This window comes from Serratia inhibens (assembly GCF_003591175.1).
In the GTDB taxonomy this organism is placed as follows: domain Bacteria; phylum Pseudomonadota; class Gammaproteobacteria; order Enterobacterales; family Enterobacteriaceae; genus Serratia; species Serratia inhibens.
Genome location: NZ_QYYG01000001.1, coordinates 461374 through 1379397, shown reverse-complemented (window position 1 = coordinate 1379397; position 918024 = coordinate 461374). Strand labels below are relative to the sequence as shown.

General features: G+C 55.0%; 850 protein-coding genes, 10 tRNA genes, 20 pseudogenes and 2 other annotated features (2 of these 882 cut by a window edge). Of the genes and pseudogenes, 484 read left to right on the top strand and 396 right to left on the bottom strand.

Annotation, left to right across the window (positions count from 1 at the left end):
• From D4100_RS06545 to D4100_RS06515, 7 genes are all read left to right on the top strand, one after another.
• On the top strand, positions 1 to 72 hold the 3' portion of the coding sequence (locus tag D4100_RS06545; RefSeq protein WP_119803648.1) for a glycosyltransferase family 4 protein. The gene continues 996 nt to the left of window position 1, outside the view; the window shows 72 of its 1068 coding nt (coding positions 997-1068); the start codon falls outside the window, past its left edge; its stop codon occupies positions 70 to 72.
• Positions 69 to 1154, top strand: a complete 1086-nt coding sequence (locus D4100_RS06540; RefSeq protein WP_119803646.1) for a glycosyltransferase family 4 protein — start codon at positions 69 to 71, stop codon at positions 1152 to 1154. The genes D4100_RS06545 and D4100_RS06540 overlap by 4 nt, the downstream gene beginning before the upstream one ends.
• Positions 1155 to 1179: 25 nt before the next feature.
• On the top strand, positions 1180 to 3123 hold the full coding sequence (locus D4100_RS06535; RefSeq protein ID WP_147417741.1) for a hypothetical protein: 1944 nt from the start codon (positions 1180 to 1182) through the stop codon (positions 3121 to 3123).
• Positions 3124 to 3856: 733 nt separating this feature from the next.
• Positions 3857 to 6868: a beta strand repeat-containing protein gene (locus tag D4100_RS06530; RefSeq protein WP_119803642.1), complete on the top strand. Its 3012-nt coding sequence runs from the start codon at positions 3857 to 3859 to the stop codon at positions 6866 to 6868.
• A gap of 494 nt (positions 6869 to 7362) precedes the next feature.
• On the top strand, positions 7363 to 9129 hold the full coding sequence (locus D4100_RS06525; protein WP_119803640.1) for a type I secretion system permease/ATPase: 1767 nt from the start codon (positions 7363 to 7365) through the stop codon (positions 9127 to 9129).
• Positions 9130 to 9185: 56 nt separating this feature from the next.
• The gene (locus tag D4100_RS06520; RefSeq protein WP_119803638.1) at positions 9186 to 10517 is read left to right on the top strand and encodes an HlyD family type I secretion periplasmic adaptor subunit; all 1332 of its coding nucleotides are present in this window, start codon (positions 9186 to 9188) and stop codon (positions 10515 to 10517) included.
• A 2-nt stretch (positions 10518 to 10519) separates the two neighbouring features.
• Positions 10520 to 11896: a TolC family outer membrane protein gene (locus D4100_RS06515; RefSeq protein WP_119803636.1), complete on the top strand. Its 1377-nt coding sequence runs from the start codon at positions 10520 to 10522 to the stop codon at positions 11894 to 11896.
• A gap of 354 nt (positions 11897 to 12250) precedes the next feature.
• Here the strand turns inward: D4100_RS06515 and D4100_RS06510 are convergent.
• A protein-coding gene (locus D4100_RS06510; protein ID WP_119803634.1) for an IS3 family transposase occupies positions 12251 to 13362 on the bottom strand; the annotation gives its coding sequence in 2 pieces (ribosomal slippage) (positions 12251 to 13101 and positions 13101 to 13362; 1113 coding nt in all).
• A gap of 228 nt (positions 13363 to 13590) precedes the next feature.
• Here D4100_RS06510 and D4100_RS06505 point away from each other — a divergent pair.
• From D4100_RS06505 to D4100_RS06490, 4 genes are all read left to right on the top strand, one after another.
• Complete coding sequence (locus tag D4100_RS06505; RefSeq protein ID WP_119803632.1) at positions 13591 to 14577, top strand: glycosyltransferase family 2 protein; 987 nt, start codon at positions 13591 to 13593, stop codon at positions 14575 to 14577.
• 153 nt (positions 14578 to 14730) lie between these two features.
• Positions 14731 to 16251 (top strand): MATE family efflux transporter, encoded by a 1521-nt coding sequence (locus D4100_RS06500; RefSeq protein ID WP_119803630.1) that lies wholly within the window; start codon positions 14731 to 14733, stop codon positions 16249 to 16251.
• Positions 16248 to 17591, top strand: a complete 1344-nt coding sequence (locus tag D4100_RS06495; RefSeq protein ID WP_119803628.1) for a Coenzyme F420 hydrogenase/dehydrogenase, beta subunit C-terminal domain — start codon at positions 16248 to 16250, stop codon at positions 17589 to 17591. The genes D4100_RS06500 and D4100_RS06495 overlap by 4 nt, the downstream gene beginning before the upstream one ends.
• Positions 17588 to 18739 (top strand): polysaccharide pyruvyl transferase family protein, encoded by a 1152-nt coding sequence (locus tag D4100_RS06490; protein WP_119803626.1) that lies wholly within the window; start codon positions 17588 to 17590, stop codon positions 18737 to 18739. The genes D4100_RS06495 and D4100_RS06490 overlap by 4 nt, the downstream gene beginning before the upstream one ends.
• 17 nt (positions 18740 to 18756) lie before the next feature.
• On the opposite strand, the gene D4100_RS06485 is transcribed toward D4100_RS06490, so the two are convergent.
• Positions 18757 to 19463, bottom strand: a protein-coding gene (locus D4100_RS06485) for an IS1 family transposase (RefSeq protein ID WP_119803624.1) whose coding sequence is annotated in 2 segments (ribosomal slippage) — positions 18757 to 19205 and positions 19205 to 19463 — 708 coding nt in all. Because the reading frame shifts where the segments join, the coding sequence is not laid out codon by codon here.
• Between the two features lie 275 nt (positions 19464 to 19738).
• Here D4100_RS06485 and rffG point away from each other — a divergent pair.
• The 20 genes and pseudogenes from rffG to gndA all read left to right on the top strand — a co-directional run bounded on the left by rffG (position 19739) and on the right by gndA (position 45044).
• Positions 19739 to 20803, top strand: a complete 1065-nt coding sequence (gene rffG, locus D4100_RS06480) for a dTDP-glucose 4,6-dehydratase (protein WP_119803622.1) — start codon at positions 19739 to 19741, stop codon at positions 20801 to 20803.
• A gap of 20 nt (positions 20804 to 20823) precedes the next feature.
• Complete coding sequence (gene rfbA, locus D4100_RS06475; protein WP_119803620.1) at positions 20824 to 21693, top strand: glucose-1-phosphate thymidylyltransferase RfbA; 870 nt, start codon at positions 20824 to 20826, stop codon at positions 21691 to 21693.
• 1 nt (position 21694) lies between these two features.
• Positions 21695 to 22228 carry a dTDP-4-dehydrorhamnose 3,5-epimerase gene (gene rfbC, locus D4100_RS06470; RefSeq protein ID WP_119803618.1) on the top strand — a complete coding sequence of 178 codons (534 nt, stop codon included), beginning with the start codon at positions 21695 to 21697 and terminating at the stop codon, positions 22226 to 22228.
• A complete protein-coding gene (rfbD, locus tag D4100_RS06465; RefSeq protein ID WP_119803616.1) occupies positions 22228 to 23091 on the top strand; it encodes a dTDP-4-dehydrorhamnose reductase in 864 nt (287 codons plus the stop codon). Before rfbC ends, rfbD begins: the two co-directional genes overlap by 1 nt.
• Positions 23092 to 23234: 143 nt before the next feature.
• The gene (locus D4100_RS06460; RefSeq protein ID WP_244941640.1) at positions 23235 to 24098 is read left to right on the top strand and encodes a glycosyltransferase family protein; all 864 of its coding nucleotides are present in this window, start codon (positions 23235 to 23237) and stop codon (positions 24096 to 24098) included.
• Positions 24099 to 24367: 269 nt separating this feature from the next.
• Positions 24368 to 24976: pseudogene (locus D4100_RS06455) on the top strand (TolC family protein); the annotation flags it as partial.
• 299 nt (positions 24977 to 25275) lie between these two features.
• Entirely contained in the window at positions 25276 to 26700 is a 1425-nt protein-coding gene (locus D4100_RS06450; RefSeq protein ID WP_119803612.1) for a mannose-1-phosphate guanylyltransferase/mannose-6-phosphate isomerase, read from the top strand.
• Positions 26701 to 26715: 15 nt separating this feature from the next.
• Positions 26716 to 28083, top strand: coding sequence for a phosphomannomutase CpsG (cpsG, locus tag D4100_RS06445; RefSeq protein ID WP_006320945.1), 1368 nt, complete (start codon positions 26716 to 26718; stop codon positions 28081 to 28083).
• 125 nt (positions 28084 to 28208) lie between these two features.
• Positions 28209 to 29225 carry a UDP-glucose 4-epimerase GalE gene (galE, locus tag D4100_RS06440; RefSeq protein WP_119803610.1) on the top strand — a complete coding sequence of 339 codons (1017 nt, stop codon included), beginning with the start codon at positions 28209 to 28211 and terminating at the stop codon, positions 29223 to 29225.
• A gap of 640 nt (positions 29226 to 29865) precedes the next feature.
• The gene (locus D4100_RS06435) at positions 29866 to 31278 is read left to right on the top strand and encodes a mannose-1-phosphate guanylyltransferase/mannose-6-phosphate isomerase (RefSeq protein ID WP_119803608.1); all 1413 of its coding nucleotides are present in this window, start codon (positions 29866 to 29868) and stop codon (positions 31276 to 31278) included.
• Positions 31279 to 31292: 14 nt separating this feature from the next.
• Entirely contained in the window at positions 31293 to 32669 is a 1377-nt protein-coding gene (cpsG, locus tag D4100_RS06430; RefSeq protein WP_119803606.1) for a phosphomannomutase CpsG, read from the top strand.
• Positions 32669 to 33463, top strand: coding sequence for an ABC transporter permease (locus D4100_RS06425; protein ID WP_119803604.1), 795 nt, complete (start codon positions 32669 to 32671; stop codon positions 33461 to 33463). The genes cpsG (D4100_RS06430) and D4100_RS06425 overlap by 1 nt, the downstream gene beginning before the upstream one ends.
• Positions 33463 to 34686, top strand: coding sequence for an ABC transporter ATP-binding protein (locus D4100_RS06420; protein WP_119803602.1), 1224 nt, complete (start codon positions 33463 to 33465; stop codon positions 34684 to 34686). The genes D4100_RS06425 and D4100_RS06420 overlap by 1 nt, the downstream gene beginning before the upstream one ends.
• Positions 34683 to 36143 carry an FkbM family methyltransferase gene (locus tag D4100_RS06415; RefSeq protein ID WP_119803600.1) on the top strand — a complete coding sequence of 487 codons (1461 nt, stop codon included), beginning with the start codon at positions 34683 to 34685 and terminating at the stop codon, positions 36141 to 36143. The genes D4100_RS06420 and D4100_RS06415 overlap by 4 nt, the downstream gene beginning before the upstream one ends.
• Positions 36140 to 39241, top strand: coding sequence for a glycosyltransferase (locus D4100_RS06410; RefSeq protein ID WP_119803598.1), 3102 nt, complete (start codon positions 36140 to 36142; stop codon positions 39239 to 39241). The genes D4100_RS06415 and D4100_RS06410 overlap by 4 nt, the downstream gene beginning before the upstream one ends.
• A 34-nt stretch (positions 39242 to 39275) precedes the next feature.
• Positions 39276 to 40313: a GDP-mannose 4,6-dehydratase gene (gmd, locus tag D4100_RS06405; RefSeq protein ID WP_119803596.1), complete on the top strand. Its 1038-nt coding sequence runs from the start codon at positions 39276 to 39278 to the stop codon at positions 40311 to 40313.
• Positions 40313 to 41206: a GDP-mannose 4,6-dehydratase gene (locus D4100_RS06400; RefSeq protein WP_119803594.1), complete on the top strand. Its 894-nt coding sequence runs from the start codon at positions 40313 to 40315 to the stop codon at positions 41204 to 41206. Before gmd ends, D4100_RS06400 begins: the two co-directional genes overlap by 1 nt.
• A 2-nt stretch (positions 41207 to 41208) precedes the next feature.
• Entirely contained in the window at positions 41209 to 42342 is a 1134-nt protein-coding gene (locus D4100_RS06395; RefSeq protein ID WP_043912944.1) for a glycosyltransferase family 4 protein, read from the top strand.
• An 8-nt stretch (positions 42343 to 42350) separates the two neighbouring features.
• On the top strand, positions 42351 to 43466 hold the full coding sequence (locus D4100_RS06390; RefSeq protein ID WP_119803592.1) for a glycosyltransferase family 4 protein: 1116 nt from the start codon (positions 42351 to 42353) through the stop codon (positions 43464 to 43466).
• 171 nt (positions 43467 to 43637) lie between these two features.
• Positions 43638 to 45044: an NADP-dependent phosphogluconate dehydrogenase gene (gene gndA / locus D4100_RS06385; protein WP_006320933.1), complete on the top strand. Its 1407-nt coding sequence runs from the start codon at positions 43638 to 43640 to the stop codon at positions 45042 to 45044.
• Positions 45045 to 45176: 132 nt separating this feature from the next.
• On the opposite strand, the gene hisIE is transcribed toward gndA, so the two are convergent.
• The 9 genes from hisIE to hisL all read right to left on the bottom strand — a co-directional run bounded on the left by hisIE (position 45177) and on the right by hisL (position 52455).
• On the bottom strand, positions 45177 to 45791 hold the full coding sequence (gene hisIE, locus D4100_RS06380) for a bifunctional phosphoribosyl-AMP cyclohydrolase/phosphoribosyl-ATP diphosphatase HisIE (protein WP_119803590.1): 615 nt from the start codon (positions 45789 to 45791) through the stop codon (positions 45177 to 45179).
• Complete coding sequence (gene hisF / locus D4100_RS06375) at positions 45785 to 46561, bottom strand: imidazole glycerol phosphate synthase subunit HisF (protein WP_006320931.1); 777 nt, start codon at positions 46559 to 46561, stop codon at positions 45785 to 45787. The genes hisIE and hisF overlap by 7 nt, the downstream gene beginning before the upstream one ends.
• Complete coding sequence (hisA, locus tag D4100_RS06370) at positions 46543 to 47280, bottom strand: 1-(5-phosphoribosyl)-5-[(5-phosphoribosylamino)methylideneamino]imidazole-4-carboxamide isomerase (RefSeq protein ID WP_006320930.1); 738 nt, start codon at positions 47278 to 47280, stop codon at positions 46543 to 46545. The genes hisF and hisA overlap by 19 nt, the downstream gene beginning before the upstream one ends.
• 5 nt (positions 47281 to 47285) lie before the next feature.
• The gene (gene hisH, locus D4100_RS06365; protein ID WP_006320929.1) at positions 47286 to 47876 is read right to left on the bottom strand and encodes an imidazole glycerol phosphate synthase subunit HisH; all 591 of its coding nucleotides are present in this window, start codon (positions 47874 to 47876) and stop codon (positions 47286 to 47288) included.
• Positions 47876 to 48943: a bifunctional histidinol-phosphatase/imidazoleglycerol-phosphate dehydratase HisB gene (hisB, locus tag D4100_RS06360; RefSeq protein ID WP_006320928.1), complete on the bottom strand. Its 1068-nt coding sequence runs from the start codon at positions 48941 to 48943 to the stop codon at positions 47876 to 47878. Before hisB ends, hisH begins: the two co-directional genes overlap by 1 nt.
• Positions 48940 to 50028, bottom strand: coding sequence for a histidinol-phosphate transaminase (hisC, locus tag D4100_RS06355; protein WP_119803588.1), 1089 nt, complete (start codon positions 50026 to 50028; stop codon positions 48940 to 48942). The genes hisB and hisC (D4100_RS06355) overlap by 4 nt, the downstream gene beginning before the upstream one ends.
• On the bottom strand, positions 50025 to 51332 hold the full coding sequence (gene hisD / locus D4100_RS06350) for a histidinol dehydrogenase (RefSeq protein ID WP_006320926.1): 1308 nt from the start codon (positions 51330 to 51332) through the stop codon (positions 50025 to 50027). Before hisD (D4100_RS06350) ends, hisC (D4100_RS06355) begins: the two co-directional genes overlap by 4 nt.
• A 4-nt stretch (positions 51333 to 51336) precedes the next feature.
• The gene (hisG, locus tag D4100_RS06345) at positions 51337 to 52236 is read right to left on the bottom strand and encodes an ATP phosphoribosyltransferase (RefSeq protein ID WP_004942454.1); all 900 of its coding nucleotides are present in this window, start codon (positions 52234 to 52236) and stop codon (positions 51337 to 51339) included.
• Positions 52237 to 52305: 69 nt separating this feature from the next.
• Positions 52306 to 52432, bottom strand: a sequence feature (His leader region).
• Positions 52408 to 52455, bottom strand: coding sequence for a his operon leader peptide (gene hisL / locus D4100_RS06340; protein WP_110605893.1), 48 nt, complete (start codon positions 52453 to 52455; stop codon positions 52408 to 52410). (Overlaps the previous feature by 25 nt.)
• A gap of 230 nt (positions 52456 to 52685) precedes the next feature.
• Between hisL and D4100_RS06335 the strand changes: the two genes are divergently transcribed.
• The gene (locus D4100_RS06335) at positions 52686 to 53510 is read left to right on the top strand and encodes an SDR family oxidoreductase (RefSeq protein WP_006320925.1); all 825 of its coding nucleotides are present in this window, start codon (positions 52686 to 52688) and stop codon (positions 53508 to 53510) included.
• Here the strand turns inward: D4100_RS06335 and D4100_RS06330 are convergent.
• Positions 53507 to 54445 (bottom strand): LysR family transcriptional regulator, encoded by a 939-nt coding sequence (locus D4100_RS06330; protein ID WP_119803586.1) that lies wholly within the window; start codon positions 54443 to 54445, stop codon positions 53507 to 53509. The two genes, D4100_RS06335 and D4100_RS06330, sit on opposite strands and share 4 nt — an antisense overlap.
• A gap of 249 nt (positions 54446 to 54694) precedes the next feature.
• Here D4100_RS06330 and speB point away from each other — a divergent pair, with 249 nt between their 5' ends.
• Both speB and D4100_RS06320 read left to right on the top strand, forming a co-directional pair.
• The gene (speB, locus tag D4100_RS06325; protein ID WP_006320923.1) at positions 54695 to 55627 is read left to right on the top strand and encodes an agmatinase; all 933 of its coding nucleotides are present in this window, start codon (positions 54695 to 54697) and stop codon (positions 55625 to 55627) included.
• Positions 55628 to 55698: 71 nt separating this feature from the next.
• On the top strand, positions 55699 to 57081 hold the full coding sequence (locus D4100_RS06320) for a sodium:solute symporter family protein (protein WP_006320922.1): 1383 nt from the start codon (positions 55699 to 55701) through the stop codon (positions 57079 to 57081).
• Between the two features lie 40 nt (positions 57082 to 57121).
• Here D4100_RS06320 and D4100_RS06315 read toward each other — a convergent pair whose 3' ends face one another.
• Both D4100_RS06315 and D4100_RS06310 read right to left on the bottom strand, forming a co-directional pair.
• A complete protein-coding gene (locus tag D4100_RS06315; RefSeq protein ID WP_119803584.1) occupies positions 57122 to 58108 on the bottom strand; it encodes a magnesium and cobalt transport protein CorA in 987 nt (328 codons plus the stop codon).
• Positions 58109 to 58119: 11 nt separating this feature from the next.
• Positions 58120 to 58539 (bottom strand): GNAT family N-acetyltransferase, encoded by a 420-nt coding sequence (locus D4100_RS06310; RefSeq protein ID WP_006320920.1) that lies wholly within the window; start codon positions 58537 to 58539, stop codon positions 58120 to 58122.
• 131 nt (positions 58540 to 58670) lie between these two features.
• On the opposite strand from D4100_RS06310, the gene D4100_RS06305 reads away from it, so the two are divergent.
• Positions 58671 to 59780, top strand: a complete 1110-nt coding sequence (locus D4100_RS06305; protein WP_119803582.1) for a PQQ-dependent sugar dehydrogenase — start codon at positions 58671 to 58673, stop codon at positions 59778 to 59780.
• A gap of 23 nt (positions 59781 to 59803) precedes the next feature.
• Here the strand turns inward: D4100_RS06305 and D4100_RS06300 are convergent, their stop codons facing one another.
• A complete protein-coding gene (locus tag D4100_RS06300) occupies positions 59804 to 60424 on the bottom strand; it encodes a glutathione S-transferase family protein (RefSeq protein WP_119803580.1) in 621 nt (206 codons plus the stop codon).
• Positions 60425 to 60525: 101 nt separating this feature from the next.
• A complete protein-coding gene (locus D4100_RS06295; RefSeq protein ID WP_119803578.1) occupies positions 60526 to 61182 on the bottom strand; it encodes an HAD family hydrolase in 657 nt (218 codons plus the stop codon).
• A 295-nt stretch (positions 61183 to 61477) separates the two neighbouring features.
• Between D4100_RS06295 and D4100_RS06290 the strand changes: the two genes are divergently transcribed.
• Positions 61478 to 62500, top strand: coding sequence for an isopenicillin N synthase family dioxygenase (locus tag D4100_RS06290; protein ID WP_119803576.1), 1023 nt, complete (start codon positions 61478 to 61480; stop codon positions 62498 to 62500).
• Positions 62501 to 62567: 67 nt separating this feature from the next.
• Here D4100_RS06290 and D4100_RS06285 read toward each other — a convergent pair whose 3' ends face one another.
• Positions 62568 to 63713: a trans-sulfuration enzyme family protein gene (locus tag D4100_RS06285; protein ID WP_119803574.1), complete on the bottom strand. Its 1146-nt coding sequence runs from the start codon at positions 63711 to 63713 to the stop codon at positions 62568 to 62570.
• 13 nt (positions 63714 to 63726) lie between these two features.
• Positions 63727 to 65094: a pyridoxal-phosphate dependent enzyme gene (locus D4100_RS06280; protein WP_119803572.1), complete on the bottom strand. Its 1368-nt coding sequence runs from the start codon at positions 65092 to 65094 to the stop codon at positions 63727 to 63729.
• A gap of 465 nt (positions 65095 to 65559) precedes the next feature.
• Between D4100_RS06280 and D4100_RS06275 the strand changes: the two genes are divergently transcribed.
• Positions 65560 to 66765, top strand: a complete 1206-nt coding sequence (locus tag D4100_RS06275) for a serine hydrolase (protein WP_006320913.1) — start codon at positions 65560 to 65562, stop codon at positions 66763 to 66765.
• Between the two features lie 254 nt (positions 66766 to 67019).
• On the opposite strand, the gene D4100_RS06265 is transcribed toward D4100_RS06275, so the two are convergent.
• From D4100_RS06265 to deoC, 4 genes are all read right to left on the bottom strand, one after another.
• Complete coding sequence (locus D4100_RS06265) at positions 67020 to 68387, bottom strand: L-serine ammonia-lyase (RefSeq protein WP_006320912.1); 1368 nt, start codon at positions 68385 to 68387, stop codon at positions 67020 to 67022.
• A gap of 215 nt (positions 68388 to 68602) precedes the next feature.
• The gene (locus tag D4100_RS06260; protein WP_006320911.1) at positions 68603 to 69898 is read right to left on the bottom strand and encodes an HAAAP family serine/threonine permease; all 1296 of its coding nucleotides are present in this window, start codon (positions 69896 to 69898) and stop codon (positions 68603 to 68605) included.
• Between the two features lie 969 nt (positions 69899 to 70867).
• Positions 70868 to 71632: a DNA-binding transcriptional repressor DeoR gene (gene deoR / locus D4100_RS06255; protein WP_006320910.1), complete on the bottom strand. Its 765-nt coding sequence runs from the start codon at positions 71630 to 71632 to the stop codon at positions 70868 to 70870.
• 145 nt (positions 71633 to 71777) lie between these two features.
• Entirely contained in the window at positions 71778 to 72458 is a 681-nt protein-coding gene (gene deoC, locus D4100_RS06250; protein ID WP_020826066.1) for a deoxyribose-phosphate aldolase, read from the bottom strand.
• A 226-nt stretch (positions 72459 to 72684) separates the two neighbouring features.
• Here deoC and D4100_RS06245 point away from each other — a divergent pair, with 226 nt between their 5' ends.
• Positions 72685 to 73518, top strand: coding sequence for an aldose epimerase family protein (locus D4100_RS06245; RefSeq protein ID WP_119803566.1), 834 nt, complete (start codon positions 72685 to 72687; stop codon positions 73516 to 73518).
• Between the two features lie 36 nt (positions 73519 to 73554).
• On the opposite strand, the gene ybjG is transcribed toward D4100_RS06245, so the two are convergent.
• Together ybjG and D4100_RS06235 are read right to left on the bottom strand one after the other, a co-directional pair.
• Positions 73555 to 74160, bottom strand: coding sequence for an undecaprenyl-diphosphate phosphatase (ybjG, locus tag D4100_RS06240; RefSeq protein WP_119803564.1), 606 nt, complete (start codon positions 74158 to 74160; stop codon positions 73555 to 73557).
• Positions 74161 to 74165: 5 nt separating this feature from the next.
• Positions 74166 to 74900: a phosphatase PAP2 family protein gene (locus D4100_RS06235; protein WP_119803562.1), complete on the bottom strand. Its 735-nt coding sequence runs from the start codon at positions 74898 to 74900 to the stop codon at positions 74166 to 74168.
• A 152-nt stretch (positions 74901 to 75052) separates the two neighbouring features.
• On the opposite strand from D4100_RS06235, the gene D4100_RS06230 reads away from it, so the two are divergent.
• The 5 genes from D4100_RS06230 (at position 75053) to D4100_RS06210 (ending at position 81258) form a co-directional block, all read left to right on the top strand.
• Positions 75053 to 75901: a 5'-methylthioadenosine/S-adenosylhomocysteine nucleosidase gene (locus D4100_RS06230; RefSeq protein WP_006320905.1), complete on the top strand. Its 849-nt coding sequence runs from the start codon at positions 75053 to 75055 to the stop codon at positions 75899 to 75901.
• 140 nt (positions 75902 to 76041) lie between these two features.
• Positions 76042 to 76554 carry a serine protease inhibitor ecotin gene (gene eco / locus D4100_RS06225; protein WP_119803560.1) on the top strand — a complete coding sequence of 171 codons (513 nt, stop codon included), beginning with the start codon at positions 76042 to 76044 and terminating at the stop codon, positions 76552 to 76554.
• A gap of 199 nt (positions 76555 to 76753) precedes the next feature.
• A complete protein-coding gene (locus D4100_RS06220) occupies positions 76754 to 77722 on the top strand; it encodes a threonine ammonia-lyase (protein ID WP_119803558.1) in 969 nt (322 codons plus the stop codon).
• Positions 77723 to 78121: 399 nt separating this feature from the next.
• Positions 78122 to 79219, top strand: coding sequence for a fucose-binding lectin II (locus D4100_RS06215; protein WP_119803556.1), 1098 nt, complete (start codon positions 78122 to 78124; stop codon positions 79217 to 79219).
• 368 nt (positions 79220 to 79587) lie between these two features.
• Positions 79588 to 81258 carry a P-loop NTPase fold protein gene (locus tag D4100_RS06210; protein ID WP_119803554.1) on the top strand — a complete coding sequence of 557 codons (1671 nt, stop codon included), beginning with the start codon at positions 79588 to 79590 and terminating at the stop codon, positions 81256 to 81258.
• Positions 81259 to 81292: 34 nt separating this feature from the next.
• Here the strand turns inward: D4100_RS06210 and D4100_RS25900 are convergent.
• Positions 81293 to 81717 (bottom strand): annotated as a pseudogene (locus tag D4100_RS25900) (phage portal protein); the annotation flags it as partial.
• Positions 81718 to 81792: 75 nt separating this feature from the next.
• On the opposite strand from D4100_RS25900, the gene D4100_RS06200 reads away from it, so the two are divergent.
• A complete protein-coding gene (locus tag D4100_RS06200) occupies positions 81793 to 82008 on the top strand; it encodes a DNA-binding transcriptional regulator (protein ID WP_119804114.1) in 216 nt (71 codons plus the stop codon).
• Positions 82009 to 82302: 294 nt separating this feature from the next.
• Here D4100_RS06200 and D4100_RS06195 read toward each other — a convergent pair whose 3' ends face one another.
• The gene (locus tag D4100_RS06195) at positions 82303 to 83991 is read right to left on the bottom strand and encodes an aspartate:alanine antiporter (RefSeq protein ID WP_006320902.1); all 1689 of its coding nucleotides are present in this window, start codon (positions 83989 to 83991) and stop codon (positions 82303 to 82305) included.
• Positions 83992 to 84306: 315 nt separating this feature from the next.
• Between D4100_RS06195 and D4100_RS06190 the strand changes: the two genes are divergently transcribed.
• Entirely contained in the window at positions 84307 to 84696 is a 390-nt protein-coding gene (locus tag D4100_RS06190; protein WP_119803550.1) for an inner membrane protein YbjM, read from the top strand.
• A gap of 42 nt (positions 84697 to 84738) precedes the next feature.
• On the opposite strand, the gene D4100_RS06185 is transcribed toward D4100_RS06190, so the two are convergent.
• Positions 84739 to 85002 (bottom strand): GrxA family glutaredoxin, encoded by a 264-nt coding sequence (locus tag D4100_RS06185; RefSeq protein ID WP_004942515.1) that lies wholly within the window; start codon positions 85000 to 85002, stop codon positions 84739 to 84741.
• Positions 85003 to 85242: 240 nt separating this feature from the next.
• Here D4100_RS06185 and D4100_RS06180 point away from each other — a divergent pair, with 240 nt between their 5' ends.
• The 9 genes from D4100_RS06180 to rlmC all read left to right on the top strand — a co-directional run bounded on the left by D4100_RS06180 (position 85243) and on the right by rlmC (position 93564).
• On the top strand, positions 85243 to 85557 hold the full coding sequence (locus D4100_RS06180) for a YbjC family protein (RefSeq protein ID WP_119803548.1): 315 nt from the start codon (positions 85243 to 85245) through the stop codon (positions 85555 to 85557).
• 56 nt (positions 85558 to 85613) lie between these two features.
• Positions 85614 to 86516 (top strand): 30S ribosomal protein S6--L-glutamate ligase, encoded by a 903-nt coding sequence (gene rimK / locus D4100_RS06175; protein ID WP_006320899.1) that lies wholly within the window; start codon positions 85614 to 85616, stop codon positions 86514 to 86516.
• Positions 86517 to 86680: 164 nt separating this feature from the next.
• Entirely contained in the window at positions 86681 to 87160 is a 480-nt protein-coding gene (locus tag D4100_RS06170) for a type III secretion system chaperone family protein (protein WP_006320898.1), read from the top strand.
• Between the two features lie 408 nt (positions 87161 to 87568).
• Positions 87569 to 88678, top strand: a complete 1110-nt coding sequence (gene potF / locus D4100_RS06165) for a spermidine/putrescine ABC transporter substrate-binding protein PotF (RefSeq protein ID WP_119803546.1) — start codon at positions 87569 to 87571, stop codon at positions 88676 to 88678.
• Positions 88679 to 88818: 140 nt separating this feature from the next.
• Entirely contained in the window at positions 88819 to 89952 is a 1134-nt protein-coding gene (gene potG, locus D4100_RS06160) for a putrescine ABC transporter ATP-binding subunit PotG (RefSeq protein WP_006320896.1), read from the top strand.
• A 24-nt stretch (positions 89953 to 89976) separates the two neighbouring features.
• Positions 89977 to 90942 (top strand): putrescine ABC transporter permease PotH, encoded by a 966-nt coding sequence (potH, locus tag D4100_RS06155; protein ID WP_006320895.1) that lies wholly within the window; start codon positions 89977 to 89979, stop codon positions 90940 to 90942.
• On the top strand, positions 90939 to 91784 hold the full coding sequence (potI, locus tag D4100_RS06150; RefSeq protein ID WP_006320894.1) for a putrescine ABC transporter permease PotI: 846 nt from the start codon (positions 90939 to 90941) through the stop codon (positions 91782 to 91784). Before potH ends, potI begins: the two co-directional genes overlap by 4 nt.
• 102 nt (positions 91785 to 91886) lie before the next feature.
• The gene (locus D4100_RS06145) at positions 91887 to 92366 is read left to right on the top strand and encodes a YbjO family protein (protein WP_119803544.1); all 480 of its coding nucleotides are present in this window, start codon (positions 91887 to 91889) and stop codon (positions 92364 to 92366) included.
• 70 nt (positions 92367 to 92436) lie between these two features.
• Complete coding sequence (gene rlmC / locus D4100_RS06140) at positions 92437 to 93564, top strand: 23S rRNA (uracil(747)-C(5))-methyltransferase RlmC (RefSeq protein ID WP_119803542.1); 1128 nt, start codon at positions 92437 to 92439, stop codon at positions 93562 to 93564.
• Here rlmC and D4100_RS06135 read toward each other — a convergent pair.
• The 8 genes from D4100_RS06135 to D4100_RS06100 form a co-directional block, all read right to left on the bottom strand.
• The gene (locus D4100_RS06135) at positions 93561 to 93845 is read right to left on the bottom strand and encodes a type II toxin-antitoxin system RelE family toxin (protein ID WP_119803540.1); all 285 of its coding nucleotides are present in this window, start codon (positions 93843 to 93845) and stop codon (positions 93561 to 93563) included. The genes rlmC and D4100_RS06135 overlap by 4 nt on opposite strands.
• Positions 93835 to 94086 (bottom strand): type II toxin-antitoxin system Phd/YefM family antitoxin, encoded by a 252-nt coding sequence (locus D4100_RS06130; RefSeq protein WP_006320890.1) that lies wholly within the window; start codon positions 94084 to 94086, stop codon positions 93835 to 93837. The genes D4100_RS06135 and D4100_RS06130 overlap by 11 nt, the downstream gene beginning before the upstream one ends.
• A 111-nt stretch (positions 94087 to 94197) precedes the next feature.
• Positions 94198 to 94932 carry an arginine ABC transporter substrate-binding protein gene (gene artJ, locus D4100_RS06125; protein WP_006320889.1) on the bottom strand — a complete coding sequence of 245 codons (735 nt, stop codon included), beginning with the start codon at positions 94930 to 94932 and terminating at the stop codon, positions 94198 to 94200.
• 202 nt (positions 94933 to 95134) lie between these two features.
• Positions 95135 to 95803 (bottom strand): arginine ABC transporter permease ArtM, encoded by a 669-nt coding sequence (gene artM / locus D4100_RS06120; RefSeq protein ID WP_006320888.1) that lies wholly within the window; start codon positions 95801 to 95803, stop codon positions 95135 to 95137.
• The gene (artQ, locus tag D4100_RS06115; protein WP_013812256.1) at positions 95803 to 96519 is read right to left on the bottom strand and encodes an arginine ABC transporter permease ArtQ; all 717 of its coding nucleotides are present in this window, start codon (positions 96517 to 96519) and stop codon (positions 95803 to 95805) included. The genes artM and artQ overlap by 1 nt, the downstream gene beginning before the upstream one ends.
• Positions 96520 to 96528: 9 nt before the next feature.
• Positions 96529 to 97260, bottom strand: a complete 732-nt coding sequence (gene artJ / locus D4100_RS06110; RefSeq protein WP_006320886.1) for an arginine ABC transporter substrate-binding protein — start codon at positions 97258 to 97260, stop codon at positions 96529 to 96531.
• Between the two features lie 33 nt (positions 97261 to 97293).
• Entirely contained in the window at positions 97294 to 98022 is a 729-nt protein-coding gene (gene artP / locus D4100_RS06105) for an arginine ABC transporter ATP-binding protein ArtP (protein WP_006320885.1), read from the bottom strand.
• A gap of 256 nt (positions 98023 to 98278) precedes the next feature.
• Positions 98279 to 98827 (bottom strand): lipoprotein, encoded by a 549-nt coding sequence (locus D4100_RS06100; protein WP_119803538.1) that lies wholly within the window; start codon positions 98825 to 98827, stop codon positions 98279 to 98281.
• A 161-nt stretch (positions 98828 to 98988) separates the two neighbouring features.
• Between D4100_RS06100 and D4100_RS06095 the strand changes: the two genes are divergently transcribed.
• Positions 98989 to 99312, top strand: a complete 324-nt coding sequence (locus tag D4100_RS06095) for a heavy metal-binding domain-containing protein (protein ID WP_004942542.1) — start codon at positions 98989 to 98991, stop codon at positions 99310 to 99312.
• Between the two features lie 121 nt (positions 99313 to 99433).
• On the top strand, positions 99434 to 100270 hold the full coding sequence (locus tag D4100_RS06090; protein WP_119803536.1) for an N-acetylmuramoyl-L-alanine amidase: 837 nt from the start codon (positions 99434 to 99436) through the stop codon (positions 100268 to 100270).
• On the opposite strand, the gene D4100_RS06085 is transcribed toward D4100_RS06090, so the two are convergent.
• Positions 100271 to 101281 (bottom strand): NAD-dependent epimerase/dehydratase family protein, encoded by a 1011-nt coding sequence (locus tag D4100_RS06085; RefSeq protein ID WP_119803534.1) that lies wholly within the window; start codon positions 101279 to 101281, stop codon positions 100271 to 100273.
• Between the two features lie 170 nt (positions 101282 to 101451).
• Positions 101452 to 102891, bottom strand: a complete 1440-nt coding sequence (locus D4100_RS06080) for a DUF2867 domain-containing protein (protein WP_119803533.1) — start codon at positions 102889 to 102891, stop codon at positions 101452 to 101454.
• 144 nt (positions 102892 to 103035) lie between these two features.
• Here D4100_RS06080 and D4100_RS06075 point away from each other — a divergent pair, with 144 nt between their 5' ends.
• Positions 103036 to 103383, top strand: coding sequence for a DUF1294 domain-containing protein (locus tag D4100_RS06075; RefSeq protein WP_006320880.1), 348 nt, complete (start codon positions 103036 to 103038; stop codon positions 103381 to 103383).
• A 36-nt stretch (positions 103384 to 103419) separates the two neighbouring features.
• Here D4100_RS06075 and ltaE read toward each other — a convergent pair whose 3' ends face one another.
• The 5 genes from ltaE to D4100_RS06050 all read right to left on the bottom strand — a co-directional run bounded on the left by ltaE (position 103420) and on the right by D4100_RS06050 (position 110289).
• Positions 103420 to 104436 (bottom strand): low-specificity L-threonine aldolase, encoded by a 1017-nt coding sequence (ltaE, locus tag D4100_RS06070; protein ID WP_119803531.1) that lies wholly within the window; start codon positions 104434 to 104436, stop codon positions 103420 to 103422.
• Positions 104437 to 104524: 88 nt separating this feature from the next.
• Positions 104525 to 106246 (bottom strand): ubiquinone-dependent pyruvate dehydrogenase, encoded by a 1722-nt coding sequence (poxB, locus tag D4100_RS06065; RefSeq protein ID WP_119803529.1) that lies wholly within the window; start codon positions 106244 to 106246, stop codon positions 104525 to 104527.
• A gap of 265 nt (positions 106247 to 106511) precedes the next feature.
• Positions 106512 to 107516, bottom strand: coding sequence for an NADH oxidoreductase (gene hcr / locus D4100_RS06060; RefSeq protein ID WP_119803527.1), 1005 nt, complete (start codon positions 107514 to 107516; stop codon positions 106512 to 106514).
• Positions 107517 to 107571: 55 nt separating this feature from the next.
• Positions 107572 to 109221 carry a hydroxylamine reductase gene (hcp, locus tag D4100_RS06055; RefSeq protein ID WP_119803525.1) on the bottom strand — a complete coding sequence of 550 codons (1650 nt, stop codon included), beginning with the start codon at positions 109219 to 109221 and terminating at the stop codon, positions 107572 to 107574.
• A 171-nt stretch (positions 109222 to 109392) separates the two neighbouring features.
• Complete coding sequence (locus D4100_RS06050) at positions 109393 to 110289, bottom strand: LysO family transporter (protein WP_119803523.1); 897 nt, start codon at positions 110287 to 110289, stop codon at positions 109393 to 109395.
• A gap of 192 nt (positions 110290 to 110481) precedes the next feature.
• Between D4100_RS06050 and D4100_RS06045 the strand changes: the two genes are divergently transcribed.
• Entirely contained in the window at positions 110482 to 112146 is a 1665-nt protein-coding gene (locus tag D4100_RS06045) for an ATP-dependent endonuclease (protein WP_119803521.1), read from the top strand.
• On the opposite strand, the gene D4100_RS06040 is transcribed toward D4100_RS06045, so the two are convergent.
• Positions 112143 to 113111, bottom strand: coding sequence for a VirK/YbjX family protein (locus D4100_RS06040; protein ID WP_006320863.1), 969 nt, complete (start codon positions 113109 to 113111; stop codon positions 112143 to 112145). The two genes, D4100_RS06045 and D4100_RS06040, sit on opposite strands and share 4 nt — an antisense overlap.
• 414 nt (positions 113112 to 113525) lie before the next feature.
• On the opposite strand from D4100_RS06040, the gene macA reads away from it, so the two are divergent.
• Both macA and macB read left to right on the top strand, forming a co-directional pair.
• Entirely contained in the window at positions 113526 to 114638 is a 1113-nt protein-coding gene (gene macA / locus D4100_RS06035) for a macrolide transporter subunit MacA (RefSeq protein ID WP_119803519.1), read from the top strand.
• Positions 114638 to 116584, top strand: a complete 1947-nt coding sequence (macB, locus tag D4100_RS06030; protein WP_119803517.1) for a macrolide ABC transporter ATP-binding protein/permease MacB — start codon at positions 114638 to 114640, stop codon at positions 116582 to 116584. The genes macA and macB overlap by 1 nt, the downstream gene beginning before the upstream one ends.
• A 135-nt stretch (positions 116585 to 116719) precedes the next feature.
• On the opposite strand, the gene cspD is transcribed toward macB, so the two are convergent.
• Entirely contained in the window at positions 116720 to 116941 is a 222-nt protein-coding gene (cspD, locus tag D4100_RS06025; RefSeq protein ID WP_004942590.1) for a cold shock-like protein CspD, read from the bottom strand.
• A gap of 357 nt (positions 116942 to 117298) precedes the next feature.
• Between cspD and clpS the strand changes: the two genes are divergently transcribed.
• Together clpS and clpA are read left to right on the top strand one after the other, a co-directional pair.
• The gene (gene clpS, locus D4100_RS06020) at positions 117299 to 117619 is read left to right on the top strand and encodes an ATP-dependent Clp protease adapter ClpS (protein WP_004928347.1); all 321 of its coding nucleotides are present in this window, start codon (positions 117299 to 117301) and stop codon (positions 117617 to 117619) included.
• Positions 117620 to 117646: 27 nt separating this feature from the next.
• On the top strand, positions 117647 to 119926 hold the full coding sequence (gene clpA / locus D4100_RS06015; RefSeq protein ID WP_006320858.1) for an ATP-dependent Clp protease ATP-binding subunit ClpA: 2280 nt from the start codon (positions 117647 to 117649) through the stop codon (positions 119924 to 119926).
• 214 nt (positions 119927 to 120140) lie between these two features.
• Here clpA and infA read toward each other — a convergent pair whose 3' ends face one another.
• From infA to trxB, 7 genes are all read right to left on the bottom strand, one after another.
• Positions 120141 to 120359, bottom strand: coding sequence for a translation initiation factor IF-1 (gene infA / locus D4100_RS06010; RefSeq protein ID WP_002211347.1), 219 nt, complete (start codon positions 120357 to 120359; stop codon positions 120141 to 120143).
• 106 nt (positions 120360 to 120465) lie between these two features.
• Positions 120466 to 121191 (bottom strand): leucyl/phenylalanyl-tRNA--protein transferase, encoded by a 726-nt coding sequence (gene aat, locus D4100_RS06005; RefSeq protein ID WP_006320856.1) that lies wholly within the window; start codon positions 121189 to 121191, stop codon positions 120466 to 120468.
• Between the two features lie 18 nt (positions 121192 to 121209).
• Positions 121210 to 122958, bottom strand: a complete 1749-nt coding sequence (cydC, locus tag D4100_RS06000; protein WP_119803515.1) for a heme ABC transporter ATP-binding protein/permease CydC — start codon at positions 122956 to 122958, stop codon at positions 121210 to 121212.
• 2 nt (positions 122959 to 122960) lie between these two features.
• Positions 122961 to 124727 carry a heme ABC transporter permease/ATP-binding protein CydD gene (gene cydD / locus D4100_RS05995; RefSeq protein ID WP_006320854.1) on the bottom strand — a complete coding sequence of 589 codons (1767 nt, stop codon included), beginning with the start codon at positions 124725 to 124727 and terminating at the stop codon, positions 122961 to 122963.
• A 177-nt stretch (positions 124728 to 124904) separates the two neighbouring features.
• The gene (gene gstA / locus D4100_RS05990; RefSeq protein ID WP_119803513.1) at positions 124905 to 125522 is read right to left on the bottom strand and encodes a glutathione transferase GstA; all 618 of its coding nucleotides are present in this window, start codon (positions 125520 to 125522) and stop codon (positions 124905 to 124907) included.
• 96 nt (positions 125523 to 125618) lie between these two features.
• Positions 125619 to 126506 carry a LysR family transcriptional regulator gene (locus D4100_RS05985; RefSeq protein ID WP_119803511.1) on the bottom strand — a complete coding sequence of 296 codons (888 nt, stop codon included), beginning with the start codon at positions 126504 to 126506 and terminating at the stop codon, positions 125619 to 125621.
• Positions 126507 to 126583: 77 nt separating this feature from the next.
• Positions 126584 to 127555, bottom strand: coding sequence for a thioredoxin-disulfide reductase (gene trxB, locus D4100_RS05980; protein WP_119803509.1), 972 nt, complete (start codon positions 127553 to 127555; stop codon positions 126584 to 126586).
• A 671-nt stretch (positions 127556 to 128226) separates the two neighbouring features.
• Between trxB and lrp the strand changes: the two genes are divergently transcribed.
• From lrp to serS, 5 genes are all read left to right on the top strand, one after another.
• Positions 128227 to 128721 carry a leucine-responsive transcriptional regulator Lrp gene (gene lrp / locus D4100_RS05975; RefSeq protein ID WP_004928318.1) on the top strand — a complete coding sequence of 165 codons (495 nt, stop codon included), beginning with the start codon at positions 128227 to 128229 and terminating at the stop codon, positions 128719 to 128721.
• 120 nt (positions 128722 to 128841) lie between these two features.
• On the top strand, positions 128842 to 132423 hold the full coding sequence (locus D4100_RS05970; protein ID WP_119803507.1) for a DNA translocase FtsK 4TM domain-containing protein: 3582 nt from the start codon (positions 128842 to 128844) through the stop codon (positions 132421 to 132423).
• Positions 132424 to 132621: 198 nt separating this feature from the next.
• Entirely contained in the window at positions 132622 to 133233 is a 612-nt protein-coding gene (gene lolA, locus D4100_RS05965) for an outer membrane lipoprotein periplasmic chaperone LolA (RefSeq protein WP_119803505.1), read from the top strand.
• Positions 133234 to 133240: 7 nt separating this feature from the next.
• A complete protein-coding gene (locus tag D4100_RS05960; protein WP_006320839.1) occupies positions 133241 to 134584 on the top strand; it encodes a replication-associated recombination protein A in 1344 nt (447 codons plus the stop codon).
• A gap of 109 nt (positions 134585 to 134693) precedes the next feature.
• Entirely contained in the window at positions 134694 to 135986 is a 1293-nt protein-coding gene (gene serS / locus D4100_RS05955) for a serine--tRNA ligase (protein WP_006320837.1), read from the top strand.
• Positions 135987 to 136048: 62 nt separating this feature from the next.
• Here the strand turns inward: serS and D4100_RS05950 are convergent, their stop codons facing one another.
• The 3 genes from D4100_RS05950 to D4100_RS05940 all read right to left on the bottom strand — a co-directional run bounded on the left by D4100_RS05950 (position 136049) and on the right by D4100_RS05940 (position 137956).
• Positions 136049 to 136660, bottom strand: a complete 612-nt coding sequence (locus D4100_RS05950; protein WP_119803503.1) for a LysE family translocator — start codon at positions 136658 to 136660, stop codon at positions 136049 to 136051.
• Between the two features lie 98 nt (positions 136661 to 136758).
• Entirely contained in the window at positions 136759 to 137550 is a 792-nt protein-coding gene (locus tag D4100_RS05945) for an AraC family transcriptional regulator (RefSeq protein ID WP_119803501.1), read from the bottom strand.
• A 37-nt stretch (positions 137551 to 137587) separates the two neighbouring features.
• Positions 137588 to 137956, bottom strand: a complete 369-nt coding sequence (locus D4100_RS05940; protein WP_006320832.1) for a DUF1801 domain-containing protein — start codon at positions 137954 to 137956, stop codon at positions 137588 to 137590.
• A gap of 178 nt (positions 137957 to 138134) precedes the next feature.
• Here D4100_RS05940 and D4100_RS05935 point away from each other — a divergent pair, with 178 nt between their 5' ends.
• Together D4100_RS05935 and D4100_RS05930 are read left to right on the top strand one after the other, a co-directional pair.
• Positions 138135 to 139286, top strand: coding sequence for an MFS transporter (locus D4100_RS05935; protein WP_119803499.1), 1152 nt, complete (start codon positions 138135 to 138137; stop codon positions 139284 to 139286).
• 217 nt (positions 139287 to 139503) lie between these two features.
• Positions 139504 to 140466: an XRE family transcriptional regulator gene (locus D4100_RS05930; RefSeq protein ID WP_119803497.1), complete on the top strand. Its 963-nt coding sequence runs from the start codon at positions 139504 to 139506 to the stop codon at positions 140464 to 140466.
• A 102-nt stretch (positions 140467 to 140568) separates the two neighbouring features.
• Here the strand turns inward: D4100_RS05930 and pflA are convergent, their stop codons facing one another.
• The 4 genes from pflA to ycaO all read right to left on the bottom strand — a co-directional run bounded on the left by pflA (position 140569) and on the right by ycaO (position 147064).
• Positions 140569 to 141309 carry a pyruvate formate lyase 1-activating protein gene (gene pflA, locus D4100_RS05925; RefSeq protein ID WP_006320829.1) on the bottom strand — a complete coding sequence of 247 codons (741 nt, stop codon included), beginning with the start codon at positions 141307 to 141309 and terminating at the stop codon, positions 140569 to 140571.
• Positions 141310 to 141612: 303 nt separating this feature from the next.
• Positions 141613 to 143895 (bottom strand): formate C-acetyltransferase, encoded by a 2283-nt coding sequence (gene pflB / locus D4100_RS05920; RefSeq protein WP_119803495.1) that lies wholly within the window; start codon positions 143893 to 143895, stop codon positions 141613 to 141615.
• 54 nt (positions 143896 to 143949) lie between these two features.
• Positions 143950 to 144810, bottom strand: a complete 861-nt coding sequence (focA, locus tag D4100_RS05915; RefSeq protein WP_006320825.1) for a formate transporter FocA — start codon at positions 144808 to 144810, stop codon at positions 143950 to 143952.
• Between the two features lie 490 nt (positions 144811 to 145300).
• Complete coding sequence (ycaO, locus tag D4100_RS05910) at positions 145301 to 147064, bottom strand: 30S ribosomal protein S12 methylthiotransferase accessory factor YcaO (RefSeq protein WP_119803493.1); 1764 nt, start codon at positions 147062 to 147064, stop codon at positions 145301 to 145303.
• A 148-nt stretch (positions 147065 to 147212) separates the two neighbouring features.
• Here ycaO and ansB point away from each other — a divergent pair, with 148 nt between their 5' ends.
• From ansB to lpxK, 9 genes are all read left to right on the top strand, one after another.
• Positions 147213 to 148259, top strand: coding sequence for an L-asparaginase 2 (ansB, locus tag D4100_RS05905; RefSeq protein ID WP_119803491.1), 1047 nt, complete (start codon positions 147213 to 147215; stop codon positions 148257 to 148259).
• 543 nt (positions 148260 to 148802) lie between these two features.
• A complete protein-coding gene (serC, locus tag D4100_RS05895; RefSeq protein ID WP_006320807.1) occupies positions 148803 to 149888 on the top strand; it encodes a 3-phosphoserine/phosphohydroxythreonine transaminase in 1086 nt (361 codons plus the stop codon).
• A 114-nt stretch (positions 149889 to 150002) separates the two neighbouring features.
• The gene (gene aroA, locus D4100_RS05890) at positions 150003 to 151289 is read left to right on the top strand and encodes a 3-phosphoshikimate 1-carboxyvinyltransferase (protein WP_119803489.1); all 1287 of its coding nucleotides are present in this window, start codon (positions 150003 to 150005) and stop codon (positions 151287 to 151289) included.
• A gap of 276 nt (positions 151290 to 151565) precedes the next feature.
• Positions 151566 to 152255 carry a (d)CMP kinase gene (gene cmk, locus D4100_RS05885; protein WP_006320805.1) on the top strand — a complete coding sequence of 230 codons (690 nt, stop codon included), beginning with the start codon at positions 151566 to 151568 and terminating at the stop codon, positions 152253 to 152255.
• 181 nt (positions 152256 to 152436) lie between these two features.
• Positions 152437 to 154110: a 30S ribosomal protein S1 gene (rpsA, locus tag D4100_RS05880; protein WP_004942650.1), complete on the top strand. Its 1674-nt coding sequence runs from the start codon at positions 152437 to 152439 to the stop codon at positions 154108 to 154110.
• Positions 154111 to 154172: 62 nt separating this feature from the next.
• Positions 154173 to 154457: an integration host factor subunit beta gene (ihfB, locus tag D4100_RS05875; protein WP_004942652.1), complete on the top strand. Its 285-nt coding sequence runs from the start codon at positions 154173 to 154175 to the stop codon at positions 154455 to 154457.
• Positions 154458 to 154710: 253 nt separating this feature from the next.
• Positions 154711 to 157029: a ComEC family protein gene (locus D4100_RS05870; protein ID WP_119803487.1), complete on the top strand. Its 2319-nt coding sequence runs from the start codon at positions 154711 to 154713 to the stop codon at positions 157027 to 157029.
• A 35-nt stretch (positions 157030 to 157064) separates the two neighbouring features.
• Positions 157065 to 158813 (top strand): lipid A ABC transporter ATP-binding protein/permease MsbA, encoded by a 1749-nt coding sequence (msbA, locus tag D4100_RS05865; RefSeq protein WP_119803485.1) that lies wholly within the window; start codon positions 157065 to 157067, stop codon positions 158811 to 158813.
• On the top strand, positions 158813 to 159793 hold the full coding sequence (gene lpxK / locus D4100_RS05860; protein ID WP_119803483.1) for a tetraacyldisaccharide 4'-kinase: 981 nt from the start codon (positions 158813 to 158815) through the stop codon (positions 159791 to 159793). Before msbA ends, lpxK begins: the two co-directional genes overlap by 1 nt.
• 1 nt (position 159794) lies before the next feature.
• On the opposite strand, the gene hglS is transcribed toward lpxK, so the two are convergent.
• Positions 159795 to 161201 carry a 2-oxoadipate dioxygenase/decarboxylase HglS gene (gene hglS / locus D4100_RS05855; protein ID WP_119803481.1) on the bottom strand — a complete coding sequence of 469 codons (1407 nt, stop codon included), beginning with the start codon at positions 161199 to 161201 and terminating at the stop codon, positions 159795 to 159797.
• Between the two features lie 527 nt (positions 161202 to 161728).
• On the opposite strand from hglS, the gene cspE (D4100_RS05850) reads away from it, so the two are divergent.
• The 6 genes from cspE (D4100_RS05850) to D4100_RS05825 all read left to right on the top strand — a co-directional run bounded on the left by cspE (D4100_RS05850) (position 161729) and on the right by D4100_RS05825 (position 165977).
• Entirely contained in the window at positions 161729 to 161938 is a 210-nt protein-coding gene (cspE, locus tag D4100_RS05850) for a transcription antiterminator/RNA stability regulator CspE (protein ID WP_004942663.1), read from the top strand.
• A 220-nt stretch (positions 161939 to 162158) separates the two neighbouring features.
• Positions 162159 to 162380, top strand: coding sequence for a cold-shock protein (locus D4100_RS05845; RefSeq protein WP_006320799.1), 222 nt, complete (start codon positions 162159 to 162161; stop codon positions 162378 to 162380).
• 109 nt (positions 162381 to 162489) lie between these two features.
• The gene (locus D4100_RS05840; RefSeq protein ID WP_119803479.1) at positions 162490 to 163716 is read left to right on the top strand and encodes a winged helix-turn-helix domain-containing protein; all 1227 of its coding nucleotides are present in this window, start codon (positions 162490 to 162492) and stop codon (positions 163714 to 163716) included.
• A 287-nt stretch (positions 163717 to 164003) separates the two neighbouring features.
• Positions 164004 to 164186: a Trm112 family protein gene (locus tag D4100_RS05835; protein WP_006320791.1), complete on the top strand. Its 183-nt coding sequence runs from the start codon at positions 164004 to 164006 to the stop codon at positions 164184 to 164186.
• Positions 164183 to 164932 (top strand): 3-deoxy-manno-octulosonate cytidylyltransferase, encoded by a 750-nt coding sequence (gene kdsB, locus D4100_RS05830; protein ID WP_006320790.1) that lies wholly within the window; start codon positions 164183 to 164185, stop codon positions 164930 to 164932. The genes D4100_RS05835 and kdsB overlap by 4 nt, the downstream gene beginning before the upstream one ends.
• 148 nt (positions 164933 to 165080) lie before the next feature.
• On the top strand, positions 165081 to 165977 hold the full coding sequence (locus tag D4100_RS05825; RefSeq protein ID WP_006320789.1) for a YcbJ family phosphotransferase: 897 nt from the start codon (positions 165081 to 165083) through the stop codon (positions 165975 to 165977).
• Here the strand turns inward: D4100_RS05825 and elyC are convergent.
• Positions 165974 to 166747, bottom strand: a complete 774-nt coding sequence (gene elyC / locus D4100_RS05820; RefSeq protein WP_006320788.1) for an envelope biogenesis factor ElyC — start codon at positions 166745 to 166747, stop codon at positions 165974 to 165976. The genes D4100_RS05825 and elyC overlap by 4 nt on opposite strands.
• A gap of 151 nt (positions 166748 to 166898) precedes the next feature.
• On the opposite strand from elyC, the gene cmoM reads away from it, so the two are divergent.
• Genes cmoM through mukB form a run of 4 tightly spaced genes read left to right on the top strand, consistent with a single transcriptional unit; the run spans position 166899 to position 174157 of the window.
• Positions 166899 to 167684: a tRNA uridine 5-oxyacetic acid(34) methyltransferase CmoM gene (cmoM, locus tag D4100_RS05815; protein WP_006320787.1), complete on the top strand. Its 786-nt coding sequence runs from the start codon at positions 166899 to 166901 to the stop codon at positions 167682 to 167684.
• The gene (gene mukF, locus D4100_RS05810) at positions 167681 to 169003 is read left to right on the top strand and encodes a chromosome partition protein MukF (RefSeq protein WP_006320786.1); all 1323 of its coding nucleotides are present in this window, start codon (positions 167681 to 167683) and stop codon (positions 169001 to 169003) included. Before cmoM ends, mukF begins: the two co-directional genes overlap by 4 nt.
• Positions 168984 to 169712 carry a chromosome partition protein MukE gene (gene mukE, locus D4100_RS05805; RefSeq protein ID WP_119803477.1) on the top strand — a complete coding sequence of 243 codons (729 nt, stop codon included), beginning with the start codon at positions 168984 to 168986 and terminating at the stop codon, positions 169710 to 169712. Before mukF ends, mukE begins: the two co-directional genes overlap by 20 nt.
• Positions 169709 to 174157: a chromosome partition protein MukB gene (gene mukB, locus D4100_RS05800; RefSeq protein WP_119803476.1), complete on the top strand. Its 4449-nt coding sequence runs from the start codon at positions 169709 to 169711 to the stop codon at positions 174155 to 174157. The genes mukE and mukB overlap by 4 nt, the downstream gene beginning before the upstream one ends.
• 125 nt (positions 174158 to 174282) lie before the next feature.
• Here mukB and D4100_RS25895 read toward each other — a convergent pair whose 3' ends face one another.
• Positions 174283 to 174504, bottom strand: coding sequence for a hypothetical protein (locus tag D4100_RS25895; RefSeq protein WP_006320783.1), 222 nt, complete (start codon positions 174502 to 174504; stop codon positions 174283 to 174285).
• On the opposite strand from D4100_RS25895, the gene ldtD reads away from it, so the two are divergent.
• The 3 genes from ldtD to D4100_RS05785 all read left to right on the top strand — a co-directional run bounded on the left by ldtD (position 174413) and on the right by D4100_RS05785 (position 177664).
• Positions 174413 to 176221 carry a L,D-transpeptidase gene (ldtD, locus tag D4100_RS05795; RefSeq protein ID WP_478013369.1) on the top strand — a complete coding sequence of 603 codons (1809 nt, stop codon included), beginning with the start codon at positions 174413 to 174415 and terminating at the stop codon, positions 176219 to 176221. The genes D4100_RS25895 and ldtD overlap by 92 nt on opposite strands.
• A 181-nt stretch (positions 176222 to 176402) precedes the next feature.
• Entirely contained in the window at positions 176403 to 176951 is a 549-nt protein-coding gene (gene mepK / locus D4100_RS05790; RefSeq protein ID WP_006320781.1) for a peptidoglycan L,D-endopeptidase MepK, read from the top strand.
• Between the two features lie 65 nt (positions 176952 to 177016).
• Positions 177017 to 177664 carry an MBL fold metallo-hydrolase gene (locus tag D4100_RS05785; RefSeq protein WP_119803472.1) on the top strand — a complete coding sequence of 216 codons (648 nt, stop codon included), beginning with the start codon at positions 177017 to 177019 and terminating at the stop codon, positions 177662 to 177664.
• 71 nt (positions 177665 to 177735) lie between these two features.
• Here the strand turns inward: D4100_RS05785 and D4100_RS05780 are convergent, their stop codons facing one another.
• The 5 genes from D4100_RS05780 to D4100_RS05760 form a co-directional block, all read right to left on the bottom strand.
• Entirely contained in the window at positions 177736 to 178926 is a 1191-nt protein-coding gene (locus D4100_RS05780; protein ID WP_119803470.1) for an amino acid aminotransferase, read from the bottom strand.
• A 244-nt stretch (positions 178927 to 179170) separates the two neighbouring features.
• A complete protein-coding gene (gene ompC / locus D4100_RS05775) occupies positions 179171 to 180286 on the bottom strand; it encodes a porin OmpC (protein WP_276330836.1) in 1116 nt (371 codons plus the stop codon).
• A gap of 300 nt (positions 180287 to 180586) precedes the next feature.
• Positions 180587 to 181987: an asparagine--tRNA ligase gene (asnS, locus tag D4100_RS05770; protein WP_006320763.1), complete on the bottom strand. Its 1401-nt coding sequence runs from the start codon at positions 181985 to 181987 to the stop codon at positions 180587 to 180589.
• A gap of 226 nt (positions 181988 to 182213) precedes the next feature.
• Positions 182214 to 183419, bottom strand: coding sequence for a nicotinate phosphoribosyltransferase (pncB, locus tag D4100_RS05765; protein WP_119803468.1), 1206 nt, complete (start codon positions 183417 to 183419; stop codon positions 182214 to 182216).
• A gap of 254 nt (positions 183420 to 183673) precedes the next feature.
• The gene (locus D4100_RS05760) at positions 183674 to 185374 is read right to left on the bottom strand and encodes a GGDEF domain-containing protein (RefSeq protein ID WP_119803466.1); all 1701 of its coding nucleotides are present in this window, start codon (positions 185372 to 185374) and stop codon (positions 183674 to 183676) included.
• A gap of 425 nt (positions 185375 to 185799) precedes the next feature.
• Between D4100_RS05760 and pepN the strand changes: the two genes are divergently transcribed.
• Positions 185800 to 188415, top strand: coding sequence for an aminopeptidase N (gene pepN / locus D4100_RS05750; protein ID WP_119803462.1), 2616 nt, complete (start codon positions 185800 to 185802; stop codon positions 188413 to 188415).
• Between the two features lie 41 nt (positions 188416 to 188456).
• Here pepN and ssuB read toward each other — a convergent pair whose 3' ends face one another.
• From ssuB to ssuE, 5 genes are read right to left on the bottom strand one after another with little or no spacing between them, the layout of a single operon-like run.
• Positions 188457 to 189233 (bottom strand): aliphatic sulfonates ABC transporter ATP-binding protein, encoded by a 777-nt coding sequence (gene ssuB, locus D4100_RS05745; protein WP_006320747.1) that lies wholly within the window; start codon positions 189231 to 189233, stop codon positions 188457 to 188459.
• Complete coding sequence (gene ssuC / locus D4100_RS05740) at positions 189230 to 190024, bottom strand: aliphatic sulfonate ABC transporter permease SsuC (RefSeq protein ID WP_119803460.1); 795 nt, start codon at positions 190022 to 190024, stop codon at positions 189230 to 189232. The genes ssuB and ssuC overlap by 4 nt, the downstream gene beginning before the upstream one ends.
• 11 nt (positions 190025 to 190035) lie before the next feature.
• Positions 190036 to 191184, bottom strand: coding sequence for an FMNH2-dependent alkanesulfonate monooxygenase (ssuD, locus tag D4100_RS05735; protein ID WP_006320745.1), 1149 nt, complete (start codon positions 191182 to 191184; stop codon positions 190036 to 190038).
• A 16-nt stretch (positions 191185 to 191200) separates the two neighbouring features.
• Complete coding sequence (locus tag D4100_RS05730; RefSeq protein WP_043912952.1) at positions 191201 to 192166, bottom strand: sulfonate ABC transporter substrate-binding protein; 966 nt, start codon at positions 192164 to 192166, stop codon at positions 191201 to 191203.
• A 34-nt stretch (positions 192167 to 192200) separates the two neighbouring features.
• Positions 192201 to 192779, bottom strand: coding sequence for an NADPH-dependent FMN reductase (gene ssuE, locus D4100_RS05725; RefSeq protein ID WP_006320743.1), 579 nt, complete (start codon positions 192777 to 192779; stop codon positions 192201 to 192203).
• A 247-nt stretch (positions 192780 to 193026) separates the two neighbouring features.
• On the opposite strand from ssuE, the gene pyrD reads away from it, so the two are divergent.
• Together pyrD and D4100_RS05715 are read left to right on the top strand one after the other, a co-directional pair.
• Positions 193027 to 194037 (top strand): quinone-dependent dihydroorotate dehydrogenase, encoded by a 1011-nt coding sequence (gene pyrD / locus D4100_RS05720; protein WP_006320742.1) that lies wholly within the window; start codon positions 193027 to 193029, stop codon positions 194035 to 194037.
• Between the two features lie 174 nt (positions 194038 to 194211).
• Positions 194212 to 194760: a cell division protein ZapC gene (locus D4100_RS05715; RefSeq protein ID WP_006320741.1), complete on the top strand. Its 549-nt coding sequence runs from the start codon at positions 194212 to 194214 to the stop codon at positions 194758 to 194760.
• Positions 194761 to 194766: 6 nt separating this feature from the next.
• Here the strand turns inward: D4100_RS05715 and D4100_RS05710 are convergent, their stop codons facing one another.
• Positions 194767 to 195870: a YcbX family protein gene (locus tag D4100_RS05710; protein WP_119803458.1), complete on the bottom strand. Its 1104-nt coding sequence runs from the start codon at positions 195868 to 195870 to the stop codon at positions 194767 to 194769.
• Between the two features lie 103 nt (positions 195871 to 195973).
• Between D4100_RS05710 and rlmKL the strand changes: the two genes are divergently transcribed.
• The 6 genes from rlmKL (at position 195974) to rmf (ending at position 204029) form a co-directional block, all read left to right on the top strand.
• Positions 195974 to 198094 (top strand): bifunctional 23S rRNA (guanine(2069)-N(7))-methyltransferase RlmK/23S rRNA (guanine(2445)-N(2))-methyltransferase RlmL, encoded by a 2121-nt coding sequence (gene rlmKL, locus D4100_RS05705; RefSeq protein ID WP_006320739.1) that lies wholly within the window; start codon positions 195974 to 195976, stop codon positions 198092 to 198094.
• Positions 198095 to 198099: 5 nt separating this feature from the next.
• Entirely contained in the window at positions 198100 to 200007 is a 1908-nt protein-coding gene (locus tag D4100_RS05700) for an ABC transporter ATP-binding protein (protein WP_119803456.1), read from the top strand.
• Between the two features lie 74 nt (positions 200008 to 200081).
• Positions 200082 to 201398 (top strand): membrane integrity-associated transporter subunit PqiA, encoded by a 1317-nt coding sequence (gene pqiA, locus D4100_RS05695; RefSeq protein ID WP_043912910.1) that lies wholly within the window; start codon positions 200082 to 200084, stop codon positions 201396 to 201398.
• Positions 201385 to 203031, top strand: a complete 1647-nt coding sequence (pqiB, locus tag D4100_RS05690) for an intermembrane transport protein PqiB (protein WP_119803454.1) — start codon at positions 201385 to 201387, stop codon at positions 203029 to 203031. The genes pqiA and pqiB overlap by 14 nt, the downstream gene beginning before the upstream one ends.
• A complete protein-coding gene (gene pqiC / locus D4100_RS05685; RefSeq protein ID WP_119803452.1) occupies positions 203028 to 203585 on the top strand; it encodes a membrane integrity-associated transporter subunit PqiC in 558 nt (185 codons plus the stop codon). The genes pqiB and pqiC overlap by 4 nt, the downstream gene beginning before the upstream one ends.
• Positions 203586 to 203858: 273 nt before the next feature.
• Positions 203859 to 204029 (top strand): ribosome modulation factor, encoded by a 171-nt coding sequence (gene rmf / locus D4100_RS05680; protein WP_006320734.1) that lies wholly within the window; start codon positions 203859 to 203861, stop codon positions 204027 to 204029.
• Between the two features lie 63 nt (positions 204030 to 204092).
• On the opposite strand, the gene fabF (D4100_RS05675) is transcribed toward rmf, so the two are convergent.
• The 4 genes from fabF (D4100_RS05675) to D4100_RS05660 all read right to left on the bottom strand — a co-directional run bounded on the left by fabF (D4100_RS05675) (position 204093) and on the right by D4100_RS05660 (position 208359).
• Positions 204093 to 205367 carry a beta-ketoacyl-ACP synthase II gene (gene fabF, locus D4100_RS05675; RefSeq protein WP_006320731.1) on the bottom strand — a complete coding sequence of 425 codons (1275 nt, stop codon included), beginning with the start codon at positions 205365 to 205367 and terminating at the stop codon, positions 204093 to 204095.
• Positions 205364 to 205891 (bottom strand): winged helix-turn-helix transcriptional regulator, encoded by a 528-nt coding sequence (locus tag D4100_RS05670; protein ID WP_119803450.1) that lies wholly within the window; start codon positions 205889 to 205891, stop codon positions 205364 to 205366. Before D4100_RS05670 ends, fabF (D4100_RS05675) begins: the two co-directional genes overlap by 4 nt.
• A gap of 129 nt (positions 205892 to 206020) precedes the next feature.
• Entirely contained in the window at positions 206021 to 206539 is a 519-nt protein-coding gene (gene fabA, locus D4100_RS05665) for a bifunctional 3-hydroxydecanoyl-ACP dehydratase/trans-2-decenoyl-ACP isomerase (RefSeq protein ID WP_006320726.1), read from the bottom strand.
• A gap of 68 nt (positions 206540 to 206607) precedes the next feature.
• Positions 206608 to 208359 (bottom strand): AAA family ATPase, encoded by a 1752-nt coding sequence (locus D4100_RS05660; RefSeq protein ID WP_193395142.1) that lies wholly within the window; start codon positions 208357 to 208359, stop codon positions 206608 to 206610.
• Between the two features lie 209 nt (positions 208360 to 208568).
• Between D4100_RS05660 and matP the strand changes: the two genes are divergently transcribed.
• Positions 208569 to 209027 (top strand): macrodomain Ter protein MatP, encoded by a 459-nt coding sequence (gene matP, locus D4100_RS05655; protein WP_006320724.1) that lies wholly within the window; start codon positions 208569 to 208571, stop codon positions 209025 to 209027.
• Between the two features lie 96 nt (positions 209028 to 209123).
• On the opposite strand, the gene ompA is transcribed toward matP, so the two are convergent.
• Positions 209124 to 210200, bottom strand: a complete 1077-nt coding sequence (gene ompA, locus D4100_RS05650; protein ID WP_006320723.1) for a porin OmpA — start codon at positions 210198 to 210200, stop codon at positions 209124 to 209126.
• A gap of 358 nt (positions 210201 to 210558) precedes the next feature.
• Positions 210559 to 211065: an SOS-induced cell division inhibitor SulA gene (gene sulA, locus D4100_RS05645; protein WP_006320722.1), complete on the bottom strand. Its 507-nt coding sequence runs from the start codon at positions 211063 to 211065 to the stop codon at positions 210559 to 210561.
• A gap of 233 nt (positions 211066 to 211298) precedes the next feature.
• Between sulA and D4100_RS05640 the strand changes: the two genes are divergently transcribed.
• The gene (locus D4100_RS05640) at positions 211299 to 211958 is read left to right on the top strand and encodes a TfoX/Sxy family DNA transformation protein (RefSeq protein WP_119803448.1); all 660 of its coding nucleotides are present in this window, start codon (positions 211299 to 211301) and stop codon (positions 211956 to 211958) included.
• On the opposite strand, the gene yccS is transcribed toward D4100_RS05640, so the two are convergent.
• Both yccS and D4100_RS05630 read right to left on the bottom strand, forming a co-directional pair.
• On the bottom strand, positions 211959 to 214094 hold the full coding sequence (gene yccS / locus D4100_RS05635; RefSeq protein ID WP_006320720.1) for a YccS family putative transporter: 2136 nt from the start codon (positions 214092 to 214094) through the stop codon (positions 211959 to 211961).
• Positions 214095 to 214120: 26 nt separating this feature from the next.
• A complete protein-coding gene (locus D4100_RS05630; RefSeq protein WP_006320719.1) occupies positions 214121 to 214573 on the bottom strand; it encodes a YccF domain-containing protein in 453 nt (150 codons plus the stop codon).
• Between the two features lie 166 nt (positions 214574 to 214739).
• On the opposite strand from D4100_RS05630, the gene helD reads away from it, so the two are divergent.
• Positions 214740 to 216794 (top strand): DNA helicase IV, encoded by a 2055-nt coding sequence (gene helD, locus D4100_RS05625; RefSeq protein WP_006320717.1) that lies wholly within the window; start codon positions 214740 to 214742, stop codon positions 216792 to 216794.
• Positions 216795 to 216827: 33 nt separating this feature from the next.
• Here the strand turns inward: helD and D4100_RS05620 are convergent, their stop codons facing one another.
• Together D4100_RS05620 and D4100_RS05615 are read right to left on the bottom strand one after the other, a co-directional pair.
• Entirely contained in the window at positions 216828 to 217286 is a 459-nt protein-coding gene (locus D4100_RS05620; protein ID WP_006320716.1) for a methylglyoxal synthase, read from the bottom strand.
• 122 nt (positions 217287 to 217408) lie between these two features.
• Entirely contained in the window at positions 217409 to 218080 is a 672-nt protein-coding gene (locus D4100_RS05615; protein WP_119803446.1) for a DUF2057 family protein, read from the bottom strand.
• A gap of 259 nt (positions 218081 to 218339) precedes the next feature.
• On the opposite strand from D4100_RS05615, the gene D4100_RS05610 reads away from it, so the two are divergent.
• Positions 218340 to 218753: a CoA-binding protein gene (locus tag D4100_RS05610; protein ID WP_119803444.1), complete on the top strand. Its 414-nt coding sequence runs from the start codon at positions 218340 to 218342 to the stop codon at positions 218751 to 218753.
• Between the two features lie 61 nt (positions 218754 to 218814).
• Here the strand turns inward: D4100_RS05610 and hspQ are convergent, their stop codons facing one another.
• Positions 218815 to 219132 (bottom strand): heat shock protein HspQ, encoded by a 318-nt coding sequence (gene hspQ / locus D4100_RS05605; RefSeq protein ID WP_004942817.1) that lies wholly within the window; start codon positions 219130 to 219132, stop codon positions 218815 to 218817.
• 61 nt (positions 219133 to 219193) lie between these two features.
• Positions 219194 to 220384, bottom strand: a complete 1191-nt coding sequence (rlmI, locus tag D4100_RS05600; protein WP_006320713.1) for a 23S rRNA (cytosine(1962)-C(5))-methyltransferase RlmI — start codon at positions 220382 to 220384, stop codon at positions 219194 to 219196.
• 90 nt (positions 220385 to 220474) lie between these two features.
• On the opposite strand from rlmI, the gene yccX reads away from it, so the two are divergent.
• Positions 220475 to 220753, top strand: coding sequence for an acylphosphatase (yccX, locus tag D4100_RS05595; RefSeq protein ID WP_119803442.1), 279 nt, complete (start codon positions 220475 to 220477; stop codon positions 220751 to 220753).
• 3 nt (positions 220754 to 220756) lie between these two features.
• On the opposite strand, the gene tusE is transcribed toward yccX, so the two are convergent.
• Both tusE and yccA read right to left on the bottom strand, forming a co-directional pair.
• On the bottom strand, positions 220757 to 221086 hold the full coding sequence (tusE, locus tag D4100_RS05590) for a sulfurtransferase TusE (RefSeq protein WP_004942823.1): 330 nt from the start codon (positions 221084 to 221086) through the stop codon (positions 220757 to 220759).
• A 111-nt stretch (positions 221087 to 221197) separates the two neighbouring features.
• The gene (gene yccA / locus D4100_RS05585) at positions 221198 to 221857 is read right to left on the bottom strand and encodes an FtsH protease modulator YccA (protein WP_004942825.1); all 660 of its coding nucleotides are present in this window, start codon (positions 221855 to 221857) and stop codon (positions 221198 to 221200) included.
• Positions 221858 to 222085: 228 nt separating this feature from the next.
• Here yccA and D4100_RS05580 point away from each other — a divergent pair.
• The 30 genes and pseudogenes from D4100_RS05580 to D4100_RS05440 all read left to right on the top strand — a co-directional run bounded on the left by D4100_RS05580 (position 222086) and on the right by D4100_RS05440 (position 257472).
• Positions 222086 to 222173: transfer RNA gene (locus D4100_RS05580), tRNA-Ser, on the top strand.
• Between the two features lie 807 nt (positions 222174 to 222980).
• Positions 222981 to 223478 carry a type VI secretion system contractile sheath small subunit gene (gene tssB / locus D4100_RS05575; protein ID WP_119803440.1) on the top strand — a complete coding sequence of 166 codons (498 nt, stop codon included), beginning with the start codon at positions 222981 to 222983 and terminating at the stop codon, positions 223476 to 223478.
• A 34-nt stretch (positions 223479 to 223512) separates the two neighbouring features.
• Positions 223513 to 225060 carry a type VI secretion system contractile sheath large subunit gene (gene tssC / locus D4100_RS05570; RefSeq protein ID WP_119803438.1) on the top strand — a complete coding sequence of 516 codons (1548 nt, stop codon included), beginning with the start codon at positions 223513 to 223515 and terminating at the stop codon, positions 225058 to 225060.
• 12 nt (positions 225061 to 225072) lie between these two features.
• Entirely contained in the window at positions 225073 to 226413 is a 1341-nt protein-coding gene (gene tssK / locus D4100_RS05565) for a type VI secretion system baseplate subunit TssK (protein ID WP_119803436.1), read from the top strand.
• On the top strand, positions 226410 to 227099 hold the full coding sequence (gene tssL, locus D4100_RS05560; protein ID WP_119803434.1) for a type VI secretion system protein TssL, short form: 690 nt from the start codon (positions 226410 to 226412) through the stop codon (positions 227097 to 227099). The genes tssK and tssL overlap by 4 nt, the downstream gene beginning before the upstream one ends.
• Positions 227096 to 228811 carry an OmpA family protein gene (locus D4100_RS05555; RefSeq protein WP_119803432.1) on the top strand — a complete coding sequence of 572 codons (1716 nt, stop codon included), beginning with the start codon at positions 227096 to 227098 and terminating at the stop codon, positions 228809 to 228811. The genes tssL and D4100_RS05555 overlap by 4 nt, the downstream gene beginning before the upstream one ends.
• 3 nt (positions 228812 to 228814) lie before the next feature.
• A complete protein-coding gene (hcp, locus tag D4100_RS05550; RefSeq protein WP_012006213.1) occupies positions 228815 to 229306 on the top strand; it encodes a type VI secretion system effector Hcp in 492 nt (163 codons plus the stop codon).
• A 172-nt stretch (positions 229307 to 229478) separates the two neighbouring features.
• A complete protein-coding gene (gene tssH, locus D4100_RS05545; RefSeq protein ID WP_119803430.1) occupies positions 229479 to 232133 on the top strand; it encodes a type VI secretion system ATPase TssH in 2655 nt (884 codons plus the stop codon).
• Positions 232130 to 234649: a type VI secretion system Vgr family protein gene (locus D4100_RS05540; RefSeq protein WP_119803428.1), complete on the top strand. Its 2520-nt coding sequence runs from the start codon at positions 232130 to 232132 to the stop codon at positions 234647 to 234649. Before tssH ends, D4100_RS05540 begins: the two co-directional genes overlap by 4 nt.
• The gene (locus D4100_RS05535) at positions 234642 to 235856 is read left to right on the top strand and encodes a hypothetical protein (RefSeq protein ID WP_119803426.1); all 1215 of its coding nucleotides are present in this window, start codon (positions 234642 to 234644) and stop codon (positions 235854 to 235856) included. The genes D4100_RS05540 and D4100_RS05535 overlap by 8 nt, the downstream gene beginning before the upstream one ends.
• Positions 235857 to 235858: 2 nt before the next feature.
• Positions 235859 to 236251, top strand: coding sequence for a hypothetical protein (locus tag D4100_RS05530; RefSeq protein ID WP_119803424.1), 393 nt, complete (start codon positions 235859 to 235861; stop codon positions 236249 to 236251).
• A gap of 540 nt (positions 236252 to 236791) precedes the next feature.
• Complete coding sequence (locus D4100_RS05525; RefSeq protein ID WP_119803422.1) at positions 236792 to 239311, top strand: type VI secretion system Vgr family protein; 2520 nt, start codon at positions 236792 to 236794, stop codon at positions 239309 to 239311.
• Positions 239304 to 240536: a hypothetical protein gene (locus tag D4100_RS05520; protein ID WP_119803420.1), complete on the top strand. Its 1233-nt coding sequence runs from the start codon at positions 239304 to 239306 to the stop codon at positions 240534 to 240536. Before D4100_RS05525 ends, D4100_RS05520 begins: the two co-directional genes overlap by 8 nt.
• Positions 240537 to 240541: 5 nt before the next feature.
• Positions 240542 to 240904 carry a hypothetical protein gene (locus tag D4100_RS05515; protein WP_119803418.1) on the top strand — a complete coding sequence of 121 codons (363 nt, stop codon included), beginning with the start codon at positions 240542 to 240544 and terminating at the stop codon, positions 240902 to 240904.
• 23 nt (positions 240905 to 240927) lie between these two features.
• Positions 240928 to 241332: pseudogene (locus D4100_RS05510) on the top strand (type VI secretion system Vgr family protein); the annotation flags it as partial.
• Between the two features lie 9 nt (positions 241333 to 241341).
• Entirely contained in the window at positions 241342 to 241866 is a 525-nt protein-coding gene (locus tag D4100_RS25755) for a hypothetical protein (RefSeq protein WP_199685677.1), read from the top strand.
• A gap of 176 nt (positions 241867 to 242042) precedes the next feature.
• Positions 242043 to 243110 (top strand): hypothetical protein, encoded by a 1068-nt coding sequence (locus D4100_RS05505; protein WP_244941638.1) that lies wholly within the window; start codon positions 242043 to 242045, stop codon positions 243108 to 243110.
• 287 nt (positions 243111 to 243397) lie between these two features.
• Positions 243398 to 243640, top strand: a complete 243-nt coding sequence (locus tag D4100_RS05500; protein WP_119803414.1) for a hypothetical protein — start codon at positions 243398 to 243400, stop codon at positions 243638 to 243640.
• Positions 243641 to 243730: 90 nt separating this feature from the next.
• A complete protein-coding gene (locus tag D4100_RS05495; protein WP_119804111.1) occupies positions 243731 to 244141 on the top strand; it encodes a PAAR domain-containing protein in 411 nt (136 codons plus the stop codon).
• Positions 244142 to 244653: 512 nt separating this feature from the next.
• Positions 244654 to 244785, top strand: a complete 132-nt coding sequence (locus D4100_RS25970; RefSeq protein WP_276330834.1) for a hypothetical protein — start codon at positions 244654 to 244656, stop codon at positions 244783 to 244785.
• Positions 244786 to 244891: 106 nt separating this feature from the next.
• The gene (locus D4100_RS05485) at positions 244892 to 248359 is read left to right on the top strand and encodes an ImcF-related family protein (protein WP_119803412.1); all 3468 of its coding nucleotides are present in this window, start codon (positions 244892 to 244894) and stop codon (positions 248357 to 248359) included.
• A complete protein-coding gene (gene tssA, locus D4100_RS05480; protein WP_119803410.1) occupies positions 248359 to 249951 on the top strand; it encodes a type VI secretion system protein TssA in 1593 nt (530 codons plus the stop codon). The genes D4100_RS05485 and tssA overlap by 1 nt, the downstream gene beginning before the upstream one ends.
• Before the next feature lie 27 nt (positions 249952 to 249978).
• The gene (tssF, locus tag D4100_RS05475) at positions 249979 to 251733 is read left to right on the top strand and encodes a type VI secretion system baseplate subunit TssF (RefSeq protein WP_119803408.1); all 1755 of its coding nucleotides are present in this window, start codon (positions 249979 to 249981) and stop codon (positions 251731 to 251733) included.
• A complete protein-coding gene (tssG, locus tag D4100_RS05470) occupies positions 251697 to 252782 on the top strand; it encodes a type VI secretion system baseplate subunit TssG (RefSeq protein WP_119803406.1) in 1086 nt (361 codons plus the stop codon). Before tssF ends, tssG begins: the two co-directional genes overlap by 37 nt.
• Positions 252760 to 253305 (top strand): type VI secretion system lipoprotein TssJ, encoded by a 546-nt coding sequence (tssJ, locus tag D4100_RS05465; protein WP_119803404.1) that lies wholly within the window; start codon positions 252760 to 252762, stop codon positions 253303 to 253305. Before tssG ends, tssJ begins: the two co-directional genes overlap by 23 nt.
• Positions 253305 to 253754 (top strand): type VI secretion system baseplate subunit TssE, encoded by a 450-nt coding sequence (gene tssE, locus D4100_RS05460; protein WP_119803402.1) that lies wholly within the window; start codon positions 253305 to 253307, stop codon positions 253752 to 253754. Before tssJ ends, tssE begins: the two co-directional genes overlap by 1 nt.
• A 52-nt stretch (positions 253755 to 253806) precedes the next feature.
• The gene (locus tag D4100_RS05455) at positions 253807 to 254244 is read left to right on the top strand and encodes a DUF1283 domain-containing protein (protein ID WP_119803400.1); all 438 of its coding nucleotides are present in this window, start codon (positions 253807 to 253809) and stop codon (positions 254242 to 254244) included.
• A gap of 105 nt (positions 254245 to 254349) precedes the next feature.
• A complete protein-coding gene (locus D4100_RS05450) occupies positions 254350 to 255594 on the top strand; it encodes a GIY-YIG nuclease family protein (protein WP_119803398.1) in 1245 nt (414 codons plus the stop codon).
• A gap of 46 nt (positions 255595 to 255640) precedes the next feature.
• A complete protein-coding gene (locus D4100_RS05445) occupies positions 255641 to 257038 on the top strand; it encodes a VasL domain-containing protein (RefSeq protein ID WP_006321677.1) in 1398 nt (465 codons plus the stop codon).
• A 218-nt stretch (positions 257039 to 257256) separates the two neighbouring features.
• The gene (locus D4100_RS05440) at positions 257257 to 257472 is read left to right on the top strand and encodes a hypothetical protein (protein WP_006321678.1); all 216 of its coding nucleotides are present in this window, start codon (positions 257257 to 257259) and stop codon (positions 257470 to 257472) included.
• A 68-nt stretch (positions 257473 to 257540) separates the two neighbouring features.
• On the opposite strand, the gene D4100_RS05435 is transcribed toward D4100_RS05440, so the two are convergent.
• The 3 genes from D4100_RS05435 to D4100_RS05425 form a co-directional block, all read right to left on the bottom strand.
• On the bottom strand, positions 257541 to 258338 hold the full coding sequence (locus tag D4100_RS05435) for a DNA/RNA non-specific endonuclease (RefSeq protein WP_006321679.1): 798 nt from the start codon (positions 258336 to 258338) through the stop codon (positions 257541 to 257543).
• A gap of 163 nt (positions 258339 to 258501) precedes the next feature.
• A complete protein-coding gene (locus D4100_RS05430) occupies positions 258502 to 259962 on the bottom strand; it encodes a TrkH family potassium uptake protein (RefSeq protein ID WP_006321680.1) in 1461 nt (486 codons plus the stop codon).
• A 134-nt stretch (positions 259963 to 260096) separates the two neighbouring features.
• Entirely contained in the window at positions 260097 to 260408 is a 312-nt protein-coding gene (locus tag D4100_RS05425; protein ID WP_006321681.1) for a hypothetical protein, read from the bottom strand.
• A gap of 99 nt (positions 260409 to 260507) precedes the next feature.
• Here D4100_RS05425 and D4100_RS25965 point away from each other — a divergent pair, with 99 nt between their 5' ends.
• Positions 260508 to 260636 carry a hypothetical protein gene (locus D4100_RS25965; RefSeq protein WP_276330833.1) on the top strand — a complete coding sequence of 43 codons (129 nt, stop codon included), beginning with the start codon at positions 260508 to 260510 and terminating at the stop codon, positions 260634 to 260636.
• Between the two features lie 10 nt (positions 260637 to 260646).
• Here the strand turns inward: D4100_RS25965 and wrbA are convergent, their stop codons facing one another.
• Positions 260647 to 261246: an NAD(P)H:quinone oxidoreductase gene (gene wrbA, locus D4100_RS05420; protein ID WP_006321682.1), complete on the bottom strand. Its 600-nt coding sequence runs from the start codon at positions 261244 to 261246 to the stop codon at positions 260647 to 260649.
• Positions 261247 to 261322: 76 nt separating this feature from the next.
• Positions 261323 to 261943, bottom strand: a complete 621-nt coding sequence (locus D4100_RS05415) for a LysE family transporter (RefSeq protein ID WP_119803396.1) — start codon at positions 261941 to 261943, stop codon at positions 261323 to 261325.
• 68 nt (positions 261944 to 262011) lie between these two features.
• On the opposite strand from D4100_RS05415, the gene D4100_RS05410 reads away from it, so the two are divergent.
• Positions 262012 to 262935, top strand: a complete 924-nt coding sequence (locus D4100_RS05410; protein ID WP_119803394.1) for a LysR family transcriptional regulator — start codon at positions 262012 to 262014, stop codon at positions 262933 to 262935.
• A 141-nt stretch (positions 262936 to 263076) separates the two neighbouring features.
• Complete coding sequence (locus tag D4100_RS25750) at positions 263077 to 263250, top strand: hypothetical protein (RefSeq protein WP_006321685.1); 174 nt, start codon at positions 263077 to 263079, stop codon at positions 263248 to 263250.
• Here the strand turns inward: D4100_RS25750 and D4100_RS05400 are convergent.
• On the bottom strand, positions 263247 to 263822 hold the full coding sequence (locus D4100_RS05400) for a helix-turn-helix domain-containing protein (protein WP_006321686.1): 576 nt from the start codon (positions 263820 to 263822) through the stop codon (positions 263247 to 263249). The two genes, D4100_RS25750 and D4100_RS05400, sit on opposite strands and share 4 nt — an antisense overlap.
• A gap of 67 nt (positions 263823 to 263889) precedes the next feature.
• Between D4100_RS05400 and D4100_RS05395 the strand changes: the two genes are divergently transcribed.
• Positions 263890 to 264807, top strand: coding sequence for a DMT family transporter (locus D4100_RS05395; protein WP_043913059.1), 918 nt, complete (start codon positions 263890 to 263892; stop codon positions 264805 to 264807).
• A 25-nt stretch (positions 264808 to 264832) separates the two neighbouring features.
• Here D4100_RS05395 and rutG read toward each other — a convergent pair whose 3' ends face one another.
• From rutG to rutA, 6 genes are all read right to left on the bottom strand, one after another.
• Complete coding sequence (gene rutG, locus D4100_RS05390; RefSeq protein WP_006321688.1) at positions 264833 to 266152, bottom strand: pyrimidine utilization transport protein G; 1320 nt, start codon at positions 266150 to 266152, stop codon at positions 264833 to 264835.
• A 68-nt stretch (positions 266153 to 266220) separates the two neighbouring features.
• Positions 266221 to 266748, bottom strand: coding sequence for an NADH-dependent FMN reductase RutF (rutF, locus tag D4100_RS05385; protein WP_119803392.1), 528 nt, complete (start codon positions 266746 to 266748; stop codon positions 266221 to 266223).
• A 48-nt stretch (positions 266749 to 266796) separates the two neighbouring features.
• Positions 266797 to 267636: a pyrimidine utilization protein D gene (rutD, locus tag D4100_RS05380; protein ID WP_006321690.1), complete on the bottom strand. Its 840-nt coding sequence runs from the start codon at positions 267634 to 267636 to the stop codon at positions 266797 to 266799.
• A 24-nt stretch (positions 267637 to 267660) separates the two neighbouring features.
• Positions 267661 to 268047 (bottom strand): pyrimidine utilization protein C, encoded by a 387-nt coding sequence (gene rutC / locus D4100_RS05375; protein ID WP_004942866.1) that lies wholly within the window; start codon positions 268045 to 268047, stop codon positions 267661 to 267663.
• A 44-nt stretch (positions 268048 to 268091) separates the two neighbouring features.
• Positions 268092 to 268838 (bottom strand): pyrimidine utilization protein B, encoded by a 747-nt coding sequence (rutB, locus tag D4100_RS05370; RefSeq protein WP_006321691.1) that lies wholly within the window; start codon positions 268836 to 268838, stop codon positions 268092 to 268094.
• Positions 268838 to 269938, bottom strand: coding sequence for a pyrimidine utilization protein A (gene rutA, locus D4100_RS05365; RefSeq protein ID WP_006321692.1), 1101 nt, complete (start codon positions 269936 to 269938; stop codon positions 268838 to 268840). Before rutA ends, rutB begins: the two co-directional genes overlap by 1 nt.
• A gap of 334 nt (positions 269939 to 270272) precedes the next feature.
• On the opposite strand from rutA, the gene rutR reads away from it, so the two are divergent.
• A complete protein-coding gene (gene rutR / locus D4100_RS05360) occupies positions 270273 to 270911 on the top strand; it encodes an HTH-type transcriptional regulator RutR (protein WP_006321693.1) in 639 nt (212 codons plus the stop codon).
• A gap of 52 nt (positions 270912 to 270963) precedes the next feature.
• On the opposite strand, the gene cycA is transcribed toward rutR, so the two are convergent.
• Positions 270964 to 272364 carry a D-serine/D-alanine/glycine transporter gene (gene cycA / locus D4100_RS05355; protein ID WP_006321694.1) on the bottom strand — a complete coding sequence of 467 codons (1401 nt, stop codon included), beginning with the start codon at positions 272362 to 272364 and terminating at the stop codon, positions 270964 to 270966.
• 640 nt (positions 272365 to 273004) lie between these two features.
• Positions 273005 to 273508, bottom strand: coding sequence for a DedA family protein (locus D4100_RS05345; RefSeq protein WP_006321695.1), 504 nt, complete (start codon positions 273506 to 273508; stop codon positions 273005 to 273007).
• Positions 273509 to 273717: 209 nt separating this feature from the next.
• Between D4100_RS05345 and D4100_RS05340 the strand changes: the two genes are divergently transcribed.
• The gene (locus D4100_RS05340; RefSeq protein ID WP_006321696.1) at positions 273718 to 274017 is read left to right on the top strand and encodes a putative quinol monooxygenase; all 300 of its coding nucleotides are present in this window, start codon (positions 273718 to 273720) and stop codon (positions 274015 to 274017) included.
• Between the two features lie 159 nt (positions 274018 to 274176).
• Here D4100_RS05340 and D4100_RS05335 read toward each other — a convergent pair whose 3' ends face one another.
• The 3 genes from D4100_RS05335 to D4100_RS05325 are packed head-to-tail and all read right to left on the bottom strand — an operon-like array spanning position 274177 to position 275944.
• Positions 274177 to 274407: a hypothetical protein gene (locus tag D4100_RS05335; protein ID WP_244941637.1), complete on the bottom strand. Its 231-nt coding sequence runs from the start codon at positions 274405 to 274407 to the stop codon at positions 274177 to 274179.
• Positions 274404 to 275576 carry an MFS transporter gene (locus D4100_RS05330; RefSeq protein WP_119803390.1) on the bottom strand — a complete coding sequence of 391 codons (1173 nt, stop codon included), beginning with the start codon at positions 275574 to 275576 and terminating at the stop codon, positions 274404 to 274406. The genes D4100_RS05335 and D4100_RS05330 overlap by 4 nt, the downstream gene beginning before the upstream one ends.
• Complete coding sequence (locus D4100_RS05325) at positions 275573 to 275944, bottom strand: aminotransferase class I/II-fold pyridoxal phosphate-dependent enzyme (RefSeq protein ID WP_244941636.1); 372 nt, start codon at positions 275942 to 275944, stop codon at positions 275573 to 275575. The genes D4100_RS05330 and D4100_RS05325 overlap by 4 nt, the downstream gene beginning before the upstream one ends.
• A 348-nt stretch (positions 275945 to 276292) precedes the next feature.
• Here D4100_RS05325 and D4100_RS05320 point away from each other — a divergent pair, with 348 nt between their 5' ends.
• Complete coding sequence (locus D4100_RS05320; RefSeq protein WP_119803388.1) at positions 276293 to 277009, top strand: autoinducer binding domain-containing protein; 717 nt, start codon at positions 276293 to 276295, stop codon at positions 277007 to 277009.
• A 178-nt stretch (positions 277010 to 277187) separates the two neighbouring features.
• Complete coding sequence (locus D4100_RS05315; protein WP_004942906.1) at positions 277188 to 277616, top strand: universal stress protein; 429 nt, start codon at positions 277188 to 277190, stop codon at positions 277614 to 277616.
• 44 nt (positions 277617 to 277660) lie between these two features.
• Here D4100_RS05315 and D4100_RS05310 read toward each other — a convergent pair whose 3' ends face one another.
• The 5 genes from D4100_RS05310 to D4100_RS05290 all read right to left on the bottom strand — a co-directional run bounded on the left by D4100_RS05310 (position 277661) and on the right by D4100_RS05290 (position 283944).
• Positions 277661 to 278674, bottom strand: coding sequence for an Ldh family oxidoreductase (locus D4100_RS05310; protein WP_006321701.1), 1014 nt, complete (start codon positions 278672 to 278674; stop codon positions 277661 to 277663).
• A gap of 18 nt (positions 278675 to 278692) precedes the next feature.
• The gene (locus tag D4100_RS05305) at positions 278693 to 280258 is read right to left on the bottom strand and encodes an APC family permease (RefSeq protein WP_006321702.1); all 1566 of its coding nucleotides are present in this window, start codon (positions 280256 to 280258) and stop codon (positions 278693 to 278695) included.
• 44 nt (positions 280259 to 280302) lie between these two features.
• Positions 280303 to 281913, bottom strand: coding sequence for an aldehyde dehydrogenase (NADP(+)) (locus tag D4100_RS05300; protein ID WP_119803386.1), 1611 nt, complete (start codon positions 281911 to 281913; stop codon positions 280303 to 280305).
• A gap of 57 nt (positions 281914 to 281970) precedes the next feature.
• Positions 281971 to 282891, bottom strand: coding sequence for a dihydrodipicolinate synthase family protein (locus tag D4100_RS05295; RefSeq protein WP_006321704.1), 921 nt, complete (start codon positions 282889 to 282891; stop codon positions 281971 to 281973).
• Between the two features lie 207 nt (positions 282892 to 283098).
• Positions 283099 to 283944, bottom strand: coding sequence for an AraC family transcriptional regulator (locus D4100_RS05290; protein WP_119803384.1), 846 nt, complete (start codon positions 283942 to 283944; stop codon positions 283099 to 283101).
• A gap of 389 nt (positions 283945 to 284333) precedes the next feature.
• Here D4100_RS05290 and D4100_RS05285 point away from each other — a divergent pair, with 389 nt between their 5' ends.
• From D4100_RS05285 to D4100_RS25745, 5 genes are read left to right on the top strand one after another with little or no spacing between them, the layout of a single operon-like run.
• Positions 284334 to 285281, top strand: coding sequence for a 4-hydroxyproline epimerase (locus tag D4100_RS05285; RefSeq protein WP_006321706.1), 948 nt, complete (start codon positions 284334 to 284336; stop codon positions 285279 to 285281).
• Positions 285281 to 286405: an NAD(P)/FAD-dependent oxidoreductase gene (locus tag D4100_RS05280; protein WP_006321707.1), complete on the top strand. Its 1125-nt coding sequence runs from the start codon at positions 285281 to 285283 to the stop codon at positions 286403 to 286405. The genes D4100_RS05285 and D4100_RS05280 overlap by 1 nt, the downstream gene beginning before the upstream one ends.
• Positions 286402 to 286662 (top strand): (2Fe-2S)-binding protein, encoded by a 261-nt coding sequence (locus D4100_RS05275; protein WP_006321708.1) that lies wholly within the window; start codon positions 286402 to 286404, stop codon positions 286660 to 286662. The genes D4100_RS05280 and D4100_RS05275 overlap by 4 nt, the downstream gene beginning before the upstream one ends.
• Positions 286655 to 287917 carry an NAD(P)/FAD-dependent oxidoreductase gene (locus tag D4100_RS05270; RefSeq protein ID WP_006321709.1) on the top strand — a complete coding sequence of 421 codons (1263 nt, stop codon included), beginning with the start codon at positions 286655 to 286657 and terminating at the stop codon, positions 287915 to 287917. Before D4100_RS05275 ends, D4100_RS05270 begins: the two co-directional genes overlap by 8 nt.
• Before the next feature lie 48 nt (positions 287918 to 287965).
• Entirely contained in the window at positions 287966 to 288121 is a 156-nt protein-coding gene (locus tag D4100_RS25745; protein ID WP_167669654.1) for a hypothetical protein, read from the top strand.
• A gap of 57 nt (positions 288122 to 288178) precedes the next feature.
• Here D4100_RS25745 and D4100_RS05265 read toward each other — a convergent pair whose 3' ends face one another.
• Positions 288179 to 288538 carry a hypothetical protein gene (locus tag D4100_RS05265; protein WP_006321710.1) on the bottom strand — a complete coding sequence of 120 codons (360 nt, stop codon included), beginning with the start codon at positions 288536 to 288538 and terminating at the stop codon, positions 288179 to 288181.
• A gap of 238 nt (positions 288539 to 288776) precedes the next feature.
• On the opposite strand from D4100_RS05265, the gene D4100_RS05260 reads away from it, so the two are divergent.
• The 3 genes from D4100_RS05260 to D4100_RS05255 all read left to right on the top strand — a co-directional run bounded on the left by D4100_RS05260 (position 288777) and on the right by D4100_RS05255 (position 290762).
• Positions 288777 to 289475 carry an extensin-like domain-containing protein gene (locus D4100_RS05260; RefSeq protein WP_119803382.1) on the top strand — a complete coding sequence of 233 codons (699 nt, stop codon included), beginning with the start codon at positions 288777 to 288779 and terminating at the stop codon, positions 289473 to 289475.
• Positions 289476 to 289789: 314 nt separating this feature from the next.
• Positions 289790 to 290101, top strand: coding sequence for a hypothetical protein (locus D4100_RS25575; protein WP_147417740.1), 312 nt, complete (start codon positions 289790 to 289792; stop codon positions 290099 to 290101).
• Positions 290102 to 290330: 229 nt separating this feature from the next.
• Positions 290331 to 290762, top strand: a complete 432-nt coding sequence (locus D4100_RS05255) for a hypothetical protein (protein WP_006321713.1) — start codon at positions 290331 to 290333, stop codon at positions 290760 to 290762.
• Between the two features lie 15 nt (positions 290763 to 290777).
• Here the strand turns inward: D4100_RS05255 and D4100_RS05250 are convergent, their stop codons facing one another.
• Positions 290778 to 291119 carry a GlpM family protein gene (locus tag D4100_RS05250; RefSeq protein ID WP_006321714.1) on the bottom strand — a complete coding sequence of 114 codons (342 nt, stop codon included), beginning with the start codon at positions 291117 to 291119 and terminating at the stop codon, positions 290778 to 290780.
• A 106-nt stretch (positions 291120 to 291225) separates the two neighbouring features.
• Positions 291226 to 291450: a DUF2594 family protein gene (locus tag D4100_RS05245; RefSeq protein ID WP_006321715.1), complete on the bottom strand. Its 225-nt coding sequence runs from the start codon at positions 291448 to 291450 to the stop codon at positions 291226 to 291228.
• Positions 291451 to 292233: 783 nt separating this feature from the next.
• Between D4100_RS05245 and uvrY the strand changes: the two genes are divergently transcribed.
• From uvrY to D4100_RS05215, 6 genes are all read left to right on the top strand, one after another.
• Entirely contained in the window at positions 292234 to 292890 is a 657-nt protein-coding gene (gene uvrY / locus D4100_RS05240; protein WP_006321716.1) for a UvrY/SirA/GacA family response regulator transcription factor, read from the top strand.
• The gene (gene uvrC / locus D4100_RS05235) at positions 292883 to 294715 is read left to right on the top strand and encodes an excinuclease ABC subunit UvrC (RefSeq protein ID WP_119803380.1); all 1833 of its coding nucleotides are present in this window, start codon (positions 292883 to 292885) and stop codon (positions 294713 to 294715) included. Before uvrY ends, uvrC begins: the two co-directional genes overlap by 8 nt.
• A 57-nt stretch (positions 294716 to 294772) precedes the next feature.
• Positions 294773 to 295321, top strand: coding sequence for a CDP-diacylglycerol--glycerol-3-phosphate 3-phosphatidyltransferase (gene pgsA, locus D4100_RS05230; protein ID WP_004942945.1), 549 nt, complete (start codon positions 294773 to 294775; stop codon positions 295319 to 295321).
• Between the two features lie 145 nt (positions 295322 to 295466).
• A tRNA-Gly gene (locus tag D4100_RS05225) sits at positions 295467 to 295542 on the top strand.
• Positions 295543 to 295598: 56 nt separating this feature from the next.
• Positions 295599 to 295672, top strand: a tRNA-Cys gene (locus tag D4100_RS05220).
• Positions 295673 to 295682: 10 nt separating this feature from the next.
• Positions 295683 to 295768 (top strand) — tRNA-Leu (locus D4100_RS05215).
• Positions 295769 to 296680: 912 nt separating this feature from the next.
• Here the strand turns inward: D4100_RS05215 and D4100_RS05210 are convergent.
• Positions 296681 to 296989: a hypothetical protein gene (locus D4100_RS05210; RefSeq protein ID WP_244941635.1), complete on the bottom strand. Its 309-nt coding sequence runs from the start codon at positions 296987 to 296989 to the stop codon at positions 296681 to 296683.
• Positions 296990 to 297454: 465 nt separating this feature from the next.
• On the opposite strand from D4100_RS05210, the gene eptB reads away from it, so the two are divergent.
• The gene (gene eptB / locus D4100_RS05205) at positions 297455 to 299107 is read left to right on the top strand and encodes a kdo(2)-lipid A phosphoethanolamine 7''-transferase (RefSeq protein WP_006322581.1); all 1653 of its coding nucleotides are present in this window, start codon (positions 297455 to 297457) and stop codon (positions 299105 to 299107) included.
• Positions 299108 to 299457: 350 nt separating this feature from the next.
• Here eptB and proP read toward each other — a convergent pair whose 3' ends face one another.
• From proP to etsA, 4 genes are all read right to left on the bottom strand, one after another.
• Positions 299458 to 300960 (bottom strand): glycine betaine/L-proline transporter ProP, encoded by a 1503-nt coding sequence (gene proP / locus D4100_RS05200; RefSeq protein ID WP_006322580.1) that lies wholly within the window; start codon positions 300958 to 300960, stop codon positions 299458 to 299460.
• 416 nt (positions 300961 to 301376) lie between these two features.
• Positions 301377 to 302741, bottom strand: coding sequence for a macrolide efflux RND transporter outer membrane subunit EtsC (etsC, locus tag D4100_RS05195; protein ID WP_119803378.1), 1365 nt, complete (start codon positions 302739 to 302741; stop codon positions 301377 to 301379).
• 3 nt (positions 302742 to 302744) lie between these two features.
• A complete protein-coding gene (locus D4100_RS05190; RefSeq protein ID WP_119803376.1) occupies positions 302745 to 304685 on the bottom strand; it encodes a MacB family efflux pump subunit in 1941 nt (646 codons plus the stop codon).
• The gene (etsA, locus tag D4100_RS05185) at positions 304682 to 305866 is read right to left on the bottom strand and encodes a macrolide efflux RND transporter periplasmic adaptor subunit EtsA (RefSeq protein ID WP_006322577.1); all 1185 of its coding nucleotides are present in this window, start codon (positions 305864 to 305866) and stop codon (positions 304682 to 304684) included. The genes D4100_RS05190 and etsA overlap by 4 nt, the downstream gene beginning before the upstream one ends.
• A gap of 242 nt (positions 305867 to 306108) precedes the next feature.
• Between etsA and cho the strand changes: the two genes are divergently transcribed.
• The 5 genes from cho (at position 306109) to D4100_RS25960 (ending at position 308446) form a co-directional block, all read left to right on the top strand.
• On the top strand, positions 306109 to 306960 hold the full coding sequence (cho, locus tag D4100_RS05180) for an excinuclease Cho (RefSeq protein ID WP_119803374.1): 852 nt from the start codon (positions 306109 to 306111) through the stop codon (positions 306958 to 306960).
• A gap of 84 nt (positions 306961 to 307044) precedes the next feature.
• Positions 307045 to 307141, top strand: a tRNA-OTHER gene (locus tag D4100_RS25660).
• Positions 307142 to 307316: 175 nt separating this feature from the next.
• Complete coding sequence (locus D4100_RS05175; RefSeq protein ID WP_006322575.1) at positions 307317 to 307616, top strand: sigma-S stabilization anti-adapter protein IraP; 300 nt, start codon at positions 307317 to 307319, stop codon at positions 307614 to 307616.
• Between the two features lie 125 nt (positions 307617 to 307741).
• Positions 307742 to 308245 (top strand): YlaC family protein, encoded by a 504-nt coding sequence (locus tag D4100_RS05170; protein ID WP_119803372.1) that lies wholly within the window; start codon positions 307742 to 307744, stop codon positions 308243 to 308245.
• Between the two features lie 69 nt (positions 308246 to 308314).
• Positions 308315 to 308446, top strand: coding sequence for a hypothetical protein (locus D4100_RS25960; RefSeq protein ID WP_004942970.1), 132 nt, complete (start codon positions 308315 to 308317; stop codon positions 308444 to 308446).
• 351 nt (positions 308447 to 308797) lie between these two features.
• Here D4100_RS25960 and D4100_RS25955 read toward each other — a convergent pair whose 3' ends face one another.
• From D4100_RS25955 to mdoC, 5 genes and pseudogenes are all read right to left on the bottom strand, one after another.
• A complete protein-coding gene (locus D4100_RS25955) occupies positions 308798 to 308920 on the bottom strand; it encodes a hypothetical protein (protein WP_043913334.1) in 123 nt (40 codons plus the stop codon).
• Positions 308921 to 309083: 163 nt separating this feature from the next.
• Positions 309084 to 310805, bottom strand: a complete 1722-nt coding sequence (locus tag D4100_RS05165) for a potassium/proton antiporter (RefSeq protein WP_006322572.1) — start codon at positions 310803 to 310805, stop codon at positions 309084 to 309086.
• A 296-nt stretch (positions 310806 to 311101) separates the two neighbouring features.
• A complete protein-coding gene (locus D4100_RS05160; protein ID WP_006322571.1) occupies positions 311102 to 311326 on the bottom strand; it encodes a hypothetical protein in 225 nt (74 codons plus the stop codon).
• Between the two features lie 302 nt (positions 311327 to 311628).
• Positions 311629 to 312646 (bottom strand): annotated as a pseudogene (locus D4100_RS05155) (acyltransferase family protein).
• 219 nt (positions 312647 to 312865) lie between these two features.
• Positions 312866 to 313996, bottom strand: a complete 1131-nt coding sequence (gene mdoC, locus D4100_RS05150; RefSeq protein WP_119803370.1) for a glucans biosynthesis protein MdoC — start codon at positions 313994 to 313996, stop codon at positions 312866 to 312868.
• 259 nt (positions 313997 to 314255) lie between these two features.
• On the opposite strand from mdoC, the gene mdoG reads away from it, so the two are divergent.
• The 3 genes from mdoG to D4100_RS05135 all read left to right on the top strand — a co-directional run bounded on the left by mdoG (position 314256) and on the right by D4100_RS05135 (position 318786).
• Positions 314256 to 315824: a glucans biosynthesis protein MdoG gene (gene mdoG, locus D4100_RS05145; protein ID WP_193378402.1), complete on the top strand. Its 1569-nt coding sequence runs from the start codon at positions 314256 to 314258 to the stop codon at positions 315822 to 315824.
• Complete coding sequence (gene mdoH, locus D4100_RS05140) at positions 315817 to 318378, top strand: glucans biosynthesis glucosyltransferase MdoH (protein WP_119803368.1); 2562 nt, start codon at positions 315817 to 315819, stop codon at positions 318376 to 318378. The genes mdoG and mdoH overlap by 8 nt, the downstream gene beginning before the upstream one ends.
• 210 nt (positions 318379 to 318588) lie before the next feature.
• Positions 318589 to 318786, top strand: a complete 198-nt coding sequence (locus tag D4100_RS05135; protein ID WP_420876396.1) for a YceK/YidQ family lipoprotein — start codon at positions 318589 to 318591, stop codon at positions 318784 to 318786.
• Here D4100_RS05135 and D4100_RS05130 read toward each other — a convergent pair.
• Both D4100_RS05130 and D4100_RS05125 read right to left on the bottom strand, forming a co-directional pair.
• Positions 318777 to 319337: a GNAT family N-acetyltransferase gene (locus D4100_RS05130; RefSeq protein ID WP_006322562.1), complete on the bottom strand. Its 561-nt coding sequence runs from the start codon at positions 319335 to 319337 to the stop codon at positions 318777 to 318779. The genes D4100_RS05135 and D4100_RS05130 overlap by 10 nt on opposite strands.
• Before the next feature lie 70 nt (positions 319338 to 319407).
• Positions 319408 to 319785 (bottom strand): MysB family protein, encoded by a 378-nt coding sequence (locus D4100_RS05125; RefSeq protein ID WP_006322561.1) that lies wholly within the window; start codon positions 319783 to 319785, stop codon positions 319408 to 319410.
• 211 nt (positions 319786 to 319996) lie between these two features.
• Here D4100_RS05125 and leuA point away from each other — a divergent pair, with 211 nt between their 5' ends.
• The gene (gene leuA, locus D4100_RS05120; protein WP_119803364.1) at positions 319997 to 321667 is read left to right on the top strand and encodes a 2-isopropylmalate synthase; all 1671 of its coding nucleotides are present in this window, start codon (positions 319997 to 319999) and stop codon (positions 321665 to 321667) included.
• On the opposite strand, the gene D4100_RS05115 is transcribed toward leuA, so the two are convergent.
• A complete protein-coding gene (locus D4100_RS05115; protein WP_119803362.1) occupies positions 321652 to 322413 on the bottom strand; it encodes an AraC family transcriptional regulator in 762 nt (253 codons plus the stop codon). The two genes, leuA and D4100_RS05115, sit on opposite strands and share 16 nt — an antisense overlap.
• 141 nt (positions 322414 to 322554) lie before the next feature.
• On the opposite strand from D4100_RS05115, the gene D4100_RS05110 reads away from it, so the two are divergent.
• The 4 genes from D4100_RS05110 to D4100_RS05095 are packed head-to-tail and all read left to right on the top strand — an operon-like array spanning position 322555 to position 324119.
• Positions 322555 to 322866, top strand: a complete 312-nt coding sequence (locus D4100_RS05110; protein WP_006322558.1) for an ArsR/SmtB family transcription factor — start codon at positions 322555 to 322557, stop codon at positions 322864 to 322866.
• A complete protein-coding gene (locus D4100_RS05105; RefSeq protein WP_006322557.1) occupies positions 322863 to 323297 on the top strand; it encodes a YeeE/YedE family protein in 435 nt (144 codons plus the stop codon). Before D4100_RS05110 ends, D4100_RS05105 begins: the two co-directional genes overlap by 4 nt.
• Positions 323298 to 323301: 4 nt before the next feature.
• Complete coding sequence (locus D4100_RS05100; protein WP_006322556.1) at positions 323302 to 323721, top strand: YeeE/YedE family protein; 420 nt, start codon at positions 323302 to 323304, stop codon at positions 323719 to 323721.
• The gene (locus D4100_RS05095) at positions 323721 to 324119 is read left to right on the top strand and encodes a VOC family protein (RefSeq protein WP_006322554.1); all 399 of its coding nucleotides are present in this window, start codon (positions 323721 to 323723) and stop codon (positions 324117 to 324119) included. Before D4100_RS05100 ends, D4100_RS05095 begins: the two co-directional genes overlap by 1 nt.
• Before the next feature lie 48 nt (positions 324120 to 324167).
• On the opposite strand, the gene D4100_RS05090 is transcribed toward D4100_RS05095, so the two are convergent.
• The 4 genes from D4100_RS05090 to D4100_RS05075 form a co-directional block, all read right to left on the bottom strand.
• Complete coding sequence (locus D4100_RS05090) at positions 324168 to 325721, bottom strand: peptide MFS transporter (protein WP_006322553.1); 1554 nt, start codon at positions 325719 to 325721, stop codon at positions 324168 to 324170.
• Positions 325722 to 326194: 473 nt separating this feature from the next.
• On the bottom strand, positions 326195 to 327433 hold the full coding sequence (gene mdtG, locus D4100_RS05085; protein WP_006322552.1) for a multidrug efflux MFS transporter MdtG: 1239 nt from the start codon (positions 327431 to 327433) through the stop codon (positions 326195 to 326197).
• Positions 327434 to 327680: 247 nt separating this feature from the next.
• A complete protein-coding gene (locus D4100_RS05080) occupies positions 327681 to 327965 on the bottom strand; it encodes a YciI family protein (protein WP_006322551.1) in 285 nt (94 codons plus the stop codon).
• 112 nt (positions 327966 to 328077) lie between these two features.
• Positions 328078 to 328998, bottom strand: coding sequence for a Kdo(2)-lipid IV(A) acyltransferase (locus tag D4100_RS05075; protein ID WP_006322549.1), 921 nt, complete (start codon positions 328996 to 328998; stop codon positions 328078 to 328080).
• A gap of 277 nt (positions 328999 to 329275) precedes the next feature.
• Between D4100_RS05075 and D4100_RS05070 the strand changes: the two genes are divergently transcribed.
• Positions 329276 to 329437 (top strand): histidine kinase, encoded by a 162-nt coding sequence (locus D4100_RS05070; protein ID WP_119803360.1) that lies wholly within the window; start codon positions 329276 to 329278, stop codon positions 329435 to 329437.
• Positions 329438 to 329455: 18 nt separating this feature from the next.
• On the opposite strand, the gene D4100_RS05065 is transcribed toward D4100_RS05070, so the two are convergent.
• On the bottom strand, positions 329456 to 330553 hold the full coding sequence (locus D4100_RS05065; RefSeq protein ID WP_119803358.1) for an NADH:flavin oxidoreductase/NADH oxidase: 1098 nt from the start codon (positions 330551 to 330553) through the stop codon (positions 329456 to 329458).
• Positions 330554 to 330760: 207 nt separating this feature from the next.
• Here D4100_RS05065 and trhO point away from each other — a divergent pair, with 207 nt between their 5' ends.
• On the top strand, positions 330761 to 331828 hold the full coding sequence (gene trhO, locus D4100_RS05060; RefSeq protein ID WP_006322541.1) for an oxygen-dependent tRNA uridine(34) hydroxylase TrhO: 1068 nt from the start codon (positions 330761 to 330763) through the stop codon (positions 331826 to 331828).
• Positions 331829 to 331866: 38 nt separating this feature from the next.
• On the opposite strand, the gene D4100_RS05055 is transcribed toward trhO, so the two are convergent.
• The 3 genes from D4100_RS05055 to D4100_RS05040 all read right to left on the bottom strand — a co-directional run bounded on the left by D4100_RS05055 (position 331867) and on the right by D4100_RS05040 (position 333745).
• Positions 331867 to 332445 carry a YceI family protein gene (locus D4100_RS05055; protein WP_119803356.1) on the bottom strand — a complete coding sequence of 193 codons (579 nt, stop codon included), beginning with the start codon at positions 332443 to 332445 and terminating at the stop codon, positions 331867 to 331869.
• 23 nt (positions 332446 to 332468) lie between these two features.
• Positions 332469 to 333023, bottom strand: a complete 555-nt coding sequence (locus D4100_RS05050; protein WP_006322539.1) for a cytochrome b — start codon at positions 333021 to 333023, stop codon at positions 332469 to 332471.
• 605 nt (positions 333024 to 333628) lie between these two features.
• Positions 333629 to 333745 (bottom strand): DUF2770 family protein, encoded by a 117-nt coding sequence (locus tag D4100_RS05040; protein WP_006322537.1) that lies wholly within the window; start codon positions 333743 to 333745, stop codon positions 333629 to 333631.
• 244 nt (positions 333746 to 333989) lie between these two features.
• Between D4100_RS05040 and D4100_RS05035 the strand changes: the two genes are divergently transcribed.
• Complete coding sequence (locus D4100_RS05035; protein WP_158586332.1) at positions 333990 to 337061, top strand: DUF4214 domain-containing protein; 3072 nt, start codon at positions 333990 to 333992, stop codon at positions 337059 to 337061.
• Between the two features lie 246 nt (positions 337062 to 337307).
• Here D4100_RS05035 and D4100_RS05030 read toward each other — a convergent pair whose 3' ends face one another.
• The 6 genes from D4100_RS05030 to pyrC form a co-directional block, all read right to left on the bottom strand.
• Positions 337308 to 337937, bottom strand: a complete 630-nt coding sequence (locus D4100_RS05030) for a LuxR C-terminal-related transcriptional regulator (RefSeq protein ID WP_119803350.1) — start codon at positions 337935 to 337937, stop codon at positions 337308 to 337310.
• 222 nt (positions 337938 to 338159) lie between these two features.
• Complete coding sequence (gene solA, locus D4100_RS05025; RefSeq protein WP_006322533.1) at positions 338160 to 339275, bottom strand: N-methyl-L-tryptophan oxidase; 1116 nt, start codon at positions 339273 to 339275, stop codon at positions 338160 to 338162.
• Between the two features lie 142 nt (positions 339276 to 339417).
• A complete protein-coding gene (gene bssS, locus D4100_RS05020) occupies positions 339418 to 339672 on the bottom strand; it encodes a biofilm formation regulator BssS (protein WP_006322532.1) in 255 nt (84 codons plus the stop codon).
• Between the two features lie 199 nt (positions 339673 to 339871).
• The gene (locus tag D4100_RS05015) at positions 339872 to 340150 is read right to left on the bottom strand and encodes a hypothetical protein (RefSeq protein ID WP_006322531.1); all 279 of its coding nucleotides are present in this window, start codon (positions 340148 to 340150) and stop codon (positions 339872 to 339874) included.
• Between the two features lie 137 nt (positions 340151 to 340287).
• Positions 340288 to 340527 (bottom strand): DNA damage-inducible protein I, encoded by a 240-nt coding sequence (gene dinI, locus D4100_RS05010; protein ID WP_006322525.1) that lies wholly within the window; start codon positions 340525 to 340527, stop codon positions 340288 to 340290.
• A 79-nt stretch (positions 340528 to 340606) separates the two neighbouring features.
• Complete coding sequence (pyrC, locus tag D4100_RS05005; protein ID WP_006322523.1) at positions 340607 to 341653, bottom strand: dihydroorotase; 1047 nt, start codon at positions 341651 to 341653, stop codon at positions 340607 to 340609.
• A 224-nt stretch (positions 341654 to 341877) separates the two neighbouring features.
• On the opposite strand from pyrC, the gene D4100_RS05000 reads away from it, so the two are divergent.
• Entirely contained in the window at positions 341878 to 342165 is a 288-nt protein-coding gene (locus D4100_RS05000) for a putative quinol monooxygenase (protein WP_006322521.1), read from the top strand.
• 61 nt (positions 342166 to 342226) lie between these two features.
• On the opposite strand, the gene rne is transcribed toward D4100_RS05000, so the two are convergent.
• Entirely contained in the window at positions 342227 to 345577 is a 3351-nt protein-coding gene (rne, locus tag D4100_RS04995) for a ribonuclease E (protein WP_119803348.1), read from the bottom strand.
• 552 nt (positions 345578 to 346129) lie between these two features.
• On the opposite strand from rne, the gene rluC reads away from it, so the two are divergent.
• Complete coding sequence (gene rluC / locus D4100_RS04985) at positions 346130 to 347092, top strand: 23S rRNA pseudouridine(955/2504/2580) synthase RluC (RefSeq protein WP_006322518.1); 963 nt, start codon at positions 346130 to 346132, stop codon at positions 347090 to 347092.
• A gap of 16 nt (positions 347093 to 347108) precedes the next feature.
• On the opposite strand, the gene D4100_RS04980 is transcribed toward rluC, so the two are convergent.
• Entirely contained in the window at positions 347109 to 347690 is a 582-nt protein-coding gene (locus tag D4100_RS04980; RefSeq protein WP_006322515.1) for a Maf family protein, read from the bottom strand.
• Positions 347691 to 347832: 142 nt separating this feature from the next.
• Between D4100_RS04980 and yceD the strand changes: the two genes are divergently transcribed.
• The 15 genes from yceD (at position 347833) to ptsG (ending at position 360911) form a co-directional block, all read left to right on the top strand.
• Positions 347833 to 348354 carry a 23S rRNA accumulation protein YceD gene (yceD, locus tag D4100_RS04975; RefSeq protein WP_006322514.1) on the top strand — a complete coding sequence of 174 codons (522 nt, stop codon included), beginning with the start codon at positions 347833 to 347835 and terminating at the stop codon, positions 348352 to 348354.
• 16 nt (positions 348355 to 348370) lie between these two features.
• Positions 348371 to 348538, top strand: a complete 168-nt coding sequence (gene rpmF, locus D4100_RS04970) for a 50S ribosomal protein L32 (protein WP_004943042.1) — start codon at positions 348371 to 348373, stop codon at positions 348536 to 348538.
• 11 nt (positions 348539 to 348549) lie between these two features.
• On the top strand, positions 348550 to 349584 hold the full coding sequence (plsX, locus tag D4100_RS04965; RefSeq protein ID WP_006322513.1) for a phosphate acyltransferase PlsX: 1035 nt from the start codon (positions 348550 to 348552) through the stop codon (positions 349582 to 349584).
• 6 nt (positions 349585 to 349590) lie between these two features.
• Positions 349591 to 350544 (top strand): beta-ketoacyl-ACP synthase III, encoded by a 954-nt coding sequence (locus tag D4100_RS04960; protein ID WP_006322512.1) that lies wholly within the window; start codon positions 349591 to 349593, stop codon positions 350542 to 350544.
• Positions 350545 to 350560: 16 nt separating this feature from the next.
• The gene (gene fabD / locus D4100_RS04955; protein WP_119803344.1) at positions 350561 to 351490 is read left to right on the top strand and encodes an ACP S-malonyltransferase; all 930 of its coding nucleotides are present in this window, start codon (positions 350561 to 350563) and stop codon (positions 351488 to 351490) included.
• An 11-nt stretch (positions 351491 to 351501) separates the two neighbouring features.
• Complete coding sequence (gene fabG, locus D4100_RS04950; RefSeq protein ID WP_006322510.1) at positions 351502 to 352236, top strand: 3-oxoacyl-ACP reductase FabG; 735 nt, start codon at positions 351502 to 351504, stop codon at positions 352234 to 352236.
• A gap of 154 nt (positions 352237 to 352390) precedes the next feature.
• On the top strand, positions 352391 to 352627 hold the full coding sequence (acpP, locus tag D4100_RS04945) for an acyl carrier protein (RefSeq protein WP_004719003.1): 237 nt from the start codon (positions 352391 to 352393) through the stop codon (positions 352625 to 352627).
• An 82-nt stretch (positions 352628 to 352709) separates the two neighbouring features.
• Positions 352710 to 353951, top strand: a complete 1242-nt coding sequence (gene fabF, locus D4100_RS04940; protein ID WP_006322509.1) for a beta-ketoacyl-ACP synthase II — start codon at positions 352710 to 352712, stop codon at positions 353949 to 353951.
• 179 nt (positions 353952 to 354130) lie between these two features.
• Positions 354131 to 354847, top strand: a complete 717-nt coding sequence (locus D4100_RS04935; protein WP_119803342.1) for an SDR family oxidoreductase — start codon at positions 354131 to 354133, stop codon at positions 354845 to 354847.
• 32 nt (positions 354848 to 354879) lie between these two features.
• Positions 354880 to 355677: an aminodeoxychorismate lyase gene (pabC, locus tag D4100_RS04930; protein WP_006322507.1), complete on the top strand. Its 798-nt coding sequence runs from the start codon at positions 354880 to 354882 to the stop codon at positions 355675 to 355677.
• A gap of 13 nt (positions 355678 to 355690) precedes the next feature.
• The gene (gene mltG, locus D4100_RS04925; protein WP_006322506.1) at positions 355691 to 356716 is read left to right on the top strand and encodes an endolytic transglycosylase MltG; all 1026 of its coding nucleotides are present in this window, start codon (positions 355691 to 355693) and stop codon (positions 356714 to 356716) included.
• The gene (gene tmk, locus D4100_RS04920; RefSeq protein ID WP_006322505.1) at positions 356706 to 357341 is read left to right on the top strand and encodes a dTMP kinase; all 636 of its coding nucleotides are present in this window, start codon (positions 356706 to 356708) and stop codon (positions 357339 to 357341) included. The genes mltG and tmk overlap by 11 nt, the downstream gene beginning before the upstream one ends.
• Positions 357341 to 358348 (top strand): DNA polymerase III subunit delta', encoded by a 1008-nt coding sequence (gene holB, locus D4100_RS04915; RefSeq protein WP_119803340.1) that lies wholly within the window; start codon positions 357341 to 357343, stop codon positions 358346 to 358348. The genes tmk and holB overlap by 1 nt, the downstream gene beginning before the upstream one ends.
• A 14-nt stretch (positions 358349 to 358362) precedes the next feature.
• Positions 358363 to 359139: a metal-dependent hydrolase gene (locus tag D4100_RS04910; RefSeq protein WP_006322503.1), complete on the top strand. Its 777-nt coding sequence runs from the start codon at positions 358363 to 358365 to the stop codon at positions 359137 to 359139.
• 338 nt (positions 359140 to 359477) lie between these two features.
• Complete coding sequence (gene ptsG, locus D4100_RS04905; RefSeq protein ID WP_006322502.1) at positions 359478 to 360911, top strand: PTS glucose transporter subunit IIBC; 1434 nt, start codon at positions 359478 to 359480, stop codon at positions 360909 to 360911.
• Between the two features lie 56 nt (positions 360912 to 360967).
• On the opposite strand, the gene mntR is transcribed toward ptsG, so the two are convergent.
• The gene (gene mntR / locus D4100_RS04900) at positions 360968 to 361438 is read right to left on the bottom strand and encodes a manganese-binding transcriptional regulator MntR (protein WP_119803338.1); all 471 of its coding nucleotides are present in this window, start codon (positions 361436 to 361438) and stop codon (positions 360968 to 360970) included.
• 229 nt (positions 361439 to 361667) lie between these two features.
• Between mntR and D4100_RS04895 the strand changes: the two genes are divergently transcribed.
• Complete coding sequence (locus D4100_RS04895) at positions 361668 to 362972, top strand: Nramp family divalent metal transporter (RefSeq protein WP_006322469.1); 1305 nt, start codon at positions 361668 to 361670, stop codon at positions 362970 to 362972.
• A gap of 146 nt (positions 362973 to 363118) precedes the next feature.
• Here the strand turns inward: D4100_RS04895 and D4100_RS04890 are convergent, their stop codons facing one another.
• Entirely contained in the window at positions 363119 to 363691 is a 573-nt protein-coding gene (locus D4100_RS04890; protein ID WP_119803336.1) for an SH3 domain-containing protein, read from the bottom strand.
• A gap of 170 nt (positions 363692 to 363861) precedes the next feature.
• A complete protein-coding gene (locus tag D4100_RS04885; RefSeq protein WP_006322467.1) occupies positions 363862 to 364608 on the bottom strand; it encodes an SDR family oxidoreductase in 747 nt (248 codons plus the stop codon).
• 99 nt (positions 364609 to 364707) lie between these two features.
• On the opposite strand from D4100_RS04885, the gene D4100_RS04880 reads away from it, so the two are divergent.
• Positions 364708 to 365085 carry a winged helix-turn-helix transcriptional regulator gene (locus D4100_RS04880; protein ID WP_081304012.1) on the top strand — a complete coding sequence of 126 codons (378 nt, stop codon included), beginning with the start codon at positions 364708 to 364710 and terminating at the stop codon, positions 365083 to 365085.
• Here D4100_RS04880 and D4100_RS04875 read toward each other — a convergent pair.
• The gene (locus D4100_RS04875; RefSeq protein ID WP_006322465.1) at positions 365082 to 365987 is read right to left on the bottom strand and encodes a transporter substrate-binding domain-containing protein; all 906 of its coding nucleotides are present in this window, start codon (positions 365985 to 365987) and stop codon (positions 365082 to 365084) included. The genes D4100_RS04880 and D4100_RS04875 overlap by 4 nt on opposite strands.
• A 242-nt stretch (positions 365988 to 366229) precedes the next feature.
• Between D4100_RS04875 and hinT the strand changes: the two genes are divergently transcribed.
• The 9 genes from hinT to D4100_RS04830 all read left to right on the top strand — a co-directional run bounded on the left by hinT (position 366230) and on the right by D4100_RS04830 (position 373431).
• Entirely contained in the window at positions 366230 to 366580 is a 351-nt protein-coding gene (gene hinT, locus D4100_RS04870; RefSeq protein ID WP_006322464.1) for a purine nucleoside phosphoramidase, read from the top strand.
• Between the two features lie 12 nt (positions 366581 to 366592).
• Complete coding sequence (locus tag D4100_RS04865) at positions 366593 to 366982, top strand: YcfL family putative periplasmic lipoprotein (protein WP_119803334.1); 390 nt, start codon at positions 366593 to 366595, stop codon at positions 366980 to 366982.
• A 26-nt stretch (positions 366983 to 367008) separates the two neighbouring features.
• Complete coding sequence (lpoB, locus tag D4100_RS04860; RefSeq protein ID WP_006322462.1) at positions 367009 to 367602, top strand: penicillin-binding protein activator LpoB; 594 nt, start codon at positions 367009 to 367011, stop codon at positions 367600 to 367602.
• Complete coding sequence (gene thiK / locus D4100_RS04855; protein WP_119803332.1) at positions 367583 to 368452, top strand: thiamine kinase; 870 nt, start codon at positions 367583 to 367585, stop codon at positions 368450 to 368452. The genes lpoB and thiK overlap by 20 nt, the downstream gene beginning before the upstream one ends.
• Positions 368453 to 368483: 31 nt before the next feature.
• A complete protein-coding gene (nagZ, locus tag D4100_RS04850; protein ID WP_119803330.1) occupies positions 368484 to 369503 on the top strand; it encodes a beta-N-acetylhexosaminidase in 1020 nt (339 codons plus the stop codon).
• 75 nt (positions 369504 to 369578) lie between these two features.
• Entirely contained in the window at positions 369579 to 370121 is a 543-nt protein-coding gene (gene ycfP, locus D4100_RS04845; RefSeq protein ID WP_119803328.1) for an alpha/beta hydrolase YcfP, read from the top strand.
• A 332-nt stretch (positions 370122 to 370453) separates the two neighbouring features.
• Complete coding sequence (locus D4100_RS04840) at positions 370454 to 371758, top strand: NAD(P)/FAD-dependent oxidoreductase (RefSeq protein ID WP_119803326.1); 1305 nt, start codon at positions 370454 to 370456, stop codon at positions 371756 to 371758.
• A gap of 361 nt (positions 371759 to 372119) precedes the next feature.
• Positions 372120 to 372656: a glycine zipper 2TM domain-containing protein gene (locus D4100_RS04835; protein WP_199685653.1), complete on the top strand. Its 537-nt coding sequence runs from the start codon at positions 372120 to 372122 to the stop codon at positions 372654 to 372656.
• A gap of 289 nt (positions 372657 to 372945) precedes the next feature.
• Positions 372946 to 373431: an RrF2 family transcriptional regulator gene (locus D4100_RS04830; protein WP_006322456.1), complete on the top strand. Its 486-nt coding sequence runs from the start codon at positions 372946 to 372948 to the stop codon at positions 373429 to 373431.
• Between the two features lie 79 nt (positions 373432 to 373510).
• On the opposite strand, the gene sdeB is transcribed toward D4100_RS04830, so the two are convergent.
• Together sdeB and D4100_RS04820 are read right to left on the bottom strand one after the other, a co-directional pair.
• Positions 373511 to 376654 (bottom strand): multidrug efflux RND transporter permease subunit SdeB, encoded by a 3144-nt coding sequence (gene sdeB, locus D4100_RS04825; RefSeq protein WP_006322455.1) that lies wholly within the window; start codon positions 376652 to 376654, stop codon positions 373511 to 373513.
• 24 nt (positions 376655 to 376678) lie between these two features.
• Positions 376679 to 377881, bottom strand: a complete 1203-nt coding sequence (locus tag D4100_RS04820; RefSeq protein WP_006322454.1) for an efflux RND transporter periplasmic adaptor subunit — start codon at positions 377879 to 377881, stop codon at positions 376679 to 376681.
• A gap of 294 nt (positions 377882 to 378175) precedes the next feature.
• Here D4100_RS04820 and D4100_RS04815 point away from each other — a divergent pair, with 294 nt between their 5' ends.
• Positions 378176 to 378532 (top strand): helix-turn-helix domain-containing protein, encoded by a 357-nt coding sequence (locus D4100_RS04815; protein WP_004943090.1) that lies wholly within the window; start codon positions 378176 to 378178, stop codon positions 378530 to 378532.
• Positions 378533 to 378705: 173 nt separating this feature from the next.
• Here the strand turns inward: D4100_RS04815 and D4100_RS04810 are convergent.
• Positions 378706 to 378795 (bottom strand) — tRNA-Ser (locus tag D4100_RS04810).
• A 317-nt stretch (positions 378796 to 379112) separates the two neighbouring features.
• Positions 379113 to 379202: transfer RNA gene (locus D4100_RS04805), tRNA-Ser, on the bottom strand.
• A gap of 510 nt (positions 379203 to 379712) precedes the next feature.
• Here D4100_RS04805 and D4100_RS04800 point away from each other — a divergent pair.
• The 6 genes from D4100_RS04800 to D4100_RS04775 all read left to right on the top strand — a co-directional run bounded on the left by D4100_RS04800 (position 379713) and on the right by D4100_RS04775 (position 386613).
• Positions 379713 to 381179, top strand: coding sequence for a peptide MFS transporter (locus D4100_RS04800; protein ID WP_119803322.1), 1467 nt, complete (start codon positions 379713 to 379715; stop codon positions 381177 to 381179).
• A gap of 129 nt (positions 381180 to 381308) precedes the next feature.
• Positions 381309 to 382250, top strand: a complete 942-nt coding sequence (gene ghrA, locus D4100_RS04795) for a glyoxylate/hydroxypyruvate reductase GhrA (protein WP_006317286.1) — start codon at positions 381309 to 381311, stop codon at positions 382248 to 382250.
• A gap of 81 nt (positions 382251 to 382331) precedes the next feature.
• Positions 382332 to 383069, top strand: a complete 738-nt coding sequence (locus D4100_RS04790) for a phosphatase (protein ID WP_006317285.1) — start codon at positions 382332 to 382334, stop codon at positions 383067 to 383069.
• A 41-nt stretch (positions 383070 to 383110) separates the two neighbouring features.
• Positions 383111 to 383689 carry a TorD/DmsD family molecular chaperone gene (locus D4100_RS04785; protein ID WP_006317276.1) on the top strand — a complete coding sequence of 193 codons (579 nt, stop codon included), beginning with the start codon at positions 383111 to 383113 and terminating at the stop codon, positions 383687 to 383689.
• 168 nt (positions 383690 to 383857) lie between these two features.
• On the top strand, positions 383858 to 384511 hold the full coding sequence (locus D4100_RS04780) for a tellurite resistance TerB family protein (RefSeq protein WP_119803321.1): 654 nt from the start codon (positions 383858 to 383860) through the stop codon (positions 384509 to 384511).
• Positions 384512 to 384579: 68 nt separating this feature from the next.
• A complete protein-coding gene (locus tag D4100_RS04775) occupies positions 384580 to 386613 on the top strand; it encodes a S9 family peptidase (protein ID WP_119803319.1) in 2034 nt (677 codons plus the stop codon).
• Between the two features lie 33 nt (positions 386614 to 386646).
• Here the strand turns inward: D4100_RS04775 and exoX are convergent, their stop codons facing one another.
• The gene (exoX, locus tag D4100_RS04770) at positions 386647 to 387315 is read right to left on the bottom strand and encodes an exodeoxyribonuclease X (protein ID WP_006317271.1); all 669 of its coding nucleotides are present in this window, start codon (positions 387313 to 387315) and stop codon (positions 386647 to 386649) included.
• Between the two features lie 26 nt (positions 387316 to 387341).
• The gene (locus D4100_RS04765) at positions 387342 to 388088 is read right to left on the bottom strand and encodes a carbon-nitrogen hydrolase family protein (protein ID WP_119803317.1); all 747 of its coding nucleotides are present in this window, start codon (positions 388086 to 388088) and stop codon (positions 387342 to 387344) included.
• 376 nt (positions 388089 to 388464) lie between these two features.
• Between D4100_RS04765 and dksA the strand changes: the two genes are divergently transcribed.
• Positions 388465 to 388890 (top strand): RNA polymerase-binding protein DksA, encoded by a 426-nt coding sequence (gene dksA / locus D4100_RS04760; RefSeq protein ID WP_006317268.1) that lies wholly within the window; start codon positions 388465 to 388467, stop codon positions 388888 to 388890.
• A 159-nt stretch (positions 388891 to 389049) separates the two neighbouring features.
• A complete protein-coding gene (pip, locus tag D4100_RS04755; protein ID WP_119803315.1) occupies positions 389050 to 390003 on the top strand; it encodes a prolyl aminopeptidase in 954 nt (317 codons plus the stop codon).
• A gap of 29 nt (positions 390004 to 390032) precedes the next feature.
• Here pip and D4100_RS04750 read toward each other — a convergent pair whose 3' ends face one another.
• Positions 390033 to 390263, bottom strand: a complete 231-nt coding sequence (locus D4100_RS04750; RefSeq protein ID WP_004943118.1) for a DNA polymerase III subunit theta — start codon at positions 390261 to 390263, stop codon at positions 390033 to 390035.
• Positions 390264 to 390636: 373 nt separating this feature from the next.
• Here D4100_RS04750 and ftnA point away from each other — a divergent pair, with 373 nt between their 5' ends.
• From ftnA to D4100_RS04730, 4 genes are all read left to right on the top strand, one after another.
• Positions 390637 to 391155, top strand: a complete 519-nt coding sequence (ftnA, locus tag D4100_RS04745; protein ID WP_004943119.1) for a non-heme ferritin — start codon at positions 390637 to 390639, stop codon at positions 391153 to 391155.
• 306 nt (positions 391156 to 391461) lie between these two features.
• Entirely contained in the window at positions 391462 to 391845 is a 384-nt protein-coding gene (gene yobA, locus D4100_RS04740; protein WP_065506134.1) for a CopC domain-containing protein YobA, read from the top strand.
• A gap of 2 nt (positions 391846 to 391847) precedes the next feature.
• Entirely contained in the window at positions 391848 to 392729 is an 882-nt protein-coding gene (copD, locus tag D4100_RS04735; RefSeq protein ID WP_119803313.1) for a copper homeostasis membrane protein CopD, read from the top strand.
• Positions 392730 to 392798: 69 nt separating this feature from the next.
• Positions 392799 to 393140, top strand: coding sequence for a YebY family protein (locus D4100_RS04730; RefSeq protein ID WP_004943126.1), 342 nt, complete (start codon positions 392799 to 392801; stop codon positions 393138 to 393140).
• Between the two features lie 283 nt (positions 393141 to 393423).
• Here D4100_RS04730 and D4100_RS04725 read toward each other — a convergent pair.
• A pseudogene (locus D4100_RS04725) lies at positions 393424 to 394149 on the bottom strand (phage integrase); the annotation flags it as partial.
• Between the two features lie 63 nt (positions 394150 to 394212).
• Here D4100_RS04725 and D4100_RS25890 point away from each other — a divergent pair.
• A pseudogene (locus tag D4100_RS25890) lies at positions 394213 to 394353 on the top strand (phage portal protein); the annotation flags it as partial.
• 96 nt (positions 394354 to 394449) lie between these two features.
• On the opposite strand, the gene D4100_RS04715 reads toward D4100_RS25890, so the two are convergent.
• The 7 genes and pseudogenes from D4100_RS04715 to D4100_RS04680 all read right to left on the bottom strand — a co-directional run bounded on the left by D4100_RS04715 (position 394450) and on the right by D4100_RS04680 (position 400312).
• On the bottom strand, positions 394450 to 396036 hold the full coding sequence (locus D4100_RS04715; RefSeq protein WP_244941634.1) for a DUF262 domain-containing protein: 1587 nt from the start codon (positions 396034 to 396036) through the stop codon (positions 394450 to 394452).
• Positions 396037 to 396258: 222 nt separating this feature from the next.
• Positions 396259 to 397092 carry a hypothetical protein gene (locus D4100_RS04710; protein WP_119803309.1) on the bottom strand — a complete coding sequence of 278 codons (834 nt, stop codon included), beginning with the start codon at positions 397090 to 397092 and terminating at the stop codon, positions 396259 to 396261.
• Positions 397092 to 397361 (bottom strand): multidrug ABC transporter ATPase, encoded by a 270-nt coding sequence (locus tag D4100_RS04705; RefSeq protein ID WP_244941633.1) that lies wholly within the window; start codon positions 397359 to 397361, stop codon positions 397092 to 397094. Before D4100_RS04705 ends, D4100_RS04710 begins: the two co-directional genes overlap by 1 nt.
• 328 nt (positions 397362 to 397689) lie before the next feature.
• On the bottom strand, positions 397690 to 397875 hold the full coding sequence (locus D4100_RS04695; RefSeq protein WP_119803305.1) for a hypothetical protein: 186 nt from the start codon (positions 397873 to 397875) through the stop codon (positions 397690 to 397692).
• Between the two features lie 185 nt (positions 397876 to 398060).
• Positions 398061 to 399524, bottom strand: a pseudogene (locus D4100_RS04690) (replication endonuclease); the annotation flags it as partial.
• The gene (locus D4100_RS04685; protein ID WP_119803301.1) at positions 399451 to 399957 is read right to left on the bottom strand and encodes a phage regulatory CII family protein; all 507 of its coding nucleotides are present in this window, start codon (positions 399955 to 399957) and stop codon (positions 399451 to 399453) included. The gene D4100_RS04685 and the pseudogene D4100_RS04690, both read right to left, overlap by 74 nt.
• A 31-nt stretch (positions 399958 to 399988) precedes the next feature.
• Positions 399989 to 400312, bottom strand: a complete 324-nt coding sequence (locus tag D4100_RS04680; protein ID WP_244941632.1) for a hypothetical protein — start codon at positions 400310 to 400312, stop codon at positions 399989 to 399991.
• A gap of 184 nt (positions 400313 to 400496) precedes the next feature.
• Here D4100_RS04680 and D4100_RS04675 point away from each other — a divergent pair, with 184 nt between their 5' ends.
• Positions 400497 to 401189 carry a helix-turn-helix transcriptional regulator gene (locus tag D4100_RS04675; RefSeq protein ID WP_335677268.1) on the top strand — a complete coding sequence of 231 codons (693 nt, stop codon included), beginning with the start codon at positions 400497 to 400499 and terminating at the stop codon, positions 401187 to 401189.
• Positions 401190 to 401358: 169 nt separating this feature from the next.
• Complete coding sequence (locus D4100_RS04670) at positions 401359 to 401814, top strand: OB-fold protein (RefSeq protein ID WP_065506137.1); 456 nt, start codon at positions 401359 to 401361, stop codon at positions 401812 to 401814.
• Between the two features lie 202 nt (positions 401815 to 402016).
• Here the strand turns inward: D4100_RS04670 and D4100_RS25740 are convergent.
• Positions 402017 to 402585, bottom strand: a pseudogene (locus D4100_RS25740) (tyrosine-type recombinase/integrase); the annotation flags it as partial.
• Between the two features lie 71 nt (positions 402586 to 402656).
• On the opposite strand from D4100_RS25740, the gene D4100_RS04660 reads away from it, so the two are divergent.
• The 12 genes from D4100_RS04660 (at position 402657) to D4100_RS04600 (ending at position 410704) form a co-directional block, all read left to right on the top strand.
• The gene (locus tag D4100_RS04660) at positions 402657 to 402893 is read left to right on the top strand and encodes a hypothetical protein (RefSeq protein ID WP_119803297.1); all 237 of its coding nucleotides are present in this window, start codon (positions 402657 to 402659) and stop codon (positions 402891 to 402893) included.
• Between the two features lie 304 nt (positions 402894 to 403197).
• Entirely contained in the window at positions 403198 to 403902 is a 705-nt protein-coding gene (locus D4100_RS04655; protein ID WP_119803295.1) for a hypothetical protein, read from the top strand.
• 965 nt (positions 403903 to 404867) lie between these two features.
• The gene (locus tag D4100_RS04645) at positions 404868 to 405221 is read left to right on the top strand and encodes a hypothetical protein (RefSeq protein ID WP_065506827.1); all 354 of its coding nucleotides are present in this window, start codon (positions 404868 to 404870) and stop codon (positions 405219 to 405221) included.
• Between the two features lie 274 nt (positions 405222 to 405495).
• Positions 405496 to 406035 (top strand): cysteine hydrolase family protein, encoded by a 540-nt coding sequence (locus D4100_RS04640; protein WP_119803293.1) that lies wholly within the window; start codon positions 405496 to 405498, stop codon positions 406033 to 406035.
• Between the two features lie 115 nt (positions 406036 to 406150).
• On the top strand, positions 406151 to 406501 hold the full coding sequence (locus D4100_RS04635) for a DUF4377 domain-containing protein (protein WP_006316712.1): 351 nt from the start codon (positions 406151 to 406153) through the stop codon (positions 406499 to 406501).
• Between the two features lie 275 nt (positions 406502 to 406776).
• Positions 406777 to 407976, top strand: a complete 1200-nt coding sequence (gene fabV, locus D4100_RS04630) for an enoyl-ACP reductase FabV (protein ID WP_006316718.1) — start codon at positions 406777 to 406779, stop codon at positions 407974 to 407976.
• A 154-nt stretch (positions 407977 to 408130) separates the two neighbouring features.
• On the top strand, positions 408131 to 408694 hold the full coding sequence (locus tag D4100_RS04625) for a DUF2975 domain-containing protein (protein ID WP_043911788.1): 564 nt from the start codon (positions 408131 to 408133) through the stop codon (positions 408692 to 408694).
• Between the two features lie 7 nt (positions 408695 to 408701).
• Complete coding sequence (locus D4100_RS04620; protein WP_006316720.1) at positions 408702 to 408917, top strand: helix-turn-helix domain-containing protein; 216 nt, start codon at positions 408702 to 408704, stop codon at positions 408915 to 408917.
• 222 nt (positions 408918 to 409139) lie between these two features.
• Entirely contained in the window at positions 409140 to 409358 is a 219-nt protein-coding gene (locus tag D4100_RS04615; RefSeq protein WP_071919894.1) for a hypothetical protein, read from the top strand.
• A 180-nt stretch (positions 409359 to 409538) separates the two neighbouring features.
• Positions 409539 to 409859: a hypothetical protein gene (locus tag D4100_RS04610; protein ID WP_119803291.1), complete on the top strand. Its 321-nt coding sequence runs from the start codon at positions 409539 to 409541 to the stop codon at positions 409857 to 409859.
• A 22-nt stretch (positions 409860 to 409881) separates the two neighbouring features.
• Positions 409882 to 410310 carry a hypothetical protein gene (locus D4100_RS04605; RefSeq protein WP_119803289.1) on the top strand — a complete coding sequence of 143 codons (429 nt, stop codon included), beginning with the start codon at positions 409882 to 409884 and terminating at the stop codon, positions 410308 to 410310.
• Between the two features lie 43 nt (positions 410311 to 410353).
• The gene (locus tag D4100_RS04600) at positions 410354 to 410704 is read left to right on the top strand and encodes a hypothetical protein (RefSeq protein ID WP_006316723.1); all 351 of its coding nucleotides are present in this window, start codon (positions 410354 to 410356) and stop codon (positions 410702 to 410704) included.
• A gap of 110 nt (positions 410705 to 410814) precedes the next feature.
• Here D4100_RS04600 and dcuR read toward each other — a convergent pair whose 3' ends face one another.
• The 3 genes from dcuR to D4100_RS04585 all read right to left on the bottom strand — a co-directional run bounded on the left by dcuR (position 410815) and on the right by D4100_RS04585 (position 414106).
• The gene (gene dcuR / locus D4100_RS04595; protein WP_006316724.1) at positions 410815 to 411534 is read right to left on the bottom strand and encodes a two-component system response regulator DcuR; all 720 of its coding nucleotides are present in this window, start codon (positions 411532 to 411534) and stop codon (positions 410815 to 410817) included.
• A gap of 4 nt (positions 411535 to 411538) precedes the next feature.
• Positions 411539 to 413140, bottom strand: coding sequence for a sensor histidine kinase (locus D4100_RS04590; protein WP_119803287.1), 1602 nt, complete (start codon positions 413138 to 413140; stop codon positions 411539 to 411541).
• Positions 413141 to 413263: 123 nt separating this feature from the next.
• On the bottom strand, positions 413264 to 414106 hold the full coding sequence (locus D4100_RS04585) for a class I fructose-bisphosphate aldolase (protein WP_119803285.1): 843 nt from the start codon (positions 414104 to 414106) through the stop codon (positions 413264 to 413266).
• A gap of 534 nt (positions 414107 to 414640) precedes the next feature.
• Here D4100_RS04585 and D4100_RS04580 point away from each other — a divergent pair.
• The 4 genes from D4100_RS04580 (at position 414641) to D4100_RS04565 (ending at position 419307) form a co-directional block, all read left to right on the top strand.
• The gene (locus tag D4100_RS04580; RefSeq protein ID WP_006316727.1) at positions 414641 to 415570 is read left to right on the top strand and encodes a sugar ABC transporter substrate-binding protein; all 930 of its coding nucleotides are present in this window, start codon (positions 414641 to 414643) and stop codon (positions 415568 to 415570) included.
• A gap of 222 nt (positions 415571 to 415792) precedes the next feature.
• Positions 415793 to 417277 carry a sugar ABC transporter ATP-binding protein gene (locus tag D4100_RS04575; RefSeq protein ID WP_006316728.1) on the top strand — a complete coding sequence of 495 codons (1485 nt, stop codon included), beginning with the start codon at positions 415793 to 415795 and terminating at the stop codon, positions 417275 to 417277.
• Positions 417278 to 417294: 17 nt separating this feature from the next.
• Positions 417295 to 418323, top strand: a complete 1029-nt coding sequence (locus tag D4100_RS04570) for an ABC transporter permease (RefSeq protein WP_004943164.1) — start codon at positions 417295 to 417297, stop codon at positions 418321 to 418323.
• A 63-nt stretch (positions 418324 to 418386) separates the two neighbouring features.
• Positions 418387 to 419307, top strand: a complete 921-nt coding sequence (locus D4100_RS04565; protein WP_119803283.1) for a sugar ABC transporter substrate-binding protein — start codon at positions 418387 to 418389, stop codon at positions 419305 to 419307.
• Positions 419308 to 419357: 50 nt separating this feature from the next.
• Here D4100_RS04565 and D4100_RS04560 read toward each other — a convergent pair whose 3' ends face one another.
• Entirely contained in the window at positions 419358 to 420173 is an 816-nt protein-coding gene (locus tag D4100_RS04560; protein WP_006316730.1) for a MetQ/NlpA family lipoprotein, read from the bottom strand.
• A gap of 275 nt (positions 420174 to 420448) precedes the next feature.
• On the opposite strand from D4100_RS04560, the gene D4100_RS04555 reads away from it, so the two are divergent.
• The 11 genes and pseudogenes from D4100_RS04555 to D4100_RS25735 form a co-directional block, all read left to right on the top strand.
• On the top strand, positions 420449 to 420979 hold the full coding sequence (locus D4100_RS04555) for a hypothetical protein (RefSeq protein ID WP_119803281.1): 531 nt from the start codon (positions 420449 to 420451) through the stop codon (positions 420977 to 420979).
• A 147-nt stretch (positions 420980 to 421126) separates the two neighbouring features.
• A complete protein-coding gene (locus tag D4100_RS04550) occupies positions 421127 to 421552 on the top strand; it encodes a universal stress protein (RefSeq protein ID WP_006316732.1) in 426 nt (141 codons plus the stop codon).
• A 134-nt stretch (positions 421553 to 421686) separates the two neighbouring features.
• Positions 421687 to 422001 carry an ArsR/SmtB family transcription factor gene (locus tag D4100_RS04545; protein ID WP_006316733.1) on the top strand — a complete coding sequence of 105 codons (315 nt, stop codon included), beginning with the start codon at positions 421687 to 421689 and terminating at the stop codon, positions 421999 to 422001.
• A complete protein-coding gene (locus D4100_RS04540; RefSeq protein WP_119803279.1) occupies positions 421998 to 422342 on the top strand; it encodes an SRPBCC family protein in 345 nt (114 codons plus the stop codon). Before D4100_RS04545 ends, D4100_RS04540 begins: the two co-directional genes overlap by 4 nt.
• Before the next feature lie 43 nt (positions 422343 to 422385).
• The gene (locus D4100_RS04535; RefSeq protein WP_043911797.1) at positions 422386 to 422979 is read left to right on the top strand and encodes an ATP-dependent Clp protease proteolytic subunit; all 594 of its coding nucleotides are present in this window, start codon (positions 422386 to 422388) and stop codon (positions 422977 to 422979) included.
• A gap of 111 nt (positions 422980 to 423090) precedes the next feature.
• Entirely contained in the window at positions 423091 to 423258 is a 168-nt protein-coding gene (locus D4100_RS04530; RefSeq protein WP_119803277.1) for a YhfG family protein, read from the top strand.
• Positions 423259 to 423261: 3 nt separating this feature from the next.
• Positions 423262 to 423864, top strand: coding sequence for a Fic/DOC family protein (locus tag D4100_RS04525; protein ID WP_338068457.1), 603 nt, complete (start codon positions 423262 to 423264; stop codon positions 423862 to 423864).
• A 462-nt stretch (positions 423865 to 424326) separates the two neighbouring features.
• Complete coding sequence (locus D4100_RS04520) at positions 424327 to 426732, top strand: ABC-three component system protein (RefSeq protein ID WP_119803273.1); 2406 nt, start codon at positions 424327 to 424329, stop codon at positions 426730 to 426732.
• Positions 426725 to 427324, top strand: coding sequence for a hypothetical protein (locus tag D4100_RS04515; RefSeq protein ID WP_006316739.1), 600 nt, complete (start codon positions 426725 to 426727; stop codon positions 427322 to 427324). Before D4100_RS04520 ends, D4100_RS04515 begins: the two co-directional genes overlap by 8 nt.
• On the top strand, positions 427317 to 430106 hold the full coding sequence (locus tag D4100_RS04510) for an AAA family ATPase (RefSeq protein ID WP_158586331.1): 2790 nt from the start codon (positions 427317 to 427319) through the stop codon (positions 430104 to 430106). Before D4100_RS04515 ends, D4100_RS04510 begins: the two co-directional genes overlap by 8 nt.
• Before the next feature lie 106 nt (positions 430107 to 430212).
• Positions 430213 to 430287, top strand: a pseudogene (locus D4100_RS25735) (integrase); the annotation flags it as partial.
• A 43-nt stretch (positions 430288 to 430330) separates the two neighbouring features.
• Here D4100_RS25735 and D4100_RS04500 read toward each other — a convergent pair.
• Entirely contained in the window at positions 430331 to 431701 is a 1371-nt protein-coding gene (locus D4100_RS04500) for a hypothetical protein (protein WP_244941631.1), read from the bottom strand.
• 490 nt (positions 431702 to 432191) lie between these two features.
• Positions 432192 to 433283 carry a redox-regulated ATPase YchF gene (ychF, locus tag D4100_RS04495; protein WP_119803268.1) on the bottom strand — a complete coding sequence of 364 codons (1092 nt, stop codon included), beginning with the start codon at positions 433281 to 433283 and terminating at the stop codon, positions 432192 to 432194.
• Between the two features lie 331 nt (positions 433284 to 433614).
• Between ychF and D4100_RS04490 the strand changes: the two genes are divergently transcribed.
• Complete coding sequence (locus D4100_RS04490; protein WP_006316743.1) at positions 433615 to 435144, top strand: SulP family inorganic anion transporter; 1530 nt, start codon at positions 433615 to 433617, stop codon at positions 435142 to 435144.
• Positions 435145 to 435184: 40 nt separating this feature from the next.
• Here D4100_RS04490 and pth read toward each other — a convergent pair whose 3' ends face one another.
• Complete coding sequence (gene pth, locus D4100_RS04485; protein WP_006316744.1) at positions 435185 to 435775, bottom strand: aminoacyl-tRNA hydrolase; 591 nt, start codon at positions 435773 to 435775, stop codon at positions 435185 to 435187.
• A gap of 313 nt (positions 435776 to 436088) precedes the next feature.
• Here pth and ychH point away from each other — a divergent pair, with 313 nt between their 5' ends.
• The gene (gene ychH / locus D4100_RS04480; protein WP_119803266.1) at positions 436089 to 436367 is read left to right on the top strand and encodes a stress-induced protein YchH; all 279 of its coding nucleotides are present in this window, start codon (positions 436089 to 436091) and stop codon (positions 436365 to 436367) included.
• A 184-nt stretch (positions 436368 to 436551) separates the two neighbouring features.
• Here the strand turns inward: ychH and prs are convergent, their stop codons facing one another.
• The 3 genes from prs to lolB form a co-directional block, all read right to left on the bottom strand.
• Complete coding sequence (gene prs / locus D4100_RS04475) at positions 436552 to 437499, bottom strand: ribose-phosphate diphosphokinase (protein WP_004943207.1); 948 nt, start codon at positions 437497 to 437499, stop codon at positions 436552 to 436554.
• Positions 437500 to 437672: 173 nt separating this feature from the next.
• Positions 437673 to 438539 (bottom strand): 4-(cytidine 5'-diphospho)-2-C-methyl-D-erythritol kinase, encoded by an 867-nt coding sequence (ispE, locus tag D4100_RS04470; RefSeq protein ID WP_006316747.1) that lies wholly within the window; start codon positions 438537 to 438539, stop codon positions 437673 to 437675.
• Complete coding sequence (gene lolB, locus D4100_RS04465) at positions 438536 to 439159, bottom strand: lipoprotein insertase outer membrane protein LolB (protein ID WP_119803264.1); 624 nt, start codon at positions 439157 to 439159, stop codon at positions 438536 to 438538. The genes ispE and lolB overlap by 4 nt, the downstream gene beginning before the upstream one ends.
• Before the next feature lie 481 nt (positions 439160 to 439640).
• Here lolB and D4100_RS04460 point away from each other — a divergent pair, with 481 nt between their 5' ends.
• The 7 genes from D4100_RS04460 (at position 439641) to kdsA (ending at position 446117) form a co-directional block, all read left to right on the top strand.
• Positions 439641 to 440393: a lytic polysaccharide monooxygenase gene (locus D4100_RS04460; RefSeq protein WP_006316749.1), complete on the top strand. Its 753-nt coding sequence runs from the start codon at positions 439641 to 439643 to the stop codon at positions 440391 to 440393.
• A gap of 329 nt (positions 440394 to 440722) precedes the next feature.
• On the top strand, positions 440723 to 441985 hold the full coding sequence (gene hemA, locus D4100_RS04455; RefSeq protein ID WP_006316750.1) for a glutamyl-tRNA reductase: 1263 nt from the start codon (positions 440723 to 440725) through the stop codon (positions 441983 to 441985).
• Positions 441986 to 442016: 31 nt separating this feature from the next.
• Positions 442017 to 443102 (top strand): peptide chain release factor 1, encoded by a 1086-nt coding sequence (gene prfA, locus D4100_RS04450; RefSeq protein WP_006316751.1) that lies wholly within the window; start codon positions 442017 to 442019, stop codon positions 443100 to 443102.
• Positions 443102 to 443935, top strand: coding sequence for a peptide chain release factor N(5)-glutamine methyltransferase (gene prmC / locus D4100_RS04445; RefSeq protein ID WP_119803262.1), 834 nt, complete (start codon positions 443102 to 443104; stop codon positions 443933 to 443935). The genes prfA and prmC overlap by 1 nt, the downstream gene beginning before the upstream one ends.
• 47 nt (positions 443936 to 443982) lie before the next feature.
• Complete coding sequence (locus tag D4100_RS04440; RefSeq protein WP_006316753.1) at positions 443983 to 444381, top strand: SirB2 family protein; 399 nt, start codon at positions 443983 to 443985, stop codon at positions 444379 to 444381.
• Positions 444378 to 445187, top strand: a complete 810-nt coding sequence (gene sirB1, locus D4100_RS04435; protein ID WP_119803260.1) for an invasion regulator SirB1 — start codon at positions 444378 to 444380, stop codon at positions 445185 to 445187. Before D4100_RS04440 ends, sirB1 begins: the two co-directional genes overlap by 4 nt.
• Positions 445188 to 445262: 75 nt before the next feature.
• Positions 445263 to 446117, top strand: coding sequence for a 3-deoxy-8-phosphooctulonate synthase (gene kdsA / locus D4100_RS04430; RefSeq protein WP_006316755.1), 855 nt, complete (start codon positions 445263 to 445265; stop codon positions 446115 to 446117).
• A gap of 48 nt (positions 446118 to 446165) precedes the next feature.
• Here the strand turns inward: kdsA and dauA are convergent, their stop codons facing one another.
• The 4 genes from dauA to D4100_RS04410 all read right to left on the bottom strand — a co-directional run bounded on the left by dauA (position 446166) and on the right by D4100_RS04410 (position 453381).
• The gene (gene dauA / locus D4100_RS04425) at positions 446166 to 447854 is read right to left on the bottom strand and encodes a C4-dicarboxylic acid transporter DauA (RefSeq protein WP_119803258.1); all 1689 of its coding nucleotides are present in this window, start codon (positions 447852 to 447854) and stop codon (positions 446166 to 446168) included.
• Positions 447855 to 448085: 231 nt separating this feature from the next.
• Entirely contained in the window at positions 448086 to 448571 is a 486-nt protein-coding gene (locus D4100_RS04420; protein ID WP_006316757.1) for a heme-degrading domain-containing protein, read from the bottom strand.
• Positions 448572 to 448688: 117 nt separating this feature from the next.
• Complete coding sequence (mfd, locus tag D4100_RS04415; protein WP_119803256.1) at positions 448689 to 452168, bottom strand: transcription-repair coupling factor; 3480 nt, start codon at positions 452166 to 452168, stop codon at positions 448689 to 448691.
• A gap of 229 nt (positions 452169 to 452397) precedes the next feature.
• On the bottom strand, positions 452398 to 453381 hold the full coding sequence (locus D4100_RS04410) for a threo-3-hydroxy-L-aspartate ammonia-lyase (protein WP_119803254.1): 984 nt from the start codon (positions 453379 to 453381) through the stop codon (positions 452398 to 452400).
• Positions 453382 to 453467: 86 nt separating this feature from the next.
• Here D4100_RS04410 and D4100_RS04405 point away from each other — a divergent pair, with 86 nt between their 5' ends.
• From D4100_RS04405 to D4100_RS04375, 7 genes are all read left to right on the top strand, one after another.
• A complete protein-coding gene (locus D4100_RS04405; RefSeq protein WP_119803252.1) occupies positions 453468 to 454109 on the top strand; it encodes a helix-turn-helix transcriptional regulator in 642 nt (213 codons plus the stop codon).
• A gap of 117 nt (positions 454110 to 454226) precedes the next feature.
• Positions 454227 to 455429 (top strand): lipoprotein-releasing ABC transporter permease subunit LolC, encoded by a 1203-nt coding sequence (lolC, locus tag D4100_RS04400; RefSeq protein WP_119803250.1) that lies wholly within the window; start codon positions 454227 to 454229, stop codon positions 455427 to 455429.
• Positions 455422 to 456126: a lipoprotein-releasing ABC transporter ATP-binding protein LolD gene (gene lolD / locus D4100_RS04395; RefSeq protein WP_006316762.1), complete on the top strand. Its 705-nt coding sequence runs from the start codon at positions 455422 to 455424 to the stop codon at positions 456124 to 456126. The genes lolC and lolD overlap by 8 nt, the downstream gene beginning before the upstream one ends.
• A complete protein-coding gene (gene lolE, locus D4100_RS04390; RefSeq protein WP_006316763.1) occupies positions 456126 to 457373 on the top strand; it encodes a lipoprotein-releasing ABC transporter permease subunit LolE in 1248 nt (415 codons plus the stop codon). The genes lolD and lolE overlap by 1 nt, the downstream gene beginning before the upstream one ends.
• A gap of 55 nt (positions 457374 to 457428) precedes the next feature.
• A complete protein-coding gene (gene nagK / locus D4100_RS04385; RefSeq protein WP_006316764.1) occupies positions 457429 to 458346 on the top strand; it encodes an N-acetylglucosamine kinase in 918 nt (305 codons plus the stop codon).
• Positions 458347 to 458357: 11 nt separating this feature from the next.
• The gene (cobB, locus tag D4100_RS04380) at positions 458358 to 459194 is read left to right on the top strand and encodes a Sir2 family NAD+-dependent deacetylase (protein WP_119803248.1); all 837 of its coding nucleotides are present in this window, start codon (positions 458358 to 458360) and stop codon (positions 459192 to 459194) included.
• An 83-nt stretch (positions 459195 to 459277) separates the two neighbouring features.
• Positions 459278 to 459991, top strand: a complete 714-nt coding sequence (locus tag D4100_RS04375; protein ID WP_119803246.1) for a MurR/RpiR family transcriptional regulator — start codon at positions 459278 to 459280, stop codon at positions 459989 to 459991.
• Between the two features lie 18 nt (positions 459992 to 460009).
• Here D4100_RS04375 and D4100_RS04370 read toward each other — a convergent pair whose 3' ends face one another.
• Both D4100_RS04370 and D4100_RS04365 read right to left on the bottom strand, forming a co-directional pair.
• Positions 460010 to 461395 (bottom strand): family 4 glycosyl hydrolase, encoded by a 1386-nt coding sequence (locus tag D4100_RS04370; RefSeq protein ID WP_119803244.1) that lies wholly within the window; start codon positions 461393 to 461395, stop codon positions 460010 to 460012.
• Positions 461396 to 461419: 24 nt separating this feature from the next.
• Positions 461420 to 462979, bottom strand: coding sequence for a PTS transporter subunit EIIC (locus D4100_RS04365; RefSeq protein ID WP_006316768.1), 1560 nt, complete (start codon positions 462977 to 462979; stop codon positions 461420 to 461422).
• A gap of 360 nt (positions 462980 to 463339) precedes the next feature.
• Here D4100_RS04365 and pepT point away from each other — a divergent pair, with 360 nt between their 5' ends.
• Positions 463340 to 464575, top strand: a complete 1236-nt coding sequence (gene pepT, locus D4100_RS04360; protein ID WP_119804108.1) for a peptidase T — start codon at positions 463340 to 463342, stop codon at positions 464573 to 464575.
• Between the two features lie 82 nt (positions 464576 to 464657).
• Positions 464658 to 465746, top strand: a complete 1089-nt coding sequence (locus D4100_RS04355) for a malate/lactate/ureidoglycolate dehydrogenase (protein WP_119803242.1) — start codon at positions 464658 to 464660, stop codon at positions 465744 to 465746.
• 107 nt (positions 465747 to 465853) lie between these two features.
• Here D4100_RS04355 and D4100_RS04350 read toward each other — a convergent pair whose 3' ends face one another.
• The 6 genes from D4100_RS04350 to D4100_RS04325 all read right to left on the bottom strand — a co-directional run bounded on the left by D4100_RS04350 (position 465854) and on the right by D4100_RS04325 (position 473334).
• The gene (locus D4100_RS04350) at positions 465854 to 466975 is read right to left on the bottom strand and encodes a ribosomal protein uL16 3-hydroxylase (protein ID WP_006316771.1); all 1122 of its coding nucleotides are present in this window, start codon (positions 466973 to 466975) and stop codon (positions 465854 to 465856) included.
• Between the two features lie 84 nt (positions 466976 to 467059).
• Positions 467060 to 468517: a two-component system sensor histidine kinase PhoQ gene (gene phoQ, locus D4100_RS04345; protein ID WP_006316772.1), complete on the bottom strand. Its 1458-nt coding sequence runs from the start codon at positions 468515 to 468517 to the stop codon at positions 467060 to 467062.
• A 5-nt stretch (positions 468518 to 468522) separates the two neighbouring features.
• Positions 468523 to 469194, bottom strand: coding sequence for a two-component system response regulator PhoP (phoP, locus tag D4100_RS04340; protein ID WP_004943295.1), 672 nt, complete (start codon positions 469192 to 469194; stop codon positions 468523 to 468525).
• 352 nt (positions 469195 to 469546) lie between these two features.
• Entirely contained in the window at positions 469547 to 470818 is a 1272-nt protein-coding gene (locus D4100_RS04335) for a c-type cytochrome (protein ID WP_119803240.1), read from the bottom strand.
• Positions 470819 to 470838: 20 nt separating this feature from the next.
• Positions 470839 to 472617 carry a GMC family oxidoreductase gene (locus tag D4100_RS04330; RefSeq protein ID WP_119803238.1) on the bottom strand — a complete coding sequence of 593 codons (1779 nt, stop codon included), beginning with the start codon at positions 472615 to 472617 and terminating at the stop codon, positions 470839 to 470841.
• Entirely contained in the window at positions 472618 to 473334 is a 717-nt protein-coding gene (locus D4100_RS04325) for a gluconate 2-dehydrogenase subunit 3 family protein (protein WP_006316775.1), read from the bottom strand.
• A 310-nt stretch (positions 473335 to 473644) separates the two neighbouring features.
• Here D4100_RS04325 and pdxR point away from each other — a divergent pair, with 310 nt between their 5' ends.
• The 3 genes from pdxR (at position 473645) to D4100_RS04310 (ending at position 476458) form a co-directional block, all read left to right on the top strand.
• Complete coding sequence (pdxR, locus tag D4100_RS04320; RefSeq protein WP_065506141.1) at positions 473645 to 475147, top strand: MocR-like pyridoxine biosynthesis transcription factor PdxR; 1503 nt, start codon at positions 473645 to 473647, stop codon at positions 475145 to 475147.
• 135 nt (positions 475148 to 475282) lie between these two features.
• The gene (locus D4100_RS04315; protein WP_065506142.1) at positions 475283 to 475735 is read left to right on the top strand and encodes a GNAT family N-acetyltransferase; all 453 of its coding nucleotides are present in this window, start codon (positions 475283 to 475285) and stop codon (positions 475733 to 475735) included.
• Positions 475736 to 475756: 21 nt separating this feature from the next.
• Positions 475757 to 476458: a GNAT family N-acetyltransferase gene (locus D4100_RS04310; protein WP_119803237.1), complete on the top strand. Its 702-nt coding sequence runs from the start codon at positions 475757 to 475759 to the stop codon at positions 476456 to 476458.
• A 58-nt stretch (positions 476459 to 476516) separates the two neighbouring features.
• Here the strand turns inward: D4100_RS04310 and purB are convergent, their stop codons facing one another.
• The 5 genes from purB to rluE all read right to left on the bottom strand — a co-directional run bounded on the left by purB (position 476517) and on the right by rluE (position 480871).
• Positions 476517 to 477887 carry an adenylosuccinate lyase gene (purB, locus tag D4100_RS04305; protein WP_065506144.1) on the bottom strand — a complete coding sequence of 457 codons (1371 nt, stop codon included), beginning with the start codon at positions 477885 to 477887 and terminating at the stop codon, positions 476517 to 476519.
• A gap of 22 nt (positions 477888 to 477909) precedes the next feature.
• Positions 477910 to 478536, bottom strand: coding sequence for a high frequency lysogenization protein HflD (gene hflD / locus D4100_RS04300; protein WP_065506145.1), 627 nt, complete (start codon positions 478534 to 478536; stop codon positions 477910 to 477912).
• A 2-nt stretch (positions 478537 to 478538) separates the two neighbouring features.
• Positions 478539 to 479642: a tRNA 2-thiouridine(34) synthase MnmA gene (mnmA, locus tag D4100_RS04295; protein WP_065506146.1), complete on the bottom strand. Its 1104-nt coding sequence runs from the start codon at positions 479640 to 479642 to the stop codon at positions 478539 to 478541.
• Between the two features lie 94 nt (positions 479643 to 479736).
• Complete coding sequence (locus tag D4100_RS04290; protein ID WP_065506147.1) at positions 479737 to 480183, bottom strand: NUDIX hydrolase; 447 nt, start codon at positions 480181 to 480183, stop codon at positions 479737 to 479739.
• Between the two features lie 61 nt (positions 480184 to 480244).
• Positions 480245 to 480871, bottom strand: coding sequence for a 23S rRNA pseudouridine(2457) synthase RluE (gene rluE / locus D4100_RS04285; protein ID WP_065506148.1), 627 nt, complete (start codon positions 480869 to 480871; stop codon positions 480245 to 480247).
• Positions 480872 to 481003: 132 nt separating this feature from the next.
• Here rluE and icd point away from each other — a divergent pair, with 132 nt between their 5' ends.
• On the top strand, positions 481004 to 482257 hold the full coding sequence (gene icd / locus D4100_RS04280) for an NADP-dependent isocitrate dehydrogenase (protein ID WP_119803235.1): 1254 nt from the start codon (positions 481004 to 481006) through the stop codon (positions 482255 to 482257).
• A gap of 515 nt (positions 482258 to 482772) precedes the next feature.
• On the opposite strand, the gene D4100_RS04270 is transcribed toward icd, so the two are convergent.
• Positions 482773 to 483477 carry a helix-turn-helix transcriptional regulator gene (locus D4100_RS04270; protein ID WP_119803231.1) on the bottom strand — a complete coding sequence of 235 codons (705 nt, stop codon included), beginning with the start codon at positions 483475 to 483477 and terminating at the stop codon, positions 482773 to 482775.
• A gap of 205 nt (positions 483478 to 483682) precedes the next feature.
• Here D4100_RS04270 and D4100_RS04265 point away from each other — a divergent pair, with 205 nt between their 5' ends.
• Positions 483683 to 484549 carry a hypothetical protein gene (locus tag D4100_RS04265; protein ID WP_063197749.1) on the top strand — a complete coding sequence of 289 codons (867 nt, stop codon included), beginning with the start codon at positions 483683 to 483685 and terminating at the stop codon, positions 484547 to 484549.
• Between the two features lie 73 nt (positions 484550 to 484622).
• Here the strand turns inward: D4100_RS04265 and D4100_RS04260 are convergent, their stop codons facing one another.
• Entirely contained in the window at positions 484623 to 484910 is a 288-nt protein-coding gene (locus D4100_RS04260; protein WP_119803229.1) for an SOS response-associated peptidase family protein, read from the bottom strand.
• Between the two features lie 244 nt (positions 484911 to 485154).
• On the opposite strand from D4100_RS04260, the pseudogene D4100_RS25885 reads away from it, so the two are divergent.
• From D4100_RS25885 to tolA, 3 genes and pseudogenes are all read left to right on the top strand, one after another.
• Positions 485155 to 485250: pseudogene (locus D4100_RS25885) on the top strand (hypothetical protein); the annotation flags it as partial.
• 280 nt (positions 485251 to 485530) lie between these two features.
• Positions 485531 to 486022 (top strand): hypothetical protein, encoded by a 492-nt coding sequence (locus D4100_RS04250; protein ID WP_065506164.1) that lies wholly within the window; start codon positions 485531 to 485533, stop codon positions 486020 to 486022.
• A gap of 172 nt (positions 486023 to 486194) precedes the next feature.
• Entirely contained in the window at positions 486195 to 486722 is a 528-nt protein-coding gene (tolA, locus tag D4100_RS26060) for a cell envelope integrity protein TolA (protein ID WP_244941630.1), read from the top strand.
• Positions 486723 to 486978: 256 nt separating this feature from the next.
• Here tolA and D4100_RS04240 read toward each other — a convergent pair whose 3' ends face one another.
• Together D4100_RS04240 and D4100_RS04235 are read right to left on the bottom strand one after the other, a co-directional pair.
• Positions 486979 to 487722 carry an SDR family NAD(P)-dependent oxidoreductase gene (locus D4100_RS04240; RefSeq protein WP_119804107.1) on the bottom strand — a complete coding sequence of 248 codons (744 nt, stop codon included), beginning with the start codon at positions 487720 to 487722 and terminating at the stop codon, positions 486979 to 486981.
• A gap of 26 nt (positions 487723 to 487748) precedes the next feature.
• A complete protein-coding gene (locus tag D4100_RS04235; RefSeq protein ID WP_119803227.1) occupies positions 487749 to 488144 on the bottom strand; it encodes a DoxX family protein in 396 nt (131 codons plus the stop codon).
• A 95-nt stretch (positions 488145 to 488239) separates the two neighbouring features.
• Here D4100_RS04235 and D4100_RS04230 point away from each other — a divergent pair, with 95 nt between their 5' ends.
• Entirely contained in the window at positions 488240 to 488632 is a 393-nt protein-coding gene (locus tag D4100_RS04230; RefSeq protein ID WP_119803225.1) for a winged helix-turn-helix transcriptional regulator, read from the top strand.
• Positions 488633 to 488691: 59 nt separating this feature from the next.
• Here D4100_RS04230 and D4100_RS04225 read toward each other — a convergent pair whose 3' ends face one another.
• On the bottom strand, positions 488692 to 489633 hold the full coding sequence (locus tag D4100_RS04225; RefSeq protein ID WP_119803223.1) for an AraC family transcriptional regulator: 942 nt from the start codon (positions 489631 to 489633) through the stop codon (positions 488692 to 488694).
• A gap of 283 nt (positions 489634 to 489916) precedes the next feature.
• On the opposite strand from D4100_RS04225, the pseudogene D4100_RS04220 reads away from it, so the two are divergent.
• From D4100_RS04220 to D4100_RS04205, 4 genes and pseudogenes are all read left to right on the top strand, one after another.
• Positions 489917 to 490945 (top strand): annotated as a pseudogene (locus tag D4100_RS04220) (alpha/beta hydrolase).
• A gap of 73 nt (positions 490946 to 491018) precedes the next feature.
• Positions 491019 to 492083, top strand: a complete 1065-nt coding sequence (locus tag D4100_RS04215) for an NAD(P)-dependent alcohol dehydrogenase (protein ID WP_119803221.1) — start codon at positions 491019 to 491021, stop codon at positions 492081 to 492083.
• Positions 492084 to 492199: 116 nt separating this feature from the next.
• A pseudogene (locus D4100_RS26010) lies at positions 492200 to 492325 on the top strand (hypothetical protein); the annotation flags it as partial.
• A gap of 20 nt (positions 492326 to 492345) precedes the next feature.
• A pseudogene (locus tag D4100_RS04205) lies at positions 492346 to 492450 on the top strand (kinase inhibitor); the annotation flags it as partial.
• A gap of 39 nt (positions 492451 to 492489) precedes the next feature.
• Here D4100_RS04205 and D4100_RS04200 read toward each other — a convergent pair.
• The 3 genes from D4100_RS04200 to D4100_RS04190 form a co-directional block, all read right to left on the bottom strand.
• Positions 492490 to 493602: an AI-2E family transporter gene (locus tag D4100_RS04200; protein ID WP_065506166.1), complete on the bottom strand. Its 1113-nt coding sequence runs from the start codon at positions 493600 to 493602 to the stop codon at positions 492490 to 492492.
• A gap of 572 nt (positions 493603 to 494174) precedes the next feature.
• The gene (locus tag D4100_RS04195) at positions 494175 to 494642 is read right to left on the bottom strand and encodes a GNAT family N-acetyltransferase (RefSeq protein WP_119803217.1); all 468 of its coding nucleotides are present in this window, start codon (positions 494640 to 494642) and stop codon (positions 494175 to 494177) included.
• A 116-nt stretch (positions 494643 to 494758) separates the two neighbouring features.
• On the bottom strand, positions 494759 to 495961 hold the full coding sequence (locus D4100_RS04190; RefSeq protein WP_119803215.1) for an MFS transporter: 1203 nt from the start codon (positions 495959 to 495961) through the stop codon (positions 494759 to 494761).
• A gap of 222 nt (positions 495962 to 496183) precedes the next feature.
• On the opposite strand from D4100_RS04190, the gene D4100_RS04185 reads away from it, so the two are divergent.
• The 3 genes from D4100_RS04185 (at position 496184) to D4100_RS04175 (ending at position 499536) form a co-directional block, all read left to right on the top strand.
• The gene (locus tag D4100_RS04185; protein ID WP_119803213.1) at positions 496184 to 497221 is read left to right on the top strand and encodes a LacI family DNA-binding transcriptional regulator; all 1038 of its coding nucleotides are present in this window, start codon (positions 496184 to 496186) and stop codon (positions 497219 to 497221) included.
• Positions 497222 to 497425: 204 nt separating this feature from the next.
• On the top strand, positions 497426 to 498349 hold the full coding sequence (locus D4100_RS04180) for a TIM barrel protein (RefSeq protein ID WP_119803211.1): 924 nt from the start codon (positions 497426 to 497428) through the stop codon (positions 498347 to 498349).
• A gap of 14 nt (positions 498350 to 498363) precedes the next feature.
• Positions 498364 to 499536 (top strand): Gfo/Idh/MocA family protein, encoded by a 1173-nt coding sequence (locus D4100_RS04175; protein ID WP_119803209.1) that lies wholly within the window; start codon positions 498364 to 498366, stop codon positions 499534 to 499536.
• Positions 499537 to 499574: 38 nt separating this feature from the next.
• On the opposite strand, the gene aldA is transcribed toward D4100_RS04175, so the two are convergent.
• Positions 499575 to 501014, bottom strand: a complete 1440-nt coding sequence (gene aldA, locus D4100_RS04170; protein ID WP_119803207.1) for an aldehyde dehydrogenase — start codon at positions 501012 to 501014, stop codon at positions 499575 to 499577.
• 303 nt (positions 501015 to 501317) lie between these two features.
• On the opposite strand from aldA, the gene rhaT reads away from it, so the two are divergent.
• Positions 501318 to 502352, top strand: a complete 1035-nt coding sequence (rhaT, locus tag D4100_RS04165) for an L-rhamnose/proton symporter RhaT (protein ID WP_006320491.1) — start codon at positions 501318 to 501320, stop codon at positions 502350 to 502352.
• On the opposite strand, the gene rhaR is transcribed toward rhaT, so the two are convergent.
• Together rhaR and rhaS are read right to left on the bottom strand one after the other, a co-directional pair.
• Complete coding sequence (gene rhaR / locus D4100_RS04160; RefSeq protein WP_119803205.1) at positions 502353 to 503222, bottom strand: HTH-type transcriptional activator RhaR; 870 nt, start codon at positions 503220 to 503222, stop codon at positions 502353 to 502355.
• Positions 503223 to 503237: 15 nt separating this feature from the next.
• Complete coding sequence (rhaS, locus tag D4100_RS04155) at positions 503238 to 504062, bottom strand: HTH-type transcriptional activator RhaS (protein WP_119803203.1); 825 nt, start codon at positions 504060 to 504062, stop codon at positions 503238 to 503240.
• Between the two features lie 299 nt (positions 504063 to 504361).
• Between rhaS and rhaB the strand changes: the two genes are divergently transcribed.
• The 7 genes from rhaB to D4100_RS04120 all read left to right on the top strand — a co-directional run bounded on the left by rhaB (position 504362) and on the right by D4100_RS04120 (position 510507).
• Entirely contained in the window at positions 504362 to 505834 is a 1473-nt protein-coding gene (gene rhaB, locus D4100_RS04150) for a rhamnulokinase (RefSeq protein ID WP_119803201.1), read from the top strand.
• Positions 505831 to 507087, top strand: coding sequence for an L-rhamnose isomerase (locus D4100_RS04145; RefSeq protein ID WP_119803199.1), 1257 nt, complete (start codon positions 505831 to 505833; stop codon positions 507085 to 507087). Before rhaB ends, D4100_RS04145 begins: the two co-directional genes overlap by 4 nt.
• Positions 507088 to 507096: 9 nt before the next feature.
• Positions 507097 to 507933 carry a rhamnulose-1-phosphate aldolase gene (gene rhaD, locus D4100_RS04140; protein WP_119803197.1) on the top strand — a complete coding sequence of 279 codons (837 nt, stop codon included), beginning with the start codon at positions 507097 to 507099 and terminating at the stop codon, positions 507931 to 507933.
• A complete protein-coding gene (gene rhaM, locus D4100_RS04135) occupies positions 507930 to 508244 on the top strand; it encodes an L-rhamnose mutarotase (protein ID WP_006320484.1) in 315 nt (104 codons plus the stop codon). Before rhaD ends, rhaM begins: the two co-directional genes overlap by 4 nt.
• Before the next feature lie 368 nt (positions 508245 to 508612).
• Positions 508613 to 508822 (top strand): hypothetical protein, encoded by a 210-nt coding sequence (locus D4100_RS04130; protein WP_004943339.1) that lies wholly within the window; start codon positions 508613 to 508615, stop codon positions 508820 to 508822.
• A gap of 147 nt (positions 508823 to 508969) precedes the next feature.
• Positions 508970 to 509713, top strand: a complete 744-nt coding sequence (locus D4100_RS04125) for a DUF3658 domain-containing protein (protein ID WP_006320481.1) — start codon at positions 508970 to 508972, stop codon at positions 509711 to 509713.
• A 149-nt stretch (positions 509714 to 509862) separates the two neighbouring features.
• Positions 509863 to 510507, top strand: coding sequence for a Qnr family pentapeptide repeat protein (locus D4100_RS04120; protein WP_006320480.1), 645 nt, complete (start codon positions 509863 to 509865; stop codon positions 510505 to 510507).
• A 50-nt stretch (positions 510508 to 510557) separates the two neighbouring features.
• On the opposite strand, the gene D4100_RS04115 is transcribed toward D4100_RS04120, so the two are convergent.
• From D4100_RS04115 to D4100_RS04105, 3 genes are all read right to left on the bottom strand, one after another.
• Positions 510558 to 510878 carry a hypothetical protein gene (locus D4100_RS04115; RefSeq protein WP_237141130.1) on the bottom strand — a complete coding sequence of 107 codons (321 nt, stop codon included), beginning with the start codon at positions 510876 to 510878 and terminating at the stop codon, positions 510558 to 510560.
• Between the two features lie 540 nt (positions 510879 to 511418).
• A complete protein-coding gene (locus D4100_RS04110) occupies positions 511419 to 511748 on the bottom strand; it encodes a DHCW motif cupin fold protein (protein WP_006320478.1) in 330 nt (109 codons plus the stop codon).
• A 48-nt stretch (positions 511749 to 511796) separates the two neighbouring features.
• Complete coding sequence (locus D4100_RS04105; RefSeq protein WP_006320475.1) at positions 511797 to 512417, bottom strand: LysE family transporter; 621 nt, start codon at positions 512415 to 512417, stop codon at positions 511797 to 511799.
• 399 nt (positions 512418 to 512816) lie between these two features.
• Between D4100_RS04105 and cspE (D4100_RS04100) the strand changes: the two genes are divergently transcribed.
• The 3 genes from cspE (D4100_RS04100) to budC all read left to right on the top strand — a co-directional run bounded on the left by cspE (D4100_RS04100) (position 512817) and on the right by budC (position 515046).
• Entirely contained in the window at positions 512817 to 513029 is a 213-nt protein-coding gene (cspE, locus tag D4100_RS04100) for a transcription antiterminator/RNA stability regulator CspE (RefSeq protein ID WP_004943356.1), read from the top strand.
• Between the two features lie 502 nt (positions 513030 to 513531).
• Positions 513532 to 513960, top strand: a complete 429-nt coding sequence (locus tag D4100_RS04095) for a universal stress protein (protein WP_006320473.1) — start codon at positions 513532 to 513534, stop codon at positions 513958 to 513960.
• 330 nt (positions 513961 to 514290) lie between these two features.
• Positions 514291 to 515046, top strand: coding sequence for a meso-2,3-butanediol dehydrogenase (gene budC, locus D4100_RS04090; protein ID WP_006320465.1), 756 nt, complete (start codon positions 514291 to 514293; stop codon positions 515044 to 515046).
• 39 nt (positions 515047 to 515085) lie between these two features.
• Here budC and D4100_RS04085 read toward each other — a convergent pair whose 3' ends face one another.
• From D4100_RS04085 to puuD, 4 genes are read right to left on the bottom strand one after another with little or no spacing between them, the layout of a single operon-like run.
• A complete protein-coding gene (locus D4100_RS04085) occupies positions 515086 to 516366 on the bottom strand; it encodes an NAD(P)/FAD-dependent oxidoreductase (RefSeq protein WP_119803195.1) in 1281 nt (426 codons plus the stop codon).
• An 11-nt stretch (positions 516367 to 516377) separates the two neighbouring features.
• On the bottom strand, positions 516378 to 517874 hold the full coding sequence (gene puuC, locus D4100_RS04080) for an aldehyde dehydrogenase PuuC (RefSeq protein WP_119803193.1): 1497 nt from the start codon (positions 517872 to 517874) through the stop codon (positions 516378 to 516380).
• A 15-nt stretch (positions 517875 to 517889) separates the two neighbouring features.
• A complete protein-coding gene (gene puuR / locus D4100_RS04075) occupies positions 517890 to 518447 on the bottom strand; it encodes an HTH-type transcriptional regulator PuuR (RefSeq protein ID WP_006320460.1) in 558 nt (185 codons plus the stop codon).
• A complete protein-coding gene (gene puuD / locus D4100_RS04070) occupies positions 518444 to 519205 on the bottom strand; it encodes a gamma-glutamyl-gamma-aminobutyrate hydrolase (RefSeq protein ID WP_006320459.1) in 762 nt (253 codons plus the stop codon). The genes puuR and puuD overlap by 4 nt, the downstream gene beginning before the upstream one ends.
• 239 nt (positions 519206 to 519444) lie before the next feature.
• Here puuD and D4100_RS04065 point away from each other — a divergent pair, with 239 nt between their 5' ends.
• Positions 519445 to 520863: a glutamine synthetase family protein gene (locus D4100_RS04065; RefSeq protein ID WP_006320458.1), complete on the top strand. Its 1419-nt coding sequence runs from the start codon at positions 519445 to 519447 to the stop codon at positions 520861 to 520863.
• 6 nt (positions 520864 to 520869) lie between these two features.
• Here D4100_RS04065 and D4100_RS25945 read toward each other — a convergent pair whose 3' ends face one another.
• A complete protein-coding gene (locus D4100_RS25945; protein ID WP_257784493.1) occupies positions 520870 to 521004 on the bottom strand; it encodes a hypothetical protein in 135 nt (44 codons plus the stop codon).
• A gap of 164 nt (positions 521005 to 521168) precedes the next feature.
• On the opposite strand from D4100_RS25945, the gene D4100_RS04055 reads away from it, so the two are divergent.
• The 5 genes from D4100_RS04055 (at position 521169) to D4100_RS04035 (ending at position 526234) form a co-directional block, all read left to right on the top strand.
• Positions 521169 to 522539 (top strand): APC family permease, encoded by a 1371-nt coding sequence (locus tag D4100_RS04055; protein WP_006320456.1) that lies wholly within the window; start codon positions 521169 to 521171, stop codon positions 522537 to 522539.
• Between the two features lie 91 nt (positions 522540 to 522630).
• Positions 522631 to 523524, top strand: a complete 894-nt coding sequence (gene yddG, locus D4100_RS04050) for an aromatic amino acid DMT transporter YddG (RefSeq protein WP_006320454.1) — start codon at positions 522631 to 522633, stop codon at positions 523522 to 523524.
• 72 nt (positions 523525 to 523596) lie between these two features.
• Complete coding sequence (locus tag D4100_RS04045) at positions 523597 to 523869, top strand: hypothetical protein (RefSeq protein WP_006320443.1); 273 nt, start codon at positions 523597 to 523599, stop codon at positions 523867 to 523869.
• A gap of 208 nt (positions 523870 to 524077) precedes the next feature.
• Complete coding sequence (locus D4100_RS04040; RefSeq protein WP_006320442.1) at positions 524078 to 524956, top strand: hypothetical protein; 879 nt, start codon at positions 524078 to 524080, stop codon at positions 524954 to 524956.
• A 396-nt stretch (positions 524957 to 525352) separates the two neighbouring features.
• Positions 525353 to 526234, top strand: coding sequence for a nucleoside-specific channel-forming protein Tsx (locus tag D4100_RS04035; protein WP_043912818.1), 882 nt, complete (start codon positions 525353 to 525355; stop codon positions 526232 to 526234).
• Between the two features lie 52 nt (positions 526235 to 526286).
• On the opposite strand, the gene D4100_RS04030 is transcribed toward D4100_RS04035, so the two are convergent.
• Positions 526287 to 526466 (bottom strand): hypothetical protein, encoded by a 180-nt coding sequence (locus tag D4100_RS04030; protein ID WP_006320432.1) that lies wholly within the window; start codon positions 526464 to 526466, stop codon positions 526287 to 526289.
• A gap of 468 nt (positions 526467 to 526934) precedes the next feature.
• Here D4100_RS04030 and D4100_RS04020 point away from each other — a divergent pair, with 468 nt between their 5' ends.
• Entirely contained in the window at positions 526935 to 527447 is a 513-nt protein-coding gene (locus D4100_RS04020) for an anti-virulence regulator CigR family protein (RefSeq protein WP_119803187.1), read from the top strand.
• 129 nt (positions 527448 to 527576) lie between these two features.
• A complete protein-coding gene (locus tag D4100_RS04015) occupies positions 527577 to 528107 on the top strand; it encodes a chorismate mutase (protein ID WP_119803185.1) in 531 nt (176 codons plus the stop codon).
• Between the two features lie 9 nt (positions 528108 to 528116).
• Here the strand turns inward: D4100_RS04015 and D4100_RS04010 are convergent, their stop codons facing one another.
• From D4100_RS04010 to hutC, 4 genes are all read right to left on the bottom strand, one after another.
• Positions 528117 to 529652 carry a serine hydrolase domain-containing protein gene (locus tag D4100_RS04010; protein ID WP_119803183.1) on the bottom strand — a complete coding sequence of 512 codons (1536 nt, stop codon included), beginning with the start codon at positions 529650 to 529652 and terminating at the stop codon, positions 528117 to 528119.
• Between the two features lie 327 nt (positions 529653 to 529979).
• Entirely contained in the window at positions 529980 to 530780 is an 801-nt protein-coding gene (gene hutG / locus D4100_RS04000) for an N-formylglutamate deformylase (protein ID WP_119803179.1), read from the bottom strand.
• The gene (hutI, locus tag D4100_RS03995; RefSeq protein WP_119803177.1) at positions 530777 to 532000 is read right to left on the bottom strand and encodes an imidazolonepropionase; all 1224 of its coding nucleotides are present in this window, start codon (positions 531998 to 532000) and stop codon (positions 530777 to 530779) included. Before hutI ends, hutG begins: the two co-directional genes overlap by 4 nt.
• Before the next feature lie 160 nt (positions 532001 to 532160).
• On the bottom strand, positions 532161 to 532877 hold the full coding sequence (gene hutC, locus D4100_RS03990; RefSeq protein WP_418346466.1) for a histidine utilization repressor: 717 nt from the start codon (positions 532875 to 532877) through the stop codon (positions 532161 to 532163).
• Positions 532878 to 533092: 215 nt separating this feature from the next.
• Between hutC and D4100_RS03985 the strand changes: the two genes are divergently transcribed.
• The 9 genes from D4100_RS03985 (at position 533093) to D4100_RS03945 (ending at position 542438) form a co-directional block, all read left to right on the top strand.
• Positions 533093 to 534463, top strand: a complete 1371-nt coding sequence (locus tag D4100_RS03985) for a formimidoylglutamate deiminase (protein WP_006320410.1) — start codon at positions 533093 to 533095, stop codon at positions 534461 to 534463.
• A complete protein-coding gene (locus tag D4100_RS03980; RefSeq protein WP_119803173.1) occupies positions 534463 to 535026 on the top strand; it encodes a HutD/Ves family protein in 564 nt (187 codons plus the stop codon). Before D4100_RS03985 ends, D4100_RS03980 begins: the two co-directional genes overlap by 1 nt.
• Before the next feature lie 230 nt (positions 535027 to 535256).
• Positions 535257 to 536237: an ABC transporter substrate-binding protein gene (locus D4100_RS03975; RefSeq protein WP_119803171.1), complete on the top strand. Its 981-nt coding sequence runs from the start codon at positions 535257 to 535259 to the stop codon at positions 536235 to 536237.
• 11 nt (positions 536238 to 536248) lie between these two features.
• Complete coding sequence (locus D4100_RS03970) at positions 536249 to 537112, top strand: ABC transporter permease (protein WP_119803169.1); 864 nt, start codon at positions 536249 to 536251, stop codon at positions 537110 to 537112.
• Positions 537109 to 537891: an ABC transporter ATP-binding protein gene (locus tag D4100_RS03965; RefSeq protein WP_119803167.1), complete on the top strand. Its 783-nt coding sequence runs from the start codon at positions 537109 to 537111 to the stop codon at positions 537889 to 537891. Before D4100_RS03970 ends, D4100_RS03965 begins: the two co-directional genes overlap by 4 nt.
• Positions 537892 to 537977: 86 nt before the next feature.
• The gene (gene hisC / locus D4100_RS03960) at positions 537978 to 539120 is read left to right on the top strand and encodes a histidinol-phosphate transaminase (RefSeq protein ID WP_119803165.1); all 1143 of its coding nucleotides are present in this window, start codon (positions 537978 to 537980) and stop codon (positions 539118 to 539120) included.
• Positions 539120 to 540274, top strand: coding sequence for an alpha-hydroxy acid oxidase (locus D4100_RS03955; protein ID WP_119803163.1), 1155 nt, complete (start codon positions 539120 to 539122; stop codon positions 540272 to 540274). Before hisC (D4100_RS03960) ends, D4100_RS03955 begins: the two co-directional genes overlap by 1 nt.
• A 13-nt stretch (positions 540275 to 540287) precedes the next feature.
• Positions 540288 to 541379 (top strand): iron-containing alcohol dehydrogenase, encoded by a 1092-nt coding sequence (locus D4100_RS03950; protein ID WP_119804106.1) that lies wholly within the window; start codon positions 540288 to 540290, stop codon positions 541377 to 541379.
• A 57-nt stretch (positions 541380 to 541436) separates the two neighbouring features.
• Positions 541437 to 542438 carry a LacI family DNA-binding transcriptional regulator gene (locus D4100_RS03945; protein WP_006320391.1) on the top strand — a complete coding sequence of 334 codons (1002 nt, stop codon included), beginning with the start codon at positions 541437 to 541439 and terminating at the stop codon, positions 542436 to 542438.
• 49 nt (positions 542439 to 542487) lie between these two features.
• Here the strand turns inward: D4100_RS03945 and D4100_RS03940 are convergent, their stop codons facing one another.
• The 10 genes from D4100_RS03940 to D4100_RS03890 form a co-directional block, all read right to left on the bottom strand.
• Positions 542488 to 543930 (bottom strand): glycoside hydrolase family 32 protein, encoded by a 1443-nt coding sequence (locus D4100_RS03940; protein ID WP_119803161.1) that lies wholly within the window; start codon positions 543928 to 543930, stop codon positions 542488 to 542490.
• The gene (locus tag D4100_RS03935; RefSeq protein ID WP_006320389.1) at positions 543927 to 545186 is read right to left on the bottom strand and encodes an MFS transporter; all 1260 of its coding nucleotides are present in this window, start codon (positions 545184 to 545186) and stop codon (positions 543927 to 543929) included. The genes D4100_RS03940 and D4100_RS03935 overlap by 4 nt, the downstream gene beginning before the upstream one ends.
• Positions 545187 to 545382: 196 nt before the next feature.
• Positions 545383 to 546165 carry an SDR family NAD(P)-dependent oxidoreductase gene (locus D4100_RS03930; protein WP_119803159.1) on the bottom strand — a complete coding sequence of 261 codons (783 nt, stop codon included), beginning with the start codon at positions 546163 to 546165 and terminating at the stop codon, positions 545383 to 545385.
• A 61-nt stretch (positions 546166 to 546226) separates the two neighbouring features.
• Positions 546227 to 547561, bottom strand: coding sequence for a hypothetical protein (locus D4100_RS03925; protein ID WP_119803157.1), 1335 nt, complete (start codon positions 547559 to 547561; stop codon positions 546227 to 546229).
• Positions 547562 to 547579: 18 nt separating this feature from the next.
• Positions 547580 to 548908, bottom strand: a complete 1329-nt coding sequence (gene hisD, locus D4100_RS03920; protein ID WP_006320381.1) for a histidinol dehydrogenase — start codon at positions 548906 to 548908, stop codon at positions 547580 to 547582.
• A gap of 10 nt (positions 548909 to 548918) precedes the next feature.
• Complete coding sequence (locus D4100_RS03915) at positions 548919 to 549689, bottom strand: ABC transporter ATP-binding protein (RefSeq protein WP_006320380.1); 771 nt, start codon at positions 549687 to 549689, stop codon at positions 548919 to 548921.
• Complete coding sequence (locus D4100_RS03910) at positions 549689 to 550561, bottom strand: ABC transporter permease (protein ID WP_199685646.1); 873 nt, start codon at positions 550559 to 550561, stop codon at positions 549689 to 549691. Before D4100_RS03910 ends, D4100_RS03915 begins: the two co-directional genes overlap by 1 nt.
• A gap of 62 nt (positions 550562 to 550623) precedes the next feature.
• On the bottom strand, positions 550624 to 551625 hold the full coding sequence (locus tag D4100_RS03905) for an ABC transporter substrate-binding protein (RefSeq protein WP_006320378.1): 1002 nt from the start codon (positions 551623 to 551625) through the stop codon (positions 550624 to 550626).
• Positions 551626 to 551893: 268 nt separating this feature from the next.
• Positions 551894 to 553204: an MFS transporter gene (locus tag D4100_RS03895; protein ID WP_006320367.1), complete on the bottom strand. Its 1311-nt coding sequence runs from the start codon at positions 553202 to 553204 to the stop codon at positions 551894 to 551896.
• A 92-nt stretch (positions 553205 to 553296) separates the two neighbouring features.
• Positions 553297 to 553995 carry a DAPG hydrolase family protein gene (locus tag D4100_RS03890; RefSeq protein ID WP_006320357.1) on the bottom strand — a complete coding sequence of 233 codons (699 nt, stop codon included), beginning with the start codon at positions 553993 to 553995 and terminating at the stop codon, positions 553297 to 553299.
• Between the two features lie 93 nt (positions 553996 to 554088).
• On the opposite strand from D4100_RS03890, the gene D4100_RS03885 reads away from it, so the two are divergent.
• On the top strand, positions 554089 to 554751 hold the full coding sequence (locus D4100_RS03885) for a TetR/AcrR family transcriptional regulator (protein ID WP_041416901.1): 663 nt from the start codon (positions 554089 to 554091) through the stop codon (positions 554749 to 554751).
• A 27-nt stretch (positions 554752 to 554778) separates the two neighbouring features.
• Here the strand turns inward: D4100_RS03885 and D4100_RS03880 are convergent, their stop codons facing one another.
• Positions 554779 to 555669: a LysR family transcriptional regulator gene (locus tag D4100_RS03880; protein ID WP_004943466.1), complete on the bottom strand. Its 891-nt coding sequence runs from the start codon at positions 555667 to 555669 to the stop codon at positions 554779 to 554781.
• Positions 555670 to 555815: 146 nt separating this feature from the next.
• Here D4100_RS03880 and D4100_RS03875 point away from each other — a divergent pair, with 146 nt between their 5' ends.
• Positions 555816 to 557213: an amidohydrolase family protein gene (locus D4100_RS03875; RefSeq protein ID WP_119803155.1), complete on the top strand. Its 1398-nt coding sequence runs from the start codon at positions 555816 to 555818 to the stop codon at positions 557211 to 557213.
• 221 nt (positions 557214 to 557434) lie between these two features.
• Here the strand turns inward: D4100_RS03875 and pckA are convergent, their stop codons facing one another.
• Complete coding sequence (pckA, locus tag D4100_RS03870) at positions 557435 to 559054, bottom strand: phosphoenolpyruvate carboxykinase (ATP) (protein WP_119803153.1); 1620 nt, start codon at positions 559052 to 559054, stop codon at positions 557435 to 557437.
• 494 nt (positions 559055 to 559548) lie between these two features.
• Here pckA and D4100_RS03865 point away from each other — a divergent pair, with 494 nt between their 5' ends.
• A complete protein-coding gene (locus D4100_RS03865; RefSeq protein WP_119803151.1) occupies positions 559549 to 560892 on the top strand; it encodes a 2-hydroxycarboxylate transporter family protein in 1344 nt (447 codons plus the stop codon).
• 207 nt (positions 560893 to 561099) lie between these two features.
• Here D4100_RS03865 and D4100_RS03860 read toward each other — a convergent pair whose 3' ends face one another.
• Positions 561100 to 561309 carry a hypothetical protein gene (locus tag D4100_RS03860; RefSeq protein WP_004943477.1) on the bottom strand — a complete coding sequence of 70 codons (210 nt, stop codon included), beginning with the start codon at positions 561307 to 561309 and terminating at the stop codon, positions 561100 to 561102.
• Between the two features lie 168 nt (positions 561310 to 561477).
• Here D4100_RS03860 and D4100_RS25730 point away from each other — a divergent pair, with 168 nt between their 5' ends.
• On the top strand, positions 561478 to 561642 hold the full coding sequence (locus D4100_RS25730) for a hypothetical protein (protein ID WP_199685644.1): 165 nt from the start codon (positions 561478 to 561480) through the stop codon (positions 561640 to 561642).
• Positions 561643 to 561672: 30 nt separating this feature from the next.
• Here D4100_RS25730 and yniD read toward each other — a convergent pair whose 3' ends face one another.
• Positions 561673 to 561780 carry a small membrane protein YniD gene (gene yniD / locus D4100_RS25880; RefSeq protein WP_006320348.1) on the bottom strand — a complete coding sequence of 36 codons (108 nt, stop codon included), beginning with the start codon at positions 561778 to 561780 and terminating at the stop codon, positions 561673 to 561675.
• A 330-nt stretch (positions 561781 to 562110) separates the two neighbouring features.
• Here yniD and D4100_RS03855 point away from each other — a divergent pair, with 330 nt between their 5' ends.
• Together D4100_RS03855 and D4100_RS03850 are read left to right on the top strand one after the other, a co-directional pair.
• Positions 562111 to 562503 (top strand): ASCH domain-containing protein, encoded by a 393-nt coding sequence (locus D4100_RS03855; RefSeq protein ID WP_006320343.1) that lies wholly within the window; start codon positions 562111 to 562113, stop codon positions 562501 to 562503.
• A 1-nt stretch (position 562504) separates the two neighbouring features.
• On the top strand, positions 562505 to 563107 hold the full coding sequence (locus tag D4100_RS03850; protein ID WP_006320341.1) for a C39 family peptidase: 603 nt from the start codon (positions 562505 to 562507) through the stop codon (positions 563105 to 563107).
• Positions 563108 to 563161: 54 nt separating this feature from the next.
• Here D4100_RS03850 and D4100_RS03845 read toward each other — a convergent pair whose 3' ends face one another.
• The 10 genes from D4100_RS03845 to yebS all read right to left on the bottom strand — a co-directional run bounded on the left by D4100_RS03845 (position 563162) and on the right by yebS (position 575024).
• Complete coding sequence (locus D4100_RS03845) at positions 563162 to 563401, bottom strand: YebV family protein (protein ID WP_004943489.1); 240 nt, start codon at positions 563399 to 563401, stop codon at positions 563162 to 563164.
• Between the two features lie 137 nt (positions 563402 to 563538).
• Positions 563539 to 564471, bottom strand: coding sequence for a Csu type fimbrial protein (locus tag D4100_RS03840; protein ID WP_043912809.1), 933 nt, complete (start codon positions 564469 to 564471; stop codon positions 563539 to 563541).
• Positions 564472 to 564489: 18 nt separating this feature from the next.
• Positions 564490 to 566835, bottom strand: coding sequence for a fimbria/pilus outer membrane usher protein (locus D4100_RS03835; protein ID WP_006320339.1), 2346 nt, complete (start codon positions 566833 to 566835; stop codon positions 564490 to 564492).
• A gap of 145 nt (positions 566836 to 566980) precedes the next feature.
• Positions 566981 to 567745, bottom strand: a complete 765-nt coding sequence (locus D4100_RS03830) for a fimbrial biogenesis chaperone (protein ID WP_119803149.1) — start codon at positions 567743 to 567745, stop codon at positions 566981 to 566983.
• Positions 567746 to 567768: 23 nt separating this feature from the next.
• A complete protein-coding gene (locus tag D4100_RS03825; RefSeq protein WP_119803147.1) occupies positions 567769 to 568317 on the bottom strand; it encodes a Csu type fimbrial protein in 549 nt (182 codons plus the stop codon).
• 5 nt (positions 568318 to 568322) lie between these two features.
• On the bottom strand, positions 568323 to 568826 hold the full coding sequence (locus D4100_RS03820) for a Csu type fimbrial protein (RefSeq protein WP_006320336.1): 504 nt from the start codon (positions 568824 to 568826) through the stop codon (positions 568323 to 568325).
• Positions 568827 to 568828: 2 nt separating this feature from the next.
• The gene (locus D4100_RS03815) at positions 568829 to 569368 is read right to left on the bottom strand and encodes a Csu type fimbrial protein (protein ID WP_119803145.1); all 540 of its coding nucleotides are present in this window, start codon (positions 569366 to 569368) and stop codon (positions 568829 to 568831) included.
• 273 nt (positions 569369 to 569641) lie between these two features.
• Positions 569642 to 571078 (bottom strand): 16S rRNA (cytosine(1407)-C(5))-methyltransferase RsmF, encoded by a 1437-nt coding sequence (gene rsmF / locus D4100_RS03810; RefSeq protein ID WP_119803143.1) that lies wholly within the window; start codon positions 571076 to 571078, stop codon positions 569642 to 569644.
• A gap of 99 nt (positions 571079 to 571177) precedes the next feature.
• Positions 571178 to 573808, bottom strand: coding sequence for a PqiB family protein (locus D4100_RS03805; protein ID WP_119804105.1), 2631 nt, complete (start codon positions 573806 to 573808; stop codon positions 571178 to 571180).
• Entirely contained in the window at positions 573777 to 575024 is a 1248-nt protein-coding gene (gene yebS, locus D4100_RS03800) for a membrane integrity lipid transport subunit YebS (RefSeq protein ID WP_006320332.1), read from the bottom strand. Before yebS ends, D4100_RS03805 begins: the two co-directional genes overlap by 32 nt.
• 604 nt (positions 575025 to 575628) lie before the next feature.
• Between yebS and D4100_RS03795 the strand changes: the two genes are divergently transcribed.
• From D4100_RS03795 to htpX, 5 genes are all read left to right on the top strand, one after another.
• On the top strand, positions 575629 to 576126 hold the full coding sequence (locus D4100_RS03795) for a GAF domain-containing protein (RefSeq protein WP_006320331.1): 498 nt from the start codon (positions 575629 to 575631) through the stop codon (positions 576124 to 576126).
• Positions 576127 to 576221: 95 nt separating this feature from the next.
• Positions 576222 to 576932 (top strand): RNA chaperone ProQ, encoded by a 711-nt coding sequence (proQ, locus tag D4100_RS03790; RefSeq protein ID WP_004943519.1) that lies wholly within the window; start codon positions 576222 to 576224, stop codon positions 576930 to 576932.
• Positions 576933 to 576951: 19 nt separating this feature from the next.
• Positions 576952 to 578997 (top strand): carboxy terminal-processing peptidase, encoded by a 2046-nt coding sequence (gene prc, locus D4100_RS03785; RefSeq protein WP_119803141.1) that lies wholly within the window; start codon positions 576952 to 576954, stop codon positions 578995 to 578997.
• Between the two features lie 95 nt (positions 578998 to 579092).
• Complete coding sequence (locus D4100_RS03780; RefSeq protein ID WP_119804104.1) at positions 579093 to 579473, top strand: DUF4260 domain-containing protein; 381 nt, start codon at positions 579093 to 579095, stop codon at positions 579471 to 579473.
• Between the two features lie 197 nt (positions 579474 to 579670).
• The gene (gene htpX, locus D4100_RS03775; protein WP_006320327.1) at positions 579671 to 580549 is read left to right on the top strand and encodes a protease HtpX; all 879 of its coding nucleotides are present in this window, start codon (positions 579671 to 579673) and stop codon (positions 580547 to 580549) included.
• Positions 580550 to 580601: 52 nt separating this feature from the next.
• On the opposite strand, the gene D4100_RS03770 is transcribed toward htpX, so the two are convergent.
• The gene (locus tag D4100_RS03770; RefSeq protein ID WP_006320326.1) at positions 580602 to 581996 is read right to left on the bottom strand and encodes an MFS transporter; all 1395 of its coding nucleotides are present in this window, start codon (positions 581994 to 581996) and stop codon (positions 580602 to 580604) included.
• A 230-nt stretch (positions 581997 to 582226) separates the two neighbouring features.
• On the opposite strand from D4100_RS03770, the gene kdgR reads away from it, so the two are divergent.
• On the top strand, positions 582227 to 583018 hold the full coding sequence (kdgR, locus tag D4100_RS03765; protein WP_006320324.1) for a DNA-binding transcriptional regulator KdgR: 792 nt from the start codon (positions 582227 to 582229) through the stop codon (positions 583016 to 583018).
• A gap of 127 nt (positions 583019 to 583145) precedes the next feature.
• Here kdgR and D4100_RS03760 read toward each other — a convergent pair whose 3' ends face one another.
• The 6 genes and pseudogenes from D4100_RS03760 to D4100_RS03735 form a co-directional block, all read right to left on the bottom strand.
• Positions 583146 to 584537: an L-cystine transporter gene (locus D4100_RS03760; RefSeq protein ID WP_006320323.1), complete on the bottom strand. Its 1392-nt coding sequence runs from the start codon at positions 584535 to 584537 to the stop codon at positions 583146 to 583148.
• Positions 584538 to 584720: 183 nt separating this feature from the next.
• Complete coding sequence (locus tag D4100_RS03755) at positions 584721 to 585269, bottom strand: metal-dependent hydrolase (protein ID WP_006320317.1); 549 nt, start codon at positions 585267 to 585269, stop codon at positions 584721 to 584723.
• A 207-nt stretch (positions 585270 to 585476) separates the two neighbouring features.
• Positions 585477 to 586238, bottom strand: a complete 762-nt coding sequence (gene kduD / locus D4100_RS03750) for a 2-dehydro-3-deoxy-D-gluconate 5-dehydrogenase KduD (RefSeq protein WP_006320313.1) — start codon at positions 586236 to 586238, stop codon at positions 585477 to 585479.
• A 58-nt stretch (positions 586239 to 586296) separates the two neighbouring features.
• On the bottom strand, positions 586297 to 587133 hold the full coding sequence (kduI, locus tag D4100_RS03745; RefSeq protein ID WP_006320309.1) for a 5-dehydro-4-deoxy-D-glucuronate isomerase: 837 nt from the start codon (positions 587131 to 587133) through the stop codon (positions 586297 to 586299).
• Between the two features lie 256 nt (positions 587134 to 587389).
• Positions 587390 to 588055 (bottom strand): hexitol phosphatase HxpB, encoded by a 666-nt coding sequence (hxpB, locus tag D4100_RS03740; RefSeq protein WP_006320308.1) that lies wholly within the window; start codon positions 588053 to 588055, stop codon positions 587390 to 587392.
• A 64-nt stretch (positions 588056 to 588119) separates the two neighbouring features.
• Positions 588120 to 588359, bottom strand: a pseudogene (locus D4100_RS03735) (protease); the annotation flags it as partial.
• A gap of 187 nt (positions 588360 to 588546) precedes the next feature.
• Between D4100_RS03735 and D4100_RS03730 the strand changes: the two are divergent.
• Positions 588547 to 589107, top strand: coding sequence for a YniB family protein (locus D4100_RS03730; RefSeq protein WP_006320306.1), 561 nt, complete (start codon positions 588547 to 588549; stop codon positions 589105 to 589107).
• Between the two features lie 40 nt (positions 589108 to 589147).
• Here the strand turns inward: D4100_RS03730 and D4100_RS03725 are convergent, their stop codons facing one another.
• Complete coding sequence (locus tag D4100_RS03725; RefSeq protein ID WP_006320305.1) at positions 589148 to 590017, bottom strand: fructosamine kinase family protein; 870 nt, start codon at positions 590015 to 590017, stop codon at positions 589148 to 589150.
• Positions 590018 to 590271: 254 nt separating this feature from the next.
• Here D4100_RS03725 and D4100_RS03720 point away from each other — a divergent pair, with 254 nt between their 5' ends.
• Positions 590272 to 590721 (top strand): GNAT family N-acetyltransferase, encoded by a 450-nt coding sequence (locus D4100_RS03720; RefSeq protein ID WP_119803137.1) that lies wholly within the window; start codon positions 590272 to 590274, stop codon positions 590719 to 590721.
• A gap of 37 nt (positions 590722 to 590758) precedes the next feature.
• On the opposite strand, the gene D4100_RS03715 is transcribed toward D4100_RS03720, so the two are convergent.
• The 5 genes from D4100_RS03715 to ghoS all read right to left on the bottom strand — a co-directional run bounded on the left by D4100_RS03715 (position 590759) and on the right by ghoS (position 594741).
• Positions 590759 to 591619, bottom strand: coding sequence for a metal ABC transporter permease (locus D4100_RS03715; protein WP_119803135.1), 861 nt, complete (start codon positions 591617 to 591619; stop codon positions 590759 to 590761).
• A complete protein-coding gene (gene yfeC, locus D4100_RS03710; RefSeq protein ID WP_119803133.1) occupies positions 591619 to 592479 on the bottom strand; it encodes an iron/manganese ABC transporter permease subunit YfeC in 861 nt (286 codons plus the stop codon). Before yfeC ends, D4100_RS03715 begins: the two co-directional genes overlap by 1 nt.
• A complete protein-coding gene (locus D4100_RS03705; RefSeq protein ID WP_006320298.1) occupies positions 592479 to 593369 on the bottom strand; it encodes a manganese/iron ABC transporter ATP-binding protein in 891 nt (296 codons plus the stop codon). Before D4100_RS03705 ends, yfeC begins: the two co-directional genes overlap by 1 nt.
• Positions 593366 to 594310 carry a metal ABC transporter substrate-binding protein gene (locus tag D4100_RS03700; RefSeq protein WP_119803131.1) on the bottom strand — a complete coding sequence of 315 codons (945 nt, stop codon included), beginning with the start codon at positions 594308 to 594310 and terminating at the stop codon, positions 593366 to 593368. The genes D4100_RS03705 and D4100_RS03700 overlap by 4 nt, the downstream gene beginning before the upstream one ends.
• A 131-nt stretch (positions 594311 to 594441) precedes the next feature.
• Complete coding sequence (gene ghoS / locus D4100_RS03695) at positions 594442 to 594741, bottom strand: type V toxin-antitoxin system endoribonuclease antitoxin GhoS (RefSeq protein WP_119803129.1); 300 nt, start codon at positions 594739 to 594741, stop codon at positions 594442 to 594444.
• Positions 594742 to 594850: 109 nt separating this feature from the next.
• Here ghoS and D4100_RS03690 point away from each other — a divergent pair, with 109 nt between their 5' ends.
• The 6 genes from D4100_RS03690 to D4100_RS03665 all read left to right on the top strand — a co-directional run bounded on the left by D4100_RS03690 (position 594851) and on the right by D4100_RS03665 (position 602504).
• Complete coding sequence (locus tag D4100_RS03690) at positions 594851 to 595516, top strand: transglycosylase SLT domain-containing protein (protein ID WP_006320295.1); 666 nt, start codon at positions 594851 to 594853, stop codon at positions 595514 to 595516.
• Between the two features lie 308 nt (positions 595517 to 595824).
• A complete protein-coding gene (locus D4100_RS03685) occupies positions 595825 to 596544 on the top strand; it encodes a gluconate 2-dehydrogenase subunit 3 family protein (RefSeq protein WP_006320294.1) in 720 nt (239 codons plus the stop codon).
• A 2-nt stretch (positions 596545 to 596546) separates the two neighbouring features.
• The gene (locus D4100_RS03680) at positions 596547 to 598328 is read left to right on the top strand and encodes a GMC family oxidoreductase (RefSeq protein ID WP_004943573.1); all 1782 of its coding nucleotides are present in this window, start codon (positions 596547 to 596549) and stop codon (positions 598326 to 598328) included.
• A gap of 12 nt (positions 598329 to 598340) precedes the next feature.
• Positions 598341 to 599678: a c-type cytochrome gene (locus D4100_RS03675; protein WP_199685640.1), complete on the top strand. Its 1338-nt coding sequence runs from the start codon at positions 598341 to 598343 to the stop codon at positions 599676 to 599678.
• A gap of 256 nt (positions 599679 to 599934) precedes the next feature.
• Positions 599935 to 601218, top strand: coding sequence for an SLC5/6 family protein (locus tag D4100_RS03670; protein ID WP_006320290.1), 1284 nt, complete (start codon positions 599935 to 599937; stop codon positions 601216 to 601218).
• Positions 601219 to 601370: 152 nt separating this feature from the next.
• Positions 601371 to 602504 (top strand): ABC transporter substrate-binding protein, encoded by a 1134-nt coding sequence (locus tag D4100_RS03665; protein WP_119803125.1) that lies wholly within the window; start codon positions 601371 to 601373, stop codon positions 602502 to 602504.
• Between the two features lie 33 nt (positions 602505 to 602537).
• On the opposite strand, the gene D4100_RS03660 is transcribed toward D4100_RS03665, so the two are convergent.
• Positions 602538 to 603224, bottom strand: coding sequence for a MarC family NAAT transporter (locus D4100_RS03660; protein WP_006320288.1), 687 nt, complete (start codon positions 603222 to 603224; stop codon positions 602538 to 602540).
• Positions 603225 to 603358: 134 nt separating this feature from the next.
• Positions 603359 to 603586: a hypothetical protein gene (locus D4100_RS03655; protein WP_119803123.1), complete on the bottom strand. Its 228-nt coding sequence runs from the start codon at positions 603584 to 603586 to the stop codon at positions 603359 to 603361.
• A gap of 378 nt (positions 603587 to 603964) precedes the next feature.
• On the opposite strand from D4100_RS03655, the gene thrS reads away from it, so the two are divergent.
• The 8 genes from thrS to ihfA all read left to right on the top strand — a co-directional run bounded on the left by thrS (position 603965) and on the right by ihfA (position 611276).
• Entirely contained in the window at positions 603965 to 605893 is a 1929-nt protein-coding gene (gene thrS, locus D4100_RS03650) for a threonine--tRNA ligase (protein ID WP_006320285.1), read from the top strand.
• Between the two features lie 3 nt (positions 605894 to 605896).
• Positions 605897 to 606448 (top strand): translation initiation factor IF-3, encoded by a 552-nt coding sequence (infC, locus tag D4100_RS03645; RefSeq protein WP_013812633.1) that lies wholly within the window; start codon positions 605897 to 605899, stop codon positions 606446 to 606448.
• Between the two features lie 98 nt (positions 606449 to 606546).
• Complete coding sequence (rpmI, locus tag D4100_RS03640) at positions 606547 to 606744, top strand: 50S ribosomal protein L35 (RefSeq protein WP_004943591.1); 198 nt, start codon at positions 606547 to 606549, stop codon at positions 606742 to 606744.
• A 43-nt stretch (positions 606745 to 606787) separates the two neighbouring features.
• Positions 606788 to 607144, top strand: coding sequence for a 50S ribosomal protein L20 (gene rplT / locus D4100_RS03635; RefSeq protein ID WP_004943595.1), 357 nt, complete (start codon positions 606788 to 606790; stop codon positions 607142 to 607144).
• Positions 607145 to 607260: 116 nt separating this feature from the next.
• Positions 607261 to 607385: a sequence feature (Phe leader region), on the top strand.
• Positions 607267 to 607311: a pheST operon leader peptide PheM gene (gene pheM, locus D4100_RS25725; RefSeq protein WP_152562850.1), complete on the top strand. Its 45-nt coding sequence runs from the start codon at positions 607267 to 607269 to the stop codon at positions 607309 to 607311. (Overlaps the previous feature by 45 nt.)
• A 204-nt stretch (positions 607386 to 607589) precedes the next feature.
• Positions 607590 to 608573, top strand: a complete 984-nt coding sequence (gene pheS / locus D4100_RS03630) for a phenylalanine--tRNA ligase subunit alpha (RefSeq protein ID WP_119803121.1) — start codon at positions 607590 to 607592, stop codon at positions 608571 to 608573.
• Positions 608574 to 608587: 14 nt separating this feature from the next.
• Entirely contained in the window at positions 608588 to 610975 is a 2388-nt protein-coding gene (gene pheT / locus D4100_RS03625; RefSeq protein WP_119803119.1) for a phenylalanine--tRNA ligase subunit beta, read from the top strand.
• Positions 610976 to 610979: 4 nt separating this feature from the next.
• Positions 610980 to 611276, top strand: coding sequence for an integration host factor subunit alpha (gene ihfA / locus D4100_RS03620; protein ID WP_004943604.1), 297 nt, complete (start codon positions 610980 to 610982; stop codon positions 611274 to 611276).
• 214 nt (positions 611277 to 611490) lie between these two features.
• Here ihfA and D4100_RS25940 read toward each other — a convergent pair whose 3' ends face one another.
• Entirely contained in the window at positions 611491 to 611622 is a 132-nt protein-coding gene (locus tag D4100_RS25940) for a hypothetical protein (RefSeq protein ID WP_276330831.1), read from the bottom strand.
• Positions 611623 to 611855: 233 nt separating this feature from the next.
• Between D4100_RS25940 and D4100_RS03615 the strand changes: the two genes are divergently transcribed.
• From D4100_RS03615 to D4100_RS03545, 15 genes are all read left to right on the top strand, one after another.
• Positions 611856 to 612320, top strand: coding sequence for a DUF2502 domain-containing protein (locus tag D4100_RS03615; RefSeq protein WP_119803117.1), 465 nt, complete (start codon positions 611856 to 611858; stop codon positions 612318 to 612320).
• Positions 612321 to 612494: 174 nt separating this feature from the next.
• Positions 612495 to 613502, top strand: a complete 1008-nt coding sequence (gene btuC, locus D4100_RS03610) for a vitamin B12 ABC transporter permease BtuC (RefSeq protein WP_006320276.1) — start codon at positions 612495 to 612497, stop codon at positions 613500 to 613502.
• Positions 613503 to 613542: 40 nt separating this feature from the next.
• Entirely contained in the window at positions 613543 to 614094 is a 552-nt protein-coding gene (locus tag D4100_RS03605) for a glutathione peroxidase (protein WP_119803115.1), read from the top strand.
• Positions 614095 to 614113: 19 nt separating this feature from the next.
• Positions 614114 to 614869 carry a vitamin B12 ABC transporter ATP-binding protein BtuD gene (btuD, locus tag D4100_RS03600; RefSeq protein WP_006320274.1) on the top strand — a complete coding sequence of 252 codons (756 nt, stop codon included), beginning with the start codon at positions 614114 to 614116 and terminating at the stop codon, positions 614867 to 614869.
• 389 nt (positions 614870 to 615258) lie between these two features.
• Positions 615259 to 616413: a UDP-4-amino-4-deoxy-L-arabinose aminotransferase gene (arnB, locus tag D4100_RS03595; RefSeq protein ID WP_119803113.1), complete on the top strand. Its 1155-nt coding sequence runs from the start codon at positions 615259 to 615261 to the stop codon at positions 616411 to 616413.
• Entirely contained in the window at positions 616400 to 617380 is a 981-nt protein-coding gene (gene arnC / locus D4100_RS03590) for an undecaprenyl-phosphate 4-deoxy-4-formamido-L-arabinose transferase (protein ID WP_006324910.1), read from the top strand. Before arnB ends, arnC begins: the two co-directional genes overlap by 14 nt.
• The gene (gene arnA / locus D4100_RS03585) at positions 617380 to 619362 is read left to right on the top strand and encodes a bifunctional UDP-4-amino-4-deoxy-L-arabinose formyltransferase/UDP-glucuronic acid oxidase ArnA (RefSeq protein ID WP_119804103.1); all 1983 of its coding nucleotides are present in this window, start codon (positions 617380 to 617382) and stop codon (positions 619360 to 619362) included. The genes arnC and arnA overlap by 1 nt, the downstream gene beginning before the upstream one ends.
• Positions 619359 to 620264, top strand: coding sequence for a 4-deoxy-4-formamido-L-arabinose-phosphoundecaprenol deformylase (gene arnD / locus D4100_RS03580; RefSeq protein WP_119803111.1), 906 nt, complete (start codon positions 619359 to 619361; stop codon positions 620262 to 620264). The genes arnA and arnD overlap by 4 nt, the downstream gene beginning before the upstream one ends.
• Entirely contained in the window at positions 620261 to 621925 is a 1665-nt protein-coding gene (arnT, locus tag D4100_RS03575) for a lipid IV(A) 4-amino-4-deoxy-L-arabinosyltransferase (RefSeq protein WP_006320269.1), read from the top strand. Before arnD ends, arnT begins: the two co-directional genes overlap by 4 nt.
• Complete coding sequence (arnE, locus tag D4100_RS03570; protein ID WP_043912800.1) at positions 621922 to 622269, top strand: 4-amino-4-deoxy-L-arabinose-phosphoundecaprenol flippase subunit ArnE; 348 nt, start codon at positions 621922 to 621924, stop codon at positions 622267 to 622269. Before arnT ends, arnE begins: the two co-directional genes overlap by 4 nt.
• A complete protein-coding gene (arnF, locus tag D4100_RS03565) occupies positions 622266 to 622658 on the top strand; it encodes a 4-amino-4-deoxy-L-arabinose-phosphoundecaprenol flippase subunit ArnF (RefSeq protein WP_006320267.1) in 393 nt (130 codons plus the stop codon). Before arnE ends, arnF begins: the two co-directional genes overlap by 4 nt.
• Before the next feature lie 173 nt (positions 622659 to 622831).
• Positions 622832 to 623296, top strand: coding sequence for an NlpC/P60 family protein (locus D4100_RS03560; RefSeq protein ID WP_119803109.1), 465 nt, complete (start codon positions 622832 to 622834; stop codon positions 623294 to 623296).
• Between the two features lie 57 nt (positions 623297 to 623353).
• Positions 623354 to 624367 carry a lipoate--protein ligase gene (locus D4100_RS03555; protein ID WP_119803107.1) on the top strand — a complete coding sequence of 338 codons (1014 nt, stop codon included), beginning with the start codon at positions 623354 to 623356 and terminating at the stop codon, positions 624365 to 624367.
• A gap of 541 nt (positions 624368 to 624908) precedes the next feature.
• Positions 624909 to 625649 (top strand): EAL domain-containing protein, encoded by a 741-nt coding sequence (locus D4100_RS03550; protein WP_119803105.1) that lies wholly within the window; start codon positions 624909 to 624911, stop codon positions 625647 to 625649.
• A 234-nt stretch (positions 625650 to 625883) separates the two neighbouring features.
• Positions 625884 to 627326, top strand: a complete 1443-nt coding sequence (locus D4100_RS03545; protein ID WP_006320246.1) for a protein adenylyltransferase SelO — start codon at positions 625884 to 625886, stop codon at positions 627324 to 627326.
• Between the two features lie 101 nt (positions 627327 to 627427).
• Here D4100_RS03545 and D4100_RS03540 read toward each other — a convergent pair whose 3' ends face one another.
• From D4100_RS03540 to ppsR, 9 genes are all read right to left on the bottom strand, one after another.
• Positions 627428 to 628213 carry a heme ABC transporter ATP-binding protein gene (locus tag D4100_RS03540; RefSeq protein ID WP_006320245.1) on the bottom strand — a complete coding sequence of 262 codons (786 nt, stop codon included), beginning with the start codon at positions 628211 to 628213 and terminating at the stop codon, positions 627428 to 627430.
• Positions 628206 to 629210: a FecCD family ABC transporter permease gene (locus D4100_RS03535; RefSeq protein ID WP_006320244.1), complete on the bottom strand. Its 1005-nt coding sequence runs from the start codon at positions 629208 to 629210 to the stop codon at positions 628206 to 628208. Before D4100_RS03535 ends, D4100_RS03540 begins: the two co-directional genes overlap by 8 nt.
• A complete protein-coding gene (locus tag D4100_RS03530; protein WP_119803103.1) occupies positions 629210 to 630040 on the bottom strand; it encodes a heme/hemin ABC transporter substrate-binding protein in 831 nt (276 codons plus the stop codon). Before D4100_RS03530 ends, D4100_RS03535 begins: the two co-directional genes overlap by 1 nt.
• The gene (locus D4100_RS03525) at positions 630037 to 631071 is read right to left on the bottom strand and encodes a hemin-degrading factor (RefSeq protein WP_119803101.1); all 1035 of its coding nucleotides are present in this window, start codon (positions 631069 to 631071) and stop codon (positions 630037 to 630039) included. Before D4100_RS03525 ends, D4100_RS03530 begins: the two co-directional genes overlap by 4 nt.
• A gap of 63 nt (positions 631072 to 631134) precedes the next feature.
• Positions 631135 to 633216: a TonB-dependent hemoglobin/transferrin/lactoferrin family receptor gene (locus D4100_RS03520; RefSeq protein ID WP_119803099.1), complete on the bottom strand. Its 2082-nt coding sequence runs from the start codon at positions 633214 to 633216 to the stop codon at positions 631135 to 631137.
• Between the two features lie 93 nt (positions 633217 to 633309).
• Positions 633310 to 633501 (bottom strand): hemin uptake protein HemP, encoded by a 192-nt coding sequence (hemP, locus tag D4100_RS03515; RefSeq protein WP_081304018.1) that lies wholly within the window; start codon positions 633499 to 633501, stop codon positions 633310 to 633312.
• A gap of 163 nt (positions 633502 to 633664) precedes the next feature.
• Positions 633665 to 634150 carry a glutathione peroxidase gene (locus D4100_RS03510; RefSeq protein WP_119803097.1) on the bottom strand — a complete coding sequence of 162 codons (486 nt, stop codon included), beginning with the start codon at positions 634148 to 634150 and terminating at the stop codon, positions 633665 to 633667.
• A 126-nt stretch (positions 634151 to 634276) separates the two neighbouring features.
• Positions 634277 to 635323, bottom strand: a complete 1047-nt coding sequence (locus D4100_RS03505; RefSeq protein WP_006320238.1) for a 3-deoxy-7-phosphoheptulonate synthase — start codon at positions 635321 to 635323, stop codon at positions 634277 to 634279.
• 222 nt (positions 635324 to 635545) lie between these two features.
• Positions 635546 to 636424 (bottom strand): posphoenolpyruvate synthetase regulatory kinase/phosphorylase PpsR, encoded by an 879-nt coding sequence (gene ppsR / locus D4100_RS03500; protein WP_167669656.1) that lies wholly within the window; start codon positions 636422 to 636424, stop codon positions 635546 to 635548.
• Positions 636425 to 636898: 474 nt separating this feature from the next.
• Between ppsR and ppsA the strand changes: the two genes are divergently transcribed.
• Entirely contained in the window at positions 636899 to 639277 is a 2379-nt protein-coding gene (gene ppsA / locus D4100_RS03490) for a phosphoenolpyruvate synthase (RefSeq protein ID WP_006320236.1), read from the top strand.
• 468 nt (positions 639278 to 639745) lie between these two features.
• On the opposite strand, the gene ydiK is transcribed toward ppsA, so the two are convergent.
• Positions 639746 to 640846 carry an AI-2E family transporter YdiK gene (gene ydiK / locus D4100_RS03485; RefSeq protein WP_006320235.1) on the bottom strand — a complete coding sequence of 367 codons (1101 nt, stop codon included), beginning with the start codon at positions 640844 to 640846 and terminating at the stop codon, positions 639746 to 639748.
• Between the two features lie 311 nt (positions 640847 to 641157).
• Between ydiK and ydiJ the strand changes: the two genes are divergently transcribed.
• Complete coding sequence (gene ydiJ, locus D4100_RS03480) at positions 641158 to 644214, top strand: D-2-hydroxyglutarate dehydrogenase YdiJ (protein ID WP_119803095.1); 3057 nt, start codon at positions 641158 to 641160, stop codon at positions 644212 to 644214.
• Positions 644211 to 644627, top strand: a complete 417-nt coding sequence (gene menI / locus D4100_RS03475; RefSeq protein ID WP_006320233.1) for a 1,4-dihydroxy-2-naphthoyl-CoA hydrolase — start codon at positions 644211 to 644213, stop codon at positions 644625 to 644627. The genes ydiJ and menI overlap by 4 nt, the downstream gene beginning before the upstream one ends.
• Before the next feature lie 57 nt (positions 644628 to 644684).
• On the opposite strand, the gene D4100_RS03470 is transcribed toward menI, so the two are convergent.
• Positions 644685 to 645089, bottom strand: a complete 405-nt coding sequence (locus tag D4100_RS03470; protein ID WP_043912823.1) for a hypothetical protein — start codon at positions 645087 to 645089, stop codon at positions 644685 to 644687.
• A gap of 562 nt (positions 645090 to 645651) precedes the next feature.
• Between D4100_RS03470 and sufA the strand changes: the two genes are divergently transcribed.
• From sufA to D4100_RS03430, 7 genes are all read left to right on the top strand, one after another.
• The gene (sufA, locus tag D4100_RS03460; RefSeq protein WP_006320230.1) at positions 645652 to 646023 is read left to right on the top strand and encodes a Fe-S cluster assembly scaffold SufA; all 372 of its coding nucleotides are present in this window, start codon (positions 645652 to 645654) and stop codon (positions 646021 to 646023) included.
• Positions 646024 to 646037: 14 nt separating this feature from the next.
• Entirely contained in the window at positions 646038 to 647534 is a 1497-nt protein-coding gene (gene sufB / locus D4100_RS03455) for a Fe-S cluster assembly protein SufB (protein WP_004943701.1), read from the top strand.
• A gap of 42 nt (positions 647535 to 647576) precedes the next feature.
• The gene (gene sufC / locus D4100_RS03450) at positions 647577 to 648323 is read left to right on the top strand and encodes a Fe-S cluster assembly ATPase SufC (protein WP_006320218.1); all 747 of its coding nucleotides are present in this window, start codon (positions 647577 to 647579) and stop codon (positions 648321 to 648323) included.
• Positions 648298 to 649584 (top strand): Fe-S cluster assembly protein SufD, encoded by a 1287-nt coding sequence (gene sufD / locus D4100_RS03445; RefSeq protein WP_006320217.1) that lies wholly within the window; start codon positions 648298 to 648300, stop codon positions 649582 to 649584. The genes sufC and sufD overlap by 26 nt, the downstream gene beginning before the upstream one ends.
• Complete coding sequence (sufS, locus tag D4100_RS03440) at positions 649581 to 650801, top strand: cysteine desulfurase SufS (RefSeq protein WP_006320216.1); 1221 nt, start codon at positions 649581 to 649583, stop codon at positions 650799 to 650801. Before sufD ends, sufS begins: the two co-directional genes overlap by 4 nt.
• A gap of 96 nt (positions 650802 to 650897) precedes the next feature.
• Positions 650898 to 651314 (top strand): cysteine desulfuration protein SufE, encoded by a 417-nt coding sequence (gene sufE, locus D4100_RS03435; protein ID WP_065506173.1) that lies wholly within the window; start codon positions 650898 to 650900, stop codon positions 651312 to 651314.
• A 303-nt stretch (positions 651315 to 651617) separates the two neighbouring features.
• Complete coding sequence (locus D4100_RS03430) at positions 651618 to 652631, top strand: L,D-transpeptidase family protein (RefSeq protein WP_119803091.1); 1014 nt, start codon at positions 651618 to 651620, stop codon at positions 652629 to 652631.
• Positions 652632 to 652769: 138 nt separating this feature from the next.
• On the opposite strand, the gene D4100_RS03420 is transcribed toward D4100_RS03430, so the two are convergent.
• From D4100_RS03420 to D4100_RS03390, 8 genes are all read right to left on the bottom strand, one after another.
• Positions 652770 to 653006, bottom strand: a complete 237-nt coding sequence (locus tag D4100_RS03420; RefSeq protein WP_004943717.1) for a major outer membrane lipoprotein — start codon at positions 653004 to 653006, stop codon at positions 652770 to 652772.
• A 308-nt stretch (positions 653007 to 653314) separates the two neighbouring features.
• Entirely contained in the window at positions 653315 to 654727 is a 1413-nt protein-coding gene (gene pykF, locus D4100_RS03415; protein WP_006320208.1) for a pyruvate kinase PykF, read from the bottom strand.
• A gap of 11 nt (positions 654728 to 654738) precedes the next feature.
• Positions 654739 to 655098 carry a hypothetical protein gene (locus D4100_RS25565; RefSeq protein WP_147417737.1) on the bottom strand — a complete coding sequence of 120 codons (360 nt, stop codon included), beginning with the start codon at positions 655096 to 655098 and terminating at the stop codon, positions 654739 to 654741.
• 33 nt (positions 655099 to 655131) lie between these two features.
• Entirely contained in the window at positions 655132 to 655437 is a 306-nt protein-coding gene (locus D4100_RS03410) for a cupin domain-containing protein (RefSeq protein WP_006320207.1), read from the bottom strand.
• 140 nt (positions 655438 to 655577) lie between these two features.
• Positions 655578 to 655654 (bottom strand) — tRNA-Val (locus D4100_RS03405).
• 20 nt (positions 655655 to 655674) lie between these two features.
• A tRNA-Val gene (locus D4100_RS03400) sits at positions 655675 to 655751 on the bottom strand.
• Between the two features lie 20 nt (positions 655752 to 655771).
• Positions 655772 to 655848: transfer RNA gene (locus tag D4100_RS03395), tRNA-Val, on the bottom strand.
• A gap of 192 nt (positions 655849 to 656040) precedes the next feature.
• Positions 656041 to 657417 carry an MATE family efflux transporter gene (locus D4100_RS03390; RefSeq protein ID WP_119803087.1) on the bottom strand — a complete coding sequence of 459 codons (1377 nt, stop codon included), beginning with the start codon at positions 657415 to 657417 and terminating at the stop codon, positions 656041 to 656043.
• Between the two features lie 240 nt (positions 657418 to 657657).
• On the opposite strand from D4100_RS03390, the gene D4100_RS03385 reads away from it, so the two are divergent.
• Both D4100_RS03385 and D4100_RS03380 read left to right on the top strand, forming a co-directional pair.
• On the top strand, positions 657658 to 658308 hold the full coding sequence (locus D4100_RS03385) for a riboflavin synthase (protein ID WP_065506175.1): 651 nt from the start codon (positions 657658 to 657660) through the stop codon (positions 658306 to 658308).
• A 28-nt stretch (positions 658309 to 658336) separates the two neighbouring features.
• Positions 658337 to 658633 (top strand): I78 family peptidase inhibitor, encoded by a 297-nt coding sequence (locus tag D4100_RS03380; RefSeq protein WP_013812671.1) that lies wholly within the window; start codon positions 658337 to 658339, stop codon positions 658631 to 658633.
• A 75-nt stretch (positions 658634 to 658708) separates the two neighbouring features.
• On the opposite strand, the gene cfa is transcribed toward D4100_RS03380, so the two are convergent.
• Together cfa and punC are read right to left on the bottom strand one after the other, a co-directional pair.
• Positions 658709 to 659860 carry a cyclopropane fatty acyl phospholipid synthase gene (gene cfa / locus D4100_RS03375; protein ID WP_119803085.1) on the bottom strand — a complete coding sequence of 384 codons (1152 nt, stop codon included), beginning with the start codon at positions 659858 to 659860 and terminating at the stop codon, positions 658709 to 658711.
• Positions 659861 to 660202: 342 nt separating this feature from the next.
• Positions 660203 to 661411, bottom strand: coding sequence for a purine nucleoside transporter PunC (gene punC / locus D4100_RS03370; RefSeq protein ID WP_119803083.1), 1209 nt, complete (start codon positions 661409 to 661411; stop codon positions 660203 to 660205).
• A 124-nt stretch (positions 661412 to 661535) separates the two neighbouring features.
• Between punC and punR the strand changes: the two genes are divergently transcribed.
• The gene (punR, locus tag D4100_RS03365; RefSeq protein ID WP_119803081.1) at positions 661536 to 662480 is read left to right on the top strand and encodes a DNA-binding transcriptional activator PunR; all 945 of its coding nucleotides are present in this window, start codon (positions 661536 to 661538) and stop codon (positions 662478 to 662480) included.
• Here punR and purR read toward each other — a convergent pair.
• Positions 662477 to 663502 (bottom strand): HTH-type transcriptional repressor PurR, encoded by a 1026-nt coding sequence (gene purR / locus D4100_RS03360; RefSeq protein ID WP_065506178.1) that lies wholly within the window; start codon positions 663500 to 663502, stop codon positions 662477 to 662479. The two genes, punR and purR, sit on opposite strands and share 4 nt — an antisense overlap.
• Positions 663503 to 663826: 324 nt before the next feature.
• Here purR and cydH point away from each other — a divergent pair, with 324 nt between their 5' ends.
• Positions 663827 to 663916 carry a cytochrome bd-I oxidase subunit CydH gene (gene cydH / locus D4100_RS03355; RefSeq protein ID WP_004943739.1) on the top strand — a complete coding sequence of 30 codons (90 nt, stop codon included), beginning with the start codon at positions 663827 to 663829 and terminating at the stop codon, positions 663914 to 663916.
• A gap of 217 nt (positions 663917 to 664133) precedes the next feature.
• Here cydH and D4100_RS03350 read toward each other — a convergent pair whose 3' ends face one another.
• Complete coding sequence (locus D4100_RS03350) at positions 664134 to 664952, bottom strand: C40 family peptidase (protein ID WP_119803079.1); 819 nt, start codon at positions 664950 to 664952, stop codon at positions 664134 to 664136.
• A gap of 414 nt (positions 664953 to 665366) precedes the next feature.
• On the opposite strand from D4100_RS03350, the gene D4100_RS03345 reads away from it, so the two are divergent.
• Positions 665367 to 665711 carry a Grx4 family monothiol glutaredoxin gene (locus D4100_RS03345; protein WP_013812676.1) on the top strand — a complete coding sequence of 115 codons (345 nt, stop codon included), beginning with the start codon at positions 665367 to 665369 and terminating at the stop codon, positions 665709 to 665711.
• A 71-nt stretch (positions 665712 to 665782) separates the two neighbouring features.
• Here the strand turns inward: D4100_RS03345 and rnt are convergent, their stop codons facing one another.
• Complete coding sequence (rnt, locus tag D4100_RS03340; RefSeq protein WP_119804102.1) at positions 665783 to 666463, bottom strand: ribonuclease T; 681 nt, start codon at positions 666461 to 666463, stop codon at positions 665783 to 665785.
• 79 nt (positions 666464 to 666542) lie between these two features.
• Entirely contained in the window at positions 666543 to 666950 is a 408-nt protein-coding gene (gene gloA, locus D4100_RS03335; RefSeq protein WP_119803077.1) for a lactoylglutathione lyase, read from the bottom strand.
• 323 nt (positions 666951 to 667273) lie between these two features.
• On the opposite strand from gloA, the gene idi reads away from it, so the two are divergent.
• On the top strand, positions 667274 to 667813 hold the full coding sequence (gene idi, locus D4100_RS03330; RefSeq protein ID WP_119803075.1) for an isopentenyl-diphosphate Delta-isomerase: 540 nt from the start codon (positions 667274 to 667276) through the stop codon (positions 667811 to 667813).
• A gap of 111 nt (positions 667814 to 667924) precedes the next feature.
• Here idi and nemA read toward each other — a convergent pair whose 3' ends face one another.
• The 4 genes from nemA to D4100_RS03310 all read right to left on the bottom strand — a co-directional run bounded on the left by nemA (position 667925) and on the right by D4100_RS03310 (position 672268).
• Entirely contained in the window at positions 667925 to 669022 is a 1098-nt protein-coding gene (gene nemA / locus D4100_RS03325; protein WP_065506181.1) for an alkene reductase, read from the bottom strand.
• A 90-nt stretch (positions 669023 to 669112) separates the two neighbouring features.
• Complete coding sequence (locus D4100_RS03320) at positions 669113 to 669733, bottom strand: TetR/AcrR family transcriptional regulator (protein WP_119803073.1); 621 nt, start codon at positions 669731 to 669733, stop codon at positions 669113 to 669115.
• 103 nt (positions 669734 to 669836) lie between these two features.
• Complete coding sequence (gene eptA, locus D4100_RS03315; RefSeq protein ID WP_065506183.1) at positions 669837 to 671474, bottom strand: phosphoethanolamine transferase EptA; 1638 nt, start codon at positions 671472 to 671474, stop codon at positions 669837 to 669839.
• A gap of 152 nt (positions 671475 to 671626) precedes the next feature.
• The gene (locus D4100_RS03310; RefSeq protein ID WP_065506184.1) at positions 671627 to 672268 is read right to left on the bottom strand and encodes an NAD(P)-dependent oxidoreductase; all 642 of its coding nucleotides are present in this window, start codon (positions 672266 to 672268) and stop codon (positions 671627 to 671629) included.
• Positions 672269 to 672409: 141 nt separating this feature from the next.
• Between D4100_RS03310 and D4100_RS03305 the strand changes: the two genes are divergently transcribed.
• The 3 genes from D4100_RS03305 (at position 672410) to D4100_RS03295 (ending at position 674596) form a co-directional block, all read left to right on the top strand.
• On the top strand, positions 672410 to 673339 hold the full coding sequence (locus D4100_RS03305; protein WP_199685638.1) for a LysR substrate-binding domain-containing protein: 930 nt from the start codon (positions 672410 to 672412) through the stop codon (positions 673337 to 673339).
• Between the two features lie 21 nt (positions 673340 to 673360).
• Complete coding sequence (locus D4100_RS03300; RefSeq protein ID WP_013812685.1) at positions 673361 to 673600, top strand: DUF1289 domain-containing protein; 240 nt, start codon at positions 673361 to 673363, stop codon at positions 673598 to 673600.
• A 99-nt stretch (positions 673601 to 673699) separates the two neighbouring features.
• Entirely contained in the window at positions 673700 to 674596 is an 897-nt protein-coding gene (locus tag D4100_RS03295) for an aldo/keto reductase (RefSeq protein WP_065506186.1), read from the top strand.
• Between the two features lie 58 nt (positions 674597 to 674654).
• On the opposite strand, the gene D4100_RS03290 is transcribed toward D4100_RS03295, so the two are convergent.
• Positions 674655 to 676499, bottom strand: a complete 1845-nt coding sequence (locus tag D4100_RS03290) for a polyurethane esterase (RefSeq protein ID WP_119803069.1) — start codon at positions 676497 to 676499, stop codon at positions 674655 to 674657.
• Positions 676500 to 676739: 240 nt separating this feature from the next.
• Here D4100_RS03290 and sodC point away from each other — a divergent pair, with 240 nt between their 5' ends.
• Entirely contained in the window at positions 676740 to 677264 is a 525-nt protein-coding gene (sodC, locus tag D4100_RS03285; protein WP_065506188.1) for a superoxide dismutase family protein, read from the top strand.
• 6 nt (positions 677265 to 677270) lie between these two features.
• Here the strand turns inward: sodC and D4100_RS03280 are convergent, their stop codons facing one another.
• From D4100_RS03280 to D4100_RS03270, 3 genes are read right to left on the bottom strand one after another with little or no spacing between them, the layout of a single operon-like run.
• Positions 677271 to 679304, bottom strand: coding sequence for an FUSC family protein (locus D4100_RS03280; RefSeq protein WP_065506189.1), 2034 nt, complete (start codon positions 679302 to 679304; stop codon positions 677271 to 677273).
• A gap of 9 nt (positions 679305 to 679313) precedes the next feature.
• Complete coding sequence (locus tag D4100_RS03275) at positions 679314 to 680171, bottom strand: efflux RND transporter periplasmic adaptor subunit (RefSeq protein ID WP_065506190.1); 858 nt, start codon at positions 680169 to 680171, stop codon at positions 679314 to 679316.
• A gap of 3 nt (positions 680172 to 680174) precedes the next feature.
• Positions 680175 to 680411, bottom strand: a complete 237-nt coding sequence (locus D4100_RS03270) for a DUF1656 domain-containing protein (RefSeq protein ID WP_193395146.1) — start codon at positions 680409 to 680411, stop codon at positions 680175 to 680177.
• Positions 680412 to 680591: 180 nt separating this feature from the next.
• On the opposite strand from D4100_RS03270, the gene slyA reads away from it, so the two are divergent.
• On the top strand, positions 680592 to 681026 hold the full coding sequence (gene slyA, locus D4100_RS03265) for a transcriptional regulator SlyA (protein WP_065506191.1): 435 nt from the start codon (positions 680592 to 680594) through the stop codon (positions 681024 to 681026).
• Between the two features lie 86 nt (positions 681027 to 681112).
• Here slyA and D4100_RS03260 read toward each other — a convergent pair whose 3' ends face one another.
• Complete coding sequence (locus tag D4100_RS03260) at positions 681113 to 681577, bottom strand: outer membrane lipoprotein (protein WP_065506192.1); 465 nt, start codon at positions 681575 to 681577, stop codon at positions 681113 to 681115.
• A gap of 364 nt (positions 681578 to 681941) precedes the next feature.
• Between D4100_RS03260 and anmK the strand changes: the two genes are divergently transcribed.
• The 4 genes from anmK (at position 681942) to tyrS (ending at position 685567) form a co-directional block, all read left to right on the top strand.
• Positions 681942 to 683063, top strand: a complete 1122-nt coding sequence (gene anmK / locus D4100_RS03255; protein ID WP_065506193.1) for an anhydro-N-acetylmuramic acid kinase — start codon at positions 681942 to 681944, stop codon at positions 683061 to 683063.
• A gap of 45 nt (positions 683064 to 683108) precedes the next feature.
• Entirely contained in the window at positions 683109 to 683411 is a 303-nt protein-coding gene (locus tag D4100_RS03250; protein WP_065506194.1) for an MliC family protein, read from the top strand.
• 89 nt (positions 683412 to 683500) lie between these two features.
• Positions 683501 to 684154: a pyridoxamine 5'-phosphate oxidase gene (gene pdxH / locus D4100_RS03245; protein WP_065506195.1), complete on the top strand. Its 654-nt coding sequence runs from the start codon at positions 683501 to 683503 to the stop codon at positions 684152 to 684154.
• A gap of 138 nt (positions 684155 to 684292) precedes the next feature.
• Positions 684293 to 685567 (top strand): tyrosine--tRNA ligase, encoded by a 1275-nt coding sequence (gene tyrS, locus D4100_RS03240; protein WP_065506196.1) that lies wholly within the window; start codon positions 684293 to 684295, stop codon positions 685565 to 685567.
• A gap of 26 nt (positions 685568 to 685593) precedes the next feature.
• Here the strand turns inward: tyrS and D4100_RS26105 are convergent.
• Together D4100_RS26105 and D4100_RS03235 are read right to left on the bottom strand one after the other, a co-directional pair.
• A pseudogene (locus D4100_RS26105) lies at positions 685594 to 685683 on the bottom strand (integrase core domain-containing protein); the annotation flags it as partial.
• An 85-nt stretch (positions 685684 to 685768) separates the two neighbouring features.
• The gene (locus D4100_RS03235; protein WP_244941629.1) at positions 685769 to 685999 is read right to left on the bottom strand and encodes a hypothetical protein; all 231 of its coding nucleotides are present in this window, start codon (positions 685997 to 685999) and stop codon (positions 685769 to 685771) included.
• A 275-nt stretch (positions 686000 to 686274) separates the two neighbouring features.
• On the opposite strand from D4100_RS03235, the gene pdxY reads away from it, so the two are divergent.
• Positions 686275 to 687135, top strand: coding sequence for a pyridoxal kinase PdxY (pdxY, locus tag D4100_RS03230; protein WP_119803067.1), 861 nt, complete (start codon positions 686275 to 686277; stop codon positions 687133 to 687135).
• Between the two features lie 37 nt (positions 687136 to 687172).
• Here pdxY and gstA (D4100_RS03225) read toward each other — a convergent pair whose 3' ends face one another.
• From gstA (D4100_RS03225) to D4100_RS03210, 4 genes are all read right to left on the bottom strand, one after another.
• Positions 687173 to 687778, bottom strand: a complete 606-nt coding sequence (gstA, locus tag D4100_RS03225) for a glutathione transferase GstA (RefSeq protein WP_037432776.1) — start codon at positions 687776 to 687778, stop codon at positions 687173 to 687175.
• Positions 687779 to 687870: 92 nt separating this feature from the next.
• On the bottom strand, positions 687871 to 688755 hold the full coding sequence (dapA, locus tag D4100_RS03220; RefSeq protein ID WP_037432778.1) for a 4-hydroxy-tetrahydrodipicolinate synthase: 885 nt from the start codon (positions 688753 to 688755) through the stop codon (positions 687871 to 687873).
• A 202-nt stretch (positions 688756 to 688957) separates the two neighbouring features.
• Positions 688958 to 689221, bottom strand: coding sequence for a YjbD family protein (locus D4100_RS03215; protein WP_006324956.1), 264 nt, complete (start codon positions 689219 to 689221; stop codon positions 688958 to 688960).
• A gap of 107 nt (positions 689222 to 689328) precedes the next feature.
• Positions 689329 to 689994, bottom strand: a complete 666-nt coding sequence (locus D4100_RS03210) for an HD domain-containing protein (protein ID WP_037433946.1) — start codon at positions 689992 to 689994, stop codon at positions 689329 to 689331.
• A 235-nt stretch (positions 689995 to 690229) separates the two neighbouring features.
• On the opposite strand from D4100_RS03210, the gene D4100_RS03205 reads away from it, so the two are divergent.
• On the top strand, positions 690230 to 690625 hold the full coding sequence (locus D4100_RS03205; protein WP_064799965.1) for a nuclear transport factor 2 family protein: 396 nt from the start codon (positions 690230 to 690232) through the stop codon (positions 690623 to 690625).
• Here D4100_RS03205 and D4100_RS03200 read toward each other — a convergent pair.
• Positions 690622 to 690891, bottom strand: coding sequence for a hypothetical protein (locus D4100_RS03200; RefSeq protein WP_062870668.1), 270 nt, complete (start codon positions 690889 to 690891; stop codon positions 690622 to 690624). The genes D4100_RS03205 and D4100_RS03200 overlap by 4 nt on opposite strands.
• 200 nt (positions 690892 to 691091) lie before the next feature.
• Here D4100_RS03200 and D4100_RS03195 point away from each other — a divergent pair, with 200 nt between their 5' ends.
• Positions 691092 to 691406: a hypothetical protein gene (locus D4100_RS03195; RefSeq protein ID WP_065506204.1), complete on the top strand. Its 315-nt coding sequence runs from the start codon at positions 691092 to 691094 to the stop codon at positions 691404 to 691406.
• 27 nt (positions 691407 to 691433) lie between these two features.
• On the top strand, positions 691434 to 691814 hold the full coding sequence (locus tag D4100_RS03190; RefSeq protein ID WP_119803065.1) for a nuclear transport factor 2 family protein: 381 nt from the start codon (positions 691434 to 691436) through the stop codon (positions 691812 to 691814).
• Between the two features lie 9 nt (positions 691815 to 691823).
• Here the strand turns inward: D4100_RS03190 and D4100_RS03185 are convergent, their stop codons facing one another.
• Positions 691824 to 692201: a RidA family protein gene (locus D4100_RS03185; protein WP_065506206.1), complete on the bottom strand. Its 378-nt coding sequence runs from the start codon at positions 692199 to 692201 to the stop codon at positions 691824 to 691826.
• A gap of 155 nt (positions 692202 to 692356) precedes the next feature.
• On the opposite strand from D4100_RS03185, the gene D4100_RS03180 reads away from it, so the two are divergent.
• A complete protein-coding gene (locus D4100_RS03180; RefSeq protein WP_119803063.1) occupies positions 692357 to 693211 on the top strand; it encodes an aminoglycoside phosphotransferase family protein in 855 nt (284 codons plus the stop codon).
• Here D4100_RS03180 and D4100_RS03175 read toward each other — a convergent pair.
• Positions 693176 to 693679: a cupin domain-containing protein gene (locus tag D4100_RS03175; RefSeq protein ID WP_119803061.1), complete on the bottom strand. Its 504-nt coding sequence runs from the start codon at positions 693677 to 693679 to the stop codon at positions 693176 to 693178. The genes D4100_RS03180 and D4100_RS03175 overlap by 36 nt on opposite strands.
• 86 nt (positions 693680 to 693765) lie before the next feature.
• Positions 693766 to 694257 (bottom strand): MEKHLA domain-containing protein, encoded by a 492-nt coding sequence (locus tag D4100_RS03170; protein WP_119803059.1) that lies wholly within the window; start codon positions 694255 to 694257, stop codon positions 693766 to 693768.
• Between the two features lie 181 nt (positions 694258 to 694438).
• Here D4100_RS03170 and D4100_RS03165 point away from each other — a divergent pair, with 181 nt between their 5' ends.
• Both D4100_RS03165 and D4100_RS03160 read left to right on the top strand, forming a co-directional pair.
• Positions 694439 to 695275: an AraC family transcriptional regulator gene (locus D4100_RS03165; RefSeq protein WP_119803057.1), complete on the top strand. Its 837-nt coding sequence runs from the start codon at positions 694439 to 694441 to the stop codon at positions 695273 to 695275.
• A gap of 49 nt (positions 695276 to 695324) precedes the next feature.
• On the top strand, positions 695325 to 695759 hold the full coding sequence (locus D4100_RS03160; RefSeq protein WP_119803055.1) for a DUF2000 domain-containing protein: 435 nt from the start codon (positions 695325 to 695327) through the stop codon (positions 695757 to 695759).
• Here D4100_RS03160 and D4100_RS03155 read toward each other — a convergent pair.
• Positions 695756 to 696940, bottom strand: coding sequence for a benzoate/H(+) symporter BenE family transporter (locus tag D4100_RS03155; protein WP_065506212.1), 1185 nt, complete (start codon positions 696938 to 696940; stop codon positions 695756 to 695758). The genes D4100_RS03160 and D4100_RS03155 overlap by 4 nt on opposite strands.
• A 112-nt stretch (positions 696941 to 697052) precedes the next feature.
• Between D4100_RS03155 and D4100_RS03150 the strand changes: the two genes are divergently transcribed.
• Together D4100_RS03150 and D4100_RS03145 are read left to right on the top strand one after the other, a co-directional pair.
• Positions 697053 to 697616: a helix-turn-helix domain-containing protein gene (locus tag D4100_RS03150; RefSeq protein WP_065506213.1), complete on the top strand. Its 564-nt coding sequence runs from the start codon at positions 697053 to 697055 to the stop codon at positions 697614 to 697616.
• 159 nt (positions 697617 to 697775) lie between these two features.
• Complete coding sequence (locus tag D4100_RS03145) at positions 697776 to 699863, top strand: prolyl oligopeptidase family serine peptidase (protein WP_119803053.1); 2088 nt, start codon at positions 697776 to 697778, stop codon at positions 699861 to 699863.
• 71 nt (positions 699864 to 699934) lie between these two features.
• Here the strand turns inward: D4100_RS03145 and dtpA are convergent, their stop codons facing one another.
• The gene (gene dtpA, locus D4100_RS03140; protein WP_065506215.1) at positions 699935 to 701455 is read right to left on the bottom strand and encodes a dipeptide/tripeptide permease DtpA; all 1521 of its coding nucleotides are present in this window, start codon (positions 701453 to 701455) and stop codon (positions 699935 to 699937) included.
• A gap of 941 nt (positions 701456 to 702396) precedes the next feature.
• On the opposite strand from dtpA, the gene D4100_RS03130 reads away from it, so the two are divergent.
• The 3 genes from D4100_RS03130 to D4100_RS03120 all read left to right on the top strand — a co-directional run bounded on the left by D4100_RS03130 (position 702397) and on the right by D4100_RS03120 (position 706525).
• Positions 702397 to 703299, top strand: a complete 903-nt coding sequence (locus D4100_RS03130) for a helix-turn-helix transcriptional regulator (protein WP_119803051.1) — start codon at positions 702397 to 702399, stop codon at positions 703297 to 703299.
• 245 nt (positions 703300 to 703544) lie between these two features.
• Positions 703545 to 704921, top strand: coding sequence for a glycoside-pentoside-hexuronide (GPH):cation symporter (locus D4100_RS03125; protein WP_119803049.1), 1377 nt, complete (start codon positions 703545 to 703547; stop codon positions 704919 to 704921).
• Positions 704918 to 706525, top strand: coding sequence for a glycoside hydrolase family 43 protein (locus tag D4100_RS03120; RefSeq protein ID WP_119803047.1), 1608 nt, complete (start codon positions 704918 to 704920; stop codon positions 706523 to 706525). Before D4100_RS03125 ends, D4100_RS03120 begins: the two co-directional genes overlap by 4 nt.
• A gap of 241 nt (positions 706526 to 706766) precedes the next feature.
• Here the strand turns inward: D4100_RS03120 and nth are convergent, their stop codons facing one another.
• Genes nth through rsxD form a run of 4 tightly spaced genes read right to left on the bottom strand, consistent with a single transcriptional unit; the run spans position 706767 to position 709821 of the window.
• Positions 706767 to 707402 (bottom strand): endonuclease III, encoded by a 636-nt coding sequence (nth, locus tag D4100_RS03115; protein WP_065506219.1) that lies wholly within the window; start codon positions 707400 to 707402, stop codon positions 706767 to 706769.
• A complete protein-coding gene (locus D4100_RS03110; protein ID WP_065506220.1) occupies positions 707402 to 708100 on the bottom strand; it encodes an electron transport complex subunit E in 699 nt (232 codons plus the stop codon). The genes nth and D4100_RS03110 overlap by 1 nt, the downstream gene beginning before the upstream one ends.
• Positions 708097 to 708726 (bottom strand): electron transport complex subunit RsxG, encoded by a 630-nt coding sequence (rsxG, locus tag D4100_RS03105; protein WP_065506221.1) that lies wholly within the window; start codon positions 708724 to 708726, stop codon positions 708097 to 708099. The genes D4100_RS03110 and rsxG overlap by 4 nt, the downstream gene beginning before the upstream one ends.
• 9 nt (positions 708727 to 708735) lie before the next feature.
• Positions 708736 to 709821, bottom strand: a complete 1086-nt coding sequence (rsxD, locus tag D4100_RS03100) for an electron transport complex subunit RsxD (RefSeq protein ID WP_119803046.1) — start codon at positions 709819 to 709821, stop codon at positions 708736 to 708738.
• Between the two features lie 379 nt (positions 709822 to 710200).
• Here rsxD and D4100_RS03095 point away from each other — a divergent pair, with 379 nt between their 5' ends.
• Positions 710201 to 711094: a helix-turn-helix domain-containing protein gene (locus tag D4100_RS03095; RefSeq protein ID WP_119803045.1), complete on the top strand. Its 894-nt coding sequence runs from the start codon at positions 710201 to 710203 to the stop codon at positions 711092 to 711094.
• 91 nt (positions 711095 to 711185) lie between these two features.
• Here the strand turns inward: D4100_RS03095 and rsxC are convergent, their stop codons facing one another.
• The 6 genes from rsxC to D4100_RS03065 form a co-directional block, all read right to left on the bottom strand.
• Entirely contained in the window at positions 711186 to 713459 is a 2274-nt protein-coding gene (gene rsxC, locus D4100_RS03090; RefSeq protein WP_119803043.1) for an electron transport complex subunit RsxC, read from the bottom strand.
• Positions 713452 to 714024: an electron transport complex subunit RsxB gene (gene rsxB / locus D4100_RS03085; protein WP_004943888.1), complete on the bottom strand. Its 573-nt coding sequence runs from the start codon at positions 714022 to 714024 to the stop codon at positions 713452 to 713454. Before rsxB ends, rsxC begins: the two co-directional genes overlap by 8 nt.
• On the bottom strand, positions 714024 to 714605 hold the full coding sequence (gene rsxA / locus D4100_RS03080; RefSeq protein WP_065506225.1) for an electron transport complex subunit RsxA: 582 nt from the start codon (positions 714603 to 714605) through the stop codon (positions 714024 to 714026). Before rsxA ends, rsxB begins: the two co-directional genes overlap by 1 nt.
• Positions 714606 to 714750: 145 nt before the next feature.
• Complete coding sequence (locus tag D4100_RS03075; protein ID WP_062870685.1) at positions 714751 to 715191, bottom strand: DUF2569 domain-containing protein; 441 nt, start codon at positions 715189 to 715191, stop codon at positions 714751 to 714753.
• A 148-nt stretch (positions 715192 to 715339) separates the two neighbouring features.
• Positions 715340 to 716845, bottom strand: a complete 1506-nt coding sequence (gene araA / locus D4100_RS03070) for an L-arabinose isomerase (protein WP_119803041.1) — start codon at positions 716843 to 716845, stop codon at positions 715340 to 715342.
• 36 nt (positions 716846 to 716881) lie between these two features.
• Entirely contained in the window at positions 716882 to 718567 is a 1686-nt protein-coding gene (locus tag D4100_RS03065; protein WP_119803039.1) for a ribulokinase, read from the bottom strand.
• Between the two features lie 362 nt (positions 718568 to 718929).
• Here D4100_RS03065 and D4100_RS03060 point away from each other — a divergent pair, with 362 nt between their 5' ends.
• The 6 genes from D4100_RS03060 (at position 718930) to D4100_RS03035 (ending at position 726111) form a co-directional block, all read left to right on the top strand.
• Positions 718930 to 719913, top strand: coding sequence for an arabinose ABC transporter substrate-binding protein (locus D4100_RS03060; RefSeq protein ID WP_065506228.1), 984 nt, complete (start codon positions 718930 to 718932; stop codon positions 719911 to 719913).
• 61 nt (positions 719914 to 719974) lie between these two features.
• Positions 719975 to 721510, top strand: coding sequence for an L-arabinose ABC transporter ATP-binding protein AraG (gene araG / locus D4100_RS03055; protein ID WP_065506229.1), 1536 nt, complete (start codon positions 719975 to 719977; stop codon positions 721508 to 721510).
• Positions 721511 to 721527: 17 nt separating this feature from the next.
• A complete protein-coding gene (gene araH / locus D4100_RS03050; protein ID WP_065506230.1) occupies positions 721528 to 722511 on the top strand; it encodes an L-arabinose ABC transporter permease AraH in 984 nt (327 codons plus the stop codon).
• A 301-nt stretch (positions 722512 to 722812) separates the two neighbouring features.
• Positions 722813 to 723730: an arabinose operon transcriptional regulator AraC gene (gene araC / locus D4100_RS03045; RefSeq protein ID WP_004943909.1), complete on the top strand. Its 918-nt coding sequence runs from the start codon at positions 722813 to 722815 to the stop codon at positions 723728 to 723730.
• A 269-nt stretch (positions 723731 to 723999) separates the two neighbouring features.
• Complete coding sequence (locus D4100_RS03040) at positions 724000 to 725040, top strand: oxidoreductase (protein ID WP_119803037.1); 1041 nt, start codon at positions 724000 to 724002, stop codon at positions 725038 to 725040.
• A 75-nt stretch (positions 725041 to 725115) separates the two neighbouring features.
• Positions 725116 to 726111: a bile acid:sodium symporter family protein gene (locus D4100_RS03035; RefSeq protein WP_119803035.1), complete on the top strand. Its 996-nt coding sequence runs from the start codon at positions 725116 to 725118 to the stop codon at positions 726109 to 726111.
• Between the two features lie 32 nt (positions 726112 to 726143).
• On the opposite strand, the gene add is transcribed toward D4100_RS03035, so the two are convergent.
• From add to D4100_RS02990, 9 genes are all read right to left on the bottom strand, one after another.
• Positions 726144 to 727142, bottom strand: a complete 999-nt coding sequence (gene add / locus D4100_RS03030; RefSeq protein WP_065506237.1) for an adenosine deaminase — start codon at positions 727140 to 727142, stop codon at positions 726144 to 726146.
• Between the two features lie 183 nt (positions 727143 to 727325).
• A complete protein-coding gene (locus tag D4100_RS03025) occupies positions 727326 to 727904 on the bottom strand; it encodes a P-loop nucleotide/nucleoside kinase family protein (protein WP_119803033.1) in 579 nt (192 codons plus the stop codon).
• Positions 727901 to 728338, bottom strand: coding sequence for a PTS sugar transporter subunit IIA (locus D4100_RS03020; protein ID WP_065506832.1), 438 nt, complete (start codon positions 728336 to 728338; stop codon positions 727901 to 727903). Before D4100_RS03020 ends, D4100_RS03025 begins: the two co-directional genes overlap by 4 nt.
• A gap of 9 nt (positions 728339 to 728347) precedes the next feature.
• Positions 728348 to 728617 (bottom strand): hypothetical protein, encoded by a 270-nt coding sequence (locus D4100_RS03015; RefSeq protein ID WP_119803031.1) that lies wholly within the window; start codon positions 728615 to 728617, stop codon positions 728348 to 728350.
• A 139-nt stretch (positions 728618 to 728756) separates the two neighbouring features.
• A complete protein-coding gene (locus D4100_RS03010; protein WP_065506240.1) occupies positions 728757 to 729599 on the bottom strand; it encodes a class II fructose-bisphosphate aldolase in 843 nt (280 codons plus the stop codon).
• Positions 729586 to 730953 (bottom strand): PTS sugar transporter subunit IIC, encoded by a 1368-nt coding sequence (locus tag D4100_RS03005; RefSeq protein ID WP_119803029.1) that lies wholly within the window; start codon positions 730951 to 730953, stop codon positions 729586 to 729588. Before D4100_RS03005 ends, D4100_RS03010 begins: the two co-directional genes overlap by 14 nt.
• Entirely contained in the window at positions 730946 to 731260 is a 315-nt protein-coding gene (locus D4100_RS03000) for a PTS sugar transporter subunit IIB (protein ID WP_065506242.1), read from the bottom strand. The genes D4100_RS03005 and D4100_RS03000 overlap by 8 nt, the downstream gene beginning before the upstream one ends.
• Positions 731261 to 731270: 10 nt before the next feature.
• On the bottom strand, positions 731271 to 732251 hold the full coding sequence (locus D4100_RS02995) for a 6-phosphofructokinase (protein ID WP_065506243.1): 981 nt from the start codon (positions 732249 to 732251) through the stop codon (positions 731271 to 731273).
• Positions 732252 to 732827: 576 nt separating this feature from the next.
• Positions 732828 to 733583: a DeoR/GlpR family DNA-binding transcription regulator gene (locus D4100_RS02990; RefSeq protein WP_065506244.1), complete on the bottom strand. Its 756-nt coding sequence runs from the start codon at positions 733581 to 733583 to the stop codon at positions 732828 to 732830.
• 100 nt (positions 733584 to 733683) lie between these two features.
• On the opposite strand from D4100_RS02990, the gene D4100_RS02985 reads away from it, so the two are divergent.
• Positions 733684 to 734280 (top strand): NUDIX domain-containing protein, encoded by a 597-nt coding sequence (locus D4100_RS02985; RefSeq protein ID WP_119803027.1) that lies wholly within the window; start codon positions 733684 to 733686, stop codon positions 734278 to 734280.
• Entirely contained in the window at positions 734277 to 734642 is a 366-nt protein-coding gene (locus D4100_RS02980) for an NUDIX hydrolase (RefSeq protein WP_119803026.1), read from the top strand. The genes D4100_RS02985 and D4100_RS02980 overlap by 4 nt, the downstream gene beginning before the upstream one ends.
• 122 nt (positions 734643 to 734764) lie before the next feature.
• Here D4100_RS02980 and D4100_RS26055 read toward each other — a convergent pair.
• The 4 genes and pseudogenes from D4100_RS26055 to malX form a co-directional block, all read right to left on the bottom strand.
• Positions 734765 to 734847 (bottom strand): annotated as a pseudogene (locus D4100_RS26055) (hypothetical protein); the annotation flags it as partial.
• 98 nt (positions 734848 to 734945) lie between these two features.
• A complete protein-coding gene (locus tag D4100_RS02970; RefSeq protein ID WP_119803024.1) occupies positions 734946 to 737828 on the bottom strand; it encodes an RHS repeat protein in 2883 nt (960 codons plus the stop codon).
• A gap of 345 nt (positions 737829 to 738173) precedes the next feature.
• A complete protein-coding gene (locus D4100_RS02965; RefSeq protein ID WP_065506247.1) occupies positions 738174 to 739355 on the bottom strand; it encodes a MalY/PatB family protein in 1182 nt (393 codons plus the stop codon).
• Positions 739348 to 740967 carry a maltose/glucose-specific PTS transporter subunit IIBC gene (gene malX / locus D4100_RS02960; RefSeq protein ID WP_119803022.1) on the bottom strand — a complete coding sequence of 540 codons (1620 nt, stop codon included), beginning with the start codon at positions 740965 to 740967 and terminating at the stop codon, positions 739348 to 739350. Before malX ends, D4100_RS02965 begins: the two co-directional genes overlap by 8 nt.
• 256 nt (positions 740968 to 741223) lie before the next feature.
• Here malX and D4100_RS02950 point away from each other — a divergent pair, with 256 nt between their 5' ends.
• Positions 741224 to 742255 carry a Mal regulon transcriptional regulator MalI gene (locus D4100_RS02950; RefSeq protein ID WP_119803018.1) on the top strand — a complete coding sequence of 344 codons (1032 nt, stop codon included), beginning with the start codon at positions 741224 to 741226 and terminating at the stop codon, positions 742253 to 742255.
• Here D4100_RS02950 and D4100_RS02945 read toward each other — a convergent pair.
• The gene (locus tag D4100_RS02945; protein ID WP_119803016.1) at positions 742252 to 743127 is read right to left on the bottom strand and encodes a LysR family transcriptional regulator; all 876 of its coding nucleotides are present in this window, start codon (positions 743125 to 743127) and stop codon (positions 742252 to 742254) included. The two genes, D4100_RS02950 and D4100_RS02945, sit on opposite strands and share 4 nt — an antisense overlap.
• 256 nt (positions 743128 to 743383) lie before the next feature.
• Between D4100_RS02945 and ampC the strand changes: the two genes are divergently transcribed.
• Positions 743384 to 744520, top strand: a complete 1137-nt coding sequence (gene ampC / locus D4100_RS02940) for a class C beta-lactamase (protein WP_119803014.1) — start codon at positions 743384 to 743386, stop codon at positions 744518 to 744520.
• A 9-nt stretch (positions 744521 to 744529) separates the two neighbouring features.
• Here the strand turns inward: ampC and D4100_RS02935 are convergent, their stop codons facing one another.
• Complete coding sequence (locus tag D4100_RS02935; RefSeq protein WP_119803012.1) at positions 744530 to 745459, bottom strand: LysR family transcriptional regulator; 930 nt, start codon at positions 745457 to 745459, stop codon at positions 744530 to 744532.
• Between the two features lie 102 nt (positions 745460 to 745561).
• Between D4100_RS02935 and D4100_RS02930 the strand changes: the two genes are divergently transcribed.
• Positions 745562 to 746719, top strand: a complete 1158-nt coding sequence (locus tag D4100_RS02930) for a serine hydrolase domain-containing protein (RefSeq protein WP_119803010.1) — start codon at positions 745562 to 745564, stop codon at positions 746717 to 746719.
• 45 nt (positions 746720 to 746764) lie between these two features.
• Here the strand turns inward: D4100_RS02930 and D4100_RS02925 are convergent, their stop codons facing one another.
• Together D4100_RS02925 and manA are read right to left on the bottom strand one after the other, a co-directional pair.
• A complete protein-coding gene (locus D4100_RS02925) occupies positions 746765 to 748288 on the bottom strand; it encodes a YdgA family protein (protein ID WP_065506256.1) in 1524 nt (507 codons plus the stop codon).
• 143 nt (positions 748289 to 748431) lie between these two features.
• The gene (gene manA / locus D4100_RS02920) at positions 748432 to 749610 is read right to left on the bottom strand and encodes a mannose-6-phosphate isomerase (protein WP_065506257.1); all 1179 of its coding nucleotides are present in this window, start codon (positions 749608 to 749610) and stop codon (positions 748432 to 748434) included.
• A gap of 548 nt (positions 749611 to 750158) precedes the next feature.
• On the opposite strand from manA, the gene D4100_RS02915 reads away from it, so the two are divergent.
• The 4 genes from D4100_RS02915 (at position 750159) to D4100_RS02900 (ending at position 753341) form a co-directional block, all read left to right on the top strand.
• A complete protein-coding gene (locus tag D4100_RS02915) occupies positions 750159 to 750458 on the top strand; it encodes a hypothetical protein (protein WP_065506833.1) in 300 nt (99 codons plus the stop codon).
• A gap of 271 nt (positions 750459 to 750729) precedes the next feature.
• Entirely contained in the window at positions 750730 to 752127 is a 1398-nt protein-coding gene (gene fumC, locus D4100_RS02910) for a class II fumarate hydratase (RefSeq protein WP_119803008.1), read from the top strand.
• Positions 752128 to 752189: 62 nt separating this feature from the next.
• Positions 752190 to 752879, top strand: a complete 690-nt coding sequence (locus D4100_RS02905) for a helix-turn-helix transcriptional regulator (protein ID WP_006322596.1) — start codon at positions 752190 to 752192, stop codon at positions 752877 to 752879.
• Between the two features lie 93 nt (positions 752880 to 752972).
• A complete protein-coding gene (locus tag D4100_RS02900; protein ID WP_119803006.1) occupies positions 752973 to 753341 on the top strand; it encodes a VOC family protein in 369 nt (122 codons plus the stop codon).
• Here D4100_RS02900 and tus read toward each other — a convergent pair.
• Positions 753331 to 754269, bottom strand: coding sequence for a DNA replication terminus site-binding protein (gene tus, locus D4100_RS02895; protein ID WP_119803004.1), 939 nt, complete (start codon positions 754267 to 754269; stop codon positions 753331 to 753333). The two genes, D4100_RS02900 and tus, sit on opposite strands and share 11 nt — an antisense overlap.
• 161 nt (positions 754270 to 754430) lie before the next feature.
• A complete protein-coding gene (locus D4100_RS02890; protein WP_199685664.1) occupies positions 754431 to 755696 on the bottom strand; it encodes an MFS transporter in 1266 nt (421 codons plus the stop codon).
• Between the two features lie 149 nt (positions 755697 to 755845).
• Between D4100_RS02890 and D4100_RS02885 the strand changes: the two genes are divergently transcribed.
• The 3 genes from D4100_RS02885 (at position 755846) to bioD (ending at position 758930) form a co-directional block, all read left to right on the top strand.
• The gene (locus tag D4100_RS02885) at positions 755846 to 756736 is read left to right on the top strand and encodes a LysR family transcriptional regulator (RefSeq protein ID WP_006322592.1); all 891 of its coding nucleotides are present in this window, start codon (positions 755846 to 755848) and stop codon (positions 756734 to 756736) included.
• A 158-nt stretch (positions 756737 to 756894) separates the two neighbouring features.
• A complete protein-coding gene (mlc, locus tag D4100_RS02880; protein ID WP_006322591.1) occupies positions 756895 to 758112 on the top strand; it encodes a sugar metabolism global transcriptional regulator Mlc in 1218 nt (405 codons plus the stop codon).
• Between the two features lie 146 nt (positions 758113 to 758258).
• Positions 758259 to 758930 (top strand): dethiobiotin synthase, encoded by a 672-nt coding sequence (bioD, locus tag D4100_RS02875; protein ID WP_006322590.1) that lies wholly within the window; start codon positions 758259 to 758261, stop codon positions 758928 to 758930.
• Here bioD and clcB read toward each other — a convergent pair.
• Complete coding sequence (gene clcB, locus D4100_RS02870; protein ID WP_006322589.1) at positions 758927 to 760207, bottom strand: voltage-gated ClC-type chloride channel ClcB; 1281 nt, start codon at positions 760205 to 760207, stop codon at positions 758927 to 758929. The two genes, bioD and clcB, sit on opposite strands and share 4 nt — an antisense overlap.
• 275 nt (positions 760208 to 760482) lie before the next feature.
• Between clcB and D4100_RS02865 the strand changes: the two genes are divergently transcribed.
• Positions 760483 to 761970, top strand: a complete 1488-nt coding sequence (locus tag D4100_RS02865) for an MDR family MFS transporter (RefSeq protein WP_119803000.1) — start codon at positions 760483 to 760485, stop codon at positions 761968 to 761970.
• Between the two features lie 38 nt (positions 761971 to 762008).
• On the opposite strand, the gene D4100_RS02860 is transcribed toward D4100_RS02865, so the two are convergent.
• Together D4100_RS02860 and D4100_RS02855 are read right to left on the bottom strand one after the other, a co-directional pair.
• Positions 762009 to 762308, bottom strand: coding sequence for a DUF1161 domain-containing protein (locus tag D4100_RS02860; protein ID WP_006322587.1), 300 nt, complete (start codon positions 762306 to 762308; stop codon positions 762009 to 762011).
• Between the two features lie 89 nt (positions 762309 to 762397).
• Positions 762398 to 762766, bottom strand: a complete 369-nt coding sequence (locus D4100_RS02855; RefSeq protein ID WP_006322586.1) for a DUF1283 family protein — start codon at positions 762764 to 762766, stop codon at positions 762398 to 762400.
• Positions 762767 to 762915: 149 nt separating this feature from the next.
• Between D4100_RS02855 and D4100_RS02850 the strand changes: the two genes are divergently transcribed.
• Positions 762916 to 763245, top strand: coding sequence for a YnfA family protein (locus D4100_RS02850; RefSeq protein ID WP_004944027.1), 330 nt, complete (start codon positions 762916 to 762918; stop codon positions 763243 to 763245).
• Positions 763246 to 763264: 19 nt separating this feature from the next.
• Here the strand turns inward: D4100_RS02850 and ydfG are convergent, their stop codons facing one another.
• The 9 genes from ydfG to D4100_RS02805 all read right to left on the bottom strand — a co-directional run bounded on the left by ydfG (position 763265) and on the right by D4100_RS02805 (position 772620).
• Positions 763265 to 764014 carry a bifunctional NADP-dependent 3-hydroxy acid dehydrogenase/3-hydroxypropionate dehydrogenase YdfG gene (gene ydfG / locus D4100_RS02845; RefSeq protein WP_065506258.1) on the bottom strand — a complete coding sequence of 250 codons (750 nt, stop codon included), beginning with the start codon at positions 764012 to 764014 and terminating at the stop codon, positions 763265 to 763267.
• A 197-nt stretch (positions 764015 to 764211) separates the two neighbouring features.
• Positions 764212 to 764733 carry a GNAT family N-acetyltransferase gene (locus D4100_RS02840; protein ID WP_119802998.1) on the bottom strand — a complete coding sequence of 174 codons (522 nt, stop codon included), beginning with the start codon at positions 764731 to 764733 and terminating at the stop codon, positions 764212 to 764214.
• Between the two features lie 98 nt (positions 764734 to 764831).
• Positions 764832 to 765890 carry an aldo/keto reductase gene (locus tag D4100_RS02835; protein ID WP_119802996.1) on the bottom strand — a complete coding sequence of 353 codons (1059 nt, stop codon included), beginning with the start codon at positions 765888 to 765890 and terminating at the stop codon, positions 764832 to 764834.
• Between the two features lie 3 nt (positions 765891 to 765893).
• Positions 765894 to 767348 (bottom strand): MFS transporter, encoded by a 1455-nt coding sequence (locus D4100_RS02830; RefSeq protein ID WP_119802994.1) that lies wholly within the window; start codon positions 767346 to 767348, stop codon positions 765894 to 765896.
• Positions 767349 to 767568: 220 nt separating this feature from the next.
• Positions 767569 to 768648, bottom strand: a complete 1080-nt coding sequence (locus D4100_RS02825) for an ABC transporter ATP-binding protein (RefSeq protein WP_065506262.1) — start codon at positions 768646 to 768648, stop codon at positions 767569 to 767571.
• Entirely contained in the window at positions 768648 to 769601 is a 954-nt protein-coding gene (locus tag D4100_RS02820; RefSeq protein WP_119802992.1) for a carbohydrate kinase family protein, read from the bottom strand. The genes D4100_RS02825 and D4100_RS02820 overlap by 1 nt, the downstream gene beginning before the upstream one ends.
• Positions 769602 to 769622: 21 nt before the next feature.
• Entirely contained in the window at positions 769623 to 770462 is an 840-nt protein-coding gene (locus tag D4100_RS02815) for a carbohydrate ABC transporter permease (protein ID WP_065506263.1), read from the bottom strand.
• The gene (locus D4100_RS02810) at positions 770452 to 771360 is read right to left on the bottom strand and encodes a carbohydrate ABC transporter permease (RefSeq protein ID WP_065506264.1); all 909 of its coding nucleotides are present in this window, start codon (positions 771358 to 771360) and stop codon (positions 770452 to 770454) included. The genes D4100_RS02815 and D4100_RS02810 overlap by 11 nt, the downstream gene beginning before the upstream one ends.
• 9 nt (positions 771361 to 771369) lie before the next feature.
• On the bottom strand, positions 771370 to 772620 hold the full coding sequence (locus D4100_RS02805) for an extracellular solute-binding protein (protein ID WP_119802990.1): 1251 nt from the start codon (positions 772618 to 772620) through the stop codon (positions 771370 to 771372).
• A gap of 101 nt (positions 772621 to 772721) precedes the next feature.
• Between D4100_RS02805 and D4100_RS02800 the strand changes: the two genes are divergently transcribed.
• From D4100_RS02800 to xdhC, 5 genes are all read left to right on the top strand, one after another.
• A complete protein-coding gene (locus D4100_RS02800) occupies positions 772722 to 773894 on the top strand; it encodes an ROK family transcriptional regulator (RefSeq protein WP_065506266.1) in 1173 nt (390 codons plus the stop codon).
• Between the two features lie 314 nt (positions 773895 to 774208).
• Positions 774209 to 775540, top strand: a complete 1332-nt coding sequence (gene guaD, locus D4100_RS02795) for a guanine deaminase (RefSeq protein WP_119802988.1) — start codon at positions 774209 to 774211, stop codon at positions 775538 to 775540.
• Positions 775537 to 776967, top strand: coding sequence for a xanthine dehydrogenase small subunit (gene xdhA / locus D4100_RS02790; RefSeq protein WP_119802986.1), 1431 nt, complete (start codon positions 775537 to 775539; stop codon positions 776965 to 776967). The genes guaD and xdhA overlap by 4 nt, the downstream gene beginning before the upstream one ends.
• Positions 776960 to 779362 carry a xanthine dehydrogenase molybdopterin binding subunit gene (gene xdhB / locus D4100_RS02785; RefSeq protein WP_119802984.1) on the top strand — a complete coding sequence of 801 codons (2403 nt, stop codon included), beginning with the start codon at positions 776960 to 776962 and terminating at the stop codon, positions 779360 to 779362. Before xdhA ends, xdhB begins: the two co-directional genes overlap by 8 nt.
• Positions 779346 to 780113: a xanthine dehydrogenase accessory protein XdhC gene (xdhC, locus tag D4100_RS02780; RefSeq protein WP_065506270.1), complete on the top strand. Its 768-nt coding sequence runs from the start codon at positions 779346 to 779348 to the stop codon at positions 780111 to 780113. The genes xdhB and xdhC overlap by 17 nt, the downstream gene beginning before the upstream one ends.
• Positions 780114 to 780198: 85 nt before the next feature.
• Here the strand turns inward: xdhC and D4100_RS02775 are convergent, their stop codons facing one another.
• Positions 780199 to 781524: a 6-phospho-alpha-glucosidase gene (locus D4100_RS02775; RefSeq protein WP_065506271.1), complete on the bottom strand. Its 1326-nt coding sequence runs from the start codon at positions 781522 to 781524 to the stop codon at positions 780199 to 780201.
• Entirely contained in the window at positions 781521 to 783179 is a 1659-nt protein-coding gene (locus D4100_RS02770) for an alpha-glucoside-specific PTS transporter subunit IIBC (RefSeq protein ID WP_065506272.1), read from the bottom strand. Before D4100_RS02770 ends, D4100_RS02775 begins: the two co-directional genes overlap by 4 nt.
• A gap of 302 nt (positions 783180 to 783481) precedes the next feature.
• On the opposite strand from D4100_RS02770, the gene D4100_RS02765 reads away from it, so the two are divergent.
• From D4100_RS02765 to D4100_RS02745, 5 genes and pseudogenes are all read left to right on the top strand, one after another.
• Entirely contained in the window at positions 783482 to 784186 is a 705-nt protein-coding gene (locus D4100_RS02765; protein ID WP_065506273.1) for a GntR family transcriptional regulator, read from the top strand.
• 163 nt (positions 784187 to 784349) lie between these two features.
• A pseudogene (locus D4100_RS02760) lies at positions 784350 to 784562 on the top strand (alpha-amylase family glycosyl hydrolase); the annotation flags it as partial.
• Between the two features lie 200 nt (positions 784563 to 784762).
• Positions 784763 to 785140, top strand: coding sequence for a cytochrome c (locus D4100_RS02755; RefSeq protein WP_244941628.1), 378 nt, complete (start codon positions 784763 to 784765; stop codon positions 785138 to 785140).
• 240 nt (positions 785141 to 785380) lie between these two features.
• Positions 785381 to 787582 (top strand): peptidyl-dipeptidase Dcp, encoded by a 2202-nt coding sequence (gene dcp, locus D4100_RS02750; RefSeq protein WP_119802980.1) that lies wholly within the window; start codon positions 785381 to 785383, stop codon positions 787580 to 787582.
• Positions 787583 to 787782: 200 nt separating this feature from the next.
• Positions 787783 to 788988, top strand: coding sequence for a serine hydrolase domain-containing protein (locus D4100_RS02745; RefSeq protein WP_420876392.1), 1206 nt, complete (start codon positions 787783 to 787785; stop codon positions 788986 to 788988).
• 29 nt (positions 788989 to 789017) lie between these two features.
• Here D4100_RS02745 and D4100_RS02740 read toward each other — a convergent pair whose 3' ends face one another.
• The 5 genes from D4100_RS02740 to D4100_RS02720 form a co-directional block, all read right to left on the bottom strand.
• Entirely contained in the window at positions 789018 to 790325 is a 1308-nt protein-coding gene (locus D4100_RS02740) for an MFS transporter (RefSeq protein ID WP_013812790.1), read from the bottom strand.
• Positions 790326 to 790443: 118 nt separating this feature from the next.
• Positions 790444 to 791100 carry an N-carbamoylsarcosine amidohydrolase gene (locus D4100_RS02735; RefSeq protein WP_119802978.1) on the bottom strand — a complete coding sequence of 219 codons (657 nt, stop codon included), beginning with the start codon at positions 791098 to 791100 and terminating at the stop codon, positions 790444 to 790446.
• A 9-nt stretch (positions 791101 to 791109) separates the two neighbouring features.
• Complete coding sequence (locus tag D4100_RS02730) at positions 791110 to 791862, bottom strand: maleate cis-trans isomerase family protein (RefSeq protein ID WP_065506277.1); 753 nt, start codon at positions 791860 to 791862, stop codon at positions 791110 to 791112.
• Positions 791863 to 791878: 16 nt separating this feature from the next.
• The gene (locus tag D4100_RS02725; protein WP_065506278.1) at positions 791879 to 792673 is read right to left on the bottom strand and encodes an alpha/beta fold hydrolase; all 795 of its coding nucleotides are present in this window, start codon (positions 792671 to 792673) and stop codon (positions 791879 to 791881) included.
• On the bottom strand, positions 792670 to 793821 hold the full coding sequence (locus D4100_RS02720) for an FAD-dependent monooxygenase (protein WP_037432839.1): 1152 nt from the start codon (positions 793819 to 793821) through the stop codon (positions 792670 to 792672). The genes D4100_RS02725 and D4100_RS02720 overlap by 4 nt, the downstream gene beginning before the upstream one ends.
• Positions 793822 to 794151: 330 nt before the next feature.
• Between D4100_RS02720 and D4100_RS02715 the strand changes: the two genes are divergently transcribed.
• The 8 genes from D4100_RS02715 (at position 794152) to D4100_RS02680 (ending at position 805299) form a co-directional block, all read left to right on the top strand.
• A complete protein-coding gene (locus D4100_RS02715; RefSeq protein ID WP_119802976.1) occupies positions 794152 to 795210 on the top strand; it encodes a 2,5-dihydroxypyridine 5,6-dioxygenase in 1059 nt (352 codons plus the stop codon).
• Between the two features lie 67 nt (positions 795211 to 795277).
• Positions 795278 to 795751: a MarR family winged helix-turn-helix transcriptional regulator gene (locus tag D4100_RS02710; RefSeq protein ID WP_065506280.1), complete on the top strand. Its 474-nt coding sequence runs from the start codon at positions 795278 to 795280 to the stop codon at positions 795749 to 795751.
• Positions 795752 to 795966: 215 nt separating this feature from the next.
• Positions 795967 to 796506 carry a (2Fe-2S)-binding protein gene (locus D4100_RS02705; RefSeq protein ID WP_065506281.1) on the top strand — a complete coding sequence of 180 codons (540 nt, stop codon included), beginning with the start codon at positions 795967 to 795969 and terminating at the stop codon, positions 796504 to 796506.
• Positions 796499 to 800074: a molybdopterin cofactor-binding domain-containing protein gene (locus D4100_RS02700; RefSeq protein WP_119802974.1), complete on the top strand. Its 3576-nt coding sequence runs from the start codon at positions 796499 to 796501 to the stop codon at positions 800072 to 800074. The genes D4100_RS02705 and D4100_RS02700 overlap by 8 nt, the downstream gene beginning before the upstream one ends.
• A 98-nt stretch (positions 800075 to 800172) precedes the next feature.
• Positions 800173 to 801033: a UilS family quorum-quenching N-acyl-homoserine lactonase gene (gene uilS, locus D4100_RS02695; protein ID WP_119802972.1), complete on the top strand. Its 861-nt coding sequence runs from the start codon at positions 800173 to 800175 to the stop codon at positions 801031 to 801033.
• Between the two features lie 573 nt (positions 801034 to 801606).
• Positions 801607 to 801855 (top strand): hypothetical protein, encoded by a 249-nt coding sequence (locus tag D4100_RS02690; protein WP_237141134.1) that lies wholly within the window; start codon positions 801607 to 801609, stop codon positions 801853 to 801855.
• Positions 801856 to 801892: 37 nt separating this feature from the next.
• Positions 801893 to 803161, top strand: coding sequence for an HlyD family secretion protein (locus D4100_RS02685; RefSeq protein ID WP_119802970.1), 1269 nt, complete (start codon positions 801893 to 801895; stop codon positions 803159 to 803161).
• 2 nt (positions 803162 to 803163) lie between these two features.
• Positions 803164 to 805299 (top strand): peptidase domain-containing ABC transporter, encoded by a 2136-nt coding sequence (locus D4100_RS02680; protein WP_119802968.1) that lies wholly within the window; start codon positions 803164 to 803166, stop codon positions 805297 to 805299.
• 39 nt (positions 805300 to 805338) lie between these two features.
• Here the strand turns inward: D4100_RS02680 and hpxO are convergent, their stop codons facing one another.
• Positions 805339 to 806496, bottom strand: a complete 1158-nt coding sequence (gene hpxO / locus D4100_RS02675; protein WP_119802966.1) for an FAD-dependent urate hydroxylase HpxO — start codon at positions 806494 to 806496, stop codon at positions 805339 to 805341.
• A gap of 260 nt (positions 806497 to 806756) precedes the next feature.
• Between hpxO and D4100_RS02670 the strand changes: the two genes are divergently transcribed.
• The 10 genes and pseudogenes from D4100_RS02670 (at position 806757) to licT (ending at position 817666) form a co-directional block, all read left to right on the top strand.
• Positions 806757 to 808982 (top strand): xanthine dehydrogenase family protein molybdopterin-binding subunit, encoded by a 2226-nt coding sequence (locus D4100_RS02670; protein WP_065506287.1) that lies wholly within the window; start codon positions 806757 to 806759, stop codon positions 808980 to 808982.
• Positions 808979 to 809437, top strand: a complete 459-nt coding sequence (locus tag D4100_RS02665; protein WP_065506288.1) for a (2Fe-2S)-binding protein — start codon at positions 808979 to 808981, stop codon at positions 809435 to 809437. Before D4100_RS02670 ends, D4100_RS02665 begins: the two co-directional genes overlap by 4 nt.
• Before the next feature lie 11 nt (positions 809438 to 809448).
• Positions 809449 to 810753: a cytochrome c gene (locus D4100_RS02660; RefSeq protein WP_119802964.1), complete on the top strand. Its 1305-nt coding sequence runs from the start codon at positions 809449 to 809451 to the stop codon at positions 810751 to 810753.
• A 138-nt stretch (positions 810754 to 810891) separates the two neighbouring features.
• A pseudogene (locus D4100_RS25875) lies at positions 810892 to 811005 on the top strand (recombinase family protein); the annotation flags it as partial.
• A 7-nt stretch (positions 811006 to 811012) separates the two neighbouring features.
• Positions 811013 to 811531 carry a PAAR domain-containing protein gene (locus D4100_RS02650; RefSeq protein ID WP_237141135.1) on the top strand — a complete coding sequence of 173 codons (519 nt, stop codon included), beginning with the start codon at positions 811013 to 811015 and terminating at the stop codon, positions 811529 to 811531.
• A gap of 10 nt (positions 811532 to 811541) precedes the next feature.
• Entirely contained in the window at positions 811542 to 812720 is a 1179-nt protein-coding gene (locus D4100_RS02645) for a hypothetical protein (RefSeq protein WP_065506290.1), read from the top strand.
• Between the two features lie 2 nt (positions 812721 to 812722).
• Positions 812723 to 813118 (top strand): hypothetical protein, encoded by a 396-nt coding sequence (locus tag D4100_RS02640; protein ID WP_071919902.1) that lies wholly within the window; start codon positions 812723 to 812725, stop codon positions 813116 to 813118.
• 400 nt (positions 813119 to 813518) lie between these two features.
• A complete protein-coding gene (locus D4100_RS02635; protein WP_119802962.1) occupies positions 813519 to 815390 on the top strand; it encodes a beta-glucoside-specific PTS transporter subunit IIABC in 1872 nt (623 codons plus the stop codon).
• Positions 815387 to 816799 carry a glycoside hydrolase family 1 protein gene (locus D4100_RS02630; protein WP_119802960.1) on the top strand — a complete coding sequence of 471 codons (1413 nt, stop codon included), beginning with the start codon at positions 815387 to 815389 and terminating at the stop codon, positions 816797 to 816799. Before D4100_RS02635 ends, D4100_RS02630 begins: the two co-directional genes overlap by 4 nt.
• 27 nt (positions 816800 to 816826) lie before the next feature.
• Positions 816827 to 817666, top strand: a complete 840-nt coding sequence (licT, locus tag D4100_RS02625) for a BglG family transcription antiterminator LicT (RefSeq protein WP_006318726.1) — start codon at positions 816827 to 816829, stop codon at positions 817664 to 817666.
• Here the strand turns inward: licT and D4100_RS02620 are convergent.
• Positions 817663 to 818583, bottom strand: coding sequence for a LysR family transcriptional regulator (locus D4100_RS02620; protein ID WP_119802958.1), 921 nt, complete (start codon positions 818581 to 818583; stop codon positions 817663 to 817665). The genes licT and D4100_RS02620 overlap by 4 nt on opposite strands.
• A 99-nt stretch (positions 818584 to 818682) precedes the next feature.
• On the opposite strand from D4100_RS02620, the gene D4100_RS02615 reads away from it, so the two are divergent.
• Positions 818683 to 819255 carry a chromate transporter gene (locus tag D4100_RS02615; protein ID WP_119802956.1) on the top strand — a complete coding sequence of 191 codons (573 nt, stop codon included), beginning with the start codon at positions 818683 to 818685 and terminating at the stop codon, positions 819253 to 819255.
• A complete protein-coding gene (locus tag D4100_RS02610) occupies positions 819252 to 819773 on the top strand; it encodes a chromate transporter (RefSeq protein WP_006318735.1) in 522 nt (173 codons plus the stop codon). The genes D4100_RS02615 and D4100_RS02610 overlap by 4 nt, the downstream gene beginning before the upstream one ends.
• A gap of 75 nt (positions 819774 to 819848) precedes the next feature.
• Here the strand turns inward: D4100_RS02610 and D4100_RS25870 are convergent.
• Positions 819849 to 819989 (bottom strand): annotated as a pseudogene (locus tag D4100_RS25870) (hypothetical protein); the annotation flags it as partial.
• 289 nt (positions 819990 to 820278) lie between these two features.
• On the opposite strand from D4100_RS25870, the gene D4100_RS02605 reads away from it, so the two are divergent.
• The 6 genes and pseudogenes from D4100_RS02605 to D4100_RS02580 all read left to right on the top strand — a co-directional run bounded on the left by D4100_RS02605 (position 820279) and on the right by D4100_RS02580 (position 825296).
• Positions 820279 to 821235, top strand: coding sequence for a PLP-dependent cysteine synthase family protein (locus tag D4100_RS02605; RefSeq protein WP_006318738.1), 957 nt, complete (start codon positions 820279 to 820281; stop codon positions 821233 to 821235).
• Between the two features lie 2 nt (positions 821236 to 821237).
• Entirely contained in the window at positions 821238 to 822434 is a 1197-nt protein-coding gene (gene lysA, locus D4100_RS02600; RefSeq protein ID WP_119802954.1) for a diaminopimelate decarboxylase, read from the top strand.
• A 3-nt stretch (positions 822435 to 822437) separates the two neighbouring features.
• Positions 822438 to 823373 (top strand): LysO family transporter, encoded by a 936-nt coding sequence (locus D4100_RS02595; protein WP_006318742.1) that lies wholly within the window; start codon positions 822438 to 822440, stop codon positions 823371 to 823373.
• Positions 823374 to 823383: 10 nt separating this feature from the next.
• Entirely contained in the window at positions 823384 to 824043 is a 660-nt protein-coding gene (locus tag D4100_RS02590) for an alanine--tRNA ligase-related protein (RefSeq protein WP_006318744.1), read from the top strand.
• A gap of 55 nt (positions 824044 to 824098) precedes the next feature.
• Positions 824099 to 824412, top strand: a pseudogene (locus D4100_RS26050) (IS481 family transposase); the annotation flags it as partial.
• Between the two features lie 146 nt (positions 824413 to 824558).
• The gene (locus D4100_RS02580; protein ID WP_119802952.1) at positions 824559 to 825296 is read left to right on the top strand and encodes a 2-phosphosulfolactate phosphatase; all 738 of its coding nucleotides are present in this window, start codon (positions 824559 to 824561) and stop codon (positions 825294 to 825296) included.
• Positions 825297 to 825308: 12 nt separating this feature from the next.
• Here D4100_RS02580 and D4100_RS02575 read toward each other — a convergent pair whose 3' ends face one another.
• Both D4100_RS02575 and D4100_RS02570 read right to left on the bottom strand, forming a co-directional pair.
• On the bottom strand, positions 825309 to 826466 hold the full coding sequence (locus tag D4100_RS02575; protein WP_119802950.1) for a phytanoyl-CoA dioxygenase family protein: 1158 nt from the start codon (positions 826464 to 826466) through the stop codon (positions 825309 to 825311).
• A complete protein-coding gene (locus D4100_RS02570; RefSeq protein WP_119802948.1) occupies positions 826459 to 827310 on the bottom strand; it encodes an SDR family oxidoreductase in 852 nt (283 codons plus the stop codon). The genes D4100_RS02575 and D4100_RS02570 overlap by 8 nt, the downstream gene beginning before the upstream one ends.
• Before the next feature lie 137 nt (positions 827311 to 827447).
• On the opposite strand from D4100_RS02570, the gene D4100_RS02565 reads away from it, so the two are divergent.
• The 5 genes from D4100_RS02565 to D4100_RS02550 all read left to right on the top strand — a co-directional run bounded on the left by D4100_RS02565 (position 827448) and on the right by D4100_RS02550 (position 831207).
• A complete protein-coding gene (locus D4100_RS02565; RefSeq protein ID WP_006318751.1) occupies positions 827448 to 828488 on the top strand; it encodes a LacI family DNA-binding transcriptional regulator in 1041 nt (346 codons plus the stop codon).
• Between the two features lie 441 nt (positions 828489 to 828929).
• Positions 828930 to 829793 carry a hypothetical protein gene (locus tag D4100_RS02560; RefSeq protein WP_119802946.1) on the top strand — a complete coding sequence of 288 codons (864 nt, stop codon included), beginning with the start codon at positions 828930 to 828932 and terminating at the stop codon, positions 829791 to 829793.
• 10 nt (positions 829794 to 829803) lie between these two features.
• Complete coding sequence (locus D4100_RS25555; protein WP_147417736.1) at positions 829804 to 830316, top strand: hypothetical protein; 513 nt, start codon at positions 829804 to 829806, stop codon at positions 830314 to 830316.
• Positions 830255 to 830632 (top strand): hypothetical protein, encoded by a 378-nt coding sequence (locus tag D4100_RS02555; RefSeq protein ID WP_214609631.1) that lies wholly within the window; start codon positions 830255 to 830257, stop codon positions 830630 to 830632. Before D4100_RS25555 ends, D4100_RS02555 begins: the two co-directional genes overlap by 62 nt.
• A 50-nt stretch (positions 830633 to 830682) precedes the next feature.
• Complete coding sequence (locus D4100_RS02550; protein WP_119802942.1) at positions 830683 to 831207, top strand: C39 family peptidase; 525 nt, start codon at positions 830683 to 830685, stop codon at positions 831205 to 831207.
• Between the two features lie 86 nt (positions 831208 to 831293).
• Here the strand turns inward: D4100_RS02550 and D4100_RS02545 are convergent, their stop codons facing one another.
• Positions 831294 to 832196: a DMT family transporter gene (locus D4100_RS02545; protein ID WP_119802940.1), complete on the bottom strand. Its 903-nt coding sequence runs from the start codon at positions 832194 to 832196 to the stop codon at positions 831294 to 831296.
• Positions 832197 to 832372: 176 nt separating this feature from the next.
• Between D4100_RS02545 and D4100_RS02540 the strand changes: the two genes are divergently transcribed.
• The 4 genes from D4100_RS02540 (at position 832373) to D4100_RS02525 (ending at position 834612) form a co-directional block, all read left to right on the top strand.
• Positions 832373 to 833242, top strand: a complete 870-nt coding sequence (locus D4100_RS02540) for a helix-turn-helix domain-containing protein (protein WP_119802938.1) — start codon at positions 832373 to 832375, stop codon at positions 833240 to 833242.
• A gap of 17 nt (positions 833243 to 833259) precedes the next feature.
• Complete coding sequence (locus D4100_RS02535; RefSeq protein WP_006318757.1) at positions 833260 to 833697, top strand: VOC family protein; 438 nt, start codon at positions 833260 to 833262, stop codon at positions 833695 to 833697.
• Positions 833698 to 833810: 113 nt separating this feature from the next.
• Complete coding sequence (locus tag D4100_RS02530; RefSeq protein ID WP_119802936.1) at positions 833811 to 834230, top strand: DUF3224 domain-containing protein; 420 nt, start codon at positions 833811 to 833813, stop codon at positions 834228 to 834230.
• A gap of 49 nt (positions 834231 to 834279) precedes the next feature.
• Positions 834280 to 834612 carry an NIPSNAP family protein gene (locus D4100_RS02525; RefSeq protein WP_119802934.1) on the top strand — a complete coding sequence of 111 codons (333 nt, stop codon included), beginning with the start codon at positions 834280 to 834282 and terminating at the stop codon, positions 834610 to 834612.
• A gap of 88 nt (positions 834613 to 834700) precedes the next feature.
• Here the strand turns inward: D4100_RS02525 and D4100_RS02520 are convergent, their stop codons facing one another.
• From D4100_RS02520 to D4100_RS02500, 5 genes are all read right to left on the bottom strand, one after another.
• Positions 834701 to 835897, bottom strand: a complete 1197-nt coding sequence (locus D4100_RS02520) for a multidrug efflux MFS transporter (RefSeq protein WP_119802932.1) — start codon at positions 835895 to 835897, stop codon at positions 834701 to 834703.
• Between the two features lie 125 nt (positions 835898 to 836022).
• Positions 836023 to 837237 carry a glycosyltransferase family protein gene (locus tag D4100_RS02515; RefSeq protein ID WP_006318763.1) on the bottom strand — a complete coding sequence of 405 codons (1215 nt, stop codon included), beginning with the start codon at positions 837235 to 837237 and terminating at the stop codon, positions 836023 to 836025.
• Positions 837230 to 838060 (bottom strand): mannosyl-3-phosphoglycerate phosphatase-related protein, encoded by an 831-nt coding sequence (locus D4100_RS02510; protein ID WP_119802930.1) that lies wholly within the window; start codon positions 838058 to 838060, stop codon positions 837230 to 837232. Before D4100_RS02510 ends, D4100_RS02515 begins: the two co-directional genes overlap by 8 nt.
• Positions 838061 to 838326: 266 nt before the next feature.
• Positions 838327 to 838659 (bottom strand): type II toxin-antitoxin system RelE/ParE family toxin, encoded by a 333-nt coding sequence (locus D4100_RS02505; RefSeq protein ID WP_119802928.1) that lies wholly within the window; start codon positions 838657 to 838659, stop codon positions 838327 to 838329.
• Positions 838660 to 838681: 22 nt separating this feature from the next.
• Positions 838682 to 838915, bottom strand: a complete 234-nt coding sequence (locus D4100_RS02500; RefSeq protein ID WP_006318766.1) for a type II toxin-antitoxin system Phd/YefM family antitoxin — start codon at positions 838913 to 838915, stop codon at positions 838682 to 838684.
• A gap of 146 nt (positions 838916 to 839061) precedes the next feature.
• Here D4100_RS02500 and D4100_RS02495 point away from each other — a divergent pair, with 146 nt between their 5' ends.
• The 8 genes from D4100_RS02495 (at position 839062) to D4100_RS02460 (ending at position 847155) form a co-directional block, all read left to right on the top strand.
• A complete protein-coding gene (locus D4100_RS02495) occupies positions 839062 to 839925 on the top strand; it encodes a GNAT family N-acetyltransferase (protein WP_119802926.1) in 864 nt (287 codons plus the stop codon).
• Between the two features lie 247 nt (positions 839926 to 840172).
• Complete coding sequence (locus tag D4100_RS02490; protein WP_119802924.1) at positions 840173 to 841045, top strand: MurR/RpiR family transcriptional regulator; 873 nt, start codon at positions 840173 to 840175, stop codon at positions 841043 to 841045.
• 17 nt (positions 841046 to 841062) lie between these two features.
• On the top strand, positions 841063 to 841626 hold the full coding sequence (ddpX, locus tag D4100_RS02485) for a D-alanyl-D-alanine dipeptidase (RefSeq protein WP_006318769.1): 564 nt from the start codon (positions 841063 to 841065) through the stop codon (positions 841624 to 841626).
• Between the two features lie 34 nt (positions 841627 to 841660).
• The gene (locus D4100_RS02480) at positions 841661 to 843211 is read left to right on the top strand and encodes an ABC transporter substrate-binding protein (RefSeq protein WP_119802922.1); all 1551 of its coding nucleotides are present in this window, start codon (positions 841661 to 841663) and stop codon (positions 843209 to 843211) included.
• A 51-nt stretch (positions 843212 to 843262) separates the two neighbouring features.
• On the top strand, positions 843263 to 844279 hold the full coding sequence (locus tag D4100_RS02475) for an ABC transporter permease (protein WP_004944186.1): 1017 nt from the start codon (positions 843263 to 843265) through the stop codon (positions 844277 to 844279).
• Positions 844279 to 845214: a D,D-dipeptide ABC transporter permease gene (ddpC, locus tag D4100_RS02470; RefSeq protein ID WP_199685636.1), complete on the top strand. Its 936-nt coding sequence runs from the start codon at positions 844279 to 844281 to the stop codon at positions 845212 to 845214. The genes D4100_RS02475 and ddpC overlap by 1 nt, the downstream gene beginning before the upstream one ends.
• The gene (locus D4100_RS02465) at positions 845214 to 846218 is read left to right on the top strand and encodes an ABC transporter ATP-binding protein (protein ID WP_119802920.1); all 1005 of its coding nucleotides are present in this window, start codon (positions 845214 to 845216) and stop codon (positions 846216 to 846218) included. The genes ddpC and D4100_RS02465 overlap by 1 nt, the downstream gene beginning before the upstream one ends.
• Positions 846208 to 847155, top strand: a complete 948-nt coding sequence (locus D4100_RS02460; protein WP_119802918.1) for an oligopeptide/dipeptide ABC transporter ATP-binding protein — start codon at positions 846208 to 846210, stop codon at positions 847153 to 847155. Before D4100_RS02465 ends, D4100_RS02460 begins: the two co-directional genes overlap by 11 nt.
• Before the next feature lie 12 nt (positions 847156 to 847167).
• Here the strand turns inward: D4100_RS02460 and lpxA are convergent, their stop codons facing one another.
• Entirely contained in the window at positions 847168 to 847956 is a 789-nt protein-coding gene (gene lpxA / locus D4100_RS02455) for an acyl-ACP--UDP-N-acetylglucosamine O-acyltransferase (protein WP_119802916.1), read from the bottom strand.
• Between the two features lie 234 nt (positions 847957 to 848190).
• Complete coding sequence (locus D4100_RS02450; protein ID WP_119802914.1) at positions 848191 to 849711, bottom strand: MFS transporter; 1521 nt, start codon at positions 849709 to 849711, stop codon at positions 848191 to 848193.
• Between the two features lie 117 nt (positions 849712 to 849828).
• On the opposite strand from D4100_RS02450, the gene D4100_RS02445 reads away from it, so the two are divergent.
• A complete protein-coding gene (locus tag D4100_RS02445) occupies positions 849829 to 850686 on the top strand; it encodes a LysR family transcriptional regulator (protein ID WP_119802912.1) in 858 nt (285 codons plus the stop codon).
• 17 nt (positions 850687 to 850703) lie between these two features.
• Here D4100_RS02445 and D4100_RS02440 read toward each other — a convergent pair whose 3' ends face one another.
• On the bottom strand, positions 850704 to 850985 hold the full coding sequence (locus D4100_RS02440) for a YjcB family protein (protein ID WP_004944199.1): 282 nt from the start codon (positions 850983 to 850985) through the stop codon (positions 850704 to 850706).
• Positions 850986 to 851279: 294 nt separating this feature from the next.
• Between D4100_RS02440 and mrdA the strand changes: the two genes are divergently transcribed.
• Positions 851280 to 853205, top strand: a complete 1926-nt coding sequence (mrdA, locus tag D4100_RS02435) for a penicillin-binding protein 2 (protein ID WP_199685634.1) — start codon at positions 851280 to 851282, stop codon at positions 853203 to 853205.
• Between the two features lie 102 nt (positions 853206 to 853307).
• Entirely contained in the window at positions 853308 to 855026 is a 1719-nt protein-coding gene (locus D4100_RS02430) for a penicillin-binding transpeptidase domain-containing protein (RefSeq protein ID WP_006318779.1), read from the top strand.
• 96 nt (positions 855027 to 855122) lie between these two features.
• Here the strand turns inward: D4100_RS02430 and D4100_RS02425 are convergent, their stop codons facing one another.
• The gene (locus tag D4100_RS02425) at positions 855123 to 855323 is read right to left on the bottom strand and encodes a hypothetical protein (protein WP_006318780.1); all 201 of its coding nucleotides are present in this window, start codon (positions 855321 to 855323) and stop codon (positions 855123 to 855125) included.
• Between the two features lie 555 nt (positions 855324 to 855878).
• Here D4100_RS02425 and D4100_RS02420 point away from each other — a divergent pair.
• A complete protein-coding gene (locus tag D4100_RS02420; protein ID WP_119802910.1) occupies positions 855879 to 856331 on the top strand; it encodes an SgcJ/EcaC family oxidoreductase in 453 nt (150 codons plus the stop codon).
• Positions 856332 to 856518: 187 nt separating this feature from the next.
• Here D4100_RS02420 and D4100_RS02415 read toward each other — a convergent pair whose 3' ends face one another.
• Positions 856519 to 856731, bottom strand: coding sequence for a glycine zipper 2TM domain-containing protein (locus D4100_RS02415; protein WP_004944210.1), 213 nt, complete (start codon positions 856729 to 856731; stop codon positions 856519 to 856521).
• Positions 856732 to 856866: 135 nt separating this feature from the next.
• Complete coding sequence (locus tag D4100_RS02410) at positions 856867 to 857394, bottom strand: GNAT family N-acetyltransferase (protein ID WP_119802908.1); 528 nt, start codon at positions 857392 to 857394, stop codon at positions 856867 to 856869.
• A gap of 273 nt (positions 857395 to 857667) precedes the next feature.
• On the opposite strand from D4100_RS02410, the gene D4100_RS02405 reads away from it, so the two are divergent.
• A complete protein-coding gene (locus D4100_RS02405) occupies positions 857668 to 857802 on the top strand; it encodes an AcrZ family multidrug efflux pump-associated protein (protein ID WP_006318794.1) in 135 nt (44 codons plus the stop codon).
• A 38-nt stretch (positions 857803 to 857840) separates the two neighbouring features.
• On the opposite strand, the gene D4100_RS02400 is transcribed toward D4100_RS02405, so the two are convergent.
• The 6 genes from D4100_RS02400 to D4100_RS02375 form a co-directional block, all read right to left on the bottom strand.
• Entirely contained in the window at positions 857841 to 858602 is a 762-nt protein-coding gene (locus tag D4100_RS02400; protein WP_006318796.1) for an amino acid ABC transporter ATP-binding protein, read from the bottom strand.
• On the bottom strand, positions 858599 to 859516 hold the full coding sequence (locus D4100_RS02395; protein ID WP_119802906.1) for an amino acid ABC transporter permease: 918 nt from the start codon (positions 859514 to 859516) through the stop codon (positions 858599 to 858601). Before D4100_RS02395 ends, D4100_RS02400 begins: the two co-directional genes overlap by 4 nt.
• Entirely contained in the window at positions 859513 to 860418 is a 906-nt protein-coding gene (locus D4100_RS02390; RefSeq protein ID WP_119802904.1) for an ABC transporter substrate-binding protein, read from the bottom strand. The genes D4100_RS02395 and D4100_RS02390 overlap by 4 nt, the downstream gene beginning before the upstream one ends.
• 16 nt (positions 860419 to 860434) lie before the next feature.
• Positions 860435 to 861772: an LLM class flavin-dependent oxidoreductase gene (locus D4100_RS02385; RefSeq protein ID WP_119802902.1), complete on the bottom strand. Its 1338-nt coding sequence runs from the start codon at positions 861770 to 861772 to the stop codon at positions 860435 to 860437.
• 17 nt (positions 861773 to 861789) lie between these two features.
• Positions 861790 to 863109: an MmgE/PrpD family protein gene (locus tag D4100_RS02380; RefSeq protein WP_119802900.1), complete on the bottom strand. Its 1320-nt coding sequence runs from the start codon at positions 863107 to 863109 to the stop codon at positions 861790 to 861792.
• A 229-nt stretch (positions 863110 to 863338) separates the two neighbouring features.
• A complete protein-coding gene (locus D4100_RS02375) occupies positions 863339 to 864226 on the bottom strand; it encodes a LysR family transcriptional regulator (protein WP_006318810.1) in 888 nt (295 codons plus the stop codon).
• Between the two features lie 122 nt (positions 864227 to 864348).
• On the opposite strand from D4100_RS02375, the gene D4100_RS02370 reads away from it, so the two are divergent.
• The gene (locus tag D4100_RS02370; RefSeq protein WP_119802898.1) at positions 864349 to 865509 is read left to right on the top strand and encodes a serine hydrolase domain-containing protein; all 1161 of its coding nucleotides are present in this window, start codon (positions 864349 to 864351) and stop codon (positions 865507 to 865509) included.
• Positions 865506 to 866681, top strand: coding sequence for an MFS transporter (locus tag D4100_RS02365; RefSeq protein ID WP_119802896.1), 1176 nt, complete (start codon positions 865506 to 865508; stop codon positions 866679 to 866681). Before D4100_RS02370 ends, D4100_RS02365 begins: the two co-directional genes overlap by 4 nt.
• A 108-nt stretch (positions 866682 to 866789) precedes the next feature.
• Here the strand turns inward: D4100_RS02365 and D4100_RS02360 are convergent, their stop codons facing one another.
• The gene (locus tag D4100_RS02360) at positions 866790 to 867200 is read right to left on the bottom strand and encodes an Exc2 family lipoprotein (protein ID WP_119802894.1); all 411 of its coding nucleotides are present in this window, start codon (positions 867198 to 867200) and stop codon (positions 866790 to 866792) included.
• Positions 867201 to 867526: 326 nt separating this feature from the next.
• Here D4100_RS02360 and D4100_RS02355 point away from each other — a divergent pair, with 326 nt between their 5' ends.
• The gene (locus D4100_RS02355; RefSeq protein WP_119802892.1) at positions 867527 to 868942 is read left to right on the top strand and encodes an MFS transporter; all 1416 of its coding nucleotides are present in this window, start codon (positions 867527 to 867529) and stop codon (positions 868940 to 868942) included.
• On the opposite strand, the gene D4100_RS02350 is transcribed toward D4100_RS02355, so the two are convergent.
• From D4100_RS02350 to D4100_RS02335, 4 genes are all read right to left on the bottom strand, one after another.
• On the bottom strand, positions 868917 to 869474 hold the full coding sequence (locus tag D4100_RS02350) for a dihydrofolate reductase family protein (RefSeq protein WP_119802890.1): 558 nt from the start codon (positions 869472 to 869474) through the stop codon (positions 868917 to 868919). The two genes, D4100_RS02355 and D4100_RS02350, sit on opposite strands and share 26 nt — an antisense overlap.
• Positions 869471 to 869872, bottom strand: coding sequence for a VOC family protein (locus tag D4100_RS02345; RefSeq protein WP_006318817.1), 402 nt, complete (start codon positions 869870 to 869872; stop codon positions 869471 to 869473). Before D4100_RS02345 ends, D4100_RS02350 begins: the two co-directional genes overlap by 4 nt.
• A gap of 84 nt (positions 869873 to 869956) precedes the next feature.
• Positions 869957 to 871204: an LVIVD repeat-containing protein gene (locus D4100_RS02340; protein WP_119802888.1), complete on the bottom strand. Its 1248-nt coding sequence runs from the start codon at positions 871202 to 871204 to the stop codon at positions 869957 to 869959.
• Between the two features lie 9 nt (positions 871205 to 871213).
• Positions 871214 to 872287, bottom strand: a complete 1074-nt coding sequence (locus D4100_RS02335; protein ID WP_006318819.1) for a sugar ABC transporter substrate-binding protein — start codon at positions 872285 to 872287, stop codon at positions 871214 to 871216.
• Positions 872288 to 872507: 220 nt separating this feature from the next.
• On the opposite strand from D4100_RS02335, the gene D4100_RS02330 reads away from it, so the two are divergent.
• A complete protein-coding gene (locus D4100_RS02330) occupies positions 872508 to 873596 on the top strand; it encodes an oxidoreductase (RefSeq protein WP_006318820.1) in 1089 nt (362 codons plus the stop codon).
• Between the two features lie 178 nt (positions 873597 to 873774).
• Here D4100_RS02330 and D4100_RS02325 read toward each other — a convergent pair whose 3' ends face one another.
• Entirely contained in the window at positions 873775 to 874800 is a 1026-nt protein-coding gene (locus D4100_RS02325; protein ID WP_043912390.1) for an SDR family oxidoreductase, read from the bottom strand.
• A 121-nt stretch (positions 874801 to 874921) separates the two neighbouring features.
• On the opposite strand from D4100_RS02325, the gene D4100_RS02320 reads away from it, so the two are divergent.
• Entirely contained in the window at positions 874922 to 875539 is a 618-nt protein-coding gene (locus D4100_RS02320; RefSeq protein WP_006318823.1) for a TetR/AcrR family transcriptional regulator, read from the top strand.
• Positions 875540 to 875562: 23 nt separating this feature from the next.
• Here the strand turns inward: D4100_RS02320 and D4100_RS02315 are convergent, their stop codons facing one another.
• The 10 genes from D4100_RS02315 to D4100_RS02270 all read right to left on the bottom strand — a co-directional run bounded on the left by D4100_RS02315 (position 875563) and on the right by D4100_RS02270 (position 891505).
• Complete coding sequence (locus tag D4100_RS02315; protein WP_119802886.1) at positions 875563 to 876990, bottom strand: hypothetical protein; 1428 nt, start codon at positions 876988 to 876990, stop codon at positions 875563 to 875565.
• On the bottom strand, positions 876971 to 878896 hold the full coding sequence (locus D4100_RS02310) for a hypothetical protein (RefSeq protein ID WP_119802884.1): 1926 nt from the start codon (positions 878894 to 878896) through the stop codon (positions 876971 to 876973). The genes D4100_RS02315 and D4100_RS02310 overlap by 20 nt, the downstream gene beginning before the upstream one ends.
• Positions 878897 to 878906: 10 nt before the next feature.
• On the bottom strand, positions 878907 to 880565 hold the full coding sequence (locus D4100_RS02305; RefSeq protein WP_119802882.1) for a hypothetical protein: 1659 nt from the start codon (positions 880563 to 880565) through the stop codon (positions 878907 to 878909).
• A 9-nt stretch (positions 880566 to 880574) separates the two neighbouring features.
• The gene (locus tag D4100_RS02300) at positions 880575 to 882401 is read right to left on the bottom strand and encodes a hypothetical protein (RefSeq protein ID WP_119802880.1); all 1827 of its coding nucleotides are present in this window, start codon (positions 882399 to 882401) and stop codon (positions 880575 to 880577) included.
• Between the two features lie 68 nt (positions 882402 to 882469).
• Entirely contained in the window at positions 882470 to 884614 is a 2145-nt protein-coding gene (locus D4100_RS02295; protein WP_006318829.1) for a hypothetical protein, read from the bottom strand.
• Between the two features lie 21 nt (positions 884615 to 884635).
• On the bottom strand, positions 884636 to 886066 hold the full coding sequence (locus tag D4100_RS02290) for a hypothetical protein (protein ID WP_119802878.1): 1431 nt from the start codon (positions 886064 to 886066) through the stop codon (positions 884636 to 884638).
• Positions 886059 to 887816 carry a hypothetical protein gene (locus D4100_RS02285; protein ID WP_119802877.1) on the bottom strand — a complete coding sequence of 586 codons (1758 nt, stop codon included), beginning with the start codon at positions 887814 to 887816 and terminating at the stop codon, positions 886059 to 886061. Before D4100_RS02285 ends, D4100_RS02290 begins: the two co-directional genes overlap by 8 nt.
• A gap of 4 nt (positions 887817 to 887820) precedes the next feature.
• Complete coding sequence (locus D4100_RS02280) at positions 887821 to 889428, bottom strand: polymorphic toxin-type HINT domain-containing protein (protein ID WP_119802876.1); 1608 nt, start codon at positions 889426 to 889428, stop codon at positions 887821 to 887823.
• 83 nt (positions 889429 to 889511) lie between these two features.
• Positions 889512 to 890036, bottom strand: a complete 525-nt coding sequence (locus D4100_RS02275; RefSeq protein WP_119802875.1) for an NUDIX hydrolase — start codon at positions 890034 to 890036, stop codon at positions 889512 to 889514.
• Positions 890037 to 890581: 545 nt separating this feature from the next.
• Complete coding sequence (locus D4100_RS02270; protein WP_119802874.1) at positions 890582 to 891505, bottom strand: LysR family transcriptional regulator; 924 nt, start codon at positions 891503 to 891505, stop codon at positions 890582 to 890584.
• Between the two features lie 103 nt (positions 891506 to 891608).
• On the opposite strand from D4100_RS02270, the gene D4100_RS02265 reads away from it, so the two are divergent.
• A complete protein-coding gene (locus D4100_RS02265; protein ID WP_119802872.1) occupies positions 891609 to 892811 on the top strand; it encodes an MFS transporter in 1203 nt (400 codons plus the stop codon).
• A 122-nt stretch (positions 892812 to 892933) separates the two neighbouring features.
• Here D4100_RS02265 and D4100_RS02260 read toward each other — a convergent pair whose 3' ends face one another.
• The 3 genes from D4100_RS02260 to D4100_RS02250 form a co-directional block, all read right to left on the bottom strand.
• Positions 892934 to 893530: a hypothetical protein gene (locus D4100_RS02260; RefSeq protein WP_043912399.1), complete on the bottom strand. Its 597-nt coding sequence runs from the start codon at positions 893528 to 893530 to the stop codon at positions 892934 to 892936.
• A 284-nt stretch (positions 893531 to 893814) separates the two neighbouring features.
• Positions 893815 to 894684 (bottom strand): NmrA/HSCARG family protein, encoded by an 870-nt coding sequence (locus D4100_RS02255; RefSeq protein WP_119802870.1) that lies wholly within the window; start codon positions 894682 to 894684, stop codon positions 893815 to 893817.
• Positions 894685 to 894711: 27 nt separating this feature from the next.
• Positions 894712 to 895647, bottom strand: coding sequence for an NADP-dependent oxidoreductase (locus D4100_RS02250; RefSeq protein ID WP_119802868.1), 936 nt, complete (start codon positions 895645 to 895647; stop codon positions 894712 to 894714).
• Between the two features lie 102 nt (positions 895648 to 895749).
• Here D4100_RS02250 and D4100_RS02245 point away from each other — a divergent pair, with 102 nt between their 5' ends.
• Positions 895750 to 896625 (top strand): LysR family transcriptional regulator, encoded by an 876-nt coding sequence (locus D4100_RS02245; protein ID WP_119802866.1) that lies wholly within the window; start codon positions 895750 to 895752, stop codon positions 896623 to 896625.
• An 81-nt stretch (positions 896626 to 896706) separates the two neighbouring features.
• Positions 896707 to 897060: an MmcQ/YjbR family DNA-binding protein gene (locus D4100_RS02240; protein ID WP_006318845.1), complete on the top strand. Its 354-nt coding sequence runs from the start codon at positions 896707 to 896709 to the stop codon at positions 897058 to 897060.
• Between the two features lie 150 nt (positions 897061 to 897210).
• Here D4100_RS02240 and D4100_RS02235 read toward each other — a convergent pair whose 3' ends face one another.
• Positions 897211 to 898317: an ABC transporter ATP-binding protein gene (locus tag D4100_RS02235; protein WP_006318846.1), complete on the bottom strand. Its 1107-nt coding sequence runs from the start codon at positions 898315 to 898317 to the stop codon at positions 897211 to 897213.
• A 365-nt stretch (positions 898318 to 898682) separates the two neighbouring features.
• Here D4100_RS02235 and D4100_RS02230 point away from each other — a divergent pair, with 365 nt between their 5' ends.
• From D4100_RS02230 to D4100_RS02200, 6 genes are all read left to right on the top strand, one after another.
• The gene (locus tag D4100_RS02230) at positions 898683 to 899918 is read left to right on the top strand and encodes an extracellular solute-binding protein (protein ID WP_119802864.1); all 1236 of its coding nucleotides are present in this window, start codon (positions 898683 to 898685) and stop codon (positions 899916 to 899918) included.
• Positions 899919 to 900116: 198 nt separating this feature from the next.
• Positions 900117 to 901424: a carbohydrate ABC transporter permease gene (locus D4100_RS02220; RefSeq protein ID WP_006318332.1), complete on the top strand. Its 1308-nt coding sequence runs from the start codon at positions 900117 to 900119 to the stop codon at positions 901422 to 901424.
• A 4-nt stretch (positions 901425 to 901428) separates the two neighbouring features.
• The gene (locus tag D4100_RS02215; RefSeq protein WP_064799261.1) at positions 901429 to 902280 is read left to right on the top strand and encodes a sugar ABC transporter permease; all 852 of its coding nucleotides are present in this window, start codon (positions 901429 to 901431) and stop codon (positions 902278 to 902280) included.
• A gap of 4 nt (positions 902281 to 902284) precedes the next feature.
• The gene (locus D4100_RS02210) at positions 902285 to 903490 is read left to right on the top strand and encodes a glycoside hydrolase family 53 protein (RefSeq protein ID WP_064798814.1); all 1206 of its coding nucleotides are present in this window, start codon (positions 902285 to 902287) and stop codon (positions 903488 to 903490) included.
• A gap of 52 nt (positions 903491 to 903542) precedes the next feature.
• A complete protein-coding gene (locus D4100_RS02205; protein ID WP_119802862.1) occupies positions 903543 to 905603 on the top strand; it encodes a beta-galactosidase in 2061 nt (686 codons plus the stop codon).
• A gap of 69 nt (positions 905604 to 905672) precedes the next feature.
• Complete coding sequence (locus D4100_RS02200) at positions 905673 to 905993, top strand: PTS sugar transporter subunit IIB (RefSeq protein WP_006318337.1); 321 nt, start codon at positions 905673 to 905675, stop codon at positions 905991 to 905993.
• Positions 905994 to 906136: 143 nt separating this feature from the next.
• Here the strand turns inward: D4100_RS02200 and D4100_RS02195 are convergent, their stop codons facing one another.
• On the bottom strand, positions 906137 to 907402 hold the full coding sequence (locus D4100_RS02195) for a maltoporin (protein WP_020439019.1): 1266 nt from the start codon (positions 907400 to 907402) through the stop codon (positions 906137 to 906139).
• 267 nt (positions 907403 to 907669) lie between these two features.
• Here D4100_RS02195 and D4100_RS02190 point away from each other — a divergent pair, with 267 nt between their 5' ends.
• Positions 907670 to 908743, top strand: a complete 1074-nt coding sequence (locus D4100_RS02190) for a LacI family DNA-binding transcriptional regulator (protein WP_006318344.1) — start codon at positions 907670 to 907672, stop codon at positions 908741 to 908743.
• Between the two features lie 32 nt (positions 908744 to 908775).
• On the opposite strand, the gene D4100_RS02185 is transcribed toward D4100_RS02190, so the two are convergent.
• Entirely contained in the window at positions 908776 to 909390 is a 615-nt protein-coding gene (locus tag D4100_RS02185; RefSeq protein ID WP_119802860.1) for a TetR/AcrR family transcriptional regulator, read from the bottom strand.
• A 198-nt stretch (positions 909391 to 909588) separates the two neighbouring features.
• On the opposite strand from D4100_RS02185, the gene D4100_RS02180 reads away from it, so the two are divergent.
• Positions 909589 to 910803 (top strand): MFS transporter, encoded by a 1215-nt coding sequence (locus D4100_RS02180; protein WP_119802858.1) that lies wholly within the window; start codon positions 909589 to 909591, stop codon positions 910801 to 910803.
• Positions 910804 to 910856: 53 nt separating this feature from the next.
• Here D4100_RS02180 and D4100_RS02175 read toward each other — a convergent pair whose 3' ends face one another.
• The 4 genes from D4100_RS02175 to D4100_RS02160 form a co-directional block, all read right to left on the bottom strand.
• Entirely contained in the window at positions 910857 to 911051 is a 195-nt protein-coding gene (locus tag D4100_RS02175) for a ribbon-helix-helix protein, CopG family (RefSeq protein ID WP_004944384.1), read from the bottom strand.
• Between the two features lie 71 nt (positions 911052 to 911122).
• A complete protein-coding gene (locus D4100_RS02170) occupies positions 911123 to 911911 on the bottom strand; it encodes a spermidine synthase (RefSeq protein ID WP_119802856.1) in 789 nt (262 codons plus the stop codon).
• Positions 911912 to 911948: 37 nt separating this feature from the next.
• The gene (fabZ, locus tag D4100_RS02165) at positions 911949 to 912404 is read right to left on the bottom strand and encodes a 3-hydroxyacyl-ACP dehydratase FabZ (protein ID WP_006318359.1); all 456 of its coding nucleotides are present in this window, start codon (positions 912402 to 912404) and stop codon (positions 911949 to 911951) included.
• A 259-nt stretch (positions 912405 to 912663) separates the two neighbouring features.
• Positions 912664 to 913158 (bottom strand): TIGR00645 family protein, encoded by a 495-nt coding sequence (locus tag D4100_RS02160; RefSeq protein WP_006318360.1) that lies wholly within the window; start codon positions 913156 to 913158, stop codon positions 912664 to 912666.
• 646 nt (positions 913159 to 913804) lie between these two features.
• Here D4100_RS02160 and D4100_RS02155 point away from each other — a divergent pair.
• Positions 913805 to 916162 carry a TonB-dependent receptor domain-containing protein gene (locus D4100_RS02155; RefSeq protein ID WP_119802854.1) on the top strand — a complete coding sequence of 786 codons (2358 nt, stop codon included), beginning with the start codon at positions 913805 to 913807 and terminating at the stop codon, positions 916160 to 916162.
• Between the two features lie 107 nt (positions 916163 to 916269).
• The gene (locus tag D4100_RS02150; RefSeq protein WP_119802852.1) at positions 916270 to 917088 is read left to right on the top strand and encodes a heme/hemin ABC transporter substrate-binding protein; all 819 of its coding nucleotides are present in this window, start codon (positions 916270 to 916272) and stop codon (positions 917086 to 917088) included.
• On the opposite strand, the gene D4100_RS02145 is transcribed toward D4100_RS02150, so the two are convergent.
• On the bottom strand, positions 917085 to 917378 hold the full coding sequence (locus tag D4100_RS02145; protein WP_006318368.1) for an Rdx family protein: 294 nt from the start codon (positions 917376 to 917378) through the stop codon (positions 917085 to 917087). The genes D4100_RS02150 and D4100_RS02145 overlap by 4 nt on opposite strands.
• Positions 917379 to 917432: 54 nt before the next feature.
• Positions 917433 to 918024 carry the 3' end of a sigma-54-dependent Fis family transcriptional regulator gene (locus D4100_RS02140; protein WP_119802850.1) on the bottom strand. The gene runs 1379 nt beyond the window's last position, so 592 of the gene's 1971 nt are visible here — the last part of the coding sequence; its start codon lies beyond the right edge, outside the window; the stop codon is at positions 917433 to 917435.

Sequence of the window (918024 nt, the reverse complement as noted above, 5' to 3'; positions counted from 1 at the left end):
CGCTTTTCTTGGGATGTTTCTGCGAAGAGAATTAGTACTATCCTTGACGAGTTATCAGGATGTCGGCAATGAAAATTTTGCATGTGGCGGAAACGATAAAAGGCGGTGTTGCAACTGTACTCCGGCAGTTAGCTATAGAACAGAGTCATGATGAAAAAGTATCAGCAATCATGTGTATTGTGCCGGATACTCAGATTCAGGAGTTACATCCATTAGATAAAAAGCATATCATAACGTTTAAGCGTAGTGGAAGAAATGTTAAGTCTTTCTTAAGTTTTATCGCTAATATGATTAGGAATGTTTATACACTCGAACCTGATATTGTACATTTACATAGTACGTTTTCAGGTGTTATGGGGCGATTGGTTTTATTCTTCATGTACCCAATTCGTCGCCCTAAAGTGGTTTACTGTCCTCATGCATTTTCTTTTTTGATGCAAGGCAATTTAAAATATAAAAATTACTTTTCTAGAATTGAAAGAATGCTATTGCCGATGACAGATGCAATTATTTGTGTTAGTCACTATGAAAGAAATAAAAGCATTGAATATGGTTTCCCTCCCGAGAAACTGCATGTCGTCTATAATGGGGTTCCTGAGGTTATTGGTGGGGGGATTAGTGAGGATCCTTTTCCAAAAGATAAAGTCAACCTGCTTTTTGTTGGGCGTTTTGATTTTCAAAAAGGATTCGATGTTTTTGAAAGAATTATGCCAGCCCTGGAAAAAATAGGTTGCCACCTTACTGCTGTAGGGGAAGGGGTGCATAATAATGGAGCGTTTTCAAAAAAGTTACCAGCAACGACCTATACAGGCTGGTTGACTGCGGAGCAACTCAAACCCTATTTTGAACATTCCGATGTTCTTATTATTCCCAGTCGATGGGAAGGGTTTGCGATGGTTCCGCTTGAAGCAATGAGCTATGGTTTACCTGTGATTTCTTCAAATTGTACTTCTTTCCCAGAAATGGTTGTTGAAAATATTACAGGGTACATGTTTGATTTTGACCACCCAGAAGAAATTATTGGTTTTCTTGAATCAAACACAAAAGAAGATTGGCAGAGAATGGGGAGTAATGGTAGAGCTTTATTCTTGAAAAAATTTACCGCTACCAACATGATTTATAATACTAAAAAAATTTATTCCTCGCTAGTTTAATTGTCATGGTAGGGGGGGCCCTATCATGCAATATATCAAGACCTCCTCTTGTTTTACCTCTTTTTATTCCAATACTCTAATTTACTCTTTTCACCGGCAGAAATGGGAGAGTTTTATGCACCCTTCAAATGATGAAACTTTAAAGACCAATATTTCTAAGCGTTTTTTTTTTCGCGGCGTACTTGCATCATTCATACCTGCGATATTGTTATCGTCTCGCTCTAGTATCGCTAAAACGCCTCTAGTTGCAGGTGAACAATTACCTGTTCTGGAAAACGACTGTTCGGATATCGATACATTACGCAATACTGAGCCGAAGTCTGCTAATCAAACTGTTGTAGTACAAAGTTATTATCCACAACAGAAGGCTGGCTCCTTCGCTGCATCTATTCCATCAACCCAGTCGGCCCCAAAGATGAGGAGCATTGAAGCAAGAACGCCTCTGGCTGGTGGAGGTGAGTTCTACTACGATCCTTCTGATCTTACCAGCGTTGATGACGGAGGGATGGTGATTGTAACCAGGGAAGGAAAACGTTGGAAACGTAAATTATCAGGAAACGATAAGATTCAGGCTGTATTTTATGGTGTTAGTCCATTAGTTGAAGATAATGGTCCATTATTACAGGCAGCAGTTAATTTCAGTAGCAATCGCATCGTTGAACTTCCACGCGGGATCATTACAATAAAAACACCTGTCGTATTTAATTTTGATTCAGGGGTTAAAATAGAGGGTTCTGGAAAAAAAGGTGGCACAGTTATTAATGTAATTATAGGTGATGGCTACGAGGATATGGGGGCTTTGCATTTTTCTGGCCGCCACGATGATGCTAAGGTTGCGCTAGGCTACCGCGCACTTAGCATAAAGAATATTCATTTAATCGGTAATCTTAGTCGCTGTCGAGGCATTTTTATTCAATATCAATTTGCGATGCGTATTGAGCAGATCACTATTGAGAAGTTTGATGGGGCTGGGCTTTATATTGATAAATGTCAAGACTCTGTATTTGAACAGGTTGATATATTTAACTGTGGGCGAACTTCTGGTGATCGCAATTCATTGAAGGATACCTTTGATGAATCTAAAACACTCGATAGTCCGATTGTATTAACTTCCTCTATAGCAAAAACAGATTGCAATTATCTCCGTTTTTCTAATTGCCAATGGGAAGATAATCCTGTATCCCCTGTTTGTGATTTTAGTGGTGGTATAGAAAATTACTTTGTTAACCTTCATGCGGAGTATTCTGCGTATTGGGATATTGAAGGCACTAAAGGTGGGACGCTCTTTAAACAGCGCAAAGGCACGATAAAGATACAGGGTGGTGGTTCTGATGAAATAAAGACGCTAGTAGATATTGAGTGGGGTGAGTTTTGGGTCGAATCACATCGTTGCCACCCTCCTAAAAAGATAAAAGTTAAACGAGGTACTAATAGTAGATTAACGTTTCGCGATGTTGCATTGGATAAGATCACTGCATTAACAACATCAGGAGAAAAACGTTTTGAGGGCTGTACAATCAACGAGGTTGAACTTGACTACCCTGACGGTTTTTTAAGTTTTAATTCTTGCAATGTTAAAAATAATTTTATTACCAACCAATCTGGAAATGGTGCTAAAATTTCCGTTACTGGATGCAATATTGGAGGGGGGGTAAATGTATCCACTTCAACAAAGAGTATTTTATTTGATGATTGTTTTATTAATGGTAATGTGACCTTCGGTTCAGAAGGTGGAATGTGGCTAAATAACATAACGAAAGGGATATTCAAATTGTCTGGGGATAATTGTAGAGTGGTTATTCCTGCGACGCGTAAACTAGTCGGTAGTGAAGCCCCAGTTAAGGGGAACTATAAAGTTGGAGATTCATTAGTCAACCTATCCCCTATGCCCGGTAGTTTTATCGGTTGGGTTTGCGTGAAAAGTGGTAACCCTGGGATATGGAAAGGATATGGTCAGATCGAGAGTTGATTTTTTCTGAAGTAATTTATTAGAGTCCAGAGTTCCATTTTCCTTATTTTTAGTGAAACGGTCCAATCTATGTTGGGCCATTTTCATATAATCAATGTCTGTTGTCTGTTAATTGTAGATTGGTATTTTTTAAAAGCTATGGTTTTTTGTGCTTTAAATTGCGAAAAAATTAGTTCTATATGTGTGCTTTCTTTTTTATAAGTGATTTTTTGTTTTTTAATTTACCTTTTAAATTCCTCTCTCCCAATCTCCGATTTTTACATGAAGTTAAGTTTTTACTGTACTGTATGTCTATGTATAAAGATATAGAGTCACTCCCCCATCTCCGTGATACCTACTCCCTTTTTTGAAGACTTAAATTAACCTTTTTAATAGCATGGTTTTTAGCGAAACTTTAAACCATGCTAACTACATGGATAATGCATGTTTTTCAAGACCTCCCTTTGCATTTAATAATCTTGTTAATAATTTCACCCGTTATCAATGCTCATGCAGTAGCAGTTCGCTATTTTAAAAAACAATATTAAACAATGAGTTATGTTTTTATAATTAGTTTGTCTCCACATTGACAACTTTGATAACTTGAACTTAACTTAGAAAAAGTACCGATTATCTTGTTTTAATTTTGTTTTTATTTATTTCGTGTGTTTATCCTGTTGTTTTTATTTTGGTCTTGGCAGTTAGCCAAGTTTTGCCTTTGTGTAACGCAATTTTACTTCCATAGGGGATTATAATGGCTTCTCTAGCACTTCATCAAAAATCTGTGGCTTTACTGTATGCAGTTTTGGGTCAGAAATCGACACCTGCTGCATTTGACCTGGTTGCAGCAAGTATTGAACGGGGGGATATAAGTTTTTCTGATTATGTTCAAAGTTTGTTGAGTAGTAGTTCGGGCGTTACCCTTTATGGAGGGCAAACTGACTCGCAAATCCTAACAACAATTTATAGCAATGTTCACGGTGAAGGACCTAGCGCCGGGGTACTTAACGGCTATCTAGGGAACGGTTTAAGTCTGTCCCAAAATTTAGCGTCAATTGTCAACGATCTGTTGGACTATAGTGGATTTGACTCAGCAGAACTGGGAGACCAGACGACCTTTATAAATACGGTTAATACGATTCTATATCCAAGCACAGGTACTGCATCTAACGGTTCTGGTGCAAGTGATGTGCTTGCCTTGACTTATGTTTTAAGTCTAAAAGCATCGGTACCGACTATCACGACTTTTGGTGAGGCTCTGAATAACGGTACGAAAACTCTTTTGCAAGTTGCCGCAAAATTTTACAATGATCGACCAACTTTAGTAAAAGCAACAGATAGTGTATTTGTCACTAGCGTGTTCAAGGCCGGTTTTTTACGTGACCCGACAACCGCCGAGCTTAATAGCTATTTGTCGGAACTGGCTGGTGGTGCATCTCGCCCTCAAGTCATTATCGACATTGTTAACTCACTGCGTGGGACTGTTGGTAGTTCTGATTCGGCAGCGCAAGATGTATTTGAGGCCAGAACAAAAGCTTATGCACCGGGTGAACTACCTGAATTGAGCCTTCAAGAGCAAGTCGCTACTGTTTATCTGGCTGTTGCTAGTCGAGGGATTGATGCAGTTGGTTTGGATGGTTATAGTAAACCGCTGGCTGCCGGCATTATCACATATTCGACGTTGATTAAGCATTTACTTAATTCTGAAGAGTTCCAGCGCAAGGGCGCGCAATTGACTGGTGATGATTTTATTCAACATGTATATACAAACGTACATGGTACAGCAGCGACTCCGGCACAGCTTGCCCTCTACAGTGCTTTAGGAGCAGATAAAATTGCTATCACGCAGGCAATCATTACTGATCTACGCACGTCGGTCGCAACAGATGCGGGAACAGTTACTCAACAGCATGCCTTTGAATTCGATATTGGTAATAGCCTGCTTTATAAAACTGCAGCTACTTTGACAGCGACTGCGGCTGGTGGTAATGCTACCGGGACTGTAAATACAGGCAGCAGTCATGTTTTGAGCAATGCTGAAACAGCCGTATTGACGAAGGCAGTGCTGAATGCCGATGCTGTGGCCGATGTGAATCTGAAGTTCGCCGATCATCTGGCGAATCTGACTATTAACGGCACCAGCGCAGCAACGGTCAACTTGTCCGACAACGGCGTTAACCCGGGTGTTGATATCACCGTAAACAATGCCAACGTGATCCTGAACGCCAGTTCCGGTGCCGATGATGTCACAGTCACCAGTGCGGCCGCTGTCAATACAGGTACCGGGGATTTCAACCTCGGTGCAGGCAACGATACGCTGAAATGGGCTGGTAATGCGGCTGTCGGTGGTGCCAATACCGTAGGGGCCGGCATCAGCGGTAACGGCGGTGCAGGCACTGACGTGATTTCAGCTAACTTCATCACCAAATCCGTAGCGACAACCTCAAACATTCTGGGGATCCGCAGTAGTACGGTAACCAGCAATGCCAATAACTTCACCAGCTTCGAGAAAGTTGACCTGGCGGGCTATATCGGTAAATCAGTCGGCACCCTGAACGGTGCGGCAGTGACCACCGAAAACCACACCTTTGATTACGGCCTGCTTAACGGTACGGCTACAGTTGAAGGTACTGCAGGCGGCACTGTCACTCAAGCGACAGCGCCTTCTGCAGTCGGTACTCAAGGGTTCGTGTTGTCCGGTCTGGCCGAAGCGGTGAAAGTCATCAATGTCGCCGGCGGTACTGCAGCACAAATGGAAGTAACCGGGAATGCCACCTCTGCCAGCAGCGTTGACTTCACCTTCGTGCAAAATGCTACCAACAAGTTCGACATTGCATTCACGGCTAACAGTACTTCTGACGTCAATGCCGGCTCCGTCAGCTTGAACAGCAGCAGCAGCATATTGTTGGGTACAGCACTGACTACGGTCAACATTGCCTCAGGTGGTACCGGTGACTTTAGCAACGTATTGAACCTGACGGGCACCAATTCTCAGGTAACATCCGTTGCTGTAAGTGGCGATCATCATCTCGATCTGACTGTTGGTGCAGGCTACACCAGCTTGCTGAATCTTGATGCGTCATCCAACACCGGCGGTATCGATGTAGTGCTGAATCAGGGCGGTACTGGGCAAGGGGTATTGTACAACCTGTTGGCACTGTTACCGTTGGGCTCAACCGTTGCAACTCTGCTGGGGCTGGGTGGGACTCAATTCTCCCTTACCGGTACTTCAACCGATGACAGCTTCACCGTACTGGGTAACACGACCGTAACCGGCGGTACCAGCAGCACCGGCGGCAATGACTATCACCTGGTCAGTAGTACTACCGCAGCCGGTGTTACTATCAATGACTTCAACAGCGCTAAAGACAGCATCGTTGACAATCTGTCCGGTCTGACCATTTCGTCAAATGCCGGCACGGATTTGGCCGATTATGGCGTACGTACTGAAAGCGTCCTGGGTAATGCGATCAGTGCAATACTTGGCGGTTTGATCACCGGCGTAGTCGGGGCATTGGGTTCACTGCTGGGTATTGGCGGCGACAATGCGCTGGTCAGCAAGGTGGGGGTTGTTGGGGTAGAGCGTACCGGCGGTACAGACTCCTATATTATCGTTGATAACAACGATGACCACACACTGGATGGCAACGACAGCGTAATCTATCTAAAAAACACCGATCATTCGAATCTGCTAAGCACGCTCCACTACTCACCAACCGTTGAATTGGCTGGTATCTCCAGCGCACCGATTGCTGAAGTAGCATAAGGTAAGAAACTTAAAAAAGGCAGGTGCTCTCAAAGCACCTGCCTTTTGTTATTTGGCAGCCCTAAACACAGCACCGGCATATCGTTGAGCAGGTAACGACCCATCCAGTTGCTGCAACTGAGGGTAAGTACGCGTAAATTGCATTACTTACAGCAACAGAGGTCTACATGTTGACCGAAACCGCCTATTCCAGATACTCCGTTGTTCTCGATTACGGACTTACTTATTTTCTACACTCATCCTCTTTTATTCGCCTTTCCTTTCATCATACTGTTTTCACTCATTTTAGCTGAGCCTGCGACAAGAGGTTTTTTTTGTGTTCCACCTTGCCGATATCCACTTTCTCTACCTATAGTTAAAAAAAAGTATCTGCAGTCTCGAGCATGTTTGGGGTGAGTCTTCTTTAGGATTTTTTTTAGTTTTCCCTTTAGGAATTTCCTTAGAAGAAATCAATGCGGATTGGGCTGACAGTGCACATGATGTAAGGGCAGAAAGTGAACCAATTTATACCGCGCAATGAAATTGCGGATGTTATACGGACACGCAGTAAAATTTTCTGGACCGTTGGCATATTTACCGCATTTATTAATTTGTTAATGCTCGTTCCCTCTATCTATATGTTGCAAGTTTACGATAGGGTACTTCCGTCACGTAATGAAATAACCTTGCTGATGTTAACGCTGATTATGCTGGGCATGTTCGGCATGATGGCGTTATTAGAGTATGTCCGCAGCATGGTGGTTATCCGTATCGGCAGTCAGTTGGATATGCGCTTGAATACCCGTATTTATACTGCGGCATACGAGACGAACCTTAAGAACGGTTCTTCAGATGCAGGGCAGATGTTGGGGGATCTCACCACGGTACGGCAATTTCTTACCGGTAATGCTCTATTTGCTTTCTTCGATGCGCCCTGGTTCCCCATCTATTTATTAGTGATTTTCCTGTTCAACCCATGGTTGGGACTGTTCGCGCTGATCGGCTCACTGTTATTGGTTGCCCTTGCCGTCATCAACGAAATGGTGTCCAAGAAACCCTTGGGTGAGGCAAGCAAGTTGTCGATCATGTCTGCCAGTCTGGCGAGCACCAATTTGCGTAATGCTGAGGTGATAGAAGCTCTCGGCATGCTGCCTAACTTGAAGCGTCGTTGGTTTGGTTTGCATCAGCGATTTCTCAATAGCCAGAGGATTGCCAGCGAGCGGGCTGCCAGTGTTACTTCCATTACCAAATTTGTTCGTCTTTCGCTTCAGTCGTTGGTACTGGGGTTGGGGGGATGGCTGGCGATTGATGGCCATATCACTCCCGGCATGATGATTGCCGGCTCTATCCTGATGGGGCGCACCCTGGCACCTATTGAGCAAGTGATTAACGTTTGGAAAAGTTACAGCGCAGCCAAACTTTCTTATGGGCGTCTGGTTAACTTACTGGATAAGAACCCACAACGCGGAACAGGGATGTCCTTACCGCGGCCAGAAGGCATCATCTCGGTTGAAGGTGTCACGGCAACTCCTCCTGGATCCAAAGCCGATGCGGTATTGCATAACGTCAGCTTTGCCATTCAACCGGGCGACGTGCTGGGGATTATTGGGCCAAGCGCTTCCGGTAAATCCACGTTGGCACGTTTGCTGGTCGGTATTTGGCCAGTAAGCGAAGGCATTGTGCGCCTCGATAACGCCGACATTTATCAATGGAACAAAGACGAGTTGGGGCCCTATATCGGCTACCTGCCGCAGGACATCGAACTGTTCGCCGGCACCATTGCCGAGAATATCGCGCGTTTTAACGCTATCGATTCAGAGAAAGTGATTGAGGCCGCCAAACTGGCGGGTGTGCATGAACTGATTCTGCGTTTCCCTAATGGTTATGATTCGGTCATCGGCAACGGTGGCGCAGGGCTGTCTGGTGGGCAGAAGCAGCGCATTGGCTTGGCGCGTGCGCTGTATGGCGATCCTTCCCTGATCGTCTTGGACGAACCTAACTCCAACCTGGATGATGCCGGTGAAAAGGCGCTGAATCAGGCGATTCTGTTCCTTAAGCAACGGAATAAAACGGTGATTCTGATTACCCATAGAACCAATCTGCTGTCGATGACCAGCAAGTTGTTGTTGTTGGTGAACGGCACCGTCAATGCGTTTGGCCCAACTCAACAGGTGTTGCAGGCGCTGGCGAATGCTCAGAAAGCGCAGGCTTCGCAGCCAGCGGTTCGCGCAGTCAATTCCGAGCCGGACGAAGGCAATATCCCAAAAACTCAAATTAATTAAGCTGTGAACTTGCCGGGCGGCGCTGAAATGCGTCGCCTGCAGTCAAAGGAGTTGGTATGTCTACGCACATTGGCGAGCCGCAAGACTCGTATTCAGAGCAGATCCCTCAGGACGAGCGGCGTTTCACCCGTATGGGATGGTTAGTGGTTGGTTTGGGCCTGTTTGGCTTTTTCGCCTGGGCAGCATTCGCGCCGTTGGACAAAGGGGTTGCGGCACCTGGGTCCGTTACCGTTTCCGGCAACCGTAAAACGGTGCAGGCGCCGGCCAGTGGCATTATCACAAATATCGCAGTTAAAGAAGGCGATAAGGTTAAAGCCGGCGAAGTGCTGGTGCAATTGAGCCAAGTGCAGGCCCAGGCTCAGGTCGCTTCGCTGCGGGACCAGTACTACACCACGCTGGCTTCGGAAGGGCGGTTACTCGCTGAGCGAGACGGATTAAGCAAAGTCACTTTTTCACCCGTTTTTGAGCAAATCAAAGATCAGCCACGCGTTGCCGAAATCATTGCGTTGCAAACACAGTTGTTTTCTTCCCGGCGCCTGGGGCTGCAAAGCGAAATTGACGGCTATAAGCAGTCAATGGACGGCATGCGTTTCCAGTTAAAAGGTCTGCAGGACTCACGGGTTAACAAACAGATCCAGCTTTCGAGTCTGCGCGAGCAGATGAACAGCATGAAACAGCTGGCTGCGGACGGTTATTTGCCGCGTAACCGCTATCTGGAGGTTCAACGTCAGTTTGCCGAGGTGAATAGCAGTATCGATGAAACCATTGGGCGGATTGGTCAACTGCAAAAGCAACTGCAGGAATCGCAGCAGCGGATTGATCAACGCTTTGCCGATTATCAGCGTGAGGTCAGAACCCAGTTGGCGCAGACTCAAATGGATGCCAGTGAATTCAGAAATAAGCTTGAAATGGCGAATTTCGATCTCGGCAACACGGCGATCACTTCGTCGGTAGATGGCACCGTGGTCGGATTAAGTATCTTTACTCAGGGGGGCGTCGTGGGAGCGGGTGACCACCTGATGGACGTTGTACCCAGCCAGGCTACGCTGGTGGTGGATTCTCGCCTCAAGGTAGAGTTGGTAGATAAAGTGTACAACGGGTTGCCGGTGGATTTGATGTTTACCGCCTTCAACCAAAACAAGACCCCGAAAATTCCGGGAACTGTGACGTTGGTTTCCGCCGATCGGCTGGTGGACAAGGGGACCGGTGAACCCTATTTCCAAATGCAGATCACGGTAACGCCTGAAGGCATGAAGATGCTGAGTGGGGAAGACATCAAACCAGGTATGCCTGTGGAGGTGTTTGTGAAGACCGGTTCACGCTCACTGTTGAGTTATCTGTTTAAACCTATTTTGGATCGCGCTCATACTTCATTAACCGAGGAATAATTTTGATTCAATTTAAACGACAGGTTGCTGGCCTTGCTATCAGTACCCTCTTGTTTGCGATATCTGCGCCGGTTCATTCGATAGGGATTCTAGACGCATATTCGCTGGCACTTGAAAAAGATCCGACCTTCCGGGCGGCAATAAAAGAGAAAGAGGCGGGAGACGAAAATGTGAATATCGGCAGGGCGGGGCTGCTGCCGAAGGTATCGGGCAATTACCAGAACTCGCCGAAAAACTGGCAGACGCAGAAATATCCGGCGAGTGACATTTTTGGCGATGTCAGCGAAGTCACCCAGCGCAGGCAGTATCGCAGCTATTCCAGCTCGATTACGTTGACACAACCGTTGTTCGACTATGAGGCTTATGCGCGTTACAAGACCGGTGTTGCTCAGACATTGATGTCTGACGAACGTTATCGCAGCAAGTTTCTGGATTTGGCGGTGCGGGTGATTTCCGCCTACGTGGAGGTGGCTTACTCGAAAGACCAGATCGCGTTGGCTTCAGCCCAAAAGGTGGCTTATAAAGAACAATTGGCGCTGAACGATCGTTTGATGGGCGCAGGGGAAGGCACCATTACTGACGTTGCGGAGACCCAGGCCCGTTACAGCCTGGCCGAGGCGCAGGAGATTGAAGCGCGTGATGCGTTGGATGCCGCTCAGCGCGAGTTGGAGGTGATTATTGGTGTCCCGCTCAACCAACTGGATGAGCTGCAAACGTTACGCCCAGGAAAATTCCAGGTGGCGCCACTAATCCCTTCCAAATTTGAAGAATGGCAAAAGATCGCTCTGGAAAATAACCCGATGTTGGCGGCGTCGCGCCATGGTGTTGATGCGGCGAAATATGAAGTGGAAAGAAATCGCGCGGGTTTTATGCCCCAGGTGCAACTTTACGCCTCGCACTCTGAAAATGACTCCAGCAGCGATAACACGGTTAATCAGAAGTATCGCACCGACAGCATTGGCGTGCAGGTTAGCGTCCCCATTTATGCTGGTGGAGGTGTTTCGGCGTCAACCCGACAGGCTGCTGCACGTTACGGACAGGCAATGTTTGAAATGGATGCCCAGACGGGCACCACGCTGAATGATTTACGCAAGCAGTTCAACCTGTGCATCAGCAGCCGTGCCAAGCTGGCTGCCTACGAGTTGGCGGTCAAGTCGGCGACCACTCAGGTCACGGCTACCCGGCAAAGCGTGCTGGCGGGGCAACGCGTCAACGTAGATGTGCTTAACGCGGAACAACAGTTATACAGCGCGCAAAAGAACCTGGCGTCGGCGAAATATACCTATATCAAGGCTTGGATCACCCTGCTAAGTGATTCAGGTACCCTGGATGAGCATGATGTGAAACGTGTGGCTCAGTACTTTGCCATGAATCGTTGAGCAATAATGCGACAAACAGCCATTTTACTCTAAGTATTAATCTGAAAGAGCAGCCGAAAGCTGCTCTTTCTTGCTTTCATACGTTATGTTATTGGCTGGCTATGGGGGACTGAGTGCGCCTGGCTCCTTTATTGAGAGCTATTATGTTGTCAGATACGTAACCTACCATCCAGTCAGAACACTCGTCTTTGTTGCCTGGGTTGGTGCTGGTAGCGGTTTGTGGAGTGACAATAACTTGAATTGAAGCATCAGTGATTGGTAACTGGAAGCCAAGGGCGGTAGCGTGGCTTGATTTCCATGATATTTTTGCTGGGTAGCAGGTACGTTTTAGCTGGTATTGTAAGTATACCCATTTTAGCTCCATACACTTTTTGAGATTTCCGGCTCTTCAGTCATCAGCCGGTATTCTTCCGGCGTCAGGTTATTCAGGGATTCATGAGGCCGCTCGCTGTTGTATTCCGTCAGCCAGCGCTCTGTGATTTCCCGTGCTTCATTCAGGGTTCTGAACAGATAAAAATCCAGTATCTCTGTCCGGTACGTTCGATTAAAACGTTCGATGAAGGCATTCGGCGTTGGTTTTCCCGGTTTGATAAACTCCAGCATCACGCCATGCTCTTCAGCCCACTGCGCCAGAGTTAGCGAGATTAGCTCTGGGCCATTGTCTATCCGCAGTTTCAGCGGATAACCCCGGTTTGCCACGATCTTGTCCAGTACTCTGACCACCCGCTGCGCCGGGATATTCAGATCGATTTCTATTGCGAGAGCCTCGCGGTTAAAGTCATCCACCACATTGAGGGTTCGGAAGCGTCTGCCACACACCAGCGCATCATGCATAAAATCTATCGACCAGCTCTGGTTAAGTGCTTCCGGCGTCGCTAGCGGAGCCGGATTGCGCACCGGAAGACGTTGTTTCCCCTTGCGGCGAAAATTGAGTTTCATCAGGCAGTAAATCCGGTGAACTCTTTTATGGTTCCAGATATTGCCCTGTCTGCGAAGTACCTGAAAAAGCTTTTTAAATCCATATCGCGGATAGCGTTCAGCCGCCACGGTCAGTGCCATAATCACCGGCTCATCACGTCGCGCATCTGGCTGATAACGCAATACCGTCCTGCTCAGCGATAACGTTCTGCATGCCTGACGTATGCTCATCGTAAATTCCGCTGTCAGATAGCTGACGAGCTCACGCTTTATCGCTGGTTTTAAAGCTTTTTTTCAATGACGTCTTTTAATGCCCGATTCTCAAGACTCAGATCGGCAAACATCTGTTTCAGACGGCGATTTTCATCCTCCAGATCTTTCATCTTTTTGATATCAGAGGCTTCCATACCACCAAACTTCGCTTTCCAGTTGTAATAGCTGGCTTCGGAAATGCCGGCTTCGCGGCAGACATCCTTGACGGTACGTCCGGCTTCGACGGACTTGAGAACGGCGATGATCTGGTGCTCAGTGAATCGGGCTTTACGCATGGTGATCTCCTCGGAGGACATAAACAGTATGTCGGAAGATCTCTAAAAGTGAATGGTCCGGTTTACAGGGATACTTACAGGAAGGGATCAGAACTTTATGGTTATTCCATCGATGATTTTTAAAATTACGTGATGGTATGGTTGAAATGATAATGAAAATTATTTTTTGGTCTTCATATTTATAAAAAACAGAACGTTTTTAGCGGGCGAGAGGATAAGGGTGGTTAAATGATAGGTGAGAAATTAATTGATATAATTGTACCTGTATATAATCAGGTTGAGGTTATTCACGACTTTTTAAAGTCAGCCAGTGATATTGACGAAGGACTGGTTAATGTTATATTAGTTAATGATGGTTCAACAGACGGTACAGAATTAGAAATAACCAAGTATATTAGCGATTATAAAAAAAATAATTTCCACTTGATAAATAAATGTAATGGTGGGGTTTCATCGGCAAGAAATACAGGGATAAAAAACACCAACTCTCAATATATTTGGTTTTGTGATCCTGATGATATTATCAAAAGTGACTTAAATGATGTGTTTTCTATTTTAAAATCAGAGCCTACAACAGATGTATTTGTTTTTTCATATGAGACTCACTATGTTAATACTGGGAAGATAAGAGTGAATGACAGGCGTCACGAGATATTAAGTGGAGGTGATTTTTTATTAATGCATAACAACCTGAGTAATAGTTATTGGTATCCGGCTTCTGATGGGACTTTGTGGGACAAGATATACAAGAGAGACTCAATATTAGGATTGTTATTTGATGAGGGAATGATTTGCTCGGAGGATTTCAATTTCAATTTTAATGTTTTTAAGCGCGTTTCTCGAGTGATGATTTTAAAAAATATTTTATATAAATATAATGTTTATGCAGGTGGGACATTATCTTCCACATTTAATGAAAAAATATTTTCTGATAGAGTAAGTGCTGAGAGGGAGACTATTATTTTTTTAAAGGAAAAGAAAGTGAGTGTCAGGAATGAGGTCAAAAAACATATCTTAAAAAATATCCATCTGCTTTCGTTACATTCAAATAAAAATTTGCTTGATTTTTATGAAAGCGAACACTCTTATTTTTGTGAGAAAATTTACCCTTTCTCTTCATATCGTGAAATAACTTTTTTTATACTATCTAAGTTTAACATCTATGTTTTTTCTCTTAACGTTTATCGATTTTTGAAAAAAAACATTAATAGATGACTATTTTTTTAAATTTTATATATTCTCAGAATATGATGAATTTATTTTTTTAGAGGGAGTGTTTGACGGTTAGTGGTTTATTATTTATTTCTGAGGTTATTTTATTTAAATGAGAGGTTAAAATGCAGCATGCCTTTATAAAGAAGCAATCCAATGTCAAAAAATAAAATTATTGTTAAAAACACTATTTTTCTTGCAACTAGGACGGTACTGTCAATAATTATTTCTTTCTATACTACTCGAGTAATACTTCAACAATTAGGTGCTTCTGACTATGGCCTGTTTAGTGTGGTTTATGGGATTGTAGGGTTTACTGTTTTTTTATCTTCGGCAATGAACGAGTCAGTGCAAAGATTTATTGCTATAAATATTGGTAAGAAAGATTTACAAGCGTTAAAAGACACTGTGTGGAATGGTTTTATAACCTATTTGGGGCTTGGTCTGATATTTTTTGTTTTTTTGATGCTATTGCGGGATTATTTGGTAATGAATTTCCTGAATATCCCTACTTCATCGATAGATATAACAAAACAATTGTATACTTTGGCGGTTTTCACAATTATTATATCTATAATGCAAACGCCATTGAATGCGTTAGTAATTGCGCATGAAAAAATGTCATTCTATGCATATATGTCTATATTTGATGTTTTTTCAAAGCTGATAATCTCTTTTCTTATTTCTATCGTGCATCATGATAAGTTGTTTATATATTCATCACTGCTTTTGTTATCATCATTGCTCGTTTTATTTATTTATTTTCTCTATTGTTTTAGTCGGTTTAAATATTCTCTTGTAGGAGGGAGGTTCTCCCTGTTAACAATAAAGTCTATATCTGTATTCTCATTTTGGAATGTGTTTGGTAACTTTGCCTTTATATGTAGAACTCAAGGTATCAATGTTACTATGAATTTGTTTTTTTCAACGACAGTAAATGCTGCGTACGCACTATCTAACTCAGTTTTAAATGCAGTGTCATCATTAACACAATCACTTGCAATGTCTATACGACCACAAATTTTGAAAACTTACGCTGAGGGAAATAAAGAAAGACATAATGCATTAATAATGATGGGTTCGAAATATACATTTACGTTATTGTTTATATTAAGTAGCCCAATATTATTATGCACAGAAAGTGTCCTTTCTTTATGGTTGGTTAGTACTCCTGAATTCACAGTAATATTTGTACGTTTTGTATTAGTTGTAGCCCTAATAGATAGTTTCTCTTCTAGTATAATTGCTGGAATTCAAGCTTCTGGTAATATAAAGATATATCAGTTGGTTGTTGGTTTTTTTGTTTTTATTAGTCTTCCATTGGCGTATTTTTTATATTCATTAGGTTTTCCGGCGTATAGTGCATTTATACCATTAATATTCATGTCATTGCTTAATTTGAACTTGAGGGTTTATTTTTTATGTAAGAACTCAAATTCAAAGTTTGATTTTGCTAAATATTATTCGAGTGTGATAATTCCTTGCGTCTTTGCTGCTGCATTGGCTCTAACCTTGAATTTATTTTTGAAAAACAGTGTAGCCTATGATGGAACCATAAAAACTATAGTAATGCTTTGTGCTCATTCGCTTTTATCTTTCTTGGTTTTTTTTGTGGTCGTATTATCGTCAAAAGAAAGATCTTATTTATTTGATTATGTATGGAGGAAGCTGAAATGACCATAGAAAAAATTGTAAATAATAATCTATGCACTGGGTGTGGCGTGTGTGTATCGGAGGATAAAATAGGGAATTCCAGTATGCGTTGGAATGAAGATGGATTCCTTATACCAACGGTAACTTCAAACTCTGATTTGGCAAAAATGGAAAAAGTGTGTCCTTTTAGTTTGAAGAATGAATATAATGAAGATTACCTTGCAAAAAAATTCATTGATAACTATCAATATATTGATGATGATATAGGGGTCTATACATCATTGCATGCTGGGTATTCTTTAGAGTATAGAAATAGCTCTTCATCAGGTGGTGTTGCGACATATGTATTTGAGAAACTCTTATCTTCTAATTATGTAGAACACCTATTTATTGTTAAAGAAATAAATGGTAGATATGGTTACCAATTATTCAGTTCTGTTGATAAAATAAAAGAGATATCAAAGACACGATATTATCCTGTAACTCTTGAATCGCTTTTTTCTGAAATTGAAAAGATTGAAGGAAGAGTGGCTGTTTCAGGGGTTGCCTGTTTTATTAAAGCGATAAGGCTAAAACAAAATATTTATCCTGAGTTGATAGATAAAATTCCGTTCTTGATTGGGATTATTTGTGGTGGTTTAAAAAGTAAATTTTATACGGATTTCCTTGCACAGTCAGCTGGTTGTTCATCTGAGTATGACTCTCCTGAATATAGAGTAAAAAATGCCAAAAGTTATGCATCGGACTATCAGTTTTCTTGCAAAGAAAAAGGGAATAATAGAATACATGTTGTTGAGATGCAGCGTTTAGGTGATATGTGGGGAACTGGTCTCTTTAAGTCTAATGCTTGTGACTTTTGTGATGATGTTACTACGGAACTTGCGGATATATCTCTGGGGGATGCATGGATAAAACCATATAATCAAGAAGGGCTGGGTAATAGTATCGTTATTGCTAGGAGCCAATTGGCTGCTGATATAATATCACAAGGTATTAACTCCGGTGATTTGAAGTTTGATGTCCTTGATGTTGATAGGATTAAGGCTTCCCAACAAGGGAGTTTTAATCATCGACATAAAGGGCTATTATATCGAATAAATAATGCGAAAAAAAATAATCGTGAATTCCCTAAGAGAAGAAAGCGTTTTCTGGTAAAACAAAATATGATATTTAATCTTGTTCAAAAGGAACGACTTATTACCAGGGAGAAAAGTATTAGTGTTTGGAGAGAGACAAAAGACATTACATCATTTAATGAAAGATTTAAGCCATATATCATGAGCCTTTATCAGAAAACAACCATAAATCACAAATACTTGCGTATTAAAGAAAAACTTAAAAAAGCCATAGGGATTAATAAATGAAAATAGCTATTCTTACTATTCCATTAAACCATAACTATGGTGGGAATCTCCAGAATTATGCCCTGCAAGTGACATTAAAAAATATGGGGCATACTCCGGTTACAGTTAATTATAAAAAAGGGGTACGCAGGAGTTTTGCGAGAAGATATTTATCAAGAATAAAGCGTTCTCTCTTAACAAATAAGATGCAACCTCCTTATAAAATAACAGAGGAAGAAGGTATTTTAATTGAGAAGAATCATGCTAATTTTATAAAAGAATACATAATAATATCTGATGGTTTCTATAGTGAGGGTGAATTAAAGGAATTCTTCTATAAAGAAAAATTTGACGCTGTAATTGTTGGTAGTGATCAGGTATGGAGACCTAAATATACTCCGAAAATTGACCCATTCTTCTTCAGCTTTTTAAAAGGAGATGATGAAATAATTAAAATAGCATATGGGGCATCTTTTGGTACGGATGTTTGGGAGTATACACCTGAAGAAATGAGTATATGTGGCAATTTGATTAAGGATTTTGATTTTGTCTCAGTCAGAGAGTCACTTGGTGTTGAAATGTGTCAAAAGCATTTCAATATATCAGCAGAGCATGTGTTAGATCCAACTCTTTTATTAAATAAAAAGGATTACATAGACGTTTTAAAAAGAAAAGATCTTCCTGATAATAAAGGAAAGATATTTAATTACATATTGGATTCTAGTGGTGACAAGAAAGAGCTGATGTTGAGAGTTTCTGAGGTTTTGGGTAAAGAAACTTTTTCTACTTATCCATATAAAACTATAAAAGACTCATTTAAAATTAATGATATAGAAAATTATCAGTACCCCCCCGTAGAAGCATGGATTAAATCATTTTATGATGCGGATTTTGTTGTAACTGACTCGTTCCATGGTACGGTTTTCTCTATTATTTTTAATAAACCGTTCATTGCTATATCGAATAAAGCAAGAGGTGCAGCAAGGTTTACATCCTTGCTGAAAATGTTTGGCCTTGAAAATAGACTGGTTAGTGATTTCGCAGATGTAAATGCTGAAATTATAAATACTTCAATTGACTTCGATAGAGTAAATGCAATCTTGGAAAGTTCTAAAGAAACCTCTATAAATCTTATCCGTAAAGCTCTTGATATTAAAAAATATAAATAGTTGGTCGTGACGCTGATTTAGTGGTAGTGATGTATTGTCAGATACCAGCCGATGATTTTATCGTGCATGACCTCTGACTTTGAGAAGCAGATAGTCCTGCGGGCAAGCCGCTTAAGATGAGTTCGCAGGTTAAGATGATGTCGCTCTATCCGCTGGGTGTATTTTTTGCTGACAACATGACAGGTTGAAGCCAGTAAAGTCCGGTAAACAGGCCAGGCGTCAGTCATATAGAAAGCGATATTAAACGGGCTCAGTAAAACCAGAAGTCTCCGTAAAGTCAGGGCATTGCGTGGACCGAATACATGGGCGAGGACACGCTTGCGGATGCGGTCATAAGCGTAGAATAACCAGCGTGGATTGCTCTTAGACCGCACGTAAGACCATTGTTCATTGGCTTCACAGCAGATGACGACCTCTGCGCCCGGCGCGCCCGGCTCAACGTTTTGCGCTACCTGGAACGGTGCAAGTTTTTTAGATGACGGAGAACGGTGTTGAGGCTTATTTTCAGCACTCTTGCCGTATCACTGCATCCGGAGCCGCTCATTGCCATATCAACAATAGTCTGATGAGTTTCAGGTTTAGCGCCGTTGTAGCGATAACTGAGCTGGAAAGTTTTCAGACAGTGTTTACAGCGATAGAGTTGTGTCCCTGAACTGGAATGACCGTTTCGGATCACACCATTTGTTTCTGAACAGCGGGGACAAACCACATCAATCTTTGCCATCAGTAGACTCAAAAGACAAAGAATAAACCAACACTAAATCAGCGTCACGACCTGGAGTTGGCAGAGCAAAAATCTAAACGGCTATCGTTAATTTGCACGAGGCGGTTTGAAAGCTGGTCTTTTTGACGCAGGCGATACTAAGTGTGAGGTTGTCGTCTATTTCAACGGGAGGGCAGATATTCTCGTTGGCGGGGGAACAATGAAAAAATCCCCCAGTGAAATAGTGTAAAAACGTGGTCGACTACGATCGCATATAAAGTAGTTTAGAGGTGTTTATGAAAATTATAGTTACTGGTGGTGCAGGTTTTATTGGTTCAGCTGTTGCCCGGCATATCATTAATGACACGCAAGACCAAATTCTGGTGCTGGATAGTTTGACCTATGCTGGCAACCCAGAGTCTTTGGCGACCATTGCGGACAATGAACGCTATTCGTTCGAACAGGTAGATATTTGCAATCGTCAGGAGCTGGACCGTGTATTTGCTGATTTTAAACCCGATGCCGTGATGCATTTGGCCGCTGAAAGCCACGTTGACCGTTCTATTGATGGTCCTGCGGCCTTTATCGAAACGAATATTGTTGGTACTTACACATTGCTCGAAGCAACTCGTCATTACTGGTCGGCTCTAGATGCTCAGGCGAAAGAAGAATTCCGTTTTCACCATATATCAACGGATGAGGTCTACGGTGATTTGCATGGCACTGACGATTTATTTACTGAAACGACAGCTTATTCCCCCAGCAGCCCATACTCAGCATCGAAAGCTGCCAGCGATCATTTAGTTCGAGCTTGGTTACGTACTTATGGTTTGCCCACGATAGTCACTAACTGTTCAAACAATTATGGCCCGTACCATTTCCCGGAAAAATTGATCCCACTTATCATATTGAATGCATTAGATGGTAAGCCATTGCCGGTGTACGGCAATGGCGCTCAAGTCCGAGATTGGTTGTATGTTGAAGATCATGCCCGCGCACTATATACCGTGGTGACAAAAGGTATTGTAGGAGAGACTTATAATATCGGTGGTCATAACGAGCGTAAAAATATTGAAGTAGTTCAGACTATTTGCCGCCTTTTGGACGAGTTGGTACCAGAAAAACCTGAGGGTGTGTCGAATTACGAAACTCTGATTACTTATGTGGCCGATCGACCTGGCCATGACATGCGTTATGCCATTGATGCATCAAAAATTGAAACCGAGCTGGGGTGGACACCGCAAGAAACCTTTGAGAGCGGTATACGTAAAACCGTTGAGTGGTATCTGGTTAATGAACTGTGGTGGAGCCGTGTAAAAGATGGTTCTTATGCAGGTGAACGCTTAGGGCTGACTGGCTAAACAATTTTAAGGAATTTAACATGAAAGGTATTGTTCTGGCGGGGGGATCCGGTACTCGTCTTTATCCTATCACGCGTGGTGTATCCAAACAGCTGTTGCCTATTTACGATAAGCCAATGATTTATTATCCGATCTCAGTACTGATGTTGGCTGGCATCCGCGATATTCTCATTATATCAACACCTGAGGACTTACCTTCTTTCCAGCGTCTGCTGGGTGATGGCAGCCGTTTTGGGATTAATCTAAGCTATGCGGTACAACCAAGCCCGGATGGTTTGGCGCAAGCATTCCTGATTGGTGAAGAATTTATTAATGGTGATCGCTGCGCATTAGTTTTAGGTGATAATATTTACTTTGGTCAAAGCTTTGGCAAAAAATTGGAGAACGTCGCTGAGCGTACTGACGGAGCCACCGTATTTGGTTATCAGGTCATGGATCCCGAACGTTTTGGCGTCGTTGAATTTGATGAGAGTTTCCGGGCTTTGTCGCTGGAAGAAAAACCAACAGTACCAAAATCCAATTGGGCTGTGACCGGGCTCTACTTCTATGATCAGAACGTTGTTGAAATGGCTAAGCAAGTTAAGCCATCATCCCGCGGTGAACTGGAAATTACCACGCTGAATCAGATGTATCTGGAACAGGGGAAACTTAACGTTGAGATCCTGGGCCGTGGTTTTGCCTGGTTAGATACGGGGACTCACGATAGTCTTATCGAAGCCTCACAATTTATTCATACCATTGAACATCGTCAGGGTTTCAAGGTCGCTTGTCTGGAAGAGTTAGCTTACCGTAAAGGCTGGTTGACTCGTGAACAAGTGGCGGAAGAGGCAAAACTGCTGAGTAAAACGCAATATGGACAATATTTAGCGCAATTGCTGGTGGAGAGATAAGATGCAGGTTATTGATACTCGAATTCAAGGTGTAAAAATCATCCAACCTAAAGTGTTTGGTGATGCGCGAGGTTTTTTCCTAGAGACTTTTGAAAAGAAACGTTATCAGGAGATGCTAAACATTGACGTGGATTTCGTGCAGGATAACCACTCGCGTTCTTCCAAAGGTGTATTGCGCGGCCTACATTTTCAAAAGTTAAACCCGCAAGGAAAACTGGTCCGCGTGGTACGCGGTGAGGTTTTTGATGTTGTGGTTGATATTCGAAAGAGTTCCCCAACATACGGTGCTTGGGAGGGGGTAGTATTGTCTGAGGAAAATAAGACCCAATTTTGGCTTCCGCCTGGCTTGGCTCACGGTTTTGTAGTTCTCTCTGAAACAGCTGATTTCGAATATAAATGCACGGATTATTACAATCCAGCCCATGAAGGTTGTTTATTATGGAACGATCCGGCAGTTGGTATTGAGTGGCCAATTGAAAATCCATTGTTGTCGGAAAAGGATAAAGTCGGGCAATTATTTAAGGAACTTGCGTAATGAAGGTTCTATTAACCGGTGCTAAAGGGCAATTGGGTAGCTGTTTCCAGGACCGTCTCCCAGCTGGTTGGGAGGTTTGGGCAACGGATTCTGATGTGTTGGATATTACCGACCTCGAAAAAGTGAAGCGTGCTGTAATTGATTATCAACCTGATTTTGTTGTTAATGCTGCTGCTTTCACTGCTGTTGATAAAGCAGAAACAGAGCATAAAACGGCCGCATTGATTAATGAGACAGGGCCGAAAAATCTGGCTTTGGCAGCGAACGAAATAGGTGCTCGTCTAGTACACGTTTCAACAGATTATGTATTTGATGGCGAGGCCATCACGCCATATATTGAAACAGCCAAGACGAACCCTTTAGGGGTATATGGTAAAACCAAGCTTGATGGTGAAATTGCTGTTAGCCAGATTCAACCCGATGCTTTGATTATCCGAACTGCCTGGGTTTTCAGTGAGTATGGTAATAATTTTGTTAAAACAATGCTGAGGCTAGCGCAGGACCGTGAAACTTTAGGGGTGGTATCTGATCAGTTTGGATGCCCTACTTATGCTGGTGACATTGCTCAAGCAATTATTGTTCTATTGCAGAAAAAATCGGCAGGTGGTATTTATCATTTTTGTGGCGATGAAATGGTTGCGTGGAATGAGTTTGCAGAGGTTATTTTTTCATCGGCCTTACGGCAAGGGGTTTTGACCAGAAAACCGGTGGTTAATGGCATTACAACCGCACAGTATCCTACGCCAGCCAAACGACCAAAATACTCGGTGCTTGATTGTGAAAAAATAAAGAACCAAGGCGTAATACTTTCTCTATGGAAGAGCCGTGTTGATGAAGTTATTGCAGCCAGCAATAATAAATAACGTTCCAGGTTAATAGAGTTGTTATTTATATAAAAATACCCGTTTGTTGCTAACATAGAACTTCCTCTGCTCGCCATGAACAGGTATTTTTGTTGAGTATGCACCGCTGCCTATGGGGTGCGTTCTGTCTCAGAGGGGTTGCAATGCAACATGATAATGCAATAGTCGTAGTTGTTTATAATAAAGATATTGAGGATTCAATTACACTCAATACACTTGTTAATTATGACTTTCATAATAGTAAACTTGTTATTCACAATAATGGTCCTAAAAATATAACCTTGACTGGTGATATAGCAAGTAAAATAAATGATAAATTTAAGGTTGTAGAGTTGGTAAATTGCCTATCCAACTCTCCATTGAGCATGTTATACAATAAGTTCATTCAAGATAATATAGGGGTAAAGCAATTTATTATATTAGATGATGATTCTACTATTACTGAAGAGTTTGTTCAGGCTATAAATTGCAATGAAGCAGATATGGAGTTGCCTCGTATTATTTCTCGTACTGATCATGTAACTTATTATCCCATAGAGAAAAAGAAAGTAGTTACTGTCGATCGTGAACTTGATCCGAGAAATTCATTCTCTATTGGTTCTGGATTGGTTATTCATCGTTCTTTGGTTGAAAAGTTTCAGAAACATAATATAAGCCTTTTCGATGAAAACTATGCACTGTATGGTGTTGATGTAAGTGTTTTTCGAAGAATGTACCAATTAATAGATAAGGGCGAAAATTTTAAAATAAAAACGTCTTCGTTCCTCAAACACTCACTTTCCCGAACTGAGGGGAAGGAGAGTCCTTTCCGGATAAAAGAGCGTCTTATTGATATCGCTGTCACAACAAGAAGATACCCGACGTTACGTATGCATATCCACTTGTTGAAAAAGATTGTGATTAATCTTGTTAGTTTTCAGTTTGATAATGTTTCTTCAATACTTAAAGCGTATTTTACGGGGATGCATCCACGATGCAAGGTTGTAGATTCTCACCGTAATTTCTGAGCAGAGATACATATTTACTCGAGGCAGCTCTTTGGCTGCCCTTTAACTTCACCAAGTAATTTTTATGTATTATGCCTTTCACTTCACTTGCCTCGCAGAAAGATGCTGCCTCCAAAATATAATCCATTCGTTCAGCAACACCTCACGAAAAAATTCATCTATTACGTAATGATTATTCGTCTCCGTAAAAAGTACATGATGTAACTGTAAGTATCCCTGTAAAACGAACCATTCACTTTTAGAGATTTTCCGACATACTGAATATGTCTTTTGAGAGGTTCGCTCTGGAAAATAACCCGATGTTGGCAGCGTCGCGCCACGGTGTTGATGCGGCGAAATATGACGTGGAAAGAAATCGCGCAGGTTTTATGCCCCAGGTGCAACTTTATGCCTCGCACTCTGAAAATGACTCCAGCAGCGATAGCACGGTGAATCAGAAGTATCGCACCGACAGCATTGGCGTGCAGGTCAGCGTACCTATCTACGCCGGTGGCGGCGTTTCGGCGTCAACCCGTCAGGCTGCCGCACGCTATGGGCAGGCAATGTATGAAATGGATGCCCAGACGGGCACCACGCTGAATGATTTACGCAAGCAGTTCAACCTGTGCATCAGCAGCCGTGCCAAGCTGGCTGCCTACGAGTTGGCGGTCAAGTCGGCGACCACTCAGGTCACGGCTACCCGGCAAAGCGTGCTGGCGGGGCAACGCGTCAACGTCGATGTGCTTAACGCTGAGCAACAGTTATACAGTGCGCAGCGCGATCTGGCATCGGCGAAATATACCTATATCAAGGCTTGGATCACCTTGCTGAGCGATTCAGGCACTCTCGACGAAAATGACGTGAAGCGAGTGGCGCAATATTTTGCTTTGGGCCGCTAAGCCAGCGCAGAGAATCCCCTAAACTTTCGTTATGAGCATTAATCTGAAAGAGCAGTCTTGAGCTGCTCTTTTTTGTCCCAATACGTTATGTTAGCTGCAAATGGTGCTCCAGCTTTGACCCAAAATAGTTCATTTTCCCCGTAAGTTACTTCATGGGGGCTGATTGGCTTGGAGGGAGCCTGTTTTTTAACATATATGCAACTGTTTTATGTGTAATTGTATGACTTTATAATGGTGGGTAAGTTGGCTTTAAGCCGTACTCTCGTTTATAAGCCAGACGATTGAGTAAAGGATTAATAATGTCAAAAATAATTCCTGTGGTTATGGCTGGCGGTACCGGCAGTCGGCTGTGGCCGCTATCGCGCGAATCGTTCCCCAAGCAATTTTTATCCATTGATGACAGCGGATTTAGCCTGTTGCAGCAAGCCCTGCAACGTTTATCCGGGCTTGATGGTGTGGAAGTCGCCGCGCCTTTGGTTATCTGCAATGAAAATCATCGGTTTTTGGTTGCGGAACAACTGCGTGAAATCGATCAACTTGCGACCAATATTATTCTGGAGCCCGTTGGGCGTAACACGGCACCAGCAGTGGCGTTGGCTGCGCACCTGGCCGCAGAAGAAGATGAAGACAGCATGCTTTTGGTGCTGGCTGCCGATCATTTGATTAAAAAGGTAGAAAATTTTCACTCGGCAATAAAGACGGCAGTTCAACACGCCACCGAAGATCATTTGGTGACGTTCGGGATTATTCCTGGGAATCCGGAAACTGGCTATGGCTATATCAAGCGCGGCAGCGCACTCTCTGACAAATGCTTCAAGGTCGACGCTTTTGTGGAGAAACCCTGCCGGGACAAGGCCGTTGAGTATCTTGCAAGCGGTGAGTATAGCTGGAACAGCGGCATGTTCATGTTTAAAACAGCCAAGTTCTTGCAGGAGTTGCAACAACACAGCCCGGAAATCTTCAGCACAACCCAGCAGTCTGTGGCCGATAGCCAACGTGATATGAATTTTATCCGTGTTGATCAGGAAATATTCAAGCACTGCCCAAGTGACTCCATTGACTACGCAGTCATGGAGAAAACGCATGATGCGGTAGTCATTCCTATTGATGCCGGCTGGAGCGACGTGGGCTCTTGGTCGTCCTTATGGGAAGTTTCCGAAAAAGATGGCTTGGGGAATGTAAACGTTGGTGAGGTTATCTCTATCGACTCCAACAATAACTACATCTCTTCGGACTCCGCTCTGGTGGCGACCATTGGCTTGGATGATCTGATCGTAATCAATACCAATGATGCGTTGTTGATCTCGACTAAAGATCGTGTCCAGGATGTCAAAAAAGTGGTTGATGAACTGAAGAAACGCAATCTTCATCACTTCCGCCAACACTCCTCTTCTTATCGTCCATGGGGCAAGATCTGCGATATTGACAGCGGTGAGCATTTCCAGGTCAAAAAAATCATTGTCCGTCCCGGCGAAGGGTTGTCAGTGCAGCGCCATCTTCACCGCGCAGAACACTGGGTGGTCGTCAGTGGCACGGCCAAAGTGAATGTTGAAGATAAAGAATTCTTCTTATCGGAAAACCAATCCACCTTCATCCCGGCCGGCAGCGTTCACACGCTGGAGAATCCTGGGAAAATCGATCTTGAAATTATTGAGGTTCGATCAGGATTTTACCTTGAAGAAGATGATATTGAGCGGTTACACGATCGGTATGGCAGAGTTTAATTAAAGGGTTTGGTGATGGAAAAGTTAACGTGTTTTAAAGCTTATGACGTGCGCGGTAAATTAGGTGAAGAACTGAATGACGATATCGCCTACCGCATAGGGCGCGCTTATGGCGAGTTTTTGAAGCCAAAGACCATTGTTTTGGGCAGTGATGTACGTTTGACCAGCGAAAGTTTGAAGCTGTCTCTGGCAAAAGGTTTACAGGACGCTGGCACCGACGTTATCGACATCGGCATGACCGGGACTGAAGAGGTTTATTTTGCCACCTCGCATCTGAAAGCTGACGGCGGCGTGGAAGTGACGGCCAGTCATAATCCCATCGACTATAACGGCATGAAGCTGGTTCGTGAAGGTTCACGCCCGATCAGCGGGGATACCGGATTACGGGCAATCCAGGAGTTGGCGGAAGCCAATCAGTTCCCTGATCCTGCCACCATTCGCGGTAGCTATGTTCGTCAGGATGTGCTGGCCGATTATGTTCAGCATGTGCTGTCTTATGTGAATACCGAAAACTTTAAACCGTTGAAACTGGTTATCAACTCAGGAAACGGTGCGGCCGGGCATGCAATCGATGCGATTGAGGCATCTCTTAAGGCCCTGAACGTCCCATTGGAATTTATTAAGGTCCATCATCAGCCAGACGGCACATTCCCCAATGGTATTCCTAACCCGTTATTGCCCGAGTGTCGTGCAGATACGGCTAATGCTGTACGTGAACATGGTGCAGATATGGGGATCGCGTTTGATGGCGACTTCGATCGTTGCTTCCTGTTTGATGAAAAAGGCGATTTCATCGAAGGCTACTATATTGTTGGCCTGCTGGCGGAAGCTTTTCTGCAAAAACAACCAGGGGCCAAAATCATTCATGATCCACGCCTGAGCTGGAACACCATCGATGTTGTGAATAAAGCTGGCGGTGTACCTGTGATGTCCAAAACGGGTCATGCCTTCATTAAAGAGCGTATGCGTTCAGAAGATGCCATTTATGGTGGTGAAATGAGCGCCCACCACTATTTCCGCGATTTTGCTTATTGCGATAGCGGCATGATTCCTTGGCTGTTGGTGGCTGAACTGGTCTGTGTCAAGGGCCAGACTCTGGGGCAACTGGTGCAGGACCGAATTGCGGCTTACCCGTCCTCGGGAGAAATCAATATCAAACTGTCGCAACCGGCAGCTTCCATCGAAAGCGTGAAGCAACATTATCTGGCCCAGGCCGGTGAAGTCGATTACACCGATGGGATCAGCATGGAATTTGCCGATTGGCGTTTTAACTTGCGTTCATCCAATACCGAACCGGTAGTGCGTCTCAACGTTGAGTCACGTGCGGATGTAGCGTTGATGCAAGAAAAAACAAAAGAAATTTTGGCGATGCTGTCTCGCTGATGTCATTACCACGATGTTGCATCAGAACAGGGCTGCTACGTGCAGCCTTGTTTGTTTGAATGAACGTCATGGGCAATAATCAAAATTTATATCTTTAGCGCCCTAGGCGCGTATAAGGAGTTGTTATGGCGATTTTAGTCACTGGCGGTGCCGGTTATATCGGTTCTCATACCGTGCTGGCTTTGTTGGGGCGTGGCGAAGATGTTGTTGTGCTGGACAACTTGTCGAATTCATCAAAGGAATCGTTGCACCGCGTCGAACAGCTGGCCGGTAAAGCGGCAAGGTTCTACCAGGGCGACATTCAAAATGGTGAATGTCTGCGCAATATCTTCGACGAGAATAAAATTTCAGCCGTGATCCACTTTGCCGGTCTGAAAGCAGTCGGTGAGTCAACTCGCAAACCCCTAGAATATTATCAAAATAATGTTTCTGGCACTCTGGTATTACTGGAAGAAATGCGTCGTGCAGGGGTGACCCGTTTCATCTTCAGCTCTTCTGCCACTGTCTATGGCGCCAATTCCCCGGTTCCTTATGTTGAAACCACGCCGATCGGCGGGACCACCAGCCCTTACGGCACATCGAAACTGATGGTGGAGCAAATTCTGCAGGACTTCGCCAAGGCAGAACCTCAATTTTCCATTATTGCCCTGCGATACTTCAACCCGGTTGGGGCCCATGAGTCGGGGATGATTGGTGAAGATCCAAATGGCATCCCGAATAACCTGCTGCCTTATATTGCACAGGTAGCGATAGGCAAACTGGAGAAGTTGGGTATATTTGGCGGCGATTATCCGACGAAAGACGGTACCGGGGAACGCGACTACATCCATGTAATGGATTTGGCCGAAGGACACCTGATGGCGATGGACCATCTGAAAAACGTTGATGGTTTCAAAGCGTATAATCTGGGGGCTGGGGTAGGGCACTCGGTGTTGGCCATGGTGCAGGCTTTTGAAAAGGCTTCTGGTGTGAAGATTGCGTACCAGATCTTGCCTCGTCGCGACGGGGACCTGCCAGCCTTCTGGGCTGATGCAAACCTGGCACGCGAGGAGTTAGGTTGGGAAGTACGGCGTGGCATTGAGGAAATGATGCGCGACACCTGGAATTGGCAAAAGAATAACCCTCAAGGTTACCGTAATTAACTATTTTCACTGAAAATACTCGTACACTCTCCTCAAATCATGATTGCGGCTTGTAGCCTACAGGCTGCGATCATATGTCTAAGATATATCCTGATTTTTAGTAACCACAAAAACTATATCATTGCTAACCATTTGATTGATATTGTATTTTCGTGGTAAGCATTTTAATCTGCGTGTTTAATGAACGTTCATTTTCAGATAACCCTGAAAGAACGGATAATGTACAGGTGTTTTGATAGGTAAGGTGATAGCATACGCAACAAAAATATTGCGCTGCTTTCCTATGTATCCTATCAGGATGACAAGAGCATGACTTATTGTGCCATGGGGGGGATGCCCATAGTCGTGGTGTAAGAGAGTGCACTAAAATTTATTTAAATATCAGTCTATTGGTAGCTGTTGAGCCAAGGGCGGTAGCGTGCTTTTTTTTCGACTGCGATGATCGGATCGTTTTCGAATTGGCTGTGCGAACTCGGTCCATCTGCAGGTTATGAAACCGTAGCATTTGTGATGAGTGGTACACCCTTGTCCTTCCACCAGTGACATGAAAGATGTAGCAAGTACAGCAAATTAATCTGGTGTATTTGCTTAAGTTGTTGAAACTATGGTGCTATATAGCTGAGCGTTATAAGGATAAAAAATGTTACTTCCAGTAATTATGGCAGGCGGTACAGGTAGCCGTCTTTGGCCAATGTCCCGTGAACTTCACCCTAAACAGTTTTTGCGTTTGCATAGCCTGCACTCGATGTTGCAGGAAACGCTGAAACGTCTTGATGGGGTGGAAGTTAGCGAGCCTGTCGTAATCTGTAACGAAGATCACCGGTTTATGGTGGCTGAGCAACTGCGTCAAATTGACATGTTGTCACATAACATCATTCTCGAGCCTGTTGGCCGCAATACGGCGCCGGCTATCGCTCTGGCAGCCTTGAATGCCATCGCTCAGGGGCATGACCCCATCATGCTGGTGTTGGCCGCAGACCATATTATTAAAGACGTTGCAACCTTCCATAACGCGATAGAAGCCGCAATGCCCTATGCGGCCGGCCAGAGCCTCGTTACCTTTGGCATTGTGCCAAGCGGGCCGGAAACCGGATATGGTTACATCCAGCGCGGTGAAAACTCTGGTGAAAATGCAGTGGCATGCAGTGTAAAGCGTTTTGTTGAAAAACCCGATCTTGCTACCGCGCAGGCTTACGTGGACTCCGGAGACTATTTCTGGAATAGCGGCATGTTCATGTTCCGCGCCAAACGGTATCTGGAAGAGCTGGAGGCATTCCGCCCGGATATTTTGGAAGCATGTCGCCGTTCTCTGGCTGATACCGAGTGCGATAAAAACTTTATCAACGTTAATTTTGATGCATTCTCCAGTTGCCCAGACGAATCGGTTGATTATGCGGTGATGGAGAAAACTCACGATGCCGTTATGATCCCGCTGGATGCCGGTTGGAGTGATGTCGGTTCGTGGTCGGCCTTGTGGGAAGTCAGTCAGAAAGATGAGGCAGGTAACGCGTTGACTGGCGACACCTTCCTGCATAATACCCATGACTGCTATATCAATACCGACGAAAAGTTGGTTGCCGCTGTGGGCGTAGATAACCTTGTGATTGTTAACACCAAGGACGCTGTGCTGGTGGTTGATAAGTCCAGGGTTCAGGACGTTAAAAAAGTCGTTGAACATCTGAAAAAGCATAAACGCAGCGAATACAGAAGACACCGTGAGGTTTATCGCCCATGGGGCATTTGCGACCTTTTGGTGGATGAAAAACGCTTTAATGTGAATCGCATCACCGTGAACCCAGGCGAGGCTTTCTCTTTGCAGATGCACCATCATCGCACAGAGCATTGGGTGGTGCTTGCTGGTACGGCAAGAGTGACTACCGGAGATAAGACTTTCCTGCTGACCGAGAATCAGTCCACATTCATTCCTATTGGTGTGATTCACCGCTTAGAGAACCCGGGAAATATCCCGTTGGAATTGATTGAGGTGCAGGCAGGTTCTTATTTAGGCGATGATGACATTATTCGTATTAAAGATCATTACGGTCGTTGCTAAATTTTGAGGTTTTAATGAGTACCTTAACTTGTTTTAAAGCATATGATATTCGTGGGCAGCTTGGCGAAGAACTAAACGAGGATATTGCCTACCGTATCGGCCGAGCTTATGGCGAATATCTTAAACCGCAGCGTGTTATCGTCGGTGGCGATGTGCGTCTGACCAGCGAGGCCCTTAAACTGGCCCTTGCTAACGGGTTGCAAGATGCTGGCGCTGATGTGTATGACATTGGCATGAGCGGAACAGAAGAGGTTTATTTTGCCACTTTTCATCTTGGTATGGACGGTGGGATTGAAGTTACCGCCAGTCATAATCCAATGAATTACAATGGCATGAAACTGGTACGAGCCAACGCACAACCGATTAGCGGAGATACGGGCCTGCTGGAAATTAAACAGCTGGCAGAAGCGAATGTTTTCCCTGCTGTTGCAGAAAACAGGCGTGGCAGTTATCAGAAAATATCGATTCTGACCGAGTATGTTGATCATCTGCTGGGATATATTGACACAGCGACACTGAAACCGATGAAGCTGGTAATTAATTCCGGTAATGGCGCAGCAGGTCATGTTATCGATGAAATTGAACGCCGCTTTAAATGCAACAATATTCCCGTAACCTTTGTGAAAGTACACCATCACCCGGATGGAAATTTCCCGAACGGTATTCCTAACCCATTACTACCTGAATGCCGTGCCGACACGGCAAAAGCAGTACTTGAGCATCAGGCTGACATGGGTATCGCTTTCGACGGCGATTTCGACCGTTGCTTCTTGTTTGATGAAAAAGCCAACTTTATCGAGGGTTATTACATCGTTGGTCTGCTGGCAGAGGCTTTTTTGCAAACCAATCCAGGATCCAAGATTATTCATGATCCGCGTCTTTCCTGGAACACGATTGATATCGTCAATCAAGCTGGCGGTGTGCCGGTGATGTCTAAAACCGGGCATGCTTTTATCAAAGAACGCATGCGTAAAGAAGATGCTATTTATGGCGGCGAAATGAGCGCACACCATTATTTCCGCGATTTTGCCTATTGCGATAGTGGTATGATTCCATGGCTGTTGGTAGCCGGTTTACTTTCCACCAAGGGCCGCGTATTGAGCGAATTGGTGGAAGACCGTATGGATAAATTCCCATGTAGTGGTGAAATTAACTATAAGGTTGCGGATATCGACAAAGTGCTCAATGAGATTGAGACGGTCTACGGTCGTAATGTCGAGATTGATAAAACGGATGGCATTTCTATTGAGTTGAGCGATTGGCGATTTAATGTACGCTGCTCGAACACTGAGGCCTTATTAAGGCTGAATGTCGAAACCAAAAATGATAGAGACATGGTTGCCAAAAAGCTTGAAGAAATAGAAAGTATAATAATGGGGTGCCATAAATAATGTTTAATATGATTAATGGGTTATGGCGCTATCGCAGTTTTATTTTTGGTAGTATTAAGCGAGAGTTTCAAACTAAATATAGAAACTCGTTGCTGGGCGCAGTGTGGAACATTCTAAACCCACTGGCGATGATAGTGATTTATACGGTTATTTTTTCACAGGTTATGCGTGCAAAATTGCCAGGTGTCGATCACACATTTGCATATAGTATTTATCTATGTGCAGGGATATTAAGTTGGGGGCTATTTGCCGAAATAGTATCTCGCTCGCAAGTTATGTTTGTCGATAATGGGAATCTTCTGAAGAAGATTAATTTTCCGCGAATTTGTATCCCAGCGATAATCATCGGTAGTGCATTGCTCAACTTCCTTATTGTATCCGTTATTTTCTGTGTTTTTCTGTTGGTTAGCGGCTATTTTCCAGGTGTCGTAATATTGTCAATCATTCCGGTTATTGCGGTGCTGGTGGTTTTCGCTATTGGCTTGGGTATGACTATCGGCGTGCTTAACGTATTCTTTAGTGACGTCGGTCAATTCTTTGGAATATTCCTGCAGTTTTGGTTTTGGTTGACCCCAATCGTTTATTCGGCAACTATTTTGCCGGCGAACTTGCAAGAATATGTATCTTATAATCCCTTGGCGGGCATCGTCATGGCTTGCCAAACGGTATTGGTTAAAGGCGAATGGCCTGACTGGTATGGCATTTTGCCTGCAACAATCGTAGGTTTGCTGCTTTGCATACTGGGGATGCGCTTATTCCAAAAGCGTGCAGCAGAAATGGTGGACGAACTTTAATGAGCACTATCAGTGTAAGTAATATTGGGAAGGCTTTTAAGCAATATCCTAACCGTTGGGCCCGTCTTATCGAATGGTTTTGTCCCGGGAATATCATCAAACATCAGCTGAAGTGGGTGTTGCAAGATATTAATTTTACCGTTAATCCGGGAGAGGCGGTAGGCATTATCGGCATCAATGGAGCTGGCAAGAGCACATTGCTGAAAATGATCACTGGCACCAGTCAACCGACGAAAGGCAATATCCATATTTCAGGGCGTGTGGCCGCTTTGCTGGAGTTGGGCATGGGGTTCCATCCTGACTTTACAGGCCGGCAAAACGTCTATATGGCGGGCCAGTTGATGGGATTGCATGCTGATGAGATCAGCAAATTAATGCCGCAAATCGAGGAGTTTGCCGAGATTGGGGATTATCTTGACAGTCCCGTGCGTGTCTATTCCAGCGGCATGCAGATGCGTTTGGCGTTTAGTGTGGCCACTGCGATCAGACCTGATGTCCTGATAGTTGATGAAGCATTGTCGGTTGGTGATGATTATTTTCAACACAAGAGCTTTGAACGAATTCGCGAGTTCCGTCGACAAGGCACCACTCTGTTAATTGTGTCTCATGATAAGCAGGCGATTCAAAGTATTTGCGACCGAGCTATTTTGCTCAATGCCGGTCGCATTGAAATGGAAGGTGAGCCCGAAGCAGTCATGGATTACTATAATGCCTTACTGGCGGCAAAGCAGAACCAGAAGGTAGAGCAGAGAATTACCTCCGAGGGGAAAACACAGACTATTTCGGGCACTGGTGAGGCCGAGGTCTTTGAGATCAGCTTATTAGATAAGAACAATAAGCCGGTGGAAATAGTCAATGTGGGTCAGACGGTGACTTTACATATCGAAGTCAAGGTTAACCAGGATATTCCTCGTTTGGTCTTGGGGTATGGAATTAAGGACCGTTTGGGGCAGGTTTTATATGGCACAAATACCGATCTGAAAAAGAAGGTCGTTGATAATGCTAAGGCTGGGACAACATTGGTTTATGATTTTTGTTTCGATGCTAATCTTGGCCCGGGAAGTTACTCGATACAAACGGCACTTGTAAGTACAGATACTCATTTGGTGAATAATTACGAGTGGCGTGATTTAGCCTTGCTTTTTAATGTCGTCAATATTGATAAAACCAATTTTGTTGGTCTGACTTGGTTGGACCCGGAAATAGGAATTTATACGAAATGAGTTTTATTTCATATGCGCAGAATTTAGAGGATGTGGTGCTTTGGAAAGCACTGAAGAATGTTGAAAATGGGTTCTATATTGATGTTGGTGCCAACGATCCTATTGTCGACTCCGTGACGCGTTCATTTTATAATCGAGGGTGGCGTGGCATAAATATTGAGCCCATCCTTGGGCATTTTAATGAGCTTGTTGCCGATAGGCCTCAAGACATTAATCTGAACTGCGCGTTGAATGAAAGTGCGGGTGAATTGGCCATTTGGGAATGTGAGATTCGTGGTTGGGCAACTCTCGACAAAGAGGTTGCCGATGCTCATGAGGCTGAAGGTTACAAGGGGGAATGGCACAATGTTGCGGTAAGAACATTGGCTGACGTGTGTGCTGAATTCCGTCAGGATAACATTCATTTCTTAAAAGTAGACGTTGAAGGGGTCGAGCTTTCCGTCCTTAAAGGAAATGATTGGGATAAATATCGCCCATGGATAGTGGTGGTTGAGTCGACGTTCCCTAACACGCAAATAGAAACGCATTCAGAAATTGAAGATCTGCTGATAAATAAAAACTATCTGTTCGCTTATGCCGATGGTCTCAATCGATTCTATGTTTCAGTCGAACATCAAGAGCTGTTGCCGTCGTTAAAGTATCCACCCAATGTATTTGATGATTATCAGACTTTCAGCGAATTTACCGCTGTGAAAAATGCAGATGAGACAACGCGGAAGTTTGAAGATTATAAGCAGCAGGTGTTAGATAGTGTGTTGAATAATAGCAGTATTATCAGTGCTATAACGACTGTGCAAGAGCATGGCAATGAACTGAACTCGCTGCTTGATGTACTACATGAAAGAACTAAAAACCTGGACGAACTGGCGGCTAATGTTGGTGGTATCCTTGGTCATCTGAATAGTACACGCCAGTATGATGAGTTAATTCAAAAAGTAGCCAAGCTATCGGCAGAAAATGAGCGTGTACATATCGCTTATGACGCTCTTTCTAAGGTCCATGAAACTTCACTGGGGCATACCCGAGATCTTGAACATGAAATCAGTGTTCTGAAAAATCATATCGAACAGATTTACGGCAGCACCTCATGGCGTGCCAGCGCTCCGGTTCGCCTACTGGGGCGGATGAGAAACGGCAACAATGGGGAGCAGAAAGTGGGGTTGTTCGGCCGTGGTGGGCGGAAACTGATTCGAATTTTCAACAATAACCCCAGGCTGAGACATTTCACGGTAATTACCGTCAAGAAGCTGGGATTGTATTCCCCACTCCGCAGCCTCTATCTCAAAGTCCTGGTTGGAAGCAGCCCGCGGACTACTTTTTCAGCAAATGAAATGCTGGCAGGGCAAAATAGCGCATTTTTATCATTTAAGTCATCTCACTCGCTGAGTCTTGACGAGTTACACAGCAGAATCAAGGATGAGCTTAAAGCCGCCAAAGACGAAAGGGGTCAGCAGTGAATTACTGTAATCAATACTCTGAACTTGAGCAGTTCAAAGGGTTGCGTGTTGCTGTATTAACGACAGAGTCCGCGCAGGGAGAGGTAGGTGGCGCCGAGCGTTTTTATCAAGGGTTATTGGCGGGCTTAATCGAAATAGGCTGTGAGGCGGAAATTATTCCGGTCATTGCAGACGAGTCTTCTTTTGAACAAATTGGTAAAAACTATCAAGCTTGCCGCGAGCTGGATCTTAGCCGTTTCGACGCGGTTGTTTCCACCAAAACGCCAACTTTTGCGGTTAATCATCCTAATCACGTGATGTACCTGGTGCATACTGTACGTGTTTTTGATGATATGTTTTACGAAACCTTCCCCGGTCATGATCCCATTCGCCTTGCTGAGCGGGCGATGCTTCACCAATGGGACTTTGAGGCAATTTCGAAAGTGAAGGCCAAATTCACCATTGGTCATGAAGTATCCAATCGTCTCTATCGCTGGCGTGGTATTCACTCTGATGTGATACATCCGCCATTGGGTGTCAATGGTTTCAGACAAGGTAAAGTGGGCGACTATTTCTTCTTGCCTGGGCGTTTGCATCCCTGGAAACGGGTTGACCTTGCCATCAATGCCATCAAGGCTTCGTCATTGCCGCTCAGACTCGTTATTGCTGGGACGGGGGAAGCTGAGCAAGAGCTTAAGGCTTTGGCCGCCGGCGATAGCCGGATTGAGTTTGTCGGCCGTCTGAGCGATGAAGAGTTGCTTGATTATTACGCCAATGCTTTGGCGATCGCCTTTGTGCCGAAAAAAGAAGATTACGGGTACGTGACATTGGAAGGTTTTGCCAGCGCCAAGCCGGTCATTACCTGCGCTGACTCGGGCGAGCCAACCTATTTTGTTAAACACCAGGAAACCGGGTTGATCTGCGAGCCGACCCCAGAGGCCTTGTGCGAGGGGTTTGAGTGGCTGTTCAAGAATACGGCTTCCGCGGCTGCCATGGGGCTGAAGGGTTATGAGGCGATCCAGGGGATGTCTTGGGCAACTGTTGGCAAACAGTTGATTTCCGCAGCTATGGCCTCTCAAGTCACGGTAAAGCAAATGCCGCTCAATGTGGTTGTGGCGGATATGCAGCCAATCGATCCGCCAATCGGGGGGGGCCGTTTGCGCTTGCTGGGGCTTTATCATAACTTAGGGCAGGAAGTAAAAGCCACGTATGTCGGCTCCTATGACTGGCCGGGTGAAAAATATCGCCGTCATCATCTCAGTCCTAATCTGGAAGAAATTGATATTCCCCTTAGCCAGGAGCACCATCTTGCCGCGCAAGAGTGGGGGGCTCAGGCCAATGGTAAAACGGTCATAGATGTCGTATTCAGTCAGCAAGGACATCTGTCGCCTGATTATCTGGCCGGCGTTATTGAAAATATCAAGCAGGCTGAAGTGGTGGTGTTTTCTCATCCGTGGGTTTATCCACTTATCGACCCCAGCTTGCTCCAGGGCAAAGTCGTAGTCTACGACTCGCAAAATGTTGAAGGGTATTTGCGCGCACAACTGTTTGATGAAAGTAATGCCGCCGAGTTAGCGGCAATTCGTCAGGTTATTGCCGACGAATATCTCCTCGGACAGCGTGCGGATCTCATCTTGGCGTGTTCGCATGAAGACCTGCTGCGTTTTAATCGGGTCTATGAGTTTTCACCGGAAAAAATGCGTGTCGTGCCTAATGGTGTCATGGCATTTGCACATCCGGTGCCGGGAGATGAAGAGCGAGCTGCGGCAAAAGTGGCGTTAAAATATTCCGCCGATGACAAGCTGGCCATTTTTATCGGCAGCGCATACGGACCTAATGTTGAAGCCGCCAAATTTATTGCTGATACATTGGCTCCTGCCGTGCCTGAGGTGACCTTTATCATTGCCGGCGGCGTTGGAAGTGTCGTTGAGAATGTTAATCGCAAGAACGTGCGGGTAACCGGCATGCTTAGCGAAGAAGACAAGGCGTTATGGTTGTCCGCCGCAGACATGGCGGTAAACCCGATGTTTTCGGGATCGGGCACCAATATCAAAATGTTCGACTTCATGTCGATGGCGATGCCAACGGTAAGCACCAAGATCGGCGCTCGCGGTATTGATACCGGTGGTTTGAACGCCATGCTGGTCGTCGAACCGACGAAAGAGGCATTCGCCACTGCAATTCGCGCTTTGTTTGAGCCGGAGTATCGCAGCAAAGTTGGGGCTGCGGCACGGGCCTGCGTAGAAAGCAGCTATGCCTGGGAACGTATCTCCGAGGTCGTCGGCAAAATGTTATCTTCGCGCGCTCAGTTGGCAAATCAACCGCAGCCCTATTTTTCCGTTGTGATCCCAAGTTATGAACGCCCAGACCAACTGCTTGATCTGGTTAGTTATTTGCAAAAGCAAATAGAGCGTGATTTTGAGGTCATCATTATTGATCAGAGTGAAAAACCCTGGTCGGAGTGTGAGTCTGATTTCGGTTTCCCTCTTTGCTATTATCACTCGCCGGTTAAAGGCGCGGTTAGAGCAAGGAACACCGGCGCTATGCTGGCTCAAGGGAAAGTTGTCGCCTTCACTGACGACGATTGCAGACCAGGACCGAATTGGTTGGCCAATGCCCGCAAATATTTCGAGGTTGAAGGCGTTGTCGGCGTTGAGGGAATAATTACTTCGGATCATCATGGTGATGACAATTGGCGACCGGTAACAAACGTTGGTTTTGAAAGCATTGGTTTTATGACCGCTAACCTGATGGTCAGGAGCGCGGTGTTCCACTATCTGGGGGGATTTGATTTGCAATTCGATCATCCTCATTTCCGTGAGGACACGGATTTTGGTTGGCGCATGCAACAATTGGGCATGGTGCCTTATGCCAAAGATGTTGATGTGTTCCATCCAGCGCAACTGCGCTCGAAAGAGCGCGAGTCAGCGGTGAGTCGTGCACGGTTTTTCCAGAAAGATGTTCTGCTTTACCGTAAACATCCAGAGAAGTACCATGGGCTTTTTTTACAAGAGAGACATTACGCAATAACCTCCGGTTTTAAGGAAAACCTCCTTTTAGGGTTTGAAATGGAAAACGAGGCCGTGCCGCAATGGATGGCAGAGTTATTGAACGCGTAATCATGTTTTTTTGATCTAAAATAGGAAATTTTCCGTGCAAAAAATTGCAGTAATTACTGGTATCACTGGCCAAGACGGCGCTTATCTTGCAGAACTGCTGTTGGAAAAAGGCTACGTGGTTCATGGAACCTATCGTCGTACCAGTTCTGTCAATTTCTGGCGTATCGAAGAATTGGGTATTGATAAGCACCCAAATTTGAATTTGGTTGAATACGATTTGACCGACCTTTCCGCCAGCATTCGTCTGCTGCAACAAACCGGCGCTACCGAGGTATATAACCTGGCAGCGCAGAGTTTTGTTGGTGTTTCATTCGAACAGCCTATTACCACTGCCGAAATTACTGGCCTGGGGCCGGTGAATCTGTTGGAAGCGATCCGTATCGTTAATCCGAAGATTCGTTTCTATCAGGCATCGACGTCTGAAATGTTCGGTTTGGTGCAAGCAGTTCCGCAAAAAGAAGATACTCCATTCTATCCGCGCAGCCCTTACGGTGTGGCGAAGCTGTATGCGCACTGGATGACCATTAACTACCGCGAGAGCTACGGCATCTTCGCCTCCAGCGGCATTTTGTTCAATCATGAGTCGCCTCTGCGTGGCCGGGAATTTGTTACCCGTAAAATCACTGACTCGGTCGCCAAAATCAAATTGGGCCAGTTGGATGTGCTTGAACTGGGCAACATGGACGCGAAGCGTGATTGGGGGTTTGCCAAGGAGTATGTGGAAGGTATGTGGCGTATGCTTCAGGCTGAACAACCGGATACCTTTGTACTGGCAACGAATCGCACTGAAACCGTACGTGACTTCGTTTCCATGGCCTTTAAGGCTGCCGGCTTTACTCTGCGTTTTGAAGGCAAGGAAGAGCAAGAAATCGGTATTGATGTTGCTACGGGCAAAACATTGGTTCGCGTTAATCCGAAATTCTACCGTCCTTCAGAGGTTGAGCTGTTAATCGGCAACCCAGAGCGCGCTAAAGAAATTTTAGGCTGGGAACCTAAAACCACTCTGGAGCAGTTGTGTCAGATGATGGTCGAACAAGACATTCGCCGTAATCAGAATGGGTTCTCATTCTGATGTTTGGCGCCGGCAAACGTGCCTTAATTACAGGCATTAATGGGTTTACCGGCCGTTATGTGGCAGCGGAGTTATCCGCTGCCGGATACCGGGTGTTTGGGGTGGGGTCATTGCCCTCAACCCAAGAGGATTATCTGCAGGTCAACCTGTTGAATGCGGATGAGCTGGCGGATGCCATCGCAAAGGTTAAGCCTGATGTTGTGGTCCACTTGGCCGCTATTGCCTTTGTTGGTCACGGTGATGCAAGTGCGTTTTATAACGTCAACGTAATAGGTACCCGCAATTTACTGCAGGCGATTTATGATTGCGGAAAGCCACTGGATGCGATTCTGATTGCCAGCAGCGCCAATATTTATGGCAATAGCGTTGAGGGTAAACTGGACGAATGCACGCCTGCAAATCCGGTGAATGACTATGCGGTCAGTAAGCTGGCTATGGAGTATATGGCCAGGCTCTGGATGGATAAATTGCCGATATTTATCACCAGGCCCTTTAATTACACTGGCGTTGGTCAGGCTGAGAATTTCCTGTTACCGAAGATTGTGAAGCATTATAAAGACAATGCTGCAGTGATAGAATTGGGAAATATCGATGTCTGGCGTGATTTCACCGATGTTCGCGCTTTAAGCAAAGCCTATGTGGCGCTGCTCCAGGCTAGGCCGGTGGGGGAAACCATTAACGTTTGCTCTGGCAGAACATACTCTTTGCGGGAAACCGTTGCTCTATGTGAAAAGATCTCTGGTCATTCCCTGGAGATCCGAGTGAATCCTGCTTTTGTTCGGCCGAACGAAGTAAAAAGCCTGTGTGGGGATGCGAGTAAATTGCGTGCCACCATCGGCGAATGGGATACGCCTCCTTTGGAGGAGACGTTACGCTGGATGTTGGAAAACTGATAATGAAAGTTATATTTGGTACTGACCCGATAAAGTACCCTTTAACCGGGATCGGCCGATATGCTTATGAGTTAGCCAACTGCTTGAAAGAAAGCTCAGAAATTTCTGAGCTTTTATTTCTTCAGGGGCGTAACTTAAGTCGGCAAATTCCCACCGCCAGGGAAATTACGTCCTCAGGGCAGGGGCTGCGTCGGCGGGTCCAAAAAAGCCGTTTCGCATCAGAATTATATCGTTTGACAGCACCGTGGTTAAAAACTCATACGCTCAGAAAACACCCGGACGCGATATACCACAGCCCTAATTTCTATTTGCCACCCAATGTCGATCGCTGCCTGGCAACTTTCCACGATCTCTCGGTATTTACCTGGTCGCAATGCCATCCGGCGGAGCGTGTCCGTTTTATGCAGAAAGAACTGCTTCTGACTATTAAGCGCGCCGATATTCTTGTCACGGACTCAGAATTCACTCGTCATGAATTAGCCGAGTACTTCAACTTGCCCTTGAGTAAGGTTTATTCGGCCCAATTAGCCAGCAGCGGGGATTTTTATCCGCGTGAAACTGAAGAGATCTCATGCGTTTTATCCCCCCTCGATTTAAAACCGAATCAGTACTGTTTATTTACTGGTTCTATCGAGCCTCGCAAAAATATTGAAACGCTTCTGGATGCTTACGAACGTTTGCCACTGGAACTACGCCTGAATATTCCGCTGGTGATCAGCGGATTTAAAGGATGGAGTAGCGAAGGGTTGCACCAGCGTTTTGAACGTGGGCAAAAGGCAGGGTGGCTGCGCTATCTTGGTTACACTAAATCGGCAGATTTACCTCTCCTGTTTGCCGGCGCGCGCAGTTTCCTGTTTCCATCGTTGTATGAAGGGTTCGGGCTACCGGTCTTGGAGGCGATGGCGTCAGGAGTGCCGGTTGTTTGTTCAGACAGTGCCTCATTGCCTGAGGTCGTGGGTGATTGCGCCTTGATGTGTGCGGCAATGGATGTTGAAACACTCACGCAACTGATTCAAAAAAGCATTGAAGATGAAGTCTGGCGCGAAGAGGCCAGAATCAAGGGTTTAAATCGGGCAAAACATTTTTCTTGGCAACGTTGTGCGCAAGAAACCATTCTCGCTTACCAGCAGGTTTGATATTTTTCATGTTGAAAGTTCTGCATTTTTATAAAACATACTACCCGGATTCCTTTGGTGGCATAGAGCAGGTCATATTTCAATTAAGTGAAGCTGGTGCATGTCACCAGATTGAGTCGACCACACTGTCTTTGAGCACCCGAGGCGATTTTGACAATGCCCGTGTAGGGGTGCACCCGGCTTATTATGCAGCGACTGATTTTGAAGTGGCATCGACGCCGTTTTCAATCAGTGCCATAAGAAAGTTTAAAGAGTTGGTGGCTCAGGCTGATATCATTCATTATCATTTTCCGTATCCCTATATGGATTTGGTGCACTTTATTGCCGGTGTTAAAAAACCGACGGTGGTCAGTTATCACTCAGATATTGTTAAGCAAAAACTGGCTCTGAAAATGTACACACCGTTGATGAACAAGTTTTTGAGTTCGGTAGACTGCATTGTCGCAGCCTCTCCAAACTATGTGAAAACGAGCCCGGTACTGCAAAAATACCTCCCTAAGGTGAGAGTCATTCCTTATGGCCTGGATAAAAAGTCTTATCCGGTTGCTGATGAAGCTCATCTTGAGCGCTGGCGTCAACAAGTTGGCGATCGCTTCTTCCTGTTTGTCGGGGCATTTCGCTATTACAAAGGCCTGCATATTTTGCTTGAGGCCGTTCAGGGTACCGATTTTCCTTTGGTCATTATTGGTGCTGGCCCAATCGAGGCTGAACTTAAACGGCAGGCGCAGGATCTGGGATTAAAAAATATTCATTTTCTCGGCGCGCTGCCAGATGAAGATAAGGCCGCACTGTTGCGGCTATGCTATAGCGTAGTATTCCCTTCCCATTTACGTTCCGAAGCCTTTGGCATCACCTTGCTCGAAGGCGCGATGTATGGAAAATCGCTGATCTCGAGTGAAATTGGCACAGGAACGACCTATATCAACATTGATCAGGAAACCGGCATCGTTGTGCCGCCATCCGATCCGCAAGCATTGCGCACGGCGATGACCGCTCTTTGGCAAGATCCTGAGCTGGCGCAGCGATATGGCGAGAATGCCGCCAAACGTTTCCAGGCGCTGTTTACCTCTGAGCGTATGGCAGAAAGTTACATTGAGCTTTATCGTCAGCTCATCGCTAAATGATTGTAAATTAATCACATTGCCGTTCGGTGGCGTTAGATGAAGTGCAAAAGTGTGACCTATCGCACCAATCACTACCCACGTGGAGCCATCCTGAGTTAACATGTTTGCCACATCAAAAACCTGTTGGCCATGGGCCGTTAACAGGTGTCATCCTCAGACAGGAGTTCCTAAATGTCCAAGCAACAAATCGGCGTTGTCGGCATGGCGGTGATGGGCCGCAATCTGGCACTGAACATCGAAAGCCGTGGTTATACCGTTTCCATCTTTAACCGTTCAGGTGACAAGACTGACGAAGTTATCGCTGAGAACCCGGGCAAAAACCTGGCACCGTTCTACACCGTCGAAGAGTTTGTCGAATCGCTGGAAAAACCACGCCGCATTTTGCTGATGGTGAAAGCGGGTGAAGCGACAGATAAAACCATTGCTTCTCTGACTCCGCACCTGGATAAAGGTGACATTCTGATCGACGGTGGCAACACCTACTATCAGGACACCATCCGCCGTAACCGCGAACTGTCTGATCAAGGTTTCAACTTCATCGGTACCGGCGTTTCCGGTGGCGAAGAGGGCGCGTTGAAAGGGCCTTCAATCATGCCTGGCGGCCAGAAGGAAGCTTACGAGCTGGTGGCGCCAATCCTGGAGAAAATCGCGGCGGTTGCCGAAGGCGAGCCTTGCGTGACCTACATCGGCGCTGACGGTGCCGGCCACTACGTGAAGATGGTGCACAACGGCATCGAATACGGTGACATGCAGCTGATCGCAGAAGCCTATTCCCTGTTGAAACAGGCGCTGAACCTGAACAACGAAGAGCTGGCTGAGACTTTCGCCGAGTGGAACAAAGGTGAACTGAACAGCTACCTGATCGACATCACCAAAGACATCTTCACCAAGAAAGACGAAGAAGGTAAATACCTGGTCGATGTGATCCTGGACGAAGCGGCCAACAAAGGCACCGGCAAATGGACCAGCCAGAGCTCTCTGGATCTGGGCGAGCCTCTGTCGTTGATCACCGAATCCGTTTTCGCCCGTTACCTGTCCTCACTGAAAGACCAGCGCGTTGCCGCATCTAAAGTGCTGACCGGTCCTAAAGCTGCGCCAGTAAGCGGCGACAAAGCCGAGTTCATCGAGAAAGTGCGCCGTGCGCTGTACCTGGGCAAAATCGTTTCTTATGCGCAGGGCTTCTCTCAGTTGAAAGCGGCTTCTCAGGAAAATAACTGGGATCTGCACTACGGCGATATCGCCAAGATCTTCCGCGCCGGCTGCATCATCCGCGCTCAGTTCCTGCAGAAAATCACCGACGCTTACGCAGACAATGCCGACATCGCCAACCTGCTGCTGGCGCCATACTTCAAGCAGATCGCTGATGAATATCAGCAAGCGCTGCGTGATGTGGTGTCCTACGCGGTACAGAACGGCATCCCAACGCCGACCTTCTCTGCAGCCATCGCATACTACGACAGCTACCGTTCAGCCGTTCTGCCTGCCAACCTGATCCAGGCGCAGCGTGACTACTTCGGTGCCCACACTTACAAGCGTATCGACAAAGAAGGCGTATTCCATACCGAATGGATGGAATAATCCCAACGTTTGAAGCGTAAAAAAAGCCGCCGGTGTTAAACCCGGCGGCTTTTTTATTTCCTGCGGCAGGGGCACCGCAGGATGTATCCACATAAATCAGGGGCAAATCTATTCGCCCCCTGTGAGTGAAGATTATTTCTGGTGCCGCTCGCGCAACCGGCCAATCACCTTGCTCAAATCCAGATCCTGATCCTGCAGCAGCACCAGCAGGTGATAAATCAGATCTGAGGCCTCGTTGGTTAACTCTTCACGATCGTTCACCGTGGCGGCCAGCGCGGTCTCCACACCTTCCTCGCCCACCTTCTGCGCAATGCGCTTGGTGCCGCTGGCGTAAAGGCTAGCGGTGTAAGAGCTGTCCGGGCTGGCGGTTTTGCGTTCCGCCAACAGTTGCTCCAGCTGATACAGAAAACCCCAATCGCTGGCGGCCGGGTGGAAGCAGCTGCTGTTGCCCAGGTGGCAGGTTGGGCCAATCGGGTTGGCCAGAATCAACAGCGTATCGTTGTCGCAATCCGGGGTGATGCTGACTACGTTGAGGAAATGGCCGGAGCTTTCACCCTTGGTCCACAGCCGCTGCTTGGTGCGAGAGAAAAAGGTGACCTTGCCGCTTTGTTCGGTAGCGGTCAGCGCTTCCTGATTCATATAACCGAGCATCAGCACTTCGCCGGACACGGCGTGCTGGACGATAACCGGCAGCAGGCTCCCGGTTTTTTCCCAGTCCAGCTGGTTTCTTTGTTGTTCTGTTAACACACGCGAATCTCCACGCCTTGTTCTGCCAGGAACCTTTTCAGTTCGCCGATATTAATGATTTGCTTGTGGAACACCGAAGCGGCCAATGCACCGTCGACGTCCGCATCGCGGAACGCTTCCAGGAAGTGCTCCATGGTGCCTGCACCGCCGGAGGCGATCAGCGGCACTTTGCAGACTTCCCGCACCCGCCGGAGCTGTTCCAGGTCGTAACCGTTGCGCACGCCGTCCTGATTCATCATGTTCAGCACAATCTCGCCGGCACCGCGTTTTTGCGCTTCCTTAACCCAGTCCAGAGTTTCCCACTCTGTGACGCGGGTGCGGCTTTCGTCGCCGGTATACTGATTAACGTGATACTTGCCGGTGTCGGTATCGAACCAGGTATCAATCCCCACCACGATGCACTGCACGCCAAAGCGATCCGCCAGGCGGCTAATCAGCGTCGGGTCGGCCAGCGCCGGTGAGTTAATGGAAATCTTGTCGGCACCGAAAGAGAGGATCTGGCTGGCGTCTTCCGGGCTTTTAATCCCGCCGGCGACGCAGAAGGGAATATCGATCACTTCCGCCACGCGCGACACCCAGCTCTTGTCTACCACCCGGCCATCGCTGGAGGCGGTAATATCGTAGAACACCAACTCGTCCGCGCCTTCCTGCGCATAACGTTGCGCCAACGGCACGATATCGCCGATGATCTCATGGTTGCGGAACTGCACGCCTTTCACTACCTGCCCGTCTTTCACATCCAGACAGGGAATTATCCGTTTTGCCAGCATGCGATCGCCTCCTCAACGCTAAATTTACCTTCCAGCAGGGCTCGGCCTACGATCACGCCTTCAACGCCACTGCCGCGTAACTGGGCGATATCATCCAGATTGCCGATACCGCCGGATGCCTGGAAGGCGATCTGCGGATAGCGGCGGCTGATTTCCCGGTACAGCGCCACGTTAGAGCCGGCCAACGTGCCGTCACGCGAAATATCGGTGCACAGCACGTGCTTCAGGCCGTAGGGCAAGAACTGCTCGACCACCTGTTCCAGCGTGGCGTCGGAGTTCTCCTGCCAGCCGCTGATCGCCACACGCTTGATACCTTCGGCGTCGATGCGCACATCCAGCGCCAGCACCAGGGCTTCCGCGCCGTAGCGTTCGAACCAACCCTGCACCAGTTGCGGCTGTTTTACCGCCGTAGAGCCGATGACGACCCGGGTCGCGCCCGCCTCGAGCAGGGCTGAGACGTCCTGCTCATTGCGAATACCGCCGCCGACCTGTACCGGTACGTTAACCCCTGCCAGCAATTTGCGCAGCAGCGGGATCTGGCGCGCAGCGGGATCTTTGGCACCGGTCAGATCGACCAGATGCAAGACTTGCGCGCCCTGTTGTTGATAGTCCTGCAGGCGTGAGCGCGGATCGTTACCGTAGTCGCGCTGCTGGCCATAATCGCCCTGATGCAAACGCACCACGTTACCGTCGATCAAATCCAAAGCCGGAATAATCATGCTGCCTACATCTCCAGAAAGTTTTTCAACAGCTGCGCGCCGGCCGCTCCAGATCGCTCTGGATGAAACTGCACGCCGAAGAAGTTGTCTTTTTGCACGGCGGCGGTGAAGGGCTCGCCGTAGTTCGCCTGGGCGATGGTGCTTGGGCATATCGGCATCGCATAGCTGTGAACGAAGTAAAAGTAGGCGCCGTCTTCGATGCCGCGGAACAGATGATGGCCCGCCTGCGCGGAAACCTGATTCCAGCCCATGTGCGGCAACGGCAGGCCGAAGTCGGTCATCTGCATCACCGGAGTGTCGATAATGCCCAGCGTGTCGATGCCGCCGCTTTCTTCGCTGCTTTTCGCCAGCAACTGCATGCCGAGGCAAATACCCAGCACCGGCTGGGTGCAGGCCTTGATCAGATCAATCAGCTCGCGCTCTTTCAATTGATCCATCGCCGCCTGCGCGGTGCCGACGCCCGGCAGGAACAGCTTGTCGGCGCGCAACACGATCTCCGGATCACGGCTTACCTCCGGCTGGTAGCCCAACCGCTGCACCGCATAGGTGACGGAAGAGAGGTTGGCGCAGCCGGTGTCCAGAATCACCACGTTCATCACAGCACTCCTTTCGAACTCGGGAGGGTGTTGCCCTCAACGCGGATCGCCTGGCGCAGCGTGCGGCCAAACACTTTGAACAGGCTTTCGACCCGATGGTGGTCGTTTTTGCCTTTGGTTTTCAGGTGCAAGGTGCAGCCCATGGTGTACGACAGCGAACGGAAGAAGTGTTCGACCATTTCGGTGCTGAGATCGCCGACGCGCTGGTAGTTGAACTCGGCTTTATATTCCAGGTGCGGGCGGCCGGAGATATCCAGCGCGCAGCGCGCCAGGCACTCGTCCATTGGCAACACGAAGCCGAAACGGGCGATGCCGCGCTTGTCGCCCAGCGCTTTGTTCAAGGCTTCGCCGAGCGCCAGGCCGGTGTCTTCTACCGTGTGGTGATCGTCGATATACAGGTCGCCTTTCACGTCGATGTCCATACGGAAGCCGCCGTGGGTAGCGATCTGATCCAGCATGTGGTCGAAGAAACCGACGCCGGTCTTGATCTTGCTGCCGCCTTCGCGATCCAGCCAAACGTTGACGTCAATCTGCGTTTCTTTGGTGACGCGGTTGACCCGCGCGTGGCGGTCACGTTGGGTCAGTTGACGGGTGATCTCTTTCCAGCCCAGCGTGTCGCGCTGATAGCGCAACCCCTGAATGCCCATGTTTTCCGCCAATTGAACGTCGGTCGGACGATCGCCGATCACATAGCTGTGGGCGGTATCCATTACGCCCGGTTCCAGATAGCCTTTCACCAGCGCGGTCTTGGGTTTGCGGCAGTCGCAGTTGTCCGCCGGCAGGTGCGGGCAGATCAGGATATCTTCAAAGTGGATGCCCTGTGAGCTGAGGATCTGCATCATCAGGCCATGTGGCGCATCGAAGGTTTCCTGCGGGAAGCTGGTGGTGCCGAGGCCATCCTGATTGGTGATCATCACCAGCTGATAGCCCGCCTGCTGCAAACTCAGCAGCGAAGGGATCACGTCCGGCTCCAGCGCCAGCTTGTCCAGGCGATCGACCTGGAAGTCTTCCGGCGGTTCAGCGATCAGCGTGCCGTCACGGTCAATAAAGAGGAATTTCTGGCTCACATTGGCTCCTGGCGAGTCTCGGTTGCTCCGGGCAGGGCTGACAGCGCATAGACGACGCGCCGGCATTCGTCGCGGGTGCCTATGGTAATGCGCAGGCAACCGGACAACCCAGGCTGTTTATTTTGGTCTCTTAAGATAATGCCCTGATCCCATAAGGTTTTAAACACATTACTTGAGGCAGTGAATCGTGCCAGCAGGTAATTGCTGTCGCTGGTGAAAACCTGTTCAACGCAGGCGCAGTTTTCCAGCTCCCGTTGCAGCCAGCTGCGGTTGGCCGAGATCTCGGTAACGCGCTGACGCATGGTGCGGATCCCTTCGGTGCTGAGCGCCTGAGCGGCGATGTCGGCAACCGGCGTCGACAGCGGGTAGGGGGCAATCACCTTCAGCAGCAGGGTAATGAGCTCTTCGTTAGCCAAAGTGAAACCACAACGCAGGCCGGCCAGCGCGAAGGCCTTCGACAGCGTGCGCAGGATCGCCAGGTGCGGGTAGTCCTTTAACCAACCGGCGCAGCTTGCCTGTGGGCAGAATTCGATATAGGCCTCGTCAATTGCGACGATCGCCTTGCCTTTGGCCATCTCCAGCAGTGTGCGCAGGTCGTCGGGATCGATCAGATTGCCGGTCGGGTTGTTCGGGCTGCAGACATAAATCAGTTTCACGTTGTCCAGGCTGTCGGCGATAGCCGGCAAATCCAACTGCCAGTCTTGCCTGGCCGCCACGGTACGACGCTCCACGCCAAAGGTTTCGGCGCTGACGGCGTACATGCCGTAGGTCGGCGGGCAGAACAAAATAGCGTCTTTGCCCGGCTCGCAGAACGCGCGAATCAGCAGTTCAATGCCTTCATCCGCGCCACGGCTGACCAACACCTGATCCTTATTAACCCCGGCGTAATCGGCATAACGCTCGATCACCAGCGCAGGCTGGCACTCCGGGTAACGGTTAAAGGTCTGAGCGGTCAGTTGGAATTCCGGCGCGATCGGGTATTCGTTGGCATTCAGCCACACGTCGCCGTTGCCGCCCAGGCGGCGTGCCGATTGATAGGGGGTCAGTTCGCGAACGTTGGCGCGTGCCAGGTTTTCAATGCTCATGCTTGCTCCTTCAGGGCGGCAACGCGCAGGGTGACGGCGTTTTTGTGGGCAATCAACTGCTCGGCGGCGGCCAGCGTTTCAATGGTGGCCGCCAGATTCATAAAGCCCTGCGGCGTCAGCTCCTGCACCGTCATGCGTTTCTGGAAATCCGCCAGGCCCAGGCTGGAGCAGGTGGCGGTATAACCGTAAGTCGGCAACACGTGGTTGGTGCCTGATGCATAGTCACCGGCGGATTCCGGCGACCAGTCGCCGAGAAACACCGAACCGGCGCTGGTGATGCTGTCAACCAGTTCGCGGGCGTTGCGGGTTTGAATGATCAGGTGTTCCGGGCCATATTGGTTGCTGATGGCAATGCACTCGTCCAAATCTTTGGCGACGATCAGTCGGCTGCTGGCCAGCGCCTGACGGGCGGTTTCGGCGCGCGGCAACTGGGCCAACTGTTGCTCTACAGCAACGGCCACCGCTTGCGCCATGGCCGCGTCCGGGGTCAACAGGATCACCTGCGAATCCGGGCCGTGCTCCGCCTGCGACAACAGGTCAGAGGCGACGAACGCCGGGGTGGCGCCGCTGTCGGCAATCACCAGCACTTCGGAAGGGCCGGCTGGCATATCGATGGCCGCACCGTCCAGCCGCTGGCTGATCTGGCGTTTGGCTTCGGTGACAAAGGCATTGCCCGGCCCGAAGATTTTCGCCACACGGGGCACGGAATCGGTGCCGAACGCCATGGCGGCAATCGCCTGCGCGCCACCGACCTGAAACACTTCCCGCACGCCGCACAGTTGCGCAGCATAGAGAATTTCGTCGGCAATCGGCGGCGGCGAACAGAGCACCACGCGGCGGCAGCCGGCGATGCGCGCCGGGGTTGCCAGCATCAATACGGTAGAAAACAGCGGTGCGGAACCGCCGGGAATATACAGACCGACCGAATCGATCGGCCGGGTTACCTGCTGGCAGCGTACGCCAGGTTGGGTTTCCACATCGACCGGCGGCAGCTGTTGCGCGTTGTGGAAGGTTTCCACATTGGTCACCGCCACCGCCATTGCCTGCTTGACCTCATCAGTCAGGCGGGTGCCGGCCGCGGCGATTTGTTCTGCGGTGACCCGCAGCGCGCCAACCTCGGTTTTATCAAATTTGGCGCTGTAGTCACGTAGCGCCTGATCACCCTTGGCCTTCACGTTGTCGAGGATTTCGCGCACCGTGCGGGTGATGCTGTCTTCGGCCGCGATCGCCGGGCGCATCAGCAGTTCTGCCCGCTGTTGCGCACTGCAGTCCGCCCAATTGATGAGGGTATTGAAGGTCGACATGGCGTTACTCCATCATCTTCTCAATTGGCAACACCAGAATGGAACTGGCGCCGAGCGCTTTCAGTTTTTCCATGGTTTCCCAGAACAGGGTTTCACTGCTGACCATGTGCATCGCCACGCGGTTTTGCGCACCGGCCAGCGGCAGAATGGTAGGGCGCTCGGCTCCCGGCAGCAGCGCGACGATTTCGTCCAGGCGCTCGCTCGGCGCGTGCAGCATGATGTATTTGGATTCACGCGCCTGGATCACGCCCTGAATACGGGTCATCAGGCGGTCGATCAACTGTTGTTTCGCCTCCGGCATTTCGCCGTCGCGCTGGATCAGGCAGGCTTTGGAACGGTAAATCACTTCGACTTCACGCAGGCCGTTGGCTTCCAGAGTAGCGCCGGTGGAAACCAGGTCGCAGATGGCGTCGGCCAGACCGGCGCGCGGCGCCACTTCGACGGAACCGTTCAGCAGGCAAGATTTGAAACGCACCCCTTGCTTGTCGAGGTATTGCTTCAGCAGGTGCGGGTAGGAGGTGGCGATGCGGGAGTCTTGCAGGCTTTGCGGGCCGTTGTATTCACTGTCGAGCGGTGCGGCCAGCGACAGGCGGCAGCCGCCGAAGTCCAGACGGCGCAGGGTGAAGTAACGCGGGTCTTCGCCCTGCGCGCGGCGGGTGAGCAGCTCTTCTTCCAGCACGTTCTCACCGATGATGCCCAAATCAACCACGCCGTCCATGACCAGCCCTGGGATATCGTCATCGCGCACGCGCAAGATATCAATCGGCATATTCTCGGCGAAGGCAATCAGGCGTTGTTGTTGCAGGTTGATTTTGATCCCGCAGCGCGCCAGCAGTTCCTGGGATTCATCACTCAGGCGGCCCGATTTCTGCATTGCTATCCGTAAACGTGTTTTGTCCAGCATGGTAACCTCTGTTTAATCTGTAATTTTATGAATTTATTGTAAAAATTATTTTTCTGTCTGTCCGGAGCCAAAAAAAAACCCTCGGAAGAAATCTTCCGAGGGCTCTCTCTTGCATTCTGCGCGCCACTGGAAGATTAAGAAACCGTCTCCCAGCACACATCGCCTGAAAGACTAGTCAGGATGATGGTGATGATGGTGGTTGAACTGAATGCGTGTCATGGTGTTTTCTCTGTAAGATGTCGGTACAAACCGAATTGCTAATTAACCTAAACTATCCGCTGTCTGTCGCGCAACCCTTTTTTACGGTCATAAATTTAATTTATTGAAACAGGTTAGGTTATTAGCTGGACACAAGTTTACCTAAGCTTAAATCGGGGCGGATTGTATCCCCTTACGGAGTGGCGTAGCCTTAACGGGTAAAGTGCTGCAATCTTCAGGAGAGGAAGATAATGAAAAAGGTAGCCATTATTGGTCTGGGCTGGCTGGGTATGCCGCTGGCCCTGTCGCTGATGAGCCGTGGGTTTGACGTGGTCGGCAGTAAAACCACGCCGGATGGCGTCGAGGCCGCACGCATGAGCGGGATTGAATGTTATCAGTTGGAAATGACGCCGGAGCTGATTTGCGATCCGGACGATCTGGAACCCTTGCTGGGCGTAGACGCGCTGGTGGTGACGCTTCCCGCTCGCCGCACCGTCGAAGGCAGCGAGAACTACTTCAATGCGGTGCGCATGCTGGTGGACAGCGCAATGGCCTTTGGCGTGTCGCGCATCATTTTTACCAGTTCAACCTCGGTGTATGGCGAAACGGCCGGCACGGTGCGCGAAGATTCGCCGCTGAGGCCGGTGACGCCGTCCGGGCGTGTGCTGGCAGAACTGGAGCGCTGGCTGCATGAACTGCCAAACACCTCGGTGGATATTTTGCGACTGGCGGGGTTGGTGGGGGCGGATCGCCACCCTGGCCGTTTCCTGGCCGGCAAGGTGGATGTCAAGGGCGGCTCGCAAGGGGTCAATTTGGTGCATCAGGATGATGTGATTGCCGCCATTCAACTGTTGCTGAAGCTGCCGAAAGGCGGCCACGTTTATAACCTGTGCGCGCCTGCCCATCCGACCAAGCGCGAGTTCTACCCGGCTCTGGCGGAGCAGTTGCATTTGCCCCCACCGCAGTTTGCCGCCGAGAGCGAGCAGGGCGGTCGGCTGGTGGACGGTAGCCGCATCTGCAACGAGCTGGGGTTTGAATATCAGTACCCGGATCCGGCGCGAATGCCGGTCAACTAATTCGCTTTTTCAAGCCCCGCAGCCGCGGGGTTTTTCGTCTGTGGTTCCCGCGCGAACCTGCTCAAATCTTCCAGCAGCGCGATCAGCGCCTCTTTCGGCTGACCAGGCCGGGTTACCAGACTTAGCATGGCCTGATAAGAGAGCGCCTGCCCGCCAAGCTGTCTTAACTCGCCTTGTTCAACCCAGCGTGCGGCGTAATGGGTCGGCAGGTAGCCGAGATATTCCCCGCTGAGCAACAGATGGGCGACACCTTCCATATGATGGGCAACCGCGCCGAGATTTAACGGCGCGACAGGGCATAGCTGCTGCGCCAACAGATAGCCGCGTTTAACCCAGCGTGCATTTTCGATCTGTTCGCGGCTCGGCTGCTCGACGGTAAATAACGGATGATCGCTACTGCAATAGATCGCCTGCGTTTCGCCGGCCCACGACCGATACTGCAATTCATCCAACTGCTGGCCAAAATAGCCGATGCCCAGATCGAGCTGTTGATTCAGCAGCCCTTGTTCGATTTCGGCGGGGGAGCAAATTCGGCATTGCAACTGAACGTCCTGGTGTCTGCGTTGAAAGCGTTTGATGGCGCGGCTAAACGGATTACCCGGCAACGACACCAGATTGTCCACCAAGCCTATCTGCAGATCGCCGGTCAGTAAGCCGTTTAACGACTGGCTTACCCGGGTAAAGTCGCGTGCGGCGTTGAACAGGTTGCGGCAGGCGATCAGCATGCGCTCCCCTTTCGGGGTCAGCATAAAGCCGGAGCGGCCGCGTTGACACAGGCGAAATCCCAGCCGGGTTTCCAGCGTCGCGAGGTGAGTGCTGATGGTGGACTGATTCATCAACAGCGCCTCCTGAGCCGCGCTGACGCCCTGCGCTTCGGCAACGGCGACAAAAACCCGCAGTAGCCTGAGATCGATATCGCTTAGGTTGGTGAGCATCTTTCCCTCCGCAGAAACAGCCTCTTATTAACCCTTTGATAACATCAGCATGATGGACACCCACCGCGGGGTACCTGGGTTCATATGTCATGGGTTTGAAATAAAAATCAATAGTTCAACACGTTACCGGCATCGGTTTTTTCAATGCTTACATTCCAAAGATGGAATGGTAGCCCGGCCAGGTGGCGGGTAGCCTGTATTTGTTACCTAAATGTTGGAATTTAACAACGGCTGATAAAAGGAAAAAACATGCTGAATCAACCCCAGAGCGGCAACGAGATGCCGCGTTTTGCCGGCATTCCTACCATGATGCGCCTGCCCGTAGCCGACGATGCCCGGGGGCTGAATGCGGCCTTTGTCGGCGTTCCCCTGGATATAGGCACTTCAAATCGCAGCGGCACGCGCTACGGACCACGGCAGATTCGGCAGGAATCGGTGATGCTTCGCCCTTATAACATGGGCACCGGCGCTGCGCCTTTTGAGCGGCTGCAGGTCGCCGATCTGGGCGACGTTGCCATCAATCCCTACAGCCTGGAAGACAGCGTTAACCGTATAGAACTGGCCTATAACGGCATTATTTCCCAGGGGTGCATCCCGCTGACGCTGGGGGGCGATCACACGCTGACGCTGCCGATCCTGCGGGCGGTTGCCCGCCGTTATGGTCCGGTCGGTTTAATCCACGTTGATGCTCATTCCGATACCAACGAAGAGATGTTTGGCGAAAAACTGGCTCATGGCACCACTTTCCGCCGCGCTTATGAAGAGGGGCTGCTGGCGCCGCAGCGGGTGGTGCAAATTGGCTTGCGCGGCAGCGGTTATGCTGCGGACGATTTCGACTGGTCGCGGCGACAGGGATTTCGCGTGGTGCCGGCAGAGGCATGCTGGCATCGCTCGCTGGCACCCTTGATGGAGGAAGTCCGTGAGCAAATGGGCGATGCCCCGGTCTACCTCAGCTTCGACATCGACGGGCTGGATCCGGCGTTTGCGCCAGGCACAGGTACGCCGGAGGTCGGTGGGCTGTCGGTCTGGCAAGGGCTGGAGATCGTCAGAGGGTGCAACGGGGTGAATCTGGTGGGTGCCGATGTGGTGGAGGTGTCGCCTCCCTATGATCGTTCCGGTAACACCGCGCTACTGGCGGCCAATCTGCTGTTTGAAATGCTGTGCGTCCTGCCTGGCAGATAAGACGCCGTGAAATCTGGCCGGCGGTGCCGTTGCGCCTGGGCCCATATAATAACAAGCCTACGGAGTTGCCGATGAATCTCGATCTGCTGGTAGTGGTGTTTTACTTTTTGGTCATAGGGGCTGTGGGCTGGCTTGGCGTTCGCCGAGCCACCACCAAGGAAGATTATCTGGTTGCCGGCCGCAATCTGGGGCCGTGTTTGTACCTGGGAACGCTGTCCGCAGTGGTGCTTGGCGGCGCGTCAACCATCGGCAGCGTTAAACTGGGTTACACCTACGGTATTTCGGGTGTGTGGCTATGCGGCGCGCTGGGGGCGGGCATTGTGGTCCTGAGCACGGTGCTGGCCAAACCGTTGCTCCAGTTAAAGTTGTATACCGTCAGCCAGGTGCTGGCACGGCGCTATCACCCGGCTGCCAGGGTCACCAGCGGTGCCATCATGTTGGCGTATGACCTGATGGTGGCGGTGACGTCGATTATCGCCATCGGCAGTGTGATGCAAGTGATGTTTGAGTTGCCCTTCAGCACGTCAATTCTGCTGGGAGGCGGTTTGGTGGTGCTCTATTCCACATTGGGCGGCATGTGGTCACTGACGCTTACCGATATCATTCAGTTTATCATTATGACCGTGGGTCTGATGCTGGTGCTGATGCCGATGAGCATCGTCAAGGCCGGCGGTTGGGAAGCCTTCGCCAGTCTGTTGCCGGCCAGCTACTATCAGCTGTCATCCATTGGCCTGGACACCATACTGGTGTTTTTCCTGATCTACTTCTTTGGCATCCTGATTGGCCAGGATATCTGGCAGCGGGTGTTTACCGCCCGCAGCGCCAATGTCGCGCGCTATGCCGGTCTGGGGGCTGGAGTGTACTGCGTGCTGTATGGCGTCACAGGCGCGTTGATCGGCATGGCGGGCAAGATAATCCTGCCGCAGTTGGCCAATACAGACGGCGCCTTTGCCGCCATCGCCCAGGCGGTATTACCGGCAGGCATCAGTGGGTTGGTAGCTGCCGCCGCGCTGGCTGCGTTGATGTCAACCGCCAGCGCATGCTTGTTGGCATCGTCAACCATTGCGCTGGAAGACGTATTGCCGGCGATCCGCAAGCGGCCCTCGGGCGGGTTGGTGGCCGGGCGATTTACCACCCTGATCATGGGCGTGATTATGCTGGGGCTGGCGTTTCTGGTACGGGATGTTATGGCGGCACTGACGCTGGCCTATAATCTGCTGGTGGGGGGCATGTTGATCCCGCTGGTCGGCGCGATTTTCTGGCAGCGTGCCACCAGCGCCGGCGCTATCGCCAGCATGTTGGCCGGTAGCCTGTGCGTGTTGGGGCTGATGTATTATCACGGCATTGAGGCCAACAGCCCGATCTATGGCGGCCTGTTGGCGGGCGGCGTAGCCTTTGTGGTAGGGAGTCTGTTGACCCGGCAAAGCCCGCAGCCGCAGGTACAGACTGAGTGATTCGAAAAACGGGGGGGCCGTGCGCAACCCCCGTTGCGGTTTACAACCAGCCGGATTTCTTCAGTTTCTGATACAGGAAGAAGCAACCGGCGAGGGTCACCCCGAGGGTGGTGTGGTAGGCCCAGGGGAATTTCAGCTCGGGCATGTCGTCAAAGTTCATGCCGTACAGGCTGAAAATCACGGTCGGGATCGCCAGGATTGCCCCCCAGCCTGCCAGCCGTTTCACCACTTCGTTCTGTTTAACGGTGACCAGCGCCAGGTTTACATGCATCGCATTGGTCAGCATTTCGCGCATATCGTCGATATTGCTGACCACCTGACGTGCATGATCCTGAACGTCCCGCACGTAGGCACGCAGCTCCTTCGGGATCACCTCTTCATGCAGGCGAATCAGTTGGTTGCAGATTTCGTCCATCGGCAATGCGGCATTGCGCAGCGCCAGCAGATGCCGCCGCAGGGTATAGACGTTCTCGATGGCGGCCTGATCAAATTCCGACTTGAACATATTGGCTTCGATGCCTTCGATGCTCGCCTCGAATTTAGCCACTACGGTGCGGTAGTTATCCACCACAAAATCCAGCACCGAATACAGCGCAAAACCGGGGCCGTGGCACAGTTGCTTCTGGTTCTCTTCCGCTTTGGCTCTGATGGGGGCATAGCTGGGTGACGCGCCGTGGCGCACCGTGATCAGGAAATTTTTACCCACGAAGAAATGGGTTTCGCCGTACTCGACTTCGTTCTTGCCCCCGTGCCACTGTGCGGTTTTCACCACGATAAACAGCGAATCGCCGTAGGCTTCGAGTTTGGGGCGTTGGTGGGCACACAGTGCATCCTCAATCGCCAGATCGTGCAGGCCAAACTCTTCCTGCACCTTGCGCATAAAGGTGTCCTCCGGCTGCCACAACCCAAGCCAGACGAAGGTGTCCGGCTGTTTGACGACTTCGCTGATGTCGTCAATGGTCACTTCACCCAGCCGTTTACCGGCTTTGTACGCCACGCTGTTCACAACCATGGTTGCGGTTTCCATCAGGCCACCTGTTATTCAAGAAGGGTTTTGGTGAGCAAGTAACATTCATGCTCCACCGGGTAATTCTGTAGCGTCATCTGGAGTTGGTAGCCAAGTTTCTCGTAGAACGGCCGCGCCTGGAAACTGAAGGTATCTAAACGAACGTAACGACAGCCACGGGCGATAGCTTCCTGTTCGGCGGCCAGCAGCACTTTACGGCCCAACCCAGTGCCACGCTGCGAGTCCGCCACCCATAACCAGTCGACACTGAGCCAGTAGCCCCAGGTCTCTGCGGTCAGCCCGGCGACAACCTGACCGGAGGCATCCCGGGTATAGACGCCAAGCGGTTTGCGCTGGCTGGCATCAATGTACGGGCTGTTATGGGCCCTCAGACCTTGTCGGATGGCGTCAAGGGTGTCTTCACTGAGCGTATCGGTTACGGTGATGTCCATGTTTCCTCCTGAGTAATCCGTTAACTTAAGCTCAGTTTGGCTAAAATTCAACATATTGAAATTTAAAACAAACGTCGGAATTGATCTGCTGGGCTACACTGAATGGGTCGGTTTTTGTCCAGGAGGATGCCATGCCCCGATTGACCATGATGGCCGGTCTGCTGTTATTCAGTGGCCTGCTGCACGCCGCGCCGGCGGTAACGCAGTTGCAAGACAAGTTGGAACACCCGTGGTCGCTGGCGTTTTTGCCCGGCGATCAGGGGATGTTAATTACCGAACGGCCGGGCCGTTTGCGGCTATGGCAGCAGGGAAAAGGGCTGTCAGCGCCAATTGCCGGCGTGCCGCAGGTGTATGCCGAAGGGCAGGGCGGCCTGTTGGAAGTGCTGTTGGCGCCGGACTTTGCCGATAGCCGGCGGGTCTATCTCAGCTTTGCCGAGGCGGGTGATAACGGCAAGGCGGGTACCGCGGTGGGCTACGGGCGGCTGAGCGCCGACAACCGGCGGCTGGAAGGCTTCAAGGTGATTTTCCGCCAGCAGCCGAAGCTGTCGGTCGGCAACCATTTTGGCGGCAAGCTGGTGTTTGATCGTCAGGGCTATCTGTTTATCGCGTTGGGGGAAAATAACCAACGGCCGACGGCGCAGGATTTGGACAAACTGCAGGGCAAGGTGGTGCGTTTAACCGCCGACGGTGCGGTGCCGCCGGATAATCCGTTTGTCGGCCAGGTCGGCAAGCGGCCGGAGATCTGGTCTTATGGTCACCGTAACCCGCAGGGGCTGGCGCTGAACCCGTGGAGCGGAGCACTCTGGGAGCATGAACACGGCCCGCGTGGCGGCGATGAGATCAATCTTCCTCGGCCGGGCAAAAACTACGGCTGGCCTCTCGCCACTTATGGCATAAATTACTCCGGGCTGGCGATCCCTGAGGCGCAAGGGCAGAAGGTGGCGGGCACCGAACAGCCGCTGCATTACTGGAAAGTGTCGCCGGGCATCAGCGGCATGGCGTTCTACAACGGCAACCGTTTCCCGGAATGGCAGGGCTCGCTGTTTATCGGTGCGCTGGCGCAGGAGGCGTTGATTCGTTTGACGTTGCAGGGGGATAAGGTGATCGCCGAACAGCGGTTGCTGGAGGATCGGGGTGAAAGGATCCGCGAGGTGCGGACCGGGCCGGATGGCTTTATTTATCTGTTAACCGATGCGGATAACGGCAAACTGTTGCGTGTCGGGCTGACGGAGAAATCATAGCGCCCCACAGGGGCGCACAACACTCAGGTCAACTCGCTCATCACGGCGCGTTGATAGGCCGGGCGTTCGGTCAACCGCTGGTACCAGCGTTCCATGTTCGGGCGCGGACGGCGCTCAATCGGCATGGAGAACCAGGCGTAAGCAAAGCTGCCGAGCGTAATGTCGCCGAAACCCAAGGCTTCGCCGGACAGATAAGGCTGGTTGCCCAGAGCGGCTTCCACTACGTCGAAGTGTTTTTCCAGCGTGGCGATCGCCGCTTCGATCTTCGCCATGTCGCGCAGTTCCGGTTTGGTGCGCACCAGGCCCCAGAACACGATAGAAAAGGATGCGACGAGGGTGGAGGTCGTCCAGTCCATCCATTTCTCGGCGCTGGCGCGGGCTTGCAGATCCTGCGGGTAGAATGGCTCGCTGCCAAACTTCGCCGCCAGATAGCGCACGATGGTGTTCGATTCCCACAGCACGAAGTCATCATCTTGCAGCAGCGGTACCAGGCCGTTCGGGTTTAATGAGCGGTAGGCTTCCTCGTTCACCTTGCCGAATGCGCCGCCGGCATTGATATGGGTGTAGCTCAACTCCAGTTCTGCGGCGCACCACAGCACTTTCCTGACATTATTTGAATTCTCACGACCCCAGATGGTCAGCATAGAGCGCCTCTTTAAGCTTCAGCGGATTAACGAACCCAAGCGATTATTCATACGTCACAGTTTGGTTTTTGTCACACCCGAATGGCATTTTTTGCCTGCTTTCAACGTTCCCAGCGGCACACTTCCCAACCGTGCTCGGTCGCCAGCGCATGCAGCTCGCGGTCCGGATTGATCACTGTGGCGCTGTCGACATATTCCAGCATCGCCCTGTCGTTCAGCGAGTCGCTGTAACCGTGGCTGTGTTCGAAGCTCAGCTCCGGGTGTTCCGCCAGCCACTGTTTCAGGCGGATCACCTTGCCTTTCTGATAGGTCATGGTGCCGTAGGTGTTACCGGTGAAGCGCCCGTCTTCAATGGAGACGCCAATCGCCAGCGCGCCGTCGGCACCGAGCTGTTCGGCAATAGGGGCGACCAGATGTTCACCGGTGGCGGAAATGACCAAAATGCAGTCGCCGCGTTCGCGGTGCCACAGCAACCGCTCACGTGCGGCGGGATAAACCCGAGGCAGGATATCGCGCCGGATATAGCGCTGTACCCAACCGGCCACCGTCTGGGTGCTTAAGCCGGTCAGCGGCGCCAGGGTGGCTTGCATGTAGTCTTCCATGGACAGCTTGCCCTGGTAATAGAGCTGCATCAGTTGCTGTTCCTGCTGTTCCAGTTCCGCCGGCGCGAACCCTTGCGCGACTAGCCAACGGATCCACAGGCTGGCGCTGTCATCATCAATCAGGGTCTCATCCAGGTCGAACAAGGCTAAATCCATCAGTATTTCTCCGGCAGGCAGGGAGGGAAACGGGGGGTTGCATACAACAATAGCGGATACCTTACGCCGCGAGCCAGCGGTGGCGACGAAATTGCGCAGAGCATAAGAAACTTTGATGACGGTTTTGCGTCACTTTGTTGAACCTTTGCATATCTTAGAACGCAACAATATTGGCTCGCCCGTCAGGCTGGGTGGTAACTATAGGGGCATGCGCAGGCCATTCAGGAGCTGAAAATGTTGATAATTCGCCTTTATACCGGCCCGGTTTTTGTTGGGGATGACGAGGAACAGGATAATGACACCACCACTGACGCTGAAGACGCTGCCGCTGCTGGATCTTTCGCAGCTTGATGGCGACGCGCAGCAGCGGCAGGCATTTCTCGATGACTTGCGTGCGGCAGCGCGCGATGTCGGTTTCTTTTATCTGCGCGGACACGGCGTAGATACCCGGCTGAATGCGCAGTTGCAGCAGCGAGCAAGGCAATTTTTCGCTCTGCCGGAAGCCGACAAACTGGCGGTGCAGATGGTGCATTCACCGCACTTTCGCGGCTATAACCGTGCAGCGGCCGAACTGACGCGCGGCCAACCGGACTGGCGCGAGCAATTTGACATCGGTGCGGAACGCCCTGCGTTGCAACTGACCGAAGAAACGCCGCGCTGGGCGCGTTTGCAGGGGCCGAATCAATGGCCAGCGGCACTGCCTGAGTTGAAACCGCTGCTGTTGCAATGGCAGCAAGCGATGACCGGCATGTCGTTGCGGTTGCTGCGTGCCTTTGCGCTGGCGCTTTCGTTGCCGGAGCAGGCATTCGATACGCTCTACGGCGAGAAGCCGAATGAACACATCAAGCTGATTCGTTACCCGGGGCGCGAAGCGACCGCCAGCGGGCAAGGGGTTGGCGCCCATAAGGATTCCGGTTTTCTCAGCTTTCTGCTGCAGGACCGGCAGAAAGGTTTGCAGGTCGAAGTCAGCGAGGGGAACTGGGTCGATGCCGAGCCGCGCGAGGAGACCTTTGTGGTCAACATCGGCGAGCTGCTGGAACTGGCGACCAACGGTTATTTGCGCGCTACCGTGCATAGGGTGGAGACACCGCCGGCGGGAAGCGATCGCTTGTCGATCGCTTTCTTCCTGGGGGCGCGATTGGACGCCGTGGTGCCGTTGTATCAATTGCCTGCGCAACTGGCGGCAGAGGCTCAGGGCCCGGCCAGCGATCCGCATAATCCGCTGTTCCGCGACGTGGGCTTTAACTATCTGAAGGGGCGGATACGCTCCCACCCCGATGTGGCGCAGCGCCACTATCAGGATGTCGTCGGCGTTTGAATGCCGGATAACACAAAAAGGCCTGGCAGTAAGCCAGGCCTTTTTACCTCATGCTTATGACGGGGGATTATTCCGCCAGTGCCTGACGCAGATCGGCGATCAAATCTTCCGCATCCTCAATCCCCACCGACAAGCGCAGCAGTTGCGGCGTGATGCCGGTTTTCAGCCGCTGATCCAGCGGGATCGACGCATGGGTCATGCTGAATGGCTGGCTGATCAAGCTTTCAACGCCGCCCAGGCTTTCCGCCAGAGTGAACAGTCGCGAACGTTTGATCACCCGGCGCGCAAAGGCGTCATCCCCTTTCAACCGGACCGAAATCATGCCGCCGAAGCTGCTCATTTGCTTCGCCGCCAGCGCGTGTTGCGGGTGGCTCGGCAGGCCCGGGTAGTAGACGTCCTCCACCTGCGGCTGGGTTTCCAGCCACTGGGCGATACGCAATGCGCTGTTGCTGTGGCGCTCCATGCGCAACGCCAGCGTACGGATGCCGCGCAGCGTCAGGAAACTGCTGAATGGATCGAGGATGCCGCCCACTGCGTTCTGCAGGAAGCCCAGCTGTTCCGCCAGCGCCGCGTTATCGCCCACGGCGGCAACCCCGGCCACCACGTCGGAATGCCCATTAAGGTATTTGGTGGCGGAATGCACCACCACATCGAACCCCAGTTCCAGCGGCCGCTGAATATACGGCGAGGCGAAAGTGTTGTCCGCCACGCTGATCAACCCGTGTTTTTTGGCGATAGCGGCAATGGCGCTCAGATCGGCCAGCTTCAATAGCGGGTTGGTGGGCGTTTCCACCCAGATCATTTTGGTATCCGGCTCTATCGCCTGCTCCAGCGCGGCGATGTCCGCCGGAGAAACATAGGTGACGCGTAAACCGGCGGTGCGGCTGCGTACTTTTTCCAGCAGGCGGTAGGTACCGCCGTACAGATCGTCGACCGCCACCAGATGGCTGCCCTGATCGAGCAGCTCCAGCACCGTTGAGCAGGCCGCCAGGCCGGAGGCAAAGGCGTAGCCGCGGCTGCCGCCTTCCAGTTCGGCTATGGCGCTTTCCAGCGCGGTGCGCGTTGGGTTGGCGCTGCGTGAATATTCATAGCCGGTGTGCTCGCCCGGCGCCGGTTGGGCGTAGGTCGAGGTCGCGTAGATAGCCGGCATCACTGCACCTGTGGCGTCCGGGGTATACCCGGCATGAACGGTCAACGTATCAAACTTGGCCATACAATCATCCTTATTAGCGTAATTTTTGGCGCCAGGCGTTAAGCACGTCTGTCCGGGTGATCAGGCCGAGGAAGCGCTCGCCATCGAGCACCACCGCAACGTGGCCGTGATTGAAGGTGGCGAGCAAATCCTGATAGCTGGCCTCTTTTTGCAAGGTGTTGACTGACTGGGTCATGGCGCGGGTGGCCGGCAGACTAAAGTGGCTGGCGTCTGCCTGAACCGCATTGAGCAGATCCCACTCATCGATCAGGCCGACCACGCGATCGCCTTCCAGTACCGGCAATTGCGAAATGTCATACAGCCGCATGCGGGCATGAACGATCGCCAAGGTATCTTCCGGCGCGACCGACACCGCTGCGCCCTCGTCGTGACGGTAGGCGATCAGATCGCGCAGATCGTCGTGCTGCGGTTTGCTCAGCAGGCCCTGTTCCAGCATCCAGTGATCGTTATACATTTTAGACAGGTATTTGTTGCCGCTGTCGCAGACGAAGGTGACCACGCGTTTCGGCTCGGTCTGCGCCCGGCAATAGCGCAGCGCGGCGGCTAAAAGCGTACCGGTGGACGAGCCGGCCAACAAGCCTTCTTTACGCAGCAGATCGCGCGCGGTGGTAAAGGCTTCGGCGTCGCCGATGCGGTAGGCGTTACGCACCTGATTGAAATCGCTCAGCGGCGGAATGAAATCTTCGCCGATGCCTTCCACCAGCCAACTGCCGGCTTCGCCGATCTGGCCGCTGTCGAGATAATCCGCCAGGATCGAGCCGGCAGGATCGGCCAACACAAACTCGGTTTGCGGCGATACGTCGGCAAAATACCGGCTCAGGCCGCCGAGCGTGCCGCCGGAGCCGACGCCGACCACGATGGCGTCCACCCGATTCTCCATCTGTTGCCATAACTCCGGCGCGGTAGTGCGGGTATGGGCTGCCGGGTTGGCCGGGTTGTTGAACTGATCGATATAGAAAGCGCCGGGGATCTCATCCGCCAGCCGTTTGGCGTAATCCTGATAATAAGCCGGGTGGCCTTTGCCCACGTCCGAGCGCGTCAGCACCACCTCAACCCCCAGCGCACGCAGATGGAAAATCTTCTCGCGGCTCATTTTGTCCGGCACCACCAGCAGCAGTTTGTAGCCCTTCAGGGCCGCCACCAGCGCCAGCCCCAGGCCGGTATTGCCGGCGGTAGCTTCAATGATGGTGCCGCCGGGCAGCAGGCTACCGTCGCGCTCTGCCTGCTCGATCATCGACAACGCCACGCGATCCTTGATCGAACCGCCGGGGTTTTGGTTTTCCAGCTTGACGAACAGCCGGCAGGGGCCGGTATCGAACTGGGTCAGTTCCAGCATCGGGGTATTGCCGATCATGTCGATGACGGAGTGCGGTATTGCCATGATTAATCTCCAGGATAATTCGGTTTAAAAACCGTTATCTGGATGATAGCGCTATGAATAAGCGCATTAAAAAGAACAAATAACCGTTGAATATGCATTTTTGGAATATATTAGTCTGATTTGGACGTATGGATGCGCAGATGTGCAGCGGTTCAGATGTGCAGCCGTATAGCCGTTGGTGGTATAAAAAAACACCGGATGGCTGGCTTTTTATCCAAATTGCGCGACAGAGCGTACAGTTATGTAAAAATGATGAAAATTCATCCTAAACCCTGCAAAAATAAGATAAATCTAATAAACTCACAGCAAGGGCATTTTTGGTGCGCTGCTCACCCGCTGGGGGGCCGCAGGGAGTCTGCGGTTGGCAAACGCGCGCCGAGCCACTCTCGCTGGTTGGCTGAAAACGTGAACATGTTTGAAAGTTAACGCTATTTCAATGATTTGAATGGACACTCTGGCGACGTCATGATGAAAAAAAACTTATCCACCTCCCTGAAAAAATTGACCTTTAGCGTCAGCATTTTGTTGCTGGCTACACCCGCGCTCCACGCCGCCGAAGCGCCGGCGGCCCCGCAGGTTGACGCCAAGGCGTTTGTGCTGATGGATTACAACAGCGGCAAAATCCTGACGGAGGGCAATGCCGATACGCGTCTCGACCCCGCCAGCCTGACCAAGATCATGTCCAGTTATGTGATAGGCCAGGCGATCAAGGCCGGCAAGATCAAACCGGAGGATATGGTGACCGTCGGTAAGGACGCCTGGGCAACCGGCAACCCGGCGCTGCGCGGCTCTTCGCTGATGTTTATCAAACCGGGCGATCAGGTACCGGTGATGGAATTGAACAAGGGCATTGTCATTCAGTCGGGTAATGATGCCAGCATCGCATTGGCCGATTATGTGGCGGGCAGCCAGGATTCGTTCGTCGGCCTGATGAATAACTACGCTAAATCTCTGGGCCTGCAGAATACCCATTTCCTGACGGTGCACGGCCTGGATGCGGAAGGGCAGTACAGCACCGCGCGCGATATGGCATTGCTGAGCCAGGCGCTGATCCGCGACGTGCCGGATGAGTATGCGCTGCATAAAGAAAAAGAGTTCACCTTCAACAAGATCCGTCAGGTTAACCGTAACCGCCTGCTGTGGAGCTCCAACCTGAATGTCGACGGCATCAAAACCGGCTACACCGGCGGTGCCGGCCATAACCTGGTGGCATCCGCTACCGACGGCCCAATGCGTCTGATCTCGGTGGTGCTGGGCGCGCCGAGTGACCGTATTCGCTTCAGCGAAAGTGAAAAACTGCTGACCTGGGGTTTCCGCTTCTACGAAACCGTAACGCCGATCAAGACCGACAAGCCGTTTGTTACCCAACGCGTGTGGTTCGGTGAAATCAACGAAGTGCCGCTTGGCGTCGCCAAAGATGCGGCGGTAACTATCCCGAAAGGGCAGATGAAAAATCTGAAAGCCAGTTACAAACTGAATCAGCCAACGCTGGAAGCGCCGCTGGCGAAAAACCAGGTGGTGGGCACCATTGATTTCCAACTGGACGGTAAAACCATTGAGCAATATCCGCTGGTGGTGATGCAGGAAGTGAAAGAAGGCAACTTCTTCAGCCGCATTTGGGACATGGTGATGATGAAGCTGACCCAGTGGTTCGGCAGCGTCTTCGGTTAACTTCTCGGTTAATGCGGTCAAATGAGAAGGGCATACTCAACCATGCCCTTCTTGTTTTGTTATAGCCAAAATAATTGGAGTTGCATCACAACAAAACCAACGATTTTGTTGAACAGCGCTTGCGCTGGCCCCAACGGGGCGAGGCTTTGCCGAGTAACGCGGCAAGAGCGTGAGTCCCCAGGAGCTTACTCAGGTAAGTGACTGGGGTGAACGCACGCAGGCAACACAGATGCAGCTTCAAGTATGAAGGATATTCAGTTACAGGCCACAACCTTGATCGCCAGGCCACCTTGCGAGGTTTCGCGGTATTTGGCGTTCATGTCTTTGCCCGTCTCATACATGGTTTCAATCACTTTATCCAGGCACACGCGCGGCTCGCTGGTGCGACGCAGCGCCATGCGTGCGGCGTTGACCGCCTTCACCGCAGAAATCGCGTTACGTTCGATACAAGGCACCTGAACCTGGCCGGCCAGCGGATCGCAGGTCAACCCCAGATGGTGCTCCATGGCGATTTCCGCCGCGATGCAAACCTGCTCCGGGCTACCGCCCATCAGCTCCGCCAATCCCGCCGCCGCCATTGAGCAGGCGACGCCCACTTCCCCCTGACAACCCACTTCTGCGCCGGAAATAGACGCGTTCATCTTGTACAGCGCGCCGATCACGCCGGACGCCAGGAAATAACGGGTGTAGGAATTAGGATTCACCGGGCGAATAAACTGATCGTAATAGGCCAGCACCGCCGGGATGATGCCGCAGGCACCGTTGGTCGGCGCCGTCACCACGCGGCCGCCGGCGGCGTTCTCTTCGTTCACGGCGAAGGCGAACATGTTGATCCAGTCAACCACGTTCATCGGGTCGATATTGTTCTTGTCGCCGGTGACCAGCATACGGCGCAGGGCGGCGGCACGACGCTGGACTTTCATCGGGCCGGGTAACAGACCTTCGCTGTTCATGCCGCGTTCGATGCCGGCGCGCATCACCTGCCAGACGTCGGCGAAGTGGGCGTCGATCTCGGCCTTGCTGTGCAACGCCAGCTCGTTTTGCATCACCATGCCGGACAACGACAGGCCGGCGTCTTTGCAGTGCTGCTGCAGGTCGCGTGCCGATCGGAACGGATAGGGCACCTGAACCTGATGTGTCGCGGGTTGGCCGAAGTGTTCTTCATCGACGATAAAGCCACCGCCGGTCGAGTAATAGGTTTTACTGTGCAGCAGTTGCTCGCCGCCAAAGGCGCGAATGCGCATGCCGTTCTCGTGCAGCGGCAGGTTATCGCTGTGGAAGTTCATGCCGCCTTGCAACGGGAAATCCACCTCATGGCGGCCGTTAGCCAGCAGCAGGCGACCGCGTTGTTCTACGTCGCGGATAAAACCGGCGATGCCGTCAATGTCCACGTCATGCGGCAGGTTGCCCGCCAGCCCCATGATAATCGCGATATCGGTGTGGTGACCTTTGCCGGTCAGCGACAGCGAACCGTACACGTCCACTACCACGCGGGTGGTATCCATCAACTGCTGATTGGCAATCAACTCCTCGATGAACTGCTTGCCGGCTTTCATCGGGCCGACGGTGTGGGAGCTGGATGGGCCAATACCAATTTTGAAAATATCGAAAACGCTGACCATGGTCTCGCCTCCTTCTTCAGGTGTTATACCCTTCATCTTTCAAGCCACAGCGTTGTTGCCTGCACGCACTCACCCCATTCACTTACTTAAGTAAGCTCTTGAGGACTCCTGCGTTTGCCGCCTGGCCGTAACTTGAAAGCTATAGCGTATAGGCGCTTTTAATGAAGGGGGCCGTGCCGAGAGAAGCCGGCGCACGGGGCGCCGGCGGAGCTTGATTAGAGGCTGTACAGAATTGCGGAGATGGCGATCAGGCCCATCACGACGACGAACACGTTGCTGATGTGGCCGCTGTATTTGCGCATTGCAGGCACTTTGCGGATAGCGTACATCGGCATCAGGAACAGCAGCATGGCGATGATTGGGCCGCCCATGTTTTCGATCATACCCAGAATGCTTGGGTTCAGGGTCGCGACAATCCAGGTGGTGATCAGCATGAAGATGGCGGTGATGCGGTTCAGCTTGTTGGTGCTGATGGTTTTGCCTCGGCTCTTCATCGATTTGGCAATCAGGCCGTTAAAGCCTTCACGTGCGCCCAGGTAGTGACCGAGGAACGACTTGGTGATGGCGATAAAGGCGATAACCGGCGCGATGTAGGCGATCATCGGGTTGTTAAAGTGGTTGGCCAGATAAGACAGAATAGAGATGTTCTGCGCCTTGGCTTCCGCCAGGTTTTCTGGCGACAGGCTCAGCACGCAGCTGAACACGAAGAACATGACGGTCAGCACCATCATGATGTGGGCGTAACCCAGAATGCGGGAGCATTTTTTCTCGGCAACTTCCTGGCCGTATTCTTCACGCTTGGCGACGGCAAAGGCGGAGATGATCGGCGAATGGTTGAAGGAGAACACCATGACCGGGATCGCCAGCCACAAGGTAATCACCAGACCATTGCCCATGCCGGTGCCTGCGCCGGAAAGGGAGACGTTCTCGAAGATGGCGCCGGTCCAGTTCGGGATCAAATACACGGCCAGCAGCATCAGCACGGCGACGAACGGGAACACCAGGATGCTCATGGTTTTCACGATCGCTTGCTCACCGAAACGCACGATGGTCATCAGGCCGACGATCAGAATCAGCGACAAAATGGCGCGCGGCGGTGAGGTCATGCCCAACTGGTGGGTAATGAAGCTGTCGACGGTATTGGTGATCGCTACGCTGTAAACCAGCAAGATTGGGTAGATAGCGAAGAAGTAGAGCAGAGTGATCAGCTTACCGGCGCTGATGCCAAAGTGTTCTTCAACCACTTCGGTGATGTCTTCACCGGCATTTTTGCCGGAGAGTACGAAACGGCACAGGCCACGGTGGGCGAAGAAGGTCATCGGGAAAGCAATGATGGCCATGATAATCAAGGGAATCAAACCGCCGATGCCGGCGTTGATTGGCAGGAACAAAACGCCTGCGCCGATGGCGGTGCCATACAGGCCCAACATCCACATGGTGTCCGTTTTACGCCAGGTACTGGTGGAGCCAGAAGCCGCAGAGGCAATAGTGCCGGTCTGTGTAGTGTCCATAAATATCTCCGAAGTGAACACGATAATTTAAAATTAAAGGCAAAACTTAGGGTTAAAACCGAATGGCGCAATATCAGATGCGGCATCGGTAAGAATCAGGTGTTGCTTGCGGGGATAACTGGCGTCCCCCTGGTTGTTTATTATGCTAATTATCTTTTTTGCGCAGGCGCCGGATAACTAACCAAATGACGTTCCGCCGAAACAGGGCTTTCCATCGTTACTGTTGCCGGAAGGTCCGTGCCTGCCGATTTTTGTTGGCGGCAAGATAACGATTTACAGTAGAAACAACCGTGATCATGCTCCCAAATGCGTAACCTGTGCGTGTAACTGCTTTTTTATTGGTTTTTCACGCATGTGTTGCGCAATTGTGTAAGATTTTGCGCTGAGAACGCTCTCATGAGCATTTTAACGTTTATTCGGCATGGGCAATATTTAACCAGATAAAACGCTGTTGTTGCCAATAAGCCGAGCAATATATTTTAAGCGCAGGTTTGGATCTAGCTAAAAACCCGGATTAAGCATTTTTAGTGACGCAGATCACATTCCGTTTTTAAGTAAAATCATAATTAACTTTATGATTTTTATTTGTTTTATTGAAAATATCCCGCTAGTAACTCAGGTAAACTACTTAACCGGATAGCGAATAAAAATGCTTAACCATTCATCATATAAATAAGTTGATTTGGGCATATTTAGAACGTTATGGTTGCGCGTTTGTTGATATTTATCGTATCCAGGTTGCCGCTATTTATCATATAAAAACGTCGTTAAGCATAAATAACCGCCGATATTTCGCCGGGTTTCACTGAGGTGGGGGAATTTGCCTGAAGGGATGTTGCGATTTATTAACCTGATTTAGCGTGCGGTTAAAAAAATAAACGCCTCAACTGCGCATTATTTGTCCTGCTGGCGATGAGTCTGAACCGGCAAGTGAAGAGCACCGCCGGCGAGCCGACGGTGAGAGGTGGCTCAAAAACGAATGGCGATAGCGTTTTCGTTGAAAAACTCGACAAACTGCGGGTCGGGCTGGCGATCGGTAATCACCCGATCGAACTGGGTCAGCGGGCCGATGCATGCAGGCTTGGTTTTACCGAACTTGCTGTGGTCGGCGACCAGGATCTTTTGCTGCGCCATCGCCATCGCCCGGTGCTTCATCTCCAGTTCGTCGAAGTTAAAACAGGTAGCGCCATGCTGCAGGCTCAGGCCGGCGGCGGAGATAAAGGCAATATTCGGGCAGATATGGTCCAGCTCGTTGTGCTGGCCGACGGCGGTGAAAATATAGTTGTTCGGTTTGAATTCGCCGCCGCACAGGATCACTTTGCAGTTCGGTTTGTCCTGCAACGCCAGGAAGGTATTCAGCGAGTGACACACCGCCGTGAAAGGCAGTTCATCGGCAATGGCGTCGATGATCGCTGGAGTGGTGGTGCCGCAATCGAAAAATACCGTGTCGTTTTCGCCGATCAACGCAGCCGCGAGCAGGCCGATACGGCGCTTCTCCGTTACCTGCTTGGCTTTTTGATCGGAAACGAAATAGTTGGTCACGCCGTTACTGCGCGGGTCGGCTACCACATAGCCGCCGAGCAATACCACGGCAGCCGGTTCCGCGCTGAGATCGCGGCGAATGGTCATTTCTGAAACGCCCAACAGCACGGCGGCTTCTTTTAAGTGGATCTTGTCAGAGCGCTTTAACGCCTGCACTAACCGGTTAATACGTTCTTCGCGCCGCGTTTCCATCAGTCTGTCTTCCCACAGGGTTAAGAGCCAATCTCTAGGGCCGAACACACAAATGCGGGGTAATACGCGCTCAGCCATTGGCTGGACGTATTACCCCGCATCAGATTTTCACGGCGTGCACCCGGTACTGAGGTGCCTCAGGTTATCAGTAGCTGCCGGCGGCAGCCTGATCACCGGAAACGATTGCTACGCCAGAGCTGGTGCCGATACGAGTGGCGCCTGCTTTGATCATCTTCTCGGCGGTTGCGCGATCGCGCACGGCGCCGGATGCTTTCACACCCATTTCACTGCCCACGGTGGCTCGCATCAGTTTAACGTGCTCTTCACGAGCGCCGCCGGTGCTGAAGCCGGTTGAGGTTTTAACGAAGGCCACATCGAGTTCGCGACACATTTCACAAACCTGAACGATCTGCGCATCGCTGAGCAGGCAGGTTTCCAATATTACCTTCAACGGGATCGCCGCGCAAACCTCGCGCACTGCGGCGATGTCGGCTTTGACTTCATCCAGCAGGCCGCTTTTCAGCCAACCCACGTTGATCACCATGTCAATTTCCTGCGCGCCGGCCGCAATCGCCGCTTTGGCTTCGAAGGCTTTCGCTACGGTCAGGCCGGCACCCAGAGGGAAACCGATCACGGAACAAATTTTTACTTCGCTTTCTTGCAGCAGGTGCGCCGCCAGCGGTACGTAACCGGAGTTTACGCAGACGGCGTAAAAATTGTGCTGTTGCGCTTCTTCACAGAGCTTGGCGATTTGCTCTTCGGTCGCGTCCATGGCCAGCAGGGTGTGATCGACATAGCGGGCGTAATCAATGTTTTCGGTAGTCATCTCGATTCCTTATTGAGGTTTAAACAAAGCAGGATGTGAACAATGTTAGAATAGTAACATTTCATTGGCGGTAAACCTAGCGAGATTTTAAAAAATGACGCGCAGATCATCGTTTTTTGCCTGTTTGGTGTATAACATAAGGAAGGGTGTTATGTTATTTAAATAACATTTTAGGTGCGAGCTGCGCGTTTACGAGCAGAACGTCCAGGGGAAAAGGAGGAACATAATGATAAATCTGGCGCCTGAGCAGTTTGGGATGCAACCGGATGAAGTTTTCCGCAATGCGGATTTTGTGGTCACGGCGTTTACCTGTGAAGAGGCCGGCCAGGTGCTGACGCTGGCAAACCGCCGTGGCATGTTGACGGTATTGCCTTACCGTGGCCTGACGATTTGGGATGCCGATTTTGACGGCTACTCGCTGAAGTCGGGGCGTCGCAGCGCCCGGCCGGGCAAGAGCAAACCGGTTGGCGGCGTTGCGTTTCATTCACCCTGGCTGCAGCAAGAGGGTTCGTTGGCAGGCATGCAACGGATAGGGTTGCAGGTGGAAGGCGATACATTGGCACTTTACGCTAGCGGAGAACTTTCTCACCCACGTTGCCGGGTACGCCCGGCATTGCGTTTAACGGCGGACAGCGCACAATTTGCCATCGAGATGCAAATCACCAACCTTGCCGATGAGCCGTTGCCGCTGAACTACGTTTGCCACCTTAACTATGGTTGCATTCCGGATGCGGTCTTCCGTCAGAATCTGCCGGCTCCGGCGTTGGCACCGCACGGGAGCGTGGCCGAACAAGAGATGCTGTGCTCGGACGATCTGTCACTGTATGTCGATCAGGCCGAGTTCTTTATGCTGGCCTCTAAGGGCAGACGGTATGTAACACGGTTTTCTACCGCCCAATTCAATTACGGCCTGCGCCCCATTACGCAACAAGGCAGCCAACGCTTGTTCAGGTTTGTTCAGCCGGCTACCTGCAGCCCACATACGCCCGGCGGGGCTGCGGTGACCATGTTGGGGGGAGGAAAAATGCGAGAGTTTCGTGTCACCACCGGGGTGGTGTAATGGCAGGGACGGCGCCGCCCCTGTCGTTATGCGCGATTATTCTTTTACCCAACCCCTGCGGATCGCGAAGGCGAACAGGAAATGGTACAGGCGCGTCAGTTTAGCGGCGATAGCATCGCCAAACAGGTTCCACACCAGTTGTGCGAACAAGCAGCCGACCAGGCCGAGCAGGAAGCCGCCGACCATATCCAGCGGCCAGTGCACGCCAAGATACACGCGTGACCAGGCGATGCCGGCCGCGACGATCAGTAATAGAATGCCGGACCAAACCCGGTGCCAGAACAGGAAGGACAGGGCAAAGGTAAAGATGGCGGTGCCGTGATCGCTGGGGAATGAGCTGTCCGGCGCATGGGCCAGGAAGGTGTAGCCGATACCGGCGACAAACGGCCGCTCGTGCGGCAATAACATGCCGATGGTAGAGGCAGAAAGCATGGCGAATAGCAGAGCAATCGTCGTCTTGGCCACCACTTCACGTTGCGATACCAGTTGGCTCTGCGGCCCCCACAGCCATAGCCCGACGATCAGCACTGGCACGATGGCGATCAGATCGCGCGCCAGGAAGGTCGCAACATCGATTAACCACTCGGGGGACGCCGGGGTCGCGTTGATCCAGGCGAAAAGAAGATAATTCAACTGCTCCATGATATTTACCTTGTCTTGCGGCGGAAATACCCGCTCACCATCCAATAAACAGCCAGTTGGCTGAGCCAAACCCACCAACCTGCCCACAGGTTATGGGTAAGAAAATGTGCGCCGCGCATGACCTGACCAAATCCCATCAGCATGCCGAGCGCAATGCCGCCAAACCAGCACCAGTAAGCCAGGCGCGGGCGTTGCGGGTAAAACAGGAAAAACAGCGCCATCACCGCAAAACCGCTGGAAGCATGGCCGCCGGGGAAGCACCGGCCCGGCCCCGGTTCGGCCGGTACCGCGCCGAACAGTGGGTAGGACATCGCCTTACCGCCATATTCGATCAGATCCCACGGACACGAATGCGCGCTGGTGGCTTTGAGGATCCCGACCACCAACGGCCCGATGCCGATCAGTAGCATGGCGACGATCATGCGTGGGTTACGGCGGTAAATCCCATAAAACAGCGCCAGCACCGCACCGCCAATCACACTGATTTTCAGCAAACGATGGTTGATCAGATCCAGCCAGCGATCGTTTTGCCAGGGGAAATGGCCGCTGGCAGCGTCGAACCAGTAATTGCTGATTGCCCAATCCAACTGTTCGTTGCGTGACAGCCAAAGGAACAACAAGCCACTGACTATCAACCCAAAAACCTGCCAAAGGTAAAAGGATGCCGGTAAGGAGTAAAGGGCGTTAGTCTGAATTTGCTGTGTCGTTGAGGATTGATTTAATGAAGGTTTTGGGTTCACGCGCAGGCTCGGTGGCAGTGAGGAGTTGTGCCACTGTAATAATTCTGTCTTAAGAAAACCTTAGCCCTTCGGCGGACCTGCGAGAAAGCGATAGGCGGGCTTTGGCCTTTCGGCTAAGGTAATCCTTTGCTTTTTATCGGGATGCTGTGGTGATGACGAAAAAACTGAGCTTTATGCTGTTGGCCGCCTGTGGCGTGACATTTTCCCCGTTAGCACTGGCGCAGCAGGGTCATGCCGCCGGGCCGATTGTGGTGCAAGGGGCCATGCCGGTGGAGGCGGAACGCTTCGCCCAACGCCTGGATAACCCGCGAGAGGAACAGATTGGCGGCTGGCGTTTCTGGCATGGCACCCTGGACGGTTACCCGGTAGTGGTATCGGAAACCCAGAAAGGCATGTCCAATGCCGCGGCGGCCACGGCGATTGCCGCGACCCGCTTCCATCCGGTGGCGATTATCAACCAGGGAACCGCAGGCGGCCACGATCCGGCGCTCAAGGTCTACGATATCGTGCTGGGCAAATATTCGGTCAGCCTGGGTGCGTTTAAAACACCGAAGAAGGCGGCAGGGGAAGGCAGCGACTCACGGCAATGGCAACCCATGGACCTGCTGGCTTCGAAGGGCAGCGCGGGTGAGGATAAAAATGTCCACAGCATTCGCCAGTTCCCGGCAGACGCCAAACTGATGGCGATAGCGGAAGGTGTTAAAGCAAGCTACACCCGGGGCAAAGTGGTTGAGGGCGTGATTGGCTCCGCCGACGTGTGGAACAGCGAACTGGACCGTATTAGCCATTTCCGGGCAAGTTATCACACCTCGGTTGAAGAGATGGAAACGGCTTCTGCGGCGCAGATCGCCGCTTCTTTCGCTATTCCGTTTATCGGTATCCGGGTGCTTTCCAACAATATTACCAATCAGGGCAAATACGACCCGCAAACCGGGCTGGCATGCCAGGACTATGTTTATCAGGTGGTGAAGGCCTATATCGCCAACGCCGAAACCCACTGAGGTTTTATCCCGACCAATGGCTGGTGGCAGGTTTTTGTAACTGCGCACTGGCTATTGTAAAGAAGATTAAACCTATAGCCAGGCTGGCGGTAGTGTATTAGTTTATGGCCGAAGCATCTTATAAACTGTAGGGATAAAACATGAACAAGGTATCCGTTGTATTTTCCGGCCTGCTGATGGCCGTTTCCGCCAGCGCTATTGCTGCCACCCCGCCCGCTGACGCCGATATCAGCAAACAGCCGCTGGAAAAGGTCGCGCCGTACCCGAAAGCGGAAAAGGGCATGAGCCGCCAGGTGATTTATCTGCCGAAGCAGGAGCAGGAAGAAAACTTCAAGGTTGAACTGCTGATCGGCAAAACGCTGGAAGTGGACTGTAACCGCCACATGATGGGCGGCACGCTGGAGAGCAAAACCCTTTCCGGCTGGGGCTACGACTACCTGGTGCTGGATAAACTGTCTGCACCGGCCTCCACCATGATGGCTTGCCCGGACGGTGCCAAGCAGAAGAAGTTTATCGCCGCCAACCTGGGTGATGCCGCCATGCAGCGTTACAACAGCCGACTGCCGATCGTGGTTTACGTGCCGAAAGACGTGGAAGTGAAATACCGCGTGTGGAAAGCCGAAGACACCCTGAGCAGCGCCGAACAAAAGTAATGCAGCGCGGCTAGGCCATTACACGAAAACGAACCCGTCTGGAGAGTGGATTGCGCAATTGGCAATCGCCCGCAGGCGGGTTTTTTTGTGGCAAAAACCAATATGTACACCTGTTGCAACCCTGCTCGCAGAACTCTATTCTCAGTCGGGATAGTTTGCCAAACACTTGATTCAACAACATCTACCTGACTGGGCAAAAATGACAACATTAATCGAATTTAACGCGGTCCTCGCGGCGGCGGAGCGGTTAGCAGGGAAGGTCATCCGTACGCCAACCATTGCCGGCTCGAGATTGGCCGAAAAGATTCAGAGACCGGTTTTCCTGAAGCTTGAAAATACTCAGCTTGGCGGTTCCTTTAAAGCGCGCGGGGTGCTTAACAAGTTCCTGAGCCTGAAAGGCGATTTCAAAGAGACCCGATTTGTCGCGGTGAGTGGCGGCAATTTTGGTATCGCTATTGCCGAGGCTGCGAAGATCTTTGGTGCCAACGTCACTATAATCATGCCCCCCAGCGCGCCGGCGACCTCTGTCGAGCGGGTCCGTGACTTGGGCAGTACCGTCATCATAGAAACCGATGTTCACGCTGCATTTGCGCGCGCCAAAGTTATGGTTGACGAAGGATATGTCGTCATCGACGACTGCAACGATTCGCTGATAGCTGAAGGGCATGGAACCCTGGCGCTAGAGTTTATTGCCGATTGCCCGGAGTTGACCGACGTTTTCATTGCCGTGGGTGGCGGTGGAATGTTGGCAGGTGCGGCTACGGCGCTAAAGGCCATTAAGCCTGATATCCGAATCTGGGGCGTAGAGACCGCAGGTGCCAGTTCGATGCATCAGGCGTTGCGTGCCGGCAAGCCGGTGAATATTGATGTCACCTCGATCATCTCTACCCTTGGGGTACCGATTATTGATGAAATGATGCTGGCCCATGCTCAAGCCTATGCCGAGGACATAGTTGTTGTCTCGGATCAGGAGGCGATTGACGGCATGCTCGCCTTTGGCGAACAGGCAAAATTATGGGTTGAACTCGCCTCCGGCGCGCTTATACCTGCCGTCATTGCCACTGCACCCAGGTTACCCTCTGATGCCGTCATCGGGATAGTGGTGTGCGGCGGGAATATCTCGCATCGCGACATGGCTAAATGGGTCGCTTACTCGCAAGAGCAGTGATTTAGGCCTGCGGGCACGGTGTCGGATGCCTGATAAAATCCGCAGCCTTCCCGTTGTCATCATCGGCATTCCGGCCTCACGGCCGCCTTCATTGGCGGGCCGTGCGGCTTCGACCACACTACGAATTTCATCTACCGCGTTCATTTCAGGCGAATTAATATGTTCAAAGTAGTCATCAGGCAATTCAGCACAAAATTCACCATAACGTCGAGAATCTAGCACAAGAAAATATTTACTTATTATATTTTTACATATTGGTGGGAATGTCACACTTTAATAAAAATAAAATTTAAACACAGGCTGACATGCGTAAAGTCCTTGTTAATTGTAGTGGTATTGGTGGTTATTCTCCGAATGACATAATTTGTTTAAAAATATCAAGACAAAAAGAGGCTGCACATGAGCAATCTGGTAATTAAGTATGGCGATGCAATTTCATTACAAAATCATTATCAAAACTGGTCGGGTGGTTATTTGGCTACTTCTACCCCTGATACTACGCCTGGATCACACTTTAATACTGTCACAGTGAATACTCCTTCTCTTCGTGGCGAGAAAGTTCTGAAGAGTGCGGTTGGATTTTGGCGAGTGTTGTCTGGTGAGGGGAAATCAACGGGCGCAGAAGTTAAGAATAATGACATTGTTGTTTTAAAAGGATTGAATGAGTGTGATGGTGGTCTGTTAGCTGTGTATGGTGATGTTAGTCAGTGTGCAAACCCGGGTGAATATTATAGAGCAAACACCTCTAATCTTGATCCCGTAGCGGCACCAGCTCTTCGTTGGAAAATAGTAATGCAAACCACCTCCCAAGATGGAATAATCAGAGAGAATGACCCCATCGTTCTTATTAATCAATTTCCTCCAAGAACAAGCTTCCTTTGCATTGATGGTAAGGGCATTTATTCAAATGAATTGCTGCATTTGGTTTTCACCTCAATTGACGAGAACAGAAAATACGACGCCGGGTTGTGGAGAATGAATAACGTAACGGATCCGTGCCAGGTACCTTCGCCACAGCCAGACCCCTGTCATAAAGATGACCCATGTCACAAAGATGATCCATGTCACAAAGATGAGCCATGCCATAAAGATGATCCAAACTGTGGCTGCAAAGGTTCATGCGGTGAAGATAATTCTGGCAAGCATTGTTTCAAACTGCCACCAAACACCACCTTTGGCCTGACAGCATACGCCAATACCGACGCCCATAAACAAACTGTCAAACTGTATATCGACGACAATTTGGTTGATACCTATAACGGTAAGGGCTTGAACAACACGCCGATGAATAACAGTGATGGTAAAAATACCAAGGTTTACCATTCAGGTGCGGGCAATGTTTGTGTTCAGGTTGAGGGGGACGGTAAGCCGTGCAAGCTGCGCTATTCAGATAACACGCTTGATGGGAAGCCTGGTTTTGCGACCATAGGTGCAGAGAGTGGTAGTGACGACGATTACAATGATAGCGTTGTCGTTCTGAATTGGCCGTTGACCTAATAAAGTAAGTATCCCCCGGCAAAACGAGTTTGTATTCCTTAAGTGAACGGCATTGCAGCAATAATGCCTGTTTTTGATGCCATTATTCCGCTGTTTTTACGTTTTCAGGCCATGCATGCATTAGGTGCATGAATTTGCATGATGATCCGGTGTGATTTTCCCCCGCAGCGCCAGCACAGGCGCGGATCGCGCCGGATCATGCAACTGCATTAAAAGCGACACGTGAAACAGACGGGCGAGGCGGGGATAGCATTGTGCATCGATCTTCTATAGAGGATTAAATTTATCTTTTGATAGGAATATCTCCAACCTTAATATAAAATTTCATTTGGCTGCTCATAATAATTTATCAATTAATAGGGTTTCATATGTCTATTGAATTAATAAGGAAAAGCATTTCTAAATTCATTGCGCACGACTTGCCAGAAATTATGGTTGTAAAAGGTGAGTGGGGCGTTGGTAAGACATATTTTTGGAATGATACTTTAAATAATGCTAACCGAAGTGGAGGCTTGGTATATAAAAAGTATTCGTATGTTTCACTTTTTGGAATGAATTCACTTGATGATTTGAAATACAGTATATTTGAGAATACTATAAATAAAAGCAAAGTGGGGCAAAATGCCACGCTTGATACATTCTTAGATAACGCAGTTTCAAATGCATTTTACTTTAGTAAGAAAAATGCCAAAACGTTGAAGGAGTTACCGATTGTAAAAGGATTTATGCCTGCATTAGACAAAGTGTCATTTCTATCTATTAAAGAAACTTTAATCTGTATAGATGATCTTGAACGTCGAGGTAATGGATTATCTGAAGTAGATGTTCTTGGTTTGATTTCAATGTTAAAGGAGCAAAGAGATTGCAAGGTAATTATATTATTAAACGAAAGTGCCATGGAGGGTTCCGAACTAAGTAAATATAAGGAAAAGGTAATAGACTATGAGGTGGAGTTTAAGCCAACGACGGAGGAGTGTATAAAGTTAGCATTCACAGATAATGTTAACCCCCAAGTAAAGGAGTATTGTTATAGGCTTCAGATTAGAAATATTAGGGTTTTGAAAAAAATCGAGAGATTATCAATCGAGATTGAAAAGTATATTAAAGAATGCCATGTTAAATTACAGAAGGAAGTAGTTGAAACATTGGTGTTATTCATGTGGTGTTATTATTGTTCGGGAAGTGACGCAGGAGTACCTACTCTTGAATTTGTCAGAGATAAAACCTTTGATGAATATGGCAGCGATAAAGAAAGTAATAAACAACATGACGAATGGAATCAACTGTTAATGTCGCTTGAATATTATCACACTAACGAATTAGATCTAGTGATTTCAAATGCTGTTACAAGTGGCTTCTTCAATGAAGATGATTTAAATCGTGCCTTGCATGATAAAAATCAAGATGTTATTCGTGGTGAGTCAGGTGATTCATTTTCTTGCGCTTGGAAAAAGTACCACAATAGTTTTACAATAGAAAAAGATGAAGTGGTTAGAGCTATATACGACAGTTTTATGCTAAATGGGAAGTATGTTTCAGCAGCAAACCTCAACGGTACTATTACTCTAATGAGAAATCTGAATGAAAATGAAGTGGCTACTAAGATAATAGACAAGTATATTGAAACTCATGCGGACTCACCGGATTCTTTTGACTTGGATGAGTTGAATTATGCTGGGGATATAAATGACTCGGAGATAATCTCTAAATTCAAAGCGATTCATGAGTTAGGAAAGCAAAAAGAAACTGCATGCTCAGTGCTGGATAGAATTGCCGGTCGTAATGGTTGGAGTCCTATTGATATAGATGTGTTGTCGAAAACAACCTCCGCCGAGTACTTTGATTTATTTACTAGCGATTTAGGTGATAAACTAATTCCATTTGTCAGTACTTGCTTAAAATTTGGTAATTTTTCTAGCAATGACGAGGCATATGCAAAGATTACTGATAACGCAACATCGGCTCTCAAAAAAATAGCCTCATCTAGTGAAATAAATAGACTCAGAGTAAAGAAATTTAATATCAAGTTAGATGATTGATATAGCGTGCCGCACAAAAGTGCGGCAAAATTTCTTAGGCTAATTTATAGCTACAAAAGCTAATGGTTTCAAACTCAAGCCAATAATTTATTTCCTTCATTCTCTCTTGGTGTGGTGTCAATTCATTTCGTAAAAAAAACTGAACAGCCTTTTCCACATCTCCAAACCCCCCAGTATTATTCGGTATAATCCCCCATCATTTGCGGCGGTACACGGTATGCACTCAGCAAATCGTCCCGAGTAGCATTCTTGATATTGAAAAAATTATCTTTGGTAGCGACCTCGCTTAGCGGCAAGATTTTAATACCGTCGGGCTTGCCGTTCGGCGCGTACATGAAGAGTTTGCGATTTAGTGTCTCGCGTGGCTTGGCGTATCCTGTCGACGTCGCTGGTGCTTTGTGCCGCGTCGGTCATATGCAGGATATAACCGGGGTGCGCGCCGTTCTGGTAATACTTACGGTGGGGTGGAGCAAAAGGCATTACCAAACACCAGATAATCCAGCGCATAGCAGGCTAAATTCCTGCTGGCTCAGCATGGAGTATCCGCTTTGCCGAACTGCCGCCCATGCTCGTACAAGCCGCTACTTGAGTGAGAACACCATAGAACGCTATCACCAGTGCCAAAATATCAATTGCAGCTGTACTTTTGTGACGCTGGAATCTATCCAACGGCAGATTGTATCACCGGGTAAAATTGATATTGCTCCATCGCATCCAACAAGGAGTAATCAGGGGTCACTTTGGATTTAACAGAAGCCGGAGAAAGCAGGTTTTTTGTGCCCCGCAAAATGGCTGTCGCCACTTTGTCGCCATCAGAGAAGCAGGCCGTACGGGAAGGCCCGTATTGCAAGGGCGGAGAGTTTTAGGCAACAAAAAACCCGATAGTCTTGAACCTAAAAAGGCGGGACTAACGGGCTCCACAAAATGGGGACATCAAAGAAAAGCAGTGGCACTAATTCAGACTACCCCCGGAAAGGAAAGTTCTCGCTGGCGATAAAAATTTCAAAATATATTTGCCACTGATTCATCTTTGCTGCTTATCGGTTAGCCGAGTATCCCCGGCCACAACACCACAATCAACGAGCCTGCCAGAGTTAACAACACGTTAGCTATGGCGTAGGTTCCGGCGTAGCCCAACGCAGGGATGTTGCTGCGTGCGGTGTCGCTGATGATTTCCATTGCCGGCGCACAGGTGCGTGCTCCCATAATCGCGCCGAACAGCAGGGCGCGGTTCATGCGCAGTACATAGGCACCGAACAGGAAGCAGATCACCACCGGCACCAGGCTGACGATCAACCCGGCGATCAGCATCTGGCCACCGACGGCGCCGAGGCTGTGGCCGATGCCTGCACCGGCGCTCAGGCCCACACCGGCCATAAACACCATCAGGCCAAACTCTTTCACCATGTTCAACGCACCCTGCGGAATGTAGCCGAAGGTCGGGTGGTTGGCACGCAGGAAGCCCAGCATGATGCCGGACATCAGCAGGCCGGCGGCGTTGCCGATGCCGAACGAGAAATTGCTGAACTGGATGGTGATCTGGCCAATCATCAACCCGATGATAAAGAAGGAGCAGAAGGCCAACAGGTCGGTCACCTGGCTGTGGATAGAGATAAAGCCGATTTTCTCCGCCACGCTTTTCACCCGGCGTGCGTCGCCGCTGACTTGCAGCACGTCGCCTTTGTTGAGCACTATGCTGTCGTCAATGGGCATTTCAATCTGGCTGCGGATCACCCGGTTGAGGAAGCAGCCGTGATCGGTCAGCTTTAACTGGCTCAGGCGCTTGTTTACCGCATTGCTGTTCTTGACCACGATCTCTTCGGTGACGATGCGCATGTCCAGCAGATCCCGGTCGAACACTTCTTTGCCGTTGCGGAAGCTGGGGTCCAGCCGCGCATGAGCATCCGGGTAGCCGACCAGGGAAATCTCGTCGCCCACCTGCAGCACCGCGTCGCCGTCCGGGTTCGCCAGAATGCCGTTGCGGCGGATGCGTTCTATATAGCAACCGGTCTGGCGATAGATGCCCAGTTCACGCAGGTTTTTGCCATCAGCCCAGGCTACCAGCTCCTGGCCAACGCGGTAGGCGCGAATGACCGGCAGGTAAACCTTGCGCTGGCTGTCGGTATCCAGGCCACGCTCGCGGGCAATCTGTTGGGCGGAGGTGGAGAGATCCTGATGTTGCAGCTTGGGCAGATAGCGTGCGCCGAAGATCAGGCTCACCAAGCCAATCAGGTAGGTCAGGGCATAGCCGAGGCTCAGATGGTCCTGTGCCGCCAGCAGCGCCGGGCCGTTGACGATGGTGTTGCGTAGCGTATCGCCTGCGCCCACCAGCACCGGGGTCGAGGTCATCGATCCGGCCAGCATGCCGGCGGTTAGCCCGATGTCCCAATGGAACAACTTGCCAAGGCCGATAGCGATCACCATCGCGGAACCGACCATCACCAGCGCCAGCATCAGGTAATTTTTGCCGTCGCGGAAAAAAATTGAGAAAAAGTTTGGCCCGGCTTCCACGCCGACGCAGAAAATAAACAGCATAAAGCCGAGATTCAGCGCTTCGGTGTTAATGGCGAAATGTTGTTGGCCCAACAGCAGCGAAACCACCAAAACGCCAATGGAATTACCGAGTTGAACGGAGCCAAGACGAACTTTACCGAGGCACAGCCCCAGTGCGAGTACCACAAACAGTAACAGGATGTAGTTACCGTTTAACAAACTAGCGACGTTTATGTTCACGGAGGATAACTTATTGTTTACCAGTAAGTGCTTGATGTAGATGACTATAAGATATAAATTCAGTCGAAAAATGACGTCATAAATAACTAACCAGCGGAAGGCGATTCGAACCATCGATCGGCGGCGTATATTCTAGTCGCTATAGCGCGTGACAGCCAGCATTAAGCTGAGTTCCTGCGCCGCCAAACGCATTTAACTCTCTTTAGACCAAGGAAAAAATTCAGCTCGGCGTTGCCGTTTATGGCAAGGCGTCACCGGCTTTGTGACACGGCTGATTTCTATGGGGTAGTGACGACGCTAAAGGGGAGTCTCCGCATGGCGAATTATCGGTATTGGGTAGGTATTTTAAGCTGCTCTCTGTTGTTCAGCCTGGTGTTTCTCGGCCAGCAGAGCGGGGCATTCGGCAGTACGGATCATGAGCATCACGGTGAAACCGGCCTGCTGCTGTTTGTGATACCCGGCATGATCGCCAGCTATTTGTCGAGCAAAAAGCGGATCCTCTGCCCGTTGCTGGGCGCGCTGTATGCGTTGCCGCTATGCCTGGCGATCCGCCATTTTTGGCTGACGCCGTTTTATTCGTTCTGGCAGGAACTGGCTTATGCCACCAGCGCGGTGTTTTGGTGCGTATTCGGTGCCATGCTGGCGCTGTTTGCGCGCAGCCTGCTGCAGATTTTCCAGCAATGCCACCGCCGCGAACGACAATAAAAAAAGGCGCCCTAAGCGCCTTTTTGCCGTACAACCTGAGGCTTACTGGAACAGATTCAGGTTTTCTTTGGCGTAGGCTTCGAAATCTGTGAAGCCGCCAACGTGTTTCTCATCAAGGAAAATCTGCGGTACGGTTTCTACCGGCTTGCCGACGGTTTTTTCCAGATCGGCCTTGGTGATGCCTTCTGCGTGGATATCAATATAACGGAAGTTGAAATCGTCACGGTCTTCAGTCAGTTTTTCCGCCAACTCTTTTGCACGGACACAATAAGGACAGCCTGGGCGCCCGAAGATCACTGCAAACATGCATCACTCCTTAGTTGATATTCAATTATTTAATCGCTACAGCAACGACATTCTGTCAGCCGAAAAAGCCTCAGTCTGCGCATTACCTGCGTTGATGCCGGTTACTATGCCCGTTGGCTCGGTGAAAAAAAAGCAGGAATTACCTGTTAATCTGATTCATGTAACCGATTAAGCCGCCGGGGCTGTCGCCGCCGGGGGGAATTCACTACACTGGAGGCAGTGCCTCTGGAGAAGAAAAATATGCGTTCATTCGGTGACTTACCGCGTCCGGTGCTGGTATTGGAAGGCCTGGGTATGCTGTTGTTGGTGCTGGCCTATCTGAGTATTCACGATCATGTCCAGTTGCCGGGTTGGCTGGCTTCACAGCAGGCGGCGGTGGCGATGATCTTTCTCGGGGTGGCGCTGATGGTGCCGGCGGCGGCGTTTTTGGTCTGGCGCGTGGCGCAGGGCTTTGGCCCGTTGATGCGCGGCGGCCTGCCGCCGGAAAACGATCGGCACAAGCCCGATCCGAAAAACGCGCCGGATGATAAAAAAGACCATGAGCCGCGCGCCTGAGCGCCGGCCGCCGATAACATGCCTGCCTGGCAGGTAATTGCTTTTTGGGGTGACGAGTGAAAATTGCCATTCTTTCGCGCGATGGAACGCTGTATTCGTGCAAACGCCTGCGGGAAGCGGCGGAGCAGCGCGGGCACAGCATTGATATTATCGATCCGCTCTCCTGTTATATGAACATCAACCCCGCTGCGCCGACCATCCATTATCGCGGCCGCCAGTTGGACCGTTATGATGCGGTGATCCCGCGTATCGGCTCCGCCATCACTTTTTATGGTACCGCAGTGCTGCGGCAGTTTGAGCTGCTGGGCAGCTACCCACTGAATGAGTCGGTGGCGATCACCCGGGCGCGCGACAAGCTGCGCTCGCTGCAATTGCTGGCGCGTCAGGGGATAGATCTGCCGATCACCGGTTTCGCTCATTCGCCGGACGATACCGGCGATCTGATCGAGCTGGTCGGCGGTGCGCCGCTGGTGGTCAAACTGGTCGAAGGCACTCAGGGTATCGGCGTGGTGTTGGCGGAAACGCGCCAGGCGGCGGAGAGCGTGATTGACGCCTTCCGCGGCCTCAACGCCCATATTCTGGTGCAGGAGTTCATTCGCGAGGCGCAGGGCAGGGACGTGCGCTGTCTGGTGGTGGGCGGCAAGGTCGTGGCCGCTATCGAGCGCCAGGCCAAGGCCGGGGAGTTCCGCTCCAACCTGCACCGCGGCGGCACCGCCCGCAAAGTGAGCATTACCGCCAAAGAGCGGGCGATTGCGGTGAAGGCTGCGACTACGCTGGGGTTGGATGTCGCCGGGGTGGATATCCTGCGTGCGGCCCGTGGCCCACTGGTGATGGAAGTCAACGCTTCACCGGGGTTGGAAGGGGTGGAGGGCACTACCGGGCTGGATATCGCCGGCATGATGATCGAATACATTGAACAGCGCGCACGGCCGGGGTTTCGCTTGAAATCGGGTGGCTGAATGCCCGTCGGCAAAGATTCGCGGCTTTGCGGCTGGTGCGGTGACCTTTTCTCGCCCATATTTATCCTAATAGCGAATTAAGCGGCTTTGATCGTGGCGTATTGGGGCAATATTCCGTAAGCTATGCGCCTTTTTCGCGTTTTGAATATTGTGAGGCTGGTAATATGGATTCACTCATTGTCCCTGATTTGGCGTTGTTGCGACGTTGGCTGGATCAATCGGGCATTTCATTCTTTGAGTGCGATTCCTGTCAGGCGCTGCACCTGCCGCACATGCAAAATTTCGACGGCGTGTTTGACGCCAAGATCGATCTGGTCGACAACGTGATCTTGTTCTCCGCGTTGGCCGAGGTAAAACCGACCGCGTTGATCCCGCTGGTGGCCGATCTCAGCCAGATCAACGCCAGTTCGCTGACCATCAAGGCGTTTGTCGATATCCAGGACGACAACCTGCCGAAACTGATTGTCTGTCAGTCGCTGAGTATCGCCGTGGGCGTGACGCTGGAGCAGTTCACCCACTTTATGCAGCAGGGCGAAGAACAGATCTCGATGGTGATCCTCGAGGCGCGGGCGAACGATCTGCTGTTTATGGGTGATGAAGAAGAGAACCCGGCTACCGCTGACCGCCAGCCAATGTTGCATTGATCCCCGCTGTAGCTGATGCATGCCGTACCTCCGGCGGCATGCTGCCCTTATTTCCTTCCGCAATAATATATTCTGCGTTTTACCCTCTGTTGCCAGATATTTCTCGCCGTTTATGCCATTAATGGCGTATCACATAGAGAGAAACTGCATAAAAAATCGATAAAAGGCGTTTTTAGCCCTGAAGGCTGGTGCGTTCCGGCAACACCGGTTATGCTGCTGATTCTGCTAAGGGCTTGCGATTCCCCTTGTAACCACGCGGGCTGGACAGCTGAAAAAGGCTTATGCAATCAAATGCATAGCCATTCAATTCGCGGTTGCAACGATTGCGCTCGATCAGGAAAGGTTTTGTATCATTTCGGGATACAAGTTCAATTCTATGATTCACCCCTGTTTTGGAGGAAGTTACGGATGGTCACCCAACGTAAAAAGTGGTTATCGGGTGTTGTTGCCGGCCTGCTGATGGCCGCGTCCGTCACAGCGTCAGCCGATGAAAAAACGCTGCACGTCTATAACTGGTCCGACTATATTGCGCCGGACACCTTAGCTAAATTCCAGAAAGAAACCGGCATCAAAGTGGTGTACGACGTCTTTGACTCCAACGAAGTGCTGGAAGGCAAATTGATGGCGGGCAGCACCGGTTATGACCTGGTGGTACCTTCGTCCAACTTCCTTGAGCGCCAGTCGAAGGCCGGTATCTTCGAGCCGCTCGACAAGAGCAAAATGCCGAATTACAAAAACCTTGATCCCGAGATGCTGCAACTGGTGGCGCATAACGACAAGGACAACAAGTACGGCATTCCTTACCTGATGGTGACCACCGGCATCGGCTATAACGTCGACAAGGTGAAAGCGGTGCTGGGCAAAGACGCGCCGGTCGACAGCTGGGATCTGATCCTCAAACCGGAAAACCTTGAAAAACTGAAAAGCTGCGGTGTTTCCTTCCTGGATGCGCCTAGCGAAATCTACGCGACCGTGCTGCATTATCTGGGTAAAGATCCCAACAGCACCAACGCGGCGGATTACACCGGCGCGGCGAACGATTTGCTGCTCAAGCTGCGGCCGAACATCCGTTACTTCCACTCTTCCCAGTACATCAACGATCTGGCGAACGGCGACATCTGCGTGGCGATCGGCTGGTCCGGTGACGTGATGCAGGCAGCTAACCGCGCCAAAGAAGCGAAGAATGGCGTGAACGTGGCTTATACCATCCCGAAAGAAGGGGCGCTGACCTATTTTGACATGTTCGCCATGCCGGCGGATGCCAAAAACAAGGACGCTGCTTACCAGTTCCTGAACTTCCTGCTGAAGCCTGACGTGATGGCGGGCATCAGCAACTTCGTGTATTACGCCAACGCGGTGAAGGATTCCACGCCGCTGGTGAACGCCGATATACGCAATAATCCGAACGTGTATCCACCGGTCGATCTGCGCGCCAAGCTGTTCACGCTGAATGTGCAATCGCCGAAGCTGGACCGTGTCATTACCCGTGCCTGGACTAAAGTTAAAAGCGGGAAGTAATACGTAAGGGCTCAGCCAACCGAGCCCGGTTTTCAGTCGTGTTCTGATCAGCAGGCGGGTGCTCCCCGCCTGCGTTGCCATTTTGGGCCATGGCAATCGCCGTGGTTTTTTGCACTGCTTTACACCGGAGAGCACCCCGATTGAACGACGCCATTCCTCGTCCTCAAGCCAAGTCGCAGAAGGTTTTTACCCCTCTGCTGGAAATCCGTAACCTCACTAAAACCTTTGATGGACAAAATGCGGTCGAAGACGTCAGCCTGACCATCTACAAGGGCGAAATCTTTGCGCTACTGGGGCCGTCCGGCTGTGGCAAGTCTACGTTATTGCGCATGCTGGCCGGTTTTGAACAGCCAACGGAAGGGCAGATTATGCTCGACGGGCAGGACATGTCGCACGTGCCGCCCTACCAGCGGCCAATCAATATGATGTTCCAGTCTTACGCGTTGTTCCCGCACATGACGGTTGAGCAGAACATCGCTTTCGGCCTGAAGCAGGACAAAATGCCGCGTGCGGAAATCGCCGAGCGGGTGGCGGAGATGCTGTCGCTGGTGCACATGCAAGAGTTCGCCAAACGCAAGCCGCACCAGCTCTCCGGCGGCCAGCGCCAGCGTGTGGCGCTGGCACGCAGCCTGGCCAAGCGGCCGAAGCTGTTGCTGCTGGATGAACCTATGGGCGCGCTGGATAAAAAACTGCGTGACCGCATGCAGCTTGAAGTGACGGATATTCTTGAGCGCGTAGGCGTGACCTGCGTAATGGTCACCCACGATCAGGAAGAAGCGATGACCATGGCGGGGCGCATCGCCATCATGAACCGCGGCAAGTTTGTGCAAATCGGTGAGCCGGAAGAGATCTACGAGCATCCGAACAGCCGCTTCAGCGCCGAATTTATCGGCTCGGTCAACGTCTTTGACTGCGTGCTGCAGGAGCGTCATGACGATGCGCTGATCCTGCAAAGCCCCGGCCTGCGTCATGCGCTGAAAGTGGATCCTGATTCGTCGGTGGTGGACGGCGTGCCGATCCAGGTTGCGCTGCGACCGGAAAAAATCATGCTGTGCGAAGAGGTGCCGCAAGACGGCTGCAACTTTGCGGTGGGGGAAGTGGTGCATATCGCTTACCTTGGCGATCTGTCGATCTACCACGTGAAGCTGCTCAGCGGCCAGATGCTCAGCGCCCAGTTGCAGAACGGCCACCGTTTCCGCAAAGGGATGCCGACCTGGGGCGATGAAGTGCGTCTGTGTTGGGAAGCCGACAGCTGCGTAGTGTTGACGGTGTAGTTGAGAAGGTGAGGAGTAATTGTTATGACAATGCTTTCTGAACGCACGCCGCCGGAACCGCCGGCTAACGGCCCCGGCCCGCTCAAAGCGTTTTTCCAGCGCCTGCAAATGGCCCACGGCCGCAAACTGGTGATCGCAGTGCCGCTGCTGTGGCTTACGCTGCTGTTCCTGCTGCCGTTCTTGATTGTGTTCAAGATCAGCCTGTCGGAGCTGGCGCTGGCCGTTCCGCCTTATACCGATCTGATGAGCTGGGCGGAAGGCAAGCTGGATATCGCGCTCAACTTTGCCAACTACCTGCAATTGACCGACGATCCGCTGTATCTGGATGCCTATCTGCAATCGTTGCAGGTGGCGGCGGTATCGACGATTTGCTGCCTGATCATCGGCTACCCGCTGGCGTGGGCGGTGGCGCACAGCAAGTCTTCAACCCGCAATATTTTGCTGCTGTTGGTGATCCTGCCGTCGTGGACCTCGTTCCTGATCCGCGTTTACGCCTGGATGGGGATCCTGAAAAACAACGGTATCCTCAATAACTTCCTGCTGTGGTTGGGGGTTATCGACCAACCCTTGGTGATCCTGCATACCAATCTGGCGGTGTATATCGGCGTGGTGTATTCCTACCTGCCGTTTATGGTATTGCCCATTTATACCGCGCTGACGCGGCTGGATTACTCGTTGGTTGAGGCTTCGCTGGACCTGGGTGCCAAACCGTTGAAAACCTTCTTTAGCGTGATCGTGCCGCTGACCCGCGGTGGCATTATCGCCGGCTCGATGCTGGTGTTTATCCCGGCGGTGGGCGAGTTTGTGATCCCGGAACTGCTGGGCGGGCCGGACAGCATCATGATCGGCCGCGTACTGTGGCAAGAGTTCTTCAATAACCGCGACTGGCCGGTGGCCTCGTCGGTTGCCACCGTCATGCTGTTGTTGCTGATCGTACCTATTCTCTGGTTCCACAAGCACCAGAACAAGGAAATGGGGGGGCAGGGATGAACAACTTGCCGGTAGTGCGTTCACCGTGGCGTATCGCCATTCTGGTGATAGGTTTCACCTTCCTGTATGCGCCGATGCTGATGCTGGTCATTTACTCGTTCAACAGTTCCAAGCTGGTGACGGTATGGGCCGGTTGGTCGACGCGCTGGTATTCGGAGCTGTTCCATGATTCGGCGATGATCAGCGCCGTTGGACTGAGCCTGACGATAGCGGCCGCTTCGGCGACCGCCGCGGTGGTGCTGGGGGCGATTGCCGCCGTGGTGATGGTGCGTTTTGGCCGTTTCCGCGGGTCAACGGGGTTTGCCTTTATGCTGACTGCGCCGCTGGTCATGCCGGACGTGATCACCGGCCTGTCGCTGCTGCTGCTGTTTGTGGCGATGGGGCACGCGTTTGGCTGGCCGTCGGAGCGCGGGATGTTCACCATCTGGTTGGCGCACGTCACCTTCTGTACCGCCTATGTCTCGGTGGTGATCAGTTCGCGCCTGCGTGAGCTGGACCGCTCGATCGAAGAGGCGGCGATGGATCTGGGCGCGACGCCGCTGAAAGTGTTCTTCGTGATCACGCTGCCGATGATTGCCCCGGCGCTGGTTGCCGGCTGGATGCTGGCGTTCACTCTGTCGCTGGATGATCTGGTTATTGCCAGCTTCGTCGCCGGGCCTGGCGCCACCACCTTGCCGATGTTGGTGTTCTCCAGCGTGCGCATGGGGGTGAATCCGGAAATCAACGCCCTGGCGAGTTTGATTCTGCTGGTGGTGGGGATTATCGGTTTGATTGCCTGGTGGTTTATGGCGCGCTCGGAAAAACAGCGATCGCGCGAATTACAAAAGGCCGCCCGTAGCTGATTCGGTTCAAACCTGCTATTTTTGCAATTATTGGTATTGCAATTGATTACCTGACTTTATATATGCCGCCTGAATAGGCGGCGTTTGGTTGTATACACGGATATGTCAGACATGCTGAACAGCAGGCAGGGAATGAGATCGACTTCAGATGCGCCGGTAGCGGTGATGGTGGCCGGGACGGCAATGGTGGCTATCAAATGCATCAGCGTGTTGTTGCTGTTGGGGGAACTGGGTGTCGACGGCACTCAGGAATTTGTCAATACCAGCGCCCAGGCCTGGGATTCCACGTTTATTTTTCTGGCCGGCCTGCTGTTGCTGTGCCTGCAAATCAGCTGCGGCTTTGCGGTGATGCGCGGTCACAATTGGGGGCGCTGGTGCTACGTGATATGCCAGTGTTTGGTAGTCGGTTATTTGCTGTTGGCGACCATCGGTAACTTTCTGCCGGAGGTTTTTACCGTTGAAGGGGAAACCAGCAGCCAGATCCTGCATGTCTTGATCCTGCAAAAAATTCCCGACGCGGTTATCCTGGCGTTACTGTTTGTTCCCGTCACCAGCCGCCGGTATTTCGCCGCGCGTCATTGAGATTTTAACGGCGTAGAGTGATAAACTCTGCGCCCTTAATTATTCACCCCGAACCCACAGGGTCATCTTTATGCATTGCGCTTTGTATACGGCGGGAACCTGCCGTTCCTGTCAGTGGCTGGAAAAACCTTACCCACAGCAACTGACGGACAAACAGCATCACCTGCAGTCGCTGCTGGCCGGGCGTGATGTCGCCCAGTGGCTGGAGCCGCTTGCCGGCGAGCAGAGCGCGTTTCGCAATAAAGCCAAAATGGTGGTCAGCGGCAGCGTAGAGCGCCCGCTGCTGGGCATGCTGCATCGCGACGGTACGGCAGTCGATCTGGGTGCTTGCCCGTTGTATCCTGCCAGTTTTGAACCCATGTTCGTGGTGTTGAAAAGCTTTATCGCCCGCGCCGGCCTGACGCCGTATAACGTGGCGCGCAAGCGCGGCGAACTGAAGTACCTGCTGTTGACCGAAAGCACCCACAGCGGCGGCGTAATGCTGCGCTTTGTGCTGCGTTCGGACAGCAAACTGGCGCAACTGCGGGCCGCATTGCCGTGGCTGCAGCAGCAGTTGCCGCAGCTCAGGGTGATTTCCGCCAATATTCAGCCGGTGCATATGGCGATTATGGAAGGGGAGCGCGAGATCCCGCTGACCGAGCAGCAGGCGCTGGAAGAGCAGTTTAATCAGGTGCCGCTGTATATCCGCCCGCAAAGTTTCTTCCAGACCAATCCGCAGGTGGCGGCCAAACTGTACGCTACCGCGCGCGACTGGGTTCGGGGGTTGGGTATAGACAGCATGTGGGATCTGTTCTGCGGCGTGGGTGGGTTTGGCCTGCACTGCGCGCAGCCGGAAACCCGGCTCACCGGCATCGAAATCAGCGCCGAAGCCATTGCTTGCGCGCGCCAGTCGGCGGAAACGCTGGGTTTGCAGCACGTCAGTTTCCAGGCGCTGGACTCCACGCGTTTTGCCACCGCTGAAGGCAGCGTGCCGCAGTTGGTGCTGGTCAATCCGCCACGGCGCGGTATCGGCCAGGCGCTGTGCGACTACCTGAACCAGATGGCGCCAGACTACATTCTGTATTCAAGCTGCAATGCCGAGAGCATGGCGAAAGACATTGAAGGGCTGCCGGATTATTGCATCGAGCGTGTGCAGCTGTTTGATATGTTCCCGCATACCGCCCATTACGAAGTGCTGACGCTGTTGGTACGTCATTAAAGGCGTTTTTTGGCAGCTGTATAGGCCTCTGAGCGCTCACGCTTACCTATCGAAAGTACCAGCACCACAATCTCCTCGTCGATGACGCGATAGACCAGACGGTAACCGGAAGCCTTAAGTTTTATTTTATAGCAATCCGGTAGGCCAGAGAGTCTATTGGCGGGAATACATGGATTTTCTAATACTGTTGCCAGTTTTTTCTTGAATTGCTCCCGAAGTACCGGGGCCAGTTTCTTAAATTCCTTTAGTGCATGTTCTTCGAATTCAAGGCTATAAGTCATCCAGATTGACCTTAATACGTTTGCCACTCATCCGTGAGCGGGCTATTTTTGCGAGTTCAATATCTTCCAGGTATTCAGAGATTGCTTCCCACGTTTCCGGAGAGACGTAATAGCCGGAGATCTTTCCATTGGTAAGTACTGCCACAGGTTGCCCGTTGGCTTCTTTGAGCGCAGTGTTAGGCGATTTTTTAAAATCACTGATGCTGACGGCTGAGTTTGCGAGGATAGGCTGAACGATCATGTGGTATTGCCTTTGGTGTTAAATTTAGTATCAAATTTAACACCAAACTAAAATGGCGGCAATTGTTGAAAAGCAACAAGGCAGGGCAGGATATGCCATGCCCTGGTCGTCTTACTGCGGGAACCACTTGTCGTTGATGGCCTTGTAAGTCCCGTCGGCTTTGATGGCGTCCAGTGCGGCGTTCAGCTTGGCCAGCAGCGCCTTATTGTCTGGACGTACTGCAATGCCCAAACCTGTGCCGAAGTACTGCGCGTCGGTGACGTGCTCGCCTACCGGCGCCAGTTGAGGGTTGTTCTTCAGCCATTCGTTCACCACGGCGGTATCGCCGAATACGCCGTCGATACGGCCATTTTTCAGCTCGAGAATGGCATTCTGATAGCTGTCGTAAGAGACGGTGTTAATCTCCGGGTGCTTGTCCTGCATGTATTTCTGATGAGTGGTGCCGTTCTCCATACCCACCTTCTTGCCTTTCAGATCGGCCAGCGAGCTGAACTTGCCTTTCTGGGCGATCACAATCGCCGAGTTGGCGTAGTACGGCTGGGTGAAGGCGACCTGCTTGCTGCGCTCCGGCGTGATGTCCATGCCTGAGATCACCGCATCGTATTTTTTGAATTTCAGCGCGGCGATCAGGCTGTCGAACGCCTGGTTGGTGAAGGTGCATTCCGCCTTCATTTGTTTGCACAGTGCGTTAGCCAGATCGATATCGAAACCGACGATTTTATTGCTGGCATCCAGTGATTCAAACGGCGGGTAGGTGGCGGAAGCGGCGAAGCGAATGGTGTCGGCAGCGCCGGCATTGAAGGCGATCCCGGCCAGCACCGTTGCGGCAAGTAATAGTTTTTTCATGCGTAAAGCTCCTGTCTGCAAGTCTGCGTATTTTTATCTCTCCACCGCTTGATTTTACTGACAATAACCCAAAGGTTCATGCGGTGGTCGCTGGCGTTTACCCTGCCATTTAATGAATTGATATGCAATATAAATGATTAAAAATTACAGCGGAAATAAAAAGCCCTGCGCGAAGGCAGGGCTTGAAGGAGGAGCAGAGCACTCAGTTGCGGCGTTCGAACGCCAACGCACGCCGCTCGACGATGCGCATCAGCAACGTCAGCAGACCGTTGACGCACAGATACACCAGCCCGGCGGCACCAAATACCATCACGTCATAGGTGCGGCCATACATCAGTTGGCTATAGCCCATCACTTCCATCAGGGTGATGGTATAAGCCAGCGAGGTACTTTTGAACACCAGCACCACTTCGTTGGAGTAGGACGACAGCGCGCGCTTGAAGGCGAAAGGCAGCAGAATGCGCAGCGACTGTGAGCGTGACATGCCCAGCGCTTCGCAGGATTGCCATTGACCGGCCGGGATCGCCCGCACTGCACCGTAAAACAACTGGGTGGTGTAGGCGGCGCTGTTCAGCGCCAGGGCGATCATCGCGCACAGCCATGGCTGCGACAGCAGATCCCAAAGCCACGGATACTCGCGGATCGCCGGGAACTGGCCGGGGCCGTAGTAGATCAGGAATATCTGTACCAGCAGCGGGGTGCCGGTGAACAGCGTGATATAGATCTTCACCAGCGGCGTCAGGATCGGCGTTTTCAGCGTCAGGATCACCGTCAGCAGCAGCGACAGCACCAGCGCCACAATCAGCGCGGTGATGGTCAGCGTCAGGCTGGTGTGCAGCCCTTTGATAATTTCCGGCAAGAACTCAAGCATCAGACTGGCCCCCGCTCAAAACGCGTGGTGCGCAGTTCTATACGTTTGAGAGCGTACTGGCTGAACAGGGTGACGACCAGATAAATTGCCGCTGCAATCACGTACCAGGTAAAAGGCTCCTGGGTACGGGTGGCGATGCTCTTGGTTTGCAACATCAGATCGTTAACGCTGATCAATGACACCAGCGCCGTATCTTTCAGCAATACCAGCCATTGGTTGCCGAGGCCAGGCAACGCATGGCGCCACATCTGCGGCATTATCAGGCGAAAGAAAATGGCCGCCGTGCTCATACCGAGCGCCTGTCCGGATTCCCACTGCCCCTGCGGCACGGCCTTCAATGCGCCGCGCAGCGTCTGCGACGCATAAGCCGAATAGAGCAGGGCGAGCGCGATAACGCCGCACAGGAACGGGCTGACTTCGAAGTTATCGATCGCCAGTTGGATGGGCAGTTGGAACAGGCCGAAATTCAGGGTGAAGCCGTCGGACAGCATCAACAGCAGCTGCGACGAACCGAAATAGATGAACAGCACCACCAGAATTTCCGGCAGGCCGCGCAGCAGCGTCACCCAGGCGGTACCGAGCCAGCTGACGACTTTCCAGCGTGACGATTCCCAGACGGCAAACAGCATCGCCAGGATCAGCCCGAGGATAAGGGCACAAACGGCAAGGCCGACGGTCATCCCGGCGGCGCTTGCTAGAGGTTGAATTTCATTCATCGGGGTTGATTACTGCTGGAACCATTTTTTGTAGATGGTTTCGTAAGTCCCATCCTGCTTGATTTTGTCCAGAGCCGCATTGAACTTGCCCTGCAACTCGGTGTTTTTCTGACGCACGGCAATGCCCAGACCGGTGCCGAAGTAGTCTTTGTCCGTCACTTTATCGCCTACCGCCGCCAGCGCTGCATTCTGTTTCAACCACTCGTTGACCACCGCAGTGTCGCCGAATACCGCATCGACACGGCCATTTTTCAGATCCAGAATGGCATTCTGATAGCTGTCATAAGGTACGGTCGTGATTTCCGGGTGTTTGTCGGTCAGGTATTTTTGATGGGTGGTGCCATTCTGCACGCCCACTTTTTTGCCTTTCAGCGCTGCTACGTCAGCCACTTTGTCTTTCTGTGCGACAAACAGAGCGGAGTTATCGTAATACGGCTTGGTGAACAGCACCTGTTTTTCACGCTCGGGGGTGATGTCCATACCGGCCATGACAGCGTCGAAGCGCTTGAACTTCAGGCTTGGGATCAGGCTGTCGAAGGCCTGATTGGTGAAGGTGCATTCGGCCTGGATCTCTTTACACAGCGCATTGGCCAGATCGACGTCAAAACCCTGGATCTTGTTGCCGGCGTCAATAAATTCAAATGGAGGATATGAGGCTTCGGTAGCGAAACGGATCGTTTCGGCTGCAGAGGCGGAAACGCTGATGCCGGCCAGAACGGCGGCTATTATTAGTTTTTTCATCGCAAACTCCCCAAATTACAGCAAGTAAAATTATTAGTGTGATAAGTAATTGGCAAACTCGGTGGTCTGCGGCTGCGCAAAATGGCTGGCATCGCCCTGTTCCACTACGCGACCGTTTTCCATGTACACCACGCGGCTGGCGGTCTTGCGCGCCACTTCCACTTCGTGGGTCACAATCACCTGGGTGATCCCGGTACCGGCCAATTCGCGAATGATACTGACGATCTGGGCGGTAATTTCAGGATCCAGCGCGGCGGTCGGTTCATCGAACAGCAGCACCTGTGGCTCCATCATCAACGCACGGGCGATCGCCACGCGCTGTTGCTGACCGCCGGAAAGGTGCAGCGGGAAACGATCGGCAAAGTCGGTCAGGCGCAAACGCTTCAGCAGTTTGTCCGCGCGTTCCATCGCCTGCGCCTTGGTCAGACCCAACACGCGGCACGGTGCCTCGATCAGGTTTTGCACCACGCTGAGGTGTGGCCAGAGGTTGTATTGCTGGAACACCATACCAACGTTCTGACGCAGTTCGCGAATGGCTTTTTCGCCCGGAGCCTGTTTGAAATCGAATTGGTTACCGGCGATCTGCAATTGCCCGGAACGGGGCATCTCCAGCAGGTTCAATACCCGCAGCAATGAGCTTTTCCCGGCGCCGCTTGGACCCAGCAGCACCAAAGTTTCCCCTGCTGGGCATTCCAGCGTGATGTCAAACAGCGCCTGATGTGCGCCGTAATAGCAGTTGATACCGTTAAGTTGAATGCTCATGCGCCAGAATTGAATAGATATTGATGCCGCGAATGTTAACTTCCACAGAATACTTATGCAATCTTTGTGCGTTAAAATTTATTACTGCGCGGCAGAATAGTAAAAGAATAGCACAAGATACCGCGACTCAGGTTCGAATGGGGGATTTGTCGTGCATGCTGTGAGGTATGTAGCGAAATTTCTTAAATTGAACAAAGGTTGAGCGTAATCAAGGCATTTGGCCACCGACGCCCAAAGCGCGCCGGTGGCGGGGGGCTTACTGGTTTTCCAACACCTGGCGCAGCGTGCCACTGGCGGCGTGCGGCGGTACGTTCAGGTAGCGGATATCGTCCACCACCCAACAGGTGCCTTCACGCACCATCAGCACTTCATCTTGCCAGTTGACCGCGCTGCCGCCGTCTTTTTGATGGCTCAACTGAACGCGCAGCGGGATATTTTTCGCATCGGTGTTAGGAATGGTAGACGCACCGGCAACGGTGGCGCTGGTCGCCCCCTGAGCATTGCCGGAGAACAGATCGCCGGTTACCTGATGCTTGCCCGGGTTTTGGTTGGCTGTGACCAGATCCTGGTACAACACTTTACTCAGATAAGGCTGTAATTGTGCCAGACGGTTGCTGTCCGGCAGGGAAGCCGCGGGGCCTTGTTGCAGGCGCAGATCGTAAAATTTCTGTGCGACCGTATCCGGGCCGCCTTCCACACAACCGCCGGTACGGGTGCCGATATCCTTGAATGCCGGATCGACGGTGGTACAGGCACTCAATAACAGCGCTAAGGGAAAAACAGCCGCAATCGTTTTTGTTTTCATCTGATTACCTTATGTGAAAGTCTCTACCATGAAGACCGATAGCCTACAGTATAAATGCGTTTTCGGGCCATGCATTCGTACTGAGTGCCATTCCCTAACAGAACATAGTGCTAAAACTATGGTCATAGAAAAGTGATGAATTAATCAAACAAGGAATTCTGATGCAGCTTTCAACCACCCCGACCCTGGAAGGGTTTACCATTACCGAATACTGCGGCGTTGTCACCGGTGAGGCGATCCTCGGTGCCAATATTTTTCGTGATTTCTTCGCTGGCGTGCGCGATATCGTCGGTGGCCGCTCCGGCGCTTACGAGAAAGAACTGCGTAAAGCTCGCTTGATAGCATTCCAGGAGCTGGAAGAACAGGCGAAAGAGCTGGGCGCCAACGCGGTGGTCGGCATTGATATCGACTATGAAACCGTGGGTAAAGACAGCAGCATGCTGATGGTGACCGTCAGCGGCACCGCAGTGAAAGTAAGCCGCTAACTCCTCTTGATGAAACGCCCTGCACCGGGGCGTTTTGTTTTGTACGTCTGCCTGTGGCATCTGCTGCGATTATTGATTAACGTTAGCGGTATGTCAGGCCGTCAAAGCATTGGAGGGAGACGTGAAAGTTTGGCCAGGGATCATTGCCGCCACGCTGCTTGCCGGTTGCCAAACCGCACCGCAGGGTACCACCGTCGATCGCGGCGGCTACCAGCTTGAAACTCTGCATCAGGCGCAAGGCGCCGACCAGCGAATCCGTTTTCTGGTGATGCACTACACCGCAGAAGATTTCCATTCTTCGTTAAAAACGCTGACGGATGAACATGTCAGCGCACATTACCTGCTGCCGGCACATCCGCTGCGGGAGTGGGGCAAACCGGTTGCCTTTCAACTGGTGCCGGAAGCGTTGCGCGCCTGGCACGCCGGGGCCAGCTATTGGCGCGGTCGCACCAGCCTGAATGACACCTCTATAGGCATTGAGATCGTCAATCGCGGGTTCAGCCGCAGCCTGCTGTTTACCCATTGGCAGCCGTATACGCCCGAGCAAATTGCGCTGCTGATCCCCCTAAGCCGGGATATCATTCAGCGCTACGGCATTCAGCCGACCGACGTGGTGGGGCACAGCGATATTGCGCCGCAGCGCAAGCAAGACCCCGGCCCGCTCTTTCCCTGGCAGCAACTGGCGGAGGCGGGGATAGGTGCCTGGCCGGACGCGGCAGAGGTGCAAAGGCGATTGGCGGGGCGTGACCGCCATGCGGCGGTGCCGTTGGCGCCACTGCTGGAAAAACTGGCGCGTTACGGTTATGGCGTCGATGCGCGGTGGGATGCGCGGCAGCAGCGAAACCTGCTGGCGGCGTTTCAGATGCACTTCCGGCCCAGCGATTTTCGCGGTGAGCCGGATGCTGAAAGCGAGGCGATTGTCGATGCGTTGCTGCAGAAGTACGGTGCGGCGCGTTGATTACAGGCCGTACAGCTTGCCGTGTTCTTTCAGCCAGCGGGCGGTGCGGGTAATGCCTTCATCCAGCGAAACAATCGGCTGATAATTCAGTTCCTGTTGCGCGCGGCTGGTATCCAACGTCAGATCAAAATTGAGCTTGGCGACGCCATAATGGGTGAGTACCGGCTCTTTCTCGCTCTTACTGCCGAGCTTCTCCATGCCGCGCGCCATCATATCCAGCATCGGGTAGGGCACCGAGCGGATCCGGCATTTCATGCCCAGTTCGTCGATCAACTGTTGCACCACGCTGCGCAACGGGCGCGCTTGTTGGTTGGTGATGTTGTAGGCGCGCCCGGACGGCGTATCCTCCTTCTGGGTCGCCAGCCACATGGCGTGCACCGCGTTTTCCAGATAGGTCATATCCACCAGCGCTTCACCGCCGCGCGGCAGCAGCAGGTTACCGTAATGCTTAATCATCTGCAGCAGGCGCGGCAACATCACTTTGTCGTGGGGCCCGAACAGCCCCTGAGGGCGCAGGATGGTGAAGTGGGTCTGCGGGTTGGACAGCGCCAGTTGCTGGATCACCTGCTCGCCGGCGGCCTTGCTGCGCGCAAACTCGTTGGCATAGCGCGCCGGCCGGAAATCTTCGGTAATGTTGCGATGGTGATGGTAATCGAAGTAAATCGCCGGTGAAGAGATATGGATAAACTGCGAAACGCCATAGGCCGCCGCCCATTCGCCCAGGCGACGGGTGGCGCGCACGTTGGCCAGCTCAAACGCCTCTTCGGTGCCCCAGGGGGAGGTAAAACTGGAGCAGTGCCACAGCACGTCCACCTCGGCCAGCATAGCTTTGGCCTGCGATGAGATCAGGTTGGTGAGATCGGCATGAATGAATTCCGCGCCCATTTTTTCCAGCAAACTGCCCATGGCCTGATTACGGCCGGTGGCGCGTACTTTTATGCCCTGGCGGCGGAGATATTCAACGGCGTTACGGCCTAACCCACTGGTTGCACCGGTGACCAATACCTTCATAACGAACTCTATTCTCGCCAAAAATCAGAATGCTGAAGGCCGTCAGCGGCACCCCAGCAAATAAGATGCCATTCTTCCGTGATTTCGTGCGCTATGCAATCGGAAAGGGCTTAACCGCAGCAGCAAACTGTGCGGTTGATCGACAAATGAGCATCAGGCTGTGCCGCGGGTTACGGCCGATTGCGTTCGTGGTGTTCGGCCAGCTTCGCAATACGTTGTGCCATGCCGCGAAAAATGAACAGGTGAGCGGGCATCATGGCGAACCAGTACAGCAACCCGCTGAAACCGGCGGGGTGCCACCAGGCGCGCACATCGAGGCTGCGGCGATCGCCGTGATCTTTGATCGTGAAGGTTAAACGGCCCAGGCCAGGCGCTTTCATGCCGAACAAGAGCGCCAGTTGGCGTTGCGGCTTGAGGGTGATCACTTTCCAGCCGTCGACCAGATCGCCCACCGCCAGCGTATCGCGCTGCGGACGGCCATATACCACCCGATTGCCGATCATATCGTCCATGCGGGCGCGGATCTGCCACAGGAGATTGGCATAGAAATACCCCTCTTTGCCGCCCAGTTGCTGCACCACGTGCCACAACGCCTGGCTGGACGCCTGGGTTTCCAACGTGCAGCCCGCCTGCTTGGGATAGAAACCGTAACCCGGTCGCCAGCGTGCCCGCGCCTCCGGATCGTAGCCCCAGTCGGCAGAGTCGACCACCTCCTTCTCGCGGCGCAGGGTTTCGCGCACCGCTTCATCGAAAGTCTGCAATGTTTGCGGGATCAGCGCCTGCAGCGGTTTGCCGTCGGCGGGCAAGTCGTGGTTCAGGCCCTGAATCAGCGCGCTGGCGATGGGGGGGGGCACTGAGGTGATCAGGCTGACGAACCACACTGAAATAAAGCGCGTGGGCAGGGGGATCGGGATCAGCCAACGCTGCTTGCCGCTGATGTGGATGAAACGCTCAAACATTGTCTGGTAGCTGATGTATTCCGGGCCGGCGATGTCAAAAATGCGGTTTTCTTCCGCCGGATGCGCCAGCAGATCGGCCAGATACACCAGCAGGTTTTCCAGCGCCACCGGCGAAGATTTAGAGCGCACCCAGCGTGGCGGCGTCAGCACCGGCAGGTTATAGACCATATCGCGCATCACTTCGAACGCCGCCGAACCGGGGCCGACGATAATGCCGGCGCGTAATTCGGTGACCGGGATACCGCTTTGGCGCAGGATTTCCCCGGTCAACTTGCGCGCCGCCAGGTGTGGCGAACTGTCGCCTGCCGGTTGCAATGAACCCAGAAAAATCACCTGTTTGACGGCGGAACTGCGCAGCGCGTCACGCAGGTTTTCCGCTGCCAGGCGTTCCTTTTCAATAAAGTCATCGCCATCGCCCATGCCGTGGATCAGATAATAGACGGTATCTATATCCCACAGCGCGGCGGCCAGGGTTTCCGGACGGTAAACGTCGACATAGTGGCAGTCGACCTGCGGCCAATTCTGTTCCTGCATCCATTCCAGACGGCGTGCGGCGGCGGTAATGGTATGTCCCTGTTCGATCAGGTGAGGGATCAGGTTCTGGCCAATGTAGCCGCTGGCTCCGAGAACCAATACGCGTTGGGGTGTCATCAGCGCTGCCTTATGCAGTGAAAGTCGGTGACAGAATGCCAAACCTGGCGTTTAAATGCACTTTTTGTGTGGTTATGAGGGAGTTGCATCTGCCAACAGGCGGGGTCACACTACGCGCCGTTTGCCTGCGATAAGACGGATGATATGAAACTGAATGCTGTTTGTTATGCCCTGTTGGGCCTGGCTTTAATCGCCAGCCTGTTTTTCCTGCATCCGATTGGGATGTGGTGGCTGTTGGCCAACCTGCTGACGTTGCTGGTGTATGGCGCGGATAAGTTTGCTGCACGCAAGGGCTGGCAACGGGTGCCGGAAAGCACGTTGCTGGTGTTTGGGCTGGTGGGTGGCTGGATCGGCGCGATAGTCGCACAGCAGCTGTTTCGCCATAAAACCCAGAAACAACCGTTCAAAACCTGGTTTATCCTCAGCGTGGTGCTGAATCTGGTGGTGACGCTGGGTATCTGGTACTGGGTTTACGGCCGCTGGATTATCTGAAGGTGGGGCGCAGTGGCGCCCCGTTCGCGCCAGGATTCAGGCATGCTGGCGGAGGAACTCCCGCCATAAATCGACGACTTGCTGCAGATCCTGACGGCTGACGTCGAGATGGGTCAGGATGCGCGTCAGTGGCCCGCTGCTGATCAGCACGCCACGCTCTCGCATCCACGGCCCCAGTTTAGCCGCCAGTTCTGGCGATTGGCGCAGGTACAGGACGTTGGTTTGCGCGCCCGGTTCGGCAATCTCCACGCCCATTCCCTGCAATTGCTGCTCCAGCCATTTGGCGTTGTCGTGATCATCGCGCAGCCGTTCGACGTTATGTTCAAGCGCATACAAACCTGCCGCCGCCAGAATACCGGCCTGGCGCAGGCCGCCGCCGGTCATTTTGCGCCAGCGCACGGCGCGCTGAATAAAGGCTTCACTGCCGCACAGCAGCGAACCTACCGGCGCGCCCAGCCCTTTCGACAGGCAGATGGTGAAGGTGTCGCAATACTGCACAATGTCTTTCAGCGGCAGATTAAGCGCGACGGCGGCATTGAAGATGCGCGCGCCGTCGATGTGCAGCGCCAACTGATGCTCGCGGGTGAACCGCCAGGCCTGTTGCAGGTACTCCTGCGGCAGCACGCGGCCGCTGATGGTGTTTTCCAGACTCAGCAGACGGGTTCTGGCGAAGTGAATGTCATCGGGTTTGATTGCCGCCGCTACCTTGTCCAGCGGCAGGGTGCCGTCCGGGTTCGCCTCAATCGGCTGTGGCTGGATACTGCCGAGCACCGCCGCGCCGCCGGCCTCGTATTTATAGTTATGAGCCTGCTGGCCGACAATATATTCGTCGCCGCGCTGACAGTGACTCAACAGCGCCACCAGGTTGGCCTGGGTGCCGCTCGGCAGAAACAGCGCCGCTTCCTTGCCGGACAGACGAACCGCTTCGGCCTCCAGCGCGTTTACCGTGGGATCATCGCCATAGACGTCATCGCCCACTTCGGCCTGAGCCATGGCTTGGCGCATGGCGGTACAGGGGCGGGTCACGGTATCACTGCGTAAATCAATAAGCATACAATTCCTTTATCCCCTTTATCTTTCAAGCCGCAGCGTTGTTAGCTGCATGGGGATAGTTATAGTGATGGGAAAGAGGATACGATTATTAACGCAACCAGTTGGTTTTCGCCAGTTCGACCACTTCGTCGCCACGGCCGTTGATAATGGCGCGCAGCATATACAGGCTGAAGCCTTTGGCCTGTTCGAATTTGATCTGCGGCGGCATCGCCAGTTCCTGTTTGGCGGTCACCACATCCAGCAGCGCCGGGCCAGGGTGAGCCAGCATTTCTTGCAGCGCAGCGTCCAGATCCGAAGCCTTCTCAACGCGAATGCCCTTGATGCCGGCGGCGTTGGCAATCGCCGCAAAATTCGGGTTGTGCAGATCGGTGCCGTCGGTCAGATAGCCGCCGGCCTTCATTTCCATGGCCACAAAACCCAGCACGCTGTTGTTGAAGATCACAATCTTGACCGGCAATTTCAACTGAGTCAGCGACAGAAAATCCCCCATCAGCATGGTAAAACCGCCGTCGCCGCACAGGGCGATCACCTGCTTGTCCGGCTTGGTGGCCTGTGCGCCGATGGCCTGCGGCATGGCATTGGCCATCGAGCCGTGGTTGAACGAACCCAGCAAGCGGCGTTTGCCGTTCATTTTCAGGTAGCGTGCAGCCCACACCGTCGGTGTGCCGACGTCGCAGGTGAAAATGGCGTCGTCGTTGGCGTATTGGCTGATCTGCTGCGCCAGATACTGTGGGTGGATCGGTTGATCGTCATTGGCGGTCGCCAGCCCGTCGAGATCCTTGCGTGCAGTACGGTAGTGCTCCAGCGCCTTGTCTAGAAACGCGCGGTCGCTCTTCGGTTTCAACTGCGGCAGCAGGGCAGTGAGGGTGGTGTGGATATCGCCCACCAGCGCCATGTTGACCGGGCAATGTGCGCCGATGCTGCCGGGATCGATGTCGATCTGAATGATGTTGGCGTTGGTTGGGTAGAACGCGCGGTACGGGAACTGGGTGCCGAGCAGCACCAGGGTATCGGCGTTCATCATCGCGTGGTAGCCGGACGAAAAGCCGATCAACCCGGTCATGCCGACGCTGTACGGGTTGTCCCATTCGATATGCTCTTTACCGCGCAGCGCGTGCACCACCGGCGCTTGCAGCAGCTCGGCCAGCCTGACGACTTCGTCATGCGAACCGGCACAGCCGCTGCCGCACATCAGCGTAATGTTCTTCGCCTGATTCAGTATGGCCGCCAGCTTGTTCAGTTCGCTCATCGGTGGTTGAACCAGCGGCAGCGCCGGGGTATGCCATACCATGCTGGCGTCTTCCGGCGCCATGCGCAGCGCCACATCGCCCGGCAGCACGATCACCGACACGCCGCGATTGAGGATCGCCTTGCGCATGGCGATTTCCAGCACCCGCGGCAGTTGTTCCGGATTGGAGACCAGTTCACAGTAATGGCTGCATTCACGGAACAGTTCTTGCGGGTGGGTTTCCTGGAAATAACCGCTGCCGATTTCGCTGGAGGGAATATGCGCGGCAATCGCCAATACCGGCACGTGGTTGCGGTGGCAGTCGAACAGGCCATTGATCAGGTGCAGGTTGCCCGGGCCGCAGGAGCCGGCGCAAACCGCCAACTGGCCGGTAAGCTGGGCTTCTGCGCCGGCGGCAAACGCGGCCACCTCTTCGTGGCGCGTACCCAGCCATTCGATGGTGCCCATGCGGTGCAGGCTGTCGCTAAGGCCGTTGAGCGAATCGCCGGTGACGCCCCAAATACGTTTCACGCCGGCCTGCTCAAGCGTTTTGGCGACCAGTGTGGCTATCGTTTGCTTCATAGTTCCCCCAAGCGTTGTAAAGGTTCCCTCATCTTTCACGCTACAGCGTTGTTGGCTGCACGTGTGCACCCCAGTCACTGACCTGAGTCAGCTTCTGGGGATACCCACGCTTGCCGTCTGGCTGTGACTTGAAATCTATTGGGTATGACTTATCAGTCTTTCTCAAATAAACGCAGTAACACGTATGGAACCGGGAAAGTGTAGAAGGGGAAGGTGAAGCCTGCTTGCCGATAAATGCCCCATCGGCGAGATGGGGCTATGGCCGTCAGGCGAGGGTGACGTCGCCCTGCAATTGGCAACTGCAAGCCAGCACATACCCTTGGGCGATCTCGGTCGGGGTGAGCGTCATGCTGCTGGTGGTGGTGTAGTCACCGTCGAGGATACGGGTTTTGCACGAGCCGCAGACCCCGGCACGGCAGGCGGCGTTAACCGGCAGCGCGTGGGCCTCCATCGCTGCCAGCAGCGTGCTGCCGACCGGTACGCGGAACTCGCGCAGCGGCCTGGCGACGCGCAGCGTTAATCCTTCGTTTTGCCCGACGTCCGTTTCCGCCGGCGTATGGAACTGTTCTTTGTGGAAGCGGGCTGCCGGCACGCCAAGCTGGCGGCAAAACTGCTCCGCCTGCGTCATGTAAGGCGCGGGGCCACAGGTCATCACCCTACGTTCGGCGATATCCGGCGCGGCCTGTCGCAAGGCTTCTAACGTTATCCGCCCGTTGAGGTAGCCCGGCTGAGCATCCTGTTCGGCCATCAGCGTCAGTTGCAGTTGCGGATGCGCGGCGCACAACTCGCGCCATTGTTGGGCAAAAATCGTATCTGCGGGGGTACGTACGTTAAAGATCACGGCAATATCGCAGGCCGGACGGTTGGCGACCAGCCAGCGGCACATGGAGATAATCGGCGTAACGCCGCAGCCGGCCGCCAGCATCAGGTAACGATCGGCCGGGTGGCGTTCGCAACTGAACTCTCCCTGCGCATCGGACAGCCACAGGGTGTTGCCGGGTTTGACCTCCTGCGTCAGCCAGCGCGAACCCGCGCCGTCCGGCAGGCAGCGTACGCTGATGCTGAGAAAGCGGCTTTGGCCGGGCGAGGAAGAGAGCGTATAGGCGCGCAGCGTTTCTTCGGTATTGCGGATGCTGACCAGCGCAAACTGGCCTGCCTGATAAGGGTAAAAAACGTCGCAGATCAGGTCCAGCGTCCAGACATCGGCAGTTTCCTGCCGGATCGAGTGTACCTGCATACGGTTTGGGCAAAGGGGGCTGGGTTGGGTCATGGAGCACCTCAAAGGCAAAGGGGCCGACATAGGCGCGGCCCCGAAAACGACGGCATTAGCCGAGCAGGGCTTGCAGATCCTGCTCAACGGTGGTGATTGGGCGCATGCCGAACTTGTCGTAGAGGATCGCCATCAGGTTGTCGGTCAGGAAGCCTGGTGCGGTCGGGCCGGTGACGATGTTTTTTACCCCCAGCGACAGCAGCGTCAGCAGGATGACGATCGCCTTTTGTTCAAACCACGACAGCACCAGGCTGAGAGGCAGTTCGTTGACCGTGCAGCCAAGCGTCTCGGACAGTTTCACCGCCAGCATGATGGCGGAATAGGCGTCGTTGCACTGGCCGACGTCCAGCAGACGTGGCAGGCCTTCCAGCGTGCCGAAGTCCAGCTTATTGAAGCGGTATTTGCCGCAGGCCAGCGTCATGATAAGGCAATCTTGCGGCACGCTGCGGGCGAAGTCGGTGAAATAGCTGCGCTCATCGCGGCTGCCGTCACAACCGCCGACCAGGAACACGTGGCGCAGTTTCTTCTGCGCCACCAGATCGATCACCGTATCGGCGGCGTTGAGCAGCGTCTGGCGGCCAAAGCCGACGGTGATCATATGTTCGATCTCGGTGTAAGGGAAACCGTTCATACCCTGCGCCTGGGCGATCACGCGGGTGAAGTCATCTCCTTCCAGATGGTTAACGCCTGGCCAGCCGACGATGCTGCGCGTCCAGATGCGATCGCCGTAGTTGCCGACGTTAGGATCGATAATGCAGTTGGAGGTCATCAGGATGGGGCCGGGGAATTTGGCGAACTCGATCTGCTGGTTCTGCCAGCCGCTGCCGTAATTGCCTACCAGATGTTTGAATTTTTTCAGCTCGGGATAGCCGTGCGCCGGCAGCATTTCACCGTGGGTATAGACATTAACGCCCTGGCCCTCGGTTTGCTCCAGCAGCATGCGCAGATCTTTCAGATCGTGGCCGGAGATCAGAATCGCTTTGCCTGCCACCGGGCGTACATTCACCGCACTGGGGATCGGATCGCCATAGGCCTGAGTTTCACCGTGATCGAGGATCGCCATCACGTTGAAGTTCATTTTGCCGATACCCATGGCATTGTTCAGCAGAGTATCCACGTCGCGCGGCTGGGTGCCGAGCCAGGCCATAAAGGCATGGTAATCGGCATAGATTTGGTCGTCGAACTGGCCCAGCACGTGGGCGTGTTCCATATAGGCCGCCGCGCCTTTCAGGCCATACAGGCACAACATGCGCAGACCGTGAACGTCATCGCCCACCTCGGTTTTGTCGGTGTTGAGGGCGAACTGTGTCGCCTGCTGCAACAGCGCCGGCATATCGTCGCCGTCAAGTTGCAGACTGGCCAGCGGATGTTCGACGCGCGCGCCGGCATCCAGCAGCCGGCAGCGTGTGGCCAGCGAGTCACGCAGGAGCAGAGTTTCCCGCGCGTAACCGATGATGCGTTCAGAGTCGAAGTTGACGTTGGTCAGAGTAGAGAAGAAGGCGCGTGGGGCAAAGCTGTCGATATCATGATCGATAATCCCGAGCGAGCGGGCCTGCAGCGCCCAGGCGGACAGCCCCTGCAACGCCGCTACCAGCAGATCTTGCAGATCGGAGGTTTCCGCCGTTTTGCCGCACATGCCCTGAGCATACGAGCAACCGTTGCCTGCCGGGGTTCGGATGGTTTGTTCACATTGCACACAGAACATAATCGCTTCCTTTTTAAAGTTGCATTTATAATGCTTGTTTATGAGCATAGATCGGCAACCGGGGCTTAAAAAGGCTTTTGTGAGGTTACTGCGGGTAAGTTTGATTTAGCGCAATTTTACTCTGCGGATGGGAATTATTACGTTTTACGGGGGCATCGCCCCCGGAAGAGATCAGGAGAACAAGGCGATCAGCACCGGCGCCAGCAGGCTCAGCAGGAAACCGTGCACGATCGCCGGCGGCACCATCTCCAGCCCGCCGCTGCGTTGCAACACCGGTAGGGTGAAGTCCATCGAGGTGGCTCCGCACAGGCCCAGCGCCGAGGAACGGCTGCGGCGTACCAGGGTAGGGATCAGCATAATCGCCACCAACTCGCGCGCCAGATCGTTAAAGAAGGCCGCGCTGCCCAGGACCGGGCCATAGGCGTCGGTGATCAGAATACCGGAAAGCGAATACCAGCCGAAACCGGAAGCCATCGCCAGCCCGGCTTTGATCGGCAGCCCCAGCAGCTGTGCCGCCAGCGCGCCGCCGGCCAGTGCGCTGATCGTCACCACCACCGCCACCATCATGCCGCGCCGGTTAATCACGATTTGACGCAGCGTCATGCCGCTGTTGCGCAGTTGGATGCCCACCAGCAGCAGCAGGAAAATCAACGCGTATTCACTGCCCTTGCCGGCAAACTGCAGCCACTGCCACTGCGTCAGACCGAGCAGGAAACCGCCGAGCACCACGCCGCACAGTTTAAGCGATTCCAGCGCCATGTGCAGGCGCGAAGGCAGTCGCTCCTGTTTATGGCTGTTGCGCCATGGCATTTTGCGTTCCAGCAGTGTCAGCATCAGCAAGCTGGCGGCCAAGATACACAGGAAAAACACGGCGGCGTACTGGAATATCAGCAACAGGTTGCTGCTCAGATCCTCCAAAAATGCCAGGCTGATGCCCATGAAAAACAGGATCACGTAAACCATCCAGCTCAACAGACGATTGATGGCTTGCAGTAATGTGCGGCTGCGTAAGGGGATGAGGTAACCGGCAATCAGCGGTAACAGAATAATCAACAGTCCTGAATACATGGTGAAGCTTACGTCCTTTGTTCGGGAGGCGGTGCGCGGATGACCGGCAAGGCCCACACGCTAACCAAAACAATGGCCGGAGTAAAGCGGCAGATTTGACGCAGTCTGCTTGACCTGCAAGGGGTTTTTTGACCATGCTCTGGGAAGGTCACCTTCATTGAGGACGGTGACGGCGCGCACGGGAGGCGGTAGATGTTCTTAGAGCGTATCGAGATTGTAGGTTTCCGCGGCATTAACCGGTTGTCCCTGATGCTGGATGACAACACGCTGCTGCTCGGCGAAAACGCCTGGGGTAAATCCAGCCTGCTGGACGCGCTGACCCTGCTGTTGGCGCCGGAGCAAAAGCTCTACCGTTTTGAAGTGCACGACTTTCATTTCCCTCCCGGCGAAGAGGCGGCCAAAGAGCGGTATTTGCAGGTGGTGTTTACCTTTTGCGAGAAAGACCGCGGCCATGCTCATCTCCCCCGTTATCGCCACCTGTCGCCGCTGTGGGTCAAGGGCGATGATAATCTGAACCGTATTTATTATCGTTGCGAAGGAGAACTGGCCGATGACGATACGGTGTGCACCTGGCGCAGTTTTTTGGACGCCGAGGGCAATGCGATACAACTGCACCACATTGAACAGTTGGCGCACGCCATTATCCGTATTCACCCGGTATTGCGTTTGCGCGATGCGCGTTTTATTCGTCGCCTGCGGCCCAGCTCGCTCAATGACGATCATCCTGCGGATAATCAGGCGCTGGCCCGGCAGTTGGATCAACTGACGCGCGAACTGGTGCGCAATCCGCAAAAGCTGACTAATGGCGAATTGCGGCAGGGGCTGGCGGCGATGCAGCAACTGCTGGAACATTACTTCGCTGAGCAGGGATCGCAGGTGGCGCGCCCGCGCAGCCACCCTTTGGATCAAGATCAGGACCAGCAGGCGTGGCGCTCGCTGGACAGCATCAACCGGATGGTCGCTGAACCGAACAGCCGCAGCATGCGGCTGATTTTGCTTGGCATGTTTTCTACGCTGCTGCAGGCCAAAGGCAACGTCAAGTTGGATCCGCACGCCCGGCCGTTGCTGTTGGTGGAGGACCCGGAAACCCGGCTGCACCCGATCATGCTGTCGGTGGCCTGGGGGCTGCTCAACCAGTTGCCGTTGCAACGCATCACCACCACCAATTCCAGCGAACTGGTGTCGCTGGTACCGGTGGAGCATGTTTGCCGGCTGGTGCGCGAGTCGGGGCGGGTTGCCACTTACCGCCTCGGCCCGCGTGGGTTGGGGCCGGAAGACGGGCGGCGCATTGCTTTCCATATTCGCTTTAACCGGCCGTCATCGCTGTTTGCCCGCTGTTGGCTGTTGGTGGAAGGCGAGACCGAGGTTTGGCTGTTGAGTGAGCTGGCGCGCCAGTGCGGCTATCACTTTGAGGCGGAAGGGGTGCGGGTGATTGAATTCGCCCAGTGCGGTCTGAAGCCGCTGTTGAGGTTTGCCCGACGCATGGGCATTGAATGGCATGCGCTGGTGGACGGCGACGAGGCCGGGAAGAAATACGCCAACACCGTGCGCAGCTTGCTGGATAACCACGGCGACAGCGAGCGTGACCGCCTGACCGCGCTGCCGGCGCCGGATATGGAGCACTTTATGTTCCGCGAGGGGTTCAGCCCGGTCTATCACCGCGTCGCCTCTGTGCCGATCAATGCACAGATGCCGATACGCAAGGTGATCCTGAAGGCGGTGCATCACTCTTCGAAACCCGATCTGGCTATCGAAGTAGCGATGCAGGCCGGCGAATGGGGCACCGATTCCGTGCCGCCACTGCTAAAGAAAATGTTCTCGCGCGTGATCTGGCTGGCGCGCGGCCGGGCGGATTAGGCGCCCGGCAATCTTGCCGGCGGGCTGAAATGTTCAGCCATTCCCTGTTCCAGTTCATCCAGCAATTGATAACGACGGCGGTATTCTGCCCGTTTCTTGCTGGCCACCTCATCGATCGGTTTGCGCGTGATGCGTTCCGGCAGCAGGAAGTAACCGCTGTCGAGCATCTTGCCGCCCATCGAGCTCCAGAACTGATCGTAATCGGCGTGCAGTTGGTCTTTCTTTTTACTGTGATAACGCCAGTTTTGATAGATATGGGTGGCATTGCCCACCGCCACTATTTGGCGGATGCCCAGATGATGCGCCAGCGTGCAAATGCCTTCCAGCACCAGCCGTTTCGGAAACAGCCCGTGGCATTCTTTGGTGGCGAGCTGGATTTCCGCGTGCGGTACCTGGTGGTTGGCCCCCTGCAAACCGCCGATGAACAGCGTCGGCTGTTGCTGATAGTGCATCAGCGCAAAGGTGATTTCCGCCAGCATAATGCCGGCGGCATTGCGCAACAGCAGGGTGGTTTCCCCTTCTTTGTTCAGGTGATCGATGGCTGACAGTTCCAGCGAAACCGGTGCGCCGCTTTTGCCGGTGACGCTGGCCAGCACGAAGGGTTTATTCAGGTGACCGACTCGCATTTTCAGCGGCATGCGCTGCGCGCTGAGATCATAGTGATCGCGCAGGGCGAACAGACACTCGATCTTGTTCATGTTTGCCGCCAGGTAGGGGCGATGCAACTTGCAGGGCAGATTGGGCTGAGCGTTCAGAATCTCATCCAGCAGGGGATTGGACGCCAGCGTATTCAGCAGGGCACCGGTAGCGTGCCAGCTAAACAGCGAGCGGCCGATAAACTTCAGGCGGAATGAGGCTTTCTTCCAGGCTTTGCTCGGCGCCATATCGCCATTGATCAGCGCCGTCATCAGTTGCCAGCCGTTGAGCGGGCGTGCAGATACGAGTGGATAGCTGAGCTGAGACATGATGAAATCCTTGGCAGTGTTGAATGGCGCTATTTCAGCAAGCTTTCGCTAAACGGGAGTTCAATGCTCAACGCTAACCCGGGGCGTCTCCACATTGTGTTGAGCCAAGGTTTAGTTACTCCGCACTGTGTGCGTCAATATAGCCCTCTCTTTCGCCAAAAATGCCCGCTTGCGCAAAACGGTACCCGTTAAATTGCAGGACATGCCGGAGATAACCTTTCTCTGTTCCTGTAAGTTACCCTTAACTGTTTGCTCTTAATTCTGTCTTAATGCGTACATAGGTAGGGACGGTTATAATCCCGTTCAACTTGCCATGGGCATGATGAGTAGCGGATTAAAAACCGGATAAGATGCCGGAAAAACTTTCTGGGTTATTTGAAATAATCAATAAAAAACAAAAGGATGATGGCATCAATGATGTTTAAAGGACACAAGCGACGCTGGGTTGGCGCACTGATCGTCGTGGCGGCGATCGCCGCGCTGGCGATCTGGCATTTCAGCCACCCGGCGCCAACCCAGTTTAAAACGGTGAAGGTAGCCAAGCGCGATCTGCAGCAAAACGTTCTGGCGACCGGACAGCTTGACGCGGTGCGCAAGGTTGACGTTGGCGCTCAGGTCAGCGGGCAGTTGGAAAGTCTGTATGTCGAGATCGGCGATAAGGTGAAAAAAGGCCAGTTACTTGGCGTAATCGATCCCCAGCAGGCACAAAACAGCATCCGCGAGGGCGAGGCGACGCTGCGCGAACTGCACGCTCAGTTGCAACAGGCCCAGGCTGAACAGCAGTTGGCGGCGGTGACGCTGCAGCGCAATCAGGCACTGGCGAAGTTGCAAGCGGTATCGCGCCAGGATCTGGATCAGGCGGCGACGCAGCTTGCGGTGAAGAAGGCGCAGGTCGGTACCATTAATGCGCAAATTGCCCGCAACCAGGCCAGCCTGGACACCGCTAAAATCAATCTGGCGTTTACCCGTATTGAAGCGCCGATGGACGGAGACGTGGTGCAGATCACCACGCTGCAAGGCCAGACGGTGATCGCGGCGCAGCAGGCGCCGAACATTCTGACGCTGGCGGATCTCGGCACCATGCTGGTGAAGGCGCAGGTGTCGGAAGCGGACGTTATCAGCCTCAAACCGGGCCAGAAAGCCTGGTTTACCGTGCTGGGCGATCCCAACCGCCGTTTTGACGGCGTGCTGAAAGACATTCAGCCGACGCCGGAAAAGGTTAACAACGCCATCTTTTACTATGCGCGTTTCGAAGTGCCGAACCCCGAAGGATTGCTGCGTTTGCAGATGACGGCACAGGTGCATATCCAACTGGCGGGCGTCAGCCAGGCGCAGGTCATTCCTCTGGCGGCGCTGGGCGATCAAATCGCCGATAACCGTTACCACGTTGCGGTATTGAAACAGGGCAAGGAAGAGAAACGCGAGGTGAGTATCGGCCTGCGTAACAATATTGACGTACAAATTCTGAGCGGCTTGAGCATCGGGGATGAAGTGATTGTCAGCCGCGGCGGCTCGGAGGCCAACTGATGGCGGCGCTGTTGCAACTGAGCGGCATCCGCCGCAGCTACCAGTCGGGCGATCAGACGGTGGACGTATTGAAAAACGTGAGCCTGAGCATCGATGCCGGTGAAATGGTGGCCATCATGGGGGCTTCCGGCTCTGGCAAGTCTACGCTGATGAACATTCTCGGCTGTCTGGACAAGCCCAGCGCCGGCGTGTACCGGGTAGCCGGCCAGGATGTGGCGACGCTGGATGGCGATGCGTTGGCCCGGCTGCGGCGTGAGCATTTTGGCTTTATCTTCCAGAGATACCATTTGCTGCCTCATCTGAGCGCGGCGCATAACGTTGAGGTGCCGGCGGTCTACGCCGGGCTGGGCAAGGTGGCACGGCGCGAACGGGCGGTCGCGCTGTTACGGCGCCTTGGGTTGAGTGAACGCGTCAGCTACCGGCCGAGCCAGCTTTCCGGCGGCCAGCAGCAGCGCGTCAGTATCGCTCGTGCGCTGATGAACGGCGGCCAGGTGATCCTGGCGGATGAACCGACCGGTGCCCTCGACAGCCATTCTGGCGAAGAGGTGATGACGATCCTCAAGCAACTGCGTGAGCAGGGGCATACTGTGATTATCGTTACTCACGATCCGGCCGTCGCTCAGCAGGCAGAGCGGATCATTGAAATTCGCGATGGCGAGATCATTGCCGACTCGCGCCCGGCGCAGCAGGGCAATCCGAATGCCAAATCGTTGGAACTGGTTGCGCCCGCACCGTCCTGGCAGCAGAAGACCGGCCGTTTTCGCGAGGCGTTGGTGATGGCCTGGCGGGCGATGGCGGCGAATAAAATGCGCACCGCATTGACCATGTTGGGCATTATCATCGGCATCGCTTCGGTGGTTTCGATCCTGGTGATCGGTGACGCCGCCAAGCAGATGGTGTTGGCGGATATCAAATCCATCGGCACCAATACGGTGGACATTTACCCCGGCAAGGACTTCGGCGACGACGATCCGACCTTCCGCCAGTCGTTGAAGTATGAGGATCTCGACGCGTTGCGCGAGCAGCCCTATGTCAGCGCGCTGTCGCCGACCATCGCCAGCAGCATGCGATTGCGGCTGGGCAACGTCGATGTGGCGGCCAATGTGACCGGGGTCAGCGAGCAGTTTTTCCGCGTTTACGGCATGACCTTCACCCAGGGGGGCGGCATTGACCCGTTCCAGGTGCAATCGCAGGCGCAAACGGTGGTGATCGACACTAATACCCAGCGTCGGCTGTTCCCGCATCAGAAGAACGTGGTGGGTGAGGTGATGCTGGTGGGCAATATGCCGGCGACGGTGGTTGGGGTAGCGAAAGAGAAGCAGTCGATGTTCGGCAGCAGCAAGACGCTGAACGTTTGGGTGCCTTACAGCACCATGGCAAATCGGCTGATGGGCAACGCCTATTTCGATTCGATTACCGTGCGTATCCGTGACGGTTACAGCAGCCAGGAGGCTGAGCAGCAACTGACGCGTCTGCTGGCGCTGCGCCACGGTAAAAAAGACTTTTTCACCTATAACATGGACAGTCTGGTGCAGACGGCGGAGAAGACCACGCGAACGCTGCAGTTATTCCTGACGCTGGTGGCGGTAATTTCGCTGGTGGTCGGCGGTATTGGCGTGATGAATATCATGCTGGTGTCGGTGACGGAGCGTACGCGTGAGATTGGTATCCGTATGGCGGTGGGGGCTCGCTCCGGCGATGTCTTGCAGCAGTTCCTGATTGAGGCGGTGCTGGTGTGCCTGGTTGGCGGCGCTTTGGGGATTATGCTGTCCTTTACCATCGGGCTGCTGGTGCAATTGGTGCTGCCGGGTTGGCAGATCAGCTTCCCGCCGGCGGCATTGTTGAGCGCGTTTTTATGTTCCACCGCTATCGGCGTGGTGTTCGGCTATCTGCCTGCGCGCAGTGCCGCCCGGCTTAACCCGATTGACGCGCTGGCGCGCGAGTAATACTCTGACTCCGTCGCATTTCAAGCCGCAGGGTGTTAGCGGCAGCTCGACGTTTATGGGATAGAATAAAAAATGCCAGTCATACGGCGGCTGGCATTTTTAGCGGACTGCTTTAGGCAGGCTCTGCACCCGTGTTTAGGCCAGTGCCTCGCTTTCCAGTGGCACAATAAGACTCGCATGGTTCCCTTTTGGCCCTTGGTGCACGTCAAAACTGACCTGTTGGCCGGCTTTCAGTGTCCTGTACCCATCCATCTTAATCGTTGAATAATGGGCGAATATGTCTTCGCCGCCGCCTTCAGGACAGATAAAACCAAACCCTTTGGCGTTGTTGAACCATTTAACAGTACCCGTCTCCATGCTTTTACATCCCTCGCAACGCTATTTTAGGTGAGATGAATAACTGAATTCGCACCCGCCAAAGGCAGGTAGCAGATGAGCCCAGGGTGGTTAAAAGACCGCCAGCTCACGAATTTACACTCTAGAGCAAATGATCATCACGTCAAGGGATCGGCTTTTGTCCGCAGGAGGCAGTTCATCAAAGTTTGAAGCAGTTAACGCTATTGACATTGTTTGGTAACAATTTGTCAGAGATTTTTGCGCACGTTCCAGTACGGCGAGATGATGGCGTAGATGATAAAATAGTAATGATCCCCCACTTTGAATAACCGGAACCCGTCCCCATATCAGAGGACAGAGCAGAGAAGATGAGCAGCAATGGGCAATAACAACGATTGGCTAAATTTTGAACACTTGGCCGAAGAAAAACAAATCGATGCGGTAAAACCGCCGTCTATGTATAAAGTTATACTTAACAACGACGATTACACACCGATGGAATTTGTGATTGACGTTCTGCAAAAGTTCTTTTCTTATGATATTGAACGTGCAACGCAACTGATGCTCACGGTCCACTATCAAGGCAAGGCGATCTGCGGTGTTTTTACCGCCGAGGTGGCGGAAACCAAGGTCGTACACGTGAACCGTTATGCCAGGGAGAACGAGCATCCGTTGCTCTGTACGCTGGAAAAAGCCTAGATTTTGGCAACTATTGGGGAGGTGCTTATGCTCAATCAAGAACTGGAACTCAGTCTCAACATGGCTTTCGCCAGAGCGCGTGAGCACAGACACGAGTTTATGACCGTGGAGCACCTGTTGCTGGCATTACTCAGCAACCCTGCCGCGCGAGAGGCGCTCGAGGCATGTACGGTAGACCTGGCCGCACTGCGCCAGGAGCTGGAAGCCTTTATCGAACAAACCACGCCGACGCTGCCTGCCAGCGAAGAAGAGCGCGACACTCAGCCGACGCTAAGTTTCCAGCGTGTGCTGCAGCGTGCCGTATTCCATGTTCAATCTTCCGGCCGCAGCGAAGTCAGCGGCGCCAACGTGCTGGTGGCGATTTTCAGCGAGCAGGAGTCGCAGGCGGCTTACCTGCTGCGCAAACACGACGTCAGCCGTCTTGACGTAGTGAATTTCATTTCACATGGCACGCGTAAAGACGAGCCGGGCCAAGCGCCAAATGCGGAAAACCCGGTGAACGAAGAGCAGTCCGGAGGGGAAGACCGTATGGAAAACTTCACCACCAACCTCAACCAGTTGGCCCGTGTGGGCGGTATCGATCCCCTGATTGGCCGCGATCCTGAGCTGGAGCGCGCTATTCAGGTGCTGTGCCGTCGCCGTAAAAATAACCCGTTGCTGGTCGGCGAGTCCGGCGTGGGTAAAACCGCCATTGCCGAAGGGCTGGCCTGGCGCATCGTGCAGGGCGACGTCCCGGAAGTGATGGCGGACTGCACGCTGTATTCTCTGGACATAGGTTCGCTGCTGGCAGGCACCAAATACCGCGGCGACTTCGAGAAACGCTTCAAGGCGTTGCTGAAACAGCTGGAGCAGGACAAGAGCAGCATCCTGTTTATCGATGAAATCCACACCATCATCGGTGCCGGTGCGGCTTCCGGCGGGCAAGTGGATGCGGCCAACCTGATCAAACCGCTGCTCTCCAGCGGCAAGATCCGGGTGATTGGGTCCACCACCTATCAGGAATTCAGCAACATTTTCGAAAAAGACCGTGCGTTGGCCCGTCGCTTCCAAAAAATCGACATTACCGAGCCGACGCCGGAAGAGACCATTCAGATCATCAACGGTCTGAAAACCAAGTACGAAGCGCACCATGACGTGCGTTATACCGCCAAGGCGGTGCGTGCGGCGGTTGAGCTGTCGGTGAAGTACATCAACGACCGCCACCTGCCGGACAAGGCTATCGACGTGATCGACGAGGCGGGCGCTCGCAGCCGGCTGATGCCGATCAGCAAGCGCAAGAAAACCGTCAACGTTGCGGACATTGAGTCCGTGGTTGCGCGTATTGCGCGTATCCCGGAAAAAACCGTGTCGGCAAGCGATCGCGATGTGCTGAGAAGTTTGGGCGACCGTTTGAAAATGCTGGTGTTTGGTCAGGATCAGGCGATCGAAGCGCTGACCGAAGCGATCAAAATGAGCCGTGCGGGCCTGGGCCACGATCGCAAGCCTGTCGGTTCCTTCCTGTTTGCCGGGCCAACCGGCGTCGGGAAAACCGAGGTGACGGTGCAATTGGCGAAGGCGATGGATATCGAACTGCTGCGTTTTGACATGTCCGAGTATATGGAACGTCATACCGTCAGCCGCTTGATTGGCGCGCCTCCGGGCTACGTCGGTTACGATCAGGGCGGGCTGCTGACCGATGCGGTGCTCAAACATCCGCATTCGGTGGTGTTGCTGGATGAAATCGAGAAGGCGCATCCGGATGTGTTCAACCTGCTGTTGCAGGTTATGGACAACGGTACCCTGACCGATAACAACGGTCGCAAGGCGGACTTCCGCAACGTGATCCTGGTGATGACCACCAACGCCGGGGTACGTGAAACAGAACGTAAATCGATTGGCCTGGTTCAGCAGGACAACAGCACCGATGCGATGGAAGAGATCAAAAAAGTGTTCACGCCGGAGTTCCGTAACCGTCTGGACAACATTCTTTGGTTCAACCATCTGTCGACTACGGTGATCCAGCAGGTTGTCGATAAGTTTATTGTCGAACTGCAGGCACAGCTGGATGCGAAGGGCGTGTCGCTGGAAGTGAGCGACGAAGCGCGCGACTGGCTGTCGGTGAAAGGCTATGACCGTGCGATGGGCGCTCGTCCGATGGCGCGTGTGATGCAGGAAAACCTGAAGAAACCGCTGGCCAACGAACTGCTGTTCGGTTCATTGGTGGACGGTGGCTCGGTGAAGGTCGAGCTGGACAAGGACAACCAGAAACTGACGTACCACTTCCTCAGTGCGCAGAAACGCAAAGCGGATGAAGGCGCGGTGCACTAAAGGCCGGCCAGTCCAGATAATGAAAAAGCGATGCTTCGGCATCGCTTTTTTTATGGGTGAAAGTATTTCATCACCGCTACAGAAATGAGCGAGCCCTCTCGGTTTACCTGCGCTCTTGCAACTCGATGTTGAACGTTGCTACGGGGGTAAACGGAAAGGGCTCCGGAGGGGTTACATCCTCGGTGCCGCCATTGGCTGGCGACGAGTGAGCCGATTAACGGCTACGGAAGACAATGCGGCCTTTGCTCAGGTCGTACGGGGTCAGCTCTACAGTGACTTTGTCGCCCGTCAGGATGCGGATGTAGTTCTTACGCATTTTACCGGAGATATGTGCGGTTACTACGTGCCCGTTTTCCAATTCAACGCGGAACATAGTGTTCGGCAGCGTATCAAGAACGGTGCCCTGCATTTCAATATTGTCTTCTTTGGCCATCGAATCCTCTAGGTCTAACTACCTTAGTTTTTAACCGGCAAGATAATGCCGAAAAACCCACATTATGTAAAGACGTGTCGGTGAACATTGCACCGTTTCCGCAAAATTAGTTTGTTGGGGAGGGTGGTTCAGCCTGCTGTGGGGGTAAGACTTGCGCGGCCCAGCATTCCGGTGCTAACGGCTTGCGCTGAAGGTTACTGAGCTGCTGTAAAAATTGGCGGCGGGGGATTTCTCTCGCTCCCAGCGTGGCAGTGTGAGCGTTAAGCACCTGACAGTCAATCAATTCTCCGCCATAAGCGGCAAAATGCCGACAAAAAGCCAATAGCGCGCACTTGGAGGCGTTGGTGGTGCGGCTAAACATCGATTCGCCGCAGAACAGCGCGCCCTGCGCCACGCCGTACATACCGCCAACCAACGTTTTACCCTGCCATACCTCGACTGAATGAGCGAGACCGAGTCGGTGCAAATGCAAATAGGCGCGCTGTACCTCCGGGCCGATCCAGGTGCCTTCATGCGGCCGATCGGCACAGGCGGCAATCACCGCAGCAAAGTCGTGGTTCAGCGTAATGCGAAAGGGATTGCGGCTCAGAAAGCGTTTCAGGCTACGGCTGATATGGTATTGCGCCGGGAACAACACGGCGCGTGGGTCAGGCGACCACCATAAAATGGCTTCCCCCGGCGAAAACCAGGGGAAGATACCTCGCTCATAGGCGGCCAGCAAACGCGGCGCCGTCAGGTCACCGCCAATGGCCAGCAGCCCGTTAGGATCGCGCAGTGCGCCCTCTGGCGAGGGAAACGCGAGTGACTGCGGTGACAGCTTAACAATACGCATAAAAGGTCTCAGCGTCCTCTACAGGCCATTTTCAAGGGGTATCCCACTGATACGCTGGCGGAAACGGGCATAACGCCCTTGCTGGCGCATCAGGGTAAGGTGGTCGCCCTGTTCGACAATCCGGCCGCCGTCCATCACGCAGATGCGGTCAAGATGCTCGAGCCCATACAGGCGGTGAGTCACCAGGATCAGCGTTTTGCCCTGGCAGTGCCGGCGCAACAGCGCCAGGATCTGCTGTTCGGTTTCGGCGTCCAGCCCCTCGGTCGGTTCGTCGAGCAACAGCAGAGGCGCCTGATGCAACAACGCGCGGGCAATACCCAGGCGACGTTGTTCTCCGCCGGAAAGCTGGCGGCCGCCATCCCCCAGCCAGGCGTTCAGCCCTTCGTTTTCCAGCAATTTTTCCAGCCCGACCTGGCATAGTACGTCGCGTAACTGTTCATCGGTCGCCTCCGGGGCAGCGATACGCAGGTTTTCCCGCAGCGTGTTGCTGAAAATATGCACCCGCTGGCTGACGACGGTGGTCATCTGGCGCAGCGTAGTTTCATCATAGGCGCTGAGCGGCTGGCCGTTGAGCAGAATACTGCCGCTATCGGCGTTCCAGGCGCGGGTTAACAGTTGCAGCAGGGTCGATTTACCGCAGCCGGTGCGCCCGAGCAGCGCAATGTGTTCGCCGACGGCAATCTCCAGCGTGACGTCTTGCAACACCGGCAGAGGTTGGCCGGGATAGGTAAAGGTGAGCTGTTGCAGGCTTAACGCAGCGCCGTTCCCAGCCGCCGGGCCGCCGGCCGGGAAGGTGACCTCCGGCTGCCGATCGATAACCTGTTTCACCCGTGTAGCAGAAGCAATGACCTGGCCGAGGTGCTGGAAGGCGCCCGCGACCGGCATCAGCGCTTCGAACGAGGCCAGCGCGGCAAACACGAACAGCGCAATCAGCGCGCCGGGTTGGGTATCGCCACCTATGCCACCGGCGGTGAGCCACAGCAACAACGTTACCGTCAGGCCGCTGGCCAGAATCATCACCCCTTGCGCCGTTCCGCCCAACGAAGCCTGCTGCCACTGACGACGCTGCCAGTGCCGCTCGGTGGCATCCAGACCGGCGCGGAAATCGTTGACTGCGCCAAACACCACCAGCTCGGCCTGGCCCTGCAGCCAGGCGGTCAGATCGGTGCGGTACTGGCCGCGCAGGGCGGTCAGTTGGCCGCCAATCGGCTTGCCGGCGCGGTAAAATAACGGTGGTATCAGCAGCAACAGCAGCAACAAAATACCACCCAGCGTCAGGGCCAGCGTGCTGTCCAGCCAACTGAGACCGTAGGTGACCACGATGATCACGACTGCTGCGCTGACCAGCGGCGAGATCACCCTCAGATACAGATGGTCCAGCGTATCGACGTCCGCCACCAGCCGGTTAAGCAGATCGGCCTGCCGGAAACGGGCAATGCCGCCCGGTGACAGCGGCAGGATCTTTTTAAAGGTAAACACCCGCAGATGAGAAAGAACGCGGAAGGTGGCGTCGTGGCTGACCACACGCTCTGCATAGCGCCCGGCAGTGCGGAAGATCGCCGCGCCCCGCACGCCGGCAGCAGGCAACATGTAGTTGAAGGTAAACAGGCCCGCCAGCCCGGCGAGCGCCGATGCGGCGAGGAACCAACCGGAAAGCGCCAGCAGGCCGATACTGGCCAGCAGCGTGACAATGGCCAGCAGGATGCCCAGGCAGATCAGCAGGCTGTGACGACGGTATAGCGCCAGGAACGGCAGCAAAACGCGCATGATTATAGATCCCCGCTGCGGTGTGCGATCAGATTGGCGAACAACCCCGGTTGGGCGCTCAGCGTGGCGTAATCGCCTTGCTGCACGATCCGCCCGCCTTCCATGACCCAGATCTGGTCGTATTCTTCGGTATCTTCCAACTGGTGGGTGACCAGCAGGGTAGTTTGTTGATGCGAGGCGGCGTTGAGCGCCTGCATGACCCGTCGTTCGCTGTGCGCGTCGAGGCTGGCTGCCGGCTCATCCAGCAACAGTAAACGGCGTGGGCTGATGAGCGCCCGGGCGACCGCCACGCGTTGCGCCTGGCCGACGGACAGCCGTGCGGCGCTATCGCCGACCTCAGTGTCCAGCCCCTGCGGCAAATGCGGCAGGATCTCGCTGACGTAAGCTTGTTCTACGGCCTGTTGCAATTGGGCTTCACTCGCTTGCGGGTGGCCCAGCAGAATATTTGCCCGCAGCGTTTGCGCCGGCAGGTGCGGGTTTTGCCCCACCCAGCCGAGCTGTCGACGCCAGCCTTCTGCTGCCAGCTCGCGCAACTCGGTGCCGTTGACCGTCAGTGAACCGCGATAGGGCAGGAAGCCGAGCAGCAGATTCAGTAACGAGCTTTTGCCGGCACCGCTCAGCCCGACCAGGGCAATGCGCTGGTGTGCGGGCAGGGTGAAGCTGATAGGGCCGGCCAGCAGCACGCCGTTCGGCGACAGAATTTCCAGATCCTGCGCTTTTAGCTCCAGTGGCGCATCGGTATTCAGCTCCTGCGTGCCGTTGCCCCTTTGCTCGCCTTCGGCGCCGAGGAAGGTTTCCAACGCTTCTGCGGCCCCCACGGCCTGCGCTTTGGCATGATAGAAAGCGCCCAGATCGCGCAGCGGCTGGAAGAACTCCGGTGCCAGAATCAGCACCAGGAAGCCGGCAAACAGCGTAACGCCGGTGCCGTAACTGCCGAAATTCAGTTCTCCAAGGAAGGAGAAGCCAAAATAGACCGCCACCACGGCGATGGAGATGGAGGCAAAGAACTCCAGCACCGCCGATGACAGGAACGCCAGCCGCAGCACTTCCATGGTGCGGCTGCGGAAATCCTCGGACGATTTGGCGATCTGCGCGGTTTCCGCTTCCGCCCGGTTAAACAGGCGCAGCGTATCCAGCCCGCGCAGACGATCGAGGAAGTTGCCGCTCAGCCGCGCTAGCGCCACAAAGTTGCGCCTATTGGCGTCGGCTGCGCCCATGCCGACCAGCGCCATAAACAGCGGGATCAGTGGGGCAGTAGTCAACAGAATCAGGCCGGCGGCCCAGTTAATCGGGAAGACGGTAATCAGGATCAGCAACGGGATAAACACCGCCAGATACATCTGCGGCAGATAGCGGGAGTAATAATCCTGCATGTCTTCGATCTGCTCAACGATGATGCTGGCCCAACTGCCTGCCGGCTTACCCTGTATCCAGGCGGGGCCGAGCCGTTGCAGTTTGTCCAGCACCTGCCGGCGCATACGCTGGCGGATCACCTGGCCGCAGATAAAACCGACGCGTTCACGCAGCCAGCTCAACAACGCACGCAACGCGAAGGTGGCGGCCAACCAGATAAACGAGGGGATCAATTGTTCACGCGGGGCGTGTTCGATAATCAGGGCGTGGAGCAGGGCGGCCAACAGCCATGCCTGCACGACAATCAAAATGCCGCTTATCAGCCCCAACAGCATGGAAAGGCGCAGCCAACGCTGCGCCAACGCGCTCTGAGTTTTGAGCCAACGGGTTAACTGTTGCTGTCTGGTTTTTTTCATCAGATATGAGTCTGCGTCGCCGGCGCCTGTTGTTACAGGCAAGGTTAACGTACTGTTAAAAAAAGTGTTTGCCTCAACCTGAAGCGAACAAGCGAAGGCCAATGTTACCTCTTCGCCCGGCAGACTGAAAATAATAAAGCGGTCAAATATCCCTATGACAGACTCTGGTCACGAGAGTTATTTCACCTCCTGGCTGGCCGCTTCCGCCGCCAGGGCGGCCTGCACCGATTTACGCTGGCCGATCTGCGCCATATACCGGGTTAACGAGGGCCAGCATTTTAACTCGATGGAAAATTGGGCCATCCAACGCAGTACGGTAAACAGATAGGCATCCGCCACGCTAAAGCCTTCACCCAACAGGAAACTCTGCCCGTCCAGCGCCTGAGCGACATAATCGAGGCGGCGGCGCAGCTTGTCGCGAAACAGACTTTTGACCTCTTCCGGTAGGGTGGCATTGAATAGCGGGCTGGCTCCGGCGTGGATCTCGGCGGTGATGAAATTCAGCCATTCCTGCAAACGCACCCGCTCGAAGGCATTGCAGGGAGGGGCCAGCGCGGCGTCAGGGCACAAATCCGCCAGATATTGCACGATGGCTGCACCTTCGGTAATCACGCGGCCATCTTCCAGCATCAGGGCTGCGACATAACCCTTGGGATTGATCCGGTAAAAATCACTGCCGTCGGCGGTGCGTTTGCTGCGGTTATTCACCCGGATAAGTTCAAACGGCAATTCCAGCTCCCGCAGGACAATATGCGGGGATAGCGAACAGGTGTCGGGCGCAAAATAGAGTTTCATGAAAGTTCCTGAGGCAAAAAGCGATATCGCTTAACCGACAGCATGCCGCCGGTGTTGCCTGCAGAAAAATTAGAATGTCAGAAACCCGTCATCAGTTCAGCTACTGACAGGCTGCGGCAGATGATCTCGCAGGTAATCCAACAGGGTTTGTACCGGTGCAGAACTTGCGCCAGTGAACGAACAGACCAGGCTAAAATAACGGTAGAGCGGGACGCTCAACGGCAAAGCGCAAATGCCGGCGGCATCGGTCGGTATCACCGACGCAGGCATCAACGAAACGCCGACGCCTTCGCGCACCAGCGTCAGTGCGGTGTTCCAGTCGCTGACGGTTACGCGTACGTCGGCCAGCGTAATACCTGCCTGCTGTGCCAACAGTTGCGCATTGAGGCTACAGCCACCGGTAGCCAGCACAAAGGGCAACCCGGCCAGTACCCTGAAATCCACCGGTTGCCGGCCTCTGGCCAGCGGGTGGGCGCTGGCGGTAACCGCAAGCCACAGATCTTCTCCCAGGGGGTAGCTTTGTCTTTCGCCTTTCGGGTTCAGCACTACGCCGACGTCGGCGGTTTCCAGTGCCAGCCAGTTCTCCACTTCCCGGTCGGTGCCTTCCAACTGAACCAGTTCAATCGCAGGGTAGCGGCGGCGGAATTTACGCAATAACGGCGGTAGCAGGAGGGCAAATGCCGAGGGAAAGCTGGCCAGGCGAATCTTGCCCGAATGCGCGCTTTTTGCCTGCAGCGCATAGCTTTGGATCGCATCGAGTTCGGCCAGCATAGTGCGGGCGTGGGCGACAATCCTCTCACCGCTTTGTGTCAGCGTAACGCTGTGCGGCAGGCGGACGAACAGCGGCGTATTCAGGGCGTCCTCTAACTGGGCGATAGCCTGGCTGGCACCGGACTGGGTCATGCCGCATTGATTTGCCGCCAGCGTAATTTTGCCGCTGTCGGCCACGGCGACCAGCAAGCGCCAATGGAGAAGGTTTTGCATCCTATGCCTGTCCGCTCATATTCAAGGTACAAAAAAAGCGGCTGAAGCGCCGCTTTTCAGGATAACAGAGCGTGCCGTTACAGCACTTCTGCGTCAGCGATGCCGTCCAGATAACGCTCGGCGTCCAGCGCCGCCATACAGCCGGTGCCGGCGGAGGTGATCGCCTGACGGTAGATATGGTCCATCACGTCACCCGCGGCGAATACGCCAGGAATGGTGGTCTGGGTGGCGTTGCCGTGAATACCGGACTGAACTTTGATATAGCCGTTTTCCAGCTCCAGTTGACCACCGAAAATGCTGGTGTTCGGGCTGTGCCCGATGGCGATAAAGACGCCGGCCACTGCCAGTTCCTGCGTGGCATTTTCCGCTTTGGTGCTGCGAATGCGTACGCCGGTAACGCCCATTTGATCGCCCAGCACTTCGTCCAGCGTATGGTCGGTATGCAGCACGATGTTGCCGTTTTTCACTTTCTCCATCAGCCGGTCGATCAGGATCTTCTCTGAGCGGAAGCTGTCGCGGCGGTGGATAAGATGAACTTCGGCGGCGATGTTGGACAAATACAGCGCTTCTTCCACGGCGGTATTGCCACCGCCGACTACCGCGACTTTTTGATTGCGATAGAAGAAACCGTCACAGGTGGCGCAGGCGGAAACGCCTTTGCCTTTGAAGGCGTCTTCAGAAGGCATGCCCAGGTAACGGGCGGACGCGCCGGTGGCGATGATCAGTGCATCGCAGGTGTATTCACCACTGTCGCCAAACAGGCGGAACGGACGGTTCTGCAGATCAACGCTGTTGATGTGATCGAACACGATCTCGGTCTGGAATTTTTCTGCGTGCTCGCGCATGCGCTCCATCAATGCCGGGCCGGTCAGGCCTTCGGCGTCGCCCGGCCAGTTTTCCACTTCGGTCGTGGTGGTCAACTGACCACCTTGTTCCATACCGGTAATCAATACCGGGCTCAGGTTTGCGCGCGCTGCGTAAACCGCGGCGGTATAGCCGGCGGGGCCGGAACCCAGGATCAGTAATTTGCTATGTTTAGCCGTGCCCATGAATACCCTCTTTTCCCACAATGCGGACAATGAAACCGATTGTAGGGAAAATGCAGCATTAAAAAAAGCATCAGCGGCTGTTGTTAACGATTTGTTTGATAGCCATGACCTATTAATTATTATTTTGCCGCCAAAGCGAGCGTAAAACGCAGCAATTTAACTTATGGAAGCCTCTTGCCGGCGTGAGGCGTTCATTCTGCCTGAGACACTACATTTACCGGGTTTAAGCCGCTTTGCTCTGCGGGATTCAAGCCAGCGATTCATAACTAAAAATGGGGGGCTAACTTTTCATGACGGCAGGTTCTTCTGATTTTGCTTCTTTTACTTTGACAATCCGCTGCGCATTTGCGAAAACATCATAGGAAGAAGAAATTATCCCCCTACCGGCAGTAAATCGTACGTATTTGCGGCGGTAGTGCAGAGTTTTGCGCCATTGTCTAAGCAGACAGCAGCAGGTGAGGGGAACATAGCGTTAGCGAATGGCAATTTCCTTCTTGAGATGAACGTCATTTGAATTCGTTGTGCAGGGTGGACAGACAGGCTGCACAACTTTGAATGATGGTAGTGAAGCATATAACAGGCATCGGGTCTTCGCTTGGAACAAGCCCTTACACATTGACGTTAGCTAGGGTGTGGCAAGTGCAGGGAAGAAAATAAGAGAGACAATAATAATGGCAGACAATAAGAAACGCCCGGGTAAAGATCTCGACCGTATCGACCGCAATATCCTGAACGAGTTACAGAAGGATGGGCGTATTTCGAACGTTGAGCTTTCGAAGCGCGTGGGGTTATCCCCAACCCCATGTTTAGAACGCGTGCGCCGCCTCGAGCGCCAGGGTTTTATTCATGGCTATACCGCCTTGCTCAACCCGCATTATCTGGATGCGTCTCTGCTGGTTTTCGTGGAAATCACGTTGAACCGCGGCGCGCCGGATGTGTTTGAGCAATTTAACTCAGCAGTTCAAAAGCTTGAAGAAATTCAGGAGTGTCATCTGGTGTCCGGTGATTTCGACTATCTGTTGAAAACCCGCGTGCCGGATATGTCGGCTTACCGTAAGTTGCTCGGTGAAACCTTGCTGCGTCTGCCGGGGGTTAACGACACCCGTACATACGTGGTCATGGAAGAAGTCAAACAGAGTAACCGTCTGGTTATCAAAACACGGTAAGGTGCAGGTGCAAAACCTGATTAAATTGGTTACACTCCTGTTTATTCATACAGTTTCGGCGCCGGGGAAGCTTCTCGGCGCTGTTGCTATGTCAGCTAACAGGAACCTGGAGAGCCTTTCTTGAGCCAGGAATATACAGAAGATAAAGAAGTTACCCTGAAAAAACTCAGCAGTGGCCGCCGTTTGCTTGAAGCTGTGTTGATCGTGGTAGCGATTTTTGCCATTTACCTCATGGCTGCCTTGGTCAGTTTCAATCCGTCTGACCCAAGCTGGTCGCAGACCGCGTGGCATGAGCCGATTCATAACCTGGGTGGTGGCGTCGGAGCCTGGATGGCCGACACACTGTTCTTCACTTTCGGGGTACTCGCTTACGCGATACCGCCGATCATGCTGGTTTTGTGCTGGACGGCCTACCGTCAGCGCGACAGCGGCGATTACATCGACTATTTTGCGCTCTCACTGCGCCTTATCGGCACGCTGGCGCTGGTGCTCACTTCGTGTGGCCTGGCGGCACTGAATGTCGACGATCTCTATTACTTCGCTTCCGGCGGCGTTATCGGCAGCTTGCTGAGCAACGCCATGCTGCCGTGGTTCAACGGCATTGGCGCAACGCTGGCATTGTTGTGCGTATGGGCTGCAGGACTCACGCTGTTTACCGGCTGGTCCTGGCTGGTTATCGCCGAGAGAATCGGCGGTGTGGTGCTGGGTACGGCCACCTTCATGACCAACCGTTCACGTCGTGATGAACGTTATCACGACGATGACGATCGCTACGTCGATGATGAACCGGAGCAGGCAGGGAAGGGAGCTGCGGTTGCTGTAGCTGCCTCTGCGGCCGCGGCCAACGCGGCGGAAGACGACGTGCTGTTCTCTGCACCTTCGGTAACGGATGCCGCCAAAGCAGCGGCAGACGAGGCTGACGATCCTCTGCTCAACGGCTTGCGAGCTAACGACGACGCCGATGTGGTACCTGTCGCGCCGGCGGCTGTCAGCACGCCGGTAACGCCTGCTCCCGCGCCGATAGCGGCTCCGGTGGCGGCACCTGCGGTAACGGCAGCGCCAGCGAGCCCTGCCACGGTGAACCAACATCCGATGAGCGCTGCGGCGGAAAACGCTGCGCCACCGCTGTATTCGTTTGAAATCCCTGAAGAGACGCCAGCGCCGAAAGTGACGCGCCCGGCGGATCCTTACCGGGACGATGATGAACCGCGTATGGGCAATTGGGAAGCTCCGGCCATATCTCAGCCGCGCGATCGTTCCCCGTTTGATTTTTCTGCGGCTCAGCGCGACAGCGTTGACGTTGGCACCTCTACCGGCTTCAGTGCCGGTGAGCCTGACGTTACGTCATTTGGCAGCGTGAAACCGCAGGCGGAAGCCGCAGCGGCGGCCGTTGTCGGTGCCGCTGCCGCCAATACCTTTATGCCGGCCTTTACGGCCACCAGCGACGCTAACTCTCAGGTGAAACAGGGTATCGGCCCTGAATTGCCGCGGCCGAATCCGGTGCGTATTCCTACCCGGCGCGAGCTGGCTTCTTACGGCATCAAGTTGCCTTCGCAACGCGTAGCCGAGCAGGAACAGCGTCCCCGCGAAGATCAACCTCTGCAGAATGCGGATAGCCACCAGCCAGATGACGAAGCCTTGCAGGAAGCGGCGTTGCGTCAGGCGTTTGCCGAACAGCAAAGCCAGCGTTACGGCGAAGAATATCCGCAGGATAATCAGGATGATGAGCAGGCGCTGCAGGAAGCTGCGTTGCGTCAGGCATTCGCCGAGCAGCAGCAGGCTCGTTATGGCGAGCAGGAACCTGTGCAATCATCGCCAATCGCCAATCCGGTAGATACTCGCAACGCGTTCAGTTTCTCGCCGATGGATGATTTGGTCGACGATAGCCCGAGCGAACCCTTGTTCACTCTGTCGCCGCAGCTTGAAGAACGTATTGAGCAGCAAAGCGAACGTGAAGACGATGTTCCCTTTGGCCAGTTTGAGCCTGCTGCACCGGCTTATTCGCCGCAGTCTCAGGCTCCGGCGGCGCAGTCATACCAGCCGGCTCAACCTGCTTATCAACAGCCCGCTCAGCCGGCTTACCAGCAACCACAGCAGCCGCCATCCTATCAGCAGCCTGCAGCGCAACCGGCCCCGGCCGCACCGCAGCAGCCGGCAATGGACAGCCTGATCCACCCGTTCCTGATGCGTAACGATCAACCGCTGCAGAAACCGACCACGCCGTTGCCGACGCTGGATCTGCTGACCGAAGCCCCGAAAGAGGTGGAGCCGGTGGATACCTTCGCGCTGGAGCAAAAGGCGCGTTTGGTGGAAGCGAGTTTGGCCGACTACCGGGTGAAAGCCGACGTGGTGGATATTCTGCCGGGGCCGGTCATTACCCGCTTTGAGCTGGATTTGGCGCCGGGGGTCAAGGCCGCACGCATTTCCAACTTGTCACGCGATCTGGCGCGCTCGCTGTCAACCTCCGCGGTGCGCGTGGTAGAGGTCATCCCCGGCAAACCTTATGTCGGATTGGAGCTGCCTAACGTTAAACGTCAGACGGTTTATCTGCGCGAAGTGCTGGATTGCCCAGCGTTCCGCGACAATCCGTCGCCGCTGGCGATCGTTCTGGGTAAAGACATTTCCGGTGAGCCGGTGGTGGCCGATTTGGCTAAAATGCCACACCTGCTGGTGGCGGGTACCACGGGTTCCGGTAAGTCGGTTGGGGTCAATGCCATGATCCTGAGCATCTTGTATAAGGCCACACCGAAAGAAGTGCGCTTTATCATGATTGACCCGAAAATGCTGGAACTGTCGGTTTATGAAGGCATTCCACACCTGCTGACGGACGTTGTGACCGATATGAAAGACGCCGCCAACGCCTTGCGTTGGTGTGTCGCCGAGATGGAGCGTCGCTACAAACTGATGTCTGCGTTGGGTGTGCGTAACCTGGCCGGTTATAACGAACGCGTCGATCAGGCTGAAGCGATGGGGCGCCCGATCCCGGATCCTTTCTGGAAGCCGACCGACAGCATGGACATTACGCCGCCGGTGTTGGAGAAAGAACCTTACATCGTGGTGATGGTGGATGAATTCGCCGATCTGATCATGACGGTGGGCAAGAAGGTTGAGGAACTGATCGCTCGTCTGGCGCAGAAAGCGCGTGCAGCGGGGATCCACCTGGTGCTGGCGACCCAGCGTCCGTCGGTGGATGTGATCACCGGCCTGATCAAGGCCAACATCCCAACCCGTATCGCCTTTACCGTATCCAGCAAGATTGACTCGCGCACTATCCTCGATCAGGGCGGTGCCGAATCTCTGCTGGGGATGGGTGACATGCTGTATCTGGCGCCTAACTCCTCCATTCCTGTGCGTGTGCATGGTGCATTTGTGCGCGATCAGGAAGTGCATGCGGTGGTTAAGGATTGGAAAGCGCGTGAGCGGCCTCAATATAAAGAGGGTATCCTCAGCGCCGGTGACGACGGTGAGGGTGGTGCCGGCGGCGGTCTGGACGGTGACGAAGAGCTGGATCCGCTGTTTGATCAGGCGGTGGAGTTTGTGGTGGATAAACGTCGCGCCTCTATCTCCGGCGTACAACGTCAGTTCCGCATCGGCTATAACCGCGCCGCGCGCATCATCGAACAGATGGAAGCGCAGGGCATTGTCAGCGAGCAAGGGCATAACGGCAACCGCGAGGTGCTGGCACCGCCACGGCATGACTGATTAAGATTTAATCGTTGTTATTCAATAATAAAGGGCCGCTTTGCGGCCCTTGTGCAAAGAAGCGTAAACCCCTCTGCTTCTCGGAAAATTGGCCTATCTGCCGGCTTGTGGCTCGGGTAGAGTAACCTGGGTTAAGGGTTAATTTGACCCGCACGGCACCGCCTTGCGGTTAACGCATTTCATAAGGTATCTGGAATAATGAAAAAACTGTTAGTTGCCTGTTGTCTGCTTTCGGGATTCGCTTCCACTTCTGTGCTGGCCGACGCCGCACAGGATCTGCAAAGTCGTCTGGCGAAAGTGAACAGTTTCCACGCCAGTTTCTCCCAGACCGTGACCAGCAGCGACGGCGCTGCGGTACAGCAGGGCGAAGGTGAACTGTGGGTGAAACGCCCGAACCTGTTTAATTGGCACATGACCTCACCTGATGAGAGCGTGCTGGTATCGGACGGCCAAACCTTGTGGTTCTATAACCCCTTTGTTGAGCAGGTAACGGCCACCTGGCTGAAAAACGCCACCGGCAATACGCCGTTTATGCTAATCACCCGCAATGATGCCAACGACTGGAAACAGTATAATGTGAAGCAAAAAGGCGATGATTTTGAGCTGACGCCAAAATCCAGCAGCGGCAACCTGAAACAGTTCGCCATCACCGTGACCAACAGCGGTACTATCCGCAGTTTTGCCGCGGTTGAGCAAGACGGCCAGCGCAGCTCTTACGCGCTGAAAAGCCAGCAAAATACCTCTGTTGACGCCACCAAATTCAAATTTACCCCGCCGAAGGGGGTGACGCTGGACGACCAGCGCCAGTGAGGTCCGCGTGAGTAATATGTCGCTCGATTTTTCCCAGAATGAGTTCCAGCCGTTGGCCGCGCGGATGCGGCCAACCACGCTGGCGCAGTATATCGGCCAGCAACACCTGCTGGCTGCCGGCAAGCCTTTGCCGCGTGCCATCGAGGCCGGGCAACTGCATTCTATGATTTTGTGGGGGCCGCCGGGCACCGGGAAAACGACGCTGGCAGAGCTGATCGGCCGTTACGGCCAGGCGGACGTCGAACGGATTTCCGCCGTCACGTCCGGCATCAAAGAGATCCGCGAGGCGATCGAGCGCGCACGTCAGAACCGTGACGCCGGTCGCCGCACTATTTTATTCGTCGATGAGGTGCACCGCTTCAACAAAAGCCAGCAGGACGCTTTCCTGCCGCATATCGAAGATGGCACCATCACCTTTATCGGCGCTACGACCGAAAACCCGTCTTTTGAGCTCAACTCGGCGCTGCTTTCACGTGCCCGTGTGTATTTGTTGAAAGCGTTGACCGCCGAAGATATCAGCCAGGTGCTGGATCAGGCGATGAAAGACAATAGCCGGGGGTTCGGCGGCCAGAATATCGAGTTGCCCGAAGAAACACGCCGCATGCTGTCGGAGTTGGTGGGTGGCGATGCGCGCCGGGCGCTGAACAGCCTGGAGATGATGGCGGATATGGCGGAAATCGACGCCAAAGGCATCCGCGTTTTGACGCCGTCATTGCTAAAAGAGGTCTCCGGTGAGCGCAGTGCGCGCTTCGACAATAAAGGTGACCGTTATTACGATTTGATCTCGGCGCTGCATAAATCGGTGCGCGGTTCGGCGCCGGATGCCGCGCTGTACTGGTACGCACGCATTATTACCGCCGGCGGCGATCCGTTGTATGTGGCGCGTCGCCTGTTGGCGATTGCGTCCGAGGATGTCGGCAATGCCGATCCGCGCGGCATGCAGGTGGCGATTGCTGCCTGGGATTGCTTTACCCGCGTCGGCCCGGCGGAGGGCGAACGGGCAATTGCCCAGGCCATCGTTTATCTGGCCTGCGCGCCCAAAAGCAACGCCGTGTACACCGCTTTCAAAGCGGCGATGCGCGACGCTCGCGAGATGGCCGATTACGACGTGCCGGAGCACCTGCGCAACGCGCCGACCAAGCTGATGAAGGAAATGGGGCTGGGCGCGGAGTATCGCTACGCACACGACGAACCCAACGCCTATGCCGCCGGCGAGGACTATTTCCCACCTGAAATGGCCAAGACTCGTTACTATCATCCAACCGCGCGCGGGCTGGAAGGTAAAATCGGTGAAAAGCTGGCGTGGCTGGCTGAACAGGATCAAAATAGCCAGACAAAACGCTACCGCTAGCGTTGCCGTTGCGGTAAGGTTAGCGGGTATCACCCTTTCTTTATTCGGTTGATATTCAGCCAAATAAAACGACAAATTTTCTTTCAATAACAATAAGCACAGGATTAGCATGCTCGATCCCAATCTGCTGCGTAATGAGCTAGACGCAGTCGCCGTCAAACTGGCTCGCCGAGGCTTTAAACTCGATCTGGATCTGCTGCGTTCGCAAGAAGAGCGCCGCAAGGTTCTGCAGGTAGAAACCGAAACGCTGCAGGCGGAACGTAACTCCCGATCGAAATCCATCGGCGCGGCCAAAGCGCGCGGGGAAGACATCGAGCCCCTGCGTCGCGAAGTGAACGAACTGGGTGACAAGCTGGATGCTGCCAAGGCCGCATTGGATACGTTGCAGACCGAAATCCGCGATTATGCCCTGACGTTGCCGAACCTGCCTGACGATGCCGTGCCAAACGGTAAAGATGACAGCGAAAACCAGGAAGTGTGCCGCTGGGGCGAGCCGCGCCAGTACGATTTCCAGGTGCGCGATCACGTTGATCTGGGTGAAATGGCCGGCGGGCTGGATTTCGCCGCAGCGGTAAAATTGACGGGTTCACGCTTTGTGGTGATGAAAGGGCAGATCGCCCGCATGCACCGCGCGCTGTCGCAGTTCATGTTGGATCTGCATACGGAACAACACGGCTATCTGGAAGCCTACGTGCCGTACCTGGTCAACCATGCCACGCTGTACGGCACCGGTCAGTTGCCGAAGTTTGGCGATGATCTGTTCCATACCAAACCCCTGGAAGAAGAGTCAGACAGCAGCAACTATGCGCTGATCCCAACGGCGGAAGTGCCGTTGACCAATCTGGTGCGCGACGAGATCCTGGAAGAGGAATCCCTGCCGCTGAAGATGACCGCGCACACGCCATGTTTCCGTGCGGAAGCCGGTTCGTATGGGCGTGACACCCGTGGTTTGATCCGCATGCACCAGTTCGACAAGGTCGAGATGGTACAGATCGTTCGCCCGGAAGATTCCATGGCGGCGCTTGAAGAGCTGACCGGCCATGCGGAGAAGGTACTGCAACTGCTGAACCTGCCGTACCGTAAAGTCTTGCTGTGTACCGGTGACATGGGCTTCGGCGCATGCAAAACCTACGATCTGGAAGTGTGGCTGCCGGCGCAAGACACCTACCGTGAAATCTCTTCCTGCTCAAACATGTGGGATTTCCAGGCACGCCGCATGCAGGCGCGTTGTCGCAGCAAAACCGAGAAGAAGCCGCGTTTGGTGCACACGCTGAACGGTTCTGGTCTGGCCGTGGGTCGTACGTTGGTAGCCGTGCTGGAAAACTACCAGCAGGCAGACGGCCGCATTCAGGTGCCGGAAGTTCTGCGCCCTTACATGAATGGCCTGGAATATATCGGCTGAAAAGCTAACCAGTAAAAAAGCGCCTGTGGGCGCTTTTTTTATGTCTGAAAATCGGCGCGAGGTTAGTGGCTGGTTAACGCCAATTTGATGGCCAGACCGATAAACGCCAGGGAAACCGACCAGCGTATCCAGTGCATTACGCGGACATTCCCCAGGATGCGATGCCGAACGCGTGCGGCAAAGGTGCCATAAAGAGAAAAAATAACGAACGTCATTGCAGCGAATACCGCAGAAAGTATCAGCATGGTGCGGACAGGGTGTGGTTCTCCCGCCGTGATAAATTGCGGGAGAAACGCCAGAAAGAAAATGGACAATTTGGGATTGAGCGCATTAGCTACGACGGCATAGCGCACCAGGGCGCCATCGGTGGAAGGTGAATGGGGCTGAGACAGGGCCAGCGGCCCTTTTTCACGCAAGGTTTGCCACCCCATGAACAATAAGTAAACCACGCCAAGGTACTTCACCAGGCCAAAGGCCAGGCTGCTGGTTTGCAACAGCGCGGCCAAACCGGTCACTGCAGCCAGCATATGCGGTAATACACCCAGGGTGCAGCCGGCGGCTGCTACCAGGGCGCTGCGTGTACCCTGCTGCAGCCCGGTGGTCAAGGTAATCAGCGCACCGGTCCCCGGCGAAATAACGATCAGTAATGAGGTGAACAGGAAATCTGCATTCACGGGTAAAGCTCCTTATTGGCGATAATTGGCACCCAGTTTCAGGTGCAGGAGCCATGCAGTCTTGAACGAAATTGCAGCCGCCTTTACAGCGGTAAAATTCAGGTTGATTGCCGGGAGAAAGAGCCGGGAGTGTAACCAAAACTTCGGACGAACAGGCGCGTCATGTGGCTTTGGTCGGCGAAGCCGCAGGCGTTGGCCACCTCGGCCAACTCGTCACCGGCGAGGATCAGTCGGCGCGCCAGCAACAGGCGGCGTTGCAGCAGGTAAGCATGTGGCGTCAGACCGGTGCGGCGTTTGAAACCGCGTAAAAGCTGGTATTGGCTCAGGCAGGCTTCGGCGGCCAACTCAGCCAGCGTCAGTGGGCTGTCCGGCTCGTCGTCAATCATTTCCCGTGCGCGCACAATGCCATCTTGCGGGAAGGCTAAATGGGGACGCGGGATCTCTGCCAGAGCCGCGGCCATAACCAGCAGAGACTCTTCGGCGGCCAGCCCATCATTTTGCGTGACGGCACAGAACAGCCGGTTAAAGCAGGCAGCCAATTGAGGGTTGCTGAAAACCGGGTAGCTGAATTCTCCGGAGGTAAATCTGCCTTCGCTGATATCCGCGAAGCATTGATTGAGCTGTTCGGGTTGAAGGTAGATCATGCGCCAGGCCCTGGCCCCGGCGAGGGGTGAGCCGTCATGCACCTCTCCGGGGTTCACGGTGATGATGTCCCCTGCGGATGATTCAACGTGGCCCCGGCCGCTCAGCGACTTCTGGGCTCCGCGATCCATCAGGCCTATGCCAAACTGGTCGTGAGTATGGCGCCCAAAGGAAAAATCCGTGTCCGCCGCCACCATTTCCATACCGCGGAGGCTGCTGGGGACGATCTGAATAGAACGTTTCTTCATCACCTATCCTTTGAAGTGCCGCAGGTGCATGCAGCTCTCAGCGTGGAGATTCCAGCTCGTAGGCCTGCCTGACGTAGTCCGCCAGCTGTTTTGTCTCGACATCGGCAAGCGAATAAAGCTTGATATGCCGGCGATACTTACCGCCGCCCTCCAGCATTCGGTGGTGGTCTTCGAGCAAATACCCCCGGCCAAATTCAACCGTCACATGACCGCTGTAGGCGAACACGCCGCAGAAAAACGCCGTATGTGAAAACATGATGCCGCCATATTTTACCGATTCACTGACGCCGTCACCGGCGGCAGCGGCCACATGGCGAACGCGTTGCACCACCTCCAGAAGTGCATCATGGGTGCTGCCTATATCCGCCAACAATGCGCCGACGGCATCATCGATAATCTGTTTCATCACGCCTCTCCGGGGAGTGTATTTCTTCAGCCGTCAGCATAGACCTTTTTGCTCCGCGTTGCTCCTGCTGCCGGGAGCGAAACAAATTGTGCGGTGAGCCTATAAGAGCGGATTGACTTTTTTATCGCCAGTGGCATGATGCGCGCACTCTCATCGCGCGCTCGGTTTCAATTTCACTATGTCCGCATATTCCCGCCCAGTGCTTCTGCTGCTCTGTGGCCTGTTATTGCTCACGGTTTCTATTGCCGTATTGAATACGTTAGTTCCTCTTTGGTTGACTCACGCTCAGTTGTCAACCGGCCAGGTGGGGATGGTGAGTTCTTCTTACTTCACCGGTAACCTGTTAGGTACGTTGATAGCGGGTAAGTTGATCAAGCGCATCGGTTTTACCCGCAGCTATCATCTTGCCTGCGTGGTGTTTGCCGTTGCGACGGCCGGTATGGCGTTGTCGCTCGATTTTTGGAGCTGGATGGGCTGGCGTTTCTTTGCCGGCATCGGCTGCGCCTGGATCTGGGTGATTGTTGAAAGTGCCTTGCTGCGCAGCGGTAACCTGTCCAACCGCGGGCAACTGTTGGCGGCCTATATGATGGTTTACTATCTTGGTACCGTGATTGGCCAACTGCTGCTGAGCCTGGTATCGACCGAATTGCTGAACGTGGTGCCGTGGGTGACCACCATCATCATCTGCGCCATGCTGCCCATGTTGTTTGCACGGGTTAACAGCCAGCATGACGAACCGCAGCAGGCGGCGGTATGGCCAATGCTGAAACGCCGCAGCGCGCGGCTGGGCATCACTGGCTGCATTATCTCCGGTATTGTCCTTGGTTCACTCTATGGCTTGATGCCGCTGTATTTATCCCATCAGGGTATGAGCGACGCCAACGTCGGTTACTGGATGGCGCTGCTGGTCAGCTCCGGTATTGTCGGGCAGTGGCCGGTAGGGCGCCTGGCCGATCGCTATGGCCGCCTGTTGGTGCTGCGGATTCAGGTGTTTGTGGTGATCCTCGCCAGTGTGGCGATGCTCGGTAACTCCGCCATGGCGCCGGCGCTGTTTATTCTCGGCTGTGCCGGTTTCACGTTGTATCCGGTGGCGATGTCCTGGGCCTGTGAGAAAGCGCTGCCGCATGAGTTGGTGGCGATGAATCAGGCGCTGCTGATGAGCTACACTATCGGCAGCCTGCTTGGCCCGTCGATGACGGCGTTGTTGATGCAGAATTATTCCGACCGCTTGCTGTTTGTGATGATTGCCGCCGTTGCGCTGGTGTATCTGATGATGTTGCTGAAAAAGCAAAAGCCAGATCGCCACCATACGCCGTTCGCTGCTGTCTAAATATAAAACTAATATTGTGTTTCTTTACCATATTTGATGCTGTTCTTGCATGATAAAAATCCGAAGTTAGCTTGCTGACTTCGGATTTTTTTATGGGTAAAAGTAGAAAATTTTTTATTTTGTCACTGGATTCCCTTAGCTATCATCTTCTGATATCGTTATATTTAGTAACTTATTTTATTTATTTACTAAATTATTTCAAGGAAAGGATTAAGAAATGAATAGTGAAGCTTTCGTGCAGTTAGCGTTAGAGGCTCTATCCTGCAACCAGAAGGAATTGGCCTCTCGTCTCAAGGTGTCACCTGGTCAAATAAGTAAGTGGAAAAAAGGTGAGTACATATCGCCGGAAATGGAAAATAAATTCCGTGCAATCATAGGTATCGGCGACCAAGATCCTTTGCTCGTCTTTTGGACTGGTTCTTTAGACAATGCCAACAAATGGGAAAGACTAATCAATCATCTTGCTGAGATGGCTCAACAAAATGCCGAAACTGGTTATATTACGTATCCATTATCGGACGAAATGGGCATTTTATGCGGTGAGACTTTGCGAGCGCTTCGGGAAATGGGAGTTATTTTACCTAAAGAGTTTCCCAAAGAGTTAGATTTCGACTATAGCGCTACAGATAACGATGAGGAGAATGAAGAGCATTGGAATTTGATAGCTGAAAACCCTTACTCTGCTCTTATTCTCGAAATTTATAGTGCACTCAATGATGTCTACGGATTTTATGTTGCTTATGTAGCCGAGTTCATTGCTGATGAAGAGTTAGCCTTGTTTGATACGGCTGCCGATAACATCGAGCCATGTTTAATCTCCCTTGCCGCGACTAAAATAGAAGTAAACCATGAGCTTGCACCTAATTTTGGGGTGTTTAAGCGTCGGGTCGAGAAGGATTATGAGGAATGGCTCACTCTTGTTAAAGAGAAAGCCTTCAGGAATGGTATTCCTTTAAGAGCTGAACTTCTTGGCTTGGTTTATAGCTCCAGCGGAGAGCTAGGGCACGAAGCTGAAGCAGAAAGCCTTGGTATTAACTCATCGCGTATCCATCCTGATATATATATGAATGAGCTTTTGGTAGGAATGAGGGTTATTCATCAAGTCTTGCCAACTATAATGAAGAAATTGGGAATCGATGAAGGGTTTGAGTTGGACTCGTCAGATTTACGGATGAAATAGCTTCTAATCTAGTAATAACGGTTCTGTTACTCAATGAGGTGTAGTGCCTAGTATGTGTTGCAAGGGACCTAATGGGGTCCCTTGCTTGATTTCGAGGAAGCGTCAGTACATCACTTTATGGCCATAACTTTCCAGAATACCTTTGACGCGATCCATTGTGTCCGCCTTTGGTGGATGGACGCCGTCCAGCTTGTATTCTTCTCCCATCGCCACCCATTTATGCTTGCCGAGTTCGTGATAGGGCAGCAACTCGATTTTCTCGATGTTGGTCATGTCCCTGGTGAACTCACCCAGCATGTGCGTTGACTGGTCATCGTCTGACCAGCCGGGCACCACCACGTAACGGATCCAGGTGCGCTGATTGCGCTTCGCCAGATAGCGGGCGAAGTCCAGCGTGCGGTGGTTGGAGACGCCGACCAGATTTTGATGAATGTCGTCGTTCATCTGTTTCAGATCCAGCATCACCAGATCGGTGGCGTCCAGCAGCTCGTCGATCACCGGATCGTAACGCCGTACAAAACCATTGGTATCCAGGCAGGTATTGATACCTTCCTGCTGGCAGGCACGGAACCAGTCGCGGACAAACTCGGCCTGCAAAATGGCTTCACCGCCGGAGGCCGTGACGCCGCCGCCGGATGCGTTCATGAAGTGGCGATAAGCGACGGTGTCTTTCATCAGCTCTTCTACGGTAACTTCTTTTCCGCCATGGGTATCCCAGGTATCGCGGTTATGGCAATACAGACAACGCATCAGGCAACCCTGGAAGAAAACGATAAAGCGGATCCCGGGACCGTCAACGGTGCCACAGGATTCAAAGGAGTGGATGCGGCCTTTCACTGACATTGCAGGGGTTCTCCAATATTGACTGTCAAACGCAGTCTAAAAGTAGGCTCATAACCGCCGGCCAGGGATCAGCGATGCAGCAACCGAATGGGCCCGGCGACTGGGGTGGAACGATTCCTGTTGGCCGATTATTACGCCGGATAACTGTTTTGCCGGATATCCATCAATTTCATTCAGTATAGCTGTCTGGCAAAACAGACTCGTGATGAGTCAGGGGAAATGCGTTTGTTAAAAAGGCCGGAAAGATCCGGCCCCGGTATTCAGCTTAACCACCGGGCGGGAAACCCCGCCCGGATGGGGCAATTACATCGACTGGGTGAAAGTACGGGTAATCACGTCTTGCTGCTGTTCTTTGGTCAGCGAGTTGAAACGTACGGCATAACCGGATACACGGATTGTCAGCTGAGGGTATTTCTCAGGGTTTTCCATCGCTTCCAGCAGCATTTCACGGTTCATCACGTTGACGTTCAGGTGCTGGCCACCCTCGATGGAGGCTTCGTGATGGAAGTAACCGTCCATCAGGCCCGCCAGGTTGGCTTTGCGCACGTCATCATCTTTGCCCAAGGCATTTGGCACGATGGAGAAGGTGTAGGAGATCCCGTCTTTCGCGTAGGCAAACGGCAGTTTGGCTACGGAGGTCAGGGAGGCTACAGCGCCTTTCTGATCGCGGCCGTGCATTGGGTTGGCACCAGGACCGAATGGAGCGCCTGCGCGGCGACCATCTGGCGTGTTACCGGTTTTCTTGCCGTAGACCACATTAGAAGTGATGGTCAGTACGGACTGGGTCGGTACCGCATTGCGGTAGGTACGCAGTTTCTGAATTTTCTTCATGAAACGTTCTACCAGGTCACAGGCGATGTCATCAACGCGGGCATCGTTGTTACCGAACTGCGGGTATTCACCTTCGATTTTGAAGTCGGTCGCCAGGCCGTCTTCGTCACGGATGGTGGAGACTTTGGCGTACTTGATGGCGGACAGGGAGTCGGCCGCGACCGACAGACCGGCGATGCCGCAGGCCATGGTGCGGTAAACATCACGGTCATGCAGGGCCATCAGCGCAGCTTCATAGCTGTACTTGTCGTGCATGTAGTGAATGATGTTCAGCGCGGTTACGTACTGCTTGGCCAGCCAGTCCATAAAGTGGTCCATGCGCTCCATGACTTTGTCATAGTCCAGCACCTCGTCCATCATTGGCGCTTCTTTCGGGCCTACCTGGATTTTCAGTTTTTCATCAACGCCGCCGTTGATGGCGTACAACATGGTTTTCGCCAGGTTGGCACGGGCGCCGAAGAACTGCATTTGCTTGCCGACAATCATCGGGCTGACGCAACAGGCGATGGCGTAGTCATCGTTGTTGAAGTCAGGACGCATCAGATCGTCGTTTTCGTACTGTACGGATGAGGTGTCGATAGACACTTTCGCCGCGTATTTTTTGAAGTTCAACGGCAGTTTTTCAGACCACAGGATGGTCATGTTCGGTTCCGGAGACGGCCCCATGGTGTACAGGGTGTTCAGGAAACGGAAGCTGTTTTTGGTGACCAGCGTACGGCCGTCAACGCCCATACCCGCCAGGGATTCAGTCGCCCAGATTGGGTCGCCGGAGAACAGCTCATCATACTCAGGGGTACGCAGGAAGCGCACCATACGCAGTTTCATTACCAGGTGGTCAATCAGTTCCTGCGCTTGTTCTTCGTTCAGCTTGCCTGCTTTGATATCGCGTTCGATGAACACGTCAAGGAAGGTGGACACGCGGCCGAAGGACATTGCTGCACCGTTCTGGGATTTTACCGCTGCCAGGTAGCCGAAGTAGGTCCACTGCACGGCTTCTTGAGCGGTAGCTGCTGGGCCGGAGATGTCGCAGCCGTATTTGGCGGCCATTTCTTTAATCTGAGCCAGAGCGCGGTGCTGTTCAGCGATTTCTTCACGCAGCTGAATGGTCATTTCCAGATCTTCGCCGTTTTCCAGCTTGCTCTGCAAAGATTTGAACTGGTTCAGCTTGTCGGCCATCAGGTAGTCGATACCGTACAGCGCAACGCGGCGGTAGTCGCCGATGATACGACCACGGCCGTAAGCATCCGGCAGACCGGTCAACACGCCGGATTTGCGGCAGTTCAGGATGTCTTTGGTGTAAACGTCGAATACGCCCTGATTGTGGGTCTTACGGTAGTCGGTGAAGACTTTTTTCAGCTGTGGATCCAGTTCGCGGCCATAAACCTTGCAAGAACCTTCAACCATTTTGATGCCGCCGAACGGGATCAGCGCGCGTTTCAGTGGCTCGTCGGTCTGCAGGCCAACGATGGTTTCCAGCTCTTTGGCAATGTAGCCTGCGTCATGGGAAGTGATGGTCGCGACAACGTTGGTGTCGAAATCAACCGGCGCATGGGTGCGGTTCTCCAGTTTGATCCCTTCCATAACCTTGTCCCACAGGGTGGAGGTGGCCTGAGTTGCGCCGGCCAGGAAGGATTCATCACCCTCGTAAGGAGTGTAGTTTTTCTGGATGAAGTCACGAACGTTGACTTCATTCTGCCAGTCACCTTTGCTGAAACCTTCCCAAGCTTTGGCTAACTTCTCGTTAAGTTCGGTCATTATACACCTACCTTTAATTGTGGATTTCTAACTCGGCGCACGGTAACTGGCAGCTTAATGCTGCTGTTCACCACCACGCAGATAAATTACCCAGTAAGTCAACCCAACCAGCAGGCCGCCGCCAATGATATTGCCAATGGTAACGGGGATCAGATTGTCGATGATGAAGTTGCTTACGGTCAGATGAGCAAATTGCTCGGGTGCTGCCCCTACGGCTTGCCAAAATTCTGGCGTGGCGAAGTGTTTGACCACGATACCCATAGGGATCATAAACATGTTGGCGATGCTGTGTTCGAAACCGCTGGCGACAAACATGCCGACCGGCAGGATCATGGCGAACATTTTGTCCATCAGGCTGCGGCCGGAATAGCTCATCCATACGGCCAGGCAGACCATCAGGTTAGCCAGAATGCCGAGGCAGACGGCTTCAATAAAAGTGTGGTGCAGCTTGTGGTCCGCGGTTTGCAGGACGTTCAGGCCCCACTGGCCGTTGGCGACCATGTGTTCACCGGAGAACCAGATGAGTGCCACAAAGAACAACGCGCCAATCAGGTTGCCGATGTAGACGTTCAACCAGTTGGCTGCCAGTTGGCACCAACTGATGCGGCCGCTGGCTTTGGCAATCACAATCAGCACGGTGGAGGTGAACAGGTCTGCACCTGAGACCACAACCAACATTAACCCCAGAGAGAAACAGATGCCGCCGACCAGTTTTGCCAGGCCGAAAGGCACACCGGCAGTGCCGGTAGTCGCAGTGATATAAAACACGAATGCGATGGAAATAAAGACACCGGCAGTGATCGCCAAATAAAAAGTTTTCAGCGGATGTTTGGTGGCTTTATACACGCCTGCATCTTCAGCGATTTTCGCCGTTGCCGCAGGTAATATCAGATCGAAGGGGTTGTCAGCTTTCACACTAACTCTCTCTCTTAAGGGTTAAAACAACGCAATGAGATACTAGCAAAGCAGTATAGGGTAAAAATTGATTTGGATCATAAGGCGGGGAACTAGAGGGGTTAAAAACCAGAAAAACTATAGGGTTTAATGCATTAATCAATTGATTTTAAATCAAAAACTATTTTTTAATGTTTGCAAATAATTTTGAAATGGCAGAATGAACACTACTCCGAAAGGTTAAATATTTATGCGTATTGTCTCTTTTTGGCAATTAAAGTTTACTTATCGGTTAATTATTATTTCACCGTTCTGCAACAATTAGCGTTTTTTCATCTTGTCTGTTGATAAGTTCGTAATTAACCGGAAAAAATAAAAAGAGAAAAGGGTGATTTAACCGTCAAAATAATATCTGGTTATTTTTTTGCTGCGTTTACGAATGCAGTATACGCCGGGCTAGCGCTTTAGGAGTGGCGCCGGCAGGCAAGCTGCCGACGCATTAAGACTGCCGTTATGCCTTCGCCCAGTGGCGACGCTTGGCGTTTTGCAGTTTTTCGTAGGCCGCCAGCAGCGCCTGATGTGCCGGTAACGCTTTCAGATCGCTGTCGACAGCGAACAAGCCGTTAAAGCGCTCTTCGCCGCTGATGGCCGCAGAGGCGGCGTCGACCGCTTCCTGGCCGTACATTTTCACGAAGGCACCGTAGTACTGCGCCGGATCGCGCTCAGGCTCCTGCGTCAGCAATAGCAGGGTTTGCAGACAACGGTAGTAGTTGCTGCGAGCCGGGCTTAACACCGAACCGTTAAAGTCCTGGGTCCATTCCGTCCAGATCAAAGCCTGATCCATATCACCGCCCGCGAGTGCCAGCATGGATTTCAACTCGCCCACGCGCAGGGTATGCCAGGCGTTGTCTTTGCCGGAAGCAATGCCCAGCAGTTCACGTACGCGGGTGAAATCGTCCAGGCCTTCGTCATCCAGGCGCTCAATCAGCGCCAGATATTCTTGCGGCTCCCATTCGCTGCCCGGCAGCGCCAGCAGAGTATCACGCAGGTGCGCGCCCATGCTGTTATTGGCCAGCAGCAGATCTTCCGCCGGATAGATGTCGGACATGCCGGGCACGATGATGCGGCAGGCGTATACGTCCAGGTGTTCGTAGTCGGCGATGTACACTTCTGCGCCTTCTTTGTCGAAAATGCTCATCAGCGTGGCGAATTCTTCCTGCGTGCTGCCGCTGAAGTTCCAGTCGACAAACGGGTAATCCGCATCCTGCTTGAACATGTCCCAGGAGATCAAACCGCTGGAATCGATAAAGTGGGTTTCCAGATTGGTGTGTTCGGCCACTTCTTCGTCATCGAAGGTTGGCGCGGTGAACACGTCCAGATCCTTCAGACTACGGCCCTGCAGCAGTTCGGTCACGGTACGCTCAAGCGCCACGCCGAAGTCAGGATGAGCGCCGAACGAGGCGAAACAGGTGCCGTTGGCCGGGTTGAACAGCACTACGCAGATGACCGGGTAGTTGCCGCCCAATGAGGCGTCATAGGACAGGATCGGGAAGCCTTCTTGCTCCAGACGGGCAATAGCTTCCACCACGCCCGGATAGCGGTTCAATACTTCGGCCGGGATCTCCGGCAGGCTGATGGATTCGGCGATAATGCGGTTTTTCACATAGCGCTCGAAGACTTCGGAAAGGCCTTGTACGCGGGCTTCGTTTGCCGTGTTACCGGCGGACATGCCGTTGGACACGTACAGGTTGCCGATGATGTTCATCGGGATATAGACCCTTTGCTGGTCTGACTGACGGGAGAACGGCAGGGCGCAGATGCCGCGTTCGCCGTTGCCGGATTGCAGATCGATCAGATCGCCGGCGGTCAGTTCCTGTTCCGGATCGTAGAACGCATGCAGGCGCTCGTCGAGAATGCCTTCCGGCAGCGAATCATCGGCCGGGATCGGGAACCATTTCTCGTTCGGATAATGCACGAAATCGCCTTCGGCAATGTGCTTGCCCAGGTAGAAGTCGGCGAAGAAATAGTTGGTGGAAAGGCGCTCGAAGTATTCGCCCAAAGCGGAAGCCAGCGCGGCTTTTTGGCTGGCGCCTTTACCGTTGGTGAAGCACAGCGGGCAATCGCGATCGCGGATATGAACCGACCATACGTGCGGCACCGGGTTCAGCCAGGAGGCTTCTTCGATATTAAAACCCAGATCGCTTAATTTCTGTTGGAAACGGGCGATGGAATCTTCCAGCGCGGCGTCTTTGCCAGGGATAAAAGTTTGCGTCATTGTCTTCACTTTTTGAGCGTACTAAAAACGCGCAATGATACGGGGTTTTACGCCCAAGCTCCATGTATTCCTAAAGCGGTGGCAAAGTCACAGTTTTTTTGAGGATAAGGGCCATAATTCAGCGGGTTATCTATCAAGGAGAAACCTAATGAAATCAGTGAAACTCAGCGTTGCGGCACTACTCCTGGCAGGTGCGAGCGGTTCTGCGCTGGCATTGCCCTCCATCACCCTGCTGGCGACTGGCGGCACCATTGCCGGCGGCGGCGAATCGGCGACAAAATCCAACTATACGGCGGGCAAACTGGGCGTCGATGCGCTGGTGAATGCGGTACCGGAGCTGAAAAACGTCGCCAATGTGCAAGGTGAGCAGGTAGTGAACATCGGTTCGCAGGATATGAACGATGAGGTGTGGCTGAAACTGGTGAAGAAAATCAACGCCGACTGCGGTAAAACGGATGGTTTTGTGATCACCCACGGCACCGACACGCTGGAAGAAACCGCCTATTTTCTCGATCTGACCGTCAAATGCGACAAGCCGGTGGTGATAGTCGGCGCGATGCGTCCGGCGACGGCGATGAGCGCCGACGGCCCGTTCAATCTGTATAACGCCGTAGTGACGGCGGCGGATCCGCAATCGGCCAAACGCGGGGTAGTGGTGGCGATGAACGACAGCGTACTGGATGCACGCGACGTGACCAAAACCAATACCACCTCGGTGCAGACCTTCCAGTCGCCCAATTTCGGCCCGCTCGGTTATATCCATAACGGCAAGGTCGACTATCAACGTTCACCGCAGCGCAAGCATACTACCGATACCCCCTTTGACGTATCCAGCCTGACCGAGCTGCCAAAGGTCGGCATTGTCTATAACTATGCCAACGCTTCCGATGCGCCGGCCAAGGCGCTGATCGCCGAAGGTTACCAGGGCATAGTCAGCGCCGGGGTCGGTAACGGAAACCTGTACAAAACGGTGTTTGATACGTTGGCGACCGCCGCACATAACGGCGTGGCCGTGGTGCGCTCTTCAAGAGTACCGACCGGTTCCACTACGGAAGATGCGGAAGTGGATGACGCTAAATTCGGTTTTGTCGCCGCTGGCACGCTGAACCCGCAAAAAGCACGGATCCTGCTGCAGTTGGCGCTGACTCAGACCAAAGACGCCAGACAGATCCAGCAGATGTTCAATCAGTATTGAGTCGCAATCTACGGGGGGCCCCGCTCCCCGGTTTTTGTAGTCGGGCTATGCTGTAGGCAATCATTTTACCGAGGCTCGATCCTATGCATGCCTTTGACCTCCAGCGGATGACGAGGTGCGCTCCGTTTCGCCGGCGCAGTGTGTCGAGAGTCTGCCGCAGGCCGAAGCCGCAGGGGATGATGCCTGTAGCGCCTGCAGCCTGATAGCGCCCCTGGCGGATCCGCAGCAACATAGTTGCCCGCGTTGCGGCAACGGTCGGTGGATTGCGGCCTTGTCCCATAGCCGGGTTAGCTGAATACAGCATAAAAAACCGTGTTAACCCAATGAATTCTCCGATAACGCAGCGTTTTATCGCACAAAAAAACACAGAGACGGCAGAGCCTGTTATTCCGGCTTGCGGTAGTTTGCCGCCTGCGGGTGAATAAGCATTGCAGCAGCGTTACGTGAGTGATAAAACCGATGGGTTGGTTAACTCGACAGTTAACTTTGGGCGTATTTCGGTTGGCCAGTCTCATTGGCGAATAGTGAATGTGGTGAGGGGAAATGACTCAGGTTTATAATTTTAGCTCTGGCCCGGCAATGTTGCCGGTAGAAGTGTTGCGTCGTGCGGAACAGGAACTGTGCAACTGGCACGGTCTCGGCACCTCGGTGATGGAGATCAGCCATCGCAGTAAAGAGTTCATCGAAGTTGCCCAGCAATCCGAACAGGATCTGCGCGACCTGCTTAAGATCCCCTCCAACTACAAAGTGCTGTTCTGCCATGGCGGCGCCCGTGCGCAGTTTGCTGCACTGCCGCTGAATTTGCTGGGTGACAAAACCACTGCGGACTATATCGATGGTGGTTACTGGGCACACAGTGCCATCAAGGAAGCGGAGAAATACTGCACGCCAAATACCATTGATGTGAAAACCACCGTCGACGGCCTGCTCGGCATCCAACCGATGAAAGAGTGGCAGTTGAACGACAATGCGGCTTATGTGCATTATTGCCCGAATGAAACCATCGACGGCATCGCTATCAACGAGACGCCGGACTTTGGCGACAAAGTGGTGATCGGCGATTACTCTTCCACCATTCTGTCCGGCCCGCTGGACGTCAGCCGCTTTGGCGTGATTTACGCCGGCGCGCAGAAAAACATTGGGCCGGCAGGCCTGACGTTGGTGATCGTACGTGACGATCTGCTGGGTAAAGCGCGCCGCGAAGTGCCGTCCATTCTCGATTACACCGTGCTGGCCGAGAACGATTCCATGTTCAATACGCCGCCGACCTTCGCCTGGTATCTGTCCGGCCTGGTATTCAAATGGCTGAAGGAGCAGGGTGGCCTGGTGGAAATGCACAAGCGCAATCAGGCCAAGGCCGAGTTGCTGTACGCAACCATCGATAATTCTGATTTCTACCGCAGCCGCGTGGCGCATGCCAATCGGTCCTGGATGAACATACCCTTCCAATTGGCCGACTCGGCGCTGGACAAGGTGTTCCTCAGCGAAGCGGAAGCCATCGGTCTGCAGGCGTTGAAAGGCCACCGCGTGGTTGGCGGCATGCGTGCTTCTATTTACAATGCCATGCCGCTGGCCGGCGTGCGGGCATTAACCGATTTTATGGTCGACTTCGAACGTCGTCACGGTTAAGCCTGGCTGCCTGCTTTACGCGGGCAGTTTTCGCTGTTGTCCTTTTGCATTAAAGCGGCTCCGGCATTTTCCCGGGGCCGTTTCGTTTATCAGATTTTGGAGAGTTTTGTTCACATGGTGGATTCCCTGACGTTACAACCGGTCGCCCTGGTCAATGGCACCGTCAACTTACCCGGCTCCAAGAGCGTATCCAACCGTGCTCTGCTGCTGGCTGCGCTGGCGGAGGGAACGACCACGTTGACCAACCTGCTGGACAGCGACGACGTGCGCCATATGCTGAATGCACTGCAGGCGTTGGGCGTGAGTTATCAGCTGTCCGAGGATCGCACCACCTGTAAAGTCGAGGGTGTTGCCGGCCCGCTGGTGGCCCGCGAGCCGCTTGAGTTGTTCCTCGGCAATGCCGGTACCGCGATGCGCCCGCTGGCTGCGGCATTGTGTCTGGGTAGCGGCGATGTGGTGTTGACCGGCGAGCCTCGCATGAAGGAGCGGCCGATTGGCCATCTGGTGGATGCTCTGCGCCAGGGCGGCGCGCAAATTGATTATCTGGAACAGACCGATTACCCACCGTTGCGCCTGCGCGGCGGTTTTCACGGCGGTGACGTGACCGTCGACGGCAGCGTTTCCAGCCAGTTCCTGACCGCGTTGCTGATGACCGCGCCGTTGGCCGATCGGGACACTAATATCCATATCAAGGGCGAGTTGGTTTCTAAACCGTACATTGATATCACGTTGCACCTGATGCGTACCTTCGGCGTAGAGGTCAGCCATGACAACTACCGCGTGTTCCATATTCAAGGCCGCCAAACCTACCGTTCACCGGGAGATTACCTGGTGGAAGGCGATGCATCCTCCGCTTCTTACTTCCTGGCGGCGGCGGCGATTAAAGGCGGCACTGTACGGGTGACCGGAATCGGCAAGAAAAGCGTTCAGGGCGACACCAAATTTGCCGATGTGCTGGAGAAAATGGGTGCGCGCATTACCTGGGGCGATGACTTTATCGAATGTAGCCGCGGTGAGTTGCACGGCATCGATATGGATATGAACCATATTCCGGACGCGGCAATGACTATTGCCACCGCGGCCCTGTTTGCCGAAGGACCGACCACCATCCGCAATATCTATAATTGGCGGGTGAAGGAGACCGATCGCTTGGCCGCTATGGCGACTGAATTGCGCAAAGTGGGCGCTGAAGTGGATGAAGGTGAGGACTATATTCACGTGGTACCGCCGGCGAAGCTGAAATTTGCCGACATCGGTACCTACAACGACCACCGTATGGCGATGTGTTTCTCGCTGGTGGCGTTGTCGGATACTCCGGTGACCATTCTCGATCCGAAATGCACGGCGAAAACCTTCCCTGACTATTTTGAGCAGTTGGCGCGCATCAGCCAATTGGCGTAACCGGCAGTCAGATGATGTCTTTTTAAGGCCCTTAACCGGGCCTTTATCGTTTTTAACGCCCCTGCACCGTGACTTCTTCTATACTTTTCTGCGGTTACGAGCTTATTTTCAACAACCAGACAGTTCCAGGGTAACAGTTCGTCTCTTGGCAGCGTATAATACGCCACCGTACCTGCCCCGATTGGGCGGGCGGCAGGGGCGTTTTTAATTATGCTTTCGCGTTGTGCTGACGGCAGATTATGCCCCTGTGAGGTTTACTACCCGAAGGAGAGAGAAATGACGGCTACAGCCCCGGTGATAACCGTTGATGGACCAAGTGGCGCAGGCAAAGGCACACTGTGTAAAGCGTTGGCCGAATCCCTTGGTTGGCGTTTGCTGGATTCCGGTGCGATTTACCGCGTGCTGGCATTGGCGGCGCTGCATCATCAGGTCGATATCACCTCTGAGGAGGCGCTGGTTCCGCTGGCCGCACATCTCGACGTTCGCTTTATTGCCCAAGGCGGCAAACTGCAGGTCATTTTGGAAGGTGAGGACGTCAGTAATGAGATCCGCACTGAAACAGTCGGTAATACCGCTTCGCAGGCGGCGGCTTTTCCGCGCGTGCGCGAGGCTTTGCTGCGCCGTCAGCGCGCATTTCGCGAGGCCCCGGGTTTGATTGCCGATGGCCGCGATATGGGTACGGTGGTATTTCCCGATGCACCGGTAAAGATTTTCCTGGATGCCAGTTCGGAGGAGCGTGCGCACCGCCGCATGCTACAGTTGCAGGAAAAGGGCTTTAATGTTAACTTTGAACGTCTTTTAGCCGAGATAAAGGAACGGGATGACCGTGACCGTAATCGGCCTATCGCGCCACTGGTGCCGGCTTCCGACGCCCTCGTGCTGGATTCAACCAGCATGTCGATCGACGAAGTCATCCAGCGTGCGCTGACTTATGCACATGAAGTATTGGCGTTGCCGCAGCAATAAGCTGCCGCGACGTTATTGTTTTTTGTCATATTTGTCATAGCAGTATCGAACTATATCGGGTAAAATTTTACCCCTGTAACCTAAACCCTGTCGGCATGGAGCCAATGGCGGGGTATGTGAAACAACCCCATTCGGCGGGATGCTAAATGGACGTTAAACTATAGAACCCTGAAGATTAAACATGACTGAATCTTTCGCTCAACTCTTTGAAGAATCCCTGAAAACAATCGAAACCCGTCCGGGTTCCATCGTTCGTGGCGTTGTAGTTGCTATCGACAAAGACGTAGTACTGGTTGACGCCGGTCTGAAATCTGAGTCTGCCATCCCGGCTGAGCAATTCAAAAACGCACAGGGCGAGCTGGAAATCCAGGTAGGCGACGAAGTTGACGTTGCGCTGGACGCTGTTGAAGATGGCTTCGGTGAAACTCTGCTGTCCCGTGAGAAAGCTAAGCGTCACGAAGCTTGGATCACGCTGGAAAAAGCTTACGAAGAAGCTGAAACTGTCGTCGGTGTTATCAACGGCAAAGTTAAGGGTGGCTTCACTGTAGAGCTGAACGGTATTCGTGCGTTCCTGCCAGGTTCCCTGGTTGACGTGCGTCCAGTACGTGACACTCTGCACCTGGAAGGCAAAGAGCTTGAGTTCAAAGTCATCAAGCTGGACCAGAAACGCAACAACGTTGTAGTTTCTCGCCGTGCGGTTATCGAATCCGAAAACAGCGCAGAACGCGATCAACTGCTGGAAAACCTGCAGGAAGGCATGGAAGTTAAAGGTATCGTTAAGAACCTCACTGACTACGGTGCATTCGTTGATCTGGGCGGCGTAGACGGCCTGCTGCACATCACTGATATGGCTTGGAAACGCGTTAAGCATCCAAGCGAAATCGTCAACGTTGGCGACGAAATCACTGTTAAAGTGCTGAAGTTCGACCGCGAGCGTACTCGTGTTTCCCTGGGCCTGAAACAACTGGGCGAAGATCCATGGGTTGCTATCGCGAAACGTTACCCAGAAGGCACCAAGCTGACTGGTCGTGTAACCAACCTGACTGATTACGGCTGCTTCGTAGAAATCGAAGAAGGCGTTGAAGGTCTGGTACACGTTTCTGAAATGGATTGGACCAACAAAAACATCCATCCGTCCAAAGTTGTTAACGTGGGCGATGTAGTGGAAGTTATGGTTCTGGACATCGATGAAGAGCGTCGTCGTATTTCCCTGGGCCTGAAGCAGTGCAAATCTAACCCATGGCAGCTGTTCGCAGAAACCCACAACAAGGGCGACCGCGTTGAAGGTAAAATCAAGTCTATCACTGACTTCGGTATCTTCATCGGCCTGGACGGCGGCATCGACGGCCTGGTTCACCTGTCTGACATCTCCTGGAACGTTGCAGGCGAAGAAGCAGTACGTGAATACAAGAAAGGCGACGAAATCGCAGCGGTTGTTCTGCAAGTTGACGCAGAGCGCGAGCGTATCTCCCTGGGCGTGAAGCAACTGGCTGAAGACCCGTTCAATAACTACCTGTCTATGAACAAGAAAGGTACTATTGTTACTGGTAAAGTCACTGCAGTTGACGCCAAAGGTGCTACAGTTGAATTAGCAGGCGGCGTAGAAGGTTACCTGCGTGCATCTGAAGCCTCTCGCGACCGCATTGAAGATGCAACTCTGGTTCTGAATGTAGGTGACGACGTTGAAGCTAAATTCACCGGCGTTGACCGTAAGAACCGTGTAGTAAGCCTGTCCGTACGTGCTAAGGACGAAGCTGACGAGAAAGACGCTATCGCAACTGTTAACAACAAGCAGGAAGAAAGCAACTTCTCTAACGCAATGGCTGAAGCTTTCAAAGCGGCTAAAGGCGAGTAATGACGGGGGGCGGTTTCTGACCGCCCCGATACGGTAGTTTAGCTGCAAAGCTTGGAGGACTCATGACCAAGTCTGAACTTATTGAAAGACTTGCTGGCCAGCAATCTCATGTACCGGCGAAAGCCGTTGAGGATGCAGTGAAAGAGATGTTAGAACACATGGCTGCAACGTTAGCCGATGGTGAACGCATCGAGATCCGCGGATTCGGCAGTTTTTCTCTTCACTACCGTGCTCCGCGCGTTGGTCGCAACCCGAAAACTGGTGATAAAGTTGAGTTGGACGGCAAGTACGTTCCTCACTTCAAGCCAGGTAAAGAGTTGCGTGACCGCGCCAATATCTATGGCTAATCGCTGATTATCCATAGAGTTGTTGCTTGTAAAAAATATAAACGGTGCCTCAGGGCGCCGTTTTTTTTGCCTGCCGTTCAACTGTTTTCTGATTTCTAGCCTCCCGTCCTGACTTTATTTTGCGCGCTACGCCGCATTCCCGTGTCAATAAATGAAACTTGTATCGTTAACCTGCTGCGAGTGCCGCGAGTCGTCGCATTGGCGCTGGCGGCTGCCTGACTACGGGGGAACAATCCTGTCTACGGGGTGCGATGTGCAGCAGTTGCATGTCTTCTGTCGGACGGGAGAAAGGTCGATTAAAACTTCGCTGGATCTGGCGGTTATCGCCGTTGTCTGCGGTATTCTGCCGTTACTGGTGCTGCCGCAATTACCTGATGTATTAACAACCTTGCTGGTTGTTTTGCCCGTTAGCTTGATGTTGCGTTTCCGTTGGGTGGGCTGCCAATTTATTGCCTGGGGAGCATTGGGTTTTCTGTGGGCAACCTTCAACGCCGGCAATTTGGTGATGCAAGTCGAACGGCTGAGCCGTGGACCAGAGGTGACCGCAGTTGTGCAGGTTGCCGGTGTTACTTTGGTTCCCGCAGCCAGCCGACAAACGCTGATGCGCATCGAACAGGTTAACGGGCGCTGGTTAACGCCTTCGATTGCCTTCACTACCGCCTGGCAGCCGGAGGAGCCGCAACTGTGTGCTGGGCAACGTTGGGAACTCCGGCTGCGTCTGAGAGCGGTGCACGGCAAACTGAATGAGGGTGGATTCGATAGCCAGCGTTGGGCGATGGCGCAGCGTCAACCACTGACTGCGCAGGTGAAACGCGCCAGACTGCTGGAGGGGAGTTGCAACTGGCGGCAGCGTATTATCAGCCATGCCGAGAGCAATATTGGCGACCTGCGTTATAAATCGGTATTGCTGGCTTTAGCGTTTGGCGAAAGAACCTCGCTGGATCCAGCGTTACGCACTTTGATGCTGAAAACCGGCATTGCTCACCTGATGGCAATTTCGGGCCTGCATGTGGCTATGGCGGCCATATTGATTTGGTTGGTGTTGCGGGCGGTTCAGTTATTATTGCCCGCTTATCTGATCGGCTACCGCTTCCCACTGCTGGCCAGTTGGTTTGGTACCTTGGCGTATGTCTGGCTGGCAGGCGCACAACCCCCGGCGGTGCGTACCGCTGTGGCGTTAACATTATGGATGCTGCTACGTCTGCGCGGCGTTCACTGCACCTCCTGGCAGGTATGGCTATGGTGCGTGGGGTTAATTCTGGTCTGCGATCCGCTGGCGGTACTGTCGGATAGCTTCTGGTTATCGGTACTGGCGGTTGCCTGTCTGGTCTTTTGGTTCGAATGGGTGCCGTTAAGCGCACGTTTTCGCTCCGCCTGGTACTGGGCTCCGGTGCGTTGGCTGCATATTCAACTCGGTATCACGTTGTTGCTGGTACCGATGCAAGCCGCTTTGTTTCTTGGACTGACGTTGACCTCTATGCCGGCGAATCTGTGGGCGGTACCCGTGGTTTCACTGGTGACGGTTCCCTTGATTTTGCTCGCGGTGATTTGCGGTGCCTTGCCGCTATTAAGCGGCGGGTTATGGTGGTTGGCCGATTTGACACTGCTATGGGTGTTCACGCCGCTATATTATTTGCAGCGTGGTTGGGTCGACCTGGGTGCCGCCTCGCTGCTGGTCAGCGCGGCGGGCTGGTTATTGGTTATCTGCTGGCGTTTCCACTGGTGGCTAAGCTATGCGGCGGGATTGACCGCAGTGGCGATATGCTGCGTACTGTGGCGGGAAAAGGAACCCGCATATCGTTGGCGGGTCGACATGCTGGACGTCGGCCATGGCCTGGCGGTAGTGATCGAAAGAAACGGCAAGGGAGTATTGTTTGATACCGGCGATCGCTGGGCGACGGGCAGTGCTGCGGGACGTCATATTTTACCCATGCTCAACTGGCGGGGTATCGACCTGGAGCAAATTATTATCAGTCACGATCATCTTGACCATACCGGAGGGCTGGAAGAGGTAAGGCAGGCATTTCCTAAGGCCAGGGTACGCAGCCCAATACTTGATCCGCATCATTTACCCTGTGTGGCCGGCGAAAGCTGGCAGTGGCAGTCACTGCAATTTCAGGTGTTATGGCCACCGAAAGCGCTCAAACGACCGGTCAACGACGACTCTTGCGTGATCCGCGTCGATGATGGCCAATATAGCCTGTTACTGACCGGCGACGTGGAAAAGAAAGCGGAGGCACAGTTGCTCAGATCACAACGCGATCGGCTTGCATCCACGGTGCTTCAGGTTCCACATCACGGTAGCAGGACGTCCTCAACGCCGCCCTTCCTGCGTGCGGTAGCGCCGGAAGTAGCTTTAGCGTCCGCATCTCGTTACAACAAATGGCGATTACCTGCTGTTAAAGTTATCGCCAGATATCTGGCAAATGGCATCATATGGCGCGATACTTCGCGCTCAGGTCAGATATCCGTGCTTTTTTTCGACAACGATTGGCAAATTAAAGGCTTTCGTGAACAATTAATGCCCCGTTGGTACCATCAGCGGTTTGGCGTAGAGGGTGATAATGAGTAAAATGGGCCGCTATTTCTTCCGATGCTGGTATTTGCATGATGAATGATAAAGATCTCTCCACCTGGCAGACTTTCCGTCGCCTCTGGCCGATGATCACTCCTTTTAAGACCGGGCTGATTGTGGCCGCCATTGCGTTGATTTTAAACGCGGCCAGCGATGCGTTTATGCTGTCCTTACTTAAACCTTTATTGGATGACGGTTTTGGGAAGACCGAGAGTAGCATCTTGCTTTGGATGCCGTTGGCAGTTATTGGCCTGATGGTGGTACGTGGCCTGACGGGCTTCGTTTCCAGCTACTGCATTTCATGGGTGTCCGGCATGGTGGTGATGCATATGCGCCGCCGGTTGTTTGGCCACATGATGAGAATGCCGGTATCCTTCTTCGATCAACAGTCTACCGGTACGTTGTTGTCGCGTATCACCTACGATTCTGAGCAGGTGGCTTCCTCTTCCTCCAGTGCGTTAGTGACCGTGGTGCGTGAAGGAGCATCGATTATTGCGTTATTCGGCATGATGTTTTACTACAGCTGGCAACTTTCGGTGATCTTGATTGTGCTGGCGCCGATCGTGTCCATTGCTATTCGCATTGTTTCCAAACGTTTCCGCAATATCAGCAAAAACATGCAGAACACCATGGGGCAGGTGACCACCAGCGCCGAGCAGATGCTGAAAGGCCATAAAGAAGTGCTGATTTTTGGCGGCCAGCAGGTTGAGACCGATCGTTTTAACTCCGTCAGTAACCGTATGCGCCAACAGGGCATGAAGCTGGTTTCCGCATCTTCCATTTCAGACCCGATTATTCAGCTGATTGCGTCGTTGGCACTGGCGTTTGTGTTGTATGCCGCCAGCTTCCCGAGCGTGATGGCAACCCTGACCGCCGGTACTATCACCGTGGTGTTCTCGTCGATGATTGCGTTAATGCGTCCACTTAAGTCGCTGACCAACGTCAACGCCCAGTTCCAGCGTGGGATGGCCGCTTGTCAAACGCTGTTCTCCATTCTGGATATGGAGCAGGAAAAAGATACCGGCACCCGTGAAGTGGCGCGTGCGAAAGGCGACATCGAATTCCGTAACGTGACTTTCTATTATCCAGGGAAAGAAACTCCGGCATTGCGTGATATCAGCCTCAGCATTTCTGAAGGGAAAACGGTGGCGCTGGTTGGCCGTTCAGGTTCCGGCAAGTCGACAATTGCCAACCTGTTGACCCGTTTCTATGACGTCCAGGAAGGCGAAATCCTGATGGACGGGCACGACTTGCGTGAGTATACCTTAGCGTCACTGCGCGATCAGGTGGCTTTGGTATCGCAAAACGTTCATCTGTTCAACGACACCATAGCCAACAATATCGCCTATGCCCGCGAGAAGCGCTACAGCCGGGAAGATATCGAAAAAGCTGCACGAATGGCTTATGCCATGGACTTCATTGAGAAAATGGAGAACGGCCTGGATACGGTGATCGGTGAGAATGGCGTGATGTTGTCCGGTGGACAGCGTCAGCGTATTGCCATAGCACGTGCACTGCTGCGTGACTGCCCGATTCTGATCCTTGATGAAGCCACTTCAGCGTTGGATACCGAATCAGAACGCGCCATTCAGGCTGCATTGGACGAACTGCAGAAAAACCGCACCTCGCTGGTGATCGCTCACCGCTTGTCGACCATTGAAAAGGCTGATGAGATCCTGGTGGTGGAAGATGGGCGCATCGTTGAACGTGGGGAGCATGCCGCGCTAATCGAACAGCGCGGAGTCTACGCGCAGCTTCACCGCATGCAGTTCGGTCAATAATGATCGAGCGCATTTGGTCGGGTAGTTCACTGGTATATCTGCTGTTGCTGCCGCTGTCCTGGCTGTATGGTTTGGTTAGCGGCTTGATTCGGTTGAGTTATCGCTGCGGCTTGCGTAAAAGCTGGCGTGCGCCGGTGCCGGTGGTGGTGGTGGGAAACCTTACCGCAGGCGGCAACGGTAAAACGCCAATGGTGATCTGGCTGGTTGAGCAACTGCAACAGCGTGGTTACCGGGTGGGTGTGGTATCACGCGGTTATGGTGGCAAAGCGGTATCTTATCCGTTGGTATTGGATGAATACACTACGACCCAGCAGGCGGGTGATGAACCGGTATTGATTTATCAACGTACCGGTGCGCCGGTGGCCATCTCGCCAAAGCGTGCGGAAGCGGTGCAGGCGCTGCTGCAACAACAGAAACTCGACGTTGTCATCACCGATGACGGTTTGCAGCATTACGCGTTGCAGCGCGATTTTGAACTGGTGGTGATCGACGGCGTGCGCCGTTTTGGCAATGGCTGGTGGTTACCGGCAGGGCCGATGCGTGAACGTGCGTCGCGCTTGAGCAGCGTTAATGCGCGGATTGCCAACGGCGGCGTGGCTCAGGCAGGTGAAATCGCCATGCAGTTGCAAGCGCGTGAGGCGGTTAATATCGCCAGCGGTGCGCGCCGGCCGGTGGCTGAGTTGCCGCAGGTGGTGGCAATGGCCGGGATTGGCCATCCCCCACGCTTCTTCGCCACGTTGGAAAAGCTTGGTGTGGATGTCAAGAAGGAAGTGGCATTCGCCGATCATCAAGAGTACCAACATGCTCAACTGGCGGCGTTGGCGTCATCTGAGCAAACGCTATTGATGACTGAAAAAGATGCGGTCAAATGCCGCATTTTTGCCCAGCCCAACTGGTGGTATTTACCGGTTGATGCGGTTCTTCCCCCCAATCAGGCCGAGCCGTTGCTGCAAAGTATCGAAGCTCTGTTGACTAAATAACTCAAACGGCCAGCGCGTTAAGCCCCAGAGCTTGCGCGCAGGCGTTTATCGAACGCTGTTGTGTTTGCCCATACAGCGCCAATTCATCAATCACCTCTGCACCCAGCGCCTGTTCGAAAGCGGAACGACTCGATGCTGCATTGTATTGCGCATGCCGGTTGTCGCCCAGGTTAGACTGGAAAATGCCCGCCGCGCTGACCGGTAAGAAGTCTTCATACACCAAAGGCTGAAAGCGAATGTATTCCTGAGCAATCAGCTGTTCCAGCGTACTGTGCTTATCCAGCGAATCTTTGGCCGCCAGGCCGCACTCGGTAGGGAAATAGCGGAACCATGCCAGTTGCTGCTCACGCAAGGTTGCATAATCGTCCGGAAACGCCTGGAAGTTTTCCGCCAGCAACTGATTGTACCGATCGGCGTTTTTTTCACTTGGCGGTGCCTGCAAAGCATCGTTGGTAGCTTGCAACAGGCGATCGTACAGAGCGCGGCCTTTCGGGGTCAGCGCTACGCCACGTTGCTCTATTTCGCCAAAACGCGCGGTATGGTGTCCGCCCTGGGTGCTGCCGTCATGTTCAACAAAGGCTACGCCTTCTTCCAGCGCTTTAAAGCTGGTCTGGCGTAGCAAAATTGGCCGACGGCGAGGCGGTGGGCCTTCGATAACGGCTTTAGGCGTTATTCCCCGGCCGGGCATCGCTTGCTGGACAAGGTCGATATTCAGGGTCCGTGGCGTCAAATGGTTGATATGTGGGCCCTTGAATGCCACAACGTCTGCAATCAGACGGTGTTGATCGTGCAGTTGTTGATATTCGGCGGCACTGACGGTCGCCTGATTGTGCCATCGAAAAGTTTCCAGCGCTTGTTCGATAAACTCTGTGGCCTGGTCGTCATCCAACCCGCCCTGAGCTTCCTGCAAGACGATCAGCTCCAGCACCCGTTCGGTAAAGATGCGGCGACGGGCCAACAGTTGCTGCGCCAACTCACGCAACGCCGGGCTTTCAATCAGCTCTAACCGTAATAAAGAAGTAAAAACACGGAATGGACTGATCTGCAACGCGTCTTCATGTACTGCGCGAAACGCGGTGGAATGAACCGGAACTCCCGCCACGGTCAGGTCGTAATATCCGACCGGTGACATGCCCATAACGTTAAACAGCCGCCGCAGAGTCGCCAGTTCTTCCGCCGTCCCCACCCGAATTGCCCCGTGGCGCTCCATGGCCAGCCTCTCGGTTTCGCCGGTAATTTGTAACTGATGAGCCAATGCGGCATCTTCGCGCAGGACCTGTCGGTTGGTTTCCGCAACCAGTTCGAGCAAATCGCCATACAGCGGTACCTCTTTTTGGTACATATCTGACATCGCGTGAGAGAACCTGGCGCGGATTTCATTCGGTGAGACGAACTGCTGGGCGGTCATGCGCATAGCTCCTTTATTCAGGATAATCTGAAAAATAGTATTTTGGGCGGTAAAAGTACTGGCTGAAAGGCCATCCACCTTGTTTTCACCCCAAGTTTAGCTATCTCGGTTGGGTTTTGTTATAGCTTGGACAAGCATATTGGATTTTTATGCGTTAGCTCTCATTTGCCTGGGTATTGGCGGAAGTAACGGCCGTCTGGAAGGCAATGATTTAGCGTGATATCTGTAAAAATAAAGAAATTAACCTAAGAACAATCATAGACATAAAAATAAATTCGGTGGGATGATAAAAATAGGCCAATAAACCTCTTGTGCAAAGAGTGGATTTATGAGTAAATGCTCGTCGGCCTGTGATACAGACCTATTTATGTTCGAGTTTAGATTTAAGCAGTTCCTCCAAAAACGTTATCATCCGATTCCGCTTCAAAGACGAACCTTCTAAGTACCTCCCATAAGTAATGTTCCTAAAAACGGCCTAAATTGCCTTATGGCAGGTTTTGTATATATATTTAAAAGGTAAATGTGTAATGTCTAAGAAGACGGGTCAGGTGAAGTGGTTCAACGAAAGCAAAGGTTTTGGTTTCATTGAGCAGAACGACGGCGGTAAAGATGTATTCGTACATTTCTCTGCAATCGCGACCGACGGTTTCAAAACCCTGGCTGAAGGCCAGCGCGTTGAGTATAGCATCCAGGACAGCCCGCGCGGGCCGGCTGCCGCCAACGTTGTTGCTCTGTAACTAAACAGGCAATAACGTGAAGAGATCTTAATACAACCATGATGAGGCGTTAACGCTGATTCATTGCGGAAGATATTAAGTTCAACAAGCCCGCATAGTGCGGGTTTTTAATTTTTTGCTCACGAGAGGTTTGTTACGAAAAACTTTAGGATGGGCTGGTAGCGTCCAACAATAATAAAAATGACGTTGTTAAGGATGCTCAAGTAAAAGGATATAAGTTATGTTTAAAAATACCGTGTTACAAATGGGCCGTGTGAAATGGTTTGATCAGGCCGCAGGCTATGGTTTTATTTCACCGGTAGATGGTAGCGACGAAATTTATGTAAGCCGTCGTTCTATCGCCAATACTAAAAATAAATCATTAAACGAAGGTCAGAACGTTGAGTTCTCGATCTATCGCAGCTCCCACGGGCTGTCAGCGGCAGACGTTATCGCGTTCTGACCCACTCCTTCCTCGCCAGTGCCGGTGCCGCCACCCCAAGCACTGGCGAAGAAAAATCTTCAGATATCCACTATTATCGAGCAATCGCTTAACGACTTTGGATGTCAGGATGATCACCCCGGTTATTTCTCTTGCAGCCGCCCGCGCACTTCATCTTGCCGCACAAGGGCTGTTATCCCCGATTAAACGCAGAGCCAAACCTAACGACGTGGTTACCACCATTCAGCGTATGGGATTACTGCAAATCGATACCATCAGCGTTGTTGCACGCAGCCCCTATCTGGTGTTGTTCAGTCGCCTGGGTGACTATCAGCCTGAATGGCTGGAACAGGCGCTGGCCAGCCGTCAGCTGTTTGAGTATTGGGCGCATGAAGCCTGTTTTTTACCCATCGAAGATTTTGGCCTGTTGCGCCACCGCATGCTGCATCCGCAAGGTATGGGCTGGAAATATTCTGAAGAATGGGTGCAAAAGCACCAGACGGCAATGGACGATCTGCTATTGCATATCGAAGCCGGTGGGCCGGTGCGTTCGGCGGATTTTAATGCCGAGAAGAAAGGAAATAGCGGTTGGTGGGATTGGAAACCGGAAAAGCGCCATCTCGAAATCTTGTTCACCGCCGGTAAACTGATGGTGGCTGAACGACGCAATTTTCATCGTGTCTACGATCTGACCGAAAGGCTACTGCCGCACTGGGACGATGAGCGTCATGCGTTACCTGCGGGCAATGCACAGCAGGAAATGCTCAGCCGAACCTGTCGTTACCTGGGGATTTTCAGGGCTGAATGGTTGGCGGATTACTACCGTTTGAAGCGAGTTGCGCCGAAAATGCTGCTGGCATCGCTACAGCAACAGGGTGAAATAATGCCGGTAGTCATTGATGGGTTGGACGGCGATTTTTACGTGCATCATTCACTGGCGCAAGAACTGCAGTTGGCGGAGCGAGGGGCGCTAAAATCCAGTGTGACTACCTTGCTTTCTCCGTTTGATCCCGTGGTTTGGGATCGCCGACGTGCGCTGGAGTTGTTCAATTTCGATTACCGGCTGGAGTGCTATACGCCGAAGGAGAAGCGACAATACGGTTATTTTACCCTGCCGGTGTTGCAACGGGGCGAGTTGATTGGCCGCATCGATGCAAAAATGCATCGACGACAGGGCATTTTTGAAGTTATCAGTTTCCATCCGCAGGCCAAAGTTCGTTTTGGTAAACAGCGTGCGCAAGATCTCCGGCAGGCCATTACCCGCAGTGCAAAATGGCACGGGGCCAAACAGGTGGCGCTGGGGGATATTCCGGCGCAACTGGCCGTAGAATGGCGTGAAGGCTGGGAAGTGGAATAACGAACGGCGTCGTCAGCGTGGGTAAAACGAATTTCCAGCGCCGCTCGTTACAATCAGATAGATGCCTCAGTTGCTGAAATTGGCAAACAGAGCGATGATTTTGTGAATACGCTTGATCATGGGAAAAGGGATTTTTTGTGACGTTAATCACAAAATTCTACGCTTGCATCGCAGTCAATTCAATCCCGGAGCCAGATTAAAATGCAGCGGTAAAACAGCCGGTGATTAACCTGGCGCATAGCGTTATGCTATTCTCACGCACTTTAGATCTCCACCCTGGAGGAAGCATGGACCACCGTTTACTCGAAATCGTTGCCTGTCCGGTCTGCAACGGTAAGCTCTATTTCAATAAAGAAAATCAGGAACTGGTCTGCAAAGTGGACGGCCTCGCCTATCCGCTGCGCGATGGCATTCCCGTGCTGTTGGAAAACGAAGCGCGTGCGCTGTCATTGGATGAGAAACACGCATGAGTTTTATCGCTATTATTCCAGCCCGTTACGCCTCAACCCGTTTGCCTGGCAAGCCGCTGGCCGATATTCACGGTAAGCCGATGGTGGTGCACGTGATGGAGCGTGCGCGTGAGTCCGGTGCCAGCCGCGTTATCGTAGCGACCGACCACCCAGAGGTAGCTGAAGCGGTCAAAGCCGCCGGTGGCGAAGTGTGCATGACCAGCCCGCATCACCATTCCGGTACCGAACGCCTGGCGGAAGTGATCGAGCACTACGGTTTTGCCGATGACGAAATTATCGTTAACGTACAGGGTGACGAGCCGCTGATCCCGCCGGTGATCGTACGTCAGGTGGCTGAAAACCTGGCAGCCAGCCAGGCCGGCATGGCGACTCTGGCGGTGCCGATCGACAGCGCGGAAGAAGCCTTTAACCCCAATGCCGTCAAAGTAGTGATGGACGCACAGGGCTATGCGCTCTATTTTTCCCGCGCCACCATTCCCTGGGATCGGGAGCGTTTTGCTCAATCCAAAGAAAGTATCGGCGACAGCCTGCTGCGCCATATAGGCATTTACGCCTATCGTGCCGGTTTTGTGCGCCGTTACGTCAGTTGGGCACCAAGCCAGCTGGAGCAAATTGAGTTGCTGGAGCAACTGCGGGTGCTGTGGTACGGTGAAAAAATCCACGTGGCGGTCGCTAAAGCCATTCCAACCGTGGGTGTTGATACGCCGGAAGATCTGCAGCGTGTGCGCGACAGCATCAAGGGCTGATCATTCAACGCCGGCATGTCACCTGGTGTGCCGGCAGTACAATTCCCCGCCTTTTTTATCCCCATTTTATTGATCTGCGTTGAAGCTTTTTTTTGCTTACCGTTCGATGATGTCAGCGTCTCCTCCTTTCTCTTGAGGTTATTTCCTTATGGAGCAGTTACGCGCCGAACTGAGTATTGTGCTGGGCGAATCTATCAGCCGGCTGGAACGCGTTAGCGAACAACCTTATGCACACATGTATTCGCTGTACGATCACCAGGGCCACGCGATCCCGCTGATGGCAAAAAGCTTTGTCTGCCAGGGGATCGCCCAGCAGGAAGCCTATAAACTGTCGATGCTGGCGCGTGAAGGCGATATCCGCCTGCCGACGGTGTATGGCGTGGTCTATACCCATCAGGCGCCCTATAAAGAAATCTTGCTGATCGAACGTTTGCGGGGCGTGTCGGCAGAGGCGCCGACACGCACGCCGAACCGCTGGACCATGCTGATGGAACAGATCGTTGATGGCATTTTGGCCTGGCACCGTATCGACAGCCACGGTTGCGTTGGCACGGTTGACAGCACGCAGGAAAACGACTGGTTTTGCTGGTATCAGCAGCGGGTCGAGGTGCTGTGGTCGACGCTCGGCAACCTCAACTCGCCGCAGTTGACGATGGCCGATCGCCGCTTGTTGTACCGCACGCGAGAAGCGCTGACTCATTTTTTTGTCGGTTTCGACGACCCTTGCGTGTTGGTGCACGGCAATCTGTCGTTGCGCAGTATGCTGAAAGATGCAAAAAGCGACCAACTGCTGGCCATGCTCAACCCCGGGATGATGTTGTGGGCCCCGCGCGAATATGAACTGTTCAGGTTGTGCGAGGCGGGGATGCCCAGCCAACTGATGTTTTATTATTTGCAGCGGGCCCCGGTATCTGAGTCGTTCCTGGTACGGCGTTGGCTGTATGGCGTGTGGGAAGCGGCAGGGCGGTTGATTCACACCGGTAAGCTGGACCGGCAGCTGTTTGACCATGCATCGAAACAGCTGCTGCCCTGGCTTGCGGATTAGTCGACAGCGGCTTCATCAGCCCCTTTCAGCGATTGCCACAGGCTGCCCAAGGTTTCATACCAGGCGCGTTCGCTGTGGCCCAGGAACATGGCCGAGGGTACCACGCGATCCCAAATATTCAGCCTTGAGCTGATGGCCAACTGATTGGCCGGTGCCGGGATAGGGTGGAGTCCTTTGGCTTCAAAAAAGCGCATGGCCCGCGGCAAATGGTTGGCTGAGGTCACCAAAATAAAGGGTTGCCGGCCAACCAGCTTCGACACCTGCAACGCTTCCTGCTCGGTATCCATCGGGCGATCCAACAACACCATATCGCTACGCGGCACCCCCAGGCTTTCCGCTACCCGCGCCGCTGTTGCCGCGTTGCTCAAGGTCCTGGCGCCACCGGCGCCGGTGAACACCATCTTGGTCCCCGGATGCGCGAGATATAAGCGTACGCCTTCCGTTACTCGTGGCAGGCTGTTACCTATCAGATTGGAGCTGGGAGCCCAATCCGGGTTAAAGGTATAGCCGCCACCCAGCACCACGATATAATTCACCTGGTCATTGCCACGATAGGTTACATATTCAGATTCTATAGGTCGCAACAGCCGATCGGCCACTGGCTGCAGGCTGAAAAGCAGTAAAAACAGCCAGCTCAGTGATAAAATTACTCTGCCGCTTTTTTGCCAGCGGGTGAACCACAGAAGCAACAGCGCCAGCCCCATCAGCAGCAGCAGCGCAGGTAATGGCATTAAAATGGCGCCAATGAACTTTTTCAGGTTGAACAGCATCAAAAATCAGGTCCTTTTGGGCGAAAAAACGACATCCGGGCACAATCAGGCCGCAAGAAGATTCATTCTAAGCTAGTCTGTGCCAAAATAGCAGGTTTGAATGGGCTGGCACTTTGCCCCCATCAGGATAAGATCAGCGGAGCCGTTGTCCATGCAGGATCGCAATTTTGACGATATTGCTGAAAAGTTTGCGCGTAATATTTACGGCACCACCAAAGGGAAGATCCGTCAGGCGGTAGTCTGGCAGGACCTGACCACGCTGCTGGCCCAGTTGCCGCAGCGGCCGCTGCGCATTCTGGATGCCGGCGGCGGCGAAGGCCACATGGCCTGCCAACTGGCAGAATTAGGACATCAGGTGTTGTTGTGCGATCTCTCTGGTGAGATGATCCAACGCGCTGCGCAGTTGGCTGAACAAAAAGGTGTGAGCCAGAACATGCAATTCATACAAAGTTCAGCGCAGGACATTGGTCAGCACTTGGAACAGCCGGTTGATCTGATATTGTTCCATGCAGTGCTTGAATGGATTGCTGAACCTGAGGTGGCGTTGCAAGAGTTGTTCAACTGCCTGCTGCCCGGTGGCGCGCTGTCATTGATGTTCTTTAATGCCAACGGCCTCTTGATGCGCAACGTGGTGTTGGGTAATTTCCAACTGGTGAACCCCGAGGTCAGAAGGCGCAGAAAGCGTTCTTTGTCGCCGCAATATCCGCACAACCCGCCGCAGGTTTATGGCTGGCTGGAGCAAATGGGCATGCGCATCAGCGGGAAAACCGGGGTGCGGGTGTTCCACGATTATCTGCAGAGCAGGCAGCTACAGACGCAAAAATTTGAAGAGTTACTGGCGCTTGAACAGCACTATTGCCGGCAGGAGCCGTACGTGAGTTTGGGGCGCTATATTCACGTCATGGCGCATAAACCAAACCTGAAGGACGAACTATGAGTGAATTTTCCCAGACAGTACCCGAACTGGTCGCCTGGGCACGGAAAAATGATTTCTCTATTTCGCTCCCTACGGAGCGTCTCGCGTTTTTGCTCGCTATCGCCACCCTTAACGGCGAGCGGCTGGACGGCGAGATGAGCGAAGGTGAGCTGGTTGATGCATTTCGCCATGTCAGCAAGGGTTTCGAACAGACGCATGAAACGGTGGCGGTCCGCGCCAACAATGCGATTAACGACATGGTGCGCCAGCGCCTGTTAAACCGTTTTACCAGCGAACTGGCCGACGGTAACGCCATTTATCGTCTGACGCCGCTGGGCATAGGTATCACCGATTACTATATCCGTCAGCGCGAGTTCTCCACGCTGCGTTTGTCGATGCAATTGTCGATAGTGGCGCAGGAGCTGAAGCGCGCCGCCGACGCCGCCGAAGAGGGCGGGGATGATTTCCATTGGCACCGCAACGTGTTTGCACCGCTGAAATATTCGGTGGCGGAAATCTTCGACAGTATCGACATGACCCAGCGGCTGATGGATGAACAGCAGCAGGGCGTAAAGGAAGATATCGCGGCACTGTTGAACCAGGACTGGCGTGCGGCTATCTCCAGTTGCGAAATGCTGTTGTCCGAAACTTCCGGCACCTTGCGCGAGCTGCAGGATACCCTGGAGGCGGCGGGCGACAAGCTGCAGGCCAACCTGTTGCGCATTCAGGATGCGACGCTGGGTGGGATGGAACTGGGCTTCGTCGACAAACTGGTGTTCGATCTGCAAAGCAAGCTCGACCGCATTATCAGTTGGGGCCAACAGGCGATTGACCTGTGGATCGGTTACGACCGCCATGTGCATAAATTTATCCGTACCGCGATCGACATGGATAAGAACCGTGTGTTCGCTCAGCGTTTGCGCCAATCGGTGCAAAACTATTTTGACAACCCATGGACGCTGACCCATGCCAACGCCGACCGTCTGCTGGATATGCGTGACGAAGAACTGGCGCTGCGCAGCGAGGAAGTGACCGGGGAACTGCCGCCGGATCTGGAGTTCGAAGAGTTCAGCGAGATCCGCGAACAGCTGGCGGCAATGATCGAACAGGCGCTGAAGATTTATCAGGAACAACAGATGCCGCTCAATTTAGGGGCGGTAATGCGCGATTATCTGGCGCAATATCCGCGTGCGCGTCATTTTGACGTAGCACGTTTAGTGGTCGACCAGGCTGTGCGCCTTGGTGTGGCTGAAGCAGATTTTTCAGGGTTGCCGGCGCAATGGCAGGCAATCAATGATTACGGAGCCAAGGTCCAGGCCCATGTCATCGACAAATATTGAACAAGTAATGCCAGTCAAGCTGGCCAAGGCATTGTCTAACGCGCTGTTTCCTGCGCTCGACAGCCAACTGCGCGCGGGTCGTCACATCGGTATCGATGAGCTGGACAACCACGCCTTCTTAATGGATTTTCAGGACGAGCTGGAAGAGTTCTACACTCGCTACAGCGTGGAACTGATCCGTGCGCCGGAAGGGTTTTTCTACCTGCGCCCGCGTTCCACTACCCTGATCCCGCGTTCGGTGCTGTCCGAACTGGACATGATGGTGGGAAAAATCCTGTGTTATCTCTATCTCAGCCCCGAGCGCCTGGCGCATGAGGGGATCTTCAGCCATCAGGAGCTGTACGACGAGCTGCTGAGCCTGGCGGATGAGACCAAATTGTTGAAGTTCGTTAACCAGCGCTCCACCGGCTCGGATCTCGATCGTCAGAAACTGCACGAAAAAGTGCGTACCTCACTGAACCGCCTGCGTCGTCTGGGCATGGTCTATTTCATGGGCAATGACAGCAGCAAGTTCCGTATCACCGAAGCCGTGTTCCGCTTTGGCGCCGACGTGCGCAGCGGTGACGATCCGCGTGAAGCACAGCTGCGCATGATTCGTGACGGCGAGGCGATGCCGGTTGAAAACAGCCTGTCGCTGAATGACGAGAGCGAAGTAGAAGACCAGCAGGTTGATAACACTCCGGACAGTGCAGAGGATGAACAGGAATGATTGAACGCGGTAAATTTCGCTCGCTGACGCTGGTCAACTGGAACGGCTTTTTTGCCCGCACCTTTGATCTGGATGAGTTGGTGACCACGCTGTCCGGCGGTAACGGGGCGGGGAAATCCACCACTATGGCGGCTTTCGTCACCGCGCTGATCCCCGACTTGACGCTGCTGCACTTTCGTAACACCACCGAAGCCGGCGCCACCAGCGGTTCGCGCGACAAGGGCTTGCACGGCAAGCTGCGCGCCGGGGTCTGTTACTCCACGCTTGATGTGATCAACTCACGCCATCAGCGCGTGGTGGTCGGAGTGCGTCTGCAGCAGGTAGCCGGCCGCGATCGCAAGGTGGACATCAAGCCGTTCACCATTCAGGGCCTGCCGACCGCAGTGCAGCCGACAGAGCTTCTGACCCAAACGGTGGGCGAGCGCCAGGCGCGCGTGCTGACGTTGCAGGAACTGAAAGATCGCGTTGAAGAGATGGAAGGCGTGCAGTTCAAGCAGTTCAACTCGATCACCGACTACCATTCCTTAATGTTCGATCTGGGCGTGATCCCTAAACGCCTGCGTTCGTCCGCCGATCGCAGCAAGTTTTACCGCCTGATCGAAGCCTCGCTGTACGGCGGGATTTCCAGCGCCATCACCCGCTCGCTGCGTGACTATTTGTTGCCGGAAAACAGCGGCGTGCGCAAGGCGTTCCAGGATATGGAAGCGGCGCTGCGCGAAAACCGCATGACGTTGGAAGCGATTCGCGTCACTCAGTCGGACCGTGATCTGTTCAAACACCTGATCTCCGAAGCAACGTCCTACGTGGCGGCAGACTACATGCGCCATGCCAACGAACGGCGCATTCATCTGGACGGCGCGCTGGCGCTGCGCAGCGATCTGCTGGGCAGCCGTAAACAGCTGGCCGCCGAGCAGTATCGCCACGTGGAAATGGCGCGTGAGTTGGCAGAACAGAGCGGTGCGGAATCCGATTTGGAAACCGACTACCAGGCCGCCAGCGATCACCTGAATCTGGTGCAGACGGCAATGCGTCAGCAGGAGAAGATCGAGCGTTATGAAGGCGATCTGGAAGAGCTGACCTACCGCCTGGAAGAACAGAACGAAGTGGTTGCCGAGGCCAGTGAGCAACAGGCAGAAAACGAAGCGCGCGCCGAGGCGGCCGAACTGGAAGTGGATGAACTGAAAAGCCAGCTCGCCGACTACCAGCAGGCGCTTGACGTGCAGCAGACCCGCGCCATTCAGTATCAGCAGGCGTTGCAGGCATTGGAACGCGCTCGTGGGCTGTGCCAACTGCCGGAGCTGACCGCTGAAAATGCCGAACAGTGGCTGGATACTTTCCAGGCGCGTGAGCAGGAAGCGACGGAAGCCTTGCTGATGCTCGAGCAGAAACTGAGCGTAGCCGACGCCGCGCACGGCCAGTTTGAACAAGCTTATCAGCTGGTGGGTAAAATCGCCGGCCAGGTCAGCCGCAGTGAAGCCTGGCAGTGTGCACGCGAATTGTTGCGCGATTGGCCTTCGCAGCAGCACCTTGCCGAACGCGTACAACCGCTGCGCATGCGCCTGAGCGAGCTGGAACAGCGTCTGCGCTCCCAACAAGATGCCGAGCGTCTGCTGCAGGAGTTCTGCAAGCGCCACGGCCAGGAATATCAGCCGGACGATCTCGATGCGCTGTTGCAAGAGTTGGAAGAGCGTCTGGAATCGCTGTCGCAGAGCGTCAGCGACGCCGGCGAGCGCAGAATGGAAATGCGTCAGGAGTTGGAGCAAATCCAGCAGCGCATCCGTGAGCTGACTGCCCGCGCGCCAGTCTGGTTGGCGGCGCAGGATTCCCTGAGTCAGCTTAGCGAGCAGAGCGGTGAAGAGCTGGAAAGCAGCCAGCAGGTAACCGAGTTCATGCAGCAACTGCTGGAGCGCGAACGTGAAACCACCGTTGAGCGCGACGAAGTGGCTGCCCGCAAGCGTGAAGTTGAAGCGCAGATCGAACGCCTTAGCCAGCCTGGTGGTGCCGAAGATCAGCGTCTGGTGACGCTGGCCGAACGTTTTGGCGGCGTGCTGCTCTCTGAAATTTACGACGATGTCACCATCGACGATGCGCCTTACTTCTCGGCGCTGTACGGCCCGTCGCGCCACGCGATCGTGGTGCCGGATCTGTCGCTGGTGCGCGAAATGCTGGAAGGTCTCGAAGACTGCCCGGAAGATCTCTATCTGATCGAAGGGGATCCGCAGTCGTTCGATGACAGCGTGTTCGCCGTCGAAGAGCAGGACAGGGCGGTGTTGGTGAAAACCGCCGATCGTCAGTGGCGTTATTCGCGTTACCCGGAAGTGCCGCTGTTTGGCCGCGCCGCGCGTGAAAACCGCCTGGAAGTGCTGCATGCCGAGCGTGAAACGCTGGCTGAGCGCTACGCGACGCTGTCATTCGACGTGCAAAAGACCCAGCGTTCGCATCAGGCTTTCAGCCGCTTTATCGGCTCCCATCTGGCGGTGGCGTTTGACGCCGATCCGGAAGCGGAGATCCGTGGCCTCAATACCCGTCGCGGTGAAATCGAGCGTGCGCTGAATAACCATGAAGCGCAGAACCAGCAGCAGCGGCAGCAGTACGATCAGGCGAAAGAGGGCATCTCGGCGCTCAACCGCCTGATGCCGTTGGTGTCACTGCTGAACGACGATACCCTGCAGGACCGGGTGGAAGAAATCCGTGAAGAGCTGGAAGAGGCGCAGGATGCCGCGCGCCATATTCAGCAACACGGCGTCTCCCTGGTCAAGCTGGAACCCTTGCTGTCGGTGTTGCAAAGCGACCCGCAGCAACATGAACAGCTGCAGCAGGATTACACCCAGGCGCAGAGCGTACAGCGCCAGGCCAAGCAGCAGGCGTTTGCTCTGATCGAAGTGGTACAGCGTCGCGCGCACTTTGGTTATACCGACTCGGCCGGCATGCAGAACGCCAACAACGATCTTAACGACAAGCTGCGTCAGCGTCTGGAGCATGCGGAAGCGGAACGTACCCGCGCCCGTGAGCAACTGCGTCAGTATCAAACCCAATTTACCCAGTACAGCCAGGTGCTGGCATCGCTGAAAAGTTCGTATGACGCCAAGCGCGACATGCTGAAAGAGCTGAGCCAGGAGCTGGTGGATATCGGCGTGCAAGCCGATGCCAATGCCGAGGCGCGTGCACGATCGCGTCGTGACGAACTGCATGCGGCGCTGAGTACCAACCGTGCGCGGCGTAACCAGCTGGAAAAACAGCTGACCTTCTGCGAAGCGGAAATGGACGGCCTGCAGAAGAAACTGCGCAAGCTGGAACGCGACTATCACCAACTGCGCGAGCAGGTGGTGACCGCCAAGGCGGGCTGGTGTGCGGTCATGCGCATGGTGAAAGACAACGGCGTTGAACGCCGTCTGCACCGTCGCGAACTGGCTTATATGGACGGTGACGAGCTGCGCTCGATGTCGGATAAGGCGCTGGGTGCGTTGCGTCTGGCGGTGTCGGATAACGAACATCTGCGCGACGTTCTGCGCTTGTCGGAAGATCCAAAGCGCCCGGAACGCAAGATTCAGTTCTATATCGCGGTGTATCAGCATCTGCGCGAGCGTATTCGCCAGGATATCATTCGTACCGATGACCCGGTTGAGGCCATCGAACAGATGGAAATCGAACTGGGTCGTCTGACCGAAGAACTGACTGCGCGTGAGCAGAAGCTGGCGATCAGTTCCAAGAGCGTGGCGAATATCATCCGCAAAACCATCCAGCGTGAACAGAACCGCATTCGCATGCTCAATCAGGGTCTGCAGGCGGTGTCTTTCGGTCAGGTGAAGAGCGTGCGGCTGAACGTCAACGTGCGCGAAGCGCATGCGACGCTGCTGGATGTGCTTGCCGAGCAGCGAGAGCAGCATCAGGATCTGTTCAACAGCAACCGTCTGACCTTCTCTGAAGCCTTGGCCAAGCTGTATCAGCGCCTGAACCCGCAGATTGATATGGGGCAACGCACGCCACAGACTATCGGCGAAGAGTTGCTGGATTACCGTAACTATCTGGAGCTGGAAGTGGAAGTGTTCCGCGGCTCTGACGGTTGGCTGCGTGCCGAGAGCGGCGCGCTGTCTACCGGGGAAGCGATAGGGACCGGGATGTCGATTCTGGTGATGGTGGTGCAGAGCTGGGAAGAGGAGTCACGGCGTCTGCGTGGCAAGGATATCTCACCTTGCCGCCTGCTGTTCCTCGATGAGGCGGCGCGACTGGATGCCAAGTCTATCGCAACGCTGTTCGAGCTGTGCGATCGTCTTGAAATGCAGCTGATTATCGCCGCGCCGGAAAACATCAGCCCGGAAAAAGGCACCACTTATAAGCTGGTGCGTAAGGTGTTCCAGAACCATGAGCACGTGCACGTAGTGGGGCTGCGCGGTTTCGCCAATGAGCTTCCTGCACCGGGCACGGCTTCGGTAGAAACGCCGTAAACGCAAAAAAGTCCGCTAATAATCTGAAAATAGCCGCCCTGGGGTGGCTATTTTTTTGTGTGCATGGATGATGGTCCTGCTTTTTTATCCGCTAAAAAACGGGTAGCTTAATGAAATAACAGTTATTAGCGGCGTTCAAGGGCAAAATGGCCTTTCTGTTCGTATACTGAAATTAACAAGTGGTTTTTGATGTATTTTTTGTGAGCATACAGGGGGCAATGGATGTTGCTTAAAAATGGAAACACTTTACGGCGTCTGGCGCTGAGCTGCGCAATCGCATCTGGACTTGCGTCGTCGTTACCCGCATGGGCAACCGTGCCTGCGTTTCCGGTGGCGTCATCCGGCATGTCAGTTGCGCAAAGCCGTTCGGAATTGTTGGCAGCATTGCCGAAAGGGATTACACCGCACTATCTTTCAACGCTGGCTCCTTTGTACGCCGCGAACCGAATGCAATTGATGTGGCAGGATCGCGAGGCGGTTCAGCAGTTCCAGCAGCAGTTGGCTGAACTGGCCATGTCCGGCGTGCAGCCGCAGTTTACCCAATGGGTGAAGATGCTGACCGATCCGGCGATTACCGGCGTGGCACGCGACGTTGTCCTGTCTGATGCCATGCTGGGGTATTTGCAGTTCGTTTCAGCCATCGGCGCCAACGGTAACAGCTGGCTGTATAGCAATATTCCCTACAAGCTCGGTCTGCCGCCTAATGCGGTGATTAATCAATGGCAACTGGCGGTGCGTCAGGGCAAGACGTTGGCTTATATCACCACGCTGGCACCGCAGCACCCGCAATATGCCAAGATGCATCAGGCGCTGCGCGATATGCTGGCCGACAATCGTCCGTGGCCGCAGATGGCTAACGGCCCGAGCTTGCGCCCCGATCAACTGAGCAGCGACATTGCCGCCCTGCGTGAGATTCTGGCGCGTAATGGCATGCTGACCACTACCGCAGCACCGGTGCAAACGCAGGATCCGCCTGCGGTACTGACCGGCTCGCGCAATGAACCGGACGATGGTGGCCTGTCAGTCGATGAAGAAAAAAGCCGCGAGAGCAAAAGTGTGGTTATCAGCCCGTCTGCCGCACCGGTAAAAGATCTTGCCGCATCGCCGGAATCGCCATTCGCCCAGCAGCCTGCCGGCCCGGTGACCGTCACTGATAACGCCTATACCCCCGATCTGGTTGAAGGCGTTAAACGCTTCCAGAAATGGCAAGGTTTGAGCGCTGACGGGGTGATCGGCGTGCGTACCCGCGAATGGCTCAATGTGTCGCCGCAAACGCGCGCTTCGCTGCTGGCATTGAATATCCAGCGTTTGCGCATCCTCCCAGGCTACGTCGACACCGGGATCATGGTTAACATTCCCAATTACTCGCTGACTTACTACCAGAACGGCAATGAAGTGCTTTCCTCAAGGGTCATCGTCGGTCGGCCTAGCCGCAAGACGCCGCTGATGAGCAGTGCGCTGAACAATGTAGTGGTCAACCCGCCGTGGAATGTGCCGACTACGCTGGTACGCGAAGATATTGTGCCAAAGGCAATGCGTGACGGCAGCTATTTCCAGAAACATGGCTATACCGTGCTTTCCGGCTGGAGCAATGACGCCGAGGTGATTAACCCGGCGATGATTGACTGGAACATGGTGTCTGCGCGTAATTTCCCTTACCGCATTCGCCAGGCACCAGGCGCCACCAACTCACTGGGGCGCTTCAAATTCAACATGCCGAGCTCGGATGCTATCTATCTGCACGATACGCCGAACCATAATCTGTTCCAGAAAGATATTCGTGCCCTGAGTTCCGGTTGCGTACGCGTTAACAAGGCATCTGATTTGGCGAATATGCTGCTGCAAGATGCCGGCTGGAACAATACCCGCGTTTCCTCCACCCTTAAAGGGGGAAATACCACCTACGTAAATATCCGACAGCATATTCCGGTTAAATTGTATTATTTAACCGCCTGGGTTTCTGATGATGGAAAGCCACAATTTCGTACAGATATTTACAATTACGATGATACGGTGAGATCGGGTGCACAAATTTTGGCTCAGGCCGAAAAATTAATGCAATAAATGCAGTAATTATAAATAAATAACGGTCTGAATATCGGACCATGATGCAGGCACTCATTCAGTGAGTGCCTGCAAACCGCGGGACATCACGGGTTGACTCAGGCTGTGTGGGCGGTTATGGTTCGGGCAGTGCGCTGTTTTGTGCATATATTTTGATATTCTTGCCGGGTTTAACAGAAACATGGACAAAATTGATCATCATCGCCGTAAATGGCTGGCGTTAGGTAGCGCCGCCATGGGTATAGCCCTGCTCCCAGGGCAGGCTTTTGCCAGTCTTTCTACTTCACGCCCACGTATTCTGGTCGTAAATAACATGCATACGGGCGAAACGTTGAAGGCCGAATTCTTTGATGGGAAGGGTTATAATAAAGACGAGCTGGTTCGTCTTAATCATCTTTTCCGTGATTATCGCGCCAATAAGGTTAAGCCGATCGATCCCCGCCTGTTTGATCAGCTCTATCGTCTGCAAGGTCTATTGGGTACCAACAAGCCGGTACAATTGGTTTCAGGTTACCGTTCTCTGGATACCAACAACGAGCTACGTGAGCGCAGCCGCGGTGTGGCCAAGCACAGTTATCACACCAAAGGCCAGGCGATGGATTTCCATATCGAAGGTATCCAGTTGAGTAATATCCGTAAAGCGGCGTTAAAAATGCGCGGTGGTGGTGTAGGATATTACCCACGTAGCAACTTTGTACACATCGATACCGGCCCGGTGCGGACCTGGTAATCGCTGTGCACCATGGTGAATAGCGCCAGCCTGCGAGGGTGTGGCGCTGTTGTCGTTGGAGCCTTATGAAATACCAAATTATTCCCGTTACCGCCTTCAGTCAAAATTGTAGCCTGATCTGGTGTGAAAGCACGCAGCAGGCGGCATTAGTCGATCCCGGTGGCGAAGCAGAAAAATTGAAGACTGAAGTGGCGAAGCAGGGCGTTACGATCACGCAGATCCTGCTGACGCACGGCCATCTCGATCATGTAGGTGCCGCGGCGGAACTGGCCGAGCATTATCAGGTGCCGATTTACGGCCCGGACAAGGAAGACGCTTTCTGGCTGGATGGCCTGCCTGCGCAGAGCCGGATGTTTGGGCTGGAAGAGTGCGCGCCGTTGACGCCGACCCAATGGCTGCAAGAAGGCGACAAGGTGCAGGTGGGCGAGATGACGTTCAACGTGCTGCATTGCCCTGGCCACACGCCTGGCCATATCGTCTTTATCAATGAAAAGGCGCGGCTGGCGCTGGTGGGCGACGTGCTGTTTAACGGCGGTGTCGGGCGTAGCGATTTCCCGCGTGGCGATCACCAGGCGCTGATTGACTCTATTCGTACCAAGCTGTTGCCGCAGGGCGATGACATGGCGTTTATCCCCGGCCATGGACCTATGTCCACCTTTGGTCAGGAGCGTGAAACCAACCCGTTCCTGCGCGAAGAGCCGGCTATCTGGTAAGGTTATTTCCCGGCAGAAATAACTAAGGGGCGCTTTGAGCGCCCCTTTTGCTTATTTGCAGCCGCAACCTTTTACAGCACGGCGACGATGGCTTCGCACAGCGGCGCCATATTGTCCGGCGTCATGCCCGCAACGTTAACGCGACCGGAGTTGACGGCATAAACGCCAAACTCATCGCGCAGGCGCAGCACCTGCTCTTTGCTCAGCCCACTGAACGAGAACATGCCGTTCTGGTTAATGATAAAGCTGAAGTCCTGCTCTGCGCCTTTCTCTTGCAGCGTATTGACGAACAGCTGACGCATGCGATGGATACGTTGACGCATATCGGTCAGTTCCTGCTCCCACAGTGCACGCAGCGCATCGTCGCCCAGGATGGTCGCCACGACGGCGGCACCGTGCGACGGTGGGTTGGAGTAGTTGGCGCGAATAGCGGCTTTCACCTGGCTGAAGGCGCGATCGGCGGTATCCGCATCGGCGGCCACGATCGTGCAGGCACCGACGCGTTCATTGTACAGGCCGAAGTTCTTCGAGTACGAGCTGGCGACGATCAGTTCCTGATGCCTGGCGGCGAAAATACGCAACCCTTCGGCATCCTCTTCCAAACCTTTGGCAAAGCCCTGATAGGCGAAGTCGAACAGCGGCAACCAGCCATTGGCGACGGAGAGTTCGGCCAGTTGGGCCCACTGCTCGGCGGTAGGGTCGATGCCGGTCGGGTTGTGGCAGCAGCCGTGGAACAATACCACATCGCCGGCCTGAGCCTGTTTCAGGCTGTTCAGCAGGCCATCGAAATCCAGCGCATGGTTGGCGGCATCGTAGTAGGCGTATTCCAGGACTTCCAGGCCAACGGCGCTGAACACGTTTTTGTGGTTCGGCCAGCTTGGGTTGCTGATCCAGATGCGTTTTGCGCTGGTCTGGTTGGCGATAAAGTCCGCTGCCACACGCAGGCCACCGGTACCACCAGGCGTTTGCGCAGTGCGTGCACGCTTGTCGGCGATGATTGGGCTTTGTTTGCCGAACAGCAATTCTTGCGTGCAGTTGGCGAACGCCGGGATGCCCTCAATGCCGAGATAGTTTTTGGTGGTTTCATTTTCCAGCAGATATTGCTCAGCTTTTTTCACGCTGGTCAGCACCGGCGTTTTACCGGTTTCGTCTTTGTAGACGCCAATGCCCAGATTGATTTTATTAGGGCGGGCGTCCGCGCGGAAAATGTCGGTCAGACCCAGGATAGGGTCGGCGGGTGCAGCAGTGATTTTTTCAAACATGTCAGGTGCTTCCATGGCTCGGAGTTAAGCAGACAGAAGCATCAGGGTAGCGCCAGTTATACGCTTTGCCAACCGTTTGCGAGAAAAACACATCGATCTTGTGAAGGGGGCAGATTCAGCATAAAAAATGAGGGAGAAGGGGGCGTTGGCAGAATAAAAAGTTACTCGTGGCCTAAAAACAAAAACAGGGCCGAAGCCCTGTTTTTAACTCAGCCGACGGTGAACCGCCGTCAGGTGTGACAACTTAGAACTGGTAAACCAGACCAACACCTACGATATCATCGGTAGCGGTGCCAGTGGCTTTAGTGAACTCGTTTTCGTCCAGCAGGTTGATTTTGTAATCAACATAGGTGGACATGTTTTTGTTGAAGTAGTAAGTGGTACCAACAGAAACATATTTAACCAGGTCAGCGTCGCCGCCACCGAAGCTAGAACCGTGTGCGGTACGGCCAGCCAGGTCCTTACCTTTAGACTGCAGGTAAGAAATTTCTGGGCGCAGACCGAAGTCGAACTGGTATTGAGCAGTCACTTCGAAGTTCTGGGTTTTGTTAGCGATAGCGGTATCGTAAGCACTTTCGCCGTATGGCGTCATGTTACGGGTTTCGGAGTACATGGCAGCCAGGTAAACGTTGTTCGCGTCGTATTTAGCGCCCACGGTCCACGCATCAGCTTTGTCGCCTTTAGCAGTAGCGTTTTTGGTCTGATCATCAGTACGGTCAGAAGACGCGTATGCAGCACCGAAGCTTACGCCTTCGCCGATGTCATAAGTAGAGGACAGGCCCCAACCGTCGCCGTTTTGTTTCTTCAGAGCGCGGCCGTCGTTTTCGTTCTTGCCCTGGTACTGAACAGCGAAGTTCAGACCGTCAACCAGACCGAAGAAGTTGTTGTTACGGTAAGTCGCAACGCCGTTGGTACGGCCGGTCATGTAGTTGTCGGTGTAGGTATAAGTATCGCCACCGAACTCTGGCAGCATATCTGTCCAGCCTTCCACGTCGTACAGTACGCCGTAGTTACGGCCGTAGTCGAATGAACCGTAGTCAGCAAATTTCAGACCCGCGAAGCCCAGACGAGTTTTGGTACCTTCAGTACCCTGTGCTTCGTCGTGGTTAGCCTGAACGTTGTATTCCCACTGGCCGTAACCGGTCAGTTGGTCAGTAATCTGGGTTTCACCTTTGAAGCCGAAACGAACATAGGTCTGGTCGCCGTCATTGCCTTTGTCGTCGGAGAAGTAGTGCAGACCGTCAACTTTGCCGTACAGATCCAGCTTGTTGCCGTCTTTATTGTAGATTTCAGCTGCGTTTGCTGCACCAGCAGCTAACAGAGCCGGGATTACCACTGCAAGAATGTTGCGCTTCATCATTATTACCCTCATTGGTGTTATTCGGACACCTTTGCCACTGCCGCCAATAATTCTTTTGGAACTATTGTAGATAGATTGGTGTCGTCCTGTGTCTGAACGCAGTGTTCCATTCGCAGGCAGGTTAATCTAGAACGAAAATGCTACCAATGTCCTAATGAGGTTTCAAAAGGAAAGTATATGTAACAAAATGTAATATTCAGGGAACTTTGTGACGCGGGTCAATATTAAAAAATGCGAAAGGCCAGCAAAGCTGGCCCTGGTTTTGTAACTAAATTATTTGGAAATGTTTAGACTGATTAATTAAAAGCTTGCGTTACGCGGGGTGCGTGGGAACGGAATGACATCGCGCACGTTTTGCACGCCGGTAACATAGGCGATTAAACGTTCAAAGCCTAAACCGAAACCGGCATGAGGGACGGTGCCGTAACGACGCAGATCACGATACCACCAGTAATCTTCTTTATTCAGGCCCATCGCTTCCAGACGCTGATCCAATATGTCCAGACGTTCCTCACGCTGAGCACCGCCGATGATCTCGCCAATGCCAGGGGCCAGCACGTCCATGGCCGCAACGGTTTTGCCGTCGTCGTTCATGCGCATATAGAAAGCTTTAATGTCTTTCGGGTAGTTTTTCACCACCACCGGTGCTTTAAAGTGCTTCTCGGCCAGATAACGCTCGTGTTCGGAAGACAGGTCGATGCCCCAAGATACCGGGTTTTCGAAGGTCTGGCCGGAGGCGATCAGGATTTCCACTGCTTCGGTGTAATCTACCTGGGCGAAATCGGAAGAAACAAAGCGCTTCAGGCGCTCAATCGCATCTTTGTCCACGCGCTCGGCGAAGAACTGCATGTCATCCATACGCTCGTTCAATACGGCCTGGAACACATACTTCAGCATTTTTTCCGCCAGTTCGGCGATGTCTTCGAGGTCGGCAAACGCCACTTCCGGTTCGATCATCCAAAATTCAGCCAGATGGCGGCTGGTGTTGGAGTTCTCTGCGCGGAAGGTTGGGCCGAAGGTATACACTTTCGACAGCGCACAAGCATAGGTTTCGCCGTTCAACTGGCCGGAAACGGTCAGGAAAGCTTCTTTGCCGAAAAAGTCCTGGCTGAAATCAACCGCGCCTTTATCGGTGCGCGGCAGGTTTTCCAGGTCCAGCGTCGAAACCCGGAACATTTCGCCGGCGCCTTCGGTATCTGAAGCGGTGATCAGCGGGGTGGAGACCCAGAAGAACCCATTCTCGTGGTAGAAGCGGTGGATCGCCTGCGCCAGCGTATGACGCACGCGCGCCACGGCGCCGATCAGGTTGGTGCGTGGGCGCAGGTGAGCTACCTCGCGCAGGTACTCTATGCTGTGGCGCTTGGCCGCCATCGGATAAGTGTCGGGATCGTCAACCCAGCCAACCACTTTGATGGCAGTAGCCTGCAATTCGAAACTCTGGCCTTCACCCGGTGATGCAACCACTTTGCCGGTGACTTCAATCGAGCAACCGGTGGTCAGATGCAGAACTTCATCCTGATAATTCGGCAGAGAATTATTAACGACGGCCTGTAACGGATCAAAGCAGGAACCGTCATAGACGGCCAGGAAGGAGATACCAGCTTTAGAATCTCTCCGGGTACGTACCCAACCGCGCACGGTGACTTCACTGTCAACCGCAGCACGGCCTTGCAGTACGTCGACTACAGGCACTACGCTCATAGATTTCTCTCTTTATAATTTGGTTTGGAAATAGCTTACAACCCAACAATATGGGGATGCTGCTATGTTACTTGCCGCGATGCAGAGCACAAGCAGAAATCGCCGGATTGGTGCAACATTTCTTGGGGCAGGGCGAAAAGGGAGCGGCGGAAAGTGTCTTATAAAGAAGAAAAAAGCCGGCCTGAAGTTTTCAGCCGGCTTTTTACCCTTTGCAGCGGTTGGCCACTTAGCTGGCTTTCTTCACCAGCGGCAGATCGAAGGCTTTGCGCAACGCCTTCACAAAGGCCTGATCCTGACAGATGGTTTTACCCGGGCTGTCGGACAGTTTAGCCACCGGCTTGCCCTTGCATTCGACCAGTTTGATGACGATATTCAGCGGTTTCACGCCCGGGATGTCGCAGGTCAGGCGCGTGCCGATGCCGAATACCAGGTTGATGCGCTGATAGAAGTGGCGATAAAGCGCCAATGCCTTGTCCAGATCCAGGTTGTCGGAGAACACCAGCGTTTTGCTCATCGGATCGATACCCAACTTCTGGTAATGCGCGATGGCTTTCTCACCCCATTCAAACGGGTCGCCGGAGTCATGGCGCAACCCCTGATAACGTGGTGCGAACTGCGGGCCGAAATCACGCAGAAAGGCGTCCATGGCGATACAGTCGGTCAGCGCGATGCCGAGCTGGTCTGGATATTCGTCCAGCCAGGCCTGCAATGCTGCGCGCTGGCTGTTGGCCAGTACCGGGCTTATCTGTTGATGCGCCTGAAACCATTCATGCGCCTGGGTACCTACCGGCGTCAGGTCGAGTTGATGCGCCAGATCGTAATTGCTGGTGCCGACCAGGTAGGGGAACTCGTTTTTCAGCGTGCTGACGATCGCCTGCTGCACGCTTTTGGAGAAACGGCGGCGGGTGCCGAAATCCATCAGTTTGAAGCGAGAGATATCCACGTCGGCGCTGACGGCTTTAAACTGCGCCAGTTTGCTGCGCAGATGGGCTATCGCCATGTCCGGTGTCACCTGCGGCGAACGGTGACGGTGCACCACTTCGCTGATCACTGCCAGCAAGGGGACCTCCCACAGAATCACTTCGCGCCACGGGCCGGCAATGCGGATATGCAGTCTGCCGTCACGATCGTCGATCTGAACCTGCTGCGGGTCATAGCGGAAATCACGCAACCAGCTCAGGTAGTCCTGACGGAAGAAAGGCAACCCTGAAAGATAGCCAAATTCAGCCTCGGTCAGTGCCAGTTGGCTCATCAGCGCAACTTGCGCACGGATTTCGTCGGCATATTCGCCCAGCAGTTCATCACCACGGCAACGGAATTCCGCCGCCACGCTGATCGCAGGGTAGCGATGGAACACTGCTTGCTGCATATGAAGCTTGTAGGCGTCAGTATCAAGCAGCGATGTCAAAATCGGGGAAGCGTATTGAGTCATAGCGCGTTACTGCATCCTCGTCAGGCGCGAGTCCAAATCCGGATAGTCATAAAAAGTGGAGCGAGTATACCCGGATTATCCTGTTATTGAAGCTGCATCACACCACAAATCGCCGGAGCGGGTCGAGGATTAAACGTGCCTTTATGTCGGTTTGCCGTCAGGTTCCGGGCAGAAAAGCCAGATAAGCCTGTAAGGTGAACGACTTAGCCTAATTAGTCATAAAAATTATAATGTTAATTATTTTAAACAACAATTCAGATAAAACCGGTCGGCGTGTGAATGCTGATCCGATCCTTGCCGTTTTTCTTGCAGAAATAGAGCGCTTCATCCGCCTGTTTGATCGCTGTCGGCAACAGCCCGAGGCTGTTCACCTGGGCAATACCGCAACTGGTCGTGAAACGCACGGTTTGCCCGTCGGCGAGGGTGAGGGTGAGTTGGTGGGTACGCTCGCGCAGCTTAGCCATAATTTCTCGCGCATTCTCAAGCGTGCAGTTGCCGAGGATCACGGCGAATTCCTCACCGCCATAGCGGCAGAAAATGTCGCTGGAGCGGAAGGCGTCCTGCAGCAATTTGCCGAAGGCCACCAGCGCACGGTCGCCGATATCATGTCCGTAATTGTCATTCAGTTTTTTGAAATTATCGATATCAATCAAACAAAAGGCCAACGGGTAACTGCGCGCTGCCAGGGATTCGCATTCACGGAAGAACTTGCGGCGGTTATAGATATTGGTCAAAGGATCAACAAACGAAGAGGCTTCCAGCTCTTTGATCAGCAACTGTTTCTCATTTTCCAACGTCACCTTTTCCAATTGATACTGTTTTAGCTGTTTAATGGCGTCGCTGATGGCGATTAACTCCTGGCCGTAAAACACCTCATTGCGGTCGATGTTCATATTGCCGCGTGACAACCGCAAAATATTGTTATGCGTTTTGGTCAGCCAACGGCTGATATTTGAACAGTAAACCAGCGTCGGCAGGAAAATAAACAGCACGATCAGACCACCGAGAGAAATCAAACCATAAATAGCCGTCAGGCTGGTGTAGATCTTATGCTGTGATGCGACGATTTCCAGTTCAAAACTGCGTTGATAGAGCCGTTGCGAAAGCTCACTCAGATTTTTGACGTACTGATAAATAAATTCGGCCGGGTAGGGAATATGATTATCGACCGCGGTATACAACCCTTGGGTAATCCGGTCGAGTTGCCCTTTCGACAACTGGCGGAGCAGCTCATTCACCAACAGGGTGGTGGGGACATCGTTGTAGGTCAGCTTCATGAAAATAAGCCGGGTGCTTAGTGCATTCAACACCCCGGTGAGCTGTACGGCTTTCAGATAGGCGTCTTTACGCTCCAACTGATTGGTATTCAAGTCAATGACCTGATCGATTAATTCGGTCAGGGACATATTCAGCCGGTTATTCAGGCGCACGGCTTCCAGAAACAGAAACGAGTCGGCGTCGATCATGCGGGTATCGTAGGTATAACGGTAGTAGCTTTTGCTGGTCTGAGAAATGTAGTAGGCGCTGTTGATATTAAACAGATTGGCATTGGCGTCGGTAACATATGAAAGCTGTCGATTATCGTTATCCAGCAATTGTTCCATCAGGCCCAGCATGGAAAGCGCGGCGACTTTTTGCCGTATGCCGAGCTGTTGCGAAATCTTGCTGTCGATATGCGGTTTGAACCGGTCAATTTTTTCGCGCGCCAGGCGGTCAGCCTCCTGCCATTGCGCCGGGGTAATGTTCGCATTCAACAGGCTCAGACGTTTTAAACGGTGCGCCAACAGGGTGGCTTGAAACGCTTCCGAGATCTCTTTGGCGCGACTTATCTTATACAGGTTAAGCTGATTGTCGCGATAGTCGGTATGGGCTTCAATCAGCTCATCGGAAATAAATATGGCGAAGGATGACATCAGGGCAAAGGTAAAAAAATAGATCAGATATTTTACTTTCATATTGCCGGGAGTCCTTGAGCCAGATTTGTCAATTATATCATTGAGTCAGCCGAAATGTCTTAACTATACCCGCAGAGAGCCCATCGGTGGGTAGCGGCTTGGGGGGCGTTGAAGCGGAGATATCCTCCGCAATTATAAAGCATCCGCAAGTGGGTAACATGAAGGGCGGCTTTTAGCATTAAATGCTGATTTTTTCTCTGCATCAGGTGAAGGAACCTGATGGAGTGGGGTATTCGGCGACAGCTTTTGGATCCACCTCCGATTTCTCCGTTCCGGCGTCCCGGCATCTCTAGGCTTTTTTCGTGGCTGTGATACAGTTTATTTACAATCAGGTTCATCGATATTTTCGCGCCTCTGCAGAGGGTGAAATAAGCCAATGATGACCACCTGGCACCTGTAACTCACTGAGACGTCAAAGGGTTTTTATGACACAACAGCCACAGGCGAAGTATCGCCACGATTATCGCGCGCCAGACTACAGCATCACTGACATTGATTTGGATTTTGAACTGGACGCAGAAACGACACGCGTCACCGCAGTCAGCAAGATTAAACGCCAGGGCGCGGCCGATGCGGCGCTGGTGCTGAACGGCGAAGATCTCACGCTGGTGAGCATTCAGATCGACGGACAGCCGTGGAGCGCCTATCAGTTGCAGGATAACAAGCTGGTTATCGAGAAATTACCAGCACAATTTACCATGACTATCGTCAATGATATTCACCCGGCGAAGAATACCGCGCTTGAAGGGCTGTATCTGTCAGGCGAAGCGTTGTGTACCCAGTGTGAGGCGGAAGGTTTTCGTCACATCACCTATTACCTGGATCGTCCGGACGTGTTGGCGCGCTTCACTACCCGCATTGTGGCGGATAAGGCGCGTTATCCTTTCCTGCTGTCGAACGGTAACCGCGTGGGCCAGGGCGAACTGGAGGATGGGCGTCACTGGGTACAGTGGCAAGATCCGTTCCCAAAACCTTGTTATCTGTTTGCGCTGGTGGCCGGTGACTTCGACGTGCTGCGCGACAGCTTCACCACCCGTTCCGGGCGTAAGGTGGCGCTGGAACTGTTCGTTGACCGTGGCAACCTGGATCGCGCCGATTGGGCGATGACCTCACTGAAGAACTCGATGAAATGGGACGAAACCCGTTTCGGTCTGGAGTACGACCTCGACATTTATATGATCGTGGCCGTCGATTTCTTCAATATGGGTGCGATGGAGAACAAAGGGCTAAATATCTTCAACTCCAAATACGTGCTGGCGAAAGCGGAAACCGCCACCGACAAGGATTACCTGAATATCGAAGCGGTGATTGGCCACGAATATTTCCACAACTGGACCGGCAACCGCGTGACCTGTCGCGATTGGTTCCAGCTTAGCTTGAAAGAAGGCCTGACGGTGTTCCGCGATCAGGAGTTCAGTTCAGATCTGGGTTCACGCTCGGTCAACCGTATCGATAACGTGCGTGTCATGCGCGGCGCGCAGTTCGCCGAGGACGCCAGCCCGATGGCGCATGCGATTCGTCCGGATAAAGTGATCGAAATGAACAACTTCTACACCCTGACGGTGTATGAGAAAGGGTCCGAGGTGATCCGCATGATGCATACGCTGCTGGGCGAAGAACAGTTCCAGAAGGGCATCCAACTGTATTTCGAGCGCCATGACGGCAGCGCAGCAACCTGCGATGATTTCGTTCAGGCGATGGAGGATGCTTCCAACGTCGATCTGTCGCTGTTCCGCCGCTGGTACAGCCAGTCCGGTACGCCGTTGTTGACCGTTCGCGATGAATACGACGCAGAGCATCAACAATACCGCCTGCACGTCAGCCAAAAAACCAAACCGACCGCCGATCAGCCAGAGAAGCTGCCGTTGCATATCCCGCTGGATATCGAATTGTACGACGCCGAAGGCAACGTGATTGCCCTGCAGAAAGAGGGGGCGGCGATCGGTAACGTGCTGAATGTCACTGAAGCCGAGCAGACCTTCGTGTTTGACGGTGTGGCGCACAAGCCGGTGCCTTCGCTGTTGCGCGAGTTCTCGGCGCCGGTGAAGCTGGATTACCCGTACAGCGATCAGCAACTGACTTTCCTGATGCAGCACGCGCGCAATGAGTTTGCCCGTTGGGACGCGGCGCAGAGCCTGCTGGCCACCTATATCAAACTGAACGTTGCCAAGCATCAGCAGAAGCAACCGCTGTCTCTGCCGTTGCACGTTGCCGACGCGTTCCGTGCGGTGCTACTGGACGAGAAGCTGGATCCGGCGCTTGCCGCGCAGATCCTGACGCTGCCTTCGGAAACCGAGATTGCCGAACTGTTCGCCATTATCGATCCGGAAGCGATTGCCGCGGTGCGCGAAGCGATTGTCCGTTGCCTGGCGAAGGAAATGGCCGACGAGTGGCTGGCGGTTTATAACGCCAACAAAACCGACGGTTACCGGGTGGAGCATGCCGATATCGGCAAACGCGCTCTGCGCAATCTGTGCCTGGGTTATCTGGCCTTTGGCGACGAGGTGCTGGCCGATCGGCTGGTGGCCGAGCAGTATCGTCAGGCGGACAACATGACCGATTCGCTGGCGGCGCTGGCGGCGGCGGTAGCGGCGCAGTTGCCGTGCAGCAATGCGCTGCTGTCGGCGTTCGATGAGCGCTGGCATCAGGATGGCCTGGTCATGGACAAGTGGTTCGTGTTGCAGGCGACCAGCCCGGCGGCGGACGTGCTGACCCAGGTACGCGGCCTGCTGAAGCACCGTTCGTTCAGCCTGAGCAATCCAAACCGTACCCGTTCGCTGATCGGCGGTTTCGCTTCCGCCAACCCGGCGGCGTTCCATGCGGCGGACGGCAGCGGTTATCAGTTCCTGGCGGAGATCCTCAGCGATCTGAACCAGCGCAACCCGCAGATTGCCGCTCGTTTGATTGAACCCTTGATCCGACTGAAACGCTATGATGCTTCGCGTCAGGCTCTGATGCGCAAGGCGCTCGAACAGTTGAAAGGGCTGGAAAACCTCTCCGGCGATCTGTTCGAAAAAGTCAGCAAAGCGCTCGACGCATAAAAACTGACCAGGGACGGCGCTGCGACATGCCGTCCCTGGTTTCAATTCGTTGCCCGGCGTGGGTTTTCAGCCACTGGCGGGGGCGGTGAAAGCACCCTGTCCAGCACCTCGGCTTCCAGTTCCGCCAACCTGGCCGACCCTTTACGGCGCGGGCGTGGCAGATCAATCGTCAGATCCAGCCCGATACGCCCCTCTTCAATCAAAATCACCCGATCCGCCAGCGCAATGGCTTCGCTGACATCATGCGTCACCAGCAGCACGGTGAAACCATGCTGTTGCCACAGGCCTTCAATCAGCCCCTGCATTTCAATCCTTGTTAACGCATCAAGCGCCCCCAAAGGCTCGTCCAGCAACAGCAGGCGAGGACGATGAATCAGCGCGCGTGCCAGCGCCACTCGCTGTTTTTGTCCGCCGGACAGTGCTGCCGGCCATTCATTGGCGCGATCGGCCAGCCCAACGGCTTCCAGCGCCTGCAACGCGTCGGCACGCCAGTCGCCGCGCAGGCCGAGGCCCACGTTGTCGATCACCTTTTTCCATGGCAGCAGGCGTGCATCCTGAAACATCAGGCGGGTATCCTCTTTGGCGCTGGCGAGGGGAGCATTTCCACTAAGCAGCGCGCCACTGCTGGCTTTTTCCAACCCGGCCATCAAACGCAACAGGGTGCTTTTGCCACAGCCGCTGCGGCCGACCACGGCGACAAATTGCCCTGAACGGATGCGCAACTGAATATTGTCCAGCACCGTACGATTGCCATAGCGTTTGGCAATAGAGTCAAGCGTAACCGGGGTGCCCTGGGGAATTCGGGCGGGAGTCGTCATAGCGCTTCTCCTGATTTAAGTTGATAAGCCGGATGCCAGCGCAGCCAGACACGTTCCAGCCATTGCGCGCTGACGTCCGCCAGCTTGCCGAGCAGGGCGTACAGCACAATCGCCACCACCACTACGTCGGTCTGCAGGAATTCGCGGGCGTTCATCGCCAGATAACCAATCCCCGAGTTGGCGGAAATGGTTTCGGCCACGATCAGCGTCAGCCACATAAAGCCCAGAGCGAAACGCACGCCGACCATGATCGAGGGCAACGCGCCCGGCAATACCACCTGGGTAAATAACCGGAAACCGCTCAGGCCATAGCTGCGCGCCATTTCAAGCAGACCGCGATCGATATTCTTGATGCCGTGATAGGTATTCAGATAGATAGGGAACAGGGTGCCCAGCGCGACAAGAAAAATCTTGGCGGATTCATCGATACCGAACCACAAGATCACCAATGGGATCAGCGCCAGATGCGGTACATTACGGATCATCTGCACGGAGCTGTCCAACAGGCGCTCGCCCCAGCTCGACAAACCGGTGATAAAACCCAGCACCAACCCGATGCTGCCGCCGATGCTAAAACCGATCAGCGCGCGCCAACTGCTGATGGTCAGGTGTTGCCACAACTCGCCGCTTTTGGTTAGCGTCCAGAAAGCGGTCACGACTGCGCTCGGTGCCGGCAGAATGCGGTTCGACAACCAGCCGGCCTCAACGGAGATTTGCCAGATAACCAGCAGTGCGACCGGCAATGCCCAGGGCGCCAGCCGGTGCAAGATGCGTTGTGTGCCCTTTGCCATAGGGTTGCTCCTCAGCTTTGCGACGCTTTTTGCGGCATATAAATATTGCCGACCACTTCGCCCTGCGGTTTGACCGGCCGGTGTTGGGCGGGGGCTTCGTTTTGCACCAAATCGAGATGCGGGAACAGCAACTCGCCGACTCGATAGGCTTCTTCCAGATGCGGATAACCGGACAAAATAAAGGTATCGATGCCCAGATCGGCATATTCCTGCATGCGCGCCGCTACCGTCGGGCCATCGCCGACCAGTGCGGTACCGGCGCCACCACGTACCAGGCCAACCCCGGCCCACAGGTTAGGGCTGATCTCCAGATTGTCTTTCTTGCCGCCATGCAGTGCCGCCATGCGCCGTTGCCCAACGGAATCAAAACGAGCGAAGGCTGCCTGTGCGTTGGCGATGGTCTCTTCATCCAGATTGGCGATCAGTCGGTCGGCCGCCCGCCAGGCTTCTTCTGTGGTTTCACGCACGATCACATGCAGACGAATGCCGAAACGCACCGTGCGGCCCTTGGCTGCGGCTTTGGCGCGAACTTCGGCAATTTTTTCTCTTACCTGTGCCGGCGGCTCCCCCCAGGTGAGGTACATTTCAACCTGTTCTGCTGCCAGATCCTGAGCGGCGGCAGAGGATCCGCCAAAATACAGCGGCGGACGCGGCAGTTGCACCGGCGGATACAGCAACTTGGCACCTTTCACCTGAATATGCTTGCCCTGGAAATCGACGGTTTCCCCTTCCAACACCTTACGCCAAACGTGGGTGAACTCTGCCGAGGCCTCGTAGCGTTCTTCGTGGTTCAGGTGCAGACCTTCTGCCGCCAGTTCTTCGGGATCACCGCCGGTGACCAGGTTAAACAGCGCTCTGCCGTTGGAAAGACGATCCAGCGTCGCGGCCTGGCGAGCTGCCAGCGTGGGCGAAATGATGCCGGGGCGCAGAGCCACCAGGAACTTCAACCGCTGGGTGACCGGGATCAGTGAGGCCGCGACCAGCCAGGAGTCTTCGCACGAGCGGCCGGTGGGGATCAGCACACCGCCGAAACCCAGCCGGTCAGCGGCCTGAGCGATCTGCTGCAAATAGCCGTAATCTACGCTGCGTGCGCCTTCCGCGCTGCCGAGATAATGGCCGTCGCCGTGAGTAGGTAAAAACCAGAATACGTTTAGGCTCATAGTTTGTTCTCCAAAGTTATTGCGCGCTCGGGTGCCAGATGCGTTGAGAGATATCGACCTTCACCGGCACCAAACGGTTGGCATAAAACAGATCGGCGGTTTGCTGTTGGGCGGCAATGGTGTGCGCATCCAAAGGTTTAATGGCGGTCGGTGGGCGATGGTCCAGATAGGTGGCGATCACCTTTTCCGGCAGGCCCATGGCGTTTGCCAACAGCGTGACGCTTTGCGCGCGATCGCTGCGGGTTAGCGCGTCGGCCTGGGTCAGCACCTCAAGCACCTGGCTGATAAAGGGGCCGTGCGCTTGTACATAGGGGCGAACCGCCAAATAAAACGAACCGGTTTGATTCAGACCACTGCCGTCGCCCAACACTCGCACGCCGCCCTGCAGCAAGGCGGCGGAATAGTACGGATCCCAAATCGCCCAGGCATCAACGTTGCCTTGCTGGAAGGCGGCGCGGGCATCGGCCGGGGTCAGGTAGATGGGTTGGATATCGGTAAATTGCAGCCCGGCTTTTTGCAGTGAGCGCAACAGCAGGTTGTGGGAACTGGAGCCTTTCTGGAAGGCGACCTTATGGCCTTTCAACTCAGCGACGGTTTTGATCGGGCTGTTTTCCGGTACCAGAATCACTTCCGCCTTGGGTTTTGGCGGCTCCACGCCGACATAAAGCAGATCGGCGCCAGCGGCCTGGGCGAAGATCGGGGGGATATCGCCGGTGCTGCCCAGATCGATACTGCCGACGTTCAGCGCTTCGAGCATTTGCGGGCCGGCGGGGAATTCTATCCAGCTGATTTTGGTCGAGGGAAAACGCTGTTCCAACAGCTTATGGGTTTTTGCCAATACCAGGCTGACCGATCCTTTTTGGTAACCGATGCGGAACTGCGCCGGATCCTGCGCGTTGGCGGCATTGTTCCACGCAAGGGAGAGGATGCCGGCTAATGTGCCGGCGCCAAGCCAGCGGCGGAGTGAAGAAAGTCGCTTCATCATGATGTCCTTTTCCTTATTATTCTCTTCTCAGTCAGGCGGTTTGACGGGCAAACAGGGAAGGTGAGTGCTTTGCCCTGGGCGGCTTGCGGCGGCCGAGTGCAAGATAAAAGCTTTCCAGCGCCTCTTCCAGGCGGGTTGCCACGCCGTCAGACAGGCTGATCTCTTCATCTCTCAGCACCACCTGGCTGTCGTCGGCAAACACGCCGTGCAGCACTTCTTGCGCTTTCAACGCCGCCAGCACCGGCTTGAGGGCGTAGTCCACTGCCAGCATGTGGCCAATGGAGCCGCCGGTAGCCAGCGGCAACACGACCTTATGGTCCAGTGCACGTTCCGGCAGCAAATCCAGCAGGGTTTTCAGCGCGCCGGAGAACGAGGCTTTATAGACCGGCGTCGACACCAGCAAACCGTCTGCCTGAGCTAACTGCTCGGCAAAAGCTTTGATTGCCGGGCTGTTAAAATTGGCGTAAAGCAAATCCTCGGCATCAAAATCGTGCAGCGTGTAGGCAATCACTTCCACGCCTTGTTGCTGTAACCAGTTTTGACTCAGGGTAAGCAGCGCGGCAGAGCGCGAGGGGATGCGGGGGCTGCCGGCCAGTGATATAACGCGCATTGCCACTCCTTATAACTAAAAGTTAGGTTTAATCAGGAAATGTTCGTGATCTATTTTAAAACTATCAGTTAGGAGCGAGTTGCTTAAATCTCATTTTTTGATTTTGATATGCGCAAATGCGGATTGGCGGTGATAAGAGGAAAACGATTGCGTAAAAACCGCTTTTTTTGCTTTTAATCAATTCCAATTGATCGGGGGATGCCGGATAATCGGCCCCCGGTTTGCAACCGGGAAATCAGGAGAGTACATGTACTACCCCATCATCAGGAAAGCGTTGTTCCAGCTCGATCCCGAGCGTGCGCATGAATTGACCTTTCATCAGCTTCGCCGTATCACCGGCACCCCGTTAGAATTTCTCATTCGTCAGTCTGTGCCGACCAAGCCGGTTAGCTGCATGGGGCTCTCTTTTAAAAACCCATTGGGGTTGGCCGCCGGACTGGATAAAGATGGCGAGTGCATCGATGCGTTCGGCGCCATGGGGTTTGGCTTTGTCGAAGTCGGCACTGTGACGCCACGTCCGCAGCCGGGCAATGATAAGCCGCGCCTGTTCCGTATCGTGGAAGCGGAAGGCCTGATCAACCGCATGGGCTTTAATAACCAGGGGGTGGATAATCTGGTTGAAAACGTTAAAAAATCCCATTTTGGCGGTATTTTGGGGATCAATATCGGCAAGAATAAAGATACCCCGGTAGAGCAAGGAAAAGACGATTATCTGATCTGCATGGATAAAGTTTATCCGTATGCCGGCTATATCGCGATTAACATTTCGTCACCAAATACACCGGGGTTGCGATCCTTACAGTATGGCGAAGCGTTGGACGATCTTTTAGCCGCCATTAAAAATAAGCAGCAGGAATTGCATGCGCGGCATCACAAATATGTGCCGGTCGCGGTAAAGATCGCGCCGGATCTTTCTGAAGAAGAATTGATCCAAATAGCCGACAGCCTGGTGCGTCATAATATTGATGGCGTGATCGCGACCAATACAACGCTGGATCGCAAGTTGATCCAGGGTCTGAATTACTGCGAGCAAATGGGGGGCCTTAGCGGTCGTCCGCTGCAGGCGAGCAGCACTGAAGTGATCCGCCGTTTGTCGATTGAGCTGCAAGGGCGTTTGCCGATTATCGGCGTTGGCGGAATTGACTCTCTGATGGCAGCCCGCGAAAAAATGGCGGCCGGTGCTTCGCTGGTGCAAATTTATTCCGGATTTATCTTCCACGGTCCGCGCCTGATTAAAGATATCGTTAACTACATCTAATATTTTTTGTTTCATTTTCAGCCGGGGGTTTATTTCTTCCCCCGGCTCGTCTATATTTTGTCCACTAGCATAAATATCGTTCGCGGAATTATCTGATGTTTGAGCTACTTTATCGGTGATAAAATCACCTTTTGGGTAAATACAGCGTGGCATGGGCAGCGAGAAGGATAAGAGATGAAGATAAAACCTGACGATAATTGGCGTTGGTATTTTGACGCCGAACACGATCGGCTAATGCTGGATTTAGCCAATGGGATGATCTTCCGCTCACGCTTCCCGGCTAAAATGTTAACGCCGGATGCCTTCGATGAATGCGCCTTTTGCGTTGACGACGCAGCGCTTTATTTTAATTATGAAGAGCAGTGCAAACAGATAAAGCTCAGCCATGAGCAACGCGCCGAGTTGGTATTAAACGCTCTGGTGGCCTATCGCTTCCTGAAACCATTGATGCCGAAAAGCTGGCATTTCGCCCAGCAACACTACCCGCTGCAGCCGAAGAACGGCGAGTTGGCGGCGGTAAAGGTCATGGACAGCGGCGCGGATGCCCGTCTGTTGGTGGTGGAAGCCGGCGATAATGCCAGCCTGTGTCTGCTGGCGCAAAATCAGCTGTCGCTGGCCGGGCGTACCATGGTGCTGGGCGATGCGATCAAGGTGATGCACGATCGCCTCAAACCTTGTGCGCAGGATGAAGCTTCCGCCCCGGCTTACGACAGGGCGGTGTAAGGCAGATTACGCCAGCGTCAAATCGCTTTTCGGAATACAGCTGCAGGAGAGAATGGTGCCGTTGCCGGCGATCGCGCTTTTCTTCAGCGGTGCCACTTCGCCACTGACCAACTCAATACGGCAACTGCCGCAAATCCCCGCACGGCACGAATAAGGCACGCGGATCCCTTGCTGTTCCAACTGTTCAAGCAAGATCTGTTGATTATTGCCGGTAAATACCTTCCCTGCATATTCGATGGTGACGCTCTGCGCACTGTCTTGCGGCGCCTGCACGCTTTCAACCACTTGACCTGCGCCATAAGGGCGGGGCGGCTTGGTGGATAACACTTCAACCGCATCGCCAACGCGGATAATACCGCTGTTGCGCGCCACCAAATTCTGGCCGAAGTCGATATCGCCGTTATTGGCGGTGCGGAATTTCTGCAGGGTGCTCAGCGGTTCGCCGCTGGGGTGTTTGCGCCCGCGTTCGGTGCTGATGGTGGTGAGCACGCAGCGGCTGCAGGGTTTTACCAGATCGAACATCACGTCACCGACGCGGATCACCTGCCAGCCGTCTTCGGCCCAGGCGCTGGCACCGGTCACCACCAGATTGGGGCGGAACTGTTCCAGCTTGATACTGCCGGGGCAGCGTTGCTGCAAATCATTGAACGAGGCTTCGTTAATCAGCAGATATGGGTAGCCGTCGGCGAAAGACAAAGGGATTTCCGGGTGCTTCTTGACTCGCCGGGTCAGCTCAGGGCCGAGCCAACGCAACTGAACCTCACGCTGGAAATAACCGCTCAACCAGCTGTTAATAGCCTGCGGTGCAATCAGGGCGGTGAAATGATTGCCCCACACTTCGGTTGGCTGCGCCTCGGTGGCAAAATCGTTGAAGCGAATGGCGGCGCTTTCCCCATCGGGTGCACTCAGGAACAGGCCGTCCGCCAGCAGTGCGGGGGTAAACAGCACCATCTGCGGATATTGGCGTGCGGTAATAAAGGTGCCATCTGGCTCGGTGATCATAAAGGTGCGATCGAACGCCAGACCGCTGCTGGAAACCTGGGCGTGAGAAAGTTGCAAACCTCGAAGCGATTTAACCGGATGAACGTACAGCCTGGAAAGCGTAATCACCCTTGCCCCCGTGCGATTATTAAATAGAAGGGAGCAACTTTATGACAAGCGGTCTGGATTAGCTATAATGCGCAACAATTTTCTTTTTGGTGATAAGTACGATATGAACTCTCTGTTTGCCAGCACGGCGCGTGGACTGGAAGAACTGTTAAAAAGCGAACTGGAAGCGCTGGGCGCTCACGCCTGCAAAGTGGTGCAGGGTGGGGTACATTTTCAGGGTGACGATCGTCTTCTGTACCAAAGCCTGCTGTGGAGCCGTCTGGCCTCACGTATTTTGTTGCCGCTCAATGAATTCCGCGTACACAGCGATCTGGATCTGTACCTTGGCGTGCAGGCGATCGACTGGACGAGCATTTTTGGCGTGGATAAAACCTTCGCCGTTCACTTCAGCGGCGTTAACGAAGAGATCCGTAACAGCCAATATGGTGCGCTGAAGGTCAAGGACGCCATTGTCGACAGCTTCACCCGCAAGATCGATCAACGCCCGACGGTGGCGAAGCAACAGCCGGACATTCGCGTTAACGTGTTCCTGCAACGCGATATGGCCAGCGTAGCGCTCGATCTGAGCGGTGAAGGCCTGCATCAGCGTGGCTACCGCGATCTGACCGGCCAGGCACCGCTGAAGGAAAGCCTGGCGGCAGCCATTGTGCAACGTTCAGGCTGGCAACCGGGTACGCCGATGCTTGACCCGATGTGCGGTTCAGGCACCTTGCTGATTGAAGCGGCGATGATTGCCTCCGATCGCGCGCCGGGTTTGCACCGGCAGCACTGGGGCTTTACCGCCTGGAACGGCCACAATGTCGATTTGTGGCGTGAAGTGATCACCGAAGCGCAGGTGCGTGCGCGCCGCGGTTTGCAGGAAACCCCCTCGCGTTTCTTCGGCTCGGATATCGATCGTCGGGTGATTGAGATGGCGCGCGGCAACGCCCGCCGTGCCGGCGTTGCCGAACTGATTACTTTTAACGTCAGCGACGTCAGCAAACTGACCAACCCGCTGCCGGAAGGCCCGAAGGGCACCGTGGTCAGCAACCCGCCTTACGGTGAACGTCTGGAAAGCGAACCGGCGCTGATTGCGCTGCATAACATGCTGGGCCGTATCATGAAGAGCGCCTTCGGCGGCTGGCAACTGTCGCTGTTCAGCGCGTCGCCGGAGCTGCTGAGCTGCCTGCAACTGCGTGCAGAACGCCAGTTCAAGGCTAAAAATGGCCCGCTGGATTGCGTACAGAAAAACTACCAATTGGCGGAAAACCCACAGGGCGCCGGCGGCGTGCTGGCGGCGGAAGACTTTGCCAACCGTCTGCGTAAGAACCTGAAGAAGCTCGACAAATGGGCCAGGCAGCAGGGCATTGAATGCTATCGCCTGTATGATGCCGACCTGCCGGAATACAATGTCGCGGTTGACCGTTACGGCAGCAAAGTTGTGGTACAGGAGTATGCGCCGCCGAAAACCGTTGATGCGCAGAAGGCGCGCCAGCGTCTGTTCGACGTGATCAACGCCACGCTGTCGGTGCTGGACCTGCCGTCCAATCAGTTGATCCTGAAAACCCGTGAGCGTCAGAAAGGCAAAAACCAGTACGAAAAGCTGGCTCAAAAAGGCGAGTTCTTGCTGGTGGAAGAATTTAACGCCAAGCTGTGGGTCAACCTGACCGATTATCTCGATACCGGTTTGTTCCTCGATCACCGCATCGCTCGTCGCATGCTGGGCGAGATGAGCAAAGGCAAAGACTTCCTCAACCTGTTCGCTTATACCGGCACCGCCAGCGTACATGCCGGGCTGGGCGGCGCGCGCAGCACCACTACCGTGGATATGTCGCGTACCTACCTGGAATGGGCGGAGAAGAACCTGCGCGTCAATGGCCTGACCGGCAAACAGCATCGATTGATCCATGCGGACTGCCTGTCATGGCTGCATAATGCCGACGAACAGTTCGACGTGATCTTTATCGACCCGCCGACGTTCTCCAACTCCAAGCGAATGGAGAACACCTTTGACGTTCAGCGCGACCATCTGGTGCTGATGCAAGATTTAAAACGGTTGCTGCGCCGTAACGGAACCATCATGTTCTCGAACAACAAGCGCGGTTTCCAGATGGATATGGCCGGCCTGAGCGCACTGGGTCTGGAGGCGAAAGAGATCACCGCCCAGACGCAGTCGCAGGATTTTGCCCGTAACCGTCAAATTCATAACTGCTGGCTGCTCACCCATGCCGGCGAAGGAAAATAATTACTATGTCGTTAATCAGCATGTCCGGCGCCTGGCTGTCCTTCAGCGATGCACCGCTTTTAGACAACACCGAAATTCATATTGAAGACAACGAGCGCGTTTGTCTGGTTGGCCGCAACGGCGCCGGTAAATCCACGCTGTTGAAGATCCTCGGCAAAGAAATCCCGCTGGACGATGGCCGGGTGATTTATGAGCAGGATCTGATTGTGGCGCGTCTGCAGCAGGATCCCCCGCGCAATATCGGTGGCACGGTATTCGATTTTGTCGCCGAAGGCGTGGCCGAGCAGGCAGAGCACCTGAAAGCCTATCACGCGATTTCGCATTTGGTGGAAACCGATCCCAGCGAGAAAAATCTGACGCGCATGGCGCAGATTATGGAGATCCTCGATCACCAGGGGCTGTGGCAACTTGACAGCCGCATCAGCGAAGTGCTGTTGCAACTGGGGCTGGACGGCGATGCGGAGCTGTCCTCGCTCTCCGGCGGCTGGCTGCGCAAGGCCGCATTGGGCCGCGCGCTGGTCAGTTCACCGCGCGTGTTGCTGCTCGACGAACCGACCAACCACCTGGATATTTCAACCATCGACTGGCTGGAAGGTTTCCTGAAAGAGTTCCAGGGCAGCATCGTGTTCATTTCCCACGACCGTTCCTTTATCCGTAACATGGCGACGCGCATTGTCGATCTCGATCGCGGCAAGCTGGTGTCCTGGCCGGGCAACTACGATCTGTATCTGCTGAGCAAAGAAGAGGCGCTGCGGGTGGAAGAGTTGCAGAACGCCGAATTTGACCGCAAGCTGGCGCAAGAAGAAGTCTGGATCCGCCAGGGCATCAAGGCGCGCCGTACCCGTAACGAAGGCCGCGTGCGCGCCCTGAAAGCGCTGCGCAATGAGCGTTCGGAACGCCGTGAAGTGATGGGCACCGCCAAAATGCAGGTGGAAGAAGCGGTGCGCTCCGGCAAGATCGTGTTCGAGATGGAAGACGTCAACTATCAGGTCGGCGACAAAGTGCTGGTGCGTAATTTCTCCGCCCAGGTGCAGCGTGGCGACAAGATTGCGCTGGTTGGCCCTAACGGCTGCGGTAAAACCACCTTGCTGAAACTGATGCTCGGTCAACTGAAAGCCGACAGCGGCCGTGTACACTGCGGCACCAAGCTGGAAGTGGCTTACTTTGACCAGCACCGCGCCGATCTGGATCCGGAACGCACGGTGATGGATAACCTGGCGGAAGGCAAACAGGAAGTGATGGTCAACGGCCGCTCCCGCCACGTGCTGGGCTATTTGCAGGACTTCCTGTTCCACCCAAAACGCGCGATGACGCCGGTGAAAGCGCTGTCGGGCGGTGAACGCAACCGCCTGTTGCTGGCCAAGCTGTTCCTGAAACCGAGCAACTTGCTGATCCTCGATGAACCAACCAACGATCTCGACGTCGAAACGCTGGAGTTGCTGGAAGAGTTGATCGATGGTTATCAGGGTACCGTGCTGCTGGTGAGCCACGATCGTCAGTTCGTTGACAACTCGGTGACCGAGTGTTGGATCTTCGAAGGCAAGGGCGTGATCAGCACCTTCGTCGGCGGTTACTACGATGCGCATCATCAACGCGCTACGGCGAAACCGATCCGTCAGGTTGCCGCGGCCGATCAGAATAAACCGTCGGTGGAAAAAAAGGCTGAACAACCGAAGAAATCAACGGTGAAACTGAGCTATAACTTGTTGCGTGAGTTGGAACAGTTGCCACAGCGCCTGGAACAGCTGGAAGCGGAAATCGAAGCGCTGCAAGCGCAAATGAGCGATGCGAATTTCTTTACGCGTCCACACAGTGAAACACAGCAGGTGTTGACGGCGCTGGCCGCCGCTGAAGGGGCGCTGGAAGAAGCGTTTGCCCGTTGGGAAGAGCTGGAAGCGATGAAAAACGGCTGACCCTTGAGAATACCGTCCGCGCGCTGCTGCGGGCGGTATTGCCGTACCGGTGAGCAACGTTATTAAGGAGGAATATGGTGTGTTCCCACGACAATCACGAGCAGCACAGCCACGCAAAGCCTGCTGAACGGCAACAGGATAACCTGATGCTGTGCCCGCAATGCGACATGATGGTGGCGTTGCCGCCACTGGCATATGGCACAAAAGCGGTGTGTCCGCGCTGTAAAACGACCCTCAGCTCCCGCTGGGAGGAACCGCGCAAGCGGCCCATCGGCTATGCCGTCAGCGCTTTGTTTATGCTGCTGCTGGCGAATATTTTCCCGTTTATCAATATGCACGTTGCCGGTATCGGTAACGAAATCAAACTGATCCAGATCCCGCAGGTGATGGTGGCGGAAGATTACGCCAGCATGGCTACGCTGTTTATGGTATTCGTTCAGTTGATCCCGGCGTTTTGCATGGTGGCGATTGTCTTGTTATGCGCCAGGGTGCGCATGCCTCTTGGCCTGAAAGAGTGGATGGCCAAGATGCTGTTCCAGTTTAAAACCTGGTGCATGGTGGAAATTTTTCTCGCCGGGGTACTGGTCAGTTTCGTTAAGCTGATGGCCTACGGGGATATTGGCGTCGGCAGCAGCTTTGCGGCTTATTGCCTGTTTTGCTTACTGCAGGTGCGCGCCTTCCAGTGCGTGGATCGCCGTTGGCTGTGGAATGACATAGAGCCGATGCCGCGCATCGATCGCCCAGTGACGGTAGGGCGGATCGGGTTACGCCAGGGGTTGCGTTCCTGCCCGTGTTGTACGGCGGTCCTGCCGGCGGAGCTGGCTCATTGCCCGCGCTGCCATACCAATGGTTACGTGCGTCGCCGCCACAGTCTGCAATGGACGCTGGCGCTGCTGTTTACGTCTATCATGCTGTATATTCCGGCGAATCTAATGCCTATTATGGTGACCGAAGCGCTGGGCAATAAAATCACCTCCACCATCATGGCCGGGGTGATCCTGCTGTGGGGCGAAGGATCCTATCCGGTGGCGATGGTCATTTTCATCGCCAGTATTATGGTGCCTTCACTGAAGATGTTGGCGATTGGCTGGCTGTGCTGGGATGCCAACGGCAAGAAGCAAGACAGGGCCGACAGCGAACGAATGCACCTGATTTATGAAGTGGTTGAGTTTGTCGGCCGCTGGTCAATGATAGACGTGTTTGTGATCGCCGTGCTTTCGGCATTGGTACGGATGGGACAATTGATGAGTATTTATCCTGCTACTGGCGCGCTGCTGTTCGCCCTGGTGGTGATCCTCACCATGTTTGCAGCCATGACGTTTGATCCCCGCCTGAGTTGGGATCGCGTAAACGAGACAATAAAAAAGGAGCCGCAAGGTGACGGAAAATAATCATAGCGTCGCGGACGTTGAAAAGATCAAGCGCTGGTCGCCGGTGTGGATCATTCCCATCGTCACCGCGCTGATCGGTGCGTGGATCCTGTTCTACCATTTCAGCCACCAGGGGCCGCAGGTGACGCTGATCACCACCACAGCGGAAGGGCTGGAAGCCGGTAAAACCAAAATCACCAGCCGCAGCGTCAATGTTGGGGTAGTAGAAAGCGTGACGCTGAGCGATGACCTGAACAAGGTCGTGGTACAGGCGCGACTTAACGCCGGCATGGATAAATTGTTGCGTCAGGACAGCGCTTTTTGGGTGGTTAAACCGCAAATCGGCCGTGAGGGCATTTCTGGTCTGGGCACGCTGCTTTCCGGCGCTTACATTGAGCTGCAGCCGGGCACCAAGGGCAAGGAGGGCAAAGATAATTACCAACTGCTGGATGCACCACCGCTGGCTTCTCCAGATGCCAAAGGGCTGCGCATCGTACTGGACAGCGACAAATCGGGCCAGTTGAATGCCGGCGATCCGGTGCTGTTCCGTGGCTATCGTGTGGGTTCGGTAGAGACCAGTTACTTTGATCCCAAGCAGCGTGCCATGCGTTACCAGCTGTTTATTTCGGCACCTTATGATCAACTGGTGACCAGCAACGTGCGCTTCTGGAAAGACAGCGGTGTGGCGTTCGACATGTCGGCGCAGGGCATGCGGGTGGAAATGGGCTCGCTGGCAACCCTGTTCAGCGGCGGTGTAAGTTTTGACGTACCGGAAGGTTGGGATCGCGGTGAACAGGTGAAAGAAAAGACGGAGTATGCGTTGTTCGACAACCAGCGCAGCATCCAGGACTCGCTGTATACCGTACACAAAGATTACCTGATGTTCTTCTCCGACTCGGTTCGCGGCTTGCAGCCGGGCGCGCCGGTAGAATTCCGCGGCATTCGTCTCGGTACGGTCGCGCAGGTGCCGTTCTATAAAGAAGGCATGGCGCAGCGTTTGGACAACGACTACCGCATTCCGGTGCTGATCCGCATTGAGCCTGATCGCTTCCAGAAACAGCTGGGCGGCAACTTCGATATCGAAGGCCATCTGAAAGACGCTGAGTCACGCGGCATGCGCGCTTCGCTGAAGTCCGCTAACCTGCTGACCGGCTCGCTGTATATCGATCTGGACTTCTATCCGCAGGAGAAAGCCTGGAAAGGGCCGCGCGAACTGTTCGGTTATCCGCTGATGCCGACCACCAGCGGCGGTCTGGCGCAGATCCAGCAGAAACTGATGCAGACGCTGGATAAGATCAACTCGATGCCATTGAATCCGATGATCAACGAAGCGACCAAAACCCTGGCGGAAAGCCAGAAAACCATGCAGTCGACGCAGAAAACCATGCAGTCGCTGAATGACATCATCGCCAGCAAAGAGATGAAGGCGCTGCCGCAGGATATGCAGAAAACCCTGCAGGAACTGAACCGCAGCATGAAAGGGTTCCAGCCAGGTTCTCCGGCCTACAACAAGATGCTCGGTGATATGCAACGTCTTGATCAGGTGTTGCGTGAACTGCAGCCCGTGCTGCGTACCCTGAACGAAAAGAGCAACGCGCTGGTATTTGAAGCCGCGGGCAGTAACGATCCTCAGCCGAAGAAGGCCAATAAATGATGAAATGGATTCCGGTAGCCCTGGCGCTGTTACTCAGCGCCTGTAGCAGCACACCACAGAAAACCTACTACCAACTGCCGGCGCTGGGTGCGTCGGCGCCGGTCAGCACTGGCACTGCGACGCATCAGCTGTGGTTGGAGCACGTCAACGTGGCGGATTACCTGGCGCAAAACGGTGTGGTTTACCAGACCAATGATGTGCAGTATGTCATCGCTCAAAACAACCTGTGGGCCAGTCCGCTCGATCAACAGCTACAGCAGACGCTGGTCACCAACCTAAGCAGCGCGTTGCCAGGTTGGGTGGTATCTTCTCAACCGATGAGCAGTGAGCAGGATGTGCTTAACGTCACTATCAGCGGTTTTCACGGCCGCTTTGACGGCAAGGCGATTATCCGTGGCGAGTGGGTGCTGAATCATCAAGGTAATCTGACCAAACGGCCGTTCAGCCTGGAATTGAAACAGGGTGAGGACGGTTACGACGCGCTGGTCCGTACGTTGGCGCAGGGCTGGCAGCAGGAAGCCCAGGTTATCGCCTCACAGGCGGGTAATTTTTAGTCATAATTTGTACTAAAACGGTCTAATCCCTTCCGGCGAGAGATATCAAAACGCTTTGCCGGAGGGGATTTTTATTTTATTTCAATGAATTAATGTCTTTTCTGGCATTTCAGCCACTTAGAAAATTCTGCGTACGTAGCTCACAAATATGACATTGGCGTGAATTTTGCGCATTGATCTTCCCTTCATTTAGCGCTATTGCTTATAGGTGGCTGCGCAAAAAGCAGCCATTGTTTTCTTTCCAACTGACCAAAAAAGTGAGGGAAACGAGGCATGAAGAGACAGAAACGCGATCGTCTGGAAAGGGCGCATTCGAAAGGTTATCAGGCAGGTATTTTAGGGCATTCGAAAGATTATTGTCCCTACAAAACGACTGTGGACAGCCGGTCTCAATGGCTGGGAGGTTGGCGAGAAGCCATGGAGGACAGGGCTGTGACCGCTTAAGCGGCTCTCTGTCATAAAAAGGAACAACCTCCGCTCAAGGCGGAGGTTTTTGTTAAAGCCCTATTAACCCTGCCAACGTTTCAGCAAGATACTCGCGTTCACCCCACCAAAACCAAACCCGTTCGACAGCGCATAGTTGATGACCATGGGCTGCGCTTTTTTCGCCACCAGATTCAACCCCTCGGCAGCCGGGTCCGGATTATCCAAATTTAGCGTAGCCGGTGCGATTTGATCGCGTAGTGCCAGCGCAGTAAAGATGGTTTCAAGCCCGCCCGCAGCGCCCAGTAAATGGCCGGTCGCTGATTTGGTTGAGGTCACTGCCACGCCGCCGCCGGTACCGAACAGGTGTTTAATCGCGTTGATTTCCCCCAGATCACCCACTGGCGTAGAGGTGGCGTGGGCGTTCAGATGCTGGATCTGCTCGGGTATGACACCAGCCTGTTTCAGAGCAATTTTCATTGCACGGTAGGCACCGTCACCATCTTCCGCGCCGGAGGTCATGTGGTAGGCGTCTGCACTGGTGCCGTAACCGACAATTTCCGCCAGCGGCGTTGCTCCGCGGGCCAGCGCATGTTCCAGCGTCTCAATGACCAGCATGCCGGCGCCTTCGCCCATGACAAAGCCGTCACGAGCGTTGTCGAAAGGCCGAGACGCTTTTTCTGCCGCTTCTGGCGGCGTAGTGGACATGGCGCGTGCGGCGGCAAACCCTCCCAGGCTGACAGTATCGATAGCGGCCTCTGTACCGCCACACAGCGCGATATCAGCCTCATCGTTGCGAATCATGCGCACTGCGTCGCCGATGGCCTGTACGCCCGCTGCGCAAGCGGTAACGGGGGCGCCAATCGGGCCTTTGAACTGGTGTTTAATCGACACATGGCCGGCGGCCAGGTTTACCAGGAAGGAGGGAATGGTAAATGGCGACAGGCGTTTGGTACCGCGACTGTCGGTGGTGCGCACTGCGTGGGCAATGGCAGGGAAGCCGCCGATACCGGAGGCGATCACGGTTGCGGTGCGTTCTTGTTTCTCTTCCGTATCCGCGACCCAGCCCGCTTGACGGATTGCTTCGTCGGCCGCCGCCATGGCGAACAGGATAAAACGGTCCATTTTTTTCTGGTCTTTTGGTGCCACGGAAAGATCGGGATCAAAGCCCGCCTCGGCATCCTGTTCCAGTGTAGGAACCTGACCACCGATTTTTACCTGCAGGTCGGCCACGATAGCTTCAGGAAGCGGACGAATGCCTGACTGGCCATTTAGCAGACGCTGCCAGATAGCCTCTACGCCGCATCCCAGTGGTGAAACGGCGCCCATGCCGGTAATGACTATACGACGACTGTTCATAGTGACTCCTTGGATGATTCGGGGGGTAATGCAGAATGATTTTGTTGCATCAGGGCTGCACGCCGACGTATACCGTCGGTTGCCGCCGGCCCTGGCGCTAAAGTGATGTTGTGCAATGCGATTGGCTGCCGGGTAACGCTGTCGACCAGTTGCACGTATATAGGTTGCCCGGTACGGCGATCGACCAGTTCGGCGGTAATGCCTTCATCGGCCAGATGCGTATTGCCCCAGTGAAACAGAGCCGCCAGCACCGGGAAAAAATCTTTGCCGCGTTCGGTGAGCAAATACTCATAACGTACCGGACGCGTCTGATAACGTTGTTTATGAAAAATGCCGCTTTCCACCAGATATTTCAGGCGGCGAGTCAGTATGGTGGGTGAAAGGCCGAGGCTTTGCTGGAATTCGTCAAACTTCGATAATCCATGAAACGCATCGCGCAGTATCAGGATGCTCCACCATTCGCCGACGCGATCAAGTGAGCGTGCTATCGGGCATGGCATGTTATCAAAACGGGTTCTTTGCATGGCACACCTCTTAGGTTACTACAATAATTGTAGTAACTTATTGGCCGCTCTGAACGCGAGCTTTGCAGTTCGCAACAAGATAACGGCGGGAAAAACAAACGGCGGCCGGAAGGGCCGCCGTCACTGCGATTAGAACGCAGTAGTGTCCTTGAACAGGCCCACTTTCAGATCGCTGGCGGTATAAATGACCTGGCCATCGACCAGCACTTCACCATCAGCCACACCCATAATCAGTTTACGGGTGATAACACGTTTGAAGTTAATGCGGTAGGTGACTTTCTTCGCGGTTGGCAGTACCTGGCCGGTGAATTTTACTTCACCCACGCCCAACGCACGGCCTTTACCTTCGCCACCCAGCCAGCCGAGATAGAAACCTACCAGCTGCCACATTGCGTCCAGACCCAGGCAGCCTGGCATGACTGGATCGCCGATAAAGTGGCAACCGAAGAACCATAGGTCCGGATTGATATCCAGTTCCGCTTCCACATAACCCTTGTTGTGGGAGCCACCGTCTTCGGTCATCTTGACCACGCGGTCCATCATCAACATGTTACCTGCCGGCAACGGCGGGCCACCGGCGCCAAACAGCTCGCCACGGCCGGATGCTTCGAGGTCTTCTTTCGTATAGGAGTCGCGTTTTTCTACCATGTTCTCAGTAAGCCTTATTTTATTGAAGGACGCAGATTAGCTAACACGTGTACGCTGAACAAGTCCGATCAGCCGTGGTTGAACCAGTTGAGCCAACGAAACGGCCATGGCCAGCGCCGACGTTCCTGCGGATTCACCTGCGCAATTCGTTCCTGAATGGCAGCTAACAGATTCGGTTGCTGCTCATCAGAGTAGGGGTAACCAGTGAGTAATGGCAAGGCTTCTGCGGCGCTGTTGACGGCCCACAGATGGAATTGCCCTTCGCGCACCGCATCGACCACATCCTGGCGCAGGCACAGGTGACGCACGTTAGTTGCGGGCAGAATGATGCCCTGTTTGCCCGTCAAACCACGACGCTGGCAAACTTCAAAAAAGCCTTCGATCTTCTCGTTGACGCCGCCAATCGGCTGAACATTACCGAACTGATCGACAGAGCCGGTGACCGCAATCTGCTGGGTGATCGGTTGTAATGACAGTGCGCTGATCAATGCACACAGCTCGGCCAGCGAGGCGCTATCGCCATCTACTTCACCGTAGGATTGTTCAAACACGATTGAAGCGGAGAAGGGCAGAGGTTGATCAAGTTCCAGTTCGGAAATCAGAAATGCCTGCATAATCATCATGCCTTTGGCATGCAGATTACCGCCGAGCTCGGCCTTACGCTCAACATCGGTAAATTCACCGTCGCCAAGATGCACCACGCAGCTGATACGAGAGGGTTCACCGAAGCTGCGCGGGTGCCCTGGGTATTCCAGCACTGAGAGTCCGTTGATTTGACCGACTACTTCGCCTTCGGTTTCAATCAGAATCTGACCCAGTTCGATCTCATCCTGCATCCGTTCGGCAAGGTAGCTTTCGCGCCACTCGCGTGCATTCAAGGCGGCTTCAAAGGCTTTGGCCGTGATGCTTTCTTCTTCTGCATACAGAGCCGCTTCAGAAAGCTGCTGGCCGATCCACAACGGTGAGAGCGGCAGGTTGCCCTGATCGCCGCTGTAGCGTACCGCCTGTATCATCAACGGGAGCCAGGCATCTGCCGCGAGTGAGGGCAGTTGCTGTTCATCGATAACCGTGTTGACGTAGCTGCACCACTGCACCATATCCTCGGCTTCGGTGAGCTGCAGGTCATCTTCGTATTCGCCGTAGACGGCCTGCTCGCTCAGCTCCGGTTCGATATCATGGAAATCAGCAAGACCGTGGCGATCGCCTACCACAATCAGACGCAACTCCAGTGGCATCGGTGGGATAGTGACCGGAAGCGGGCGCGTTTCATCGGGAGAAACCCAGTGGAACTGGCGTTGGGTGATCATTTGCTTTAACCGCAGCCAGAGCAGGGGCTGGGCCAGCAGAGAGCGTGCCGACAGAATCAGTACGCCGCCGTTGGCCTGATGCACGAGGCCCGGTTGCAGCGAGATTTCATCATTGTGAATTCTGACGCAGCCAAACAGCTGTTCCGGCTCAACCCATTCCTGAAACACACAGGCGCCACCGGCGGCAAACGGCTCATCACCGTGGCTGGCTGGCTCTACGCTTATCTTGCTGCCCTGGATCACATAGTGGCTGCCTTTGAAAGCAGTGTTCTGTGGCTGCAATGGCTCAATCGCTCGGGCAATCAATGCCAGATACTCGCGGGTTTCCTGCGCTTTCAGCAACATGAAACGCGGTGGCGACTGTGGATGGCAAAACAGCGTCAATGCATTTTCCAGCCGAGGCTGAATGGTGGCAAAGGACACTGGTGCCAACTGAGCGGCGGTATCAAATATCGCTTGATAAGGCGTAACGTCCGGCAACAGAGATTGCCATTCAAGTCGGTTATTGGTCAAAGTGTTAGATGCAATCGTCAAAAAGGGAAAGGGCGATTATACAAGAATAACGGCAGCTTGATACATACAGAGTCACAGTTGGCGTCAGGGAGTTTGACATTGCGCGACGACTGTGCAAAAAACAGTCTAAAAGAGGGCGTAATTGCCGGGGAAATTCGGTGTAAAGCTGTTATGCTTAATAAAGTTACGCGGTCACTGAAGAGCTCAAAATGAAATATCAGCAACTGGAAAACTTGGAGAGCGGCTGGAAATGGAAATACCTGGTGAAAAAGCACCGGGAAGGTGAATCTATTACCCGCCACATTGAAAACAGTGTAGCTCAGGAAGCCATTGACGAGCTGCTTAAGCTGGAAAATGAGCCGGTAAAAGTGCTGACGTGGATTAGCAGGCATATGAATCCGGAACTTGATAACCGGATGAAACAAACTATCCGCGCAAGGCGTAAGCGTCATTTTAACGCAGAACATCAACACACGCGTAAAAAATCTATCGACCTGGAGTTTCTGGTTTGGCAACGCCTGGCCGCGCTTGCCCGTCGCCGTGGAGTAACGCTATCAGAGACGATAGTACAACTGATCGAAGATGCCGAACGTAAAGAGAAGTACGCCAGTCAGATGTCGTCGTTGAAACAGGATCTGAAGGCGATCCTCGGCAAAGACGACAAGTAACCTGCCCAGCAAGAAAAGGGCCGTTGTTGCAAAACTCACTGCCTGTAGACGAAAAAAAACCCCGCATTGCGGGGTTTTTTACTAAGCAGTGGTAACTTAAGCCTGTGGCTGAGTTACAACGTCTTTGATACCTTTAACTTCGATCTCTACGCGACGATCTGGAGCCAGGCAAGCGATCTGAGCTTTAGTAGCACGGCCAGCTTTGTAGCCACAGGTGTTGCCAGTGACGGAATCAGCTTCGCCCATACCACGTGCAGAGATTTTATCTGACGGGATGCCTTTAGAAACCAGGTAATCAACAACGCTTTGTGCGCGTTTTTCAGACAGTTTCTGGTTGTACTGGTCAGAACCAACTGCGTCGGTGTAACCCAGAACTACAACAGAACCGTCTTTAGGATCCATGGAGCTCAGCTGAGTGTACAGCTGGTCCAGAGCCTGTTGGCCTTCTGGTTTCAGAGTTGCTTTGTTGAAGTTGAACAGCACGTCAGACTTCAGAGTGAAACGCTTGGTTTCAACAACTGGAGCCGGAGCTGGTGCTGGTGCTGGAGCAACAACATCATCCTGACCGAAACGGTAAGAAACACCCAGGCTCAGCATGGTGTTGTCTGGACGTGCGCCGACAGTACCTGCATCACCGATGTTGCTAACGAACTGGTAGTCCAGGCGAGTAGCCCAGTTTTTGGTCAGTGCGTATTCAACACCCACTGCAGCCAGCGGAGAAACGCCGGTGTCGTGGTCGCTCAGACGAGTGCCATTGCCGTAGTTAGCTTTGGAGTCTGCACGCCATACCATACCACCCAGACGAGTGTAGATGTCCAGATCGTCAGCAATTGGGTAGCTCAGTTTAGCTGCCAGTTGAACGCCCTGTGCTTTGAAAGCACCGTTGTTCACGCTGCCTTTGTAAGGCATACGGCCAAGCCAGTCATAGCCCAGCTCGAAGCCCAGGTATTGGTTCGCCTGGTAACCCAGGAACGCGCCAGCACCCAGTTGATCTTTATGGGTCGGACCATTGCCGATACCATTCTGGTAACCGTTGCCGTAGAAACCAGTGTCATGGTACTGGGACCAGCCCAGTTTAGCACCGGTGTACCAGGTATTATCTTTTGGGGCGGCTTGCGCTACGGTAGCGAAACCAGCCAGTGCCACTGCTAATGCGATAGCTGTCTTTTTCATTTTGCGCCTCGTTATCATCCAAATAGGCAATGAGCTTTAAAGCTGTTTTAAGCCCTTGGTTAAATTCCTTCGCCAAGGTTTGAGCCCTCGTTTGTTACTCGGCCAGTTTTTCTGGCGTTATAGAGCAACCTTGGCGATGTAAAGTCTACAACGTGGCGCGAAAGTTACAAGTGTGATGTGATAAAGCTCTAAAAAAAAACGCAGAATCGTACATATTTACTAACACTAACCGGTAAAAAATGCGGCAATTTAGTCTGTATTTTTTCTTGCGGAACCGCAGCAGGACTCGCTTTGCACCTGATCCAGCAAAGGTTCCCTCCCAGAGAGATAAAAATGATGGGAAAAATCCTAAATTTACTTAATGATACAAAGAAGAGTGAATTTTTAGCGTGGAACACTGTCCCTGAGTCGGGTTTATGTCACGTTGTGGACGCATAATGAACCCATAAGCGTTACCCAATTCTGCCGCACGTCTTAATTTTAACCGATCTTCTTCCGTAAGATCGGGCAACCATCCGAGAACGACACTGTAGTTACCCGTCAGAAGCGCTTTTTCCATAGCTTCAACTGTGGCAAGCGGAGTGATTTGGCTCAGTTGCACCACTTTATTAACCGGCAAACCGGACTGTTGCAGCCACAACCTACTCAGTTTTTGTTGCGGGGTTAGCCATAACAGCCAGCGCGATTGTCTGCCTAGCTGTTGCAACAGGGGCAACAATAGTTGCGCCACTGCGGGTTGATGCTCGTTGTAAACAAGTTCACTGATAAGGCCATTTTCTTTACCGGCATCCGTGTTTTTCGCAGCATTGTTCACCGCAAAGGAGGTGTGGCTGAAATGGGGTTTGTAGAGTGATTGAGTACGCATAAAGTATCCCGCCCGTAGTGTCACTGTATGTTTATACAGTATATCTAACTATGAGTAAGATCAACCCAAATTTTCGTAGTGCCTCGCATAATTGCGATTATTTTTTATACGTGCTGTTTTTATGATTGGCAGGACTGCGGATAGTGCGTATTTTTCTAATTACTTGTTCACGTTACTTTTATTTCATTGATGTGAGAAATAATACAATTGGAACCTACACAAGGAGAAGTTCTATGAAAGGGATATCAACAGAAAGGGTCAAACAGGCCAAAGCATGTTTCTGTGCATTAGGGAGCATTACTACGCGCTCGCAGTTTGGCGGTTATGGGGTGCTGGCTGATGGCGTTATGTTTGGGGTGATAGCGGAAGGCGAGCTGTATCTTCGTGCGACGGATAGCCTGGAGCCTGCTTTTCGCGCCCGCGGAATGGTCAATATGGTTTACTCCAAGCGGGGCGTACCAATCACCCTGCGTTATTATTGGGTTGATGAATATCTGTGGCGGGAAAGGGATGAGCTTATTGGGTTGGCGCGGCAGGCTATCCTGGAGGCCTGCCAGGAGCTTCAGGTCAAAACGGGTACTCATGGGCGGCTGAAAACGTTGCCGAACATCGACATTAACATGGAGCGTTTACTATGGCGGGCCGGCATTCGCAACGTCTATGACTTGCGCTTGAATGGCGCCAAGCGCAGCTATCTCCGGCTGTTGCAACAGCAACGCAATTTAGGATTGCGGGTACTGCTTTCGTTAGGTGGGGCGATTGCCGGTTATCACTATGCCGCTTTGCCCCTGGCCCTGCGCAGCGAGCTAACTCAGTGGTTTGAACATACCATGACTTTGCTTAGCCATGGGCACACTCCGGCAATCAGGGGGGGGATGAAAGATCTCGCGTGATTATGCCGATTTAGCTATCTGCGTTTTTAGCGCCATGAGTTCCGGCAGCAGTTCAATGACCAGGCCTATCTGCTGCAATACCAGTTGCTCTTTGCTTTCTGGTTCTGGAGCCCCGAGCTGGATACGCTCAGTCAGGTTTTCTAGCGCCTGAGCGATGTGGTGGCCGCCTTGCTCTTCCTGATGCAAGGCGCCATCGACATAGCATACGGCATCATTCAGCAACGCCAGCGTGGCGGGATTGTTCATGCGTTCACGGTGTGCACCCAATGCGGAGATATAACTCAACAAGGTGTGGTTCAGGCATAGCAGACGAAAAGCGGCATCCTGAACCACTTTATCGGCCTTGGGATCGGCCGACATGTTTGAAATCACCGAGGCCAACTCTGCGTCGCTGTTGTGCGCGTCCCGACGGGCGATACGGTACGGCAGACCATTATCTTTACCCTGATGGTATTGCACCAAAATCGCATCCAGATAGCGGCAGTTGGCGTTCAATGTTTTGTTCACCACGGCCGGCAATTGGCGGAATTTCCAATCTGGCCAGATAAAACTGACCGCTGCCCAAGCGATGGCGCATCCCAAAAGGGTGTCGTAAACGCGTGGTGCAGCCACTTCAAAGCCTTCACCCAGCAGGTTAAAGCATAGCAGTACCAGCAAGGTGATAAACATGGTTGCGTGCGCGTATTGAACGGTGCGAAAAGCAAAAAACAGGACGCCGGCAATGACGATCAACACCATCTGGCCTTCCTGTGAAGGCACAAAATAGAGGACCGGCAGGCCGATAAGAATGCCGGCCAGCGTACCGATAATACGCAGCGCCAGCCTGCGGCGGGTGGCATTGTAATTTGGCTGGCAAACAAACAGGCTGGTCAGCAGGATCCAGTAACCGTGCTGCATGCCGGTAAATTGAATGAAAGCATACCCGATACACAGCACCACCGACATGCGAATGGCATGGCGAAATAAGGCTGATTGGGGCGTCAAATGGCGACTAATGCGCAGGCGGATGTCGCTCCAACCCGTGAGCCGGTCATCTGACAGACTGTTCTCTTCCGTCTGTCCGTCGGCCAACGCCTGTTCGGATTCGATATTTGCCAATTGTGCGTCAATCGCACGCAAGTTCTTCAACAGGTGCGATAGTGCTTTGGTCAGTTCACGATTTTCCGGGGTGACGGCAACGCGAGCCAGAGCTTCATCAATGCGGCTGAAGGCCGGCTCAAAACGCAGGTTATGCTGGTATTTTTGCCGCAGAAGGATCGATTGTGCCAACTGCTGACAGGCGCGCGCTTGCATGCTGAGCAAGCGCTGGAAACGAAACAGGATATCGCTATGACGGAATTGTCGGCTCAGCGCCTGATATTGCACATGAGCGGAACTGGCGCGTTCGTGAATATCCTGAGCGACAAAATAATAATGCAAGGTACGACGCGTACCGCGTTGACCACGGTCGCCTTTCAGCCGCGTCAGCAATGAGACTTTGGTCTGGTTGAGAGTGGTCACCAGCGTGCTGTTGGCCATTGCTACATCCATCCACGGCAGGTCCGCAGCATGTTCGGCATCGGGGTCAAACAGGTTGGACTTGGCATCCAGATAATTCGCCAAATGATCGTAACAGCGTGCCAAATTTTCCTGCAAAGGGCGAATAGGAAATATCAGATGGCCAATCAGCGTCAGGAGGTTGTACCACAGGGCGCCAACGATCAGCAGTATCGGTTGCTGATACCAGGCGTCATACATTGAGGCCCCAAGCATGGTGTAAACTGCGATCAGCAAGGCGCCAAACGCAATGGTGGCGTAGCGTTGCCCCAAGGCCCCCAGCAGAATAAAGCCGCAGGTAGAGGTGGTCAGACCGAGGGCGAACAACCATGGGTAAGGAAACAGCAGCTCAATGGAGGCGGAGGCTATAAAAAAACACACCAGCGTGATCAGCAGGTTACGCAGCCTGCCGCTCAGACGGTCATCCAGATCGGTCAATGCTGCAGCTACTACTCCCAGAGTCAGGGGAATCGTGAGTTTGGGAATGGCTAGCCACCAAGGAATGGCGGCTGCGCCGGCCAGCGCAATAAAAATACGCAGGTTATAAAGCAGATTGCTGTTGTAGGTATAACGGCGTATTGCTGGTGCAAAAGAGAGCACGAAAAACTCCTCAGACGGAGAAAAAATTAACGCTGTTGATACTGACGTCGGGCATTTTCGGTTCTGGCCTGTTGAGCCATCTCAACCGATACCACGCGGCGACCCACCGGCCACAGTGCGATGGCGGCGATTTTGAAATTGGCAATGCCTACCGGGATGCCAATAATCGACACGCACTGCACAATGCCGGCGGCGATGTGGGACAAGCACAACCACCAACCGAAGAGTATCAGCCAGATAATATTCAGCAGTGAACCGCTGGCAGACAGCAGCGCGTTGCTTTTTTCCGGATACAGTTCATTAACGTGAATGGCTTCGTTGCCGAAAGGCAGAAACGATAATTTGGTGATTTCCCAGCACGAGCGGGTCAGGGGCAGGGTAATAATCAGTATGACGCTGAACGCCGTTGCGACCAGCCAGCCAAAGGTAGTGAAAAAACCGCCCAACACAAAATTAAGAATATTCAGTACAGTACGCATAGTCGTCATTCTGCTCTAATGATGGCCAAACCGCGAAGCGGTTGCGTTTGGTATCAAAACGCAAAATCTATTCTACCCTTTTTTTAGCGCTAGAGTGCCACTGCTTATCACAGGTAAACTGGCAGATATCCGTTATTTAATCTCAACATAGTCATGGCGCGCCGATATGGAACTTAAAGCGACATCGCTGGGGAAACACCTGGCTCAGCATCCTTATAACCGCGTGCGGTTGCTGCACGCCGGGGTTGAGGTGAGCGGTGAAAAGCATGAATATCTGATTCCTTTCAATCAGTTGATTCAAGTCAGATGCAAGCGTGGCATCGTCTGGGGCGAGCTGGAGTTTGAGCTGCCCGATGAAAAAGTGGTGCGCCTGCATGGTACCGAATGGCAAGAAACTCAGCGTTTCTACCATTACCTGCAACAGGCCTGGCAGCAATGGAGCGCGGAGATGAGCGCAGTCAGCGCCGGCGTTTTACAACAGCAGGTAGAACATATCCAACGTATTGAACAGCAGGACAAGTGGTTCAAAAAGTCCGAACTGGGAAAATTGCAGCAGCAGATCCGGCAGTCTTTTGGCGCCTTGCCAATGCCGGTAGCGCGATTGGATGAGTTCGACAACTGTCGGGATGATTACCAGCTATGCCAGCAATGGTTGCAGCACGGGCTGCGCAGTGTGGGGCAGCGTAATCAGCAGTGGACAGAGCGCATGCTGGAGACGTATCACGATTTCTTCCAGACTATCGAAAGTTCACCGTTGAATGACTCGCAAAGCCGTGCAGTGGTCAATGGCGAAGACTCGGTGCTGGTTCTGGCGGGTGCCGGCAGCGGAAAAACCTCGGTGCTGGTGGCGCGAGCCGGCTGGCTGTTACGCCGTCAGGAGGCTGAACCCGGGCAGATACTGCTGTTGGCGTTTGGTCGTCAGGCAGCGGAAGAGATGAATGAGCGCATTCAGGAGCGTCTGGGCAGCGTGGCGATTCAAGCCAAGACTTTTCACGCGCTGGCGCTGCAGATCATTCAACAGGGCAACCGCAAGGTACCTGCAATCAGCAAGTTGGAAACCGACAGCAAGGCCCGGCGTGCTTTGTTGATTACCCATTGGCAGCAACAGTGTACAGAGAAAAAAACGCAGGCCAAAGGATGGCGTCAGTGGCTGATTGAGGAGCTGGAATGGGACGTGCCCGAAGGCGACTTCTGGCAGGATAAGCGCCTGGCCGAGCGGCTGGCCGGCCGGCTTGAGCGTTGGCTGGGGCTGATGCGGATGCACGGTGGCAGCCAGGCGGAAATGATCGAACAGGCGGATGAAGAGATCCGTGACCTGTTTTCAAAACGTATTCGCCTGATGGCACCCTTGCTGAAAGCCTGGAAAGGCGCGCTGAAAGATGAAGGGGCGGTGGATTTCTCCGGCCTTATCCATCAGGCGGTCCATATTCTGGAAAAAGGGCGTTTTGTCAGCCCGTGGAAGCATATCTTGGTGGATGAGTTCCAGGATATTTCGCCGCAACGAGCCCAGTTGCTGGCAGCGCTACGCAAGCAGAATAAGCAAACCTGCCTGTTCGCGGTGGGTGATGACTGGCAGGCTATTTACCGCTTTAGCGGTGCGGAGTTGACGCTAACCACGGCGTTTGCCGAAAACTTTGGCGAAGGCGCCCAGTGTGCGCTCGATACCACTTACCGTTTCAATGAGCGTATCGGTGAGGTGGCAAACCGCTTTGTACAACAGAATCCACACCAGTTGAAAAAACCGTTGAACAGCCTGAGTAAAGGCAATAAGAAATCGGTGGTAATTTTGCCGCATGAGCAGTTGGAGAGCCTGCTCGACAAGCTGAGCGGTTACGCCAAGCCGGATGAGCGCATTCTGGTGCTGGCGCGTTATCACCATCTGAAACCGGAAGTGCTGTCGAAAGCGGCGACCCGGTGGCCAAAACTGGCCCTCGAGTTTATGACTATTCACGCCAGCAAAGGGCAGCAGGCGGAATATGTGATCATCGCCGGTTTGCACGAAGGCAACGATGGTTTCCCGGCGGTAGCGCGTGAGTCGGTGCTGGAGGATGTTTTGCTGCCCCAACCGGAAGATTTTCCGGATGCAGAGGAGCGGCGGTTGCTGTATGTGGCGCTGACGCGCGCCAAGCATCAGGTCTGGCTATTGCAGGATCGCGAACGTCCGTCGGTGTTCGTTGAGCATTTGCAGGATCTCGGCGTGCCGCTGCAGAAAAAACCTTAAGTTCAGGGCCTGGTGTTTGCCAGGCCGCAATCACTATTTCAGGCGATCCTGCAAATAACGCTGATAATCTGGAATGGCGATTTCCACTTCGCTTTTAAACAGCGAAGAATCAATCAGGAAATCTGCGGTGGAGCGGTTGGTGGCGACGGGAATATTCCATACTGTCGCCAGGCGCAGCAGGGCTTTTACGTCCGGATCATGGGGTACCGCATTCAAGGGATCCCAGAAGAAAATCAGCATATCGATTTTACCTTCCGCAATCAGTGCGCCGACCTGCTGATCGCCGCCCATCGGGCCGCTCAGCATGCTTTGTACCGGAATGCCACTGGCCCGCTGGATCAGGTTGCCGGTGGTACCGGTGGCGTACAACTGATGCTGCTCCAAGACGGATTTATTGTCTTCAACCCACTTGAGCAGGGCTTGCTTGCGGTGATCGTGTGCCACCAATGCAATGTGTTTGCGCGCGGCGATAGTGCGGGTAGTAAATTCCATCTCGATGTCCTTCGCTAATCGGGGGGATGTGCGACAGATTACTGAAACTGTTTTTCACTGCCTAGCGTTTACACCGGAAAATGCGAAGAAAGCGTACCTTTGTGTAAAAGACACCACTCATCCTAATGGGCTGCCTGTTTATTGGCCCACTGCAGGAAACGTTTCTGGGTGTCTTTATCCGCCTGTTGGAACCAGTATTGCAGCATTTGTTCGGAAACGTTTTCACCCTTCAACGTCACCGTGGGGGAGTTTAATACCGTGTTGCCCAGTGGGGAGGGCGACGTAACGGCACGAACCTGCGCGAAGGACGGCACCGAGGCTGGGCGATTCTGGCTGTTGTAATCTGCCATCAGTTTTTCCAGATCAACATTGAGCGTCACGCCATCGGGGTGCAGCACGTCATGTCTCATCGCCAACGCGTTACCTTTTTTATCAATAACCTGATAATTAAGCGTTTTATCAAACCTCTGGCCATCACGTACATTCTCAATGCGTGGCAACTCAATGGCTACGGAGCTGACATTCTGCGTATTGAAGGTGGCGATAAGCGGTGGGGAGGAATAGGCCGTTACCTCATGCTGGCCCGAGCGAACGGACTTGACGACTTTAAACAGCAACTGATGTTGCCCGCCATCCAGTTCCAGGCTGTCGGCACCTTTTAGCAACGATCCCGTCATTTTCTTGCCATCAACCACCAGCAGGTCGATATCAGAGGAGAGTCTCAGGGTCGTAGCTACGGCAGGCATGCTGATACTGATGCTGAGCAGCCCCGCAACCATCAGACCAAATTTCATCGTTATCTCCTTATAAGTGGCATCGTTATTAGTGTCGAATACACCATGCAATGTGTCAGAATTTTCCAAAGGCGCATTTGTGTTTACAAATATACACACTTATATTCATTTTGACATTATTGGCCGAGTGAATGTTAGCAGTGACAGCATCAGACCGCAAAAGTGGCAGGGAGTTTCCGGGGTATCGCGTTTCGTCGATTCAAGGTCAATGAGTTACACTTATCACAGGGGAGTCCCTGTCAACTATTGGGAGCGGAAAATGCGAGACAACGAAATTGCCGGCCTGCTGCAACAGGTGAAAACCATTGCACTGGTGGGTGCCAGTGATAATCCGGCGCGCGCCAGCTTTGGCGTGATGGCCTATTTGCTTTCACAGGGATACCAGGTGACACCGGTTAGCCCCAAGCTGGCGGGGCAGACGCTCCTGGGCCAGCAGGCTTATGCGAAGCTGGCGGACATTCCGCACCCGATCGATATGGTTGACGTATTCCGTAATTCAGAGGCTGCATACGGGGTGGCGCAAGAGGCTATTGCCATCGGCGCCAAGGCGTTGTGGTTGCAAATCGGCGTGATTAACGAACAGGCAGAGGCATTGGCGAACGGTGCGGGGCTTAAGGTGGTGATGGATCGCTGCCCTAAAATCGAAATCCCGCGTCTGGGCCTTGAGCGCTGAGTAAAATAAAGGCCTGGCATCGCGCCAGGCCTTTAAGGCGAGTTTCTCAGGCCATTACGCATCAGTTGCGCAGGCGTGGCGCTTGTAACTGGTGACGGATGGATTCCGCCAGTTCATCCAGCGAGGGTTGTTCAGGGTGGGCGTCCTGGGCTTCCCCATCCAGCTGTGCTTCCGCCAGGTAGGTATGCACCGGTTGGCCTTCTTCGTCTTCCATCACCACGTGGTACCAAGGGGCGAACCGTAGATCGGTATTCGCCGCTATCTCATCAGCTTTGGGCTGCTCGAGGGAGTATTCAGGATCAATATCGATAATCACCCCCAAATACCCCAGCAACTTATGCCGAACCTGTTGTCCGATACCGAATTTGCTGGCAATCATGATGACCTCCTGAGAAACAGTGCTTTGCTCTTTATATGAGGGCAAAGCAGCGTATTTCAAGTTACATCACCCGGCACGCAAACCCTTTCAAGTACAACCCTTCAGGATAAGTTGCGATAACCGGGTGATCGGCAGCCTGACGGTACTGCTCTATAAATTGTACATCACGCCCGGCATCTACAGCGGCATCGGCCAAAATTTTCTGGAACAAATCGGTTGGCATCAGGCCGGAGCAGGAGAAACTGAGCAAAATTCCGCCCGGATTCAGCAACTGCAACGCCAGCATATTGATATCTTTATAGCCGCGACAGGCGCTGGCCAGTTGGTTTTTGTTTTCGACGAACTTCGGTGGATCCATAATGATCAGGTCGAATTTTTCGCCCTGCGTACGGTAGGCGCGCAGCAACTGGAATACATCGTCGCGTACAAATTCAGCTTTACTCAGGTCCAACTGATTCAGTTCGACGTTCTGCTTGGCGATATCCAGCGCTGCTTGCGATGTATCTACGCTGATCACCTGCGAACAACCGCCCATCAGGGCTGAAACGGCGAAGGCACCGGTGTAGGAGAAACAGTTGAGTACGCGACGGCCGGCGGAATAATTACGTGCCGCCAGGCGGCTGTCGCGTTGATCGAGGTAAAAACCGGTCTTATGACCTTGCTGGATATCCACCAACAGCTTCATGCCGTGTTCGGTAATGGGCAGCAGAGCAGGGGGAAGATCGCCCAGTACCGGCCCCTGAGCCAACGGCAGACCTTCTTTTTTACGTACGGCAACGTCTGAACGATCGTAGATTGCACATTCAGGATAGCAATGCTGCAAGGCGGTAATCAGCGCCGCGCGTTGGTATTCGGCGCCGGCGGACAGCAATTGCAGGACCAGGAAATTCTGGAAGCGATCGATGGTAACGCCTGGCATGCCATCGGATTCGCCGGCAATCAGGCGATAACCATCCAGCCCATCACGTTTCGCTACCCAATCACGCCAGTTTTGTGCCTGCTGCAAGCGGCGGACAAAGAAATCGATGTTAATCTCTTCATCCTGCTGGAATGTCCAGACACGGGCGCGGATTTGCGATTCCGGCGAGTAGGCGCCGCGCGCCAACCATTTTCCCTGGGCGTCGTGAATATCAATGGTTTCGCCAGAAAGAGCTTTACCTTCAAGACGTTGAACGGCACCGGAGAATACCCATGGGTGGCGACGGAGTAAGGACTTTTCACGTCCTTTGGCGAGAAACAGGCGTACGGTCATAATTAAGAATGTGCCAGCTAGGTAAAAAGAGTGACATCGCCGTGCGACGCACAGGCAATGCCATAAACGAAAGTTGATAAGGGGCGGATTATGACACAAGTTTGCATTGCTGCGTATGTCTATGGCGTGGTGCAAGGGGTGGGGTTTCGCTATAGCACCCAGCATCAGGCGACGGCGTTGGGGTTAAGCGGTTATGCGCGCAACCTTGACGACGGCAGCGTCGAAGTGGTGGCCTGCGGCGAACAACCGCAGGTGGATAAGCTGGTGGAATGGCTGAAGAACGGTGGCCCGCGCAGCGCACGTGTCGAGCGCGTTTTGGTAGAACCCCGCGGCACGGCCGATTACCAGGGGTTCAGTATCCGCTATTAAGGTTTAGATGCATTTTACCGGTTTTGGCAGGCCGGCGATTTTGGTGGCCTGTTTGGCCGGGCCTTTTGGAAACAGGCGATACAGGTAACGGCTGTTGCCTTTCTCTTCGCCGTATTTCTGCGCCATGGCTTTCACCAGCATGCGGATCGCCGGTGAAGTATTAAATTCCTGGTAAAAGTTGCGCACAAAGCGCACCACTTCCCAATGCGCTTCGCTTAGCGTTATCTCTTCCTGCGCAGCCAGCAGCGGCGCCAGGCCCTCATGCCAGTCTGCGCTGTTTTTCAGGTAACCTTGCGCATCAGTTTCAATAATCTGGCCTTCAAACTCCAACATACTGCCTCGATAACGAATGATTCAGAACGGCCGCCAGTTTAACAAATTTTTGGTTGTCGCAAAAAACAAAACCCCGCCGAGGCGGGGTTTGAGTGTTAGGCAAGCGTTGACTCAGTTGCTGCGCGCGAAGCCCAAAATGCTTAACAGGCTGATGAACATGTTATACAGCGACACATACAGGCTGACGGTGGCGCGGATGTAGTTGGTCTCGCCGCCGTGGATGATATTGCTGGTTTCCCACAAGATTGCGCCGGCGGAGAACAGAATGAACAGCGCACTGATCGCCAGATGCAGAGCAGGAATTTGCAGGAACAGATTAGCGATTACCGCAACCAGCAACACCACAAAGCCCGCCATCATCATTCCGGACAGGAACGACATATCCTTGCGCGTGGTCAGCACATAGGCTGAACAGCAGAAGAACACCACGGCAGTGCCGCCCAGCGCCAGCATGATCAGATCGCCGGCCCCGGTATTAATGAACGAACTGAGGATTGGACCCAGCGCGTACCCCATAAAACCGGTCAGCGCGAATGCCGCCAGGATACCCGCCGGGCTGTTCGCCAGTTTGTGGGTCAGGAACATCAAACCATAGAACCCGACCAGCATCAGCAACAGGCCCGGCGCCGGCAGCCCCAGCATGGTGCTGGCAGTCGCGGTCAGCGCGGAAAACGCCAGCGTTAACGAAAGCAGGAAGTAGGTATTGCGCAGAACTTTATGCGTGCTGAGCAACGAGTCGCGCGAGGAGGATGAGACGACAATACGGTCCATAATGATCTCTCTTATCAGGTCATCACAAAATTAGTTCCGATGATAGGCAGCGCAAGCGTTTGATTAAAGTTTGTTTACCAATCTTTACCGTTAGTTATCATTGCTGCAACCCTGAGCGATGGTTGGCGGTTTCTTCAACGCTTGTGCGCCAGATGCTGTTTTTTCGTTCGGTTGAGCGGTAATGGGCTTTACAAGCGGATCGGCTCTGTTTATAGTTCGGCTCGTTGCGGAGGGGTGGCCGAGTGGCTGAAGGCAACGGTCTTGAAAACCGTCGACGGGAAACCGTTCCAGAGTTCGAATCTCTGCTCCTCCGCCATACATTCTGACCCCGTGCTCTTCGAGCGCGGGGTTTTTTGTATCTGGTATACTGAAATGCCCACAGCGTCCTATCTTCCTTCCGTTACTCCCGCGACCGAACAATCTTTTTGTGAACTCCTCTACCTGATTTGCACGACTAATTGGTTTTTACAATCCCGGAGCATATCTTTCAACACACTGACAATGCCGCTCTCAAACACCTCAGACTCGCCCTCTCCACCATAGAACCAAGCTTATTTAGGTACGAAACGATAAGCCTTATTTAATGGGGTTTTGAAGAATCATAAATGATGGGAATGTTTTTTTGTTTTCCCTTCAATGAAAGGACAAGGTGGGAACGCCAATGTCTCATTTTTCGAAAAAAATCCAAAATCGGAAATTTCTCACTACTGGCTTAAATCTGTTCGATTTTTAAACTTAAGCTAATTTGATCATTTATCATTCAGCCTTGCGCTGTGCGGCCTGAAAGGGTTTTTGTAGGAAAGTTCTTGTAAATCATGTTGATGATCTATTTTTGTTAAATGACAAGAAAGTAATATTTTGTTACAAATGTTGATTTTCCATCACTTGGTTAATGTTTTTACACTTCAATCAATAGGTAATATTCTGAAATTTTCACTTTTCAGATAGAGGCCTAAATACTGTGTCATGCTAGCTGGTGAATGGAATGTACCCGCTTTTTACCCCGGATTTTGATTTGCGTTGGATGACGTAAGCCGGGGTTTTGTTCTGGCAGGTTAAGTCTTTCTTATTAATTTCTCAGTGGCATTGACCTTTTCTATTCTTCCATAGAACAGGGATAGCTATGTCTAACTCCTACCAGTCCGAGATCCCCAAAGCTCGCGTCAATATAAAACTCGACCTGCACACCGGCGGTGCTCAGAAGAAAACCGAATTGCCCCTCAAGCTGATGGTGGTGGGGGATTACAGCAATGGCACGGAACAAAGCCCGGTATCTGAGCGTGAAAAGGTCAACGTTAATAAAAACAATTTTGACAGCGTGTTGGCCGAATTCTCTCCCTCCGTAAATCTTTCCGTTGAAAACACCCTGGCTGGTGACGGCAGCGAAGAGAACGTCAGCCTGACTTTCCGTGAGATGAACGATTTCACGCCGGAGCAGGTGGCCCGCCAGATCCCCCAGCTTAAAGCCATGCTTGCCATGCGCAATCTCCTCCGCGACCTCAAGGCCAACCTGTTGGATAACCAGGCTTTCCGCAAAGAGCTGGAAAAAATCCTGCTCGACCCGGCGCTCAGCGCTGAACTGCGCAGTGAGCTGTCTGCTCTGGCACCGAAGCAAGCATAACGGTCGCGATGTTTAACGGATTAACGAAGAGAAAATGCCGATGTCTGTAAAAAATGAGAATACCGCTGGCGGTGAGAACGTGGTGCTGGAGCGTCCGGAAGCGAGCAGCGTGTATGCTTCCCTGTTTGAAAAAATTAACTTAAGTCCGGTCTCCGAGTTGAGTGCGCTGGATATCTGGCAGGATAGCCAGGCGATGTCGGATGCGACTGCCGATGAGCGCCTGACGGCCGGGATGCAGGTCTTTCTGGAATGCCTGACTAAATCGGGTTCAAAAGTCGAAAAGCTGGACAGAACCCTGATTGACCACCACATCGCGGCGCTGGATTATCAGATTAGCCGCCAGTTGGACGCGGTAATGCATCATGAGGCATTTCAGCGTGTTGAATCGCTGTGGCGTGGTGCCAAATCTCTGGTGGATAAAACCGATTTCCGTCAGAACGTTAAAATCGAACTGCTTGATCTCTCGAAAGACGACTTGCGCCAGGATTTTGAAGACGCGCCGGAGATTATTCAGAGCGGGTTATACCAGCATACATACATCGCTGAGTACGACACCCCGGGTGGTGAGCCGATTGCCGCGCTGATTTCTGCCTACGAGTTCGATGCGTCTGCGCAGGACGTGGCGTTGCTGCGCAATATCTCCAAAGTCTCCGCTGCTGCGCATATGCCGTTTATCGGCTCTGCTGGACCTAAGTTCTTCCTCAAAGACAATATGGAAGACGTGGCGGCGATTAAAGATATCGGCAACTACTTCGACAGGGCCGAGTACATCAAATGGAAATCCTTCCGCGAGACGGATGACTCCCGCTATATCGGTCTGGTGATGCCGCGCGTGCTGGGCCGCCTGCCGTACGGTCCGGACACCGTGCCGGTGCGCAGCTTCAACTACGTCGAAGAAGTGAAAGGCCCGGATCACGACAAATATCTGTGGACCAACGCCTCGTTTGCGTTTGCCGCCAACATGGTGCGCAGCTTTATCAACAACGGCTGGTGCGTACAAATCCGTGGCCCGCAGGCCGGTGGTGCCGTTCAGGACCTGCCTATCCATTTGTACGATCTGGGCACCGGCAATCAGGTGAAGATCCCGAGTGAGGTGATGATCCCGGAAACTCGCGAATTTGAATTCGCCAACCTCGGCTTCATTCCGCTGTCCTACTACAAAAATCGCGACTACAGCTGCTTCTTCTCGGCGAACTCTACCCAGAAACCGGCACTGTATGACACCGCCGATGCCACCGCCAACAGCCGCATCAACGCGCGTCTGCCGTACATCTTCCTGCTGTCGCGCATTGCGCATTACCTGAAGCTTATTCAGCGTGAAAACATCGGCACCACCAAGGACCGCCGTCTGCTGGAGCTGGAACTCAATACCTGGGTGCGCAGCCTGGTGACGGAAATGACCGATCCGGGCGACGACCTGCAGGCGTCCCACCCGCTGCGTGATGCGAAAGTGACGGTGGAAGATATCGAAGATAACCCGGGCTTCTTCCGCGTGAAGCTGTATGCCGTGCCGCACTTCCAGGTGGAAGGGATGGACGTGAATCTGTCGCTGGTTTCCCAGATGCCGAAAGCGAAAGCATAAGGCAGGAAGCCGATGAAAACGGAACAACCGTTATGGGGCAGGGGCATCATGATCTCTCCCCAGCACTTCCAGCAGCAGGTCGCATATGCGACCTGGTCTGCGGAATGCATTGCCCGAATGGGACTCAATCATCCCTGGGGGATGATTGAGTCTGCCTTTGAACCGGACGTACTGAAGCTCGGTCGTCTGCAGGCCCGTAAGCTGCATGTCCGTTTCCCGGACGGGACACTCATCGATACGGATAATGCCGATGCGTTGCCCCCGGTTCTGTCACTGGACAGCGAATCGCATGATGTGGTGGTGCTACTGGCGCTGCCCCTGCTGCGGGCGAATGGCGGCAACTGCCTGCAACCTGATGAGGTGGCCGATCGTCCGGTGCGTTTCCGTCAGCGTTGGCGGGACGTGCGTAACCAGTTTGGTGAAGACACCCGCCAGATTGCGGTGATGCAGCCGGAACTGACGCTGCGCTTTGCCCATCAGAACAACAGTGATTATCTGATCTGCCCGGTGGCCCGGCTGCAGCAGGATTTACAGGGCGTCTGGCGGCTTGATGACAGCTTTCTCCCGCCGTTGCTGACCGTGCAGAGTAGCCGCTGGTTGGTGACCCAGCTCGAACAACTGATGACCCAACTGCGAGCCCGCCTGATCCGTTTGATGGCCATGCGCCGCGAAAGCAATGAACGGATGGCGGATTTTGCGGTGGCTGACGTGTCTCTCTTCTGGCTGCTGAATGCCCTCAACAGTGCTGAGCCGGTGCTGGGTCAGTTCCAGCGCAATCTGCGGAGCCCGCCAGAACGCCTTCATACCGAACTGTCCCGTCTGGCCGGCAGTCTGTTGACCTTCTCCCTGGAACATCAGGTGAGTGCGATACCGGCCTATCAGCACGAGCAACTGAATGCCGTTTTCCCACCGCTGTTTGATTTACTGAGCGACTTGCTGGAAGCGAGCCTGCCGTCGCGGGTGGTGTCGATTGAGCTTGAGCACGATAAGCGGCTGCACTTCTGGCAGGCACGTCTGCACGATCCCCGTTTGCGTGAAGGTGCCGACTACTACCTGTCGGTGCGTTCCCCGATGCCGGTGGCGCAGTTGCAGGAGCAGTTCCCGCGTCAGTGCAAAGTGGGAAGCCCGGATCATGTCAGGGGGATCGTGAACTCCTCACGCGTCGGGGTTCCGCTGACACCGCTGCGCCATGTGCCGGCGGCCATTCCGCTGCGTCTGGAGAATCAATATTTCAGCCTCGATGTCTCCCATCCCCTGGCAACTGACATGCTCGACAGCGGCAACTGCATGTTTTATGTCCCGGGTATGCTTGGTGAGCCGGAGCTTGAACTCTTTGCGGTGCTGAGAACATGAGTGAACGTCAACGCGGGACAGCCGCGTCCATTGATATCGATGCCCTGCTGCAAGACACCTGGCTGCAGGTCATCAGCCTGCGCCACGGCCCGAAATTCCAGGATGGAGAAGGACGCAAGCTGTGGGAGCACTGCATTGCTGATGTTGAGCGTGTGCAGCGTGAGCTGAAAGCGAGCGAACTCGATGAGGCCAGCTGTCAGCATATTCTCACGGCACAGTGTGCGCTGCTCGACGAGGCGGTCAAAGGTCGCGGCGTGGAAGATGATGCCTGCGTGCAGTGGTATGACATTCCGCTGCAGGGGCATTTCCTCGGCACCATGGATGCCGGTGACACTCTGTGCGATCGGATGCGCGATGTGCTGCGTGAACCGGCTCCTGACCAGGTTGTCGTGACCTGCTTTCAGCGGGTCATGATGCTGGGATTCCTCGGCAGTTTCCGCTCACTGAACGACCCGGAGCGCCAGAAACTCGTCAGCGCACTCAGTGAACATGTCACGCCGTTCAGCTATCCACAAACCCATCCTGTACTGGCGGAAAGCCGTGCCGGGCGGGGAATGGGTGGATGGCTGGCGTCATGGCCCGTGCGTATTGGCCTGAGCGTGATTGTGGTCGCCGCCCTGTGGTGGGGGCTGAGCCACTGGCTGGATCAGACACTGCTGACCCTGCTGCCGGGAGCCGTGAAATGAGTCCTGCACAACAGCGCGGGCTTGCGCTGTGGGCCGTCCTGCTGAGTGCAGTGGTCTGCCTGGGTTTCCTGCAGGTCACCCGACGGGGTTCTGTGCTTGTTCTGCTTACCGTTCTGGGGCTTATCCTGGCGTGCTGGTACGTCGCCAGCCGTCGTGTTCAGCATGACGTCACCCTGCGCCTGGATGACCTCCCGGAAGCCACTTACCGTCAGCCTGTGGTGCTGGTCTGTGGCGATCTGCCGCTGGCCTGGCCACAGCAGTCACCGGTGCTTACGGTCACACAGGGATGCTGGATCCGCGTGGAGGATCATCAGGATCTGGAGCAGGTGGCCCGACAGGTGCTGCGGCAGCGCCCTGACTGGGGGCGTCAACTGTCGGTGATGGTCAGTGTCTGCCCGCAGAAGCACGCTGACTGCGAAGCGCTGACCAGCCGTCTGCTGACTCTGCGCTGGCAAATCAGCCAGTTGCGTAAGGACACCGGGCATTCCGTGCCGCTGGTTCTTAATGGTCAGGTCGGTAGCGCGATGACGAATGACCTGCTCTGGCAGGCCGCTATGCCGGGAGAGGGGGTGAGGGTCTGGCGTGAGTCTTCAGCACCGAGCTCTATCGCCGCATGGGTTACCACCGGCGGAACGCCAGCGATGCAGCAACAGGTGCTGATGAACAGCCTGATGAGCTGGTTCCATCGGCACGTCAAAGCCGTCTTTCTGGATGAGAACCCCGATGTCCCGACCATTGCACCCACAGCGGTGCTGTGGGGAATGGGGCCTATCCTTGCCGGGAGCCTGGCGTCATCGGCCTGGACGGCGTGGTTGTCCCGTCACACCGCCATGCAACAGGTGACTGGGTGGCAGCCGGTGGGGACGGACAGTACGGTGATATCACCATTCCCGGATTTCGTCCTGCCGCTGCTGCCGGAAGGGCGGGGATTAACCTCGCGGGGGCGTGCCTGGCGCTGTGCACTCGGGATCTTTACTCTGGCGGCCATTGCGGCGCTGCTCAGCAGTGGCTGGAACAATCGCCAGCTACTGCACCGTGTGAGCTTCGATATCGCCCGGTATGACCGTATCCCGATGGATGATTACGGTCCGAAAACCGATGCCGTCGCGGTCCTGCGAGAGGATGCCGCGCAGCTGGATGACCAGGCGCGTAATGGCGTACCGGCCCGGATGAGCCTCGGCCTGTATCAGGGCGAGCGTCTGCGTATGCCGGTGCTGGATGCGATCCGTTCCTATGTGCCTCCGCCACCTCCGCCTAAACCGCAGCCGAAACCCAAACCGGTACCGAAAATTGTCCGCCTCGACAGCATGTCGCTGTTCGACTCCGGCAAATCCGTGCTGAAGGCCGGCTCGACCAAAATGCTCATTAACTCCCTGCTGGGCATCAAAGCCAAGCCGGGCTGGCTGATTGTTGTGGCAGGCCACACGGATAACACCGGCAATCCAGCACTCAATCAGGTGCTCTCCCGGAAACGTGCCGCTGCAGTCCGCGACTGGATGCGTGATACCGGCGATGTGCCGGAAAGCTGTTTTGCGGTGCAGGGCTATGGCGAAAGCCGTCCTGTCGCAACCAACGACACCCCGAAGGGGCGTGCGCTCAACCGGCGTGTCGAAATCAGTCTGGTACCGCAGGCAGATGCCTGCCGGATACCGGGCAACACCCCGACGTCATCACTGGATGGTGACGTATCAAAAAACGAAATGGAGAAGTAAACCATGGCAATTCCTGTTTATCTTTGGCTGAAAGACGACGGCGGCGCGGACATTAAAGGGTCTGTAGATGTTAAAGACCGCGAAGGCAGCATTGAAGTGGTGGCGCAGCAACACAACCTGTATATCCCGACCGATAACAACACCGGCAAGCTGACCGGCACCCGTATCCATACCCCGTTCCTGTTCACCAAGGAAATCGACTCGTCCAGCCCGTATCTGTACAAGGCAGTGACCACCGGTCAGACCCTCAAGTCTGCGGAATTCAAGTGGTACAAAATCAACGACGCCGGTCAGGAAGTGGAGTACTTCAACACCAAGCTGGAAAACGTGAAGGTGGTGAAGGTGAATCCGGTCATGCATGACGTGAAAGACCCGGCTTACGAAAAACACAATCACCTCGAACAGCTTGAGCTGCGTTACGAAAAAATCACCTGGACCTACAAAGACGGCAACATCATTCATTCCGATTCCTGGAACGAACGCGCCACCGCATAAGCCTGATGCGGGCAGGTTTTCCTGTCCGCAGTTTTTTGCTGAGTGTCTGCCGTGCGGGCATTCAGCAAAGAAAAACACAATCTGCCCGCCTGACCTTATGCGCTTTAGGTTCCTTTTACAGGAAATAGCGATGGGCGGTAGCGTGCCTGGGAACCGATAAAGAGAGAGAATTATGGAAAATTCAGCCGCCTTGTTACGTCGCCTTAATCCTTACTGTGCCCGTGCGTTAGAAGGTGCAGCAAACCTGTGTCAGACCCGCGCCCATGCCGAAATTTTACCCGAACACTGGCTGCTGAAATTGCTGGAGCAGGGCGAAGGTGACCTCACGGTACTGGCGCGCCGTTATGAGTGGGATATGGATGCCCTGTGGCAGGATCTACTCTGCTGGTTGGATAAACAACCGCGCTCTGTACGCCACCGGCCCCAGTTATCTGACAACATCCAGACCCTGATGCAGGACGCCTGGATGCGGGCGTCACTGGCCGGCGAAGAACATATCCGGAGCATCCATCTGTTGATGGCGCTGGTTGATAAGCCGAAACTGGCGCGCTGCGACGGTCTGTGGCCATTACTGACCTTGGGGCAGAGCCAGTTGGAACGCCTGCGCCCGTTGCTGGATGCGCAGTCGGATGAACGTCCGGAAATGCAGCACGACGCCGAACTGGCGCAGCGTCACGGTGGCGAAGTGGAGTTTGTAGGCCGTCCGGTAGGGGCTGAAATTCGTGAAGGCGAACTCAATCCGGCGCTACGGAACGCACTGGATAAATTCACCCTCGACGTCACTGCTAAAGCGCGTGAGGGCAAAATCGACCCGGTATTTGGCCGCGATACCGAAATCCGCCAGATGGTGGATATTCTCTCAAGACGTCGCAAGAACAACCCGATCCTGGTCGGCGAACCGGGCGTCGGTAAAACCGCCCTGGTGGAAGGCCTGGCGCTGCGTATCGCTGAAGGAAATGTTCCGGAATCACTGAAAACCGTCAGCCTGCGCACCCTCGACCTGGGCCTGCTGCAGGCGGGTGCAGGCGTAAAAGGTGAATTTGAGCAGCGACTGAAAAACATCATCGATGCCGTACAGCAGTCGCCGACGCCCGTCCTGCTGTTTATCGACGAAGCCCACACCATTATCGGCGCCGGCAATCAGGCGGGTGGCGCGGATGCGGCTAACCTGCTGAAACCTGCATTAGCAAGGGGGGAGTTGCGCACTATCGCCGCCACCACCTGGAGCGAGTACAAACAGTATTTTGAACGCGATGCCGCGCTGGAGCGCCGCTTCCAGATGGTCAAAGTCGATGAGCCGGACGACGACACGGCCTGCCTGATGCTCAGAGGCCTGAAAGCCCGTTATGCCGAACACCATGGTGTGCATATCACCGATGGCGCAGTTAAAGCCGCAGTCACTCTCTCTCGCCGCTACCTGACCGGCCGTCAATTGCCGGACAAGGCGGTTGACCTGCTGGATACCGCCGCTGCTCGCGTGCGCATGAGCCTCGATACGGTGCCGGAGCCGTTAACGCGCATGCGCGCACAAATTACGGCCCTGGAAATCGAGAAGCAGGCGCTACTGGAAGATATCGCCGTCGGGAACAGCAGCCAAGGCGAACGTCTGGCGGCGATTGAGCAGGAAGAAACCCGCCAGTTTGCCGAACTGGGCGAGCGCGAGATGCAGTACGGGCAGGAGTTGTCGCTGACGAAGCAACTGCTGGAAACCCGCCAGGATATCTCCCGTCAGAGTGAGACCCGCGACCTGCAACAGCAACTGACTGGCATGCAGCAGAACAGCCCGCTGCTATCTGTCGATGTCGACAACCGTACCATTGCCAACGTGATTGCCGACTGGACCGGTGTCCCGCTCTCCTCATTAATGAAGGACGAACAGTCCGAGTTGCTGAGTCTGGAAAGTGCAATCGGCAAGCGGGTGGTAGGCCAGGATGTGGCCCTCAACGCTATCGCTCAGCGATTGCGTGCGGCAAAGACAGGCCTTACTTCGGAGAATGGTCCGCAGGGCGTGTTCCTGCTGGTCGGCCCGAGCGGCACGGGTAAAACCGAAACCGCACTCACGCTGGCCGATGTGCTATACGGCGGTGAGAAATCCCTTATCACCATCAATCTGTCCGAATACCAGGAGCCGCATACCGTTTCCCAGTTGAAGGGCTCCCCACCGGGCTACGTCGGTTACGGTCAGGGCGGCATTCTGACCGAAGCGGTGCGTAAACGCCCCTACAGCGTGGTGCTGCTCGACGAGGTGGAGAAAGCGCACCGCGACGTGATGAACCTGTTCTATCAGGTGTTTGACCGGGGCTTTATGCGTGACGGCGAAGGGCGCGAAATTGATTTCCGTAACACCGTGATCCTGATGACCTCCAACCTCGGCAGCGACCCCATCATGCAACGGCTGGATCAACAGCCAGAAGCCACCGAAGGCGACCTGCACGAACTGCTGCGCCCGATATTGCGTGACCACTTCCAGCCTGCACTGCTGGCGCGCTTCCAGTCGGTGATTTACCGCCCGCTGAGTGAGCCCGCGATGCGTATCATTGTTGAAATGAAACTCGGACAGGTCAGCAAACGCCTGCACCGTCACTACGGCCTGACCACGCATATCGACGAAAGTCTTTTCGATGCTCTGACCACTGCCTGTCTGTTGCCGGATACCGGTGCGCGTAACGTCGACAGCCTGCTTAACCAACAAATTCTGCCGGTACTGAGTCAGCAACTGCTGACCCACATGGCTGCAAAACAGAAACCGCGGTCGTTACGTCTTGGCTGGAGTGAGGAAGAGGGCATAGGGCTGGAGTTTGACCATACACAAGGAGAGAGCGTATGAGTATCAGTCTCCCGATTAGATTCAGCCATAACCACCACCTGCTGGCGATAAAAGGATGTGAGTCAGAACTTGATGTGCTGGCGTTTGAAGGCAACGAGACCCTGAGCAAGCCATTCAGCTACCGCATTGAGTTCACCAGTGGTGACCATGCCATCAGCAAGGAAATGATGCTGATGAAAGCGGGGACTCTGACGTTGCAGGCTCCGGTTGACCAGGGTTACGGCATCAAAATGCAGCAGGCCGTGCGTACTCTTCAGGGGTTGGTGAGTGGCTTTGAACGTCTCAACACCTCAAAGGATGAAACCCACTATGCCCTGACGCTCCAGCCACGCCTGGCGCTGCTTGACCGTTCGCACCAGAACGCCATTTATCAGGACATGTCCGTTCCACAGATTGTGGAAAAAATCCTGCGCGAGCGCCACAACCTGCGCGGTCAGGATTTTCTGTTCTCGCTTTCAAAAGAGTACCCGCGTCGTGAGCAGGTAATGCAGTACGGCGAGGACGACCTGCACTTTATTACCCGCCTGTTGGGTGAGGTGGGTATCTGGTTCCGCTTTACCACCGACACGCGCCTGAACATCGACGTCGTGGAGTTCTACGACGGTCAGCAGGGCTATGAAAAAGGCCTGACGCTGCCATCGGTGCCGCCATCAGGGCAGCATTCGCAGGGTGTGGACTCGGTCTGGGGCATGGAGAGCCACCACAACGTGGTGCAAAAGCAGGTCAGCACCCGCGATTACAACTACCGCCAGGCCACCGACGACATGAACACCCAGGTGGATGCGACCCACGGGGATGCCACCACCTACGGCGATGCCTATCACTATGCTGATAACTATCTGACACCGGGCAGTACCTATGACCGCAATCCGGCCCCGGAGTCCGGGGCGTTTTATGCCCGTATACGTCACGAACGCTACCTGAATGGCCAGACCCAACTCAGCGCCATCACCAGTTGCCCGACACTGGCGCCCGGACAGGTGCTGAAAGTCACTGGCGGCTATGAAGTGGCGGAGGTGTTCAGTCAGGGCGTGCTCATCACCGGGATGAAAAGCGCGGCCCGCCGTGATAAAGATTTTGAGGTGCATTGCAGCGGTATCCCGGACAGCACCGATTTTGGCTTCCGTCCTGAGCCAGGTTCACGTCCGGTGATGGCCGGCACTTTACCAGCCCGCGTCACCAGTACCACCGAAAATGACACCTACGGGCATATCGATAAAGACGGTCGCTATCGCGTCAACATGCTGTTTGACCGTGATAACTGGGAGACCGGATTCGAGAGCCTGTGGGTGCGCCAGTCCCGCCCGTACGCCGGCGACACTTATGGTCTGCATCTGCCGCTGCTGGCAGGCACCGAAGTGGCGATAGGGTTTGAAGACGGCAACCCGGACCGGCCCTATATCTCCGGCGTGTTGCACGATTCGGCGCACGGCGACCATGTCACTATCCGCAACTACAAGCGCAATGTGCTGCGCACACCGAGCAACAACAAAATCCGCCTTGATGACAGCCGGGGCCAGGAGCATATCAAGGTCAGCACGGAGTACGGCGGCAAGAGCCAGCTGAATCTCGGTCACCTGGTCGACAGTGAAAAGCAGAAGCGCGGGGAAGGGTTTGAACTCAGAACCGACGGCTGGGGAGCTATCCGGGCACAGAAAGGGATATTCATCAGCGCTGACGGTCAGGCAAAGGCGCAGGGCCAGGTGCTGGAGATGCAACCGGCGGTCAGCAATCTGGGGGAAGCACGGGAGCAGATGACGGCCATTTCGACCGATGCGCAGACCGCCACCGCGAACCCGGCGGATCTCCAGGCACAAATCAAGCTGCTGGAACAGCAACTGACGGACCTCAAAAAATCGGTACTGCTGCTCAGTGCGCCGGAGGGTATGGCGCTGACCAGCGGACAACACCTGCAGGTATCGGCCGGCCAGAATCTGATTGCTACTGCCGGTAAGAGTGCCGACGTCAGCGTGGTGAAAAATCTGTTCATCGGGGTGGGCAACGCCCTTAGCGTGTTTGTTCGTAAGCTGGGGATCAAGCTTATTGCGAATCAGGGGCCAGTACAGGTGCAGGCTCAGAACGACTTGATGGCTCTGCTTGCTCGTAAGGAAATTAGTATCGTCAGTACGGAAGATGAAATCAAAATCATCGCGAAGAAGAAGCTGACCCTGAACGGTGGCGGGAGCTATATCACCCTGGATGCTCATGCCATTGAATCAGCGACGTTGGGCGATTTCAGGACCAGAGCCGGACATTACGCCAGACAGACACGAGCGCAGCATAAGCCTGATATTTCACCTTTAGTGAATGCTATCGACGATGGCAGCCACAATATTCGCTACCAGTGCGCAGATGATAATGGGACACCGATGCTGAATACTCCTTACAGGGCATTTTTGATGGATGGTTCAGTACTGGAAGGTGTTAGTGATGGTGAGGGGTATACGAAGCTGTTTACTTCCGCACAGACTCAGGATGTGTTGCTGCATATGATGCCGGGAGTTATCAATGCCTAAGTATAATGTTTACACAAAAATTGAATCGAATGTTCCAGCATCCGACCTGTTTTACGACCTCAATATATATAAAACTGATGCCAATAATAAAAAGCATGTTCTGCTGTCAGTAACGCTACAACCAATAGACCCTGGTTATTATACACAGTCTCATGATACGAATGAGACTGATGATGATTTGTCAGTGATCTACATTATAGAGATTAACTTGTACCGTAAACACGGTGGTAAGCTGATTTCGGTGCTTTCATCCCCGGCGAAAAAAATGTATACACTTGGTGAAATAGCCTCCGGGAAAGCATACTCTAAAAATAAACGAGAAAATGTCTGCTATTTTGAGACTAAAGCGCAAACAAAACCCGTTAATGGCAATGGTGACGACAATATATATAATGTGCAGATTACTTGCCTCGAAAGAGCTTTTATTGCAAAAGAATATCCTGTAGGTAGTCCTGATGATCCATTTGACAGAAGTAAATTCGAGAGTCAGATTTCATCAAGAATGAATTATGCCAGTTACCCTAATCAAGGGGGGACTAGCTTGTGTGGGCCTGCATCATTTTTCTATTGTTTACAAATGGACAGACCTGATGTTTATAAACAAGCTGCGATTGAACTCTGGTTACATGGAAAAACAAAAATAGGCAATCTTGAGATATCACCTGGGGATGGGTGTAGGCATCCTAGGGGGGCTTTTTATGATGATAGAGGTAAAGAATTAATATCAGGTCTGGATTGGATGACGTCAGCGGGGCTGAGAGATTCAGAAAACTCCATTATGAGTTACGATGAAGTGGATGATCAGGTCTCCGGTATTACCATGTGGGGATCGCTCACTAAGTGGTTTGAAAAAGCAGGTTATGAGAAAATATTCGATAATATAAGCCTTTCACATGCTAATGAGGCAGATATAGTCAAGCTTAATTCATATGTTAAACAAGGATGCAGAGTTGTAACCCTTATATCTGCAGGAATGTTAAAAGGATGGGGCACTGGTGACTCATCGTCAAAGAATCACTGGATCGTTTGGGATGAAGCTGTTTGTAAGGTTGATGGTGGAGATATTACTCCCAAAGATAGTGATGAATTAATTGAACTGAAACTTTTTTCTTGGGGAAGGGTTGAGTGGCAAACAAAAAATAATAGTAGTCTCAGCTACTTCGCTAAGCATGTTTTTGGAGGGGTGGTTTTTAAACCAATAAAATAACTATGAAAAATATCATTCCTTTTATTCTTCTCTTGATTTCCGCCTGTGGCAGTACTGCGCCAAGTTTTTTACCTGGAGGAAATGATCTCCCTGATGGAATTGTTGGTCAGGACTATTTGACTGAGGTTGAAATAACTAATGCTATTTTATTTAAAGAGAATATCGGAGTGGATATATCTCCTCCGGAAGCAGGGTTGAAATGGAAGCCAAAGGTGACCACGTTGAAAAGAGGAGAGGCAGAAAGGGTGGAGGAAGACTATCATCACATAATAATTAGTGGGAAACCGAAAGAAGCAGGGGAGGTACTTGTTCATATTAATGGTTACTCTATGGGGACAACGACTCCGGGAAGTAAAATTAATAAGGTATATGTAATAAAAATGAAAAAAAATTAGTGCTTTGTGCTGATATTGTATGTCGAAAAATCACGGAGTGTTATGAGTGTTATGAGTGTTATGAGTGTTATGACTAAACTATATATGAGCTTTCTGACATTTGTTCTTTTCTTTATAATTTCTGGATGTAGCATGTCTTATCCTGATGTTTCCCCGGAATCAGGCTGCCTGCCCAGTGCGATAGCCAATAAGCCATATCAAGAGACTGCTGTGATAAAATGGAGGTGTTGTTAACGAATCCAGCGTATCGGTAAGTATAACCCCGAACGATTCAGGGTTGGTATGGAATCCGGAAGAAGTAAAGTACGCTTTTGGTAGAGAAGATGGGATAAACAAAGATTACCATCGAATCATCATATCTGGTATCCCGAAAAAATCAGGTGGTTATAGTGTGACCGTTTCTGGGTTTACTCTTGGCACAATGCACTCTGGCAAAGATTTTTATAAAAAATATACGGTAAAGATTAAGCAATAATTAACTTACTTAATGCATGTCTGCTTTTTCAGAACATGATTTTTCTGCCGATGTGAAGGAATACAATGAGCACCAATCCCCCGATTAGATTCAGCCATAACCACCACCTGCTGGCGATAAAAGGATGTGAGTCAGAACTTGATGTACTGGCGTTTGAAGGCAACGAGGCCCTGAGCAAGCCATTCAGCTACCGCATTGAGTTCACCAGTGGTGACCATGCCATCAGCAAGGAAATGATGCTGATGAAAGCCGGCTCTTTGACGCTACAGGCTCCGCTAGACCAGGGTTACGGCATTAAAATTCAGCAATCGGTACGGGTTCTCCAGGGGGGGGTGAGCGGTTTTGAACGCCTGAGCACCTCAAAGGATGAAACCCACTATGCCCTGACGCTACAGCCGCGTCTGGCATTGCTCGACCGCTCACATCAGAACGCGGTTTATCAGGATATGTCGGTGCCGCAAATTGTGGAAAAAATCCTGCGCGAGCGCCACAATCTGCGCGGGCAGGATTTTCTGTTCTCGCTTTCAAAAGAGTACCCGCGCCGTGAGCAGGTGATGCAGTACGGCGAGGATGACCTGCACTTTATCACCCGCCTGCTGGGTGAGGTGGGGATCTGGTTCCGCTTTACCACCGACACGCGCCTGAACATCGACGTGGTGGAATTCTACGACGGTCAGCAGGGTTATGAAAAAGGCCTGACGCTGCCATCGGTTCCGCCATCAGGGCAGCATTCGCGGGGTGTGGACTCGGTCTGGGGAATGGAGAGCCACCACAACGTGGTGCAAAAGCTGGTCAGCACCCGCGATTACAACTACCGCCAGGCCACCAACGACATGAACACCCAGGTGGATGCGACCCGCGGTGACAGCACCACCTACGGCGAGGCTTATCACTATGCCGACAACTACCTGACGCCGGGCAGCACTTATGGCCCTAACCCGGCACCGGAGTCCGGCGCGTTTTATGCCCGTATACGTCACGAACGCTACCTGAACGGCCAGACCCAACTCAGTGCCATCACCAGTTGCCCGACACTGGCGCCCGGACAGGTACTGAAAGTCACCGGCGGCTATGAAGTGGCGGAGGCGTTCAGCCAGGGCGTGCTCATCACCGGGATGAAAAGCGCGGCCCGCCGTGATAAAGATTTTGAGGTGCATTTCAGCGGTATCCCGGACAGCACCGATTTTGGCTTCCGTCCTGAGCCCGGTGCGCGTCCGGTGATGGCCGGCACTTTACCAGCCCGCGTCACCAGTACCACCGAAAATGACACCTACGGGCATATCGATAAAGACGGTCGCTATCGCGTCAACATGCTGTTTGACCGTGATAACTGGGAGACCGGATTCGAGAGCCTGTGGGTGCGCCAGTCCCGCCCGTACGCCGGCGACACTTATGGTCTGCATCTGCCGCTGCTGGCAGGCACCGAAGTGGCGATAGGGTTTGAAGACGGCAACCCGGACCGGCCCTATATCTCCGGCGTGTTGCACGATTCGGCGCACGGCGACCATGTCACTATCCGCAACTACAAGCGCAATGTGCTGCGCACACCGAGCAACAACAAAATCCGCCTTGATGACAGCCGGGGCCAGGAGCATATCAAGGTCAGCACGGAGTACGGCGGCAAGAGCCAGCTGAATCTCGGTCACCTGGTCGACAGTGAAAAGCAGAAGCGCGGGGAAGGGTTTGAACTCAGAACCGACGGCTGGGGAGCTATCCGGGCACAGAAAGGGATATTCATCAGCGCTGACGGTCAGGCAAAGGCGCAGGGCCAGGTGCTGGAGATGCAACCGGCGGTCAGCAATCTGGGGGAAGCACGGGAGCAGATGACGGCCATTTCGACCGATGCGCAGACCGCCACCGCGAACCCGGCGGATCTCCAGGCACAAATCAAGCTGCTGGAACAGCAACTGACGGACCTCAAAAAATCGGTACTGCTGCTCAGTGCGCCGGAGGGTATGGCGCTGACCAGCGGACAACACCTGCAGGTATCGGCCGGCCAGAATCTGATTGCTACTGCCGGTAAGAGTGCCGACGTCAGCGTGGTGAAAAATCTGTTCATCGGGGTGGGCAACGCCCTTAGCGTGTTTGTTCGTAAGCTGGGGATCAAGCTTATTGCGAATCAGGGGCCAGTACAGGTGCAGGCTCAGAACGACTTGATGGCTCTGCTTGCTCGTAAGGAAATTAGTATCGTCAGTACGGAAGATGAAATCAAAATCATCGCGAAGAAGAAGCTGACCCTGAACGGTGGCGGGAGCTATATCACCCTGGATGCTCATGCCATTGAATCAGCGACGTTGGGCGATTTCAGGACCAGAGCCGGACATTACGCCAGACAGACACGAGCGCAGCATAAGCCTGATATTTCACCTTTAGTGAATGCTATCGACGATGGCAGCCACAATATTCGCTACCAGTGCGCAGATGATAATGGGACACCGATGCTGAATACTCCTTACAGGGCATTTTTGATGGATGGTTCAGTACTGGAAGGTGTTAGTGATGGTGAGGGGTATACGAAGCTGTTTACTTCCGCACAGACTCAGGATGTGTTGCTGCATATGATGCCGGGAGTTATCAATGCCTAAGTATAATGTTTACACAAAAATTGAATCGAATGTTCCAGCATCCGACCTGTTTTACGACCTCAATATATATAAAACTGATGCCAATAATAAAAAGCATGTTCTGCTGTCAGTAACGCTACAACCAATAGACCCTGGTTATTATACACAGTCTCATGATACGAATGAGACTGATGATGATTTGTCAGTGATCTACATTATAGAGATTAACTTGTACCGTAAACACGGTGGTAAGCTGATTTCGGTGCTTTCATCCCCGGCGAAAAAAATGTATACACTTGGTGAAATAGCCTCCGGGAAAGCATACTCTAAAAATAAACGAGAAAATGTCTGTTATTTTGAGACTAAAGCACAAACAAAGCCCGTTAGTGGCAATGGTGACGATAATATACATAATGTACAAATTACCTGCCTGCCAAGGTTTTTTGTCTCTCTGGAGCACCCAGTTGGAGATCCATTGGACCCTTTTGCAAAAAATATTATAAAGAATGAACTTGATGCCAGGAAGGCTGCTTCTCTATTAGGTCCAGAAGGAGAATATTATCCAAACCAGTATTACTCGATGCTATGTGGACCAGCAGCATTTTATTATTGTTTAATGATGGACCGATATGATGTTTATGAGAAATTAGTCTGGGATCTATGGGGTTATGGCAAAGGAAGGCTGGGATTTTTTTTAATTCAGCCAGGCGCTAACACAATGAAAGTGAATGATCTATTTGCAGGGTTGATCCATCCCCGAGTTTCCGCAATTGATTGGATTACAATGGCAAGTTTGCGTGACTCATCTAATAATTTGCTAAAATATGAATCGGTTGGAGATAAGGCATCTGCAATTACGTTGTGGGGTGATATTGAAAAATGGATGCTGAGTGCAGGTGCGCGTAAAATATTCAGTAATATAAGCATGTATCATAGCAACATAAACGATATATGTAAGCTAAACTCATTGATGAGTAATGATGTCCATATTTTAAGTTTGATCTCTGCAGGCATGCTTCAACAAGGCGCAGATGTTCCATTCAAAGATCACTGGATAGTTTGGGATGGAAAGTTAAAGTTAGCTAACGGACAACGAATTACTAACGAAACGAATTTAGAAGAATTTGTTTCGTTGAGACTTTTTTCATGGGGTGAAGTTAAAGATAATTCGCTCAGAACATCATTAACGTTAGGTGAATTTCTGAGCCATACTTTTGGGGGGCTGGTATTTACAAAAATACCATGATTGGAATGAATAAATTTAGCGCATTTTTTATTTTTTATTTGTTTTTGACTGGGTGTGGAAAATATATTACATTCGAGCCCAATGAGTTGTCTGATGGGTATATTGGCCAAGAGTATTATGTCCCAATCACTATTTCCGGAGGTACAGGGCCGATTGTTGATTTAAATTATGAAATTCACCCATCAAATTCGGGGTTGAAGTTAGTGTTTTCTGAAAGCAAATATTATACAAAATATATATATAATAACTTTACCATACAAGGAAAACCTAAGTTACAAGGGCTTGTAACAATCAGTATTAGGGGAGGGGTGGTTGCTAGTGCAGGGAAAGATTTTGAAAAAATATATAAAATTAATGTTTTAAAATAAATAATGAAACTTATCTAGTTTCATGGGTCCGTCAGTCCCGCCCGTACGCCGGTGACACTTATGGTCTGCACCTGCCGCTGCTGGCGGGCACCGAAGTGGCGGTAGGGTTTGAAGACGGTAATCCGGACCGGCCGTACATCGCTGGCGTGCTGCACGATTCGGCCCACGGCGACCATGTCACCATCCGCAACTACAAGCGCAATGTGCTGCGCACCCCGAGCAACAACAAAATCCGCCTCGATGACAGCCGTGACCAGGAACATATCAAGGTTAGCACGGAGTACGGCGGCAAGAGCCAGCTGAATCTCGGCCATCTCGTCGACAGCGAAAAACAATAGCGCGGCGAGGGGGTTGAACTCAGAACCGACAGCTGGGGCGCGATTCGGGCGCAGAAGGGCAGTCTGCAGAGCATGCATGGGTTTATTCAGGATTGTGTTATGCCGATAAAGTTTATGGACAATAAATACATGAAAAATACTTCACTCCTTGTGTTTTTTCTTGGCGCAGCATTGAATGCCTCCGCGTCAGAAATCAAAGAAATATTTAACCGCCAGCAACCGTTAGTGATTGAAGGTGTAACAATTACACCTCAAAAAGAACTGGTATCACTATACAGTGACGGGAAGCTGCATACCGTAGGTAACAGACAATATTTCCTTTTAATTAATGGGTTCCCCTCACGTCCGGGGAACCCCACCGCCCAGTGCGGGGCCGGGCAGGAAATGTATGCCGATATTTACCAGGTTGAATCTAAAAAAGCGTCTAGGGTACAACGTATAATGGTTGTCAGTTGCTGGCGTTCACTGGAGTTAAATAGCTGGCAGAAGCAGGAAGATTTCTCATCGATTACATGGAATAAGGACGGAGTTACATTTGACTGGATTGTGCCGCCTAAATTTACCAACCTCCGCGCACAACTGAATCTTAATACTGTTTCACCTGAGCTGGTCTTTATACCCTGATTATGCCGGTAAATCTTAAAATTATTCCCCCCGCAGCTTGGCGCCCGGCCCCCATCCGTTTCGGCTACTGGTTTTCGGCTCTAGGGGCGCTGGCTGTTGTGGCTGCAATAGCGGGTCTGGCATGTGAACGGCAGGGGGAGGGTACAAAATTTTGGATACTCTTTCCTGCGGCCATCATGCTGGTCTGGTTACTGGTGTTTGTTCTGCGATTGCTGTTCTGGCTGTTTCAGCACAATCATGCTGATGGCTGGGACAGAAAGCGTGAAGAAACATTATTGTGGGAAACCCGACGGGGCCGCCGGGCGCTCCAGATCCTGCATATAAGCGTGGATATTCCGTTACCAGAGGAACCGGGACAGACTCCGGTGACACTGTTAATGGAAGGGCCCTCAATACTCAAAAGCCAGCCCGGTCGCGGTCGGGAAGACTTTTGTTTACATACATTTCTACCACCCCCTCCGGTGGGGCAGGAGAGTGATGATTCACTGGAGCCCGAACAACAGGATCTGATGGTGTTTCAGGCCCGGCTTCAGAAGCTGCTGGCTGATGTTGCAATCGCACTCGCACCGTTCTCCCCGAAACAAACGCTAGCGGTGCTGTTTGAGGCTGACACCTCTATTTTGCCACGTCGTTTCATCCCGGTCTGGCACGACAGCCTGAAGGAGGCCGGTATTGCACAGCCGATTGAATATGTTGATGGCCACGGTGCGCAGTTTATTGATGAGTGGCTTGATAACCGCATCAACGACAAATCACTGCTGCTCGTCATTGCTGCTCAGGTCGCACCTGAAATGCGTCAGGGAAGTGCGGAGGCAATAGTAGCGTTGCTGCTGGGCAATAGACTTACGCAGAACACGGTACCGCCGCTGGCGTGGTTACACCGCCCTGAACGGACCGGTCCACAATTGCTCGACGAAGGCATAGCGCAGGCAGCTGACTGGGTACCCCTGGAGGCTGGGCAGGTTAAACACCTCTGGCTCAGTGGTCTGACGGGAGAGGAGGCTTCCGCCGTTATCCCGGCGATGGCGCTACCGCTTCTTTCCGGCGTACCCTCACCGGCAGGCCGTCATAACGCCGACCTTATAATAGGACATACCGGTTGCGTGTCCCCGTGGTTGGCCGCAGCCGTGGCGACACTTGCTGCGCAGCAGACCGGCTCCGCACAACTGGCTATCAGCGCCGAACGTGGCACCGGGACACTCTGGATACAGGCCATTACCCCGGGTGAGTCCGGGGGTAAATAGGGAGAGTAAATCGGGAAATATATTTTTCGCCTGCTTCGCAGCAGGATATTCCTCTGGATTTTCATCACGTTTTTAATGGCTGGGGCGCTCTTTCTGTGCTGGTTTGTCTGACGTCACACTGATGCGCTGGGTCTGGTGGCTGGCACGGCCACTGGCAGACGGGACTGTTTGTGACTACCGGACTGGGGATTCCACTCACCGTGCTGGTGTTTCTGCAAACTCGCTTTGGCAGGCTCAGTGATTTTGACCAGCATCTTGCCCGTGCGTCCTCCGATGAATAAACGAAATTGATCAGTTCGCCACAGCTGGCTCCCTCGATTTCACGCAATATCGCCCGTGACATGCGCGACCATCTCCGCTCCGCTTACAGCTTCTTCTGGCGTTTAAAAGTCCGTCTGCTGCTGGTTGTTGGTGACAATGTGGACACCCTGGCTCCGCAGCTGCGCGAACACGGCTCGGTGCTGTTTGCCGGGGGGGACCTTAAAGCGGATCCGGACACGGGAAGAAATGGAGCTGCACGCACTGGCTGAATGGGGCCGCTGGCAGCGGAAACGGCGTTATGCGCGGATAACAGACGAAGTGCAGAAACGTATGAAAGGAAAAAAAGTAAGGACAACGCGATGGCGGTTGGACATTTTTTGTTTCAGGACGACAAGACAAGCTGCGGTGGGGTGATCACAGAAGGAATGTCCGATCATATGCATTTTGGGCGATTGCAGGCCTGCGAGGAGCACAGCGTAACCTGCGGTAGGCATCCAGGTCTTTTTAAAATCATGGGGGGCTTACCTGACGATTTTATTCATGGCCGCCGTATTGCCGGTACGCTGCACAGCAGAAGTACCTGCCCGTGCCGGGCCGAGTTTATTCCGTCGATATACACCGACACCTATGAATTTATTCTCCAACAGAGCAAAGGCGGTAATAACTCAGCCGATCCGGATAATCCTGTCAATGTCGGGCCACCGGTATTCGCAAAGTCCTGCCTGAGGCCTGTGGGTTGTACAGACTCCGGTACGCATGAAGAGCCGTAGGAGAACGTGGGCGACATGCCGTTTTATATGTCCGTGCCTGCAAGTGAAGAAGACAGGAAACGAACGCGGCTAACGCAGCAGAGCACGGCCATGAGTCCGCCACCGGATAGTATCTGAAGAGAAAGCATTCGCACTTTTCCGGGAAGCGTGGAAGCAGTCAGATATTCAACAGGCGGCCTCTGCCTTGAGTAGTCACGGCACACAGGCTATTGATTAATAACTCGACCATCATATTCGCAGCGAGGCCGTACTTCTGATCGTGTCGTGGCAATACACGCCAGCCAATACGCCAGTGGGGGGCGGAGGCGATAAGCGGTGTGCTGCTGGGGAACCGCCTGACGCAGGACGTTATCCCACTGCTTGCTTTTCTGCATCGACCGGAAGCTGGTGAAGGTGAGATGGATTCGCTGCACTATGCCGTAACGTAGGCACTCGATTGGGTACCGGTTAACGCCTAAAAGCCGGAGCATCTTTGGCTCCGCGGGGTTGATGCCGAAACCGAAGTGTATGCCATGTTGATGAAAGCTATTGATGCAGCGGGCCTGGAAAGTGTTGACCCGTTGACGGGGCTTCACAACTTTAATGATTTTCTGGGGGATGCAGGTAACGCTGCACTCTGGCTTGCCGTGGCAGGTGCCACATAATCAATACAACAACCGGCGCCCCATTTACTGGTATGCCGTGAACACAAACATGGAAAGGGTTGAATATGGTTGTATCCCCTGAGACTTCCGCTAAGGAGGGCGAGGCATGAGGCGATTCCTCTCGCTGTTTAAGAAACCGGAAATTGTATTCTGGCTTGTGGAGTTAATTGCGCTGGTCGGCAGTATTGCTGTTACGGGTATCGTTTACTGGCATCCTGAAAAATTACAGCTCATCAGGGATACTTCTGCCTGGTATACCTGGCTGAGCGGTTCTGTGGCAGTTGGCATTGTTCTGGCCGTGATTGGAATATTTCTGTTCTTTGGCGCGTACGCTGAAGGTAAGCGCAGCTTCAGCAAAGAGCGGCAAAATGCGCAGGGTGATGATGTTAAGGTGTCACCAAAGAAAGAGATGACTTCCGTATCTGCTGTAGTGACGATCAGTCAACAGATTCGCACCCACCTTCGCCGACGCTACACACTCTTCTGGCGCCGCAAAGCCCGCCTGCTGCTGGTCACCGGCGACGAAGCCGCGATTGAGCAACTGGTTCCCGGCCTGCAACAACAGCAGTGGCTTGAAGGTGAGCGTACCGTTCTGATCTACGGCGGCAGTTTGACGGCTGAAGTAGATACAGAAAAATATACCGCGTTGCGCAAACTCCGCCGTGGCCGCCCACTGGACGGTATTGTCCGGGTACTGGGGGAAGGTGAGAACCTCACACCGCAGATGAGCGACAACGATCTGCGCGGGCTGGAGAAAATCAGTGAGCTGCTGCGCTATTCTGCCCCTGTCTGGCTGTGGCAGCTGTGCGGCAGTGAATGGTCGCAGGCAGGGCGTAAATCGCAGTCTGTCGGTATCACGCTGCCACTGCGGGCGATGCCGGATGAGGTGGCAGCACAACTCGATAAGCTGCTGCCGCAGCTGCGTGAGCAGGGCATGTCGCAGATTGCTGAACAGCGCCAGTATGATTTTCTGCTGCGCCTTGCCCAGCAGCTTGAGCAGGGGGAAAGCAAACGCTGGATGTCCCGCCTGACACCCTGGCTGTATGGTTCACAACAGCGTATCCCGCTGCGGGGGCTGATGTTCAGCCCGGTCAATAAACCCGGTTCCCCGAGTGAAGAAGCAGGCAAAAACGTGGCGGAGAGCACCATTCCGGCTGCGCATAAACATGCCCTGACGTTTCCGGCAACCTGGTTGGGGGTGACGGAAGACTGCACCCGCGTACATGGCCGCCGTGTCGGTATGGCCTGGGAGCAGACGCTGGCATGGGGCATTATGGCTGTGCTCGGTATCTGGGGAGCCGGGCTGCTGATCTCTTTTGCCCTGAACTATAGTCAGATTTCTTCTGTAGCGAACAAAGCCCGTTCTCTGGTCGAGCATCCCTCCGTTTCTGACGCTCAACTGGCGGGCCTGCACAACCTGCGTAACGATGCCGGCCGCTTGCAACATCATGTTCAGGGCGGTTCACCCTGGTATCAACGTTTTGGCCTCGATCATAACCAGCAACTGCTCGCTGCGATGCTCCCGTGGTATGGCGTGGCGAACAACCGCCTGATCCGCGACCCGGCCAATGCTGCCCTGATGCACAAACTGACTGCGCTGACAAACTCGGCACCTAACAGTGACCAGCGCGCACAGCTGGCGAAACCCGGTTATGACCAGTTGAAAGCCTGGTTGATGATGTCCCGCCCGGACAAAGTGGATGATGCGTTTTACGCCCAGACCATGCAAAGGGTGCAACCGACCCGGCAGGGAATTTCTAGCGGATTGTGGCAGAGCCTTGCGCCAGACTTGTGGGCGTTCTCTATATCTGGGTTGTCGGAACACCCCCAGTGGAAAATCACCCCGGATGCGGCGCTGGTCAGCCAGAGCCGTCAGGTGCTGTTGCAGCAGATTGGTCGCCGTAATGCGGAGGGAACCCTCTACGAAAACATGCTCAAATCGGTACGGCGTAACTTTGCCGATGTGTCACTGGAAGACATGACCGATGGCACCGATGCCCGCCGTCTGTTCATCACAGATGACGTGGTGCCGGGGATGTTCACCCGTCAGGCCTGGGAAGGGGGCATTCAGCAGGCCATCGAGAAAGCGGCGAACTCGCGCCGTGATGAGATTGACTGGGTATTGAGCGACAGTCGCAAGGCAGTTTCTGCCGACCTTTCTCCGGAAGCGCTGAAAGCGCGTCTGACGCAGCGTTACTTCACTGATTTTGCCGGCAGCTGGTTGAACTTCCTCAACAGCTTGCGGCTGAATCCGGCGCACAACATTGCGGATGTGATTGACCAACTGACACTGATGAGCGATGTGCGTCAGTCGCCGATGATTGCGCTGATGAATACGTTGGCCTGGCAGGGACAAGCCGGCGAACTGCGCGAAGGGCTGTCGGATTCCATTATCAAGTCGGCAAAAGATCTGCTCGGCAGTGAGGATAAGCCCGTTATCGATCAGCGTGCAGCCGGGCCGCAGGGGCCGCTGGATGACACCTTCGGGCCGCTGTTGACCCTGATGGGGAAAAACCCGGCCAGCAACCTGATGTCGGCCGACAGCACGCTGAGCCTGCAAACCTACCTGACCCGTATCACCCGCGTGCGTCTGCGTCTGCAACAGGTGGCGAGTGCTAACGATCCGCAGGAGATGATGCAGACCCTGGCACAGACGGTGTTCCAGGGCAAAAGTGTGGATCTGACCGATACCCAGCAGTACGGCAGCCTGGTGGCGGCCAGTCTGGGTGAGGAGTGGAGCGGCTTTGGCAACACCCTGTTTGTGCAACCGTTGACGCAGGCCTGGGAAACCGTACTGCAACCGTCTGCAGCCAGCCTCAACGACCGTTGGAGCCGTTCGGTGGTAGCAAACTGGCACACCGCCTTTGAGGGGCGTTTCCCGTTTGCGGCAAGCAAAAGCGACGCTTCCCTGCCGATGCTGGCGGAGTTTATCCGCAAGGACACCGGGCGTATAGACCGTTTCCTGACCGCTGAACTCAGCGGCGTGTTGCATAAAGAAGGCAGCCGATGGGTGCCGAACCGAACTAACAGCCAGGGGCTGACGTTTAACCCGGCGTTTCTGAAAGCGTTAAATCAGCTGAGCCAGCTATCCGACGTTCTGTTTACCGACGGCAGCCAGGGCATCAGCTTCGAATTACAGGCCCGCCCGGTACCGCAGGTGGTGGAAACCCAGCTAACGATTGACGGGCAGCGGTTGCATTACTTCAACCAGATGGCCGACTGGCAGTCCTTCCGCTGGCCGGGGGATACCTTCAAACCCGGCGCCATGCTGACCTGGACGTCGACCAACGCCGGCACACGCCTGTTCGGGGATTACAGTGGCACCTGGGGCTTCATTCGCTGGCTGGAGCAGGGCAAGCGGAAACAGCTTGACCGCAGCCAGTGGATGATGAGTTTTACCGCCCCGGATGGCCGCACGTTGCAGTGGGTTCTGCGCTCTCAACTGGGCAAAGGGCCGCTGGCGTTGCTGGATTTGCGCGGTTTTAGTCTGCCGGAAAACATATTCAGCGTGGATGCCGCCACTGCACAGGCGCTGACCGGCACAGAGAATTCAGCCATGGAGGGGAGGGAATAATGGCTACATTACAAAACCTACTTCAGGCCTGTGGGGCAGATGAAAAGATCTCACTGGTTCAGGCCCGGGCACGTAGCGCTGACTGGGAACGCTGGTTGGTACCCATTAATGACAATGAACCAACCGGGGAAGACCCGGGCTATGACGATGATTTCCAGCGTATTCGCGAAGAGGTCAACAAGCTCTCGGGGATTGAAACCGGGTTGATTTGCCAACGGGCGGAAAAGCTGTTGACCGGCACCTGCAAGGATCTGCGTGTCATCACCTTCTACGTTTGGGCGCGTCTGCATCAGGACGGCGAGTCCGGGTTTGCACAAGGGCTTGAACTGCTGGCGGCAATGCTGGCGCAGTTCGGAACCCGATTGCATCCTCAGCGTGAGCGCAGCCGCAAATCTGCCCTGGAGTGGCTGGGCAGTAGCCGTGTGACAGACAGCCTGTCTTTGTACCCGGAAGTGGATATGTCCGTCATGCAGCGCATCACGGCGGCGCTGTTACTGGCAGAGCAGACACTCCAAACGTTTGCTGAGGACGCTCGTCCGGATTTGGCAGGGCTGTATCAGGCGCTGGATAACCGGCTGGTGCAAAGCGGTGGCACCAACAGTCTGGTGCCGCAAACCAGTCGTGAAGAAAACGCTACTAGGGTGCCGGCATTATCGGCGCCGGTGATGGACGCCGTCACGTCAGGACGTGATTTGCTCGATCAGGCCAAAGTGCTGGCGAAATATCTCCGCGATCAGCCCGGTGGCTGGCTGGCCGGACATCATCTGCTGAAAAGTGTGCGCTGGGACACGCTGACGGAGTTGCCGCCGCTGGACGCCTCCGGGCGTACCCGGCTGGTTCCGCCTAAGCCCGACAACAGGGCACATCTCAAACGTCTGTACCTGCAAAAAAGCTGGTCTGAGCTGCTAGAGCATACGGACACTTTGCTGGCGCAGGGGGTTAACCATCTGTGGCTGGATGTGCAGTGGTACACCTGGCAGGCGTTGGTAAAGCTGGATAACGACAGCGTGCGTGCCGACATCCTTTGCCGTGACCTGGAAGGGCTACTGGCCCGCCTTCCGGGGCTGGAAGCGCTGGCCTTCAGTGACGGCACACCTTTCGCCGATGAAGTGACCCTGAACTGGATTAAAGAAAACGTGCTGGATGATATGCCGGGCTGGAAGGATGAGCCGGTGACGGCAACGGCGAGCAACAGTGATGATGTTCTGATGCTGGAGCCTGAGGTCCTGGCGAAAGCAGACAGTGAAGGCATTGAAGCCGCGCTCAGCTGGTTGCAGGTTCAGCCGGGTTACACCTCTTCCCGCGATCGATGGCTGATGCGCTTACTGATGGCTCGGGTGAGCGAGCAGTACGGTAAAAACGAAATGGCACTGCACCTGCTGGGTGAGCTCGACGGCAGTGCCCGAGAACTGACGCTTGAACAATGGGTGCCAAAGCTGATGTTTGAAGTTAAAGCCCGCAGACTCAAACTGCTGCGTGGCAAGGCCGGGCGCAGTGAGGCGGATAAAACCCGTCTGCAGCCTGAGATGGAATCACTGCTTTCCGGGCTTATCTCTCTCGATCCGGCACGCGCCGCCGTGCTGTGCGGTTAACTTACCGAACAAAAAGATGATAACTCTATGGACGACTTAACCCTGCGTTATTACGACGCCGAAATGCGCTACCTGCTTGAAGCCGGCGAAGAGTTTGCCCGTGCTCACCCGGAGCAGGCGGCCATGCTCAATCTCGATAAAGCGGGCGCACGCGACCCGTACGTGGAACGCCTGTTCGAAGGCTTTGCTTTCCTGATGGGGCGGGTTCGCGAAAAGCTGGATGATGATTTACCGGAGCTGACCGAAGGGCTGGTCAGCCTGCTGTGGCCGCATTACCTGCGCACCATTCCGTCGATGTCGGTAGTGGAGTTCACCCCCGACTGGCGTGAAATGAAAGAGCAGATGCGGATCGCCAAAGGCTTCGAGGTGTTGTCGCGTCCGATCGGCGAAAAAGGGACGCGCTGCCGTTACACCACCACCCAAGAGATCAACCTTCAGCCACTGTCGCTGGAGCAGGCCAGACTGGCCACCGATGCGGATGGTCGTTCGGTTGTCACGCTGCGTTTTAATTGCAGCAATCTGGCAGACTGGAGCCGTATCGATCTCAGCAGTATTTCACTTTACTTCAACGCCGATGCGCCGCTGGCCTGCGCCATGCACGCAGCCTTTACCCTGAATGTGGCCCGGATGTGGCTGCGGATGCCGGGCGATATAGACAGAAGACCGCTTGACGGGCATTTCACCGCGCAGGGCTTTGGCGATGACGATACCTTGTGGCCAAAAGGCAGCAGCAGTTTCAGCGGCTACCAACTGTTGCTGGAGTACTTCACCTTCCGCGAGAAATTCATGTTCATCGGCCTGCGTGGGCTGGAGGCTGTCGCCTTTCCGGCTGCGCTCCCCTGGTTTGAAATCGATGTGGTGCTGGCTGAACGCTGGGAACATGACTTCAGCTTTACCGAAAAGCATCTGCGCCTTAACTGCGTGCCGGTGATCAATCTCTTCCCGTTGGAGTCTGATCCGCTGGCGCTGAACTCCCTGCAAACAGAATACATGCTGCGCCCGATGCGCATGCAGGACGGCCACACCGAGATTTACGCCGTGGATTCGGTGACGTCATCCAGTCAGCATACCTATGTGCCGTTCTCCAGCTTTCGCCACAAAGGCGGAATGATGCGCCACCAAGCGCCGGAATATTACTACCACACCCGCGTGCGCCGGGGCCCGTCGGGGCTGCATAACACCTGGCTGATCCTCGGTGGCGAAGCCTTTGACAATCACAGGGTGCCGGAAGACGAAAGCCTGTCGCTGACGCTCACCGGCACCAACGGCCAACTGCCACGACGTGCGCTGCAAAGTACCGTGCTTGATACGGTGATGAAAACCACCTCGGCCAGCATCGCCGTGCGCAATCTGTGCGCCCCGACGCTGCCCTGTTATCCCCCGGCGCAGGACCGGTTTCACTGGCGCGTGCTGAGCCACCTCGGCAGCGGGTTCCTCTCGATGATGGATAACGCCGACGTGCTGCGCGGTACCCTGGCGCTGTATGAATGGACCGACAGCGAGATGAACCGCCGTCGCCTGGAAGCCATCATCGACGTGAAGCACAGCGAAACCGAGCGCTTCGAGCAGGGCTACCTGGTGCGTGGCGTGCAGATTGAAGTGACACTGGACAGTCATGGCTTTGCCGGGCGTGGTGATATCTGCCTGTTTGGCGAAATGCTGAGCCGCTTCTTCGCCCTCTATACCGACATCTATCTGTTTAACCGCCTGATTATCATTCTGCAACCGACCGGAGAGCGCCTGGAATGGGAAGAGAAGCACAACCGCCGCATTCCCGGCTAACCCCGCGGCTGGAAGCCGACCTTCACAGCATTAACTTTTACCGTTTATGCCAGCTGCTGGAGAAGCGTAATCCGGGCAGACCGCTGATGGGCTCAACCAGTCATCCCGCTGATGACCCGGTGCGATTTGCGCCGCATCCGGGGATGGGATTTCCGGTCAGTGAACTGAAAGCCGTCGAATACGATGAAGAGGATGACAGCACGCCGCCGGTTATTCGTACCACCTTTATGGGGATGTACGGTGTGGATTCACCGCTGCCGACGGCCTATCTCGATGACATCACTCAGCGCCGGGAAGGGCACGAGGCGCTACAGGGGTTTCTCGATATCTTCAGCCACCGCATCCTGACGCAGTTTTATCGCATCTGGCGAAAGTATTCTTACCCGGCCACGTTCGAGCCCGGCGGGACCGACAGCATTTCGCAGTCGCTGTTGGGCCTGGTGGGGTTGGGTATTCCGGGGACGGCAAATCACATCGCCACGCCGGTGTCGCGCTTTCTGGCGCTGCTGGGTGTGCTGCGTCAGCCCGGCAAAACCCAGGAAGGGATGCAGGCGCTGGTGAGCCTACTGGCGCCTGATACCTCAGTGCAGGTGAGTCCGTATTGCCTGCGGCCGGTGGGAATCAGCCAGCCGCTGGGATTTTACGGTGATGAGGACTTTCTGCTGGATGGCAACACGCCGCTCGGTGATGAAGCGATGGATGCCAACAGCCAGTTGCTGATTGCGCTGTCAACGGATAACGAGCAGGAAGTGCAGGGCTGGAAGCCGGATGGTCTGCTGTATCAGGATTTTTTGGTGATGCTGCGTGTCTATCTGGGGTGGCGGTTTAAGGCAAAAATCCAGCTTACGGTCAGTACCCGCTTGCTGACCGTCCCACCGCTGGGCGATGGCCCTTTCTGGCTGGGGATGAATGGTGTGTTGGGCACGGAAGGGGACGTGTTCCCGGACGATATCCCGCAGACCTTTACGACGGAACTGGGCTATTACAGCGGCATGAAGCCGGCCACACCACAACAAGGAAACCGACGTGTTACGTACAAGTTTGACTAAAACCGCACGCTGGCAGCTCGCGCTGCTGGCGTTCAGCCTGACCGGCTGTGGGGTGACGCAGAGCGTCACGGACGGCACAAAATCGGCCTTCACCGCCGTTTTTTACAAAAAAATTAAAGTCCTGCATCTGGATTTTACCGCGCGCGAGGCGCTGAATACCGATGCCCGAGAGAGCAACTCGCTGTCGGAGCCGGTTGTGGTGCGCGTTTACCAGTTGAAAGACCGCAAAACCTTCGACAAGACGGTGTATCAACAACTGCTGAAAGACGGCGACACCCTCCTGAAAGCCGATTTGCTGGCCACTCGCGATGTGGTGGTAAAACCGGGCGGCGATGCCAGCCTCAATATGCCCATGGAAACCGATGCGCAGTTTGTGGCGGTCACGGGGCTGTTCCGCCATCCGGATTTGGTTAATAACACCTGGAAGCGGGTGATTGAGCGTGAAGAGCTGGATCCGGATAAGCCGCGCATCCTGGAAGCCGGGAACAACCATCTGACATTGCTGCCCGCTAAGGACGATTAATGCCTCAGGGACATAATCCCCCATCGTTGTATGAAATGCTGGTCGGCAACTTCACCGGCGGCCTCGACCTCCATCAGGTTAGCGAAGAAAATCAGGTCATCCTGTCGGTGCTGGACAATATGCAGCGCATCCTGAATGCCCGAGCCGGGACGCTGGCCCATTTACCCGATTACGGCCTGCCTGATATGGCGAAAATCCTGCAGGGGATGCCGGGGACTGCCCATCAGCTGATGGGCACGCTGTCATCCGTTTTGCTGAAATACGAGCCGCGCCTGAAAAACGTTAACGTGGTGATACTGGCGCAGACTCAGCCCGGTGAACTGCGTTACGCCATCGATGCAGAGCTGAAGGGCATAGGTTTGGTGCGCTATGGCACCGAATTTATGCCTGAGGGGCGGGTGTTGTTACGCCATCTGAAACAACAGCAGTATCTTGATAATTCGCCGTAAACTTAAGAAAACAGGAGAGGTCAGCGCCGTTTAACTTATAGGGATATTCCAAATGAAACTGCAAACCGGCATTAAATTGTCGCTGCTGCTCTGCATCATGATCACCACGCCTGTCATGGCACATCCCGGACGAACCAACGCGGATGGCTGCCATACCAACCGTAAAACCGGTGAGTATCATTGCCACGGCAGCAAAAGCCGGCGCGTTGATTATTATGGTCAGGATACGCAATCGGATAATAAAACGACGGTAGCCCCGGCCAAAAAAGCAAAGCCGCATTCGACTAAAAAACAGAGTGGGGTAAGTAAAACAAAAACAGGCTCGGCCAGGAGAGATAAAGGCCCTGGCGACTCCAGGCCAGAACCCGTCGCACCACCACCCGATGTTCATGCGCAATGTATCAACAGCAAAAATTTCAATGCCTATTGGGAAGCTGTTACCAAACGCTGCCTGGACAGAAGCACGGGAAGAGAACTGAGTACCCCCTGAGAGAGGGCTACAGGGTATTGAAAGGCAATTATTTTGCCTTTCTCATTTTGAATGAGCGACACAATATTGACTGACGTTTATACAGCAATAATAAAGGAGTAAAGCGTGGCGAGGAAAAATAAAGGTGATAATGCGGCGGGAGTCATATTTGTCATTCTCGGTGTGATTGGTTGGGGAATTTACGTTGCGGTGAGGGCGTTGATTAATGTGAATGAGCGCTTTATTGATTTCGTCTCTGACCCGGCTGGCATTATCGGCGTGTTTTTTGGTTTGCTGGTTATGGTTGCCCTGTTAATCAGACTTTATATCTACCGTGGCTTCAAACAAAAACATGCGGCGTTGGAACAGGGAAAGTCGGACCTTGAGCAGAAGGAAAAGGCCTTTGACGACAAGGTGAGTGTTGCCGTATTGCGCGGTATTGACCAGGAAAAGAAACGGCTAGCTTCCCAGTGGGAGGACTATCATGCAGCCAGAGATAAAGCGACACGTGCACTGCAACGTATTGTGGACTCAGGCTATAAGTTTAAGGTGAAGACCTTGCTCGCCGGCACCACGGTGAATAACTGGCAAAGTAAATACGATCAGCTCCGCAAAGAAAGGGATGCTTATAACGTCATCAGTGAGAAAATCACCTTTCTCGAACTTGAAGATAATGCTGACTGGGACGGGGTAAAACAGCAGTTCCTGGATAAGGTTGCATTGCTGGAAAAAGCGCAGGAAGAGAAGGAATATCAGGCTGAAATCAAACGCCAGATGCGAGAGGAAAAGCAGCGCCAGGATGAGCTGGACAGGCAGCAGCAGGAGGCCGAAGAGGAAGAAAATCGCCTGGCCGAACAGCAGAGAGTGCTTGAAGAAGCACTGTTGGCAGCCGAAGGGACCTATAAAGAAGAGCTTGAAAGGCAACGCCTTGAACTGGAGCAGAAAATCCAGGAGGTGCATCAGCAATATGAGCGTGCAAAATCTATGGCTCAGCTCACAAGACAGGGGCATGTCTATATTATTTCGAACATTGGCTCTTTCGGTGAGGATGTCTATAAAATCGGTATGACCCGCCGTCTGGAGCCGATGGAACGGGTCAAAGAGTTAAGCGGTGCGTCCGTGCCCTTCGATTTCGATGTCCACGCCATGATTTCCTGCGATGACGCGCCCGCACTGGAAAAAACGCTGCATGACCATCTGGAAAGTTACCGCATTAACAGGATTAACTTACGCAAAGAGTTTTTCCGCGTAGATCTCAGCAAAATAATTAACGAGGTTGAACGTCACCATGGCCAGGTTGAATATATTGCCGATCCGGCTGCATTACAGTATCTGCAAAGCCAGGAATATGCAGAAAGCGAAGCGGCATAAATAATAACCCTTAGGCTCTGTACGCAAGTCAAATGGATATCTGGTCATGAATGACATCCCCTCCCGTAAAATTAAAACCGGCAGCGACCCGCGCACGCTGCCGGATTATGCTGCCCTGCGCGATGAGCTGAGCAAGTTGTCACATCCGGCGCGTCCGGATGTGAACTGGCGTTATGCTGAAAAACTCTGTCTTTCGCTATTTGAGCAAAATGGTGTGGAGCTGCAGACGGCAGCCTGGTATACGCTGGCCCGTACGCAACTGGCCGGGTTGTTCGGTCTGAATGAAGGGCTGGCGATACTGGAAGCCCTGATCAGCCATCAGTGGGGCGTACTCTGGCCGCAGCCGGTACACGCCCGCATGGAAATCCTCAGTGGTCTGAGCCAGCGTATACAACAGCTGATGCGCACGCTCCCCCTGAATTACAGTGACCTCAGCCAGCTTTATCGTGCGGAACAGCAGCTTGCCAGCCTGGGGGCAGTGCTACAGCGCCTGGAGCTCAAACATCTTAGTCAGTTCGATACGCTGCGTACCCTGATGCACAACAGCGCTGTAAGGTTGGAAAACAGTGACGGCGTGTCAGGTTCCGGCGCTGTTATTCAGCCCGGAATCGTGCTGTCTGCTGCGACAATGAATGATTCGGAAATATCATCTGAAGCCCACTCTGGTATCCCGATTACAGAGAAAGACGCACCGGCCAGCCCAGTGAAGTGGGTGTATGTAACGCAACCAGAAAACCAGCCGAATGTGGAAGTACTTGCAGCGGTGCCGGCTCCGGCAAAGGCAAAAAAGTGGCATTTCTTCGCCGCCGGGATGTGTTCCATGCTGATGATAAGTGCGGCAACGGTGTGGGGCTGGCATGTCTTGCACCGACCTGACCCGTTACAGACTCGGTTCGCTGCATCCCTGGCACCGTTACCCGCAATACTCACACCTGAGCAGTTGGATATGTTGCGTCAGCAATCTCCGTTACCGCAAACTGTAATCGCACAAACACAACAGCAACTTGCCCGACTGGACAAGCTTCCTCCTGGCTGGAATATTGCCTACAGTCGGCAGCTTCTGGAACAGGCTCAGTCGCTGTGGCCGGAGCAGGCTAAACCTCTGGTACAACAGTGGCAGCGACAGTTGAACGCTGCCAGCATACCGACAGAAAGCCTGAATGGCTGGCATCAAGGGATGACGAAGCTACAGCAACTGAGTGACCGGCTGAGCGGGCTGGATGAGCAGAAGGGTAAATACATGACGGTCAGTGAGCTGAAATCAGTGGTATTTTCAACCATGCAGTCATTTAATCAATCCATACCGGCTGAAGAGCAACTGCGAGCATTGTCAGAAAACCCTGCCGGAGAACCTTTACCTGCTGCTGGCAGGGCTCAACTGGAGATGCATCTGAAGCAGCTTAGTGGTCATTATGCAGCTCTTAAACAACGCTCACCAGAATAAATACGCGCTTACAGAACCCCAAAACAGGTGTACGCATGATGAGCGAATCTGTTCGTTTGGTGGGGCAGTCTCCTGCTGCTGAACAAACTGTTATATCGTTTTTTCCCCAATCTGTTCGATGCCGTCTCCGGCAGATGCGCCGCCAACGCTTGATCAGGGCAGTGCAAAGGTTAAAATAGAGCGATGCGATTGCGCTTGGCTCTTTCATGGAGATAGAGATGAACTGGTATCAAGTGGCGTTATGGACCATGATTTTTCTGAAGTCCGGGGCGTTCCTGGTGTTCGTTTGGTGGTGGATGTTCAAGCGTGCGACCAAACCTTATGTTCGCCCGGAAAATGTCGTTATTGACGACACGCCAGAGGATGAAAATCTGACCATGGAAGACGTCATGAAGAAACACGGAATTACGCGTGTGGAAAATCAAACCCAATAACTTTATCCCGGTGTCGATAGCACCGGCTGTGATGACCCCGCGCTCTTGGAGCACGGGGTTTTTGGGTTTTAGCTCTTGCAGCCCATCAGCTCCGGCAGCACCCCTGGCTTGCTCTTCAGCGAAGCCTGCACATCCTCCGGCAGACCTGCCCAGATAATCAGCCCGGTACGCTTCTCGATCTCGCTGACCGTTACGCGGTACTGGCAGAAATCGGCACTTTTCGGGGTGTTTTGATCAAACAGAAACGCGGCGTAGTGGTTCACTTCCGGGCTGTTGTTGATAAAAATCACCTTCCAGTAGGCGCTGGGGATAGTGTGCGCTTTTTGGGTACCCGGCAGTTTTCCCATATCACGTTCATACAGCGGGCCGGTGACGGTATACACCGAGCTGATATCCGCCCGGTCAATCAGCTTGCGTTCCTGATCTTCCAGCCGTGCCCAGGATCCCTGGTTCAGATCGGCTTTCTGTGGCGTGATGTTGGAAAGATAGTTCAGCGACTCCCAGTCAGACACCCCCGCCAGCGAGGCCAACGGCGCCTGATGCCCGCGGTCAACTTGCAGCGCCGCATTGGCGCCGGTGTAATCCGCCGGTACCAGCGTATCCGCCGGGTTCAGCGCCGGGTCGGTTTTCCAGTTGCGATCCTTGCCACTGGCCGGCGTGTCCTTGGTGATGTGGTAAGCCACCCAGTTGGCGAACTTGGTGCTGCTGTTATTGTTCAACGTATAAGCATGGCGAACGATAGATACGTTGCTGCTGCCGCCGGTCGGGCAACCCACCGCGCAGTTGTCGATGGATTCGAGCGTTTCGGCCGAAACCTGGGCGGCAAACAGCAGGGTGGCCAGGGCCAACATCTTGTTAAAGCGCATATTCATATCCTCAATAAGTTAAAATATACTGTATTTATTTACAGTGTTTTTAACTTATATCAGTGATATGAATACAACAATGCAACACATTCAGGTTATGAATGTGCTGCAGCCGACACAGCGAAACTCGCTCAAAAAGGCCAGCCCCTTACCGGCTTATGGCTCAGAAACGCCAAAAGGCTCGCGAACAAAGAATCAGCATGGGGTAGATCTCAAGACGGCCCAGCAGCATAGCGAAGCACATTAACCATTTGGCCGGGTCGCTGAGCGTGCCGAATCCGACAGCGGTTTCACCGTACCCCAGCCCCATATTGTTGATGCAGGCGGCGACGGTGGCAAAAGACGTGACCATGTCGTAGCCCATAAGGTTAAGCAGCCAGATAAAAAAGCAACTGAAGAAGACGTAGAGAAAGAAGAAGCTCCATACCGAACGCAGTACCCGATCCTGGATCGGCGCATTACCGACCTTGATGGTAAAAACAGCATTGGGATGAACCAGTTGGTTGACCTCGTGCCTGCTTTGTTTATACATAATCAGAAAACGCAGCGCTTTGATGCCACCGCAGGTCGAACCCACGCAACCGCCGAAAAAACTCATCGCCAGCAATAGCATGATGGTATGAGAGGGTACCCGGGCATAATCAGCGATGGCCAGGCCGTTATCGGTCATCATTGAGCTGGTGAGGAAAAAGCCGTGCACAAAGGCATCTTTGGCGCCATACATATCTGATCTGTATAACTCGATGCAAACGATCGCCACGATAATCGACAGGATCAGCAGGAAGAAACGCAGTTCAGGATTGTGATACAACGGCTTCAGACTGCGGCGCCCAAGGACAATAAAATACAGGGTGAAGTTTACCGCCGCCAGAATGGAGAAAATGCCTCCGACCATTTCCACTGCCGAGCTGTCGTAATACCCCAGGCTCTCGTTGCGCGTGGAAAATCCCCCGAGTGAAACGGTGGCGAGCCCGTGACATAGCGCATCGAACCACGGCATACCGGCAAGGTGGAACGCGACCGTACAGGCCAGCCCTAAACCGAGATAGATTAACCACAGGTTTTTCGATGTATCAGCCAGACGCGGGGTCAGGCGTTCCTCTTTGAACGGGCCGGGCATTTCCGACTGATAGAGCTTTGCGCCACCGATCCCCAACAGCGGTAGCACAGCCACCGCCAACACAATGACGCCGAGGCCGCCAATAAAATTGAGTTGGGAGCGGTAGTAGAGGACGGATTTTGGCACGCCTGAGACATCGTTGAGCACCGAAGCGCCGGTGGTGGTGATGCCGGATACACCTTCAAACATGGCGTCAACCAAGCGGATGTTCAGGGTATCATCCATCCATAGCGGCAGAGCGCTGATGACTGAGAACAACAACCAGAACATGACGATAATCAGAAAACCGTCCTGTGTCCGCAGTTGTACTTTGGACTGACGAGTGCTGAACCAACCTATGCCGCCGAACATGGCGGCGAGCGCCAGCGTATAGAAAAAAGAAAAAAAGTTTTTTTCTTTATACAACAAAGCCACAAGCAAGGGTGGAATCATCGAAAGGCTATAAAGGAGAACCAAGAAACTGCAAAGGTGAATAACGACCAGAATTTGTTTGGTTTTGACCATGCTTTTGCCCGGATTGCCTGCCGACAATGAGTCAATTTATCTTAAGTGAATAAAGAATAAGGCAAGCGATATAAAAAAAGCGTAAAAATTCATATCGCCTGAGCGAGTTGGCACGTTTTTTAACCGTCGCGCGGCTATTCCAACAGGTTATTTACGGTGCGGCGCACGTATTGCGTCATCTGAGCCAGATCTTCAGGCGACACCGGCCCTCCGCCGGCACGCACTGCCTGCTGTTCTATCTGGGCGATCTCCTGCTCGACCTTATTGGCAATTTGTACCTTGACGATTTTATCTACCGACGAGAGCAGGACTTTCAATACCACTTTCAGCGCTACGTTCTCGCAGAACGAGTCGTAGTGATGGATTGCCGGCGGCGCAGCGGGGGGCTCGGGTGCACGCGGGGCCATAGCCTTGAAACTGTCTACATTTTCAATAATAAGATCCATGTCTCTTATTAGTTCATCAAAATCTTTAGACACTGACTTATTTCCCTTCGCTATGCGCAAAAACAGAACGCCCGCCATCAGGGCCAATGCCGGTGATTGATGGGCAGAACGAATTTCGACCGTGACGTTCAGGTAGTGAATGGCAGGCTGAGCGGCATTTTAACCTTGCTGCGGGTTGGCAACAAGATGGGGCCGAACGAATCCGCGGCCCCGCCGGGGAGTAACTGAAGGTTATTGCTTAACTTTTCAGCTTTGCGGTGATTTTCGCCACGTGTTCGCCCTGATAACGGGCAATGGTCAGCTCTTCCTGGCTGGGCTGACGCGAGCCGTCGGCACCGGCGATAGTGGTCGCGCCATAGGGCGTGCCGCCGCGGGTGTGGGAAACGTCAAACAGTTCGGGGGTGGCATAACCGATCGGCACGATAATAAAACCGTGGTGCGCCAGCGTGGTCCAGGTGGAGGTGATGGTGTGCTCCTGGCCGCCGCCGGTACCGGTGGACGAAAATACGCTGCCCACCTTGCCATACAGCGCGCCGGAAGCCCACAATCCCCCGGTTTGATCGAGGAAGGTGCGCATTTGCCCGGCCATGTTGCCAAAGCGGGTAGGGGTACCGAAGATAATGCCATCGTAATCGGCCAACTCCTGTGGCGTGGCGACAGGCGCTTGTTGATTGCTCTTGCCGCCGGCTTTGGCGAAGGCGTCCGGCGGCATGGTTTCCGGTACCCGCTTCACGGTGACTTCAACGCCGCTGACCCTGCGCGCGCCTTCTGCTACCGCTTCTGCCAGCGTTTCGATATGCCCGTACATTGAGTAATAAAGGACCAAAACCTTTGCCATGTTGCGTTCCCCGCTCGGTGATTGAAAGAAATGCCCCCATAAGCATAGAAGTGAATACTGAACTTATCCTTGAACCTTATTTGATGCCGGCTACCGCCAGCAGCGCGCCGAAGGCGATCAGCAGGCCGCCAAAGGCTCTGTCGATGCCTTTGCGCAGGCGCAGCAGGCGCGTATTGACGCCCGGCGCGGAAAACAGCAGCGCTACAGCGGCAAACCAGAGAATATGGGCAACCGCAATAAACAGCCCATAGCCGATCTGCACGCTGAGCGGCGTCTGCGGATTGACCACCTGCATGAACAGGCTGACGATAAAAATAGTGGTTTTGGGGTTCAGCACATTGGTCAAAAAACCGATCTTCAGCGCGGCGAAGTCACTGGTGGCTGCCGGCTTTGCGTGGGAAGAGGCAGCGGCGGCAGCCCCGGCGTGGCGCAGCATGCTGATACCCAGATAAATCAAATAGGCGGCGCCGATCGCCTTCAGCAGAGTAAACAACCACAGCGACTGTTGGATCAATACGCCAACACCGACCAGGGTATAGCTCACGTGGATCAACACACCAGCGCCGATACCGCAGGCGGTCAGTACCCCGGCGCGGCGGGAAAGCAGCAGGCTGTTGCGCGACACCATGGCAAAATCCGGCCCCGGGCTGATAACCGCGAGTAAAGTGATGGTGACGACGGCGAGGAGTTCAGTCATAGTTATCCTGTAATAAAATCAGAAGAGAGTGGCTGATTTATAAGAGGAATAACCGACGGTGACAAACGATGAAAACTGACAATATCAGTGAGAAAAACTCACGCAAAATGCATCGGCCGCTGTCACTGGGCGGGCTGCGTTGCTTCGAGGCCGCCGCACGGCTGGAAAGCTTTACGCAGGCGGCGAACAGCCTGAATCTGACGCATGGGGCCGTCAGCCGTGCGGTCAGAGCGCTGGAAGATGAACTGGGCGTTGCGTTGTTCGAGCGCCGCCACCGACGGGTGTATTTAACGGCGGCCGGCCGCACGCTGTTTCAGGCGTCTCAGCAAGCATTCGGCATTCTGGATCATACCGCGCAAAGCTTGCGACAGCAGGCGCAGGACGCGCCGCTGGTGTTGTCGTGCGAGCCAACGCTATTGATGCGCTGGTTGATACCACGCCTGCCGGCGTTTCAGCAGGCGCACCCGGAAATCAACCTGCAACTGGTGGCCGGTGGCGGGCCATTTTCGTTTCATGACGGTATTACCGCCGCTATCCGGCGCAACGATTTTGACTGGGGGGATAAGCTGCACAGCCTGGCGTTGTTCAGCGAGCGGGTCGGCCCGGTGTGCAAACCTGAAACGCTGCGGCGCTGGGTGACCCTTGGCGACGGCCTGCCGCAGTTGAGTCAGGATGCGGTGTTACTGCATTCCGCCACCCGTCCCGACGCCTGGCGGCAATGGGCTCAGAGGCAAGACGTGGTGCTGACTGGCCGGCCGGAGCAGCGTTTTGATCATTTCTACTTCAGCCTGCAGGCGGCGGTGGCAGGGATGGGGATTGCCATCGGCCCGTGGCAGCAGGTACGCGATGATGTGACCGCCGGTCTGCTGAGTGCGCCTTTTGGTTTTACACCGGACGGCAGCGGTTACTGTTTGTTGTCGCCACAGGAAATCAGGCCGGGCAGCGCGCTCGCCCGGCTGGCGGACTGGCTGAAGTTCAGTGCAGACGCCTGAGCTTTTGCTCCAGCGGCTGCCGTTGCCAACGGCTGAAAACGTCAGGCAGCAGCAGGGTGCGCACGGCAGGCGGGTGACACCCTCGGCCGACGAGGGCTAAACTACACTTGCAGTGTGTCCGGCCCATTAACGGAGGAAACAATGACATCATATCGTGGCATCAAACGGGTATTGCTGAGCGACGGCGCCATCAAGCATGTGGTCGTGGAGGACGACGTGGGCGATGAACGCACTTTCGCCGCCAGAGACTATATTTCCGAGGGGATCCAGCCGCCGTTGGAAGAGCTGCCGGAAGTGGCGGCGCTGGATGATTAAAAGGTGACGTTGCGGATAAAACGCAGCGGCCGATCGGTACGGTTTACGTAGGCATAGTGCTGATCGCTGTTGAACACCTGGGTTTCACCGGCATCCAGCGTCAGGGTCTGTTGCTCCAGCACCAGCGTCAGGCTGCCGGTGACCACATAGATAATTTCGTTCCAGCCTGCGGCATCCGGCAGTGAGTCGTAGCGTTCGCCCGGCATCAGCGCCCACTCCCACAGTTCCACCCGCTGACGTGCGGGCACGCTGGCGACGAACACCGCCTGGCTTGCCGGCTCGCGCCCCTGCCAGGCCAGTTCACCCACCAGATGATTGCCGCGTGCTTCCGGTGCCTGGATCAGATCGGTGAAGGCGATATTCAGCGCCTCGGCAAGTTTGTCCAACACCGCCAGGCTGACGTTGCGGTCACCGGCCTCAATCCCGGCCAGCATGCGGCGGCTGACGCCGGATTTTTCCGCCAGCGCCATCTGGCTTAGCCCGGCTTGCTGGCGGTATCCCCGCAGGTTGCTGCTCAGATATTGCAGCACTTTGAGCGCGTCATGTTTTTCATTGTGCACTATATTGCTCATCTGCAGGCATTCCCTCATACTGGTGCGATCTGTGCATTATATTGCACCCGGCATTAAGGGCAAGTCAGTGTCTGCAGTAAAAAAATCTTTTGTTTCCACACTTATTTCCAAAATAAAACCTCAGGAAGCGGTGCTGATTTTCATCACCATGATCTGGGGCGGCACCTTTCTGGCGGTGCATCACGCCATGCAGGTCAGCGGGCCGTTCTTTTTCGTCGGGCTGCGTTTTGCCGCCGCCACGTTGGTGCTGACGCTGTTCTCCCTGCGTACCCTGCGTGGGTTAACCTGGTATGAACTGAAAGCGGGCGTGTTTATCGGCATTGCCATCATGTTTGGCTACGGCCTGCAAACTGTTGGGTTGCAAACGATCAGCAGCAGCCAGTCGGCATTCATCACCGCCATGTATGTGCCGATGGTGCCGTTGTTACAGTGGCTGGTACTGGGGCGTTTTCCCAGCCTGATGTCGTGGGTAGGCGTTTTGCTGGCGTTCACCGGTCTGATGCTGTTGGCCGCGCCGAGCAGTGCGGATATGACGCTCAGCGCCGGCGAGATACTGACATTGATCGGCACGCTGGGCATGGCGGCCGAGATCATTCTGATTGGCGCCTATGCCGGTAAGGTGAATATCAAACGGGTGACGGTGGTGCAACTGGCTACGGCATCGCTGGCCTCGTTCATGATGATGGTACCGACCGGCGAAGCGGTGCCGCCGTACACCAGTTATCTGTTGTACAGCGCGATAGGGCTGGGCATTGCCAGCGCCATGATTCAACTGACGATGAACTGGGCGCAACGCAGCATGTCGCCGACGCGCGCTACGGTCATTTATGCCGGTGAACCGGTCTGGGCGGGGATCGTCGGGCGTATCGCCGGGGAACGTTTGCCGGGGGTCGCCCTGTTGGGCTGCGGGCTGATTGTGCTGGGCGTGCTGGTCAGCGAACTGCGCATTCGCCGCAAAGGCAAGGCAGCGGCGCTGGTTGAATAAGGCCCGGCAGGCCGGGCCCTCGGTGTCAACGTACGGCGTTATCCGCCAGCGGCAGGATTTTACGGTTGCGCAGCAGCGCATTCAGAATAATGGCGCCGAAGGTGGCGGTACCTATGCCCCCCATGGTGAAGCTGCCGATGGTCAGCGCAAAATCGCCTGCACCCAGCACCAGTGTTACTGCCACCATAATCAGGTTGCCGTTATCGCCCAAATCGACCTTGTTTTGCACCCAGATGCGCGCGCCGGCGACGGCAATCAAACCGAACACCACCACCGAGGCACCGCCCAGCACCGGGCCTGGAATGGTATGGATCAGCGCACCGAACTTCGGTGAAAAGCCCAGAACGATCGCCACCGCCGCTGCGGCGACAAACACCAGGGTGGAGTAAATTTTGGTTACCGCCATCACGCCGATATTTTCAGCATAGGTCGTGACCCCGGTGCCGCCTACCGAGCCAGACAGCATGGTCGCCAGCCCGTCGCCAACAAAGGCGCGGCCGATATAGGGATCGAGGTTCTGGCCGGTCATCCCTGCAACCGCCTTCACATGCCCGAGATTTTCCGCCACCAGAATGATCGCCACCGGGGCAATCAGCAGCATGGCGTGCAGGTTAAACGCCGGCGCGGTGAACTGCGGCAGGCCAAACCAGGCGGCCTGGCTCAGCGCGCTGTAATCCACCGGCTTGCCGAGCCCAAAACCGTTGGTCACGACCACATAAATCAGATAGGCGGCGATCAGCCCAATCAGGATCAGCAGCCGTTGCATCAACCCGCGGGTGAATACCGCCACCGAACCGATACACAAAATGGTGACCACCGCCATCCAGCTGTCAAAATTGGAAGCCGAGACGCTGCGTACGGCGATAGGCGCCAGGTTCAGGCCGATCGCCATCACCACCGCACCGGTCACCACCGGCGGCATCAGGCGTTCGATCCAGCGGGTGCCGACGCTCATCACCACAAACCCGATCAGCAGATACACCAGCCCGCAGGCGATGATGCCGCCCAGCGCCAGCGCAATGTTCGGGTTCGCGCCCTGGCCGCTGTAACCGGTGAGGGTGATCACCAGCCCGACAAACGCCGCGCTGGAACCGAGGTAACTCGGCACCCGGCCGCCAACCACCAGGAAGAACAGCAGCGTGCCGATGCCGGACATCAATATGGCCAGATTGGCGTCAAAGCCCATCAGCAGCGGCATCAGCACCGTGGCACCAAACATCGCCACTGCGTGTTGCAGGCCCATAACCAGCGTTGGCACCAGCGGCAACCTTTCATCGGGTGCGACCACAGTACCGTCCAGACTGCCTTGCTTCATGCGCCATTGGGGAAACCAGGTATTCGCCATCGTCATCTCCAAAACAGGGGTACAGGTTAGGGGCGCAGGTGAGTGCGCGTTATGGCATCATCGGCACATCATTGCTTCAGCAGCGGGTGATAGCGACGATCGAAGTAAGCCAGCCCGTGGCTTTCATCATTGCGCGCCAGCGCCACTGCCTGACAAAACAGAATGTCATGGGTGCCGACGCTGACAATTTGGCTGATCCGGCAATCGAAGGAGGCCACTGCGCCGTGCAGAATGGGGGAGCCGGTTGCCAGCGTGGACCAGCGTGCGGCAGAAAATCGCATGTCCATCGGCGTTTTACCGCCAAACAGATTCGACAGCGACTCGTGTTCCGCCGCCAGCGTATTGACGCACAACGTCTGGTTTTGCTTGAACACCGCATACACCGATGCGGAGCGGTTCAGGCACACCAGCAGCGTCGGAGGCGTATCGGTAACGCTGCATACCGCAGAGGCGGTAAACCCGGCGCGGCCTGCAGGGCCGTCGGTGGTGATGATATTCACCGCCGCGCCCAGGCGCGCCATCGCGTCGCGAAAGTCCTGTTTTTCTACGCCCGGCGGCACCAGCGTCGCACTGGCAAGAAGGGTTTGGGTTTGCATACTGTTTCTCCTGTGGCTAGCCAATAATGAGCGGCCTGGCGGTTAAGCTCAGTGTTTCTGCCCTGCGGGCTCAAACTGGGCGTCCGCAGGGCTGCAAGCAGACGACAGGCCGTGGGGGTTCAGCAACCAGCCGAGCAGGATGCGGTTAAAGTTGTCGGCATCCGTCACGCTCATGGCATGGCCGCCGTACGCCATCTGCGCCAGTTCGCCGAACGGCAGGCTCTCCGCCAGTTGATGCGAGCAGTGGTAAGGCACCAGCAAATCGTCGCGGGAGCACAGCGCCAGCGTCGGGGTGGAGATGTCCGCCAGGTGCGGGCGGAAATCGGTGTTCATCAGCGCATTCAGGCGGCGCAACAGGTTTTCTGTCCCCTGAAAATGTGCCACCTGATGCGCCAGCTCCTCGTCCAGCAGCGCTTCGTGCCGCGACAGCCAGTCGGCGGGGAACAGGAACAGCGGCTGGGCACGCACGTAGGCTTCCACGCCGCTGTTGAGCAGCAGGTCTTGACGTACCTTGAAGCAGCGCCGGGTCTGGCTGTCCAGCGCCGGCCAACCGTTGACCACCACCAACTTTTCGACCAATTGCGGGTGGTTAAGCGCCAGTTGCAGGCCAATCATGCCGCCAAGCGCGTGGCCGACGAAATAGCAGCGTTCAACGCCAATCGAGCGCAGCAGCTGTGCCACTTCATCCGCCATATCGGCCATGCTGTAGCCGGCCGGTACCTCGCCCTTGCTGCGGGCGGTGCCATGATGATCGTAAACCACCACCCTGAAATGCTCGCTCAGCGCGTCAATCTGCGGTTGCCAGAAACTGCCTGCACCGCCCAGACCGGCAGAGAGCACCAGGGTGGGGGCCAGTGGGGTATCTTTTCCCAAAATCTCAAAATACATTCTCGATCCTCTGCGGATAAGGGGTCAGCGGCCGATATGGGCCACGGTAGCAATTTCAATCAGTGCGTCCGGTTTCACCAATCCGCACTGAATGCAGTAGCGCGCCGGTTTGTCGCCAGGAAAATACTCCGCATAGACCTGATTGATGGCGGCATAGTTTTGCCAGTCGGTGAGGAAGATCGAGTTAAAGGTCACGTCATCCATGCTGCCGCCGGCGGTTTCGATCACGCTTTTAATGGTTTCCAGCACGTGGCGGGTTTGTGCCGCCGCATCGCCGACGTGCACCACGTTATTGTCTTTATCGAATGCCAGCGTGCCTGAGACGTAAACCACGCCATCGGCCAGCGTGCCGGGGACGAAGGGGGCCAGCGGTTTGCCGGTGCCCGGCGGCGTAATGATGGTTTTTGGCATCGTCTTGCTCCTGATGAATGATTAAAGGGTAAAGCAGGCAAAACTCATGCCGTTTGGCTGAGCGGGGCGATGAGCGCGTCGCAGAAACTGTCGACGTCCGATACCCAACCGAAAAAGGTTTCGATGTTGTACAGCGCCGCCTGCTGGGCAAACTGCGGCCCGGCCTGGTGAGTAGCGTCCGCCAGCACCACGCCGAAATATTCGAGGAAGAAGCCGTCGCGCAGCGTGGATTCCACGCAGACGTTGGTGGCGATGCCGGTAAACACCAAATGGTGAATGCCGTAAGATCGCAACAGGCTGTCGAGTTGGGTATTGAAAAAGCCGCTGTAGCGCGGTTTCGGGATCACGATATCGCCCGGCTGCGGCTGCAGTTCATCCACCAGATCGTAGTCCCAGTCGCCTTTGGCCAGCAGCTTGCCCATCAGTTCCGGGCGCTTGCGCATGGTTTTCAGCGCGTTGGATTTATGCCAGTTGGGCGAACCCTGGCCGCCGGCTTCGACATACTGATTGTCCCAGCCGTTCTGGAAAAAGATCACCCGGATACCGGCGGCGCGCGCGGCGCTGATGGCACGTTTGATATTGGCGATCACCGGCGCGGTGGCCGAGACGTCAAAACCGGCGAGGTCAAGATAGCCGCCCTGAGAGGCATAGGCATTTTGCATATCGACCACGATCAGCGCGGTTTCCTGCGGTGCGAAGGCGATAGCCTCCGGGCGAGCGGACAAGGTGACGGTGGCGCCGGTTTCCGGCGACTGGCGGCGTACTACCGGTTGGTTTTCAACAATTTTCATCAGGCCACCTCACGGTTTTCAGCGGTTGTTGGGCAAACGTCGGCGCGGCTTTTCATCAGCGGCTGGATGCGTTCGCCGAAGTCCTCCACCCCTTGCACGAAATCATCGAAGGTCAGCAGCACGCCTTCGGTGCCGGGCACGGTAGCGATCTCATCCATCATGCGCGCCACGTTGGCGTAGGAACCGACCAACGTGCCCATATTGATGTTGACCGCCGAGGTCGGGTCCGCCATCTGGCGCACGTTGGTGTCGGCGCCGGATTTGGTGTCTTTGCCGCTTTGCTCGGTCAGCCAGGCCAGCGCTTCGGTGTCGGCACCGGCCTTATAGCTTTCCCATTTGGCGCGTGCGGCCTCGTCGGTTTCATCGGCAATGATCATGAACAGCACGTAGCAGGCGACGCTGCGGCCTTCGGCATCGGCGGCGGTTTTCAGCCGTGCGGCGGTCGGAGCGAAGGCGGTCGGGGTGTTGACGCCCTTGCCGAAGCAGAAGTTGTAGTCGGCGTATTTGGCCGAGAAGGCCATGCCGGCGTCACTCTGCCCGGCGCAGATGACCTTGATGTCCGCCTGCGGCTGCGGGCTGACGCGACAGTCGTCCATCTGGAAAAATTCGCCTTTGAAATCGGATTTGCCTGTGCCCCACAGATCGCGCAGCACCTTCACGTATTCCGCCAGATAGTCGTAACGGCGGCCAAAGTAATCGTCGCCCGGCCACATGCCCATCTGTTCGTATTCCGGTTTTTGCCAACCTGTCACCACGTTCAGGCCAAAACGCCCGTTGGAAATAGAGTCGATGGTGGAAGCCATCCGCGCGACGATCGCCGGCGGCATGGTCAGGGTGGCGGCGGTGGCGTAGATCTTGATGCGCGAGGTGACTGCGGCCAGCCCGGCCATCAGGGTGAAGGACTCCAGGTTGTGATCCCAAAATTCGGTTTTGCCGCCGAAGCCGCGCAGTTTGATCATCGACAGGGCGAAATCGAAATTGTAATGCTCGGCCTTCTGCACGATGGTTTTGTTGAGTTCAAACGTCGGTTTGTATTGCGGAGCATTGCTGGAAATCAGCCAGCCGTTGTTGCCGATCGGGATAAATACGCCAATTTTCATTTGAACACCTCGGGTCTGCGAATGGGACGGTTCACGCGCTGCTTGAATGCTTCCTGCGGGTTCCAAATTGCGCGGCGCTTGTCATGGACAGTGCAAACGCAGTGCCAGTTTTAAAAAATGCATACTTATCAACAAATTGGTATTTATATGTAATCCTGTTGTTGAGTAAATGGTCCAAAATAGACCGTTTGGTAAAAAATATGTGCACAAAAATCAGGCGCGGTTGCCCGTAAAAGGTGCAAAAAATCCCCCGAAAGGAGTAGGTAAATGCGTGGGTTTCACGCAGTGGCTTTGTTATGCTGGTGGCCGAATCAGGTGGCGCCAAGGAGCTGCAGTGAAGCAACAACCCGTTAAACCCCCTACGCGCCGCTCGCGCGCGGTGGCCGCAAAACGCAGCACTATCATGGATGCGGCACTGGAGTTTTTCTCGCTGTACGGTATTCACGGCACCAGTCTGGATCAGGTGGCGGAGCGCGCCGACGTGTCCAAAACCAATCTGCTTTATTACTTCCCTTCAAAAGAAGAGCTGTACGTTGCGGTGCTGAAAGGCATCCTCGACGTGTGGCTGGCGCCGTTGAAAGCGCTGCGCGCCGATCAGGAACCCTTGCAGGCTATTCGCGAATATATTCGCCTTAAATTGGACGTGTCCCGCCATCACCCGCAGGCCTCGCGGTTGTTTTGTCTGGAGATGATCCAGGGCGCTCCGTTGCTGAAGCTGGAGTTGCAGGGCGGGTTGAAGGCGTTGGTGGACGAGAAGTCCGCGATGATTGAGCGCTGGATCGCCGAAGGCCATATCGCGGCGGTGGATCCGCATCACCTGATCTTTATGCTGTGGGCCACCACCCAGCACTATGCCGATTTTTGGGTGCAGGTGGAGGCGGTGACCGGCAAAACGCTCGATGATGAGGCATTCTTTCAGCAGACGGTGGAAAACGTGCAGCGGGTGATTATCGACGGGATACGCCCGCGTTAATCGTCTAAATAAGGGAAATGCAGGGGGATAAGCGATTATCCCCCTGTTGTTTTTAGGCGGTTTTTTTCTTGCGCAGGAACACGTAAGACAAACCGAGCACCACAAACCACAGCGGCGTGACGATCAGCGCCTGACGAGTGTCATCGCGCAGCGACAGCAGCACCAGCACAAACACGAAGAACGCCATGCACACCCAGCACATCAGCTTGCCGGCCGGCATCTTGTAGATCGATTTCTGGTGCAGCGCCGGGCGTTGCTTACGGTAAACCAGGTAAGAACACAGGATAATGGTCCAGACAAACATGAACAGAATGGCGGAGACGGTGGTCACCAGCGTAAACACCGTCATTACGTTCGGGATCAGGTAAATCAGTACTACGCCGCCCAGCAGACAGATGCAGGAGAAGGTCAGGCCGTTAGCCGGCACCGCCCGCTTGGACAGGTTGGCGAACGACTTCGGCGCATCGCCTTCCTGCGCCAGGCCGAACAGCATGCGGCTGGTGGAAAACACCCCGCTGTTGGCGGAAGAGGCGGCGGAGGTCAGCACCACAAAGTTGATCACGCTGGCCGCCGCCGGCAGGCCGATCAGCACGAACAGCTCGACGAACGGGCTTTTATCGGCAACCACAGAACTCCACGGCGTGACCGACATAATCACGATCAGTGCGAACACGTAGAACATGATGATGCGGATCGGAATGGAGTTGATGGCGCGCGGCAGCACTTTTTCCGGATCTTTGGTTTCAGCTGCGGTGGTGCCCACCAGCTCGATGCCGACAAAGGCGAACACCGCGATCTGGAAGCCGGCGAAGAAGCCGCTGATGCCTTTCGGGAACATGCCGCCGTCATTCCACAGGTGCGAGAACGACGCGACGGTGCCGGTAGGGGACTGGAACTGCATGGCGATCATCACCAATCCGGCGACGATCAACCCGACAATGGCGACGATTTTAATCATCGCAAACCAGAATTCCATCTCGCCAAACATCTTCACCGTCGCCAGGTTCAGGCCCAGCAGCAGTAATACGCACAACAAAGAGGCGATCCATTGCGACAGCCCGGGGAACCAGAACTGGGCGTAGGCGGTGATCGCCACCACGTCGGCGATGCCGGTGACGACCCAGCAGAACCAGTAAGTCCAGCCGGTAAAGAAACCGGCCCAGGGGCCGAGCAGATCGGCGGCGAAATCGCTGAAGGATTTGTATTCCAGGTTGGAGAGCAGCAGCTCGCCCATGGCGCGCATCACGAAAAACAGCATAAAGCCGATGATCATGTACACGAAGATGATGGAAGGCCCGGCCAGACTGATGGTTTTGCCGGACCCCATAAACAGACCTGTACCGATAGCGCCGCCGATGGCGATCAGTTGAATATGTCGGTTAGTTAGGTTTCGCTGTAGATGATCTTCTGACGCAGGCGTCGCGTCTGTGGCTATTTTAGAGTGATCTACCATCTGATGATGTCCTGTTTTACCTGTCATGGGTGAAATAGCGAGCTCTGAAGTGGCTCTTTTTTATACGATTATCCGGTTAACCCGGCTTTAGTAAGGTAGTGCAATAACGCCACCTTTGTGCAACATGTTTACAACATTTATGCGAGGGATAAAAGTCGATTATTCTTTACACGAGGAGGCAAATCGGACGTCTTGGGGGCGGAAGATTACTCCTCGCTTTAGCAGATTAATAGCCCTAAGCAGCCTTATCTTGTTGATAAAAAACAGGGTTGAAAATATCGCATGAGAAAAAGTAATGGATGTAAACGCTTGGCACTGACAGCGGAGAGGCGAATTGTTTTAACCCGTTGGGGCGTTAGCTCGGTGGGTAGCGCGGTTGACTCTTAATCAATGGGGCATAGGTTCGTACCCTGTACGACCCACCAACAAATCATGCGGTTACATCGCTTTTTATTACCCTGTCGTGTCGTAGTTGGAGCTGCGTCAGAAAAAATCGCGCCGATTTGCAGAGTATGTTCAAAAAAAGGTGATCTGGCGCAATCAGGGCATGTTGGTAATCTTTTTAATCGGTATCCAGCACCAATTTTCTGCATGACAAAAATGCAAGAAAGCTGCGCTAAATCGCTTGAAAATACGATGTTCAGGTTGCCGGTATCATGTGCCCTACGGATATCAACGCCACCGCCCAAACCCCGGCGGAAAGCGCGCAGGCACAGTAGACCTGTTTGCGCGGCAGCGAAATCATGCCGGCGACCAAAGGCACGGTATAGCGCATCACGGCCAAAAAGCGCGAGATAAACAACAGTGCCAAGCCTTTTTGCTGCAAGGCTGACTTAGCCTTGTGCAACGCGCTGTGATATCTGGCCGGTAACCATCTCCATGGGGCGCGGCCCTGGAGCAACGCGCCGCAATGGAACGATAAAACGGAACCGAGCATCGCACCCAGAGCAATCGCCCCCCAGACATGAGTGTCTGCCAGCACCGGTTTGCCGGCGACAATGCCCAACATCAGCGTAATCGATGCCGGCGGCAGTAGCGACGAAATGAAAATAACCGATTTGCCGAACGAAAACAGAAAGATGATCAATAGCAGAAAGCCGGGTTCCGGGCTGTATTTGGCGATAATATGGGGCAATTCCGCCATAAAAAATCCTCATAAAATGTGTCTGTGAACCAGTGTCCCCTCTCACGCTTCAATAAAGGTTAAATAGTGGCAAAAGAGCGACGTTTTACCCGACAACTTGCGTTATCCAGAGTTCTGATGAAGTGTCGATCGGGAGCATCGGGAAAAGGATAAGGATTCGCGGTAGAGTGGGCCCACATGATAGATACGCTGAAAGGAAAAAAGGCGCCATGCTAAAGGTTATTGCTGAGGATTTTATCAAGATCGATTGTGTTGAAACTGTGATGCCGCTGTATCAGGAACTGGTGGAGAAAACGCGACAGGAGCCACTTTGCCTCTCTTACGAACTGTTCATCGATCACCAGGACCCTGGGCATTTTATTTTTGTCGAAGAGTGGCCCGACCGGGCTGCATTGGACGTACATTGTCAAACCGAACATTTCACGCGCCTGGTGCCCTTGATCAACCAGCACCAAAGCAAGCCCTGCACCTTTCTGTTTATGAGATCTTTTACTGCAGAGGGAGATTAAGGGGCAAAAAAATCCCCGCTAAGCGGGGTCAATGGCTTCTCAAACGCGGTCTTGTAGTGCTTAAACGTTAGACTGCGAATGATTACCATTCACTAAGAATGTTCTCAAAAGAAGGTTGTTGCCGCATGCCGCGCCTGTTCAACCCAGCCTTGTTGATAGTCAAACGGCTGGGTTAACCCCTGGCGCACGATAGCCTTGGCTGGCCAGCGGGCTTTTGTGCGCGATTTGTCGGGCGATGCTCAGCGCATCATCCTGCTCGGCCTGTTGCAGATAAGTTTGAACCAGACGCGCCATTCCCAGATTGATCGCGTTCTTTTTTTCCGGCTGATTGAGGGTGATAACGGCAACGCCGTCATCGTGGCGCTCGTAGAGCTCCGGGGCAACGGTCATTCATTGGCTTTCTCTCCCTGGAAGAAGAGCAGCGTCAGCAGCAGGGCGATGGCCCCCAGAGGCAGCGAAAACAGCGGCAGATAATAGGCCGGCAGCGTATACAGCGTCAGACCGCCGAACATGCCGCCGGCGGCGATGCCGGCATAGAGTACGGAGCTGTTCAGCGAAACGGTCAGTGCGCCAAAGCGTTTCGATAGCGACAGCAAGTGGTGTTGGATCGGCACCAGATACATCCAGCCGGTAATGCCCCACACCAGAAAGATCGCCAGCACCCACCAGGGGGCGGTGATGTAAAAGGTGAGCAGAAACAGCGAGACCGTTTGGATTGTCACCGAAAACAGCAGCACAAGCTTACTGCCGAGAGTATCGGTCAACACGCCGGACACGAAATTGCCGATGACGGCACCTACGCCGAATACCAGCAGTGCGATCGGTAAAATAGCCTCCGCACCCAGCTGGGTATTTTTCAGCAGCACGCTGACATAGCTGTAAACAATATGCTCGGAACAGACGGCAAAGAAAGTAATCAGCAATGTTGTCAGCACCGCTTTTTGTCGCAGCGGGGCAAGCCGCTCTTTCAACGTGTGTTTACCCGGTGCGGCAATGGCGCGCAACGCCAGTGAAAGCCCCAGCAGAGAAACGGCGCCCAGCAGGGCAATCAGCAGAAAAATCTCCCGCCAGCCGATCAATTTGGCCAGGAAGGTGCCAAAAGGAATGCCCAGGGCGATGGCCAGCGTCATGCCGCCGTAAACGATGGAGATAGCCAGCCCGCGGCGCTTTTCCGACACCAGCCCGACTGCGGCTGCGGCGGCTTGCGGCGTGTAGGCGGCGGCTCCCAACGCTGCCAGCACGCGGCCGGCAGAGATTTGCAAAAAGCTGTCGGCAAACGCGCAGGCCAGATTACCGGCAATAAATAATATCAGGGCGATCTGTAAAATATGTTTGCGATTGAGGTTACCGAACAGCCAGGCGGTCAACGGGGCAAACAGCATATAGGCGAGGGCAAACACCGAGATTAACTGCCCCGTCTGAGCGGGGCCGACAGTAAAGGTATCGGAAATCTCGGTAAGCACGCCGGCGACGATAAACGCATCGGTGCCAATGGCAAAGGTGCCGGTCGCCATCAGACAAAGCGTGAGAAAATGGCCTTTATAATCCGTCAACGTCATCCTGTTCTCCGTAATTCATTGGCGGCCCAGACTTTACTTAATGCCGCCAGGAAATAATCCACATCCTCATGAATATGGGCAGAGGTCGGTGTAACGTGCAAACGCTTGCTGCCTGCCGGGACCGTCGGAGCGTTCACCGGCTGCACGTAAATATCGTACTCATCGAGCAGCACCTTGCCGCTGTGTTTGTTCCGGTGCGGATCGCCGACCGGCACCGGCAGAATGCGGCAGTCTTCCGAAACCAGTGGGATACCGGCGGCGCGCAGGCCGGACTTAAGATGATCGATAATCGCCAGCAGGTGTTTGCGTTGATTATTGTGCGTACCAATAACGGTGGCTGAACGTATTGCCGAATAATTCTCTGCCATAGAAAATCCCCGTGAGTTTTTTCTGCATTGCAGAATGCGAAAATGCTTATAATTTATTTGGATTTGGAACGGCACCGGGTGCCTATGGCGAAGGTAATTGGCAGCGAGATTACTGTCTAACGGTAAAAGTGACAGGTTTACAATAATAGGCGGTTATGATATTCGCGTAATTCCGGTTATTAGTCAGCGTTAAAAACGTTATTTATTAGCGTTCGGATAACCATAGCTTTTTTTGTTATAGCCATCGTATTTTTTATACTATGAAACGGCTGTTGCAGCCTGGGTGCCCCTACTATAGTTAATGTCACTTATCGATTATCCGGTACCGCTTTCTGGAGAACGTGTTTTATGAACACCCGTATTCAGCCTTTGATGGACGCTTTACTCGGCAGCGTGCACGACTGCGAGCTTTTTTTACGCCGTCTGGAACTCTGCGCTCGGACGCTGGGCTTCGAATACTATTCCTATACCGTATTTTCATGTTACCCCGCCAGCCGGCCCAAAATGCAGATAAAAGGGAACTATCCTGCCGAATATCTGGCGGACTACCGCAAGTTGCGGGCCTATCTGCAGGATCCGGTTATCGACCAGGCCCATCATTCCACTCTGCAGTTTCATTGGGACGAAGGGTTCTATCAAGATAAACCGGAGCTGTGGTGGCGTATGGCGCAGTTCGGCATTAGTGAAGGCTGGTCACAGTCGATCAAGGACTGCTACGGCCGGTTGGGCATTCTCACCTTTGCCGGCAAAAAAATCCCTGAGCAGTCGTCGCAGATAGGTGCGCATAACGAAACCTTCTTTTTGTGGTTGGCGCAGATAGCCCATAAAACGTTGCGCGAAGCATTGATATCGGTGAACGACGAGGCGATCAAAGACGTGTTGACGCTGCGTGAAAAGGATATTTTACGCTGGTGCAGCGAAGGTAAAACTTCAGAGGAAATTGCCATGCTTCTGGGGTTGAGTGAAAGGACGGTGAATTTTCATATTGGTAATTCGATTAAAAAACTGTCAGTGGCCAATAAAACCGCCGCTACGGCGAAAGCAGTGTATTTGCAACTTATTTAACGGGTGTTGAAATAATTAATCGGCTAGCTGTTAACTTCGCTATGTTTATATTTTGTTAAATAGTCAATTATCCTGGACAGGAGTTACCGGCGATCACAAAAGCGCAAGAAAGCGGTTCACGCACCTTTCTACCGGCAGTACCCTATAGGCACCAAGGTTTACATAGAAGGGATGTAATATGTACAAGACCATACTAGTGCCGATAGATATCGAAGAAGATCTGCTGACAGAGCATGCCTTGAAGAATGTCGAGTACCTGGCGAAAATTTCCGGAGCCAAAGTGCATTTCTTCCACGCGCTGCCGGACGCTTCAGCGTTCGTTACCGCCTATTCGTTTGGCATCAAGGAGTTTGAGAATCAAGCGGAAGTAAAAGCGGTAGATAAGCTCAAAAAAATCATGTCGGAAATTGATATTCCGCTGGAACGTCTGGATTACACCATCAGCTTTGGCTCCCCGCGCGATCAGGTGCTGGAATTGGCTGAGGAAATCAAAGCGGATTTGATCATCATAGGTTCGCGCCGTCCGAGCGTGAAAACTTACCTGCTGGGATCTAATGCAGCGGCGATTGTGCGCCACGCCAATATCTCGGTCATGGTGGTCAGATAATTCGTTAAATCAGGCCCGCCGTTCAGCTTGCGGGCCTGTATCATTTAACGGCAGAGGGCCACGATTTCTTCATACAACGCCAGTGGCAAGGTAACGCCGTGCTGCTCGCTGTATTGCCGCATCTGAAAACGCCGCTCCCCTGGAATGCGCGCCCCTTGCCCGGACATATCGGTGAACAAGGCTTCCGCTCTGGCAAAGTGAACCTCTTTGTCGGCCCCCATAAAACGATCGGGATCCATGGCGATAATCAATTCGCCGCCGTAAGGAGAGGAGCCGGTCTTCCGATCGTAGGCCAGCGATTCCTTACTGGTCATATCGCCAATCAACGGCCCGGCGAGCAGCTCGACCATTGCTGCCAGCGCCGATCCCTTATGGCCACCAAAGGTCAGCATCGCGCCCTGCAACACGCTGTCCGGGTCGGTTGAAGGTTGACCCCGCTCATCAATTCCCCATCCTTCCGGCAGCGGTGTGCCGGCGCGGCGGTGCAGCTCGATTTCGCCACGTGCCGCGGCGCTGGTAGCCATATCAAAGATAAAGGGTGGGCGTTGCGGGCGTGGCCAGCCAAAGGCGATAGGGTTGGTGCCGAACAACGGACGGGTTCCCCCGGCGGGGGTGACCCAGGCATGGCTGGGGGTGCATGCCAGCGCCACCAGTCCTTGCTCGGTTAAGGGTTCGATATCGGCCCACAGGGCGGAAAAATGCACACAGTGGTTAATGGCCAACGCCGCTATGCCGTTAGCGCGGACCTTGTCGACAAAAGCAGGCAGTGCGCTGCGGTAAGCCAGCAGTGAAAAACCATCGTTGGCGTCCACCCGCAGGATCGCCGGAGCGCTGTCGGAAAGCACAGGAACGGCGCTGGCGGACACCTTGCCGGCCAGTAGCGTTCGCACGCAACCGAGCACCCGGTATAGGCCGTGCGAGGCGCAGCCATCACGTTCACCGGCAGTCACATTTTGCGCGACGGCATCGGCATGTTCAGCGCTGAAACCGTTGCTGCGCAGTGCGCGCAGCGCGAGATGATAGGCCTCGCTCAGTGACAGAGTCTGGGTTTGCGTCATTAGATTTCTCCTTTGCGGCTACTCTTCTTCATCACCGTCGAAATTCGCCTTGGGTAAACAGGTATAGGCGCCCCAGTAGTAAATCACCAGCGCAATGACCGCCACCATTAGGGTATCCCACGGGTGGCCGATGGCATTGATACCGCCAAAGCTACCGAGATAAGACGCCACAATAATCAGCGCATAGAAGCCGATCAGCCACAGTGAGGACCAGATCTGCTGCCGCAGGCTGACGGCATGGGTGGGCACCTTGTTTTTGAACAGGATATAGACCACGAACATCAGGATCTGCAGGCCAAGCAGCCAGGAAACGGTGTTCCATCCGGACCAGTAAACGATAAGTGCCGAGATGATGAATGACAGCGGACCGAGCACGCCAAAACCTCTCACGAAGAATGGGCGGGGCAGGTCCGGCGCATTACGACGCAGACCGGCGGCGGTGACGGGCGCAATGGCGTAACTCAGTACCAGCGCGGCGGACACTACGCCGATCAGCTTCTCCCAGGAGGGGAAGGGCAGCGTCCAGAAGATCGACAGACCAAAGGTCAGCCACAGCGCGGGGCGCGGAATGCCGGACTCGCCGTCGACGTGGGTAAATATTTTAAAGAAGGTGCCGGCGCGCGCCCAGCCGTAGATCACGCGCGGCGTGGCGTTCATATAGATATTGCCGGTGCCGCTCGGCGAGATAATCGCATCGCTCACCACCAGGAACGCCAGCCACCCCATCCCCAGCGTGATGGCGATATCGCGGTAAGGCAGTGAGAATTGCCGGCTGATACCGGCCCAGCCACCACTCAACATCTCGCTGGGAATGCTGCCGAGGAAAGCCACTTGCAGCAGCACGTAGATGATGGTGGACAGCACCACGGACAGGATCAGCGCGATGGGGATAGTGCGCTGCGGGTTTTGCACCTCGCTGGCGACCGAGATAATCGGCGTCAGGCCGAGGTAAGCGAAGATAATCCCGCCTGCCGAAATGGCCGCCTCTACCCCGGCGGAACCGAAGGGTGCAAAGCCCTGGCTATACAAATTTTCGGGTTTGAAGAAGTTGAACAACACCACGATCACCAACAGCGGCACCACGAATTTAATCACGCTAATCAGGTTGTTGGATTTGGCAAAGGTTTTGACACTGTAGTAGTTAAGGGCGAAAAAGAAACACAGCAGCACCAGCTGCACGACCCAGCCGATCGGCGTCGGGTCGCCGGAACCGGGTTGGCTCAGAAAGGGAAACCAGGCGGCGGCGTACTGGCGGGCGGCGACGATCTCGATCGATATCAGGCTGGAGAAGGCGATCAGAGTGATAAACCCCAACAGATAGCCCATCAGTTCGCCGTGGGAAAATACCGGATAACGGATGATGCCGCCAGCGCGTGGCAGAGCTGCACCCAGTTCGCAATAAACAATGCCGAGCAACAAAACGGCCAGGCCACCGATAAGCCAGGAGTAAATGCCCGCCGGGCCGGCAATGGATGAGACGTGGCTGGCGGCAAATAGCCAACCGGAGCCAAATATAGCGCCCAGACCAATAAACGTCAGATCGGTGAGCGTAAGCTGCTTCTTGAATTTGCCTTGGGTTGTCATGGGGTTACCCTCTTGTTATTTGATGGCATTCAGATACGGCCTGGCTAGTCGTTGGTAGATAAAGTAATGGGATCCCGGGTATAAATACCGTTAACCAGCCGCAACAGGCCAAGTGGATTGCTGTCTTGCAACGGTGGGGGGAGTAGCGCCGCAGGGTAATTTTGCAGGCAGACCGGGCGCAGAAAACGTTCGATGGCCAGCGTGCCTACCGAAGTGCCGCGTGCGTCGCTGGTCGCCGGATAAGGGCCGCCGTGCACCATGGCGTCACAGACCTCTACCCCAGTGGGATACCCGTTGAACAGTACTCGCCCGGCCTTGCGAGTCAGCAATTGGGCCAGCGGTGCCGCGTCGGCTTGATCATCTTCCTCCGCCAGCAGGGTGGCGGTCAGTTGCCCTTGCAGGCCTTCCAGCACGGCAGCCAGTTGACGGTTGTCTTCCACCGCCACCAGGACGGCCATCGGACCAAAAACTTCCTCCTGCAGCAAAGGGTTGCCACTCAGCAGCAGATTGACGTCGGCCTGATAAAGCTGTGGAGCGGCCAGATGCGGTTGCTGCTCGCGGTTGCCGGCCAGATGGCGAATGCCCGGCACCTCTTCGAGCGTTTTTAATCCGTTGCGGTAATGCGTCAGAGTGCCGGTGTTCAGCATTGGCTGCGGTGCGGCAGCGTTTATCAGCGTGTTTAACTCGTTAATCAACCGGCTGAATGCCGCACCGCGCTGGCCGAGGATCAACCCCGGCTTGGTGCAGAACTGGCCGCACCCCAGGGTGAATGAGGCAACCAGTTCCTGAGCGATTTTCTGCCCACGTCGGGCCAGAGCCTGGGGCATCACGATCAGCGGGTTAATGCTCGACATTTCGGCAAACACCGGAATAGGCTGTGGGCGGCGCATGGCCAGATCGAACAGGGCTCTGCCACCCCGCAGCGAGCCGGTAAAGCCCACCGCCTGGATCGCCGGGTGCTGTACCAGCTCGGCGCCAATGCGATCGCCGTAAATCATGTTGAATACGCCGGCCGGGATTTGCTGCTGCTCTCGGGCCCGTTCAATCGCCTGTGCGGTCAGCTCTGCGGTGATCATATGGCCGCCGTGCGCCTTGAACACGACCGGGCAACCCGCAGCCAATGCGGCCGCCGTGTCCCCGCCTGCGGTGGAGAACGCCAGCGGAAAGTTGCTGGCGCCGAACACCGCTACCGGGCCGATAGCGGTGCGATACTGCCGCAGATCCGGGCGTGGTAATGGCGCTCGCTGTGGCAGAGCGCAGTCTATGCGTGCGCCGTGCATATCGCCGCGACGCAATAGGGTGGCAAATAACCGTATCTGACCGCTGGTTCTGGTGCGCTCGCCGCTCAGGCGAGCCAAGGGCAGGGCGGTCTCCAGCATGGCGAAGGCGAAGAAATCCTCATCCAGCGCGTCCAGTTGATCGGCAATGGCCTCAAGAAATGCAGCCCGGCGCTCGGCGCTGATTTGTGAATAGGCAATGAAGGCCTGTGCGGCAGCCTCGGCTGCGGATGCGGCTTCAACGGTGGTTGCCTGATGGAAACGGTGGCCGGTTGGTTGGCCGTTATCGGCTCGCAGGCTGACCAGCGTAGCTTCTCCCCCGGAGCAGCGTTTGCCACCGATAAACTGTTGGCCGCGGATAGTATGGATATTGGGCATGTATCCCCCGTCAGAAAAAATGAGAATGCCCGGCAGACGGCCGGGCGAAGGCGGCGATTACAGCCCGACATCCGCCAGTTCGGGGCGGTTTGCCAGCGCTTTTTGGACCACTGCGGTGACTTCCGCCAGCGTGTCGCCTTGCAGCGCCAGGCGTGGGGGACGGGTAACGGCGCTACCGCGGCCCACCAGCTCTTCACACAGCTTGATGCACTGCACCAGATCCGGCCGCGCATCGAGGTGCAACAGCGGCATAAACCAACGGTATAGCGACAGCGCTTCTTCAAAGCGTTTTTGCTTCGCCAGACGGAACAGCGTTTCACCTTCACGCGGGAAGGCGTTGGACATCCCGGATATCCAACCTTCGGCCCCGACAGCGATGCTTTCGAGCACCACATCATCCAGCCCGGCGAACAGGACGAAGCGATCGCCAACCTCGTTGCGCAGATCGATAAAGCGGCGGGTATCGCCGGAAGAGTCTTTGAAACACACGATGTTTTCGCAGTCGACCAGCGAGGTCAGGATGTCGGGCGTTACGTCGTTTTTATAAATGGGCGGGTTGTTGTAGACCATGATCGGCAGATCGGTGGCGGTGGCGACGCTGCGAAAGTGCGCAGCGGTTTCGTGGGGTTTGGCGGAGTAAACCAGGGCCGGCATTACCATAATGCCGTCGACACCGACTTTCTGCGCTTCGAGCGCCATATTGCGCGCAAAGGCAGTAGTGAATTCGGCGATGCCGGCGATCACCGGTACCTTGCCCTGGGCCGCATCCCGCGCGACCTCAATGACTGACAGCTTTTCCTGTACCGTCAATGAAGTGTTTTCGCCGACGGTGCCGCATACCACCAGACCTGAAACGCCGTCCTTGACCAGGTTTTTGATCACCGTATGAGTGGCGTCGAGATCCAGAGAGAAATCACTGCGGAACTGGGTGCTGACCGCCGGGAACACGCCGCTCCATTTAATGGCTTTATGACTCATAGTGTTTATCCTGTCGTCCAAGTTTGTTAATCGATGGTGAACTATTGGTGAAATCCAACCACAGATTGACCTGTATTGTTCGCAGGGGCTTGACGGTTTTCGCCGAATGCCACGACGAAATTGGCACAGTTGCGCAGATCATCGGGCGGCAAAAAGCCTGAGGGTTATTCAGCCGAGAAAAGAGGAATGAGCGGTAATATCAGACGGTTAAGGGGTTGCCGTGAGCCGAAAGGCGCGTGGCGTCAAGCCGGTCATCGACTTGAACTGACGGCTGAAAGCGCTGTGATCGGTATAGCCGCATTGCAGGGCAATGTCGGTGATGGGCAAATCGCCGGCCAGCAATTCGGTCGCTTTTTCCAACCGAACCTTGTGGATCATCTGGCGCGGCGTAAGGTGAAAAATGCGTTTGCAGTAGCGTTCTATCTGCGCCACGGAAAGCGCGGTGAGCACCGTTAGCTCTTCGAGAGCGATCGGCCGGGCATAATGCTGGCGGATATAGACGTCGATGGCAGCCAGCCGTTGATAGGCCGGGTGGTTGGCTTTGGCTTCCTGCAGGTCATGCGAGATGCCTGCCATGCCGATGATTTTGCCCTGCGCGTCGTACAGTGCCAGCTTTTGCGTCAGGCACCAGCCGGTTTCCCGACCGTTATACAGATGCATTTCCAGCTGATCCTGAATCAGCACCCCGTGGCGCAGCACCCGGAGATCCTGCTCGGTGTAACCCGATCCAAGCTGGGCGGGAAAGACGTCCGCCGAGGTTTTTCCCAGCAAGGGCATGACGGTTTTAAACCCACAGCGCTTGGCCAGCGTCAGATTTGCCAACAGGTAACGCGCCTGCGCATCCTTGATAAAGAACACCACGTTGGGAATGGCGTTGAGCAGCGGGGCGATCAGCGCCAGCGAGTTCAGCAATTCGTGCAGGTTGTTAGGGCGCTGTTGCGCCAGGCCATCGCACAGCCGGGACAGCTGTTCTACGGCAAATACGTCATCTTCCTGCTCATCTGTTGCGGGCTGAGGAGAAGTAACAACCTGATGGTCATGGGCCAATCGCATAGCAATACCTTCCCCGCTGTTTGACACCGAACCTGAGGCGGCCCGGGCAGGCCATTCCTGGCGCCGTTAATCAATATTAACTTTCTGATAACTTTTCAAGCGCAGCTGCCAAATATGCGCATTGCCGCATACTTTTTCTTTTTGCAGCGCAGTTTTTAGCAAGAGCAACGGCTGCCGCCTCGCAGTTTTAGAAATAGCATATCAATAACATAGTGATAAATAAGTCATTCTTATGACCGCTGCAACTGGGTTAGGCGGCATGGGGTAAACGCCGTTGTGTGCATTGTGCTGATTTCTGCATTTACCGCGCCGAAATGCATCAAGCTCTCGTCGGCGTATTCGGTCAGGCTAAGGCTATAGGTAACAGGCTATTAACCCAGGAGACTCCGATGGCAATTTCTTCGCATTTCACCGTACTGCGGGCGATCGATTCCCACACCGGCGGGGAACCCACCCGATTGATTATTGAGGGGTTCCCCGATCTGGGCAGCGGCAGTATGGCGGAACGCAAGGCGTTGTTTGCGCAGCAGTATGACGACTGGCGAAGCGCCGTGATTCTGGAGCCCCGTGGCAATGACGTGCTGGTGGGAGCATTGCTGTGCCAACCCTGTTCACCACAAGCCACCGCCGGGGTGATTTTCTTCAACAATGCCGGCTATCTGGGCATGTGCGGCCACGGCACTATCGGGCTGGTTGCCTCGCTGGCCTATCTGGGGAGGATCCGCGCCGGCGAGCATTTGATTGAAACCCCTGTCGGCACGGTAAGTGCCACGTTGCATCAAGATGGCAGCGTCACGGTGGAAAATGTACCCGCCTACCGTTTTCGTCGCCAGGTGTCGGTTGAGGTAAAGGGCTATGGCGCGGTGACGGGCGATATCGCCTGGGGGGGAAACTGGTTTTTCCTGATTGCCGAACATCCTCTGGCCATCAACAGGCAAAATCTGGAGGCGCTCACCGCCTTTTGCTGGGCGGTGCGTCAGGCGCTGGAGCTGGCGGGCGTTTATGGGGAAGACGGCGGTGTTATCGATCACATTGAACTGTTCACCGACGACCCGCAGGCTGACAGCCGCAACTTCGTGCTATGCCCCGGCAAGGCCTATGATCGTTCGCCTTGTGGGACCGGCACCAGCGCCAAGCTGGCTTGTCTGGCGGCCGACGGCAAATTGCAGCCGGATGAGGTCTGGCGCCAGGCGAGCGTGATGGGTAGCGAGTTCAGCGGTTATTACCGCCCTGATGGCGATCGCATAACCCCTTTTATTCGCGGGCAAGCGTACGTTTGCGCCGACAGCCGGTTATTGCTGGATGAGCATGACCCCTTCGTCTGGGGGATCCGTTGATGGTCACCGGCAGGTGCGCGGAAGCGATAGTGATAGGCGCCGGCATTATAGGTGCGGCCTGTGCCTGGAGGCTGGCGCAGGAAGGGCATCGGGTCTTGCTGGTGGATAATCAGCGCCCTGGTGCCACGGCAGCAGGCATGGGACACCTGGTCTGCATGGATGATAACCCCGCTGAATTGGCCTTAAGCGCTTATTCGTTGCAATTGTGGCGCGATGTAGTGGATCGCATGCCGGAAAGCTGCGCCTGGCGAGGTTGCGGCACGCTCTGGTTAGCGGAGCGTGAAGATGAAATGGCGATTGCCGAACTGAAGCTGCGGCGAATGGCGGAATATGGCGTGCTTAGCGAGACGCTCGGTGCTGAGCAGGTTACCCGTCTTGAGCCGATGCTGCGGCCCGGCCTGGCGGGCGGGTTACGGGTGCCGGGCGATGGCATTGTGTATGCGCCCAACGTTGCCCGCTGGTTACAGACCGATGCGGGAGCGGCGATCGGCGTGGTTGCCGGCGAGGCTGTCATGCTGGAGGATCAAACGGTGGTGCTGGCCAGCGGTGAGCGCCTGACTGCACCCGTAGTGGTGCTTGCCTGCGGCCTCCAGGCCGATCGGCTGTTGGCGCAGCCGTTGTTGAAAGCCAAAAAAGGGCACTTGGCGATCACCGATCGCTACCCACGGCAGGTTCGCCATCAATTGGTTGAACTGGGCTATGGCGCCAGTGCGCATGCCTGCGACGGCACTTCAGTGGCGTTTAACGTTCAGGCGCGCCCGACAGGCCAATTGCTGATTGGTTCTTCCCGCCAATTTGGCACCTTAGACACCGACATAGACATGCCAATACTGGCGGCGATGCTGGCGCGCGCCCAAACCTTTTTACCCGCGTTGGCGCAACTGAATATTATCCGCTGCTGGACCGGCCTGCGCGCCGCTTCGGCCGATGGTTTGCCGCTATTGGGGCCGCACCCGCAGCACTCCTGGTTATGGCTGGCATTGGGGCATGAGGGGTTGGGGGTGACAACCGCATTGGGCAGCGCCGCACTGATTGCGGCGCAGATCCAGAATCACCGGCCAGCGATTGACGACACTCCCTATCTTGCTGCGCGGATGTTTGGCACGGAGGTATTGTCGGTATGAGCCAGGAGGATAATTTGCTGACACTCACAATCGAGGGGGAAAGCTTACGCGTGCCGGAGGGCATCAGCGTGGCAGCAGCGCTTAGCCTGAGCGGGCAGGATCGTTGTCGTCACTCGGTCAGCCAACTGCCGCGAGCGCCGTTTTGTGGCATGGGTATTTGCCAGGAGTGCCGCGTTACGGTGAATGGCCTGCGACGGTTGGCGTGCCAGACCCTGTGCCAATCAGGCATGCGTATTGAGAGGAGCGATGATGAGTAATCTGACGTGCGATGTGCTGATTATCGGTGGAGGGCCTGCTGGGTTAGCGGCAGCCCGCGCCGCTGCGCAAAGTGGCCAGTCGGTGCTGGTGTTGGACGATAACCCCCGCCCAGGCGGACAAATTTGGCGCGATGGGCCGGGAGTAATATTGCCAGTGCTTGCGCAGCAGTATCGGCAGGCCGTTGAGGCGCTGAATAACGTGACGTTACTCAACGCCGTTAAAATCGTGGCTCATTACGGGCCGCAGCAAATCCTCTATGAAGGTGCTTTGGGCAGCGGACTCGTCGATTATCAACGGTTGATCTTGTGTTGCGGCGCACGGGAGCTTCTGCTGCCGTTTCCCGGCTGGACACTGCCAGGGGTGACCGGTGCCGGCGGGTTGCAGGCGCAAATAAAGCAGGGGCTGCAAATCAAAGGGGAGCGGGTGGTGATTGCCGGTAGCGGGCCGTTGCTGCTGGCGGTGGCCAATAACGTTGCCAAAGCCGGCGGCGAAGTGGTGGTGCTGGCGGAGCAAGCCTCTGTCCTGCGGTTGGCGGGGTTTGCCGGTGGGCTGTGGCGCTGGCCGACGAAGCTACGCCAATCATTGACTCTGCTAAATCGTCGTTATCGCCCTGACAGCTATGTACTGGAGGCGCTGGGCGAACAACGGCTGGAGGCGGTGCGGGTTCGGCAGGGCAGGCGAGTGGTGACGCTGCCTTGCGATCGGTTGGCCTGCGGTTTTGGCCTGGTGGCTAATATCGAACTGGCGATGCTCTTGGGATGTCGAATTTTCAATCATGCTGTGGCTGTGGACGAGCAGCAGCAAACCAGTCTGCCGCAGATTTATGCCGCCGGAGACTGTACCGGCGTTGGTGGCAGCGAGTTGGCGCTGGCAGAGGGAGCTATCGCAGGCTATGTCGCCACCGGCAATAGGGAACAGGCGCAGGCATTGCTGGCGCAGCGTGATAAGTGGCGGCATTTCGCTGGGGCGGTAGAGCGCGCCTTTATGCTAAACCCTGCTTTGAAAGCGTTGTCGATGCCCGATACGCTGTTATGCCGCTGCGAGGATGTCCCGCTGGGACAGGTCCGTGAGTTCTCTGGCTGGTCGGCGGCCAAGCTGGGTAGCCGCTGCGGTATGGGCGCCTGTCAGGGCAAAATTTGCGCGACGGCGGCACGTCATCTTTTTGGCTGGCCGCTGGAGGCTCCACGGATCCCATTGACGCCGGCCAGAACAGAAACGCTGGTGCGGCTTGGCCGCGCCGAGAGCGACGGATAAGCATGCTACACTCAGGCATAATGACCAGAGAGAGCAGGTGGGCAAAGGATGACAAATGCACTGATAACGCTGGCGCTATGTCTGTTGCTGATGCCGCTGTTGCTATGGCTGATTGGCCGCGCTCTATCGGCTGCAAAGGATAAAAAACCGGAGGGAGATAAACCTAAACCGAAGACTGGCATGCCGCACGGTGATGATCAATAACTTCCGGTTACAGACGGGGTGTCCGGGTTCGGCATGCCGAACCCGTTGACTGCGTTGTTAGTACTGCGGCCAGTAATAGGTTTTCTCATGCCAGCCTTTGCCATACATGCAGGCCTCGATGGTCGCCGAGCGGGCGGCCTCATTGCGATCATTCTGCACCGTTTTGAACGAGGGCTGTTTTTCGTAACGGTAACCTTCTGGGCAATCTTTCTTGTCTTTTTTACAACTCTTGTATTGGTTTTCGTAGGCGAACTCAAAATCTCTCACCATATCTGGCGGAAAACGTTCATACCCTTTGCCTTTGCATTCAGCATATTCCGCATCGCGGGTGGTTGTGCCAGCGCCGGGTTTTTCCCATTGGGTGCAGGCGGTCAATGTCAAGAATGGCAAAATAATCAAAAAATTATACGTCTTCATGGTCTCCCTAACTCTTTCTGTCGTCCTAAATGCACGTGCTAAGAATCATCCTAGGCAACGCAAGGCAGGAGTGTAATGAACTGATGTTAAAATTGGAAATGATAATGGTTATTGTTTAGGTGGTATTGAGGTTACTCTGGCGAATCCATACATTCTGTCTTTCAGGACGCAGCCAACAACGCTGCGACCTGTAAGGCGGCGGGTATATACTGATGTTTTTGGCTAAGGGGAAAATGGCATGCGACGTACGCTCGTTTTACTTTCGGTATTACTGGCGCTGGCCTTATTGTTCCCTTGGGCAAGCCGTTATTTGCCACCCGGTTATAACCCTTTTGCTCCTTTGACGCTGGACGATCCACCAACCCTGGTCACACGCCTTAAACTGCGGTTGTTGGCCAATGATCCCGTGGCCTGCATGGCCATTTTGACTCAGGCCAGAGACGCGGGGCGTATAGGTTTTAGCCTGCCAGGCGACAGTCAGGGCGAATGCCCGCTGGTTGCGCCGGTGCGGGTGCAAAATTTTGGTGAGGTGCGTCTCAGTTCCAGTTTTCTTGCCAGTTGCCCGCTGGCGCTAAGCAGCGCAATGTTCGTTGGGCAAATCGCCGAGCCGCAGGCGCAACGGCAGTTTGGCGTGAGGCTGGCGCGTATTGATCATCTTGGCAGCTACGCCTGTCGCAATATCTATCATCGTCCGGTGGGAAGGCTCAGTGAGCATGCCACTGCGGAGGCTTGGGATATTGCCGGTTTTCGGCTGGCGAATGGCAAACGGCTGACAATATTGCGAAACTGGCCAGAGCAAAGCACCTCGGGAAGTTATCTGAGAACGTTGTTCAAAGAAGGATGCGGTTTTTTTGGCAGCGCCTTAGGCCCGGAATATAACGCCGCTCACGCAAATCATTTTCACTTTGGTATGCGGGGGTACGGGCTGTGCAGATGAATATTAATGACGAAAGCGAATAATAAATAATTAATATTTTTAGTTATGATTTCTTTGCTAAGTTTTTTATTATTTCTTGGCGGGTATGTTTTTAAGATTTTTACCTAATAGGCCATTTTTATTATTGGTTGCGTAAGGTTTTTTTTAAGTGCTGAATGGTATGTGAAAATTTATCCCATTCTTCAATCTGGAATAATTAAAAATATTATTCAAATGACTCGTAATGTGATTGCAATTCACCTATAAATTTTTTAGATTCAGGAGCGATGAATGATTTTCATGATAATTAAGGCGTGAAAAGGGAGTTTTATTTCTTGAATAAACCTGAAATACCTAAAAATAATGATAAAACATCTTCATTATCAGTAGATTATGTTCGATTTAAAAATCTTTCCGACGTTGGCGATGAGTTTGGTTATGGCCGTACCCGGTTTTATCAATGGTGTCGGGGGCGCGGTTTTCTTACGTTGATGAATGCACCTTCCCCAGAGATGATCAGTCGAGGATACATGGTGACTGGGTTGTCGGAAACCGGCTATCCGCGGGTGTATGTCACTGAGGACGGATTTAACTATGTGGGAGGAATTTTTCAAGATGACATCAACAAACGCATGATTAAATTTTAAATGGATTGCGGAAAAATCTTATCCATTTCAAGATAATAACCAAGATTTTTCTTGGGCGTACGTGGTCTTTCTGCTCATTGCCGCGATGGGCAGTGAAAATACGTTTTGCGCCGTGTTTCTTCCCAGCCTATTGGAAGTTATCCTATTTTTCTATTGATCACGTGCGACTGCTACTGTTGCAGCCTATTCTCTTGCTACTATAAAGATTGGTTTTTTCCAGGAGCTCAGGATGAAGCATTACGCCGTGTTACTTATTACAAGCCTACTGCTGTCTGGCTGTGCCACGCAGGCGGTTCCGCCGCAACAGGCCGAGTTGCCGCCGCCCAGTCGATTGATGCTTTATCAGAGCGTGCCGCAAACGCCTTATGCCACGGTGGTGGTGGTGCGCGACAGCGGAATGTTGGCAGGGAGTTGCCGCACCGGGGTTTATATCAATGGGGAGTTTGCGGCGTCGCTGGCGGCAAAAGAGAAGGCCGAGTTCCGGGTGCCGGTGGGGAATAACGAAGTTAGCATCGGGCAGGATATGGTCGAAAATAGCCTGTGCATCTGGCGTGACACCAGCGGCCGGTTACCGATGACGCTGCGCGCCGGTGAGAGCCGTTACTTCCGCATTGCGGGCGATATGCGACGCGGCTTTGTGCTGCAGGCCGGCAGGCCGTAATCAGGCGGGGCGCAGTCAGCGCCCCTGCCACCATCCCCACAGAGTAATCAATAGCCACGCCGCAGCAATCCAGCACAACACCGCCGCACCCAGCGCCCAAGACAATCTCATGCTGTTGATGAATAAATACAGCGAGATCAGATACACCAGATAAGGCAGAACCGCCCACATGCCAAAAATCAGCGTGGTTCTCAGCGCCTCGATCGATCGTTCGCTGCCGACAATGTAATGGGCAATCAGTGCAAAGGTGGGAAACAGCGGCACCAGACCGGCGATGTAGTAACTGCGACTTTTAGCCAGCAGGCCGATTAAGATTACTACCAAAGCGCCGATCAGCGCTTTAACGAGGATGCCCATAGGTTTCTCTGGCGTAAATAAAAATACACTGCCCGAAAAAATTTGGGAGATCAATCACTCGCGGAGAAACAGGCCTGCAGGAAGAGCAGGCCGGATGGACGACAGTTTATTGACGGTAAGCGTGTTTAATCTGTTGGATGCTGTTTTTAAAGATTTCGGCCTGAGCCGGGTCTTCAATCTGTGCGATAAAGCGCTCCATGTTGATAATGACTTTCCCGGCATCCGCCTGACCGATCGATTTCAGGATCAGCGTCAGCGTTGCTTTAAGACAGGCGACTTCTGTCGCCAGCGTTTCCGGGTTTGCAGACGTAGTGAAATCAACGTTGCTCATTTTCTCTCCTGATTTTTTGGGCTGTAGCCTGAAACAATATGCATTTTGATGCGCATCAGCACCGATTTCATTCATTCTGGCATGCAGATGCGTATTTATCTGGGTGCGGAGTATAGCATAGCATCCGATATCCATCTGCACAGATAGCGCTGGAACCGTGCCATTCGGTGGTTAGCGATACATTAACTGGGCCATTACCGGTTGTGGGGTATAGCGCAGGCGGGCATTGGACTAATGAATACGGGGTATCCGTACGGTAACCGGAAGAGGGCAGAATAAGAGGGCAGTTATTTCGGTGGGGTTAATAAGTATTTGCCCGGCATGTTATTATCGATTTATACGGGTTATTTAAATTATCAGCATGGCTGTCTTGCTCTTTGACACATAAGTCAATACTGAATGATTTTCTTTCGCGACGGTTTTTCCAGAGGAGGAGAAAGGCAATCATCGTTTTGTTTTATTTCAATAAATTACATGCTAACTGTGTTCGTGTTAATATTATCCATGTCGCTATTGCTTACACTGATTTTACCCACGCCTTATGATTGGTGCGGTATCCTAAGGTGGAATCGCATTCAGTAATATTTACACTGTGGGCTTTGGGCCCGCAGAGAACGGCTTTATCGGGGCGGGTAGATGACTAAAATTCAAAAATCAGCGCCGTTTCGCAAAGTTAATCGGGAGTTAGTATTAATCTGTGTTCATTCTTGGCCGAAAAACAAGTAATATCTCAGGCTATAACAGAGGCTGACTGCGTTACTCCCTTTTTTTGGAGAATTTTCCTTGATTAGCGTTCTTCTTGTTGATGACCACGAACTGGTGCGCGCAGGGATACGACGCATTCTTGAAGATATCAAAGGTATAAAAGTTGTCGGGGAGGCCCAGTGCGGTGAAGACGCCGTGAAATGGTGCCGTGGCAATGCTGTAGATATCGTTCTTATGGATATGAATATGCCGGGCATTGGCGGGCTGGAAGCTACGCGCAAGATTGTACGTTATGCGCCCGACGTTAAAGTCATCATGCTGACTATTCATACTGAAAACCCATTGCCTGCCAAGGTGATGCAGGCGGGTGCCGCAGGCTATCTGAGCAAGGGGGCCGCGCCGCAGGATGTGGTTAACGCCATACGATCGGTGCAGGCAGGCCAGCGCTACATCGCGTCGGATATTGCTCAGCAGATGGCTTTGAGCCAACTGGAGCCACAGACGGAAACTCCGTTCAGCTGCCTGTCTGAACGTGAACTGCAGATAATGCTGATGATCACCAAAGGCAAAAAGGTTAATGAGATCTCGGAGCAACTGAGTCTCAGCCCTAAAACGGTGAACAGTTACCGTTATCGTATGTTCAGCAAACTGAATATCAGTGGTGATGTCGAACTGACGCACCTGGCTATCCGACACGGATTGTTCAATGCGGAGACGTTGTTAAGCAGTGAGTGACCGTTTTGATGCCAAAGCATTTTTAAGCACCGTTACCAGCCAGCCCGGCGTCTATCGTATGTATGACGCTACTGGTACGGTTATCTACGTCGGTAAAGCCAAAGACCTGAAAAAACGCCTCGCCAGTTACTTCCGTCAGCAGGTAGGAAGCCGAAAAACCGAGACGTTGGTTAAAAATATCGTACAAATAGACGTTACTGTTACGCACACCGAGACAGAAGCGCTATTGTTGGAACATAACTACATAAAGTTATACCAGCCACGATATAATGTTCTTTTGCGTGACGATAAATCTTATCCCCTGATCTTTCTTAGTGCAGACAGTCATCCGCGGCTGGCCGTTCATCGTGGTGCCAAACATGCCAAGGGTGAATATTTCGGCCCGTTTCCCAACTCTTACGCCGTGCGCGAGACGTTGGCGCTGCTGCAGAAGCTATTCCCGATACGCCAGTGCGAGAACAGCGTGTATCGCAACCGCTCGCGCCCTTGTTTGCAGTATCAGATCGGCCGTTGTCTGGGGCCTTGCGTTGCCGGGTTGGTGAGTGAGGAAGAATATCAACAGCAGGTGGATTATGTGCGCCTGTTCCTGTCCGGCAAAGATCAGCAAGTGCTGCATCAGTTGATCGAGCGGATGGAAAACGCCAGTAAGGCATTGAACTTCGAAGATGCGGCGCGTATCCGCGATCAAATCCAGGCGGTGCGGCGCGTGACCGAGCGTCAATTCGTTTCGGGCAATAGCGACGATCTGGATGTGATAGGCGTGGCGTTTGAAGCCGGCATGGCCTGCTTGCACGTGTTGTTTATCCGTCAGGGTAAAGTGTTGGGCAGCCGCAGCTACTTCCCGAAGGTTCCGGGCGGTACCGAGATGAGCGAAGTGGTACAGACGTTTGTCGGACAGTTTTATTTACAGGGAAGCCAGTCACGCACCCTGCCGGCGGAAATTCTGCTGGACTTCAATCTGCCGGAAAAAGACCTGTTGGCGGAATCGCTCTCCGAGCTGGCCGGCCGCAAGATCCAGATCCAAAGCAAACCGCGCGGCGATCGTGCACGCTACCTAAAATTGGCGCGCACCAATGCTGCGACCGCTCTGACGACCAAGCTTTCGCAACAGTCGACGATTCATCAGCGGTTGGCGGAATTGGCGAAGACCCTGAATCTCTCCGAGATTAATCGCATGGAGTGTTTTGACATCAGTCACACCATGGGTGAACAGACCGTCGCTTCCTGCGTGGTGTTCGATGGCAACGGGCCGCTGCGTTCGGAATATCGGCGTTATAATATCGCCGGCATTACGCCAGGGGATGACTATGCCGCCATGGCGCAAGTGCTGAAACGACGCTATGGTAAAGCTCTGGAAGAGAAAAAAATCCCGGATGTTATCTTTATCGATGGTGGCAAGGGGCAGCTTGGCATGGCGATAGACGTGTTCAACTCACTGAACGTCACCTGGGATAAGAACAAACCTTTGCTGATTGGTATTGCCAAAGGTGCCGATCGCAAAGCCGGCCTGGAAACGCTGTTCTTTGTACCTGAGGGAGAGGGGATTTCTCTGCCTTCGGATTCGCCGGCGCTGCATGTGATCCAGCATATCCGTGATGATTCGCATAACCATGCGATCACCGGGCACCGGCAGAGAAGGGCAAAAGTCAGAAATACCAGCGCTTTGGAGCTTATCGACGGCGTTGGGCCAAAACGACGACAGGTATTGTTGAAGTATATGGGCGGACTTCAACCTTTATTGAACGCCAGCGTTGAGGAAATTGCAAAAGTGCCGGGTATTTCACAAGCATTGGCAGAAAAGATCTACAATGCATTGAAACACTGAGGGCAATGTAGCAACATACTCTTAATTCCCACTCCAGCCAGATAGTTACCGTAGCATATGCAATTGAATATACCGACTTGGCTTACTCTGTTTCGTGTAGTTCTGATCCCATTCTTTGTTCTGGCATTTTACCTGCCGTTCACCTGGGCTCCGATGGTTTGCGCCGTCATCTTTGTATTTGCTGCCATAACCGACTGGTTTGATGGGTTCCTGGCCCGTCGCTGGAAGCAAACCACCCGTTTCGGGGCTTTCCTCGACCCGGTAGCGGACAAAGTGATGGTAGCGGTGGCGCTGGTGTTGGTCGCGGAGCACTACCACACCTGGTGGATCACGCTGCCTGCGGCGACCATGATTGCCCGAGAAATTATCATCTCGTCGCTGCGTGAGTGGATGGCGGAGATAGGTAAACGCAGCAGCGTGGCGGTGTCGTGGATTGGCAAAGTCAAAACCATGGCGCAGATGATGTCGCTGGTGGGGCTGCTGTGGCGCCCGGAACGTACGGTTGAATATGCGTCCTTCGGCCTGCTGTACATCGCGGCCGTGCTGACTTTCTGGTCAATGTTCCAATATTTGAACGCCGCCCGGAAAGATTTGCTTGAACCCTGATCAAAGCGCTGCAAAAATCGTCAAACAAACGTGATGAGACAACAATTTTATTGACTCATTACGTCAGGTAAGTAGAATGCATCGCATCAGACGGCAGCGGTGAATCGCCGAAAGATAGCAAAAAAATCAGTAAGTTCTGATTGATGCGGGAATAGCTCAGTTGGTAGAGCACGACCTTGCCAAGGTCGGGGTCGCGAGTTCGAGTCTCGTTTCCCGCTCCAAATTAAACAAAGCTGGTGTTTCACGAGCTTTGGCCTGAAGAAGGCAGCAGAATTAAGGCGCGTTAACAAAGCGGTTATGTAGCGGATTGCAAATCCGTCTAGTCCGGTTCGACTCCGGAACGCGCCTCCAATTTTCCCGAGCCCGGGTGGTGAAATCGGTAGACACAAGGGATTTAAAATCCCTCGGCTTATGGCTGTGCGGGTTCAAGTCCCGCCCCGGGTACCAGGGAAAATAATTCCAGAATAATCAAAGCAATAAGTAGTAATGTCGTGGCCGCCGGAAGGCGGTTTTTTTGTGTCTGAAAATCCTCTTCATAGTATTCCTCACCGTTTGTTCAACGTTTTTGTGGCCAGAAATCGCCTGCTTGCCGTATAGACCACCTTCGAGATTCGAGACGTCTTATGACATAGATGCTGTTTTCCCCCTTAATTTTCAAAGGCAGCGCTTTAGCTTCACTGATGGCCGCTTCCAACTCGTCAAGCTTATGGACATTCCAGACGGCCATTGGATTAATCTTCGGCTCGAAATGCTGGGGGATCAGTAAAGGTTCCGTAATGCTAAATGTCGGGGATGCCTCATTTTCTCATAAAATCAGACATTTTTTTAAGACGGTTAACGCTAAGTGATATATAACCAGAGAGTAAAAAAGAGAAGGAGCGTTGGATGAGAGGGGGATTATTTTTATTGGTTATTGTAATGCTATCTGGGTGCTCAGGGCCTTTGGGCTCCCTATTGGGTGTTATTCCGCAAAGTTCCGATGTGTGCCCTCAGGGGAAAGATGCGATATCTGGTGAGTGTCGCTAGCGATAACCATTTGAAAAAATGAGTGTTACCCTTGATTAACACCTTTTACGCCAGCGCTTTAGTCAGGTTGAATATCGGTCTGACTAACAATGTCTTCAACACGTGGGCACCCGGATATATCGCTTTGCCTGTCACCCGCCAGGTAACCTAATTGAGGTGATGTTCGATTATTTCAACGTTGTTCCAATAGTCGAATATCCTTTGCCCTCATAACTAACCCTTCGCACCTTGCACCGGGTTTCAGGTCTCGGTACCTTACTCGTGGAGCCGCACCGGGGCAAAAACTGCCCGAACGGTGACGGCGCCCGGTGCCTGTTTCCGCACACATTCTCGCTAACGACCGTTAACGCCAATGACTTCGATAGCGGCTCTGTGCAGCTTTTGGCAATAGTCCTCGGGCTGTCTTTCGATCTCTTTGATCAGGTGGGCGAGAATGCTTTGCTTGGAGATGGGTCTGTTGGATAAGAGCACCTGGACAACGCTCTTGCCGACAAGGTTGTATATTTGTTCGCGATACAACTCGACGTCTTTATCGTCGAGACCGTAAAGAGAGTAATCAATCATAGTGTTTTTACCGCTGGTGAAATTTAAAGCACCGCCCGAAGCGGGCTGAGAAGCCATTAAAAAAATAAAATACTGCAAATTCCACTTAGGTACATGCCTTCGCGGTAGGTTAACGATAACGTAATAAGAATATTCCTATCAATAGGCAGCGGCAATCCAGATGGCTAATTAGGAATAACCTCATGTAACAGCTTGGGGATCTGAACTTGCCAAGATGAATCAGTGGGAAGGCGTTGGGGGGATTAACATCAGGTTGTGCGCCAAAACTCTTGAGCGGCGGTTCCAAATGCGGCAAGCGCGCTGAGCGCGAATCTCTTATCCGCCAGCCCGAACCGCAGGTTAGCCCGGCGAGGTTTTTGATGGGCAATCCCCTTTACACACGGTTTGTTACAGTATAACAGCGATAAATTGTCTTGCGGCAGCAACGTCGGCCCAAATTATCTGTCAGATTACCATTCAATAGCAGGATGAGCGCGTAGCCCTCAACCACAACCTGTATCAGCAAGCAGTTATGAACTCACTTTGGCGAGAATGGTATCAATAATGCAGAAGTTCCGACGTTGGACCCAGTTGCAGGTCTCTTTCTTTATCGCGTTTTATCTCGGTGTATTACTCAATATCCCCATATTTTATCGCCGTTATCAGCAACTCAATTACGACAATTTACTGTCGATCGGCATTGAGGTCGTCGCGGCCTTTAGTCTGGTGTGCTTTATCACTCTGCTGATCTCGTTTTTGGGGCGTCGGCTGTTCCGCGTTCTGGCATCGTTTCTGGTGCTGAGCTCGGTGGCTGCCAGTTATTATATGGTGTTGTTCCACGTCGATATCGGCTACGGCATCCTGGCGGCGGTGATGACTACCGATGTTGATCTGTCCAAAGAGTCGGTTGGTTGGCATTTTGGCGTGTGGATGGTGGTGGTGAGTCTGTTGCCGTTGCTGTTCATCTGGCTGTCACCGATGCACGAAGCCGCACTGAAGCGCAGTAACTGGGCTACGTTGTTTAAAAAAGGCGGTATCATGCTGGCCGCCGGGCTGTGCTGCTGGTTGCCACTGCAACTGATGGGGCAGGTTCAGGATCGCCACGATCGCGAAAATAACCAACTGATGGCCAGCTATGGCGGTGTGGTCGCCGGCAGCTATTCGCCGTCCAACTGGCTTTCGGCGTTGGGGCTGCTGACCTACAGCTCTTACAGCCAGGCGGAAGACAGCCGTAATCTGTTCGATCCGGCCGCGCATTTTACCTATCAGCCGCCGAAAGACGTTAATGATCTCTATGTGGTGTTTGTGATTGGTGAAAGCGCCAGACGTGATCACATGGGGATTTACGGCTACCAACGCGACAACACGCCTTATCTTGATAAAGAAGCCAACCTGGCGGTGCTGCAAGGCTATTCCTGCGACACCTCGACCAAGCTTTCTCTGCGTTGCATGTTCGTGCGCGAAGGCGGTGCTGCTGAAGAGCCGCAGCGGACGCTGAAAGAAATGAACGTGTTTTCGGTGCTGAAAAAACAGGGCTTTTCCTCGGAGCTGTTTTCGATGCAGAGCGAAGCCTGGTTCTATAACAAAACTCAGGCGGATGATTATGCGCTGAGAGAAAGCATTCAGGCGGAAAAACGTAACGTCGGTAAGCCGGTAGATGATATGGCGTTGATTGACGAGCTGCAGGATTCGTTGGGCCGTCATCCGCAGGGCAAGCATTTGGTCATTCTGCATACCAAAGGCTCGCACTATATGTATACCGAACGATATCCTCGCGCTTTTGCCCGCTACAAGCCGGAGTGCCAGGGCATTGATGATGCCTGCTCCACGGAAGAGATGATCAACTCGTACGACAACAGCTTGCTGTACACCGATTATTTCCTCGAGCAGGTGTTCAATCAACTGCGCAACCGCAATGCCATCGTGTTTTACGCCTCGGATCACGGGGAGTCGATCTCGGAAAATATGCATTTCCACGGCACCCCGCGCGATCACGCGCCGAAGGAACAGCGTACCGTTCCCATCATGGTCTGGGCATCCGACAAATTTCTCAGCCAGCCCGATCACCAAGCGGCGTTTAATCAGTTGAAGGCGCTGCAGCAGGCCAAAACGCCGGTGTTCCATGAGAAGCTGTTCGACAGCGTGTTGGGTTGCATCGGTTATACCTCGCCGGACGGCGGTATCGTGAAGCCGCACAACTGGTGCCAGGTGAACTGATCCCTGAAGTCACAATGAACCGCCGCAAGGCGGTTTTTTTGTCTAAAAAATCGCGTGGCAATGTCTGTTGACGCAGGTTTTAGCTCGATCAAGCACCGCATGATGGCGGCTTATCTCCCAACCCGCGCTCGCAGTGAAAAACGGGGGCTGAGTCGGCTCGGCCCAGTCGCTTTTTATCCCGTGGCAGGATGGGGATTAAGGCCTTTTTTCCAGGTTTCGATTGCCTGAGCAAGTGGCATAAAAAAATCCGTAATCTTCAATGAGATTACGGATTTTTACCGGTCCATGGGATCGCTCTTCGATCATGCAGTGCTTAACCGAGCGGCATCAACCCCAAGGACGATTGAGCTTTAGTCCAGTTTCGGATGCTGGTCGATCAGCGTCTGTTTTTTCTTCTCCAGCTCGGCAATCTGCTCGTTGATATCCTCAACCTTCTGTTCGATGTTGTCGTAGGTTTCCTGCAGCAACTCTCTGGCTTCCGTACGATCCGAAGCTGCCGGGGTGGCACCCCGCAGCGGTTTGTTGGCGGTTTCCTTCATGTACAGGCCGGTGATCAGGCCAATCACCGCTACCACCATCAGATAGTACGCCGGCATATACAGGTTACCGGTCGATTCGACCAACCAGGCGGCCACCGTCGGCGTAGCGCCGGCGACCAGAACCGAGATATTGAACGAAATCGCCAGCGCACTGTAACGAATATGCGTCGGGAACATCGCCGGCAGGGTAGAGGCCATCACACCGGTGAAGGAGTTCAGCAGCACGGCCAACACCAGCAGGCCGACGAAGATCAGGCCAATCACGTTACTGTTGATCAGGATAAAGCAGGGTATCGACAGCAACAGCAGCCCGATGCTGCCGCCAATGATAAACGGCTTGCGGCCAATGCGGTCGCTGGCCAGGCCGATCACCGGCTGCACAAACAGCATGCCGATCATGATGGCGATGATGATCAGTACGCCGTGATCTTCCGAGTAGTGCAGGTTATGCGACAGGTAGCTCGGCATGTAGGTCAGCAGCATGTAGTAGGTTACGTTGGTGGAAATCACGATACCGACGCACACCAGCAGGCTTCGCCAATGTTTGGCCGCGATCTCTTTAAACGAGGTCCTCGGCGGGTTGCCGATGGCATCGCGATCTTCTTTCTCCATCTTCTCCACGTGCTGCTGGAACGCCGGGGTTTCTTCCAGCGCATGACGCAGATACAGACCGATCAGGCCCAGCGGTGCAGCGATAAAGAACGGAATACGCCAACCCCAGTCGAGGAAGTTGCTTTCCCCGACGATGCTGGAAATCAGCACCACTACGCCTGCGCCGAGCACGAAGCCGGCAATAGAGCCGAAATCAAGCCAACTGCCCATAAAGCCGCGTTTTCTGTCAGGCGAGTATTCTGCGACGAAGATCGCCGCGCCCGAGTATTCGCCACCCACCGAGAAGCCCTGCGCCAGCTTGGCCAGCAGCAACAGCACCGGCGCCCAGATGCCGATCGAGGCATATGACGGGATCAGGCCGATACAGAAGGTGCTCACCGCCATGATGATAATGGTGATGGAAAGGACTTTCTGGCGACCGAATTTATCGCCCATCGCGCCAAAGAACAGACCGCCTAAAGGACGTACCAGGAAGGGGACGGAGAACGTTGCCAGTGCGGCAATCATCTGCACGCCGGGGGTGGCGCCAGGGAAAAACACTTGCCCAAGGGCGTAGGCTACGAAGCCGTAGACACCGAAGTCGAACCACTCCATCGCGTTGCCTAATGCAGCCGCGGTGATCGCTTTCTTCAGCTTGCTGTCGTCGATGATGGTGATGTCATTAATGTGCATCGGCTTATGTCGTTTTTTTCTTAACTTCATATAATCATCCCTTAATCAATTTTAGTCGTACGTGAATTCGCAATCCTTGTTCACTTTACTTCTGCCAAGTTATCAGTGTGGCTAATCTGATCTCCATTTAAAGAGATTCCATGCTGCCATTTTTGTGTGATGCGAATCACATAATGAGCCCGATTTTAGCGAGAATATGTCATTCAGGTGACTAATTATTTTGCATCTATAGCTTAACGTTATATCTATTGGTGATCAAATTTAGCAGTTTATCTTATGCATTTTCACCAAAATAGCGCCAAAACAGGTTGATATTTACGCATGTTGATGTTTTTTTGTCAGTGTGCGGGATGGCTAAAGTATAGGAGGAGCCGGAAATGATACGGGTAAAATTAATGCGTTTTTTGCTGTGGATCAGGGCCTGACGTAGGTGTCAGGCCGCTGAGTTATTGGGATGAACCGCCAAATTCCAGGTAGATCTGCGCCAGATTCTGGTACTGCTCAAAGCGATTTTCATCCAGCGCCAGCTCCGCCAGCCGGCGGCGATTCTGCGCATCCAGCCAGAAGGTGATAGATACGGCACCCTGGCGATAGCGAATTTCATTCAACCGTTCAGATTTACGTGCCAGCGCCAACGCCGTCTGCAAACGTTGTTCTTGTGCCATCAACTGGGCGCGTAACGATAAAGCATTGTCTACGTCGGCCATGGCTTTATACAGCGCCTGTTTGAATTCCAACACCCGCAATTCGTAATCGTTACGGGCGATTTTGATGTCAACGTTCATCTGCCGCCACTCGAGGAAAGGCAGCGACAAACCCGCGCCCACCGATGCCACCGGATTGCGCAGAAATTCCAGCAGCGCGGTGCTGCTGGCACCCAATGAACCGGTCAGGCTGAAGGCCGGATAATACTGGGTGCGCTTCACGTCAACGTTGGCTAACGCCTCGCGCAGCCGCAGCTCTTTGGCGTTGATATCCGGGCGATGTCGCAGCACATTGACCGGAATACCGGCATTGATCTGCGGTAACCGGCCCATCGGCAGGCGTGAGGGGGCAACCACGGCATTGCCTGGCGGCGCGCCCAGCAGCAGCGTTTGTTCGTTCAACGCCTGCTGACGTTCGCGCAGCAGCACCAGATGGCCGCTCTCCTGACTAACCAGGTTTTGTTCGGCATCCACCACGTCCAGCGATGAGACGCTGCCTGCGCGGTAACGGGCATTAACCAACCGCAGAGTCTCCCGGGCGTAGGCGATGCTCTGCTGGCTGACACCGATTCGCTGATTGATAAAACCCAACCGCCAATAATTCTTGCTGGCACTGGCGAGCAATGCCAAGCGAGCGCTTTGCAAATCTTGCTGCGTGGCCTGCCGGCTCCATTCAGCAGCGTCATGCTGACGCGCCAGTTTCCCCCACAGATCGACTTCATAGCTGGTGCCTAAACTGGCGCCACTGCTTTTGTTCCAGGGTGAGGAATCAGAAAGAGCGGTATTGGCACCGCTATTGAGCGTCGCGGTCACGCCCGGAGCGGTAATGATACCGGCCCGCTGAGCCTCTAACTGGGCCTGGTAAACGCGTAGCGCGGCGGCGGCCAAATCGTTATTGCCGGCCATGACCTGCTGTAACCAGCGGTCAAGCTCGGGATCCTGGAAATCGCGCCAGTCAAACGGGACCGGGCCGACGGCATCGACGCTTTCCTGCCAGTGCTCCGGGTAGTTCACCTGTGGTGTTTGATAATCGCTTTTCAAAGCGTTGCCGCAGCCGGTGCTGAGCAGGGTTGCGAGGCATAAGGCTATTGGTGTCAAAATTTTCATAAGTTACTCACTGGCCAGTGAATTGACCGGATCCATCCGCGCCGCTTTACGGGCTGGGAGATAACCGAAGATCATGCCGATCAGGGTGGAGCAGCAAAAGGCCACGACGGCGGCCTGCCAGGAATAGATGGCGGTGAGCATGCCGCCCGCCAGCGCGGTAAACAGCGAACCGGCGGCGAACGACAACGCAATGCCCAATGCACCGCCTATCAGGCAGACCAGTACGGCTTCGATCATAAATTGTTGCATGATGTCGCTGCGCCTGGCGCCGACCGCCATGCGCACACCAATCTCATGCGTTCGCTCGGTGACCGAAACCAACATGATGTTCATCACGCCGAGGCTGCCGATGATCAGGGAGATCGAAGCCACCATCAGGATCAACAGGCTCAGGGTCATCGAAGCATGCTCGATCGATTTGCGAAACTTGTCGCGGTTGAACAGCATAAAGTCTTTAACGCCATGGCGTTGGGTCAGCAATTGGCTGATGGCACCGACGGCGGCTTCGTTATCGACGTTATCCTTCAATCGTACGCCGATGCTGCTTAGCGTCGGCTTGCCTACCATGCGGTACATTACCGTGGTATAGGGCATCCACACGCTGATGCGGTTCGGTGCGGAATCCTGGTTGCTTTTGACTACGCCGACCACCCGGGCCGGCACCGCGCCGAGAAACACGATTTGGCCCAGCGGTTCTATGCCGAAATCACCGAACAGCGAGTTGCGCGCATTCTCGTCAATGATCACTTCCTGCAGCGCATTACGATCGTCACGAAAGGTGGTGCCCTGCAATAAAGTGAGGCCATTAACCCGGAAATAGTCGCGCCCGACGCCGGTGATTGAGGCTGTCGCCGATTTGCTGCGAAAACGAATGGAATCCGAGGCGCCCACTTCAGGGCTGACACTGTCGACAAAGCTCTGGTTGGCCAGCGCATCGGCGTCTGCCGGTACCAGCGTGCGTATGCTGTCGATGGCGTCATCGAAGAAATCGCGGCCGGGATAAATGCTGACGACATTGGTACCGAGATCTTTGATGCTGGCCAGCGTGCGCTGTTTGGCTCCCTCGCCCAGGGCGACCACCGTCACCACCGCTGCGATGCCGAAAATGATGCCGGTCATGGTCAATGCTGTGCGCAAACGGTGGGCATTCATCGATTTCAGCGCCATTTGCAGCGATTCGCGGGTACGATCGAGCAAACTTTGCCAGTAGCCTTGCCTTGCGCGGATGGCCGTTGATTGGGGCATCGGCGGGACGGGGGATTTGCAGCCGCTGTCTGCAATAACCTCGCCGTCCTGCAGTTCAATAATGCGCTGCGCGTGTTGGGCCACCTTCATATCGTGGGTGACGATCACCACGGTATGGCCGCGTTGGTTCAGTTCGCTCAGGATCCCCAACACTTCTTGGCCGGATTTGGAGTCCAGTGCGCCGGTAGGTTCATCCGCCAGAATGATTTCGCCGCCGTTGATCAAGGAACGGGCGATACTGACACGCTGTTGCTGGCCACCGGAGAGCTGGCCGGGCTTATGGTTTTCACGGCCTTCCAGGCCGAGTCGCGCCAGCAATTGCGCCGCTCGCAGGCGGCGTTGATCGCGCTTGCTGTTAGCGTAAATCGCCGGGATCTCGACATTGCCCAGCGCGCTGATATCCGGCATCAGATGATAGCGTTGGAAAATAAAACCGATGTGTTCGCGGCGCAACCTGGCCAATTCGTCCGGCGAAAGGTGTGCGGCGTTCTGGCCGCCAATGTAATAGTCACCCCGATCCGGCACGTCCAGGCAACCCATGATATTCATCAGCGTTGATTTGCCGGAGCCGGAGGCACCTATAATGGCGACCAGCTCCCCGGCGGCGATCGTCAGGTTGATGTCCTTGAGCACCGTCAGCGGTTGGGTGCTGTTGGTGTAGGTACGGCTTATGCCTTTCAGTTCAATGATATTGTTCACAGTAAGATGCCATCCCCGCCCGGATTGGCGCTTTCTTGCATCAGCACCACGGTTTCACCGGCCTTCAGCCCGGAAAGGATCTGTATATCGACGTTGTTGGTAATACCGGTTTTGACCTCGCGCATTTCCAACCGTCCATTATCGGTCAGCACTTGCACCTGCTGTTTTTTATCTTCGGTTTTACGCACTGCCTGAATGGGTACCAGCAGCGTGTTTTTCGCTTCGCCCAGCAGCAGTGAAACCTGCGCGGTCATGGCGATGCGCAGCCGATTATCCGGGTTGGGCACGTCCAGCAGCGCGTTGTAATACACCGAAGCATTGGAGGTGCCGGAGCCGGAGGCAGAACTGCTGCCGGAGAGCGAATCGTCTTTCATCACCGATTCCGGCGCCAGTTCGACGGTGCGCAAAGTGGCCTCGTAACGCTTTTCCGGCTCGGAGAAAATAGTGAAATAGGCTTTTTGCCCCTGGGAAACGCGGGTAATGTCGGCCTCGGAGATCTGCGCTTTGATGGTCATCAGCTCCAACCGGGCCAGTTTGACTATGGTGGGCGCGCTCTGGTTGGCGTTGACCGTCTGGCCTTGCTGGGTAATTACCGCAATCACGATGCCATCCATCGGTGCCAGAATGCGGGTATAACTCAGATCGACCTTTTTCTTATCCACTTCAATCTGCGCCTGCACGATACGCGCATTCAGGGCAATCAGTTCGGCACGGGTGGTGGTAAGCGTGGCTTCGGCGGTCTCAAAATCTTCGAGTGAACTGGCTTCATCGTTCAGCATGCGTTTTTGGCGTTTAAAGCGGGATTCGGCCTGTTTCAGCAGCGCCTGTTTGGCCTGCAAATCCGCCTTGGCGACGTTCAGCGCCGCTTCGGCGTTGCGCAGATCGTTGCGCTGCGGCAGGTCATCGATGTCGGCAATCGGCTGGCCCTGAGTGACGCGGTCGCCCAGTTTGACCTTCAGGGATTTGACCTGGCCTGAAACCTGCGCGCCGACGTTGACTCTTTCAACCGCGTCCATTTTACCGGTTGCCAGTACGGCATTTTCTATATCGCCCAGACGAACCGGCGCGGTGACATAGTGTGTCTGTGGGGGACGCTGCAGATAGTTCGTCAAAGCGATGAGCAACACGGCAAGCAAAGCGCCGGCCGCGACAAACGCCAAGCGGCGTGAAGTGAGTTTCATGGTGGTTTGCCTTAGTTTTCCCTAACAGCGGTAAAGCCGTGATTCCAAGAGGCGCCATGGTGGCACCCTCAGCTTTAACTGGCGATAAACGCGTGACTTATTTTCGCCGCATTGTCGATAATAAATATTATTCTCACAAACATCATCAAAGAAAATTTATCATGGATGCAATTTGAGCATGCAAACGTTTTACTGTATAAAAAACCAGTTATGTTGATTAACAAAGTTCGCGATTCGTCACTATGATGCCAAACCGACTCGAGCCGGAGCTCGACATTTATCAGTACCCGGAACATCTGCGCACCAGCCTTGAGCTGTTACCCAGGTCACCGGGCGTGTACCTGTTTCATGGCCTGAGCGACAGCATGCCGCTGTATATCGGCAAAAGCGTTAATATCCGCAGCAGGGTGATGGCGCATTTTCGCACGCAGGATGAGGCTCGCCTGCTGCGGCAAACTCAGCGCATCAGCTTTCATGAAACGGCCGGTGAAGTGGGTGCTTTACTGCTGGAGGCGCAGTTGATCAAACAGCAACAGCCGCTGTTCAACAAACGCCTGCGCCGTTCGAAGCAGCTCTGTTCATTGCATCTGGATCGCGGCCGAGTGGGCATTGTACATGCCAAAGACATTGATTTTGCCGCCACGCCTAATCTGCATGGGCTGTTTGCCAACCGAACTGCCGCACTGGAAAAGTTACGGGCCATCGCTGATGAGCAACGCCTGTGCTACGGCAAGTTGGGTATTGATAAACTGCCTGTCGGGCGGGCCTGTTTCCGGTATAGCCTGCGAAAATGTGCTGGTGCCTGCTGCGGTGTCGAATCGGATCTGCAACATGAGCAACGTTTGGCGGCGGCGCTGCAACAGATGCGGATCACCACATGGCCTTATGCCGGGCGAGTGGCTCTGGAAGAGCAGGGGGCGTCTTTGCGCCAGTATCATGTGATTCATAATTGGTTCTATTTGGGGAGCGTCGGCACGTTACAACAGGCCGATACGCTGCAGCGAACCGCGAGCCATTTTGACAGTGATGGCTACAAGATCCTGTGCAAACCGCTGATGAGCGGGCATTATCCGATCATTGAACTGGGTCGTTGAGTGGGTCAGATTTATCTGCAAAATCAAGCGATCGCTTGATCCCATAGCATTGATATGGATAATGACGCCCCGAAGCGAAGGAATGCGCTATTAACTCAGTTGGCAGAGTGATTGGTTTTTTAATGGCTTGTATTGGCTACAAAATTGATAGACGCGGGTTCGAGTCCTGCATAGCGCGCCAGCTTCCTCCTTTAAGATCGGTTATCGTAAAGCGCACCCGGGTTGATTTGCACTATCGGCTCCTCGTTGGGTTTTTCGGGTGTGCTTTACCGTAACCGGTTCTCCTGTCTGTGTTGTTATCGATCTTTGCTAGACTGTAATCAGGCAGGTTCGCTGCCCGGCAACAGGAGGTCGATATGTCTGAGTCCGATCAACTGCAGGAATTATTGCAGCGTGTAGCAGCACTCGAAGCCAGAGAGAAGTCGCTGACAGCTGCCTCCAACGCCTATCAGGCGATAATCACCACCTTGCTTGGCAACCTGGATAAACAGGAACGCGACAAGATTATTGCGATGATCGACCAGGCGCATGAGATCGCCTATGCCCGTGCTATCCAGCGCTGCAATGAGCCTCAGAAGCAAAAAATCAAACAGGCTGACGATATTGCTCAGCGCATGTTCATGTTCGCACAAGGTAAAAATTCACTGCAGCGTTAGGTGTCGCAGGTATAACAGTTGACGATTTTAAATTGAAGAACTGATCTACCTGGGCTAACTGTACTTGTGATAGTTTGACGAAAGAATATTGATAGCGTAATGCTCCCAAGCATAAGGTTGTAAGTATGGACGCGATTAAAAGCATCTTGGTAAAAGAAATCGAGCGGATCAACCGGCAGGAAGGGCGCGACGGCAAACTGCGTTTTAACAGCGAATTTGCCCGCGATCACCGCTATCTGTGCCTTGCCATGTTCGCCGGCTATTTCGCCGTGGTCGCCGTGATGTACCAAGTCTCTTATATGGGTTTTTTCTCATTTGTGGCTTTCACGGTCTTCGTTTTGTTCATGTTTGCAATGCTGCTGATTGAAATCAAACCGGTGTATCGTTTTGAGGATATCGGCGTGTTGGATCTGCGCGTATGTTATAACGGCGAATGGTATTTCACCCGAGCGTTGTCGCCGCAGTCGGTGAAGGCGCTGTTGGATGAGCCGTCGATCGGCGCGACGCTGAAAACGCGCATGCAGGAAATCATCGCCAATAAAGGCGAGATCGATTTCTATGATGTCTACGATCTGGCGTACTCAAAGAAGCCGCAGGGTGAACAGCCGCAGTTGGCGGTGCTTAACTGAAGGGTTCCCGCCTGTGCGGTTGTCGATTATACTCACTCTTCGAAGCCAGTTAAGCGTGAGGAGTTTGCGATGAGTGATGATATTTTCGATTTTGATATCGATGCCGAATTAGCGAAAGCGGAAGAAAAAGCGGCGCAGAAAGCGAAAGAAGTGCCTGAGATCCTTGAGGACGAAGCGGACTGCGAAGGGTGCAAAATCTGATCGCCATTGCCAACGAAAAAAACCGCTGCGGCGGTTTTTTTGTATCTGAAATGGGGGGCGGCAGGCAAAAAAAAAGCCCGTTTCAGGCGGGCCAACACTTAAGTAGTATGAGGGTATAATTTTTATTTCCATGTCCGTTCAGCATACGCCCTGTGAGAAGAAAGAGATGTGAAGCATTGTAACAAAATAGTTGTTGTTGTGTTTCCGCATGACCTGCGTCAGCCAAACGATTAATCCAGCACAAACCACCAAACCAACAACCCCGCCACGACAACCAGGCAAAGCGCAGATACGGTAACCAGTATTTTTCCCAGAATATCTTTTTCTTGATGCTGCTGTGTCACGTTAACGTTATCCAATTAAGAAGCTATGGACCAAATCGGCGATGCCCAGATCCAGCGCGACGACCGCCAGCGCCAGCAGCACCATGACAGATAAAAATCGAGTTTTGCTGTTCAAATCAATACCCATCACCGCAGTGCGGTGTTCCCAGAGTAAAGGTTAAAACGACGAGGCCGAAAGCCCCGATTTTGATAATTTCAGAGTTTAAGAACCTTCCCGGGCCTATAAGTTCCGTCATTATTGTGGGGGCCCGCTGCGGATATTGCAGTGCAGCGGGCGGGGTGCTGCGGGAGGATCAGTCAGTAACGATTTTTACGCCAATCTTGCTAATCGAATTACCGTCCATTTCGGCAATAGTCCAGGTCAAACCATCCCATTCCACCTGATCGCCCACCACGGGGGCACCGCCGATCAACTGAAGGACGAATTGGCCGAGCGTTTGCTGTTCGTCCACGCCTTCCTGCAGATTAAGCCCATATACCTGGGATATATCGCTCAGGCGTGCGTCTGATTGCAGGATAAAGTCACCGAAGAAGCGCTCGTCCAGTGTGACCACCGGCGCCTGGCTGAACAGTTTGCCCAGCACCGGCAGATCGTGTTCATGGCCGATTACGCACAGGATGTCATCTTCACGCAGTCTCGTACTGCCGCTTGGATGCAGCAGTTCCTTGCCGCGGAACAGTGCGGCAATACGCGTACCGGGCGGCATTTTCAGCTCACGCAGCGCGGCACCCACGCACCAGTTTTCCGACGAGAGCTGGTAAACAAACTGCTCCCATTGGTTTTCCGGGTGCACGTCCAGCCCGACCCGCGAGATGGGGGCCAGTGCCGGCGGCACTATGACTTTGGCCTTTCTGGCGGCGAAAGACAACGTGGTGCCTTGCAGCAGCAGCGAGACCAATACCACAAAGAAAGCCACATTGAAAAACAGCTGCGCGTTCGGCAATCCTGCCATCATCGGGAAGACGGCCAGAATGACCGGTACCGCGCCGCGCAGGCCGACCCATGAGATAAAACTGCGTTCGCGCAGGGTAAAACTGCGAAACGGCAACAGCCCGATAAATACCGAAAGCGGCCGGGCGAACAAGATCATCCACAGTGACAGCAGCAGGGCAGGGATGGCAATAGGCAGCAATTCGTGCGGATTGAGCAGCAGCCCCAGCACCAGGAACATGCCGATCTGGCTCAGCCAGGCCAGGCCATCAAAGGTCTGAACTATGCCGTGGCGGTTGCGGATTGGCCGATTGCCCAGCGTCAGGCCGCACAGGTATACCGCCAGAATACCGCTGCCATCCAGCGCGGTGGTCAGGGCAAAAATCAAAATGCCGCCACTCACGGCCAGCAGCGGGTACAGGCCTTCGGCCAATTTAATGTGGTTGATCAACCACAACAGTAGCCAGCCGCCGCCAAGGCCAAAGACGATCCCCATGCCAAACTGCTGCAACAAATGAAGGGGGAACATCCAGCTCAGCGTTGTTTCGCCGGCGGCGATCATCGCAATCAGCGTGATGGTGAGGAATACCGCCATCGGATCGTTGCTGCCGGATTCAATTTCCAGTGTGGCGCTAACCCGCTCGTTAAGCCCTTTACCGCCCAGCAATGAAAACACCGCTGCAGCATCGGTCGAACCGATAATGGCGCCAATCAGCATGCCCTGAAGCAGATCAAGGTCAAACAACCAGGCGGCCGCCAGACCGGTCAGCCCTGCAGTGATCACCACGCCGATGGTGGCAAGTGAGAGAGCCGGCCACAGCGCAACGCGGAAGGAACTGACGCGGGTGCGCATACCGCCGTCCAGCAGGATCACCGCCAGCGCCAGGTTACTGACCAGGTAGGCCACAGGATAATTGCTGAAAACGATGCCGCCCGGGCCATCGACCCCTGCGAGCATGCCAATTGCCAGGAAAATCACCAAAATGGGAATGCCCAGGCGCGAAGAGAATGAACTGAGTAGAATGCTTGCCCCCACCAACACGGCACCGATGATGAATAAACTGTTGATCGTGCTGGCATCCAAAATGACGTTCTCCTGATACTGGGGGAAAGGCGTTGCGCAAGGGCGCAGATACCCCGTGATGATAACGTGTTTAGTGGGTAAAACGCTAAAGCTGATTGAGAAAACATTTTTGGCATTTATTGCCATTTGGTGGAAACGGACAGAGAAAGCGAAGGGAAGAAGATAAGTTCCTGTTTTTATCTATAGTTATCAGCGGACTGAATATTTACATGGGCAATAATCATTGGAGGCCGACTGAGGGAGGAAAACCATTAAACCCCCGTCGGGAGGCTTAATGGTTTGTAGGCGCAGTGTCGTTAATGATCGAGCGATTGCAAAGCCCGCTTGATCAGTTCAGCGGCCAATTTTCGCTCCGACTCTGAAATGCCGTCAAGATTGAGGCTGGAAAGTTCGGTCACCAGGATGCTGCGATCCTTACCGCTGATCGACGAATCCAGTGCGGACAGCAAACGGCCAAGAATTTTCAGTAGGGTGGCGTTTTCCGGTACGGCTTCCTGAGCCGAAGTGTCTTTATCAGTCATTAAAAATCCTCTCTGTCGTGACGGAAGGGAGATGATGCCAACATTGTCGTACCAACGACAACGTCGTCCCTCAGGGTTCATTGAGCCCAATCGCTACCGTAAGGCAGGGATGTGGATTTCCACTTATGCATTGCAGTTATAACAACTAGCGGCAATATGCTCCAGCATAACTTTGCCCTAACTTTAACCATTGAGCTGAGCAATGTGTGCTCTATGCCCCCGGTTGCGGCGGCTACCAGAATCGTTATTTATATTTTGGGAGGGGGGACAGAGAGAAGGGGCAGCCAAACTGCCCCTGGCGTTCAGAGAGTTTTTTCTTTGCGCTGTACCCGGTGGTAACGCGGACGTTCCAACAGGAAATTGAGGTGCAGACGCTGAATAACGTAATAGGCAATGATTGGGGCGATCAGGCCGATCAGCGTACCGGCAATAACGTGTACCGACCAGTTGTTGACGTGCAAAAACTTGGTCAATATGATTCGCAATCCGCTGGCGGCAAGGATGTGCATCAGGTAGATCACCATACTTAATTCACCCAGGCGCCGTAACCAGGCGATGTCTGCCTTCGCCAGCAGGACCGACAGACAAATGATAAAGGCGATCGCTACGACGGCCAGGATCAGGGAGAACACTCCGACATCCGTGTAGGTCAGGCCAAGGTAATCATGGAATCCCCACTCCCGCAGAGCAAAAGCCACTAAAGCGATCAGGCCGTCACCCATGCCGATCCTGCCAATGAAGGCTGAGTAGCGTATTGCCAAGGCCCCGAGCAGGAAGAAAATCATAAACTTGATGATATAACCGAGATGGAAGGCTTGACTGAGGCTGTTCTGATACACGTACAGCCCGGCGCTGATAACGATCAGGGCAGGCAGGATATAGTTGAATTTGTTTTTGTTATACAACAGGGTGGCAAGGACAAATACCATGAACAAGGCGTACAAGAACCAAAATTGTGCTCGTGGTTGGCTAAAGAGCGTCAGCACGTCTGCCAGGTTGGCGGAGTTGTTGGTATAGCGTGACAGCACGACCTCGACGGTACCTTGTATCAGCGACCAGAGGATATAGGGGTACACGATAGTATCAACTTTACTGATGATAAAGCTGGTTTTACCCTTTCTATCTAATGACTGGACAAAAAAACAAACCGGAAAGGAAGAAAAACAGCGGTATATGGAAACTGTAAATAACGCTGTCTGTCAGTTGGTAAAACGATTCGGAAAGGTGAATGTTTGCACTGTACAAACCGCGGTTTACATGGTCAAAGACCACCAAAATAATGCCGATGCCTTTCGCATAGTCGACCCATGCTTCTCTCATGTGATTACCCTGCCCAGAAAGGAACAAATAACAACTTATAAGTATGTCTAATGAGCGTATCGGGTGATTGCCGGTTTGCAATGTGTTGAGGGCAGGAAGGCGATTATTAGGAAAATGCTTACGATAAAGAGATGAACAGCACATTCAAAAGGTTAGTGAAGCTTCATTCACCTGCGCCAGGGTGAGGAAATCTCACCCTGGGACAAAATAGGCTTGGTATTACTGTGGTTTACCGGAGAACAGGAAGCGCAATAGAGGGACGCGTTTGTGCAGCTCATATAAGGCAAAGGCGCAGGAGAAGACGAACACCAGACCAATCAGGAAACCCAGCAGGTTATTGTTGATATGGGGCGTCATAAAAGCGCCATATATCAAGGTCAACGGATGATGCACCAGATATATAAACAGCGACGCATTGACCAGATAAGTGATTTGTGGCGAATGATCATTCAGCAACCGGTGCCCGAATGAAAACACTACGTTTGTCATCAGGATGCCAAGCAGGGTTTTGATCACTACTTCCAGCTCAAACATATAGCTGCTGTGTGCCAGCAACCTCTGATTCAGCATGTAGGCAATCAGCAACAGCAGCGAACCGAGCATCGCCAATGGAGAGGGTTTGAGAAAAATCTCTTTCAGCCACACGTACTTAAACGCGTAAGCACCGAGGATGAAGAACGGCAGGTAGAACATCGTCTCCATCACCACAAAGTTGAACAGGCCGTTGGAGAGTAAATGCGGCGCAAAAATTAAAATAATACGGTGCGCGGCCGAATAGCATAAAGCATATAGAAGAAAGAACAGTGAGATATTTCCTAATCCAGTCATTTTATTTATCGGACCAGGAGCGACGTTACTTTTTAACGCCTTAATTTTTTTGAATAGATAAAAACAGGCCGTGGTCAACAATGACAGGGTTAATAAAAACCACAGGTGAGAAACCAGTTCCCAAATTGTTACATTTATTTTCTGATAGATCGAAAAATCGTTCCAGCCGTTTAATTTATCCGTGAAGTATTTCAGCATGAAAAACTGCGGTACGGTTATTAAGGGTATCGAGCTCAGCAGGGGGATCGCCACCCGCTCCAGTCTGACCTTCAACCACTTGTGGCGCTCGTAACGCTCGTAAAGCATGTAGGAGAAGTAGCCGGATATCACGAAGAACACCTGCATGCGAAAGGCATGGATGAAGTCGTTCAGCACCGTCAGCGAAAACGAGGGCGTAGCGCTGTTCACCGCCCAGGCGTGACTGGAATAGATCAGGGAGAGGTGGAAAGGAATGCCGAGCAACATCAAATAAGCTCGGATCGAATCGAGGAAAAACTCTCGTTGATTGTTGCCTTTAGTCATAGGTTACCGCTTGTCATTTTGTCGAATGGTCATTAACACGCTTAATAAGTCGGCAATGGTTAAATCGCAATCTCAAACCCTACTATACCGATTCACATTTTTCCATAGCGTCTTGCTGCGCGGCTTGCTACGCTGGTGTTTCATCAGCTGCTTAAACAATGAGCCATAAACATGAACCATCCATTTATCATGTTGTCGGAAAGCTGAATAATCCATTAATATGGATTTAAATGATTTGAGCACACGAATAGGGGGGGATGTGCTAGTTAATATATTATCCAGTAAACCACGCGCCGCGAGCGTTCGTTGGTTAGGTGCTACCGTATTGTTCACGCTGTTTACTTCGCAGGCATGGGCTTTTTCTATCGACGATGTGGCCAAACAGGCACAGGATCTGGCAGGAAAAGGCTTTGAGGCCCCGAAGAGCAACCTTCCTTCTCAATTCCGTGAAATGAAATTCGCGGACTATCAGCAGATTCAGTTCAATCACGATAAAGCCTATTGGAACAAGCTGAAAACCCCGTTCAAACTTGAATTTTATCATCAGGGGATGTACTTCGACACGCCGGTGAAAATCAATGAAGTGACTGCAACCAGCGTAAAACAGATCAAGTACAGCCCGGAGTACTTCAACTTTGGTTCGGTGAAGCACGATCCGGATTCGGTAAAAAACCTCGGCTTTGCCGGTTTCAAGGTGATTTATCCGATCAACAGTGCGGATAAGAACGACGAAATTATGAGCCTGCTGGGCGCGAGCTACTTCCGCGTGGTGGGCAAAGGGCAGGTTTACGGGCTTTCCGCTCGTGGTCTGGCGATTGATACCGCCTTGCCGTCCGGCGAAGAGTTCCCGCGTTTCCGCGAATTCTGGGTTGAGCGTCCGAAGCAGGGCGACAAGCATCTGGTCATTTACGCGCTGCTGGATTCACCGCGTGCCACCGGGGCTTATCGTTTTGTGGTCTATCCGGGCCGCGATACCACGGTGGATGTCGAGTCCAAAGTGTTCCTGCGCGACAAGGTCGGCAAACTGGGCATGGCACCGCTGACCAGCATGTACCTGTTCGGGCCAAGCCAGCCATCGCCTACGCTGAACTACCGTCCGGCGCTGCATGACTCCAATGGCTTGTCGATCCATGCCGGCAACGGCGAGTGGATCTGGCGTCCGCTGAATAATCCGAAGCACTTGTCCGTCAGCACCTACCAGATCGAGAACCCGAAAGGTTTCGGTTTGCTGCAGCGCGGGCGTAACTTCAAGGATTACGAAGATCTGGACGATCGTTACGATCTGCGCCCAAGCGCCTGGATCGAGCCGCGTGGCGACTGGGGCAAGGGTAAGGTTGAGCTGGTGGAAATCCCTACTGCGGATGAAACCAACGACAATATCGTTGCCTTCTGGACTCCGGATGTATTGCCGGATGCCAAAACCCCGCTGGCGCTGAATTACCGCCTGCACTTTACCCGTGATGAAGACAAGCTGCATTCACAGGATATCGCCTATGTAAGCCAGACGATGCGTTCTACCGGTGACGTGAAGCAGTCCAACCTGATCCGCGAGCCTGACGGCAGCGTGGCGTTCCTGGTTGATTTCGTGGGCCCGGTGCTGAAAGGTCTGGACGGCGCTACGCCGGTCGCCTCTCAGGTGAGCATCGGCGATAACGGTGAAGTGGTAGAAAACAATGTCCGCTATAATCCAGTGACCAAAGGCTGGCGCCTGACGCTGCGTCTTAAAGTGAAAGACGACAAGAAGCCGGTAGAAATGCGCGCTGCGCTGGTCAATGGTGATAAGACCCTGTCGGAAACCTGGAGCTATCAGCTACCTGCCAATGAATAAGCTTACTCAATCTGCCCAGGATTATCTTGCGGCAATGCCTCTGACCGCTGAGCGGTCGGAGGCGCTTAAACCACAGCCGGCGGCAGATGACGGCCAGGCACTGGAGGCGCTGCATCGCAAGATGGGCGCCGCCGATGCCAACGTTAATACGCTGCCGGCGGATGACGTGGCGCTGGCCTCGGTCAAAACGCGTATCGAAAGTGCTTGGCCGGATGCGGTCAGCGACGACGATTTCGACACCGATGCCGAAGGCCGTACCGTGCTGAAGGCGATGCCGCCAATCAAACGTACCAGCATGTTCCCGGAAGCCTGGCGTACCAACCCGGTAGCGCGCTTTTGGGATTCTCTGCTGGGGCGCGCGCCGCACAATCGCCACGCTTCCAAAGAGGAAGCCGAGGCGGAAAATCGCTGGCGGGTGGTCGGGTCGATGCGTCGCTATGTGCTGTTGGTGTTGATGCTGGTGCAAACCGGCATCGCCACCTGGTACATGAAAACCATTTTACCGTATCAGGGCTGGGCGCTGATCGATCCGCTGGCCATGCTGGATCAGGATCTGATGCAATCCGTGTTGCAACTGCTGCCGTATGTCTTGCAAACCGGCATTCTGATCCTGTTCGCCATTCTTTTCTGCTGGGTATCGGCCGGTTTCTGGACCGCGTTGATGGGGTTCCTGCAGTTGCTGATTGGCAAAGATAAATACAGCATCTCTTCCACCATCAAAGGCGATGAGCCGATTGATCCGGCGCACCGCACCGCGTTGATCATGCCGATCTGTAACGAAGACGTCGAGCGTGTGTTCGCCGGCCTGCGTGCTACTTATGAGTCCGTCGCCGCTACCGGCCAGCTGGAGCATTTCGATATTTACGTGCTGAGCGACAGTTACGATCCGGATATCTGCATGGCGGAACAGAAGGCCTGGATGGAACTGTGCCGCGATGTAGACGGTCATGGTCGTATCTTCTACCGCCGTCGCCGTCGCCGCGTGAAACGCAAAAGCGGCAACATCGACGACTTCTGCCGTCGTTGGGGTGGCGAGTATAGCTACATGGTGATTCTGGACGCCGACAGCGTAATGAGCGGTGAGTGCCTCACCGGTCTGGTTCGCTTGATGGAGGCCAATCCGAACGCCGGTATCATCCAGTCCGCGCCAAAGGCTTCGGGTATGGATACGCTGTATGCTCGCGTGCAGCAGTTTGCCACCCGGGTCTACGGGCCGTTGTTCACCGCCGGTCTGCATTTCTGGCAGTTGGGCGAGTCGCACTACTGGGGCCATAACGCGATTATCCGCGTGAAGCCGTTTATCGAGCACTGTGCGCTGGCGCCGCTGCCTGGCGAAGGCTCTTTCGCCGGTTCCATCATGTCGCATGACTTCGTGGAAGCCGCGCTGATGCGTCGTGCAGGTTGGGGCGTGTGGATTGCCTATGACCTGCCGGGCAGTTATGAAGAGTTGCCGCCGAACCTGCTGGATGAACTGAAGCGCGACCGTCGCTGGTGTCACGGTAACCTGATGAACTTCCGCTTGTTCCTGGTCAAAGGCATGCACCCGGTGCACCGTGCGGTATTCCTGACCGGTGTGATGTCTTATCTGTCGGCGCCGTTGTGGTTTATGTTCCTGGCACTGTCGACGGCATTGCAGGTGGTGCATACCCTGATGGAGCCGCAGTACTTTCTGCAGCCGCGTCAGCTGTTCCCGGTATGGCCGCAGTGGCGTCCGGAGCTGGCGATAGCGCTGTTCTCCACCACGCTGATACTGCTGTTCTTGCCTAAACTGCTCAGCATAGTGCTGATTTGGGCCAAAGGCGCCAAAGAATACGGCGGCGCTTTCCGTCTGCTGATGTCGATGCTGATGGAAATGCTGTTCTCGGTGCTGTTGGCGCCGGTACGCATGCTGTTCCACACCGTGTTCGTGGTCAGCGCTTTCCTGGGCTGGGAAGTGGTATGGAACTCCCCACAGCGTGACGATGATGACACGCCATGGAGCGAAGCCTTCAAGCGTCACGGTTCACAGATGCTGCTCGGCCTGGTCTGGGCCGGCGGTATGGCCTGGCTGGATCTGCGTTTCCTGTGGTGGCTGTCGCCAATCGTTTTCTCGCTGATCCTGTCACCGATCGTGTCGGCGCTGTCGAGCCGCGCGACCTTGGGCATAAAAAGCAAGCGCGCCAAACTGTTCCTGATCCCGGAAGAATACTCACCGCCGCGCGAACTGTTGGCGACGGAAGAGTATCTGCAGCTTAACCGTGAGCGCGCGCTGGCCAATGGCTTTATGCACGCGGTGGTTAACCCGTCATTCAACGCATTGGCAACGGCGCTGGCGACGGCGCGTCACCACCTGCGCGGGGCGATTGAGCGTAACCGTGAAGAACGGGTGACTGAGGCGTTGCAGTTGGGGCCGGAAAAACTGGTGAAGGGCAAACGACTGGAGCTGCTGAGCGATCCGGTAGCGCTGTCGCGTCTGCATCAGCGCGTCTGGTTGCTGCCGGAAGGCAATGCCTGGCGTGAACACTATCAGCAACTGCCGCATAACGAACTGGCTCATCCGGTTGGACGGCGCTAGGCGCTGATCGGGTAGCCCAAGCGGGGAATGCGCGTTGCGTGTTCCCCGTTTTTTTTGGCCTTTCGCTTACGCAATGCCGACAAACTGCCGGTGGGAAACTGTGCTAACATCCGCGCGGGGCGTTGTTTATCTTCAGAACAACCAGGGTCAAGAGCCAATTTTGTGAACTTCTCTTCTTTAATCCGTCTGGCGTTGCTGGCGGCAGGCGTGATGGCGTTAACCGGTTGCGGCAGCATCATCAGCCGCACGGTGCCCGGCGCCGGGCATGGCCATCAATATTACCCGGGCGTGCAATGGGATCTGCGTGATACGCCCTGGCGCTACATCACGGTAATTGACGTGCCGCTATCGATGGTGGTGGATACCTTTATGTTGCCGTTCGATGCGCAGTACGGGCCTTACGAGTAAATCGGATCCCGTGTGGCGAACACCAGCAACTGATATCCGTGCCGGCCGCAGCGGAAGGGCGCCAGCACCGTCATCTTCAACCCTTGCTCGTGGGCGGTCAGTGAATGCGGGTTGTCGTCGTCAACAAACAGCGCGCCGACATCGAATTCATCGCAGGTGCATGCCTTGACGGCAGCGAACAACTGTTTCAGCACCCCTTTGCCGCGCCAGGCGATATCAAGGCACACCGGACCATACAAAAACACCTTCTGCTCACGGAGTGCCCGGCCGTTGAATGACTGATTGCCGAGCGTATCCAGCATCGCATCCACCACCGGCGGGCGCGGCTGCATATCGGTTGGCATCAGGCAGACAAAGCCCACCAATGCGCGCTCTTCAACCGCCACCAGAATGCCCAGGTGCCGGTTAATGCTTTCTAACTGAGCCTCATCCATACGCGAGACGATAAACCCTTGCCGTTTTTGGCTCTCGCTAAGGTTTGCCGGGGTATTTTGCGACTGCAGTTGCAGGATAGCGGGGTAATCGGTGCTGCATGCCTGGCGGACGATCATTAGGCCTCCTGGGCGAACATTATGGGGTTCGGGCAGGAACGGATATCAACCGGCACCTGCCCGAGGTTATTCAGCGTTCGTCCCACTCGTCGGCGGCAGCCTGACCCTCTTCGGTATCCAACGGCGGATCGAGCTGGAAATCTCCTTCCTCCCACTCGTGCAGCGTATTTTCCTCTATCCATTCCGCACTGATTTCCACTTCGTCGTAGTCACCGTCGAAAATGGCCTGGGCGGCAGCGCCGCTGCGTAGCGTGAAACACTCGACCGATTCCCCTTCGTCCTCAAAGAACTCGGCCTGCCACATGATATCACCGTCCAACATCACGTATTTTTGCAGATTGAACTGTTGCGGTACCGGCGTTTCATCGTCATTGCCGCCTTCGGCGGATTCAATAAACTCCTCGCGCGCGGCTTCGATAGCGTCTTCCAGGGTTGCATACAGGCTCATGTCCGTCTCCAGTCACAGTGAGGTTAATGAAAGGGTTTTGGCAGCGCCAAAGTGTCATGACATACGTCAGAAGTAATTGTTGTCTCGTTGGCGCAGGATGCAAATTTTTTTGTTGTCCGTTTTGCGACGACGATTGTCCGCTAAGCGGGAGCAGCGAATAACGTGGTGGGAAATAATAAGGCATTGTCTACGACCACCCCAGGAGATCGCCATGTTAACCAACCCTTCAAGCAAATATCGCCCGTTCCCACCGGTGGCGTTACCGGATCGCCAATGGCCCGGCCGCACCCTTGAACAGGCTCCGCGTTGGTGCTCCAGCGATCTGCGTGACGGCAGCCAGGCACTGGCGGAACCTATGGATAACGCCCGTAAACGCCAGTTCTACCAGCTGCTGTTGCAGTGCGGGTTTAAAGAGATTGAGGTGGCGTTCCCCTCGGCGTCGCAAACGGATTTTGATTTTGTGCGCTCGCTGATTGATGAGCAACTGATCCCGGACGATGTCAGCATTCAGGTGTTGACCCAGTCGCGTGAAGATCTGATAGATCGTACCTTTGAATCGCTGCGCGGTGCCCCTCGCGCTATCGTGCATTTGTACAATGCCACTGCCCCCATGTTCCGCGAGATTGTTTTCCGGCAGGACAAAGCGGCGACGGTAGCCTTGGCAGTGAATGGTGCGTTGCGCATCCGCCAGCAGTGCGAATTGCAGCCGGAAACGGCCTGGACCTTTGAGTACTCGCCGGAAACCTTCTGCTTTACCGAGCTGGAATTCGCGCTGGAGATTTGCGAGGCGGTGGCGGATGTCTGGCAGCCTGGACCGGGGCGGCCGATGATTATCAACCTGCCGGCAACGGTGGAGGTCAGTACGCCGAACGTGTATGCCGATCAGATCGAATGGTTTTGCCGCCGTTTCAGCCAGCGCAAGCAGGTGACGATCAGCGTACATCCGCATAACGATCGCGGTACCGGGGTGGCCTGCGCCGAACTGGCGATGCTGGCCGGCGCCGATCGGGTGGAAGGGTGCCTGTTCGGCAACGGCGAGCGTACCGGCAACGTCGATCTGGTGACGCTGGCGCTCAATCTGTACACCCAGGGCGTTGCGCCGGGGCTGGATTTCAGCCAGCTGAAACAGGTGGTTGAGGTGGTTGAACAGTGCAACCAGTTGCCGGTGCATCCGCGCCATCCTTACGCAGGCGAACTGGTTTTCACCGCCTTTTCCGGCTCGCACCAGGATGCCATCAAGAAAGGTTTCGCCGCCCAACAGCAGCGGCAGGACGGCTTGTGGCAGGTGCCTTACTTACCGCTCGATCCGGGTGATGTCGGTTGCAGCTATGAGGCGGTGATCCGGGTTAACAGCCAGTCAGGCAAAAGTGGTGCAGCCTGGCTGCTGGAACAGAATCACGGCCTGTCGTTGCCGCGCGGGCTGCAGATTGATTTCAGCAAGGTGGTGCAACAGGCGACGGACGGCAGCGGTAAAGAGATGACCACCGCCGAGCTGTGGCGGCTGTTCCGCACGACTTACGGGCTGGTTGAACAGCCGAGCCTGCAATTGCTGAGTTATCAGACCGAAAGCCATGGCGTTGAAGCTTACAGTTTCAGCGCCCGGGTACTGTTCGAAGAGCAACAACAGCGGCTGATGGGGGTAGGGAACGGTTTGCTGTCCAGCGCGGTGGATGCGTTGCGCCAGCGCTTTGGCCTGACGCTGGCGATTGAGGATTATCACGAACATACCCTGGGCCATCAGAGTCACAGCCGCGCCGTGGCTTACATACGTTGCACTCTGGCACACGGTGAGGCGGCTTATGGCGTTGGGATCGACGTCGATTCCGCCAGCGCCTCGCTGCAGGCGTTGTTTAACGTCGCCGGGCGCTATCTGGTGAAATAAACGCTCGGGGCGACGCCCAGCAGGCGGCGAAACATGGCGCTGAAGGCGCTGGGGCTGTCATAACCCAGGTCCAGCGCCACTTCCAGCACCGAGTGGCCGGCCGCCAGAGCATTCAGCGCCGCCAGCAGCCGGGCGCGGCGGACCCAGTCGCCAAAGCGCAGTCCGGTTTCACGCTGAAAGCGGCGCGACAAGGTGCGGCCGCTGACGCTGATATAACCGGCTGCCTGCTCTAACTCCCAGGGTTGCGCCAGCGATTGCTGAATATGCCGGCATAGCGTCAGCAGGACTTCGTCGCGTGGCTCCGGCAAATGCAGTGGCAGAATGGGCAAGACACGCAGCTCGTCCAGGATCAGTTCCATTATCCGATCTTCACGTCCGCCTGGCGGGTAATCCACCGGGATGTCCATCGCGCAGATAATCAGCTCGCGCAGCAGCGGTGAGATTTGCACCACCTCGCACTGCGCAGGCAGATCGGCACGTGCCAACGGATCGACAAACAGCGCTCTGGCCGCCACTTTGCCGGTGATGCGCAGGCTATGCTCCATCCGTGCCGGCAACCAGACGCCGCGGCCTGGCGGCACTACCCAACTGCCCAGACGGGTGTTTACCTGCACCACGCCGCTAAGGCTGTGGATCAGCTGCGCACAGTTATGGTGGTGAAGGGGCTCGAAATCGCCGTGTTGATAATCTTTGGCAATCGGCACAATCGACCGGTTGGTTGGCATCAAGTCATGGCAAAGCAGCATCTGTAGCGGTATCTCCGCGCGGTGGAAAGGCGTAATGGCAGCATGCCATGCCGGCACATTTCACACCAGTCTCTGGTGCGGTGCTGGATTATAGTCTATAAATATACAATATATAATTTTATGAATTGTCTTGAGGACACTATGAATATCGACAGTATGCGGCAGGCGGCGGCGCAGGCCGGGGCGCTGCTGCGGGCGTTGGGCAATGAGGATCGCTTGCTGTTGCTGTGTCAGCTCAGCCAGCGGGAGATGTCGGTCGGTGAACTGGCGCAGGCGCTGGAGATCCGTCAGCCGACGCTTTCCCAGCAATTGGGCGTATTGCGACAGGAAGGACTGGTGTCAACGCGGCGTGAGGGCAAGCAGATTTACTATGCCGTCAGCGATGAAAAAGCGCTGACGATCCTCAGCACCTTGTATCAACTTTATTGCCCGGCTCCGGGAGCGACATTATGACCATTGACTGGCTGCATTTCACACCGTTTTCCGCATTGGCCGGCGGGGGTATTATCGGCATTGCGGTGGCGCTGTTGTTGGTGTTCAACGGGCGCATCGCCGGTATCAGCGGTATCACCGGCGGTTTGTTGACGCCAGGCGGTGCGGAAAAAGCGTGGCGCGGCGCATTTCTTGTCGGGTTGCTGATTTCCCCCTGGTTGTATCGTATTGTCGGCCCTTTACCGGAAATGCCGGTCAGCGGCGGCAGCCTGTGGTTGATGGCGGCCGGGTTGTTGGTCGGCCTGGGGACCCGGCTAGGAGGCGGGTGCACCAGCGGCCACGGCGTATGCGGCATGGCGAGGTTGGCACCGCGTTCGCTGGCAGCCACGGCGGTATTTATGTTGCTGGGATTTATTACCGTCTGGGTTGTTCGTCATCTGGCGGGGGGCTAAAACCATGTTCAGGATTTTATTTGCGTTGCTGAGCGGGATTATCTTCGGTTTGGGTCTGATTATCGCCGGTATGGCCGACCCGGCCAAGGTGGTGGCCTTTCTCGATATCACCGGTCATTGGGACCCGTCGTTGGCTCTGGTCATGGTGGGGGCGATTGCGGTAGCGGCTCCGGCTTTTTTGTGGGCCCGGCGTCGACAGAGAACGCTGTTGGGCGAGACGTTGCTCATTCCCACGAATCGCCGTCTGGACCGTCGTTTACTGGCAGGCAGTGCGTTGTTCGGCATTGGCTGGGGCATGGCGGGTATCTGCCCCGGGCCGGCGTGGGTGCTCGCGGGGGCGGGCTCGTTACCCGGCTGGTTGTTCGTGGCGGCGATGCTGGCGGGCATGGTGCTGTATGAATTCATGATGATACGGAGAAAATAATGCCGATAGCCAACGCGGTGCTGCGTATTGCCCGCCCGACCGATCGTCTGCAGGAAATTGCTGCAATGTACTGCCAGGGATTAGGGTTCGAACGGTTGGGCGAATTTGCCGATCACCAGGGGTTTGACGGCGTAATGGTCGGGCATCCGCAACACGGCTACCACCTGGAGTTTACCCACCATCGCGGCATAAGGGTGGGGCCGGCGCCAACGCAGGATCACCTGCTGGTGTTTTATCTGCCGCAGGAAGGGGAGTGGCTCGCAGGATGTCGCCGTATGCTGGCCGCCGGCTTTCGGCACGTGGCTTCTTACAACCCTTATTGGGATAACTGCGGGCAGACCTTCGAAGACCTGGACGGTTACCGCGTGGTGCTGCAACGGCAGGCGTGGGGAGAATAAAAAAGCCAGCGCACCAGGCGCTGGCTGAAGGGCAAAGTGGAACGGCGATCAGACGTTGGTGGCCGGTTTCTGTTCGCTTTTACCCTGGGTGTTTTCCATCATGCGACGGATAGGTACGATCAACAGCGTCAGTACTGCGGCGCAGATCAGCAACGCAATCGAGCAGCGGGCGAACAGGTTCGGCAGCATTTCTAACTGATCGGCCTTCACATGGCCGCCAATCAGACCGGCTGCCAGATTGCCCAATGCGCTGGCGCAGAACCAGAGGCCCATCATCTGACCACGCATTCTTTCAGGCGCCAGCAGAGTCATGGTCGCCAGGCCGATTGGGCTCAGGCACAGCTCACCCAGCGTCAACATCAGAATGCTGCCCACCAGCCACAGCGGGGATACGCCCGCGCCGCTGTTGCCCAGCACGTTCTGCGCTGCCAGCATCATCAGGCCAAAGCCCGCTGCGGCAAACAGAATACCGATAACAAACTTGGTGATGCTGCTCAGGCGCACTTTGTTGCGGGCCAGAGCCGGCCAGGCCCAGCTGAATACCGGTGCCAGCAGGATAATGAACAGGGCGTTGATTGACTGGAACCATACCGCCGGGATCTCGAAGCCGCCAATCATACGGTTGGTGTAGTCGTTGGCAAACAGGTTGAACGAGGTAGGTTTCTGTTCGAACGCAGACCAGAAGAAAGCGGCGGACACCAACAGGATAAAGCACACCAGCAGGCGAGCGCGCTCTTTGCGGCTCAGGCCGGCAAAGGCGAACAGGTAAATAAAGTACAGGGTCACCGAGGCGGCAATCACGTAAACCAGCATGCTGGCCACTGCCACCGGATTAATCACGATCACGCCTTGTGCTATCAGGGTGACGATCACCGCCACGCCGACGGCCAATGCGATTAACCAGGCACCGACACCGTTTTTCTTGGCGACCGGGCTGTTCCAGGTGGAATCTAGACCGACTTCACTGTCATAGCGTTTCATTGCCGGAACGGCAAATACCCGGAAGATCACCAACGCTACCAGCATCCCGATACCGCCGATGCCAAAGCCCCAGTGCCAGCCGTGAGAGCGGATCAGCCAGCCAGAGATCAGCGGGGCGATGAATGAGCCCATGTTGATGCCCATATAGAACAGCGAGAAACCACCGTCACGACGGTTGTCGCCCTTCTTGTACAAGGTGCCGACCATTACCGAGATACAGGTCTTGAACAGGCCGGAACCCAGCACGATAAACATCAGGCCGATGAAGAACAGGTTGTTGCCCATGATGGCAGACAACGCAATCGACAGGTGACCGAGTGCGATCAGAATGGAGCCGTACCACACCGCTTTTTGTTGACCGAGCCAGTTATCCGCCAGCCAACCGCCCGGCAAGGCCGCCAGATACATGCTGCCGGCGAAAATACCGACGATCGCCGAGGCATTTTCGCGTGCCAGACCCATGCCGCCGTCGTAGACCGTGGCAGCCATAAACAGAATCAGTAATGGGCGAATGCCGTAAAACGAAAACCGCTCCCACATTTCGGTAAAGAACAGGGATCCCAGCGGATAAGGATGGCCGAAGAAGGTCCGGCTTTCTTGGTTATTAACAGAGGATTGCATAACGTCTTCCCAATAAAATGCGCCGCATTGATGCGGCTTATACTGTGGTATGTATGTGTATTTAAGGAAGGTGATCCACCCAATGCGGATTACCCGACAAAACCGCAGCCGCAGCGCCCGTTAACCGTGGAAAGCGCGTCGGCCTTTTTTCACTTGGCCAATGATTTACATTGGGCGTGATATTATTTAACCATTTGATAACTGGATGGTGGTTTTGTCTAGTCCCTGTATCCCATTTTTTAGATGAAAAGTCGACAAACATCTACTTTCTTGGTTTTTATGTTGGTTTGCGCGGGAATATTATTGACAGCGGTTTTATTGCGCAAAAATTCAATTACTGTTTTTAAAACAGAGTATTACATTGAGAATTTTCTGGTTGGCACAGAAAAAGGAGCCGCAAAGAGTATCAATACTAAAAGTAAGGTAAACGGGCCGTAGACCCATTTAAGTGAGGCAGTGGGTGATAAATGGAGTTATTGCTCTTCCTGCAAGGTATCTTCCCTCATGCGTGCCGGCCGGCGTTGCAAACACCACCAGGAATAGGCGGCGTTAAACAGCACTACCAGGGCGGTGACGCAGAAGACCGCCCGGAAGCCGTAGCTGGCGGAGACCGCAGCGCCCAACAGCGGACCGCTGACGTTACCCACGTCGCGGAACGACTGGTTATAACTGAAAATCCGCCCGGCGACCTGATTGGTGCAGTTGTAGATCAACAGCGTTTGTACGGCCGGCAACAGCGCGCCGTCGGCGGCACCGAGCAGGAAGCGCAATACGCCGAGCTGCCACGGCGTTTGTACAAAAGCCATGGGGATCAGCAACAGCACTGAGACAATCAGCATAAATACCAGAATGCGCTCAGGGCCAATTCTGTCCCCCAGTTTGCCCAGCCGTGGCGCACTCATCAGGGCGGCAACGCCGGGCACCGAGGCGATCAGACCGCTGATAAAAGCCAGATTATGGATGTTACCGGCTAAATCGCGCACATACAGCGTTAAAATCGGCGCGATTGATCCGGTGGCAATCTGGATAATCATGGTGGTGACAAACAGGCTGAGTATCAGTTTGGGGTTTTTCAGTGAAGCGAAGACCTGGCGTGCGTGCAGCATGTCTTTTTTCTGCACCGGGGTGAACTGTTCTTTGACGCACAACAGCGTCAGCACAAAGCAGAGTAACAGCACGGCGGCGGTGATGTAGAACACCGGCCGCAAGCCATATTGGTCGGCCAGCAGACCCCCTATCAGCGGCCCAATCAATGCGCCGCTAACGCCGCCGGTGGACAAGGTGCCTAGCGCCCAGCCACTGCGGTTGCGCGGTACCTGGGTGGCAATCAACGCATTGGCATTGGGAATAAAACCGCCGAGCAGGCCAAGTACCGCGCGCAGAGCTAAAAACTGCCAGATATTCTGTGCCATCCCCATCAGAAGCATCACAATCGACATACCCAACGCCGAACGCAACAACATCAGCTTGCGTCCACGGCGATCGGCCAGCCCACCCCAGAAGGGGGAGGCGATGGCGGAGAACAGGAAGGTGATGCTGAACACCAGGCCGGACCACATGTTCAGCGCTTCGTGGCCGGTTACGCCGAGCGTTTCTACGTATAACGGCAGGAAGGGCATGATCAGGCTAAAGGCGGCTCCGGTGAGGAAACAGCCCAGCCAGGCGACGAAAAGATTGCGTTTCCAGTTTACTGGTTCTGATGCCGAAGCCATAAATTACCATTGCAGAAGGTAGCGCGCTTTGCTTGCAGGCGAAAACAAGGAGGGCAAAGCAAGAAAGTTAGCCTGGTAAGTATGTGCCTAATTATAGACGGCATCAATTGATGTAGGAGGACTTGCCTGAAGAATGAAATAAAGTTTTAAAAATAACGTATTGTCGGTATTCCGCGCTGGCTGCGCGGAATATGCCCATCGTTTCTGGCTGCGTCGTTGTTTGCGGCAACTGGAAGTTTAGCGGTATTTACAGCCCGGCGAGCAGGTCAAAACCGTTGCCGGTGGTGGAGGGGGTGAAGTCGGTAATGTCGTAGTTGGCTACGGCGTTGAACGGATCTTGTGCCACTATGGTATCCAACTGAGCACGGTCAATGCCTTTCACCAGGATCACACCGCCGGTACGCGGATTTTTACGACCGGAGGCGATGAAGGTACCGTCCTGGAAATATTTTTTCAGCCAGGCGACATGTCCCTCGAGATGACTATCAACTTCTTCTATCGGGCGATGGTAAGTCAGGCTAACGATATACATAATGGCTCCAGGGTGAAAATAGTGAGGACGATCAGGATGATTACCCTCTCACCATTATCTCCGGTTCTCAATACCCAGAGCACAAAATGACCCGCCATAAGGCGGATTGTGGTCAATATAACGAGGGCTCGCCTTCGGGCCGGGTCTTGAAGCGGCGGTGTAACCACATGTACTGATCCGGGGCCATCAGGATCTCTTTTTCCACTACTTTATTCATAAACGCGGCGGCCTCGAACTCATTGTCCAGCGGGAAGTTTTCCACCGCCGGCTGCATAATCAACTCATAACCTTTGCCATCCGGCAGGCGACGCGGGGTAAAGGGGATGATCGCCGGTTTGCCCATCCGCACCAGTATGTAGCTGCCGGTGGTGGTAGCGGCCTTCTCCACGGCAAACAGCGGGGCGAATACGCTGCTGCGCGGGCCGTAGTCGTGATCCGGCGCATACCAAATGATGTCACCCTGTTTCAGCGCGCGGATCATACCCTTCACGTCTTTACGATCCAGCATGGACTTGTTGGAACGCATGCGGCCCCAGGTTTGCAGCCAGTCCATCAGCTTGTTGTCGTGCGGGCGGTAAACGCCGATACCTGGGTTATGAATGCCAAAGATACGTGCGCCCAGTTCCAGCGTAAGGAAATGCAAGCCGATCAGCAAAACGCCCTGATGGTTGTCGCGTGCCTTTTGAATGTGTTCCAGCCCGCTGACGTGGAACCAGCGCTCGATACGCCAGTTTGGCCAAAACCAGGCCATACCGGTTTCAAACAGTCCCATGCCTACGGACTCAAAATTTTGCACCAGCAGCGCTTCGCGTTCGGCCTGCGGCATGTCCGGGAAACACAGCGTCAGGTTACGCCGGGCAATCGCCACGCGATGCTTGAGAAAACGCATGGAAAAACGGCCCAACGAGGTCCCGAGGCGATAGATAATCGGGTAAGGCAGTAATACCAGCAGATAAAGCAGGCCAATACCGAACCAGGTAAGCCAGTAACGCGGGTGCAATAAAGTGCGATTAAAAGAAGGAACTTGAGTCATGTGTTCTCAGCTTAGAAGCAGTCATTTAACAATAATAACAGAGTAATAGCAGGGTTTATCCTTCAGACGGACATTTTATTCACCCTGGTTTTTCTGCCGTTTATAACCACTATTGTGACATTTTTCTCGCGCAACGTGAAAAGGCACCGCATTAATACATAATTTTAAGTGATAATTGGGAATAATATGATTATTAATTCAGCTGAATCGCTCTAAAAGATAAGGCTGCGCACAAGAGATGCGTATTATGAGCGCGCAATTATTCTGAGGGAAGGTTATGTGGGTATCATGGTTAAGTTCCGGGTTGCTGATCCTTGGGGCATTATTGGGTAGCCTGGGCGCACACCTGCAGTTTAACCCTCTGCTGGCGGTTGCGGGTATCGCGCTGTTGGCGGGAATGGTGATTTCCGGTTTGACCGAATGTCGGCTTGGGCGCTGAGCACCCAAGCCAAGTCCGTCAGTCGTTTTTAAACAGCCCTTTCAATACGTGAGGTTCGCAACGCCAGTATTGTGGCGGTGCACTGACTTTCTCACCCAACCTGGCGGCCGCGTGCCATGGCCAGCGCGGGTTGTACAAAATACCGCGAGCCAGTGCCACCATGTCCGCCTGGCCGGTGGCGACAATCGCCTCAGCCTGTTCCGGCTCGGTGATTAGTCCCACGGCGATGGTCGGCAGGCCGCTTTCCCGCTTGATGACTTCAGCGAATGGCACCTGATAATTCGGGCCGACAGGGATCTTCTGCTGAGGTGAAAGGCCGCCGCTGGAAACGTGGATATAATCGCAACCCAACTCTTTCAGCGCTTTCGCCAGCGCCACCGATTGCTGTTCATCCCACCCGCCTTCCACCCAGTCACTTGCTGAAATCCGCACGCCGAGCGCTTTGTTCGCCGGGAACACTGCGCGCACGTCACTGAAAATTTCCAGCAACAGGCGCATGCGATTTTGCAAGGAACCGCCGTATTGATCGTTACGTTGGTTAGCCAGGGGGGAAAGGAACTGATGCAGCAGATAGCCGTGTGCGCCATGCAGCTCAATCAACTCAAAGCCCAGGTGGTCGGCACGTTTTGCCGCCGCAACAAACTGCGCTTTCAACCGCTCGATCTCGGCCAGACTCATGGCCGCGGGGAGGGCATCTTGCGATGCGAAGGGCACGGTGGAGGCTGAGCAGGTTTGCCAGCCCCCGCGTGCGGCGCTGAGTTGCCCACCGCCCTCCCAGGGAATACCGCAGGAGGCCTTGCGCCCGGCGTGGGAGAGTTGAATGCCTAATGGCATGGAGGCGTGTTTTCTCACTGCTTGCACCACCTGCGCCAGCGCCTGTTCGGTCGCCTCGTCCCACAGGCCGAGATCGCGAGGCGTGATGCGCCCTTCTGGCGCCACTGAAGTGGCCTCGACGATCAGTAACCCTGCGCCGGACAATGACAACTGGCCGAGATGCATGGTATGCCATTCGGTGGCTTTGCCCTCGTAGGCAGAATATTGGCACATAGGGGCGATAATAATACGGTTGGGTAAATCCAGCTCACCCAGTGAAATCGGGGTAAATAACTGACTCATGACGTCCTCCGGATCCGTGGTAAAGAGAAAGCAAACTACCCTTAGGCTTATCGGGGTTTGTGACCGGCGTCAAGTTTCCAGCGTTAAACTTTGCCGCCGGGCTAATGCTGTTTTGAGCGACATTTTCGGGTATTATGTGCGCCGCGCGTGGGCCTGCGGCCTGCGCGTTCAAAATAAGCCACCTCCCGAAAGACAGGAAAGTACACCATGCCAGTGTTACATAACCGAATTTCTAATGAGGAACTGAAGGCGCGCATGCTGGCGGAAACAGAGCCACGCACCACAGTTTCTTTTTATAAATACTTCACCATCGGCGATCCCAAAGCGTTTCGCGACAGCCTGTACGTTCAGTTTGACAAGCTGAAGGTGTTTGGCCGCATTTATGTGGCCAAAGAGGGCATCAACGCGCAGATCAGCGTGCCGCAGAACAAGTTCGAGGCGTTTAAAACCGCGCTGTTTGCCTCACACCCGGCGCTGGATCAGGTGCGCCTGAATATCGCCTTGGAAGATGACGGTAAATCCTTCTGGGTGCTGCGCCTTAAGGTGCGCGATCGCATCGTCGCCGATGGGATTGACGATGAGAGCTTCAACCCGGCGAATGTGGGAGAGTATTTGCAGGCCGATCGCGTCAACCAGATGATTGACGATCCGGATACGCTGTTTGTGGATATGCGTAACCATTACGAATATGAAGTCGGTCACTTTGAAAACGCCATCGAGGTGCCTTCAGACACTTTCCGCGACCAACTGCCGATGGCGGTCGAGATGCTGCAGGACAATAAAGACAAAAATATTGTTATGTACTGCACCGGCGGTATTCGCTGTGAAAAAGCCAGCGCCTACATGCTGCATAACGGCTTCAAAAACGTGTACCACGTGGAAGGCGGAATTATCGAGTATGCGCGCAAGGCGAAAGAGCAGGGGCTGCCGCTGAAGTTTGTCGGCAAGAACTTTGTGTTCGACGAGCGCATGGGCGAGCGGATTTCTGACGATGTGATCGCCAATTGCCACCAGTGCGGCGCCGCCTGCGATACTCACACCAACTGCAAGAATGACGGTTGCCATTTATTGTTTATTCAGTGCCCGACCTGCGCCGCCAAATTTGAAGGTTGCTGCAGCGAGATCTGCCGCGAAGAGCTGAAGTTGCCGCGTGAAGAACAGCGTGCCCGCCGAGCCGGCCGTGAAAATGGCATCAAGATTTTCAATAAGTCGAAAGGGTTGTTGCAGACCACGATGCACATTCCTGCACCTGAAGATGACGGCCCAGCAAGCTGAGCCAATGATAAGCGCGGCAGATTTGCCGCGCTTTAGCATTACTTCGCGCGTACGCCTTCGACAGAAATAATCAGCTCAACATCCTGCGATGCCGGGCCGAGATCGGTAGTGATGCCGAAGTCTTTCAGCTTGATTTTACCGTTGGCTTCAAAGCCGGCGCGGTAGCCACCCCATGGGTCATTACCCTGGCCGATCAGTTTGGCGTCCAGCGTGACCGGTTTGGTAACGCCGTTCAGCGTCAGATTACCGACCACTGCATAGCCGTCACCGTTCTTTTTCACTTCGGTGGATTCAAACTTGGCCTGTTTGTTCTTTTCCACGTTCAAAAACTCTGCACTGCGCAGATGTTTGTCACGCTCGGCGTGATTGGTGTCGACGCTGGCAGTATTGATAGTGACGTTAACCTTGTCCTTGGACGGATCTTTTTCGTCGAAGGTAAAGCCGCCGTCAAAGTCTTTGAAGGTACCGTACAACCAGCTGTAACCCAGGTGCTGGATGCGGAATTCGATAAAGGCGTGTTGCCCCTGTTTGTCAATTTTGTAGTCGGCAGCCAGCGCGGAACCTGCGCTCAGCAACAGTGCGCCTGCGGTCAGGCCCAGTACGGTTTTCTTCAACATAGCAATCTCCATAAATCCAAAGGTTAATCGGCGCTGCTACCCAGCATCCGTTTCAAAGTCACATCACGATCGATAAAGTGATGTTTAAGCGCAGCCAGGCCGTGCAGTAGCGAGAGCACGACGACGGTCCAGGCCAGATAAAGGTGGATAGTGCCGGCGGTATCGGCCTGTTCAGCCATGCCGGTGACGGTGGCGGGGATGTCGAACCAGCCGAAAACACTGATCGCCTGGCCGTCGGCGGTAGAAATCAGATAGCCGCTGATCAGGATGCTGAACAACACGACATACAGCGCGATATGAGCCAGTATTGCACTGACGCGAGTAAAGCGACTGTAGCTGGCCAGCGGTTTTGGCGGAGGTGAAACGAAACGCCAAATCACCCGAACCACCATGACGATGAACAACAGCGTACCGATGCTTTTATGAATTTCCGGTGCCTGGTGATACCAGACATCGTAATAGCCCAGCGTGACCATCCACAGGCCCAGGGCAAACATGCCGTAAACCGTCAGGGCAACCAGCCAATGGATTAACACTGAAATATGGCCAAAACGGCTGGCGGTATTTTTCCAAAGCATCTTGTTTCCTTACGTTCTTCATTTTCTGGATGCAATAATTAAACTTTAAGAAACATAAAATCAATAATAAATTTAACTATGTTACTTCTTTAGAATATTAATCAGTGAATTTGCGGAAGATAGCGAAAGTTAATCAGTGAAATCGTCGTAGTGAATATCGTCATTTGAGCGTGATTTTACATTATGCTTTGAAATCAAAAGTGTTTTATTTATTTCTGTCAGCTTTTGTCATTTTGCGTAAATGTGGTCTTTTTTTAACAAATAAACCGGTAGCAAAGAATGTCGATTATTTCCAGTTTGGTTTTAACCAGGTTGATGGTTTGCTTTTCTGATGCATCACCGCCAGCGTACACCAGCCCGTTAGCCTATGGATTACAGGGGCGATAACTTCGCCGACGTATTCATAACCCGGAACCTGGGGTAAGGCGATGCGCAACTGGCCTTGCAGCGGGATCAAAGCAGACGGGTTGATCGGCACATAGCGCATTTGCGGCAACAGCCGGTCGGATGGTGGAGGGGAGATGGCGGATTGTTCAAGGCCGGACCCCTGTTCCGGGTAACCGAAATGGCGAAAACACAAACGGGGGGAAGGTTAGCGGCCTGAGTCAGGTCATAAAGAAGAAATAGACATCCAGCACCAGTATCAGCAGCCACAGACAGAGATACAGCACCAGATGTTCGCGTACATTGTTGACGATCGCCGACAGTATTTTGTTTAGCATTCTAAGCAACCAAAAGGTAAGGACCGCTGATTATAGTATTTTTATCCTTACTGAAATAATTATATTATGAGTCAGTAAAATCGCGAGTGTACTTTCATATTGTTTATCTTTTTATATTATTCTTTAATTAAAATTTAATAATAGTTTAAAATTTCATGGTTTTTATTAGGTGGACTAAATACATTGTATAGTCTATATTTTGCATGAGGTTATCTGAATTTTAATGGAAAATAATGAGGGTTATATGGCATCTTTAATCAGTCAAAAAACTTCGGTGGCATTGATTTGGTCTATTTTGGAAAGGAATACAACGAGCGAAACTTATGAATACGTTGGAAGGTTAATAGAACGAGGGGGCGAAAGTGCGGTTGTGGCGTACACAACCGCGTTATTTAATTCTGAAGAAGGCACTGCCCTTTATAGTGGACGGAGTGATGAAGAAATACTAAATATAATATACTCAAGAGTATATGCAGTGCCGGCAGAGCAGCAGGTTATTGATGCCTACTTATCTAATGGTAAAACAATTGCAGAAAATACATCTGAAATAATAATCGGGCTGTTGAGTTACTCTGGTACAGACCACGGTGTGGTTGATGCACAAAGTGTATTTGACAGTAAAATTAATAAAATAATGGTTACATGGGATGGCCAACCTGTTAACGGAAGCGGTATTATTGAAATGCGTGGTGTCAATTATTTATTGGGCGCCAGTCCGGATAATGAAGAAATGGCCGCATGGGGAAATAAAATAGATAATCATGAGGTTACCTTGAGTGAAGGTATTGCGCATTTCTTGATTCTAAGCCCGGAGATGAATAATGGTACCGATGAGTTTTTTATAAGTAAATTATTTGATAACGCGATTGACCGAGCACCAAGTGTAACTGAAAAAGAAGCGTATCTTACGCAACTGGCCGAGGGGGTATCACGAAATTCGATAATTTCAGATATGCTAGATGACTTAAAAAATAGTACTGAACCAGTGAACGGTAAAAATCATGATGCTTATATACATGCTGTTACCGGTTACATTCCAGGAGAGTTACCTGGAGTAAACTATCAAGAACAGATGGTTGCAATTTACCTTGCTCTTCCGCATCGTGATATTGATAATAAAGCGTTGGTTTATTATGGAAGAATCTTGGAAAAAGGCAAGTCATACCATGATTTGATCGATTTTTTGATCGGGACAAAAGAGTTTCAAAATAAAGGTGCAAATCTTAATGGAATTGATTACCTGAAACATGTATTTAGTGCTCTATACCCTAATGAAAACGCTGTCAACTACGAGAAGCTCTGGGAGAGTTTGGAAAGTAAGAGTAAATCAGAGATTGTTGAGATATTGCTAAATGAATTTAGGTACAAAAGTGATTATAGTTCAGAACTGATTGTTGGGGTGCTTAAGTTTTCTTCTAATTACTATGCTCAATCGGCAAATTTTGAAGAAAAAATAGGAAATATACTCGGCTATAAAACTACTGCGACATTGAGTTCAGGAAGTAAGGATTATAGTGTTATTGGAACTGTTAATACTGGCAAAGAGCATTCTCTCACATTCGCTGAATTGGCAATTTTGAAATCTATTAATTTATATGCAATTAATAATATTAAAATTGATCTGACTACAGCTAAAAACTTAATGGAGTTGAATGTATATGGTGATAAACTCACAGAGTTTATCAGTCATGTTGCAAGTACTACTCAGTTTGTAAATAAGATAAACTTGCATGGAGCAAATATCACATCTTCTATGAATGGTAATTATCATATCTCACCAGAAGTAGATCTTTCTTTGGCAAAAATTAATTTTGGGTTTAATAATAAGATCAACGTATTTTGGAATGGCAACAGTGTAGATGGTGGTGCCAATCATGTGAGTAACGATTTTATCTATAAAGGCTATGGGACTATTAGTGCAAACCTTATCACCAAGCAAATTACTAGTACTGAAATTAACGGTGTTGTGACCAATACGATAAGTAGTAATATTGCCAACTTTGCCAGTGTATTTACTTATGATACGTTGAGTTTAGGATGGCTAGATCTCGGCGGGTATGTTGGGAAAACGGAAGCATACCGTATTATTCAAAAACCAGATGGCAGTGTTTCACATGAAACCATTGCCACTCAAAATCATACTTTTGATGCGGGATTGATAAATTCACCAGGGCATGAAGGATTGATTGCCAGCGTATGGAAAAATAATATACCCGAAGTGCGAGTGTCAAATGGCAACCAGGCCATCATGTCATTCACTCTGAGTAAAAAAGCGGATGATGTACATGTATTGAACTATTGGAATAGAGTTGATAATTATGATCTTCAGCTAACAGGGGATGTTACTAGCGAGAACAAGTTAACTTTCCATCTGACAGGCAATGCACTCTATCCAACCCAATCCTTGGGCCTTTATCATACGCCAGGAAAAGATACTTATGCAGGTAGCATAAATTATATCTCTGAACAGTTGGGAGCAGTATTTGATAACTTTGATATTTATAGTTATGGTAATGATCAATATAGTAATCATCTTGATTTGCGTATCGATGCTCAAGTTAACTCTCTTTCTATCAACGGCATGCGACATTTGGATTTGAATATTAATAGCTATTCTGATTATATAAGTAAAATAGTTATAAACGTAAGCCGAGGCGTTGATATCGATTTTAAAGGAGGACTAAAGCCTAGTGTATCAGACGTGGCAACGAGTACAAACCTTGATGTTATTACTAAATCTATCGAGGGTGGTTCAAGTGCGCCAGGCTCGCTTCAAGGCATGCTGATAGTAAATGAAGTGAGTTCATCTGGGGGGAGTAAATTCAGTAACGTGAGTGGCGAAGTTTATTTAAATTATGCTGAAGGTATAGTGCCGAGTAACACCATTATCGATATTGAACGAAGTGTTTACGGCTCTGAAGTCGTCATAAATAAATTCTCGACAGAAAAATTTTCTCTCATCGATCAACAGTCTGATATTGTTATTTTATCTGGATTGAATGGACATGAAATTAAAGATTATGGAACCATTTTATCTTCTCAGACGGAACCGCATAATTTTAATGTTAGAATCGGTGTCGGACTTTCTGATAAAGTAGGGGTTTTTGGTTATTCAAATGCAAATAACCAGAGTGTTAAAATGAGTGCTATTGTTATCGATAATAATGATGACCATATTTTTGATGTTAATGATACATTAATTATTGCCTACGATGTAAATAGCCATGATGTAGCCAATGGTATGAGTTATAACACTTTATTGGTTACTAATGGAGTGGTGAAAGCACAGGAAGGAACTGGTTTTTTATTTTCCTGAGTTTTTATTGTCAGCCTTAAACCACCTCCTGGGGAGGTGGTGATTGAACTGATCTCTGATTTAGCCTGGCACTGATATTGGGAAGGGATCAAACAGGCCCGGATCTCTGATCTAGCCTGGCACCGATATTGGGAAGGGATCAAGATCCTGAGTTAGTTATAGCGTGAATATTCCGATAATAGCTTTACGGTGTAGTTGTAACCGATAAGCTATATCAGATAAAAGATTTTTTTGTACTTAATTTTATTATACGGCCAGCAGAGACAGCGGCATCGGGGTAACCGGCGGTGTGCTCGGCGGATAGAAATAACGCAGTACGTTATAGAGAGAATAAAACTCCAGCCGGTTGCGAGCGTTGATTTTTTCCGTGATGTGGCGCTTGTGAACATAAACCGTATGCGAGCTGATTTGCAGCTTTTTGGCGATGCGGTAATTCGGCATTTCCGCCATCCAGTGTTTCATCACCATCAGCTCTTGCGGGCTGAACAGAGAGTGTTCTACGCCGCTATCCATCAGTGTGACCGGCTTTTCCCTCAGCATGCGCAAGGTGACGGGCAAAATGCTTTTGTTGAACAGGAAGGCGTTATCAGCGATGCGCATCGGCATTTCGCTGTAGGGATAAGGTGTGTCCAGATAAATAAACAGCAGTGCCGCGGGGCTGGCTTCAATAAAAGCCTGCAGTTGAGCATCATCTTCGTTATAGCGGCAATGTTTGGTCAGGTTGATCAAGATGTGGCTCGGCTGGTAACTGCTCAGCAGCGGTATAGCCTGTTCAATGCTGTGACAACACGTGATTTGAGCAAAAACATAGTCAGTAAAATAGCTGTCAATTCCGACCCGGGTAAAGCAGCATTCGTCCACGACAAGCAGTTTCATGGTCACGTCCTTGTTGATCGAAAAATTACTTGGGCATATCAGCTGTAAAATAGAACTTACACCATAGGTGATCAATTCGGAAATCCGGATACTTGCGTCAGAAATTTCCGTTGCCAGGTTTTTTATATTAAATTTTAACGGGTTATGCAGGTGTGTAATTGTAACTGGGGATAAACCGCAGCCCGCGTGGGTTAGCGGGTGCGGTTACTGAATGGGAAAAGGTTAGTTAAAACGCTTTAGCGTAAAGGGTGAGACATCCACCGGCGGGGTTTTATCTTCGGCAAACAGGGCGGCGATCTCGCCTAACACGCTGGCAAACTTGAAGCCATGGCCGCTCAAACCACTGATGACCATGAGTCGATCGCATCCGGGGACGGTATCGATAATAAAATCTTCATCCGGACTCATATCGTAACTACAGGCTTCCCCGTGTAAACATACCCCTACACCGGGTAAAAATTGGCGCAGGAATTGGAAGACCTCAGTGCCATCACTGGCGAAACTGCCGAAAGGTTTGCGTTGCTCTGGCGCATCCATCTCCTGGCCGCCGTCATGCTTACCCACTTTCAGCCCGTCGTTATCGGCGGGAAAACCGTAATAATGGTTGCCGTCTTGAGCCTCAACGGTAAACGCCGGGAAGCGGTTGTTGACGCTGTATCGGCCATCCGCCTGATGCCACGAAAACACCTTCCGCAGTGGTGCGATCGGTAACTGCGGTAGCAGGGCCTTTACCCAGGTGCCAGCGGTGACTACCGCTTTTCGGCCCTGGAAACGGCCTTCAGAGGTGACGACTTCCACACCGCCATCGACAGGCTCCACTGCACTGACCGGGCAATTGAACAGCTGGCTGCAACCGGCCTCTTTAGCCAGTTTGATCAGACTGGTGACGGCCTGTTCTGAGCGCAGGAACCCGGCATCGGGTTCAAACACGCCAATGTAGCCTTCAGGTGCGTTGAATTCGGGCCAACGCTGGTTAATCTGTTCTGCACTGAGGTTCTGCGTGTTAAGGCGGAATTTTTGCGCACTGAGTTGGGCATTGCTGATAAATTCAGAATGCCGTGGCCCCAGGTTCAGTACTCCGCAGGCCTGAAACAGCTCTTCACCGGTTTGTTGAATCAGCGCATTCCACAGTGCCTGGGCGCGCAAAATCAATGGCACATATTTTTCGCCTTCACCATAGGCATGGCGGATGATTCGTGTATCGCCGTGGTGGCTACCGTTACGGTGTGGGGGCATCGCGCTGTCGATCATTAATACTTTCAAGCCGGATCGCGTTGCATAGTAACCTGCCGCTGCCCCTACCGAACCGCTGCCCACAACAATCAAGTCATATTCCACGTGCCGTAACCCCTCTGATAAGTTTCTTATCAGGCTATGATAAAAGGTTGGGTGCAGCAATGCACCCGTTGCGCTGCTGTGCCGGCAAAGAAAAAGGCGCCAGAGATAATCGCTGGCGCCTTAGGCTTTTTGGAGCAGTAAATTAGTGTTTTTTACGATCAAGGTCCAGGTAATCCGTTGCTTCAATCTTGGCAATGCCGGCTTCTAAGATATTGATTAATTGGCGTGCGACATCTGTAGTTAACCAAAGCGTTCTGTCTACTTGGGCTTCTTCTGGCGTCTGGTCTAGTGAAGACAGGTAATGAAGGCGTATCATCATGGCGTCATAAACGTCGACAGTACTGATATCCCAACCAACAAGCGGGTGTGTCTGAATTACTTCATCATTTCTGTCCATAAAGACCCCTTATTGAGTAGTAACTAACGTGAGTGACTAACGAGGATCAATGCGGCTCATCATCATGTGAGCAATTACAGTATACGCATATGCTTTCTATGGTGGGGATTTTCCATCCTTTTTTTTTGCAAAATAAATATTTATTTGAGCATTATTCTACTGGCCGACTTGAGAACACCAGCGCGGCGGCATGTGGCACTCATTCCGCATCAAGCGGCGGCGGGGCGCTGTGTAACCGTTTCTCCAGCTCGGCGGCCAGGTGTGCGAAATGCTGCTGCGTTTCAGCATCGCGATTCTGATTTTGCGCTTCCAGTTTCAGGCTGTGGATCAGTAACTGATTGGCTTTGTCATCCAGACCAAAAGCCAGATAGGAGAAGGCGACTTCCAGTACGCTCAAGCGCCTTTTTTGATCGCCAATCAGCGCCAGCAACTCGCCAAAGGTCATCGTTTCTTCAGACTTTATCTTGTCCGGGGCCATTTCAACACCTCCTGTTAAAACATTCAGTACAGACCAGATAAGGCTTTTCTTCCAGAATAAAATTGCGAGGAGGTGAAGTGAGGTTTCAAAGACAAAAAAGCCGGGGAGCGACCCCCGGCAAAAACAGCATTGCAGTGTTATTCTGCGCTGAACCACTCGTCTGCGCTTTCCCAGGTTTCCTGGAGGATTTCAGCGATAAGATCTTTATCCGTTTTTAGGCCGCCAAGCACAGAAAGCCCGTTGGAACCGGCATAACGGACCTGAACCACGGCGTCTGGAAATTGGCGTTTGACCCGTTTGCCCAGCTCGCCGGTCAGGGCTTCGATGGCCCCTGACGGTAGCGGTCTGGTTTTATCTATAGTGACTTCAACACGCATTATTGCCCCCGAAGCGATTTACTGGTTATTTATACAGTTAACTTTATGTAGGGGCAAGGGGTTGCGTTAAAAAAAGATTTTACGCTTTCACTGACCAGCTCAGGCTCTCTCCGGCCAGGAATGGCACAACCGTTTCCTGACCCATGGCGATCTCTTCCGGTTGCGTCGTCGGGACGCGCTGTAGTTCGATAAAATCGGCATTGACCGGCAGGCCATAAAAACGCGGGCCGTTCAGTGAGCAGAAGGCTTCCAGATGCTCCAGTGCGCCCAATTGTTCAAATACGCTGGCGTAAGCCGGAATTGCGTTGGGAGCGTTAAATACGCCGGCGCACCCGCAGCTTGATTCTTTGCGATGCTTGGCATGCGGCGCTGAGTCGGTGCCGAGGAAGAAGCGCTCCGAACCGCTGGCGACCGCTTTGCGCAGCGCATCCTGGTGAATATTGCGTTTCAGTATCGGCAGACAGAACAGATGTGGGCGGATGCCGCCAACCAGCATATGGTTGCGGTTAAACATCAGGTGCTGTGGCGTGATAGTGGCGCCAAGAAAACGATTGCCTTCCTGCACATATTGAGCCGCTTCTTTGGTCGTAATGTGCTCGAAGACGATTTTCAGTTCCGGGAACTGCTGGCGGATTGGCTCCATAACCTGCTCAATAAAGCGTGCCTCGCGATCGAAAATATCGACGGCGGCGTCAGTCACTTCGCCGTGGATCAGCAGCGGCATGCCAATTTTCTGCATCTGTTCGAACAGCGGGTAAATGCCTTTCACGTCGCTGACGCCGTGGCTGGAGTTGGTGGTCGCGTTGGCAGGGTACAGCTTGGCTGCGGTGAATACGCCTTGCTCGAAGCCGTTGACCAGTTCAGCGGCGGCCAATGAGTTGGTCAGGTAGCAGGTCATCAGCGGGGTGAAGTCATGATCCTGAGGAACAGCGGCCAGAATGCGGTCACGATAAGCTCGGGCAGCGTCTACGGTAGTGATTGGCGGAGCCAGATTAGGCATCACAATCGCCCGGCCAAATACCTGACTGGTATAGGGCAGAACCGTTTTCAGCATGTCGTCATCACGCAGATGGATGTGCCAGTCGTCAGGGCGGCGGATTTTCAGGGCTTGAGGTTGTGCGGTCATGTTGCAAGGCTCCGGCGGTCAGAAACACGTCTATATAAAAGCGAATAATGGGGGTTATTCACGCCGGGGTGTAAGGATAAGCGGAAAGCGTCGCCGATGCATCTGTTTGTTCACTGCAAGTTGAAATCAATTGGCTATCGGGCGCATAGTGACAGGGATTTTAATGATTCCCGCCTTCTAACTGCCGGGTAATCAAGGTTTATCAAGTGGAATGGGAGAACGAAATGGAAGTACGTGTTATTGCAACCCTGCAGGCGAAACCTGAATTTGTGTCCGCCGTAAACGATGCGCTGCATGAGATTATAGAGCCAAGCCGCCAGGAACTGGGCAACCTGCAGTATGATCTGCACCGCGATCTGGAACAGCCCGGCACCTTCGTGTTTTTCGAGCGTTGGGCAAGTGCGGAAGCGTTGGAGAAACACAACGCTACCGAGCATTTTAAGCGGTTTGTCAGCCAGATCGACGGCAAGCTGGATTTGCTGGATATCAAGCAATTGAAAAAAATTGCCTGAACCGATTTTTCGGCAAGAAAAAACCCGCCATTTGGCGGGTTTTTTTATCGGAGCAGATTAATTATTCGTTAACCGGCTGCGGTTTGGTTGCCGGCGCTGTGGCTTGATTTACCGCAGCATGGCCACCCGCAGAGCCTTTACCTTCGAAACTGAAGGAAGGGCGTTGCCAATCACTGCGTTTTTGTTCTTCCGGCTCGTAAGCCGGCGCAGGGGCCTTGGTCATCGGTGCCGTGGCGATATGCTTATAGAGCGTATCCTGTACCGGCGCTGGCTGCTGAACAACCGGCAGTTTTTCTGCAACCACCACCGGAGCGGCCGCTTCCTGAACAGGTGCGGCCTCAACGATGACCGGCGCTGGTTCTGCGACAGGCTCAACAACAGCGGCAGTCTCTTCCGCAACAGGGGTTGCTTCAACCACCGGGGCTGCTTCAACTGCAGTAGTCTCTTCAACCAGGGTAGTTTCTTCAATTACTGGCGCTTCGGTCTGCGGTACCACAGCCGTTTCCACAGATTGAGCTGCAATGGCCGGCTCAACAGTTTCAACTTCCGGTTGGGCTTCCTCTGCAACGGCAACTTCAGGGGTTTCTACCGGCACGATGGTTTGTGCGGCAGCCTCAGCGATTATCGGAGTGGCTACGCTGACGGTTTCTTGCGCCATCACGTTGTCGGCAGCGATTTCGGCAGTTTCAGTCTGAACTTCAACTTCTTCAATCACTTGTGCAGCTTGTGTTACAGGGTAACTGACCCAGACCTTGCCAGACGCCATTTCCGGCGAGGCGAAAGCCCCGGCCAGCGGCATTGGTGACTGGGCAGGGTAACGCTCATCACGGTAACGGCGACGGCGCTGACCGCTCACGCGCAGATGACGTGGTGAGCGGCGTGAACGGCGTGGCATGCCATTTTCGCCGTTACGGTTGTCGGCCTGAACATCATCTTCAGCTGGTGCATCAAGGGTTTCTGGCAGCAGTTTAACGCTGTCTTCTTCCAGAGCCGGCTTCACGTCTTGGGTTTTCACGACCGGCGCTTTAGGTGCCAGCAGTTCTTCCGCTGCGCGATGCAGTTCTTCTTCCGCGGACAGAACGCGAACTTTCTGCGACAGAGGACGACGCTGGCGACGCTGCATGTTCTGCTGCTGGCGTTCTTCCAGATCTTCATCGCTGATAACGTTGGTGCTGGTGTTTACACTTTCCAGTGCAGCCACTTCCTGCTGAGCTTGACGTTTTTCTTCCTGACGACGGCGTTGGCGTTCTGCACGCTGGTCACGGCGCTGTTGCTGCTCTTCACGCTGTGCCTTGGCAGCCTCTTCAGATTGTGGCTCCTCGACAACCGGTGCAACCTGCGGCGCATTGCGGCGATTGTTACGGCGTTGTTCATCGCGCGCTTCACGCGTTTCACGGCCTTCACCACGGTTGTCACGCGGCTCACGATTTTCACGTGGTTCACGGTTATCGCGCTCGCGATTATCACGGCCTTCGCCGCGCTCTTTACGTTCGCCGCGTTCAGGACGATCGCTACGCTCACCTCGCTCCCCACGCTCACCGCGTTCTTTACGGCCTGTACCCTGACGGCGTTGACCACGGCGATCCTGGCGGCGGTTTTCACCGTTGCCATCGGCCTTAGGTGCATCAACGACAGGTTTGGCTTCAACAACAGGTGGTTCTTCACTGGCGAACAGCGCTTTCAATCCACCGAACAGGCGGCCCAACAGGCCCGGTTTGGCAGCGGCTGGTGCGCTTGGTTTGGTCGCTACAGCGGCTGTTGCAGCTTGGGTTGCCACAGGTTCTTCAGCTGGCGGTGGTGCGTCAGCAGCCAAAGAGAACGAGGCCAGAGCCGGTTGTTCCGGACGTTTGCGCTCCATCGGCGCATCTTCCAGTGGCTGGGCCATCTCTTCTTCGTGCAGTTTCGGCAACAGGTAACTCAGGGTTGCTGTTTCTTCGCCTTTGCGCACACGCAGCACAGAGTAGTGCGGGGTTTGCATCTGATCGTTCGGCACGATGATCGCTTTCACGCCACCCTGACGTTTTTCGATCGCGCTCACCGACTCACGTTTTTCGTTCAGTAGGTAAGAGGCCACTTGAACTGGCACGATAGCGTGAACTTCTTTGGTATTTTCCTTCAGTGCTTCTTCTTCGATCAGGCGCAGAATGGAAAGTGCCAGCGATTCGTTATCACGGATGGTGCCGGTGCCATTACAGCGAGGGCAGACGTGATGGCTGGATTCACCCAGTGACGGGCTGAGGCGCTGGCGCGACATCTCAAGCAGGCCAAAGCGGGAAATGCGGCCGATCTGGATACGCGCACGGTCCTGGCGCACTGCGTCACGCAGGCGGTTTTCTACTTCGCGTTGGTGGCGTACCGGGGTCATATCGATGAAGTCGATAACAATCAGGCCGCCAAGGTCACGCAAACGCAGTTGGCGAGCGATTTCGTCCGCCGCTTCCAGGTTGGTGTTGAACGCGGTTTCTTCGATATCGCCGCCGCGGGTTGCTCGCGCGGAGTTGATGTCGATGGCGGTCAAGGCTTCGGTAGTGTCGATAACGATCGAGCCACCGGAAGGCAGGCGCACTTCACGCTGGAAGGCGGATTCGATCTGAGATTCGATTTGGTAATGGCTGAACAGAGGGATTTCACCGCTGTACAGTTTGATTTTGCTGCTGAAATCCGGGCGGCCCAGTGCAGCGATGTGCTCTTTGGCCAAATCGAGAACTTTAGGGTTGTCGATCAGGATTTCACCGATATCCGGGCGCAGGTAGTCGCGGAATGCGCGTACGATCACGTTGCTTTCCTGATGGATCAGGAACGGAGCAGCGCGGCCTTCGGCGGCTTTCTTGATGGCTTCCCAATGCTTCAGACGGAAAGACAGGTCCCACTGCAGCGCATCGGCAGATTTGCCAACGCCAGCGGTGCGAACAATCAGGCCCATACCGTCCGGCAATTGCAGGGAGGAAAGCGCTTCTTTCAATTCGGTGCGGTCGTCACCCTCGATGCGGCGGGAAATGCCACCGGCACGCGGGTTGTTCGGCATCAACACCAGATAACTGCCGGCCAGGCTGATAAAAGTGGTCAGGGCTGCGCCTTTGTTACCACGTTCTTCTTTATCAATCTGAACGATAACTTCCTGGCCTTCGCGCAGCACATCTTTGATGTTCGGGCGGCCATGGGAAGAGTAGTTACTTGGGAAGTATTCGCGGGCAATTTCTTTAAGAGGGAGGAAACCATGTCGTTCTGCGCCGTAATCAACGAACGCTGCTTCAAGACTTGGTTCAATACGAGTGATTTTGCCTTTGTAAATATTCGCTTTTTTCTGTTCATGACCTGGGCTTTCAATGTCCAAATCATACAGCCGCTGTCCATCTACAAGGGCAACACGCAACTCTTCCTGCTGAGTTGCGTTAATCAACATTCTTTTCATCTTAACTTACTCGTTATTTTTACATTATCGACAAAGCTGCGGGCAAAATAACCTCATGGCCGGGTTAAAACCGAAAACCCCGTGTCTTCTCGCAAAGTCGTCAACCTCACGGTTGTCGCCTGCATAGGGGCGCATTATCTCGGTAAGCCTGTATTTCTTTGTGAAAAACAGCACTTTTACTAGGGGAATAGCCTCTGATTTACGTCGACAGATCTGATTCCGTTTGCCGGCCAAGCTGCAACCCGCAGCCCGCTAATTGTTTGATTTCGCATTACGTCTTACGCCATTGCTGCGTTTTTGCGCCATCAGACAAATTTTATAATTCCACCGTTTTCCCTGTTTAACGAGAATCAACGTGGAAAGTAAATGCATTATTCCACTGCTGCTACCGTTATAGCAAGGTGACTTTTCCTTAACTGCGGAAGAAATCGCAAACGTTCAAATCGGCTTGCTGCCTTATTGTTCGCAGGGGTTTCATCTGCAGTCTGAGAGACAGTTAAGCACAGAAAAAGAAGTGGCGCTATTTACTCGCTCTATTTAGAATCCCGCTCCATGAAAACGAACATTCCCGCAGTACAATTAATCACGATTTCTGACGACGAAGCCGGTCAGAGAATCGACAACTTTTTGCTTGCCCGCCTGAAAGGCGTGCCGAAGAGCATGATTTACCGCATCGTGCGTAAAGGCGAGGTGCGGGTTAATAAAGGACGCATCAAGGCAGAATATAAACTGGCCGCCGGCGACGTGGTGCGCGTACCGCCGGTGCGCGTTGCCGAGCGTGAAGACGCGCCGGTTTCCGCCAAACTGGATAAAGTGGCTGCGCTGGCAGATTGCATATTGTATGAAGACGATCACCTGCTGTTGCTGAACAAGCCATCAGGCACGGCAGTCCATGGCGGCAGCGGCCTGAGCTTTGGCGTGATCGAGGGCCTGCGCGCGCTTCGTCCCGAAGCCCGCTTCCTGGAACTGGTTCACCGCCTGGACCGCGACACCTCAGGTGTGCTGCTGGTGGCGAAAAAACGCTCGGCATTGCGTTCGCTGCACGAGCAACTGCGCCTGAAAGGGATGCAAAAAGATTACCTGGCGCTGGTTCGTGGCCAGTGGCAGTCACATTGCAAGGCGGTGCAGGCACCCTTGCTGAAAAACATTCTGCAGAGCGGTGAGCGCATCGTTCGTGTCAACAGCGAAGGTAAACCGTCGGAAACCCGCTTCAAGGTGGAAGAGCGCTTCGAGCATGCAACGCTGGTCAAAGCCAGCCCGATCACCGGGCGCACCCATCAGATTCGTGTGCACACTTTGCATGCCGGGCATCCGATAGCCTTTGACGATCGTTATGGCGATCGCGAGTTCGATCGCCAACTGGCAGGCACCGGGCTCAAACGCTTGTTCTTGCACGCGGCTGCTTTGCGTTTCGAACATCCGGGTACCGGCGAAACGATGCGTATCGAAGCGCCGATGGATGAAGAGCTGCGTCACTGCCTGCTGGTGTTGCGCAAACAGTCGCAGGGCAAATAACGCAGCCCTTTTTACCCTATGCCAGCGGGTTGATGCCCTCAGCCCGCAGCATTTCCAGCAGTGCGATCAACGGCAGACCGATCAGCGCATTGGGATCCCGCCCCTCAAGTTTCTCGAACAACGCAATCCCCAATCCCTCACTTTTAAAGCTGCCTGCACAGTTGAGTGGCTGCTCAAGGTGCACGTAAGCGCTAATTTCAGCCTCGCTCAGCGTGCGAAAATGTACGTGAAAGGGTTCGCACAACACCTGTAGATGTCGGCTGCGGCTGTTATACAACGCCAATCCGGTATAAAAGGTGACCCTTTGACCACTGGCCTGGCGCAATTGAGCGCAAGCGTTCTCTTCCGTGTACGGTTTTCCGGTGATTTTTCCCTCGATCACGCAGACCTGATCGGAGCCGATAATCAGATGTTCGGGGTAGGCGGCAGCCAGTGCCTGGGCTTTCGCTGTGGCCAATCGTAGCACCAGCGCCTCGGCGCTTTCCCCGGCCAGCGGGGTTTCATCCACCTGCGGCGCGGCGCAAGCGAAGGGCAGGTGCAGCTTTTCCAGTAGCATCTTGCGGTAGGTCGAGGTGGAGGCAAGGAGAAGTCTTTGCATAATATTTTTTCGCAAACCGTAGCGTAAATAGAGTGAGCATTTTAAACTGTCTGCCGCTGAGGAAGCGAATATTGGTGAAAGGTGCCGTTTTACGGCCTTTTTCTTTGACTCTAAGTCGTTACAAAGTTAATATGCGCGCCCTATGCAAAAGGTAAAATTACCCTTGACCATTGATGCGGTACGTACCGCTCAGAAACGCCTGGACTATGTTGGTTCTTATGCGCCTGAGCAGGTTACACGTGTTGCCGACTCCGTGGTCAGTGTGGACAGTGATGTTGAGGTTTCGTTATCGTTCGATATTGATAACCAACGCCTCGCGGTGATAACAGGGCATTCGGACGTTCAGGTAACCCTGATGTGCCAACGTTGTGGCGTCCCGTTTGAACGTCATATCCACACAACATATTGTTTTAGCCCGGTCGTCAATGATGAACAGGCTGAGGCATTACCGGGAGCGTACGAACCGATCGAAGTCGATGAGTTTGGCGAAGTCGATCTGTTGGCAATGATTGAAGACGAAATTATTCTTTCACTGCCTGTCGTCCCGTTACATGAATCTGAACACTGTGAAGTGTCCGAAGCGGACATGGTATTTGGCAAACTGCCTGCAGAGGCGGAGAAACCGAATCCATTTGCCGTATTAGCCAGTTTAAAGCGTAAGTAATTAAGGAGTAAGGTCCATGGCCGTACAACAAAATAAACCAACCCGTTCCAAGCGTGGCATGCGTCGTTCACACGATGCTCTGACCACCACCACATTGTCTGTTGATGCGACTTCTGGTGAAACTCATCGTCGTCACCACATCACTGCCGACGGTTTCTACCGCGGTCGCAAGGTTATCGGCTAAGTAGCGGTACCTTGACTCGTCTAACCCTGGCGTTAGATGCAATGGGCGGGGACTTCGGTCCCTGCGTCACAGTGCCTGCTTCATTGCAGGCACTGGCCTCTAATTTACAGCTTCATCTCCTGCTGGTCGGCGATCCCGACGCCATCTCTCCTTTACTTGCCAAAGCCGATCCGGTTCTTCTGGAGCGTTTGCAAGTCGTGCCCGCTGAATCAGTGATTGCCGGCGACGCCAAACCCTCACAAGCGATACGCGCCAGCCGCGGTACGTCTATGCGCATTGCGCTGGAACTGACCAAAAACGGCGATGCGCAGGGCTGCGTCAGTGCAGGTAATACCGGTGCGTTGATGGGCCTGGCGAAAATGCTGATCAAGCCGTTGGACGGTATTGAACGTCCGGCGCTGATGACCCTGATCCCGAACCAGCGGCGCGGCAAAACCGTAGTGCTGGATCTGGGCGCCAACGTTGAATGCGACAGCACCATGCTGGTGCAGTTTGCGGTAATGGGCGCGGTGATGGCCGAAGAGGTGGTGGGTATTGCGCAGCCCCGTGTGGCGCTGCTGAATATCGGCGAAGAAGAGACCAAAGGCCTGGATAATATTCGCGAAGCTGCCGCCGTGCTGAAAAATACTCCGGCAATCAACTATATTGGTTACCTGGAAGGTAATGACCTGCTCACCGGTAAAACCGATGTAATGGTTTGCGACGGCTTTGTGGGTAACGTCACCCTGAAGACCATGGAAGGGGTGGTAAGAGTATTTTTATCGCTGCTGAAATCATCCGGAGACGGTGGCAAGCAGGCGTGGTGGTTAAAGTTGTTAGGCCGTTGGTTGCAAAAACGGGTGGTAAAGCGGTTCGGCCACCTGAACCCCGACCAGTATAATGGCGCATGTCTGTTAGGATTGCGCAGCACCGTAATCAAGAGCCACGGCGCTGCGAACCCACACGCGTTTGCAGTAGCAATCGAACAGGCTGTGCAGGCGGTGCAGCGGCAAGTCCCTGAAAGGATTGCTGCGCGCCTTGAAGCTGTATTACCTAAGAGTGACTGATCGTACATGTATACAAAGATTCTCGGTACGGGGAGTTATTTACCCGTACAAGTGCGCACCAATGCTGACCTTGAAAAAATGGTGGATACCTCTGACGAGTGGATCGTCACGCGTACCGGTATCCGTGAACGCCGTATCGCTGCCGCCGATGAAACCGTGGCGACGATGGGCTTCCATGCTGCTGAAAAAGCGCTGGAAATGGCAGGTGTGGCTAAAGAAGACATCGGGTTGATCGTCGTTGCGACTACCACCTCGAGCCACGCATTCCCCAGTTCTGCTTGCCAGGTGCAGCAGATGCTGGGCATTAAAGACTGCGCGGCCTTCGATCTGGCCGCAGCCTGCGCCGGTTTTACCTATGCGCTGAGCGTGGCCGATCAGTACGTCAAGAATGGTTCTGTGAAACATGCGCTGGTGATCGGCGCGGACGTGCTGTCGCGTACGCTGGATCCTGAAGATCGCGGTACCATCATTCTGTTCGGTGATGGCGCGGGTGCGGTGCTGTTGGGCGCGTCCGAAGAGCCGGGCATCCTGTCTACCCATCTGCATGCGGATGGTACCTACGGCGGCCTGTTGACGCTGCCGTTCAAAGATCGTCAGGATCAAGGCAAGCCGGCCTACGTCACCATGGCCGGCAATGAAGTATTCAAAGTTGCGGTTACCGAACTGGCTCACATTGTGGAAGAAACGCTGCAAGCCAATAATCTGGACCGCGAACAGTTGGATTGGCTGGTGCCACACCAGGCCAACTTGCGCATTATCAGTGCGACGGCGAAAAAACTGGGTATGGGAATGGAGAAAGTGGTGGTGACGCTCGATCGTCACGGCAACACTTCTGCCGCTTCGGTCCCGGCAGCGTTCGACGAAGCCGTGCGTGATGGGCGGATCCAGCGAGGCCAACTGGTGCTGCTGGAAGCCTTTGGCGGCGGCTTTACCTGGGGCTCGGCGCTGGTCCGTTTCTGATTAACAGGAAGAAAAAATGACGCAATTTGCTTTTGTTTTCCCTGGTCAGGGGTCTCAGTCCCTTGGCATGCTGGCCGATTTGGCGGCGCAATTTCCGATCGTTGAAGCAACTTTCAGCGAGGCTTCGTCCGTTCTGGGTTATGACCTGTGGCAGTTGGTGCAGCAAGGCCCGGCGGAAGAGCTGAACAAAACCTGGCAGACGCAGCCGGCATTGCTGGCCGCTTCCGTGGCGATTTTCCGCGTCTGGCAGCAGCAGGGCGGTAAAGCGCCTGCGATGATGGCGGGCCACAGCCTGGGCGAATACTCGGCGCTGGTGTGTGCGGGCGTGCTGGATTTCCAGGCGGCGATTCGTTTGGTTGAGCTGCGCGGCAAACTGATGCAGGAAGCGGTGCCGGAAGGCACTGGCGCGATGTTCGCCATTATCGGCCTGGATAACGAAGCTATCGCCAAAGCCTGTGAAGAGTCCGCTCAGGGGCAGGTCGTGTCTCCGGTGAACTTCAACTCGCCGGGTCAGGTTGTCATCGCAGGCAACAAAGAAGCGGTTGAACGTGCAGGCGCTGCCTGTAAAGCTGCCGGCGCCAAGCGTGCGTTGCCGTTACCGGTGAGTGTACCTTCGCATTGCGCACTGATGAAGCCGGCGGCAGACAAACTGGCCATCGCGTTGCAGGACATTACCTTCAGCGCACCGCAGGTAGCGGTGGTGAATAACGTCGACGTGCGCACTGAAACCGATCCAGAAGCCATCCGCAGTGCGCTGGTACGCCAGCTGTACAGCCCGGTGCGCTGGACCGAGAGCGTAGAATTTATGGCAGCACAGGGCGTTACGTCGCTGCTAGAGGTTGGCCCGGGTAAGGTTCTGACCGGTCTGACTAAACGTATTGTTGACACCCTGACGGCGGCGGCGGTTAATGACGCAGCCAGCCTCTCAGCGGCGCTTGAACAATAAAGAGGAAAATAATGAGCTTCGAAGGTAAAGTTGTTCTGGTCACCGGCGCTAGCCGGGGTATTGGCCGGGCTATTGCAGAGTCGTTTGCAGCACGTGGCGCCAAAGTGATCGGCACCGCCACCAGTGAAAGCGGTGCTGAGGCTATCAGCAGCTATCTGGGAGCAAATGGCAAAGGGTTTGCGCTGAACGTGGTTGATGCTCAATCTATCGACAGCGTTCTGGCATCTATTCGTGCTGAATTTGGCGAAATCGACATTTTAGTGAATAATGCCGGCATTACGCGTGATAACCTGCTGATGCGCATGAAGGATGATGAGTGGCAGGATATTCTGGACACTAATTTGACTTCCGTATTCCGTCTGTCAAAAGCGGTAATGCGAGCTATGATGAAAAAGCGGTTTGGCCGGATCATCACCATCGGTTCCGTAGTTGGCACCATGGGGAACGCAGGGCAGGCTAATTACGCGGCGGCTAAAGCCGGTCTGATTGGCTTTAGTAAGTCTTTGGCACGTGAAGTTGCTTCGCGTGGCATTACGGTCAACGTCGTGGCACCTGGTTTTATTGAGACGGACATGACACGGGCGTTGACAGATGATCAACGTGCAGGCATTTTGTCATCAGTTCCAGCCAATCGGCTGGGGGATGCTAAAGAAATCGCCAGCGCTGTTGCATTTTTAGCCTCTGATGAGGCTGGCTACATCACCGGTGAAACGTTACATGTCAATGGCGGCATGTACATGATTTAAAAAATGCGAAAACTATTTGCGTTATTTGGGGTAAAAACCGCAAAATAGCGTAAAATCGTGGTTTGACCAGCCGGGATTTAGTTGCATCTTTTTCAACATTTTATACACTACGAAAACCATCGCGAAAGCGAGTTTTGATAGGAAATTTAAGAGTATGAGCACTATCGAAGAACGTGTTAAGAAAATCATTGTTGAGCAACTGGGTGTTAAACAGGAAGAAGTTTTAAATAACGCTTCTTTCGTTGAAGATCTGGGCGCTGATTCTCTCGACACCGTTGAACTGGTAATGGCACTGGAAGAAGAATTCGATACCGAGATTCCAGACGAAGAAGCTGAGAAAATCACTACTGTTCAGGCAGCTATTGATTTCATCAACGCTAGCCAGCAGTAAGAGAACATATCTAGGCGGTCATTCGACCGCCTAAGTTTTTTTGATCCCTAGTGTCATATTTTTCCCTCCTTGGAGGACAAACGTGTCTAAGCGTCGAGTAGTTGTGACCGGACTGGGCATGTTGTCTCCTGTCGGCAATACTGTAGAGTCCACATGGAACGCTCTTCTTGCCGGTCAGAGTGGCATCAGCCTGATCGACCATTTCGATACCACTGCCTATGCGACTAAATTTGCTGGCCTGGTAAAGAACTTTAATTCAGAGGATTTCATCTCTCGCAAAGATGCGCGCAAGATGGACGCCTTCATCCAGTACGGGATCGCTGCCGGCATGCAAGCCATGCAGGATGCGGGGCTGGATATCACCGAGGCTAACGCCAGCCGCATTGGTGCCGCTATCGGCTCCGGTATCGGCGGCCTGGGTTTGATTGAAGAAAACCACAGTTCACTGGTTAACGGTGGCCCACGGAAAATCAGTCCGTTCTTTGTGCCGTCAACCATCGTGAACATGATTGCAGGTCACCTGACAATTATGTTTGGTATGCGTGGTCCGAGTATTTCGATCGCCACCGCCTGTACGTCGGGTGTACATAACATTGGCCACGCCGCGCGTATCATTGCTTACAATGATGCCGACGTTATGCTGGCCGGTGGGGCAGAAAAAGCCAGTACTCCGCTGGGAGTTGGCGGTTTCGGTGCAGCGCGTGCGCTCTCGACCCGCAACGAAAACCCTCAGGCGGCCAGCCGTCCATGGGATAAAGACCGTGACGGCTTCGTCCTGGGTGACGGCGCCGGCATGATGGTGCTGGAAGAGTACGAACACGCCAAGAAACGTGGTGCCAAGATTTACGCTGAAGTTGTCGGTTTTGGGATGAGCAGCGATGCCTATCACATGACATCTCCGCCGGAAAATGGCGCGGGCGCCGCGCTGGCAATGGAAAACGCTTTGCTTGACGCCGGTGTGACCACGTCACAAATCGGGTATATCAATGCGCACGGCACCTCTACGCCGGCCGGTGATACCGCCGAAACTCAGGCAGTGAAGTCGGTATTTGGCAGCGATGCGCAGCGTGTGATGGTCAGTTCGACCAAATCGATGACCGGCCACCTGTTAGGTGCGGCAGGTGCGATTGAGTCGATCTTCACCGTGCTGGCATTGCGTGACCAAGCAGTTCCGCCAACCATCAATCTGGATAACCCGGATGAAGGTTGCGATCTGGACTTCGTTCCGCACGAAGCGCGCCAGGTAAGCGATATGCAGTACACGCTGTGTAACTCCTTTGGTTTCGGCGGTACTAACGGTTCGCTGATCTTCCGCAAGGTGTGATGTATCTGCTGGCAGACTGTAAAAACCCGCTTCGAGCGGGTTTTTTTATGGGCTGTTTATAAGTGAAAAATGAGTTCCGCACTTTTTTGGCTGAAAAATTAATGGAGTAGGCTTTACTGGTGGCAGGTTGCCGGCAAAAGTCGGAGTAATTCCATGGTTAGGTCAGCAGGAGAAAGTGTATGTTGAGCGGAAAACGTGCGTTGGTAACGGGGGGCGGGCGCGATTTTGGGCAAGTCGTGTCGGTCTGGTTGGCGCGTGAGGGCGTTGAGGTGGATATCTGCGCCCGGCAACTCGGCAGCGCAAGGGCAACTCAAAAAATCATACGAGCCGAAGGCGGGCGGGCACAGGCCTACCAGTGTGATATAGCCGATCCAGCTTCGCTTACGGCGTTTATCGATCAACTGTTGCAGGACGACAGGCCGATCGACATCCTGGTATTGAGCGCAGCCCAATGGCTTGAAGGGGCTCTGGAGAGCAAAGATGATGTCGATGTCATCGGTACCATCAACTCTGGGCTGACCGGGAATATTTTACTGACCCGTGCACTGTTGCCCAGCCTGCGGCTTTCGGCCGGGGCTGATATTATGGTAATGGTGTCGGCGTGCGGCATACCTCAATTCATCGGGTCGAGTGCTCATCCGGCGTTTTTTGCCGCCAAGCAGGGGATCGGGGGCTTTTGCCACAACATCGCGCACCACCTGGCAGCGGAAAACATTCGGGTGACGGGTTTCTATCCGCCGGATTTTGAAATGTGCGGCCTGGATGACGAGCCAGCCGAACAATCGGAGCAACCCGTGCTGAACGCACGTTCGATCTGGGAAACGATGCGTTTTGTGCTGCAGCAGCCGCGCAGTTGCCACATCAACGCCATCCACTTCCAGGGGCCTTGCCGCTAAGCGCCGGCATAACGAGGAGAATGTGGGGAACTATGTACTGGATTAACGGACAACAGCACGATGCGTTAGCGCCAAGCGATCGCGGTTTGCAGTTCGGTGATGGCTGTTTTACTACTGCCAGGGTTATCGATGGCAGAATAGAGCTGCTTCCCTGGCATATTGAGCGCCTGCAACAGGCGGCGCAGCGGCTGATGATGCCGGTTACAGATTGGGGGGGGCTTGAAAGTGAAATGGTGCATGCGGCAGAATCTATCCCGCTCGGGGTGGTCAAAGCGATACTGACGCGCGGCAGCGGCGGACGAGGTTACAGCCCGCAGGGGTGTGAAAATCCTACGCGGATTGTCTCTCGCAGCGCATATCCTACCCATTACCTGTCGTGGCGTGAACAGGGAATTAACCTGGCGCTCAGCCCGGTGGCTCTGGCGCGTAATCCGTTGCTGGCGGGGCTGAAACACTTGAATCGCCTGGAGCAGGTATTGATCCGCGCGCATCTTGACCAGACGAATGCCGACGAGGCGCTGGTGCTTGACACTGCCGGTATGCTGGTGGAATGCTGTGCGGCTAATTTATTCTGGCGTAAAGGGAAAGCGGTATTTACGCCCGATCTGAGCCAGGCCGGCGTGGCTGGTTTGATGCGCCGCAGGGTGATTGAGTTGCTGGTGGGCAGTGAATATTCATTGCACTACGTCAGCGAGCCGCTGGTCACTCTGGCCGACGCCGAAGAAGTGCTGGTAAGCAACGCGCTGATGCCCTTGCTGCCGGTAAATACAGCGCAATCCTGGCGTTATCGCTCGCGTCAACTCTATGATTTTTTGCGCCCACACTGTTAACGATGGCTGATTGATGAAGAAAAGAAAGCTGAAGGTCGTTTCTATTATTGTTGTTCTGGTGTTGGCTCTGCTGTTTTGGGGTTACCAGAAGGTTGAACGCTTTGCCGATACGCCATTGGCGATCCAGCAGGAAGCCATTTTTAAACTGCCGGCCGGCACCGGACGGGTAGCGCTGGAAGAGTTGCTGGTACGCGACAAGCTGATCCGCAACGGTGTCTGGTTTCCGTGGCTGCTGCGCCTGGAGCCGCAGTTGGCGGAGTTCAAGGCCGGCACCTACCGCTTTACGCCGGGAATGACGGTGCGCCAGATGCTCAAACTGCTGGCCAGCGGTAAAGAAGCCCAGTTCAGCGCGCGTTTTATCGAAGGCTCGCGCCTGCGCGACTGGCTGTTGGTGCTGCAGCAATCTAAATACCTCAAACATACGCTGGCGGGCAAAAGCGAAGCGGAAATTGCCGTGGCGCTGGGGCTGCCGGAGGGGACTCATCCGGAAGGGCGCCTGTATCCGGATACTTATCTGTATACCGCCGGTATGAGCGATATCGCATTGCTCAAGCGCGCTCATCTGCGCATGATCAAGGCGCTGGAAACTGCCTGGCAGGGCCGCGATACCAGCCTGCCGTACAAGGCACCGGAAGAATTGCTGACCATGGCTTCGATAGTCGAGAAGGAAACCGCCGTGCCGGAAGAGCGCACCAAGGTGGCCTCGGTATTCATTAATCGCCTGCGCATTGGCATGCGCCTGCAAACCGATCCAACGGTGATCTACGGTATGGGGGATGCTTATAATGGCAATATTACCCGTAAAGATCTGGAAACCCCGACGCCGTACAACACTTATGTGATCAACGGCCTGCCGCCGACGCCGATTGCCATGCCGGGTCAGGCTTCTCTGGAAGCCGCCGCCAATCCGGCGAAGACGCCTTATTTGTACTTTGTCGCCGATGGCAAGGGCGGCCACCAGTTTACCACTAACCTGGCAAGCCATAATCAGGCAGTTCGCGCTTACCGCCAGGTGCTTAAGGAAAAGAATGAAAAGTAAATTCGTGGTTATCGAAGGGCTCGAAGGGGCGGGGAAAACCACCGCGCGCGATACCGTGGTCAATGTACTGCGCGAACACGGCATTAACGACATTGTCTTTACTCGCGAGCCGGGCGGTACCCCGCTGGCGGAAAAGTTGCGCGATCTGTTCAAACGTGGCGTAGACGGCGAATTGCCGACCATCAAAGCCGAAGTGCTGATGCTGTATGCGGCCCGCGTGCAACTGGTAGAAACGGTTATCAAACCGGCGTTGGCGCGTGGTGCCTGGGTGGTCGGCGATCGTCACGATTTGTCATCACAGGCCTACCAGGGCGGCGGTCGTGGCATAGATCAACAACTGATGGCCTCGCTGCGTGACACCGTATTGGGGGATTTTCATCCGGATCTGACGATTTATCTGGATCTGCCGCCGTTGGTTGGCCTGCAGCGCGCCCGTGCGCGCGGCGAGCTGGATCGTATTGAGCAGGAAGCGCTGCCGTTCTTTGAACGCACCCGCTCGCGCTATCTGGAGTTGGCGGCGCAGGACGACTCTATCGTCACCGTTGACGCCTCTCAATCGCTGGAACAGGTGACGGCGGCTATCCGCAATTGCCTCAGCCAATGGCTACGGCAGGAAGGCGCGTAATGAACTGGTACCCGTGGCTGAACACGCCTTACCGTCAGTTGGTCGGGCAATATGCAGCCGGTCGCGGCCATCATGCCCTGTTGTTGCATGCTTCAGCGGGCAATGGTGATGAAGCGCTGGCTTATGGTCTGAGCCGCTGGTTGATTTGTCAGCGGCGTAACGGCGAGAAAAGCTGCGGCGAGTGTCATAGCTGCCGGCTTATGCTGGCGGGAAACCATCCGGACTATCATGTACTGGTGCCGGAAAAGGGGAAAAGCAGCCTGGGTATCGAGCCTATCCGCCAGGTGATCGAAACCCTTTATTCCCACGCCCAGCAGGGGGGCGCCAAGGTTATCTGGTTGCCGCAGGCAGAGTTGCTGACCGAAGCGGCGGCCAATGCCTTGTTGAAAACGCTGGAAGAGCCGCCGGAAAAAACCTATTTCCTGTTGAGTTGCCGCGAGCCTTCACGGCTGCTGGCGACATTGCGTAGCCGCTGTTTCTATTGGCATCTCGCCAGCCCGGATGAACAGCTCAGTTTGCAGTGGTTGAACCGGCAAACGCCGGGTAATTCGGTGGATCTCCTCACCGCACTGCGGCTGCACGACGGGGCGCCGTTGGCCGCCGAGCAGCTGTTGCAACCCGAGCGTTGGCAGCAGCGCAGCGCCTTGTGCGCCGCACTGAATGCCGCCTTGCCGCAGCATGACATGTTGTCGTTGTTGCCGGTGCTGAATCACGAAGACGTAGCGGAGCGGCTGCACTGGCTTTGCGCATTGCTGGTGGATGCCATGAAGTGGCAGCAGGGCGCGGCGAGCTTTATGCTTAATCAGGATCAGCAACCGTTGGTGCACCAATTGGCCGGCCGCCTGAGCGGTACCTCGCTGCAGCAAGTGGTGCAGCAATGGCTCAATTGCCGCCAGCAGTTGCTTAACGTAACCGGCGTCAATCGCGAACTGTTGCTGACCGAACGCTTACTCAGTTGGGAGCAGATGCTCGGCGCTACCGGCTATTCTCATCCTCATTCGTTGTAAAAGAGTTAACTATTATGTTGTTAGTAGATTCGCATTGTCATCTCGATGGCCTGGATTACCAAACGCTGCATCAAAACGTGGATGACGCTCTGGCGAAAGCCAAGGCGCGCGATGTCGGCTACGTTCTGGCGGTAGCGACTACGTTGCCGGGTTATCAGGCCATGACGCAGTTGATCGGCCCACGCGATGACGTGGCGTTCTCCTGTGGCGTCCACCCGCTGAACCTCGAGGGCGGTTACGATTACGCCGAGCTGCGCCGTTTGGCAGCGGCAGAGCAGGTGGTGGCGCTGGGAGAAACCGGGCTGGATTATTTCTATCAGAAAGACAATCTCGAGCTGCAGCAAGCGTCATTCCGTGAGCATATCCGCATTGGCCGCGATCTGAACAAACCGGTGATCGTGCATACCCGCGACGCGCGTGAAGATACGCTGGCGATCCTGCGTGAAGAGAACTCGCAGGACTGCGGCGGTGTGCTGCACTGTTTTACCGAAGATATCGCTACCGCAGAAGCGCTGCTCGATCTGGGTTTCTATATTTCCTTTTCCGGCATCCTGACCTTCCGCAATGCGGAGCAACTCCGTGAGGTGGCGCGCTACGTGCCGCTTGATCGCATTCTGGTGGAAACCGACTCGCCGTATCTTGCCCCGGTGCCGCATCGCGGCAAAGAAAACCAACCTGCCTACGTGCGTGATGTGGCTGAATACATGGCGGTATTGAAGGGCGTGAGCCTGGAAACGCTGGCCGAAACCACCACCGCCAACTTTTCACGCTTATTTCACATCGAACTATAATCCTTGGCCTAGGCTTAGCTGTAGTCATTGATGTCGGAATTTTTTTTAAGCTCGTAATTAATCGCTGAAACGGGTAATGTTCCCACCCGTTTTATGGCGATGGCTGGGCATTTTTTTGTCTTTTTTGATAAAAAACGGCCGATTCAAGAAAAATACCCGGCTTTGTTCATCGAAACGTGACTGCCATCAAACATTGCGCAGAGTATTTATTTTACTCTGCGTAAAAATTCAAGGGGTGCTCAGACACCCTGAATTGCAGGGGTTTTTCTCCCCCCCCCTTGCAACGCGAAGAATCGCGAGAAGTAGCAAAGCACTATTACTCAGGAGCACACTCAACTATGTTCAAGAACGCATTTGCAAACCTGCAAAAAGTAGGTAAGTCGCTAATGCTGCCGGTTTCCGTATTGCCTATCGCAGGTATTCTGCTGGGCGTCGGTTCCGCCAACTTTAGCTGGCTACCTGCGGTAGTCTCTCACGTGATGGCGGAAGCCGGCGGTTCAGTTTTCGCCAACATGCCGCTGATTTTCGCTATCGGTGTTGCCCTGGGCTTCACCAATAACGATGGTGTTTCTGCGTTGGCTGCGGTAGTGGCTTACGGCATCATGGTGAAAACCATGGCGGTGGTTGCACCTTTGGTTCTGCACCTGCCGGCTGAAGAAATTGCGGCTAAACACCTGGCGGATACCGGTGTGCTCGGGGGGATTATCTCCGGCTCCATCGCGGCCTATATGTTTAACCGCTTCTTCCGTATTCAGCTGCCTGAATACCTGGGCTTCTTTGCCGGTAAGCGGTTTGTGCCGATTATCTCCGGCCTGGCGGCGATCGTTCTGGGCGTAGTCCTGTCCTTCATCTGGCCGCCAATCGGTACGGCTATCCAGACCTTCTCCCAGTGGGCTGCTTATCAGAACCCGGTAGTGGCGTTTGGTATCTACGGCGTGGTTGAACGTGCGCTGGTGCCGTTTGGTCTGCACCATATCTGGAACGTACCTTTCCAAATGCAGATCGGTGAATTCACCAACGCGGCCGGCCAGGTATTCCACGGCGATATCCCGCGTTATATGGCGGGTGACCCGACTGCGGGTAAACTGTCCGGTGGCTTCCTGTTCAAAATGTACGGTCTGCCTGCTGCAGCTATTGCCATCTGGCATTCAGCCAAGCCGGAAAACCGCGCTAAAGTCGGCGGTATCATGATCTCCGCTGCGTTGACCTCGTTCCTGACCGGTATCACCGAGCCGATCGAGTTCTCCTTCATGTTCGTTGCGCCGATCCTGTACGCAATCCACGCCATTCTGGCTGGTCTGGCGTTCCCGATCTGTATCCTGTTGGGTATGCGCGATGGCACCAGCTTCTCGCACGGTCTGATCGACTTTATCGTGCTGAGCGGTAACAGCAGCAAGATCTGGTTGTTCCCAATCGTGGGTATCATCTACGGTCTGGTGTACTACACCATCTTCCGCGTGCTGATTGCCAAGTTGGATCTGAAGACTCCTGGCCGTGAAGACACCGTTTCCGAGCAGGTCGCTCAGGGCGGTTCTGAGATGTCTGCGGCTTTGGTTCAGGCCTTTGGCGGTAAAGATAACATCACCAATCTGGATGCCTGCATCACCCGTCTGCGCGTTAGCGTGGCGGACGTGAGCAAGGTTGACCAGCCTGGTCTGAAAAAACTGGGTGCTGCCGGCGTTGTTGTCGCAGGCTCTGGCGTTCAGGCTATCTTTGGTACCAAATCTGACAACCTGAAAACCGATATGGACGAATACATCCGTAATCACTAATTCAGGCTGGGGAGCTTTGAGGGAGGCGAAAGCCTCCCTTTTTTATTGGCGAGGATTTATTTCTTGGCGTGGTTTTGCAGAAAACGCTCAAATACCTCGAGCGTGACCGTAGAGATATGGTGTTCAATCCCTTCACTGTCCAGCTCCGCCGTTTCAGTCGGCACCCCGAGGCACACCAGCAGGTCGACCACAATACGATGTCGGCGGCGCACTTGCTGTGCCAGTTGTTCACCTTCTTCAGTCAAAAACACCCCGCGATAAGGGCGTGACTCTACCAATCCGGCGCTTTTGAGCCGCGCAATGTTCTTGATCGCAGTAGGGTGGGAAACGCCAAAGCGACGGGCGATGTCGGTGGTTCTGGCTTCGCGAGTGGTCAGCAGCAGATCGGCAATCAGTTCTACGTAATCTTCGATCAACGCATTCGACTGCGCTTCACGGGCGCGGGTAAAACGCAGGGCGTGCTCAGCCTCATCCGGCATTTCAGCCAAGGTAGGGCGTTCGGCGTTATCTGACGCACTTGTTACCATATTCTGGGACGTCCTTTATAGGTTAAACCAGTGAGTTCCAGACTAATGGAATCCTGCCCTACGTTAGTCTAATAGCGACGCATTATCAATTCAGCTGCCGTACTCACTGACAATAAGAAATATTTGTACACAAAGGTAAAGTATCTTCCATTTTGCATAAAGTGTAGCCGATGCTACATTGTTCTGAATGTTGGGTGAAAAATAACCAGAATAATATTGAGGGTAAAACATGCGTGAGGCGGCAACCACCACATCGTTAACCGAACGGACCAATACCGCGATTGGTAACGCACTGGCCGGGCGCAAGCGCGGCGCGTTCACGCCGCTATTGTTCGCCGGGCCGGCGGTGATTGCCTCCATTGCCTACATGGACCCCGGTAATTTTGCCACCAATATTCAGGCTGGTTCAAAATACGGTTACAGCCTGTTGTGGGTAGTGGTGATGGCCAACCTTATTGCCATGCTGTTTCAGGCGCTGTCGGCCAAGCTGGGTATCGTCACCAACCGTAACCTGGCGGAAATGTGCCGCGATCAATTCTCGCGCCCGGTGGTGATCGGCATGTGGCTGCTTAGCGAGGTGGCGGCAATGGCCACCGATCTGGCGGAGTTCCTGGGTGGGGCTATCGCGCTCGCCTTACTGTTCCACATGCCGTTGCTGGCGGGGATGGGCGTGACGGCGGTGATCACCTATGCATTATTGATGGTAGAAAAGAAAGGTTTCCGCCCGGTCGAACTGATGATTGGCGGGCTGGTGGCGGTCATTGCCCTGTGCTATCTCGCCGAGATGTTTATCGTGCCGGTCGACTGGCTGGCTGCGGGCACCGGCATGGTAACGCCGCAGTTGCCGGATGCGCAGGCGCTGACCATTGCCGTCGGCATAATCGGTGCCACCGTGATGCCGCACGCCATTTTCCTGCACTCGGGCCTGACTCAGCACCGAACGCCGGCCAGCGATAGCGGTGAACGGCGCAAACTGCTGCGTTTTTCCAATATCGAAGTGGTGATCGCGCTGGCGATTGCCGGGTTGGTGAATATCGCCATGGTGATCATGGCTTCCAGCGCCTTTCATGCCGGTAACAGCGACGTGGCGGAAATCGGCACGGCGTACCATACGCTGACCCCGTTGTTTGGTGCCGCAGCAGCAGGGATCTTCCTGATGTCGTTGATTGCCTCCGGTATTTCCAGCTCGGTGGTAGGCACCATGGCGGGGCAGATGATTATGCAGGGGTTTGTCGGCTTCCGCATCCCGGTGTGGGTGCGCCGACTGGTGACCATGATCCCGGCGTTTATCGTGGTGGCGTTAGGCGTCAATGCGACGGATGCGTTGGTCTACAGCCAGGTGGTGCTTAGCCTGGCGCTGCCGGCGCCGATGATTGCTCTGGTCATGTTCACCCGCCGCCGCGACATCATGGGCGAGTTTGTGAACAGCCGCCTCACCAGCCTGGTATCGATCATAGGTACGGTGATTATCATCCTGCTCAACATGGTGCTGCTGCTGCAGACGTTCGGCGTTGCCATTCCCGGTCTGGGCTGATTAATGTTTGCTGTCCAAAGAGCCGCTTGAGTATGGGCCAGAATGATGTCGCTCGGTGCTGGCGACATCATCCGTAGCCTGGGGCGGATAAAGATTTTCATCGTCACGTCACTCCCCATCCTGGGCAGGTCGCCCGCAAAATTTTATTACACGCCGTAGCGTTTATTTCCTCCAGAGGTAATGCAGTAACGCCCGCCACGTGGGCCTATACATATTCTCCCTGACGAACAGGGGCATCCGGCATCACTTGCCACGTTGCGCTTTGGCGTCGACCGATATACTGGCTGTTTTGGCGCAAGTGCCTGGCGGTTTTTTCGATAGCACGCCTCACCATGACACAATGACTTTGTTGAAACCCATTGGCTCGGTTGGTTACCCGGCGTGATTTTTGCCCAATTATCGCGTTCTTGGTAAATGGTGATACTTTGTCCACGTTTTAAGGACGTAATGACTTTACCGTTCGGTGCATTACGGACGTTGAGCCGATCGGCCGCTACGTATTTAGTGGCTTGAGGGGTATCGTTTTCCGGTTGAGGGGGCTGTTCGCTGATCTGTGATGCCTGATTGGCCGGTGGCGTATAAACATTGGCCGCTAAGGTGCCGGATTGCGGTATCGGCGTATTTTTTTCTGTTTTATTGTCAGACTTGAATACGAACCAAAGGGCGATGGCGACGATTACCAGTATTCCTACGCCTTGATTGTTCTTTTGGCTTGCCATGAGTCTTCACCATCCAAATTGGAGAAATACTAAGGCTAGACGCAGTTTAAGAACGTATCAATAAAGCGATATTTTATTATTATCACCCAATAATAATATTATTTAACTTACTGCCTGTTCTGTAAGTTAATTCCACCGTTGGGCTACCCCAACGGCGAATTATAACGATATTACAAATTACCCACTCCACCATCAATCTGCAGTTCGGCCCCGACCATGAACGCGGATTCGTCAGACGCGAGGAACACCGCCGCCTTTGCCAGTTCCAGCGGTGTGCCCATGCGGCCTATCGGCACCAATGCGCGGATGTCATCGCGCAGCGCCTGTTCATCCTCTTCTTTCAACCCCAGCTTGCCTAACGCCGGGGTTTCGGTCGGGCCTGGGCTCAGGCCGTTGACCCGGATACCGCGCGGATGCAATTCACCGGAAAGCGTTCTGGCCAGCGACAGCAGGCCGGCCTTGCTGGCGGCGTAAACGCTGCTTAGCGGCAGGCCGATATGCGCGCTGACCGAACCGCACAAAATAATCGAGGCCGGATCCGCTAATAGCGGCAGCAGCGCCTGAATTAAAAAAAAGGGCCCTGTGAGGTTGATGTCCATCAGCCGTCGATAGCTCTGCTCATCCCATTCCTGCAACGGAAGGTGGGTGACGTCACCGGCGTTGATATACAGCACGTCAAGGCGCGGCCAGTGGCTGGCCAACTGCTGGGCTAAAGTTTGTTGTTGGTCGATATCCCCGGCGTCACTGCGCAATAACAGCACGTCGCCCAGCGCTTTTCCCGCTGCGTCGAGGCCGCTTTGGCTGCGGCCGGTGATCGCCACGGTGGCGCCTTCGGCAATAAACTGGCGTGCGGTTTCCAGACCAATCCCGCTGGTGCCGCCGGTGATCAATGCGTATTTACCTTTAAGTCGCGACATGGACTGCCTCCTGTTTCCCGTTGGTAGGCCATTATTTGCGCTATAGTATCTTTTGCATAGTAGGCACCTTTTGGATACTAAGGTACGGAGTGGGATGAAATGACGACAGCAGCGCTTTCGCCAGCGGAAAAAAATTTAACGGCGTTGCCGGCAACAGACGAGCCTTGCCCTATGGTGGGGTTTGTGAACCTGGTTGCGGGGAAATGGGCGATCCCGATCCTCTACAGGCTGATCATGATAGACGGCCCGGTGCGCTTCAGTGAGTTGCAGCGCGCGGTGGCGCCGATCGCCCAGAAAGAGCTGACGCGTCAACTGCGGCAGTTCGAGCAGCGCGGCCTGGTTACGCGGCAGGTATTCCCGGAAGTCCCGCCGCGTGTTGAATACCGGATCACGGCGCTGGGCACATCCCTGCGCCCGACGCTGGATTCACTGGCCGAGTGGATGCGTGCGCACGCCTCGCAACTGAGCGGTGACTAATCGCCGATCCCCGGCGGGTTAATGGTGGAACGCTCTACCTTTTCATCATGCTCGCCCCAGCGATCCAGCACCTGGGCATATTCGCCGCTGACGATCACGCCATTGATGGCGGCGTTAATGGCGGCAACCAGGCCGTTATCTTTTTTGGTGGTCACCGCTACGTAGGCGACGTTAGGGCCGATGCCGACCATTTTGGTTTTGCCGGTCAGCGCCGCTTTGTAGGCACCGGTAGAATGTGGCCCAAAGAAAGCGTCGGCGCGCCCGGACTGAATGCTCAGGTTGGCGGCGGCGTCATCGGTGACGTAAATCGGTTGCACCGGCGCCAGGCCGTTGGCGCGGTTCTGTTTATCCCAGCCGAGCAGGATATTTTCCTGATTCGTACCGGAACCGACAATAATCCGCAGCCCGGCAACGTCCGCCGGTTGGTTGATTGAAGCGATCTTGCTGGTGGATTTCACATAGAAACCCAACGTATCTACGCGGTAAGTGGCGAAATCAAATTTGGTTTTCCGCAGCCTGGTGACGGCAATATTAAAAATGGCGGCATCGTACTTGCCGGAAGTAATGCCAAGCGGCCAGTCCTCCCAGGAGGTCGGCACCAGATTCAGTTCCAGCCCCAGACTGTCCGCCACCAGTTGTGCGATATCCGGGTCACTGCCGATCAAGGTTTTATTGTCTTCGGCAAACAGCGCCAGCGGCGGGGAATTTTCAGACGCCACCGCTACGGTTAACTTGCCCGGTACGGCAAAATGGTAATTCGCCGGAATCAAGGCTACGGCGGCCGGGTTTTTGAGCGCACGCAAATGTTGCTGATTGGCCTGCAGATCGATAATGCTTTTGCTTTCCGCCTGCGCAGCACCGCACAGCAGCAGAGCGCCCAGCGCCAGGGTTTTGAGTGGCATGATGTTCTCTATCCGTTGTTAATCATGGAGTTACTATTGGCGGTGGCAACTGGCAAGTAAAGCAACAATAGTGAATAACCAAAGTGAAAAAAATCAGATGATTGCCGCGGTAATCCCATGACAAAGGCGTCGGTTGCCTGATTCTGCATCACTCGACGCGGAAAGTGCGCAATCAGGTTGAAAGCAGTAGAATTTGTCACTCATACTGCGTACAGATTATTTTGCTCAACAAGGAATGCCAGATGGCCGAAGAAACGATTTTCAGTAAAATTATCCGCCGCGAAATCCCTGCTGATGTGGTCTACCAGGACGAACTGGTCACCGCGTTCCGTGATATTTCACCTCAGGCTCCGACCCATATTCTGATCGTACCCAATATCCTGATCCCAACGGTGAACGACGTCACCGTCGAGCATGAAGCGGCGCTGGGCCGCATGATCACCGCCGCGGCGAAAATTGCCGAACAGGAAGGCATTGCCGAAGATGGCTATCGCCTGATTGTTAATTGCAATCGCCATGCCGGCCAGGAGGTCTATCATATTCATATGCATCTGGTCGGTGGCCGCTCGTTGGGGCCATTACTGTCCCGCTAACCGAGGTCAACCATGCGCTATAGCAAAACCCTGCGTTGTCTGACGACACTGGCGTTACCCGCCGCAATACTGATGGGCTGCAGCAATCGGCCCGGCATTGCGGTCAACGAACGGCAGACGGTGGTGATGGATTCGCCGGTGCTTACCGCAGGTATAGTGGCCGACAATCCGTCGATTGCGGATGCCTCCGGGCGCGTGATGGCAACCTCGGTGCTCAGCAACAGCCAAACAACGCCGGTAACGGTGCATTACCGTTTCTACTGGTATGACAATCAGGGGCTGGATATCCGGCCCTTTGAGCAGCCGCGTACCATTACCGTTGCGCCGAATTCCGACGCCGAAATTTACTCGATTAACGGCAATCTCGATGCCAAACGCGTGCGTCTGCATCTATTCTTGTAAGCTCTTGCTTTAGTTGGAGAGGGATAATGAAAAAGTATCTATTTGTCGCACTGGCCGCCTTGATGTTAAGCGGCTGTCTGTCACGTCCCCCGGAGTCGGAGCAGCCGCCGGCCACCGTTGAGCCGGTCAAGCCACCGGTGGTGGTAGAGCCGGTGCCGCAACCCCAGCCGCCCATTGGCGAGCAGGTACCGCAACCGCCAAAAATTCAGCAACTTGACTGGCTGAGCAGCGTGCAGCCGCTAGTGAACCAGATGTTGAAAGCCGACGGCGTCAACCCAGGCAGCGTGCTGCTGCTGGACAGCGTGAAGAACAATACCAACGGTGCATTGCAAACCGCTAAAGCCACCTCCGCGCTGCACAAGGCGCTGGCGTCGAACCAAACCTTCTCCATCGTGCCGGAAGCGCAATTGGCGACCGCCAAGCAAACCTTGGGCCTGTCGGCGGATGACAGTCTGGGTTCACGCAGTAAGGCCATTGGCCTGGCGCGTATCGTCAGCGCACAGTACGTGTTGTACAGCGATGTCAGCGGCGACGTGAAGTCTCCGACGCTGGATATGCAGTTGATGCTGGTGCAAACCGGTGAAATCGTCTGGTCAGGCAATGGCGCCGTTACCCGCTGAGGCCGCGCTGCGAAGACTGATTGAAAGCGAGCTGCCGGCGGTGAAAACCGCCGGTTGTCGTTTCAGCCCGGTGCAGGGGCTGACCGGCGAAAGTTGGCGCATCGAAGGCGAGGGTGTGCAACTGTTGGCGCGCCAACAAAGCGCAGAAAAAACCGCGCTTGGCGTTAGCCGGCGGCGAGAGGCTCGCGTGTTGCGCCGCGCCGGCGAGGGTTTGGGGCCGCGAGTTTTAATGCAGAATAATCAGTGGATTATCCTAGAATGGCTGTCTGGTGACGTTGTCACTGATGCGTATTTTACGCATCTGAATCAGCATGGCGATCTGGCGCGACTGGTTGCCCGTTTGCACCAGCGGCCGCTCAGCGGTTACCTGCTGAACCTGCATCGGCAGTTTGCCCGCTACTGGCAGCAGTTGGATCGCCGGCGTCTGACGCCCGCCTGGCTGCGGTTGCATCAGCGTTTCTTGCAAACCCGCCAGCCTTCTCCGCTGAAAATAGCCCCGCTGCATATGGATATTCATCCGGGCAATTTGATCGCTCAGGGCGAAGGAGTGCGGCTGATTGACTGGGAGTACGCCGCCGACGGTGACATCGCGCTGGAGATTGCCGCGCTGTTTCGCGGTAACGCGTGGTCCGCAGCCAATCAGCAGCATTTTTTGCAGCATTATTCCCAAGAGAGCTATAAAGACTTGCCGTTGCTGAGTGCCCAGGTGCAGCGCTGGTTACCTTGGGTGGATTACCTGATGTTGTTATGGTTTGAAGTGCGCTGGCAACAGACCGGCGATAGCGAATTTTTACGCTGGGGCGCAGTGCAGCGCCGGCGTTTTTGTTTATCATCCCCATGTTCTGAATGAATAATGAAGTGAGGTGGCCGTGGGCCCAGTAATGTTAGATGTCGCCAGCTATGAGCTGGATGCCGAAGAACGCGAGATTTTAAAACACCCGCTGGTCGGCGGGCTTATCCTGTTCACCCGCAACTTCCACGATGCGCAGCAGTTGCGTGAATTGGTGCGCCAAATCCGCGAGGCTTCTCACGATCGGCTGGTGGTGGCGGTGGATCAGGAAGGCGGGCGGGTTCAGCGTTTCCGCGAAGGGTTCACTCGCCTGCCGGCGGCGCAGTCGTTCGCCGCATTGAACGAAGCGCATGAGGCTGGGCGTCTGGCGCAGGAGGCCGGCTGGCTGATGGCGGCGGAAATGATCGCACAGGATATCGATATCAGCTTTGCGCCGGTGCTGGATATCGGCCACGTCAGCGCGGCGATTGGCGAACGCTCATTCCACAGCGATCCGCAACAGGCGCTGGCGATGGCCGAGCGTTTTATCCTGGGCATGCACAGCGCCGGGATGAAAACTACCGGCAAGCATTTCCCCGGCCATGGCGCCGTCAGTGCGGATTCACATAAAGAAACCCCGCGCGATCCACGTCCGCTGGCGCAGATCCGCGAGCATGACATGGCGATATTCCGCGAATTGATTAACCGCCAGTTACTGGACGCCGTGATGCCGGCGCACGTCATCTATACTGAAGCAGACCCGCGCCCGGCCAGCGGTTCGCCATACTGGCTGCAACAAATTCTGCGCCAGGAGCTGGGTTTTGACGGCGTTATCTTCTCGGACGATCTGTCGATGGAAGGGGCCGCCATCATGGGCAGTTACGCAGAGCGCGGCCAGGCCTCGCTGGATGCCGGCTGTGACATGATCCTGGTGTGCAATAACCGCCAGGGCGCGGTCAGCGTGCTGGATAACCTGTCCCCGGTCAAAGCAGAGCGAGTGAAGCAGTTATATCATCGCGGTCAGTTCACCCGTCAGGAATTGCGTGATTCCGCGCGCTGGCAGCAGGCGCATAAAGAGCTGAGCGCGCTCAGCGAACGCTGGGAAGAACATAAACAGCGTAGCGCCGGGTGAACCCAGGGCGTCGTAATGCGGCGTAGTAAATGATGAGGGCTGCGGCGCGGCCCTCAGCTTGTTGCGAGGATCCATATGATTATCTATTTGCATGGCTTCGATTCCACCAGTCCCGGCAATCATGAAAAGGTTTTACAACTGCAATTCATTGACCCGGACGTGCGTTTTATCAGCTACAGCACCTTGCACCCACGCCATGATATGCAGCATCTGTTGAAAGAGGTGGACAAGGCGGTTCAGCAGGAAGGGGATAAGCATCCGCTGATCTGCGGGGTGGGGCTGGGCGGTTTCTGGGCTGAGCGCATCGGTTTCCTGTGCGGCATTCGGCAGGCGATCTTCAACCCTAATCTGTACCCTGAAGAGCATATGCAGGGCAAAATCGATCGGCCGGAAGAGTACCGCGATATCGCCACCAAGTGCGTCGGGGATTTCCGCGAAAAGAACCGCGATCGCTGCCTGGTCGTGCTTTCCCGGCAGGATGAGGTGCTGGACAGCCGGCGCAGTGCGGAACTGCTGCACAACTACTACGAAATCGTCTGGGATGAGCAACAGACCCACAAGTTCAAAAATATCTCGCCGCATCTACAACGCATCAAGGCGTTCAAGAGCCTGCTTTAACAGTTTCATAACGCCTGGCACCGCCGCAGTGATTGCTTTTTTCCGGCAAAAATTGCGGCATTTTTTATCAAAAATGCCCTGTTTTAGCTGGCCGGCGGCAAAATTTAAAACTGTGACGCAGCGCTAACTATTTGAATCACAATCCTCAAAAATCCCCCTCGTCCAGCCTTTAACCAAAAAAGTTTGATGCACATCAATTTTGGTATGACCAAATAACCTCACATGCTATTCTGGCTTTAGATAGCAGGTTTATTTTAAGCGAACCCTATGTATTCTAAGGATATTATTTGTTTACCCTTGGATAACAATTGGTTCACATTTAGGGGGTTATTTTGACAACGCCAAAGAAAAAAATCGTTATTGTCGGCGGTGGCGCCGGTGGTCTGGAACTGGCGACCAGCCTGGGCCATAAGCTCGGCCGCAAGCACAAAGCCGAGATCACGCTGGTGGACCGTAACCACAGCCATTTGTGGAAACCTTTGCTGCATGAAGTAGCAACCGGTTCCCTTGATGACGGCGTGGACGCGCTGAGCTACCTGGCGCACGCGCGCAATCACAATTTCAGCTTCCAACTGGGCTCGCTGACCAACATTAACCGTGAAACCCAAACGCTGCAGTTGGCGCAAATCTGCGACGAGCAGGGTGAAGAACTGGTGCCTGAGCGCGAGTTGCCTTACGACATTCTGGTTATGGCGCTGGGCAGCACCTCGAACGATTTCGGTACCGCAGGCGTAAAAGATCACTGTATCTTCCTGGATAACCCGCATCAGGCACGTCGTTTCCACAATGAAATGCTGAACCTGTTCCTGAAGTTCTCGGCGCAGCAGGGGCAGAAAGGGCGGGTGAACATCGCCATCGTCGGCGGTGGCGCCACCGGCGTGGAACTTTCCGCCGAGCTGCACAATGCGGTGAAACAGCTGCACAGCTATGGTTTCGAAGGCCTGGACAACAGCGCGTTGAACGTGACTCTGGTAGAGGCGGGCGAGCGCATTCTGCCGGCGTTGCCGCCGCGCATTTCCGCCGCTGCGCACCAGGAACTGAACAAACTCGGCGTGCGCGTACTGACCAACACCATGGTCACCAGCGCGGACGCCAACGGCCTGAATACCAAGGGCGGCGAATTTATCGATGCCGATCTGATGGTATGGGCGGCCGGCATCAAGGCGCCGGACTTTATGAAAGACATCGCCGGGCTGGAAACCAACCGGATTAACCAGCTGGTGGTGGAGCCGACGCTGCAGACCACGCGCGATCCTAACATTTTCGCCATCGGTGACTGTGCTTCCTGCCCGAAAGAAGGTGGTGGTTTTGTGCCGCCTCGCGCCCAATCGGCGCACCAGATGGCGTCACGTTGCTTCACCAACATTCTGGCGCTGATGAACGGCCAGACGCTGAAACCTTACGTGTATAAAGACCACGGTTCTCTGGTCTCGCTGTCCCGCTTCAGCACCGTCGGCAGCCTGATGGGCAACCTGATGCGCGGTTCGATGATGGTCGAAGGGCGTATCGCGCGCTTCGTCTATATTTCGCTGTACCGCATGCATCAGGTCGCTCTGCATGGCTACATCAAAACCGGTCTGATGATGCTGGTTGGCGGTATCAACCGGGTGATCCGCCCGCGTCTGAAAATGCACTAAAAGCTGCAGTTAACGACTCACCCACGCCGGTTCGCCCGCGTGGGTTTTTTTATGCCTGCGCCAGGCTGCATCGGCCATTGCGGGATTAGCGACCAGCATAAAATTTCGGCGGCATGGGTAAAATTCTTAAGATTCCTCCTAAACACCGGGGAGATGCGTGATTTCCAGCATCTTTGGTCACATTGTCTTATTGCGGGGATCCGGAACATTGTGCAGACTTTATCTCGTTTACAGACGGCGCGTCGCGCACGCCGTAAACCGGGATACCACGTGCCGCCCATGCGCAAAATAATAAGCGCGGCGCAATTGTAGGTAGCGTTCCCGGTGCAAATGCGTGGTAACACTTTCAGGAGGATTTCCTGTGAACAAGTCAATGTTAGCCGGAATTGGGATTGGTATTGCAGCCGCTCTGGGTATTGCCGCGGTGGCAAGCATGGATGTGTTTTCTTCCGGTCCGCAATTTGCGCAGGTGCTCGCCGCAACGCCGATCAAAGAAACCATCAAAACCCCTCGTCAGGAATGCCGCAATGTGACCGTCACACACCGTGCGCCGGTGCAGGATGAAAACCGCATCGCCGGTTCCGTGTTGGGTGCGGTAGCCGGTGGCGTGATTGGTCATCAGTTTGGCGGCGGTCGCGGTCGTGACGTAGCGACAGTAGTGGGTGCGCTGGGTGGCGGTTATGCCGGTAATCAGGTGCAGGGGGCGATGCAAAGTAACGACACTACCACCAGCACGCAGCAGCGTTGCAAAACGGTCTACGACAAATCACAGAAAATGCTGGGTTACGATGTGACCTACAAGATTGGCAATCAGCAGGGCAAGATCCGTATGGATCACGATCCCGGCACCCAGATCCCGCTGGATAAAAGCGGCCAACTGGTGCTGAACAAAGCCTGATCACAGTTTAAGAATTAAACCCGCGGACAGTGTTAGTTCTGATCGTTTAACGCAGTTAAGCGAGCGGCATTAACATTGACGCGGGTTTCTGCTTTATAACGCCGCCGCTTTGCCTCGAGCCGGTACCAACGGCATCTTTTACGCTAATGTATCCGTGCGATTTCCCAGGGCATAACTTCAATAATGCGGCAATATTTGTTATATTATTGTGCAATTGAGCGGGTGTTATGGCGCCATGCCGCACCGGCCAAGCCTGAGATTTTGGTCTCCCGGAGACAGAGATAAAGACATGCTAGATTTCCGCTTTCCGACAGCATTGCAAATGGTACTTAGCGTAGCCTTGGCTGAAAAGCAGGGCCTGCGTTCGACCAGCGCGATCCTTGCCGCCGGTCTGGAAGCCAACCCCAGTTTTATCCGCAAGCTGATGGTACCGTTGACCAAAAATGGCATCATCGTTTCCACGCTGGGCCGTAACGGCTCGATTCACCTTGGCCGCCCTGTGGAAGAGATCACCCTGCGGGACATCTATTTGTCCGTCATTGACGATAAACGCATCTGGGCTGCGCGGCCGGAAGGGCCTGCCCGCTGCCTGGTCAGCGCCAATGCCTGCTGGTATTTCAAGTCGGTGGTGAATGAGGCTGAAGAGGCATCGCTGGCGGTGCTGGAGCGCCATACGGTTGCGGATGCGTTGGCCGAGTTGGAGCGTGGCGATAAGCGTAGTTGCGCGGAATACGTGGCGGAAACGGCGAAACTCGCGGAGGCTGCGGATAAATAATCTGCGGTGTTGATGCAAAGAGAAAGGTCGGGGTGAGCCCGACCTTTTTTTATGCCTGCCGCGGCCGGCAGGCGAACTTTTATGCCGTTTGCTGCTGTGCTTTACGCGTCACCATGCGGCGCAGGGTCACGTAGAACACCGGCGTCAGGAATAACCCGAACAGCGTCACGCCCAGCATGCCGGCAAACACCGTGATACCGGTCACGCCGCGCACTTCGGCACCGGCACCGTGGCCCAGAATCAACGGGATGGTGCCGGCAATAAATGCGATGGAGGTCATTACGATCGGTCGTAACCGCAGGCGACAAGCTTCCAGCGCCGCTTCCATAATGCCTTTGCCCTGCAACTCAAGCTCACGGGCGAACTCGACGATCAAAATGGCGTTCTTGCAGGCCAGCCCCATCAACACCACCAGCCCCACCTGCACGAACACATTGTTGTCACCGCCGGTCAGCCAGACGCCGAACAGCGCCGACAGCATGGTCATCGGCACAATAAGGATCACCGCCAGCGGCAGCGTCCAGCTTTCGTACAGCGCGGCCAACGCCAGGAACGCCAGCAGCACCGCCACCGGGAACACGATAATCGCCGCATTGCCCTGGGTCGACTGTTGGTAGCTCAGATCGGTCCACTGGATGTTCATGCCGTTCGGCAACAGTTTGGCGGCCATCGTCGTCAGCTCGCTCATTGCCTGCGTAGACGACAGGATGCGCGGATCGGCATCGCCAATCAGGTCCGCCGCCGGGAAGCCGTTATAACGGATCACCGGGTCCGGCCCGTAGGTGGTGCTGATGTTGACCATGCTGCCAATCGGCACCATTTCGCCCTTGTCGTTACGGGTGCGCAGGTTGGCGATGTCCTCCACGCTGTCGCGGAATTGACCGTCGGCCTGCGCGATGACTTGCCAGGTGCGGCCATAACGGTTGAAGTCATTGATGTAAGACGACCCCAGGTAAGTCTGTAGCGTGCTGAACAGCGCGTTAAGCGGCACACCCTGCGCCTTGGCTTTGTCGCGATCGATTTTCGCCTCCAACTGCGGCACGTTGGCCTGATAAGACGAGATCGGGAAACTCATGCCCGGCGTTTGCATGATGCTGCCCGACAGCGTGTTGATCGCGGTTTGCAGCGCGCCATATCCGAGACCGGCGCGATCCTGGACATACAGCGAATAACCGGAACCTTGCCCGATACCGAGAATTGGCGGCGGCATGATCGAGAAGGCGAACCCTTCCTGAATCTGCGAGATGCGCGCATTGATCTCGGCGTTGATCTGCGCCGCGCTGCGGGTGCGGGTGCTTAAAGATTCAAGCGCGAAGAACACGGTGCCGGTATTGGGCGTATTGGTAAACTGCAATGCATTCAGCCCCGGGAAGGCCACCGCGTCTGTCACTCCGTCGACGCTCAGGCCGATGGCGCTCATTTTGCGGATCACCGCATCGGTACGCTCCAGCGACGCCCCCTCCGGCATTTTCACCCCGCCAATCAGGTAAAGCTTATCCTGCGTCGGGATAAACCCGCCGGGCACGGTTTTAAACATCACGCCCGCAGCGCACAACAACAGCACGTACACCACGAATACCGCACCGCGTTTGCCGAGCGCACGGGAAACCCCACGCTGATAGCGCTGCGAGCTGCTGGCAAAGAAGCGGTTGAACGGGCGGAACAGCCAACCGAACAGCCGATCAATCAGGCGCGATGGCATGTCCTTCGGCGCGCCGTGCGGTTTCAGCAGCAATGCTGCCAGCGCCGGCGACAGGGTCAGTGAGTTGATGGCCGAAATCACGGTCGAAATGGCGATGGTGACGGCGAACTGCTTATAGAATTGGCCGGTGACGCCGGACAAAAATGCCATAGGTACGAACACTGCGCACAGCACTACCGCGATGGCGATAATCGGCCCGGACACTTCGCGCATTGCCTGGTGCGCCGCCGCCAGCGGCGATAAACCTTCCTCGATATTACGTTCGACGTTTTCCACCACCACGATGGCGTCATCGACCACGATACCGATCGCCAGCACCAGCCCGAACAGGCTAAGCGTATTGAGCGAGAAGCCCAGCAGGTACAGCGCGGCGAAGGTACCGACGATGGAAATAGGCACCGCCAGCAGCGGGATGATAGAGGCGCGCCAGGTTTGCAGGAACAGGATCACCACCAGCACCACCAGCAGCACCGCTTCGAGCAGGGTATCTACCACCGCGCGGATCGAATCGCGTACGAACACCGTCGGGTCGTACGGCGATTTCCAGCTCATGCCATCCGGGAAGCGGGTCGACAGCTCGGCCATTTTGGCCCGCACCGCGTCGGACAGCTCGATGGCGTTAGCGCCTGGAGCCTGGAAGATACCGATCCCGACCGCATCCTTATTATTGAGCTGGGCGCGCAGCGCATAACTGCCGGACCCCATTTCAATGCGCGCCACGTCGCGCAGACGCACTATCTCGCCGTTATCGCCGCTCTTGAGGATAATATTGCCGAACTCTTCCTCGTTTTGCAGACGGCCCTGGGCGTTAATGGAGAGCAGATAATCGCTGCGCGTTGGCATCGGTTCCGCGCCCAGTTGGCCGGCGGAAACCTGCACGTTCTGCTCCTGCATGGCGGTGACCACGTCAGAGGCTGTCAGCCCGCGAGAGGCGACCTTATTGGGATCCAGCCAGACGCGCATGGCGTATTCACCGGCGCCGAAAATCTGCACCTGGCCGACGCCTGGCAGGCGCGCCAACTCATCTTTGACCTTCAGGGTGGCGTAGTTACGCAGATACAGTGAGTCGTATTTACCGGAAGGGGAAACCAGATGCACCACCAGCGTCAGGGCCGGGGACTGCTTCTGCGTGGTGACCCCTTGGCGACGCACGTCTTCGGGCAGGCGAGCCTCGGCCTGCGCCACGCGGTTTTGCACCTGTACCTGCGCCTGATCGGGATCGGTACCCGGGCGGAAGGTGACGGTGGTCACCAGCACGCCGTCAGAACCGGCCACCGATTTCATATACATCATGTGTTCGACGCCGTTGATTGCCTCTTCCAGCGGCGTAGCCACGGTTTCGGCAATCTCTTTCGGGTTGGCGCCCGGGTATTGGGCGCGCACTTGCACGCTCGGAGGCACGACGTCCGGGTATTCACTGATCGGCAACAGCGGAATCGCAATAACGCCACCGACGAAAATCAGGATCGACAGCACTGCGGCAAAGATCGGCCGGTCGATGAAAAAACGGGAAAAGTCCATGGGTCAGGGTTCTCTGCTGGTGGCTTAGTTGACTGCGGAAGCGGGCGTGTTGGCTGCCATCACGACGGTTTTCGCATTGACCGGCATCCCTGACATAAACACTTTCTGCATGCCGTCGACGATCACCCGATCGCCCGCCGCCAGGCCTTTCTGCACGATGCGCAATCCATCCGCCACGCGGCCTACTTCGATATCGCGCCGCTGCGCCTTGCCGTCCTTATCGACGACATAAACGAATTTGCGGTCCTGATCGGTCATCACCGACTTATCGTCGATCAGCATGGCATTGAACTCGGCGCTGCCGGGCATCTGCACCCGTGCAAACAGCCCTGGCGTGAAGCGGCGCTCGTGGTTTTCGAGCTGGGCGCGCATGCGAATGGTGCCGGTGCCGGCATTCAACTGGTTATCGGTAAAATCGACAACGCCCTGATGCGGGTAGCCGTCTTCACCCACCAGGCCGACCTTGACCGGCAATTTCGCCTGCGGATCCTGGCTGCGTTGGCCGTCGCGCGCCATGTTCTGGTAACGCAGGAAGGTGGCTTCATCAACGTCGAAATAGACATAGACCTTATCGAGCGACACCAACGTAGTGAGCACGCTGGCGCCATCACCGGTGGTGACCAGGTTACCGGCGGTGATCATGGCGCGGCTGGCGCGCCCGTCGATCGGGGCGGTCACACGGGTAAAATCGAGGTTAAGCTGCGCGATATCGAGCTGAGCCTGGGCTGCCAGTACGTTGCTTTGCGCCTGTGCGGCGGAGGACCTGCGCTGTTCCCACACCTCGGTCGAGATCGCCTGGGTGCCGACCAGTTTCTCGGTACGACTGGATTCACTGCGGGCCAACGCCGCCTGATTACGCGCTCGTACCAGCTCGGCCTGGGCCTGTTCACGGGCTGCGCGGTAGGTGCGATCGTCGATGGTGAACAGTATCTGGCCTTTTTTTACCTCATCGCCTTCGGTGTAATTCACCTTATCGATATAGCCGGAAACCCGCGGGCGTAGCTGTACGCTTTGCACCGCTTCGATCCGGCCGTTAAAGGCGTCCCACTGGCTGATGGGTTTTATTACCACGTTAGCGGCGCTGACGGCCGGTGGCGGGGGAGCCGCATTTTGAGCGACGCTGTTGTCGCACCCTGCCAGCAGGGCGACCAGCAGCGCTACCGCTGAAAGGCGCGTGCTGAAACCGATGCTGTGAGCGTTAAACAATGAGTTTGGCTGGCTTGGCATTATTTTTATTCCATGGGTGAGCGCGGTCAGGCCATACACCCGGCCCTGTTATCCGGGTAACGTCCCTGGCCTGTGACCGGCGGCAGAGCGGTTGTGTCGTTCATCGGCACAACGTTAGGTTTTGAAACACATTGTTGTCACATTAATGTATTAATATCGGTTACATTAACTGGGTGGATTATAGAAGCGCCCACCCGATAAATGCAATAATAAAAATTGCATTTAATGCGAAACTGCTGCAACGTAGTGATATCGGGCAGCGGACTTACCTGCCAATGTCATGGGAGCGTCAGCATGAACAGCACGGGTTTTATTACTGATTTGATTGAATGGATTGACAACAATCTGGAAGAGAAGCTGGATATCAATACCGTGGCGGACCGCGCGGGATATTCCAAATGGCACCTGCAGCGCATGTTCAAACGCCAAACCGGCTACGCGTTGGGGGAGTATATCCGCATGCAGAAGCTGAAGGTTTCCGCAGAGCGCCTGGCCAACAGCGGCGAGCCTATCGTCAGCGTGGCGATATCACTCGGCTTTGACTCGCAGCAATCCTTCAATCGCAGTTTTAAACGCCAATTCGGCCAGACCCCGGGCGACTGGCGCCGCGCCGTGATGCAGCCGCAGATCGCCGCTAGCCGCGCACACTGAGGCGGATTGCAGTGACTAGTCCTGGCATAGGTTGACAGTTTTATGTCTGTAAAACGCCTGATGCAGTGCCTCGGGCGTTTTGTCAAACCCTGTCGAGGCTTCTCACCCCTCCCGGAGGGGGATTTATAAAGCAAAAAAGCCTGGACGCGAATCCAGGCTTTCTCTTCAAAATATGGCGGTGAGGGAGGGGTTCGAACCCTCGATACACTTACGCGTATACACACTTTCCAGGCGTGCTCCTTCAGCCACTCAGACACCTCACCGTATTTTTTCGTTGCGTACTCATTGGTGCAACGGGGCGCTACTATAGGGAGTGGGGGCGAACCGGTCAAGCATAATTTCTGCGTTTCGGCGCGTCCGCTCACGCGCTGCTCAGTTTGTTGAAAACTGCGGCAAACCCTATGGACGGCTAGATTTCCCTTGTATGGCGGTGACTGGCTCTGGCATAGGCTGACACTTTTATGTCTGTAAAACGCGATGCGTTTTGCCAAACCTTGTCGAGGCTTCTCACCCCTCTCTGCGGGGTGATTTATAAAAGCAAAAAAGCCTGAACTTGCGTTCAGGCTTTCTCTTCAGAATATGGCGGTGAGAGAGGGGTTCGAACCCTCGATACACTTACGCGTATACACACTTTCCAGGCGTGCTCCTTCAGCCACTCAGACACCTCACCGTTTTGTAGCATCGCCAACGCATTGCGCTGTCGACGGGCGCTAATGTAGGAGAATCTGATCTCAGCGTCAACCCTCTTGTGACATAACAATGACTGTTTAGCTAAAGTTGCAGCAATTTGCTGATTTACCGAGCGATAAACCACTGGCCAACGTATGTCTGAGGGGGTAATAACGGCGCTGAATTATCTAACAGGATAATGTTTGAGCACCTTGGTATACATTAGCTCAATATACCAGCAGCAAAGCCTTATGCTGTGCTGTTATATGCATTAATACTGGATTATTAGTCATATGTATCGCTAAATAGATCGCTGCTGACGCGGAGGATTTGGCAAGGAATATCACACCGCCGCGCAGGTTGCCGGGCCATACGCCGGCGATAACGCAGACAGGGACTGAACACTTAAAATAACAGACTCGACGCATTTCAACTGGCAGCCGGCGGCGCTGCGGCTTGAAATACGACGTGCATCATGCAGCAGAGGTTCACTTTGACTCCATCGGACTCCATGCCGGCGGCGCATCAGCGCCACGCCATTCCCCCGGGCGCCGGGGCACTGTTTTTTATCCAAATCTTCGCCACGCTGGGTTTTGCCGTGCTGTACTCCACGCTGGTGCTCTATGCCACCAAACGCCTGGGCTTTAGCGAGGGCAGCGCTAACGCCATGATGGGCGTGTTCGGCGCCTTCAACTATGGGCTGCATATGTTCGGCGGTTACCTGGGCGGGCGGTTTCTGAGTAATCGGAACCTGTTCGTATTGGGTATGGTATTGCAGGTGATTGGCTGTGCGCTGATTGCCGTGGCGGGCGTTTGGGGCCTGTACTGGGGATTGGCGATGTTCCTGACCGGTAGCGGGCTGAACGTCACCTGCATCAATATGATGCTCACCCAGCGCTTCAAACCGGATGACGATCGGCGCGAATCGGCGTTTTTGTGGAACTACGCCGGGATGAACCTTGGCTTCTTTGTCGGTTTTACCGTGGCCGGCTATTTCCAGTTGAGCGAAAACTACCGCGCGCTGTTCCTGTTTGCCACGTTGGGCAATGCGGCGGCGATTATCGTCGCCGTCAGCCGTTGGCGCATTCTGGCCGATCTCAACACACCGCTGCATGACGCCAGCCGTGCGCAATACCGCTGGCGTATGCTGGTGGGGCTGGCAGTACTGGTGGTGCTGGTGCCCATTATCCGGGTGATGCTGACCCATGCGGAATTCAGCGGCCACTTTGTGATTGGCCTCGGCGTACTGATTTTCCTGATGCTGAGCGTGGTCACACTGCGTCACCACCCGCGTACAGAGCGCCGTCGCATGGTGGCCTATCTGATTCTGGCGCTGGGCTCATTGGTATTCTGGGCGTTGTACCAGTTGGCGCCTATGGGGCTGATGCTGTTTTCCGAGCACAATATCAACCTGAACGTCTACGGTATTCAGGTCGCTCCGCAATGGATCCAGAATATCAACACGCTGGTGATTGTGGTGGGTGGGCCGCTGATGGCCTGGTGGTTTAACCGCTTGCGAGCTCGCGGCTGCAATATCGATATCCCGTTGCAATTCTCCGGCTCGTTGTTCTGCATCGGGTTGGGCATGCTGGTGCTGCCGTTGGGCATTAGCCTGGCCGGCGGCGACGGGCTGGTGGCGTTTAAATGGATCGCAATCAGCTACATACTGCAGAGCATTGGCGAACTGATGATTTCCCCGATCGGCTACGCGATGATCGGCAAGTTGGCGCCACCGCGTTATCAGGGCGTCATGATGGGCTGCTGGATGATGGTCACCGGCGTCGCTTCGGTGTTGGCGGGCTACGTCTCCGGCCTGATGCCGGAAAACAGCGGCAGCACTCCGGCGCTGACCAACCCCGGCTACAGTGAAATATTCAGCGCGCTGGGTTGGGGGGCGGCGGGCGTTGGCATGGTGATGTTGATCCTGATCCCGCTGCTGCGCCGGTTGATAAGGCACGACTCTCCTGTCGTTGCCTGAGATCCCCGCAGGTCAAAAAACAGCCCCACTGGTCGGGGCTGTTTTCGTTTTTGGCTTTAGCGCTTGCATCTGTCGGCGAATCGCGGAAGTCTGGATGGAAATGCATAAAAAACAGACGGAGCCTGACCGATGAACATCATTTATTACCACCCTTTATTTAACGCCCAGGATTGGTTGACAGGCATCAAACAGCGTCTGCCGCAGGCCAAGGTTCGCGAATGGCAACCCGGCGACGATCGCCCGGCGGATTATGCGCTGGCGTGGCGTCCGCCGCAGGAGATGCTGGCTAACCGCCGGCAACTGAAAGGGGTGTTTGCCCTGGGGGCCGGCGTAGATGCCATTCTCGAGCAAGAGCGCCTGCATCCCGGCACGTTACCTGCTGGCGTCCCGCTGCTGCGCCTGGAAGATACCGGCATGGCGCAACAGATGCAGGAATATGCGTTGAGCTATGTGCTGCGTTATTTCCGTCGTTTCGACGAATACCAATTGCTGCAACAGCAGCAAAAATGGCAGCCGCTCGAGCCCCATCAACAGGATAATTTCACCATTGGCATCCTCGGTGCAGGCGTGCTGGGGAAAAGCGTGGCGCAAAAGCTGGTGGAGTTCGGTTTTAACGTACGCTGCTGGAGCCGCAGCCCCAAGCAGATCGATGGCGTTGAGAGTTTTGCCGGCGCGGAGCAGCGCATTGCGTTTCTCGAGGGCACTCGGTTGCTGATCAACTTGTTGCCCAACACGCCGGAAACCGCCGGTATCCTCAATCGCCACCTGTTTGCGCACTTGGTGCCGGGAGCCTATCTGATCAACATCGCCCGCGGTGCGCATCTGGTTGAGGACGATCTCTTGCAGGCGCTGGAGCAGGGGCAGATTGCCGCCGCCACCCTGGATGTGTTCGTAAACGAGCCGCTGCCGCAAACCCATCCGTTCTGGCGTCATCCGCGTGTCACCATTACCCCGCATATTGCTGCCATCACCTTGCCGGAACAGGCGATGGACCAGATAGCGGCCAACATCCGCGCTCTAGAGGCCGGGCAAACGCCGGCAGGGGTGGTGGATGTGCAACTTGGCTACTGACCTTTCGGTGACTCACCTGCTAAGCTAACAAGAAACCCGGCCTGCCGCCGTCCCTTTGGCAGGCCGCCAGAAGGAGAAATAATGTACCCTGTTGATTTGCATATGCACACCGTTGCCAGCACCCACGCCTACAGCACGCTGCATGATTACATCGTCGAAGCCCATCAAAAGGGCATCAAACTGTTCGCCATCACCGATCACGGCCCGGATATGGCCGATGCGCCGCATTACTGGCACTTTATGAACATGCGCGTCTGGCCGCGCCTGGTGGATGGCGTAGGGATCCTGCGCGGTATCGAGGCCAACATCAAAAACCTGCAGGGCGATATCGACTGCACCGGGCCGATGTTGAACGAAGTCGACGTGATTATCGCCGGTTTCCACGAGCCGGTGTTTGCGCCGCAAGACAAGGCGGCCAATACCGAAGCGATGATTGCCGCGATGGCGCAAGGGGATGTGCACATTATCAGCCACCCCGGCAACCCGAGGTATCCGATCGACATCGCGGCGGTCGCCGCAGCGGCTGCGCAGTATGAAGTGGCGCTGGAGCTGAATAACTCGTCATTCACCCATTCACGCAAGGGCAGCGAGGATAATTGCCGGGCGATTGCCGCCGCGGTGCGTGATGCTGGCGGTTGGTTGGCGCTGGGTTCGGATTCGCATATCGCTTTCTCACTCGGTGGCTTCGAGCACTGTGAGCGCATCATCGCTGAAGTGGAATTCCCGCAGGCACGGATCCTCAACGTCAGCCCACGGCGCTTGCTGGACTTTCTCGAGCGGCGCGGCAAGCCGGCGATTGCGGAATTGGCCGATTTGTGACATCGTCCCGGCAAATTTTCCGTATTGTATAAGGCATTATCATGAATGAGTTTTCCGTTGTTTGCCGCGTGCTGGGTACGCTGTTTTACCGTCAGCCGCAAGATCCGCTGTTGGTGCCGCTGTTTACGCTGATTAAAGAGGGTAAGCTGCAGCAACACTGGCCGCTGGAGCAGGACGAACTGCTGGCGCGCTTGCAGCAGGGGTGCGATGTGAACCTGCTTTCCGCCGATTTCAACGCGATGTTTGTCGGCAGCGAATGCAGCGTGTCGCCGTTCCGTTCCGCTTATGTGGAAGGGGCAACGGAGGCGGAAGTCCGCACTTTCCTGCAGCAACGCGGCATGCCGCTTGGCGAAGCGCCGGCCGATCACTTCGGCTCTCTGCTGCTGGCTGCCTCCTGGCTGGAAGATCAATCGCAGGAAGACGAAGTGCAGGCGCAAATCACCCTGTTTGACGAATACCTGTTGCCTTGGTGCGGCCGTTTCCTCGGTAAAGTGGAAGCGCACGCCACCACCGGTTTTTACCGTACGTTGGCGCTGCTGGCCCGTGAGTCTATCCAGGCGATGCGTGACGAACTGGCGGAGTATGAGCAGGACGAAGAACAGCCGGGCGAAGAAGGCTGAAGCACTGAAAATGGCGGGCCTGCATGGCCCGTCATCGTTTTCTCCGCGTTAAACACAGGTTTTCATCCCCCATACGTAAGTTGACAAAAAATCCCCTACTCTGACAGTTCATCGGCGGTTGGCTTTTTCGTGCCTGCGCGCCTCGTTTTCTCACGCAAAGGGTAGAGCATGAAAAATAACTGGATGCAGCAGATTCAATCGATGATTGGGCAAAAGGCCGGTTCCATCGGTGGGGCGGAAGGCATTGGCAAACTGCTGGCCCCGACCGCGTTGGGGGGGCTGGTGGGCGTTTTGCTGGCAAACAAGTCTTCGCGCAAGCTGGTGGGCAAGTTCGGCAAAAACGCCTTGATTATCGGCGGCAGCGCAGCCGTTGGCGCCGTGTTGTGGAATAAATACAAGCAGCGGGTGAAAGAAACTCATCAGGACGAACCGCAGTACGGTCTGCAGGCCACGCCGGTGGATCTGCGCGCCAAACGGTTGGTGCAGGCGCTGGTGTTTGCCGCCAAGAGCGACGGCCATATCGATGCGGAAGAAAAACGCGCCATCGACCACAGCCTGGAACAACTGCAGGTGGGCGAGGAAGCGCAAAAATGGGTGCAGGAGGCGATCGACCAGCCGTTAAACCCGGATCTGATCGCCCAGAGCGTGAAAAACGAAGATGAAGCGCTTGAGGTGTATTACCTCAGTTGCATGGTGATCGACGTCGATCACTTTATGGAACGTGGCTATCTCGATGCGTTGGCGCAGTCATTGAAGATCCCTGCGGACGTCAAGCAGGGCATTGAGAACGACGTCAACGAGAAAAAACGCGAGCTGGCGTAGCGCCGCTTGGCAAGCCGGGGGGAATCGTGTCACTCTTGCCTTAATCAAGGTAAGCGGATGATTTAGCAATGATGACACCCCCTAAGGCAGAAAAACGGCCTTATCCTATCACCACCCACGGCGACACGCGCGTGGATGACTACTATTGGCTGCGCGACGACGAGCGCGCAGATCCTCAGGTGCTGGACTATCTGCAGGCTGAAAACGCCTTTACCGACGCGATGCTGAAACCGCAGCAGGCGCTGCGTGAAACGCTGTATGAAGAGATGGTGGCGCGTATTCCCCAGCAGGAGCACTCGGTGCCTTATGTCAGGCAGGGTTACCGTTATCAGACCCGTTTTGAGCCGGGCAACGAATACGCGATTTATGTTCGTCAGCCGCAGGCAGAAAATGAACGCTGGGATACGCTGATCGACGGCAATCAGCGCGCTGAAAAGCGCGAGTTTTACACTCTCGGTGGGTTGGAAGTCAGCCCCGACAACCAGAAACTGGCGGTAGCGGAGGATTTCCTGTCACGCCGCCAGTATGACATTCGCTTTAAAAATCTGAGCGACGACAGTTGGGCCGACGAAGTGCTGGAAAACACCTCCGGCAGCTTCGAATGGGCGAACGACTCTGCCACCGTTTATTACGTGCGCAAACACGCCAAGACGCTGCTGCCCTATCAGGTGTATCGCCACGTGGTGGGCACAGATCCGCAGCACGACGAACTGATCTACGAAGAGCAGGACGACACTTTCTACGTGGGGCTGGAAAAAACCACCTCCGAACGTTTTATTCTGATCCACCTGAGCAGTACCACTACCTCGGAGATTCTGCTGCTGGATGCCGACCGCGCCGACAGCACGCCGCAGATGTTTGTGCCGCGCCGCAAGGATCATGAATACGGCATCGATCATTATCATCAGCATTTCTATATCCGTTCCAACAAGGACGGCAAGAACTTTGGCCTGTATCAGAGCGAGCTGGCCGATGAGGCGCAGTGGCAGGAGCTTATCGCTCCACGTGTCGAGGTGATGCTGGAGGGCTTCAGCCTGTTCCGTGACTGGCTGGTGGTGGAGGAGCGCAGTGAAGGCCTGACTCAGTTGCGCCAGATCCACTGGCAGAGCGGTGAAGTGAAGCGCATCGCTTTTGACGATCCGACCTATACCACCTGGCTGGCCTACAATCCGGAGCCGGAAACCGAACTGCTGCGCTACGGCTACTCTTCGATGACCACGCCGACCACGCTGTATGAGCTTAATCTCGACAGCGGCGAGCGCATGATGCTCAAGCAGCAGGAAGTGAAAAACTTCACACCGGAAAATTACCGCAGCGAGCGGGTATGGGTAAAGGCGCGTGATGGCGTCGAGGTGCCGGTCTCGCTGGTTTATCGCCAGGATCGTTTCATTCGGGGCAGCAACCCGTTGATGGTTTACGGTTACGGCTCTTACGGCAGCAGCATGGATCCGGCCTTCAGCGCCAGCCGCTTGAGCCTGCTGGATCGCGGTTTTGTCTTCGTTCTGGCGCACATTCGCGGTGGCGGCGAGCTGGGGCAGCTGTGGTATGAGGACGGCAAGCTGTTCAAGAAGCAAAATACCTTCAACGATTTTATCGACGTGACCGAAACGCTGGTCGCGCAGGGTTATGGCGATGCCAAACGGGTCTTCGCCATGGGCGGTAGCGCCGGCGGCCTGCTGATGGGGACGGTGATCAATCAGGCGCCGCAGCTGTTTAACGGCATCGTGGCGCAGGTGCCTTTTGTCGATGTGGTCACCACCATGCTGGATGAGTCTATCCCGCTGACCACCGGCGAATACGACGAATGGGGCAACCCGAACGATCAGGCGTATTACGATTACATCAAACAATACAGCCCGTACGATCAGGTGAAAGCGCAAGATTACCCGCATATGCTGGTGACCACCGGGCTGCACGATTCGCAGGTACAGTACTGGGAACCGGCCAAGTGGGTGGCGAAGCTGCGCGAGCTGAAAACCGACGATCGTCAGCTGCTGCTGTATACCGATATGGATTCCGGCCACGGCGGCAAGTCCGGGCGTTTCAAAGCCTATGAGGACATTGCGCTGGAATACGCCTTTATTTTGGCGCTGGCGGAGTAATCTGCAGGCGGGCGGCGGTTGCTGCCCGCTTTTTCAACCAATCAGATAGTATTTCAGCGTGTGCTTCATGTCCGGGCTGAGATCTTCAATGGACTTCAACATCCAGCGCAGATAGCCGGGATCCTCCTGCGCAATGCGATCAATTTCCTGCCCGCGATACTTGCCGAATTTGAACTTCTTCAGCAACACCGGCTGTTCGGTGATTTGCGCCATTTGTTCCGGCGTCCAACCTGAATCCTTGATGATGCGTTGCAGCAGTGCGGCGGTGACATAGCAATCGTACAGCGCCCGGTGTGGGTACAGCGTGGTGTCTTGCGGCAATTGCACCTCAAGATTCAGCGCATAGCGCAGATACTGGTTGCCATATTTGATGTCCGGGTACAGAGTGCGCGCCAGCTTCATGGTGCATATCCAGGCACCGCGCATTTCCGGCAGCACGCCGCGATCGAAAGCCGCATTGTGCGCCACATAGTAGGGGCTGCCCAGATAGCGGCCGATCGCTACCGCGATGCGCGGCTTACCCTCGACCATCTGTTCGGTGATATGGTGGATAGCCATCGCTTCAATGCCAATGGGCCGATCGGGGCTGACCAAATCGCTCATCGGGTTGGCGATTTGACCGTCGATCAGGTCAATGGAGGCGACTTCTACCACGCCGCCGTCCAGCCCGCAGGTTTCAGTGTCAATTACGCGTAAAATCATGGTTTCCTCAGGGTCACTACACAACGTTAGCTTAACCGGCAGTAGTGCCCGTGCCAACCGCTGGGGCGGTTTTCTGCGATCAGCAACCCTTGACTGCTATCTGGTACGCTGGCCACCTGTTGACCTGTTTCATCCCATATTGCGCTTCTGCCGGCCGGGACCCAGCCACCGGTAGGGCCGGCATGGTTAGCCATCAAGGTGACCACGCCATGTCGTTGCGCATAACTCGCCAAGTTAGAGCTGTCGATGGAGTAACCGGCTTGAGAAACCAACACGCCGGCGGCGTAGATCTCAGCACCGGCTATTGCGGCATCGGCAACATGTTCTGGGTGCGCGGTGTCAGCGCAAATCGCCAGGGCGATCCGTCGTTGGCTCACCGTCAACAGTGCGCCGCCATTGCCGGGACAGAATATCTCTTTTTCCGCACCGTGCAGATGTTGTTTGGTGTAGGCATTTCGGTTGCCGTCGGGGCGGAACGTGAGTGCGCCTATAAACAACTCAGTGCCATCATTGAGCGGAGCGCCGACAACAAGCGTCATCTGTTGTTGCTTAGCCGCATCGGCTAGCGGCTGCAAACGCGGGTCGTCAAGCGTAAGGGCTAAACGACTGGCAGCATTGAGCTCGTAACCGGTCAGCGAAAGTTCAGGAAAAATCAGCAACTGCACATGTTGTGCAGCGGCCTGGCGGATAAATCTCAGATGGTGGTTCAAATTGCGTTCAATATCAGCCGCCACCGCGTGGTACTGAGCGGCAGCGATAATCAAGCGAGGCATCGGTATTCACTCCGGTAATTTCAGGCAACAAAAAACCCGCCTCGGCGGGTTTAATTACGGTTAGAAGTTCGCTTACTCGCCGGACGTTTGCCCTTTTTTGGCGCGCTTGCCTGCACGTTTTTCTGCAGGGGTTTTCAACGGCTTCTTCTTCGCATTTTTCTTGCTATCCATTCCCTTACTCATGATGGCCTCTCAGTTACCTATGGGTGGGTGGTTTGCTAAGCCATTAACCACCTTACACCGCTTGGTTGCAAGCATGAAAACGTATGTTTTAGTCAATTGCTTGTTAAGCGTGAGTATTTTGTTTTTTATGAACGGCTGCTTAATTGGATTGATATGTTATAATATAACAAATAAATTATCACCGGAGAGCGCAATGACCGTTATTTCCTTGTTAAACCCACAGCAGCTCCTGGCCATGCCGGAGTCTGATTATATGAACCCGGCACAGCAGGCATTTTTTCGCCAATGCTTGCTGGAGGAGCAGCAAAAATTGCTGCAGCACATCGATGCGTTGAAACGTGACATCGACGGCGGGGAGTTGACCGGTGACGAAGCGGATAAAGCCGCGCGAGAAGAAGACCTGCGATTATTGTTCCGCCAGTTGGATCGTGAAAGCCGCTTGCTGCCGAAGATCGCCGCAGCGCTGACCCGGCTTTACAACGGCGAATATGGCTACTGCCTGGAAACCGGAGAGCCTATTGGCCTGGCACGTCTGCTATTGCGGCCAACGGCGGAACTGAGCATTGAAGCGAAAACAGCTCAGGAAATGCGCGAGCCGCACTTGCGCAAAAGAGGTTGATGCGCAGATTGGCTGCATGGAGCAAAGGGTATTTTGCAGCCATTTTAAGCAAACGCACGTTAACTTGTTGGAGAGTGTAGGAGTTTTCGGGTTTTACCGTTGACCTGATGGGCCGCTTCGGCTTTTATGAGGGTACGACCACAGAGAGACGGAAGCGCCATGGAACAATTACGAGGTTTGTACCCGCCGTTAGCAGCGTATGACAGCGGTTGGCTGGACACAGGGGATGGCCACCGGATCTACTGGGAGCTGAGCGGCAACCCGAAGGGTAAGCCGGCAGTCTTTATTCATGGCGGGCCGGGTGGCGGCATTTCCTCCTATCACCGCCAACTGTTCGATCCGCAGCGCTATAAGGTGCTGCTGTTCGATCAGCGCGGCTGCGGCCGCTCCAAACCGCACGCCAGTCTGGACAACAACACCACCTGGCATCTGGTGCAGGACATTGAACGCTTGCGCGAAATGGCCGGGGTGGATCAATGGCTGGTGTTCGGCGGCTCATGGGGCTCGACGCTGGCGCTGGCCTATGCGCAAACCCATCCGCAGCGCGTTAGCGAAATGGTGTTGCGCGGCATTTTCACGCTGCGCAAGCAGGAGTTGAGCTGGTATTACCAGGACGGCGCTTCGCGCTTCTTCCCTGAGAAATGGGAGCGCGTGCTGTCGATTCTTTCCGAGGAAGAGCGCAAGGACGTGATCGCGGCCTACCGCCAGCGTTTGACCTCAAAGGATCTGCAAGTGCAGCTTGAAGCGGCGAAGCTGTGGAGCGTGTGGGAAGGGGAGACGGTAACGCTGTTGCCAAGCACCGAGTCTGCCTCCTTTGGTGAGGATGACTTTGCGCTGGCGTTCGCCCGCATCGAAAACCACTACTTTACCCATCTGGGCTTCCTGGACAGCGACGACCAGCTGCTGCGCAACGTTTCGTTGATTCGCCATATCCCGGCGGTGATTATCCATGGCCGTTACGACATGGCTTGCCAGGTGCAAAATGCCTGGGATTTGGCGAAGGTCTGGCCGGAGGCGGAGCTGCATATCGTCGAGGGGGCCGGGCACTCCTTCGATGAACCGGGTATCCTGCATCAGTTGATGCTGGCCACCGACAGGTTTGCTGCAAAATGACGCAAAACCCGCCATAACGGCGGGTTTTTTTACCTGGATTTCGGCTCGTACGGCAGGCGCGAATACTTGTGTGATTCGACGCGATAGAACGCCACGCGTTCGCGGAAATAGTCGCGCAGGTGCGCCGGCTGTTCGCGCTCAACCATTTCCGGGATCACCGGCATGTTATAGCGTTCTTTAAACGCCACGCCGGAAGCCGCGAGATCAACGTTTACTTTGTCCATCTCTTCTTTGGAAAGCTCTGCCAGATTGTAACCCACCGTATTCTCCTTACTGTCACCGCATTGGATCAGCGCAGAAGGTAATGCACACGGCGGCGCTTGGCAAGCCTGAAGCGCAAGGAGAGCAGGGGGGTGGGAATAACGTTGGCCGTCAGCGATTATTTATTATGCCGAAGGCAATGCAATCCATTTATTTTATCAAATAAGAATGATTCGCTTTTTGGTTAAATATACAGATGAAAATAATTATCATAATAATTTGGATGAACAATTTGGTTTTAATATAACAAATTGATTTTAAAGCACTTAAAAATAAAGTTGAGTCTAATGTAAATCAGGTGTTTTTATTTTGTTCTTGCCAAGGCATAATGCGGAAAAATTAAATCGACACCTGCAAATAAAAGGGATAATTATGCTGACGCAAGAAATGACCAAAAAGCTGAATGAGCAACTGAATCTGGAATTTTATTCCGCCAACATGTACCTGCAAATGAGCGCATGGTGCAGCGATAAAGGCTTTGAAGGCGCGGCTGCATTTCTTAAAGAGCATTCTCAGGAAGAGATGCAGCACATGCAACGTCTGTTCGATTATCTGAGCGATACCGGCTCCCTGCCGCTGTTGGGCACCATCGCCGCACCGCCGGTTGAGTTCGAATCCCTGGCGGACGTGTTCCAACAGACTTACGAACATGAGCAACTGATTACTCGCCAGATCAACGAGCTGGCGCACGCGGCAATGACCGCTCATGACTACTCTACCTTCAACTTCCTGCAATGGTATGTCGCTGAGCAGCATGAAGAAGAGAAACTGTTCAAATCCGTGCTGGATAAACTGGCGCTGGTGGGCAATAGCGGCAAGGCTCTGTTCTTCATTGATAAAGATCTGAAGAAGATGGGTGCAGCCGGTGAAAACGGCAACGGCCAGGGCTAATAACCCCCGCTGAAAAACCGCGCGTCGGGCTTTGCCTGGTGCGCGGTTTTTTTATGCCCTGCATTCAGCATGGGTTAGCAGCGATACGTGCTGCCAGATCGCAGAATGCCAGCGTTCTGCTCGACTTACGGATCGAGTCTCGTTATCATTTAATTCGATACGCTACAGGGAAGGTAGAGAGTCAAAACAGCGGGTTAGCCGTTATTCCTGTTCTTCTGTTTACCCGTGGCGCAATCATCTGCGGTGGGTTCCGGCTGCCGGCCTTAACCCTTATCACCCTCGATTATTGCTTTAAGGGATATCACTGTGATCGGTAAAATTCGTTCTTCGTATCGCCTGTTTTCTACCATTTTCGTGCTGTTTGTCGGGTTGTCCTCGCAGCAGGCGCTGGCGCATGCCCATTTGAAAGTGCAGACGCCGGCGGAAGATGCCATCGTCAGCCCGGCACCGAAGGTGCTGACGCTCAATTTTTCCGAAGGCATTGAGCCTAACTTCAGCGGCGTGAAAATTACCGGCCCGAACGATGCCAAAGTAAAAACCGGTAAATTGCAGATTGAGGCGAACAACAACACCCAGATCAATTTGCCTATCGAAGATGATCTGGCTGCCGGTAAATATAACGTCAGCTGGCATGTGGTTTCGGTCGACGGTCATAAAACCAAAGGCCAGTACAGCTTCACCGTTAACTAAGCATGAGTCTGGCGACCCTGTTTGTTCTGTGTCGCTTTGCGCACTTTGCGGCGGTGATGCTGATGTTTGGCACCAGCCTGTTCACCGCCTTATTGTCGCCGCAGCGCCTTTCCCCGTATCTCTCTCGCGACGTGCGTCCTTTACTGGTCTCCGGCACCTGGCTCGCCGGGCTTTCTGCCGTGGCGCTGCTGGCTATTCAGGCCGGGCAGATGGGGGATGGCTGGGCCGACACCTGGCAACCCGATATTTGGTGGGCGGTGCTGGGCACCACCTTCGGCGAGGTCTGGCGCTGGCATTTGGGGATGTCGCTGCTGGCAGTATTGAGCCTGTGGTTGCCGGATCAACGCCGCGCGCAGCTCTTGGCGCTGCTTTCCACGTTGTTGCTGGTCAGCATGGCGTTTATCGGCCATGCGGCGATGCATGGGGGCGCACTCGGCGCGCTGCACCGTTTTAACCATGCGCTGCATCTGTTGGCCGCCGGTTATTGGTTTGGCAGCCTGCTGCCGTTGTTGATTTGCCTGCGCTATCTCGCTCAACCGCAGTGGCGCAGCGACGCGGTGAGCACCTTGATACGTTTTTCGCGCTGGGGGCACCTGGCGGTGGCGTTGGTGATATTGACCGGCGTAATTAACAGTTTGATTATTCTCGGCAACTGGCCGCTGGACGTGGCTTCGCCATACCAGCGTCTGTTGTTGTTTAAAACCGCGCTGGTGGCGCTGATGGTTATGGTGGCGCTGGCAAACCGTTACGCTATCGTACCGGCGATGAGCAGCGTACCCAGGCTGGCACAGCGCGGGCTGGTGCTGGCCTGCTGGATTGAGGTTGTGCTGGGCGCTTGCGTACTGCTGCTGGTCAGTTTATTTGCAACCTATGCGCCGGTATAACATTGCGGCTTGCCGGATGCCCCTAAACTGCGGGAAAATTGAATCAAATAGCAACCTTAAGGCCATAACATGAAATCGGTATTACTTGGCATTACGCTGCTGGCCACCGCGACCGGCGCGCTGGCGGCAGACCAACTGGTTAACATCACCAAGCTGGAATACGGTAAGCAATGGGCGTTCACCAAAGAAGAAGTGACGCTGCAATGCCGCAGTGGCGGCGCACTGTTTGTGCTTAACAACAGCACGCTGATGCAATACCCGCTCAACGCCGCCGCAGAAGCGCAGGTGAAAGCGGGGCAGCAGCGCGCCCAGCCGCTGGATGTGATCCTGCTGGATGACGCAGCCAATCCCGGCAAAAAAATGAGTACAGAGCCATACCGGGAGCGCGCCGAGAAGCTGTGCGCGAACTAATGGCTTGCTCCACAAAGGCTTAGCCAGAGGTTAACCGGTGCTGAAAAATTGCGCGGGGTTAATTCCACAACGCAACTATCACCGCCCGTGTGCGAGGCTGGCAAAACTAGCGCGGTAAGCTACTCTTAAAGTGCATGGCTGAACAAGCCCTGCACAAAATGCCAACTTTTAGCGCACGGCTCTCTCCCAAGAGCCATTTCCCTAGACCGAATATAGGAATCGTATTCGGTCTTTTTTTGTTTATCATTTTAAAACAGTAACTTACAAGCAAAACAACCACTTATCACGCTTCCTGTTCTACCGTATTACACCCTTTTTCTTCCTCTGTCGCCACTTTGCCGCCACTGTCCTTGTACGTCTGTGTCAGTGGGTTGAGCGCTATTGCCTCCTCTAAATGGTCTGGCGCGAAATGGGCGTAGCGCATCGTTACCCTGATATCTGAGTGCCCAAGGATGCGCTGCAAGACTATGATATTCCCCCCACCCATCATGAAGTGGCTAGCAAAGGTATGGCGGAGCACATGCGTCATTTGTCCTTCTGGCAAGGTTATATTCGCCAGTCGCAGAACTCTATAAAATTGCTTGTAGCAAGGATCAAACTCCTTTTCATCCAGTATTGTGAGCTCGTCATATAATTCTTTCGAGATGGGTACAGTTCTGTTTTTCTTCCCTTTGGTGTTGGTATACGTGATTTTATATTTTGATATCTGCGATGGCCTTAGTTTTGCGGCCTCATTCCATCTGGCACCAGTTGATAGGCATATCTTTACGATGAGTGTTAACTCTGGGTTGCCATGAGTATGGCAGGCGTTTATCAGTGCTTTTATTTTCTCATTGTTCAACCATGCCATTTCCTTTTCTGGCTGATCAAACTCTCTGATGTTTTCCAATGGATTTGGCAGCGACCATTCGCCGAGTCGTTTTAACTCATTGAACACCGCACGCAAAAAAGCTTGTTCACAGCTAACCGTTCCCGTGCTGACTTTTCTTGTTTCAAGGCTGGTGCTATACCCTCGTTAATTTCGAGGACACGAACGCCATGATGATAATCTTCAGCCATCGGGCGGATCTCCGGGTTCGGCAACGTGAAAGAGGCGAGCGAGGTGTTTGTTCGCAATGAGCTGATACCGCTGCAGCGGAGGATGCAGGAGTTAAACGACTGGATAGGGGAAGAGGTTATCAGTTTTGAAAGTTATGAATTAGGAGGGGACTGATAGTTATCAAGTATATAGTGGTACTCAAAAACATAATATTGGTGGGTGATTTTTATTTCAAATGGTGCGCCTAAAAGTTAGGCGCACCTATTCATTCTAAAGAACTCCTGTCATTGCCATGTTAGCAATGGCAATCAGATCTCTCTCTCTTGTATCAATAAATTCCTCATAACTTTTGTCTCCATTTTTGAGGGGCTCACCAATAATTGCCGCTTTAAAAATCGCATCTCTTTCTGCTTCGTGTATTGTCGGGAAGTAAATTGCGGGATCATTGTCTGATATTTTATTATTGTCCTGTGCAGTAAGGAATGCAATGTTTGCTATTATGTTTGATTCATGGAACCCGATGCCTTTCTTGGCTAGGAAAGATTTCGGGTAAATGTGATGAAATTGTCTAGAATTGTATGCAGCAAGAGCCGCCCCGAGATCAACTACTTTCCCCGTAATGAAACTCCTTGGATTCATTTGCGCTAATAAACATATGGTTGTTTTTGCTGCGGAGGAATTACTTCGCCAAGCCTTCCTGAAAAATCCGGCTTCTATTTTCACTGGGGGCTGTATGTATAGATTTGGGTTTGAAATTATGTTATCCATACCCTGTATATCTTCCATTACATAGGTGTTGGTACCTGCTTTATATCTCTGGGATAAGCCACAACACCAGAACCATCGTTTAATTGAACTGTATTGATGACCTGTTGGCCTATCACATTTAGAGAAGAAATACACCAAAGGGACAAGCATGATTGGGAATGGCAAGAATGATGAGTTTTGAATCTTTAAATCTCTTTCCAGAAAATCGATTGTATGTTCGATACCTTTCTTAAGACTGGCCATGGCAGTGACTAAATCATCAGGGTTTACATCTATCAAGGAATCTGAATCGATTTGATTATTTATTATGGATGTCAAGCATCGCATTAAAAGAGTTTCATCAACTTGATCGTATCCTTTTGCTGATAGACTGTCTTTTATAGTGTCAATTTCATTCCTTAAATTAAATTTCTCTGACCAAGTCCAAGCTGTTAAAAGTTCTATGGTACTGAGTCGAGTACCTGATGAGTTTATACGTTGAAATATCCTACAAACTTCTTGATTGGTTCTCTCTTTAATCGTTACTACAGGGAATTCATAATCTTTAAATTTATCCACTAATCTTGTTATCATGCCTATCTCATGAGCGTTAAATTTTGCTAATTCAGCAATAAGCTTTGTGGTATCAAGGATATTGTATAAACCAACACTATTAACATCCCCTGGCTTACTTTCTTTATTATAGAATTTATCTTGGGCTGGGACATAATGGATGTCAAACCTTGATGATAATTCTTTATTCCTTGTCGGTTTGTCAGCGTTAAAAACACCATATAAAGTCGTTAGCCTTTGCTGCCCATCTAGAACGTAGTCAACAGGGTAATCTTCTTTTACCTCTGGAAGTTCATACCCCCCAACATTCCTCTCATATTTTAACGGTATTTTTGTTGACCACAATAATAATGATCCCACCGGATATCCACTATATATTGAATCAATTAGGCCTAATATTTGCTCATCAGTCCAAACAAAGTCTCGTTGAAATGCCGGGATTTTAATCTGCCCTCGAGTGACGTCATCTAGTAGGGAGGCTAATCGGGTGTTTCCAGAGTCTATTTTCTTTTTTATAGCAGCTTGTTGTTCCATCATAAACTTCCTTTCTGTGTGCAGAGATAAGATAAGCTTATAAAATCGCATAAATCACTGTGGCGCGCAATCGTAGCCCCGCCACGCCTGCCCGCTTTTTGTATGGGTTTTCATGCAGGTGCCCGAATAGCAGAAGGGCGCGCCATTACTGGTGCGCCCGGCTGTTTTAGATCCTTTTTTGATCGTGCGGATTCATGCAGCATAGACATGCATTACGCGGATTCGTCAGCTGTCTTGCTTAGTCGCTCGCTGAGTTCTGGAAGTAGTGCGCGGAGTTCGGCCAAGGGATTTGCAATTTTGCCGATCTCGCTCTTCGTCCTGCTTGAATTTGTTGTAGGTTTCAGTATCGAAAAATGACAAAGTTTCAACCTCATCTTTCGGTACGAGAACCCTAAAGTCACTAATGTTCAAGTGTGACAAACCACCAATTACACCGCTTTCTAAATAATGAGCGTGATAGTTTGTTGTGATATTGATGGTCAGATCATCTTTGTGACGGTGGCCACTAAGCATCGGCAGAATTTCCAGATGATCTGACATGCCGTGCTCAAGAGCGGGGCAGGTTACTAAACCTACGTAAATCTTACGGGAGGATAGGGTAATAATGATTGGGAACTGACGGGCGGAAGCCTCCATAAGCATTGCTTCGAACGAATTATTACCAACGGCTTTTGCCAAAGCATCCCATCGCCGATCCCCTTTTGACGTTTTCCTTTTACTCCACCAACCACAGAGCGCGGAGAGTGATATAGATATCACAACCCAGGCCATTTGCTTGATCTCGTTATTCCTCTGAGCCTTATCTGTTGTTGTTGAAACAACGCCATTAAAACTGTCTGTGGTGAGGTGTAAGATCTTGGCTACCCAGCGGAATACACCGGTGGCGTTCAAGATGAAGCATAAGAAACCGCCGACTAGGAAGAACACAATTCCCCAAGCAGCGACAAAAAAATAAGCGTCCCAGCCATTGGAACGCTTATATCTATATCTTGTTGATAATGAAAGGTTTACAAAAATAAACCCACTTACCAATATCACTGAAAGCAGAATTGTTGCCATTATCTTCTTCTGTTGTATTTTTGTACTTTAATCGTTGCCAGCTTATCCATCTGGTCATTAATGGCCTTGATTGTTTCTTCATTAGAAAGGTCGACAGAAACGAATCCATCTTTGCTCAAGTTGAGCTTTTCTTTGTTTTCCTTGAGGATTTTAGCAAGCCTTTCTGTTGGGTTGCCGAGCCTCAGTGCCGCTAGCGTTGTCATAACCCCCTCCTTAAATGGCGCAACATTATACAGATTGCGCAGTGCTCCTACAAGAAAAATAGCCATTTACTCTTCAGACAGGTAAATCGGCTATTCGTTGCACTGACTTAACTTAAGTCGACTTCATTGAGTATTGCAAGCCTTTTCGGCAACTTCATCAATGATTCATATTGTATTTATAGTAGGTGTTTAACCCATATTCACCTTCGTCTAGAACGCGCCAAGCGTCCTGGTAGTAGTTGATGTAATCGTTAGCCTGCCTCGGTGACCAGTCAAAACCGACCTTTTGCAACTCCCTCAAAAAATCGACAACCGCAACGGTCCATCTTCCGGTTGGTTTTCTTTTTCTGGCCAGTTGAAAAGCCCAAGCTTCGTCTCCACGCCGCGCCATAACTTAGCCCTCGCCTGCGTTGTAAAAAATTCCGTCGTAGTCTTGTTCTGGTAGAACCTCGCTGGACAGATCGATGATCATGCCCAAGGCTAGTTTTAAATCAGAAGCATGCCGTGGGGCGATAAGGGCAAGCTCTGCAATGAATCGAACGCGCGTTAAAGTTTGTTTTTGTTTTTCAAGTGATTCCATCACTGCCTCCAGATGGTACTGTATGTATATACAGTATTATGGTGAATGTTTTCAGGAACCTCGTCAAGACTCATTGTTAGTGAATTTATTTCATTCGCATGCATTTCCATCACTTAGCTATTTTTACCCTGTTGTGCCAACCACAAATAAAAAGCCCAGCACTTTTGGCTAGGGCTGGCCATCATATCCGGCGGGGCCATACTCCCACCAGGATCCCCCGTACAGTTATTGACAGAACTCCGAGAGGGCGCAGGTGCGCCCTGAAGGTCAACACCCAAAACCGGTGCTTTCTTCGGCACAATTTTCCATTGGATTACGCGGGTGATGATTGGCACGTCCTGGCCAACTGGCGGGGAGAAAACACCACGCACGCGGATCACGTCTTCGCCATATCCGTTGGTTTCCTCCGCGGCCTCGTAATAGGTACGGACAACCAGATCATCGCGCTTAACAAACGGCCCGCCTTGGGCGTTGATATATTCCGCCCAATTGCCGACGTCGGCGGCGTCGTGGACTGCGGCAAACTCTACGCTAAGGCCAATTGCGGCCTCATGGTCGGCCATCCGGCGCAACTCGCGGTATACGGTTACCGGAGCGCCACCAATGAATTGAAACTGACGAACACGCCAGCGAGCGGCCCAGGCAGACACTGCGGCGACGGTTTCCTTGAGCGGCTTCCCGCTTTCGTCGTCCAGTTCACCATCCAACTGATAGCCGTCGATATTTTTCGAAATGTATTTCGCAACATACCCGGTGGCGCTGCCCTGGTCAGGATCGATCTCTTCAGCATGGAAGCGTGCCTTACGGGCCTTAGCAGAACTCAATTCCCGAGCATCTTCCTGCGTTGCGTAATCGCGCATGATTTCACGTATCTGGCCAACATCTTCAGGCTGCATAAACATCAGCATGTGCCAGTGTGGCGTGCCGTCGTGGTGAGGCTCGGCAACCCTGATCCCGAAAATGCGTAAATCTTCGCGGTGGAGTTTCGCGCGAATCTTTGACCATACCGACCTCAGATAACCCTGTGTCTCGGCCGGGCTGGCGCCGTTCCATTTCCGATTACGATGGCCGTGTTTGTTGGTGGCATGAAATTTTGATGGGGCCGTTATGGTGTAGAACTCGCCGATGTAACCCATATCGTTACAGATATTCTCGAAGCCGCGGATGCGCACCATCAATTCACTGCGGCGGATCGCGGGATTCGCAACGCTGCCATCATATTTATCGATCAGGCTTATACGGTTGCCGGCTTCGTCTTCGAGCTCCATCCCCTTTAAAAACTCACGGGTGCGTCGCTTCTGCTCGCGCCACTCGGTGATCGCCGTCTTGCTGGCGTATGGGTTGGTTTTTTTACTGACGTTGGCCAGCGCAATATTCAAGTGCTCGCGCCATTCTGCAGAGGTGCGGCGCAGACGGTTGAGCCACCATTGCGGCGACAACATCCGGGATACGGCAGGGCCGGCATCTTCTTCGCTGAAAAAGCGTTTATTCAGTTTCTCCCACAGCGGCGGCAGTTGGCGAAAGTCGCGAGTGATGATCCCGGCACGGCGGTATAGCAACCACATTGCTTTCAAATCACTGCAGGCGGAACATTGCTCTGCGACTAGTCCCAACTCCTGCGCGATAAACGCGGCGATATCCTCGGCCACGGGACTGAATCGCCAGGCCTGCTAGCGTCATGTAACGAATGCCGGCATTAACGCTTTCGCGTATCGCACCGCGGCGCGCGGCGGTCATGGCGCCATCTGCAACCGCCTCGGCAGCAACCTTGCCGATTTCGGATGTGGCATTCAGCACATACGCCGCGACTTTGCCGCTGGAGAGTTCATTTATCGGTACGCACGGCTGGCAGTGCAACTGCGCCAGCATCCCATCGATCAGCGTCGGGTCTTCGGTGAGGTCGGTCAGCGACAGCAATTCCTCAACCGTCAGGCGGTGAGGCTGGTCAGGATTCAGCTTATTGCGCAGTACCTGCGCCGACATGCCAGCATCAGCGCTCAGCTGCTTGATGTTGTGCTTTGTCGCGAATCGGCGGCAGGCTTCTTCGTAGTGCGCCTGTTTAGAGACTTGATAATCAAACATGGTTTAGCCCTTCAAAATTCGAATAATCGAATTAACCGCGGATGTAGCGGCATTTGATCGCAACCTGGTGATTTTTCTCGCGCCACGCTTCGAGATTGATCAGGGCATTACCGTGCTTGGTCATCGTGACCTCTTCGATCTCGCCGGTCTTCCGGTTCTTCCGGTTTTGCTTCACGGTGGTGGTAGGGGTTGGCGCCAGCAGCACAACGCCGTTGGCGATCCACTTCTCCAGCACAGATGCGCTGATGCCGTTAACGGCAATGAAGTCCTCTTTGGACATGGTCGGCGAGGTGTGCATAGCAACTGCGCACTGCACTGCTTCCAGAATGGCGCCGCTCAGACCAGGCAGAAGCATGTTTGCAATCTGCGCAGGTGAAAAAGGCGCGGCGGGTGCGGCCTGGAGGTTTGCAATATCATGAGATATAAAGCAATATCTCCGGTTAGTGGTTTGTGTTCTACGGTGTTACATGTGGTGTGTATCTATCGTAGATTCGTTTTTTGTATCTATGAATACGAAAATCGAACTTAAGGTTGTCTTGATGCGTATAGAAAACGCTGTGGCGTCAGAGGTTTTAGAAAGAATCCTTTCTTCTTATGGGTTTACCATGCAGAAAGAGCTTGCTGAAAAACTGGAAATTTCCAGTAGTAACGTAGGCGGGTGGCTTTTGCGTGGGCAGGTTCCGGGCACGGTAATTGTGCGATGCGCACTGGATACTGGCGCTGATGTCACTTGGTTGGTAACTGGGAAATTTGCAAATTCGAATATTGAAGTTGGCAAATCCACACTTCGCGGCAAAGCCTTATATGAAAAAATCCAAGCTGCAGGGGGAAAACCTGTGCTGCGAAGGATGCTAGATGCGTACGGGTTTCGAACTCAAAAAGAGCTCGGCGACTTTTTGGACATTTCAACCGCAACAATCAGCACTTGGGTTAGGCGTGAATATTTTCCCGGCGATGCGGTTGTTGCATGTGCGTTAGATACTGGCGTGTCATTGCTATGGTTGGCCACCGGGCAAGGCCATCCTGGCAACCCGGATGCTGTTTCCTACGAGCCATCCTTCACCACGCTGAAACGTTGGTCCATTGCTTCAGGTGAGTTAATTCGCGCTGGCGAATGGATTTGTGATCCTTCATTTACTCCTGAATCCACTTCAGAGCTGGGATACGTCCAGAAAAGCAATAATTCTTGGCTTGTAGATTTTGGAAAGAAAACCCTTGGTAATGGGTCATAGTTACTCGATATTGATGGAAGCTGCGATATATACACAGTTGCAATCCTTCCAGGCAAAAGAATTAATATCACAGGAATAACTATAAGTTTTGAATGTGATATTGATAAAGTGAACCCTTTGGGGGTTGTAATAATGGAAATTAAAAAACTGTATTAAGTAAGGAAAAGCAATGAAAAAATTCTTCAAGTGGATACTTTATATCATCGTGGCCTTGGTTGTTATTGGCTACTTTGCCGATGATAAAAAAGACAGCACAGCTAACACATCTACTTCGTCTGAAAGCACGCCAGCGGTCGCTGCACCGGCCAAGGAAGTGTACAAAACTACAGCGAATGCATTGTTCAAAGATTACGATGACAATGAAGTAGCTGCGGATGAAAAAATGAAAGGTAAAACAATAGAGGTTTCAGGAACAGTGCAATCTATTGATAAAGATTTTACCGATTCAATTATTGTGCGCTTAAAAACAAGCAATGAATTCCTACCGGCAATGATGGGCATTCAGGATTCAGAGAAGTCGACCGCTCTGGCACTTAAAAAAGGTCAGAAGGTTGTGATCACCTGTGAAGGGATGACTCGTCTGATGGGTGCACCGTCTGGCCGTGATTGCGTTTTTGCTAACTAAATTTTTCTGATGGCGGTGCGGAGAGCGCCGCCTTTTTGGTGTGGTCATTCCGTCGCCACTTTTTCTGTATCAATGTTTTAACTACCTGTTTTTAAAATAGTTTATTTCATTTGAATAGTACTCGGTGTTTTTTTATATCGTTGGTTTTAAAGGTTTTTTTCAAAAAGGCTCGAATTTTACTCGAATTTTGATATTCGGTCTTTTACAGCATCACGTACTCTTTCCCTCGCGTATTGAGATATTTCAGCGTCATCGTCTCTGAAGTATGCCCCAGTAATTTCTGCGCAAAATGCCTTCCTCTTTCCTTCTCATATAATCGCCCGGACAGACTACGGATCTCGTGAAATGTCGGGGGGGGGGGGGTTCCTCTAAATCCAACCCTGAAGCTTTTCGCGCTGCTACAAATTTTTTTGTTAATCCATCTGGGTGCAATGACCCGTCCGGGCTGTTTTTTCTGATGCCGGCGCTGAGCAGAAAATCTGTCGTGCTGGCCCGCCGGCAAAGGTCAATCACTGTACCCAGCTGCAAGCCCACGCATTTCAGTTCAAGATCGAGGGGCAGGGAGATCATGGCGCCCGTCTTGCCTTGCTCCACCTGCAGGCGCCCGGCAACAATATGGTCAAATCGCATTTGGGTCAGATCTTCGCGTCGCTGGCCAGAAACCAGTGCCAGATCCATCGCTAAACTGAACCACGCTGGCATCGCGGATGCCGCTTCTCTTGTGGGGAGGTATTGCGCCAATTCCAGCCATTCGCGTTTCACCACGACTTTCTTCCTGCTACCCCCTGAGTATGTGTTCACCGCATGCGAGGTGCCAACGCTTCGGGGTGAAACATGGGGCGATGGCGGAAGCTATAGCTGGCAAAAGCGCTAAAGAGATAATTGAACCTTTTAAAGGTTATAACTTTGTCGACGATCATGGTCATCGCTTGGAATTGTGCGATGACTTAATTTATCTGATCAATTTGATGGGAATACCGACGAGTAAGCGGCTACTGACCCAAGACAAAATTAAAGAGTTGGCAACGTTTGCGGCGAAAGACGGCCAGCCAGTCTACATCATTGCCACCGACCGATAGTATCCCGGAGTTCGAAGCGGACGATGGTACTCAGGTGCAAGAGTAGAATGGCATGATTGTTTACTCTGAATCGGAAGATCACGATGTGCTGCAATGGGATTGATGGCATTATAATTACTTTCAATGAGGTCTGTGACAGTGTGTCCAGAGTGATTTTTTTGTTGGCGGTGGCACAACTTTGAAGGAGTGAAAATCAGTATCGATACCCGGTAATGTTTAACTCTCGAGTTTACGAGTCTTGCTAGAGAATTTATCGCTATTAAATACTTGAGTGAGAGAATCATAACATTACCAAGGAGCTTATATGTTGTTTGAAAAAAGCAAAGATGAGATTTTTTATAGTACTTTGTGCAATAAATTAACGATGGAGTTAGGTGATAAGTGTGTTTCCGCTGTATTGGCGGAGGATTTAGATATTACCATTTTTGATAATCATCCGCCCTATATCTCTATAGGCGATACGGACATCCTCATTGCTTTTGCATTTGGGAATCGTGAAAATGTTTCCGGGTCAAAAAATGAATTGGCGCAACCTGGACCAATGAACAAGGACCTTGCTGATTGCTGTGCCAAGGCATACCGTATGAAGCCAATGCGAATGTATGTTCAGTGGGAAATAGCACGGTATTTGGCCTCGAAGGAAATGTATCCTGACATCCCAGCCGACGATATCGTTTCGATTGAGCCAGAATGGGATGACCAGGGAAATCTAACTTATCTTAGTACTGATGGTGTACTGCAAGCTATTATCAATAAACATTTCGGGGGTAATTCAGCTTCTGTCGGGACGGCTGCTGTTATCGGACATGGCGATCACGTGAAGCGTTGCGTGATGACATGTCAAATGCGTAATGTTAAAGGATATGCACTGCGGGAGGTGACTCTGCCTGTATGGTATGATAAACAATCTTCACAAGTCTGGACTCGCCGCAGAGATTTATATGTTCTAAACGACATGGCAAATAGATTGATGATGGTTGCTCAAAAAAATATTCTTAATTCCCAATAATTATATTTTTATTAATACCAGGAATGCTTTTCGTTTCAGGTCGCCACTGGCGACCTTTTTTATGCACTACAGAGCGGCTTCCTGAGGCTGCTGCGCAATGCATGATAACCACCAAACGGGTCGTGCGATTTTTAGGGCGTACCGGTGATTTGATGACAGGTCGTTAATGTATTTTTATACCAAGCTTTTCCGAACCGTTCCGGGAATCCTGCCAACCAACTTTACCCCGCAATTGATAGCGGGGTTTAAAGAGGGACTGGAGCCATTACATCGCTATGATTTACCCTTCACTGACAACTTCGAGATTTAGTAAGGATAATAATTCAGCTATAAATTTTTTCGGCGCCTCTAGCATTGGGCTATGTCCGCAATTTTTGAATACACTCATACTAACGTTTTTTAATTGTTGCGATAGCGTAATCCACGGTTCTATAGGCGTTATCATATCTTGCCCCCCCCAAATAAAGTGGGTGGGAGTGGCCATTTTATCAAGAGTACCTGGGACATCATACTTTCTACTGAATGATAACCATCTTACGATGTTTTTATGGATCTGTTCATCACTGAAAAGATGAGAAATTTCATCTATTCCACGTTGTGGCACTTTGCTTTTATCAAATAATTATGTTGATCTGGATTTTATATTTCATTCATTGACCTGTTTCTGATGACACATGGGTATTATTTACCATGCGGCATGCATGGTTGAAATATTTAATTACCATGTGTATGATTAAAATGATAACTATATTTTGATTTAATATTTCATGGGGATTTTTTTCTGCTTGTGATTAATAGCCGGGTGTGTTTATTATTTAGGTCTTGTGAAGTTATCAATATTTATGATCTTTTGGATTAAGCTCAGCCATCAATGGCACAGCGCCAGTCATGCGATATCCCGTCAATAAGTTGATAGAGTTCATTTGCTGTATATGGATACAGTAACTATGGACAAAGAGACTAAAATGACAAAGCTGATTATTGATAAGAATAACTGTGTGACGCTAACTCCGGAGCAGGCAAAAGCGTTAACCCAGGTAGTGGTAGGGGGGGAGTTCCAAGGTGCCGTCCTTTTAAACAAGTACCTCGGCCGTTTGCCGCTGCCAATTAAGCCGGTAACTGTATACGACGAAGTGCTGCATTCAGCTGCAGCCTACTACCTGGCGATCTCGTTTGAGGGGCGTTGCTTCTCTGGCGCGGGCGTGCCGGTTGTCGCTCAAGATGGCACCAGTTGGGCATTTAATTACTCGTTTGATATGCAGGAAAGTTATTGTGAACAAATAACGACCCAAAACATTACGGTAGCCTCTCAAAGCTAAGTACTCAAAAAAAGCCCTGGCAAATTTGCCAGGGCTTTCTCGTTGCAATGGGTAATATCTCCCCTCTATAAACTTCATTGACTCATCTGCCGACCTTAAGCATTATCGAGTGATGAAATATACCCTGCTCACCTCGACCACAACCACGACAACCGCCTTTTTCTGGCGGGCTGTAAGGGTGTGCGTGAGCTAAAAACGCAGTTCCCCAAAGCCCCGCCAGCCATGGCCGGGGTGTCTTCATGCTCCGTCCTGGCTGGTAAAGATGGAGATCCACATGCAACAACATCCTCACCGTACCGCACTTTTGATCATTGATATGCAGCTCGGCATGTACGAGGGCCCGGAGCCGCCGTATGAAGGCGAACGCGTTCTGGCCAATATCAACGTGCTGATTGGTAGGGCGCGCGATGCGGGCAGCCCCATATTCTTTGTGCGCCATGCCGGGCCAGAAGGGTCACCGATCGCCGCAGGCAGCCATTTTTGGCAATTGCATCCGCGTCTGGCAATAGATACGGCAGTGGACAGGGTTATAGATAAAAACCGGCCCAGCTGTTTCTATCAAACGGGGCTGGCCGGGCAACTAAAAGAAGATGGCATCACCCGGTTGGCGATAATGGGAATGAAGACGCAATATTGCGTGGATACCGCCTGTCGGCAGGCGGGCGAGCAGGGGTTTCAGGTGCTGCTGGTTGCCGATGCGCACACCTGCAGCGATACGCCGGTGCTGAACGCCGAGGCGATAATCAAGCATCATAATCTGACTCTGTCAGGTCCTTTTGCCCAGTTGATACAAACGGCGGACGTGCAGTTCTGAAAAAACGGCGGGCCGGTTATCCCGGCTCGCCGATAAATTCGGAGCATGCCGCTGGCCTCAGCGCCAATGGCTTTGTTACTATCCCTCCCACCCAAACAGTCAATGGTGCATTACATTGAAAATCCAAGCGTTATTATTTGTTGCATTGGCCGGTCTGGCTGGCTGCAGCCAAGAGGGAACCTCAGTGAACCAACCCAAGAAAAACCAGGGTGACCATACGGAAGTGTTGCTGGTTAACAGTGCGCTGGTGGATTGCATGGGCGTTTCCCCAATGAAATGCATGCAGGTGCGTCATTCGGTGCAAGGCCAGTGGGAAATGTTTTATAGCCAGATTGAAGGCTTCAACTTTGAACCGGGCTACCGCTATCGTTTGAAGGTTAAGGTGACCCAGGCGGAAAACGTACCGGCCGATGCGTCCTCATTGCGATATACGCTGGTTGAACAGCTGGAAAAGAAGAAGGTCTGATAACACCCCGGCAGGTCAGGGCCGAAAATCCTGACCTGATGGCTGCGTACCCAGCCGGTGTCCGCTGCGGCTTGCCCAGCCTGCCGGCAAGGTGCTTTTCGACGTAAACTCCCCAGGCAATCACGCTTTATGCGCACTCTCTGCGGCCTGAGTTGACCGGGCGAGACTGGTCTGCTCACTGGACTTGTTGCGATTCTGCAATGCGCCTGTCTTAAGTATATTGTGAAAATCAGGTATATTGTCCTTCGGTTTTTAGCTACCAAGACAAAATTACTATGATTATCAAACCTAAAATTCGTGGTTTTATCTGTACCACCGCTCACCCGGCAGGCTGTGAAGCCAACGTCCGCGAGCAAATTGCTTACGTTAAATCCCGTGGCGAACTGAAAAACGGGCCTAAAAAGGTACTGGTGATTGGTGCCTCTACCGGCTACGGTCTGGCGTCACGTATCAATGCTGCGTTCGGCAGCGGTGCGGCCACCATCGGCGTATTTTTTGAAAAGCCGGGCAGTGAAGGCAAAACCGGTTCTGCCGGTTGGTACAACTCTGCCGGTTTTGATAAGGCAGCTAAAGAAGAAGGCCTGTACGCGAAAAGCATTAACGGCGACGCATTCTCCAACGAATGCCGTCAAACCGTTATTGACCTGATCAAACAGGACCTGGGTCAGATCGACATGGTGGTTTACTCGCTGGCTTCCCCGGTGCGTAAAATGCCGGAAACCGGTGAAGTGGTGCGCTCGGCGCTGAAACCTATCGGCGAACCGTACAAATCCGTGGCGCTCGACACCAACAAAGACGTGCTGGTAGAAGCCGTGGTTGAGCCTGCCAACGAGCAAGAAATTGCCGATACCGTCAAAGTGATGGGCGGCCAGGACTGGCAACTGTGGATGGACGCACTGGAAGAAGCCGGCGTGCTGGCAGACAACGTGCAGGCTGTCGCTTATTCCTACATCGGTACCGATCTGACCTGGCCAATCTACTGGCACGGTACGTTGGGCAAAGCAAAAGAAGATCTGGATCGCGCGGCTCAGGCCATCGATCAGAAGCTGAAGGCTAAAGGCGGCGCGGCTTACGTTGCGGTGCTGAAGTCGGTAGTGACTCAGGCTTCCTCTGCCATTCCAGTGATGCCGCTGTATATCTCCATCGTCTTCAAAATCATGAAAGCGCAGGGGATCCACGAAGGTTGCATCGAGCAAATCCAGCGCCTGTTCGCCACCAAGCTGTACAGCGGCACTGCACCGGACACCGACGAGAAGCACCGTCTGCGTCTGGACGACTGGGAACTGCGTGACGACGTGCAGAACACCTGTCGTGAAATTTGGGCGCAGATCAACGACAGCAACATCAATGAGCTGACCGATTATCTGGGCTATAAGGCCGAGTTCCTGCGTCTGTTCGGCTTTGGTGTGCAGGGCGTTGATTACGAAGCGGATCTCAGCGGTGAAGTTAAGTTCGACGTGATCGAACTGGTCTAAACCCATCGAGTATTCGGAAAAGCCGGGTTATCCCGGCTTTTTTACGCCCATATCTGCCTGTTCCAGTCGCTACTCATCAGTCCACTTGATCGTTGACAGCAATAAGTTATCGTTTTACGATAACTTATTGCTGTTTTCCAAGGATGAACTTGTTATGGCTGCCGTGCCACGGATCCACCTTCCACTTTACGTACGTTGCTTGTGTTTATTGATCATGGCGATGCTGATTATCAGCACCGGCGTGGAGATGTTCATGATTGTCCAGGGCTGGGTGCAGGGTGAGGCGTTCAACAGCATCGTGGCCGCCTATCGCGACTACTACCCGGAACTGAATGCCTACGCCATCCCGCAGCAGCGCTGGGCGATTTTTGCCACCTTGTTGCTGGATATGCTCGCTTACGTGCCTTATTACAGCGCGCTGTTGTGCGGTGCAGGGCTGTTTTATCAGTTTTATCGCGGCAATGTCTGGCATCGCAACAATATGCTGTTGCTGCAGATCATCGGTATTTTATTGATTGTCGATGTGCTGTTCCCTTCGTTGGCCGGTATGTTGCAGGTGATGATACTGACCGCCAGTGAAAAAATGCTGTTAATAATTTATTATGGCGTCAACAGCGAGTCGGTACGTTCGTTGATCGTAGGCTGCGCAATCCTGGTGTTTAGTCGGGTATTCCTGGAAGCGTTGCGGCTGAATGAAGAACAGCTTTCTTTCGTGTGAGAATAGAGTGGCGATAATAGTAAGTCTTGATGTCATGTTAGCCAAAAGGAAGATGCGATCGAAGGAGCTTGCGGAGCAGGTGGGGATCACTGAGCAAAATTTATCGTTGCTGAAGAACGGTAAGGTCAAGGGCGTCAGGCTGGAGACGTTGGACAAAATCTGCCGTATTCTCGATTGCCAACCGGGCGATTTGCTGGCCTGGGAACCTGATAGCGAAGGCTGACGCGGCAGCGCATTTTGCGCGCCGCACTCTATTTGAACCATTTAATCGCCGCTGCGGTGAAGCTGGTTGTTTGTTTATTTTAAGTTAAATCATTCGCCACATTATTTAACAGTGATGCGTTTTGTTTCGGCATTGCCGGATGGGCATTCTGATTAATAAACTAAAAAAAGTGTCTTTTTTATTTACCGCGACCGACGGTTAAGTCTATTTTAAGGAGAATATATGACATTACGTCATGGTATCCCCGCGCTGATAATATTCCTGAGTGGCTGCAGCGCTATTCATGCTGATTCATCTCATTCATCCTGGGATCCGCCGGCACGGGCAACGCGGGAGCAGAAACAACGCATCAGTAGTGGAGAGTCGGCCTATTCTGTATTGAACGAAGGCTCGCCCAGTATCGGCGGAACCCTGGACTGGTCAAGGTTGTGGGACCGTTAATCCGCAAAAAATATATTATGCCTGCGAATTATAAGTCTCAATATCACCTATTTAATTAAGGTTTATTATTTTTCGGTTAATGTGTTTGTTCTCTGGTGACGTTTGTTTTAACGGCAAATAATGCCGCTCTTGATTTAATGGAAGTGAGCGCCTGCATGGGCCTTATTACAGGAGTTTATTGTGGAAAAGGGTATCCCCGTTATTTTCCTGTTCTTATTATTACCCTGGAGCCATCCGGCCGCTGCCGCCCGTTATGATCGGGAGCAGGAAGAGGTCTCGCCCGTGCTGTTTCGCAAGAAGCTGAAAGAAATGGCCCACGGCCTGTGGGACGAAATGGGTCATGAAAAACAGCGGCCTCCGGTATCGACGCACAGCGAAAACAATACGCTGGCCTTGCGTGAAGGTTGCAAGACCCAGGGCAAAACTGCCTCTGCCACGGTTGAACCGCATCCGTCGGCCTTACCGCGTGAAGAACAACCCTTGCTTATCGACGGTTGCTAGCCCCTACGCATTAATGGAGTTTATGCTTTTGAAATGGACCTCTGTGGTTGCGGCGGTGTTCGCCTTGCTGGCGTCTGGCTGTTGCCATTCATTCGTCGACCGACATGCTCAGCCCGCAACCTCCTGCGCGAATGACGGTGCCGATGACTATCGGCAGCGGTTTAACGGCCTGTTGCAACATCTCTGGTACGTAGAGCAAATCCGCTCGGAACAGGCGCGGCTTGCCGATTTGCGCGCACAGCGAAAAGCGCTGGAGGCCGCGACAGAGTTCCCCCCTGTATCGCCGGTTGCGTATCCCCATCGGCACCAAGAATTACAGTGCGGCTTGGCATCGGTGGTTAACCGCTGCCTGGTCGTGAGGCGGTTGCCGATCCCGGTGATGGGTGCGCATCGGCTGTATGTCGGTACTTTTTGCCGCGTGTGGATCAACTGGCGGCAGATGGGGTGCTGAGTCTTGGGCGGAGTAAGGTAAATATCATGTTGGGAGTGTATCAATGAAACGGATTTTTCTGGCCTGCGTGGCGCAGTGTTGTTCTTTCTCTTCGCAAGCGTTGGTTGATTTGCAATACCACGCTGCGCTACCGCCGGATAACAAAGTCTCTGAGGATTACCAGCAAAAACGCAGCGGGCTACAGCATAAGATATGGAGCGCCGAAGGCGTGGCGCTGGCCAATGAAAAGGCGCTTGAACTGGAACGGCAACAGGGGGTTAGCGAGCAGGCGAACCGGCGGCGCAACAGCGCGATGTTCGGCGAGCATCGTTGCGGCAGTAAACCCCAGCAGGGCGGTACGTGCCGGCTACCTGGCCGTGATATGGCTTTGCCGAATCTCAAGCGCCATCGTTGATCGCCGGAAGGGGGACGTCGTTATCGCACCGTGATATTGCCGGTGGTGCATCTGTCCAACGTTGAGCGGCCTGATGAATTTTTGGCGGCGCTGTTGGATTTTCTGATCGGCTAGGCCGGCCGGCAATACTCTTTCAGCATGGCGATGGCATCCGGTTTAAGTTGGTAAAGATAGACCGGCCTGCCGGTAGTGCCGTACAGAATACGGGTGCCAAGGATGCCGCTTTCTGCAAGATAGATCAGATATTTGCGGCAGGACACACGCGAAATTCCGATGGCGTTAGCCAGATTGTCGGTGGAGAACTCGCCGTCATGTTGCTGTTCAATCCATTCGCACACTGTACTCAGCGTGATAGCGGTCAACCCCTTCGGCAGTTTCTTGCCTTCGCTGCTGCTGGGCTGGCGGCGCAGCAGGCTATCGACGTCGCTCTGCGAGAACTCGCGTTGCGCCAGGATTTGCGACTGCTGTTGGTAGTTGTTCAACGCCTCTTTGAATCGGGTGAACTGGAAAGGCTTGATCAGATAATCCACCACGCCGTAGTGCAGTGCGCGCTGCACCGTGTCCACGTCGCTGGCGGAAGAAATGATGATGACATCGGTTTTTTCACCCAGCTCGCGCAGGCCGGGCAGCAGATCCAGCCCGTTTTCCTGCTGCATATAGATGTCCAGCAGCACCAGATCGACAGTGACGTTGGCGTCGGCCAGCACCGCGCGCGCCTGCGCCAGCGTGGCGACCGTCGCCTGGCAGTGAAAACCGCTGACCTGGCTCAGATAGTATTTATTGAGCTCCGCAACCATCGGATCGTCGTCGATAATCAATACGTTAATCATGGGTTCAGTCCTTGGCCCGATAGGGGATATGCACAAAAAATTGGGTTAGCTCACCCGGTTCAGAGTCGAAATCAATGCTGCCGCCCAGTTTCTCCAGGCTGCTGCGGATTAATGCCAGCCCGATACCGCGCCCCGGCCCTTTGGTGGAAAAACCCTGTTCAAAAATGCGTGCGCCGATAGCCGGATCTATACCGGGGCCGTCATCACTGACAATACAGTGTAAGTGATTCTCATTGTGATGGAAGCTCAGGTTGATCTCATGCCCTTCAACGCCGTCGATGGCGTCGATGGCATTTTCAATCAGATTGCCCAGCACGCTGATCAGCACATGGGTCGTTTCCGCATCCTCGCTTTCCGGCAGCAGGCTGGCCTCATCAATGGTCAACTCAATGCCGGCCTCATGAGCGCGGCTGATCTTGCCGATAAAGAAACCCGCGACTTCCGGCGACTGGATCTTGCGCAGCAGCGCGCCGATTTCTTCCTGGTAGTTGCTGGCAGTATTGATGATGTAGTTTTCCAACTGCTGGTAAGCCTTCATGTGCAACATGCCGAGGATCACGTGCAGCTTGTTCATAAACTCATGCGACTGCACGCGCAGCGCATCGGCGTAGTGTGCCATGCCGCTCAGGCGCTGCACCAGTTGGCTGACCTCGGTTTTATCGCGGAAGGTGGCGATGGCGCCGATAACCTGGCCTTTGACGATCACCGGCACGGTATTGGTTAACAGCTCGCTGCCGTTAAAACTGATCTGCCGGTCGCGCAGCGGTTTGCCGCTGGCCAACACCTCCGCCAGATGCAGCTGGGCCGGCCAATGCTTGCTGGCGGATTCCAGCAGCAAATTCTCAAGCGGCCCGCATTGACGCAGCAGCCGTTTGGCTTCGTCGTTGACAATGGTAATGCGCGACTGGTTATCGACCGCGATCACGCCTTCTTTAATCGACTGCAGCATGGCGTTGCGTTGTTCGAACAGGTTGGAAATTTCGTAGGGTTCAAAGCCGAGCATGATGCGCTTCAACGCCTTCACCAGGAAGAAAGTGCCGAGCGTGCCGACCAGCGCGGCGAAGGCGATGGTCCAGTAAATAATCCAGCGGCTTTCGCCCAGCACCCGGCGGACGGTATCCAGTGCGATGCCGAGCGACACCACGCCGATCTGCTGGCGTTGCGCGTCATAGACCGGGACAAAAACCCGCAGTGACGGCCCCAGCGAACCGCGAGTGATGGCGCTGTTGGTTTTGCCGTGCAGAGCAGGCTCCAGATCCTCGCCGATAAAATGTTGGCCGATGCGCCAGGGTTTGGGGTGCGAGTAGCGAATGCCTTTCATATCGACCACCACCACGAACAGCAGCTCGTTCTGTTTACGCACCTGCTCTGCAAAGCGCTGGATTTCGCCGCTGCGATCCTGACGTTCAAGACCCTCGATCACGGTGGAAGAGAGCGCCAGCGTATTGGCAATCGCCATCGCTTTTTGCTGCAACTGAGCCTGCCCCTCTTGGTTCATCTGCACAAAAAACAGCGCGAACACCACCAGCAGCACCGAAGCGATAATGGCGGACACCATCAGCGTGAGTGTGGTGCTGAGCTTCAGCGGGATCCGTTGTTTTGGCATGGCGGTTCTCCGAATGGCGATATCAACGATTCTTGCGGGGAATAGGTTGCAGGGTAGTGACCGGCAGCAGGTTATAACATGCTGCCGCCGGGCGAGGGATTATTTTAGTTACAAAAGCCGTATTCAGGGTTGGTGGTAGATTTCCAGCGCCTGCTGGCCGCTGGCGCCCTGATGGATGATCGCCATTAGCGCACTGACCACTTTTGACGGGTTGCTGTGCTGGTAAACGTTGCGGCCATACACCATGCCGGATGCGCCTTGCGCCATCAGAGCGGCAGATTTCTCCAACACCGCGCCCAGTTCGCCTTTGCCGCCGCCGCGCACCAGCGTCGGGCAGCGTGCCGCTTCCACGATGCGGTGAAAATCCTCCACCCGTTCGGTCGGATCGGCCTTGATGATGTCGGCGCCCAGTTCACGCGCCAGCCGCACCAGCGGCACCATTTTCTCCACATCGCCCAGCGAGCCGTAAGCGGCGCCCTGGCCGGGTGGGGCCATCACCAGCGGTTCGATCATCAGCGGCATGGCGTAGCGATCGCAGGCATGGCGCAGCCGGCCGATGTTTTCCACGCACTGGCGGAAAATGCCCGGTTCATCGGGGATCAGATACAGGTTAACCACCACCGCTGCGGCATCCATTTGCAGCGCGGCGAGGATCGGGGCGTCCGGGTTATGCAGCACTGCCCACATTTCGCGGTGGCGGGCGGCGTTATAGGCATTGCCGACGTCGGTACGCATCACCAGCGCCGGTTTGTCGCGCTGCGGCGCATGTTGCAGCAAATCCGCCTGGCCGTAGTTAACCTGAATGGCATCCGGCCGGGCGACGATCAGGCTGCTCATGACCCGTTCGATATCCTCCAGGCCGATCAAAAAATCCGGTTCATTGGCGATGCCGTGGTCGATCGCCACATCGAGGCATTTGCCGTTATTAAACAGCCGGTTCATCCGTACCTTACTGCTGAGCTGCATGTCAGATCCTCCTGAAAATAGGGATATACCCAGTATCGCTGAGTAAGCATGAGCATGAAATGGGGAAACCGCAAACTGCGTGCCCGCTCGCATATTTACTGAGAAACCGTCGCGCCATTTTTCATTGCTGCGGGCGCTAACTGCGGCTGAGCGCAGTAAAGGATGCGGCCGGCTGATGGCTTTTGCGTCATTTGTTAGATCCGTGTCATGTTTTTGTTACTTGGTCATTCCAAAACGCATGTTTCGCTTGTTTGAGTTAAAAAGTTTCAATAATCTCAATTATGAAATAAACATTTGATAATGACGTAATGACGTTACTGCTTTGTTAGAGGGCTTATTTCAATACATTGTTTTTATTCTATTTTGAGATATCGATCAAAATTTCACACACCGCCCGAATACGCAGAAAAAACGGTAAATCTGCCGTATCAAGGGGATAACACCGACCGGATTGTTGTTTGAATGTAAAAAATATTTTTCATTAGCTGTCAAATCAACAGGCCTCTTCATTCTAACGATTAAAAGGTACAGAACATGAAGCTGAAGAAACTGATCGTCACCTCGGTACTGATGTGCATGTTGCCGGCCAGCGTGTTGGCGAAAGACATCAAGATCGGCGTTTCAATGGCTTATTTCGATGACAACTTCCTCACCATCCTGCGCCAGTCAATGCAGAACAAAATGAAGGCGGACGGCAACGTCAGCGGTCAGTTTGAAGATGCCAAAGGGGATATTGCCCAGCAAATTCAACAGGTCGAAAACTTTGTCAGTCAGGGCGTCGACGCCATCATCCTTAACCCGGTCGATACCCAGGGCGTGAAGCCGATGATCAAACTGGCGGAAAGCGCCAAGATCCCGCTGGTGTTCGTTAACCGTCGTCCGGAAGTCACGCTGCCGGCGGGCATGGCTTACGTGGGCTCAGACTCCAAACTGGCCGGTAAGCTGCAAATGGAAGAGCTGGCCAAGCAGATGAACGGCAAGGGCAACGTGATGATCCTGATGGGCGAGCTGTCCAATGAAGCGACCCGCGATCGTACCCGCGGCGTGGAAGAGGTGGCGGCCAAGTACCCCGGCATCAAAATCCTCGACAAACAAACCGCCAAGTGGGGCCGTAAAGAAGCCGTCGACATTACTACCGACTGGGTGCTGACCGGTCAGCAGATTGATGCCATCGCCTCCAACAACGACGAAATGGCCATCGGCGCGATCCTGGCGCTGAAGCAGGCGAAGAAAAGTGGTGTGCTGGTGGCCGGCGTTGACGGTACTCCGGACGCGCTGGAGTTCATCAAGAAGGGCGATCTGGCGCTGAGCGTATTCCAGGACGCCAAAGGGCAAGGTGAGGGCGCAGTGCAAACCGCCATTCAACTGGTTAAGGGCGAGAAGGTGGAGAGCAACGTCCTGATCCCGTATCAGTTGATCACCAAGGCCAATTATCAGGAATTTGCCGACAAGAACAGAAAATAAGCGTTAAAGCAGCGCGGCTATACCCTATGAATTTCATGCTGCAGCGAGGCGCCCAGCTTGCTAATCCCCAGGCGCTTACTTTAGTAAGTAACTGGGGTAAGCAAGAGCAGGTAACAACGCTGCAGTTTGAAAGGCGACGGGTATATATCCCTTGCCGTATTTACCCGGCACACGGCGGTAAATACGGCAGGGATGCATTGACGAACGGCGGAGGTTATCAGCATGTATCCTTATGTTCTTGAGGCTGAAGGTATCAGTAAGCAGTTTCCCGGCGTGAAGGCGCTGGACAAGGTCTCAATTAAAATCAAACCAGGCAGCGTACACGCGTTAATGGGGGAGAACGGCGCGGGAAAATCCACGCTGATGAAATGTTTAATCGGCATTTATCACCCCGACGAAGGCACCATTAAAATAAAAGGCGAGCCGGTGATCTTCAGCGACACGCTGCAGGCGCTGCATTCGGGCATTTCCATGATTCACCAGGAGCTTAACCTGGTGCCTTACATGACGGTGGCGGAAAACATCTGGCTGGGGCGTGAACCGGTGCGGCTCGGCTTCGTCAATCATGACGAACTGAACAGAAAAACCCGCGATCTGCTGGCGCGGCTGAACATCAAGTTAAAACCGGAGACCCTGGTCGGCGAACTTAGCATCGCCAGCCAGCAAATGGTGGAGATCGCCAAGGCGGTTTCCTATAACGCAGATGTCCTGATTATGGACGAGCCGACCTCGGCGCTGACCGAAAGCGAGGTCGGGCACCTGTTCGCCATCATTCGCGAGCTGCGCGAACAGGGTAAAGGCATTATCTACATCAGCCACAAGATGGACGAGATTTTTGCCATCACCGATGAGGTGAGCATTTTCCGCGACGGCACCTTTATCGCCTGCGATAAAACCGAAAACCTGACCAAGCAGTCGCTGATCACCATGATGGTGGGGCGTGAACTGACCCAAATGTTCCCCAAGTTCAACAACAATATCGGCGAGGAAGTGCTGCGGGTCGAAGGGCTGCGGCGTTCGGACTGGTTCCACGATGTTTCGTTCAGCGTTAAACGCGGCGAGATCCTCGGCGTCGCCGGGCTGGTGGGCGCAGGCCGCAGCGAGGTGATGGAAAGTTTGTTCGGCATGCACCCGGCGGACGGTGGCAGCATCTTTATCGAGGGCAAGGCGGCAAAGGTCGATTCCCCGTCGAAGGCCATCGAGCTGGGGCTGGCTTTTCTTACCGAAGACCGCAAAAAGTCCGGGTTGTTTCTGGTGCTGTCGGTGGTCGAGAACATGAGTATCGTCAACCTGTCGGAGTATATCGGCAAGAACGGGTTTGTCAGCCATGTGCAAATGGCCAAAGACTGCATGGAGCAGATCAAAAAGCTCAACATCAAAACCCCGACCATGGATCAAATCATCAATAACCTGAGCGGCGGCAATCAGCAGAAGGTGCTTATCGCTCGCTGGTTGCTGGCACAGCCGAAAATATTGATTCTCGACGAGCCCACGCGCGGTATCGACGTGGGGGCTAAAGCGGAAATTTATCGCCTGATCAGCGAGCTGGCGAACCGCGGCGTCGCCATTATTTTGGTGTCCTCGGAATTGCCGGAGATCCTCGGCATGAGCGACCGGGTGATGGTCATGCACGGCGGCCGTATTACCGGCATTTTGGATAAAGAAGAAGCGGATCAGGAAAAAATCCTGGCGCTGGCCTCTGAATAACGCAAAGGTGAACCACCATGAGTAATGTAAAAATCGAGAAGCCGCTTGCGGGTAAAGCGCCACTGTTCTCTGGCCTGAGCGGCAAAATGCCGAAAGACACCGGCATCTTTATCGTGATGATCGGTATCGCGCTGATATTCGAAATTCTCGGCTGGTATATTCGCGATCAGTCATTCCTGATGAACCCCAACCGACTGTTGCTGATCGTACTGCAGGTGGCGATTATCGGCATCATCGCCGTCGGCGTTACCCAGGTCATTATCACCACCGGCATCGATCTTTCATCCGGCTCGCTGATTGCGCTGACGGCGGTGGTGGCGGCCAGTTTGGCGCAAACCTCCGACAGCATTTCACCGATGTACCCGGCACTGCTCGATTTGCCTGCGGCGATCCCGATCGGCGCGGGGATTGGGGTGGGCATCGTTTGCGGTTTCATCAACGGTTTCCTGATTACCCGCACCGGCATTCCGCCTTTTATCGCCACTCTGGGCATGATGGTGTCGGCGCGCGGCCTGGCGCAGTATTACACCCAGGGTAACCCGGTCAGCTTCCTGTCCGACGGCTTTACCTCGATCGGCCAGGGCGCGATGCCGGTGATCATCTTCCTGGTCATTGCGGTGATTTTCCATATCGCGCTGAAACACACCCGGTATGGCAAATACATTTATGCCATCGGCGGCAACATGACCTCGGCCCGGGTATCCGGCATCAACGTCAATAAATACCTGGTAACGGTGTATACCATCGCCGGCGGTCTGGCGGGGTTGGCGGGCGTGGTGCTGGCGGCACGCGTCAGCAGCGGCCAGTCGAGCATGGGGATGTCTTACGAACTGGACGCCATCGCCGCGGCGGTGATTGGCGGCAGCAGCCTGATGGGTGGCGTCGGGCGCATTACCGGCACGCTGATCGGTGCGGTGATCCTCGGGCTGATTAAAAGCGGCTTCACCTTTATCGGCGTGGACTCCTACATTCAGGACATTATCAAAGGCGTGATTATCGTCGCTGCCGTGTCGATCGACATGCACCGTAACCGCAAAAAACACTGATTGCCGTGAATTGCCGCCGGAGCAGCCTGTCCGGCGGTATTTTTTTACCTCTGGGGAATCACCATGAAATACTTAAAAAAAATCGTGCTGGTGGCGGCGCTCAGCTGTTCCACCTCGGCGCTGGCGGAAACCATCGGCGTGTCGATGGCCTATTTTGACCAGAACTTCCTGACCATTATCCGCCACTCGATAGACAAAGAGGCCAAGGTGCGCGGTATCACCGTGCAGTTCGAAGACGCACGCGGCGACGTTGGCCGCCAGACCGATCAGGTGCAGAGCTTTATCAGCGCCGGCGTGGACGCGATTATTGTCGATCCGGTTAATTCGGCGGGTACGCCGGCCATCACCAAACTGGTGACGAAGGCGGGTATTCCGCTGGTGTACGTGAACCGCACGCCGGGCGACAGCAAGTTGCCTTCCGGCGTGGTGTTTGTCGGTTCCGACGAGAAAGAGTCCGGCACCCTGCAAATGGAAGAGTTGGCGCGCCTGGCGAACTACAAGGGCAACGTCGCGATCATGATCGGTAACCTGACCGACGCCGGTGCGCTGCAACGCACCAAAGACGTGGAGCAGGTAGTAGCGAAGTACCCGAACATGAAGGTCGTGCAAAAGCAAAGTGCCAACTACTCGCGCAGCGAAGGCATGGATTTGATGATGAACTGGGTCACCAACGGCGAACCTATCGATATTGTCGCCGCCAACAACGACGAGATGGCGATTGGTGCGATCATGGCGTTGCAGCAGGCCGGCAAGCGTGACAGCAAGGTGCTGATCGGTGGCATCGACGCCACGCCGGACGGCCTGAAGGCGCTGTCTTCCGGCAAGATGCAGGTGACGGTATTCCAGGACGCCGTTGGCCAGGGCAAAGCCTCGGTCGACGTAGCGCAGCGGATGATCAAAGGCGAAAAACTGGAGCCGTATTACTGGATCCCGTTTGAACTGGTGACGCCGGCCACTATGCAAAAATTCGTGGCGAAGCAGTGACGTTGGTTGGTTGAGGATATGGCGCTGCACGCAGCGCCATTTTGTCGGCGTTACCAGCCCTTCACCGCGTCGCCCTTGTAGATTTCGGCCGCGCTGGCGGCCACTTCATCGGTCTGGTAGGCCTTGACCAAATCCTTCACGTTTTCGCTGTCTTTGTTATCGATGCGGGTGGCGAATATATTGACGTAAGGCGAGTTTTTATCTTCGACAAACAGACCGTTCCTGGCCGGTGACAGGCCGATCTGGCTGGCGTAGTTGGTATTGATAATCGCCAGCGCTACCTGTTTATCGTCCAGCGCGCGCGGCAACTGTGGCGCTTCGATCTCGACGATTTTCAATTTCTTCGGATTACCGACGATATCCAGCGCGGTAGGCAGCAAGCCGACGCCGTCTTTCAGCACGATCAGCCCCTGTTTTTGCAACAGCAGCAGCGAGCGGCCGAGATTGGTGGGATCGTTCGGCACGGCGATCTGTGCACCGTCCGGCAGTTGGCTGAGCGAGGTGATTTTCTTCGAGTAACCGGCAATCGGGTAAACGAAGGTGTTGCCCACCGCGACCAGCTTATAACCGCGTTCCTGAATTTGTTTTTCCAGGTAAGGCCGGTGCTGGAAGGCGTTAATATCCAGGTCACCGTTGTTCAATGCCTCGTTGGGCAGCACGTAATCATTGAACGTCACCACTTCCACATCCAGGTTGTACTTCTGTTTGGCGACCTTCTGCACCACAGCCCACATCGATTGATCGATACCGGAGCTGATGCCGACCTTAATATGGTGGCTGTCTTGATCCGCCGGCCCGCAGGCGGTCAGCAGCAGAGTGCCGGCTACCGCCAAGGTTGCGGCGAGCTTTTTTAGCCTAAATGTCATTTTCCCAGAGTCCTTTTCAAAATAGCATGCTGGTTATTTCAGGATTAGTAGTTTCTATAACTTTAAGTAAACGTATTGATAAAACAAAAGACGGATTCACTATGATTAATAGCGATTAGCTATGAGCAACGTCAGGCGTCGCCGGGCGTGAAATAACGGTTATAGGATTGCTCTGTTTGTGCCCTTGTTCTCCGGTTTGTTTTGACTGCGGATCCACCGGGTTATTATGATGTTCGCAGGCCCGGCAGGGGCAGAATTCACGAAAGGAAAATACAATGCGATTTAACATCTGGAGCAAGGCGCTGCTGCCGCTGGTGGTGTTGGCCTGCGTATCGACGACGCAGGTACAGGCGGCGGAGCAGGGCCAGCAGGCGGCGATTGAACCGATCCCAAAAACGCTGTTGGGCAACTGGCATGTCAGCAAGATTTTGCCGACGCAAACCGTGGGTTGCTGGGACGAACAGCAGGCAAACAGCCTGGTCGGCGGCAAAATCAGCTATAAGGCCGACGGCTTCAGTTGGAACGGTACCGCGCTGCAAAATCAGGGTGCGACCCTCAGCACGGTCGAGGCGCAGGAGTTTGTCGAGGACAATTCCGGCAGCAGTTCCTACATTGACTTCCCGATGCTGGGCATCAGCACGCCTTCGGTTGAGCGGGTGACAATCCAGCACGCCGACACCGAGATTAAAGGCATCACCGATCAAGGTACCGAAGGCGTCCCCGGCGACAACGTGCTGGTGAAAGACGCCAACACGCTGATTCTGTCGGTTTGCAATGTGTGGTTTGAAGTGCAGCGCGTGCGTTGATCCTCTCTGGCCCCGGCTGCGGGGCCATTCTTCTGCGTAATATCCCCATCCGGTTGCCGCGTTTCTGAACTAAAATTAACCATAACGATATAACCCTATGGGATATCGGAGCCTCGGCTCTCTACCGAGTCAATGACAGGAGGCGCTATGTGTTATCAACATATTTTAATTACTACCGATCTGAGCGATGACGGCAAACGGCTGGTTGAAAAAGGCGCGTTGCTGGCCGCCGCCTTGAAGGCCAAACTCTCCCTGATCTACGTGGACGTTCATTACGATACCTATCACGCGGCGATTGGTTTTTCGGAGAGAAGCTACGACGGCGTATCTTTCGACGACAAGATCAAAAAAGAGATGGAACCGATGACCCAAAATGTGAATTACCCGATCAACGAGGTGATTATTGGGCGCGGTGATTTTATTGAACAATTGAAGAACGCGGTGGTGGATAAAGGGATAGATCTGGCGATCTTCGGCCATCATCACGACCTGTGGAATAACCTGTTTTCATCGACCCGCCATGCCATCAATCAGCTGAACGTCGACGTGCTGGTGATCCCGATTAAATCATAGTGCATAAACAAACCGCGCGGCTGCGCGGTTTGCCGTCTCCCGGTTGCCTACCCTGTGCCTCGTTCCGTGATAGCCAAATGAATATCTCATGCTGAAAACTTGCGCATTAGATAAGTGGATACTAATGTGTAGTCATGAATGAAAATGACATCTTCAAAGCGCTGGCAGATCCCACCCGTCGCGCCATCTTCGAAAAGCTGGCGATTGGCAGCATGAATGCCAGTGCGCTGCGCGAAGGCATGCAAATCAGCCAATCGGCCATGTCCCAACATCTGGCGGTGTTGCGCCACGCCGGGCTGGTGTGCGAGGAGCGGCAGGGCCGTTTCGTCAATTACGAAGTCGATCCTCAGGGCCTGGCGTTGATAGCCCGCTGGCTGGATAAGTACCGTGCCTTCTGGCCGGCGCAGATCGACAAATTGAACATTTTGCTCAAGGACATGGACCAATGAACGACACCGGCAGCGAAAAATGGGGTGAGCCTTTGCTCCTCGAATACCGGCTCGACGCGCCGCCGGAGAAAGTCTGGCGGGCGATTGGCATCCCTGAGTTGCGCGAGCAATGGTTGCCGTCACAGCTATTGGCCGATGCCGAGCCGGTGGTTTCAATGCCGGGTGAGGAAATCCGCTACCGGATGCGCGATGACGAACCGCCATTCCTCGAAAGCACGGTAACGTTGCAAATCCGGCCCGACGCCGATGGCGGCAGCCGGTTGCGCATTATCCATGTACTGGACGACGCACGCCTGACGGCGGCCAACGACAGTGGGCAGCTTCTTATGTGCGCCGCCTGACCCTTTCATTCATCAGCTTGTATCTGCAAAACGGAGTTCACCTATGCGTGAAGCGATGCTGCTCGTCCCAATGGTGGTAGAACAATCCAGCCAGGGGGAAAGATCCTTTGATATTTACTCGCGGTTGTTGCGCGATCGCATCATCTTTCTGAATGGCGAAGTCAACGACGCCATCGCCGAATTGGTCTGTGCGCAGTTGCTGTTTCTCGAGGCGGAGAACCCGGAAAAACCCATTCACCTCTACATCAACTCACCCGGCGGTGCCATTACCAGCGGCTTCGCCATTTATGACACCATGCGATTCATCAACGCGCAGGTGCATACGCTGTGCATGGGAACCGCCCGTTCGATGGGGTCGTTTCTGCTGATGGCGGGGGAGCCGGGCCACCGTGCGGCATTGCCCAATGCCAGCCTGCATGTTCATCAGCCGCTGGGCGGTTTTCAGGGCCAGGCATCGGATATTTTTATTCATGCCGAAGAGATGCGACGCACCAAGCAGCGGGTGATCCGGCTGTATGCCGAACATTGTGGCCACAGTGATGAAGAGGTCGAACAAGCGCTGGATCGCGACCGCTTTATGACGGCCGATGAGGCGGTTGAGTGGGGGCTGGTGGATCGGGTGCTGGTGCGGCGGTAGCAGGACTTCACCTGTGCCACAGGATGTGGCGTATTTTGCGGGGTGAGTTTTAGTCGGGGATTGCGTATAATTAAGCTATATTTTGTTGGGTCCCAGGATAAGGTGTTTTCAGTGAAAAAGACCAGTCTGCAAGCCAAAATCGCCTACTGTGCCAAGACGCGTCGTTCTAACTACGTTGCCAGCCTGCGTTTAGAAGGTTATGAAGTCACAGAGGCGGAGTCTAAACGCGAGTTACCCGAACGCGAAGCTGTTCTGCGTGCGTATCGGAAACTGGCCTGACTGTTGGACAAGTACGGTACCGGACAAGATCCCTATTGTTACCCTGGTAGTAACACGCTACGTAATCGGTTAAACCTTCAGGATGATCTGCTACTTATAAAGGCCGAACGTGATCTTTCAGAGATTGCGGCCGAGCAGATCGATTTTTCCCTTCCCCCTTATGATCTGAGCTACCTTCAGCAAATTCACCGTAGTTTATTTTCCGATATTTATGATTGGGCTGGTGAGCTTCGCACTATTGACATCTCAAAGGGCGACACGCGTTTTTGCAGCCTTACTCGAATCGAGCCCGAGGCTGCCAAAATCTTCGACATCATGGCGCGGAAGGATTGGTTTGAAGAGTGGGAGCGTTCAGAATTGATCGATGCAGTGGCTGAGCAATTTGGCGATCTGAACATGATCCATCCTTTTCGGGAGGGTAACGGTAGAGCTCAACGCGTTCTGTTCGAACATATCATCGTCAACGCGGGCTTTACGATCAGTTGGTGGCCCGTCGAAGAGGCTGAGTGGATGCACGCTAACATAGCGGCGGTCATTTGTGACTATGGGCCATTGAAAACGGTGTTTGAGAAATGCATTGGGGAGCGGATCGGTGAGCAGAACTAAACCTTTTGCCGTTAAATAAAAATCCACGCAATTGCGTGGATTTTTGAGTTAGCAGCGAAGTAGAAGCTTAGACGTTGAACGGTGATTTATTTTGTAACTCTATAATAAATGGTTTATTTGTATTTTAATTTCGTTTTTATACTCATTTTGACTTGAGTGTTCATTTAAGGCTGGCTATCAAAACACCTGTTTACCCATTTTGGACCAATGTCACCGAGATGAGTTTGTCGCTGGGGCCATTTACCTGACAGTGCCGCAATAAATTCAAACACAACCGTCCGTAGAGTACCTAGGGCTCAGTACGTGACATGACAGTACGTCTGCACAAAGGGAAATGTGGCCTTTTTGATACCGTATTATGTACCGGGTCAATATTAAGGGCCTGACAAAAATTGTGGACTTTTATCATTCCTTATATGATGTCGTGAAAAAGTGTTGATACCACAACAGGATGACAAGCAGATGTCAAAGGTAAGACGCTCGAAGCGCCCTGAAACCGATGAAGAACGTGAAGCATTAATTACTACACTGCATCAGGATATTGCCCGGTCAAAAGCGCCGCTGTTGACACTTTACGGCGGACAATATCCGATGGCGCATTTTTCTGATGATATCTTCGAGCTATTTGTAGGCGACATTTGCTCTGAGCTTAAGGGACTTGAGGAGTGGGACTGGTATGATTCCGTTCGTCGGTTCAGTGGCGGTGCGGATGCTGGCAGAGATGTAATATTGCACATGGGCGGTCAATGCGTTGGCACCATTCAGTGTAAGAAGTACAACAAACCCGTGCAACTGAATCTTGTTCTCGAAGAATTAACTAAGTATCTGCTTTACGGGCTCGTTAAACCGGGGATGTTACCGCCTTATGGCCAGGAGTTTCGCTGGTATCTCGCAGTATCTGAATCAACGGGAGGGACAGCGACAGATTTTCTAGTGGGGGCTGGGGAAGCCCACATGAAAAGGCATCGCTCAGAACTCGAAACAGCAGTACTGAAGGCCCGCGATGGTTCAGTGTTTTTGAAAACACACTCCACTTTTGAAAAATTGAATGCCACTGAGCTGTGCGATCTTATCTGGCCACGCTTGGTTGATACCAGACTAGGTTTGTTAAGAAGGTCAGAACTTTCAGCACTGGTTCGTATGCTGCCAGGTGTTGCCGGTACTTACTATGAGTTTCAGAAGGTCATTACGGGTGACATATCAGAATTACTCGTGCCGTTAAAGCAATTTATCCAGACCGGCAGTTGCTCGCCAGAGCAACTGAGTGAAACACAAAATGTGCTTTCAACCTATATTCCGGGAAAACTTCTTGAAGGGGAAAATCTGAATGTTGTCATGATACCTGAGTGTAATGACACGTTGAACTTGCTTCAGAATTCAATGAAAACAGTAAGAGCGAGTCAATTTGGCTCGGCCCCTACTGTTATTATATCCAGCGCAGGTTCTTTTAATCCTGATGACTATAAAGAAATTAGCAGGATTCTCAATACGTCAAAAGGGCAAGTTATTCTTGTCGTCGGCTGCGGCAAAGTCAGTGGTGAAAAGCTGAATTGGTGGCGAGAGTCGGGTGAAATCATTTTTCCGTCCCCAGAGTGGGATCCTGCTCCAGTGCAGGAGTATCAGGCAGGGTGGTGCTGGATTAAAGAGCGATCAGGGGAAACCACCTGTCATTTGCTTCTGGAAAATGTCCCCGCTGACCATTCTGACGGCCAAGGAACACATCACCATTGCTTCATATTCGAAGATGTATGTTTCTGGCCAGTGCTTGGCGCGGATTTTTTTTGCAGCGTGTCCGCATCTAAAGCGATGCTAAATCGCTTGGCAATGTCTTTAGAAGAGACCGGCTCTGCCATCAGGAAACATGCACTTGCTGTCTGTGCATCGCAATGTGTTGAAGATGAGAAAGTTAAACATGCTCTCGCACATTTTGAAGTCCTTAGGGAAAAGACAGACCTTGCCTTCTTGTGCTGCCATCCATCATCGACAAAATACAAGAACGGGTTACGCACGTTTTGCGGGGCTTACCCCTGCGCAGACAGCAGCCATACGCTGATGTCCACGCGTGGAATTGTCGAAAACGGGGTGGTAATACGCTCAGCCCAGACGGCAGTTGCATCATTCAGCGCTTACTGGAAGAGCCCTACACTTCAGCTCCTCCGCCCCAGTTTATTTCGTGTTGAAGGCAGCACGCTTGTCAGCGACTACATTCCCTTATTTGCAGAATTACTGTCACATGTAACCCTTTACGAAAGTAAAGATGATTCACCTTACCCTAATCGTGCTAAAGATAAACTCTGTATCCAGTATCTTGCAGACAAGGGCATGTCCTCAAGCCTCATTGTTCACCATTGCATGAACAAACTAAAACCTTACACGCCGGTTTTGCCGGACACTGTTTCATGGGACAACACCAAATTAGCGCGGCATGCTGGTCTCAACAGCTACCTTAGTTCTCATTCGGAACTCGAATGGCAGACCGAATGCAATAAAAGTGGGACACTCAAATGGGCATCTATGACTTCAGTAGAACACATCGTGCTTTTAGAAGATCCTGACTTAAGTTACAGGCAAGTAAAAGCAGAAGTTCTGTTGTGGGCTGCAGAGGCAGGTGAACATCCCAAACTTAGGGTTCTGGCAAAAGGAAGAGGGAATCGGATGGACCACTGGATCGCAAGGACTGGTGAAGTACACAGGGTTGATATCACTCTGCCAGATTACGCAGATGAAAATGAAATCACTGAAATCCATGTTAACAGACAAGCGGAGCTCCATTCCCTGTCTGTACTGGATGACTACTATCTTGAAGACATCGACGGTTCAGGTCTCGAAAAATTTGTGCGTTCGCTAAGGAAAGATGAAAATGAGTGATAAAGAGGAGCTGGAACAGCTTATCAGCCGTAAGGCAGAGAAGAGTGGCTTTCGGAAAATAGACTCGCTCACACTGTCTGCATTAATGGATCAGGCAGAGGCTAAACAGCCCGGAATTAAGAGTGACACAACGTTCGTGCCTGATAACGCCTCCGTAGACGTCTGGCAGTCCTCATACGCCCTCATCTTTCTCCAGCACATCAGCGAAAATACAGTTGAGGCATTTACGTCGCAAATGCTTGAAGCAGAGAGACGACTTGACTTGCTGCTTGTGGGGCTGGAAGTTCCCGGCAGAATATATGATGGGTATCTCATTCTCGCGTTGACAGCGCCATGCGAAGAGCTGCGCCAAAAAGTCACTCACGTTGAGCAAAATACCCGACTCGTACGTAAAAATGTAGTCTGGTCTAAGGATGGAGAATGGTGTCGCACTGAACGCATCAGTGCACTTGGACTGGATGCAGAAGCTGAAAGCGAAATCGCAGCTTATCCGCCAGGACTCGATCCTGAAGGGATAAAATTGATTGAAGCCCTTGAAACATTAGCGGGAACGGCGCTTGCCAGACAACATGCAACGGAATGGGATGATTAAGATTATGTCTGCTTTTTCAGTGAGGAAGGTTGAAATACAAAACTTCAGAGGCATTCCTGGCCGCCTAGAACTCGATTTATCAGCACCACTGACGGTTATTACCGCTGCGAACGGTAGTGGAAAGAGCTCCGTTTGTCAGGCGATTGAATGGCTGCTGACGGGAGAATCAGAAAATGTGTCAGGTGATTCGTTACGATGTAAATGGGGTAAAGGGGAAACCTATGTTCGCGCAACCTGTCAGCTTGGCGATGAGTTAACAGAAATTGTGCGAACCCCTGACGCCTTATTCAAAACTGGTCCTCGCAAAGATAAACGACTCAGTGACAGCGATTTACTGAAGCTTCTGACTCCTGATGAAACCGGTACAGGCACCAGAGCGGATACACGACAGCGAGTCAAAAGTGACTGGTTGAGGGGAAGCCGATGGCTCTATTCCAACGCCATGTCCTTACTGGTAGATAACGACTTTGCTGAACAGCGCCGTCAAATCTTCGCCAATATTCTGGGATATGGACATCTTCTGCCTATGCAGAATTCGCTCCGAATTTATGAGTCAAATCTCCCGACAGATCGCAAACTGAAAAATGAGCATGCAGAGCTAACAAAAAAAATAGGCCTTCTTGAAAAATCAGTGGCTGCCGACGATGGAATACAATCCCTGATTGTGAAAAACCTTGCTGATATCTCAGCTCTCACAGGTTTTGAGTTACCTGAAACTTCACTTCCTGAGAAGCAATGTGAAGCGGCATCTGTATTTCTGGAACAACGGCAAGGGGCATTTTCGCGTCGAGAGAAACATTTGCTGAGTGTAAAAGCAGGGTGGCAAACCCTTGCTGGACATAAAGAGCAAGAGGCCATCAACACTGCCGTAACTCAAAAAGCACACCAGCAACTCGATCTCTATAGCGCCACTGAAAAGCAACTCCGCCAGTCGCTGGCAACAGTTACTGATGAGCTGGAAAAATTACAGCAAATGGTGTGGGAAACTGAAAATCACCTATTCAAACTTAGCGATTGGGAAATACTGGCAAAGCAAGTAAGTGATATAACAGGCGTGCCGAAGGATGTGATAGACATACCTTTGTTGCATTTTACACTTCCTGAATCTGCTCTGGATTTAGAAACCTGCTCTGCTCAGTACGAAGCATGGCAAAAGCTCAGTACGTCCTATAACATATGGGCAAAAACTTCTGAAACGATTGCCAGCCTGGAAGAAATTGTCAAAAAGGCACCGGATGAAAATAGCCTCCTTCAACTGCATCTGACGGTGCAGGGAGCCCGCCGAGAATCCTTACAGCTCAGCGAAGCTTTCAAAACAATAAGCACTTCACTTGAACAGCTACAGGCGTCCGGGATGGAGCTTGTAAAAGCTAATCACGCGGATGACTGCCCTCTTTGCGGTCAGCATTACTATGTACATGATAAACTTGTAGAACAGTTACATAAGGTATCAGGTAAAACCGACACCGCCGTTCAGCAAGCCAGAAATGTTCTTTTGCAGGCTCAAGAGAGGGAAAAGCAGGCAATCAAACTCTACGACGATGCTAAAAAACGTCAGCAGGATGCATTGCAGGCTCGTAATGATATCCTGAGGCTCCAGACAGAAACAGAGAATATTGTTGCGGATTCAGGTATCCGTAAATGGCGTGCAAATGCCGGATTTAGGGAGTTGGGTGCTGAACTGGTTACTTCACTTGCCAGAACACAACTGTCTGTTGAAATTATTCGCTTCACCAGTCTGCTGCAAGCAATAGCACAAACGGAAGCTATATCCCTTAAAGGAGGGCTTTCTGAACAAATACAGCAGACGAAAAACTGGCTGTCAGCTAGATTAACGAAACATGGCGAAAGAGTGAAGGATCACACAGGCAAGCGGGATACTTTTGCTGAGCAACAAAAAAATAATGATGAGAAGATAGTCCGCCTGCAAAAAGAGATAGCCGAAGACGAAAAAGCTTCCGCGCAACGTCTGGCAGTTGTTACACCATTGATAAATAGCTGGTATTTCCTTGCTCAGGATAATCCTGTAGATGCTAAATTCCTAAACAGGATTAACGAAGAAATCACCACTGAATCCTACGTACTGGAAAGCGCGAAAGAATACCTTGGAAAGGCAAGGGCAGCTTTAAAAGTCAGTACCGATATAGCGTTACTCAATGTTCTACGCCAGAACCTGCAACAGGTAGAACAAAAGATATCAAACCGTCAAAAGTGCGTTGATACTGCCGCCCGAACCCGAGAACATTGGGATAACCACATCAGGCATGTTGCAACGAAAAGTCTCAATAGATTACTTTTGCCTGCATCAGAATTATTCTCCCGTATGCATGCAAATGAAGTTTATCAGGCATTGAGCATGGGGCAAAAAGAAGGGGCATTTTGTTGGGAGGCCGTGATGTCAACTGCACCCACAGACCAGCCTTCTTTATCCGGTGCGTCTGAACAAATTGGTACGCTGAATGCACAAACTCATTTTAGTCAGGGACAAAGGCAGGATCTCGCTCTTTCGTTGTTTCTTGCAAGAGCCCGAACACTTGGTGGTTCCTTCTTTCTAGATGAGCCGGTTGCACACCTTGATGATCTAAACAGGGTAGCGATGATGGATATTTTTCGAATGCTCACAGCCAGTGAACCGGGTATGAATCTTGTCCTTACGACTGCAAGCAACGGTTTAAGACGGCATTTACGACAAAAATTCTCATCGGAATCCTGCAAAGACAATTTGAGGATTATTACCCTTGAAGGCAATCCCCTGCGGGGAGTTACTGCGTCATACAGTTAAACAGAACAATTCATGAGGATAGCCATAACGTATATCCAACGCTATGGCCTTATGATGCGTTTGCTAGAATGCAAATTCGTTAAGGCCAACTATCAACAGGTTCGTCCTGAATAACCTGACGCCGGAAGAGTATCGACTGATGGCTGAAAGCCCGGAAATCTCAAAAAGTGCATGGAACTAATGCTGGGATACTTACACATGACCAGCTTAAAATGTTAATACTGCTATATACTCAGAGATAACATGAGAGAACCCTTTCGCATTAAATGGTCCTCTCGTAAAGAAATAAGACTCATCATCGCATATGGGGATAAAGCATCTTGAATAATACTGTTCTGATTGATTAAGTTGTCGAAGGTTGTCGATTGATTCAATTCCTTGAATTCTTTTACTATGTATGCGTATTCATATGATAAACCATGTCTCTGTTCCAAAGATGTAAACAAATCACAGTAATATATCCTTTGTCCGGCAGGATAGGAGTCAATCATTTCTGCTAAGCTGCTCAACACCATTATATCCCATGTTTGAAACGGCCAAAGCATAGAATACTCCCTTTTCATTTTGAGGATATTTGGAAAAGGAAGTTTATAGTTATCCGGTGTTGGTGTGAATAATTTATTTTCGATCATCCATCTCTTCCACTTTCGATAGTCTCGATCGAAATAGAATTGTCGATTAGCCAAGTATTCAGAACAAAGCCCATGAGCTTTGTTCTTTAAATATAAAAGTCTTTGACGCTGGCGATAGAGATACTGGCAATTAGTTTGGAATTGAATATAAATCCTATCAAACCTCTTAGTTATAGACGGATGTTTGATCCATGACCATGTCGGTTTATTGGATTCATCCGTATAATGACGACATACTATACTTCGGTCATCTTGATATGCCAGTTCAGGTATGTTATCAGAAAACGAATATATTACAGATATTACACGATTTCCGACAAACCCTTCGAGTACGACATAGTCATCAGTATCTATTGATATAGATACATTTTCACAGGCTATATTTCTTTTGGGATAAATTAGTTGGCTTTCTTTAAAGGTTACTCCAGTATAGATGTATTCCATTTCTTTATGGATACTAGGTAAGTGAATTTTCTTTGAAGTCAGAGATTTTTTAACTGATTGCAGTGATCTGCTTTTCCTCTCAGCTTTTTTCTTCTGTTTCTCTAGTTCTATCTCTTCTAGATATTCAAGTTTCTTTGTTTCAAGGGTAGAGTGATAGATCCATTCGTACTCTACAAGGTTGTCACTAACCAGTGCAATCCATTCAGTGATGCTGTTGCCTTCATTTAGAGGAAAATGGTACTCAATTGAATCAATCTGATTATCAATATAGTACTGTCGCTTTTCCTCTTCGCACTTGTGAGTAACACAAACTTCAATAGCCACCTCGCCAGCTTCTGTTCTCAGGTATACATCTGCTAGATAGGGGCCGATCCTGTATTCACGAACTGACTCATTAACCGCTGTGGCCTGCTCTGGAACTATGAGGTCTTCTCCGTTAACTTCAATCTCGTTTTCGGGGAGGGTGATCTCCGATAGAGAAGCAAAATGCAACTGCATCGCGATATGCAGTTGTGTCATCTGACAGTCCCGGCTTTCCTCTTTAGTTGTGTGGGAGAAATGGTGCTGGATAATCATACCATTGTTCTTTGCTACTAGGTCGTCACCACAGTTCTTACAAATGCATTCACAGCGTTTGCCGTTAGGAACGGCATCAACGTGGACTATCTTGTTCGAATTTTTGTGAAGGGCATACTCAAATAGCATATTTGGGGGTCGCATCCATGCTTAGATTTATACTGAAGGGCCTAGGCCGCTCTCAACCAGGTCATAATCGAATGTCTATCTATTGATCGCAGACCATTCATCGAGCTTGTCGACCCATTCTTGCATCATTACCTTTCTTTCATCAAGGTAGGTTGATCCGCTCCCCGTATGTGATCCATTCATATGCGCTGTTAAGAGATGTTATGAATGCTGCAGACATAAAAATCCACGCAAATGCGTGGATTTAAAGTCTATTTTCTGTTTCCTGAGACGGTAAGAGACCGCCAGAAACAACAGATTATATTTAAACGTTAAACAAGAAATTCATCACGTCGCCATCTTTAACGACGTACTCTTTGCCTTCTGAACGCATCTTGCCGGCTTCTTTGGCGCCTTGCTCACCCTTATAGGTGATGAAGTCTTCAAACGCGATGGTTTGCGCGCGGATAAAGCCTTTCTCGAAGTCGGTGTGGATCTTGCCGGCCGCCTGCGGGGCGGTAGCGCCCACCGGGATGGTCCAGGCGCGCACTTCTTTTACGCCGGCGGTGAAGTAGGTTTGCAGGTTCAGCAGCTCGTAACCGGCGCGGATCACGCGGTTCAGGCCCGGTTCTTCCAGGCCCAGCTCGGCCATGAACTCGGCGCGGTCTTCGTCTTCCAGCTCGGCGATGTCGGATTCCACGGCGGCGCATACGGCAACCACTACGGAGCCTTCGGCGGCGGCGATTTCACGTACTTTGTCCAGGTACGGGTTGTTCTCGTAACCGTCTTCGTTGACGTTGGCGATGTACATGGTCGGTTTCAGCGTCAGGAAGCTCAGGTAGCGGATGGCCGCTTTGTCTTCTTCGGTCAGATCCAACGCACGCAGCATACCGGCGTTTTCCAGCTGCGGCAGGCATTTTTCCAGCGCGGCCAGTTCGGCTTTCGCGTCTTTGTCGCCGCCTTTGGCTTTCTTCTGCACGCGGTGAATGGCGCGTTCGCAGGTGTCGAGATCCGACAGCGCCAGCTCGGTGTTGATGACTTCGATATCGTCAGCCGGATCAACCTTGTTGTTCACATGGATGATGTTGTCGTTTTCGAAGCAGCGCACCACGTGGCCGATAGCTTCGGTTTCACGGATATTGGTCAGGAACTGGTTGCCCAGACCTTCGCCTTTGGATGCGCCCTTCACCAGGCCGGCGATGTCGACGAATTCCATGGTGGTTGGCAGGATGCGCTGAGGCTTGACGATCTCGGCCAGCTTGTCCAGACGCGGATCGGGCATCGGCACCACACCGGTATTAGGTTCAATGGTGCAGAACGGGAAGTTGGCTGCTTCGATACCCGCTTTGGTCAACGCGTTGAACAGGGTGGATTTGCCTACGTTAGGCAGGCCGACGATACCGCATTTGAATCCCATGTTGTTATCACCTTAAATATCTTGACTATCAGCTAGTTAGAGTTAACTCGCTGCATAAATGGCAGAATAATGCGGCCATTATACACGTAATGGGCGTTTTTCTCGATCTGGCTGTATACGGCGGGAAAATACGACGGCGGGGCCGCTTTGCATTGAGATTTGGATCACATTTACACATACTGCGCTTCTGATTAACCTACAGGAAACGCGCCGGATGTCCTTCTTGCCCAGTCCACCCTGAGTTGCCTCTCTGCTGCGGTTTGCCGCGCCATGCGGCCTTGGTTCCCGTTCTGCGGGGATGTATTTTTTATCTGTCAGAAGCGAATAATTCATGTTTAACCTGAGCAATGTCAGGCTGTCGAACGTCAAGAACGAGGTCCTGGCGGGCTTTGTGGTGGCGGTATCGATGATCCCGGAAGCGGTCGGTTTCTCGTTGGTCGCCGGGCTTTCCCCGATCGTCGGGCTGCACACCGCCTTTATTATCGGCCTGGTGACGGCGCTGTTCGGCGGCAAGCCGGGCATGGTGTCGGGCGCTGCCGGTTCTATTGTGGTGGTGCTGATGAGCCTCGCTGCGCAGCACGGTATGGGATACGTACTTTGGGCGACGATTTTTGCCGGCGCTATCCAAATCCTGATCGGCGTGTTCCGGCTGGGCAAGTTTATTCGGCTGGTGCCGCTGCCCGCCATTCACGGCTTCGTTAACGGCCTGGCGATTGTCATCATGCTGGCGCAACTGCATATGATTGCCGGGCAGGGGCCGCTGATGTACGGGCTGGTGGCACTGGCGATCCTGGTGGTGGTGTTCTTCCCCCGGCTGACGCGCGTGATCCCGGCTTCGCTGGCGGCGCTGATCCTGGTTTCTGCATTGGCGATCGGGCTCAATCTGCCTACGCTGCGGGTCGGCGATCTGGCGGATATTTCCGGCGCCTTGCCGCATTTCAGCCTGCCGATGGTACCGTTCAACCTGGAAATGCTGAAAGTAGTGCTGCCGTACGCGTTGGTGATCGCCCTGGTCGGCCTGATTGAATCGCTGTTGACCATGACGGTGCTCGACGAAATGGGTGGCAAGAAAGGTAACGGCAACCGCGAGAGCATCGCTCAGGGCGCAGGTAACACGATTTGCGGTCTGTTTGGCTGCTTTGCCGGCTGCGCGATGATTGGGCAGTCGATCATCAACTTCACCTCAGGCGGCCGCGGGCGTATCTCCGGCGTGGTGGGTGCGTTGTTATTGATTTTGTTCGTGGTCAGCCTGTCGGGCTATATCGGCCTGTTGCCGGTGGCGGCATTGGCCGGGGTCATGCTGGTGGTGTGTTACAACACCTTTGAATGGAGTTCGCTGCGTCGGCTGCGCCGCATGCCGAAGATGGATGCGCTGGTGATGCTGCTGGTGACTCTGATTACCATTTTTACCGATCTGGCGGTGGCGGTTATCAGCGGGGTGATTATCTCGGCGCTGGCGTTTGCCTGGCAGCAGGCGCGTATCCGCGTTCGTCAGCGCCAGGTTGAGGGCGATGTGGCGGTGTATCAACTCGACGGCCCGCTATTTTTTGGCTCCACGGCGGCGTTTGCCGATCTGTTTGAGCCGAAAAACGATCCGCAGAACGTGGTGCTGGATTTTGCCGGCACCCGGGTGATGGATTCCAGCGGGGTAGAGGCGATCGATAAGCTGACGGCGCGTTATCTGGCGGCGGGGAAAGCCATCCGCCTGCGCCACCTGAGCGGCGATTGCGTGCGCTTGCTGAAACGGGCCGGTCCGTTTTGCAGCCATGAGCTGGACGACCCGCAGTATTATGTGGCTGAAGAAGGGTATCAGACCGATGACAGTAACCTCGGCGAGGAAACCTTTAAGGTAAGGACGTAATAGCGGCACGCAGCGGGCGGCATGCCCGCTGCGGTAACCCTCAGGCCTGCGCTTTGAAGCTGTGCAGACGGCGAACGGTTTTTTCCAGCCCGTCGGTCAGCAGTACTTCGGTGCAGCGGGCGGCTTCATCTATCGCTTCATCAATCATTTTTTGTTCGCTGGCCGGTGGCTTGCCGAGCACAAATCCTACGACCTTGTTTTTATCGCCCGGATGGCCAATGCCAATGCGCAAACGGTAGAAGTTCGGGTTATTGCCGAACTTGTTCTGAATATCTTTCAGCCCGTTGTGGCCGCCGTTACCGCCGCCAAGCTTGATTTTGGCAATGCCCGGAGGGATATCCAGCTCGTCATGCGCCACCAGAATTTCATCCGGCTCAATGCGGTAGAAATTGGCCATCGCCAGCACCGCTTTGCCGCTCAGGTTCATAAAGGTGGTCGGCACCAGCAGCCGCACGTCGTTGCCCGCCAGATTGAGCCGTGCGGTGTAACCGAAGAATTTGCTCTCTTCCTTCAACTGCTGGTTATGGCGTTGAGCCAGCAAATCTACGTACCAGGCGCCGGCGTTGTGCCGCGTCTGGGCATATTCAGCGCCCGGATTCGCCAGGCCGACTATCAATTTAATACTGCTCACTGGGAAATTCGCTATGATCGAGATAATGGAAAGGGCATTAGTCTACCTGCCGCCGCCGCGAATGACAAAATCCTGATGCCCACCCCTGCGTATTGATTCTGCCATAGGCTGAAAATTGAATAATTCATTAGAAAAATAATTCAATTTGTTGGCTAATAAACCGGATAAGGTAAAGATTTGTCACGTTTTCTTTACCATTTGTGATCGTCTCCGCAAACCCCTTGTCGGACCAGGGACTATACTTAACTTATCAAAGTGGGTTAACCCTTTGCTGAGTTATCCCGGTTGGCATATTGGTCTATGGAGGTGACAAATGAAACGTAGAAACGCATGCAGAATGGGCAACTTTTTTATGGGGCTGGGGCTGGTCGTGATGATCGGCGGTGTCGGATACAACATTCTTGCTGAAGTATCGCAGCTCAGTTTACCGCAACTTTTCGCCCATGGCGCCGTCATGAGTATTTTCGTCGGTGCGTTGCTGTGGCTGGTTGGTGCACGTATCGGTGGCCGCGAGCAGGTTGCGGATCGTTACTGGTGGGTAAAACACTTCGATAAACGCTGCCGCAATGACCAGCATCGTTCGTCGCATTGATTAAAAAAACAGAAGGGAAGCGGCATTACGGCAAAGGAGATCTGCCGCGCACTCAGGCCTAAGGTCATGTTTGACTACGAGTAGAAAACCCGTTGCTGCTTGCGCACCAACGGGTTTTTCTTTTTCTGCTGCCGGGCATAGATTCTTCCGGTACGGCAGGGCGCCGCACCGAAAAGAAAATGAATTAATGCTCGAACATCGCAGAGATTGACTCTTCATTGCTGATACGGCGGATGGCTTCAGCCAGCATGCCGGACAGCGTCAGAGTGCGTACGTTTTTCAGTGCCTTGATTTCAGCAGACAACGGAATGGTGTCGCAGACGATCACTTCATCAATTACCGAGTTCCTGATGTTTTCCACGGCGTTGCCGGAAAAGATCGGGTGCGTCGCGTAGGCAAATACGCGCTTGGCACCGCGTTCTTTCAACGCTTCAGCCGCTTTACATAAGGTACCGCCGGTGTCGATCATGTCGTCAACCAGCACGCAGTCACGGCCCGCCACGTCACCAATGATGTGCATCACCTGAGAAACGTTCGCGCGCGGGCGGCGTTTATCGATGATAGCCATATCGGTATCGTTCAGCAGTTTGGCAATTGCGCGGGCGCGCACTACGCCACCGATATCCGGGGAAACCACGATTGGGTTCACCAGATTCTGTTGCAGCATGTCTTCCAGCAGGATCGGGCTACCGAACACGTTATCTACCGGAACATCGAAGAAGCCTTGAATCTGTTCAGCATGCAGATCCACCGTCAATACGCGGTCAACCCCTACGCTGGAGAGGAAATCGGCGACAACCTTGGCCGTGATGGGCACACGTGCAGAACGCACGCGGCGATCCTGGCGGGCATAACCGAAGTAAGGGATAACAGCAGTAATACGACCTGCGGAGGCGCGACGCAGGGCATCTACCATAACAACCAGTTCCATCAGGTTGTCGTTGGTAGGGGCACAGGTGGACTGGATGATGAAAATATCACCGCCGCGTACATTTTCGTTGATTTGCACGCTCACTTCGCCGTCGCTAAAACGACCTACAGCGGCGTCACCAAGGCTGGTGTACAAACGGTTGGCAATACGTTGTGCTAGTTCCGGGGTGGCGTTACCAGCAAAAAGCTTCATATCAGGCACGAGAAGAACCTCAGGCATGCGTCCAGAGAAGATATTGTCGTACGGCCTTCGCTAAGGGGCAGTTAACGATGCCGGCGCAATATCATACGGGTGTGTAAAAAACTAACTTGAAACCGCAGCGGCGCAGGGATTACAGGGCCAGGTATGCATGACTCTGCGCAGCGAAACGAGAACTACGGTTCAATCTGCCCGGAACGGATGCGATGTAGTGGAGAGACGTTAACGCCACGCGCTACAAAACCACACAACCACTCCGGAGCTTGATTTAACACCTGACGGGCGGCGATTTCTGTGTCGAATTCAGCAAACACACATGCACCTGTGCCAGTCAGGCGTGACGGCGCGTATTCTAACAGCCAAGAAAGAAGCTGTTCAACCTCGCGAAAACGTTTTCTTGCGATTGGTTCGCAATCATTTGCGTAAGTTGCCTGCAATAGCACATTTAACGGGCGAACCGGGGTGTCTCTTTTTAATTCCGCGTCGCCAAAAATAACCGGGGTAGGGATGCTGACGCCCGGATGCGCCACCAAATACCACTTTTCTGCCGGGTTGGCCGGCTGCAACCGTTCGCCGATGCCTTCGGCAAACGCCGCATGACCGCGCACAAAAACCGGCACGTCGGCACCCAGAGTCAACCCCAGCTCAGCCAACTGCTCGTCACTCAGCCCGCAGCGCCACAGTTCATTCAACGCCACCAGCACAGTGGCGGCGTTGGAAGAGCCTCCACCCAGCCCGCCGCCCATCGGCAGGCGCTTATCGATACTGATATCGGCACCACGCGGGGCCGTGTTCACCCCGTGGCTATCGCAATGCTGTTGCAGCAGGCGTGCGGCGCGGACGATCAGGTTTTGCTCGTCCGGCACGCCTTCCACCGGCGTCAACAGGCGGATGGCGTCATCCTGCCGTGCGTCGATGGTCAGCGTATCGCCGTAATCCAGAAACTGGAACAGCGTCTGCAGTTGGTGGTAACCGTCTTCGCGCCGGCCGGTAATGTACAAGAACAAATTTAGTTTAGCGGGAGATGGCCACTGGCGGATCATTTGAGGGTCCAGTTATCCATTTTCAGTTTGATGCGTTGATCGCCCTGTTTCAGTTCCAGGCGGCTCGGCAACTGCGGCTTGAGGTCGCTGTTGTAGTCCTGATAATCCACGGTCCAGGTCTGGCCGCCTTGCTGATAAGTCAGCTTGCTCAGGCGGTACTGGTCATCCAGCGTGAAATCATTGGCTTCGCCCGGCAGGCCGAGCATCCACTGGCGCAGGTTATCCAGCGGGATCGCCATGCCGGTCAGTTTGCGGATCATTTCTTCGGCGTTGTCGCTGACATAGCGTTTGCCCTGGTTGTCCGTCAACTGCACCACGTTCTGCTGCACGTTCAGGTCAAGCTCGGTGCTGCCAAGCGGGTTGGTCAGCAGCAGGCGGTAGCGTTCCGGCGAAAATTGCTGCCAGAAGAAGCGCGCGTAAACTTTTTTCTGGTCCGACAGATAGGCGAAAGAGCCACGGGTTTGATATTGCCCGAGCTGTTGCACCGCTTGCTCGTGGGCACGCCACTGCGGTGAGGTTGGGCTGGTAGCCGGGCCGCTTGGCTTGGTGGTGGTACAGGCGGCCAGCACCAGGCTGGCCAGCGGGATCAGACGTAGCAAACTGACTTTGCGGATTGGCATAACTTTCTCTTGTCCTTTTGTCCTTGCGGGCATGCACAGCGAAATCTTTTTTCAGCGTTCACGCTAGCGGGGGAACGCGATAGCGTCAACACACCCCGTTCTGAATATCACCGTCTTTTTGACGTGATAACAGATGCTTTAACGGCTGACGGCTGAACTTTGGGTTGCCATAAGATTAACACAATCGCCCGGACGTGCTGCGCCGGCCGTGAGAATATCTTCGGCTGTAGCCCACGTCGGCGTTGTGCCAATACAGCATGTATTAGCAATTAAATTAATGCTTATTGAATTGTTTTCGCGTTGTTATGCGTGATTCATGCGACATTTGGTTTTAATTGATTAAATTTATTTATGTAAATTGCTGGGGAGATGTCTATGCTGGTAAAGCCAAATGGATAGCAGGGCTATCCTGCTGCGCATCATCTGCGCCACACAGGCGATGCGGGCATCTCAACCCCTATACATAAATAAGGTATTTCGTATGAAAAAGCGTTTTTCTCTGTTGGCAGGAATGCTGTTTGCGTTAACGATGCCGGCGCATGCCGCCGATAATACCGAACCGAAAGCTATCGGGCCAAAGCATGGCGCTACCTTGGTTCCCAAGGCGCGTCAGGTTATTTGTGAACAGGACGGCGGCTACAACCACCCGGATGATGGCTCGAACATTCCTAATGCGGCCTGCAGAAATGCCTTTTTGTACAAAGCGGAGACCATTCCTATTTGGGAGCGCCGCCAGATGTTTACCGAATGGCCTGCTTACTCGCAAAACCTGGCAGGTACTCAGCATCCGTCAGAAAAGGTCCCCGATGGCCAGCTTTGCTCGGCGGGTATCGCCAGGTTTGAAGGCATCGACCAGCCGCATGCCGACTGGCAGGTGAGCAGCGTCGCGGTAAAAGACGGCCAGGCTACGCTCCACTTCGACGCCACCCAGGTGCATGAGCCGAGTAAGTGGACGGTGTCGCTTGCCAAGCCGAGTTTCAATGCCGCCACGGATACGTTGAAATGGAGCGATCTGACACAGCTTGAGGTGACTAAAGTGATAGTTCCGCCGCCGACCAAAGGCGACCATGTCAAATATGCCGGCGTCTACCAGATTGACGTCAAAATCCCGGCCGATCGCGCCGACGGGAAGCAAACGCTGTTGTATGTGCAGTGGGAGCGGGAGGACCCGGCGAGAGAAACCTTTTTCAGCTGTAGCGACGTAAGGTTCAACGGGTTATCCGCAGCTAAATAAACCGCAATAGCCTAAAGGTGCCGGCGCAGCATGCTGGCACCCTAACCGGCGCTGAAGAGAGTCCTGTTTACTATTTGGGCGACCATAAGCGTTCAATCAGGATAACTTATTGATGAATACTGTGCGGATCGTCGCGTTTCAAACTAAAATTTAGTGTGCTTATTGATCTGGATATAATTTAACTTTTTGAATTTATTATTATTCATTGATTGGTTTCGGCTATATCAGTGATTGAACGTAAGATGCGGTTGTTACTTTTATTGATCTCGCGCATCAAGTAGAATGCCGTTCAACGAGAACCCGTACCAACAGAAGTATTACTCGAAGCAATGACCCTGCTGGCGTTAGGTATAAATCACAAAACCGCTCCGGTTTCTCTGCGTGAAAGGGTGACCTTCTCCCCAGAGTCTATCGATCAGGCGCTGACCAGCTTGCTCCAACAACCGTTGGTGCAGGGCGGTGTGGTGTTGTCTACTTGTAACCGCACCGAGCTTTATCTCAGCGTGGAGCAACAGGAACATCTTCACGAACAGCTGGTAGCCTGGCTGTGTGAATATCATCACCTGCGCCCGGAAGAAGTGAATAAAAGCCTGTACTGGCACCACGGCAACGACGCCGTCAGCCACCTGATGCGCGTGGCCAGCGGGTTGGATTCGCTGGTGCTGGGCGAGCCGCAAATCCTCGGGCAGGTGAAAAAAGCTTTCGCCGAGTCGCAGCGCGGCCAGTCGCTCTCCGGCGAGCTTGAACGCCTGTTCCAAAAATCCTTCTCCGTCGCCAAACGCGTGCGCACCGAAACTGAAATCGGCGCCAGCGCAGTCTCCGTGGCCTTCGCCGCCTGTACCCTGGCGCGCCAAATCTTCGAGTCGCTGGCCGATCTGAACGTACTGCTGGTCGGCGCCGGTGAAACCATTGAACTGGTGGCGCGTCACCTGCGCGAGCATAAAGTGCGGCATATGATTATCGCCAACCGAACCCGCGAACGCGCTCAGTTGCTGGCAGACGAAGTCGGCGCGGAAGTGATCACCTTGCCGGAAATCGACGAACGTCTGGCGGACGCCGACATCATCATCAGTTCTACCGCCAGCCCGCTGCCGATCATCGGTAAAGGGATGGTGGAGCGTGCGCTGAAAGCGCGCCGCAACCAGCCGATGCTGCTGGTGGATATCGCCGTGCCACGCGATATCGAGCCGGAAGTGGGTAAGCTGGCGAATGCCTATTTGTACAGCGTGGACGATCTGCAGGCCATCATTCAAAACAACCTGGCGCAGCGCAAAGCCGCGGCGGTGCAGGCGGAATCGATCGTTCAGCAGGAAAGCACCAACTTTATGGCCTGGTTGCGCTCGCAGGGCGCAGTGGAAACCATCCGCGACTACCGCTCGCAAGCCGACCAGATCCGTGCCGAAATGGAAGCCAAAGCGCTGGCCGCCATCGCGCAAGGCGCTGACGTGGAACAGGTTATCCACGAACTGGCCCACCGGCTGACCAACCGCCTTATTCATGCCCCTACCAAATCCCTCCAGCAGGCCGCCGGCGATGGCGACGTGGAGCGGTTGCAGTTATTACGCGACAGCCTCGGGCTGGATCAGCATTAGTTTTCTCTTTTAACAGGGTTTAATACCACGCATGAAGCCTTCTATTGTTGCCAAACTGGAAGCGTTACAAGAGCGCCATGAAGAAGTGCAGGCGCTGCTCGGCGATGCCGGCGTTATTGCCGAGCAGGATCGGTTCCGCGCCCTGTCGCGCGAATATTCGCAACTGACCGACGTCAGCCGTTGTTTCCTGGAATGGCGCCAAGTGCAAGAGGATTTGGCTACCGCAGAAATGATGCTGGACGATCCGGAAATGCGCGAGATGGCGCAGGAAGAGATGAAACAGGCCAAGGCGGCGACAGAAGAACTTGAACAGCAGCTGCAACTGTTGCTGCTGCCGAAAGATCCGGATGACGAACGCGGTATCTTCCTGGAAGTGCGCGCCGGTACCGGCGGTGACGAAGCGGCGATCTTCGCCGGCGATCTGTTCCGCATGTACAGCCGCTATGCCGAAACGCGCCGCTGGCGCGTCGAGATCATGAGTGCCAACGAAGGCGAACACGGCGGTTATAAAGAAGTGATTGCCAAGGTCTCCGGCGACGGCGTCTACGGCCAACTGAAATTTGAATCCGGCGGCCACCGCGTGCAGCGCGTACCCGAAACCGAGTCGCAGGGGCGTATTCATACCTCCGCCTGCACCGTGGCGGTGATGCCGGAAGTGCCGGAGGCCGAATTGCCGGAGATCAATGCGGGCGATTTGAAAATCGACACCTTCCGCTCCTCCGGTGCCGGCGGCCAGCACGTCAACACCACCGACTCGGCGATCCGTATCACCCACTTGCCGACCGGCATCGTGGTGGAGTGCCAGGACGAGCGTTCGCAGCACAAGAATAAAGCCAAGGCGATGTCGGTGCTGGGCGCGCGCATCCGCGCCGCCGAAATGGCCAAGCGCCAGCAGGAAGAGGCGTCAACCCGCCGCAACCTGTTGGGCAGCGGCGATCGTTCCGATCGCAACCGCACCTACAACTTCCCGCAGGGAAGGGTGACCGATCACCGCATCAACCTGACGATTTACCGTCTGGATGAGGTGATGGAAGGCAAGCTGGACATGCTGATTCAGCCGATAGTGCAGGAATACCAGGCCGATCAGCTCGCAGCGCTGTCCGCAGAGCTTGAGTAATGGATTATCAATTCTGGCTGAAGGCGGCAAGTGCGCGGCTGACGCAGAGCGAAAGCGCCCGACGTGATGCCGAGATCCTGCTGGGCTTCGTGACCGGCAGAGCCAGGACCTTCCTGATGGCGTTTGGCGAAACCCTGTTGACGCCGCAGGAACAAGAGCAGTTGGAAAGGCTGCTGGCGCGCCGTGAACGTGGCGAACCTGTGGCTTATTTGATCGGCGAGCGCGAGTTTTGGTCGCTGCCGTTGTCGGTATCACCTGCAACCCTGATCCCGCGCCCTGACACCGAATGCCTGGTGGAACTGGCGCTGGAACGCTTGCCGCCTTCTCCCTGCGCTATCCTCGATCTGGGCACCGGCACCGGTGCCATTGCGTTGGCGCTGGCCAGCGAACGCCCGGATTGCGCAGTGACCGGCGTCGATTTGCAGCCGGAAGCGGTGGCGCTGGCGCAGCATAACGCGCAAAAGCTGGCGATCGGTAACGCGCAGTTCTTGCAGGGCAGTTGGTTCGAACCGCTGGCCGGTCAAACTTTCGCCCTGATCGCCAGTAACCCACCCTATATCGACGCCGCTGACCCGCATCTGGCGCAGGGTGACGTGCGTTTCGAGCCGAGCAGCGCGCTGGTGGCGCCAGGGCATGGGCTGGCGGATTTGGCCGCCATCGTGCAGCAGGCACCGCATTATCTGCAGCCCCAGGGTTGGCTGTTGCTTGAACATGGCTGGCAGCAGGGGGAAAGCGTACGCGCGCTGCTGCAGGCCGCAGGTTTTATTTCGGTCGCTACCCGTCGTGATTACGGCGATAACGATCGCGTGACGTTTGGCCAATGGCCGCAGTAACCGAAAACCAACAATAACTAAGCACACAGCGAATAAAAGGAAGCGATATGGCAGTCTACACGGCGTTAAAAAATCTGCATTTGTTGACGGTCGCCCTCAGTATTGCCTTGTTTGTATTGCGTTTCTTTTGGAAGTGGCGCAATTCGGCCATGCTGAACAAGCGCTGGGTGAAGATAGCGCCGCACGTTAATGATACGGTGTTGTTCGCCAGCGGTATTGCACTGGTGGTGATGTTCAGGCTTTATCCGCTGCTGGGCATGGACTCGTGGCTGACCGAGAAGCTGTTTGGCGTTATTATCTATATCCTGCTTGGTTACGTCGCATTGGGCAAGAAGACCAAAAGCCAGAACCTGCGCACCTTGGCGTTTGTGCTGGCACTGGGCTGTCTGTACCTGATAATTAAACTTGCCACGACGAAATTACCCTTTCTGATGGGATACTTATGAGTAGCATTGCTGATTTTGAATTTAACACCTCGCTGCTGAGCGAGGGCGTAATCCTGGTATCGCAGTCGGTGCGGCGTGATTTTCCCGTCGCCGAAGTCGAACGCAAGCTGCAACAGCTGGTCGACGATGCGCGTGCGGCCATGCCGCAGGATCTCAACCAGGAGCAGCAACTGGATGCACTCATTGAACTGTTCTTCAAAACCTGGGGTTTTGGCGGCGCCGGTGGCGTGTATCGGCTGTCCGACGCTATCTGGCTCGACAAGGTGCTGGAAGGGCGCCAGGGTACGCCAGTCTCGCTCGGCACCATTTTCCTGCATATCGCCCATCATCTCGATTTACCGCTGTTGCCGGTGATTTTCCCCACTCAACTGATCCTGCGCGCGGACTGGCTGGATGAAGAAATGTGGCTGATCAACCCGCTAAATGGCGAAACGCTGAACGAACATCAGTTGGAAGTGTGGATCAAGGGCAACCTGGGTCTGGGCGCCGAACTGGAAGACGACGATCTCGATGAATCGGAAAACATCATGGTGGTGCGTAAAATGCTGGATACGCTGAAAGCCGCCTTGATGGAAGAAAAACAGATGGAAATGGCCCTGCGTGCCAGCGAAACGGTGCTGTGCTTCGATCCGGAAGATCCTTACGAGATCCGCGACCGCGGGCTGATTTACGCCCAGCTGGAATGTAACCATATCGCTATTTCCGATCTCAACTATTTTGTCGAACAGTGTCCTGAAGATCCCATCAGCGAAGTGATCAAAGTACAGATCCACTCGATTGAACCTAAACAGGTTACGCTGCATTAATTCATTTAAAATACCCTGTGCATTTCAAGCTGCGGCCTGGAAAGCGACGGGTATAACATCAACAAAGGCGAAAGCATGAAACAGAAAGTAGTTAGCATTGGCGACATCAACGTAGCGAACGATCTGCCGTTTGTGCTGTTTGGCGGTATGAACGTGCTGGAATCGCGCGATCTGGCGATGAGCATCTGCGAGCACTACGTCACCGTGACGCAAAAACTGGGCATTCCTTACGTTTTCAAAGCCTCTTTTGATAAAGCCAACCGTTCTTCCATTCATTCGTACCGTGGTCCGGGTCTGGAAGAGGGGATGAGAATCTTCGAAGAAATCAAAAAAACCTTCGGCGTGAAAATCATCACCGACGTGCACGAAGCGTCGCAGGCGCAGCCGGTGTCCGAAGTGGTTGATGTGATCCAACTGCCGGCCTTCCTGGCGCGTCAGACCGATCTGGTTGAAGCGATGGCGAAAACCGGCGCGGTAATCAACGTCAAGAAACCACAGTTCGTCAGCCCGGGCCAAATGGGCAATATCGTCGACAAGTTCAAGGAAGGCGGCAACGATCAGGTGATCCTGTGCGATCGCGGCAGCAACTTTGGCTACGATAACCTGGTGGTCGACATGCTCGGCATCAACGTAATGAAGAACGTGACCGGCGGCCACCCGGTGATCTTCGACGTTACTCACGCCCTGCAGACCCGCGACCCGTTCGGCGCCGCTTCCGGCGGTCGTCGTGCGCAGGTTGCCGAGCTGGCTCGCGCCGGCATGGCGGTGGGTCTGGCCGGTCTGTTCATCGAAGCGCACCCGGAGCCGAACAGTGCCAAGTGCGACGGCCCATCCGCGCTGCCGCTGGACAAGCTGGAGCCGTTCCTGGCGCAGATGAAAGCCATCGACGATCTGGTGAAGAGCTTCCCGGAGCTGGACACCAGCAACTAAGCCGGTTTCCTCGTCCAGAAAAGCCCGATTCGTCGGGCTTTTGCGTTTTTACTCGCCCAGCGCCGCCAGCGCTTCCGGCAACGTCGAGTAGAAATGCAGTTTTCCCTCGATCGGCTGTACCCGCGCCCGCGCCAGCGTTTTCAACGGCTGGAACGGAATATCGGTGATCGCCAACTGCTTGCCTGCGGGCAGGGCCTCGATAAAACGCTGCAGGGCGGTTAAACCACCTGCGTCCAGCACCGGCACCGCGTCCCATTGCAGCACAATCACGTTATAGTTTTCACTGCGTGCCAGCAATTCATTAAAGATGCGTTCGGCGGCGGCGAAGAACAGCGGGCCATTCACTCTCAGCACCAGGCGGCCGTTTTCGGCACTCAATTCGCTCAGCCGGGTCATGCGCGCAATACGTCGCATAAACAGCAGCGAGGCCAGCACTATGCCCACGGTAATGGCGATCACCATATCGAACAGCACCGTCAGCGACAGGCATAGCAACATCACCAGGATGTCGTCCTTTGGTGCCCTGCGCAGCAGATAAATGACCTTGTGCGCTTCGCTCATGTTCCAGGCCACCATCAGCAACAGCGCCGCCATCGCCGACAGCGGTAGCCAGGACAGCCAGGGCGCCAGTACCAGCAACGCCAGCAGCACCAGCAACGCATGGATAATCGCCGCTACCGGCGAGGTAGCACCTGCGCGCACGTTGGCCGCCGAACGAGCGATGGCTGCGGTGGCGGTAATGCCGCCAAAAAACGGCGCAATGAGGTTACCCGCGCCCTGGCCGATAAGTTCGGTGTTGGAGTTGTGTTTTTTGCCGGTCATGCCGTCCAGCACCACCGCGCACAGCAGCGATTCAATCGCGCCCAGCATCGCCATGGAAAACGCCGCCGGCAGCAGGGCGGAGAGGGTCTGCCAGCTCAGCGGCATCGGTTTGCCGCCGGCGGCCGGCAAATCCCAGGGCAGCATCAGTTGCGGCAAGATCGGCGGGATGCCGTGCCCACGGCTACCATCGGCCAGCAGGTAACTGAAGCGGGAGCCGATGGTCGCCACCTGATGATCAAACAGCGCCAGAATACCCATGACCGCCATCCCCGCCAGTAACGCAGGCAGATGTCCGGGCACCCGCAGGCCGAGCTTCGGCCAGAACACCAGTATCAGCAGCGTGACCGCGCCGATCAGCGTGTCGCCGATATCCAGCGTCGGCAGCGCCTGCAACAGGGCGTAAACCTTGCCGACATAATTTTCCGGCATTGTCGCCAGTTGCAGGCCGAAGAAATCCTTCACTTGCAGGGTGGCGATGGTGATGGCGATCCCGGAGGTAAAGCCCAGCGTGACCGACAGGGGAATATATTCAATCAGCCGGCCGAAGCGGGCCAGCCCCATAATCACCAGAAACACGCCGGAAAGCAGGGTAGCGATCAGCAGCCCGGAAAGGCCGAACTGCTGCGATACCGGGTAGAGGATCACCACAAAGGCGGCGGTGGGGCCGGAGACGCTGTAGCGTGAACCGCCGGCGATGGCGATGACGATCCCGGCGACCGCCGAGGTGTAAAGCCCGTACTGAGGGGGCACGCCGCTGGCGATCGCCAGTGCCATCGCCAACGGGATGGCGATAATGCCGACGGTGACGCCGGCGATTGCGTCTTTAAGCAGGCGTTGCAGGGAATAGGGTTCTCGCCAGCATGCGTCAATCAGCGCGCTGAACGGCCGGATGCCGGTAATTTCATGCGTTTTCATCTAAGGTACGGACCAAGTCTATAAAAGAGAACGGAATGGCGGGCCAGGTAAGGTCCGTCTCGAATAGCTGATAAATACCATACGCCTGTTGCGGCGGCGATTCCTAGATATACATCAAACGGACGCAGAAAATAGGAGTTAGGCTATTTTGATTGGGAGGGTGAAGCGGAAAAGGCAGGCCGGCCGCGGATAAGGCGACCGGCAGGGAAAAGATAAGGAGACTTTTAGCGCTTAATGCACCGAAGGCAGGGATAAACCGAGAAAATGCGCCAGCGTGCCGACCAGCAGATTATGGTCCTCCAACTGCGGCGAACCGGAGATGCTCAGGGTGCCGATGCAACCTATGCCTGCCAGATTGATGGGAAAAGCGCCGCCGTGCACCGAATAGTCACGCACGCTAAGGCCATAACGCTCCTCCAGCGTTGCCTGCCGCTGTTGCAAGCGCAGGCCGATAGCGTAAGAACTTTTGTGAAAGTGATTCACCACGTTGCGTTTGCGCCGCACCCAGTCGGCGATGTCCGGCGTGGTACCGGGCATGGCGTAATAGAACAGCGTCTGCCCGGCCAGCTGGATTTCGATGGCGATACTCAGACGCCGTTGCTCTGCGGCGGTCTTCAGCGCCGTGCCCAGCTCCCAGGCGGTTGCCGGGTCAAAATGGCTAAAGGTCAGCGTGGCTTCCTGTTCGCTGAGCGCACGCAACTCATCATCAATATTCATGGCTACCTCCATTAATCTTGGCTCGGGACAGAGTATCCCGAACCGAAAAAACGGGATAGACAGCTTGGCGATAACTTAGAACCGCAGCCGGGCAACATAGCTACTGCCGGCCGACAGTCAGATCGCCAATGTATGCTCGCGGAACGCGGCCAATAGCTCCTCGGTGAACTTCAGGCGTTTCTGGCGATCGGTCAGGTCCAGCATAAACTTCAGCTTGGTCGGCCCATCCAGGCGATAAATTTGCGGATTGCTTTGCAGCAAACCGATCAGATAACCCGGATCGACCCGATTCTTCTCGCCAAACTCGATAAACCCGCCACGCTCGTTCCCCTCAATGCGCTTAATCCCCAGTTTCTGCGCATGTTGGCGCAACGCCGCGCTTTGCAACAGGTTGCGCGCCGGATCCGGCAGCAGGCCGAAGCGGTCAATCAGTTCCACTTTCAGCTCTTCCAGTTCACCGTCGTTTTTCGCGCTGGCGATGCGTTTATAGAACGACAGGCGGGTGTTCACGTCCGGAATAAAATCGTCTGGCAGCAGGGCCGGCATGCGCAGCTCCACTTCGGTTTGGTTGCTGGTGAGATCTTCCAGCGACGGCTCGCGCCCGTTTTTCAGCGCGTCGACCGCGCTCTCCAGCAGTTCCATGTACAGCGAGAAGCCGACGGTGGTCATCTGGCCGCTTTGGTCTTCACCCAGCAGCTCGCCCGCGCCGCGGATTTCCAGGTCATGGGTGGCCAGCGCAAAGCCTGCGCCGAGATCTTCGAGCGAAGCGATGGCTTCCAGCCGTTTGTGCGCGTCGGTGCTCATGGCCTTCGGATTCGGCGTCAGCAGATAGGCGTAGGCCTGATGGTGCGAACGGCCTACGCGGCCGCGCAACTGATGCAGCTGCGCCAGCCCGAAGCGATCGGCGCGCTCGATGATAATGGTATTGGCGCTGGGAATATCGATGCCGGTTTCGATAATGGTGGTACAGACCAGCACGTTAAACCGCTGGTGGTGGAAATCGTTCATCACCCGCTCCAGATCGCGCTCGCGCATCTGGCCGTGACCGATGGCGATACGCGCTTCCGGCACCAGCTCAGCCAGTTTCTCCGCAGCCTTTTCGATGTTCTCCACGTCGTTGTACAGGTAGTAAACCTGGCCGCCGCGCAGCACTTCACGCAGGATCGCCTCGCGAACGACCAGGCTGTCGTACTCGCGCACGAAAGTTTTCACCGCCAGACGACGGGCCGGCGGGGTCGCGATAATCGACAGGTCGCGCATGCCGCTCATCGCCATATTCAGCGTACGCGGGATCGGCGTGGCGGTTAGCGTCAGGATATCCACGTCGGCGCGCATCGCCTTGATGCGTTCTTTGTGGCGCACGCCAAAGCGGTGTTCTTCGTCGACGATCAGCAGCCCCAGATCTTTCCAGCGCAGATCGCTCTGCAACAGTTTGTGGGTGCCGATAATAATGTCCACTTTGCCGTCGACGGCGTCGTCCATGATCTGTTGCTGCTCTTTGGCGCTGCGGAAACGCGACATCATCTCGATGCGAATCGGCCAGGTAGCGAAGCGATCGCGGAAGTTGTCGAAGTGCTGCTGCGCCAACAGCGTAGTGGGCACCAGTACCGCCACCTGCTTGCCGTTTTCCACCGCCAGGAAGGCCGCGCGCATCGCCACTTCGGTTTTGCCGAAGCCGACGTCGCCGCACACCAGTCTGTCCATCGCCAGCGGCTGGCACATGTCGCTCAGCACGGCGTTGATTGCCTGTTCCTGGTCCGGGGTGGTTTCGAACGGGAAGCTCTGGCAGAACAGCTGATACTGTTCGCGGTTGTGTTTGAAGGCGAAGCCGGATTTGGCGGCGCGCTGGGCGTAAATATCCAGCAGCTCGGCCGCCACGTCCCGCACCCGTTCTGCGGCTTTCTGCCGTGCGCGCGTCCAGGCGTCACCGCCCAACTTGTGCAGCGGTGCGTTTTCATCTGCGCCGCCGGCATAGCGGCTGATCAGGTGCAGCGAAGAGACCGGCACATAGAGTTTGTCTTCACCGGAGTAGGACAGGATCAGGTATTCGGCCTTGATGCCGCCGGCTTCCAGCGTCGTCAGGCCAACGTAACGCCCGACGCCGTGCTCCAGATGCACCACCGGCTGGCCGGGGTGCAGCTCCGCCAGGTTGCGGATCAGGGTATCGGTATTGATGGTGCGGCGATTGTCCTGTCGGCGGCGGCTGACGCGTTCGCCGAGCAGATCGCTTTCGCAGATCAGCGCCCGGTTGCGCATGCCGTCGAGGAAACCGCGCTCGGAGGCGCCGACCATCATGTAGCGGCCGGCCGGATCCGCCTGATCGAGATGTTGAATCAATGACGTGCCGAGTTTGATGCGGCCGAGCAGGTCTTGCAGCGTTTCGCGGCGGCCCTCGCTCTCGACCGAGAAAATCACGCTGCCGTCAAAGCTTTCTATAAAGTGGCGCAGTTGGTCCAACGGCGCTTTATTTTGGGCTTGCACCGCCAGGTCCGGCAGCGCGCGATAGTCCAGATTGGTGTTGCCGGCTTTGGCCGGCAGCGCTTCGGTTTTGAGTGCCATGCGCGGCCAGGCTTTCAATTCGCCAAACAGCGCGTCAACCCGCAACCACAGGCTGTCCGGCGCCAGCAGCGGGCGCATCGGATCGACGCGGCGGCTTTCGTAACGCTGGTTGACGTCCAGCCAGAAGCGCTCGGCGGCGCTCTCAAGGTTGCCGGTGTTGACGATCAGCGTGTTGGCCGGCAGGTAGCTGAACAGCGACGGCAGCGGCTGGCTGAAGAACAGCGGTTGCCAGTATTCGATGCCGGCCGGCCAGGTGCCTTTGCTCACCTGCTGGTAGATATGTTCGGCGTCGCGGCGCACCTCAAACTGCTCGCGCCACTGGCTGCGGAACAGCTCGATGGCGGTTTTGTCGGTCGGGAATTCATGGGCCGGCAGCAGGTTGATGGCCTCGACTTCGCTCAGCGTGCGCTGGGTGTCGACGTCGAAGATGCGCAGGCTGTCGATTTCGTCGTCGAAGAAATCGATGCGGTAAGGTTCCTCGCTGCCCATCGGGTATAAATCGAGCAGCGCGCCGCGGGTGGCGAACTCGCCGTGCTCCATCACCTGATCGACGCTGCGGTAGCCCGCTTGTTCCAGTTGGGCGCGCAGTTTTTCGCGCGACAGACGCTGGCCTTTTTTCATCACCAGCGCGTGGCCATGCAGGAACTCGTGCGGGCAGACGCGCTGCATCAGGGTATTGACCGGCAGAATGATGACGCCGCGCACCATGGTCGGCAGGTGGTACAGGCTCGACAGACGGGCGGAGATAATCTCCTGGTGCGGCGAGAAGCTGTCGTAGGGCAGGGTTTCCCAGTCGGACAGCGTGGTCACCATTTGATCGGTAAACTGCTGGATTTCGTCACGCAGCCGCAGGGCGTTCTGCATGTCCGGGGCGATCAGCATCACCGGCCCGTTATGACGTTCGACGATCTCGGCGCACTCCACGGCGCAGGCCGCGCCGGTTAGCTGCCCCAACTGGCGCAAATCGCCCGCGCGATCGGGCAGGGAATAACGGGAGGATGACGATGCAGAACGGTTACGGTTATCGGAGGTGCTCATTAAGGTATCTTTAATCAATGTGTTAAATTTCGCCCTGGCACAAATAACAAAGCGCCTTTACCCGGTAATACTAGCCCACTGGCCAGCAAACTGACATAGGTAAAAGCGCCATATCCGTCGTCTTTCAGGATGCTGCGTCGTTTATGACTAATACGGGTGCAGCATGCCGCGCCCCCTATCGAGTTTGGGCTAACGGGGCTTCAGGGGGAGCGTTAACCCACTGAAGGTATTATTCTTGCGCGCCCATAGCGAGGTATTGCGCGATTTTATCCACATCGACGTTGCCGCCGCTGACAATCACCCCGACTTTTTTACCGCGCAAATCCAGCAGCGAATTCATCGCCGCCGCTGCGGCCAGGCACCCGGTTGGTTCGACCACCATTTTCATCCGCTCCATAAAGAAGCGCATTTGCCGGCACAGCTGCGCGTCGGTGACCGTCAGGATATCCTCTACGTACTGCTGGATGATCGGGAAGGTGAGTGTGCCCACCTGCTGGGTTTGCGCGCCATCGGCGATGGTTTTCGGCACCGGAATGCGCACCGGCTGCCCGCTGCGAAAAGCCTGCTGCACGTCGTTGCCTGCCTGCGGCTCCACGCCGTACACCCGGCAACCCGGCGACCAGTGGTGGGCCGCTATCGCACTGCCGGAAAGCAGGCCGCCGCCGCCGGTAGACACCAATAACACGTCCAGCGGGCCGACTTCTTCTATCAGCTCTTTGGTGGCGGTGCCCTGGCCGGCCATCACCTGTGGGTAATCATAGGGGGGGACTATCGACAGACCTTGCTCTGCGGCCAGCCGCTGGGTTATCTCTTCGCGGTTCTCGCTGTGGCGTTGGTAAATCACCACGTTGGCACCGTAGCCGCGTGTCGCCGCCAGCTTGGTTTCCGGCGCGTCGTTCGGCATGACTATGGTGACGTTGACGCCCAGCTCCCGTGCCGCCAGCGCCATTGCCTGCGCGTGGTTACCGGAGGAAAAGGCAATCACTCCGGCCTTGCGCTGCGCTTCGCTCAATTGCGCGATCGCGTTGTACGCCCCGCGGAACTTAAAGGCACCGACGCGCTGGAAGTTCTCGCATTTGAAGAACAGTTTTGCGCCGGTGAGGTGGTCGGCCTGATGCGAGGTCATGACCGGCGTGCGGAGGGCATGTCCGGCCAGAATTTCTGCGGCGGCGGAGATATCGGCGGCGGTGATACAGTGGGGCGTTGAACTCATGGCGACCTCGCGTGGATGAAGGGGAGATTGATTGTTCGGATTTTTTAATTTACTCTTTGTAAATGTTTTGTCAAATGGTTAAGTTAATGGGCGATCTCAGGCAGGAAAATGCGCTATTGCTGCGCGAAGCGGAAAAAATTGTCCAGGCGCTGGGCATGATGTTTGCCCCCAGTTGCGAAGTGGTATTGCACGATCTGACACAGCCGGACCATGCTATCGTCGCCATCGCCAATAATCTGTCGAACCGCAGCATTGGTGACGCCGCCAGTGAAATGGGGCTGGAGCGCATTGCTTCGCCGGACTTTCCGGACGTGGTACAAAATTACGCCAATGCCTTTCCGGACGGGCGCCCGGCCAAGAGCACCTCGATCGGGCTGCGCAACAGTGAAGGCGTTTATGTGGCGGCCATCTGCCTCAATCTGGACGTCTCAATTTTCAACAGTGTCAACGCCATCCTGCAACAACTGACTGCGGTAGTGCAAAGTGCGCCGCAACCGGCGGCGGCGGGGGCCCGTTCGCTGTCGGATATCGCCGCCGTGATCAACAACTTTGCCGCATCGCACGCCACCCAGCCGCGTGCGCTTTCTTCAGAGCAGCGTTTTCAAGTGATCCAGTTATTGAAGCAGCAGGGCTATCTGCAACTGCGCGGCGCAGCCACCATGGCGGCAGAGGCTCTGGGCATTTCACGGGTGTCGGTTTATAACCTGTTAAAACGAGATGCCGGGTGACGTGCTGCCGCAAGCGTGATCGACGGAATAAAAGGCGTCTGGGTGGTTCCCTAAACGAGGTATAGCCTTTATTATCCTTGATCACTTTGCTTAAGCTACGGCAACAAAACGGATTTCATGTATCAACCTGTCGCGTTATTCATTGGCCTGCGCTACATGCGCGGGCGAGCCTCAGACCGCTTTGGGCGGTTTGTCTCCTGGCTGTCCACCATCGGCATTACGCTGGGGGTCATGGCGTTGGTCACCGTTTTGTCGGTGATGAACGGTTTTGAAAAAGATCTGGAAAACAACATCCTCGGCCTGATGCCGCAGGCGTTGATCACCAGCCCGCAAGGGTCGATCAATCCCCAGCAGATCCCGGCCTCGATGGCGCAGGGGTTGCAGGGCGTCAGCCGCGTTGCGCCGCTGACTACCGGCGACGTGGTGCTGCAAAGCGCCCGCAGCGTGGCGGTCGGCGTGATGCTCGGGGTGAACCCGGACGAAGCCGATCCGCTGACTCAGTATCTGGTGAACATTAAACAGCAACAGCTGCAACCGGGCCAGTACAATATCATCATCGGCGAGCAACTTGCCGGGCAACTGGGCGTCAAACGCGGCGACCAGCTGCGGGTGATGGTGCCGAGCGCCAGCCAGTTCACGCCGATGGGCCGTATTCCCAGCCAGCGCCTGTTTACCATTGTTGGCACCTTCCACGCCAACAGTGAGGTGGACGGCACCCAGATGCTGGTCAATCAACAAGACGCTTCACGCCTGATGCGCTACCCGGCCGGCAACATCACCGGCTGGCGCCTGTACCTGCAACAACCGCTGACGGTCGATACCCTCAGCCAGCAGAAACTGCCGCAGGGGACGCAATGGAAAGACTGGCGTGAACGCAAGGGCGAGCTGTTCCAGGCGGTACGCATGGAGAAAAACATGATGGGGCTGTTGCTCAGCCTGATCGTGGCGGTGGCGGCGTTTAACATCATTACTTCGCTCGGCCTGCTGGTGATGGAGAAGCAGGGCGAAGTCGCCATTCTGCAAACCCAGGGCCTGACCCGCCGGCAGATCATGTCGGTGTTTATGGTGCAGGGCGCCAGCGCCGGCATTATCGGTTCGCTGCTCGGCACGCTGCTGGGCGTGCTGTTGGCCACCAACCTGAATAACCTGATGCCGATCCTCGGCGCATTGATTGACGGCGCATCGCTGCCGGTGGCGGTCGATCCGCTGCAGGTGACGATTATCGCCGTAGCGGCGATGGCGGTATCCCTGTTGTCCACGCTTTACCCTTCATGGCGCGCTGCCGCCGTACAACCCGCTGAGGCTTTACGTTATGAGTAACCATCTTTTGCTGCAGTGCGAAAACCTGTGCAAGACCTATCAGGAAGGCAACCTGCATACCGACGTACTGCGTAATGTCAGCTTTGCCATGCAGCCGGGCGAGATGATGGCGATTGTCGGCAGCTCGGGTTCCGGTAAAAGCACCTTGTTGCACCTGCTGGGCGGGTTGGATTCGCCGACTTCCGGCGAAGTGATCTACAAAGGCCAGTCGCTGAACACCTTGTCGTCGGCGGCCAAGGCTGAACTGCGCAACCGCCAGTTGGGCTTTATTTATCAGTTCCACCACCTGTTGCCGGACTTCACCGCGTTGGAAAACGCCGCCATGCCGCTGTTGATCGGCGGCATGAAACCGGCCCAGGCGCAGGAAAAGGCGCTGGAAATGCTGACGGCGGTCGGGCTGGAAAAACGCAGCAAACACCGGCCTTCGGAGCTGTCCGGCGGCGAGCGTCAACGCGTGGCGATCGCGCGTGCGTTGGTGAACAATCCTTCGCTGGTGCTGGCGGACGAACCGACAGGTAACCTCGACAAGCGCACCGCCGACAGCATCTTCGATCTGCTCGGTGAACTGAACGTGCGTCAGGGCACCGCCTTCCTGGTGGTGACCCATGATCTGCAACTGGCCAAACGTCTCAGCCGCCAGCTGGAAATGGCCGACGGTCACCTGCAGGCTCAACTGACCCTGATGGGAGCCGAGTAATGGCGGGTGCGTCACTTTCCTTTTTGACGGCGCTGCGTTTTAGCCGGGGCCGCAAGCGCGGCGGCATGGTGTCGCTGATTTCGGTGATCTCCACCATTGGCATTGCGCTGGGCGTGGCGGTGTTGATCGTCGGGCTGAGCGCGATGAACGGCTTTGAGCGCGAGCTGAAAAACCGTATTTTGGCGGTGGTGCCGCACGGTGAGATTGAGCCGGTGAAACAGCCGTTCAAAGACTGGTCGTCAATCTTGCAGCGGGTGGAAAAGGTGCCGGGCATCCTGGCCGCCGCTCCCTATATCAACTTTACCGGCCTGATGGAAAACGGCGCGCAGCTGCGTGCGGTTGGCGTCAAAGGGGTCAACCCGCAGCAGGAAAGCCAGCTCAGCGCACTGCCGAAATACGTGCAGGGCGATGCCTGGGCCAATTTCAAAAGCGGTGAACAGCAGGTGATCCTCGGCAAGGGCGTGGCCGATGCGCTGGGCGTGAAGCAGGGCTCTTACGTCACGGTAATGATCCCCAACAGCGATCCGCAAATGAAGCTGTTGCAACCGAAACGCATTCGTCTGCATGTCACCGGCATTCTGCAACTGAGCGGCCAATTGGACCACAGCCTGGCGATGGTGCCGCTGGCCGATGCCCAGCAGTATCTGGATATGGGCGACAGCGTGACCGGTATCGCGATTAAGGTCAATGACGTGTTTGCCGCCAACAAACTGGTGCGCGACGCGGGCGAAGTCACTAATTCCTACGTCTACATCAAGAGCTGGATCGGCACCTACGGCTACATGTATCGCGATATCCAGATGATCCGCGCCATCATGTATCTGGCGATGGTGCTGGTGATTGGCGTAGCCTGTTTCAATATTGTCTCCACGCTGGTGATGGCGGTGAAGGACAAGAGCGGCGATATCGCCGTGCTGCGCACTCTGGGCGCCAAAGACGGTTTTATCCGCGCCATATTCATCTGGTACGGCCTGCTGGCCGGGCTGGTGGGTAGCGTCAGCGGCGTGGTGGTCGGGGTGATCGCCTCGCTGCAACTGACCAACATCATCAAAGGATTGGAAAAACTGATGGGGCACTCGTTCCTGTCGGGAGATATCTACTTCATCGACTTCCTGCCTTCCGAACTGCACTGGCTGGACGTGGTGATTGTATTGGCGACCGCATTGGTGCTCAGCCTGTTGGCCAGTTGGTATCCGGCCAGGCGTGCCAGCCGTATCGATCCGGCGCGAGTGTTGAGCGGACAATAATGAAAATCAGGGGTGGCGGAAACGCCGCCCCCTTTTTTTAGCCTGAGGGTGGGTTATGTACTACGGTTTCGATATGGGCGGCACCAAGATTGAGCTGGGCGTATTTGATGCGGATCTGAATCGCATCTGGCAGAAACGGGTGCCGACGCCGCGTGACGACTACCGGCAATTGCTGACCACGCTGCGTGACCTGACTCTTGAGGCGGATGAGTTTTGCGGCCTGCGGGGCAAAGTGGGTATCGGCATTCCGGGGTTGCCCAATGATGACGGTACGTTGTTCACTTCCAACGTACCGGCGGCGATGGGGCAACCGCTGCCGCGCGATTTGGCTGAGCTGATTGGCCGCGACGTGCGCGTCGACAACGACGCCAACTGTTTTGCGCTGTCGGAAGCCTGGGACGAAGAGTTCCGCCGTTATCCTACCGTGCTGGGCATTATTCTGGGCACCGGAGTGGGTGGTGGGCTGATTGTGGAGGGCAAAGTGGTGTCCGGTCGCAATTACATCGCCGGCGAATTTGGTCACTTCCGGCTGCCGGTGGATGCGCTCGAGGTGCTGGGGCGTGATATACCTCGCGTTGCCTGCGGTTGCGGTCATCAGGGTTGCATCGAAAATTACATATCGGGCCGCGGTTTTGAGTGGATGTACGCTCACTTTTATCAGCAGCACTTGCCTGCGCAGCAGATCATTGCGCATTATCAGGCAGGCGAGCCGCAGGCAGTGGCTCACGTTGAGCGTTTTATGGACGTCCTGGCAATATGCCTGGGGAATCTGCTGACCATCATCGATCCGCACCTGGTGGTGATCGGTGGCGGGTTGTCGAATTTTGAAGCGATCTACCAGGCGTTGCCACAGCGATTGCCGGCGCACTTGTTGCGTGTGGCCAAGCTGCCGCGGATCGAGAAAGCACGCTACGGCGATGCCGGCGGCGTGCGCGGGGCGGCGTTCCTCAATTTGGAAAATAGGGAAAGGTAAGGAGAGAGTTAATGCACACTCGCCATCGGTTGTGTCAGTTTCGTAAGAGCAAGCATGTGCTGCATCAGCGCTTTCGTTCACGTATTTTCCATCGCGACACCATGGCGGCGGCCGAGCTGAAAAAGCCGTTTGTGGTGGTGTTGACCGGGGCCGGGATTTCAGCTGAATCGGGCATCCGCACCTTCCGCGCTGCGGACGGGCTGTGGGAAGAACACCAGGTGGAGGATGTCGCTACGCCGGAAGGTTACCAGCGCGATCCGCAACTGGTGCAGGCGTTCTACAATGCGCGCCGCCAACAACTGCAAACGCCGGAAATCGCGCCTAATGCCGCGCACCGCGCGCTGGCGGATTTGGAAGCCTGGCTGGGGGATAACTTCCTGCTGGTGACGCAAAATATCGATAACCTGCATGAGCGCGCCGGCAGCAAGCGGGTGCTGCATATGCACGGTGAATTGCTGAAAGCGCGCTGCACCAGCTCCGGGCAGGTGTTTGACTGGCCGGGAGATCTCAGCGTGGACGATCGTTGCCATTGCTGCCAGTTCCCGGCGCCGTTGCGCCCGCACGTGGTGTGGTTCGGCGAAATGCCGCTGGGTATGGACGAAATTTATCAGGCGCTGGCCAAGGCCGACTTCTTTGTCGCCATCGGCACCTCGGGCCATGTTTACCCGGCGGCCGGTTTCGTGCACGAGGCCCGGTTGGGCGGGGCGCATACCATGGAGCTGAATCTGGAACCCAGCCAGGTGGAAAGCCAGTTCGATGAGAAACACTATGGCCAGGCCAGTGAAGTGGTGCCGCGCTTTGTGCACAAATTCCTGGTAGGGAAAGTCGAACGGGCCGATCGGCCTTAACCTGCGGTTCAGAGCGCAGCAGGTTGCGCTCTGGTCGAGCCTGCCGACCGGTCGTTATTTTTACTGAATGGGCAGGGGGCGCGGTGAATTTCAAACAGGTATTCAGCCAGGCGGATCTGAGCAAAACGGATCTCACCATTCTCAACGCTATTTTCGACAACCCGGATGCATGCATCGACGACGGCATCCGGGCGGTTTCCGTCCGCTGCCACAGCTCACCCTCGACGCTGGTGCGGCTGGCAAAGAAACTGGGCTTTCGCGGCTATCTGGAACTGGTGTATTTCATCAAGTTCAACCTGGTGATGGCACCGGCGTTACAGGGGGAACCGCAACAGACCACCCCGGCCGATGAAAAGCAGCAGGCACAGTTTCTCGATATGCTCGACAGCGGCAAGATCCTGATCCACGGCAGCGGCTTCTCGCAACTGGTGGCGCAGTATATGTACAACAAATTCATGACGCTGGGGATCGACAGTTATCTGTCGCTGTGGCCGGATTTCGAGATCCTCGATCAGAAGATGCGTTTCCGCTTTGATATGGTGATTGTGATTTCAAAGTCAGGCAACAGCAATTCGGCGTTGAGCTGGAGTGAGGCGGTAAAACGCAACAATATCCGGCTGGCGGCGTTTTGCGGCGACGGCGACAGCCCGCTGGCGCGGCAGGCGGACATGACCTTTCTTTATGAGGACCGGCAGAAGTACGACCACGATATTTACTACCCCAATCCGTTTTTCGGCCATTGCCTGTTGGGGTTTGAGAATCTGGTCAAGGCCTGGTTTGAACGGCGCATCCCCTGAGGGCATGCGCCGCGTCGTTTAACCCCAGTGCTCGGCATATTGGTGATGGGCCTGCAGATATTCCTCGACCAGGGTTTTCGCCAGCGAATAGGAGTTCACCAGCGGGTGCACCATCAGCGCCTTGATGGCCTTCTGGCGGTTGCCCTCCAGGATGGCCGCGACCGCCAGGCGCTCGTACTCTTTGACCTGCGCGATCAGGTTCTTCTGGGTATCGGGGATATCGCGCATTTTCACCGGGTGAATGCCCGTGTTGCTCAATTCGCAACTGATTTCGATCACGTCCTCAGGGTGCAGGAAATCGAGCGTGTCATTGTTTTGCATCGACACCACCACGCGTTTTTGCTGGCCGTTATTCACCGCTTCCAGAATGTCTATCGCCACCCCGGCGTAACCGCCGCTGTCTGGTTGTTCGATAAATTGTTGCAGCGTCAGCATTTCACGCTCCTTCACCTTGCCCTGGCTCGATTCGCGCTGCATATAAGAATTTTCACGCGTCAGATAGTGGCTGAAATACACGCTGAAGGCCTGATCCAATTGGTGGGGGATATCCAGTTCGGCAAGGTCCGCCAGCATTTGCCGGTTAATCTGCGCAATCTGTTCGCCACGGGTTTCCCCGGCACCGACGATGGCGGCGATCGCCTGTTCGCGGTAGTAGTAATAATACAGGTACTCGTTGAGCATCAGGTTGTCGGACAGCGCCACCAGCTCCGGCGAGAAGTATTTCATGCAGGTATCGCGGTACAGGCGCGGGTCGGCCAGCAATTGCTCCGTCACCTCCTGGCCGTTGACCCGCACGTTGCGAAACCACGACAGGTGGTTCAGCCCGAAACAGTCGACGCTCAACTCGGCCTCGCGGCAACCCAGCAGCTCCGCCAGTTCACGGATAAACTCGCTGGGTGCGTCGCAAATGCCGTACACCTTGCGCCTGAAGCCGGATTTGATGATCGCCTCGGTCACCATGCCGGAAGGGTTGGTGAAGTTGAACAGCACCGCGTCCGGCGACGCCACCTGTTCGATCAAACGACAGTAATCGATGATGGCCGGAATGGAACGCATCGCCATGGCGAAACCGCCGGCGCCGGTGGTTTCCTGCCCCAACACCTGATGGTTGAGCGCGATGCGTTCGTCATGAATACGGCCTTCCTCGCCGCCGATGCGCAGGGTGGTGATGATGTAATCGGCGCCGCTCAGTGCCTGGCGGGCATCGCTGCTCAGGCTGAAGGCGATGTCGCTGCGGATGCGCTCGAACACCCCTTGTGCGATAGCGCCGTAAACGGCGAGTTTTTGCCGGTCGGTATCCATAAACACCACTTCGGTCACGCCGATGCGGTGCGCGTTATAGGCGATGGATTTGGCCAGGAACGGCGAACGTACGCCGCCGCCGCCCAGAACGGTTAATTTCATGACGAGTCTCCCTAGGAATAAACGTTATAAGGCCGCTAAATATTTTTCGACCTGATTCTTTACCTTGCCGACGGTGACGCCATAGATCACCTGGACTTCATTTCGATTTTTCACCACGCCTTTGGCGCCGGTGCTTTTTAATGCGGGCTCGTCAATAAGCTGCATATCTTTTAATTCCACCCGCAGCCGGGTGAAGCAGTTATCGACGGAAACAATATTGCTCTTGCCGCCGAGGGCGCGAATAATAATGCCGCTTAATTCGTTCGGCAGGTTTTTGCTATTTTGGTAGTCCTGTTTGGAATAAAGTTTGACCTCATCGTCATCCTCACGCCCCGGGGTTTTTAAGTTGAGTTTCAGCACCAGGGTTTTGAACACCAGGTAATACACGGCGAACTGCACCAGACCAATCACCACATACAGTGGCCAGCGCGTGAGGGCGACCGGCAGCGGCAGGTTATACACCAGGAACTCGATTAGACCGCTGGCGCCCCAGGGGCGAACCTCGAACAGATTGCACGCCACCTGCGACAGCGCGGTCAGCACCGCGTGGATCACCCACAGCAGCGGTGAAATAAACAGGAAGGTGAACTCTATCGGTTCGGTAATGCCCACCAGAATAGAGGTGGTGATGGCCGGGATCAGGATGGCCTTGGCCAGCATTTTCTTCTCTGGCCGGGCGGTGCGGTAGAAAGCCAGCGCTGCGCCGGACAGGCCGAAGATGGTCACCATGCCCTGTTGCGAAAAGCGCAGCGCTTCGTTCATCAGCGGAGAGATGCCGGGGTCGCGCATATAGGCGAGGAAAATCGCCTGTGAGCCGGACACCGTATGGCCGTCCTGGACTATCGACCCCCCGATGCTGGTGAGCTGAAACGGTGACCAGATAAAGTGGTGCAGCCCGGTGGGGATCAGGAACTTCTCGAAGAAACCGTAGACAAACACGCCGAGCGAGCCGGAGCTTTTCATAAAGCCGGTCAGGGTGATCAGACCGTGCGAAATGGCCGGCCACAGGTAGCTGAAGCCGACGGCGTACAGCATAATCACCGGCGTCATGGCGATCAGCACCAGTTTGGAACCGCCGTAGACCGAGAACACGCCGTTCAGCTCCAGGTTGCAGAGTTTGTTGTGCACCCAGGCGATGGTGATGCCGAGGATCAGGCCGAGGAAAATGCCCATATCCACCACGGTAAAGCCCAGCAGCTCGGTTTGCCCGGTACCGTAATATTGCCCGTTAATTTTCTGCGCGACGTGGCCGCTCAATTGCAAATAGGAGGAGTTGGCACCGAGGAACATAATAAAGCACATCACGGCGACCAGCGCCGCTTCGCTTTTTTTATCCTTTGCCAGACCGTAGGTGATGCCAATACAAAAAATGAGCCCGAGGTTGCCAAACAACGGCCAAAAGGTATCCCCGATCATTTTGCCAATATGAAATACGCCGGAGTTTTCATTCACCAGCGTGGCGTTGGTAAGAATAGAACTTAATGCCAGAATCAAGCCAATTACCGGCAGAAAAAATATCGGCCCCATCATGGCTTTCGAGAAAGTCTGCAGCTTGCTTAAGATATTATCAATAATACCTTTCATGGCAGTTCCTTTTTATATTTTAGTGGATAACGACGTTGCTGATAAAATTCCCTGGTGTGGCGAAAATAAAAGGATAAGAATGCGGCAATCTCTGCCTTGAATTAGTTATAGGTGGAATGATTAGGCGTTGCAATCGGTTGCCCGAAAAAGGCACCTGTGGTCAGCGGCTGACAACAGGTACCAGGCGTGAAGTGGATCACATCAGGGAGTGAGCGGCTGCCAGGCTGGAGACGGCTGTCGAGATGGCAAACATCGCGGGAATTAATGATTTCCGTTAATTCTGGTTAAAAATGACCTGTCTCAATATTTGATCCGGATCGGTTCCGCATAATGAAACGCGATATTCTGAGGGCGGATACCATGAATAAACTACTTGATCGCTTTTTTAACTACGTCTCTTTCGACACGCAATCTAAAGCGAACGTCAAACATGTGCCGAGTACCGACGGGCAACTGAAGCTGGCGCGTGCGTTGCAACAGGAAATGATTGAACTGGGGTTTGAACGGGTGTCGCTCAGCGAGCATGGCTGCGTGATGGGGACTTTGCCGGGCAACGTTGCCTGGCCGGTGCCGGCCATTGGTTTTATTTCCCATTTGGATACTTCACCGGAATTTACCAGTAAGCACGTTAACCCGCAGATTGTCGAAAATTACCGCGGCGGCGATATTGCGCTGGGCATTGGCGATGAGGTGCTGTCGCCGGTGATGTTCCCGATCCTGCACCAAATGCTGGGGCAGACGCTGATCACCGCGGATGGCAAAACGCTGCTCGGCGCGGATGACAAAGCGGGCATTGCCGAAATCCTTACCGCCATGGTGCGGTTGCACCAGCGCAATATCCCGCATGGCGATATTCGCGTGGCCTTCACCCCGGACGAAGAAGTGGGCAAAGGCGCTCAGCTGTTTGACGTAGAAGAGTTCAGCGCCGAGTGGGCCTATACCGTGGACGGTGGCGGTGTCGGCGAGCTGGAATGCGAAAACTTCAATGCGGCGTCGGTGACGGTCAAAATTGTCGGCAACAACGTTCACCCCGGCAGCGCCAAAGGCGTGATGGTTAACGCGTTGTCGCTGGCGACCCGTATCCAGCAGGCGTTACCGGCGGATGAAACCCCGGAAACCACCGCCGGCTACCAGGGGTTCTACCACCTCAGTGGCATCAAGGGGAGCGTTGAACGTGTCGAAATGCACTACATCCTGCGTGATTTCGAGCATGAAGGTTTTGAAGCGCGCAAACGCCGGATGATTGAAGTGGCACGCCAGGTGGGCAAAGGCCTGCCGCGCGATTGCCATATCGAAGTGGCGATCGAAGACAGCTATTACAACATGCGCGAGCATGTGGCCGAGCACCCGCATGTGATCGCGCTGGCGCAGCAGGCGATGCGTGATTGCGATATCGAACCGGTAATGAAGCCGATTCGCGGCGGCACCGACGGGGCGCAGCTGTCGTTTCGCGGCCTGCCATGCCCGAACCTGTTTACCGGCGGCTACAACTTTCACGGCAAGCACGAGTTCGTTTCGCTCGAGGGCATGGAGCAGGCGGTGGCCGTCATCATGCGTATCGCAGCGCTGACGGCCGAGCGCGCCAGAGAGCGTTGATTGCCGTTGTCATAATTGCTTGCCGCAATCACGCTTTACTCCTAGTGTTTGTGAACCTCTTTTCAGCGCAAGGACCCGTCTTATGAGCACCGAACACCGTATCGACAGCCAAAGCCTTGAGCAATTCGTACAGGCCATTTGGCGCCACGCAGGCAGCACGGATCGGGAGGCCGCGCTGGTGGCCGAGCATCTGGTACAGGCCAATCTGGCCGGGCATGATTCGCATGGCGTCGGCATGATCCCAAGCTATATGGCGTCGCTGGCGGAAGGGCAGTTGCAGCTTAACGTTCATGCCAGGGTGGTGCGTGACGCCGGCGCGGTGCTGACGATTGACGGCGGCCAGGGATTCGGCCAGGTGGTGGCCAGTGAAGCGATGGATCTGGGGATCGAACGTGCCCGGCAGTTGGGGCTGGCGGCGGTGGCTTTGCATAATTCCCACCATATCGGCCGCATCGGTCACTGGGCCGAGCAGTGTGCGCGCGCCGGTTTTATCGCCATTCATTTCGTCAACGTGGTGGGTGACCCGATGGTGGCACCGTTCGGCGGCAGCGATCGCCGCTTTGGCACCAACCCGTTTTGCGTGATTTTCCCGCGTGAGGGTAAAAAGCCGCTGCTGCTGGACTTCGCCACCAGCGGCATTGCCTACGGCAAAACGCGGGTGGCCTACAACAAAGGCCTGAGCGTGGCACCGGGCTACCTGATTGATCAACAAGGCCAACCGACCACCGAACCCGGCGTGATGCACGAACAACCTTTCGGCTCGCTGTTGCCGTTCGGCGCCCACAAGGGCTATGCGCTGGCAACTCTGTGCGAAATTCTCGGTGGCGCGCTCTCCGGCGGTCGCACTACCCATAACGCCACACTGAAGACCGACAGCAGCGCCATTTTCAACTGTATGACCACCATCATCCTTAACCCGGAAGCCTTTGAAGCGCCGGAGATGCAGAGCGAGGCCGAGGCGTTTATCGACTGGGTCAAGGCTTCGCCGCCAAGCGACGGCAAGCCGATCGAGGTGCCGGGCGAATGGGAAGAAGCGAACCGTGAAGCGCGGTTGCAGCGGGGGATCCCGATAGACGACAACACCTGGCGGCAGATTTGCGCGGCGGCGAAACAGGTCGGCATGTCGGAAAACGAGCTGGACGGCTACCGGGCGCGGGCGTCGCAGGTATAAAAATCTATGGTCCCCACCACCCTGTGAGCGGTACGCTGACAGGGTGGTGGGGACCATCTCATTAGCCACCTGCCGAAGCGGGTGGCTCTAACCGAGGGTTATTGGGGTTAGTCGTTGAAGTACCAGTAACCGCTGTTGATCAGCGCGGTGAGCATGGCGAGGAACGACGGATCGTCGATGGCGTCGCCCAGCATGGCGGCGTTAACGCTGAAGTGCTGACACAGCGCGTCGGCGGCTTGCAGATGTTCGGTATCAATCAGCTCGCCATTGACAAAGCAGCGGTCGCCAACGCGCAGCACGCGCAGGCCGCCCAGGCGTTGCAAAGGCTCACCCTGTTGCAACAGCTCGTAGATTTCTCCGGCCTGATACGGCGGCTCCGGCGGCGCGGCGTCCAGCTCATGGCGGGTCTGGGAAATAAACTCACCGAACCAGTGCTGGAAGTGTTCCGGTTGCTGAACCAGATCCAGCATCATCTGACGCAGAGCGTCGACTTCCTGCGGCAAGATCTGCGCCGGTTGGTCGCGCAACTGAATATCCGGATCGCTGTAACGTTGGCTGCCCAGCTCGCGTGCCAGCACGTAATCGGCAAAGCCGCTGATCAACTCGCGGCCGTTCGGTGCGCGGAAGCCCACAGAGTAATTCAGCGCATTTTCCAGCGCGTAACCTTCATGCGGGAAGCCCGGCGGGATATACAGAATATCGCCCGGTTCCATTTCTTCGTCGATAATGGCGTCGAACGGCTCAACCTGCAGCAGATCCGGATGTGGGCAGTGCTGCTTCATCGGCACCTTCTCGCCTACGCGCCAGCGGCGGCGGCCGGTACCCTGAATGATAAAGACATCGTATTGATCGAGGTGCGGGCCAACGCCGCCGCCAGGGACCGAGAACGAAATCATCAGGTCGTCCATCCGCCAGTCCGGCAGTTGGCGGAACGGGCGCATCAGCGCGCTGGAAGGCTCATGCCAGTGGTCCACCGCCTGCACCAGCAGCGACCAGTTGTTTTCGCTCAGGTGGTCAAAGCTCTCGAAGGGACCGTGGGCAACCTGCCAGCGGCCGTCCTGGTGGCTGACCAGGCGGCTATCCACTTCGTTTTCCATCGCCAGCCCGGCCAGCTCATCCGGGGAGATTGGATCGATAAAGTTTTTGAAGCCGCGCTTCAGAATTACCGGACGCTTTTGCCAGTAACGTTGCAAAAAGTCGTTCCAGTCCAGATCTAATTGATAATCCATGTTCTATTCCAGCAGAAAGGAGTGAGCCTGAGTGCGATTATAACGGAAGTTTGGCCCCGTGGATCGGGGCCGGAACGACAGAATTTATTCGTGATGATGGGAATCGTGCTGGCGGGCGAAGGTGACCTGCATGCGCGCACCGCCGAGCGGGCTGTCGCTGATGCTGATGGTACCGTCATACTGCTCGATGATCTCCGCCGCAACGGACAATCCCAACCCCTGACCGGGGCGCAGGGTGTCTACGCGCTGGCCACGCTGGAAGATCAGCTCGCGCTTGCTTTCCGGAATGCCCGGCCCGTCGTCGTCGATCACGATGGTGAGGTTTTTATCGGAGTGAAGTGAGGTAATTTCAACGAACTCCAGGCAGTATTTGCAGGCGTTTTCCAATACGTTGCCCATCACTTCCATAAAGTCGTTCTTTTCCCCGATAAAGGTCACTTCCGGCGAAATATCCAGCGTGATCACCACGCCTTTACGCTGATACACCTTGTTGAGCGCCACGGTCAGGCTGTCCAACAGCGCGGGTACGGAGTGGATCTCACGGGTCAGTACCGTTTGCCCCGAACTGATGCTGGCGCGATGCAGGTAGTAGCCAATTTGCTGCGAGATGCGGCTGATTTGGTCCAGCATGATCGGTTCGACCTCTTCGATGGTGGTCTGTTTACCGGTGCGCAACGAACGCAACGTGGTTTGCAGCACCGCCAGCGGCGTTTTCAGGCTATGGGTCAGATCGGACAGCGTGGTGCGGTATTTGGTGTAACGCTGGCGCTCATTGCGCAGCAAAATGTTCAGATTGCGCACCAACCCGCGCAGCTCGCTGGGGGGATTTTCGTCGAGCTGTTCGCGCTCACCGTTCTCCAGTTCGCCGACCTGATTCACCAGCGCCTTGATCGGGCGCAGGCTCCAGTAAGCCGCCAGCCACAACAACGGCACCACTAGCAGCAGGTTGGCCAGCAGCACATAGCTGAACCATTCCCAGACCACGTCCGAACGCTGCAGCTCCTGCGGGATGGTGTCGACCACCACAATGGTCAGCGCAGGCAACCGCGAGGTTGCCGCGTAGGTGTTGACCGCCACGGAGTGCGTCAGCGCATTTTGGTCGTTGTCGTCATAGTTTTTCAGCTGATCCTGCGCTTTGGGGTTGTTGCCCAGCACTTCGCTACTGATGCGGGTATCGGTATCAATTTCGTAGAAGTCGGATTTCTCCAGCCACTCTTTGTTGATGCGCTTTTCCAGCTCCGGCAACTGGCGCTGGCTCCACAGCAGATTGCCCTTGTCGTCGTAAATAAACACCAGGGTAGGAAAGTTGAGATCGAGGTCGGGCGGAATGGCGATAGTGAGCTTGTTGTCTTTCCATTGCGCCAGGCTGAAGAACAGGTTGCTTTCACCGCGCAGCAAGCGGAAGGCGGTCTTGTCGAAGCTGACGATATAACCGACCACCGCCACCAGGCCGTAAGAGAGCGACAGCGCCAGGATCACCCCGGCGGTCGCCATCAAAAAGCGCGCGCGCAGCGAAAAAGGTTTTTTATGCTTGTTGAACATGATGTTCACTTCGCATCAAAACGATAGCCCTGGCCACGAACCGTGGTGATCACTTCCTGCGGATATTCAGCCTGCAATTTTTTGCGCAGGCGGCCCATCAGCACGTCGATGGTGTGGCTTTCGCGCAGTTCCGCATCCGGATACAGCTGCAGCATCAGCGAGTCTTTGCTGACGACTTTGCCGGCATTGCGGATCAAGGTTTCGATAATGGTGTATTCGAACGCGGTCAGTTTGATTTGCTGTTCCCCGACGCTCAGCTCGCGGCGCGACAGATCGATCTGGAACGGCGGCAAGACGATCACCTGGGAAGCCAGGCCGCTGTTGCGGCGCATCAACGCCTGCATGCGGGCGATCACTTCTTCCAGGTGGAAGGGTTTGGTGACATAGTCGTCGGCGCCGGCTTCCAGCACCGCCACTTTGTCCTGCCAGCTTTCGCGTGCGGTCAGCACCAAAATGGGCAGCTTCATCTGGTGAGCGCGCCAGCGGCGGATCAGGCTCAGGCCATCTTCGCCCGGCAGGCCGAGATCGACAATCGCGATGTCCGGCGCATGTTCCTGCAGGAAATAATCGGCTTCCTTGGCATCTTCCGCAGCATCGACCTGATGGCCCATCTCGCGCATCTGTACGGAAAGGTGGTGGCGCAGCAAACCGTTATCTTCAACAACCAATACTCGCATGGCGGACTCCTGTGGCTATGCGGGTGAACATCCTGTCACCCCGCTTTAAAAGGTACACGCTCTTCAGCGTGTGAGGGATAGCGTGCGGCTACCTTACCCATTGATCGTGAATGTTGACGTTATGGTAGGTAGAACCCGCTGTTACCGCAAGAGACGCTGAGCGTTGGCGGGAAATAAGCGCTATCGATTTTATGTTCGCCGTCATTATCGGCAAGGGCTAATAAACGCCGAATAAACAATGGCGGAGCAAAGTTAAACAAAACTTAAACAGACGGGTGTTGAAGGAGCGCTCTAAAGCGCAGGCTGCTGAGTAATGAAAAGTGACGGGCGCAGAAGGCGCGCCCGGGATGAACTACTGCCGAGCGGGTTTTGCTGCGCTGTTTTTACGGATCTCCCGAACCTGTTCTGCGGTCACCGCCGGGGCATGATTACCCCAACTGCTGCGCACAAAACTGGCAACCTGGGCGACTTGTTCGTCGCTCAGCCGCCAGCCGAAGTCCGGCATGGTCAGCCCGGTGGGGGCGCTGACGGTCATCGGTGTGCGGGAGCCGTTGATAATAATGCTGATCAGCGAAGAGGGATCCTCGTCTAACAGCGCCGGGTTGTGCGCCAACTGCGGGAAAGTATCGCGATAACCCAGGCCATTACTGCGGTGGCAGGCAGCGCAGTTATCCAGATAGGTTTGCGCGCCAGGCCGGCTGACATCGCCGCTAAACAGCGCTTTCGCCGTTTTGGCGTCGGCCTGCGGCGGCTTTTGCCGGCTGTCGCCCGGCAGTGATTGCAGGTAGCCGGCGATCGCCTGCAAATCGGCGTCGCTCAGGTGCTGGGTGCTGTCCTGTACGACGTCCACCATCGAGCCAAAAGCGGCAAACCTCGGGTTGTGGCCGGTTTTCAGGAAGCGGGTGATATCTTCCGTTCGCCAATTGCCCAACCCGCCGACCGGGTCTGCGCGCAGACTGGCGGCGTGCCAGCCCTCCAGCGTGCCCCCGCTCAAATAGGCGCTGTCGCTCTGGGTGAGCGCTTTCTCCTGGAAACCGATGCCACGCGGCGTGTGGCAGGTGCCGCAGTGCCCCAGGCCCTGAACCAGATAGGCGCCGCGGTTCCATTCGGCGCTCTGCTTGGCATCCGGCCGGTAGCTGCCGTCCTCGCGAAACGCCAGATTCCATAGCGCCAGCGGCCAGCGCATATTCAGCGGCCAGGGAATATCGCTTTTCTTATTTTGCTGTGCTACCGGCTTAACCTGACGGGTGAAGTACAGATATAGATCGCGCACATCATCGTCGCTGATTTTGGCAAATGACGGGTAGGGCATGGCCGGATACAGCCGGGTGCCGTCGCGTGCCATGCCTTTGCGCAACGCGTCGCTGAACTCTTGCTGGCTGTATTCGCCGATGCCGGTCTGTTTGTCCGGCGTGATGTTGGTCGAGTAAATGGCGCCGATCGGGGTGGTCATTTTCAGGCCGCCGGCAAAGGGAACGCCGCCGGGAGCGGTATGGCAGGCCGCGCAGTCGCCCGCACGCGCCAGATATTCCCCGTGCTGGATCCTTTGTGCATCGTCGGCCGCCTGTGCCGCACCGGCGCTAAGCATCACCAGCGCTAACAGTGAAGGGGTAAATCCTTTCATATAAGCTCCTTATGATGCCGTCAGGCCTGAACCAGCGGGCCGGGATTTTTCAGATACTGATTACGGATCGCCTCGGCCGAGTGGTAGGCCAGCGCACCGACGATACCGGTAGGGTTGTAGGCCTGGTTCTGCGGGAAGGCACAGGCGCCGGTGACAAACACGTTTGGCACATCCCAGCACTGCAGATACTTATTCACCACGCTGGTGGCCGGGCTGTCGCCGATAATGGCCCCGCCGGTAGTGTGCGTCGACTGATAAGGCCGCACATCATAATGGTCACCGGTTTTCTTCACCGACACCGCTATCTGTTTGGGTTTCATGGCGTTGGCGATACCCACCATTTTGCCGGTGATGTGCTGCGTCATTTTGATCTCATTTTGTTTCCAGTCGAAAGTCATGCGCAGCAGCGGCAGGCCGTAAGCGTCCTTGTAGGTCGGGTCCAGATCCAGATAGCAATCGCGGTACGGCATCACCGAGCCTTCGGAGCCGATACTCATCGAGTGCGGGTAGTTATCCTTGATACCCTGTTTCCAGCCGCTGCCCCAACCGGGAGTGCCTGGCGGCAGCATCATTTGCTGAATCGGCCGCCCGCCGGAGCGGGTAGCGGAGATATAGGCGCCGCCGATAAAGCCCAAATCGGCATGATCGAAGTTTTCACCGTTCAGATCGTCGATCACCATACCGGCCGCACCTGCGCCGATAAACGGATTGAAGTGGGTATCCGGGCCGTAAAACAGCGAGATACCGCTGTTCATCTGGTAGGCGTAGTTCTTGCCGACCACGCCTTCGCCGGTCACCGGATCGTAAGGTTTGCCGATGCCGGAGAGCAACAGCAGGCGAACGTTATGCAACTGGAAAGCGCTGAGGATCACCAGTTCGGCCGGCTGTTCGATCTCTTGCCCCTGCGCGTTGATGTAAGTGACGCCGGTGGCTTTCTTGCCGCTGCTGTCCAGATTCACTTTGATCACCTGCGCCTGGGTGCGCAGTTCAAAGTTTTTACGTTTGGTCAGCACCGGCAGAATGGTGGTCTGCGGCGACGCCTTGGAGTACATAAAGCAACCGAAGCGCTCGCAATAGCCGCAAAAATTGCAGGGTCCGAGCTGGACACCGTAAGTATTGGCGTAGGGCTCGGAGCAGTTGGCGGCTGGAACGGGGAACGGGTGGTAACCCAGGGACTCGGCGGCCTGGCCAAACAGCGAACCTGAGTAGAGCTGTTTTAGCGCCGGTGTAGGGTATTCACTGCTGCGTGGCCCTTCGAACGGGTTGCCGCCGTTGATGATGTTGCCCTGCAGGTTACCGGCCTTACCGGCGGTGCCGCAGACCTTTTCGAATTTATCGAAGTAAGGCTCCAACTCTTGGTAGCTGAGCGGATAATCCTGCAACGTCATGCCTTCCGGGATCCATTTGGCGCCGTATTTTTCATTAAGGGTGGTATGCAACTTTAAATCTGAAGGCAGCGCGCGCCAGTGCATGCCGTTCCAGTGAACGCCGGCGCCGCCGACGCCGTTGCCGGGCAGAAATGAACCGAGCTGGCGATAGGGCACCGCGAAGTCGGCTGGGGTGTGGCGCACGGTCACGGTTTCATTCGCCATTTCCTGCGCCAGCTTCAGGCGGATACCGTAGGTCAATTCGTCGGCAATGCGCGGGTAGGCGAAGTCCGGGTAGGTGTCACGCCGTTCGCCGCGCTCAAGCGCCAGCACGCTCAGGCCGCTTTCGGTCAACTCCATTCCCATTATGGCGCCGGTCCAGCCAAACCCGACGATCACCACGTCTACCGGCGGTTTTTTAATTGCGCTCATTTATGCATTCCTTTTGCTTGAGATACTGACCGGGCCGAGAGGATAAGGCTGATTGGGCCGGTTGACCCAATCGGTGTAATCCGCCCGTGCGCCGGGAAAACCGATCAACTTCCATGAGGCCAATGTCTGATTGCCGCCGTGAACCGGGTCGGCCAGATACCCCTCTTTGGTATTGGCCAGCAGTTGATTGAAAAACAGCGTGCCGGGCAGAGAATCGGAATCCAGTTGGCCGTGTTCCAGCGCCGTCAGCAACTGTTCCTGCTCGGCGTGGCCGAGATCGGCAAAGGCTTTTTGGAACTGCCGCCGGCAGTGGGCATTAATCTCGCGAATGCCGGTTCGATAGGTTTCACGTGGCGTCAATTTGGACTGGTAGCCCAATTCCGGCGCGGAAGGCACGAACGGCGGATGCATATACCACAGCCCGCCGTGGCCGTAGGGGGTTTCCATTTGCCTGTCGATAAACACCGGTACGTCCTGATCTACCGCGCCGGGGCCGTTAGCATCGCTCGGGATGAGCCGATCGCAGGCTGCCAGCAGAAAACGCCATTCGTCGTTATTGAAATAAACCGGCACATAGTGGGCAGAGACGCCGGCGGCGGGCGCGGCTTTCGTTTCCAGCGCCATCATGCCGCTACTCGCGGCGGCCAACGGGATTAATGCCAGGGTCTTTTTTAGAAAGGTACGCCGAGGCGGCGTGGGGTTGTGCTGTTGCGACATAATTCCACCTTGAACATGTTTCACAGTAAATGCCCGCGCAGGCAAGACGAGCCTGCACCGCCGCTATCCGGCAGCAGTAAACGGGCAAGGTCGGGTTATGGAAATTAGATCAACCATATAATTAGCTTGCTAATTGTATGGTTGTTTAAGTGTAGGGCTTGCGCGGTAAATGGAACAATAAATGATCTGTTTCAAAACATTTTATTTACAGTGGGTTTGATTCCGAACATTTTCCTGGTATGCCCGCGAAGGGGCTGAAATAAGGTAAAGTGGGGCCGTAAAACACCCCCCTCCCTCAGACCGGAGCACCATGAAACACAGCCCCACCTCCCCAGACAGCCTACAGGCTACCTTTGTCCGGCATTTGCAACAGGGCATGACGCGCAAAGCGGCGTTGCATCTGACTATCAAACAGCAGGTGACGGCGGGGGAGCTGCAATATCTGGCGAAACTTCCCCCCAGCCGGGTGCTGGCTGCCCGGTTGGGGATTTCACGCGCTACCGTAGAGCTGACCTATGCCCAACTGGAAGCCGAAGGCTACATTGCCCGCGCGGTAGGGCGCGGCAGCTTTGTCAGTTATCAGCGAAGCACCCTGATTGGCCGCGAGCTGTTGGCGGCGGGCGATGCCGAAAGTGCACTGCTGGCGGAGCGGGAACTGAGCGCGCATGGCCGCTCGTTGCTGGTGGCCGCCCATGTGCCGCATACCAGCCGCGCCAGTTCACTTACGCCGTCACTGCCTGACCTGCGGCTGTTCCCGATAGATAACTGGCTGCAACTGGAAAGGCTGGCGGTTCGGCAGTACGGCGAACGTCTGTTGGGCTATGCCGATCCCCAGGGATTGGTGGAGCTGAGGGGCGAGATCATTGAGTATCTGCGGCGTGAAAGGGGCGTTAAGGCCAGTGTGGAGCAGGTTATCGTGCTGACCAGTTCCCAACAGGCGCTGTCGCTGTGTACCCAGGTGTTGTTCAATCCTGGCGACAGGGTATTTGTTGAAGAGCCGGGTTATCAGGGGGCTAAAAAGCTGGTGCAGTCTGCGGGGATCATCGCCCAGCCTGTCGCGGTCGATCATGACGGAATGGATATTGATGCATTAATCGACGCGCGCCACATCGGGCGGGGCGTGTATGTCACGCCATCTCATCATTATCCGCTGGGGCATTCGCTCAGCATCGACAGAAGATTAAAATTGCTGGAATGGGCGCAGCAGCACAAGGCCTGGATTATTGAAGATGATTACGATTCCGAATTCAATTATGACGGGCTGACCAGGGCCTCGTTACAGGGGTTGGATAAATATCAACGCACGCTGTATATCGGCACCTTCAGCAAAACCCTGTTTCCGGGGCTGCGCATTGGTTTTATCATCGTTCCGCCACAGTTGATCAAGCCTATGGTGGCCGCCAAACAATTCCAGGATGGTTATACCTCTGCGTTGCCGCAAATGACCCTGTTCCGCTTTTTAAATGGCGATTTTTATGCCGAACACTTAAGGAATATGCGCAAGCTGTATAAGGCCAGGCTCGATATTCTGCATGCGGCGGTCCATCAGTATCTTGCTGCCTGGACCCGGCCGCCGCTGCCGCAGGGCGGGTTGCAATTGGTATGCCCGCTGGCGGATGCGGCTACCGAGCGGCGCTTGATTCAGGCCGCCGCCGCGCAGGGAATGAAGGTCTATGGGTTGGCGGATTTTTACACCGGCCAACCTCGGGAAGGGGCGCTGGTGTTTGGCTTCTCGGCCTACACACCGGATGAAATCGTCAAGTTCATCAAAAAATTATCCTCTGTTTTCAGCGCGCTGCCGCAGGCCGATTAAAGGCGTTTATGTCGTCAAAATTGGTCTGCTCACTGTTATTAATTGGTCTGTATTCAGCCCGCAATGGCCGGTGTACCCTGTTGGCATTAGGTTATTTCTCTTGTGGAAATAATATCTTAAAACCAGAGAGGCACTATGCACCCAGTAAGCAATGACGTTGTGGTACGCAAAATACAAAACGGCGATAAATCGCAGTGGTTGGATCTGTGGCAGGGATATCTTCATTTTTATCGTGCGGAAATTGCCGCGCAGGTCACTGAGCACACTTTTGAGCGCTTATGCTCGGATCAGCAGGTCTATGGGCTGGTGGCGGAAGACGCAAACGGCAATCTTCTGGGGTTGATGAACCTGATTTTCCACCCTTCAACCTGGAGCTCCGCCGGCTATTGCTATATTGAAGATCTCTATGTTTCCCCGGTGGCGCGTGGCAAGAAGGTGTCCGAAAAGTTATTTAAGCAGGCTTATCAGCTTGCCAATGAAAAGGGCAGCGATCGGGTTTACTGGATGACGCAGGAATATAACGCCCCGGCACGTTCGCTGTACGACAAAATAGGCAAAAGAAGTTCGTTTATCATCTATACCCGTTAATTACCGACTGTGAGGGGCTGTATGGCGTTCAATCAATTCGGGCAGCCGGTGGGCGAGCCATTAACCGATTGGCGGGTGCCGCAACGGCCTGCCGGAGAGCCGCTTGACGGGCGTTTTTGTTTTCTGAAAGCGCTTGATCCGCAGCGGGATCATGCCGCCCTGTTCAGCGCATTCCAACTGGCCCCAGATGGCCGCGACTGGACCTATTTACCCAGCGAGCGGCCGGACAGCGCGGCGGCGATGTTGCAACATCTGACCCAGCTTCAGGCTAACCCCGCGTTGGTGAATATGACGGTGTTCGATAGCGCCAGCCAGGCACCGGTCGGCACCGTAGCTTATATGCGCATCGATGAAGGCAACGGCGTGCTGGAGATTGGCCACGTCAGCTGGTCGCCGGCGATGAAACAACGTTCCAGCGCAACGGAGGCCGTTTATCTGATGCTGCGGCACCTGTTCGATGATTTGGGTTATCGCCGCTGTGAATGGAAGTGCGACAGCCACAACGCGCCGTCCAGACAGGCGGCGGCAAGGTTCGGGTTCAATTACGAGGGCCGGTTCAGGTATGCGGTGATCACCAAGGGCCGCAGCCGCGATACCGATTGGTTCGCCATCACCTCGGATCGCTGGCCGGCCATTAAAGCCGCCTTCGAGCAGTGGTTGAGCCCCGACAACTTCAATGCGCAGGGGCAGCAGAAGCAGCGATTGCAGGCATTTATGCGTTGAGGTTCTAAAATACGAAAGGCGGCCAGTTGGCCGCCTTTCTGTTTTCTGACCGGACAGGTTATTTCAGCTCGTCAACCATGGTGGCGGCGCGGCCAATGTAGTTAGCCGGGGTCATGGCTTTCAGGCGGGTTTTCTCTTCTTCCGGCAGCGCCAGACCTTCGATAAACGCCTGCATGCCGGCGGCATCCACGCGCTTGCCACGGGTCAGCTCTTTCAGCTTCTCGTACGGTTTTTCGATGCCGTAACGGCGCATCACGGTCTGGATCGGTTCGGCCAGCACTTCCCAGTTGTGATCCAGCTCGTCCAGCAGGTGCGCCTGGTTGACTTCCAGCTTGCTGATGCCTTTCATGGTCGCCTGATAGGCGATCAGCGCATAGCCCAGGCCCACGCCCAGATTACGCAGCACGGTGGAGTCGGTCAGGTCACGCTGCCAGCGGGAAACCGGCAGTTTGCTGGCCAGGTGGCCCAGCACCGCGTTGGACAGGCCCAGGTTGCCTTCGGAGTTCTCGAAGTCGATCGGGTTGACCTTGTGCGGCATGGTGGAAGAACCGATTTCACCGGCGATGGTCTTCTGCTTGAAGTGATTCAGGGCGATGTAACCCCAGATATCACGGTCGAAGTCGATCAGGATGGTGTTGAAGCGCGCCACGCAGTCGAACAGCTCGGCGATGTAGTCGTGCGGCTCGATCTGAGTGGTGTACGGGTTCCAGGTGATGCCCAGCGAGGTGACGAAGGCTTCGCTGAACTGGTGCCAGTCCACTTCCGGGTAAGCGACGATGTGGGCGTTGTAGTTGCCGACCGCACCGTTGATTTTACCCATGATCTCAACGCGTTCCAGCTGACGGAACTGGCGTTCCATGCGGTAGGCCACGTTGGCGAACTCTTTACCTACGGTCGACGGGGTCGCCGGCTGGCCGTGGGTACGGGACAGCAAAGGAATGTCGCGATATTCCAGCGCCAGGCCCTTGATCGAATCGATGATTTTGCGCCAGTACGGCAGCACCACGTCCTGACGTGCGGTTTGCAGCATCAGCGCGTGGGACAGGTTGTTGATATCTTCTGAGGTGCAGGCAAAGTGGATGAACTCGGAAACCGCCTGCAGGGCAGGGACGGCTTCCACTTTTTCCTTCAGGAAATACTCAACCGCTTTCACGTCGTGGTTGGTGGTGCGTTCGATAGTCTTGATGCGCTGCGCGTCTTCTTCGCTGAATTCTGCGACGATCTTGTCGAGGAAAGCGTTTGCGTCGGCGTCAAAAGCGGGAACTTCCTTGATTTCTGCGCAGGCGGCCAGTTTTTGCAGCCAACGTACTTCAACCTGCACGCGGAATTTCAGCAGACCGTATTCGCTGAAAATGGTGCGCAGTGCGCTGACTTTATCACCGTAGCGTCCATCAACGGGTGAAACGGCGGTCAGTGAGGATAATTCCATCGGTAGCAACTCCTGGGATCGATTAACAATGAGCAACGATATTTTGCGCCTGTTTAAACAGACGATTACGAGAAAACATTAATTGCAGGCGGCTGCCGCCAACCTGTTGCCACAGCACGGCGGCACGGATGCCGGCCAGCAGCGTGGCGCGAACCTTGGCCTGCACCTGGGTGTTCTGCAGGATCGCCGGCGATCCTATCACCTGGATGCGCGGCCCGAGCGGGCTGACCACGTCGACATAAATGCCGGCCAGCGCGCTGATAATGGTGTCTGATTCCAAATCAAAATGCGCCAACTGGCGCTCCAGCTGGCCGAGGCGTTCGCCAAGCTGGTCCATCGCCTGCTTGTTGGCGTTGAGCTTGCGCTCCAGCACCATCAGGCTGATGGTGTAGCGAGTCAGTTCGGCACCCGGCCCCTTGTTATTGGCATTGAGCACGCCCATCAGCGTCTCGAGGCCCATTTTCAGGTTGCGTTCTTCACCGCCGAACACCGCCAGCGTGGAAGGCGGATCCATTTGCAGCAGGCTGCTCAACGAGACATGCAAGGCGTCTTTATCGCATTGCCCTTCGTGCGCCAACTGCTGGACCAGACGCGCCGACTGGCTGATTCCAGCCATCGCCAGCGTAATGTCATAATAATTCTTCGCCACGGTTACTCCTGTAAACGCTGTTCGATAATGCCGCCGCCGAGGCAGATTTCGTCCTGATAAAACACGGCTGACTGGCCTGGGGTGACGGCGGCGACCGGCTCGTCGAAACGCACTTCGATGCGCTGGTCATCCAGCGGCGTAACGGTGCAAGGGATATCTTGCTGGCGGTAACGGGTTTTCACCGTACAGCGCAATGGCCCGCTCAGCGGCAGGCGATCGACCCAATGCAACTGTTGCGCGATCAGGCCAGTGGACATCAGGCGCGGGTGATCATGCCCCTGAGCGACCACCAGCACGTTGTTGGCGACGTCTTTGTCGACCACGTACCACGGATCTTCGCTGCTGTCCTTCATGCCGCCGATGCCCAGCCCTTTGCGCTGGCCGAGGGTGTGATACATCAGCCCCTGATGCTCGCCGACGGTCTGGCCATCGACGCTGACGATAGGGCCTGGCTGCGCCGGCAGGTAGCGGCCGAGGAAATCACGGAATTTGCGCTCGCCGATAAAACAGATGCCGGTAGAGTCTTTTTTCTTGGCGGTAACCAGCTCCAGTTGCTCGGCGATGCGGCGCACCTCCGGCTTTTCCAGTTCACCGACCGGGAACAGGCTTTGCGCGACCTGCTCGTGGCTCAGGGTGTACAGGAAGTAGCTTTGGTCTTTGTTGCCGTCGACGCCGCGCAGCAGGCGGCTTTTGCCGTCCACGTCCTGGCGGCGCACGTAGTGCCCGGTGGCGATAAAGTCAGCCCCCAGATCTTCTGCGGCGAACTCCAGGAAGGCTTTGAATTTGATTTCTTTATTGCACAGGATGTCCGGGTTCGGCGTGCGGCCGGCCTTGTACTCTTCGAGGAACAGCTCAAAAACGTTGTCCCAGTACTCTGCCGCGAAGTTCACCGTATGCAACTCGATGCCGAGTTTGTCGCATACTGCCTGCGCGTCGGCCAAATCGGTCGCTGCGGAGCAATATTCTTCGTCGTCGTCCTCTTCCCAGTTCTTCATAAACAGCCCAGCGACCTGATAGCCCTGCTGCTGTAACAAATAGGCAGTAACGGAAGAGTCGACGCCGCCGGACATACCGACGATTACTTTTTTCTGGCTGTTATCTGACATGGGAGTCTCACGAACTTGAACACGAACCGTGCGATAAAAAACAAGCGCAGGATTTTACCACGTTGGCCGCGCCGGCGCACGGCACTTATTCATCTCAGAACGGCCAATCATAGCTGCTGACCAAGGAGAGCGGATAGCGCTCCGGCTGCTGGTAACAGCGGAGGCTTTCCGCAACCAGCGCGGAACGCAGGTTGGGTGCCTGTAAAATCTCTTCGGCGCTCAGCCACAGGCAGCGGTCGATATCGCTGTCTTGCGGCTCGGTGGGCAGGGGATGCTCCAGCTCAATGACAAAACAAAAGCGCAAAAACGGCGTGTTGTCCGGGGCGATCCACTGGTGCAGCTTGAGGAACGACTGCGGCGTGGCGCGGATGCCGGTTTCTTCCCACAGTTCGCGTTCGGCGGCTTGCACCAGGGTTTCATCGGCCTCCAGGTGGCCGGCCGGCTGATTCCATAACGCTTTATTGTTGATGGTCTCTTCGACGATCAGAAACTTCCCGGCGGCGTGAACCACGCAGGCAACGGTGACGTGCGGTTTAAACATAACGGCCCCTTACAGCGGCTGGTTGATGTGCTGGCATACCCTTGGTTTTTCCCGCAGTTGACTACAGCGAATCAAGGGTTTTCCATTCGCCAGGTTGTAATGCACCCAGGGAAAGCTCGCCCATACTGTAGCGAATCAGGCGCAGGGTAGGGAACCCGATATGCGCGGTCATGCGACGCACCTGGCGATTTCGGCCCTCGAACAGGGTGATTTTCAGCCAGGCGGTGGGGATCGCCTTGCGTTCGCGGATCGGCGGGTTGCGCGGCCACAGCCATTCCGGCTCGCTGACCAACTCCACGCCGGCCGGCAGAGTGGGGCCGTCTTTGAGCGTCACGCCGCTGCGCAGCGGCGCCAGATCGGCTTCCTGCGGCGCGCCTTCCACCTGGACGTAATACACTTTACCGGTGCGTTTGCCCGGCTGGGTGAGCTGCGCTTGCAGCTTGCCGTCATTGGTCAGCACCAATAATCCTTCGCTGTCGCGATCCAGCCGCCCGGCGGCGTATACATCGGGAAAAGGAATGTATTCTTTCAGCGTGGCGCGGCCGGCCTCATCGGTAAATTGGGGGAGCACATCGAAGGGCTTATTGAATAACACCACGCGGCGCGGACCCTGTGCTACAGCGGGTTTGGCGGCATTCGGTCGGCTGAATCGTTTAACGTTGTGATTTTTAACAGGGAATTTTTTCATAACAGTTGAGATTACGGATGATAGGCGCATTATAACCGAATCCGTTTCGGATTGGCGCGGACTGAATATTCGAGTAGTATCTACACGCATCTTACAAAGCATTAACAAAAATTGCGCTTGAAGGAGAGGTTGATGGAAAGCAAAGTAGTTGTTCCGGCAGAAGGTAAACAGATTACGGTCGATGCCCAGGGTAAACTGGTTGTTCCGAATAACCCGATCATCCCGTTCATCGAAGGCGACGGCATTGGCGTTGACGTTACCCCTGCTATGATTCACGTGGTTGATGCGGCTGTGAAAAAGGCCTACCACGGCGAACGTAAAATCTCCTGGATGGAAATCTACACCGGTGAAAAATCCACTCACGTTTACGGGAAAGACGTGTGGCTGCCGGAAGAAACCCTGGATCTGATCCGTGACTACCGCGTTGCCATCAAAGGCCCGCTGACTACCCCGGTCGGTGGCGGTATTCGCTCCCTGAACGTGGCTCTGCGCCAGCAACTGGACCTGTACGTGTGTCTGCGTCCGGTGCGTTACTACCAGGGCACCCCTAGCCCGGTTAAACAGCCAGAGCTGACCGACATGGTGATCTTCCGCGAAAACGCCGAAGACATCTACGCGGGTATCGAATGGAAAGCCGGTTCTGCCGAAGCAGACAAAGTGATCAAGTTCCTGCGCGACGAAATGGGCGTGAAGAAAATCCGCTTCCCGGAACAATGCGGTATCGGCGTCAAGCCATGTTCCGAAGCAGGGACCAAGCGTCTGGTACGTGCGGCGATCGAATACGCAATCACCAACGACCGTGACTCTGTGACCCTGGTTCACAAAGGCAACATCATGAAGTTCACCGAAGGTGCCTTCAAGGATTGGGGCTACGAACTGGCGCGCGAAGAGTTCGGCGGCGAACTGATCGACGGCGGCCCGTGGCTGAAAATCAAGAACCCGAACACCGGTAAAGAGATCGTGGTTAAAGACGTGATCGCCGACGCCTTCCTGCAGCAAATCCTGCTGCGCCCGGCGGAATACGACGTGATCGCCTGTATGAACCTGAACGGTGACTACATCTCCGACGCCCTGGCCGCACAGGTTGGCGGTATCGGTATCGCACCGGGCGCCAACATCGGTTCCGATTGCGCGCTGTTCGAAGCGACCCACGGCACCGCACCTAAGTATGCCGGCCAGGACAAAGTGAACCCAGGTTCCATCATCCTGTCCGCAGAAATGATGCTGCGTCACATGGGCTGGTTCGAAGCGGCTGACCTGATCGTTAAAGGCATGGAAGGCGCTATCGCTGCCAAAACCGTGACCTATGACTTCGAACGCCTGATGGAAGGCGCTAAACTGCTGAAATGTTCAGAGTTTGGCGACGCTATCGTTAAACATATGTAAGTGTGATTTAGCGTTTGAATAAGAACGGGAGCCTTGGGGCTCCCGTTTTTTATTATTCAAACTGCAACGGTTATCAAAACGTTATCAAAATAAGTTATCAAAACTCGGCAGTTTTGGTACTTAACTACACCTATCCAGTAAATCTGCGCCCTGAACAGACAAATCCCATTTAATCACTGCCTGTCCTACGGTTGACCATTTTTCGGGTGGTAGTCTCGCAAGTGAATTAATCCTATCACGTGAATTCTGGAATAATGTCCTTGGGGGATATATCGTCAATCAATGAATTCAAAGCTGCTGTCCTCGATACGTTCATATGGGGGAAAACGACACCGGTCACCATATCAGACAGTTACTTCACGGTCTTCAGAACGGCAATGATCTGGTGCTCAGTGAATCGGGCTTTTCGCATGGTGATCTCTTCAAAAGACATATTCAGTATGTCGGAATATCTCTAAAAGTGAACGGTTCGTTTTGCAGGGATGCTTACACCGGAACCATCAGAAGTACAGCATTTATAATGTGAGTTGACCAGTCTGTATGGCTTTAATAATTGCGGCGCTTCTTGAGTTTGTGTTGAATTTTTGACGCACTTTTTTAAAGTGGAAATTAACATTTGATTCTGAACAGTTGATTATTTTTGAGATTTCCCAGGTTGTTTTACCCATCAGATACCAGGAGCAAATTTCTTTTTCTCTGTTGCTTAACGTAATGGTATTACGTTTGCATTTTAGTATGTGAAAGTAATGTACGATTGCATCCCGTAACGCAACCGATCTATCGATATATTTATTTATTTTATTAATGCAGTCACTCTCATGGCAATGAAATGACAGCATCAGGCTCCCAAATTCATTGTTGATACCATGCAGGGGGAAAGATACACCATGGTGAATTCCATATCTTTTAAGATCATGAAAAAAAGTTGATTTTGTCTCCATCGTGTTCCCACTCCACACTAGGGGGATAATGTTGTGCAAGCAATATTCCACGATGGGATTCTGACTTATGCACTGTTTTTCACTTTGTTCTTTTAAAAAAGACTCATCATAATTTGTAATAATAATCGGGTTTTTTATTTCATTTTTAGTATCTGAATAAACAAGATAATACCATTCAACCTCTATAGCTGATTTCATCGAGTGAAGAAGTCTGTGGATATCATCAAAACTATCCACGGTAAAGTCTGAGTAAAAATCATATAAGTCAACTGAAGCCATGGTTACCATTCCATTTATTTAATCGGTGGGATTTTATTGTTTACAAGACTAGTGTACAGCCAGAGACTGACAACTATCTCTTTTGACAGTTGCGACATGATAATTTCGGTGAAAAAATTCATATTGAAGTTCAGACGAAATCACACTCATCGTAATTACATATGATGGTGAAATTCAATGCGAATTTAATTTTAAGAGAGGACTTATGAAACGAACTGCCGTTATTTCACTTATTGGAATGGTGTTTTTTTCGGTAAATGTATTTGCTGCAGAATCAGAAATCAGTTCGGAGGTAAAAGATGATATCGCTGATATACTGACTGCACAATACAATAACATAGCCAAAGACTGTGGAGATGAGCAATCCCCAGCATTTCTTTGCTCCGGCGTGTTAATGAGAGGGACGAGACCCGGAGTTGATTTCTGGAGGCTCAATCCATCATCAATAAAAAACAATGGAGTGTCATTCTCTTACTTGCGTAAGGATGCTAAATTCAACACTACAATTGCCAGTGCCAATGGGTTTATTCTTTTTCCGGGTAAAATGACGCCGGCAGAGAACGAACAGGTTTCGGTATTATGCTCTTATGCCCTCGATGCAAATACGTGGGGGAGGCAGGGAAACTACTGTGGTTCGCCTCCTTCTCCTGAGAAAGGGCAGTCATGTCAGGACTTTGGCGTATTTACCGCTCATCAGTTAAATAAAGCGATTGCCAGAAGGTCAGCCTGGGGGGTATGTGCATTTGATGTCAGACCTACGGCAAAAAAACCGGCTGATGCGTTTTATCAGACATTGCTCGCGATGCCGTATCTTGGAAATGGATTAAATTATAACGAAATTATGGTTAAACCTTGGGATGAAAATAATCCGAAGGGCATACCCATTGAAGCACTGTTTTACCTGAATGGCGGGGGACTAGTGTATGCGCAGCAGGATCAGCGTAGCTACAAAAATACAACAGGTAAATTTTTACCTATCGTTAAAATTGAGCTCCCTAAAGGCGTCAGCGTGCAACAATCGACAGATGCGGTCTTTAGCTATGAACCAAAAGATCAGGTGGTTGAGAAATAAACGATAGACTCTCCCTGATGATTAGCTGTAAATAATAATACCGCCCGTCGGAATATCTCGCCGTAAGTCCCCGTTATCCTGGCGTGGATTTACGGCGCATTGTAGTGGCTGCGGTTCCAATGCGTGTATTGATAACCGGCTGGCGTTCCATTTCTTTCCACCATTCAGGGCCGTAGCCCCACTCGAGAGGATCGAGGTGCAACTTATCGTTTCTCTGGTTAAGCATCAGAACTCGGGTACCTGGCGCCACGTTGTAGCGACCGATCGGAACATTGTCCAGCGTGCTGGCAAATTCAAGATCGGAGGCGAGCACGTCGAGATAGCCGGTGCAGGTCTGTACCAGGGCAAATCGTCCACACATAACCACCCCTTTTCGGTGCGGATTTAGGGTAAGTATAGGGGATGTTTCTCGAAGGGTTTCTGATCAGCATGAGAGGATTCCCCCCTCATCCCTACACCCCATAACTGTGTATAGGAGCAAAAAAGCATTATCAAAACTCGATAAGCATTTCTTGAAATCAAGTGGTTATAAATAGTGTCAAATGATGCGAACTTACTGTTTAAATCGAAATAATTAAATTCAATTTGTTATTAATAGCCATCTACTGTTGCGCCACATGGGTTGGTTCGAAGCGGCCGACCTGATTGTTAAGTGCATGGAAGGCTCAATCGCCGCCAAGACTGTGAGCTATGACTTCGAATGTTTTTATCTATGTTGCCACGAACGATTGTTATTGCGTTTATTACCCTTGTTCTTATTAAATATTAGTGTGCTTATTTTTATCTTGGTTGGTATTTGTCTGTCCTCCTGTGAGTTTATGCGCCAGGTGATATCAACTTTGAAAGTAACAAGATGAAATGAAAGGTAACTCATTGTGTGACATTGAGTTTAATATGATTTTCGCCCGTTGTTTCATTGTGCTGGGCATTAATTTTGGCTATCTTTGAATGCCGAACGGATAATTTAATATGGAGAGTGATATGAAAACCATGTTGGCTATGACGCTGGTTGCCTTAATTTCTGTAAGTGCAGCGAATACGGATGCTGCGACCACCAAAACGGTGAATGGGAAGCTTGAAACAGGCTTTGGCAACCCAACGTACAAGCAAGTGCTACATTATCGCAAGATGTATGAGAAAAAACCTTTCCCTGATGCTGAGATTTATTACTACGATAACGGCGTCTATAAAATCATTTCGCAGGGGGAAGACCATTATGGACTCTATGTGCTGCAGGGTGGATTTCAAGAACAGACTTATACCATAAGATTCGTTTCCTTGCCGTCCGCCGACTGGGGGAGTAAAACGGCATTTCATCAGCTGACTTTTATCAAGAACGATAAAGACGGTAATGGTGTGTTTATCCAGAATGCGATTGTTGATACCGGTGAAGCAATTGCTCAGCAGAATGGCACTTTTTCTCTGGAAGAGAATAAAGAGAAGGACCCAACGAATAAAGGGTGGGGAAGTTAATTTACCTCCAAACTCAAACATCAGGGCGATTCAATGGTTTTGATTCTACTCTGAGTAACCTGAATGCGCCCGGTATGAAGTGACAGTCACCGGCAGTCATTCAAGCCCTGGTATCCTTCGGGGCTTTTCTTCTGCCTCGAACGCCTGATGGCATGCGCTTTCCTAATGTGGTTTGCAAGATATTGACCTAAACCTGCTTAAATTTGTCTGCGTTGATCTATTCTTCTTCTCTACGGATATTCTATTAAAGAAGGGAATCATGAAGAGAGTTCATTTGGGATTTGGGATTTGCGCGCCGGCATTATCGCTGGTTATCGCCGCGATGTTGTTGACGGGGTGTGCAAAGACGAGTTCTGCGATTAAACCTGTGCCGTCTGATCAGGGTGTCGATGAGATGTTTGCCGCCTTCGAAGGTAAAACAGCGCCTGAACCTGGGGCGGCGGCTGACCAGTATGGCGTGCAGGTAAGGTCTGCTATTCAAAGCCATCTTCAAGATGCCGGCTCATATGCCGGTAAGCGATGTGCTTTGAGAATTATGCTGGCGCCGGATGGCATGCTTTTAGCTGTGCGAGCCGAAGAGGGTGACCCCGATCTTTGCCGTGCAGCGATAAAGGCGGCCGCAAAAGCCCGTTTTCCCAAACCGCCCTCACAAGCCGTTTATGAGACCTTTAAAAATCCCGTATTGGAATTCCGCCCCTGAGCACCTGAGTGATAGGGGAAAACGCGTCAATATTATTGGCGGCCGCTTTGGGAAACGGGAAGTGCCTCAGGCTAAGACTGATTTTTAAGGCCGGGTCTTTGCAGTTCCTGGCCTTATAGCCTGAGTGTTACAGATAATCAGAGCAGTAAGATCCCGATAGCTATTTTTACCCCCACCGTAGTGGTCAGTAAAAACCGGTTAATGCTCGTTTTCGTAGAAATTTATTTCTATCGGTACACCGTAGGTAGTGAATTTCTTAGCGCGCACTGTCTATCATTGCCCCACCATCCGGCGTGAGAGTGTATCCCGTCAGGAATTGAGCATCACGGCTCGCCAGGAATAGCACAACAGGCGCGATATCTTCCTCAGCAGAACCATAGCGACCAAGCGCATTGCTTGGAGGAGGGACGTTAACGTCGTCTCCCCACGTTTTGGCGACCGGCAAAACGTTATTCACCGTAATTTTGTCGGCAGCCCATTCCCTCGCTGCCGTGCGTGTGAGTGCCCGGACAGCCTCTTTTGCCATATTGTATGGCGCATACCCTTCCATACCCAAAACACCGGCTATTGAGCCAAAGTTGATAACGCGCCCCTCGCCGCTCTTCTTCAGCCATGGATAGCAATACTGCATTATTCGCAAATAAGACACCGGCCCCATATCAAAATTACGCTGAAGCTGTTCCACGGATAAATTCAAGACGGTGGATTGTGGTACGCTCGGGTCAAAGGCGTTGTTGACCAGAATATCGATGCCGCCGAAAGCCTTTACCGTCTGTTCGACAGCCGTTTTGATCTGTTCATCACTGTTAATGTCGCACACCACTGCGAGCGCAGATCCGCCGGCGGAGTTAATACTCTCGACAACCTTTTCTATTTCACTTGCAGTCCTTGATACTACCGCTACCTTGGCGCCTTCGGATGCCAGCAGCATTGCGATGGCACGGCCTATACCACGACTTGCCCCAGTAACAATGGCAACTTTTTCACTTACTCGGTTCATGGCAACTCCTCTCATATTTAATCTCATTACGAGCGATTAACGACAATTTGCGGATAAGGTGAAGGAAGTTCTCGTGCTGAATTTTGCGTGGCAAATGACGCGGTCAGCAACATAAGCCCCGCTAAGGCAGGTATGGCTCCGGCCGGTTTTTTGACGCCAAGATGAGCCAGTGCGGACAATATCAGATGATAGAAAACGCCCGCATAGGCCAAATCGCTCAGAAAAACGCTAAAACGCGACAAGATGGCAATCACAGCCAGAAGCTTCACCACGATAAGTACGGGGTGCAGGTAGGCAGGGTAGCCAAAATCAATCAGTGTCTGCCGCACCCATCCAGCTTTTACGACATACAGTGCCGCTGAAGTGACATACAGCAAAGCCAGCAGGGTCGTGCTCATCCAATAAATCCAAATTTCAGTCATGCAAAATTTCCTTCCGTTAATCGAAATAGTCGACCAGCAAAAGAATGTAACCTATGATGAATTTTAACAAGTAGGATGAAATACAGAGGGTTAGTATGGAAAACCATACCAATGAAGGCGCTGAAGTTAATATGCATGAAGAAATGCGCCGGGCGTTCAACTTGCTATCCGGCAAATGGAAGCTGGAAATCATGTGGTTGCTGAACCAGCGTATTTATCGTTTTGGCGAGCTGCGCAAGGCGATCCCGGGAATAACGCAGCATATGCTGACTGCCCAGCTTCGGGAACTTGAAAGTGATGGTCTGGTATCCAGAACCGTATTTGCGGAGGTTCCTCCGCGGGTAGAATATGAAATAACAAAAAAAGCGCGCGGACTCGGCCCCACTATGGAGGCACTTACCGCATGGTGGCTCGAATACGGGGGCAGTATTCCGGTGAAGCCGGCGGGGAGAGGGCGCAGAGTATCACCAGGAAAAACAAATAAATAACCTTGACTGCCTGTGGGCGGCAAACGCAGGAATGACCCTTGTCGTTTGCTGCGTCATCGCTAAAGCGGGCGTTGTGGACCTGTTGCATTAGCCTCTCGCAATGAGGCTATATCCTTTTTAGGCGGTGCTCCGAAGAAACGGCTGTACTCACGGCTAAACTGAGACGGGCTTTCATAGCCCACTTTGTAGGAAGCTGTAGAGACATCGAGATGTTCATTTAACATCAGGCGTCTGGCTTCATTCAAACGCAACCACTTCAGATATTGCAGCGGGCTCATAGACGTTAGCTGCCTGAAATGTTGATTGAATGTCGGTGTGCTCATCTGCACGCGGCCAGCAAGTTCGTCCACCCGTATTGGCGCGGCATAATTCAACTTAAGCCAGTCTATCGCGCGGGCTATCCTGTGGCCCTGACTGTCAACAGAAGCAATCTGTCTCAGTTTTGCCGCCTGATCGCTGAGCAGCATCCTGTAATGTATCTCGCGCTGAAGCAAAGGTGCCAGAACAGGAATGGCTTCAGGTTCATCCAGTAATTCAAGCAGCCGGCTAACAGGCCTCAATATCGAGGAGGTTGCGGTGCCTATTCCTACACTTGAGCTGACCCCGCGGTCTCGCCGGGGTGGCAATACACCCTGTGCAATCAACTCCGCTACGATCCGCAAATCAAGCTTCATTGTCATGCCCACACAGGGCGCTTCACTGCTGGCTTCCACTACCTCTGAATCGGCGGGCAGGTCCAATGACGTGATTAAAAAGTGGGATGTATCATAGCGATAAGGTGTCCCGCCTATCCAGACCTGCTTCGCCCCACGGGCAACAAGCACAATGCTGGGTTCAATCATGCACATCACGGGGTGAGCGGGTTCTCCGCGTCGGAAAAAAGTCAGCCCGTCAATAGAGGTCTCAAAATCTCCCGTTCCCCGCGAGTGTTTGTCGATAGCGCGAACAAGGCCGGCAAGCATTGCATCATGTTCCTGGCTCATAAGTGGTTGTGTGGTCATCTACAGTGATTCCTCCTGCTTGCATCTTACTCTTCCCCCTCATGCTCTAACCACACCATTAATTAAAATCCATCGGATCAGGCAAGAAATCCAGCCAATCACGCTAACTATTACAGTGATAACACCGGAAAATACAAGTGACGGAAAAGCGAGCACCTGATGCGCATGTCCTGAATCTGATTTGGATAAATAAGTCGTTGTCTTGAAATATCACTACAACCGGGTCCGTCATGTCAGTGTGAATTACGCTGCCGGCGGGGAAAATTAATTAAAGGATATAACCATGAAAAGAATTTTGCTGGCCTGCGGGCTTCTCGTTTCTTCTTTTGCCTCACCAGGTGCCGATATGTCGAACGGCGCAGATAACTTTTTTAAAAGTGACAAAGTGACCGCAGAAAAAGTCACGTTCCTCAATCAGTACAAGATGAAAGTCACCGGTAATCTCTATATCCCCAAAGGTGTCGATCCTAAAGCTAAAAACCCGGCCATCATTGTTGGCCATCCGATGGGAGCGGTGAAAGAGCAAAGTGCCAGTCTTTATGCACAAAAGCTTGCTGAGTAGGGGTTTGTCACCCTCGCCATCGATTTGTCTTTCTTTGGTGAAAGCGAAGGCCAGCCGCGCAATGCCGTCTCTCCTGAAATGTTCACTGAATCTTTCAATGCGGCAGTGGATTACCTTGGAACGCGACCTTTTGTTGACCGGAACCGGATTGGTGTGATCGGTATCTGCGGCAGCGGCAGTTTCGCCATCAGCGCGGCCAAGATTGACCCGCGCCTGAAAGCCATTGCAACCGTCAGTATGTACGACATGGGTTCGGTCACACGAAACGGTCTGCGTAAGGGACTGTCGCTTGAACAGCGTAAGGCGATGATTGCCGCAGCCGCAGAGCAACGCTATGCAGAATTCACCGGTGGAGAAACCAAGTGGGTGGATTACCTGCCTGTGAAATTACCGGCAGATGCGGATCCGATTCGCCGTGAATTCTACGACTTCTACCGTACGCCACGCGGCCAGGTTGTGCCTGAAGGCATGACTGTTGAACAGTCGCAGAACCGCCCAATTTCGAGCGAGGTGAAGTTTAACAACTTCTATCCGTTTGAAGATATTGAAACCATCTCGCCACGTCCGATGCTGTTTATCACAGGGTCCGAAGCGCACTCCAGAGAGTTCAGTGAAGATGCGTACAAACGCGCCGGTGAGCCTAAAGAACTCTTCATCGTGCCAGGTGCGGGCCACGTCGATCTCTATGACCGCGTCGACCTCATTCCATTCAACAAACTGACGGAATTCTTTAAAACCAATCTGAAGTAATTAGGGTTGGTACCACGATGCACCCTGCCTGTTGATGCCGGCAGGGTCTCTCCTTTCTACAGAGGAATGACTTATGAAAACTTATGCATTTGCCGCACTTTCAGCTGACAAGCCGCTGGTCCCGTTTTCTTTTGAACGCCGTGAACCTCGTCCAAATGATGTTGTGATTGAAATCCTCTACTGCGGCGTTTGCCATTCAGACCTGCACACGGCGCGTAACGACTGGGGGTGGACAAACTACCCAATCGTTGTCGGTCATGAGATTGTCGGTCGTGTAATCAGCATCGGTGGTGATGTGACGCGACATCGGGTCGGTGATCATGTCGCCGTGGGTACGATGGTCGACAGCTGCCAGCACTGCGATCAATGCCATAAAGGTGAAGAGCAGCTGTGCCGTGAAGGCAATACGCAGACCTTCGGAGGTGTTGACCGCATAACCGGTGCACCCACCATGGGCGGATACGCCAAACACATCGTGGTACGAGAAGAATTTGTTCTTAGCGTGCCTGCAGGTCTTGATCTGGCAAAAACCGGTCCGTTGTTGTGTGCCGGAGCCACCACTTATTCACCGCTGCGTACCTGGAACGTGGGGCCGGGGAGTCGTGTTGGTGTGATTGGCATGGGCGGTTTAGGGCATATGGCCATCAAACTGGCCGAAGCCATGGGAGCACGCGTTACGGTTCTGAGCCGTTCACCGGCAAAGGCGCAGGACGCGAAAGAACTGGGCGCTGATGCGTTTCTTGTGTCCAGCGATGCGGCGGCAATGAAGCAGGCTGCTTCTTCCTTTGACTTAATCATTGATACTGTTCCGGCAAAACACGAACTCGACCCATATCTTCCTCTGCTCGATATTGACGGGACATTGTGCATTGTAGGCCAGATTGGCCCATTGGCTGAAATGAGCAGCCTTCCGCTTCTCCTCGGTCGCCGTCGCGTTGCCGGGTCCGCCATCGCCGGTATTGAGCAAACGCAGGAAATGCTGGAGTTCTGTGCACGCAAGAATGTACTTCCTGAAGTCGAAATGATCCGTATGGATCAGATTAACGAGGCGTATGACCGCCTTGAGCGTTCTGACGTGCGTTATCGCTTTGTCATTGATATGGCCACGCTGAAACAGTCGCAGGCGGAGAAGGCTTAATCCTTTCGCCCTCACACTGCGGCAGGATTGAACATCGCAGCCGGAAAACGCGTTTTCCGGCAGATAACCGGGTAAAGGCGATTATTGATGAGAATTGGGATACTCGGTGCCGGCGAATGGGAACGGTCTTCGCCAGACTCGGTCATGAGGTTATCTTCGGTTATTCCCATAACCCTCAAAAGTTGCAGCGCCTTGCTGTATCGGCAGGGGCGATCAGCGGCTTTCCCCATGATGCCGCTGATGCCTCCGATATTATCGTTTTAATATTTCGCCTCAACTTCCATGGTCAGGTGCATCAGCAGAGACGAAGAGTTTTGCAATAACGACGTTCGATTCAAATGCACCAACGGGAAGCGGGTGGTGGCACAGGCCCCCGGAATTAACAAAATCAATGCTTCATCACCGCTTAACCGGCATCAGGATGATTCTTGCCTTCTTCGATAAAGGCTTCATCAATCTCATCGGTGGTCTCCTCGCTGTCGCGGCCGGAAAGGATATTCCAGCAGGCGATGAACAGTGCGGCGATCAACGGGCCGATAACAAAGCCATTGATGCCGTAAATCTCCATGCCACCCAGCGTGGAAATCAGGATGAGATAATCCGGCATCTTGGTGTCTTTGCCGACCAGCAGCGGGCGCAGAATGTTGTCAACCAACCCGATAACCACCACGAAGAACCCGACCAAAAATGCACCTTGCCAAAGCATGCCGGTGGCGAAGAAATAGATGGCTGCCGGCACCCAGATAATGGCGGAGCCTACGGCGGGGATAATGGACAGGAAGGCCATCAACGCGCCCCACAGCAAACTGCCATCGATGCCGGTGATGTAAAATGCCAGGCCGCCGAGGGCGCCTTGCACAATCGCCACCACCACGGTGCCTTTCACCGTAGCGCGGGACACGGCGGCGAACTTCACGAACAGGTGGTGTTTAACATGCTCGGACAGCGGCAGCGCTTCAAGCGCCAGGGTCACCAGATAGGGGCCGTCTTTCAGCAGGAAGAACAGCAGATAGAGCATGATGCCAAAGCCGACGGCAAAGTTGAACGTGCCTTTGCCGATCAGGAACACGCTGCCCGCCAGGAATTGCCCGCCCTTGAGCGCCACTTCGGAAAGTTGCTTTTGTATTTCCGCGGCGCTGTCGAGGTTATGCTCCGCCAGAAAATGCCGTGCCCAGCCGGGTAAATGCTGCATCACTTCGGCCAGCATGGCTGGCAGTTGGGTATTGTTGTTCTGCAGTTTTTGGTAGAGAACGTTGAATTCAAGCGCCAGCGACGAAGCGATGATCGCCAACGGGGTGAACACAATCAGGCAGATCACCAGCAATGTTAACAATGAGACCAGGCCGTTGCGGTCGCCCAGGTATTGCTTAAGCTTGTTTTTCAGCGGGTGGAAAATCACGGCCAATATGATGGCCCATAGCACTGACGAATAGTAGGGACCCAATACGTCCAGAAAAGCGGCGGTTACGATGAAAAGGATCAGAATAAAGAATCCCTTTGAAATACCTTTAGACATCATATCAGTCCCTCTGATGATAGATTTTATCGGTGAATCCTTGTGCTCACCGACATTGACGAGCAGTGAAAAACAAACCATAGCATCACAATGACTTAACAGTTAGCGGATTGTTGGTGAGCGGAGGTTCGATAGCCTGCAAACCGGCTTGCTCGTGGATTTCTGTGTGAATTATCAATAAACCTTATTGATTGTGTTTCATTTTGTGAGTTCGCCTTGATGTGAAGGGGCAGGTTATCTACGTTTTAGGTGAACGTATTTTCACCTGAAACTTAGAGGCAGGCACATGACTGAGCATAAACGACTTAGATTCATTGAGATAATGGTTGCGATCGCTTTTGGCTGCTTGGTGGTTTACCTGATAGCCACGGGTACGTTGTCACTGTCAGGGTTGGAGCACCATTGGCCATATCCATCAAGATAACTGTAGTGATTTGCCAGGGTATGCTGAACACGACGGATAAAAAATAAAATTACGCTATTCAGACGTTGCGTTCGGGCAAGGAAAGGACGGCGGAAATCCATAAGCTTAAACTCCGGCCGCTGGATCTCCCGTTCAGATCGGACGTCTTGCATCACGCCTGACCCATCAGGCGCTTCACCATATAAATGCTCAGCGGATCAGGCGAGTAATTGCCAAAGCGCGTTGTCTGTCGGTAGCCGGCTTTTCGGTACAGGCTAATCGCATCGGGTTGGTTAACGCCTGTTTCCAAATACAGTTCGCCATAACCCAGCGATTGCGCTTTTTGCTCGATAACCTCGATCAATCGGTGCGCAATACCTTGCCCGCGAAAGCGCGGATCAACGTACATGCGTTTGATCTCCGCAATTTTACCCTCAGAAGTGTACAGGCAGCCACAACCCGCATAGGTGCCCGCGCTTTTTGCGACAAAAGCGCAGGTTTCTGACGACGTCATTTCCTCAACCGACACCGAATAGAACGAATCGGCGGGGTAAAGCGGTTGCTGGTAGTTGTCCAGTGCCGCCACCAGCGCAGCAAAACCGGCATCGGTTACCGCGGTTTCTTCAATAGATACAGCCATTTTCGCTCCCATATAACAAGGTGCATCCAGATGACCACAGTATCACAGCGCTCTTTGGTTGCGTTGCGGCATTGTTACTTATCCGGTGCTCCGTAAACTTCGTCTTGTCAGGGCGGTCAATACCGGCTTGATAGTCGCGATGCCAACGCCACGCCCAACGCGGCGGCGGCCAGTACCATGGCGGCGGGGGCGGACCAGCCGGCATTGGCGACGATGCTGCTTATCGCGATGGGGGCGATCACCTGGCCCAGATAATTGCCTTGCATCACCAACCCCAGGCACAGGGGAATCAGGGTCGGTTCCGGTGACGACATCGGCGTGGTGGCGAGGAGGGTGGAAGGCAGCATGCCGCTGATGGCGGAAAATAAAAAACACAGCGGTATCAGCATATTCATCGGCGTTACCGAGAAGAAGATACCGCTGCCGGTCAGCCCCATGGCGATAAAGGTCCCGGTGAGCAGCGTTTTGGCGCTAATCCCACGCGACAACAGTAAACCGGCGGAGAGATTGCCGATCATATTGGCGGCTACGATCGTGGCACTGACGCTGCCCGTGCTGGCGAGCGACAGCCCGACGTGCTGCATCAAGAATAGAGGCAAAAAAGCCATTACCGCAAAGAACAGCAGGTTGTAGCTGGTGAATATCAACGCCAGCAGCCCAGGCTGTCGCGCGCGCCACAGACGGGACAACGCCTGGCGCAGGTCGATGTGTGAAGCCGCCGCGGAGCCGGCAACCTCCCGGCGGGTCGTCAGCGGCAGCAACAACGCCGCTAACAGCGTCAGAGCGGCGCTCGCCAGCCAGCTTTGCTGCCAGCCGCCGAGCAACGGGCCGAAAAACATCGAAAGGGCGATGCCCGCCGGCATAAAGGTGCTCCAGATGCCAAACACCAGATTACGTTTTTGCGGCTGAACCACGCGATTGAGTACCGCCGGCGCGGCGACCACTACGATCACGAACCCCAGGCCTTCGATGAATCGCGTGGCGATCAGTCCGTTGAAGTTATGCAGGCCGGCGCCGACAAAGCTGGCGGCGCTGATGATCACCAGCCCAAGGCACAACAAGCGGCGATCGCCCCAGCGACGGACCAAAATCCCGACGAGGATGCCGCTGAACACGCCAACGAAAGGGAAGGCCGAGATTACCCAGCTTAACGACTCCAGCGAGCGGCCGAACTCGCGTTGCAACTCCGGTAATGCAATCGTCGCTTTGCCCACCTGCAAGGCTGCCGCAATACCGGCGAACACTATGTTCAGGATCGCCGGCCACTGGGTGGCATTGGGTGCCGCATACTCGATGGCGTCGGATTTTGTCGATGTCATGATTCGCTCCGGGGGAAAAAATCAGACTATGCGTTATGGCGAAAATAGCAGCGGTTCAATTATGGCTTCACCTGCCAAAAAAACGTTCATTTCGAGCTTTTTAGCGCTCCTTGCAACGACTCGAATCGCTATTGGCGCGCCCGATCACACAAAATCCCTGGGCGGGTTTCCTCCGTCATCGACACCATGATAGTTTTTATCAAAATAATGATGAGGAAGAGTATGGCAGGCAAGAAAACCACCATGAGTGCCATCGCCCGGGAGGCTCGGGTCGGCATTGCTACGGTTGACCGGGTGATGAACCGGCGTGCGTCGGTACGGCCGGAAACGGAACGCAAAGTCATCGCGGCGGCGAAAAAACTGGGTTTTGCCCTCGAAAAGTCTCACCGGTTGTTCGAGGCGGCCGGGCAGTCGCCGGTGCGGCTCAAAATGGGCTTTATCCTGCTGCGCCGCGAACATTCTTTTTATGCGCAGTTAGCGGAAAGCCTGCTGGAACAGGCCGCGCCGTACTGCGATCTGGCCCATCCGCCGCAGTTCATTTTTCATGATATCAGCGCGGTAGGCGATACCGCCGCCGCCATTACGCAACTGAGCCAGAGCGTGGATGTGATGGGGGTGGTGGCGCTGGATAACCCGATGATCCGTTATGCGGTCGAAGAAGCCAGCCGCGTGGGCGTAAAAGTGTTTACGCTGCTGTCGGATCTGTCGGTGCACAGCAGGGCCGGTTATGTTGGTCTGGATAATCAGCAGGCCGGCCGCACCGCTGCCTGGGCGGTAGAGCGCATGTGTCGAAAGCAGGGAGAAGTTGGAGTTATCATCGGTGATAATCGCTTCCTGTGCCAGGAAACCTGCGAAATCAGTTTTCGCTCTTACCTGCGCGAACATCTGAGTGGCCACCGGGTGCTGGAGCCGCTACGCAGCCATGAGCGGGCCGAGAGCGCCAGACAGGTGACCCTGAGCATGTTGGCGCAGCACCCCGAATTGGTGGCGTTGTACGCGCCCTGCGGCGGCGTGGAAGGGATTATCGCCGCGCTGCGGGAGAGCGGCAGGCAGCACGACGTGATGCTGGTTTGTCACGGCCCGGTGGAAAACGCGGAGATGGCGTTGATCGACGGCACGCTGGATCTGATGTTGACGCACCGCATTCATGAATTCGCCGCGTCGGTCATCAACACCTTTGTCGCCGGCGCCGACGGAGAACACCCCGGTTTTATGCACGCCATTAACCGCTTTGATCTGATCACCAAAGAAAATATCTGATCGCCGGCCCCGCTGCGGGCCGTTTCCCCTGAATTGCCGCCGATGCCTCACAGGTTACGGTCTGCCTGCATTTGATAAAAAACCATCATTTTAACCATCAAATTTAACGCGATCTTCATCAAAAAATGAAAGTTTCATCATTGTCGGTTTCGAAATTTTTGTTTGATACTGGCGCCACATGCAGCCCAAAACGGAACCACAACGATGAATTTACCGATTGCCAATGCCCCTTGCAGTTGGGGGGTGGACGACCCTAAAAATCCCTATCTTCCGCCTTACCGGAAAGTGCTGCAGGAGGCGAGTGCCGCCGGCTACAGCAGCATAGAACTGGGGCCGTGGGGCTACTTGCCGATCGACGCCGTAGCCTTGAGCGCAGAACTTGAGCGACACAGCCTTTCGCTGGTGGCCGGCACCATTTTTGACGATCTGGTCAGCGAGCAAAACTTCAGCCATATCCTCGCGCTGACGCACAACATTTGCCGCAATTTGTCGCAGGCGCCTAAAGCGCAAAAAACGCAGGGCAGCTCTTTCTCCGCGCCGTATCTGGTGATTATCGATTTCGGCAATCCGCAGCGGGCCAAATTGGCCGGTCAGTATGCGCTGGCGCCGCGCCTGAGCGATGCGGATTGGAACCGGATGATCGGCCACATCAAAACGGTCAGCGAGATTGCCTGGCAGGAATATGGCGTCAGGCCGGTGATCCATCCGCATGCCGGTGGCTGTATCGAGTTCGCCGATGAAATCGATCGGCTGGCCGGCCAAATTCCGCACCAAACCGCCGGGCTGTGCCTGGATACCGGCCACCTGTATTACTCCGGCATGGATCCGGTCGCCTGGCTCGACACCTATTTTGCGCGCATCGATTATCTGCATTTCAAGGACGTTAACCCGAAAGTCTTCCGCAACGTGCTGGCGCGTGGACTGGATTTCTTTACCGCCTGCGCGGAAGGGGTGATGTGCCCTTTGGGCCAGGGGGCAATTGATTATCCAGCCGTGCGGGCATTGCTGGCGGCACGCGGTTACCAGGGGTGGATCACCATTGAGCAGGAACGCGATCCGCGCAACGTGCAGGGCAGCCTGCGGGATGTGACGGAAAGCCTTAATTATTTGCGAAAAGTCGGTTTTTAATCAGGAGAAACGTGATGATCAACGGCATTAAACCTCTGGAACGATCCCTGCGCTGGGGCATGGTGGGCGGCGGCGGCACCAGTCAAATTGGCTATATCCATCGTTCCGCCGCGCTGCGCGACGGCACTTTCAGCTTGGTGGCAGGCGCATTTGATATTGACGCGCAACGCGGGCGCAGCTTCGGGCAAAGCCTCGGGGTGGCGGCGGAGCGCTGTTACCCCGATTACGCCACGCTCTTTCGGGAGGAGGCCGCGAGGTCGGACGGTATTGAAGCCGTTTCCATCGCCACGCCGAACAATACCCATTTTGCTATTTGCCAAGCGGCGCTCGAAGCGGGTCTGCACGTAGTGTGCGAAAAACCGTTGTGCTTTACCGCCGAAGAGGCGCAAACGCTGGTCGAGTTGTGCGAAAAACGGCAAAAAATTATCGGCGTCACCTACGGTTATTCCGGCCACCAGCTGATTTTGCAGGCCCGGCAGATGATTGCCGACGGCCTGCTGGGCGACATTCGCATTATCAACATGCAGTTCTCTCACGGTTTTCACGCCACGGCGGTGGAGCAGGAAAATCCCAGCACGCGCTGGCGGGTAGACCCGCGTTTTGTCGGCCCGAGCTATGTGCTGGGCGATCTGGCCACGCATCCGTTGTTCCTGGCGGAAACCATGGTGCCGCAATTGAAGGTCAAACGCCTGATGTGCAGCCGCCAGAGCTTTGTCAAAACCCGCGCGCCGCTGGAAGATAACGCCTATGTGCTGATGGAGTACGACAATGGCGCCGTTGGCTCTATGTGGTGCTCGGCGGTCAACAGCGGCTCGATGCACGGGCAGAAGATACGCATCGTCGGCGAGAAGGCCAGCCTGGAATGGTGGGACGAACAACCTAACCAAATGCGCTTTGAAGTACAGGGCGAGCCGGTGCGTGTTCTGGAGCGGGGCATGCCTTACCTGGATCACGCCGCGTTGGCGGACGACAGGATTGGCGGCGGCCATCCCGAGGGGCTGTTTGAAGCCTGGTCAAATCTGTACCGCCGTTTTGCGCTGGCGATGGACGCCACCGATCGGCGGGACGAGGCTTTCCTGGCAGATTTCTGGTACCCCGACGTGCATGCCGGGGCGATGGGGGTGCGCTGGGTGGAAAACTGCGTGCGTTCCGCCGATACCGGTGCCGGCTGGGTTGAGTTTCGCTAAAGCCCCGCTGGCGGGGCGGGCGGGGCTTCGGCGGATCATTATTGGAACTGCAGATAGACTACCTGCGTTTGCAGATACTCCTCCAGACCGTGGCGGCCATCGGCGCCGCCAATGCCCGATTTGCGCCAGCCGGCGTGGAAACCCTGCATCGCTTCGAAGTTCTCCCTGTTGACGTAGGTTTCGCCGAATTTCAGCTGTTTGATCGCCATCATCGCCACGTTGAGATCACGGGTGAAAATCGACGAGGTGAGGCCATATTCGCTGTCGTTGGCCATGGCGATCGCCTGTTCCAGGCTGTCGAACACCGCCACCGGCAGCACCGGGCCGAAAATTTCCTCGTGCATGATGTCCATTTCCTGCTGAACGTCATTCAGAATGGTCGGCGGGAAAAAGTAGCCGGTGCGAGCCTCGCGCTTGCCGCCCATCACCAGTTTGGCCCCCTGGCTGACCGCCCGCGCCACTTTATCCTCGACTCTCTGCAGCGCCTCGGCACTGATTAACGGCCCCATGTCCAGCCCGGCCTGTTGGTTCGGGTCACCGAAGGTCACCTGACGGAAAGCCTCGGTCAGCCGCGTCATAAACTGCGGGTAAATGTCGCGCTGGACATAAACGCGTTCGGCGCAGTTGCACACCTGGCCGCTGTTGATAATGCGCGAGCTGACGATGGCCTTGATCGCCAGATCGAGATCGGCATCCGCCATCACGATAGCCGGGGCTTTGCCGCCCAACTCCAGCGAGACTTTGGTGACGTTTTCCGCCGCGGAGCGCAGGGTGGCGATACCGGCACCGACGCTGCCGGTCAGGCTGACCATGCCCGTTTTCGGGTTGGCCGCCAACGCCTGGCCTACCTCAGGCCCATAGCCGGTCACCAGGTTAAACACGCCTTTCGGCAGGCCGATCTCATGGGCGATCTCGGCAAACAGCAGCGCATTGCCCGGCGTCAATTCGCTGGGTTTGATGACGATGGTGTTGCCGGTCAGCAGCGCCGGTGCAGCTTTGCGCGCTACCAGGAAGAACGGAAAGTTCCACGGCAGGATACCCGCAACCACGCCGATGGCTTTTTTGAACAGGAAGATATTTTCATTCGGGCGATCGCTCTGGATGATTTCGCCTTCGTAGCGGCGCGCCCATTCCGCCATATAGTCGAGGTAATCGGCGGTGAACAGCACTTCCACCTGCGCCAGTTCGCGGGTTTTTCCGCCTTCGGCCACGATCAGTGAGGTTAGCTCAGGTTCCCGCCGGCGAACGCCGGCGGCCAGCCGATGCAGCCACTGGCCGCGCTGAACGGCGGGCAGCGCTTCCCACTCCGCCTGTGCGGCTTCGGCGGCGTCAATCGCCTGCCTGGCATCGTCTCCGCTGCCTTGCGGGATTTGCATGATGACTTGCTCGGTCGCGGGGTTGATGACGTCAATCCATCGCCCGCTGCGGTTGGCAACAAACTCACCGTTTATGTACATCCGTTTCTGGTTATGGGTCATGGCAGGGCTCCACAAGGTTATTATTAATGCCTTGTTATGGTAATGACCTTCCCGTGTTAATAACCTTTGCGCCATTGCCACCGTTGTCGCCGCAATGGCAGCCACGCAACGGTGGGCGCAACGCCGTGTTCTCCCGGCATAGCGCGGCGATGAATTTGTGATCCCGGTCGGTGCCACCCCTTGTTTTTTGCCAGCTTCCGCCAGAACTGGCAGCCAGGCTAAGGTTGCGCGCCGGGCAATATTTATAGACTCCTTCGTGCCTGTTTATTGTCCACATCACTTGCAACGAAGGAATAAATAACAATGAATAACGCTGTCATGTTGGGGATTTTGTGGCATCTGGTGGGCGCCGCCAGCGCTGCCTGCTTCTATGCCCCGTTCAAAAAAGTCCGCCGCTGGTCGTGGGAAACCATGTGGTCGATCGGTGGCCTGATGTCTTGGCTGATCCTGCCCTGGGCAGTGAGCTACGTGCTGTTGCCGGATTTTTGGCGCTATTACGCTGCCTTTGGCCTGTCGACGCTGTTGCCGGTGTTTTTGTTCGGCGCCATGTGGGGCATCGGCAATGTTAACTATGGACTGACCATGCGCTATCTGGGCATGTCGATGGGTATCGGTATCGCCATCGGCATTACGCTGGTGGTGGGAACCCTGATGACGCCATTGTTGCAGGGGCGCTTTGTGGCGCTGTTCAGCTCCGCCGGCGGCCAGATGACGTTGCTGGGCGTGGCGATAGCCCTGGTCGGCGTGGCGATCGTCTCCTGGGCAGGCGTGCTGAAAGAGCGGGCGATGGGGATCTGCGCCGAGGAATTCAACCTGCGCAAGGGGCTGCTGCTGGCGGTGATGTGCGGGATCTTCTCCGCCGGCATGTCGTTCGCCATGGATGCCGCCAAACCTATGCACCAGGCCGCTGCCGATCTGGGGATCAATCCGCTGTACGTGGCACTGCCGAGTTATGTGGTGATCATGGGCGGCGGAGCGGTAATCAACCTTGGGTACTGTTTTATCCGGCTGGCGGCCAAAGCGGACTTGTCGATCAAGGCCGATTTCTCGCAGGCCCGGTCGCTGCTGGTGGCCAACGTGCTGTTCTCGCTGCTGGGCGGCACCCTGTGGTATCTGCAATTCTTCTTCTATGCCTGGGGCCACGCCAACATTCCGGTGCAGTATGATTTTATCAGCTGGATGCTGCACATGAGTTTCTACGTGCTGTGCGGCGGCCTGGTTGGCCTGTTGCTCAACGAGTGGAAAAATGCCGGCCGCCGACCGGTCCGGGTGCTTTGTATCGGCTGCCTGACGATCATTGTGGCCGCCAATGTGGTCGGCCTGGGAATGGCGGGGTGATCAGCGTTTTAGCGCAAAAGCGGGGCGTTCGGCGCGTTCAAAGCGCTGGCGCCATGCGCTCGGCGTGACGCCGGTTTCGCGGGTGAACACCACGGAGAAATAGTTGCTGTCGTCAAAGCCGCAGCGGGCGGCCACTTCACCGATCAGTTCGTCGCCGCAGCGCAGCAGGTACTTTGCCCGGCACAGTTGCAATTGGCGCAGATAATGGCCGATGGTCATGCCGGTCTGCTGGCGGAACAGCTGTTTCAGGCTGCGCTCCGCCAGTTGATGGTGCAGGCAGAAGGTGGCCAGATCAAAACGGGCACCGCTGTCGCTCTGCAGCGCCGACATCAGCAAATCCAGCTGTTCGCCATCCGGCAAGCGGTTATCCTGCCCGGCGGCATAGCGATGGCGGCGCAGGATCAACACCAGTTGCAGGAACAGCGCCTCGGTAAGCTGTATCGACAGCAGGTCGGTTTTACGGCTTTCCAGCGCCAGCTGTTGGATCACCCCACGCGCCAGCGCCATGCCGCGAGTGGTCAGACGCCAGTGGGACTGGTGTTGCTCGTTGTCCGGCGGCAGCAGTTCCGCCCAGCCGATCGCCAGTTGGAAACGCTCCGGGCAGTAGAGAATATTATCCAGCACCAGATCGTTGACGGACTCGTAGCTGTGGCAATCGTGGTCGCGGATGTAAAACATGTCGCCGCAGGTTACCCGCCAGGGCCGATCGTTCAGCACGTGCATGCCGTTACCGCGCCACACCAGCACTATCTCGCTAAATTCATGGGTGTGCGGCGGAAATGACGGCTGCGGCGCGCGATCGGCCACCGCCACCGGCATCAACGGCGACGGCAGATAATCCTCTTTGGCCAGCAGGAGTGGGTTTTTCACCAGGGCACCTCAGGTTCAGAAATCGTTCTGCCTTAGAGTACGGGGTGAATAGCCGAACTCGCGTTTGAAAAGCGTGGAAAAGTGATTGCTGTCACCAAATCCGCATTGATAGGCAATGTCGGTGATGCGCGCCTCGTCGTGCCGCAGCATCTGCCGCGCCTGGAGCAACCGCAGCCGGTTGAGATAACGCTGCGGGGTGTTGCCGGTCTGTTTTTTCATCTGGCGGTGCAGCGTGCGCAACGAGAGGGAAAAACGTTCGGCCAGCTCGTCCCAGTTGATCTCGTCGCTGTAGTGTTCCGCCAGCCAGTCCAGCAGCCGGCGCAGGCGGCCTTCCTGATCGTCGATGGCGGCCGCTGCGCATCCGCGCCGCAGCAGCACCAACAGCTGCATAAACAACAGTTCCTGCTCCGCCAAATGCTCGAGGTTGAACGCTTGGGGCGTCTGTTCCAACCGCTGAATAATCACCTGAACCTGCGTCAGCAGCTTATTGCTGATGCGCCAGTGCGGCAGCGGCCGATCATCCTGTGCCGCCGGCAGCAACTGTTCCAGCCCGGACAGAAAACGAAAGGCGTTGGGGCCGCGGTAGAGCACGTTGGTCAGGTGAAGATTATCGGTCTGTTCATAAAGATGGCGGTCGCAGTCGCGGATAAAACACACGCAGCCGCTGCACAGCGTTTGCGGCCGGCCATTCAGCACGTGGGTGCCGGCACCCTGTTCCACAATCACAATCTCGTGGAAATCATGGTGGTGTTCAGGGAAAGTCAGTTGCGGCACACGTGGCTCAATGGCGACCGGGTACTGGCTTGAAGCGAAGAAATCACTGCCGTGCAGAATAGCCATCTGTTGATCTCCGTTAACGAATCCGTAACAGATACTAAATGAGGCTGCCGGTGGTCGCCTTTAAATTGCGACGCAAAAATGCCGTGCAGCGCGTTCATTTTTTAAGAATGGCAGGGGAAAAGGCCAAAGTGCGCGCAGCGTCACAGGCGGCGGTCAGGGCGGTAAAAGCGCGAAGTGTGAAATGCGTCACGTTAATCTTTGCGGTATTGCCAGCAGCGCAGGCCGGCTGGCAGTGGCGACAAGGTGCGGTTCGCGCAGGATTTTAGACTGATGTCATCGATTCATCAGGAAGCCACGCCATGACCCTTCGCAATATCGTCTCTGTCGATCTCGGCGCCTCCAGCGGCCGCGTCATGCTGGGCTGCTACCGGCCTGACTCTCGGCAAATCACTCTGCATGAAGTCACCCGTTTCAGCAACGGCCTGACCCCGATCGACGGCCATGACTGCTGGGACATCGAAGCGCTGGAGCGGGCGATACGCCAGGGGTTGCGGCAGTTGGATGAACAGGGCATTACGCCGGACAGCATCGGTATTGATGCCTGGGGGGTGGATTATCTGCTGCTGGACGCCGAAGGGCGACGCGTCGGCCTGCCGGTCGCCTATCGCGATGGCCGCACTCATGGCCTGATGCAACAGGCGCAGCGCGAGATCGGTGCCGGGCGGTTGTACCAGCGCACCGGCATCCAGTTTTTGCCTTTCAACACCCTTTACCAGTTGCGCGCTTTTAGCCGGCGTCATCCGGAGCTGGTGCCGCATGTCGCCCATGCTTTATTGATCCCGGACTACCTGCATTATCGGCTCACCGGGCAACTGAACTGGGAATACACCAACGCCACCACGACCCAACTGCTGAATATTCATAGCGGCGAGTGGGATGAGGAGCTGCTGGCCTGGGCCGGGGCGAAAGCGGCCTGGTTTGGCCGCCCGACGGCACCGGGCAACACCGTGGGCCATTGGCGGACGGCGCGCGGCGCGCGGGTGCCGGTGATTGCGGTGGCCTCTCATGATACCGCCAGTGCGGTGCTGGCAACGCCGCTGCAGGATGAGCACGCGGCTTACCTCAGCTCCGGCACCTGGTCATTGATGGGCTTTGAGAGCCGGCAACCTTACACCGACGCCGCGGCGCTGGCGGCCAACGTGACCAACGAAGGCGGTGCGGAAGGGCGTTATCGGGTATTGAAAAACATCATGGGGTTGTGGCTGCTGCAACGGGTGTGCGACGAACTGAATATTGCCGACCTGTGCCGGTTGATCGAGGACGCGGCGGCGCAGCCGGGCTGCCGTTCGCTGATCCATCCCAACGCCCCGCGCTTTATCAACCCGCCGGGCATGGTGCGCGAAATTCAGGATGCCTGCATCGAGCAGGGCATGCCGGCACCGCAAACGCCCGCCGCGCTGGCGCGCTGCATTTTCGACAGCCTGGCGCTGTCGTATCGCCAGGTGTTGGGCGAATTGCAGAGCTTGCGCGGGCAGCCCTTCAGCCGGTTGCATATCGTGGGTGGCGGCAGTCAGAACCCTTTGCTTAACCAGCTGTGCGCAAATGCCTGCGGCATCCCGCTGTCGGCCGGGCCGACAGAAGCCTCGACGCTGGGCAACGTCGGCAGCCAGTTGATCGCGCTGGGGGAGGTGGCGGACGTCGCAACCTTCCGGCGAGTCCTGGCCGCTAACTTTCCTCAACAGATTTTTTCACCGCAGCCCACCGGCCCCCTGGCGGCAGGTTGGTTGCGGTTTCAAACGCTGACTCCCTCGACCAAGGAATTTTGCTTATGACCCGACTTATTGAACAGGCGTTTGCGCTCGCCAGACAGCGCTTTGAGGACGTCGGTATCGACGTTGAGCAGGCGCTGGCTCAGTTGGACCGCATCCCCATCTCCATGCATTGCTGGCAGGGCGACGACGTGCGCGGTTTTGAAAACCCGCAGGGTGCGCTGACCGGCGGCATTCAGGCCACCGGCAACTACCCCGGCAGGGCAACCAACGCCAACCAATTGCGCGCCGATCTGGAGCGTGCGATATCCCTGATCCCGGGGCCGAAGCGGGTGAACCTGCATGCGATCTATCTCGAGAGCGAGACCCCGGTGGAACGCAACGCGATTGAACCGGCGCATTTTCGCCATTGGGTGGAGTGGGCCAGGACTCACCGTCTGGGGCTGGATTTCAATCCAAGCTGCTTTTCGCACCCGCTGAGCAGCGACGGGTTCACCCTGGCGCACGCCGATCCGGCCATCCGCCGTTTCTGGATTGAGCATTGTCAGGCCAGCCGTCGGGTTTCAGCTTATTTCGGCGAGCAGTTAGGCACGCCGTCGGTGATGAATATCTGGGTGCCGGACGGTATGAAAGATCTCACCGTCGATCGCCTGGCGCCGCGCCAGCGCCTGTTGAGTGCGCTGGATGAGGTGATAAGCCAGCCGCTGGATCCCCGTCATCACATTGACGCGGTGGAAAGCAAACTGTTCGGCATTGGCGCGGAAAGCTACACCGTGGGATCCAATGAGTTTTACATGGGCTACGCCACCAGCCGTCAGGTGGCGCTGACGCTGGATGCCGGCCATTTCCACCCGACCGAAGTGATTTCCGACAAAATCTCCACCGCCATGCTGTTCGTGCCGCGCCTGTTGCTGCACGTCAGCCGCCCGGTGCGCTGGGACAGCGACCACGTGGTGCTGCTGGATGACGAAACCCAGGCCATCGCCCATGAGATTGTGCGCCACAACCTGCTGGACAAGGTGCATATCGGCCTCGACTTCTTCGATGCTTCGATCAACCGCATCGCCGCCTGGGTGATCGGCACGCGCAATGCCCGCAAGGCGCTGCTGCGCGCGTTGCTGGAGCCGGTAGAGCTGCTGCGCCGGCTGGAAAGCGACGGTGATTACACCGCGCGGCTGGCGATGCTGGAAGAGCAAAAATCGCTGCCGTGGCAGGCGGTTTGGGAGGCTTACTGCCTGCGCCATGACGTGCCCGCCGATGCCGGCTGGCTGGGCGAAGTCCGCCAGTACGAAAAACAGATCCTCAATCAACGTTAAGGGCGCCGTATGCAACAACTTCTTACTTCATGGTTTGTTCAGGGCATGGTGAAAGCCACCGCGGATATGTGGCTCAAGGGCTGGGACGAACGCAACGGCGGCAACGTCAGCCTGCGTTTGCTGGACGAAGAGGTGCAACCCTACGCCGCCGATTTTTATCCTCAGCCGCGCCGGGTCGAGCTGAGCCGGCCGGCGGTTGAGCTGGCCAACTGCTGGTTCCTGGTGACAGGTTCGGGCAAGTTTTTCCGCAATGTGCAGCTTGATCCCGCCGACAGCCTGGTACTGCTGCGGGTCAGCGAAGACGGCCACGCCTACAGCATTCACTGGGGGCTGACCAACGGCGGCGTGCCGACCTCGGAACTGGCGTCGCATTTTCAGTCGCACTGTGTGCGCAAAACGCTGACCGATGGGCGCGACCGGGTGATCATGCACTGCCATGCCACCAACTTGATTGCCCTGAGCTATGTGCTGGAACTGGATGCGGCGAGCTTCACTCGCCTGCTGTGGGAAGGCAGCACCGAGTGCCTGGTGGTGTTCCCGGACGGTGTCGGCATCGTGCCCTGGATGGTGCCGGGCACTGACGGCATCGGCGAGCAAACCTCGAGGCAGATGCGTTCGCATTCGCTGGTGTTGTGGCCATTCCACGGCATTTTTGCCGCCGGCCCTTCTCTGGACGAAGCCTTCGGCCTGATCGACACGGCAGAAAAATCGGCGCAGGTGCTGGTGAAGGTGTTGTCGATGAATGGCATGAAGCAGACCATCAGCAAAACGCAGTTGATCGCGCTCGGCGAACGTTTCGAGGTGAAACCCTGGGCGGCGGCGCTTAACGTGGAACCTGAGTTATGATCCGCAAGGCGTTTGTGATGCAGGTCTATCCGCATGCTCATGAGGAGTATCAGCGCCGCCATGCGCCGATCTGGCCGGAGCTGGCGCAGACGCTGAAACAGCATGGGGCGCATCATTACAGCATCTTTCTGGATACCGGGCGCAGCCTGTTGTTCGCGGTAGTCGAGATTGAATCTGAGGCGCGCTGGCAGGCGGTGGCCGGCACCGACGTGTGCCAACGCTGGTGGTTGTCGATGCGTGATTTAATGCCGAGCCATGCCGATAATAGCCCGGTGAGCGAGGCGCTGAAACCGGTGTTTTATTTGGCGTAGCGGACAACATAACAAGGCGGGATATTTCCCGCCTTGTCGTCATTCAGGCACTGGCACCGGCAAACGGGTGTATTTTCAACCCATCCAGCGCCAGGGCAGGCACGCAGCGTAGATTGATGGCGCACATCGCCGCGCCGTCCGGGCTTTTAGCGTAGGCAATCGGCCTTCACCGTAAAGGTGACGGCGCCGCAGTGACAGCTTCCTTGAAATGGCATAGGGGGATCACCTGCTGAAAACGTCGGCTCGTTCCATTGCAGTTCGTTTTTTCGCCACCCAGGCCCCTGTGGGACGATAGAGTGATCTGCCTCATTAGAGAACCGGGGAAAGGCTGGTAGGGTAGGGGTTGGCCCAATCACAAGGAGAGAAGGATGTTAGAGCAATACTACCCGGCGACGATGAGCTCCAAACCCGTCACGGACGAACAGCATAAAAGGCTGGTGGCGGTGCAGGCGGCGCTGGAGTTGATTAAGGCCACATTGTCCGATACCAACGACGGCAACGGCGTGGATTTTCAGCTGAAAGCCGCCGAAAAGCACATTGGCCCCATGGCGGATGCCATTCAGGAAGCGTTAAAGTAAATTCCTGCACCCCATCGTCAACCGCCCTTGTGGGCGGTTTTTTGCATTTTGTCCGACATATTCGGATTGTTTGTCATAGAGCGAAGCGGGAAAAGTTGTAAAATCGACCTCAGGATTATCTTAGGAAAGAGCGTGAGGAGAACGTTGATGAAGGATGTGCATATCGCATTGTCGGGCAGCTGTGTGCGGCTGGCTTACCCGGGAGAGGACGTGCTGGATTTTCCCGACAGACTGTCATTTGGGCCGCTGTATGCGCTCGACGACGATAGCGCGGTGCAGGCCAGAACCCGCTGGTTTCGCGATCTGTACCAATCCGTTCATGCACCCGAGTGGGACACCTCTGAGGTGTGTCAGGCGGGTATGACGACGTTAAAGGCGCAGCTTGCCGCCGTCACCGGGCAAGTGACCCTGTGGGTTGGCGATAACGCCGATGAACAGCTGATGCTGCGTGCGTTGCTGCCGCTGCTTGGCGAGCGCCCCCTCTTTGTCGTCAGCGTAACCGAACACACCGGGCGACCGAGCACCCACTGGTGTCCGGCGGAGATGCTGGAACCGCTGTGGATCCGGCGGCGTGAGCTGACGCCGGAAGAGAAAACCGCGCTCACCGTCGACTGGTATCGCCTGCTGGCAGAAAATGCCCAGGTGCGGATCTTCGCGGAAAACGCGCTACAGGGTCAGGCGCAGGATTTTTACGACCGCCAGTTGCTGGATGCCTGCCCCGCAGATTACACGCAGGGTTCGCGGGTGGTGGGCGAAGCTATGGTGAATTCACCCTATCCGGTGGGGGATACCTTTCTTAATTTCCGTTTGTACGCCTTGATTGCACAGGGCGCATTGCAGGCTCAGACCGCCGGTATGAACATGAACCGCATCAAGGTCAGGCAGGCATAAACGCCCTCACACCCTATGACGGTTTTTTTTGTGCCTTTCCCTGTTTTTTTTGTGCCTTTCGGCGGGGAAAGTACGCCAAAGCGGTTTTCTCCACCGAGAGGATCGGCTTATAATGCGCCGCTGACTGTATAAATAAACAGGTGGATTGCATGGCGCTGGTTTTGGATGGTGAAAAAATTGATCGTAACCGGTTTACCGGTGAGAAGATTGAAAACGGCATTTTTCGCAACTGTGATTTCTCGGGGGCTGATCTGACCGGCACCGAGTTTATCGGCTGCCAGTTTTATGATCGCGAGAGCCGGCAAGGCGGCAATTTCAGCCGCGCGTTATTGAAAGACGCCGGCTTCAAAAGCTGCGATTTATCGATGGCGGACTTCAGAAATGCCAGCGCGCTGGGCATTGAAATCCGCGAGTGCCGCGCCCAGGGTGCCGATTTTCGCGGTGCCAGTTTTATGAACATGATCACCACGCGTACCTGGTTCTGCAGTGCTTACATCACCAAAACCAACCTCAGCTACGCCAACTTTTCGAAAGTGGTGCTGGAGAAGTGCGAGCTGTGGGAAAACCGCTGGAATGGGGCGCAGATCCTCGGCGCGACCTTTAGCGGCTCAGATCTCTCCGGGGGCGAATTTTCTTCGTTCGACTGGCGTGCCGCCAACTTTACCCATTGCGACCTGACCAATTCTGAATTGGGCGAGCTGGACGTGCGTGGCATCGATTTGCAAGGGGTCAAGCTGGACAGTTATCAGGCGTTCCAAATCATGGAGCGCCTGGGTATTGCGATTATCGGTTAAGCCTTTGCCGCATTGAGGAGCGTCGGCTTCTCCTGACAGGGCTGGAAAAACTAGCGTGTCGCCGGGGCCAGTGAGTTGATCACTGCATCGGCATTGACCGGAATTTTCCGCGTCGTTACCGGGATGGTGAAACCCGGCTGTTGGGTGAAATAACGGGCGTCTTCATTGACCGGCGTAACAAAAATCGCCAGGTTATCGCTGGCCTGCATCACGCCTTCTGGTTCGAACAGCGCGAACAAAGGGGAGGCGTGCGTATCAGATGAAGAGCAAGCGGAAAGCCAGAAACCGTTTTTACTGGTGTATTGGCACCTGGCCTTTTCACCGGCAATATGGGTGATTTGTTTTTCCAGCAGCGCATTAGCGTTTGACACATAGCTGGGTGGCGTCGGCTGACACCCTGTCAGACTGATAGCAAGGGCTGCCAGAGCCATTGTCTTTTTGTAAATCATAACCATCCCGTGACAATCACTTAGGTAACTATATTAGTACTTCACAATAATGATCCTAACAACGGTGATGCGCCGGTGTCGAGAACTTATTGATTAGTTAAGGTTTTGTTACTAAATCATGACAATTGGATGGGGTTTGTTAACAAGGTACAACTGACAACCCTTCACCTTTATATCAGTAAAGAATCCAGGCAACGGTGGCAAAAAGGGTCATCTGAGCGCGATGTTCAGGCCGTAGATACATGCAGATAAATACTGAGGGTGCCTGCCGTAGTGCAGTTATCTAAACCTAAGCGGATTTTCCCGTTGGTACGCCTCGTGAAAACCGGGCGGTGATTGCATTAGGCCGAAGTCGCCAGGCAGGGCAGCATCCTTGTGAGGATGAGCGGGGCCGATGGTTGGCCCAGCGCATAAATAGCCTTGATAAGACATAACCAAAGCCCCTGGAGGCGGGGGCGGGTATTAATCGACGATAAACAGTCGCGCCCCGCCTGGTGTTGACGAGCGGTGCGGTTCTGCGTCGTCCGCCACCTGATAGCTCATGCCCGGCAGCAGAACAAAGCGTCTGCCATCGGCCAACTCGGTATGCAACTCACCACTCAGACACAGAAGAATATGGCCTTTGGTACACCAATGATCTGCCAGGTAGTCGGCCGTATATTCAACCATTCTTACGCGCAGGTCGCCGAACCGGCGAGTTCGCCAGTAGGCCATGCCGGTAACGCCTGGGTGCTCCGTCGCGGCGATGTCTTGCCAGTCAGTGATGCCGAAGGGGAGGTCGGATATTTTCATGGTTTTTTTCCTGAGATATAGCCTATAAATTGGGCGAATCCGCCACCCTCAACGCAGCAACTGCCGTATTCCCAACCCAACAATCAACGCGCCGCAGATCCTGTCGATATGGGCTTTGCTGCGGCGGTAGGCGCTGGCGATCGGGGCGTGCGACAGCACCAGGACGACCAACCCGTACCAACAACCGGCAATCACCGCCACTTCCGCCAGCATGGCGGCGAAGGTCGCCGCTGAGACGTGCGCCGGGGCCGCTGACGAGAATACCGCCGCGTAGAAGGCGACAGATTTGGGATTGGCAATATTGGTCGCGATACCCTGCAGAAAGGCGACGCGGGCTCCACTTTTTGCACGGGGGCCGGCGTTTATCAAACCCGAGGTGGGCTTGGCCTTGGCGAACAGGCGGCAGCCAAACCAAATCAGATACCCGGCCCCGGCGATCTTGACCGCCATCGCCAGCCAGGGGAACAGGGCAAAAACCAGGCCGATGCCGAGGATTGCTCCGCTGGCCCAGAACAGATTGACCAGCACGATACCGGCTACCAGCGCGAAGGCTTCCGCCCGGCGGGCAGAGACGGCTTTATGCGCTACGGCGACAAAATTGGGGCCAGGCACCACTACGCCAACCACATACAGGGTGAAGACGGCGATTACTGCGGGCATATCGATCATCATGTTACAGCCGATCAGAAAGGAACATATCAGCAGTTTTATAATGAATCGCGGCCACAATCCATCCCGATATCCTGTGGAGAGGGAGATTTTTCTTTCGTCCGTAGGCCGCCTTTCCTGGCGGTGAGTTTTCCGCGCGGGGGAACGTAATAAATTCATAGTGTAAATAAATATAATTATAAATATTCCTTGCTTAAATAATCTGGCTGTGTGTAAATAGCGTCATCGGTTTGTAGTACAGACCTTATGAAAGCAGTTTTAGTAAAGCAGTTCTCAGTATTAGTGATATCCCATAGATACCTCTTCTCCCGCGAATTACCTTCTCTAGTGCCCAATAAGTTTCCAACAAAAACAGACCTCTATCGCCGTATGGCGTCTCAAAATATAAAGGAAATATCTATGTCTACTAAAATGACTGGTTTGGTAAAATGGTTTGATGCGGGTAAAGGCTTTGGTTTTATCTCTCCTGCAGACGGCAGCAAAGACGTGTTCGTACACTTCTCTGCCATTCAGAGCAATGATTTCAAAACTCTTGATGAAGGCCAGCGCGTTGAGTTCACCATCGAAAGTGGTGCAAAAGGCCCTTCAGCAGGCAACGTAGTAGTTTTATAATTTTAAGGTAATGTTTTATTTCTTGCGATAGCGATGATGGTTTAAGCCGGAGCGGATAAGAAATAAAAGCGTTGCCCGAATAAACTCCGGGATTACCCGGAGTTTATCTAAATATGAATATTTCGCGCTATTTTAGTTGCGGTAAATATTCTCAACAGAAAAACAGATTGGCGTCGCCGCCTTAATAACGACACTGATTCAGTCTTTTTTTCTGTTGTGAAAAAGTTGTGCTTAGGCTGCGTAACGTTGGAGTGTTCGATGGACGCTTACGCCATAACATGACAGCCGGGAAAGTAACCGGCAAACATTGATGACCCTGGCTAAACGCCGGGGTTTTTTTATGCCTGTCGATCAGAATACACAGTTCCATGACCAGACCCATCGGGGCCAGGCAAGCGCTAATCTTGGCGCTGAACTAAACTTGAACTGTATAAGAAACGAGTGAAAGGCCCCTGTCGGGGGCACCATTTCTGTTCATCAGCGCAATGTGGAGGGCAGCATCATGGCTTATCAACATATCGTTGTCGCAACCGATCTCAGCGAAGACGCGGAGTTTCTGCTCGGTAAAGGCGCCAGGCTGGCCGACGCGCTCAATGCCAGGCTATCCCTGATCTATATCGATATCCACCATACCGGTTATTACGCCGAACTGGGCGTGGGTGAATACAACTACACTGACCGCACTTTTTCGGAACGCGCGAAAAATATGCTGAATGCGATCAAGGGCCAGTCATCCTATCCGGTCGAGGAGGTGATTATCGGGCGTGGCGAGTTGACGGAAGAGCTGAACAGGGCGGTGAAGGCGAAGGGCATTGATTTGGTGATTTTTGGTCATCACCAGGATATCTGGAGCCGGCTGATGTCATCGGCGCGACAGGCCATCAACCACCTGCAGGTTGATCTGCTGGTGGTCCCCATCGACAAAAAATAAGCTTGTTCATCGCCGTCGCTAAACGAAGCGGCGGCGATTTCCTATTACTGCCGCTTATCCAACGAGCGGCGGTATAGGGACGTTATTGAACTTATAGATTGCTGATGATTCCTTGTTGAAATAGTCCCGTTGCTTGATTTTATCAATGCTATCAAAGCATTGGCTTAATTCTGATAATGCCCGGCTTTATGTGCTGAATTGTCAGGAGATACCTCTTTATGATTAATAAAGCGCACGTTTTGACTGGCCCTTGCCCTCCATGAGTTTTATCCTCGGAACTCAGCAGGATTTGTATGATTTATAGAAATATATTCACATGGAGGAGGTCTCATGCGTTTCGACAATAAAGTGGTAGTGATCACCGGAGCAGGCAACGGAATGGGGGAAGCGGCAGCACGCCGGTTTTCCGCCGAGGGGGCCGTGGTGGTGCTGGCGGACTGGGCGAAGGACGCGGTAGATGCCGTTGCCGCTTCGCTGCCGAAAGGCAGGGCGATGGCGGTGCACATCGACGTTTCCGACCCGGTTGCGGTTGAAAAAATGATGAACGAGGTGGCGGCGAAGTTGGGCCGTATCGACGTGCTGCTGAACAATGCCGGCGTGCATGTGGCGGGTACCGTGCTGGAAACCAGCGTAGCCGACTGGCGGCGCATCGCCGGGGTGGATATCGACGGTGTGGTGTTCTGCTCAAAATTCGCGATGCCCCATCTGCTGAAAACCAAGGGCTGTATCGTCAACACCGCCTCGGTATCCGGCCTGGGCGGCGACTGGGGGGCGGCTTATTACTGCGCGGCGAAAGGGGCGGTGGTCAACCTGACGCGCGCCATGGCGTTGGATCACGGCGGTGACGGCGTACGCGTGAATTCGGTGTGCCCGAGCCTGGTAAAAACCAATATGACCAATGGCTGGCCGCAGGAGATCCGCGACAAGTTCAACGAGCGTATTGCGTTGGGGCGTGCGGCAGAGCCGGAAGAAGTGGCGGCGGTGATGGCGTTTCTGGCCAGCGACGACGCCAGCTTTATCAACGGCGCCAACATCCCGGTTGACGGCGGCGCGACCGCATCAGACGGTCAACCGAAGATCGTATAACCATGAGTACGGAGGCCCGGCACGCCGGGCCCCTCAGCATCACACCCCAATCCGATCCCGCAGCGTATAGTAGGCTGCGCCAATCGCGGTGAACGGGATTTGCAGGTTGCGGCCACCGAAGAACGGCAGGTGCGGCAACTTGGCAAAGGCATCGAAACGCTCCGCATCGCCGCGCATCAGTTCGGCAATCAACTTGCCCGCCAGATGGGTACAGGTCACGCCGTGGCCGCTGTAGCCCTGCATGTAATACACATTATTCTCCAGCCGGCCGAATTGCGGCATGCGCGACAGCGTGAGCAGGAAGTTGCCGGTCCAGCGGTAGTCGATGCGTACGCCTTTCAACTGCGGGAAGGTTTTCAACAGTTTTGGCCGAATCAGATTATCGATATCGTCCGGATCGCGCGCGCCATACACCACGCCGCCACCGTACAGCAGGCGGTTATCGCCGGTAATGCGGTAATAATCCAGCAGGTAGTTGCAGTCTTCCACGCAGTAGTTCTGCGGAATGAGCGACTGCGCGACTTCCGGCGCCAGCGGTTCGGTAGCGACCACCTGCGTGCCGCACGGCATGCTGCGTTTCGCCAACCTGGGTTCCAGCTTATCGCCCAGGTAAGCATTACCGGCCACAATCACATAGCGCGCTTTCACCTGGCCGCCTGCGGTACTGACCAGCGCGGGTTCACCGTGGCGGATGTCGGTCACTGCCGACTGCTCGAAGATGCGCCCGCCCTGCAGGCGAATCGCCTCGGCTTCGCCGAGCGCCAGATTCAGCGGATGAATATGGCCGCCGCTGTGATCCAGCAGCGCACCGACGTAGCGTTCGCTGTTCACTTCCTCACGGATGCGCCCGGCGTCCAGCAGCTCCAGCTGGGTATTGCCGTAGCGCTCCCAATTTTGTTTCTGCTCGATCAGCGCATGATATTGCCGGTTGTTCAGCGCCGCGAAGATGCCGCCGGGGCGATAGTCGCATTCGATGGCGTATCGCTTGATACGGCTGCGAATGATCTCTGCGCCTTCGAACATCATGCTGCCGAGCACCCGGGCGCTTTCTGCGCCATAGCGTTCTTCGATGACGTCAATGTCGCGGCTGTAGGAATTCACCAACTGGCCGCCGTTACGGCCGCTGGCGCCGAAGCCGATGCGGGCGGATTCCAGCACCACCACGTTGTAGCCGGCCTCAACCAGGAACAGCGCAGAAGACAGACCTGTGTAGCCGCCGCCGACGATGCAAACGTCGCATTCAATAGATTCATTCAGTTGCGGCCAGGGCTGATGGCTGTTGGCCGAAGCCGCATAATAGCTTTTTACGTGTTCAGTCATGATGGGTGCCCTTATTCCAGCGAAATCCAGGTGGTTTTCAGTTCGGTGAATTTATCCAGCGCATGCAGCGATTTGTCGCGGCCATTGCCGCTTTGCTTGTAGCCGCCAAACGGCACTGTCATGTCTCCGTCGTTGTAGTTATTGACGAAAACCGAACCGGCTTTCAACTGGCGAGCCATGCGGTGGGCGCGGGACAGGTCGCGCGTCCAGACGGCGGCGCCCAGGCCATACTCGCTGTCGTTGGCTAACTGCAATGCCTGTTGTTCGTCGTTAAAGGAGGTTACCGCCAGTACCGGACCGAAAATCTCATCGCGCGCCACGCTCATGGTGTTATCCACCTGGGTGAGAATGGTTGGGCCGAGATAACCGGCATGGCCGCTGCGCGGGTGCTCGCGGCCATCAAGGAACAGCGCCGCGCCCTGGCTCAACCCTTGCTCGATATAATCGGCCACTTTTTCACAGTGGGCCTGATCGATCAGCGTGCCCATCACCGTGGCCGGATCGAGCGGATCCCCCGGCATAAAGGCTGCCGCATGCTTGCGCAGGGCTTGCAAGAATTCCTGCTGAATGCTCTCTTCCACCAGCAGCCGGGTGCCGGCGATACACACTTGCCCCTGGTTGTAGAAGATACCCGCCGCCGCGCCCTGTGCCGCTTTGTCCAGATCCGGGCAGTCGGCAAAAATGATATTGGCGCTTTTGCCGCCGGCTTCCAGCCATACGCGTTTCATATTGGATTGGCCGGCATAGATCATCAGCTGTTTGGCGACCAGGGTGGAGCCGGTGAAGGTGAGGGCGTCGACGTCGTTATGCAGCGCCAGCGCCTTGCCCGCATCCTGGCCGTAACCGGGGATGATGTTCAGCACGCCGTCCGGCAGCCCGGCCTGTTGCGCCAGCTTGCCCAGATAGATCGCGCTCAGCGGGGATTTCTCCGAAGGTTTGAGGATCACGCTATTGCCGGTGGCCAGCGCCGGACCGAGTTTCCAGCAGGCCAGCAGCAGCGGGAAGTTCCAGGGTACGATAGCGCCAACTACCCCGATCGGCTCGCGTTCGATCAACGCCAGTGCGTCGCCGCCGGTGGGGGCTATTTCGCCGTAGACCTTGTCGACAGCTTCGGCGTACCAGCGCAGACAGCGGATAGCGCCGGGCACGTCGTCGCGCAGGCTGTGGAGGATCGGCTTGCCGGTATCCAGCGTTTCCAGCAGTGCCAGTTCCTCGTGGTGTTGCTCCATCAATGCCGCCAGTTGCAGCAAGGTAGCCTTGCGTTGCGCCGGTGCGGCCCGTGACCAGTCGCCGCGTTCAAACACCTCGCGCGCCGCGCTGACCGCCAGATCGATATCGGCGCTGCTCCCCCGCGCCACCTGCGTCAATTCGCGCTGAGCGGCAGGATCCTCCAGGGTAAAGGTTTCGCCTTCAGCGGCCTGTTGATAACGGCCATTAATAAACAGTCGGTTCTCAATATTCAGGGCTTGCGCCCGGTGTTGCCAATACTGCAGGTGATGGAAGTCCATGCCTTGCTCCGTTGATCAGAATGTCGTCGGCGTATGGGCGCTGATAATCCGGCAAATCCGCGCCGACGTGTTGCTGAAACTGTGGGGAATGCCGGTGTTGATGGCGTAGCTCTGGCCGGCCAGCAGGTGATAGTTCTGCCCGTTGACCTGCAACAGCACTTCGCCTTCCAGCAGCGTGCCTATCTCTTCCCCCTGATGTTTGATGCGTTCGCCGGTGGTGGTACCCGGTTCGTAGGTTTCGATCATCATCGCCAGCGTGCGGTTGGGGTCGCCGTTGTGAATCAGCTTCATCGACACCCCCTGGCTGCCAATCTCGATCAGGTCTTCATGATCGATGACAATCCGCGTCTCATCCGGTTTTTCCGGCTCGGCGAAAAACGCCGACAGCGACAGCCCATACACCGTCAGCAGCTTTTGCAGCGTACTGATGGCCGGGCTGACCTTGTCCTGCTCGATAGTGCTGATGGCGCTGTGGGTTAATCCAGACAGTTCGGCGGCGCGGCGCTGTGACAACCCTAATTGCTGGCGGATCTGCGACAGACGTTTTCCCGGTGCCAAGCTGACATCGCTCATAGGCGTTTTTCCTTTTGGTAGTGCCGGCAAGCGGTAATGAAGCCATCAAACAACAGGCGTGACAGGGCGTACTCCTCACTGTTCCATTCCGGGTGCCATTGCACGCCCAGCGCGAAGGGCTGGTCACGCAGGCTGATCGCCTCCACCAGCCCATCGGCGGCGTGGGCTTCGATGCGGACGTTGGGGCCGAGGGTTTTTGACCCTTGCCCGTGCAGTGAGTTAACCCAGAATCTGTTGCAATCCGGTATCAGTTGCGAAAGCAGCCCGCCGTCCTGAACGATGACTTCGTGGGCGGGGGCGTATTGTTGATCCAGCGGCAGGTCGTGATCTTCACGGTGTTCGAGCAGTTCGGGCAGTTCAAACAATCGACGATGCAAAGTGCCTTGGGTGGCGACCACCATTTCCTGCATGCCGCGGCAAATGGCGAAAAGGGGAATGCGCCTGTCGAGCGCATGACGGATCAGCGCCAGGCTCAATTCATCTCGCCCGGGATCGGCGTCAGGCTCATCGCCGTTTTCACCATAAAGGTGCGGCTGCACGTTACTGGGGCTGCCGGGCAGCAAAATGCCATCGAGGTGCGGCAGCAATTCTTCCAGCAGTGCGGGCTCCGCCAGCGCGTGCGGCAGGGCGATCGGCAGCCCTCCGGCGGTGATTACTGCATTCAGGTACTTTTCTTGCAAGGTCTGGGTGAGATGCTCGTTTAACCTATACCTGCACATCACTACGCCGACCATCGGTCTGTTAAATATATTGCCCATGCTATCCCCTTGGGTTGTTCGAAATTATGAACGATAAGCTTCTCCAGTGCCGTTTTCGTTCAATATTTTATAAATCTAGCAGTCAAATGGGCAATATTCAAACTCAAATTAACACTTGCAAAACAAATTTGTTGCAACTATGTTTCATTGGTGGGCATTATATTGAACGCGATGGTCAAAAAATATCGATGGCAATAGGTGTGGGAACCACAGACAAAAACATAAATGGCGGGTGAATCATGCAGACCAACATAGTAGAAGTGGAAAACTTTGTTCAGCACAACGAAGAAAGGCGAAGTAGCGCGTTCCAGCGTGAAGTGAAGCAGTACCTGGAACGTTATCCATTGACTCAGCACGTTGACGTTCTGCTGACCGATCTCAACGGCAGCTTCCGCGGCAAACGCATACCCGTCAGTGGCCTGAGCAAGCTGGAGAAGGGCTGTTACTTCCCGGCGTCGGTGTTTGCGATGGATATTCTCGGCAACGTAGTGGAAGAAGCCGGGCTGGGGCAGGAACTGGGCGAGCCGGATCATATCTGTGTCCCGGTGCCGGGCACGCTGACGCCGTCGGCGGCGGATCCGCAATATATCGGCCAGGTACTGCTCACCATGCTGGATGAAGATGGTACTCCCTTTGACGTTGAACCGCGTAATGTGCTGAACCGAGTGTGGCAGCGTTTGCGTCAGCGCGGGCTTTCCCCCGTAGTAGCGGTAGAGTTGGAGTTCTATCTCATTGATCGCCAGCGCGACTCGGAAGGCTATCTTCAGCCGCCGTGTGCGCCAGGCACTCAGGAGCGCAATACCCAGAGCCAGGTGTATTCCGTCGACAACCTTAATCACTTCGCCGACGTGCTGAGCGACATCGACGAGCTGGCGCGCTTGCAGGGCATCCCGGCGGACGGCGCGGTGGCGGAAGCCTCACCGGGCCAGTTTGAGGTAAATCTGCATCATACCGATAACGTTCTGCAAGCCTGCGACCACGCGTTGGCGCTGAAGCGCCTGATCCGCATGGTGGCGGAAAACCACAATATGCACGCCACCTTTATGGCCAAGCCGTATGAAGAACATGCCGGCAGCGGCATGCACGTGCATATCAGCATGCTCGACAAACAGGGCAACAACGTATTGGCCGATGACGACGGCGAGGATTCCGCGTTGCTGAAGCAGGCGCTGGCGGGGATGATCGCCCTGATGCCTTCTTCTATTGCGTTGCTGGCGCCCAACGTTAACGCCTATCGCCGCTTCCAGCCGGGCATGTACGTGCCGACCCAGGCTTCCTGGGGCCATAACAACCGCACCGTGGCGCTGCGCATCCCCTGCGGCGATCGCGATAACCACCGCGTGGAGTACCGCGTGGCCGGCGCCGATGCCAACCCTTATCTGGTGATGGCGACCATTTTGGCGGGGATTGTTTACGGGCTGGAAACGCCGTTGCCGCTGCAAGAGCCGGTGACCGGCAACGGATTGGAACAGGAGGGACTGGCGTTCCCGATCCGCCAGAGCGATGCGCTGTACGAGTTCGAGCACCAGCCGGTGTTGAATGCGCTGCTCGGCGAAAGGTTCAGCCATGTTTACCTGGCCTGTAAAACGGATGAAATGGTGCAGTTCGAGCGCCTGATCACCGAAACCGAAATCGAGTGGATGCTGAAAAACGCCTGACCCCGCTCAATCCGAACCTACCGCGCGCGTCTGGCGCATTGCGCCGGCTATCCTGTGGCCTGCGAAGCTGCGCGCCGCGGTACCGCATTTCTTCCATTCAGGCGTACAGGACGCCGGCGAGGAAATAACCATGACAGCCATTATTTTTCCGTCAGTCAGCGCGGGCGCTTGCCCGTGCCGCAGTGAATACGGGCCATCCGCAGGCCTTCGCTATCGCTTTTTCCGCCGCCCGAGCAGCAGTTTCCCCGGGGCCTCTCTGAATGACGTTAAACGGTTACCAGCAGAGGACAACGAGGGGAAGCGCTATGACGATTAATGCTACTGACTGTAATCCGGCGGCCAAGCCGCAACTGCGCAAAACCCTCAAGCTGTGGCAGGTGGTGATGATGGGCCTGGCGTATCTGACGCCGATGACGGTGTTCGATACTTTCGGCATCGTGTCCGGCGTCACCGACGGCCATGTGCCTGCTTCCTACCTGTTTGCGCTGGCCGGGGTGCTGTTTACCGCCATCAGCTACGGCAAGCTGGTACGCCAGTTCCCGACCGCCGGCTCGGCTTACACCTATGCGCAGAAAGCGATCAACCCGCACGTCGGCTTTCTGGTCGGCTGGTCCTCGCTGCTGGATTATCTGTTCTTGCCGATGATCAACACGCTGCTGGCGAAAATTTACCTGACTGCGCTGTTCCCCGAGGTGCCGCCCTGGATGTGGGTAGTGGGGTTCGTGATCATCATGACGGCGATTAACCTGAAAAGCGTCAATCTGGTGGCCAACTTCAATACGTTGTTCGTACTGGCCCAGGTGGCGATTATTCTGGTGTTTATCTATCTGGTGGTGCAAGGACTGCACAACGGCGAAGGGGTAGGAAGGGTATGGAGTTTGCAGCCGTTCATCAGTGAGAACGCGCATCTGTTGCCGATTATCACCGGCGCTACCATCCTGTGTTTCTCGTTCCTCGGTTTCGATGCGGTCACCACCCTGTGTGAAGAAACGCCCAATGCCGCCAAGGTGATCCCGCGTGCAATCTTCCTTACCGCGCTGTACGGCGGGGTGATCTTTATCAGCGTATCGTTCTTTATCCAGCTGTTTTTCCCTTCCATTCAACGTTTTCAGCAGCCGGATGCGGCGCTGCCGGAAATCGCACTGTACGTGGGTGGCAAGCTGTTCCAGGCCATCTTCCTTTGCACCACCTTTATCAACACGCTGGCTTCCGGCCTGGCTTCGCACGCCAGCGTTTCACGGCTGTTGTACGTGATGGGGCGCGATAACGTGTTCCCGGAAAAATTCTTCGGTTATATCCACCCGAAATGGCGTACGCCGGCATTGAACGTGCTGATGGTTGGGCTGGTGGCGCTGTCCGCGCTGTCTTTTGATCTGGTCACCGCCACGGCGCTGATCAACTTCGGCGCGCTGGTGGCCTTCACCTTCGTTAATCTGTCGGTCATCAGCCATTTCTTTATTCGCGAGAGGCGCAACAAAAGCTGGAAGGACCGTTTCAACTACCTGATCCTGCCGCTGATTGGTGCGTTGACGGTGGCGGTGCTGTGGTTGAACCTGGAAAAAAGTTCTCTGACCATGGGGTTGATCTGGGCGGCACTGGGCTTTGCTTATCTGGTGTACCTCACCCGGCGTTTCCGCCAGCCACCGCCGCAGTTTGAGCGGCAGCCGCAGCAATAGCGAAATCAGGCGGGTTTTCCCGCCTTTCTTTTTCTGCCATCCGGCAGTAGAGTGAAAATTCCGATAAAAAATAACCCATTGGATCGCTTTCATGTTTTCTTTACCCACCCCATACAAAGCCACGCTGCTCGGTTTATTGGCGATCCTGCTGTGGAGCAGCGTCGTTGGCCTGATCCGCAGCGTTAGCGAAGGGTTGGGGCCTATCGGCGGCGCGGCGATGATCTACAGCGTCAGTGCACTGTTTTTGTTGCTGGTGCTCCGCCTGCCGAATCTGCGCCATTTTCCCCGCCTTTATCTGATCCTCGGCAGCCTGTTGTTTGTCAGTTATGAGATCTGCCTGTCGCTGTCGCTGGGCTATGCCAATACCCGGTTGCAGGCGATAGAAGTGGGGATGATCAACTATCTCTGGCCCTGTTTTACCGTGCTGATGGCGCTGGTGTTCAATGGGCAAAAAGCCAAATGGTGGTTGTTGCCCGGGCTGTTGTTGTCGCTGTTCGGCATTGGCTGGATCATGAGCGGTGAGGGCGGATGGTCGCCGGCGCAGATGCTGGAGAATGTGCGCAGTAACCCGCTGAGTTATTCGCTGGCTTTTGGCGGTGCAGTGATTTGGGCGCTGTACTGCAACCTGACCAAAAAAATTGCGCAGGGCAGCAACGGCGTGGTGCTGTTTATTACGCTGACCGCCGTGGCGCTGTGGCTGAAATATGCCTTCAGCGACGAAAGCGGCATGCAGTTTACCTGGCCGGTGAGTTTGACGCTGCTGTGTGCCGGTATGGCGATGGGCGCCGGTTATGCGGCGTGGAATGTCGGCATTTTGCACGGCAACATGACGCTGTTGGCGACGGTATCCTATTTTACACCGGTGCTGTCGGCGGTATTTGCCGCGCTGGTGCTCGATACTTCGCTGACGGTCAGTTTCTGGCAGGGCGTGGTGATGGTCACGCTCGGTTCGCTGATCTGCTGGCGGGCAACCCGTGGAAAGTAACGGAAATTATCAGTCGACCCTGGGATGTTGGACTAGAATTTAACTAGCGATAGTGCCTGAAGGATCATAAAAATGAGAAACGATATCCAATTCATTCAGCAGCCAGTGATTGACGATGAAAACTATATGCGCGGTGATACAGTGCGCCTGACCACCGCTAACTTGCGCCATGAATACCAGCTTGATGTCGGCATACTGCGCCGGGAAGGCAAGTTGATTTTCGGCTCGGTGGTTGCCGCTGCGCCGAAGGTGGACATCCCACCTAAAGAGTGGGAGGTGGCACCGGGGCAGGAGGTGGTTTTCCGCCAGGAAAATATTGCCAAAGCGGTGCCGGGTGCACGCTGAAGGGTGGGGGCCCGTTCTGCTTTTTCTTAAAATAAGGGCGGGCGCACCAGATTGCTTTGTTGATTTATTTTTTAAATTCAATTGATTATATCAGTTTGTCATTTCCGCCTTTAAGGGGAATGATAAGGATTTCTATTTGCCATTAGAATATTCTGATAGTCGTTGTTAATATTACAGGATTGATGTGGCTTATAGGGATGTTGACTGAATGACCATGACTCGACCGGCAGATACCGCTCTTGTTTTTATTGGCTGCGATCCGAATGATTGCGATCTGGAACAGATGATGGTTCTGGAATATAGCCTGCGTAAACATGCATCCATCCCCGTCCATATCGAATGGATGAGGCTTTCACGGGATCCAGCCAGTTTCTGGCACTCCAGCGGCGCAGGCGTTGGTTGGAATACGGAATGCTGGGCTACGCCTTTTTCGGCGTTCCGCTGGGGCATTCCTGCGTTTTGTAATTTTCAGGGGCGCGCATTTTATTCGGATGCCGATGTTTTGTATCTCAGCGACATTGCAGAAATTTGGCATCATCCCATGGAAGAGGGGAAAGCCATATTGGCATCGGGCATCGGCAAGGATTTACGGCTGGGGGAAATGCTGTGGGATTGTGAAGCCGCGGCGCATTTTCTGCCGCCGCTCGAAGAATTGCACCGTGACCGGCATGGCCATAAAAAGCTGCAGCAGTTCTTTGAACAACACCCTGAATATGTTGAATCCCTGGCGCCTGAATACAGCAATCTCGACGGCGATGATTTACCGTTGGAAGCGTTGAAGGCATTGCATTACTCAGACATGGGGAGCCAGTTCTCGCACCGCTTCTCGCTGCCGCGCCTGCAATCTGAAAATCGTAGCCATTGGTTTGACGGTAAAATTTACAGCCATTACCGTGACGATCTGCGCGAACTGTTTGAACAGTACTATCACGAAGCGCTGGCGGCGGGTTACACCCTGGAACAGTACCGCAATCCACAGCTTTTCGGCCACTTTAACAAGCAATCGCAAAAGCGGTATGACGGCAACACCATTACCCGCAAGAAGAAACCCTTCTTGCAGCGCATGTTTGGCAATATGTTCGGTTAATGCCGGTAGCGCTTTCCATCGTCATCGCTCTCATGTTGTATGCCATCCCCCCTCTGCCGGCCAATTTGTTCCGGCTTTTTAACCTCGAAAAATGTCATCTGCACTCGTTTTGGGTGTCGTTCATAATTGGCACGAAAACTGCTTTATAAATCACCGTACATGACAAAAATCACATCGATCGTGAATTTGCATGAAACATAATTTGACAAATGCGAACGCAATCGATTACCTATTCGCGAAATGCATAACTGGATCACAGATTATTACACTCGGTGATTTCTATAATGCGCGCGTCGCCCGAGAAACAGTCAGCGGGGGCAACGCCAGGTGTCGTCAGACTCATTGTCATCTTTTCTAACGGGCAGGAAATGGCCCTTTAAGCATGTGGTAATAAAAATGAAAAAAATAGCTCTAGCAGCAGGTGTATTGCTCGCAGCGTCTTACAGTGCATCATCAATGGCTGATAGCAAAGACAGCCAATTCGTCTCGGATTGGTGGCACCAGAGCGTTAACGTAGTGGGCAGTTACCACACCCGTTTCGGGCCGCAGTTGAACAACGATCTGTATCTTGAGTACGAAGCCTTCGCCAAAAAAGATTGGTTCGATTTCTATGGCTACGTTGACGTGCCTAAGTTCTTCGGTGTCGGCAACACGCCGGACCGCGGCATCTGGGACAAGGGTTCACCGCTGTTTATGGAGATCGAACCGCGCTTCTCCATCGACAAGCTGACCGGCACCGATCTGAGCTTCGGGCCGTTCAAAGAGTGGTACTTCGCCAACAACTACATTTATGATCTGGGCCACAACGCCGACGGCCGTCAGAATACCTGGTATATGGGTCTGGGCACCGACATCGATACCGGGCTGCCGATGAGCCTGTCGATGAACATCTATGCCAAATACCAGTGGGAAAACTACCAGGCTGCCAATGAGAACAGCTGGGACGGTTACCGTTTCAAGGTGAAATATTTTGTGCCGTTGACCCAAGTGTGGGGCGGAAACCTGAGCTACATCGGTTTCACCAACTTTGACTTCGGTTCCGATCTGGGCAAAGACAGCAACTGGACCGACGGTACCGGCAAACAGGTTCGCACCAGCAACTCGATCGCTTCCAGCCACATTCTGGCGCTGAACTACGATCACTGGCACTACTCGTTCGTGGCCCGTTACTTCCATAACGGCGGCCAGTGGCAAGATGGCTCGGAGATCGGTACGCCGCAGGGCCCAATTAAATCTACAGGCTGGGCCTATTACCTCGTGGCCGGTTATAACTTCTGATTTTCCGTGGTATCAGAAACAGAAAACCCCGCTTTGCGGGGTTTTTTTGTTATCACTGCGCTTGTTCACCAGGTAAATGTCTCACCGGCATAAATAATCGTCCTTTGATTACATGGCATTCATTATCGATCCAATGGATAATTTGTTCACTGCTCACGCCTTCGGATTGCGCGTAGCGGTGAAGATCGCCGTTAAAGTGCTGAGTGATATATTCCATGAGGGTCATTTGCATGTCTTTTGCTCCTGAACGCCCACCCGTTGCCAACTGGCCACCGCGGGAGGTTAAGGTTTCTCAGACGCTGAATTTAAAGTATTGGCTACCAAATCTCAACATAAAGCACCAGGACGGTGCGACAGGCGTCAAATTTAGTAAAAAAAGAATCCCGCACGGAGAGGCGGGAAGCATTCAGTTTATCATTCTGGACGATAAAATAAGATTTGAGGTGCGACGAAAAAGAGCAAACTAACTCTTTTTAGTACCTTTCCAAACTACTGCAAGGCTTATTTTGCTGCAAGAAAAATCTTGTCACGAGGCTCGGTTTTTTCGAATGGTTTTGCGTTGAAATAATCTCTCATCATTCTCCTTACCCTGACCGGCCCCACCGTTTTTTCACTGCTCACAATCTCGGATTTTTCCTTATCCTTTATGGGGGGAATTACCGCTATAGTTAATGTAATACCCCAAGCAGGAAGTCATAACATGAACAAAAGTCGTACTACTCTTACGGCTCTGGCGCTGATCGTTTCGCTGGGTCTGTCTTCTGGGCCAGTGTTCGCCGATAAGGGCGGCAATGGCAATGGCAACGGCGGCGGGCACGGTAATAGCCAAGGCAACGGCGGCGGTAATGGTCACGGCAACAGCGGCAAAGGCAATAGCGGCGATCACGACAAAGGCAATAAAGACAAGGGCCATAAAGCCAAAGGTGACGAACGCGATCTGGTGTCGGTCAATATCTCTCACGATCGGGTGCGTTCGCTGGCGCTGAATTATGGCCTGACCGGCTATCGTTCTCTGCCGCCGGGCATCGCCAAGAACCTGGCACGCGGCAAACCGCTGCCTCCAGGCATCGCCAAGAAAATGGTGCCGTCTTCAATGCTGCGCGATCTGCCGTCCTATCCGGGTTACGAATGGCGCATTGCCGGTAACGATCTGGTGTTGGTGGCGTTGAGCACCGCCCTTGTAGCCTCGGTGATTAACGGTGTGTTTGACTAACGCCCGGCGTCTTCGACTCAAAGCCTCGCTTCGGCGGGGCTTTTTTCTTTCCGATGGAGAGTTGCCTGAGCGGCGGCGATTGTGATGAACTCTGCTTTCTTTATTTGGGCAAACAAAAAGGAAAGGGTTATGTTCAGAGCGTTATTGTTCGCCTGCTGTCTGGCCAGTTTTTCAGTGCTGGCAGGCGACGGGGGGACGCTTGGCGAATTGGTCAACCAGCGTCTGGCTTATATGAAAGATGTCGCCGGTTACAAAGCTCGGCAGCACTTGCCGATCGAGGATCTTGCGCAGGAAGCCAAGGTGCTGGCCAGTACAGAAGCGGAGGCGGGCAGATTAGGGTTGGATCCGCGCTCGGTGCGGCCGTTTATCGTGGCGCAGATGGACGCCGCCAAAGCGATTCAGTACCGCTATCGCGCAGACTGGCTGGCGACGCCGGAAAGCGGTTGGCAACCGCGCCCGCTGGACAGCGTGCGACCGCAGATTGCCGAGCTGAGCAACCGCATTCTGCAACGGCTGGCGCAGCAATTAAAAGCCGGGCCGTTGACGGAACAGGCACGCGGCGCTTTTGTCGGCGCCATCCGTCAGGCTAATCTCGGCGAAGCCGACAAGCAGCGGTTGTTTACCGCCTTGCTGGCAGTCAGGGCCGGCAAGGCGGGGTGAGCTGCGTAGTTAATCGCGGCCGGCGCTGCCGCGCTGAAAAGTCAGCACCCGGCTGCGGTTGGCGATCAGATCCACGCTGTAACCGCGAAAATACAGACAAAAGCGCTTTAGCCACGGGCCGTCGCTACTTTCTACCAGCATGCGGCCATGGCCGAGCGAACTGATAGTGCCGGTCTGCGCCGCCGGACCCACGCCGATGTGCACCCGATCGCCGCAAATCTCGAAAGCGGTACGGTACTGCGGATGATACCAGAGACCCTGTACGTGCTTCAGGCAGTCGCCGTTGGGCGTTACCGGCAGGAAGCTGCGCGCCACGTGGCCCACTTCGCCTTCAACCGCTTCGCCGGTCCATTTCAGCCGCATTGGCATATGGGCTGAAAGCGACACCGCGTAGCCGTCATTGGCCCGGTAAAGCGGTTCGCCGATCCCCAAATAGCTCAGGTTACCCTCTTTCACCTCCAGCCAGTAAGGCTCGGCCACCGTGGCGTAAATGCCGTCGGGAATGGCGGTGCTGCGCTGCGGCATTGCCTCATCGAGCAGGGCGGCCATCACCTGCAGCACCATGCCAAAACTGTCGCAATCCTCGCGGTTGGCCACCAGAGCTACCCCAGCCTGCCGATCGGGCGTCAGCAGAAAATAGCTTTTGTAACCGGCATGCGAACCGCCGTGACCCAGTAAAGGATGCGCGCCGAGCGAGGTTTGCGCCAACCCCAGACCGTAAGCGCTGAGCTGGCCCTGATTGAGCCGCCGTGGGGCGCCAAGCTGCGCCAACACGCCGTGGCCCGGGCCTTCATCAGCCAACAGCCTTTGCAGCCAGCGGGTGAGGGCATTGGCGCTGCCGGCCAGGCTGCCGGAGGCGGACAGATGCAGACCTGCGCTGGCCAGTTGCCAACCCTGCGGGGAGCGCCAGTAGCCGGGCGCCAGGCCGGGCACCACGTCAAACCAGCTTTCCGGCGCTCGCAACTGAACCTGCAGCGGCTTGGCAATATGCTGTTGCACCAGTTGATCGAAGTCATAGCCTTTGGCTTTTAGCGCTGCCTCAACCAGCCGGTATCCGGTATTGGTGTAGGCCACTTCGCTGCCGGCTGGATAATTCAGCTCGCGCAACCCCTGCAGGAACTGCATCACCGGTTGCGCATCGCTGCAGGTATGTACCGAGATACCGAGCAGCCCCAGAGTTTCACGCACGTCGGGCAACCCGCTGGTCATGTCCAGCGCCTGGCCGACGGTCACGTCCGCCAGCGGGGCATGCAGCTCAGGCAGCAAATCGCCGAGGCGATCGTGCAGACTGAGGGCGTTACCGGTGGCGTTCAACGCCAGTGCGGCGAAGATGTGCTTGGTGATCGAGGCATAGCGCACCACGCTGTCGGCGGTAAAGGGGGTATTTTGCGCCAGGTCGGCCAAGCCGGCGCTGGCGGTCGCCCGTATCTGCCCGGCGTCGAACAGGGTCATTGCCCCGCCGGGTTCGCCATCGGAGCGCCAATTGGCCAACAGACGATCGGCAACGGCCTGTGCGGCACGCCAGTTTAACGGGGTTTCGGACATGGGAGCCTCCAGAGTGGATGATCAATTTTGGGCTTTGCCCCGCGCCCCCGAAATCCTGGCAGCCAAGGTCGTCGGGGAAAGGTTTACGGGATTTTTGCCCGGGCAGCGGCCGGGCTTTTCGGCAGATTGTGGCGTACCCTGCGATCCCTATGCCGCTGTTTTGTGCGCTGTTCCGACCAGATACAAGGGTTTTCACTCAAACTGCGATGCAGTACGCAAATTGAAGCGGGTGCAGGAAAGGAGGCATGCTTTATGCCACAAAATCGGGAGGCGAAGTGAAGCCTTGGTGACGCCGGGGCAAGCCCCGGCTTGGGCACAGGCACTGGGTTAACGCGGTAACTCGCAGGACAGCAGGCTATCGATCATTTGCTTCAGCAGGCGCTGCAAAGCGGCTGCCCGCTGTGGCTCAAAGGCAAAGGGGTACTGTTCGGACATGTAGTTGACCTGTGCCAGCTCCAGCTGAATCGCATGCTGCTGTTGTTGTGGCTGGCCATAAGCACGGGTGATGTACCCGCCTTTAAAACGGCCGTTAAGCACGTGCGTAAACTGCTGTTGCTGTTCGCAGCAGGCCACCAGGCGATCGCTCAGCGCCGGGGCACAGCTTTCACCGCCGTTGGTGCCCAGGTTGAGGTCCGGCAGCTTGCCGTCGAACAGCCGCGGGATCACCGAGGCGATGGAGTGCGCATCGAACAATAGCGCGTAGCCGTGTTTGGCTTTCAGTCGCGCCAGTTCGTCCTGCAGTTGCTGGTGGTAGGGCTGCCAGACTTGCTGTAAATAGCCGGCGCGCTCTTCGTCCGACGGCGCTTTGCCCGGCAAAAAACTCGGGCGGCCGTCAAACAGCACGTCAGGGTACAGGCCGGTGGTGGCCGTGGTGTACAGCGGTTTATCGTCCGCCGGGCGGTTAAGATCGATGACAAAGCGCGAGTAGTTGCCGACCAGCACGCTGGCACCCATAGCGTGGGCAAAATCATACAGCTGCGGGATGTGCCAGTCGGTATCGGGCAGCGGCCGAGCCTCTTCGGTCAAACCGGCTTCGACCGCCGGCGTCAATCGGGTGCCGGCATGGGGAATGCTGATCAGCAGCGGCAGGTTGCCGGCCTGGAAATAATAGGGATCGCGAATGGTCATTGACGTACTTCTCCTCGGAAAATCACCGTACAGGGCAGTTGTCCACCCAACCAGTAAGCCAGTTCAGCCGGCCGGGAAAGTGGCCAGTGTACAAAATCCGCCACCTTGCCGCTTTCCAGCGTGCCGTGGCTATCTTGCAGGCCCAGCGCTTTGGCCGCGTGAACCGTGACGCCTGCCAGCGCTTCTTCCGGCGTCAGACGAAACAGCGTGCAGGCCATGTTGATCATCAGGCGCAGCGACAGCGCCGGTGAGGTACCCGGGTTGGCATCGCTGGCGATCGCCATTGCCACCCGGTGCTTGCGGAACAGATCCACCGGCGGGCACTGGGTTTCGCGCAGCAGGTAATAAGCGCCGGGCAGCAGCACCGCGACGGTGCCTGCGTCGCCCATCGCACGGGCGTCTTGCTCGGTGGCATATTCCAGATGATCGGCGGAGAGCGCATGGTGATGTGCCGCCAGCTCGCTGCCGCCGAGGGCGGAAAGCTGTTCGGCGTGCAGCTTCACCGGCAGACCGGCAGCCTCGGCGGCGGCGAACACCCGCTCAACCTGCGCCGGTGAGAACGCCAGATGCTCGCAGAAGGCGTCGACCGCATCCGCCAGCCCGGCGGCGGAGGCCTGAGGAATAATGGTATTGCACACCAGATCGATGTAGTCGTCGGCGCGGTTGGCGTATTCCGGCGGCAGCGCGTGGGCCGCCAGGCAGGTGGTTTTCACCTCAACCGGCAACATGTCGCCAAGCCGGCGCGCCACGCGCAGCATTTTCAGCTCGCTTTCCGGCGTCAGCCCGTAACCGGATTTGATCTCCACACAGGTTACGCCTTCCGCCAGCAGCGGCCGCAAACGGAACAGCGCTTGTTCGAACAACGCCTCTTCGTCGGCGTCGCGCGTGGCTTTGACGGTGGAAATGATACCGCCACCCTGGGCGGCGATCTCGGCATAACTCGCGCCATTCAGGCGCTGTTCGAATTCGCCGCTGCGGTTGCCGCCGAACACCAGATGGGTATGGCAATCGACAAAGCCCGGCGTGATGATGCCGCCGTCGAATTTCACCGTCTCATCGGCCATCAGCCCCGCAGGCAGCGCGGCATATTCACCCACCCAGACGATTTTGCCTGCGCGCACGGCGATCGCGCCATCGCTGAGGGTGTGATACTTGCCGTCGCGCATGGTGACGATGTCGGCCCCGTGCCACAGGCTGTCGCAGTGAATCTCAGACGTCATTGCTTTCCTCCGCCGGAGCCTTGGCTCCCACATGGTTGTATATACAATTAAAAACAACCTAGCGCATTCACCGGTTTGTCACAAGAGGCGGGGTAAAAATTTGTTATCGGGATGTGATCGCGGAGAGAGAGCGGGCGCAAGGGCTGCACCCGCAGGGGAATTAAACGTCGCTGGTGAAACGCCCGAACAGCTGGTAGCGGCTACCGGGATACAACAGGCGCGCCGAGGTGACTACGTTTTTGCCGGACCAGGTGCGGCGGTGGATCAACAGGCCCGGTTCGTGATCTTCCAGTTGCAGCAGGTCACGTTCATGGCGGGTCGGCACTACCGCTTCCACGATGTGCTCGCCGGCGGTCAGCGGGGCGGCTTGCGTCAGGTAGATATACGGCGTAACGCGGTCGAAATCCTGTTTCATGTAATCGGGCGCCACCACCGGATTGACGCAGCGGTCTTCTACCTGCACCGGCAGGTCGTTTTCGTAATGCACGATCTGCGAATAGAACAGCTGTTGGCCGGGTTGGATACCCAGCGCCAGCGCTTCTTCTTCGCTGGCCGGGCGCGCTTTCAACTGCAGGATCTTGCTGCTGTGGCGATGGCCGCGCGCGGCGATTTCGTCGGCGATGTTATGCACTTCCAGCAGCGCGGTATGCGCTTTGGCCTCGGCGACGAAGGTGCCGACGCCCTGCATGCGGATCAGGAAACCTTCGCTGGTCAGCTCGCGCAGCGCGCGGTTGATGGTCATGCGGCTGACGCCCAGTTCCGCCACCAGTTCACTTTCAGAGGGCACGCGCTGGTGCGGCAGCCAATGGCCCGCACGGATTTGGTTTACGATCGCCTGCTTGACCCGTTGGTAGATCGGGGCGGGGGTATCGCTCATTGCAGCAGCCAGTTGTATCAGGGTCTGTTGATCAACCACGACGTTAACCTCGTCAAATAAAAAAATAATAACACCAGTTTACTGTTGATGTCGGCGTATGTATATGTATATACAACTAGGGGCCGGTTCGCCATAGCAATGCGATGGGCCTGTGCATTTTCGGATGCGTGAACTTCGCGCGTTATTAGCCGTTACATTTACAGTGGAATACTGCCATGCCTGCTTATTTTGCCTCACGCGCTCTGCTCCCTGAGGGGTGGGCGCATAACGTCCGTCTGGACGTGGATGCGCACGGTCACCTGGCCCAGGTGATTGCCGATTCAGATCCCGAAGGTTGTGTTCGCCTGCACGGCGATGTGGTGCCGGGCATGCCGAACCTGCATTCCCACGCCTTTCAGCGTGCGATGGCCGGGCTGGCAGAGGTCGCGGGCAACCCGCAGGACAGTTTCTGGACCTGGCGCGATCTGATGTATCGCCTGGTGCAGCGGCTGACACCGGAGCAGGTGGAAGTTATTGCCCGACAACTGTATATCGAAATGCTGAAGGGGGGATATACCCAGGTTGCCGAGTTCCACTATCTGCATCATGGCGCCGACGGTAACCCTTACGCCGATCGCGGCGAAATGACCGGCCGGCTCAGCCAGGCGGCGCAACAGGCCGGGATCGGCATGACCCTGCTGCCGGTGCTGTACAGCTACGCCGGTTTTGGCGCCCAGCCCGCCCAGCCGGGGCAGAAACGTTTTATTCAGGATGCGGACAGCTACCTGCAACAGCAGCAGGTGATTGCCCGCCAACTGGCGGACCAACCGCTGCAAAACCAAGGTCTGTGTTTCCACTCCTTGCGTGCGGTGGAACTGGGGCAGATGCAGCAGATCCTGGCGGCGTCGGACAACGCCTTGCCGGTGCATATCCATATCGCCGAGCAGCAAAAAGAGGTCAATGATTGCCTGGCCTGGAGCGGCCAACGCCCGGTGGCCTGGTTGTATGAGCACATGCCGGTGGACTCGCGTTGGTGCCTGGTGCATGCCACCCATCTCGATCGTGCAGAGCTGGAGCAATTGGCGCGCAGCGAGGCGGTGGCCGGCCTGTGCCTGACCACCGAGGCCAACCTGGGCGATGGCATTTTCCCCGGAGACGCCTATCTGCACCATCAGGGCCGCTGGGGCATAGGTTCCGACAGCCACGTGTCGCTCAACGTGGTGGAAGAGCTGCGCTGGTTCGAATACGGCCAGCGGCTGCGCGATCAGCGCCGTAACCGCCTGACTACGCCACAACAACCGGCGGTGGCGGACGTGCTGTACCAACAGGCATTGCAGGGCGGGGCGCAGGCCTGTGGCGCATCGATTGGCCGTTTGCAGAGCGGCTACCGCGCCGACTGGCTGGTACTGGATGGCGACGATCCTTATCTGGCCGCAGCACCCGATGCCTCGATCCTCAACCGCTGGCTGTTCGCCGGCGGCAAAGAACAAATCCGCGACGTCTTTGTCGGCGGCCGCCAGGTGATCGATCAGGGGCGTCACGCGTTGCAGCAGCAGAGCAGTGCGGAATTCCTGCAGGTGCTGAAAACTTTCCAGCAGGAGGCGTGATGAACCTGAACCGTTTTGATTTTGATTCCCTGTCGGTGACGCCCTGGCGCAACGGCGGCGGCGAAACCCGTGAGATCGCCTGCTGGCCGGCGGGCGCGCAAGACTTTGACTGGCGCGCCAGCATCGCCACCATCGCGCAGGACGGCCCGTTTTCGGCATTTGGCGGCATCGACCGCTCGATTACTCTGCTGGAGGGCGACGGCGTGCATTTGTTTAGCGCAGGGCAAATCGATCACCGGTTGTCGCAGGTCGGCGAGCCCTTTGCCTTTTCCGGCGACGTGGCGTTGGACGCCACGCTGCTGGGTGGCGCCAGCCAGGATTTCAACATCATGACCCGGCGCGGGCGCTGGGCGGCCAAGGTGCAGCGTATTACCGCCGGCGTGACCTTGCCGGCAGGCCACGCCGGCGTGCTGTATGTGTTGCAAGGAACCTGGTCATTGGCGGGCGGCGTCACGCTGGCTGCACGCCAGGGCGGCTGGTGGCCGGCCGAACTTCACGACGGGCAACTGACGCCGCTGGCGGAAGAAAGCCTGGTCCTGTGGGCCGATATTCACCCGGTTTAATCCGCTCACCCGGCAGGCGGCGCCCTTGCTCCAATTAGGTGCGCCACCTGCGCCATCATGATTCACCCGCACCCACCATTCCCCTCCTGAAATCCGTTTCTCCGCCGCCCGTGCCGCTTGCGCGTTTGGCACAGTCTTTGCTCCAGTCATTTCGCTTGTATAGACAAGACTATACAGAGCCATTCTGGCGCCCGCGGTGGGGCGTTTTATCGGCAAGACAGGAGCACAGCATGAGCAAGGGTTTTTCCGTGAAAACGGCAATGGGGACACTTTCGATCCTGGCAGCAGCGACAGGATTTTGCGGTGTGGCGGCAGCGCAGGCGGCCGATACGCCGGTGGCGATTGGCATCTCCGGCTGGACCGGCTTCGCTCCGTTAACGCTGGCGGACAAGGCCGGGATTTTCAAAAAGCATGGCCTGGATGTCGATCTGAAAATGATCCCGCAGAAAGACCGCCATCTGGCGATCGCCTCCGGTGGGGTTCAGTGCGCCGCCACCACGGTGGAAACCTACGTCGCCTGGAACGCCAACGGCGTACCAATCACTCAAATCGTGCAGTTGGACAAATCCTACGGGGCCGACGGACTGGCGGTGCGCAACGGCATCAGCAGCGTGGCGCAGTTGAAGGGCAAGACGGTGGGCGTCGATGCGCCCGGCACCTCCTCTTATTTTGCGCTGGCGTGGATCCTGGACAAAAACCACATGACGCTGAAAGACGTCAAACTGGCCACCTTGTCACCACAGGCGGCGGCGCAGGCTTTCAATGCCGGGCAGAACGACGCGGCGATGACCTACGAACCTTACCTGTCGACGGTCCGCGACAACCCCAAACAGGGCAAAATCCTGGCCACCACGCTGGATTACCCGATGGTGATGGATACGCTGGGCTGCACGCCGGACTGGTTGAAGAAAAACCCGCAGGCGGCGAAAGCGCTGGTGGAGAGCTATTTCGACGCGCTGGACATGATCAAGGCGCAGCCGGATAAATCCTACGAAATCATGGGAGCGGCGGTGAAGTCCAGCGGCAAGCAGTTTGCCGAGTCCGCCGGCTACCTGCGTTGGCAGGATCGCGAGCAGAACCGCAAATTCTTCAGCGGCGAAATCGCCGACTTCAGCAAAGAGGCCGCGGCGCTGCTGCTGGAAATGCGCGTGATCCGCAAACTGCCGGACATCGGCACGCTGTATGACGCTCGCTACGTAAACCAGCCATGAAGGAGTCCGAAATGAATTCACCCCTCAGCCCAGTGGCGGAGCTGGAACGGGAGCCTGAGGCGCTGCCGCCCGCCAGGCCGCACTGGCATAACCCGATGATGGTGCCGTTGCGGCCGGTTGCCGGGCGATTGCGCTGGTTTCTCGGCCTGGCCTTCTTCGCGCTGTTTGTGGCGCTATGGGGGCTGGCGACCTTCACCGGGCTGGTGTCGCCGACCTTTTTGGCCGATCCGCTCACCATGCTGCGCGAAGGCGTACTGTTGTTCACCGAGTATGATTTCTCGCTGGATATCGGCATGACGGTATTTCGGGTGCTGAGCGGCTTCCTGCTGGCGGCGGCCATTGCGGTGCCGCTCGGCATCATGATGGGTTCGTACAAACTGGTGGAGGCGTTTCTCGAACCCTTCGTCTCGTTTTGCCGCTATCTGCCGGCATCGGCGTTTGTGCCGCTGCTGATCCTGTGGGCCGGCATCGGTGAAATGCAGAAAATTCTGGTGATCTTTATCGGGTCGTTCTTCCAGATAGTGCTGATGGTGGCAGTGACCGTCGGCGCCGCCCGGCGCGATCTGGTGGAGGCGGCCTATACCCTGGGTGCCTCCAATCGCAGCGTGGTACTAAGGGTGCTGATCCCCGGCGCGGCACCGGAGATTGCCGAACTGCTGCGTCTGGTGCTCGGCTGGGCCTGGACCTACGTGATTGTCGCCGAGCTGATCGGTTCTTCCAGCGGTATCGGCCACATGATTGTCGACAGCCAGGCGCTGTTGAACACCGGGCAGATTATCTTCGGCATTATCGTCATCGGCTGCATCGGCCTGCTGTCCGATCTGCTGTTCAAGGCGGCTAACAAACGCCTGTTTATCTGGAGTTCTCTGCGATGAAAGCCGACAAGCTCAATGTCAGAAACGTATCGCGGATCTTTACCGGGCCGCATGGCGAGCGGACGCAGGCGCTGCTGCCGGTCGATTACCAGGTGCAGGAGAATGATTTCATCACCATTCTCGGGCCTTCCGGCTGCGGCAAGTCGACGCTGCTGCGCATCATTGCCGGGCTGGACAGCCCGACGCAGGGGGAGGTGTGGCTGGATGGTCAGCGGGTAGAGGGGCCGGGCGCCGATCGCGGCATGGTGTTCCAGAGCTATACGCTGTTCCCGTGGCTCACGGTGGAGCAAAACATCCGTTTTGGCCTGCAGGAACGCGGTGTGGGCGCGGCGCAGCAGAAAGAGCGTAGCGATTATTTCATCAACAAGGTTGGGTTGCGCGGTTTTGAACGGCATTTCCCGCGCCAGCTTTCCGGCGGCATGCAGCAGCGCACCGCCATCGCCCGCGCGCTGGCCAACGATCCGAAAATCCTGCTGATGGACGAACCTTTCGGCGCGCTGGATAACCAGACGCGGGTGATGATGCAAGAGCTGTTGCTCAACATCTGGGAGGCCTCGCGCAAGACGGTGCTGTTCGTGACGCACGACATCGATGAAGCGATTTTTATGGCCAACAAGGTGGCGATTTTCAGCGCGCGACCGGGGCGGATCAAAACCGAAGTGCCGGTCAATTTCCCGCATCCGCGGGATTACACCTTGAAAACGTCGCCGGAGTTTATGGCGATCAAGGCGCAGGTCACGGAAGAGATCCGCAGCGAAACCTTGCAAAGCCTGCACTAAACCCCGTCAGACCATGAATCCTCCCGTCGCCGGGAAGGGGTTCATGCGTTTTTTGACTTTACCGATACTCAACCCATGAGGTGAGGATGCAAGCCATTTCTTCCGCAGCACAGGCGGTGCGCCGCCTGGCGCGCCGGCAGGCAAGTTCGCTCGGCGCCTACAACGCCGGGTTGTCCAGCGAGGCGGTGCGCAATCGTTACGGTGTCACTGAAATTGCCCGTCTGGCAAGCAACGAAAACCCGCTTGGCGCCAGCCCTCTGGTGCAACAGGCGCTGAGCGATTTGGCTCGGCATAGCGGCGTTTACCCCGATCCAAACAGCCAGGCGCTACGGGCGGAAATCGCCACTCTGACCGGCATTCCACCGCAGCAGGTGGTGATCGGCAACGGATCTGAAAACATTCTGGAAATGCTGTGTCTGGCGTTTATTAATCCGGGTGACCGGGTCGTGACCCTGCTGCCGTCGTTTGGCCTGCATGAAATCTACCCGCGCATGATGGGGGCCGAGGTGACGCTGGTGGCGGTCAATCAGGCGCTGGAGTTCGATCTGGCCGCCTGGCGACTGGCATTGCAACGGCCGGCCAAGATGGTGGTGTTCAGCAACCCGTCGAACCCGGTCGGCTGCATGCTCGGACGCGATGACTTTTTGCAATTGATCGCCGCAGTGCCGCAAGACTGCCTGCTGGTGATCGACGAGGCTTATTACGAATATTGCGCCGACCAGGCGGACTACCCGGACAGCCTGGCATTGCTGCCGTTACAGGCACGCCCGTGGATAGTGCTGCGCACCTGCTCCAAAGCTTACGGTCTGGCCGGGCTGCGTGTCGGTTACGGTCTGGCTTGTGACGCCGAACTGGTGGCGCTGCTCGATCGGGTGCGCACGCCATTCAACATTAACCGGGCGGCGCAAAATGCGGCGCTGGCAGCATTGCGCGACCGGCAGCATGTGGCCGACAGCGTCGCCTGGGTCAGTGAAGCGCGTGCAGCAATGGCGGCGGCGCTGCGTACGCTGGGGTTGCAGGTGGCACCGTCCAGCGCCAATTTCCTGTTCTTTGATTGCGGTTACCCGAGCGAGCGAATAGCCGAAGCGTTGCTGGCGCACGGCATCATCGTCAAACCCTGGCGCGAAGCCGGCTATCAGCGGTTCATTCGGGTTTCAATCGGCAGCGCGGTGGATAACCGGCGTTTCCTCGTCTCCCTGCGACAGGTGCTGGCGGAGGCGGCGCCCTGATGAGCGGGGCGATACTCAACGTGGCGGATTTACAGCGTGCGGCGCGGCGCTACCTGCCGCGTTTCGCATACCGTTACCTGGCGGGCGGCGCGGAAGACGAACACACGCTGCGCGGTAACCGGTTGGCGTTCAACCAATGGCAATTTATGCCGCCGGTGCTGCGTGACGCCAGCCGCCGCACGTTAAGCATTCGGCTTTGGCAGCAGGAACTGGCGGCACCGCTGCTGATTGCGCCCACCGGTTACAACGGCATGCTGCGTTATCAGGCGGATTTGATGCTGGCGCGTAGCGCCCGGGCGTTCGGTATTCCCTATATTCAGAGCACGGTGTCGACCGCCTCGTTGGAGGAGATTGCCGCCGATGGCCAGGGGCAGCACTGGTTCCAGCTGTATGTGTTGCGCGATAGGCAAGTTACCTCCGGGCTGTTGCAACGCGCTCAGGCCGCAGGCTGCGACACTCTGGTGCTGTCGGTGGATGCGGTGCATTTCGGCAACCGCGAGCGCGATCGGCGCAGCTACCGGCGGCCAATGAAACTCTCCCTCGCCAGCCTGTGCGATGTGGCGCTGCACCCGCGCTGGTTATGGCACACCTTGCGCCCGGCGGGCATGCCCGGCTTCGGCAATCTGCAACCCTATCTGCCGGCGGAGCGGCAGCGGGGCCTGAGCGGGGCCGCTTATTTCGCCCGCGAGATGGACGCCGCGCTGAATTGGCAGACGCTGGATTGGGTACGGCAATGCTGGCCGGGCAAGCTGCTGGTGAAAGGCATTCTGCACCCGCAGGATGCCCGTCAGGCGCTCGACGCCGGGGCGGATGGCATAGTGCTGTCCAACCACGGCGGCCGCCAGCTCGACGGCAGTGTTGCCCCCATCAGCCTGTTGCCGGCGGTGCGTGCTGCCTGTGGGCCGACGGCGACGATCCTGATCGACAGCGGTTTTCGGCGCGGTACCGACGTGGTGAAAGCGCTGGCGCTGGGCGCCAATGCAGTGCTGATCGGTCGTCCGTTGTTGTACGGCGTGGCGCTGGCCGGGCAGGCAGGCGCGACTCAGGCACTGCGGATTTTCAGCGAAGAAATTGACCGCACGCTGGCGCAACTGGGCTGTAGCAGCGTGCAGGAGTTGGGGCCGCATCTGCTGCGGCCGGTGAATGAACGATGATAAGGAGCCTGAGATGTCTTTAGTGCAAATCGCTTTCCCGGCGCGCGTAATACGTGGCTCCGGGGCATTGGAGGAGATCGGTACGCTGTGCGCCGGTTACGGTTCAAGGGCGATGCTGATCGGCGGGGTGCGCGGGCTGGCCGTCACCGAGGCTCGCATAGGCAACTGCCTGCGTGCCGCGGCGGTGGAGCTGGTTGGCTGCGAGCAGTATGGCGGCGAATGCAGTGAAACGCAGATTGCGCGGCTGGCCGCAGTGGCACATTCAGCGGCGGCGCAGGTGTTGATTGTGGCGGGCGGGGGCAAGGCCATCGACACCGGCAAGGCGGTGGGAGCGGCCTGCGGATTGCCGGTCATCACCGTGCCGACCATTGCCGCCACTTGCGCTGCCGTTACGCCGTTGACCATCCGCTATCATGACGATGGCCACTTTCGCGACATGCAGCACCTGTCGCATGCACCGGCGGCGGTGATTGACAGCCAACTGTTGGCCGCGGCCCCCGCCCGCTGGTTGGCTGCCGGGTTAGGGGATACGCTGGCGAAATGGTATGAGTATCGCGCCATCGGCCACCCGCCGGCGCCGAACGGCATGGCGCTGGCGGCTCAGGCCAACAGCCGAATCTGTTACCAACTGATTGAAGAGTACGGGGCTGCGGCCTGCCAGGCGGCGGAACGATGCCAGACCGACGCCGCGCTGGAGCAGGTGCTGGATGCCATTTTCCTGTTCGCCGGGCTGACGTCGGTCATGGGCAGCGGGGCACATGCCGCAGCGGCTCATGCGCTGTTTGAAGGCTTCACCGTCTGCGACAAGACGCGCAATTTTGGTCATGGCCTGTTGGTCGGTTACGGCAACCTGTGCCTGCTGGCGCTGGAACAGCGCAGCGACGAGGAACTGCTGGCGGCGTTGCGGTTGGCGCAAGCCTGCCGGATACCGCTGCATTTGGCGGATATCGCCGACGATCTGGACAATCAAGCCATCAACGCCATTATGGCGGCGGCGGTTGAAGCGCCGGATATGGCCAACATGCCGCAGCCGGTCAGCGTCACCCAGTTGGCGCAAGCCATGCAGCGGGTGCATGAACTGGCCGACAGAGTGCGCAAGGGGTAGAGTCCGGCGTTAAGTTGTGGGATTATTTGGTTTTCCATCCTACACAGAGAAGGGCGCATGGCCTCGCTGAAAGACGTTGCAAAACTTGCCGGGGTGTCGCTGATGACGGTTTCCCGTGCCATCAACGAGCCAGGCAAACTGCGGCCAGACACCTACCAGCGCGTCAAGCTGGCGATTGACCAACTGGATTACGTGCCCGATCTCTCGGCCCGGCGCATTCGCGGCGACAGCAACCGGGTGCAGACGCTCGGCGTGCTGGCGCTGGATACCGCAACCACGCCGTTCTCGGTGGAGATGATCCTGTCGATCGAAAAGACCGCGCGCGAACACGGCTGGAACAGCTTCGTGGTCAACCTGTTCGCCGACGACAGCGCCGAGCACACCATAGATTTGCTGCTGGCGCATCGACCTGATGGAGTGATTTTCACCACCATGGGGCTGCGACAGGTCACCGTGCCGCCCAAGTTACTGGATAAAAAACTGGTGCTGGCCAACTGCGTCAGCCGGAACAACCGGGTGGCCAGCTACATTCCTGATGACGAACAGGGCCAGTACGACGCCATGCGCGCGTTGATCGCCAAAGGCTACCGGGCACCGCTGTGCATTCACCTACCGGAAAATACGCTGGCAGCCGGGCTGCGGCGTCGCGGGCTGGAGCGCGCCTGGCATGAAACGGGCGGCGACGTAGAACAACTGCAGCAATATCACCTTGATCTGACCGACGGCGACGAGCGCTACCGCGATTGCGTGGCACTGCTGGAACGGCATTTCGCACCGGGACGGCGCGATTGCGATGTAGTGGTGTGCGGCAACGATCGGGTGGCGTTTATGGTGTATCAGGTGCTGTTGGCGCAGGGCTGGCAGATCCCGCAGCAGGTGGGGGTGTTGGGCTATGACAACATGGTCGGCATCGGTCAACTGTTCCTGCCGCCGCTGACCACGGTGCAACTGCCGCATTACGAATTGGGCCGTCAGGCGGCGCTGCACCTGATTAACCAGTTGGAGCACTGCGAGACGGTGAAAGTCACCTGCCCGCTGTTGTTGCGCGAGTCGATGTGATCAAACGGGGCACGACAGGCGGGCCCCGCCAATCAGGTTCCGAGGGCCATCAGGCCCAGATGCTCTCCAGTTCCCACCCCTGTAGCGCGCCAAACTGTGCCCGGCCGCTTTCGGCAAACAGGCTCACGCCGCGCCGGCCGTCGGTCGGGTAGATGCGGCTGGTCAGACAGGCTTCGCCTTGATTGACGAACACTTCCAGCGATGAACGGTCGATAAACACTCTCAGCGATAACGTATCGCCGGCCGGCAGCGGCACGCTGCGGCAACCGCACAGGCCCGGCTCCTCACTGAAACGTTCCAACACCAGCCTGTGGGCCTGATTATCCACGTACAGCCGCGCGGCGTTGCCAATGGCGATACCGTAACGTTCGGCATCGCTGGCAGCCAGATCCAACGACAGCGTCAGCTCTTGCACGTTCTCCGCCAGCGCCTGGCGTTGGTTGTGCAGTTGCGCTGCGGCGAACGTCTGCGGTAGACCGCGCAGCGCAGCCAGCTCCCGCGCCGGGTTCATCAGTACATTGCCTTCGGCATTCAGCGTCAGTTCCCGGGGCAGGGTGAGCGCGCCGGCCCAACCGTGCGCCTTGCTCGGCATCGGCGATTCCCACATGTCCATCCAGGCGAACAGCAAGCGGCGACCGTCGGCGGCGGTGAAGGTTTGCGGCGCATAAAAATCGTGCCCGGCGTCCAGCTCGCAGAAAGGCCGAGTGACGTCGAAATCAGCCCCCGGCTGCCAGTGACCGAGCAAATAGCCGCTCTGAAAGCGGTTAGGGTGGCGGTAGCCCTGCGCCGCCAGCCCCTGCGGCGAGAACAGCAGCACCTGTTTTTCGCCGAGCGGGAAGAAATCCGGGCACTCCCACATATAGCCCTGATGCAACGTCTGCGCGCCGTCCAGCACGCGGTCAAACTGCCAGTCACGCAGATCTTTTGAACGGTAAAGCCGTGCCTGCCCGAGGCCGTTTTGTTTGGCGCCGACCACCATCCACCAGCCATCATTCTGGCTCCAGACCTTGGGATCGCGGAAATGCTGAATGCCTTCCGGCGGCGCCAGCACCGGCCCGTGTTTGACGAAATGTACGCCGTCCTCGCTGGTGGCCAGGCACTGTACTTCGCGCACCTGATCGTCATCGCCCACTTTGTCCAGCCAGACGTGGCCGGTGTAGATCAGCGTCAACACGCCGTTATCGTCCACCGCGCAGCCGGAGAAACAGCCGTCTTTGTCGTAGTCGTCGCCGGGCGCCAGGGCTATCGGCTGGTGCTGCCAGTGCGCCAGATCCCGGCTGATGGCGTGGCCCCAGTGCATCGGCCCCCAGTTCTCGTCATAGGGATGGTGCTGATAGAACGCATGATAGACGCCGTTAATGTACACCAGCCCATTGGGATCGTTGATCCAGCCGGCGGCCGGCGCCAGATGAAATTGCGGGTAGTAATCGTCCTGACGCTGGGCGCGCAGGGTTTCGACCGCATGGTCGGCTTGAGCTAAGGCATTGTTCATTGGATTGGCTCACTTGATTTTATCGTGGATTGAAATTGCGGCGCGCGGGCGGGAGTCTCGCCGCGCAGCAGGAAACAGGAGATCAGCGTGGTGCCGGCGACGGCGCAGCCCATCAGCAAATAGGTGTCGGCAAAGCCGATGCGGTCGTAGCCGAGGCCGGCCAGCGGCGCCAGAATGCCGGCGACGATCTGGCTGATAAACTGGAAGCCCACCAGATACAGGGTGGAGGACAGGCGGCTGTCAAAGCGGGTAGTAATGTATTTGAACAGCGCCACCAGCAGAATCGGCAACTCCACGGCATGCAGCAGTTTCATGGCGGAAATCATCAAGGCGCCACTGGCGAAGCCGGAGCCGAACATGCGTACCGCCATCACGCTGCTGGCCAGCAGCAGGCTTTGTTTGATACCGATGCGGTTGACCAGCAGCGGTGCCAGGAACATGCCGCCGGCTTCCAGAAACACTTGCAGCGAATTAAGGAAGCCGTACATGCGGTTGCCTTCCTCGTGGGTCGCGAACTGCGAGGCGAAGTACACCGGGAACTGCTGATCGAAGACGCCGTAGATGCTGGTGCCGAGCACGAACACCACCAGCGCCCAGAATCCCGGCAGGCGCAGCAACGCCAGGGCGTCCTGCAGCTTCAGGTTTTCCGGTTTGCCGTATTCCAGCCCGGCCATGGCGTTGGGTTTCAGCTCTCGTACCTGCCACAGCAACAGCAGGAATACCGCCGCCGAGGCCGAGGCGATCCAGAAATTGATGTTCGGGTTGATGTTATAGATAAAGCCGGCAAAGAAAGTGGCGCTGGCCCAGCCCAGCGACCCCCACATGCGCGCCCGTCCGAACTCGAAGCCGACGATGCGGCTGACGCGCTCGGTATAGGATTCCAGCGCGCCAATGCCGGCGTTAAATGCCAGGCTGACGAACAGGCCGCCGACCAGCGCGCCGGCCACCAGATTGGTTTGCAGCAGCGGGGCATAAACATAGATAAAGAACGGTCCGGTGAGCAGCAGCAGCGTGCCGACAAACAGCAGCAGATGCTTGCGCAGCCCGAGCTTGTCCTGAATAAACCCGTACAGCGGCTGCGCGCACAACGCCATAATCGACATGGCCGAGAAGATCAGGCCGGTTTCGGTGCCTTTCAGGCCGATTTTTTGGTTTAGCCAGATGGAGATCAGTGAAAAACTGGCCGACCAGGTGAAGAAGAAGAAAAACAGCAGGCCGCTTAGGAGCACATAATATTTTTTTGTTTCGCGGTTCATGTGAGATGCCCTGATGGATAATGTCAGCCTTATTGTTAACGTTAACCTTTCGCTAAATAAAGCCATCAACGCGGTGGATTGCGATGTTAATCACAAAAGTTAACGTTAACATATTTGCATTGTGATCGTCATCACTGGATGGATGCAAGGGGCAGGAAAGAGGACGGGGCCGGTACATTCGCCCCCGCGCCCGCCTTCAGATACTGGCCAGATAACCACCGTCGACATACAGGATCTGGCCGGTGATGTAGGCCGCCGCCGGGCCGGCGAGGAAAATGGCTGCGCCGGTAAGGTCGCTCAGTTTGCCAAAGCGGCCTAGCGGGATTTTATCCTGCATGGACTCGCGCCAACCGTTATCCTGGTAAAACACCTCGGTCATCGCCGTCTGAAAATAGCCCGGCCCGATGCCGTTGACCCGGATCCCGTGGGTGGCCCACTCGCTGGCCAGCGCGCGCGTCATGCCCGCCAGCCCGGATTTCGATGCGCCGTAAGCGGTAGCCCCCGGTACGCCGACTTCGCTGGTCAATGAACACAGGTTGATGATGCTGCCGCTGCCCTGTTCGACCATCAGGCGCGCCGCCGCCTGCGCGCAGAAGAAAGCGCCTTTCAGGTTGGTGCCGACGATGCTGTCCCACAGCGTTTCATCCACCTCCAGAGAGGGGCACAGACGTTCGATACCGGCGTTGTTGATCAGGATATCCAGCGGTTTGCCCGCCAGCGTGGCGAAGGCGGTTTCAATCGACGCCGGATCCTGGACATCCAGCAGCAGCATTTCCGGGTGTTCCCCCCAGTTGTTCAGCTGTTGCACCACCTCTTGCAGCGCGGCGCGCTGTCGCCCGGCGACGATCACCTGTGCACCGGCCTGCGCCAGCCCGATCGCCAGCGCCTGGCCAATGCCCCGCGTAGCGCCGGTGATCAGCGCACGCTTGCCACGCAGTGAAAAGGGGGCCAGGCCCGGCGGCAAAGGGGTGCTTTGCATAAATTCTCCTCAGGGAACCAAAAAGGGTTTCAGCAGGCTTCTGCCCTAAAGTGTACGGCTTTCATACCTTACCGCCGAACTGCGGATCTATGGCGGTGAACCAGCGGCTGGCTACGTCTTTGCCGTCGACCGGTTCGCTGCCCAGCATCATGGCGATGGCGAAGCCCAGCGCCGAGCTTTCCGGCGTATGGCCGCTGCCGCCACCGGCGCGCAGATCGAGCACCAGCGTCGGGCAGCAAAACAGCGCCAGCCGCATCAGCCGCCGCCAGTTATGCGGCAGCCAGCCGCGCGCCGTCAGTTCGCTGAGCAGCGGTCGCCAGTACAGCGCGCCTTTGTCCTGCAGGAAGGCGGCGCGCAAGGGCGTCAACTGCCAGTCATGCTCGACGATCAGCCGTTGCCCCTCCAGCCGGGCAACTACCCGGTAATGCGTCGCGCAGCGCTGCGGTTCGTACAACCAGAACGGATGGGCGAAAATATTGTGGAAAGTCGCTTTGATCTCCGCCAGCAGCGCCGGGATATTGCGCCCGGCGAAGGCAGGATCGAAGCTGACCAACTGCGGCGGCGGGCGATCGGTTTCGTACCATACGTTGGCGTTGTGCGCGTCGCCGTGGGCGATCACCACACCTTGCTGCGCCAGTTCGGCCGGGGCCAATAGCTCACCGGCCTGCAACAGCAGTTCACCCAGCGTATGGCGATAGCGCACGCCGTTGATTTCCCATTGCAGGTCTTGCAATTGCGCCCAGCTCAACTCTTGCTGCGCCAGTTGGAAGGTTTTGCCCACGTAGAACTGGGCTACGCGGCCGCCCAATCCCGGTGTGGCGCCAGGGCTGACCAGCCGGTGATGAAACAGCTGGTGGATCGGCTCGCGAGCCACCGCCGCAGGCTGGCCGATTTTTAGCGTCGGCAACGTCATCCGCAGGATCTCCGCATCGGCGCGGTGCTGCGCATCGACCACCGGCGCCATCTGTTGCCAGCTCTGCTGCAGTTCGATCTCACGGCACACGTCGGCCAGCCGCCGATCGTGGCGCAATCGGTACAGCAGGATCTGCCGCCCCGGTTCACCGCAGGCATACAGCGGCACGTCGACGCGGAAACCGTTATTGCGCAGCAGTTCGGCGTTGTAATACTCCTCGATGGTGTGGTCTTCACCTTCCTCGTGGTGATATTTAAAGAACAGGCCGCGGCCGTCGGCCAATTGCAACTGGCCGTTCAGCGAGTTCAGACTGTACTGATCGCGGTTGATGGTCAATTCGCCCACCGCCACCCCGGTGATCTCCAGCACCAGTTGGCGCAGTTTGTCCGCCGCCTGCCGCCATTCGCCGGCGTGGGTCAGCGCTCTGGCCTGCGCCGCCAGGGGGGCGCCCCGGCCGGTGCGGGGAATAGGATTATCGGTCATCGTAACCTCGCTGCCTGTTCAGGGCTGACGATCGAGCAGGGTTTTACGCAGCGGTGATACCGCCAGCGCGTGTGCGGGGAAGCCTTCATACAGGGCAAACCCGTGCGCCTTTTCCGCCAACGCGTCGTAGCCGCTGCGGGTGACGTAACCCACAGAAATGCGTTTCATGTAGTCGAATACCGACAGCGGCCCGGCCACCTTGGCGGCGGCATTGGTCGGCAGCACCGCATTGGGGCCGAGCACAAAGTTGCCTAACGTCACCGGGGTGTAATTGCCCAGCAGGATTTCACCGGCGTTGCGAATTTGGCCCATCACCGCCAGCGGCTCTTCCGCCAGGATCTCCAGATGCTCTGGCGCATAGCCATTCACAAAGGCCACGGCAGCGGCGAAGTCCTGCGTCAGCACCACACCGCCGTGGGTACCGCACAGCACGCTTTGCGAGAAGCCGGCGCGTTTCTCGTCCAGTTGCGCCCAGTAACCCGGCAGCGCGGCGATCGCCTGTTCCGCTACCCGACGACTGGACGTCACCAGCCAGGCGGAGGAGTCCGGGCCATGTTCCGATTCAATGATCAAGTCCAACGCCGCCAGCGCACCGTTGGCGCTGTCATCGGCCAAAATAATGCTTTCGCTGGGGCCGGCCGGCACGCCGGGATCGATCATCTGTGCCAGTTGGCGCTTGGCTGCCACCACCCAGGGGCTGCCGGGGCCGACGATCTTCAGGCACTTCGGCACCGTTTCTGTGCCATAAGCCACGGCCGCTACTCCTTGCGCGCCGCCGCACTTGTAAATCTCGCGGATGCCGACCAACTGTGCCGCCACCAGCGTGGCATCATCGACTTTGCCATCCGGGCCGGGCGGGGTGATCACTACCGGCCGGGGCACGCCCGCCACCAGCGCCGGGATCGCGGTCATCAGCAGCACACTGGGGAACGAACCTTTGCCGCGCGGCACATAGCAGGCCACGGAATCGATAGGCAGGTGGCGATCGCCGGCAAAAGCGCCGGGTTGCATCTCTTTCAACCACATTTCTTCCGGTTTCTGCGCTTCGTGAAACGCGCGGATATTGCCGGCGGCATAGGCGATAGCGGCGGTGACGGCGGGATCCAACCGAGCCATGGCGTCGTCGAACTCGCTCTGTTCGACGCGAATCGACATCCGTTCGGCCTGCACGCCGTCGAATTCCCGTGCGAAGCGCTGCAGCGCGGCATCTCCTTCATTGCGTACCGCTGCGATAATCGGCTGTACCCGCTCGATAAAGAACGACAAGTCGGCTTCGGTGCGTTGGAACAGGGCTTCCGGCAATTGCCGGCTGTGGCTGAGATCGTGAAAGGTCACTGTGTGCGACATGGGGATGCTCCTAAGCTAATTCGTGTCGGGAAGCCTGTTCCCGGATAGATTTCAGAACCTGACGTTGCAGATCGATATAGCGTGCGTCACCGCTCACTTCTTCGCTGCGCGGGCGCGGCAGATCGACCTGAAAGGTGGTATTGATTTTGCCCGGTCCCATCACCACGATGCGATCCGACAGGTACACCGCCTCTTCGATATCGTGGGTGACAAACATCACCGTCAGGCGATGGGTTTCCCAGATGCGCGTCAGCAGCAGCTGCATCTGGTGGCGGGTCATGGCGTCGAGCGCACCGAAGGGTTCATCCATCAGCAGAATTTTCGGCCGGTAGGACAGCGCGCGGGCAATCGCCACCCGCTGCTTCATGCCGCCGGACAGTTCGTTGGGATAGGCATCGGCGAATTCGGTCAGCTTGACCAGCGCCAGGTGGTCGCCGGCGATGTCACGGCATTCGCTGCGGCCATAGCCCGCCGCCTTCAGGGCGAATTCAATGTTCTGGCGGGCGGTCAGCCACGGCAGCAGGGTATAGGACTGGAACACCACGCCGCGATCGATACCCGGCCCGCGAATGTCCACGCCGTCAACGCGTACGCTGCCGCTGTCGAAATCCTCCAGTCCGGCGGCGATCGACAGCAGGGTGCTTTTGCCGCAGCCGGAACTGCCGACCACGGAAACGAACTCGTTGTCGTGCAGCGTCAGATCGATGTCATGCAGCACCTGGCGCGTACCTTTGCCGACCTGAAAACTTTTGTTCAGGCCATTGAGGGTTAGGGTTGCCATTATTTACGCCTCGCGTTGTAGCGGAACAGCACGCGCTCGGCGGCGCGCATCAGTTGATCGGTAATCAGCCCAAGCAACCCCAGCAGCAGGATGTAGCCGATGATGGTGTCGGTCTGGAAAAAGCGCTGCGATACCACGATGCGGTAACCCAACCCTGAGGTGGAAGCCACCAGTTCCGCCAGCACCAGCCAGGTCCAGGCCCAACCGAGGCTGATGCGCAACGCATCCCAGATGCCCGGCAGCGCGCTGGGCAGCACGATCTTGAACAGGATATTGCGGTCCGGCATGCCGAGCGTGCGCCCCAGGCCGACAAAATCCGCCGGCACGCGTTTTACCGTGTCGATCACCATCAGCACCTGTTGAAAGAAGGTGCCGATCCAGATGATCAGGAATTTCTGCACGTCATCGGTGCCGGTCCACAAAATGGTCAGCGGCACAAAGGCCACCACCGGCATATAGCGGACAAAATCCACCAGCGGTTCGGTGACCGCTTTGAAAAAACCGTAACAGCCGGCCAGCATGCCGATGACAATGGCCATCACCGACGAAATCAGGAAGGCCACCGAGATACGGTACAGGCTGCTGCGAATATCGCTCCACAGCGTACCGTCCTGCGCCAGGCTGACCATGCGGTGCCATACGCCGTCCAGCGTGGGCATAAAAATAGCCGGTACCGAGCCGCTGCGGGTCGCCAGCCACCAACTCAACAGCAGCAGCGCGAACACCGCCACGGCGATGGCGACGAACAGCCCACGCGATGGCGTTTTTCCGATCGCCATCAGCCCAAGCGGCTTGCGCCTGCGCCGTCCAGGCGGAGGGGCGGTTTTCAGATGAGTGCGCGCGTTGGGCGCATCCAGTTTTATAGAGCTCATCGGTTTTTTCCTTTGGTGAGGAGTTGCGCCGGCCACATATCGCCGGCCGACGCCAACCCGGCTTACAGCCCGTTAACGAATCGCGCGTCGATGAGGTTTTCCGGCGTGACAGGTTTGCTCACCAGCCCGGCTTCTGTGGCCGCTTTCAGCACGTGGGCGAAGGTGTGTTTGGCGAAGTGCTCGCTCAGGACCTGCTTGTTTTCCGCCAGCGAGTAGTACTTCACGCCGTCAAACGCGCTGGCCAGATCGGCCGGGCTGGCGCCAACCTGTTTGGCGATGATTGCCCGATCCGCCGCCGTGTTGTGCTGATAATGCTGCAACGCGGCATCCCAGCTTTTGATCATGGCGGCGACCTGGCCTGGTTTGGTCTTGATCACCTCGTCGCGCACTACCAGCACGTCGCTGATCAGGCCCGGATCGGACTCGCCGCTGTACAGCATCTTCACGCCGGCATCCTGTTTCTTCGCCATGCTCAGGTAAGGCTCGTAGGTGACGGCGGCGCTGACGCGTTTGGCGATCAGTGCGCTGCCTGCGGCGTCGGCAGGCATAGGTACCGGCACGATGTCGCTCCATTTCATTCCGGCGGAGGCGAGGGCGCTGTGCAGCAGGATGTCGCTGGTGGTGCCTTCTTCGTACGCCACCTGTTTGCCTTTCAGATCGCTCAGCGTTTTGATGCCAGGGCCGACAATCAGCGCGTCGGCGGTTTGGCTTTGATCGAGCAGCAGCACGATTTTGACCGGCAGACCGGCGGAAACCATGCCCATGGCGGTGTGGGTGGCAATATTGGCGGCGTCGATCTGGCCGCTGGCCAGCGCGGCGTTGATGTCTTTATCTTCGGCGAAATTGATGATGTCGACCTTGTCCAGCCCCTGTTGTTTGAACAGGTCAAGGCTATTGGCTACGTGCCACTGGCCGTAGCCCAGCCAGGGTTCGATGCCCATTTTGAAGGTGCCGGCCTCCGGCTTGGACAAGGGGGCTTCGGCGGCGAACGCCGGAGCGGCAAGCATGCTGAGGCAGCAGGCGGTGGCGAGCACTTTTTGCAGCGTTTTTATTGGTTGCTTCATGGGGGAACCCTCGTCTTTCGCACTGGTGAGAAATAGTGATGTCCGTGTCGGTAATGTCCGTCCATGTATATACAAGGCGGAGCAAGTTAAGGGCCAACTGCGAATGGCGGTGGGAGTTATTTTTCAACTTATTAATAATTATAAATAATCAGGCGTTTTGCTTGCAGGATGAGGGAGGCGTTGAAGCGGTGGTTGGGGGGATGCACCAGAACGGTGCGCAAAAATTGCGCAACGGTTCAAACTTGGGGCGCTATGCGCCCCTTCAGAATTAACGCGCGTTCAGCGAGCGCAGATGATCGTCGCGCCGCAGGGTCATCAGTGCGAACAGGCTGACCACTGAGGTGGCGACCACGTAGTAAGCCGGGATATCGAGGTTGCCGGTCTGCTTGATCAAACCGGTGATGATTAACCCTGCTGAACCGGAGAATACCGCGTTGGAGAGCGAATAGGCCAACCCCAGACCGGTGTAGCGCACTTTGGTCGGGAACATCTCCGCCAGCATCGCCGGGCCGGGGCCGGCCAGCATCCCGACCACCGCGCCGGCGATCAATACCGCGATGCCTTTGGTCAGCAGCGAGCTTTGCGGGTCTTGCAGCAGGTGCAGCAGCGGGAAGGTGAACAGGATCACCGCGATGACCGCCGCCAGCATCACCGTTTTGCGCCCCAGCTTATCGCTGAGAATGCCGGCGGGCAGAATGGTCAGGGCGAAGCCGACGTTGGCCAGCACCGTGGCCACCAGCGCCTGCTGGAAGGTGGCGTGCAGCGAGGTTTGCAGGTAGGACGGCATCACCACCAGGAAGGTGTAACCGGCGGCGGACCAGCCCATCATGCGGCCAATGCCGATCAGAATGGTTTTCAGCATGCCGCCCAGTTTCACCTCCGGCACTTGCGCCGTTTCGCCGCCGTCTTGTTGCGCCTGTTTAAAGGTCGGCGTTTCCTGCAGTTTCAGCCGCAGCCACAGCGCCACCGCACCCATCGGCAACGCCAACAGGAAGGGAATGCGCCAGCCCCAGTCATGTAACTGTTCCGGCGTCAGCAGCGCGGCCAGCAATGCCACCAGACCTGCACCGGCCAACAGCCCGAATGCCACGGTCAGCGATTGCCAGGCGCCGTACAGCCCACGCTTTCCCTTGGGCGCGAACTCGGTCATCAGCGATACCGCACCGCCGAACTCGCCACCGGCGAACAACCCCTGAAACATGCGCAACAGCGTCAGCAGCAGCGGGGCGGCGACGCCGATAGCGGCGTAGGTCGGCATCACGCCGATCAGGGCGGTGGCCAGGGTCATCAGCAGCAATACCGCAATCAGCGTCGGGCGGCGGCCGATCCGGTCGCCGATACGGCCGAAAATCACCGCGCCGATCGGGCGGCAAAAAAATGCCAGCGCGAAGGCGGCGTAGGTGAGGATCAGACTGGTGATTTCACTTTCACCCTGCAGAGTGAAAAAATTGGCGGCAATGACGGTGGCGAGAAAACCGTAAACGCCAAATTCATACCATTCGATAAAGTTGCCGACCGAACCGGCCAGCAATGCCTGGCGTGACTGGCGTGCGTCAATAACCGTCGTTTGTACGTCCATTCCCGTTCCCGTGCGTTTGAATTGTTGTCATCCAGTTCTAAATTCATATGACAAAACAATCAATTATTTTCAACGGGAAGTGTGAAGGGGGGTCACCAGGGTAACGGCGCCGCCTCATGACCATTTTCGGCGTAATACAACGATGGCAGGAACTGCGCCAGATAGCTGAATTCGTTGTAGCAGTGGCGCATCAGATTGAAGCCAATCTCGTCCGGCATCTCGTCATTCGCGTTCGCGCAGGATTTACCCAGCAGAAAACGGCTGCGCAGCACGCAGCCGTAGGGCGTGTCGCGCACCAGATGCAGCATTTCACCGTCGCGAGGGTCGCCATTGTCGTCCAGCGCCACCTGCTCGCCGAAGCCGATGCGGGCGCAAATGGCGGCAGATAGCGCCTGAGTGTCGCGCGCCTGTTGCAGCGGTTGCGTGGCAAAAAAATCTTCGGCGGCGTGAAATTTGAGCCGGGCCGGCACCGGCGGCAACTCCGCCAGCCATTCGACCGCGTCGATGCTGGCGCCAATGTAGCTTTCGCCTTTTTTCCACTGCCGGTCCCAGCCGCGGTGCTCAACGTGATCGTGCGGATGCCACCAGCGAATGTGCTGGGTGGTCTCAAAAAAGGTAAACCACCAGTCCAGCATGCGGCCCTTGCAGCCGTGCAGATCGGTGCGGATCGCCACGGTCAGCAAACCGTCGGTGCTGCGCGTCAGCCCCATCTCCAGCAGCAGCGGTTCCGGTTTAAGCAACGCGTTGATATCATTAACGCCCCAAGGGAGCATCAGCGATTGATGTGTCATAGCGGTCATCCTTATAAATTAGGAAACGATGTTTGTTTCCAAATTAAGGCTATGCCGGTATGCTGTCTCTGTCAACGATTTCGAGGAACCATCATGGCAAATGAAAGGGATACCGAACCGCGCTCGCGCGGAAGGCCTTCGGCCCCGGAAGCGGAACTGCGCGCGGCGGCGGTTGAGGCCACACTGGCGCTGTTGCTGACGCAGGGCTATGCCGCCACTACCGTGGACGCGGTGGCGAAGCGGGCCGGTATGGCCAAGAAGACCCTGTACCGTTTTGCCGAAAATCGAGATGCGTTGGTGATGCAGGCGATAGCCAGTTGGACCGACGCTTTTCAGCCGGCGTTTGAACAGGATGCGCAGCGGGTGGCAGAGGTGCAGCCGCTGCTTGAGCAGGGTCTGCGCGCCATTGCGCAACAGGTGCTGAGCGAGCAGGCGGTGGGGGTATTTCGTCTGTTGCAGAGCGAGTTTCCTGGGCGGGAGGCGATGCTGGCAGCTTATCAGCGTAACGGTATTGAACGCGGTCGGGCCATTGTGGCGGACTGGCTGCAACGCCAACAGCGGCACGGCTGGTTGCGTGAGTTGGACTGTGCGCAGACCAGCGATCTGCTGCTGGCGATGGTGATGGCCGAACCCTTGCGCCAGATGGCGCTTGGACTGTTGCCGCCGGGCAGCGACATCGACACTCGCATTACGGCGGCGTTGACGCTGGTGCTGCCGGGGTTGGTAGGGGATGCCACGGCTTCGCGGAATCGATAAATGCACCGGTCCGCTCACGTTGACCGATCAACCTTTAATAAGTCCGGTTATCCAGTCAGCGAATGCGCGCACGGCTGGCGAGAGAAAACGCTGATGCGGATAGAGTAAGGTAACCGGCACGGAGGCGGGCTGCCAGTCCGCCATAACTTCGATCAGCCGGCCTTCCTGCAGATGTTCTGCTACCACTCTCTCGGCAAGCTGCGCCAGCCCGAATCCTTCAAGACACATTTTTATGTAGAGTCCTGTCTCATTGACGGCGGCAACGCCGTTGACCGGTACCGATATTTTTTCAGTGCCGCTGAAGAAGCACATTTCACCCGCTCGCCTGGCGTGTCCTGAAAAATAATGGATGGCCCGGTGGTGAGACAAGTCTTCCGGGGTCTGCGGAATACCGTTTTCTCTGAGATAGGCCGGAGCAGCACAGGTCACCCAGCGAAACTGGCCGAGCGGGCGAGCGACGAGCGTTGAGTCATTCAGGTTCCCCGTTCGAATGACGCAATCTACGCCCTCCTGAACGAGATCTACTTGCCGATCGTTGACGCCTATCATCAGGTAGATATCCGGGTAGCGTCGGTAAAAGTCTTTCAGATTCGGCATGACGACAAAATGTGCAATGCCACCAGGCATATCAACCCGCAAACGTCCCTGCGGCCGTTTTACGGAGTCAGTCAGGCTGGACTCCGTATGCTCAATCAGCTCGAGTATTTCCCGACATTGCGCCAGATACTGTGCGCCTTCGGTCGTCAGGCTGACCCGCCGGGTTGTTCTGTTCAGCAGGCGTACCTGCAGATATTTTTCAAGATTTTTAATCGTGCTGCTCACCGTTGAGGCCGGTAAGGAAAGCGTTTCCGCCGCGAGAATAAAGCTCCCGGCCTCTGCCACCCGGACGAAAATCTGCATTGCCTGGATACGGTCCATATTCTTTTTCCATAAACCACAACAGAAGCAACCGGGCGAACATTATTGTTCGTGATTGCTGAATAATGAAAACAGTTTAACCCTCTTTTTCGGAAGTATCACTTTCCTTACCTTTGCTTCACAACATTCAAAAAAGTGAACTGAAGATGACTGATTATATCCGGAATATAGTACAGAACGCTGACTTGCCGGCCGCCCGGACGCTTATCCGGGGAGCCACGGTTCTCAGCATGGACGGTGATACAGGCAATTTGGTCAGCGGCGATATCCTTATCGAAGGCAACACCATCACGGCCATAAGTAAAAGCATTGATGCCGGCGACGCCGTCGTTATCGACGCGTCCGGCATGATAGCCATGCCGGGCATGGTCGATACGCATCGCCACTCGTGGGAGGGGCAGCTGCGCCGGCTTAACCCGAATGCCGCAACGCTTGAAGACTACTGCAACGCAACGCACTACTCTTTTGCCAAATACTATCGCCCGGCTGACATGTATATCGGCAACCTGCTTACCGCACTGGGTTGCATCGACGCCGGCATCACCACCGTTGTCGATAACTCGCACAACAGCCGTACCGGCGCACACTCCGATGCCGCCGTCGAGGCGTTGCTTGACGCAGGTATCCGGTCCGTACATGCCTCCGGCGCGCCCGTGTCCGGAGAATGGGACAAGGCCCACTGGCCCGGTAATCTGGAGCGCCTGCAGGAAAAATATTTCAAGAAAGGAGACAACAGCCTGGTCTCGCTGGCCGTGATGGCGCAATTGGAACCTGAACTGTGGGCTGAAGCCCGGCGGCTGGGCCTGCCGATCATCACCGAGTTTTTCGGGGGCGCAATGGCGGCGGAGCTGGAAGGGCTACACCGGAAAGGGCTGCTGGGCTCTGATAACATCTTTAACCACTGCACCGCACTGTCGGACGCCGGATGGCAAATTCTGCGCGAGGCCGGCGTACGGGTCAACGTATGTCCGCGCTCAGATGCGCACTACGGCATCGAGGATGGAATGTTCGCCTTGCAGTCAGCCCTGCGTCACGGGATCAACCCGGGGTTGAGCGTGGATAACGAGACGTCCTACAGCGGCGACATGTTTATGGAGATGCGGGTGGCATTTTACCTGCAGCGCGTCATGGGTATGCACCAGCGGCAGTGCTGCGGATCAGAGCATCCTCCGGTGACCCTGCAGGCTCATAGCCTGCTGAAAGCCGCCACGGCTGACGGCGCCGCCTGTGCAGGGTTGCAGGACAAAATCGGCAGCCTGGCACCGGGAAAACAGGCCGACCTGATCCTTATCCGTACCGAGGACATAAACCTTTACCCGTCAGGCAACGCATTCGGCACGGTGGTGCATGCGGCCGAACGCAGCAATATTGATACTGTCATGATTGGCGGACGCGTCGTCAAGCGCGACGGCAAGGTACTGGGAGTGGACAGCGAGCGGCTCCGTGCGGCGATCGACGAGTCCCGTCAGCATCTTTTTGCCGCCGCAGGCTACCAGCCCGACATTTTTGCCGAGACGTTTCTGCCGCTTGAGTCGGCCCGGTAAGGAGGAGCGAGATGAGCGCAGTCTATTCTCTGCCGGCCATCGCCCTGTGCGGCGACAGAGGGTCAACGTTGTTCTCCGGCTGACTGCAAATATGTGCTGCTGATGGGACTGATATCCTGTCTGTGATACGACATCCGGGCTAGCGGTTGTTTCACCCAGTCAAAACGGGTCAATGGAAATAAAAAGGGCGCCTTCAGGCGCCCGGATAAAACAGGGAGTGTTTACAGCTTGGGTCCGGCGTTCACCAGCTTTTCGCCGGCCGGAGTCACGGTGTATTTGGCGAAGTTATCGATAAAGCGCTGTGCCAAATCCTGTGCTTTTTCCTGCCATAGCGATTCATCGGCGTAGGTTTTGCGCGGGTCGAGGATTGAAGGATCAACGCCCGGTAGCGCCGTCGGGACCGCCAGGCCAAAGATCGGCAGGGTGAAGGTCACGGCGTGCTCAATCTCACCGTTCAAAATCGAGTCGATAATGCCGCGCGTGTCCTTGATGGAGATGCGCTTGCCGCTGCCGTTCCAGCCGGTATTCACCAGATAGGCCTGGGCACCGGCCGCTTCCATGCGTTTCACCAGCACTTCGGCGTACTGCGTCGGGTGCAGCGTCAGGAACGCGGCGCCGAAACAGGCGGAGAAGGTGGGGGTTGGCGTGGTGATGCCGCGTTCGGTACCGGCCAGCTTGGCGGTAAAGCCGGACAGGAAGTGATACTGGGTTTGTTGCGGCGTCAGGCGAGAAACCGGCGGCAACACCCCGAAGGCATCCGCCGTCAGGAAGATGATTTTCTTGGCATGGCCGGCCTTGGACACCGGTTTGACGATGTTTTCGATGTGGTCGATCGGGTAGGACACGCGGGTATTTTCGGTTTTGCCGGCGTCATCGAAGTCAATGCTGCCGTCTGCCAGCACCTGCACGTTTTCCAGCAGCGCATCGCGACGAATTGCCTGATAAATTTCCGGCTCGGCCTGCTGCGAGAGCTTGATGGTCTTCGCATAACAGCCGCCTTCAAAGTTGAACACGCCGTCGTCGTCCCAGCCATGTTCGTCGTCACCGATCAACTGGCGCTTGGGATCGGTGGAGAGGGTGGTTTTGCCGGTGCCGGACAGGCCAAAGAATATCGCCACGTCACCCTGTTCGCCGACGTTGGCCGAGCAGTGCATGGAGGCTATGCCTTGCAGCGGCAGCAGGTAGTTCATGATGGAGAACAGACCCTTTTTCATTTCGCCGCCGTACCAGGTGCCGCCGATCAACTGAATGCGTTCGGTCAGGTTGAAGGCGACGAAGTTCTCTGAATGCAGCCCCTGTTGCTGCCAGTCCGGGTTGGTGCATTTTGCGCCGTTCATGACCACGAAGTCCGGTTCGAAACCGGCCAGTTCGGCGTCGCTCGGGCGGATAAACATGTTTTTTACGAAGTGAGCCTGCCAGGCCACTTCGGTGATGAAACGTACCTTCAGGCGGGTATCGGCATTGGCGCCGCAGAATGCATCCACCACGAACAGGCGCTTGCCGGAGAGCTGATTGCCCACCAGGGTTTTCAGGTGCTGCCAGACTTCCGGCGACAGCGGTTGATTGTCGTTTTTGCCGGTGCCGTTATCGGACCACCAGACGGTATCGCGCGTAGTGTCGTCACGAACGATGTATTTGTCTTTCGGGGAACGGCCGGTGAATTCGCCGGTATCGACGTTAACGGCACCAAGCCGGGTCAGCGTACCGCGCTCCAGCGCCGGCAGATCGGCGCGGGTTTCCTCGGTAAACAGTTGTTCGTAACTTGGGTTATAGACGATCTCGGTAGCCTGATGGATACCGTAGCGGGCCAGCGTTTGTGGGGTAACAGCGATTGAAGACATATCTACTTCCTTATCGGTTCTATGTCCGTAGCCTTTCAAGCCGTGGGAGCATTGGCAAAAAAGATGAAAGTCATACGGCATATATTATGTGCCACACTCCCGCACGGTGCCGCGTGCAGAGAAGAGGCCCGGGTACAGCTGACCGGATTCAGCTAATTTCTGTTCCGGTTCTCATTAATAAACGCACGGATTTTTACTTCCATCTATAGCATAGCAGTGAATTTTAACCTGCTTAATTTAATTACAAAATGCTGACGATAATTAATTAAAACCAACATTGGCTGGGGCTCACAATATTGAAATAACGCAGCGCAATTTAGTTTTGTATTTTTATTTTTTATCATATTGTCTGGGCTGTCCACTGTTTTTTCCATTATTAAAAAACGAAAATACGTAATAAAATTTATGATAAGCAGTTGTTTTTGTTTAATAACGTTCTTCGCATGTAGTTAGGCGAACCCTTCCGCACCGAACACTTGTCAGCAGGGTGAATAATGAAACAGATAAATGCAGAAATTGCCTGTGAGAAAAATACGTCGCTACCTGATTCATCAGGATTAATTAACCAAATTCGACAAATGGATATCGGCGCGGTTCCGGTCGCGTTGTTTATCACTATTTGCGCCATTGTAACCGTGTCGGCCTATGCCAACTTCTTGCCAAAGAATATGATCGGCGGCCTGGCGGTGATTATGACGCTGGGTTTCGCGCTGGCGCATTTAGGTAAAAGTATTCCCGTATTGCGGGATATTGGCGGCCCGGCCATTTTGTGTCTGATGGTGCCTTCGGTTCTGGTTTACTTCAACGTCTTCCAGCCCAACGTGATGGGCACCGTTCATCTGCTGATGAAAGAAGCTAATCTGTTGTACTTCGTTATCGCCAGCCTGGTGGTGGGCAGCATACTCGGCATGAACCGGGTAATTCTGATCCAGGGCATGATCCGCATGTTCGTGCCTTTGGTGGTCGGGACGGTGACGGCGGTGGTCACCGGGTTGCTGGTGGGCAAGCTGTTTGGCTTTACCTTCTATCACACCTTCTTTTTTATCATCGTGCCGATCATCGGTGGCGGCATAGGTGAAGGTATTTTGCCGCTGTCGCTGGCGTATTCCGCCATTTTAGGATCGACACCGGACGTCTACGTGGCGCAACTGGCGCCGGCGGCGGTACTGGGCAATATCTTCGCTATCGTCGCGGCCGGGGTGTTGGCGCGTATCGGCTTGCAGCGCAAGGCTCTGAGCGGTGACGGCATGCTGATCCGTTCGGCGCAGGAAAACGCAGTGTTCGCCATCAAGGAAACCAACGGTAATGTCGATTTCCAACTGATGGGCGGTGGGCTGCTGGTGATCTGCGCTTTCTTTATCGTCGGCGGCCTGTTTGAACATATAGTGCATATTCCCGGCCCGGTGCTGATGATTTTGTTTGCCGTACTGTGCAAATATTGCCGGGTGATCCCGGTCTCGATGGAAACCGGTGCGCACAGTTTTTACAAGTTCGTTTCTACCGCTCTGGTGTGGCCGTTGATGATTGGCCTGGGTATGTTGTATGTGCCGCTGGAAAGCGTGGTGGCGGTGTTCTCGGTGGGGTATGTGGTGGTCTGCGGTTCGGTGGTGTTGTCGATGGGCGTGGTGAGCTTCCTGATTGCGCCTTACCTGAAAATGTACCCGATTGAAGCGGCGATCGTTACCTGCTGCCACAGCGGGCTGGGCGGTACCGGCGACGTGGCGATCCTCTCTGCCTCCAACCGCATGGGGCTGATGCCGTTCGCGCAAATTGCCACGCGCATTGGCGGCGCCTCTACCGTGATTGGCGCGACATTATTGCTGGGTTGGTTGGTCTGAGCGCAAAATTCATGATGGAAAACCGGGGGAACCCACCGGTTTTTTATTTTGCTGTCGATGGGCCAGAGCAACAAAAATAGTGTTTTTTGGTAAAAACGCGATAATTCCTATTAATTTCATCGTGTCAGCCTGACATAGTAGCGCTCAGAAGGCCGGGCTTGCATACCTCGGGCTTCTGCCGAATCGCCAACCATTCCGGTTGGCGATTCACTTTCCATCTTTCAGCATGTTGATCGCCGCACCGATCAGGATCCGGCGTTCGATATCGTTGCTTTCAGCCAACTGCCGCGCCAGGTGCTTCGCCAGCGTTTCCACCGATAACACCTCGCCGCGATGGCGCAGTTGCATCACGCTGTCACCAATCAATCGGGCGACCTCATCCCACACGGGTTTTATCTCCTGCTCCGAGAACATCATCGTTTACCTCGGCTGGGTGATTTTTGGTCAATGTAGCAGTTGGTCCCGGGGTTCGCCACTGCACCGGTCGCACAACGTTAAAACCGGAAGCATAAAAAATAAGGCATCAGTGTTTCTTCTGGTTTTTTCGCCCAATACTGACCCTGTCGAATATCTGGAGGGTGCGTGATGAAACTGGTCGATCAACTGGCGGAATATTATCGCCTGAGCCGGCGGGCAGAAGTGCAAAATCGGTTATGCCGCCTGTGGTTGCCGCAGGGGGAAGCGCGAATAGCCTATTTGCGGGAGTTGCTGGAGCCGGTGGCTAAAACGCCGGGCGAACGGCATAACTGAAACCGGCATCGGGGTTTGACCGGGCCGGCGTTAACCGAAGACGATTGCCGCCCAGCGCAATAACAACAGGGCGAGACAGATCAGCAACAGAATCAAAAACATCTTCCAGTGCTTGCTGCGCATGCGTTTGGTGGCCAAGGTGATCTCCTGTTCTACTGATCAGCTGAAGTACCAGCCGCCGATAACAAAGAGAGCAATCACGACCAGCGCAATGACTTTTAATAAGTCACTGAAGGTGTCATCGGGATCTTTGTCGTCATTTTTCATTTTACCGCCTGGCCTTGAGCCATGGTGTGAATATCGATCACAGTATGCCTGTTGCCCTGATGCAGGCACAGAGATTTACCGTAAAAAACCTGTAAATGGTGTGGGTTTGTGCCGCAGCGCGGCGAATTCGGCAGGTGCAGGCGGCGGGGAATACGTTGTACTATTCTGTCTGCACAATGATTCATTTAATAAGGTAAGGCAATGTCAGAGGCAATTCCGAAGAAATATGAGAACACCGAGCGTTGGGCGTTCGGCAACACCGAGCAGCAGGCTGATGATGTGGTCAAGCTGATCCTCAATGGCACCAAGACCGCCACCTGCTCCAACCTCGACGGGGAAGGCATTCCGCTGGCCGGCGACGTGTTTGTGGTCGTTGACGGTAAAAATGTTCCGGTCTGTGCGGTAGAGCTGACCTCGGTGGAGATGAAAACCTACGATCAGGTTGACGAAGCGCATGCCTATGCCGAAGGGGAAGGCGATCGTTCACTGGCGTACTGGCGTAAAGAGCTGCAGAGTTTCTTTGAAGAGTATGAGTTGTTCTCGCCGGATATGACGCTGGTGCTGATGAATTTCAAAGTGATTGAGACTTTCTGATTTGACGACTGCGGTCCCCTACGTTTGCCAATGGGCGACGCCCGAACTGGCGGCCGATCTGATTGCCGGGCGTGCGACCTTGGCAGATGACGCCAACTGGGCGCGCAGCGGGGCGCGCGATCGGGCGGAATATATCGCCTGGGCCAATCACGTTTGCGGTATGGCCTGCCTGAAAATGGTACTGAGCCACCGTGACGGCGATGCGCCGCCGGTGTTGGAACTGGCGCGTCGTAGCCTGCCGTACGGTGCTTATGTCCATGAGGGTGAAAACATCAAAGGGTTGATCTACGCGCCTTTTGTTGACTATGTGCGTGAGCAGTTTGCGTTGGACGCCGAGGTGCGGGTCGGTCTCGACGCGGAGGCATTGCCGCAATTGCTGGCGCAGCGGCGTTATTTCATGGCCTCGGTCCACCCGGGCATTCGTCAGCCCGATCAGACACCGCCGCAGCGGGGCGGCCATCTGGTGCTGGTCACCGCCGTTGAGGCCGAGAACGTGACCTTTCACAATCCTTCTGGCGACAGCCAAGCCACGCGCCAACAGGTGACGCTGCCGCTGAGCCGTTTTGGCCGTTTCTTCGCCGGTCGCGGTATCGCCATCACATAAAAAAACGCGCCGTGTTTCCTGGGACTCACGGCGCGTTTTTCAGTTCATCGTTGTTCATGCCAGCCGCATCACCCAGGCATCGGATTGCCGATCGTAATGCTGCTTAAACAGCAGCGAATGCTTGCCATCCAGCGTCGCTGGAATGCTGGTGTGTTCATCCCATCCGTCTAATTGCATGCACAAGTCGGGATCCGACTTGCAGGGAATGGTCAGCGTGCTGGCCTGCTCGGACGAGGAGGACAAATGCGCATCATCAACCTCAAAACTGCCTATTTTTACCACGGTTTTGCCCATTGGAACTCCTTGCTCGATCTGCTGGTATGAGGTATGACCAGTTAAGGCCATCTCTTTGAGCATAGCTAAATGAGCAAAAAATGCCACATAAAAAATACAAACTGGCAACAATCAACGCCAGCGACTAGCGCATGGAGCTAATATTCCACGACAAAGCTGAGATTATCCTGGTAGGTACCGACCGGCCTTTCGGTTTGCGCAGCGTTAATCACCGCCAGATAAGGAATACTTTGCGCCAGCCCGGTTCCGGCACCGCTTTGCTTGTTGGTGCTGTCCCAGACGGTGGTGGTGTTGGGCAGGTAAATTTGATACTGCATAAAATTGCTGGTGCCGTTTTTCATTTGCCGCCAGCCGGTGACCGGGTTATTGCCATTGGTAAAATAGGTGTTGTAACCCTCGGTTTTGGTACAGGTGAGGGTGATGCTCTGGTTCACCGGATTGAACTGCCCCACCAGCGCCATGCTGCCAAAATTGACGTTTTGCGCGGTGCCCAGCAGGCAGTCTTTGGTTATCACGGCGGTAATGGTCACGGTACTGAGCTTGTTGACGCCATCCCACCAGAGGCACAAGCCGAGCACGCCCAGGCCGCAGATGTGGTAGTTCCAGGTCAGGTTAACGGTATCGGTATAGGTGCCGGAGCGCACGTTAGCCCCGGCGGTGGTCCTGACATACAGCGGGAAATTGACGTTGGAGGAGATGAGGATCAGCGACAGCAGGTTCAATGAGCTGTAATCGATGGTTTGCCCGACGCTATACGCGTATTGGTAATTCGAATCGGGGTAAATCAGGTAAGGGATTTGATCGCCGGAACCGTCGGTGTTGGCTATCGCCATATTGTGGGTGGTTGAGGTGATTTTCACCGTGACGGTGTTTTGCGAAAGCAACGACAGGCCGAGGCCGGTGCAGTTCAACCCGGCGGTGCCCTGGGCGCTGGTCGGGCCGTTGTAGACGCTGAAAGAGCTGCCGCCCGGCAGCGTCACGCTGCCATTGGTGGTGGCGCAGTCAGCCAGCGCTTGCCGGCTTGCCAGCAGCATCAGCGTCAGTAATATCGCTTTGAATCCCCGAATCATATTTTTCTCCATAATGGGTTACTGGCAAACGATCGGCCCGATGCTCTGGATGCCCTGCGTTTTTGTCAGGCTGAACTGCGCCTGGCAAGGTGCGCTGCCGTCTGCGGGGATAACGCTCAACCGGTTGTGCTGCTGCACCGGATCCAGATAGGCCATACCGTCCCAGCCCACATAACTGCGCTGACTGCCGCCGATAACCGCCACTTCACTGCCGTTGGCCAGCGGCTTGCCTTGGGTATCGACCAGTTTGACGTCGGCGGCGGCGATCGGCTGAACCGGAAAATCGACCAGGAAACCGCTGTGATCGCGGATCGCCACGGTTTTCTCGACGGTAGGAATGGCAACGTCCGCAGGCAGATTGAGCGGATCGATTTGGAATTTGGCGTGGTAATACGAGGTCACGGTCGGCACCAGCAGATAGCCTTTGGCGTTGGTCACACCAATCAACTGATTTTCATAGCGCACCGGAATGTCCGGGTAGCCCTGAGTCGAGACCAGCGCGAAGGCGTCGTTGATGGTGTTGGTGGCGTACAGATCGCCTTTCATCATGACCAGCGAGCCGCTTACTTCGCCCCAGCGGGTATAGTCGTCGCCGTTGCCGTACATCCCGGCGCGGGTCTCGAGCAGGCGGGTGCGCCAGATCATGTCGGCCTGGCGGTAGCTGCTGCCGCTTTGTCCATCCGCGTAGGCCAGGTTCCAGCCCAGGCCGCCGTCGGTCGGCGCGGCACGGCTGTAGCTGACGCGTTCGCTCCAGCGGTTGTCGTTGTCGCGGGAGGCGCTGACGCTGGCGGTGCCCCAACTGTCGAAGGGAATGGAGAGCTGTAACTGAGTGCTGTAACCGCTGCTGCCGATCTCCCGGTTTACCGAGGCATACAGGCTCATATTGCGCCATAACGACAGACTGTAAGAGAAGTTGACCAGCCGGGTGCGCGTGCCGATGGCGTCACGTACGTCGAAATAGCCGGCGCCAATGCTGCCGGCGCGGCCAAGGCCGAGGCTGCCGGTGAGTTGATCGGTACGGCGGCTCAGGCGGTAGTCGCTCTTATAAACCGAAATATCGCCAAAGCCTGCACTGCGCAGGATGCGCTGGGCGTTGAGGCTGAAATACCGGTTGCTGTAGGTGTAGCCGAAGCTGCTTTGATCGCCCCGGTTGCTGGTGTATTGGTAGACCCTTTGCGGATCGGGCTGCGGCAGTGGTTTGCCGGTCAGCGGATCGTAATAGTTTATCTGCGGCGAAGGTTGATAATCGTTAAACGCGCTGTCGCCGGCCTGGCTGTAGCTGTACGACGCGTTGAACACGCCCCACTGGCCGAGTTTGATATCGGCGCCTGTGCCAGCCACCGCCAGTTCCGCCGCGGCTTCGGCGCGAGCTTCCATCGTTAACCAATCTGTGACGCCGTAACGCCCGCTGCCGCTGGCGACCCACTGGCCATAATCGGCTGAATTCAAGCCATAATTTCGGCGCAGGGCACCGGTGGACAGGCTAAAGTCGCTCATGCCGGCCTGCAACAGGTTGCTGGCGACATAAAACGGCACCAGGGTGCTGACCTGGCGGCCCAGCGCGTCGGTGGTGACCACCCTGGCTTCGCCGGCGCCGTTGATGTAGGGCACCGTATCCAGGGTAAAGGGGCCAGGATTGACGTTGGTGGTGCTGTTTTTATAACTGTTGATATACAGATCGACACTGCTGGGCACCGCCGCCTGGCCGGAAAATTGTGGCAGCGGGTAGGTGATCAGATCGGGGCGAGCGGTAAAGTTACGCGCCAGTTGAACGCCGCCAATGCGCACGGCACTGCTCCAGGGCAGTGAACCTGTGGTGAGATCGCCGGCGGTATAGCTGAGCAGGCGCTCATCATCAGTGTAACGCCACTGGCTGTCATAGCGAATATAACGGCTCTCCTGGCTATCGCCGGCGGATCCGTTAAAGCTGCCACGGAAGATGCCGGTGTTAGATACCACGCCAAAACCGTCAAACAGCCGCTGTTCGCTCCAGGCGGAAAGGTAGCCCGGCTGGCCGTTGGCGTTGCTTTGGCTGGCGTAAACGTCGTAATTGAACAGCAGGCCGAGGCTGCTTTGCGCCGGCAGACGATCCAGCGGATTCTGCGCGTTGAATTTTTGTTTGGGCAGCCAGTCGTTGGGGATGTCGATCAGCAACTGCTGGGTTTCGCCGCTGTAAGTGACATTCACCTGTTTCAACAGGTCGACCGCAATTTCTTTTGTCTGTTTGTCCGCCACCGGCAAGCCGGCGTCGATCAATTGCTGCGGCGTGAGGTAATAGTGGCCGCCACGGTAGTCCACCGGTACCACTTTGCCGGTCTGGCGGCCGTTGACCACCGGTTCCAGATACAAGGTGGTATCCGGCATGCTGATGGCGCTGGGCGGTGGCGGCAAATCATCGGCGTGCGCGCAGGGTAGCCACGGCGTGGCTACTGCACAGACTAAGGCTAACGGTTTCAGCGCGAATCCGTTGCCGCTGGGTGACGGCTTCCCTGTTAACCGCACGTGGAACTCAGTAAGACGGCAAGGTTATCGGTTGCTTAGTGTCATTGACCGTCGCCTGCAGCGTACCGCTGCTGAAACTGCCCGAAGGCGGCACGGCAAAGCGCATTTGCGAGCCGGGCAACACGTAGCCCATCAACCCGGCATTGAGCGTTTTCCCCTGTAACGTCACTTTGGAGATGCGCGCGTGCACAATGCCCTGATTACGCACTTCCAGCCAGCGTTGGCTGCTTTGCTGCAATAGCCGGTAGCTGAGTTGCGGTTGGCTGGCGGTGGCGTAGTCGCGCGGCTTTTCAGCATCCGGCTTGGTCCAGATACCCTGGCCGCTGAGAAACAGCGGTACGGAATAACGCATCTGGAATTTCAGCCCCATCTGGGCGCCGGCAGGCGTGGATGAGCTGTCGTTTTCTTTTACCGGCACTTCATCAATCAGAACGCGGTAGGCACGTTCCTGGCCGGCGGGCGGCGGGGTCTGCTTAATCAGCCGGATCAGTTGGCGCTTGCCCGGCGCTATCGATGCGACCGGCGGGCTGGCGAGCACCTCATTCTGGTTGCCGTAATCGTCTTTGCCGTCGGTTTGCTTCCAGCCCAGCACCCGTATCTGCATATAGACAGGTTTAGTGTCGCGGTTTTCCAACCACAGCGCCGTTGCAGGCTGTTGATCTTCAATCACCGGATCGATGGGCCAAATCAGAATCGACGCTGCCGCCAGCGCCTGTTGTTGGCCGACAAGCAGCAGCGCTGCCGTCAACGGCAGGGAGAAGGGAATACGCATAGCACAATCCTTATTCAAAATACTTAATAAGTTACCGTCAGTAAGACCGTATCGTTGTAAGTGCCACTGCTGGGCAGGGTACTGGCCGAAAACAAACGGGCATAAACCTTGATTTCCTGGGTACTGCCGGTGGCGGCGATCACCTGCGCGCTGCCGCCGTTGCCGCCATCGCCCCACAGCGTGGAGTAGTTGTTATCCTGGTAGAGTTGATAAAGCAGCGTCTCCGTGGTCAGGGTATTTTTCAGTTTGCGCCCTGCGGAGATGGAGCCGGTGACGTTGTTGCCGACGCCGAGCGCCAGCGTGACGCTCAGACCCGGGTTGCAGCGCAACAGCACTGAACCGGCCCCGGCGCTGGATACGATATTGATATTGCTGGCCAACGAAGATATCTGACCAAAGTTGAGGGTGCCGAAGGTGGTGACATCGCTGTTGCCGCTGCCCAAAACGCAGCCTTTCACTACCGTCGCATTGACGGTAAGAGGCGTGCTCTTTTGCAAATCGTTAATACCGGTATCGCCGATTGCCGGGGGCATCGTCATCCAAAGCAGCAGCCCGCAGGCTGAAATTCGCATTGCCGTTACCAATTGATGGTCACCTGTACGGTATCGGTGTAGCTGCCGACCGGCGGGGTGGATTGCACCGGGATCATGCCATACACCGGCAACCAGTTATCCTGGCCGTTAGCGGTTTGCGAGACCCCGGTCAGGTTATCCCAAATGACGTTATGGGCGCTGTTGGTGTACAGGTTGTAGTTTACCCGTTGGTTGGCTGCGCTTTGCAGGTAGCGGGCGGCGGTGTTGCCGCTTTGTCCACCGCCGAGCAGCACGTTGTAGCTGGTACCGTTGTTGCATTTTACGCGGATGGCACCGGCATTTTGTTGCCCGGCTACGCTGACGGCGGTAGTGAGAAAATACACCGTGCCAAAGTTCAGCGAGCCGAAGCTGACGTTGCCCCCCGAGCTGCTACCGGCTTCGCACGCATTCAGCAGAGTGGCGCTGACGCCAATATTGGCGGTTTTGCTATCGGCATAAACCGCCAGACTTAACGCCAGTAATCCGCAACCGAAAACCGCCTGCCGCACCCTTACCAGGTTACCGTCATCGTCACGGTATCGTTATAGGTATCGGCCGCCGGAGTGCTGCCCGCAGCCGGGACACGGCCGTAGACAATCAGAGGAGTCGCCACACCGGTGCCGGTGCCGGTCAGGGCGTTGGCACCGCTGCCCCAGGCGGTAGCGCGGGCTTGATCCTGGTAGAGGTTGTAATTGATAAAGGCACCGGCGGTGCTGGCCATGCGGCGCTGGCTGCCGGTGGTTACGTGCAGCCCGTTGTCCAACGCGACGGTATAGTCGGTACCGTCAGTGCAGGTCAGCGACAGCGTGCCGGCGCCGCCGGAGCCGGTTGCGCTGGCGTCGATAATATTTGAAAGCGAGGAGTAGGTGCCAAAGCTGATGGAGCCAAAATCATTGGCTGAGCCGCTGCTGTTTCCGCCCCCCACAACGCAACCTGCGCCAATGGTTAACGTCACCCCCAGGTTACCCTGAATGGTACCCGCTGCGTTGGCTGTGCCGTTTGCGCACAGCAGGGTTGCTACCGAGGCCAATGCCACCAGTGTTTTTTTCATGTTTTATTCCTTGCTGTGCCAGAGAGAATCGTGAAAGCCCATCCGAGAAAGGGGGCCGAACGTATTAATATCTTTATAGGTTAATTAATAGGATAAGAACTCGGAATTGTCTTGGTGGGGGGCTAAAAAGTTTCTTTATTTTGAAAGATATCAATATTTCGCCGTCTGGGAAGCGCGAAAGCGTGAATGTAGAATTATTAGAAGGGTAATACTTCCTGTTAGGAATATTATTAGCGGTGTTAATTGGCCGGATTTTTCCGGCCAACTGATAAATTATTGATGGAAATCCAGTGTACCGTCGCGGACCAGTTCGCGCGGCAGATTGTTTTTAATCCGGCTGCCGATACGTTTGGCGATACCCAGCGGCTGCTGTTGGTAGGTCAGGATGCATTCATCACTCTGCGGCGGGGCTTCCGGATACAGATCGCGGCCGTGATACCACTCTTGCGCCAGCGCGGCATCCAACTCGAAACGCTGCTTGCCGTCGGCGGTGGCCAGCGCGATGACGGCTTCATGCTGCCAGCGGTATCCTTTAGGGAAACTCTCGGCCAGCTTCACCCCGATGCGTGAGAAACGTATTTTGCTGACCAGCGCTTCCAGTTCTGCCGGGAACAGCCAGATCTCTTTATCGCGCGCCCACAGCCGGCTGGTTTCATCCCAGGCGAGACCGGAAGCCGCAGCGGCCTGGCTGATCACGGCCGAATCCTTGCCGGAAAGTGGGGTGAACGGGAATTTACCCAGTTTGTAGCTCGGTTTCGGCAGCGGGGTAACGGAATGGTTCTTGCGCAGCCGCGCCACGAAAAAACCCTCGCTGTCGTAGATCTGCGGGAAGACGTGCAGGAAGCCTTCGGCGGTTAGCGCCTTTTCCGCGCCGGGGAACAGCTCACCCAGCGGTTCAATGCTCACCGCATCGCCATACGCCGCCAGCAGGCCGTTGACGATTTGCTGATTTTCCTGCGCGTTGAGCGTGCAGGTGGAGTAGACCATGACGCCGCCGGGGGCCAGAGCATGGAAAGCGCTGTCGATCAGTTCGCGCTGGGTTGCGGCAATGGCGGTAACGCTTTCCGGTGACCAGTTGCTCATGGCGTCCGGATCTTTGCGCACCACGCCTTCGCCGGAACAGGGGGCGTCGAGCAAAATGGCATCGAAGCTTTCCGGCAGCGCCGCGCCGAACACCCGGCCGTCAAAGTGGGTCAGCGCCACGTTTTTCACGCCGCAGCGGCTGATGTTGGCGTGAAGGACTTTGACCCGGCTGGCGGAGTATTCGTTGGCCACGATACCGCCCTGATTGTTCATCAGCGCCGCAATCTGGGTGGTTTTGGAACCCGGTGCCGCGGCGACGTCCAGTACCCGACGCGGTTTTTCGCGATCGGCGAACAGGGCGCTGACCGGCAGCATCGAACTGGCTTCCTGAATGTAAAACAGGCCGCTCAGGTGCTCCGCCGCGCTGCCGAGCCGCAACTCTTCATCCTCACGCTCGATCCAAAAGCCTTCCGCACACCAGGGAACAGGTTCCAGCCGCCAGTCATAACCTTGCACCAGCGCCTGAAAGTCGGCGACGCTGATCTTCAACGTATTCACCCGCAGGCTGCGGCGCAGCGGGCGCTGGCAAGCGGCTATAAAATCGTCCATCGACAGTTCGGCGGGCATGACGGCGCGCGTCGCGTCGAGAAAAGCGGGAGGCAAAATAACGGAGGCAGGTTTGGCCACGGGGTAAGCTCTCTGGCAGCAATCAAAATAAGGGCGGGATTCTAGCATAAAATGGGCCGGCAGGGAGAGGGACGCCCCTGCCGGCATGGAGTAACGGGTTTAATTCCTTGGGATCGCCGTGCCCCATTCTTTCCAGTCTTTCGGCTCCTCCGCATTCAGCATGAAGTGTTTGTTCGGTGCCGATTGCGGTGCCAGCGGAATGGTCGGCGGGGTGGCGAAGGCGATGCCGCCGCGGATGAACTGCTGGAAGGTGCCGCTCTTGATCACGCCGCCGGTCAGGCCAAACTGCAAGTTATAGCCCGAGGCCAGCCAGAACACGCTGTTATTGCGCACCAGATGCTGATATTTCTTGCTGATGCGCAGTGCAACGTGGACGCGGTCGGACATGGCGCCCAGGTAGAAGCCGGTGATGGTGCCTACTTCCATGCCACGGAACAATACCGGCGTGCCGACCTGCAGCGAACCGGTTTCTGCCGCATCGAGGATCACGCTCAGGCCGTCCAGATAGCGCGAGTCGGTGATGCTGGCTTCCTGCAGTTCGAAGCTGCGCAGTTCGCGGCCGCGCCCCGGTTCGACGTTGATATAGGGTTGCAGCAGGGTATCGAGATTACTGACTCCGGCAGCGGAAATTTCCGGCGACACTACGGAGAAACGGCTGCCCAGACGCGCGAAGGTCTGTACGTATTCCGGATACAGCACCGCCTTGGCCAGCACTTCATTGCGCTCCGGCGCCAGCTTCAGCGAATCTACCTGGCCGATATCGATGCCGAGGTAACGCAACGGCATGCCGGGTGACAGTTTGCTGGCGTCGTAGGTCTTCAGGATTATCTGGCTGCCCACCGCGCGGGCGGCGGTTTCATTGGCATACAGCACGCGTTTGGCGCCTTTGCCCAATGTGACGCCCTGCAGATTGTCGAAGCTGATGGCGCCTTTCAGCGCCCGGTTGAGCGGCGAAGCCTGCACCGTCAGGCCGCTGCCGTTCAGTTGCACCTTGGCGCCGCCTTCGGCCCAAAAGATGCTTTCGCTGGTCAACAGTTTGCGGTATTCCGGGCTGATATAGACGTCCACCTCAAACTCGTTGGCCTTCGGACGCACATTAACGATCTCGCCCACCTGGAATTTTCGGTACAGCACCACCGAACCTGTCTGCACGTCCGGCAGGCTGTCGGCATTCAGCGTGAGTGTTGGCATCGGGCTGTTACCGACAATGCCGGCTTCGGCCTTCTCGGCGTTGGCATACAGCGAATATTGGCCTACCGGCTCGCCCTTGCTGCCGGGGATAATGCGCACGCCACCGTCCAGCCACTCTTGCGCACTGGCGCCCAGCACTTCCATGCCGTCGATCCCCAGTTTGACGTCGACGTGGCTGTTGACCACGAACTTGCTGTCTTTATGCAGCAGGCGACGGTATTGGGCTTCGACGGCGGCGGTGAAGACTACGCCGCTGTCGGTCAGTGCGCGGCTCATCACCTGGCCGACCTTGACGCCGTGCACAATCAGCGGCTGGCCTACGTCGATGCCGTAGCTTTGCGGGGCATTGAGCGTCACGGTCAGCACGCCCGGCTGTTGCAGCAGGGTTTCGCTGCTGTCGAGTACGTTGAAATGTTGCTGCGGTTCCCCGTCGCCCGGCACCAGTTCCAGGGTATTACCGGTCAGCAGTTGGCTGATTTTGGCGTTGTTAAGGCTGAGACGCGGACTGCGCATCACAATGCGCGTGCCGCTGCGCATCAAATCCACCACCGAGGGATCGACGGTCAGTTCGCCGGTGACCTTGCTGTCCTGCTGCAGTGTCAGCTTGGTCAGGGTGCCCACCTGCAGCCCCTGGTAAATCAGCGGCGTGCGGTTCTCGTTCAGGTTATTGCCGCTCGGCAGATCCAGCGTAATGTTCACGCCGCGTTGGCTGTGCGCCAGATCCGGGTACAGGTCATAGCTTTGGTCGGCCTTGGCCTGTTGACCGTCGGGCGGTGAGTCGAAGGCTATCGCACCGTTGACCAGCGCCGCCAGACTCTCAACCTGCACCGAAGCGCCCGCCAGGCTGAAATCGCCCTTAAAGCCTGAAACATTCCAGAAACGGCTGTTACCTTTCACCAGATTGGCGAAACGGCGGTCGATCAGCACGTCGACGGTGACGCCCTTATTGCCTTCAGCGATGGTGTAGTCGTACACCTTGCCGACCGGGATTTTACGGTAATACACCAGCGAACCGGTGTTGAGCGAGCCGAGATCCTCGGCGTGCAGGTGAATCATCAGCTCACCGGTGTTCAGACGGTATTTGGGTTGGGTGTCGAGGGCGGTGAAATGGGTTTGCTCTTTGCCGCTGCCCGGCATCATGCCGATATAGTTACCGCCTACCAATGCGTCCAGGCCTGAAACGCCGGCCAGCGAAGCTTTTGGGGTAACCAGCCAGAATTGGGTGCCTTCGCGCAGCGAATCTTCCAGATCGCTCTTGATGCTGGCTTCAACCACGATGCTGCGCAGATCCTTGCTCAGGCTGATGCTTTGCACGGTGCCGACTTCAACCCCTTGATAGCGCACCGGGGTACGGCCTGCGACTATGCCCGCCGCCGACTGAAAATCGATGGTAACCGTGCTGCCGCGTTCCTGAAAGTTGCTGTAGACCAGCCATCCGGCGATCAGCAGGGCGATAAACGGCAGTAACCAGAATGGCGAAATGCGGCGCTTGTTTTTGACCCGCGCTTCAGTCGGTGTATTCGGCGTTTCCTGTTGCATGTGCATCCCAAATCAATCGGCTATCCAGCCACTCTATGGCAAGAATAGTTAAAATGACCGCCGAACCAAAGTAAAAGGCTGCCGGCCCCATAGTAAAAGATAACAGCTGGTCGCGATTCACCAGCGACATCATCAACGCAATAACGAACAGATCGAGCATGGACCAACGGCCGATCCAGGTGACCAGCCGCAACAGGCGAATACGCGTTTTCAGGCTGTGCGAGGTCTTGAAATGGATACTGAACAGCAGGGTGATCAGCACTATGACTTTGGTAAAGGGCACCAGTACGCTGGCAATAAAAACGATAGCGGCGATCGGCGCGTTACCGGAGGTTGCCAGCGATACTACCCCGGAGAAAATGGTGTCTTCGAGCCGTGCGCCGTTGGCGTAAACGATGGAAATCGGCAGCAGGTTGGCCGGGATCAGCAAGATCATCGCCGCAATCAGCGCCGCCCAGGTTTTTTGCAGGCTGTAGGGCTGGCGGTGACACATGGGGATATGACAGCGCGGGCAGCGTCCCCGCTCGTCCGGATAGCCGGTGAAATGGCACGACAGGCAAACATGCAGCGCCGTCGGCGGGCCTTCCGGCTGTTCCTGCGGGTAATAGCGCTCCCACAGCTGTTCCAGATTGAGGTGGATCAGGGTCAGGATGCTGAGCAGTGTGAGCGACAGGTAGGCGATCAGCGCGCTGCCGGCCTGGATATCGGCATACTCTTTGACTTTTATCGCCGCTACCGCCATGCCGATCAGGTAAATATCGAGCATCACCCATTCTTTCAACCGCTCCAGCATCAGCAGTACCGGGCGTAAATTCATGCCGAAGGCGTGGCCGAAACGCAGGTAAAGCAGCGACAGCACTAACGTCAGCGGGGCGCCCAGGGTACAGAACGCCACCATGCTGGCGGTGAGAGGGTCGCCCTGGCTGCTCATTTGCCAGATGCCTTCCAGCAGGCTGGCGTCAATGCGCGTGCCAAGCAAACGTATGCTGATCAGCGGCTCGCTGAAGGCGAAAGGCATCAGCAGCAGCATGGCCACCGCCATGGCGGTCAGGCGGGTCATCGACCAGTCGCGGCCATGCACCACTTTAGCATTGCAGCGCGGGCAGTAGGCGGCTTGATTGCCGTTCAGCGGCGGTAACACGAACAGCAGGTCGCATTCGCAACAGCGCTGGTGGCGTGCTTTGGAAAGGGGGCCGGTGATCGCGTGTATTTTCATCATGACAAAAGCTGCTCTAAAGCCCGCCGGATGGATAGCGTAGCTGAAAAATAAACCTGCTGTAACCCGCTTCGGGTAAAGCGCGGGGCGGTAAACAGGGTTTCTGCGAGGCAAACATACCTTGCCCGGCAGGGGTTTGTGAAGCAACAGATGAATAACCCGACGGCTATACGCATTTTTTGTAGGAAGGGCAATGCGGGCCGGCCATCACCGCAGCGTTTTCTTGGTTTGGCCTGGCTGGACATGGCTTCATTATAGTCACGGCAGTCGTTTGCGGGCTGTCGGTGGCGAAACCTTTTGCCGGCCCTGAACGGTGTTAATCGTCTGAACCCTCAATTTATTGATATTAAAAGAATAAAACTCAGGGTGCTTGATCGTGGGTTCCTTGCGCTAACTCCCTGTTTCAAAACGTCTCATGATTGCTTTGGACAACGCGGCGCAATAGCAATTATGCTGGGGGTAAGCCGACAGGAAAATGGCAAGACAGCGAAACTACCTGCATGATATACAATAGAAAATCAAATCTATTGTAGCTTGCGCACATTATGACTGGTTCCTGTGTTTCTCTCTATTAAGCACGGGAACAGATAACCATGGTTAACCAATGACAAAAGAAGAATTCTACGCGGAATTAAAACGCGATTTGGGTGCGTTGCTCGACGGGGAAACCAACTTCATTGCCGCACTGTCCAACGCCAGCGCATTGATTAATGAACGTCTTGACGACGTCAACTGGGCCGGCTTTTACCTGATGGACGGCAACCAGCTGGTGCTCGGCCCGTTCCAGGGCAAAATCGCCTGCGTGCGCATTCCGGTGGGCAAGGGTGTATGCGGAACCGCAGTGGCGGAAAATCGCGTGCAGCGCGTTGGCGACGTCCACGCGTTCCCGGGGCACATCGCCTGCGACGCGGCCAGTAATGCGGAAATCGTACTGCCGCTGCAGGTTAGCGGTCAGATCATCGGCGTTCTTGATATCGACAGCACAGTTTATCAACGTTTCGACGAACAGGACCAACTGGGCCTGGAAGCAGTGGTGGCGGGGCTTTGCGCGCAACTGGAACACTGTGATAGTGCGAAATACGTCACTGTGGCGGCAAGTTGATCTACGGTTAACGTGGCATTTACCGATGACGTCATTATAATGACGCCTGTTCATGCCTGTGGCTTGTTGGCAACCCGTTGTAATCAGGAAATTTCATGGAAAATCAACCTAAGTTGAACTCTAGTAAAGAAGTCATTGCTTTTCTTGCCGAGCGTTTTCCGCTCTGCTTTAGCGCCGAGGGCGAAGCTCGCCCGTTGAAAATCGGTATTTTTCAAGATCTGGTAGAGCGTGTTCAGGGGGAAGAAAGCTTAAGCAAAACGCAATTACGTTCTGCACTGCGCCTGTACACCTCAAGCTGGCGTTATCTGTACGGTGTCAAAGTTGGCGCGCAGCGCGTCGATCTGGACGGTAACCCGTGCGGTGAGCTGGAACAGCAGCATGTCGATCATGCCCGCCAACAGCTTGAAGAAGCCAAAGCGCGCGTTCAGGCACAGCGTGCCGAACAAAATGCCAAAAAACGTGAAGCTGCCGGTGAATCAGCCGATGCCGAGCCACGCCGTCCACGTCCAGCCGGTAAAAAACCTGCTGCACGTCGCGAAGGCGGAGCCGCACCGGAGAACCGCAAGCCGCGCCCACAAACTCGTCCACAGCAAGCTCGTCAACCTCGTGCAGCAAAAGAGGAAAGCCAGCAGCGTCATGTGCCAGTCACGGATATCTCTAAACTGCAAATTGGCCAGGAAATCAAAGTCAGAGCAGGCCAGAGCGCGATGGATGCAACCGTACTTGAAATCGCTAAAGATGGCGTACGTGTGCAGCTCTCTTCCGGTCTGGCGATGATTGTGCGCGCAGAACACTTGCAGTTCTGATACGGAGGCCAACCAAGGCATGAACAAATTTGTCAGATTAACAGCAGTCGCGGGTCTGTTGTGGGCGGGTGTCAGTTACGGAGCGGATACAGCCAACATCCGCATCGACCAACTGCCTCAGCTTCATCAGGAGCCGCAGCATGCTACTGTGAGTGAGCGCGTAACCTCGCGCTTCACTCGCTCTCATTACCGTCAGTTTGCCCTCGATGCGGATTTTTCAGGCAAGATCTTCGATCGTTACCTGAATATGCTGGACTACAACCATAACGTGTTGCTGGCCTCCGACGTGGCGCAGTTCGCCGACAAGCGCAATCAGCTGGGCGAAGAACTGAAAAGCGGTAAGCTGGATACGCCCTATGCGCTGTACAATCTGGCCCAGAAACGCCGTTTTGAGCGTTACACCTATGCGTTGTCGTTGCTCGAAAAGCCGATGAACTTTACCGGCAACGACACTATCGATCTCGACCGCAGCAAAACGCCGTGGCCGAAAGACAAGGCCGAACTGGACAGCCTGTGGGATGCGAAAGTCAAATATGACGAGCTGAACCTCAAGCTGACCGGCAAGACCGACAAAGAAATCCGCGAGACGCTGACCAAACGCTATCAGTTCGCCATCAAGCGCCTGACGCAAAGCAACAGCGAAGACGTGTTCCAGCTGGCGATGAATGCCTTTGCGCATGAGATCGACCCGCACACCAATTATCTTTCCCCGCGCAACACCGAGCAGTTCAACACCGAGATGAGCCTGTCATTGGAAGGTATTGGTGCGGTACTGCAGATGGATGACGATTACACGTTGATCAACTCCATGGTGCCGGGTGGCCCGGCGGCGAAGAGCAAGGCGATCACCGTGGGTGACCGCATTGTCGGCGTCGGCCAGACCGGGAAACCTGTAGTCGATGTTATCGGCTGGCGTCTGGACGACGTGGTTTCCCTGATCAAGGGACCGAAGGGCAGCAAAGTGCGCCTGGAAATCCTGCCGGCCGGCAAGGGCACCAAAACCCGCGTTGTTACACTGACCCGTGAGCGTATCCGCCTGGAAGACCGTGCGGTGAAAATGACCATCAAGACCGTCGGCAAAGAGAAAGTCGCGGTGATGGACATTCCTGGCTTCTACGTGGGCCTGACCGATGACGTGAAAGTGCAACTGCAGAAAATGGCCAAGCAGAACGTCAAGAGCCTGATCATCGATCTGCGCACCAACGGCGGCGGCGCGCTGACCGAAGCGGTCTCGCTTTCCGGCCTGTTCATTCCGAGCGGCCCGGTAGTGCAGGTGCGTGATAACAACGGCAAAGTGCGTGAAGACGCCGACGCTGACGGCATCGTTTACTACAAAGGCCCGCTGGTGGTGCTGGTTGACCGCTTCAGCGCCTCGGCTTCCGAGATCTTTGCTGCGGCGATGCAGGACTACGGCCGTGCGCTGATTGTCGGTGAACCGACCTTCGGTAAAGGTACCGTGCAGCAGTATCGTTCGCTGAACCGCATTTACGATCAAATGCTGCGGCCGGAATGGCCGGCGCTGGGCTCGGTGCAATACACCATCCAGAAGTTCTACCGCGTTAACGGCGGCAGTACTCAGCGTAAGGGCGTAACGCCGGATATCCTGATGCCTACCGGCGTCGATCCAGCGGAAACCGGCGAGGCGTTTGAAGACAACGCCATGCCGTGGGACAGCATCAACGCGGCTACCTACAGCAAAACCGGCGACCTGACACCTTTCGATCCTGAACTGCTGAAAGACCATGAGCAGCGTATAGCCAAGGATCCGGAGTTCCAGTACATCGCGCAGGACATCGCCCATTACAAGGCGCTGAAAGACAAGCGTAACATCGTCTCACTCAATCTTGCCCAGCGCGAGAAAGAGAACCACGATGATGACGCTACCCGTTTGCAGCGCATTAACGATCGCCTGCAGCGCGCCGGTAAAAAGCCGCTGAAGGCGCTGGAAGATTTGCCGAAGGATTACCAGGAACCGGATCCATACCTGGATGAAAGCGTGCATATCGCGCTGGATCTGGCTCACCTTGAACAGGCGCAGCCAACCCAGCAGCCGGCAGCGAAGTAACGCAGCCGGGTAAATAAAAAACGCACCTTCGGGTGCGTTTTTTGTTGGGTGCCGCTGAAGGCACATTGAGACGTTAAACACCCAGTGAGGCAATGATGAGTGAGTTAACTCCCCCGATGCGCGTTACTCTGCGGTTTGAGTCGTTGCTGGTTCTGTTGTTGGCCGTAGCGCTGTATCACTACAGGGATTACAGTTGGTGGCTGTTCGCGGGCTGTTTCCTGATACCGGACATTTCGTTCCTGGGCTATGCGTTTGGCAAAAAGACGGGGGCGATCGGTTATAACCTTGTTCATTCCTATATCGGCCCGGCGCTGTGCGCCTTGGCGTTTGTCTTTTCCCCACAACCGTACTGGCTGATGACGGCGCTGATTTGGTGTGCCCATATCGGCTTTGACCGCACCTTGGGCTACGGGTTGAAATATGCCCAAGGTTTTGCCTATACCCACCTCGGGCGTTTGGATGACAAACACCACTGACTTGTTGTCAGAAAAACCACCGCCTTGTGCAACAATCGTTTACAATTTGAAAAGCCATGCTGGAATGCCGATTTTGTAAAGTTTCGTATTTTTAGTAGGTTAATGGCGTGCAACTCTTGAAACTGTGACGAATGCCCATACGATCTAGGGTATCCAAGGCAGCGTTTTGTTAACATTTATGAGGAAGTAAACATTTTATGATGCGTATAGCTCTGTTCCTGCTCACCAACCTGGCGGTGATGTTGGTTTTCGGGCTGGTGCTCAGCCTGACAGGAATCCAATCCAGTAGCGTTCAGGGCCTGATGATTATGGCCGGTCTGTTCGGTTTCGGCGGTGCGTTTGTCTCACTGCTGATGTCCAAATGGATGGCGCTGCGCTCCGTAGGCGGGGAAGTGATTGAACAGCCGCGTAACGAAACCGAAAACTGGTTGCTCGAAACGGTGCGCCGTCAGTCGCAGCAGGCAGGCATTGCCATGCCGCAGGTCGCTATTTACCACGCACCGGACATTAACGCTTTCGCCACCGGCGCACGCCGTGATGCTTCGCTGGTTGCCGTCAGTACCGGCCTGTTGCAGAGCATGAGCCGGGATGAAGCTGAAGCGGTTATCGCGCACGAAATCAGCCACGTCGCCAACGGCGATATGGTCACCATGACGCTGATTCAGGGTATCGTGAACACCTTCGTGATCTTTATCTCTCGCCTGATTGCACAAGTAGCCGCCGGTTTCCTCGGCAACCGCGACGGTGAAGGCGAAAGCAACGGCAACCCGATGATTTATTTCGGCGTGTCGATGGTGCTGGAACTGGTGTTCGGCATTCTGGCCAGCATCATCACCATGTGGTTCTCACGCCACCGCGAGTTCTACGCCGACGCAGGCTCCGCCAAACTGGTGGGCCGCGAGAAGATGATTGCAGCGCTGCAGCGTCTGAAAACCAGCTACGAGCCGCAGGAAGCGGGCAGCATGATGGCGTTTTGCATCAACGGCAAATCCAAGTCGTTCAGCGAACTGTTCATGTCGCACCCGCCGCTCGATAAGCGTATCGAAGCGCTGCGTTCAGGTCAGTACCTGAAGTAACGTTAAGTAAGAATGTTAAAAACCCCGGCTTGCCGGGGTTTTTTTATGTCTGCTATTTGGCTTGCGGGCTGCGTTCCGCCGGTTCCGCGCGCGGTTGGGTGATACGCAGGCTGCTGACCGCGGCCGCCAGCGTGGCGAAGGCACCGGCCAGGATAAGCGAAGCGTGAGTACCTGAGGTGGGGAACAGGTTGAACATCAGTGCCACCAGTGCGGCGCCGGAAGTTTGTCCTAACAGGCGGGCGGTGCCGAGCATGCCGCTGGCACCGCCGCTGCGGTTGCGGGGCGCGGCAGAAATGATGGTGTGGTTATTCGGCGACTGGAACAGCCCGAAGCCGGCGCCGCACAGCACCATGCGCCAGATGATGTCCAGATCCGACGGGTTATGCGGTAGCAGCGCCAGCAGGAACAGCCCCAGGGCAAACACTCCCAGCCCGATACAGCCCAATAACCCGGCGTGAACCCGCTCCACCAGTCGTCCGGCGATCGGCGCCATAACGATAATCGCCAGCGGCCAGGGTGTCAGCAGCAGTCCGGTAGCCACCTCATCGCGGCCCAGCGTGCTTTGCAAAAAGAACGGCAGCGAGACCATTGCCAGCATTTGCGCGGCGAAGGAACAGATGGAGGTGCCCATCGACAGGGCGAAAATAGGGATGCGCAGCAGGTCGACCGGCAACAACGGAAACTCTTGTCGCAGTTGGCGGCGGACGAAGAAGAATCCGATAACCAGCAGTGCGGCGATCTCGCTGAATATCAGCGTCAGGCTCTGGCCCTGGGCAAAGCCGCTGATGGCGGTGATCAACAGCCCGAAGGTCAGGGCGTTCATCACGGCGCTGGTCGGGTCAAAACGCTGATTGCTGCTTTTCTGGCTATTGCCGGGGAGGAACTTCATTCCCAGCACCAGCGCCACAATGCCAATCGGCAGGTTAATGGCGAACAACCATTGCCAGGACGCCACGGACAGTATCGCCGCCGCCACCGTGGGGCCTGCCGCCGAGGAAAAGGCGACAATCAGTGAGTTGATGCCCATGCCGCGCCCGAGAAAGCGCTGCGGATAGATAATGCGGATCAGCGCGGTGTTGACGCTCATGATGGCGGCGGCACCAAACCCCTGAAGCACGCGGGCAATGGTCAAGGTCACCAGCGAATCGGACAGGGCGCAAAACAGCGAGGTAATGCTGAACACCAGCAAACCGGCCTGATAGATGCGGCGATAACCAATCAGGTCGCCGAGCGAAGCCAGCGACAGCAGTGAAATGGTAATGGCCAACTGATAGGCGTTAACCACCCAGATCGAACTGGCCGGGCTGGCGTTAAGATCGCGTGCGATGGTGGGTAGCGCCACATTGGCGATCGCACCGTCAAGCACGGAAACGGTAATGCCCAGGGCGATGGCGAGGATGGCCCCATAGCGTTGCGGGACGGGGAGGCCGTCAGTACAAGAACGCATGTTGATCTCAAGGGTATTAATACGGGGGAATATTAATATGCTAATCATATTCGTCGGTGATTGCACCTTCGCTGGCCGGCTCAATTGTAATAACCGATGAGGGTGGGCCTAATCCATTCAGCTTCTGGCATTACCCTTTTGGCTCCATTGCGTGGCATCAGGGCTTGCGCGTATACTGAAACCCTTGTTCAAATTTCTTAAAACAGAAAAAGCTGAGTAGGATATTTACTATGGCTAACGCAGATCTAGATAAACAACCGGATTCTGTTTCATCAGTGCTGAAAGTGTTCGGTATCTTGCAAGCACTGGGCGAGGAACGCGAGATCGGCATTACCGAACTTTCCCAACGGGTAATGATGTCCAAAAGCACCGTCTACCGTTTTCTGCAGACCATGAAGTCGCTGGGTTATGTCTCGCAGGAAGGGGAGTCGGAAAAATATGCGCTTACTCTCAAGCTGTTTGAACTCGGCGCCAAGTCGCTGCAGAACGTCGATCTGATCCGCAGCGCCGATATTCAGATGCGCGAGCTGTCGAATCACACCCGTGAAACCATTCACCTCGGTGCGCTGGATGAAGATAGCATTGTCTATATCCATAAAATCGACTCAATGTATAACCTGCGTATGTATTCACGCATTGGCCGCCGCAATCCGCTGCACAGCACCGCTATCGGTAAAGTGTTGCTGGCCTGGCGCGATCGTGCGGAAGTGGAAGAAATCCTGTCGCAGATTGAATTTACCCGCAGTACTCCGCATACCCTTACCAGCGCCACTGCGCTGCTGTCGGTGTTGGATCAGGTACGTGAGCACGGGGTGGGCGAAGACATTGAAGAGCAGGAAGAGGGGCTGCGTTGCATTGCGGTGCCGGTTTTCGACCGCTTTGGCGTGGTGATCGCCGGGCTGAGCATCTCGTTCCCCACCATCCGTTTCTCCGAAGATGCCAAGGCGGATTACGTTAAACGCCTGCATACCGCCGCACGCAACATTTCCGAGCAAATGGGCTATCACGATTACCCATTCTGAGCCTGCCGGCGTTTGATGCGTAAAGGTGCGCCGTTCACGGAAGCGCCTTTATCCTTTAAACGAATCGTTATCGCAGACATAAAAAAACCGGAGCATCGCAGCTCCGGTTTTTTATTGCGGACGATACTTACTGGTGAGCCAGTTCGACTTCGTCTTCGCTGTCCATAATGCTTTTGTCCGTCTGCTTCATCAACTGGCTGGTGACGGTGCCGGCGGTCATTGAACCGCTGACGTTCAGTGCGGTACGGCCCATGTCGATCAGCGGTTCGACCGAAATCAGCAGGGCGACCAGCGTGACCGGCAGGCCAAGCGCAGGCAGCACAATCAACGCGGCGAAGGTGGCGCCGCCGCCCACACCGGCAACGCCGGCGGAGCTGATGGTGACGATACCCACCAGCGTGGCGATCCACACCGGATCCAACGGGTTGATGCCAACGGTTGGCGCAACCATCACCGCCAACATCGCTGGATACAGGCCTGCACAACCGTTCTGGCCAATGGTGGCGCCGAACGACGCGGAGAAGCTGGCGATGGATTCCGGCACGCCCAGACGGCGAGTCTGCGCTTCAACGTTCAGCGGAATGCTGGCGGCGCTGGAGCGGCTGGTGAAGGCGAAGGTGATCACCGGCCAGACCTTGCGGAAGAATTTCGCCGGGTTAACGCCGGTGAAGGCCAGCAGCAGGGCGTGTACCCCAAACATGATTGCCAGACCGAGGTAAGACGCCACCACGAAGCTGCCGAGTTTGACGATGTCGTGGATGTTGGAACCGGCCACCACTTTGGTCATTAACGCCAGCACGCCGTACGGGGTCAGTTTCATCACCAGACGCACCAGCTTCATCACCCAGGCTTGCAGGGTGTCGATAGCCACCAGCACGCGCTGGCCTTTCTCTTTATCGTCTTTCAACAATTGCAGCGAAGCCACGCCCAGGAAGGCAGCGAAGATCACTACGCTGATGATCGAGGTCGGGCTGGCGCCGGTCAGATCGGCAAACGGGTTTTTCGGCACGAACGACAACACCAGCTGCGGTACGGTCAGATCCGCCACTTTACCTACGTAGTTGCTCTGGATGGCCGCCATGCGCGCGCTTTCTTGCGTGCCTTGCACCAGGCCTTCCGCGGTCAGGCCAAACAGGTTGGTCACCAGCACACCCACCAACGCGGCGATAAGCGTGGTGAACAGCAGGGTACCGATAGTCAGGAAACTGATTTTGCCCAGAGAAGAGGCATTATGCAGCTTGGCTACCGCGCTCAGGATTGAGGCGAATACCAGCGGCATCACGATCATTTGCAGCAGTTGCACATAGCCGTTACCGACAATGTTGAACCAGCTGATGGATTCTTTCAGGACCGGGTTGTCCGAGCCATACACCAGTTGCAGGCCCAGGCCGAACACTACGCCCATTACCAGGCCGACCAGTACTTTTTTCGCCAGGCTCCATTGCTTATGGCGGGTTTGCGCCAACAGCAAAAGGAGGGCGACAAAAACCACCACGTTAATTACCAGCGGAAAATTCATCCCCAATGTCTCCAATCATTTTTCTTATATAAAAACGGCTACGCACCAAGATGTAGCGATACCAAATATCGTAACAGTTTGCGCAACGGCTCACTTATATCCAAATGGAATTTGATATAACTTTGAATATGAATTTGTTCGATTAATATACTTTATGAATATTTAGTGGTCGAATTTTTGTGATCACAGTCTGATATTTTTGATTTGTTCAAAGTAGGACTGCACTGGAATGGTGCAACCTCCTTGCCAATAGATAGCGAAAGCCACCAGGCATAGGCACAGGGCGCGCTCCAGTTGGTTGCCTTTCTGAGAATTTAGCACCGGCAGGCGAAAACGCCAGCGACAGGGCCAAAGCAACGGCACGCCGGCAGGGGTGAGCATGTCGGCCAACAGGTGACTGAAATAGCCAATAATCATGGCATGCAGCACGTCGGGCGGAATTGGCCAACTGCGTGGCACGTCTAACTGAAACAGCGCCATGCCCCCGGCGATTGCCAACAGGCTGTGAGTGAAACCGCGATGCCCAAAGGCACGGGAAATGGGAATGGCGATCCAGCGCAGGCGTTGGCCCAGTACCGATTTGGGGTGATCGATATCGGGCAGCAGTGAGGTCAGCAGCGCGGCAGGAATGATGTGCCACCAGTCTCCGGCAGCCAGCTCTGGAGTCACTTCGGCCTTCTTGGCGAAAATCGCGCAAGCGACAGAGAAAATAAGATGCCCTTCCGCGGTCATGCTGCTGTTGTTCCGGCTGGTAAACTGTTAATTTATCCAGTATATGGGAAAATTAACAGTAGCGGAAGCGGTTACCCTGTAACTAATTGTTTATTTTCCCCGGTTTTACAACGAGTTGTTACGTAACAAATTATGCATTGCGCGTTTGTGAAACCGCGGAGGCAAAACAGGCTCTGTATGCAGAGCCCGGTGTGGATAAACTACACGTCAGCGCGCCAGCCAACCGCCATCGACCGCGAGGGTATAGCCGTTAACGTAATCCGAAGCGCGCGATGCCAGAAATACCACCGGCCCCATCATATCTTCCGGCAGGCCCCAGCGCCCGGCCGGGATGCGCTCCAGAATCTCCAGATTACGATCCTCATCGGCACGCAACCGCTCGGTATTATTGGTGGCCATGTAGCCGGGGGCAATGGCGTTGACGTTAATGCCATGTTTCGCCCATTCGTTGGCCAACAGCCGCGTCACCCCCATCACTGCACTTTTTGACGCGGTATAGGATGGCACGCGAATGCCCCCCTGATAGGAGAGCATTGAGGCGATATTGATGATCTTGCCACCGCCGCCTTGCCGGATAAACTGCCTGGCCGCCGCCTGCGCCATGAAAAACAGGGTTTTTATATTCAGGTTCATCACATCGTCCCAGTCTTTTTCACTGAAATCGATGGCGTCGTCGCGCCGGATGATACCGGCGTTATTCACCAGAATGTCGATGTGACCGAATTCGGCGACGGCGTTTTCCAGCAGGGGCGCGATGACGTCGATGGTGCTCAGGTCAGCGTGCAGATCGAGAAAACGCCGACCGAGTGCCCTGACCTTGTCCTGAGTCTGCTGCGGGCGGCTACGATTGACGCCAATGATATCGCAGCCCGCCTGTGCCAGACCCACCGCCATGCCTTGGCCCAATCCGGTGTCGCAACCTGTCACCAGCGCCACCTTACCGGTTAAATCAAAAGAATCAGCAACCATAATCATACTCTCTCACCGCGCGGCCGGGTGCCGCGCAGCCATTACAGGGGAAAGGGGATCAGCGCAGTTCACTGACGGCAACGTGGTCCATATCGCCAAAGATCTGGTTCTCGCCAATCATGCCCCAGATAAAGGTGTAGCGCTGGGTGCCTACGCCGGCGTGAACAGACCAGCTTGGGGAGATCACGGCCTGCTCGTTATGCACCAACAGATGACGGGTTTCCTGCGGGTGACCCATCATGTGAAATACCGCCGTTTCGTCGTTCATATCGAAATAGAAATAGACTTCCATGCGTCGCTCGTGGGTGTGGCAGGGCATGGTATTCCACAGATTGCCTGGCGCCAGTTTGGTCAGGCCCATGGTGAGCTGACAGGTCGGCAGCACGTCCGGCACGATGAATTTATTGATGGTGCGGCGGTTGCTGGTGGCGTCGTCGCCCAGCGTCTGAGGGGAGGCTTCTGCCAGCGTGATTTTCCGATTCGGGTAGCGGGTATGCGCCGGGGCGCTGTTGTAGTAGAACTTGGCCGGTTTGGCCGGGTCGAGGCTGCTGAAGCCGACGTTCTGAGCGCCCTGGCCGACATACAGGGCTTCTTCATGGCCAATTTCGTAAGTTTCGCCGTCGACGGTAATGACCCCGGCGCCACCGATATTGATTACGCCCAGCTCGCGGCGCTCCAAAAAGTAACTGACGCCAAGCTGTTGGCCTACTTCACTGCCGATAGTCACCGTTTTGCTCACCGGGTTGATGCCGCCGACGATGATGCGGTCAATGTGACTGTAGGTCATGGTATAGCTGTCGGTTTCGAAGATTTTCTCGATCAGAAACTCGCGGCGCAGGCCGGCGGTGTCGAGCTGTTTGGCGTGATCGCTATGAATGCTTTGACGGACGTCCATCTCAATGCCTCTTTGACTAAAGAAATGCGGGAGAAAGCGCCGAACGGCAGAGTTGCGCTGCGTGGCAGTGACAGCGCTCGCCGGCCACCCGGCGCTTTCTTGATGTCCCAGCATAAAGAGAGTGGTACGTTAATTCAATAAAAATGAAATAATGTTTTATTTATTTTATGACCCAAGGCATGGTTTTGAAAGTTAGCGGGGGAACCTGAAGATAAAAGAGAGGCAGGGCGGCAGCGGGATAACGCCGCCGCGAAGATTACGCCAGATGCTCGGGCGTGAGCTGTTCGAGGGTATCGAGCTTATGGTCCGCCAGTGCCCAGCGTGTGTCGTGGCGATACTCTTGCGCCGGGATGACGATTGAACGCATTCTCGCGGCCTTGGTGGCAATCATGCCGTTGAACGAGTCTTCCAGCGTGATGCAGCGCAACGGATCGCTGCCGAGACGTTCGGCGGCGATAAGGTAAACTTCCGGGTGCGGTTTGCTGTAAGGCAGATATTCGGCGGATACCAACTGATCGAAATACCCCGCCAGATCGAACATCTTCAGCACTTGTTGTTGCATGTGCAGTGGCGATGCGGAGGCCAGGCCGATATTCAGATCCAGGCTGCGGCACAGTTCCAATGCCTGCTGCACGCCCGGCAGCAACGGCCGTTTTTCATGCACCAGTTCAATGGCGCGTTCGATAATCCGCGCAGAGACTTCCTCTAGCGACACGCCTTGCCACGGCATGGCCTGATACCACATTTTTACCACCAGATCGATGCGCAGCCCGAGAGTGTCAGGCAGTTTATGGCGGTCAGACAGATCCAGCCCCAGTGCGCCAAAGATATCCAGTTCCGCCTGTAACCACAGAGGTTCTGAGTCGATCAACAAACCGTCCATATCAAAAATAGCGGTTTCAATGCGTTGCGAATAGGCCATTAGCGATTAACTCCTGCCGGCGTCGGTGAATGTACTCGCCACTTTATCATCGCCGGGAACCAGACTAAAATTTTTGCCTGCCTGATTGCGCCGCATTCGCTTTGGGCGCCTTGCCGAAACGCAGGATACGCCACAGATCTCGCAGTTTTGACCACCAGCGCTGGTACTGTTGCTCGGTAACCTGTTGCAGCCTGCGCGCATAGTCCAGTATCTGCCCCGGCGTCCAGGTCATGCTCTCGCCACGGCTACGCGGCATCGCCAGCATCCACAGGTGAGGGCCGAGGATTAAAAACAGAAAACGACGCCTTTCAGAATGATTACATTAACTCTATAGCCATTTAATGGGAATGGGTTGTCGCCGTTAAGTTGTTGAAAACGGCCAATCCCGGCTACGCTTGTAGCACAGCGAGGCGAAAGAAAACGGTGGGCGAGTTTCGGTAACTACAGGTAGACTTAGCCAATTACGGTTACGTCGCTTACAAGGGGAACACATGACGTATCAACAGGCTGGGCGCATCGCCATTGTGAAACGTATTCTTGGCTGGGTGGTTTTCATCCCCGCGTTGCTGTCAACGCTGATCTCGCTGCTGCTGTTTTTCTATCAACACAGTGAGAAGACCAAAGGCATTAATGCGGTGATGTTGGATTTCGTCCACGTGATGGTGGATATGGTGCGCTTCAATACGCCGTTCCTGAATATCTTCTGGTATAACTCGCCGGTGCCGGACGTAGCGAGAAGCCTGTTCAGCGGTGCCAATCTGATGTTTATCATTATCTATTTTTTGATTTTTGTCGGGCTGGCGTTACAGGCATCAGGCGCGCGCATGTCGCGCCAGGTGAGGTTTATCCGTGAAGGCCTGGAGGACCAGATGATTCTCGAACAGGCCAAGGGCGATGAAGGGCATACGCGCGCGCAACTGGAAGAACGCATTACGCTGCCACGCCACACCATTTTTCTGCAGTACTTCCCGCTGTACATTTTGCCGGTGGTGATCGCGGTAATTGCCTGGTTCGTCATCAAGTTGCTTGGTCAACTGGCCGGCGCGGCTTAAGGCGCGGCCAAGTCAAGGCGCTGCATTTAGCGCCTTGATACTATCGGGATTGAGGGCGCAGCAAGGCTTCTATCGCACGCTGCGCCTTGACCAGATGCTGGCCGCCGAACAGATTGCTGTGGTTAAGCAGGTAATACAGCTGGTACAGCGGTTGGCGTTCAATAAACCCATGATCCAACGGCCAGACGCTCTGATAACCGTCATAAATCTGCGGCGGCAGTTCAGGATATAGCGGCAGCATCGCCAGATCGCATTCGCGATCGCCCCAGTAGCTGGCGGGATCGAACAGGATCGGGCCGTTGGCGGTCATGCCGCAGTTGCCCGGCCACAGATTGCCATGCAGCAGTGAAGGCTGCGGCTGATGGTGTTGCAGGCGCAGATACACCACGTCGATAATTTCGTCAATATCACCAAAGGTCATGCCTTTCTCCGCCGCCAACTGCAGTTGCCAGCCAATACGTTGTTCGGCAAAGAATTCCGACCAGCGGCGTTGCCAGGCGTTGGGTTGCGGAGTGGTGGTCAGATCGTTATCGAAGTCGAGGCCAAACTGCGGCTGTTCGCTCCATTTGTGCAAATGGGCCAGCTGTTGGCCGAGGCAATGGGCGCCGTGGGCGTCGAAGGGTTTCAGCGGCTGGTATTCCAGCAGCAGGAAGCTGTAGTCACGATCGCTGCCGACGCCATAAACCTGCGGTACCCGCACGGTTTTACTGCGTGCCAGCAATGCCAGTTGATCGGCTTCGGCGGTAAAGATAGGCAGCATTTCGCGGGCATCGCATTTGACAAATACCTCGTTGTCACCGTAACTCACGCGCCATGCCGGGTGGATATCTCCCCCGGGCAGTTCAGTCCTTTCGCGGATTTCTGCGCTGCCAAGATGTTCACTTAACAGACGGCTAACGGCTTGCCACATGGTACACCCCCTCTGTGTTGCCTGCGAATTCATTAGGTTAGCCTCTTTACCCTTCCAAAAACACGACCTGGCGCACATTGGCACCAACGGCAGGCGATTTTTTCGCCATTCGCGTTTGCTCAAAGTATATACGCTATTGATTCATTTAAGCACAGGGCCTATTGCAACTTCGTGGCACCGGAGCGATGTTTATCCGGCTGGTGGTAACGGCAGGCATACAAGATAACTTTTCTAATCAATAAGATGAGGAAGTAATGGCGCAGAAACAGCAATGGCAGCACGGCGAATACCTGATCGACACGGACAAAAGTGAATTAAATTTGGCGTTCACCCACGCATTTTTGACCACCTCGAGCTGGGCGCCTGGCATTTCGCGGGAGAGGGTGCAACTCTCCATCGACAACAGCCTGTGCTTTGGCCTGTATCATCACCGGCAACAGATAGGTTTTGCGCGTCTGGTGACGGATTACGCCACCTTCGGTTATCTGTGCGATGTGTTTGTCGCGCCGGATTATCAGGGGCGTGGGCTGGCCCGCTGGTTGATGGACTGTATGCTGGAACACCCGACGCTGCAACAGCTACGGCGCATTATGCTGGTGACGGGCACCGCGCCTTGGCTGTATCAAAAAGTGGGATATGAAGCGATGAATCGTCAGGATTATGTCTGGCATATCGTCCGGCCAGATATCTACCGGCAGCAATAACGATAAGCGGCGGTGAGATTGCGCACCGCCGCCGGCCTTAGGGTTTCCCGTCGAGTAACGCCTCTTCGTGACGTTGTAACGGCCTGAATTTGCTGTAGAGCAGGGCGATAACAAACACAATCGCCTGAACGATCACAATACAGGGGCCGGTCGCGCCGTCGATGTGAAAGCTGATCAGGGTGCCGAGCACGCAGGAGAATACCGACACCAGAGTCGCGATGATCAGCATGCGATCGAAACTGCGGCACAGCATAAAGGCAATGATGCCCGGGGCTATCAGCATCGCAATCACCAGAATCACCCCGACGGCTTGCAGCGAAGCGACAATGGTCAGCGCCAGCAGGCATAGCAAGCCGTAGTGCAGCAGCTTCACCGGCAGGCCAATCACCCTGGCATGGCTGGGATCGAAACAGTAAAGCATCAGATCTTTGCGCTTTAGCAGTACCACCACCAGCGTAATGCCGGCAATCAGCAGCGTCTGCTTCAGCTCTGCGTCGGTAATGCCCAGCATATTGCCGAACAGGATGTGGTTCAGATGCTGGTCGGTATCGACGCGTGAAAACAGCACCAGCCCGAAGGCGAACATGCCGGAGAAAACGATGCCCATCACCGTGTCCTCTTTCACCCGGCTGTTCTCTTTCAGATAGCCGGTGGCTACCGCGCAGAAAATGCCGGAGAAAAACGCACCGATAACCACCGGGATGCCAAGCACGAACGCCACGACGATGCCGGGCAGCACCGCGTGCGAGATGGCATCGCCCATCAGCGACCAGCCTTTGAGCACCAGATAGCACGACAGTACCGCACACACCACGCCGGTAACGATAGCGGCCAGGATCGCCCGCTGCATAAACGGGTAGGCGAAGGGCTCGCTGAGCAGTTGATACAGGGTTTCCATCAGTGGCCTCCGGTCTGTTCGCGGGCAACGCGGCGCCGGGACGCCAGCAAGCCGTGTTTGGGGGCGAAGAAAAACGCCGCCAGGAACACCAGCGTCTGCAGGGTCACGATCACACCGCCGGTAGCGCCGTCGAGGAAGAAGCTCAGATAGGCGCCGATACCGCTGGTCAGCGCGCCAATGACGATGGCGATGATCACCAATCGGCCAAAACGGTCGGTCAGCAGATAGGCGGTGGCGCCTGGCGTAATCACCATGGCGATCACCAAAATCGCCCCGACGGTTTGTAATGCCGCGACGGTACAGGCACTGAGCAGGGTGAAGAACAGAATTTTCATCCGCAGCGGCGACAGGCCAATCGATACCGCGTGGTTTTCGTCAAAGAACACCGCCAGCAGATCTTTCCACACCAGGCATAGAATCAGCAGCGAGACGCCGATGATAATCTCGACCTGCAGCACGTCTTCGTCGGCGATGCCGAGAATATTGCCGAAGATAATCGACTGCACGTTAATCGACGTAGGATTGAGTGAAATGATCAGCAGCCCGACGGCGAAGAAGGTCGAAAAAATAAAGCCGATGATTGCGTCTTCACGCAGGCGGGTGACGTGGCGCACCAGAGTCATGGCCAACGCAGCCAGCATGCCGGTGAAGAAGGCCCCGGCGGCATACGGCAGCCCAAGGGCATAGGCGCCGGCGACGCCAGGCACCACCGAGTGCGACAGTGCATCGCCCATCAGCGACCAGCCTTTCAACATCAGATAAGCCGATAGAAACGCACAGGCGGCGCCAACGATGGCGCTGACCCAGATGGCTTTGACCATGTAATTGTAATTGAAGGGTTGCAGCAGAGTTTCCAGCATCAGGGTTGTTTCTCCTTTGGCTGGCTTTGCGCCGGAGGGTCGCTTTTGGTATGGCCATAGAACACCGCCGGGCGTTCGTCATCGGTCAATACCGTCACGGTGCGCGGATCGTTATCGTCGTGCAGATCCGGGCCGGACAGGTTGATATGGCGCAACACGCCGCCGAACGCCTGTTCCAGATTGCTTTGGGTAAAGGTGGTTTCGGTTGGGCCAGCAGCCAGCACCGTGCGGTTAATCAGGATCACCCGGTCACAGAATTCCGGCACGCTACCCAGATTATGGGTGGAAACCAGGATCAGGTGGCCCTCGTCACGCAACGCGCGCAGCAGATCGATAATCGCGTTCTCGGTTTTGACGTCCACACCGGTGAAGGGTTCATCCAGCAGCAGCACGGAGCCTTGTTGCGCCAGCGCCCGCGCCAGGAATACGCGTTTTTTCTGTCCGCCGGAAAGTTCGCCGATCTGGCGGGTGCGCAGTTCGCTCAGGCCAACGCGCTCCAGCGCATTATCGACGCGTAACCGATCTTCCCGGGCGGGAATGCGCAGAAAATTCATCTTGCCGTAGCGGCCCATCATCACCACATCTTCCACCAGAACCGGGAAATTCCAGTCGACGTCTTCGGTTTGCGGGACGTAGGCAATAATATTTTTCTTCAGCGCATGCGCCACCGGCTTGTCGTTCAACTGCACACGGCCGGTGGTGGGCTTGACCAGCCCCATGATGCTTTTGAACAGCGTCGACTTGCCGCTGCCGTTGACGCCCACTAACGCGCAGATGGCACCGCCGCTCAGGTTAAAACTGGCGTTGTGGATCGCGGTATGGCCGTTGTTGTAGGTAACGGTAACGTCATCAACACTCAACTCAGGGCGGACAAAAACCTCGGTGGTCATTGATCAAATCCTTTGGCGATGGTTTGTACGGTGACGTTCAGCAGGTCTATATACGTCGGTACCGGGCCGCCCTGGGTGGACAGCGAGTCGACATACAGCACGCCGCCGTATTTCGCGCCGGTTTCTTTCGCCACCTGTTTGGCCGGCTTGTCGGAGATGGTGCTTTCGCTGAACACCACCGGAATGCGGTTGGCGCGAACGGTATCGATGACCCGGCGAACCTGCTGCGGCGACCCTTGCTCGTCGGCATTAATTGGCCACAGATAGACTTCTTTCAACTGATAATCTTTCGCCAGATAGCTGAATGCGCCTTCGCTGGTAACCAACCAACGCTGGGTTGCGGGAATACGCGAAAGGCGTTCGCGCAGCGGGGCATCCAGCGCACTGATTTTGGCGGCATAGGCTTTGGCGTTGCGGTTATAGGTTTCTGCGTTGGCCGGGTCGTGTTGCACCAGCGCTTTACGTATGTTTTCTATATAGATCAGCGCATTGCTGGCGGACATCCAGGCATGCGGATTCGGGTTGCCATTATACGGACCTTCATGGATGGGCAGCGGGGTGATGCCTTCGGTTACCACGGCGGCGGGGACTTGTTTGATATTCTCGAAGAAGCGCTGGAACCAACGTTCGAGGTTCATGCCGTTCCACAGGATCAGGTCGGCGTGCTGCGCTTTAACGATATCGCGCGGCGTTGGCTGATAATCGTGGATCTCCGCTCCCGGCTTGGTAATGGACTCGACTACGGCGGCATCGCCGGCCACGTTTTGAGCGATATCCTGAATGATGGTAAAGGTCGTCACCACGCGCAGTTTCTTTTCTGCTAGTGCGGCATTACTGGCGAGGCCCGCGGCGAACAGCAGACACAGCAGGGCAAAAGGGCGGTAAAACTCCCTGACCTGAATGAGTGACAGGCGGGGAAAAACGCATCGTTTCAAAAGCATGGTGACATCTCCTGGCTCAAATGAAAATGATTATCAATATCAATTGTAGCGAAGTCAAGCGTCACCTTTGAGCTGACGGCAGGCTATCAATCCATTGAGATAAATAATACCGTCAGGTGAGTTATAGCATTTTATGTATCAGTATGTAACCGCTTAACGTACTCCTCATAGCGAGCTATGTCGACCTCCGGGGTTTTCCCCAAGGCAACTTCACCGAGCTTCTGCGCCAGCTGTTGAACATCTTCTTGATTCAATGGAGTTATAAACGCAAAACTGTTGCTGCCCAACTGATGCGGAACGCCTTGTTCATCTGTCACCGAAGTGACAAATCCATCACGGGTTAATTGTCCGGTAAGCTTGGCCAAATCAGCCAATCCTTCTTCCTGATAGTGGAAAGTCACCACAAAACACGTCGTTGCAGATTGACTCATAAATCACCTCTTGGTATATGGATAGCTTGAGATTAGACCAAAAAAATTATGCAGGCGTCCTTACAAGTTGTATATGCTACGCAACCCATTGAAAGGAGTGAGGGATTCTGTGAAAACAAAAATCGGTTGCCTGACGGCAATGTTGCTTTTGTCGGGGTGCGCCAAAGACCCGCAAACGACAAGTACTATTTCAGGCAGTGGCACATCGCGTGGGGGTTGGTTAAAAACTCCCCCGCAGGCTCCGGTCAACCGCACGGGGACACCGGTAGCCTATAACGATTACATTCGTCAGGCCGCCAGCAGTTATGGCGTCGACGAAACGCTGATTAAAGCGATTATTCAGGTGGAGTCCGGGTTTAACCCGAACGTGGTCAGCACCTCGAACGCCGTGGGATTAATGCAGCTGAAACCTTCTACCGCCGGGCGCGATGCCTATCGTATGAAAGGAAGAAGTGGGCAGCCCAGCTCGCGTGAGTTGAAGGATCCGGCGGTCAATATTGATCTGGGAACGGCCTATATCAATATTCTTCAAAGCCAGCAGCTAGCCGGGATCAACAACCCACAGACCTTGCAGTACGCCACCATCGTTTCTTATGTCAATGGGGCTGGCGCCATGTTGCGCACGTTCGCATCAGACAAGCGCGTGGCGGTAAACCGCATTAATCAGATGAGCCCGGATGAGTTTTATCAGCACATCCAGAAAAAGCATCCGGCCCCACAGGCGCCGCGCTATTTATGGAAGGTGACGACGGCCTACCAGGCAATGTCGCAGTAAGCTCTATTTCTCGCTAAAACCGGTCGTCTGCAGCGGCCGGTTTTTCTTTTCGACGTGACCACATCGCGACATCTCTCTCATTTTTCGTTATTTCCCATTCTGTTACCTCAAAAACCGCACAAATAGTTAAATTTACATTAGCGGATAAATCTTTACGTTCATTCAATAAGTTACCGGTAACATTTGGGCTTGAGTTCACAAAGTAACCTTCAAAAAATAGACAAATACGTAACAAATTATTTTTAAATCCCGCAATGATCACAAGGTTGAGGTTAAATAGTTGTGATTATCTTTGGATGGAATGTGACATGTCGGACGATAAAACTAACAATTCACGGCGCGATTTCCTGCTGAAATCGATGACTTTAATTCCCGCAGCGGTGATTGGCGGCAGCGGCGTCAGCGCCCTGACGGCACCCATGCCTGCTGTCGCGGCTACAGACACCCCAACGGACTACCAGCCCACGTTTTTCACCCCGGAAGAATGGGCATTTATCAAGGCCGCAGCCGCGCGCCTGATCCCGGCTGACGATCGCGGCCCAGGTGCGCTGGAAGCCGGCGTGCCGGAGTTTATCGATCGCCAGATGAATACTCCGTACGCCACAGGTTCAATCTGGTACATGCAAGGGCCTTTCAACCCGGATGTGCCGAAAGAGATGGGTTACCAATTACCGCTGGTGCCGAAACAAATTTACAACCTGGGTATCAGTGACGCGGATGCCTACTGCAAGAAAACCACCGGCAAAACCTTTGCAGAGCTGGACGCTGCACAGCAGGATACGCTGCTGCAAAAATTTGAGTCTGGTGAAGCAGAATTCTCGCAGTTGCCTTCCAGGCTGTTCTTCTCCTACCTGCTGCAAAACACCCGCGAAGGTTTCTTCAGCGATCCGATCCATGGCGGTAACAAAGACATGGTCGGCTGGAAGCTGATTAATTTTCCGGGCGCACGCGCCGACTTTATGGACTGGGTTGAGCGAGGGGAACGCTATCCCTTCCCACCGGTATCAATTCGTGGGGAGAGGGGATAACGATGGCAACGGTAATGAAAAAAGTAGACGCGGTGATCGTCGGTTTCGGCTGGGTCGGCGCGATCATGGCCAAGGAGCTGACCGAGGCAGGCTTGAACGTGGTGGCGCTGGAGCGTGGCCCGATGCGCGATACTTATCCGGACGGCTCCTACCCGCAGGTGATTGACGAGCTGACCTATAATATCCGCCGCAAGCTGTTCCAGGATCTGTCGAAAAGTACCGTGACCATTCGGCATAATACCAGCCAGACTGCGGTGCCTTATCGCCAACTGGCGGCATTTTTGCCGGGTACCGGCGTGGGCGGGGCGGGCTTGCACTGGTCCGGCGTACATTTTCGCGTTGACCCGATCGAGTTGCGTATGCGCAGCCACTACGAAGAGCGCTACGGCAAGAGTTTTATCCCGAAAGACATGACCATTCAGGACTTCGGCGTGACTTACGACGAACTGGAGCCGTTCTTCGATAAAGCCGAAAAAGTATTTGGCACTTCCGGCACCGCCTGGACCATCAAGGGCCAGAAAGTGGCGCAGAAGGGCGGCAACCGCTTTGCGGCCGATCGCTCCAGCGATTTCCCGCTGCCGGCGCAAAAGAATACCTTCTCCGCCCAACTGTTCGAGAAGGCGGCGCTGGAGGTGGGTTACCACCCGTATAATCTACCTTCCGCCAACACGTCGGACTCCTATACCAACCCTTACGGTGCGCAGATGGGGCCGTGCAACTTCTGCGGCTTCTGCAGCGGTTACGCTTGCTATATGTATTCCAAGGCATCGCCGAACGTCAATATTTTGCCGGCGTTGCGCATGGAAAAACGCTTCGAGTTGCGTACCAACGCCAACGTGTTGAAAGTGAACCTGAGCGCCGACAAATCCCGCGCCACCGGCGTGAATTACGTCGATGCGCAGGGCCGAGAAATCGAACAGCCGGCTGAGCTGGTGATCCTGGGCGCCTTCCAGTTCCACAACGTGCATCTGATGCTGTTGTCCGGCATCGGCAAGCCTTACGATCCGGTGACCGGCGAGGGCGTTGTCGGGCGTAATTTCGCCTATCAGAACATGACCACCATTAAGGCGTTCTTCGACAAGGACGTGTTCACCAACCCGTTCATCGGTGCCGGTGGTAACGGCGTCGGGGTGGACGATTTCAACGCCGATAACTTTGACCATGCCAAAGAAGGCTTTGTCGGCGGTTCACCGTTCTGGGTCAACCAGGCGGGCACCAAACCGATTTCCGGCTTGCCGACGCCTCCGGGCACCCCGGCCTGGGGCAGCAAGTGGAAAGCGGCGGTGGCGGACGCTTACACCCATCACGTGTCGATGGACGCCCACGGCGCGCATCAGTCGTACCGCAGCAATTATCTGGATCTCGATCCCACCTACAAGAACGTGTTTGGTCAGCCGCTGCTGCGCATGACGTTCGACTGGCAGGAAAACGACGTCAAGATGGCGCAATTCATGTACGACAAAATGGCGCCGATCGCCAAAGCGATGAACCCGAAACTGATTGCCGGCAGCCCGAAAAATGCCAACAGCCATTTTGACACCACCAGTTATCAGACCACGCACATGAACGGTGGCGCGGTGATGGGCGAAGATCCGAAGACCAGCGCGGTAAACCGTTATCTGCAAAGCTGGGACGTGCACAACGTGTTTTCCATCGGGGCTTCAGCCTTCCCGCAAGGGCTGGGTTACAACCCGACCGGCACCGTGGCCGCGTTGGCTTACTGGTCTGCCCGCGCTATTCGCGAGCAGTATCTGAAAAACCCAGGCCCTTTGGTGCAGGCATAAGGACGGCGATTGATGAAAGCATTTGTTCCCGCACTGGTTCTCAGTGCACTGAGTTTTTCCGTTTGGGCGCAGGACGCGACGGTCAGCAGCGAATTGATCAAACGCGGCGAGTACCTGGCGCGCGCCGGTGACTGTGTGGCCTGCCACACCAACGGTAAAAGCGGTAAAGAGTTTGCCGGTGGTTTGGCGATGGAAACGCCGATCGGCACCATTTACTCCACCAATATCTCGCCGGATAAAAAAACCGGCATTGGTGATTACAGCTTTGAGGATTTCGACAACGCGGTGCGCAAGGGCGTAGCCAAAAATGGCGCCACCCTGTACCCGGCGATGCCTTATCCGTCGTTCGCGTTGGTGAAAGAGGACGACATGCGCGCCATGTATGCCTATTTCATGCATGGCGTGCAGCCGGTGGAGCAGGCCAACAAGGATTCCGACATTCCCTGGCCGCTGTCGATGCGCTGGCCGCTGAGCATTTGGCGCGGCATGTTTGCGCCGACGCCGGCGGATTTTGTCGCTGACGCCAAAGCCGATCCGGTGATCGAGCGTGGACGCTATCTGGTGGAAGGTCTGGGGCACTGCGGTGCCTGCCACACGCCGCGCAGCATTACCATGCAGGAGAAATCGCTGAGCAATAACGACGGCGACAATTACCTGTCCGGCAGCAACGCGCCGATTGACGGTTGGGTAGCCTCCAGCCTGCGTGGCGACCAGAAAGACGGGTTGGGAACCTGGAGCGAAGCCGAACTGACCGAGTTCCTGAAAACCGGCCGCAACGACAAATCCATCGTGTTCGGCGGCATGAGCGACGTGGTGGAACACAGTCTGCAGTATCTCAGCGATGAAGACCTGACGGCGATCTCACGCTACCTGAAAACGCTGCCGCCGAAAGATGGCAAGCAGCAGGCGGCACCCGCCGAGGACAACGTTGCCAAGGATCTGTGGCGCGGTAACGACAGCAAGCCTGGAGCGGCGTTGTACGTCGATAACTGCGCGGCTTGCCACCGTACCGACGGTGTGGGCTACAAACGCGCCTTCCCGGCACTGAAGGGCAACCCGGTGGTGCAAACCGACGATGCGACCTCGCTGATCCACATAGTGCTGACCGGCAATACCACGCCGGCGGTGAAAGGGGCGGTGTCCAACATCACCATGCCGCCGTTTGGTTGGCGCCTGAATGACCAACAGGTGGCGGATGTGGTCAACTTTATCCGTTCCAGCTGGGGCAACAGTGCCAAGCCCATCGATGCCTCAGATGTGGCTGGCGTGCGTAAAGACCGCTCGATGATCCGCAACGAGAAGGAGATGGGGAGCGCCGAAGTACCGGATCACCCGGACGCCAACAAGTAAACCGCCAGGGGCCTCAAGAGGCCCCTGTTTTTTTGCCTCTCTCCGTCCATTCCCGCACTGAAAATCGTTCATGAAGCGCGCAGTCAGCCGCCAAGAGATAGACCCAAACAACATTTTTAATTATCCTTTGCCGTCCTTTTATCAATCACAAGAATGAAATACTGCATTAATCCCTTGATTAATGTTAAAAAATTCGCGGAGAAGGATATCCCATTGAGCGCAATCGTTGTCGCTGAAGAGTAAGGTGAGCTTTCCTATGAGTACGATTTCTCCCGATTCAGGTACGCAGGCCGCTACCCGAGCGGCCAAATGGAACAAAACCGATACGGTGTGGATGTTTGGCCTCTATGCCACCGCTGTCGGCGCGGGTACGTTGTTCCTGCCAATCAATGCCGGGTTGAACGGCCCGTTGGTGCTGTTGCTGATGGCGCTGTTTGCTTTTCCTCTGACCTATTTGCCGCATCGTGCACTGAGCCGCTTTGTGCTTTCCGGCTCCAGCCGCGACGGCAATATCCACGATGTGGTGGTTGAGCACTTTGGCGTGCTGGCGGGAAAAATCATCATGGTGTTGTACCTGATGGCGTTCTTCCCGATCGTGCTGGTGTACAGCATTTCGATTACCAATGCCCTGGACAGTTTCCTGATCCATCAGTTCCACCTGACGCCGTTGCCGCGCATCTGGCTGAGCCTGGCGGTGGTGGTGGTGCTGAATCTGGTGTTGTTGCGCGGTAAAGACGCGATTGTCGCGGCGATGGGCATGCTGGTGTTCCCGTTGTTGGTATTCCTGATGGGGATTTCGCTGTACCTGATGCCGACCTGGCAGACGGCGAACTTTGTCAGCGGCTTGGCCAACACCCAGTTCAGCAGCCCGGATTTGTGGCATTCGTTGTGGCTGGCGGTACCGGTGATGGTGTTTTCTTTCAGCCATGCGCCGATTATTTCGTCCTTCGCCTCCACCCAGAAAAGCCTGTATGGCGACAAGGCAGAGCGCCGCTGCGCACGCATTATGCGTTACAGCTACGTGCTGATTTGCGTCACCGTGCTGTTCTTTGTCTTTAGCTGCGTGCTAAGCCTGTCTCATGCGGACATGCAGCAGGCGAAAGATCAGAACATCACCGTGTTGACCACGCTGGCGAACAAATTCTCCAATCCGCTGATTGCCTATCTTGGCCCGGTGATGGCGATGCTTGCGATGGCCAAATCTTACCTTGGTACTTCGCTTGGCGTTACCGAAGGGGCGACCAGCCTGATTGACGGTTTGACGCGGGCGGTCGGTAAGCCGTTAAGCTCGCGCATCACGCACCGCCTTTCCGCCGTACTGTTGTTCCTGCTCACCTGGGCTGCCACGGTGTGGAACCCCAGTGCGTTGCATATTATCGAAACCATCAGCGGCCCGTTGATTGCGGTAATCCTGTTTATTTTGCCGATGTATGCCGTGCGTGCGGTGCCCGCGATGCGCCGCTACCGTGCGCCGAGCAATATCTTCGTGCTGGTGATGGGGCTGATTGCGCTTTCTGCGCTGATTTACGGCCTGGTTTAACCTCTGTGGCGCGCCGTGAGCGGCGCGCCATGTTCCCCTCCTGATTCACATCCATTTTCAATTAATGCGCAATCTGCTTAGCGTTATCTTTGATAATAGAAGCCATTCTCATTATTATTTACCGATAATTTTTCTACGCTAAGGAGCTTTACGTGCACCGTCGAATCACCCTGCTGGCATTGGCCTGCGCCAGCGTTTTATCTGCTCAGGCGATGGCGACCACCTATCCGTTGACCCTGACCGACACCTCCGGCGAAAGCGTGACGATTAAGCAAGAGCCGAAACGCATTGTGGTGCAAGATGGGCGAGATATTTTGACGCTGGCCTTGCTGGACCGCGCCGATCCCTTCACCCGGCTGGTTGCGTGGAACAACCTGCTGAAGAAAAGCGACGGTGAGACCTGGAAAATCCTGCAGAGCAAATGGCCTGAGGCGAAGAACATTATCGATATGGGCTTCAGCGACAAGGGCGAGATCAATCTGGAAAGTGTGATAGCGAAACATCCCGATCTGATGGTGGCGCAATTACGTTCCAAACCTTCTCTGAGCCAGACCGGCGTGCTGGACAAGTTGAAAGCGTTGAACATTCCGGTGTTGTTTATCGACACCATGCTCAAGCCGGTAGAAAACACCCCGAAAAGCATCCAGCTGTTGGGGGAGACGCTCAACCGCGAGAGCGAAGCGAAGCAATACACCGATTTCTATCAGCAGCATTATCAGAGCATCCTCGATAAAACCAAAACGGTGGAACCAAAGCCGCTGGTGTTTATCGAAGCGAAAGCCGGCCTGAATGGGCTTGAGTCTTGCTGTTTCACCCATTCGCACGTCGGCTGGGGCGGGATGATCGAGGCGGTGGGGGCGCGCAACCTGGGTTCCGAGTTGCTGCCCGGCGCGACCGGCGATGTGTCGCTGGAAAAAGTGATCAGCATGAAACCGGACGCCTATATCGTTTCCGGCTCCCAGTGGGCCAGTAAAACCAATGCCGCAGTGCCCTTTGGTTATGGCGTTACCCAGCAGCAGGTCGACGATGCTTTCAACCGCATGAAGCAGCGCCCGGGCTTTGCTCAACTCTCGGCAGTGAAAGAGGGGCGTTTCTACGGCATTTACCACAACTTCTATAACCACCCGTACAACATTGTTGGGTTGGAGTACCTGGCGAAGTTTATCTATCCGAATCAGTTCAAAGAGTTGGATCCGGCGAAAACCTACAGCGAGATCCTCAGCCGCTTTACCGAAGTGCCGGAAGGCAAGGGAATTTTGGGGGCTCAGGCGCCGGCAGGGAAGTAAGCCAGACGGGCGCGGTGATCCGCGCCCGTTTTATCAGGCCACCGGCGTGTAGGTGGAGATAATCTCCAGCACGCCGTTGATAATGAACTGCACGCCCATACACACCAACAGGAACCCCATCAGGCGCGAGATTGCCTCAATGCCGCTCTTGCCCACCAGGCGCATAATGGCACCGGAGCTTCTCAGGCAACCCCACAGTATTACCGCCACCGACAGAAAAATCGCCACCGGCGCTACCAACAGTACCCATTGCTCAAATCCCAGCACATTAGCTTTAATGCTTGATCCCGAACTGATGATCATGGCAATCGTCCCCGGGCCGGCGGTGCTTGGCATGGCCAGTGGCACAAAGGCGATGTTGGCCGAGGTTTTCTTGCGCAGTTCGTCTGACTTGGTTTCCACCTCCGGCGCTTCTTCTGCGCTTTGCTGTGGAAAAAGCATGCGAAAACCGATAAACGCCACAATCAGCCCGCCGGCGATGCGCAGGCCGGGAATGGAGATGCCGAAGGTGTTCATGACCAACTGACCGGCGTAGAACGCTATCGTCATGATGAGGAACACGTAGACCGACGCCATCAGCGACTGCTGATTGCGCTCTTCACGCGTCATATTGCCCGACAAGCCGAGCAACAACGCCACGGTGGTAAGCGGGTTGGCCAGCGGCAGCAATAGCACCAGACCCAATCCGATAGCCTGGAATAACTGCATGATACTCGTCATGAAACAGACCTCTGTTTTCAGTTAACGCCACGGCGGCGTAAAATAATAGAGTAGCCTGCCGGAAGATCACCAGCAATGGTGAGAGGGGGGGAACATTTGAAAATTCACAATGTTGACACGAAATTGCTGCTCGATCAGCCCTGCGTATTGGGTAGCGTCAATTCGGGCGCAGGGTCTGCAGAGGTGTCGTCGCCGTTGTCGTTCACGCAGTCATTGGCGATGTCCGGGGTATCTTCGCATTCCATCGGCGGTTCGTTGACCGCAATGGCCCGCGGGTGGCGATCTGTGCCGAGGTGAAGCAGAACAAAACTCGCCACCAGCACTACGCAGACGCCAACAAGTAACTTGAATAACCGGTTCATGATGCGAGGGTATGTCTCAATTCAGCCGTTAGTGGCGACAGAATAGCGGTAGCGGGCGAGCTTCGCCATAGCTGATTTACGCAATGCTGTTACTTGATCATTGCGGGTAAAACCGAACACCGAGATTTTAAAATACGTCGACCGGCAAGTGGGAGCATGCCTGACAAACTCTCCGGTAGATGGCGCGCTAATCATAGTGTTACACTCCCTGTTCCGTTATGGCGTCGCACCATGGCACATCGTAAATTGTGTGCTTATGAGGGTACATATTTGGCAGAGTGAAGCTGAATAGCGTTCATAACAACATGTAGTTAAACGATATTGTATTTCTTCATGTGATCTGTCGTGTGGGTCACCACTGTAGATAAGGAATCATTAATGCCTGTTATTACTCTTCCTGACGGAAGTCAGCGTCATTTCGACCGTGCCGTTTCCCCGCTGGATGTTGCCCTTGATATCGGCCCTGGTTTGGCCAAAGCCTGTATTGCCGGCCGTGTAAACGGTGAACTGGTTGATGCCGGCGATCTGATCGAATCCGATGCGCAACTGGCGATCATCACCATCAAGGACGCCGAAGGCCTGGAAATCATGCGCCACTCCTGCGCGCACCTGTTGGGCCATGCCATCAAGCAGCTGTGGCCGGACACCAAAATGGCCATTGGCCCGGTGATCGACAACGGTTTCTACTATGACGTCGATATTGACCGTACCCTGACGCAGGAAGACCTGGATCTGCTGGAAAAGCGGATGCATGAGTTGGCCGACAAAGATTATGACGTCATCAAGAAAAAGGTCAGTTGGCAAGAAGCCCGCGACACCTTTGCCGCACGTGGTGAAAACTACAAAGTGGCGATTCTGGATGAGAACATCAGCCATGACGACCGTCCTGGCTTGTATCACCATGAAGAATATATCGACATGTGCCGCGGTCCGCACGTGCCGAACATGCGTTTCTGCCATCACTTCAAACTGCAGAAAACCTCGGGCGCCTACTGGCGCGGCGACAGCAAAAACAAAATGCTGCAGCGTATCTACGGTACTGCCTGGGCAGACAAGAAACAGCTGAATGCCTACCTGCAACGTCTGGAAGAAGCCGCCAAGCGTGACCACCGCAAGATCGGCAAGCAGCTCGACCTGTATCATATGCAGGAAGAAGCGCCGGGCATGGTGTTCTGGCACAACGACGGCTGGACGATTTTCCGTGAGCTGGAAGCCTTTGTGCGCATGAAGCTCAAGGAGTACCAGTATCAGGAAGTGAAAGGGCCATTTATGATGGACCGTGTGCTGTGGGAAAAAACCGGCCACTGGGAAAACTATAAAGACGCCATGTTCACGACCTCGTCGGAAAACCGCGAGTACTGCATCAAGCCGATGAACTGCCCGGGACACGTGCAGATCTTCAACCAGGGCCTGAAGTCTTACCGTGACTTGCCGCTGCGCATGGGTGAGTTCGGCAGCTGCCACCGCAACGAGCCTTCGGGTTCTCTGCATGGCCTGATGCGCGTGCGCGGTTTCACTCAGGATGACGCCCATATCTTCTGTACCGAAGAGCAGGTGCGTGCCGAAGTGAACGAATGCATCAGAATGGTCTATGATGTTTACGGCACCTTTGGCTTCGAAAAGATTGCGGTTAAACTTTCCACCCGCCCTGAGAAGCGCATCGGCACTGACGATATGTGGACTCGCGCGGAAGATGACTTGGCTGCCGCGCTGACAGAAAACGGGATTCCGTTTGAATATCAGCCGGGTGAGGGCGCCTTCTACGGACCAAAAATTGAATTTACTCTGCATGATTGTTTGGATCGTGCATGGCAATGTGGTACCGTGCAGCTCGATTTCTTCTTACCGGGTCGTTTAGGCGCGTCGTATGTTGGCGAAAACAACGATCGCGTGGTACCGGTAATGATCCACCGCGCTATTTTGGGCTCCATGGAGCGTTTCATCGGTATCCTTACCGAAGAGTACGCTGGGTTCTACCCAACCTGGATTGCTCCGGTGCAGGTGGTGGTGATGAATATCACCGACAGCCAGTCTGATTATGTCCAGCAATTGACCAAAAAACTGCAAGATGCAGGGATTCGTGTTAAAGCGGACTTGAGAAATGAGAAGATTGGCTTTAAAATTCGCGAACATACTTTACGTCGGGTTCCTTACATGTTGGTGTGCGGTGATAAAGAGGTCGAATCAGGCAAAGTTGCCGTTCGTACCCGCCGTGGCAAAGACCTGGGAAGCCTCGACGTAAACGAAGTCGTAGACAAGCTGCTGAAAGAGATTCGCAGCCGTAGTCTTCATCAACTGGAGGAATAAAGTATTAAAGGCGGAAAACGAGTTCAACCGGCGCGTCCTAATCGCATTAACAGAGAAATTCGCGCGCAAGAAGTTCGCCTAACCGGCGTCGATGGCGAGCAGATTGGTATTGTCAGTCTGAATGAAGCTCTTGAAAAAGCTGAGGAAGCGGGTGTTGATTTAGTAGAAATCAGCCCAAATGCCGAACCGCCAGTTTGCCGAATCATGGATTACGGCAAATTCCTCTACGAGAAGAGCAAGTCGACCAAAGAACAGAAGAAGAAGCAAAAAGTCATTCAGGTCAAGGAAATCAAATTCCGTCCTGGTACCGATGATGGCGACTATCAGGTCAAACTACGCAACCTGATTCGCTTTCTGGAAGATGGCGATAAAGCCAAAATCACCCTGCGTTTCCGTGGGCGTGAAATGGCGCACCAACAGATCGGTATGGAAGTGCTTAACCGCGTCCGTAAAGACCTGTGTGAAGATTCTGATTTGGCCATTGTCGAATCCTTCCCTACGAGGATCGAAGGCCGTCAGATGATCATGGTGCTCGCACCGAAAAAGAGACAGTAAAGGCTTCCAAGTAATCGAACCCGCGCAACGCTTGCGTTGTGTGGGTTTTATTCGCCTTACTGATCGTTGTTTAACAATGCGAAGTGGATTTAATTAAAATGCCAAAGATTAAAACTGTACGTGGTGCAGCCAAGCGCTTCAAAAAAACCGGCAGCGGTGGTTTTAAGCGCAAGCATGCTAACCTGCGTCATATTCTGACCAAAAAAGCAACCAAGCGTAAACGTCACCTGCGTCCGAAAGGCATGGTGTCTAAAAACGATATGGTCCTGGTTGTTGCGTGCCTTCCGTACGCATAAGCCATTTTTTTTGAATCCAGAATAAGACTTTAGGAGAGAGCATATGGCTCGCGTAAAACGTGGTGTAATTGCACGCGCACGTCACAAGAAAATTTTAAAACAAGCGAAAGGTTACTACGGTGCCCGTTCGCGCGTTTATCGTGTTGCCTTCCAGGCAGTAATCAAAGCAGGTCAGTATGCTTACCGTGACCGTCGTCAACGTAAGCGTCAGTTCCGTCAGCTGTGGATTGCACGTATCAACGCAGCAGCTCGTGTGAACGGCCTGTCTTACAGCAAATTCATTAACGGCCTGAAAAAAGCCTCTATTGAAATTGACCGTAAGATCCTGGCTGATATCGCGGTCTTCGACAAAGTGGCCTTCGGCGCACTGGTTGAGAAAGCGAAAGCAGCACTGGCGTAAGTCAGTAGAAGAGGGAGCTTGCTCCCTCTTTTAATCTTTGTTTTTCAGCACCAATATTGACTTTTATTGACCGCCGCTATATCACTGGTGGACAATCTATCGACAAGGTTAAGCAATCAATCATGTACGCTGCTATTTTTCGTTTCTTTTTTTACTTTAGCGCCTGATCTCAGGAGGCTTTGCGCGTAAGAAAAGAAACGAAAAGTAGCGCCTAAGCCTCCCCTGTGGAGGCTTTTTTGTTTTTGGCCGTCTTCTTCGCCTTTCAAGCCGTAGCGTTGTTGGCTGCACTCGCTTACCCCAGTCACTTACTTGAGTAAGCATCCTGGGGATGCACGAGTTGGCCGCCTGGCTATGACTCGAAATTCTTTGAAGATTTGCGAAAGGCGTGTTCGAATAATAGATAACAATTACTTAGGGCCATACCGGCCAGAGGAAGAGGAAAGCAATGCCACATCTCGCAGAGCTGGTTGCCAATGCCAAAGCAGCCGTAGAAGATGCCCAGGATGTTGCCGCGTTGGATTTGGTACGCGTCGAATATTTAGGCAAGAAAGGCCATTTTACCTTGCAGATGCAATCGCTGCGCGACGTGCCGGCGGAAGAACGCCCGGCGGCCGGGGCAGTGATCAACCAGGCAAAACAGGCGGTGCAGGATGCGCTGAACGCGCGTAAAAATATGCTGGAATCCGCTGCACTGAACGAGCGTCTGGCAGCAGAGACTATTGACGTTTCCCTGCCGGGCCGTCGTATGGAAAACGGCGGGTTGCACCCGGTGACTCGCACCATCGATCGTATCGAAGCCTTCTTTGGCGAACTGGGGTTCTCCGTTGAGACTGGCCCGGAAATTGAAGACGATTATCATAACTTCGACGCGCTGAACATTCCCGGGCACCACCCGGCGCGTGCCGATCACGATACTTTCTGGTTCGATGCCACACGCCTGCTGCGTACCCAAACTTCCGGCGTGCAGATCCGTACCATGAAGAACCAGCAACCGCCAATTCGCATTATTGCGCCGGGTCGCGTTTACCGTAACGATTACGATCAAACGCACACCCCGATGTTCCATCAGATGGAAGGCCTGATTGTCGACAAAGATATCAGCTTCACCAATCTGAAAGGCACGCTGCACGATTTCCTGAATAACTTCTTTGAAGAGGATTTGCAGGTTCGTTTCCGTCCGTCTTACTTCCCGTTTACCGAACCGTCCGCAGAAGTGGACGTCATGGGCAAAAACGGCAAGTGGCTGGAGGTTTTGGGCTGCGGCATGGTGCACCCGAACGTTCTGCGTAACGTGGGCATCGATCCGGAGATCTATTCCGGCTTCGCTTTCGGCATGGGTATGGAGCGTCTGACGATGTTGCGTTATGGCGTTACCGACCTGCGCGCGTTCTTCGAAAACGATCTGCGTTTCCTCAAACAGTTTAAGTAAGGCGGGAATATCACATGAAATTCAGTGAACTCTGGTTGCGCGAGTGGGTAAACCCGGCCATCAGCAGCGAAGCATTATCCGATCAAATCACCATGGCCGGTCTGGAAGTGGACGGCGTGGAGCCGGTAGCCGGCGTTTTCAACGGTGTGGTGGTTGGTCATGTAGTTGAATGCGGTCAGCATCCGAATGCGGACAAATTGCGCGTGACCAAGGTCAATGTGGGCGGCGATCGCCTGCTGGATATCGTCTGCGGCGCGCCAAACTGCCGTACTGGCCTGAAGGTGGCCGTTGCCACCGTGGGCGCGGTGTTGCCGGGCGATTTCAAAATCAAAGCCGCCAAATTACGCGGCGAGCCTTCTGAAGGCATGCTCTGTTCGTTCTCCGAACTGGGAATTTCTGACGATCACGACGGTATTATCGAACTGCCGGAAGATGCGCCAATCGGTACCGACATCCGTGAATACCTGAAGCTGAACGACAACACGATCGAAATCAGCGTAACGCCTAACCGTGCAGACTGTCTGGGTATCATCGGCGTAGCGCGGGATGTCGGTGTGCTGAATCAGGTAGCGCTGACCGAACCGGACATGAGCCCGGTCGCAGCCACTATCAATGATACGCTGCCGATCCGCGTTGATGCGCCACAGGCGTGCCCGCGTTACCTCGGCCGCGTAGTCAAAGGCATCAACGTTAAAGCCCCCAGCCCGCTGTGGATGCGTGAGAAACTGCGTCGTTGCGGCATCCGCTCCATTGACGCGGTGGTTGACGTCACCAACTACGTGCTGCTGGAACTTGGCCAGCCAATGCATGCTTTCGATCTGAGCCGCATTGAAGGCGGTATCGTCGTGCGTATGGCCGGCGAAGGGGAAACTCTGACCTTGCTGGACGGCAACGAAGCCAAACTGAATGCCGACACCCTGGTGATTGCCGATCACCAGAAAGCGCTGGCGATGGGTGGCATCTTTGGTGGCGAACACTCAGGGGTGAATGACGAGACCCAGGATGTGCTGCTGGAGTGTGCCTTCTTCAGCCCGCTGTCGATTACCGGCCGCGCGCGCCGTCAGGGCCTGCACACCGATGCCTCACATCGCTATGAGCGTGGCGTTGACCCTGCGCTGCAGTACAAAGCGATGGAGCGCGCTACCCGTCTGCTGATTGATATCTGCGGCGGCCAGGCAGGCCCGGTTATCGATGTTACCACCGAAAGCGAACTGCCGAAGCGTGCCACTATTACATTGCGCCGTGAAAAACTGGATCGTTTGATTGGCCACGTAGTACCAAGCGAGCAGGTAAGCGATATTCTGCGCCGTTTGGGTTGCCAGGTGACCGAGCAGGGTGATAACTGGCTGGCGGTGGCGCCTAGCTGGCGTTTCGATATGGAAATCGAAGAAGATCTGGTGGAAGAAGTCGCACGCGTTTATGGCTACAACAATATTCCCGACGTGCCGGTACGTGCCGATCTGGTCATGACCAAGCATCGCGAAGCCGATCTGACGCTGAAACGCGTGAAGACCATGCTGGTCGATCATGGCTTCCAGGAAGCGATCACCTACAGTTTCGTTGATCCTAAAGTACAGGCCTTGCTGCACCCGGGCGAAGAGGCGTTGATCCTGCCAAGCCCAATCTCGGTAGAGATGTCGGCTATGCGCTTGTCATTGTGGACTGGCCTGTTGTCCGCGGTGGTGTATAACCAGAATCGTCAGCAAAGCCGCCTGCGCCTGTTTGAAAGCGGGTTGCGCTTTGTGCCTGATACTGCGGCAAATCTGGGTATCCGTCAGGATGTCATGCTGGCAGGAGTGATTGCGGGCCATACGCACGAAGAACACTGGGATCTGGCGCGTAAGCCGGTCGACTTCTATGATTTAAAAGGCGATCTGGAGTCGGTACTCGAACTGACCGGTAAATTATCCGAAATTCAGTTCAAGGCAGAGGCCAATCCGGCACTGCATCCGGGGCAAAGCGCGGCGATTTATTTACAGGGCGAACGCGTAGGTTTCATCGGAGTGGTTCATCCGGAACTTGAGCGTAAACTGGATCTTAACGGCCGCACAGTGGTGTTCGAACTGGAGTGGGACAAGGTCGCAAGCCGCGCCGTGCCTCAGGCGCGGGAGATTTCTCGCTTCCCGGCAAACCGTCGCGATATCGCCGTTGTGGTGGCTGAAAACGTCGCCGCAGAAGATATTTTGGCAGAGTGTAAGAAAGTTGGCGCAAATCAGGTAGTTGGCGTAAACTTGTTTGATGTGTACCGTGGCAAGGGCGTGGCAGAGGGTGATAAGAGCCTGGCTATCAGTCTGGTATTGCAGGATACCGCTCGTACACTGGAAGAAGAGGAGATAGCCGCTACCGTTGCAAAATGTGTAGAGGCTCTAAAACAGCGATTCCAAGCATCCTTGAGGGATTGAACCTATGGCGCTTACTAAAGCTGAAATGTCAGAACACCTGTTTGAAAAGCTTGGGCTTAGCAAACGGGATGCCAAAGACCTGGTAGAACTGTTTTTCGAAGAGGTGCGTCGTGCTCTTGAGAACGGTGAGCAGGTTAAACTGTCAGGTTTTGGCAATTTTGATTTGCGTGACAAGAACCAACGTCCTGGGCGTAACCCGAAAACCGGCGAGGACATTCCGATTACGGCGCGCCGCGTGGTCACTTTCCGTCCGGGGCAAAAGCTGAAAAGTCGGGTAGAGAACGCCAGCCCGAAAGAGTAAGTTGCGTGAAACCAAAAAGGCCGCTTTTGCGGCCTTTTTCTTTTTCTGCGTTAAATTCGGTTTATTCTTAAATTACATCGCTATAAAAATCGGTTGATGATATTACTCTCATCATTCCATTGCCTGAAAATAATATGCCTGATGCGGATTATTCTTATGGTAATTTTATATGGATTGCATGGTGAAATAAAAAGGGGCCTGGAGCCCCTTATGGTTAATAATGGTTGTAGTAGTGACCCGGTCCACCGCCGCCACGATGGCCGCCGCCGTGTGGGCCGAAGCAGCAAGCGCTGAGCGCCGAAGACAGTACGACCACGGCCAATAGCAATCCAATGCGTTTAATCATAATAATGTTTCTCCGGTGGTTGTTGGTCTAATTATAAATAACCCTGCGGTGAGACGTACGTCAGTTATTCGTTAAGCGTTGTCAGTAATTATATTAATTAAACTCCATGGGTTGAGTGTATGGATTGCGTAAGGGAGGTGAAAACAATCTGAAAATAGGCATTGGTGAGATAGGCGCTAAATAAATGCGCTGATATAACCACTCCAGCGAGAAAAATAAAGTGAGAACATGAAATGAAAAAGATCCTGTTGCTGGTTTGTTTACCCTTGCTGCTGCCGGTGGCTGCGCAGGCGGATGTCTCTATAGATATCAACGTGCCGGGTGTCTCGGTACATCTGGGCGATCAGGACCGGCGTGGCTACTATTGGGATGGCTACGACTGGCGTCCGCCGCAGTGGTGGCATGCTCATCAGGGCCGTGGCATGGGGGAGCGGAATAATCGTGGCATGTACTGGGACGGGGGCCGTTGGCAACCGCAGCCACCGCGCGGCTATGAACACCCGGGCCCGGCTCGCGGCGGCAATCCATTCCATGGCGAGCGCGATAATCATGATAACGGTAATCGTCATGACAACGGCGACCGTGGCAATGACCATGGTCGCGGTAACGAGCAGGGACGTGGCAATGATAATGGTCGTGGTAACGGCCACGGCAATGGCGAGCCCTATCCACCGAATGGCAATGGCCAGCGCCCTTAATTGATTCTACAGCGGCTGCTTTTGCCATCACCTGCGGGTGACGGGCAGGGGCAGCCGCCGTTTTCCTGCCATTGTGCTTATGCAATGCTTCCCCTTCAGGCGCTAACCCCCTAATATTTGACCCAGACGTCAATTATTCGGCCGCAAATACGGCCTGCAGGGAATCGCGCGCCTATGCCGACCAGCCAGACCTTTTCTTTATTGCTCCAAAATCAACGTACTCGCGACAAACGCCACTTGTGGTTGTTGACGCTGGGTGTTGCGGTGGCTTTTGTTTTCAGCCTCAGTGCCGGTGACGTTTGGCTCTGGCCCTCACAGTGGTTGAGCGAACCCGCGCAGCTGTTTGTCTGGCAATTACGGTTGCCGCGCGCGATGGCAGTGATGCTGGTAGGCGCCAGCCTGGCGGTGGCCGGGGCGGTGATGCAGGCGCTATTCGAAAACCCCTTGGCCGAGCCTGGCCTGCTCGGTGTCGCGAACGGTGCCGGTGTGGCGTTGGTGCTGACGGTGTTGCTGGGTAACGGTTTGCTGCCGGTGGCGTTGATGAGCCTGAGCGCTATCGTCGGTGCGTTAATCATGACTTTTCTGCTGCTGAGCTTTGCCCGCCGCCGACGCTTAACCAATGCGCGCTTGCTGTTGGTGGGGGTTGCGCTGGGCATCGTTTGCAGCGCAGTGATGACCTGGGCGGTGTACTTCAGTTCCAGCCTGGATCTGCGCCAACTGATGTATTGGATGATGGGCGGGTTTGGCGGCGTTGACTGGCGGCAAAAGTGGTTGGTGCTGGCCCTGTTGCCGGTACTGCTTTGGCTGTGTTGCCAAGGCAAGGCGTTGAACTTTATGGCCCTGGGGGAGATTCAGGCACGTCAACTTGGGCTTTCCCTGCACCTGTGGCGCAATCTGCTGGTGTTGGCGATTGGCTGGCTGGTGGGCGTCAGCGTGGCGCTGGCCGGGGTGATTGGCTTTGTCGGCCTGGTGATCCCGCATATGCTGCGCCTCAGTGGTCTGACCAATCAGCGTTATCTGCTGCCCGGGTGCGCGCTGGCCGGTGGCGGCGTGCTGCTGGCCGCTGATGTGGTGGCGCGTGTCACTCTGTTGTCGGCAGAATTGCCCATTGGGGTGGTGACCGCCACTCTCGGAGCACCGCTATTTATCTGGTTACTGACCCGGGTAAAAAGCGTAAGGTAGTTTCTCTGTTCACCTGCAAACAAAACAAGAGGATAAAGCTATGTCTCAACCTATTTATGACATTCCGGTAAACACTATCGAAAACCAATCCACCACTCTGGGCGAATATGAAGGCAAAGCGCTGCTGGTGGTTAACGTGGCGTCGGAATGTGGCTTGACCAAGCAATATGAAGGGCTGGAAGCCTTGTACGAAACCTATCGGGCACAGGGTTTTGAGGTGCTGGGCTTCCCGTCCAATGAGTTCCTGGGGCAAGAACCCGGCAGCAATGAAGAGATCCTGGCGTTTTGCCGCGGAACCTTCGGCGTTCAGTTCCCGATGTTTGCCAAGATTGAAGTGAACAGCGACGACCGCCATCCGTTGTATCAGGCGCTGATTGCCGCAAAACCGCAGGCCATTGCGCCAGAGGGCAGCGAATTCCTGGCGCGTATGAGCAGCAAAGGTCGTGCGCCGAAAAAAATCGGCGATATCCTGTGGAACTTTGAGAAGTTCCTGATTGGGCGCGATGGCCAAGTGATTCAGCGTTTCTCGCCGGACACGACACCGGAAGATCCGGCGCTGGTAACCGCCGTGAAACAGGCCCTCGCCGGATAACAAGGAGCGCTCATCGATCATGCTGCAACTCAGTGATGTTGGGGTAGAAGGGCGTTTGGCCCCATTTTCAGCCCAGGTTGATGCCGGGTTGCAGTATCACCTTATCGGCCCGAATGGTGCCGGTAAAAGTACGCTGCTGGCACGGTTGGCGGGCATGCTGCCCGGCAGGGGAGAGATTCTGTTGTCGGGGCAACCGTTGACCGGTTATCAGGGGAATGAGCTGGCGTTGCGCCGCGCTTATTTAAGCCAGCAACAGCCCCCTGTCGCGTTGATGCCGGTATTTCAATATTTGGCGCTGCACCAGCCGGCGGGCGCAGCTGAAGCTGCAGTGGAGAGCACCATCCTCTATCTTTGCCAACGTTTAAAGCTGATGGACAAGTTGCCGCGGATGCTGACTCAGTTGTCCGGCGGTGAATGGCAGCGGGTGCGGCTGGCGTCGGTGCTGCTGCAGGTGTGGCCGACGGTTAACCCCTACAGTCAACTGCTGTTGCTGGATGAACCGACCAATAGTCTGGATGTGGCGCAGAAGGTCGCTCTGGATCGTCTGCTTCGCGAGTTTTGCCAGAGCGGACGCAGCGCTTTGGTTTGCGCCCACGATCTCAATCACACTTTGCAGCAGGCCGATCGGGTTTGGCTGTTGCACGCCGGTCGGCTGGTCGCGCAGGGCGTTACGCGAGAAGTGATGGAGCCGGTATTGCTTTCACAGATTTATGATGTGGATTTTCATTTGCAGGCGGTCGGCGATCAGCGTTGGATCATGACCAAGACCGCGTAGCGAGAAAGTCCGCTTAAACGTAAATTAAACGGACTCTATATAAATAGACGGCTAACCATCGGCCGTTATTTCTTTTTCCCCTTTAAATTAACTCTCCGCCTTGAAAACCGTCGTTGACGTGCTACGCTGATTTAGTTCAAATAAAATAAGTAAGTAATTATTTATAACAATAATCAATTGATTCTTATGAAGTATTTGTTTTTTTTATTGATGGGTCGCTCAAATCTGACAGCCAGTTGATAATTAATCTTATCTTAAGGTTTAGTTAAGCTTGCGGCCGTACATTGGCAGTTAATCCACCAGGAACGATTCTCTCTGGCGTTTAATATTCGTTAAATAAAAGAGATCTACAGTGTCATTAAAGAAATTTGATGAGTTTGGGGTTAACTATGGATGAATTTTTACCTTTTTCTCGCCCGGCCATTGGCGATGAAGAAATCGCAGCGGTAGAAAAGGTATTGCGCTCCGGCTGGATCACCACCGGGCCGCAGAATCAGCAATTGGAAAGCGAATTCTGCTCCACCTTCGGATGTAAACACGCCATCGCCGTTTGTTCCGCCACTGCGGGTATGCACATCACCCTGATGGCGCTGGGCATTGGGCCGGGTGATGAAGTTATCACACCTTCGCAAACCTGGGTTTCCACTCTCAACATGATTGAATTGCTTGGCGCGACGCCGGTGATGATTGACGTTGACCGCGATACGCTGATGGTCAGCGCCGCCGCTGTCGAAGCCGCCATTACGGCCAAAACCAAAGCCATTGTCCCGGTGCATTATGCCGGTGCGCCGCTGCAGATGGATGCTCTGCGTGATGTGGCAAAACGCCACAATCTCCCCCTGATTGAAGATGCCGCCCATGCTGTGGGTGCACGTTACAACAGCGAGTGGGTCGGTGCGCGCGGCACGGCAATTTTTTCCTTCCATGCGATTAAAAATCTGACCTGCGCCGAGGGTGGCCTGATTGCCACCGACGACGATGCGTTGGCGGATCGCGTGCGTTGCCTGAAGTTCCACGGCCTGGCGGTTGACGCCTTCGATCGCCAACAGCTGGGCCGCAAGCCGCAGGCCGAGGTGGTGGAGCCGGGCTACAAATACAACCTTTCGGATATTCACGCGGCTATCGCTGTCGTGCAGTTAGCTCGTTTACCGCAGTTGAACGCCCGCCGCAAAGCGTTGGCCCAGCGTTATTTGGCCGCGCTGGAAGGCTCGCCTTTCCAGCCGCTGGGGCTGCCTGATTACCCGCATGACCACGTCTGGCATCTGTTTATGGTGCGTGTTGATGCCGAGCGTTGCGGCATCGACCGCGACCAACTGATGGAGCGCCTGAAGGCGTTGGGCATAGGTACCGGCCTGCATTTCCGCGCTGCCCATACCCAAAAATTTTACCGTGAACGTTATCCGCAGCTGGCGTTGCCGAACACCGAATGGAACTCGGCGCGTCTTTGCACCTTACCGTTATTCCCTGATATGACCGACGACGATGTCGATCGCGTGGTCAACGCCTTATCTTCTGTTGTGGAGTCATTACGTGTCTCGCGTTGAACCGATAAAAAAAGTTTCGGTGGTGATACCGGTATACAACGAGCAGGAAAGTTTACCCGCCTTGCTTGAGCGTACTACCGCCGCCTGTAAACAACTGACTCAGCCTTATGAAATTATCCTGGTCGATGACGGCAGCAGCGACAACTCTGCCGATATGCTGACCGCTGCGGCAGAACAACCGGGGAGTTGCGTGATTGCCGTTTTGCTGAACCGCAATTACGGTCAACACTCGGCGATTATGGCCGGTTTCAATCAGGTGAGCGGCGATCTGGTGATCACGCTGGACGCCGATTTGCAAAACCCGCCGGAAGAGATCCCGCGTCTGGTACGGGTTGCGGAAGAGGGTTATGACGTAGTGGGCACCGTGCGCGCCAACCGTCAGGACTCCTGGTTCCGCAAAAGCGCCTCACGCATTATCAATATGATGATCCAACGCGCTACCGGTAAATCGATGGGCGATTACGGCTGCATGTTGCGCGCCTACCGCCGCCATATTATCGAAGCCATGTTGAACTGCCACGAACGCAGCACCTTTATCCCGATCCTGGCGAACACCTTTGCCCGGCGCACCACAGAAATCGACGTACTGCACGCCGAACGCGAGTTTGGCGACTCCAAATACAGCCTGATGAAGCTGATTAACCTGATGTACGACTTGCTTACCTGCCTGACGACGACGCCGCTGCGTTTGCTCAGCGTCGTAGGCAGCGTGGTGGCGCTCTCAGGGTTTGTGCTGGCGGTGGTGTTGATCGCCCTGCGTTTGATTATGGGGCCTGAATGGTCGGGCGGCGGGGTGTTCACCCTGTTTGCGGTGCTGTTTACCTTTATCGGCGCTCAATTTGTCGGCATGGGGCTGTTGGGAGAATACATCGGCCGCATCTATACCGACGTACGTGCTCGTCCTCGTTATTTTGTTCAGAAAGTGGTCGGCGAACAGCCGGTTCACAATACTCAGGAAGAAGAATGATGAAAGCTATTGTATTTGCTTACCATGATATTGGCTGCGCGGGTTTGAAAGCGCTGACTGAGGCAGGTTATGACGTTCAGGCGGTATTCACGCATACCGACGATCCTGGTGAGAACAACTTCTTCTCCTCCGTAGCACGTTTGGGCGCTGAATTGGAGTTGCCGGTCTATGCGCCGGAAGACGTTAACCACCCGTTGTGGATCGAACGTATCCGTCAGTTGCAACCGGACGTTATTTTCTCATTCTATTATCGCAACCTGCTGAGCGATGAGATCCTGTCTCTGGCGCCGCTTGGCGGTTTCAACCTGCACGGTTCGTTGCTGCCGCGCTACCGTGGCCGCGCGCCGGTGAACTGGGCGTTGGTCAATGGCGAAACCGAAACCGGCGCCACGCTGCACAAAATGGTCAAACGCCCGGACGCCGGGGATATTGTTGGCCAGCGTAAAGTGGCGATCACCGCTGAAGATACGGCGCTGACGTTGCACAAAAAAGTGCTGGAAGCAGCGCAGGCGCTGCTGAAAGACGAGCTGCCTAAACTGAAAAACGGCACCGCCTCATTCACTGCGCAAAATGAAGCCGACGCCAGCTATTTTGGCCGCCGCACTGCCGCAGACGGTGAAATTTCGTGGCATAAATCCGCACAGGAAATCAACAACCTGATCCGTGCGGTCACCGAGCCTTACCCTGGCGCATTCAGCTACCTTGGCCAGCGTAAAATGATCGTCTGGCGCGCCCGGGTGCTGGATGCCCAGCATGATAAACAACCGGGCACTGTGCTCAGCACCTCTCCGCTGATCATCGCTTGCGGTGAGGGCGCGCTGGAAATCGTTGCCGGGCAAAACGAGACCGGTCTGTACGTGCAGGGCAGCCGTCTGGCGCAGGAAATGGGGATCGTGACCGATGTGCGCCTGGCCGCGAAGGCCAATGCGGTCATGAAACGCAGAACCCGCGTGTTGATCCTGGGCGTCAACGGTTTTATCGGTAACCACCTGACAGAACGCCTGCTGCGTGACGACCGTTACGACATTTACGGCCTGGATATCGGTTCGGATGCCATCAGCCGCTTCCTGGATAACCCGCGCTTCCACTTTGTGGAAGGGGATATCAGCATCCACTCGGAGTGGATCGAGTATCACATCAAGAAATGCGACGTGGTGCTGCCGCTGGTGGCGATTGCGACGCCAATCGAATACACCCGCAACCCACTGCGCGTATTCGAGCTGGATTTCGAAGAAAACCTGAAAATCGTCCGCGACTGCGTGAAATACAATAAGCGCATTATCTTCCCGTCCACCTCCGAGGTGTATGGCATGTGCGACGACAAAGAGTTTGATGAAGATCACTCGCGCCTGATCGTCGGGCCGATCAACAAACAGCGCTGGATTTACTCGGTGTCCAAGCAGTTGCTGGACCGGGTGATTTGGGCGTACGGAGCCAAGGAAGGATTGAAGTTCACGCTGTTCCGCCCGTTTAACTGGATGGGGCCGCGCCTGGATAATCTGGATGCTGCACGTATCGGTTCATCACGCGCCATCACCCAATTGATTCTCAACCTGGTGGAAGGCTCGCCGATCAAACTGATGGACGGCGGGGCACAAAAACGCTGCTTTACCGATATCAACGACGGTATCGAAGCGCTGTTTCGCATTATCGAAAACCGTGACGGTTTGTGTGACGGCCAGATCGTCAATATCGGTAATCCGACCAACGAAGCCAGCATCCGTGAACTGGCGGAAATGCTGCTCGAGAGCTTCAACCACCACCCGTTGCGCGAGCGCTTTCCGCCGTTTGCCGGTTTCAAGGATGTAGAAAGCAGCAGCTATTACGGTAAAGGGTATCAGGACGTTGAGCACCGTACGCCGAGCATCAAGAATGCCCGCCGCTTGCTGGGTTGGCAGCCGACCATCGCTATGCGGCAGACCGTTGCAGACACGTTGGATTACTTCCTGCGCACCACCGTTCAGGAAGGTAAAGGTGAATGAAGAAAGTCGGTCTGCGAGTTGATGTAGATACCTTCAGCGGCACCCGGGAAGGGGTGCCGCAGTTGCTGGAACTGTTCGACAAATACGATGTTCAGGCCAGTTTCTTCTTCAGCGTAGGACCGGACAATATGGGGCGCCATCTGTGGCGCCTTTTACGTCCGAAATTCCTGTGGAAAATGTTGCGCTCGAACGCTGCGTCCTTGTACGGCTGGGATATCCTGCTGGCCGGTACCGCCTGGCCGGGGCGCAATATTTCCCGCGCGCTGGGGCCGTTGATGAAGCGCACCGCCGAGGCCGGGCATGAGGTGGGGCTGCACGCCTGGGATCATCAGGGCTGGCAGGCGAACGTCGGCCGCTGGTCCGAGGCGCAACTGACGCAACAGGTCCAGCGGGGCGTGGATGCACTAACCGCCAGCATTGATCAGCCGGTAAGATGTTCGGCGGTCGCCGGCTGGCGTGCGGACACGCGGGTGCTGGAGGTGAAGCAGCGTTTCGGTTTTCACTACAACAGCGATTGCCGGGGCACCCATCCATTCCGTCCGCTGTTAAGCGATGGTCGCATGGGCACCGTTCAGATCCCGGTAACGCTGCCTACCTTTGATGAGGTGATTGGCAGTGAAGTCAGTATGGCCGACTTCAACGATTACATTTTGCAAGCCATTGAAAACGATCGCGGCGTGCCGGTGTACACCATACATACCGAAGTGGAAGGGATGTCGCAGGCGGCGATGTTCGAACAGTTACTGCAGCGTGCGCAACGGCAGGGCATAGCATTCTGCCCGTTAAGCGAACTGCTGCCGCACGATTTGGCGTCATTGCCATTGGGCCGCATCAAGCGCGCTCCTTTCCCCGGCCGCGAAGGTTGGCTGGGTTGTCAAACCGATGTGAAGGACGATTCATGAAGGCGCTAAAAGGATCATGGGCCATTTTGCTGGCCATTTTTTTTGCTCTGGTTTACCTGATTCCCCTGAATGGCCGCCTGCTGTGGCAGCCAGATGAAACCCGTTATGCCGAGATCAGCCGCGAGATGCTGCAGCGCGGCGATTGGGTGGTGCCCAATCTGCTTGGCCTGCGTTATTTTGAAAAGCCGGTAGCCGGTTATTGGTTTAACAACATCAGCCAATGGCTGTTTGGCGATAGCAATTTTGCGGTGCGTTTCGGTTCGGTATTCAGCACCGGCATGACCGCGCTGCTGGTGTTTGCGCTGGCGATGCTGATGTGGCGCAATGCGCGCCGCGCCAGCCTGGCAGTGCTGATTTTCCTGTCGATGGTACTGGTGTTCAGCATCGGCACTTACAGCGTACTGGATCCGATGATCGCCTTGTGGCTGACCGCCGCGATGGTCAGCTATTACCTGACGCTGAAGGCCACCACGGCCAAAGGCAAGCTGGGCGGTTACGTGCTGCTGGGTTTGGCCTGCGGCATGGGCTTTATGACCAAGGGGTTCCTGGCGCTGGCGGTGCCGGTGATTGCGGTGATCCCGATCGTCATTCAGCAGCGGCGGATTAAAGATCTCCTGATTTACGGCCCGGTGGCGATCGTGGTGGCGGTGCTGCTCAGCCTGCCCTGGGCGCTGGCCATTGCCCAGCGAGAGCCGGACTTCTGGAATTACTTCTTCTGGGTGGAGCATATTCAACGCTTTGCCGAGGACAACGCGCAACATAAGGCACCGTTCTGGTACTACATTCCGATTCTGTTTGCCGGGGTGCTGCCGTGGGCTGCCTTGCTGCCAGGGGCGTTGATCAAGGGCTGGCGTGAACGCATCAGTCGCCCTGAGCTGTTTTTCCTGCTTAGCTGGGTCGTGATGCCACTGATCTTCTTCAGCATCGCCAAGGGCAAGCTGCCGACCTATATTCTGCCGTGCATGGCACCGCTGGCACTGCTGATTGCCGCCTATGCCGAGGATTATGCGGCGCTGCTGCGCAGCAAGGCCTTCAAAGTCAATGCGTTGTTAAACGGATTGTTTGGGCTGATTTGCGTGCTGGCGTTGCTGATCATCGGCGCGGGCCTGTTGCCGAAGGTACACTTGTTTAGCGCCCAGGAATGGCCGAAGATAGTTATCGGCATTATCGCTTTTGCCGGGTGGCTAGCGTTCGCCGTGGTATCGGTGCGTGATAATGCACGCCACTGGCGTTGGGCGGCTGCCTGTCCGTTGCTGCTGTGCCTGCTGATTGGCTATGCGATCCCGCAGCAGGTGACCGATTCCAAATTGCCGCAAAACTTCGCACGGGTGAACATGGCAGAATTAAGCCATAGCCGCTATGTGCTGACCGACAGCGTCGGCGTAGCCGCAGGCCTGGCCTGGGAACTGAAGCGCAGCGACGTGCTGATGTTCAGCGAGAAGGGCGAAGTGGGTTATGGTCTGGATTATCCGGATGCCCGTAGCCATTTCATCAGCGACGAAGATTTCCCGCAGTGGTTGGCACAGGCGCGCAAACAGGGCGATGTCTCGCTGGTATTGCAATTGTCGAGAGGGGATCACGTGCCGAAAAACCTACCGGCTGCAGACAAGATTGTTGAGATGAACCGCCTGGCGCTGGTTTGGTACCAACAGCAACCATGATGATCGGTTACCTGTTGGTCATTGCGGTCAGTCTGCTCACCTGCGGTGGGCAGCTGTGCCAGAAACAGGCCGCCCAGTGTTGGCAATTGCCGCCGGACATCAGACGGGGGCCGACGCTGCGCTGGTTGGCGCTGGCGGTGTTGCTGCTGGGGGCCGGCATGGCGGTGTGGCTCAACGTGTTGCAACGTTTGCCGCTCAGCCTGGCGTACCCGATGCTCAGCCTGAATTTTGTGCTGGTGACGCTGGCTGCCCGCTGGCTGTTTCAGGAACCGACCACTTTGCGCCACTGGTGTGGCGTAGCGTCCATTATGCTGGGGATCCTGCTGATGAGTGTGCAACCATGAGGGGCTACGCCTGGGGCGCCGCCAGCGTGCTGCTGGTTACGCTGGCGCAACTGCTGATGAAGTGGGGCATGGCGCAGATCCCGTTGATGTCGCTCGCCGAGGTGACGCCGGCGCTGCTTATGCATTACTGCCTGCCTTTGCTGGCTGTGTGCGGCGGTATCTTTGGCTATGCGCTGTCGATGCTGTGCTGGTTCTTCGCGCTGCATCATCTGCCGCTTAACCGTGCTTATCCGCTGCTGAGCGTCAGCTATGCGCTGGTGTATCTGGCGGCGGTGATCCTGCCTTGGTTCAATGAGTCCGCCACCCTGCTGAAAACGCTCGGTACGCTGTTTATCCTGCTTGGGGTGTGGCTGATTAACAGCAGGGCTGGGGTAAAAACCGCCCAATAGCGCAAAAATTGGCTTCATCGCGATTATCTCCTTCACAGCGCTTGCCTTTTTCCCCATGCGAGAGATAAATTAGCGCCAAATAGCTCTCTCCTAACGTGGTGCCGGCTTCGCCTCGCTGGCGGTGTGGTTGACCGGGCGGCATGATGCGGCAACGGGTTCAATGAAGGGATGGTATGCGGATGCGTGTTTGGTTTTTATTAGCCAGTTTAATCCTTGCCGGTTGCAGCAGTCATGCGCCGCCGTCAAGTGGCCGGTTGGCCGACTCGATCGTGGTGGTGGCTCAATTGAATGAGCAACTGCGACAATGGTACGGCACGCCATACCGTTATGGCGGGATGGATCGCGGCGGCGTCGACTGCTCCGGATTTGTCTATCGCACCTTCCGCGACCGTTTCGATATGCAATTGCCGCGTTCTACCGAAGAGCAAACCGAGCTGGGCACCAAAGTTTCGCGTGATGAACTGATGCCGGGCGATCTGGTGTTTTTCAAAACCGGCGCGGGTGAAAATGGTTTGCACGTCGGCATCTACGACACCAACGATCAATTTATCCACGCCTCAACCAGCCGTGGCGTGATTCGCTCCTCGCTGGACAATGTCTATTGGAAGCGAGCCTACTGGCAGGCGCGGCGTATTTAGCGTTAACCCTTTGATTAGGTGTATCATGGCGGCATCAGGTTCTTAACGGTGACCGCCATGAATAGCTTACGTTTACTGATTTCCGACTCCTGCGATCCCTGGTTCAATCTTGCCGTGGAAGAGTGCATCTTCCGCGAGATGACCACGCAGAAAATCCTGTTCTTATGGCGCAACGCCGAAACCGTGGTCATTGGCCAGTCACAAAACCCGTGGAAAGAATGCAACACCCGACGGATGGAGCAAGACGGGATCCGGCTGGCGCGGCGCAGCAGTGGGGGCGGCGCGGTATTTCACGACCTGGGCAATACCTGTTTTACCTTTATGGCAGGTAAACCCGGCTACGACAAAAACGTGTCCACCGGCATTATTCTGGCTGCGCTGGCTCAACTGGGGATCTCCGCCACGGCGTCAGGGCGCAATGATCTGGTGATCGACACCGCAGAGGGCGTGCGTAAAATATCCGGGTCGGCCTACCGTGAAACTCAGGATCGCGGGTTTCATCACGGTACATTGTTGCTGAATGCCAATCTCAATCGTCTGGCGGATTACCTTAACCCGGACCCCAAAAAATTGCAGGCCAAGGGCATCACTTCTGTGCGTTCTCGCGTCGCCAACCTGGCGGAGTTCCGGCCCGATATCAATCACCGGCAGGTATGTGACGCCGTGACACAGGCATTCTTTGATCATTATGGCGATACCGCCACGGCGGAAATCATTTCTCCGGATGTTTATCCCGATCTGCCGGATTTCGCCGCCCAGTTCGCCAGGCAAAGCAGTTGGGAATGGAATTTCGGCAAAGCGCCGGCATTTAGCCATTTGTTGAATGAGCGATTTGTCTGGGGCGGGGTGGATATCTTCTTTGATGTGGAGAAAGGCGTCATTGAGCGGGCGCAGATTTTCACCGACAGCCTTAACCCTGCGCCGTTGCAACAGTTGGCCGAGAGGCTGGTCGGGTGTGCCTATCGAACTGAGGCTATGGCAAGTTGCTGTGATAGCCTGACCGCGCAGTTTCCCGACCAAGCCGCCGAGTTGGCTGAGCTGCGGCAATGGTTGGTCGAGACGATTAAATAACATTCAGGTTTCGTATATCCTGGGGTGAGGCAGCTCATCCCTTTTTAAACCCTGCGGCCCTCGACTCTTGCAGCCTCTCATCGTCTAAAAATCGTAAATTCCGGTACAGCATAAATCAGCCAAAAATCAAGGTGGGCATTTTTTGGCTGTTTCAATGCCGAGAATAACGCGGTGAATTGATGTGTTATTAAATTTAATCAGTTGTCTTAACGTGGGGGAAGAATAGCTTCTGGCAAGAAGGGCTTGTTTTTAATCGAATAGGAATTTCTTTAATTAAAACAATGAAGATAATTCAAATTTTAAGAATTGTGCCATCACTTAAGTTAAATTCCTCCCGATTTATTCGTAACTTTCAGGTTTTGCCATAAGTTAAATTGTTTTTTTATTCTTTTTTCCGTGAGTCACGAATAGCTTTAATCTATCAATTAAATGATAACTTATTGGTAATTACATTGATATTTCCGATTAATCCCAGGGGGATTGATCGATAAAATATATTGATATACGATGATCTGCTCGCCATTCTGCCTGTGGCATTAAAATGAAAATTCAATTCGAAGCTGACTTTATTAGTAGCTATGTTTTTCAACCCGTTTACTCGATGGAAGGCAGGCTGCTGGCGGTAGAAATATTATGCCGTTTCAATAGCCTGGACGGTGATTTGGCCATGCCCGCCGACATTGGGATTAATTTATTGACCGCCTCGCAAAGGATTGAGTTATTTCATGAGCAATTGAGGCTGGCAGAGCAACATGCCGGTTGGTTTGTCGAGCACGACGTGTTGTTGACCCTCAATATCGAAGAAACCCTTGTCGATGTGATCCTCACTGACGATCTCCTGTGCCAACGCCTACGGCAATGGCCGTTTATTGCGTTCGAGATCAGTGAGGGTTTTCCGAATCTTTCAGCAGGAAAAAACAATACCAAGGTCAGCCGGCTAAGCGAGATTTTCCCTCTGTGGCTGGATAACTTTGGCTCAGGGCAGGCGACATTGACCGCATTGTATGATGGCCTGTTCGACTATGTGAAAATCGACAAACGTTTTTACTGGCAGCTTTTTGACCACCAAGGGTATGACGTGGTTATCGACTCGCTCTTGAAGAATATCAATCTGCTGTGCAAGGGGGTGATTGTCTGTGGCATAGAGAAGAAGGAATATTTTAATAAGCTCAGGCACGCCGGCGTTTTTGGTTTGCAGGGGTTTTTATGGCTCAGCGTTGATGTGGATAATCTGGCTGCTTTGCGGATAACGCCCGAAGAGTTCAATAACAATAACGGATAGCGCTGTACACCCCGGAGTAATAATGGACCGGATGCGATTCCGACCCTGTTATTTATTATGTTTTTCTGGCTGATAAAGCCCCCCATTCATTGGCGCAACAAGGTGCTTAAGCCGTATCGGCGTAAACCTCGAGCCTCCGCCTCTGCCCGGATCCCCGGCAGAGGTGTTCTCCCTGCATTTCCTCTGTGTTAATCCGCACGCCCAGGCTCTACACTAAGCGGATACGGAGGGCCTATGCCGCAGTTTGAAAACGCTTATCACCACCAGTTACCCGGTTTTTATACCGAATTGAAACCCACGCCGCTGAAGGGCGCCCGCCTGCTGTATCACAGCGAACCGCTGGCGCGGGAACTGGGGTTGGACGAAAGCTGGTTTACCCAGGACAAGAGCCCGATATGGTCGGGCGAAACGCTGCTGCCCGGCATGCAGCCGTTGGCGCAGGTGTACAGCGGCCACCAGTTTGGCGTTTGGGCCGGGCAATTGGGTGACGGCCGCGGCATTTTGCTCGGCGAGCAAAAGCTGGCGGACGGCCGCAGTATGGACTGGCATCTGAAAGGGGCTGGGCTAACGCCTTATTCGCGGATGGGTGACGGCCGTGCCGTATTGCGTTCGGCGATCCGTGAGTTTTTGGCCTCCGAGGCGCTGCATCATTTGGGGATCCCGACCACGCGTGCGTTGACCCTGGTGACCAGCGAGCAGCCCGTCTTTCGTGAACAGCCAGAGCGTGGGGCGATGTTGCTGCGCGTGGCGGAAAGCCATGTGCGCTTCGGTCATTTTGAGCATTTCTACTACCGCAAACAGCCAGAACAGGTGCAACAGCTGGCCGATTTTGTGATCGCCCGCCATTGGCCGCAGTTGAAGGATCACGACGACGGCTATTTACCCTGGTTTATTGACGTTGTTGAGCGCACTGCGCGTTTAATCGCGCATTGGCAGACCGTTGGGTTCGCTCACGGGGTGATGAACACCGATAATATGTCGATTCTGGGCATCACCATCGATTATGGCCCTTACGCTTTCCTCGATGATTACAAACCTGACTTTATCTGCAACCACTCGGATCATCAGGGGCGTTATGCTTTTGATAACCAACCCGCCGTTGCGCTGTGGAACCTCCATCGGTTGGCGCAGGCGCTGTCCGGGTTGATGACCACCGAGCAGTTGCAGCAGGCGCTGGCGGCCTATGAGCCGGCGTTGATGCGCGCCTATGGGGAACAGATGCGCGCCAAGCTCGGTTTTTTCACCCAGTCGACGCAGGATAACGATCTGCTGACCGGGCTGTTGAGCCTGATGGCACAAGAGGGGCGTGACTATACCCGTACTTTCCGCTTGCTGAGCCAGACGGAACAGCAACAGGCGCAGTCGCCGTTGCGGGACGAGTTTATCGATCGCGGCGCATTCGACGCTTGGTATCAGCAATATCGGCAGCGTTTGCAGCAAGAGCAGGTGAGCGACAGTGAACGGCAGCAGGCGATGAAGGCGGCAAATCCCAAATTAATCCTGCGCAATTATCTGGCGCAGCAGGCGATTGAGAGCGCCGAGCAGGATGATGTCAGCAAGCTGGCGCGCCTGCATCAGGCGTTGCTGACGCCGTTTGCCGACGCGGCCGAATACGACGATCTCGCCGCCTTGCCGCCGGACTGGGGCAAGCATTTGGAGATTTCCTGTTCGAGTTGAAATACCCGACGTATTTCAGGCGGCACCGGGCTAACGCGGGCGCAGCATGCTGCGCCCTAAAAAAACGCCGGACTGAAAGCCGGACAAGCATGGCGGCCCATTCACTGGCGCAGATAAACCTGTGGCAACGCCACTTCCGGGTGGTGCACCACGCCTAAATCGGCTTGATACCAGCGGGTCAGAATATCCGCCTGCAATACCTCCTGCGGCGTGCCCGCGGCAACCAGGCGCCCCTGATGCAGCAATAAAATCCGGTCGGCATACAGCGCGGCCAAATTCAGGTCGTGCAGTACGCAGCACACCGCAATGGGCTGTTGCCGAGTCAGTGAACGCAACAACCTCAGCGTATGCTGCTGATGGTAGAGATCCAGCGCCGAGGTGGGTTCGTCCAGGAACAACCAGGAAGGCGAAGGCTGCGGCTGCCAAAGCTGCGCCAGCACACGGGCTAACTGTACCCGTTGCTGTTCACCGCCGGAAAGGCGGCGATAATCCCGCTGGGCCAGTTCAAGACAATCGGTTTGCGCCATCACCTGCTGCACCGCTTGCTGCACATTGCGCTTGCCGTGCGGTGATCTGCCCATGCTGACCACTTCCTCGACGGTAAACGGAAAGGCCAGATCGCTGTGCTGGCGCATCACCGCGCGTACTTTGGCCAACTGTTGGGGTTGCCACTGATCCAACGGCCGCCCGAGGAGTTGGCACTCGCCGCAGCCCGGCGACAGGTAGCCGGTCAGCAGACGCAGCAGCGTCGATTTCCCCGCGCCGTTTGGCCCGATAATCGCCACCATTTCGCCGCTGGCGATGTTCAGCGAGACGTCGTTGATTAACCGGCGCGAACCCAGGCTGTAACGTAACTGCTGCGCCGTCAGGCTTGATGCGTTATCCACCCATACGCTCCCGCTGGCGCATGACCAGCCATAAGAAATAAGGCCCGCCAATCAGACTGGTCATCAGCCCGACCGGCATCTCCGCCGGTGCCACCAGTGTCCGTGCCAGCGTGTCGCTGACCAGCAGCAGGCAGGCTCCACCCAGCGCGGAACAGGGCAACAGCCAGCGGTGGTCGCCGCCGAGCCGCATGCGCACCAGGTGCGGCACCACCAGACCGATAAAACCGATGACGCCGCTCATTGCCACCGCAGCGCCAATCAGCAATGCGCTGAGCAGAAGCAGTTGCAGTTTGGCGCGCTGGACATTTACGCCAAGGTAGTGCGCCTCTTCATCGCCCAGTTGCAGCAGGTTCAGGCGGCGCGCCTGTAACAGCGTCAGCAGGGCCGCCGGCAGGATCAAAGAGGCAGATACGATCAGCGTCGGCCACTGGGACTGGCTCAGGCTGCCCATCATCCACAATGAAAACTGACGCAGCTGTTGATCGCTGCTGAGATAAGACAGCACGCCGATGGCCGCCATGCACAGGGCGTTGATGGCGATCCCCGCCAGCAACAGGCGTGACAGACTGCCGTGCCCGCTGCGGCTGATGCCGTAGATCAGCAGTGACACCAGCATGCTGCCGAGAAAAGCCGCCAGCATGTGACCATACAGGGCAATCACCGGCGGCAGGGCCAGCGGCATAACGATAATCAGCGCGACGAACAGCGCGCCACCGCTACTGATGCCCAACAGGCTGGGGTCGGCCAGTGGATTGCGGAACAGCCCCTGCATGACTGCGCCGGACACCGCCAGTGCGCAGCCGATGACTACCGCCAGCAGCACGCGCGGCAGGCGGATGTTTAGCCAGATATGCCAAGAGGTATCGCTGAACGGCTCCTGCCACAGGGTGCGAAACGACAGCGTCAGTGCGCCCATATTGGCGGCGCCCAGCGCCAATAGCGCAAGCAGCACCAGCAGGCCGGCAATGGTCACGCGCGGAGAGGTGCGACCGGGCATTACTTTTGCTCCGCCGCATGGCGCAGTTTGGCCAGCGCGGCCGGCGTTTCCAGCCCAAAGCCCAGCAGCGCCATATCCTCGACCACCAACACGCGGTGGTTTTTGCCGGCAGGCGTGAGGGCAAGACCAGGCAGTTTCCACAGTTGCTGCAGGCCACCGAGGGTCTTGACGCCATCGGTGGTGACCAGCAGCAGATCAGGTGCGCTGGCAATTACGCCTTCCTGCGACAGCGGGCGGTAACGGCTGAACCCTTGCATCGCATTCTTCAACCCTGCGGCGGTGATGACTGCATCGGCGGCGGTATGTTGCCCGGCGGCCATCGGCGTAATACCACCGTGGCTCATGACGAACAACACTCGGATCGGCAACGAAGACGTGTTCACCTGCGCGAGCTGTTGTTGGTAACGGTCGCTCAGTTGCTTGCCCTGATCGGCGCGTTGCAACGCCAGGGCGATGACCGCGATTTTCTCCGGCACCGCCTGCAAGGTTGTGTCGCCGGGAACTCGCACCACCTTGATGCCGCTGTCCTCCAACTGCTTGAGCACCAGCGCCGGCTCAGCCAGTTCGGTGGCCAGCACCAGCGTGGGTTTCAGCGCCAGAATACCTTCGGCATTGAGCTGGCGCATATAGCCGACATCCGGCAGCGGTTTCACGGCCTCCGGCTGCAGACTGGTGCTGTCTCTTGCAATGATCTCATCGCCCGCGCCAAGGGCGAAGGCAATTTCGGTGACGTCACCGCCTATCGAGACAATACGTTCCGCCGCCGCAGCGGTGAACGGTAACGCCAGCGCAAGGCACAACGTGAGACTGCGGGGCAATGAAGCTTTCATGCGGCAATGTCCTTGGGTTCAAGTGCGGCAACCTGCTCACGCCACTGAGTTTGTTCCGGCTGGCCCTCGGTACGTTGTCCGTAAAGTTGGGCGATTTGCGTGCCGTCGGCGGCGAACAGTTCCAGGCTGGTAACGAAGCCGTCTTTGGTGGGTTTGCGGGTGATCCAGCTTTCGGCAATAGCGCCTTCGATCAGGTGCAGGGTAAAGCGGCGGTTAAACACGTTAATCCAACCTTCCTGCGGCATCAGTCGCTCGATCTGGCCGGTGAAGATCTGCACGCAACCGCGGTTGCCGACAAAAATCATGATCTCGTTTTGCAGATTCTGAGCGGCGTCCAACAACTGCGCCAAGGCGTTATTATCCACCCGATACGCCAGATCGTTGCCGACGGCGCGGAAAGCCTGCTGACGCGTCAGCTGATAGCGGCCCAGCAGTTGGAAGAACTGGTGAACGTCGGTCATTTCACGCCATTCCCGGTCAATTTTTTCGGCATCCGGTGCGGTGTTGCCGACCGTGGCGTCTGCAGCCTTCAGTTCCAGAGCCGGATTTTCTGCGCTCAAATGGCGCTCGACCAGCGCCATCCAGGCCACAAGGTCTGTTTCCTCGGTGGTGTACACCTTATGCAAGGCGTCGCCCTGATGATCGAAGAACTGAATACTGTGGCGCACGCCGCGTTTGTTGGTTTCGCTCATGGCAAATACGCTGGCCCACTGATTGAGGAACAGGCGCAAATCCAGCTCGCGTGGGTTAAGAATCAACCCCGCGTGGCCGTTCAGGTGTTGGTTAAGGTAGCGACCCATTTGCTCATGTACCGCATAGCTGTTGCGAGTAATGGATTTGGTGACGCCAACCAGCTCCAGCTCGGTCAGCAGGGTTCGCGCATCGGCTTGCAGGCGGCGGGTGTCTTCGCCCACGCGGGCATGGGTCAGTTCCGCTTCGCTGACACCCAGCAGCTCCGCCAGATCGCGTGCGTATTTGCCGGGATTATCAATTTTTGCCTGTTGGTAACTGGCGTATAAGTTATTGCTCATCGGTTGTGCTCCTGTGTGTGGTTCAAGCGGCGGGCAATCGGCTTGCCCGCCGTATTCAAAAGGTTACCACTGATAGCTGACCAGCAGTTTGGCGTTGCGGCCATCCTGCGGAATGCCCTGCGGCGAGTAATATTCTTTATCGAAGGCGTTGCCCAGCACCACAGTGGTGGTGACGCCCTGCAGGCGTTCGCGGCCCTTATAGCTCAGGTAGAAGTCGTTGACGCCGTAACCGCCTTGCTCGGCGGTGCCGGTTTCCACGCGAGTGGCGCGCTCGGTGAAGGTAGCGACCCAACCGGTCGACAGACCGGTTTCACCCAAGGGGATATCCAGCGTGCTGGTAACGGTGTCAGGGTTGATGCTGTTTAACCAGTCGCCGCTGGTTTCGTTCTTGCCGCGTGTGCGGTTGTAAGCCAGATCCCAGCCGAAAATCGCCGTTTTATAGCTCAGCATGGCGTCCCAGCCCCAGATTTTTGCGCGGTCAATATTGGTCGAGAAAGTGGTGCAACTGATGCAATAGGGGCCACGCGGGCCGCGGCCCAACTCCATGGTGACGTCGGTGGTGATGTAATCTCTGGCCTTGGTGTCAAAATAGCTGGCTTTGAATTGCAGGCTGTCGTCTGCCAGCAGCAAATCGTCAAAGCGCAGGCCGAAGCCATATTCCTGCGTCGTGTTGGTTTCCGGCTTCAGATTCGGGTTTGGCACCCAGTTGTTGGTAATGGTGGTCGGCCCCATGGGGATCGAGAAATGTTTGGAGTCGTTATACATTTCCCCCATGGTTGGCGCACGGAACGCCTGGGAGTAAGACCCGAACAGCATCAGCCAGTCGGTTGGCGTAATGCTGATTGCCCCTCGTGACGACCATTTGTCGGCGTCGACATCCGCATAGCCGTCGCTGGAGCCTTTGTAGTTATCGTAACGGGTGCCGGCAAGCAGGGTGATGGGCAGATCGCGCAGGGTGATTTCATCCTGGAGCCAGCCGGAAGCAAAGTTGATTTTCGCCTGAGGGAAACTTTCTGTCGCGCCGCCCGGCGTCTGTTCTTGCTTATAAGCTTCTGAGCCATAGGTAAACAGGTGCGAAGCGAAGGTGTCGGCAAACAAACGGGTACGGTTTTCCAGTTTTGCGCCGCGGGTGGTTTGTTTGCGCGCTTCATCTTCACTGCCGTTGGTGTGGGCGTTGATCGCCACATCGGAATAATACACTTTCGCTTCGGCATCCAGCCATTCCTGGCCAACGGGTTTCAGGCGGTAGCTGAGCTGGCCGTCACGCTGGATCGTGGAGCGGTCGGTCATCAGGTTGCCGCTGGAGCTGGCAGGCTCCTGGGGGTTTTTCGGCTCCTGCGCCCGATTGTTGTAGTAACGCAGATTGCCGCTCAATGACTGGTTTTCGTCCAGAGTCCAGGTACCTTTGGCCAACAGGTTGTTGATGGTTTCATCGTTTGGGGCGTCAAAACCGTTGCCCTGGCGCAAATTGCCGACGTCGCGGGTGCCGAACGACAGCAGGCCGTCGAGATTGTCGGTCTTGCCGTAGGCGCTGGCGCCCATACCCAGGCTGTGATCGCCGCTGGCTGCGGTGCCGAATACCCGGAAACCGCTGTCACGGCCCGGCAGCAGCAGATCGGCGGCATCGACCGTTTCATAGGCGACCACGCCCCCCAGCGCGCCGCTGCCATACAGCAGGGCGGCCGGACCGCGTACGACTTCAATGCGTTTAATCAGACCGGGATCGAGGAAGGTGCCATTGATGTGTCCGGTATCCGTTCCCTGACGGATGCCATCCACCAGCGTCAGTACACCCCGGCGATCATAGCCACGCATCATGATGTCCTGGCCGTTGCTGCGGCCGGTGCCGGTGACGGTAATACCGGGAACCCGGCGCAGCATATCGGCTGCGGTCGACGCAGTCTGGCTTTCCGGCGTGTTGCCTTCGATCACCGTAACCATCATTGGCGCTTCAAAACTGCTGCGCTGATTGCCGGTAGCGACAACGGTCATGGCGTCTTCGCCGGTTTTATCGGTTTTTGCCGGGGTGGTGGCAGAAGAAGAAACTGTGCTGGTGGTTTGTGCAAAAGTCACCGTCGGCAGAGCACAGGCAATCGCCAAACTCATTGCGGATAAACGCAGCCGGGTGCAAGGGGTCAGAGGCATGTCGCAACTCTCCATATGTTTTAAACATATCAATAGATTTGCTGGCTGCCTGGATCGAAGCGATCGGGGTGGCTGGCGTTTAGGAATAAGGGATTATTTGGTCAGGATTAATTTCCCGGCTTTGGTCTGCCGCAGTTGGTAACGCTGGCCCTGATGGAGGATGATCGCTACGCCGTCCGCATCAAGCAACTGAGCGCTGTCGTAGCACGGCGGCGAGACCAGGCTGCGTTCAGCACCGGGGATGTCTTGGGCATGTGGGGAGTTATTGTGATTATCCATCGTCATTTGTTTATAAAACAGACCATTAAATGGTAATTAATATCATATTGATAATCATTATCATGTGAGCGAAAGGTTACATCAAGGAAAATTTTCTTACCGATGGAACCTTTTTGAAAGAAGGGCTGACGGAGCGGTCCGGGCACACTCAGCCCGTAAAATAAGGGGGTTATTTCAGCAGGGTTTCGATGCGGTCAAACAGGCGCTCAGGTTTGGTGATGGGCGCAAAACGTTTCACCCGCTCGCCGTCGGCGGTCAGCAGGAACTTGGTGAAGTTCCACTTGATGCGTTTGCTGCCCAGAACCCCCGGCGCCAGGCGCTTCAATTCGTTGAACAGCGGGTGCGCTCCGGGGCCGTTAACCTCCACCTTGCTGAACAGCGGGAAGCTGACGCCGTAGTTGAGCGTACAGAAATTGGCGATCTCCAACGGATCCCCTGGCTCTTGCGCGCCAAACTGATTGCACGGGAACCCCAATACCATCAGGCCGCGCTCCCGATAGTACTGCCAGAGGTTTTCCAGACCACGGTATTGCGGGGTAAAGCCGCATTTGCTGGCAGTATTAACCACCAGATAAGCTCGGGCGGGAAAGTCGCCCAGCGTTTTGTGTTCCCCTTGCAGAGTGATGCAGGGGATGGATAACAGTGAATGACTCATGCAGGAAACTCCACATCCTGGTTGGCAGGGGCGCGGTTTATGGCGTCTGCGGGTTTGATTGGCGTAAGTATAGATGAGAGAAGGGAAAGTTGAAAAACCGGGGTGTCGCCACCCCGGAGGACAGGTTCAGAAGCGGGTATCCACCGCATCGGCCAACATGGCCAGCAGCTGTTCGCTGTCGGACCAGCTCAGGCACGGGTCAGTGATTGACTGGCCGTAGGTCAGCGGTTGGCCGGCAACGATTTTTTGCGTGCCTTCCACCAGGAAACTTTCTGCCATTACGCCGGTGACGGCGGCGGAACCGGCGCGGATCTGCTGGCAGATATTCTCTGCCACTTCCAGTTGACGGCGGTGCAGTTTCTGGCAGTTGCCGTGGCTGAAGTCGATAACCAGATGCTCCGGCAGCTCAAATTCGCGCAGGCTATCGCAGGCGGCAACGATATCGGTGGCGTGGTAGTTCGGCGTTTTGCCGCCGCGCATGATGATATGACCGTATGGATTGCCGCTGGTCTGATAAATCGTCATCTGCCCGTTTTTGTCCGGCGACAGGAACATGTGCCCGGCGCGCGCCGCGCGGATGGCGTCAATCGCGATGCGGGTGTTGCCGTCGGTACCGTTCTTGAATCCCACCGGGCAGGAAAGTGCAGAGGCCATTTCGCGGTGGATCTGGCTTTCGGTAGTGCGTGCGCCGATGGCGCCCCAGCTGATCAAATCGGCAATGTACTGGCCGACCACCATGTCCAGGAATTCGGTTGCGGTCGGCAGGCCGAGCTGATTGACTTCCAGTAACAGTCGGCGTGCCATTTCGATGCCACGATTTACCTGAAAGGTGCCATCCAGCGCCGGATCCGAGATCAGGCCTTTCCAACCCACCACGGTGCGCGGTTTTTCAAAATAAGTGCGCATCACGATTTCCAGGCGATCCTGATAGCGAATGCGCAGCGCGTTCAGACGGCCGGCATAATCGATGGCAGCATCTAAATCGTGGATGGAGCAGGGGCCGATAACCACCAGCAGGCGACGGTCTTCGCCGGTAAGGATCTTTTCAATTCGTTGTCGTGACGCTGTCACGCTATCGGCGATTTCCGCCGAGATCGGCAGCTTCTCCGCCAATGCTTGCGGCGTGACGAGGCTATCGATGCGCGCGGTCCGCAGTTCATCTGTTTTGTGCATGATTTTCTCTAAAGACTTTTCTTCGCTGCGGCAGGAGTGCCGGGAAGTGATGGCGATCACAATAACGTAAAAACCGATGAATTCAACCGTAGAAATTGTGTTCTGTTGATCGAAGCCACTAAAAAAAGCACAAAAATCATGGCCTGCGGGAAATTAGCGGCAATCGGCAGGGAAAATGTCCCTGCCGGAGAGCGTTATAGCGCGCTATTAGCGGCGGGCCGGCTAGAACATGCGGCGGCTCATGCCAAGAATATCCAGGATTTTAGTGGAGATTTCCTCCACCGAATAGTTGGTGGTATTCAGATAACGGATCTGGTTTTTGCGGAACAGCGCTTCTACTTCGGCAAGCTCCATCCGGCACTGCCGCAGCGAGGCATAACGGCTGTTTTCGCGGCGCTCTTCGCGGATGGCGGCCAGCCGCTCCGGGTCGATTGTCAGCCCGAACAGCTTATGCTGAAACGGTTTCAGCGCGGCGGGGAGATGCAAATTGTCCATATCGTCGGCGGTAAACGGATAGTTGGCGGCGCGGATCCCGAACTGCATCGCCAGATACAGGCTGGTGGGGGTTTTGCCGCAGCGTGATACGCCCAACAATATGACCTGAGCCTGATCGAGATTACGCAGCGATATGCCGTCATCATGGGCTAACGTGTAATCAATGGCAGCGATACGGGCATCATACTTGCCGAGGTTGCTGGCCGTCAGCCCGTGGGTGCGGTTCGGCACCGGCGTGGGTTCAACCTCCAGTTCACCCTGCAACGGGCCGACCAGTGCTTGTACGATGTCCTGGCAAAAGCCGTCGCTCTGGGTAATGACACTACGCACTTCCGGCGAAATGATGGAATAAAATACCAGCGGGCGCACGCCGGTATCGCGATAAATATCGTTAATCTGCTGGCTGACCGCCCGGGCTCGCGCTTCGGTTTCAACGAAGGGCAACGTAAAGGTCGTGGCTTTGACCGGGAATTGGGACAAAACCGCGTGGCCCAACACTTCTGCGGTGATCGCCGTCCCATCCGAAATATAAAAAACGCTTCTTTCCACCCGAGGCTCCTTACCTGAAACGGTGATGCAGTTGTATCGCCTGCTGAACGGTATCATGGGCTTCAGGCGATCCCGCGGTAAAGGGGCCAGCAAAAAAAATGTGATAATGCAGGCAGAGTGGCTCATTAATTTTCGCGAGCGAGGAAATAATGAAGGCGATGGTTTCTTCTGTTGAAACACTATTTTAATTCTCATGAGAGAAATGACTTGTTTTTTGCAGGGCTTATTCAGGATGTTGGCGTAATTTCAATCAAAGACACGGCGGTTATTATGGTTTTTAAAAATGAAGTTTAAAAAATATTTAATTTGTTGAGTTTTAAGCTTTTAGTGCGACAGGGAACGATTCCAGACAAATTTAGCCGTTCAGGTAATTTTCCGAAAATCCACTTTCTTCATCGGGTTGATCGATTCACCTTTCCATTTCTTATGGATCATTGTGCTAGTCTGAGTTGGCTCCGCTTTGTCGGTGCCCAAGAAAGCCAATGAATTAAATCCGTCTATACCCTACTGATAGCAATAAGGATTGTCTCGATGTCCAACAATGGCCCAGACTTGCGTAATGTGCTTTGGTACAACCAGCTCGGCATGCACGACGTTGACCGTGTCGGTGGCAAAAATGCCTCCCTCGGTGAAATGATCACCAATCTTTCCGATTTGGGCGTGGCCGTGCCAAACGGTTTTGCCACCACCGCACAGGCGTTTAACGATTTCCTCGAGCAAAGCGGTGTTAACCAGCGCATCTATCAATTACTGGATCAAACTGACGTTGACGATGTTGCTCAATTGGCCAAGGCCGGTGCGCAAATCCGCCAATGGGTCATCGATACGCCATTCCATGCGGAATTCGAGCGTGAAATTAACCTGGCTTACCAACAGTTGGCGGACGGCGAGCCGGAAGCCTCCTTTGCCGTGCGTTCTTCCGCGACTGCAGAAGACATGCCGGATGCTTCTTTTGCTGGCCAGCAGGAAACTTTCCTCAACGTGCAGGGCATCGACGCCGTCATGGTGGCGATCAAACACGTATTCGCCTCGCTGTTTAACGACCGCGCCATTTCGTATCGCGTGCATCAGGGTTATGACCACCGCGGCGTAGCCTTGTCGGCCGGCGTGCAGCGTATGGTGCGTTCCGATCTGGCGTCTTCCGGCGTGATGTTCACCATTGATACCGAGTCGGGTTTTGATCAAGTGGTGTTTATCACTTCCGCCTTGGGTCTGGGCGAAATGGTGGTGCAGGGTGCGGTGAACCCGGATGAGTTCTATGTGCATAAACCCACGCTGCTGCGCGGCAATCCGGCTATCGTGCGCCGCAATCTCGGCTCGAAGAAAATCCGCATGGTGTACGCGCCATCGCAGGATCACGGCAAGCAGGTAAAAATTGAAGACGTGCCAGAGCAGCAACGCAATCGTTTCTCTCTGACCGACCAGGAAGTGGAAGCGCTGGCGCATCAGGCGATTTTGATCGAAAAACATTACGGCCGCCCGATGGATATCGAGTGGGCCAAAGACGGCCATACCGGCAAGTTGCTGATTGTGCAGGCGCGTCCGGAAACCGTGCGTTCCAACGAGCAGACGATGGAGCGTTATCAGCTTAACGGTACAAGCTCGGTGCTGGTGGAAGGGCGAGCTATCGGCCATCGCATTGGTGCCGGCCCGGTGAAAGTGATCCATAACATCAGCGAAATGGATCGTATTCTGCCGGGGGACGTGCTGGTTACCGACATGACCGACCCGGACTGGGAACCGATCATGAAGAAAGCGGCGGCGATCGTCACTAACCGCGGCGGTCGTACCTGTCACGCGGCGATTATCGCTCGCGAGCTGGGTATCCCGGCGGTGGTCGGCTGCGGCAACGCCACCGATCTGTTGAAAGACGGCCAGAAAGTCACCGTTTCCTGTGCGGAAGGCGATACCGGCTTCGTGTACAGCGACATGATCGACTTTACCGTGCAGAGCTCCGAAGTGACTGAATTGCCGGATCTGCCGTTGAAAATCATGATGAACGTCGGTAACCCGGATCGGGCCTTCGATTTTGCCCGTTTACCGAATGAAGGCGTGGGGCTGGCCCGTCTGGAATTTATCATCAACCGCATGATTGGCGTGCATCCAAAGGCGTTGCTGGAGTTCGATCAACAAACCCCGGCATTGCAGAACGAAATCAAGGCATTGATGTTGGGCTATGACCATCCGGTCGAGTTCTACGTGGGCCGCCTGACGGAAGGGATCGCCACGCTGGGCGCGGCATTCTGGCCGAAACGCGTGATCGTGCGTTTGTCCGATTTCAAATCCAATGAATACGCCAACCTGGTGGGCGGCGAGAAGTATGAACCGCACGAAGAGAACCCAATGCTGGGCTTCCGTGGTGCAGGCCGCTATGTGGCGGACAGCTTCCGTGATTGCTTTGCGATGGAGTGCGATGCGGTAAAACGCGTGCGCAATGAAATGGGCCTCACCAACGTCGAGATCATGGTGCCCTTTGTTCGCACCGTGGCGCAGGCGGAGGCGGTGGTTGCAGAACTGGCGCGCCAGGGTCTCAAGCGTGGCGAGAACGGCCTGAAAGTGATCATGATGTGTGAAATCCCATCCAACGCGCTATTGGCGGATCAGTTCCTGGAACACTTTGACGGCTTCTCGATCGGCTCCAACGACATGACTCAGCTGACGCTGGGGTTGGACCGTGACTCGGGCGTGGTGTCTGAACTGTTTGATGAACGCAACGAAGCGGTGAAGGCACTGTTGTCGATGGCGATTCAGGCAGCGAAGCGTCATGGCAAATACGTGGGTATTTGTGGCCAGGGCCCGTCCGACCACGAGGATTTCGCCGAATGGCTGATGGAGCAGGGCATTGATAGCCTGTCCCTCAATCCGGATACCGTGGTGCAAACCTGGATCAATCTGTCGAAGAAAAAATAACGCTTCACCGCAGATTAATCGCTGACGCAAAACCGTAACTCAGGTTACGGTTTTTTTATTGCTGCATGTAGATGATGTGGGTGGGTGAATAAGCGTGGCTAAAAAAAGAATAAAAAAAAGCCCATCAAGAGACGGGCAAAGACTACACACAGCAATTCACATGTATGGCATTACATTGTTTGGAAAGCTTGCTTTAAAATCAGTGATTTGAAGCAATATATGGCAATAATACTAGATATTTAAAGGTCGCTAGTCATTAAGAATCATCCTAATAAATGCTTGCCTTATGATTTATTTTTCAGAACGCTTATTTTATCTTTATTGTATAAACGTGCATTTATACGGCATGTTCAATTAATGCACAGGCATGGCCGCGATATTATGGCGGAGAGTGAATTCAAAGGCAGGAAATGCACCAGGGATCTTGCCGAGGGTATTCTGCCCGGCAGCCCGGGCAGAACAGGGGAATTATCGCTCTTCCAGCTCTTTGGCGACATCGTCCAGATCGGCCGTGGGCTCTGGCGCTTCGTCCATCCAGGCGGTGAGCAGACGATAAGATACCGCCAATACCACCGGGCCGATAAACAGGCCGATCATGCCGAAGGCCAGCAGGCCGCCGATAACGCCGGACAGGATCAGTAGCATCGGCAGATCGGCGCCCATGCGGATCAGCACCGGCCGCAGCACGTTATCCAGCGTGGCGACCACGCAGCTCCACACCAACAGTACGGTGCCCCAGGTGGTATCGCCGCTCCAGTACAACCAGATAATCGCCGGCACCAGTACCAGCAACGGCCCCAATTGCGCCACGCAGCAAATGAATATCAGCACCGTCAGCAAAGTGGCGGCAGGAATGCCGGACACCGCCAGGCCAATCCCGCCCAGTACCGACTGCACCAGCGCCGTCACCACGACGCCCAGCGCCACCGCGCGGATCGCCTGGCCACCCAGCACCACCGCCGCGTCGCCGCGCTCGGCCGCAAGACGCGCCGCAAAGTGGCGAATACCCAGGGCGACTTGTTCACCGCGCGCATACAGCAGCACGCTGAACAGCAACATCAGCGAACAGTGCAGCAGGAAGCGGCCGATATGCGCCGCTTGCGCGACAAACCAGGTGGCGGTCTGACCGAAGTAAGGTTGGATCTTCGCCAGCAGCGCCGCGCCGCCGGCATTCACCAGAGTGTGGTAGCTGTTATAAACTTTGTTGCCGATCATCGGGATCGATTGCAACCAGGCCAGATCGGGAATATGCAGCTTGCCGGGGGTGCTGGCCCAGGCAACGACGGGGGCGCTGTTGTCCACCACGCTGCTGACCAGTAGCGAAATCGGCAGGATGAACAGCAGGATCAGTAGAAGCGTCATGACGAGGACCGCCAGCGAGCGCCGGCCCCAGAGTATTTTTTGCAGTTTGATCAACAGTGGCCAGGTGGCGATGACCACCATGCCGGCCCAGGCAAAACCGAGAATAAACGGTTGAATGACCCAAAAACAGGCGACGATCATGATGGCGATAAACAGCACGCCAAAAATAATCCGTGGCAAATCGTATCGGGATTGCGGGAGTGTCATGAATTAGGTTCTCATCCTGGTAAGTTAAATCCTTTGTACCTGCTAAGCATGGTGCATTTTCGCCACTTTTCACAATACGGCGCACCTTTTATCGTGCGTCATTCTGCAGTGGGGTAATTGTGATAATGTGAATGCCTTCACTAAACGAGTATGTTAGTTTTCATCATCAATAAAAAGTAGGGTGGGTCTGAATATACCCTATGAATTTCAAGTTGCAGCCTACAACGCCGCAGCCTGAAAGGCGACGGGTAAAGACCTGATTCAGCGTACGTTAACGCATAAAAAATAGACAGACAGGGTCAAAAAAGCGAATGATCCCACAGATTTCTCAGGCGCCCGGCCTCGTTCAACGGGTGCTCGACTTTTTGGAAGCCTTAAAACAAAACGGATTCAACGGTGATATTGCCACCAGCTACGCCGATCGGCTGACGATGGCGACCGACAACAGCATCTATCAGCTGTTGCCTGACGCGGTGGTGTTTCCTCGTTCAACGGCGGATGTGGCGTTGATTGCGCGCCTGGCGGGAGAAGAGCGCTTCAGCGCGCTGACCTTTAGCCCGCGCGGCGGCGGTACCGGCACCAACGGCCAGGCCCTCAACACCGGCATTGTGGTCGATATGTCGCGCCACATGAACCGCATTCTTGAAATCAATGTCGAACAGGGGTGGGTGAAGGTTGAAGCCGGGGTCATCAAAGATCAGCTTAACCAGTATCTGCGGCCGTTCGGCTATTTCTTCTCCCCGGAACTTTCCACCAGTAATCGTGCGACGCTGGGCGGCATGATCAACACCGATGCTTCCGGTCAAGGCTCGCTGGTGTACGGCAAAACCTCCGATCACGTTCTGGGCCTGAGGGCGGTGCTGCTGGGGGGCGATATGATCGATACCCGCGCCATGCCGACATCGCTTGCGGAAACGATTGCTATGGAAGATACCGCCGAAGGCCGGATCTACCATAGGGTGCTGAATAGCTGCCGCGACCAGCGTGCGTTGATCCTGGAAAAATTCCCCAAGCTGAACCGCTTTCTGACCGGCTACGACCTGCGGCATGTATTCAGCGACGATCTGCAGACCTTCGATCTAACGCGCATCCTGACCGGTGCAGAGGGTACGCTGGCGTTTATCACCGAGGCGCGGCTGGATATCACGCCGCTGCCGAAGGTACGCCGCCTGGTTAACGTGAAATATGACTCCTTTGATTCCGCCCTGCGCAACGCCCCTTTCATGGTGGAGGCCAAGGCGCTGTCGGTGGAGACCATTGACTCCAAGGTGCTGAACCTGGCGCGGGAAGATATTGTTTGGCACTCGGTGAGTGAATTGATCACCAACGTGCCGGATAAAGAGATGCTGGGTCTGAACATCGTCGAATTTGCCGGGGATGACAAGGCGCTGATCGACCAGCAGATGGAAACCCTGTGTCTGCGGCTGGACGAGTTAATCAGCACGAAGCAGAGCGGCGTGATTGGCTATCAGATCTGCGGGGACCTGGTCGGTATCGAGCGGATTTATAACATGCGCAAGAAGGCGGTCGGGCTGTTGGGTAACGCCAAAGGGCGCGCCAAACCTATTCCTTTCGCCGAGGATACCTGCGTGCCGCCGCAGCATTTGGCCGATTACATTGTCGAATTCCGTCAGTTGCTGGACAGCCATAATCTCAGTTACGGCATGTTCGGCCACGTGGATGCCGGGGTATTGCACGTGCGGCCTGCGCTCGACATGTGCGATCCGCAGCAAGAAGTGCTGATGAAACAGCTTTCCGACCAGGTGGTGGCGTTGACCGCCAAATATGGCGGATTGCTGTGGGGCGAACACGGCAAAGGCTTCCGCGCCGAATACAGCCCGGAATTCTTCGGCGAGCAGTTGTACGAAGAGTTGCGCCGCATCAAGGCCGCGTTCGATCCGAATAACCGCCTTAACCCCGGTAAAATTTGCCCGCCGTTGGGCGTTGATGCCCCGATGATGAAAGTGGACGCGGCCAAGCGCGGCACACTCGATCGTCGTATCCCGATTGAGGTGCGCACCTCGTTCCGTGGCGCCATGGAGTGTAACGGCAACGGCCTGTGTTTTAACTTCGATGTACGCAGCCCGATGTGCCCGTCGATGAAGATCACCGGTAGCCGCATTCACTCGCCGAAAGGCCGTGCGGCGCTGGTGCGCGAATGGTTGCGTCTGCTGTCCGAACAGGGGGTAGATCCGCTGGTGCTGGAACAGCAACTGCCGCAGCAGCGTCTTAGCTTCCGTACGTTGATCGAGAAAACCCGCAACAGCTGGTATGCCGGCAAAGGCGAATATGATTTCTCGCACGAGGTGAAAGAGGCGATGTCCGGCTGCCTGGCCTGCAAAGCCTGCTTCACCCAATGCCCGATTAAAATTGACGTGCCGGGTTTCCGCTCGCGTTTCCTGCAGCTGTATCACACCCGTTATCTGCGGCCGGCGCGCGACTATATGGTCGCCGGGGTTGAAAGCTATACGCCGTTGATGGCGAAAGCGCCGAAGGTATTCAACTTTTTCTTCCGTCAGCCCTGGGTGCGCGAGCTGAGCCGCAACGCTATCGGTATGGTCGATTTGCCGATGCTCTCCAGCCCGACGCTGCGTCAGCAGCTTTCCGGCCACGGTGCCCTGACCATGACGCTGGAGCAACTTGAGGCGTTGAGCGCCGAACAGCGTGAGCAACACGTACTGATCGTGCAGGATCCTTTCACCAGCTATTACGACGCCAAGGTGGTGGCGGACTTTGTACGGCTGGTGGAAAAACTCGGTTATCAGCCGGTGCTGCTGCCATTCTCGCCGAACGGCAAGGCGCAGCATATCAAAGGCTTCTTGACGCGCTTTGCCCGCACCGCGCGCAAAACAGCCGATTTCCTCAATCGAGTGGCCAAGCTCGGGATGCCGCTGGTAGGGGTCGATCCGGCGTTGGTGCTGTGCTATCGCGACGAATATAACGAGATCCTCGGCGAAACACGCGGTGATTTCCAGGTGCAACTGGTGCATGAATGGCTGCAACAGCTGCTGGCGGAACGTGCCGAACAACCGGCGACCGGCGAGGCCTGGTACCTGTTTGGCCACTGTACCGAAACCACGGCACTGCCGGCCAGCGGCCAGCATTGGGCGTCGATCTTCTCCCGCTTCGGGGCCAGGCTGGAAAATGTCAGCGTGGGCTGCTGCGGCATGGCGGGCACCTACGGACATGAAGTGAAGAACCTGGAGAATTCACTCGGGATTTATGAGCTATCATGGCATCAGGCGTTGCAACGTTTGCCGCGGCAACGCTGTCTGGCGACCGGTTATTCCTGTCGCAGCCAGGTCAAACGCATTGAGGGTAACGGCGTTCGCCACCCGTTACAGGCACTTCTGGAGATGATTGCGTGAAATTGTGGAAACGAGAAACGACGCTGGAGCAGCTAAACCGCTCCGGTGAGGGATGTATGGTGAGCCATGTGGGGATTCACTTCACCCGGCTGGAAGACGATTTTCTTGAAGCCACGATGCCGGTGGACCATCGCACCCGGCAACCTTTCGGGCTGCTGCACGGTGGGGCGTCGGTGGTGCTGGCGGAATCGATGGGATCGATGGCCGGCTATCTGTGCAGCGAAGGGGAGCAGAAAGTGGTGGGGCTGGAAATCAACGCCAACCATTTGCGGGCGGTGTTTGAAGGGCAGGTGCGCGGCGTGTGCCGTGCACTGCACGTTGGCCGGCGGCATCAGGTGTGGCAGATCGAGATATTCGATTCGCGTGACCGGTTATGCTGCACTTCACGCTTGACCACCGCAGTGATCGACTGATCCTCCCACCCGCAGGCGCTTTTGCCTGCGGGTATCCTGTTGCCGTTCCGCAGGCGTTTAGAGCTGGAACGGCACCCGCTTGACGAAGTCCTTCTGGAAGGCGTTAGCCTTCTCCCAGGTGCCTTCCATCGCATATTTCTGGCAGATCAAGGTCAGGGTATGACGGGCAAAATGATAGCTCTGAACCCGAAACAGCTGGCAGCGCTGCGGATTGTTGATTTCAACGATCAGCCGGTTATGCAGTTTGCTCAGCGCGTGCAAATAGCTTTCATCGTCACCGTTTTCCAGACACAGATTGGCCATGTTAAGGCTGACGTTATTGTAGCGTTTCAGATGGTTGATATTGCACTCTGGCCGCCTGAGCGACGCCTCCGCCATGTAGAAATCTACCGTGGCATCGCGCACGCTGAATTTATAGTCATCAATTTTGCCCAACAGCCACGCACTGATCGAAATAGTCATTATACTCGCATACCCGTGCATCTGAATTTGAATGATAATCATTATCATATTTACGAATGCGTTCGCGATCAATCATTCTGTTGAAATTTTTATCGGCCGCCGGGCTGCATTTGTTCTGCTGCGGCCCAATATCAGTCAGTAGCGGCTAAACTTTAATCAATGGCGGCGCTTTCGGCCGGTGCGGAAGGGGCGGTGCAGAAGATGGAAAACACCGCTAATTGTCGATAAACGCATTTTTGCGACAGACAAAATGTTGAAATAGGTATTTTCTATGAATGTTTACATCGACAATAAAAGCCGGCGCTGTAAAGGGGATGGGCCAGTTGCTGGGCGATGCGGTGCTACAGGATGTACAGCAAATTCATAGGGATAAAATGAACGCGTCTCCACCGGACTGTGTCAGGCGCTCAGACTGTCCCGCGTGCTTGCCGCCTGCGGCAGCCAAAAAACGGGCTTTTGGCGGATACCCCCGCAAAACAAACGGTTGAAGTGATAATTGTTATCACTAACATATAAGCAACCCAGATTGGCTGCGGTAAAACACGAGTGTGAGGTAGGCCATATGCAAACGGAAAATGTCGGCACCTTTTCTCTGGACGAAAATGTCTGGCAAGGCATTTTGCTCAGTGACGACGCCGTACAACAAATTACTAAATTGATGCAGCAGGATCCGCAAGTGAAGGGGCTGCAACTAGGGGTGAAGCAATCAGGCTGCGCCGGGTTTGCCTATGTGCTGGATCTCACCCGTGCCCCGGCAGAAGACGACCTGCTGTTTGAGCGCGATGGCGCCAAATTGTATGTGCCGCTGAAAGCCATGCCGTTCATCGATGGCACCACGGTAGATTTTGTCCGTGAAGGGCTGAATCAAATATTCAAATTCAATAACCCTAAAGCTCAGCATGCCTGCGGGTGCGGCGAGAGCTTTGGCGTTTGAGCGATGCAATCAACATGACACGAAGCAATGTAGAAATGCCTAATGAAGTGCAGGCTTGGGTCAGCGAAGGTCGCTACAAAGAAGGCTTTTTCACCCAGTTGGATACCGATGAATTGGCGACGGGCATCAACGAAGACGTGGTGCGCGCCATTTCGGCCAAGCGCAACGAGCCTGAGTGGATGCTGGAATTCCGCCTGGAGGCTTACCGTGCCTGGTTGCAAATGGAAGAGCCGCATTGGTTGAAAGCGAACTATGACCGGTTGAACTACCAGGATTACAGCTATTACTCGGCGCCCTCCTGCGGCAGCTGTGACGACGCCTGCGGCTCCCAGCCCGGCGCCGAACAGCAACCCGGCGCGGCAACCGAGAACAGCTACCTGACCAGCGAGGTTGAGCTGGCGTTTAACCAACTCGGCGTACCGGTGCGTGAAGGTAGCGAAGTGGCGGTAGACGCGATATTCGACTCGGTATCGGTCTCTACCACCTATCGCGAAAAACTGGCTGAAAGCGGGGTGATTTTCTGCTCGTTCGGCGAGGCGATTCAGGAATACCCGGATCTGGTGCGCAAGTACCTGGGCCGCGTAGTGCCGTCCAATGATAACTTCTTTGCCGCGCTGAACGCCGCAGTGGCTTCCGACGGCACCTTCGTCTATGTGCCGAAAGGCGTGCGTTGCCCGATGGAGCTATCGACCTATTTCCGCATTAACGCCGCCAAAACCGGCCAGTTCGAACGCACTATCCTGATCGCCGATGAAGGCAGCTACGTCAGCTACATCGAAGGTTGCTCCGCCCCGGTGCGCGACAGCTATCAGCTGCATGCGGCGGTAGTGGAAGTGATCCTGCACAAAGACGCCGAAGTGAAATATTCAACGGTGCAAAACTGGTTCTCCGGCGGTGACAGCAAAGGCGGCATTCTCAACTTCGTGACCAAGCGCGCGTTATGCGAAGGCGCGGGATCGAAAATGTCCTGGACCCAGTCGGAAACCGGTTCGGCGATCACCTGGAAATACCCGAGCGTGATCCTGCAGGGCGATAACTCAATCGGCGAGTTTTTCTCGGTGGCGCTGACCAGCGGCCATCAACAGGCGGATACCGGCACCAAGATGATCCACATCGGCAAGAACACCCGATCGACCATCATTGCCAAAGGTATCTCCGCCGGGCACAGCGAGAACACTTACCGCGGCCTGGTGAAGATCCTGCCGGGGGCGGAAAACGCGCGTAACTTTACCCAATGCGACTCGATGCTGATTGGGCCGGACAGCGGTGCTCATACCTTCCCGTATGTGGAGGCCCGCAATAACAGCGCACAACTGGAACACGAAGCGACCACGTCGAAAATCGGCGATGACCAGCTGTTCTACTGCTTGCAGCGCGGTATCAGCGAAGACAATGCCATCTCTATGATCGTCAACGGATTCTGCAAGGACGTGTTCTCTGAACTGCCGCTGGAATTCGCCGTCGAGGCGCAAAAGTTATTGGCCATCAGCCTGGAACACAGCGTGGGCTAAACGCCGGATTTACAGCGCAGCAGCGCTACCTAAGGACATCGCATGTTAAGTATCAAGAATTTAAAAGTCAGCGCCGAAGGCAATGAGATCCTCAAGGGATTGGACCTGGAGATCAAACCGGGCGAAGTGCATGCCATCATGGGGCCGAACGGCTCGGGCAAGAGTACGCTATCCGCCACCCTGGCGGGGCGTGAAGAGTATGAAGTGACCGAGGGCGAGGTTACCTTCAAGGGCAAGGACCTGCTTGAGTTGGCTCCGGAAGATCGCGCCGGCGAAGGCGTGTTCCTGGCGTTCCAGTATCCGGTGGAGATCCCCGGCGTCAGCAACCACTTCTTCCTGCAGACGTCGGTGAATGCAGTGCGCAAATACCGCCAGCAAGAACCGCTCGATCGTTTCGATTTCGCTGATTTCATCGAAGAAAAGATTGAGCTGTTGAATATGCCCCCGGATCTGTTGACCCGTTCGGTCAACGTCGGCTTCTCCGGCGGCGAGAAAAAACGTAATGATATTCTGCAGATGGCGGCGCTGGAGCCGGATCTGTGCATTCTGGATGAAACCGACTCCGGCCTGGATATCGATGCGTTGAAGATCGTCGCCAACGGCGTTAATTCGCTGCGGGATGGCAAGCGCGCCTTCATTATCGTCACGCACTACCAGCGTATTCTGGACTACATCAAACCGGATTATGTCCATGTTCTTTCCCAGGGGCGCATCGTGAAATCCGGCGATTTCTCCCTGGTGAAACAGTTGGAGGAGCAGGGCTATGGCTGGCTTACCGACCAACAATAACTCGCGTGCGTTGCAACAGCTTTACAGCCTGTTCGAGGCACGGGGGGGCGAGCATTCAGCTCATGCTCTGGCGCACTGGCAGCAGGCTTTGCGCCTGGGCTGGCCGACGCGCAAGCATGAAAACTGGAAATATACCCCGCTGGAGGGGTTGCTGGAGCAGCAGTTCCTTGAGCCGCGGATAGAGCCGATCACCGCCGCCCAACGTGATGCGCTGGCGCTGGATCTGGATGCTTATCGGCTGGTGTTTGTCGACGGGCGTTTCAATGCCGCGTTGAGCGACAGCGATCTGGGCGAATACCAGTTCGACGTCACTCCCTACGGTACGCCGCAGGCGTTGCCGGAGCCGATCCAACCTGAAATTTTTCTGCACCTGACCGAAAGCCTGGCGCAGGAGACCAGCATGATCCGCGTGGCGGCCGGCAAGATCGCCGCGCGGCCGTTGTACCTGCTGCACATTAGCAGCGGGCGCGGCGTGATGGGCGAGGTGAACACCGTGCATCATCGCCATCACCTCGACGTCGCTCGCAATGCCCGGGCGGAGGTGATCGAGCATTATGTCAGCCTGAACGATGCCGCGCATTTCACCGGCACGCGCCTGACAGCCAGCATCGGAGACAATGCGGAACTGCGTCACTGCAAGCTGGCGTTTGAAAGCCAGGCGAGCTACCACTTTGCGCATAACGACCTGGTGATTGGCCGCGACGCACGGGTGAAAAGCGACAGCTTCCTGCTGGGGGCCGGCCTTACGCGGCATAACACCAGCGCGCAGTTGAACGGCGAAGGCTCCAACCTGATGATCAACAGCCTGGTGCTGCCGGTGGGCAAGGACGTGTGCGATACCCGTACCTATCTGGAGCACAACAAGGGTTACTGCGAGAGCCGTCAACTGCATAAAACGGTGGTCAGCGATCGCGCCAAGGCGGTATTCAACGGCATGATCAAAGTCGCCAAGCATGCGATCAAGACCGACGGCCAGATGACCAACCACAACCTGCTGTTGGGTAAGGTGGCGGAGGTGGACACCAAGCCGCAGTTGGAAATCTATGCCGATGACGTGAAATGCAGCCACGGCGCCACCGTCGGGCGTATTGACGAAGAGCAACTGTTCTATCTGCAGTCGCGCGGCATTGATAAACACGCAGCGCAGCAGATGATCATCTTTGCCTTTGCCGCTGAACTGACCGAGGGCATCGGCAACGATGTCATCCGCGAATGGGTGCTGGCGCGCATAGCGCAGCGCCTGCCGGGGGAGGCAGCATGAGTTTTCCGATTGAACGGGTGCGCAGCGAATTCCCCCTGTTGGCGCGTGAAGTCAATGGCCGGCCGCTGGCTTACCTTGACAGTGCCGCCAGTGCGCAAAAACCGCAGGCGGTGATCGATCGCGAGCTGGATTTTTATCGCCATGGCTATGCTGCGGTACACCGTGGCATTCACACGCTGAGCGCAGAAGCGACGCAGGACATGGAAGCGGTGCGCGAAAAAGTGGCGGCGTTTATCAACGCCGCCTCGGCGGAAGAGATTGTCTTCGTCAAGGGCACCACCGAGGGCATTAACCTGGTGGCCAACAGCTTTGGTCGCCATTTCCTGCAACCGGGCGACAGCATCATCATCACCGAGATGGAGCACCACGCCAATATTGTTCCCTGGCAGATGCTGGCGCAGGAACGCGGGCTTCAACTGCGGGTGTGGCCGTTGCAGCAGGACGGCACTCTGGATCTGGCACAGTTGCCGGGTTTGATCGACTCGTCCACCAAATTGCTGGCGATGACCCAGGTCTCCAACGTGCTCGGCACGGTGAACCCGGTGCGTGAAATTATCGCGCAGGCGAAGGTTGCGGGCCTGAAGGTACTGATCGACGGCGCACAGGCCGTTATGCATCAGCGCGTGGATGTGCAGGCGCTGGATTGCGACTTCTATGTGTTTTCCGGGCACAAACTGTATGGGCCTTCCGGCATCGGCATTCTTTATGGCCGCAAGGCGCTGTTGCAGCAGATGCCGCCGTGGGAAGGCGGAGGGGCGATGATCCAACAGGTCAGCCTGACTAATGGCACCACCTATGCCGAGCCGCCGTGGCGCTTTGAAGCCGGTTCACCGAACACGGCCGGCATGATGGGGCTGGGAGCGGCGATTGATTACGTTAACGCGCTGGGGCTGGAGGCGATTCACGACTACGAGCAGTCGCTGATGCACTATGCGCTCGAAGCGCTGAAACAGGTGCCGACGCTTAAAATCTATGGTCCGACAGAGCGCGCCGGGGTCATTGCCTTTAACCTGGGTGAGCATCACGCTTACGACGTCGGCAGTTTCCTGGATCAATACGGCATCGCCATTCGTACCGGCCACCATTGCGCGATGCCGCTGATGGCGTTCTATAATGTGCCGAGCATGTGCCGCGCTTCGTTGGCGTTATATAACACGCGCGATGAAGTTGACCGGCTGGTGGCAGGGTTGCAGCGTATCCAAAAACTCTTGGGGTAGCTCGAAGGCGCCTCTTGTGGCGTTCTCCGGCGAAAAATGCCTGCAGACAGTTGTGCGGGGCCGGCATGCCGGCCCTGAATTATTGAAAGGATCCTCATGGCGAATTTGCCGGATAAAGATAAATTGGTGCGTAATTTTTCCCGTTGCCTCAACTGGGAAGATAAGTACCTGTATGTGATTGAACTGGGCGCGCAGCTGCCGGCGCTTGACGAGGCCGAACGCCAGGCGGGTAACCTGATTTCCGGCTGTCAGAGCCAGGTGTGGATTGTGATGCATACCGACGAGCAAGGGCGCGTCGAATTTCACGGCGACAGCGACGCAGCCATCGTCAAAGGGTTGCTGGCGGTGGTGTTTATTCTGTATCACCAAATGACGCCGCAGCAGATTGCCGAGCTTGATGTTCGACCTTTTTTCGCCGGATTGGCGCTTAGTCAGCACTTGACGCCTTCGCGTTCCCAAGGGCTGGAGGCGATGATCCGCGCTATCCGCGTCAAGGCCGCCCAGTTGCCGTGATCCTGTTTTGATATTCAACAGGGCTTATTGATGCGTTGAATATATTTCTTGTGTCAATGAGCCTTTACAAACCTCCTCCAACACTCCTGTTCGTGCAGCAAATCATTGACATTTCAGCAACTTACTCATTGACGCACTACTGACAATCCTGGTGCGCGATTACGTTATAACATGTTGATTTTTAGAGGACTTATTGCCTTTAATGCCAGCGTTGCTAGTATTAATAAGGTATTGTCTGATTTACCTGTCGTCAGGTGCCAGCTAGCCTTGTGGCCGAACCGTAATAAGCATATAGGGATGATAATGAAACGTGCGTTGAGTTTAATGGGCATGCTATTCGCCACCGTACTGACAGGCACCCAAGCCGCCAGCGCGACCGAGTACCCGCTGCCGCCGCCGGACAGCCGCCTGATTGGCGAGAACACCACTTACACCGTACCCAACGATGGGCGCCCGCTGGAAGCGATTGCCGCCGACTATCAAATTGGTCTGCTGGGCATGCTGGAGGCCAATCCAGGTACGGATCCGTTCCTGCCCAAGCCGGGGTCGGTATTAACCATCCCGACTCAAATGTTGCTGCCGGACACCAAGCGTGAGGGAATAGTGGTCAATCTGGCCGAACTGCGCCTGTACTACTATCCGAAAGGCGAGAATAAAGTAATTGTTTATCCTATCGGTATTGGCCAGACCGGTATGCATACGCCGCTGCAGGTGACCTCAGTCAGCCAGAAGATCCCGAACCCGACCTGGACACCAACGGCCAACATCCGTAAACGTTATCAGGCGAAAGGCGTGACGCTGCCGGCGGTCATACCGGCCGGCCCTGACAATCCCATGGGGCTGTTTGCCATGCGTCTGGCTATGGGGCACGGTGAGTATTTGATCCACGGCACCAATGCCAATTTCGGTATTGGTATGCGCGTCAGCTCCGGTTGCATCCGCCTGCGTCCGAAGGATATCGAAGCGCTGTTCAAGATGGTACCGCGCGGTACCCGCGTGCAAGTGATTAACGATCCGGTGAAAATTTCCGTGGAGCCGGACGGCAAGCGTTATGTCGAAGTTCATCAGCCGCTGTCCAGAACCGAAAGCGACGATCCGCAGACGATGCCGATTACTCTGTCCAAAACCGAAAAAACCTTTGTTGAGGATACGCAGACCGATCGTGCGGTATTCGACAGTGCGGTTGTACGCCGCTCTGGCATGCCGGTGCTGGTTAGCCTGGGGCAGAACCCATCTGAGGTGTCTCTGACGCCTGTAGCCCCGCAGGAAGCGAATAAGGGCCTGTTCAAGGGGGCACCTATCAGCGCAGTGAATTAAAAACGGGTTATAACTGACGATTCTGAGGGGTTCAGCGTGCTGAACCCTTTTTTTCGCCTGGAGCGAGGGGAAAAGGGGGGAGTTGCAAACAAAAAAAACGGCGCACATTGTGCGCCGTTTTCAATAACCGAAGCTATCTTACTTTTTGTAAGCGTGAGCTTGGTTGTCCAGGCGCTGGTTAGCACGTGCTGCGTCGTCTTTAGCTGCTTGAACGTCAGAACGGATTGCGTTCACGTCGTTGCTCAGCTGGTCAACTTTAGCGTTCAGAGTCTGAACGTCAGAAGACAGTTGATCGATTTTAGCATTGCTAGAGCAGCCTGCCAGCAGAGTGGAACCCAGGATTACCGCGCCCAGTACCAGTTTAGTACGATTCATTATAACACCCTCTAGATTGAGTTAATCTCCATGTAGCGTTACAAGTATTACACAAACTTTTTTCGAAAGAGAATAATTTTTTTGTATTGGAGTGCTTTATTTTGATCGTTCGCTCAAACTTGCATCTTCTTTTGCGGAATAGTTAAAAAATCTAGGGAAAACAGCTGGATTCCATGGGACAACTCCGATTTGTAATTAGCTAAATAATGAGCAATCGGCGGTTGCGTTTTTGAGAAAAGGGTTTACTACTGCTAAAAAAAACGCCGCAAAGCGGCGTTTTAGTCAAGGCAATTATGTCACGTTTTATATTACAGCACGTGTACCGAGGCGGTATTGGTGGTGCCGCTAGGTACCAGAGCACCGGAAACCATCACCACAACGTCGCCTTTTTGCGCCAGACCGCTGGCCAGCGCAGCTTCTTTGCCAATGCGATAGAAGTCGTCGGTAGAGGCGATTTCTTTGACCATTTGCGGCGTAACGCCTTTGGTCAGGATCAATTGGCGAGCGGTAACTTCATTGGTAGTCAGGGCCAGAATCACGGCGTTAGGGAAGTATTTACGCACGGATTTGGCTGATTTACCGCCGCTGGTGGCAACCACAATCAATGGCGCGTCCAGTTTTTCTGCGGTTTCAACGGCGCCACGGCAGACGGCTTCGGTGATGCGCAGTTTGCGGTTGTCGTTCAGGCTGTCGATACGGCTTGGCATCACACGATCGGTGCGCTCGCAGATGGTGGCCATAATGGTCACGGCTTCAAGCGGGTATTTGCCCTTGGCGCTCTCGCCTGACAGCATAACGGCGTCGGTACCGTCCAGAATGGCGTTCGCCACGTCGCCGGCTTCAGCACGGGTAGGGCGTGGGTTCTTGATCATTGAATCCAGCATTTGGGTGGCGGTGATCACCACTTTACGTGCGCGATTGCATTTTTCGATCATCATCTTCTGAGCGAAGATCACTTCTTCTACCGGGATTTCTACGCCCAGATCGCCACGAGCTACCATGATGCCGTCGGAAGCTTCGAGGATCTCGTCGAAATTGTTCAGGCCTTCCTGGTTTTCAATTTTGGAGATGATCTGAATCTGCTCGCCGCCGTGGGCTTTCAAATGTTCGCGGATTTCCAGCACGTCGGAACGCTTGCGGATAAAGGAAGCGGCAACGAAGTCGACGCCTTGTTCGCAGCCGAAAATCAGGTCGCGTTTGTCTTTTTCAGCCAGCGCAGGCAGTTGAATGGAAACGCCCGGCAGGTTAACGCCTTTGTTTTCGCCCAGGTCACCGCTGTTCAGCACTTTACAGATCACTTCGTTCTCGGTCACGTTAGTGACTTCCATGCCGATCAGGCCATCGTCAACCAGCACGGTATTGCCGATTTTCAGATCGGCGGCGAAGCCGGAGTAGGTAACCGCAACGCGTTCGGTATTGCCGATAACGCTTTGGTCGGTAGTGAAAGTGAAGGTCTGGCCGGCGACCAGCGCCGCGTCTTTACCGCCTTCCAGCTTCATGGTGCGGATTTCAGGGCCTTTGGTGTCCAGCAGGATGCCGGCGTTTTTACCGGTTTTCGCGATGACGGCGCGCATGTTCTTGATGCGGTTGCCGTGTTCTTCGTAATCGCCGTGGGAGAAGTTAAGGCGCATTACGTTCATGCCTGCATTGAGCAGGTTGGTCAGCATTTCTTCCGATTCGGTTTTTGGACCGATGGTACAAACAATTTTGGTCTTTTTCATGACGGAGTTTTCTACAAGTTGTGATGGATAAAAAAACGAATAAAACCAGCGGCCAGGCCACCGGTATGGAATTTGAGTCGTGCCTGGTGGTGCAAAACACAGTTAAGGATAGGTGACCAGAGTTGAAATGGGGCGGAAAAATTCAGCCCGCGCCGGGGCGTAGGGATGCTGCGCAACATGATGAGATGAAAATGTGTTGTTATTGCGTTTTCGCAGATCAAGGGCTGAAACCATTCAACTGAAAGACGTTGCGCATTATAAAGGCTAAGCGACGGGAAACAAAATAAAAAACCGGTGATCAACGGCGGAACCGTCAAATCAGCAGCAAATGTGGCGCAAATGCAAATCACCAGCAGGTGTTTGTTGCGCAAATAACCTTACTGTGAACGCCACAATTGTCGCGCTCAATCTGCCGCGACGATTTCCAGCAGCGTGCCGGCGGTCAGACAGAAGCATCCGCTGGCGGTGTTGGCGGGAATGACGATCGTTTCACCGGCCACCAGGATCTGAGTATCACCGCCAACGGTGAATTCAAACTCCCCGGAAACTACCCGTGTTTGTAATGCGTGCAGCCGCTTTTGCAATTGCCCGAAGGTGCCGGCTTCGAATTTGACTTCTGCAGCCTGGGCGCCATCGCTCATTATGCCCTGGCGGCGGAGGAGGCCATTGTCGAGTTTTTCAAACGGAGTCTCAGCGGTAAATATCAGCATTAAACCTGTCCTGAAAAGTGTTCGCCCTGATGATATCGGGTGCGGCTAGCGGTTAGACAAGCAAACTTACGCGATCGCATGGGCAGTTTAAGGTAATGGAAGTATCGAACAGAAAGGGTAAACCAGAGGGAATTATGATTTGGTGCGTCCGAGTGGACTCGAACCACCGACCCCCACCATGTCAAGGTGGTGCTCTAACCAACTGAGCTACGGACGCACTGCACTGCTTCAGAAATTTGGTGCGTCCGAGTGGACTCGAACCACCGACCCCCACCATGTCAAGGTGGTGCTCTAACCAACTGAGCTACGGACGCACTGTACTGCTTCAGGAATTTGGTGCGTCCGAGTGGACTCGAACCACCGACCCCCACCATGTCAAGGTGGTGCTCTAACCAACTGAGCTACGGACGCATTTTTTCCTGGCTGTCATGGCTGACAGCGGGGACGAATATTAACGAGCTACCCGCGTGCTGGCAAGGGGAAAAACGTAATTTTATCCGGTATTTCACGCGATTGCTGAGCTTGTGTGCAGTGCGGCGTTTTTTTCTGCAAACATGGACGAAGAAGCCACCGGCGGCAGAACCCACCGGCCGGTGGCGAAGTTTAGCGGGCGGAACGCTGCAGGATCAGCGCAGCGGGCTGTTTTTGCAGCCAGCGCATGCGCGCCGCCATCATGATGGCGGCAAAGGTCAGGCCGATGATAAAGCCAATCCAGAATCCGCTTGGCCCCATTGCCGGCACCAGAACATCGGTCAGCGCCAACACATAGCCACTTGGCAGGCCCAGCACCCAATAAGCGATAAAGGTGATGAAGAAGATCGACCGGGTATCTTTATAACCGCGCAGGATACCGCTGCCGATCACCTGGATCGAATCGGAAATCTGATAAATGGCCGCAAGCAACATCAGGTGCGATGCCATAGCCACCACCGCCGGGCTGTCGTTGTACAGCAGGGCGATTTGTTCGCGGAAGGTGGCGGTAAACAGTGCGGTGCAACAGGCCATCAGGATACCTACGCCGATAGCCGCATAGGCGGCAATCCGCGCGCCTTCGACCGCGCCTTCGCCGAGCCGATAGCCGACGCGAATGGTGGCGCTGACGCCGAGCGACAGCGGCAGTACGAACATCAATGCACTGAAGTTCAGCGCGATCTGGTGCCCGGCCACGGAAACGATGCCCAGCGGCGAGACCAGCAGGGCGACGATGGCGAACAGCGTCACCTCAAAAAACAGTGCCAACGCCACCGGCAAACCGATGCCGATGAGACGTTTCATCGCCGGCCAATCCGGGCTGCGGTTGCTGCCTTCGTGCGGCAGGATGTCACGTTGCGACGGTGCGCGTTTTACGTACCAGCGCATTGCCAGGAACATGAACCAGTAGACGCTACCGGTCGCCACGCCGCAGCCGACGCCGCCCAGCTCAGGCATACCGAACTTGCCGTAGATGAAAATATAGTTAATCGGGATATTGACCAGCAGGCCGAGAAAACCAATCACCATGCCGGGTTTGGTTTTCGACAGCCCTTCACATTGGCCGCGCAGCACCTGGAAGAACAGATAGCCCGGCGCTCCCCACATGATGGCATGCAGGTAGCCAACGGCTTTATCCGCCAACTGCGGATCGATATTGTGCATCATGTCGATCACGAACTTGCTGTTATACAGCACGAAAATGATCAGGACAGAGACCGCAGAAGCCAGCCAAAACCCCTGGCGTACCTGATGAGCAATGCGGTCGCGGCGGCCGGCGCCGTTAAGCTGCGCGATCACCGGAGTTAGCGCCAGCAGCAGGCCGTGGCCGAACAGAATGGCCGGTAGCCAGATAGAGGTACCGACGGCGACGGCGGCCATATCCGTGGCGCTATAAGCTCCGGCCATAATGGTATCGACCACGCCCATTGCGGTTTGTGATATTTGCGCGATGATTACCGGAATTGCGAGGGCCAATAAACTACGCGCTTCAATGAAGTACTTCTGCACGCATACACCTTTTCTATTTATTTATGATTGAGGGGAGGGTCGTCGCGAAAGGACAACAATTAAAAATAGCGGAATTTTGTCCAAAAGATTGTACGCGCTCGGCGTCGTTAAGCAAATGTTGTGACGAAATAGTTATTAAATGCGCAGGCGCGGATTTTTTGCCTCCCCGGGTTTGGTTTTCCACGCCAACTGGGGCAAACTGCCCCAAGCGCTAAACATTTTCAGAAAGAAGAGGCTCACATGTTCACCGGTATCGTACAAGGCACCGCGCCGCTGGTCGCCATTGATGAAAAATCCAACTTCCGCACCCACGTCATCGAGATGCCTGCGGAACTGCTGCCAGGGCTGGAGCTCGGGGCGTCGGTGTCCCATAATGGCTGCTGCCTGACCGTCACCGCGGTGGAAGGCAACCGCGTCAGTTTTGATCTGATCAAAGAAACGTTGCGCCTGACCAATCTCGGCGAACTGGCTTTGGGGGACGTGGTCAATATCGAAAGAGCGGCCAAATTCAACGATGAAATTGGCGGCCACCTGATGTCCGGCCATATTATCTGCACGGCGGAAGTCGCCAAGATTTATACCTCCGAAAATAATCGTCAGGTATGGCTGCGCATGCCGGATGCGGAACTGATGAAATACGTTCTGCATAAAGGTTTTATTGGCATTGACGGTATTAGCCTGACGATCGGGGAGGTGGTGAATAACCGTTTCTGCGTCCATCTGATCCCGGAAACGCTTGACCGCACCACGCTGGGTAAAAAACGCCTGGGCGACAAGGTGAATATTGAGATCGATCCGCAAACGCAGGCGGTGGTAGACACCGTTGAGCGGGTGTTGGCGAGCCGCGAAGCGGCAATGGCGACGGCGAGCGCGCTGGCGCAGAAGATCTGACGGACAATAACCACAGAGGAGTAACCGCGTGAAGTTTTATGGGAAAACGTTAATGTTAACGGCGCTGCTGGCGCTGAGTGCCTGTAGCAGTTCACCTGAGCAGGGCGCGGCCAATCAGGCCGTAGATGCAGAAAGTGATACCTGCGGTGCCGCGCAATACCAGAGTTACGTCGGTAAACCGATGTCGGCTTTGGAAGGCGTTCAGATTGAATCTCAGGTACGCGCTATTCCGTACAATTCGGCCGTTACTATGGACTTTAACCTGCGTCGTCTGAACTTCCTGGGCGACAGCGATGATAAAATCATTCGGGTTTATTGCGGCTGATCAATCATTGTTTGGCGAATAATATAAAACGACCCCGGCGAAAACCGGGGTCGTTTCGTTATGGCTTGGTATTAATCAGCGCGGGACGCGGATACCGTCTTCAACCCCTTTCGGGCTGAATACCACCTGCCACAGTTGAATCTGACGCGCGCGGAACGCACCTGCGCAGGCATTCAGATAATAGCTGAACATGCGTTCGAAACGTTCTGAATAACGCTCGGCAAGTTGCGGCCACGCCTGCCTGAAACGCTCGTACCAGGCCATTAGCGTACGATCGTAATCGGCGCCAATATTGTGCCAGTCCTCCATCACGAAACGACCCTCGCTGGCTTCGGCTATATGCGTGATTGAAGGCAGGCAACCATTCGGGAAGATATATTTGTTGATCCACGGATCAACATTCATATCTGTCCGATTCGAACCAATGGTATGCAGCAGGAAAAGGCCGTCCGGTTTTAAATTACGCTCTACCACTTTGAAGTAGGTGCGATAATTTTTGGGGCCAACGTGTTCAAACATACCGACGGAGGCAATGCGATCAAACTGCTGGTGCAAATCGCGATAGTCCTTTAGCAGGATTTCAACGTCCAGCCCGGCGCAGCGCACCTGCGCCAGCTTTTGCTGTTCGGCGGAGATGGTTACGCCCACGACGGAAACGCCATAGTTTTTCGCTGCAAAGGCGGAAAGACCGCCCCAACCGCAGCCGATATCCAGTAATTTCATGCCGGGTTGCAGCTGCAGTTTTTCGCAAATCATTCGCAGCTTGGCTTCCTGCGCTTCTTCGAGCGTGGTCGCCTCTTTCCAATAGGCACAGGAATATTGCATATAGGGATCGAGCATCAGCGTAAAAAGATCGTTTCCCAGATCGTAATGTTCCTTACCGACAATCCAGGCGCGTTTCTTCGATTGCAAATTGGTTAATCGCGCGGCGGCAATACGCAGAGTGTCTTTCAAATGGCGAGGGAGCTCCTTTTCCAGGCCGGCGCTGACCACGCGTTCAAAGAAAATATCCAGCCGTTCACATTCCCACCAGCCGTCCATATAACTTTCGCCCAAGCCGAGAGAACCTTCCTGCAGCACGCGTTTAAAAAAATTAGGGTTTTTAACCTGAATATCGAAAGGGCGTGAGCCGTTTATTTCAATACCGGCCATGCTGAGCATTTCATGAGCGATACGATACCATTGGTTGTCCTGGATGCTCACATCTTCTATACACGATGAACTCATAGCTTCTCCATCACCTTCTTCTGACTTATGACCCGCCAAAAAATAGCTTAGATAATTTCTGCGGGTGCATACGTTTACCTACGGTGAAAGGTCACCGTGGCGTCTGATATCCGACTATGAACAGAGGAAAATTTTAAGAAGACTCCAGCGCAATGGGCGCGGGATAAACAAATTCTTAAAAAAGTGTGACGCCTTACGCGTACACGACAGCTACTTGTGATAACAAGATTATAAAAGTGTTATTTTAAAAGGTCGTTTTGAGTATAGGCTTGCCGAGGCGCTGGCTCAACCGTAAATCGCACTCGGCAAAAATATTCTTTAAGTGATTATTAACTATGGTAATTATGACGCAGGGTTAGCATGTTCCTGTCGCACCGTCTGTGCATTATCAATCACTTTTCCCCGTTGCAACATATAGCCCAACGCGGCTAATACGACCGTTGAAACCATCACCGTTACCGTCGCCAACAGCGGTTGGGCTATAAAGGCCGAAACCAATAGGCTGGCGACAAAGCACAAACCCAACTGCAATGTATTTTGCAGGGCTGCGGCTTTGCCCGTGGCTTCCGGGAAGGGCATCAACGCATTCGCCACTACGATCGGGTAGCAGGCTCCGTTGACCAGCGCCATCAAACAGAATGGAATCAATAATGTGGTCAGCGTAGGCTCGGTCATTGTTGCCACCAGATATAACGCCACCATGCTGATGCCATAACCTACCAGCAGCCACGGCAGCAGGGTGTTGCCATTAATGCGATTTAACGCCGTACGGCAACCGTAACCGCCCAACAAGAATGCCAGCGTCTGCGGGACATAGCTCAGGCCAATATCATTGGGGCTGTAACCCATATCGCCAAGAATAAACGGCGAGCCGGTCAGCCAGGCAAAAAAACCGGCAGAGCAGGCGGCAAAGATGGTGACGTTACCGCTGAAAACCGGCGACTTCAGCAGTTGGCAGAAGCTCAGGGTGTTTTTGGGCTGGGCAGATGGCGCGCTTTTGGCGCTTTCCTTCAGCAACAGCGTCGGCAGCAGCAAAATGACGGTGATACCCAGTAGAACGGCGAAAATTGCCCGCCATCCCATATGGTTCAGCAGCCAGGCGCCGACCAGCGGCGCCAGAGCAGGCGACAGTGCTACCAGCGGCATAATGGTGGCGAATACGCGATTGGCTTTGCCTTCACGGTAGCGGTCAATGACCAACGCCTGCCAGGTGACGGCGGCAGAGCACACACCGATTGCCTGAATAAAGCGCAATGACCACAACTGGACGGCATTCTGCACCCACAGCATGCCGAGGCAACCCAGGGCAAACAACGCCAGGCCAATCAGCAGCACGGGTTTACGGCCCAAATTATCGGAGAGCGGCCCCCAGAGCAGTTGGGCAAAGGCAAAACCGGCCAGGAAAATGCTCAGGCTGGCGCTGATTGCGCCGGCGGAAATTTGCAGATCTTGCTGCATGACGCCAAAGGCGGGCAGATACATGTCGGTGGCCAGGTAACCCAGCATGCTCAGGCCGGCAAGATAGAACATAAAACCAAAGGAATTTCGCATGGTATTTCTCATTAATATTTTATTGTCGCAGGTTTTTAGCGCCGGCAAGTGTATCCGGCTGGATCTCTGCTTGTGAAACGGTAATATTTGCGAAGTGCTGTTAAAAAAATTGAAGGCAAAAACCATGTGGTCTGAATATTCTCTTGATGTAGTGGATGCGGTCGCCCGCACCGGCAGCTTCAGTGCGGCGGCGCAGGAACTGCACCGGGTGCCTTCGGCGGTGAGCTATACCGTGCGGCAACTGGAACAATGGTTGGCGGTACCGCTATTTGAGCGGCGTCATCGTGATGTAGAGCTGACGCCGGCCGGCGTGCTGTTTATTCAGGAGGCGCGTGGTGTCATCAAAAAAATGCTCGACACTCGCAGGCAGTGCCAGCAAGTGGCCAATGGTTGGCGCGGCCAATTAAAAATTGCGGTGGATATCATCGTCAAGCCGCAGCGCAGCCGCCGGCTGGTGTTGGATTTTTACCGCCATTTCCCCGATGTTGAGCTGCTGATCCAACCGGAAGTGTTTAACGGCGTGTGGGATGCGTTGGTGGACGGCCGCGCCGATATGGCGATCGGCGCTACGCGAGCGGTGCCTGTCGGCGGCGGTTTTGCCTTTCGTGACATGGGCGATATGCGCTGGCTGTGTGTCGCCGGCCCGCAGCATCCATTGGCGGCGTTGGATGGCCTGCTGAACGATGATCAGCTCCGGCCTTTCCCTTCCCTGTGTCTGGAGGATACCTCGCGCAATCTGCCCAAACGGGTTACCTGGACGCTGGATAACCAGCGGCGGTTGGTGGTGCCGGATTGGGCATCTGCGGTGGATTGCTTGTGCGCTGGCTTGTGCGTCGGCATGATGCCTGCGCATCAGGTGCTGCCGTTGGTGAGGCGCGGTGAGCTGGTGGCGCTGCAACTGCAACAGCCATTTCCCGCCAGCCCATGCTGCCTGACCTGGCAGCAGAATACCCCATCGCCGGCGATGGCCTGGCTGCTGGACTACCTGGGGGACAGTGAAACCTTGAACCAGGAATGGCTGAGCGAAGTGACGCCGGAAACCGCCCAGGCTCCCGGCGACAGTGACTAGCGGCGGTAATCGATGAAGGGGCCGTCGGCGACCGAGCGGCGTTCAACCAGCTTTGGATGCACTTCAATGACCTGCGACTCTTCACGCTTGCTGATGATGCGATCCAGCAGCATGGTGAACGCCATCTCACCCAAACGCTCTTTGGGCTGATGGATCGTCGTCAGCGCCGGGGTGAAATAGCGTGCGTTGCGCACGTTATCGTAGCCAATAACTGAAATATCCTGCGGTACGCGCAGCCCCAACTCATCGGCGGCGCAGATAGCGCCCATCGCCATGATGTCACCGCCGCAGAATACCGCCGTTGGGCGTTGTTTCTGCGACAATATCTGATGCATGGCCTTGTAGCCGGATTCCGGTTCAAAGTCGCCCTGAACAATCCACTCGTCGCGCACCTCGATATTGGCTTCTTCCATGGCTTTCAAAAAGCCCTGATGGCGACCGCCGCCGGTATTGCGCGCCAATTGGCCCGGAATGGCGCCAATATCGCGGTGGCCACGTTCGATCAGATAGCGGCCGGCCAGATAACCGCCTTCGAAGGCGTTATCGATAATGGTATCGGTAAAATCACCCCGTGCTGCGCCCCAATCCATGACCACCATCGGGATGTTACGGTAATCTTCCAGCATTCCCAGCAATTGATCCGGGTATTCAGAGCACATCACCAGCAGGCCATCGACGCGTTTTTGCGCCAACATCGCCAGATAAGCGCGTTGCTTGTCCAGGTTATTGTGCGAATTACACAGGATCAGCGTATAGCCTTTGCTGTAGCAGCTGTTTTCCACCGCTTCGATCACTTCGGCGAAATAGGGCGCTTCGCTGGAGGTGGCCAGCAGGCCAATAGATTTGGTGTGATTGACCTTCAGGCTGCGCGCCACGGCGCTGGGAGAATAGTGCAGCTCTTTGATCGCGGCCCCAACGGCCGCTTTAGTCTCTTCGGCGACGAAACGAGTCTTATTGATGACGTGCGAAACGGTGGTGGTGGAAACGCCAGCGCGTTTGGCCACATCTTTAATCGTTGCCATGTAAAGAATGACTCCTGAACTCACATGTTGCAGCATGTAAGTGTGATGTTAATCGTTTGCCTGCGTAGATCCTTCTTCCAAATAAGCGAAGCTGAGTTTTTAGTGTGTTGAAGTCGTCAGCGCTTGGTCAGGAGGGGCATTTTTGCCGGTACGCAGTTGTGAACTGCGAATTTTGTCCCATATTGAGCCAAAGTGGAAGAGGTAATCAGTATTATAAACCGGGAAATGATAACAAGATTTTATTGCCTAACTGTGGGAAAATGGTTTGACGCATTAATTGTGTGCCTTTTATCCTTGGGAAAACCTGTCTGAAAAGGAGTTGTAATGGATACCGATCTGAAAATGTCACTGTTCACTACTGTGTGTGCGCTGGCCGTTATTATTGCTTTTAGCTTCACCGCGGCGTTGAACTGATCCCCGGTTGTAACACGGGTGCAGCCCACTGCGCCCGTTCGCGTTTTCCCGCCATTACGTCATATTTTTTCACAAGCACCCAACCACACCCATGCCCGGAAGTTTTTCATGCGGGTTCGCCAAAGCGTTGTCAGAGCGCGGCGAAAGCACCGAAGGTCAGAACGATTGCAGTCGTTTGTGAGGCGTGCGGCTGGGGGAGTGCCAGCCGCGGGGGATATTATCGAATGGTTTTCGGCGTTACCACACGGCGTGCGCCAATGTAGTGATTTTGCCAGTAGTCGTTGTCCAACTGGCTGATGCGGATTTCCTCGCCGGTACGCGGTGACTGAATGAATTTGCCGTTGCCCAGATAGACGCCGACATGATCGGCCACGCCGCGGTTGTTGATGCGGAAGAACACCAGGTCACCGCTTTCCAGTTCGTTTTTCTTGATCGGCGCTGCGTCACGCAGGTGATACATCTCGTTGGCGGTGCGCGGCATCTTGATTTTCACGACGTCTTTATAGGCGTAATAAATCAGGCCGCTGCAGTCGAAACCGGTTCTTGGCGAGGTGCCGCCCCAGCGATAAGGTTTGCCCATTTGATCCATCAGCTTGGCCATAGCGGTTTGCTTGGCGTGCTGATAGCGCTTTTTGTGCGCCGGGCTGAGTTTCAGTGGCTTATCGTCATGCACCAGTTTGGCGGTGGCCATGCCGGCTTCCCGGTGGCGGCCATAGCCTTTTTTGTATCCCTTTTTCGGCGGGGTTACTTTGATTTTGGCTATTTTCTGGGTTGAGTGTTTCGATTTGGCGCTAACGATCTTTTTAGCGGTTTTTTCTGTTTTGGCTTTGGAAACCTTGGCAGTTTTTGGCGTAGCAGCGACTTTCACTTTTTTGCTGGCCTTTGCCGCTTTCTTTTTCTTGCGGTCATCCGGCCGAGCTTCGTTAACGTGGCTCTTGCGCTGCTCGGCGGCAACACGCGCCTGTGGCGCAGCGTGCGCCAGATTTAAGAATAGCTGTGTAAACAACAGCACAAAAAGCGTAAGAATTAAACGCATGTCGACGTTACCAACCTTGGCCCCGAAACAGATATCGAAAGAATGACAGTATTCCCCAATTTCGCCATATAAAACAGCGAAGAACTCATAAATGATAATCCATATTGTGAGAAAACGTTAACGGCATTTTTTTTGCTGAAAAATCAATCCATTGGTGTATAAAAAATCACCTTTGACCGCGGCCGGAATTATTAAAGGGTACTGAACGGCGGAAAAATATATTAGTGAAATGGTCGGATTAAAAATGTTATTCTGAGCGTATGTTTTAACCGGAATGGCCTTGCCGGTGAGACGCGATTGGCAACGGGGGAATGCCCTTGCAAAAGATGGCGTTTTCTTGCGACTGTTCCAGCCGCTACAATAGCCAGTGTGATGCATGTTGTAGCCATGAGATGTGGCCTGAGGAAGCAATAAATGACGACGATTGAAAAAATTCAACAGCAGATCGGTGAGAACCCTATTCTGCTGTACATGAAAGGTTCACCGAAGCTGCCAAACTGCGGTTTCTCTGCGCAAGCGGTACAGGCGCTGTCTGCCTGTGGCGAACGCTTTGCCTACGTTGATATTCTGCAGAACCCGGATATCCGCTCCGAGTTGCCGAAATATGCCAACTGGCCGACTTTCCCGCAGCTGTGGGTAGACGGTGAGCTGGTAGGCGGCTGCGATATCATTATTGAAATGTATCAGCGCGGCGAACTGCAGCAGCTGATCAAAGAAACGGCAGAGAAGTATAAAGAGCAAGAAGACCAGCAGCCATAACGGCTCGGGCTTATTGCAAGAAGACATCGGGCGGCGCCAGTGCAAACTGGGCCGCCCGATTTATTTGTGGCTTAGTCGGTATTGCCGATGGCCAGTGGCCATCCGCCAAGGCGTTTCCAGCGGTTAACCAGCTCGCAGAACAGTTGAGCGGTTTGTTCGGTGTCGTACAGGGCCGAATGCGCCTGGGTGCTGTCGAACGGAATATCGGCGGCAATACAGGCTTTGGCCAACACGGTTTGCCCCAACACCAGTCCGCTCAGCGCTGCGGTGTCAAAGGTGGCGAACGGGTGGAAAGGGTTGCGCTTCAGGCTTGCGCGCTCTGCTGCGGCCATCAGGAAACTGTGATCAAAGTTGGCGTTGTGCGCCACGATAATCGCCCGGTTACAGCCACGATCCTTGATGCCTTTACGCACCGCTTTAAAAATGCTGTGCAACGCATCGTATTCACTGACTGCGCCACGCAGCGGGTTATGCGGATCGATACCGTTGAATGCCAGCGCTTCGGGTTGCAGGTTGGCGCCTTCAAAAGGTTCAACGTGAAAGTGCAGGGTTTCATCCTGCTGCAACCAGCCTTCTTCGTCCATTTTTAGCGTAACGGCGGCAATCTCCAGCAGCGCGTCGGTTTTGGCATTAAATCCGGCGGTTTCTATATCTATCACTACGGGATAAAACCCACGAAAACGACTACTCAGGGCGTTAAGATCACTTTTTTCGGCCATCAGTTTCTTATCTTCATCGAATACAGCGCGCATTATGGCAAATTTTACGCCCGGTTGCAGGCGGTTATCGCAGGCATAACAAGAAGGGCGCCGAAAGCGCCCTTTATCGGTCTCAGTGGCCGAGACCCTGGCCGGCATGTTTGTTCTCGATCAGTTCGATCTTGTAGCTGTCCGGATCTTCGACAAAGGCGATAATCGTGGTGCCGCCTTTGACCGGACCGGCTTCACGGCTCACTTTACCGCCGGCGTTACGAATGCTGTCGCAGGTGGCGGCCACATCGTCCACGCCCAACGCCAGATGGCCGAACGCGGTGCCCATCTCGTAGCTGTCGGTGCCCCAGTTATAGGTCAGTTCAATCACTGCGCCTTCGCTTTCATCGGTATAACCGACAAATGCCAACGAGTATTTGTATTCAGGGTTCTCGCTGGTGCGCAGCAGGCGCATGCCTAATACCTTGGTATAGAAGTCGATGGAGCGTTGCAGGTCACCGACGCGGATCATGGTATGGAGTAAGCGCATAATTCCTCTGATTGGGTGTGCCGTCATCAACGGCGAATGGATTGAAGCCAATCCAGTATAGCGTTGCCGTATAAGGGATTTCAATGTATCGACACGGCTAAGGTATGCGGATGAAGGTGACAATGTCACCTGTGCGTCGACTATGCTGATGATAACCGCACAGTATGCTGTCGTTCGAATCAGGGAAATAAGTACTATAACCACCTCAAGAGGGAGCGAGGCCTGATAGCAGGCCAGGGTGGGATCGCGTCAATTGATAAATTTGGGGGCTGGTTGGATTTTTATCAGTACGAAGTCATCGCCCTTGCCGAAGGAGGCCATTAATGGATGAAATGCTGATTCTGGTTGATGCCGATGATAATTCCATCGGTTCGCAAACAAAAACGCGGATACATCAGCAGGGGCTGCTGCACCGGGCGTTTTCAATTTTTATATTCGATAGCCAGGGCCGTTTACTGTTGCAACAGCGAGCTTTCAGTAAATATCATTCGGGTGGGTTATGGACCAACAGTTGTTGTGGCCACCCGCGCTGGGGAGAGGCGACGGCAGCAGCGGCCCGGCGTCGGCTACAAGAGGAGATGGGGTTCAGCTGCGAGTTGCAGCAGGTCTCCAGCTTCATTTACCGCTCAGAGGTGCCGGGCGACTTAATTGAGCACGAGTTCGATCATATTTACGTGGGATTATTTGATGGTGAACCTCAGGGGGATCCTGCAGAAGCCCATAGCTGGCTGTGGATGGATATTCAGCAATTGACTGATGAGATAAAACGGAGCCCGGATAGATTTACCTTTTGGTTTCGGGAAATAATGAATACTGTCGATGCCAATGAGATCGCGCGTTGGGCGAGATTGGCGATCCATTAATTTCACTAGCTTTGTTCAACAGATAGCTGCCGTTACCCGCGTCAGCGGCTTTGCCGATAAACAGCAAAAAGCCCGCCGGCATTCGCGCACCGGCGGGCTTTTTTATCTCACTTACAGCGTCGGATAATCGGTATAACCCTCAGCGCCGCCACCGTAGAAGGTTTCCGCCTGCGGTTCGTTCAGCGGTGCGTTCTGTTTGAAACGCTCAACCAGATCCGGGTTGGCGATATAGCTGCGGCCAAAGGCCACCGCATCGATAAAGCCTTTGTTGATCAGCTCTTCGGCTTTCTCGGCGGTGTAGGCACCTGCGCCGACAATCACCCCTTTAAAGCGGGCGCGTACTGAATCGCGGAAGGCGTTGGAATAAGGTTTGCCACCTGCCCAGTCCGGTTCGGAAATGTGCAGGAAAGCGATGTTGCGCTTATTCAACTCTTCGACCAGATACAGCGCCGCTTCTTCCTGATCTTCACCGTTATCCAGGCCATTGAACGGGCCCAACGGCGAAATGCGGATGCCGATATGCTCTGAACCCCATTCAGCGATGGTTGCGTCGACCACTTCCAGCGTCAGGCGTGTGCGGTTTTCGATGTTGCCGCCGTACTGATCGGTGCGCTGGTTGGAGGCTGGCGACATGAACTGGTGCAGCAGATAACCGTGGGCCGCGTGCAGTTCGATAAAGTCGAAACCGGCCTCACGCGCATTGGCGGTTGCCTGGCGGAAATCGTTAATAATGCCCGGGATCTCTTCGGTTTCCAGCGCGCGCGGAGTAGAGGTTGGAACTCGTACCCAGGCGCCGGTTTCGTCGCGCACGGTGGTGCGGGTGTCGGCATTGATCGCGGAAGGGGCTACCGGTGCCTGTTGGCCCGGTTGCAGGCTGTTGTGGGAGATGCGGCCCACATGCCACAACTGAACGGCGATATGGCCGTTTTTATCGTGTACGGCCTGAGTGATTTTTTTCCACGCGGCGATCTGCTCTGGGGTATGCAGCCCCGGAGCGCCGGCATAGCCTTTCGCCTGGAAAGAAATCTGGGTGGCTTCGGTAACGATCAGCCCGGCGCTGGCGCGCTGAGCATAATATTCCGCCATCAACGGCGTTGGAATATCGCCAGGCTCAATGCTGCGCAGACGCGTCAGCGGGGCCATAAACACGCGGTTTGGCAAAGTTGCAGAGCCAACCTTCAGCGGGGAGAACAATTTTTCAATCTTCATAGTGCATCCTATATTAATAGACCGGTCGACTAGTTCTGGTTAAACAACTGCCCAACAGGGTGATTTTTCGGTAAAGCTCGGGTGTTGCGTTTACGGCTGCGGCGGGCGCAACAGCAATTCAATACTTTCCAGCGCGCTGGTCAGCGGGGCGACCGAACGGCGTATTTTGGCCCGCAGCGAGGCGCCAAGCCACAGTGAGTACAGCGTTTCTGCGGTGGCCGCCGGGCTCATGGTTATAGACAGCGATCCTTCGCGGATGCCGCGCTCGATGGCATCCTGCAGGTGGCCAATCACCCGTGCGGTGCCGGTTTCCAGCGCGTGGCGCATGGGTTCCGACAGGTCGCTCACTTCGGCTGAGAGTTTCACCGCCAAACAGGCGTTATGGCATTCGCTACGGCAATGGAAGCTGATCGCCTGAGCGTAATAGCTCAGCAGCTGGTGGCGAGCGTCGCTTTTATCGTCGCTAAACAGCCGTTGCATTTCAGTATCGTAGTGTTCGAAATAACGCTGCAACATCCCTTCGCCGAAGGCTTCCTTCGAGCGGAAATAGTGATAGAACGAGCCTTTCGGCACTCCCGCCGTGGTCAGCAGTTCGCTGAGCCCCATGCCGGTAAAACCCAGGCGCAGGCTAAGTGTCTCGCCGGTAGCGAGCAGATGTTCACGGGTATCTACGGGGCAATGTGCATGTTTCGTCATAATGGGGAACAGCATAATAGACCGATTGGTCTAGGTCAATAACAATAAAAAAACCGGCGTAAAAACGCCGGTTACGAAGAGCGGTATTTTGCCCGAGCAGGGGGCAGAAGTTAAGCCTTTATGCTCCGCTGCGGCAGTGCTGCAAAATATCCAGTTGCGGCTGATACTCGCGAGTTTGCACGTTTAGCATACCGAGCAGGGTATGGAACAGATTGTCTTGCGAAATCTCATCTTTTTCGGCCATGCTGCCCAGACACTGACGGTCAACCTTGAAGTTGCGCTCATAGTCGGCGGACATCCACATCATGAAAGGAACGTGGGTCTGCTGGCTTGGGGCAAACACGTAAGGCGTGCCGTGCAGGTACATACCATTTTCGCCCAGGGATTCACCGTGATCGGAGAGGTAAACCAGCGCGGTATTGAATTTGTCGCTGTGCTGTTGCAGCAGCTTGATGGTGTCGTCCAGCATGGCGTCGGTATACAGCAGTGAATTGTCATAAGTATTCACCAACTGCTCATGGGTGCAATCCTGGATCTGATTGCTGTCGCAGGTTGGCGAATATTTCCGGAACTCGGGCGTGCTGCGGCGGAAATAGGCCGGCCCGTGGCTGCCCATCTGGTGCAATACGATCACGCTATCGTCTTTCAGGCCGTTGATGTAATCATTCAGCTTATACAGCAGCACGTTATCCATACAGACGTCACCGTCGCAATCCTGCGGCAGTTTCAGCTTGGTCATATCGACGTGCGGCACGCGATCGCAGGCGCCTTTGCACCCGCCGTCGTTCTCGCGCCACAGAACGTTGACGCCGGCATGCGCCAGTACGTCGAGCATGCCTTCCTGGTGGGTCGCCTGGGTGGCGTCGTAATCCTTGCGCGGCATATTGGAAAACATGCAGGGGACTGAGATCGCGGTTTCGGTGCCGCAGGAACTGGCGTTTTTAAAGTACACCACGTTGTCTTGCTTGAGACGCGGGTTGGTGTCACGCCCGTAGCCGCCCAGCGAAAAGTTCTCGGCGCGGGCGGTTTCACCTACCACCAGGACTACCAGCGTTTTCTTTTGCTGCCCGGCGATCAGCGGCCCTTTACGCGCATCTTCGCCGATTCTCACCAGCGGCAGGTTACGGGTAAAATAGCGCTGCTGGGTAAACTTGATGGTGCCGGAAACGAAGTTCGATGGCGTCAGCATTTTCACCACGCTTTTGTTATTGCGGATCAGCGAGGCGTAATCCTTATAAAACAGCGCGGCGATAATCAGTATCACCACCACCGAGAGCATCACGTTGGCGGCGCGCAGCCCGGCCATATACCACCACGGACGGGTTTTGCGGATGTCGGTAAAGCACACCAACACCGCCGGCAAGATACCAAGCAGCGCCAGCCACAACCCCATGCGCGGCGTCAATAGCGCGGTCGCTTCTTGAGGGTTGGTTTCGAAGGCGTTTTGCATCATGTTGCCGTCGATAACTATGCCGTAGCTGAACATAAAGTAGTTGGCGGCCGCGCTGCCGAGCAGAAAGAAAATCATCAGCGGTTTGCGCAGGAAAGGTACGGTCAATACGCTGAAGATAATGTTCAGCGCGCAGAAAATCACCACCGGCATGGTGGCGGCGAAGATCAGGTTGTGGACGCTATCGAAATTGATATACGACCAGGCCTTATGCAGGAATAACGCGTTCTGGAACAGAGTGAAAAACAAGGCGCTGGCGAGGATAAACCCCAGGCTGTTGCACTGTAAGCGTTGACGTAACCACATTGCCGAATCTGAATCCTGATAATGAGTAATGCGCTGAAATTTACAGGATGAAACTTAAGAAAGCCTTAGAGATTCAGAATGGTGGCAGGTTCGTTTAATTTTGGTTTAGTTTACTGCCGGCAGACCGCGAGGACCGCGGTCTGCCGGGGTGTTTAGTAAGCGGCGGTAAACTGCGCTTTAATAAACTGCGGTTTTTCGATCTCATCGATAATGGCTACCGACAAATCTTCTACCGAGATACCGGCCGGTGCCTGGCCATTCATCAGTAACTGGGTGGTGCCGAGGCGGAACTTGCCGGTGCGTTTGCCGGGCTCCAGCAACGCCGCAGGGGAAAGATAGGTCCAGTCCAGTGGCGAGCCGTTACGCAGCTTGTTGCGTAAATCGCGCACTGCCTGCGCGCCCGGACGGATATTTTCCGGGAACTGCGGGGTGTCCACCAGTTCAACGCCCGGCGCGACCTCCAGGCTGCCGGCACCGCCGACCACCAAAAGGCGTTTAACGCCGGCCTTTTCCACTGCGTTCAGGATTTTCTGCGCGCCGGTGGTGGTTTTTTCGTACAGGTTTTCTTCCGCCCAGCCTGGGTTATAGGCGCTGATCACCGCGTCCTGGCCCGCCAGCTGCTTCGCCAGCCATTCGGTGTCGGCGATGTCACCCAGCGCTACGGTCAGGTTGGCGTTGTCCGGCAAATCCTTGGGCTGGCGTGCAATCGCCGTCACTTGCAAGCCGCGCGCCAGCGCTTCGTCCACCACGCGGCGGCCAACAAAACCGGTTGCTCCAATAATGGCTACTTTCATTTGTTTGCTCCTGTCAGAAATAGGGTCAGTCTGCGAGTTCAGGCCGGTTTGACCTGAGACGTTGGATATACTCTAGTACTTAACAATAGATCTGATTAGTGCCATATTCATGCTTTCTTGATTAAGTAAAACTTCATAATCGTGGATAAACTGAATCGAATGGCGGTATTCGCCACCGTGGTGGCGGAAGGGTCGCTGGCCGGCGCCGCCCGACGGCTGGGCATGACGCCATCGGCGGTCAGCCAGCATATGCGTTCGCTGGAAAAAACGCTCGGCGTGCCGTTATTGCACCGCTCCACGCGGCGATTGGCGCTCACCGAAGCGGGCGCGGCATTCTATCCCGGCTGCGAAGCGATGTTGTTTCAGGCGCAGCAGGCGGAACAGCGGCTGGCGGAACTGCGCGACACCCTGGTGGGTGAACTGCGTATCGCCACCACGGTCGGTATTGGCGGTCGCCCGCTGGCGGAGGCGATGGCGCCGCTGCTGCAGGCGCACCCTAAACTGACGCTGCGCGTACTGGCGGACGATCGGATCGTCGACATGATTGAACAGCGAATCGATATCGCTCTGCGGGTCAACCGCCAGTTGGCGGATGCGAATATGATCGCCCATCCGCTTGCCGAGTGGCCGATGGTGCTTTGCGCCGCGCCGCGTTATCTCAGCCAGCACGGGGTGCCGGAGACGCCGCAGGATTTGATGCAACACCGCTGGATTTCTGGTATTTACAGCGGTGCATATCTGGATTTGCACCACTTGAGTGGGCAGCAACTTAAATTGCGCTTGGCGGAAGGGCAGATCGTCAGCGACAGCATGACCGTCATGCGTGCCTTTACTCGCAGCGGCCTCGGGATCTCGGTTCAGCCGCTGAATGAAATCGAGGACGAATTACAGCGCGGGGAGCTTATCCCACTGATGCCGGAATGGCGGCCCGCGCCGCTGCGGCTGCATGCGCTGACGCTGGAAAGGGCGATGCCCGAGAAAAATCGGCAGGCGTTGCGCTATTTACGCGACTATTTTCGCCGCCATACTGAAAAGTCACTTGCCAGCGGCGCTAATGGCGTCTTCAATTAGCAAGAGAATGCAGGAGGACGTGTGCCGCAGCAGCTTGAGTTTTTCGACATCCCCAGCCCGTGCCGCGGCATTTGCCAGGCCGATGAACGCGGTTTTTGCCGTGGCTGCCTGCGCAGTCGCGAGGAGCGTTTTGGCTGGATGCAAATGAGCGACGCGCAAAAACGCGACGTGCTGCGCCTGTGCCATCAACGCTTCCTGCGCCTGCAACGCGCCAATAAACAGCCTGATGAACCGCAACCGGAACAGCCGTCGCTGTTCTGAACCTTTCTTGCTCTGCCGCACGTTAACGAGGCTTTCCGCTTCCCACGCTCTTATCCGCTTGTGTATGCTGGCATTAAACAATGTCATGAGGCTTTAACGATGGTAAACCGTATTCAACTCGCGCCGCAGGGGCCTGAATTTTCCCGCATGATTTGCGGATACTGGCGTTTGATGGAGTGGGGCATGACGCCGCAGCAACTGCTGACGTTTATCGAACAGCATATCGAACTGGGTATCACCACCGCCGACCACGCGGACATTTATGGCGGCTATGCCTGCGAACAGGCGTTCGGCGAGGCAATGCGTCTCAAACCTTCGCTGCGTCAGTCGATGGAACTGGTGTCTAAATGCGGGATCGCCACCACTGCCAAGCCCGGCAATCCCATCGGTCATTACAACACCGAACGTGATCATATTGTGCACAGCGCCGAACGCTCACTGGAGCTTCTGCATACCGATTATCTGGATCTGCTGCTGATTCATCGCCCGGATCCGCTGATGGAGGCCGATGAAGTAGCGGAGGCCTTTGTCGCCCTGCACAAAAGCGGCAAGGTGCGCCATTTTGGCGTTTCCAACTTCACGCCGGCGCAGTTTACGTTGCTGCAATCGCGCCTGCCGTTCTCGCTGGTCACCAATCAGGTTGAGATTTCACCTATCCATCAACCGGCCATTCTGGATGGCACCCTGGATCAGTGTCAGCAATTGCGCATCAAGCCGATGGCCTGGTCTTGTCTGGGCGGTGGGCGCTTGTTCAGCGACGCAGAGTTCCAGCCGCTGCGCGATGAATTGCAGACGGTGGCGCAGGAAATCGGCGCCGAGACTATTGAGCAGGTGGTGTACGCCTGGGTAATGCGTCTGCCGTCTGCGCCGCTGCCGATTATCGGCTCCGGCAAGATTGAGCGCGTGCGTTCGGCGCTGAAAGCACAGGAACTGACGCTGAACCGCCAACAGTGGTTCCGCATCCGCAAGGCGGCGCTGGGTTACGACGTGCCTTAAGCATTAGCCAACCTCGCCATCAGAAAAGCCGGGCCTGTGGATAGCCCGGTTTTTTATTTTAAGCCAACACGACCTGACTATCGTTGAGGTTTTCGAAGGTTACGCCGACCAGCGTCACTTTATTTTCGCCGAAGGCCAACGTCAACCCGTCAGACTGTTGCGAAACATAGTCGTGGAAATCGCCGCTGGCACCCTGAGTCCCCAGAAAGACCAGCTTGTCGGCGGTGCCAAAGTCGTACACCTTATCGTTGCCAAAATCCCCACTGAACAGGAAGGTATTGTTACTGCCGACGCTCTGCAGAGTATCGTTGCCGTTACCGCCGACAAACGTCAGATTCCCGTTGCTGTGACCAAATAACTGGTCATCGCCACCTTTGCCAAACAACCAACTGTCGCTGGCTTTGGCGTGCAGGGTATCGGCGCCGTCACTGCCATTGGATGACGCGGCGTAGGCTTCGAGGCTGGAGCCTGATTTCAACCCGGCATCGGTTACCTGATGGTCCACTTCTTTGGTGAAGAGCAATAACGAGGCTTCTTTAGTGCGCAAGGTGCTGATATCGCTTGCCAGAGTAATTCCGCCTGTGGCGTCACGCAGATAAAGCGTATTGCCATCGTAAGCCACTTCGTTTTTCTTCAATGCCTGTTGCAAGTCCAGCGTGTTATTTCCCTCGCCGCCGGAAATAATGTTAAACCCGCCGTCGTCGCGGAAAGTGTCATTGCCGGTGCGCCCCTCGAGATAATCGTTGCCGGTGCCGCCCCTGATTAAGTCATTGCCGTCACTGCCAATAATAGAGGTCGGGCCGCTGTGTTGCTCGGCGTTGCGGTTCAAATCCTCCACCCAGGTATCACCGCGGGTGACATCAGAGAGGTTGGACACAATCACCGTCGAGTCTTTATTGGTCAGGGAGTAAAACTCTGAATTCAGCACCCGCATTAGCCCATCTTGATAAAAGAACGGCAAATGGGATAACCAGGTCGGGATATTCAGAATGGAGAAAGGCAGGGTATTCCAGGCGGCAGAGGCGTAATGATCGTTAAAATTAACGATATTATTGGTGGCGGATCCCTGCGGCGTATCATGGACGCCTAAGGATGCCGGCGTTAGTGTGGTGCCATCCAGTACGCGAAATACCGGATCGTTTTCGTAACCAATATTAATGACTTTACCGCCTGTTTCATATTGCGTTGGCGAGGCGAACGCCACGTAGTTGGATTGCGAGTAGAAACCCTTCCAGTTATCGTCGCTGAGCGCTGCCATGCTGTTCACCGCCAGCCCGCCCAGGCTGTGGCCGCTGACGGTGACATCATCGCCGGTCAGGCCATGCGCCTGGGCGAATTCAGCCACATCGCCCAGTAAAGTGCCAAAAGCTTTCAGGCTGTAATTGTCGGCATAGCCTTCAGGTCCAAAGCCTGCCAGCACGTCGTTGATCAGATCGCCGATACTGTCGGTAATTAATGACTCGCGTGGCCCGCTGGTACCGCGAAAGGCAATGCCAATCGAGATGAGGTTACCTGCGCTGTCATATTTTCCCAGTACCTCCGCCTGTGCGGTGGTGTAACCCAGGCTCTCGCCGTAATAGGTGCCGTGGGCATCCGTTTTGCCCTGGTAGCCTAATTGGTTAGCGCTGATTAGCGTCCAGCCGGCGTTATTAACCGCTTCCAACGCTGCTTGTTCCGAATCGGGATTCCAGGGAATGCCGGGCAGCCCGCCCTGCGATTGAGTGCTGCCAATCAGCGCGGTAACCAGCGTAAACGGCAAGCCCAATCCAAAGCCGCTGTGGTGATAACCATCGTCAAAGCCATTATCGATATTGTGATATGCGTAAGTGGAAATCGCCAACGCATCAGAAAATAACGTTTTTGATTGCGCATCATCGAGATCTTGGTAATTAAATATGCCCATATCAGTTCCTATGAATTTGCTGCATTGGCTTGTTTAATCATCAAATAGCACTGGCAGCGGGTGTAGGTGAACAGAACGAACCGAACGACAACTGGTCGGATGACCACGGGCGGTAAAATTATTATTGGTGTGAATTATTAATAATGCGAATCTTATTGCCAGATTTGTCTCCATTCTGAGCGATGACATCACCAGTTACCCTATACTCAGGGTTCACGGATATTTCATGGAGAGTGATTGATGAAACCTTATTGGTATGCGGCCTTCGGCCTGATGGCCTGTGGAGTCGCGCAGGCGGCAACGGTGGATGTTGACATGAATCTGGTGACCGGACAGGGAATTGGCCAGGAGATTGGCAAAGTCACGATCAGCGAAACGCCTTACGGCCTGCTGTTTACCCCTCAGTTAAAAGCCTTGCCTGCAGGCGTGCACGGTTTTCATGTGCACGAGAACGGCAGTTGCGAGCCGGGTATGAAAGAGGGCAAGGCGGTGGCGGCGTTGGCGGCGGGGGGGCATTTTGATCCGCAAAAAACCGGCAAGCACCTTGGCCCTTACGCAGACGGCCACTTGGGCGATCTGCCGGCCATTTATGTCACGGCAGACGGCATGGCCAGCGATCCGGTGCTGGCACCGCGGCTGAAAAAAATCAGCGAAATAACCGGCAAAGCGCTCATGGTACATGCCGGTGGCGACAACCATTCCGACCATCCGAAACCCTTGGGTGGCGGGGGCGAGCGTTTCGCCTGCGGTGTGATTAAGGGATAACCGGGTTTAACGGGCGGCCGATGTTGCCGCCGCGTTGTCAGGCGGGTTGATTGCTTGCTGCAGCTGTTGCAACGAACAGTAAAGCCGCCAAATCAATCCGGCAAGATCGCGCGCCGCCTGTTCCGGGTGGTGCGCCAACGCATTGCTCATGCGCAGCAGCTCCAGCAGCGTGGCGTCCAGAGAACGGTGCTGTACGCCTTTCTCGGTCATAATGTCCCGTAGACAGTGAATGCAGACGTCACGCACCGCCGAGAGCGGATCGGAGCGGGTTTGCCAGTCACGCAATTGCCAAACGATATGGCTGCAGTTGAGCAGTACCACGCCCCAGCGCAATAACCAGCTGCGCGCCTCCTGATCCTGGCTTTGATTCAACTGACTGATGCGGTGATAAATCAGAGATTCGAACTGACTCTCGCTCTGCTGCGGTTTTTTGCTCAGTTGATCGCTAAAGTCGCGCCGAAGAGCGCGAATAATACGCCGGCTTTTACGTTTGTCAGAACTGGGCCGCAGGATCTGGAATGCCAAACCGGCAAACAATACCCCGACGACCTTGCCGATGTTGTTATTGATAAACGACTGATAATCGTAACTTGGCGGGTTGGTGACGGTGAGAAAAGAACCCATAAATACGATCAGTTGCCCCCATAGCGCGGCGTAGGGAGGATTTTGCAGTTTGATCATCTGCAGGGTGACCAGAATGGGGAACAGGAAGGTGCAGAACACCCAAAAATCGTCAATTTGGATCATCAGGCCGAATTTCACCACAAAGCAGGCGACCGAAAGCAGCAATACCGCTTTCAACAAGGTGGTGATGCTATTGATCGGCGAAGGGGTGGAAGAATAGAGCACACAACTGATGGCGGTTAACGTCAGAGCCGAGCTGCCTGCATCCCACTGGGTGTTAATCCAGTAAGCGCAGCCGATGATAATGCACAAAAAGGTGCGCAGGCCGTTATAGGCCGCCTCGTAACTGTCGGTATGGCGCGCCAGAGAATTCACGTGGGGGGGCTGGATATCGCTGACCGGCGTGGCGCTTTCCAATCTTTGCAACCAGCGAATGCAGCGCAGGTACAGCCAACAGAAATGGCGCAGTCGCAACCAGAAGGCGCGGTGGCGATAATCTGTCGGATCCTGAGGCGCTATCTGCTGCAGGATACGCGCCAGCCGGTATTTGTCGGTTGCGGGATCGCGCAGCTCAGTCAGCAATTGATCCAGGACGGCTGCCAGATTGGCCGGGCGATCCGGCCAGTTCAGCAACATGCGGCGCAGGCTGGAGATCACGCTGGTAAGGCGCAACTGCTGGTGCAGCATATAGTTGAGCACGTTATTTTGCCGCCGCAGTCGGTAGTGGCTCCAGAACGCCTGAATACGCAGCAGGTTCATGGTCAGGATCTGGCCGATAACCCCCTCATGCGACGTGCGCATTTGAGCGGTGATTTCCGGTTGCCACAGCATGGCGGCATGTTCCAACAGCCGCAGGTGCATACGTCTTAACGAGGTCAGCAAGGTTTCACCGTCAGAGGTGCTGGGCAGGATCATCATCATTACGCCGCCGCACAGAATACCGGTGATGACCTCGCAGACGCGCGCTTGAGCGATATCAAAGATCTGCTGAGTATCGGTGACGTTGACCGTGCCGAAGGCGATGATGGCGGCGGTATAGCCCGCCAGTGCAAACGCATAGGAAACGTTGTTCTGATAATGGTTGGAAATGTAAGTGCACAAACCGATCCAGGCGGCGATAAATAAGGTGAACAGCCAGGGATCGTTCAGGCAATGGCCGGCAATCGCCACTGACGCGGCGGCACCGATCAGGCTACCGATAGTGCGCCCGATGCTTTTGCTGATGACGCCGCCGACGGTGGGGAAACTGACCACCGCAGCGGAGGTCAGCGCCCAATAAGGTTCGTCGAGATTGAGGACGAACGCCACCCACAATGACAGACACATGGCCAGCGAGTTGCGCAGCGCATAGCGCCACTGACCACCGGTAGCCTTACCCCAGGGGGTACGGTTCCACTCCAAAAAGGGCAGGTTCACTGGTTAGCCTTACTGATGAATGGCGATGGTGCAGGTGGTACCCGCCACCAAGGGCAGATCGGCGGGTACATTCAACAGTTTTATACGCACCGGCACGCGCTGAGCCAAACGCACCCAGGGAACGTTGGGCTTCACGTCCATTAGTAAATCGCTGCTGCTGTCGACGCTTTGATCGTTAATGGCGCGGCCAATGCTCTCTACCTGGCCCTGCAGAGGAATGTTGCCATTATATAAAACGATGTCCGCTTTATTGCCTTCTTTTATATGCTTGAGCTTGGTTTCTTCAAAATAACCGAGTACGTAAAATGAATGTGCGTCGACCAGTGCAACCAACGGCGTGCCGGCACTGGCATAGTTCCCAACTCGTGCTTGCAAATTAGTGATATAGCCATCGGCAGGCGCGTACATTTTAGTTTTGCTTAAATTCCATTTAGCCTGTTTCAGATTCGCCTTAGAGGCGTTATACGCGGCTTTCATTGCCTGAGCAGCTAAATTTGACTCGTCCATATTTTCGGCAGAAATAACGTTTTTTGGCAGGCTGCGACGACGTGCCGCTTCATGCTCCGCTTTGGCCAGATCGGACTGCGCTTTTGCCAGCGCGGCCTCGGCATTGTCCAGCGCAATCTGGTATGGCACCGGGTCGAGAGTAAAAATCAGACTTCCCGCAGGTATGAACTGATTGTCATGTACGGTTATTTTCTCTAATCTGCCAGAAACTTCCGGTGTGATATTGACGAGCTCGGCGCGCACCTTTCCATCACGGGTCCACGGGGATTGCATATAATAATTCCACAACCACCAACCGGCGCATAGGGCAATGGCGCAGACGATTACCGTAGAAAAATATTTTAACGTTTTATGCGTCATGGGTTACCAACTCGCTAAAATCCATAAGGAACCACTGACGGCGATGACGAAAATAGACAAATCCATCAACATGGGATGCCAAATTTCGCCGGAATAAATCCAGTCTCGCAACAGGCGGTGTGCCAGTAGCCATAAAACTGACCCGAGCAAAAAAGCGTTAAATATGGGTGGAAAATAGAGTGAGGCGCCGAGCACCAAATCGGGCAGAGGGGAGGTGGCGTGAAGCCATGAACTATTCACATTAACAATCCCTACGAGTGAATATGTTAAATATTTGCGTAAAGGATAAACAATAACTGACCAAAGTGATGCTTATTTCTACAATATACATTATATACATTTGTGTTTTTAATGTGAGTTACTCAGAATAGTCTAAGCTTTGGATTGTTATATTAGCATGCTAATTATAAGGAGGGGGAAGTGGAGTCATCATTAGGTTCAGATTTAGCACGATTAGTTCGTGTTTGGCGCGCGCTTATCGATCACCGGCTCAAGCCGCTGGCGCTCACGCAAACACACTGGGTCACCCTGCACAATATCAATCGTCTACCGCCGGAGCAGTCGCAGATCCAACTGGCCAAGGCAATCGGCATTGAACAACCTTCGCTGGTTCGAACGCTGGACCAACTGGAAGAGAAGGGGCTTATTACTCGCCATACTTGCGCTAACGATCGGCGGGCAAAGCGTATCAAGTTGACTGAAGCGGCCGATCCCATCATCAGGGAAGTGGACAGCGTCATCAGCTCTACGCGCGGTGAAATTTTGAGTGGTATTAGCACGGATGAAGTGCAGTTGTTGGTAGGTTTGATTGACAAGCTGGAACAAAACATCACTGAATTGCAAAATAAACAATAATAACGTTTTCTTTATTTGATTATATTTTACAGCATCGGAAATGGAACCGGAGGCCTTGGCCTCCGGTTTTACCTTCCAGCTTCCGCTTACAACGGGGAGACGGTAATGGTGTCGCCAGTGCGCGCCATGCGAACACGTTGACCTGCGCTGAACTTGGTTGCGCCAGCCTTCTGAACCACCACGATGTTCTCTTTCTGGTCGGTCTTGATTTCCAATTCATAACCCGTGGTGCGCCCCGCCAGCTCACCGACGCTGTTGCCTGCTACGCCGCCGGCTACTGCACCCGCAGCGGTTGCCAGGGTACGGCCGGTGCCGCCACCTACGGTGTTACCCAGCAAGCCGCCAAGTACCGCACCGCCGATCGCACCAATGGTATTCGAACTCTCGCTGCCCTGGATCTTGACAGGACGGACAGAAACCAGCGTACCGTAAGTCACGGTCTGAACCTGTTTGGCCTGCGAGGATGAATAGACATCGCCGGACATGGATTCATTGGCGCATCCTGCCAGCGTGACTGCGGCGACGGCAACGACGAGAAGACGCTTGATCATATAAAACTCCTGTTGTGGTAGTCCATAACCTGGGAAACCTTTCCAGGCCAGATTCAGTGAAAATAATAGACAAAGTATGGCGTAAACACACGTACATCACCATTCCCGTCACTGCACGCAGCTTAACTTTACTCTGTTCAACCAATAATAAACGGTGGTTTAGCTTTATGACAGGGCCGGAACGAATTCCGTTGCGGATTGAGCCGAGGTTTAGCCACCTTGGTCACCCTGGCCGATCGCTAAAAACAGGCACATCGCTCACAGAGGTGAAAAAAGACATCATAATTCATGGCGTTAATGGTCTAATTCTGGTTTATTTATCGGTTGAAAGTTTGCTTCCCCGTGCGGGTTAAAGGATGTTGCTATGAAGTCAGGCCGCTATATAGGTGTTATGTCTGGCACCAGTCTGGATGGCGTCGATGTGGTGCTCGCCGCAATCGACGGACGAATGGTCGCGCAGCAGGCCAGTTACAGTCACCCGATGCCGATCCAGCTGAAGCAAGACATTCTCGGTATGTGCCAGGGCCAGCAGACCACGCTTTCTGCGGTGGGCCGGCTGGATGCGCAGCTTGGGGTGCTGTTTGGCGAGGCGGTGCTTGGTTTGCTGAAACAAACCGGCATGTCGGCGCATGACATCACCGCTATTGGTTGTCATGGCCAGACGGTGTGGCATGAGCCTGAAGGCGATGCGCGCTTCTCGATGCAACTTGGCGATAACAACCGCATTGCCGCATTGACCAATATCACCACCGTCGGCGATTTCCGCCGCCGCGATATGGCCTACGGCGGCCAGGGTGCTCCGCTGGTACCGGCATTTCATCAGGCGCTGCTGGCGCATCAGGTAGAGCGCCGTATGGTGCTCAATATTGGCGGCATCGCCAACCTTTCGCTGCTGCTGCCAGGCGCGCCGGTGCGCGGTTTCGATACCGGGCCGGGCAATATGCTGATGGATGCCTGGGTCTGGCGCCATCGTTCGCAGCCTTACGACAAAGACGGCGCATGGGCGATGGAGGGGCGCGTCTGCCTGCCGCTGTTGCAACAGATGTTGGCCGATCCTTACTTTGCGCTGCCTGCGCCGAAAAGCACCGGCCGCGAGTATTTCAACGCCGCCTGGCTGGAGCGCCAGCTCTCGGGCTTGCCGGCAGTCAGCCCCGTTGATGTGCAAACCACCTTGGCGGAACTGACGGCGACCAGCATTTGCGAGCAGGTACAATTGGCGGGAGGGTGCGAGCGTTTGCTGGTGTGTGGCGGCGGGGCGCGCAACCCGTTGCTGATGGCGCGGATGTCCGCGCTACTGCCGGGGACCGAAGTGTGTCTGACCGATGATTTCGGCGTCAGCGGTGACGACATGGAAGCGCTGGCCTTTGCCTGGCTGGCGTTTCGCACCCTGTCCGGGCAGACCGGCAACCTGCCGTCGGTCACCGGCGCCAGCCGTGAAACCCTGCTGGGTGGGATTTATCCGGTTTTGCCTTTAGGGACCCGTTAGCTCTGTTAGGATAGAAATCGACAGATTTCCCTAAGGAGCAACAGCATGAAAAAAATCATTATTGCCGCCGGCGCGCTGGCGTTGGCAGGTTGCAGTTACGTATTGCCGCAAAGCAGCCAGACGCTGCATTACCAGTGCGGCACTACGCCGCTGACGGTGTCGCTGGACGGCAAGGACAGCACGGCCAGCTTTCTGATGGATGGCGAGCAACTGAAGCTGAAACAGGTGCTGGTCATGTCCGGTGCGAAATACAGCGACGGCAAGTACAGTTTCTGGTCGAAGGGCCAAAACGCCTATGTCGAACGTAATGACAAGGTGATTATAAGCGACTGCGTACTGGCTAACTGATCGGCCGACGGTGGCGTCAGAACGATTGAGATTCTGGCGCCGCAGGCGCAGAATGTAACGACGAATTTTTCGGTTGGTTGATAAACCAGATGATTGAAAATAATGAGTTTGATGTTGCGGACCTGCGCCGTGAATACACTCGTGGCGGCCTGCGCCGCAACGATCTGACCGCTAATCCGCTTGAATTGTTTGAACGCTGGCTGAAGCAGGCCTGTGATGCGCGCCTGGCCGATCCTACCGCCATGTGTGTGGCTACGGTGGATGAAAATGGCCAACCTTATCAGCGCATCGTGCTGCTCAAGCATTTTGACGACAAAGGGCTGGTCTTTTATACCAACCTCGGCAGCCGCAAGGCGCAACAGTTAGCGCAAAACCCGCACATCAGCCTGCTATTTCCGTGGCACATGCTCGATCGTCAGGTGATTTTCCTTGGCAAGGCAGAACGTCTGTCCACGCTGGAGGTAATGAAGTACTTCACCAGCCGGCCGAAAGACAGCCAGATTGGCGCCTGGGTATCGCAGCAGTCATCGCGCATTTCCGCCCGCGGCGTACTGGAGAGCAAATTCCTCGAACTGAAGCAAAAATTCCAGCAGGGCGAAGTGCCGTTGCCGAGTTTCTGGGGTGGATTTCGCGTTAGTTTCGATTCCGTCGAGTTCTGGCAGGGCGGTGAACACCGCCTGCATGACCGCTTTTTGTATCAGCGCGATGGGAATGACTGGAAAATTGACCGACTGGCACCCTGAAGACTGAAAATCCCCCTTAAGCGCTGGCACTGATGCCGCCGGCGCTTTATTCTATGTGCTACCCCGATTTTATATTTCGCCAGTGGGCGGAAGGTCGTGTACCGACAAAGGTGCATTCGTTTATACATGGAGTCATTGATGGCAAGCAGCAACTTGATTAAACAACTGCAAGAGCGGGGCCTCGTTGCCCAGGTTACGGATGAGGAAGCGTTAGCAGAGCGACTGGCGCAAGGGCCAATTGCACTGTATTGCGGTTTCGATCCGACCGCTGACAGCTTGCATTTGGGCCATCTGGTTCCTCTGTTGTGCCTGAAGCGCTTCCAGTTGGCCGGCCACAAGCCGGTGGCGCTGGTAGGCGGCGCCACGGGTCTGATCGGCGATCCGAGCTTCAAAGCGGCTGAACGCAAGCTGAATACCGCCGAGACGGTGAATGAGTGGGTGGAAAAGATCCGCAAACAGGTTTCCCCGTTCCTCGATTTCGACTGTGGCAGCAACAGCGCCATCGCCGCCAACAACTATGACTGGTTCGGCGGCATGAACGTGCTGACCTTCCTGCGTGACATCGGCAAGCATTTCTCCGTGAACCAGATGATCAACAAGGAAGCGGTGAAGCAACGTTTGAACCGTGACGACTCGGGCATTTCCTTCACCGAGTTTTCCTACAACCTGCTGCAGGGCTTCGATTTCTCCGAGCTGTACAACCGCCATCAGGTGGAACTGCAGATTGGCGGTTCCGATCAGTGGGGCAACATCACTTCCGGTATCGATCTGACTCGTCGCATGCACCAGAAACAGGTGTTCGGCCTGACGGTACCGTTGATCACCAAGGCGGATGGCACCAAATTCGGCAAGACCGAAGGCGGCGCAGTGTGGCTGGCACCGGAAAAAACCAGCCCGTACAAGTTCTACCAGTTCTGGATCAACACCGCCGACGCCGACGTTTACCGTTTCCTTAAGTTCTTCACCTTCATGAGCCTGGAAGACATCAACGCGCTGGAAGAAGAAGACAAGAACAGCGGCAAGGCGCCGCGCGCCCAGTATGTGCTGGCGGAAGAAGTGACGGGTATGGTACATGGCGCGGAAGGGCTGGCTGCGGCCAAGCGCATCACCCAGAGCCTGTTCTCCGGCGCGCTGCACGAGATGACCGAAGCGGACTTCGCCCAGTTGGCGCAGGACGGTATGCCAACCATCAAACTGGATGGCGACGCGGATCTGCAGCAGGCGCTGGTCAATGCTGAACTGGTGCCGTCACGTGGCCAGGCACGCACCATGATTGGCTCCAACGCGGTGACCATCAACGGTGAGAAACAGTCCAATGCCGAATATGCGTTCAGCGACGCCGATCGTCTGTTCGGTCGTTACACGCTGTTGCGCCGGGGTAAAAAACATTACTGCCTGGTAGATTGGCAGTAATCAGTCCTGCGATAGGTTGACACTTTTCAACCTTCTAACGCCCGATGAACTTTATCGGGCGTTTTGTATTTTAGCGACCTATGCGGGCGCAGGGTGTTATAGATTTCCACTGACTCTCACCGTTCGGTGATATTTCGAGCCTTAGGATGGGCAGAGCAGTAAAAATGAGGGCGAAAGCCCTCATTTTCATCTCCCGATTCCTTATATAACTGCTTCCAGACTGGTTTCTGCAGTACCGTTAGTTGTCACGGCCGGGGAACTGTAGTGCAATGCGCTGGCGGCCAGGTAGGGATCCTGATTGCCGATCGAAAACACATAATCATTCGCATCAAATGTTTGGTTATGGTTCTGATCCACAATCACATACACCGATTTATCCAGCTTAACCACGCCCACTTCTGACAAATTGTTGGTGCTGGTGCCATGAGTCAATTTTGCCAGTGCCTGAGAGAATAATTCCTGCGCGCTCTATGACCGTGCCGAATTCCGCACTGTTGCTCAATGTCTTCAGCGTATTGTAGAAACCGCCGCCAGTGCCGCTTTTTTTGCCCCCCGGCTTTCGCTACAATACCGCGCCGTCAAAAAAATAAAAAAAGCTCCCTAACTTCTTGTTTTCAGACGCGCCGACATAACGTTTACGCGTTATTTATTCATTTTCTTTTCGCCGCGGGCTGTCGCACACGGCATGGCGAGGTCAGGTTGTACCGATGAAAAACATTCTTTCTATTCAATCGCATGTGGTGTTTGGGCATGCGGGCAACAGTGCGGCTGAATTCCCAATGCGCCGTATGGGCGTTAACGTCTGGCCGCTGAACACGGTGCAGTTTTCAAATCATACCCAGTACGGCAAATGGACGGGCTGCGTGATGCCGGCCAGCCACCTGACGGAGATCGTTCAGGGGATTGCGGCCATCGATCAACTGAAAAACTGCAATGCGGTGCTGAGCGGCTATATCGGTTCGCCGGAGCAGGGCAGCCATATTCTCGAGGTGGTCCGTCAGGTCAAACAGGCTAATCCGGACGCCTGGTATTTTTGCGATCCGGTGATGGGCCACCCTGAGAAGGGCTGCATCGTTGCGCCGGGCGTGGCGGAGTTTTTTTGCCGGCAGGCGCTGCAATGCAGCGACATGATTGCGCCAAACCTGCTTGAGCTGGAACTGCTGAGCCAACGGGAAGTGACTGACGTTGAGCAAGCGGTAAGCGCGGCACGTGAACTGATCGCCAAAGGGCCGAAGCTGGTGCTGGTCAAACACCTGAGCCGCGCCGGCTATCATATCGACTGTTTCGAAATGCTGTTGGTCACGGCAGAGGAAGCCTGGCATATCAGCCGCCCGCTGGTGGATTTCGGCGTTCGCCAACCGGTCGGCGTAGGCGACCTGACCAGCGGCCTGTTACTGGTCAATTTACTGCAAGGTGTGGCGTTGGATAAGGCGTTGGAGCATGTGACTGCGGCGGTGTATGAGGTGATGCTGACAACCCAGGCAATGGGCGAGTACGAACTGCAGGTAGTGGCGGCACAGGATCGGATCGTACAGCCTGACTGCGAATTCAAAGCGGTAAAGCTCTAAGCTCTGTAGCCCCGGCAGAGCCGCCGGGGCTTGGGGGTTATTTCAAACCTTCGGCGTTCAGCGCCGCATCTACCGCTGGCCGTGCAGCCACGCTGTCAAAATACGCCGCCAACCGGGGGTGTTTTTTGAGATCAAACTGCAGGGCGATGGCCCAACGCAAAACGGTAAACAGATAGGCGTCCGCCACGCTGAACCGGTTTCCCAACAGGAAGTGCTGCTTTGCCAGCACGGAATCCAAATAGTTGAATTGCTGCTCCAGCCTGGTGCGCACGATGGCCTTGTATTCATCCGGCGTTTTCGGGTTAAACAGCGGGCTGAACCCCTTGTGCAATTCAGTCGCAATATAGTTCAGCCACTCAATGGCATGATAACGCGACAGCGTACCCGCCGCCGGGATCAGATTGCGGTCCGGCACGCGATCCGCCAGATATTGCACAATCGCCACACCCTCGGTCAGCAGGCTGCCATCATCCAGCAACAGCGCCGGCACTTGTCCCTTAGGGTTGATGGCCAGGTAGTCTGCACCGCTTTCGGTCTTTTTCTGTGCCAGATCGACCTTTTCCGCCGTAAAATCCAGGCCCGCCTCGCGCAGCACAATATGCGGTGACAGCGAACAGGCGCCGGCTTTATAGAACAGTTTCATCGGAAGCTCCTTGATTGTGATGAATGACAGGCATGCTTAACCTCTGATCCTAGTTCCATAACGTTAAAATTACAGCGGGTTAGCTAACAAATTTAGCTAATCAGTGCATCCTCAGGCTGTAACTGCGCCAAAGTAGCGGCAATGCGCTGTTGCAACGCCTGCGGCGCGATTTGCATCGGCGATCGCAGTTCGTTGCGGATCAGACCTTGCTGTGCAAGAGCGGCTTTGACAGGAGCCGGGTTGGGGAAACTGAACATCTGGTGGATCATCGGCAACAGCGTATAGAAGTTAGCGCGCGCGGCAGCCAGATCGCCGTTGGCAACCTGTTGCACCAGTTGCACGAAGCGTTGCGGATAAATATGCGCGGAGGCGGAAATGGCTCCGGTGCCGCCCAGGCACAGGGTGGTGAGGATCAGGTTATCTTCGCCGGTCATTACGTCGATTTCGCCGTCGTCAATCAGCGCCATGGTGGTATCCGGGTTACCGCCGCAGTCTTTGATCGCCTTGACTTGCGGATGGCGGGCTATCTGCCTGAGGGTTTGCAGTTCCATCACGATACCGGTGCGCTGCGGGATATTGTACAGGATCACCGGCACGCTCGACGCATCGGCAAGTTGGGTGAAGTAATCCACCAGACCGCATTGCGATGGGCGGATGTAATAGGGCGCGGGGATCAGCACCCCGGCGATGTCGCGCAGTTGGATCTCCTGCTGCATCTGCAGGGTATCCAGCATGTTATTGCCCGACAGCCCCATCACCACCTGGCTGGCCGGTACAACCTCCAACACCGCGTCGAGTACCGTCAATTGTTCTTCTTTGCTCAACGCCGCTGCTTCGCCGGTGGTGCCGCAGACCACCAATCCGGAGACCCCCGAGGCGATCAGGTATTGCGCCAGCCGTTTAACCGCAGGCAGATCGACGGCGTTATTATTGAATGGGGTAACCAGCGCAACCCAAATACCGGAGAATGAAGCCATAATAAGTTCCTTCAGTGCAAACTACAGATAAGCAAGATAAGAAAATGCCAGAGGATATCCGTCGATAATGAATATTCTTCATTATGCTGTCAATTTACAACTTATTGATAACATTGTTATTCATGATTCGAATAGGCTGATGAGTTTGGCTAATGAATAGGGGCAATAAAAAACCCCGCGCTGGCGGGGTTTTCGTAAGGCATTAACGCGGGGGGCGGGTACTGATTGAAGCGGACCAACTGAAGGTTTCGCCGCTGGGTTTGACCCGGTTGGCTTTACGTTCGGCGCGCGTGGCTTTTTCAATTTTCTCGCGGGCGGCCATGATGCGTGCCACCACCTCATCCTTGGTCTTGTTGTTCTCGGCATTCGTCAGTTCCCGGCCGAGGTTTTTACGCGCTTTGTCCAGCTCGGTTTTTACTTCACGTTGCTCGCTTTCCGTCATGTCTTTCAGCGTCAGTTTTTTCATCGTTGTAGCCCGGTCAGTGAAGATGGTTATCAGTGTACAGCAATTATCGCGGCGAAGATGCCGGTAGCGTAACGGAATCGATGCGTTGGGGGTATTAATCGCGATTTTCACATCTCTTCCAGCAACTCGCTGAGGAAACGACGCATGCGCTCGGTGCGCTCCTGCGCCATTTGTCGACCGGCCGCGGTCTGAAAGCCTTCCTGCAGTTTAAACAGTTTGGTTTCGAAGTGATCCAGCGTGAAACGCTTATCGTCATATTGGCGCTGTTGCGCCAGCGGATCGGCGGCATCGTACAGCGCGCTGCGCATACGCCCACCGATATAGAAACAGCGCGCCACGCCAATCATACCTATGGCGTCCAGACGGTCGGCATCCTGGATGATTTTCGCCTCCAGCGTTTCCGGCGTAATGGCGGCAGAAAAACTGTGGGCTTCGATGGCATGGACGGTTTTGGCGATGTCGTGCGCTTCCCAATCCAGCTGCGCCAGCGTCAACGCGGCTTTTTCCGCCGCCATGCGTGACGCCAGGTGGCGCTGCGGCGAATTCTTTTCTACCGCGACGCAGTCATGCAACAGCACCGCCGCACACAAGATGCGCCGGTCGCCGCCTTCCTGCACACTGATCTGACGGGCGTTTTTCCATACACGGTGCAAGTGGGCAACGTCGTGGGATCCATCGTCGGAATCGAGGGTCAGCGGCAACAGCGCCTGCGCCAGTTCCTGATGGGGTGAGAAAGGCCGCAGCAATGCCTGTGGCAATAGTGGAAAATGCACGTTTTGCTCCTTGTTGGCGGTAATGGTTATCATCATAGCAGCCGCAGATGAGGCGGTTATGACACTGCAGCAACAGGATTGTTTACTGTATTGCAATAGACTATTGCCGCAATTACGGTTTTTGTACCGAAATAAGCAACCTACAATAGTCTCATTCCGGTCGTCCCCGCTTGGTGTTAGCCTGTGTCTGCGGGGTATGGCCGGAATATCCCATAAAAGCCACAGGAGAACAGACATGCCAACGAATCTGGAAATCGTACGCGCTACCTATGAGGGTGGCAGTGCCGAAGAGAACGGTCGCAACCTGCTGGCGGCGTTGGCGCCCGATGCAGAATGGACCGAAGCGGCGGGTTTTCCTTATGCCGGTACCTACGTTGGGCCGCAGGCCATTTTTAAAAATGTTCATCAGCGTTTAGGGACGGAATGGCAAGGCTACCGCGCCGACGTTGAACACTTCTATGATGCCGGTGAAAACGTGATCGCCCAAGGGTTCTATCATGGCACCTATGGCGCGACCGGCAAATCGTTCACTGCATCCTTTGCGCATATTTATCAGCTGCGCGAGGGAAAAATCGTCAAGTTCGTGCAAATCGTGGACAGCGCTAAAGTGCTGGAGGCCATGCAGGATTAAAGGCCGCTGTGCTTGCCGTATTTACGATCGTATTCCCGCCGGTAACCGCGTGCCTTGTTGCGATCGCGGATCCACAAATAGCCGCACACCAGCGCGACTGCGCCTGAAAAGGTAATGTTGCGCATATCTCGGTCATAGCAAAACACCAATACAGCATCCATCGCCGCGATAAAGGCAATCCATTTGTACATATGGGATTGCCGCCGCGTGGCCGCGTTGAGTCGCTTTAACTGTCTGGCTTCGTGCATAACCGGTTTTTGCTGCATAACTTTCCGCGGGTAATAATTCTCTTGGTGATAAATTACCAGAATATTCCTGATGGCGGCAAAGGTTAACGCGTGCCGCGCCGCTGTTTTTCCCGCTTGCATTCCTTCGCTGAAAATCTGCGCACGGGGTGGTGAATAAATGCCAAGTCATGATGCGTTATCTATTCACTATTTTTGTTTTTTTATTCATGTGGGGCGTAATGATTGTCAGGACCTGGCACGGGTGCGTGCCGTTACAGCATCAGCAAGGATTTACCGATCATTTAACTGTCACAGGGCTGCAGCATGCTGAAGCTACGGCTGGAAATCTTGGTGCTTTTGTTCGACAAGAGATCCAGGGCCAGTATGCGCACTTCTTTCTGGCCACCTATTGGGAATCTCTGGCGGCGATAAAACGCTTTGCCGGCGAGGATTATCAGGTAGCAGTCACCTATCCGGACGATGAGGCCTTCGCTTTAATTTCAGACCCTTATGTCTTTCATCATCGGGTTGATGAAATCGCCACGCTGTCATAGTCGGGTTAACTACGAACAGGGGATATTATGAACAACAAAACGCTACGCCCGGAAGAGGTGGTTCAGCAGCAGCTTGATGCCTACAATGCCCGCGATATTGACGCTTTTATGGCGTACTGGGCGGAAGATGCACAGTATTACGAACACCCCGATACGCTGCTGGCCAGCGGCAAGGCGGAAATCCGCGAACGCCATATTGCGCGCTTCAGGGAACCAAGCCTGTATGGCGAGCGGGTCAAACGCATGGCGCTGGGCAGCATGGTGATCGAACAGGAAGTGGTTACGCGCAATTTCCCGCAGGGGCGCGGCAAAATGGACGTGATCGCCATTTATGAAGTTGAACAGGGCAAGATCCTGAAGGCCTGGTTCAAAGTCGGCCCGTGCGAACTGGATGAGGGCGCGTTATAGCGCCCAATATCACAGCGCGACGACGGCGTCGATCTCCACGCTAACCTGTGGCGAGAACAGTGCGTTGACCGCAACCAGTGAACAAGCCGGCAGCGCACCATCAAAATAATCAAACAGCACGGGCCGAATTGCCTGCAGATCGCCGATGTCGGTTAAAAATACGGTGATTTTAATCAGAGCCTTGAGGTTGGTGCCTTCGGCGGCGGTAATGGTTGCCAACTGCTCCAGAATGGCCTGCGTCTGCTGCTGCGCCGCCTGCCCCTGAGCTTCGGTGGCGAAGGCCGTTAGCCCTGAAACATACAGCGTATCGCCGTGACGCACCGCGTGGACATAAGGCCCACCCGGCGCAGGCAACTGCGGATAATTAATGCGCTTCAATGACGTCATGATAAAAACCCCGCAAGATTAATTAAAAAAATAAGCAAACTTGGTTAGGATACTGCAATTAACACCGGGAATACGCCGGGAACTGTTGATGTCTGATAGTATCACCGGCGCCAATTTTTCACCGTGATTGCCATCAATAAGGACGCCTGACCGCAATGAATCCGGCCTTTATTCCCTATGTGCAACGCTGGCAGCTGGAACCTGACGGCAAAGCATTTGAAACGCACAGCAGCCTGCTGATGCCGGTGCGTTATCAGGGCGCTGCCGCCATGCTGAAAATCGCCCGCGAACAGGAAGAAAAGTTCGGCGGGTTACTGATGTGCTGGTGGCAGGGCGAAGGCGCTGCGCGAGTGCTGGCCTGGCATGAGGACGGCATCCTGCTGGAGCGTGCGCAGGGCAAGCGATCGCTGGCGCAAATGGTGCGTGACGGCGACGATCTGCAGGCAACGGCCATTCTTTGCCAGGTGGTTGCCCGCCTGCATGCGCCGCGTTCGCAGCCCTTGCCGGAGCTTATTCCGCTGCACCTGTGGTTCAACTCGTTGTGGCCGGCGGCGCAGGCCCACGGCGGCATGCTGCGGCTCAGCGCTACGGCGGCGGCGGACCTGCTGACCAGCCCACGGGAACAGAGCGTGCTGCACGGCGATATTCATCACGACAACGTACTGGATTTCGGCGAGCGCGGTTGGTTGGTGATCGATCCCAAACGCCTCTACGGCGAACGCGCCTTCGACTATGCCAATATCTTCTGCAATCCCAATTACGGCATTGCCACCGATCCGGATATTTTCCAGCGCCGCGTGGAGCAGGTCTGCCAGTTGGCCGGGCTGGAACGCCGGCGTTTGCTGCAGTGGATCCTCGCCTGGGCGGGGCTGTCCGCAGCCTGGTTTATGGAGGACGGCGAAGCGGCGGATATCGATTTTCGGGTGGCGGAGCAGGCCGCTCACGCGTTGGGCCTGCCGCTGCCGGATGGGGACTCAGGGTTCACCCTCCCAATAATCGAGCGACGCTGAAGGGCGTTGCAGATAGTGCACCGGTTGGCCATTGTCGCGCCGGGCGATTGCCTGAAACTTGCCTGAGTCCGGATATTCCACCAGTTCAGGCTGCTCGCGGGTGCTGACGGAAAGATACTTCAGCGGTAGCGCCGAAGTGTTGATGATTTGGTGCGGGTATTCCGGGCCGGGCGGGATAAAAATAACGTCACCGCTTTTGATCGGCAATTGCTCACCGGCGACCCGCAGTGTCCCGCTTCCTTCCAGCACGATAAACATTTCTTCCTGCGCGTAGTGAAAATGATAAGGGCAGGAGCGCATGCCTGGCGCCACTACGTCGATGGACGCTCCCAGCTTGTTGGCGGCGGTGCCGGTGCCTAAACGGGCGCCGATGCTGTCATATAACGGCGGACGGCGATCGTGATTTTTTTCAACCTCTTCGATATTGCGGATCAGTCGCTGGGCTAACAGCGCGGCATTATCATTCATAAAGCCTCTCGTTACAATGTCACTTAATAATGGGCTGAGGCGGTGGTAAAAGCCTCTAAGTCCGTCGATGAGATAAGCATCAACATTTATTGTTTTGCGTTGTTCATGTTTCCCCGTTGGTTAAACCAGCCTGGTCGGCGTTTCGGCTGTGGCCAGAACAGTGCGCCCTGACCACCGCCCGGGATCTGCCATACCGCGCAATCATAAATAGTGAAGGCGTTGCCAAATTTATCGACTCGCAGGCCTCGATACCCTTGCGCGATGCCTTGGCGGGCGGTTTTATCCAGCAATTGCTGGCGTTCCGCACGATCTACCGGCGAGGCGCTCAACCGCGAAGGCAGCGTGATAAATTCATCGAAGGAATAACCGAAGCATTGCTGCGCACAATGATTGGCGTAGATAAAAACCGGCTCCACGTCACCCTCATGAGCCAACAAACTGTACGGTGCCTGTTGGTGCAACCAGAGAAAATGCTGGTCGGTCGCAGTGGTCTGCGGCCCAGGCAAGCCGCCGCCTGTCCAGTGGCGATAGGCGGAGTCGATACGTTGAATCAGATCAATCAGCTCGGAAGATGACATAGAGGCTCTCTTAACGGTCAAGTGTTGGCAGCAATCATTCCCCCTCTCAGTTAAGCAGAAGATCGCCGAAGCGGGAAAGCTGATGCCCGCCCGGTCAGTGGGGCTGGCGTGCACATTTGTTCCAGACAGGGGGCCGTACTTCTGCTATACGACAAAGTGGGTTAACGACAAGGGAGCGACGATGAGCAGTTGGATCGAATTAAAGAAAGATGGGCCAAGCGGCATAGAGTTGATTCGCGCCCACTTTTGCGGCTATGCGCATGCTTACGATCCTCACTGGCATGATGATTATCTGGTTGGCATCACCGAACAGGGTGTGCAGCAGTTTCATTGCCGACGCCAGCGTCATCGCAGTACGCCTGGGCAGGTATTTTTGCTGGAGCCGGGAGAGGTGCATGACGGCGATGCACCGGCAGAAGACGGCTTTACCTACCAGATGCTGTATCTCAATCCGCAATGGCTGGACGTACAACTTCGTCAGTTGTTTGCCGAGGTGCCGGACAGTTTTCGCCTTGGCTTCGCCGCCACGCTGTCGGACGATCGGCTGCTGGCACAGGCGACAATACGGGCCTTCTCGCAGTTGCAGCAAAAGGGAGAAGGGGCAATGCAGCAACAGTTTGCCCTGGATAGCCTGCTGTGCGGCTTGACGCGGCACGTGCACTGGCGACGTTCGTCGCCGCATGAAACTTCCGGCTATCAGGCGCGGCGCATCCGTGACTTCCTGCATGCCAACAGCCATCAGGATATTCGGATGGAAACGCTGACGGCATTAACCGGCCTGGATCGGTTCCGGCTGACCCGGTTGTTCCGCCAGACTTATGGTTTACCGCCGCATGCTTATTTGGTTCAGCTGAGGTTAACGCAGGCGCGGCGGCTGTTGGCCTCAGGGGCAAAGCCCATCGCCGTGGCGGCGCAGCTGGGTTTTGCCGATCAAAGCCATCTTGGGCGCTGGTTTCAGCGCGCCTATCGCCTGACCCCGGCGCATTACCGCAAACTGTGCACAAATCTTCCAGATTAAGCGACTTTGGTTGAGTATCCTGCAGGCTGACTTGGAAACAGGAAGCTGAATGATGGAAAATATCCCCCCGGAGACGATTGCCGCCGAGCGCTGCGTGATTGTGATTAATCAGGACCTGCCGCTGGGCAATATCGCTAATGCGGCGGCGGTACTGGCGCTAACCTTGGGGCAACGCCACCCGAGGCTGGTTGGCGAGGTGTTGGCGGACAGCCATGGGCAGTGTTGGCCGGGGCTGATCCCGATAGGCATTAGCGTGCTGGCCGCCAGTGAGGAGCAGTTGGGCGCGTTGTTGAAACAGCCACGGGCCGCGGAGGTGGATCGGATCCTGTTCCCGGCGGATGGCCAGCAAACGACCGATTACGCCGCGTTTCGCGCCAGTGTAGCCAACCGACCAAGCGACGAATGGCGTTTGTTGGGCATCGCGCTGGTCGGTGAAAAGAAAACCGTGCGCAAGTTGACCGCCAAACTCAACCTGTTGGCTTAACGTCCCGCGCGTTGCGGCAGCGACAAAATGAGATGCGCGAGCGCTCCGCCGATAATTCCCCAAAATGCAGAACCGACGCCGAGTAACGTCACGCCGGAGGCAGTGATCAGGAAGGCGATCAGCGCGGCATCGCGCTGTTTTTCATCTTGCAGCGCGCGTTGCAAACTGCCGGCGATAGTGCCAAGCAGCGCCAGCCCGGCAATGGTGTGGATCAGCGCCGGCGGCAATGCGCTGAACAACATGCCGATAGCGCCGCCAAACAGCCCGGCGAGCAGATAAAACACCCCGGCGGCCACGGCGCCCATATAGCGGCGCTGCGGATCGGGATGCACGTCCGGTCCCATGCAAATGGCGGCGGTAATGGCGGCGATGCAAACGGAGAACCCGCCGAACGGTGCGAGCAGCAGTGCGGTCAGCGCCGTCCAGCCGATCAGGGGCGAAGTAGGGACGCTATAGCCTGCGGCCTTCAGCGTAGCGATGCCGGGGGCGTTTTGTGACGCCATGGTCACCACAAAGAACGGCACGCCAATGCCAAGCAGCGTCGACCAGGTGAAATGCGGTGCAATAAATTCCGGCCCGGCGAAAGTCAGCGGTTGCTGAGAAAGATGAATGGTGCCCTGCAACGCCGCAATGGCCAGCCCCACCAGCAACGTCAGCACAATGGCATAACGCGCCAGATAGCGGCGGCTCACCAGATACGCCAGCCCCATCCCGGCGCTGAGCACAAAATTTACCTGCAGAGAGGCAAAAGCGTCCAGGCCGAAGCGCAGCAGGATCCCCGCCAGCATCGCCGCCGAGATGGCCTGCGGAATATAGTCCATCAGTCGGGCGAACAGCCCGGTGACGCCGCACAGCAGGATCAACCCGGAGGCGAAGATAAACACGCCAATCGCTTCGTTGATCGGCGTGCCGGGCAGGCTGGTGACCAGCAGTGCCGCGCCGGGAGTCGACCAGGCGGTCAGGATCGGCGTACGGTAGTACAGAGAAAGCCCAAGCGAGGTCACGCCCATCCCCAGGCCAAGCATGCTCAGCCAGCCGCCGATCTGCAATGGCGTGGCGCCGGCCGCCGCTGCGGCCTGAAAGATAATGGCGGCGGAACTGGTGTAGCCCACCAATACCGCGACAAACCCGGCCATAACGGCGGGCAGGGTCAAATGACGCAAAGAGATGGCAGGGCGCATGGCAGACTCCGGCTGTAATTGTGCGTTATAGCGCACAGCGAGAAGTGAGCATAGCACCGTGCGTTATAGCGCACAAGTGGCTATAATCAGCCGGAATTCAGAAGGGGAAATCATGCAGGAACTGTCCGGCCATTTGGCGCAAACATTGAAATCGCTGCGCGCGCAGCGCGGCTGGAGCCTGGCTCAGGCTGCCGAGAATACCGGCGTCAGCAAGGCGATGCTGGGGCAGATAGAACGCGGCGAGTCCAGCCCAACGGTGGCTACGCTGTGGAAAATCGCCACCGGCTTCAACGTGGCGTTTTCCGCTTTTTTGGAGATCTCGCCGCTGCAAGAGCAGGCCACGCTGCACCGTTACGGCGATGCGCCGGTATTCAATCAGTACAACGCCGATATGCGGGTGGTGCCGCTGTTTCCGTTTGACCGGCAATTGGGTTTTGACATGTTCGTCATCGATCTGGCGCCGGGGGCGCTCAGCGAATCTTCGGCGCATGAGCCGGGCGTCATCGAACATGTGATTGTCATCAGCGGCCAACTGGAACTGGCGATTGACGGACAGTGGCACAGCCTGGCCGAAGGCGAGGCTATGCGCTTTCAGGCCGATCGGCCACATGCTTACCGCAACGCCAGCCAGGAGAGGGTGCGTATTCACGATCTGATCCACTATCCTAAATTTTGACTCAACGGCACGGGAGCAGGCTTTGACTCTGCCTCGTCAACGATCTACCTTGTTGAAAATGAGTCTTATTTATCCAGGAAGGAGAACCTGATTTTGCCGATTAGCAATCGACGCCAGTTTATTAAACTCAGCGCACAAACTGCAGGAGCCGTATTCGCAATGACTTCATTACCGAACAGTATCCGCCTGGCGATGGCGGCGGAGGGCACCAGTGCCACCGATGAATTCCTGTGGCTGGAAGAGCTGCAGGGCAAGGCCGCTCAGGCCTGGGTGAAGCAGGAAAATCAGCGTACCACTGCGAGCTTCGCCCAGGGCGAAGGCTTCCAACAGCTGGAAAAACAGGTGCTGGACATCCTGAACAAGGACAGCCAAATTCCGTGGGTCGCCAAGCGCGGCGATTACTACTACAACTTCTGGCAGGATCAAACCAACCCGCGCGGGTTATGGCGTCGTACCACGCTGCAGGAATACCGCAAGGCCAAACCGGCCTGGGAAACAGTGCTGGATATTGATGCGCTCGGCAAGGCGGAAGGCAAAGACTGGGTGTTCCACGGTTCCGAGCCGTTACCGCCGGAGTATCGTTATTGCCTGGTGGAATTGTCGCCGGACGGCGGCGACGCCACCGAAATACGCGAGTTCGATCTGGTCAGCAAAGCGTTCGTGAACAACGGCTTTGCGTTACCGGTGGCGAAAAGCCAGGCATCGTGGATTGATAAGGATACGTTGTTCGTCGCTACCGACTTTGGCGCAGGTTCGATGACCCAATCCGGTTACGCGCGCATCGCCAAACGTTGGCGGCGCGGCACGCCGCTGAGCGCCGCTCAGACGCTGTATGAGGCGCAACCGCAGGATATGGCAGTGTTTGCCTATCACGATCACACGCCGGGGTTTGAGCGCAACTACGTGGGCCGCAGCCTGGATTTCTACCGCCGCGAAACCTTTGTGCTGACCGCAGAAGATCGGCAAATCAAAATTGATATTCCCGCCGATGCCGAGTTCAGCACGCATCGAGAATGGCTATTGATCAAACCGAGCAGCGACTGGGTCGTGGGCGGCGCGCGCTATCCTTCCGGTTCGCTGCTGGCGGCCCATTTCGATGACTATCTGGCGGGCAAACGCGAACTGACGGTGTTATTCACGCCGACCGCGCAGGCGGCGCTGAGCGGTTATAGCGGTACGCGTGATCATCTGATCCTGAGCATCATGGATAACGTGGTGAACCGGCTGGAAGTGCTGACGCCGCAGGGCAAAAGCTGGCAGCGTAGGCCGCTCGGCAAGCCGGGTGCCATCAGTACGATCTCCGCCGGGGGGATTGACGATGAAACCAACGACTATTTCCTGACGATTGGCGGGTTCCTGCAGCCGACTTCGCTGTACCTGGGGGATCTCGACGGCGGCGAAGCTGAGCTGCTCAAGCAGGGGCCGCAGGACTTTGACGCAGGCGGTTATCAGGTCAGCCAGCATTTTGCCGCTTCCCGCGACGGCACCCGCGTACCGTATTTCCAGATTTTGGCCAAAGGCACCAAACTGGACGGCAGTAACCCAACGCTGTTGTACGGTTATGGCGGTTTTGAAGTGTCGCTGCTGCCGGGTTACATGGGCAGCAAGGCACCGGCCTGGCTGGAGCGCGGCGGGGTGTATGTGGTGGCGAATATTCGCGGCGGCGGGGAATATGGGCCGGCCTGGCACCAGGCGGCGCTTAAGCAGAACCGCCATCGCGCTTATGAGGATTTTGCCGCCGTGGCGCAGGATCTGATTGCGCGAAAAGTGACGTCGTCACAGCACTTGGGCGCGCGTGGCGGCAGTAACGGCGGGCTGCTGGTGGGTAACATGCTGACGCTGTACCCGCAGCTGTTCGGCTGCATCGTTTGTGAGGTGCCGTTGCTGGACATGCAGCGTTATACCCAGCTTTCCGCCGGTGCCTCCTGGATTGCCGAATATGGCGATCCGGCCAAAGCGGAGGAGTGGGCGTACATCAAAACCTTCTCGCCTTATCACAATATCAAAGCGGATGTGCCTTACCCGCCGGTGCTGTTTTACACCGCCACCAGCGACGATCGGGTCAATCCGTCGCACGCTCGCAAAATGGCGGCGCGCATGCAGCAAATGGGGTATCAGCAGGCTTATTTCTATGAGAATACCGAGGGCGGGCATAGCGCCGCCGCGGATAAGAAACAGGCTGCGTTCCACAGCGCGCTGGTCAGCGAATTTATGTGGGCTACCCTGAGCGGCAAGTCGCCGGGTTGAGAAAAGAGAGGCTGAAATAAAAAACGGGGCGTTGTTGAGACGCCCCGTTTTTTGTCTGTCCGAAACCGTTATCAGTTAACCGCTGCGGCGGCCTGCGCTTTCTTATGGGTATCTTCTGCAGTGTCCAGCGTCATGCGGTACAGCTTCGGCGCAGTCAGCATCATCAGAATGGCTATGACGGCGGTGGCGATACCGATTTGCATAAACACATGGCTGTAGATGGCCAGTGAAGCGTGCGCATCGTTGATGTCACTTGGTACGGCGGTCAACCCGGCGACCTTGCCGGCAATCAGCGCGGCGGCGGCGGTGGTCAGGAACCAGGACCCCATGATAAAGCCCATCAGGCGTTGCGGCACCAGTTGCGCCACCATGGCCAGACCCAGGCCGGAGATCATCAGTTCACCGATGCTTTGCAGCGCATAGCTCAGGATCAACCAGTTAACCGAAACGATACCCTGTTCATTGGCGAAGCTGGCGCCCCACGGCAATACCAGGAAGGCACCGGAGCACAGGATCATGCCGAAGGCGAACTTGTGCGGCATTGGCAGACGGTCGCCCATCTTGTTATACAGCGCCGCCAGAATCGGGCTGGCCAGCATGATCCAGAACGGGTTCAGCGCCTGATACTGTTCAGGTTCAAACGCCAGACCGAGGATATTGTGCTCGACGTTATGGATGGCGAAGAAGTTCAGCGAGGTCGGCATCTGGGCATACAGCACGAAGAACACCACCGCTTCCAGCATCAGCAGAAAGGCGACGATCATCTTGCGGCGTGCCGCACCGTGCAGCGTAAAGGCTTCCTTGGCGAACACGACCACAATACCCAGGGAGATAATCGCCAGCGCCCAGCGGGCAATGATCTGGTTGTGCAGCAGCCAGCTTGACAGAGCGACCAGCGCCACGACGCCAACCAGCACCATCAGCAGCTTCTTGACCTGCAGCGGTTTAAAGTCCGGTTTGGAGCCGTGTTGTTTCACCCATTTCTGGCACACCATAAAGTTGACCAGGGTGATCAGCATGCCCACCACGCTCAGTGAGAACGCAACGCTCCAGCCATATTTCGCCGCCAGCCATGGGGTCGCCAGCATCGACAGGAAAGAACCGATATTGACGGACATATAGTACATGGTAAATGCACCGTCCAAACGCGGATCGTCTTTCTCATAGCAGGTCGACAGCAGGGAGGACGGGTTCGCCTTGAACAGGCCGCTGCCCACGGCGATGGTCGCCATGCCCAGGTAGACCCAGAAGATTTCATGACCGGAGTAGGCCACCATGGCATAACCGACGGCCAGTACCAGCGCGCCCAGCACGATCACGCGCTTGGAGCCCAGCACTTTATCCCCCAGCCAGCCGCCGATGGCAACGAAGCCATACACCAGGGCGCTGAAGGACGAGAACAGGGTAATTGAGTCGGCTTCGCTCAGGCCAAGCATTTTGACCAGATAAACCGCCATGATGCCTTGCAGGCCGTAATAACCGAAACGTTCCCACAGTTCGATCGAGAAGATCAGGTAGAACGCCTTGGGCTGCTTGAAGGCGTTAAGACTGACGCTTTCAGGGTGTTTGCTGTTGTTGTTTGCAGTTGACACTGGTACCTCTGATTTTTCACTGCCCCGTCTCGGAGAGACGGGAAATTACAAAAGGTGATGCAGGACTGCATCCTTCTGCGTTGTTATAGGATGGGGATGACGGCGGTTAATGTTCACTATCTTTGTCAACGAGGCAAGCCGTTTGTCATATTCTGTTACATATAACGTTCGTGTCGTGAAACAACCATGTTACAAATATTACGCAGCACGAACTTTTGCCTTGATTTGTTTTGGCGAACTTTTGTTTTGATTAAAAGCTATACGGAATTTAATTAGTGATATCTTCTGCTGTTTTGTATTTCAGTGGTTGATATCAATGCCTGATGTGTTCAGGCCGATTTATTGTTGTGAGTAATCGTGGTTTTGTAAAATTATAGAAATTCAAGGAAGCGGTGCTGACGGTTGTGACGGGGATGTGATCGTGAAAGCGTGATTGATCACGCAATTTTCGACTAAATTTTTGCTTGAAAATAACATCGAGATGAGTTTTTCGCTGAAATCCACGAATTCACCAAGGTTACTGCTGATTGATATCACATTTCTGATAAAAAATAGGGTTGTAGCAGGAGGATGTGGTGGATGCAGGGTGGTGCGTGCAAAATGTGATATCCCTAACATGCCGCAGCGTTAAAGAGCGCTGTTCAAGGTGGGTAAGCAGAGCAAACTGATTTCATGGACAGTGCTTGTTTCTGTGCCAGGCTCAAAAATAATGGAGTGTTCACCAGGAAACTTCAGGATAAGAATACGTAAGACAGGCGAGTTTTGAACCCTTGAGAAGGGGGAGTTACATAGTGAGCCTATTAGCGTAATGACCTGCCCGGCGTCAGGCCGTGCGGCAAAGGGAAGATCTTCAAACGCAGTAAAGCACGGCATTGATTTTTAGCTTTAAAAGGCGTAACAAATGGCGTTATCGACGTCTTTTTATAAGAAATTTGCGTATTATGTGGAACGTAGATCACTTTTTCGAAAAAATCGAAACGACGCTGGGCACAGATTACATGTTGCGCGCACGGGAGACTGTGCCTGAGAAAGGGGTATACATCAGGCCCCACGTACATTTGGAATATGAGGTTATGTGGTTCCGCCGCGCCGAGGGTTTTTACTCTATCGGCAGCGAGAAATTCAAACTGAGAGACAATACCTTAGTCTTTGTGGGGCCGATGATACTCCATGATATGGAGTTGGCATTCACCGATAATCATGAGCGGTTCTTGCTGCAATACAATAATACCGTGTTGAATCGTTTAAAATATCAGTTCCCCGTGACGCCTCCGCACGCCGGGTTTGTATTGCAACTGAACGAGTGTGATGCCGAGCGAATGCACTTTCTCTTCAGATGGTTCACCGATATGCATGATCTCCCCTACACCCTGTGTGAAGCGAATCCGTTGTTAATACTCCTGCTCAATACGGTGTTTACCCATGCTCAACATGCTGAGCAAGTCACCGTCAGTGATGAAAAAAATAACATCTTTGACAAGATAATTGATTTGGTCGTACATGTTGAAAAAAACACAACCTTCAATATGACATTGAATGAAGCCGCTGCGCATTGCTCTCTCTCGACAAGCCATTTCTCCAGAACGTTCAAAAGAATCATGCAAGTCAGTTTTAAAGAGTATCTGATCGGGAAAAAAATTGCCCAATCCACTGAACTCCTGAGAAATACAGAGTTAAGCATTACTGATATTGCTTATCAGTGCGAATTTACCGACAGCGCCTACTATTGTTTCAAATTCAGATCGCTAATGGGGGTGACGCCTAAAACATTCAGAATTAACAGCCGCTCCACGAAGCAACTCTCTACCAAGCACGATAGCCTTGTACGCCAGGAAAAACCCTAAGCATCCATTAGAACAGGTTATATAACCTGGTCGTCGTTTCCATAGGGTGAAACGGCCGTTCAAACCTATGTCAACGGAATTCAGGCAATCATCTCTTTGCAAAATGGTGATCTCCGTTACTCTGCAAGCGCAAAAAAATTATATAAAATCCATTTTCCGTTACAGCCGTCTCCCAAGATAAAGATTATTTTTGATGCCAGGACGTCAGTGCTGTCTGACTCTATAAAAACTCAAAAGGTATCAACATGTCTAAACTCACGGTTAAAGAGAAAATAGGCTATGGATTGGGCGATGGCGCATCGAACATCATCTGGCAAACCATCATGTTGTTCATGGCGTATTTTTATACGGATATTTATGGCCTCAGCGCCTTTCATATGGGAATCATGTTTCTTGTCGTACGTATCCTGGATGCCTTTTTCGATGTCTACATCGGCTTTTTAGCCGATCACACCTCAACAAAGCACGGACAGTTCAGACCCTACTTACTTTGGTTCTCATTACCCTTCGGTATTCTTGGCTCTCTCACTTTTTTCACCCCGGAATTCGGTGAAACGGGCAAGCTGATCTATGCCTATGTTTCTTATACTGCATTATCACTGCTTTATACGTTGGTAAACGTCCCTTATTGCGCCATGATTAATAATCTCTCCCAAAACCCGGACGAACGCGTTTCCATGCAATCGTACCGCTTTGCCTTCGCGGCGCTGGGCGGGATCATAGTATCGGTTGTTGCCCTGCCGTTGACTAAAACCCTGGGGGGCGGCAATCTGCAACACGGCTACTTTTACGCTATGGTGTTGATGGGAGTGATCAGCACCGTTATGTTTTATCTTTGTTTCGCTTTGACCAATGAAAAGTATGCTCGCCCTGTGGATAAATCACAGAAATTCAGCACTGTTTTCAAAGAGCTCCGCCATCTTTCATCCGATAGAAACTGGAGGAAGTTATTTTTACTCAATGTAGTTAACCTGACGGCAGGTATTTTAAAAACCGGTGGCGCGATGTATTTCGTTACTTATTATTTGCATCGGCCTGATCTTGTCAGCATTATTCTAACCATCATTCTTGGTGCCAAATTTTTTGGGTCAATGTTTACCACGTCTTTGTATTCAAAACTAGACCGGTTATTTGCTTATAAAATGGCAATGACGGTGCAAGCCGCCATCATGATCGGTTTGTTTTTCGTTCCAGCGCAATATGTCATTGTTATCTGTGTGATTATCGGATGTGTCCACTTTATAAACTCTACTGCAACGCCGTTACAATGGAGTCTCCTCAGCGATATTATTGACCATATTGAAGGTAAAGCCGGGAAGTCATTCAGCGGGCTGGTTTTTTCAACGAACATTTTTGCCATCAAGGTCGGCATTGCAATAGGTGGCGCATTAATGGGGTGGTTACTGACGGTCGGTGGCTATATAGGCAACTCGGCTACCCAAGCGGATACCGCCACTCTCTGTATTCGTCTTATTTTCACGATTATCCCGGCACTGTTAATCTTGAGTCTTATTCTGATCCTCAGGAAATATAATCTTGATCACAAGAAGGGTGGTGATGCGTATTTGCCAAAAAATGCCTCTACCGACGTTGTTTCAGAAGTTAAGGGAGAGTTGAGATGACAACCATTAATAACCCTGTTTTGCCAGGATTTAACCCGGATCCTTCTATTATCTATGCTAATCATGCCTATTATATCGTTACTTCAACATTCGAATGGTTTCCTGGTATCTGTCTCTATAAATCTTTTGATTTAAAAAACTGGAAATTAATCTCATACCCCCTTAACAGAGTGAGCCAGTTGGATATGAAAGGTAACCCGGACTCTGGCGGGATTTACGCGCCTTGCCTGAGTATCGATAAGGGGCAATTTTACCTGGTTTACACCGATGTAAAAAACCTGACGGGCAGGTTTTGGGATGTTAACAATTTTATAGTGACAACGTCGGACATTGAGGGGGAATGGTCTGAGCCAACCTATCTCAACAGCCGGGGAATTGATCCGTCGCTGTTTCATAAAAGCGACGGTACCAAATGGCTGGTGAGTATGGAGATGAGTTACCGGGATGGTGGGAAGCCGGGCTTCCCACAGTGGAATGGCATCATTATTCAGCAATACGATGAGGAAAGCAGAAAATTCATCGGTAAGTGTCAAAAGATTTATAACGGCAGCGATCTGGGCACGACGGAAGGGCCACACATTTATGAGCGGAACGGCTGGTTCTATCTCTTAACGGCAGAAGGGGGGACCTTCTACAATCATGGCGTGACTATGGCGCGTTCGCGCCATTTACTGGGGCCGTACGAAACCGATCCCTGTGGGCAGATGATGACTTCCCGTTATGATTGCCGGCTCCCATTGCAGCGTACCGGCCATGCCGATCTGGTTGAAACCGAGCTGGGCGAGTGTTTTATGGTTCACCTCTGTGGCCGGCCTTTGCCTTCACGCGGCAGAAGCCCAATGGGCAGGGAAACTGCCATCCAAAAAGTCTACTGGAGCCACGACGGTTGGTTAAGACTGTCCAATGAGAAAACCACTGCGGATCTTGTCGTCCACTGCCGGTTACCGGAAAAGCCCTGGCCTGATGAGCCGGAACGGGATGATTTTGACTCGTCCACTTTGCCGCTGCACTTTCAAAGCCTGCGCATTCCGCTTCCTGAGGAAATTTGTAGCTTGAAAGCCAAAAAAGGGTGGCTGCGGTTGCATGGCAAAGAGTCTCTCAGTTCCCACCACTGCCAGAGTTTGGTGGCCAGAAGACAAACGGACTTCGTTTTCAGGGCACAAACATGCGTTGATTTCACACCGACTTCTTTCCAGCAAATGGCAGGACTGGTCTGTATTTACGATACCACTAACTATATTTATTTGTTTTTGACGGCTGACAGTGAGGGGAAACGCACCCTTAACCTGATGATTAATGACCTGAACAGATTCAGTCAGCCGACGGAAAAGGGGATTGAACTGGACAATGATAGTCCGGTTCATCTAAAAGTTGAGGTGAGTCATGACGCTGCCTTCTTCTTTTATTCCTATGACGAGAAAGAGTGGCATCGCGTGGCGGGGTATGTTGAATACAGCAAGTTGTCTGATGAATACTTCAAAGAAAAAGGCCATGAGCGGTTTACTGGAGCATTTGTCGGTATTTGTTGCCAGGACTTTACGGGGGAAAACGCGTATGCAGATTTTGATTATTTTTCTTACGTCCCGGTTATTGAAGATCAATAAGCAGGAAATACCTCGTCATGGAAAACTGACAGGTTCAAACCAAATCATTCACTGTGTCGCCGCGTTGTAGGGCGCTATCACTGACTATTCAGACAGGATGAAACCGGCGCTGAGCCGTTGCCGCGGCGACAACCAGAGATTGCCCGATCCTCCTGGCTCTGCAAGCAGTCTGACTGTGAGAGTTTACATAAAGCCATAACTTCACGATGGAAGGATGCGCATACGAGTTTTTAGTTGTACTTTACACCTCGGTTTTGCAATCAAACTCGCATAAATCTTCAATGATGCAGGAGCCACAGCGGGGTTTGCGTGCAATACAGGTATAGCGCCCGTGCAGGATAAACCAGTGGTGGCAATCGACCTTGAACTCGCCTGGCACCACCTTCAGCAACTTCTCTTCGACCTGATCAACGTTTTTGCCCGGCGCGAAGTTCGTGCGATTACAGACGCGAAAGATATGGGTATCTACCGCAATGGTCGGCCAGCCAAAGGCGGTGTTGAGCACCACGTTGGCGGTTTTGCGGCCTACGCCTGGCAAAGCCTCCAGCGCGGCGCGGTCTTCCGGCACTTCGCCGCCGTGCAGCTCAAGCAGCATGCGGCAGGTCTTGATGACGTTTTCGGCCTTGCTGTTAAACAGGCCTATGGTCTTGATGTAACTTTTGACGCCGTCGACGCCCAACGCCAGCAACGCTGCCGGGGTATTGGCCACCGGATAAAGCTTGGCGGTGGCCTTGTTGACGCTGACGTCGGTAGCCTGCGCGGAAAGCAGCACTGAAATCAACAGCTCGAACGGCGTGGTGTACACCAGCTCGGTGGTGGGCTGCGGGTTGTTGTCGCGCAGCCGGGTCAGAATTTCCAGGCGTTTGTGTTTATTCATTACGCTTTCTCTGCTTGTCCTGGTTCCTGCGCCGGCTCGGCCACTAACGCCTTGGCGGTGCGCGCCTTCATCCGTTCGTCAATCAGGTATTTCACCGCCAACAACAGGCCCAGGCCAATAAAGGCACCTGGCGGCAGCATGGCCAACAGGAACGGGCTGTCGAAATGAACCACTTCAATGCGCAGTACCTTGGCCCAGCTTCCCAGCAGCATATCTGCGCCGTCGAACAGGGTACCGTTGCCGAGCAGTTCGCGCATCGCTCCCAGGGTCACCATTACGCCGGTGGCGCCCAGGCCGATAGCCATGCCGTCCAGCACCGACAGGCCGATCGGTTTTCTAGCCGCCACCGCTTCGGCGCGGCCGACCACGATGCAGTTGGTGACGATCAATGGAATAAAGATCCCCAGCGACTGGTAAAGGCCAAAGGCGTAGGCGTTGATCAGCATCTGTACAATGCTCACCGCCGCCGCGATGATCATGACGTAAATAGGAATACGCACTTCGCTCGGCACCCAGCGGCGCACCGCAGAAATGGAGCCGTTGGTCAGCGTCAGCACCAGCGTGGTCGCCAGCCCCAGCCCCAGGGCGTTGGTAATGGTAGAGGTGACGGCCAGCAGCGGGCACATCCCCAATAATTGCACCAGGGCGGAGTTGTTCTTCCACAGCCCCTGGACAATCAACTCTTTTGCTTCACTCATTCGCTGGCTCCACAGGCAGGTAACGTATCGAGTTTAGGCGGCAGCGTTTCCATATACAATGCCGTGCGACGAACGGCGTTGACTACCGCACGCGGCGTGATGGTGGCGCCGGTGAATTGATCGAACATGCCGCCGTCTTTCTTCACCGCCCAACGTTTGTCGTCCGCGCCTGCAATTTTCTTGCCGCTGAAGAACGAAATCCAGTTCGAAATGCGCAGTTCAATCTTGTCTCCCAGCCCCGGTGTTTCGTGGTGTTCGATCACCCGGGTGCCGAGCACGGTACCGCTGAAATCGGCGCCGACCAGCAGCTGAATGGCGCCGGAATAACCATCAGGTGCGGTGGTTTCCAGTGCCGCGGCCGTTGGCTGGCCGTTCTTGCGCGCCAGATACAGGCGGTGCGGGGTGCCGTTGCCCAACGCCGGATCGCTGACCAGGAAGCATTCGGTCTGCATGTTGTTATCGTAGTTTTCCGGCGGCACCACTTGATCGAGCAGCGCTTTTTGCTGCAGTTCTGCCTGATGAGCGATGGTTTTCTGCGTCAGACTGTGCACCACGGCGGTCAAACCGGTCGTCACTGCGGCGAATACCGCAAGCGTGGTGCCATGCTTTCTCATTGAATTCAGCATCATGGCTCCTTAGCGATGACCGTAAACGCGTGGTTGCGTGTAGTGGTCGATCAGCGGCACGGTAATATTGGCCAGCAACACGGCGAAGGCCACGCCGTCCGGGTAGCCGCCATAAACGCGGATCAGCCACACCAGCACGCCAATCAGAGCGCCGTAAATCAGGCGGCCTTTCGGGGTGGTGGAGGCGCTGACCGGGTCGGTGGCGATAAAGAACGCGCCCAGCATGCTGGCACCGGAAAACAGGTGGATCAGCGGCGAAGCCTGATGCGCAGGATCAAACCACCAGGCCAGGCCGGAGCAGAAGGCGATGGTCGCCAGCATGCTGAACGGGATCTGCCAGTGAATCAGGCGGCGCGCCAGCATAAACAGACCGCCCGCCAGGAAGCCGAGGTTGATCCACTGCCAACCGATGCCGGCAAGCGTGCCGCCGAACAGCGGTTGTTGCAGCATCTGCTCGACGCTATGACCGCTGCGCAGGCCGGTTTTGAAACCGTCCAAAGGGGTAGCCTGGCTGATGCCGTCAATGCCCATTTGCAGCTCATGAATAGTGGCGCCCTGCGCGGTATGGCCGCTGAAAATAGCCAGCAGGGTGTCCTGGAACGACAGGGCGCTGGCGCGCAGTTCATCCGGCGGCAGCCAACTGGTCATCTGCACCGGGAAGGCGATCAGCAGCACCACGTAACCGACCATGGCCGGATTGAAGGGGTTTTGCCCCAGGCCGCCGTAAAGCTGTTTGGCGATAACGATGGCAAAGAAGGTACCGATAACAATCATCCACCAGGGGGCCAGCGGCGGCAGGCTGATACCGAGCAGCAGCGCGGTCAGCAGCGCCGAGTTGTCTGCCAGCCGGGCGCGTACCGGCAATTTGCGCAGGGCGAGGATAGCGCCTTCCGCCAGCAGGGCGACGATCATCGCCAGCGCGGTTTGGATCAGGTTGCCGTAGCCGAAAAACCACACCTGCGCCGCCATACCCGGAATGCAAGCCAGCATCACCCACAGCATGATGCGACTGGTGCTTTGCTGGTTATGGGTGAAAGGGGAACTGGCGATGTGCAAGCCTTTGGCGGCTGTTTGTTGTACCGGCCTGAACTTCATAGAATCACTACACCTATCTTTGCCGTGCATCGGCAGGTTCTACGCGCCTCACAGCGGAGGCACAGGGAAAATAACAGCGCTGCATTCTACCTCAATCACTGAAAGGGTAATACGTCTTAATTGTAGGGGTATTAGGCTTTTAGCACGGGCTGCGCTGCGGTTTAATCACCCTGTGGCGCGATCGGATTTTTTTCTGCGGTAAAATTGCGCTAGCTTGAACATGCAGTAGCCAAACTGTTGGCATCGCGGACCGGAGTCAGGTCACAACCACAGGATTTGTATGTTATTTTTGGTACGTTTTTTCGCACAAAATAACAACTTTTACATAATCCATGTAGGTTATTATCCCGAGTAATATTGAGTTAGTGAATGCATAATAATGACTAATGAAGATGTATTTTTTATTGAAGAATTAATTGAGTGGGTTGAGATACATCTGGAGAAACGGCCAAATCTGGACGAAGTCGCGCGCATTTCCGGCTACTCCAAATGGCACCTGCAGCGCAAATTCAAGCGTATCACCGGGATTCAGCTCGCCACCTATATCCGTTCACGCATCCTGACGCGTGCCGCAGTCGCGTTACGTATTACCCACCGCTCGATCATCGACATCTCAGACGAGTTGGGCTTTGATTCCCAGCAGACCTTTACGCGCATGTTCAAACAGCGTTTCGACACCACGCCCAATCGTTATCGTTCGATGGACAAATGGGATGTAAAGAGCCTGATGCCGCGCTTCAGTTTCGACGCCAGTTTCGCGGCCGATTACTATCCGGAGGTGAAACGTGTAACGCTGCCGGATATGCAACTGGTTGGTTTCTCGCGCCAGCTGGATTTTGCCGTTGAAACGGAAATCGAACATGCTTCTTGCATGGCGATGAAGGACGAGATTTTTACCGATTTCTTTCGCGGGCTGAATGTGGACTGCCGCCGGGTATACAGCATCCACTCCGCCCGTAACCGTGATGACAAGCAGTGCTCATCCACTCACGTTATGGCGGTGGAAGCGGAGAACAAAAAGGATATTCTTTCGGGGCATCAGATCGACAATATTCATATTCCCGGCCGCGAGTATATTTCGATCAACCATCTGGGCACGGCGAAAGAGTGCTTGCAGTTCTTCTCTTATCTGGTGACCCACGTAATGCCGGGGCTGCGTCATGAGGTGCTGGGCAGCGTAGAAATGGAAATTATTCAAACCAAGGAATGGAATCAGGACTTGAAGATGCGTCAGATCGACGTCGATTATACCTATCTGATTTCTATTGATTAGGCTGCGTCCCTTAATGATCCGTGGTGCATTCGCAGTTCCATCAAGGGACACAGCCTAACGCGCCTTGCGTTCTGCAAGGCGCTTTCTTCCGTTACTCTTTTTCCGCCTCGGCTGTAGCCAGACTCTGCGCCGCCTTTTTGGCTTTGACGCGGGCGATGGCCGCCGCGACCGCCGCCTTGCGCGGATCTTCTTCCGTCACCGCCGTTGCCGGTTCGGCCGGCGTGGCTTCGACAGGCGTTTCGACACCGGCTTGCTGCGCCGCCTTTTTGGCTTTGACGCGGGCGATGGCCGCCGCGACCGCCGCCTTGCGCGGATCTTCTTCCGTCACCGCGGTTGCCGGTTCAGCCGGCGTGGCTTCGACAGGCGTTTCGACACCGGCTTGCTGCGCCGCCTTTTTGGCTTTGGCGCGGGCAATGGCCGCCGCGACCGCCGCCTTGCGCGGATCTTCTTCCGTCACCGCGGTTGCCGGTTCGGCCGGCGTGGCTTCGACAGGCGTTTCGACACCGGCTTGCTGCGCCGCCTTTTTGGCTTTGGCGCGGGCAATGGCCGCCGCGACCGCCGCCTTGCGTGGATCTTCTTCCGTCACCGCGGTTGCCGGTTCGGCCGGCGCGGTGTCGACAGGCGTTTCAACCTCTTGCTGTGCGGCTTTTTTGGCTTTTACCCGCGCCAACGCAGCGGCAACCGCCGCTTTACGCAGGTCTTCACCTTCAGCGACCGTTGCCGCATCTGGAGCGGTTGTCGTCTCCAACTGAGCGCGACGTTCGCGTGCCTGTGCCTTGCGGGCTTCGCGGGCAGCAATCATCTCGCTGTTGTCTGGGGCATCACCGCTCACCGTGCCGGTCGCAGGCGTGGCATTTTTACTGCGTACGCGCGCCAGAGCGGCCTGGACGGCATCCTGATCGTCATCGGTCAGCTTGACCGCGGCTTTTTTGTGGCGCTCTTCACGCGCCAGTTTTTCGCGTTCCAGTCGCGCCAGCTTGGCTTCATAACGCGCCTTGGCTTCGGCGGTACGCGCGGCTTCCTGATCGATGGCTTTGATCTCGGCCTTTTCCTGGCGGTAGTACTGCACCAACGGGATATTGCTTGGACAGACAAAGGCGCAGGCGCCACATTCAATGCAATCGAACAGATTATGATTGCGGGCTTTTTCGTGTTCTTCGCCGCGGCTGAACCAGTAAAGCTGTTGCGGCAGCAGGCCTGCCGGGCAGGCGTCGACACACAGACCGCAGCGGATACAGGACTGTTCCGGCTCCTGCGGTGCCATTTCGCTGACCGACGGGGCCAGAATGCAGTTGCTGATTTTAACGATCGGTACGTTAAGGGCGGGCAGGGTAAAGCCCATCAGCGGGCCGCCCATCACCACCATTTGCTGCGCCTGCGGCTGGAAGCCGGCAAAATTCAACAGATGCTGCACCGGCGTGCCGATGCGCGCCCACAGATTGCCCGGCTGGCTAAGCGCATCGCCGGTCAGGGTCACCACGCGTTCGATCAGCGGTTCGCCGTCGACAATGGCGCGTTTAATGGCGAAAGCGGTGCCGACGTTTTGCATCAACACGCCGATGGCGGAAGAGTGCTTGCCGTGTGGCACTTCCTTGCCGAGCAGGATCTTGGTGAGCTGCTTGGCACCGCCGGAAGGGTATTTGGTCGGGATCACCCGCAGGGCGATGCCCGGTTGATCGCGCAACGCCAGCTTCAGTGCGTCGATCGCTTCCGGCTTGTTGTCTTCGATGCCGATCAGCGTGACCTTGGGTTGCAGCAGGTGACGCAAAATCTGCGTGCCTTCGATAATCTGGTCGGCGTGTTCGCGCATCAGACGGTCGTCGGCGGTGATATAAGGCTCGCATTCGGCGGCGTTGAGGATCAGCGTTTCCACGCCGCTCATGCCGCCCTGCAGCTTGCTGGCGGTCGGGAAACCGGCGCCACCCAGCCCGGCGATGCCGGCCTGATGAATGCGTTGCAATAGATCCTGCGCCGCCAATTGACGGTAATCCGCCACCGGCTCGCGTTCGCACCAGCGGTCTTCGCCGTCCGCCTGGATTATCACGCACAGCTCAGCCAACCCGGAAGGGTGGGCGGTGATATGCGGTTTGATGGCACTGACGATGCCGGAAGTCGGCGCATGTACCGGCACCGTACGGCCTCGGCCAAGGGTCAACGGTTGGCCCTTCAACACCCGGTCGCCGACGTTGACGCACAGCTCGCCTTCCGGCCCAAGATGTTGTTGCAGGGGAATAATAAAGCGCTCGGCCAACGGAGCTGTGCGCAGTGGCGTTCCGCTGGACTGAGTCTTCATTTCCGGTGGATGGATCCCGCCATCGAAATCCCAAATCCGGTCTTTTTTGAAGGCGGCGAACAGATTAAGCATGTTGCTCCACGTGGATCACTTGCACCGGGATCGTCTTCATATCCCACTTCCAGTTGGCAGTGGTGGTGGCGACCGGCTTCATTTCAATACAATCGGTAGGGCACGGCGCAACGCACAGGTCACAGCCGGTACAGAGATCGGTAATTACGGTGTGCATGGCGCGAGTGGCGCCGACGATGGCATCCACCGGGCAGGCCTGAATGCACTTGGTACAACCGATGCAGTTGGCTTCATCAATGTAGGCCACCTGGCGCACCGGTTCGGCGGCGGCTTCGCTGCCCAACGGTTGCGGCTCGACGTTAAGCAGCTCTGCCAGTTTCAGCATCACCTGCTCGCCGCCCGGCGCGCATTTGTTGATCATCTCGCCGTTGGCGACGGCTTCGGCATAAGGGCGACAGCCGGGGTAGCCGCACTGGCCGCATTGGCTCTGCGGCAGGATCTCGTCGACCTGTTCGGCCACCGGATCTTCTTCCACTTCAAAGCGGCGGGCGGCAAAACCCAGCACCAGGCCGAACAACAGGCCGAGGGCGCTAAGCGCAGCAATAGCAATCCATAACGCCGTCATTAGAATTTCACCAGCCCGGTAAAGCCCATAAAGGCCAGCGACATCAGCCCGGCGGTGATCAGCGCGATAGAAGAACCGCGGAATGGCGCAGGGACGTCGGCGACCGCCAGCCGTTCACGAATGGCGGCGAACAACACCATCACCAGCGAGAAACCGGCCGCGGCGCTAAAGCCGTACACGGCCGATTGCAGGAAGTTGTAGCCGAGATTGACGTTAAGCAAGGCTACGCCAAGCACGGCGCAGTTGGTGGTGATCAGCGGCAGGAAGATGCCCAGCAGGCGATACAACGCAGGGCTGGTCTTGCGCACCACCATCTCGGTAAATTGCACCACAACGGCGATCACCAGAATAAATGACAGCGTGCGCAAATACACCAGATCCAGAGGAACCAGGATAAAGGTGTTGATCACCCAGGAACTGACGGAGGCCAGCGTCATGACAAAGGTGGTGGCCATTCCCATGCCGATGGCGCTTTCCAGCTTCTTGGATACGCCAAGGAACGGGCACAGGCCAAGAAACTTCACCAAAACGAAGTTATTCACCAGGACGGTGCCGACAAACAGGAGCAGGTATTCGGTCATTGCGATGCCTAAAAAAATAAAAGCCGCCTATTATCGGGAATTGGCGGCGTAACGACAACATATGTATAGCAGGGTTATTGCTCTTTCCGCCCTTTTTTGGCGAAAATTTACACAATTATCCGTATAAAACGTGCCACAACGCTATTCAGCGCTCGGTAAAGGTGCCTTTTACCCGCTGGGAACGCTTCATATAGGGTACCAGCAGCGCCGCCATCAGCAGTGGCCAACCCAGACTGCGCACCGCCAACTCGTCCGGTACCGGCGCAAAGGCGAAGGCTTTTATCGCCAACAGCACGGTGATCAACAACCACACCAGGAACAGTTTGGGGAAACGCTGCGAGCGCTGGCAAAACAGCCACAGCAGCCACAGGGTAAAGCACCACATCGCCAGCGTGGTCAGGACGGACAAATACCATTGCAGGGTAAATGCCTGGGCGTTGGTCAGCAGGTATTCACGCGATTCCGGCATGAAAATCGCCATGCCATACAGGAGCATCATCAGGCTGGCGCTAAGCAGGGTGACAATCATATAGGCCATCGGGGCCAGCAACCAACCGCCAATACGGGTGTATTCAGCTTGAGACATAAACGGCTTCCTGGGTAAGACATGAAGCCGCATAGCTTAGCGGGTAATAGGGGGTTAGTCATCAATATCAAGCGGATGGTCGGGATCTGGGGGCGAGGGCAGCACGTTTGGCTACCGGCAGCCGGTTTTGCCCCCGGCTGCCGACAGATTAACGGCGGTTTAACTGATAGTAAGCTTCGTTCCAGCGGATCTCATTTTTGAACGCCGGCAGTGCGGTGGCGTTATCGATCAACAAAAACTCGATGTTGTGCATCTCGGCGTACAGCCGCAGTTGGTCTGCGTCCAGCGCCTGGGAGAACACGGTGTGGTGCGCGCCGCCGGCCAGGATCCAGGCTTCTGCGGCGGTGGCCAACGTCGGCTGAGCCCGCCAGATGGCGCGCGCTACCGGCAACTTGGGCAGCGGGTGCGGCTGTTCCACGGTATCCACCTGATTGACCAGCAGGCGGAAACGGTCACCCATGTCGATCAGGCTGGCGTTAACCGCCGGGCCGGCGGGGGTGGAGAAAATCAGTCGCGCCGGATCCGCCTTGCCGCCGATGCCGAGCGGCTGAATGTCCAGCAACGGTTTGCTTTCTTTGGCGATCGACGGGCAGACCTCCAGCATGTGCGAACCGACCACCAGATCGTTGCCCGGCTGGAAGTGATAAGTGTAATCCTCCATAAACGAGGTGCCGCCGTTCAGCCCATCGGCCATCACTTTCAGGATGCGCAGCAGCGCGGCGGTCTTCCAGTCTCCTTCGCCGCCAAAGCCGTAACCCTGTTGCATCAGGCGTTGCACCGCCAGCCCCGGCAACTGCTTCATGCCGTGCAGGTCTTCAAAGTTGGTGGTAAAGGCCTGGAAATTGCCCTGTTCCAGAAAACGTTTCATCCCCAGCTCGATGCGTGCCGCGTCGATCAGGTTCTCGCGCTTTTCACCGTTGATTTGCGCCGCGTCGCTCAGCACATAGCTGGCTTCGTACTCTTCAATCAGGCTGTCCACATCGCCGCGGCTGACCTCATTGATCACGCTGACCAAATCGCCGATGCCATAGGCATTGACCGAGTAGCCGAACTGGATCTGCGCGCCGACCTTATCACCCTCGGTCACCGCCACTTCACGCATGTTGTCGCCAAAACGCGCCACTTTCAGTTGCCGGCTCGCCTGTTTGGCGGCGGCGGCGCGCATCCACTGGGCAATGCGGCGGTGCGCTTCAGGATCCTGCCAGTGGCCGGCAACCACGCTGTGCTGTTGGCGCATGCGGGCGCCGATAAAGCCGAACTCGCGGCCGCCGTGGGCGGTCTGGTTCAGGTTCATAAAGTCCATATCCATGCTGTCCCAGGGCACCTGGGCATTGAACTGGGTATGGAATTGCAGCAGCGGTTTGTTGAGGATAGACAGCCCGGCGATCCACATTTTGGCCGGCGAGAAGGTGTGCAGCCAGGTCAGGATACCGATGCACTCCTGGCGATAGTTGGCGTCGCGGCACAGGGCGGTAATTTCATCCGGTGTGGTGACCAGCGGTTTCAGCACCAGTTTTACCGGCAATCCTGCCTCGCGGTTGAGACTTTCCACCACCTGTTCGGCGTGCGCCTTGACCTGTTGCAGGGTTTGCGGGCCGTACAGGTGCTGGCTGCCGATGGCGAACCAGACTTCATGCTGCTTAAATGCATCCATCAGAGACTCCTGGGGGTTAGTGTCGGGTATCGAAATTCAGCATGGCGAATCTGCGCCAGCGGCGTAACGCGGCTCGGCGGCCAGGCACCATTGCTGATAACGTTGATAAAGCTGTTGATAGCGTGCGACACGTTGCGGATCCGGCTGCAGCGTGCGTTCGATGCCGCAGGCCATTTGGCGCTGCGCCTCGGGTACGCTGCTGAAACGGCCGGCGGCCACGGCGGCGAAGATCGCCGCACCCAGCGCGCAGCATTGATCGGAGGCGACAATTTGCAGCGGGCGGTTCATCACATCGGCGCAGGCCTGCATGATCGTCGGTGATTTACGCGCGATACCGCCCATCGCCAGTACGTTGTCGACCGGGATATCCTGCTGTTCGAAGCACTCCATGATGGCGCGGGCGCCAAAGGCGGTGGCGGCAATAAATCCGCCAAACAGCGTCGGCGCATCGGTGCCGAGGTTCAGATCGGTAATCACGCCTTTCAGACGCTGGTTGGCGTAGGGAGTACGGCGGCCGTTAAACCAGTCCAGCACCACCGGCAGGTGATCCAGCGACGGATTGTCGGCCCAGGATTCGGTCAGCGCGGCCAGCAGACCGGCTTCAATCTGTTTCAACTGCGGTTGCAGTTCGGGGTGGTTTTTCGCCGCCTCATGCAACGGCCAACTCAGCAAACGGCTGAACCAGGCATACATATCGCCAAAGGCCGATTGTCCGGCCTCCAGGCCTATCAGTTCCGGCACCACGCTGCCGTCGACCTGGCCGCAGATGCCTTCGATGGCGCGCCCGTCGACCCGCTGGCGATCGGCGATCAGGATGTCGCAGGTGGAGGTGCCAATCACCTTCACCAGGGTATAGGGCTGGGCCCCGGCGCCCACCGCGCCCATATGGCAGTCGAATGCGCCGCCGGACAACACCACGCTCTCAGGCAGCCCGAGGCGTGCCGCCCACTCGGCGGTGAGCGTGCCGACCGGCAAATCGGCGGTGTGAGAGTCTTCAAACAAAGGCCAGGGCAGGTCTTCGACCAGCAGCGGATCGAGCGCGGCGAAGAACGCTTTCGGCGGCAGGCCGCCCCAGTCGGGGTGCCACAGCGTTTTATGCCCGACGCTGCAGCGCCCGCGTTTCAAACGTTGCGGGGCGGTGGTGCCCGACAGCAGCGCAGGCACCCAGTCGCACAGTTCCACCCAAGAGGCGGCGGCCTGGCGCACCCCGGCGTCCTGACGCGAAACGTGCAAAATCTTGGCCCAGAACCATTCGGATGAATAGACGCCGCCGATATAGCGCGAATAGTCGGGGAAATCGCCGCTGCGGCAAAGCCGGTTGATGGCGTCGGCTTCCTCGATGGCGGTGTGATCTTTCCACAGCACAAACATGGCGTTCGGGTTGTCGGCAAACTCCGGCCGCAGCGCCAGCACCTTGCCTTGCGCGTCAATCGGCGCAGGCGTGGAACCGGTAGAATCGACCCCGATGCCGATCACCTGCAGCCGTTGCTGCGGGGACATACGCTGCACCAGGCTGACGATCGCCTGTTCCATGGCTTCTATATAGTCGAGTGGGTGGTGGCGAAATCGGTTCTCTGCAGCGTTGCAGAATTCGCCGCGCTGCCAGCGAGGGTAGTAAACCACTTCGGTATCCAGCTCCTGGCCGTTATGGCAGTCAACCGCCAATACCCGCACCGAATCGCTGCCGAAGTCCAATCCCAGGGCAATAGCGCCTGCCGTCATGATGTTGACTCCTGATGTGTTAATACGCTGTGACAACCATAGGAGCCTGAGCGGTGGGCAGGTGAGGAGCCATTAGCTGGAAGTATGCACTTTTCTGCTTCGCACAGTGATTTTGTGACGGTTGTCATAAGTTAACGCTTGGCGGAATTCGCTAAATATATGCACATATCTGCTGTATTCCACGGATGTGATAGCGCTCTACATTTTGGCAACAAATACCCGCTAAAACTTAATCCGTCTTACAGCTGGTGTTGGGAGATGCCGCGCAAACAAGCGGCGCACCGACAACAGGCACCCTAATGATAACGTTTTCACGGCGAGCGAATTTATTCGCCGAAGAGAACAACACTGCGGAGAGCATCATGCATAAATTCACTAAGGCGCTGGCGGTACTGGGTCTGGCGGCCGTTATGTCACATTCGGCTGTCGCCGAGACCATGAAGCTGGGCTTTTTGGTCAAGCAGCCAGAGGAACCCTGGTTCCAGACCGAATGGAAATTTGCCGACAAGGCCGGTAAGGATCTCGGTTTTGAAGTGATCAAAATTGCCGTGCCGGACGGGGAAAAAACCCTTAACGCCATCGACAGTCTGGCGGCCAGCGGAGCCAAGGGTTTTGTCATCTGCACGCCGGATCCGAAACTTGGCTCGGCGATCGTCGCCAAGGCGCGCAGTTACAACCTGAAAGTGATCGCCGTGGACGATCAGTTCGTCACCGCCAAAGGCAAACCTATGGACAGCGTGCCGCTGGTGATGATGGCGGCTACCAAAATCGGTGAGCGCCAGGGCCAGGAACTGTGGAAAGAGATGAACAAACGCGGCTGGAAACCGGCGGACACCGCCGTGATGGCGATCACCGCCGATGAGCTGGATACCGCCCGTCGCCGCACCGGCGGTTCGATTGCCGCGTTGAAAGCGGCCGGCTTCCCGGAAAAACAAATCTACTCGGTGCCGACCAAGTCCAACGATATCCCGGGTGCGTTCGATGCCGCCAACTCGATGCTGGTGCAACATCCTGAAGTGAAAAACTGGCTGATTGTCGGCATGAACGACAACACCGTGCTGGGCGGCGTGCGCGCAACCGAAGGCCAGGGTTTCAAGGCGCCGAACGTGATCGGCATCGGCATCAACGGTGTGGACGCGGTCAGCGAACTGTCCAAGGCGCAGGCTACCGGTTTCTACGGCTCGCTGCTGCCAAGCCCGGACATTCACGGCTACAAAAGCATTCAGATGCTGCATGACTGGGTAGAGAAGGGCGTGGAGCCGCAGAAATTTACCGAAGTGACCGACGTGGTGCTGATCACCCGCGACAACTTTAAAACCGAACTGCAGAAAAAAGGCCTGATGTAATCACCGAGCCGCCCGCAGCGTTAACGCCGGGCGGCATTTTTGACCGCAGGAGGATCGCATTATGACCGCCGCATTGCCGTATCTGACGTTTAAAGGCATCGGTAAAACCTTCCCGGGCGTGAAGGCGCTGGATGATATCAGTTTCAGCTGCCAGGCCGGGCAGATCCACGCGTTGATGGGGGAAAACGGCGCCGGGAAATCCACGCTGCTGAAAATCCTCAGCGGCAACTACGCGCCGACCCAGGGCGAAATTCAGTTGAAAGGCCAGCCGGTACAGTTCACCAACACCACAGATGCCTTGAACGCCGGGGTGGCGATTATCTACCAGGAGCTGCATCTGGTGCCGGAAATGACGGTGGCGGAGAACATTTATCTCGGCCAGTTGCCGACCAAACTCGGGCTGGTGGATCGCAAGCTGTTGCGTTACGAATCCCGCTTGCAGCTGGAGCATCTCGGGTTGGATATCGACCCGGATACGCCGCTGAAATACCTGTCGATCGGCCAGTGGCAGATGGTGGAAATCGCCAAGGCGTTGGCGCGCAACGCCAAGGTGATCGCATTTGACGAACCCACCAGTTCGCTGTCCGCCAGAGAGATTGAGCAATTGTTCCGGGTGATCCGCGAACTGCGCGCCGAAGGGCGGGTGATCCTCTACGTTTCGCACCGTATGGAGGAGATCTTTGCCCTCAGCGATGCCATTACGGTATTCAAAGACGGCCGCTATGTGCGCACTTTTGACGACATGAGCCAGGTCAACAACGCGCAACTGGTGCAGGCGATGGTGGGCCGCGATATCGCCGACGTCTACGGTTATCAGCCGCGTGAACTGGGGCCGGTGAGGTTGACGCTACAGGGGTTGCAGGCGCCTGGCGTCAAAACCCCTATCGATCTGAGCGTGCGTGCCGGGGAAATTGTCGGGCTGTTCGGCCTGGTGGGTGCCGGGCGCAGCGAACTGATGAAGGGCATTTTCGGCGCCACGCGGGTCAGTAGCGGGCAACTGACGCTGGATGGCCAGCGGCTGGATATCCGTTCGCCGATAGACGCTATCCGCGCCGGCATCATGCTGTGCCCGGAGGACCGCAAGGCGGACGGCATCATTCCTGTGCATTCGGTGCGAGACAACATCAACATCAGCGCACGGCGTAAAAGCATCCGCGCAGGCTGCCTGATCAATAACGGCTGGGAGGTCAGCAATGCCGACCATCACATCCGTGCGCTGAATATCAAAACCCCAAGTGCCGGTCAGCTGATTATGAATTTATCCGGCGGTAACCAGCAGAAGGCGATTCTGGGCCGCTGGCTGTCGGAAGAAATGAAAGTGATCCTGCTGGATGAACCGACGCGCGGTATCGACGTCGGCGCCAAGCATGAAATTTACCATGTGATTTACCAACTGGCGCAGCAGGGCATCGCGGTGCTGTTCGCTTCCAGCGATTTGCCCGAAGTGCTGGGGCTGGCGGACCGCATCATCGTGATGCGCGAAGGCGCCATTTCCGGCGAGTTACAGCACGACGATGCCAACGAGGAAAAAGCCCTCAGCCTGGCGATGCTGCGCACCCCCGATATTGCCCCTGATGCCGCTGCGGCGGTGGCCTGATTGTGAAGGAGAAAGAGATGTCGACCATAACGACCCATTCTGTGAAAAACCGCAGCGGCCGGGGGCTGACGCGTATCTGGGACAGCTACGGCATGCTGGTGGTGTTCGCGGTGCTGTTTATCGCCTGCGTAGTGTTTGTGCCTAACTTCGGCTCTTTCATCAACATGAAAGGGCTGGGGTTGGCGATATCCATGTCCGGCATGGTGGCCTGCGGCATGCTGTTTTGCCTGGCCTCCGGCGACTTCGATCTGTCCGTCGCCTCGGTCATCGCTTGCGCCGGGGTCACCACTGCGGTGGTGATCAACCTGACCGAAAGCCTGTGGATCGGCGTAGGCGCCGGCCTGCTGTTGGGCGTGGCGTCGGGGTTGATTAACGGCTTCGTCATCGCACGGCTGAAAATCAACGCCCTGATCACCACGTTGGCCACCATGCAGATCTTGCGCGGCCTGGCCTACATCATTTCCGACGGCAAAGCGGTGGGCATTGAAGACGAACGCTTCTTCACCCTGGGCTACGCCAACTGGCTGGGGCTGCCTGCACCGATCTGGATCACCGTCGCCTGCCTGATCCTGTTCGGTTTCCTGCTCAACAAAACCACCTTTGGCCGCAATACGCTGGCGATCGGCGGCAACGAAGAGGCGGCGCGCCTGGCCGGGGTGCCGGTGGTGCGCACTAAAATCATCATCTTTGTGCTGTCCGGGCTGGTTTCGGCCGCCGCCGGCATCATTCTGGCTTCGCGCATGACCAGCGGCCAGCCGATGACCTCGATCGGCTATGAGCTGATCGTGATCTCGGCCTGCGTACTGGGCGGGGTGTCGCTGAAGGGCGGTATCGGCAAGATTTCCTACGTTATCGCCGGCATCCTGATCCTCGGGACGGTAGAGAACGCAATGAATTTGCTGAATATTTCGCCGTTCTCGCAATATGTGGTGCGCGGCGTGATCCTGTTGGCGGCGGTAATTTTCGACCGCTACAAACAGCAGGCCAAACGCACGGCGTAGAAAATCGCTAACCCTGCTCACAGTTCTGCCATCGGCTCAGGCAGTAATCTGCCGGGCCGATACACTTGGTTATACCCGTCGTCTTTCAAGCTGCAGCGTTGTTGCCTGCACTAACTCACCCCAGTTACTTACTTAAGTAAGCGCCTGGGGATGAGTGAGCTGGGCGCCTAGCAGTGCTGTACAGGGATGTACGAATGCCGCGAGCGCATGGATGCGCTAGAGCGGCCAACTTGAAAGCCATAGGGTATAGGATTGTTATCTAAGCTATAAGTTCGTTGCTGAAACCGTTCCGGGAGGACCGATGTATCATCGCATGGCACAGGAACCGCAACCGAACCCGCTGTTACCGGGTTACACCTTCAATGCCTATCTGGTGGCCGGGCTGACGCCGATCATGGCGGACGGCCCGCTGGATTTCTTTATCGACCGCCCCGGCGGCATGAAGGGCTATATTCTCAACCTGACCATCAAGGGCCAGGGCAAGGTGTTTGACGGCGAGGACACCTTATACTGCAATCCCGGCGACCTGCTGCTGTTTCCTCCCAAGGCATCCCATTACTATGGCCGTTCACCGGACAGCGACTGCTGGTATCACCGCTGGGTCTATTTCCGCCCGCGCGCCTACTGGGCCGATTGGTTGGAATGGCACAGCAAAACCCACGAGGTGGGGCGCCTGACGCTGCCAAACAATAACCTGTTGCTGGAATTCGATCGGTTGTTCGCCAATATCGAACAGACCCAGCGTTCCGGCCGCCGTTTTGCGGAAGAGCTGGGCATGAACCTGCTGGAACGCCTGTTGCTGCGCGCGATGGAAGAAGATCCGCTCAGCCCGCAGAAAATCATGGATCCGCGCGTCATCGAAGCCTGCCAGTTCATCACCGGCAACCTGGCGGGCGAGTTGCGCATTGACGAGGTGGCGCGCCATGTCTGCCTGTCGCCGTCGCGGCTGGCCCACCTGTTCCGTGAGCAGGTGGGCATCAATATCCTGCGCTGGCGCGAGGATCAGCGGGTGATCCGCGCCAAGCTGCTGTTGCAGACTACGCAGGAGTCGATCGCCACTATCGGCCGGGTGGTGGGTTACGACGATCAACTCTATTTTTCTCGCGTATTCCGCAAACGGGTGGGGGTCAGCCCAAGCGATTTCCGCCGCCGCAGCCTGGAGATTAACTACCCGGCGAAAAGCGAGCGCCAATCGCCTTACGCGGCTGTTACCGGCTAACTGTAGTAGCGTTGAGGACATGCGCGGTAACCGGGCTGCCAGAGGGAAAGGGAACCCGGTTACCGCGTAAAAGGGTCGGCTAGTCCAATGATGTTAAGTGCCCACCGATACCCTCTGTCCCCGACGGTAATGAAGCGTCTCGGTCACGTTGATTGAAGAGTGGGATTATTGCGCGTCGCTACCGTTAACATAACATTTACTTCTTGTTCCCACCTGCATCATGGTGTCAAATCGGATGGGTCTATAGCGAGCCAGCAAGAGGAAATACCATGGCAGAAAAAATTCGGGTTGGGCTGGTCGGTTACGGCTATGCCAGCAAAACCTTTCATGCGCCGCTGATTGTCGGCACCCCGGGTGTAGAACTGGCCGCCGTGTCGAGCAGCGATGCAGGCAAAGTGCACGCCGACTGGCCTGCGATGACCGTAGTGAGCGATCCGCAGGCGCTGTTCAACGACCCCTCTATCGATCTGATCGTCATTCCCACCCCCAACGATACCCACTTTCCGCTGGCGCAGCAGGCGATGGCCGCCGGCAAGCACGTGGTGGTAGACAAACCCTTTACCGTGACATTGTCGCAAGCGCAAGAATTGAAACAGCAGGCGGAACAGAGCGGCAAACTGTTGTCGGTGTTCCACAACCGCCGCTGGGACAGCGATTTCCTCACGCTAAAGACGCTGCTGAAAGAAGGCGCGCTCGGCGAAGTGGTTTACTTTGAATCGCATTTCGATCGCTTCCGGCCGGAAGTGCGTCAGCGCTGGCGCGAACAGGCCGGTGCCGGCACCGGCATCTGGTACGATTTGGGGCCGCATCTGATCGATCAGGCGCTGCAACTGTTCGGCAAGCCGCAAATGCTGTTTGTCGATCTGGGCGAACTGCGCCCTGGCTCGCAATCGGTGGATTATTTCCACGCGGTGTTGAACTACGGCAACCGCCGGGTAGTGCTGCACGGCACGGTGCTGGCAGCGGCGGAAACCGCGCGTTATATCGTGCATGGCACCCAGGGCAGCTTTATCAAGTTCGGGCTGGATCCGCAGGAAGACCGTCTTAAAGCCGGTGAGCGCCTGCCGCAGGCCGACTGGGGCTACGATATGCGCGACGGTGTAGTGACATTGTCACGTAATGGCATGCTGGCGGAGACGCCGTTGCTGAGCATTCCCGGCAACTACCCGGCTTATTACGCGGCAATCCGCGATGCGATTAACGGCGAGGGCGAAAACCCGGTGCCGGCCGACGACGCCATCAAAGTGATGGAAATGATCGAGCTGGGCATTGAGTCTGCGAAACAGCAAAAGGCGCTGCCGGTAGTCTGAACGCAGTAGCTTCCGCCATTTATGGTTCCGGGTTCGCGGGTCGAACCCGTTTTACTCTTCGAGGGATCCCTATTCATGTCCTGGTTACAGCGTCTGCGTATTGATAAGTTTTTATTGGTCCTGATTTTGGTGGTGATCGTCGCCTCGATCTTCCCCTGCGAAGGGGTATGGAAAACTTTCTTCGAACGCCTGACAACCGCTGCCATTGCGCTGCTGTTCTTTATGCATGGCGCCAAGCTGTCGCGCGAGGCGATTATCGCCGGCATGAGCCACTGGAAACTGCATCTGGTGGTGTTTCTCAGTACTTTCGCGCTGTTCCCGCTATTGGGGCTGACGATGAATTGGATGGTGCCGGGGCTGATGACGCCGACGGTTTATCTGGGCTTCCTTTATCTGTGCGCGCTGCCGGCGACGGTTCAGTCGGCTATCGCCTTTACTTCTGCGGCGGGCGGTAACGTGGCCGCGGCGATTTGCAGCGCTTCGGCGTCCAGTATCCTCGGCGTTTTCCTGTCGCCGCTGCTGGTGGGGGCCTTGATGCATACCCAGGGTGGAAACACCGACGTGCTGCACGCCATTGGTTCGATAATCCTGCAACTGATGGTGCCGTTTGTGGTGGGGCACCTGGCGCGGCCGTTGATCGGTAAATGGGTCGATCGCCACCGTAAACTGATCAACATCACTGACCGTTCATCGATATTGCTGGTGGTGTATACCGCGTTCAGTGCGGCGGTGGTGGAAGGCATCTGGCACCGGATTGATGGCTGGTCGTTGCTGACCATTCTGGTGATGTCGCTGGTGCTGCTGACGGTGGTGCTGATTATTAACACTTACACTGCGCGCTGGCTGGGGTTCGATACCGCCGATGAGATCACCATTGTGTTCTGCGGCTCGAAAAAGAGCCTGGCGAACGGCATTCCGATGGCCAACGTGCTGTTTCCGGCCGCAGCGGTGGGGGCCATGGTGCTGCCGCTGATGATTTTCCATCAGGTGCAACTGATGGTGTGCGCCGTACTGGCGCAGCGCTATGCGCGCAAAACCGCCAAACAGCGAGAGGCGTTGGCGTTGAAATAAACCGGGGCGCGTTATACGCGCCCCTTGCTTCATCAGCCTCGCACTTTATCGCGCAAAGCCTGCTTTTCCTGCTCGCTGAGGAACGCCATTTTCAGGCCGTTTTCCTGTGCGGTGCGGATTTCAGCCGGCGTCAGCCCGGCCTGTGGTGCCGCTACCCGGTATTCGTGTTCGATCTCGATGCCCTGAACCGCCGGGTCATCGGTGTTGATCGAGGCCAGCACGCCGTGGCGCAGGAATTTCGCCAGCGGATGCTGGGCCAGAGAAGAGACGGTGCTGGTCTGAATATTGGAGGTCAGGCAGGATTCGATGCCGATGCCGTGTTCAGCCAGGAAGTCCATCAGCGCCGGATCCTCAATCGCTTTCACCCCGTGGCCGATACGCTCGGCACCCAGCTCGCGGATCGCCTGCCAGATGCTTTCCGGGCCTGCGGCTTCGCCCGCGTGCACGGTAATGCGCAAGCCGGCGTCGCGGGCACGGTTGAAGTGGCTGAGAAACAGGCTACCCGGGAAGCCCAGCTCGTCACCGGCCAGATCCAGCGCGGTAATGCCGTCGCGGTGCGCCAACAGGCCCTCCAGTTCTTGCAAACAGGCTGCTTCGCCAAAGGTACGGCTCATGATGCCGATCAGGCGGACATCGATGCCCCGATCGCGAACGCCGGAACGAATGCCGTCGATCACCGCTTCGACTACGCCAGCCACCGGCAGTTGGTGTTTCATCGCCATGTAATACGGCGAGAAGCGCAGCTCGGCATAGTGCAGGCCGGCATTGGCCGCGTCCTCTACGTTTTCGTAGGCAACCCGGCGGCAGGCATCCAGGTCGCCCAGCACCGCCACGCCCCAGTCCAGCTTTTGCAGAAAGCTGATCAGATCCGGTTCGGCATGGGTGATTTGCACGTGCGGGCGCAACGCTTCCAGCTCGTCAGCGGGCAGGGCCAGATTGAACTGACGGCCCAGATCGAGAATGGTTTGCGCACGGATGTTGCCGTCGAGATGACGGTGAATGTCGGTAAGCGGTAGGCGGGAGTCAATCATGATATGCACTCGTTATTTTGTTGTAGGTAAAGTGCATATCAGTATAAAAACAAAAGAATGAAAATTACCATTAGGTTGCATAAAAAAGTGATTTAAATCACATTAATTGCGAAGGGCGTCGCATTTTTGTGCAATGGCGGGAGAAGTTCCCGCGCTTGCCCTGGCTTGCAGTCGCGGAAAACATCAACCCGCCATCCGCTTGCCGACGTTATCGCCACCGATGCCGTACTCCGCCAGCGAGTCGACAATCCGGCCGATCTCCAGCGGCTGAGCTTGCTCAACCCGGATCACCGGGCCGATGGCCATCGGGGCGGCGCGTTCGGCCAGCGCCCGCAATTCAGGCAAATATTCTGTACCGGGGTGGCCTTTGGGCCGTTGCCCGATGCGCGAAGCATAGCGCTCTGCCGCCAGCTCGCCGGAAATCTGGTTCCACACTTCCAGAGGTTGCGTCACCCCGGCTTCGCGCAGGTAATGGCGCAACTGCTCTCTGGGCTGAAAGCCGAACCAGGCGTCGATAACGTAAGTGCAGCAGTCGGGGGCCTGCGCCACGATTGACCAAATGGCTTCATAAGCGGCGCAGCCAAGCCGCCGGTTCAGCCCCCGATCCACGTTGTCCAGCCGCGACATAAAAGGCTCCTTGATACCGTCGATGGCCAGATAAGGCAGGCCGAAATGCTGCGCCAAAGCCTGCGCGACGGTGCTTTTGCCGGAGGCAGGAACGCCATTGACCAGAATGACGGTTTTTCCGCTTGCCAGAGTCATAATATGTCCACCACCTCTTGCCATATTTTCGCCGCGCGGAGCTTGTCGAGCCGCTCTTTATTGTCCAGCAAATCGACAATGGCGCGAATGCCTTCTTCAATATGCCGGTTACTGTCGGTGGCGCCGAACAGAATGACGATATCGGCCTTTTCGCTGTCGCGAAAGGCGATGGGCTCCTCCAGCAACACCATGCTGAAGCAGTTTTTAATGACCCCGCACTCCGGCCGTGCGTGGGGGATGGCGATGCCTTCGTCAAACACGTAATAAGCGCCGTGGGCCAGCGTATTGCTGATCACCGCCTGATAATAAGAGGCGTGAATATAGCCGTTATCCACCAAGGGCTGCGCCGCCAGCGTAATGACCTTTTGCCAGTCCGTTTCCTTGATGCCGACCTGTATGGCGCCGGCCTCAATCAGCAGTTGTTTAATTGTCATCATGATCCCTCAGAGATTTTTCCTGATAATATTGCGCAGCTCGTCCATCTTGATAAAAACGGTATCGATATGTTGGCGATGGTGCCGGCTTTTGGCATAAATCTTTACTGCCCGATTATAGGCCAGCATTAATGCCTTATGGATTTCGCCGTCCGCCGGCGTTGCTGCCAACTGCCGTTCCAGTGTGTTAATTTCGGCTGCAATTTCATTGGCTTCATCATCGTAATTCGTGGCGGGCAAAGTTTCTTTTTCCCGCTGACGTTTCATAAAATTAAACATATATTCTCCAGTCTATACCTGCGCCTTTCACGCCGCAGCATGCAGCACCCTGCAATAACTGAGGATCCGGGACTAATAGTTAACCGCTTAACCGCGACTTGAAATGCACAGGGTATATATTAAGAACTAATGACAACCGTTATTTAAACAGACCGATCTTTTCCGTTAATACTTCGGTGACGGCATTATTGGCCGGGATCAGGAATTTCCGCACGCTGTCGTTCACTTTGCCTTTTTCAAATGTCTGCTTGCAGCGCCCAACCCATTGCACGTTCATCTCGGTGCCCACGTTGACCTTTTCAATGCCGCCGGCCACCGCGCGCCGCATGTCTTCATCGCTGACCCCGGTGCCGCCGTGCAATACCAGCGGGGTATGGGTGGCCTCGGTGATTTCCGCCAGGCGCTGGTGCTGGATATGCGCCTTACCGGTGTACAGCCCGTGGACGGTGCCGACCGACACGGCCAGCATATCGACCCCGGTTTCGTCTACAAAGCGCTTGGCGTCTTCTACGGTAGTAAAACAGATGTCCTCTTCCGCAACCGCCTTGCCGTCCTCCGAACCGCCGATGGCGCCCAGTTCAGCCTCCACCGAGACGTTACGCTGGCGGGCAATGTCGATCACCTTGCGGGTATTGGCGATATTCTCGTCCATATCAAGGTGCGAACCGTCATACATCACCGAACTGAAACCGGCATCAATCGCCGTCTCGATGGCGGCGATGTCCGAGCAGTGATCCAGATGCAGACAGGTGGGCACATCTTCGCTTGCCGCCAGCGAGCGCACCGAATCAACCAGCAGCCGGTAGCCCAGATATTCGGCGGTACCGGTGGAAATCTGGATCATCAGCGGGCTGTGGGTGGCCTTGGCCGCCCTGAAAAAGGCCGGCAGCATCTCCAGGCAATGAAGATTGAATGAGCCTATCGCCTTGAAGTCGCGGGCCTTGGCAACGGACAACAGCTCGTTGAAATTATAGAGTTTCATGGACTTTTCCCTCATGGTGTTTGGTTGACTTACCGTTAACGAACCACGCAATCAGCGTGACGAAGACAATGAACAGGGCGATGAACAGCCAGTTGCCCTGGAAGGCATGCCCCATCACCAGACCGCTGCTGATGACGTCGGAATCGCTGAAGGTCACGCCGACAAAACCGTAACTTTCCAGCATCGGCACCAGAATGGCCGGCAGGAAGGTGATGAACAGACCGTGAACCACGCCCCCGATCATCGCGCCGCGCCGCCCGCCAAGGGCGTTACCGAAAATGCCCGCGGTGCCGCCGGCGAAGAAGTTGGTGAGCAGGCCGGGCAGGATCATCGCCAGACCGAACATCGGGAAAACGATCATGCCGATGATCGAACCCAGGGTCGTGGCCAGGAAGCCGACAATCACCGCATTGGGCGCATAGGGGAACAACACCGGGCAATCCAGCGCCGGGCGGGCATCCGGCACGATGCGCATGGCAATGCCGCGAAACGCCGGCACCAGCTCATTCAGCAACAGACGCACGCCGCTGTAGAGGATAAACACGCCGGCGACGAACTGAATGGCCTGCATAAAGGAGTACATCAGGTAGTTCATCCCGCCGGCGTATTGGGCGATGAACTGTGGCCCGGCCGCCAGCGCAGGGATCAGGTACATCGGGATCATCACCACCGCCATCGACAGATAGGTGTCTTGCAGAAACTTGAAGTTGTCGGGCAGCTCCAGATCCTCGGTGGAACGCGAGCCTTTGCCGACCACCTTGGCGACCGCCGCCTGCACCAGATAACCGATGGTGCAGAAGTGCCCCAGCGCCACCTCGTCCGAGCCGGTGATTTTGCGCACTACCGGCTGCGCCAGCGCCGGCATCAACACCGCCATCACGCCGCCAAAGATCCCGCCGGTCAAAATCAGCGGCATCCCGGTCAACCCGGCTTTATAGCCGATCACCGCACCGATGGTGGCCATCCACAACAACGCCTGTCCGGTCAGGAAAATGTATTTGAACGGAGTGATGCGGGCGATGATGATATTCACGGCGAAAATCACCAGCAGGGTCATCGCCACTTCCGAACCCAGCTCGCGGTTGGCCAGGCCGGCAATGGCGGCGACGTCGGTGATATAACCGGTCATGCCGAAGCCGTGGGTGAAGATACTGTTCAGGTAGGTCAGGGCACCGACGATGATGTTGATGCCGGCCATCATGATCAGAAAGCCCAACAGCGTTTTGAACGTGCCTTCGGCGACCTTGCCGGTGGATTTTTTCTGCAGCAACAACCCCAGCATGGCGATAAAGGCAATCAGGATCGACGCCTGGCCCAGCAGATCTTTGACGATAAAATCGATCAGACTACTCATGATGGGGGTCCTTCATGTCGCGCTCTTTCAAAAAGGCCACAATCTTTTGCTCTATTTCCACTTTATCGGTGAGCCGGTGGAGAACAATGACCCGTTTTTTTTCTTCTTCGCTGGCATCGGCATTTAAAATATCGGCGAAGGTTTTTTGGGTAAGAATAATATCTGATTTAAAGGCGCTGGCCTCAGAGATCGTGGTGTGATCAATATCGGCTTCAATCTCCAGTTTTTTCAGCACCGCCTTTGCGCTCATTTCGATGGCAAAGCTGGAGCCGAGGCCGCAGCCACAAACACACAATATTTTAAGCATGGACATCTCCTCAGATTATATTTAACTGCCTGGCGAGTTTGTAATGGTGTCCTTCGGTGTCGACCAAACGTTTTTGCATGCTGATTAAATCAATCGGAATAGGTTGGTTGCCGGCATTAATAATGATTGCCTTGTTTTTCATTCCGGAATTAATACAGCGCACGACTTCGCTGGCCATCAGTGTTCCCTGATAGATCTCTTCGCAAGTGGGATCGCCATTGCGCAGGCCGTACCCCACGATGGTTTTGCGAATACGCACGCCAATCTTGGGTTCCAGCTGTTTAATCATGGTGTCGATCGCCCCCTGGAAACCTGGCGAGTACTCTTTGGTGTATCCTTCCGAACATAAAATGATAACGCTGTTTTGCCGCTCCAGCCGGTGGGTTATTTTTTCCGCCAATGCGTTCAAGGGATGTTGGCATTCTGGGATCAAGGCAAAGTCCGCATTGGATTTTATCGCCGATTGCAGCGTCAGTTCCCCGCAGTAACCCCCCAGCAGCTCAATCATAAATACGCGGCCCGGCAGGGCGCGCCCGGTATTTCTCAGTTTGGAGACCTCTTTTATCACCTGTTCGCAGGCGGTAGAAAAACCAATGCTGTAACAGCTGCCGAAAACGTCATTGTCGATGGTCATGCCAACGCCAAAACAGTTAACGCCAAACTCACTGAGCGTATTTAAAAACTGCAGCGAGCCGTCGCCGCCGGCCATAATAAGCACGTCAATGTGCAGCGCTTTAAGTTGCTTGCCGATAGTTTCATATTCGCTGGCGACCAGTTTCTTTGCCGTACGACCTGAAGAGATAATCGGCATCGATGAAATAGAGAAATCGACCAGCTCGCGCCTGGCGATGGAATGATATTGATTAGCCAGTAATCCCGGAATTCCACCGTTAAACAGAACGATATCTGCCTGCGCCAGCCTGGCGACCTGGAAAATAAAGTTGTTGATGCCGCTGACATCGCCACCGCTTATTACTACACCGATCTTCATATGCCTGCTCCCAGCCCGTTCCGTTGCAGCCATTGTTATTTTTGGCATCGGTAAAATTTGCAGGCGATATCACAAAACAATCACAAATATTTCCTTGGAACACATTGACAACGCTATCGATGGCGGTTTTTCTGTGAGGTTTATCTCGTTTTTGTTTTTGATGAGAAAAAGAGAAAGGGCGACTATTTATTGATAATCAATATGTTGCCGGTTGATTACTGTGGAATTTTTTATAAGGCGGGAAAATAGCGGATTGGGCCGGGATCAGTTTAATGAAATGTGATTACTCTCGCATTTTTTGTGGCAGTGAGACGAATATGTAAAATTAATATCCCTCAATACGCGGTCAGGATTAAATAGCTGCGCGCTAACACTAATAGTGCTACAGGTGAGGAGCATGCAGAGCGCCGACACGCCGTGAGTCCGTCCATGGAGGCTCGTATCGCGCTTATATGGACGCTCAACGGTCGGCTAACCTGCATGTTCCCCACCCGTCCCAAGCTTGGGGTGTCGCGGTATTAAACGCAGCCATTTAATAACCGCGTATTTATTAAGCGATTTATTTGGCCGCGCTGCTCAGGCTTTTATCACCGTGACCCCGGCCTGTTCCAGCGGGGCAATCAGCGCGGCGTCGGTCGCGCGTTCGACAATAATGCTCTGCGCCAGCGTGATGTCGCCAATCGCATACTGGGAGGCGGCGTTCAGCTTGGCGGCGGAGGCCAACACCACGGTTTCCGCCGCCCGTGCCGCCAGCGCGCGTTTGATGTAGGCCTCTTCGAGGTCGCCGGTGCTCAGCCCGGCGGTCGGGTGCACGCCCGTCACGCCCATAAAGTAAATATCGGCGCGGATGTGCGACATGGCTTCCACCGCGGCGGCACCCACGCTGACGATCGAGTGTTTATACAACCGCCCGCCGATCAGGATCACCTCCACTTTGGGGTGTTCAACCAACCCGACCGCCACGCTGGGGCTGTGAGTGACGATAGTCGCCTCCAGCGTGGGCGGCAGTTGTTTCACCAGCTCGGCGGAGGTGGTGCCGCCATCGATGATCACCACTTGCCCTGGAATGATCATCGCCGCTGCGGCTTTGGCTATCGCGCGCTTGGCGGCGGATTCCTGCCCGTTTCTTTCGGCAAAGGTGCCGATGGCGGGGGATACCGGCAGCGCGCCGCCGTGGACCCTTTGCAGCAGCCCTTCGCTGTCCAGCTCACGCAGATCGCGGCGGAGGGTGTCTTCGGACAGCCCGAACATTTCGCTAAGCTGTTTGGCCAGCACCTGTCCGTCCTGTGCCAGTTTTTCCAGAATGATTTTTTTGCGCTGACTGGTGAGCATCCGATTTCCCGTTAAATTTGCATTGCACGAAATATCTTGATCATACACGAAACTGCACGATAGTATCCAGTTCCTTTCCTGAGTTATGGAGTTGGCCACTATGATTGCGACTAAAGATCGGGTTCGTATCCTTGAAACCCGGGTGCTGTCCGATGACTGGTATCTGCTGAAAAAAACCACCTTCGATTTTTTACGCCGTGATGGCGTATGGCAACGGCAAAGCCGCGAAACCTACGATCGCGGTGACGGCGCGACCATTTTGCTGTTTAACCGGCAGGCGCAAAAGGTGGTGCTGACGCGCCAGTTCCGTTTTCCGGTGTTCGTCAACGGCCACGACGGCATGCTGATAGAGGCCGCCGCCGGCTTGCTGGACAATGCCTCGCCGGAGGAGCGCATTCGCGCAGAAGCGGAGGAAGAGACCGGCTATCGGGTGCAAAACGTGCAAAAGGTGTTCGAGGCCTATATGAGCCCCGGTTCAGTGACCGAAAAACTGCATTTCTTTGTCGGGGAATACACTGCCGGCAACCGGGTGAGCGAGGGCGGCGGGGTGGTGGCGGAAGGCGAAGACCTCGAGGTGATCGAGATGTCGTTGGCGGACGCTCTGCACGCCATCCGGCAAGGAATCATCGTAGATGCCAAAACCATTATGCTGCTGCAGTTTGTGGCGCTTAACCGTACCCTGGAGAATAACCAATGAATGCTCAATTGATTCTGATAGCCGGCCCATACCGCAGCGGCACCGATGGCGATCCGCAGCGCATTGCCGCTAACCTGCATCATTTGGAGCAGGCGGCGCTCGAGGTATATCGGCGCGGGCATGTGCCGGTGATTGGCGAATGGCTGGCGCTGCCGCTGGCGGCGGCGGCCGGTTCAACCCAATTGGGGGATGCGGTCAGCGAGGCGTTTCTCTATCCGGTGGCCCATCGGCTGATTGCCCAATGCCAGGCTATTTATCGCATTGAAGGTGCATCGACGGGAGCGGATAACGACGTATTGCTGGCCAATGAGCGCGGGTTGAGCGTCTATTACCGCCTCGACGATATCCCGCAGGTGAAATGAGCAGGGGGCGAACATGTTCGCCCTGAATGAACCGCATTGATAGCTGTAATGGCTCGCAATCTATGGATTTTCCTGCCTCCAAAATACCCGGATGATCATCTGAAGGTGACTGAAATACCCTACAGATGAGCAGCGGCGATAATCTGTGTGGCGCGTTCGGTTTTTTTGGTGGCAGACGATCGAGCCGCTGTTGCAGTTGCAACAGGGAGTCAACCGGGAATGAGGCAGAAAAACTGTCTCACCGTCTTGAAAACAGAATATCTCACGTTGTTGTGCAACGTGAGATCACAGGATGCTTACTGTTTATGAATGAAATTTAGTCATTCTCTTCGTCGAGAATTTCTTAGGTACCAAAATCTGCGGTCTAAGAAATAGTGAAATTATCTGATCGAAGTCTGCTTCTGTTCGGCTACCATAAACATTTTTTTGAGAACTTAATGAAAGTTCTTTTGTAGAATTAACAATTTTTAAGGCCAGCCCTTCCGGAAAGTCATCAATATGATATATCGTCTCAACTGCTTTCTCCGCGATGACCTCTTCACGCAATCTGTTGACATCAGCCATCTTAAATATTGCTGTCAGGCGTCCCTCGCTTGTTTGTCTTTCGTTAAAATTCAATGTATCATTGATAGCCAAATGGGCGTGTGGGAAATATTTGTCTTTCCTGGCCTCTGGCAAAGAGGTTTGATATTTGTATCTTCCAAATCTACTTATTTCTTTGCCTGAATAATCACCCACACCTAACGAAAAAAATACAAAATCATCAGTGCCTAGCTTTTCTATATCTGATTTTGTTGTGTTTCTCTGACTAAACTTCATGTTTCTTTTATAAAGCTCTTTCTTCGAATAAAGAACGCCATCAGGTACAGAAAGATCAGCGCCAGAGAAGTGAATGACATTATAGTTTAACTCCTTCATTCTTTCTATAAAATCATGAGCATCTTTCGTTAAGGGGTAATTTGGTTTTCTGAGCGCCTCAAGGTTGATGTTGCTTTGTTTTTTTATATTTTTCTCACTATTTATTAGTCCGTTCCATAAACTACCTTTCTTCATTCCTCGGTAACTATCGTTTGCTCTCTTTACTCGGAATAATTTCTTCAGGATGTTTAAGCTGAATAAGCCTGAGTCATCAACATTTATTATTGGATTGTTTTCCACCATTCTAAATAGATTTAACCCATCCACCGTACCTGCCGGATCCGCGCTCAGCCACCTACCTGCCCATGGCTGATAGTAGCGGTAACCATAGTAGTACAGCCCCGTCGTATCCCGTTCCTTGCCAGAGTAGCGCAGGGTCTTATAATCAGCCTCCACTGCGCTGCGTGCTACCCACATCGCCGTGCCGCCATACGGATAGTATTCCTCCATGCTGATGATGTTCCCGTCGCCGTCCAGCTCCAGTCCGCTGCTGCCGGTCAGGTTGTCATAGCTCCAGCGCAACTGATTGTTGTCGATGCCCTCCGGCACATCGTTCTCCCAGTGCAGCACCCGCACCTGCGCCCGGCCTGACTCACCCACCGTGATAACCTGCAGGCTTTCCTTTTCCGTATCGCCGGATGTTGTGCTGCGCAGCTCCAGCCCTGGCAGGTACACCACTTGCTGCGTCTGCATACTGTTGCCGGTTTTCTGCGCGCTGACCTTGAGGATGCGCTGGTTTCCACCATCATAGCGGTAGCTTTCGCTGTCGTCCGCACTTCTATCACGCACCACCGGCGTCACCATCCGCAGCTCATTACGCGGCGTCCAGGTCAGATACTGTCCCGGCAGCAACTGCGTCTGCTGCCCGCCTGCCGTGAACAGGCCCTCCACGTCTGACGGAGTTTCCGTCAGTTTGCTCGGCACACCCCGGTTGCTGCGGTCGCTTACCGTGATTTTCGTGGTGTAGCTGTTACTTGTGGCCGGGGCATTGTGGCTGATTTGCGTAAGGTTGCCAGCAGCATCGTAAGTGTAAGTCCGGGTATAACGAGTGTATGCAGAACTGTCAGTGGGAAAGGGGACAGTGGCGGGCGGTAAGCTGCTGCTCTGTTGACCTGCGTTGGCCATTTCGCGGCCGGTGGCGCTCACCAGCTGGTACAGGCTGTCGTAGGCGTACGTGCTCTCCGGCACCACTTTCTGGTTACGCCAGAAGCGGGTCTCTTCCGCATCGTTGCTGACCTTCAGCACATTACCCACCGGGTCATACTCATAGCGCAGGTCCTGCAGTACTTTTGCCCCGGAGGCATGACCTGCCGGGCGTTCTGTTTTCATCCCGGTCAGGCGCTGCGTCTGCGGCTCGTAGGTATAGGTAGTCACCACGCCGTTGCCGTGCTCCTCGCGCAGTTTCTGCCCGGCGGCGGAGTACGTCAGGGACTTAACGATAATCTGCTCCGTCCCGTCCTTCACCGTCAGCCAGTTGCCTGACAGCAGACCCGCCACGTCATAGGCCATGCGCTGCTGGTTACCTTTTGCATCCTTGGTGGTCAGCACCGCACCGGTGGCATCCGCCGTGGTCAGGGTGTGATATCCCTCATCGGCGAGCAGTTTATCCCACGCGGAAGCCCCCGCGCCCTGCCAGTCGGCCACCGTATCCGGGCTATCCAAATCCTTCAGCAGACGACGGGTGACGGAGAGCGGCACCCCGGTCAGCGCCAGACTGTCGGTCTGCACCAGACCGGCTGTGTCGTAGTGGCTGACGCACTGGCCCGCCAGGTTCAGCACTTTCTCCTTGTCAGTGTTACCGGCATAGACAAAGCGCTCCGTGATGCGGGCCGCCTCATCAGTAGCCTGCTCCGTGATACTCAGCAGACGCCCCGGCAGCGAAGCCTCCTCATACTGCCAACCGCGGGTCACGGCCTGACTTCTGTTCTCCGTACCGTCGTCAGCGGTACGGATATTGTTGACCGCCATGAACGGCCGTCCGGCTGCGTCATACAGGGTTACGGTTGTTCCGGCATCGACGCTGACGGTACGCAGAATGCTTCCGGCCTGGTCAGTCAGGTATGTGAGGTTCGCCAGCCCTGCGTCATGCAAGCGTGGGTCGGAGCTCTGTGTAAGAAATCCGCGGGCATCGTACTGGTGGCGAGTGATGCGCTCATTGGTGACGTCCGGCATATTGGGATGACGATGGTATGCGGTGTCGCGCACGGTCAGGCCACGGTTGTCGAGGACCGTAACCGTCGGGGTTTTACTGAACAGCGTTGTGTTCATGGGATTCTCCTGTTTATGTTGTGCAGCACAGAAATTCGTACAGCATTCAGAAGTATTGTGCCTGAGTGGATGGTTTCAAGGGGAGGCATTGAAGACTTACTCCCTCTATTGGCAGTTATTGTTAGTTCGGAACGATGGGTTGCGAGTCGGGCAAGATAAATGCGAGCTCATTGTCACTTAATGTGAGCCGGGAGTGTTTTCATTTGCAGTTAATGTGGGCCGAAACCGGCGCTGATTGCGAGCCGCCAGAGATAGCGATAGCGGGCGCAGCCTGCCGCGCCCTTTTCAGGGGAACCGCTGACGGCCTGGTCAACCCTCGGCGGCAGGCCGAACCGGCCCGGTCGACTAAACCTCGCCCAGAACAAACCTCAGCCCGCTAATCAGTTTATCCATGCCGGCCTCCACCTTGCTGCGCGGGCAACCGACGTTCAGCCGCAGGAAGCCGCGGCCCTCTTCGCCGTAAGTGAAACCCGGCATAATCGCGACCTTCTCGCGGTCGATCAGCACCTGTTGCAGTTGGCTGTCATCAATGCCCAGCGGGCGCAGATCGATCCAGGCCAGATAGGTGGCCTGCGGCGGCTGCCAGTCGAGCGCCGGGAACGCCTGGTTCAGCCGTTCGGCGACGTAGGTCAGGTTGTCTTGCAGATAATCGCGCAGCGCATCCAGCCAGGGTTCACCGTGGCGATAGGCGGCAATGTGCGCCACCACCGCCAACACCGCCGGTGAAGACAGCCCGTCACGGCTTTTCAGCAGTTGGGTGTAGGCGTCGCGAGCGGCATCGTCGCTGATAAACCCGTAGGCGCCGGTCAGCGCCGGAATATTGAAGGTTTTGGAGCCGGAGGTCAGCAGGGCCCAGGGCGTGGTCGCCACCTGGCTCCATGGCGTGTGGCGGCTCTCGCCCCAAACCATGTCCATATGGATCTCATCGCTGATCACCCGCACGTCATGGCGTTCGCACAGCTCGGCCATCTGCTGCAACTCTGCAACGCTCCACACCTTGCCGGTCGGGTTGTGCGGGCTGCACAACAACAGGATCCTGGTTTGCGGCCGCGCCAGCAGCGCTTCCAGGTGCGCCATATCGCACCGCCATTGGTTGCCGTCCTTGTGCAACGGGCAGGCCAACAGCTGGCGCTGATTACCGAGGATCACCTTATAAAAGGCGTCATAGGCCGGCGTGTGAGTGACCACGAATTCCCCCGGCGCTGACCACAGGCGGATCATCTGTGCTGCCATGTAGATCACCGAAGGACCGTAAACCGTCATCCCGGTGTCGATCGGCGTGTTGAAGCGTTGTTGATACCAGTGGCGCACCGCGCCGAGAAAATCCTCATGCTGCCAGCGGCTGTAGCCCAGCACGCCGTGCTGCAAGCGCTGTTGCAGCGCCTCGATAATGCAGGGGGCGGTAGCGAAATCCATATCGGAGATGGTGAACGGCAGCAGGTCATCGCTGCCAAAGCGGTCGGCAATGTAATCCCACTGCGTGCACCAGGTGCCGTGCCGATCGACCGGAGTAGAAAAATCAAACATGTGACGCTCCCTGCAGAGCGGCAGCAGGAAGCGCCGCCGCTATCAGTGAGTCTAATTCATCTTTCACCGATTGTACCTGCGGACCGATCACCACTTGCAGATTATGGTCATTGAGGTGCACCACGCCAATGGCGCGGTTGGCTTTCAGCGCCGCGTCATCCACCTTGCTGATGTCGCTGACCGACAGGCGCAGGCGGGTGATGCAGTTATCCAGCGAAACGATATTCTCGCTGCCGCCCAGCGCCGCCAAAATGGCCGGCACGTTATAACCGGATTTACCGACCACGCCCACCGGCGCACTTTGGCTGGTAGCGGTATCGCTCTCGCGGCCCGGCGTTTTGATGTTAAAGCGCTGGATGGAGATGCGGAAAATGGCGTAGTAGGCGGCAAACCAGATGGCGGCGACCATCGGCACCAGATACCACTTGGTGGCGGTGCCGTGCAGGATGCCGAACACCACGAAATCGATGATATTGCCGTCGGTGTTCCCGATGGTCACGCCCAGCAGCGCCATCACGGTGAAGCCCAGCCCGGTAAGAATGGCGTGGATGAAGTACAAGAAAGGCGCTACGAACAGGAACAGAAACTCGATCGGCTCGGTGGTGCCGCCGACCACGCAGGCCACCACACCGGAGATCAGCAGACCTTTGATTTTATGTCTGTTTTCTGGCTTTGCGCAGTGATACATCGCCAACGCCGCACCCGGCAGGCCGCCGAGGAATGCCGGCATTTTGCCCTGCGACAGGAAGCGGGTAGCGCTTTCGGCAAAGCCGGTGGTGGTTGGGCAGGAGAGTTGCGCCTGGAAAATGGTCAGAGCGCCGCTGACGCTGTGGCCGCAAACGTCCAGCGTGCCGCCCGCTTCGGTAAAGCGGATCAACGCCACCAGAATATGGTGCAAACCGAAGGGTAACAGCAGGCGTTCGCCGGTGCCGAAAATCATCGGACCAAAAGCGCCCGCGCCGTTGATCACCCAACCGAGGCCGTTGATGCCGGCGGCGAACCAGGGCCAAATCAACGGAATAATCAGCCCGCACAGGCCCAGCACCAGGGTGGTGACGATCGGCACAAAGCGGGTGCCGCCGAAGAACGCCAGCGCATCCGGCAGGCGGATGGTATTGAAACGCTCATGCAGCAGATAAACGATAATGCCGACGATCACCGCGCCCAAAATGCCGGTGTCGATTGACTGGATACCGAGGATGTTCTGGATGTTATTGGCTTTTAACACCAGCGGGTCGGTGGTGGGCAGAATGCCGGTAGTGGTCAGATAAAAATTGGTGGCCAGGTTGAGCACGGCAAAACCGACAAAGCCGGAGAACGCGGCGACGCCTTTGTTTTCACGCGCCATACCCAGCGGAATGGCGATGGCGAACATCACCGGCAAGAAGCTAAAGGCAAAAGAGCCCATCTTGTTCATCCAGGTGAACAGCAACTGGAAGGCGGGGTGGCCGATAAAAGGCAGCAGAGTGATGACATCGCGGCTGCTCAGCGAACTGCCGATCCCCAGCATGATGCCGCAAAAAGACAGCAAGGCGACGGGCAGCATGAATGTCTTGCCCAGGCTCTGGAAAAACTCCCAGAGCGTTATTTTTTGTTTTTTAGATGCTGGCATGACCGGCGGCTCCTGGCGAAAAACGTGCAAAAGTGATGGGTACCCCTGTTAGGTAAAAATAAGATAAAACGTTTTACCTAGCAAAAATGCGCCGCTAATCACAATTATGGCCGGTGCTTTGCGGTGACAATGGTTCCGCCAGTAAAACGTTTTACCGAACAAAGAGGTTCGGTATACCATGGCTTCAGAGACAGGCCCTATGGCTTTCAGGCTGCAGCGTTTGCACAATATGCCCAGGATCGGGCTTGCAGGGGTTATGACCATCAAAAAGATCACCATCACCGATGTCGCGCAGCAGGCCGGCGTCTCCGTCACTACCGTTTCACTGGTGCTGAGCGGCAAGGGCCGTATTTCGGCCACTACCGTGGCGCGGGTCAATCAGGCGATCGAACGGCTGGGTTATGTGCGCAACCGCCAGGCGGCGACGTTACGTGGCGGTGAATCAGGCGTGATAGGGCTGATCCTGCGCGATATCTGCGACCCTTTTTATGCCGAAATGACAGCGGGCCTGAGTGAGGTGCTGGAGGCGCACGGCAAAGTGCTGTTCCTCACCCAGAGCGGCCGCGACGGCAAAGGGCTGATGCGCTGTTTTGACACCCTGCTGGAGCACGGCGTCGACGGTATGGTGCTGGCGGGCGGTATGCGTTCGGCGGCGGGCCTGAAGGAAAGGGCCGCTGAGCAAGGCGTTCCCCTGGTGTGCGCCGCGCGTTCGAACGGGCTGGAAGGGGTCGACGTGGTGCGCCCGGACAATATGCAGGCGGCCAAGATGGCCACGGAATTCCTGATCAAACGCGGCCACAGCCAAATTGCTTATCTGGGCGGCCAGAGCAGCTCACTGACCCGTGCGGAACGGTTGGGGGGATTTTGCGCCACGCTGGTGCAGTATGGCCTGCCTTTCCGCGCCGAATGGATTGTCGAATGCGATGGCCATCAGCGGGCAGCGGCGGAGGCGGCGGAAAACCTGCTGCGCCAATACCCGAACATCAGCGCGCTGGTGTGTCACAAGGCGTCGGTGGCGTTGGGCGCTTATTTCGGCATTGTGCGCAGCGGGCGCAGCATAGGTTCGGAAGGCGTGGACACCTATTATGGCCAACAGGTGGCGCTGATTGGCTTTGGCGACGTGCCCGAAGCCGAACTGACCGAACCGCCGCTGACTCTGGTGTCCAGTTCGGCATTGGAGGTTGGGCGCAGCGCGGCTTCACGCTTGTTGCAGCGGATTGGCGACGCCGGGCTGCCGACGCAAAACGTCATTCTGCCGCCGCGACTGATCAAGCGCGGTTCTGCCTAAGCCTGTTCTTGCCGGGCCTGCTGTTGCAGCCAACCTTCGAAGGCTTTCATCGCCGGGGTCATTGCGCGGGATTTCAGCCGGGTCAGCCAATAGCCGCCCAGGTTCGCTTCGGCGGCAAAGGGGCGCACCAACAGCCCGCCCTGCAACTCCCGGGCGAACATACTGGCGGGAGCCAGCGCCACACCGCCGCAGTTTATCGCCCCCTCGACCATCAATCTCGACGCATCGAACACCGGGCCGTTAATGCGCCAGGGGGCGATCTGCGCGGCGGCAAACCAATGTTCCCATTCATCCTTGCGGTAACTGCGCATCAGCAGCTCGTTTTTAAGATCTTCCGGTGAACGCAGCCGCACGGCGACCGACGGCGGGCACAATACCGTCAACGGGGCGTCAAACAGCTTGATATTGCAGGTCGCGGGCCACAGACCCTCGCCGAAGCGAATGGCGAAATCCATGCCGTCCGCCGACAGATTAACCAGGTTGTTGTTGGTCAAGATGCGCAGATCGATAAACGGGTGGGCCTCCCTGAACGACGCCAGCCGCGGCATCAGCCAGCCGACCGCAAAGGTACCGACCACCGCAATAGTCAGTACCTCATGAAAATGGCCTCCTTCAAACTGCTGCAGTATCGACTCGATACGGTCAAAGGATTCGGTCAACACCGGCAGCAGCGCCTGGCCTTCTTCGGTAAGATCCAGACCGCGCGGCAGGCGCTTGAACAGCACAATGCCCAGCTGTTCTTCCAGCATTCGCACCTGCTGGCTGACGGCGGCCTGGGTCACGCTCAGTTCCAGCCCGGCGCGGGTAAAGTTAAGGTGACGGGCGGAGGATTCAAAAGCACGCAGTGCGTTCAGCGGCAGTCGGTTACGCATAACAACCTATAAGTTTTTCTTTTGGCTGGGGGAATTTATTATCGCTTGTCAGACGGGGGATAAACACCGATATTTTGCGCACTCGTTGCGGTTATCCTGCGACGAGCCAAGGAATAATCGATGCCCGTACCTTTCAGGCCGCAGCGTTGTTGGCTGCAACGTGAAATTCACCGGGTATAATCACTCAAGGATAGGGTTACGCCGACTGACAAAAAATCTATTGGCGGCAGCCCTTCAACAAAATGAGCTTGTTATCATGAAGAGAACCCATAAGCTGGCGGTGGCGTTGCTGACCGCTCTGGCGATACCGGCAGGCCATGCCGCAGATAAAACCGACATCGATGCCATCATTCAACCGCTGATGCAGAAATACGGCGTGCCGGGCATGGCGATCGCGGTATCGGTGGAAGGGAAACAGCAGTTTTATCATTATGGCGTGGCGTCCAAACAGACCGGCAAACCCATCACCAACCAGACGCTGTTTGAAATCGGCTCACTGAGCAAAACCTTCACCGCCACGCTGGCGGCCTATGCCAACGATGAGGGCAAACTGTCGTTCGCCGAACCGGCCAGTCGTTACTTGCCGGAGCTGCGCGGCAGCGCGTTTGACCATGTCAGCCTGCTGAATCTGGCGACTCACACCTCCGGGCTGCCGCTGTTTGTGCCGGACGAGGTGACCAACGATGCGCAGTTGATGGCCTATTACAAGCAATGGCAGCCATCGCAACCGGCAGGCAGCACCCGCGTTTATTCCAATCTGGGTATCGGCATGCTGGGGATGATCACGGCCAAAAGCCTGAACCAGCCCTTTGCTCAGGCGATGGAGCAACGCTTGTTCCCGGCGCTGGGGCTGACGCACAGCTACATTAACGTGCCGACCGGCCAAATGGCGAATTACGCCCAGGGCTACAACAAAAAAGACCAGCCGGTGCGGGTCACTCCGGGGCCGCTGGATGCCGAATCCTACGGCGTGAAATCCAATGCGCAGGATCTTATCCGCTACCTCGAGGCCAATATGCAGGTCGCGAAGGTGGGGGACAAATGGCGCAAGGCGCTGGACGAAACCCATACCGGCTATTACCGTGCGGGGGTATTCACCCAGGATCTGATGTGGGAAAGCTATCCTTATCCGGTGGAGCCGGCGCGCCTGACGGAGGGCAACAATGCCGGGATGATCATGAACGGCACGCCGGCCACTGCCATCACTCCGCCGCAACGGGAACAGGGTGCGGCCTGGTTCAATAAAACCGGCTCGACCGGCGGCTTCTCTACCTACGCGGTGTTTTTGCCCAAGCAAAAGATTGCCGTGGTGATGCTGGCCAACAAATGGTTCCCGAATGACGATCGGGTGGCGGCCACTTACCACATCGTGCAGGCATTGGAAAAACACTAGGTCGCAGCCTCAGGGCGCCGTAATGGCGCTCTGGGGCATATCCTGCAACGCCTGCTTCTCGCGCATAAAATCAATAAATACCCGCAGCTTGAGCGGCATATGACGGCTGGCAGGGAAATAGATGAAAAAACCGGGCGAATCGCCGGCGTAATCCGCCAATACTTCCACCAGTTGCCCGCTTTCCAGTTCGCGCTGCACCGTACCGCGAAAACGCTGGGTAATGCCCAGCCCCGCCAGCGCGGCGTCTTTTATCAGCCGATCCTCATTGAAAATCAGGCTACCGCCGACCTCCAGCGTCAGGTGCCCGCCATCCTGCCTGAAATACCAGGACTCAAATTTGCCGCTGCCGGGGAAACGGTAGCGCAGGCAATTATGCTCGCTCAGTGCCGCCGGCGTTAGCGGTACGCCGTGCTGCGCGAGATAGCCGGGAGAGGCGATCACCACCCGTCGCTGGCCGTTATCGATCGGCACCGCAATCATGTCTTTCTGCAACATCGCACGCATACGGATGCCGGCATCGAAGCTGCCGAGCACCAGATCGGAAAAATGGTCGTCGGTAAACAGCTCAAGCTGTACTTCGGGATAACGTGCCTGAAACTCCGCCAGATAAGGCATCACCAACAGGGACGCGGCCAGTTGCGGCAAGGTAATGCGCAGCAGGCCGGAAGGTTGCCCGCGCAGGGTGCGGAGATCGTCCGCCGCCACGTCGATTTGGCTCATGGCCGGCGCCACCCGCCGGTAAAAAATCTTCCCTTCGTCACTCAGCCGTACCGAACGACTGGTGCGATTGAACAGCCTGACGCCCAGCCGCGTTTCCAGTGCCTGAATGTTTTGCGACACCGCCGGTGGCGTAACACCCAACTGGTTGGCCGCCTGGGTAAAGCTACCCAGCCGGGCGACGGCTTCGAAGAACGGCAGCAGCTGTAACAGTGAACTCATCGATTGCTAACCCCTGCTTAATGATTCGTTAAGTAACCCGGTATTTAATTTTATAATAGACGGGATAGACTGATTCTATTCCTTCAAAGAGAACAACAAAACATGTCGACAGCGAATCAGTCATTAGCAGAAAGAGTGCAGGCGGTCAGCCAAAGGGCGATCGACGAAGGGCGCCTGGTGGGCAGCGTGGTGCTGGTGGCGCAACGGGGTGAACTGGTTTATGCCGGGGCTGCCGGTTATGCCGACCGTGAATTGCAGCGGCCAATGCGGCGTGAAACGCAGTTCCGCCTGTCGTCGGTGTCCAAGCCTTATATCACGCTGGCGGCGATGCGCATGATCGAACAACAAAAACTGAGCCTGGACGATGCGGTAAGTCGCTGGCTGCCGTGGTTCACCCCGGCATTGGCCGACGGTCGCCGCCCGGAGATTAAAATCCGTCATCTGCTGAGCCACACCGCAGGGCTGGATTACCGTATGAATCAGCCCGCAGAGGGCCCCTATCAGCGGTTGGGCGTTAAAGATGGCCTTGAGCTGTCGTCACTGACGCTGGAGCAGAATTTGCAGTTGCTGGCGCAGGCGGAGCTGTTGGCCGAACCCGGCAGCGCATTTAATTATTCACTGGCGATCGACGTGCTGGGTGCGGTGCTGGAGCAGGCGGCAGACGAACCTTTGCCGCAGTTGTTCAACCGATGGGTGGCGCAGCCGTTGGGGCTGGGCAACACCGGTTTTTACGCCGCCGATCCCGACAATCTGGCGACGGCCTATTACAACAACGCCGCACGCCCGGAGCCGATGCACGACGGCCTGCTGTTGACGCTGCCGGAAGGTTTTGGTTTTGACGTCGAATTCGCCCCTTCGCGCGCTTTTGATCGCCAGGCGTACCCGTCCGCCGGTGCCGGAATGGTCGGTGACGCCGACGATGTACTGCGACTGGTGGAGACGCTACGCACTGGCGGTGAGGGCATTTTGCAGCCGGCGACCGTGGCGCTGATGCGCCAGCCGCACGTTGGGGCTGAAGCCGAGGTTCAGGGGCCGGGCTGGGGGTTTGGTTTTGGCGGCGCGGTACTGGCAGACGCGCAACTGGCGGCCACGCCGCAGCATAACGGTACCCTGCAATGGGGCGGTGTGTATGGCCACAGCTGGTTCTACGATCCGCAGGCGGCGCTAAGCGTGGTGGCGTTGACCAACACGGCGTTCGAAGGGATGTGCGGGCTGTATCCGCAGCAGATCCGCGATGCGGTGTATGGGATTGGGGAATAAAACCGGGGCTCCGTACAGGAGCCCCGGGGAACAACGATTTATTGCTTACTGCGCCGGTGCCGGAGCGGCGTCCTGAGCCGGTGCGCCTTCCTCTGCCGGTGCGGCCAACAGGCCGAACATGCCGATGAACTCTTGCAGCGTCATTTTGTTGCCGTTCAGTTCAACCTGGTTGTCGGCGTAATGGAAGCTGCTGCCAATCACGTCGTCTTTCAGGGTGGTCAGTTTGAACATCTGGCCCATCGCCGCCAGCCCCTGAACCTGTTGCTGCGCCAGTTTTTGCGCTTCTTCCGCGCTATAGCCTTGCAGCAGCGCCGTCTGTGAGGTGGTTTCGGTAGCCATTGCGACCGGAATGCTCAGGCTGGCGTCCAGTTTTTTCACCGAACGAGCAATCAACTGGTCCGGAGATTGTGCCGGGGAGCCGGCCTGCGCCGGATCGGTCAGGTCCAGATTCAGGGTAAAGGTACTTTCACCCTTGCTGTTTTTCCAGCTCAGCGGTGCGATGCTGATGTTCGGGTTGCCTTTCAGCAACAGCGGCAGGTTTTGCAGCAAGATATCGGTGGTTTGCTGCTGGTAAGCGACCGGATCGACGGGTTGGCCCTGTTGCAGCATCGCCAGCGCTTGCTGGTTGTAACGGTCGGCAAACTCTTTCAGCGACTTGGCGTCCAGTTTGTCGATTTTCAGCGACAGCTTGCCGGAGCCGAAGTCGCTGTTCTGGATCTTCAGCGCATCCATGGTGTAATCGATCTGGCCGTTCAGATTATTGTCTTTCTCGCCGAATTTGCTCGCCAGGTTAAAGCCGTCCAGCGTCAGGGTATCTTTGCCGTCAACGGCAATCTTGACCTGCTTCACCGCCATGTTCTGATTGCCGAGGCTGAGATCGAACTGGCCGGCATGGGTCTGGCTCTTCAGCGTAGCGCCCTGCAAGGTAACCTGTTCGGTTTGGCCGAATTGATTCGGGCCGCTGATCACGGCGCTGTCGCTGCTGGCGTCCAGGGTGAAGGCTTTCATATCGCGCGAGACATCGGCATTGATGGTTGCGCCGCTGAACTTCAGCGCCGATTTGTCTTTGGCGTATTCCAGCGGGATCACGTCGATGGCAGACGAGGTGTCGCCGCTGTATGAAATGCGCGAGTCGGCGGTGAACAGCGACTTGCCTTTGGTAATGTCAAACAGGCCTTTGGTTGCCGGGGTGTTTTCCAGCTCGGTATGCACCGAAGCCATGCTTGGCAACAGATTGAATTTTTTCAGCTGGGCGAACGGGAAAGGGCCGTGATCGATGGTTTCCAGGAACGCCACTTCGTCGCCGGGCTTCAGTGCGGCATCGTCGGTGGTGACGCTGCCGTCGGCGCGCAGCACGTAACGGATTTTGCTGCTGAAAATGCCGCGCTGGTAATTTTCATAACCCAGTTTGACACCGGCTTTCGGCAGGTAGGCTTTCAGTTGGCTGTTGGCGTTGTCAACCACTTCACCCATCCGTTGTTCGATCAGTTTGCCGGTGTACCAGGAAGCCCCGGTCCATGCCGCGCCAAGAACCACAATGACGCTGACAGCGACTAACGATTTTTTCATAGTTCTGTTCATCCTTTATTAAGCCATCTGTTGCAAACAGATGGATGGGCAAATTTGGGCCAACAAAAAAACGCCCGCAGGCGTTTAATTGTGAAGGTAACCCACTCTTTTTAGCAACTAATTTGCTGAAATTTACCGAGTGACTACGACAACAGATTATAAACGCGCGCGATTCGGCCTGAACCGCTAACGCTGACCGGGGACTCGAAAGCACCGATAAAGCAGGACTCGCCCGGCTTCAGCGCCAGTTGTAGGCCCTGTTTTTCCAGTACCGCTTCGCCGTCAACGCAGAACACGATGGCTGCGCTGTTTTGAGCCAGCGTTTGCGGTGCGGCGGAGAGATCGTGCAGCGAGAAGGCAAAATCCTCTACCGGGATCGGGAAGAACAGCTCATCGCCGCGTTTTTCCGGCTGGGTCAACAGGCCGGAAACCGGTTGAGGACGGAACTGCAGGTTGGCCAGCAATTCAGGAATATCGATAAACTTGGGCGTCAGACCGGCGCGCAGCACGTTGTCCGAGTTGGCCATGACTTCCAGCGCCACACCTTTGAGGTACGCATGCGGTGTTTCGGCGTACAGGAACATCGCTTCGCCCGGCTTGAGTTGCACCACATTCAGCAGCAGCGGCGAGAACAGGCCGCTGTCGTCCGGGTAGAAGCCGGCGATAAAGCGCAAAGTATCCCAGGGTTCGCCTTGTTGGTTGTTCAGTGCGGCTTTCAGCACCCCGAGCGCCAGTGATTTCTGGTCGCCGCTCATCGCCAGCAGGCTGGCAAACAGCGTTGACAGGTGCGCAACGTCCGGCTGTTGCAGGAAGGCGGCGATATCATGATGCGCGCCGGCAATCGGCTGCAGCAGAGAAACAATGTCGGACAGCTCGCGGAAGCCGTTCATCGCCAGGAAAGGCGTCAGCGCAAACACCAGCTCCGGTTTGTGGTTAGGGTCTTTATAATTGCGCTCGGCCGCATCCAGCGGAACGCCGGCGGCGTTTTCTTTGGCAAAACCTGCAACGGCGGCGGACTTGCTTGGGTGCACCTGGATCGACAGCGGCTGATCGGCGCACAGTACTTTAAACAGGAACGGCAGTTCGCCAAAGCGGCGGGCAACGTCGACGCCCAGCTGTTTGGGTTGGTCTTCATCAATGACGTCGCGCAGTGAGCGCAAATTGCCGTTGGCATCCGCCACGCTGGAGCTGCTCTTCGGGTGAGCGCCCATCCACAGCTCCGCCATCGGTTTCCCCTGCGGGTTGGCGATGTCATACAGCCGGGTTAAGGCGTCGTGACTGCCCCATGCGTAGTTTTGCACTGCGTTGGTCATTTTTTGCATCTTGATAAACATCCTTTGCGTTCGCCGCCACGGTGGCGGGGAGTAGCTGACTGATTTATACGGCTAAAACAAGCAGACCCTGTGCGCCCATCATACGCTTATCCGACGGCGCCAAATCAGGTGCGCGATCAAACAATAGGGCACCTGTGCCCGGCAGGGGGAAATAATCTCTGCGGCACGCTGTTGTTCGGCATTCGCAAAGTATAACGTGATAGCAATAAGCGTCACAAATGCCTCTGGAGTTCCGACGAGGTTGCGGTTGAGTAAAAAAACGGCAAAAAGGGATTATGAATGGCATGTTGCATCGGCAGGTTTTACTCAGGTTATTAATAGAAAATCAAAAATGTCATTTTGGCGTTATTTCATCTCGCTCTATTTCAATGTGTAAATGCTGAAGTAAATTATTACTCGCTGAATATTTATATCATCATTATGGTGTTTTTTATTGGCAACCACACAAAGGGTTTAAATCGAAGAACCGCATCGCTATACAGTGAACGCAATTAAATGAACTCTTGGAATATCGCTATTTTAAAGCTGAGGCGCTGATGAAAAAATTATTACTGGTTTTGATTATGTGCACTTCCGGTGCCCATGCGGCTGTCGTTGTTACCCATGCCTATGGTTATGGTGTTCGTCGTCCGGTGGTTGTGGTGCCGCGGCCGGTGGTCGTTGCTCCGGCGCCGGTTGTGGTCTCTGTGGCACCGACGGTAATTCACCCCGTTGCGGCAGCCGCCACTGCGGTTGGCGTCGGGGTTTATCGCCACAATGAACGGCAGGATGCTTATGATGAAATCAATCATCTGCAGGATGAAAGGATTAATGCCTACAATCAGCATCGACATTAACTCACTCGCAACAGAGTAGCGGAAATAGCTGCGCCAAGCGTCTGATGACGTTTTTATTGTATTGGCACATTAATGAAGAGCAGGCGGAGCACCGAGATCAACGGGGAGAAAATAATAGCCATACGCTAAAAAAGGCAATGTAGAAAAATGCTGTGGGGCAACTCTCTTAATGCGAATAGTTATTATATCACTATACTGTAGGGGCGTGCCGACGGGCCTGAGCGCGTTGGCGTAATCGTACATTTTTAGGAATTGTACTAAGGAGACAGTGATGGCAGCCGTTCGAATTGAAAAAGACTCCATGGGGCCCATCGAAGTGCCGGCCGATCGGCTATGGGGCGCGCAAACTCAGCGTTCCCTGGCGCATTTTCGCATTTCCTCCGAAAAGATGCCGACCGCATTGATTCATGCACTGGCGCTGACCAAACGCGCCGCCGCCGGGGTAAACCGGGATCTGGGGCTGCTGCCTGCGGAACGCGCTGACGCCATTATCAACGCCGCCGATGAGGTGCTGGCGGACAAGCACCCGGACGAGTTCCCGCTGTCGATCTGGCAAACCGGTTCCGGCACCCAAACCAACATGAACATGAACGAAGTGCTGGCCAATCGCGCCAGCGAGCTGTTGGGCGGGGTACGCGGCGAAGAGCGGCGGGTACACCCAAACGATGACGTTAACAAGAGCCAGAGCTCCAACGACGTGTTCCCGACCGCGATGCACGTGGCGGCGGTGATAGCGGTGCGCGAACATCTGATCCCTGAACTGAAAGTGCTGCACAAAACGCTGAGCGACAAAGCGGAGGCCTTCCGCGATATCGTCAAAATCGGTCGCACCCATCTGCAGGACGCCACGCCGCTGACGCTCGGCCAGGAAATTTCCGGTTGGGCGGCGATGCTGCAGCACAATTTGCAGCACATTGAAGCCAGTATTCCGCACATTTGCGAGTTGGCGTTGGGCGGCACGGCGGTGGGCACCGGGCTGAACACCCATCCTGAATATGCGGTGCGCGTCGCCAGGGCGCTGGCCGACCTGACCCGGCAGCCGTTCGTTACCGCGCCCAACAAATTTGAAGCCTTGGCAACCTGTGATGCGCTGGTGCACGGCCACGGCGCGCTGAAAGGGCTGGCGGCTTCATTAATGAAAATTGCCAACGATGTGCGCTGGTTGTCCTCCGGCCCGCGCTGCGGCATTGGCGAGATTTCCATTCCGGAAAACGAACCGGGCAGCTCCATCATGCCGGGCAAGGTCAACCCGACCCAGTGCGAGGCGATGACCATGCTGTGCGCGCAGGTGATGGGCAATGACGTGGCGGTGAATATCGGCGGCGCCTCCGGCAACTTTGAGCTGAACGTGTTTCGTCCGATGGTGATCCACAACTATCTGCAGTCTATCCGGCTGCTGGCCGATGGCATGCAGGGCTTTAATGAGCACTGCGCGGTGGGCATCGAACCCAACCGCGATCGCATTACCCAGTTGCTGAATGAATCTTTGATGCTGGTGACCGCGTTGAATACCCATATTGGCTATGACAAAGCGGCGGAAATCGCCAAGAAAGCGCATAAAGAGGGGCTGACGCTAAAAGCCGCGGCGCTGAAGCTGGGTTACCTGACCGAAGAGCAATTCGACCAATGGGTGCGTCCGGAAGAGATGGTCGGCAGCATGAAGAAGTAATTGATTGAATGCGGGGTTAAGGGCTTACTTGCGGTAAGCCCTTTTTTTTTGGAGAAAAAAGTATGTCACGCACCGAGCGTTTACTGGATCTGATGCAGATCCTGCGGCGCCATCGTTATCCGGTCGCCGGCCATGCGCTGGCGCAGGAAATGAACATCAGCATGCGCACGCTGTATCGCGATATCGCCACGTTGCAGCAGCAGGGGGCGGAGATCGTCGGCGAAGTGGGGGTAGGCTATGTATTGCGGCCTGGTTTTATGCTGCCGCCGCTGATGTTCTCGCCGCAGGAAATCGAAGCGCTGGTGTTGGGAATGCGCTGGGTGGCGCGGCGTGGCGACACTCAACTGGCTGCGGCGTCGAATAATGCGCTGGCGAAAATTGCCGATGTCTTGCCCGCGATGCTGCGCGATGAACTGGAGGCCAACACCCTGTTGATTGGCCCGATAGACGCGGTGCAGGTAGCGGACGAAACGGTGGTGTTGATCCGTGATGTCATTCGCCAGGAGCGCAAGCTGGCCGTGGATTACTGCGATCGCGACGGCAGCGTCAGCGAACGCACCCTGTGGCCATTTGCGCTCGGCTATTTTGAACAGGTGCGCATGTTGGTCGCCTGGTGCGAGCTGCGCCAGGAGTTTCGCCATTTTCGGCTTGATCGCATTCGTTTGGCTACGCCGCTGGCGCAGCGCTACCCGCGTGGCCGCCGCATGTTGATGAAAGAGTGGTATAAAACCCAAGGTATTACTCCCCAATAAACCATATTCACTACTGCCAAAAACTGTCAGCAGGGCGGGCTAATTTATCGCTATCGGGAGCCGCCGGTTCCCTCCAGCCATGAGGACAGTCTGATGACAACCCCAAACATGACTCTGCTTTACGTCGATAGCCCGGAAAAAAGCGTCGTTTTCTATCGCCGGTTACTGGGGCGGGAGCCGGTGGAGTTTTCACCCACCTTCGCGCTGTTTGTACTGAACAACGGCTTCAAACTGGCGATGTGGTCGAAGCATACCGTAGAACCGGCCGCAACGGCTGCCGGTGGCGGCGGTGAGATTGGTTTTCTGTGCGAGCAACCGCAGCAAGTAGACGCGCTTTGTCAGCACTGGCGTGAGCTGGGGGTAGAAATTATCCAGCAACCGGTGTCGCTCGATTTCGGTTATGCCTTCGTCGCCACCGATCCGGACGGCCACCGCCTGCGGGGCTACGCGCTCAGCCGGTAGGCGCGTCGGTATACAGATGCAGCCGTTTAACCAGTAACCGCAGCGGTTTGGCATCCGGTTTGTACTTGTGTTTGACCGCCGCGGCGTCGTAATTGAGCAGTTCGCCAATCTTCGGTACCTGTGCGCCGCTTTCTACCTGGCACAGGGCGATCAGCGGCAGCGGGCAGGGGTGTTGCACCTGCTTTTGCTGCTCCTGATACCACACTCGGGCGATCGGCTGTACCTTCACCGGGCGTTTGATTTTCAACACCGCCTGTTGCGGCAGGCGGCTGACGTCATCGATCTCGCGGCTGACCAGTTCGGCCCACTGCTCGCGGTTATGCGGCGGCACCGCGCGCCCGGCCTTCAGGCTTTTTTCCAACTGCGCCAAAATATCGTCGCGTTTCACGTTTTTGATAATGTGTTTGTTGGCCCAGCCGAAGCGGACCGAATCCGGGTTACTCAGGGCGGTGATGGCGCGATAGGCGCTGAGGGTGATCAGGCCATGCAGATGAGTGTGGACGAAATCAAACCGCTGCTCCGGCGCCAGGCCTGAATCGACGGTGATAATCTGTTCCAGTTCGGCCTTCAGCCGATTAATCAGGGCGATCTGCGCCTGCAATGCCCGATATTGCGGCAGTTCCACCGCCAGACAGATCACGCCGGGCAAGCGTACCGCCGCCTTGCTGCTGACGTTGTGTTTATTGTGATGGATAAACAGCCGCTGATAATGTTCCAGCGCGAGGTCGCGCGCCGCCTGGCCGACATACTGCTCGACGGCTATCTGTTCCACCGCCGCGTGCTCTTTGCCTTTCTCGATTTCCGGCAGGCTGAATACCCGCGCCGCCAGCAGCCGCAGCGGCAGGATCTGCTGGTGGAGCGCGGCCAGAGCCTGCTCCAACTCGGTGAAACACGCATTCATCCTGCCGATTAGACCGTATTTATCCATCATTCACCTCGTATTTTAGTTACAACATACATTAAGAGAACAGCAAACGAAAGGGCAACCTCAGCCACAGTGATAGTACCAGGCTCCCAGTGGTCCAGCCTGGCAGGGGGATTAAGGTGGCCGCCTGTTTCAGCGTACAAGCAGGCGGCAAGGAGAAGGGGTCAGACGCGCGCCGCTTCCGGCAGTTTCTTCAGATAATGCACTACCAGCAGCGCCAGCAGCAGCATCACGCTGATAAATGCTACTACGCCGCTCCACCCGAAGCTGTGCCAGAACACGCCGCCGAGCGTACCGGCGACGCTGGAGCCGACGTAATAGCAGAACAGGTAAAGAGAAGACGCCTGGCCTTTGGCGCGTCTTGCGCGTCGGCCAATCCAACTGCTGGCAACCGAGTGGGCGGCAAAGAAACCTGCGGTAAACAGCATCATGCCGATAAAAATAATCGCTACCGGCGCCAATGCGGTAATCAGGATCCCGATCAGCATAATCACGATTGAAGCCAGCAGAACCGGGCCACGACCGAAACGAGAGGTCATCGCGCCAGCCTTCGGCGAGCTGTAAGAGCCGGTCAGATACACCACCGACAACAGGCCGACAATCGCCTGGCTGAGGTGATAAGGATCGGACAGCAGGCGGTAGCCGATGTAGTTGAACATGGTGACAAAACTGCCCATCAGCAGAAAGCCTTCGGCAAACAGCAGCGGCAGGCCCTTGTCGTGCCAATGCAGCCTGAAGTTAATCAGCAAGGTCCGCGGGCGCAGCGAACAGGCGCGGAAATGCGTAGAGGCGGGCAAAATGCGCCAGAACATGCAGGCGGCGGCCAGTGCGAACAGCCCGATAACCGCCAACGACGCGCGCCAGGAGAAGAAATCGGTCAGCACCCCGGTCACCAGGCGGCCGCTCATACCGCCGATCGAGTTGCCGCTGATGTAAAGCCCCATCGAAAAGGCGACAAAACTGGGGTGGATCTCTTCGCTTAAATAAGTCATGCCAACGGCCGCCACGCCGCTCAGCGACAGCCCAATCAGCGCACGCATCAGCAAGATACCGTGCCAACTGGTCATAAAGGCGCAAATCAGGGTGCATATTGCCGCCAGCAACAACGCCACCACCATCACCGATTTACGGCCGATGGCATCGGACAGCGGGCCGGTAAACATCAGGCCGACCGCCAGCAGGCCGGTAGAGGCCGAAAGCGACAGGCTGCTTTCCGCTGGCGAGATGCCAAAGTCCTGCGACAGAACCGGCAGGATCGGCTGCACGCAATACAGCAGGGCGAAGGTGGCCAACCCGGCGGAAAACAGCGCCAGGGTAACGCGCATAAACTGCGGCGTTCCGCGTTCGATGTAGGGGAGTTTATTCAGGGTGGAGCGTTTGGCTTTTGGCGCAGCAGCCGCATCGTCGTTGGCGGCCAGCGTCGACGGCATGTTCGCCGTAGAACGCACAGGGGTTGTCACAGTCTTTCCTTACCGAACTTCGGGCGATTTAAACAGGTACATCATGGGGTAACAAAATGATAGGGAGAGCCCAGTTTTTTGTCTAATATATTAATAATTCAAATTAAGACGTTTAAAGTATGAATATAGAGCTGAGACACCTGCGCTATTTTGTCGCTGTGGCGGAAGAATTGCATTTCGGTCGGGCGGCGGAACGTTTGCGCATTTCGCAACCGCCGCTCAGCCAGCAAATCCAGGCGCTGGAGGAAATGGTCGGTGCGCGTTTGTTGGCACGTAACAACCGCAATGTCAGCCTGACGCAGGCGGGGGAAATGTTCCTGAAAGAGGCTTATCAGGTGCTCGATCAGGTCGGCCGTGCGGCGGAGAAGGCCGCACGACTGGAGCGTGGCGAACTGGGCGAGTTGACCATTGGTTTCACCTCTTCGGCACCCTTTATCAGTGTGGTGTCGCGCAGTTTGCGGGCTTACCGCCAACAGCACCCGCAGGTGCATATAAAAATGCGCGAAGTGAACACCAAGCAACAGATCGAGCCGCTGCTTAACGGCGAGCTGGATCTGGGTGTGATGCGCAATACGCGCTTGCCGGACGTGCTGAAGCATCAACTGTTGCTATGCGAGCCATTGGTCGCGGTGGTGCCGGAAGGGCATCCGTTAACCCATATTGCGCCCGGCACGCTGCGTTTCCAGCATCTGGCGGCAGAACCCTTTGTGTTTTTCTCGCGAGAGGTGGGGACGGCATTGTATGACGAAATTTTGTCGCTGTTGGCCAAAGCGGGGATCACGCCTTATATCACCCAGGAAGTCGGCGAAGCGATGACCATCATCGGTCTGGTGTCTTCCGGGCTGGGCATCTCTATTCTGCCGGCGTCTTTTGGCCGGGTGAAAGTCGATGGGGTGAAATACCTGCCGCTGGCGGAGCCGGAGGCGGTGACCGAAGTCTGGCTGGTGCATCACCGCCAAAGAACTCTGACCGCGGCAGCCAAATCGCTGATGACACTGCTGCTGCCGTGACGGAACGCTGCGCAAATAAAACGCAATATGCGGCGAAAGCAGGGGGAATTTGTGCTGCAAATCACATAACGAATCAAATAGTTGACGCTGTATTACAAAAGCCCCACCATAGCCTCTAGTCTTTATTTAGAAGCGCGAAAAATAGTAGGAGCAGGTTTGTGATTGCTGTTGGACAGCCTGGGCATATCGATCAAATCAAACAAACAAATGCAGGGGCAGTTTATCGGCTAATCGATGAACTGGGCCCAATTTCGCGCATCGAACTGTCTAAACGCGCGCAACTCGCCCCCGCCAGCATCACCAAAATCGTACGCGAGTTGCTGGAAGCGCATCTGGTTAAAGAAAACGAATATCAGGAAGTCGGTAGTCGCGGGCGACCGGCGATAGGGCTGGTGCTGGACACCGAAGCCTGGCATTACCTTTCCGCCCGCATCAGCCGTGGCACCATTACGTTGGCGCTGCGCGATATCAGCAGCAAACTGGTGGTAGAAGAGCTTCTGCCGCTGGATGCCGAACACCCTGAACCGCTGCTGAAACGCATTCTCGGTGAAGTCGACCAGTTCTTTATTCGTCATCAAAGCAAACTTGAGCGTCTGACGGCGATCGCCATTACGCTGCCGGGCACGATTGATGTGGTTTCCGGCGTGGTGCACCGTATGCCGTTTTACGATGTCGTGGACATGCCGCTGGGCCCCGCGCTGGAAACGCGCACCGGGTTACCGGTCTACCTGCAGCACGATATCAGCGCCTGGACCATGGCCGAAGCGCTGTATGGCGCCTCGCGCGGCAGCCAGAACGTGATTCAGGTGGTGATCGACCACAGCGTCGGCGCAGGCGTGATCACCGGCGGGCGAGTGCTGCACGGCGGCAGCCACAGCGTGGTGGAGATTGGTCATACGCAGGTCGATCCTTACGGCAAACGCTGTTACTGCGGTAACCACGGTTGTCTGGAGACCGTCGCCAGTATTGAAAATATCCTGGAGATCGCCCAACAGCGTCTCGCAACCTCCATGAGCTCCAGCCTGCACGGTGCGCCGCTGACGGCAGAATCCCTGTGCGATGCGGCGCTGGCGGGCGATCAACTGGCCAAAGATATCATTCTGGGCGTGGGCCACAGCGTGGGGCGTATTCTGGCGATCATGGTCAACTTGTTCAATCCTGACAAAATCCTGGTCGGTTCACCGCTGAACCGCGCGGCGGAAATTCTGCATCCGGCCATCGTTTCTTGCATTCGTCAGCAATCGCTGCCGGCCTACAGCGACCATGTGCAGGTGGAATCCACCCAGTTCTTCAACAAGGGCACCATGCCCGGCGCCGCGCTGGTGAAGGAAGCCTTGTACAACGGCTCGTTGCTGGTACAACTGCTGCAAGGGTAATATCAGTAATACTTATCGTTTAACGATAAAAGATTGCGCTACCTCAAGCCCCGTTCGCTCAGCATCCCCTAAAATTTTCCCGTTCGTCTCCTTCGCCTTATCGTGGCGATATTTGGGTTAATGGAGCATTTCGGGGCAATTAAAACATGTTAAAGCGTTTATTTGTAACAGGCACGGATACCGACGTCGGTAAAACCGTGGTTTCCCGCGCCTTGCTGCAGGCGCTGGCCGCGCAGGGCCGTTCGGTCGCCGGCTATAAGCCGATAGCGGCGCGGTGTCAGGAAACCAGCGAAGGCATTCGCAATAAAGACGCTTTGGTTTTACAGGCATCTTCGACTCTGCCGCTGTCGTACGAGGAAATTAATCCCATCACCTGTCTGGATGAGGTGTTTCACGCTCATGCCACCGAGGATATCAACTACGGCGTGATGAGCAGCGGGTTGCAGAGTCTGTCCGCCAGAGCCGATACCGTGGTTGTGGAGGGCAGCGGTGGCTGGCGCGTGCTGATGAACGATCTGCGGCCCTATGCCGAGTGGGTGGTCCAGGAGCAATTGCCGGTGGTGTTGGTGGTGGGAATCAAACTGGGCTGCGTCAGCCATGCCTTATTGACCGCACAGTCGATCATTAATGACGGTTTACCTTTGTTGGGATGGGTGGCGAACCGGATTAATCCGGGGCTGGCGCATTACGCAGAAACTATCGAAGCCTTGCGCCAACGCATTCCTGCGCCGTTGTTGGGGGAAATTCCTTATCTGCCGCGCGCCGAGCAGCGCGAACTGGCGCACTATCTCGATATTTCACCACTGCTGAACCGCTAGGCATTGTGATAGACCGACACCGAACGCAAGCCGCGCGACAGGGTGGTGGCGATCACGCAGGCCAGCAGAATACCGGGCAATAGGGTGTACTCGCCGGTCATCTCAAACACCATCAGCGCGGCCATGATTGGCGCGTGAGTGGTGGCGGCCAACAGGGTCGCCATGCCGGTCAAGGCCATCAACAGCGGCACGGCAGCGCCCAGTTCGGGCCAGGTGGCGCACAACTGCCCAACCAGCGAACCCAGCGCAGCCCCGACAAACAGCGTGGGGGTGAACACGCCGCCGGGCGCGCCGGAACCACTGCTGGCAAGCACAGCCAGCAGCTTGCAGATCAAAATGGCGCCGACCAGCAATACGCCAGGCGGTGCGCTGAGCAGAGACTGCACTACGCTGTAGCCATTACCCCACACTTCAGGAAACAGCAGCGACAGCAAACCAACAATGAATCCGCCCAGCGCCAGTTGCAGCGGTGGCGTCAGGCGCAGTGAACGGAAAGCATGGCCGGAAGCCGACATCGCCCACAGGAACAGCGGGCCGCAGATGCCGGCCAGCACGCCGAGCAGCGCCATCAAGAGATATTGTACCGGCCAGGGCGCAGGCAGCGGTTCCACCAAATACAGCGGTGCCTGGCCACCGTTGAGCAAATTGGTCACCAGCAGCGCGCTGACGGCGGCAATCACTACCGGGCCGAGCGAAGCCAGCATCAGGGTGCCAAACAGAATTTCGGCGATAAACAGGCTGCCCGCCAGCGGTGCATGATAGGCGCTGGCCATACCGGCGGCCGCGCCGCAGGCCACCCACAGTTTCCACTCTTTCTCGTGGGTAAAGCGTTGGGCGAATACCGATCCCACCAGCGCCGCCAGCAGGATCATCGCGCCTTCGCGGCCGATGGCGCTGCCGCTGGACACCACCAGCAATGAAGCCAGGCATTTAACCAGGCTGGCGCTGACATCGAGCCGTCCGTCGCCGGTTTCTATCGCCTCCATATAATCGGTAGGCGCTATTTGCCGCTGATGCTGATAACGCTGATAAACCCACAGCAAGAAACCTGCCGCCAGGCCGCCCAGGGCCGGGGTCAAGGCTCTGCGCCAGTTCGGTAATGCGGCGGCGGCGGCCACCAGGCTGCCATCTTCGTGATCGAGCAACACCCACTCCAGCCCGAGCATGGCGCGGTGAAACAGCCAAACGACCAACGCGGCGGCAATGCCCAGAAAGATGGCGATAAACAGGCGGCGCAGCAGGGCGCGATAGTGATGCAGGTGGACCAATCGTTTCATGAGTCGGTAAAATCGTGAGAAAAATGAAAGGTTCAGCTGAGCATTGTGCTTGGCGGTCCGGCCGAAGGCCAGAGAATCTTTGCAGATCCGCCGCCGGGATCGTGGTTTCAACGGCGAAGCGATAAATCCCGTTCATTTTTTGGTGACGTTGTCACTAAATGTTCAAATGATGCGTTCTTCGCCATTGAAAACAGGGAAATAGACACAGCTTACGGCAGCGTTTAACCCGGCGGGTATAATTTGATGACAATAAAAATCCAGAGCCCAACAACGCTATGACAACTAACGACTCATCTGCACCCCTCGCTCATCGCCCACTGATTCTGATCGCCTGCATGCTGGCCATGTTTATGTCGGCCATCGAGGCGACCATTGTCGCCACGGCAATGCCGACCATCATCGGCGATCTCGGCGGTTTCTCGCTGCTGGGCTGGGTCTTTGCGGTCTATTTGCTGGCGCAGGCCATCACCATTCCGATCTATGGCCGGCTGGCGGATCTATTGGGCCGCAAGCGGGTGTTTTTCTTTGGCGCATCGCTGTTTTTACTGGGGTCGGTGTTGTGCGGTTTTTCGCCAAATATGTACTGGCTGATAGCTTTTCGGCTGTTGCAGGGGCTGGGTGCCGGGGCGATTATGCCGATCGCGACCACCATTATCGGCGATATCTACAGCGCGACCGAGCGGCCGAAGGTCATGGGCTATCTGTCCAGCGTGTGGGGCGTGTCGGCAATCATCGGCCCGCTGCTGGGGGCGTTTATCGTCCAGCACTTGCCCTGGGCGCTGGTGTTCTGGGTCAATTTGCCGATCGGCCTGCTGGCGATGTTTTTCCTCGGCCGCTATCTGCCCTCCAGTAAACAGGTGCGTAAACACGCGCTGGATCTGGCGGGCACGGCATGGCTGACGCTGTTTGTCGCGGCGCTGCTCATGTCGTTGCTGCAGGCGGAAAATCTGGGATGGTGGGTGTTGCCGCTGTTGTTGCTGGCGGCGGTTTCGCTGATGCTGCTGATCCGTCAGGAACGCTGTGCGCCCGAGCCGTTGTTCCCGCTGGCGTTGTGGCAAAGCCGGGTGATTGTAGCCGGCAATATTGGCGGGGTGGTGATCGGCGCGGCGATGATGGGTATCAGCGCCTTTCTGCCGACCTTTATTCAGGGCGTGATGGGCGGAACGCCGCTGGAAGCCGGGACCACATTGGCACTGATGTCGATTGGCTGGCCACTGGCCAGCACCCTGAGCGGGCGGCTGATGCTGATGACGTCTTATCGCACCACCGCGTTGCTGGGGGCGTTGCTGCTGCTGGCCGGCGGGTTGATCTTATTGCTGCTGCAGCCGAACGGCGGTCTGTTGTGGGGGCGGGTGGCGGCCTTTATGGTGGGTGCCGGCATGGGGTTGTGCAACACCACGTTTTTGGTTTCAGTGCAAAACGCCGCACATCACAGCATTCGCGGCATAGCCACCGCCTGTACGGTATTCACCCGGATGATGGGTTCGGCCATCGGCACCGCTATTCTGGGCGCTACGTTGAACCTTAACTTGCAGCACCGTCTGCCGCAAACCGTCGATCCGGTGCAGCAACTGATGGAGCCGGCAGTGCGCGGCGCCATGACGCCGGAAAAACTGGCGGATGTGATTCAGCAGGTGGCCGCTTCGTTGCATTGGGTGTTTTTGGTTTCCGCACTGATTTCGTTGCTGGCGCTGGCGGCGGCGATGTTGATCCCCGCGCGGCATCGGCCGCAGGGTGAGGGTGAAGAGGCGGAGCAGGCGTAAAGAAAAAGGTAAGGGCGCGGTTGCGCCCTGAACTGCGGTTATTGCGCGGTTTTGGTGTCCTGACTGGTGCCGGTCTGGGCCGCGTCACCGTTATCGTCACCGTTGCTCAGGCGGGTATAGACAATTTTCTGAGTGTCGTTTTCGCAGTGACCAACGACCAATCCGCCAGCCTGTTGTGCCTGGTCATTGGGCACGATATCCAGTTTGAAGCCGGATTCCGGCACGCCATTGTTGACAATTTTCTGTGAAATGTCCGCCTTCACGCTTTCGCATGAGGCCAGGGCTGCCAGGGGGGCTGCGGTCAGCAGCAGTGCACCCAGGATAAGCGTTTTTTTCATCAATTCGTCCTTATTTGAGCATGAGCTTCCGTTGTCACAATAGCAGCAATGGCGGCGGAGGTTAACGCTCGCCGCCGGCTGCGGCGAGATTAAGGATTAATCTGACGACCGGTCTGGCGATCCAGACACTTGCGGGTGTTCGGTTCCCAGTAGGCATTAACGTTCAGGCTGTCGTCGCAGCGGTCTTCGCTGTCGATTGCCTTGTCTACCTTGTCGAACTCTTTCTCGACGCGGGTGTTGACCTTATGGCGCAGAGATTTGGTGTCGTTAAACTGTTCTTTGCTCTGGCGAGCGGCTTCGGTACTCATGGCACCGCTGTTACTGCCATCGACGGTCACGCAGGTGCTGCCCTGAGTACAGGTGGCAGCCAACGCAGGAGCCTGCCAGGCACCCATCAGCATCAACATGGCGACCGGCAGCATCCCGCGCAGCAGTCGTGGTGCAGAAAGTGTTTTCATCGTTTCATCCTTATGAGTTAGTGTTGCCGGAGGAAGGCAACACCGGCTTAATCGCGCCCGCAGGCGTGACAATAAATATACCACCGAGCCCTGAGGCTGCACCAGCCAAGCGCCGCTTCGTTTACTTTACTGAGAGAAAAGCATTGCCCATGTTAAAGACTACTTTGCTATTTTTCGCCACCGCGTTAGCCGAAATTATAGGCTGTTTCTTGCCCTACCTGTGGCTGAAAAAAAACGCCGGCGTTTGGCTGTTGCTGCCGGCCGCCGCCAGTTTGATGCTGTTTGTCTGGCTGTTGACGCTGCATCCGGCAGCCAGCGGGCGAGTCTATGCGGCTTATGGCGGCGTTTATGTGGCAACGGCGCTGCTGTGGTTGCGGGTGGTGGATGGGGTTAAACTGTCGGCGCTGGATTGGTTGGGCGCCGGTGTGGCGCTGGCGGGGATGTTGATTATCGTTTCAGGCTGGCGTGCCGCCGGGTAACCCGGCGGCACGGGAAGCGTCAGGACTCGCGGTGGATATTCAACCCGGCGAAGGACTGGCTGACCGGCATGATTTCCAGCGTATTGATATTGACGTGTGCCGGCAGGGTGGCAACCCAGAACACCGACTCGGCGATATCTTCCGGCGTTAGCGCATTGGCACCGTCGTAGATCTTGTCAACTTTGCCATCATCGCCTTTGAAGCGCACGTTGGAGAACTCGGTACCGCCCACCAGGCCAGGCTCAATGTCGGTGACGCGGATACGCGTACCGTGCAGATCGGCCCGCAGACCCAGGCTGAATTGTTTGACGAAAGCCTTGGTCGCGCCGTAAACGTTGCCACCGGCATACGGCCAGTTGGCGGCGACGGAGCCGATGTTGATCACATGGCCAATGTTGCGTTCGACCATCGCCGGCAGCAGGGCGCGGGTCATGTTCACCAGGCCTTTGGTGTTGGTGTCGATCATGGTATCCCAATCTTCGGCGTCGGCTCTGTGCGCAGGTTCCAACCCCAACGCCAGGCCGGCGTTATTCACCAGCACGTCGATCTGGCGCAGAGCGGCAGGCAGTTCGTCGATCACCTGCTGAATTGCGGCGCGGTTGCGTACGTCCAGGCGGACGATATGCAGCGCGTCACCCAATTCGTCTTTCAACTCTTCCAGACGTTCAACGCGGCGGCCGGTGGCAATGACCTGGTGGCCTTCGCGGATAAAACGCCGTGTGATAGCCTCGCCAAAACCTGATGTGGCGCCCGTGACAAAAATGATCATGTGACTGTTCCTCAAGTGTTTATACCCTACATGCTATAGGATTAGCATAATCCCACATCAAGTGGCAGCGGTTATCTGCGTGTGCGGTAAAAAACAGTCATCGATGCCGGAAAACGGGCGCTTTTCGGTGCGTTGGCAACGAAAGGAGAAGGAGGCCTGGCCGCTAAACGATTATCAAGGGCCGGGCCGGTAAACCTTTAACGCTGTGGTGGAATCTGGTAGACCACGCAGTCGTATTTGGTGTTTTCGCGCCGGCCGGCGACCACGCCGCCGAGGGATTCAGCGATGCGTCGGCTGGGGGTGTTTTGCTCGGCCACCGGATAGATAAAGTGTTGTGGCCGGTAGCGCTCGCTGGCCCAGATCGCTATGGCGTGGACAATTTCGCGGCCATAGCCGTTGCCGTGCTGAGTCTCTTTTACCCAAATGCCCAGCTCCGGCGTTTGGCTGTGCAGATCGTGCGCGCCGCCCATGCCGACAAACTGTTTGGTGTCGTGCAGACGGGCGATAAAAATCACTTCCTCGCCTTCACGGATCAGCGGTAACCAGGCTTGCCAGACGTTGGCGAAGGCTTCCGGCGACGCCTCAGGTTCAAAATTCATAAAGCGCGTCAAGGTTGGGGTAATCGCCTGGTAAACCTCGTCGGCGTCTGCTGCGGTAAATGGAGCAATCACCAACCGGTCGGTATTAAGGCGGCACTGAGAAAGGTCACTGTGAATCATTATTATTACCTCGCTTTTCAGGCCAAAACGGCAAAAAATCCGCGCCCGTCAAAACGGGGCGGATCATCGATACTACGTTGATTAACGGCAGATGCGACTTATTTTTGCTGCAGGTGCGGAGCAAGCAGAAGCAGGTCGGCGTCCGACAGACGGTCCGGTGCGGTGGCGGCCTGGTGCCAATAAGGATAAATCAACGGCGGACGGCTCACTTCCTCCAGCCGCTGCAGCTCTTCTTCGCTCAGGGTTAGATTGGCGGCTTGCAGGTTGTCCTGCAGTTGATTGTCGTTGCGCGCGCCGATCACCACCGAGGTGATAGTGGGCTGCGCCAGCAGCCAGGCCAGGGCGACTTGGGCAGCAGACACGCCGTGCGACCGGGCGATATCCACCAGTACGTCGACGATATCGTACAGCCGCTCCTCGTCGCGTACCGGCGGCTCGCCCCAGTTGGCCAGGTGGCGGGTGCCTGCCGGCGCAGGTTGATTGCGGCGGTATTTGCCGGAAAGCAAACCGCCGGCCAGCGGGCTCCACACCAGGACGCCGACGTCCTGATCCGCTGCTATCGGCAGCAGTTCATACTCTGCCTCGCGGGCCTGCAGCGTGTAATGAATCTGCTGGCTGACCGGCCGCACCAGGCCCAAATGTTCGGCGGCGCCCAGGTGTTTCATCAGGTGCCAGCCGGAAAAGTTGGATACGCCGACGTAACGCACCTTGCCGCTGCTGACCAAATGCTCCAGCGCGCGCAGGGTTTCTTCAACCGGCGTCACGCCGTCCCATTCATGCAGTTGATACAAGTCGAGATAATCTGTGTTCAGCCGCCGCAGACTGGCTTCGCAGGCGCGGATCAAATGATGGCGAGACAGCCCCGCGTCGTTCGGGCCGGCGCCCATTGGGAAGCGCGCCTTGCTGGCGACCAGCACCTGCTGACGTTTTTTGCCCAGCGCCTGGCCCAGGATCTCTTCCGCCTTGCCGGCGGAATAGACGTCGGCGGTATCGAACAGGTTAATGCCTGCGTCGATACAGCGGTCTATCTGGCTGCGGGCTTCGTCAACGCCGGTATCGCCGGTTTTGGCGAATTTGCCTGCGCCGCCAAAGGTCATGGTGCCGAGACTCAGCGCCGAAACTTTCAGGCCGGAATGGCCAAGCTGACGGTATTGCATCGTTTAACTCCTTGCCTTGGTTGCCGTGGATTCGTCAGCGCCGGTCGGAGCAGACGAAGGGGATTTTTTCCGGCGAACTTCGCTGCCGGCCTCGGGATTCAACGTCAAGCTGTCTACCACCGCCAGCAGGGCGATGACGCCGATAACCCCAAACGCCAACTGGAAATCGACCAGCGGCAGGCGATCGGGCGACTGCGGTATCAGCATTTCCGCCAACCGCAGCGCCAACGCACCGATGGCGATGCCCAGGCCACTGCCCATTTGCTGCGACACAGTGAACAGGGTATTGGCACCGCTCATCTGCGGCTGCGGCACTTCGGAAAATGCCAGCGTATTCAGCGCGGTGAACTGCATGGAACGCGTCAACCCGCTGACGAACAACAACGCCACGATCAGCCAGGTCGGGGTCTGCGGCGTCAACAACGCGCAGGCAAAAATGGTGGCGGCGTTCAGCAGCCCATTTACTACCAGCGTGGTGCGAAAGCGGAAACGGTAGAGTATGGCAGAGGTAAAAGGCTTCATCGCCAAATTACCGGCAAACACCGCCAGTACCAGCAACCCGGCGTCGAAGGCGTTGAGGCCAAAACCGATCTGGAACAGCAGCGGCAGCAAAAAGGGCACGGCGCCAATGGCGATGCGGAACAAGGCGCCACCCCAAATGGTGACGGCGTAACTTTTTATTCGCATTGCCCACAGATTGATCAACGGGTGTGCGGCGCGTTTGGCGTGGCGCACCGCCAGCGCGCCCAGCGCCAGGCTACCGAGGATGCACAGTACCGGCACCAGCCAGGAGAGCTGCGGGTGGTTGATCAAGTCCAGGCCGAATATCAGGCCAAAACAGGCGATGCCGGTCAGCATGAAGCCGGTGGCGTCAAACGGCACGCCTTTTTGCGGCGCTTCCTGTGGGATCAACCGCCAGGCCAGCCACAGCGCGGCGACGCCCAGCGGTACATTGAGAAGAAAAATCCAGTGCCATGACGCGTAGGTGGTAATAAAACCGCCGACCGGCGGGCCGAGGATCGGCGCCACCAGCCCCGGCCAGGTAATGGTGGCGATGGCTTTTATCAGGTCCGGTTTGGCGGTATTGCGCAGCACCACCAGTCGGCCGACCGGCACCATCAGCGCGCCGCCAAAGCCTTGCAAAATGCGGGCGGCGGTGAAAGTGGGCAGATTAACGCTGGCGGCACACAGCACCGAGGCCAGGGTAAAAATCACTACCGCAGCGGCAAAGACATTGCGCGCGCCGAAGCGGTTGGCGATCCAGCCGCTGGCGGGAATAAACACCGTCAGCGTCAGAATATAGGCGGAAATACCGATGTTCATGTCCACCGCTCGCACGCCAAAAGCGGCTGCCATCTGCGGCATCGCGGTAACAATCACCGTACCATCGAGGTTTTCCATAAAGAAGGCGCCGGCCACCAATAACGGCAGCGCGCTGGCACGTGAAAACCAGCTCATGGCAAAGCGCGCCGGGCAGAGCACAGACAGAATGCAGGCATGACAAGAAACTCCGTTTCAAAAAATTTAATCCGGACGAGTTTTCGAGCATAGCGCATCGTACACAGGTTAAAAAGAGGTTAAGCGGGTGATGATTAGCGAGCGCAGCGATCTGCGCTCGCAGAGGGGGAACAGCCTGTTTCGGCCGATTTTTCAGGCAGAAGTCACCGGCAATCACTACTCAACTTTCGCTCAATCGCTGGCCGCTGGCGGCGTCGAACAGGTGGATCGCGTCGATGTTGGGCGCCAGCCACAACGGCTGGCCGTTTTCGGCGTTGATTCTGCCGCTGAACTGCACATGCAACCGATAACCGCCCCAGGTCAGGTGCAGCAGACTGACGTCACCGGTGATCTCCATCAGCCGAAGCTGGGCGGGCGGCTGCTCGCTGACATCCACCAGCAGGAAATCGTGCGGGCGCAACCCGAGGATCACTTTACTGCCCGGCACCGCCTGCCGCCATTTATCGGGCAGCGGCAACCACAGCTCACCGCAGGTTACGCCGGGGCGATCGCCGCGCGGCGTGACGATGCCGTCCAACAGGTTCATCGGAGGCGAACCGATAAAGCGTGCCACAAAGGTGTTGGCGGGCGCGTCGTAGATCTCCAGTGGCCGGCCCTGTTGCACGATATTGCCGTCTTTCATCACCACGATTTGATCGGCCAGCGTCATCGCCTCAATCTGATCGTGAGTGACGTACACCGTGGTGGTTTTGAACTGCTGATGCAGCGATTTAATCTCGGCGCGCAGCTCCATGCGCAACTGGGCATCGAGGTTGGACAACGGCTCATCGAACAGAAAGACCTTCGGATTGCGCACCATGGCACGGCCCATCGCCACCCGCTGGCGCTGACCGCCGGACAGCTCTTTCGGATAGCGCTGCAACAGGTGATCGATCGCCAGAATGCGCGCCGCCTGCTGTACTTTGCTCTGCTGCTCGCTTTTGCTGACCTTCATGACCTGCATATGAAACGCCATGTTTTCCTCCACCGTCAGGTGCGGATAGAGCGCATAGCTCTGGAACACCATGGCGATATCGCGATCGGCGGGGTCCAGATCGTTAATCTTCTTTTTATCCAGCAGGATAGCGCCATCGGATAGCGTATCCAGCCCGGCCAGCAACCGCAGCAACGTGGATTTGCCGCAACCGGAGGGGCCGACCAGCACGGTAAAACTGCCGTCGGGAATGATCAGATCCAGCGGGTTAAGCACCCGCTGCTTGCCATAATATTTGGCGACTTTCACCAGTTCTACGCTTGCCATCAGATCATCTCTCCGGCGCAGGTTTTCAGGGTGTTCCAGTCCAGATATTGGCGCGGCGAGCTGCTGATGGCGTGGCTGGCGGCGCGAATGCCCCAGCGCAACGCCACCGTGGCCGAATGGCCGTGCAGGCAGGCGGTCAGGAACCCGGCATTGAAACTGTCGCCGGCGCCGATGGTGTCGACCACCTTGATCGGGTGCGCCGCTGCCTGCAGCAGCCGTTCGCCGCACCACATGCGTGCGCCGTCCGGGCCGCATTTCACCACGCAGGCGGCATCGGCCGGTTGTTGGCGGTTCAGGGTGCGGGCGGCGGTGTACAGATCTTCATGGCCCGCCATGCCGCAGGTCTCCACTTCATTCAGCAGCAGAATGTCGCAGAACGGCAACCAGTCGGCGATCTGCCCGCGCAGCGCGTCGCTCCAACCCTGCGGTGGCCAGCCGGTATCCACCGCAATGCGGTAGCCGCGCTGGCGCAGGGTTTGCAACAGCGCCGGGTAATCTACCAGCAAGGTGCTGCACAGGAAGGTACCGCATAACAGCACGGTGTCGCCGTTGCCGGCGAACAGCGGGATCTGGTGCAGCACGTCGTCCTGGCTCAGGCGGGTAATATGCCCTTGATTGCTGAAAAAGGTGCGCTCGTTGTCGGGGTGCGTCACGCCGAAGGTCAGCGAGGTTTCGCAGCTGTAGGTCGGCCAATACAGCGAACTTTCCGGGAACAGCTGCGCCAGCCAGGGGCTGAAATAGTCGTTGCCCTGATTGGCCACCAGCCGATAAGGCGTCTCCAGCGCCGCCAAAGCCAGCGCACAGTTGCCGGCCGAGCCGCCGGGGCGCAGCTCGCTGTGATCCAGCATCGCCTCGGTGCCTTTCTGCGGCCACTGGTGCAGGGTGCTCATGATCACGTCGACGTTGATATTACCGACCACGTACAGGGTGGGTCTGGTGTTGGTATTCATCATGTCAATTTTTTCCCTTTTAAGTCAGCCCTTGCTGCCGCCGCTGGTTAAGCCGCTGACCAGCGTTTTTTGCAGCCAAATGGCAATAAAGAGTGGCGGTATGGCGGCCAAAATACCGACGGCGGCGATCAAACCGTCATCGGTGGCGCGCCCGGCGGTGAAACCGGCGATGGTCACCGGCAGCGTCTGTGCCTGAATATTGTTGGTAAACAGCAGCGCATAGAAAAATTCGTCCCAGGCCAGCAACCAGCCGAACAGCGCCGAGGCTCCCAACGCGGGTTTTGCCAGCGGCAGCGTAATGCGCAGCAGCACCTGCCACTGACGCAGCCCATCCAGCCGCGCGGCCTGTTCGATATCGATCGGCAGGGCGTCGAACTGATTTTTCAGCATCCAGGTGAGGAACGGCAGGATCAGCGAGCAGTAGACCAGCGCCAGGCCGATATGGGTGTTCAGCAGCGCCAGCTGTTGCAGAATAAAGTACAGCGGCAGTACGAAGGCCACCGGCGGTACCATGTAAATCGCCAGGCTGGCGAACAACCAGCCGTCGCGACCCGGATAGCGTGAAAAGCTGAACGCCGCCGGGATCGCCAGCAGCAGCGAAAACAGCGTGGCACCGCAGGCTACCAGCAGGCTGTTGAACAGCGCGTGCAGGAACAGCGCTCCAGGCTGGCCGGCCTGCAACGACAATAAACTGCCGTAGCGCGAAAAGTCCCAACGGCGCGGCAGCCATTCCAGCGGTATGCGGGTCAGATCGGCGGAGGAACTGACGCTCATCAAGAACAGCCACAGCATCGGCGCGAGGATAGACAGCGCCAGCAGCAGCGCGGCGCCGTAGCGCAGTATCAGGCGGATTTTACGTTTCATCGGCGAGGCTCCTTCGGCGCTGGCGGAACAGCATCAGCATGTAGAGTGCGATCAGCAGGCCGCACAGCAGGGTCATCAGCACCGCGTAGGCGGCGCCGCTGCCGGCACGCAGGTAGCTGAACGATTCCTGGTAAACGAAGAAGCTGAGGGTCTTGGTGCTGTCCATTGGCCCGCCGCGGGTCATCACGTAAATGATGTCGAACACCTTGAAAGCGTCGATGGTGCGTAACACCAGCGCCACCGCCAGCGGTGCCAGAATGGCGGGCAGGGTGATGGCCCGGAATCGCCGCCAGGCTGAGGCACCGTCCAGCCTGGCCGCCTCGTACAGATCCTCCGGGATAGATTGCAGTGCCGCCAGCGTCAGCAGGGTAATCAGCGGATAGTTTTTCCAGATATCCGCCAGCATCACCGCGTTCAGCGCCGAGGCGGGATCGCCCAGCCAACTGCGGTAATGGTCAATGACCCCAAGCTGGGTCAGCAGCGCATTGATGCTGCCGTAATCCGGATTGAAGTTCAGCCGCCACAGGGTCGCATTGACGATGGTTGGCAGCGCCCAGGGCAAAATCACCAACACCCGCAGCAGGTTGCGGCCGTGAAATTGCTGGTTAAGCAACAGCGCCACCAACACGCCAATCACCCCTTCGAACGCCACCGAAACCACGGTGAAATACAACGTACGCCACAGCGCAGCCTGGAAATCCGGGTCGGTCAGGGCATACAGAAAGTTATCGACGCCGACCCAGGCCGGCGTTACGCCGTCACCGACCAATGCGGCGTCGGTAAAGCTCAGCCACAGGGTGCGGCCCAGTGGCCAGGCGGTTAACAGCAGCATCATCAGCAGCATGGGTGCCAGCAGCACCCATGCCTGACGCCGCTCACGTTGGGGTAAAGTGAGCATCGTCATCCCTTAACGTAGCCGCGCAGCGCTTTTGGTGGCAGCGTCCAGGCCCGCTTGCGGCGTCACCTTGCCTTGCAGGATCTGCTGCAGATCCTGCTGCAACCCATTGGAAAGCCGTGAGTAATCGGCGGTTTCAGGGCGCGACAGCATCACGTTCAGTGATTGTTTGGCGGCGGCGATCAAGGGTTGCTGGTCTTTTTGTACCGCCGGGTCGTCGTAGGAGGATTTCCAGATCGGCAGGCTCAGTTTGGCGTACTTATCCTGCACCGGCTGGGAGGTCATGTAGCTGATGTACTGCCAGGCTTGATCGGGATGGGCGCTGGCCTTGGCGATGCCGAGGCCCATCGATCCGTTGACGGCGGAAACCTGTCCTTCAACCGATCCCGGTGCCGGCACTATGCCGACATCGCCGGCCACTTTGCTCTGCTTCGGATCGTTGGCCATGTTGTACATATAGGTCCAGTTGAGCGCAAAGGCGGCGTCGCCGTTAGAGAAGGCTTTACGCACGTCCTCTTCCAGATATTCGCGTGAGTTCGGGTTGGTCAGCCCCTTGTCCAGCGAGTCTTTCATGTAGCCGGCGGCCTGCAACGAGCCAGGGCTGGAGAAGTTGATTTTCCCCTGCTGGAAGAACTGGCCCTTGAAGGCGGACACCAGCGTGGTGTAGTCGCAAACCAGCGCCTCGGCCTGCGACCAGCTCCACACCAGCGGATATTTGACCACGTTTTTCTGCTTCAGGATTTCTGCCTGCTGCGCCAGCTCCTGCCAGGTTTTCGGCGGAGCGCTGATGCCGGCCTTGGCCAGCATGGCTTTGTTGTAATACAGGTATTTGGTGTCGAGGATCCACGGCATTCCCCAACGTTTGTCTTTATAAGTGACGGTGGTCATGGCACCGTCGAAAATCTTGCCGCTGTCGTCGGCACTGATGCGCGAGGTGACATCTTGCAACAGGCCGAACTTAACGAATTCAGCCGGCCAGATGGCGTCGAACAGCACCACGTCGTAGCCGTTGCTGCCTGCACCGCGCGCCGCGACGATTTTATCGTGCAGCGCTTCGTAAGGGACGAACTCCAGATTAACGGTGATATCCGGGTGCTGTCGGGTGAAATCGGCGGTCATGGCGCGGATATCGTTTTCGCTATAAGCCGCCTGGGTCATAAACAGCGCGTTGATTTGCGTAGGTGCAGCAAAGGCGCTTGAGATGCAAAACGCCAGGGCAGACAGGGTACAGGCGGCCTTGGCGGCATGGGTAGGGCTTTTCATTGTGCGTTCTCCGGTGTTAAAAAGATTCTTAAATCAATTTGATTGCTTTAATGGAGGGCACCATACTGCAAACACCGATTTCCCTTTCTGCATAGGCAGTTATGACGACATCCGGCACTAACCTTGAACATGCTCGTGCACACAACCGGCGCGTAGTGATAGAGGCGATACGTCTGCACGGCGAACTGACTCGTGCCGAAATAGCCCGGCTGACCTCACTGACGCCGCAAACCGTTTCAAACATCGCGACAGAGCTGGAGCAGGCCGGCATTCTCTCCTCGCACCTGCCGCGCCGTGCCGGAGGAAGAGGCCAACCGGCGACGCCGTTGACCCTGAACCCGGACAGTGCATATTCCATCGGCATCCATCTGGATCACCAGACGCTTCTGATCATCGTCGTTGATCTGTCAGGGAGCGTTCGTTTCCATCGGCTGATTATGGTGCAAAAGCCGCAGCCTGCTGCGACCTTGAAACTGATTTGTGATGTACTGCAAGAAATGCGCCAACAACCGGAGATGGTCTGGGCAAAAATGCTGGGCATCGGTGTGGTGATGCCGGGGCCGTTTGGCGTGGAAGGGATCTCCTCCGTCGGGCCGACCACGCTCAACGGCTGGGAAAATATCGATGTAGTGGCTGAACTTAACGCGCAAAGCGGCCTGCCGGTGACGCTGGAGAACGACGCCACCGTCGCCGCCATCGGTGAACGTTTGCACGGCGTCGCCAGGCAGCTCAATTCGTTTATTTATCTGTATCTCGGCACCGGCCTCGGGGCGGGGATCTTCACTGACGGGCGCATTTATACCGGCCACGCGCACAATGCCGGTGAAATAGGCCACATGATTGTGCAACCGGGTGGGCGTGCCTGTTATTGCGGCAATCAGGGTTGCCTTGAGCGCTACGTCTCCTTGCAGGCGGCGTACGAAAGCTGCGGTCTGGATCCGATGCGCGCCATGCCGCAGGATCTGCCGGCATTGCCGCAGGCGCAGATCGACCTCTGGCTGGATTCTGCGGTGCCTGCGCTGCGCCAGGCAATCAACATCATCGAGTGCATGTTCGATGCCGAAGCGGTGATTATTGGCGGGTTGATGCCGGAAAGCATTGTGGAACAGTTGATCAAACGATTGGCGCCCTTGCACCGTTCGGTACGCAGCAAATACCTCGATGGTCTGCGCGTGCGGCTGGGTACTACCGGCGCGGATACCGCAGCATTGGGGGCGGCGGCGCTGCCGTTGTTCGACGAGTTTAACCCACGTTATGAAGTGTTATTGAAATAGCCACTTAATTTTCTCGATTTATATTCTTGCTCGATGTTGGTGCATCGGTTTAATTAGCCCAGGCAAGCAAACGGTTGCTATTTTCCAGGCAACCGTTTGCTTGCTTTTTAATTATTTTTACTTTCTCGGGTAATTCCGAAAATTTCTTTTATGACATTGTTTTTAAACGTTATTTTTTAATAAAAAACCAACTGGCACGCTGCTTGCTATCCTTAAATCAACATCTGCAAACGATAAAAAGACCGACATATTCCACCGGATTGAGCTCACTCAACGGGGGGTGATACGTGGGTCGGTAGAAAAGGAACGGCAAAATGAGCATGCAATTCACCACGGCTATTCGTGGCAACTTTTTCGATATCGCTGCCTGCGTGGAAAATCCGCAGCAGTTGAATGAGCAATTGCGGCATATTCCCGACGGATTACTGTTGCTAAACGAAGGCGCCATTGTCTGGTTCGGCAGTTGGCAGCAGGGCGAGCCGCTGCTGCCGCCGGGTTTTGAGGTGACGCATTATCGCGACAAGCTGATCGTACCGGGGTTTATCGACACCCATATTCACTATCCGCAAACCGAAATGATCGGTGCCTATGGCGATCAACTGCTGGCGTGGTTGAAGCATTACACTTTCCCGACCGAAAGCCAGTTCTGCTGCGAACGGCACGCCGGCAAGATGTCGGCGTTCTTCCTGCAACAGCTGTTAAGTAACGGCACCACGACGGCGCTGGTGTTTGGCACGGTACATCCGCAATCGGTTGAAGCGCTGTTCAGCCAGGCGGCGGCGCTGAACATGCGCCTGATCGCCGGCAAGGTGATGATGGACCGCCACGCACCGGACGAATTGCTGGAAACCCCGGAGCAAAGTTACCGGCAAACGCGAGAGCTGATCGAGCGCTGGAACGGCAAACAACGTCTGGGCTATGCGATAACGCCGCGTTTCGCACCCACCAGCACCCCGGCGCTGTTGGCGCAGGTGCAGCGGCTGCGCGAAGAGTTTCCGGACGCCTGGCTGCATACCCACCTGAGCGAAAATCTGGATGAAGTGGCCTGGGTGAAAGCGCTGTTCCCGGAGAGCAACAGCTATCTGGATGTGTATCATCAGTACGGCCTGACCGGCGAGAAAAGCGTATTCGCCCACTGTCTGCATCTGGAAGAACAAGAATGGGATTGCCTGTGCCAGACCGGTTCGGCGATCGCTTTCTGCCCGACCTCCAACCTGTTCCTCGGCAGCGGGCTGTTCAACCTGCAAAAAGCCTGGCAGAAGCAGGTGAAGTTGGGCATCGGCACCGATGTCGGCGCTGGCACCACCTTCAATATGCTGCAAACGCTGGGCGAGGCTTACAAGGTCGGCCAGTTGCAGCGCTATAAACTTTCCGCCTGCGAAGCCTTCTATCACGCTACCTTGGGCGGTGCGCGCGCGTTGGCGCTGGATGACAAAATCGGCAACTTCGCCGTCGGTAAAGAAGCGGATTTTGTGGTCCTTGATCCGGCGGTGTCACCGCTGCAGAAGCTGCGTCATGAAAACAGCCGCGAACTGGCTGACCAGCTGTTCTTGCTGATGACGCTGGGGGACGATCGCAACGTTTATCGCACCTACGTTGATGGCAAAGTGGTTTACCGCATGGCCGCGCACCAGGAGGCAGCATGATCCAGTTCTTGCTTAATCAAACGTTGAAAAGTGAAAGCGCGCTCGACCCCAACACCACGGTACTGAATTATCTGCGCCGTAACCTTGGCCGCTGCGGTACCAAAGAAGGTTGCGCTTCCGGTGACTGCGGCGCCTGCACCGTGGTGTTGGCGGAACCGGAAGACGGGCAGTTGCGTTACCGCAGCGTTAACGCCTGCCTGACGTTCGTCAGCGCGCTGCACGGCAAACAGCTGATCACGGTGGAGGATTTGAAACACAATGGCCAATTGCACAGCGTGCAGCAGGCGATGGTCGATTGCCACGGCTCGCAGTGCGGTTTTTGCACGCCGGGGTTTGTGATGTCGATGTTCTGCCTGCAAAAAAACGGCGGGGAGTATCAGCGTGAACAGGCGCAGCAGGCGCTGGCGGGCAACCTGTGTCGCTGTACCGGCTACCGGCCGATTCTGGCGGCGGCGCAGCAGGCCTGCGGCATCAAGGGCGAGGACAGTTTCGATCGCGGGCAACAGCAAACTTTGCAGCGCCTGCAAGCCATCCACGCCGCGACTCCGCTGGCAGCGGCGGGCAAACGCTGCCTGATGCCACAAACGATCGACGAACTGGCAGCGTTGTACCGACAACACCCGCAGGCCAGGCTGTTGGCCGGCGGCACCGATCTGGCACTGGAAGTCACCCAGCGTCACCAGGATTTGCCGCTGTTAATCGCCATTGGGCAGATTGAGGCGTTGAAGCAAGTCAGTTGGCAGGGCGAACGGTTGACGATCGGTGCAGGCGCGACGTTGAGCGATCTGTATCCGCTGCTGGAAAAATATCACCCGGCCTTCGGCGAGTTATTGGCGCGTTTTGCCTCGCAGCAGATCCGCAACCAGGGCACCCTGGGGGGCAATATCGCCAATGCCTCGCCGATTGGCGACGGCGCACCCATGCTGTTGGCGCTGGATGCGATGCTGAACCTGCGTTGCGGCGATGTGCGGCGTGAGTTGCCATTGAACGATTTCTTCCTGGGATATCGCCAGACCGCGCTGCAACCGGGGGAGTTTATCGAAAGTATCGTGCTGCCAGCCGTAGCTCCGGCGGATTTCCGCGCCTGGAAAGTCTCCAAACGGCTGGAGGACGATATTTCGGCGGTGTGCGGCGCTTTTAACCTGAAGATCGAACAGGGCATTATTCGCAGTGCCCGGCTGGCATTTGGCGGCATGGCTGCGACGCCAAAACGCGCCTTATTGTGCGAGCAACAACTGGTGGGGCAGCCCTGGCGACGCGCCACGGTTGAACGTGCAGTGCAGGCGTTGGCGCAGGACTTTACGCCGCTCAGCGATTTCCGCGCCAGCAGCGGTTATCGCCTGCTGGTGGCGCAAAACCTGCTGCGTCGCTATTTCATTGCGCTGACTGCGCCGCAACTGGCGATCGAGGTGACGGCCCATGAGTAATAACAAACGCATTGAAGCGACGCAGGAACAGCTGGCCGAACGTTTCCGCCAGCCGTTAACCACCGGGGCAGGCCGTAGCCGCAAACATGAAAGCGCCGACAAACACGTCAGTGGCGAAGCGCAATACATTGACGATCGGCTGGAGTTCCCAAACCAGCTGCATTTGGCGGCGAAGCTGAGCGAGCGGGCGCATGCGCGCATCGTCAAGCTGGATTTGTCAGCCTGTTACGCTTTCCCCGGCGTGGTGCGGGTGATCACCTGGCAGGACGTGCCGGGCGAGCTGGATATTGCGCCCCTGACTTACGGCGATCCACTGCTGGCGAAGGAGAAGGTCGAGTACGTTGGGCAGGTGATTGCGGTGGTGGCGGCAGAAGACCCGGAGATTGCCTGGCGAGCGGCGCAGGCGGTAAAGGTGGAGTATCAGGATCTGCCGGTACGGCTGGACGTGACGCAATCGCTGCACGAAGGCTTTGTGGTGCAGGAGGCGCACCATCATCGGCGCGGCGACGCCGACGGCGCGTTGGCGCGGGCTCTGCACCGTATTCAGGGCGAGTTGCACGTCGGCGGCCAGGAGCATTTTTATCTGGAGACCCAGATAGCGTCAGTGATGCCCGCCGAGGACGGCGGCATGCTGGTGTACTCCTCCACCCAGAACCCGACCGAAATCCAGAAACTGGTGGCCTCGGTGCTCAATCTGCCGATGCACAAGATCACCCTCGACATGCGCCGCATGGGCGGCGGCTTCGGCGGCAAGGAAACCCAGGCTGCCGGCCCGGCGTGCCTGTGTGCGGTGGTGGCGCACCTGACCGGGCGGCCGGTCAAAATGCGTCTCAACCGCCGCGACGATATGCTGATCACCGGCAAACGGCACCCATTTTATATTCACTATGACGTTGGCTTTGACGACGGCGGGCTGCTGAACGGAATCAAGATCGACCTGGCCGGCAACTGCGGCTATTCGCTCGATCTCTCCGGATCTATCGTTGATCGCGCCATGTTCCACGCCGATAACGCTTATTTTCTGCAAGATGTGTTGATTACCGGTCACCGCTGCAAAACCCATATCGCGTCCAATACCGCCTATCGTGGCTTTGGCGGGCCGCAGGGCATGATGGCGATTGAGCAGATCATGGATCATATTGCGCGCTATCTGGCGCTCGATCCGCTGGCGGTACGCAAGACCAATTATTACGGCAAGGACCAACGCAACATCACCCACTATTACCAACCGGTGGAGCAGAACCTGTTGCAGGAAATTACCGCCGAACTGGAACACAGCGCGGATTATCAGGCACGGCGCGAGGCTATCCGTCGTTTCAACGCCGAGAACCCGATTCTGAAGAAAGGGCTGGCGCTGACGCCGGTGAAGTTCGGCATCTCCTTTACCGCCAGCTTCCTCAACCAGGCCGGCGCGCTGGTGCTGGTTTACACCGACGGCAGCATTCAGCTCAACCACGGCGGCACCGAGATGGGTCAGGGGCTGAACACCAAGGTGGCGCAGATAGTCGCCGAAGTGTTCCAGGTGGATATTGAACGCATTCAGATCACCGCCACCGATACCGGCAAGGTGCCGAACACGTCACCGACGGCAGCCTCATCCGGTACCGATTTGAACGGCAAGGCGGCGGAGAATGCGGCGCTAATCATTAAACAGCGGCTGATCGACATGCTTTCCAAACAGCATCAGGTCAGCGCCGGGCAAATTGCCTTCAACAACGGCCAGGTCAGAGTGGGCGAGCGTTATTTCAGCTTCGAGCAGGTGATCGAGCAGGCGTATTTCAATCAGGTTTCGCTCGCCAGCACCGGCTATTACCGCACGCCGAAAATTTTCTACGATCGCGACAAGGCCTGCGGCCACCCGTTCTATTACTTTGCTTACGGCGCGGCCTGCTCGGAGGTGTTGATCGACACCCTGACCGGCGAGTACAAACTGCTGCGCGCCGATATTCTGCACGACGTGGGCGACTCGCTGAACCCGGCTATCGACATCGGCCAGGTTGAGGGTGGCTTTGTGCAGGGCATGGGTTGGCTGACCAGCGAAGAACTGGTGTGGGATGAGCAGGGCAAGCTGCTGACCAACGGTCCGGCCAGCTACAAAATTCCGGCGATTGGCGATGTGCCCGCCGATCTGCGCGTTACGCTGCTGGAGAACCGCAAAAACCCGGAAGATACGGTGTTCCATTCCAAAGCGGTGGGCGAGCCGCCGTTTATGCTGGGGATCTCGGTTTGGTGCGCGATCAAGGACGCGGTCGCCAGCCTGGCGGATTACCGCCTGCAGCCCAACATCGACGCGCCGGCCACGCCGGAACGGGTGCTGTGGGGCGTACAACAGATGCTATCCAGTGACATTGTCACTGAGTTGACGCGGGAGAACGGCGATGGACGAATGGATTGAGGTGCTGGCGGAACTGCGCAGGCGCGGCGAGCCCTGCGTGCTGGTGACGCTGGTAGACGAACTGGGTTCCACGCCGCGCAACCGCGGCACCAAAATGCTGGTGACCGCCGAACGGGCGGTCAATACCATCGGCGGCGGCCACCTGGAGTTCCAGGCGCTGGCGATTGCGCGTGAGATGTTGCAACAGGGCGAGGCGACCCTGCGGCTGGAGCGTTTCCCGCTGGCGGCGCGGCTGGGCCAGTGTTGCGGCGGAACCACCAGCGTGTTGTTCGAGCCCTTGATCCCGCCGCGCCCGCAAATCGCGCTGTTCGGCGCCGGGCACGTGGGCCGTGCGCTGGTGAACATTCTCGCCACCTTACCCTGTCGGGTGCGTTGGGTTGATGGCCGTGCGGCGGAGTTTCCCGCAGCGATACCGCCGGGAGTGCAGCAAGAGATTTGCGATGAGCCGCTGGAGATCGTCGATGCCATGCCGCCAGGCAGTTATTTCATCGTGATGACCCACGATCACGCACTGGATCTGGCGCTGGCGGAGCGCATTCTACGCCGTGGCGATGTCGGTTATTTCGGCCTTATTGGTTCACTGACCAAGCGTAAACGCTTCGAATACAAACTTGGCCAACGCGGCATCAGCGAACAGGCTATTGCCGCCATGCGTTGCCCGCTGGGCTTGCCCGACGTCAAAGGCAAACTGCCTGCGGAGATCGCGGTAGCGGTGGCCGGGGAGATTATTGCTTGTTACGGGAGGGGGTAGCGGGGCTAAAATCGCGGAGGTTTGTTTTCGAAAATTGTGTGGGCGCCCCCCGAAGGTTGCGCCGCCACATGTAAGAATCGTCAAATCACTTCAGTTCTGGCCAATAGTCTTTATTGGCTTCGAGCAAATCGTCCAGAATGGCTTTAGCGACAGAAGCACTCGGCACGGTTTTCGAGAGCGTTATCGCCTGCCACAGTTTCAGATAGGACTTCTCAATCCAGGCTTCGACCACCAGTTTTTCAACCGCCACCTGCTGGCTCATCAACCCCTGCTGGAACAACGGGATCTTGCCGACCGTCAGCGGTTCCGGCCCGTTGCTACCGACGAGACACGGAATTTCAACCATCGCTTCCGGATCAAAATTGTTGATGGCACCCTGATTCGGCACAATCAGCAACATTCTTTCCTGGGTGTTGAATGCGATGGCGGTTGCCAGGTCAACGATGTAAGACGCGTGTTCATCAATCTCCAGTTCGCCGGCGGAAGATTTCCCCGCCTTGGTAATCGCAGCGCAGGAACTGAAAACGTGTTTTTCTCGGTGCTCCATCACCTCATTGGCGCGGGTATGTTCCGGATTGGAATGGGCAACGACATAGTCCGGGAACAGGTAATATTTCAGATAGGTGTTCGGGAACGTAGACGGATCTAACGCCCAGACATCTTTCGCTTTGGCGAATGTATCATTCCAACTGGCCTCAACACCCGGCTCGTCGGTTGGCGGTACATAGCCGTGTTTAGCCACATGTTCGCGGATTTTGGGCATCAGATCGTTACCCTTCATATCTTCAATCGACGTCCACCAGCCAAAGTGATTCAGTCCGTAATAACGCACCTGCATTTCTTTACGCGATTTCAGCCCGACAATCTGCGCCATGCGTCCTTCAATGCCGATCGGCATATCGCAGATGTTGAGGATCCTGGAGCGAGGGCGCAAACGGCGCGTCGCTTCTGCCACGATTGCGGCCGGATTCGAGTAATTCAGCATCCAGGCGTCCGGGGAGTATTTCTCCATGTAATCGACGATTTCCAGTACGCCGCCAATGGAGCGCATACCGTAAGCGATACCGCCAGGTCCACAAGTTTCCTGTCCTACGACACCATGACGCAGTGGGATTTTTTCGTCTTTTTCGCGCATCGGATATTTACCGACACGGATATGCGCCATGACAAAATCGACATCACTAAAGGCCGTTTTCGGATCCGTGGTATAGCCGAATTCAATTTCCGGCGCCTGTTCTTTGAGGATCACCTTGCACGCTTCGGCCACAATTTCCTGACGTGCGCCATCGTTGTCATAAAACTTGATGGAACGCAGCGGGAATCTTTCCAGATTCGCCAGTAACATCAATACGATACCAGGTGTAAATGTGCTGCCGCCGCCGGCCACGACTACTGAGAATTTCTTCTTCATACTGCCTCCGTAACGGATGTTTTTGTCGGGGAACTCGCCCCGGATATGGATGATGGTGTGAAAGCATCTTGCTTCATCAGCGTTTCTATCTGCTCCCTAACCTGAGGAACGTGCAGGCCCACGATGATCTGAATGCCGTTGCCGCGCCGTACCACCCCATGCGCGCCCAAGGCTTTGAAGATGTCGTCACTCTGCGTCAGCGTCATGTCGCCGAGCGTGATACGCAGCCGCGTCGCGCAGTTGTTGAGGTTGACAATATTGCCGTTGCCGCCGAGTGCATGTAGATAACCCACTGCCTGGGCTTGTGCTGAAGAGGGGGCCGGGATGCCGCTGGTGCGGCCCGCCGGATTTTTTTGCGCCTGATAGTCAGCTTTGCTGTAGAGTTTGATTTCGCTATCTTCACGCCCCGGTGTTTTCAGGTTAAGACGCAGGATCAGAGTACGGAATACCAGGAACCAGATGCCGGTGAATACCAGCCCGATAGCAATCTGGGTGAACATCATCGAGGCGTGATTGTGATACATCGGGATCCAGTTTTGCGGCAGGAACTGGTCCAGTAGCCCACTGCCCATGTTGCCGACCACGCCGGCCATGTACATCAGCGTCGCCACCGTGGCGGCAAGTAACGCATGTATGGCAAACAGCAGTGGCGAGATGAAGAGAAAGGTGAACTCAAGGGGTTCGGTAATACCGACAAGTAAGGCGGTCAGCGTCGCCGGGATCAACAGCCCTGCCACCTTGACGCGATTTTCCGGTGCGGCAGTGGCGTAGATCGCCATCGCAATACCGACCGATCCGAAAACTTTCGAGTTACCTTGCAGCGCGAATCCGCCTTGCGGGAATAAGACTTTCAGCGGCTCCGTGCTCTCGCTGAATACCTGCAAGTGCTCTGCCCAGTAAACCTGAATTCCGCCTTCGACAGCTGCCGGACCGAAGATAAACGGGCCATAGATGAAGTGATGCAATCCGGTAGGGATCAGTATGCGTTCCAGGAAGGTATACACCCATACGCCGAGAGAACCAGATATCAACATAAAGTGTTGCATCGAGAGGATGCCGGCCTGCACTTTCGGCCACACCAGCAGCGTCAGCCACGCGCAAGGGATCATCAACAGAAATCCGACGATGACCACGAAGGAGCTGCCCTGAAAAATACCGAGGAATACAGGAAGTTGTTTATCAAATAAATGGTTGTGTATTGAGGTGACGATACCTGAAATTATAATTGCGCCAATAATACTGGTATCGATAGTTTTAATTCCGGCGATCATCGTCAGTCCACTTTGTCCTCCGGGATCAACGTTAAAGTTAATGCCAAAATAATCTCCCCAGGTTAATCCCATTGCGTTAATTAAATAATTCCAGGTCATAAAGCTAACCAGTGCCGCCAGGCAGGCGCGACCTTGTGCATGTTTCGCCAGCCCGATGGGCAGGCCGACCGCGAAAATCAGCGGCATGTTGCGGAAAACGGTCCAACCGCCTTCTTCTATAATATGAACAATTTGCGCAAAAAGACTGCCGGGTGCAGTGAGTGAATCCCCGAGAAACATAGGATTCTGCAGCATGATTGCAATGCCTACCACCATTCCCGCAAACGGAAACAGCAACACCGGTGTAAACATCGCACCACCAAAACGTTGAATTTGACTGAGCATAAATACTCCTCATGTTTTTCCGGGTCAGATTTTTTATTATTTCGTTTTAACTGATTTTATTTTCCATTCAAAGAGTAGGGACTTTGAAAAAAAAGGTCGCAAAACTATTAATCATTTTGTGATCGCACGCATGTTTTCTCCCTGGGTGAAGTGGTCTACTTTTATGGCGATTTGTATACATTAAAGTGATCAAGGAAAAAGTAGCCAGGGGAATAGCCAAATAAATTTCAGGTTTTACAGTGCGGTAACCTCTTTTTGTTGCGCGGTTATCAGGATTCATTTAGGGAAAAAGAGGTCTTCAAGTGATCTACAAAACGCTTGCTGAACGTCTGAGAATACGTATCAATTCTGCTGATTTTGCTATCGGCGATGCCTTACCCAGTGAGAAACGTCTGGCTGCCGAATTTTCTGTATCGAGGATGACACTACGCAAAGCGGTAAATTTACTGATTGAATGGGGACTGGTACGTCGCTGTCACGGCAGCGGAACCTTCGTCGCGCAGAAAGATCTCCAACATGAAACTCGCGGGCTGATGGGTTTTTCGGAACTGATGAAAGAACTGGGCCGCCCCACGGTGAGCGAAGTGCTGGAGTTTCGAATGATGGGAGCCCCCCCAGCCATCGCCAGCCAGTTGCGAATCAAGGCCGATGAACGCATTTACTATTCGCGTCGCATAAGGTTCGTGGAAGGGAAACCTGTGGTGCTGGAAGATAGTTACATGCCAGGCAGGTTATTTGGCAACCTCTCAGTCGCACATCTGGAGGGTTCAAAGTTTTCGTATATAGAAGACGAATGCCATATCAATATCGCAGGGAATTACGAAAGCTTCAGCCCGATCTTGGCAGACAGCACGATCGGCGCTCTACTGCACGTTGCCGAAGGTACGCCGTTGCTGCGCCTGACATCGCTTTCCTACAGTGATACCGGGGACTACATCAACTATTCGGTGATATTCAGAAATGCCAATGAATACCACGTGGACTACCATTTGAAGAGGCATAAATAGCGGTCGAAGAGGGGCCGCATATCCACCATGTGGTAATTGCAATAATTTCCAATCTAATCATTACGTTGCTCAACGGAATTCCACGCAAGACAATATGAAAATGTTTTTTATTATCGTAAATTAATAGTGTTTTAGAGCGTTCGTAGTCCCTGAGCCAATACGGATGCGGTTGATGATTGATGTAGTAATCAACCACACAAGCGATCAAAACGAATGGTTTGTTAAAAGTAAAAGCAGTAAGGATAATCCTTATCGCGGCTATTACTTCTGGAAAGATGCTAAAGAAGGGCTGGCGCCAAACAATTACCCCTCATTCTTTGGTGGCTCGGCGTGGCAAAAAGATGAAAAGACCAATCAATACTACCTACAAATCTTTGGCGTACCCTTGGATCACGAAGACCGGGATTTGAGGGAGGATGGGCAATGCCGGCGAGCCAGACAACCTCTCGTGGGCGCGAGCGCGTTGCTAATGAACAATCCCGGTTCAAATGTTATCGTGAGAATTGAGTGTTGCAGTGGTACCGCCGGGGTTTACCCTTGATTCAGATCTGATTCATATAACAAGGCCATATGGAAATGAAAGTATTGCTCATCGCTTCGCTAGGCGTTTTATCGTTAATTCAGGTATCACTCTCCTTCGCGGATAATATCAATGGGAAAAACATCTACTTACAGAGATGTACTCAGTGCCACGGAACAGATCTCAAAGGCACGGGGCCATTGGCGGGTAAAAGCAATCCGCCTACACCTGATCTTACAACCCCTGCGTTCAAAGAACGGCTCAATGATTATCCGGGCGTTATTGTTTCATCGATAATACTTCGTCCGAATGGAGACTTGATTCCCAAAACTTTGCGAGAGAATGGGGTAAAGCTACCGCCATTCTCTTGGCGGATTCAGGATCTGCGCGATTTGAATCAATACATGAGTGGCGTGATTTCAAAAAGTCGATGATGTGGAGATGAGAGGCAGGTACACAAATCGAATAACCCTTTCAGAGTGGTTACCTGTTATGACTGAATCCTTCAGATAGCGTCACAGGCTGCCGTCGGCAGCGCGGTGTCCTGTAAGGGCATACGCCATTCTAATCACTTGTTTTTGCTCAAACTGCCAACTGCGCCTAAGCTAGGATGTGGCCTGGGGACTGGGGTCCCCGTGCTCTCTATTCCGTGAACATGGAGGAGTTTCGATTTGATGCGTTTATCTACATTGGTGCTGGCGATCGGCATGGCGCTGGGCTCGCAGGCACAGGCAGCAGAAACCAACCCGCACGCGAGTCATAGCGCGTTGCCAAGCGGCCAGGCTAAGGAGGCTAACGTGACCGGTGAAGCCAACCAGCACGAGAACAAAAAGAACGAGAACCCGTTCTTCTATCAGAGCCGTCTGCCATTCCAGGCGCCGCCGTTCAATCTGATCAAAGAAAGCGACTACGCCCCGGCGATCGACGCCGGCATCAAGCAAAAGCTGGAGGAGGTGGAGAAGATCGCCAACAACCCGGCCAAGCCCGATTTTAAAAATACCTTTGTGGCTCTGGAACAGGCCGGCGCGCTGCTGACCCGGGTGATGAACGTGTTTGGCGCCATGACCTCGGCCAATACCAGCGACGCATTGCAAAAGCTGGATGAGGAAAGTTCGCCGAAACTTGCGGCGCTGGATGACGCCATCATGCTTAACAGCAAGCTGTTCGCGCGCATCAAGGCGATTTATCAGCAGCGCGATGCGCTGAAGCTGGATGCGGAATCGCGCCGCCTGGTGGAAGTGACTTACAAGAACTTCGAGCTGGCGGGGGCCAACCTGTCCGATGCCGATAAAACCAGGCTGAAAGCACTGAATCAGGAAGCGGCGACGCTGAGCACCCAGTTCTCCAACAAACTGCTGGCGGCGACCAAAGACGGCGCGCTGGCGATCGCCGACAAAGGCAAGCTGGACGGCCTGTCGGAAAGCGAACTGGCTGCGGCGGCTCAGGCTGCCGGCGAGCGCAAGCTGGACAAACAGTGGCTGCTGGTGTTGCAAAACACCACCCAGCAGCCGGAATTGCAGAGCCTGAAAGACAGGGATACCCGCAAGGCACTGTTTGACGCTTCGTGGAACCGGGCGGAAAAGGGCGACGGTAACGACACCCGCCAGACCATCGCGCGGCTGGCTAAAGTGCGTGCCGAACAGGCCAAACTGCTGGGCTTCCCGAACTATGCCGCCTGGAAACTGCAAAACCAGATGGCCAAAACCCCGGATGCGGCGCTGAGCTTTATGCGCAATATCGTTCCGGCGGCCACCGCGCGCGCCGAACGCGAAGCCAAAGACATTCAGGCGGTGATCGATCAGCAAAAAGGCGATTTCAAGGTTGAAGCCTGGGACTGGCAGTTCTACGCCGAGCAGGTCCGCAAGGCGAAATACGATCTGGATGAGTCGCAGATCAAACCTTACTTCGAACTGGATAACGTGCTGAACAATGGCGTGTTCTATGCCGCCAACCTGCTGTACGGCATCAGTTTTAAAGAGCGCAAGGACATCCCGGTCTACCAGCCGGACGTGCGCGTGTATGAAGTATTCGATAAAGACGGCAAATCGCTGGCGCTGTTCTATACCGACTTCTTTAAGCGCGACAACAAGGGCGGCGGCGCCTGGATGAGCAACTTTGTCGAACAGTCGAAGCTGAAAGGCACCAAACCGGTGATTTACAACGTCGCCAACTTCACCAAACCGGCACCGGGCCAGCCTGCGCTGCTGTCGTACGATGACGTGATCACCATGTTCCACGAGTTTGGTCATGCGCTGCACGGCATGTTTGCCGATCAGGAGTATCCAAGCCTGTCCGGCACCAATACCGCGCGCGACTTTGTCGAGTTCCCCTCACAGTTCAACGAACACTGGGCCAGCGATCCCAAAGTCTTTGCGCACTTCGCCAAACACTACAAAACCGGCGAAGCCATGCCGCAGGAACTGGTCGACAAAATCAAGAAAGCCGACAAGTTCAACAAAGGTTATGACATGACCGAGCTGCTGTCTGCCGCGCTGCTGGACATGCACTGGCACATGCTGAGCGCGGATCAGCCGCAGCAGGATGTGGACAAGTTCGAAGCCGAATCGCTGCTGAAGGATAAAATCGATCTCAGCTACGTGCCGCCGCGTTATCGCTCCAGCTACTTCAAGCATATCTGGGGCAACGGCTATGCCGCCGGTTACTACGCCTATCTGTGGACAGAAATGCTGGCGGATGATGCCTTCCAGTGGTTCACCGAGCACGGCGGCCTGACGGCGGAGAACGGCCAGCGCTTCCGCGACATGGTGCTGTCGCGTGGTAACAGCCAGGATCTGGAAAAACTGTACGTTGACTGGCGCGGCAAAGAGCCCAGCATCGAGCCGATGTTGATTAACCGCGGGCTGAAAGACGAATAAACCATTGCGATGTCTGTACGGCGAACAGGGGCGCAAGAGATTGTGCCCCTGTTTTATATTGGCAGCTTGATGGTTCCGAGGGGATAAGCGGTACTGCCCGGTAGCCACTGTTGAGCGGGCCGCTAAAAACGCCGGCAGAAAGTTGAGGCATTGCCGGTGCAATGGTTTATCATGCGCCGGTTAATGTTGGCCTGTGAGCAATGAAGATAAAAATACCCCTCAAATGCTGTGTCTCCCTTGGCATCCCTTTGCTGATCTCCGCCTGTGGTTCGCTGTCGCGCATGCCGACCGATGCTTCGCCGCTGGAAAGCCGGCGTTTGGCATGCAGCGGCGATCTGCAGGCTGAAGTCGACAGCCTGGCGCGGCCGATGATTGACGGCCATCAAACGCCGGGGCTGGTAGTGGGGATCCTTACCCCGAACGGGCAAGCGCAGACCTTCGGCTACGGCGTAACCGATACGCGGCAGGGCTACCCGATGAACGGCAACACGCTGTTTGCCGTGGGGTCGGTCAGCAAAGGGTTTATTGCCGAAGTGACGGTGGTGCTGGTCAACAAAGGCGTGCTGCATTGGAACGATACGCTGGCGACGCTGTTGCCGGCAGGTACGCCGCTCAGCCCGGATGCGGCAAAAATCACCTTGCTGCAATTGGTGACCCATACTTCGGGCCTGCCGCGGCAGATGATGACGCCGGATATGCTCGGTGCCTTCGCACGTTACCTGTTTACCGGCGATAATTTCTATCGTTCGCTGGATACGCCAAAATTTCTCGATTATCTGGCGCATTTCGATGCGCCAACAGTGGAAGAGCCACGTTATTCCAACCTGGGTTATGCGCTGCTCGATTACATCTTGCAAAGGCGTACCGGCAAAACGGTGGATCGCTTGACCACGGAAAACATCCTCCAGCCGCTGGGGTTGACCCATACCCGCTACGATGCGCAGCAGTTGCCCGGCTACCCGCAACGCGCCATTGGCCATGCCGGCGATCAGCCCAAGTTTATCCGCCGTGGGCAGCCGGTGCCTGACTGGCGTTTTTCTTCCTATATGATCGGTGCCGCCGGGCTCTATACCGATGCAGACGATTTACTGCGTTATGCGCGGGCGCATTTTGAGCCTACCGGGTCGGCGGCGTTGGACAAAGCGCTGAAAGACTCGCTGACCGTACGTTTTGCACGCAGCAAAGAGGCGGCAGCCATCGCCTGGGTAGTGGATGACGTAGGTACCCAGCAAATTACCTATCAGGTAGGATTTATCGGCGGCTACTCCAGCTATATCGGCCTGGATTTGCGCCATAAGACGGCGGTGGTGGTTCTGCAAAACAGCTTTAACTGGACCAATAATATCGGCCACCGTTTGTTGCAGCGCATGGGTGAAGCTGCGGACAGGCATTTTACCTGTCAATAAGCCGGGCTCCGTACACGGAGCCCGTCCTCTCAGCGATTAACCACCTTGGCCGGCAGCGCGATCACCAGCAGCGAACTGAGCAGCAGACAACCGGCAAAGGCCCACAGCGCACCGCCGCTTTTGCCGGTCAGATCCAGTGCCAAACCCATCAGCGAATTACTCACCAGCCCGGCGATATTCGCCAGCGAGCAGGCCAGCGCAAAGCCGGTTGCCGCCGCCGTACCGCGCAAAAAAGTGGCCGGCAGGCTGAAGAATACCGGTACCGCGCCGATGATCGCCGCCTGGGCGATGGAGAACAACAGCACCGTGGCGATCACGTTATGGGTGAAGAAGGTGCTGCCGGCCATCGCCATCGCGCCGACGATAAACGGCACTATGATGTGCCAGCGTCGCTCGCGCATGCGGTCGGAACTGGTGCCAATCAGCAGCATGCCCAGCAGGGCGGCGACGCTCGGCAGTGCGGTCAACATGCCGATGGTGGTGATGTCGGTGACCCCGGCAGTTTTGATAAAGGTCGGCATCCAGAACCCCATCGCATAGGCGCTGAGCAGGATAGAGAAATCAATGCCGCCCAACATCCACACCTTGAGGTTAAAGAAACCGTCGCGGAAACTGTGCTTGCTGTGGCCGGCTTCGGCATCGTCATGCGCCAGATCCTGCTCAATGCGTTTTTTCTCGTCCTCGGTTAACCATTTTGCCTGCCGATAATTATTGGGCAGCACCCAGAAGGTGAGTACGCCCAGCAGCACGCTGGGAATGCCCTCCAGCAAGAACAGCCATTGCCAGCCATGCAGCCCGTGGCGCATATCGAAATGCCCCATGATCCAGCCGGAGAGCGGGCCGCCGACCACGCTCGACAGCGGCAGGCCGATCATGAACAGCGCTATGATGCGGCCACGCCGATAGGTGGGGAACCATAACGTCAGATAATAGAGCACGCCGGGCAGGAAGCCGGCTTCCGCCACGCCCAGCAAAAAACGGATGGCGTAAAACTGATTCGGTGTGGTGACGAACAGGGTACCGGCGGAAAGCAGGCCCCAGGTGATCATGATGCGGGCAATCCACACCTTGGCGCCGACGCGTTGCAGGATCAGGTTGCTCGGCACTTCAAACAGGATATAACCGACAAAAAACAGCCCGGCGCCCAGCCCAAAGGCGGCTTCGCTCAGTTGCAGTTGATCGGCCATCTGCAACTTGGCCAGCCCGACGTTAATGCGGTCAAGGTAAGCGGCCAGATAACACAGGCAGAGAAACGGGATCAGCTTCCAGGTGATTTTGCGGTACAGCAGCGATTCTGTTCCCGCTTTCCCCGCTAACGGGGTTTCAACAATGGCCATGATGATATCTCCAGGTGGTGCATGGTGGCCTCCGGAGGAGGAGCGTTGTGTGTTTGCTTTTGAGGCGCTTTTCGCGCCTTCTTTATTGTTCTGCTCTCCGTGCAGGTGAAACTCCGGGTTACAGCCGGTTCAGATAATCGAGGGTCTCCTTTTTGGTCACTACGTCGCCGTATTTGCTGTCGATGTCGAACAGGTTGGCTTCGTGCGGGCCGGCGTGGCGGTCACCCACGCATTCACGTACCACGATAGTGCGAAATCCGTGTTGCACGGCGTCAACCGCGCTGGCGCGAATACAACCGCTGGTGGAACACCCGGCCAGCAGCAGGGTATCGATGCCGAGCGCCACCAACATCGGTGCAAGCGAAGTGCCGAAAAAGGCGCTGGCATATTGTTTGGCCAACACCACCTCGGCCGCTAACGGCGCAACCTGGGGGCAGAACGCCGCCAACGGGTTACCCTCGACCATGTCTTTCATCACCGGCGCTTTTTTCACCCAGATACCGCCATCGGCAAAATGCCCCGCATGATAGCGGATATTGGTGTGGATCACCGGAATTCTCACCTGGCGTGCGGTGGCCAGTAGCGCCATGCTTTCGTCGACCGCGCTGACCACGCCGGGGGCGAACAGCGGTGCGCCTTCGGTGGTGTAAGCCTGCATGAAGTCGATCACCAGCAGCGCCGGGCGATGGCCGAAGCCGATACGGTTGCCCCAGACGCCGCTGTAGTTATCGATGAGAGAGTTATCGATGAGAGAGTTATCGGCTGCGGATGCCATTTTTCCTCCTTAATAGGCGCCGGACAGCAGGGCACCGGCGCCGGGCACGATCGGCTCCAGCTCCAGTGCGGTCAGCATGGCGTAGGTGGTGGCGATGGCGGCGGTCAGAACCGGCTTGCCGGTTTGCGCCTCGACGGTGGATACCGCAGGTAAAGACGGCATTTGCACGCAGGCGGACAGCACTATGGCGTCTACGCCGCTCAGATCCATCTCGGCGACAATTCCCGGCAGTTTGGCCGGATCGTGACGGCCCACCGCCAGGTTGTCCGGGATCTCCAGCGCGCGCCACACCTTGACCTCAATGCCCTCGTGTTCGATGTAGTCCACCACCATTTGGGTCAGCGGCTTCATGTAAGGTGCCACCAGCGCTATGCGTTTGGCGCCGAGCACTTTCAGGCCACTGACCAGTGCGCCGGCGCTGCTGATCACCGGTGCGGCGGCGGCATTGTCTTGAGTGACCTGCGCCAGCCGGGCCTGGGACTCGCGGTGATACCCAAGTCCCATCGACATGATCGCCACCAGGCAGGCATAGCCGAGCACGTCGACCTGCGCGTCGGAAAGCTCCAGCGCACAGCGGTCTGATTCGGCGTCCATCGCCGCCAGTTCTGCCTTGCTCACATGTTTCATGCGCATGCGGCTGGAATGAAAGGTAAAACGCTCCGGGCGGATCAATTGGCGCGCGGTCAACATCGCCGGAATTTCGGTTTCCATCGTGGTGTTGGAGCTGGGTACGATCTGGCCGATACGGTAATTTTTGGTCATGGAAAATGCTCCTTAGTTAATCCAGAAAATCGCCCAGGGCGCGGAAGAAACCGTCAAAGTCGTCCCACGGGATCATATGCCCGGCGTTTGCCACGTGCGCGAGGGTGATTTCCGGTTGTAACGCGCGGATCTCCGCCTCGTCTTCCGGCAATATCACTCCGCCCAGGCCCGCGATCATCAGCAGCGTCGGCATGCTCAGCGCGGGATAGTCGCGGTGGCTGTCAACCTGATGGAAATCTTCATAGGCACGTTGAATGGCCGGTTCATAGCAGGTGTGCAGCCATTCGGCGCGCAACTGCCGCTGCTCCTCGCTCCAGGTCGGGCAGTAGGCGCGCATCTGTTCGGCATCCATCCCCGATAGCGACTGGCGGATGGAGTCGACGTACCACGGCCATTTACCGGGATAGTCGCGGCGGCCGGGGCCGGAAACCGGCGGATCGACCAGCACCAACCGGCGCACGCCGGCCGGTTGCAGCACCGCAGCGCGCAGGGCAAAACGCGCGCCCATGGAGTGGCCGATCAGCGAATAGCTGTCCAGCTTCAGCGCGGCGGCGAAAGCGTTGACGTCCTGCGCACAGGTTTCGGCGTCATAGGTCAACTCCGGGCCGCTGGAAGACAGGCCGCGCCCGCGCACATCCAGCACGTAGGTGTCGTATTTTTCTCCCAGCCGTTCGGCGACGAACCCCCAGGTGATCGCCGGGCTGGTGATGCCGGGGATCAGGATCAGCGCCGGGCCCTGGCCGCCGTAGCGCAGGTAGTGCTGGCGGATGCCGTTGGCCTGCACGTTCGCGCCATACAGGAAGCGGCTCATGCGGCGTTCTCCGATTTCAGCGCCTGCGCATACAGGTCATAGCCGTACACCCAGGCCGGATCCTCCTGAGTGCGCAGGAAAGTATTGGCATTGGACACCGCCTGCACGCGGGAGGCGCGCTCTTTGCGGTTGGCTTCATACAGTTGGAAGGCGGTGCGGTAGTCGGTCAGGCCGGTTTCCTGCAGGCAGCGCGCCAGCATGGCGGCATCTTCGATCGCCATCGCCGCACCCTGCGCCATATGCGGTTTCATGGGGTGGCAGGCGTCGCCGAGCAACACCATGCGGCCCTCGCTCCACAGCGGCAGCGGTTTGCGGTTCAGCAGTGGCCATTTGGTGACCTGCTCGCTGGACTCGATCAGCGCTTGCACGATCGGATGATAACCGGCGAAGGTTTCATACATTTCTTCGCGGCTGCTGTCGATGAAGCTGCCCTGGAAATCCCACGCCGGGTGGGGGACGCCGCTGACGTAATAGTATTCGTCGCGTTTTTGCGTGGTGTAATAGACCATCAGGTGGCGATCCGCCGACCACCACTTCACGCAGTCTTCGAAGCTCAAATTGTATTTGGCCAGTTTCTCGCCGCGGATCAGTGCGCGGTGGGCCACCCAGCCGCTGTAGGTAGGCGCTTCGACGCCCAACAGGTGTTCGCGAATGCGTGAATTGATGCCGTCGGCGCCAATCACGATATCGGCGGTGGCGCTGGTGCCGTCGGCGAAATTCAACACCACGTCGTCGCCGCGGTCCTCAATCTTGCTCAGGCATTTGCCAAAGTGCACGCTGCCCGGTTGCAGAGCTGCCATCTGCAATGCCTGTAAATCGCCACGATGCACGGTAACGTATGCCGCGCCGTACTCTTTGCGGGCAAATGCCCCCAATTCAATGCGCGACAGATAGTCGCCGCTTTCGGCATCGCGGCTGAACCAGAAGTCCGGGTGCGAAGCCATTTGCTCCAGCGGCTGTTCGATACCGAGGCGGCGGAAAATCTTCAGTACGTTCGGTCCCATATGGATACCGGCACCGAGGCGTGAAAACACCGGGCTTTGCTCATACAAATCGACGGTAAAGCCGGCTTTTTGCAGCAGCCCGGCGGCGGCGGCGCCACCCAGGCCTGCGCCGACCACGGCAATGCGTTGTTGTTTACTCATCATATTTCCCCTGACTGTTGGTCTTTTTAGGCGTTGTCCGCAGTAATGCCGGACGAATGTTTTATAGTGTATACACTTAATATTTAAAAGTTGCACAAGTGTTAATTTAGATCTTGCTCACGCTAACGAGTCGCGGCTTGCTGGTAAACTCATGTTAATCACAGCCTGTTACGGGCATAAAATAGGATTTACTTATGGGTGATGTTAGTGGCTTGCTTCTCGTTGAATTTTGGGCTTAGATAATTTAAAGAGTGTGTTCACTTTAATTTGTGCAAAATAACCTCACCAGCGCCGAGTGCGTCGGTCATTCATTAGCGAAACAGGAGATACACCATGGCGGTCAATGAGAGTCAGCTGGTTCAACTGTTCGAGCAGGTGCTTACGCTGTCGAAAGTGGATGCTTCGCAGAGCGTAGCCATCCTGAAAAGCCACTATTCCGATGCGCGTACGGTACGCGCCGCCACCGATGCCGCGCTGCGGTTGGGGGCCAAGGTGTATGCGGTGGAGCTCCCTTCGTTCAACCATCCGCGGGCGATGGGCAATGATATGACCGCTTACTGCGGCGACACGGCGCTGACCGGCAACCCTGCCGCGCAGCGTGCGCTGGAAGCCGCAGATTTGATCGTCGATACCATGATGTTGCTGCACTCGCCGGAGCAGGAGCAAATATTGAAAACCGGCACGCGCATACTTTTGGCGGTCGAGCCGCCGGAGGTGTTGGCACGGATGTTGCCTGACTCAGAAGACAAAGCGCGAGTATTGGCGGCGGCTGCGGTGCTGGAACAGGCGAAGCTGATGCGGGTGACATCCGCCGCCGGCAGCGATTTTCGCGCACCCTTGGGGCAATATCCGACGGTGACCGAATACGGTTATGCCGACGAGCCGGGACGTTGGGATCACTGGCCGAGCGGTTTTCTGTTTACCTGGCCGAATGAAGAGCAGGCGGAAGGGGTGCTGGTGCTGGACGTCGGCGATATCCTGCTGCCGTTCAAGAGCTATGCCCGTGAACGCATTACGCTGGAGATTGAGCAAGGCTTTGTGACGGGTATTCACGGCGGCTTCGAGGCGGAATACTTGCGTGAATACATGAAGTATTTCAAGGATCCGGAAGTGTACGGCATCTCGCATATCGGTTGGGGCCTGCAACCGCGCGCCCAGTGGACGGCAATGGGCCTGCACGATAAAAACGACGGTATGTGTATGGATGCGCGTGCATTTTACGGCAACTTCCTGTTCTCCACCGGCCCGAATACCGAAGTCGGCGGCACGCGAAAAACGCCGTGCCACATGGATATTGCGCTGCGTCGCTGCGATATCAGCCTGGATGGTCAGACGGTGGTGGCCGAAGGGGAAGTGATAGCGCCGGCGGCGTCGCGGGTGCGCCAGGGTTAACCGTTGCTGTTAACCGCGGGGGTTTGTACTATTCTCGGTAGTTTCCATAGATGGTGAGAGTAACGCAATGACGCCCCCCGAAGACTCGGCCGTTGATGACGGCAAAGCCGAAAACTATCATTTTACCGAACAAGTCGGGCACCTGCTGCGCAAGGTTTATCAACGCCACGTAGCGATATTCCAGCAGAACGTCGGGGATTCGCAACTGACCGCCGTGCAGTTTATTACTTTGTGCGCGGTACGCGACATGGGGCCAAGCTCACTGACCGAACTGGTGCAGGTGACGGCGGTCGATCAGGCCACCATTCGCGGCATCGTCGAGCGCCTCAAGGCGCGTGAGTTGATCACCGTCATGCCGGATCCGATAGACCGGCGCAAAGTGGTGGTCGGGTTGACCGACACCGGCGCTGCGCTGTTGGCGGCAACGGTGCCGCATGCGGCGAAGATCACGGAATTAACCTTCGGCACGCTCAATCCGGCCGAGCGTGTAGCCTTGATGTTCCTGCTCAATAAAATGCTGGAAGACCCGCCGTCAGGCTAATTCGCTCCCCGTAACTGCGGTTGTCCGGTGAGTGGCCTGCGGCGAGGTCACGGCCCACAATACATACCCTATAGCTTTCAAGTTGCAGCCAGGCGCCCAGCTTGCTCATCCCCAGGAGCTTACTCCGGTAAGTGACTGGGGGGCGCAAGTGCAGGTAACAACGCTGCGGTTTGAAAGATGACGGGTATAACCGGAACGCAGGCGGAGACGCGACAATGGCGATATCTGAAGTGCCAACGTCCAGGGAGGGGGCGGTAAAAACGCTGACGGAGCGTTCGCTGATGCTGTCGGTGAACGGAAAAAACATTCATATCCAGGTCATGGCGGATACGCCGCTGCTGTTGGTGTTGCGTAACGATCTGGCGCTAAACGGCCCAAAATACGGCTGCGGCCTCGGCGAATGCGGCGCCTGCACCGTGCTGATCGACGGCATTGCCGCACGCTCCTGCGTGATCCCGGCGCTGGGCGTGGCCGATAGGGCGATCACCACGCTGGAAGGGTTGGGGGATCGTGACCACCTGCACCCGGTGCAGCGCGCCTTTATTGAAGAGCAGGCCGCGCAGTGCGGTTATTGCCTCAACGGCATGATCATGACCACCAAAGCCCTGCTGGATCGCAACCCTTCGCCGAGCGACGGCGAAATCCGCCAGGCGCTGTCCGGCAATCTGTGCCGTTGCGGCACCCACATCGAAATCCTGCGTGCGGTTCAGCGCGCCATTATTCTCTGCAGCAGTGAGGAAAACCCGCATGACTGACGCTCGTTTCTCATTGCCGAGCCAGGCCGAATTATTGCAACGTAACGGCACGCTACTGGTTATCGATCAGATCCAGCCGCCGCCGGGCCTGGTACCGAAAGGCCAAACGCCTGCCCTGAAGCCCAAAGAGCAGGGGCTGTTTATCGCCATTTGCGACAGCGGCGAGGTCTATGCCTTTAACGGCCATGTCGATCTCGGCACCGGCGTGCGCACCGCGCTGGGGCAGATTGTCGCCGAAGAACTGTATCTGCGGATGGAGCAGGTCCGCATGGTGCTGGGTGACACCGAAAGCACGCCAAACCAGGGAGCGACCATAGCCAGCGCCACGCTGCAGATTTCCGCCGTGCCGCTGCGCAATGCGGCCGCCGAAGCGCGCCGCTGGCTGCTGCAACAGGCGGCGCAGCGTTTTAACAGCGCGCCAGATCAACTGACGTTGAGCGACGGCGCTATTGTTGGTCCGCAAGGGCAGACGTTGACCTACGGCGAACTGGTGGCGGGGGTGCATGTCGAGTTGCCGATTTCCGGCGACGCGCCGCTCAAACCGCAGGCCGAATACCGGCTGGTGGGCACCAGCACTGCGCGGGTCGATATTCCGGCCAAGGCGACCGGCGAAACTACCTATGTGCACGACATGCGCCTGCCGAATATGCTGCATGGCCGGGTAGTCCGGCCACCGTACGCCGGTTACGACAGCGGTGAGTTCGTCGGTACCAGCCTGCTGGCGGTGGATGAGCAGTCGATCGCCGCGATTCCCGGTATCGTCAAACTGGTGGTGATCGGGGACTTTATCGGCATCGTCGCCGAGCGCGAGGAACAGGCGATCAAGGCGGCGCAGACGCTGCAGGTGAGCTGGAAGGATTGGCGACGCAACCTGCCGCAGATGACCGACGTGGCGCAGGCGCTGCGCGATAATCCGCATTCAACGCGAGTGGTGCATGACACCGGCAACGTCGATGCGGCGCTGGCGTCCGCCGATCGGCGTATCACCCGCAGCTATCTGTGGCCGTACCAGTTGCATGCCTCTATCGGCCCCTCTTGCGCGTTGGCGGACTACCAGCCGCAGCAACTGCGGGTCTGGTCCGGCACTCAAAACCCGCACCTGTTGCGCGCCGACCTCGCCTGGCTGCTGGAATACCCGGAAGCGCAGATTGACATTATCCGCATGGAGGCCGCCGGCTGCTATGGTCGCAACTGCGCCGATGACGTATGCGCCGATGCGGCGTTGCTGTCGCGGGCGGTGGGCCGCCCGGTGCGGGTGCAACTGACGCGCGAGCAGGAACACCTGTGGGAACCGAAGGGTACCGCGCAACTGATGGAGGTCGATGGCGGGCTGGACGCCGCAGGCCATCCCGTCGCCTATGATTTTCGCACCTATTACCCCTCAAATGGCGCGCCGACGCTGGCGCTGCTGCTGACCGGCAGGGTTGAACCCGTGCCTGTGGCTTATGAAATGGGCGACCGCACCTCGGTGCCGCCTTATGACTACCCGGCGCTGCGCGTCAGCATTGAGGATATGGCGCCAATCGTGCGCGCCTCATGGATGCGCGGCGTGTCGGCGTTGCCGAATACCTTCGCGCACGAGTCTTATATCGACGAACTGGCTAACGCCGCCGGCGTCGATCCGCTGGAATACCGGCTGCGTTACATCAACGATGAACGTGCCACCGAACTGATGCGCAGCACCGCCGAACGCGCCGGCTGGACGCCGCATACCGAACCGATGCAGACACCGGCGGAAGACGGCGTGCTGCGCGGGCGCGGTTTCGCCTATGCGCGCTATATACACAGCAAGTTTCCCGGTTTTGGTGCCGCCTGGGCGGCCTGGGTCGCCGACGTGGCAATCGACAAGGCCAGCGGCGAAGTGGCGGTCACGCGCATTGTGGTGGGGCACGACGCCGGCATGATGGTCAACCCGGACGGGGTGCGTCACCAGATCCACGGCAACGTCATCCAGTCGACCAGTCGGGTATTGAAAGAGCGCGTCACCTTCGAAGAATCGACGATTTCCAGCAAGGAATGGGGCGCTTACCCGATATTGACCTTCCCGGAGGTGCCGACGGTCGATGTGGTGATGATGCCGAGGCCGTACGATCCGCCGCTGGGCGCCGGTGAGTCCGCCTCGGTACCCAGCGCGGCGGCGATTGCCAACGCGGTGTTTGACGCCACCGGCATTCGCTTTCGCGAATTGCCGATCACCTCCGATCGGCTGCGCGAGGCGCTGAACGGTCCGGATAGGGCCCGGCAGGAGCCTGCGCCGGCGGCCAAACCCAGGCGCAGCAAATGGTGGTTCGGCGGCGCGGCCGGTATTTTCGGCGCCCTGTTGGGCGTCGCGGCTACGGCACTGCCGTGGCGGACGGCGATTGCACCGGTTGCCACGCCGGGCGCAGGCACCTGGTCTGCCGCGACCCTGGAACGTGGGCGTCAGTTGGCCGCCGTCGGGGATTGTGCGGTCTGTCATACCACCTCGGAGGGCGCGACCAACGCCGGTGGCCTGGCGATGGAAACCCCGTTCGGCACCCTGTACAGCACCAATATCACCCCGGACGTGGCAACCGGCATCGGCAACTGGTCGTTTACCGCTTTCGATCGGGCGATGCGCCAGGGCATCAGCCGCGACGGCCGCCATCTGTATCCGGCGTTTCCTTATACGTCGTTCAGCAAAATGACCGACGGCGACATGCAAGCGCTGTATGCCTACATGATGTCGCAGCCTGCGGTCGCGCAGAGCAACCCGGCTAACCGGATGCGTTTCCCGTTTAATCTGCGCCCACTGATGGCCGGCTGGAATGCGCTGTTTCTGCGCCAGGGCGAGTACCAGCCAGACCCCGCGCAAACTGCGCAGTGGAATCGCGGGTCTTATCTGGTCAACGGCTTGGGCCACTGCGCCGCCTGCCATTCGCCGCGTAACCTGATGGGGGCGGAAAAGGGCGGTACCGGTTTCCTGGCAGGGGCGATGGTGGACGGCTGGGAAGCGCCGGCGTTGAACCAACTGGCCAATGCGGACAAACCCTGGAACGAAGAACAGCTATTCCGGTATCTGCGCAGCGGCCATTCCGCCGAACACGGCGTGGCGGCCGGGCCGATGGGGCCGGTGGTCAGCGAACTGGCTACGCTGCCGGAATCTGACGTGCGGGCCATGGCCGGCTATCTTATCTCTCTGAGCACTCCGACAACGTTAAACGTGGAGCCGCAGGTACAGCTAGCCGGAAGCCTGCAACCCGCGCAGGCGCAGCAGGCCGGCGAACGTCTGTTCCAGGGCGCTTGCCAGGCCTGCCACAGCGCCGCCAGCGGTGGGCCGCAGCTGTTTGGCGTCAGCCCGGATTTGGCCAATAACACCAATATTTTCAGCGATCGGCCGGATAACCTGATCAAAGTGATCCTGCAAGGCATTGCCAAACCGGCCACCGCCGATCTGGGCTTTATGCCGGGCTTCAAGGACAGCTTCTCCGATCGGCAGGTAGCGGATCTGGTGAATTACCTGCGTCAACGCTATGCCGGCCAAAAACCGGCATGGCGAGAAGTGGAGGCTCAGGTGGCCAGACTGCGCGCCAATCCAGGGAATCATTAATAATCTTAAATTGTTACTCAATGTTATTTATTGTTTTGTCTACTGGGTGAGTGAGGTACTCTGCCTTTTGTCTTAGGCATGAAAAACATGGAGTTAATATGCAGTTAAGTACGCACAAAACGGATGGCGGCATCGCATTGACAGTCCGTTTACCTGATGGGATCGCCAAGGCGCCGGTAATTATTCTGTGCCATGGCTTCTGCGGTATTCAGGAAATTCTGCTGCCCGCATTTGCCGAGGCTTTCGCCAATGCCGGCTATGTGGCGGTGACTTTCGATTACCGCGGTTTTGGCGCCAGCGACGGTGAACGCGGTCGCCTGGTTCCGGCGATGCAAATCGACGATATCCTGGCGGTGACCCAGTGGGTGAAGGCATTGCCTGAAGCCGACAGCTCGCGCATTGGCCTGTGGGGCACCTCTTTTGGCGGTTGCCACGTGTTGGGCGCGGCCGCCAACAACCCGGACATCAAATGCGTTGTCAGCCAGTTGGCCTTCGCCGACGGGGAAGAGATCGTGACGGGGAAAATGTCTGCGGACGAGAAGCAGGCGTTTATCGCCACGTTAAGCAAAATGGCGGAAAAAAAGCAGGCCAGCGGCAAAGAGATGTTGGTTGCCATTACCCGGGTGCTGAATGACGAAGAGTCGAAAGCCTTCTTCGAGCATAACAAGGTTCTGTACCCGGCGATGGACATCAAAATTCCTTTCCTGACCGTGCGCGAAACCCTGCAGTACAAGCCGCAAGACAACGCAGCGCGGGTAGATTGCCCGGTGTTGGTGGTAGTTGCCGGTGCCGATACCGTAAACCCGCCGGAGCAGGGTATTGCGCTGTACGACGCGGTGGCCTCCACACAGAAGGCACTGCATGTTGAACCTGGCGCGAAGCACTATGACATGTACGCCGGCCCGCACTTTGACAGCATCATCGCCCACCAGATCGCCTGGTTCAACGAGCGTTTGTAGCGCCGCCAGAGTTTTGCCATAACTAAGAAAGCGACCAGCCGCTGCGTAAAGAAAGCCATTGCAGCGTGCTGTCGCTACTTTCTCCTCTCTTCCAGACCCTAAGCCGTGCCGATGGCGAACCATGCGGTAGCGGTTTGTTCATTAGGTCAGCGCTATTGGGTCTGAAATATAAGAGTGTAAAACCCAATGTATATTAAAAATCATGCTTTCATTAAATAACGATTCTCGTTAGTTATTTAATTAAAACGTTATTGTAGCTCATTTTTATTTTGTCTTTTAAATACCTCTCCCGGTTGACAATAATTGTCAGGATGGTTATATCTAGTGTGATTTTTAAAATCATACTCATTATCAAATACAACGTTAATAAATAACGGAAGTGAATATCATGCAGGTTTTGACCAAGGATGAAGTCAATATGCTCGCTGGCGGTGGTGAAAGCAGCGTAGATACCCGCAGTAAAAAGGGCTGCTACGGCAACCGGAACATCGACTAACTATGGTGGACAGGCTAACGGTTTCATGCCCAATTTATCCCCCGGAATAAGCTCTGAATGCGCATGGGCTCTAGGCCTTGCCGCATTTGGCGGCGGTGTTGGCGGGGCTATTGCCGGCAGTGCCCGTGCGATTGTCTCATGATTTATTCAGAGCTGTGGGGCTGAGCCAGTCTGGCGGCTGGTTTAATATCGATATCCCTGATGGGTGGGCGAAATATATTATTATTTTCTGCGTGCCGGTGGGCATGATTGCTACAATAAAATACCTTTATATTGCGCTACATTGGTGTATCCGCATGGGGAAAAGTGCGGGGAAAGGAAAATAACCACCGGTTTATAAACGGGCCTTAAGGTGTAATTCCCATGACAGGACGTCCGCCCCAGTTGTATCGAGAGGGCTATTTCACCGCGCAGGCGACCAAGGCCGAGGGCGAAGTCATTATTCCGCCCAGCCTCAGTTTAACTGCCTATGCCTGGGCCAGCGGTGCGCTGGTGCTGGCTATCCTGCTATTTCTGATGCTGGGCGAGTATACCCGTAAAGCGCGGCTGGAAGGCGTGGTAATGCCCTCCAGCGGGTTGATCAAAGTGGTTGCCCGCAATGCCGGGCAGGTCACTGAACGTCTGGTGGCTGAAGGAGAAAAGGTTAAGGCCGGCCAGCCGCTTTATCGGCTCAGCGGCGAGCATTTCAACGGGCAGGGCGTTGGCGCGCTGGCGTCGGTGGCCGCGTCACTGGATCAGCAATACCGCATGCTGGAACACCAGCGCGAACAAGAGCGGGCGACCAGCGCTCTGCGGCAAACCGGCGTGCGGCAGCGTATCGCACAGTTGGATGACGAACTGACCAGCCTGGGCTCTGCGTTGACGCTGGTACAGCAACAGGCGGCGTTCTCGCATTCGGTGATGGCGCGTTACCGCAAGCTGATAGCCAAAGGCTATGTGTCCGAAATCGAATTCCAGCAAAAGCAAATGGAACTGTCGACGATGCGGGAAAAGGTCGAAGTCCAACGGCAGGCGCAGTTGAGGTTAAAACGCGAACTGGCGGCGGCAGGTTCGGAACTGCAAACGCTCCAACAACAACAGCAGGGGCGGGACGCCGAGCTTGAACGCCAGTTGCAGGGCATCGATCAGCAAAAAATAGAGCTCGGCGCCCAGCGCGACAATACGCTGACCGCGCCGGTAGACGGGGATGTCGCCGTGGTGCTGGCCCGCGCCGGGCAGACGGTGAAACCCAACGATCCTTTATTGATGATGGTGGCGGACGGGGCGCAGTTGCAGGTAGAGCTTTTTGCCCCGAGCAAGGCGGTGGGCTTTATCAAACCCAGCCAGCGCGTCGGCCTGCGTTTTGCCTCGTTCCCCTATGAAAAATTTGGCGTGCAGTACGGCTCTACCCGCACCATCACGCATGCCAGCCTCAGCGCCGGCGATGCGTTGTTGCAAAATCCGCTGGTCTGGAAGGAAAACGAAGGGCATTACCGTGTGATCGTGGCGCTGGATAAAACCACCATTACGGCTTATGGCCGGCAGGAACCGCTGCGCGTCGGCATGGCGGTGTCCGCGGACATTGAGTTGGACAGCCGCCGCCTGTACGAATGGCTGCTGGAGCCGTTATGGAGCCTGCAAGGGAGGATGTAAGCATGGACGTAACAGAGATGATTAACTGGGGCTGGCGAAAGCGCCTGCCGCTGATCCGCCAAACGGAATCGGCGGAGTGCGGGGTGGCCTGTCTGGCGATGATAGCCGGCTGGCATGGGCACCAGGTCGATATGCGAACGCTGCGCACGGAATGTCATGTTTCGCAGCTTGGCATGACGTTTTCGCAACTGATGACGTGCGCCGAAGGCTTGAATTTAAGCGGTCGCGTCATTCGGCTGGAGCTGGATGAACTGCACCTGCTGGCCGTGCCCTGCATTTTGTATTGGGACATGAACCATTTTACCGTTCTGCGGCGGGTGCGGGGGCAAACGCTGGAACTGCACGATCCGGCGCGCGGCCAATTGAAAATGAGTCTGCAAGAGGCGAACCGCCATTTTACCGGCATCGCGATGGAACTGACGCCCAACCACCGGTTTGAAACCCAGGATCGCAGGGAAAAGATCCGCCTGACAACCTTGATTGGTAAAACGCACGGCCTAAAACCTGCGCTGGCCAGGATCTTTTGCTTCGCCGTGGCGCTGGAGGTGTTGGCGCTGCTCGGCCCGCTGATAAACCAACTGGTGATCGATGAGGTGCTGGTGGCGCTGGACGCCAGCCTGCTGACGCTGATCGTCATCGCCATGCTGCTGATGACCGGCACCCAGATGCTGCTGGAACTGGCCCGGCAGTGGGCGACGCTGACTATGGCGGTCAACTTCAATATGCAGTGGACGGCCAACGTGTTTCACCATTTGCTGCGCCTGCCGATAGGCTGGTTTGAGGCACGCAACATGGGGGATATCAGTGCCAAGTTCGATGCCGTCGACACCATACAGGACACCCTGACGACAACGCTGCTCGAAGCCTTTTTGGACGTGCTGTTGGTGGTGGGGACGCTGATCATGATGTTTTTCTACAGCGTAAAGTTAACCCTGGTGGCCTTGGCCGCCGCCGCCGTTTACGCCCTGTTGCGCCTGTGTTGGTTCAGCACGCTGCGTAAAGCGGCGCAGGACAGCTGGAATGCCGGCACCGAAGAATCCAGCCATTTTCTGGAAAGCCTGCGCGGCGTGTTGAGCCTGCGGGTGAATGGCGCGCTGATGCCGCGGGAATCTGCCTGGCGCAATCTGAACGTCGCCCGGCGCAATGCCCAGTTGCGCGAAAGCAAACTGATGATGGTATACGGTATCATGCAGACCGTTATCGGCAGCGTGGTCGCTGCGGCAGTGCTGTGGCTGGGCGCCGGCTCGGTGCTGGCCGGCGAGTTTTCGGTGGGCATGCTGGTGGCCTATATGTCTTTTCAGGGGCGTTTTTCGGGCAGCATTAACGGCCTGATAGACAAAGTGGTCGCCTACCGAATGCTGGACGTTTATAACGAGCGGTTGGCCGATATCGTGCTGACCCCACGTGAAGGCGCGGCGGCGTCACAGGCCGGCAACCAGGGGCCGGTGTGCCCGGTAAGCGCCTGGCCGGCCGATTTGCCGGTTCTGAGCCTGGAACAGGTCAGTTTCAAATACGCAGGAACCGAACGGGAGATCCTGTCGCAAGTCTCGCTGGACATCATGCCCGGCGAGGTAGTGGCGTTGGTCGGGGCATCCGGCAGCGGCAAAACCACCTTGGCCAAGCTGGTGCTGGGATTATATCCGCCCTCTGCGGGGGTGATACGCACGCTGGGCGTTGAACACCGTCGCGCCGATTATCAACAGACTCGTCAGCATATCGGTGCGGTATTGCAGGAAGATCAGCTGTTTCGCGGTTCCATTGCCGACAACATTACGTTTTTCTCACCGAAAAGGGACAACGATAAACTTGGCGAATGCGTCAGGCTGGCGCAGCTGGATCAGGACATTGAGCAACTGCCGATGGGCTACCAGACCTTAATCAGTGAAATGGGTGGGACCTTGTCCTCCGGGCAGAAACAGCGATTGCTGCTGGCGCGGGCGCTGTATAAAGAGCCGAAGCTGTTGATCCTGGATGAGGCGACCAGCCATTTGGACGTCACCAACGAAATGTTGGTCAGCCGCACCTTGCGCCGGCTTGGCCTGCCGATTTTACTGATCGCTCATCGGCCGGAAACCATCGCCTCGGCGGACCGGGTCATTGAACTGTCGGCGGGGCGTATCCGTACTCAGAGTCTTTGAGGGCTTGCCCCTTTTCCGCCAGGAGAAGGGGCAAGGGGATCAGGCCAGAGGCCCCCCCAGGATAGTCTCTTTCATGCCGGAGAGAATGCGTTCGCCGGTTTCGGTTTTCAGCTCTTCGTACCAGCTGCGGGTGATCTCCATCTCTTTGCCGTGCGTCACGTCGCAGCGCTTGCGCGCTTTCAGCACCAAATCCTTCACCCGGTAGCTGCGTTTCTCCTGATAACGCAGCAGCGCATCCTCGATGCCCAGTGAGTTGGTTTGTAGCGCAATCGCCAGCACCACCGCATCTTCCATCGCCGCACAGCCGCCCTGGCCGATATCCGGCGTGGTGCTGTGACCGGCGTCGCCCAGTAACGCCACCCGGCCGCGCACCAACTGTTCGAAGGGCTCGATATCGTGAATTTCAATGCGGTTGACGGTGTCGGGATCGAGCGCGGCAATCAGTTTCTGCACCGGTTCGGCCCAACCGGCGAAGTAGCGTTGCAGATCGGCGCGCACCGTGCTGCGGTCTTCCGCCAGCCCGGTCGGCAGCGGAACGTCGAAGAAAAAGTAGAAACGGTTGCCGGAGACCGGCATCAACGAAACCCGCTTGCCCTCACCGACAAAAGTGGTCCACTGATCGGCCGGGGCGATAGATTCATCAATCGTCACCAGCCCGTTCCAGTTGACGTAACCGGCATAGCGACGCTCCACCCCATGCCCGAGCACGTAAGGGCGGATGGCTGAATGGGTGCCGTCGGCGGCGATCAGAAAATCACCGTGGGTCTGGCTGCCGTCCTCGAACCAGGCGATGACGCCATCCTGGGTTTCTTCAAGGCCGTTGACGCGCTTGCCAAAGCGCACATTGTCACGACCGTAGGTATCCAGCAGCATGGCCTGAAGTTCGGCACGGGCGACCGGATAGGGGCGTTCGCCGACGCTGGCGATCAGCGGATCCAGGCTGAAACGCGTCAGGGTATGGCCGTGCAGATATTCCTGATAAGCCATGTAGTGCATCGGGCCGCCGAGCCGGCGCAGGGGTTCCTTCATGCCGAGATAGTTAAGGCACTTTACGCCGTTCGGCCAGATGGAAATCGCCGCACCTACCGGCTTGATCTCTTTCACCGCTTCAAAAACCTCGGTCTCGATGCCGCAGCGCTTCAATGCGATTGCGGCGCAAAGCCCGCCGATACCGCCGCCGATGATGATTGCTTTCATGTTCTTCTCCTTCGTAGCCATAACAGGGAGAAGCAATTCCCGTACCAGCCTGCAGGCACCGGGGGGCGGCGTTAAGGGGGAATATTGGCGCGATTTGGTGCAAAACCTGAACCGGGTTGGGGCAATATGTGCTCAGTTGCACACTGGCAAAAGAATTCGACTAGTATAAGTTTGTTGCGCCCAGGTTAAAAAAGAGGCCGTGATAACAATATGAAAGCGCCGCGATGGTGATGTCATCCGGCATTTTGGAGCGATGATCAATGAAACTACCCGAAGTCCCGCTTACGCGGCGGCGGTTTATCGTCGGCGCCGGCGCGCTGGTGATTGGTGCCTATCTGCCGTCTACCGGCGCACTGGCACGCACCACTCCCGCCACTGCGCCAGAAAGCAACGCATTTGAAGCCAACGCCTTCGTACAGATCGGCGAAGACGGCATCGTCACCGTCGTCAGCAAACACACCGAAGTGGGCCAGGGCGTCTATACCGGCATGGCGACGCTGGTCGCAGAGGAGCTGGACGCAGACTGGGCGCAGGTGCGCGTAGTCGCCGCCCCGGTAGACACCAGCGTCTACAAAAACCTGTCATTCGGATTCCAGGGCACCGGCGGTTCCAGCTCGGTGGCCAACGCCTATGACCAAATGCGGCGCATGGGGGCCATGGCGCGGGCGTTGCTGGTTCAGGCCGCCGCCCAGAGCTGGAAAACCTCAGCGCAGGAGATCATCATACAGGCCGGCAAGATCAGCCACCCTGCCAGCGGCCGCGAAGCGGGCTTCGGCGAGTTCGCCGCATTGGCCGCTAAACTCCCGCCGCCGGATCCCGCAGGGTTGACGCTGAAGGACCCGGCCAATTTTACCCTGATCGGCAAAGTGAGCGGCTTGCACCGTGTGGATTCGCTGGCGAAGACCAACGGCAGCGCGCAGTTCACGCAGGACATTCATGAGCCGGACATGTTGACCGTCACCATAAAAAAATCGCCGCGCTTTGGCGGCAAAGTGGCGTCGTTTGACGCCAGCCGGGCGTTGCAGGTGCCCGGCGTGGTGGATGTGAAGCAGACCGACACCGGCGTAGCGGTTTACGCCAAAAATACCTGGGCGGCAATCCAGGGCCGCGAAAAATTGCAGGTAGAGTGGGACGATTCCCAGGCTGAAAGGCGCAATACCGAGCAAATTTTTGCCGAATTCCGCCAGGTGGCGCAAAAAACCGGTCTGGTGGCGACCAACCGCGGCAAGCCGGACGAGGTTTTCGACAAGGCCGACAAGGTGATCGAAGCGGAATATACCTTCCCCTACGTGGCCCATGCGCCGATGGAGCCGCTCGATGGTTATCTGTTCTGGGACGGCGAAAGCGTCAAGGCGCGTTACGGCTGCCAGATCCAAACTCTCGACCATAAACAGCTGTGCGATCTGTTCCAGCTACCGCCGGAAAAAGTGCAAATCGAAACCATTTTGGCGGGGGGCAGCTTCGGCCGACGCATCGATCTGGGCAACCCGACATTGGGGCCGGATCTGGCGGCGGATATGGCCGCTGCCGCCAAGGCTATCGGGCCCGGTCATGGCGTGAAGGTGGTGTGGACGCGTGAGGACGATATTCGCAACGGTTGGTACCGCCCGATGATTTTGCACCGGCTGCGCGGGGCGATCCGGGGCGGCAAGGTGGTGGGCTGGACCGATACCGTCGTCGGCCACTCCTGGACGGTCAACAGCGCCATGGCGGCGCTGGTGGTCAACGGTGTCGATCAGATGATGATCGAAGGCGCCAGCGAACTGCCTTATACCTTCGAAAGTTTCCGTTGCGATACCCATATCGTGCCGGGCAAGGTGCCGACCACCTCGCTGAGATCGGTCGCCAGCACCCATACCGGCCATGCGGTGGAAAGTTTTATCGATCAGTTGCTGCAGGAAACCGGGCAGGATCCGGTGGAAGGGCGGCTGGCGCTGATGGGGGACGCACCGCGCGAAGCCGGCGTGTTGCGCGCGGTGGCGAAAGCCGCCAACTGGCAGGGAGCCAAGGTAGTGGATGGCCGGGCGCGCGGCGTCGGCGTCGCCAAGGCGTTTGACACCCGGGTGGCGCAGATTGCCGAAGTGTCTATCGGCGAAGGCGGCATTCCGCGCGTACACAAGGTGTGGTGCGCGGTGGATTGCGGTGTGGCGGTGAATCCTGACGTGATCCGCGCGCAGATTGAGGGCGGTATCGGTTACGGCCTGAGTATCGCGTTGTACGGCAACATCACCTTAAAAGACGGCATGGTCGAACAATCCAACTTCAACAATTTCCGCCCGCTGCGGATTGATGAAATGCCGGAAATCGAGGTGATTATCGTGCCTTCAACCGAAAAACCCACTGGCGTGGGCGAACTGGGCGTGCCGACCATCGGCCCGGCGGTCGGCAATGCGCTGGCGCTGCTCGGGCGTCCCCGTACCTCGCTTAGTCTGCCCTTACACCGTCCCAACAGCGACGCCAGTGTCCTTCCAAGGAGAACGTCATGATTACTTTAACCGTTAACGACCAAGCGCTGACGTTTGATGGCGATACCCACATGCCGTTGTTGTGGTTTTTGCGCGATGAAGCCGGGCTGACCGGCACCAAGTTTGGCTGCGGCATCGCCATGTGCGGTGCCTGTACCGTTCATCTGGACGGCGTGCCGGTACGTTCCTGCATGACGCCGGTTTCGGCGGCGGTCGGCAAGAAAATCACCACCATCGAGGCCATCGGCGAAACGCCGGCGGGTAAAGCGGTGCAGGAAGCTTGGGTCAATCTGGACGTGGTGCAGTGCGGCTACTGCCAGTCAGGCCAGATCATGAGTGCCAGCGCGCTGCTGGCCCAGAGCAAAAACCCGAGCGATGCGGATATTGACGCGGCGATGGGCGGCAACGTTTGCCGCTGCGCTACTTACGTGCGCATTCGCGCTGCCATCCACCAGGCCGCCAAGGCGTTGGATTAAGGGAGAAACTCATGAGCAATGCCCTGAGATGGCTGTTATGGCTGATTGTCGCGGTCGTGGTGATAGCCGGCGGTTATGCGCTGTATACCCTGCTGCGGCCGGTTGGCCCGGAGCCTGCCGCGCCCATCGCCGGTGCGCCGGCCGGCATTACCGATAAACTGGCGCGCGGTGAATATCTGGCGCGCGCCGCCGACTGCGTGGCTTGCCACACCGCGCCGGGTGGTAAACCTTTCGCCGGCGGTTTCGCGTTTAAACTGCCGTTCGGCACTATTTACGGCACCAATATTACTGCGGACAAAGAAACCGGTATTGGCGACTGGAGCGACGAGCAGTTTGTGCGTGCGGTGCGTGAGGGCGTCGGTCCGCAGGGTAACCTGTATCCGGCGATGCCTTACACCTCTTACACTGCGTTAAGCCGCGACGACGTGCTGGCGATCAAGGCGTATCTGTTCAGCCTGCCGCCGGTGAAACAGGCTAACCCGCAAAACGATCTGCCATTCCCGTTCAATCAACGCTGGGGAATGAAGTTCTGGAATCTGGCGTTCTTCCATGAAAAACGCTTCGAACCGAATCTCAACCAGGATGAACAGTGGAACCGCGGTGCTTACCTGGCGACCGCGCTGGGGCACTGTAGCGAATGCCACACGCCGCGCAATCTGGCCTTTGGCATTAACCAGAGCAAGAACCTCGGCGGTGAGGTGATCCAGGGTTGGTTTGCCGGCAATATCACCCCGGATGCGCAGACCGGCATCGGCGGCTGGAGCGAGCAGCAACTGTCGCAGTATCTGGCGACCGGCCACGCAGAGGGGCGCAGCAGTGCCGCCGGCCCGATGGCGGAGGCGGTGGAAAACAGCCTGCAGTATCTGACGCCGGAGGATAATCAGGCATTGGTGAAATACCTGCGCAACATAGAACCTATCGCCGGTGACAGTGCCAGCGCGGTGAACCTGCAACCGAAGGGCGCGTTGTCCTCCAGCGCGGTGCTGCCGGGCGGGCAAGAGGATTCGTTGGGCCGCAGGCTGTTTGCCGGTGATTGCAGTGGCTGTCACCAGTGGAACGGCGTTGGCCGACAAAGTAAATACGCTTCGTTGGTCGGCAGCACGGCGGTGAACGATCCGCAGGGCCGTAGCGTGGTGCAGGCGATCCTCAAAGGCACCCGCATCAGCATCGGGGAGCAGCATGAGGTCATGCCGGACTTCGGCGCTCAATATTCGGACGAAGAAGTGGCGGCGGTGGCCAACTATGTGGTCGGCCAGTTTGGCGAGAAGCAAGGGAAGGTCACGGCGAAACAGGTCGCGGAACAACGCAAACAGTAACGATCGGCGAGGTGATCCCTCGCCGAAAAAAGACTGTTTTTTGTACTTTTCGACTTTAGCTGGTCGCAGGCAACGAAACTTACCGGAATCCGGTGTTCTGTTGCCTCGCCAGATATCATCATTAGTCAGGTTGATATTCAGGTTAAGAAGCCGAGTATCCGGGAAACAGTAGATACAACGGGGTACAGTCCTTCTCAGATCTGTCGTATCCAGGCGCTGTATCGACAATCAGAAACGGAAGAGTTGGGTTAAGTCGTGATTGCTGTATGATGCCGGTGAGGATAACCGCTTATATATTGAGGGATTAATGATGGCGAGAGCACTGGCCTGTCTTGGCGACAAAACGAGTTATGGGGAAATCATTTCTGCCACCGCGACCTGGTTTGAAGGAAATAAAGCAATAGCCCGAACCGGTGACAAGGCATCATGCAGCAAATGCAACGGGTACTTTGAAATCCTCGCCTCTGCACAATACTGGGCAGAAGAAGGTAAAGCATATGTAGCCACCGGCGACAGGGTGTTGTGCCGTTGCCCCGATCACTATGTTTACGGTTCAACCACGCAGTCTACCAACACAGGTACTGGTTCCCTGACCTCTCGCAATACCCGTCATACTTCCATTCCCGCACAGCAGGCTCAAGACGCCAGCGCCCGGAACTGCATCCGTTTTCAGTGCGCCGGTGACGACGGCCAACTCATGGCCGGTTGCCGCTATACCCTGATGTTACCGGATGGCATTATGCTGAATCGGCTGAAAATATTAACCTGCATATATTAATGGATTAATTATGACTGTTTACCATCTTAGTACCCGTATTAACTCTAATGTCCCGGCTGATTTTTTGTTGTATGACCTGTGCATTTATCGTATGGACTCCAGCAGAAATAAACACCCCTTGGTGGATGTGAAACAACAGCCTTTTCTGGGTAATTATGAAACACAGAGTCACATGACCGGGAATATAAATGAACCACTCTCGATCATTTATATTATGGAAGTGAAACTTTACCGAAAAACCATGTTGCATACGCATTGTATGACGCCTGTTCCGTTCACTAAGATGTACACGCTTGAAGAATTTGCGTCAGGCAAAGCCTGGTCTCCAGTCAAGCGGGAGAACCCCTGTTATTTTGAGTCAAAAGGGACAATGAAGCCTGAAAGTCAGGGGGGCGAAACAAAGCAGATTAAAATCACCATCCCGGAACGTCCATTTATTGCGAAAGAATACCTCATCGGTGATTCCAGAGATCCTTTTGATAAAAATTTAATAGAACGTCAAATAGATGAAAGATTTAACGGGTTTGATTTCCCTAATCAAATAGCTGCAAGTGTATGTGGACCTGCTACATTTTTTTACTGCCTGCAAAAGGATCGCCCTGATGCGTATGCGCAAGCTGCCCGTGAACTTTGGCGATACGGAAAAACTAAAATAGGCGATTTAATCATCTCACCAGGTGAAGGCTGTCGGCACCCGACAGGTGCATTTTACTATGATGACGGCAGGCCGAAGATAGCCGGTGCTGACTGGATGACGTTGGCTGGGCTAAGGGATTCAGAGAATACGGTGCTGAGCTTTGATGCTCTTGATTCTCCAGTGGCGGGGATCACCATGTGGCAAACACTGACAGAGTGGTTTGAAAAAGCCGGTTATGAAATGGTCTTTAGTAATGTAGGAATCACTCAGGTAGGCGTCCAGGGAATCAGAGATTTAAATAAATATATTGAGCAAGGCTATAAAGTCGTCACATTAATAAACGATGGACTTCTTGGAAATAGTACAAACAAAACAACGTTACCTACACACTGGGTTGTCTGGGATGGTTCAGTCACACAAGATCCCAACGGATATATTAGTTTGGAATTGTTTTCTTGGGGAAAAACAAGAAACTGGATAAAACCTAAAAGAGATTTGCAATTTTTTATTAACAGATTTTTTGGAGGGATGGTTTTTAAACCATTGAAATAAAAATGAGAAGAATATTTTTTGTTTTATCTTTGTTTTTACTATCTGCCTGTTCGTTACAGGCAGAATTTACTCCAGAAGGAGAAGTTCTTAATGATGCAACTGTTGGGGTCCCCTATTATAACCAAATAAATATATTTGGCGGAATAGTTCTTTCTTATGATATTTATGGTAAGCAAGTCATTGCAGGAGATATTCATCCAGATCATTTAGGTCTCCACCTACAGTATTGTGATGATGATGAATTCAATAATTGCATTCAGATTAGGGGGACACCAACAAAAGCAGCTATAGTTAAAGTGCGAGTACATGGCGGCTTAGGTGGCGGAATGCTTTCAAAATCAGGAGAATTCGATAAAACCTATACTATTAAGATCAAAGATTCAGAAGGATCTTCTTAATATCGTTTGCGTGGTACGCAGTATCGCGATCCCCCGTAAGGATACGAGAATCCACTCAGGTAGCGGTTCTCTTGTATCTGAGTGGTCAAAACTTAACCTTGACGTACAGTGCGGCGATGCCAGCGGCTGCGCCAAAAAAGCGCATGGCAGGGGGCAACGGGTGACATTGCAGTGCATTTTCGGCGAAGAGTGATGTTGCTCGCAAAGTTTGACGAAGGCAGTTGCTGAAAAATCGCAACTATGGCGATACTTCCGTCGCGATCTTCGTGGTCGCCAGACATTTTTATTACGGCGTGTTACTGCTCAGGCAGGCAAGACCAAAATAGGAATGCACCTCTCATCATGATGAGGCGCATTTTCATTTTGGTCTTTTTTTTTGCTTTTTTACCGGGGAAAATCGATGGATTACAAACAGTTGGGCCTGGAAATATTGGCGCTGGTAGGCGGTAAAGCCAACGTCAGCAAACTGACGCACTGCGCCACGCGCCTGCGCATGGAGTTTAACGATGACGGCAAGGTGCAGGCGAAAGCCATTGAGGCCTTGCCAGGAGTGATCAGCGTGGTGGAGCGCGGCGGCCAGTTTCAGATCGTGGTCGGCAATAACGTGCAGCAAACCTTCCGCACGCTGCAAAAGGAGATTGGCGATCTCGGCGGCCGACAGGGCGAAAAGAAACAGCAGGCCAGAGGCGGGGTGTTTTCGCGGATCATCAGTGTCATCTCCACCACATTCACTCCGGTGATCCCGGCGATCACCGGGGCGGGGATGATCAAGGCGCTGCTGGCGATCCTCAAATTGACCGGTGTGATAGACGCCGCCAGCCCGACCTATCGTCTGCTGGACACCATCGCCGATGCGGCCTTTTTCTTCCTGCCGGTATTGCTGGCCTACGGCGCCTCGATCAAGTTCGAATGCAACCCGATACTGGCGATGACCATCGCCGGCGCCTTGCTGCACCCCAATTTGGCACAGATGTTGGCGGCGGGCACCGCGATTGATTTTATCGGTATTCCGGTGCGCCTGGCGGACTATGCCGGTTCGGTGCTGCCGATTATTTTCACCGTGTGGCTGATGTCCTATATCGAGCGTTTTGCGGAGAAAGTGTCGCCGACGATGATCAAGTTTTTCACCAAACCGATGATTATCCTGTTGGTTACGGCGCCGCTGGCGTTGGTGGTGGTCGGGCCGTTCGGTATTTTTCTTAACGACCTGGTCGCCGCAGGCGCGGCCATCGTCGACGGCAAGGCCAGTTGGCTGATCCCGATGCTGATGGGCGGGCTGCAACCCTTCCTGGTGATCACCGGCACTGCCTGGGCGATGACGCCTATCGCCACCGGCCAGTTAAGCAAAAACGGTTTTGAAATGATTAACGGGCCGGGCATGCTGGCGTCCAATATCGCGCAGGGCGCGGCGACGCTGTGCGTGGCTTTCCGCACCAAAAACAAAAATCTGCGTCAACTGGCGTCCTCCGCCGGGTTCACCGCGCTGCTGGGGATCACCGAGCCTTCGCTGTATGGCGTTACGCTGAAGCTGCGCAAACCGCTGATTGCGGCGATGATCGGCGGCGGTTGCGCCGGTATCTATGCCGGGCTGAGCGGGCTGGTGCGCTATGCCTTCGTTTCTCCGGGATTGGCGGCGCTGCCGGCATTTATCGGTGAAAACCCGATGAATATCGTTCATGCGCTGATCACCTGTGCCATTGCCATCGTGGTGACCTTCGCGCTGACCTGGATCCTCGGCTTTGACGATCCGGTTGAAGAGCAAGAGCAGGAGACCGCACCGGCGGCGGCCCCCATCGGCGGCGATGAGCAGCAGATTTTCAGCCCGCTGTCCGGCCAACTGGTGGCGCTGGAGCAGGTTAACGACGACGTGTTCTCGCAGGGGTTATTGGGACAGGGCGTGGCGATAAGGCCGCAGGAAGGGGTGTTGCGCGCGCCGCTGGACGGCGAGGTGGCGACCTTCCTGCCGTCGATGCACGCGGTGGGCATCAAGGGCGACAACGGCGTCGAACTGCTGGTGCATATCGGCATCGATACGGTCAATCTGGCTGGCCGGCATTTTGCATCTGACTTGCAGATTGGCGATCGGGTCAAGGTGGGGGACGAACTGGTGCGTTTTGATATTGCGGCGATTACCGGGTTGGGTTACGACATCACTACGCCGGTATTGGTGATCAACAGCGAAGCGTTCCCGCAATTGAGCTGCCGTCAGCCGGGCAGCGTGGGTTTTGGCGAGACAATCATCACCCTCAATATTCCCAAGGAGCCGGCATGATTTATCAACGACTGGACGATTTCCCCGCAGATTTTCTGTGGGGAGCCTCTACCTCCGCCTATCAAGTGGAGGGGGCCTGGGACGAAGACGGTAAAAGCCCGTCGATTGTAGACATGCTCGATCATCCTGAAGAAACCGCCGATTTCAAGGTGGCCAGCGATCATTATCACCGTTTCCGCGAAGACGTGGAACTGTTCGCCGAGCTGGGGCTGAAGGCCTATCGCTTTTCCGTCGCCTGGACGCGGGTGCTGCCCAACGGCACCGGTGAGGTTAACGCCGCCGGGCTGGCGTTCTATCGGCAACTGATCGATGAACTGCAACGTCACGGCATTGAACCTGTGGTGACGCTGTATCACTTCGATTTGCCTTACGTGCTCGAACAGCAGGGCGGCTGGTCCAATCGCGCCACTATCGATGCGTTTGTCGAGTATGCGGCGGTGCTGTTTGATGCCTTTGGCGATCGGGTAAAATATTGGCTGACCATCAATGAACAGAACACCATGATCCTGCATCCGGGTGCCATTGGCATGCCGAAGGGCGGCGAGTTGCCGTCCAAACAGGTGCTGTATCAGCAAAGCCACCACATGCTGGTGGCGCAGGCCAGGGTGATGGCGTTGTGCCACCAACGCTGCCCAGCCGGCAAAATCGGCCCGGCGATTAACACCACCTCGATGTATCAGGAAACCTGCCATCCGCTGGACGCCATCGCCGCACACAACTGGGAAACGCTGCGCTGCTGGAGCTTCCTCGACGTGGCGGTGCATGGGCGCTATAACGCACTGGCCTGGCGATATTTGCAGGACCGCGGCCTGGCGCCGCAAATGGAACCGGGCGATGCGGCGCTGTTGCTGCAGGGCAAACCGGATTACGTGGCGATCAACTACTATTCCACCGCCACCATCGCCGCCAGCCGGGGCGATGCTTCGGACATCAGTGCCCGCGCCGGCGATCAGCAAATCATGCTGGGGGAACCGGGAGTGTACCGCGCGGCGGAGAACCCGTTCGTTGGCAAAACCCGTTACGGTTGGGTGATCGATCCGGTCGGGCTGCGCCTGACGTTGCGTAAAACCTACGAACGCTACCATTTGCCGATATTAATTACTGAAAACGGCATTGGCGCCCCGGATGAGTTACAGGCCGATGGTACAATTAATGATGACTACCGCATTGAGTTTATGCGCCGGCACGTTGAACAGATGCAACTGGCGATCAACGACGGCGTTGAACTAATGGGGTATTGCCCGTGGGCGGCGATAGACGTGGTCAGCACCCATCAGGGCTACGCCAAGCGTTACGGGTTTATCTATGTGAATCGGGGCGAACAGGATCTGAAAGATCTGCGGCGTATCAAAAAGCGCAGTTTTGACTGGTATCAACGGCTGATTGCCACTCATGGCCGGCAACGCTAATAAAAATAAAGGGTGATGGCCGCGACGATGAAAGTCATTAAGGTACTCAATAATAGCCTGGTGCTATCAACAGACAGCGATAACAACGAAGCTATCGTCATGGGCAAGGGTATTGGCTTTAACAGCAAAGTGGGTGATGTTCTCGACCCGGCCACTATTGAGAAAGTGTATGTGGTACAGAACAGCCAAAAGGGCCGTGATTACCTGCGGTTGATGGAAAACACGCCGGTGGAGCACCTGGAGATTGTGCAGATGATCCTCTCCGAGGCCAACCGGCAGCTTAATGGCCGCATTAACGAGCAGATTTTCTTCACTCTGGCGGACCACATCAGCTTTGCCATCGAGCGCTATCACAAGGGCATTGCGATCCAAAACCGGTTGTTGTTCGAGGTGAAGCGCTTCTATCCGCAGGAGTTCGCGGTGGCGGCGCAGGCGCTGGCGCACATCAATCAGCGGCTTAACATCGCTCTGCCGGAAGAAGAGGCGGGGAATATCGCGTTCCATCTGGTTAATGGCCAGACCGACGTGCAGAACATGGAACATACCCTGCTGTCGGTCAAGATGCTGAAAGACATTTTCAATATCATCAAATACCACTTTCGCATCAATATCGATACGGATTCGCTCAACTACGCGCGTTTTCTGGTGCATATGCAGTTTTTTATTCAGCGGATGGTCGAGGGGCAACAGATGGCGTCGAAAGACGACTTCATCTTTGCCCAGGTGACCAGGGAGTACCCGAACGCCTATCGCGGCGCGCTGCTGATCCGCGACTATGTGAAGAATCTGCTGGAGATGGAGATGTCGAACGATGAACTGCTGTATCTGGTGATCCACCTGACGCGTATCGCCGACCAGCAGGACTAGCCGGAATGCCGTGCGCTGACCGCCTCGGCCACCAACGCACGAAAGCGCTGGATGAGGGGGGACGTGCGGTTGCTGTGCAGTGCCAGGTACAGCGGCGCACTGAGCTGGGCTTCATCGCCGATTGCCCGGTAGACGATGCCGTCGCCGCCCAACCGCCGCATCGAAGCCGGTACGATCGACAGCCCCAGACCGGCCCCCACCAGGCTGAGCGTTGCGGGCAGACGCGGGGCCTCCTGAATGACGCGCGGGCTGAACCCGGCGCGATGGCAGGCGGCTAAAATGGCATCGTACAAGCCCTGGCCCGCAGGGCGGCGGTAGAGAATAAAGGCTTCGTTGGCCAACGACAGCAGTGGCAAAGGCTGCTCGCTGTCGAAAGCCAGCCGGTGGCCGACCGGCAGGGCGACCAGCATCGGTTCGCGCAGAACCGGCTCAATGGTCAGGCCTGGAATGCCGCTGACCGGCGAGCGCACAAAAGCCACGTCGAGCCGCTCATCCACCAGCGCATCCAACAGTTCGCCGCTGCCGGCCTCTTCCAGTTGGGTGGTGATGCCCGGCAGGATCTCGCGATAGCGGCGCAACAGGTTAGGCACAAACGGGTGCAACGCGGCGGAGCTGGTGAAGCCGATGGCGATATGCCCCTGTTCACCGCGTGCTGCACGGCGCACTGCCTCAGTCAACAGTTCGGCGCGGGCCAACAGCGCACGCGCTTCATTAAACAGCACGTTGCCCGCTTCGGTGGCACGCACGCCGCGCGGCAGACGCTGCAACAGTTTTACCCCCAGCTCATCCTCAAGCCCCTGCAGCAGGCGGGTCAGCGGCGGCTGTTGAATAAACAAGCGTTCGGCGGCACGGGTGATATTGCCTTCTTCGACTACCGTAACGAACGCCCGCAGGCGACGAAGTTCGATCATAGACATACCTGAAAGGTATCCTTGTTGATTCCGAAATGCATTAGACATCATGTCATGGCGGCGCGCATCATACCAGGCATCAAAATAAGCGATGTGGAACGACCAATGTCTGAATCGGATGCGGTAAAAAACACCCGGCTTGCGGCGCCGCCGGGCAATGGGGAGCTGTTTTGGGGCTTTCTGATGCTGGGGCTGATAGGGTTTGGCGGCGTGCTGCCGCTGGCTCGCAATATGCTGGTGGAGGATCGGCGCTGGCTGAGCGGTGAACACTTTACCGAGCTGCTCGGGCTATGCCAGTTTCTGCCGGGTGGCAACGTGATCAACCTTTCGGTCGCGGTGGGGATGGAGTTCCGTGGCCTGCGTGGCGCTTGCTGCGCGCTGCTGGGGTTGATCAGCGCGCCGACGGCGATCGTGGTCGGGTTGGGAATGGTTTATGCCCGTTTCCAGAATGATGCGCATGTGCAGCACGTGTTTGCCGGGCTGGCGGCTGCGGCGGCCGGTTTGCTGCTGTCCACCGGGATAAAAATGCTGTTGCCGCTGCGCGGTAAATGGTTGGCGCTGGGGATTGTAGCGTTGTGCCTGATCGCCATTGCCTGGCTACGCCTGCCGCTGTTGCCGACCATGTTGGTGCTGGCACCGCTGAGCATTTTTTTGCTGTGGTGGAGGAAGCCCTCATGATTGGCGTATTGATCTCGCTGGCGATTATTTTCACCGAGCTTTCACTGCTGGCGTTCGGTGGCGGCATGACCATCCTGCCGGAAATGCAGCGCCAGGTGGTGGAGGTTCATCAATGGATGAGCGCACAGGAGTTCAGCGCGTTGTTCGCCATGGCGCAGGCCGCGCCGGGGCCGAATATGATGATCGTGCCGCTGATTGGCTGGCATGTGGCCGGCTGGGCGGGGCTGTTGGTTTCTTCCGTCGCCAAGTTCGGCCCGTCATCGATCGTCACTTTACTGGTGATGGGTGCCTGGCGGCGCTTCAAGGACAAACCCTGGCGGCGCATCGTGCAGACTGGTCTGGTGCCGGTCACCGTGGGTTTGGTGGCGGCCAGCGGGGTGTTGATCGCCGAAGCCTCTGCACCGAGCTGGCCATTGGCGGCGATCATCGCGTTGGCCACGCTACTGAGCATGAATAAACGCATCCACCCGCTGTGGGTACTGGCGGGCGGCGCACTGCTCGGGCTGCTGGCAGCCTAATCAGCACGGCGTCAGCACAAGGCGGGGGGGTCATGACTTCGTAGCTGTAACGGCTCGCCATCCATTATCTCTGACTCACAATAACTGCAATATCGGAAGCCTCACAGCCAGCATCAGGTCCCGCAGTTCTGCCGTTCGAACCGAATCGAGCTGATGGTTGGGCATGGCCCTGATTTCTGCCGGTTTGGCATCAAACTGCTCAACCCTGTGTTTAAGATGTCATTCAAAACCGTCTGAACCTGAAAAGATTAGCGGTGCAATACAACTATTAGTAACTCTTATAAAAAAATCCACATAATTAAAAAGATTATACGGTTTAATTGTTGGGCTATTGCAGAATTTTAATCTGATAATTAAATAAATATAAAAATTAAAAACCTTAATTTCAACAATGGCAGTGTTTGTAACTTGGCTGGGGGGCTGGGATGAATGTGATTGATTTGCCAATATACATAAAATGTATTTATATATTCTCCATCCGACAATGAGTCAGAGGCAAGCAGTGATGGATGCACAGAGAGCAGAAAGACAGGTAGACAGCAGTCTTCTCGGGTTAATCGGTAATACCCCCACGGTAAATATTTTCAAAGACCTGTATCCTCAGGCAGACGTCACAATAAAGCTTGAATCTTTCAATCCCGGCGGCTCTATAAAAGACCGCGTGGCAAACAAAATAATTCAGGACGCTGAAAGCAGAGGGTTGCTCGCTCCGGGCGACGAGCTTGTCGAAGCGACCTCCGGTAATACCGGTATTGGCATTGCCTGGATAGGCCGTCTGAAAGGTTACGAGGTTACCATAATAACTCATGATAAGGTCAGCAAAGAAAAACTGGCGCTTCTTAAGTTTTACGGAGCAAAGGTTATAATAATGTCTTCCGAGACCAGCGCCGATTCTGAAGATCATTATGTGAAGGTAGCCAGGCGTTACGCGTCTCAAAAAGGCCGTTTTTTTTGCGATCAGTTTTATAATCATTCGAACAGTCTGGCCCATTATCAGAGTACTGCGCCTGAACTCTGGCTGCAGGGAGGCAGGAGTGCAGACATCATCATATGCGGAGTGGGGTCCGGTGGTACGCTGGTCGGATTGAGCAGGTATTTCCGCGAAAGAGGAAGTAAAGCAAGGTTTGTTGTCGCCGATCCGAACGGATCCATATACCACTCCTATTTCAGTGGAAGCAAATATGTACCATCCTCATGGCAGGTGGAGGGAATAGGATCTAACTTCATTCCTGGCATCCTGAACGATTCAGCAGCAGATGAAGTTTACTCCATTAGTGACGCAGAAGCCTTCTCTGCGTGTAGAATTATACGGCAAAGTTACTCTCTGGACATTGGATTATCCAGCGGCGCTGTCGTAGCCACTGCAATGAAAATCCTCGAAAGAGCGCCAAATAAAAAAATAATGTGTATTTCTCCCGATTCAGGAGAACGCTACCTTTCTAAACTGCAACTGGCTGAGTAATCATGGAATTATGTAAAAATATACGTACCTTCTGCGACGATACTGAGACGCCTTTTTATATCTACAGTGAAACTGAAATAGAAAACCGGGTAACAGCGCTGAAGGATTGCTTCCGGGAGCCGGCTTATACGCTTCTCTACGCAATGAAAGCGAACTCTAATCCACAAATTATAAAAGCCCTGGCAGCTTCAGGTTTCGGAGTTGATGCGTGCTCTGTCGAAGAAATAAGAATTGCGGCTTTATCCGGCGTTCCTCCTGAAAACATATACTATAATTCAGATTGCCTGACGGCTGATGAGATCGAGATGGCGATACGCGCCGGTGTGAATATCACCGTTGGCTCGCTTGATGCGCTGTGTATGGTAACCGGGAAACATCCAGGCATCGGTATCAGCCTGAGAGTCAACTCAGGGGTGGGGGCAGGTCATTCAGCAAAAGTCATCACGAATGGTGAGCTGTCCAAGTTCGGAATTCTTCTTTCCGAACTCGAGGAAGCAAAAGCAATTTGTAAGACGGCATCGGTGGTGATAGAAGGCTTACACTCGCATACCGGATCGGGTGAAATGGAGGTTACTAACTACATTGAAAACGCGAGAATAATGGCTGAACTTGCAAAAAGCTTCTCCTCCCTTAAATTCATCAATTTTGGCGGGGGCTTCGGCTATGATTATGTGACGCATTGCTCTTACGATATCAGTGCCATACATGTTGCACTGAACGAGTTAAGGGAAACTTACGATCTGGACTTGGCTACCAGGTTCATTATCGAGCCTGGCCGGTATGTCGTTGCAGGGGCCGGTATGCTGATCAGCCGGGTCTGTTCGGTAAAACACACATCCTCGCGAAACTTTATCGGCCTCGACACCGGCCATAACCATTTTCCGCGCTGCTTCTATTATGACGCCTGGCACGATATTGAGAACATGTCGGCAGGGCAGCAGAAAAAAATGGTTTACGATATTGCAGGGAATCTTTGCCAGTCCGGCGACATTTTCGCCAGACAGAGAACCCTGCCTGAAACGGAAGTCGGAGATTTAATTTGCATTAAAGATACAGGAGCCTACGGGTTCTCCATGAGCTCTAATTTCAACTCCCGCGTCAGACCGGCGGAATACCTCCTGAAAAAAAATGGAGAGATAAAAGTTATTCGCCGCGCTGAAAATTTTGACGACATCATTTCCACCTGCGTACTGGACTAATTTATGTATCTTGCATTTATCAATCTTTTTCCTATTCTGATAGCTTTTATCCTGGGATTTAATTTTAAGAAATTTTATTCTCATCTTGGTATCAGCGCGGTTGAGAAGGTTTCAAACGCCTGCCTTTACGCCCTGCTCATTTTGATGGGGATTACCGTTGGGCTGATCCCGGACATTATGGATAAACTCAGCCTGGTGGGGATCAATGCTCTGTGTATCGCCACAGCATCCTCGCTCTCGATAGCGATCGTGTTAAAAATATTTCATCTTCGTACGCGGCCCGAAGGCGGAGAGAAAAATTCGCTTAACTCCGGTCAAGCAGCTGCATTCGACATCATGGGCTATATAAAAGATCCACTTCTCCTGGCAGGGCTGGTAATAATAGGATTCCTGGCCGGTTTTTTCAGGGTTATACCCGATATGGATTATGACCCGGTTATTTCCTGGCTGCTATATCTGCTGATCTTCGTCATTGCGGTAAAGCTTTCTTATGCAGGGCTTAATCTTCGTGAAATCTTCCTTAACCGGACGAACATCATAATGACATGTTTCACCGTGCTCGCGTCCTATATCGGCGCGGCCGCTGTTTCAGTCTTTTTACCCCTGTCCCTTACGCACAGCCTGGCGGTCAGTTCCGGTTTCGGCTGGTACACACTTTCGGGGATTTTATTCACCAAAATGGGGGACCCGCTTTTAGGCTCGGTAGCTTTCCTCTGCGATCTCTTCCGGGAGGCCATTGCCCTGCTGCTTATTCCGACGCTCTCAAGGTTAGGAAACGGCAATATTGCGATCGGCGTGGCCGGTGCCACGGCCATGGATGTCACTCTGCCCATCATCGAGAAGCACTGCGGCGTATCCTACGTTCCGGTGGCCTTACTCTCAGGTGGCATTATCACGATCATCGTACCTTTCCTGATTCCATTTTTTTATTCTCTTTAAGAGTCTCATTATGTTAACTACAAAAAGACTGTTTGATGAAAAGCCATATGAACATGAGTTTCAGGCAAGGATTACGTTCATCGGCGATGAGTACATAGTTCTTGACCAGACGTTGTTCTATCCGCTGTCTGGAAATCAGGATTACGATATAGGCTTCATAGAGGGCCGGGAAGTCACAGCAGTACAGGTTGACACGACAGAGGAAGGAAGGCTGGATTTCAGCGCATCTGTTAAGCATTATCTGAACGTGGATGGCTTCGCGGTGGGACAGCTCATCAACGGTAAAATTGACAGGGCCCGCAGGCTGAACACCATGCGTCTGCATACGGCCAGTCATCTTGTCGAATATTTTCTCAGCAGAAGCCCGGATTTCCTGTCCGTTGAAGGGTCATTTGTGAACTGCCTGAAGGATCGTACCGACTATCTGTTGGCAAAAAACCTTGATCCCAGTTCGCTCTCCGTTCTTGAGCTGGAAGTGAATGATTTTATCCGGCAGGGGCATCCGGTGAAATTTGAATTTCAGGATGACCTAAGGATTTGGTGCTGTGCCGGTATCAGAATGGCCTGTTGCGGGACTCACGTATCAAACACGGGTGAAATAGGGCAGGTGAAGCTGTCGCGGAAAAATAAGGGCAAGGGATTAAACAGGATAGAAGCTCAGCTGTTGTAACTGCGCCGTAAATGGGGATCGGCCGGGCCTTCTGTCTATCGTGTGCTAGACCGCGATGAGCCGCTGGCGTAAGGCCATTCCTACCAACTCTCTGTTGCAACTGCGGCAACGCTTGACCGCCCCACCAAAAAGCCCGAAGCACGGCCCAGATCACCGCGATAGCGCTGCTGTATGGCATTTCCGTCACCACCGCCCGAACTCGAACACTATTGTGAACCGATCGCTGCATTGAAATTACGCACCACCAATAAAGCAGGCCGTCATCTGTCCACGACTCGTGCCATTCAGTTGCTTGAAGAGCATGGTGCTCAGGGACGGGTTAAACTTCCAAAGGGGTTGTTGCGCAGGTCAACGATTAATCGCGACTTGACCATCCACGCCTGCTACGGGAACTGATGATAGAAAAGTTGCCGGCGTTGCCGTCTGGTATTGCGGGGGACGGGGTTGTTATTCATGGCGCGGAGGTGTCATATCATCCGATGTTTCGCTCTTTCTTTTTCGTTATGGAGCCGTAGATGGGCTATTTTTCGCAACTTCCATTCGATATTCGTCTTGAGTGGGGATCAAACGCCATCGAGCATATGGCGGGCGACGTTGATTGCGTCATCATTGTCGATGTGATGTCGTTTTCAACCTGTGTCAGCGTGGCAACCAAACGGGGAGCCAGCGTCTATCCCTATGCATGGAAAGATGACTCGGCCAAGGATTATGCAAGCAAGCTAGGCGCGGTAACGGCTAGCAACACCCGGCGTTTTGATGGCGCAGGGTATTCGCTTTCGCCACTCTCGTTGGTCAATATTCCTGCGCAGACCAAGCTGGTGCTCCCGTCCCCCAATGGTTCTTCGTTGGCTTTTAAGGCTCGAGACTCAGGGGCTGCGGTATTCTGCGCCTGCCTGCGCAACCTTAAAGCGACAGCCATTGCCTGTGCAGCGTATCGAAACATATTGGTAATCCCCAGCGGCGAAAAATGGCCGGACGGCAGCCTGCGACCGGCTCTTGAGGATTGGCTGGTCGCTGGCGGGATCATCGCCCAACTGCCAGAAAGAAACCCGTCGCCGGAGGCACTGGCGGCGGCAGCAAGCTTCCATGCGTTGCCTGCGACTGCATTGCGTCAGTGCAGCTCAGCGCGCGAGTTGATTGAACGCGGGTTCGTCGCCGACGTCGAACTCTGTCTGGCAACTGATGCAGACGACAGGGCCTGTCGGTTGCAGCACGACCATTTTGTCATTCAGCAGGGCACTGTAGCCTGCTGAAATACTCCGGTGTCAGGCGCTGCGCAAACGCTGTTGGCGTTCCAACTGCTGGTTGAAATATTCGGCATTCCAGTCTTCTTGCAGGGCGTGCAAAAGCAATTGCTGTTGCGTCTGTGGTGCCAGACCAGCCAGCGGCGGATCGCTGTCCAGATTGGTGGGAAAGGAGTAGCCGTCCGCCGCAGCCGCGACCAATGCCGCCAGCTCCGCACCATGCAATTGCTCGTTTTGATAACGCTGGCGCAGCGCCGGATAGATCAGTTGCAGCAGGCGTAGCCGGTTGACGGTTTCCATCGGCTTGCCAAACGCCGATGAAACCTGCAGCAGGTTGGCGATACGCACATGGTCACGAGTAACGTTATTGCCGGCGGCATGGAACAGCGCCGGGTTAAAGAACAACGCATCGCCCTGTGCCAGTGGCAACTGCACCGCATGCTGCCGGAAATAGTCTATAAACTCCGGTTGCCGCCAGGCCAGGTACCCCCCCGGATATTGTTGAGAAAACGGCAGCAGTTGCGTTGGGCCGGACTCCAGCGGCATCGCCGAATGCGCCACCGCGCCCTGTAGCGTCAAATACTGCGACAATAGCTGTAACGGCAGCGGAAAGCGCTGCACATCGCGGTTTTCCTGAAAGCCCAAATGGTAATCGCGGTGTGGTTGCTGCGCCTTACCGCCGGGGCGGACTACGTTCACCTGCGCAGTCATTTGATACCAGGGGCCGAGCCAGGCTTCGCTAACCAGCGCCAGCGTGGGATTGGAATAGTATTCGATGAAGGAGCCGGCATCCTGCTCGGCGGTTTTTTGCAGCGAATTCCAGATGCGGCCATTATTGCCGGCGGCAGAAAAGTGATCACCTGCGTTCCCTCTGGCCGCTTCCTGCTGAAAAATGGCGTCGAAAACCCGGTTGTGCCGCTCAATCACCTCTGAGTCGGGATAGGCTCCTTTGATGACCAGTACGCCGGGGCCAGTGGAAAGAGCCCGATGCAGTTCGCTCAGCACGGCGATTTTATCGCTCTGGACAGGTTCCAGCAGCGCGGCATTGTGATAAATCAGCACGTTTTTTTCCGCTTCGGCAGCAAGCGGATAATCGCTCAATGTTAGCGATTGCTCACATAATAGGCTAAAGGCATTCGCCGAGAGAGCGTCCGGCTGTAAAAACAGGGTGTCAGTCATGATGTTCTCCCGCTGCCAGGCTCAACGGCCGTTCCGGTTTTGGTGAACCGCCGTCACCGCAGCCGATCACTCCCTGATCGAAGTCGATAACCGCACCTGTCATCATGCCGGATTCCTCAGACAGCAAGAAAGCCACCGCGCGCGCCACTTCCCGAGTTTTTAACAGACGGCCAAAGGGTTGTTCCCGTTCGGCCTGCGCCAACCAGTCTTCGTCGGCGTCATGATACTGGCGCTGGATCTCATGTTCATGCGGTGTATCCATCCAGCCGATGTTCAGGCCGTTCACCCTGATACGGTTGCGCATGGCGCTAAAGGCGACGTTTTTGGTCAGCGTGGTCAACGCGCCTTTCGATGCGGCATAAGGCGCCAAAAACGACTGGCCGCCGTGGGCGGTGATGGTGATGATATTGACTATCGTACCGGCCACCCGGCGTTTGATCATCACCTTGATGGCCTCTTGCATCAGGAAGAAGGGGGCACGGATATTGACGGCGAAGATGGCGTCGAACAGTTCTGGCGTGGTGTCGAGTATTGTTCCACGATCGGACATGCCGGCGCAGTTGACCAAACCGTGCAAGGTACCAAAGCGGCGTTCCGCCTCGGTGATGACGTTACGACAAACCGCCGGTTCGGCAATATCCGCGGTGATAAAGTGGGCGTCACAGCCAGTGGCGCGCAGCTTGTCCGCCTGGGCCGCTCCTGCCTGACTATTGCGGCCGCAAAGCATCAGCCCGGCTGCACCGCGCTCTGCCAGCAATTGCGCCACTGCCGCCCCCAGCCCCTGAGTGGCGCCGGTCACCACGTAGTAGTTGCCGGAAAATATACTGTTTACATTTTCGCTCATCGCATCAACCTCGGTATTTTTTTTATATTAAAATCAAATGGTTATTTTTGTGGTCTGTTGCTATTAATAACCCTAGCATCTACATTTGATTAACAAAACCTCACTGAAACCTCAAAAAGACCTCAATTGGAGGTGCGATGAAATTCTCTATCAAGCAAATTGCTGCGCAGGCGGGCGTCAGCAAGGCAACGGTCGATCGCGCGCTGCATCAGCGGGGCAAGGTGCATCAACAAACGCTGAGGCGGATTGAACAGGCGTTACAGGATTTGGAAAGCCAGCACCATAACAGCTTGGCCAGCGGTCGCACGCTGCCGATTGACGTAGTGATGCATACGCCGGAACGCTTTAGCCGCTTGGTAACGGAAGCGTTGTGCAGCCAACTCGGCAGCTTCGCGCCGTTTCGTATTCAGCTGCGTTTCCATATTTTTGAGCAGGCCAATACCGATGAACTGTTACAGGTGCTGGAACGCTGCCGCAATCAGGGTTCCTACGGGGTGATCCTGAAGGTGAGCGATGAACAATTACTCAATGACAGCGTCGGCCTGTTGCAGCAACAGGGGATACCGGTGGTGACGATAGTCACGGATCTGCCGCAAAGCAGGCGGATCGGTTATATCGGCATGGATAACCGTGCCGCCGGCCGCACTGCCGCCTATCTACTGGCGCGTTGGTTGCCGCAGCAGCCACAGTGCGTGGCGGTGGTGATCGGTAGCCAGGGTTTTCGCGGCGAGGAAGAAAGAGAGAGCGGTTTTCGCCAATGGCTGCGTGAACGGGCTGCGCACCTGAGTGTGGTGGACATCAGCGGCGGGATGGGGGTGCATGCGCCTACGTTGCAGCGTGTGACAGAAACCTTGCTGCGCTATCCGGATATTCATGCGGTATACAGCGTCGGTGGGGGTAACTCCGCGATTGTCGAAGCCTTTAGCCGCCAACAGAGACGGCTGGCTGTGTTTATCGGCCACGATCTGGATCACGAAAACCGCCAATTGCTGGCACAGGAGAGAATAGATGCGGTGATCGATCACGATCTGCAACGCGACGCACGCAGCGCCTTCCAGACAATCCTGCAATACCACGGGTTTCTTCCCGGTAGTATCGTCACCCACGAGTTCTCAAGGGTAAGTGTGGTGACGCCGTTTAATCTCGCCATGGTCGACGAGCCTTCCGTCAATGGTTAGAGGGGAAGGATAGCTTACGCCGCCCGTCGCCATAAGGCTGCGAACATGCCAGGTTTGGTGAACATCACCATATTCCCCAACAGGATCAGGCACAGGCCGATCACCGGTTCTTTATCGGATTAATCAACATTCTGATTTCCTTATAAAAATAAGCAAATTCAGAATATAGCCGCACTGGCAATACTTGCTGGGTGAAAAGAAGGAATACTAAGTCAGGGGTATGATTTAACGAAGGGAAGGCCGGTTGGCCTGTGAATGTTTTATTTGATTTTTTTAAATGCCCTTATAGTTTTAATGTGACTATTGAATAATAATTTGTGATATATATGGTAATTTCATTCATATTATTTATGTGTTTTTTTTAAATTATTTTATTGACGTAAAAATAAGATAACGATTATCATTATCAAATAATGGAATTGACTACTAACAGGGAGTGGCATGAAAACTATCTTTATTTTTTTGTTTTTTTTTGGGGCTATACCTACCGGGCATACTGAACCGATGAAAACAGTAATGGAATCACCAAAATCAATTTTAAAGATTGAAGACTTTCTTCCCACACAAAAGAAATGGTCGATTAACACTGGCATCAATATCCTGAATAATAGTAGTGATGGCAGTCATTCCGGTGTTTACATTAACGAGATTGGGCCTGGTAGGTATGTTTTTGACAGAACGTCATTCTCATACGACAAGGAAAGTAATGGGGTGTCTGGATATTTTTCAGGAGTATATGGAATAACCGACAACCTTTCCTTGTCAACAACATTAAATGGACAGTGGGTCAACGTCCATTTTTCAACAGAAAATGGCACAAACTCTTCAAAGAATGAATACACATTTAATGGTACAGGCGTCGGTGTAAGTTATCAAATGTATAAAATTTCAGATTTTACGGTTTTATTCGGTGGCGTCAACTTAAAAAATGGTAGTGTAAATAGTTACTCATTAGGTACAGCATTGAATTGGATTTATGATCCTATTGTCCTTGCTTTTTCGTTGGGGCTCTTGGATGGGATATCGAAAGAGAAATTTTCAAGTAACTATAAGGTATATACCGGTTCTGGCAAGGTCATATTTGCGGTTAATCCGGAGGTAAATTTAAACTGGGGGTTTTCAAAGGATTTTATTCATTCTAAAGGTCGATATGTAAATAAAAGAGAGTGGCATAGCACGACATCAATGTTAATTGGGTGCAGTATAAACTTGATGGATAATATAACCAGCACTGTGAATGCAAAGGGCGGTGTGGGGAATAATAAAAACTCAGTAATTTCACTTGGGTTAAGCTACAAAATATAATAGTAATAGGATGATTATTCAATATAAAACCAAGGTGGTAATTATGTGTGGTAGGATATCATTTTTTATTTTTTTGTATGTATTATCATCAGTACTTATACCTAACAGTGTTTGTGCGGTACCGAGCGTAGGATTTAATAAAGATCAGTTGCTTATGATCGCAGATATCAAAGAGTTTGGTTATAGTTCATTTGATCCATTAAATATTGAAGAATTAGATGAGACTAAAGGAAAAGTAGGCCCCTTAATTTTGGGAGCTATAGGTGCTGTCGGTGGCGCTGGCGCATCGGTAGGTATGGACTATTCCAATGGGCAGTCAGTCAATTGGGGAAATGCGACGACCGCGGGCGTTGCTGGTTTTGTTACTGGAGCCACTGGTGGTATTATAGGAGGGACAATTACTGGTGCCGCAGCGAGCGCAGCTTTGGGGGCAAGCGCTGCTGGTGCAAGTAATGCCTTGTTTGGAAGTATTGGCCGAGGTGGTGGCCGAAGCTCATGCGATACTTGCCATAAAGCGAGATAACGTGATTAATTTATTGCACTTTTCTGCCCTCGCTGGTTCAGTATTATTATACTTCCGTATTGGTCGCTTTTTATTTCCGGAGTTGAGGAAAGGGCTGCTTATTTTCTCTTGTCTTACTTTAATAATTAGTGGGGTTTTTAGCAATCAACAAATTTATACTGCTTTTTTCTCGTTAATTATAGTAATGGTGGCTATGGTGATTCACTGGCTAAAATGGCATGTCGTTATTAATGGTAGAGGTGAATTTGGTGTTTTATATGCGAACTTTTCGTTTATACCATTTTTGGTTTTTCTGATTAAGCATATTGGTTTGTAATTAAAATGAAAAAATATTTATTTTTTTATTGTTTTAACTTGAGATTGTTGATGGTTTCGATACTGTGTTTCTCTAACGCATTGCAAGCTACGTATGTTGAAAGAAAATTTCATGGCGAAAGGCAACAGTTGTATGACAATACCTGTGGGCTTGCTTCTGTTAGATTTGTTTTAAATAAGTATTATAATGTAAGTGTCACTGAGGTAGAATTGATAAGCAAAGTTGATATCAAGCCAGAATACTCATTTCTTGACTTAACTACACTCTCTAAAGTGTTAGGGCTAAATGTGCTTGGGGTCAAAATTACAATTAATCAGTTGAAAGAGATTCACTCTCCTGCAATCCTTCATATCAATAGGCTTGGGAAGGGGCATTTTGTTGTTTTTCTAGGAGTGAACTCTCAGCTTGTCCAATTATATGATCCCGCGTGGGGCTATATTAACTACACTCGAGGGCAATTTGAAAATTACTGGCTTCATAACGGGCGGTTTGGGCGGGCTTTAATTTTTTTAAAAGATGAGGAAATTTATATTAATTATGCGTTAGTTAATCAAAAAAACATACCTCTGAATTGAATTTTTCGATTTCAACAAATTGATGAACATGCTCCCAAGATTGTAAAGGGGCATGCCAGGTCGACCGCTGTTATTGCCGTTTCTCCTTACGCCGCCCGTCGCCATAAGGCTGCGAACATGCCGGGTTTGGTGAACATCACCATATTCCCCAACAGGATCAGGCACAGGCCGATCACCGCATTGAGGTGCCACTGGTAGCCTTCATAGATTGTCGAAATGCTCAGCGCCACCAGCGGGAACAGCAGGGTGCTGTAGGCCGCAGCGCTTGCGCCGATGCGGCCCAGCAGGCTGAAGTAAGCGGCAAAGGCAATCACCGACCCGAAAATCGCCAGATACAGCAATGAGCCGATATAGCGGGTGCTGAACTCAATCTGGAAGGATGCGCCCTGGGCCAAGGCGATCAGTGCCATCAGGATTGCGCCATAACTCATGGCATACGTATTGGTGGAAAGAGTGTCCAGCCCGCGCCGCTGATGGCGTGAACTGATCATATTACCGAGCGAAAAACCGTAGGTGCCTAGCGCGCTTAGCCCGATGCCTTGCAACAGTTCCGGCGCCATTTGCGTGGCAACCAGATCCTGCCAGAACAGGGCGACGATCCCGGTCAGGCCCAGTACAGCCGCAGGCAGCAAGTTTGGGCTGGGACGCTGACGGAAAAAGATCATGCCGTTGACGGCGTTGAACAGCACCGCCATCGAGAAAATCACGGATTCCAACCCGCTGCTGATATAGGCCGCCGCATGATAGAAACAGTAGAAGTTAAATCCGAACACGCAGCAGCCTTGTAGGATGCAAAACAGGTGATCACGCGGCGCAATGCGGCGCAGGCGGCGTGCCAACAGCAAAATCAACAACATCACCGCGGCGGAAACCACGAAGCGGTAACTGATCGATACCGGAATGGCTACCGGTCCTGCTTGTTGCAGGGTAATCGCAATCCAGGTGGTGCCCCAAATCAGCACCACGGCAAGGTACAACAGCACGTTCATGAATGCCTCCGAAAATAGACTGCCTCAGTATCCGCCGTTGCTTGCTGCCGCGCTTGCAGCGCTTTGCGCACAATTGCATATTCTTGCGCTTTTTTTGGCAAAAGCGCGGGCCGCAGGCTGGTGCGGTGTGGCGTCACTCTTTACACTGAAGACAATTCAGCGAAGCGGGGCCGGCGATGTCCAGATACAAGGCGTTTGAAACACTGCGGGAACATAAAGCACAGTTGCACAACAGCGTGCAGTTGGGTTCCGGCGTGGAGCTGGCCGCCTGGTCCAACCGTGACGATCGCATTACCCAGGAAAGCGCCGATCACCATACCCTGAGCCTGTACGTCGCCGATGGCTACGAGTGCTATCAAAAAGTACCCGGCGGCTGGAAGAACGGCGGCGGGCCGGACCGTTTCTGCATTATGCCCCGCCAGTATGAATCCACCTGGGACGTGCGCAGCGATTTGTCTTTCGTGCATTTTTACTGTACTGACCGGCATCTGCGACAAGTGGTGGAGCAAACCTGGGATCGCAGCCCGGCGGCGATCACTCTCGAGCCGCGCGCCTTCGCCGAGGATCCGCAAATTACGCTGCTGTATCGCCGGTTTTTGCTTGACTGCAACTGGCAGGAACGCGCTAATCAGTTGGCGCTCAGCAGCGCTACAACCTTGTTGATGTCGCATCTGGTTCAGCGCTACAGCCAACTGCAATGGGCTTTGCCGAGGGTGCGCGGCGGCCTGGCACCAGCGGTCGCCAGGCGGGTGAAAGAGTATATCGAACAACATCTCGACAGGCCGCTGCTGCTGGCGGAGCTGGCGGCACAGGCCGGGTTGAGTGAATTTCACTTCGCTCGCATGTTCAAACATGACACCGGCCTGGCGCCACACCAGTTTGTCATGCGCGCACGGCTGCAACAGGCAGAAAAATTGCTGCGCCACAGCCTGCTGCCGCTGACGCAGATTGCGCTGGAATGCGGCTTCAGCTCCGCCAGCCATTTCAGTAATCGCTTCAAAGCGACCTACGGATTTGCTCCTATGCAGATGCGGCAAGAGCGTTAACCCCCACAGGAGAGAACATGGAACAGCAGTTCGCAGGACTTGGCGTATTGTTTATCGCCGGATTTGGGCCGATTACCCAGCAAACGGAGCACAGCAAGGCGTTTTATGTTGATGCGCTGGGGCTGCCGCTCAAGCCGATGCCCGACAATCCCGATTATCTGCTGACCGAGCATGGCGCGCTGGAAGGGGTGAAGCACTTTGCCTTGTGGCCGTTGGCGCAGGCGGCGCAATCTTGCTTCGGCAGCGAACAATGGCCGGCCGATTTGCCGGTGCCGCAGGCCTGGATGGAGTTTGACGTCGCCGACATGGCGCTGGCCACCCAAGGTTTGATCGACAAGGGCTACCGCCTGCTGGTCGCCAACCGCGAAGAGCCCTGGGGCCAAAGCGTCACCCGTCTGCTCAGCCCGGAGGGGGTGCTGATCGGCGTCACTTTCACGCCCTGGCTGCGCGACTGATCCCAGGTTTTCGTTCTTCCTGGTGCGTGTATTGTTAAGTTTCCGGACAGACCACTTCCAGCGCCAATCCTTGGCACCCATTTTTCGGTATTTTTATAGAGACGGGATTCTAAATGAAAGCAGTAGCCACTTTTTCTACCAAGGATTTCAAACCCACCGATCTGAGCCCTGAGCCAGCGCTCGCAACCGCCTTACCGGTTTCCGTCAGCACGATGGAGAAACGCTATTCGGGTGAGATCCAGGGGGTTTCCTCAACAATTTTTACTGCCGCATTCGATCCGGTGAGAAAACAGGGCAGTTACATCGCAATGGAAAATTTCGCGGGGAGCGTGAACGACAAAGAAGGGGCGTTTAATTTTATTCACTCGGCCTCGACAACCGGCAGCGAGCGGTTGAACGAGTTTTTCTGCATCGTGGATGGCAGCGGCACCCAGGCTCTGAAAGGCATATCCGGATCTGGCGGCATGAAAATCGACGCCGACGGCACGCACCATATTTGGATTGATTATCACTTTAAGCCGACAGAGGCATAATCTGGCGTCACTCGCCTATTTTCGCCGTTTGGCTTATGAGGGATCATGGATGGAAAACAAAACCGTAGAGATACTGACTTACACCCTGAAGAAAGGGACTGGCCGCGATTTTCACAAGATCATGATGGAAACCAGCGTCCCTTTGCATCGTAAGGCGGGGATTGACGTTGTCCGCTTTGGGAACTCTTTGCACGATGCAGATTCGTACTTTCTGATCCGGGCTTTTGACAGTGTCGAACATCTTGAAAGCGCCCAGGATGAATTCTACAAAAGCGATGCCTGGCGAACGGGTCCGAGGGAGGCGATTATCGAAAGGATTGAGCAAAGCATCAAATCCGTACTGACAATCAGCAGCGCTGCACTGGAGGCGATGCGGGTTTAGCCTATCCAAATAGAGTTAAGGTAATCACCGGAATGCCAATCAGGATGTGCCGTTAACGGCACATCCTTGTTCTGAACCACAGTGTCGTTCACTTCCGTGCGCTTTCCACCTTTCTGAACTGGCTGCGCAGCAGCAGGCAATTGATCAGCACCAGCGCCGCCGTTACCGCAAACACCCAGCGAAAGCCCATTAATGCTGAAACACTGGAGCCTATCAGCGGGCCGACCACGTTGCCGAGGTACATGAACGACTGGTTATAGCCAAAAATGCGGCCGGTCACCTGATCGGAGGAATACTTCAGCAGCAGCGTCTGCACCGCAGGCATCAAGGCGCCATCGGCGAAACCCAGCAAGAAGCGCAAAATCCCCAATTGCAGCGGCGTTTGCACCCAGGCCATGATGGCGAACAGTAGGGTGGTCAACCCCAGCGCCGCCATCAGAATGCGAGCGGTGCCGATACGGTCGCCAAGCCGGCCGAGGCGCGGTGCTGAAACCAACGCGGCAATGCCGGGAACGGCAGCGATCATGCCGCTGATAAAAGCGATATTGCCGTTGTCGCCGGACAAATCTTTGATGAACAGCGTCAGGATCGGGCTGATGGAGGAGTTAGCCAACTGGATCATCAGCGTGCTGATGAACAGCGTGACGATCAACGCCGGATAAGGCAGCGACTGGAATACCGCCTTGCCGCTCAGTCGGTCGGCCTTTTTCACTTCGATATGGCGTTCTTTTATCAGGCACAGGGTAATGAGGAAGCTGACGAACATCAGTCCGGCGGTGACGAAAAACACCACGCGCAGGCCCAGATGATCAGCCATCAGGCCCCCCAGCAGCGGGCCGACGATCACCCCGGAAATCGGGCCGGTAGACAGAGTACCCAGCGCCCAACCGCTTTTATCACGCGGCACCTGTGAGGCCACCAGCGCCATAGCGTTGGGAATATAGCCGGAGGTCAGGCCCATCAGCGCACGCAACGCAAACAGCTGATAAACGTGGGTCACCATGCCCTGCAGCACAATGACGATCGCCATCCCCAGCGAGGCGCGCAGCAGCATCAGTTTACGGCCTTTGCGGTCCGCCAGGCTGCCCCAAAGCGGCGACACCAGCGCAGAGACCAAAAAGGTGGCGCTAAACACCAACCCTGACCAGATGCTGAGCGATTGGTGGCCGCTGACGCCGAGCTGTTCAATATACAGCGGCAGAAAAGGGAGGATCTGGCTCATCGCCAGCCCGGTGAAGAAACAGCCGAGCCAGACCGAAATCAGATTGAGTTTCCACGCTTCCATCAACTTGTCGTACCACTTTGAATTAAGAGGACATTATTGAGCAGAATAATAATAACACCGGTTATCAGGCGTAGGGGGAAATGAGTGCGGAAAAGTAAAACCCGCCTTGCGGCGGGCGCAGGCAATTACTTTTGGTTGTCCTGTTCCACGGCGTCATACAGCCGCTGGAGAATATCCGGGAAGGCGGATTGTACGCGGTTCCAGCTTGGCACAAAGGGTTTATCGCCGGGGTTTTCGCTGAAGGCTTGCCCGGCCTGCGAAATCACCCGAGAGAACAGCTCGACCGCTGATTCTTCGCTGTGGCGATCGAAATCCAGACCGTTCATTCTGGCATCGTGCTCAAAGGCGTCGATCATATCCAACGCCGTGCGGTAGTAGGTGGCGCGCAGTACGCGAAAAGAATCGCTGGTGATCGGCACCCCCTGGATCGCCAGTTTGCGGTACAGCGCCTTGGTGATATCGCCCGCCATACGCTGCAGGCCGCTATGCGGATCCTCTTCCGACATCGCCTGGTGCTTATGATCGTAATTATCGGCGATATCCACCTGGCAGATTCGATTAGTGGCGGTGTTGCGGTGGACTTCCGACAATACGCCGATCTCCAACCCCCAGTCGCTGGGAATGCGCAGGTTGTTGAGAATGTGGGTGCGCATGGCGAACTCGCCCGAGAGCGGGTAGCGGTAGCTGCGCAGGTAGTCGAGAAAATCCGAATTGCCGTACACTTTCTGCAGCGATTTCAGTAACGGAAATACCAGCAACCGGCCAACCCGGCCATTCAGCTTGCCGTTAGCCACCCGGGCATAGTAACCCTTGCAGAAATCGTAATGAAAATGCGGGTTAGCCACCGGATACAGCAGGCGTGCTAGCATGCGGCGATCGTAGGTGACAATGTCACAATCGTGCAGCGCCACGCAACTGGAACGGCGTGAGGCCAGAGTGTAGCCGACGCAAAACCACACGTTGCGGCCTTTGCCCGGCTCGTTGGGCGCCAGCCCTTCGGCGCTGAGCTGGTCGGCAATCGCCGTCAGGCGCGGCCCGTCGTTCCACAAAATGCGGTGGCGCTGCGGCAGGCGGGAGAAAAAGCTTTTTGCATGCAGGAATTGCTCATGGTCGGCGCGATCCAGGCCAATGACGATCTCCTCCAGATAAGGCACCTGCGCCAAAACATCGACGATCTTGTCCAGCGCCGGGCCTTCCAGCTCGGAATAGAGCGAAGGCAGGATCAGCCCCATGGTGTTGCGGCCGGAAAACACCTGCAACTCGTATTCCAGCTCGGATAATTCGCGCTGTGCGAGATTGTGAAAGTTGGTGATGATGCCATCTTGATAAAAGTCACTCATGGTGAGATCTCCCGTTAATCAGAAAATGATCCAATCCTTCGCACCAGCCCTGGGGGCCTTGCAGGCGCGTACGGTACAGCTGACCGGAGAAACTACCCGGTAAATCGAGAGGTTTGTCCTGCTGCCCCCGGATCAACACCGCCAGATCGCTGGCTTGCAGCAGGGAAATGTCGTTGGGGCCGTCGCCCAGACTGAGGGTGGTGAAAGGGCGCGCTTGCATGGACCGGTAATACGCGGTTAACCAGCGGGCGGCATTGCCTTTGCTGACGGCCGCGCTCATCACGTGATAAAAGCGTCCGCCCTGGGTTAATTCGAGATCGTGCTGCGCGAGCAGCGTGCGAAACCGGGTAAGTTGTTCATCGTTACCAGCCCAGCGCAAGGGTTCAGAACCGGCACGCCGGCGCGCCAGATGCGCTTGATCGAGCGTTAAACCTGTCCATTGCGCGACGGTTGCGTCATCCACATCGGCAAACCCCTGAAAGGCAAAACCGGTCTGGTTGCGCAGTTCCCGCAGCGTGGCGCAAAGGCTGGGGTAATCTGCACCCAGGTGTTTGGTCGGATAGTCGGGGCGATCGCGCCATTGTGCGGGGAAGACAATCTGCGCGCCGTTTTCCGCAATAAACGGCCAGTGGCTCAGCCCGAGTTGCCGCTGCAACGGGGCGATTTCGGCGGCGGTTTTACTGGTGGCGATAATCAGTGGCGTCTGCGTGCGCGCCAGCCGCTCCAGCCAGGGCTGCGCTGCGTGCCAGCGGTAGCTGTGATGATCCAGCAGCGAACCGTCCAGATCGGTGAAAATTAACAGATTGGGGCTCGGTTTCAGCATTTCATCTCCATTATATCGTGCGCAATTCGCTGATAAACAGGTTGATTACTTTGTTGTCATGTAGACCGACGGAGAAACGGTGCGTGGCGTTGTAGAGGGTGTTTGCCGTCGACGCCGTGACTCCCCCAGATAAAAATTGTGATGCAAATCACAATTTACCCTAACGGCTTATCGCAGGGGGTGCAAGTCTTGGTCGTCACCAGCAAAACGGGTTATTGCGTTTATTGGTTGAAAAATGGGAGGGCTTGTCCGCTTAACTGGCGGGATTACGACGCAATCAGCCGGTTAAACAGCGTTTGTTGAATATCCTGCTTTTGGGCAAGAAAGGCATGTACGGTGATAAGCGAATCTTCCAGCGAATAAATAACGCGATAGCCGTTGAGCGTATTACTTTCACGGTATTTATCGCAGCCAATTTTCAAGAGTTCAGGGCATATCTGACAGCCGGTTGGAAAGAGGCTTACTCTTGCTTCGAACCCGCTAATGATACTTTCAACGACAGGTACCGGCAGCACATTATTGGTTTTCAAATGGTGGACAATCTCGAGCAAAGTACTCTTTGCCGATGCGGTATACTCAATATCCATCCGTTCCCTCATGCGACATCTCCTTTTGACCGCATTACTTATCTATATCAGCCAGCAATTGGTCGCGGGAATAAACTTTGCCTTCTTTTTTGTCTTTTTCAGACAGCGTTAGCAATTTAAGCAGGGCAATGGCGTCATCCCTTTGCTGGTGTTGTTCATAAGATTCGATCACATAAGCTGGGGTACCATTTTGCGTCACCAGAATAGGCTCAGACAAATCGAGCGCGGCGGCGTGCTTCTTTACATAGCTGATGGTTTCAACTTTCATACTGGCGTCCTCGTGTCTCGGGTGAGTCAAATTTAGTTCATATTCAGACTATAAGCAATGCACCGCACAGAACCGAATCTGCTACTCTGCGGGGAGGCGGTTTTCGCCACCCGACAAAGTTATCCCTATTGAATCAGGAGGCAAACGTGCCCGAGGAAAAGCAAAGCATTCACCTGCGCCCGATGATTGAAAGGGACCTGCCGGCGGCGTTCGGGCTGTCGCAACAGGCGCGCTGGCCTCACCGTCTGGAAGATTGGCAGCAGGCGTGGGCATTGGGGGCGGGAGTGGTCGCTGTGGCCAACGGCGAGACGGTCGGCACAGCTTTGCGTTGGTTGTGGGGGGAGAACCGCGCCACGCTGGGGTTGGTGATTGTCGACGAACGGTATCGCGGGCAAGGTATCGCCAGGGCGATGGTACAGACGCTGGTGGCGCCATTGGCTGACTATCAACTGCACCTGGTGGCTACCGAACAGGGCAAGCCGCTGTATCGGCAGTTGGGGTTTATCGAACAGGGGCGGCTGGCACAGCATCAATGCCGGGAGTTGCCTGCCCGCGAGGCCGAGCCTTTGCCGGAGGGAGTTACCTTGCGCCCGGCATCGCCGCGGGATCTATCGACCTTGGCCGAGCTGGATTTCGCCGCTTGCGGCATGCGGCGCCAGCCGCTACTGGAGACATTGCTGAGTAGCGCCGGGCAGGCGCTGGTGCTGGAACGGCGGGGGATTGTCGTCGGTTTCGCGATGCGTCGCCGCTTCGGTCATGGCAACATGATCGGCCCGGTAGTCGCGCCCGAGCTGGCCTCCGCCGTCGCGTTAATCGATGCGTTGTGTCGGCCCTGCACCGGCCAGTTTGTGCGTATCGATACGCCACAGGCCAACAGCCTCGGCCCTTGGCTGGTCGCGCGCGGTTTACCCGGCGTGGACACGCCCGCCATCATGGTGCGCGGCACACCTCATAGACCGGATCCTGCTGCCGTGCAGACTTTTGCATTGGTTTCGCAAGCGCTGTCATAAAATTGAAAATCAAGGGTTCACGGCGGTGCATTGCCAGATGCATTGCCCAATTGTTGTGCAATAGTTATCAACTGATGACTCTGTTGTAACCGCAGGTTTTGCCGTTCCTGCGCCGCCGTACGCCGCCGCGCGTGAAATATCCCCAGTAAGTCCGCAATTGGCACAGGCCATGCATTGTCATCATCAGTCTTTGTTACCTGAGTAACAGGCGGTGGCTTGATGACAACTCAACAACAGCGGGCGAACTATGGCAGACCATCCTGATGTGATCGCACAGATAGAAGCGTCATTCGCGGTACAAACCCCGACCGGCAAGCGGATTGCCGGTTATCTGCTGGCCAATCTGGCGCAGGTACCGTTTGAAACCGCCGACAGCATCGCCCGCAGCACGGCGACCAGCGGTATTTCGGTCGGCCGCTATCTGCGCAGCCTGGGTTACCGCAATCTCGACGATCTGAAACGCACGCTGCGTGAGCAAGGGGCGGCGCTGTACCAACCCTGGGGAGTCACCGATCGTCTGGGGGCTTACCGCCAGCGGCGCGATCAGCCGCAGCCGCAAAAGCTGCGCCAGGCGTTAACTCTGGAGCTGGAAGCGATAGAACACGTTTACCGGTTGGCCGGCGGTGAGGCGTTCAACCAGGTTAGCCGCCAACTGGCACAGGCGGAAGCGGTGTTTGTGGTCGGTATCCAATCGACGCGTGGCATCGCCAACGCCTTTTACAGCCACCTGGAGTATCTGCGACCCAGGGTCTATTACGCCGACGGGCTGTCCGGCACCTACGTGGAATCGCTCAATTCGGAATTTAGCGCGCCCTATCTGGTTCTGACCGACACTCGCGCCTACTCGACCATCGCCCGGCAGTATTGCCAGGCGGCCTGCGCGCGCGGGTTACGAATGGCGCTGATTACCGACATTTACTGCCCGTGGGCGCGGGATTACCCGATTGACCTGCTGCAGGTGAAAACCGACACCGGCCAGTTTTGGGATTCGCTGGCGCCGCTCAGCTGCCTGTTCAACCTGCTGCTGTCCTCGGTACTGGAACAGGGCGGCGCGGCGGTGGAGCAACGGCTGGCCAATAACCGCATCCTGCAAAAAGAGCTGGGGCAATTTGAATCTTAACCGCATGGGAACAGGTAATGAGTGACAATGTAACATTAGTTGATTTGGCCGAGGCGTTTCCCGATCTGCCGATAGAGCTGAAATACGCCGGCGCCGATAACCTCACCGGTCGGCCTATCTACCGCGAAAACCGCTGTCTGCTGCACCCCGACGCAGCGCGTGGGCTGACACGCTGCCTGCTGGCGGCGCGGCTTGCCGGTTTATCGCTAAAGGTGTTTGACGCTTATCGGCCGCAGCAGGCGCAGGCGCTGCTGTGGCTGGCGTGCCCGGATCCGCAATATGTCACCAGCACGCAAACCGGCTCGCACCACAGCCGCGGCGTGGCTATCGACGTGACGCTGCTGGATGCGGCAGGTGCGGCGCTCGATATGGGCACCGGCTTTGATGAGATGAGCGAAAGCTCCCATCCGTTTTACCCCGATTTCCCACCGGAAGTGCAGCGCAATCGGCTGTTGCTGAATGCGGTGATGGCCGCCGGGGGTTTTTGCGGTATCGCCAGCGAGTGGTGGCATTTTGAGCTGCCCAACGCCGGTGACTATCCACTGTTGGCCGATCGCTTCGGCTGTTTTTCTTACGATTAAAACAAAACATCTTCAACACACCAGGAGTCAGTTTATGAGCAAAGTTAACTATGCCGCGCTGGCGGTGGCAGTCGCTATTGGCCTGGCTACCTTGGCCCCGGCGCAGGCGGCGGTACCCAAGGATATGTTGGTGATCGGCAAAGCGGCCGATCCGCAAACGCTGGATCCGGCCGTAACCATCGACAACAACGATTGGACGGTCACTTATCCCGCCTACCAGCGGTTGGTGCAATACAAAACCGAGGGCGGCAAAGGCTCCACCCAGGTTGAAGGCGAACTGGCGGCAAGCTGGGCCGCTTCGGACGATCAACTGATCTGGACCTTTAAGCTCAAGCCGGGCAACAAGTTTGACGACGGCAGCGAGGTCAACGCCGAGGCGGTGAAATGGTCGTTTGAACGGCTGATGAAGATCGGCCAGGGGCCGTCAGAAGCCTTCCCGAAAGATCTGCAGGTGACGGTGGTGGATCCGCTGACGGTGCGTTTCACGCTGAAAACGCCGTTTGCCCCGTTCCTCTACACGCTGGCCAATGACGGCGCCGGCATCGTCAACCCGGCGATCGCCAAGGCCAATCCGGCCGACGAAGGCAAAGCCTGGCTGGCGAATCACAGCGCAGGTTCCGGCCCTTACAGGCTGGATCGCTGGCAGAAGGGCCAGCAGTTGGTACTGGTGCCAAATCCGCATTACGGCGGCGCCAAACCGGCGTTTAAACGCGTAACGGTGAAAATCATCGCCGAAAGTGCCACCCGCCGTCTGCAACTGACGCGCGGTGATCTGGACATCGCCGAATCTCTGCCCATCGACCAGCTCACGGCGCTGAAAAGCGAAAACAAGGTGGCGGTTAATGAGTTTCCATCGTTGCGCGTCACCTATCTGTATCTCAACAACGGCAAAGCGCCGCTGAATCAGGTGGATCTGCGCCGTGCCATCTCTTATGCGGTGGATTATCAGGGCATGGTGAAGGGCATTCTCGGCGGCAACGGCAAACAGATGCGCGGGCCGATCCCGGAAGGCATGTGGGGTTACGACGTCGCCGCGCAGCAGTACAGCCTGGATGCGGACAAGGCCAGGACCGCGCTGGCGGCGGTGAAAGACAAGCCGGCGTCGCTGAACTTCCTGTATTCGGTCAGCGACCCGAACTGGGAGGCGATAGCGCTCTCGGTGCAGGCCAGCCTGGCGACGGTAGGCATTAACGTCAAACTGGAGAAGCTGGCTAACGCCACCATGCGCGATCGCATCGGCCAGGGCAATTACGACATCGCCATCGGCAACTGGAGCCCGGACTTCGCCGACCCCTACATGTTCATGAACTACTGGTTCGAATCCGACAAAAAAGGGCTGCCGGGCAACCGCTCGTTCTACAGCGATCCGCAGGTGGATGCGCTGTTGAAAAAAGCGGTTTCGGTGTCCGATCAGCAAGTGCGCACCGCCGATTATCAGGCGGCGCAGAAAATCGTCATCGACCAGGCGGCCTACGTCTATCTGTTCCAGAAAAACTATCAGGTGGCGATGAACAAAGAAGTGAAGGGCTTTGTGTATAACCCGATGCTGGAACAGGTGTTCAACGTTGGGCAGATGAGCAAGTAATTCTCTTTCGGGCAGCCGTTTGGCTGCCCCCTTGCGCCACGGGAAACGACTATGAACGTTTGGAGCCTTATCCGCCAGCGCTGCTGGGGGCTGGTGCTGGTGATGTTCGGGGTGTGCGTCATCACCTTTACCATCTCGCACCTGATCCCCGGCGATCCGGCGCGGCTGCTGGCCGGCGATCGCGCCAGCGAGGAAATCGTCCGGCATATTCGCCAGCAACTGGGGCTGGACCAGCCGTTGTACGTGCAGTTTGGCCGCTATGTGCTGGATCTGCTGCACGGCGATCTGGGCACGTCTATCCGCACCGGGCGGCCAGTGCTGGACGACCTGCGCGCCTTCTTCCCGGCTACGCTGGAGCTGGCGTTTTGCGCTTTGCTGCTGGCGATCGCGCTGGGAGTGCCGCTCGGCGTGCTGTCGGCGGTTTACCGCAATAAATGGCCCGATCATCTGGTGCGCCTGCTGTCGGTGACCGGCATCTCCACGCCGGCGTTCTGGCTGGGGCTGGGGGTGATCATTTTGTTTTACGGCCAACTGAACGTCTTGCCCGGCGGCGGCAGACTGGACGACTGGCTGGATCCGCCCACCCATATTACCGGATTCTACCTGCTGGATTCGCTGCTGACCGGCAACGGCGAAGCCTTTTGGAACAGCCTGCAGCACCTGATCCTGCCGGCGCTGACCCTGGCGTTCGTACACCTCGGGGTGGTGGCGCGGCAAATCCGCTCGGCGATGCTTGAACAACTGGGCGAAGACTATATCCGCACCGCGCGCGCCAACGGCCTTTCGCACTGGCGAGTGGTACTCGGCCACGCGCTGCCGAACGCGCTGATCCCTTCGGTGACGGTATTGGGGCTGGCGTTGGGGGACTTGCTGTACGGCGCGGTGCTGACCGAAACGGTATTCGCCTGGCCAGGCATGGGCGCTTACGTGGTGGATTCGATTCAGGCGCTGGATTTCCCGGCGGTGATGGGTTTTGCCGTGGTGGTGTCTTTTGCCTATGTGATGGTTAATTTGATCGTCGATCTGCTTTATCTGTGGATCGATCCGCGAATGGGGCGCGAGGGCTAATGACTATGTCTCAATTTGAACAACCGTCGTCTCAATTTGAACCACCGCCGTCTCACATCGAGCAACCGCCGGCTGCTGAACCCGTGCTGCGCTTTGTCGGCGCGCGGCGCGCCTGGTATCGGGTACGGCGCAGCCCGCTGACGCTGTTGGGCGCCGCCATCATGTTCTGCGTGCTGTTTTTGATGCTGTTTTCGCCCTGGCTGGCGCCGCACAATCCGGACGCCATTGACCTGACCGCACGGCTGCTGCCGCCTTCGGCCGAACATTGGTTCGGCACCGACGAAGTGGGTCGAGATCTGTTCAGCCGGGTGCTGGTCGGCAGCCGTCAGTCGGTAGCCGCCGGGCTGGCGGTGGTGGTGCTGGCGGGCGGAATCGGCTCGCTGCTCGGCTGTTTCTCCGGCGTGATGGGCGGCACGGTGGATGCGTTGATCATGCGTTGCATGGACATCATGCTGTCGGTGCCTTCGCTGGTGCTCACCATGGCGCTGGCGGCCGCACTCGGGCCAAGCCTGTTCAACGCCATGCTGGCGATTGCGGTGGTGCGTATTCCGTTTTACGTACGGCTGGCGCGCGGGCAGACGCTGACGTTGCGGCATCAGGCTTATATGCAGGCGGCGCGCACCTTCGGCGCCTCGCGCTGGCACCTGATCGGCTGGCATGTACTGCGCAACGTCATGCCGCCGTTGGTGGTGCAGGCATCGCTGGATATCGGTACCGCCATCCTGATGGCCGCCACGCTGGGCTTTATCGGCCTTGGTGCCCAGCAACCGACCGCCGAATGGGGGGCGATGGTGGCCAACGGCCGCAACTATGTGCTCGACCAGTGGTGGTATTCGGCCTTTCCCGGTACGGCGATCCTGATCACCGCCACCGGCTTCAACCTGTTCGGCGACGGTCTGCGCGACCTGCTGGATCCTAAAACCCGGGGGCGTTGATGAGTGAAACGACGGTGTTATCGATTGATGAGCTGCAACTGGAATTTCCGGTCTACGGCGGCAGCGTCAAAGCGCTCAACCGCGTCTCGCTGCAGGTCAAGGCCGGCGAAATTGTCGGCGTGGTGGGGGAATCCGGCTCCGGCAAGTCGGTAACGGCGATGATGACCCTGCGCCTGCTGGCTGAGGACGGTTACAAGGTGACCGGCGGTTCACTGGACGTGTTGGGCACCGACGTGCTCGGCGCCAGCGAGCGGCAAATGCGCCAACTGCGCGGTGCCCGGGTGTCGATGATTTTTCAGGAGCCGATGAGTGCGCTAAACCCGACGCGGAAAATCGGCCGCCAGATGTGTGAGGTGATCCGCCTGCACCAGCGGCTGTCGGCGCGGCAGGCGCGTGACAAGGCTCTCCAGTTGCTGCGTGAAATGCAAATTGCCGATGCGGAACGGGTGATGGAACGCTATCCGTTCGAGCTGTCGGGCGGCATGCGCCAACGGGTGCTGATCGCCATGGCGTTTTCCTGCGAACCGGAACTGATTATCGCCGACGAACCGACCACGGCACTGGATGTTACGGTGCAGCGGCAGGTGCTGCGCTTGCTGCAACAGAAGGCTCGCGCCAGCGGCACGGCGGTGCTGTTTATTACCCACGATATGGCGGTGGTATCGCAGCTTTGTGACAGGGTGTACGTGATGTACGCCGGGCACGTGATTGAAAGCGGCGCCACGGCGCGGGTGATTGGCCACCCGCGCCATCCGTATTCCATTGGATTGTTGCTGGCGGCGCCGGAACGCGCCGAACCGCGCAGCTTGCTGCGGGCCATTCCCGGCACGGTACCCAATTTGAGCGCGTTGCCGCCGGGTTGCGCATTCAGCAACCGGTGCAGCTACGCCAGCGGCCAATGCCGACAAACGCCGCAGTTGGCGTCATTAGCCGCTGACCCGACGCAACGGGTGGCCTGTTGGCATCCGCAGTCTATCGATCTGGAGGTGCAAAATGAACGTTGAAGCGCTACTGGAACTGCGCGACGTGCGGCTGCGTTTTCCCGCCAGCTATAACTGGCGGGGTAAGCCGAGAGAGTATGTCCATGCGCTCAACGGGCTGGATCTCAACATCATGCGCGGCGAGACGCTGGGGATCGTCGGCGAATCCGGCTGCGGCAAAAGCACGCTGGCGCAACTGCTGATGGGGTTGCTGAAGCCCAGCAGCGGTGAGCTGCTGCGCGCCCGTTCAGGCGGCTCCTGGTTTGGCAGCGGCATGCAGATGGTGTTTCAGGATCCGCAATCGTCGCTCGACCCGCGTCTGCCGGTATGGCGCATTATCACCGAACCGGTCTATGTGCAGCAGCATAATGGCGTGGCAGAGCGGCGGGCGCTGGCGGCAGAACTGGTGCAACAGGTTGGGTTGCGGCCGGAGTCTATTGATCGTCTGCCGCATGAGTTTTCCGGTGGTCAGCGTCAACGTATCTCCATCGCTCGCGCGCTGTCCTCGCAACCGGATATCATCGTGCTGGACGAGCCAACGTCGGCGCTGGATATCTCGGTGCAGGCGCAAATCCTCAACCTGTTGGTGGAACTGCAACGCCAGCGCAATCTGACCTATGTGCTGATCTCGCATAACGTTTCGGTGGTTCAGCACATGAGCGATCGGGTGGCGGTGATGTATTTGGGGCAGATCGTTGAGCTGGGGCCAACCGCGCAGGTCTTGCGCCAGCCGCAGCATCCTTATACCCGGCTACTGCTGGATTCGGTGCCGCGTGCCGGGCGTGCGCTGAGCGACACCACGATTGAAGATCGCAAAGGGGAATTGCCGGGCAATCGCCAGTTGCCGCTGGGGTGTTTTTTCCGCGAGCGTTGTCCGTATGCCGGGGAAGGCTGCCAGATGCCGCAATCGCTGCGGGTGAATCTGGGGGGCACGGCGGTGCGCTGCCATAAAGTGGCGTGACGGCCACATCGTTCAACGGATGATGCCCCGCGTAGAGCGGGCAAAAAAATCAGTGAACAGCCGCAGTAACGGATATTCCACGCTGAGGCGGGCGGCTTCTTGCCGCACGTCTTCCAGCGCCATCGCCTGGTGATACAACATGGCGTAAAGCGAATGAATAACCCGCTGCTGTTGCTCGTCGGCGGCCAGAAAGGCCGGTGCCAGCAGATGCAGGCCATCCGGTTTGGCGCGGTTGCCGCTGGCCTGGACGAACGGCGGCAGATCCTGCACCGCGAGGGTGCCGTCGGCCAATCGTGCGTGGGCACCGATAATGCAAAATTGATGCACCGCACAGCGCGCGCCGACCCAAGCGCCGTCTCCCAGCTCCACATGCCCGGCCAGACCGCTGTTATTGCCGATATGCGTGGCGTTGCCAATGATGCAGTCATGGGCAATATGCACATTATCCCGCAGATGGTTGTCATCGCCGATCGCGGTGTGGCGGCAACCTTGTGCGGTACCGCGATGCAGGGTGGCGTACTTGCCGATGCGGTTGCGATCGCCGAGGGTGAGCGTGGTCGGTTCACCGGCGTATTTCAGATCCTGGCCGGCTTCGCCGATCGAGGAAAACTGGTCGATGACGTTGTCGCGGCCGATGCGTGTCAGGCCGTTAATCACCACATGGGAAGCGATAGAGGTGCCTTCGCCAATCTCAACGCCGGCGGTGATGAAGCAAAAAGGGCCGATGCACACGCGCGCACCGATAATCACGCCGGGCTCAATCACGCTGCTGGCGGCAATACGGGCAGAAGGAGAAATCATGCTGTTTCCTGATGGCGGCGCGTGGCGTATCCTTCAGCCAGGCCAGACATCGGTTAACCATTAAGCCGGATTCTGGATTAATCAGGGGAAAAACAAGAAAGTGCGGCCATGCGGGCTTGCTTCTGGGCCAGGTGCAACAAAGTTGTCTGAGGTCAGCATAAGCCCTCGCCACCCTCAGACCACCCGATTATATTTTATTTATTTTATGAACCATTCGGTAATAACGGAATGTTATTAGCCGGGAGTTACGGCTGCGGTTTTCCAGGGGGCGAAAATCGTCAGGCTGGCCGCAGCCAACGCCCAGGCACCGAGGCCGCCGTACAGCATCACCAGGCCAAAACTTTGCGTCAACGCAGCATGAACCAGGGGCGCCAGCGCATCCCATGCGGGGAGTGTTTTCAACGCGGTGAGATTACCCGCCACTATCTGCTCCGCCACCGAACTCAGTGGCAAGCTACCGAATGATTCGGGCAGCGTTTGTCGCAGGTAAGCGTAAACGCCCGCCAGCAAGATAAACCCCATGACCGCAATATTGATAGCCAGCGCGATCATTCTGGCGCTCATATCTATCCCGGAGGCCATGCCGGCGCGGGCGTTTGACACCGAGCCTGTGGTGGTATTGGTCACCGGGGTATTGGTGATGCCCAGGCCGATACCGGCGATAAGTAACCCCGGCAGCATAGCCAATCCGCCGGCATGTTCGCTGCCTGATTTCATCAGCAGGAAACCCAGCCCAAGCGTGAATAACCCGGCGGGGATCACGGCCCCAGGGCGATAGCGCAGAGCCAATCGCTCGCCCACCGGGGGGAAGACAAGCGTGGGAAGCGTATAAGCGAGCAGCGACAAACCTGTGGTCAGGCTGTCATAACCCAGCCCAGTCTGGAAATAGAGCGGCAGGTAGATCATAAAGGGCCAGAAGCTGAAATTCATGCCGATGGATCCCATCAGCGCCCCGGAAAAATGCCGATTCCTGAACACGGAAAACTCCATCATCGGATAGGGGCTGCGTCTCTCCACCCAAATAAACAGCAGCAGGCTAAGAGTAGTCGCGAGGAAAATACCGCCTGCGCGAACGCTGGTGAAACCGAACACGGCTCCCTGAGTGATAAAATACACCAACCCAAAAACCGACAACGACAGTGTGACGATCCCCAGACTATCCAGTTTTGCCGCCTGAGGATCGCGGGATTCTTCTACGCTGAACATCACCAGTAACAGTGTCAGAACGGCGATGACCACATGAATCAAGAATACCCATTGCCAGTTGGCGAGCGCCACGATAACGCCGCCGATCGCTGGCCCGAACCCCAACCCAATGCCAAAAACGACGCCCCATATGCCGAAGGCCTGGCCACGTTGTTTGCCGCTTTGAAACTGATGCGACAGTGCAGCCACCTGGCAAATCAACATGGCGCCACCTGCCATGCCTTGCATAAAGCGGCCCAGGATCAGCATCGTCGAGCCGTTGGCCAGGCCGCAGAGCAAGGAGGTGAGACCGAAAGCGGCAATGGCGATGATGAAAACTCGCCTGCGGCCAAAACGGTCAGACAGCGTTCCGGTGGCCATCATCACTGCGGTACAGGCCAGGGTGTAGGCATTCATAATCCACTGCATATCGCTGAAATCACTGTGTAATACCCGTTCCAGCGTCGGCAGTATGACCGGCACGCTGGATATTTCCAGGCCGAACATCAGCGCGGCGAGGCAAATTGCCGTTAATGCCAGTCGGTTTTTACTGGCGTGAGAGAGCGTCATGAGCTTTTTCCACAAAAGAGGGTGATGGGAACGAACAGCCATTCTGGATAAATGAGTTGCATGATGGAAATGATTTAATTTATCGTTATTAATTAATTATTATCATGAAAAGCTGCCATGAACATTGACCCGACACTGCTGCGCACCTTCGTTATGGTTACCGAAACCGGCGGCTTTACGCGCGCGGCGCAGCAACTGAATCTGACCCAATCCGCGATCAGTCACCAGATCCGTCGGCTCGAGGAGCAGATTGGCAGGCAGTTGTTGCACCGTACTACGCGCCGCCTGACGCTAACCGAAGACGGTGAAGATTTGCTGCGCCACGCCGGGCAGGTTTTGCAGGCGCTTGACGCCATGCAGCGGCGCTTTGAATCCTCACCCGTTTCCGGCGCGGTGCGCTTTGGCCTGACGGAGAGTTTTCTGGGGGAACGATTGCCCCCCTTGTTATCCCAATTCGCCCGGGCTTTCCCGGCGGTCAGGCTGGAGGTGAATGTCAGTATCGGGCTGGATCTTTGTGGCATGGTGAAGGGCAATGAACTGGATTTGGCCGTCGTGATGTCGCTGGCTAACCGCATTGAGGGCAGGCTATTGCGGCGGACGCAGCTGGTGTGGGTTGCGGCTGAGACATTCAGCCTGGCGGGGACGTCGTTGCCGCTGGCGTTGTTGCCCGTGCCGTCGGTCAGCCGCGCGGCCGGGATCGCCGCGCTGGAAAGTCAGGCCATCGAATGGCACACCGCTTTCACCTCACAAAGCCAGCAAGGGCTACGGGCGGCGGTGCTGGCGGGGTTGGGCATTGCCGTTATGGCGAGCGGCGATCTGGAGCCGGGGATGAAAGTGATCGAGGACGAGTATGGGCTACCCGAATTACCCGACGTCGATTTCACCCTGATCGTCAACGGCGCGGAACCTGGCGCGGCTGCGCAGGCATTCGGCAAAATACTGCTGGAGATGTCGGCGCCGTTGCCCGGCCGTTGAGGGAGATTAAGTACGGCTCAGGGCATTGGCCAGTCGGTCGGGGTTTTGCTCATCACATCGAAAAAGACGTCTTTGGTCACCGACCAAAAATGCAGGAACCCTTCCTGGCTGAAGCTGATGCCCATCAAACCCATCACGAACCAGCAGGTGGTGAACAGCCCGAGGCTGCTGAACATGAATGCCATGCCGTTACGGCTGGTTTTACGACAAACGACGTTTAACTGGCTGGCCATAAACATCATTACTGCGCTCAGTAACTCCCAGCGCATCATAATCAAACCCGTGGCTATGGTACTCATCGAACGTGATCCTTGGTGAAAAGCCGCAGCCGGCAGGGCGCCGGAGAACAGTGCGGGCAACAAATGGAATAGTGTGATCTGTGTCACATTGTAGCATTGGGGTAAAGGGTCGCTCAATCCCTGCGCTGCATAAAAGGCAGCATCCGGTAACATTCCAACATGCTGAAACATTTATGCCATTTCATTAGCAACCTTTTAATGGGGGCCGTTAACCAATAACGCTATGCTTGCCGACTTTTCACTGCCCTGATTTATCTGGGGAAAATGTGACGTCAGACAGGTACTGCGCTGCGTATGGCCCTCTTGAAAGAAAAAATCCGTGACCATTCCGCTGAGGAAATGTTGTTTATTCGCCGTGCCTGCGTGGCGATGGCGTTGGTGATCGCCTGCTTCGGCGCACTGATCGTCAACCTGTATCACCTGCAGATTAAGCAACATGCGTTCTACCAGACGCGCTCCAATCAGAACGACATCAAAATGCTGCCGATTGCGCCCAGCCGCGGGCTGATATTCGATCGTAACGGCATCCCGCTGGTACGTAATATTACGCTGTACCAGATCCAGGTCATTCCCAGCAAAATCGCCAATATGGCTGCGCTGTTGCAGGCGCTGACGCCGATTGTCGATCTCACTCCTGAGGATATCGCCACCTTTCGCGACGACATGCACCACAACGGCCGCTATAAACCGGTGACGTTGAAAAGCGGGCTGAACGACACCGAGGTAGCGCGTTTTGCGGTCAATCAATACCGTTTTGACGGAGTGACCATCGACACCTATCAGCAGCGGGAATATCCGTATGGCGCCGAACTGGCGCACGTGGTGGGTTACGTATCGAAAATCAACGATGGCGATGTGAAACGGCTCGATAAAGCCGGCATCGGCGAAAATTACTCCGCCGACCATAACATCGGCAAGCAGGGCATTGAGGCTTACTATGAGTCGGAACTGCATGGCACCACCGGCTATCAGGAAGTGGAGGTGGATAACCACGGCCGCGTGATACGCCTGCTGAAAGAACAGCCGCCGCAGGCAGGCAAAAATATCTATCTGACGCTCGATTTGCCGTTGCAGCAGTATATCGAGTCGGTACTGAAGGGGCAGCGGGCGGCGGTGGTGGTTGAAGATCCGCGCGATGGCGGCATTCTGGCGATGGTGTCCAGCCCCAGTTACGATCCCAATCCTTTCGTGAAAGGCATCAGTTACAAAGCCTATAAAACCTTATTGACCAACCCGGATCTACCGCTGATTAACCGTGTCACTCAGGGGCTGTACCCGCCGGCGTCCACCGTGAAGCCTTATATGGCGACCTCTGCGCTGTTCGCCGGGGTGATCACGCCCAACACCAGCTTCTTTGGCGCGCCGACCTGGACGTTGCCGGGTACCCAGCGCCGTTACCGCGACTGGCTGAAGAGCGGCCACGGTATGCTGAACGTCACCAAGGCGATTGAGGAATCCGCCGATACCTTCTTCTATCAGGTGGCGTTTGAAATGGGCATTGATCGCATTCACAGTTGGCTGAGCCAGTTCGGTTACGGCCAGGCGACCGGGATCGATCTTAACGAAGAGTATCGCGGCGTACTGCCCAGCCGCGAGTGGAAGCAGCGGGTGCATAAAAAACCCTGGTATCAGGGCGATACCGTGTCGGTCGGCATCGGCCAGGGGTATTGGGTCGCCACGCCCATTCAGATGGTGAAGGCGCTGACCACGCTTATCAATAACGGCAAGGTGAAAACGCCCCATCTGCTGTATTCCATGCGCCAGGGCAACTGGGTGAGCCGCTATCAGCCGCCGTTGCAGACGGCACAGATCGGCGATGCAAAATCACCCTACTGGGGCATTGTGCGCAACGGCATGTACGGTATGGCCAACCTGCCGAACGGCACCGGTTATAAGTTGTTCCATACTGCGCCTTATCAGATCGCCGCCAAATCCGGTACTTCACAGGTGTTCAGCCTGAGAGAAAATCAGACTTATAACGCCAAGATGATCCCGGTGCGGTTGCGTGACCATATTTTCTACACCTTGTTCGCCCCCTATAAAAATCCGCGGGTGGCGATGGCGTTGATTCTGGAAAACGGCGGCGGTGACGGCGTGGTGGCGGGGCCAACCGCGCGGGCGATCCTTGATCATATTTTTGACCCGGCCAACGCACCGCAGCCTGACGAGAGTCAGAAAGTTAAACCGGAGTTAAACGACAGTGAGGATGTGCAACAGTAAACGCGTTTGCTTTTACTTTCTTACAAACTGCAATCTTCTAAAAATTTCCGTCAGGGTAGACTGAAATAATTACATAATCCGAATAAAAACGCAGGGTTAACAGTGGCACCATTAATAAAAAAGAGCGGTAAAAATTATTCCTCACTGAGGTTTGGCTGGATTTGCGCCGGCATTCTGGTGTGTTTTTTCCTGCTGGCGTTCCGGGTCGGTTATTTGCAACTGATGGAGCATCAGCAGTTGGCGGACCAGGCGGATCAACGTTCAATCCGCACGCAGGTGCTGCCGACCAACCGGGGGATGATCACCGACCGTAATGATGAAGCGCTGGCGGTGAGCGTGTCTTCGAAAGATATCGTGCTGGATCCCAAGCATATTCTCGACACCCATACCGATACCGGCAACGAGCGCTGGCAGAGCCTGGCCAACGTGCTGAAAATACCGCTGACGGACGTGCAAAAGTTGATTCAGACCAACGCCCATAAGCGTTTCGTCTATCTGGCGCGCAAGGTTGAAGACGATAACGCGAACTACATCAGCAAGCTGCATCTGACCGGGGTCAGCACCGAGCAGGATTTCAGCCGCTTTTACCCGATGGGCCAGGATGCCGCCGGGCTGATAGGTATTGTCGGGCAGGACAATCAGGGGCTTGAAGGCATCGAACTGGGCTTCAACCACCTGCTGCAAGGCAAGAATGGGATGCGGGTATATCAGAAGGACGGCAGCGGGGCGGTGATTGGCGTGATCAAGAGCGTCGATCCCGTGCCGCCGCCGAACGTTACGCTGAGCATCGATAAATTTATCCAGTACGTACTCTATGCGCAAATTCGCGATGGCGTGGTGGCCAACCAGGCCGACTCCGGCTGTGCGGTGCTGGTGAAAGTCAGTACCGGCGAGGTGCTTGGCATGGCCAGCTACCCGTCGTTTAACCCGAATAACTATGCCAATACGCCGGTAAAAGATATTCGCAACGTTTGCAGCAGCGACAGCTTCGAGCCGGGTTCGACGGTAAAACCGGTGGTCGTGATGGTCGGGCTGGAACATAGACTGATTAAGCCGGACACAGTGCTGGATACCACGCCGTACCGGGTCAACGGCCACTTGATCAAGGACGTTGGCCACTGGTCCAAACTGACCATTACCGGCGTGCTGCAAAAATCCAGCGACATCGCGGTGTCGCATATTGCATTGGCGCTGCCCGCCACCGTGTTACCGGCGGTCTACAAGAGCTTTGGTCTGGGGCTGCCGACCGAACTGGGGATCGGCAACGAGAGCAGCGGTTATCTGCCGCAGCATCGTGAACGCTGGGCCGATATCGAGCGGGCGACATTCTCCTTCGGCTACGGGTTGCGCGTTACGCCGCTGCAAATGGCGCGGGAATATGCCGCTATCGGTTCTTACGGCGTCTATCGACCGCTGTCGATCACGCGGGTTACGCCGCCGGTCATGGGGCAGCGGATCTTGCCGGAAGAGACGGTGAAAACCGTGGTGCATATGATGGAAAGCGACGCCTTGCCGGGCGGCAGCGGGGTTAGCGCCGCTGTACCGGGTTACCGGCTGGCGATTAAAACCGGTACCGCAGAGAAGATGGGCGCCAACGGCAAATATGACGGCGGTTATATCAACTACACCGCCGGCGTGGCACCGGCCAGCGATCCGCAGGTGGCGTTGGTGGTGATGGTCAACAATCCGAAAGCCGGCAAGCACTTCGGCGGTTCGGTGGCCGGCCCGGTATTCGGCAAGATCATGGCGCAGGTGCTGGAACATATGAACATTCTGCCGGACGCTCAACCGCTGAACGTGGTTTCTCAGGTGAAGGGATAACGTTTTTGTTTTGCCGATAGAAAGCAGAAATGGGGCCGGAAACCGGCCCCATTTTTTTTACGCGGCATGCTGCATTAAACTGGCCAGCAGGCCACATTATTTACCCTGAGCCGCCCACCATTTTGCCACGCAGGCATTAGGCGCCTGGGTTTTTTTGCCGTCTTTGGTGACGTAGGGAACCGGCGCGTAAATAAAGGTGCAAACGCCGGCGGGACGTTGTGCGGCGGAGACGGCGGCAGACATGCCAACTGAGGAAACCAGAATGGTCGAGAGAAGTATTACGTTTGATAATTTCATAACTCATCCTTAATAATGAAAGTAGAATTAAACTTGTCAGCCTAATCAGCGTTTATCTGATGCCGATCGACCTATTATCATTACCTTCAGTAATGCCATTTCTTTTTTGAAGGAATGACGGGGGAAGGTTATTAGCTTATCCGGTAATCGTCTACGGCGAATTTTATTATGTACTTCCTATGATTCATTCATTAATAACTTTCGTGAATTATTTCACTTCATATTTCGTTTGTTAATTATGTATTCTTGACGTGGGATCCGATAGCCGTTTCCTGTTCATGATGATTTTCTTGCCGCGAGTATGCAGAGTATTTCCGAAGCGGCTGCAACAGAGCCGCCATACCTTGATGGTGCGGGAGCGGGTGCCGCAGCTGCGGCACCTGGCTGCACCCACCTGAGGTCGGATGCGATGGTCATCGGCCAGCCAATTACCTATGGGGAGATGTTTATTTGATTTATAGTAAACTAATGTAACTATATTAAAATTTAATTGTTTATCGAGATTGGTACTGATACTTCTGACAAGGAGAAACGAATCTGACAAAAGGAATGAAAATGAAAAAATTACCTGGAATAGTAGGCGCGCTGATGTTGATGTCTGGCTCCGTTTTGGCCAAAACGGCTCCCGATTGCGTTAAAGTCGATCGGGCTCAAATTGAAGCATTATTTGATAAGTGGAATGACGATTTACAGACTGGAGATGCCAGGAAGGTGACAGATAATTACCTGAGCGATGCGATCTTGCTTCCCACGGTTTCCAATAAAGTACGGCTGACGGAAGCTGAGCGGATTGATTATTTTGAACATTTTCTGGCGAAAAAACCGGTTGGCAAGATAGATAGCCGAACGATACGTATTGGCTGCAACAAAGCCGTGGATACGGGGACTTATACCTTCAGTTTTAAAGATAAATCAACCGTTTCTGCGCGTTATACTTTCACCTATGCCTGGGTCGGCAACGAGTGGAAAATTTCCACCCATCATTCTTCCGTTATGCCAGAGAGCTGAAACCGATATGATGGTATGTATCTGAAATTATTGCCTCGCGTCTAAGCAGAAAGTTTAGGCAATGAGAAATAATTAATCAGGAGGTTTACAAAGGAGAGATTAAAGGCAATGAAATAATATTAACTCAGGCAAGAATAGTGCGCTGTTGCAGATATTCCGGCCTGAGATTTTTATTATTCGGCTATCATTAACGGCTGGTTTGGTGACCGATAATACCGCCCAGTGCCGCGCCGCCCAGCGTGCCCAGGGTACTGCCGTCGGTCAATACTGCACCGCCCAGCGCGCCTACGCCGGCACCGATTGCAGTGTTACGATTGCGGTTAGACATATGTCCGCATGCAGTTACGGAAAGCGTAGCCATTACGAGAACCAACACGCCGGCAACACGTTTAATGTTCATAAAAATTATCCTGGTAAAATGATCGTTCGTTTGACTAAAAATACGTCAATTAATCGTTCGGTAGAAGTTGAGATGAATGTATTCCTCCGGCAGAAAATAGAATAGGTAAATATTCTTAATTTTGACCTCTGTTTATTATTTAACGGCCGCCAGTTGGTGAATATCCGGCCAGACGTAAATCACATTGCTGGAACGCCATAACGGACCGGGATCGGTGTAGTTACCGGCCGGAGTACCGCCCAATGCCAGATAAAATCGCATGGCGCTGTCATTTCCTTCGACTACCCCCAGAGCAATGCTGCGATAACCGACCCTAAGCATTTCGCTTGCTGCCGCACCAAGCAACCTGCGGCCAATGCCCTGACGTTGATGTTTGTCGCTGACGAAAAGTGACTTTATTTCGGCATGCTCGCCAAACTGCGGATGGGAAGGGGCATCGGCCAGGCAGAACCCCACCAATTGGTCTGCCGATTCGGCCAAAAGCACCTGTGCCTTACCCGGTTGTTGCAGCTTTTCTTGCCACTGGGCCAACCGCCTTGGCTCATCCAGCGCGGCATAGGCCGCCGGCGTCGCCAACCCTTGGTAGGTACTGCGCCAGACCTGCACGTGCAAACGAGCGATCGCCGGTGCATCCGCAGGCCGAGCCATTCTCAGCGTGATCATCAGTGCTCCCGTTATTTGGCCACTATCGCCATTTTTTGTACCTTGATTACCTGTTTCGAGCAGGCTCTCCACCGGCGTTTCGTTGTTTTAATCCGCGTTTCCCAGAGCATTTTTTGTCATTGTCTTAATGTAACTGTGTAAGTTACATTAGCTACCTTCAAGTGTGATATCTGTCACAAATTGAAAATACCAACAATAAAATGTGCGGTATCTCGGAGAAATTCAAGTCCATTTGTGAACGGCTTTCTCCGCTTAAAAAACCAGGAGACAACGATGTTAGAAATGATTGAGAGTTTGGCAACCGTGGTGATCCTGGTGCCGGTAATGATAGCCGTGTTGCTGGGCTCGATTTATGGCCTGGGTGAATTGTTTAACGTTTTCTCCGCTATCGGCAGAAAAAACGACTGAATTCAAGGCTCAGGGGGCGCAATGCCCCCTGAGGCAAGCTAAAGCACCGTCGCCAGGAAGTTACGCGTTCTTTCATGTTGAGGCGCATCCAGCACCTGCTGCGCAGTTCCCGTTTCGACCACTTTCCCCTGATCCATAAAGATGATTTGATCCGCCACTTCGCGGGCAAAACCGATTTCATGGGTGACCACGACCATCGTCATGCCGGAATGGGTCAGGCCCTTCATCACCTGCAACACTTCGCCAACCAGTTCCGGATCGAGCGCTGAAGTCGGCTCATCAAACAACAGTACCTCGGGATTCATCGCCAGCGCGCGAGCGATCGCCACACGCTGTTGCTGGCCACCGGAAAGCTCGCGTGGCCAGGCGTTAATGCGATGTTCCAGCCCTACGCGGGTCAGCAGGGCCTTAGCCCGTTCGACCACCACGGCTTTCTTTTCCTTTTTCACCAGCAACGGCGCTTCCGTGACGTTTTCCAGCACCGTGCGGTGCGGGAACAGGTTGAACTGCTGGAACACCATGCCGATGCTTTTACGCTGTTCGGCGACCTCACGCTCCTTCAGTTCATACAGATGCTTGCCTTTCTGGCGATAACCGATCAGTTGCTCACCCACGCGGATGGTGCCGCCGTCGAGCTTTTCCAGGTGGTTGATGCAGCGCAGCAAGGTAGATTTCCCCGAGCCGGAAGGGCCGAGGATCACCGTCACCGAACCGGCCGGGATTTGCAGGCTGATATTTTTCAGCACTTCGGTGCCGGAGAAGGACTTACGCACCTGGTTGATATGAATGGCTGCGCTCATTGTTCTGCTCCCTGGTTCAGTTCGGTCGGGGCCTTGCGGTTGCGCAACAGCCAGCCGCCGCGCGTGGCTTGAGTACCACGACCGAAATAGCGCTCAACATAGTGCTGGCCAATCGACAGAATCGAGGTCATCACCAGGTACCACAGCGTGGCGACCAGCAACAGCGGGATCACCTCATAGGTGCGTTGGTAGATAATCTGCGCCGAATACAGCACGTCTTGCAGGGCGATAACCGACACCACGGCGGTGGTTTTAAGCTGCCCGATCACCTCATTGCCGGCCGGCGGCAAAATGGTGCGCATGGCCTGCGGCAAAACCACGCGCCACAGGATCTGCCCACGGCGATAGCCCAATGCCTTGGCGGCTTCCAGTTGGCCGCTGCCTACGCTTTGAATGCCTGCGCGCACAATCTCTGCCGCATAGGCCGACTGATGCATGACCAAAGCAATCACCGCAGCGCTGAAGGTGCTGATGATGGTATTGGTCGGTGCGCTGGCGACCTCGCCCAGAAATGGGATCCACAGGCTGATGCGCGGATAGAGCGCGGCGATGTTGTACCACAGGAAAAGTTGCACCAGCATCGGTACCGCGCGGAAGAACCAGGTATAGAACCAGCTTACCGCGACCAGCACCGGGTTGGCGGAGAGGCGCATCAGCGCCAGCAGCACGCCGCCGGCGAAACCGAAGATCACCGAGATCACCGTCAGCTTCAGCGTCATGATCACGCCGTTGATGATGGACGCCTCGGTAAAGTTTTCCGCCACCACCGCCCATTCGAAGCGCGGGTTGTGCAGCATCGAGTTGGCGATAATGCCGACGATCAGCAGCACGATCAGGGCGCTGAACCAGCGCCCGTAATGCCGATGACCGACGATGCTCAGTTCGGCATCATCGGCAGGGTGTTGCGTACTCATTTTGCAATCTCTTCGTTGATGCCCGCGGTTTTCACCGCACCGAAACCGATATCCCAACCGTCGAGGATTTTCTGGTAGCTGCCATCGGCAATCAGCGAGTTAAGCGCGGCCTGCACCGGTTTCACCAGTTCGGAGCCTTTTGGCAACGCGATGGCTACCGTGGTGCCTTCGATATTGATGTCGCCGGCCAGCGCCAGCGCTTTAACATGGCTCGCCTGGTAGCGCAGGCCTTCATACGGGCCGAAGAACATCGGCACGCGACCGCTGATCGTCGCCTGCACGCCGGCCGGGCGGTCCGGGAAGATCGGAATGGTGATCGCCGGTTTGCCGGCGCTGACGCACTGGTCGCTGGCCTGCTGCAAGCGGGTGACCTGCGAAGTGCCGGCACCGGCGCCGACGGTTTGGCCGCACAGTTGCGCCAGCTCGGTGTAAGGGCCGAGCGCTGCATCTTTACGGGCGATCAGCGCCAGCTTGGAGGCATTGTAATAGCCGACGAAGTCGACCTGCTGGAAACGCTTCTTGTTGGCGTCGATGTTGGCCAGCGCCACGTCGTAGCGACCGGATTTCAGGCCGGGAATGATATTGTCGAAACCGCCGGTGTCCTTCCAGTGGATCGCGACACCGAGACGATCGGCAATGGCGCTCATCACGTCGATTTCACGCCCGGCCAAGGTTTTGTTGTCTGCTTCGTAGAAGGTGGTCGGCGGCGTATTCGGGTTGGTGCCGGCCACGATAAAACCGGCTTTTTTGACGGCGTCAGGCAGGCTGCCATGCAGTTTCGGATCGGCGCTGGCTTTCAGCGCAGCCTTGAAGGGGACATCGCCTTCGGCGGCATAGCCGGCGGCCAGCGGGGCGCAAGCCAACAGCAGGGACAGCGCAGTACGTTTAACGGTGGTTTTCATGGTATTCCCCTGCAGATTAAGCTGATTTTACGTTGGCGAAGTTGATTGCCGGTTCCGGCAGACCCAGGTTTTCACGCAGGGTTGAATAGCGGTATTCCTCACGGAACAGCCCACGGCGGCGCAGCTCCGGGATCACCAGTTCGACGAACAGCTCCAGCTGATTTGGCAGCACGGCGGGCATGATGTTAAAGCCGTCGGCGCCTTGCTGTTCCAGCCACTGCTGGAAGTCATCGGCGATCTCTTCGGCGGTGCCGACCACCACGCGGTGCCCGCGCGAACCCGCCGCTACCGCAGCCAGTTCACGCAGCGTCAGGTTTTCCCGCGCGGCCAGATCGGTCAACAGTTTCACCCGGCTTTGGCCGCCTTCGGTTGCGCCCACGTCCGGTACCGGGCCGTCCAACGGGTAGTCGCTAAGATCGAAACCGAAGCGGGCGGAAAGTTGCTCGATGCCGTTATCGATATCCACCAACTGATTCAGCTGATACCAGGTCTCCTGCGCTTCAGTCTTGGTGCGGCCGATAATCGGCATCACGCCCGGCAGTATCAACAGGTGATCCGGATTGCGGCCGGCATCGGCCACGTATTTTTTCTGGCTGCGATAAAACGCCTGGCCTTCCTCCAGCGTGGCGGCGGCGGTAAACACCACCTCGGCGGTTTCTGCCGCCAACTGTTGCCCGGCCGGTGAGGAGCCGGCTTCGATAATCACCGGGCGCCCCTGTGGGGAACGCGAAATATTCAGCGGCCCCTGCACCGAAAAGTGTTTGCCCTTGTGGTTGGCGGCGTGAATTTTGTCGTCGATGGCGTAGATGCCCTGGTGTTTGTCACGCACGATGGCGTCTTCTTCCCAGCCGTCCCACAGCTTGTAGCTGGCTTCGAGGAACTCGCGCGCCACTTCATAGCGTTCGGCGTGCGAAGGGAGATCGTCACGGCTGAAGTTGCGCGCCGCATCGCTGGAGAAAGAGGTCACTACGTTCCAGGCTGCGCGGCCGTGGCTGATATGGTCGATGGATGCCATGGCGCGCGCCAGATGGAAGGGTTGGTCGAAGGTGGTGGAGGCGGTGGCCGCCAGCCCGATATGGCGAGTGTTGACCGCCAGCGCCGCCAGCAAGGTCAGCGGCTCCAGGCGTGACATCGTCGAAGGCAAGCGGTGTACGCTGGTGGCCAGCGCGTCGCCGACGAAGAACATGTCAAAGGTGCCTTCCTCGGCTTTTTGGGCGATCCAGGTGAACCAGTCGATATCGGTCGGTGATCCGCTGGCGCCTTCTGCGCGCCAGCCGCCGACATGGTGCCCCAATGCCTGAACAAACAGGCCGAGACGTAATTGACGCGATGGTGTTGAAGGTGAAGTACTCATAATTATTCCTCTATTTATTATTGATTTAATAACGCGATTAGCCGTGCCGGCGCACCGGGCTGCGTCAGTGCGCAGTCGCCAACCACGCGTTCGCCGTCCAGTTGCGGCAGCAGTTGCAGGATGCTGCGCAGCTTGGCTTCGACGTCCGTTGGACGGGCGGCGGTCTGTTTTCTGGTGACAATGTCACTGAATTGACGGCCGTCGTGCAGCGTCAGCGTCACGCGGTGGAAACGCAGCTCCGGATCCCACTCATCTGGCGGGGCAGAAAGGTCGGCGTGCCGTTCCACCCGCGCCGCCAGTGTGGCAATCATCGGGTCGACGGGGTTTTCACCGTAATGCATCAGCGGCACGGCACCGCTGTACAGCGCATCGGCGATCACATATTCCAGGCTGAAACGCGCTTCGACGCCGTTTACCGGCCGGCGAATATGAGGGGCGGTATCCGCGCCGGGCGGGAAACTCACCTGAATGTGGCTGATGGCGGCAGGAATATCGGCGGCGGCGATGCCTTGTTCGAGCAAGCGTTCACGCAGGGTGAAGGCGGCTTCTGCCGCGCTGTGGGTGCCGCCGCAGGTCGGGTAACGTTTAAACTCCAGGCCCGGTTGCAGGATACGCCACGGCGAGCCCCAGTCTGCGCTCAGTAGATCCGGCCGCTGCCGGCCGTCACCGTGGGAGCTGAACAGGCTGTCAATCACGCCTTCCGGCTGGCCGGCAAAGCCCGCCTGCGCCAGCAGCACGGCATTGACCGCCGCGCGCGCCGCCAACCCGGCGTGCAGCGGTTTGGCGGCCGAACCAAACTGGCTGCGCAGCCCGGCGGCCTGGGTGGCGGCCAGACCGAGCGCAATTTGCGTCTGGTGCTGGGTTAATCCTAAATAGCGCGCGGCGGCTGCGCTGGCGGCGACCGCGCCCAGGGTCGCGGTGCTGTGGAAACCCAACTGATAATGCTGGGTTCCGGCCGCCAACCCCAATCGCCCGGCGGCTTCTACGCCGATCGCATAGGCGGTTAACAGCGCGGCGGCATCGTCGCGGTCACCGGTCAGCGCCAGCAAGGCAGATAGAACCACGGTAGTGGGGTGGCCGCGCAGCGCAGGGTGGTAATCATCGAAATCCAGCGAGTGGCTGACGTAGCCAAAATACAGGGCGCGGTTCTCAACGCCGATCGGCGGGAACACCGATTTCACTGCCGCCAGCCCGGTATCGCTCAGCGCGCCGTGGACGATCGGCAATGCGCAGGCGAAGTAGTCCATCAGGCCGCGACGAGCGGCTGACAGGGCGAGATCATCGGGCTGGGTATCCAGCACCAGACGGGTAAATTGAGCGGTTATGAGCGATGACAAGAGTATAAACCCTGATTTTTTATGCGGTTATGAGCCGGCCTGCGATTCAGGTTTTATTGTGTGGTGATTTTCCGTGCCCCGAAAGAACGAACGGGACTTTCATATTTCAAAATGGAATATCATAGAAAGACGCTAACGCGGTGAGGCCCGTCGGCAGGCACTGTCGTTGCTGACTTAGCTAATTTTGTGCAAAGCAAAGCCGGAATTGCTATTAAGCCATGTCGCCAGATTAAGCTGAAAACAGTCGCTCGCTCAGCAGATCGATAAACACCCGTAGCCTGGGAGCCAGGTGCTTGCTGGAGGGCCAGAGAATTTTAAAGCTGCCGGTATGGTGGCTGTGCTCGCCGAGAACCTGCTGCAACCCTTGCCCGGCCAGCGCCTGCTTCACGGCGAAGTCGGGCAGGCAGGCGATGCCCTGGCCCTGTTCCGCCAGATAAATCAGCGTATCGACGCTATTGCACACTACGCTGGTGCGCAGGCCGTCGCCGAGGATTTTGTCCCAGCCCGGCACCGGCCAGCTTTCGACTTTTCCGGTGGTGGGGAATTTATACAGCAGGCAGGCATGCTGACGCAGATCGGCCGGCTGTTGCGGGATACCCGCCTGACGCAAATAGCCGGGTGCCGCCACCAGTTGCAGGTGGAAGGTGCCCAATTGGCGGCTCATCAGCCGGGAATCTTCGGTTTCTCCGACGCGGATCACCGCGTCAAAACCTTCCTCAATCACCTCAACCCGGCGATCGGAGAAATCCACCTCCAGTTCAATCTGCGGATATTGGCGGATAAACTCCGCCAGCACCGGATTCAGCAGGCTGCCCACCAGGGGCAAACTGACGCGCAATTTGCCGCGTGGCGCACTGCGGGTATCGCTCAATTCCTGTTCCGCCGCCGCCATTTCGCCGAGGATCCGCTGGCAGCGCTGCAAGAAAAGCGCGCCTTCCGCCGTCAACGTCATGCTGCGGGTGCTGCGGTGAAACAGTCGCACGCCCAGACGCGTCTCCAGCCGGGCGATGCTTTTGCCGATGGCTGAAGCTGAAACCCCCAGCAAGCGGCCTGCCTCGACAAAACTGAGTGTCTCGGCTGACTGAACGAAGGCCGAAACGCCTGCCAGATTATCCATGTTTCCTCCTATTGCGGATGCTAGTGTCCGGTATGAAGGGAAATCTAGCCTGTTTTTCCGTTAATCGCCAAACTCTATTCTCGGTAGCTACAGAAATTGACTGTCTACCTGGAGCGTGACCCATGAGTGAATACAAGCTGGCTACCGAGGCTATTGATAAAACTGTCGATCTGGCGCTGGAGGACCAACGGCTGGTCGGTGCGGTGGTGTTGGTGGCGCAGGGCGGTGAAGTGGTTTATCGCCGTGCGGCAGGTATGGCGGACCGAGAGGCCGGCAAGCCGATGACGGCCAACGCGCTGTTCCGGCTGGCCTCGGTATCCAAACCTATCGTTTCCACCGCGGCGCTGGTGTTAATGGCGCAGGGGCATTTGGGGCTGGAGGACCCGGTGACGCGCTGGTTGCCGGCTTTCCGACCGCGAACCGCCGACGGGCGCGAACCGCCAATGACGGTGCGCCATCTGATGACCCACACCGCCGGGTTGAGCTACCGGTTTTTCCAGCCGGAACAGGGGTTCTATGCTCAGGCGGGCGTCTCCGACGGTATGGATGATGACCGGCTGAGTCTGGAAGAGAACCTGCGGCGCATTGCTTCGGCCCCACTGTTGGCGGCACCGGGAACCGAGTGGCGCTATTCGATCGCTACCGACGTGCTGGGTGCCGTGATCGAACAGGCCAGCGGTTTGCCGTTGGCGGAGGCGGTGGCGCGGCTGGTGACCGGGCCGCTGGCGATGCACGACACCGGCTTTACCGCCACGGATGCGCAGCGGTTGACGGTGGCTTATGCCAACCGGCATCCCGAACCCCGGCCGTTGCAACAACCCGATCATTTGCCTTTTATCGAGGATACGGCCGGTTTTACCCTGTCCCCGGCGCGGGCGTTAGATGCTGGCGCCTATGCCTCCGGCGGCGCAGGCATGGTGGGCTCTGCCGAGGATTTCTTGCGGCTGTTGGAAACCTTGCGCCAGGGCGGCGCGCCGCTGCTGCCGACCGAGTGGGTAACGGCGATGACCAGCAACCAGATAGGTAATCTGCCGATGCCATTCTGGCCGGGGCGCGGCTTTGGCCTGGGGATCACCCTGCTGAAAGATCCGCAGGCGGCGCAGACGCCGGAATCGATCGGCACCTGGAGCATGGGCGGTACCTACGGCCATTCCTGGTTTGTCGATCCCGTGCGGCAACTCAGCGTGGTGGCCTTCACCAATACGGCGCTCGAGGGGATGGCGGGGGCGTTTGTCGGCGAGCTGTGTCAGGCGGTTTATGACGGGTTGGGAGAGCCACGATGAAGATCCTGCCGCCGATTTTTTTCATCGCGCTGGGGCTGTTCGGCGTTTACTGCATTGAGTTTGGCGTGGTGGGAATTTTACCGTTGATCATTGAGCGCTACGGGATTTCAACCGCGCAGGCCGGCTGGCTGGTCGGCCTGTTTGCCGTGACCATCGCTTTGCTGGGACCGTTGCTGGTGCTGCTGGCTTCGCGTTTCAACCGCAAGCGAATGCTGTTGATTTCGCTGGCCGTGTTCTCGTTGGTCAGCGTGCTGTCGGCTTATGCTGCCAGTTTCAGCACCCTGATGATCCTGCGCATCCTGCCGGCGCTGTTCCACCCGATTTATTTTTCGCTGGCAATGGTGGCGGCGGCGTCGTTGTATCCCAGGCAGCAGGTGACCCGGGCGACCGCTTATGCGTTCGTCGGCACCAGTATGGGGATGGTGCTGGGTATTCCACTGACCCACTGGATCGCCGGTCAGTTCAGCTATGAAGCCGCTTTCCTGTTTTGCGCATGGGTTAACCTGCTGGCAGGCGTCGGCTTATTTTTCCGCCTGCCCGACGCCGCCACGCACAGGCTCAGCTACGGCAAACAGCTGGCAATACTGCGCAGCGGCGCGCTGTGGCTGAATATTGCCGCCTGCGTGCTGATTTTTGCCGCCATGTTCTCCGTTTATGCCTACGCGACCGAATACCTGAGCCGACAAACCGCCATTCGCGAGCCGATGGTGGGTATCCTGCTGGTGATTTTTGGCGCCGGTGGGGTAGCCGGTAACCTGTTGGCCGGTAAGTTGCTGAACCGAAATCGGGTCGCGACCACTTTGCTGCACCCGATAGTACTGGCGGCCGCCTATCTGCTGCTGTATCGCTACGGCAGCGCGCAGACGGGGGGGATGATCGCGCTCTGCTTGTTCTGGGGCGCTGCGCATACCAGCGGCCTGATCGTGACCCAGATCTGGCTGACATCCGAAGCGCCACAGGCACCCGAGTTCGCTACCGGGCTGTATATCGCCTTTATCAATTTAGGCGTGGCGGTCGGTTCGGTAGTCAGCGGCTGGTTTATCGATGCGCTGGGCCTGCAGGGCAGTCTTCTCTGTGGAGGGCTGTTCGCTGCGCTGGCGGCAGTGACGATTGCGGTTAAGGTTGGGCTTTATCCACGGGGAGCGGCCGTGACGAGCGAGGGTATGGCGTGATCATGGTTATTGCGCAGTGAGTCGGGAGGCCGGGTAAATGATTAATCGCCACTGTGAATACTCAGGGTGGCGATTAATCTTCCGCATTTTACTGGCGAGAGGAAGTTATTATAAACCGTTATAACCATCCCAATAAGCGCCGGTGGCTTCTTTCATAAAGACGGTATAAATCTTTTGATTGGGATCAATTTTGTAGGTTTTATTCAATACGATGTTATTAAGTTCCAGTTGGCTTTTAAATTGTTCGCTGGATAAGTAATCGGCTTTTGTTTTGGCTTCCGCCAGGGATAAATGGGCGTTGCGGTCGCATTTGCCCTGCTGATAAAACTGATCAAACGTCGGCGTGCTGGCCTTGATGCTGTCTTGAACCAACGTTCTGATTTGAGAATCGTTTTCGTTTGAAATTTGGTAAATATAGTGTGAAGCGTGTTTTTCGGCGGGGCTTTTTGCTGCGCATGCGGCCAGCATAAGACAACCCAATGCCAACGCGCTGGCATTCACTCTTTTATTGCATTCCATTACCTTTCCTTTTGATAACTTCAAATAGAGCGAGGTGCGGAATAATGCTAACAGAAGCCTTTTATTTTCGTCAATAAATAAAGTCTGGCAGTTGATTGCAGTGTCGATCTATTTATTCTGGTTATTATTCTGTTGATGGTCTTTTTTATAGTGCGCTAATTATATCCGGGAAAGAATTGTTTCCGGAAATATGACGTGCATGCCCAGTCCAGGTTATCACAACCCAGACATGGCGTCTGATGCACTAATCAACTGCATTCGCTGCGTCTTCCGCCTTGTAAGGCGATGGCATAGGCTGCTGACAGGTTCTTTCAGGAGTCAGCAACATGAAGTTTACAGTTAAATCCGGCGGCGCAGATCCAAGGTGGATCCTCGTCAGCCTATCTCTTTCGATGCTGCTCTCTTCGCTGGGCACCAGCATCGCCAACGTCGGTTTACCCACGCTGGCACAGGCGCTCAATACCTCATTCCAGGCGGTACAGTGGGTGGTGATCGCCTATCTGCTGGCCATCACCACCTCAATTATCGCACTGGGCCGTCTGGGCGACAGGCTCGGCAGGCGGCGGTTGCTGCTGGCGGGGATCGCGCTGTTCACCTTGGCGTCTGCGCTGTGCGCTCTTGCGCCGAACATCGGGTTGCTGTTCGCAGCGAGGATCGTTCAGGGGCTGGGGGCGGCGGTCATGATGGCGATGACCATGGCGCTGGTGGGCGAGACCCTGGGTAAAGACAACACCGGCCGGGCGATGGGGATGCTCGGCACCATGTCCGCCATCGGGACTGCGCTCGGGCCTTCGCTGGGGGGCGCGCTGATTTTTGGTTTTGGCTGGCGGGCGATGTTCCTGATCAACCTGCCGGTGGGTCTGTTGGCGTTTATCCTTGCTTACCGTTACCTGCCGACCCCGGCTCAGGCACCGCAAAAGGAACGGGCCAGGTTTGATTACCCCGGTACCTTGTTGCTTGGGCTGACGCTGGCCAGCTATGCGCTCTCCATGACGTTGGGGCGCGGCGATTTCGGTTGGCTTAATCTGCTGCTGTTGCTGGGTGCCGCACTGGGTATCGGGCTGTTTATTTGGCTGGAGAACGGCACGGCATCGCCGTTGATTCACCTGACCCTGTTCCGTCAGCCGGGGCTGAGTGCCGGGCTAATGATGAGTCTGCTGGTAATGGCGGTGATGATGACCACGCTGGTGGTGGGGCCGTTTTACCTGACGCACGGCCTGGGGTTGGCGGTCGCTCAGGCGGGGCTGGCGATGTCGACAGGGCCGATTACCGCCGCAGTGGTCGGTGTGCCGGCCGGCCGATTAGTGGACAAACTGGGGGCGCAAAAGATGACGGCCGTGGGTTTGGTTATCCTGGCCACCGGTGCCGGAGTCATGTCGATGATGTCGATAAGGCAAGGGATTTTGGGTTACGTGGCACCGCTTTGCGTGATTACCCTGGGTTATGCGTTGTTTCAGGTCGCCAATAATACCGCGCTACTGAAAGACGCCAGCCCCGAACGGCGCGGGCTGATTTCCGGCATGATCAACCTGTCGCGCAACCTTGGGCTGATCACCGGTGCCTCCGCCATGGGCGCGCTGTTCATGTTTGCCTCGAATACGGCCGACATCAACGCCGCCGGTGCTGCCGCCGTGACCGCCGGCATGCGTTTCACCTACGGAGCGGCGGCGTTGCTGGCGCTGGCCGCATTGGGTATTGCCCTCGGCGGACGGGCGCTTATGGCCCGCTATTCGGCGGACTGACGGCGTAACGCTCCTGCACGAATCCATTGTCGGAATGCGTCGCGGCGATCAGGCGCAGCTGTTGCTCTGCACCCACGGCACCAAACAGCGGTATGCCGGAGCCCAATAATAGCGGAACGCGCGTAATGGTCAGTTCGTTAATCAAGCCGGCCTGCAGGAAGCGCTGCACACAATTGCCGCCATCGATATACAAATGTCGGCATCCTTCATTCGCCAGCCGGGTGACGATGGCCTCGGGATCGCCGGTCAACCGCCTGACGCGGTTTTGCAGGTGGGGCGGGATGTCGAGCGCGCGTGACGATAAAACGATCACCGGCAAGGTGCCATAAGGCCATTCGGGGAAAGCGCTCACCTTTTCATAGGTATTGCGCCCCATCACCAACGCGTCGACGTCGGCGATAAACGCCTCGAAACTCAGCCCGTTGAGCAGCGATACGGCATATTCAGGCCGCAGCAGCCAATCGATATCGCCGTCGGTTCTGGCGATAAAGCCATCCACGCTGGTGGCGATGTATACCGAACATTTCATCACAGCAAGTCCCCGCGATAGGCGATATGGATCTTGTTGCCGTCCGGGTCGCGCAGGTAAGCGCCAAAGTAACCTTTGCCGTAATTCGCGCGCTCGCCGGGTTCACCCTCGGAGCTGCCGCCGGCCGCCAGACCTGCGGCATAGGCTGCCAGCACTTGATTCTCATTGCCGGCGGTGAACGCCACCATGCTGCCATTGCCGGCGCAGGCGGGTTGACCGTTATACGGCTCGTAGGCGTAAAATCGCGGCAAGGTCAGCCCCGGTTTTACCCAACAACGCGCGCCGGGGCCGCCATCGGGCGTTACCGGGCGCTGTATCAATCCCAGCGGCAGCAAAATGGCATCGTAAAATTCTGCGGCCTTGTCCAGATTGCTGACGCCTACGGTAATATGGCTAAACATTTTCTCTCCTTGCTCTGGGGTTCATTGTCTGTTCATTCATACTATCCCAAACAGATAAAAAGCCGACATTGCGCCGGTCAATTTTCACCCCTGATACTCGATAATGGACAGGCCGCCGTTGTAATCCGTGCTGTAGATAATGCCCTGAGCATCGACAAACACGTCGCAGGATTGGATCACCTGCGGACGGCCCGGGCGTTTATCCATCATGGTCTGCGGCGCGGCGGGCACCAGCGCGCCGGTTTCTTTCGGCTGATAAGGGTTGCTAATGTCGTAGGCGCGGACGCCGGCATTTTGGTAGGTGGCAAAAATCAGCGTTGAGCTGACAAAGCTGCCGGGGCGGTTCTCATGCAGATTATGCGGCCCGAAGTGCGCGCCCTTGCTGACGTAATCCCGTTCATTCGGCTGCGGGAAGGTGGAGATGCTTATCGGGTTGGCCGGTTCGCGGATATCAAACAGCCAGATCAGTTTTTCGCCGTCCTCCTGGTTGTCGAGCACCGCCTCATCCAGCACCACCAGCAGATCCCGCTCAGGCAGCGGCAACGCGGTGTGGGTACCGCCGCCAAAGGGGGGGCTCCAGTTGCGGTGGGCGATGAGTTGCGGCCGGCTGCGATCGCGGATATCCAGCAGCGTCAGCCCGCCGTCGCGCCAACTGGCGTAAGCGGTGTCACCGCTGATAATCGCATGGTGCAGGGCGTAGCGTTTGCCCTCTGGCCAGGATGGTGTTTCGCCTCCGGCGCCGTGCATGCCCGGCAACCACCAGCGCCCGGCGATTTGCGGGTTGCGCGGGTCTGCCAGATCGACGGTCAGGAAAATATAGTCGCTGTAGCCGTCAATCAGGGCGGAAACGTACGCCCATCGGCCACCGACATACCAGATGCGGTGCACGCCGATGCCTTCCAGCGCCAGAAAGCCGATTTCCTGTGGCCGCTCCGGCGTGGAGATATCGAAAATACGCACCCCGGCGCTCCAGCCGCGGGCGTCGTTGCCTGACACCGTCTGGCTGATGGCGCGGGTGTAATACACCTTTTCGTCGGCAAAGCGGGCGTCGGCAAACAGGTCACGGGCGTTGATCACCAGCAGCAAATCGTCATGCGCCTGCAAATGCACGTTCCAGGTGCCGGGCGGCGCAGGGACAAAGCCGACGGCACGCGGATTTTTCGCATCGCGCACGTCGACGATGGAAAACCCCTGCGACACCATATGTCCGATGTAGGCGTAGCCCCGGTGAACCATCACCTGTACGCCATCGGGTCGTCCGCCCTGGTTGCTGTGGCCAATCAGCCGCATGTTGCGGCTGTACTCGGGTTGGGGAAGCGGTTGCGATGCCATTAACCTTCCTTATTTTTTAGCCTGTTGCGCTTCAAGCGTGGCGAACCAGGGGGCAACGAAATCGTCCGATTTGCCCCAACCAGGGATCACCCTGGCCAGCGAGGCGACGTTGGTGGCTTCCGGGTGGCTCAGCAGCAGCGCTTGCGGAATGGCGGCGGCTTTAAACTCATAGGTTGCCGGGGTCTTCTCGCCGGCGATTTTGTTGGCCACCAGGCGCAGGTTAACGGCGCCGATCAGCTTGGGATCGACCGCCACGCTGAGCTTCCAGGCGCTGCCCTTGGCGCGCATCAGCGCCAGATCCTGGTTCGAGATATCAATGCTGTAGAGTTTGATTTCGGTGCGTCCGTTCTCCTGCAACGCTTTGTACGCGCCCTGGCTAAAGGCGTCCCAGGTTCCCCAAATGGCGTCAATCTTGCCTTTAGGGTACTTGGCCAGGATCGCGCCGATCTTGTTTGCCGTGTCGCCCTGAACGTCGGAAGACACCGCGCCGATAGACTCAAGCTCTTTGATGCCGGGCTGGTCGCGCAGCAGTTTCTGGTACTGCGCCTGGCGCCGCTCCATCGGCGGGAAACCGGCAACCCAAAGTTTGACGATGTTGGCTTTGCCGTCGAAGTCTTTCACCAGTTGGCCGAAGGAGAGGTCGGTTAACGAAGCGTCATCCTGCTGGCTGACGGTGACGCCCGGGATGTCGCCTTGTACCGCGGTATCAAAGGCCGCTACCGCGATGCCGCTGTCGGCAATGCGTTTCAACAGGGCGGTTGAGTAAGGATCGCGCCCCTGCGACAGAATAATGCCGTCGTATTTCTGGCTGATCGCCTGATTGACGAAGTCCTGGAATTTGGCGTCGTCACCGTTGGTCAGGAAGGTGTTGACCTGAAACCCCAGTTTGCGGCCTTCCTGCACCGCTCCGGTGACGAACTGCGTGGTATTGTCGTCCGAGCCCAGATTGCGGATCACCGCAATGCGGATCGGCCCCTGATGGTTGGCGATCGCCGCCGGAACCGGTGCGGCAGTGGGGGCGGAGATAGCGGGAAATACGGCGAACAGACTTAACGCCAGTAATGAGGTGTTGAACAGTTTCATTAAGTTTTACCCTGCGTGGTTGGCATCATTAAAAACGGGAGGACAATTCATCGTCACCATTGGAATGGTTTTTTTTACCGGCATGAATTGAGGCAGCCAGTTTCCACGGCGGCCGGGCGGATGACAATGAACGAAAAATCATAAGCTAATGCAAAACAGTATTAGTCATCGGCTTTCCCGTCTCTATGATGGCAACAGCAAACAAAATAAGGACTTGAGCATGAGTGATACCCACATCCGCGTGGTCGCCGGCCCCGCCAACTATTTTGCTTTCCCCGGTGCGATTGACCAATTGACGCAGTTTTATTCGCCGCAGCAACTGGGCAACGCGCTGTGGATTTATGGCGAGCGCGCATTGGCGGCAGCCAAACCCTGGCTGCCTGAGGCGTTTGATGCGCCCGAAGCCCGTAGGGTGTTGTTCAACAGCCATTGCAGCGAAAGCACGGTGCAAAGCATCGTGCAACAGGCGGGGGCTGAGCGGCAGGTGGTGATTGGCCTTGGCGGCGGCGCGGTGCTCGATACCGCCAAAGTGGTGGCCCGCCGGTTGGGTCTGCCGGTGGTGGCGATTCCGACCATTGCCGCAACCTGCGCCGCCTGGACGCCGCTTTCGGTCTGGTATAACGATCAGGGGCAGGCGCTGCGCTACGAAATTTTCAACGATGCAAATCATCTGGTCCTGGTGGAGCCGGAAATTATCCTGCGTGCGCCGAAGGCGTATTTACTGGCGGGCATTGGCGATACGCTGGCGAAATGGTACGAAGCGGCGGTGCTCAGCCCGCAACCGGAACGTTTGCCGCTAACCGTGCAACTGGGTCTGAATACTGCGCTGACCCTGCGCGACGTGCTGCTCAGCGAAAGCGAAGCGGCGTTGCAGGCGCTGGCGCACGGGCAATTGAACCCACCTTTCCTCAACGTGTTGGAGGCGATTATCGCCGGCGGCGGCCTGGTTGGCGGGTTGGGAGATCGTTACACCCGCATTGCGGCGGCGCATGCGGTGCATAACGGCCTGACCGCCTTGCCGCAGACCGATGCCTTCTTGCATGGCACCAAGGTGGCTTATGGCATTCTGGTGCAAAGTGCCTTGCTGGAGCAGTGGGAAACCGTGACGCAGTTAATCGCGCTTTACCGCCGCCTGGATCTGCCGGTAAACCTGGCCGCATTGGCGGTGGATATTCACGATGACGAGCAGGTTCAGCGCCTGATTGCACGTACATTGCAACAGGGTGAGTCGATTCATTTGCTGCCGGTTGCGCTCAGCGAGGCAAAATTGCGTTCTGCACTGAGTTATGTGGAAGCGCAAGCCGCCTAAATAGCCGCGCCTAAGAGTGCTACAGGGGAGGAGCATGCAGAGCACCGACACGCCGTGAATCCGTCCATGGCGGCTCGTATCGCGCGTCCATGCGCTCAACGGATGCCTCCACCTGTCTCAGGTTCGGGGTGTGGCGGTACTAAACTAAACCGGGGGAAAGGGCTTACCCCCGGTTCGATTAGCTTTCAGCGGCGTGATTACGCAACCACGTCACCGTATCGCCGATGGTTTGTTCTACCGGCCTGAATGTCAGGCCCAGTTCCCGTTCGCTTTTGGCATGATTGAAATGGGAGCGGTTGGCCTCTTTGACCATCAAACGCACCGTCGCCAGGCTGAGCAATATCGGCTTGCCGCTGAGGCGGGCGTAAGCTTCCTGCAGCGCGGCGATGATATAGAGCAGCGGTAACGGCAAGGTACGCTTTGGCGTTTGAACCCCGGCTATCTTGCCCAGCAGCGGCACCAGTTGCTGCATGGTCATATGCCGTCCGGCGGCCAGGTAACGTTCTGCGCGTCGGCCGCGCTCGGCTGCCAGGATCATCGCCAATGCAACATCTCGTGCGTCAACCACTGAAAAACTGCCCGGCACCAGACCCGGCAATTTGCCGTTCATCACGTCATTGGCCAACTGGCCGGAAGAGGTTGGGCCAAGATCGGCCGGGCCCCACATCCAGCCCGGCAGGACCAGGCTGCCGTTCATATCGGGGTGGCTTTGCAGAAACGCCAGTACCACCTCGTCGGCCAGAATTTTACTGCGATAATAATCATCGGCATCTTCCGAGCGACGCAGGCAGGTTTCGTCTATCGGCATGCCCGGTTCACCATTGAGCACTGCGATGGAGGAGGTATGAACAAAACGACGAATGCCTGCGCGGTATGCCTGTTCCAGCAGACGTTCCGTGCCGTCGACGTTGATCGCTTTCAGTTCGGACCAGTGGCTGCCGCCCTTGTAGTTGTCACGAAAATAAGCGGCGGTGTGGAACAGTACGTCGCACCCTTGCAGATGCGCGGCAAAGGCGGCCACATCGGCCATGTCGCCGGCGATCAACTCAATGCCTTCGATGGAACCGAACTGCCGGCGGCCTTTATCCAGCGAGCGTACCAACGCTTTGACGTGGCAACCTTTTGCAACCAACTCTCTGACCAGATTATTGCCGAGCAACCCGGTGGCACCGGTGACAAAAGCCGTTTTCATGTTCATCATCATTAAAATCTTAAGTGAGTTTCAAAGTTCATATGATATCTTAATCTAGTGGGGTGCATTTAAAATATCAAGTGATATCTTAAATGCGTATCTATTACTCCAAAGCTACCTAAAGTCGAAGAAGATGAAGACAGAAAGAAAGCGGTTAACCCGCGAGGAAAGCCAGCAGCAAACCCGCGAGCAGTTGCTTGAAACCGCGCGCCAATTGTTTGTCGCAGGCGGTTACGGCGGCACCTCAATCCGGGATATCGCCAGCCAGGCCGGGTATTCCCAGGGGGCGTTTTATTCCAACTTTGCCTCTAAGGAAGCCCTGTTGCTGCAACTGTTACAACGCCATATGGAAGCGGAGGCCACGCAACTCACGGCGCTGGCGCAGAGTGATATCGACACGCCGGAGCGAGTGTTGACGGCGCTGGAGGCCTGGGCGGCGACCCTGAATCTGGAGGCTGACTGGTGCATGCTGTCGGTTGAGCTGCAGTTGCACGCGAAACGCAGCCCGGCCTTCGCCGCGGAGTACAAAAATATCTGGGACGCCCATCAGGCAAAAATCGGCGCGGTGATCGGTTCACTGTTTCAACGGGTGGGCAAGGTGCCGCCGGCGGATCAAAACGAACTGGCGGCGGCCCTTATGGCGATGGCGCACGGGCTGGCTTTGCAGCGGACCGACACTGGTGCCGATCCCTCAGGCAAGTTGATTATGTTGTTTCTGCGCAGCCTGCTGTTTGCGCCGGCGGCAGACTGAAACCCCTGCGGGGGGCGTGCCGTTCACGGAACGTAAATGATCTCAAAACTCGAGGTTTTATCGTAATAGGGCGTCATGCCGCCGTCGACGTAATAGACTTGCAGATCATAATGATAAACCAACTTTTTGTCCGGGTTGAGGATCAGGTCCAGCACCGAAATTTTCACCTTGACCGAATGGGAAGGATGGTCCTTATCCAATTCGACGGTTTGGTTGTCGATGTTCACCAGAATGCGCTTGATCGGTCTCGGGCCCGAGGGATCGTAAGCTCCGCTGTCGCTTCTGAATTCAAGGGTTTTATTGATATCCACCGGGGCGGACTGTTTGATAAATTCCCGCACTTTGCTTTGGTATTTGGCGTCCAGCGCGAGCACCACCGGAATGTTGTCCGGATTGAAACCGGTGAATCGCACCGCCAGATAGCCCTTGAGCAGCAGGTTTTGCGGCGAGCGGTCAAATAAAGCATCCCAGATCAGCGCAAACTGGTGGGCGGGTAGCGTGAAGGAATCCACGATGCCGCTTTGCAGGTTGATCAGCGCATTTTTCTCCTCCGTCTTGCCGTCGGGTAAACCTAATTGCAGCGTCAGCGTGTCGGCATTGGCAAACGGCGCCAGCTTGCCGTCCGGTTGCGCTTGCGTGAACTGCCCGGTGGCGTCGGCGATGCGCGCCTGGTTCACTTTGGGCGACAGGAAGTAATCGAATGTCACGTTGACATCATCCAGCGACGTCGCATTTTCTGCGGCGCTGAAGGAAATCGACAGCATCGGCTTGTCGTCGTCAGCGGCGTTGGTGGCCAGCAGAAAGGTATCCGGCAGATAGTAAAGGTAATTTTTGCGGACATAGTCCTGATAGTAGTTGTACCACACGTCTTTAAAGGCCAGGGGCGTGAGAATCAACTGCAGACGCGGCGGCGGCGGCACTATGCCCTGGTAAATATAGGGATAGTAGTTTTCGGCAAAATAGAAAATTTTGGGTGCGGTAATGGTGTTGAGAATGCCGTGTTCGGTGTGGATGGCGACCACTAGCGTGGTTTGCGCGTCGTAATCCGACAGGGCGCGCAGCAGGGCGTCGCGCTGTTCCAGCCGCACCAGATCCAGTTGCGCCTGGTAGCGGTTTTCCGTGGCGGTCAGCAGCACTTTGTCGAAGATCATCTCATCGACGTTGCCGAAGGTACTGAAGGTCAGCACCACATAGGGGATTTGCGGCACCTGCCGGCTCAGTGCGAAATCGAGCGTCATGCTCCAACTGGTACCGTCTGTACTGGTGGCAATCTGGTAACGGGTTTCTCCCGAAACGATCTCGGTGCAGACCTCAGCGGCCAGATCCTCCGCCAATGTGGCCGGTGCGGCGCGATACCGCAGCCGTTTTTCCCCGGCGTCTGGAAACTGTTCGCGCGCGTTATCCAGAATGATTTTGTTCAGTGTGACCAGATCATTGAGAAAGGTATTCATGGCTGTCCTCAGTGTGGTGGATAGGGGCCAGAGATCTGAATGGGGTCAGGCAGGCCGAGGTCCAGAGGAAGCGCCCGTCATGCCGACGGTAAAGCGGGCTTTCCAACCGGTCGGCGGGCCGTTGCCAGCGGGCCAATGCGTCAATGACGGGCGTGAGTTGCGGGATCCCGCGCTGCCTGGCGTATTCAAGGGCGACGCGCCACTCGTAGGGATGAGCGTAATAGGGGGTCAGCATACTGAGCCTGTCGTAACTGTCGCCGCTCCATTGCACCGCCTGATTCAGCATCTTGATAATGCGCAGATAGGCCGGTGCCACAACGCCGGTTTCGGCCCTCAGTACATTGAGTAAAATCAGTGCATTGGTATTCACGCAGCAATCCAGTTGACGGATGTCCTCGTCGTCTTTCATCCAGGTATGAAAGCTTTGGCATTCCGCCCATTGATGCTGTGGCTCTTTCAGGCGGGGATCGACTCTGCGGACCTGATAAGCGTTCATGTGCGAAATGGTCTGCCTGAGCTGCGCCAGCGAAATGCGGCCAAACTTGTAGAGCAGCTCGGTAATGATGGCGGTGTCGTCAATGTCTGCACAGATGCTTTGGTTTGCCATCCATGCAGGATGGGTTACGGTCGGCCAAAAGCTGAAATGGAACGGCCGGGTTTCGCAGGCGATTAAAAAATCGAGCGCCTTCTCAATATAAGGCGCGGTCTGCCGGGTGTACTCCAGAGTGCGCAGGACCTGGGCGGTGACGAAGGCATTTTCATCCTGATGCCAACGGCCATCCGGCGTTCTGACATGGGAAATAAAGGCACCGCTGACGCACTGCTGTTCAAGTAACGCCGTCAGGTCGGGCCGGGCAACGGGCTCAGCGGAGGGCGCCTGCTTGACCGATTGCATGTCGAAACGGGCGTTTTGCGGGCTGAAGGTGCAACTGATGTTCTCATTGCCCTGGCGATCCACAGAAAAACCGACCACATTGAATTGCAAGGGAACCTGTTCGGCAATGGCGCGCCGCAACAAAGGCATGCTTTGGCCGCCGGGCACCAGCAGCGCCTCCAGGCCAGGGAACACCCGCTGATTATCGCCAAAGAAACTGGGTGCTATGGTAAAGAGCGTAAAGCTTTCAAGCTCGCCGTTAGGACCTTTGACCAGACTAAATCCGTAAGTGGTGTGAGGAAAACCCTCATCACGCAAGGTTTGCCGCAGGGCACGATCCAGCAATGGCGACAGTGCGGGAAACAGGTCCCCGCAACCGAAAAAATGCATCACTTCGGCAATATCGGCGTGGGTTATCTGCGCGCTATCCCATTGATAATAATATTCAAGTGGCGAAGCGGGCAGTTGCGGGTAATAGCCCACCATCAGCAAGGCCAGGCCGATCTCTTTGCAGACGTGGTTGGGGTGTTCCGCCATCCCGCTGGGCCAGCCGGCCTCGTCGTACCCACCGGCAGGCACCTCGGAATAGACCTTGGTTTTGACTCCCTCCGGCGTATATTTTCGTCCCAGCCAGGAGCCGAACCGCAGTGGCTGTTCAGTTTGTCGTTGCATGCATTTCACCGCTTCAAGGTATGGCTCCGGCGAAGCCTCTGTCTGCGCGGCAGTGATGCGGCGGTAATGACGATAAAAAGCCTCGACCGAACGATCTTCCGCGTAGCGCGGCAAAAAAGGATCCAGCGTGCAAGAGAGCGTCAACGGCTTCGACGATGAGAGGGTAAACTCAAGCGGGCAGCCGTTATAGGCCAGCAGGCTGGTGTTAAAGGCGGCGGCCAGGCAGCCGGAAGCCAGCCGCGCCTGGCTGAAACGGGCGAGCTCGGGGGCCAGTGCGCTTTGTAAATAGGGTGCTTCCCGGCACAGGACGCTGATCAGGGCGTTCCATGCCGCCGGCAATACTGCATCAGGTTCGGTCATCGTCAGCCACCTAGGCCAGGTTCGGGATAACGATGGCCGGCGGATTTTCACTGCCGTCACGTTTGACGGTCTCACCGCCGACCAAAAGGTAGGTAATCTTGTAGTTAACCACCCAGGGGGTCTCGGTCGGACAGCGATATTTAAAGGTTTTGCTATCGCTATTATCTTGGCTGAACGGGTACTTCTTGGTTTTCCGGCTCAGTTTATCGTCGATATAGTCCAATTCGACGATCACCTGATTATAATTTTCCCATGAGAATTTTCTGTCGAGGAAGATGGCGATTTCGTTGAACGTCAACATTGCCGCGGGATCCAGGTTCAGCAAGGTTGAGGCCGACTGTGACGGCAATTGGTAGCTGCTGCGGCCTTCCCAGCCAGATGAGGCGGCGGACTTGAACACAAACTCGCTTTGGATTTGAAACAGCTCATCTTTGTTGCTGCTGCGGGAGATGGCCTTGCTCCATTTACCGTCATCGGCGAGAAAAGGTTCGGCGGTGTAAATCTTCTGGTTGTAGGTGAGAGAGAAGGTAGCGGCTTTGATGCCGTACTCCTCAAAACTGTCCGGCCCCAGCACGGTGAAATCGATTTTCTGGAAGAACGGATCGTTGACGTTGACTTCAATAAAGTAAGGGGCAACCTTTTGCGCATGCAGAATATCGCTGCCGATAAAGTTTTGCGGCACGGCGGACTGGCTAAGGGCCTTCGAGGAGGTATAGTTGAAATTCAGGCTCTTGGTTTCTTCGATTCGCACCAGTTTTATTTCCAGTGACGCGCTGGGGAACAGGCCGCCTTTACCGCCTTCTTCACCTTCTTTTTTATTGCTGGAAATCAGCGAATCCAAAATCGAGTCGCTCGCCGATTTCGCCTGGGTATTGCTGTCATCGTTGAGCTTGAGCGAGGCACTGAAGAAACTTTTCAGGATCTCTTCTTTAACGAATTGCAGTGCCCACTCTTTTTCTTTGGCTTCTTCTTCGCTCGGCATGCTCTCGGTGACCTTGATCACCAACTTTTGATCCTGCTGCAGTTTTTTAATCACGCTGTCAAAGCCTAACCAAAAACTGGCGGGGGTTTCCACCGGGATCGGGATGTTGGCGCCAAATTTAAGGTCAAACTCTTTGTAAAGGCTGTCGAACTGGGCTTCCACTTCAACCTTTAACGCCGGGGTGATGCCGGTAAAACTCAGGTTATAGGCTACGGCGGCCGGTGCTTGTGCCTGGTTAAAGGCGGCTTCCAGAATGACCGCCTGCTGCGGCGTCAGCTTGGCGCTGAAGATGGCGCTGTTATTGCCGAACAGGCTGGGGCATGGGGCGCTTATCAGCTCACCGTTGGTGCTTTTTGCATCCAGTACAAAAAAATTGACCGTGCCTTTGTCATAGGGCACCTGGGCCTTGCGGGCGGTTTTGGGATCAACCTTCAGTTTACGCAGGTATTCGTTGAAGGCGCTGTCCAGCACGGCTTCATCAATCGCCGTATTCACCTCAAAGTTAATGTATCCCCCTTGTTGGTCACTGCCATCTCCGGTGTATTTGATCAGTGAAAATACGGGTCTTTCGCCTTGCTGCGCGATATGAATGTCACCGGGCAAATACCAGAACTGGTTGTCATCGGAGTCATCGGCGAAGAAGGTAATATTTTTGATGGTTTCGGTTCTTGCTCTGAGTAATAACATGGCGATTCCTTAATTGAGGTTGGCGATATCGATATCGTCTTGACGGGTTGCGGACTGAGCGTACGCGGGTTTTCCCTCGCCTTGGCCCGGTTGGTAGGTGAACCAGATGTCCAGGTTGACGATGAGCCGTTCAGGGTCGATTTGATCGGCGCTGAATCGCTGGGGCGCGGCATCGGATTCGGTAAACTGAAAAACCTGCTGCAGGCTATCGGTGGGTGAATAGGCATAGCTGACAGAAACGATCACCATGGCAACCTGTTGCCAGTCCATGCTGGCGGACAGCCAGAGCACGCGCTGGCGATACAGAGTTGAAAACAGATAAACATCCTGGCTGGTCGGCTCGTTCAGTACGGCGGGAATATGGGGCGAGTTGGGGGCGGTGCTGTATTCCTTGCTGACCTCAAACAGATACAAATCAGGCTCCGGCAGCATCACCGGGTAGCTTTCTTGCAGCACCGTTTGGCTAATCTGGTAACTTTTCGAAATGGAGCTGTTCGGCCGCTGAATATGGCGGCAACGCACCGTAACCAGTACCGATTGATACCAGCTCCAGTCGAACCGGCTCGCCGCCTTGATCACAAAATCATAGCGGCCATAAACGGATTCGATATCCAGATAAACATCGTTCAACTCGGTTTGCAGGCTGTCGGAACTGACGGAGGTCACGCCGCCAATCGCCTGATTGAAATAAACGACAAAGCTGTACTCGACCGGCCACAGCATTTTGCCGGTTTTGGGATCCAGGATGCTGGCCACTCTAAACAGTTTTGGGCCGGTATCGCCGCGGCGAAAATTAAACTGCCGGTTGTTGTCGCCATAGCGCAGGCGCGCAACCACCAACTGAATATTGTCGTCCAGTTCGGTGGACAGCAGATTGATACGCACTTCGCGGAAGGCGAAAAAATCATCCTGCAGATCGCTCTTGGTGATCACCCGGTCGGCCTGATAATCGGTGCCTTTGACCAGTTCGGCAAACAAGGCCTGCGGATAAAGCGAACGCTGCACCACCGTGGTTTCGCTCAGCTTGCCGCTCAAGCGCCGTTGTTCAACGTCTTCAATCGACACCCGTTGCAGGTAAAAACCGGCCTCAGGGTGAGGTTGTTGCGGTGCGCGGGCAAAAACCGGCGTGAAAAACTGGCTGGTCAGGATCTGCGTCAATTCGGCGGCCGCCTGTTCGATATGGCCGTCGGGATCGGTTTCCCGGACTTTGATCCTGACCACTTTTTCGCTGATTAACCGCGACGAGGTTTTCTCGATGTCGACAGAAAAAATCAACAGGTTGAAACCGACCGACTCTTGGAGGAATTGATAGACCTGATCCCAGCGGGCCTCCAGCTCAAAGGTTGCCGGCGGCAGCTGTTGCAGATAGTCGATTTTATAACTGACGGCGATCGGCGCAGAAGCCGGTGCGTTCATCAGACTCGCCAGCAGGGCGATATCGTCGCCTGAGGTTAATTTGGCCAAGAGATAACAATACTGTTGGTTACTCAAAGACGTTTTGCTGGTTTGGCCGGCAATAAAGCCGGGAATGTCCAGCGTGGCGCTACAGGCAATCGCCTGCAACGGCAATAACAACGCATCGCGCGGGATATCCGGGCTGGCGTCTGCGGCCTTGCGTGCCGCCTCGGGGTTGCTTTCCAACTGAGTTTGCAATGACAGCGTGGCGTAGTAAACGGTGGCCGGTTGGTTGCTGTTCCTAAATATCTGGAGCTGGACGGCGGGTTGGTTATCGTCATTCACGGTAATGCCCGGTGCAGCGGCACAGTAGTAATAAATTGGCCTGTCCGGGTCGGCGCGAATGAAACAGATGTTTTGCACGACCAATTGGTTGTCCATAGCGACCTTCCCATGTTGTGACGGTGGAAACAGGGCAAGACGAGCTTGCCCCGGATTGCCTCAGCCCCTCAAAACGTCACGACCACGATGCTGCTCGTCACGTTTTTGGTGACCTCTACTTGGTCATTGTCGGCACCAAAATACACCACGGCGATGTAGTGGATTTGCGGCACATTGTCTTTCTCCGGCTGCATCAGATTGAAGGTCAGATATTGGGTCATCGATTTGGGATCAAATTCGGTCAAGGCAAAGGATTGGGCCTGCGTGAAATCCCATTTTGGGTAATACACCGTCATATCGAAGGTGATCAGTGAAATATCTTTCTGCGCAGGCTTTAAGATAATGGTGTATTTCTGCTGCTTCGGCAGGGCGTTGGCGATCAGGATTTGGTTGCCGCGAATACCGTCATAGTGAGGCCACTCCGGGTTGATTTCCATGCTGTTTGGCACATAAGTCAGGCTGTCGCCATCCAGGGCATAGTAATCGGCGGAGTAATAAATCGGTTGTTCGACGTTAGTGCCGATCGGGTAAATAAAGGGTTGAGGAGGGGTCGACTCATTGACTACCTGGCTGTTGGTTTTGAGTTTGACGCCCTTATCCGGATCGGAATATAGCGTTTTGACCACCACCTGGCTGAAGATTTTCCATCCCATAGGATCAAGCAGCGTAGCAATGTCGGCATAAACGATGCCGCACTGCGCGACGTTAATGGTGACAACCAACTCCTCGTTGGCCTGGATCTCGCCGGAATGGTAAGGCTTGGCCTGCATGCCGGTAAAATTGACGGTGTAGGAATAGGTAAATGTGCGGCCCAACTCGGGGTTGATAAACCATTTGTCGGTTTTTTTCGGTTTGGTGTCACCTGGGGAAAACTGCAAGGTGCTGTAATTGTTTTTGTCGTAGACGGCGGTTACCACGATATTGGCGACGTTATATTTCGCCAGGTCGTCGGTGACAAAGAATTCGGGCTGCAGATATTGGTAGAACGGGTCATTGAGATCGTACTCTTTAAAGTACTGGTCCAGATGTTCTGCGCCGACGATGGACTGGATTGACGGCAGTTGGGCCTGCGGTGCAATGGAAAACGATACCACCGAGTTCTCATCGTAGACCCGGGTAAAGCTTTTGGTTTGGTCAAGGCTGGATTTGAATTTGCCAAATCCATCGGCATCGTTGAGCAGCTCCAGACTCATGTCCAGCCCGGTTTGGCTGCTGAGGATTTGCTCAACCTGTTTTTGTCCCCAGTCGCGCAGACCGTCTTTCCATTTAATGTACTGCTCCGGCGTCATGCCCATCTCTGCTGCGGTCAGGCCGATTTCGACGTTGATGCTAATGGCGCCTTTTTCGATATATTCGCGTTCAATCTTTTTCTCATCGGCTGACCAGGTGTGGTAGGAGATCTCTTGCGTCACCGACTTGGTTATCTCGCTGTCGTAGCTGACCGTTACCTTTGCCGCCGGCAGGGAAGCATCCAGGTTGAAGTCAAAGCGAACCGCGACACTTGAGTTTTTATCGGTACCTTGCAGCACTTTTTCGAACATGGTGGCGCCTTCGCCGGTGAGCGACAGGCTGAACACGGTATTGTTATCCCCCAAGCCGGAAGGCGACAGCGTGGTGGGGATTTGGCGATGGAATTTATCGTTGTTATCCAGAATCAACGAGGCCTGCGCCGACGTAAATCGCGGTTGCAGCAGTTTGATTTTAGCCGCATCTTCCGGCATTAACTCATTGAGGAATTGGTCATTACCTTTGCCGCTGTCATAGAGCGCCACAAATTTGGCGGCCTGATCGTCGTCCAGCCCCGTATTTTTCAGCGCTGTATCCATTGCCGACTTTTTGCTCGGATTTTCCGGATCCGCCACGTAAGCCTGCTCGGCTTTAACATACTGAACAATCAATGTGGATTTCGCTTCCAGCTGCGTTTGAATGTTGCCAAACAACTGGGCGCGGATCTTCTCCTGCATGTCCAATTCAGGATGCGGCAGCATGACGGTAAATTGCGCATAGCCGCCTTGCGTGTCATCGCCGCGATACTTGTAGAACATAAAGCTTGGGTTGTCCGGCCCCCTCGCGACAAATACCGGGATTTCCGGTACCACGTAATAAATATCCTTGTCGACACTGTCGCCGTAACAGGTATAAGCATATTCCTTGATGCCGAGATATTTGGTCACGGCGATTTTGACCGATTGCTGCAAAGCTGTGGTTAACATAGGGAATTCCTCTTGTGGATATCACTTGTTGTATTGCAGTTTGATGGGGCTGGTGCTGGCCTGCTGCGGGCCAGAGTCGTAGGTTTTGGGGAATAGCGACGAGGTTTTTCCTTGCCAGCGGTACTCTATACGGCCGTTTAACCCGGCTGCATGGGCGTTGATCCACCAGTTGGCCTGCCACTGCTGGTTGGAAAACGCAAAGCTAAAGCTCTGGCTTTTAACCTGCCCGGCAGGCCGATAAGTGGCATTGCCCGAAATCGTTTTAAATTCGGGTTTCAGATGTTCTGCTTCAAATATCACGCTGTAAAAACCCAGATCCTGTGGCGTCAATGCGACAGCGTCTAGCCAGCCGAATTGGCGTTCATAACTGGAATAGTCGGAAAACGTCACTTTGAGGGTGATGCTGTCGACCGCTGATTCGGTTTTTAAGGTCACCGGCGGGAAGCTGGGCCACTGCATTGGCGTTTGCTGGTCCGCCCAACGCAGTTCGATGGACATGATGTTGAAACCGTTAGGGTTGAACCCCAGGCTGACCACGCATTGGCGGTGCTCGATGGGTTTGTCCGGTCGGCTGGGTTCCGGCAATGGCGTTGACGTAAAGGTGATAATGCTGTCGGCGGGCAGTTGGCCGAGCAGGGTGGCGATATCTTGCTGCTGCGCCAGCAAATAGCGTTGTGACACGCTATTGCTGTAACTGACGTCATAGCTGAGCTTGTTGGGGATCTCATCCACCGAGTGGATGTTGCGTAACGTGTTGCTGACCAGCTGCGCCGCAGTCTTCACCAGAGCGTTTCTCACCAGCTCGCGTGTCTGTTCCGAGGGCGCATTGTCAAACTGCTCCAACAGGCTGATCACGCCGGCGTCAATCTGCTGGTTGAGCAACAGGGCGATAGCCTCCGGTTGGCGTGCCTGTTCGTTGAAGGCCAGGGTTAAAAACGCGACCCAGTCGGTATCCAGACGGGCGGCGACGCGGCTGCTGACGCTGAACTGACTGTGGGTGACCAGGTAAACCTGGTTTTTGGCCCCGCGAATGGCGTTGTCCAGCAGGCCGGCTTCGGCGTGGGTCAGCGGCATTTTTGACTGTTCAAACTCGACGTTATAACTGTCTGACTCCGGCTGATGGACAAAGCGCAGGAATAAGGATTGGCGAACATCGCCTTGCGCCAGGCTGATTTTCCCCGGTGCCGGGATGAAATGCTGGCGGATATAGGATTCGATCGCAGCCGTATCGACCGGCATGTTTGGCGCGATAAAGGTCGCCAGACCACCGCCGGGGCTGGTCAGCAAATGCAGTGCGCTAACTTTCCCTGACGGGGTGTCCAGCACCGACTGTGGGGCAGCGCTACCGTAGGTGTAACACTCCGATGGCAAGGTTTGATCGTGAAACGCGAAGGCTCTGTCGAGCAGGAAAAAATTCTGCAGACCTTGCTGGGGATTCAAAGAGTCAGTCATTGTTTTTCACCTTGATATCAATCGTTTGATCGCCGGTTACATAGGGCGACCATGGGCCCGTAGCGGTTTTGTAACGAAATCCGGCAGCAAAAATAGAGGTGACATTCCATTGATATTCGAAGCTGTCCTGCGGGTGGGTGAAGGTATGCTCCGTCGTGCGGGTATCGTTTTGCGCCTGAAAGGTCAACGCGACTTTGAGCATTTCGGCGGGCAGATGAACGGTGATCCGCGCCCGCTGTGAACCAAACTGCGGGAAGCTGTAGGCGCCGATGGTGGTAGCCTGGGTAATCGGCATCGGAAGCGGTACGGCTTCGCTGCCGGACAATGCGTAAGCTGTCGCTTCCGCATAGGTATCGCCACCGAGGATCGGGCAACTGAAATAGGGTGCTGCTTCAGTCAACGCCAGGTCCTGTAGCCAACCTGCAGAATGGTAAAGGCCGCCAATCCGGCTTTGTCGGGCAAATTCAGGATCAATGCTGATGGTCAGGAAATTGCAGGGCAGTGCGGCGTAATCCAGTACCAGAGCGCGATTATCACTGCGCCGCACTTCACCGCTCAGGGTGCAATAAGCGCCATCTTGCGGGTAGCTAACGCGGATTTGGTAGAAGAACGCCTGCTTTTCCAGTGCGCTGTTGTGGAACCTGAAGGTCAATCGACTGCTGTCGGGAACCAGTAATTGCGTTTGCCTCTGCTCAAGCGGGTAAATATCGCCCGCCGGCACGGTGAGCTGAATATCGATAAAGACGTTACTTTTCAACCCGAGCGGGAAAGCGTAATAGACGTCGATCTCCAGTTCGCCCGGCGGTAATGGCGGGGTAGTGGTACGGTGAATAATGGTATCGGGTGAGACCTTGGCAATTTGCTGGGCGGCGGCAAAAGGATCCAGCAAGAAGCAAAGCGGCCGCCGGCTAAGCACTACCCTGTCCAGGTTGAAGATCACCCGGCCGACTTGCGTCGGCGGGCTCAGGCAGATCATGGCCACGTTACTGGCCGGCGGGCCGGCGTAAGGCGAGCCCAGCAGGTTATAGAGCCGATCAAGAACCCCCTGGCTGAAAAGCAGGGTTTCCTCGGGGGCGTTAACCGGCAGCGCTGGGGTGATTTTCAGCGGCAGCAGCGCGATATTCTGGTACAGATATTGGGTCAACAGGCCGTAGTCAAAAGCTACGCGCGCGCCCTCAACGGGGCACGCACCTTTGACCCCGGCGACCAATTCACGCATCAGCGCCTGGGGATCAAACTCGACGGCATACGCGAGACGTGGCGATACTCCTTCGACAAACCCGTCCAGCCGGGCATTAAAGCCGAGGGTGTCATCGAGCAACGTTTTCTCAATCAGTTGGGTGCTGGCCGAATTGAGCAAAATAATAAACTGGATGCACTGTGCCGAATACCAGGTGGCATCATAGCTTTGCCCGCTGAGGGCGCTGTGATACTCGATAGGTACATCAAACCCCAGACTGCCGGGCAACACCGGTAGCACCCTTACGGCTGTATCCGGGTGTTGTTGTTTGAAGTCCGACAGGCTTTGCACGCCGGCAAATTGCAGTTCGGTAATGAAGTTTAACCAACCATAAATGCTGTCGGTGCTGGCACTGCGGACGATATCCAAAGAGAAGGCCAGGGGATCTGCCGCCAGGATGCTGACGGAGTCCGGGTATAAGAAATAGGCGTCTTTTTGCTGATAGCTGGCGATAAATCTTTGGTTATCGCTGATGATAATTTGCTGAAAATCCGGATATCCCTGGTACATGATATTATTTACCCGCCAGGTTGAGATGATTGTGGTAATCCTGATGCCATTCCTGAGGCAGTTTGCTCAAGATATTGACCGGTCGTTGATGATATTCATCCTCATAAACCCTTTGCATCAGGTTATCCCCGACCAAAATTCCGTTGGCGTAGAACGTATTATTATCGTAAGGCACCGTGTTTGCCGGCGTATCTATCGGTAATTGCAGGTTATAAACCTTAATGTTACCGTCTTTTTGCACCATACTGATAATTTCAGCTTCGCCATCCAGCGTAAGAAGTTTACTGGTCTGACACAATTCACGTGTGAGGACAACGCCCGATGACGTAATAAAAGGGTGACCCAGACTGGCGATAATAGTGCGTGTTTTATTGTTGGTATCTTGCACTGTGATTTCAACATAATGGCACTCATATCCGGTGGTGATGGCATCAACTCTGAGCGTGCGACCATTGCGCGTGCGTATATATTCGCCGGTGCTGATATTGGCAATGGTTTTCTCGTTACCATCCTGCATCAGTATTTTGGTGTTCTCTCCCAGGCAACCGTAAACAATGCACATGGGTTTTAAAGGTGCCGTATTTAAAAAGCGCTGGTCCGGCTCAATGTTTTTTGGTGCGTTGGTAATAAACGCGACAATATTTCGGCCCTCGACGTTCAGATTGACTCTGAATACATAATAAACCCATTCACCAGACTCAAAATCAACCTGCTTGAACTTTAACCAATTTAAATCCCAGGATAAGGTATCGTCATTAATTTTAGTGTTGGGGGAGTTGAAGATATTTAAATCATCATAGGGTGTCACCGGGTCGCCGCCGGCGCGCGTGCGTATAAGATAAATAATATTTTTGGCATTGACAGGCCGACCGTCAACTATGTCTATTTTACCGTAATAAGTGATATTGCCTTTAATGGGAACCCTTACCGTACCGTCGCCATCGTAAGTATAACGATAGTCGCAATCGGCAGCATCACGCGTTAAACAAATTTTTATTGCATCCTGGTTATAGAGGCTGCGCGGTGAATCATTGTAAATACTTTTAGGGTAGCTTTGCGTAGTAATGATTTCTGCACCATAAAAAGTACTTTGGTCAATGGTTTGCGCAAAGGTATAAATGACCGTGACCGGAAAATCGTCGGTGAGCTGGCTTTGCGGATAATCGCCATTCGCCGTAATGGCGCAATCTGCGGTGTAAATATAGGCCTTGTTGGATGTCACCTGGCCAACATTGGTTGCCTCCGTGTCAAACAAACCCAGCGTTTGCGTCACATTGGTGGCGGAAACCGGCAGGGAGCCAATGGCATCCGCGCGATAGCTTCTGCCGTCGAGGGAGTCCAACCTTACGATACTGTAAACCGGCTGGGCGTCACCGTTGCCGGCCTCGCTCAGTCGGCCTGCCGTACCTTTACTCTGTTTCGATTGTTGCCAGCGTTGCGTGAATTGCGGTGAAACGCCTGGAGTGATCCCCGCCAGTCTTAACTGGATATCGTAAAAATAGACCAATAATGGATTGCCGGGTTCAATAATAAATATGCCGGTATTGCTATACCGGTTGATAACCGCTTTAACAATAGTCTTTTCATCGGAAGTATAATCTTGCGTGATCATAACGTCAGGCACCCAATAAAATTCCGGCACTATCGTGCGAAAGTATCGACGTATAAAAATTGACGATAAATTAATTTACGAATTTATTTGCAGGTTTCTTTGCAGTAGGAGTAAAGGGCACTCAGGCTGCTGGAGCCAAGATAGGCTTCGAATTCACCTTCGGTCGGGTCGATATTCGGGTCCGCGGTCATGCTGAAAAGCTCTTGAGCAAACATATCTTTGGTAGCGGAAGGCTTATTTTTAAAGTAGGCCTTTAATTTCCCTTTACTGACTTTTCGTATCCAGGCGAATTCACCGCCAAGGGTTACCTGACCGGTGAAGATAAAGTCGTTGCTGGTATAAACGCTGATCTCATCGGGATAAGTTTGATAACGAACGACCTGATTGACTTCAATATTCTCCAGGGTTTCTTCCCAGGTTTCTCTTTTTATCACGTTTAAGGCAAAGTTCTTGCCGTCAACCGGTCCGTCTTTTGCATCGGCTGTCCCTCCAAATAACATCGGACAACCTCTGGCGAAACCTATGGCTTTCAAACCTAGCAGAATGAAATCATTATTCCCGACAGCTTTAGGATTGCTGTCAAGAATGACATATTTTTTAATGGGCATAGTCAGGTCCTCATACGCTTGCGAGTATAAAAATAAAATGTATTTGTTGGTTTTTAGCGGTGCTTTACTCACCTTCAACAATAGCAATGGCGACTAAAAAATCAACAGACACATAAAAATAAATGAAGTATTTTTTTGTTGATGTCGAGATAATCAAGCAAATCACCACGTTGAAAAAACAGATGACAAATCTTTTAAATAATCAAAAAAAGAGGATGCGACAATTCTGTTTTTGTTAAATTAGTGTGTTAGCCGTATCAAATCAATAGATTGAAAAATGCCCTTGTTTGAAAGAGGCGGTTGGCCTGTCATTAACCGTAATTGTTAGCACTGTAATCAATTTATTGCTTAGGGATTTACTTATTAATGGCAGTTATGGAAATGAGTTTTAACAGAAGAAATAGCGATGACGATACATCAATAGTCATATTTATTTCAAGCTAACTATATGCAGGTGCAATGAGCTGTCAGATCCTTTCGAACCGTAAAAACTCACCGAAGCGAGCCAGATCCCGGCTCGAATTATTGTACGTTAACCCCATTTTTCAACCACAATCCGTCGAGGGTATATGATTCAGTCTCTGATGTATGAAATCAATGAGCGCTCTTGTTTTAGCGGGCAAGTAACGTCGATCTGAATAAAGTGCGAACAATTGCAATGGGGCTGCCGATTGTTCAAACTCAACCTCGATTAACCGTCCATCGCTAATGTAGGGTTGGCAGGCCTGTTTCGATAGAATTGCAAAACCGACACCTGATACCGCAGCTCGTCCTGCCATCTCTCCGCTGTTGACCCGATAATGCCCTTTAACCTTAATCGTCTCGAACCCCCCCTTTATATTGACAAACTGCCAGGGAGCACCTTTCAGTGCACTCACCGTTGTAATACAGGGTAATTCTTCAAATTGCCGGATATGGGAAGGGGTGCCATAACGCTGAATGACGGAGGGGGCTGCAACAATGGTGCAAGGGATCGTCACCAGATGACGGGCTATATAGTCACTGTCATCCATCTGACCACGGGTAACAATGATAGCTAAATCCAGATCATCTCGCAGGGATTCGAAACCTGACAAATTTGTGACACAGCTGATCTCCAGGTCCGGGTACTGACAGGCGAAATCGGCAATAACAGAACCCAGCAATGCAGGACCTATTTCATTGGGAATACAGATACGTAATGGGCCCTTGAGTTGCATTTGCCGCAACGTTAATTCTGTCTCGGTTTGCTCAAGCGCCTCCAGTAATGGCTTTGCTCGGGTATAGAGTAGGTGCCCCGCCTGGGTGAGTTTCATATGGCGGGTGCTGCGCTCAATGAGCTGAAGATTCAGTTTTTCTTCTAACTGAGAAATACAACGACTAACATTCGATGTCGGCATTTCAAGGACTTTCGATGCCCCAACAAAACTTTCTCTTTCAACCACAGCAATGAACACTTTCAGGGTAGTAAAATCAAGAGCCGAACGCATCAACTATCCCATATATGATAATAATAAGTGCCATTTTTACCATGTAATGAACACTATTGATAGCGGTTAAACTCGGATATCTTTCATCCATAGGTTGCTTGCTATGCTACTGGTCACACAGACGTTTAATCATAAAGCCCTCATGCGGATAGCCATTGTAATGGCTTTTATCCAGTTCACTAATGCGCTGGAATATATGGTGTTCAACCCTGTTTTTGCTTTTATGGCAGCAGATTTCGCAGTTCCCGTATCATTCTCAGGTTATGTGTCCGGTATGTACACATCTGGTGCAGTCCTTTCGGGAGTTATCGCCTTTTACTGGATTGGTCATTTCAATAAGAAACGTTTTTTAATCGCCAATATGGCGCTATTAGGCCTACTGACACTTTTGACTACATTCACCTCCAGTTTTAGTCTTCTGCTTACACTACGATTCTGCGCAGGGTTGGTTGGAGGTACGACAATGGGTGTGGGTATAAGCATATTGATAAACAACGCGCCGACTCACTTGCGCGGAAAAATGTTGGCGACGGTGATTGCGTCATTTTCGATGGTAAGCATTGTAGGAATGCCCACTATATTATTTTTGTGTACAAATTATGGTTGGCATGTTGCTTTGTGGTTAATAAGTACACTTTGTTTGTTGGCATTGCCACTGATTGTATCCACCATACCCCAAGACCTTGTCTCTTTCGACACGCTCCGCACGCAACCCCTTGATGTGGATACTTTACTGTTCGCCTCCAGTAATGCGCTGGTACAGTTTAGTCCAATGCTGGTCATTCCTATTCTGGTACCATTAATGACACAGCAGTTGGGCGCTTCACAAGACTTGTTGCCTTGGCTGTTCTTCGGTGGGGGTGTTACAGGTTACCTGTCTACAAAAATTACAGGCGTGTTAATCTCCCGTTTTTCTGTTTTGATTCTGGCTACAGCTTCAACCATAGTCTTTATACTGAGTTTGCTAATACCCATCCTGGGCTATCAGCATGCAGCGTTATTTATTAGTTTATTTCTCGGCGCATCTTACAGTCGTCTGGTTTCATCTTCAGCGGTTACGATTCAGTTTCCTGATGATAGGCAACGAGCTGGATTCTCTTCATTACAGACATCAATAATGTATCTGATTACAACCGTCGCATTTTTCCTGTCCGCTTTTCTATTACCTGATCATGGCATGACACCACAAAATGTGAACAAGTTGCTGGCGGTATGTGCAATTTCCGCATCAGGGTTCCCAATTATCGTTATCATTCTGCAAAAGAAACTGGCTAAACGTTTTCATCTGTCAGCAGTGTCACCCTAACCACTATTTGTTTTCTAATCGTTTGGTTTTACCAATATCACCGGGCCTGCAGCGCATGTGTACGCAGTGAGATTTTATGGCAGCTGTACGGCCAGCCTCAATCGAGAGAATTATTATCCGCCTTAAACGCTGTTGGCCGTTTTTTCGAGCGCAAGCTTTACTGCCTTCAATGTCCTTTGCCGAATCCAACCACTGCCCGCTCTGATCGCCAGCCAATACCCGGCCATTTTTAATTGTGTCGCTCTGTCAGGGCAATGGATGAAGGTTTCCGTGCAGAGTGCATATTCATCGGGGGCGAGTTGTTGTACCTGATATCGCAGCAGCAGCTTTGCGTTGCCCGGCGGTAGCGCGGCGCAATAGGCACTGATATCTGGTACGTCTTCAAGGCCAAAATCGGTTCGCCAGAATTGTCCTCTTAAGCCATAGCAAAGCTCGGTTGGTGAGTTTTCCAACAAGGTGAAACTGTGTAGCCCAAATGGAACACTGGCACTTTCAGATTTATGGCGTCGTAATTTTTGCGGCAGTTGCCGTATCGACATTAACGTTTTGATAATGACATCCTGCTGGATATCATAAGCCGCAATGATGGGTAATATTTTTTCTGGGTAAGCGGTACTTATGACGGTGCGATGCCGCTCATAGAACTGAAAGTGCGGCAGATATGGCGGTACATTTTGCCAGTCAGCCAGAGCACTCTTCGTAACAAATCCGAGTACCAGCATATTATTACTCCCTTAAAGAAACCTGATCCTGCATCGATTACCACAACGCATTGCCTGGCTTTAGCTGTTATTAAAACAGAAATACTCACGGTGGCCGTGGTGAAACAAGGGTAAGGTTGTATCAATTTTTGCCTCTGAATTACCACAGGTTTTATAAAGATTTTTGGCTGTCCTTTGAATGGCAGCGCTGGCCTCGACCCGCCCGTTACCAGATGCACGAGGCAGGTTCGATGAAGGGGCGGCGCACTGCCCGGCAGTAAACCCGCCCCTTTGTCTGGTGGTTAAACCCCGGCAACAGACTCGCGAACGAAGTCTTCGTAAGTGCGCAGCGGGTGCCCGATAAGGGTCTGAAGCTGTTCTACGGTTCCTTCTGCGGCTTGCATGCCGAATGCCTGGATACCTGCCATCATCAGGCGCATGTCATAAGCCAGCCAGGTGGGACTGTATGAAATGAGTTGGTTTTCGAAAGCCGCGACGTCATCCCCGCCGTATAGGATCTCCCGACCCAGGGCAGAACTCCATATTTGCGCCACGGACGCACCGGTAAGCGGTTGCGGCCCAATCAACTCCAGCGTTACAGGCTCCAGCGCAGAGGATGCTTTGTCGCGTCGCAGCAACTCAGCCACGGCGACATCCGCGATATCGCGAGCATCAATCATTGAGACGCCTGCCGAGCCGATTGGCATCGGGTATACCGAGTAGTTCTCAATCGTCTGTTGAACCATGCGGTCGTTTTGCATGAAGTAAGCCGGACGCAAAATGGTTGCGGGAATGCCGTGGCTTTCGATCATGCGTTCAACCGTGTGCTTGCCGGTAAAGTGCGGGACGTCAGTAAACTTGTCGGCATGAATCACCGACAGGTAAACGATGCGCTCGATGCCCGCCTCGCGAGCGAGGTTCAGCGCGATCAGGGCTTGCGTAACCTCGTCGGGCGTAACCGCATTAATCAGAAACAGCGTACGCACCGAGGACAGCGCGGCGCGCATCGAAGCGACATCGGTGAGATCTGCAACAACTTCAGTGACGCCTGCCGGGAAGCTACGCTTACCCGCCTGGCGGACAAGGGCTTTGACCTCGGCGCCGGCCTCGGCCAGGCCCTGAGTGATGAGTGAACCAATAGTGCCCGTGGCACCGGTAACGAGAATGCTCATGTTTGAAACTCCTGCATGGGTATAGGGTTAACGAGAGAAGTCCACAACGACCTTGCCGGTCCGTGAAACAGTACGATTGCGTTCTATTGCTCCGGGAATATCTGCGAAGCCCACTACGCCGCCAATTCTGGACTGAAGGGTGCCGTCGGCGACCTCTTTGGCCAGTTTTTCCAGCAGCTCGGGATCGGGTTTATTCATGAACCAGAGGCCCCGGCGGTTCGCTGGTGTGCGGGCCAGAATGTCCGGCGACGACGTGCCGATCACAACGCCGTCCTGAGCCAGTACCTGCCAGGAGCGGTCCAGCACTTCCCCCCCGACGTAATCGAGCACCAGGTTTATGTCCCGGGCGACGTCCTCGAAACGTTGAGAGTGGTAGTCGATGACACAATCGGCACCGAGGCTGCGCACAAAGTCCAGATCGGCCGTACCCGCAGTCGCGAAGACCTCGGCGCCAGCCCGTCTGGCGTATTGCACGGCATAAGCGCCCAGCCCACCGGCCGCGCCATGAATAAGGATCCGTTGGCCCGGATAAAGCGGACCTGCGTGATGCAAGCTGTTCCAGGCGGCGACGGCGGCTACGGGGATGGCGGCAGCATGGACGTCGTCCAGACCCTCGGGTGTCGGGGAGAGGCTGGCTTCATTGATTGCCACGAACTCGGCGTACGCACCCAGTCCTGCCATTGCGGCCATGACGCGGTCGCCGACACGAAAGCGAGAGGTATCTGGCCCGACAGCGTCGACGATCCCTGCCAGCTCGGCGCCCAGGATGATGGGGAAGGGAAGCGGAAAGGCATTTCGTACCTGGCCTTCACGCATTTTCCAGTCAATACCGTTCACCCCAGCGGCCTGAACCCGAACCAGAACCTGGCCTTGCCCCGGTGTCGGCTTTTCGATCTCGGCCACTTCTGCGGCATCGGCCCCGCCGTAGGTTCGGATCAGGACAGCGCGTTGTATGTTGTTCATTGCAGTTCCTCGTATCAAGTTTTGATAACGAGACAGTATTCCGTTGCAATATAAAAACAAAGATCATAAAACGTAGATACGTTGTTTCAAAAATGGAACACCATGAACCTGAACGCACTGTCTGATTTTATACTCGTCGCAACGAATGAAGGGCTGGGGAAGGCAAGCCGTGCGAGCGGCATTTCCAAAGCCACGTTATCGCGACGGATCGCCGATCTTGAGGAGCAACTGGGCGTGAGGCTGATCGAGCGCAGTGCTCGCGGCTTAAAGCTTACCGAGGCCGGCGAGATGCTGATGTCCCGAACCGAAGGTTTGCTGAATGAGGTGACTGAAGCCATGACGGCGGTCGGTGAAGGGGGCGTGACGCCTCGCGGACGTTTGCGTGTAGCAGCACCCGTTCTGTTTTCCCAGCTTTCGATGGGGCGCATTGGCGCCGAATTTTGTGCGGCCTACCCGGAAATCGAGATTGAGATCGTGGCGGAAGATCGCATGGTGGATCTCGTCGAGGAGCAATTTGACGTCGCCATTCGGATCAATCCAAGTCCCGACAGCAATTTGGTCGGGCGGTGTTTCGCCAAAGACAGGTTGGTTGTCGTGGCCGCGCCTGGAATACTCAAGCCGGCACCTGGCGCAATCAGGCGCGTTCCCAGTATCGTAACCTCGAATTTCCAGCTGACCCACTGGAGTCTCGATGGCGGGCAGCTGGTCCTGGAGCCGATCCCAAAGCTGCGCTTCTCTTCGTTACTGATGGTCCGGGATGCGGCTATTGCCGGCGGCGGCGCTGCCCTCATTCCGCAGTCCATCGCATGGAGCCAGCTTGCCCGTGGTGATTTGGTTCAGTGGGGCACCGTGTCGGGCGCAGAGCCGGCACTTTGGGTCCTGCATACCTCCAGGCGACTTGCTGCGCCAAAGGTTCGCGCATTCGTCGATTTCCTGTGCGCCAGATACCCGGATATGTCGCTGGTTCTGACGGGGTGAGGTTACAATACCGATGAAGTATCGAGGAAAGTAAAGACAGGTATCGAACGTTTTGACCCTCTGGATAAAAAGGAAATCATGATGAAGAGAGAGGCATTATTCAGTTACGCCCGGGAACATTTTAAATCTGCGCCGGAATATCTCTGGAGTAAGCTGCCGGGCTATGCCGTGCTTCGCCATCATGACGGCACCAAATGGTTCGGTCTCGTGATGAATGTCCCCGGTACAAAGCTGGGCCTGAAGACGGATGATGTGTTGGATGTCCTCGAGGTTAAAGTCAGGCCGGAGTACATCGGCTCATTGCGTAAAAAAGACGGTATTTTGCCCGCTTACCATATGAACAAAGAGCACTGGGTCAGCGTGCTTCTTTCCGGGCCGCTCACGCCAAAGGAAATACATGAACTGCTTGCCGACAGCCATGAGCTGACATCCTGACAACATAATTCAAAAAAACGGGATACGCGTGATAGTGCAGACATCGCGATTGCTGAACGACTGCGCCGGGCTTGTCGCGCTGTGATCGCGGGTATCTCTCGCTACCACAGCGCATTACCGACATGATCTCTTACCGGGCGTGGCGGCGTATCAGGATTGCGGAATGACGATATCGGCGCTGATGCGCGCGCCGTCGGCATCAAACACCAGGCATTGCCCGGCCTGGAATCCCGGTTGCAGTTTTTGATAGGGCCGGAAATGCGCATCGCCGGGCAGCAGCATTTTGAAGCCGTCATGGCCGTGGCATTGGCCGAACAGATAGGTGTTGTTGCCGAGCCGTTCTACCACTTCGCAGTGGAAATCAAGGCGTAACGGTGAATCCGAGTGGGTTGTCAGGTGCTCGGGGCGGATGCCAAGCGTCACCGGCTCGCCGGCAGCGACCTGCAGGGTAGAGAGGGGGAGCGCCAGGGTTTTGTCTGGGCCTATGGAGACGGTCAGCAGCTCCGGCGTCCAGCTCACTACGGTGGCCGGTAAAAAGTTCATCTTCGGCGAGCCGATAAACCCGGCGACGAATTTGTTGATCGGGTTGTAATACAGCGCCATCGGCGCGCCCATCTGTTCCACCTTGCCGTAATTCATAACCACAATCTTGTCGGCCAGCGTCATCGCTTCAACCTGATCGTGGGTGACATACACCATGGTGGTCTTCAGCTCCTGGTGCAGCTTGGCGATATGCAGGCGCATATCGACCCGCAGCTCGGCATCCAGGTTGGAAAGCGGTTCATCGAACATAAAGACTTTGGGATTGCGCACTATGGCACGCCCGATAGCGGTACGTTGGCGTTGGCCACCGGAAAGCTGTTTGGGTTTTCTGTCCAGCAGGTGGGTAAGCTGCAAGGTTTTTGCCACCATCTCGATTTGATGGCGGATCTCTTCTTTTGGCGTTCCGTTCACCTTTAACCCATAACCCATGTTTTCGGCGACGGTCATGTGCGGGTAGAGCGCGTAGGACTGAAACACCATGGCTACGCCCCGGTGAGCGGGGGCCACATCGTTAACCCGTTCTTCGCCAATCAGGATATCCCCGTCGCTGATCTCCTCCAGCCCGGCAATCATGCGCAACAGCGTAGATTTACCGCAGCCAGACGGCCCCACGAACACGGCGAATTCACCGCCTTTAATCTCAAGGTTGATATTGTGCAATGTCACCGTTTTACCAAAACGCTTGGTGACATTCCTCAGTCTTATGCTGGACATCTTGTTGATCCTCGGAAGTTATCAATAGGCAAACCCTGTCAGGGCGTCTTCTGGCTGTTTTCTCGTCTTTATGTAATACGTATAACAATTATTTTCTCATCGTCATAACGGCCAGAAAGTCTTGAAAAGACTATAACTGCGCTGGATTTCAAGCCATATCACCGGTTTTCATTTCTGCAATAACGATCACACAATGGTGATAATTGTATAGAGTTGGTGCGGTTCTCAGCGTAGCGTATAACAAGCCGAGGCAATGGCAAGGTTATCGCGTTAAACGTTGTAATACTGAACATTGTGACTGGCCTGAAGCATCTAATCCCAAAGTGATAAAACAAAAAATGTAATACCTTCACATGAGGTGGGTAATGAAAATCAAAACAATCACTGCTCTGGTACTGGCCACATTGGCGGCCAGTCAATATTCCGGTTTCGCCCTCGCCGCGGCAGGCCAACAGCTTACCGTCTGGGAAGACATCAAGAAGTCCGACGGCATCAAGGGTGCCATCGCCGATTTCGAAAAACAGAACAACGTGAAGGTTAACGTGCTGGAAATGCCGTTCGCGCAGCAGATTGAAAAGCTGCGGCTGGACGGCCCGGCCGGTATCGGCCCCGATGTGCTGGTGATCCCTAACGATCAGGTGGGGGCGGCGGTGGTGCAAGGTTTGTTATCGCCGATAAAACTGGATCAGGCCGCAGCCGACGCCTTCACCAAGCCGTCCATCGGCGCGTTCACCATGAATCAAACGCTGTACGGCGTGCCGAAAGCGGTAGAAACGCTGGTGCTGATTTACAACAAGGATCTGTTGCCGCAGCCGCTGGCTAATCTGGATGCCTATTACGACTTCTCCAAACAGCAGCGTGCGGCGGGAAAATACGGTCTGCTGGCCAAGTTTGACCAGATTTATTACAGCCGCGGCGCGATCGCCGGCATGGGCGGTTATATCTTCGGCAACGACGGTAAAGGCGGGCTGGATCCGCTGGATATCGGCCTGAACACGCCCGGCGCCGTTGAAGCCGTGACCTACCTGAAAAAATTCTACGCCGATGGTCTGTTTCCGACGGGCATCATCGGCGATGGCGGGCTGAACGCTATCGATTCCCTGTTCACCGAGAAGAAAGCCGCAGCGGTGATCAACGGCCCGTGGGCCTTCCAGCCTTATGCCGACGCGGGCATCAACTATGGGGTAGCGCCACTGCCGACCTTGCCGAACGGCAAACCGATGAACTCGTTCCTGGGCGTGAAAGGCTACGTGGTCTCCACCTGGAGCAAGGATAAGGCGTTGGCGCAGAAGTTCCTCGAATTTATCAATCAGCCGGCCTACGTGAAAACGCGCTATCAGGTGACCAAAGAGATCCCTCCGCTGGTGGCGATGATTGAAGATCCGCTGATCAAGAACGACGAGAGGGCCAGTGCGGTAGCCATTCAGGCCAGCCACGCGACCGCCATGCCGGGCATTCCGGAAATGCAGGAGGTCTGGGGGCCGGCCAACGCGGCGCTGGAACTGAGCATGACCGGCAAACAACCGCCAAAAGCGGCGCTGGACGATGCCGTCAAACAAATCAAAATGCAGATCGAAGCGATGCAGGCCAGCAACCAGTAACCGAGCAACGGGAGGTCTCCTCTCGTTTGAGTTTGATGACAAAGTTGTCTTTGAACCCGAGATACCCGGGCCTAGCGCACCGAGGGGCACTCCGGCGGGCAAGCCGCTACGACCCCTACGGCACGCTCTCCCTAATAACGGGCTTTGCCAGCAGTCTGCAACGGGAGGTCTCCTCCCGTTTTCAAGAAGGAGCAGTGTGTGATTGTCACTCCAAGTGAAAAGTTGTCCGCCGACCGGGGCCGATACAGCCATTCCGTGGGGGCGCTGATATTGGCGCTGATCCCCGGGTTTGGTCAGTTCTATCATCGCCAATGGGCGAAAGGGCTGATCTTTCTGGTGCTGCTCAGCAGCTTTGTCGGGGTGACCTGGCAGTTCCTCACCGAAGGGCTGTGGGGGCTGTATACGCTCGGCAGTGAAGTGCCACGCGATAACTCCATTTTCCTGTTGGCGGAGGGGATCCTCAGCGTACTGGTGATTGGCTTTGGCCTGGCGGTTTACGGCCTGTCGATACGCGACGCCTGGGTGAATGGCAGAAAGCGCGATGCCGGTATGGCGCTGAACAGCGTGCGCAAGCAATACCAGATGCTGCTGAGCGAAGGCTTCCCTTATCTGATGATCACGCCGGGGTTTATCCTGTTGGTGTTCGTGGTGATCTTCCCCATTTTGTTTGGCTTCTCTATCGCCTTTACCAACTACAACCTGTATCACACGCCGCCGGCCAAGCTGGTCGATTGGGTCGGGTTCAAGAACTTTATCAATATCTTCACCCTGTCGATCTGGCGTTCCACCTTCTTTGACGTGCTGCAATGGACCGTGGTCTGGACGTTGCTGGCCACCACGCTGCAATGCACGGTAGGGGTGATGTTGGCGATCCTGGTCAATCAGAAGGATTTACGTTTCAAACCGCTGATCCGCACCATTTTCATTTTGCCTTGGGCAGTACCGGGCTTCGTTACCATTTTGGTGTTCGCCGGCATGTTCAACGACTCGTTCGGGGTGATCAACAATGCCATTCTGGCGTTTTTCGGCATTGCGCCGAAAGCCTGGATGACCGATCCGTTCTGGACCAAAACAGCGCTGATCCTGATGCAGACCTGGCTGGGCTTCCCGTTTGTGTTCGCCATGACCACCGGCGTGCTGCAGGCGATCCCGGATGACCTGTACGAAGCCGCGACCATGGACGGGGCGAGCACCTGGACCAAGCTGCGCACCATTACGCTGCCGCTGGTGCTTTATTCGATTGCGCCGATCATCATCACGCAATACACCTTCAATTTTAACAATTTCAATATCATCTACCTGTTCAATAACGGCGGCCCGGCGGTGGCCGGTTCCAACGCCGGAGGGACGGATATTCTGGTGTCCTGGATCTACAAGCTGACGATGTCGTCTTCGCAATACGCCATCGCCGCCACCATCACCATTCTGTTGTCGATTTTCGTGGTGGGCATCGCGCTGTGGCAGTTCCGCGCCACCAATTCGTTCAAGAACGATGACGCGGCCTAAGGGGATAGCAATGTCAAAGAGCATCAAGAAAGAGAAGTGGGTGCGTTTATCGCTGTCCTGGCTGGTGATCATTCTGGTGTCCGTCATCATCATCTACCCGCTGGTGTGGACCCTCGGCGCGTCGCTCAATGCCGGCAACAGCCTGCTGAGCAGCTCGATCATCCCGGAAAATCTGTCGTTTCAGCACTATGCCGACTTGTTCAACGGCAAGGTCAATTACCTGACCTGGTATTGGAACTCGATGAAAATCAGCTTCCTGACCATGGTGCTGACGCTGATCAGCGTCAGTTTTACCGCCTATTCGTTTTCACGCTTTCGCTTCAAGGGGCGGCAGAACGGCCTGATGTTGTTCCTGCTGTTGCAGATGATCCCGCAGTTCTCCGCGCTGATTGCCATTTTTGTGCTGTCGCAGCTGCTGGGGCTGATCAACAGCCATATGGCGCTGGTGTTGATCTACGTGGCGGGGATGATCCCGATGAACACCTATCTGATGAAGGGCTATCTGGATGCGATTCCGAAGGATTTGGACGAATCCGCCCGGATGGACGGCGCCGGTAACTTCCGGATTTTCATCGAGATCATCATGCCGCTCTCCAAGCCGATTATCGCCGTGGTGGCGCTGTTCTCGTTTACCGGCCCGCTGGGAGATTTCATTCTCTCCAGCACCATTTTGCGTACCCCGGACCAATATACGCTGCCCATCGGCCTGTATAACCTGGTGTCGCAAAAGATGGGCGCCAGCTACACCACCTACGCGGCGGGGGCGGTGTTGATCGCGCTGCCGGTCGCCATCTTATACCTGGCCCTGCAAAAGTACTTTGTTTCCGGCCTGACCTCTGGCAGCACAAAAGGATAATGCGATGAAAACATTCAAACCGGCTTTATTAAGCCTGTGTCTGGCGGCCGGGCTGCTGTCCGCCACGGCGTTTGCGGCGGACAGCGTCATCATTAAACCGCTGAACGATGTTCCGGCCGGCTTTATCAAAGGCGTCGATATTTCTACCCTGGCGGACGTGGAGCAGCACGGCGGCAAGTTCTACGACCAGAACGACGTTCAGCAGGATCCGCTGGTCATCCTCAAACACAACGGCGTGAACTATGTGCGCCTGCGCCTGTGGGTCGATCCGCAGGACAGCGCAGGCCAACCTTATGGTGCCGGCAACAATAATCTCGCCACCACGCTGGCGCTGGCCAAGCGCGTCAAGGCGCAAGGGATGAAGCTGCTGCTGGATTTCCATTACAGCGACTTCTGGACCGATCCCGGCAAGCAGTTCAAGCCCAAGGCCTGGGACAAAATGAGCTATGACCAACTGAAAACGACGATCCATGACTATACCCGCGACACCATTGCCAGCTTCAAGCAGCAAGGCGTGTTGCCGGATATGGTGCAGATCGGCAACGAGATTAATGGCGGCATTCTGTGGCCGGAAGGCAAAAGCTGGGGCCAGGGCGGTGGGGAGTTTGATCGGCTGGCCGGGTTGCTGAACGCGGCGATCGCCGGGCTGCGGGAAAACCTCGATTCGCCTTCACAGGTGAAAATCATGCTGCATTTGGCCGAGGGCACCAAGAATGACACTTTCCGTTGGTGGTTTGACGAGATAACCCGGCGCAATGTGCCGTTCGATGTCATAGGTTTATCGATGTACACCTATTGGGACGGTCCGATCTCGAAGCTGCAAACCAATATGGACGACATCAGCAAGCGGTATAACAAGGACGTGATTGTGGTAGAGGCCGCTTACGGTTATGGCCTGGAAAATTGCGACGATACCGACAACAGCTTCTCCGCCAAAGAAGCGCAGGATGGGGGATATCCGGGTACCGTTCAGGGGCAGGCCGATTTTATTCGCGATCTGATGCAGAGCATTATTAACGTGCCGGATAACCGCGGCAAAGGCGTGTTTTATTGGGAACCGACCTGGATCGCCGTGCCGGGCGCCGGTTGGGCTACGCCGGCCGGGATGAAATATATCGGTGAATCCGGCAAGGATGGCAACGCGCGTGAAAATCAGGCGCTGTTTGATTGCCAGGGTAAAGTGCTGCCTTCATTAAAGTCATTTAATTAACTGTGTCAGTCCCTAATAAAGAATTTCGGTAATTATTTTCTAAGGAATCATGATGAATAAATTTCCTCCTTTGAGTGCAAAGGTGCCTGGCCTATTGCATGGAGCAGACTACAATCCGGAACAATGGGTTAATTATCCGGGTATGGTGGAGAAAGATGTAGAGCTGATGAAGCAGGCTAACTGCAATATTATGTCGGTGGGGATATTCAGCTGGTCGAAACTTGAACCTGAAGAGGGTAAATATCAATTCGCCTGGTTGGATGAGGTGCTGAATAAGTTATATGCACAGGGTATTCACGTATTTTTGGCTACGCCAAGCGGCGCGCGCCCGGCGTGGTTGTCGCAAAAATACCCGGAGGTGCTGCGCGTGGGGCGCAATCGGGTACCGGCGTTGCACGGCGGCCGACACAACCATTGCCTGTCATCCCCGGTATATCGCCGCAAGGTGAATGAGATCAACCTGGAATTGGCGCAGCGTTATGCGCACCACCCGGCGGTGATCGGCTGGCATATTTCCAACGAATACAGCGGCGAATGCCATTGCAGCCGTTGCCAGAGCGATTTCCGCGAATGGCTGCAGCAACGTTATCAGACGCTGGATAGGCTGAACGAGGCCTGGTGGAGCGATTTCTGGAGCCACACCTACAGCGACTGGTCGCAGATTGAATCGCCTGCGCCGCAGGGTGAGGTGTCGATTCACGGTCTGAACCTGGACTGGCGGCGTTTTTGCAGCAGCCAGGCCACCGATTTTTGCGCGCAGGAAATTGCGCCGCTGAAGGCGGCCAATCCGGACTTGCCGGCCACCACCAACTTTATGGAATATTTCTACGATTACGATTACTGGCAGATGTCGAAAGTCATCGATTTCATCTCCTGGGACAGCTACCCGATGTGGCATAACCGGCAGGACGAAACCGCGCTGGCCTGCTATACCGCCATGTTCCACGACCTGATGCGCAGCCTGAAACAGGGCAAGCCTTTTGTGCTGATGGAATCGACGCCGAGCGTCACCAACTGGCAGCCGATCAGCAAGCTGAAGAAGCCGGGTATGCATATTCTCTCCTCATTGCAGGCGGTCGCGCACGGTGCGGATTCGGTACAGTACTTCCAGTGGCGCAAAAGCCGCGGCTCGGTGGAGAAGTTCCACGGCGCGGTGATTGACCACTCCGGGCGGCTGGATACTCGCGTCGGCAAAGAGGTGAGCGAACTGGGCCGGTTGCTGGCCGCCATGGCACCGGTCGCCGGTAGCCGGGTCGAGGCGCGGGTGGCGATTATCTTCGATTGGGAAAGCCGCTGGGCGATGGACGATGCGCAAGGGCCGCGCAACGCCGGGCTGCATTATGAACAGACGGTGGTGGAGCATTATCGTCCGTTCTGGGAGCAGGGCATCGCGGTGGATATCATCAACGCCGATTGCGACCTGTCTGGCTATCAGCTGGTCATTGCGCCGATGCTGTATATGGTGCGCGAAGGCTTTGCCGCGCGGGCGGAAGCCTTTGTCCGGCAGGGCGGGCAGTTTGTCGCCAGCTACTGGAGCGGCATCGTCAATGAAAGCGATCTGTGCCATCTGGGCGGTTTCCCGGGGCCACTGCGGCCGTTGCTGGGGATCTGGGCAGAGGAGATCGACAGCCTGACGGATGACGAAACCAACAGCATTCGCGGTGTGCCGGGCAACGAGCTGGGCTTGCAGGGCAGCTATCAGGCGCGCCACCTGTGCGAGCTGATCAACCTGGAAGGCGCCAGCGCGCAGGCGGTCTACGGCGGTGATTTCTATGCCGGCCGCCCGGCGTTGACGGTCAACCGCTTTGGCGACGGCAAGGCGTGGTACGTCGCTTCGCGCAACGATGCCTCTTTCCAGCGCGATTTCTTTATGGCGATAGCGCAAGAGCTGGCGTTGCCGCGCGCGCTGGACACCCTATTGCCGCCGGGCGTGACCGCACAGCGGCGCACCGACGGCGAGTCCGAGTTTATTATCGTGCAAAACTACAGCGACAAGGCAAAAACCGTCGAGTTGCCGGCGGTGTATGTCGATATGTCGGATGCGGGTACCTTGCAGGGCGAAATGGCTCTGGCACCCTGGGGCTGCCGCATATTGACCCGCAAGTTGGCATAGTTTCTTCCCCTTGCGCCCGTTCAGTCGAACGGGCGTTTTTTTACGCCTGTATCTTATGAGGAAATAACCATGGTCAGTTTGAAAGCCTTTACGCATTATTTCTCGCACCCGAAATTGCCGGTGGAAGATAATAGCGTCGATATGTCTTTTTTAGAAACGCTGATGCAGCATCTGGGCGGCCGAGAAAATATCCGGCATGTCGATGCCTGTATTACCCGCTTGCGCGTGACGGTGACGGATTTAGCCAAAGTCGATACGGAAGGCTTGCAACAGTCGGGCGCGTTGGGGGTGATTATTATTGGTCAGGAGGTTCACGCGATATTTGGCAAACAATCAGATAATTTGCGTAAATTATTGGCGGAGCGGTTTTCGGTTAATCATCAGGAATAAAAAATAATTGGTAACCACCCTTGGGTGGTTACCAATGGACGACAGCAACCGGAGAGCGTCGTCAAAGACACAGGAGATAATGATGAGAGAATTAAGGTACTGCCAATAAACCAGGAGCCGTTATTTACCCTGGGGCATGCCTGTTACCACCAGGCTTCGACCTGCACGCCAAAGTTCCAGGTATTGCTGGCGGTGCCGTCCTTGAATGAATTGCCTTGCTCCGAATCATTGAGATAGGAGGCATATACGCGCAATTCAGGGCGGGACATGAATTCCGGCCCATCCGCCAACCCCAGCGCCAGCGTGTACTTCTCGCCGCCTTGCTTGTAGTGGCTGCCGTCTTTGTGGTCATCTTTCTGGTAGAAAGCGCCGGCTTCGCCAATGCCGCGCACGTACTGCGTGAACTGGTACTGCGCCCGGCCCACCAGAGAGATCAGGTTACTTTTGTCGATCGCATCGCTGAGGTCGTTGGCCGAACCCCAGGTCAACACGTGGTTGAGGGAGAACTTATCGGTAATCGGGATCAGCCCGGTATTGATCACCCGATAACCGGTGGCATCGCGGGTATCGTTCCAGACGTCATACCAACCGCCGCCCTGGGACACCATGTTCTGCGCCAGACCTTTGGTGGCGTACTGCAACACCATTTTGTTATAGCCGCCCAGCATGTCCTGACTGATCTCGCCGGTCAGCATCACGCCGTTTTCCGCGTCATACAGGCCGCCGTACTCTTTTTGCTTGTTGGTCGGGTTCGGCATCGCATAGTCGATACCAAACTCGGTCCAGGCGCCGGTCCACGGCTTCCAGCCGGCATAACGCAGGTCGATATAGTTGATGTTGAGGTCGTTATCGTTGTCGACACGGTAGTCCACGTCGTTGCCGTCACCGCGGATCCAGGCGACGGAGATGGCACCCGGCCCGAAGGAGAGGTTTTCCACGCCGGCGCCGGCGCCTGATATGTTCCAGTATTTGGTATCTATGATGTGCAGGTCATGGCGCTGATAGTAGCGCTTGCCGCCCCAAATCACCGCGTTCGGGTCGCCCGGGATCAGCCCCTTGATTTGCAGATTAAGCTGACGCAACCCGAATTCGGCGTCATCCCCCAGCGTGGTTTCGCTGTCGTTGGAGCCGTCCGATACCATGCTGACCATAGTGTCGAGATAGAAGCTGACGTCGTTCTTTTTGTAGACTTCACTGCCCAGTTCGATTTCACCGTAGGTATCGGATTCGTTGCCCAGGCGGCCAATTTTGTTTTTCTGCCATTCTTCTAATCCACCATCCTGAGAAACGCCGACCCCGGAACGCAGGTAGCCATGGAAATCGATCCCAGGGGTCTCGACGGCAAAGGCGACCGGTGAGGAAAGCGCCATCGCCAAAGCGACAGACAATGTGCGTAGTCTTGTTTTCATGTATGCCTCATTATGTTTTTTGTATTACGTTCACATCCACACGGCAATAGAATGGCTAATCATGACAACAAACAATCGCGTTGTTGATTTATTGTGATTTAGTGCAAATAAAACAGCAGGATTTGTAACGGTTAGTGAGAGAGATCACTAAGGCGTGATATGTGAACGAATAACTTTTTTGGAAATTTGATGGATGTGATCGGGGTAACTATGCGGTGAGGGGGGGGCCTGTTACAATCAGCCCAGAGCAATCACAGGGAACGGATTATGAAGTCGAAAAGCACCACGTTAGAGGATGTTGCCCGTCATGCCGGTGTGTCTTACCAGACGGTTTCACGGGTGTTGAACAAGTCAGCCAATGTCTCTGAAGCCACGCGTCGCAAGGTTGAGCAATCCATTGAATTGCTCAGGTACGTGCCCAATCGCCTGGCGCAGCAGTTGGTGGGCAAACAGAGCCGAACTGTGGGGCTGGTAACGATCTCCCTGGCTCTGCATGCCCCTTCGCAGGTGGCGGCGGCGGTAAAACGTTACGCCAATGCGGAAGGCTATCAGGTGTTGATTTCAATGATTGATGAGAACGTCAATCATGGCATACAGGACTCGATCAACGATCTCAAATCGCAGCGGGTAGAAAAGGTCATCATCAACGTACCGCTGGAGACGACGGTGGCGGAAAAAATTGCCGCGGACAACGATGACATTACCTGCCTGTTCCTCGACGTCGACCCTTACAGTTCCGTGTTTAACGTCTCTTTCAACCCGGCGGACGGCACCCGTGCCAGCGTCAAGTATCTATACGAACTGGGGCACCGCGATTTTGCCTTGCTGGCTGGGCCGCAATACTCCATTTCGGCCAATTTGCGGCTAAAGAACTGGCAGGAGGCGCTGCAGGATTATGGCCTGACGCCGGTCACGGTGCTGCACGGCAACTGGGACGCGCAAAGCGGTTACGCCGGCGCATTGCAGATGTTGCGTGAGACCCCGCATTTCTCGGCGGTGCTGGTGGGGAATGACCAAATGGCGCTCGGGCTGCTAAGCGCCTTCCATCAGAACCAACTGCCGATACCGGGGCAAAAGTCGGTCATTGGCTATGACGATGCTTATGAAAGTGCCTTCTTCTACCCGGCGCTGACCACCGTCTCGCTGGATCTGGATTTACAGGGCAAGGAAGCGGTCAGGAAGGTGCTCAACACCAGCGAGAGCGAGCTGTCGCGCGCGTCATCGATTCTGTCGGCAAAGCTGGTGATCCGTAATTCCACCGGGCCGCGCGAGCATAACGACAAGGACTTGAAGCAGATTGCCGAAGAGCTGCGTCTGCTGGCACAACGCCTGGAGCAGTGATCGCGGCCAGGCGTTGTTCGACATCGGTATTGTCAGGCTCCGGAGTTTGCGTCCCAAACTGCCAGCAAGGCCGTGACGGCGCTATCGATCACCGAATGACTGACGCCGTCGCGCGCCAACGTCGAAACGCCCAGCAGGAAGCTGTCAAACAACGTGGCGATAGCGGCAGCGTCGGTATCCCAGGCCAGTTCGCCGCCGGCAATGCCTCTTTTGATGCAGTGAATAAAACCGTTCAGCGTACGCCGGCGCGAATCGGCAAGCGGTTTCAGCACCGCTGAATGCTCCTCAGCACCGCCTGACATTACGGCCAATGCGACCATGCACCCCTTGGGATGCTGCTCTTCACACTGCATCTTCACCGAGCGGCGCAGCGAGGTTTCAATCGCCACTCTGGGGGGCAGGGAGTCATCCCAGAGCGCATCATTGACCCGCCCATAACTGTTGAGATAGCAGGCTACCACCTCTCTGAACAGCGCCTCTTTCGAACCAAAGGCGGCATAAAAACTGGGCGCGGTAATGCCGCCGCCAATCTGCGCTTTAAGCTGAGCCAGAGAAGTGGCCTCATACCCATGCTGCCAAAACAGATGCAATGCCTGCTGAACGGCCTCGTCGCGGTCGAACCGGCGAGGGCGACCCATTTGTGCCATGACTGACTCCAGGTTTGTAAGTTATATACCGATCAGTATAAATCTTGTTGACACTCAGATGATAGCTCCTTAGCATAATTATACCACTCGATACATAAATCAATTCCAGTGACGTACTGACCGAAATGCACCCTGGCAAAACGAGTGCATTTCGCTGTCGCCCATATCTATACCGATCGATATATAAATGGATAAAGCATGAGCCAAACAACTACCCATTGCAGTGATGCCCGGGCGATCCCCGAGACGGCACAGCGTTTGCCGATTACCGCGCTGCTGGCATTAGCCATGACGGGATTTATTTGCATTGCTACCGAAACACTCCCCGCCGGTTTGCTGGCCCAGATCGCACCCGGCCTGCTGGTGTCACCTTCGCTGGCCGGACAGATGATCACCGCCTACGCGCTGGGTTCGGTACTGGCTGCCATTCCGTTGACGCTCGCCACTCAGCGTTGGCGACGGCGTAACGTTTTGCTGCTGACCATCGCGGGTTTTTTTCTCTTTAACTCGATCACGGCCATGTCGGGCAACTTTGCGGTTACGCTGACCGCGCGCTTTTTTGCCGGCGCGGCGGCGGGACTGGCCTGGAGTCTGCTTGCCGGTTATGCGCGCCGGATGGTGGTGCCTCATCTTCAGGGCAAGGCGATGGCGGTGGCGATGGTGGGCGCACCGGTAGCGCTGTCGCTGGGCGTGCCGCTCGGGACCTGGCTGGGGTCGGTGGTCGGTTGGCGCGCCGCCTTTGGCATTATGTCGCTGCTGTCGTTGGCGTTAATCCTTTGGGTACTGGCAAAGGTGCCGGATTATCCGGGCCAGACGGGGGCAAAACGGATGCCGCTGTACAAGGTGTTGATGAGCCCCGGCGTCAGATCGGTGCTGGGCGTGGTGCTGTTGTGGATGTTCGCTCATAACATTCTCTATACCTACGTTGCGCCCTTCGTTACGCCGGCCGGCCTTGGTGACCGGGTTGATGCGGTGTTGCTTATTTTCGGGTTGGCGTCGTTGGCGGGGATCTGGATCACCGGTCGGGTGGTTGATCGCCACCTGAGAACGGCGGTGCTGACCAGCCTCGCGCTGTTTGCCGTCACCAGCGTGCTGTTGGGCGTGGGGCTCAAGAATGCGGGGGTGATCTATGTCGGCATGGCGCTGTGGGGATTGAGTTTCGGCGGGGCGGCGACGCTATTGCAGACCGCACTGGCGGATGCCGCCGGTGAAGGTGCGGATGCGGCGCTGGCCATGAACGTGGTCACCTGGAACAGCGCTATCGCAGGTGGCGGAATTTTCGGCGGGATCTTGCTTGATCGGTATGGCCCGGCGTCTTTCCCCTGGGCAGCGCTGATGCTTTTGTTGGGTGCACTGGCTATCGCGGCAGCGGCTAAACGGCACGGATTTTCTGTGGGGAGACGTCAGGGCTGAAGCCGGGATTTCAGATGGCGCATTCCGTGCGCCATCCGGTTTCAATCATCGGGTCAGGTGTTATCAACCCGGGGATTGGAATGGGTCGGTTGACTGGGGTATTCCACCTGATGTTTGTGCAGATAGTCCCGTATCAGTTGCCGGATCACCTGCGAAGGGGTGACGTCCTGTTGCAGGCACAGTTCTTCAAGGGCTTTTTTCTTATCCGGGTCGATGAGTATCGTCAGTCGCGCCGTTTTCTTTTCCATGAGGATTCCTCCAGAGGATGATAATCAAATGATAATGGCATACTGGGTAATCGGCCATTTAATTCACCGCTTTAGCTAAAATGCAGTCGCTCAATTTTGCGCGACAGAAAACCCAAATCACAACCAAAGGTCGGGCCGACGGCGGCGGAAAGGCGGCGCAGCAGGCTGAGCGGCGTCTCAAGATGGCCCTGCGTAGCGTAAATAATGACGTTACCGCTGGGTGCCACACAATAAAGAACGGTTTTAAACGCGCAGTGCAAACTGTGATACAGCAGTGTGCCTTCATCGGGGACTTCGTGATAGTTCAGTACCAGCCAGCCCTGAGGCGAAAGGCGAGTGGCGCATTGTTCCAGAAAAGTCCGCGTACCCTGCTGCGGGTCCATCGCGAAGGCGCTGTAGAGATCGGAAAATATCAGATCATAATGCCGCGTGGCGGGAGCCTGCAAAAAATCGGCGGCATCGGCGGTATGCAAGATGACCCTTTCGTCAGTGGGCAGGGTGAAATAACGGCGGGCGACAGACACCACCGCCGGGCGCAATTCCACCACTTCCAGCAGCATGCCGGGGTCATAGGCATGCAGTGCCCGCACCAGGCTACCGCCGCCCAGACCGAGGATCAACGCAGCCGAAGGGGGTTGCCAGGCCACCGCCATCAGCATGGTTTTGATGTAGTTGTGAACCGGCACCTGCGGCGCACTGATGCACATTTTACTCTGCTCGCAAATACCGTCGAAACGCAGGGTACGATAGTCTTTGTAGTCAGAAACAATAATTTCGCCGCAGTGGTCTTCCTCCCGAGCGATCACCTGCCCACGGGGAGAAAAATCAAGGCTATTGAGTAATTTATCAACAATAGACATGGTGGTTTCGCTTTGGCTCCTTTAGAAAACGGGGGGCTTATTTACGGGCGCACATAAATTCTGCAGTGCAAATGCGGCGACCATTGACCGTGGCCAGCCCGGAAAAACGGGCAATGCCGGATCGTTGCCGGACAAAGGCGACGTCCATGCGCAACTGGTCGCCGGGCCGGGCAGTGCGGTAGAAGCGGGCGCGCTGAATGGCCGCAAAGTAATAATGCTCGCCTTGCGACAGCGGGCCGAGAAAGTAGTGGGCCAGCAGACCGGTGCTCTGCGCCAGCGCCTCCACCATCAAGATGCCGGGGAAAACGGTAGTCTGGTGATGGCCGGTCCAAAAGGTCGGCTCATTGGCGGTAATGTTTTTGATGGCGCTTAAGCGCCCATCAGTAATCGACGTGCCGGCGGGCAGAATGCGGTCAACCAGCAGACAGGGGAACCGGTGTGGCAGGATAGATTGAACATCCTGGTACTGCAGGGGATTACCATTCAGCGGCATGATTGATTTTGGATCCTGTCAGCGGGACGAAACCTGGCCAACGCAAGCCTCTGCGCCCGGCGGGAATGTAATGGCATTATAATGTTATTATCATTGAATGCACTAACTGAAAAATCGACAAGACGGGCATTGGTGCCGAATGGTGACAACGTAACCTGGAATTGGCGATGGAAACTGGAATCTAACAGGTTGATATATAGGATTTTTAATGGGATGGAAGGGTGGCCGTCATCAGGATGATGACGGCCAGAGCGGTTAATCAGTGTTTATCACGCGTTATTTTATCGAGGTAACCCATCAGGAAAGCGGAAAGCACGAAGGTGAGATGGATAATCACATACCACATCAGCTTATTGTCCGGCACGTTCTTGGCATCCATAAATATCCGCAACAGGTGAATGGAAGAGATCGCGACAATGGATGCGGCTACCTTGCTCTTCAGTGAAGTGGCGTCCATTTTCCCCAGCCAGCTCAACTTTTCTTTGTGCTCGCTGATATCCAATTGCGAAACAAAGTTCTCATAGCCTGAGAACATCACCATGACCAGCAGACCACCGACCAGCGCCATATCGATCAGCGAAAGCAGGGTGAGCACCAGATCCCCTTCGGTTATGGAGAAAATGTTCGGCAGAACATGCAGGATCTCCTGGAAGAATTTGATCGACAACGCCACCAGCGCCAACGACAAACCAAAGTAAACCGGGGCAAGCAGCCAGCGAGAGGCATACATAGCGTTTTCTATAAAGCGTTCCATAGTCATCTGAGTTTGTTACCAAAAGAAGGAGCACAGTATAGCTCAGGAGGCCCGGAGGAAGGCAAGTCGCGGTACATCGCGCAACTGCACTCGCGCGAAATATCCCACCAAGGCCGGGTATGTTATTGCGACCAGAGAACGACATGGAAAATTCCCTGAATGGAAAAGCAAACGATGAGATAGTGAACGCTTGGTTAAAAACCAGAAAAAAAACCCATTTGGCAAATGGGGTAAAAGGATAACTCTAACTTCTGTTTTCCCATTCAGAGTGCCGGGTTTTTATGCCACCTGTATATATAACAAAATCCTAAATTTTTAAGGGTGAGATAGCAGGCGATATTTACCGAGTCCCCCCAAAACCCCCTAAGGCACTAGAGCTATTCGTTCCCCTTGTGTCTCTTCTTTCGCTGCCTGACCGCTTTGTAAGGATTTCGTAAGCGGCTCGGAAATTTCTCGGCAATAGATTTAATAGGGCTTTAATGATATTGCTTATGATAAGCATTAGCATTAATATGCATTTTATTAAGTCTACGCAGAAAGACCCTTCTTATAAAATTGTTAATTTTCGTTAATACCCTTGATCCCGATTAATTACCGGGGCGAAGCAACTGCGAGCGAATACCAATAATTATTGCAGGGTTAACACATGTGCAAAACTTTTAATTACCAGGGAATTATCGGGCATTCCATCCTATGGGGGACATTGATCACCAACTCCCTTAACGCTAATGCTGAAATAAATAAAACGCCATTAGAAAAGACCACGCAAAATGAAGAGGAAATAACGGTTGTCGCGCCCGTTATTGAAAAAAAGGCCGGGACAATAACCACGATTACCGCGCAAGACATGCAGAAAAAAGGGGGTAACGATTTCGGTTCGATAATGCGTTATGAACCGCTGATTAGCGCCACTGGCGTCAGTGGGGGATCGTCCTCGGGGAAAAGCGGTTTCGATCGCAGCGGTTACACCGGTTATAACATTCGCGGCCTGGAGAGCAATAGAGTCGGCCTGGATGTCGATGGCATTCCGCAGCCAGACGCCACCGGGCGCAGCTATGTCAGCCGAGCCGGCCTTAATACCTTTGGCATCGGCAGGGACTATATCGACCCTTACATGTACGGGCAGGTGGAGATCGAATCGGGAGCGACCTCGATTGAGCGCAGCAATACGTCTATCGGCGGTGCCGTTTCGTTTTCGCCGAAGTCGGCAGATCAATACCTGTCGCCGTCCAAACAGACTTACTTTGGGTACCAGAGCGATTACGACTCGTCCAACCGCAGTTGGCACAACGGCATTACCGCCGCGGCGGGCGATGAGCAACTTCGCGGGGTGTTTGTTTATAGCCGCCGTGACGGGCAGGAAACGCGCAACAACAGTGGCACTCACCAGGCTTACCCGGCCAACTGGCATTCCAATGCGCTGATGGCGTCCGGTATCTGGCAGCCAAGTGACGAACATAAACTCACCGGTACGGTGGATTACTACGATAAAGTCAACCACACCCATTACGACAGTTGGAACTCGGCCGGCAGCGCCATCCTGGGTACCGCTCAGCAGCAGAGCAATACGCGCCGTTGGGGCGTGAGCCTGAAAGATGAATGGACGCCGTACAATGATTTCGTCGATACCCTGACATCAAAAGCCTATTACCAACAGACCCAGGCGCATGACAACACCTACATGCCCACCAGCACCGGCAGCATGGAGCGGGTTTACTCCGACTACAACGTCAATACCTACGGCTTTGAAACGCAGATAGCCAAAACTCTGGGTCGCCATACGCTGAGCGGCGGGCTAAACGCGAGGTTAACCGATACCGAGCGGCCATTCCGTGAAGAGCCGGCACCCAGCGCGTTCACGGCCATCATGCAACCGGAATCAGACAGCCGCAGCTATCTGTTGGGCGGTTTTGTGCAGGACAAGATCCAATTTGATCTCGAAGGGCACGGTTTTGCCGTGGTGCCGGGCGTGCGCGTGGCTCACCAAAACACCAAGCCGCAGAACCTGACCAGCCTGACCACCGGCAGCACGGTGCTGACGGAGTCCGAGCTGGAAACCTTGTACGGCAAAAGCAACACCGACACCCAGATATTGCCGTCTCTCAGCGTCGAGTACGATATTACGCCGGCGCTGATGACCTATCTGCAGTACAAGCGTGGCGTGCAGTTCCCGAACGCCAGCCAGCTTTACGGCTCATGGAACCTCGGTTCCAGCTATGCGGGCACGGCGCAGTATGCGTTGATCGGCAACGCCGATCTGAACACCGAGACCAGCAACAACCTGGAATGGGGCGTGAAGGGAGAGGTTGTGGAAGGGGTGACAATGCGCACGTCGCTGTTCTACAACACCTATAAAAACTTCATTGCGTATACCCGTTATCAACGGGCCGGCAGCCCGGACAAGTTCACCAATGTGCCTTCCAATATCTACACCATTTATCAAGCGGAAAACCGCGATAAAGCCTATATCTACGGCGCTGAAATCAGTACCAGGCTGAATTTTGGCACCTGGTTCGAGCAGGTTAACGGGCTGAGCGCGAATTTTGCGCTGGGATATAATCAGGGCAAATCCAAGTCCAGCTATTCCGGCGATAAATATGTCGATATCGACAGCGTAGCGCCAATGAAAGCCATCGTGGGCGTGGCGTGGGATGATCCGGCGAAACGCTACGGCGCGGCGGTGACGGCAACCTTCGTCAAAGGCAAGCAGGCGACGGCGACCAACCGTGAAAGCTACAACAACGCCAGCGGCAGTACGCTCACCGACGCCACCACGGAATATCTGCGCGTGCCGGGTTACGGCCTGGTGGATATGTCCGCCTATTGGCAGGTTGCCCGCAATGTGAAACTGAGCGGCGGCGTGTATAACATCACCGACAGGAAATACCGCGATTACCTGAGCAGCCGTGAACTCACGGATTCAACCAATCAGGATGCCTACGATAATGCACTGGCCGTCATGCCGGGAAGAACCTTCCAGCTTGGCGTCAACGTGGATTTCTAACTACTGCATGTTGATCAAGCGTTAACGCTCATGCCGCCTTTCGTCAGTGAAGGGCGGCTGTTGCGCTTTAATGAGGCTGACCCTTCCGCTCTTAAAGGAGACTTCGGATGAAATTATGGGTTATCGGGTTACTGGCACTGCCGTTTTCGGTATTTGCCGGCGAACGTACGATCTCGATTGGCGGAGACGTCACGGAAATTATTTATGCTCTGGGTGCCGGGCAAACGCTGGTCGCACGCGACAGCACCAGTCAGCAGCCGCCGCAAGCCACGGCATTGCCGAATGTCGGTTATATGCGCCAGCTCAACGCCGAGGGGATCCTGGCGATGAAGCCTTCTTTGGTGATCGCCAGCGAACTGGCGCAACCCTCTTTGGCGTTGCAGCAGGTCGAACAGGCTGGGGTGAAAGTCGTGACAGTGACGGGTAAACCCGAACTAAGCGCGATCGACGAAAAAATCGCCGTCATTGCCGCCACTCTGGGGCGTGAAAACGAGGGGAAAGTCCTGCAGGCCAGGCTGGATCGTCAGATCGCCGCCGTACCTACTCATCGATTGCCGGTTAGGGTGCTGTTTATCATGGCGCATACCGGCATAACGGCAATGGGCGCCGGTAGCGGTACCGCCGCAGATGGTGCGATTCGCAGTGCCGGGTTGGAAAATGCCCTGGCTGGCGTGGCGCGCTATCAGTCGCTGACTCAGGAAGGGCTGGTCGTCGCCGCGCCGCAATTGCTGGTGATAGGCAAGGCCAGCCTGCAACGGATGGGCGGAGAAGCGAATGTCTGGGCACTGCCGGGGTTGGCGTATACCCCCGCGGGCAAACAGCGGCAATTGCTGGTGATTGATGACAACGCCTTGCTGAGTTTTGGCCTGGATATGCCTACGGCCATGAGGCAACTGCGTCAGGCGGCCCAGGCCGTCGAGCCTTAACTTTTAACGCCTTTGTTGTCCACGTGACCTAATGGCCGCTCGGGAAAGCATCGATCGCGCAAACGCTGTTTGAGCGCTGCCGCGTCGGGGAAGCCGCCTTCGATTTTGCGATCCCAGATGACGAAGCCATCCACGGTGATCTCATAAATGCCGCCGGTACCGGGAACCAGCGTAACGGCGGCCAAATCGGTGCTGAAGGTGTGAAGCAATTCTTGCGCCATCCACGCGGCGCGCAGCAGCCAGTTGCATTGCGAACAATAGTGAATGGTGACGACAGGGGACGTTTTCATTGAGCGGACCTGGGCGGTAAGATTTCCTCATCATCGAATGCCGCCGCAGCCCTGTCAAGCCGGCCGCTCAGGGCGCAACAGGGTCAAATCGATCTGCCATTTATTGATTTTATTGTACAGCGTGGTGCGCGATAGCCCGAGCAGCCGCGCGGCCTGCCGCAGATTGCCGCCACTGGCTCCAATCACCTGCATGATATGGGTCCGTTCGTTATCTTCCAGCCTGGCTGAAGGGGCTGCGTCAGGTTCAGTGCAATCACGAGTGATTTCCTCCGGCAGATCGCCCACGTCGATCTGCAGCCCTTCGCACAGGTTCACCATTCGTTCCACCAGGTTTTCCAGTTCGCGCACGTTGCCCGGCCAGCGCCAGGCGCTAAGGCAGGCCATCGCCTGCGGTGATACCTGCGGCGGGATCTTTTTCATGCGCGTACAGAGTTTGTGAACAAAGCCGTTAACCAGCCCGACGATATCTTCCCGTCGTTCTCGCAGCGGCGGAACCGAGAGGGAGATGACGTTCAGGCGGTAATACAAATCGCGCCGGAAAGCGCCTTTTTCCACTGCCAGTGCCAGATCGCAATTGGTGGCCGCCACGATGCGCACGTTGACCTTCACCGGATGGGTGGCGCCGACCCGCAAGACTTCACTCTCC

What these genes read in the sequence shown, in the direction of transcription:
- D4100_RS06540 (WP_119803646.1), top strand. Translation starts at nt 69, where the DNA reads ATGAAAATTTTGCATGTGGCGGAAACGATAAAAGGCGGTGTTGCAACT.
- D4100_RS06535 (WP_147417741.1), top strand. Translation starts at nt 1,180, where the DNA reads ATGCAATATATCAAGACCTCCTCTTGTTTTACCTCTTTTTATTCCAAT.
- D4100_RS06530 (WP_119803642.1), top strand. Translation starts at nt 3,857, where the DNA reads ATGGCTTCTCTAGCACTTCATCAAAAATCTGTGGCTTTACTGTATGCA.
- D4100_RS06520 (WP_119803638.1), top strand. Translation starts at nt 9,186, where the DNA reads ATGTCTACGCACATTGGCGAGCCGCAAGACTCGTATTCAGAGCAGATC.
- D4100_RS06505 (WP_119803632.1), top strand. Translation starts at nt 13,591, where the DNA reads ATGATAGGTGAGAAATTAATTGATATAATTGTACCTGTATATAATCAG.
- D4100_RS06500 (WP_119803630.1), top strand. Translation starts at nt 14,731, where the DNA reads ATGTCAAAAAATAAAATTATTGTTAAAAACACTATTTTTCTTGCAACT.
- D4100_RS06495 (WP_119803628.1), top strand. Translation starts at nt 16,248, where the DNA reads ATGACCATAGAAAAAATTGTAAATAATAATCTATGCACTGGGTGTGGC.
- D4100_RS06490 (WP_119803626.1), top strand. Translation starts at nt 17,588, where the DNA reads ATGAAAATAGCTATTCTTACTATTCCATTAAACCATAACTATGGTGGG.
- rffG (WP_119803622.1), top strand. Translation starts at nt 19,739, where the DNA reads ATGAAAATTATAGTTACTGGTGGTGCAGGTTTTATTGGTTCAGCTGTT.
- rfbA (WP_119803620.1), top strand. Translation starts at nt 20,824, where the DNA reads ATGAAAGGTATTGTTCTGGCGGGGGGATCCGGTACTCGTCTTTATCCT.
- rfbC (WP_119803618.1), top strand. Translation starts at nt 21,695, where the DNA reads ATGCAGGTTATTGATACTCGAATTCAAGGTGTAAAAATCATCCAACCT.
- rfbD (WP_119803616.1), top strand. Translation starts at nt 22,228, where the DNA reads ATGAAGGTTCTATTAACCGGTGCTAAAGGGCAATTGGGTAGCTGTTTC.
- D4100_RS06460 (WP_244941640.1), top strand. Translation starts at nt 23,235, where the DNA reads ATGCAACATGATAATGCAATAGTCGTAGTTGTTTATAATAAAGATATT.
- D4100_RS06450 (WP_119803612.1), top strand. Translation starts at nt 25,276, where the DNA reads ATGTCAAAAATAATTCCTGTGGTTATGGCTGGCGGTACCGGCAGTCGG.
- cpsG (WP_006320945.1), top strand. Translation starts at nt 26,716, where the DNA reads ATGGAAAAGTTAACGTGTTTTAAAGCTTATGACGTGCGCGGTAAATTA.
- galE (WP_119803610.1), top strand. Translation starts at nt 28,209, where the DNA reads ATGGCGATTTTAGTCACTGGCGGTGCCGGTTATATCGGTTCTCATACC.
- D4100_RS06435 (WP_119803608.1), top strand. Translation starts at nt 29,866, where the DNA reads ATGTTACTTCCAGTAATTATGGCAGGCGGTACAGGTAGCCGTCTTTGG.
- cpsG (WP_119803606.1), top strand. Translation starts at nt 31,293, where the DNA reads ATGAGTACCTTAACTTGTTTTAAAGCATATGATATTCGTGGGCAGCTT.
- D4100_RS06425 (WP_119803604.1), top strand. Translation starts at nt 32,669, where the DNA reads ATGTTTAATATGATTAATGGGTTATGGCGCTATCGCAGTTTTATTTTT.
- D4100_RS06420 (WP_119803602.1), top strand. Translation starts at nt 33,463, where the DNA reads ATGAGCACTATCAGTGTAAGTAATATTGGGAAGGCTTTTAAGCAATAT.
- D4100_RS06415 (WP_119803600.1), top strand. Translation starts at nt 34,683, where the DNA reads ATGAGTTTTATTTCATATGCGCAGAATTTAGAGGATGTGGTGCTTTGG.
- D4100_RS06400 (WP_119803594.1), top strand. Translation starts at nt 40,313, where the DNA reads ATGTTTGGCGCCGGCAAACGTGCCTTAATTACAGGCATTAATGGGTTT.
- D4100_RS06395 (WP_043912944.1), top strand. Translation starts at nt 41,209, where the DNA reads ATGAAAGTTATATTTGGTACTGACCCGATAAAGTACCCTTTAACCGGG.
- D4100_RS06390 (WP_119803592.1), top strand. Translation starts at nt 42,351, where the DNA reads ATGTTGAAAGTTCTGCATTTTTATAAAACATACTACCCGGATTCCTTT.
- gndA (WP_006320933.1), top strand. Translation starts at nt 43,638, where the DNA reads ATGTCCAAGCAACAAATCGGCGTTGTCGGCATGGCGGTGATGGGCCGC.
- hisF (WP_006320931.1), bottom strand. Translation starts at nt 46,561, where the DNA reads ATGCTGGCAAAACGGATAATTCCCTGTCTGGATGTGAAAGACGGGCAG.
- hisA (WP_006320930.1), bottom strand. Translation starts at nt 47,280, where the DNA reads ATGATTATTCCGGCTTTGGATTTGATCGACGGTAACGTGGTGCGTTTG.
- hisH (WP_006320929.1), bottom strand. Translation starts at nt 47,876, where the DNA reads ATGAACGTGGTGATTCTGGACACCGGCTGCGCCAACCTCTCTTCCGTC.
- hisC (WP_119803588.1), bottom strand. Translation starts at nt 50,028, where the DNA reads ATGAGCATTGAAAACCTGGCACGCGCCAACGTTCGCGAACTGACCCCC.
- hisD (WP_006320926.1), bottom strand. Translation starts at nt 51,332, where the DNA reads ATGTCGACCTTCAATACCCTCATCAATTGGGCGGACTGCAGTGCGCAA.
- hisG (WP_004942454.1), bottom strand. Translation starts at nt 52,236, where the DNA reads ATGCTGGACAAAACACGTTTACGGATAGCAATGCAGAAATCGGGCCGC.
- D4100_RS06335 (WP_006320925.1), top strand. Translation starts at nt 52,686, where the DNA reads ATGAAAAAGGTAGCCATTATTGGTCTGGGCTGGCTGGGTATGCCGCTG.
- D4100_RS06330 (WP_119803586.1), bottom strand. Translation starts at nt 54,445, where the DNA reads ATGCTCACCAACCTAAGCGATATCGATCTCAGGCTACTGCGGGTTTTT.
- speB (WP_006320923.1), top strand. Translation starts at nt 54,695, where the DNA reads ATGCTGAATCAACCCCAGAGCGGCAACGAGATGCCGCGTTTTGCCGGC.
- D4100_RS06320 (WP_006320922.1), top strand. Translation starts at nt 55,699, where the DNA reads ATGAATCTCGATCTGCTGGTAGTGGTGTTTTACTTTTTGGTCATAGGG.
- D4100_RS06315 (WP_119803584.1), bottom strand. Translation starts at nt 58,108, where the DNA reads ATGGAAACCGCAACCATGGTTGTGAACAGCGTGGCGTACAAAGCCGGT.
- D4100_RS06310 (WP_006320920.1), bottom strand. Translation starts at nt 58,539, where the DNA reads ATGGACATCACCGTAACCGATACGCTCAGTGAAGACACCCTTGACGCC.
- D4100_RS06305 (WP_119803582.1), top strand. Translation starts at nt 58,671, where the DNA reads ATGCCCCGATTGACCATGATGGCCGGTCTGCTGTTATTCAGTGGCCTG.
- D4100_RS06300 (WP_119803580.1), bottom strand. Translation starts at nt 60,424, where the DNA reads ATGCTGACCATCTGGGGTCGTGAGAATTCAAATAATGTCAGGAAAGTG.
- D4100_RS06295 (WP_119803578.1), bottom strand. Translation starts at nt 61,182, where the DNA reads ATGGATTTAGCCTTGTTCGACCTGGATGAGACCCTGATTGATGATGAC.
- D4100_RS06290 (WP_119803576.1), top strand. Translation starts at nt 61,478, where the DNA reads ATGACACCACCACTGACGCTGAAGACGCTGCCGCTGCTGGATCTTTCG.
- D4100_RS06285 (WP_119803574.1), bottom strand. Translation starts at nt 63,713, where the DNA reads ATGGCCAAGTTTGATACGTTGACCGTTCATGCCGGGTATACCCCGGAC.
- D4100_RS06280 (WP_119803572.1), bottom strand. Translation starts at nt 65,094, where the DNA reads ATGGCAATACCGCACTCCGTCATCGACATGATCGGCAATACCCCGATG.
- D4100_RS06275 (WP_006320913.1), top strand. Translation starts at nt 65,560, where the DNA reads ATGATGAAAAAAAACTTATCCACCTCCCTGAAAAAATTGACCTTTAGC.
- D4100_RS06265 (WP_006320912.1), bottom strand. Translation starts at nt 68,387, where the DNA reads ATGGTCAGCGTTTTCGATATTTTCAAAATTGGTATTGGCCCATCCAGC.
- D4100_RS06260 (WP_006320911.1), bottom strand. Translation starts at nt 69,898, where the DNA reads ATGGACACTACACAGACCGGCACTATTGCCTCTGCGGCTTCTGGCTCC.
- deoR (WP_006320910.1), bottom strand. Translation starts at nt 71,632, where the DNA reads ATGGAAACGCGGCGCGAAGAACGTATTAACCGGTTAGTGCAGGCGTTA.
- deoC (WP_020826066.1), bottom strand. Translation starts at nt 72,458, where the DNA reads ATGACTACCGAAAACATTGATTACGCCCGCTATGTCGATCACACCCTG.
- D4100_RS06245 (WP_119803566.1), top strand. Translation starts at nt 72,685, where the DNA reads ATGATAAATCTGGCGCCTGAGCAGTTTGGGATGCAACCGGATGAAGTT.
- ybjG (WP_119803564.1), bottom strand. Translation starts at nt 74,160, where the DNA reads ATGGAGCAGTTGAATTATCTTCTTTTCGCCTGGATCAACGCGACCCCG.
- D4100_RS06230 (WP_006320905.1), top strand. Translation starts at nt 75,053, where the DNA reads ATGACGAAAAAACTGAGCTTTATGCTGTTGGCCGCCTGTGGCGTGACA.
- eco (WP_119803560.1), top strand. Translation starts at nt 76,042, where the DNA reads ATGAACAAGGTATCCGTTGTATTTTCCGGCCTGCTGATGGCCGTTTCC.
- D4100_RS06220 (WP_119803558.1), top strand. Translation starts at nt 76,754, where the DNA reads ATGACAACATTAATCGAATTTAACGCGGTCCTCGCGGCGGCGGAGCGG.
- D4100_RS06215 (WP_119803556.1), top strand. Translation starts at nt 78,122, where the DNA reads ATGAGCAATCTGGTAATTAAGTATGGCGATGCAATTTCATTACAAAAT.
- D4100_RS06210 (WP_119803554.1), top strand. Translation starts at nt 79,588, where the DNA reads ATGTCTATTGAATTAATAAGGAAAAGCATTTCTAAATTCATTGCGCAC.
- D4100_RS06200 (WP_119804114.1), top strand. Translation starts at nt 81,793, where the DNA reads ATGGAGTATCCGCTTTGCCGAACTGCCGCCCATGCTCGTACAAGCCGC.
- D4100_RS06190 (WP_119803550.1), top strand. Translation starts at nt 84,307, where the DNA reads ATGGCGAATTATCGGTATTGGGTAGGTATTTTAAGCTGCTCTCTGTTG.
- D4100_RS06185 (WP_004942515.1), bottom strand. Translation starts at nt 85,002, where the DNA reads ATGTTTGCAGTGATCTTCGGGCGCCCAGGCTGTCCTTATTGTGTCCGT.
- D4100_RS06180 (WP_119803548.1), top strand. Translation starts at nt 85,243, where the DNA reads ATGCGTTCATTCGGTGACTTACCGCGTCCGGTGCTGGTATTGGAAGGC.
- D4100_RS06170 (WP_006320898.1), top strand. Translation starts at nt 86,681, where the DNA reads ATGGATTCACTCATTGTCCCTGATTTGGCGTTGTTGCGACGTTGGCTG.
- potF (WP_119803546.1), top strand. Translation starts at nt 87,569, where the DNA reads ATGGTCACCCAACGTAAAAAGTGGTTATCGGGTGTTGTTGCCGGCCTG.
- potH (WP_006320895.1), top strand. Translation starts at nt 89,977, where the DNA reads ATGACAATGCTTTCTGAACGCACGCCGCCGGAACCGCCGGCTAACGGC.
- potI (WP_006320894.1), top strand. Translation starts at nt 90,939, where the DNA reads ATGAACAACTTGCCGGTAGTGCGTTCACCGTGGCGTATCGCCATTCTG.
- D4100_RS06145 (WP_119803544.1), top strand. Translation starts at nt 91,887, where the DNA reads ATGTCAGACATGCTGAACAGCAGGCAGGGAATGAGATCGACTTCAGAT.
- rlmC (WP_119803542.1), top strand. Translation starts at nt 92,437, where the DNA reads ATGCATTGCGCTTTGTATACGGCGGGAACCTGCCGTTCCTGTCAGTGG.
- D4100_RS06135 (WP_119803540.1), bottom strand. Translation starts at nt 93,845, where the DNA reads ATGACTTATAGCCTTGAATTCGAAGAACATGCACTAAAGGAATTTAAG.
- D4100_RS06130 (WP_006320890.1), bottom strand. Translation starts at nt 94,086, where the DNA reads ATGATCGTTCAGCCTATCCTCGCAAACTCAGCCGTCAGCATCAGTGAT.
- artJ (WP_006320889.1), bottom strand. Translation starts at nt 94,932, where the DNA reads ATGAAAAAACTATTACTTGCCGCAACGGTGCTGGCCGGGATCGCCTTC.
- artM (WP_006320888.1), bottom strand. Translation starts at nt 95,803, where the DNA reads ATGCTTGAGTTCTTGCCGGAAATTATCAAAGGGCTGCACACCAGCCTG.
- artQ (WP_013812256.1), bottom strand. Translation starts at nt 96,519, where the DNA reads ATGAATGAAATTCAACCTCTAGCAAGCGCCGCCGGGATGACCGTCGGC.
- artJ (WP_006320886.1), bottom strand. Translation starts at nt 97,260, where the DNA reads ATGAAAAAACTAATAATAGCCGCCGTTCTGGCCGGCATCAGCGTTTCC.
- artP (WP_006320885.1), bottom strand. Translation starts at nt 98,022, where the DNA reads ATGAGCATTCAACTTAACGGTATCAACTGCTATTACGGCGCACATCAG.
- D4100_RS06100 (WP_119803538.1), bottom strand. Translation starts at nt 98,827, where the DNA reads ATGAAAACAAAAACGATTGCGGCTGTTTTTCCCTTAGCGCTGTTATTG.
- D4100_RS06095 (WP_004942542.1), top strand. Translation starts at nt 98,989, where the DNA reads ATGCAGCTTTCAACCACCCCGACCCTGGAAGGGTTTACCATTACCGAA.
- D4100_RS06085 (WP_119803534.1), bottom strand. Translation starts at nt 101,281, where the DNA reads ATGAAGGTATTGGTCACCGGTGCAACCAGTGGGTTAGGCCGTAACGCC.
- D4100_RS06080 (WP_119803533.1), bottom strand. Translation starts at nt 102,891, where the DNA reads ATGACACCCCAACGCGTATTGGTTCTCGGAGCCAGCGGCTACATTGGC.
- D4100_RS06075 (WP_006320880.1), top strand. Translation starts at nt 103,036, where the DNA reads ATGAAACTGAATGCTGTTTGTTATGCCCTGTTGGGCCTGGCTTTAATC.
- ltaE (WP_119803531.1), bottom strand. Translation starts at nt 104,436, where the DNA reads ATGCTTATTGATTTACGCAGTGATACCGTGACCCGCCCCTGTACCGCC.
- poxB (WP_119803529.1), bottom strand. Translation starts at nt 106,246, where the DNA reads ATGAAGCAAACGATAGCCACACTGGTCGCCAAAACGCTTGAGCAGGCC.
- hcr (WP_119803527.1), bottom strand. Translation starts at nt 107,516, where the DNA reads ATGACCCAACCCAGCCCCCTTTGCCCAAACCGTATGCAGGTACACTCG.
- hcp (WP_119803525.1), bottom strand. Translation starts at nt 109,221, where the DNA reads ATGTTCTGTGTGCAATGTGAACAAACCATCCGAACCCCGGCAGGCAAC.
- D4100_RS06050 (WP_119803523.1), bottom strand. Translation starts at nt 110,289, where the DNA reads ATGTATTCAGGACTGTTGATTATTCTGTTACCGCTGATTGCCGGTTAC.
- D4100_RS06045 (WP_119803521.1), top strand. Translation starts at nt 110,482, where the DNA reads ATGTTCTTAGAGCGTATCGAGATTGTAGGTTTCCGCGGCATTAACCGG.
- D4100_RS06040 (WP_006320863.1), bottom strand. Translation starts at nt 113,111, where the DNA reads ATGTCTCAGCTCAGCTATCCACTCGTATCTGCACGCCCGCTCAACGGC.
- macA (WP_119803519.1), top strand. Translation starts at nt 113,526, where the DNA reads ATGATGTTTAAAGGACACAAGCGACGCTGGGTTGGCGCACTGATCGTC.
- macB (WP_119803517.1), top strand. Translation starts at nt 114,638, where the DNA reads ATGGCGGCGCTGTTGCAACTGAGCGGCATCCGCCGCAGCTACCAGTCG.
- cspD (WP_004942590.1), bottom strand. Translation starts at nt 116,941, where the DNA reads ATGGAGACGGGTACTGTTAAATGGTTCAACAACGCCAAAGGGTTTGGT.
- clpS (WP_004928347.1), top strand. Translation starts at nt 117,299, where the DNA reads ATGGGCAATAACAACGATTGGCTAAATTTTGAACACTTGGCCGAAGAA.
- clpA (WP_006320858.1), top strand. Translation starts at nt 117,647, where the DNA reads ATGCTCAATCAAGAACTGGAACTCAGTCTCAACATGGCTTTCGCCAGA.
- infA (WP_002211347.1), bottom strand. Translation starts at nt 120,359, where the DNA reads ATGGCCAAAGAAGACAATATTGAAATGCAGGGCACCGTTCTTGATACG.
- aat (WP_006320856.1), bottom strand. Translation starts at nt 121,191, where the DNA reads ATGCGTATTGTTAAGCTGTCACCGCAGTCACTCGCGTTTCCCTCGCCA.
- cydC (WP_119803515.1), bottom strand. Translation starts at nt 122,958, where the DNA reads ATGCGCGTTTTGCTGCCGTTCCTGGCGCTATACCGTCGTCACAGCCTG.
- cydD (WP_006320854.1), bottom strand. Translation starts at nt 124,727, where the DNA reads ATGAAAAAAACCAGACAGCAACAGTTAACCCGTTGGCTCAAAACTCAG.
- gstA (WP_119803513.1), bottom strand. Translation starts at nt 125,522, where the DNA reads ATGAAACTCTATTTTGCGCCCGACACCTGTTCGCTATCCCCGCATATT.
- D4100_RS05985 (WP_119803511.1), bottom strand. Translation starts at nt 126,506, where the DNA reads ATGCAAAACCTTCTCCATTGGCGCTTGCTGGTCGCCGTGGCCGACAGC.
- trxB (WP_119803509.1), bottom strand. Translation starts at nt 127,555, where the DNA reads ATGGGCACGGCTAAACATAGCAAATTACTGATCCTGGGTTCCGGCCCC.
- lrp (WP_004928318.1), top strand. Translation starts at nt 128,227, where the DNA reads ATGGCAGACAATAAGAAACGCCCGGGTAAAGATCTCGACCGTATCGAC.
- lolA (WP_119803505.1), top strand. Translation starts at nt 132,622, where the DNA reads ATGAAAAAACTGTTAGTTGCCTGTTGTCTGCTTTCGGGATTCGCTTCC.
- serS (WP_006320837.1), top strand. Translation starts at nt 134,694, where the DNA reads ATGCTCGATCCCAATCTGCTGCGTAATGAGCTAGACGCAGTCGCCGTC.
- D4100_RS05945 (WP_119803501.1), bottom strand. Translation starts at nt 137,550, where the DNA reads ATGAAGAAACGTTCTATTCAGATCGTCCCCAGCAGCCTCCGCGGTATG.
- D4100_RS05940 (WP_006320832.1), bottom strand. Translation starts at nt 137,956, where the DNA reads ATGAAACAGATTATCGATGATGCCGTCGGCGCATTGTTGGCGGATATA.
- D4100_RS05935 (WP_119803499.1), top strand. Translation starts at nt 138,135, where the DNA reads ATGTCCGCATATTCCCGCCCAGTGCTTCTGCTGCTCTGTGGCCTGTTA.
- D4100_RS05930 (WP_119803497.1), top strand. Translation starts at nt 139,504, where the DNA reads ATGAATAGTGAAGCTTTCGTGCAGTTAGCGTTAGAGGCTCTATCCTGC.
- pflA (WP_006320829.1), bottom strand. Translation starts at nt 141,309, where the DNA reads ATGTCAGTGAAAGGCCGCATCCACTCCTTTGAATCCTGTGGCACCGTT.
- pflB (WP_119803495.1), bottom strand. Translation starts at nt 143,895, where the DNA reads ATGACCGAACTTAACGAGAAGTTAGCCAAAGCTTGGGAAGGTTTCAGC.
- ycaO (WP_119803493.1), bottom strand. Translation starts at nt 147,064, where the DNA reads ATGACGCAAACTTTTATCCCTGGCAAAGACGCCGCGCTGGAAGATTCC.
- ansB (WP_119803491.1), top strand. Translation starts at nt 147,213, where the DNA reads ATGAAATCAGTGAAACTCAGCGTTGCGGCACTACTCCTGGCAGGTGCG.
- serC (WP_006320807.1), top strand. Translation starts at nt 148,803, where the DNA reads ATGACTCAGGTTTATAATTTTAGCTCTGGCCCGGCAATGTTGCCGGTA.
- aroA (WP_119803489.1), top strand. Translation starts at nt 150,003, where the DNA reads ATGGTGGATTCCCTGACGTTACAACCGGTCGCCCTGGTCAATGGCACC.
- cmk (WP_006320805.1), top strand. Translation starts at nt 151,566, where the DNA reads ATGACGGCTACAGCCCCGGTGATAACCGTTGATGGACCAAGTGGCGCA.
- rpsA (WP_004942650.1), top strand. Translation starts at nt 152,437, where the DNA reads ATGACTGAATCTTTCGCTCAACTCTTTGAAGAATCCCTGAAAACAATC.
- ihfB (WP_004942652.1), top strand. Translation starts at nt 154,173, where the DNA reads ATGACCAAGTCTGAACTTATTGAAAGACTTGCTGGCCAGCAATCTCAT.
- msbA (WP_119803485.1), top strand. Translation starts at nt 157,065, where the DNA reads ATGATGAATGATAAAGATCTCTCCACCTGGCAGACTTTCCGTCGCCTC.
- lpxK (WP_119803483.1), top strand. Translation starts at nt 158,813, where the DNA reads ATGATCGAGCGCATTTGGTCGGGTAGTTCACTGGTATATCTGCTGTTG.
- hglS (WP_119803481.1), bottom strand. Translation starts at nt 161,201, where the DNA reads ATGACCGCCCAGCAGTTCGTCTCACCGAATGAAATCCGCGCCAGGTTC.
- cspE (WP_004942663.1), top strand. Translation starts at nt 161,729, where the DNA reads ATGTCTAAGAAGACGGGTCAGGTGAAGTGGTTCAACGAAAGCAAAGGT.
- D4100_RS05845 (WP_006320799.1), top strand. Translation starts at nt 162,159, where the DNA reads ATGTTTAAAAATACCGTGTTACAAATGGGCCGTGTGAAATGGTTTGAT.
- D4100_RS05840 (WP_119803479.1), top strand. Translation starts at nt 162,490, where the DNA reads ATGATCACCCCGGTTATTTCTCTTGCAGCCGCCCGCGCACTTCATCTT.
- D4100_RS05835 (WP_006320791.1), top strand. Translation starts at nt 164,004, where the DNA reads ATGGACCACCGTTTACTCGAAATCGTTGCCTGTCCGGTCTGCAACGGT.
- kdsB (WP_006320790.1), top strand. Translation starts at nt 164,183, where the DNA reads ATGAGTTTTATCGCTATTATTCCAGCCCGTTACGCCTCAACCCGTTTG.
- D4100_RS05825 (WP_006320789.1), top strand. Translation starts at nt 165,081, where the DNA reads ATGGAGCAGTTACGCGCCGAACTGAGTATTGTGCTGGGCGAATCTATC.
- elyC (WP_006320788.1), bottom strand. Translation starts at nt 166,747, where the DNA reads ATGCTGTTCAACCTGAAAAAGTTCATTGGCGCCATTTTAATGCCATTA.
- cmoM (WP_006320787.1), top strand. Translation starts at nt 166,899, where the DNA reads ATGCAGGATCGCAATTTTGACGATATTGCTGAAAAGTTTGCGCGTAAT.
- mukF (WP_006320786.1), top strand. Translation starts at nt 167,681, where the DNA reads ATGAGTGAATTTTCCCAGACAGTACCCGAACTGGTCGCCTGGGCACGG.
- mukE (WP_119803477.1), top strand. Translation starts at nt 168,984, where the DNA reads ATGTCATCGACAAATATTGAACAAGTAATGCCAGTCAAGCTGGCCAAG.
- mukB (WP_119803476.1), top strand. Translation starts at nt 169,709, where the DNA reads ATGATTGAACGCGGTAAATTTCGCTCGCTGACGCTGGTCAACTGGAAC.
- D4100_RS25895 (WP_006320783.1), bottom strand. Translation starts at nt 174,504, where the DNA reads ATGCCGGATGACGCCACCGGAAACGCAGGCACGGTTGCCCATGCGGGT.
- mepK (WP_006320781.1), top strand. Translation starts at nt 176,403, where the DNA reads ATGGACAAAATTGATCATCATCGCCGTAAATGGCTGGCGTTAGGTAGC.
- D4100_RS05785 (WP_119803472.1), top strand. Translation starts at nt 177,017, where the DNA reads ATGAAATACCAAATTATTCCCGTTACCGCCTTCAGTCAAAATTGTAGC.
- D4100_RS05780 (WP_119803470.1), bottom strand. Translation starts at nt 178,926, where the DNA reads ATGTTTGAAAAAATCACTGCTGCACCCGCCGACCCTATCCTGGGTCTG.
- ompC (WP_276330836.1), bottom strand. Translation starts at nt 180,286, where the DNA reads ATGATGAAGCGCAACATTCTTGCAGTGGTAATCCCGGCTCTGTTAGCT.
- asnS (WP_006320763.1), bottom strand. Translation starts at nt 181,987, where the DNA reads ATGAGCGTAGTGCCTGTAGTCGACGTACTGCAAGGCCGTGCTGCGGTT.
- pncB (WP_119803468.1), bottom strand. Translation starts at nt 183,419, where the DNA reads ATGACTCAATACGCTTCCCCGATTTTGACATCGCTGCTTGATACTGAC.
- D4100_RS05760 (WP_119803466.1), bottom strand. Translation starts at nt 185,374, where the DNA reads ATGAAAGTAAAATATCTGATCTATTTTTTTACCTTTGCCCTGATGTCA.
- pepN (WP_119803462.1), top strand. Translation starts at nt 185,800, where the DNA reads ATGACACAACAGCCACAGGCGAAGTATCGCCACGATTATCGCGCGCCA.
- ssuB (WP_006320747.1), bottom strand. Translation starts at nt 189,233, where the DNA reads ATGACGACTCCCGCCCGAATTCCCCAGGGCACCCCGGTTACGCTTGAC.
- ssuC (WP_119803460.1), bottom strand. Translation starts at nt 190,024, where the DNA reads ATGGCAAAGGGCACACAACGCATCTTGCACCGGCTGGCGCCCTGGGCA.
- ssuD (WP_006320745.1), bottom strand. Translation starts at nt 191,184, where the DNA reads ATGAGCCTAAACGTATTCTGGTTTTTACCTACTCACGGCGACGGCCAT.
- D4100_RS05730 (WP_043912952.1), bottom strand. Translation starts at nt 192,166, where the DNA reads ATGAAGCGACTTTCTTCACTCCGCCGCTGGCTTGGCGCCGGCACATTA.
- ssuE (WP_006320743.1), bottom strand. Translation starts at nt 192,779, where the DNA reads ATGCGCGTTATATCACTGGCCGGCAGCCCCCGCATCCCCTCGCGCTCT.
- pyrD (WP_006320742.1), top strand. Translation starts at nt 193,027, where the DNA reads ATGTACTACCCCATCATCAGGAAAGCGTTGTTCCAGCTCGATCCCGAG.
- D4100_RS05715 (WP_006320741.1), top strand. Translation starts at nt 194,212, where the DNA reads ATGAAGATAAAACCTGACGATAATTGGCGTTGGTATTTTGACGCCGAA.
- rlmKL (WP_006320739.1), top strand. Translation starts at nt 195,974, where the DNA reads ATGAACTCTCTGTTTGCCAGCACGGCGCGTGGACTGGAAGAACTGTTA.
- D4100_RS05700 (WP_119803456.1), top strand. Translation starts at nt 198,100, where the DNA reads ATGTCGTTAATCAGCATGTCCGGCGCCTGGCTGTCCTTCAGCGATGCA.
- pqiA (WP_043912910.1), top strand. Translation starts at nt 200,082, where the DNA reads ATGGTGTGTTCCCACGACAATCACGAGCAGCACAGCCACGCAAAGCCT.
- pqiC (WP_119803452.1), top strand. Translation starts at nt 203,028, where the DNA reads ATGATGAAATGGATTCCGGTAGCCCTGGCGCTGTTACTCAGCGCCTGT.
- rmf (WP_006320734.1), top strand. Translation starts at nt 203,859, where the DNA reads ATGAAGAGACAGAAACGCGATCGTCTGGAAAGGGCGCATTCGAAAGGT.
- fabF (WP_006320731.1), bottom strand. Translation starts at nt 205,367, where the DNA reads ATGAACAGTCGTCGTATAGTCATTACCGGCATGGGCGCCGTTTCACCA.
- D4100_RS05670 (WP_119803450.1), bottom strand. Translation starts at nt 205,891, where the DNA reads ATGCAAAGAACCCGTTTTGATAACATGCCATGCCCGATAGCACGCTCA.
- fabA (WP_006320726.1), bottom strand. Translation starts at nt 206,539, where the DNA reads ATGGTAGAAAAACGCGACTCCTATACGAAAGAAGACCTCGAAGCATCC.
- matP (WP_006320724.1), top strand. Translation starts at nt 208,569, where the DNA reads ATGAAATATCAGCAACTGGAAAACTTGGAGAGCGGCTGGAAATGGAAA.
- ompA (WP_006320723.1), bottom strand. Translation starts at nt 210,200, where the DNA reads ATGAAAAAGACAGCTATCGCATTAGCAGTGGCACTGGCTGGTTTCGCT.
- sulA (WP_006320722.1), bottom strand. Translation starts at nt 211,065, where the DNA reads ATGCGTACTCAATCACTCTACAAACCCCATTTCAGCCACACCTCCTTT.
- D4100_RS05640 (WP_119803448.1), top strand. Translation starts at nt 211,299, where the DNA reads ATGAAAGGGATATCAACAGAAAGGGTCAAACAGGCCAAAGCATGTTTC.
- D4100_RS05630 (WP_006320719.1), bottom strand. Translation starts at nt 214,573, where the DNA reads ATGCGTACTGTACTGAATATTCTTAATTTTGTGTTGGGCGGTTTTTTC.
- helD (WP_006320717.1), top strand. Translation starts at nt 214,740, where the DNA reads ATGGAACTTAAAGCGACATCGCTGGGGAAACACCTGGCTCAGCATCCT.
- D4100_RS05620 (WP_006320716.1), bottom strand. Translation starts at nt 217,286, where the DNA reads ATGGAATTTACTACCCGCACTATCGCCGCGCGCAAACACATTGCATTG.
- D4100_RS05615 (WP_119803446.1), bottom strand. Translation starts at nt 218,080, where the DNA reads ATGAAATTTGGTCTGATGGTTGCGGGGCTGCTCAGCATCAGTATCAGC.
- D4100_RS05610 (WP_119803444.1), top strand. Translation starts at nt 218,340, where the DNA reads ATGCGAGACAACGAAATTGCCGGCCTGCTGCAACAGGTGAAAACCATT.
- hspQ (WP_004942817.1), bottom strand. Translation starts at nt 219,132, where the DNA reads ATGATTGCCAGCAAATTCGGTATCGGACAACAGGTTCGGCATAAGTTG.
- rlmI (WP_006320713.1), bottom strand. Translation starts at nt 220,384, where the DNA reads ATGACCGTACGCCTGTTTCTCGCCAAAGGACGTGAAAAGTCCTTACTC.
- yccX (WP_119803442.1), top strand. Translation starts at nt 220,475, where the DNA reads ATGACACAAGTTTGCATTGCTGCGTATGTCTATGGCGTGGTGCAAGGG.
- tusE (WP_004942823.1), bottom strand. Translation starts at nt 221,086, where the DNA reads ATGTTGGAGTTTGAAGGCCAGATTATTGAAACTGATGCGCAAGGTTAC.
- yccA (WP_004942825.1), bottom strand. Translation starts at nt 221,857, where the DNA reads ATGGACCGTATTGTCGTCTCATCCTCCTCGCGCGACTCGTTGCTCAGC.
- tssB (WP_119803440.1), top strand. Translation starts at nt 222,981, where the DNA reads ATGTCTAACTCCTACCAGTCCGAGATCCCCAAAGCTCGCGTCAATATA.
- tssC (WP_119803438.1), top strand. Translation starts at nt 223,513, where the DNA reads ATGCCGATGTCTGTAAAAAATGAGAATACCGCTGGCGGTGAGAACGTG.
- tssK (WP_119803436.1), top strand. Translation starts at nt 225,073, where the DNA reads ATGAAAACGGAACAACCGTTATGGGGCAGGGGCATCATGATCTCTCCC.
- tssL (WP_119803434.1), top strand. Translation starts at nt 226,410, where the DNA reads ATGAGTGAACGTCAACGCGGGACAGCCGCGTCCATTGATATCGATGCC.
- D4100_RS05555 (WP_119803432.1), top strand. Translation starts at nt 227,096, where the DNA reads ATGAGTCCTGCACAACAGCGCGGGCTTGCGCTGTGGGCCGTCCTGCTG.
- hcp (WP_012006213.1), top strand. Translation starts at nt 228,815, where the DNA reads ATGGCAATTCCTGTTTATCTTTGGCTGAAAGACGACGGCGGCGCGGAC.
- tssH (WP_119803430.1), top strand. Translation starts at nt 229,479, where the DNA reads ATGGAAAATTCAGCCGCCTTGTTACGTCGCCTTAATCCTTACTGTGCC.
- D4100_RS05540 (WP_119803428.1), top strand. Translation starts at nt 232,130, where the DNA reads ATGAGTATCAGTCTCCCGATTAGATTCAGCCATAACCACCACCTGCTG.
- D4100_RS05535 (WP_119803426.1), top strand. Translation starts at nt 234,642, where the DNA reads ATGCCTAAGTATAATGTTTACACAAAAATTGAATCGAATGTTCCAGCA.
- D4100_RS05530 (WP_119803424.1), top strand. Translation starts at nt 235,859, where the DNA reads ATGAAAAATATCATTCCTTTTATTCTTCTCTTGATTTCCGCCTGTGGC.
- D4100_RS05525 (WP_119803422.1), top strand. Translation starts at nt 236,792, where the DNA reads ATGAGCACCAATCCCCCGATTAGATTCAGCCATAACCACCACCTGCTG.
- D4100_RS05520 (WP_119803420.1), top strand. Translation starts at nt 239,304, where the DNA reads ATGCCTAAGTATAATGTTTACACAAAAATTGAATCGAATGTTCCAGCA.
- D4100_RS05515 (WP_119803418.1), top strand. Translation starts at nt 240,542, where the DNA reads ATGAATAAATTTAGCGCATTTTTTATTTTTTATTTGTTTTTGACTGGG.
- D4100_RS25755 (WP_199685677.1), top strand. Translation starts at nt 241,342, where the DNA reads ATGCCGATAAAGTTTATGGACAATAAATACATGAAAAATACTTCACTC.
- D4100_RS05505 (WP_244941638.1), top strand. Translation starts at nt 242,043, where the DNA reads ATGCTGGTCTGGTTACTGGTGTTTGTTCTGCGATTGCTGTTCTGGCTG.
- D4100_RS05495 (WP_119804111.1), top strand. Translation starts at nt 243,731, where the DNA reads ATGGCGGTTGGACATTTTTTGTTTCAGGACGACAAGACAAGCTGCGGT.
- D4100_RS25970 (WP_276330834.1), top strand. Translation starts at nt 244,654, where the DNA reads ATGTTGATGAAAGCTATTGATGCAGCGGGCCTGGAAAGTGTTGACCCG.
- D4100_RS05485 (WP_119803412.1), top strand. Translation starts at nt 244,892, where the DNA reads ATGAGGCGATTCCTCTCGCTGTTTAAGAAACCGGAAATTGTATTCTGG.
- tssA (WP_119803410.1), top strand. Translation starts at nt 248,359, where the DNA reads ATGGCTACATTACAAAACCTACTTCAGGCCTGTGGGGCAGATGAAAAG.
- tssF (WP_119803408.1), top strand. Translation starts at nt 249,979, where the DNA reads ATGGACGACTTAACCCTGCGTTATTACGACGCCGAAATGCGCTACCTG.
- tssG (WP_119803406.1), top strand. Translation starts at nt 251,697, where the DNA reads ATGGGAAGAGAAGCACAACCGCCGCATTCCCGGCTAACCCCGCGGCTG.
- tssE (WP_119803402.1), top strand. Translation starts at nt 253,305, where the DNA reads ATGCCTCAGGGACATAATCCCCCATCGTTGTATGAAATGCTGGTCGGC.
- D4100_RS05455 (WP_119803400.1), top strand. Translation starts at nt 253,807, where the DNA reads ATGAAACTGCAAACCGGCATTAAATTGTCGCTGCTGCTCTGCATCATG.
- D4100_RS05445 (WP_006321677.1), top strand. Translation starts at nt 255,641, where the DNA reads ATGAATGACATCCCCTCCCGTAAAATTAAAACCGGCAGCGACCCGCGC.
- D4100_RS05440 (WP_006321678.1), top strand. Translation starts at nt 257,257, where the DNA reads ATGAACTGGTATCAAGTGGCGTTATGGACCATGATTTTTCTGAAGTCC.
- D4100_RS05435 (WP_006321679.1), bottom strand. Translation starts at nt 258,338, where the DNA reads ATGCGCTTTAACAAGATGTTGGCCCTGGCCACCCTGCTGTTTGCCGCC.
- D4100_RS05430 (WP_006321680.1), bottom strand. Translation starts at nt 259,962, where the DNA reads ATGGTCAAAACCAAACAAATTCTGGTCGTTATTCACCTTTGCAGTTTC.
- D4100_RS05425 (WP_006321681.1), bottom strand. Translation starts at nt 260,408, where the DNA reads ATGGATCTTATTATTGAAAATGTAGACAGTTTCAAGGCTATGGCCCCG.
- D4100_RS25965 (WP_276330833.1), top strand. Translation starts at nt 260,508, where the DNA reads ATGGGCAGAACGAATTTCGACCGTGACGTTCAGGTAGTGAATGGCAGG.
- wrbA (WP_006321682.1), bottom strand. Translation starts at nt 261,246, where the DNA reads ATGGCAAAGGTTTTGGTCCTTTATTACTCAATGTACGGGCATATCGAA.
- D4100_RS05415 (WP_119803396.1), bottom strand. Translation starts at nt 261,943, where the DNA reads ATGACTGAACTCCTCGCCGTCGTCACCATCACTTTACTCGCGGTTATC.
- D4100_RS05410 (WP_119803394.1), top strand. Translation starts at nt 262,012, where the DNA reads ATGAAAACTGACAATATCAGTGAGAAAAACTCACGCAAAATGCATCGG.
- D4100_RS25750 (WP_006321685.1), top strand. Translation starts at nt 263,077, where the DNA reads ATGACATCATATCGTGGCATCAAACGGGTATTGCTGAGCGACGGCGCC.
- D4100_RS05400 (WP_006321686.1), bottom strand. Translation starts at nt 263,822, where the DNA reads ATGAGCAATATAGTGCACAATGAAAAACATGACGCGCTCAAAGTGCTG.
- rutG (WP_006321688.1), bottom strand. Translation starts at nt 266,152, where the DNA reads ATGGCGAATACCTGGTTTCCCCAATGGCGCATGAAGCAAGGCAGTCTG.
- rutF (WP_119803392.1), bottom strand. Translation starts at nt 266,748, where the DNA reads ATGCAAACCCAAACCCTTCTTGCCAGTGCGACGCTGGTGCCGCCGGGC.
- rutD (WP_006321690.1), bottom strand. Translation starts at nt 267,636, where the DNA reads ATGTATTTTGAGATTTTGGGAAAAGATACCCCACTGGCCCCCACCCTG.
- rutC (WP_004942866.1), bottom strand. Translation starts at nt 268,047, where the DNA reads ATGCCAAAAACCATCATTACGCCGCCGGGCACCGGCAAACCGCTGGCC.
- rutB (WP_006321691.1), bottom strand. Translation starts at nt 268,838, where the DNA reads ATGAAAATTGTTGAAAACCAACCGGTAGTACGCCGCCAGTCGCCGGAA.
- rutA (WP_006321692.1), bottom strand. Translation starts at nt 269,938, where the DNA reads ATGAAAATTGGCGTATTTATCCCGATCGGCAACAACGGCTGGCTGATT.
- cycA (WP_006321694.1), bottom strand. Translation starts at nt 272,364, where the DNA reads ATGGTAGATCACTCTAAAATAGCCACAGACGCGACGCCTGCGTCAGAA.
- D4100_RS05345 (WP_006321695.1), bottom strand. Translation starts at nt 273,508, where the DNA reads ATGGCGGAATTGCCCCATATTATCGCCAAATACAGCCCGGAACCCGGC.
- D4100_RS05340 (WP_006321696.1), top strand. Translation starts at nt 273,718, where the DNA reads ATGCTAAAGGTTATTGCTGAGGATTTTATCAAGATCGATTGTGTTGAA.
- D4100_RS05335 (WP_244941637.1), bottom strand. Translation starts at nt 274,407, where the DNA reads ATGACCGTTGCCCCGGAGCTCTACGAGCGCCACGATGACGGCGTTGCC.
- D4100_RS05330 (WP_119803390.1), bottom strand. Translation starts at nt 275,576, where the DNA reads ATGACGTTGACGGATTATAAAGGCCATTTTCTCACGCTTTGTCTGATG.
- D4100_RS05325 (WP_244941636.1), bottom strand. Translation starts at nt 275,944, where the DNA reads ATGGCAGAGAATTATTCGGCAATACGTTCAGCCACCGTTATTGGTACG.
- D4100_RS05320 (WP_119803388.1), top strand. Translation starts at nt 276,293, where the DNA reads ATGAACACCCGTATTCAGCCTTTGATGGACGCTTTACTCGGCAGCGTG.
- D4100_RS05315 (WP_004942906.1), top strand. Translation starts at nt 277,188, where the DNA reads ATGTACAAGACCATACTAGTGCCGATAGATATCGAAGAAGATCTGCTG.
- D4100_RS05310 (WP_006321701.1), bottom strand. Translation starts at nt 278,674, where the DNA reads ATGACGCAAACCCAGACTCTGTCACTGAGCGAGGCCTATCATCTCGCG.
- D4100_RS05305 (WP_006321702.1), bottom strand. Translation starts at nt 280,258, where the DNA reads ATGACAACCCAAGGCAAATTCAAGAAGCAGCTTACGCTCACCGATCTG.
- D4100_RS05300 (WP_119803386.1), bottom strand. Translation starts at nt 281,913, where the DNA reads ATGCCCAATATCCATACTATCCGCGGCCAACAGTTTATCGGTGGCAAA.
- D4100_RS05295 (WP_006321704.1), bottom strand. Translation starts at nt 282,891, where the DNA reads ATGAGTCATAAAGCCATTAAATGGAGCGGCGTGTTCCCGGCGGTCAGC.
- D4100_RS05290 (WP_119803384.1), bottom strand. Translation starts at nt 283,944, where the DNA reads ATGCGATTGGCCCATGACCATCAGGTTGTTACTTCTCCTCAGCCCGCA.
- D4100_RS05285 (WP_006321706.1), top strand. Translation starts at nt 284,334, where the DNA reads ATGGCAATTTCTTCGCATTTCACCGTACTGCGGGCGATCGATTCCCAC.
- D4100_RS05280 (WP_006321707.1), top strand. Translation starts at nt 285,281, where the DNA reads ATGGTCACCGGCAGGTGCGCGGAAGCGATAGTGATAGGCGCCGGCATT.
- D4100_RS05275 (WP_006321708.1), top strand. Translation starts at nt 286,402, where the DNA reads ATGAGCCAGGAGGATAATTTGCTGACACTCACAATCGAGGGGGAAAGC.
- D4100_RS05270 (WP_006321709.1), top strand. Translation starts at nt 286,655, where the DNA reads ATGAGTAATCTGACGTGCGATGTGCTGATTATCGGTGGAGGGCCTGCT.
- D4100_RS25745 (WP_167669654.1), top strand. Translation starts at nt 287,966, where the DNA reads ATGACAAATGCACTGATAACGCTGGCGCTATGTCTGTTGCTGATGCCG.
- D4100_RS05265 (WP_006321710.1), bottom strand. Translation starts at nt 288,538, where the DNA reads ATGAAGACGTATAATTTTTTGATTATTTTGCCATTCTTGACATTGACC.
- D4100_RS05260 (WP_119803382.1), top strand. Translation starts at nt 288,777, where the DNA reads ATGCGACGTACGCTCGTTTTACTTTCGGTATTACTGGCGCTGGCCTTA.
- D4100_RS05255 (WP_006321713.1), top strand. Translation starts at nt 290,331, where the DNA reads ATGAAGCATTACGCCGTGTTACTTATTACAAGCCTACTGCTGTCTGGC.
- D4100_RS05250 (WP_006321714.1), bottom strand. Translation starts at nt 291,119, where the DNA reads ATGGGCATCCTCGTTAAAGCGCTGATCGGCGCTTTGGTAGTAATCTTA.
- D4100_RS05245 (WP_006321715.1), bottom strand. Translation starts at nt 291,450, where the DNA reads ATGAGCAACGTTGATTTCACTACGTCTGCAAACCCGGAAACGCTGGCG.
- pgsA (WP_004942945.1), top strand. Translation starts at nt 294,773, where the DNA reads ATGCAATTGAATATACCGACTTGGCTTACTCTGTTTCGTGTAGTTCTG.
- eptB (WP_006322581.1), top strand. Translation starts at nt 297,455, where the DNA reads ATGCAGAAGTTCCGACGTTGGACCCAGTTGCAGGTCTCTTTCTTTATC.
- proP (WP_006322580.1), bottom strand. Translation starts at nt 300,960, where the DNA reads ATGAAGTTAAGAAAAAAACGACATAAGCCGATGCACATTAATGACATC.
- etsC (WP_119803378.1), bottom strand. Translation starts at nt 302,741, where the DNA reads ATGAAAATTTTGACACCAATAGCCTTATGCCTCGCAACCCTGCTCAGC.
- etsA (WP_006322577.1), bottom strand. Translation starts at nt 305,866, where the DNA reads ATGAAACTCACTTCACGCCGCTTGGCGTTTGTCGCGGCCGGCGCTTTG.
- cho (WP_119803374.1), top strand. Translation starts at nt 306,109, where the DNA reads ATGATGCCAAACCGACTCGAGCCGGAGCTCGACATTTATCAGTACCCG.
- D4100_RS05175 (WP_006322575.1), top strand. Translation starts at nt 307,317, where the DNA reads ATGTCTGAGTCCGATCAACTGCAGGAATTATTGCAGCGTGTAGCAGCA.
- D4100_RS05170 (WP_119803372.1), top strand. Translation starts at nt 307,742, where the DNA reads ATGGACGCGATTAAAAGCATCTTGGTAAAAGAAATCGAGCGGATCAAC.
- D4100_RS25960 (WP_004942970.1), top strand. Translation starts at nt 308,315, where the DNA reads ATGAGTGATGATATTTTCGATTTTGATATCGATGCCGAATTAGCGAAA.
- D4100_RS05160 (WP_006322571.1), bottom strand. Translation starts at nt 311,326, where the DNA reads ATGACTGATAAAGACACTTCGGCTCAGGAAGCCGTACCGGAAAACGCC.
- mdoC (WP_119803370.1), bottom strand. Translation starts at nt 313,996, where the DNA reads ATGACTAAAGGCAACAATCAACGAGAGTTTTTCCTCGATTCGATCCGA.
- mdoH (WP_119803368.1), top strand. Translation starts at nt 315,817, where the DNA reads ATGAATAAGCTTACTCAATCTGCCCAGGATTATCTTGCGGCAATGCCT.
- D4100_RS05135 (WP_420876396.1), top strand. Translation starts at nt 318,589, where the DNA reads ATGGCGTTAACCGGTTGCGGCAGCATCATCAGCCGCACGGTGCCCGGC.
- D4100_RS05130 (WP_006322562.1), bottom strand. Translation starts at nt 319,337, where the DNA reads ATGATCGTCCGCCAGGCATGCAGCACCGATTACCCCGCTATCCTGCAA.
- D4100_RS05125 (WP_006322561.1), bottom strand. Translation starts at nt 319,785, where the DNA reads ATGAGCCTGTATGCAACCCTGGAAGACGCTATCGAAGCCGCGCGCGAG.
- leuA (WP_119803364.1), top strand. Translation starts at nt 319,997, where the DNA reads ATGTTAACCAACCCTTCAAGCAAATATCGCCCGTTCCCACCGGTGGCG.
- D4100_RS05115 (WP_119803362.1), bottom strand. Translation starts at nt 322,413, where the DNA reads ATGCTGCTTTGCCATGACTTGATGCCAACCAACCGGTCGATTGTGCCG.
- D4100_RS05110 (WP_006322558.1), top strand. Translation starts at nt 322,555, where the DNA reads ATGAATATCGACAGTATGCGGCAGGCGGCGGCGCAGGCCGGGGCGCTG.
- D4100_RS05105 (WP_006322557.1), top strand. Translation starts at nt 322,863, where the DNA reads ATGACCATTGACTGGCTGCATTTCACACCGTTTTCCGCATTGGCCGGC.
- D4100_RS05100 (WP_006322556.1), top strand. Translation starts at nt 323,302, where the DNA reads ATGTTCAGGATTTTATTTGCGTTGCTGAGCGGGATTATCTTCGGTTTG.
- D4100_RS05095 (WP_006322554.1), top strand. Translation starts at nt 323,721, where the DNA reads ATGCCGATAGCCAACGCGGTGCTGCGTATTGCCCGCCCGACCGATCGT.
- D4100_RS05090 (WP_006322553.1), bottom strand. Translation starts at nt 325,721, where the DNA reads ATGCAATCCTCTGTTAATAACCAAGAAAGCCGGACCTTCTTCGGCCAT.
- mdtG (WP_006322552.1), bottom strand. Translation starts at nt 327,433, where the DNA reads ATGGCTTCGGCATCAGAACCAGTAAACTGGAAACGCAATCTTTTCGTC.
- D4100_RS05080 (WP_006322551.1), bottom strand. Translation starts at nt 327,965, where the DNA reads ATGTATATCGTTAGCCTGACTTACCATCGCCCGATAGAAGAAGTTGAT.
- D4100_RS05075 (WP_006322549.1), bottom strand. Translation starts at nt 328,998, where the DNA reads ATGACTCAAGTTCCTTCTTTTAATCGCACTTTATTGCACCCGCGTTAC.
- D4100_RS05070 (WP_119803360.1), top strand. Translation starts at nt 329,276, where the DNA reads ATGTGGGTATCATGGTTAAGTTCCGGGTTGCTGATCCTTGGGGCATTA.
- D4100_RS05065 (WP_119803358.1), bottom strand. Translation starts at nt 330,553, where the DNA reads ATGAGTCAGTTATTTACCCCGATTTCACTGGGTGAGCTGGATTTACCC.
- trhO (WP_006322541.1), top strand. Translation starts at nt 330,761, where the DNA reads ATGCCAGTGTTACATAACCGAATTTCTAATGAGGAACTGAAGGCGCGC.
- D4100_RS05055 (WP_119803356.1), bottom strand. Translation starts at nt 332,445, where the DNA reads ATGTTGAAGAAAACCGTACTGGGCCTGACCGCAGGCGCACTGTTGCTG.
- D4100_RS05050 (WP_006322539.1), bottom strand. Translation starts at nt 333,023, where the DNA reads ATGCTTTGGAAAAATACCGCCAGCCGTTTTGGCCATATTTCAGTGTTA.
- D4100_RS05040 (WP_006322537.1), bottom strand. Translation starts at nt 333,745, where the DNA reads ATGCTAAACAAAATACTGTCGGCGATCGTCAACAATGTACGCGAACAT.
- D4100_RS05035 (WP_158586332.1), top strand. Translation starts at nt 333,990, where the DNA reads ATGGCATCTTTAATCAGTCAAAAAACTTCGGTGGCATTGATTTGGTCT.
- D4100_RS05030 (WP_119803350.1), bottom strand. Translation starts at nt 337,937, where the DNA reads ATGAAACTGCTTGTCGTGGACGAATGCTGCTTTACCCGGGTCGGAATT.
- bssS (WP_006322532.1), bottom strand. Translation starts at nt 339,672, where the DNA reads ATGGACAGAAATGATGAAGTAATTCAGACACACCCGCTTGTTGGTTGG.
- D4100_RS05015 (WP_006322531.1), bottom strand. Translation starts at nt 340,150, where the DNA reads ATGGCCCCGGACAAGATAAAGTCTGAAGAAACGATGACCTTTGGCGAG.
- dinI (WP_006322525.1), bottom strand. Translation starts at nt 340,527, where the DNA reads ATGCGTGTTGAAGTCACTATAGATAAAACCAGACCGCTACCGTCAGGG.
- pyrC (WP_006322523.1), bottom strand. Translation starts at nt 341,653, where the DNA reads ATGACCGCACAACCTCAAGCCCTGAAAATCCGCCGCCCTGACGACTGG.
- D4100_RS05000 (WP_006322521.1), top strand. Translation starts at nt 341,878, where the DNA reads ATGGAAGTACGTGTTATTGCAACCCTGCAGGCGAAACCTGAATTTGTG.
- rne (WP_119803348.1), bottom strand. Translation starts at nt 345,577, where the DNA reads ATGAAAAGAATGTTGATTAACGCAACTCAGCAGGAAGAGTTGCGTGTT.
- rluC (WP_006322518.1), top strand. Translation starts at nt 346,130, where the DNA reads ATGAAAACGAACATTCCCGCAGTACAATTAATCACGATTTCTGACGAC.
- D4100_RS04980 (WP_006322515.1), bottom strand. Translation starts at nt 347,690, where the DNA reads ATGCAAAGACTTCTCCTTGCCTCCACCTCGACCTACCGCAAGATGCTA.
- yceD (WP_006322514.1), top strand. Translation starts at nt 347,833, where the DNA reads ATGCAAAAGGTAAAATTACCCTTGACCATTGATGCGGTACGTACCGCT.
- rpmF (WP_004943042.1), top strand. Translation starts at nt 348,371, where the DNA reads ATGGCCGTACAACAAAATAAACCAACCCGTTCCAAGCGTGGCATGCGT.
- D4100_RS04960 (WP_006322512.1), top strand. Translation starts at nt 349,591, where the DNA reads ATGTATACAAAGATTCTCGGTACGGGGAGTTATTTACCCGTACAAGTG.
- fabD (WP_119803344.1), top strand. Translation starts at nt 350,561, where the DNA reads ATGACGCAATTTGCTTTTGTTTTCCCTGGTCAGGGGTCTCAGTCCCTT.
- fabG (WP_006322510.1), top strand. Translation starts at nt 351,502, where the DNA reads ATGAGCTTCGAAGGTAAAGTTGTTCTGGTCACCGGCGCTAGCCGGGGT.
- acpP (WP_004719003.1), top strand. Translation starts at nt 352,391, where the DNA reads ATGAGCACTATCGAAGAACGTGTTAAGAAAATCATTGTTGAGCAACTG.
- D4100_RS04935 (WP_119803342.1), top strand. Translation starts at nt 354,131, where the DNA reads ATGTTGAGCGGAAAACGTGCGTTGGTAACGGGGGGCGGGCGCGATTTT.
- pabC (WP_006322507.1), top strand. Translation starts at nt 354,880, where the DNA reads ATGTACTGGATTAACGGACAACAGCACGATGCGTTAGCGCCAAGCGAT.
- mltG (WP_006322506.1), top strand. Translation starts at nt 355,691, where the DNA reads ATGAAGAAAAGAAAGCTGAAGGTCGTTTCTATTATTGTTGTTCTGGTG.
- tmk (WP_006322505.1), top strand. Translation starts at nt 356,706, where the DNA reads ATGAAAAGTAAATTCGTGGTTATCGAAGGGCTCGAAGGGGCGGGGAAA.
- holB (WP_119803340.1), top strand. Translation starts at nt 357,341, where the DNA reads ATGAACTGGTACCCGTGGCTGAACACGCCTTACCGTCAGTTGGTCGGG.
- D4100_RS04910 (WP_006322503.1), top strand. Translation starts at nt 358,363, where the DNA reads ATGTTGTTAGTAGATTCGCATTGTCATCTCGATGGCCTGGATTACCAA.
- ptsG (WP_006322502.1), top strand. Translation starts at nt 359,478, where the DNA reads ATGTTCAAGAACGCATTTGCAAACCTGCAAAAAGTAGGTAAGTCGCTA.
- mntR (WP_119803338.1), bottom strand. Translation starts at nt 361,438, where the DNA reads ATGGTAACAAGTGCGTCAGATAACGCCGAACGCCCTACCTTGGCTGAA.
- D4100_RS04895 (WP_006322469.1), top strand. Translation starts at nt 361,668, where the DNA reads ATGCGTGAGGCGGCAACCACCACATCGTTAACCGAACGGACCAATACC.
- D4100_RS04890 (WP_119803336.1), bottom strand. Translation starts at nt 363,691, where the DNA reads ATGGCAAGCCAAAAGAACAATCAAGGCGTAGGAATACTGGTAATCGTC.
- D4100_RS04885 (WP_006322467.1), bottom strand. Translation starts at nt 364,608, where the DNA reads ATGTCGCGACTTAAAGGTAAATACGCATTGATCACCGGCGGCACCAGC.
- D4100_RS04880 (WP_081304012.1), top strand. Translation starts at nt 364,708, where the DNA reads ATGACGACAGCAGCGCTTTCGCCAGCGGAAAAAAATTTAACGGCGTTG.
- D4100_RS04875 (WP_006322465.1), bottom strand. Translation starts at nt 365,987, where the DNA reads ATGCCACTCAAAACCCTGGCGCTGGGCGCTCTGCTGCTGTGCGGTGCT.
- hinT (WP_006322464.1), top strand. Translation starts at nt 366,230, where the DNA reads ATGGCCGAAGAAACGATTTTCAGTAAAATTATCCGCCGCGAAATCCCT.
- D4100_RS04865 (WP_119803334.1), top strand. Translation starts at nt 366,593, where the DNA reads ATGCGCTATAGCAAAACCCTGCGTTGTCTGACGACACTGGCGTTACCC.
- lpoB (WP_006322462.1), top strand. Translation starts at nt 367,009, where the DNA reads ATGAAAAAGTATCTATTTGTCGCACTGGCCGCCTTGATGTTAAGCGGC.
- thiK (WP_119803332.1), top strand. Translation starts at nt 367,583, where the DNA reads ATGGCGCCGTTACCCGCTGAGGCCGCGCTGCGAAGACTGATTGAAAGC.
- nagZ (WP_119803330.1), top strand. Translation starts at nt 368,484, where the DNA reads ATGTTAGATGTCGCCAGCTATGAGCTGGATGCCGAAGAACGCGAGATT.
- ycfP (WP_119803328.1), top strand. Translation starts at nt 369,579, where the DNA reads ATGATTATCTATTTGCATGGCTTCGATTCCACCAGTCCCGGCAATCAT.
- D4100_RS04830 (WP_006322456.1), top strand. Translation starts at nt 372,946, where the DNA reads ATGCTAGATTTCCGCTTTCCGACAGCATTGCAAATGGTACTTAGCGTA.
- sdeB (WP_006322455.1), bottom strand. Translation starts at nt 376,654, where the DNA reads ATGGACTTTTCCCGTTTTTTCATCGACCGGCCGATCTTTGCCGCAGTG.
- D4100_RS04820 (WP_006322454.1), bottom strand. Translation starts at nt 377,881, where the DNA reads ATGCCAAGCCAGCCAAACTCATTGTTTAACGCTCACAGCATCGGTTTC.
- D4100_RS04815 (WP_004943090.1), top strand. Translation starts at nt 378,176, where the DNA reads ATGAACAGCACGGGTTTTATTACTGATTTGATTGAATGGATTGACAAC.
- D4100_RS04800 (WP_119803322.1), top strand. Translation starts at nt 379,713, where the DNA reads ATGCCGGCGGCGCATCAGCGCCACGCCATTCCCCCGGGCGCCGGGGCA.
- ghrA (WP_006317286.1), top strand. Translation starts at nt 381,309, where the DNA reads ATGAACATCATTTATTACCACCCTTTATTTAACGCCCAGGATTGGTTG.
- D4100_RS04790 (WP_006317285.1), top strand. Translation starts at nt 382,332, where the DNA reads ATGTACCCTGTTGATTTGCATATGCACACCGTTGCCAGCACCCACGCC.
- D4100_RS04785 (WP_006317276.1), top strand. Translation starts at nt 383,111, where the DNA reads ATGAATGAGTTTTCCGTTGTTTGCCGCGTGCTGGGTACGCTGTTTTAC.
- D4100_RS04780 (WP_119803321.1), top strand. Translation starts at nt 383,858, where the DNA reads ATGAAAAATAACTGGATGCAGCAGATTCAATCGATGATTGGGCAAAAG.
- D4100_RS04775 (WP_119803319.1), top strand. Translation starts at nt 384,580, where the DNA reads ATGATGACACCCCCTAAGGCAGAAAAACGGCCTTATCCTATCACCACC.
- exoX (WP_006317271.1), bottom strand. Translation starts at nt 387,315, where the DNA reads ATGATTTTACGCGTAATTGACACTGAAACCTGCGGGCTGGACGGCGGC.
- D4100_RS04765 (WP_119803317.1), bottom strand. Translation starts at nt 388,088, where the DNA reads ATGCCTCGCTTGATTATCGCTGCCGCTCAGTACCACGCGGTGGCGGCT.
- dksA (WP_006317268.1), top strand. Translation starts at nt 388,465, where the DNA reads ATGACCGTTATTTCCTTGTTAAACCCACAGCAGCTCCTGGCCATGCCG.
- pip (WP_119803315.1), top strand. Translation starts at nt 389,050, where the DNA reads ATGGAACAATTACGAGGTTTGTACCCGCCGTTAGCAGCGTATGACAGC.
- ftnA (WP_004943119.1), top strand. Translation starts at nt 390,637, where the DNA reads ATGCTGACGCAAGAAATGACCAAAAAGCTGAATGAGCAACTGAATCTG.
- copD (WP_119803313.1), top strand. Translation starts at nt 391,848, where the DNA reads ATGAGTCTGGCGACCCTGTTTGTTCTGTGTCGCTTTGCGCACTTTGCG.
- D4100_RS04730 (WP_004943126.1), top strand. Translation starts at nt 392,799, where the DNA reads ATGAAATCGGTATTACTTGGCATTACGCTGCTGGCCACCGCGACCGGC.
- D4100_RS04715 (WP_244941634.1), bottom strand. Translation starts at nt 396,036, where the DNA reads ATGATGGAACAACAAGCTGCTATAAAAAAGAAAATAGACTCTGGAAAC.
- D4100_RS04710 (WP_119803309.1), bottom strand. Translation starts at nt 397,092, where the DNA reads ATGGCAACAATTCTGCTTTCAGTGATATTGGTAAGTGGGTTTATTTTT.
- D4100_RS04705 (WP_244941633.1), bottom strand. Translation starts at nt 397,361, where the DNA reads ATGGCTATTTTTCTTGTAGGAGCACTGCGCAATCTGTATAATGTTGCG.
- D4100_RS04695 (WP_119803305.1), bottom strand. Translation starts at nt 397,875, where the DNA reads ATGGAATCACTTGAAAAACAAAAACAAACTTTAACGCGCGTTCGATTC.
- D4100_RS04685 (WP_119803301.1), bottom strand. Translation starts at nt 399,957, where the DNA reads ATGTTTGATTATCAAGTCTCTAAACAGGCGCACTACGAAGAAGCCTGC.
- D4100_RS04680 (WP_244941632.1), bottom strand. Translation starts at nt 400,312, where the DNA reads ATGCTTCTGCCTGGTCTGAGCGGCGCCATTCTGGAAGCAGTGCAGTGC.
- D4100_RS04675 (WP_335677268.1), top strand. Translation starts at nt 400,497, where the DNA reads ATGCGTATAGAAAACGCTGTGGCGTCAGAGGTTTTAGAAAGAATCCTT.
- D4100_RS04670 (WP_065506137.1), top strand. Translation starts at nt 401,359, where the DNA reads ATGAAAAAATTCTTCAAGTGGATACTTTATATCATCGTGGCCTTGGTT.
- D4100_RS04660 (WP_119803297.1), top strand. Translation starts at nt 402,657, where the DNA reads ATGGCGGAAGCTATAGCTGGCAAAAGCGCTAAAGAGATAATTGAACCT.
- D4100_RS04655 (WP_119803295.1), top strand. Translation starts at nt 403,198, where the DNA reads ATGTTGTTTGAAAAAAGCAAAGATGAGATTTTTTATAGTACTTTGTGC.
- D4100_RS04645 (WP_065506827.1), top strand. Translation starts at nt 404,868, where the DNA reads ATGACAAAGCTGATTATTGATAAGAATAACTGTGTGACGCTAACTCCG.
- D4100_RS04640 (WP_119803293.1), top strand. Translation starts at nt 405,496, where the DNA reads ATGCAACAACATCCTCACCGTACCGCACTTTTGATCATTGATATGCAG.
- fabV (WP_006316718.1), top strand. Translation starts at nt 406,777, where the DNA reads ATGATTATCAAACCTAAAATTCGTGGTTTTATCTGTACCACCGCTCAC.
- D4100_RS04625 (WP_043911788.1), top strand. Translation starts at nt 408,131, where the DNA reads ATGGCTGCCGTGCCACGGATCCACCTTCCACTTTACGTACGTTGCTTG.
- D4100_RS04615 (WP_071919894.1), top strand. Translation starts at nt 409,140, where the DNA reads ATGACATTACGTCATGGTATCCCCGCGCTGATAATATTCCTGAGTGGC.
- D4100_RS04605 (WP_119803289.1), top strand. Translation starts at nt 409,882, where the DNA reads ATGCTTTTGAAATGGACCTCTGTGGTTGCGGCGGTGTTCGCCTTGCTG.
- D4100_RS04600 (WP_006316723.1), top strand. Translation starts at nt 410,354, where the DNA reads ATGAAACGGATTTTTCTGGCCTGCGTGGCGCAGTGTTGTTCTTTCTCT.
- dcuR (WP_006316724.1), bottom strand. Translation starts at nt 411,534, where the DNA reads ATGATTAACGTATTGATTATCGACGACGATCCGATGGTTGCGGAGCTC.
- D4100_RS04590 (WP_119803287.1), bottom strand. Translation starts at nt 413,140, where the DNA reads ATGCCAAAACAACGGATCCCGCTGAAGCTCAGCACCACACTCACGCTG.
- D4100_RS04585 (WP_119803285.1), bottom strand. Translation starts at nt 414,106, where the DNA reads ATGCAGCTCAGCAGTAAGGTACGGATGAACCGGCTGTTTAATAACGGC.
- D4100_RS04580 (WP_006316727.1), top strand. Translation starts at nt 414,641, where the DNA reads ATGAAGCTGAAGAAACTGATCGTCACCTCGGTACTGATGTGCATGTTG.
- D4100_RS04575 (WP_006316728.1), top strand. Translation starts at nt 415,793, where the DNA reads ATGTATCCTTATGTTCTTGAGGCTGAAGGTATCAGTAAGCAGTTTCCC.
- D4100_RS04570 (WP_004943164.1), top strand. Translation starts at nt 417,295, where the DNA reads ATGAGTAATGTAAAAATCGAGAAGCCGCTTGCGGGTAAAGCGCCACTG.
- D4100_RS04565 (WP_119803283.1), top strand. Translation starts at nt 418,387, where the DNA reads ATGAAATACTTAAAAAAAATCGTGCTGGTGGCGGCGCTCAGCTGTTCC.
- D4100_RS04560 (WP_006316730.1), bottom strand. Translation starts at nt 420,173, where the DNA reads ATGACATTTAGGCTAAAAAAGCTCGCCGCAACCTTGGCGGTAGCCGGC.
- D4100_RS04555 (WP_119803281.1), top strand. Translation starts at nt 420,449, where the DNA reads ATGCGATTTAACATCTGGAGCAAGGCGCTGCTGCCGCTGGTGGTGTTG.
- D4100_RS04550 (WP_006316732.1), top strand. Translation starts at nt 421,127, where the DNA reads ATGTGTTATCAACATATTTTAATTACTACCGATCTGAGCGATGACGGC.
- D4100_RS04545 (WP_006316733.1), top strand. Translation starts at nt 421,687, where the DNA reads ATGAATGAAAATGACATCTTCAAAGCGCTGGCAGATCCCACCCGTCGC.
- D4100_RS04540 (WP_119803279.1), top strand. Translation starts at nt 421,998, where the DNA reads ATGAACGACACCGGCAGCGAAAAATGGGGTGAGCCTTTGCTCCTCGAA.
- D4100_RS04535 (WP_043911797.1), top strand. Translation starts at nt 422,386, where the DNA reads ATGCGTGAAGCGATGCTGCTCGTCCCAATGGTGGTAGAACAATCCAGC.
- D4100_RS04520 (WP_119803273.1), top strand. Translation starts at nt 424,327, where the DNA reads ATGTCAAAGGTAAGACGCTCGAAGCGCCCTGAAACCGATGAAGAACGT.
- D4100_RS04515 (WP_006316739.1), top strand. Translation starts at nt 426,725, where the DNA reads ATGAGTGATAAAGAGGAGCTGGAACAGCTTATCAGCCGTAAGGCAGAG.
- D4100_RS04510 (WP_158586331.1), top strand. Translation starts at nt 427,317, where the DNA reads ATGATTAAGATTATGTCTGCTTTTTCAGTGAGGAAGGTTGAAATACAA.
- D4100_RS04500 (WP_244941631.1), bottom strand. Translation starts at nt 431,701, where the DNA reads ATGACACAACTGCATATCGCGATGCAGTTGCATTTTGCTTCTCTATCG.
- ychF (WP_119803268.1), bottom strand. Translation starts at nt 433,283, where the DNA reads ATGGGATTCAAATGCGGTATCGTCGGCCTGCCTAACGTAGGCAAATCC.
- D4100_RS04490 (WP_006316743.1), top strand. Translation starts at nt 433,615, where the DNA reads ATGTTTAACCTGAGCAATGTCAGGCTGTCGAACGTCAAGAACGAGGTC.
- ychH (WP_119803266.1), top strand. Translation starts at nt 436,089, where the DNA reads ATGAAACGTAGAAACGCATGCAGAATGGGCAACTTTTTTATGGGGCTG.
- ispE (WP_006316747.1), bottom strand. Translation starts at nt 438,539, where the DNA reads ATGATCCGCCAGTGGCCATCTCCCGCTAAACTAAATTTGTTCTTGTAC.
- lolB (WP_119803264.1), bottom strand. Translation starts at nt 439,159, where the DNA reads ATGCCAATCCGCAAAGTCAGTTTGCTACGTCTGATCCCGCTGGCCAGC.
- D4100_RS04460 (WP_006316749.1), top strand. Translation starts at nt 439,641, where the DNA reads ATGAAAAAGCGTTTTTCTCTGTTGGCAGGAATGCTGTTTGCGTTAACG.
- hemA (WP_006316750.1), top strand. Translation starts at nt 440,723, where the DNA reads ATGACCCTGCTGGCGTTAGGTATAAATCACAAAACCGCTCCGGTTTCT.
- prfA (WP_006316751.1), top strand. Translation starts at nt 442,017, where the DNA reads ATGAAGCCTTCTATTGTTGCCAAACTGGAAGCGTTACAAGAGCGCCAT.
- prmC (WP_119803262.1), top strand. Translation starts at nt 443,102, where the DNA reads ATGGATTATCAATTCTGGCTGAAGGCGGCAAGTGCGCGGCTGACGCAG.
- D4100_RS04440 (WP_006316753.1), top strand. Translation starts at nt 443,983, where the DNA reads ATGGCAGTCTACACGGCGTTAAAAAATCTGCATTTGTTGACGGTCGCC.
- sirB1 (WP_119803260.1), top strand. Translation starts at nt 444,378, where the DNA reads ATGAGTAGCATTGCTGATTTTGAATTTAACACCTCGCTGCTGAGCGAG.
- kdsA (WP_006316755.1), top strand. Translation starts at nt 445,263, where the DNA reads ATGAAACAGAAAGTAGTTAGCATTGGCGACATCAACGTAGCGAACGAT.
- dauA (WP_119803258.1), bottom strand. Translation starts at nt 447,854, where the DNA reads ATGAAAACGCATGAAATTACCGGCATCCGGCCGTTCAGCGCGCTGATT.
- D4100_RS04420 (WP_006316757.1), bottom strand. Translation starts at nt 448,571, where the DNA reads ATGAATATTGATGATGAGTTGCGTGCGCTCAGCGAACAGGAAGCCACG.
- mfd (WP_119803256.1), bottom strand. Translation starts at nt 452,168, where the DNA reads ATGAGCACCTCCGATAACCGTAACCGTTCTGCATCGTCATCCTCCCGT.
- D4100_RS04410 (WP_119803254.1), bottom strand. Translation starts at nt 453,381, where the DNA reads ATGAGTTCAACGCCCCACTGTATCACCGCCGCCGATATCTCCGCCGCC.
- D4100_RS04405 (WP_119803252.1), top strand. Translation starts at nt 453,468, where the DNA reads ATGGGCGATCTCAGGCAGGAAAATGCGCTATTGCTGCGCGAAGCGGAA.
- lolC (WP_119803250.1), top strand. Translation starts at nt 454,227, where the DNA reads ATGTATCAACCTGTCGCGTTATTCATTGGCCTGCGCTACATGCGCGGG.
- lolD (WP_006316762.1), top strand. Translation starts at nt 455,422, where the DNA reads ATGAGTAACCATCTTTTGCTGCAGTGCGAAAACCTGTGCAAGACCTAT.
- lolE (WP_006316763.1), top strand. Translation starts at nt 456,126, where the DNA reads ATGGCGGGTGCGTCACTTTCCTTTTTGACGGCGCTGCGTTTTAGCCGG.
- nagK (WP_006316764.1), top strand. Translation starts at nt 457,429, where the DNA reads ATGTACTACGGTTTCGATATGGGCGGCACCAAGATTGAGCTGGGCGTA.
- cobB (WP_119803248.1), top strand. Translation starts at nt 458,358, where the DNA reads ATGCACACTCGCCATCGGTTGTGTCAGTTTCGTAAGAGCAAGCATGTG.
- D4100_RS04370 (WP_119803244.1), bottom strand. Translation starts at nt 461,395, where the DNA reads ATGAAATTAACCGTTCTGGGCGGCGGCGGCGTACGTTCGCCGTTCCTG.
- D4100_RS04365 (WP_006316768.1), bottom strand. Translation starts at nt 462,979, where the DNA reads ATGAAAGGTATTATTGATAATATCTTAAGCAAGCTGCAGACTTTCTCG.
- pepT (WP_119804108.1), top strand. Translation starts at nt 463,340, where the DNA reads ATGAATAAACTACTTGATCGCTTTTTTAACTACGTCTCTTTCGACACG.
- D4100_RS04355 (WP_119803242.1), top strand. Translation starts at nt 464,658, where the DNA reads ATGAGCACCGAACACCGTATCGACAGCCAAAGCCTTGAGCAATTCGTA.
- D4100_RS04350 (WP_006316771.1), bottom strand. Translation starts at nt 466,975, where the DNA reads ATGGATTATCAATTAGATCTGGACTGGAACGACTTTTTGCAACGTTAC.
- phoQ (WP_006316772.1), bottom strand. Translation starts at nt 468,517, where the DNA reads ATGTTCAACAAGCATAAAAAACCTTTTTCGCTGCGCGCGCGCTTTTTG.
- phoP (WP_004943295.1), bottom strand. Translation starts at nt 469,194, where the DNA reads ATGCGAGTATTGGTTGTTGAAGATAACGGTTTGCTGCGCCACCACCTT.
- D4100_RS04335 (WP_119803240.1), bottom strand. Translation starts at nt 470,818, where the DNA reads ATGAAAGGATTTACCCCTTCACTGTTAGCGCTGGTGATGCTTAGCGCC.
- D4100_RS04330 (WP_119803238.1), bottom strand. Translation starts at nt 472,617, where the DNA reads ATGAGCGCAATTAAAAAACCGCCGGTAGACGTGGTGATCGTCGGGTTT.
- D4100_RS04325 (WP_006316775.1), bottom strand. Translation starts at nt 473,334, where the DNA reads ATGTCGCAACAGCACAACCCCACGCCGCCTCGGCGTACCTTTCTAAAA.
- pdxR (WP_065506141.1), top strand. Translation starts at nt 473,645, where the DNA reads ATGAAACACAGCCCCACCTCCCCAGACAGCCTACAGGCTACCTTTGTC.
- D4100_RS04315 (WP_065506142.1), top strand. Translation starts at nt 475,283, where the DNA reads ATGCACCCAGTAAGCAATGACGTTGTGGTACGCAAAATACAAAACGGC.
- D4100_RS04310 (WP_119803237.1), top strand. Translation starts at nt 475,757, where the DNA reads ATGGCGTTCAATCAATTCGGGCAGCCGGTGGGCGAGCCATTAACCGAT.
- purB (WP_065506144.1), bottom strand. Translation starts at nt 477,887, where the DNA reads ATGGAATTATCCTCACTGACCGCCGTTTCACCCGTTGATGGACGCTAC.
- mnmA (WP_065506146.1), bottom strand. Translation starts at nt 479,642, where the DNA reads ATGTCAGATAACAGCCAGAAAAAAGTAATCGTCGGTATGTCCGGCGGC.
- D4100_RS04290 (WP_065506147.1), bottom strand. Translation starts at nt 480,183, where the DNA reads ATGTTTAAACCGCACGTCACCGTTGCCTGCGTGGTTCACGCCGCCGGG.
- rluE (WP_065506148.1), bottom strand. Translation starts at nt 480,871, where the DNA reads ATGAAAAAATTCCCTGTTAAAAATCACAACGTTAAACGATTCAGCCGA.
- icd (WP_119803235.1), top strand. Translation starts at nt 481,004, where the DNA reads ATGGAAAGCAAAGTAGTTGTTCCGGCAGAAGGTAAACAGATTACGGTC.
- D4100_RS04270 (WP_119803231.1), bottom strand. Translation starts at nt 483,477, where the DNA reads ATGGCTTCAGTTGACTTATATGATTTTTACTCAGACTTTACCGTGGAT.
- D4100_RS04265 (WP_063197749.1), top strand. Translation starts at nt 483,683, where the DNA reads ATGAAACGAACTGCCGTTATTTCACTTATTGGAATGGTGTTTTTTTCG.
- D4100_RS04260 (WP_119803229.1), bottom strand. Translation starts at nt 484,910, where the DNA reads ATGTGTGGACGATTTGCCCTGGTACAGACCTGCACCGGCTATCTCGAC.
- D4100_RS04250 (WP_065506164.1), top strand. Translation starts at nt 485,531, where the DNA reads ATGAAAACCATGTTGGCTATGACGCTGGTTGCCTTAATTTCTGTAAGT.
- D4100_RS04240 (WP_119804107.1), bottom strand. Translation starts at nt 487,722, where the DNA reads ATGAACCGAGTAAGTGAAAAAGTTGCCATTGTTACTGGGGCAAGTCGT.
- D4100_RS04235 (WP_119803227.1), bottom strand. Translation starts at nt 488,144, where the DNA reads ATGACTGAAATTTGGATTTATTGGATGAGCACGACCCTGCTGGCTTTG.
- D4100_RS04230 (WP_119803225.1), top strand. Translation starts at nt 488,240, where the DNA reads ATGGAAAACCATACCAATGAAGGCGCTGAAGTTAATATGCATGAAGAA.
- D4100_RS04225 (WP_119803223.1), bottom strand. Translation starts at nt 489,633, where the DNA reads ATGACCACACAACCACTTATGAGCCAGGAACATGATGCAATGCTTGCC.
- D4100_RS04215 (WP_119803221.1), top strand. Translation starts at nt 491,019, where the DNA reads ATGAAAACTTATGCATTTGCCGCACTTTCAGCTGACAAGCCGCTGGTC.
- D4100_RS04200 (WP_065506166.1), bottom strand. Translation starts at nt 493,602, where the DNA reads ATGATGTCTAAAGGTATTTCAAAGGGATTCTTTATTCTGATCCTTTTC.
- D4100_RS04195 (WP_119803217.1), bottom strand. Translation starts at nt 494,642, where the DNA reads ATGGCTGTATCTATTGAAGAAACCGCGGTAACCGATGCCGGTTTTGCT.
- D4100_RS04190 (WP_119803215.1), bottom strand. Translation starts at nt 495,961, where the DNA reads ATGACATCGACAAAATCCGACGCCATCGAGTATGCGGCACCCAATGCC.
- D4100_RS04185 (WP_119803213.1), top strand. Translation starts at nt 496,184, where the DNA reads ATGGCAGGCAAGAAAACCACCATGAGTGCCATCGCCCGGGAGGCTCGG.
- D4100_RS04180 (WP_119803211.1), top strand. Translation starts at nt 497,426, where the DNA reads ATGAATTTACCGATTGCCAATGCCCCTTGCAGTTGGGGGGTGGACGAC.
- D4100_RS04175 (WP_119803209.1), top strand. Translation starts at nt 498,364, where the DNA reads ATGATCAACGGCATTAAACCTCTGGAACGATCCCTGCGCTGGGGCATG.
- aldA (WP_119803207.1), bottom strand. Translation starts at nt 501,014, where the DNA reads ATGACCCATAACCAGAAACGGATGTACATAAACGGTGAGTTTGTTGCC.
- rhaT (WP_006320491.1), top strand. Translation starts at nt 501,318, where the DNA reads ATGAATAACGCTGTCATGTTGGGGATTTTGTGGCATCTGGTGGGCGCC.
- rhaS (WP_119803203.1), bottom strand. Translation starts at nt 504,062, where the DNA reads ATGGCTATTCTGCACGGCAGTGATTTCTTCGCTTCAAGCCAGTACCCG.
- rhaB (WP_119803201.1), top strand. Translation starts at nt 504,362, where the DNA reads ATGACCCTTCGCAATATCGTCTCTGTCGATCTCGGCGCCTCCAGCGGC.
- D4100_RS04145 (WP_119803199.1), top strand. Translation starts at nt 505,831, where the DNA reads ATGACCCGACTTATTGAACAGGCGTTTGCGCTCGCCAGACAGCGCTTT.
- rhaD (WP_119803197.1), top strand. Translation starts at nt 507,097, where the DNA reads ATGCAACAACTTCTTACTTCATGGTTTGTTCAGGGCATGGTGAAAGCC.
- rhaM (WP_006320484.1), top strand. Translation starts at nt 507,930, where the DNA reads ATGATCCGCAAGGCGTTTGTGATGCAGGTCTATCCGCATGCTCATGAG.
- D4100_RS04130 (WP_004943339.1), top strand. Translation starts at nt 508,613, where the DNA reads ATGTTAGAGCAATACTACCCGGCGACGATGAGCTCCAAACCCGTCACG.
- D4100_RS04125 (WP_006320481.1), top strand. Translation starts at nt 508,970, where the DNA reads ATGAAGGATGTGCATATCGCATTGTCGGGCAGCTGTGTGCGGCTGGCT.
- D4100_RS04120 (WP_006320480.1), top strand. Translation starts at nt 509,863, where the DNA reads ATGGCGCTGGTTTTGGATGGTGAAAAAATTGATCGTAACCGGTTTACC.
- D4100_RS04110 (WP_006320478.1), bottom strand. Translation starts at nt 511,748, where the DNA reads ATGAAAATATCCGACCTCCCCTTCGGCATCACTGACTGGCAAGACATC.
- D4100_RS04105 (WP_006320475.1), bottom strand. Translation starts at nt 512,417, where the DNA reads ATGATCGATATGCCCGCAGTAATCGCCGTCTTCACCCTGTATGTGGTT.
- cspE (WP_004943356.1), top strand. Translation starts at nt 512,817, where the DNA reads ATGTCTACTAAAATGACTGGTTTGGTAAAATGGTTTGATGCGGGTAAA.
- D4100_RS04095 (WP_006320473.1), top strand. Translation starts at nt 513,532, where the DNA reads ATGGCTTATCAACATATCGTTGTCGCAACCGATCTCAGCGAAGACGCG.
- budC (WP_006320465.1), top strand. Translation starts at nt 514,291, where the DNA reads ATGCGTTTCGACAATAAAGTGGTAGTGATCACCGGAGCAGGCAACGGA.
- D4100_RS04085 (WP_119803195.1), bottom strand. Translation starts at nt 516,366, where the DNA reads ATGACTGAACACGTAAAAAGCTATTATGCGGCTTCGGCCAACAGCCAT.
- puuC (WP_119803193.1), bottom strand. Translation starts at nt 517,874, where the DNA reads ATGGACTTCCATCACCTGCAGTATTGGCAACACCGGGCGCAAGCCCTG.
- puuR (WP_006320460.1), bottom strand. Translation starts at nt 518,447, where the DNA reads ATGAGCGATGTCAGCTTGGCACCGGGAAAACGTCTGTCGCAGATCCGC.
- puuD (WP_006320459.1), bottom strand. Translation starts at nt 519,205, where the DNA reads ATGGGCAATATATTTAACAGACCGATGGTCGGCGTAGTGATGTGCAGG.
- D4100_RS04065 (WP_006320458.1), top strand. Translation starts at nt 519,445, where the DNA reads ATGCAGACCAACATAGTAGAAGTGGAAAACTTTGTTCAGCACAACGAA.
- D4100_RS25945 (WP_257784493.1), bottom strand. Translation starts at nt 521,004, where the DNA reads ATGGCTGTCATGGTTATTTCCTCGCCGGCGTCCTGTACGCCTGAATGG.
- D4100_RS04055 (WP_006320456.1), top strand. Translation starts at nt 521,169, where the DNA reads ATGACGATTAATGCTACTGACTGTAATCCGGCGGCCAAGCCGCAACTG.
- yddG (WP_006320454.1), top strand. Translation starts at nt 522,631, where the DNA reads ATGTTTTCTTTACCCACCCCATACAAAGCCACGCTGCTCGGTTTATTG.
- D4100_RS04045 (WP_006320443.1), top strand. Translation starts at nt 523,597, where the DNA reads ATGAGAAACGATATCCAATTCATTCAGCAGCCAGTGATTGACGATGAA.
- D4100_RS04040 (WP_006320442.1), top strand. Translation starts at nt 524,078, where the DNA reads ATGACCATGACTCGACCGGCAGATACCGCTCTTGTTTTTATTGGCTGC.
- D4100_RS04035 (WP_043912818.1), top strand. Translation starts at nt 525,353, where the DNA reads ATGAAAAAAATAGCTCTAGCAGCAGGTGTATTGCTCGCAGCGTCTTAC.
- D4100_RS04030 (WP_006320432.1), bottom strand. Translation starts at nt 526,466, where the DNA reads ATGCAAATGACCCTCATGGAATATATCACTCAGCACTTTAACGGCGAT.
- D4100_RS04020 (WP_119803187.1), top strand. Translation starts at nt 526,935, where the DNA reads ATGAACAAAAGTCGTACTACTCTTACGGCTCTGGCGCTGATCGTTTCG.
- D4100_RS04015 (WP_119803185.1), top strand. Translation starts at nt 527,577, where the DNA reads ATGTTCAGAGCGTTATTGTTCGCCTGCTGTCTGGCCAGTTTTTCAGTG.
- D4100_RS04010 (WP_119803183.1), bottom strand. Translation starts at nt 529,652, where the DNA reads ATGTCCGAAACCCCGTTAAACTGGCGTGCCGCACAGGCCGTTGCCGAT.
- hutG (WP_119803179.1), bottom strand. Translation starts at nt 530,780, where the DNA reads ATGACCATTCGCGATCCCTATTATTTCCAGGCCGGCAACCTGCCGCTG.
- hutI (WP_119803177.1), bottom strand. Translation starts at nt 532,000, where the DNA reads ATGACGTCTGAGATTCACTGCGACAGCCTGTGGCACGGGGCCGACATC.
- hutC (WP_418346466.1), bottom strand. Translation starts at nt 532,877, where the DNA reads ATGAGCGATACCCCCGCCCCGATCTACCAACGGGTCAAGCAGGCGATC.
- D4100_RS03985 (WP_006320410.1), top strand. Translation starts at nt 533,093, where the DNA reads ATGCCTGCTTATTTTGCCTCACGCGCTCTGCTCCCTGAGGGGTGGGCG.
- D4100_RS03980 (WP_119803173.1), top strand. Translation starts at nt 534,463, where the DNA reads ATGAACCTGAACCGTTTTGATTTTGATTCCCTGTCGGTGACGCCCTGG.
- D4100_RS03975 (WP_119803171.1), top strand. Translation starts at nt 535,257, where the DNA reads ATGAGCAAGGGTTTTTCCGTGAAAACGGCAATGGGGACACTTTCGATC.
- D4100_RS03970 (WP_119803169.1), top strand. Translation starts at nt 536,249, where the DNA reads ATGAATTCACCCCTCAGCCCAGTGGCGGAGCTGGAACGGGAGCCTGAG.
- D4100_RS03965 (WP_119803167.1), top strand. Translation starts at nt 537,109, where the DNA reads ATGAAAGCCGACAAGCTCAATGTCAGAAACGTATCGCGGATCTTTACC.
- hisC (WP_119803165.1), top strand. Translation starts at nt 537,978, where the DNA reads ATGCAAGCCATTTCTTCCGCAGCACAGGCGGTGCGCCGCCTGGCGCGC.
- D4100_RS03955 (WP_119803163.1), top strand. Translation starts at nt 539,120, where the DNA reads ATGAGCGGGGCGATACTCAACGTGGCGGATTTACAGCGTGCGGCGCGG.
- D4100_RS03950 (WP_119804106.1), top strand. Translation starts at nt 540,288, where the DNA reads ATGTCTTTAGTGCAAATCGCTTTCCCGGCGCGCGTAATACGTGGCTCC.
- D4100_RS03945 (WP_006320391.1), top strand. Translation starts at nt 541,437, where the DNA reads ATGGCCTCGCTGAAAGACGTTGCAAAACTTGCCGGGGTGTCGCTGATG.
- D4100_RS03940 (WP_119803161.1), bottom strand. Translation starts at nt 543,930, where the DNA reads ATGAACAATGCCTTAGCTCAAGCCGACCATGCGGTCGAAACCCTGCGC.
- D4100_RS03935 (WP_006320389.1), bottom strand. Translation starts at nt 545,186, where the DNA reads ATGAACCGCGAAACAAAAAAATATTATGTGCTCCTAAGCGGCCTGCTG.
- D4100_RS03930 (WP_119803159.1), bottom strand. Translation starts at nt 546,165, where the DNA reads ATGCAAAGCACCCCTTTGCCGCCGGGCCTGGCCCCCTTTTCACTGCGT.
- D4100_RS03925 (WP_119803157.1), bottom strand. Translation starts at nt 547,561, where the DNA reads ATGACCGATAATCCTATTCCCCGCACCGGCCGGGGCGCCCCCCTGGCG.
- hisD (WP_006320381.1), bottom strand. Translation starts at nt 548,908, where the DNA reads ATGTCGCACACAGTGACCTTTCACGATCTCAGCCACAGCCGGCAATTG.
- D4100_RS03915 (WP_006320380.1), bottom strand. Translation starts at nt 549,689, where the DNA reads ATGGCAACCCTAACCCTCAATGGCCTGAACAAAAGTTTTCAGGTCGGC.
- D4100_RS03910 (WP_199685646.1), bottom strand. Translation starts at nt 550,561, where the DNA reads ATGAGCTCTATAAAACTGGATGCGCCCAACGCGCGCACTCATCTGAAA.
- D4100_RS03905 (WP_006320378.1), bottom strand. Translation starts at nt 551,625, where the DNA reads ATGAAGCAACCAATAAAAACGCTGCAAAAAGTGCTCGCCACCGCCTGC.
- D4100_RS03895 (WP_006320367.1), bottom strand. Translation starts at nt 553,204, where the DNA reads ATGGACGTACAAACGACGGTTATTGACGCACGCCAGTCACGCCAGGCA.
- D4100_RS03890 (WP_006320357.1), bottom strand. Translation starts at nt 553,995, where the DNA reads ATGACACATCAATCGCTGATGCTCCCTTGGGGCGTTAATGATATCAAC.
- D4100_RS03885 (WP_041416901.1), top strand. Translation starts at nt 554,089, where the DNA reads ATGGCAAATGAAAGGGATACCGAACCGCGCTCGCGCGGAAGGCCTTCG.
- D4100_RS03880 (WP_004943466.1), bottom strand. Translation starts at nt 555,669, where the DNA reads ATGGACCGTATCCAGGCAATGCAGATTTTCGTCCGGGTGGCAGAGGCC.
- D4100_RS03875 (WP_119803155.1), top strand. Translation starts at nt 555,816, where the DNA reads ATGACTGATTATATCCGGAATATAGTACAGAACGCTGACTTGCCGGCC.
- pckA (WP_119803153.1), bottom strand. Translation starts at nt 559,054, where the DNA reads ATGTCTTCAATCGCTGTTACCCCACAAACGCTGGCCCGCTACGGTATC.
- D4100_RS03865 (WP_119803151.1), top strand. Translation starts at nt 559,549, where the DNA reads ATGAAACAGATAAATGCAGAAATTGCCTGTGAGAAAAATACGTCGCTA.
- D4100_RS03860 (WP_004943477.1), bottom strand. Translation starts at nt 561,309, where the DNA reads ATGATGTTCTCGGAGCAGGAGATAAAACCCGTGTGGGATGAGGTCGCC.
- D4100_RS25730 (WP_199685644.1), top strand. Translation starts at nt 561,478, where the DNA reads ATGAAACTGGTCGATCAACTGGCGGAATATTATCGCCTGAGCCGGCGG.
- D4100_RS03855 (WP_006320343.1), top strand. Translation starts at nt 562,111, where the DNA reads ATGTCAGAGGCAATTCCGAAGAAATATGAGAACACCGAGCGTTGGGCG.
- D4100_RS03845 (WP_004943489.1), bottom strand. Translation starts at nt 563,401, where the DNA reads ATGGGCAAAACCGTGGTAAAAATAGGCAGTTTTGAGGTTGATGATGCG.
- D4100_RS03840 (WP_043912809.1), bottom strand. Translation starts at nt 564,471, where the DNA reads ATGATTCGGGGATTCAAAGCGATATTACTGACGCTGATGCTGCTGGCA.
- D4100_RS03835 (WP_006320339.1), bottom strand. Translation starts at nt 566,835, where the DNA reads ATGCCGGATACCACCTTGTATCTGGAACCGGTGGTCAACGGCCGCCAG.
- D4100_RS03830 (WP_119803149.1), bottom strand. Translation starts at nt 567,745, where the DNA reads ATGCGTATTCCCTTCTCCCTGCCGTTGACGGCAGCGCTGCTGCTTGTC.
- D4100_RS03825 (WP_119803147.1), bottom strand. Translation starts at nt 568,317, where the DNA reads ATGCGAATTTCAGCCTGCGGGCTGCTGCTTTGGATGACGATGCCCCCG.
- D4100_RS03815 (WP_119803145.1), bottom strand. Translation starts at nt 569,368, where the DNA reads ATGAAAAAAACACTGGTGGCATTGGCCTCGGTAGCAACCCTGCTGTGC.
- D4100_RS03805 (WP_119804105.1), bottom strand. Translation starts at nt 573,808, where the DNA reads ATGCAACAGGAAACGCCGAATACACCGACTGAAGCGCGGGTCAAAAAC.
- yebS (WP_006320332.1), bottom strand. Translation starts at nt 575,024, where the DNA reads ATGAAAATACACGCGATCACCGGCCCCCTTTCCAAAGCACGCCACCAG.
- D4100_RS03795 (WP_006320331.1), top strand. Translation starts at nt 575,629, where the DNA reads ATGACAAAAGAAGAATTCTACGCGGAATTAAAACGCGATTTGGGTGCG.
- proQ (WP_004943519.1), top strand. Translation starts at nt 576,222, where the DNA reads ATGGAAAATCAACCTAAGTTGAACTCTAGTAAAGAAGTCATTGCTTTT.
- prc (WP_119803141.1), top strand. Translation starts at nt 576,952, where the DNA reads ATGAACAAATTTGTCAGATTAACAGCAGTCGCGGGTCTGTTGTGGGCG.
- D4100_RS03780 (WP_119804104.1), top strand. Translation starts at nt 579,093, where the DNA reads ATGAGTGAGTTAACTCCCCCGATGCGCGTTACTCTGCGGTTTGAGTCG.
- htpX (WP_006320327.1), top strand. Translation starts at nt 579,671, where the DNA reads ATGATGCGTATAGCTCTGTTCCTGCTCACCAACCTGGCGGTGATGTTG.
- D4100_RS03770 (WP_006320326.1), bottom strand. Translation starts at nt 581,996, where the DNA reads ATGCGTTCTTGTACTGACGGCCTCCCCGTCCCGCAACGCTATGGGGCC.
- kdgR (WP_006320324.1), top strand. Translation starts at nt 582,227, where the DNA reads ATGGCTAACGCAGATCTAGATAAACAACCGGATTCTGTTTCATCAGTG.
- D4100_RS03760 (WP_006320323.1), bottom strand. Translation starts at nt 584,537, where the DNA reads ATGAATTTTCCGCTGGTAATTAACGTGGTGGTTTTTGTCGCCCTCCTT.
- D4100_RS03755 (WP_006320317.1), bottom strand. Translation starts at nt 585,269, where the DNA reads ATGACCGCGGAAGGGCATCTTATTTTCTCTGTCGCTTGCGCGATTTTC.
- kduD (WP_006320313.1), bottom strand. Translation starts at nt 586,238, where the DNA reads ATGGTTGCTGATTCTTTTGATTTAACCGGTAAGGTGGCGCTGGTGACA.
- kduI (WP_006320309.1), bottom strand. Translation starts at nt 587,133, where the DNA reads ATGGACGTCCGTCAAAGCATTCATAGCGATCACGCCAAACAGCTCGAC.
- hxpB (WP_006320308.1), bottom strand. Translation starts at nt 588,055, where the DNA reads ATGGCCTATTCGCAACGCATTGAAACCGCTATTTTTGATATGGACGGT.
- D4100_RS03730 (WP_006320306.1), top strand. Translation starts at nt 588,547, where the DNA reads ATGACGTATCAACAGGCTGGGCGCATCGCCATTGTGAAACGTATTCTT.
- D4100_RS03725 (WP_006320305.1), bottom strand. Translation starts at nt 590,017, where the DNA reads ATGTGGCAAGCCGTTAGCCGTCTGTTAAGTGAACATCTTGGCAGCGCA.
- D4100_RS03720 (WP_119803137.1), top strand. Translation starts at nt 590,272, where the DNA reads ATGGCGCAGAAACAGCAATGGCAGCACGGCGAATACCTGATCGACACG.
- D4100_RS03715 (WP_119803135.1), bottom strand. Translation starts at nt 591,619, where the DNA reads ATGGAAACCCTGTATCAACTGCTCAGCGAGCCCTTCGCCTACCCGTTT.
- yfeC (WP_119803133.1), bottom strand. Translation starts at nt 592,479, where the DNA reads ATGCTGGAAACTCTGCTGCAACCCTTCAATTACAATTACATGGTCAAA.
- D4100_RS03705 (WP_006320298.1), bottom strand. Translation starts at nt 593,369, where the DNA reads ATGACCACCGAGGTTTTTGTCCGCCCTGAGTTGAGTGTTGATGACGTT.
- D4100_RS03700 (WP_119803131.1), bottom strand. Translation starts at nt 594,310, where the DNA reads ATGCTTTTGAAACGATGCGTTTTTCCCCGCCTGTCACTCATTCAGGTC.
- ghoS (WP_119803129.1), bottom strand. Translation starts at nt 594,741, where the DNA reads ATGAGTCAATCTGCAACGACGTGTTTTGTGGTGACTTTCCACTATCAG.
- D4100_RS03685 (WP_006320294.1), top strand. Translation starts at nt 595,825, where the DNA reads ATGTCGGACGATAAAACTAACAATTCACGGCGCGATTTCCTGCTGAAA.
- D4100_RS03680 (WP_004943573.1), top strand. Translation starts at nt 596,547, where the DNA reads ATGGCAACGGTAATGAAAAAAGTAGACGCGGTGATCGTCGGTTTCGGC.
- D4100_RS03675 (WP_199685640.1), top strand. Translation starts at nt 598,341, where the DNA reads ATGAAAGCATTTGTTCCCGCACTGGTTCTCAGTGCACTGAGTTTTTCC.
- D4100_RS03670 (WP_006320290.1), top strand. Translation starts at nt 599,935, where the DNA reads ATGAGTACGATTTCTCCCGATTCAGGTACGCAGGCCGCTACCCGAGCG.
- D4100_RS03660 (WP_006320288.1), bottom strand. Translation starts at nt 603,224, where the DNA reads ATGACGAGTATCATGCAGTTATTCCAGGCTATCGGATTGGGTCTGGTG.
- D4100_RS03655 (WP_119803123.1), bottom strand. Translation starts at nt 603,586, where the DNA reads ATGAACCGGTTATTCAAGTTACTTGTTGGCGTCTGCGTAGTGCTGGTG.
- thrS (WP_006320285.1), top strand. Translation starts at nt 603,965, where the DNA reads ATGCCTGTTATTACTCTTCCTGACGGAAGTCAGCGTCATTTCGACCGT.
- rpmI (WP_004943591.1), top strand. Translation starts at nt 606,547, where the DNA reads ATGCCAAAGATTAAAACTGTACGTGGTGCAGCCAAGCGCTTCAAAAAA.
- rplT (WP_004943595.1), top strand. Translation starts at nt 606,788, where the DNA reads ATGGCTCGCGTAAAACGTGGTGTAATTGCACGCGCACGTCACAAGAAA.
- pheS (WP_119803121.1), top strand. Translation starts at nt 607,590, where the DNA reads ATGCCACATCTCGCAGAGCTGGTTGCCAATGCCAAAGCAGCCGTAGAA.
- pheT (WP_119803119.1), top strand. Translation starts at nt 608,588, where the DNA reads ATGAAATTCAGTGAACTCTGGTTGCGCGAGTGGGTAAACCCGGCCATC.
- ihfA (WP_004943604.1), top strand. Translation starts at nt 610,980, where the DNA reads ATGGCGCTTACTAAAGCTGAAATGTCAGAACACCTGTTTGAAAAGCTT.
- D4100_RS25940 (WP_276330831.1), bottom strand. Translation starts at nt 611,622, where the DNA reads ATGATTAAACGCATTGGATTGCTATTGGCCGTGGTCGTACTGTCTTCG.
- D4100_RS03615 (WP_119803117.1), top strand. Translation starts at nt 611,856, where the DNA reads ATGAAAAAGATCCTGTTGCTGGTTTGTTTACCCTTGCTGCTGCCGGTG.
- btuC (WP_006320276.1), top strand. Translation starts at nt 612,495, where the DNA reads ATGCCGACCAGCCAGACCTTTTCTTTATTGCTCCAAAATCAACGTACT.
- D4100_RS03605 (WP_119803115.1), top strand. Translation starts at nt 613,543, where the DNA reads ATGTCTCAACCTATTTATGACATTCCGGTAAACACTATCGAAAACCAA.
- btuD (WP_006320274.1), top strand. Translation starts at nt 614,114, where the DNA reads ATGCTGCAACTCAGTGATGTTGGGGTAGAAGGGCGTTTGGCCCCATTT.
- arnB (WP_119803113.1), top strand. Translation starts at nt 615,259, where the DNA reads ATGGATGAATTTTTACCTTTTTCTCGCCCGGCCATTGGCGATGAAGAA.
- arnA (WP_119804103.1), top strand. Translation starts at nt 617,380, where the DNA reads ATGAAAGCTATTGTATTTGCTTACCATGATATTGGCTGCGCGGGTTTG.
- arnD (WP_119803111.1), top strand. Translation starts at nt 619,359, where the DNA reads ATGAAGAAAGTCGGTCTGCGAGTTGATGTAGATACCTTCAGCGGCACC.
- arnT (WP_006320269.1), top strand. Translation starts at nt 620,261, where the DNA reads ATGAAGGCGCTAAAAGGATCATGGGCCATTTTGCTGGCCATTTTTTTT.
- arnE (WP_043912800.1), top strand. Translation starts at nt 621,922, where the DNA reads ATGATGATCGGTTACCTGTTGGTCATTGCGGTCAGTCTGCTCACCTGC.
- arnF (WP_006320267.1), top strand. Translation starts at nt 622,266, where the DNA reads ATGAGGGGCTACGCCTGGGGCGCCGCCAGCGTGCTGCTGGTTACGCTG.
- D4100_RS03560 (WP_119803109.1), top strand. Translation starts at nt 622,832, where the DNA reads ATGCGGATGCGTGTTTGGTTTTTATTAGCCAGTTTAATCCTTGCCGGT.
- D4100_RS03555 (WP_119803107.1), top strand. Translation starts at nt 623,354, where the DNA reads ATGAATAGCTTACGTTTACTGATTTCCGACTCCTGCGATCCCTGGTTC.
- D4100_RS03550 (WP_119803105.1), top strand. Translation starts at nt 624,909, where the DNA reads ATGAAAATTCAATTCGAAGCTGACTTTATTAGTAGCTATGTTTTTCAA.
- D4100_RS03545 (WP_006320246.1), top strand. Translation starts at nt 625,884, where the DNA reads ATGCCGCAGTTTGAAAACGCTTATCACCACCAGTTACCCGGTTTTTAT.
- D4100_RS03535 (WP_006320244.1), bottom strand. Translation starts at nt 629,210, where the DNA reads ATGCCCGGTCGCACCTCTCCGCGCGTGACCATTGCCGGCCTGCTGGTG.
- D4100_RS03530 (WP_119803103.1), bottom strand. Translation starts at nt 630,040, where the DNA reads ATGAAAGCTTCATTGCCCCGCAGTCTCACGTTGTGCCTTGCGCTGGCG.
- D4100_RS03525 (WP_119803101.1), bottom strand. Translation starts at nt 631,071, where the DNA reads ATGAGCAATAACTTATACGCCAGTTACCAACAGGCAAAAATTGATAAT.
- D4100_RS03520 (WP_119803099.1), bottom strand. Translation starts at nt 633,216, where the DNA reads ATGCCTCTGACCCCTTGCACCCGGCTGCGTTTATCCGCAATGAGTTTG.
- hemP (WP_081304018.1), bottom strand. Translation starts at nt 633,501, where the DNA reads ATGACGATGGATAATCACAATAACTCCCCACATGCCCAAGACATCCCC.
- D4100_RS03510 (WP_119803097.1), bottom strand. Translation starts at nt 634,150, where the DNA reads ATGAGTCATTCACTGTTATCCATCCCCTGCATCACTCTGCAAGGGGAA.
- D4100_RS03505 (WP_006320238.1), bottom strand. Translation starts at nt 635,323, where the DNA reads ATGCACAAAACAGATGAACTGCGGACCGCGCGCATCGATAGCCTCGTC.
- ppsR (WP_167669656.1), bottom strand. Translation starts at nt 636,424, where the DNA reads ATGATACCGTTCAGCAGGCGATACAACTGCATCACCGTTTCAGGTAAG.
- ppsA (WP_006320236.1), top strand. Translation starts at nt 636,899, where the DNA reads ATGTCCAACAATGGCCCAGACTTGCGTAATGTGCTTTGGTACAACCAG.
- ydiK (WP_006320235.1), bottom strand. Translation starts at nt 640,846, where the DNA reads ATGACACTCCCGCAATCCCGATACGATTTGCCACGGATTATTTTTGGC.
- ydiJ (WP_119803095.1), top strand. Translation starts at nt 641,158, where the DNA reads ATGATCCCACAGATTTCTCAGGCGCCCGGCCTCGTTCAACGGGTGCTC.
- D4100_RS03470 (WP_043912823.1), bottom strand. Translation starts at nt 645,089, where the DNA reads ATGACTATTTCGATCAGTGCGTGGCTGTTGGGCAAAATTGATGACTAT.
- sufA (WP_006320230.1), top strand. Translation starts at nt 645,652, where the DNA reads ATGCAAACGGAAAATGTCGGCACCTTTTCTCTGGACGAAAATGTCTGG.
- sufB (WP_004943701.1), top strand. Translation starts at nt 646,038, where the DNA reads ATGACACGAAGCAATGTAGAAATGCCTAATGAAGTGCAGGCTTGGGTC.
- sufC (WP_006320218.1), top strand. Translation starts at nt 647,577, where the DNA reads ATGTTAAGTATCAAGAATTTAAAAGTCAGCGCCGAAGGCAATGAGATC.
- sufD (WP_006320217.1), top strand. Translation starts at nt 648,298, where the DNA reads ATGGCTGGCTTACCGACCAACAATAACTCGCGTGCGTTGCAACAGCTT.
- sufS (WP_006320216.1), top strand. Translation starts at nt 649,581, where the DNA reads ATGAGTTTTCCGATTGAACGGGTGCGCAGCGAATTCCCCCTGTTGGCG.
- sufE (WP_065506173.1), top strand. Translation starts at nt 650,898, where the DNA reads ATGGCGAATTTGCCGGATAAAGATAAATTGGTGCGTAATTTTTCCCGT.
- D4100_RS03430 (WP_119803091.1), top strand. Translation starts at nt 651,618, where the DNA reads ATGAAACGTGCGTTGAGTTTAATGGGCATGCTATTCGCCACCGTACTG.
- D4100_RS03420 (WP_004943717.1), bottom strand. Translation starts at nt 653,006, where the DNA reads ATGAATCGTACTAAACTGGTACTGGGCGCGGTAATCCTGGGTTCCACT.
- pykF (WP_006320208.1), bottom strand. Translation starts at nt 654,727, where the DNA reads ATGAAAAAGACCAAAATTGTTTGTACCATCGGTCCAAAAACCGAATCG.
- D4100_RS03410 (WP_006320207.1), bottom strand. Translation starts at nt 655,437, where the DNA reads ATGCTGATATTTACCGCTGAGACTCCGTTTGAAAAACTCGACAATGGC.
- D4100_RS03385 (WP_065506175.1), top strand. Translation starts at nt 657,658, where the DNA reads ATGTTCACCGGTATCGTACAAGGCACCGCGCCGCTGGTCGCCATTGAT.
- cfa (WP_119803085.1), bottom strand. Translation starts at nt 659,860, where the DNA reads ATGAGTTCATCGTGTATAGAAGATGTGAGCATCCAGGACAACCAATGG.
- punC (WP_119803083.1), bottom strand. Translation starts at nt 661,411, where the DNA reads ATGCGAAATTCCTTTGGTTTTATGTTCTATCTTGCCGGCCTGAGCATG.
- punR (WP_119803081.1), top strand. Translation starts at nt 661,536, where the DNA reads ATGTGGTCTGAATATTCTCTTGATGTAGTGGATGCGGTCGCCCGCACC.
- purR (WP_065506178.1), bottom strand. Translation starts at nt 663,502, where the DNA reads ATGGCAACGATTAAAGATGTGGCCAAACGCGCTGGCGTTTCCACCACC.
- cydH (WP_004943739.1), top strand. Translation starts at nt 663,827, where the DNA reads ATGGATACCGATCTGAAAATGTCACTGTTCACTACTGTGTGTGCGCTG.
- D4100_RS03350 (WP_119803079.1), bottom strand. Translation starts at nt 664,952, where the DNA reads ATGCGTTTAATTCTTACGCTTTTTGTGCTGTTGTTTACACAGCTATTC.
- D4100_RS03345 (WP_013812676.1), top strand. Translation starts at nt 665,367, where the DNA reads ATGACGACGATTGAAAAAATTCAACAGCAGATCGGTGAGAACCCTATT.
- rnt (WP_119804102.1), bottom strand. Translation starts at nt 666,463, where the DNA reads ATGCGCGCTGTATTCGATGAAGATAAGAAACTGATGGCCGAAAAAAGT.
- gloA (WP_119803077.1), bottom strand. Translation starts at nt 666,950, where the DNA reads ATGCGCTTACTCCATACCATGATCCGCGTCGGTGACCTGCAACGCTCC.
- idi (WP_119803075.1), top strand. Translation starts at nt 667,274, where the DNA reads ATGGATGAAATGCTGATTCTGGTTGATGCCGATGATAATTCCATCGGT.
- nemA (WP_065506181.1), bottom strand. Translation starts at nt 669,022, where the DNA reads ATGAAGATTGAAAAATTGTTCTCCCCGCTGAAGGTTGGCTCTGCAACT.
- D4100_RS03320 (WP_119803073.1), bottom strand. Translation starts at nt 669,733, where the DNA reads ATGCTGTTCCCCATTATGACGAAACATGCACATTGCCCCGTAGATACC.
- eptA (WP_065506183.1), bottom strand. Translation starts at nt 671,474, where the DNA reads ATGTGGTTACGTCAACGCTTACAGTGCAACAGCCTGGGGTTTATCCTC.
- D4100_RS03310 (WP_065506184.1), bottom strand. Translation starts at nt 672,268, where the DNA reads ATGAAAGTAGCCATTATTGGAGCAACCGGTTTTGTTGGCCGCCGCGTG.
- D4100_RS03295 (WP_065506186.1), top strand. Translation starts at nt 673,700, where the DNA reads ATGGTAAACCGTATTCAACTCGCGCCGCAGGGGCCTGAATTTTCCCGC.
- D4100_RS03290 (WP_119803069.1), bottom strand. Translation starts at nt 676,499, where the DNA reads ATGGGCATATTTAATTACCAAGATCTCGATGATGCGCAATCAAAAACG.
- sodC (WP_065506188.1), top strand. Translation starts at nt 676,740, where the DNA reads ATGAAACCTTATTGGTATGCGGCCTTCGGCCTGATGGCCTGTGGAGTC.
- D4100_RS03275 (WP_065506190.1), bottom strand. Translation starts at nt 680,171, where the DNA reads ATGACGCATAAAACGTTAAAATATTTTTCTACGGTAATCGTCTGCGCC.
- D4100_RS03260 (WP_065506192.1), bottom strand. Translation starts at nt 681,577, where the DNA reads ATGATCAAGCGTCTTCTCGTCGTTGCCGTCGCCGCAGTCACGCTGGCA.
- anmK (WP_065506193.1), top strand. Translation starts at nt 681,942, where the DNA reads ATGAAGTCAGGCCGCTATATAGGTGTTATGTCTGGCACCAGTCTGGAT.
- D4100_RS03250 (WP_065506194.1), top strand. Translation starts at nt 683,109, where the DNA reads ATGAAAAAAATCATTATTGCCGCCGGCGCGCTGGCGTTGGCAGGTTGC.
- pdxH (WP_065506195.1), top strand. Translation starts at nt 683,501, where the DNA reads ATGATTGAAAATAATGAGTTTGATGTTGCGGACCTGCGCCGTGAATAC.
- tyrS (WP_065506196.1), top strand. Translation starts at nt 684,293, where the DNA reads ATGGCAAGCAGCAACTTGATTAAACAACTGCAAGAGCGGGGCCTCGTT.
- pdxY (WP_119803067.1), top strand. Translation starts at nt 686,275, where the DNA reads ATGAAAAACATTCTTTCTATTCAATCGCATGTGGTGTTTGGGCATGCG.
- gstA (WP_037432776.1), bottom strand. Translation starts at nt 687,778, where the DNA reads ATGAAACTGTTCTATAAAGCCGGCGCCTGTTCGCTGTCACCGCATATT.
- dapA (WP_037432778.1), bottom strand. Translation starts at nt 688,755, where the DNA reads ATGGCTTCATTCTCCGGTATTTGGGTTGCGCTGGTTACCCCATTCAAT.
- D4100_RS03215 (WP_006324956.1), bottom strand. Translation starts at nt 689,221, where the DNA reads ATGAAAAAACTGACGCTGAAAGACATGACGGAAAGCGAGCAACGTGAA.
- D4100_RS03205 (WP_064799965.1), top strand. Translation starts at nt 690,230, where the DNA reads ATGCCAACGAATCTGGAAATCGTACGCGCTACCTATGAGGGTGGCAGT.
- D4100_RS03200 (WP_062870668.1), bottom strand. Translation starts at nt 690,891, where the DNA reads ATGCAGCAAAAACCGGTTATGCACGAAGCCAGACAGTTAAAGCGACTC.
- D4100_RS03195 (WP_065506204.1), top strand. Translation starts at nt 691,092, where the DNA reads ATGATTGTCAGGACCTGGCACGGGTGCGTGCCGTTACAGCATCAGCAA.
- D4100_RS03190 (WP_119803065.1), top strand. Translation starts at nt 691,434, where the DNA reads ATGAACAACAAAACGCTACGCCCGGAAGAGGTGGTTCAGCAGCAGCTT.
- D4100_RS03185 (WP_065506206.1), bottom strand. Translation starts at nt 692,201, where the DNA reads ATGACGTCATTGAAGCGCATTAATTATCCGCAGTTGCCTGCGCCGGGT.
- D4100_RS03180 (WP_119803063.1), top strand. Translation starts at nt 692,357, where the DNA reads ATGAATCCGGCCTTTATTCCCTATGTGCAACGCTGGCAGCTGGAACCT.
- D4100_RS03175 (WP_119803061.1), bottom strand. Translation starts at nt 693,679, where the DNA reads ATGAATGATAATGCCGCGCTGTTAGCCCAGCGACTGATCCGCAATATC.
- D4100_RS03170 (WP_119803059.1), bottom strand. Translation starts at nt 694,257, where the DNA reads ATGTCATCTTCCGAGCTGATTGATCTGATTCAACGTATCGACTCCGCC.
- D4100_RS03165 (WP_119803057.1), top strand. Translation starts at nt 694,439, where the DNA reads ATGAGCAGTTGGATCGAATTAAAGAAAGATGGGCCAAGCGGCATAGAG.
- D4100_RS03160 (WP_119803055.1), top strand. Translation starts at nt 695,325, where the DNA reads ATGATGGAAAATATCCCCCCGGAGACGATTGCCGCCGAGCGCTGCGTG.
- D4100_RS03155 (WP_065506212.1), bottom strand. Translation starts at nt 696,940, where the DNA reads ATGCGCCCTGCCATCTCTTTGCGTCATTTGACCCTGCCCGCCGTTATG.
- D4100_RS03150 (WP_065506213.1), top strand. Translation starts at nt 697,053, where the DNA reads ATGCAGGAACTGTCCGGCCATTTGGCGCAAACATTGAAATCGCTGCGC.
- D4100_RS03145 (WP_119803053.1), top strand. Translation starts at nt 697,776, where the DNA reads ATGACTTCATTACCGAACAGTATCCGCCTGGCGATGGCGGCGGAGGGC.
- D4100_RS03130 (WP_119803051.1), top strand. Translation starts at nt 702,397, where the DNA reads ATGTGGAACGTAGATCACTTTTTCGAAAAAATCGAAACGACGCTGGGC.
- D4100_RS03125 (WP_119803049.1), top strand. Translation starts at nt 703,545, where the DNA reads ATGTCTAAACTCACGGTTAAAGAGAAAATAGGCTATGGATTGGGCGAT.
- D4100_RS03120 (WP_119803047.1), top strand. Translation starts at nt 704,918, where the DNA reads ATGACAACCATTAATAACCCTGTTTTGCCAGGATTTAACCCGGATCCT.
- nth (WP_065506219.1), bottom strand. Translation starts at nt 707,402, where the DNA reads ATGAATAAACACAAACGCCTGGAAATTCTGACCCGGCTGCGCGACAAC.
- D4100_RS03110 (WP_065506220.1), bottom strand. Translation starts at nt 708,100, where the DNA reads ATGAGTGAAGCAAAAGAGTTGATTGTCCAGGGGCTGTGGAAGAACAAC.
- rsxG (WP_065506221.1), bottom strand. Translation starts at nt 708,726, where the DNA reads ATGCTGAATTCAATGAGAAAGCATGGCACCACGCTTGCGGTATTCGCC.
- rsxD (WP_119803046.1), bottom strand. Translation starts at nt 709,821, where the DNA reads ATGAAGTTCAGGCCGGTACAACAAACAGCCGCCAAAGGCTTGCACATC.
- D4100_RS03095 (WP_119803045.1), top strand. Translation starts at nt 710,201, where the DNA reads ATGACTAATGAAGATGTATTTTTTATTGAAGAATTAATTGAGTGGGTT.
- rsxC (WP_119803043.1), bottom strand. Translation starts at nt 713,459, where the DNA reads ATGCTTAATCTGTTCGCCGCCTTCAAAAAAGACCGGATTTGGGATTTC.
- rsxB (WP_004943888.1), bottom strand. Translation starts at nt 714,024, where the DNA reads ATGACGGCGTTATGGATTGCTATTGCTGCGCTTAGCGCCCTCGGCCTG.
- rsxA (WP_065506225.1), bottom strand. Translation starts at nt 714,605, where the DNA reads ATGACCGAATACCTGCTCCTGTTTGTCGGCACCGTCCTGGTGAATAAC.
- D4100_RS03075 (WP_062870685.1), bottom strand. Translation starts at nt 715,191, where the DNA reads ATGTCTCAAGCTGAATACACCCGTATTGGCGGTTGGTTGCTGGCCCCG.
- araA (WP_119803041.1), bottom strand. Translation starts at nt 716,845, where the DNA reads ATGGATGCATTTAAGCAGCATGAAGTCTGGTTCGCCATCGGCAGCCAG.
- D4100_RS03065 (WP_119803039.1), bottom strand. Translation starts at nt 718,567, where the DNA reads ATGACGGCAGGCGCTATTGCCCTGGGATTGGACTTCGGCAGCGATTCG.
- D4100_RS03060 (WP_065506228.1), top strand. Translation starts at nt 718,930, where the DNA reads ATGCATAAATTCACTAAGGCGCTGGCGGTACTGGGTCTGGCGGCCGTT.
- araG (WP_065506229.1), top strand. Translation starts at nt 719,975, where the DNA reads ATGACCGCCGCATTGCCGTATCTGACGTTTAAAGGCATCGGTAAAACC.
- araH (WP_065506230.1), top strand. Translation starts at nt 721,528, where the DNA reads ATGTCGACCATAACGACCCATTCTGTGAAAAACCGCAGCGGCCGGGGG.
- araC (WP_004943909.1), top strand. Translation starts at nt 722,813, where the DNA reads ATGTATCATCGCATGGCACAGGAACCGCAACCGAACCCGCTGTTACCG.
- D4100_RS03040 (WP_119803037.1), top strand. Translation starts at nt 724,000, where the DNA reads ATGGCAGAAAAAATTCGGGTTGGGCTGGTCGGTTACGGCTATGCCAGC.
- D4100_RS03035 (WP_119803035.1), top strand. Translation starts at nt 725,116, where the DNA reads ATGTCCTGGTTACAGCGTCTGCGTATTGATAAGTTTTTATTGGTCCTG.
- add (WP_065506237.1), bottom strand. Translation starts at nt 727,142, where the DNA reads ATGATTGACTCCCGCCTACCGCTTACCGACATTCACCGTCATCTCGAC.
- D4100_RS03025 (WP_119803033.1), bottom strand. Translation starts at nt 727,904, where the DNA reads ATGACTCTGGCAAGCGGAAAAACCGTCATTCTGGTCAATGGCGTTCCT.
- D4100_RS03020 (WP_065506832.1), bottom strand. Translation starts at nt 728,338, where the DNA reads ATGACAATTAAACAACTGCTGATTGAGGCCGGCGCCATACAGGTCGGC.
- D4100_RS03015 (WP_119803031.1), bottom strand. Translation starts at nt 728,617, where the DNA reads ATGTTTAATTTTATGAAACGTCAGCGGGAAAAAGAAACTTTGCCCGCC.
- D4100_RS03010 (WP_065506240.1), bottom strand. Translation starts at nt 729,599, where the DNA reads ATGAAACTCTATAATTTCAACGAGCTGTTGTCCGTTGCCAAGGCCCGC.
- D4100_RS03005 (WP_119803029.1), bottom strand. Translation starts at nt 730,953, where the DNA reads ATGAGTAGTCTGATCGATTTTATCGTCAAAGATCTGCTGGGCCAGGCG.
- D4100_RS03000 (WP_065506242.1), bottom strand. Translation starts at nt 731,260, where the DNA reads ATGCTTAAAATATTGTGTGTTTGTGGCTGCGGCCTCGGCTCCAGCTTT.
- D4100_RS02995 (WP_065506243.1), bottom strand. Translation starts at nt 732,251, where the DNA reads ATGAAGATCGGTGTAGTAATAAGCGGTGGCGATGTCAGCGGCATCAAC.
- D4100_RS02990 (WP_065506244.1), bottom strand. Translation starts at nt 733,583, where the DNA reads ATGCTCACCAGTCAGCGCAAAAAAATCATTCTGGAAAAACTGGCACAG.
- D4100_RS02985 (WP_119803027.1), top strand. Translation starts at nt 733,684, where the DNA reads ATGATTGCGACTAAAGATCGGGTTCGTATCCTTGAAACCCGGGTGCTG.
- D4100_RS02980 (WP_119803026.1), top strand. Translation starts at nt 734,277, where the DNA reads ATGAATGCTCAATTGATTCTGATAGCCGGCCCATACCGCAGCGGCACC.
- D4100_RS02970 (WP_119803024.1), bottom strand. Translation starts at nt 737,828, where the DNA reads ATGAACACAACGCTGTTCAGTAAAACCCCGACGGTTACGGTCCTCGAC.
- D4100_RS02965 (WP_065506247.1), bottom strand. Translation starts at nt 739,355, where the DNA reads ATGTTTGATTTTTCTACTCCGGTCGATCGGCACGGCACCTGGTGCACG.
- malX (WP_119803022.1), bottom strand. Translation starts at nt 740,967, where the DNA reads ATGCCAGCATCTAAAAAACAAAAAATAACGCTCTGGGAGTTTTTCCAG.
- D4100_RS02950 (WP_119803018.1), top strand. Translation starts at nt 741,224, where the DNA reads ATGACCATCAAAAAGATCACCATCACCGATGTCGCGCAGCAGGCCGGC.
- D4100_RS02945 (WP_119803016.1), bottom strand. Translation starts at nt 743,127, where the DNA reads ATGCGTAACCGACTGCCGCTGAACGCACTGCGTGCTTTTGAATCCTCC.
- ampC (WP_119803014.1), top strand. Translation starts at nt 743,384, where the DNA reads ATGAAGAGAACCCATAAGCTGGCGGTGGCGTTGCTGACCGCTCTGGCG.
- D4100_RS02935 (WP_119803012.1), bottom strand. Translation starts at nt 745,459, where the DNA reads ATGAGTTCACTGTTACAGCTGCTGCCGTTCTTCGAAGCCGTCGCCCGG.
- D4100_RS02930 (WP_119803010.1), top strand. Translation starts at nt 745,562, where the DNA reads ATGTCGACAGCGAATCAGTCATTAGCAGAAAGAGTGCAGGCGGTCAGC.
- D4100_RS02925 (WP_065506256.1), bottom strand. Translation starts at nt 748,288, where the DNA reads ATGAAAAAATCGTTAGTCGCTGTCAGCGTCATTGTGGTTCTTGGCGCG.
- manA (WP_065506257.1), bottom strand. Translation starts at nt 749,610, where the DNA reads ATGCAAAAAATGACCAACGCAGTGCAAAACTACGCATGGGGCAGTCAC.
- D4100_RS02915 (WP_065506833.1), top strand. Translation starts at nt 750,159, where the DNA reads ATGAAAAAATTATTACTGGTTTTGATTATGTGCACTTCCGGTGCCCAT.
- fumC (WP_119803008.1), top strand. Translation starts at nt 750,730, where the DNA reads ATGGCAGCCGTTCGAATTGAAAAAGACTCCATGGGGCCCATCGAAGTG.
- D4100_RS02905 (WP_006322596.1), top strand. Translation starts at nt 752,190, where the DNA reads ATGTCACGCACCGAGCGTTTACTGGATCTGATGCAGATCCTGCGGCGC.
- D4100_RS02900 (WP_119803006.1), top strand. Translation starts at nt 752,973, where the DNA reads ATGACAACCCCAAACATGACTCTGCTTTACGTCGATAGCCCGGAAAAA.
- tus (WP_119803004.1), bottom strand. Translation starts at nt 754,269, where the DNA reads ATGGATAAATACGGTCTAATCGGCAGGATGAATGCGTGTTTCACCGAG.
- D4100_RS02890 (WP_199685664.1), bottom strand. Translation starts at nt 755,696, where the DNA reads ATGCCGTCGACGCTGGCCGCCAACGACGATGCGGCTGCTGCGCCAAAA.
- D4100_RS02885 (WP_006322592.1), top strand. Translation starts at nt 755,846, where the DNA reads ATGAATATAGAGCTGAGACACCTGCGCTATTTTGTCGCTGTGGCGGAA.
- bioD (WP_006322590.1), top strand. Translation starts at nt 758,259, where the DNA reads ATGTTAAAGCGTTTATTTGTAACAGGCACGGATACCGACGTCGGTAAA.
- clcB (WP_006322589.1), bottom strand. Translation starts at nt 760,207, where the DNA reads ATGAAACGATTGGTCCACCTGCATCACTATCGCGCCCTGCTGCGCCGC.
- D4100_RS02865 (WP_119803000.1), top strand. Translation starts at nt 760,483, where the DNA reads ATGACAACTAACGACTCATCTGCACCCCTCGCTCATCGCCCACTGATT.
- D4100_RS02860 (WP_006322587.1), bottom strand. Translation starts at nt 762,308, where the DNA reads ATGAAAAAAACGCTTATCCTGGGTGCACTGCTGCTGACCGCAGCCCCC.
- D4100_RS02855 (WP_006322586.1), bottom strand. Translation starts at nt 762,766, where the DNA reads ATGAAAACACTTTCTGCACCACGACTGCTGCGCGGGATGCTGCCGGTC.
- D4100_RS02850 (WP_004944027.1), top strand. Translation starts at nt 762,916, where the DNA reads ATGTTAAAGACTACTTTGCTATTTTTCGCCACCGCGTTAGCCGAAATT.
- ydfG (WP_065506258.1), bottom strand. Translation starts at nt 764,014, where the DNA reads ATGATCATTTTTGTCACGGGCGCCACATCAGGTTTTGGCGAGGCTATC.
- D4100_RS02840 (WP_119802998.1), bottom strand. Translation starts at nt 764,733, where the DNA reads ATGATTCACAGTGACCTTTCTCAGTGCCGCCTTAATACCGACCGGTTG.
- D4100_RS02835 (WP_119802996.1), bottom strand. Translation starts at nt 765,890, where the DNA reads ATGCAATACCGTCAGCTTGGCCATTCCGGCCTGAAAGTTTCGGCGCTG.
- D4100_RS02830 (WP_119802994.1), bottom strand. Translation starts at nt 767,348, where the DNA reads ATGAGCTGGTTTTCACGTGCCAGCGCGCTGCCGTTATTGGTGGCCGGC.
- D4100_RS02825 (WP_065506262.1), bottom strand. Translation starts at nt 768,648, where the DNA reads ATGGCAAGCGTAGAACTGGTGAAAGTCGCCAAATATTATGGCAAGCAG.
- D4100_RS02820 (WP_119802992.1), bottom strand. Translation starts at nt 769,601, where the DNA reads ATGATGAATACCAACACCAGACCCACCCTGTACGTGGTCGGTAATATC.
- D4100_RS02815 (WP_065506263.1), bottom strand. Translation starts at nt 770,462, where the DNA reads ATGAAACGTAAAATCCGCCTGATACTGCGCTACGGCGCCGCGCTGCTG.
- D4100_RS02810 (WP_065506264.1), bottom strand. Translation starts at nt 771,360, where the DNA reads ATGCTCACTTTACCCCAACGTGAGCGGCGTCAGGCATGGGTGCTGCTG.
- D4100_RS02805 (WP_119802990.1), bottom strand. Translation starts at nt 772,620, where the DNA reads ATGAAAAGCCCTACCCATGCCGCCAAGGCCGCCTGTACCCTGTCTGCC.
- D4100_RS02800 (WP_065506266.1), top strand. Translation starts at nt 772,722, where the DNA reads ATGACGACATCCGGCACTAACCTTGAACATGCTCGTGCACACAACCGG.
- guaD (WP_119802988.1), top strand. Translation starts at nt 774,209, where the DNA reads ATGAGCATGCAATTCACCACGGCTATTCGTGGCAACTTTTTCGATATC.
- xdhA (WP_119802986.1), top strand. Translation starts at nt 775,537, where the DNA reads ATGATCCAGTTCTTGCTTAATCAAACGTTGAAAAGTGAAAGCGCGCTC.
- xdhB (WP_119802984.1), top strand. Translation starts at nt 776,960, where the DNA reads ATGAGTAATAACAAACGCATTGAAGCGACGCAGGAACAGCTGGCCGAA.
- xdhC (WP_065506270.1), top strand. Translation starts at nt 779,346, where the DNA reads ATGGACGAATGGATTGAGGTGCTGGCGGAACTGCGCAGGCGCGGCGAG.
- D4100_RS02775 (WP_065506271.1), bottom strand. Translation starts at nt 781,524, where the DNA reads ATGAAGAAGAAATTCTCAGTAGTCGTGGCCGGCGGCGGCAGCACATTT.
- D4100_RS02770 (WP_065506272.1), bottom strand. Translation starts at nt 783,179, where the DNA reads ATGCTCAGTCAAATTCAACGTTTTGGTGGTGCGATGTTTACACCGGTG.
- D4100_RS02755 (WP_244941628.1), top strand. Translation starts at nt 784,763, where the DNA reads ATGAAAGTATTGCTCATCGCTTCGCTAGGCGTTTTATCGTTAATTCAG.
- dcp (WP_119802980.1), top strand. Translation starts at nt 785,381, where the DNA reads ATGCGTTTATCTACATTGGTGCTGGCGATCGGCATGGCGCTGGGCTCG.
- D4100_RS02745 (WP_420876392.1), top strand. Translation starts at nt 787,783, where the DNA reads ATGAAGATAAAAATACCCCTCAAATGCTGTGTCTCCCTTGGCATCCCT.
- D4100_RS02740 (WP_013812790.1), bottom strand. Translation starts at nt 790,325, where the DNA reads ATGGCCATTGTTGAAACCCCGTTAGCGGGGAAAGCGGGAACAGAATCG.
- D4100_RS02735 (WP_119802978.1), bottom strand. Translation starts at nt 791,100, where the DNA reads ATGGCATCCGCAGCCGATAACTCTCTCATCGATAACTCTCTCATCGAT.
- D4100_RS02730 (WP_065506277.1), bottom strand. Translation starts at nt 791,862, where the DNA reads ATGACCAAAAATTACCGTATCGGCCAGATCGTACCCAGCTCCAACACC.
- D4100_RS02725 (WP_065506278.1), bottom strand. Translation starts at nt 792,673, where the DNA reads ATGAGCCGCTTCCTGTATGGCGCGAACGTGCAGGCCAACGGCATCCGC.
- D4100_RS02720 (WP_037432839.1), bottom strand. Translation starts at nt 793,821, where the DNA reads ATGATGAGTAAACAACAACGCATTGCCGTGGTCGGCGCAGGCCTGGGT.
- D4100_RS02715 (WP_119802976.1), top strand. Translation starts at nt 794,152, where the DNA reads ATGGCGGTCAATGAGAGTCAGCTGGTTCAACTGTTCGAGCAGGTGCTT.
- D4100_RS02710 (WP_065506280.1), top strand. Translation starts at nt 795,278, where the DNA reads ATGACGCCCCCCGAAGACTCGGCCGTTGATGACGGCAAAGCCGAAAAC.
- D4100_RS02705 (WP_065506281.1), top strand. Translation starts at nt 795,967, where the DNA reads ATGGCGATATCTGAAGTGCCAACGTCCAGGGAGGGGGCGGTAAAAACG.
- D4100_RS02700 (WP_119802974.1), top strand. Translation starts at nt 796,499, where the DNA reads ATGACTGACGCTCGTTTCTCATTGCCGAGCCAGGCCGAATTATTGCAA.
- uilS (WP_119802972.1), top strand. Translation starts at nt 800,173, where the DNA reads ATGCAGTTAAGTACGCACAAAACGGATGGCGGCATCGCATTGACAGTC.
- D4100_RS02685 (WP_119802970.1), top strand. Translation starts at nt 801,893, where the DNA reads ATGACAGGACGTCCGCCCCAGTTGTATCGAGAGGGCTATTTCACCGCG.
- D4100_RS02680 (WP_119802968.1), top strand. Translation starts at nt 803,164, where the DNA reads ATGGACGTAACAGAGATGATTAACTGGGGCTGGCGAAAGCGCCTGCCG.
- hpxO (WP_119802966.1), bottom strand. Translation starts at nt 806,496, where the DNA reads ATGAAAGCAATCATCATCGGCGGCGGTATCGGCGGGCTTTGCGCCGCA.
- D4100_RS02670 (WP_065506287.1), top strand. Translation starts at nt 806,757, where the DNA reads ATGAAACTACCCGAAGTCCCGCTTACGCGGCGGCGGTTTATCGTCGGC.
- D4100_RS02665 (WP_065506288.1), top strand. Translation starts at nt 808,979, where the DNA reads ATGATTACTTTAACCGTTAACGACCAAGCGCTGACGTTTGATGGCGAT.
- D4100_RS02660 (WP_119802964.1), top strand. Translation starts at nt 809,449, where the DNA reads ATGAGCAATGCCCTGAGATGGCTGTTATGGCTGATTGTCGCGGTCGTG.
- D4100_RS02645 (WP_065506290.1), top strand. Translation starts at nt 811,542, where the DNA reads ATGACTGTTTACCATCTTAGTACCCGTATTAACTCTAATGTCCCGGCT.
- D4100_RS02640 (WP_071919902.1), top strand. Translation starts at nt 812,723, where the DNA reads ATGAGAAGAATATTTTTTGTTTTATCTTTGTTTTTACTATCTGCCTGT.
- D4100_RS02635 (WP_119802962.1), top strand. Translation starts at nt 813,519, where the DNA reads ATGGATTACAAACAGTTGGGCCTGGAAATATTGGCGCTGGTAGGCGGT.
- D4100_RS02630 (WP_119802960.1), top strand. Translation starts at nt 815,387, where the DNA reads ATGATTTATCAACGACTGGACGATTTCCCCGCAGATTTTCTGTGGGGA.
- licT (WP_006318726.1), top strand. Translation starts at nt 816,827, where the DNA reads ATGAAAGTCATTAAGGTACTCAATAATAGCCTGGTGCTATCAACAGAC.
- D4100_RS02620 (WP_119802958.1), bottom strand. Translation starts at nt 818,583, where the DNA reads ATGTCTATGATCGAACTTCGTCGCCTGCGGGCGTTCGTTACGGTAGTC.
- D4100_RS02615 (WP_119802956.1), top strand. Translation starts at nt 818,683, where the DNA reads ATGTCTGAATCGGATGCGGTAAAAAACACCCGGCTTGCGGCGCCGCCG.
- D4100_RS02610 (WP_006318735.1), top strand. Translation starts at nt 819,252, where the DNA reads ATGATTGGCGTATTGATCTCGCTGGCGATTATTTTCACCGAGCTTTCA.
- D4100_RS02605 (WP_006318738.1), top strand. Translation starts at nt 820,279, where the DNA reads ATGGATGCACAGAGAGCAGAAAGACAGGTAGACAGCAGTCTTCTCGGG.
- lysA (WP_119802954.1), top strand. Translation starts at nt 821,238, where the DNA reads ATGGAATTATGTAAAAATATACGTACCTTCTGCGACGATACTGAGACG.
- D4100_RS02595 (WP_006318742.1), top strand. Translation starts at nt 822,438, where the DNA reads ATGTATCTTGCATTTATCAATCTTTTTCCTATTCTGATAGCTTTTATC.
- D4100_RS02590 (WP_006318744.1), top strand. Translation starts at nt 823,384, where the DNA reads ATGTTAACTACAAAAAGACTGTTTGATGAAAAGCCATATGAACATGAG.
- D4100_RS02580 (WP_119802952.1), top strand. Translation starts at nt 824,559, where the DNA reads ATGGGCTATTTTTCGCAACTTCCATTCGATATTCGTCTTGAGTGGGGA.
- D4100_RS02575 (WP_119802950.1), bottom strand. Translation starts at nt 826,466, where the DNA reads ATGACTGACACCCTGTTTTTACAGCCGGACGCTCTCTCGGCGAATGCC.
- D4100_RS02570 (WP_119802948.1), bottom strand. Translation starts at nt 827,310, where the DNA reads ATGAGCGAAAATGTAAACAGTATATTTTCCGGCAACTACTACGTGGTG.
- D4100_RS02565 (WP_006318751.1), top strand. Translation starts at nt 827,448, where the DNA reads ATGAAATTCTCTATCAAGCAAATTGCTGCGCAGGCGGGCGTCAGCAAG.
- D4100_RS02560 (WP_119802946.1), top strand. Translation starts at nt 828,930, where the DNA reads ATGAAAACTATCTTTATTTTTTTGTTTTTTTTTGGGGCTATACCTACC.
- D4100_RS25555 (WP_147417736.1), top strand. Translation starts at nt 829,804, where the DNA reads ATGATTATTCAATATAAAACCAAGGTGGTAATTATGTGTGGTAGGATA.
- D4100_RS02550 (WP_119802942.1), top strand. Translation starts at nt 830,683, where the DNA reads ATGGTTTCGATACTGTGTTTCTCTAACGCATTGCAAGCTACGTATGTT.
- D4100_RS02545 (WP_119802940.1), bottom strand. Translation starts at nt 832,196, where the DNA reads ATGAACGTGCTGTTGTACCTTGCCGTGGTGCTGATTTGGGGCACCACC.
- D4100_RS02540 (WP_119802938.1), top strand. Translation starts at nt 832,373, where the DNA reads ATGTCCAGATACAAGGCGTTTGAAACACTGCGGGAACATAAAGCACAG.
- D4100_RS02535 (WP_006318757.1), top strand. Translation starts at nt 833,260, where the DNA reads ATGGAACAGCAGTTCGCAGGACTTGGCGTATTGTTTATCGCCGGATTT.
- D4100_RS02530 (WP_119802936.1), top strand. Translation starts at nt 833,811, where the DNA reads ATGAAAGCAGTAGCCACTTTTTCTACCAAGGATTTCAAACCCACCGAT.
- D4100_RS02525 (WP_119802934.1), top strand. Translation starts at nt 834,280, where the DNA reads ATGGAAAACAAAACCGTAGAGATACTGACTTACACCCTGAAGAAAGGG.
- D4100_RS02520 (WP_119802932.1), bottom strand. Translation starts at nt 835,897, where the DNA reads ATGGAAGCGTGGAAACTCAATCTGATTTCGGTCTGGCTCGGCTGTTTC.
- D4100_RS02515 (WP_006318763.1), bottom strand. Translation starts at nt 837,237, where the DNA reads ATGAGTGACTTTTATCAAGATGGCATCATCACCAACTTTCACAATCTC.
- D4100_RS02510 (WP_119802930.1), bottom strand. Translation starts at nt 838,060, where the DNA reads ATGCTGAAACCGAGCCCCAATCTGTTAATTTTCACCGATCTGGACGGT.
- D4100_RS02505 (WP_119802928.1), bottom strand. Translation starts at nt 838,659, where the DNA reads ATGAGGGAACGGATGGATATTGAGTATACCGCATCGGCAAAGAGTACT.
- D4100_RS02500 (WP_006318766.1), bottom strand. Translation starts at nt 838,915, where the DNA reads ATGAAAGTTGAAACCATCAGCTATGTAAAGAAGCACGCCGCCGCGCTC.
- D4100_RS02490 (WP_119802924.1), top strand. Translation starts at nt 840,173, where the DNA reads ATGGCAGACCATCCTGATGTGATCGCACAGATAGAAGCGTCATTCGCG.
- ddpX (WP_006318769.1), top strand. Translation starts at nt 841,063, where the DNA reads ATGAGTGACAATGTAACATTAGTTGATTTGGCCGAGGCGTTTCCCGAT.
- D4100_RS02480 (WP_119802922.1), top strand. Translation starts at nt 841,661, where the DNA reads ATGAGCAAAGTTAACTATGCCGCGCTGGCGGTGGCAGTCGCTATTGGC.
- D4100_RS02475 (WP_004944186.1), top strand. Translation starts at nt 843,263, where the DNA reads ATGAACGTTTGGAGCCTTATCCGCCAGCGCTGCTGGGGGCTGGTGCTG.
- ddpC (WP_199685636.1), top strand. Translation starts at nt 844,279, where the DNA reads ATGACTATGTCTCAATTTGAACAACCGTCGTCTCAATTTGAACCACCG.
- D4100_RS02465 (WP_119802920.1), top strand. Translation starts at nt 845,214, where the DNA reads ATGAGTGAAACGACGGTGTTATCGATTGATGAGCTGCAACTGGAATTT.
- D4100_RS02460 (WP_119802918.1), top strand. Translation starts at nt 846,208, where the DNA reads ATGAACGTTGAAGCGCTACTGGAACTGCGCGACGTGCGGCTGCGTTTT.
- lpxA (WP_119802916.1), bottom strand. Translation starts at nt 847,956, where the DNA reads ATGATTTCTCCTTCTGCCCGTATTGCCGCCAGCAGCGTGATTGAGCCC.
- D4100_RS02450 (WP_119802914.1), bottom strand. Translation starts at nt 849,711, where the DNA reads ATGACGCTCTCTCACGCCAGTAAAAACCGACTGGCATTAACGGCAATT.
- D4100_RS02445 (WP_119802912.1), top strand. Translation starts at nt 849,829, where the DNA reads ATGAACATTGACCCGACACTGCTGCGCACCTTCGTTATGGTTACCGAA.
- D4100_RS02440 (WP_004944199.1), bottom strand. Translation starts at nt 850,985, where the DNA reads ATGAGTACCATAGCCACGGGTTTGATTATGATGCGCTGGGAGTTACTG.
- mrdA (WP_199685634.1), top strand. Translation starts at nt 851,280, where the DNA reads ATGGCCCTCTTGAAAGAAAAAATCCGTGACCATTCCGCTGAGGAAATG.
- D4100_RS02425 (WP_006318780.1), bottom strand. Translation starts at nt 855,323, where the DNA reads ATGAAATTATCAAACGTAATACTTCTCTCGACCATTCTGGTTTCCTCA.
- D4100_RS02420 (WP_119802910.1), top strand. Translation starts at nt 855,879, where the DNA reads ATGAAAAAATTACCTGGAATAGTAGGCGCGCTGATGTTGATGTCTGGC.
- D4100_RS02415 (WP_004944210.1), bottom strand. Translation starts at nt 856,731, where the DNA reads ATGAACATTAAACGTGTTGCCGGCGTGTTGGTTCTCGTAATGGCTACG.
- D4100_RS02410 (WP_119802908.1), bottom strand. Translation starts at nt 857,394, where the DNA reads ATGATCACGCTGAGAATGGCTCGGCCTGCGGATGCACCGGCGATCGCT.
- D4100_RS02405 (WP_006318794.1), top strand. Translation starts at nt 857,668, where the DNA reads ATGTTAGAAATGATTGAGAGTTTGGCAACCGTGGTGATCCTGGTGCCG.
- D4100_RS02400 (WP_006318796.1), bottom strand. Translation starts at nt 858,602, where the DNA reads ATGAGCGCAGCCATTCATATCAACCAGGTGCGTAAGTCCTTCTCCGGC.
- D4100_RS02395 (WP_119802906.1), bottom strand. Translation starts at nt 859,516, where the DNA reads ATGAGTACGCAACACCCTGCCGATGATGCCGAACTGAGCATCGTCGGT.
- D4100_RS02390 (WP_119802904.1), bottom strand. Translation starts at nt 860,418, where the DNA reads ATGAAAACCACCGTTAAACGTACTGCGCTGTCCCTGCTGTTGGCTTGC.
- D4100_RS02385 (WP_119802902.1), bottom strand. Translation starts at nt 861,772, where the DNA reads ATGAGTACTTCACCTTCAACACCATCGCGTCAATTACGTCTCGGCCTG.
- D4100_RS02375 (WP_006318810.1), bottom strand. Translation starts at nt 864,226, where the DNA reads ATGGATAATCTGGCAGGCGTTTCGGCCTTCGTTCAGTCAGCCGAGACA.
- D4100_RS02370 (WP_119802898.1), top strand. Translation starts at nt 864,349, where the DNA reads ATGAGTGAATACAAGCTGGCTACCGAGGCTATTGATAAAACTGTCGAT.
- D4100_RS02365 (WP_119802896.1), top strand. Translation starts at nt 865,506, where the DNA reads ATGAAGATCCTGCCGCCGATTTTTTTCATCGCGCTGGGGCTGTTCGGC.
- D4100_RS02360 (WP_119802894.1), bottom strand. Translation starts at nt 867,200, where the DNA reads ATGGAATGCAATAAAAGAGTGAATGCCAGCGCGTTGGCATTGGGTTGT.
- D4100_RS02355 (WP_119802892.1), top strand. Translation starts at nt 867,527, where the DNA reads ATGAAGTTTACAGTTAAATCCGGCGGCGCAGATCCAAGGTGGATCCTC.
- D4100_RS02345 (WP_006318817.1), bottom strand. Translation starts at nt 869,872, where the DNA reads ATGTTTAGCCATATTACCGTAGGCGTCAGCAATCTGGACAAGGCCGCA.
- D4100_RS02340 (WP_119802888.1), bottom strand. Translation starts at nt 871,204, where the DNA reads ATGGCATCGCAACCGCTTCCCCAACCCGAGTACAGCCGCAACATGCGG.
- D4100_RS02335 (WP_006318819.1), bottom strand. Translation starts at nt 872,287, where the DNA reads ATGAAACTGTTCAACACCTCATTACTGGCGTTAAGTCTGTTCGCCGTA.
- D4100_RS02330 (WP_006318820.1), top strand. Translation starts at nt 872,508, where the DNA reads ATGAGTGATACCCACATCCGCGTGGTCGCCGGCCCCGCCAACTATTTT.
- D4100_RS02325 (WP_043912390.1), bottom strand. Translation starts at nt 874,800, where the DNA reads ATGATGATGAACATGAAAACGGCTTTTGTCACCGGTGCCACCGGGTTG.
- D4100_RS02320 (WP_006318823.1), top strand. Translation starts at nt 874,922, where the DNA reads ATGAAGACAGAAAGAAAGCGGTTAACCCGCGAGGAAAGCCAGCAGCAA.
- D4100_RS02315 (WP_119802886.1), bottom strand. Translation starts at nt 876,990, where the DNA reads ATGAATACCTTTCTCAATGATCTGGTCACACTGAACAAAATCATTCTG.
- D4100_RS02310 (WP_119802884.1), bottom strand. Translation starts at nt 878,896, where the DNA reads ATGACCGAACCTGATGCAGTATTGCCGGCGGCATGGAACGCCCTGATC.
- D4100_RS02305 (WP_119802882.1), bottom strand. Translation starts at nt 880,565, where the DNA reads ATGTTATTACTCAGAGCAAGAACCGAAACCATCAAAAATATTACCTTC.
- D4100_RS02300 (WP_119802880.1), bottom strand. Translation starts at nt 882,401, where the DNA reads ATGGACAACCAATTGGTCGTGCAAAACATCTGTTTCATTCGCGCCGAC.
- D4100_RS02295 (WP_006318829.1), bottom strand. Translation starts at nt 884,614, where the DNA reads ATGTTAACCACAGCTTTGCAGCAATCGGTCAAAATCGCCGTGACCAAA.
- D4100_RS02290 (WP_119802878.1), bottom strand. Translation starts at nt 886,066, where the DNA reads ATGACTGACTCTTTGAATCCCCAGCAAGGTCTGCAGAATTTTTTCCTG.
- D4100_RS02285 (WP_119802877.1), bottom strand. Translation starts at nt 887,816, where the DNA reads ATGTACCAGGGATATCCGGATTTTCAGCAAATTATCATCAGCGATAAC.
- D4100_RS02280 (WP_119802876.1), bottom strand. Translation starts at nt 889,428, where the DNA reads ATGATCACGCAAGATTATACTTCCGATGAAAAGACTATTGTTAAAGCG.
- D4100_RS02275 (WP_119802875.1), bottom strand. Translation starts at nt 890,036, where the DNA reads ATGCCCATTAAAAAATATGTCATTCTTGACAGCAATCCTAAAGCTGTC.
- D4100_RS02270 (WP_119802874.1), bottom strand. Translation starts at nt 891,505, where the DNA reads ATGCGTTCGGCTCTTGATTTTACTACCCTGAAAGTGTTCATTGCTGTG.
- D4100_RS02265 (WP_119802872.1), top strand. Translation starts at nt 891,609, where the DNA reads ATGCTACTGGTCACACAGACGTTTAATCATAAAGCCCTCATGCGGATA.
- D4100_RS02255 (WP_119802870.1), bottom strand. Translation starts at nt 894,684, where the DNA reads ATGAGCATTCTCGTTACCGGTGCCACGGGCACTATTGGTTCACTCATC.
- D4100_RS02250 (WP_119802868.1), bottom strand. Translation starts at nt 895,647, where the DNA reads ATGAACAACATACAACGCGCTGTCCTGATCCGAACCTACGGCGGGGCC.
- D4100_RS02245 (WP_119802866.1), top strand. Translation starts at nt 895,750, where the DNA reads ATGAACCTGAACGCACTGTCTGATTTTATACTCGTCGCAACGAATGAA.
- D4100_RS02240 (WP_006318845.1), top strand. Translation starts at nt 896,707, where the DNA reads ATGAAGAGAGAGGCATTATTCAGTTACGCCCGGGAACATTTTAAATCT.
- D4100_RS02235 (WP_006318846.1), bottom strand. Translation starts at nt 898,317, where the DNA reads ATGTCCAGCATAAGACTGAGGAATGTCACCAAGCGTTTTGGTAAAACG.
- D4100_RS02230 (WP_119802864.1), top strand. Translation starts at nt 898,683, where the DNA reads ATGAAAATCAAAACAATCACTGCTCTGGTACTGGCCACATTGGCGGCC.
- D4100_RS02210 (WP_064798814.1), top strand. Translation starts at nt 902,285, where the DNA reads ATGAAAACATTCAAACCGGCTTTATTAAGCCTGTGTCTGGCGGCCGGG.
- D4100_RS02205 (WP_119802862.1), top strand. Translation starts at nt 903,543, where the DNA reads ATGAATAAATTTCCTCCTTTGAGTGCAAAGGTGCCTGGCCTATTGCAT.
- D4100_RS02200 (WP_006318337.1), top strand. Translation starts at nt 905,673, where the DNA reads ATGGTCAGTTTGAAAGCCTTTACGCATTATTTCTCGCACCCGAAATTG.
- D4100_RS02195 (WP_020439019.1), bottom strand. Translation starts at nt 907,402, where the DNA reads ATGAAAACAAGACTACGCACATTGTCTGTCGCTTTGGCGATGGCGCTT.
- D4100_RS02190 (WP_006318344.1), top strand. Translation starts at nt 907,670, where the DNA reads ATGAAGTCGAAAAGCACCACGTTAGAGGATGTTGCCCGTCATGCCGGT.
- D4100_RS02185 (WP_119802860.1), bottom strand. Translation starts at nt 909,390, where the DNA reads ATGGCACAAATGGGTCGCCCTCGCCGGTTCGACCGCGACGAGGCCGTT.
- D4100_RS02180 (WP_119802858.1), top strand. Translation starts at nt 909,589, where the DNA reads ATGAGCCAAACAACTACCCATTGCAGTGATGCCCGGGCGATCCCCGAG.
- D4100_RS02175 (WP_004944384.1), bottom strand. Translation starts at nt 911,051, where the DNA reads ATGGAAAAGAAAACGGCGCGACTGACGATACTCATCGACCCGGATAAG.
- D4100_RS02170 (WP_119802856.1), bottom strand. Translation starts at nt 911,911, where the DNA reads ATGTCTATTGTTGATAAATTACTCAATAGCCTTGATTTTTCTCCCCGT.
- fabZ (WP_006318359.1), bottom strand. Translation starts at nt 912,404, where the DNA reads ATGCCGCTGAATGGTAATCCCCTGCAGTACCAGGATGTTCAATCTATC.
- D4100_RS02160 (WP_006318360.1), bottom strand. Translation starts at nt 913,158, where the DNA reads ATGGAACGCTTTATAGAAAACGCTATGTATGCCTCTCGCTGGCTGCTT.
- D4100_RS02155 (WP_119802854.1), top strand. Translation starts at nt 913,805, where the DNA reads ATGTGCAAAACTTTTAATTACCAGGGAATTATCGGGCATTCCATCCTA.
- D4100_RS02150 (WP_119802852.1), top strand. Translation starts at nt 916,270, where the DNA reads ATGAAATTATGGGTTATCGGGTTACTGGCACTGCCGTTTTCGGTATTT.
- D4100_RS02145 (WP_006318368.1), bottom strand. Translation starts at nt 917,378, where the DNA reads ATGAAAACGTCCCCTGTCGTCACCATTCACTATTGTTCGCAATGCAAC.